The 918,689-nt window shown below is 67.6% G+C and carries 820 protein-coding genes, 16 pseudogenes and 2 riboswitches (1 of these 838 running past the window's edge); of the genes and pseudogenes, 433 read left to right on the plus strand and 403 right to left on the minus strand.

Annotated elements, in window-relative coordinates; genetic code table 11:
• Positions 1-715: IclR family transcriptional regulator (locus tag JYG37_RS29110; protein ID WP_213346843.1), on the minus strand; the 715-nt coding region annotated here is incomplete at its 3' end.
• A gap of 177 nt (positions 716-892) precedes the next feature.
• Here JYG37_RS29110 and JYG37_RS29115 point away from each other — a divergent pair.
• The 3 genes from JYG37_RS29115 to JYG37_RS29125 all read left to right on the plus strand — a co-directional run bounded on the left by JYG37_RS29115 (position 893) and on the right by JYG37_RS29125 (position 4,832).
• Entirely contained in the window at positions 893-1,852 is a 960-nt protein-coding gene (locus JYG37_RS29115; RefSeq protein WP_050010982.1) for an MBL fold metallo-hydrolase, read from the plus strand.
• A gap of 183 nt (positions 1,853-2,035) precedes the next feature.
• A complete protein-coding gene (locus tag JYG37_RS29120) occupies positions 2,036-3,388 on the plus strand; it encodes an MFS transporter (protein ID WP_213346845.1) in 1,353 nt (450 codons plus the stop codon).
• Between the two features lie 94 nt (positions 3,389-3,482).
• Complete coding sequence (locus JYG37_RS29125; protein WP_213346847.1) at positions 3,483-4,832, plus strand: MFS transporter; 1,350 nt, start codon at positions 3,483-3,485, stop codon at positions 4,830-4,832.
• Here the strand turns inward: JYG37_RS29125 and JYG37_RS29130 are convergent.
• The gene (locus JYG37_RS29130; protein WP_124554226.1) at positions 4,829-5,629 is read right to left on the minus strand and encodes an SDR family NAD(P)-dependent oxidoreductase; all 801 of its coding nucleotides are present in this window, start codon (positions 5,627-5,629) and stop codon (positions 4,829-4,831) included. The genes JYG37_RS29125 and JYG37_RS29130 overlap by 4 nt on opposite strands.
• A gap of 133 nt (positions 5,630-5,762) precedes the next feature.
• Here JYG37_RS29130 and JYG37_RS29135 point away from each other — a divergent pair, with 133 nt between their 5' ends.
• Both JYG37_RS29135 and JYG37_RS29140 read left to right on the plus strand, forming a co-directional pair.
• On the plus strand, positions 5,763-6,722 hold the full coding sequence (locus JYG37_RS29135; RefSeq protein ID WP_050010986.1) for a GlxA family transcriptional regulator: 960 nt from the start codon (positions 5,763-5,765) through the stop codon (positions 6,720-6,722).
• 78 nt (positions 6,723-6,800) lie between these two features.
• Entirely contained in the window at positions 6,801-7,949 is a 1,149-nt protein-coding gene (locus JYG37_RS29140; protein WP_213346849.1) for an epoxide hydrolase family protein, read from the plus strand.
• A 101-nt stretch (positions 7,950-8,050) separates the two neighbouring features.
• Here the strand turns inward: JYG37_RS29140 and JYG37_RS29145 are convergent, their stop codons facing one another.
• Complete coding sequence (locus tag JYG37_RS29145; protein ID WP_050010988.1) at positions 8,051-8,542, minus strand: 2,4'-dihydroxyacetophenone dioxygenase family protein; 492 nt, start codon at positions 8,540-8,542, stop codon at positions 8,051-8,053.
• Positions 8,543-8,692: 150 nt separating this feature from the next.
• On the opposite strand from JYG37_RS29145, the gene JYG37_RS29150 reads away from it, so the two are divergent.
• The 3 genes from JYG37_RS29150 to JYG37_RS29160 are packed head-to-tail and all read left to right on the plus strand — an operon-like array spanning position 8,693 to position 10,792.
• A complete protein-coding gene (locus JYG37_RS29150) occupies positions 8,693-9,181 on the plus strand; it encodes a MarR family winged helix-turn-helix transcriptional regulator (protein ID WP_373452499.1) in 489 nt (162 codons plus the stop codon).
• Positions 9,182-9,218: 37 nt separating this feature from the next.
• Positions 9,219-9,554: a hypothetical protein gene (locus JYG37_RS29155; protein WP_124593337.1), complete on the plus strand. Its 336-nt coding sequence runs from the start codon at positions 9,219-9,221 to the stop codon at positions 9,552-9,554.
• Positions 9,551-10,792 carry an MFS transporter gene (locus tag JYG37_RS29160; RefSeq protein WP_213346851.1) on the plus strand — a complete coding sequence of 414 codons (1,242 nt, stop codon included), beginning with the start codon at positions 9,551-9,553 and terminating at the stop codon, positions 10,790-10,792. The genes JYG37_RS29155 and JYG37_RS29160 overlap by 4 nt, the downstream gene beginning before the upstream one ends.
• An 18-nt stretch (positions 10,793-10,810) precedes the next feature.
• On the opposite strand, the gene JYG37_RS29165 is transcribed toward JYG37_RS29160, so the two are convergent.
• Positions 10,811-11,761 (minus strand): LysR family transcriptional regulator, encoded by a 951-nt coding sequence (locus tag JYG37_RS29165; protein ID WP_050010992.1) that lies wholly within the window; start codon positions 11,759-11,761, stop codon positions 10,811-10,813.
• Positions 11,762-11,866: 105 nt separating this feature from the next.
• Between JYG37_RS29165 and aptA the strand changes: the two genes are divergently transcribed.
• Together aptA and JYG37_RS29175 are read left to right on the plus strand one after the other, a co-directional pair.
• Positions 11,867-13,222 carry an omega-aminotransferase AptA gene (aptA, locus tag JYG37_RS29170; protein ID WP_050010993.1) on the plus strand — a complete coding sequence of 452 codons (1,356 nt, stop codon included), beginning with the start codon at positions 11,867-11,869 and terminating at the stop codon, positions 13,220-13,222.
• Between the two features lie 49 nt (positions 13,223-13,271).
• Positions 13,272-14,789: a CoA-acylating methylmalonate-semialdehyde dehydrogenase gene (locus JYG37_RS29175; RefSeq protein ID WP_124554232.1), complete on the plus strand. Its 1,518-nt coding sequence runs from the start codon at positions 13,272-13,274 to the stop codon at positions 14,787-14,789.
• 128 nt (positions 14,790-14,917) lie between these two features.
• Here the strand turns inward: JYG37_RS29175 and JYG37_RS29180 are convergent, their stop codons facing one another.
• Positions 14,918-15,292 (minus strand): COG4315 family predicted lipoprotein, encoded by a 375-nt coding sequence (locus tag JYG37_RS29180; RefSeq protein WP_050010995.1) that lies wholly within the window; start codon positions 15,290-15,292, stop codon positions 14,918-14,920.
• 405 nt (positions 15,293-15,697) lie between these two features.
• On the opposite strand from JYG37_RS29180, the gene JYG37_RS29185 reads away from it, so the two are divergent.
• The gene (locus JYG37_RS29185) at positions 15,698-16,075 is read left to right on the plus strand and encodes a nuclear transport factor 2 family protein (RefSeq protein WP_050010996.1); all 378 of its coding nucleotides are present in this window, start codon (positions 15,698-15,700) and stop codon (positions 16,073-16,075) included.
• A gap of 97 nt (positions 16,076-16,172) precedes the next feature.
• Here the strand turns inward: JYG37_RS29185 and JYG37_RS29190 are convergent, their stop codons facing one another.
• Positions 16,173-16,976: a helix-turn-helix transcriptional regulator gene (locus JYG37_RS29190; RefSeq protein WP_050010997.1), complete on the minus strand. Its 804-nt coding sequence runs from the start codon at positions 16,974-16,976 to the stop codon at positions 16,173-16,175.
• A 132-nt stretch (positions 16,977-17,108) separates the two neighbouring features.
• Here JYG37_RS29190 and JYG37_RS29195 point away from each other — a divergent pair, with 132 nt between their 5' ends.
• Complete coding sequence (locus JYG37_RS29195) at positions 17,109-18,515, plus strand: APC family permease (RefSeq protein WP_124593339.1); 1,407 nt, start codon at positions 17,109-17,111, stop codon at positions 18,513-18,515.
• A gap of 64 nt (positions 18,516-18,579) precedes the next feature.
• The gene (locus tag JYG37_RS29200; protein ID WP_213346853.1) at positions 18,580-19,689 is read left to right on the plus strand and encodes a P1 family peptidase; all 1,110 of its coding nucleotides are present in this window, start codon (positions 18,580-18,582) and stop codon (positions 19,687-19,689) included.
• Positions 19,690-19,842: 153 nt separating this feature from the next.
• On the opposite strand, the gene JYG37_RS29205 is transcribed toward JYG37_RS29200, so the two are convergent.
• Positions 19,843-20,055: a hypothetical protein gene (locus tag JYG37_RS29205; protein WP_059574472.1), complete on the minus strand. Its 213-nt coding sequence runs from the start codon at positions 20,053-20,055 to the stop codon at positions 19,843-19,845.
• A 136-nt stretch (positions 20,056-20,191) separates the two neighbouring features.
• Complete coding sequence (locus tag JYG37_RS29210) at positions 20,192-22,375, minus strand: FUSC family protein (RefSeq protein ID WP_209925232.1); 2,184 nt, start codon at positions 22,373-22,375, stop codon at positions 20,192-20,194.
• A gap of 198 nt (positions 22,376-22,573) precedes the next feature.
• Here JYG37_RS29210 and JYG37_RS29215 point away from each other — a divergent pair, with 198 nt between their 5' ends.
• Positions 22,574-23,521, plus strand: a complete 948-nt coding sequence (locus tag JYG37_RS29215) for a LysR family transcriptional regulator (RefSeq protein ID WP_050011002.1) — start codon at positions 22,574-22,576, stop codon at positions 23,519-23,521.
• Positions 23,522-23,631: 110 nt separating this feature from the next.
• On the opposite strand, the gene JYG37_RS29220 is transcribed toward JYG37_RS29215, so the two are convergent.
• Both JYG37_RS29220 and JYG37_RS29225 read right to left on the minus strand, forming a co-directional pair.
• The gene (locus tag JYG37_RS29220; RefSeq protein WP_050011003.1) at positions 23,632-23,934 is read right to left on the minus strand and encodes a DUF4148 domain-containing protein; all 303 of its coding nucleotides are present in this window, start codon (positions 23,932-23,934) and stop codon (positions 23,632-23,634) included.
• Between the two features lie 213 nt (positions 23,935-24,147).
• The gene (locus tag JYG37_RS29225; protein ID WP_050011004.1) at positions 24,148-25,290 is read right to left on the minus strand and encodes a porin; all 1,143 of its coding nucleotides are present in this window, start codon (positions 25,288-25,290) and stop codon (positions 24,148-24,150) included.
• A 335-nt stretch (positions 25,291-25,625) separates the two neighbouring features.
• Between JYG37_RS29225 and codA the strand changes: the two genes are divergently transcribed.
• The 5 genes and pseudogenes from codA to JYG37_RS29250 all read left to right on the plus strand — a co-directional run.
• Positions 25,626-26,867: a cytosine deaminase gene (codA, locus tag JYG37_RS29230; protein ID WP_050011005.1), complete on the plus strand. Its 1,242-nt coding sequence runs from the start codon at positions 25,626-25,628 to the stop codon at positions 26,865-26,867.
• 163 nt (positions 26,868-27,030) lie between these two features.
• A complete protein-coding gene (locus tag JYG37_RS29235; protein WP_089489347.1) occupies positions 27,031-28,365 on the plus strand; it encodes a chloride channel protein in 1,335 nt (444 codons plus the stop codon).
• Positions 28,366-28,617: 252 nt separating this feature from the next.
• On the plus strand, positions 28,618-28,932 hold the full coding sequence (locus JYG37_RS29240) for a helix-turn-helix domain-containing protein (protein WP_080334114.1): 315 nt from the start codon (positions 28,618-28,620) through the stop codon (positions 28,930-28,932).
• Complete coding sequence (locus tag JYG37_RS29245; RefSeq protein WP_204384257.1) at positions 28,929-30,188, plus strand: type II toxin-antitoxin system HipA family toxin; 1,260 nt, start codon at positions 28,929-28,931, stop codon at positions 30,186-30,188. Before JYG37_RS29240 ends, JYG37_RS29245 begins: the two co-directional genes overlap by 4 nt.
• Positions 30,189-30,303: 115 nt before the next feature.
• A pseudogene (locus tag JYG37_RS29250) lies at positions 30,304-30,450 on the plus strand (TIGR00366 family protein); the annotation flags it as partial.
• Between the two features lie 14 nt (positions 30,451-30,464).
• Here the strand turns inward: JYG37_RS29250 and JYG37_RS29255 are convergent.
• The 4 genes from JYG37_RS29255 to JYG37_RS29270 all read right to left on the minus strand — a co-directional run bounded on the left by JYG37_RS29255 (position 30,465) and on the right by JYG37_RS29270 (position 34,575).
• Entirely contained in the window at positions 30,465-31,793 is a 1,329-nt protein-coding gene (locus JYG37_RS29255) for an MFS transporter (protein ID WP_050011009.1), read from the minus strand.
• A gap of 223 nt (positions 31,794-32,016) precedes the next feature.
• Positions 32,017-32,949, minus strand: coding sequence for a 3,5-dioxohexanoate:acetyl-CoA acetone transferase (kce, locus tag JYG37_RS29260; protein ID WP_213346855.1), 933 nt, complete (start codon positions 32,947-32,949; stop codon positions 32,017-32,019).
• A gap of 35 nt (positions 32,950-32,984) precedes the next feature.
• Positions 32,985-33,791: an SDR family oxidoreductase gene (locus JYG37_RS29265; protein WP_050011011.1), complete on the minus strand. Its 807-nt coding sequence runs from the start codon at positions 33,789-33,791 to the stop codon at positions 32,985-32,987.
• A gap of 73 nt (positions 33,792-33,864) precedes the next feature.
• Positions 33,865-34,575, minus strand: coding sequence for a GntR family transcriptional regulator (locus tag JYG37_RS29270; protein WP_213346857.1), 711 nt, complete (start codon positions 34,573-34,575; stop codon positions 33,865-33,867).
• A gap of 286 nt (positions 34,576-34,861) precedes the next feature.
• Between JYG37_RS29270 and JYG37_RS29275 the strand changes: the two genes are divergently transcribed.
• Complete coding sequence (locus JYG37_RS29275) at positions 34,862-35,314, plus strand: type VI secretion system amidase immunity protein Tai4 (RefSeq protein WP_050011013.1); 453 nt, start codon at positions 34,862-34,864, stop codon at positions 35,312-35,314.
• Between the two features lie 54 nt (positions 35,315-35,368).
• Here JYG37_RS29275 and JYG37_RS29280 read toward each other — a convergent pair whose 3' ends face one another.
• Positions 35,369-36,160, minus strand: a complete 792-nt coding sequence (locus tag JYG37_RS29280) for an IclR family transcriptional regulator (protein ID WP_050011014.1) — start codon at positions 36,158-36,160, stop codon at positions 35,369-35,371.
• Between the two features lie 159 nt (positions 36,161-36,319).
• Between JYG37_RS29280 and JYG37_RS29285 the strand changes: the two genes are divergently transcribed.
• The 5 genes from JYG37_RS29285 (at position 36,320) to JYG37_RS29305 (ending at position 40,713) form a co-directional block, all read left to right on the plus strand.
• Positions 36,320-37,096 (plus strand): ABC transporter substrate-binding protein, encoded by a 777-nt coding sequence (locus JYG37_RS29285; RefSeq protein ID WP_089489349.1) that lies wholly within the window; start codon positions 36,320-36,322, stop codon positions 37,094-37,096.
• 88 nt (positions 37,097-37,184) lie between these two features.
• Positions 37,185-37,841 (plus strand): amino acid ABC transporter permease, encoded by a 657-nt coding sequence (locus JYG37_RS29290; protein ID WP_050011016.1) that lies wholly within the window; start codon positions 37,185-37,187, stop codon positions 37,839-37,841.
• Positions 37,838-38,593, plus strand: a complete 756-nt coding sequence (locus JYG37_RS29295) for an amino acid ABC transporter ATP-binding protein (protein ID WP_050011017.1) — start codon at positions 37,838-37,840, stop codon at positions 38,591-38,593. Before JYG37_RS29290 ends, JYG37_RS29295 begins: the two co-directional genes overlap by 4 nt.
• Positions 38,590-39,903 (plus strand): NAD(P)/FAD-dependent oxidoreductase, encoded by a 1,314-nt coding sequence (locus tag JYG37_RS29300; protein WP_213346859.1) that lies wholly within the window; start codon positions 38,590-38,592, stop codon positions 39,901-39,903. Before JYG37_RS29295 ends, JYG37_RS29300 begins: the two co-directional genes overlap by 4 nt.
• Before the next feature lie 78 nt (positions 39,904-39,981).
• Positions 39,982-40,713 carry a class I SAM-dependent methyltransferase gene (locus JYG37_RS29305; protein ID WP_050011019.1) on the plus strand — a complete coding sequence of 244 codons (732 nt, stop codon included), beginning with the start codon at positions 39,982-39,984 and terminating at the stop codon, positions 40,711-40,713.
• A 24-nt stretch (positions 40,714-40,737) separates the two neighbouring features.
• Here the strand turns inward: JYG37_RS29305 and JYG37_RS29310 are convergent, their stop codons facing one another.
• Together JYG37_RS29310 and JYG37_RS29315 are read right to left on the minus strand one after the other, a co-directional pair.
• Positions 40,738-42,159, minus strand: a complete 1,422-nt coding sequence (locus tag JYG37_RS29310) for a cytochrome-c peroxidase (RefSeq protein WP_050011090.1) — start codon at positions 42,157-42,159, stop codon at positions 40,738-40,740.
• A gap of 96 nt (positions 42,160-42,255) precedes the next feature.
• On the minus strand, positions 42,256-43,929 hold the full coding sequence (locus tag JYG37_RS29315; protein WP_204384262.1) for a phospholipase C: 1,674 nt from the start codon (positions 43,927-43,929) through the stop codon (positions 42,256-42,258).
• Between the two features lie 401 nt (positions 43,930-44,330).
• Between JYG37_RS29315 and JYG37_RS29320 the strand changes: the two genes are divergently transcribed.
• A complete protein-coding gene (locus JYG37_RS29320) occupies positions 44,331-45,188 on the plus strand; it encodes an EamA family transporter (protein ID WP_089489352.1) in 858 nt (285 codons plus the stop codon).
• Between the two features lie 70 nt (positions 45,189-45,258).
• Here JYG37_RS29320 and JYG37_RS29325 read toward each other — a convergent pair whose 3' ends face one another.
• The 3 genes from JYG37_RS29325 to JYG37_RS29335 all read right to left on the minus strand — a co-directional run bounded on the left by JYG37_RS29325 (position 45,259) and on the right by JYG37_RS29335 (position 47,243).
• On the minus strand, positions 45,259-45,750 hold the full coding sequence (locus JYG37_RS29325; protein WP_063772871.1) for a hypothetical protein: 492 nt from the start codon (positions 45,748-45,750) through the stop codon (positions 45,259-45,261).
• Positions 45,747-46,460 (minus strand): M35 family metalloendopeptidase, encoded by a 714-nt coding sequence (locus tag JYG37_RS29330; RefSeq protein ID WP_089489353.1) that lies wholly within the window; start codon positions 46,458-46,460, stop codon positions 45,747-45,749. Before JYG37_RS29330 ends, JYG37_RS29325 begins: the two co-directional genes overlap by 4 nt.
• Before the next feature lie 309 nt (positions 46,461-46,769).
• A complete protein-coding gene (locus tag JYG37_RS29335) occupies positions 46,770-47,243 on the minus strand; it encodes an Lrp/AsnC family transcriptional regulator (protein WP_050011023.1) in 474 nt (157 codons plus the stop codon).
• Positions 47,244-47,565: 322 nt separating this feature from the next.
• Between JYG37_RS29335 and JYG37_RS29340 the strand changes: the two genes are divergently transcribed.
• The 6 genes from JYG37_RS29340 to JYG37_RS29365 all read left to right on the plus strand — a co-directional run bounded on the left by JYG37_RS29340 (position 47,566) and on the right by JYG37_RS29365 (position 51,937).
• Positions 47,566-48,951 (plus strand): amino acid permease, encoded by a 1,386-nt coding sequence (locus JYG37_RS29340; RefSeq protein WP_050011024.1) that lies wholly within the window; start codon positions 47,566-47,568, stop codon positions 48,949-48,951.
• Positions 48,952-48,997: 46 nt separating this feature from the next.
• On the plus strand, positions 48,998-50,200 hold the full coding sequence (locus tag JYG37_RS29345) for an amino acid aminotransferase (RefSeq protein WP_050011025.1): 1,203 nt from the start codon (positions 48,998-49,000) through the stop codon (positions 50,198-50,200).
• Between the two features lie 167 nt (positions 50,201-50,367).
• On the plus strand, positions 50,368-50,766 hold the full coding sequence (locus tag JYG37_RS29350) for a DUF488 domain-containing protein (protein ID WP_050011026.1): 399 nt from the start codon (positions 50,368-50,370) through the stop codon (positions 50,764-50,766).
• 120 nt (positions 50,767-50,886) lie between these two features.
• Entirely contained in the window at positions 50,887-51,177 is a 291-nt protein-coding gene (locus JYG37_RS29355; protein WP_050011027.1) for a DUF1488 family protein, read from the plus strand.
• Between the two features lie 16 nt (positions 51,178-51,193).
• Positions 51,194-51,433, plus strand: coding sequence for a hypothetical protein (locus JYG37_RS29360; protein ID WP_006479066.1), 240 nt, complete (start codon positions 51,194-51,196; stop codon positions 51,431-51,433).
• Positions 51,434-51,586: 153 nt separating this feature from the next.
• On the plus strand, positions 51,587-51,937 hold the full coding sequence (locus JYG37_RS29365; RefSeq protein ID WP_213346861.1) for a metal ABC transporter ATPase: 351 nt from the start codon (positions 51,587-51,589) through the stop codon (positions 51,935-51,937).
• A 29-nt stretch (positions 51,938-51,966) separates the two neighbouring features.
• On the opposite strand, the gene JYG37_RS29370 is transcribed toward JYG37_RS29365, so the two are convergent.
• The 3 genes from JYG37_RS29370 to lhpI form a co-directional block, all read right to left on the minus strand.
• On the minus strand, positions 51,967-52,743 hold the full coding sequence (locus JYG37_RS29370) for a helix-turn-helix domain-containing protein (RefSeq protein WP_089489355.1): 777 nt from the start codon (positions 52,741-52,743) through the stop codon (positions 51,967-51,969).
• 16 nt (positions 52,744-52,759) lie between these two features.
• Positions 52,760-53,164 (minus strand): response regulator transcription factor, encoded by a 405-nt coding sequence (locus tag JYG37_RS29375; RefSeq protein WP_050011030.1) that lies wholly within the window; start codon positions 53,162-53,164, stop codon positions 52,760-52,762.
• 181 nt (positions 53,165-53,345) lie between these two features.
• A complete protein-coding gene (gene lhpI, locus JYG37_RS29380) occupies positions 53,346-54,281 on the minus strand; it encodes a bifunctional Delta(1)-pyrroline-2-carboxylate/Delta(1)-piperideine-2-carboxylate reductase (RefSeq protein ID WP_213346863.1) in 936 nt (311 codons plus the stop codon).
• 263 nt (positions 54,282-54,544) lie between these two features.
• Here lhpI and JYG37_RS29385 point away from each other — a divergent pair, with 263 nt between their 5' ends.
• The 7 genes from JYG37_RS29385 to JYG37_RS29415 all read left to right on the plus strand — a co-directional run bounded on the left by JYG37_RS29385 (position 54,545) and on the right by JYG37_RS29415 (position 62,565).
• Positions 54,545-55,282 (plus strand): FadR/GntR family transcriptional regulator, encoded by a 738-nt coding sequence (locus JYG37_RS29385; RefSeq protein ID WP_089489357.1) that lies wholly within the window; start codon positions 54,545-54,547, stop codon positions 55,280-55,282.
• A 115-nt stretch (positions 55,283-55,397) separates the two neighbouring features.
• Entirely contained in the window at positions 55,398-56,519 is a 1,122-nt protein-coding gene (locus tag JYG37_RS29390; protein ID WP_213346865.1) for a branched-chain amino acid ABC transporter substrate-binding protein, read from the plus strand.
• Positions 56,520-56,587: 68 nt separating this feature from the next.
• Complete coding sequence (gene lhpH, locus JYG37_RS29395) at positions 56,588-57,595, plus strand: trans-3-hydroxy-L-proline dehydratase (protein ID WP_089489359.1); 1,008 nt, start codon at positions 56,588-56,590, stop codon at positions 57,593-57,595.
• Positions 57,596-57,770: 175 nt separating this feature from the next.
• A complete protein-coding gene (locus JYG37_RS29400) occupies positions 57,771-60,350 on the plus strand; it encodes a penicillin-binding protein 1A (RefSeq protein WP_050011035.1) in 2,580 nt (859 codons plus the stop codon).
• A gap of 79 nt (positions 60,351-60,429) precedes the next feature.
• Positions 60,430-61,308, plus strand: coding sequence for a flagellar brake protein (locus tag JYG37_RS29405; RefSeq protein WP_050011036.1), 879 nt, complete (start codon positions 60,430-60,432; stop codon positions 61,306-61,308).
• 223 nt (positions 61,309-61,531) lie between these two features.
• Complete coding sequence (locus JYG37_RS29410; RefSeq protein ID WP_105132824.1) at positions 61,532-61,861, plus strand: DUF4148 domain-containing protein; 330 nt, start codon at positions 61,532-61,534, stop codon at positions 61,859-61,861.
• A gap of 299 nt (positions 61,862-62,160) precedes the next feature.
• Positions 62,161-62,565: a lysozyme inhibitor LprI family protein gene (locus JYG37_RS29415; protein WP_050011038.1), complete on the plus strand. Its 405-nt coding sequence runs from the start codon at positions 62,161-62,163 to the stop codon at positions 62,563-62,565.
• Between the two features lie 54 nt (positions 62,566-62,619).
• Here JYG37_RS29415 and JYG37_RS29420 read toward each other — a convergent pair whose 3' ends face one another.
• Positions 62,620-63,267: a response regulator gene (locus tag JYG37_RS29420; protein ID WP_006479054.1), complete on the minus strand. Its 648-nt coding sequence runs from the start codon at positions 63,265-63,267 to the stop codon at positions 62,620-62,622.
• A complete protein-coding gene (locus JYG37_RS29425; RefSeq protein ID WP_050011039.1) occupies positions 63,264-65,366 on the minus strand; it encodes a PAS domain S-box protein in 2,103 nt (700 codons plus the stop codon). Before JYG37_RS29425 ends, JYG37_RS29420 begins: the two co-directional genes overlap by 4 nt.
• A gap of 321 nt (positions 65,367-65,687) precedes the next feature.
• On the opposite strand from JYG37_RS29425, the gene JYG37_RS29430 reads away from it, so the two are divergent.
• The 12 genes from JYG37_RS29430 (at position 65,688) to JYG37_RS29485 (ending at position 86,165) form a co-directional block, all read left to right on the plus strand.
• Complete coding sequence (locus JYG37_RS29430) at positions 65,688-66,158, plus strand: universal stress protein (RefSeq protein ID WP_050011040.1); 471 nt, start codon at positions 65,688-65,690, stop codon at positions 66,156-66,158.
• Positions 66,159-66,468: 310 nt separating this feature from the next.
• A complete protein-coding gene (locus tag JYG37_RS29435; protein ID WP_050011041.1) occupies positions 66,469-66,975 on the plus strand; it encodes a cupin domain-containing protein in 507 nt (168 codons plus the stop codon).
• A 185-nt stretch (positions 66,976-67,160) separates the two neighbouring features.
• A complete protein-coding gene (locus tag JYG37_RS29440) occupies positions 67,161-68,186 on the plus strand; it encodes a DedA family protein/thiosulfate sulfurtransferase GlpE (protein ID WP_050011042.1) in 1,026 nt (341 codons plus the stop codon).
• A gap of 541 nt (positions 68,187-68,727) precedes the next feature.
• Complete coding sequence (locus JYG37_RS29445) at positions 68,728-77,805, plus strand: two-partner secretion domain-containing protein (protein ID WP_213346867.1); 9,078 nt, start codon at positions 68,728-68,730, stop codon at positions 77,803-77,805.
• 1 nt (position 77,806) lies between these two features.
• Positions 77,807-78,256, plus strand: a complete 450-nt coding sequence (locus JYG37_RS29450) for a hypothetical protein (RefSeq protein ID WP_143328900.1) — start codon at positions 77,807-77,809, stop codon at positions 78,254-78,256.
• A 183-nt stretch (positions 78,257-78,439) separates the two neighbouring features.
• Entirely contained in the window at positions 78,440-79,879 is a 1,440-nt protein-coding gene (locus JYG37_RS29455) for a UbiA family prenyltransferase (protein WP_050011044.1), read from the plus strand.
• A gap of 14 nt (positions 79,880-79,893) precedes the next feature.
• On the plus strand, positions 79,894-81,084 hold the full coding sequence (locus JYG37_RS29460) for a hypothetical protein (RefSeq protein ID WP_089489365.1): 1,191 nt from the start codon (positions 79,894-79,896) through the stop codon (positions 81,082-81,084).
• Positions 81,081-81,419, plus strand: a complete 339-nt coding sequence (locus tag JYG37_RS29465; RefSeq protein WP_050011046.1) for a hypothetical protein — start codon at positions 81,081-81,083, stop codon at positions 81,417-81,419. The genes JYG37_RS29460 and JYG37_RS29465 overlap by 4 nt, the downstream gene beginning before the upstream one ends.
• A gap of 83 nt (positions 81,420-81,502) precedes the next feature.
• A complete protein-coding gene (locus tag JYG37_RS29470; RefSeq protein ID WP_249746109.1) occupies positions 81,503-83,170 on the plus strand; it encodes a ShlB/FhaC/HecB family hemolysin secretion/activation protein in 1,668 nt (555 codons plus the stop codon).
• Between the two features lie 190 nt (positions 83,171-83,360).
• Positions 83,361-83,651 (plus strand): hypothetical protein, encoded by a 291-nt coding sequence (locus tag JYG37_RS29475; RefSeq protein WP_239468970.1) that lies wholly within the window; start codon positions 83,361-83,363, stop codon positions 83,649-83,651.
• Positions 83,638-85,020 (plus strand): amino acid permease, encoded by a 1,383-nt coding sequence (locus tag JYG37_RS29480; protein ID WP_050011048.1) that lies wholly within the window; start codon positions 83,638-83,640, stop codon positions 85,018-85,020. Before JYG37_RS29475 ends, JYG37_RS29480 begins: the two co-directional genes overlap by 14 nt.
• Positions 85,021-85,229: 209 nt before the next feature.
• On the plus strand, positions 85,230-86,165 hold the full coding sequence (locus tag JYG37_RS29485; RefSeq protein WP_050011049.1) for a universal stress protein: 936 nt from the start codon (positions 85,230-85,232) through the stop codon (positions 86,163-86,165).
• 462 nt (positions 86,166-86,627) lie between these two features.
• Here JYG37_RS29485 and JYG37_RS29490 read toward each other — a convergent pair whose 3' ends face one another.
• Positions 86,628-87,062, minus strand: a complete 435-nt coding sequence (locus JYG37_RS29490) for a hypothetical protein (protein WP_050011050.1) — start codon at positions 87,060-87,062, stop codon at positions 86,628-86,630.
• Positions 87,063-87,604: 542 nt separating this feature from the next.
• Here JYG37_RS29490 and JYG37_RS29495 point away from each other — a divergent pair.
• Both JYG37_RS29495 and JYG37_RS29500 read left to right on the plus strand, forming a co-directional pair.
• Complete coding sequence (locus tag JYG37_RS29495) at positions 87,605-87,859, plus strand: DUF3562 domain-containing protein (protein ID WP_050011051.1); 255 nt, start codon at positions 87,605-87,607, stop codon at positions 87,857-87,859.
• A gap of 186 nt (positions 87,860-88,045) precedes the next feature.
• Positions 88,046-89,845 carry a methyl-accepting chemotaxis protein gene (locus JYG37_RS29500; protein WP_050011052.1) on the plus strand — a complete coding sequence of 600 codons (1,800 nt, stop codon included), beginning with the start codon at positions 88,046-88,048 and terminating at the stop codon, positions 89,843-89,845.
• A gap of 21 nt (positions 89,846-89,866) precedes the next feature.
• On the opposite strand, the gene JYG37_RS29505 is transcribed toward JYG37_RS29500, so the two are convergent.
• Positions 89,867-90,844, minus strand: a complete 978-nt coding sequence (locus JYG37_RS29505; protein WP_235356122.1) for a sigma-54 interaction domain-containing protein — start codon at positions 90,842-90,844, stop codon at positions 89,867-89,869.
• Between the two features lie 454 nt (positions 90,845-91,298).
• Here JYG37_RS29505 and JYG37_RS29510 point away from each other — a divergent pair, with 454 nt between their 5' ends.
• From JYG37_RS29510 to JYG37_RS29525, 4 genes are all read left to right on the plus strand, one after another.
• Complete coding sequence (locus JYG37_RS29510; protein WP_213346872.1) at positions 91,299-93,290, plus strand: hybrid sensor histidine kinase/response regulator; 1,992 nt, start codon at positions 91,299-91,301, stop codon at positions 93,288-93,290.
• Between the two features lie 66 nt (positions 93,291-93,356).
• On the plus strand, positions 93,357-93,767 hold the full coding sequence (locus JYG37_RS29515; RefSeq protein ID WP_050011054.1) for a BON domain-containing protein: 411 nt from the start codon (positions 93,357-93,359) through the stop codon (positions 93,765-93,767).
• A 79-nt stretch (positions 93,768-93,846) separates the two neighbouring features.
• The gene (locus JYG37_RS29520; RefSeq protein WP_089489370.1) at positions 93,847-94,395 is read left to right on the plus strand and encodes a hypothetical protein; all 549 of its coding nucleotides are present in this window, start codon (positions 93,847-93,849) and stop codon (positions 94,393-94,395) included.
• A 51-nt stretch (positions 94,396-94,446) separates the two neighbouring features.
• Complete coding sequence (locus tag JYG37_RS29525) at positions 94,447-95,070, plus strand: DUF4142 domain-containing protein (RefSeq protein WP_089489371.1); 624 nt, start codon at positions 94,447-94,449, stop codon at positions 95,068-95,070.
• A 31-nt stretch (positions 95,071-95,101) separates the two neighbouring features.
• On the opposite strand, the gene JYG37_RS29530 is transcribed toward JYG37_RS29525, so the two are convergent.
• The 3 genes from JYG37_RS29530 to JYG37_RS29540 form a co-directional block, all read right to left on the minus strand.
• Positions 95,102-95,605, minus strand: a complete 504-nt coding sequence (locus tag JYG37_RS29530) for a PRC-barrel domain-containing protein (protein WP_213346874.1) — start codon at positions 95,603-95,605, stop codon at positions 95,102-95,104.
• 99 nt (positions 95,606-95,704) lie between these two features.
• Complete coding sequence (locus JYG37_RS29535) at positions 95,705-96,136, minus strand: CBS domain-containing protein (protein WP_012340039.1); 432 nt, start codon at positions 96,134-96,136, stop codon at positions 95,705-95,707.
• A 372-nt stretch (positions 96,137-96,508) separates the two neighbouring features.
• Complete coding sequence (locus tag JYG37_RS29540; RefSeq protein WP_089489373.1) at positions 96,509-96,757, minus strand: hypothetical protein; 249 nt, start codon at positions 96,755-96,757, stop codon at positions 96,509-96,511.
• 122 nt (positions 96,758-96,879) lie between these two features.
• Here JYG37_RS29540 and JYG37_RS29545 point away from each other — a divergent pair, with 122 nt between their 5' ends.
• The 5 genes from JYG37_RS29545 to JYG37_RS29565 all read left to right on the plus strand — a co-directional run bounded on the left by JYG37_RS29545 (position 96,880) and on the right by JYG37_RS29565 (position 102,970).
• Positions 96,880-97,179: a hypothetical protein gene (locus JYG37_RS29545; protein ID WP_050011058.1), complete on the plus strand. Its 300-nt coding sequence runs from the start codon at positions 96,880-96,882 to the stop codon at positions 97,177-97,179.
• Positions 97,180-97,487: 308 nt separating this feature from the next.
• Entirely contained in the window at positions 97,488-97,799 is a 312-nt protein-coding gene (locus JYG37_RS29550) for an ATP-binding protein (RefSeq protein ID WP_041492268.1), read from the plus strand.
• Positions 97,800-98,002: 203 nt separating this feature from the next.
• Positions 98,003-98,884: a MipA/OmpV family protein gene (locus JYG37_RS29555; protein WP_124554268.1), complete on the plus strand. Its 882-nt coding sequence runs from the start codon at positions 98,003-98,005 to the stop codon at positions 98,882-98,884.
• 94 nt (positions 98,885-98,978) lie between these two features.
• Positions 98,979-100,673: a VRR-NUC domain-containing protein gene (locus JYG37_RS29560; protein WP_213346876.1), complete on the plus strand. Its 1,695-nt coding sequence runs from the start codon at positions 98,979-98,981 to the stop codon at positions 100,671-100,673.
• On the plus strand, positions 100,670-102,970 hold the full coding sequence (locus JYG37_RS29565; protein WP_213346878.1) for an ATP-dependent DNA helicase: 2,301 nt from the start codon (positions 100,670-100,672) through the stop codon (positions 102,968-102,970). Before JYG37_RS29560 ends, JYG37_RS29565 begins: the two co-directional genes overlap by 4 nt.
• A 15-nt stretch (positions 102,971-102,985) precedes the next feature.
• Here the strand turns inward: JYG37_RS29565 and JYG37_RS29570 are convergent, their stop codons facing one another.
• The 3 genes from JYG37_RS29570 to shiA all read right to left on the minus strand — a co-directional run bounded on the left by JYG37_RS29570 (position 102,986) and on the right by shiA (position 106,982).
• Positions 102,986-103,759: an IclR family transcriptional regulator domain-containing protein gene (locus tag JYG37_RS29570; RefSeq protein WP_050011062.1), complete on the minus strand. Its 774-nt coding sequence runs from the start codon at positions 103,757-103,759 to the stop codon at positions 102,986-102,988.
• Positions 103,760-104,141: 382 nt separating this feature from the next.
• On the minus strand, positions 104,142-105,443 hold the full coding sequence (locus JYG37_RS29575) for a UDP-N-acetylglucosamine 1-carboxyvinyltransferase (RefSeq protein WP_050011063.1): 1,302 nt from the start codon (positions 105,441-105,443) through the stop codon (positions 104,142-104,144).
• Between the two features lie 231 nt (positions 105,444-105,674).
• Positions 105,675-106,982: a shikimate transporter gene (gene shiA, locus JYG37_RS29580; RefSeq protein ID WP_089489376.1), complete on the minus strand. Its 1,308-nt coding sequence runs from the start codon at positions 106,980-106,982 to the stop codon at positions 105,675-105,677.
• A gap of 359 nt (positions 106,983-107,341) precedes the next feature.
• On the opposite strand from shiA, the gene JYG37_RS29585 reads away from it, so the two are divergent.
• Entirely contained in the window at positions 107,342-108,469 is a 1,128-nt protein-coding gene (locus tag JYG37_RS29585) for a 4-hydroxyphenylpyruvate dioxygenase family protein (RefSeq protein WP_050011065.1), read from the plus strand.
• 45 nt (positions 108,470-108,514) lie between these two features.
• Here the strand turns inward: JYG37_RS29585 and JYG37_RS29590 are convergent, their stop codons facing one another.
• The 3 genes from JYG37_RS29590 to JYG37_RS29600 form a co-directional block, all read right to left on the minus strand.
• Entirely contained in the window at positions 108,515-109,855 is a 1,341-nt protein-coding gene (locus tag JYG37_RS29590) for a type II toxin-antitoxin system HipA family toxin (RefSeq protein WP_050011066.1), read from the minus strand.
• 2 nt (positions 109,856-109,857) lie between these two features.
• Positions 109,858-110,265, minus strand: a complete 408-nt coding sequence (locus JYG37_RS29595) for a helix-turn-helix domain-containing protein (RefSeq protein WP_050011067.1) — start codon at positions 110,263-110,265, stop codon at positions 109,858-109,860.
• Between the two features lie 176 nt (positions 110,266-110,441).
• The gene (locus JYG37_RS29600) at positions 110,442-111,107 is read right to left on the minus strand and encodes a cation diffusion facilitator family transporter (RefSeq protein ID WP_050011068.1); all 666 of its coding nucleotides are present in this window, start codon (positions 111,105-111,107) and stop codon (positions 110,442-110,444) included.
• A 270-nt stretch (positions 111,108-111,377) separates the two neighbouring features.
• Between JYG37_RS29600 and JYG37_RS29605 the strand changes: the two genes are divergently transcribed.
• The 8 genes from JYG37_RS29605 (at position 111,378) to JYG37_RS29640 (ending at position 120,613) form a co-directional block, all read left to right on the plus strand.
• The gene (locus JYG37_RS29605) at positions 111,378-112,397 is read left to right on the plus strand and encodes a DNA-binding protein (RefSeq protein ID WP_050011069.1); all 1,020 of its coding nucleotides are present in this window, start codon (positions 111,378-111,380) and stop codon (positions 112,395-112,397) included.
• A gap of 169 nt (positions 112,398-112,566) precedes the next feature.
• Positions 112,567-113,187, plus strand: coding sequence for a TetR/AcrR family transcriptional regulator (locus JYG37_RS29610; RefSeq protein ID WP_050011070.1), 621 nt, complete (start codon positions 112,567-112,569; stop codon positions 113,185-113,187).
• A 234-nt stretch (positions 113,188-113,421) separates the two neighbouring features.
• On the plus strand, positions 113,422-114,480 hold the full coding sequence (gene curA, locus JYG37_RS29615) for an NADPH-dependent curcumin/dihydrocurcumin reductase (RefSeq protein ID WP_050011071.1): 1,059 nt from the start codon (positions 113,422-113,424) through the stop codon (positions 114,478-114,480).
• Between the two features lie 92 nt (positions 114,481-114,572).
• Positions 114,573-114,872 (plus strand): putative quinol monooxygenase, encoded by a 300-nt coding sequence (locus tag JYG37_RS29620; protein WP_050011072.1) that lies wholly within the window; start codon positions 114,573-114,575, stop codon positions 114,870-114,872.
• A gap of 144 nt (positions 114,873-115,016) precedes the next feature.
• Positions 115,017-115,472 carry a (2Fe-2S)-binding protein gene (locus JYG37_RS29625; RefSeq protein ID WP_006479019.1) on the plus strand — a complete coding sequence of 152 codons (456 nt, stop codon included), beginning with the start codon at positions 115,017-115,019 and terminating at the stop codon, positions 115,470-115,472.
• A gap of 1 nt (position 115,473) precedes the next feature.
• The gene (locus tag JYG37_RS29630) at positions 115,474-117,693 is read left to right on the plus strand and encodes a xanthine dehydrogenase family protein molybdopterin-binding subunit (protein ID WP_089489378.1); all 2,220 of its coding nucleotides are present in this window, start codon (positions 115,474-115,476) and stop codon (positions 117,691-117,693) included.
• Between the two features lie 16 nt (positions 117,694-117,709).
• The gene (locus tag JYG37_RS29635; RefSeq protein WP_050011074.1) at positions 117,710-119,014 is read left to right on the plus strand and encodes a c-type cytochrome; all 1,305 of its coding nucleotides are present in this window, start codon (positions 117,710-117,712) and stop codon (positions 119,012-119,014) included.
• 153 nt (positions 119,015-119,167) lie between these two features.
• A complete protein-coding gene (locus JYG37_RS29640; RefSeq protein WP_213346880.1) occupies positions 119,168-120,613 on the plus strand; it encodes an NAD-dependent succinate-semialdehyde dehydrogenase in 1,446 nt (481 codons plus the stop codon).
• Between the two features lie 297 nt (positions 120,614-120,910).
• On the opposite strand, the gene JYG37_RS29645 is transcribed toward JYG37_RS29640, so the two are convergent.
• Positions 120,911-121,720 carry a hypothetical protein gene (locus tag JYG37_RS29645; protein WP_235356225.1) on the minus strand — a complete coding sequence of 270 codons (810 nt, stop codon included), beginning with the start codon at positions 121,718-121,720 and terminating at the stop codon, positions 120,911-120,913.
• Positions 121,721-122,106: 386 nt separating this feature from the next.
• Between JYG37_RS29645 and JYG37_RS29650 the strand changes: the two genes are divergently transcribed.
• From JYG37_RS29650 to JYG37_RS29660, 3 genes and pseudogenes are all read left to right on the plus strand, one after another.
• Complete coding sequence (locus JYG37_RS29650; RefSeq protein ID WP_089489379.1) at positions 122,107-123,318, plus strand: porin; 1,212 nt, start codon at positions 122,107-122,109, stop codon at positions 123,316-123,318.
• Between the two features lie 420 nt (positions 123,319-123,738).
• Positions 123,739-124,230: a peptidoglycan-associated lipoprotein Pal gene (pal, locus tag JYG37_RS29655; RefSeq protein WP_050014064.1), complete on the plus strand. Its 492-nt coding sequence runs from the start codon at positions 123,739-123,741 to the stop codon at positions 124,228-124,230.
• 369 nt (positions 124,231-124,599) lie between these two features.
• A pseudogene (locus tag JYG37_RS29660) lies at positions 124,600-125,592 on the plus strand (FAD-dependent oxidoreductase); the annotation flags it as partial.
• 87 nt (positions 125,593-125,679) lie between these two features.
• Here JYG37_RS29660 and JYG37_RS29665 read toward each other — a convergent pair.
• Positions 125,680-127,533, minus strand: a complete 1,854-nt coding sequence (locus JYG37_RS29665; RefSeq protein ID WP_050015598.1) for an ABC transporter ATP-binding protein — start codon at positions 127,531-127,533, stop codon at positions 125,680-125,682.
• Positions 127,534-127,830: 297 nt separating this feature from the next.
• Between JYG37_RS29665 and JYG37_RS29670 the strand changes: the two genes are divergently transcribed.
• The 6 genes from JYG37_RS29670 (at position 127,831) to JYG37_RS29695 (ending at position 132,005) form a co-directional block, all read left to right on the plus strand.
• On the plus strand, positions 127,831-128,397 hold the full coding sequence (locus JYG37_RS29670; RefSeq protein WP_050015596.1) for a TetR/AcrR family transcriptional regulator: 567 nt from the start codon (positions 127,831-127,833) through the stop codon (positions 128,395-128,397).
• Positions 128,398-128,623: 226 nt separating this feature from the next.
• Complete coding sequence (locus tag JYG37_RS29675) at positions 128,624-129,052, plus strand: organic hydroperoxide resistance protein (RefSeq protein WP_050015594.1); 429 nt, start codon at positions 128,624-128,626, stop codon at positions 129,050-129,052.
• 54 nt (positions 129,053-129,106) lie between these two features.
• Entirely contained in the window at positions 129,107-130,135 is a 1,029-nt protein-coding gene (locus JYG37_RS29680; RefSeq protein WP_050015592.1) for an alpha/beta hydrolase, read from the plus strand.
• A 228-nt stretch (positions 130,136-130,363) separates the two neighbouring features.
• The gene (locus JYG37_RS29685) at positions 130,364-130,735 is read left to right on the plus strand and encodes a CidA/LrgA family protein (protein WP_089490138.1); all 372 of its coding nucleotides are present in this window, start codon (positions 130,364-130,366) and stop codon (positions 130,733-130,735) included.
• Positions 130,732-131,466, plus strand: coding sequence for an LrgB family protein (locus JYG37_RS29690; RefSeq protein ID WP_050015589.1), 735 nt, complete (start codon positions 130,732-130,734; stop codon positions 131,464-131,466). The genes JYG37_RS29685 and JYG37_RS29690 overlap by 4 nt, the downstream gene beginning before the upstream one ends.
• Positions 131,467-131,696: 230 nt before the next feature.
• Positions 131,697-132,005 carry a hypothetical protein gene (locus tag JYG37_RS29695; protein WP_050015587.1) on the plus strand — a complete coding sequence of 103 codons (309 nt, stop codon included), beginning with the start codon at positions 131,697-131,699 and terminating at the stop codon, positions 132,003-132,005.
• Positions 132,006-132,111: 106 nt separating this feature from the next.
• Here JYG37_RS29695 and wrbA read toward each other — a convergent pair whose 3' ends face one another.
• Both wrbA and JYG37_RS29705 read right to left on the minus strand, forming a co-directional pair.
• Positions 132,112-132,714 (minus strand): NAD(P)H:quinone oxidoreductase, encoded by a 603-nt coding sequence (wrbA, locus tag JYG37_RS29700; protein WP_124592565.1) that lies wholly within the window; start codon positions 132,712-132,714, stop codon positions 132,112-132,114.
• Between the two features lie 61 nt (positions 132,715-132,775).
• The gene (locus tag JYG37_RS29705; RefSeq protein ID WP_050015583.1) at positions 132,776-133,501 is read right to left on the minus strand and encodes a pirin family protein; all 726 of its coding nucleotides are present in this window, start codon (positions 133,499-133,501) and stop codon (positions 132,776-132,778) included.
• Between the two features lie 129 nt (positions 133,502-133,630).
• On the opposite strand from JYG37_RS29705, the gene JYG37_RS29710 reads away from it, so the two are divergent.
• On the plus strand, positions 133,631-134,548 hold the full coding sequence (locus JYG37_RS29710; protein ID WP_089490136.1) for a LysR family transcriptional regulator: 918 nt from the start codon (positions 133,631-133,633) through the stop codon (positions 134,546-134,548).
• Positions 134,549-134,640: 92 nt separating this feature from the next.
• The gene (locus JYG37_RS29715; protein WP_213346882.1) at positions 134,641-135,762 is read left to right on the plus strand and encodes a Fic family protein; all 1,122 of its coding nucleotides are present in this window, start codon (positions 134,641-134,643) and stop codon (positions 135,760-135,762) included.
• Positions 135,763-135,764: 2 nt separating this feature from the next.
• Here JYG37_RS29715 and JYG37_RS29720 read toward each other — a convergent pair whose 3' ends face one another.
• Positions 135,765-136,043, minus strand: a complete 279-nt coding sequence (locus JYG37_RS29720; protein ID WP_050015580.1) for a hypothetical protein — start codon at positions 136,041-136,043, stop codon at positions 135,765-135,767.
• A 116-nt stretch (positions 136,044-136,159) separates the two neighbouring features.
• Here JYG37_RS29720 and JYG37_RS29725 point away from each other — a divergent pair, with 116 nt between their 5' ends.
• Positions 136,160-137,230, plus strand: a complete 1,071-nt coding sequence (locus JYG37_RS29725; RefSeq protein ID WP_089490196.1) for a lysozyme inhibitor LprI family protein — start codon at positions 136,160-136,162, stop codon at positions 137,228-137,230.
• A gap of 16 nt (positions 137,231-137,246) precedes the next feature.
• On the opposite strand, the gene JYG37_RS29730 is transcribed toward JYG37_RS29725, so the two are convergent.
• On the minus strand, positions 137,247-138,323 hold the full coding sequence (locus JYG37_RS29730; RefSeq protein ID WP_050015578.1) for a LacI family DNA-binding transcriptional regulator: 1,077 nt from the start codon (positions 138,321-138,323) through the stop codon (positions 137,247-137,249).
• A 250-nt stretch (positions 138,324-138,573) separates the two neighbouring features.
• Between JYG37_RS29730 and rbsK the strand changes: the two genes are divergently transcribed.
• The 13 genes from rbsK to JYG37_RS29795 all read left to right on the plus strand — a co-directional run bounded on the left by rbsK (position 138,574) and on the right by JYG37_RS29795 (position 152,303).
• On the plus strand, positions 138,574-139,500 hold the full coding sequence (gene rbsK, locus JYG37_RS29735; RefSeq protein ID WP_176016942.1) for a ribokinase: 927 nt from the start codon (positions 138,574-138,576) through the stop codon (positions 139,498-139,500).
• A 60-nt stretch (positions 139,501-139,560) separates the two neighbouring features.
• On the plus strand, positions 139,561-140,880 hold the full coding sequence (locus JYG37_RS29740) for an MFS transporter (protein ID WP_050015698.1): 1,320 nt from the start codon (positions 139,561-139,563) through the stop codon (positions 140,878-140,880).
• Between the two features lie 43 nt (positions 140,881-140,923).
• Complete coding sequence (locus JYG37_RS29745) at positions 140,924-141,871, plus strand: dihydrodipicolinate synthase family protein (protein WP_124555142.1); 948 nt, start codon at positions 140,924-140,926, stop codon at positions 141,869-141,871.
• A 629-nt stretch (positions 141,872-142,500) separates the two neighbouring features.
• A complete protein-coding gene (locus JYG37_RS29750; protein ID WP_050016574.1) occupies positions 142,501-142,914 on the plus strand; it encodes a DoxX family protein in 414 nt (137 codons plus the stop codon).
• A gap of 198 nt (positions 142,915-143,112) precedes the next feature.
• The gene (locus JYG37_RS29755; protein WP_124630040.1) at positions 143,113-144,078 is read left to right on the plus strand and encodes a dTDP-4-dehydrorhamnose reductase family protein; all 966 of its coding nucleotides are present in this window, start codon (positions 143,113-143,115) and stop codon (positions 144,076-144,078) included.
• 331 nt (positions 144,079-144,409) lie between these two features.
• Entirely contained in the window at positions 144,410-145,270 is an 861-nt protein-coding gene (locus JYG37_RS29760) for a transporter substrate-binding domain-containing protein (protein ID WP_050016577.1), read from the plus strand.
• Between the two features lie 93 nt (positions 145,271-145,363).
• Positions 145,364-146,086 carry an ABC transporter permease gene (locus tag JYG37_RS29765; RefSeq protein ID WP_050016578.1) on the plus strand — a complete coding sequence of 241 codons (723 nt, stop codon included), beginning with the start codon at positions 145,364-145,366 and terminating at the stop codon, positions 146,084-146,086.
• 12 nt (positions 146,087-146,098) lie between these two features.
• Positions 146,099-146,845, plus strand: coding sequence for an ABC transporter permease (locus JYG37_RS29770; RefSeq protein ID WP_050016580.1), 747 nt, complete (start codon positions 146,099-146,101; stop codon positions 146,843-146,845).
• Positions 146,846-146,872: 27 nt separating this feature from the next.
• Positions 146,873-147,664: an ABC transporter ATP-binding protein gene (locus JYG37_RS29775; protein WP_050016582.1), complete on the plus strand. Its 792-nt coding sequence runs from the start codon at positions 146,873-146,875 to the stop codon at positions 147,662-147,664.
• A 7-nt stretch (positions 147,665-147,671) separates the two neighbouring features.
• Positions 147,672-149,165, plus strand: a complete 1,494-nt coding sequence (locus JYG37_RS29780) for an HAL/PAL/TAL family ammonia-lyase (RefSeq protein WP_050016584.1) — start codon at positions 147,672-147,674, stop codon at positions 149,163-149,165.
• 50 nt (positions 149,166-149,215) lie between these two features.
• Positions 149,216-149,971: a histidine utilization transcriptional repressor HutC gene (gene hutC / locus JYG37_RS29785; protein WP_124555139.1), complete on the plus strand. Its 756-nt coding sequence runs from the start codon at positions 149,216-149,218 to the stop codon at positions 149,969-149,971.
• A gap of 327 nt (positions 149,972-150,298) precedes the next feature.
• Complete coding sequence (locus JYG37_RS29790) at positions 150,299-151,648, plus strand: reverse transcriptase family protein (protein ID WP_213346884.1); 1,350 nt, start codon at positions 150,299-150,301, stop codon at positions 151,646-151,648.
• 325 nt (positions 151,649-151,973) lie between these two features.
• Complete coding sequence (locus JYG37_RS29795; protein WP_050016590.1) at positions 151,974-152,303, plus strand: H-NS histone family protein; 330 nt, start codon at positions 151,974-151,976, stop codon at positions 152,301-152,303.
• Positions 152,304-152,512: 209 nt separating this feature from the next.
• On the opposite strand, the gene JYG37_RS29800 is transcribed toward JYG37_RS29795, so the two are convergent.
• Both JYG37_RS29800 and JYG37_RS29805 read right to left on the minus strand, forming a co-directional pair.
• Positions 152,513-153,493, minus strand: a complete 981-nt coding sequence (locus JYG37_RS29800; protein WP_213346886.1) for a bifunctional helix-turn-helix transcriptional regulator/GNAT family N-acetyltransferase — start codon at positions 153,491-153,493, stop codon at positions 152,513-152,515.
• A gap of 206 nt (positions 153,494-153,699) precedes the next feature.
• Positions 153,700-154,752, minus strand: a complete 1,053-nt coding sequence (locus tag JYG37_RS29805) for an RNA-guided endonuclease InsQ/TnpB family protein (protein ID WP_060733338.1) — start codon at positions 154,750-154,752, stop codon at positions 153,700-153,702.
• An 89-nt stretch (positions 154,753-154,841) separates the two neighbouring features.
• Between JYG37_RS29805 and JYG37_RS29810 the strand changes: the two genes are divergently transcribed.
• The gene (locus tag JYG37_RS29810) at positions 154,842-155,219 is read left to right on the plus strand and encodes a hypothetical protein (RefSeq protein WP_050013640.1); all 378 of its coding nucleotides are present in this window, start codon (positions 154,842-154,844) and stop codon (positions 155,217-155,219) included.
• A 71-nt stretch (positions 155,220-155,290) separates the two neighbouring features.
• On the opposite strand, the gene JYG37_RS29815 is transcribed toward JYG37_RS29810, so the two are convergent.
• From JYG37_RS29815 to JYG37_RS29825, 3 genes and pseudogenes are all read right to left on the minus strand, one after another.
• Complete coding sequence (locus tag JYG37_RS29815) at positions 155,291-157,726, minus strand: PEP-utilizing enzyme (protein ID WP_179233196.1); 2,436 nt, start codon at positions 157,724-157,726, stop codon at positions 155,291-155,293.
• Positions 157,727-157,848: 122 nt separating this feature from the next.
• A pseudogene (locus JYG37_RS29820) lies at positions 157,849-158,100 on the minus strand (helix-turn-helix transcriptional regulator); the annotation flags it as partial.
• A gap of 11 nt (positions 158,101-158,111) precedes the next feature.
• Complete coding sequence (locus JYG37_RS29825; protein ID WP_050013638.1) at positions 158,112-158,969, minus strand: FadR/GntR family transcriptional regulator; 858 nt, start codon at positions 158,967-158,969, stop codon at positions 158,112-158,114.
• 228 nt (positions 158,970-159,197) lie between these two features.
• Between JYG37_RS29825 and JYG37_RS29830 the strand changes: the two genes are divergently transcribed.
• The 8 genes from JYG37_RS29830 to JYG37_RS29865 all read left to right on the plus strand — a co-directional run bounded on the left by JYG37_RS29830 (position 159,198) and on the right by JYG37_RS29865 (position 167,975).
• Positions 159,198-160,406: an ABC transporter substrate-binding protein gene (locus JYG37_RS29830; RefSeq protein WP_050013637.1), complete on the plus strand. Its 1,209-nt coding sequence runs from the start codon at positions 159,198-159,200 to the stop codon at positions 160,404-160,406.
• A gap of 70 nt (positions 160,407-160,476) precedes the next feature.
• Positions 160,477-161,337 (plus strand): branched-chain amino acid ABC transporter permease, encoded by an 861-nt coding sequence (locus JYG37_RS29835; RefSeq protein WP_050013636.1) that lies wholly within the window; start codon positions 160,477-160,479, stop codon positions 161,335-161,337.
• Entirely contained in the window at positions 161,334-162,377 is a 1,044-nt protein-coding gene (locus tag JYG37_RS29840) for a branched-chain amino acid ABC transporter permease (RefSeq protein WP_089490132.1), read from the plus strand. The genes JYG37_RS29835 and JYG37_RS29840 overlap by 4 nt, the downstream gene beginning before the upstream one ends.
• Positions 162,374-163,141 (plus strand): ABC transporter ATP-binding protein, encoded by a 768-nt coding sequence (locus JYG37_RS29845; protein ID WP_089490131.1) that lies wholly within the window; start codon positions 162,374-162,376, stop codon positions 163,139-163,141. Before JYG37_RS29840 ends, JYG37_RS29845 begins: the two co-directional genes overlap by 4 nt.
• On the plus strand, positions 163,138-163,839 hold the full coding sequence (locus JYG37_RS29850; protein WP_050013633.1) for an ABC transporter ATP-binding protein: 702 nt from the start codon (positions 163,138-163,140) through the stop codon (positions 163,837-163,839). Before JYG37_RS29845 ends, JYG37_RS29850 begins: the two co-directional genes overlap by 4 nt.
• Before the next feature lie 32 nt (positions 163,840-163,871).
• Entirely contained in the window at positions 163,872-165,161 is a 1,290-nt protein-coding gene (locus tag JYG37_RS29855; protein ID WP_213346888.1) for a Zn-dependent hydrolase, read from the plus strand.
• Positions 165,158-166,660, plus strand: coding sequence for a M81 family metallopeptidase (locus tag JYG37_RS29860; RefSeq protein WP_124630043.1), 1,503 nt, complete (start codon positions 165,158-165,160; stop codon positions 166,658-166,660). The genes JYG37_RS29855 and JYG37_RS29860 overlap by 4 nt, the downstream gene beginning before the upstream one ends.
• A gap of 127 nt (positions 166,661-166,787) precedes the next feature.
• On the plus strand, positions 166,788-167,975 hold the full coding sequence (locus JYG37_RS29865; protein WP_213346891.1) for a YncE family protein: 1,188 nt from the start codon (positions 166,788-166,790) through the stop codon (positions 167,973-167,975).
• A 240-nt stretch (positions 167,976-168,215) separates the two neighbouring features.
• On the opposite strand, the gene JYG37_RS29870 is transcribed toward JYG37_RS29865, so the two are convergent.
• Positions 168,216-168,485: a hypothetical protein gene (locus JYG37_RS29870; RefSeq protein ID WP_176015849.1), complete on the minus strand. Its 270-nt coding sequence runs from the start codon at positions 168,483-168,485 to the stop codon at positions 168,216-168,218.
• 120 nt (positions 168,486-168,605) lie between these two features.
• Entirely contained in the window at positions 168,606-168,920 is a 315-nt protein-coding gene (locus JYG37_RS34920) for a hypothetical protein (protein ID WP_235356207.1), read from the minus strand.
• Between JYG37_RS34920 and JYG37_RS29875 the strand changes: the two genes are divergently transcribed.
• Together JYG37_RS29875 and JYG37_RS29880 are read left to right on the plus strand one after the other, a co-directional pair.
• Positions 168,814-169,248, plus strand: coding sequence for a hypothetical protein (locus tag JYG37_RS29875; RefSeq protein ID WP_249746110.1), 435 nt, complete (start codon positions 168,814-168,816; stop codon positions 169,246-169,248). The genes JYG37_RS34920 and JYG37_RS29875 overlap by 107 nt on opposite strands.
• A 70-nt stretch (positions 169,249-169,318) precedes the next feature.
• Positions 169,319-170,131 carry an alpha/beta fold hydrolase gene (locus tag JYG37_RS29880; protein WP_213346893.1) on the plus strand — a complete coding sequence of 271 codons (813 nt, stop codon included), beginning with the start codon at positions 169,319-169,321 and terminating at the stop codon, positions 170,129-170,131.
• A gap of 55 nt (positions 170,132-170,186) precedes the next feature.
• Here the strand turns inward: JYG37_RS29880 and JYG37_RS29885 are convergent, their stop codons facing one another.
• The 3 genes from JYG37_RS29885 to JYG37_RS29895 are packed head-to-tail and all read right to left on the minus strand — an operon-like array spanning position 170,187 to position 174,264.
• Positions 170,187-172,175, minus strand: coding sequence for a DUF4034 domain-containing protein (locus JYG37_RS29885; RefSeq protein ID WP_235356202.1), 1,989 nt, complete (start codon positions 172,173-172,175; stop codon positions 170,187-170,189).
• A 14-nt stretch (positions 172,176-172,189) separates the two neighbouring features.
• Positions 172,190-172,972 carry a DUF1266 domain-containing protein gene (locus tag JYG37_RS29890; protein WP_050013626.1) on the minus strand — a complete coding sequence of 261 codons (783 nt, stop codon included), beginning with the start codon at positions 172,970-172,972 and terminating at the stop codon, positions 172,190-172,192.
• Positions 172,966-174,264 (minus strand): hypothetical protein, encoded by a 1,299-nt coding sequence (locus JYG37_RS29895; protein ID WP_050013625.1) that lies wholly within the window; start codon positions 174,262-174,264, stop codon positions 172,966-172,968. Before JYG37_RS29895 ends, JYG37_RS29890 begins: the two co-directional genes overlap by 7 nt.
• Before the next feature lie 88 nt (positions 174,265-174,352).
• On the opposite strand from JYG37_RS29895, the gene JYG37_RS29900 reads away from it, so the two are divergent.
• From JYG37_RS29900 to JYG37_RS29910, 3 genes are all read left to right on the plus strand, one after another.
• Positions 174,353-174,721: a hypothetical protein gene (locus JYG37_RS29900; RefSeq protein ID WP_124630045.1), complete on the plus strand. Its 369-nt coding sequence runs from the start codon at positions 174,353-174,355 to the stop codon at positions 174,719-174,721.
• 154 nt (positions 174,722-174,875) lie between these two features.
• Positions 174,876-176,051 carry a class C beta-lactamase gene (gene ampC, locus JYG37_RS29905; protein WP_213346895.1) on the plus strand — a complete coding sequence of 392 codons (1,176 nt, stop codon included), beginning with the start codon at positions 174,876-174,878 and terminating at the stop codon, positions 176,049-176,051.
• Between the two features lie 243 nt (positions 176,052-176,294).
• The gene (locus JYG37_RS29910) at positions 176,295-176,588 is read left to right on the plus strand and encodes a hypothetical protein (protein WP_213346897.1); all 294 of its coding nucleotides are present in this window, start codon (positions 176,295-176,297) and stop codon (positions 176,586-176,588) included.
• A gap of 1 nt (position 176,589) precedes the next feature.
• On the opposite strand, the gene JYG37_RS29915 is transcribed toward JYG37_RS29910, so the two are convergent.
• Positions 176,590-176,934, minus strand: coding sequence for a DUF4148 domain-containing protein (locus tag JYG37_RS29915; RefSeq protein ID WP_213347077.1), 345 nt, complete (start codon positions 176,932-176,934; stop codon positions 176,590-176,592).
• Between the two features lie 331 nt (positions 176,935-177,265).
• On the opposite strand from JYG37_RS29915, the gene JYG37_RS29920 reads away from it, so the two are divergent.
• Both JYG37_RS29920 and JYG37_RS35185 read left to right on the plus strand, forming a co-directional pair.
• Positions 177,266-178,285 carry an aldo/keto reductase gene (locus JYG37_RS29920; RefSeq protein WP_213346899.1) on the plus strand — a complete coding sequence of 340 codons (1,020 nt, stop codon included), beginning with the start codon at positions 177,266-177,268 and terminating at the stop codon, positions 178,283-178,285.
• A 2-nt stretch (positions 178,286-178,287) separates the two neighbouring features.
• Positions 178,288-178,488 carry an SRPBCC family protein gene (locus JYG37_RS35185; protein WP_373452515.1) on the plus strand — a complete coding sequence of 67 codons (201 nt, stop codon included), beginning with the start codon at positions 178,288-178,290 and terminating at the stop codon, positions 178,486-178,488.
• A 78-nt stretch (positions 178,489-178,566) separates the two neighbouring features.
• On the opposite strand, the gene JYG37_RS29930 is transcribed toward JYG37_RS35185, so the two are convergent.
• From JYG37_RS29930 to JYG37_RS29950, 5 genes are all read right to left on the minus strand, one after another.
• Positions 178,567-179,472, minus strand: coding sequence for a LysR family transcriptional regulator (locus JYG37_RS29930; RefSeq protein WP_209938606.1), 906 nt, complete (start codon positions 179,470-179,472; stop codon positions 178,567-178,569).
• Between the two features lie 105 nt (positions 179,473-179,577).
• Positions 179,578-180,360 carry an ABC transporter substrate-binding protein gene (locus tag JYG37_RS29935; protein WP_050013617.1) on the minus strand — a complete coding sequence of 261 codons (783 nt, stop codon included), beginning with the start codon at positions 180,358-180,360 and terminating at the stop codon, positions 179,578-179,580.
• A 40-nt stretch (positions 180,361-180,400) separates the two neighbouring features.
• Positions 180,401-181,837 (minus strand): FAD/NAD(P)-dependent oxidoreductase, encoded by a 1,437-nt coding sequence (locus tag JYG37_RS29940; RefSeq protein WP_213346901.1) that lies wholly within the window; start codon positions 181,835-181,837, stop codon positions 180,401-180,403.
• On the minus strand, positions 181,834-182,133 hold the full coding sequence (locus JYG37_RS29945) for a (2Fe-2S)-binding protein (protein ID WP_050013615.1): 300 nt from the start codon (positions 182,131-182,133) through the stop codon (positions 181,834-181,836). The genes JYG37_RS29940 and JYG37_RS29945 overlap by 4 nt, the downstream gene beginning before the upstream one ends.
• Positions 182,126-183,250, minus strand: coding sequence for an NAD(P)/FAD-dependent oxidoreductase (locus JYG37_RS29950; RefSeq protein WP_124630046.1), 1,125 nt, complete (start codon positions 183,248-183,250; stop codon positions 182,126-182,128). The genes JYG37_RS29945 and JYG37_RS29950 overlap by 8 nt, the downstream gene beginning before the upstream one ends.
• Positions 183,251-183,399: 149 nt before the next feature.
• Here JYG37_RS29950 and JYG37_RS29955 point away from each other — a divergent pair, with 149 nt between their 5' ends.
• Entirely contained in the window at positions 183,400-184,314 is a 915-nt protein-coding gene (locus JYG37_RS29955) for a LysR substrate-binding domain-containing protein (RefSeq protein ID WP_089490124.1), read from the plus strand.
• A 64-nt stretch (positions 184,315-184,378) separates the two neighbouring features.
• Here JYG37_RS29955 and shc read toward each other — a convergent pair whose 3' ends face one another.
• Positions 184,379-186,439 carry a squalene--hopene cyclase gene (gene shc, locus JYG37_RS29960; protein ID WP_124630047.1) on the minus strand — a complete coding sequence of 687 codons (2,061 nt, stop codon included), beginning with the start codon at positions 186,437-186,439 and terminating at the stop codon, positions 184,379-184,381.
• Between the two features lie 53 nt (positions 186,440-186,492).
• On the opposite strand from shc, the gene JYG37_RS29965 reads away from it, so the two are divergent.
• Positions 186,493-187,176 (plus strand): TetR/AcrR family transcriptional regulator, encoded by a 684-nt coding sequence (locus tag JYG37_RS29965; protein ID WP_050013611.1) that lies wholly within the window; start codon positions 186,493-186,495, stop codon positions 187,174-187,176.
• Positions 187,177-187,192: 16 nt separating this feature from the next.
• Here JYG37_RS29965 and JYG37_RS29970 read toward each other — a convergent pair.
• Positions 187,193-187,438: pseudogene (locus JYG37_RS29970) on the minus strand (aldo/keto reductase); the annotation flags it as partial.
• A 175-nt stretch (positions 187,439-187,613) separates the two neighbouring features.
• Positions 187,614-188,207: a flavodoxin family protein gene (locus JYG37_RS29975; protein WP_124637446.1), complete on the minus strand. Its 594-nt coding sequence runs from the start codon at positions 188,205-188,207 to the stop codon at positions 187,614-187,616.
• Positions 188,208-188,323: 116 nt separating this feature from the next.
• On the opposite strand from JYG37_RS29975, the gene JYG37_RS29980 reads away from it, so the two are divergent.
• Complete coding sequence (locus JYG37_RS29980; protein WP_213346903.1) at positions 188,324-189,229, plus strand: LysR family transcriptional regulator; 906 nt, start codon at positions 188,324-188,326, stop codon at positions 189,227-189,229.
• Positions 189,230-189,283: 54 nt separating this feature from the next.
• Here JYG37_RS29980 and JYG37_RS29985 read toward each other — a convergent pair whose 3' ends face one another.
• Positions 189,284-190,177 carry a LysR substrate-binding domain-containing protein gene (locus tag JYG37_RS29985; RefSeq protein WP_213347079.1) on the minus strand — a complete coding sequence of 298 codons (894 nt, stop codon included), beginning with the start codon at positions 190,175-190,177 and terminating at the stop codon, positions 189,284-189,286.
• 149 nt (positions 190,178-190,326) lie between these two features.
• On the opposite strand from JYG37_RS29985, the gene JYG37_RS29990 reads away from it, so the two are divergent.
• The 4 genes from JYG37_RS29990 to JYG37_RS30005 all read left to right on the plus strand — a co-directional run bounded on the left by JYG37_RS29990 (position 190,327) and on the right by JYG37_RS30005 (position 193,951).
• Positions 190,327-190,857 carry a hypothetical protein gene (locus JYG37_RS29990; protein WP_050013608.1) on the plus strand — a complete coding sequence of 177 codons (531 nt, stop codon included), beginning with the start codon at positions 190,327-190,329 and terminating at the stop codon, positions 190,855-190,857.
• Entirely contained in the window at positions 190,850-191,176 is a 327-nt protein-coding gene (locus JYG37_RS29995; RefSeq protein ID WP_213346905.1) for a hypothetical protein, read from the plus strand. The genes JYG37_RS29990 and JYG37_RS29995 overlap by 8 nt, the downstream gene beginning before the upstream one ends.
• Before the next feature lie 18 nt (positions 191,177-191,194).
• On the plus strand, positions 191,195-192,040 hold the full coding sequence (locus JYG37_RS30000; protein ID WP_050013654.1) for an MBL fold metallo-hydrolase: 846 nt from the start codon (positions 191,195-191,197) through the stop codon (positions 192,038-192,040).
• A 345-nt stretch (positions 192,041-192,385) separates the two neighbouring features.
• Complete coding sequence (locus JYG37_RS30005) at positions 192,386-193,951, plus strand: methyl-accepting chemotaxis protein (RefSeq protein ID WP_124592593.1); 1,566 nt, start codon at positions 192,386-192,388, stop codon at positions 193,949-193,951.
• A 9-nt stretch (positions 193,952-193,960) separates the two neighbouring features.
• On the opposite strand, the gene JYG37_RS30010 is transcribed toward JYG37_RS30005, so the two are convergent.
• On the minus strand, positions 193,961-194,368 hold the full coding sequence (locus tag JYG37_RS30010; protein ID WP_089490120.1) for a DUF3224 domain-containing protein: 408 nt from the start codon (positions 194,366-194,368) through the stop codon (positions 193,961-193,963).
• Positions 194,369-194,711: 343 nt separating this feature from the next.
• On the opposite strand from JYG37_RS30010, the pseudogene JYG37_RS30015 reads away from it, so the two are divergent.
• Both JYG37_RS30015 and JYG37_RS30020 read left to right on the plus strand, forming a co-directional pair.
• Positions 194,712-195,092: pseudogene (locus tag JYG37_RS30015) on the plus strand (acetoacetate decarboxylase); the annotation flags it as partial.
• Positions 195,093-195,135: 43 nt separating this feature from the next.
• Positions 195,136-196,386: a saccharopine dehydrogenase family protein gene (locus JYG37_RS30020; protein ID WP_050013604.1), complete on the plus strand. Its 1,251-nt coding sequence runs from the start codon at positions 195,136-195,138 to the stop codon at positions 196,384-196,386.
• Positions 196,387-196,462: 76 nt separating this feature from the next.
• Here the strand turns inward: JYG37_RS30020 and JYG37_RS30025 are convergent, their stop codons facing one another.
• On the minus strand, positions 196,463-197,341 hold the full coding sequence (locus tag JYG37_RS30025; RefSeq protein ID WP_050013603.1) for a LysR substrate-binding domain-containing protein: 879 nt from the start codon (positions 197,339-197,341) through the stop codon (positions 196,463-196,465).
• 132 nt (positions 197,342-197,473) lie between these two features.
• Between JYG37_RS30025 and JYG37_RS30030 the strand changes: the two genes are divergently transcribed.
• Complete coding sequence (locus JYG37_RS30030) at positions 197,474-198,106, plus strand: FMN-dependent NADH-azoreductase (protein WP_089490117.1); 633 nt, start codon at positions 197,474-197,476, stop codon at positions 198,104-198,106.
• Positions 198,107-198,156: 50 nt separating this feature from the next.
• Here JYG37_RS30030 and JYG37_RS30035 read toward each other — a convergent pair whose 3' ends face one another.
• Positions 198,157-198,774 (minus strand): LysE family translocator, encoded by a 618-nt coding sequence (locus JYG37_RS30035; protein WP_050013601.1) that lies wholly within the window; start codon positions 198,772-198,774, stop codon positions 198,157-198,159.
• A 67-nt stretch (positions 198,775-198,841) separates the two neighbouring features.
• On the opposite strand from JYG37_RS30035, the gene JYG37_RS30040 reads away from it, so the two are divergent.
• Together JYG37_RS30040 and JYG37_RS30045 are read left to right on the plus strand one after the other, a co-directional pair.
• Positions 198,842-199,765 carry a LysR family transcriptional regulator gene (locus JYG37_RS30040; protein ID WP_089490115.1) on the plus strand — a complete coding sequence of 308 codons (924 nt, stop codon included), beginning with the start codon at positions 198,842-198,844 and terminating at the stop codon, positions 199,763-199,765.
• 465 nt (positions 199,766-200,230) lie between these two features.
• Complete coding sequence (locus JYG37_RS30045) at positions 200,231-200,563, plus strand: cupin domain-containing protein (RefSeq protein ID WP_050013599.1); 333 nt, start codon at positions 200,231-200,233, stop codon at positions 200,561-200,563.
• Between the two features lie 172 nt (positions 200,564-200,735).
• On the opposite strand, the gene JYG37_RS30050 is transcribed toward JYG37_RS30045, so the two are convergent.
• The gene (locus JYG37_RS30050) at positions 200,736-201,035 is read right to left on the minus strand and encodes an H-NS histone family protein (RefSeq protein ID WP_050013598.1); all 300 of its coding nucleotides are present in this window, start codon (positions 201,033-201,035) and stop codon (positions 200,736-200,738) included.
• Positions 201,036-201,261: 226 nt separating this feature from the next.
• Between JYG37_RS30050 and JYG37_RS30055 the strand changes: the two genes are divergently transcribed.
• Positions 201,262-201,750, plus strand: coding sequence for a RidA family protein (locus JYG37_RS30055; RefSeq protein ID WP_089490114.1), 489 nt, complete (start codon positions 201,262-201,264; stop codon positions 201,748-201,750).
• 45 nt (positions 201,751-201,795) lie between these two features.
• Here the strand turns inward: JYG37_RS30055 and JYG37_RS34925 are convergent, their stop codons facing one another.
• The 3 genes and pseudogenes from JYG37_RS34925 to JYG37_RS35110 form a co-directional block, all read right to left on the minus strand.
• On the minus strand, positions 201,796-202,026 hold the full coding sequence (locus JYG37_RS34925) for a helix-turn-helix domain-containing protein (RefSeq protein ID WP_249746111.1): 231 nt from the start codon (positions 202,024-202,026) through the stop codon (positions 201,796-201,798).
• Between the two features lie 95 nt (positions 202,027-202,121).
• Positions 202,122-202,313: pseudogene (locus JYG37_RS34930) on the minus strand (AraC family transcriptional regulator); the annotation flags it as partial.
• Between the two features lie 2 nt (positions 202,314-202,315).
• Positions 202,316-202,597: pseudogene (locus JYG37_RS35110) on the minus strand (diaminohydroxyphosphoribosylaminopyrimidine deaminase); the annotation flags it as partial.
• Positions 202,598-203,113: 516 nt separating this feature from the next.
• Here JYG37_RS35110 and JYG37_RS30070 point away from each other — a divergent pair.
• Entirely contained in the window at positions 203,114-203,365 is a 252-nt protein-coding gene (locus tag JYG37_RS30070; RefSeq protein ID WP_089490112.1) for a hypothetical protein, read from the plus strand.
• A gap of 199 nt (positions 203,366-203,564) precedes the next feature.
• Positions 203,565-204,650 (plus strand): helix-turn-helix transcriptional regulator, encoded by a 1,086-nt coding sequence (locus tag JYG37_RS30075; protein ID WP_235356200.1) that lies wholly within the window; start codon positions 203,565-203,567, stop codon positions 204,648-204,650.
• Between the two features lie 35 nt (positions 204,651-204,685).
• Here the strand turns inward: JYG37_RS30075 and JYG37_RS30080 are convergent, their stop codons facing one another.
• Positions 204,686-204,880, minus strand: a complete 195-nt coding sequence (locus JYG37_RS30080; protein ID WP_050013593.1) for a hypothetical protein — start codon at positions 204,878-204,880, stop codon at positions 204,686-204,688.
• A 443-nt stretch (positions 204,881-205,323) separates the two neighbouring features.
• On the opposite strand from JYG37_RS30080, the gene JYG37_RS30085 reads away from it, so the two are divergent.
• From JYG37_RS30085 to JYG37_RS30105, 5 genes are all read left to right on the plus strand, one after another.
• Positions 205,324-206,310, plus strand: a complete 987-nt coding sequence (locus tag JYG37_RS30085; protein ID WP_050013592.1) for a TRAP transporter substrate-binding protein — start codon at positions 205,324-205,326, stop codon at positions 206,308-206,310.
• Positions 206,307-206,885 (plus strand): TRAP transporter small permease, encoded by a 579-nt coding sequence (locus JYG37_RS30090; protein WP_124651744.1) that lies wholly within the window; start codon positions 206,307-206,309, stop codon positions 206,883-206,885. Before JYG37_RS30085 ends, JYG37_RS30090 begins: the two co-directional genes overlap by 4 nt.
• 4 nt (positions 206,886-206,889) lie before the next feature.
• Positions 206,890-208,242 (plus strand): TRAP transporter large permease, encoded by a 1,353-nt coding sequence (locus JYG37_RS30095; RefSeq protein ID WP_006481162.1) that lies wholly within the window; start codon positions 206,890-206,892, stop codon positions 208,240-208,242.
• A gap of 94 nt (positions 208,243-208,336) precedes the next feature.
• Positions 208,337-209,428: a lactonase family protein gene (locus JYG37_RS30100; RefSeq protein ID WP_213346907.1), complete on the plus strand. Its 1,092-nt coding sequence runs from the start codon at positions 208,337-208,339 to the stop codon at positions 209,426-209,428.
• A gap of 182 nt (positions 209,429-209,610) precedes the next feature.
• Positions 209,611-211,170 carry a methyl-accepting chemotaxis protein gene (locus JYG37_RS30105; RefSeq protein WP_050013589.1) on the plus strand — a complete coding sequence of 520 codons (1,560 nt, stop codon included), beginning with the start codon at positions 209,611-209,613 and terminating at the stop codon, positions 211,168-211,170.
• Positions 211,171-211,332: 162 nt separating this feature from the next.
• Here the strand turns inward: JYG37_RS30105 and JYG37_RS30110 are convergent, their stop codons facing one another.
• From JYG37_RS30110 to JYG37_RS30220, 23 genes are read right to left on the minus strand one after another with little or no spacing between them, the layout of a single operon-like run.
• The gene (locus JYG37_RS30110) at positions 211,333-211,584 is read right to left on the minus strand and encodes a hypothetical protein (protein ID WP_200891622.1); all 252 of its coding nucleotides are present in this window, start codon (positions 211,582-211,584) and stop codon (positions 211,333-211,335) included.
• Positions 211,585-211,616: 32 nt separating this feature from the next.
• The gene (locus tag JYG37_RS30115; protein WP_209938645.1) at positions 211,617-213,035 is read right to left on the minus strand and encodes an FAD-binding oxidoreductase; all 1,419 of its coding nucleotides are present in this window, start codon (positions 213,033-213,035) and stop codon (positions 211,617-211,619) included.
• Positions 213,036-213,037: 2 nt separating this feature from the next.
• On the minus strand, positions 213,038-213,580 hold the full coding sequence (locus JYG37_RS30120; protein ID WP_124555100.1) for a permease: 543 nt from the start codon (positions 213,578-213,580) through the stop codon (positions 213,038-213,040).
• A gap of 37 nt (positions 213,581-213,617) precedes the next feature.
• Positions 213,618-214,697, minus strand: a complete 1,080-nt coding sequence (locus JYG37_RS30125; RefSeq protein WP_124651742.1) for an ABC transporter permease — start codon at positions 214,695-214,697, stop codon at positions 213,618-213,620.
• A complete protein-coding gene (locus JYG37_RS30130; RefSeq protein ID WP_213346909.1) occupies positions 214,690-215,703 on the minus strand; it encodes an ATP-binding cassette domain-containing protein in 1,014 nt (337 codons plus the stop codon). The genes JYG37_RS30125 and JYG37_RS30130 overlap by 8 nt, the downstream gene beginning before the upstream one ends.
• Before the next feature lie 11 nt (positions 215,704-215,714).
• Positions 215,715-216,788, minus strand: coding sequence for a TauD/TfdA family dioxygenase (locus JYG37_RS30135; RefSeq protein WP_050013584.1), 1,074 nt, complete (start codon positions 216,786-216,788; stop codon positions 215,715-215,717).
• 3 nt (positions 216,789-216,791) lie between these two features.
• The gene (locus tag JYG37_RS30140) at positions 216,792-217,454 is read right to left on the minus strand and encodes a class I SAM-dependent methyltransferase (protein ID WP_050013583.1); all 663 of its coding nucleotides are present in this window, start codon (positions 217,452-217,454) and stop codon (positions 216,792-216,794) included.
• A gap of 28 nt (positions 217,455-217,482) precedes the next feature.
• Positions 217,483-218,730 carry a citrate/2-methylcitrate synthase gene (locus JYG37_RS30145; RefSeq protein ID WP_213346911.1) on the minus strand — a complete coding sequence of 416 codons (1,248 nt, stop codon included), beginning with the start codon at positions 218,728-218,730 and terminating at the stop codon, positions 217,483-217,485.
• A gap of 1 nt (position 218,731) precedes the next feature.
• On the minus strand, positions 218,732-220,582 hold the full coding sequence (locus tag JYG37_RS30150; RefSeq protein WP_050013581.1) for an acyl-CoA dehydrogenase family protein: 1,851 nt from the start codon (positions 220,580-220,582) through the stop codon (positions 218,732-218,734).
• Positions 220,582-221,679 (minus strand): beta-ketoacyl-[acyl-carrier-protein] synthase family protein, encoded by a 1,098-nt coding sequence (locus JYG37_RS30155; RefSeq protein ID WP_213346914.1) that lies wholly within the window; start codon positions 221,677-221,679, stop codon positions 220,582-220,584. The genes JYG37_RS30150 and JYG37_RS30155 overlap by 1 nt, the downstream gene beginning before the upstream one ends.
• Entirely contained in the window at positions 221,676-223,265 is a 1,590-nt protein-coding gene (locus JYG37_RS30160; RefSeq protein ID WP_213346916.1) for an acyl-CoA ligase (AMP-forming), exosortase A system-associated, read from the minus strand. The genes JYG37_RS30155 and JYG37_RS30160 overlap by 4 nt, the downstream gene beginning before the upstream one ends.
• Positions 223,266-223,281: 16 nt before the next feature.
• A complete protein-coding gene (locus JYG37_RS30165) occupies positions 223,282-224,454 on the minus strand; it encodes a PLP-dependent decarboxylase (protein ID WP_213346918.1) in 1,173 nt (390 codons plus the stop codon).
• On the minus strand, positions 224,444-225,433 hold the full coding sequence (locus JYG37_RS30170; protein WP_050013577.1) for a beta-ketoacyl-[acyl-carrier-protein] synthase family protein: 990 nt from the start codon (positions 225,431-225,433) through the stop codon (positions 224,444-224,446). Before JYG37_RS30170 ends, JYG37_RS30165 begins: the two co-directional genes overlap by 11 nt.
• A 1-nt stretch (position 225,434) precedes the next feature.
• Positions 225,435-226,418 (minus strand): ferritin-like domain-containing protein, encoded by a 984-nt coding sequence (locus JYG37_RS30175; RefSeq protein WP_050013576.1) that lies wholly within the window; start codon positions 226,416-226,418, stop codon positions 225,435-225,437.
• Positions 226,418-227,044, minus strand: a complete 627-nt coding sequence (locus JYG37_RS30180; RefSeq protein WP_213346920.1) for a hypothetical protein — start codon at positions 227,042-227,044, stop codon at positions 226,418-226,420. Before JYG37_RS30180 ends, JYG37_RS30175 begins: the two co-directional genes overlap by 1 nt.
• 1 nt (position 227,045) lies before the next feature.
• Positions 227,046-227,921, minus strand: a complete 876-nt coding sequence (locus JYG37_RS30185; protein ID WP_213346922.1) for a hypothetical protein — start codon at positions 227,919-227,921, stop codon at positions 227,046-227,048.
• Between the two features lie 7 nt (positions 227,922-227,928).
• On the minus strand, positions 227,929-228,183 hold the full coding sequence (locus tag JYG37_RS30190) for an acyl carrier protein (RefSeq protein ID WP_006481176.1): 255 nt from the start codon (positions 228,181-228,183) through the stop codon (positions 227,929-227,931).
• Between the two features lie 59 nt (positions 228,184-228,242).
• A complete protein-coding gene (locus JYG37_RS30195; protein WP_050013573.1) occupies positions 228,243-229,328 on the minus strand; it encodes a hypothetical protein in 1,086 nt (361 codons plus the stop codon).
• A 13-nt stretch (positions 229,329-229,341) separates the two neighbouring features.
• A complete protein-coding gene (locus JYG37_RS30200) occupies positions 229,342-230,679 on the minus strand; it encodes a hypothetical protein (RefSeq protein WP_213346924.1) in 1,338 nt (445 codons plus the stop codon).
• Positions 230,669-231,412 carry an outer membrane lipoprotein-sorting protein gene (locus JYG37_RS30205; protein WP_204384745.1) on the minus strand — a complete coding sequence of 248 codons (744 nt, stop codon included), beginning with the start codon at positions 231,410-231,412 and terminating at the stop codon, positions 230,669-230,671. Before JYG37_RS30205 ends, JYG37_RS30200 begins: the two co-directional genes overlap by 11 nt.
• Complete coding sequence (locus tag JYG37_RS30210) at positions 231,409-232,626, minus strand: ABC transporter permease (RefSeq protein WP_213346926.1); 1,218 nt, start codon at positions 232,624-232,626, stop codon at positions 231,409-231,411. Before JYG37_RS30210 ends, JYG37_RS30205 begins: the two co-directional genes overlap by 4 nt.
• Positions 232,598-233,308 carry an ABC transporter ATP-binding protein gene (locus tag JYG37_RS30215; protein WP_050013569.1) on the minus strand — a complete coding sequence of 237 codons (711 nt, stop codon included), beginning with the start codon at positions 233,306-233,308 and terminating at the stop codon, positions 232,598-232,600. The genes JYG37_RS30210 and JYG37_RS30215 overlap by 29 nt, the downstream gene beginning before the upstream one ends.
• Positions 233,305-235,068, minus strand: coding sequence for a fatty acyl-AMP ligase (locus JYG37_RS30220; RefSeq protein WP_239469031.1), 1,764 nt, complete (start codon positions 235,066-235,068; stop codon positions 233,305-233,307). Before JYG37_RS30220 ends, JYG37_RS30215 begins: the two co-directional genes overlap by 4 nt.
• A 427-nt stretch (positions 235,069-235,495) precedes the next feature.
• On the opposite strand from JYG37_RS30220, the gene JYG37_RS30225 reads away from it, so the two are divergent.
• The 19 genes from JYG37_RS30225 to JYG37_RS30315 all read left to right on the plus strand — a co-directional run bounded on the left by JYG37_RS30225 (position 235,496) and on the right by JYG37_RS30315 (position 256,319).
• Positions 235,496-236,443: a fatty acid desaturase family protein gene (locus JYG37_RS30225; RefSeq protein ID WP_050013567.1), complete on the plus strand. Its 948-nt coding sequence runs from the start codon at positions 235,496-235,498 to the stop codon at positions 236,441-236,443.
• A gap of 29 nt (positions 236,444-236,472) precedes the next feature.
• On the plus strand, positions 236,473-237,324 hold the full coding sequence (locus JYG37_RS30230; protein ID WP_213347081.1) for a ferritin family protein: 852 nt from the start codon (positions 236,473-236,475) through the stop codon (positions 237,322-237,324).
• Between the two features lie 619 nt (positions 237,325-237,943).
• A complete protein-coding gene (locus JYG37_RS30235) occupies positions 237,944-238,933 on the plus strand; it encodes a LysR substrate-binding domain-containing protein (protein WP_050013566.1) in 990 nt (329 codons plus the stop codon).
• A 142-nt stretch (positions 238,934-239,075) separates the two neighbouring features.
• Entirely contained in the window at positions 239,076-239,900 is an 825-nt protein-coding gene (locus JYG37_RS30240; protein ID WP_050013651.1) for an alpha/beta fold hydrolase, read from the plus strand.
• Positions 239,901-240,609: 709 nt separating this feature from the next.
• The gene (locus tag JYG37_RS30245; RefSeq protein WP_124630061.1) at positions 240,610-240,849 is read left to right on the plus strand and encodes a hypothetical protein; all 240 of its coding nucleotides are present in this window, start codon (positions 240,610-240,612) and stop codon (positions 240,847-240,849) included.
• A gap of 279 nt (positions 240,850-241,128) precedes the next feature.
• Positions 241,129-242,082 carry a helix-turn-helix domain-containing protein gene (locus JYG37_RS30250; RefSeq protein ID WP_050013565.1) on the plus strand — a complete coding sequence of 318 codons (954 nt, stop codon included), beginning with the start codon at positions 241,129-241,131 and terminating at the stop codon, positions 242,080-242,082.
• Positions 242,083-242,814: 732 nt separating this feature from the next.
• Positions 242,815-243,891, plus strand: a complete 1,077-nt coding sequence (locus JYG37_RS30255) for a sugar transferase (RefSeq protein WP_089490097.1) — start codon at positions 242,815-242,817, stop codon at positions 243,889-243,891.
• 167 nt (positions 243,892-244,058) lie between these two features.
• Positions 244,059-245,228, plus strand: a complete 1,170-nt coding sequence (locus JYG37_RS30260; RefSeq protein ID WP_249746112.1) for a polysaccharide biosynthesis/export family protein — start codon at positions 244,059-244,061, stop codon at positions 245,226-245,228.
• Positions 245,225-245,659, plus strand: a complete 435-nt coding sequence (locus JYG37_RS30265; protein ID WP_050013562.1) for a low molecular weight protein-tyrosine-phosphatase — start codon at positions 245,225-245,227, stop codon at positions 245,657-245,659. Before JYG37_RS30260 ends, JYG37_RS30265 begins: the two co-directional genes overlap by 4 nt.
• 52 nt (positions 245,660-245,711) lie before the next feature.
• Positions 245,712-247,949, plus strand: coding sequence for a polysaccharide biosynthesis tyrosine autokinase (locus JYG37_RS30270; protein ID WP_050013561.1), 2,238 nt, complete (start codon positions 245,712-245,714; stop codon positions 247,947-247,949).
• Positions 247,950-248,012: 63 nt separating this feature from the next.
• The gene (locus tag JYG37_RS30275; protein ID WP_213346928.1) at positions 248,013-249,245 is read left to right on the plus strand and encodes a lipopolysaccharide biosynthesis protein; all 1,233 of its coding nucleotides are present in this window, start codon (positions 248,013-248,015) and stop codon (positions 249,243-249,245) included.
• A 28-nt stretch (positions 249,246-249,273) separates the two neighbouring features.
• Positions 249,274-250,473 carry a capsular polysaccharide export protein, LipB/KpsS family gene (locus tag JYG37_RS30280; protein ID WP_089490095.1) on the plus strand — a complete coding sequence of 400 codons (1,200 nt, stop codon included), beginning with the start codon at positions 249,274-249,276 and terminating at the stop codon, positions 250,471-250,473.
• Between the two features lies 1 nt (position 250,474).
• Positions 250,475-251,005 (plus strand): serine O-acetyltransferase, encoded by a 531-nt coding sequence (locus JYG37_RS30285; RefSeq protein WP_213346931.1) that lies wholly within the window; start codon positions 250,475-250,477, stop codon positions 251,003-251,005.
• Complete coding sequence (locus JYG37_RS30290; RefSeq protein ID WP_124630064.1) at positions 251,002-251,988, plus strand: glycosyltransferase; 987 nt, start codon at positions 251,002-251,004, stop codon at positions 251,986-251,988. Before JYG37_RS30285 ends, JYG37_RS30290 begins: the two co-directional genes overlap by 4 nt.
• 51 nt (positions 251,989-252,039) lie before the next feature.
• Entirely contained in the window at positions 252,040-253,122 is a 1,083-nt protein-coding gene (locus JYG37_RS30295; protein WP_050013558.1) for a glycosyltransferase, read from the plus strand.
• A 100-nt stretch (positions 253,123-253,222) separates the two neighbouring features.
• Positions 253,223-254,068, plus strand: a complete 846-nt coding sequence (gene kdsA, locus JYG37_RS30300) for a 3-deoxy-8-phosphooctulonate synthase (protein ID WP_050013557.1) — start codon at positions 253,223-253,225, stop codon at positions 254,066-254,068.
• Between the two features lie 8 nt (positions 254,069-254,076).
• Positions 254,077-254,616, plus strand: coding sequence for a KdsC family phosphatase (locus JYG37_RS30305; protein WP_204384810.1), 540 nt, complete (start codon positions 254,077-254,079; stop codon positions 254,614-254,616).
• Positions 254,600-255,406: a 3-deoxy-manno-octulosonate cytidylyltransferase gene (gene kdsB, locus JYG37_RS30310; RefSeq protein WP_050013555.1), complete on the plus strand. Its 807-nt coding sequence runs from the start codon at positions 254,600-254,602 to the stop codon at positions 255,404-255,406. The genes JYG37_RS30305 and kdsB overlap by 17 nt, the downstream gene beginning before the upstream one ends.
• On the plus strand, positions 255,384-256,319 hold the full coding sequence (locus tag JYG37_RS30315) for a KpsF/GutQ family sugar-phosphate isomerase (RefSeq protein WP_050013554.1): 936 nt from the start codon (positions 255,384-255,386) through the stop codon (positions 256,317-256,319). The genes kdsB and JYG37_RS30315 overlap by 23 nt, the downstream gene beginning before the upstream one ends.
• A 24-nt stretch (positions 256,320-256,343) precedes the next feature.
• Here the strand turns inward: JYG37_RS30315 and JYG37_RS30320 are convergent, their stop codons facing one another.
• The 4 genes from JYG37_RS30320 to galU all read right to left on the minus strand — a co-directional run bounded on the left by JYG37_RS30320 (position 256,344) and on the right by galU (position 260,557).
• The gene (locus tag JYG37_RS30320; RefSeq protein WP_249746113.1) at positions 256,344-257,480 is read right to left on the minus strand and encodes a sialidase family protein; all 1,137 of its coding nucleotides are present in this window, start codon (positions 257,478-257,480) and stop codon (positions 256,344-256,346) included.
• Positions 257,481-257,542: 62 nt separating this feature from the next.
• Positions 257,543-258,736, minus strand: a complete 1,194-nt coding sequence (locus JYG37_RS30325; RefSeq protein WP_213346935.1) for a hypothetical protein — start codon at positions 258,734-258,736, stop codon at positions 257,543-257,545.
• 325 nt (positions 258,737-259,061) lie between these two features.
• Positions 259,062-259,649: a phosphatase PAP2 family protein gene (locus tag JYG37_RS30330; protein WP_124630068.1), complete on the minus strand. Its 588-nt coding sequence runs from the start codon at positions 259,647-259,649 to the stop codon at positions 259,062-259,064.
• 23 nt (positions 259,650-259,672) lie between these two features.
• The gene (galU, locus tag JYG37_RS30335; protein ID WP_050013550.1) at positions 259,673-260,557 is read right to left on the minus strand and encodes a UTP--glucose-1-phosphate uridylyltransferase GalU; all 885 of its coding nucleotides are present in this window, start codon (positions 260,555-260,557) and stop codon (positions 259,673-259,675) included.
• Between the two features lie 367 nt (positions 260,558-260,924).
• Between galU and JYG37_RS30340 the strand changes: the two genes are divergently transcribed.
• Complete coding sequence (locus JYG37_RS30340) at positions 260,925-261,158, plus strand: flagellar transcriptional regulator FlhD (RefSeq protein ID WP_050013549.1); 234 nt, start codon at positions 260,925-260,927, stop codon at positions 261,156-261,158.
• Positions 261,159-261,306: 148 nt separating this feature from the next.
• Here JYG37_RS30340 and proP read toward each other — a convergent pair whose 3' ends face one another.
• On the minus strand, positions 261,307-262,776 hold the full coding sequence (proP, locus tag JYG37_RS30345; RefSeq protein ID WP_089490089.1) for a glycine betaine/L-proline transporter ProP: 1,470 nt from the start codon (positions 262,774-262,776) through the stop codon (positions 261,307-261,309).
• 277 nt (positions 262,777-263,053) lie between these two features.
• Entirely contained in the window at positions 263,054-264,082 is a 1,029-nt protein-coding gene (locus JYG37_RS30350) for a DNA topoisomerase IB (RefSeq protein WP_089490088.1), read from the minus strand.
• A gap of 373 nt (positions 264,083-264,455) precedes the next feature.
• On the opposite strand from JYG37_RS30350, the gene JYG37_RS30355 reads away from it, so the two are divergent.
• From JYG37_RS30355 to JYG37_RS30375, 5 genes are read left to right on the plus strand one after another with little or no spacing between them, the layout of a single operon-like run.
• A complete protein-coding gene (locus JYG37_RS30355) occupies positions 264,456-265,418 on the plus strand; it encodes an ABC transporter substrate-binding protein (RefSeq protein WP_006481192.1) in 963 nt (320 codons plus the stop codon).
• A gap of 60 nt (positions 265,419-265,478) precedes the next feature.
• The gene (locus tag JYG37_RS30360) at positions 265,479-266,993 is read left to right on the plus strand and encodes a sugar ABC transporter ATP-binding protein (RefSeq protein ID WP_124630070.1); all 1,515 of its coding nucleotides are present in this window, start codon (positions 265,479-265,481) and stop codon (positions 266,991-266,993) included.
• The gene (locus tag JYG37_RS30365) at positions 266,990-268,033 is read left to right on the plus strand and encodes an ABC transporter permease (RefSeq protein ID WP_050013545.1); all 1,044 of its coding nucleotides are present in this window, start codon (positions 266,990-266,992) and stop codon (positions 268,031-268,033) included. The genes JYG37_RS30360 and JYG37_RS30365 overlap by 4 nt, the downstream gene beginning before the upstream one ends.
• Entirely contained in the window at positions 268,030-269,118 is a 1,089-nt protein-coding gene (gene yjfF / locus JYG37_RS30370) for a galactofuranose ABC transporter, permease protein YjfF (protein WP_124592614.1), read from the plus strand. The genes JYG37_RS30365 and yjfF overlap by 4 nt, the downstream gene beginning before the upstream one ends.
• A gap of 15 nt (positions 269,119-269,133) precedes the next feature.
• Complete coding sequence (locus tag JYG37_RS30375; RefSeq protein ID WP_235356196.1) at positions 269,134-269,439, plus strand: hypothetical protein; 306 nt, start codon at positions 269,134-269,136, stop codon at positions 269,437-269,439.
• 34 nt (positions 269,440-269,473) lie between these two features.
• Here the strand turns inward: JYG37_RS30375 and JYG37_RS30380 are convergent, their stop codons facing one another.
• Positions 269,474-271,828, minus strand: a complete 2,355-nt coding sequence (locus tag JYG37_RS30380) for a sensor histidine kinase (RefSeq protein WP_124630071.1) — start codon at positions 271,826-271,828, stop codon at positions 269,474-269,476.
• Positions 271,821-272,654: a response regulator transcription factor gene (locus tag JYG37_RS30385; protein ID WP_124592616.1), complete on the minus strand. Its 834-nt coding sequence runs from the start codon at positions 272,652-272,654 to the stop codon at positions 271,821-271,823. The genes JYG37_RS30380 and JYG37_RS30385 overlap by 8 nt, the downstream gene beginning before the upstream one ends.
• Positions 272,655-274,127: 1,473 nt before the next feature.
• Here JYG37_RS30385 and JYG37_RS30390 point away from each other — a divergent pair.
• The 3 genes from JYG37_RS30390 to JYG37_RS30400 all read left to right on the plus strand — a co-directional run bounded on the left by JYG37_RS30390 (position 274,128) and on the right by JYG37_RS30400 (position 279,491).
• Positions 274,128-278,063, plus strand: a complete 3,936-nt coding sequence (locus JYG37_RS30390) for a YadA-like family protein (RefSeq protein ID WP_213346937.1) — start codon at positions 274,128-274,130, stop codon at positions 278,061-278,063.
• A 131-nt stretch (positions 278,064-278,194) separates the two neighbouring features.
• Positions 278,195-278,857, plus strand: coding sequence for an OmpA family protein (locus JYG37_RS30395; protein ID WP_050013647.1), 663 nt, complete (start codon positions 278,195-278,197; stop codon positions 278,855-278,857).
• A gap of 316 nt (positions 278,858-279,173) precedes the next feature.
• Positions 279,174-279,491 (plus strand): hypothetical protein, encoded by a 318-nt coding sequence (locus tag JYG37_RS30400; RefSeq protein ID WP_050013540.1) that lies wholly within the window; start codon positions 279,174-279,176, stop codon positions 279,489-279,491.
• Between the two features lie 266 nt (positions 279,492-279,757).
• On the opposite strand, the gene JYG37_RS30405 is transcribed toward JYG37_RS30400, so the two are convergent.
• Positions 279,758-279,946: a hypothetical protein gene (locus JYG37_RS30405; RefSeq protein ID WP_050013539.1), complete on the minus strand. Its 189-nt coding sequence runs from the start codon at positions 279,944-279,946 to the stop codon at positions 279,758-279,760.
• A gap of 311 nt (positions 279,947-280,257) precedes the next feature.
• Between JYG37_RS30405 and JYG37_RS30410 the strand changes: the two genes are divergently transcribed.
• The 9 genes from JYG37_RS30410 to JYG37_RS30450 all read left to right on the plus strand — a co-directional run bounded on the left by JYG37_RS30410 (position 280,258) and on the right by JYG37_RS30450 (position 286,935).
• A complete protein-coding gene (locus tag JYG37_RS30410; RefSeq protein WP_213346939.1) occupies positions 280,258-280,473 on the plus strand; it encodes a DUF3820 family protein in 216 nt (71 codons plus the stop codon).
• A gap of 148 nt (positions 280,474-280,621) precedes the next feature.
• Positions 280,622-281,131, plus strand: a complete 510-nt coding sequence (locus JYG37_RS30415) for a DUF1269 domain-containing protein (RefSeq protein WP_124555199.1) — start codon at positions 280,622-280,624, stop codon at positions 281,129-281,131.
• Positions 281,132-281,347: 216 nt separating this feature from the next.
• Positions 281,348-281,863, plus strand: coding sequence for a hypothetical protein (locus JYG37_RS30420; RefSeq protein WP_124679188.1), 516 nt, complete (start codon positions 281,348-281,350; stop codon positions 281,861-281,863).
• Positions 281,864-281,967: 104 nt separating this feature from the next.
• Positions 281,968-283,119: a c-type cytochrome gene (locus tag JYG37_RS30425; protein ID WP_124679187.1), complete on the plus strand. Its 1,152-nt coding sequence runs from the start codon at positions 281,968-281,970 to the stop codon at positions 283,117-283,119.
• Between the two features lie 13 nt (positions 283,120-283,132).
• Positions 283,133-284,887: a cytochrome c oxidase subunit I gene (gene ctaD / locus JYG37_RS30430; protein WP_176015891.1), complete on the plus strand. Its 1,755-nt coding sequence runs from the start codon at positions 283,133-283,135 to the stop codon at positions 284,885-284,887.
• Positions 284,884-285,495: a cytochrome c oxidase subunit 3 gene (locus JYG37_RS30435; protein ID WP_124651671.1), complete on the plus strand. Its 612-nt coding sequence runs from the start codon at positions 284,884-284,886 to the stop codon at positions 285,493-285,495. Before ctaD (JYG37_RS30430) ends, JYG37_RS30435 begins: the two co-directional genes overlap by 4 nt.
• Positions 285,492-286,211 (plus strand): heme-copper oxidase subunit III family protein, encoded by a 720-nt coding sequence (locus tag JYG37_RS30440; protein WP_124592623.1) that lies wholly within the window; start codon positions 285,492-285,494, stop codon positions 286,209-286,211. Before JYG37_RS30435 ends, JYG37_RS30440 begins: the two co-directional genes overlap by 4 nt.
• An 8-nt stretch (positions 286,212-286,219) precedes the next feature.
• Complete coding sequence (locus tag JYG37_RS30445) at positions 286,220-286,561, plus strand: cytochrome C oxidase subunit IV family protein (RefSeq protein WP_050013531.1); 342 nt, start codon at positions 286,220-286,222, stop codon at positions 286,559-286,561.
• 56 nt (positions 286,562-286,617) lie between these two features.
• Complete coding sequence (locus JYG37_RS30450) at positions 286,618-286,935, plus strand: high-potential iron-sulfur protein (RefSeq protein WP_124637480.1); 318 nt, start codon at positions 286,618-286,620, stop codon at positions 286,933-286,935.
• Between the two features lie 252 nt (positions 286,936-287,187).
• Here JYG37_RS30450 and JYG37_RS30455 read toward each other — a convergent pair whose 3' ends face one another.
• Positions 287,188-287,658, minus strand: a complete 471-nt coding sequence (locus JYG37_RS30455; RefSeq protein WP_050013530.1) for a MaoC family dehydratase — start codon at positions 287,656-287,658, stop codon at positions 287,188-287,190.
• Positions 287,659-287,716: 58 nt separating this feature from the next.
• Positions 287,717-288,844 (minus strand): carboxymuconolactone decarboxylase family protein, encoded by a 1,128-nt coding sequence (locus JYG37_RS30460; protein WP_349631913.1) that lies wholly within the window; start codon positions 288,842-288,844, stop codon positions 287,717-287,719.
• 217 nt (positions 288,845-289,061) lie between these two features.
• Here JYG37_RS30460 and JYG37_RS30465 point away from each other — a divergent pair, with 217 nt between their 5' ends.
• From JYG37_RS30465 to JYG37_RS30485, 5 genes are all read left to right on the plus strand, one after another.
• The gene (locus JYG37_RS30465) at positions 289,062-289,820 is read left to right on the plus strand and encodes an SDR family NAD(P)-dependent oxidoreductase (RefSeq protein ID WP_089490078.1); all 759 of its coding nucleotides are present in this window, start codon (positions 289,062-289,064) and stop codon (positions 289,818-289,820) included.
• 77 nt (positions 289,821-289,897) lie between these two features.
• Positions 289,898-291,175, plus strand: a complete 1,278-nt coding sequence (gene ccrA, locus JYG37_RS30470) for a crotonyl-CoA carboxylase/reductase (RefSeq protein WP_124630076.1) — start codon at positions 289,898-289,900, stop codon at positions 291,173-291,175.
• Positions 291,176-291,207: 32 nt separating this feature from the next.
• Positions 291,208-295,086, plus strand: a complete 3,879-nt coding sequence (locus JYG37_RS30475; RefSeq protein WP_213346943.1) for a type I polyketide synthase — start codon at positions 291,208-291,210, stop codon at positions 295,084-295,086.
• Between the two features lie 81 nt (positions 295,087-295,167).
• Complete coding sequence (locus JYG37_RS30480) at positions 295,168-295,497, plus strand: acyl carrier protein (RefSeq protein WP_213346945.1); 330 nt, start codon at positions 295,168-295,170, stop codon at positions 295,495-295,497.
• A gap of 66 nt (positions 295,498-295,563) precedes the next feature.
• Entirely contained in the window at positions 295,564-296,556 is a 993-nt protein-coding gene (locus tag JYG37_RS30485) for a beta-ketoacyl-ACP synthase III (protein WP_089490075.1), read from the plus strand.
• Between the two features lie 322 nt (positions 296,557-296,878).
• On the opposite strand, the gene JYG37_RS30490 is transcribed toward JYG37_RS30485, so the two are convergent.
• Positions 296,879-297,679: an EAL domain-containing protein gene (locus JYG37_RS30490; RefSeq protein ID WP_124592628.1), complete on the minus strand. Its 801-nt coding sequence runs from the start codon at positions 297,677-297,679 to the stop codon at positions 296,879-296,881.
• A gap of 663 nt (positions 297,680-298,342) precedes the next feature.
• Between JYG37_RS30490 and JYG37_RS30495 the strand changes: the two genes are divergently transcribed.
• Positions 298,343-300,481, plus strand: a complete 2,139-nt coding sequence (locus JYG37_RS30495; RefSeq protein ID WP_249746102.1) for a sensor histidine kinase — start codon at positions 298,343-298,345, stop codon at positions 300,479-300,481.
• A gap of 39 nt (positions 300,482-300,520) precedes the next feature.
• Here JYG37_RS30495 and JYG37_RS30500 read toward each other — a convergent pair whose 3' ends face one another.
• The 4 genes from JYG37_RS30500 to JYG37_RS30515 form a co-directional block, all read right to left on the minus strand.
• Positions 300,521-301,339: a LabA-like NYN domain-containing protein gene (locus JYG37_RS30500; RefSeq protein WP_349631914.1), complete on the minus strand. Its 819-nt coding sequence runs from the start codon at positions 301,337-301,339 to the stop codon at positions 300,521-300,523.
• Positions 301,340-301,607: 268 nt separating this feature from the next.
• The gene (locus JYG37_RS30505; protein ID WP_249746103.1) at positions 301,608-302,450 is read right to left on the minus strand and encodes an OmpA family protein; all 843 of its coding nucleotides are present in this window, start codon (positions 302,448-302,450) and stop codon (positions 301,608-301,610) included.
• Between the two features lie 59 nt (positions 302,451-302,509).
• Positions 302,510-306,034, minus strand: coding sequence for a YadA-like family protein (locus JYG37_RS30510; protein ID WP_213346949.1), 3,525 nt, complete (start codon positions 306,032-306,034; stop codon positions 302,510-302,512).
• 993 nt (positions 306,035-307,027) lie between these two features.
• Positions 307,028-307,777 carry a response regulator transcription factor gene (locus JYG37_RS30515; RefSeq protein ID WP_050013519.1) on the minus strand — a complete coding sequence of 250 codons (750 nt, stop codon included), beginning with the start codon at positions 307,775-307,777 and terminating at the stop codon, positions 307,028-307,030.
• 448 nt (positions 307,778-308,225) lie between these two features.
• On the opposite strand from JYG37_RS30515, the gene uvrA reads away from it, so the two are divergent.
• Complete coding sequence (uvrA, locus tag JYG37_RS30520) at positions 308,226-314,120, plus strand: excinuclease ABC subunit UvrA (RefSeq protein ID WP_213346951.1); 5,895 nt, start codon at positions 308,226-308,228, stop codon at positions 314,118-314,120.
• An 89-nt stretch (positions 314,121-314,209) separates the two neighbouring features.
• On the opposite strand, the gene JYG37_RS30525 is transcribed toward uvrA, so the two are convergent.
• The 7 genes from JYG37_RS30525 to JYG37_RS30555 all read right to left on the minus strand — a co-directional run bounded on the left by JYG37_RS30525 (position 314,210) and on the right by JYG37_RS30555 (position 319,228).
• On the minus strand, positions 314,210-315,151 hold the full coding sequence (locus JYG37_RS30525) for an amino acid ABC transporter substrate-binding protein (protein ID WP_209924242.1): 942 nt from the start codon (positions 315,149-315,151) through the stop codon (positions 314,210-314,212).
• 13 nt (positions 315,152-315,164) lie between these two features.
• Positions 315,165-316,472 (minus strand): dicarboxylate/amino acid:cation symporter, encoded by a 1,308-nt coding sequence (locus tag JYG37_RS30530; protein ID WP_213346954.1) that lies wholly within the window; start codon positions 316,470-316,472, stop codon positions 315,165-315,167.
• Positions 316,473-316,875: 403 nt separating this feature from the next.
• Positions 316,876-317,610 carry an ABC transporter substrate-binding protein gene (locus JYG37_RS30535; protein WP_124630086.1) on the minus strand — a complete coding sequence of 245 codons (735 nt, stop codon included), beginning with the start codon at positions 317,608-317,610 and terminating at the stop codon, positions 316,876-316,878.
• A 285-nt stretch (positions 317,611-317,895) separates the two neighbouring features.
• A complete protein-coding gene (gene rpsU, locus JYG37_RS30540; protein WP_050013514.1) occupies positions 317,896-318,108 on the minus strand; it encodes a 30S ribosomal protein S21 in 213 nt (70 codons plus the stop codon).
• A gap of 35 nt (positions 318,109-318,143) precedes the next feature.
• Complete coding sequence (locus JYG37_RS30545; protein WP_050013513.1) at positions 318,144-318,353, minus strand: hypothetical protein; 210 nt, start codon at positions 318,351-318,353, stop codon at positions 318,144-318,146.
• A 46-nt stretch (positions 318,354-318,399) separates the two neighbouring features.
• Positions 318,400-318,684, minus strand: a complete 285-nt coding sequence (locus JYG37_RS30550) for a hypothetical protein (protein WP_050013644.1) — start codon at positions 318,682-318,684, stop codon at positions 318,400-318,402.
• A 259-nt stretch (positions 318,685-318,943) separates the two neighbouring features.
• On the minus strand, positions 318,944-319,228 hold the full coding sequence (locus JYG37_RS30555; RefSeq protein ID WP_050013512.1) for a hypothetical protein: 285 nt from the start codon (positions 319,226-319,228) through the stop codon (positions 318,944-318,946).
• Between the two features lie 297 nt (positions 319,229-319,525).
• Here JYG37_RS30555 and JYG37_RS30560 point away from each other — a divergent pair, with 297 nt between their 5' ends.
• The 3 genes from JYG37_RS30560 to JYG37_RS30570 are packed head-to-tail and all read left to right on the plus strand — an operon-like array spanning position 319,526 to position 322,156.
• Positions 319,526-320,488 (plus strand): chromate resistance protein ChrB domain-containing protein, encoded by a 963-nt coding sequence (locus JYG37_RS30560; RefSeq protein WP_089490070.1) that lies wholly within the window; start codon positions 319,526-319,528, stop codon positions 320,486-320,488.
• Between the two features lie 19 nt (positions 320,489-320,507).
• The gene (locus tag JYG37_RS30565; protein WP_050013511.1) at positions 320,508-321,680 is read left to right on the plus strand and encodes a chromate transporter; all 1,173 of its coding nucleotides are present in this window, start codon (positions 320,508-320,510) and stop codon (positions 321,678-321,680) included.
• A 14-nt stretch (positions 321,681-321,694) separates the two neighbouring features.
• Positions 321,695-322,156, plus strand: a complete 462-nt coding sequence (locus JYG37_RS30570) for a chromate resistance protein ChrB domain-containing protein (protein WP_124630201.1) — start codon at positions 321,695-321,697, stop codon at positions 322,154-322,156.
• Between the two features lie 302 nt (positions 322,157-322,458).
• Here JYG37_RS30570 and JYG37_RS30575 read toward each other — a convergent pair whose 3' ends face one another.
• From JYG37_RS30575 to JYG37_RS30585, 3 genes are all read right to left on the minus strand, one after another.
• On the minus strand, positions 322,459-323,616 hold the full coding sequence (locus JYG37_RS30575) for a DUF4382 domain-containing protein (RefSeq protein ID WP_213346956.1): 1,158 nt from the start codon (positions 323,614-323,616) through the stop codon (positions 322,459-322,461).
• Between the two features lie 343 nt (positions 323,617-323,959).
• The gene (locus tag JYG37_RS30580; protein ID WP_213346958.1) at positions 323,960-324,856 is read right to left on the minus strand and encodes an oxidoreductase; all 897 of its coding nucleotides are present in this window, start codon (positions 324,854-324,856) and stop codon (positions 323,960-323,962) included.
• Positions 324,843-326,072, minus strand: coding sequence for an MFS transporter (locus JYG37_RS30585; protein ID WP_213346960.1), 1,230 nt, complete (start codon positions 326,070-326,072; stop codon positions 324,843-324,845). Before JYG37_RS30585 ends, JYG37_RS30580 begins: the two co-directional genes overlap by 14 nt.
• Positions 326,073-326,210: 138 nt before the next feature.
• Here JYG37_RS30585 and gcvA (JYG37_RS30590) point away from each other — a divergent pair, with 138 nt between their 5' ends.
• Complete coding sequence (gene gcvA / locus JYG37_RS30590; RefSeq protein WP_050013506.1) at positions 326,211-327,143, plus strand: transcriptional regulator GcvA; 933 nt, start codon at positions 326,211-326,213, stop codon at positions 327,141-327,143.
• 73 nt (positions 327,144-327,216) lie between these two features.
• On the opposite strand, the gene JYG37_RS30595 is transcribed toward gcvA (JYG37_RS30590), so the two are convergent.
• Positions 327,217-328,383, minus strand: coding sequence for a porin (locus JYG37_RS30595; protein WP_050013642.1), 1,167 nt, complete (start codon positions 328,381-328,383; stop codon positions 327,217-327,219).
• 741 nt (positions 328,384-329,124) lie between these two features.
• Complete coding sequence (locus tag JYG37_RS30600) at positions 329,125-329,589, minus strand: GNAT family N-acetyltransferase (RefSeq protein ID WP_050013505.1); 465 nt, start codon at positions 329,587-329,589, stop codon at positions 329,125-329,127.
• A 149-nt stretch (positions 329,590-329,738) separates the two neighbouring features.
• On the opposite strand from JYG37_RS30600, the gene JYG37_RS30605 reads away from it, so the two are divergent.
• The 6 genes and pseudogenes from JYG37_RS30605 to JYG37_RS30630 all read left to right on the plus strand — a co-directional run bounded on the left by JYG37_RS30605 (position 329,739) and on the right by JYG37_RS30630 (position 336,132).
• Positions 329,739-330,401 (plus strand): GntR family transcriptional regulator, encoded by a 663-nt coding sequence (locus tag JYG37_RS30605; RefSeq protein ID WP_050013504.1) that lies wholly within the window; start codon positions 329,739-329,741, stop codon positions 330,399-330,401.
• A complete protein-coding gene (locus JYG37_RS30610) occupies positions 330,385-331,623 on the plus strand; it encodes a dicarboxylate/amino acid:cation symporter (RefSeq protein WP_185727922.1) in 1,239 nt (412 codons plus the stop codon). The genes JYG37_RS30605 and JYG37_RS30610 overlap by 17 nt, the downstream gene beginning before the upstream one ends.
• 166 nt (positions 331,624-331,789) lie before the next feature.
• On the plus strand, positions 331,790-332,194 hold the full coding sequence (locus tag JYG37_RS30615; protein ID WP_050013502.1) for a hypothetical protein: 405 nt from the start codon (positions 331,790-331,792) through the stop codon (positions 332,192-332,194).
• Between the two features lie 335 nt (positions 332,195-332,529).
• A pseudogene (locus JYG37_RS34940) lies at positions 332,530-332,745 on the plus strand (GNAT family N-acetyltransferase); the annotation flags it as partial.
• Positions 332,746-332,866: 121 nt separating this feature from the next.
• Positions 332,867-334,279, plus strand: a complete 1,413-nt coding sequence (gene nosR / locus JYG37_RS30625) for a response regulator c-di-GMP phosphodiesterase, NosR family (protein ID WP_124630094.1) — start codon at positions 332,867-332,869, stop codon at positions 334,277-334,279.
• A gap of 83 nt (positions 334,280-334,362) precedes the next feature.
• Positions 334,363-336,132 (plus strand): histidine kinase, encoded by a 1,770-nt coding sequence (locus tag JYG37_RS30630; protein WP_213346962.1) that lies wholly within the window; start codon positions 334,363-334,365, stop codon positions 336,130-336,132.
• 33 nt (positions 336,133-336,165) lie between these two features.
• Here the strand turns inward: JYG37_RS30630 and JYG37_RS30635 are convergent, their stop codons facing one another.
• On the minus strand, positions 336,166-337,272 hold the full coding sequence (locus tag JYG37_RS30635) for an extracellular catalytic domain type 1 short-chain-length polyhydroxyalkanoate depolymerase (protein WP_050013500.1): 1,107 nt from the start codon (positions 337,270-337,272) through the stop codon (positions 336,166-336,168).
• A gap of 284 nt (positions 337,273-337,556) precedes the next feature.
• Between JYG37_RS30635 and JYG37_RS30640 the strand changes: the two genes are divergently transcribed.
• Entirely contained in the window at positions 337,557-338,681 is a 1,125-nt protein-coding gene (locus tag JYG37_RS30640) for a sensor histidine kinase (RefSeq protein WP_213346964.1), read from the plus strand.
• Positions 338,682-338,994: 313 nt separating this feature from the next.
• On the opposite strand, the gene JYG37_RS30645 is transcribed toward JYG37_RS30640, so the two are convergent.
• Complete coding sequence (locus JYG37_RS30645; RefSeq protein ID WP_124637496.1) at positions 338,995-339,660, minus strand: hypothetical protein; 666 nt, start codon at positions 339,658-339,660, stop codon at positions 338,995-338,997.
• Between the two features lie 407 nt (positions 339,661-340,067).
• Here JYG37_RS30645 and JYG37_RS30650 point away from each other — a divergent pair, with 407 nt between their 5' ends.
• The 4 genes from JYG37_RS30650 to JYG37_RS30665 are packed head-to-tail and all read left to right on the plus strand — an operon-like array spanning position 340,068 to position 342,982.
• Complete coding sequence (locus tag JYG37_RS30650; protein ID WP_204384782.1) at positions 340,068-340,436, plus strand: hypothetical protein; 369 nt, start codon at positions 340,068-340,070, stop codon at positions 340,434-340,436.
• On the plus strand, positions 340,433-340,912 hold the full coding sequence (locus JYG37_RS30655) for an NlpC/P60 family protein (RefSeq protein ID WP_185722556.1): 480 nt from the start codon (positions 340,433-340,435) through the stop codon (positions 340,910-340,912). The genes JYG37_RS30650 and JYG37_RS30655 overlap by 4 nt, the downstream gene beginning before the upstream one ends.
• A 32-nt stretch (positions 340,913-340,944) precedes the next feature.
• A complete protein-coding gene (locus JYG37_RS30660) occupies positions 340,945-341,769 on the plus strand; it encodes a radical SAM protein (RefSeq protein ID WP_185722558.1) in 825 nt (274 codons plus the stop codon).
• Between the two features lie 25 nt (positions 341,770-341,794).
• Positions 341,795-342,982, plus strand: coding sequence for an aminotransferase class III-fold pyridoxal phosphate-dependent enzyme (locus tag JYG37_RS30665; RefSeq protein ID WP_213346966.1), 1,188 nt, complete (start codon positions 341,795-341,797; stop codon positions 342,980-342,982).
• 36 nt (positions 342,983-343,018) lie between these two features.
• On the opposite strand, the gene JYG37_RS30670 is transcribed toward JYG37_RS30665, so the two are convergent.
• The 8 genes from JYG37_RS30670 to JYG37_RS30705 form a co-directional block, all read right to left on the minus strand.
• On the minus strand, positions 343,019-343,726 hold the full coding sequence (locus JYG37_RS30670; protein WP_185722560.1) for a glycosyltransferase: 708 nt from the start codon (positions 343,724-343,726) through the stop codon (positions 343,019-343,021).
• 64 nt (positions 343,727-343,790) lie between these two features.
• A complete protein-coding gene (locus JYG37_RS30675) occupies positions 343,791-344,513 on the minus strand; it encodes a CDP-alcohol phosphatidyltransferase family protein (protein WP_124630103.1) in 723 nt (240 codons plus the stop codon).
• A 50-nt stretch (positions 344,514-344,563) separates the two neighbouring features.
• The gene (locus tag JYG37_RS30680) at positions 344,564-344,869 is read right to left on the minus strand and encodes a hypothetical protein (protein WP_124630104.1); all 306 of its coding nucleotides are present in this window, start codon (positions 344,867-344,869) and stop codon (positions 344,564-344,566) included.
• A gap of 107 nt (positions 344,870-344,976) precedes the next feature.
• Positions 344,977-346,083, minus strand: coding sequence for a phosphonoacetaldehyde reductase (locus JYG37_RS30685; RefSeq protein ID WP_185722562.1), 1,107 nt, complete (start codon positions 346,081-346,083; stop codon positions 344,977-344,979).
• A gap of 14 nt (positions 346,084-346,097) precedes the next feature.
• Entirely contained in the window at positions 346,098-347,507 is a 1,410-nt protein-coding gene (gene aepX / locus JYG37_RS30690; protein ID WP_124630106.1) for a phosphoenolpyruvate mutase, read from the minus strand.
• Entirely contained in the window at positions 347,473-349,053 is a 1,581-nt protein-coding gene (locus tag JYG37_RS30695; RefSeq protein ID WP_124630107.1) for a B12-binding domain-containing radical SAM protein, read from the minus strand. Before JYG37_RS30695 ends, aepX begins: the two co-directional genes overlap by 35 nt.
• Complete coding sequence (locus JYG37_RS30700; RefSeq protein ID WP_124637501.1) at positions 349,050-349,790, minus strand: phytanoyl-CoA dioxygenase family protein; 741 nt, start codon at positions 349,788-349,790, stop codon at positions 349,050-349,052. Before JYG37_RS30700 ends, JYG37_RS30695 begins: the two co-directional genes overlap by 4 nt.
• A gap of 540 nt (positions 349,791-350,330) precedes the next feature.
• Complete coding sequence (locus JYG37_RS30705; RefSeq protein WP_213346968.1) at positions 350,331-351,353, minus strand: ABC transporter substrate-binding protein; 1,023 nt, start codon at positions 351,351-351,353, stop codon at positions 350,331-350,333.
• A 140-nt stretch (positions 351,354-351,493) separates the two neighbouring features.
• A riboswitch (guanidine-I (ykkC/yxkD leader) is annotated at positions 351,494-351,618 on the minus strand.
• A 432-nt stretch (positions 351,619-352,050) separates the two neighbouring features.
• Positions 352,051-352,182, plus strand: a riboswitch (guanidine-I (ykkC/yxkD leader).
• Between the two features lie 57 nt (positions 352,183-352,239).
• Here JYG37_RS30705 and JYG37_RS30710 point away from each other — a divergent pair.
• The 7 genes from JYG37_RS30710 (at position 352,240) to JYG37_RS30740 (ending at position 362,370) form a co-directional block, all read left to right on the plus strand.
• Complete coding sequence (locus tag JYG37_RS30710) at positions 352,240-352,995, plus strand: urea amidolyase associated protein UAAP1 (RefSeq protein ID WP_124679169.1); 756 nt, start codon at positions 352,240-352,242, stop codon at positions 352,993-352,995.
• Positions 352,996-353,006: 11 nt separating this feature from the next.
• On the plus strand, positions 353,007-353,663 hold the full coding sequence (locus tag JYG37_RS30715) for an urea amidolyase associated protein UAAP2 (RefSeq protein WP_050015406.1): 657 nt from the start codon (positions 353,007-353,009) through the stop codon (positions 353,661-353,663).
• A gap of 282 nt (positions 353,664-353,945) precedes the next feature.
• Positions 353,946-357,560: an urea carboxylase gene (gene uca, locus JYG37_RS30720; protein ID WP_213346970.1), complete on the plus strand. Its 3,615-nt coding sequence runs from the start codon at positions 353,946-353,948 to the stop codon at positions 357,558-357,560.
• The gene (gene atzF, locus JYG37_RS30725; RefSeq protein WP_124630110.1) at positions 357,557-359,428 is read left to right on the plus strand and encodes an allophanate hydrolase; all 1,872 of its coding nucleotides are present in this window, start codon (positions 357,557-357,559) and stop codon (positions 359,426-359,428) included. The genes uca and atzF overlap by 4 nt, the downstream gene beginning before the upstream one ends.
• A gap of 64 nt (positions 359,429-359,492) precedes the next feature.
• Positions 359,493-360,467: an ABC transporter permease gene (locus JYG37_RS30730; RefSeq protein WP_050015417.1), complete on the plus strand. Its 975-nt coding sequence runs from the start codon at positions 359,493-359,495 to the stop codon at positions 360,465-360,467.
• Between the two features lie 45 nt (positions 360,468-360,512).
• Positions 360,513-361,424: an ABC transporter ATP-binding protein gene (locus JYG37_RS30735; RefSeq protein WP_050015400.1), complete on the plus strand. Its 912-nt coding sequence runs from the start codon at positions 360,513-360,515 to the stop codon at positions 361,422-361,424.
• Positions 361,425-361,632: 208 nt separating this feature from the next.
• Complete coding sequence (locus JYG37_RS30740) at positions 361,633-362,370, plus strand: transporter substrate-binding domain-containing protein (protein ID WP_213346972.1); 738 nt, start codon at positions 361,633-361,635, stop codon at positions 362,368-362,370.
• A gap of 122 nt (positions 362,371-362,492) precedes the next feature.
• On the opposite strand, the gene JYG37_RS30745 is transcribed toward JYG37_RS30740, so the two are convergent.
• Complete coding sequence (locus tag JYG37_RS30745; protein WP_176015901.1) at positions 362,493-363,410, minus strand: LysR family transcriptional regulator; 918 nt, start codon at positions 363,408-363,410, stop codon at positions 362,493-362,495.
• A gap of 139 nt (positions 363,411-363,549) precedes the next feature.
• On the opposite strand from JYG37_RS30745, the gene JYG37_RS30750 reads away from it, so the two are divergent.
• Positions 363,550-364,314 carry an SDR family NAD(P)-dependent oxidoreductase gene (locus tag JYG37_RS30750; RefSeq protein ID WP_089490057.1) on the plus strand — a complete coding sequence of 255 codons (765 nt, stop codon included), beginning with the start codon at positions 363,550-363,552 and terminating at the stop codon, positions 364,312-364,314.
• A 153-nt stretch (positions 364,315-364,467) separates the two neighbouring features.
• Here JYG37_RS30750 and JYG37_RS30755 read toward each other — a convergent pair whose 3' ends face one another.
• Positions 364,468-365,400: a LysR family transcriptional regulator gene (locus tag JYG37_RS30755; RefSeq protein WP_089490056.1), complete on the minus strand. Its 933-nt coding sequence runs from the start codon at positions 365,398-365,400 to the stop codon at positions 364,468-364,470.
• Between the two features lie 210 nt (positions 365,401-365,610).
• On the opposite strand from JYG37_RS30755, the gene JYG37_RS30760 reads away from it, so the two are divergent.
• Entirely contained in the window at positions 365,611-366,477 is an 867-nt protein-coding gene (locus tag JYG37_RS30760; protein WP_213347087.1) for an NmrA family NAD(P)-binding protein, read from the plus strand.
• Positions 366,478-366,848: 371 nt separating this feature from the next.
• Here the strand turns inward: JYG37_RS30760 and JYG37_RS30765 are convergent, their stop codons facing one another.
• Positions 366,849-367,283, minus strand: coding sequence for a winged helix-turn-helix transcriptional regulator (locus JYG37_RS30765; RefSeq protein ID WP_050015389.1), 435 nt, complete (start codon positions 367,281-367,283; stop codon positions 366,849-366,851).
• Positions 367,284-367,392: 109 nt separating this feature from the next.
• Between JYG37_RS30765 and JYG37_RS30770 the strand changes: the two genes are divergently transcribed.
• Both JYG37_RS30770 and JYG37_RS30775 read left to right on the plus strand, forming a co-directional pair.
• A complete protein-coding gene (locus tag JYG37_RS30770) occupies positions 367,393-368,010 on the plus strand; it encodes an FMN-dependent NADH-azoreductase (protein WP_050015387.1) in 618 nt (205 codons plus the stop codon).
• The gene (locus JYG37_RS30775) at positions 368,007-368,264 is read left to right on the plus strand and encodes a thioredoxin domain-containing protein (protein ID WP_213346974.1); all 258 of its coding nucleotides are present in this window, start codon (positions 368,007-368,009) and stop codon (positions 368,262-368,264) included. Before JYG37_RS30770 ends, JYG37_RS30775 begins: the two co-directional genes overlap by 4 nt.
• A 207-nt stretch (positions 368,265-368,471) precedes the next feature.
• Here the strand turns inward: JYG37_RS30775 and JYG37_RS30780 are convergent, their stop codons facing one another.
• The 6 genes from JYG37_RS30780 to JYG37_RS30805 form a co-directional block, all read right to left on the minus strand.
• A complete protein-coding gene (locus tag JYG37_RS30780; protein WP_050015386.1) occupies positions 368,472-369,704 on the minus strand; it encodes an MFS transporter in 1,233 nt (410 codons plus the stop codon).
• Positions 369,705-369,877: 173 nt separating this feature from the next.
• Positions 369,878-370,711, minus strand: a complete 834-nt coding sequence (gene aroE, locus JYG37_RS30785) for a shikimate dehydrogenase (protein WP_050015384.1) — start codon at positions 370,709-370,711, stop codon at positions 369,878-369,880.
• Entirely contained in the window at positions 370,708-371,931 is a 1,224-nt protein-coding gene (locus JYG37_RS30790; RefSeq protein WP_213346976.1) for a CaiB/BaiF CoA transferase family protein, read from the minus strand. The genes aroE and JYG37_RS30790 overlap by 4 nt, the downstream gene beginning before the upstream one ends.
• Positions 371,931-372,389 carry a MaoC family dehydratase gene (locus JYG37_RS30795; RefSeq protein WP_124592795.1) on the minus strand — a complete coding sequence of 153 codons (459 nt, stop codon included), beginning with the start codon at positions 372,387-372,389 and terminating at the stop codon, positions 371,931-371,933. Before JYG37_RS30795 ends, JYG37_RS30790 begins: the two co-directional genes overlap by 1 nt.
• A 2-nt stretch (positions 372,390-372,391) precedes the next feature.
• Positions 372,392-372,784, minus strand: a complete 393-nt coding sequence (locus JYG37_RS30800) for a VOC family protein (RefSeq protein WP_050015379.1) — start codon at positions 372,782-372,784, stop codon at positions 372,392-372,394.
• Positions 372,781-373,731, minus strand: coding sequence for a ketopantoate reductase family protein (locus tag JYG37_RS30805; RefSeq protein ID WP_213346978.1), 951 nt, complete (start codon positions 373,729-373,731; stop codon positions 372,781-372,783). Before JYG37_RS30805 ends, JYG37_RS30800 begins: the two co-directional genes overlap by 4 nt.
• A gap of 81 nt (positions 373,732-373,812) precedes the next feature.
• On the opposite strand from JYG37_RS30805, the gene JYG37_RS30810 reads away from it, so the two are divergent.
• Positions 373,813-374,733 (plus strand): LysR family transcriptional regulator, encoded by a 921-nt coding sequence (locus tag JYG37_RS30810; RefSeq protein ID WP_089490055.1) that lies wholly within the window; start codon positions 373,813-373,815, stop codon positions 374,731-374,733.
• 128 nt (positions 374,734-374,861) lie between these two features.
• Here the strand turns inward: JYG37_RS30810 and JYG37_RS30815 are convergent, their stop codons facing one another.
• Positions 374,862-375,443 carry a TetR/AcrR family transcriptional regulator gene (locus JYG37_RS30815; protein ID WP_179233191.1) on the minus strand — a complete coding sequence of 194 codons (582 nt, stop codon included), beginning with the start codon at positions 375,441-375,443 and terminating at the stop codon, positions 374,862-374,864.
• Between the two features lie 255 nt (positions 375,444-375,698).
• Here JYG37_RS30815 and JYG37_RS30820 point away from each other — a divergent pair, with 255 nt between their 5' ends.
• Positions 375,699-376,802 (plus strand): alpha/beta fold hydrolase, encoded by a 1,104-nt coding sequence (locus tag JYG37_RS30820; protein ID WP_089490181.1) that lies wholly within the window; start codon positions 375,699-375,701, stop codon positions 376,800-376,802.
• Positions 376,803-376,854: 52 nt separating this feature from the next.
• On the opposite strand, the gene JYG37_RS30825 is transcribed toward JYG37_RS30820, so the two are convergent.
• A complete protein-coding gene (locus JYG37_RS30825; protein ID WP_124630113.1) occupies positions 376,855-377,775 on the minus strand; it encodes a LysR family transcriptional regulator in 921 nt (306 codons plus the stop codon).
• 112 nt (positions 377,776-377,887) lie between these two features.
• Between JYG37_RS30825 and JYG37_RS30830 the strand changes: the two genes are divergently transcribed.
• Positions 377,888-378,502 carry an NIPSNAP family protein gene (locus tag JYG37_RS30830; RefSeq protein WP_089490052.1) on the plus strand — a complete coding sequence of 205 codons (615 nt, stop codon included), beginning with the start codon at positions 377,888-377,890 and terminating at the stop codon, positions 378,500-378,502.
• Between the two features lie 38 nt (positions 378,503-378,540).
• On the opposite strand, the gene JYG37_RS30835 is transcribed toward JYG37_RS30830, so the two are convergent.
• Both JYG37_RS30835 and JYG37_RS30840 read right to left on the minus strand, forming a co-directional pair.
• A complete protein-coding gene (locus JYG37_RS30835) occupies positions 378,541-379,749 on the minus strand; it encodes an ATP-grasp domain-containing protein (protein WP_213346980.1) in 1,209 nt (402 codons plus the stop codon).
• Positions 379,750-379,786: 37 nt separating this feature from the next.
• A complete protein-coding gene (locus JYG37_RS30840; RefSeq protein WP_124637515.1) occupies positions 379,787-380,731 on the minus strand; it encodes a hypothetical protein in 945 nt (314 codons plus the stop codon).
• 164 nt (positions 380,732-380,895) lie between these two features.
• Here JYG37_RS30840 and JYG37_RS30845 point away from each other — a divergent pair, with 164 nt between their 5' ends.
• Positions 380,896-381,771 (plus strand): LysR substrate-binding domain-containing protein, encoded by an 876-nt coding sequence (locus JYG37_RS30845; protein ID WP_050015364.1) that lies wholly within the window; start codon positions 380,896-380,898, stop codon positions 381,769-381,771.
• Positions 381,772-381,789: 18 nt separating this feature from the next.
• On the opposite strand, the gene JYG37_RS30850 is transcribed toward JYG37_RS30845, so the two are convergent.
• Both JYG37_RS30850 and JYG37_RS30855 read right to left on the minus strand, forming a co-directional pair.
• Positions 381,790-383,058 (minus strand): ATP-grasp domain-containing protein, encoded by a 1,269-nt coding sequence (locus JYG37_RS30850; protein WP_213346982.1) that lies wholly within the window; start codon positions 383,056-383,058, stop codon positions 381,790-381,792.
• A 53-nt stretch (positions 383,059-383,111) separates the two neighbouring features.
• The gene (locus JYG37_RS30855) at positions 383,112-384,563 is read right to left on the minus strand and encodes an MFS transporter (protein ID WP_089490051.1); all 1,452 of its coding nucleotides are present in this window, start codon (positions 384,561-384,563) and stop codon (positions 383,112-383,114) included.
• Between the two features lie 404 nt (positions 384,564-384,967).
• Between JYG37_RS30855 and JYG37_RS30860 the strand changes: the two genes are divergently transcribed.
• A complete protein-coding gene (locus JYG37_RS30860; RefSeq protein WP_050015358.1) occupies positions 384,968-386,089 on the plus strand; it encodes a TauD/TfdA family dioxygenase in 1,122 nt (373 codons plus the stop codon).
• Positions 386,090-386,185: 96 nt separating this feature from the next.
• Positions 386,186-387,136 carry an ABC transporter substrate-binding protein gene (locus JYG37_RS30865; protein WP_050015356.1) on the plus strand — a complete coding sequence of 317 codons (951 nt, stop codon included), beginning with the start codon at positions 386,186-386,188 and terminating at the stop codon, positions 387,134-387,136.
• A 107-nt stretch (positions 387,137-387,243) separates the two neighbouring features.
• On the opposite strand, the gene JYG37_RS30870 is transcribed toward JYG37_RS30865, so the two are convergent.
• From JYG37_RS30870 to JYG37_RS30895, 6 genes are all read right to left on the minus strand, one after another.
• Positions 387,244-387,783 carry an AidA/PixA family protein gene (locus JYG37_RS30870; protein ID WP_213346984.1) on the minus strand — a complete coding sequence of 180 codons (540 nt, stop codon included), beginning with the start codon at positions 387,781-387,783 and terminating at the stop codon, positions 387,244-387,246.
• Positions 387,784-387,847: 64 nt separating this feature from the next.
• Complete coding sequence (locus tag JYG37_RS30875; protein ID WP_213346986.1) at positions 387,848-388,351, minus strand: inclusion body family protein; 504 nt, start codon at positions 388,349-388,351, stop codon at positions 387,848-387,850.
• 294 nt (positions 388,352-388,645) lie between these two features.
• On the minus strand, positions 388,646-389,029 hold the full coding sequence (locus tag JYG37_RS30880; protein ID WP_050015352.1) for a GtrA family protein: 384 nt from the start codon (positions 389,027-389,029) through the stop codon (positions 388,646-388,648).
• A gap of 12 nt (positions 389,030-389,041) precedes the next feature.
• A complete protein-coding gene (locus JYG37_RS30885; RefSeq protein WP_124555462.1) occupies positions 389,042-390,085 on the minus strand; it encodes a glycosyltransferase family 2 protein in 1,044 nt (347 codons plus the stop codon).
• Between the two features lie 24 nt (positions 390,086-390,109).
• Entirely contained in the window at positions 390,110-391,489 is a 1,380-nt protein-coding gene (locus JYG37_RS30890; protein ID WP_213346988.1) for a glycosyltransferase family 87 protein, read from the minus strand.
• Positions 391,486-392,724, minus strand: coding sequence for a glycosyltransferase family 87 protein (locus JYG37_RS30895; protein WP_213346990.1), 1,239 nt, complete (start codon positions 392,722-392,724; stop codon positions 391,486-391,488). Before JYG37_RS30895 ends, JYG37_RS30890 begins: the two co-directional genes overlap by 4 nt.
• Positions 392,725-393,772: 1,048 nt before the next feature.
• Between JYG37_RS30895 and JYG37_RS30900 the strand changes: the two genes are divergently transcribed.
• The 15 genes from JYG37_RS30900 (at position 393,773) to JYG37_RS30970 (ending at position 406,758) form a co-directional block, all read left to right on the plus strand.
• The gene (locus JYG37_RS30900; RefSeq protein ID WP_050015345.1) at positions 393,773-393,964 is read left to right on the plus strand and encodes a Flp family type IVb pilin; all 192 of its coding nucleotides are present in this window, start codon (positions 393,773-393,775) and stop codon (positions 393,962-393,964) included.
• Positions 393,965-394,112: 148 nt separating this feature from the next.
• Positions 394,113-394,304: a Flp family type IVb pilin gene (locus tag JYG37_RS30905; protein WP_050015343.1), complete on the plus strand. Its 192-nt coding sequence runs from the start codon at positions 394,113-394,115 to the stop codon at positions 394,302-394,304.
• A gap of 83 nt (positions 394,305-394,387) precedes the next feature.
• Entirely contained in the window at positions 394,388-394,594 is a 207-nt protein-coding gene (locus JYG37_RS30910; protein ID WP_124555503.1) for a Flp family type IVb pilin, read from the plus strand.
• Between the two features lie 28 nt (positions 394,595-394,622).
• The gene (locus tag JYG37_RS30915) at positions 394,623-395,162 is read left to right on the plus strand and encodes an A24 family peptidase (RefSeq protein WP_050015339.1); all 540 of its coding nucleotides are present in this window, start codon (positions 394,623-394,625) and stop codon (positions 395,160-395,162) included.
• Positions 395,163-395,205: 43 nt separating this feature from the next.
• Entirely contained in the window at positions 395,206-396,606 is a 1,401-nt protein-coding gene (locus JYG37_RS30920; protein ID WP_124592663.1) for a DUF8689 domain-containing protein, read from the plus strand.
• 35 nt (positions 396,607-396,641) lie between these two features.
• Positions 396,642-397,481 (plus strand): Flp pilus assembly protein CpaB, encoded by an 840-nt coding sequence (gene cpaB / locus JYG37_RS30925; RefSeq protein ID WP_124592664.1) that lies wholly within the window; start codon positions 396,642-396,644, stop codon positions 397,479-397,481.
• Between the two features lie 104 nt (positions 397,482-397,585).
• Positions 397,586-399,517, plus strand: a complete 1,932-nt coding sequence (locus tag JYG37_RS30930; RefSeq protein ID WP_050015334.1) for a type II and III secretion system protein family protein — start codon at positions 397,586-397,588, stop codon at positions 399,515-399,517.
• A gap of 20 nt (positions 399,518-399,537) precedes the next feature.
• Positions 399,538-399,834, plus strand: coding sequence for a hypothetical protein (locus JYG37_RS30935; protein WP_050015333.1), 297 nt, complete (start codon positions 399,538-399,540; stop codon positions 399,832-399,834).
• A 25-nt stretch (positions 399,835-399,859) separates the two neighbouring features.
• Positions 399,860-401,131, plus strand: a complete 1,272-nt coding sequence (locus tag JYG37_RS30940) for a pilus assembly protein TadG-related protein (RefSeq protein ID WP_124630120.1) — start codon at positions 399,860-399,862, stop codon at positions 401,129-401,131.
• Between the two features lie 13 nt (positions 401,132-401,144).
• A complete protein-coding gene (locus JYG37_RS30945) occupies positions 401,145-401,678 on the plus strand; it encodes a TadE/TadG family type IV pilus assembly protein (protein WP_124592668.1) in 534 nt (177 codons plus the stop codon).
• On the plus strand, positions 401,675-402,118 hold the full coding sequence (locus JYG37_RS30950; RefSeq protein WP_050015327.1) for a TadE/TadG family type IV pilus assembly protein: 444 nt from the start codon (positions 401,675-401,677) through the stop codon (positions 402,116-402,118). Before JYG37_RS30945 ends, JYG37_RS30950 begins: the two co-directional genes overlap by 4 nt.
• A gap of 22 nt (positions 402,119-402,140) precedes the next feature.
• Positions 402,141-403,349, plus strand: a complete 1,209-nt coding sequence (locus JYG37_RS30955; RefSeq protein WP_050015325.1) for a CpaE/TadZ family protein — start codon at positions 402,141-402,143, stop codon at positions 403,347-403,349.
• 18 nt (positions 403,350-403,367) lie between these two features.
• A complete protein-coding gene (locus JYG37_RS30960; RefSeq protein ID WP_050015323.1) occupies positions 403,368-404,735 on the plus strand; it encodes a TadA family conjugal transfer-associated ATPase in 1,368 nt (455 codons plus the stop codon).
• 34 nt (positions 404,736-404,769) lie between these two features.
• Entirely contained in the window at positions 404,770-405,747 is a 978-nt protein-coding gene (locus JYG37_RS30965) for a type II secretion system F family protein (RefSeq protein ID WP_050015321.1), read from the plus strand.
• Positions 405,748-405,783: 36 nt separating this feature from the next.
• Positions 405,784-406,758, plus strand: a complete 975-nt coding sequence (locus JYG37_RS30970; protein WP_050015320.1) for a type II secretion system F family protein — start codon at positions 405,784-405,786, stop codon at positions 406,756-406,758.
• Between the two features lie 266 nt (positions 406,759-407,024).
• Here JYG37_RS30970 and JYG37_RS30975 read toward each other — a convergent pair whose 3' ends face one another.
• The 5 genes from JYG37_RS30975 to JYG37_RS30995 form a co-directional block, all read right to left on the minus strand.
• Positions 407,025-407,990, minus strand: coding sequence for a SphA family protein (locus tag JYG37_RS30975; RefSeq protein WP_213346992.1), 966 nt, complete (start codon positions 407,988-407,990; stop codon positions 407,025-407,027).
• 37 nt (positions 407,991-408,027) lie between these two features.
• Positions 408,028-408,555, minus strand: a complete 528-nt coding sequence (locus tag JYG37_RS30980; RefSeq protein WP_050015318.1) for a flavin reductase family protein — start codon at positions 408,553-408,555, stop codon at positions 408,028-408,030.
• Between the two features lie 5 nt (positions 408,556-408,560).
• Positions 408,561-409,799, minus strand: a complete 1,239-nt coding sequence (locus tag JYG37_RS30985) for a styrene monooxygenase/indole monooxygenase family protein (protein ID WP_176015914.1) — start codon at positions 409,797-409,799, stop codon at positions 408,561-408,563.
• A 64-nt stretch (positions 409,800-409,863) separates the two neighbouring features.
• Complete coding sequence (locus JYG37_RS30990) at positions 409,864-410,652, minus strand: SDR family oxidoreductase (RefSeq protein WP_213346994.1); 789 nt, start codon at positions 410,650-410,652, stop codon at positions 409,864-409,866.
• Between the two features lie 41 nt (positions 410,653-410,693).
• Complete coding sequence (locus JYG37_RS30995; protein WP_213346997.1) at positions 410,694-411,941, minus strand: dienelactone hydrolase family protein; 1,248 nt, start codon at positions 411,939-411,941, stop codon at positions 410,694-410,696.
• Positions 411,942-412,292: 351 nt separating this feature from the next.
• Between JYG37_RS30995 and JYG37_RS31000 the strand changes: the two genes are divergently transcribed.
• Together JYG37_RS31000 and JYG37_RS31005 are read left to right on the plus strand one after the other, a co-directional pair.
• Positions 412,293-413,318, plus strand: a complete 1,026-nt coding sequence (locus JYG37_RS31000) for an AraC family transcriptional regulator (protein ID WP_213346999.1) — start codon at positions 412,293-412,295, stop codon at positions 413,316-413,318.
• Between the two features lie 128 nt (positions 413,319-413,446).
• Positions 413,447-413,977 carry a GNAT family N-acetyltransferase gene (locus JYG37_RS31005; RefSeq protein ID WP_213347001.1) on the plus strand — a complete coding sequence of 177 codons (531 nt, stop codon included), beginning with the start codon at positions 413,447-413,449 and terminating at the stop codon, positions 413,975-413,977.
• A gap of 24 nt (positions 413,978-414,001) precedes the next feature.
• Here the strand turns inward: JYG37_RS31005 and gcvA (JYG37_RS31010) are convergent, their stop codons facing one another.
• Positions 414,002-414,880: a transcriptional regulator GcvA gene (gene gcvA / locus JYG37_RS31010; RefSeq protein ID WP_089490044.1), complete on the minus strand. Its 879-nt coding sequence runs from the start codon at positions 414,878-414,880 to the stop codon at positions 414,002-414,004.
• Positions 414,881-415,007: 127 nt separating this feature from the next.
• Here gcvA (JYG37_RS31010) and argH point away from each other — a divergent pair, with 127 nt between their 5' ends.
• The 7 genes from argH (at position 415,008) to JYG37_RS31045 (ending at position 422,216) form a co-directional block, all read left to right on the plus strand.
• Entirely contained in the window at positions 415,008-416,441 is a 1,434-nt protein-coding gene (argH, locus tag JYG37_RS31015; protein ID WP_124555445.1) for an argininosuccinate lyase, read from the plus strand.
• Positions 416,435-417,328 carry an amino acid ABC transporter permease gene (locus tag JYG37_RS31020; RefSeq protein WP_124630128.1) on the plus strand — a complete coding sequence of 298 codons (894 nt, stop codon included), beginning with the start codon at positions 416,435-416,437 and terminating at the stop codon, positions 417,326-417,328. Before argH ends, JYG37_RS31020 begins: the two co-directional genes overlap by 7 nt.
• The gene (locus JYG37_RS31025; RefSeq protein WP_050015301.1) at positions 417,325-418,128 is read left to right on the plus strand and encodes an amino acid ABC transporter ATP-binding protein; all 804 of its coding nucleotides are present in this window, start codon (positions 417,325-417,327) and stop codon (positions 418,126-418,128) included. Before JYG37_RS31020 ends, JYG37_RS31025 begins: the two co-directional genes overlap by 4 nt.
• 81 nt (positions 418,129-418,209) lie before the next feature.
• Positions 418,210-419,049 (plus strand): ABC transporter substrate-binding protein, encoded by an 840-nt coding sequence (locus tag JYG37_RS31030; protein ID WP_050015299.1) that lies wholly within the window; start codon positions 418,210-418,212, stop codon positions 419,047-419,049.
• 7 nt (positions 419,050-419,056) lie between these two features.
• On the plus strand, positions 419,057-419,929 hold the full coding sequence (locus JYG37_RS31035) for a polysaccharide deacetylase family protein (protein WP_213347003.1): 873 nt from the start codon (positions 419,057-419,059) through the stop codon (positions 419,927-419,929).
• Positions 419,926-420,834, plus strand: a complete 909-nt coding sequence (locus tag JYG37_RS31040; RefSeq protein WP_050015295.1) for a polysaccharide deacetylase family protein — start codon at positions 419,926-419,928, stop codon at positions 420,832-420,834. The genes JYG37_RS31035 and JYG37_RS31040 overlap by 4 nt, the downstream gene beginning before the upstream one ends.
• On the plus strand, positions 420,831-422,216 hold the full coding sequence (locus JYG37_RS31045) for an MmgE/PrpD family protein (RefSeq protein WP_213347005.1): 1,386 nt from the start codon (positions 420,831-420,833) through the stop codon (positions 422,214-422,216). Before JYG37_RS31040 ends, JYG37_RS31045 begins: the two co-directional genes overlap by 4 nt.
• 112 nt (positions 422,217-422,328) lie before the next feature.
• Here JYG37_RS31045 and JYG37_RS31050 read toward each other — a convergent pair whose 3' ends face one another.
• Positions 422,329-422,499: a hypothetical protein gene (locus tag JYG37_RS31050; RefSeq protein WP_167351632.1), complete on the minus strand. Its 171-nt coding sequence runs from the start codon at positions 422,497-422,499 to the stop codon at positions 422,329-422,331.
• 169 nt (positions 422,500-422,668) lie between these two features.
• Positions 422,669-423,580, minus strand: coding sequence for a DUF72 domain-containing protein (locus tag JYG37_RS31055; RefSeq protein WP_213347007.1), 912 nt, complete (start codon positions 423,578-423,580; stop codon positions 422,669-422,671).
• Between the two features lie 279 nt (positions 423,581-423,859).
• Between JYG37_RS31055 and JYG37_RS31060 the strand changes: the two genes are divergently transcribed.
• Complete coding sequence (locus JYG37_RS31060) at positions 423,860-426,034, plus strand: TonB-dependent siderophore receptor (protein ID WP_213347009.1); 2,175 nt, start codon at positions 423,860-423,862, stop codon at positions 426,032-426,034.
• A 22-nt stretch (positions 426,035-426,056) separates the two neighbouring features.
• On the opposite strand, the gene JYG37_RS31065 is transcribed toward JYG37_RS31060, so the two are convergent.
• Positions 426,057-426,872, minus strand: a complete 816-nt coding sequence (locus tag JYG37_RS31065; RefSeq protein WP_050015289.1) for a response regulator transcription factor — start codon at positions 426,870-426,872, stop codon at positions 426,057-426,059.
• Between the two features lie 1,061 nt (positions 426,873-427,933).
• Between JYG37_RS31065 and JYG37_RS31070 the strand changes: the two genes are divergently transcribed.
• Positions 427,934-431,527: a YadA family autotransporter adhesin gene (locus tag JYG37_RS31070; RefSeq protein ID WP_213347011.1), complete on the plus strand. Its 3,594-nt coding sequence runs from the start codon at positions 427,934-427,936 to the stop codon at positions 431,525-431,527.
• Positions 431,528-431,876: 349 nt separating this feature from the next.
• Positions 431,877-432,284: a VOC family protein gene (locus tag JYG37_RS31075; RefSeq protein WP_176015925.1), complete on the plus strand. Its 408-nt coding sequence runs from the start codon at positions 431,877-431,879 to the stop codon at positions 432,282-432,284.
• Positions 432,285-432,404: 120 nt separating this feature from the next.
• Here the strand turns inward: JYG37_RS31075 and JYG37_RS31080 are convergent, their stop codons facing one another.
• From JYG37_RS31080 to JYG37_RS31095, 4 genes are all read right to left on the minus strand, one after another.
• Complete coding sequence (locus JYG37_RS31080; RefSeq protein WP_213347013.1) at positions 432,405-441,008, minus strand: RHS repeat domain-containing protein; 8,604 nt, start codon at positions 441,006-441,008, stop codon at positions 432,405-432,407.
• 122 nt (positions 441,009-441,130) lie between these two features.
• Complete coding sequence (locus JYG37_RS31085) at positions 441,131-441,454, minus strand: hypothetical protein (protein ID WP_050015283.1); 324 nt, start codon at positions 441,452-441,454, stop codon at positions 441,131-441,133.
• Between the two features lie 121 nt (positions 441,455-441,575).
• Complete coding sequence (locus JYG37_RS31090; protein ID WP_124630135.1) at positions 441,576-441,938, minus strand: DnaJ-like protein C-terminal domain-containing protein; 363 nt, start codon at positions 441,936-441,938, stop codon at positions 441,576-441,578.
• Between the two features lie 491 nt (positions 441,939-442,429).
• On the minus strand, positions 442,430-442,816 hold the full coding sequence (locus JYG37_RS31095) for a MerR family transcriptional regulator (protein ID WP_124630136.1): 387 nt from the start codon (positions 442,814-442,816) through the stop codon (positions 442,430-442,432).
• A gap of 86 nt (positions 442,817-442,902) precedes the next feature.
• On the opposite strand from JYG37_RS31095, the gene JYG37_RS31100 reads away from it, so the two are divergent.
• Positions 442,903-443,811, plus strand: coding sequence for an alpha/beta fold hydrolase (locus JYG37_RS31100; RefSeq protein ID WP_124637541.1), 909 nt, complete (start codon positions 442,903-442,905; stop codon positions 443,809-443,811).
• A gap of 328 nt (positions 443,812-444,139) precedes the next feature.
• Positions 444,140-445,567, plus strand: a complete 1,428-nt coding sequence (locus tag JYG37_RS31105; RefSeq protein ID WP_089490035.1) for an MFS transporter — start codon at positions 444,140-444,142, stop codon at positions 445,565-445,567.
• 124 nt (positions 445,568-445,691) lie between these two features.
• Here the strand turns inward: JYG37_RS31105 and JYG37_RS31110 are convergent, their stop codons facing one another.
• Positions 445,692-447,092 carry an LLM class flavin-dependent oxidoreductase gene (locus JYG37_RS31110; RefSeq protein WP_050015274.1) on the minus strand — a complete coding sequence of 467 codons (1,401 nt, stop codon included), beginning with the start codon at positions 447,090-447,092 and terminating at the stop codon, positions 445,692-445,694.
• A complete protein-coding gene (locus JYG37_RS31115) occupies positions 447,089-448,360 on the minus strand; it encodes an acyl-CoA dehydrogenase family protein (RefSeq protein ID WP_050015272.1) in 1,272 nt (423 codons plus the stop codon). Before JYG37_RS31115 ends, JYG37_RS31110 begins: the two co-directional genes overlap by 4 nt.
• Positions 448,361-448,653: 293 nt before the next feature.
• On the opposite strand from JYG37_RS31115, the gene JYG37_RS31120 reads away from it, so the two are divergent.
• From JYG37_RS31120 to JYG37_RS31140, 5 genes are all read left to right on the plus strand, one after another.
• A complete protein-coding gene (locus JYG37_RS31120) occupies positions 448,654-449,892 on the plus strand; it encodes an SfnB family sulfur acquisition oxidoreductase (protein WP_050015271.1) in 1,239 nt (412 codons plus the stop codon).
• 36 nt (positions 449,893-449,928) lie between these two features.
• Entirely contained in the window at positions 449,929-450,618 is a 690-nt protein-coding gene (locus JYG37_RS31125; RefSeq protein WP_249746104.1) for a hypothetical protein, read from the plus strand.
• Positions 450,619-450,747: 129 nt separating this feature from the next.
• Entirely contained in the window at positions 450,748-451,221 is a 474-nt protein-coding gene (locus JYG37_RS31130) for a universal stress protein (protein WP_050015267.1), read from the plus strand.
• Positions 451,222-451,272: 51 nt separating this feature from the next.
• Positions 451,273-451,548 (plus strand): DUF1488 family protein, encoded by a 276-nt coding sequence (locus tag JYG37_RS31135; RefSeq protein ID WP_050015265.1) that lies wholly within the window; start codon positions 451,273-451,275, stop codon positions 451,546-451,548.
• Positions 451,549-451,842: 294 nt separating this feature from the next.
• A complete protein-coding gene (locus tag JYG37_RS31140) occupies positions 451,843-452,493 on the plus strand; it encodes a BON domain-containing protein (RefSeq protein ID WP_050015409.1) in 651 nt (216 codons plus the stop codon).
• A gap of 73 nt (positions 452,494-452,566) precedes the next feature.
• On the opposite strand, the gene JYG37_RS31145 is transcribed toward JYG37_RS31140, so the two are convergent.
• From JYG37_RS31145 to JYG37_RS31165, 5 genes are all read right to left on the minus strand, one after another.
• Positions 452,567-454,333: a SulP family inorganic anion transporter gene (locus tag JYG37_RS31145; protein WP_050015263.1), complete on the minus strand. Its 1,767-nt coding sequence runs from the start codon at positions 454,331-454,333 to the stop codon at positions 452,567-452,569.
• Between the two features lie 108 nt (positions 454,334-454,441).
• The gene (locus JYG37_RS31150; RefSeq protein ID WP_050015261.1) at positions 454,442-454,666 is read right to left on the minus strand and encodes a hypothetical protein; all 225 of its coding nucleotides are present in this window, start codon (positions 454,664-454,666) and stop codon (positions 454,442-454,444) included.
• A 138-nt stretch (positions 454,667-454,804) separates the two neighbouring features.
• Positions 454,805-455,794: an LOG family protein gene (locus tag JYG37_RS31155; protein WP_213347015.1), complete on the minus strand. Its 990-nt coding sequence runs from the start codon at positions 455,792-455,794 to the stop codon at positions 454,805-454,807.
• A 22-nt stretch (positions 455,795-455,816) separates the two neighbouring features.
• On the minus strand, positions 455,817-456,152 hold the full coding sequence (locus tag JYG37_RS31160) for a c-type cytochrome (RefSeq protein ID WP_050015257.1): 336 nt from the start codon (positions 456,150-456,152) through the stop codon (positions 455,817-455,819).
• A gap of 61 nt (positions 456,153-456,213) precedes the next feature.
• Positions 456,214-457,215 carry an Acg family FMN-binding oxidoreductase gene (locus JYG37_RS31165; RefSeq protein WP_050015256.1) on the minus strand — a complete coding sequence of 334 codons (1,002 nt, stop codon included), beginning with the start codon at positions 457,213-457,215 and terminating at the stop codon, positions 456,214-456,216.
• A gap of 171 nt (positions 457,216-457,386) precedes the next feature.
• On the opposite strand from JYG37_RS31165, the gene JYG37_RS31170 reads away from it, so the two are divergent.
• Positions 457,387-458,376 carry a zinc-dependent alcohol dehydrogenase family protein gene (locus JYG37_RS31170; RefSeq protein ID WP_213347017.1) on the plus strand — a complete coding sequence of 330 codons (990 nt, stop codon included), beginning with the start codon at positions 457,387-457,389 and terminating at the stop codon, positions 458,374-458,376.
• Positions 458,377-458,402: 26 nt separating this feature from the next.
• On the opposite strand, the gene fnr is transcribed toward JYG37_RS31170, so the two are convergent.
• From fnr to JYG37_RS31195, 5 genes are all read right to left on the minus strand, one after another.
• Positions 458,403-459,176, minus strand: a complete 774-nt coding sequence (gene fnr / locus JYG37_RS31175) for a fumarate/nitrate reduction transcriptional regulator Fnr (RefSeq protein WP_050015252.1) — start codon at positions 459,174-459,176, stop codon at positions 458,403-458,405.
• 300 nt (positions 459,177-459,476) lie between these two features.
• Positions 459,477-460,124: a response regulator gene (locus JYG37_RS31180; protein WP_089490178.1), complete on the minus strand. Its 648-nt coding sequence runs from the start codon at positions 460,122-460,124 to the stop codon at positions 459,477-459,479.
• Positions 460,125-460,473: 349 nt separating this feature from the next.
• Positions 460,474-461,307, minus strand: a complete 834-nt coding sequence (locus tag JYG37_RS31185) for a universal stress protein (protein ID WP_124714479.1) — start codon at positions 461,305-461,307, stop codon at positions 460,474-460,476.
• A complete protein-coding gene (locus JYG37_RS31190; RefSeq protein ID WP_124630147.1) occupies positions 461,304-461,807 on the minus strand; it encodes a universal stress protein in 504 nt (167 codons plus the stop codon). The genes JYG37_RS31185 and JYG37_RS31190 overlap by 4 nt, the downstream gene beginning before the upstream one ends.
• Positions 461,808-461,953: 146 nt before the next feature.
• The gene (locus JYG37_RS31195; RefSeq protein ID WP_124630148.1) at positions 461,954-462,793 is read right to left on the minus strand and encodes a universal stress protein; all 840 of its coding nucleotides are present in this window, start codon (positions 462,791-462,793) and stop codon (positions 461,954-461,956) included.
• Between the two features lie 188 nt (positions 462,794-462,981).
• Here JYG37_RS31195 and JYG37_RS31200 point away from each other — a divergent pair, with 188 nt between their 5' ends.
• From JYG37_RS31200 to JYG37_RS31215, 4 genes are read left to right on the plus strand one after another with little or no spacing between them, the layout of a single operon-like run.
• Positions 462,982-463,518 (plus strand): hypothetical protein, encoded by a 537-nt coding sequence (locus JYG37_RS31200; protein WP_124630149.1) that lies wholly within the window; start codon positions 462,982-462,984, stop codon positions 463,516-463,518.
• Positions 463,508-464,254, plus strand: coding sequence for a beta-ketoacyl-ACP reductase (locus JYG37_RS31205; protein ID WP_050016729.1), 747 nt, complete (start codon positions 463,508-463,510; stop codon positions 464,252-464,254). Before JYG37_RS31200 ends, JYG37_RS31205 begins: the two co-directional genes overlap by 11 nt.
• Entirely contained in the window at positions 464,251-466,071 is a 1,821-nt protein-coding gene (locus tag JYG37_RS31210; RefSeq protein ID WP_213347019.1) for a PHA/PHB synthase family protein, read from the plus strand. The genes JYG37_RS31205 and JYG37_RS31210 overlap by 4 nt, the downstream gene beginning before the upstream one ends.
• A 14-nt stretch (positions 466,072-466,085) precedes the next feature.
• A complete protein-coding gene (locus tag JYG37_RS31215) occupies positions 466,086-467,126 on the plus strand; it encodes a zinc-dependent alcohol dehydrogenase family protein (RefSeq protein ID WP_124592711.1) in 1,041 nt (346 codons plus the stop codon).
• 94 nt (positions 467,127-467,220) lie between these two features.
• Here the strand turns inward: JYG37_RS31215 and JYG37_RS31220 are convergent, their stop codons facing one another.
• The 8 genes from JYG37_RS31220 to JYG37_RS31255 all read right to left on the minus strand — a co-directional run bounded on the left by JYG37_RS31220 (position 467,221) and on the right by JYG37_RS31255 (position 478,151).
• The gene (locus JYG37_RS31220) at positions 467,221-468,624 is read right to left on the minus strand and encodes an MBL fold metallo-hydrolase RNA specificity domain-containing protein (RefSeq protein ID WP_176015932.1); all 1,404 of its coding nucleotides are present in this window, start codon (positions 468,622-468,624) and stop codon (positions 467,221-467,223) included.
• Between the two features lie 129 nt (positions 468,625-468,753).
• A complete protein-coding gene (locus JYG37_RS31225) occupies positions 468,754-468,939 on the minus strand; it encodes a DUF2964 family protein (RefSeq protein WP_176015933.1) in 186 nt (61 codons plus the stop codon).
• A 172-nt stretch (positions 468,940-469,111) separates the two neighbouring features.
• Positions 469,112-470,236: an ABC transporter permease gene (locus tag JYG37_RS31230; protein ID WP_124630152.1), complete on the minus strand. Its 1,125-nt coding sequence runs from the start codon at positions 470,234-470,236 to the stop codon at positions 469,112-469,114.
• Positions 470,237-470,238: 2 nt separating this feature from the next.
• Positions 470,239-473,043: a ribosome-associated ATPase/putative transporter RbbA gene (rbbA, locus tag JYG37_RS31235; RefSeq protein WP_249746105.1), complete on the minus strand. Its 2,805-nt coding sequence runs from the start codon at positions 473,041-473,043 to the stop codon at positions 470,239-470,241.
• Positions 473,040-474,113, minus strand: a complete 1,074-nt coding sequence (locus tag JYG37_RS31240; RefSeq protein ID WP_089490451.1) for an HlyD family secretion protein — start codon at positions 474,111-474,113, stop codon at positions 473,040-473,042. Before JYG37_RS31240 ends, rbbA begins: the two co-directional genes overlap by 4 nt.
• Positions 474,110-475,606, minus strand: a complete 1,497-nt coding sequence (locus tag JYG37_RS31245) for an efflux transporter outer membrane subunit (protein WP_213347091.1) — start codon at positions 475,604-475,606, stop codon at positions 474,110-474,112. Before JYG37_RS31245 ends, JYG37_RS31240 begins: the two co-directional genes overlap by 4 nt.
• A gap of 235 nt (positions 475,607-475,841) precedes the next feature.
• On the minus strand, positions 475,842-476,930 hold the full coding sequence (locus tag JYG37_RS31250; RefSeq protein WP_050016746.1) for an aldose epimerase family protein: 1,089 nt from the start codon (positions 476,928-476,930) through the stop codon (positions 475,842-475,844).
• Positions 476,931-476,957: 27 nt separating this feature from the next.
• Positions 476,958-478,151, minus strand: a complete 1,194-nt coding sequence (locus JYG37_RS31255; RefSeq protein WP_050016747.1) for a XylR family transcriptional regulator — start codon at positions 478,149-478,151, stop codon at positions 476,958-476,960.
• Between the two features lie 263 nt (positions 478,152-478,414).
• Here JYG37_RS31255 and xylA point away from each other — a divergent pair, with 263 nt between their 5' ends.
• The 13 genes from xylA (at position 478,415) to JYG37_RS31320 (ending at position 495,488) form a co-directional block, all read left to right on the plus strand.
• Positions 478,415-479,737 (plus strand): xylose isomerase, encoded by a 1,323-nt coding sequence (xylA, locus tag JYG37_RS31260; RefSeq protein ID WP_050016749.1) that lies wholly within the window; start codon positions 478,415-478,417, stop codon positions 479,735-479,737.
• A 4-nt stretch (positions 479,738-479,741) separates the two neighbouring features.
• On the plus strand, positions 479,742-481,220 hold the full coding sequence (gene xylB / locus JYG37_RS31265) for a xylulokinase (protein WP_213347021.1): 1,479 nt from the start codon (positions 479,742-479,744) through the stop codon (positions 481,218-481,220).
• An 87-nt stretch (positions 481,221-481,307) separates the two neighbouring features.
• Entirely contained in the window at positions 481,308-482,336 is a 1,029-nt protein-coding gene (gene xylF, locus JYG37_RS31270; RefSeq protein ID WP_050016752.1) for a D-xylose ABC transporter substrate-binding protein, read from the plus strand.
• A gap of 64 nt (positions 482,337-482,400) precedes the next feature.
• Positions 482,401-483,960 (plus strand): D-xylose ABC transporter ATP-binding protein, encoded by a 1,560-nt coding sequence (gene xylG, locus JYG37_RS31275; RefSeq protein WP_213347023.1) that lies wholly within the window; start codon positions 482,401-482,403, stop codon positions 483,958-483,960.
• Positions 483,957-485,156, plus strand: coding sequence for a sugar ABC transporter permease (locus tag JYG37_RS31280; protein WP_050016755.1), 1,200 nt, complete (start codon positions 483,957-483,959; stop codon positions 485,154-485,156). The genes xylG and JYG37_RS31280 overlap by 4 nt, the downstream gene beginning before the upstream one ends.
• A gap of 47 nt (positions 485,157-485,203) precedes the next feature.
• On the plus strand, positions 485,204-485,527 hold the full coding sequence (locus tag JYG37_RS31285) for a hypothetical protein (protein ID WP_176015937.1): 324 nt from the start codon (positions 485,204-485,206) through the stop codon (positions 485,525-485,527).
• Positions 485,528-486,018: 491 nt separating this feature from the next.
• Positions 486,019-488,157, plus strand: coding sequence for a LamG-like jellyroll fold domain-containing protein (locus JYG37_RS31290; RefSeq protein WP_213347093.1), 2,139 nt, complete (start codon positions 486,019-486,021; stop codon positions 488,155-488,157).
• 371 nt (positions 488,158-488,528) lie between these two features.
• Positions 488,529-490,019, plus strand: a complete 1,491-nt coding sequence (locus tag JYG37_RS31295; protein WP_213347025.1) for a sensor histidine kinase — start codon at positions 488,529-488,531, stop codon at positions 490,017-490,019.
• Positions 490,001-491,377, plus strand: coding sequence for a sigma-54-dependent transcriptional regulator (locus JYG37_RS31300; RefSeq protein ID WP_124630159.1), 1,377 nt, complete (start codon positions 490,001-490,003; stop codon positions 491,375-491,377). Before JYG37_RS31295 ends, JYG37_RS31300 begins: the two co-directional genes overlap by 19 nt.
• 363 nt (positions 491,378-491,740) lie before the next feature.
• Entirely contained in the window at positions 491,741-492,322 is a 582-nt protein-coding gene (locus JYG37_RS31305) for a hypothetical protein (protein WP_235356275.1), read from the plus strand.
• A 42-nt stretch (positions 492,323-492,364) separates the two neighbouring features.
• The gene (locus tag JYG37_RS31310) at positions 492,365-492,910 is read left to right on the plus strand and encodes a hypothetical protein (RefSeq protein ID WP_089490443.1); all 546 of its coding nucleotides are present in this window, start codon (positions 492,365-492,367) and stop codon (positions 492,908-492,910) included.
• Between the two features lie 21 nt (positions 492,911-492,931).
• Positions 492,932-494,197 carry an MFS transporter gene (locus JYG37_RS31315; protein ID WP_089490442.1) on the plus strand — a complete coding sequence of 422 codons (1,266 nt, stop codon included), beginning with the start codon at positions 492,932-492,934 and terminating at the stop codon, positions 494,195-494,197.
• A gap of 37 nt (positions 494,198-494,234) precedes the next feature.
• Positions 494,235-495,488, plus strand: coding sequence for an arsenic transporter (locus JYG37_RS31320; RefSeq protein WP_213347027.1), 1,254 nt, complete (start codon positions 494,235-494,237; stop codon positions 495,486-495,488).
• Positions 495,489-495,524: 36 nt separating this feature from the next.
• Here JYG37_RS31320 and JYG37_RS31325 read toward each other — a convergent pair whose 3' ends face one another.
• The gene (locus JYG37_RS31325; protein ID WP_213347030.1) at positions 495,525-497,630 is read right to left on the minus strand and encodes a TonB-dependent siderophore receptor; all 2,106 of its coding nucleotides are present in this window, start codon (positions 497,628-497,630) and stop codon (positions 495,525-495,527) included.
• 394 nt (positions 497,631-498,024) lie between these two features.
• Between JYG37_RS31325 and JYG37_RS31330 the strand changes: the two genes are divergently transcribed.
• The 9 genes from JYG37_RS31330 to JYG37_RS31370 all read left to right on the plus strand — a co-directional run bounded on the left by JYG37_RS31330 (position 498,025) and on the right by JYG37_RS31370 (position 507,151).
• Positions 498,025-499,605: an acetolactate synthase large subunit gene (locus tag JYG37_RS31330; protein WP_213347032.1), complete on the plus strand. Its 1,581-nt coding sequence runs from the start codon at positions 498,025-498,027 to the stop codon at positions 499,603-499,605.
• A 49-nt stretch (positions 499,606-499,654) separates the two neighbouring features.
• Complete coding sequence (locus JYG37_RS31335; RefSeq protein WP_050016771.1) at positions 499,655-500,467, plus strand: SDR family NAD(P)-dependent oxidoreductase; 813 nt, start codon at positions 499,655-499,657, stop codon at positions 500,465-500,467.
• A gap of 15 nt (positions 500,468-500,482) precedes the next feature.
• The gene (locus tag JYG37_RS31340) at positions 500,483-501,520 is read left to right on the plus strand and encodes a sialidase family protein (protein ID WP_213347034.1); all 1,038 of its coding nucleotides are present in this window, start codon (positions 500,483-500,485) and stop codon (positions 501,518-501,520) included.
• A gap of 12 nt (positions 501,521-501,532) precedes the next feature.
• The gene (locus tag JYG37_RS31345) at positions 501,533-502,048 is read left to right on the plus strand and encodes a VOC family protein (protein ID WP_089490437.1); all 516 of its coding nucleotides are present in this window, start codon (positions 501,533-501,535) and stop codon (positions 502,046-502,048) included.
• A gap of 48 nt (positions 502,049-502,096) precedes the next feature.
• A complete protein-coding gene (locus JYG37_RS31350; protein WP_023476921.1) occupies positions 502,097-502,702 on the plus strand; it encodes an amino acid synthesis family protein in 606 nt (201 codons plus the stop codon).
• Positions 502,703-502,729: 27 nt separating this feature from the next.
• Complete coding sequence (locus JYG37_RS31355; protein ID WP_179233210.1) at positions 502,730-503,665, plus strand: alpha/beta fold hydrolase; 936 nt, start codon at positions 502,730-502,732, stop codon at positions 503,663-503,665.
• Complete coding sequence (locus JYG37_RS31360; RefSeq protein ID WP_124630165.1) at positions 503,662-505,293, plus strand: bifunctional 3-(3-hydroxy-phenyl)propionate/3-hydroxycinnamic acid hydroxylase; 1,632 nt, start codon at positions 503,662-503,664, stop codon at positions 505,291-505,293. Before JYG37_RS31355 ends, JYG37_RS31360 begins: the two co-directional genes overlap by 4 nt.
• Positions 505,283-505,615, plus strand: coding sequence for an NIPSNAP family protein (locus tag JYG37_RS31365; protein ID WP_050016779.1), 333 nt, complete (start codon positions 505,283-505,285; stop codon positions 505,613-505,615). Before JYG37_RS31360 ends, JYG37_RS31365 begins: the two co-directional genes overlap by 11 nt.
• 84 nt (positions 505,616-505,699) lie before the next feature.
• Complete coding sequence (locus tag JYG37_RS31370) at positions 505,700-507,151, plus strand: NAD-dependent succinate-semialdehyde dehydrogenase (protein WP_185641064.1); 1,452 nt, start codon at positions 505,700-505,702, stop codon at positions 507,149-507,151.
• 42 nt (positions 507,152-507,193) lie between these two features.
• Here JYG37_RS31370 and JYG37_RS31375 read toward each other — a convergent pair whose 3' ends face one another.
• Positions 507,194-507,922: an IclR family transcriptional regulator gene (locus tag JYG37_RS31375; RefSeq protein ID WP_039356037.1), complete on the minus strand. Its 729-nt coding sequence runs from the start codon at positions 507,920-507,922 to the stop codon at positions 507,194-507,196.
• Positions 507,923-508,234: 312 nt separating this feature from the next.
• Here JYG37_RS31375 and JYG37_RS31380 point away from each other — a divergent pair, with 312 nt between their 5' ends.
• Entirely contained in the window at positions 508,235-509,290 is a 1,056-nt protein-coding gene (locus tag JYG37_RS31380; protein ID WP_089490490.1) for a porin, read from the plus strand.
• Between the two features lie 63 nt (positions 509,291-509,353).
• Here JYG37_RS31380 and JYG37_RS31385 read toward each other — a convergent pair whose 3' ends face one another.
• The 6 genes from JYG37_RS31385 to JYG37_RS31410 all read right to left on the minus strand — a co-directional run bounded on the left by JYG37_RS31385 (position 509,354) and on the right by JYG37_RS31410 (position 517,219).
• The gene (locus JYG37_RS31385) at positions 509,354-510,502 is read right to left on the minus strand and encodes a porin (RefSeq protein WP_213347036.1); all 1,149 of its coding nucleotides are present in this window, start codon (positions 510,500-510,502) and stop codon (positions 509,354-509,356) included.
• Between the two features lie 195 nt (positions 510,503-510,697).
• Complete coding sequence (locus tag JYG37_RS31390; protein ID WP_124555370.1) at positions 510,698-511,261, minus strand: cytochrome b; 564 nt, start codon at positions 511,259-511,261, stop codon at positions 510,698-510,700.
• 150 nt (positions 511,262-511,411) lie between these two features.
• A complete protein-coding gene (locus tag JYG37_RS31395; protein WP_213347038.1) occupies positions 511,412-512,776 on the minus strand; it encodes an aspartate aminotransferase family protein in 1,365 nt (454 codons plus the stop codon).
• A gap of 63 nt (positions 512,777-512,839) precedes the next feature.
• Positions 512,840-514,285 carry an aldehyde dehydrogenase family protein gene (locus JYG37_RS31400; RefSeq protein WP_124555368.1) on the minus strand — a complete coding sequence of 482 codons (1,446 nt, stop codon included), beginning with the start codon at positions 514,283-514,285 and terminating at the stop codon, positions 512,840-512,842.
• 261 nt (positions 514,286-514,546) lie between these two features.
• Entirely contained in the window at positions 514,547-515,986 is a 1,440-nt protein-coding gene (locus tag JYG37_RS31405; RefSeq protein WP_050016791.1) for an APC family permease, read from the minus strand.
• Positions 515,987-516,274: 288 nt separating this feature from the next.
• Positions 516,275-517,219, minus strand: a complete 945-nt coding sequence (locus JYG37_RS31410) for a helix-turn-helix domain-containing protein (RefSeq protein ID WP_213347040.1) — start codon at positions 517,217-517,219, stop codon at positions 516,275-516,277.
• A gap of 600 nt (positions 517,220-517,819) precedes the next feature.
• On the opposite strand from JYG37_RS31410, the gene JYG37_RS31415 reads away from it, so the two are divergent.
• Complete coding sequence (locus JYG37_RS31415; RefSeq protein ID WP_213347042.1) at positions 517,820-519,127, plus strand: MFS transporter; 1,308 nt, start codon at positions 517,820-517,822, stop codon at positions 519,125-519,127.
• 39 nt (positions 519,128-519,166) lie between these two features.
• Here JYG37_RS31415 and JYG37_RS31420 read toward each other — a convergent pair whose 3' ends face one another.
• The gene (locus tag JYG37_RS31420; protein WP_050016796.1) at positions 519,167-519,868 is read right to left on the minus strand and encodes a FadR/GntR family transcriptional regulator; all 702 of its coding nucleotides are present in this window, start codon (positions 519,866-519,868) and stop codon (positions 519,167-519,169) included.
• Positions 519,869-520,101: 233 nt separating this feature from the next.
• Between JYG37_RS31420 and JYG37_RS31425 the strand changes: the two genes are divergently transcribed.
• The 9 genes from JYG37_RS31425 to JYG37_RS31465 are packed head-to-tail and all read left to right on the plus strand — an operon-like array spanning position 520,102 to position 529,622.
• Positions 520,102-521,646, plus strand: coding sequence for a sugar ABC transporter ATP-binding protein (locus tag JYG37_RS31425; RefSeq protein ID WP_124630168.1), 1,545 nt, complete (start codon positions 520,102-520,104; stop codon positions 521,644-521,646).
• Positions 521,639-522,670 (plus strand): ABC transporter permease, encoded by a 1,032-nt coding sequence (locus JYG37_RS31430; protein ID WP_050016800.1) that lies wholly within the window; start codon positions 521,639-521,641, stop codon positions 522,668-522,670. Before JYG37_RS31425 ends, JYG37_RS31430 begins: the two co-directional genes overlap by 8 nt.
• Before the next feature lie 42 nt (positions 522,671-522,712).
• Positions 522,713-523,660, plus strand: a complete 948-nt coding sequence (locus JYG37_RS31435; protein WP_089490428.1) for an ABC transporter substrate-binding protein — start codon at positions 522,713-522,715, stop codon at positions 523,658-523,660.
• 29 nt (positions 523,661-523,689) lie between these two features.
• Entirely contained in the window at positions 523,690-524,706 is a 1,017-nt protein-coding gene (locus JYG37_RS31440) for an aldo/keto reductase (protein ID WP_050016804.1), read from the plus strand.
• Positions 524,703-525,578 (plus strand): amidohydrolase family protein, encoded by an 876-nt coding sequence (locus tag JYG37_RS31445; RefSeq protein ID WP_050016806.1) that lies wholly within the window; start codon positions 524,703-524,705, stop codon positions 525,576-525,578. The genes JYG37_RS31440 and JYG37_RS31445 overlap by 4 nt, the downstream gene beginning before the upstream one ends.
• Before the next feature lie 22 nt (positions 525,579-525,600).
• Positions 525,601-526,611, plus strand: a complete 1,011-nt coding sequence (locus tag JYG37_RS31450; RefSeq protein WP_089490426.1) for a zinc-binding alcohol dehydrogenase family protein — start codon at positions 525,601-525,603, stop codon at positions 526,609-526,611.
• 31 nt (positions 526,612-526,642) lie between these two features.
• Positions 526,643-527,806 carry a mannitol dehydrogenase family protein gene (locus JYG37_RS31455; protein WP_089490425.1) on the plus strand — a complete coding sequence of 388 codons (1,164 nt, stop codon included), beginning with the start codon at positions 526,643-526,645 and terminating at the stop codon, positions 527,804-527,806.
• Positions 527,803-529,326, plus strand: coding sequence for a UxaA family hydrolase (locus JYG37_RS31460; RefSeq protein ID WP_124630170.1), 1,524 nt, complete (start codon positions 527,803-527,805; stop codon positions 529,324-529,326). The genes JYG37_RS31455 and JYG37_RS31460 overlap by 4 nt, the downstream gene beginning before the upstream one ends.
• A gap of 53 nt (positions 529,327-529,379) precedes the next feature.
• Entirely contained in the window at positions 529,380-529,622 is a 243-nt protein-coding gene (locus JYG37_RS31465; RefSeq protein WP_209924338.1) for a hypothetical protein, read from the plus strand.
• A 34-nt stretch (positions 529,623-529,656) separates the two neighbouring features.
• Here JYG37_RS31465 and JYG37_RS31470 read toward each other — a convergent pair whose 3' ends face one another.
• The 3 genes from JYG37_RS31470 to JYG37_RS31480 all read right to left on the minus strand — a co-directional run bounded on the left by JYG37_RS31470 (position 529,657) and on the right by JYG37_RS31480 (position 533,682).
• A complete protein-coding gene (locus JYG37_RS31470; RefSeq protein WP_124555360.1) occupies positions 529,657-531,618 on the minus strand; it encodes a phosphatase PAP2 family protein in 1,962 nt (653 codons plus the stop codon).
• A 184-nt stretch (positions 531,619-531,802) separates the two neighbouring features.
• Complete coding sequence (locus JYG37_RS31475; RefSeq protein ID WP_124630173.1) at positions 531,803-533,389, minus strand: methyl-accepting chemotaxis protein; 1,587 nt, start codon at positions 533,387-533,389, stop codon at positions 531,803-531,805.
• Positions 533,386-533,682: a hypothetical protein gene (locus JYG37_RS31480; protein ID WP_213347044.1), complete on the minus strand. Its 297-nt coding sequence runs from the start codon at positions 533,680-533,682 to the stop codon at positions 533,386-533,388. Before JYG37_RS31480 ends, JYG37_RS31475 begins: the two co-directional genes overlap by 4 nt.
• A gap of 28 nt (positions 533,683-533,710) precedes the next feature.
• Between JYG37_RS31480 and JYG37_RS31485 the strand changes: the two genes are divergently transcribed.
• Entirely contained in the window at positions 533,711-535,528 is a 1,818-nt protein-coding gene (locus JYG37_RS31485; RefSeq protein WP_050016818.1) for a methyl-accepting chemotaxis protein, read from the plus strand.
• Between the two features lie 186 nt (positions 535,529-535,714).
• Here the strand turns inward: JYG37_RS31485 and JYG37_RS31490 are convergent, their stop codons facing one another.
• The 3 genes from JYG37_RS31490 to JYG37_RS31500 form a co-directional block, all read right to left on the minus strand.
• Positions 535,715-536,893, minus strand: coding sequence for a fumarylacetoacetate hydrolase family protein (locus JYG37_RS31490; RefSeq protein ID WP_213347046.1), 1,179 nt, complete (start codon positions 536,891-536,893; stop codon positions 535,715-535,717).
• Positions 536,894-536,925: 32 nt separating this feature from the next.
• Positions 536,926-538,707 carry an IlvD/Edd family dehydratase gene (locus tag JYG37_RS31495; RefSeq protein ID WP_176015951.1) on the minus strand — a complete coding sequence of 594 codons (1,782 nt, stop codon included), beginning with the start codon at positions 538,705-538,707 and terminating at the stop codon, positions 536,926-536,928.
• A 188-nt stretch (positions 538,708-538,895) separates the two neighbouring features.
• Positions 538,896-539,933 carry a LacI family DNA-binding transcriptional regulator gene (locus tag JYG37_RS31500; RefSeq protein WP_124555355.1) on the minus strand — a complete coding sequence of 346 codons (1,038 nt, stop codon included), beginning with the start codon at positions 539,931-539,933 and terminating at the stop codon, positions 538,896-538,898.
• A 297-nt stretch (positions 539,934-540,230) separates the two neighbouring features.
• On the opposite strand from JYG37_RS31500, the gene JYG37_RS31505 reads away from it, so the two are divergent.
• Complete coding sequence (locus tag JYG37_RS31505; RefSeq protein WP_213347048.1) at positions 540,231-541,577, plus strand: MFS transporter; 1,347 nt, start codon at positions 540,231-540,233, stop codon at positions 541,575-541,577.
• Between the two features lie 177 nt (positions 541,578-541,754).
• Here JYG37_RS31505 and JYG37_RS31510 read toward each other — a convergent pair whose 3' ends face one another.
• Entirely contained in the window at positions 541,755-542,921 is a 1,167-nt protein-coding gene (locus JYG37_RS31510; RefSeq protein ID WP_213347050.1) for a pyridoxal phosphate-dependent aminotransferase, read from the minus strand.
• 53 nt (positions 542,922-542,974) lie between these two features.
• On the opposite strand from JYG37_RS31510, the gene JYG37_RS31515 reads away from it, so the two are divergent.
• Together JYG37_RS31515 and JYG37_RS31520 are read left to right on the plus strand one after the other, a co-directional pair.
• Positions 542,975-543,625: a GntR family transcriptional regulator gene (locus JYG37_RS31515; protein WP_239469007.1), complete on the plus strand. Its 651-nt coding sequence runs from the start codon at positions 542,975-542,977 to the stop codon at positions 543,623-543,625.
• A 636-nt stretch (positions 543,626-544,261) separates the two neighbouring features.
• Entirely contained in the window at positions 544,262-545,236 is a 975-nt protein-coding gene (locus JYG37_RS31520; RefSeq protein ID WP_089490418.1) for a LysR family transcriptional regulator, read from the plus strand.
• Between the two features lie 234 nt (positions 545,237-545,470).
• Here the strand turns inward: JYG37_RS31520 and JYG37_RS31525 are convergent, their stop codons facing one another.
• From JYG37_RS31525 to JYG37_RS31535, 3 genes are all read right to left on the minus strand, one after another.
• Positions 545,471-545,704 carry a hypothetical protein gene (locus tag JYG37_RS31525; RefSeq protein ID WP_011549124.1) on the minus strand — a complete coding sequence of 78 codons (234 nt, stop codon included), beginning with the start codon at positions 545,702-545,704 and terminating at the stop codon, positions 545,471-545,473.
• Between the two features lie 290 nt (positions 545,705-545,994).
• Positions 545,995-546,570 (minus strand): DUF308 domain-containing protein, encoded by a 576-nt coding sequence (locus tag JYG37_RS31530; RefSeq protein ID WP_176015953.1) that lies wholly within the window; start codon positions 546,568-546,570, stop codon positions 545,995-545,997.
• Between the two features lie 12 nt (positions 546,571-546,582).
• Positions 546,583-546,957 (minus strand): hypothetical protein, encoded by a 375-nt coding sequence (locus JYG37_RS31535; RefSeq protein WP_162484457.1) that lies wholly within the window; start codon positions 546,955-546,957, stop codon positions 546,583-546,585.
• Between JYG37_RS31535 and JYG37_RS31540 the strand changes: the two genes are divergently transcribed.
• Positions 546,856-548,331 carry an HD domain-containing phosphohydrolase gene (locus JYG37_RS31540; RefSeq protein ID WP_050016960.1) on the plus strand — a complete coding sequence of 492 codons (1,476 nt, stop codon included), beginning with the start codon at positions 546,856-546,858 and terminating at the stop codon, positions 548,329-548,331. The two genes, JYG37_RS31535 and JYG37_RS31540, sit on opposite strands and share 102 nt — an antisense overlap.
• Before the next feature lie 43 nt (positions 548,332-548,374).
• Here the strand turns inward: JYG37_RS31540 and JYG37_RS31545 are convergent, their stop codons facing one another.
• The 11 genes from JYG37_RS31545 to JYG37_RS31595 all read right to left on the minus strand — a co-directional run bounded on the left by JYG37_RS31545 (position 548,375) and on the right by JYG37_RS31595 (position 561,175).
• On the minus strand, positions 548,375-549,856 hold the full coding sequence (locus JYG37_RS31545; protein WP_050016840.1) for an MFS transporter: 1,482 nt from the start codon (positions 549,854-549,856) through the stop codon (positions 548,375-548,377).
• 50 nt (positions 549,857-549,906) lie between these two features.
• Positions 549,907-550,503 carry a TetR/AcrR family transcriptional regulator gene (locus JYG37_RS31550; RefSeq protein WP_050016842.1) on the minus strand — a complete coding sequence of 199 codons (597 nt, stop codon included), beginning with the start codon at positions 550,501-550,503 and terminating at the stop codon, positions 549,907-549,909.
• A 142-nt stretch (positions 550,504-550,645) separates the two neighbouring features.
• A complete protein-coding gene (locus JYG37_RS31555) occupies positions 550,646-552,103 on the minus strand; it encodes an amidase (RefSeq protein WP_050016843.1) in 1,458 nt (485 codons plus the stop codon).
• Positions 552,104-552,139: 36 nt separating this feature from the next.
• Entirely contained in the window at positions 552,140-553,372 is a 1,233-nt protein-coding gene (locus JYG37_RS31560; RefSeq protein WP_050016845.1) for an MFS transporter, read from the minus strand.
• Positions 553,373-553,394: 22 nt separating this feature from the next.
• Positions 553,395-554,333, minus strand: a complete 939-nt coding sequence (locus JYG37_RS31565) for a SphA family protein (protein WP_050016847.1) — start codon at positions 554,331-554,333, stop codon at positions 553,395-553,397.
• Positions 554,334-554,411: 78 nt separating this feature from the next.
• Positions 554,412-555,422, minus strand: coding sequence for a helix-turn-helix domain-containing protein (locus tag JYG37_RS31570; RefSeq protein WP_213347052.1), 1,011 nt, complete (start codon positions 555,420-555,422; stop codon positions 554,412-554,414).
• A 214-nt stretch (positions 555,423-555,636) separates the two neighbouring features.
• Positions 555,637-557,109, minus strand: coding sequence for an NAD-dependent succinate-semialdehyde dehydrogenase (locus JYG37_RS31575; RefSeq protein WP_050016851.1), 1,473 nt, complete (start codon positions 557,107-557,109; stop codon positions 555,637-555,639).
• A 123-nt stretch (positions 557,110-557,232) separates the two neighbouring features.
• Positions 557,233-557,724: an Lrp/AsnC family transcriptional regulator gene (locus JYG37_RS31580; RefSeq protein WP_006749694.1), complete on the minus strand. Its 492-nt coding sequence runs from the start codon at positions 557,722-557,724 to the stop codon at positions 557,233-557,235.
• Between the two features lie 85 nt (positions 557,725-557,809).
• Positions 557,810-559,210 (minus strand): aspartate aminotransferase family protein, encoded by a 1,401-nt coding sequence (locus tag JYG37_RS31585; protein WP_050016857.1) that lies wholly within the window; start codon positions 559,208-559,210, stop codon positions 557,810-557,812.
• Between the two features lie 163 nt (positions 559,211-559,373).
• On the minus strand, positions 559,374-560,300 hold the full coding sequence (locus tag JYG37_RS31590; RefSeq protein WP_124557444.1) for a 2-hydroxyacid dehydrogenase: 927 nt from the start codon (positions 560,298-560,300) through the stop codon (positions 559,374-559,376).
• Between the two features lie 14 nt (positions 560,301-560,314).
• Positions 560,315-561,175, minus strand: coding sequence for a GNAT family N-acetyltransferase (locus JYG37_RS31595; protein WP_124630183.1), 861 nt, complete (start codon positions 561,173-561,175; stop codon positions 560,315-560,317).
• Between the two features lie 463 nt (positions 561,176-561,638).
• Here JYG37_RS31595 and JYG37_RS31600 point away from each other — a divergent pair, with 463 nt between their 5' ends.
• The 14 genes from JYG37_RS31600 (at position 561,639) to JYG37_RS31665 (ending at position 579,383) form a co-directional block, all read left to right on the plus strand.
• On the plus strand, positions 561,639-562,307 hold the full coding sequence (locus JYG37_RS31600; protein ID WP_050016866.1) for a haloacid dehalogenase type II: 669 nt from the start codon (positions 561,639-561,641) through the stop codon (positions 562,305-562,307).
• Positions 562,308-562,485: 178 nt separating this feature from the next.
• Positions 562,486-564,024 (plus strand): methyl-accepting chemotaxis protein, encoded by a 1,539-nt coding sequence (locus tag JYG37_RS31605; RefSeq protein WP_050016867.1) that lies wholly within the window; start codon positions 562,486-562,488, stop codon positions 564,022-564,024.
• A 680-nt stretch (positions 564,025-564,704) separates the two neighbouring features.
• Positions 564,705-566,288 carry an ABC transporter substrate-binding protein gene (locus JYG37_RS31610; RefSeq protein WP_050016869.1) on the plus strand — a complete coding sequence of 528 codons (1,584 nt, stop codon included), beginning with the start codon at positions 564,705-564,707 and terminating at the stop codon, positions 566,286-566,288.
• Between the two features lie 79 nt (positions 566,289-566,367).
• On the plus strand, positions 566,368-567,321 hold the full coding sequence (locus JYG37_RS31615; RefSeq protein ID WP_176015956.1) for an ABC transporter permease: 954 nt from the start codon (positions 566,368-566,370) through the stop codon (positions 567,319-567,321).
• 30 nt (positions 567,322-567,351) lie between these two features.
• Complete coding sequence (locus JYG37_RS31620) at positions 567,352-568,308, plus strand: ABC transporter permease (protein ID WP_089490410.1); 957 nt, start codon at positions 567,352-567,354, stop codon at positions 568,306-568,308.
• Positions 568,308-570,182, plus strand: a complete 1,875-nt coding sequence (locus JYG37_RS31625; protein WP_213347055.1) for an ABC transporter ATP-binding protein — start codon at positions 568,308-568,310, stop codon at positions 570,180-570,182. Before JYG37_RS31620 ends, JYG37_RS31625 begins: the two co-directional genes overlap by 1 nt.
• Positions 570,183-570,378: 196 nt before the next feature.
• Complete coding sequence (locus JYG37_RS31630; RefSeq protein ID WP_502776288.1) at positions 570,379-571,656, plus strand: NAD(P)/FAD-dependent oxidoreductase; 1,278 nt, start codon at positions 570,379-570,381, stop codon at positions 571,654-571,656.
• A 23-nt stretch (positions 571,657-571,679) separates the two neighbouring features.
• On the plus strand, positions 571,680-572,111 hold the full coding sequence (locus tag JYG37_RS31635; RefSeq protein WP_050016963.1) for a helix-turn-helix domain-containing protein: 432 nt from the start codon (positions 571,680-571,682) through the stop codon (positions 572,109-572,111).
• A 121-nt stretch (positions 572,112-572,232) separates the two neighbouring features.
• A complete protein-coding gene (locus JYG37_RS31640; protein ID WP_089490408.1) occupies positions 572,233-572,967 on the plus strand; it encodes a cupin domain-containing protein in 735 nt (244 codons plus the stop codon).
• Positions 572,968-572,969: 2 nt separating this feature from the next.
• On the plus strand, positions 572,970-574,295 hold the full coding sequence (locus tag JYG37_RS31645) for an NAD(P)/FAD-dependent oxidoreductase (protein WP_050016878.1): 1,326 nt from the start codon (positions 572,970-572,972) through the stop codon (positions 574,293-574,295).
• Between the two features lie 133 nt (positions 574,296-574,428).
• Complete coding sequence (locus JYG37_RS31650; protein WP_213347057.1) at positions 574,429-575,706, plus strand: NAD(P)/FAD-dependent oxidoreductase; 1,278 nt, start codon at positions 574,429-574,431, stop codon at positions 575,704-575,706.
• The gene (locus JYG37_RS31655; RefSeq protein ID WP_213347059.1) at positions 575,703-577,160 is read left to right on the plus strand and encodes an aldehyde dehydrogenase family protein; all 1,458 of its coding nucleotides are present in this window, start codon (positions 575,703-575,705) and stop codon (positions 577,158-577,160) included. Before JYG37_RS31650 ends, JYG37_RS31655 begins: the two co-directional genes overlap by 4 nt.
• Before the next feature lie 69 nt (positions 577,161-577,229).
• Positions 577,230-578,417: a M20 aminoacylase family protein gene (locus JYG37_RS31660; RefSeq protein ID WP_050016884.1), complete on the plus strand. Its 1,188-nt coding sequence runs from the start codon at positions 577,230-577,232 to the stop codon at positions 578,415-578,417.
• A gap of 63 nt (positions 578,418-578,480) precedes the next feature.
• Positions 578,481-579,383, plus strand: coding sequence for a GNAT family N-acetyltransferase (locus tag JYG37_RS31665; protein WP_089490406.1), 903 nt, complete (start codon positions 578,481-578,483; stop codon positions 579,381-579,383).
• A gap of 43 nt (positions 579,384-579,426) precedes the next feature.
• Here the strand turns inward: JYG37_RS31665 and JYG37_RS31670 are convergent.
• Both JYG37_RS31670 and JYG37_RS31675 read right to left on the minus strand, forming a co-directional pair.
• Positions 579,427-579,591, minus strand: a pseudogene (locus tag JYG37_RS31670) (cupin domain-containing protein); the annotation flags it as partial.
• A gap of 31 nt (positions 579,592-579,622) precedes the next feature.
• The gene (locus JYG37_RS31675; protein ID WP_213347061.1) at positions 579,623-580,486 is read right to left on the minus strand and encodes an SDR family oxidoreductase; all 864 of its coding nucleotides are present in this window, start codon (positions 580,484-580,486) and stop codon (positions 579,623-579,625) included.
• Positions 580,487-580,596: 110 nt separating this feature from the next.
• Between JYG37_RS31675 and JYG37_RS31680 the strand changes: the two genes are divergently transcribed.
• On the plus strand, positions 580,597-581,496 hold the full coding sequence (locus JYG37_RS31680; RefSeq protein ID WP_213347063.1) for a LysR family transcriptional regulator: 900 nt from the start codon (positions 580,597-580,599) through the stop codon (positions 581,494-581,496).
• A gap of 109 nt (positions 581,497-581,605) precedes the next feature.
• Here the strand turns inward: JYG37_RS31680 and JYG37_RS31685 are convergent, their stop codons facing one another.
• A complete protein-coding gene (locus JYG37_RS31685) occupies positions 581,606-583,114 on the minus strand; it encodes a GGDEF domain-containing protein (RefSeq protein WP_176015961.1) in 1,509 nt (502 codons plus the stop codon).
• A gap of 334 nt (positions 583,115-583,448) precedes the next feature.
• Here JYG37_RS31685 and JYG37_RS31690 point away from each other — a divergent pair, with 334 nt between their 5' ends.
• Both JYG37_RS31690 and JYG37_RS31695 read left to right on the plus strand, forming a co-directional pair.
• Positions 583,449-584,744 (plus strand): MFS transporter, encoded by a 1,296-nt coding sequence (locus JYG37_RS31690; RefSeq protein WP_089490404.1) that lies wholly within the window; start codon positions 583,449-583,451, stop codon positions 584,742-584,744.
• Between the two features lie 55 nt (positions 584,745-584,799).
• A complete protein-coding gene (locus JYG37_RS31695) occupies positions 584,800-585,582 on the plus strand; it encodes a substrate-binding domain-containing protein (protein WP_050016896.1) in 783 nt (260 codons plus the stop codon).
• A 24-nt stretch (positions 585,583-585,606) separates the two neighbouring features.
• On the opposite strand, the gene dctA is transcribed toward JYG37_RS31695, so the two are convergent.
• Genes dctA through JYG37_RS31710 form a run of 3 tightly spaced genes read right to left on the minus strand, consistent with a single transcriptional unit; the run spans position 585,607 to position 588,138 of the window.
• The gene (dctA, locus tag JYG37_RS31700) at positions 585,607-586,938 is read right to left on the minus strand and encodes a C4-dicarboxylate transporter DctA (RefSeq protein ID WP_213347065.1); all 1,332 of its coding nucleotides are present in this window, start codon (positions 586,936-586,938) and stop codon (positions 585,607-585,609) included.
• 34 nt (positions 586,939-586,972) lie between these two features.
• Entirely contained in the window at positions 586,973-587,893 is a 921-nt protein-coding gene (locus JYG37_RS31705; protein ID WP_050016900.1) for a LysR family transcriptional regulator, read from the minus strand.
• Positions 587,894-587,910: 17 nt separating this feature from the next.
• Positions 587,911-588,138, minus strand: a complete 228-nt coding sequence (locus tag JYG37_RS31710) for a hypothetical protein (RefSeq protein WP_150126546.1) — start codon at positions 588,136-588,138, stop codon at positions 587,911-587,913.
• Here JYG37_RS31710 and JYG37_RS31715 point away from each other — a divergent pair.
• From JYG37_RS31715 to JYG37_RS31735, 5 genes are all read left to right on the plus strand, one after another.
• Positions 588,137-589,036: a LysR substrate-binding domain-containing protein gene (locus JYG37_RS31715; RefSeq protein ID WP_089490401.1), complete on the plus strand. Its 900-nt coding sequence runs from the start codon at positions 588,137-588,139 to the stop codon at positions 589,034-589,036. The two genes, JYG37_RS31710 and JYG37_RS31715, sit on opposite strands and share 2 nt — an antisense overlap.
• 148 nt (positions 589,037-589,184) lie before the next feature.
• Positions 589,185-589,934: an SDR family NAD(P)-dependent oxidoreductase gene (locus JYG37_RS31720; RefSeq protein WP_050016904.1), complete on the plus strand. Its 750-nt coding sequence runs from the start codon at positions 589,185-589,187 to the stop codon at positions 589,932-589,934.
• 74 nt (positions 589,935-590,008) lie between these two features.
• The gene (locus JYG37_RS31725; RefSeq protein WP_124630191.1) at positions 590,009-591,334 is read left to right on the plus strand and encodes an MFS transporter; all 1,326 of its coding nucleotides are present in this window, start codon (positions 590,009-590,011) and stop codon (positions 591,332-591,334) included.
• A gap of 49 nt (positions 591,335-591,383) precedes the next feature.
• On the plus strand, positions 591,384-592,229 hold the full coding sequence (locus JYG37_RS31730) for a transketolase (protein ID WP_050016909.1): 846 nt from the start codon (positions 591,384-591,386) through the stop codon (positions 592,227-592,229).
• Positions 592,226-593,224 (plus strand): transketolase family protein, encoded by a 999-nt coding sequence (locus tag JYG37_RS31735; protein WP_213347067.1) that lies wholly within the window; start codon positions 592,226-592,228, stop codon positions 593,222-593,224. The genes JYG37_RS31730 and JYG37_RS31735 overlap by 4 nt, the downstream gene beginning before the upstream one ends.
• A gap of 141 nt (positions 593,225-593,365) precedes the next feature.
• On the opposite strand, the gene JYG37_RS31740 is transcribed toward JYG37_RS31735, so the two are convergent.
• Both JYG37_RS31740 and JYG37_RS31745 read right to left on the minus strand, forming a co-directional pair.
• On the minus strand, positions 593,366-593,791 hold the full coding sequence (locus tag JYG37_RS31740) for an Hsp20/alpha crystallin family protein (RefSeq protein WP_124592781.1): 426 nt from the start codon (positions 593,789-593,791) through the stop codon (positions 593,366-593,368).
• A 415-nt stretch (positions 593,792-594,206) separates the two neighbouring features.
• Positions 594,207-594,506 carry an H-NS histone family protein gene (locus tag JYG37_RS31745; RefSeq protein WP_080334363.1) on the minus strand — a complete coding sequence of 100 codons (300 nt, stop codon included), beginning with the start codon at positions 594,504-594,506 and terminating at the stop codon, positions 594,207-594,209.
• Positions 594,507-594,769: 263 nt separating this feature from the next.
• Between JYG37_RS31745 and JYG37_RS31750 the strand changes: the two genes are divergently transcribed.
• The 4 genes from JYG37_RS31750 (at position 594,770) to JYG37_RS31765 (ending at position 598,215) form a co-directional block, all read left to right on the plus strand.
• Positions 594,770-595,837, plus strand: a complete 1,068-nt coding sequence (locus JYG37_RS31750; RefSeq protein WP_213347069.1) for a hypothetical protein — start codon at positions 594,770-594,772, stop codon at positions 595,835-595,837.
• 51 nt (positions 595,838-595,888) lie between these two features.
• Positions 595,889-596,437 carry a hypothetical protein gene (locus JYG37_RS31755; protein WP_089490398.1) on the plus strand — a complete coding sequence of 183 codons (549 nt, stop codon included), beginning with the start codon at positions 595,889-595,891 and terminating at the stop codon, positions 596,435-596,437.
• Between the two features lie 87 nt (positions 596,438-596,524).
• Entirely contained in the window at positions 596,525-597,808 is a 1,284-nt protein-coding gene (locus tag JYG37_RS31760; protein WP_244137971.1) for a DUF6402 family protein, read from the plus strand.
• Positions 597,784-598,215: a hypothetical protein gene (locus JYG37_RS31765; protein ID WP_124555811.1), complete on the plus strand. Its 432-nt coding sequence runs from the start codon at positions 597,784-597,786 to the stop codon at positions 598,213-598,215. The genes JYG37_RS31760 and JYG37_RS31765 overlap by 25 nt, the downstream gene beginning before the upstream one ends.
• A gap of 15 nt (positions 598,216-598,230) precedes the next feature.
• Here JYG37_RS31765 and JYG37_RS31770 read toward each other — a convergent pair whose 3' ends face one another.
• From JYG37_RS31770 to JYG37_RS31835, 14 genes are all read right to left on the minus strand, one after another.
• Positions 598,231-598,422, minus strand: coding sequence for a hypothetical protein (locus tag JYG37_RS31770; RefSeq protein WP_124592782.1), 192 nt, complete (start codon positions 598,420-598,422; stop codon positions 598,231-598,233).
• Between the two features lie 67 nt (positions 598,423-598,489).
• Complete coding sequence (locus JYG37_RS31775; RefSeq protein ID WP_050016965.1) at positions 598,490-598,915, minus strand: Hsp20/alpha crystallin family protein; 426 nt, start codon at positions 598,913-598,915, stop codon at positions 598,490-598,492.
• A 36-nt stretch (positions 598,916-598,951) separates the two neighbouring features.
• A complete protein-coding gene (locus JYG37_RS31780; RefSeq protein WP_050016923.1) occupies positions 598,952-599,395 on the minus strand; it encodes an Hsp20/alpha crystallin family protein in 444 nt (147 codons plus the stop codon).
• Positions 599,396-599,579: 184 nt separating this feature from the next.
• On the minus strand, positions 599,580-600,785 hold the full coding sequence (locus JYG37_RS31785; protein ID WP_176017109.1) for an IS110-like element ISBma3 family transposase: 1,206 nt from the start codon (positions 600,783-600,785) through the stop codon (positions 599,580-599,582).
• Between the two features lie 430 nt (positions 600,786-601,215).
• A complete protein-coding gene (rfbB, locus tag JYG37_RS31790) occupies positions 601,216-602,232 on the minus strand; it encodes a dTDP-glucose 4,6-dehydratase (RefSeq protein ID WP_050016925.1) in 1,017 nt (338 codons plus the stop codon).
• Positions 602,229-603,113, minus strand: coding sequence for a dTDP-4-dehydrorhamnose reductase (gene rfbD / locus JYG37_RS31795; protein WP_089490396.1), 885 nt, complete (start codon positions 603,111-603,113; stop codon positions 602,229-602,231). Before rfbD ends, rfbB begins: the two co-directional genes overlap by 4 nt.
• Entirely contained in the window at positions 603,110-603,691 is a 582-nt protein-coding gene (gene rfbC, locus JYG37_RS31800; protein ID WP_050016929.1) for a dTDP-4-dehydrorhamnose 3,5-epimerase, read from the minus strand. The genes rfbD and rfbC overlap by 4 nt, the downstream gene beginning before the upstream one ends.
• Positions 603,688-604,584 (minus strand): glucose-1-phosphate thymidylyltransferase RfbA, encoded by an 897-nt coding sequence (gene rfbA / locus JYG37_RS31805; protein WP_124630955.1) that lies wholly within the window; start codon positions 604,582-604,584, stop codon positions 603,688-603,690. Before rfbA ends, rfbC begins: the two co-directional genes overlap by 4 nt.
• Before the next feature lie 90 nt (positions 604,585-604,674).
• Positions 604,675-606,072 (minus strand): MFS transporter, encoded by a 1,398-nt coding sequence (locus tag JYG37_RS31810; RefSeq protein WP_213347071.1) that lies wholly within the window; start codon positions 606,070-606,072, stop codon positions 604,675-604,677.
• Positions 606,069-606,788, minus strand: coding sequence for an ABC transporter ATP-binding protein (locus JYG37_RS31815; RefSeq protein WP_050016935.1), 720 nt, complete (start codon positions 606,786-606,788; stop codon positions 606,069-606,071). Before JYG37_RS31815 ends, JYG37_RS31810 begins: the two co-directional genes overlap by 4 nt.
• The gene (locus tag JYG37_RS31820; protein ID WP_213347073.1) at positions 606,785-607,570 is read right to left on the minus strand and encodes an ABC transporter ATP-binding protein; all 786 of its coding nucleotides are present in this window, start codon (positions 607,568-607,570) and stop codon (positions 606,785-606,787) included. Before JYG37_RS31820 ends, JYG37_RS31815 begins: the two co-directional genes overlap by 4 nt.
• Positions 607,567-608,454: a branched-chain amino acid ABC transporter permease gene (locus JYG37_RS31825; RefSeq protein ID WP_080334364.1), complete on the minus strand. Its 888-nt coding sequence runs from the start codon at positions 608,452-608,454 to the stop codon at positions 607,567-607,569. Before JYG37_RS31825 ends, JYG37_RS31820 begins: the two co-directional genes overlap by 4 nt.
• The gene (locus JYG37_RS31830) at positions 608,447-609,340 is read right to left on the minus strand and encodes a branched-chain amino acid ABC transporter permease (protein WP_050016938.1); all 894 of its coding nucleotides are present in this window, start codon (positions 609,338-609,340) and stop codon (positions 608,447-608,449) included. Before JYG37_RS31830 ends, JYG37_RS31825 begins: the two co-directional genes overlap by 8 nt.
• 32 nt (positions 609,341-609,372) lie before the next feature.
• Positions 609,373-610,473, minus strand: a complete 1,101-nt coding sequence (locus JYG37_RS31835; protein WP_204384521.1) for an ABC transporter substrate-binding protein — start codon at positions 610,471-610,473, stop codon at positions 609,373-609,375.
• Between the two features lie 318 nt (positions 610,474-610,791).
• Here JYG37_RS31835 and JYG37_RS31840 point away from each other — a divergent pair, with 318 nt between their 5' ends.
• The 10 genes from JYG37_RS31840 to JYG37_RS31885 all read left to right on the plus strand — a co-directional run bounded on the left by JYG37_RS31840 (position 610,792) and on the right by JYG37_RS31885 (position 619,469).
• Positions 610,792-611,142 (plus strand): RidA family protein, encoded by a 351-nt coding sequence (locus JYG37_RS31840; protein ID WP_176015987.1) that lies wholly within the window; start codon positions 610,792-610,794, stop codon positions 611,140-611,142.
• A gap of 18 nt (positions 611,143-611,160) precedes the next feature.
• The gene (locus JYG37_RS31845) at positions 611,161-612,405 is read left to right on the plus strand and encodes a D-amino acid dehydrogenase (RefSeq protein ID WP_176015973.1); all 1,245 of its coding nucleotides are present in this window, start codon (positions 611,161-611,163) and stop codon (positions 612,403-612,405) included.
• Positions 612,402-613,217 carry a maleate cis-trans isomerase family protein gene (locus JYG37_RS31850; RefSeq protein WP_176015974.1) on the plus strand — a complete coding sequence of 272 codons (816 nt, stop codon included), beginning with the start codon at positions 612,402-612,404 and terminating at the stop codon, positions 613,215-613,217. The genes JYG37_RS31845 and JYG37_RS31850 overlap by 4 nt, the downstream gene beginning before the upstream one ends.
• Before the next feature lie 91 nt (positions 613,218-613,308).
• On the plus strand, positions 613,309-614,010 hold the full coding sequence (locus JYG37_RS31855) for a GntR family transcriptional regulator (RefSeq protein WP_050016945.1): 702 nt from the start codon (positions 613,309-613,311) through the stop codon (positions 614,008-614,010).
• A 154-nt stretch (positions 614,011-614,164) separates the two neighbouring features.
• Positions 614,165-615,049, plus strand: a complete 885-nt coding sequence (locus JYG37_RS31860) for a glycosyltransferase family 2 protein (protein WP_050016946.1) — start codon at positions 614,165-614,167, stop codon at positions 615,047-615,049.
• Between the two features lie 78 nt (positions 615,050-615,127).
• Positions 615,128-616,063: a dihydrodipicolinate synthase family protein gene (locus JYG37_RS31865; RefSeq protein WP_089490392.1), complete on the plus strand. Its 936-nt coding sequence runs from the start codon at positions 615,128-615,130 to the stop codon at positions 616,061-616,063.
• 104 nt (positions 616,064-616,167) lie between these two features.
• Positions 616,168-617,346 carry an L-rhamnonate dehydratase gene (gene rhmD / locus JYG37_RS31870; RefSeq protein ID WP_050016950.1) on the plus strand — a complete coding sequence of 393 codons (1,179 nt, stop codon included), beginning with the start codon at positions 616,168-616,170 and terminating at the stop codon, positions 617,344-617,346.
• A 17-nt stretch (positions 617,347-617,363) separates the two neighbouring features.
• The gene (gene lra1, locus JYG37_RS31875; protein ID WP_050016952.1) at positions 617,364-618,152 is read left to right on the plus strand and encodes an L-rhamnose 1-dehydrogenase Lra1; all 789 of its coding nucleotides are present in this window, start codon (positions 617,364-617,366) and stop codon (positions 618,150-618,152) included.
• 17 nt (positions 618,153-618,169) lie between these two features.
• Positions 618,170-618,484 carry an L-rhamnose mutarotase gene (rhaM, locus tag JYG37_RS31880; protein WP_050016972.1) on the plus strand — a complete coding sequence of 105 codons (315 nt, stop codon included), beginning with the start codon at positions 618,170-618,172 and terminating at the stop codon, positions 618,482-618,484.
• A gap of 88 nt (positions 618,485-618,572) precedes the next feature.
• Positions 618,573-619,469, plus strand: coding sequence for an amidohydrolase family protein (locus tag JYG37_RS31885; RefSeq protein WP_213346664.1), 897 nt, complete (start codon positions 618,573-618,575; stop codon positions 619,467-619,469).
• 128 nt (positions 619,470-619,597) lie between these two features.
• On the opposite strand, the gene JYG37_RS31890 is transcribed toward JYG37_RS31885, so the two are convergent.
• Complete coding sequence (locus JYG37_RS31890; RefSeq protein WP_050016974.1) at positions 619,598-620,452, minus strand: SDR family oxidoreductase; 855 nt, start codon at positions 620,450-620,452, stop codon at positions 619,598-619,600.
• 104 nt (positions 620,453-620,556) lie between these two features.
• Here JYG37_RS31890 and JYG37_RS31895 point away from each other — a divergent pair, with 104 nt between their 5' ends.
• Positions 620,557-620,928 (plus strand): winged helix-turn-helix transcriptional regulator, encoded by a 372-nt coding sequence (locus tag JYG37_RS31895; protein WP_235356282.1) that lies wholly within the window; start codon positions 620,557-620,559, stop codon positions 620,926-620,928.
• A gap of 191 nt (positions 620,929-621,119) precedes the next feature.
• Here the strand turns inward: JYG37_RS31895 and JYG37_RS31900 are convergent, their stop codons facing one another.
• Positions 621,120-621,434, minus strand: coding sequence for a hypothetical protein (locus tag JYG37_RS31900; RefSeq protein WP_027806289.1), 315 nt, complete (start codon positions 621,432-621,434; stop codon positions 621,120-621,122).
• Between the two features lie 132 nt (positions 621,435-621,566).
• The gene (gene tkt / locus JYG37_RS31905; RefSeq protein WP_213346665.1) at positions 621,567-623,612 is read right to left on the minus strand and encodes a transketolase; all 2,046 of its coding nucleotides are present in this window, start codon (positions 623,610-623,612) and stop codon (positions 621,567-621,569) included.
• Between the two features lie 729 nt (positions 623,613-624,341).
• Here tkt and JYG37_RS31910 point away from each other — a divergent pair.
• Positions 624,342-626,039, plus strand: a complete 1,698-nt coding sequence (locus tag JYG37_RS31910) for a M4 family metallopeptidase (RefSeq protein WP_213346666.1) — start codon at positions 624,342-624,344, stop codon at positions 626,037-626,039.
• A gap of 162 nt (positions 626,040-626,201) precedes the next feature.
• Here JYG37_RS31910 and JYG37_RS31915 read toward each other — a convergent pair whose 3' ends face one another.
• Positions 626,202-627,194, minus strand: coding sequence for an ABC transporter substrate-binding protein (locus JYG37_RS31915; RefSeq protein WP_050017839.1), 993 nt, complete (start codon positions 627,192-627,194; stop codon positions 626,202-626,204).
• Positions 627,195-627,246: 52 nt separating this feature from the next.
• The gene (locus JYG37_RS31920; RefSeq protein WP_050017838.1) at positions 627,247-627,591 is read right to left on the minus strand and encodes a DUF3088 domain-containing protein; all 345 of its coding nucleotides are present in this window, start codon (positions 627,589-627,591) and stop codon (positions 627,247-627,249) included.
• Positions 627,592-628,082: 491 nt separating this feature from the next.
• Here JYG37_RS31920 and JYG37_RS31925 point away from each other — a divergent pair, with 491 nt between their 5' ends.
• From JYG37_RS31925 to JYG37_RS31940, 4 genes are all read left to right on the plus strand, one after another.
• The gene (locus JYG37_RS31925) at positions 628,083-629,267 is read left to right on the plus strand and encodes a porin (RefSeq protein ID WP_050017837.1); all 1,185 of its coding nucleotides are present in this window, start codon (positions 628,083-628,085) and stop codon (positions 629,265-629,267) included.
• Positions 629,268-629,408: 141 nt separating this feature from the next.
• Positions 629,409-630,665, plus strand: coding sequence for a sulfite dehydrogenase (gene soxC, locus JYG37_RS31930; protein WP_050017848.1), 1,257 nt, complete (start codon positions 629,409-629,411; stop codon positions 630,663-630,665).
• Positions 630,658-631,182: a c-type cytochrome gene (locus tag JYG37_RS31935; protein ID WP_050017836.1), complete on the plus strand. Its 525-nt coding sequence runs from the start codon at positions 630,658-630,660 to the stop codon at positions 631,180-631,182. The genes soxC and JYG37_RS31935 overlap by 8 nt, the downstream gene beginning before the upstream one ends.
• Positions 631,183-631,279: 97 nt before the next feature.
• Entirely contained in the window at positions 631,280-632,467 is a 1,188-nt protein-coding gene (locus JYG37_RS31940; RefSeq protein ID WP_050017835.1) for an LLM class flavin-dependent oxidoreductase, read from the plus strand.
• A 30-nt stretch (positions 632,468-632,497) separates the two neighbouring features.
• Here the strand turns inward: JYG37_RS31940 and JYG37_RS31945 are convergent, their stop codons facing one another.
• The 9 genes from JYG37_RS31945 to JYG37_RS31985 all read right to left on the minus strand — a co-directional run bounded on the left by JYG37_RS31945 (position 632,498) and on the right by JYG37_RS31985 (position 640,107).
• The gene (locus JYG37_RS31945; RefSeq protein ID WP_124630961.1) at positions 632,498-633,715 is read right to left on the minus strand and encodes an acyl-CoA dehydrogenase family protein; all 1,218 of its coding nucleotides are present in this window, start codon (positions 633,713-633,715) and stop codon (positions 632,498-632,500) included.
• Between the two features lie 148 nt (positions 633,716-633,863).
• Positions 633,864-634,751 (minus strand): ABC transporter permease, encoded by an 888-nt coding sequence (locus JYG37_RS31950; RefSeq protein ID WP_204384525.1) that lies wholly within the window; start codon positions 634,749-634,751, stop codon positions 633,864-633,866.
• Positions 634,748-635,737 carry an ABC transporter ATP-binding protein gene (locus JYG37_RS31955; protein ID WP_050017832.1) on the minus strand — a complete coding sequence of 330 codons (990 nt, stop codon included), beginning with the start codon at positions 635,735-635,737 and terminating at the stop codon, positions 634,748-634,750. Before JYG37_RS31955 ends, JYG37_RS31950 begins: the two co-directional genes overlap by 4 nt.
• A gap of 67 nt (positions 635,738-635,804) precedes the next feature.
• Positions 635,805-636,836, minus strand: a complete 1,032-nt coding sequence (locus JYG37_RS31960; protein WP_124638156.1) for an ABC transporter substrate-binding protein — start codon at positions 636,834-636,836, stop codon at positions 635,805-635,807.
• Positions 636,837-636,884: 48 nt separating this feature from the next.
• A complete protein-coding gene (locus JYG37_RS31965; RefSeq protein WP_213346667.1) occupies positions 636,885-637,811 on the minus strand; it encodes a TauD/TfdA dioxygenase family protein in 927 nt (308 codons plus the stop codon).
• A gap of 595 nt (positions 637,812-638,406) precedes the next feature.
• Positions 638,407-638,568, minus strand: coding sequence for a zinc ribbon-containing protein (locus JYG37_RS31970; protein ID WP_213346668.1), 162 nt, complete (start codon positions 638,566-638,568; stop codon positions 638,407-638,409).
• A 35-nt stretch (positions 638,569-638,603) separates the two neighbouring features.
• On the minus strand, positions 638,604-638,873 hold the full coding sequence (locus JYG37_RS31975) for a DUF2934 domain-containing protein (protein WP_050017847.1): 270 nt from the start codon (positions 638,871-638,873) through the stop codon (positions 638,604-638,606).
• A 26-nt stretch (positions 638,874-638,899) separates the two neighbouring features.
• A complete protein-coding gene (locus tag JYG37_RS31980; protein ID WP_050017829.1) occupies positions 638,900-639,325 on the minus strand; it encodes a CBS domain-containing protein in 426 nt (141 codons plus the stop codon).
• Between the two features lie 71 nt (positions 639,326-639,396).
• The gene (locus JYG37_RS31985; RefSeq protein WP_050017828.1) at positions 639,397-640,107 is read right to left on the minus strand and encodes an MgtC/SapB family protein; all 711 of its coding nucleotides are present in this window, start codon (positions 640,105-640,107) and stop codon (positions 639,397-639,399) included.
• Positions 640,108-640,607: 500 nt separating this feature from the next.
• Here JYG37_RS31985 and JYG37_RS31990 point away from each other — a divergent pair, with 500 nt between their 5' ends.
• Positions 640,608-640,892, plus strand: a complete 285-nt coding sequence (locus tag JYG37_RS31990; RefSeq protein ID WP_050017827.1) for a helix-turn-helix domain-containing protein — start codon at positions 640,608-640,610, stop codon at positions 640,890-640,892.
• On the plus strand, positions 640,882-642,186 hold the full coding sequence (locus JYG37_RS31995) for a HipA domain-containing protein (RefSeq protein ID WP_213346669.1): 1,305 nt from the start codon (positions 640,882-640,884) through the stop codon (positions 642,184-642,186). The genes JYG37_RS31990 and JYG37_RS31995 overlap by 11 nt, the downstream gene beginning before the upstream one ends.
• A gap of 69 nt (positions 642,187-642,255) precedes the next feature.
• Here the strand turns inward: JYG37_RS31995 and JYG37_RS32000 are convergent, their stop codons facing one another.
• Complete coding sequence (locus JYG37_RS32000) at positions 642,256-643,221, minus strand: SDR family NAD(P)-dependent oxidoreductase (RefSeq protein ID WP_213346670.1); 966 nt, start codon at positions 643,219-643,221, stop codon at positions 642,256-642,258.
• A gap of 139 nt (positions 643,222-643,360) precedes the next feature.
• On the opposite strand from JYG37_RS32000, the gene JYG37_RS32005 reads away from it, so the two are divergent.
• On the plus strand, positions 643,361-644,281 hold the full coding sequence (locus tag JYG37_RS32005) for an AraC family transcriptional regulator (protein WP_124630968.1): 921 nt from the start codon (positions 643,361-643,363) through the stop codon (positions 644,279-644,281).
• Between the two features lie 143 nt (positions 644,282-644,424).
• On the opposite strand, the gene JYG37_RS32010 is transcribed toward JYG37_RS32005, so the two are convergent.
• From JYG37_RS32010 to JYG37_RS32060, 11 genes are all read right to left on the minus strand, one after another.
• A complete protein-coding gene (locus tag JYG37_RS32010; RefSeq protein WP_124630969.1) occupies positions 644,425-644,955 on the minus strand; it encodes an OsmC family protein in 531 nt (176 codons plus the stop codon).
• A gap of 60 nt (positions 644,956-645,015) precedes the next feature.
• Entirely contained in the window at positions 645,016-646,086 is a 1,071-nt protein-coding gene (locus JYG37_RS32015) for a substrate-binding domain-containing protein (RefSeq protein ID WP_124593653.1), read from the minus strand.
• Positions 646,087-646,252: 166 nt separating this feature from the next.
• On the minus strand, positions 646,253-647,311 hold the full coding sequence (locus JYG37_RS32020) for an ABC transporter permease (protein ID WP_213346671.1): 1,059 nt from the start codon (positions 647,309-647,311) through the stop codon (positions 646,253-646,255).
• A complete protein-coding gene (locus tag JYG37_RS32025; protein ID WP_213346672.1) occupies positions 647,308-648,876 on the minus strand; it encodes a sugar ABC transporter ATP-binding protein in 1,569 nt (522 codons plus the stop codon). The genes JYG37_RS32020 and JYG37_RS32025 overlap by 4 nt, the downstream gene beginning before the upstream one ends.
• Before the next feature lie 102 nt (positions 648,877-648,978).
• Positions 648,979-650,361: an NtaA/DmoA family FMN-dependent monooxygenase gene (locus JYG37_RS32030; RefSeq protein WP_213346673.1), complete on the minus strand. Its 1,383-nt coding sequence runs from the start codon at positions 650,359-650,361 to the stop codon at positions 648,979-648,981.
• A 26-nt stretch (positions 650,362-650,387) separates the two neighbouring features.
• Complete coding sequence (locus tag JYG37_RS32035) at positions 650,388-651,155, minus strand: ABC transporter permease (RefSeq protein WP_124630973.1); 768 nt, start codon at positions 651,153-651,155, stop codon at positions 650,388-650,390.
• Positions 651,152-651,886, minus strand: coding sequence for an ABC transporter permease (locus JYG37_RS32040; protein WP_050017818.1), 735 nt, complete (start codon positions 651,884-651,886; stop codon positions 651,152-651,154). The genes JYG37_RS32035 and JYG37_RS32040 overlap by 4 nt, the downstream gene beginning before the upstream one ends.
• A gap of 4 nt (positions 651,887-651,890) precedes the next feature.
• Positions 651,891-652,694, minus strand: coding sequence for a transporter substrate-binding domain-containing protein (locus tag JYG37_RS32045; protein ID WP_050017817.1), 804 nt, complete (start codon positions 652,692-652,694; stop codon positions 651,891-651,893).
• Positions 652,695-652,882: 188 nt separating this feature from the next.
• Positions 652,883-653,062, minus strand: a complete 180-nt coding sequence (locus tag JYG37_RS32050) for a hypothetical protein (protein WP_249746087.1) — start codon at positions 653,060-653,062, stop codon at positions 652,883-652,885.
• Positions 653,063-653,196: 134 nt separating this feature from the next.
• On the minus strand, positions 653,197-653,409 hold the full coding sequence (locus JYG37_RS32055) for a twin transmembrane helix small protein (protein WP_006489184.1): 213 nt from the start codon (positions 653,407-653,409) through the stop codon (positions 653,197-653,199).
• The gene (locus tag JYG37_RS32060) at positions 653,406-653,756 is read right to left on the minus strand and encodes a hypothetical protein (RefSeq protein ID WP_050017815.1); all 351 of its coding nucleotides are present in this window, start codon (positions 653,754-653,756) and stop codon (positions 653,406-653,408) included. The genes JYG37_RS32055 and JYG37_RS32060 overlap by 4 nt, the downstream gene beginning before the upstream one ends.
• 246 nt (positions 653,757-654,002) lie before the next feature.
• Here JYG37_RS32060 and JYG37_RS32065 point away from each other — a divergent pair, with 246 nt between their 5' ends.
• The gene (locus tag JYG37_RS32065; RefSeq protein WP_213346674.1) at positions 654,003-654,761 is read left to right on the plus strand and encodes a YoaK family protein; all 759 of its coding nucleotides are present in this window, start codon (positions 654,003-654,005) and stop codon (positions 654,759-654,761) included.
• A 96-nt stretch (positions 654,762-654,857) separates the two neighbouring features.
• The gene (locus tag JYG37_RS32070) at positions 654,858-655,043 is read left to right on the plus strand and encodes a ribbon-helix-helix protein (RefSeq protein WP_006489181.1); all 186 of its coding nucleotides are present in this window, start codon (positions 654,858-654,860) and stop codon (positions 655,041-655,043) included.
• A 63-nt stretch (positions 655,044-655,106) separates the two neighbouring features.
• Here JYG37_RS32070 and JYG37_RS32075 read toward each other — a convergent pair whose 3' ends face one another.
• A complete protein-coding gene (locus tag JYG37_RS32075) occupies positions 655,107-655,943 on the minus strand; it encodes a spermine/spermidine synthase domain-containing protein (protein ID WP_089490378.1) in 837 nt (278 codons plus the stop codon).
• A gap of 81 nt (positions 655,944-656,024) precedes the next feature.
• Positions 656,025-656,378, minus strand: coding sequence for a zinc ribbon domain-containing protein YjdM (locus JYG37_RS32080; RefSeq protein ID WP_006498247.1), 354 nt, complete (start codon positions 656,376-656,378; stop codon positions 656,025-656,027).
• Positions 656,379-656,746: 368 nt separating this feature from the next.
• Here JYG37_RS32080 and JYG37_RS32085 point away from each other — a divergent pair, with 368 nt between their 5' ends.
• The 3 genes from JYG37_RS32085 to JYG37_RS32095 all read left to right on the plus strand — a co-directional run bounded on the left by JYG37_RS32085 (position 656,747) and on the right by JYG37_RS32095 (position 658,004).
• Positions 656,747-657,010, plus strand: a complete 264-nt coding sequence (locus tag JYG37_RS32085; protein ID WP_249746088.1) for an HPr family phosphocarrier protein — start codon at positions 656,747-656,749, stop codon at positions 657,008-657,010.
• Between the two features lie 65 nt (positions 657,011-657,075).
• Positions 657,076-657,297 carry a hypothetical protein gene (locus JYG37_RS32090; RefSeq protein ID WP_050017811.1) on the plus strand — a complete coding sequence of 74 codons (222 nt, stop codon included), beginning with the start codon at positions 657,076-657,078 and terminating at the stop codon, positions 657,295-657,297.
• 140 nt (positions 657,298-657,437) lie between these two features.
• A complete protein-coding gene (locus tag JYG37_RS32095; RefSeq protein ID WP_050017810.1) occupies positions 657,438-658,004 on the plus strand; it encodes a GNAT family N-acetyltransferase in 567 nt (188 codons plus the stop codon).
• Positions 658,005-658,026: 22 nt separating this feature from the next.
• On the opposite strand, the gene JYG37_RS32100 is transcribed toward JYG37_RS32095, so the two are convergent.
• A complete protein-coding gene (locus JYG37_RS32100) occupies positions 658,027-658,248 on the minus strand; it encodes a hypothetical protein (protein ID WP_050017809.1) in 222 nt (73 codons plus the stop codon).
• Between the two features lie 23 nt (positions 658,249-658,271).
• Positions 658,272-658,604, minus strand: coding sequence for a hypothetical protein (locus JYG37_RS32105; RefSeq protein ID WP_213346675.1), 333 nt, complete (start codon positions 658,602-658,604; stop codon positions 658,272-658,274).
• A 584-nt stretch (positions 658,605-659,188) separates the two neighbouring features.
• On the opposite strand from JYG37_RS32105, the gene JYG37_RS32110 reads away from it, so the two are divergent.
• Positions 659,189-659,899 carry a response regulator gene (locus JYG37_RS32110; RefSeq protein ID WP_124593662.1) on the plus strand — a complete coding sequence of 237 codons (711 nt, stop codon included), beginning with the start codon at positions 659,189-659,191 and terminating at the stop codon, positions 659,897-659,899.
• A gap of 63 nt (positions 659,900-659,962) precedes the next feature.
• Here JYG37_RS32110 and JYG37_RS32115 read toward each other — a convergent pair whose 3' ends face one another.
• The 3 genes from JYG37_RS32115 to JYG37_RS32125 form a co-directional block, all read right to left on the minus strand.
• The gene (locus JYG37_RS32115; RefSeq protein ID WP_213346676.1) at positions 659,963-661,600 is read right to left on the minus strand and encodes an efflux transporter outer membrane subunit; all 1,638 of its coding nucleotides are present in this window, start codon (positions 661,598-661,600) and stop codon (positions 659,963-659,965) included.
• Position 661,601: 1 nt separating this feature from the next.
• A complete protein-coding gene (locus JYG37_RS32120; RefSeq protein ID WP_050017806.1) occupies positions 661,602-663,194 on the minus strand; it encodes a DHA2 family efflux MFS transporter permease subunit in 1,593 nt (530 codons plus the stop codon).
• A gap of 85 nt (positions 663,195-663,279) precedes the next feature.
• The gene (locus JYG37_RS32125) at positions 663,280-664,680 is read right to left on the minus strand and encodes an HlyD family secretion protein (RefSeq protein ID WP_213346677.1); all 1,401 of its coding nucleotides are present in this window, start codon (positions 664,678-664,680) and stop codon (positions 663,280-663,282) included.
• A 159-nt stretch (positions 664,681-664,839) separates the two neighbouring features.
• Between JYG37_RS32125 and JYG37_RS32130 the strand changes: the two genes are divergently transcribed.
• Together JYG37_RS32130 and JYG37_RS32135 are read left to right on the plus strand one after the other, a co-directional pair.
• Positions 664,840-665,040, plus strand: coding sequence for a hypothetical protein (locus tag JYG37_RS32130; protein WP_124679643.1), 201 nt, complete (start codon positions 664,840-664,842; stop codon positions 665,038-665,040).
• A gap of 203 nt (positions 665,041-665,243) precedes the next feature.
• Positions 665,244-665,717: an NUDIX hydrolase gene (locus tag JYG37_RS32135; protein ID WP_089490374.1), complete on the plus strand. Its 474-nt coding sequence runs from the start codon at positions 665,244-665,246 to the stop codon at positions 665,715-665,717.
• Here JYG37_RS32135 and JYG37_RS32140 read toward each other — a convergent pair.
• The 5 genes and pseudogenes from JYG37_RS32140 to copM form a co-directional block, all read right to left on the minus strand.
• Positions 665,692-666,174: a hypothetical protein gene (locus JYG37_RS32140; RefSeq protein WP_089490373.1), complete on the minus strand. Its 483-nt coding sequence runs from the start codon at positions 666,172-666,174 to the stop codon at positions 665,692-665,694. The genes JYG37_RS32135 and JYG37_RS32140 overlap by 26 nt on opposite strands.
• 114 nt (positions 666,175-666,288) lie before the next feature.
• Positions 666,289-666,701: pseudogene (locus tag JYG37_RS32145) on the minus strand (BON domain-containing protein).
• Positions 666,702-666,890: 189 nt separating this feature from the next.
• Positions 666,891-667,397 carry a low affinity iron permease family protein gene (locus tag JYG37_RS32150; protein WP_176016230.1) on the minus strand — a complete coding sequence of 169 codons (507 nt, stop codon included), beginning with the start codon at positions 667,395-667,397 and terminating at the stop codon, positions 666,891-666,893.
• Positions 667,398-667,554: 157 nt separating this feature from the next.
• A complete protein-coding gene (locus JYG37_RS32155; protein WP_213346678.1) occupies positions 667,555-668,295 on the minus strand; it encodes an FRG domain-containing protein in 741 nt (246 codons plus the stop codon).
• A gap of 127 nt (positions 668,296-668,422) precedes the next feature.
• A complete protein-coding gene (copM, locus tag JYG37_RS32160; RefSeq protein ID WP_209924406.1) occupies positions 668,423-668,806 on the minus strand; it encodes a CopM family metallochaperone in 384 nt (127 codons plus the stop codon).
• A gap of 169 nt (positions 668,807-668,975) precedes the next feature.
• Between copM and JYG37_RS32165 the strand changes: the two genes are divergently transcribed.
• The 5 genes from JYG37_RS32165 (at position 668,976) to JYG37_RS32185 (ending at position 676,816) form a co-directional block, all read left to right on the plus strand.
• The gene (locus JYG37_RS32165; protein ID WP_213346679.1) at positions 668,976-670,823 is read left to right on the plus strand and encodes a thiamine pyrophosphate-requiring protein; all 1,848 of its coding nucleotides are present in this window, start codon (positions 668,976-668,978) and stop codon (positions 670,821-670,823) included.
• 300 nt (positions 670,824-671,123) lie between these two features.
• Positions 671,124-672,185, plus strand: a complete 1,062-nt coding sequence (gene coxB / locus JYG37_RS32170) for a cytochrome c oxidase subunit II (RefSeq protein WP_176016229.1) — start codon at positions 671,124-671,126, stop codon at positions 672,183-672,185.
• Positions 672,186-672,198: 13 nt separating this feature from the next.
• Positions 672,199-674,838: a cytochrome c oxidase subunit I gene (gene ctaD, locus JYG37_RS32175; protein ID WP_124630980.1), complete on the plus strand. Its 2,640-nt coding sequence runs from the start codon at positions 672,199-672,201 to the stop codon at positions 674,836-674,838.
• Entirely contained in the window at positions 674,835-675,236 is a 402-nt protein-coding gene (locus tag JYG37_RS32180) for a cytochrome C oxidase subunit I (RefSeq protein ID WP_124630981.1), read from the plus strand. Before ctaD (JYG37_RS32175) ends, JYG37_RS32180 begins: the two co-directional genes overlap by 4 nt.
• Positions 675,227-676,816 carry a c-type cytochrome gene (locus JYG37_RS32185; RefSeq protein WP_124630982.1) on the plus strand — a complete coding sequence of 530 codons (1,590 nt, stop codon included), beginning with the start codon at positions 675,227-675,229 and terminating at the stop codon, positions 676,814-676,816. The genes JYG37_RS32180 and JYG37_RS32185 overlap by 10 nt, the downstream gene beginning before the upstream one ends.
• Positions 676,817-676,923: 107 nt before the next feature.
• Here JYG37_RS32185 and JYG37_RS32190 read toward each other — a convergent pair.
• Both JYG37_RS32190 and JYG37_RS32195 read right to left on the minus strand, forming a co-directional pair.
• Positions 676,924-677,121: pseudogene (locus tag JYG37_RS32190) on the minus strand (addiction module antidote protein); the annotation flags it as partial.
• A gap of 63 nt (positions 677,122-677,184) precedes the next feature.
• Positions 677,185-678,645, minus strand: a complete 1,461-nt coding sequence (locus JYG37_RS32195) for an efflux transporter outer membrane subunit (RefSeq protein ID WP_124653465.1) — start codon at positions 678,643-678,645, stop codon at positions 677,185-677,187.
• Between the two features lie 77 nt (positions 678,646-678,722).
• Here JYG37_RS32195 and JYG37_RS32200 point away from each other — a divergent pair, with 77 nt between their 5' ends.
• The 4 genes from JYG37_RS32200 to JYG37_RS32215 all read left to right on the plus strand — a co-directional run bounded on the left by JYG37_RS32200 (position 678,723) and on the right by JYG37_RS32215 (position 684,524).
• The gene (locus JYG37_RS32200; RefSeq protein ID WP_050013935.1) at positions 678,723-679,340 is read left to right on the plus strand and encodes a TetR/AcrR family transcriptional regulator; all 618 of its coding nucleotides are present in this window, start codon (positions 678,723-678,725) and stop codon (positions 679,338-679,340) included.
• Between the two features lie 82 nt (positions 679,341-679,422).
• Positions 679,423-680,547: an efflux RND transporter periplasmic adaptor subunit gene (locus JYG37_RS32205; protein WP_089490367.1), complete on the plus strand. Its 1,125-nt coding sequence runs from the start codon at positions 679,423-679,425 to the stop codon at positions 680,545-680,547.
• Positions 680,544-683,684: an efflux RND transporter permease subunit gene (locus JYG37_RS32210; RefSeq protein WP_213346680.1), complete on the plus strand. Its 3,141-nt coding sequence runs from the start codon at positions 680,544-680,546 to the stop codon at positions 683,682-683,684. Before JYG37_RS32205 ends, JYG37_RS32210 begins: the two co-directional genes overlap by 4 nt.
• A gap of 33 nt (positions 683,685-683,717) precedes the next feature.
• A complete protein-coding gene (locus JYG37_RS32215; RefSeq protein ID WP_204384546.1) occupies positions 683,718-684,524 on the plus strand; it encodes an oxidoreductase in 807 nt (268 codons plus the stop codon).
• Positions 684,525-684,599: 75 nt separating this feature from the next.
• Here JYG37_RS32215 and JYG37_RS32220 read toward each other — a convergent pair whose 3' ends face one another.
• The 10 genes from JYG37_RS32220 to JYG37_RS32265 form a co-directional block, all read right to left on the minus strand.
• Complete coding sequence (locus tag JYG37_RS32220; RefSeq protein WP_089490480.1) at positions 684,600-684,998, minus strand: RidA family protein; 399 nt, start codon at positions 684,996-684,998, stop codon at positions 684,600-684,602.
• 109 nt (positions 684,999-685,107) lie between these two features.
• On the minus strand, positions 685,108-685,884 hold the full coding sequence (gene benD / locus JYG37_RS32225; RefSeq protein WP_050013940.1) for a benzoate diol dehydrogenase BenD: 777 nt from the start codon (positions 685,882-685,884) through the stop codon (positions 685,108-685,110).
• Entirely contained in the window at positions 685,881-686,903 is a 1,023-nt protein-coding gene (gene benC / locus JYG37_RS32230) for a benzoate 1,2-dioxygenase electron transfer component BenC (RefSeq protein WP_213346681.1), read from the minus strand. Before benC ends, benD begins: the two co-directional genes overlap by 4 nt.
• 40 nt (positions 686,904-686,943) lie before the next feature.
• Positions 686,944-687,432 (minus strand): benzoate 1,2-dioxygenase small subunit, encoded by a 489-nt coding sequence (gene benB / locus JYG37_RS32235; RefSeq protein ID WP_050013942.1) that lies wholly within the window; start codon positions 687,430-687,432, stop codon positions 686,944-686,946.
• Positions 687,429-688,787 carry a Rieske 2Fe-2S domain-containing protein gene (locus JYG37_RS32240; RefSeq protein WP_050013943.1) on the minus strand — a complete coding sequence of 453 codons (1,359 nt, stop codon included), beginning with the start codon at positions 688,785-688,787 and terminating at the stop codon, positions 687,429-687,431. Before JYG37_RS32240 ends, benB begins: the two co-directional genes overlap by 4 nt.
• 122 nt (positions 688,788-688,909) lie before the next feature.
• Complete coding sequence (catA, locus tag JYG37_RS32245) at positions 688,910-689,860, minus strand: catechol 1,2-dioxygenase (RefSeq protein WP_050013944.1); 951 nt, start codon at positions 689,858-689,860, stop codon at positions 688,910-688,912.
• Between the two features lie 51 nt (positions 689,861-689,911).
• Positions 689,912-691,048 carry a muconate/chloromuconate family cycloisomerase gene (locus JYG37_RS32250; RefSeq protein ID WP_213346682.1) on the minus strand — a complete coding sequence of 379 codons (1,137 nt, stop codon included), beginning with the start codon at positions 691,046-691,048 and terminating at the stop codon, positions 689,912-689,914.
• A 407-nt stretch (positions 691,049-691,455) separates the two neighbouring features.
• Positions 691,456-692,205 carry a hypothetical protein gene (locus JYG37_RS32255; RefSeq protein ID WP_050013946.1) on the minus strand — a complete coding sequence of 250 codons (750 nt, stop codon included), beginning with the start codon at positions 692,203-692,205 and terminating at the stop codon, positions 691,456-691,458.
• A 257-nt stretch (positions 692,206-692,462) separates the two neighbouring features.
• Entirely contained in the window at positions 692,463-693,326 is an 864-nt protein-coding gene (locus JYG37_RS32260; protein WP_050013947.1) for a class I SAM-dependent methyltransferase, read from the minus strand.
• Positions 693,327-693,422: 96 nt separating this feature from the next.
• Positions 693,423-694,316 (minus strand): NAD(P)/FAD-dependent oxidoreductase, encoded by an 894-nt coding sequence (locus JYG37_RS32265; protein WP_050013948.1) that lies wholly within the window; start codon positions 694,314-694,316, stop codon positions 693,423-693,425.
• On the opposite strand from JYG37_RS32265, the gene JYG37_RS32270 reads away from it, so the two are divergent.
• From JYG37_RS32270 to JYG37_RS32290, 5 genes are all read left to right on the plus strand, one after another.
• A complete protein-coding gene (locus tag JYG37_RS32270; protein ID WP_050013949.1) occupies positions 694,315-694,509 on the plus strand; it encodes a hypothetical protein in 195 nt (64 codons plus the stop codon). The two genes, JYG37_RS32265 and JYG37_RS32270, sit on opposite strands and share 2 nt — an antisense overlap.
• Positions 694,510-694,592: 83 nt before the next feature.
• Positions 694,593-695,225 carry a TetR/AcrR family transcriptional regulator gene (locus JYG37_RS32275; protein WP_209924504.1) on the plus strand — a complete coding sequence of 211 codons (633 nt, stop codon included), beginning with the start codon at positions 694,593-694,595 and terminating at the stop codon, positions 695,223-695,225.
• A gap of 299 nt (positions 695,226-695,524) precedes the next feature.
• Entirely contained in the window at positions 695,525-696,994 is a 1,470-nt protein-coding gene (locus JYG37_RS32280) for a benzaldehyde dehydrogenase (protein WP_213346683.1), read from the plus strand.
• A 13-nt stretch (positions 696,995-697,007) separates the two neighbouring features.
• A complete protein-coding gene (locus tag JYG37_RS32285) occupies positions 697,008-698,135 on the plus strand; it encodes an NAD(P)-dependent alcohol dehydrogenase (RefSeq protein ID WP_213346684.1) in 1,128 nt (375 codons plus the stop codon).
• 167 nt (positions 698,136-698,302) lie between these two features.
• Positions 698,303-699,472, plus strand: coding sequence for a helix-turn-helix domain-containing protein (locus JYG37_RS32290; protein ID WP_235356223.1), 1,170 nt, complete (start codon positions 698,303-698,305; stop codon positions 699,470-699,472).
• Between the two features lie 34 nt (positions 699,473-699,506).
• Here JYG37_RS32290 and JYG37_RS32295 read toward each other — a convergent pair whose 3' ends face one another.
• On the minus strand, positions 699,507-700,691 hold the full coding sequence (locus JYG37_RS32295; protein ID WP_050013953.1) for a sugar transporter: 1,185 nt from the start codon (positions 700,689-700,691) through the stop codon (positions 699,507-699,509).
• A 202-nt stretch (positions 700,692-700,893) separates the two neighbouring features.
• Here JYG37_RS32295 and JYG37_RS32300 point away from each other — a divergent pair, with 202 nt between their 5' ends.
• The 5 genes from JYG37_RS32300 (at position 700,894) to JYG37_RS32320 (ending at position 706,336) form a co-directional block, all read left to right on the plus strand.
• Positions 700,894-701,568 (plus strand): HAD family hydrolase, encoded by a 675-nt coding sequence (locus JYG37_RS32300; protein WP_050013954.1) that lies wholly within the window; start codon positions 700,894-700,896, stop codon positions 701,566-701,568.
• A 580-nt stretch (positions 701,569-702,148) separates the two neighbouring features.
• Complete coding sequence (locus tag JYG37_RS32305; RefSeq protein ID WP_089490476.1) at positions 702,149-703,111, plus strand: SAM-dependent methyltransferase; 963 nt, start codon at positions 702,149-702,151, stop codon at positions 703,109-703,111.
• A 13-nt stretch (positions 703,112-703,124) separates the two neighbouring features.
• Positions 703,125-704,219 carry a terpene synthase family protein gene (locus JYG37_RS32310; RefSeq protein ID WP_050013955.1) on the plus strand — a complete coding sequence of 365 codons (1,095 nt, stop codon included), beginning with the start codon at positions 703,125-703,127 and terminating at the stop codon, positions 704,217-704,219.
• A gap of 12 nt (positions 704,220-704,231) precedes the next feature.
• Positions 704,232-705,287, plus strand: a complete 1,056-nt coding sequence (locus JYG37_RS32315; RefSeq protein WP_204384556.1) for a Rieske 2Fe-2S domain-containing protein — start codon at positions 704,232-704,234, stop codon at positions 705,285-705,287.
• Positions 705,284-706,336 (plus strand): Rieske (2Fe-2S) protein, encoded by a 1,053-nt coding sequence (locus tag JYG37_RS32320; RefSeq protein WP_213346685.1) that lies wholly within the window; start codon positions 705,284-705,286, stop codon positions 706,334-706,336. Before JYG37_RS32315 ends, JYG37_RS32320 begins: the two co-directional genes overlap by 4 nt.
• A 35-nt stretch (positions 706,337-706,371) precedes the next feature.
• Here the strand turns inward: JYG37_RS32320 and JYG37_RS32325 are convergent, their stop codons facing one another.
• Positions 706,372-707,079, minus strand: coding sequence for a succinate dehydrogenase/fumarate reductase iron-sulfur subunit (locus JYG37_RS32325; RefSeq protein WP_050013958.1), 708 nt, complete (start codon positions 707,077-707,079; stop codon positions 706,372-706,374).
• Between the two features lie 91 nt (positions 707,080-707,170).
• Positions 707,171-707,413: a DUF6566 family protein gene (locus JYG37_RS32330; RefSeq protein ID WP_213346686.1), complete on the minus strand. Its 243-nt coding sequence runs from the start codon at positions 707,411-707,413 to the stop codon at positions 707,171-707,173.
• Between the two features lie 177 nt (positions 707,414-707,590).
• Between JYG37_RS32330 and JYG37_RS32335 the strand changes: the two genes are divergently transcribed.
• From JYG37_RS32335 to JYG37_RS32395, 13 genes are all read left to right on the plus strand, one after another.
• Positions 707,591-708,286 carry an MgtC/SapB family protein gene (locus JYG37_RS32335; protein ID WP_050013960.1) on the plus strand — a complete coding sequence of 232 codons (696 nt, stop codon included), beginning with the start codon at positions 707,591-707,593 and terminating at the stop codon, positions 708,284-708,286.
• A complete protein-coding gene (locus tag JYG37_RS32340) occupies positions 708,283-708,621 on the plus strand; it encodes a hypothetical protein (RefSeq protein ID WP_050013961.1) in 339 nt (112 codons plus the stop codon). Before JYG37_RS32335 ends, JYG37_RS32340 begins: the two co-directional genes overlap by 4 nt.
• A complete protein-coding gene (locus JYG37_RS32345) occupies positions 708,618-710,816 on the plus strand; it encodes a VTT domain-containing protein (protein ID WP_050013962.1) in 2,199 nt (732 codons plus the stop codon). The genes JYG37_RS32340 and JYG37_RS32345 overlap by 4 nt, the downstream gene beginning before the upstream one ends.
• Positions 710,807-711,598 carry an endonuclease/exonuclease/phosphatase family protein gene (locus JYG37_RS32350; protein ID WP_213346687.1) on the plus strand — a complete coding sequence of 264 codons (792 nt, stop codon included), beginning with the start codon at positions 710,807-710,809 and terminating at the stop codon, positions 711,596-711,598. The genes JYG37_RS32345 and JYG37_RS32350 overlap by 10 nt, the downstream gene beginning before the upstream one ends.
• Before the next feature lie 29 nt (positions 711,599-711,627).
• Positions 711,628-711,996 (plus strand): hypothetical protein, encoded by a 369-nt coding sequence (locus JYG37_RS32355; protein ID WP_502776077.1) that lies wholly within the window; start codon positions 711,628-711,630, stop codon positions 711,994-711,996.
• A gap of 286 nt (positions 711,997-712,282) precedes the next feature.
• Positions 712,283-715,675 carry a maltotransferase domain-containing protein gene (locus tag JYG37_RS32360; RefSeq protein WP_213346688.1) on the plus strand — a complete coding sequence of 1,131 codons (3,393 nt, stop codon included), beginning with the start codon at positions 712,283-712,285 and terminating at the stop codon, positions 715,673-715,675.
• Positions 715,675-719,085 (plus strand): maltose alpha-D-glucosyltransferase, encoded by a 3,411-nt coding sequence (treS, locus tag JYG37_RS32365; RefSeq protein WP_089490475.1) that lies wholly within the window; start codon positions 715,675-715,677, stop codon positions 719,083-719,085. Before JYG37_RS32360 ends, treS begins: the two co-directional genes overlap by 1 nt.
• Entirely contained in the window at positions 719,082-721,289 is a 2,208-nt protein-coding gene (glgB, locus tag JYG37_RS32370; protein ID WP_213346689.1) for a 1,4-alpha-glucan branching protein GlgB, read from the plus strand. The genes treS and glgB overlap by 4 nt, the downstream gene beginning before the upstream one ends.
• Before the next feature lie 33 nt (positions 721,290-721,322).
• A complete protein-coding gene (gene glgX, locus JYG37_RS32375; RefSeq protein WP_213346690.1) occupies positions 721,323-723,437 on the plus strand; it encodes a glycogen debranching protein GlgX in 2,115 nt (704 codons plus the stop codon).
• Between the two features lie 9 nt (positions 723,438-723,446).
• Positions 723,447-725,318, plus strand: coding sequence for a malto-oligosyltrehalose trehalohydrolase (gene treZ, locus JYG37_RS32380; protein ID WP_213346691.1), 1,872 nt, complete (start codon positions 723,447-723,449; stop codon positions 725,316-725,318).
• Complete coding sequence (gene malQ / locus JYG37_RS32385; protein WP_213346692.1) at positions 725,315-727,537, plus strand: 4-alpha-glucanotransferase; 2,223 nt, start codon at positions 725,315-725,317, stop codon at positions 727,535-727,537. Before treZ ends, malQ begins: the two co-directional genes overlap by 4 nt.
• The gene (gene treY, locus JYG37_RS32390; protein ID WP_213346693.1) at positions 727,534-730,299 is read left to right on the plus strand and encodes a malto-oligosyltrehalose synthase; all 2,766 of its coding nucleotides are present in this window, start codon (positions 727,534-727,536) and stop codon (positions 730,297-730,299) included. Before malQ ends, treY begins: the two co-directional genes overlap by 4 nt.
• Positions 730,300-730,836: 537 nt before the next feature.
• Complete coding sequence (locus JYG37_RS32395) at positions 730,837-732,084, plus strand: phosphatidylserine decarboxylase family protein (RefSeq protein WP_213346694.1); 1,248 nt, start codon at positions 730,837-730,839, stop codon at positions 732,082-732,084.
• Positions 732,085-732,106: 22 nt separating this feature from the next.
• Here JYG37_RS32395 and JYG37_RS32400 read toward each other — a convergent pair whose 3' ends face one another.
• The 5 genes from JYG37_RS32400 to JYG37_RS32420 all read right to left on the minus strand — a co-directional run bounded on the left by JYG37_RS32400 (position 732,107) and on the right by JYG37_RS32420 (position 734,687).
• A complete protein-coding gene (locus JYG37_RS32400) occupies positions 732,107-732,334 on the minus strand; it encodes a hypothetical protein (protein ID WP_213346695.1) in 228 nt (75 codons plus the stop codon).
• 267 nt (positions 732,335-732,601) lie between these two features.
• Positions 732,602-732,931, minus strand: a complete 330-nt coding sequence (locus JYG37_RS32405) for a DUF1488 family protein (RefSeq protein WP_050013972.1) — start codon at positions 732,929-732,931, stop codon at positions 732,602-732,604.
• A gap of 4 nt (positions 732,932-732,935) precedes the next feature.
• On the minus strand, positions 732,936-733,484 hold the full coding sequence (locus JYG37_RS32410; RefSeq protein WP_050013973.1) for a type 1 glutamine amidotransferase domain-containing protein: 549 nt from the start codon (positions 733,482-733,484) through the stop codon (positions 732,936-732,938).
• Between the two features lie 275 nt (positions 733,485-733,759).
• Positions 733,760-734,125, minus strand: a complete 366-nt coding sequence (locus tag JYG37_RS32415; protein WP_050013974.1) for a DUF3022 domain-containing protein — start codon at positions 734,123-734,125, stop codon at positions 733,760-733,762.
• Between the two features lie 85 nt (positions 734,126-734,210).
• Positions 734,211-734,687, minus strand: a complete 477-nt coding sequence (locus JYG37_RS32420; protein WP_213346696.1) for a hypothetical protein — start codon at positions 734,685-734,687, stop codon at positions 734,211-734,213.
• Between the two features lie 158 nt (positions 734,688-734,845).
• Here JYG37_RS32420 and JYG37_RS32425 point away from each other — a divergent pair, with 158 nt between their 5' ends.
• Both JYG37_RS32425 and JYG37_RS32430 read left to right on the plus strand, forming a co-directional pair.
• Positions 734,846-735,208 (plus strand): DUF3175 domain-containing protein, encoded by a 363-nt coding sequence (locus JYG37_RS32425; protein WP_050013976.1) that lies wholly within the window; start codon positions 734,846-734,848, stop codon positions 735,206-735,208.
• A gap of 42 nt (positions 735,209-735,250) precedes the next feature.
• On the plus strand, positions 735,251-736,573 hold the full coding sequence (locus tag JYG37_RS32430; protein ID WP_213346697.1) for a cation:proton antiporter: 1,323 nt from the start codon (positions 735,251-735,253) through the stop codon (positions 736,571-736,573).
• A 4-nt stretch (positions 736,574-736,577) separates the two neighbouring features.
• Here JYG37_RS32430 and ligD read toward each other — a convergent pair whose 3' ends face one another.
• From ligD to JYG37_RS32490, 12 genes are all read right to left on the minus strand, one after another.
• A complete protein-coding gene (ligD, locus tag JYG37_RS32435; RefSeq protein ID WP_213346698.1) occupies positions 736,578-739,388 on the minus strand; it encodes a DNA ligase D in 2,811 nt (936 codons plus the stop codon).
• 57 nt (positions 739,389-739,445) lie between these two features.
• Positions 739,446-740,483, minus strand: a complete 1,038-nt coding sequence (gene ku, locus JYG37_RS32440; RefSeq protein WP_213346699.1) for a non-homologous end joining protein Ku — start codon at positions 740,481-740,483, stop codon at positions 739,446-739,448.
• Positions 740,484-740,585: 102 nt separating this feature from the next.
• Positions 740,586-742,691, minus strand: coding sequence for a catalase HPII (gene katE / locus JYG37_RS32445; RefSeq protein ID WP_050013980.1), 2,106 nt, complete (start codon positions 742,689-742,691; stop codon positions 740,586-740,588).
• 127 nt (positions 742,692-742,818) lie between these two features.
• The gene (locus JYG37_RS32450) at positions 742,819-743,205 is read right to left on the minus strand and encodes a DUF3022 domain-containing protein (protein WP_209924455.1); all 387 of its coding nucleotides are present in this window, start codon (positions 743,203-743,205) and stop codon (positions 742,819-742,821) included.
• A complete protein-coding gene (locus tag JYG37_RS32455) occupies positions 743,202-743,363 on the minus strand; it encodes a DUF1328 family protein (RefSeq protein ID WP_006498332.1) in 162 nt (53 codons plus the stop codon). Before JYG37_RS32455 ends, JYG37_RS32450 begins: the two co-directional genes overlap by 4 nt.
• Before the next feature lie 46 nt (positions 743,364-743,409).
• A complete protein-coding gene (locus JYG37_RS32460) occupies positions 743,410-743,598 on the minus strand; it encodes a DUF3008 family protein (RefSeq protein WP_006498333.1) in 189 nt (62 codons plus the stop codon).
• A 71-nt stretch (positions 743,599-743,669) separates the two neighbouring features.
• A complete protein-coding gene (locus tag JYG37_RS32465) occupies positions 743,670-745,103 on the minus strand; it encodes an RNA polymerase factor sigma-54 (RefSeq protein ID WP_050013982.1) in 1,434 nt (477 codons plus the stop codon).
• Between the two features lie 229 nt (positions 745,104-745,332).
• Entirely contained in the window at positions 745,333-745,842 is a 510-nt protein-coding gene (locus JYG37_RS32470) for a ferritin-like domain-containing protein (RefSeq protein WP_124631013.1), read from the minus strand.
• Between the two features lie 51 nt (positions 745,843-745,893).
• Positions 745,894-746,199, minus strand: coding sequence for a hypothetical protein (locus JYG37_RS32475; RefSeq protein WP_089490337.1), 306 nt, complete (start codon positions 746,197-746,199; stop codon positions 745,894-745,896).
• Positions 746,200-746,252: 53 nt separating this feature from the next.
• Positions 746,253-746,564: a hypothetical protein gene (locus tag JYG37_RS32480; protein WP_089490336.1), complete on the minus strand. Its 312-nt coding sequence runs from the start codon at positions 746,562-746,564 to the stop codon at positions 746,253-746,255.
• The gene (locus JYG37_RS32485) at positions 746,561-746,803 is read right to left on the minus strand and encodes a hypothetical protein (protein ID WP_425542641.1); all 243 of its coding nucleotides are present in this window, start codon (positions 746,801-746,803) and stop codon (positions 746,561-746,563) included. Before JYG37_RS32485 ends, JYG37_RS32480 begins: the two co-directional genes overlap by 4 nt.
• A 198-nt stretch (positions 746,804-747,001) precedes the next feature.
• On the minus strand, positions 747,002-747,307 hold the full coding sequence (locus tag JYG37_RS32490) for a hypothetical protein (RefSeq protein ID WP_027805702.1): 306 nt from the start codon (positions 747,305-747,307) through the stop codon (positions 747,002-747,004).
• Positions 747,308-747,474: 167 nt separating this feature from the next.
• On the opposite strand from JYG37_RS32490, the gene JYG37_RS32495 reads away from it, so the two are divergent.
• The 3 genes from JYG37_RS32495 (at position 747,475) to JYG37_RS32505 (ending at position 748,822) form a co-directional block, all read left to right on the plus strand.
• A complete protein-coding gene (locus JYG37_RS32495) occupies positions 747,475-747,729 on the plus strand; it encodes a hypothetical protein (RefSeq protein ID WP_050013986.1) in 255 nt (84 codons plus the stop codon).
• A gap of 86 nt (positions 747,730-747,815) precedes the next feature.
• Positions 747,816-748,247, plus strand: coding sequence for a CBS domain-containing protein (locus tag JYG37_RS32500; RefSeq protein WP_089490334.1), 432 nt, complete (start codon positions 747,816-747,818; stop codon positions 748,245-748,247).
• 92 nt (positions 748,248-748,339) lie between these two features.
• Positions 748,340-748,822 (plus strand): PRC-barrel domain-containing protein, encoded by a 483-nt coding sequence (locus JYG37_RS32505; RefSeq protein ID WP_050013988.1) that lies wholly within the window; start codon positions 748,340-748,342, stop codon positions 748,820-748,822.
• Between the two features lie 130 nt (positions 748,823-748,952).
• On the opposite strand, the gene JYG37_RS32510 is transcribed toward JYG37_RS32505, so the two are convergent.
• On the minus strand, positions 748,953-749,432 hold the full coding sequence (locus JYG37_RS32510; protein ID WP_124631015.1) for a response regulator: 480 nt from the start codon (positions 749,430-749,432) through the stop codon (positions 748,953-748,955).
• 233 nt (positions 749,433-749,665) lie between these two features.
• On the opposite strand from JYG37_RS32510, the gene JYG37_RS32515 reads away from it, so the two are divergent.
• Together JYG37_RS32515 and JYG37_RS32520 are read left to right on the plus strand one after the other, a co-directional pair.
• Positions 749,666-750,367 carry a UdgX family uracil-DNA binding protein gene (locus tag JYG37_RS32515; protein WP_124631016.1) on the plus strand — a complete coding sequence of 234 codons (702 nt, stop codon included), beginning with the start codon at positions 749,666-749,668 and terminating at the stop codon, positions 750,365-750,367.
• Entirely contained in the window at positions 750,364-751,668 is a 1,305-nt protein-coding gene (locus JYG37_RS32520) for an NRAMP family divalent metal transporter (RefSeq protein ID WP_124631017.1), read from the plus strand. The genes JYG37_RS32515 and JYG37_RS32520 overlap by 4 nt, the downstream gene beginning before the upstream one ends.
• A 94-nt stretch (positions 751,669-751,762) precedes the next feature.
• On the opposite strand, the gene JYG37_RS32525 is transcribed toward JYG37_RS32520, so the two are convergent.
• The 7 genes from JYG37_RS32525 to JYG37_RS32555 all read right to left on the minus strand — a co-directional run bounded on the left by JYG37_RS32525 (position 751,763) and on the right by JYG37_RS32555 (position 756,483).
• The gene (locus tag JYG37_RS32525) at positions 751,763-752,374 is read right to left on the minus strand and encodes a hypothetical protein (RefSeq protein WP_213346700.1); all 612 of its coding nucleotides are present in this window, start codon (positions 752,372-752,374) and stop codon (positions 751,763-751,765) included.
• Positions 752,375-752,433: 59 nt separating this feature from the next.
• Positions 752,434-753,048, minus strand: coding sequence for a DUF4142 domain-containing protein (locus tag JYG37_RS32530; RefSeq protein WP_213346701.1), 615 nt, complete (start codon positions 753,046-753,048; stop codon positions 752,434-752,436).
• A gap of 33 nt (positions 753,049-753,081) precedes the next feature.
• Positions 753,082-753,939: an SDR family oxidoreductase gene (locus JYG37_RS32535; protein WP_213346702.1), complete on the minus strand. Its 858-nt coding sequence runs from the start codon at positions 753,937-753,939 to the stop codon at positions 753,082-753,084.
• 128 nt (positions 753,940-754,067) lie between these two features.
• A complete protein-coding gene (locus JYG37_RS32540; protein WP_050013995.1) occupies positions 754,068-754,634 on the minus strand; it encodes a hypothetical protein in 567 nt (188 codons plus the stop codon).
• 61 nt (positions 754,635-754,695) lie between these two features.
• Entirely contained in the window at positions 754,696-754,995 is a 300-nt protein-coding gene (locus JYG37_RS32545; protein WP_089490329.1) for a DUF2795 domain-containing protein, read from the minus strand.
• A gap of 27 nt (positions 754,996-755,022) precedes the next feature.
• Positions 755,023-756,051: an SDR family oxidoreductase gene (locus JYG37_RS32550; RefSeq protein ID WP_213346703.1), complete on the minus strand. Its 1,029-nt coding sequence runs from the start codon at positions 756,049-756,051 to the stop codon at positions 755,023-755,025.
• 30 nt (positions 756,052-756,081) lie between these two features.
• Entirely contained in the window at positions 756,082-756,483 is a 402-nt protein-coding gene (locus JYG37_RS32555; RefSeq protein WP_089490472.1) for a BON domain-containing protein, read from the minus strand.
• A gap of 244 nt (positions 756,484-756,727) precedes the next feature.
• Here JYG37_RS32555 and JYG37_RS32560 point away from each other — a divergent pair, with 244 nt between their 5' ends.
• A complete protein-coding gene (locus tag JYG37_RS32560) occupies positions 756,728-758,047 on the plus strand; it encodes a glycosyltransferase family 4 protein (RefSeq protein ID WP_204384577.1) in 1,320 nt (439 codons plus the stop codon).
• Complete coding sequence (locus JYG37_RS32565) at positions 758,047-759,093, plus strand: UDP-glucuronic acid decarboxylase family protein (protein WP_089490328.1); 1,047 nt, start codon at positions 758,047-758,049, stop codon at positions 759,091-759,093. The genes JYG37_RS32560 and JYG37_RS32565 overlap by 1 nt, the downstream gene beginning before the upstream one ends.
• 51 nt (positions 759,094-759,144) lie before the next feature.
• On the opposite strand, the gene JYG37_RS32570 is transcribed toward JYG37_RS32565, so the two are convergent.
• Complete coding sequence (locus JYG37_RS32570; RefSeq protein ID WP_213346704.1) at positions 759,145-761,451, minus strand: hybrid sensor histidine kinase/response regulator; 2,307 nt, start codon at positions 761,449-761,451, stop codon at positions 759,145-759,147.
• A gap of 131 nt (positions 761,452-761,582) precedes the next feature.
• On the opposite strand from JYG37_RS32570, the gene JYG37_RS32575 reads away from it, so the two are divergent.
• Positions 761,583-762,278, plus strand: a complete 696-nt coding sequence (locus tag JYG37_RS32575) for a PIG-L family deacetylase (RefSeq protein WP_050014001.1) — start codon at positions 761,583-761,585, stop codon at positions 762,276-762,278.
• Positions 762,257-763,180, plus strand: a complete 924-nt coding sequence (locus JYG37_RS32580) for a glycosyltransferase family 2 protein (RefSeq protein ID WP_050014002.1) — start codon at positions 762,257-762,259, stop codon at positions 763,178-763,180. The genes JYG37_RS32575 and JYG37_RS32580 overlap by 22 nt, the downstream gene beginning before the upstream one ends.
• 17 nt (positions 763,181-763,197) lie before the next feature.
• On the opposite strand, the gene JYG37_RS32585 is transcribed toward JYG37_RS32580, so the two are convergent.
• The gene (locus tag JYG37_RS32585) at positions 763,198-764,565 is read right to left on the minus strand and encodes a sigma-54-dependent transcriptional regulator (RefSeq protein ID WP_213346705.1); all 1,368 of its coding nucleotides are present in this window, start codon (positions 764,563-764,565) and stop codon (positions 763,198-763,200) included.
• Positions 764,566-764,908: 343 nt separating this feature from the next.
• Here JYG37_RS32585 and JYG37_RS32590 point away from each other — a divergent pair, with 343 nt between their 5' ends.
• On the plus strand, positions 764,909-765,946 hold the full coding sequence (locus JYG37_RS32590; protein WP_124679602.1) for a sigma-54 interaction domain-containing protein: 1,038 nt from the start codon (positions 764,909-764,911) through the stop codon (positions 765,944-765,946).
• 27 nt (positions 765,947-765,973) lie between these two features.
• On the opposite strand, the gene JYG37_RS32595 is transcribed toward JYG37_RS32590, so the two are convergent.
• From JYG37_RS32595 to JYG37_RS32645, 11 genes are all read right to left on the minus strand, one after another.
• Positions 765,974-766,924, minus strand: a complete 951-nt coding sequence (locus JYG37_RS32595) for a glycosyltransferase (RefSeq protein ID WP_050014005.1) — start codon at positions 766,922-766,924, stop codon at positions 765,974-765,976.
• Entirely contained in the window at positions 766,914-768,002 is a 1,089-nt protein-coding gene (locus JYG37_RS32600; RefSeq protein WP_213346706.1) for a glycosyltransferase family 9 protein, read from the minus strand. The genes JYG37_RS32595 and JYG37_RS32600 overlap by 11 nt, the downstream gene beginning before the upstream one ends.
• A complete protein-coding gene (locus JYG37_RS32605) occupies positions 767,999-769,000 on the minus strand; it encodes a glycosyltransferase family 2 protein (protein ID WP_213346707.1) in 1,002 nt (333 codons plus the stop codon). The genes JYG37_RS32600 and JYG37_RS32605 overlap by 4 nt, the downstream gene beginning before the upstream one ends.
• Positions 769,000-770,742: a carbamoyltransferase family protein gene (locus tag JYG37_RS32610; RefSeq protein WP_213346708.1), complete on the minus strand. Its 1,743-nt coding sequence runs from the start codon at positions 770,740-770,742 to the stop codon at positions 769,000-769,002. The genes JYG37_RS32605 and JYG37_RS32610 overlap by 1 nt, the downstream gene beginning before the upstream one ends.
• Before the next feature lie 3 nt (positions 770,743-770,745).
• Complete coding sequence (locus JYG37_RS32615) at positions 770,746-771,948, minus strand: glycosyltransferase family 9 protein (protein WP_213346709.1); 1,203 nt, start codon at positions 771,946-771,948, stop codon at positions 770,746-770,748.
• The gene (locus JYG37_RS32620) at positions 771,945-772,556 is read right to left on the minus strand and encodes a D-glycero-alpha-D-manno-heptose-1,7-bisphosphate 7-phosphatase (RefSeq protein ID WP_213346710.1); all 612 of its coding nucleotides are present in this window, start codon (positions 772,554-772,556) and stop codon (positions 771,945-771,947) included. The genes JYG37_RS32615 and JYG37_RS32620 overlap by 4 nt, the downstream gene beginning before the upstream one ends.
• Positions 772,547-773,296, minus strand: a complete 750-nt coding sequence (locus JYG37_RS32625; protein WP_124593727.1) for an SDR family oxidoreductase — start codon at positions 773,294-773,296, stop codon at positions 772,547-772,549. Before JYG37_RS32625 ends, JYG37_RS32620 begins: the two co-directional genes overlap by 10 nt.
• A 212-nt stretch (positions 773,297-773,508) precedes the next feature.
• Complete coding sequence (locus tag JYG37_RS32630) at positions 773,509-774,036, minus strand: hypothetical protein (RefSeq protein WP_034196537.1); 528 nt, start codon at positions 774,034-774,036, stop codon at positions 773,509-773,511.
• On the minus strand, positions 773,978-776,797 hold the full coding sequence (locus JYG37_RS32635) for an ABC transporter transmembrane domain-containing protein (protein WP_249746090.1): 2,820 nt from the start codon (positions 776,795-776,797) through the stop codon (positions 773,978-773,980). Before JYG37_RS32635 ends, JYG37_RS32630 begins: the two co-directional genes overlap by 59 nt.
• A 46-nt stretch (positions 776,798-776,843) precedes the next feature.
• A complete protein-coding gene (locus JYG37_RS32640) occupies positions 776,844-777,707 on the minus strand; it encodes a BON domain-containing protein (protein WP_213346711.1) in 864 nt (287 codons plus the stop codon).
• 184 nt (positions 777,708-777,891) lie between these two features.
• Positions 777,892-778,245: a chemotaxis protein gene (locus tag JYG37_RS32645; protein ID WP_089437706.1), complete on the minus strand. Its 354-nt coding sequence runs from the start codon at positions 778,243-778,245 to the stop codon at positions 777,892-777,894.
• Between the two features lie 268 nt (positions 778,246-778,513).
• Here JYG37_RS32645 and JYG37_RS32650 point away from each other — a divergent pair, with 268 nt between their 5' ends.
• Entirely contained in the window at positions 778,514-780,112 is a 1,599-nt protein-coding gene (locus JYG37_RS32650) for a PAS domain-containing hybrid sensor histidine kinase/response regulator (RefSeq protein ID WP_213346712.1), read from the plus strand.
• A gap of 10 nt (positions 780,113-780,122) precedes the next feature.
• Here JYG37_RS32650 and JYG37_RS32655 read toward each other — a convergent pair whose 3' ends face one another.
• The 4 genes from JYG37_RS32655 to JYG37_RS32670 all read right to left on the minus strand — a co-directional run bounded on the left by JYG37_RS32655 (position 780,123) and on the right by JYG37_RS32670 (position 783,884).
• Positions 780,123-780,446 (minus strand): four-helix bundle copper-binding protein, encoded by a 324-nt coding sequence (locus JYG37_RS32655; RefSeq protein WP_213346713.1) that lies wholly within the window; start codon positions 780,444-780,446, stop codon positions 780,123-780,125.
• A gap of 44 nt (positions 780,447-780,490) precedes the next feature.
• Complete coding sequence (locus JYG37_RS32660; RefSeq protein ID WP_213346714.1) at positions 780,491-781,696, minus strand: zinc-dependent alcohol dehydrogenase; 1,206 nt, start codon at positions 781,694-781,696, stop codon at positions 780,491-780,493.
• A 143-nt stretch (positions 781,697-781,839) separates the two neighbouring features.
• Entirely contained in the window at positions 781,840-782,247 is a 408-nt protein-coding gene (locus JYG37_RS32665; protein WP_249746091.1) for a DUF1269 domain-containing protein, read from the minus strand.
• Between the two features lie 107 nt (positions 782,248-782,354).
• Positions 782,355-783,884: an FAD-dependent oxidoreductase gene (locus JYG37_RS32670; RefSeq protein ID WP_213346715.1), complete on the minus strand. Its 1,530-nt coding sequence runs from the start codon at positions 783,882-783,884 to the stop codon at positions 782,355-782,357.
• A 233-nt stretch (positions 783,885-784,117) separates the two neighbouring features.
• Between JYG37_RS32670 and JYG37_RS32675 the strand changes: the two genes are divergently transcribed.
• Positions 784,118-784,858 carry an NAD(P)-dependent oxidoreductase gene (locus tag JYG37_RS32675; protein ID WP_176016187.1) on the plus strand — a complete coding sequence of 247 codons (741 nt, stop codon included), beginning with the start codon at positions 784,118-784,120 and terminating at the stop codon, positions 784,856-784,858.
• A gap of 25 nt (positions 784,859-784,883) precedes the next feature.
• Here the strand turns inward: JYG37_RS32675 and JYG37_RS32680 are convergent, their stop codons facing one another.
• From JYG37_RS32680 to JYG37_RS32700, 5 genes are all read right to left on the minus strand, one after another.
• The gene (locus JYG37_RS32680; RefSeq protein ID WP_213346716.1) at positions 784,884-786,308 is read right to left on the minus strand and encodes an aminotransferase-like domain-containing protein; all 1,425 of its coding nucleotides are present in this window, start codon (positions 786,306-786,308) and stop codon (positions 784,884-784,886) included.
• A gap of 361 nt (positions 786,309-786,669) precedes the next feature.
• Positions 786,670-786,918 carry a hypothetical protein gene (locus JYG37_RS32685; RefSeq protein ID WP_006498393.1) on the minus strand — a complete coding sequence of 83 codons (249 nt, stop codon included), beginning with the start codon at positions 786,916-786,918 and terminating at the stop codon, positions 786,670-786,672.
• A 35-nt stretch (positions 786,919-786,953) separates the two neighbouring features.
• The gene (locus JYG37_RS32690; RefSeq protein ID WP_089490320.1) at positions 786,954-787,409 is read right to left on the minus strand and encodes a DUF1269 domain-containing protein; all 456 of its coding nucleotides are present in this window, start codon (positions 787,407-787,409) and stop codon (positions 786,954-786,956) included.
• 87 nt (positions 787,410-787,496) lie between these two features.
• Positions 787,497-787,949, minus strand: a complete 453-nt coding sequence (locus tag JYG37_RS32695; RefSeq protein ID WP_050014020.1) for a phosphate-starvation-inducible protein PsiE — start codon at positions 787,947-787,949, stop codon at positions 787,497-787,499.
• Positions 787,946-788,323 (minus strand): LysR family transcriptional regulator, encoded by a 378-nt coding sequence (locus tag JYG37_RS32700; RefSeq protein ID WP_213347099.1) that lies wholly within the window; start codon positions 788,321-788,323, stop codon positions 787,946-787,948. Before JYG37_RS32700 ends, JYG37_RS32695 begins: the two co-directional genes overlap by 4 nt.
• 436 nt (positions 788,324-788,759) lie before the next feature.
• On the opposite strand from JYG37_RS32700, the gene JYG37_RS32705 reads away from it, so the two are divergent.
• From JYG37_RS32705 to JYG37_RS32725, 5 genes are all read left to right on the plus strand, one after another.
• Positions 788,760-789,839 carry a Dyp-type peroxidase gene (locus JYG37_RS32705; RefSeq protein WP_089490318.1) on the plus strand — a complete coding sequence of 360 codons (1,080 nt, stop codon included), beginning with the start codon at positions 788,760-788,762 and terminating at the stop codon, positions 789,837-789,839.
• Positions 789,832-790,647 carry a family 1 encapsulin nanocompartment shell protein gene (locus tag JYG37_RS32710; protein ID WP_050014022.1) on the plus strand — a complete coding sequence of 272 codons (816 nt, stop codon included), beginning with the start codon at positions 789,832-789,834 and terminating at the stop codon, positions 790,645-790,647. Before JYG37_RS32705 ends, JYG37_RS32710 begins: the two co-directional genes overlap by 8 nt.
• Before the next feature lie 90 nt (positions 790,648-790,737).
• Positions 790,738-791,007, plus strand: a complete 270-nt coding sequence (locus JYG37_RS32715) for a hypothetical protein (protein WP_050014023.1) — start codon at positions 790,738-790,740, stop codon at positions 791,005-791,007.
• A 516-nt stretch (positions 791,008-791,523) separates the two neighbouring features.
• Entirely contained in the window at positions 791,524-794,358 is a 2,835-nt protein-coding gene (locus JYG37_RS32720) for an ATP-dependent Clp protease ATP-binding subunit (RefSeq protein ID WP_213346717.1), read from the plus strand.
• Positions 794,359-794,480: 122 nt separating this feature from the next.
• Positions 794,481-796,760 carry an FdhF/YdeP family oxidoreductase gene (locus JYG37_RS32725; protein ID WP_213346718.1) on the plus strand — a complete coding sequence of 760 codons (2,280 nt, stop codon included), beginning with the start codon at positions 794,481-794,483 and terminating at the stop codon, positions 796,758-796,760.
• 60 nt (positions 796,761-796,820) lie between these two features.
• On the opposite strand, the gene JYG37_RS32730 is transcribed toward JYG37_RS32725, so the two are convergent.
• Entirely contained in the window at positions 796,821-798,242 is a 1,422-nt protein-coding gene (locus tag JYG37_RS32730) for a purine-cytosine permease family protein (RefSeq protein WP_213346719.1), read from the minus strand.
• Positions 798,243-798,635: 393 nt separating this feature from the next.
• Here JYG37_RS32730 and JYG37_RS32735 point away from each other — a divergent pair, with 393 nt between their 5' ends.
• Positions 798,636-799,559: a LysR substrate-binding domain-containing protein gene (locus JYG37_RS32735; protein WP_213346720.1), complete on the plus strand. Its 924-nt coding sequence runs from the start codon at positions 798,636-798,638 to the stop codon at positions 799,557-799,559.
• A 66-nt stretch (positions 799,560-799,625) separates the two neighbouring features.
• Here the strand turns inward: JYG37_RS32735 and argE are convergent, their stop codons facing one another.
• The 8 genes from argE to JYG37_RS32775 all read right to left on the minus strand — a co-directional run bounded on the left by argE (position 799,626) and on the right by JYG37_RS32775 (position 805,752).
• Entirely contained in the window at positions 799,626-800,789 is a 1,164-nt protein-coding gene (argE, locus tag JYG37_RS32740) for an acetylornithine deacetylase (RefSeq protein WP_213346721.1), read from the minus strand.
• Complete coding sequence (locus tag JYG37_RS32745) at positions 800,782-801,459, minus strand: DUF1028 domain-containing protein (RefSeq protein ID WP_089490314.1); 678 nt, start codon at positions 801,457-801,459, stop codon at positions 800,782-800,784. The genes argE and JYG37_RS32745 overlap by 8 nt, the downstream gene beginning before the upstream one ends.
• On the minus strand, positions 801,456-801,905 hold the full coding sequence (locus JYG37_RS32750) for a RidA family protein (RefSeq protein WP_050014029.1): 450 nt from the start codon (positions 801,903-801,905) through the stop codon (positions 801,456-801,458). Before JYG37_RS32750 ends, JYG37_RS32745 begins: the two co-directional genes overlap by 4 nt.
• Positions 801,906-801,974: 69 nt before the next feature.
• The gene (locus tag JYG37_RS32755; protein WP_213346722.1) at positions 801,975-803,297 is read right to left on the minus strand and encodes a flavin-containing monooxygenase; all 1,323 of its coding nucleotides are present in this window, start codon (positions 803,295-803,297) and stop codon (positions 801,975-801,977) included.
• A gap of 186 nt (positions 803,298-803,483) precedes the next feature.
• Entirely contained in the window at positions 803,484-803,930 is a 447-nt protein-coding gene (locus JYG37_RS32760; RefSeq protein ID WP_176016181.1) for a hypothetical protein, read from the minus strand.
• Positions 803,931-804,163: 233 nt separating this feature from the next.
• Positions 804,164-804,751 carry a hypothetical protein gene (locus tag JYG37_RS32765; RefSeq protein WP_239469013.1) on the minus strand — a complete coding sequence of 196 codons (588 nt, stop codon included), beginning with the start codon at positions 804,749-804,751 and terminating at the stop codon, positions 804,164-804,166.
• A gap of 35 nt (positions 804,752-804,786) precedes the next feature.
• Positions 804,787-805,080 carry a RebB family R body protein gene (locus tag JYG37_RS32770; RefSeq protein WP_050014033.1) on the minus strand — a complete coding sequence of 98 codons (294 nt, stop codon included), beginning with the start codon at positions 805,078-805,080 and terminating at the stop codon, positions 804,787-804,789.
• A 114-nt stretch (positions 805,081-805,194) separates the two neighbouring features.
• Positions 805,195-805,752 carry an RNA polymerase sigma factor gene (locus tag JYG37_RS32775; RefSeq protein ID WP_050014034.1) on the minus strand — a complete coding sequence of 186 codons (558 nt, stop codon included), beginning with the start codon at positions 805,750-805,752 and terminating at the stop codon, positions 805,195-805,197.
• A gap of 272 nt (positions 805,753-806,024) precedes the next feature.
• Between JYG37_RS32775 and JYG37_RS32780 the strand changes: the two genes are divergently transcribed.
• On the plus strand, positions 806,025-806,834 hold the full coding sequence (locus JYG37_RS32780) for a Crp/Fnr family transcriptional regulator (RefSeq protein ID WP_239469014.1): 810 nt from the start codon (positions 806,025-806,027) through the stop codon (positions 806,832-806,834).
• Positions 806,835-806,915: 81 nt separating this feature from the next.
• On the opposite strand, the gene JYG37_RS32785 is transcribed toward JYG37_RS32780, so the two are convergent.
• The 5 genes from JYG37_RS32785 to JYG37_RS32805 all read right to left on the minus strand — a co-directional run bounded on the left by JYG37_RS32785 (position 806,916) and on the right by JYG37_RS32805 (position 810,408).
• A complete protein-coding gene (locus tag JYG37_RS32785; protein WP_050014036.1) occupies positions 806,916-807,242 on the minus strand; it encodes a RebB family R body protein in 327 nt (108 codons plus the stop codon).
• A 177-nt stretch (positions 807,243-807,419) separates the two neighbouring features.
• Complete coding sequence (locus JYG37_RS32790; RefSeq protein ID WP_089490310.1) at positions 807,420-807,794, minus strand: RebB family R body protein; 375 nt, start codon at positions 807,792-807,794, stop codon at positions 807,420-807,422.
• Positions 807,795-807,942: 148 nt separating this feature from the next.
• A complete protein-coding gene (locus JYG37_RS32795; RefSeq protein ID WP_050014037.1) occupies positions 807,943-808,275 on the minus strand; it encodes a RebB family R body protein in 333 nt (110 codons plus the stop codon).
• Between the two features lie 79 nt (positions 808,276-808,354).
• Positions 808,355-809,008 carry a hypothetical protein gene (locus JYG37_RS32800; protein WP_213346723.1) on the minus strand — a complete coding sequence of 218 codons (654 nt, stop codon included), beginning with the start codon at positions 809,006-809,008 and terminating at the stop codon, positions 808,355-808,357.
• 344 nt (positions 809,009-809,352) lie between these two features.
• Positions 809,353-810,408, minus strand: a complete 1,056-nt coding sequence (locus JYG37_RS32805) for a tetratricopeptide repeat protein (RefSeq protein ID WP_249746093.1) — start codon at positions 810,406-810,408, stop codon at positions 809,353-809,355.
• A gap of 392 nt (positions 810,409-810,800) precedes the next feature.
• On the opposite strand from JYG37_RS32805, the gene JYG37_RS32810 reads away from it, so the two are divergent.
• Both JYG37_RS32810 and trpS read left to right on the plus strand, forming a co-directional pair.
• The gene (locus JYG37_RS32810) at positions 810,801-810,956 is read left to right on the plus strand and encodes a hypothetical protein (protein ID WP_162838121.1); all 156 of its coding nucleotides are present in this window, start codon (positions 810,801-810,803) and stop codon (positions 810,954-810,956) included.
• A gap of 209 nt (positions 810,957-811,165) precedes the next feature.
• Entirely contained in the window at positions 811,166-812,179 is a 1,014-nt protein-coding gene (trpS, locus tag JYG37_RS32815; RefSeq protein WP_124655199.1) for a tryptophan--tRNA ligase, read from the plus strand.
• 9 nt (positions 812,180-812,188) lie between these two features.
• On the opposite strand, the gene JYG37_RS32820 is transcribed toward trpS, so the two are convergent.
• From JYG37_RS32820 to JYG37_RS32835, 4 genes are all read right to left on the minus strand, one after another.
• Positions 812,189-812,602 (minus strand): VOC family protein, encoded by a 414-nt coding sequence (locus JYG37_RS32820; protein ID WP_204384591.1) that lies wholly within the window; start codon positions 812,600-812,602, stop codon positions 812,189-812,191.
• A 93-nt stretch (positions 812,603-812,695) separates the two neighbouring features.
• Positions 812,696-813,616 carry a bestrophin family protein gene (locus JYG37_RS32825; RefSeq protein ID WP_050014041.1) on the minus strand — a complete coding sequence of 307 codons (921 nt, stop codon included), beginning with the start codon at positions 813,614-813,616 and terminating at the stop codon, positions 812,696-812,698.
• Between the two features lie 117 nt (positions 813,617-813,733).
• Positions 813,734-814,741, minus strand: coding sequence for a cytochrome d ubiquinol oxidase subunit II (gene cydB, locus JYG37_RS32830; protein WP_050014042.1), 1,008 nt, complete (start codon positions 814,739-814,741; stop codon positions 813,734-813,736).
• 2 nt (positions 814,742-814,743) lie between these two features.
• Entirely contained in the window at positions 814,744-816,144 is a 1,401-nt protein-coding gene (locus JYG37_RS32835; protein ID WP_050014043.1) for a cytochrome ubiquinol oxidase subunit I, read from the minus strand.
• A 422-nt stretch (positions 816,145-816,566) separates the two neighbouring features.
• Between JYG37_RS32835 and fdhD the strand changes: the two genes are divergently transcribed.
• The 5 genes from fdhD (at position 816,567) to moaD (ending at position 820,909) form a co-directional block, all read left to right on the plus strand.
• Complete coding sequence (gene fdhD / locus JYG37_RS32840) at positions 816,567-817,427, plus strand: formate dehydrogenase accessory sulfurtransferase FdhD (protein ID WP_050014044.1); 861 nt, start codon at positions 816,567-816,569, stop codon at positions 817,425-817,427.
• Entirely contained in the window at positions 817,424-818,638 is a 1,215-nt protein-coding gene (locus JYG37_RS32845; RefSeq protein ID WP_213346733.1) for a molybdopterin molybdotransferase MoeA, read from the plus strand. Before fdhD ends, JYG37_RS32845 begins: the two co-directional genes overlap by 4 nt.
• Positions 818,639-818,855: 217 nt before the next feature.
• Positions 818,856-819,980 carry a GTP 3',8-cyclase MoaA gene (gene moaA / locus JYG37_RS32850; RefSeq protein WP_050014046.1) on the plus strand — a complete coding sequence of 375 codons (1,125 nt, stop codon included), beginning with the start codon at positions 818,856-818,858 and terminating at the stop codon, positions 819,978-819,980.
• Positions 819,981-820,027: 47 nt separating this feature from the next.
• Positions 820,028-820,600, plus strand: a complete 573-nt coding sequence (locus tag JYG37_RS32855) for a molybdenum cofactor biosynthesis protein MoaE (protein ID WP_050014047.1) — start codon at positions 820,028-820,030, stop codon at positions 820,598-820,600.
• Between the two features lie 51 nt (positions 820,601-820,651).
• Positions 820,652-820,909, plus strand: a complete 258-nt coding sequence (gene moaD / locus JYG37_RS32860; RefSeq protein WP_050014048.1) for a molybdopterin converting factor subunit 1 — start codon at positions 820,652-820,654, stop codon at positions 820,907-820,909.
• Positions 820,910-821,088: 179 nt separating this feature from the next.
• On the opposite strand, the gene JYG37_RS32865 is transcribed toward moaD, so the two are convergent.
• A complete protein-coding gene (locus tag JYG37_RS32865) occupies positions 821,089-822,513 on the minus strand; it encodes an aminotransferase-like domain-containing protein (protein WP_089490305.1) in 1,425 nt (474 codons plus the stop codon).
• 520 nt (positions 822,514-823,033) lie between these two features.
• On the opposite strand from JYG37_RS32865, the pseudogene JYG37_RS32870 reads away from it, so the two are divergent.
• A pseudogene (locus JYG37_RS32870) lies at positions 823,034-823,390 on the plus strand (ABC transporter substrate-binding protein); the annotation flags it as partial.
• A gap of 30 nt (positions 823,391-823,420) precedes the next feature.
• Here JYG37_RS32870 and JYG37_RS32875 read toward each other — a convergent pair.
• The 8 genes from JYG37_RS32875 to JYG37_RS32910 form a co-directional block, all read right to left on the minus strand.
• Positions 823,421-824,341 (minus strand): hypothetical protein, encoded by a 921-nt coding sequence (locus tag JYG37_RS32875; RefSeq protein WP_176016246.1) that lies wholly within the window; start codon positions 824,339-824,341, stop codon positions 823,421-823,423.
• Between the two features lie 221 nt (positions 824,342-824,562).
• The gene (locus JYG37_RS32880) at positions 824,563-826,299 is read right to left on the minus strand and encodes a site-specific integrase (RefSeq protein ID WP_050014167.1); all 1,737 of its coding nucleotides are present in this window, start codon (positions 826,297-826,299) and stop codon (positions 824,563-824,565) included.
• Positions 826,300-826,428: 129 nt separating this feature from the next.
• The gene (locus JYG37_RS32885) at positions 826,429-827,697 is read right to left on the minus strand and encodes an MFS transporter (protein ID WP_050014166.1); all 1,269 of its coding nucleotides are present in this window, start codon (positions 827,695-827,697) and stop codon (positions 826,429-826,431) included.
• A 15-nt stretch (positions 827,698-827,712) separates the two neighbouring features.
• Complete coding sequence (locus tag JYG37_RS32890) at positions 827,713-828,501, minus strand: peptidylprolyl isomerase (protein ID WP_050014165.1); 789 nt, start codon at positions 828,499-828,501, stop codon at positions 827,713-827,715.
• Between the two features lie 12 nt (positions 828,502-828,513).
• Entirely contained in the window at positions 828,514-829,197 is a 684-nt protein-coding gene (narI, locus tag JYG37_RS32895; protein ID WP_050014164.1) for a respiratory nitrate reductase subunit gamma, read from the minus strand.
• Between the two features lie 24 nt (positions 829,198-829,221).
• The gene (gene narJ / locus JYG37_RS32900; RefSeq protein WP_050014163.1) at positions 829,222-829,923 is read right to left on the minus strand and encodes a nitrate reductase molybdenum cofactor assembly chaperone; all 702 of its coding nucleotides are present in this window, start codon (positions 829,921-829,923) and stop codon (positions 829,222-829,224) included.
• Positions 829,920-831,455 carry a nitrate reductase subunit beta gene (gene narH / locus JYG37_RS32905; RefSeq protein WP_089490303.1) on the minus strand — a complete coding sequence of 512 codons (1,536 nt, stop codon included), beginning with the start codon at positions 831,453-831,455 and terminating at the stop codon, positions 829,920-829,922. The genes narJ and narH overlap by 4 nt, the downstream gene beginning before the upstream one ends.
• Positions 831,452-835,216, minus strand: a complete 3,765-nt coding sequence (locus tag JYG37_RS32910) for a nitrate reductase subunit alpha (RefSeq protein ID WP_089490302.1) — start codon at positions 835,214-835,216, stop codon at positions 831,452-831,454. Before JYG37_RS32910 ends, narH begins: the two co-directional genes overlap by 4 nt.
• Positions 835,217-835,778: 562 nt before the next feature.
• Here JYG37_RS32910 and JYG37_RS32915 point away from each other — a divergent pair.
• A complete protein-coding gene (locus JYG37_RS32915; RefSeq protein WP_249746094.1) occupies positions 835,779-836,834 on the plus strand; it encodes a tetratricopeptide repeat protein in 1,056 nt (351 codons plus the stop codon).
• 82 nt (positions 836,835-836,916) lie between these two features.
• Here the strand turns inward: JYG37_RS32915 and JYG37_RS32920 are convergent, their stop codons facing one another.
• Together JYG37_RS32920 and JYG37_RS32925 are read right to left on the minus strand one after the other, a co-directional pair.
• On the minus strand, positions 836,917-837,108 hold the full coding sequence (locus JYG37_RS32920; protein ID WP_027786097.1) for a DUF2964 family protein: 192 nt from the start codon (positions 837,106-837,108) through the stop codon (positions 836,917-836,919).
• A gap of 13 nt (positions 837,109-837,121) precedes the next feature.
• A complete protein-coding gene (locus tag JYG37_RS32925; protein ID WP_050014160.1) occupies positions 837,122-837,601 on the minus strand; it encodes a universal stress protein in 480 nt (159 codons plus the stop codon).
• 298 nt (positions 837,602-837,899) lie between these two features.
• On the opposite strand from JYG37_RS32925, the gene JYG37_RS32930 reads away from it, so the two are divergent.
• Together JYG37_RS32930 and JYG37_RS32935 are read left to right on the plus strand one after the other, a co-directional pair.
• Positions 837,900-838,661: a 2-keto-4-pentenoate hydratase gene (locus JYG37_RS32930; protein ID WP_050014159.1), complete on the plus strand. Its 762-nt coding sequence runs from the start codon at positions 837,900-837,902 to the stop codon at positions 838,659-838,661.
• 31 nt (positions 838,662-838,692) lie between these two features.
• Positions 838,693-840,105, plus strand: coding sequence for a hypothetical protein (locus tag JYG37_RS32935; protein ID WP_050014158.1), 1,413 nt, complete (start codon positions 838,693-838,695; stop codon positions 840,103-840,105).
• Positions 840,106-840,151: 46 nt separating this feature from the next.
• Here JYG37_RS32935 and JYG37_RS32940 read toward each other — a convergent pair whose 3' ends face one another.
• The 3 genes from JYG37_RS32940 to JYG37_RS32950 form a co-directional block, all read right to left on the minus strand.
• Complete coding sequence (locus JYG37_RS32940) at positions 840,152-841,204, minus strand: helix-turn-helix transcriptional regulator (protein WP_213346737.1); 1,053 nt, start codon at positions 841,202-841,204, stop codon at positions 840,152-840,154.
• A 148-nt stretch (positions 841,205-841,352) separates the two neighbouring features.
• Positions 841,353-841,679, minus strand: a complete 327-nt coding sequence (locus JYG37_RS32945) for a hypothetical protein (RefSeq protein ID WP_124557104.1) — start codon at positions 841,677-841,679, stop codon at positions 841,353-841,355.
• 32 nt (positions 841,680-841,711) lie between these two features.
• Complete coding sequence (locus JYG37_RS32950) at positions 841,712-843,217, minus strand: hypothetical protein (RefSeq protein WP_209928360.1); 1,506 nt, start codon at positions 843,215-843,217, stop codon at positions 841,712-841,714.
• A 451-nt stretch (positions 843,218-843,668) separates the two neighbouring features.
• On the opposite strand from JYG37_RS32950, the gene JYG37_RS32955 reads away from it, so the two are divergent.
• The gene (locus JYG37_RS32955) at positions 843,669-845,837 is read left to right on the plus strand and encodes a PA5441 family protein (protein WP_213346739.1); all 2,169 of its coding nucleotides are present in this window, start codon (positions 843,669-843,671) and stop codon (positions 845,835-845,837) included.
• A gap of 7 nt (positions 845,838-845,844) precedes the next feature.
• Positions 845,845-846,552: a DUF3142 domain-containing protein gene (locus JYG37_RS32960; RefSeq protein ID WP_050014153.1), complete on the plus strand. Its 708-nt coding sequence runs from the start codon at positions 845,845-845,847 to the stop codon at positions 846,550-846,552.
• A gap of 95 nt (positions 846,553-846,647) precedes the next feature.
• Here JYG37_RS32960 and JYG37_RS32965 read toward each other — a convergent pair whose 3' ends face one another.
• Together JYG37_RS32965 and JYG37_RS32970 are read right to left on the minus strand one after the other, a co-directional pair.
• Positions 846,648-847,484, minus strand: a complete 837-nt coding sequence (locus JYG37_RS32965; RefSeq protein ID WP_050014152.1) for an alpha/beta fold hydrolase — start codon at positions 847,482-847,484, stop codon at positions 846,648-846,650.
• Between the two features lie 133 nt (positions 847,485-847,617).
• Positions 847,618-848,451, minus strand: coding sequence for an oxidoreductase (locus JYG37_RS32970; protein WP_124595365.1), 834 nt, complete (start codon positions 848,449-848,451; stop codon positions 847,618-847,620).
• 94 nt (positions 848,452-848,545) lie between these two features.
• Here JYG37_RS32970 and JYG37_RS32975 point away from each other — a divergent pair, with 94 nt between their 5' ends.
• On the plus strand, positions 848,546-849,517 hold the full coding sequence (locus JYG37_RS32975; RefSeq protein ID WP_050014150.1) for an AraC family transcriptional regulator: 972 nt from the start codon (positions 848,546-848,548) through the stop codon (positions 849,515-849,517).
• A 41-nt stretch (positions 849,518-849,558) separates the two neighbouring features.
• Here the strand turns inward: JYG37_RS32975 and JYG37_RS32980 are convergent, their stop codons facing one another.
• Positions 849,559-850,209, minus strand: a complete 651-nt coding sequence (locus JYG37_RS32980; protein WP_239469020.1) for an NUDIX hydrolase — start codon at positions 850,207-850,209, stop codon at positions 849,559-849,561.
• Between the two features lie 241 nt (positions 850,210-850,450).
• On the opposite strand from JYG37_RS32980, the gene JYG37_RS32985 reads away from it, so the two are divergent.
• Positions 850,451-851,311: a PhzF family phenazine biosynthesis protein gene (locus JYG37_RS32985; RefSeq protein ID WP_204384606.1), complete on the plus strand. Its 861-nt coding sequence runs from the start codon at positions 850,451-850,453 to the stop codon at positions 851,309-851,311.
• 27 nt (positions 851,312-851,338) lie between these two features.
• On the opposite strand, the gene JYG37_RS32990 is transcribed toward JYG37_RS32985, so the two are convergent.
• On the minus strand, positions 851,339-852,502 hold the full coding sequence (locus JYG37_RS32990) for an aldose epimerase family protein (RefSeq protein WP_124639727.1): 1,164 nt from the start codon (positions 852,500-852,502) through the stop codon (positions 851,339-851,341).
• A 104-nt stretch (positions 852,503-852,606) separates the two neighbouring features.
• Complete coding sequence (locus JYG37_RS32995; RefSeq protein WP_050014147.1) at positions 852,607-853,512, minus strand: helix-turn-helix transcriptional regulator; 906 nt, start codon at positions 853,510-853,512, stop codon at positions 852,607-852,609.
• Positions 853,513-853,630: 118 nt separating this feature from the next.
• On the opposite strand from JYG37_RS32995, the gene JYG37_RS33000 reads away from it, so the two are divergent.
• Positions 853,631-854,539, plus strand: coding sequence for a LysR family transcriptional regulator (locus tag JYG37_RS33000; RefSeq protein ID WP_089471125.1), 909 nt, complete (start codon positions 853,631-853,633; stop codon positions 854,537-854,539).
• Between the two features lie 172 nt (positions 854,540-854,711).
• Here JYG37_RS33000 and JYG37_RS33005 read toward each other — a convergent pair whose 3' ends face one another.
• From JYG37_RS33005 to JYG37_RS33025, 5 genes are all read right to left on the minus strand, one after another.
• The gene (locus JYG37_RS33005) at positions 854,712-856,199 is read right to left on the minus strand and encodes a mechanosensitive ion channel family protein (protein ID WP_050014145.1); all 1,488 of its coding nucleotides are present in this window, start codon (positions 856,197-856,199) and stop codon (positions 854,712-854,714) included.
• Positions 856,200-856,310: 111 nt separating this feature from the next.
• Entirely contained in the window at positions 856,311-856,730 is a 420-nt protein-coding gene (locus JYG37_RS33010; protein ID WP_050014144.1) for a DoxX family protein, read from the minus strand.
• Between the two features lie 232 nt (positions 856,731-856,962).
• Positions 856,963-858,768, minus strand: coding sequence for an ATP-binding protein (locus JYG37_RS33015; protein ID WP_050014143.1), 1,806 nt, complete (start codon positions 858,766-858,768; stop codon positions 856,963-856,965).
• Positions 858,769-859,176: 408 nt separating this feature from the next.
• Positions 859,177-859,998, minus strand: coding sequence for an alpha/beta fold hydrolase (locus JYG37_RS33020; RefSeq protein WP_124557093.1), 822 nt, complete (start codon positions 859,996-859,998; stop codon positions 859,177-859,179).
• 58 nt (positions 859,999-860,056) lie between these two features.
• Positions 860,057-860,488, minus strand: a complete 432-nt coding sequence (locus JYG37_RS33025; RefSeq protein ID WP_050014141.1) for a DUF3331 domain-containing protein — start codon at positions 860,486-860,488, stop codon at positions 860,057-860,059.
• Between the two features lie 526 nt (positions 860,489-861,014).
• On the opposite strand from JYG37_RS33025, the gene JYG37_RS33030 reads away from it, so the two are divergent.
• The gene (locus tag JYG37_RS33030; protein ID WP_175978571.1) at positions 861,015-861,836 is read left to right on the plus strand and encodes an alpha/beta fold hydrolase; all 822 of its coding nucleotides are present in this window, start codon (positions 861,015-861,017) and stop codon (positions 861,834-861,836) included.
• A gap of 100 nt (positions 861,837-861,936) precedes the next feature.
• Here JYG37_RS33030 and JYG37_RS33035 read toward each other — a convergent pair whose 3' ends face one another.
• On the minus strand, positions 861,937-863,517 hold the full coding sequence (locus tag JYG37_RS33035) for an MFS transporter (RefSeq protein ID WP_213346741.1): 1,581 nt from the start codon (positions 863,515-863,517) through the stop codon (positions 861,937-861,939).
• Between the two features lie 83 nt (positions 863,518-863,600).
• On the opposite strand from JYG37_RS33035, the gene JYG37_RS33040 reads away from it, so the two are divergent.
• Together JYG37_RS33040 and JYG37_RS33045 are read left to right on the plus strand one after the other, a co-directional pair.
• The gene (locus JYG37_RS33040; protein WP_050014138.1) at positions 863,601-864,629 is read left to right on the plus strand and encodes an HlyD family secretion protein; all 1,029 of its coding nucleotides are present in this window, start codon (positions 863,601-863,603) and stop codon (positions 864,627-864,629) included.
• Positions 864,626-866,062 carry an efflux transporter outer membrane subunit gene (locus JYG37_RS33045; RefSeq protein WP_089490292.1) on the plus strand — a complete coding sequence of 479 codons (1,437 nt, stop codon included), beginning with the start codon at positions 864,626-864,628 and terminating at the stop codon, positions 866,060-866,062. The genes JYG37_RS33040 and JYG37_RS33045 overlap by 4 nt, the downstream gene beginning before the upstream one ends.
• A 25-nt stretch (positions 866,063-866,087) precedes the next feature.
• On the opposite strand, the gene JYG37_RS33050 is transcribed toward JYG37_RS33045, so the two are convergent.
• Positions 866,088-867,359, minus strand: a complete 1,272-nt coding sequence (locus JYG37_RS33050; RefSeq protein ID WP_050014136.1) for an NAD(P)/FAD-dependent oxidoreductase — start codon at positions 867,357-867,359, stop codon at positions 866,088-866,090.
• A gap of 221 nt (positions 867,360-867,580) precedes the next feature.
• Between JYG37_RS33050 and JYG37_RS33055 the strand changes: the two genes are divergently transcribed.
• The 12 genes from JYG37_RS33055 to JYG37_RS33110 all read left to right on the plus strand — a co-directional run bounded on the left by JYG37_RS33055 (position 867,581) and on the right by JYG37_RS33110 (position 880,887).
• Entirely contained in the window at positions 867,581-867,853 is a 273-nt protein-coding gene (locus JYG37_RS33055) for a ubiquitin carboxyl-terminal hydrolase 14 (RefSeq protein WP_124550167.1), read from the plus strand.
• 157 nt (positions 867,854-868,010) lie between these two features.
• A complete protein-coding gene (locus JYG37_RS33060; RefSeq protein WP_050014134.1) occupies positions 868,011-868,490 on the plus strand; it encodes a VOC family protein in 480 nt (159 codons plus the stop codon).
• A gap of 1 nt (position 868,491) precedes the next feature.
• Positions 868,492-869,715 (plus strand): FAD binding domain-containing protein, encoded by a 1,224-nt coding sequence (locus JYG37_RS33065; protein ID WP_124639736.1) that lies wholly within the window; start codon positions 868,492-868,494, stop codon positions 869,713-869,715.
• Positions 869,716-869,788: 73 nt separating this feature from the next.
• Positions 869,789-870,148, plus strand: coding sequence for a DUF485 domain-containing protein (locus JYG37_RS33070; RefSeq protein ID WP_050014132.1), 360 nt, complete (start codon positions 869,789-869,791; stop codon positions 870,146-870,148).
• On the plus strand, positions 870,145-871,830 hold the full coding sequence (actP, locus tag JYG37_RS33075) for a cation/acetate symporter ActP (protein WP_213346743.1): 1,686 nt from the start codon (positions 870,145-870,147) through the stop codon (positions 871,828-871,830). The genes JYG37_RS33070 and actP overlap by 4 nt, the downstream gene beginning before the upstream one ends.
• Positions 871,827-872,957 carry an amidohydrolase family protein gene (locus JYG37_RS33080; protein WP_213346745.1) on the plus strand — a complete coding sequence of 377 codons (1,131 nt, stop codon included), beginning with the start codon at positions 871,827-871,829 and terminating at the stop codon, positions 872,955-872,957. The genes actP and JYG37_RS33080 overlap by 4 nt, the downstream gene beginning before the upstream one ends.
• Before the next feature lie 274 nt (positions 872,958-873,231).
• Complete coding sequence (locus tag JYG37_RS33085; RefSeq protein ID WP_213346747.1) at positions 873,232-874,518, plus strand: c-type cytochrome; 1,287 nt, start codon at positions 873,232-873,234, stop codon at positions 874,516-874,518.
• The gene (locus JYG37_RS33090; RefSeq protein WP_050014128.1) at positions 874,515-875,015 is read left to right on the plus strand and encodes a (2Fe-2S)-binding protein; all 501 of its coding nucleotides are present in this window, start codon (positions 874,515-874,517) and stop codon (positions 875,013-875,015) included. Before JYG37_RS33085 ends, JYG37_RS33090 begins: the two co-directional genes overlap by 4 nt.
• Positions 875,015-877,276, plus strand: a complete 2,262-nt coding sequence (locus JYG37_RS33095) for a xanthine dehydrogenase family protein molybdopterin-binding subunit (protein ID WP_213346750.1) — start codon at positions 875,015-875,017, stop codon at positions 877,274-877,276. The genes JYG37_RS33090 and JYG37_RS33095 overlap by 1 nt, the downstream gene beginning before the upstream one ends.
• A gap of 103 nt (positions 877,277-877,379) precedes the next feature.
• On the plus strand, positions 877,380-878,297 hold the full coding sequence (locus JYG37_RS33100; protein ID WP_050014126.1) for a LysR family transcriptional regulator: 918 nt from the start codon (positions 877,380-877,382) through the stop codon (positions 878,295-878,297).
• Positions 878,298-878,478: 181 nt separating this feature from the next.
• Positions 878,479-879,696, plus strand: coding sequence for an MFS transporter (locus JYG37_RS33105; protein WP_124557084.1), 1,218 nt, complete (start codon positions 878,479-878,481; stop codon positions 879,694-879,696).
• Positions 879,697-879,774: 78 nt separating this feature from the next.
• The gene (locus tag JYG37_RS33110; RefSeq protein WP_213346752.1) at positions 879,775-880,887 is read left to right on the plus strand and encodes an alkene reductase; all 1,113 of its coding nucleotides are present in this window, start codon (positions 879,775-879,777) and stop codon (positions 880,885-880,887) included.
• Positions 880,888-880,981: 94 nt separating this feature from the next.
• Here the strand turns inward: JYG37_RS33110 and JYG37_RS33115 are convergent, their stop codons facing one another.
• From JYG37_RS33115 to JYG37_RS33125, 3 genes are all read right to left on the minus strand, one after another.
• A complete protein-coding gene (locus JYG37_RS33115) occupies positions 880,982-881,656 on the minus strand; it encodes a hypothetical protein (protein ID WP_050014123.1) in 675 nt (224 codons plus the stop codon).
• A gap of 81 nt (positions 881,657-881,737) precedes the next feature.
• On the minus strand, positions 881,738-883,636 hold the full coding sequence (locus JYG37_RS33120) for an amidohydrolase (protein ID WP_124557082.1): 1,899 nt from the start codon (positions 883,634-883,636) through the stop codon (positions 881,738-881,740).
• 123 nt (positions 883,637-883,759) lie between these two features.
• Positions 883,760-886,723 carry an ATP-binding protein gene (locus JYG37_RS33125; protein WP_213346754.1) on the minus strand — a complete coding sequence of 988 codons (2,964 nt, stop codon included), beginning with the start codon at positions 886,721-886,723 and terminating at the stop codon, positions 883,760-883,762.
• Between the two features lie 401 nt (positions 886,724-887,124).
• Between JYG37_RS33125 and JYG37_RS33130 the strand changes: the two genes are divergently transcribed.
• Positions 887,125-888,045: a helix-turn-helix domain-containing protein gene (locus JYG37_RS33130; RefSeq protein ID WP_050014121.1), complete on the plus strand. Its 921-nt coding sequence runs from the start codon at positions 887,125-887,127 to the stop codon at positions 888,043-888,045.
• Between the two features lie 54 nt (positions 888,046-888,099).
• On the opposite strand, the pseudogene JYG37_RS35190 reads toward JYG37_RS33130, so the two are convergent.
• The 4 genes and pseudogenes from JYG37_RS35190 to JYG37_RS33145 form a co-directional block, all read right to left on the minus strand.
• Positions 888,100-888,195 (minus strand): annotated as a pseudogene (locus tag JYG37_RS35190) (hypothetical protein); the annotation flags it as partial.
• Positions 888,184-888,267: pseudogene (locus JYG37_RS35195) on the minus strand (D-lactate dehydrogenase); the annotation flags it as partial. The pseudogenes JYG37_RS35190 and JYG37_RS35195, both read right to left, overlap by 12 nt.
• A 156-nt stretch (positions 888,268-888,423) precedes the next feature.
• Positions 888,424-889,413 carry an alpha/beta hydrolase fold domain-containing protein gene (locus JYG37_RS33140; RefSeq protein ID WP_235356231.1) on the minus strand — a complete coding sequence of 330 codons (990 nt, stop codon included), beginning with the start codon at positions 889,411-889,413 and terminating at the stop codon, positions 888,424-888,426.
• A gap of 178 nt (positions 889,414-889,591) precedes the next feature.
• Positions 889,592-892,153: an ATP-binding protein gene (locus JYG37_RS33145; protein WP_213346756.1), complete on the minus strand. Its 2,562-nt coding sequence runs from the start codon at positions 892,151-892,153 to the stop codon at positions 889,592-889,594.
• Between the two features lie 270 nt (positions 892,154-892,423).
• On the opposite strand from JYG37_RS33145, the gene JYG37_RS33150 reads away from it, so the two are divergent.
• Complete coding sequence (locus tag JYG37_RS33150; RefSeq protein WP_050014118.1) at positions 892,424-893,395, plus strand: LysR family transcriptional regulator; 972 nt, start codon at positions 892,424-892,426, stop codon at positions 893,393-893,395.
• Between the two features lie 302 nt (positions 893,396-893,697).
• Here JYG37_RS33150 and JYG37_RS33155 read toward each other — a convergent pair whose 3' ends face one another.
• Entirely contained in the window at positions 893,698-894,744 is a 1,047-nt protein-coding gene (locus tag JYG37_RS33155) for an MBL fold metallo-hydrolase (protein WP_213346759.1), read from the minus strand.
• A gap of 503 nt (positions 894,745-895,247) precedes the next feature.
• Between JYG37_RS33155 and JYG37_RS33160 the strand changes: the two genes are divergently transcribed.
• A complete protein-coding gene (locus JYG37_RS33160) occupies positions 895,248-896,153 on the plus strand; it encodes a LysR family transcriptional regulator (RefSeq protein ID WP_050018288.1) in 906 nt (301 codons plus the stop codon).
• 28 nt (positions 896,154-896,181) lie between these two features.
• Here JYG37_RS33160 and JYG37_RS33165 read toward each other — a convergent pair.
• The 5 genes and pseudogenes from JYG37_RS33165 to JYG37_RS33185 form a co-directional block, all read right to left on the minus strand.
• A pseudogene (locus JYG37_RS33165) lies at positions 896,182-897,643 on the minus strand (alginate export family protein).
• Positions 897,644-897,657: 14 nt separating this feature from the next.
• Complete coding sequence (locus JYG37_RS33170; protein WP_060734298.1) at positions 897,658-898,611, minus strand: VOC family protein; 954 nt, start codon at positions 898,609-898,611, stop codon at positions 897,658-897,660.
• Positions 898,612-898,783: 172 nt separating this feature from the next.
• Positions 898,784-900,676 carry an amidohydrolase gene (locus JYG37_RS33175; RefSeq protein ID WP_089490281.1) on the minus strand — a complete coding sequence of 631 codons (1,893 nt, stop codon included), beginning with the start codon at positions 900,674-900,676 and terminating at the stop codon, positions 898,784-898,786.
• A 19-nt stretch (positions 900,677-900,695) separates the two neighbouring features.
• Positions 900,696-900,863: a DUF1427 family protein gene (locus tag JYG37_RS33180; RefSeq protein WP_014725963.1), complete on the minus strand. Its 168-nt coding sequence runs from the start codon at positions 900,861-900,863 to the stop codon at positions 900,696-900,698.
• Between the two features lie 168 nt (positions 900,864-901,031).
• Positions 901,032-901,718, minus strand: a complete 687-nt coding sequence (locus JYG37_RS33185) for a hydrolase (protein WP_034175518.1) — start codon at positions 901,716-901,718, stop codon at positions 901,032-901,034.
• 298 nt (positions 901,719-902,016) lie between these two features.
• On the opposite strand from JYG37_RS33185, the gene JYG37_RS33190 reads away from it, so the two are divergent.
• Positions 902,017-902,295 (plus strand): XapX domain-containing protein, encoded by a 279-nt coding sequence (locus JYG37_RS33190; RefSeq protein ID WP_050017616.1) that lies wholly within the window; start codon positions 902,017-902,019, stop codon positions 902,293-902,295.
• 107 nt (positions 902,296-902,402) lie between these two features.
• The gene (locus JYG37_RS33195; protein WP_050017618.1) at positions 902,403-903,311 is read left to right on the plus strand and encodes a LysR family transcriptional regulator; all 909 of its coding nucleotides are present in this window, start codon (positions 902,403-902,405) and stop codon (positions 903,309-903,311) included.
• A gap of 159 nt (positions 903,312-903,470) precedes the next feature.
• On the opposite strand, the gene JYG37_RS33200 is transcribed toward JYG37_RS33195, so the two are convergent.
• Both JYG37_RS33200 and JYG37_RS33205 read right to left on the minus strand, forming a co-directional pair.
• Positions 903,471-904,208, minus strand: a complete 738-nt coding sequence (locus tag JYG37_RS33200) for a YoaK family protein (protein ID WP_050017619.1) — start codon at positions 904,206-904,208, stop codon at positions 903,471-903,473.
• Positions 904,190-904,426, minus strand: coding sequence for a DUF1427 family protein (locus JYG37_RS33205; RefSeq protein WP_089490279.1), 237 nt, complete (start codon positions 904,424-904,426; stop codon positions 904,190-904,192). Before JYG37_RS33205 ends, JYG37_RS33200 begins: the two co-directional genes overlap by 19 nt.
• 238 nt (positions 904,427-904,664) lie before the next feature.
• Between JYG37_RS33205 and JYG37_RS33210 the strand changes: the two genes are divergently transcribed.
• The 3 genes from JYG37_RS33210 to JYG37_RS33220 all read left to right on the plus strand — a co-directional run bounded on the left by JYG37_RS33210 (position 904,665) and on the right by JYG37_RS33220 (position 907,571).
• Entirely contained in the window at positions 904,665-905,384 is a 720-nt protein-coding gene (locus JYG37_RS33210) for a TetR/AcrR family transcriptional regulator (protein ID WP_050017621.1), read from the plus strand.
• A 127-nt stretch (positions 905,385-905,511) separates the two neighbouring features.
• Positions 905,512-906,387, plus strand: a complete 876-nt coding sequence (locus JYG37_RS33215) for an alpha/beta fold hydrolase (protein ID WP_213346761.1) — start codon at positions 905,512-905,514, stop codon at positions 906,385-906,387.
• Between the two features lie 41 nt (positions 906,388-906,428).
• Complete coding sequence (locus tag JYG37_RS33220; RefSeq protein ID WP_124714888.1) at positions 906,429-907,571, plus strand: FAD binding domain-containing protein; 1,143 nt, start codon at positions 906,429-906,431, stop codon at positions 907,569-907,571.
• A gap of 193 nt (positions 907,572-907,764) precedes the next feature.
• On the opposite strand, the gene JYG37_RS33225 is transcribed toward JYG37_RS33220, so the two are convergent.
• The 5 genes from JYG37_RS33225 to JYG37_RS33245 form a co-directional block, all read right to left on the minus strand.
• The gene (locus JYG37_RS33225) at positions 907,765-908,043 is read right to left on the minus strand and encodes a DUF4148 domain-containing protein (protein WP_124595513.1); all 279 of its coding nucleotides are present in this window, start codon (positions 908,041-908,043) and stop codon (positions 907,765-907,767) included.
• 174 nt (positions 908,044-908,217) lie between these two features.
• A complete protein-coding gene (locus tag JYG37_RS33230) occupies positions 908,218-908,967 on the minus strand; it encodes an amino acid ABC transporter ATP-binding protein (protein WP_213346763.1) in 750 nt (249 codons plus the stop codon).
• Positions 908,954-909,604 carry an amino acid ABC transporter permease gene (locus JYG37_RS33235; protein WP_050017626.1) on the minus strand — a complete coding sequence of 217 codons (651 nt, stop codon included), beginning with the start codon at positions 909,602-909,604 and terminating at the stop codon, positions 908,954-908,956. The genes JYG37_RS33230 and JYG37_RS33235 overlap by 14 nt, the downstream gene beginning before the upstream one ends.
• Complete coding sequence (locus JYG37_RS33240; RefSeq protein ID WP_175978507.1) at positions 909,601-910,287, minus strand: amino acid ABC transporter permease; 687 nt, start codon at positions 910,285-910,287, stop codon at positions 909,601-909,603. Before JYG37_RS33240 ends, JYG37_RS33235 begins: the two co-directional genes overlap by 4 nt.
• A gap of 89 nt (positions 910,288-910,376) precedes the next feature.
• Entirely contained in the window at positions 910,377-911,183 is an 807-nt protein-coding gene (locus JYG37_RS33245; RefSeq protein ID WP_050017628.1) for a transporter substrate-binding domain-containing protein, read from the minus strand.
• Between the two features lie 471 nt (positions 911,184-911,654).
• Between JYG37_RS33245 and ansP the strand changes: the two genes are divergently transcribed.
• Entirely contained in the window at positions 911,655-913,145 is a 1,491-nt protein-coding gene (ansP, locus tag JYG37_RS33250) for an L-asparagine permease (protein ID WP_050017630.1), read from the plus strand.
• Between the two features lie 67 nt (positions 913,146-913,212).
• On the opposite strand, the gene JYG37_RS33255 is transcribed toward ansP, so the two are convergent.
• Both JYG37_RS33255 and JYG37_RS33260 read right to left on the minus strand, forming a co-directional pair.
• Entirely contained in the window at positions 913,213-913,527 is a 315-nt protein-coding gene (locus JYG37_RS33255; RefSeq protein WP_124557423.1) for a DUF4148 domain-containing protein, read from the minus strand.
• A 161-nt stretch (positions 913,528-913,688) separates the two neighbouring features.
• Complete coding sequence (locus tag JYG37_RS33260; protein WP_124631895.1) at positions 913,689-913,934, minus strand: AbrB/MazE/SpoVT family DNA-binding domain-containing protein; 246 nt, start codon at positions 913,932-913,934, stop codon at positions 913,689-913,691.
• A 207-nt stretch (positions 913,935-914,141) separates the two neighbouring features.
• Between JYG37_RS33260 and JYG37_RS33265 the strand changes: the two genes are divergently transcribed.
• Both JYG37_RS33265 and JYG37_RS33270 read left to right on the plus strand, forming a co-directional pair.
• A complete protein-coding gene (locus JYG37_RS33265; protein ID WP_213346765.1) occupies positions 914,142-917,381 on the plus strand; it encodes an efflux RND transporter permease subunit in 3,240 nt (1,079 codons plus the stop codon).
• A gap of 53 nt (positions 917,382-917,434) precedes the next feature.
• Positions 917,435-918,689: pseudogene (locus tag JYG37_RS33270) on the plus strand (efflux RND transporter periplasmic adaptor subunit); it runs 154 nt beyond the window's last position.

Consider the following 918,689-nt stretch of genomic DNA (forward strand, 5'->3'; position numbering starts at 1 on the left):
CCGTCAACGCGAGCTGCAGGCGCCCGTGCGCATCGAAGACGGGCACGCACATTCCGCTGACGCCCGGGCTCGGCCGGTCGATGCTGCGTTCGATGCCGCGCGCGCGGATCGCGTCGAGTTCGACGTGTTGCGCAGCGGCATCCGGCACGACCGGCTCGCGTTCGGCGCCCGCCAGCGTACCGCCCGCGCCGGCCTGGCTGGCCGCCATCGCGTTGATGTGCGCGGCGTCGCCGAACGCGCGGAACACCCGGCCGGTCGCCGTGGTGTCGAGCGACATCACCGAACCGACGTGCAGGTTCATGTGCAGCGGATAGCCGCCGTGCTCGATGCGCACGATCGTCGGGCCGAGCACGCCCGGCACCGACAGCGCGACGCTCAGGCCGACCGTTTCCGCGAGCCGCGCCGCATGCGGCAGCGTCGCGCGGTAGGCCGGCTGGCGCTCGATCGACATCAGCCCGAGCCGCAGCGACAGCGGGCCGGGCTCGTAGTTGCCGGTGATCGCATCGCGCTTCACCAGCGCGAGCCGCGTCAGGCTCACGAGATAGGTGTGCGCCTGCGCGGTGGAGAGCTCGGCCGCCGCGGCCAGTTCCGACAGCCCGAGCGGCTTGCGCCGGCGCGCGAACGCGTCGAGCAGCCGGCCGCCGACCTCGACGCTCTGGATGCCGCGCTGCGCCTTGGGCTGCGCGTCGTCCGCGCTGACTTCGTGGTTCTGCACGCGATGATTCTTCCGTTGACGAAACCCCGCATGGTATCCGACGCCGTTTTCAGCGCCAGCCCGCAGGTTTACCCGTATTAGTCAATAGCAAGCGCGTTTGCCATTGACAAATATTCGACGCAAGCCGATGATCCGCTCATTCCCCTCAACACATGGCTCGCAGCCACGGAACGCACAATGGCCAAAGCATTCGCCTCCCAAGCCGATCTGGAAGAGAAGAAAGTCACGTGGACGAAGCTGTCCGAGAACGCGTACGCGTACACCGCCGAAGGCGACCCGAACTCGGGCGTGATCATCGGCGACGACAGCGTGCTGATCGTCGACACGACCGCGACGCCCGCAATGGCGCAGGACCTGATCGCGAAGATCCGCAGCGTGACCGACAAGCCGATCAAGCACGTGGTGCTGTCGCACTACCACGCGGTGCGCGTGCTCGGCGCGTCCGCGTACTTCGACGAAGGCGCGCAGCACGTGATCGCGAGCCGCGGCACGTACGAGATGATCGTGGAGCGCGGCGAGGCGGACATGAAGTCGGAGATCGAGCGCTTCCCGCGCCTGTTCGCCGGCGTTGAGACGGTGCCGGGGCTGACCTGGCCGACGCTCGTGTTCGAGCGCGAGATCACGCTGTTCCTCGGCAAGCTCGAAGTGAAGATCATGCACGTCGGCTCGGGCCACACGAAGGGCGACACGATCGTGTGGCTGCCGTCGCAGAAGGTGCTGTTCTCGGGCGACCTCGTCGAATACGACGCGGCCTGCTATTGCGGCGACGCGCAGCTCGAACAGTGGCCGGCCACGCTCGAGGCGCTGCGCGCGCTCGGCGCCGAGAAGCTCGTGCCGGGCCGCGGCCCCGCGCTGCTGAATCCGGCCGAAGTGAACAAGGGCCTCGACTACACGAAGGATTTCGTCACCACGCTGCTCGCGCAGGGCCGCAAGGCCGTCGAGCGCAATCTCGACCTGAAGGCGGCGATGGCGCTCACGCGCGAGGCGATGGACCCGAAGTTCGGCCACGTGTTCATCTACGAGCACTGTTTGCCGTTCGACGTGTCGCGCGCGTTCGACGAAGCGAGCGGCATCGCGCATCCGCGCATCTGGACCGCGCAGCGCGACAAGGACATGTGGGCCGCGCTGCAGGAGTGAATCGCACGCGGCGGGGCGGCATTCGGACGATCGCCTCGCCGTTTCACTGAGGGTTGCGGCATTCGCGGCGGTATCGTGCCGCGGCGCCGGCAGCCGTATCCGGTCTCACAAGAAAGCAGGGCGCATGCACGCCCTCGGAGACTGCCGCGCGCTCGATATCGCGCGGCCCGTTTGGAGAGAGACATGCCCCAATCGCTTCCCGCCGAAGCGACGCTCGCGCACGCGAGCGCTTCGGCGCCGACTTCCGCATCCGCATTCGGCGATGCGCTGCTGTTCCGCAAGATCGCGTGGCGGATCGTCCCGTTCCTGTTCCTCTGCTACGTCGTGTCGTTTCTCGACCGCATCAACATCGGCTTCGCGCAGTTGCAGATGAAGCACGATCTCGGCTTCAGCGATGCGATGTACGGCCTCGGCGCCGCGGTGTTCTACGTCGGCTACGTGTTTTGCGAAGTGCCGAGCAACATGCTGCTCGCGCGGTTCGGCGCACGCCGCACGTTCACGCGAATCATGCTGCTGTGGGGCCTCGCGTCGACCGGGATGATGTTCGTGTCGCAGCCGTCGCATTTCTACGTGCTGCGCTTCCTGCTCGGCGTGTTCGAGGCCGGCTTCTTCCCCGGCATCGTGCTGTACCTGACCTACTGGTTCCCCGCGAACCGGCGTGCGGCGGCGATCTCCGTGTTCTTCGCGGGCGTCGCGGTGGCCGGCGTGCTCGGCGGGCTGCTGTCCGGCTGGATCATGCGCGACATGAGCGGCGTGCTCGGCCTGCACGGCTGGCAGTGGATGTTCGCGATCGAAGGTGCGCCGGCGATCCTGCTTGCGTTCGCCGCGTTCACGTTGCTGGTCGACCGGCCGCAGGACGCGAGCTGGCTCACGGCCGATGAAAAGGCGCGCGTCGCCGCGCTGTGCGCTGAAGGCCGTGCACACGGCAATGCACACGACGGGCGCAGCGTGCTGGCCGCGCTCGCGAACCCGCGCGTGTACCTGTTCGCGTTCATCTATTTCTCGCTGACCTGTGCGTCGCTGACGCTCAACTTCTGGATGCCGCTGATGATCCGCGACTTCGGCGTGACCGACGTCGTGGCCGTGAGTCTCTACACGGTCGTGCCGAATGCGGTGGGCGCGGTGGGGCTGGTGCTGATCGCGCGCCGCTCGGACCGCACCGGCGAGCGGCGCAAGCACTTCGCATGCTGCACGATCGGCGGCGGCCTCGCGCTTGCGGCGCTGACGCTGCACCTGCACAGCTTCGCGGCGATGCTCGCGTGCCTGTCGGTCGCGGCGACGCTGATCTTCGCCGCGCTGCCGATCTTCTGGGCCGTGCCGACCCGCTACCTGTCCGGCAATGCGGCCGCGGCCGGAATCGCGCTGATCAGCAGCATCGGGATCACGAGCGGCATCGTCAGCCCGTGGGTGATCGGGATGATCCGCACGCGCACGGGCAGCATGGATCTCGCCGTGTACCTGCTCGCCGCGCTGCTGGTCGCGAGCGGCGTGGCGCTGATGGCGGGCGTGAAGGGAGAAGGCGCGCGGCGCGGCTGAACGTCGGCTTCGGCCGGTCGCCGTCGGCGGGCGGCGGCGACCGGCGTCGCGTTTCCCGCCCGGCCCGTATTCGCATCCATCGAGGAGACGATCGATGTCCATCCCCCTGCAAGCGGACGCCGCGCACGCGGCTGCGTCCGGTTCCGTTGCGTCCGGCAACGACGCGCTGTACCGCCGCATCGGCATCCGGATCGTGCCGTTCCTGTTCGTCTGTTACATCGTGTCGATTCTCGATCGCAGCAACATCGGCTTCGCGCAGTTGCAGATGCGGCAGGATCTCGGCCTGACCGATGCGATGTACAGCCTCGGCGCGGTACTGTTCTTTGTCGGCTACGTGCTGTTCGAGGTGCCGAGCAACGCGCTGCTGCGCCGCTTCGGCGCAAGACGCACGTTCGCGCGGATCATGGTCCTGTGGGGTGCGGTGTCGGTCGCGATGATCACCGTCGACAGCGCGAAGCAGTTCTACGTGCTGCGGTTCCTGCTCGGGCTGTTCGAAGCCGGTTTCTTCCCCGGGGTGGTGTTCTATCTGACGTACTGGTATCCGGCGCGCCGGCGCGCGTCGGTGCTGTCGATCTTCTATGCGGGCGTCGCGGTGGCCGGCATGATCGGCGGGCTGCTGTCGGGCTGGCTGATGCGCGGGATGTCCGGCGTGCTCGGGCTGCACGGCTGGCAATGGATGTTCGCGATCGAGGGCGCGCCCGCGATCCTGCTCGGCGCGATCGCATGGTTCTGGCTGTGCGACCGTCCCGAACACGCGCGCTGGCTGTCCGACGACGACCGGCAGCGGCTCGCGGCCGACCTGGCCGCCGATCGTGCCGATGCGCCCGCGCACGCGGCTGCTTCGCTGCGGCGGGTATTGGCCGAGCCGCGTACCTACCTGTTCGCGTTCATCTATTTCTCGCTGACGACCGCGTTGCTGATGCTGCTGTTCTGGATGCCGCTGATGATTCGCGAATTCGGCATTCACGACGTCGTGCACGTCAGCCTGCTGTCGATCGTGCCGAACGCGATAGGCGCGGCAGGCCTGATCGCGATCGCGCGGCGCTCGGACCGCAAGCGCGAACGCCGCCGGCATTTCGCCGCGTGCGCGTTCGGCGGCGCGGTGGCGCTCGCGTTGCTGACGCTGCACCTGCCGAGCATCGTCGCGATGATGGCGTTGCTGTCGATCGCGGCGATGCTGATCTTCGCCGCGCATCCGGTGTTCTGGGCCGTGCCGTCCGCGTATTTCGCGGGGGCCGGCGCAGCGGGCGGGATCGCGCTGATCAGCAGCATCGGCGTATCGAGCGGGATGATCACGCCGTGGATCGTCGGCGTGATCCGCACGCGCACCGGCAGCATGGATGCGGCGATGCTGATGATCGCCGGATTGCTGGCCGCGTGCGCGGTCGCGATGCTGCTGGGCGTGCGCGCCGCACCGCGCGGCGCGGGCCCCGCCGGCAACTAGCGCGTCGCGGTGTAACGCGGCGCCGGCGCATCCGTCGACAAATGCGGCGCCATCGTGCGGCGCGCGGCCTCGTACGCGTCCCATTCGTCACCCGCATGCAGCGAAGGGATCGTCACGAGCTCGCCGCGATCGAATCCGACCAGCGCCGCATCGACCATGTCCGGCGCCGTCATCACGATTTCCTTCGGCAGGTGCTCCAGCGGCAGGCCGCCCGTCTGCCAGAAATCGGTGGCCGTCGCGCCGGGCAGCACGGCCTGCACCTGCACGCCCTTGTCGGCGAGCTCGTGATGCAGCGACTGGCTGAACGCGAGCACGAAGGCCTTGCTGCCGCCGTACACGCCGTTCAGCGTTTCCGGCGAGATCGCGACGATCGACGAAATGTTGATCACCGCGCCGCGGCCGCGCGCGACGAAGCCGGGCACGGCCGCATAGGTCAGCCGCGTGAGCGCGGTCACGTTCAGGTCGATCATCCGCGTCATCGCGTCGACGTCGCTGTCGAGCAGCGGCGCATGCGTGCCGATGCCCGCGTTGTTCACGAGCAGCGTGATGCTCGCGTCCTGTTTCAGCTTCGCTTCGACGGCGGCGAGCGCCGCGCGGTCGTTGAGGTCCGCGTCGACGATCTCGACGCTGCGCTGCGTGTCGTTCGTGATGCGCTCGGCGAGGGCGCTCAGCCGGTCGCGGTTGCGCGCGACCAGGATCAGGTCGTAGCCGCGGCGCGCGAGGCGGTCCGCGTAGACGGCGCCGATGCCCGACGACGCGCCGGTAATGACAGCGGTACCGCGATGTGCTTGCGTCATGATGTACTCCGTTTTGATGAGAATGGCCGGATGGCGTGAAGGCATTCTGGCCTCGAAGCGCGGCGACACAAATGACGTAGATGGGTATGATTTCGGACATCGGGGCCAATCGGCACGAAACCGGAGAACGCGGATGCACCGAATCGGCTTTCTGATCAGCGACGGCTTTCAGATCATGGCGCTCGCCGCGCAGTCGGTGTTCGAGTACGCGAACATGGGGATGGACGCGCCGTTCTACGCGATGGACAGCTATTCGGTCGACGGCGGCGACGTGCGCTCGTCGCTCGGGCTGCCGGTCGCCACGCGCGCGCTGCGCGGGCGGCTCGGCGTCGACACGTGGATCGTCGCGGGCGTCAACGATCCGCTCGCCTCGCCGGCGCCGGCCGGCGTCGTTGCTTACCTGCGCCGCGCGAACGGGCAGGCGCGGCGGATCGCCGGCATCTGCACGGGCGCGTTCGTGCTGGCCGAGGCCGGGCTGCTCGCGCAGCGCCGCGCGACCACGCACTGGGCGTTCGGCCGCGACATGCAGCGGCACTACCCGGAGATTCGCGTCGAGGACGACCGGATCTTCATCGTCGACGGCCCGATCTGGACGTCGGCCGGGATGACGGCCGGCCTCGATCTCGCGCTCGCGATGGTGGAAAAGGACCTCGGCGCCGACGCCGCGCGCTCGGTCGCGCACAAGCTGGTGATGCATCAGCGCCGGGCCGGGGGCCAGTCGCAGCATTCGGAAATGCTCGAGCTGGCGCCGAAATCCGACCGGATCCAGAACGCGCTCAACTACGCGCGGCAGAATCTCGGCCGCGCACTGACGGTCGAGGAGCTGGCCGAGGCCGTGCACCTGAGCCCGCGCCAGTTCAGCCGCGTGTTCACGCTCGAAACCGGGCAGTCGCCGGCGAAGGCGATCGAGCGGCTGCGGCTCGAATCGGCGCGGCTGATGATCGAACAGAGCCGCCATCCGCTGGACGTGATCGCGAAGGAGAACGGTTTTCGCGACCGCCGGCACATGCGCGACGCGTTCGTGCGCGGGTTCGGCGTGCCGCCGCAGGCGCTGCGGCGCGATGCACGGGCGGGCGAGCGGGAAGCGGGCTGACGGGCGCAGCCGTACGCCGCCAGCGCCGGTCGGGAAAATCGCGCAGAATCCCGTCGACATGTTTCGCGAGGAGACACGATGCACGCCGAGCCGTTCGACATTGCGATACCCGATCAAGCACTTGACGACCTGCGTCGACGTCTGCACGACACCCGCCCGCCGAACCTGGCGCCTGCCGAGCCGTGGCAGCAGGGTGTAGACGGCGCGTGGCTGCATGAGCTGGCCGCGTACTGGGCCGACGGCTTCGATTGGCGCGCGGCGGAACGCGCGCTGAATCGGCTGCCGCAGTTCGTCGCGGACGTCGGCGGCCGGCGCGTGCACTTCGTGCATCGGCGCGGCACAGGCCCGAAACCCTATCCGCTCGTCGTCACGCACGGCTGGCCCGGTTCCGTATTCGAATTCCATGCGTTGATCGATCGCCTGTGCGATCCGGCCGCGTTCGGCGGCGATCCGGACGACGCATTCGACATCGTCGCGCCGTCGCTACCAGGCTTCCTGTTTTCTCCGGCGCCTGCGGTGCCCGGTACATCGGCGCTCCAGGTCGCCGACTGCTGGGCGGAATTGATGGCCGGCCTCGGCTACCGACGCTTCGGCGCGCAGGGCGGCGACCTGGGCGCGGGCGTGTCGGTCGCGCTCGGCGCGCGGCACGAGGGCGTGGTCGACGGCATCCATCTGAACTATCTGCCCGGCAGCTACGAACCGCCGATCGACGCGGCGCGGCCGCTGACCGACGACGAACAGGCGTTCCTGAAGCAGCGCGGCGACTGGGCGGCGCTGGAAGGCGGGTACGCGCACGTCCACATGACGAAGCCGCTGACGCTGGCCGTCGCGCTCAACGATTCGCCGCTCGGGCTGGCCGCGTGGATCGCCGAGAAATTCCGTGCGTGGAGCGATTGCGACGGCGACGTCGCGCGGCGGTTTTCGTACGACACGCTGTTGACCGGCATCTCGCTCTACTGGTTCACCGGCTGCATTGGCTCGTCGATGCAGATGTATTGGGAGAACCGGCTGCAGCCGATGCGGTTTACCCCCGGGCAACGCCTGGCGGTGCCCGTCGGTTTCGCGCGCTTCCCGAGGGAAATCAGCCGCCCGCCGCGCAGTTGGCTCGAACGCGTATTCGACGTGGTGCAGTGGACCGACATGCCGAGCGGCGGCCATTTCGCGGCGATGGAGGAGCCGGATTTGCTGGCCGACGATATTCGGCGGTTTTTCAGGCGTTTTCGATAACGAGCGGGGCGGTCGGCGGCGCGTGCGAAGTACGCCGGTGGCCATCCTGGCAACCGGGTGCGACCGCATCGCGCGGATCGCGCCGACGCCTATCTCGAGTCTTACCGCGTAACGAACGCCGTGGCCGCATCCGGCGCCGTACGCGCATGCTTGCGCTGGCGCAGCAGCGCGACGCGGCAGTTCTCGCGCGCCGTTTCGCGGCCGTCGTCGTCGAGCAGCACGAGGTCGCCGCGCATCACGTTCAGCGTGATCACATCCTCGCCCGGCGCGCCGAGCGTTTCCGGCGTATGTACCGAGCCGGCCGGTTCGAGCACCGTCGAACCGGCGTGCGCGACCCAGTCGTATTCGCGGTAGCGCCACGCACCCTGCAGCGTATGGACGAATACCTCGCCATCGTGACGATGGCGCGGCAGCGTGCCGCCGGCCGGCATCTTCAGCAGCGCGGTGAGCGTGTCCTCGGCCGCGTTGATGTGCAGGTACTTGATCGCGAGCCCCGGCAGGTCGGCGCTCATCGGCAGCCACGGCAGCGCGTCGCCGGGCAGGCACGAGATCGGCGGCAGGTCGGTGGAGAGCGGGGCGGACGGCTGCGTCATGGCGGAAGGCGGGTTGGAAACGGGAAGCCCGCATTATCGCAGAGGCGGATCGCGCGGCCGAACGGGACACGACCGCGTGCCGAAAACGGGGGCGACAGCCGGCTCCTTACACGATGAAATATACAGTCAAACTGTACAGTTTGACTGTCGATGTGTTATCTTGAATTGATGAACTCGCCATCGTCTCCCCCCGACACGCTCCCCCTGGCCGGTCTCGCCGGCGACCTCCGCATCTCGGTCGGCAAGCTGATGCGGCGGATGCGGGAGCAGACCCATCCGAACGACCTCACGTCGTCGCAGAAATCGGTATTGCTGCGGCTCGATCGCGACGGCCCGGCGACCGTATCGGCGCTTGCACGCGCCGAAAGCGTGCGCCCGCAGTCGATGCGCGTGACGGTCGCGACGCTGGAGGCGCTCGGCGCGGTCGCCGGCGCGCCCGATCCGACCGACGGCCGGCAGACGCTGATCGCGCTCACGCCCGGTTTCCGCAAGGTGCTGCAAGCGAACCGCGCGGCCAAGGACGACTGGCTGTTCCGCGCGCTGCACGCGCAACTGTCGGCGGCGGAACAGGCCGAGCTCGCGGCGGCCGTGAAGCTGCTGCAGCGGCTCGCCGAATTCCAGGACCCGGCGCGTTCGTAAACCGTATCGACCCGCTCGCTGAAAGGATGGCTCGCCCATGAACTTCCTGCATCTCGTGTCGTACTTCTTCGGCGGCGCGTTTCTCGCGAATGCCGTGCCGCATCTCGTCAGCGGGCTGCGCGGCGAGCCGTTCCAGACACCGTTCGCACATCCGCCCGGGCGCGGACTGTCGTCGTCGACCGTGAACGTGGTGTGGGGCGTCGTGAACCTCGTCATTGCTTATGCGCTCGTGCGCCGGGCCGGCGATTTCGACCTGAAGATCACGGCCGACGCGGCGGCGTTCGGCCTCGGCATCCTCGTGCTGGGGCTGTTCCTTGCGCGCCATTTCGGCGAACTGCACGGCGGCAACGCGTCCGACCGGGAGCGGCGATGAGCGTGCCGGTCGCGGGCGTGTTCCGCTCGCTTCGCAGCTTCAACTATCGCGTGTGGGCGATCGGCTCGCTGGTGTCGAACATCGGCACGTGGATCCAGCGCACCGCGCAGGACTGGCTCGTCCTCACGCAGCTCACGCATCACGACGCATCGGCGGTCGGCACGGTGATGGCGCTGCAGTTCGGCCCGCAATTGCTGCTGTTGCCGTGGACCGGCTACGCGGCCGACCGCTTCGACCAGCGCAAGCTGCTGATGGCGACGCAGGCGCTGATGGGCGCGCTGGCGCTCGTGCTCGGCGTGCTGACGGTCACCGGCGCCGTGCGGCTCGAGCACGTTTACGTGTTCGCGTTCCTGTTCGGCTGCGCGTCGGCGTTCGACGCGCCGGTGCGGCAGACCTTCGTTGCGGAACTGGTCGGCGACCGCGAACTCGCGAACGCGGTCGCGCTCAATTCGACGTCGTTCAACGCCGCGCGGATGGTCGGCCCGGCGGCGGCCGGCTTCCTGATCGCATCGGTCGGCACCGGCTGGGCGTTTCTCGCGAACGGGCTCAGCTTCTTCGCGGTGCTGGCGTCGCTGTCGCGGCTTCGGGAAGACGAATTGCGCGCGAACGTGCGGGCAGGCCGCTCGCGCGGCAGCCTGCTCGACGGGTTCCGCTACGTATGGCATCGCCCGGACCTGACGGCGATCCTTGTGATGCTGTTCCTGATCGGCACGTTCGGGCTCAATTTCCCGCTGTTCATTTCGACGATGGCCGCCAGCGTGTTTCACGTCGATGCGCGCGGGTTCGGCTTCCTGTCGTCGATGATGGCGGTCGGCACGATCTCGGGCGCGCTGCTCGCCGCGCGCCGCGAGCAGCCGCGGTTTCGTCATCTGTGGATCGGCGCGGCGCTGTTCGGGCTCGGCTGCACGTTCGCCGCGCTGGCGCCCGGCTACTGGTCGTTCGCGGCCGCACTGGTGCTGACCGGCATCGCCGCGATCACCTTCATGAATTCGACCAACAGCCTGATGCAGCTCTCCACCGAGCCGGCGATGCGCGGCCGCGTGATGGCGCTGCGCCTCGCGGTCGCATTGGGCGGCACGCCGATCGGCGCGCCGGTGGCCGGCTGGGTCGCGAACCATCTCGGCCCGCGTTGGGCGCTCGGCCTCGGTGCGGCGTCGGGCTTTGCCGCGGCGCTCGTCGCGACCCATTTCGTCACACGCAAGCGCGCGCAGCCGCGCGCGGGCGGCGACGGGGCCTGAGCGAAGCCGAACCCGCCGTTAAGCAGCCGGCAACACCGCCGCATGCGCGGCTTCGAGGCACGTCTGGAACAGCAGCGCCGCCCGCGACGGCTGCGGCGAGCGTCGCAGCAGGCTCACGAACCGGCACCGGTAATTGAACCGGTGCGGCGCGATCGGCTGCATCAGCCCCTTGTTGTCGAAACTTTCCGCGTAGTGATCGGGCAGGAAGCCCAGATAGCGGCCCGACAGGATCAGCGTTGCAATCGATTCCTGGTCCGACGCGGTCGCGCTGCGCGTGAGCTTCGCGCGATGGCTCAGCTCCATGTTCGGCGAATGGAAACCGAGCCCCGCGAACGCGTGGTGGCGGATCGTCGTCCACGTGAGCTTGCCGTGCGGCGCGTCGAACAGCGGATGCTGGCGGCCGCAGTACAGCAGCATCCGTTCGTCGAACAGCGCCGAATACACGAGGCTGCCGGAGTTGCGGTGCGCGGGAATGATCCCGACGTGGTAGCTGCCGTCGATCACCCCGCGTTCGACCTCGTTGATCGACGCGACGTGCAGGTTCAGCGCGACGTCGGGCGCCTCGTCCGCGAACTGGCGGATCGCGTCGCCCAGGCGCGCATGCGGGTTGGTCGCCGTCTTGTCGAACACCGCGATGTGCAGTTCTCCGCCCATCTTGTCGTGAATCCCGTCGATTCTGCTGCGAAATGCCTCCATCGACGCGAGCAGCCGCAGCGTTTCCTCGTACACCGTCTGCCCCTCGGGCGTCAGCGTGAAGCCCGCGCGGCCGCGCCGGCACAGCACGAGGCCGAGCCGCGTTTCGAGATCCTTCACGTGCCGGCTGATCGTCGAGATGCCGATATTCAGTTCCAGTTCGGCCGCCGCCATCCCGCCGCACTGCACGACGCCCTTGAAGACCCGCAGCAGGCGGAGATCCATGTCGCTGAGCTGCCCGAGCAACGCGCGGCTCTTCGGTTTCTTTGCTTGCATAGTTGCGCAAGTGAACATTGATATTGCGATATTCAAAAGACTAATTGGCGTCCCGACAATGCGCAATATCAATACGAGAAGGAGGGGCGCGCCGCGCCGACCGACATGACCGACATCACCACCGCGCAGCACGACGAAACCAACCTCCGCACCGACGCCGCCTGGCTCGACGCGCACTGGATGCCGTTCACCGCCAACCGTCAGTTCAAGGCCGATCCGCGCCTGATCGTATCGGGCAAGGGTGCGTATTACACCGACGGCGAAGGCCGCAAGATCTTCGACGGCCTGTCGGGCCTCTGGTGCACGGGCCTCGGTCACGGCCGCACGGAAATCGTCGAAGCGGTGAGCCGCCAGGTCGCGCAGCTCGACTACGCGCCGGCCTTCCAGTTCGGCCATCCGAAATCGTTCGAGCTCGCCAACAAGATCAAGGAGCTGACGCCGGCCGGCCTCGACTACGTGTTCTTCACGGGGTCGGGCTCGGAAGCGGCCGACACGTCGCTGAAGCTGGCCCGTGCGTACTGGCGCGCGAAGGGCAAGGGCACGAAGACGCGCCTGATCGGCCGCGAGAAGGGTTATCACGGCGTGAACTTCGGCGGTATCTCGGTCGGCGGGATCGGGCCGAACCGCAAGCTGTTCGGCCAGGGCCTCGACGCCGATTTCCTGCCGCATACGCAACTGGCCGAGAACAAGTTCTCGCGCGGGATGCCCGAACACGGCGCCGAGTTGGCCGACCGCCTGCTCGAGTTGATCGCGCTGCACGACGCGTCGAACATCGCGGCCGTGATCGTCGAACCGTTCTCCGGTTCGGCGGGCGTGGTCGTGCCGCCGAAGGGCTATCTGAAGCGCCTGCGCGACATCTGTACCGCGCACGACATCCTGCTGATCTTCGACGAGGTCATCACGGGCTTCGGCCGGGCAGGCGCGATGACGGGCGCCGATGCCTTCGGCGTGGTGCCGGACATCATGAACTTCGCGAAGCAGGTGACGAACGGCGTGCAGCCGCTCGGCGGCGTGATCGCGACGAAGGAAATCTACGACACGTTCATGGCCGCGGGCGGTCCCGAGTACATGCTCGAATTCCCGCACGGCTACACGTATTCGGCGCACCCGGTCGCGTGCGCGGCCGGCGTCGCGGCGCTCGACCTGCTGGTGAAGGAAGACGCGGTGGCCCGCGTGCGCGATCTCGCGCCGCATTTCGAGGCGGCCGTGCACGGGCTGAAGGGCCAGCGTCATATCACGGACATCCGCAACTACGGGCTGGCCGCCGGCCTGACGATCGCCGCGCTGCCCGGCGAACCGGCACGGCGCCCGTACGAGATCGCGATGCGCTGCTGGGCGAAGGGCTTCTACGTGCGCTACGGCGGCGACACGATCCAGCTCGCGCCGCCGTTCATCGCCGAGAAGCGCGAGATCGACAATCTCGTGAACGCGCTGTCCGACGCGCTGAACGAAGTGGATTGAGCCCGCGCTCGCTTCCGGCCATAACCGAATTCAAGCAAGAGTCAGACACATGAAACACGACAGCAATGTGACCTCCACCGTCGGCCACCTGATCGACGGCAAGCGCGTCGACGGCGGCAGCCGGGTCCAGCCGGTGTTCGACCCGGCCACCGGCGAATCGCACAAGAGCGTCGCGCTCGCCGACAAGCTGACCGTCGAAGCCGCGATCGCGTCCGCGCAGGCCGCGTTCCCGGCATGGCGCAACACGCCGCCGCTGAAGCGCGCCCGCGTGATGAGCCGCTTCAAGACGCTGCTCGAGGAGCACGCGGAAGAGCTGTGCGCGCTGATCACGGCCGAGCACGGCAAGGTGCTCGCCGACGCGATGGGCGAACTGCAGCGCGGGATCGAGAACGTCGAATACGCGTCCTATGTGCCCGAACTGCTGAAGGGCGAGCACAGCAAGAACGTCGGCCCCGCGATCGATTCGTGGAGCGAGTTCCAGGCGCTCGGCGTGGCCGCCGGTATCACGCCGTTCAACTTCCCGGTGATGGTGCCGCTGTGGATGTGGCCGATGGCCGTCGCGTGCGGCAACACGTTCGTGCTGAAGCCGTCCGAGCGTACGCCGTCGTCGACGCTGCGCATGGCCGAGCTCGCACTCGAAGCCGGCCTGCCGCCGGGCGTGCTGAACGTCGTGAACGGCGACAAGGAAGCGGTCGACACGATCCTGACCGATCCGCGCGTGAAGGCCGTGAGCTTCGTCGGCTCGACGCCGATCGCCGAAACCATCTACTCGACCGGCTGCGCGCACGGCAAGCGCGTGCAGGCGCTCGGCGGCGCGAAGAACTTCGCGGTCGTGATGCCGGATGCCGATATCCCCAACGCGGTGAACGCGCTGATGGGCGCCGCGTACGGCTCGTGCGGCGAGCGCTGCATGGCGATTCCGCTCGTCGTCGCGATCGGCGACGAAACGGGCAACCAGGTCGTCGCGGGGCTGAAGGCCGAGATCGAGAAGATGAAGGTCGGCCCGGGCAACGGCGCGGGCGTCGACATGGGCCCGCTCGTCACGCAGCAGCATTTCGAGAAGGTGACGGGTTTCGTCGAAGCGGGCGTGGCAGCGGGCGCGACGCTCGTCGTCGACGGCCGCGGCGTGAAGGTCGACGGCCACGACGGCGGCTACTACCTCGGCCCGTGCCTGTTCGACAACGTGAAACCCGGCATGCCGATCTATCAGCACGAGATCTTCGGGCCGGTGCTCGGCGTGATCCGCGTGAAGTCGCTCGACGACGCGATGGCGCTGATCGACGCGCACGAATATGGCAACGGCACGTGCCTGTTCACGCGCGACGGCGAGGCCGCGCGCTACTTCAGCGACAACATCCAGATCGGCATGGTCGGCATCAACGTGCCGCTGCCGGTGCCGGTCGCGTATCACTCGTTCGGCGGCTGGAAGCGTTCGCTGTTCGGCGATCTGCACGCGTACGGTCCGGATGCGGTGCGGTTCTACACGAAGCGCAAGACGATCACGCAGCGCTGGCCGTCGGCCGGCGTGCGCGAAGGGACCGTGTTCAGCTTCCCGTCGAACCGCTGAGTTGACGCGCGCGCCGGCCGCATGCAGCCAGCGCGACGTGCAAAGCCGCAAAAGCCCGCCCCGATCGACGATCGGCGGCGGGCTTTTTCACGTCCCGGCGAAACGCGCGGAACGCGGCGCAAGCCGGCTCAAGGCGCGACCACGTGCCACACGTTCTTGAAGTTGTCGCCGTTGCGTTCGCCCTGTTTCATGTCCTTCGAGTAGAAGTACAGCGGCTTGCCCTTGTATGCCCATTGCGGGCTGCCGTCGTCGCGCTTGACGATCGTGTAGGGGCCGACCGGTACGTCGGTCGCGCTGGCCTTGTACGGCGGCCAGAGGGTTTCGCATGGGCCCGAACAGGCGCTGGTGCCGGCGTTGGGCTTGTCCTTGTCGAACGAGTAGACGGTCATCCCGTTCGCGGCGACGAGTGCGCCGTTTTCTTCCTTCGTGATGGAACCCTGGGCCGTGGCCGAAGCTGACGCAATGGCGAGCAGGGCGGAGCTGACGAGCAGCGCGGCTTTCATGAGTGCCTCCTGATAATCCGGTGGGCGGCCGCGATTGCGTGCACGGGCGAGCGTGCGCCGGAATCGCGATGAATGGTGCCGGAGCACGGCGCCGTCGCTGCCGGCCCGCGCGAGCCGCGGCGGGGCGAATGGCGGCGAACGGAGCGCCTTATTCACGATAGGCGGTTTTTGGCGGTGCTGCGAGAAGATGGGGGGCATATCGGCGGCACGCACGCGGCGCGCAACGGCGCGACGATCGTCGTCGTGCCCGGGTATTCGGCATCCGTCCCCGCGCCCGCGCCGGGGGTGCGTTGCGGCGGCAACGACCCCGATACGGGTTTGCGTGGATGACATCGCGCGCATTCCGCCGGAATATCTTCGTCAGCGCGAGCCGGGCTCGCGCCGATCCTTCCGGGAGGGACGACGATGCTTCAGGATCCAGGCGATGTTGCGCGCGCCAGCTATCGCGCGTATGTCGACAAGGACCGCGACGCGATCGAAGCGCTGATCGCGCCGGATTTCCATTTCACGAGCCCGCTCGACAACCGGCTCGATCGCGATGCGTATCTCGCACGTTGCTGGCCGAACAGCGCGATACTCGCCGCTTTCGAGTTCGTCGACGTCGCTGTGCACGGCGAATACGTGTACGTCGTGTACGAAGCCGTGACGACCGCCGACAGGCGGTTCCGCAATGCCGAACGGTTGCGCGTGCGCGATGGCCGGCTTGTCGAGGCCGAGGTGTATTTCGGCTGGTATGTGCCGCACCCGGCGCCCGATGGCGGGTTCGTCGAATCGGGCAGGTGAATGCAATCGCGCGGCGCGAAGCTGACGTTTCGCCGTCGCGAGGCGCCCGCGCAGGGCGGCCCGCCGGGGCGTCGCCGGTTGACGGCGTGCGCGCCGCTCAACCGGCTGCATCGTCTTCCCCCAGCGCCCGAATGAACCGCGAAAACAGCTCAGGCTGCGACGAGATTCCAAGCTTCGCGTAAAGGTGCCGCCGATGCACCTTCACCGTCTCCGGTGAAATCGCGAGCCGCTCCGCGATCGCCTTCGACGAATTGCCGCGCAGCACCATTCTTGCGATCGCCATCTCGCGATCGGTCAGCACGCCCGCGCCGAAGCGCGCGAGCGCCTGCTCGACGCGCGCACCGAGGTCCGCGTCGGGCGTGGCGCGCGCGGCATCGCCCACCAGCCGCCAATGCTGCCGGATGACCGCGAGCACCCACGGCATCGCGGCCGTCAGCTTGCCGAGCGGCTCGACGTCGAAGCGCGTCGACGCACCGAGCGACAGCGACAGCAGCGTGTCGGCGTTCGGTCGCACGAGAATCTGGATCTCGTCGTCGCCGACCGCGTCGCGGAAATAGCTCAGGAAATATTCGCTCTGCCGGAACAGGTCGGGTGCGACTTCCTCGAGCCGGTAGCAGCCGTCGGCGAGCCCGTCGTGCGCGGCCTGCAGGAACGGATCGAGCAGATATAACCCGTTCAGGTAAAGCGGCACCGGCGACGCGGTGTCGGCGCCGCCCGTGTCGTATTCGTCGAGCACGAGCGGCACGCCGTCGCGGCCGATCGCGGTCGCGAGCGCGTTGTCGAACGGCGCCATTTCGTTGAGCAGCAGCACGAGGAACCGCCAGAAGCGCGGCTGGCCGAGATGATCGATTGCGCGGCCGAGCGCCTGGTGCATCGCGATTTCGGAAAAGAGACGATCCATACCACCACCGGAAGGGCGTAACACGAAGGGGGAATAGCGGTCCTGAAATTGGCTTCCTAGACTGCCACGCAATCAATCGGGCCCGAGTATGGGTGTTCAAAAAAAGGCGGCAAAGGAACAAAGGAGCACGAAATGGCGATGATGTCGGAATCGACGGGCACGCTGCAAGCGGCCTCTGCAACGGAAGACGCGCCGCGCGCGCTGTCGCAGACGCTCAGCGTGCGCGACGCTGTGATGATCACCGTATCGGGCGTGACCCCGGCCAGCTCGATCTTCGTGATCGCGCCGTTCGCGATCCAGCAGGCCGGCAGCGGCGCGGTGCTGTCGTTCGTGCTCGGCGGCGTGCTCGCGCTGGCATTCGCGCTCTGCTATGCGGAACTCAGCGCCGCGCACCGCAGCGCGGGCGGCGAATACGTGATGGCCAAGCGCGTGTTCGGCACGCTGCCCGGCTACCTGACCTTCATCACGGTGCTGTCCGTCAGCGTGTTCATCCCGGCCGTGCTCGCGAGCGGCGCCGCGCCGTACCTGAACAGCGCGCTCGGCACGCACTTCGGCAATCAGTCGGTCGCGCTGACGATCGTGCTGCTCAGCTATCTGCTCGGCATGCTGAACATCAAGACGAATGCGTGGATCACCGGCGCGTTCCTGGTCGTCGAAATCGGCGTGCTGATGCTGATCGCCGGGCTCGGCTTCGGGTCGCCGCATCGCGGCGCCGACGTCCTGATCGCACCGGTCGTCGCGAGCGGCAATGCGCTCGTGCCGGCCACGCTCGCGGCCATCGTGCCCGCGATCGGCACCGCGATCTTCTGCTACAACGGTTTCGGCTCGGCCGCCTATCTCGCGGAGGACTTGCGCGGCGGCAACCGCAACGTCGCGAAGGCGGTGATCTATTCGCTGCTCGTGATCCTCGTCGTCGAACTGGTGCCGCTCACCGCGATCGTGCTCGGCGCGCCTTCGCTGACGGAACTGACGAAGAGCGCCGATCCGATCGGCTATGTCGTGCGCTCGCTGAGCAATCCGGCCGTGTCGCGCGTGGTCAGCGGCGGGATCTTCCTGTCGGTGTTCAACGCGATCATCGCGATCGTGATCGCGATGGGCCGCCTGCTGTACAGCAGCGGCCGGCATGCGCTGTGGTCGCGCACCTGCAACCGCGCGTTCTCGACGATCCATCCGCGCCTCGAATCGCCGTGGCTCGCGACGATCGCGCTCGCGATACCGTCGGCCGGGCTCGTGTTCGTGTCGAGCCTCGATGAACTGACCGCATTCACGGTCGACCTGTTGCTGCTGATCTACCTCGTCGTGGGGCTGGCCGCGCTCGCGAGCCGGTTCGTGCGCCGCGACGTCGAGCATCATTACCGGATGCCGCTGTGGCCCGTGACGCCGCTCGTCGCGGTGGCGGGCGCCGCGTATACGCTTTACACGACGCTGGCGACGGCGACGAAGCCGACCGACCTGATCATCATCGCGGGGCTGCTGGTCGCGGCGCTCGTGATGTACGTCGTATGGGCGCGCCACAGCGCGGCATTCCGCGCGCTCTGAGCATCGGCTCGACTCCGTGCATCACCGATACACCGAATCATCGAAAGACAGGAGGAATTGCATCATGCGCACGAGGGATCTCGGCATCCGCATCGGACTCGGCACGCCGGGCCGCTTCAACGCGATCACGGACGTGTCGGGCGTGCGGGTCGGACATTGCACGCTGAACGTCGAGAGCGGCGACGCATCGATCCGCACCGGCGTCACCGTCATCGAGCCGCGCGCGGGTGCCGCGCACGATTCGCCGTGCTTCGCGGGCGTGCACGTGCTGAACGGCAACGGCGACGCGACCGGGCTCGAATGGATTCGCGAAGCCGGCCTGCTGACCACGCCGATCGCCTATACGAACACGCACAGCGTCGGCGCGGTGCGCGACGCGCTGGTCGCGAACGAACGCGAAGCGGCGGCCGGCCGCGTGTACTGGTGCATGCCGGTCGTGATGGAGACCTACGACGGACTGCTGAACGACATCTGGGGGCAGCACGTGAATGCCGCGCACGTGCAGCGCGCGCTAGCAGCCGCGCAGTCGGGGCCGGTCGCCGAAGGCGGCGTGGGCGGCGGCACGGGCATGATCTGCCACGAGTTCAAGGGCGGCATCGGCACCGCGTCCCGCGTGCTGGCGAGCGATGCGGGCGGCTGGACCGTCGGCGCGCTCGTGCAGGCGAACTACGGCGTGCGCGAGATGCTGCGCGTGGCCGGCTACCCGGTCGGCGAAGTGCTGCGGCACGTGCATTCGCCGTTTCGCGAAGCCGACGCGAAAGGCGAGGCCGGCATGGGTTCGATCGTCGTCACGATCGCGACCGACGCACCGTTGCTGCCGCATCAATGCACGCGTGTCGCGCAGCGCGCGAGTGTCGGGCTCGCCCGCGTCGGCGGCGGCACCGAGGATTCGAGCGGCGACATCTTCCTCGCGTTCGCGACCGGCAACGCCGGCCTGCCGGCGGTGAACTACGGCAGCAAGGGCACGCCGACCACCGACGTGCGGATGGTCAACAACGACCATATCTCCGCGCTGTTCGTCGCGGCGGCGGAAGCGGTGGAGGAAGCGATCGTGAATGCGCTGGTTGCGGGCGGCGACGTCGCGTCGCGCGGGGTGCGGGTCGAAGGGCTCGGGCCGGCGCGCTTGCTGGATGCGTTACGCGAAGTAGGCTGGCGGCCGGGGCGCGGCGCCTGAAACGGCACGCGCCGCTTCAATCGAAGCGGCGTGGTGTAGGACGGCGATGCGGCGATCGGCCGGGCCGCGATCGGCCGGACCGCCGTCCGTCCGCGCACGTCATGCATGCGGTGCGGGCGATGCGGGCCTGGCCGTGGCGACGCGGCGTCATGCTCAGCTGCCGAAGTAGATGTTGCAGAAGCTGACGGGGCCGACGCACGCGTTCGGGTCTTCCTGCTTCGATTGCGCACGATCGACGCGGCCGGCGGCCTGGACCGCCTCGGCGCGGTTCGCCTGTTGCGGTGCGGCGTCTGCCGGCGCCGGCTGCGCGTGAGCGACGGCAGCGGTGAGCGACAGGGCAACGAGGGCGAGGTGCAGCGGCTTCATTTTGTTTCTCCTGGGTGAGTGCCAGTCTCGCTGGCAGTGAGGAAACTATAGGCTCGCACTGCTTAAAGATTAATCACCGCGCCTGTAGAGCTTATTTCCATCCGGAACAAGGATCCCGTTGCGCGCGCATCGATCTTCAATGGCGGTGCCGGTTGAACGGCGCGTCCTTGTCGAGCAGCGCGCTGCGCATGAAGTGCAGGCAGCCGACGATCCGCTGCATGTTGCGACGCGCGTCGGGCACCGCGTACCACGCCTGCAGCGCGTGCTGCGCCGCGCGGATCGCGAGATTCACGGATTTCAGCGTGCGCGCATGGCGGGCGGGCGTCGGATCGTCGAAGAAGCGCGGCAGTTCGAGCAGCACCGCCTCGATCGAACCGGTCCAGCGCAGCGTCTGCGGCGGTCTCGCTGCGCAGAACATGTGCAGCTCGTCGCGCAGGTCGATGACCGCGTGGCCGATCTCGAGCGTCGACAGCATCCAGCGCAGTGCATCGCGATGCTGCCGCGTGCGGCGCACCAGCAGCGTACGCAGTTGCGCCATCAGGTCGTGCGTGCTCGACTGGAAGCGTTGCGCGAGGCCGTCCGGCGCGCCTTCGCACGCAAGCGTCACCTGGCGGCGCAAGTCGTGCGCGATCCGGCCGGTGAGCCAGGGCATGTGCGTCGGGAACACGACGGCGAACACGAGCGAGCACGCCAGCATCGCGACGACGACCGCCAGCCCGTTGTTGATCAGCACTTCGGGCGTATACGCGATGGTGTTGTCGGGGCCCGCGAGCAGGCAGAAGAACACCGCGAAGCCGATCCCGTAGCCGGACAGGCCCGGCCGCATCGCGAGAAACGCGCCGAGGCCGAGCACCGGCGCGAGCGCCGCGCACAGCAGCGGAAAGCCGTCGATGTTCGGATAGACGTAGCAGAGGAACAGGTAGCCGACGGCGGTCGCGAACGCCGCGCCGACGCCCATCTGCGCGACGAACTTCGGCGCGCGCGGCGACGTCGAGCTGAGCGCGCACGCAATCGCGGTGGCGATCACCGCGAGCGAGCCGCTCGGCCATTCGGACGCGATCCAGAACGCGCTCATCGCGCCGACGGCAACCACCGTGCGCAGGAACGCGAAACCGACGAAGAACGCATTGGTTTTCACCGCGTAATGCGTGACCGAGCGCTCGAACGCGTGATCGTCCTGGTCGAGCGACGCATAGGTGTCGACGTAGCCGAGATATTCGCCGATGAACCGGTACAGCAGTTCGATCGCGGTATCGAAGTCGAGCAGGCCGCCGGCCGCGTGCTCCTCGATGGCTCGCCGCGATGCGCGCGCGGCCTTCGGCAATGCACCGTGGAAGCGGCGCAGTTCGAGCAGCGCGCCGGTGGCCGGCGCGATGCCGCGCTGGCGTTCGTCGCGCAATGCGGCGAAGCGCAGTGCGAGCGCGTCGACGTGCGGCGCCAGCGCGTCGAGCACCGCGTCCGACCGATTCGCACGCAGCCGCTTGACGAGTTGGTGCAGCGCATGCAGCCGCGTACATGCGTTCATGAACTCGCTGTTCAGCCGCGCGAGCCGGCGGCTGCGCGCGCGAATGTGCGGATCCTCGAACGACGCGAATGCACGGTTCGCTTCGAAGCCGACGATGTCGTCGACGAAATCGGCGAAGCGCCGCTCGAAATCGCCGCGCGCGACGTCGCCCGACAGCGCGCCGGCCGTGAACGCCGCAAACGTCGCGTGGCGCGCGCTCAACGAGCGCATCAGCGCCTTCGCGGAACTCAACGGCAGGATCAGCGCGCTGACCGCGCCGGAGCATGCGATGCCGAGCGCGACTTCCGCGGCGCGCGTGAGCGCGGACTGGAACAGCGTCTGCGGCGTCATCACGGCCGGCAGGCCGATCAGCGCGGCCGTGTAGCCGGCGAGCACGAAGCCGTACCAGCGAAAGTGGCGGTTGCGCACCGCGAGCGCGATGCAGCCGCCGATCCACAGCGTGATGCCGGCCATGTACAGCTCGGGCTGCTGCGCGAACAGCCCGCCGAGCGCGAGCGCGCCGACGAGGCCTGCCGCCGTGCCGAGCACGCGGTAGAAGCTCTTCGCGAACACCATCCCCGACAGCGGCTGCATCAGCACGAACACGGTGGTCATCGCGGTGCGCGGCTGCGACATCTCGAGACGCATCGCGATGCCCATCGCCAGCAGCGCCGCGAGCACGGTTTTCGCGAGGTGCAGCCAGATCAGCCCGTCGGTCACGGCCCAGTCGCGCGCCGCGTTGCCGAGCGGATCGAGCCATCGCCTCCATCGTGCCGGTTCGATGGAAGGTCGCGCGATCGCAGGTGGTGGCTTCATGAAAAGGGGCCCAAGGCCGCCCGCGCGAGGTGCCGCGGTGCGTCCGAACGGGTCCGTTCGACTGGTGAGGCGCCGATTGTAGGAGCGCGGCGCCCGCGCATTAACGCAGTTGCGGGGAAACGATAGTTGCAGCGGGAGTAACAATCTGTCGCATCCAGTGGAGGAAAATGGCGGCTCCGCTACAGGTCGCTCACAGGAATGGATACCCTACAAAACATGCGGGTGTTTACGCGCGTCGTCGAGACGGGCAGCTTCACCGCCGCCGCGCAATCGCTGAATTCGACGACGGGCGCGATGTCGCGTGCGGTGTCGGAGCTCGAGGCGCGTTTGCGCACCCGTCTGATGAATCGCTCGACGCGCCGTCTCGCGCTCACGTCGGCCGGCGAAAGCTATCTGCGGCGCTGCCGCCAGATCCTCGCCGACGTCGACCGCGCGGAAGAAGAGGCGAGCTGCGCGCACGAGCGCCCGGCCGGCGTGCTGCGCATGCACAGCTTCGCGAGCGTCGGTCATCACTATGTATTGCCCACGCTGACGCGCTATCACGCGCAATTCCCGGACGTGTCGATCGAACTGTCGCTGTCGCAGCGCATGCCCGACCTGTTCGACGGCACGAGCGACACGGCCGTCGTCACCGCGTCGTCGCTGCCCGATTCGGAACTCGTGTCGCACCTGCTCGGCTCGACGTTCAGCATTCTGTGCGCATCGCCCGACTACGTGAAACGGCACGGCGTGCCGGCCCGCCCGCAGGATCTCGCCGCGCATGCGTGCCTGACGCTGTGTACGCCGGCGTTTCCGACGCACGAATGGGTGCTCGAAGGACCCGAAGGCGTCGAGCAGATTCATGTCGCCGGGCCCGTGCAGACCAATACCGCCGAATCGCTCGCGCTTGCGATCCGCGACGGCATCGGGATCGGCATGCTGCCGCTGTATTCGGCGATCGACGCGCTGCGCGACGGCTCGCTCGTCCGCGTGCTGCCCGCGCATATCCTGCAGAAGATGAACGTGTATGCGCTGTACCCGTCACGCCGCTTCGTCGATGCGAAGGTGCGGACCTGGGTCGAGATGCTGCGTGCACAGGTGCCGACGATGATCGCGCGCGACGTCGAGATGCTGAACGCGATCGATCGCGAACCGCAGGCCGCCTGAGCGCAAGCCGCCTTGACCCCGCGCGCGCATCGGCGCGCGGCGGGTTGCTTCATGCCCATGCCGGAACCGCGTCATTCGCCATCCATGCTGGATGCGAGCGACGCGCGCCGTCACAGCGCGGGCTTGGCCGCCGCGCCCGATTCGGTTGCCGGCTCGCCGGTCGGGCCGTAGGCGGCCCGCGCCGCTTTCCGTTCGGCGAGACGCTTCGCCTGCAGTCGTTCCTGCGCCGCGAGAATGTCGTCCGGATAGTTGCCGATTTCCCCGCGCGCCGGGTTGTAGCCGACCGATTCGAGGTCGATCAGCTCCTGCAGCACCTGCGCGCGCGTGACGGGCGACTTCGCCTGCTGGGCGAACGACAGGGCCGGTGCGACAAGCAGGACGGCAGCGGCGGCGGTAACGACGAGCGATTTCACGAGGTTCTCCTGAATAAGGGGTGGGTGGCCGGATCGACACGCTGCGCGCGGCGCCGACCTTGGACGTCAGTCTACGGAGCGAGTCCGCGTGCAAACACCCCGATTCCAGGAGGGCTGCGTTCCAGAAGCAACAACATTGGCGGCGTCGCCCGCGGCTACTGAACCCGTGTGTGCACACGGCTCCTGCAGGCGGACGACGTCGCGCGATGCCGGTCAGAACCGCGTGCGCATGCCGATCGTGCCGACCACCTGGTTCGCCGTGCTCGATGCGCCGCCCGACGTGTTGATGAACGCCTGGTAGCCGCGGCCCGACGCATGCTGGAACATCGCTTCCGCGTACAGGTCGGTGCGGCGCGACAGCTTGTACACGGCCTGCAGGTTGGCCTGATGCCACTTCGGATCGCTGCCGTGCTTGCTGTCGGGATTCGACACGCTGGCGTCCGTGTACACATAGGCCGCGCCGACGCTGACGGCCGGCGTCACCGCATAGCGCACGTTCACGTCGTAGTTGTTGAACGCGATCTGGCCGCTGGAGCCGAACGCGCCCGTGTTGTCGTACTGCGAGCGCGTGTAGACGAAGCCGACGGTCGCCGGGCCGAACACGTAGCTGACGCCGCCGCCGTAGCTGCGCATGCGGTCCGAGCCGATCGACCAGCCGCCCTGGTTCAGGCTTTTCGCTTCGGCCGAATCGGTCGCGCCTGGGCTCGCGCTCGTCGAGCCCTTCGTGCCGTTCATCTGCAGGTACGCGCCGGCCAGCTTCAGCGGGCCGTTCGTGTAGCTCGCGGCCACGCTGTACGCGCGGTTCGCGCTGAAGTTCGCCGAGTTGGAGAACGCGTACAGCGCGCCGACCTTGAAGCCCGCGATCGTATCGCTCGTGTACTTGACCGCGTTGTTGATACGCAGCGAGTGGTTCAGGTTGTCGTTGTCGAACGGATGCGCGAAGCCCGTATCGCCGAAATCGCCGGACGTCGCGGACAGCGGCGCGACGAAGTCGACCATCGTGTCGTACTGGCGGCCGAGCGTCAGCGTGCCGTAGCCGGCCTGGCTGAGGCCGACATATGCGTGCCGGCCGAACAGCTTGCCGTCCTGGCCGAGCCCGCCGTTGTTCGCGTTGAAGCCGTTCTCGAGCACGAACAGCGCCTTCAGGCCGCCGCCGAGATCCTCGGTGCCGCGCAGGCCGAAGCGGCTGCCGTTGATCGTGCCGGTCGCCATGCGCCACTGCGACGCACCGTTCACGTTGTTGGTATAGGCGATGCCGGCGTCGATCAGGCCGTACAGCGTGACCGAGCTTTGCGCGTGAGCGAGCGGCGCGAACAGGGCGGCGGCGCACGCGCCGGCGATCAGGGTTTTTTTCAAGGTGAAGCTCCTGCGTGTGGGACGGGAAACCAAAGTTCGGCGCCAGTATAGGAATGCGCGGCGCGCGCAAGGGCCGGGCGGCCGCGAGCGCACTGTTCCGGATCCTGCAAGAGTCGTTCACAAAACCGACACGACGCGATGCGCCCGCGCCGGCCGGCGGTTCTTGCGCGACGGCAGGCCCGCGGCTGCTGTCCTGCCCGGCCCGGCTGTCGTGTCGATGCAACATGCACGGTACGTGCGCGCATCGCTGCTTTTCCTCCATACTGGTTGCCCGGACCACACGGCCGCCGACTCGGATCGCGCGGCCGTGTCAATGCATACGACAAGAGGCCCCCATGAACCTGTTCAACGTACGCCTGCGCGGCCGCGACGGCCTGTTCACGATTGGCGTCGATGCCGGCAAGATCGCGCGGATCGATGCGCAAACCGCACCGATCGCGTCGACGAACCCCGACCATATCGATGGCGGCGGCCGGCTCGCGATTGCGCCGCTCGTCGAACCGCATATCCACCTCGATGCGGTGCTGACGGCCGGCGAACCCGCGTGGAACATGAGCGGCACGTTGTTCGAGGGCATCGAGCGCTGGGCCGAGCGCAAGGCCACGATCACGCACGAGGACACGAAAGCACGCGCGCATGCGGCGATCGGCATGCTGCGCGACCACGGGATCCAGCACGTGCGCACGCACGTCGACGTGACCGATCCGACGTTGGCCGCGCTGAAGGCGATGCTCGAAGTGAAGGACGAGGCGCGCGGGCTGATCGACCTGCAGATCGTCGCGTTCCCGCAGGAGGGCATCGAATCGTTCGACGGCGGCCGCGCGTTGATGGAGCAGGCGATCGAACTCGGCGCGGACGTCGTCGGCGGGATTCCGCATTTCGAAAACACACGGGAGCAGGGCGTCAGCTCGATCCGCTTCCTGATGGATCTCGCGGAACGCACGGGCTGCCTCGTCGACGTGCACTGCGACGAGACCGACGATCCGCATTCGCGCTTTCTCGAAGTGCTCGCGGAAGAGGCGCGCGTGCGCGGCATGGGGGCGCGCGTCACCGCGAGCCACACGACCGCGATGGGTTCGTACGACAACGCGTACTGCTCGAAGCTGTTCCGGCTGCTGAAGCGGGCGGGACTGAACTTCATCTCGTGCCCGACCGAGAGCATCCATCTGCAAGGGCGCTTCGACACGTTTCCGAAGCGGCGCGGCGTCACGCGCGTCGCGGAACTCGACCGTGCCGGGATCAACGTGTGCTTCGGGCAGGATTCGATCAAGGACCCGTGGTATCCGCTCGGCAACGGCAACATCCTGCGCGTGCTCGACGCGGGCCTTCATATCTGCCACATGATGGGTTACCAGGACCTGCAGCGCTGCCTGGACTTCGTGACCGACCACAGCGCGACGACGATGCATCTCGGCGATGGCTACGGCATCGCGGTCGGGCGGCCGGCCAATCTCGTCGTCCTCGACGCGGACAGCGACTACGAAGCCGTACGCCGGCAGGCGAAGGCCACGCTGTCGATGCGCCACGGGAAGGTCATCATGCGGCGCGAACCGGAGCGCGTGACGTATCCGGATTGACGGGAAGGCGGGCGATCGCGGCTCCCCGGCCTGGGTATTCATGAAATGCATCAGTCGATTCGAAAAATACGTTTGTCTCATGAGAGGCGCGGGCCTACGATTCGGTCCTGACGACGGCGTGCCACTTGCGCGCCGTCCTTTTTCCTCTTCGTTCGCCGACCCCATGCGCCTCGATCTTCCGTCCGCTCCCGCTGCTGCTTCGCCGACCGCCAGCCCGTTCGCGCGCATGGCCGTCGTCACGGTCCTGACCGGCATCGGCGCGGGTCTCGGCGGCATGCTGCTCGCGTTGCTGCTGCATGCGATCCAGCACGTCGCGTACGGCTACAGCGTCGCGCACGTGATCGGGTCCGAGAGCTTCCTCACTGGCGTGACCGCGGCCGAACCGCTGCGTCGGCTGGCGGTGCTGACCGTCTGCGGGATCGTCGCCGGCGGCGGCTGGTGGGCGCTTTACCGGTATGGCCGGCCGCTCGTCAGCATCCGTCGGGCGGTGCGTGCGGCCGATCCGCGGATGCCGTTCGTCAGCACGACGGTTCACGCGCTGTTGCAGATCGTGACCGTCGCGCTCGGCTCGCCGCTCGGCCGCGAAGTCGCGCCGCGCGAGATCGGTTCGCTGCTCGCCGGGCGGTTTGCCCATGCGGCGCGGCTCACGCCCGGCGACTGCCGGCTGATGGTCGCGTGCGGCGCCGGCGCGGGGCTCGCGGCCGTCTACAACGTGCCGCTCGGCGGCGCGATCTTCGTGCTCGAGGTGCTGCTCGGCACGTTCGAACTGCGCGCGCTGATCGTGGCGGTCGTGACGTCCGCGATCGCGGCGGTCGTCGCATGGATCGGCCTCGGCAACGAGCATCAGTACACGGTGCCGGCGTTCGTGCTGAGCACGCCGCTCGTCGCATGGTCGATCGTCTGCGGGCCGCTGTTCGGTTTCGCCGCGTACGGTTTCGTGCGGCTCACGAGCCGCGCGCGCGCGAACGCGCCGAAGGACTGGCGGCTGCCGGTGTTCGCGCTGCTCAATTTCGCGGTGATCGGCGTGCTCGCGATGGGGTTTCCGCAACTGCTCGGCAACGGCAAGGGCCCGGCGGCGCTGGGTTTCGACGGCACGCTGACGATCGGCTTCGCCGCGACGCTGCTCGTGCTGAAGGTACTGATCGAGGCCGGCAGCCTGCGGGCCGGCGCGGAAGGCGGGCTGCTGACGCCGGGTCTCGCGAACGGCGCGTTGCTCGGCGTCGTGCTCGGCGGATTGTGGAGCGCCGTGTGGCCGGGCGCATCGCTCGGCGGATGCGCGCTGATCGGTGCGACCGCGTTTCTCGCCGCATCGATGCAGATGCCGATCACGGCCGTCGTGTTGATGCTCGAATTCACGCGTGCGAATCACGACAGCCTCGTGCCGATGTTGCTGGCAGTGGCGGGTTCGCTTGTCGCGTATCGGCTTGCGCAGAAGCTGGCGGAGCGGCGAGCGACTGCGATCGCGGCCGTCGGCACGCCGGAGGCGGTTGCTCGCTAGCGGGCTCACGCCAGGGCTCGAGTACGCATCGATGCGCGCGGCGATCCATCCACGACGTGGCGTATCTGGAGGGCGACGGGTGGGTACGGGAAGCGCATGCATCGCTGACGCATCACTTCCGTTTCAGAGGGGATTATCCGGGAAATTCTCCCCATAAGATACAACATCAGGGAATTATATTTTCTAAGTACATCCCTTCTATAACTCTGTGATATTGTGAGTTACGAGAGATATCACGCCGGAAGCCCCCCTATGTTGGAATTAAGTTTTCGCAAGCCCAATGAAATCGTCACGCTGCTTTGCGCCAGGCTTCGCACGGAGCGGCTGGCGTTGCAACTGACGCAGAGCGACGTAGCCGCGCGTGCCGGCGTGGGTTCCAATACCGTGTCCAATCTGGAAGCCGGACGCAATGTGAGCCTCGAGACGGTAGTTCGTGTAGCCATGGTCCTGGGACGAAGCAAGGAACTCGAAGGACTGTTCCTGCCGAAGCTCGATAGCCTGGAAGACGTTCACCGGTATGAAAAAAGTGCCAAACGTCAGCGTGTCAAGAGGGGCAACCAGAAATGATCGAGCGGATCGATGTCTACTATGACGGCTGGGGGGAGCACTGGCTGTGGGGATCGATGGTTTCTACGACGGCGATCACGGGGCGCCCGTTGATCGTATTCGAATATAGCGATGACGCGCGCAAGAGGGGGCTGGAACTGTCGTCTTATGCGCTCCCATTGCATGGGGCGAGGCTGCGCAAGGACTTTCCGTCCCACCAGTTGGGATTGCCCGGCCCAGTCTATGACGCGCTGCCCGACGGATGGGGCATGTTGCTCATGGACCGCTGGTTCAAACGCCGCGGTCTCAACGTGGCACGCATCGGGCCGCTGGAGCGGTTGGCTCACATTGGCAACCACGCAATGGGCGCCCTGTCGTTCGAGCCGGTCGCGCTCGAGATCCAGGCACCGCAGCCGGATATTCCTCTCGACCGGCTCGCGGCCGAGGTACAGGAAGTCCTCAATGGTGAGGGCGGCGAATTCCTTCATCAACTGCTGCAGGTGGGCGGCTCTCCGCAAGGTGCCAGGCCGAAGGCCCTGGTCTATCGTGATCCGCAGTCCGGCGTTTTTACCACGGCCGCGGTGGCGGGTTTCGAAGCATGGTTGGTCAAGTTCCCGGCCCGGCAAGAGCATCCCGAGGTGTGCGCGATCGAAATGGTCTACGCCGAGTGCTTGCGCATGTGCGGCATCGAGACCCCGGACACGCTGCATTTCGATTTGCCTGACGGGATGGCCGCATTTGCGTCCAGGCGTTTCGATCGACGGGACGGTCTGCGCGTGCCCATGCAAAGCGTTGCCGCCTTTACCGGTGCCGATTACACAACGCCGGGTGCGCTGGACTACGTGAACTTCTTGCGCGCGACTCACATGTGCACCAACGACGTACGCGAGAAGGCGCGGGCGTTGGAACGGGCTGTCTTCAATGTCGCGTTCAACAATCGCGACGATCATCCGAAAAACTTCGCATACGTCATGTCGCGATCCGGCCAGTGGAAACTCGCGCCGGCCTACGACGTGACATTCTGCGAGGGACCGGGCGGTTACCACCAAATGGACGTCATGGGCGAGGCGCTGCGGGTCGACCGGGTGGCATTGGTCGGACTGGCAAAGGAAGCGGAGCTTTCCGCAGCGGCTGCCGGCGACATGATCGACGCAATGTGCGGAGTGGCCAGCCAGTTCTCGGCCATTGCGAAGCGCCGCTACGAGGGGATCATCACAGAAGACACGCTGACGGACATTCAGCGTCGAATCGACGAGAACGTTGCGCTGCTGCGCTAGGGCGTGAACATGCCCTCGGGGGGCAGGGGTTGCCGAAAGAGAAGCGGCGAGACGGGCGTTCGTCGGCTCACGGTCTCGCACATGCATGATGGGGATCGGCTCTTGGCAGCGGGGCGCCATCGCGGGGCTCGCCGTGCGCGACATCATAGGATATTGCGTGACGACGCTGCTGTTCGCGGGCGTTGTGTTCGTCGCGCGAATGTACCTGTTCCGACGGCGTGAGGCGCGAGGGGCGGGGGGAACCCGCCTCCCGCCAGCTTGATTCCAGCCGGGCCTTCAGCCGCGCGACCGCACGTCGGCGCGCTCGTGCCCGTGACGCAACGCGAGGCTCGCGAACGCCGCGACGACGAGCGCGGCCGCGAGCAGCGTCAGCCCGTTCTTCGCATTGCCGGTCGTCTGTTCGATCGCGCCGACGACGGTCGGCCCGACGAAGCCGCCGAGCAAACCGCAGGTATTCACGAGCCCGAGCCCGCCGGCCAGCGCACTGCCCGCGAGCCGCGACGCCGGAAACGTGAACACGATCGACTGCACGACGAAGAACATCGACGCGGCCACGCACACGCAGAGCAGCCCCGCCAACGGCGATGCATGCGCGGCGCCGACCATCCCGGCCGCCATGATCACCAGCCCCGCACACAGCATCCGCCGCGAATGACGCGATTCGCGGGCGAAGCGCGGCAACGTGCCTGCGCCGAGCGCGGCGGCGAGCCAGGGCAGCGACGTCAGCAACCCGACCGCGACCGGCGACAGGCGCCCCGACGCGCCGATGATCCCCGGCAGGAAGAAGATCACCGTGTAGATGGTCAACTGATGGCAGAAGTACACGAAGATCGCGAGCCAGATCTGCGGATCGCGCAGTGCGGCGCCGAACGCATGGCCGCCGTGCGCGGCGACGCCTGCGTCCTGCTCGGCGGCCAGCTTGCGCTCGAGCGCGCGGCTGGTTTCCGCGGAGAGCCACGGCGCGGCGCTCGGCCGATCCGGCAATCGCGTCCACACGACGAACGCGAGCAGGATCGCCGGAATGCCTTCGACGACGAACAGCCATTGCCAGCCGTGGAAGCCGAGCGTGCCGTCGAGCTCGATCAGCGCGCCGGCCAGCGGCCCGCCGACGATATTCGCGATGCACACGCCGAGCAGGAAATAGCCGGTCGCACGCGCACGCTCCTCGCGGCCGAACCAGTACGTCAGATACAGCATCACGCCGGGAAACAGGCCGGCTTCGGCCACGCCGAGCAGCAGCCGCATCACGTAGAACGACGTCTCGCCGCTCACGAACGCCATCGCGACCGACAGCGCGCCCCACGTGATCATGATCCGCGTGATCCAGAAGCGCGCGCCGACGCGATGCATGATCAGGTTGCTCGGAATCTCGAAGAGCGCGTAGGTGAGAAAGAACAGCCCCGCGCCGAGCCCGTACGCGGCCGATGAAATGCCGAGATCGACGCCCATCGAATGTTTGGCGAACGCGATGTTGGTGCGGTCGAGAAAACTGATCACATACGCGGCGATCAGCAGCGGCATGAGTTTGCGGAACAGCAGCCGGTTCAGCGACGCGTTCGCGTCGGTCGCGGCGGACGACAAGGCCTGAGCGTGATGAGTGGACATGCGGACGACTCCGGTAAGGGGCGAACCGGCGCGCACGGCAAGCACGGCGCGCCGCGTTCGGCAAATGCCGCTGCGGCAAGGCAGCGGATGGGCAGTCGACGGAGCCGCGCCGGCGGCGCTCGAACGGAGCGGGGCGATCAAGGGCGTCCTGGCGCCGGCCGGCTCGGGCCGGCGCCTTGTCACTGCGCTTGCGGATGCTCGTGTTGAGGGCGGGACCCGGCGATCAGAAATTCACCGCGTCGCCGCCCTTGAGCGCGAGCATCGCGCGCGCCTCGGCCGGCGTCGCGATCTCGAGCGACAGGCCTTCGAGCACCTGACGCATTTTCAGGACTTGCGCGGCGCTCGATTCCGCGAGCTTGCCGGGCGCGATCCACAACGAATCCTCGAGCCCGACGCGCACGTTCGCGCCTTGCGCGGCGCCGATCGTCGCGAGCGGAATCTGGTTGCGCCCGGCGCCGAGGATCGACCACACGTAATCGCCGCCGAACAGGCGGTCGGCCGTGCGGCGCATGTGCATCAGGTCCTCCGGATGCGCGCCGATCCCGCCGAGCAGGCCGAACACGCTTTGCACGAAAAACGGCGGCTTCGCGAGCCCGCGGTCGACGAAGTGCGCGAGGTTGTACAAGTGCGAGATGTCGTAACACTCGAATTCGAACCGCGTGCCGTTCGCGCCGCAGCGCGTGAGGATCGTCTCGATGTCCACGAACGTGTTCTTGAACACGAGATCGCGGCTTTTCTCGAGATGTTCGCGCTCCCACGGATGCTTCAACTCGGTAAAGCGCTCGAGCATCGGATACAACCCGAAGTTCATCGAGCCCATGTTCAGCGACGCGACCTCGGGCTGGAAATGCAGCGCCGGCTGCAGCCGTTCGTCGACCGTCATGTGCGGGCTGCCGCCCGACGTGAGGTTGATCACCGCGTCGGTCTGCGCCTTGATGCGCGGCAGGAACTCGGCGAACACGGACGGATCCTGCGTCGGTTTGCCGTCGGACGGGTTGCGTGCGTGCAGATGCAGGATCGCCGCGCCGGCCTGCGCGGCCGCGACCGCGGCCGTTTCGATTTCGTGCGGCGTCACGGGCAGATACGGCGACATCGACGGCGTATGGATCGCGCCGGTCGGCGCACAGGTGATGATGACTTTGCGAGCGTTGGCCACGGATGGATTCCTTTCGATGAACGATGCAGGACGCGTCAGAGCACTTCGACGTTGCCGCAGACGGAGATCGCCTGCCCGGTGATCCCGTGCCCGCCCGGCGAGCACAGGAACAGCGCGGTCGCGGCGATTTCGGACGGATCGGTCATGCGCCGCAGCGAGATCTTCTCGAGATAGCGCTTTTCCATTTCGTCGTAGCCGATGCCGAGCTGCTGCGCGCGCGCGTCGATCACGCGGCGCATCCGCGGACCGCGCACGATGCCGGGCTGGATCGCGTTCACGCGGATGCCGAGCGGCCCCAGTTCGATCGCGAGGCTTTTCACGAGGCCGACCACCGCCCATTTGGTCGCCGCATACGGCGTGCGGAACGCGTAGCCGAGCCGGCCGGCGACCGACGACAGCGCGATGATCGCGCCACCGTGTTTCGCTTCGCGCAGCAGCGGCACCGCGCGGCGCGCGAACTGGAATTGCGCGTTCAGGTTGATCGCGACGGTCTGCTCCCACTGCACGGGATCGATTTCGTCGATGCCGCCGGTCGGGCCGGCGATGCCCGCGTTGTTGACCAGCACGTCGAGGCCGCCGAGCCGCGTCGACACGTCGGCGAACACGCGCTCGACGGCGGCCGGGTCGGATACGTCGGCCAGCGTCGCGCTGATCGCGCCGGCCGCGGCGTGCGGCGGCCGGTCGGCGAGCGCCGCGATCGCGGCTTGCGACGCGTCGCACACGTGCACGCGCGCGCCGCATTCGGCGAACGCGTCGGCGATTTCGAGACCGATGCCCGACGCGCCGCCCGTCACGAGGACGCGCAGGCCGTCATAGGGTTTCAGCAGGTCGGAAGCTGTCATGCCGGGTTGTCTCCATCGTTGATGTAGTGGGATGGCGGCCGCTCGCGTGTCGGGCGGCCGTCGCAAGCGGCCGCTACGGCTTCGCGTTCACGGTCCGCGGCGTCTGTTCGGCCCGCAGCGTCTCGGCGAGATCGTGCGCGGCGCCGCCGATGTCGAGCGCGATGCCGGCCCGCACGCCCGCGCCGTCGCGACGTTCAAGCGCATCGACGATCGAGCGGTGCGCATCCATCGAGCGCCGCATGTGCGGGATGTCGAGCGCGACCATGTTGAGGAACGGGCCGACGCGCATCCACAGGTTCTCGACGATCGCGAGCGTGTTTTCGCTGGCGCCATGCGCGTAGATCGCGCTGTGGAACGCGAAATTGCTTTGCAGGTAGGCGCGCGAGCGGCCGGCCTCGACGTGTGCCTGCATCGTCTCGCAGGTCCTGCGCACGGCCGCGATCTGCGCGTCGGTCATCCGCTCGCACGCACGCTCGGCGATGCAGCCTTCGAGCGCGATCCGCACGTCGCGCAGTTCGTCGAGCATGTCGAGCGTCATCGGCGGGACGACGAGCGCGCGATTCGGGCCGTCTACCAGCGCGCGTTCGGCGCGCAGCCGCGTGAGCGCGGCACGCACGGGCATCGTCGACGAGCCGACCGCCTCGGCCACGCTGCGCAGGCTCAGCGCCTGGCCGGGCGCGAAGCGGCCGCTCATCAGTGCTTCGCGCAGTTGCTGGTAGACCTTGTCGGCCATCGTTTCCTGTTCGATGGCTTTCAGTGCGGGCGGGACGATACGGGGCGGCAAGGCGTGGCTCCTGGGTTTGATCTGCGATCTGTGATCACACAGGCGATGTGCGAAGTTTTGTCGATCGGCGGAGCCGAGTCAAGGCGAACAGGATCGGGGAAAACCAGGGGATGGACGAAGAGGCTGTCGGCGACAGTCGGCAATACTTTTCCGCGTCGGGTTGGATCCGATCATCGAGGCACGGCTGCGGATGGCGATGGAGGCGACTATCCAGGGGCGCGGCCAAGTTACTTCAACGAACCGGGTGCGCGGTATCGTACCGATCGCGCAAATTTTGGAGCCTGTGATGAGGCGAATCTGGATCGCTGCCGCGTTGGCGTGCATCGCGTTTCAACCGGCGATGGTCGTGGCGAAGGACGTCGCACAAACCTCGCCTGAGGCCGGCTCACGAACTTACCGCCAGAACTTCAAGGACATGGTGCTCGCGGAGTGCCTGGCTACCGCATACAAGCAGGCGCCCGGCGCGAGCAAGGACATCGGCAGCAGCATCGGCGCTTTGCGCGACTGGACCTACTACGACATGGAACGTGCGCCGGACGTCATTCACGCGCTGGTCGCGAAGTATCTGGCGCGCGACTATCGGAATCCGATTGTCGAATCCGAAGTCCGGGATGTGAAGTTCGACTTCCTGAAGTGCATCGATCTGTATCACGGCAAGGCACTGGACGCTGCGGCGAAGCAATTCGTATCGCGCCCGAACCGTACCTACCGGGTCGAGCATCCGCCGAAGCCGCAGTAGCGATCGAACGTCGTTGCGCGATGCAACGGCGCGCCGTATGCCATTTCGCCGCCGCTATTCAAGCGTCCGAATCGAATTGCTGATCCCGCGCGCACAGTCGATCACCGCCGGCGCGAGCTTGCGACGCGCGTCGTCGAACGTCCAGCGGCTTGTCGGCGCGACCACGTGCACGGCCGCGACCGGCTGCCCCTGGCTGCCGAGCACGGGCGCCGCGATCGACATGTCGCCGATGAACAGTTCTTCCTGGTTGGTCGCATAACCTTCGCGCCGTGCGCTGTCGAGCAACGCGACGAGATCGTCGAGCGCCGTGACCGTGCGCGGCGTATGCGGCGTGCGCGCCATGCCGTCGAGCCGCACACGCGCTTCTTCCGGCGCCAACGCGCTCAGGAACGCGCGCCCGGAGCCGGTGCAGTACATCGGGATGCGGCTGCCGATCGGCATGTGGATCGGCACGAACTTCGTCGACACGAAGCGCGCGACGTACACCATTTCATCCTCGTCCGGCTCGGTGAGGTTGGTGGTTTCGCCGGTCAGGTTCGTGAGCTCGGACAGGAACGGATTCGCGACGTCGATCAACGTATCGGCCGCCAGATAGTTGAAGCCGATCCGCATCACGTGCGGCGTGAGCTGGTAGCGCCGCGTGACCGGATGCTTGCGGATGTAGCCGAGCTTCTCGAGCGTATAGACCATCCGCTGCGCGGAGCTTTTCGTCATCCCCGCCGCGTCGGCCACTTCCGCCAGCGTCATCGTGCGCCGCTTCGCGCTGAACGCACGCAGCACGTTCAGCCCTTTTTCCAGCGACTGGTTGAACAGCAGATCGTTTGCTTGGTCGGGTGACGTATCCATGGCGAGGGGCGGGATCGATTCGATATCGCATCATATCGTATCGAATATCGATACGCAAAAATCTGTTTGCGATGTTTTTGATTCGTTTTAAGATCAAGTCATCGTCGCAGTGTCGATCAGCGACCGGCCGGCGCCCGGATTATTCGAGAAGGAGTCACCATGGTTCCGTTCATCAAGCGGTTCGGCGCACTGGCCGCCGGTTTCGCCATCTGTATCGCACTCTCCACGGCATCGGCGGGCGCCGTTGCGGCCGAGCCCACGCTGAAGGTCGGCGCGACGGCCACCGGCGTGCCGTTCACGTTTCTCGACGTCAAGAGCAATTCGATCCAGGGGATGATGGTCGATGCGATCACGGCAGCCGGGAAGTCGGCCGGGTTTCGCGTCGACGTGCAGCAGACCGTGTTTTCCGCGCTGATCCCGTCGCTCACCACGCAGAAGATCGACATCATTTCGGCCGCGATGCTGAAGACGCCCGCGCGCCAGCAGGTCGTCGATTTCTCCGACACCGTCTACTCGTTCGGCGAAGGCCTGATCGTGAAGGCCGACGATCCGGGCCGCTATACGTCGATGGACGATTTCAAGGACCAGGTGGTCGGCGCGCAGGTCGGCACGGCGTTCGTCGATGCGCTCAACAAGAAGGGCATCTTCAAGGAAGTCCGGACCTACGATTCGATCGCCGACATCATGCGCGACGTCGCGCTCGGGCGCATCAAGGCCGGTTTCGCCGACCAGCCGATCGTCGCGTACCAGATCGAGCACGGCGTCAATCGCCAGGTGCGGCTCGTGCCCGAATACCAGAGCGTCGTGAAGGGGCAGGTGTGCTTCATCGTGCGCAAGGGCGACACCGCGACGCTCGAACAGCTCAACGGCGCGATCCGCAAGATGAAGACCGACGGCACGCTGCAGCAGATCCTGCAGAAGTGGCACATGAGCTGAGCGTCGTCGCTCGATTCCCGACCGGTATCGCCCGCGCGTCGCGGGCATCCCCAGCGCCGGTCTGTCCGGACGTCGCATAGGAGACCTCATGTTTTTTCAGAACGCGATCGATTTCCTGCCGATCCTGCTGAAGGGCGCGGTGGTCACGATCGAGATCACCGCTTGCGCGTTCGTGCTCAGCTCGGTGCTCGGGCTGATCCTCGCGCTGCTGAAGGTGTCGCGCAATCGTGCCGTGTCGACCGCCGGCAGCACGATCGTCAACGTGATCCGCGGGCTGCCGATCATCGTGCAGCTGTTCTACATGTACTTCGTGCTACCTGATCTCGGCATACAACTATCGGCGTTCCAGGCCGGCGTGCTCGGCCTCGGCATCGCGTATTCGGCATATCAGGCCGAGAACTTCCGCGCGGGCATCGAGGCGATCGACCGCGGCCAGATCGAAGCCGCGCACGCGATCGGCATGCGCGGCCCGATGATCATGCGGCGCGTGGTGCTGCCGCAGGCGTTCCGCATCGCGCTGCCGCCGTACGGCAACACGCTGGTGATGCTGCTGAAGGATTCGTCGGTCGCGTCGACGATCACGGTCGCGGAAATCACGCGCGCCGGCCAGTTGATCGCGTCGTCGACGTTCCAGAACATGAGCGTCTACACGCTCGTCGCGCTGCTGTATCTCGCGCTCGGCCTGCCGCTGATGTTCGGCGTGAACCGGCTCGGCAAGCGGCTCGCACTGAGGAGGGGCGCATGATCCGGATCGATTCGATACACAAGCGGTTTCAGCAGCACGCGGTGCTGAAGGGCGTGAGCCTCGACGTGCAGGCGGGCGAAGTCGTGTGCCTGATCGGGCCGTCCGGTTCCGGCAAGTCGACCGTGCTGCGCTGTATCAACGGCTTCGAGACGTATGACGAAGGGTCGATCACGATCGACGGCGTGAAGGTCGACGCGCATTCGAAACGGATCCACGAACTGCGGATGCGGGTCGGCATGGTGTTCCAGCGTTTCAACCTGTTCGCGCACCGCACGGCGCTCGAGAACGTGATGGAAGGGCCTGTGCACGTGCGGCGCATGCCGGCCGCGCAAGCGCGCGAGCAGGCCCGCGCGCTGCTCGACAAGGTCGGGCTTTCGCACCGGATGAATGCGTATCCGTCGGAACTGTCGGGCGGCCAGCAGCAGCGCGTCGCGATCGCACGCGCGCTCGCGATGGCGCCGCAGGCGATCCTGTTCGACGAGCCGACGTCGGCGCTCGACCCCGAGCTCGTCGGCGAAGTGCTCGGCGTGATGCGCGGGCTCGCGCGCGACGGGATGACCATGGTGGTCGTCACGCACGAAATGGCATTCGCCCGCGAGGTGGCCGATCGCGTGTGCTTCCTGCACGACGGCACCATCTGCGAAAGCGGGCCGGCGCGCGACGTGCTCACGCAGCCGGCCCATCCCCGCACGCAGGAATTCCTGCGCCGCCTGCTGGCGTCGGACGGCGCCGACCACCCGGATCGAACATGAGCGCAACGCACGCGGCACCCGGATGGCCCGACTCGCCGTGGCCCGATTCGCTGTGGGCAGCGACCGCCGCGCCGGCGGCCGATACGCCCGCGCTCGACGCGTCCGTGTCGTGCGACGTGGCGATCGTCGGTGCCGGCTTCACGGGCCTGTCGACCGCACTTCACCTGGCCGAACGCGGCGTGAACGTCCGCGTGATCGACGGCGCGCAGCCGGGCTGGGGCGCATCGGGCCGTAACGGCGGGCAGGTGATTCCCGGGCTGAAATACGACCCGGACGAACTTGTCCGCCGATTCGGCGACGAGGCCGGCGAGCAGCTTGCCGGCATCGTCGGCGGCGCGGCCGATACCGTGTTCGACCTGATCGCGCGGCACGGAATCGACTGCGATGCGCGTCGCGCCGGCTGGATCCCGCCGGCGCCCCCGACCGCCGCGATGCTCGACACGGTCGCACGCCGTGCGCAGCAATGGGCGGCGCGCGGCGCGCCGGTCGACGTGCTCGGCCGCGACGACGTCGCGCGGCGGCTCGGCACGCCGGCGTATGCGGGCGGATGGATCGATCGCCGCGCCGGCAGCGTGCAGCCGCTCAGTTATACGCGCGGCCTCGTACGCGCCGTGCAGGCGAGCGGGGCGGTCGTGCACGGCTTGACCCGCGCCGTCGGGCTGACGCGCGCCGACGGCCGCTGGCGGATCGCGACGTCCGGCGGCGCGACGCTGTCGGCCGAGCGCGTCGTGATCGCGACCAACGGCTACACGGACGGGCTGTGGCCTGGCTTGCGTCAGTCGGTGATCGCCGCGAACAGCTTCATCGTCGCGACGGAACCGCTCGCGCCAGCGCTCGGTCGCGACATCCTCGCCGGCGGCGAGGTCGCATCGGATGCGCGGCGTCTGCTGCTGTACTTCCGCCGCGACGCGGCCGGGCGCCTGTTGATGGGCGGCCGAGGCCCGTTCGCCGACCCGCGCGCGCCGAGCGACTGGCGACATCTCGAACGCGCGACGACGCTGTTGTATCCGCAACTGAAGGGTGTCCGGTTCGACTACCGCTGGGCGGGGCGCGTCGCGATCACCGCGGATTTCCTGCCGCACGTGCACGAGCCCGCGCCGGGCGTGACGATCGCGCTCGGCTACAACGGCCGCGGCATCGCGATGGCGACGACGCTCGGCAAGCATCTGGCCGCGCATCTGTCGGGCGATGCGCAAATGCCGCTGCCGTTCCGGGTCACGCCGATCCGGCCGATCCCGTTGCACGGGCTGCAGCGCTTCTATATCGCGGCCGGCGTCGCGTGGTATCGCTTGCTCGACAGCCTGTCCTGACGCAAGCGTGACGGCAGTCGCCATTCGTCGTCCGATCGGGCAGAATCGGCCTGCCCAGTGTCGACCGACGGATGCCGCATGACCGAACCGAACGAACCGCCCGGCCGCCGCGCGTACGCGAGCTTCGCGCAACGCTATGCGGATCTCGCGCCGACGAAGGCGCACAACGCGCTTTACGAGCGTCCGGCAACGATGGCGCTGCTCGGCGACGTCGACGGCCTGACGGTGCTCGACGCCGGCTGCGGGCCCGGCATCTGCAGCGCGCATCTCGCCGGTCGCGGCGCGACCGTGCATGCGTTCGACGTGACGCCGGAGATGGTTGCGCTCGCGCGAACGCGCTGCGCGGGCCTGCCGGTCGACGTCAGGGAAGGCGATCTCGAAGCGCCGCTCGCGTGGCTGCCCGATGCGTCGGTCGACAAGGTGCTGTGCTCGCTCGCGCTCGACTACGTGCGCGATCTCGCGCCGACGCTGCGCGAATTCCGGCGCGTCGCGCGTCCGGGAGGAACGCTCGTGTTCTCGATGGCGCATCCGATGCGCGACTGGATGGACGAACGCACGCGCGGCGACGGCACGTACTTCGACACGTCGCGCTTCGGTTTTCACTGGTCGGGGTTCGGCGAACCGAGGCCGTACGTCGAAGCGTGGCGGCGGCCGCTCGGCGACATCCTGAACGCGGTCGCCGACGGCGGCTGGCGGCTCGACCGCTTCGTCGAACCGAGGCCGCTGCCGGAGATGAAAGCCGTATCCGAACGGCTTCATGCGGAGCTGTCGCTGGCGCCGGCATTCCTGTGCATCCGCGCGCGCTGCTGATGCGGCGCGGCGCGCGGCCGGCGCTCAGTGCTGCGCGGGCGCGTCCGTCAGCGTGCCGAGAAACGCTTCGATATCCTTGATGTCCTGCGCCGTCATCGCAGGCTTGTCGCCCGGCTTGCGATCGAACGGCGCGTCCGTCACGTCGACGTTCGCGCGATATTTCGGCGGGATGTCGTCGTATTCGTCGACCTTGCCGTCCGCACCACGCGCATAGAACTTCTGCGGCGAAATGCTGCGCTCGTTGTAGAACGCCATCACCTGATCGAGCGTGTGGAACACGCCGTTGTGGAAGAACACGCGGCGCGTCGCCGAATTGCGCAGCGTCGGCGTCAGGAACATCCCGCAATACTGCGTCTGGTCCTTCAGGTCGTCGCGGAACGGCCCGCACACGCCGAGATCGTAGAACGCCGGGTTGCGGTTCTGCGCGAGCGCCCGGTTGCGCGGCGCGCCGAGCGCCTCGTACTGGTAATCGGTAAACATCGGCGGCAGCCCGTCCTTGCCGGGTTTCGACAGGTGGCAGCCCGCGCAATTCGCCTTGTCCGGATCGTTGAACAGGCGCAGCCCGCGCAGTTCGGCCTGCGTGAGGCGCGCGCGGCCTTCGAGCCAGCGGTCGTACTTGCTGTCGTACGGATGGAACGACGGATCCTCGACCTGATAGCGCGCGATCGCGAACATCGCCTCCGACACCGCGAGCTGCGGGGCGGAGAACACGCGCGGCCCGAACAACTGCTCGAACTGCGCGCGATGCGACGACTGCGCGAGCTTGCGGGCGACATCGTCGACGCTCGCGTTCGCCATCTCGACCGGATTCAACAGCGGGCCGAACGCCTGCTGCTGCAATGTATCGGCGCGGCCGTCCCAGAACATCCCGCCCTGCGGCACGAGTTGCGGCGCGGCCGACGTGCCGGCCACCTTCTGCGCCTTGACGACGCCGGCCGCCGCCGTCGCCTGCTGCGCGACGCTGGGCGCCGCGTCGTTCTCGCCGGCATCGGGGCCGATGCTGAAGTTCGGCTGGCGGTACAGGTACATCAGGGACGGCGGCGGACGATAGCCCTGCTGCGTCATCGCGAGGCCGCCCGGCTGCACGTCGAGCGCATTCGGCGGGCCGTACGCGTGATCGGGGCTGTGGCACGACGCGCACGATTGCTTGCCCGATGCCGACAGCGACGGATCGTTGAACAATGCGCGCCCGAGCTGCGCGACCGCCGACAGCGGCTGCGCGGCGGGCCGCTGCAGCACGACCGGATGCGGGTTCGCGCCGGTCCAGTCGGCGACCACGGTACCGATCGCCGTCGGCACCCGCGCGGGAAACGCGACGGCGAACGCGCCATAGCCGAGCACGGCCGCGCCGAGCGCGAACGCCGCGCGGCGCAGCAGGCGGGAACGAGCGCGCGGCGCGGGCGTGCCGGCGGCATCGGGAGACGGAAACGCGGGGCGAGCTGTCATGCTGTCGGTCGAAAAAACGGGCGTCGCACGAAGCGACGCGTTGAAATGGAAACGGCCGGCGCGTGATGCGCCGGCCATGCGGTCAGGCCGTGACGGTCAGATCGCCGGGGCCGCGCTCAATGCGGTGCCGAGCGTCGGGTCGAGATACAGCGGCGTCGTGTTCGGCCTCGACGTGAAGTCGAACAGGTTGCGCAGGTCGCCGGCCGTCGCATCGAACGAACCGCCGCCGATACGCTGGCCGCCGAGCCAGTTGTCCTCGATGAAGCGCACGACGGACGCCTGGTCGAGCATCGTGTGATCGACGTAGTTCTGCTTCGCGTACGGCGAGATCACGACGAGCGGAATGCGCACGCCCGGGCCGCAGCGGCCGTTCACGGTCGCGCCGTTCACGCCGGTGGTGCCGCCCGTGCCGCACTTGCCGGCGCCGTTGAGCTGGTCGACCGGGTCCGACGACGCGTGCGTCGGCGGCGTGTACACGTGGTCGTACCAGCCGTCCGAGTCGTCATAGGTGACGATCACGGCCGTGTTCTGCCAGTCCGGCTGCTGCTGCAGGAAGTTGACGACCTTCGTCACGAACGCCTGCTCGTCGAGCGGATCCGAGTAGCCCGCGTGGCCGTCCTGCGCGGCCGGCGCCTTCAAGTAGCTGACCGACGGGAAGTTGCCGGCCTTCACGGCGGCGAAGAAGTCGTCCGTGTCGTACTGGTGGTTCGCCGGTTCGGCCGTCTTGCCGTCGGTCTCGACGCTCGAGCCGATCGCCGCGATCGAACTCGGGCGCGTGTGTTGCGGGTTCGCGGTCGACGCGTAGTACTGGAACCAGTTGTGGTGCGGGATGTAGTCGGCCGTCGCGGCATTCACGGCGGTCGCGACCGTGCTGCGCGCGCAGCCCGTCGTGCCGTTGCCGTTCGTCGTCGACAGGTTGAAGCCGCCCATGAAGCCGCCCCACGTGATCTTCGCGGCGTTCAGCAGGTCGCCGATGTTCTTGCCGGTCATCATCGCCTGGTCGGTCGTGCTCGAACACACGTCGAAGCCCGGGTCGACGTCGTTGATCATCGTGAGGCCGCCCTGGCCGTCATTGATGTAGTACGAGCTGGCGGCGAGCGTCGACGGCTGCTTCGACGTCTTGACGATCTGCATGCCGTTGGTCTGCCCCGCGACGACGTTCAGCGCGCCCGGCGTCGACGGGCCGTAGACCGTCGTGAACGTGTTGTCGCTCATCGCGAAGCGCTGTGCGTAGTTCCACAGCGCGGTCACCGTGTTGCCGTCGAAGTAGCCCATCACCTGGCCCTTCGTGCCGAATGCGCCGGCGCCGCCGGACGAGCCCTTGCCGGTGTATTTCGGGAATAGATCCGCAAGACCGTTGTCCTCGGCCTGCTGTTCGGCCGTGTACGCGTGGTTCTGGTCGGCGGTCGCGGCCTGCGTGCGGTCGAGACGGAACGGGTTCGCCGCGTCGGTGCCGTTGGCCGTGTTCGTGAAGTTCGGGTTCGCGGTGAGCAGCGTGCCCGTCAGGCCGTTGGACGTCGGCGTGCCGGACTTCGCGGTGAACGCCGGTTCGCCCGACGGGTTCGTCGCGTTCGGATAGGTGCCGAAGTAGTGGTCGAACGAGATGTTTTCGCCGTAGATCACGACGACGTGCTTGATCGGCGTGGCGGTCTGCAGCGCATCCTGCGACGACACGGCGGCCGTCGGCGTGGAATCGTCGCTGCCGCCACAGGCGAACAGCGCCAGCGCTGCGGCTGCGCAGGCGGTGACGAGCAAGGCTTGACGGAACATCGGGAAACTCCAGGGTAAGGTCTTCGATGGTGGAGAACGGCCCCGTCGCCGTGTCGGTTCGGCGCGAAGCTCGTGAGGGAGCACGCGCATTGGAACAGCCGCGTATGAAAATATGGGGACGGAGTGTTTTCGCGACGGTTGCGCTCCGGTATCGGTTTCATTACGGTGCGGCGCGAGGCGAAAGAGAACGGAAAGGGGCGGGCCGCCCTCAATCTCGCGTCACATGTCGCGGCTGGGCGGCTGCTTGCGGCGCAAGCGATGCGGGGCGGGCGATGGAGAGCCGGCGGCCGGATCGTTGACGGCGCGCCGTGCGTCGCTTTTTTGACAATCCGGTGACGCATTCATACGATGGACGCCTGCCGCGCACCGCGCGGCCTCCGACCCGTCAGCGAGGTTTCAGCGTGCCGATCCCCGTTCTGTTTGCCGTTCTGTGCGCGGCATTCCTGCATGCGTCATGGAATGCGCTGGTGCGCAGCAGCGGCGACCGGCTGCGCTCGGCCACGGTGCTGCAGATCGCGATCGGGCTGTTCGCGCTGCTGTTCCTGCCGACTGCCGCGCCGATCGCGCCGGCGAGCTGGCTCTGCGTCGTCGCGTCGGCCGTGATCCACGTCGTCTATACGCTGCTGCTCGTCCGTGCGTACGAGCACGGCGACCTGAGCGTCGCGTACCCGGTCGCGCGCGGCACGGCGCCGCTGCTCGTCACGCTCGGCGCGGCGGCGTTCGCGGGCGAGCACCTGAACGTCGGTGCGCAAGGCGGGCTGGTGCTGATCTGCGCGGGCATCCTGGCGATCGGGCTGGATCGCGGGCGCGGCGCGAAACACCGGATGATGCAGGTGCTGCCGACCGCGTTTGCGACTGGCGTGTCGATCGCCGCGTACAGCGTGGTCGACGGGATCGGTGTGCGCGAGAGCGGCAGCACGGTCGGCTATACCGCGTGGATGTTCGTGCTGACGGGCGCGCTGATGGCCGTGTACTACCGGCTGCGGGCGGGGCCGCTGCGGTTGACGCAGGCGGTCGGCGAAACCGCGAAGGCTGCCTGCGGCGGCGTGTTCGCGGCGCTCGCGTACGGCATCGTGATCTGGGCGATGGACCGTGCGCCGATGGGGCCCGTGTCGGCGCTGCGGGAGACGAGCGTGGTGTTCGCGGCGCTGATCGCGCGCGTGTATCTCGGTGAGCGGCTGACGCCGCGCCGGGCGGCAGGGTGCACGGTGATTGCTTGCGGGGCGTTGTTGATCAGTGCGTTCGAGGCGGTGCGGTGAGCAAACGCCAAGATGGCCCCGTTCGGACGCCGTGTACGTACGCGCGCAGCCGACAAATCGTCATTGCCCCTCACAGAATCGCCTTGCTTCGGGGCGTAACGCGCGGGTCGTCGCAAAGCCTTTGACACCCGCCTCGGCAAAGGGGGGTTAGCTCGATGTCGATCTGGTACAGGGTTAGTGTTCCGTCGCTGTTCCGCACCATGGCATCGGTGAAAGTTTTTTTGTCGATGATGATGTGTTCGTTCCTGATTCCAAGTTGCTTCAGATATTCGCTCGCGATCTTGGCTCGCTCGGTCTTCAGGCGCTCGCGGTTCCGTTCCGTCGTATATGCACCGGATATGACAACGGCCTGAATTTCTGCATCCGGCCATTTTCGCGCCTCGATTACAGCATTTGCGATTTTCAGCCTGTCAGCATTGGTCACGTCGACGCTGTTGAGCGGTAACGGGATTCGCACCGATTCCCCAATCGTGCATGCATGTGCTGGAAAGATGCCGGCGCATGCCGACAGTGCAATCACCCGTGAGATACCGGAAAATACGGCTTTGATATGGACTCTCATTCCATGATTCTCTTGTCGAAGGTTGCGATGTATCCCGTAATACTGTCCGCATTTCTAATGGCGACGTCGGCATTGCTTTCTGCAAAAGCCCTTAGCCCTGATTCTGTGTCGGAATATATGATGTCGCCGGAATTGAATGTGTCGACATAGTGCGTGCATTCATGGATCAGTGTTTTAACCTTTGATGCCGTCCATAGGTCTCCGTTTGAAATTGTGCAGAATTTTGAATAGATGGCGATGATCCGCTTCTCAGAGTCCGGCTTGCATACCCCTGCGATGTTGTTACCGCTGTCGGGCACTACACTGCAGGTAAGACGTCTGTTCATGGAGTCGTCCCATCGAACGATCTTCTCCGGCACGAGCGCCCGCATCGCATTAAGTAGTCTAGGCAAGCCAGCGGCAAGGACTGATCTGACATCATTGTCGGAGCGGCCGAAGTAGAGTCGAGCCCGCGCTTGTTCAGCCTTGTCCCAAGCTGTGACGCCCTCAATGCGCTGTAGTATTAGAGAGATTGCTGCATCACGAGCCTTCATGATCAGCTTTCGGAATTCTCTGTTACTCATATTCGAGCATATGGGAGTCGTGTTGATTGACACATACACCATTGAGCCGGGGTTGGTATTGGTGATGGCGCCGGAATGTACCAAAACCCAATTCTCACTGTCGTCAATGTCGAAGTCGTACGGTTTTTTGTCGAAAAAATTGGTCATCCGTCAGCACCCCTTTACATGGATTCTCAAGGATCAAGCTGAGTTCTTGAGGAATGCTCTAGGGTCGCCAGAAGGGCGATTATTGTCCATCGGACGTATTCGAAATTTTGATTGAATCCGCCCGTGGCTCGTAGCGGGCCGCGCGCATACGAACATGAGATCGTAGCGCTCGATGCAATGCGGATGAGCTGCGAGGTGTGCTACGCGAGGTGGGAATAGGCCGACGAGGGATTCGAGCCTATTCGGGGCGACCACGTGCTGCGGATGCCGGGCGCGCGAATGGCGCCGCCGAGAATCCACGTGTGAAGGTCAGCCCTCCACCGGCATCGCACTCGTGCACTTGATCTCGTCGAGGCACACGCTCGAATGCACGCCGCTCACGCCGGGAATGCGCATCAGCGTCTCGAGCAGGAATCGCGACAGCCCCTTCAGATCGTGCGCGACGACTTTCAGCACGTAGTCGATGTCGCCCGTCACCGAGAAACATTCCTGGATCTGCGCGAGATCCGACACGAGTTTCTGGAATTTCGACAAATCGCGGATATGCCCGCGCTCCATCGTCACGTGCACGAACGCGGTGACGCCGAAGCCGAGCGTGTCGGGGCAGAGCCGGGTTTCGTAACGCCGGATCGCGCCGATTTCCTCCAGCCGGCGGTGACGTCGCAGCGTCTGCGCGGGCGACAGCCCCACGGCCTTCGCCAGATCGAGGTTCGACGCGCGGCCGTTCTCCTGCAGCACCGACAGCAACTGACGATCGATACGATCGAGAACCGGGTCAGGCATTTTTGTTTCCTCATTCGTCTCCCGGATGCAATCTTATCTCATAATGTAGGGTTTGCATGAGCGGGTTACGCAACCCGATTTCGCGGTCGCGACGCTAAACTGACGCCGGATTTTCGTGTGCGGCCGCAGCAGTGCGGCGTGAGCGGGCGAGTCGGCGGCCAGTCTGACCGGCGCGCTGACGCGAATCGGTTGCCGCCGCACGCGAAAATTGCAGTCCCCAACCCGGCGCCCCCACGAACGGCCGCCGGCACAGCAAAACAGCGCCCGGCACACCGAGGCGCGCCGCACCGCTTCCGGCGGAGGCGGGCAGAATGGAGAAGACATGGTTTCTGGAAACGAGAGCGACGGCCTGAAGCGCGGGCTGAAGAACCGGCACATCCAGCTGATCGCGCTCGGCGGCGCGCTCGGCACGGGGCTGTTCCTCGGCATCGCGCAGACGATCAAGATGGCCGGCCCGTCCGTGCTGCTCGGCTATGCGGTGGCCGGCATCGTCGCGTTCTTCATCATGCGCCAGCTCGGCGAGATGGTCGTCGACGAGCCCGTCGCCGGCTCGTTCAGCTACTTCGCGAACAAATACGTCGGCCACTTCACCGGCTTCCTGTCCGGCTGGAATTACTGGGTGCTGTACATCCTCGTCAGCATGGCCGAGCTGTCGGCCGTAGGGATCTACGTGCAGTACTGGTGGCCCGGCGTGCCGACCTGGGTGTCGGCGCTGGTGTTCTTCGTCGCGATCAACCTGCTGAACCTGGCCAGCGTGAAGTCGTACGGCGAGACGGAATTCTGGTTCTCGATCATCAAGGTCGCCGCGATCGTCGGGATGATCGGCTTCGGCGGTTGGCTGCTCGTGAGCGGCCATGCCGGGCCCGAAGCGAGTGTCGCGAACCTGTGGCAGCACGGCGGCTTCTTCCCGAACGGCGTGTCCGGCCTTGTGATGTCGATGGCCGCGATCATGTTCTCGTTCGGTGGGCTGGAGTTGATCGGCATCACCGCGGCCGAAGCCGACGATCCGAAGCGCAGCATTCCGCGCGCGACCAACCAGGTCATCTACCGCATCCTGATTTTCTACATCGGCGCGCTGGCCGTGCTGCTGTCGCTGTATCCGTGGCAGAAGGTCGTCACCGGCGGCAGCCCGTTCGTGCTGATCTTCCACGCGCTGAGCAGCAACCTGGTCGCGAACGTGCTGAACGTCGTCGTGCTGACGGCCGCGTTGTCGGTCTACAACAGCGGCGTGTACAGCAACAGCCGGATGCTGTTCGGCCTCGCGCAACAGGGCAACGCGCCGAAGGTGCTGTGCTCGGTCAACAAGCGCGGCATCCCGCTCGCCGCGCTCGGCGCATCGGCGCTCGCGACCGGCGTGTGCGTGCTGGTCAACTACTTCATGCCGGGCAAGGCGTTCGAGGTGCTGATGGGCCTCGTCGTGTCGGCGCTGATCATCAACTGGGCGATGATCACGGTGATCCACCTGAAGTTCCGCCAGGCCAAGCGTGCTGCCGGGGAGCAGACTTCCTTCCGCAGTCTGGGCTATCCTTTCACGAATTACCTGTGCCTGGCGTTCATGGCCGGCATTCTCGTCGTGATGTACCTGACGCCGGATCTCCGTCTGTCGGTGTACCTGATCCCGGTATGGCTCGCGGTGCTCGCGATCGGGTATCGCTTCCGTCAGAAGAATGCCGGCTTTGCGGTGCACGACGGTGCGTCCGCACGCTGACGCAGGCCACGACCGACCATTCTTCCAAACGAGACCGATTCAAGCCATGTTCGAACACATCGACGCGTACCCGGGCGACCCGATCCTGACGCTCAACGAGAACTTCCAGAAAGATCCGCGCGACCAGAAGGTCAACCTGAGCATCGGGATCTATTTCGACGCCGAAGGCCGGATTCCGGTGCTGGGCGCCGTGCGCGAAGCCGAAACCGCGCTGCAGCGCGACAGCGGCCCGAAGCCGTACCTGCCGATGGTCGGCTTGGCCGCGTACCGCGACGCCGTGCAAGCGCTGGTGTTCGGTGCGGATCACCCGGCTCGCGCGGCCGGCCGCATCGCGACGCTGCAGACGCTCGGCGGCTCGGGCGCGCTGAAGGTCGGCGCCGATTTCCTGAAGCGCTATTTCCCGGATTCGCAGGTGTGGCTCAGCGATCCGAGCTGGGAAAACCATCGCTTCATCTTCGAGCGCGCCGGCTTCACGGTGAACACGTACCCGTACTACGACGAGGCCACGGGCGGCCTGAAGTTCGACGCGATGCTCGCGGCGATCGACGCGCTGCCGGCGCGCAGCATCGTGCTGCTGCACGCGTGCTGCCATAACCCGACCGGTGTCGATCTCGACGAAGGCCAGTGGGAGAAGCTGATCGACGTGATCGAGGCCCGCGGGCTGCTGCCGTTCGTCGACATGGCGTACCAGGGCTTCGGCGCGGGCCTCGACGCGGACGCGTTCGCGGTGCGCGAACTGGCCCGCCGCGGCGTGCCGACGCTCGTCGCGAACTCGTTCTCGAAGAACTTCTCGCTGTACGGCGAACGCGTGGGCGGCCTGAGCGTCGTCTGCGAGGACTCGGCCGCGGCCGAGCGCGTGCTCGGCCAGCTGGCCGGCGCCGTGCGCTCGAACTACAGCAACCCGCAGACCTACGGCGCGAAGGTCGTCGCGGCCGTGCTCGGCACGCCGGCGCTGCGCAAGCAGTGGGAAGAGGAGCTGTCGGCGATGTGCCGCCGCATCGCGCGGATGCGCCAGTCGATCCACGACGGCCTGCGCGACCACGTGAGCGGCGAAGCGCTCACGCGCTACGTGAAGCAGCGCGGGATGTTCACGTACACGGGCCTGACCGAAACGCAGGTCGACGCGCTGCGCGAGGTGCACGGCGTATACATCCTGCGCTCGGGCCGGATGTGCGTGGCGGGCCTGAACGACTCGAACGTCGGCATCGTCGCGGACGCGATCGGCAAGGTACTGAAGAGCGGCGTCTGAACGCGGCGCGCCCCGGCGCGCAACGCTGAAGAACCGGCTGTTTCCCGTCGCGGGAACAGCCGGTTTTTTGTTGGGCGGCCGTCATGTGCGAGGCGCGGATGACGCACGGGCAGGCGCGGCGGTACGATCACGGGATCGTACGCAATGCAGGGGAGCAGAGGAGCGACATGGGCATCCGGATCATCCAGCTCGGCACGCCGCGCGCGGCCGGCGAGGGCCTGCGGATCGGCACGGTGCGGCGGCCGCCGCGCGGCGTACCGAAGGCGGAATTCGCGTCGCGCAACTACTATGATGTATGGTTGCCGACGTTGTCGCCGAGCCCCGAGCTCGTCGCGCAGGCGCAGGCCGCTGAAACCGACGCCGAATGGAACGCGTTCAAGCGCCACTTCCGCGCGGAGATGGCGCATGGCGATCCGGCCAAGGTGCTGGACCTGCTGGCCGCGCTGTCGGCGACGACTGCGTTCTCGATCGGCTGCTACTGCGACGACGAAAACCATTGCCACCGCAGCGTGCTGCGCGAGCTGCTCGCGCAGCGCGGCGCGGCGATCGAGCCCGACGCCGGCTGAAGCAGAGGAAGCGGCGGCGCGCGGCTACACCGCGATCGTGCGGTGCAGCGAGCCTGTTGACGTGGGTCAAGCGCGCGGCCGCGCGCGCCACTATGCTCTCGTCATGGAGCCATCACGACGATGACAGACCGACAGATGCACATCGTTTTCCCGTCCGAGCCGCCGGAATATTGCGCGCGCGATCTGGTCGTCGCGTTTTCGGCGCTGGTCGACGGGCGTTGCGTTCAGTGCGCGGTCACGGCCGAGGCGCTGGAAGACCATTTCGGCGCGCAGTCGCTGCTCGAACGCGATCTGCTGGGCGCATTCGACGCGCACCGGTCGGCCATCGAGGCGATGGCACGACGAATGCTCGAGGAAATCGGCGGCCGGCCGGTGCTGCTGCACAGCGGGCACTTCCGGCTCGAAGGCTGATACCGCAGGAGGGCGCATGACACTGCAGGGCAACATTCACGAACGCGACTGGTCGGTCGAAGTGGAGACGCGCCCGTGCGAATCGGGCGAATTCCGCTGCCGCGTGTCGGTCGAGCACGGCGCCGGCGCCGCGCGGTTTCATCATACGTTCGAGCACAGCCACGCGTATCCGACGGAGCGCGAGGCGATGATCGAAGGGTTGCGGGCCGGCATGACGTGGATCGAGATGAAGGCGTCGCAGACCTTCAACGTCTGAACGGTCCCGCGCCTGTCGGGCGCGAGCAGACAATCGGCCGGCCGCGATCGAACAATGCGCGCCGTGCCACGGGAAACACGGGCCGCCCCATCGTGAGGCGGCCGGCACTTGCAAGGCGGTCGACGAGCGGGCGGCCCCGTCAGGAGAGATGACATGGGCGTGGGCATGCAGATCGCCTGCCTCGGATTCACCGGTTCGGCTGCGGTCGAGGCCGAAGCCGGCGCGCAACTGGTGCGACTTGAACGGTTTCGCGCGTGGATCGAAGGCTGCCATCTCGCGATCGAATCGCGCACGGCGGCCGATGGTGCGCGCCGGTACGACGTGCGGCTGGAGCTGGTGATGCGCGACGCGACGCTCCGGTTGCTGCCGCCGTGCGTCGGGGCCGACGTGGACGACGCATTGCGTCTCGCGTTCGCGCAGGCCGAACGGGCGCTGCTCGCGTGGCAGGCAGGCGCCGCAACGGTTGCGCTGCGCGACGCGGCGACCGGCGACGCGATGCGGTGACGCCGCGCCTGTCAGCGCGGCGCCGCGTGTCAGACTCGCGCGAGCGCTTGCGGGTCGATGATGCGCACGCGCTTGCCGCGCGTTTCGACGAGCGCGTCGCGATGGAACCGCGAGAACATCCGGCTGACCGTTTCGAGCTTCATCCCGAGATAGCAGCCGATTTCCTCGCGCGTCATCCGCAGGTTGAATTCGGTCGCCGAATAGCCGCGCGCCTCGAACCGCGACGACAGGTTCAGCAGGAAATGCGCGACGCGCTGCTCGGCCGACATCGTGCCGAGCAACAGCATCTGGCTCGATTCGCGGACGATCTCGCTGCTCAGCATCTGGTAGAGGAAGTGCTGCATCGGCTTGATCTCGCGGCACGCGGCTTCGAGCGCGCCGAACGGGATGATGCACACCACGCTGTCCTCCAGCGCGATCGCGTCGCAACAGTGCTGGCCGCTGCCGATGCCGTCCATCCCGAGCGTTTCGCCGGCGATCTGGAAGCCCGTCACGTGCTCGCGGCCGTCGCGATGCATCATCACCGTCTTGAACGAACCCGCGCGCACCGCGTAGATGCTCTGGAACGGATCGTCGGTGCGGAACAGCGCGTCGCCCTGGCGAACCTGTCGCGTCGTGCAGATGATCGCGTCGAGGCGGCCGTATTCGGCGGGCGTCAGGTGCGGCGGCAGGCACATCGAGCGCATCGCGCAGGCCGAGCAGCGTGCGGCCGGGTGCTTGGCGGCGTCGGCGCGCGCGGCCGGGCGCGGCGGAATCGTCGGCCGGGGTACGACGGATACGTCGGCGAAGGCGGTGGCGGTGGACATGAGGCGCTCCGGCTCGTCAGGGGCGGCGCACGCGAGCGTGCACCAGGGATTCGATGACACGGCATGCGGTGTCGAATTCGACGGTCTTGTCGAAGAAGTAGTCGGCTCCCGCCGTCGCGCATGCCTCTCTGAATGCCGGCGCCGAGTGGTTCGTCAGCACGATCGTGACGATGCGCGGCGCGGCCTTCGACAGCATCCCGATCAGGTCGAGACCGCTGCCGTCCGCGAGCCGCACGTCGACGATCACCACGTCCGCGCGACTGCTGCGGATATGCGTCCACGCGTCCTGGCCGTCTTCCGCTTCGCCCACGACGGCGACGCCGCGAATCGCGCCGACGAGCAGCGCGATCCGCTGGCGGACGGCAACCGCGTGATCGACGAGAAACACCCTGAGTGCGGCGGGTGACAGGCTGGCATTCATGCCGGCAGTATCGTGTTGCGCCGCCGAAATTGAAATCGGCCGAATTGGAACTTCGTGTAGGCCGCTTCGACGCGGTGTAGGGCGTTTCCTACACCGCGTACGGGAAATCGCCGGTGTGAATCCGACGATGCGATGCCGCGCGAGCGGCGCGCACGGTGGCGCGAACGGTGGCGCGGCCGGGTCAGCCGGCGCGGCGCGCGGCCAGTGCGTCGCGCGCGGTGCGGCACGCGGCCAGATCCCATGCGGCGCAGCCGACGCTCTTGAACAGCAGCGGGCCGCCGCGGGCGAAGGTGCCGTTCAGCACGTCGGCGAGCGACGCGACGTGCTGCCAGTCGACCTGCGCGACGATCAGGTCGCCGGCTTCGTGGCGCGCGCCGGCCGGATCGTCGACGACGAGCCGGCTGCCCCGCACCGTGTTCGCGTCGATCTCCGCGGCATCCGCGGTGAACGCGCCGACGCCGACCACGAGCCGGCCTTCGCGCGCGGCGTCGCGATAGACGGGCGTGCGGCTCGTCGTCAGCGTGACGACCACGTCGATCGCATCGGGAATCGCGTCGCCGTCGAGCGGCGCGAGCTGCGGCGCATGCGCGCGGTGGGCGGCGCAGAAGGCGGCCGCGCCGTCCGCGCTCGTGCCGCGCACGTGAAGGCGCGCGTCCGGAAAGATCGCGGCGAGCGCTTCCGCGTGATTGGCCGCCTGCTTGCCGGTGCCGATCAGCAGGATGTCGCGCGGCGCGGCGCCATGCAGCGCCTGGATGCCGAGCGCGGTGATCGCCGCCGTGCGGCGGCCGGTGACGGTCGGGCCGTCGAGCGCGAAGCGCATTTCGCCGGTCGTCGCGTCGTACGCGGTGACCTGGCCGAGAATCGTCGGCAGCCCGCGTGCGCCGTTGCCGGGGCACACGTTCACGAGCTTGTGGCTCGCCAGATCGTGTGCGCTCGACGGCATCGACAGCATCACGCCGCCGCGTTGCAGCGGCACGACCAGGCGTTCGGGGCTGACGATGTCGCCTGCCGCGTACTCGACGACCGCTTGCCTGAGCGTGGCGAGCAGCGCCGGATAGTCGAGCAGCGCGGCCGTGTCGGCCGCATCGAAAACGGGAATCGGGGAGAAGGCGGTCATCGTGTACGTCTTGGCGGTCAGTGAGCGTGGACGGCGGACGCATGCCGCGCCAGCCGCAGGTCTGCCGGTACCGTGACACAGGGCAGTGTGGATCGAATCTATACCACTTGCTGGCGCGTCGGCAACCCAGAAAATAAAGCGTGCCGGTGATTTTGGTTCTAATATCTGGCCAGAAGGCTCGCCGCTGCCGCGCTGCCCGCGCCGCTCCGGTATAGTGCGAACCCATTCCAGATCCACGCCCGCGAACGGGCAGGAGCCACACGATGATGTCCGCGCGTCCCGACTCACTCGAAGGCGGTTTCAGGCCGCTGCAGATCTACGAGCAGGTAGCCGAAAAGATCCGCGACGAGATCCGCGCGGGGCGCTACGCGGCCGAATCGCGGCTGCCGTCCGAGCGCGAGCTCGCGGCGCTGTTCCAGGTCGGCCGGCCGGCCGTGCGCGAGGCGCTCGGCGCGCTGCAGAACGAAGGGCTCGTGTTCACGAAGCGCAATTCGGGCACCTACGTCGTCGCGGCCCCGCTCGACGTGCTCGCACAGCGCGGCGACGCGCACGCGGCGTCCGAGGCCGACTTCAGTCCGACGTCGACGCTCGACGTGCGGCTGATCCTCGAGCCCGCGATCGCGCGCCGCGCGGCCGCTCATGGCCGCGCCGACCCCGGCGCCGAGCGCTATCTCGCGCAAATGGAGACCATCACCGACGTCGACGATCCGCACCAGCGCGCGTTGTGGAACGAGAGCGACCGGCTGTTCCACCGGCAGCTCGCGCTGATGACCGGCGACGCGCTGATCGTGAAGATCGCGGACGAAGTCGCGAAGACGATGGACCAGCCGCTGTGGAAGCGGCTGAAGGACGATGGCATCTACGACGCGGGCCGGATCCGGCTGTACGTGTCCGAGCACCGGTTGATCTACGAGGCGATCGTGTCCGGGGATGCCGATGCGGCCGCGTTCTATGTCGAACAGCACATTCGCCGCGTGCGGCGCGACATTGCGCCGAAGTAACGGGAACGGTTTGGTCTTTAATGTGACCAAAATCCCGATGATTATTTTGAAATTGCTTGCGATGTGACCACGTGTGTCCTACATTGGTTTCACCAAAAACCAATCAGGAGACATCATGAGACACCTCGTGACCGCGCTCTCGGTGGCCGTTGCCACCGGCGCGCTGACTTCCGCGCATGCGCAGGAAGTCGTGATGATCGGCCATTCGGCGCCGCTCACGGGCCCGCAGGCCGCCAACGGCAAGGACAACGAAAACGGCGCGCGGCTCGCGGTCGACGAGCTCAACAAGGCCGGCGTGAAGGTCGGCGGGAAGACCGTGACGTTCAAACTGGTTTCCGAAGACGACCAGGCCGACCCGAAGGCCGGCGTGCAGGTCGCGCAGAACCTCGTCGACAAGGGCGTCGTCGCCGTGCTCGGCCCGTACAACTCGGGCGTCGCGATTCCGGCGTCGCGCGTGTATTCGACGGCCGGCGTGCCGATCCTGCCGGTCGCGTCGAATCCGGCGCTGACGAAGCAGGGCTTCAAGAACATCTTCCGGATCGGCGCGAGCGACGAGCAGCTCGGCGGCACGATGGCCACGTTCGCCGCGAAGACGCTGAACGCGAAAACCGCCGCCGTGATCGACGATCGCACCGCGTACGGGCAGGGCGTCGCCGAGCAGTTCATCAACGTCGCGAAGGCGAACGGGATCAAGATCGTCGACCAGGAATACACGAATTCGTCGGCCACCGACTTCCTCGGCATTCTCACCAAGATCAAGGCCGCCAACCCCGACGTGATCTTCCTCGGCGGCTATGCGGCGCAGGGTGCGCCGATGGCCAAGCAGATGAAGCAGCGCGGCCTGCGCGCGAAGCTGCTCGGCGGCGACGGCATCTGTTCGGCCGACATGGGCAAGGTCGCGGGCGAGGCCGCGTCGATCGTCTATTGCGCGCAGGGCGGCGTCGCGCTCGAGAAGACGCCGGCCGGGCGCGAATTCCTGAAGAAGTACCACGACGCCTATCGCACCGATACGCAGGTCTACGGCGTCAACTACTACGACGGCATGAAGCTGCTCGCCGATGCGATGGTCAAGGCCGGCACGACCACCGACAAGGCGAAGCTGATCGCGCAGCTCGCGAAGACGAACTACGCGGGCGTCGCGGGCACCTATTCGTTCGACGCGAACGGCGACCTGAAAGGCGCGCCGACCACCGTCTACGTGATCCGCAACGGCCTGCCGGAACCGTACGCGAAGTAATTGCCGCACGGCCCGTCACCGGACGGCGGCCCGGCCGCCGTCCTTCGTTTCAACGCACCCGATCCCCCATGAAAATTTCCCGATCCCTGTCCACCGTCGAAGTGCACACCGGCGGCGAGGCGTTCCGCATCGTCACGAGCGGGCTGCCGCGCCTGCCCGGCGACACGATCGTCCAGCGCCGCGCGTGGCTCAAGGAACACGCCGACGAAATCCGCCGCGCGCTGATGTTCGAACCGCGCGGCCACGCCGACATGTACGGCGGCTATCTGACCGAGCCCGTGTCGCCGAACGCCGATTTCGGCGTGATCTTCGTGCACAACGAAGGCTACAGCGACCATTGCGGACATGGCGTGATCGCGCTGTCGACCGCGGCCGTCGAACTCGGCTGGGTGCAGCGCACGGTGCCCGAGACGCGAGTCGGCATCGACGCGCCGTGCGGCTTCATCGAGGCGTTCGTCCGGTGGGACGGCGAGCATGCGGGGCCCGTGCGCTTCGTCAACGTGCCGTCGTTCATCTGGGAGCGCGACGTGTCGGTCGACACGCCGTCGTTCGGCACCGTGACCGGCGACATCGCGTATGGCGGCGCGTTCTATTTCTATGTCGACGGCGCGCCGTTCGACCTGCCGGTGCGCGAATCGGCAGTCGAGAAACTGATTCGCTTCGGCGCCGAGGTGAAGGCGGCCGCGAACGCGAAATATCCGGTCGCGCATCCGGAGATCCCGGAAATCAACCATATCTACGGCACGATCATCGCGAACGCGCCGCGCCACGCGGGCTCGACGCAGGCGAACTGCTGCGTGTTCGCGGATCGCGAGGTCGACCGCTCGCCGACCGGCTCCGGCACCGGCGGGCGCGTCGCGCAGCTCTACCAGCGCGGGCTGCTCGCGGCAGGCGACACGCTCGTCAACGAATCGATCGTCGGCACGGTCTTCAAGGGCCGCGTGCTGCGCGAAACGACGGTCGGCGACATCCCGGCCGTGATCCCGGAAGTGGAAGGCAGCGCGCATATCTGCGGGTTCGCGAACTGGATCGTCGACGAGCGCGATCCGCTCACGTACGGATTTCTCGTGCGCTGAGCCGCGGCGCGGGGCACGCCGCCGTCGCGCGGCGTTCCGGTTGTGGTACCAGGTTTGGCGCGTCGCTCCGATTGCCGGACACGCGCCTTTTTTTGCGTGAGCGCCGGCGTAACACCGTACCGCGTGTGCCAGCCCAAGGCCGCCGCGGGCCGGACGGCCGCGCGAGTTTGGTACGATGCAGCCTTTTCAGCCGAGCTCCACCCGCGTGAATCGCCGAAACGTGCCGTCAGTGCGTGCCTTCTGTGCCAGATGGGTCGCGCGCGCCCAACCCGTCGCGGCGGCCGCCGTCGCGCGGGTCAAGCCTCTCGCCGCCACCGCGTGGCGCCATGTCCGCCACCCGACGCGCCGTGGCGCGCTGCTCGCCGCCGCCGCCGTGCCGGCGCTGTTCGCCGTGTACGTGGTCGCGCTGATCCCGTTCACGCCGGGCATCGGCGACATCCGCAAGGCGCGCGTCGACCAGCCCGCGCAGGTGCTGTCCGCCGACGGCAAGCTGCTGGCCGAATTCAAGCCGTCGAACCGCGAATGGGTGTCGCTCAAGCAGATCTCGCCGCACATGGTCGACGCGCTGATCGCGACCGAGGATCATCGCTTCTACGAACACCACGGCCTCGACTGGAAGCGCACGGCGTCGGCCGCGCTCCATACGTTCTCGGGCAGCCGCCAGGGCGGCTCGACGATCACGCAGCAGCTCGCGCGCAACCTGTACCCGGACGAGATCGGCCGCGCGCCGACGCTCACGCGCAAGGTGAAGGAGGCGATCACCGCGCTGAAGATCGAGGCCGTCTACAGCAAGGACCAGATCCTCGAGACCTACCTGAACACGGTGCCGTTCCTGTACAACGCGTACGGCGTCGAGATGGCCGCGCGCACCTATTTCGACAAGTCGGCCGACGAACTCGACGTGCTCGACAGCGCGACGCTCGTCGGGATGCTGAAGGGCAACAGCTACTACAACCCGGTGCTGAACCCCGAGCGCGCGCTGCAACGGCGCAACACGGTGCTCGGCCAGATGGTGAAGTACGGCAAGCTGTCGCCGGCGCAGTTCGCGCAGCTGCAGCGCCGACCGCTGCGCATCGACTTCGAGCGCCAGAAGGAGCCGCCCGGGCCGGCGCCGCATTTCGCGCAGCAGTTGCGCAAGTGGCTGATCGCGTGGGCCGACCGCAACGACTACAACATCTACTCGGACGGGCTGATCGTGCGCACGACGATCGACTCGCGGCTCCAGCAGATGGCGACGCAGGCGCTCACGCTGCAGGGCAATCAGTTGCAGGGCATCGCGAACAACGCGTGGAGCGGCCGCGACGGCTGCGGCACCGACAACGAGGTGTTCCGCACCTTCATGCGCGAATCGCCCGAGTACAAGGCCGCGCAGGACGCCGGCAAGGACGACGCGGCGGCGATGAAGCTGCTCGCGGCCGACCGCGGCTTCCTGCATGCGCTGTGCAAGGCGAAGACCGACGTGCAGGCCGGCTTCCTCGCGATCGATCCGCGCGACGGGCAGATCCGCGCGTGGGTCGGCAGCCGCGACTTCACGCGCGAGCCGTTCGACCACGTCGCGCAGGCGCGGCGCCAGCCGGGCTCGACGTTCAAGCCGTTCGTCTATGGCGCCGCGTTCGCGAGCGGGATGAAGCCGGAGGACACGTTCATCGACCAGCCGGTCGAGATTCCGCTGAAGGGCGGCGAGATCTGGCGACCGAACGATGACGCGCCGCCTACGGGCAAGCCGATGACGCTGCGCGACGCCGTCGCGCTGTCGCGCAACCGGATTACCGCGCAAGTGATGGAGAAGGTCGGGCCGGGCGCCGTCGCGCGGCTCGCGCGCGACATGGGCGTGCGCGAAAGCCCGCTCGAACGCGTGCCGTCGCTCGCGCTTGGCACGAGCCCGGTCACGCTGAAGGAAATGGTCGCGTCGTACGCGACGATCGCGAACGGCGGGCTGTACGTCGAGCCGCAGATGGTCACGCGCATCGAGAACCGCCAGGGCGAGGTGCTCGCCGAATACGCACCGGCGCCGCCCGAGCGTGCGCTCGATGCCGAAACCGACAAGACGCTGCTCGACGTGATGCGCGACGTCGTGACGCGCGGCACGGGCGGCAGCATCCGCACCCGCTTCGGGATCCGCGGCGACGTGGCCGGCAAGACCGGCACGACGCAGGACAACGCGGACGGCTGGTTCATCCTGATGCAGCCGGGCCTCGTCGCCGGCGCGTGGGTCGGGTTCGACGACGGCCGCGTGACGCTGCGCAGCGATTACTGGGGGCAGGGCGCGCACAGCGCGCTGCCGATCGTCGGCGATTTCTTCCAGCGCGCGCAGCGCGCCCGGATCGTCGATACGAAGGCGAAATTCGATACCGAGCCGTCGCCGGGCTGGTTCGGATCGCTGCGCGAGCGCGTGACCGACCTGTTCGACACGTGGTTCCCGCCCGAGGCGAAGAAGGCGCCCACGCCGGTCAGGACACAGCGTATCGAGCGTCCGGCCGAGACCGACGAAGAGGCGGCGTCGGCGGCTTCGGCTGCATCGGCGCCGGATGCCGCGTCCGGCGGCATCGTTGAGGAATGGGTGCCGGCGTCCGAAGTGGCCGCGTCGGCTGCGGCGCTGTCGGCGAGCGCATCGCAGCCTGCGCAGCCACCGGCAGGCGCCAGTATCACGAGCGGAAGCAGCACCGGCGTCGGCGCCGCCCCGTCGGCCGTGCCGGCTCCGCCACCGCCGGTGCCGGTCCCGGCGTCGCCCGATGCCACGGGTGCGTCGCAGTAACGAAGCCATTCAGATTCCGCGCGATGCTGCCGTAATCAAGTTGTCACGATAGCTCGCGCGGTCGCTCCGCGCTTCTCCGATGCGGCTTTCCACCGACTACGTCGCGCTCGCGCGCGACGATCTTTCCGCCGGCGTCCCGCTCGGCTTCGACCTCTACGACGCCGACGGTGCCGCGCTGCTGCCGGCCGGCACGACGCTGCAGGATGCCGCGCAGCATGCGTTCCTGTTCGACCATTTCCACCCCGTACGCCGACGCGAGGGCAGCGGCATCGAGCCGAGCGTGCCCGGGGCGGCGGGCGCGCCCGCCACGCGCATGGGCTTGTCGGCGGGCGCGGCGATCGGCATTCGCCGCCGGGTCGGCACGACGCGTGCGCTGCAACGCTGCCGGCTGATCGGTGTCGGTGCGTCGGGCGCGCTGTTCGTCGAACCGCTACCCGCCGCCGTGCTCGAGTTCGCACGCGGCGACGACGTTGAAGCGGTGGCGATCGGCGCTGCCGCGGTGTTCCGTTTCGGCGCGACGGTCGAATCGGTGCAGGCGTCAGGCGCCGCGCCGTTCATGATCCTGTCGCCGCCCGGCTTCGTCGACCGGCTGCGTGCGCGCGCGGAGCCGCGCGTGCCGGTGCGCATCGCCGCCCGTTGCAGCGGCGCGGCGCAGGGGGCGGAAGGCATCGGAATGGTGCACGACATCAGCCTGAGCGGCTTGTCGATCGCCGTCGACCGGCCGCTCGCGGCCACCGGTGAGCCGTTGCGCGTGCTGCTTCCGTACGAAACCGGCGGCCGCGTCGAGCAACTGGCGCTCGACGGCACGGTGCGGGCCGTGCATGCCGACCCGGCGGCCCCAGCGCTGACGTTGCATCATGCGGCGTTCGGCGACATCGATGCCGACGATCGCGTGCGCCTCAAGGCGTTGCTGTTCGACAGGCAGATGGCGTCGGTGGATACCGATCGCCCGCGCTGACGCGCTGCCGAGCGTGCCGGATGCCGAAGAGCGGCATTCGGTGTGCGAGCGTCGATAATCGTCTGATGAATTATGTTATTCCCGCGCGATTGTACGGTTTCGGTCAACAGTGAATTTGCGATTTAAGTATTTACCCTGATAGCCGCGACTCCTAGACTTCTACTCATGCGCAACGACCCCGAGTCCGAAGCGCCTGACAAAACAATCCTGGAGGTAACGCATCATGAAATCGCTGATCAAGGCAGTTGCACTGGCCGCCCTCGTGGCTGCACCGGTCGTCTCGTTCGCCCAATCGAACCAACAGCCGCTGACGCGCGCGCAAGTGCGCGCCGAGCTGGTCCAGCTCGAAAAGGCCGGCTACAACCCGAACGACTGGATCAACTATCCGGAAAACATCCAGGCCGCCCAGGCCAAGATCGCCGCCGCGCAGAACACGGGCGCGCAAGCCGACGCAACCGGTTACGGTTCGAACCCGGTCGCGACGTCGCAGTCGGGCCAGCGCGCGGTCGTGCCGGCCGTCAGCGACCGCTCGTCGGTGTATTTCGGCCACTAAGTCGGCCGTTGTGTCGCGGCCCTTGGGGACCGTGGCTGAAGGTTTGTCGAGAAAGCCCGCACTCGGTTCAGTTCCGAGTGCGGGCTTTTTCAATGATGCGCAGCGAGCGGATGCTTTCGCCGTCGGGAAAACACGACATCCGGCGAAATCGCGTCTCGGGCGTCACCCCGGCACCCGCTGACAATCCGCCGCGCGTGCGCTAGCATCGCGGTCGATGTCGCCGCGGTGGCGCGGCCCATGCACACGGGGCGCAACAAGGCACCGGGTTCCACACTTCAACGAACAACAAAGGAGCATCCATGCGTGTCTTGACCGGTCTGCTGGGCTCGCTGGCGCTGGTGGCGAGCGTCGCCCATGCGCAGGCGAATTGTGCGGACGCGACGGATCAGGCGACGATGACGGCGTGTGCCGATCGCGCGTACAAGAAATCCGACGGGGAACTGAACCGGATCTACCAGGCCGTCACCGCGCGCCTGCGCGGCGCGCGGCCGCTCGCCGACAAGCTCGTGGACGCGCAGCGCGCGTGGATCGCGTACCGCGACGCCGAATGCCATTTCTCAAGTGCGAATGCCGAGGGCGGCAGTGCATACCCGATGGTCGTATCGACCTGCCTCGACGATCTGACCAAAGTGCGCACCGAAACGCTGAAAGGCTATCTGTCCTGCGAGGAAGGCGACCTCGCGTGCCCGGTGCCCGCGAAGTAACGCGTCATGCGCGGGCCTGCCGAGGCCCGCACCACGCCGGCCAGACGTCGTCCGTTACACGTCGTCCGTTTCGTCGAGCAGCTTGTGCCGCATCGCGTAACGCACGAGCGCCGCTTCGTGCGGCATCTGCATCTTTTCCAGGATCCGGGTCTTGTAGGTGCTGACCGTCTTCGCGCTCACGCACAACGCGTTCGCGATCTCGGTCAGCGTCTGGCCGGCGGCGATCCGCCGGAACACGTCGAATTCGCGGTCGGACAGCCGCTGGTGCGGCAGCGTTTCGGCCGGCTCGTTCAGGCTCTGCGCGAACTGCTCGGCCATCGCGAGGCTCACGTAGACGCCCCCCGACGCCACTTTCGTGACCGCGCCGACCAGCTCCGCGCTCGCGCTTTCCTTCGTCAGATAGCCGGACGCGCCCGCGCGGAACGCACGCACCGCGTATTGCTGCTCCGCGTGCATCGTCAGCACGAGCACGCGCAGCGCGGGCTTCTCGTCCTTGATCTGCTTGATCAGTTCGACGCCGTTGCGGCCCGGCATCGACAGGTCGAGCACGAGTACCTGCGCAGGCGTCGCCCGCACCAGCGCGATCGTCGACGGGCCGTCGAAGGCTTCGCCGGCCACCTCGAATCCGGTGGCGTTCTGGAGGATGTGCCGCAGACCGTCGCGTACGAGCGTATGGTCGTCGGCGATGAGCACCTTGATCATGTGATGAGCGTGTCCTGTTGAACGGTGCCGAGCGGAAACGAGACGGTAATCGAGAAACCGCGCGCGAGCGCGGTATCGATGGTCACGGTGCCGCCCAGCATGTGTGCGCGTTCGCGAATGCCGATCAGGCCGAACGATTTGTCCTCGTGGGCCGGCCCGCCGGGCGCCGCGCCGCGGCCGTTGTCCGCGACGCGCAGCACGCAAAAGCCTTCCTCGATGTCGAGCCGCAACGCCACGCGCGTCGCATCCGCATGGCGCGCGACGTTCGTCAGCGCTTCCTGGACGATCCGGAACAGCGTGGTCGCGCCCGTGCTGGTGAACGTGAGGCCGCCCGTTTCGATGTGGCGCTCGACATCGATCCCGTAGCGGTTCGTGAAATCGTTCGCGAGCCATTCGATCGCGGGCACGAGGCCGAGGTCGTCGAGCATTACCGGCCGCAGGTCGGCCGCGATGCGCCGCACTGACGCGACCGTCGCGTCGATCAGCCGCCGCATGCCTTGCAGATGCGTCTGTAGGCCTGCGTCGGGCTGCGCGCGACCGGGCATGCGCAGTTGCTGTTCGACGACCGACAGATCCATCTTCAGCGCGGTGAGCTGCTGCCCGAGGTCGTCGTGCAGCTCGCGCGCGATGCGGGTCTTTTCCTCTTCGCGCACGTTCTGCAGGTTCGCCGACAGTTCGCGCAATTCCTCGCGCGATTGCTTCAGCGCGTTCTCGGCCCGCAGCCGCTCGGTGATGTCGCGCAGCATCACCGTATACAGCTTGCCCGACGCGTCGCGGATCTGCGAGATCGATGCTTCGATCGGGAATTCCTCGCCGTTGGCGCGCAGCCCGAACAGCACGCGCTGGCGGCCCATCTGCCGCTCGGACACGCCCGTCACGCCGAACTGGTCGACGTGCTTCGCATGTGCGGCGCGGAACCGTTCGGGAATGAAGCGCGACAGCGGCGCGCCGATCGCCTCCATCGCGGACACGCCGAACACCTGCTCGGCCATCGGATTGAAGATCACGACCGTCTGCTTCTCGTCGATCGTGATGATCGCTTCCATCGACGACCGGATGATGCCCATCATCCGCGCTTCGTTGAGGCTGCCGCGACTGCTCGCGCCCGCATCGGCGCGGCCGCGCAGCAGCGCATGGACGAGCGCCGCGAACCCGAACGACGCGATCAGCCCGGCGGCGAGCACGGTGCCGGCCGCACGCTGCGCGCCGGTCGCGCTCGGCCGGCCGTCCGCGGAATAGGCGAGCGTCAGCGCGGTGCCGCCGAAATTCAGCACATCGGTGCGCCGCATCAGGTCGGGCGACGCCGATGCTTCGTCGGTCGTCGTCTCGACGCTGACGATCGCGCGCGAATCGCCGCTGGCGGTCATCCACAGATCGATCCCGCGTTCCGCGTCGAGCGCACGCTCGACCAGGCGCCGCGGGCTCAGCGCCGCGAACAGCATCCCGTCGACGCCGGCTTCCCGCGTGCCGGACGGCGTGGCGGCGGCCAACGGCGAGCTCGTCACGGGCAGGAACAGCGTCAGGGTGCGGGCGTCGCGGGACGCGTCGTCGTCGGCCGGGTGGACGCCGAGCGCGATATCGCCGGTCCGCAGCGCGCGCGTGAGCGGCACCGCGTCGGACGCACCGAAGCGCACGACCGGCGAGTTCGACACGGGCGCGCTGAGCGTCGCTGCCGCGAGCGGATCGGCCGGCAGCGGCTTCGCGCCGGCCAGCGCGCCGCGGGCCGCGCGCGTCAGCGGCGCATAGCCGATCTGCCGGACCGGCGAGCGGCCGCTGTCGAGATCGAGCGTCTCCGCATACCGGCGCCATTGGCCGGGCGTCATGTCCGGGACGAGGCCGAACGCGCCGCGCGCACCTTCGAGCACGGCGACACCGGCCTGCAGTTCATGCCGCAGCATCGCGGTCACGTGCGTGGTCCGGCGTTCGAAACGCGTATGAACGGCGGTTTGCCACTGCTCGCGCACGAGCAGCGCGACGCCGAGCGACAGCACGGCGCCCGCGCACAGCGCAACGACGCCGGCCGCGAGCGGCTGGCGTAACATGATCTCGAGGCGCGTCGGCTCTCGGGCGTCCCGCGTCGGGGTTCCACTGACGGTCATTCGATGGCCATTCTGTTGTTCGGGCTGCCCGGGGCACGCGGGCAGCGCGGCAAAACCGGGGGGAAACTCGCACCGGCTGCGTGCAACGACGATTTTCAGGACGAAATTGTGCGCGTTTTACACATTTTTTGTAATGGGGGCAGTTGAAATTGCGGCAAACGGCGGGCAGCAGCAGGCGCGCCGGCCACGCTTGACGCGCGTCAACGCACGCGTCGGCACGTGGGGCAGACTGTTCGGCAGGCAAGCCGGCGCCGGGCCGGCTCGCGGTAACGGGCCGTGGTTGCGCAACGCGCGACGCACGCCCGGTCGGAGGGACGGACCATGTACAAGCGGATTTTCGTCGGGCTCGATGGCAGCCCGAGCGCGCGTCTCGCGCTGAACGAGGCGATCCGGATCGCGGCCGCGTCCGGCGGCGAAGTGACGTGTGCGTACGTCGTCGAACATCGGCCGCAACTCGTCGACGTCGACGCCGGCTTCGCAGCCGAGCGCGACGGCGACGCCACCGCGACCGATGCCGCGACGCCGGTGCTCGACGACGCGAAAGCCGCGCTCGCGCAGCAGCATGTGCGGGGCACGGTGCGCGCGCTCGACGCGTACGGCGAGGACATCGCGACGGTGCTGATGCGCACGGCGGCCGAAGCCGACGCCGATCTGGTCGTGATGGGCACCAGCGGGCGGCACGGCCTGCGCAGGCTGTTGCTCGGCAGCGTAGCGGAATCGTTGCTGCGCGCGGCCGACCGGCCCGTGCTGCTGGTGCGGCACGCCGAGGGCGGGACGCCGGCGGCCGCATAAGCGACGCGGTGCGGCGGTCGACGCTGCCTGCCCCGCGCATTGGCGGGCCGCAGGGCGCCGCGTGCTTGACCGCACATGGGCGTGATCGGCGTACTGCGCCGTGCCACCGGTACGTTCGACGGTGCGTGATTGCACGTCGGCGGTTGCCTCCCGGCACGCAGTTCTGGCAGCATCGGCCGGTGTCCGCTTGTTCGCCGCGCGCATGGCCGCGGCGATCGACGCAGGGACATCCGGCGGCACGCGATCGCAAGAATGAGGGTCGTGCAACCCCGCCGGATGCCGGTTTTCACCCTTACCGACGTCATCCGCCATGCCGATTTCCGCGACCGACCTGATTCGCCAGTTCGACCTGCAGCCGCATCCCGAAGGCGGCTATTTCCGTGAAACCTACCGCGCGACCGATTCGGTCGTGCGTCCGGCCGACGGCGCGCCACGTGCCGCGTCGACCGCGATCTACTACCTGCTGTGCGACGGCGCGTATTCGTCGTGGCATCGCATCCGCTCCGACGAGGTCTGGCATTTCTACGCAGGCGATCCGATCGAAGTGTGGGTGCTCGACGCGCGCGACGGGCTGACGATCCACCGGCTCGGCAACCCGCTCACGCATCCGGGCACCGTGTTCCAGGCGGTCGTGCCGGCCGGCAGCTGGTTCGGCGCGCGCTGCGCGTCGCCGGAGCACGTCGCGCTCGTTGGCTGCACGGTGGCGCCGGGGTTCGAATTCTCGGAATTCGAGCTGGCGGACGCGGCCGCGCTCGCGGCCGAGTTTCCCGACTACGCGGAACATGTCGCGCAACTCGCGCAGCGCCCGGACGTGTGACCGTCACGGTCGCGTCACGCCGGGCGCAAAGCCCGTGCGGACGGCCCGTGTTCCGCGCGGCCGAGGCCAAACCCGTTTAGAATGCGCAGGATGCACCGGTTGGTCGCGGACATGCCGCGGCGGCCGTTGCGCCGCCGTACCGACGGCCCTGTCGCGCGGCCCGCATGTCTTCCAGGAGCGCCGCCGTGTGGCACTTTCCCATCGCAATTCCATCGTCGCTCGGCCCGTGGGCCGTGTTCGCGAGCGTGTTGATCACGCAGCTCGGCGTGCCGGTGCCGGCCGTGCCGATGCTGATTCTCGGCGGCACGATGGCGGCGATGGGGCAGGCGTCCTGGGTCAGCATGTTCGCGGCGGCGATCGGCGCGACGATGCTGGCCGATTCGCTGTGGTTCTTCATGGGCCGCACGCGTGGCCGGCGCCTGCTGAACGGCCTCGTGCGCTTCTCGCTGTCGCTCGACACGACGCTGCGTTTCGCACGTAACGTATTCGAAAGGTATGGTGCGCCGCTGCTCGTGCTGTCGAAATTCCTGCCGGGCCTCGGCCTCGTATCGGCGCCGCTGCTCGGCACGACCGCGATCGGCATCGGTGTGTTCCTGTTCTGGGATCTGGCCGGCGCGTCGCTGTGGGCGGCGTTCTGGCTGATCGGCGGCGCGGCCATTCACGACCAGATTGTCCAGTTCGTGCTGTGGGTGCGCGCGAGCGGCGGCACGATCCTCGACGCGTTCCTCGCGATCTTCATCACGTTCCTGCTGTACCGCTGGGTGCGCCGCGTGCAGTTCCGCCGCTATCTCGCGCAGGTGCGCATCTCGCCGCCGCAGCTCGTCGAAATGATGACGTCCGACGAGCCGCCGCTGATCTTCGACGCGCGGCCGAAGGCGATTCGCGAACGCGAGCCGTACCGGATTGCCGGCGCGGTGCCGGTCGATCTCGATTCGCCGGACCTGCTCGACCCCGAAGTGTTGAAGCGGCCGATCGTCGTCTATTGCGTGTGCCCGAACGAGGCCACCGCGAAGCGGCTCATCGCGAAGATGCAGCGCAAGAAGATGATCCACAACATCCGCGCGCTGAAGGGCGGGCTCGATGCGTGGGAAAAGCACGGTTATCCGGTCGAGCCGCTGCCGGCCGATCTGGATTCGTCGCGGTATTTCGTGCGGCCCGAGCAGGGCGGGCTGGAAGGCGAATATACGGTGCGGGCGACGTTGTCGAAGTGATGCGGCCAGCGTTGCAGGTTTCGGCGCTCGATAGCGCATATTTTCCATCTTGATTTTTATATATTGTCGACAAGCGAGTTTCGCGGAGCGATCTCCGCTTATCTCGCAATGGTTCGGCTAACAATATCAGGAGCATTCAGCTGCGCTCGGTCGATTGGCACTGTGTCTAAAACCGCGTCGCACCTATCCCAATAAAGTTGCATCCCACCTCAGAATTAACAATCTGAAAACATTATAAAAATATTAATTCTTCAGCATTTTTTAATATCTCCGCCTGCAGGAGCAGGGAAGGCCAATGCTCCTCGTGTCGCGTTAATCATTTCTGACAGTGTGCGGGGATTGCTTCTGCTAGGATCGCGCAGCGGATAAGAGGAGACCCACTGCGAGCGCCGTCTCGCAATCGCGACACGCATGAGAGGCGCTGTCGTTCTGACTATCCGTTGCAAGCGCGTTCAAGACAAGACAGTGAATTACGTTCTGTCCTATTGGCGCTGAATTCAAATCGGATTGCAAGCAGGAACGCAGTGCGCGTCAACGAAGAATGAACAAGAAATGCTATCGGGTTGTGTTCAATCGCGCGCGGGGCGCGATGATGGTCGTTCAGGAAAACGGTAGTTCACCGCATGCAGCCGGGAATTCCAAAGGCGTGAGCGCGCTATCGCGCTTGCGGATCGTTTGGCAGCCGATCGCGATGGCTGCTGCATTGCTGTTTGGGGTGCCGCTATTCAGTTTCGCTCAAATCGCTCCGACTCCGGGCACGAGCACTCATGTCATTCAGACGCAGAGCGGCATCCCGCAGGTGAATATTGCCGCACCGTCAGGCGCTGGCGTGTCGGTGAACACGTACAACCAGTTCGACGTACAAAAGCCGGGCGCGATCCTGAACAACTCGCCGACGATCGTCAACACGCAACAGGCGGGGATGATCAACGGCAACCCGAATTTCGGTGCGGGCCAGTCTGCGCGGATCATCGTCAACCAGGTCAACAGCAATGCGCCGTCGCAACTGCGAGGTTACGTTGAGGTCGCGGGCAATCGCGCCGAAGTGATCCTGTCGAACAGTGCCGGTATTCAGGTTGACGGCGGCGGGTTCATCAATACGTCGAAAGCCGTTCTCACGACCGGCACACCGTATTACGGTGCCGACGGCTCGCTCGGTGGATTCAACGTATCGCGCGGCCTGATTTCTGTAAGCGGTGCTGGCCTGAATGCATCGAATGTCGATCAGGTTGACTTAATTTCGCGTGCAGTGCAGGCCAATGCAGCCATTTACGCAAAGAATCTGAACGTCGTCGCAGGTGCGAACCAAGTCAACCACGACACGCTGGCGGCTACGCCGATCTCTGGCGATGGTGCGGCACCGGCGATCGCAATCGACGTGAGCCAGCTCGGCGGCATGTACGCGAACAGGGTCTTTCTCATATCGAACGAGAACGGCGTCGGTGTCGCGAACGCCGGGACGATCGCGGCACAAGCGGGCGACCTGACGCTGCAATCCAACGGCCAGCTCGTACTCACGGGCAAGACGACTGCGAGCGGAAATCTCACGGCAACCGCAAATAGTATTCAAAACAGCGGCACGACGTATGCGCAACAGAGTGCAAACGTTTCAGCAGCCGGTACGTTGTCGAACAGCGGCACGCTCGCAGCGCAACAGAATACGACGCTCAACGCGAGCACCATCAATTCGACGGGAATGCTGGGCGCAGGTGTCAATAGCGATGGTTCCGTCGGGAAAAGCGGCGATCTGAATCTGTCGAGCACCGGCCAATTGACGGCGACCGGGCAGAACGTTGCGGGCGGGAGCGCGTCGATTTCAGGTGCTGCCGTGAGCCTCGCGGGTAGCCAGACGAGGGCGAACGGTAACGTGTCGCTGAACGCAAGCGCCGGGGACTTGAACCTCTCGAATGCGACAACGAGTGCGCAGGGCGCGCTCAATGCGAACGCAGCGGGTGCGTTGATCAACGATCGCGGCACGCTGTCGAGCCAAGCCAACGCAACGTTGACCGCAGGCAGCATTTCGAATCAAAGCGGCAAGATCTCGGCGCAAGGTCCGCTGAACGTGCAGTCGAACGGCTCAATCGCGAATCAGGGCGGCACGCTGGTTTCTGAAAGTGCGATGCAGGTGCGCGGCGGCGCAATCGCGAACAACCAGGGCACGATCCAGAGCGCGGCCGGAATGAATATTTCGGCAAGCTCGCTGGACAACAGCGCAGGTCGCGTGACGTCGCTGAATTCGGACGGTCTGTCCATTGCCACGACGGGGCAACTGACGAATGCTGCCGGTACGACCGCACTTGGCGCCCAAGGCGGTGTCATTGGTGGCAACGGCGGCGTGGCGATTCAATCGGGCAGCGTCGTGAACCGTGGCGCGGTCAGTGCGCAAACGAATCTGAATGTCGACACGCAATCCCTCGACAACGGCAGCGGGACGTTGTCGGCTGCGCAAAACGCAGTGATCAAAGCGGGTGCGCAGTTGACGAACGGTTCGGGCAGCATCACGGCCGGACAGTTCGCGACCGTGAATGCCGCGACGCTGAGCAACGATGCGGGTTCGGTACAGGCAGCGCAGTTGTCGCTCGGGGCGACGAATTTATCGAACCACGGCGGCACCATTACACAAACCGGGACCGGCGCAATGAATGTTGCCGTCTCGAACACACTTGATAATTCAAGCAACGGCGTTATTCAGACCAACAGCACCGACCTGAACCTGACGCCCGCGACGCTGATCAACGACCACGGGAAAATTACTCACGCCGGAAGCGGTGCGCTGTCGATTTCGACCGGCGCTTTGTCGAACCAAAGCGGCACGATCGCGACCAATGGCGCGTTGAGCCTGAAAGCTGCAGCCGTATCGAATAGCGCAGGTACGCTCGCCGCGCAGCGACAGGCGACGCTCGATGTGCAGTCGCTCGATAACCATGCGGGCGGCTACATCGGTGCGGACAGCATTACGCTGAAGGCTCAAGGCGCTGTCGATAACCGTGCGGGCACGCTCGAAGCGAACAACGGCGTTTCCGTGACGGCCGACAGTCTCGCCAATGATGGCGGCTCGCTTAAAAACGTGGGCACGAGCGCGCTGTCGGTTGGGACGACAAATGCGCTGACGAATACGGCGGGCGGTACGATTGGCGGCAACGGAGCCGTTTCCGTGTCGGCGGGCAGCGTCGACAATTCCAGCGGATCGCTGCTGGCTGGACAAGCGCTTTCGGTACAGTCGAACGGCGCAATCACGAATGCAGCCGGCCTTGTTCAGGCGAACGGGAATCTGTCGCTGCGAGCACAAGGCGCGATCAACAACAGCGCAGGGCAAATCGAAGCGAACGGCACGAATTCGACGCTCGCGCTGTCGGGGAGCAACGTCGACAACAGCGACGGACGTATCGCGAATATCGGCAGCGGTGCAACGACGATCGACGGCGGTGCATCGATCACGAACACGAACGCGTCCGGCAAAGCGGGAGCGGGCACGATCGGCGGTAATGGCGATGTTACGCTGACCACCCAAACGCTCACGAATGCACAAGGCGGTCAGACGCTTTCCGGCCACGATCTGACCTTGAACGTCACAAACAACGTGAATAATGCGAGTGGCGTGCTGTCGGCCGCGAACAACCTCGAGCTGAGCGCGGCAAACGCTGCGTTGTCGAATCAGGCCGGATCGATTCGTGCAAACGGCGCACTGTCGTTGAACACGGCGTCGATCGACAACAAGTCCGGAAAAATCGGCAACGACGCAGGCAGCGGCGGCAGTATTTCAATCCAGACCGGCACGTTTGCCAACCAGAACGGCGTTATCGGCAGCGATCAGGACCTGACGTTGACCGCGAGCGCGTTGAGCGGTGACGGATCGATCGTAGCAGGCCGAAACGGTGCGGTGACGCTCGGTAGCGACTACACGCAGACCATGGCGAACAAGCTGCACGCAAACGGCGACCTCACGTTTTCCACGTCGGGTAAGCTGACGAACCAAGGCGTGCTGGATGCCAACGGCGCGCTGACGGTGAATGCCGCGACCGTGGAGAACCAAGCGGGCGCCGATCTGAATTCCGGCACGACGACAATCAATGCCAACGGCGGCACGATCGATAACGCAGGTCGCATCGAAGGCGATACGGTTACGACCAACAGCACGACGCTGAACAACACCGCGACGATCATCGGCCGTGAAGTGACCGCTAATGCGAGCACGATCACCAATACCGGTGCAGCGGCGGTGATCGCCGCAGCCGAACGGGTGAATTTGTACGCGTCCAACCAGTTGTCGAACACGGGCGGCGCGAATGTCTTCAGCGTTGGCGACATCAATATCGCCGCGAACGGTCAGCGCGACGCGGACGGGTTTCTCGCGAACCGTACGCAAAATGTCTTGAACGATCAGTCCACGATCGAAGCACAAGGCAGTATCGAACTCGCGGCTGGTACGTTCACGAACACGCGTCCGGCTCCGGTGGTGACCACTGAAACCACGAGCACGACGAGTAAACACGAAACCAAGCGTCAGAAGTACATCGTGTGCGCGACGATGAATGCGGACCCGAACGGCGGGTGCTCGCAGGCAATGTGGGTGAACGGCTACAAGACGCCGCTCACCTCCACCTATAGCCCTTCGCAGGTTGTATCGGAAACGTCCGGACCGAACGCGACCGACAAGGTATTGGTCGTGAACGTGAACGGCAAGCAGCAGACGATTTACTACAACACGCTGACGACCCACGCGGACGGTACGGTGACGGTCAACTACTGGGATGCGTACGATCCGCACGTCAACTACGTTCCGGATACGGAATACACGACGCGTAGCGATGGCCACAATGGCTATCAGCGTGTCGAAATCTGGCGCGACACGACGACCACGGTTCAGCAGGACAAGATTGCAAGCCAGGCGCAGCAAGCGCAACTCGTGGCAGGCAACAACATCGTGATGAAGAACGTCGGCACGATCAACAACGAATACAGTTCGATTGCGGCGGGCGGGTCGATCAAGATCGGCGATTCGGATGTGTCCGGCAGTGCAGGTTCAGGCAGCTACGGTGGCACGGTCGTGAACAACGTCGGGCGGACGCTGTATCAGTATCAGACCGACAACATCGTATCGATGTACGCGTGGAACGAGGATACGACGCAGGATCGCGGCACGATCGTTCAGCCTTCGAAGGTGTATACACCGGTTGCCATCGGCGGCACGGGCGGCACGATCATCGCCAACCAGTCGGTGATCATCGACGCAAAGGATGTCAACAACCAGAACGTTGCCGCGCAGAATTCTTCGACTGGCGCAACCGGCGGCACGCTTGGAAATAATTCGACCAATGAGGGCGTATCCGGTGGCAAGTTGACGCCGGTTGGAGCCGCAGGCGGCTCATCGACACCGGTTGGCGCACAACAATCGGTCGCGAATGCGTCGGGCGCACTGCCGATCACGTTGCCGACGAGCGGTCTTTATTCGATTCACGACGCACCTGGTCAGCCGTATCTGATCGTGACCGATCCACGCCTGACGAGCTATACGAACTTCATTTCGAGCGACTACATGCTCGGCCAGTTGAACCTGAATCCGGCGAGTATCGAGAAGCGCTTGGGTGACGGGATGTACGAGCAGCAGATGGTGCGCAATCAGATCACGCAACTGACGGGGCGCACGTTCTTGCCGGGTTACGCGAGTGCCGAGGATGAATATCGTGCGCTGATGACGAACGGGGCGAACTACGCAAAAGAGTTCGGCCTGGTGCCGGGGATGGCGCTGACGGCCGCGCAGATGGATGCGCTGACGAGCGATATCGTATGGCTGGTCGATCAGACGGTAACGTTGCCGAACGGCAGCACGACGCACGTGCTGGCGCCTGTCGTCTACATGGCGCAGACACACGCGAACGACCTGCAACCGACTGGCGCGTTGATCGCGGCGGACGATGTGGAAATTCATGCGACGGGTAGCGCAACGAATTCCGGCGTGATCAAGGGCGGAACGAAAACGGTCCTGACGGCGACGGATATTTTGAATCGTGGCGGTGCGATTTCGAGCAGCGGCACGAACGGCACGACGGTCGTTTCGGCGAGCAATGATGTCGTGAATGCGTCGGGGATGATTACCGGCAATCGGGTCGCAGTGTCGGCCGGTCGCGATATTGTCAATACAACGTTGGTCGACACAGTTGGCGCAACCGGCACGTCGGGCGCAAGCAAGGTCAGTACGAGTCTGATTGGCCAGCAAGGCACGATTGCGGCAACGGGTGATCTGTCCGTTCACGCCGCGCGCGATTTGAGCATTCACGGCGCGAATTTGTCGGCGGGCGGCGATGCACTGGTGACGGCGGGTCGGGATATCAACGTCGATACGGTTCAGTCCACGACGAACCAATCGATGTATCTGAATGATCAGCATCATTGGGAAGATTCCACGACGAAGAACGTAACGAGCGGCATCACCGCAGGCGGCAGCTTGGGGATGCAAAGCGGCAACGACATGACGCTGAAGGGCGCGACTGTATCCGCCGGAAAAGACTTGTCTGCGCTTGCAGGCGGGAATTTGACGGCAACGACGGTCACGGATACCGCGAAGCTCGACAATGTGGCGGCGGACAGCAAGACGCGTAAGGAAGTTGATCACAACTACGACGAGCACGCTGTTGGCACGCAATTCACGGCAGGCGGCAATGCGGCGCTCGGCGCGGCTAGCACCGATGGGTCGAAAGGCAACGTCACGCTGACAGGTTCGTCGCTGACGGCAGGTATGACGAACGGCGTCGAGAACGGCATTGGTGCGGCGAACATCGTTGCAACGGGCAACGTCACGGTGAACGAGGCCCGCGAGGAACACGACAAGTACCAGTCGGTGCAGGTCCAACGCGGCAGCTTCGTCAGCAGCACGAAAACCGATTCGATGCAGAATACGCAGGCGAATGTCGGTGTCGGCAGCACCGTGTCGGGTAATACGGTCAACATTCAGTCAGGCCGTGACCTGACCGTTCAAGGTAGCACGGTCGTCGGGACGAACGATGTCAATCTCTCGGCGGCGAACAACGTCAACATCACCACGTCCAAGGATACGGTCACGCAGGACAGCTACTATCACGAAACGCATTCGGGTATCGGCACCAGCGGCTTGAGCGTGAGTATTGGCACGCAGAAAAAGACTGACACGGATCATGCTTCGTCCGTCACGAACAACGCGAGCACGATTGGATCGCTCGATGGCACTCTGAATATCAAGGCTGGCGATACGTTGCACGTGACAGGTAGCGACTTGATCGCCGGGAAGAATTTGACCGGCGTAGCGTCGAATGTCGCGATCGATTCGGCAACGGACACCAGTAAAAAGACTCATAGCGAGACGACCAGTAGCAGTGGCGTCACGCTTGGCTTGTCGGGCAGCATCGGCGACGCGATCAACGGTGCGTATCAACAGGCGCAGGCGGCAAAGAGTGGTGCTGGCGACAGTCGTGCGACGGCCCTGCACGCGATTGCAGCGGCAGGTAATGCAGCGATGGGTGTAGCTGGTTTGACAGGCGGTGCGCTTGCGGGCGGCGGCACGCCGAGCATCGGTGTTCAAGTCAGTGTCGGATCGAGTCATAGCAGACTCGATACGTCGGAAAATCAGACGACGCAACGCGGATCGAGCGTCAGCGCTGGCGGTACTACATCGCTGATTGCGACGGGCAACGGTACGCCGGGCAGCGGCAATATCACGGTGACCGGTTCGAATGTCTCGGGCAACGATGTGTTGCTGGTCGCGAAGAATCAGATTGACTTGAAGAACACGACGAACACCGATTCGACGCGTAGTTCGAATTCGTCGTCAAGCGCCAGCGTCGGCGTGTCGATTGGCACGAACGGTATCGGAGTATCGGCCGCAATGTCGCGCGCACACGGCGACGGCAACAGTGATGCCGCGATGCAGAACAATTCGCACGTGACCGGTGCGAATAGCGTGACGCTTGTTAGCGGTGGCGATACGAATGTGATCGGCTCGACCGTGTCGGGCCGCACCGTCACTGCGGACGTGGGCGGCAATCTGAACATGCGCAGTGTGCAGGACACGACCGTCAGCAGCGCGCATCAAAGTAGTGCGGGAGGCGGCATCAGCGTCAGCACGATGGGGGGGAGTGCCAGCTTCAGTTCGTCGCACGGAAACGCGAACGGCAATTACGCGGCCGTGAACGAACAGGCCGGGATTCAGGCAGGCGAGGGCGGGTTCAATGTAAACGTCAAGGGCAATACGGACCTGACGGGCGCGGCAATCGCCAGCACGGCCGATCCGTCGAAAAACACGCTGACGACAGGTACACTGACCTATCGCGATATCGAAAACCATTCGACCTACAACGCGGATAGCAGCGGTTTTAGCGCGGGCGCAGGCGTTGGTGTCACCGGGAAGTCGATCGGACCGGGGTCGGTCAGCGGTGCGGGCGGCGTGACGCCGATGATTTCGCAGTCGGATAGCGGTAGTGAGAGCGCGACCACACGAAGCGGCGTGAGCGTGGGCACGATCCACATCACGAACCCGGCGGGTCAGACGCAAGACGTGGCAAACCTGAGCCGCGACACGTCGAACCTGAACGGAACGGTATCGAAAACACCGGACGTGCAGAATCTGCTGGATAAGCAAGCCGATACGATGAACGCTGCGCAAGCTGCAGGACAGGTCGTCGCGCAAGGCATCGGCGCTTACGCGGATATGAAGCAGAAGGAAGCCCAACACGCTGCCGATGCGGCCAAGCTGGCAGGCGATACGACGGCGCAAGCCGCCTATCAAGCTGAAGCGGATTCTTGGGACGAAGGCGGAACTAATCGACTTTATCTGCACATAGCAGGCGGTGCGCTGATCGGTGGCTTGGGTGGCGGCGGAGTCGGGAGCGCGGCGCAGGGGGCGGCTGGGGCGGGACTGGCAGCGTTGCTAGCCGATCAGACGAAGCAGGCCGCAAATGCGGTGGCTGGTGCGACGGATTCGACCCTTGCCGGAAAGGTGTCAGGGAACTTGCTCATTGGTGCGTTGGGTGGGCTGGTCGGAGGAACAGCGGGCGCGGCTACTGCTTCGAATGTGAACCTGTACAACCAGTGGAACCACACGGATACGGACACGCTTGAAGAGGCCAGTGGGCAAGGCACGCCCCGGAAGAAAACGACAGCGCTTGATCTGATATTTCAGGGTATAGCGAACGGGCTGAACGCGATTAGTGGGTTTGGTGGCGGTAAGCCGCCTACGGCGAGTCCGGGATTGGTATTCGTTGGCGAAGGGGCGGGCGGGCCGACGGTCCAGTCGAGAGGGGCCGGCTATGGGCCCGGGAACGTGATGTTGAACAGCGGAAACGCCGAAAATGCTAACAGTAATTCTAATACGAATGGGAAATCACGAAACAAGCCACCTGCCCCTTTGCAGGAAGCCGAGGGATTACCCCATACAATCATAGAGCGGCCTGGACCTGACGGACAGTACACCACGTATAACGGCGACGGAACCTCGATGCAGTATCGTGGCTCCGGGCAAGATCACGGGGGAATACCGCGTCCGAATGTTAAAGAGACGACCATTAACGTGGCTCCGGACGGCACGGTCTTTGTGGGGAAAGGTGTAGTTCGACCGGCTAGACCCAATGAAATTCCAAAGGGGAAGTGAAATGAATGTGGAAGATTGGAAATACGACGCTTTTGTCAAAGCAAACGGAGGAAAATTCTCTGTTTTGGACTTCGTACATGCAGTTTTCGCGAAGGTTTCATTGCCTCAAGATTTTACGCTCTGTATGGGTCGATTTTTTGCGCCACGGATGATTATGCTTGATGGCATTATCGTAGCCTCGGACTGGTTTGATGGCGAGCGATACAAAGAGTATCGAAATAGTGGGATGAGTCCTCGGCAGGCGCAGCCGTGGATAAATATGGTGGAGATTACGGATATTTTTCGAGGAATTTCGTTCGATAATGCAAAGGACCTAGCGGCACTCATAGCGGGATTGTGGGATAGTCGAATCATTCAGAATTTTCCAGATGAGGAAGCCAGGGCTACGGTCATCCTGGAAAATGACGCGGGTGAGGTATTTGTTACTATTGGAGAATACGTTAAGGCGTAGCAGCTAATGTATTTGTGGCATTTTATGTATCGCCAATGGATTGAAAGTGCTTATTGGATTTGGCCGTGGCACGCCTACTTTTTTTGGATTGTGAGGTTCCGGGGTATTTGAGGGGGGCGGGAATTTTTGGCGAAATGACGAATATGTGCAGTATGGCACCCCGTTTAAGTTGAATCACAAGAAATGCGAGAGACCAGGAAATTTCCACTTGTGGTCGATCTTGACGGCACGTTGACAACTTCGGATACCTTGATGGAATCCGTGATACGTGTCGTCAAGCGAAAGCCTGCAAACCTACTGCGCCTGCCTTTTTGGCTCGCGGGCGGCCGCGCCGCCTTCAAGGCCGAGGTCGCAGAGCATGCGGATTTTCGAGCGGAAACAATTCCATATCGGAAGTCGCTCATCGACTACCTCACCCGCGAACGCGAGAGCGGTCGAAAAATCGTGCTTGCAACTGCCGCACATTGTTCGATCGCCGAGCGTGTGAGCACGCATCTCGGCTTGTTCGATCGTGTCATCGCTACCAGTGGCGACACGAATCTCGAGGGGGAGGCGAAACTGGCCTGTATTCGCGAGCAGATCGGCGACGACTTCGTGTATGCGGGTGACAGCAAAGTTGATTTGCCGATTTGGGCCGGCGCGAGAGGTGCCATACTTGCTGGCGTTTCGTGTGATGTCGCCGCCGATGTTCGCAGCCACGTTCCCATCGAACACGAGTTCACGAATGTACGTGCAACGTTCTCCACATGGTGCAAGGCCCTGCGTGTTCACCAGTGGCTAAAGAACCTGCTGCTGTTCGTCCCATTGCTGACGGCCTTTGCATTCCTTGATGTCGACAAAGTCGGCGTGCTCGCACTGGCGTTCTTGTCAATGTCGCTTGGCGCGTCGGCAACCTACATCGGCAACGATCTTTGGGATCTGGACAGTGACCGCAGACATCCAAGAAAGCGCAATCGTCCGTTTGCGAGCGCGGTGTTGTCGATCAGTCAGGGCATCGCGTGCGCAGCGGTACTGCTGACATTGGCGTTTGCATTGGCGTTGGCTGTGTCAGCCGAATTTACAGGCATGTTCGTGCTCTATCTGTTCCTGACGACCGCGTACAGTTGGCGCTTGAAGTCGATCGTGCTACTCGATGTGGTCGTTCTGTCATTGCTGTACACGTACCGAATCGTCGCCGGAGCAGTTGCAGCGGAAATTATGGTGAGTCGATGGCTCCTTGCATTCTCCGTGTTTGCTTTTCTCAGCCTCGCGCTCGTGAAACGTTGCTCCGAGTTGGTGTTCTTGCGCCAGAGTGAAAAAAGCGCAACGGCTGGTCGGGATTATCGAGTAGGTGACCTCGAAGTCCTTTGGCCGTTTGGCATCGGTGCTTCCCTTGCTGCGGTGGTCGTATTTGGTCTGTTCATCAATGCCCCGGAAACGGTAGCTCGTTACACGGTTCCGCACCTTCTCTGGTTCGTGCAGATCGGGTTGATCTACCTGTTCGGTCGTCTATGGATCGCAACAGTGCGTGGCACGATGCACGACGATCCGATAGTCCATATTCTCGAGAATCGCGGTAGCTTCAGCATGCTTTGCATCATGGTGGTGATCGTCCTGGCCGCTCACTTCTTGCCAGCTCCGTGAGCGGCACAGTTCCTATGACCGAAAAAAACCGAAACCGCGTGCTGGCGTTCTGCCGCTTCGCCATCGTCTATGTGCTGCTGTTCGTATGCGCGGGAAACATCACCAACAGCATGTTGCTGAAGTGGGGCTTTCGTGACGACCAGAAAGGGGATTTTGCAACCAGCTACAGTCTCGTCGGCATGATGAACGGCGAGGCACCGAAGCCGTATGTCTATCGCTCGTCGTTCCCGCGAGCCGCAAAATGGATAGCCGAGCGGCTTGGGCAGGAGAAGCAGGAAAAGCTTTTCAAATCGATCAAACGACATGATTCGCTGCACAACGCCTATTTCACAAGTGTGCCGGACGAATATTGGACACCGATCGTGGCGCTCGTCTATCACCTGACGTACATCGCGATCGTGTTGTCGACGCTGTTCGCGCTGTTGCTGGTCTACAAGCTCGCCAGACTACACGGCCTGAACTTCGGGCGATCCGTTGGCTTTCTGGCGGCGTTCGGCTTCGTCTATCCGCTCACGTTTCAGCAGGGCGGTTACTACTATGACTTTTTCGAACTGCTCGGCGTACTCGGTGCCTGCTATTTCCTGTTGAAGAAGCGGATGCTGGCATGCACGTTGATGGTTTCCATCTTCTCCCTGAACAAGGAAACGTTCTTCCTTGTCCCGCTCGCGCTATTTTTCCTGCACGAGCGCGACGTTCCGGTATTGAAACGAGTCGGTTGGCTGGTGCTGCAGCTTGTGATCTGCGTGAGCACGCGCCATTTCATCATGAGCGGCTACGACGCGAATGCAGGTGGTTTCGTCGAATTTCACGTGTGGGATAACCTGAAATTCTGGCTTAATCCCTTGTCTTACCTGTCGTTCTACAACCTGATCGGCAAAGGCATCTTTACGCCAAGTCTCGAAAATCCGCTGATGCTTGTCCCGCTTGCGGTGTTCTTCGGCTCGGCGTGGCGCGCGACGCCACATCGATACCGTATCTATTTTTTTGCGGCATTCCTGCCGGTGCTGGTGTTGTTCTTCTTCTTCGGCTACCGCGATGAGGCGCGAAACTTTTCGGTCGTCTTTCCCGCCATCGTGCTGATCGCGCTCCATGGCGCGAATCGTTTCAATATGATTTTTGATGGGAACACGGGCGCATCCGATGACACCCGCACAAACGCCAGTCACCGACCAGATGTGGAAGTAGTGACGGAGGCCGCGCGGTGAACGGGCTGATCGTCGTCGCAAGTGGCTTTTTCGGTGGTCTCGCGAGCATATTGCTCCGCGTTGCGGCGCTCAAGGGAATCGCACTGGGTGAATCGAGCGTGTTGCCATGGATCGCCCGTGGGGCGGCCATAGGTGCCTACGGTGTCGGGTTCCTCCTTTACGCAATCGCGCTGCGCAAAACAACGCTAGGCGTCGCGTATCCGGCGATGGTGGCGATTTCCATGCTCGTGGTGTTGTCGTTCACCGCGTTACACGAATACCTGTTGCGGCCGATGCAGGTCGTCGGCGCTGTCGTCATCCTGATTGGGGTCTGGATGATCACGCGGTACGCGTAATCGAGAGAATCAAATACATGAAGAAGAAAATCCGAGGGGGTAGCCTTGTTGCGGGGTCGTTGCTTATCGCATCGACCTGTGCGATGGCACAGTCGGTACAGCCGCTTGGTAACGAACAACAGGCACGTCAGCAGGAGGAAGCGCGGGAGCGGGAGCGAATCGTTTCCGCGCCGGGGGGTCGTTCGAGTGTCGCGGCGAGCGCAGGCTACCCACAGCTTCCGACCGAAACACCGTGCTTCCGCATTGATCGTTTTACGGTCGACGTTCCCGATTCGCTGCCGGAGGGCGTGAAGGCGCGAGGCGCGTCCGTACTGCCCATGGATCGCTTCGCGTTCGCGCGTGAATGGCTTGAACACTATACGGGGCAGTGCGTTGGCAAGCAAGGGCTTGATGTGCTCATCAAGGCGCTGTCGCAACACATTCTTTCGCGCGGCTACATCACGACGCGCGTGCTGCTCCCCGAACAGGATTTGTCGTCCGGTACGTTGAAAGTCTCGCTGATTCCCGGCGTGATCCGACACGTGCGCTTCGCCGATGAAAAACTGCGTGGCACATGGAAAACCGCATTCCCGACGCGCGACGGCGAACTGTTGAACCTGCGCGACCTCGAGCAAGGTCTGGAGCAGATGAAGCGCGTACAGAGTCAAGACGTCTCGATGCAGATCGTTCCGGGCGACGTACCGGGCGAAAGCGATGTCGTGCTCGACGTGAAACGCGGCAAACCGTGGACTGTGGTGGCGTCGATCGACAACTCGGGCACGCGCGCGACCGGCAAGCTGCAAGGCAACCTGTCGATCGGCATCGATAACCCGCTCGGGCTAAACGACATCTTCAACGTCGGCGTGAGCCAAGACCTCGAACTTGGCGACAACCGCCTTGGTTCGCACGGCTGGAACGGCTTCTACTCGATCCCGTGGGGTGACTGGACCGCGACGTTATCGGCCTACACGAACACGTACTACCAGCAAATCGCTGGCGTGAATCAAACATTCGTTGCAAGCGGCAATTCGAAGACGATCGATTTCAAGCTTGCCCGAGTGCTTGCCCGTAGCCAGAACGACGTATTCGGCGGCTATGTCCGCTTGTCCCGTCGCTTCGGCCAGAGCTTCGTCGAAGATACGGAAATCCCACAGCAGCGTCGCAACAACACGTTCGTTGAATTCGGCCTGACTGACCGCCATTACTTCGACGGGGCGCAGTTCGACGGCACGCTGGCGTACCGACAGGGCGTCGCGGGCCTGGGTGCGCAGGACGACATTCTCGCTGCCGGTGGCGGTCCTACTTACCGCTTCAAGATGGCGGTACTCGATGCGAACCTGTCGGTGCCGTTCGCGATCGCGAAGCAGCCGTTCCGATACGTGACGAGCATCCACGGCCAATATACCGGGAACTCGCTGTACTACATCGATGACTTGACGATCGGCAGTCGCTATACAGTTCGCGGTTTCGACGGCGAAACGATGCTGGCAGCGGCACGCGGTTTCTACTGGCGCAACGAGCTGCAGATGCCGATCGGACAGACCGGACAGGCGATTTATGCAGGATTGGATTACGGCCGCGTTTGGGGGCCGCAGCCGGTTGCGTTGGTCGGTACGCAGTTGGCCGGTGCCGTAATTGGCGTCAAGGGCAGCGTCGCGACGCGTTTCGGTGGCTACGGTTACGACCTGTTCGCCGGTACGCCGGTCTACAAGCCGTCCGGTTTTCCCACTGCGCGTGTGACGGTCGGATTTCAGATGACGGCCCAATTTTGAGCGGGATCGTGACGCCCGTTGCGATCTAGCGTTGTATTCCGCGCCCTCCAATCCAACCACCACTTTCACCCACCGCGATTTTCCCCAAAATCGCCTGGCGTGAAACCGCCGATCCTCCCTATAATCCCGCCTGCATATTGCGTGCGCTTGATTGTGCACATTCGACGCGCGGTCATTCGCGCCGAAAGCGATGGATCCCGTTATCGCTCGTCAGGCGCACAGCCGCGTCGCGCGGGCCGTTCGGGTGTATTCCGTGAAAGGCCCGATCCGTTTTTCCGGCTTGTTCCGTGAAATACGGATAATCCGCGCCAATTCCAACCGAATTGACGCGGCATCCGTGTCGTTTCCCATTCGGAAATCGACAGCGGGGATTATTTCGTTTTCGGCTGCCAAAAATCGGCATGAACGGTCGCGCATGGTCATCGACACAATGACGGCGGCCCGCTCGCGGCTGCCAGGAGACGAATTTGAAACAACCTGAAGACCAGTTGCACCGCGGGCTGGAAGAACGCCACATCAACCTGATGGCGCTCGGCGCGACGATCGGCGTCGGCCTGTTCCTCGGCTCGGCCACCGCGATCCGCACGGCCGGCCCGGCCATCCTGCTGACCTACCTGCTCGGCGGCCTCGCGATCTTCCTGATCATGCGCGCGCTCGGCGAGATGGCGATCACCAATCCGGTCGCCGGCGCGTTCAGCCGCTATGCGCGCGACTACCTCGGCCCGCTCGCCGGTTATCTGACCGGCTGGACCTACTGGTTCGTGTGGATCGTCACCTGCATGGCGGAAATCACCGCGGTCGGCGTCTACATGCACATGTGGTTTCCCGGCGTGCCGAACTGGATCTGGGCGCTCGCGGCGTTGCTGGCGATGGGCTCGGTGAACTTCATCGCGGTCAAACTGTATGGCGAATTCGAATTCTGGTTCGCGCTGATCAAGATCGTCACGATCGTGCTGATGATCGTCGGCGGCGGGTTGATGATCGCGTTCGGCATCGGCAACGGCGGCATCGCGACCGGCATCTCGAACCTGTGGTCGCACGGCGGCTTCATGCCGAACGGAATCAACGGCGTGATCGCCGCGCTGCCGATCGTGATGTTCGCGTATCTCGGCGTCGAGATGCTCGGCCTCACGGCTGGCGAGGCGCGCAATCCGGAGAAGTCGCTGACGAAGGCCGTGAATTCGGTGTTCTGGCGCGTGCTGATTTTCTACATCGGCGCGCTGTTCGTGATCATGTCGCTCTATCCGTGGGACCAGATCGGCACGCAGGGCAGCCCGTTCGTGATGACGTTCTCCCGGCTCGGCATTCCGGCCGCCGCCGGCATCATCAACTTCGTCGTGCTGACCGCGGCGCTGTCGTCGTGCAACAGCGGCCTGTTCAGCACCGCGCGGATGCTCTACAACCTCGCGCAGCAGGGCCAGGCGCCGGCCGCGCTCGGTCGCGTGAACCGCAGCGGCGTGCCCGTGTATGGCGTGGCCGTGTCGGTCGCGCTACTGCTGATCGGCGTGTTACTCAACTATCTCGCGCCGCAGCACGTGTTTACGTGGCTCACGTCGGTGTCGACGTTCGGCGCGATCTGGACGTGGTGCGTCATCCTGATCGCGCAGATGCGTTTTCGTCGCACGCTGTCGGCCGACCAGATCGCGCGCCTGCCGATCCGCGTGCCGCTCTTTCCGCTCGGTTCGTTCGTCGCGCTCGGCTTTCTCGTGCTGGTCGTCGTGCTGATGGCGTTCACGCCCGATACGCGCGTCGCGCTCGTGATCGGGCCGGTGTGGATCGTGGTGCTCGGCATCGCGTACACGCTGTTCTACGCGAACCGTCCGGCTGCGTCGATGCCGACGAAGTCGTAAGCCGCGCGGGCAGGGTGCCGCGCGACCGTTCGCGATCGTTGATCGCGATCATGCACGCGCGGGCCGGACGGCCTATGCTGAACGAACGCATTGCTTGTCCGCGCTTCGCGTGGCATCCCGCCGATCCCTGACCGTAGCGGCTGTCCGGCCGCCGCGCGAAACGCCCCGTCGTCGCCCGGCGACGACGTGCACGCACGGAGACCTTCGCCATGCAGCCTGCCCAGCCCATCCCGACGCTCGCGCGAATCGCGCTGGCCGTCGATCCGACGCCCGAATCGCTGACCGCCGCCCGTTACGTGCGCACGCTGCTGCGTCCCGGCATGCGATTGCGCATCATTTGCGCGATCGACAATCCGCGTCTCGTATTGCCCGACATTCCGCGCATCGACGCGCTGCTGACGTCGGCGCGCGAGGACATGATGCGCGACGCGCAGGCCACCTGCGAGCGGATCGCGGCGCTGTTCGCCGACAGCGGGATCGAAGTCGAACAAGTGGTCGTCGACACGTCGGTCACGGGCGGCTCGGTCGCCGACGCACTGGTCAACGATACGTCGACGTGGCACGCGGACGTGCTGGCGATCGGCGCGAATCCGCATCACGGGCTGTTGCGGCTGGTCGAAGGCGCGATGTCGGACACGCTGACGAAACGCGCGCGCTGCGCGCTGCTGATCGTGCCGTCGGCCTATGCACGGACGTCGGACGGCACGCTGCAGCGGCTGATGTTCGCGGTCGACGGCAGCGAGCCGTCGCTGCACGCGGTGCGCGTGGGGCTCGGCTTCGCGGCGCCGACGACGTTGCTGTATGCGGCGTACGTGATCGATCGCGCGGTTCGTCTGACCGATGTCGTGCCGGTGCGCGCCCTCGAGGATGCGTACCGCGCAGAGGGCGAGGATGCGCTCGCTAAGATCGGCCCGCTGTTTCATGCGACAGGCAACCCGACCAAGCGCGGCATCGTCGAAACGCATCCGACCAGCGACGACGTGGCCCATGCACTGATGCGCGATGCGGTGCACTGGCGGGCGGAGCTGCTGGTGGTCGGCACGCATGGCCGTCGCGGCCTCGCCGCCTGGCTGATCGGCAGCGTCGCGCGGCGGGTCGCGCATCTCGCGCAGGTGCCGGTGCTGCTGGTGCGCGGTGCGGAATGAATCGCGTGTCGTCGCGATCGAAGCGGTATGGATTGACCTGCATCAGAAACGCGGCGCATGTCGCGTGAGACAGTGGGGGAGCGTCCCCGCGACGCGGCTGGCCTTCGCATGCATGCGGGACCAAGGCCGCGCCGGCGTGCGAAAGGCGATGAAAGGCGATCGCTGTCGCACTCGCCGCCACATCATGTTCGGGCGCCGCGCCGCGTGTGTGTCCGGCGCGCCATCCGACCGGAAACTCTCTGGCACGAGGGTAGGCAACCGACGGTTGCCTTGGAGGACGGGCGGGGTGGAAGTCACCCCGTCCGCTTTCCGCCTGGCCCCGTCGAATTCATTTCCCCGTACGAATGGTCTGGAATGCGGCCGCGTCGAGCCGCGCGTCATCGCGCGCGGTCGCTTCGATACGGATCGCGGCGGACAGCGCGCATGCACGGCGCCGTGCCGTGCGCCGGTGACGTGCGCAGATCAGAGGGAGCGAAGAATCGATCGCAGGTCGTGCCGGCGGCCCGTGCAGCGACGGACCCGCGCATGCGGACGCACGACATGGAGCGGCGCACATACGCTGCACGTGCGACTGCGCAAACGATTCGCATGGGGCCACCCGGGGCGCGCCTTGCGACGCGGCTCCGATGCGGCCGGCGCGTCGGCCGCGTTGCGCGCGGACAGCGCCGCGGCGAATCGCTGCAACGCGAGGACGGACCCCGCGACGCTCTGATACTTTTCGCGGCCGATCTGCCCGTCGAGCGTGACGAGCAATCCGGCCTCGCGTGCGAGCGCGAGCAAGGTGTCGAGGTCGTCGGACGGACGGTTGCCGGCCGACGCGGGCCGGGCGGGCAGGGCGCGCGCGTTGCCCGACGCGCGCCGCTGGCCGTCCCGGCCCGGTAAGGTGCGATGTGCCATGGTTGGTCTCCTGCGCCGGACCCCGCGTGCCGGCTCGATGGCCGACTGAGCGATGTTCCGGTATGAACGCCTGGTTCATGTGATCAGTATCGTGTGGCGACGGCGCGCTGCCAAGCGGCGCGCGCTGAAGTCGCTGTCAGGAAATTGCGCGGCGCTATCGGAATCCGCTGACACGCGCGGCGGATGATCGGCCGCACCGCCGCGTTCGTCCGACGAATGCATCGCAGGGGGGCGCTTGACGCATGATTTCGGACGGTCTAAGTTTCCCCACTGCATCGGCGTCGCGCGGCGGTCCACCCGCCGCCCGTCGCCCATGCCGCGCCCCGGGGTGGCGTGGCAAGGCTTCCATCCAGTCTCGTTCGCGGGCCATGTGCACCGCGAACCCTGCGCGAACGGTTCGGAAACGGATCGACGCGGCGGCACGCGACGTGCCGTTGATCGCGCGCAAACCCGCGCCGGCGCATCGTACGCCGCGTGTCTGTCCAGTCTTTAAGCTTCCAGTACCGTCATCTTTTCGTTCCTCGACCGTCAGGAGTCTGTCGATGTCCAAGGACAATTTGCTCGATTCACTGAAGGAAGCCGCCGAACGGCGCGCGATCGGCGCGGATCAGCTGCGTGCGATGCTCGACGACGAAGTGCGTGCGCTGTCGTCCGGCGCGCGCGTGCACGACTACATCCACGTATTCGCGATCCGGCACCTGCGCGAGCGGATGCGCCAGAAGGACGTCTTCGACCGCGACACCCGGGCCGATGCGGCGCCCGCGGACGCCGATCCACGTCCGCGCCACCGGCTGTAGGGAGTAGCCGGCGGGCAGCACGCAGGTCGAACCCGGCCATCCTGACGATTTATTGGCAGTCGCAGACACCTGTCGTCATACGTTTCATCGAATCGTCACAACGACCTCAAGTAAGTGGCCCGATTTGCCGTTTACACGGTGAATTCGTCCAATCGGGCGTTCCTGCTCTCTTACCGAGTCGTTGCCATGTTCTCGTCCATTCGCGCCCGCATCCTTGCCGCGTGCGTCGCCATCGTCGTATTCGCGCTCGTCGCCACGACCCTGATCAACTATTTCATCGCACGCGCGTACAACGACGACGCGATCGACCGCAACCTGACCTCCGTCGCCAGCGGCCACGTGGTCGGGATCGCCGATTGGGTCGCGACCCGCAGCCGGATGATCGCGTCGCTGCAGGATGCCGCGCTGACGCCCGACCCGCTGCCTGTGTTCAAGCAGATGGCGGCGGCCGGCGGCTTCACGAACGTCTATGCCGGCTATGCCGACAAGGCGTTCCACTTCTCCGACCCGACCGGCATCCCGCCCGACTACGACCCGACGGGCCGCCCGTGGTACAAGCAGGCCGCGCAGGCCGGCAAGCCGGTCGTCACGCCGCCGTACGTCGATGCCGGCACGGGCAATCTCGTCGTCACGTTCGCGGTGCCGATCCTGCGCGACGGCGCGCTGAAGGGCGTGGTCGCCGCAGACCTGTCGATGGACAGCGTGATCGCCAACGTCAAGTCGATCCGCCCGACGCCGGCGAGTTTCGGGATGCTGGTCGACAGCAGCGGCCACGTCGTCGCCCACCCGGACGCCAAGCTCACGCTGAAGCCGGTCGCCGACGTGTCGCCCGAACTCGGCTCGCTGGGCGTGGCGTCGATCGCGGCGGCGAACGCGCCGGTCGAGGTCGGCGTCGGCGGCCACGCGAAGCTGGTGCGCGCGAAGCCGGTGCCGGGCACCGACTGGTACGCGCTGGTGCTGCTCGACAAGACCGAGGCGACGGCCGGGATGCGCTCGCTGCTGACCGCGTCGCTGATCACGCTGATCGTGATCGTCGGCGTGGCGTCGCTGATCATCGGCGCGATCACCGCGACCGCGTTCCGCCGCCTGTCCCAGGTGCGCCAGGCGATGGCCGCGATCGGCTCGGGCGCCGGCGACCTGACGAAGCGGCTGCCGGCCGACGGCCGCGACGAAGTCGCCGACATCGCGCGCTCGTTCAACAGCTTCGTCGACAAGCTGAACGACGTGATGCGCCAGATCCGCGACGCGAGCGAATCGGTGCGCACGGCCGCGAACGAGATCGCGGCGGGCAACCAGGACCTGTCGTCGCGTACCGAATCGGCGGCGGCGAGCCTCGAGGAAACCGCGGCGTCGATGGAAGAGATCACCGCGACCGTCGGTCAGTCGGCGGCGGCCGCCGGCCAGGCCGACGAGCGCGCGGCGGCCGCGTCGCGGATCGCGTCGCACGGCGGCGTGGTCGTGTCGGACGTCGTCGCGACGATGGGGAAGATCGAGGAAGCATCGGGCCGGATCGGCGACATCATCGGCGTGATCGACGGGATCGCGTTCCAGACCAACATCCTTGCGCTGAACGCGGCCGTCGAGGCGGCGCGGGCAGGCGAACAGGGCCGCGGCTTCGCGGTCGTCGCGCAGGAAGTGCGCAGCCTCGCGCAACGCAGCGCCCAGGCCGCGCGCGAAGTGAAGGTGCTGGTCGAGTCGACGGTCGCGAGCGTGTCGGCCGGGTCCGGGCAGGTGCGCCAGGCCGGCGATACGATGCGCGAGATCGTGGCCAACGTGGCGAACGTGACGACCATCATCTCCGAGATCACGCATGCGGCGAACGAGCAGACGCGCGGGATCCAGGAAGTGAACCGCGCGGTCAGCCAGCTCGATGAGATGGTGCAGCAGAACGCGGCGCTCGTCGAACAGTCGACCGCGGCCGCCACCGCGCTGCAGTCGCAGGCGAACGCGCTCGCGACGACGGTCGGGCAGTTCAAGGTCGCCTGACGCGGCGGCCGACCGCGCCGCTTACGAACCGTCCTGGTCGCGCATCAGCGCGAGCCGGTTGTAGAGCGTCTTCAGGCTGATGCCGAGCGCCTTGGCCGCGCGCGGCTTGTTGCCGTCGAAGTGACGCAGCGTCGCCGCGATGAAGCGCTGCTGCGCGTGGTGCAGCGTCGCGCCGACCGGCAGCGCCATCGCGCCTTCCGACGTGCTGTCGGCCACCGGCATCGGCTGCTTCGGCAGGGCGACGTCGATGCCTTCGTCCGCCAGGATGTACGCGCGCTCGATCGTGTTGTGCAGTTCGCGCACGTTGCCGGGCCACGAATACGCGCGCAATGCGGCGATCGCCGCGTCGGTCAGCCGCTTGTGCGCGCGATGCCGCGCGTTCAGCGTGTCGACGAATTCCTGCGCGATCGTCTCGACGTCGCCGTCGCGCTGGCGCAGCGGCGGCACGTAGATCGCGAACGCGGCGAGCCGGTAGAACAGGTCCTCGCGCAGCCGGCCGTCGCGCACCGCGTCGGCCGGATTGTGGCGGGTGGCCGACACGAACCGCACGTCGAGCGGAATCGATTCGGTGCCGCCCACGCGCACGATCGTGTTCGACTCGATCGCCCGCAGCAGTTTCACCTGCAGCGCGGCGGGCATTTCCGCGACCTCGTCGAGCAACAGCGTGCCGCCGCGCGCGGCTTCGAAGAAACCCTCGCGCTGCGTGATCGCGCCGGTAAAACTGCCTTTCTCGTGCCCGAAAAGTTGCGCCTCGGCAAGATCGGCGGGAATCGCGCCGCAGTTCATCGGCACGAACGGGGCGTCGCGCCGCGCGCTCAGATCGTGCAGCCGGCGCGCGACGATATCCTTGCCGACCCCGCTTTCGCCGGCAATCATCACGCTCGCGCCGGTGGGCGCGATTTTGTCGATACGGGCGAGCAGCGCGCGCATCGCGGCGGACCGGCCGGACAGCCGGCGACCGTCTGCGCGCTGCTTCGTCCGGTTGGCGGATTCACCCATAAGCGTTCGCGGGCCGTTTTGAAAAACGGCATCACGCGTCCCGTTGATTGCAATATTTATCGTCGACAGCGAAACGACCGCGAAGGTGCCGCGGAATAGAAAATTCCAATGTGCGCGGCGCGAGCGAAAGAAATCGTCCATCGTTTTTCGCGCACCCTTGCACGACGCGTCGGTCAGGTGATAACCGGCGCTTTTTTACAGAAACTCGATGAAAAAAGCGGCCGGCGACCCATTGCGACGGTGCGCGTGGCAACACCGGCAGCCACCCATCCGGGCCGCAGCCGACGCGGGTGGAGGGTCCGGCCATCCGTTCCCCGGAACGCCGCGCGCGGCCACCATCGGGTACGTCGTTTGCTGGCGTTTTCCTGCTCGCCCGGCGCGCTCGACGGTATGCCGGATGGCCGAAAGGCGGCATCCCCCCGCACGACGGGAGCCGGCGCGATGCAAGGACGCAATGAGGACTCTGACCCGTGAGTTGTTCCGGCAGGGTGCATGGGTCGTGCTGGCCGTCGGGCTGGCGTCCGCGCTGCAGGCGTGGGCGATTCGGGCCGTCGGCCAGCACGCGCCCTTTGCGCCGCTGCCTTTTTATGCCGGCGTGGCGGCCGCCGCATGGCTGACGTCGTTCGGCGGCGGCCTCGTCGCGACCGTCGCGAGCGTCGGCGTGATCTCCGCATTGTGGTGGCGCGACGCGCCGCTGCTTACGCTGCTGGCGCAAGCCAGCGCGTTCGTCGCGATCGGTTTCGTCGAATGCGTGCTGGTGGCGGCGGTGAAGCCGCTGCTCGCGAACGATCGTCCGCACGGGACCGGCGACCACGACGACGATCCGTATCCGCCGCATCGCGAGCCGTCGTCCGTCGCGTGCGTGTCCGACGACGGGCTGCTGCGCCGCGTGGTCGATGCGTCGCCCGATGCGATCGTCGGGACCGACGCCGAGCGCCGGATCGTCAGCTGGAATCCGGCCGCGGCACACATCTTCGGCATCGATCCGGCACAGGCGAGCGGACGCGACATCGTCACGATGATCGCGCCGCGCTGGCTGCGCCGGCATGCGGTGCCGGCGTCGTTCGCGAACCTGCGCACGCCGGTCGGGCCGCTCGACGTCCTGTGCGTGCGCCCCGACGGCGGCCTTTTTCGCGCCACCTTCGCCGCGTCGCCGATCGTCGACGCACAGGGCCACTGCACGGGCCTGTCGCTGACGCTGCGCGAAGCGGGCGAACGCCGCCGCAACGAACGCCACCACCTGCGCTCGCTGCGCGGCGCGCGCGACGCGCGCGTGCAGGCCGACGCGTCGAACCGGCTGAAGGACGAACTGCTGGCGACGGTGTCGCACGAACTGCGCACGCCGCTGAACGTGATCTACGGCTGGGTCGAGGTGCTGCGCAACGCCGACGGGCAGGGCCTCGCGCAACAGGCGGTCGACGCGATCGATCGCAGCGCGCGGTCGTTGTCGCACATGGTCGCCGACCTGCTCGACGCGTCGTCCCTCGCGACCGGCCGGCTGCGCCTGGAACGCGTGCCGGTCGATCTCGTGCGGATCGTGCGCGACGCCGCGCGCGAACTCGACGCGACGGCCGAGGCGAACGGGCTCGTGCTGTCGACGGAGTACGCGATGCCGGCCTGCGTGATTCCGGCGGACGGCGAACGCCTGCGCCAGGTCCTGTCGAACCTGCTGTCGAACGCGATCAAGTTCACGCCGCCGGGCGGACGCATCAACGTGTCGCTCACGCGTGCCGGGGAGCGCGTGCGGCTGTCGGTCTCCGATACCGGGCAAGGCATCGCGCCGGAATACCTGCCGCACCTGTTCGACACGTTCAGCCGGCCGGAAGGCGCGTTCACGTCGCCAAAGCGCGGCCTGGGGCTCGGCCTGTCGATCGTGCGCAACATCGCGCAGTTGCATGGCGGCGAGGTCGTCGCGACGAGCGCGGGGGCGGGGCGCGGCATGACCGTCACGGTGACGCTGCCGGCCGGCTGGGACGCCGACGATCCGGTGGAGCAGCCGCCACGCGCGAAGCGTATGTCCGATACGGTCGCGCTCGACGGCCAGCGCGTGCTCGTGGTCGACGACGACCCGACGTCGCGGACGAGCCTCGCGGTGGCGCTCGAAACGATGGGCGCGCAGGTATCGACCGCGCGGTCGGGGCACGATGCGCTCGAGGCGGTCGAGCGGCAGCAGCCGAGCGTCGTGCTGTCGGATCTCGCGATGCCGGACGGCGACGGTTACTGGCTGCTGGACCGGATCCGGCGCCTGCCGAACGGCGGCGGGCATCTGCCGGTCGTCGCCGTCACCGCGCACGCCGGCAACGCAGACCGGCGCCGCGTGATGGCCGCCGGGTTCGATGCCTATCTGTGCAAGCCGGTCGACATGCCGACGCTCGCGAGCGTGATCGTCGACGTCGTACTGGACGACCCGAACGACAGGAGCGGCGGGAAGCCGCGCGAGCGGTAGCGGCGCACACGGACGGCGCGGCACGCCGGTCGCGTGACGCTGAGCACATACGAAAAAGGAGACGCGATGGACGCAACGGAAAACCCGCGGCGCGACGGCACGGACGGCAAGCCGGCACGCACCCGACGCAGGACGCCGGTCGTGCCGATCGCGAGCATACTGATGATGTCGTGTGCATGGTTCGCGACGCCCCGCTACGCATCGGCCGACGAAAGCACCCGTGCGAAGCTGGCGAGCCAGGCGTCGGCCGTCGGGGGCCAGATCCGCGATGCGACGCTCGCGTCCCGCGTCAGGGCCGCGCTCGTCGCCGAACGCGGCCTGGCCTCCGGCGACATCGACGTGCAGGTTCGCGACCGCGTGGTCGAACTCACGGGCAACGTACCCGACGAGCGGCAACGCGCGACCGCCATCCGCGTCGCGCACGACGTCAGCGGCGTGAGCGGCGTGCGCGACAAGCTGCAGATTCGCCGGAAGTAACGTGATGCGCGGGCCAGCGCCGGGCCGATCGGGCGTCGCGCGCCCGCGACCCTGCGCGTCACCGGGCAGGAGGTTCGACATGGACACCATCATCGCGGGCCGCTTCTCGCGGCTCGAACAGGCGGAACGCTGCGCGGAGCAGTTGCGCGGCCACGCGATCCATCGGGACGACGTGAAGGTCTTCTTTCTAAATCCGCCCGGGCAGCACGCGCTGTTCTGGCTCGGCGGCGACGTCTATGCGGACTCCGCCGCGCGGCCCGGCGGCCTCGGCGCGCTGGAAGGCGTGGCCGTCGGCGCGGTCGTCGGGCTCGCCGGGGCCGCGCTGCTGTATCTCGGCGGCCTTCATTCGCCGCTCGCGTGGATCGGCGTGCCGCTCGTGGGCGGCTATGTCGGCGCGTTGTGCGGCGCGCTCGGCAAGATGCGCGGCGATGCGCCGGAGGGGCATGGCGCGTTGAACCAATGCGAAAACGGCGTCGTGCTGGCCGCGCATGTGACGCGGCGCACGATCACGTTCGCGGAGCGGACGATGCTCGCGGCCGGCGCGCTGTCGGTGGAGCGCACCGAGGGCGCATGGCACCACGGCGCGTGGACCGATTTCTTCACGTCGTCGGCCCATCGTCCCGCGTGACGGCAAGCCGCGCGGCCGGCCCGCTCCGTCGTTCCACACGGGAGGCCCCGGATGACGAAAACGACCCGAATCGAACAACGCACGCGTCGGCGGCAGGCCAGCGTGCTGACCGCCATCGCCGGCGTCCTGGCGTGCGCGGCTTCGCACGCGCAGACGCCGGCTTCGTCCGCCCGGGTCGCGCCGGGCGTCATCCTTCCCGGCCCGACCGCCGACGAGGCCGGCATGACGCAGCGGCCGACCGGCATCGACGCCGAGTTCGTCGACAAGGCCGGCATGATCGGCAAGGTGGAACGGCAAGCCGGCCAACTCGCGCTCGACCGCTCGTCGAACGCGGACGTGAAGGCCTTCGCGCGCCGGATGGTCGACGATCACGCGCGTATCGCGGACGAACTGCGGCACCTTGGCGCGCAAAAGGGCGTGCCGGTCCAGACGCGAATGCTCGTGGACCCGGCCGTGACGGCATTGCGGGCGAAGAACGGGCGCGCGTTCGATACGGCGTATGTGGCGCTGGCCGGCCCACACGCGCACGAAGCGGCGGTCCGGCTTTACGAAGCCGAGGCGAAAGAGGGCCGCGACGCGCAGCTACGCGCATTCGCGGCCCGCACGCTGCCCACGCTGAACGCGCATCTGGGCGCCGCGCGGCAACTCGCGAAGGCGGTGGCCACCGCGCAGTGACCGGCTTTCGGGCGGACAGTTCGGATAGCGTTCAGTGCTGCCGCGTCCCGTCTTCCGGGCCGCCCGGCGACGCCTCGTACGGCGGCGAATCGAGCGCCGTTTCGCCTTCCTCGATCAGCCAGTACGGCGAACGGCCGTAATACGCATGCAGCGCTTCGGCCCACTCGGGGTCGGCCATCGTCGGCCAGCGGCTCTTGTCGAAGCCGGGCGCCTCGCGCACACGTGCAGTGTCGACGGGCAGCACGAAGCATTCGCGTTCGGCATCGAGAACGAGCGCGTTCCACGGCACCGCGAGCAGCTTGTCGCCGATCCCGAGCAGACCGCCGGACGACACGACCGCATACGCGATCCGCCCGGTGCGCACATCGAGCATGATGTGGGCGATCTTGCCGATGTCGTCGCCGTCCATCGTCAGCACGCGATCGCCTTCGAGCGTGCGGGCGGCCATCACGTCGGGTCCCGGCCCGCCGGCGGCCGTACGCGGATTCGCGCCGACGATGCGCGCGGCGTCGCGCGCCGGTTTGTCCGTTGTCATCGAAAACCTCCTGGTCGAAGCGGCAGCCCGGCCCGCGCGCAGACTCGTTGCGCGGGTAGTGCGCCGGGGCGGCAGGCCGCGGGATGATCGGGGCGCCGGTCAGCGGCGGCGCGGCAACGAGACGTCCTCGAGCGTATTGGCCAGCTCGTCGCGCGCCGGTCCGCCCGCGCGCGTCGCGATGTCGCCGAGCGACACCATGCCGACGAGCTTCAGGCTGCGGTCGAGAACCGGCAAGCGGTGCAACTGCACGTCGGCCATCCGCTGTTGAACGTCGCCGACGCCGTCGTCCTCGACGCACCACTGCACGGGCCTGGACGCGACCGCCTGCACCGGCGTATCGGGCGAATGGCCGTGCGACAGCGCCCGCACCGCGAGGTCGCGATCGGTCACGATCGCGACGAGCTCGGCGCCGTCGCAAACGGGCAGCACGCCGATATCGAAGCGCTGCATCAATTCGGCCGCATGGCGAATCGTGTCGGTCGGCGCGACGCACACTACGTCGCGCGACATGATCTCGTTGACGCGATACATGAACGCCTCCTTCGTGATCGGGACGATACGGGAGCACCGCATGTGCCACGCGCACGGCGCGTACACCGGAGCCAACGCCTGTTCACGCTGATAACGCACCTGCACCGGGCTTGCCGGGCGACGGAGAAATTTGCCAGCGCGCTTGTACATCTTCCACGGCGGCAGCCGCGGCCTGGCGACGGGGGCGTCAGTGACCGATGCCCGTCATCGTGACGATTGCCAGCACCACCGCGCTTTCGATCGCGGCGAGCGCCGCCACGCCGGCCGCGCCACTGATTTCATGCCATCTGCGTTCAAGGACTTTCATCGGATCGCTCCTGATTTGAGCCGACGCGGGATGCGCTGCCACGCAACGCGCGCCGGGTGCCGCCGTCAGCCGTGATCGCGGGGCGGGGAAGGGACGTGCGGCGCGCGACGTTCGCGCTCGCCGGACGGCTTGGTGGGGTCGATACGCGTCGCACCGCCGACGGCGGGCGGATCGCTGGCCGGAAACGTCTCCTCGAGCCCTTCGTCGATGCGCTCCTCCGTCTTGTCTTCAGACGGCGGACGCGACGAGGCGAGCCGGAGCAGTCCGGCAGCCGGTGACACGGCGTCGCGGCGGCCGGTGGAGTATACGGTCATGGTCGAACCTCCTTGTCGATGAGAAGCCGCAAGCGCCGTACCCGCGGCAGCCGGGGGCACGGCGTTTGCAAGCCGGCGGGAACCAGCCGGCACGCGTCCGGGATGGACGAGAGGACATCGTGATGAATGCAGCCAGGGAAAGAATACGTTACGACGCGAACGTATGCGGTGGCGATTTCGGCCATGTGCGCGAGCGTTTCGATACGTGGAAACGCGAATCGCGGCTCTATCGGCCGGAGCGGCGCATGTTCGACGGCAAGGACGAGGTGCGCGAACTGAACGACACCGTTTACGACGGCCCGGAACGCGCGCAGCAGGCCCTCGTCGCGCAATGCGAACCGTCCGATCCGTTCGCGCTCGCCGTGCAGTTGACCGCCGAGGGGCGCACGATGTGGCTCGTCATGGCGGCGTACGACGCGTGAGCCGACCGGCCAAGGGGCGCGGCGCGACGGCAGGCACGCCGCTTGCGAGGGCTCGCTTCGCCATTGAACGGCGCGCGCCGCCGCGCAGGAGTGACATGAACACGCCATCCATGCTGCACCGCCCCGAACCGACGACACCCGACGTCGACCCGGATCCGCCGCCGCCCGGGCACGACGACCCGGTCGATCCGCCCGTGCCCGACGGGCTGCCGCAAGGCGATCCGCCGTCGAACCCGCCGCCGATGCGGATGCCGGGCGGGCGCCGTGCGCCACGACCGGCCACGCGAACATTGAAAAGGAGGACCGTCATGGACATTCACGTGCAATCGCCAGACAAGCGCGCGATCGCTCAGGTACTGGGCCGCTATTTCGAATCGCGTTCGCTCCGCTATCACATCGAGGAATTGCCGGGCGGCGTGCTGCAGATCGGCTTTCGCGCGAGCGGCCGTCCGGTCGCCGTCACCGTTTCGTTCGACGATGCCGCCTACGACACCTACACGCACTGGGACGCGAGCCAGAAGCAGCTCGCGCTCGGCCGGCTCGCCGACGGCTTCTCGCGGATGATGTCGACCCGCAGTCCGGCCGCGCTCGCCGGCGACTATCACGTCGAGCGTTTCTGATTCCGCACTCGTCCGCCGGCTCGTGCCGGCTTTCGGCAAAGTGCCCGCCCACAACGGGCGCTTTGCGTCTGCGCGCGCGTCGCGTAGGATGTCCGTTAATTCAGCGCATGCTACGTTCGCGCCGCAGGCTGCCTGCCGTTGCAGCCGATGAAGCGCGACGCGCTTTCCCTCAGGTTCGTTTCGTGCAACCGACGGAGACCGCCTTGACCACTGTTGCTCGCCTGTTGCTGTCCACCGGCGTACGCCGGTTCGTATCCGGCCTGTCGGCATTCGCGGCGCTCGCCGCCGCCGGCGCCCGCGACGCGTCGGCCCAGACGCCTTCGCCGCTCGGCGAATGGCAATACACGGCGGGCGTACCGCTCCAGAAACTCTTCGATCCGAACATCCCCACGTGGCAGGTGAGCGTCGGCGCCGCGATGACGCTGCAGCCGCGCTACGCGGGCTCCGACCGCTATCGCGTGATGGGCGGCCCGAATTTCGACATCCGCTATCGCGACCTGTTCTTCCTGTCGACGGGCGAGGGCCTCGGCGCGAACGTGCTGCGCGGGCCGAACTGGCGCGTGAGTTTGTCGGTCGGCTATGACCTCGGGCGTCGGTCGGCCGACGATCTCGGTCACCTGAACGGTCTCGACAACATTAACGCGGCGCCCGTGATGAAGCTCGCGGCCGACTACGTGGTCTCGAAGGATTTCCCGCTCGTGCTGCGCGCGGACATCCGGCGCAGCATCGGCGGGTCGAACGGCTGGACCGGCGATTTCTCCGCGTACATGCCGATGCCCGGCAGCAACGAGCACTTCTTCTGGTTCGCGGGGCCGACCGTGACGTTCGCCGATTCCCGCTACATGAACAGCTGGTTCGGCGTGAACCAGGGCGCGGCCGCGCGCTCCGGGCTGCCGGCCTATTCGTCGGGGGCCGGGATCAAGTCGGCCGGCGTGGGCATGACGATGGTGTGGTTCGTGAACAAGCACTGGTTCGTCACGGTGGACGGCGCGCTCGAGCAGCTCGTCGGCCGCGCGGCGCGCAGCCCGATCACGCAGCAGTCGACCAACGGCGTGTTCGACATGTCGGTGAATTACCAGTTCTGACCGGCCGGGCAGCGCAAGGGCGATGCCGCGTGCGGCATTGCCCGTCATATTTGATATGATTGCGACCTGTACAAATGTACAGTGATCGATCCCCGTGACGCCTGCCTCGCCGACGCCTCCGGCGTTTTACTACCTGACCAACTTCGAACGCGCGCTGGCCTGGCTCGGCGAGCGTTACGACGACCTGTTCGACGCGCACGAGCATGCGTTCGTCCGGCAGTTCGCGACGCTGCCGCAGGCGTCGCGCGCGCTGCTCGTGCGGATGCTGATGCGCAACGGGTCCGATTTCCGCGCGACCAAGCTCGTGTACGACGAGATCGGCTGCACGCTCGACGCCGCCGCGCCGCTCGTCGCGCTCGGCTGGGTCGATCCGGCGCCGGCGCTCACGCTCGACGAGCTGTTCGCGCTGTCCACCAAGGCCGATCTGCTGCGCATCTTCCCGGCGCTCGCCGCGCCTGCGGGCGCGCGCAAGGCCGACTGGCTCGACCGGCTGCGGCCCGCGCACGACGTCGCGCAACCGCTCGACGCGTGGTGCGCGCAGCCCGGCGATCGGGTGTTACGGGTGACGGTCGGCGCGCTGTGCGACCGGCTGCGGCTGATGTTCTTCGGCAATCTGCATCAGGACTGGAGCGAATTCGTGCTCGCCGATCTCGGCGTGTTCCAGTACGAAAGCGTGCCGATCGCGCCATCGTCGCGCGCGTTCCAGCAGCGCGGCGACGTCGACGCGTATCTCGCGCTGCAGATGTGCCGCGACGCACTCGATGCATGGCCCGACGATCTGCCGTTCGACGACCTGATCCGCGCGCTGGATGCAGTCGACTGCGCGCAACCGTGGCTCGCGACGCGCCGCGCGAAGTTGCTGTTCGCGCTCGGCCAGGCATGCGAACGCCGTGCCGACTGGTGCGCCGCACTCGACGCATACGCGCGCAGCGCGTGGCCCGGCAGCCGCCACCGGCGAATCCGCGTGCTCGAACGCTGCGGGCGCGACGACGACGCGCTCGCGCTGGCGCTCGACGCCCGCGGCGGCTTCGAGAGCGACGAGGAGCGTCAGCGCGTCGAACGCATGCTGCCGCGCCTGCAGCGCCGTGCCGGCCGGCGCGTCGAACGCGCGACCGCTGCCGCGGACGTGCCGCGCGAGACGCTTGTGCTTGCGCGTCCCGACGTGTCCATCAGCGTCGAATTCGCGGTGCGCGACCATCTGGCGCAGCCGGCTTCGCCGGTCCACTACGTCGAAAACACGCTGATCAATTCGCTGTTCGGGCTGCTGTGCTGGGAGCCCGTGTTCGCGGCCGTGCCCGGCGCATTCTTTCACCCGTTCCAGCGCGGCCCGGCCGACTTGCACGCACCCGATTTCGCCGTGCGCCGCGCGGCGGCCTTCGACGCCTGCTTCGCGCAGCTCGATTCGGGCGCGTACCGCGACACGATCCGCCGGCATTTCGCGACGAAGGCCGGGCTGCAGTCGCCGTTCGTGTTCTGGGGCGTGCTGACCGACGCGCTGCTCGACGAAGCGCTCGCCTGCCTGCCGCCCGAGCACCTGCGGCTGTGGTTCACGCGCCTGCTCGCGGATATCCGCAGCAACCGGTCCGGCTTGCCCGATCTCGTCCGCTTCTGGCCCGACGAGCGCCGCTACGAGCTGATCGAGGTGAAGGGCCCCGGCGACCGGCTGCAGGACAACCAGACGCGCTGGCTCGCGTACTGCCTCGCCCACCGGATGCCGGTGCGCGTCGTCGACGTCGAATGGGCCGGCGACGACGTCGCGCACGCCGAGGCGGCGGGGTTGTCCGCATGAGCTACGTGGTCGCGGTGCGGGCGATGTGCGAGTTCACCGCGCGGCGCGGCGATCTCGACCTGCGCTTCACGCCCGCGCCGACCGCGCTCGAAGGCATCGCCGGCCACGGCGCGGTCACGTCGAAGCGCGGCGCGCGCTACGAAACCGAGATCGCGCTGACGGGCACGTGGGGCACGCTCACCGTGCGCGGCCGCGCCGACGGCTACGATCCGGTGGCGAACCGGCTCGAGGAAATCAAGACCTATCGCGGCAGCCTCGACGCGATGCCGGCCAACCATCGCGCGCTGCACTGGGCGCAGGCGAAGGTCTATGCGCACCTTATGTGCGACGCGCGCGACCTCGAGGCAATCGACGTCGCGCTCGTGTATTTCGACATCGTGTCCGAGCGCGAGACGGTGCTGACGGAAACGCTGGATGCCGCCACGCTCGCGACGTTCTTCGCCGAGCAGTGCGCGTGCTTCGTCGGCTGGGCCGAACGCGAGACGGCCCACCGCGCCGCGCGCGATGCGGCGCTGCGCTCGCTCGCGTTCCCGCACGGGCAGTTCCGCAGCGGCCAGCGCGAGCTGGCGGTGGCCGTCTATCGCGCGGCGCGCAACGAACACTGCCTGATGGCGCAGGCGCCGACCGGCATCGGCAAGACGCTCGGCACCGTGTTCCCGCTGCTGAAGGCATGCGGCGAGGGCGAGCTCGACCATGTATTTTTCCTGACCGCGAAAACGCCCGGCCGCGCGCTCGCGCTCGAAGCGGCGACGACGCTCGGCGCCGGCACGCCCGCGCTGCCGTTGCGCGTGCTGGAACTCGTCGCGCGCGACAAGGCGTGCGAGCATCCGGACCTCGCGTGCCACGGCGAATCGTGCCCGCTCGCGAAAGGCTTCTACGACCGGCTGCCGGCCGCGCGCGACGCGGCGATCGAGGCCGGGCTGCTCGATCGCGATACCGTGCGCGCCGCCGCGCTCGCGCACGACGTCTGTCCGTACTACCTGGCGCAGGAACTCGCGCGCTGGTCGGACATGATGATCGGCGACTACAACTACTACTACGACGGCAGCGCGATGCTGTACACGCTCGCGCAGCAGAACCAGTGGCGCGTCGGCGTGCTCGTCGACGAAGCGCACAACCTGCTCGACCGCGCCCGCAAGATGTACAGCGCGTCGCTCGATCCGTTCGCGTTCGCGGCCGCGCGCGAAGCCGCGCCGGCCGCGTTGCGCAAGGCATTCGACCGGCTCGCCCGCGCGTGGGGCACGCTCAATCGCGCGCAGGCCGAGCGCTATGCGGCTTATCCCGACGTGCCGGGCCCGATCGTGTCGGCCGTGCAGAACCTCGTCGCGGCGATCGGCGAACACCTGACCGACGCGCCGCGCGCGAACGGCGACGCGCTGCTGCGTTTTCATTTCGAGGCGATCCAGTTCGGCGTGCTGGCCGAGGCGTTCGACAGCGCGTCGATCTTCGACGCGACGCTGCAGGGCGAACCGATGCCGCGGCAGCCGGCGCTCGACGGCGTCGCGACGGCCGGCCGTCGGCGCCGCGTCCAGTCGACGCTGTGCGTGCGCAACGTGATCCCTGCCGGTTTCCTCGCGCCGCGCTACGAAGCCGCGCGTGCGACCGTGCTGTTCTCGGGCACGCTGAGCCCGTTCCATTTCTATCGCGACACGCTGGGGTTGCCCGGCGATACGGGCTGGCTCGACGTCGACGGGCCGTTCCGCGCCGAGCAGCTGACGGTGCGCGTCGCGAGCCACGTGTCGACGCGCTGGCGCGACCGCGATCGTTCGCTCGAACCGATCGCCGACCTGATCGCCGCCCAATACGCGGCACGGCCCGGCAACTATCTCGGCTTCCTGAGCAGCTTCGACTACCTCGGGCGCGTGGTCGCGCTGATGCAGACGCGCCATCCGGACGTCCCCGTGTGGGCGCAGGCGCCCGGCATGGCCGAAAGCGAGCGCGACGCGTTTCTCGCGCGCTTCGACGCGGGCGGACGCGGCGTCGGCTTCGCGGTGCTGGGCGGGGCGTTCTCGGAAGGCGTCGACCTGGTCGGCGAGCGGCTGATCGGCGCGTTCATCGCGACGCTCGGGCTGCCGCAGGTCAACGACATCAACGAGCAGATGCGGCGCGCGATGGACGCGCGCTTCGGCAACGGTTACGACTACATGTACCTGTATCCGGGGCTGCAGAAGGTCGTGCAGGCGGCCGGGCGCGTGATCCGCACCGAGCAAGACGAGGGCGTCGTGCATCTGATCGACGACCGTTACCGACGGCGCGAAGTGCGCAACCTGCTGCCGCGGTGGTGGCGGATCGGGTGACGGCGGCGTCGGTCGCTACAGCACGTTGAGCATCGCGAGCGCGGCTTCCTGCAGATGCGGCAGCACACGTCGCACGGCCGCGTCGGTTGTCTCCGCGCCGATCGGCATGTTCGTGCTCAGCGCGGCGACGACTTCGCCGTGACGGTTTTTCAGCGGCACCGCGATCCCGCGAACGCCGACCTGCAGTTGCTGCTCGATCGCCGCGTAGCCGGCATCGCGCGCATGGTCGACCTGTTCGAGCAGCCGCGCCTTGTTGGTGATCGTGTGCGGCGTGAACGGCGGCAGCTCGGTCTCGTCGAGCCACGCGCGCACGGCTTCGCGATCGGGATGATGGGCGAGCAGCACGACGCCGGGCGACGTCAGCGGCGCCGGCACGCGCGCGCCGAGCACGAAACCCGTCGTCATCACGCGCGACACGCCGTTGCGGGCGATGAACACGAGTTCCCAGCCGTCGAGCACGCTGACGTACGCCGATTCGTTCAGCGACGCGCTCAGTTGCTGCAGATAAGGCTGGACCGTGCGCGGCAGCCGCGCCGAATCGAAGTACGACCAGCCGACCCGCAGCACGCGCGGCGTGAGGCCGTACAGCTTGCCGTCGGTGTACACGTAGCCGAGCGATTCGAGCGTCAACAGGTAGCGCCGCGCGGCCGTGCGCGTGAGGCCCGTGCGTGCGGCGGCCTGCGTGGGCGTCATGCGCGCGTGCTGGCTGTCGAAAGCCTCCAGGATCATCAGGCCTTTTTCGAGGCCGGCAATCCAGTCGCGTCGGTCGAGTTCGGGCTTTTTCGTCATCACGGATGGGCTATGGCGCGCGATGTTCGCGCAGGAGTGGGCGATTATCGCGCGACTGGTGGGGGAACGGGAGATCGGTTGATCCGCGATCCTTGCCCGCCGGATAGGGGCTCACGTTTCGGCAATTGGACAGGTCTGAATCTGGTTTTCCGCGAGCGGGAAAAAGCCGACGGGTCGCGGAAGTAGACGTTCCGACGATGCATCGCCAGTCTGGCGCAGACTGCGGGAAGAAGCGTGAAGCAGCACGCAGTGTGCTGACGTGAATAGATGGCGGCCGATGGCAGACCGCTGCGCGGCCGCGCATGGAAGCGACCGATACGGCATGAAAAGCGCGAGAACCGGATGCGACGCGACCGTTACGCGCGCCGCATCCGTCATGACTTTACTCGCTACTCGTCCACTCGACGTTCGCGCCCACCGAACGCAGGTTTTCGACGAAATGCGGATGCGCGCGGCGAATCGGCAGCGCGTTCATGATTTCCGAACGGCCTTCGATGCTCGCGGCCACCATCAGCAGCGCGATCGCGACGCGAATGATGTACGGGCTCTCGACGCGCGCCGGCGTCAGTGGCAGCCCGCCGAACGTGATCAGCCGGTGCGGATCGGACAGCAGCACGTGCGCGCCGAACTTCGACAGTTCGCCGGACCAGCCGAGCGCGCCGTCGTAGACCTTGTTCCAGAACATCGCGCTGCCTTCCGCACGCACGCCGAGCGCGATGAAGATCGGCAGCAGGTCGACCGGCAGGTACGGCCACGGCGCGGCCTCGACCTTGGTCAGGATGTTCTGCGTGAACGGCCGGCGCACGCGCAGCGGGCCGTCGCGCTCCGCGCGCGACCAGCCATCGCGGTGCGTGACGGTGACGCCGAATTTCGCGAACGTGCGGTCGATCAGCGGGAAATGCTCGGGCGACGAATTGCGCACCGTGATGTCGCCGCCGGTGATCGCGCCGAGCGCGAGGAACGTCGCGATTTCATGGAAGTCCTCGGCGAAGCGGAACTCGCCGCCGCCGAGCTTGCCGCCGCCCGTCACGCAAAGCCGCGACGTGCCGATGCCCTCGATCGCGACGCCGATCATCGCGAGGAACTGGCTGAACTCCTGCACGTGCGGCTCGGAGGCCGCGTTCATCAGCGTCGACGTGCCGTTCGCGGCCGTCGCGCACAGCGCGAAGTTCTCGGTGGTCGTCACTGACGCGTAGTCGAGCCAGTGATCGTTGGCCGTCAGCGGGCCGTCGGTACGAACGATCAGCGAATCGGGCGTGCGTTCGATGTGCGCGCCGAAACGTTCGAACACCTCGACGTGCGGATCGATCTCGCGCACGCCGAGCGTGCAGCCTTTCACGTCGTTCTCGAGGCGCGCGACACCGAAGCGCGCGAGCAGCGGCGGAATCAGCATGATCGACGAACGCATCGCCTCGGGCAGCCGATGGACGGCCGGATCGAACGTCGTGTTGCGATGGTGAAGCTCGAGCAGACCCGTCGTGAAATCGACCGACACGTCGCTGCCGAGCGTGCGGAAGATATCGAGAATCTTGCGCACGTCGGTGATGTCCGGCACGCCGACGAGACGCAGCGGCTGATCGGTCAACAGGGTGGCGCACAGAATCGGCAGGACGGCGTTCTTGTTCGCGGACGGCTTGATGTCCCCGCGCAGCGGAGTGCCGCCGTGGACGATGAGATTCGACATGATATGGGGGCGTATCGGTGACTGACGTAGGCCCATATGATGCCATTGGTCGGCACGCGGCGTGGAATGTTCGGAGGGGGAAAAGGGGAATCGGCGCGCGTAACTGACAGTGTTTGACGTCGCGCCCGCGATGTAGCAGGTCGAATTGCAGCAGGTCGAATGTCGGCCGGCATGGTCGCATGACCGGCCGCGTGGCCGACCGTGAATCGGGTCGGCCATCCGGTCAGGCGATCATTGCGCCGCCCGCATCCGCGCGGCGACCACCAGCGAGATCAGGCAGCCGGCCGCCAGATAGCCGGCCACGAGGTGCCACGAACCGCCGGCCACGCTGACGAGCCCGACCGCGATGAACGGCGTGAACCCGCCGCCGACGACGCTCGCGAACTGATAGCCGACGCCGGCGCCGCTGTAGCGATATTCGGCGCCGAACAGCTCGGTGAACAGCGGCTGCTGGACGCTTACGACCATGTCGTGCGCGGCGTTCGCCAGCAGGATCGAGAAGATCACGATCCACGCGATCGAGCGCGACTCCAGCGCGACGAAGAACGGCACCGCGGACGCAAGGCCGATCAGCGCGCCGATCAGGTAGATGCGGCGCAGGCCGTAGCGATCGGCCAGCCACGCGAAGCAGGGGATCGTCACGCAGCTCACCGCGCCGACCAGCAGGCCGATGTTCAGGAACAGGTCGCGCGACATGCCGAGGTTCGTCGTCGAATAGCTGAGCGCGAACGCGGTGACGATGTACATCGTGAACAGTTCGGCGAGCCGCAGCGCGACGATCAGCAGGAACGCCTTCGGGTGGCGCGTCAGCGCTTCCAGCACCGGCAGGCGCAGCTTGCGGTTGCCGTGCTCGACCTTGTCGACGAACTCCTGCGATTCGTCCATGTTCTTGCGCACCCAGAGCCCGATCAGCACCAGCACGATGCTGAACACGAACGGCAGGCGCCAGCCCCACGACTTGAACGCGGCCTCGCCGAGCGTATGGCTCAGGATCGAGACGATGCCGGTGGCCAGCACGAGCCCGACGCCGTAGCCGACCTGCACGCCGCTGCTGTAGAACGCCTTCTTCTGCTTCGGCGCGCTCTCGACGGCCATCAGCGCCGCGCCGCCCCATTCGCCGCCGACCGCGAAACCCTGGATCGCGCGCATCAGCACCAGCAGCACGGGCGCCCACCAGCCGATCGTCGCGAACGTCGGCAGCAGGCCGATCGCGACCGTCGACAGCCCCATCAGCATCACGGTCAGCACGAGCATCCGCTTGCGGCCGAGCCGGTCGCCGTAGTGGCCGAACACGATGCCGCCGAGCGGCCGGAACAGGAAGCCGACGCCGAAGGTGGCGAACGCCGCGAGCGTGCCCATCGTCGGGCTGACTTTCGGGAAAAACTCGGAATTGAATACCAGCGCGGCGACGATTCCATACAGCAGGAAGTCGTACCAGTCGACGACGGCGCCGACGAAGCTGCCGATCGCGGCCTTGCGGGCCTGGCTGCGTGCACGCGCGCCGGCGGCGGCGTCGAGGGTGTCGAAGGTAGGGGTCATGGCGGTGTCTCCTGGCACGGCGCATCGTGGAATCGTGGCGGCGCCGCGTCCGATGCTGCATTGAAGTCGATGGGTGAACGGAGAATAGGGCGCGCGCCGCACGGCGGCAATTGGCCAATCGGATAATGCGCGCGATTATCGTTCAATTCCGTGCGATTATCGAACGATTTTCGGGTTTGCACTAGGCGGCGTGTCGATATCCCGTTCGGCCGGGGTGTGCCGCCGTGAACGATCTGGTTAAAATCTGCAGCATCGACAACTCGCCCGTCCGGGGCGGAAGTGCGGCCGCCACATCGGCCGCGCATGCCGCACGCGACAGGCACCATTCCCCCATCGACCGCATGCCCCCGGAGACTGGAATGCCCGGCAATTCCCACCCGTTATCCAGCGATACGCCGCCCGTCGCCGATCCGGCCGCCAATCCGCTCGGGATGGCCGGCCTCGAATTCGTCGAATTCGCGGCGCCCGTGCCGGACGCGCTTGCGCAGCGCTTCGAGCAGTTCGGGTTCAAGGCGATCGCGCGGCACGTCAGCAAGAACGTCACGCTGTACCGGCAGGGGCAGATGCATTTCCTGATCAACGCCGAACCCGAGTCATTCGCCGCGCGCTATGCGGAGGAATACGGGATGGGCGTGTGCGCGATCGGGTTGCGCGTGGCGAACGCCCGGCGCGCGTTCGAGCGCGCGATCCAGCTCGGTGCGTGGGCGTTCGAAGGCGAAAAGGTCGGCGTCGGCGAACTGAAGATTCCGGCGATCCAGGGCATCGGCGATTCGCACCTGTATTTCGTCGACCGGTGGCGCGGGCGGGACGGCCAGCGCGGCGGCGTCGGCGACATCTCGATCTTCGACATCGATTTCCGACCGATCGACATCGCGACCGCGCATACCGATCTCGATTGCGCGGGCGTCGGCCTGCAGCAGGTCGACCACTTCACGCAAACCGTCGGCGCGGGCCGCATGCAGGAGTGGCTGGATTTCTACCATGACTTGCTGCATTTCCGCGAGATCCACCAGATCGACGCGCATTGGCATGTGTCGGAGGAATCGCGCGTGATGGTGTCGCCGTGCGGCGCGGTGCGGATTCCGGTCTATGAGGAAGGTACGCGGCGCACCGAGCTGATGCATGCGTACCTGCCCGACCATCCGGGCGAGGGCGTGCAGCACGTCGCACTGGCCACCGACGACATCCTGGCGTGCGTCGATGCGCTGCGTGCGAACGGTGTCGAGTTCATCGAGCCGCCCGCACGCTATTACGACGACGTCGATGCGCGGCTGCCGGGGCACGGCGTCGATCTCGACGCGCTGCGCGGCCGCGCGGTGCTGGTCGACGGCGAGATCGGCAGCGACGGCGTGCCGAGGCTGTTTTTCCAGACCTTCGTCAAACGCCGTCCCGGCGAGATCTTCTTCGAGATCGTGCAGCGCAAGGGGCACCACGGGTTCGGCGAGGGCAACCTGGCGGCACTCGCCCGCGCTCGCGACGCCGGCTGAACGACCTGGCGCCGGCGGCCGTTACGCCGCCGCGCATGCCTTCGATCACGCCGGATCGGCCGCCGCGAGCTTGCGGCTGTGCCGACGCATGCCGTCGAAGATCGCGTCGGCCACGTCCGCCGGAAAATCCGCCGGGATCTGCGCAGCGGCTTCGGCAATCGCGGGCTCCGTCCGTGCGGCGACGGCCGCCATCGCGACGCGCACGTCGTCTTCAGTCAGGCCGACGCGGCGGCCCTGCGCGATCCAGTGGCGCGGCTGGATTTCGCCGATCACGTAGTGCCGGTTCTTCCCGCAGACAGCCATCGCGAGGCGTGCGCGGCGCGGCGGAATCTGGTTGCGGCGCGTGCCGATGATCGGATGCGCGGACAGCACGTCGTACAGCGGCGTGCTTCGATACGCATTGCCGGGCAGGTGCGCGATGCTGAAATTCTTCGCGTGGCCGTCGATCGCCGCCAGCACCCAGAACACGAGCTGGGCGACGAAAAAATTCATCCGGTCGCGCGACGCTTCGGCCGAGTTCGCGAGGATGCCCATGATCGTCTCGATGCCGGGGCCGCCGTCCGATTCGTATTTCGCTCCCGATGGCGTGCCGGTCGCCTGGCACATGTCCTCCTGCGGCAATCGCAGGATCCACGAGCCGTCGCGCGACGGACGCCGGTCGAAGCGCTCGACGATCAGCGCCTTCTGGTCGTCGAACCGGCCGATCTCGCACGGCGCGACCGGCAGGCCGTACGCGGCGACGAGTTTCGAGCACAGCCATTCGTTTTCGACGGACGTGCGCATGTCGGCCTGCATGTTGCCGACACGCCCGAGCGGCAGCTTGAAGATGTGCGTCGTCGGCGTGCTGCCCGACGGCCGCAGCCAGCGATTGCGCCGACGCAGCAGCGCGGTCTTTTCCTGCGCGCCGGCAATCGACAGGCGCAGGTCGGCGTCCGGCTCCGCGCGGCCGGGCAACGGCGCGGCGGTCGCGTGGCGCAGCACGTCGGCGACGGCTGCGTCGTCGAGCGTCGCGCCTTCGATGGCCTCGAGATCGACCGGCGTCTCGCCCGGCGGCAGCATCTGGATCGCGCCGACGCAGTCGCGGCCGATCGACGCGAGCAATTCGAACGGCGCCGTCGATCCGAGCCGGTAACGCTGCGCGATGCGGCGGCGGATCGGCTCGCTGTCCGGCAGCAGGTTGTCGAAGTAGTCGGCCACGATCGCGCCCTGGTGCGGCTGGTTGCCGGGCGTGAAGGGCAGCGACAACGACAGGGGCCGGCCCTGGGGATCCTCGAGCCAGTCCGGCAGGTAGACGAGACGTTCGACGCCGCGGCGGATTTCCCAGTACCCGACGGGAATGCCGTTCATCCACAGGTCGAGCCGGTCGTGGCGGGCACGTCCGGCCATCGTCACCAGTCCTCCCGCTTCGACACGCGTGGCCTGGCGCGAGTCGTCGCTGCCGGGCGCTTCCGCGCGGCGTCGGCCGCGGCTCCGGTCGAGGCCTGGGCGGCCGTGGCGCCGCGCTTGCTCGCGACCGGCTTGCGGCGCGCCGGCGGCTCGGCGCCGGAAGCCGAATCGGCCGCTTCCGCCGGCGCATCCCGTTCGTCCGGGCTGAGCATCATCCGAACGCCGAGCGCGTTCAGCACCTTGAAAAGCCGTTCGATGCTGACCGCCGACGGGTTGGCTTCGAGCTGGGCATAGGATTGCTGGGTGATGCCGAGGCGGGCGGCCAGTTGCGCCTGCGTGAGTCCCGCGGATTTCCGGAAGCCGACGAGTATCGGGCGCAACTGGGTCAGGGTCTGGACTGGAAAGGCCATCGGGCGCTCCGCGAGATGACAGGCGATCGTTTGTAATCGGAAAATACAGTTTATGGCATGTATTGTACAAATACAAATCATAGCCTGTATCAACGAAAAACAAACGATAGCCTGTTACGCGGGGCCGATCGTACAGGCATGGGCGCGAATCGGGCGTTGGGCGACACCCGCGGCGTTCACGACCCGCGCGTCGAGCGATTCGCCCAATCCGCCCATGCCGGCCACTGCGCCCAGCCGCGACGGACGAACCCGGCGCCCGTGCGGATCACGAGCGCGCCGATCGCGAGCGCCGCGAGGTCGTCGAGACGGCCGAAGCCGACCAGCGCCGCGCTCATCGCGAGCGCCGCGAGCAACGACGACAGCGCATCGGTCCGCACGTGCCAGCCGCTCGCCTCGAGCAGCGCGGAGCCGGTCTCGCGCGCCTTGCGCAGCATCCAGTACGACAGCACGGCCTTGCCGGCGAGCGTGACGACAACCAGCGCAAGCGCGGTCGCGCCCGGCTGCACGACGGGCGGCGTATCGAACCGCGTCAGCGCATGCCAGATCATCTGCGCACCGGTTACGGCCAGCAATGCGCCGAGGCCCGCGAGCGCGAGCGGCTCGTAGGTCGGGCGGCGCTCCGGCGGCAGGCGCGCGTCGAACCGGCAGGCGACGAGGAGCAGCGCATCGGCTGCGAGATCGATCGCCGCGTGCGCGACGTCCGCGAGCAGCCCCGACGAATGCGCGGACCATGCCGCCGCCGCCTCGACGGCGAGCAACAGCAGGTTGATCGCGAGGCTGACGGCGAGGGCGCGGGACGTGGCTGTGTAAACGTGGGACGTGGCGCGCGACGGGCGCTGCATGGCGGGTTCGTCTGTAGAAAACGGGGGGAAGCTCGAACGCTACCGGTCGACGATGGCAGGTCCGTGACAGGCGGCCGGATAGCGGGGCAACGGGGCGCGATGCTCGACGCGAAGGCGGGCTGGGCGGGAAGATTCAACGCTGTGATCGGGGAGGGCCGCCCGAAGCCGACGATTCAACATTATAGAAATAATGTCAAATCTAAATCCTGAAAAATTGGATATTTAACGGTTTACGTTATATTATTTACGAAATTTCCTTCGAAGCCCGCCATGTCCGACCTCGCCGCCGATGAACCCCGCCTGACCGCCGAAATCGAGCGCCTCAAGGCCGACTTCCCGAAAACCCGCGAGCTGTACCGCGAAGCCTGCGCACTGCTGTTCTTCCGTTTCGGCATCACGCCGACGGCCAACCGCCTGTACCAGCTCGTGCGCAAGGGCAGCATGAGCACGCCGACAGCCGTTCTCGGGGAGTTCTGGGCCGAGCTGCGGGAAAAGAGCCGTGTGCGCATCGAGCATCCGGACCTGCCGGCCGATCTGCAGGCGGCGGCCGGCGAACTGGTTGCGGCGCTATGGAACCGGTCGAGCACCGACGCGGCCGCCGCACTCGACGCGCTGCGCGCGGAAGTCGAGGCCGAGCGGGCAGCGGCGCAAGCAGAAGTGGCGACGCTGCAAGCCGAACTGGCCCGCACCGAAACCGCGCTGGAGCAACGCACGGCCGCGCTGCTGGCTGCGCAGGTCCGCATTCAGGAACTGGAGCAGGCAAGAGCGGCGGACGATGCATCGCGGCGGGCAATGCAAGCGGATATCGAACGCCTGAAGGCGGACAACGCGGAGGGCGACCGTGCACTCGCGCAGGCCCGTGCGGACTTCACCACCCAGCTCGACCGGCTGCGCGACGACACCGGGCGCGCCGAAGAGCGGCTGCGCGCATCGGAAAAGCGGGCGCTTCAGGAAATCGATCGCGAGCGGCTCGCGACCGCGCGCTTGCAAAAGGAACTCGACGCGGCGACATCGCGCGCGGAACAGCGCGACGCGCAGCAGCGGAAGGAAGCGGCCGCGCTACAGGCACAACTCGGTGACGCGCTGCATCGCTGCGGCGTGCTTCAGGGGCAGCTCGACGGCGCACTGGCGGCCGACGCGGCGCGCAGCGCCGAACTTGACGCGCTGAGGCGCGAGATGGCGGCGCGGGTGCGCCGGCCGCCGTTGCGCGGCGTCAAGACCATCCCGGCCGTCGAGCGGAGCGAGCGGCGGGCGCGCACGAGAAAGCGTGCCGACGAAGCGCCGCGCTGACGGCGAAACCGAGTCGTCGACATGACGCGCCACGCGCAGACGGCACGCGCGGGCGAGCAGCACGCCGGCCGGGCATTGGGCGCACGACTGGGATCGGGTAAAGTGCCGCTCAACATGCCGGCTCGACGTTACTAGACGACCGGTCTAATCGTTGCTACCATACGCCATCATGAATGCATCTTCAGGCGCCGAAGTCCGCCAGCACATCCTGAACATCGCGAAGCCGATCATGCTCCACAAGGGGTTCTCGGCGGTCGGTCTGAACGAGATTCTCGCTGCGGCGGGCATCCCGAAGGGCTCGTTCTACCATTACTTCGGCTCGAAAGAAGCATTCGGCGAAGCGCTGCTCGAATCGTATTTCGAAGGCTATCTCGCGCATCTCGACAAGCTGCTCAAGCAGCAGGCCGGCACGGGCGCCGAGCGCCTGATGACGTACTGGGGCAACTGGCTGCACACGCAATGCGCGGACGATCCGGAAGGCAAGTGCCTCGCGGTGAAGCTCGGCGCGGAAGTGTCGGATCTGTCGGAAGCGATGCGCGCGGTGCTGCGGCGCGGCACCAGCCAGATCATCGAGCGGCTCGCGGGCGGCATCGAGGCCGGGCTCGCCGACGGTTCGCTGAGCGGCGTCGACGATCCGTCGCACACGGCCGCGATCCTGTACGAGCTGTGGCTGGGCGCGACACTGCTGGAAAAGATTCACCGCAACCGCCAGCCGCTCGAAAGGGCGATGGCCGAGACGCGGCGCATGCTGAGCCTGCCGCCGGCCGCATCCGACGGTGCGCAGTCGTAGTCCGGGCGCGCATCGGCGCGCCTTGTTTTTGCCTTGACCCTAGACGACTGGTCTACTCAATCACTCATGACGAACGCTTCACGCCGCGTTACGCTGTCCCGATCGTTCCCACCGCCTGCCTGCGACCGCACCGGCCTGCTTGCCGATGCCGCCGCAGACGCGCACTTCCCGCTGGTCCATCCCTGATCCGATCGTGCCCACGAAGCACGTTCATTCCTGTTGACGGAGGCACACATGCCGCAAAGCAAGATCGCAAACCGCCAGATCGTCCTGAATTCGCGCCCGGTCGGCGCACCGACGCCGGACAACTTCCGCGCCGAAACCGGTGACGTGCCGGTTCCCGGCCCCGGTCAGGTACTGCTGCGCACCGTCTGGTTGTCGCTCGACCCGTACATGCGCGGCCGGATGAGCGACGCGCCGTCCTATGCGCCGCCGGCCGAACTGGGCCAGCCGATGGTCGGCGGCACGGTCAGCCGCGTGGTGTCGTCGAACCTGCCCGCGTTTCGCGAAGGCGATCTCGTCGTCGCCGGCGCCGGCTGGCAGGACTACGCGCTGTCCGACGGACGCGACCTGATCCCGCTCGGCCGCGATTTCGCGCACCCGTCGTACGCGCTCGGCGTGCTCGGCATGCCGGGCTTCACCGCATACACCGGGCTGCTGAAGATCGGCGAACCGAAGGCCGGCGAAACCGTGGTCGTCGCGGCCGCGAGCGGTGCGGTCGGCGCGGTGGTCGGCCAGATCGCGAAGCTGAAGGGTTGCCGCGTGGTCGGCGTCGCGGGGGGCGCCGACAAGTGCGCGTACGTGACCGGCACGCTCGGCTTCGACGCGTGCGTCGACCATCGCGATCCGGCGTTCGCCGCGAAGCTGAAGGACGCGTGCCCGAACGGCATCGACGTGTATTTCGAGAACGTCGGCGGCGCGGTGTTCGACGCAGTGTGGCCGCTGCTGAACGACCATGCGCGGGTGCCGGTCTGCGGCATCATTGCGCACTACAACGATGCGGCCTACGACGACAAGGCCGTGTCGACCGGCCGTGACCGCGTGCCGGCGCTGATGGGCGCGATCCTGCGCAAGCGCATTCGCGTGCAGGGTTTCATCATCCTCGATCACTATGCAACCGGCTATGCGCCGTTCCTGAAGGACATGAGCGAGTGGGTCGCGCAGGGCAAGGTCAAGACGCTCGAGGACGTCGTGCCCGATCTCGCCGACGCGCCGCAAGCGCTGATCGGCTTGCTGGCCGGCAAGAATTTCGGCAAGGTCGTCGTGCGCGTCGGCCCGGACGAACTGGCCTGATCCCGCCGTTCGGCGACAGACAACCGCTGCACGCTGGCGTCGCGAGACGCCGGCTTGTGGCATGCTCGTTTCCGTTTTCAAAGGAGTAGAAAATGGCGCTTCACGTGATTGCTTCGCTGTTCCTGAAACCCGAACACGCGCAGGCCGCCGAGGCCGAACTGCGCGGCATGGTCGCGAAGACACGCACCGAGCCGGGCAACCGGCGCTACGACCTGTTCCGCGAGCAGGACGGCGCGCCAACCCTGCATCTGTACGAGATCTACGACGACCAGGCGGCGTTCGACGCGCATCTCGCCAGCCCGTATTTCGGCGAATTCCGCACGAAGTCGGCCGACTGGTTCACCGCACCGCCCGTCATCAAGGTGCTGTCGGCCATCGACGTGGCCGAGTAACGACGCAAGCACGCAACACCACCGCCGCGGCTCGCCCGCACCCGGGCCGCGCGGCACCCGTTGCGCACGACGCAACGGCGACGCCCCCATGACGCGGCGCGCATCGTTCGCGCCGCTCCCCAATACAACGGCCCCGGAGGCTGAATGATCACCCTCAACATCAACGGCGAAACCCGCTCGGTCGACGCCCCCGACGACATGCCCTTGCTCTGGGTGCTGCGCGACGTCGTCGGCCTGACCGGCACCAAGTTCGGCTGCGGGATCGCGCAATGCGGCGCGTGCACCGTGCATCTCGACGGCGTGGCCGCGCGTTCGTGCGTGCTGCCGGTCGCCGCCGTCGCGGGCCGCAAGATCACGACGATCGAAGCCGTCGGCGCGACGCCGGCCGGCCACAAGGTCCAGCAGGCGTGGCGCGAGCTCGACGTCGTCCAGTGCGGCTACTGCCAGTCGGGGCAGGTGATGGCCGCCACCGCGCTGATCGCATCGAACCCGAACCCGAGCGATGCCGACATCGACGCGGCCATGGCCGGCAACATCTGCCGCTGCGGCACGTACCACCGCATTCGCGCGGCCGTCAAACAAGCCGCGAAGGAGGCCTGACATGTCGCGAGGACTCCTCGAAGCAGGCAGGGTCGGCGCCGGTGTGTCGCGCCGCGGGTTTCTGAAACTCGGCATGTCGCTCGGCGCGGCGGCCGGCGGCGGCTTGCTGCTCGGCTTCAGTCTGCCGGCGGCGGGCGACGATGCGCGCCGCTCGGTGATCGGCGGCGACGCAGCCGAGCCCGCACCGTCGGGCGTGTTCGCCCCGAACGCATTCGTGCAGATCGACCGCGCCGGCAAGATCACGCTGGTGATGCCGAAGGTCGAGATGGGGCAGGGTGTCTATACGGCGCTGCCGATGCTGATCGCGGAAGAGCTCGAGGTGCCGCTGTCGAGCGTCACGCTCGATCATGCGCCGCCGAACGAGAAGCTGTTCCTCGATCCGCTGCTCGGCGGCCAGCTCACCGGCGGCTCGACGTCGGTGCGCTACGCGTGGGAACCGCTGCGCCGCGCGGGCGCCACCGCGCGCACGCTGCTGGTCTCGGCGGCCGCGAAGCAATGGAACGTCGATCCGGCCAGTTGCCGCGCGGCAAACGGCGAAGTGCAGCATCCGCCGACCGGCCGGCGCGCATCGTACGGCCAGTTGGCCGACGCCGCGGCGAAACTGCCGGTGCCGAAGGACGTCGCGCTGAAGCAGCCGGCGGATTTCAAGCTGATCGGCACGCCCGCGAAGCGCCTCGATTCGCCGGAGAAGGTCGACGGCACCGCGCAGTTCGGGCTCGACGTGCGCCTGCCCGGCATGCTGTACGCGGTGATCGTGAACAGCCCGGTGTTCGGCGGCACGGTCGCGAGCGTCGACGACACGGCGGCGAAGAAGATCCCCGGCGTGCGCCAGGTCGTGCGCGTCGACAACGCGGTCGCGGTGGTCGGCGACCACACGTGGGCCGCGAAGCGCGGCGCATCGGCGCTCGTCGTGAAGTGGAACGAAGGCGCGGGCGCGAAGGTGTCGACGAAGGACCTGTTCGCGGATCTCGCGCAGGCGGCGGCGAACGGCAAGGGCGCGGTCGCGCGCAAGGAAGGCGACGTCGGCAACGCGTTCGCGAACGCCAAGACGCGCGTCGACGCCGTCTACGAACAGCCGTTGCTCGCGCACGCGACGATGGAGCCCGTGAACTGCACGGTGCACGTGCGCGGCGACGGCTGCGATATCTGGGTCGGCACGCAGGTGCCAACCCGCGCACGGGACACGGCACAGCAGTTGACCGGCCTGTCGCCGGACAAGATCGTCGTGCACAACCATCTGCTCGGCGGCGGGTTCGGCCGGCGGCTCGAGACCGACATGATCGGGCAGGCCGTGAAGGTCGGCAAACAGGTCAATGCCCCGGTGAAGGTGATCTGGACGCGCGAGGAAGACGTCCAGCACGACATGTACCGGCCGTGCTACTACGACACGCTCTCGGCCGGCCTCGATGCGAACGGCAAGCCGGTCGCGTGGCGGCACCGGATCGTCGGCTCGTCGATTCTCGCGCGCTTCGCGCCGCCCGCGGTCAAGGACGGCGTCGATCCCGACGCGGTCGAGGTCGCGGCCGAGCTGCCGTACGACCTGCCGAACCAGCTCGTCGACTACGTGCGCCAGGAGCCGCGCCACGTGCCAACTGCGTTCTGGCGCGGCGTCGGGCCGACGCGCAGCACGTTCGTCGTCGAAAGCTTCATCGACGAACTGGCCGTGCAGACCAAGACCGACCCGGTGCAATACCGTCGCGCGCTGCTCGACAAGACGCCGCGCGCGCTCAACGTGCTCGACGTCGCGACGAAGGCGGCCGGTTGGGGCGCGTCGCTGCCGAAGGGGCAAGGGCGCGGCGTATCGGTGATGCATGCGTTCGGCAGTTTCTTCTCGATCGTCATCGACGTCGCGGTGGACGGCGGCGAAGTGCAGGTCAAGCGCGTCGTGTGCGCGGTCGATTGCGGGATGGTCGTGAATCCGAACACGATCGAGGCGCAGGTGCAGGGCGGCATCATCTTCGGGATCACGGGCGCGCTGTACGGCGAGATCACGATCGAGGACGGCCGCGTCGTGCAGACCAACTTCACCGACTACCGGATGATGCGAATCAACGAGGTGCCCCCGATCGAAGTCCATCTGGTGAAGAGCGGCGAGGCGCCGGGCGGGATCGGCGAGCCGGGCACGGCCGCGACCGCGGCGGCGCTGGCGAACGCGATCTTCGCGGCGACCGGCACGCGGCTGCGCAAGCTGCCGGTCGGCAACCAGCTGAAAACGGCCTGAGGAGGAGGGGACGACCATGCGACATCTCACCCTGAACCCGAATGCGCTCCGCGCGTCGCTGCTCGCGCTGTCCGCACTGCTGGCCGGCACGGCCGCGCAGGCCGCGCAAGCGGCGCCCGCCGACAGCGCACTCGTCGCGCGCGGCGCGTATCTCGCGAAAGCCGGCGACTGCGTCGCGTGCCACACCGCGCCGCGCGGCACGCCGTTCGCGGGCGGCCTGAAGATGGTCACGCCGATGGGCGCGATCTACACGACCAACATCACGCCCGACCCGGAGACCGGCATCGGCGGCTATACCGAAGCCGAGTTCGCCGGCGCGTTGCGCAAGGGCGTCGCGAAGGACGGTCACAATCTGTATCCGGCGATGCCGTATCCGTCGTACGCGAAGCTGAGGGACGACGACGTGAAGGCGCTGTATGCGTACTTCATGCACGGCGTCGAACCGGTGAAGCAGGCGAACCGGCCATCCGACATCCCGTGGCCGCTCAACATGCGCTGGCCGCTCGCGTTGTGGAACAAGGTGTTCCTCGACACGACGCCATACGCGGACAAGCCGGCGAAGGACGCAATGTGGAACCGCGGCGCGTATCTCGTGCAGGGGCTCGGGCACTGCGGGTCGTGCCACACGCCACGCGGTGTCGGCTTCCAGGAGAAGGCGCTCGACGAAAGCGGCGCGGCGTTCCTGTCGGGCGCGTCGATCGACAACTGGTTCGCGTCGAACCTGACCGGCGAGCACAACACCGGGCTCGGCCGCTGGAACGAGGCCGACGTCGCGCAGTTCCTGAAGACCGGCGCGAACCAGCACGCGACCGCGTTCGGCTCGATGGTAAGCGTGATCAACCACAGCACGCAGGAACTGACCGACGACGATCTGGCATCGATCTCGCGCTACCTGAAATCGCTGCCGGCGGCAGGCGGCACGGGCGCGCCGCCGTACCGCTACGATCCGAAGGCGACGCAGGCCGCGCTGGGCCGACCGGCAACGGATCCGGGCGCGAAGGTGTATAACGCTTACTGCCTGCATTGCCACGGTGTGGACGGGCGCGGCTACGCGCCGCTGCTCGCGCCGCTCGCCGGCAATCCGAACGTGCTCGAGGCCGATGCATCGTCGCTGATCAACGTGACGCTGAACGGCAGCGACACGCTCGTGATCGGCGGCGTGCCGTCCGCGTATCCGATGCCGGCGTTCTCGAACCAGTTGAACGACCGGCAGATCGCCGACGTGCTGACGTTCATGCGCGCCGGCTGGAACAACGGCGCGCCGGCCGTGCAGGCGGCGGACGTCGCGAAACTCCGCAAGGCGACGGCGGCCGCGCACTGAGCGCGGTGCGCCGCGCAACGATGGCGGGCCGGCGTGCCTGCCGTCGACGCCGCCGGGTGCGTGCCTGCCCCGGCGGCTTGGCTTTTTCTGTCAACCGGCGTGCGGCCGTTCGCGGCCGCGCGCGTTTTATCGACGCAATGTAGGGGTGTCTGGATGGCTAACGTGACTTATACGGATACGCAATTGCTGATCGACGGCGAGTGGGTCGACGCCGCGAGCGGCAAGACGATCGACGTCGTGAACCCGGCGACCGGCAAGGCGATCGGCAAGGTGGCCCACGCGGGCATCGCCGATCTCGACCGTGCGCTCGCCGCCGCGCAGCGCGGCTTCGAAGCATGGCGCAAGGTGCCCGCGCACGAACGCGCGGCGACGATGCGCAAGGCGGCCGCGCTGGTGCGCGAACGCGCCGACACGATCGCGCAGCTGATGACGCAGGAGCAGGGCAAGCCGCTCACCGAAGCGCGCGTCGAAGTGCTGTCGGCGGCCGACATCATCGAATGGTTCGCGGACGAAGGGCGCCGCGTGTACGGCCGGATCGTGCCGCCGCGCAATCTCGGTGCGCAGCAGACGGTCGTGAAGGAACCGGTCGGTCCGGTCGCGGCGTTCACGCCGTGGAATTTCCCGGTCAACCAGGTCGTGCGCAAGCTGAGCGCGGCGCTCGCCACCGGTTGTTCGTTCCTCGTGAAGGCGCCGGAAGAAACCCCGGCGTCGCCGGCCGCGCTGCTGCGCGCGTTCGTCGATGCGGGCGTGCCGGCGGGCGTGATCGGTCTCGTGTACGGCGATCCGGCTGAAATCTCGTCGTACCTGATTCCGCACCCGGTGATCCGCAAGGTCACGTTCACGGGTTCGACGCCGGTCGGCAAGCAGCTGGCCGCGCTCGCGGGCCAGCACATGAAGCGTGCGACGATGGAACTGGGCGGCCACGCGCCGGTGATCGTCGCCGAGGATGCAGACGTCGCGCTCGCAGTGAAGGCCGCCGGCGGGGCGAAGTTCCGCAACGCGGGACAGGTCTGCATTTCGCCGACGCGTTTCCTCGTGCACAACAGCATCCGCGACGAATTCACGCGCGCGCTGGTCAAGCATGCGGAAGGGCTGAGGATCGGCAACGGTCTCGACGAAGGCACGACGCTCGGCGCGCTCGCGAACCCGCGACGCCTGACCGCGATGGCGTCGGTCGTCGACAACGCGCGCAAGGTCGGCGCGAGCATCGAGACCGGCGGCGAGCGGATCGGCGCGGAAGGCAACTTCTTCGCCCCGACCGTGATCGCGAACGTGCCGCTCGAAGCGGACGTGTTCAACAACGAGCCGTTCGGCCCGGTCGCGGCGATTCGCGGGTTCGACAAGCTCGAGGATGCGATCGCCGAGGCGAACCGTCTGCCGTTCGGTCTGGCCGGCTACGCGTTCACGCGTTCGTTCGCGAACGTGCATCTGTTGACGCAACGTCTCGAAGTCGGGATGCTGTGGATCAACCAGCCGGCGACGCCGTGGCCGGAAATGCCGTTCGGCGGCGTGAAGGATTCGGGCTACGGGTCGGAAGGCGGGCCGGAAGCGCTGGAGCCGTATCTCGTCACGAAGTCGGTGACGGTGATGGCGGTTTGATGGTCGGTTGAGGGTGGGCGCGCTGCAGTTGGGGGCGCGCCCGATTGGCAGATTTTTCAGCGTATGGACGTATTCGAGATTGCCGAACCCGCGCCATAGAGGGTGATCATGGCTATTTAAAATTTGACATAAGGTGAATTATCGACATTGTCGATTGTGGCAGCCATATCCTAATGTCGTGTTCTGGCCTGTAGGTTGATTGTCCGCACCCTTGGGAGCGCCGGCGACGAACGCGACTGGGACGATCACCATGACGTCCACGTCACATCGGATCAGCCCGCCGTCGTCCGCCTCGATTCAACACGGCACCCGACCACCCACACCGTTGCCCATCATCGTGCACCAGCGCTGCGTGTCCTGTTGCGGTGCCGGATACGGCAACCCGGTCCGCGGATCGATCGAGTCCAGCGGATTCGGGCCGGGCGGATGGTTTGCCGCGTGCATCGCGGCGTTCTCCGCCATCTGTTTCGCGGTCGCCGCGTTCTGTCGAGCGAGGTCCGCCTTCTGCGCGTCGTCCAGCTTCTTCGTCATGGTCACCAGCCGCGCGAACTGCGGATCGCGAACATCCTGCAGCGGCGGCAAAGGCGGTGCGAACGGCATGAAAAGCAACGGCCCGTCATATCGCGGCACCGCCAGTTTCGACGGCTTGCCGAAATCCGCGGCCATGCTGATCTCCCACATGCCGGCGTTCATGCCGAGCGCGTGTTCGTAGTGTCGGTTCACGTCCGCCAGGCTGAGCGGCCCGGACGGTGCAGGCAATGGTTGCAGGGATGGCGGCAACGTCTGCCGGGTGGCAGGATAGATTGCGCGAACCCAGCTCACCGCAGCGAGCGAGTATTGATAGAGAACCGCGTCGTACTTTTCCAGCACCTGCGCTCGACTATAGTTGCCGGGATTCTGGAAAACGGGCTTGTACGCCGCGAGACTGTCGATGTATCGCATGTTCGCATTTCGCTGCTCCGCAACGAACTGCTGCTGAGGGTCGACCGGCGCAGATGAAGACAGCGCAGCGCAGCCCGACAGCAGACTGACGACGAATGCAACACCGGCCGTCGTTCGGGACACCAACCGGATGGGACGCAAGATAGGGGACATCGGAAACGCCATGGAGACTCGACAGGTTTTCGTGAATCGGCGCGCTGCCGACAGCGGTCGGCATGCGCCACGCGCGCCCTATTCTGCCCTGCTCCATGTCGTTCCAGGTGGAATCGCGTCCGATCGTGGTGGATTCCGGTCTCGGGATTTCTACGGCGAGCGTTCGGGCCGGGTCTAGACGTTCGGCACACCACCGTCGCGCGATGGCGCGCCGAACCCTACGCACCGTCTCAGCCGCTCCTTCCCGACCGTCTCCCCGCAAGTCGCCCTACCGCGATTCCGAGTGATTGGGCAGAGGACCTTTCCTGTGCAACGCCTTAATCGACCGCCGCACGATCTCCAATAATGGCCGCTCGATCCGTCGGCCGCCAGGCCGGCCCAACAACAACAAAACGCCTATGCATTCCTGCCAAACGAACCAGCATGCCGGCACACGCGTCGCGGGGACCGTCATTGCCGCCTGCCTGACCGGCTTCGTGTCGGATGTCGCGCTTGCCCAGAGCAGCGTGACGCTGTACGGCCTGATCGACACGTCGATCACCTACTCCACCAACCAGCGCACGCGCGGTGCCGGCTCGCCCGGCAGCGGCGGCGTCGCGATGACGAGCGGCGCATTGAATGCGTCGCGCTGGGGGCTGCGCGGTCGCGAGGATCTCGGCGGCGGACTGGCCGCGGTCTTCTCGCTCGAAAACGGCTTCTCTGGCACGACCGGCAAGCTGTCGCAGAAAGGCGTCGATCTGTTCGGCCGCCAGGCGTGGCTCGGCGTGGAATCCAGGACGGCCGGCGCGCTGACCTTCGGCCGCCAGTACGACCTGATCCTCGATTTCGTGACGCCGCTCGGCGCGTCCGGCCCCGGCTGGGGCGGCAACCTTGCGGTCCACCCGTACGACAACGACGATTCGAACCGCAACCTGCGCATCAATAACGCGGTGAAGTACACGAGCCCGACGGTTCGCGGGTTGACCTTCGGCGCGATGATCGGGTTTTCGAACACGCCCGGCCAGTTCTCCAACAACGCGGTGTGGAGCACGGGTTTGTCGTACGCGAACGGGCCGCTGAAGCTCGGCGCCGGCTACCTGAAGATCAGCCGCGACCGCAACGCGCCGAATCCGGACGGCGCGCTGAGCACGGTCGACGGCTCGGCGACCATCACGGGCGGCAACCAGCAGATCTGGGCGATGGCCGGCCGTTACGCGTTCGGGCCGCACTCGGTCGGCGCCGCGTGGTCGCATTCGACCACCGACGGCGTGACGGGCGTGCTCCAGGGCGGCAACATCGCGCCGCTGAAGGGCGAATCGCTGGTGTTCGACAACTTCTCGATCGACGGACGCTACTTCGTCACGCGCGCGCTGAGCGTCGCCGCCGCGTACACGTACACGATTGGCCGCTTCGACACCCGCACGGGACAGACCCGCCCGAAATGGAACCAGGTCGTCGCGCAGGCCGACTATGCGCTGTCGAAGCGCACGGATGCGTATCTCGAAGGCACTTACCAGAGCGTGAGCGGCGGCAACGGCAATCCGGCGTTCAACGCGACGGTCTGGACCATGACGCCTTCCGCGAACAGCAATCAGGCCGTCGTCGCGCTGGGGCTACGCCACAAGTTCTGACGATGCGGCGTGCGGGCGGCGCCGTCACGCGGCTGACCGACTGCATTCGGCGAGCGCTTCCTCCATCACCCGATCGCGGTGTCCGGCACCGGCAAGGCCGCGCGCTCTGCGCGGCCTTTTTCGCCGTGGCGGGCGTCGCGTACCGCACCCCAGGCGCGGAAGCAAGAATGCCTCCCGGCTGTCGCGTTTGCGCAAAAAATGCGGAGAAACTGGGCACGTTGTGACATTTTTCCTAATCTGTTTGCAGCGACGCCGCGCTCCGGCGTTCCGGCCCGCAACATTCTTTCATCTGGCGCACCACCGGCTTACGAACCTGCATCACGGCAACGGAGCCGGACCTTTCGCGCCATGGCGACCGGACGGCTGCGTGCGAATGGCACGCGCCCCGCTTTCAACGCAGTCAACCGCTGGAGAAGAACGATGAGCAAAATGAAGCGAATTGCGGTCCTGGCAACTTTCGTCCTGCTGGCCGGTTGCCACCACGCGGCGAAGACGCCCGAGAATGCCGGCGCGGCGCCGACGCCGTCGAGTGAAACCGTCGCGACGGTGACGGCCGACGATCTGAACAATCCGAACAGCCCGCTCGCGAAGCGCAGCATCTACTTCGATTTCGACCAGTACTCGGTGAAGCCCGAATTCCAGTCGCTGCTGCAGGCGCACGCCGACTACCTGCGCAGCCATCCCGCGCGGCGCGTGCTGATCCAGGGCAACACCGACGAGCGCGGCACGTCCGAATACAACCTCGCGCTCGGCCAGCGCCGCTCGCAGGCCGTGGCGAGCGCGCTCGAAACGCTCGGCGTGCCGGCGACGCAACTCGAGGCTGTCAGCCTCGGCAAGGAAAAGCCGGTCGCGCTCGGCCACGACGAGGAAGCGTGGGCGCAGAATCGCCGCGCCGATCTCGTCTATCGTTGATCCAGGCACCGCCGCGGCGATACGCAAAAAGCATGGAATAAGCGCCCCGCCGAAACGTCTTGTCATCGCGCAGACGCGGTTCACGCGAACCGCCTTTCCTGTTGCCTGCGCGCAGCAAGGAGATCGCAATGAAATCGGCAACGTTGGCTGCGGCGCTGATCGCGGCGCTGGTGCTTGTGCTGTCCACGGGCTGTACGTCGTCGGGCAGCGGTACGTCGCAAGGACCGGGCATGAGCCGGTACGGCGGCGCGGGAGGCAGCGGAGGCGGTGGCGGTGGCGGTGGCGGCGGGGGGGGGGGGGGGGGGGGCCCCCGGCCGGGGGGGGGGGGGGGGGGGGGGGGGGGCCCCCCCCCGGGGGGGGGGGGGCGCCCCCGACGGGGCCGAAACGATCTACGAGGGCGAGAACGTCTACATCAACACGGGTACGGTCGCGTCGATCCCGGACGTGCCGGGGCTGCGCGATGCGCAGCCGCTCACGCACGTGGAGGCGTTGCGGCTGACGACGCTTCCCGGGCATCTGGTTGTCATCGGCGGCGGTTATATCGGGCTCGAGATGGCGCAGGCGTTTCGGCGGCTCGGCAGCGCGGTTACGCTCGTCAGCGATACGCCGCGCGTCGCGATGCGCGAAGACGAGGACGTCAGCACGGTCATCCAGCAGGCGCTGACCGACGACGGCATTCGCCTCGAACTCGCCGCGCGGCTCGTCGGCGTCGAAGGCAAAAGCGGCGAGCGCGTCACGGTGCGGCTGGCCGACGGCCGTGCGATCGAAGGTTCGCACGTGCTCGTGGCAACCGGGCGCACGCCGCAGACGGCCGGCATCGGGCTCGAGCTCGCCGGCGTCGAGACGAACGAGCGCGGGTTCATCAAGGTCGACCACCGGCTCGCGACGACGGCGGAGCGCACGTGGGCGATCGGCGAAGTCGCGGGCACGCCGATGTTCACGCATGCGTCGTTCGACGACTACCGTGTGCTGAAAGCCGGTATCGAAGGCCGTCCGGCGAACACCGCGGAGCGCGTCATTCCTTATACACTGTTCATCGACCCGGAACTCGGTCGAATCGGCTTGAACGAAGCGGACGCGAATGCCCGACAGATCGACGTCGGGGTCGCGAAGCTGCCGATGGCTTCCGTGCCGCGGGCGCGCACCGACGGCAACACGCGCGGGTTCATGAAGGCGCTCGTGCATCCGGGCACCGGCGCGATTCTCGGGTTCACGATGGTCGGCACGGGCGCCGGCGATGTGACGACCGCGGTCCAGATGGCGATGCTCGGCGGCCTGCCGTACACGGCGGTGCGCGATGCGATCATCGGGCATCCGATTGTTTCGGAAGGACTGAACCTGCTGTTCGCGACGTTACATTGACCGGGCGGCGGAGGGGCACGCATTGTGCCCCCGGTTCGTCCGACCGGCGATGATCGAAGTGCCGCCATGTTGCCATGGCTGCCCTGCTCACTGCTCGACGCTTTCCGCGTCCGCCGTTTCGCCGAGGAACCCGCCGCTCTGGTGCGCCCACAGCGCCGCGTAGATGCCGCCCGCCTGCAGCAACTGCTGGTGCGTGCCTTCCTCGACGATGCGCCCTTCGTCGAGCACGATCAGCCGGTCCATCGCGGCGATCGTCGAGAGCCGGTGCGCGATCGCGATCACCGTCTTGCCGCTCATCAGGCTGTCGAGGCTGCGCTGGATCGCGACTTCGACCTCGGAATCGAGCGCGCTGGTCGCTTCGTCGAGCACGAGGATCGGCGCATCCTTGAGCATCACGCGCGCGATCGCGACGCGCTGGCGCTGGCCGCCCGACAGCTTCACGCCGCGCTCGCCGACTTCGACGTCGTAGCCGCTGCGGCCGTGGCGGTCGCGCAGCCGGTCGATGAATTCGGCCGCTTCCGCGCGCACGGCCGCGTCCTGCATCTCGCGCTCGGTCGCATCGGGGCGGCCGTACAGCAGGTTTTCGCGCATCGTCCGGTGCAGCAGCGACGTATCCTGCGTGACCATCCCGATCGCGGCGCGCAGGCTGTCCTGCGTGACGTGCGCGATGTCCTGCCCGTCGATCCGGATCGAGCCGCCGCTCACGTCGTAGAAGCGCAGCAGCAGGTTCACGAGCGTCGACTTGCCGGCGCCCGAGCGGCCGATCAAGCCGATCCGCTCGCCCGGCCGAATCGTCAGGTTCAGCCCGTCGAATACCGCGCGATCGTTGTCCTCGTGCGCGAACTGCACGTTGTCGAACACGATCTCGCCGCGTTGCACCGTCAGCTGCTTCGCATCGGGCGCGTCGACCACGCTGCGCACCTTCGTCAGCGTGTTGATGCCGTCCTGGATCGTGCCGACGTTCTCGAACAGCTCGGTCATTTCCCACATGATCCAGTGCGAGTAGCTCGACAGGCGCAGCGCCATCGCGATCACGGCCGCGACGACGCCCGCGCTGGCCTCGCCGTGCATCCACAGATACAGCGCGAGCCCGGCAGAGCCGATCAGCAGCAGCGTCGACAGCAGGTGGTTGACGATCTCGAACGCACTGACGAGCCGCATCTGCGCGTCGCCGGTCGCCTTGAACGCTTCCATCGCGCGGCGCGCGTGGTCGGCTTCGCGCCGCGTATGCGAGAACAGCTTCACGGTCGTGATGTTCGAATACGCGTCGGTGATGCGGCCCGTCATCAGCGCGCGTGCGTCGGCCTGCCGGCTGCCGACCGCACCGAGGCGCGGCACGAAATACGCGCACGCCGCGCCGTAGCCGAGCGCCCACAGCGCGAGCGGTATCATCAGCCGCCAGTCGAAGCTCGCGGCGAGCACGAGGATGCCGATCAGGTAGGCGGTGACGCCGATCACGACGTCGACCGACATGAACAGCGCGTCGCGCACCGCCAGCGCGGTCTGCATGATCTTGGTCGTCACGCGGCCCGCGAACTCGTTCGCGTAGAACGACAGGCTCTGGTCGAGCATCAGCCGGTGAAACAGCCAGCGCAGCCGCATCGGAAAGTTGATCGCGAGCACCTGGTGCTTGACCATCGTATGCAGCGCGATCAGCAGCGCACTGCCGACGAGAATCGCCGCGAAACCGGCGAGCGTGCCGAAGTGGCGGCCGCCGAATCCGGCCGGCGTCGACGACGACAGCCAGTCGACCACGTGCCCCATCATCGCGAACAGCGCGGCTTCGTATGCGGCCAGCGCGGCCGACGTCAGCGCGATCAGCAGGATCCAGCCGCGCGCGCCTTTCGTGCACGCCCAGACGAACGAGAAGAATCCCTTCGGCGGCGTGACGGGATCTTCGAGCGGGAAAGTCGGCAGGCGCCGTTCAAACCACGAATACATCGACTTGTTCTCCTTATGCGGCCCGACGCGGCGGGCGGGCCGACGATACCGGGCCGGATGCGAGGCGGCAATCGTGTGCCGACCCATCGTTCCAGCCGATGGACGTTGCGCCGCGATTCGCGTGGCCCGGCGTGAAGTGTCGCATCGATTCGATCGCGCTGCAGGCCGGTTGTAAGCCGCCCCGGCCGTGCGACCGCTTCCTCCGTGCTTGCGCATCGGGATCGCGCCCGGGGCATGGTCATCACGCCCCTAAAAAAATCCTTGACTATCTATCTATGAGTAGATAAAGTTCGATCCATGGAAACGAAACCGACCGTCCGCGAACAGATTCTCGACCACGCGATCACGCTGATGATGCAGCGCGGTTACAACGGCTTCAGCTATCGAGACCTGTCCGACCTGGTGGGCGTGAAGACGTCGAGCATCCACTACTACTTCCCGTCGAAGGACGATCTCGTGCTGGAAGCGGTGGCGGCCTACAGCGACGAAGTCCTCGCGGCCGTGCGGGCGATCGATCCGGCGTTGCCGGCCGACGTGAAGCTGAGCCTGTACACGAAGATGTTCGGCCGCACGCTCGGCGACGGCAATTTGATCTGTCTGTGCGGGATGCTCGCGTCCGACATCGAAACCTTGCCGGAGAACGTGCGGCAGGCCGTGCAGGCGTTCTTCAAGGCCAACGAAAGCTGGCTTGCGGAATTGCTCGCGCAAGGCGCGAAGGAAGGCACGCTGCAGTTCAGCGGCGAGCCGGAAACCGCGGCGCGCACGTTGTATGCGGCGTTCCAGGGCAGCGTGCTGGCCAGCCGGTTGTTTCACACGCGGGCGCGTCTCGAGGACGTCGAGTCCGTCTGGAAAACGCGGTCCTGACGGACGGCGCAAGCAGGGAGGCGGTTCGCCGCCTTTTTATTGAATCTCGTTGTCTATCATGTAGTAGATAGATAATCTGACGCAGGCGGGATCATTCGGCTGCATTTTTTGGGGATGTTTGTCTATCTATGAGTAGATAAACAAATGCGACGCCGATGCGGAATCCGCCGGCACGCCGTCCCCGGTTCGAAGGGTGTTTCATTCACTTGCTGAAAAGGAGTCTGTCATGTCGATCGAAAAAGTGCTGTACCGCGCCCATGCAAAAGCCACCGGCGGCCGCGACGGCCGTGCGACGGTGCCCGAAAGCGGCCTCGACCTGAAGCTGACCACGCCGCGCGAGCTCGGCGGCGCGGGCGGTGCGGGCGCGAACCCCGAACAACTGTTCGCCGCCGGCTACAGCGCGTGCTTCATCGGCGCGATGAAGTTCGTCGCCGCGCGCGACAAGATCGCGATCCCCGCGGACGCGGCGATCGAAGGCAGCGTCGGCATCGGCGCGATCCCGAACGGCTTCGGCATCGAAGTCGAGCTGAAGATCTCGTTGCCGGGCCTCGATCGCGACATCGCGCAAACGCTGATCGACCGCGCGCACGTCGTCTGCCCGTACTCGAACGCGACGCGCGGCAACATCGACGTCACGCTCACGCTCGTCCAATAAGTCGCATTGCCAACCATTCATCGCCATTCGAAGATTCGACCAAGGAGTCGCACCATGAAGATCGTCAAGCCGCTGCTGATCGCCGCCGCCGTTGCAGCCGCCCTGTCCACCGCGCCTGCCGCGTTCGCCGCCGATGCCGTCGGTCCCGATGCGAAGACGAGCGCGTTCCTCGCCGCGCTGAACGGCCAGAAGGGCCCGGGCCTCGAAACGTTGAGCCCCGCGAAGGCGCGCCAGGTGCTGGTCGACGCGCAGAACGGCGTGAAGGTCGATCTGTCCGGCATCGACGTGTCGAACCGCACGATCGAACAGGACGGCCTGTCGGTGCCGGTCACGATCGTGCGCCCGCAAGGCGTGACGGGCACGCTGCCGGTATTCGTGTTCATCCACGGCGGCGGCTGGGTGCTCGGCGATTTCCCGACGCACGAGCGCCTCGTGCGCGATCTCGTCGTGCAGTCGGGCGCCGTCGCGGTATTCGTGAACTACACGCCGTCGCCGGAAGCGCGTTATCCGGTCGCGATCAACCAGGCGTATGCGGCGACGAAGTGGGTGGCCGCGCACGGCGCGGAGATCGGCGTCGACGGCAGCCGCCTCGCGGTGGTCGGCAACAGCGTCGGTGGGAACATGTCGGCCGTCGTCGCGCTGATGGCGAAGGACAAGGGCGGCCCCGCGATCCGCTTCCAGGGGCTGATGTGGCCGGTCACGGACCACAATTTCAACACGGGTTCGTACAACGCGTATCAGCAAGGCCACTTCCTGACGCGGCCGCTGATGAAGTGGTTCTGGGACGCCTATACGAAGAACGAAGCGCAACGCAACGAGATCTACGCATCGCCGCTGCGCGCGAGCGTCGCGCAGTTGAAGGGGCTGCCGCCCGCGCTGATCCAGGTCGCGCAGTTCGACGTGTTGCGTGACGAAGGCGAAGCGTACGGCCGCAAGCTCGACGCGGCCGGCGTGGACGCGACGACCACGCGCTACGACGGCACGATCCATGATTTCGGCCTGCTGAACGCGCTGGCCGACGATGCGCCGACGAAGGCCGCGACGAAGGCGATGGCCAATGAAATCGCGACGCGGCTGAAGTAACGCGGTCGACGGCCATTCGAACTTGAACGACAGGACGGCGGGCACGTTGCCCGCCGTTTTTGCGTGCGGGCGTTTCGTTCATGCCCGGCAGCGTGTCGATCACCCAATCGCGCCCGGCCGCCGGCATTGTTGGTACGATCGCGCGTATCGTTCACGCCGGCGTCGCCAGCCGCCGGCTCATCGGCCGCGCTTGCACGGCAGCGCGGCCACGTTCGGGAGAAGCGGTTCATGTTGCAGGCGTTCGCGGTCTTGCTGATCTTCCAGTGTCTCGGGGAAGGCGTGTCTTATCTGTTCGGCTTGCCGGTGCCGGGCCCCGTGATCGGCATGCTGCTGCTGTTCGGCTTCGTGATGCTGCGCCCGCAGGCGGCCGATGCGATCGAGCCGACCGCGCTCGAGCTGCTGCGTCACCTGTCGCTGCTGTTCGTGCCGGCCGGCGTCGGCATCATGGTGTCGGCCGACCGCGTGCGCGGCGACGCGGCCGCGGTCGTCGTCGCGCTGGCCGTCAGCACCACGCTCGCGATCGCGGTGACGGCGCTCGTCACGCGCGCGTTGCTGCGGCGCCAGCGCCGCGCGGGCGGCACCGCGGAGGGTGCGCAATGACGGCGTTCCCGAAGCTTGGCGCGATCTGGGTCTATCTCGCCGCGAGCCCGCTGCTCGGCCTGACCATCACGCTGGTCGCGTATCTGTTCGCGCAGGCCGTCTATGCGCGGGCGCGTTTCAATCCGCTCGCGAATCCGGTGCTGATCGCGGTCGCGATGATCGTCGTGCTGCTGACGCTCACGCATACGCCGTATCCGACGTATTTCGAAGGTGCGCAGTTCGTCCATTTCCTGCTCGGCCCCGCGACCGTCGCGCTCGCGCTGCCGCTGTACCGCCAGTGGTCGAAGCTGCGGCGCAGCGCGCTGCCGCTGCTCGTCGGCCTGCTCGCGGGTTCGCTGACGGCGATCGTGTCGGCGGTCGGCATCGCCGCGCTGTTCGGGGCGTCGCACCAGACGATCGCGTCGCTCGCGCCGAAATCGGCGACGACGCCGATCGCGATGGCCGTCGCCGCCGAGATCGGCGGCATTCCGTCGCTCACCGCCGTGCTCGTGATCTCGACCGGGATCTTCGGCGCGGTGTGCGCGCGCGGCATCCTCAATCTGCTGCGGATCGACGAGCCGGCCGTGCGCGGCTTCGCGCTCGGCGTCGCGTCGCACGGGATCGGCACCGCGCGCGCGTTCCAGGTCAGCGAGGAAGCCGGCGCGTTCGCTGGGCTCGGAATGGGGCTGAACGGCGTGCTGACGGCATTCGTCGTACCGGTCCTGCTGCCGGTGCTGTCGCGCTGGATCTGAGCGTCGGCCCGCGCCCGCCCCGGGTATCGGTTTCCCCGATGGCGCGGACGGCACGCCGAAAGGGCGGCGCACCCGGCGCGCATGTATCGTTGACGTTATCAGGACAATTCAGGAACGCACACGGACATTTGCGCGCCGATCGGCTAACGTTGCATCGGCGCCGTTGTCGCAAGCCATCGCGTGCACGCCGGTGTCCGACCCACACTCAACAATCGACAAGGAGATCGGCCATGAAGCAGTCTCGCGTGGTTTCGGTGGCAGTAGCAGTAGCGGCGTCGTTCGGTCTGTCGTTGACCGCCGCGCCGGCGGCATACGCGCAGGACGCGGCGGCGTCCGCGCCGACGCAGAAGCAGCTCGCCAAGGCGCAGAAGAAGGCGGCGCGCAAGGCGGCCCGCGCGCGGCACGCGTCGGACCTGAAGGCGATCGGCACCGGCAGCGGCTACCGGTTGACCGGCGATCAGAGCAACTATCCGCAGAATGCCGTGCAGAAGGCGCCCGCGACGAACGCGGCGCCGGCCGCGCCGGCTTCGGGCCAGTAACGGTCGAACGCGTGGCACAGCACGAACGGCGCCGGTCGAACCGGCGCCGTTCGTTCATCTGCGGAAGGGCGGGACAGCAGGACGGCGGGCCCGCGAGCCCGCCGCGTTACGACGCGAGCTTGCTCGCGAGTTCCGCCACGTGCTTGCCCTGGTAGCGCGCGATGTCGAGTTCGTTCGCGCTCGGCTGGCGGCTGCCGTCCGCGCCCGCGAGCGTGGTCGCGCCGTACGGCGTGCCACCGGTGATTTCGTTCATGTTGACGAGGCCGCTGCACGCATACGGCACGCCCACGATCACCATCCCGTGATGCAGCAGCGTCGTGTGGAACGACGTGATCGTCGTTTCCTGGCCGCCGTGCTGCGTGCCGGTCGACGCGAACACGCTGCCGATCTTGCCGACGAGCGCGCCTTTCATCCATAAGCCGCCGGTCTGGTCGAGAAACGTGCGCATCTGGCCGGCCATGTTGCCGAAGCGGGTCGGCGTGCCGAAGATGATCGCATCGTAGTCGGCGAGTTCGTCCACCGTGGCGACCGGCGCGGCCTGGTCGACCTTCACGCCGATCGCGCGGGCCTGATCGACGGGGATCGTTTCCGGCACGCGTTTGAGCGCGACCTCGACGCCGGGCACCGATTTCGCACCCTCGACGATGTGCTGCGCCATCGTTTCGACGTGCCCGTAGGACGAGTAGTACAGAACGAGAACCTTGGCCATGTTGCGAATCTCCGATTAAAAGGGCCCCGCGGTCAGCGGGGCCCGGTTTCCCGAACGGGCATCACGCCCATTCGGCCGTCACTTCGACCGGACGCAGATCGAACACCAGCACCTCGGCGTCCTTGCCGTCGGCGATCGTCAGCGCCTGTTCGCCGCGGATGCGTGCGCCGTCGCCTTCGCCGAGCGTCACGCCGTTGACCGTCACGCTGCCGCGCGCCACGTGCACGTAGGCAAAGCGGCTCGGATCAAGTTCCAGCGTAGTGCTTTCGTCGCCGTCGAACAGGCCCGCGTAAATCCGGGTGTCCTGCCGGATCTTCAGCGAACCGGCATCGCCGTTCGGCGACACGACGAGGGCGAGCTTGCCGCGCTTGTCGTCGGCCGCGACATTCGTCTGCTGATAGCGCGGCTCGGCGCCCTTTTCGGCCGGCCCGACCCAGATCTGCAGGAAGTGGACCGGCGTGTCCGGCGAGTGGTTGAACTCGCTGTGGCGCACGCCCGTGCCGGCGCTCATCAGTTGCACGTCGCCCGGCACGATCACCGAACCGGTGCCCATCGAGTCCTTGTGTTCCAGCGCGCCGTCGAGCACGTACGACAGGATTTCCATGTCGCGGTGCGGGTGCGTGCCGAAGCCGCGGCCCGGGGCGACGCGGTCGTCGTTGATCACGAGCAAGTCGGAGAAGCCGACTTGCTTCGGATCGTAGTAATTCGCGAACGAAAACGTATGACGGGAGCTGAGCCAGCCATGCTCCGCACGGCCACGTTGGTTTGCTGCACGGATATCGATCATGATTTTTTGTCCTTGAAGTCGCCGGACCTCGGAAGTGGGCTCGGCTGTTCGTTGAGATGAATCTTAGGTCAATCGATTTGACAAATAAATCGCTGCAGAGATAATGACTGTCGCTCTGGAGTGGACAATATGGAACTCAACGACCTGAGGATCTTCGTCGCGACCGTCGACGCAGGCAGTTTCACGGCGGCGGCCGATCAGCTGATGCTGTCCAAGCAGTTCGTCAGCCGGCGCACGATGGCGCTGGAGGCGTCGCTCGGCGTGCGGCTGCTGCATCGCAATACCCGCAATCTCGCGGTGACCGAATCGGGGCAGGAGTTTTATGCGCGCGCGCAGCGGATCCTCGCGGAGATCGCCGACGCCGAGCAGGCGATGTCGGTGCGCAGCACCGAGCTGCATGGTTCGCTGAAGATCAGCGCGCCGCTGTCGTTCGGGATCACGCACGTGTCGCCGCTGATTGCCGAATTCCTGTCCGCGCACCCGGCCGTGCGGCTGAACCTCGACCTGACCGACCGGCGCGTCGACCTGATCGGCGAGGGTTTCGACCTCGTGCTGCGGATCGGCTCGCTCGAGGATTCGACGCTGATCGCGCGTCCGCTCGGCGCGTGGCGGATGATCGCGTGCGCGAGCCCCGCTTACCTGAAGCGGCACGGCACGCCGCAGACGCCGGCCGATCTCGCCGGCCACACGTGCGTGCTGTACGGGCGCGAGCGGCGGGTCGGCTGGGAGTTCCGCGTCGACGGCGCGGCGCGCACGTTCGACGTGCAGGGGCCGCTCGTCGCGAACAACGGCGAAGTGGTGCGCGACGCCGCGATCGCGGGGCTCGGCATCGCGCTGCTGCCGCACTTCATCGTCGGCGCGGCGCTCGACAGCGGCGCGCTCGTACCGGTGCTCGACGCGTACGTGCCGCCGCCGATCACGCTCAATGCGGTGTTTCCGCAGCACCGGGAAGGGTTCGTCACGCTGCGCACGTTCATCGGGTTTCTCGCGGAACGGCTCGGGGAGCCGGCCGGGGCGGAGGCGAGCGCGGCGGGCCGGGTACGGTAGCCGGCCGCTTGCGGTGAATGGGGCGCGTAATCTCCGCAGAATTTGCGGAGATTATTGAGTGGTGCGGCGAATGGGTGGATAATCTCCGCATCATGAGCGGAGATTACACCTTCATCTGGGAATCGGCCGACTGGCCGGCATGGCGCTTCGACCTTCCGGCCCTCGCCGCGCCGCTTGCCGACGTCAGCCGTGCGCAAGGCATGCTGGTCGGCCGACTGGCGGATGTCGGCCTGACATTGCGCGACGAGGCGAGCCTGGCCGCGCTGACGGAGGACGTCGTCAAGACCAGCGCGATCGAGGGCGAGAACCTGAATGTCGCATCGGTCCGGTCGTCGATCGCGCGCCGGCTCGGGGTCGACATCGGCGCGCTGGCGCCGGTCGATCGCCACGTCGAAGGCGTCGTCGACATGGTGCTGGATGCGACGACCCATTCGGCCGCACCGGTCACCGAAGCGCGGCTGTTCGGGTGGCATGCCGCGCTGTTTCCGACCGGCTATTCGGGGCTGTCGCGGATCACGGTCGGCGAATGGCGCACGGATGCGAGCGGGCCGATGCAGGTGGTCTCCGGGCCGATCGGCCGGCAGCGCGTGCATTTCGAGGCGCCGCCGGCCGTACGCCTGACGCACGAGATCGAGCGCTTTCTCGCGTGGCTCAACGCGCCGCCGGCCGAGCCGTTGCTGATCCGGGCCGGGCTCGCCCATCTGTGGTTCGTCACGCTCCACCCGTTCGACGACGGCAACGGTCGTATCGCGCGCGCGCTCGGCGATCTGGTGCTGGCGCGCGCGGATCGAAGCCCGCAGCGTTTCTACAGCCTGTCCGCGCAGATCCAGCGCGAGCGCAACGCGTATTACGACGTGCTGGAGCGCACGCAGCGCGGCTCGCTCGACGTCACCGAGTGGCTCGCGTGGTTTCTGGATACGCTGGGTCGGGCCATCGATCATGCGCACACGACGCTCGATGCGATGCTGATCAAGGCGCGCTTCTGGCAGCGATGCGCGGGCGTCGCGCTGAACGAACGCCAGGTCAAGGTCATGAATCGCCTGCTCGACGGCTTCGAAGGGAAGCTGACGACCACCAAGTGGGCCGCTCTCGCGAAATGCTCGCAAGACACGGCGCTGCGCGACATCACGGAGCTCGTCGAGCAGCGCATGTTGCGGCGCTCGGCGTCCGGCGGGCGGAGCACGAGTTATGAGCTGGTGCCGTTCGACGGCTGACGTCATTGCCGGCTCGTCTCGTCCTGCGCGCGAAAGGCGTCATGTGCGTGGCCGATGCAGCCGGTGCGATTGCCAGACGTGTGTGGCAGGTTGCGGCGCATCCGGTTCTCGTCGATGGAAGACGGCGGGCCGATCAGGGGTGACGGCGCTCGCGCGATCGTGTTCATCGGGATCGTCGATCGCGCGACGAAAGCTGCGCTGCGCGACGGTATCGTGCACTGCGGCGCGGGCGTCGAGATAGTTGCGACAACATCGAACGTCGATTGATCGGCGTCGCGCATTCGGGTTACGCTTCGCCGGGCGGCGCCGTGCGTCGCATGCCGGGCCGGGCGTTTTTACCTCGAATGTCGCGTGCACGTAGCTTCTACGGATGCGCGACCCAGCGACGATCAAGCCGATGACCATTCACAACCGATCGAATCCGCGCGCGCACGCTGCACGTTGCGCAAGCGGCAAGCGGAGCACGTACCTGTTATCCGTCGCGGCGGCCGTGTTGCTGACGCTGCTGCCGCACGTCACGCATGCGGCCGGCTTCGACTGCGCGAAGGCCGCGTCGCCGACCGAGAAAAGGATCTGTGCGGACACCACACTATCGAAGCTCGACGGCGATTTGTCGACGGCGTGGAAGCGGGCGCTCGCGAAGGGCGGCGATACGGCCGCGCTGAAGGCCGCGCAATTGAAGTGGCTCAAGCAACGCGACCAGTGCGGCAGCGATGCGTCGTGCCTGGGCGACCGCTACCGCGAACGGCTCGCGAGCCTGAACGGCATGCCGCTGGCCGCCGATCGCTGGCAGCAGACGTGGTATCTCGACAGCGACAACCCATCGTTCGGCGGTGTGCTGACGTTTACCGGCACGGTGCCGCGCCTGCATTTCGAGTTGAGCGCCAACAACGGCGCCCATGATGGCGGGCTCGACGGCAACATCGTGCTGCACGGTGACAGCGGAACCTATCGCCGGGACAAATGCCGGCTTGACTTCGACCGGAAGGGCGGACGCATCCGCGTCACGCAGCAGGGTGCCGATGTCGATTGCGACGCAGGTATGGGCGTCATGTACGCAGGCAACTACGTGACCGCCGCGCAGTCGCAGTCAAAGCCGCCGGCCGACCTGCTGAGCCTCAAGGTCGTCGCGGACGCACAGCAGAACGCGGCCGCGCACAAACTGCTCGGCGCCGACTATCAGACGCTCGTCGACGTGGTCAATCTCAGCGCCGACGAGAAGGACCTCGATGGCCTCAACGCACACGTGACGTCGTACTGGGTGCGCGGCATCGCGACGACGAACGCGGCGATCGTGATGCGCCGCGGCACCGATCTGTGGATCGGGCTGCTCGTGTTCGATGCGAAGAACAACGTCCGGATGCGTTACTACTCGAACGTGCCCGCGTGGAAGAAAACGGTGCCGAAGACGATCAACGCGTGGCACGACAATCTCGACAAGACGCTGCCGATCGACGTGATGCAGTAAACAGGGCGCTGCCCCGCTACGTCTTGTTCTTCCGCGCCGCGCGCGCCTGCGTCCGCGCCGGCGGCGCCGCCGATTCCCGTATGCGCAACTCGGGCTGGACCGCATGGCCGGACCCCGTGGCGCCGTTTTCGAGCGCGTCGAGCAACGCATGCGCGGCTTGACGCCCGATCGCGTCGGTGTCGACCCACATCGTCGTCAGCGGCGGCTGGATCTCGCGCGCGAGCGCGATGTCGTCGAACCCGGTGATCGACAACTGCGCGGGCACGTCGATGCCGAGCGCCTGCGCTTCGAGCAGCGCGCCTAGCGCGAGCGCGTCGTTGCCGCAGATCACGGCGGTCGGCCGCGTCGCCGCGTCGCTGCTGGCGATCGCGCGCAGGCTCGCGCGCCCGAACGCGATCGTGGCCGCGCCTTCGTGCTGATGCACGGGGCGCACCGCGAGCCCGTGCGCGGCCAGCGTGTCGTGAATGCCGCGCAGCCGGGCCTGCACGCGGTCGTTGTCTGTCGACGGCTGCATGATGATCGCGAAATCGCGATGACCGAGATCGAGCAGGTGCGTGGTGAGCCGCGCGAACGCCGCGCGGTTGTCGAAGCCGATGCAGCAGTGCGGGCTGTCGTCGCGGTACGCATACGTGACGACGTACGGCACGCGATGCATCGCAAGGAGTTCGAACAGTTCCGGCGGATACGCTTCGCCGACCAGCGACACCGCTTCGACGCCGCGCGACAGCATCGCGCGCACCTGCGCGAGCGCCTGCGCGGGGTCGTAGTTCGAGCAGCCGAGGAACAGCGTGATGCCGTGCTCGGCCATGACCGTCTGCATGCCGGCGACCTGCGACGCAAACACCTGATCGTCGAGGGTCGGAATGATCGCGCCCGTGATGTGGGTGCGCGTGGACGCGAGCGCGCGGCCGGCCGCATTCGGGATCCAGTTCAGTGCGAGCGCCGCGTCGCGCACGCGCTGCTGCACGTCGGCCGACACCTTGCCGGGATCGTTGTACACGCGCGAGACGGTCGCGGTCGACACGCCGGCCAGTTTCGCGACGTCGCCGAGCACCGAGCGGCCGCTGCCGCGGCGTGCGCGGGGCGTGCTCATCGGTTGCCTCCGCACGTGGCGACCGTGCCGCTGCCGTGTGCCGTCAGAAGCGTCATTGGCGTCATTGTTTACCCTCGATTCATGATGGCCCGCTTGCATTCTCGATCGAGCCTGCCAGAATGTAAGCGCTATCTTGCTGCTGATTCCCTATTATGTCAGACACTTTTCCAATCCGTATGGCGAAATTTTTCGAGACGACGGCCTTTTCGGTCATTTTGTCGATCGCAAATGTAAGCGGTTACATCAAGCAATGAACGGCATCCCGTCACCGCGTATCGCCGTCGTCGGCAGCGTCAACATCGATCTCGTCACGCGCGCGCCGCGCCTGCCGGTGCCGGGCGAGACGCTGCTCGGCACGACGTTCGAGACCGTTCACGGCGGCAAGGGCGCGAACCAGGCGGTGGCGGCCGCGCGCCTCGGCGCGTCGGTCGCGATGATCGGCTGCGTCGGCGACGACGCGTTCGGCGGGCGCCTGCACGCCGCGCTGGCGGCGGAGCGCATCGACGTGACGCACCTGCACCGGATCGGCGGCACGGCGACCGGCGTCGCGACGATCACGGTCGACGACGGCGGCGCGAACAGCATCGTCGTCGTGCCGGGCGCGAACGCGTGCGTCGATGCCGACCGGATCGACGCGGCGCGCGACGCGATCGCCGAGGCCGCGCTGCTCGTGTGCCAGCTCGAAGTGCCGGTCGCCACCGTGGCGCGCGCGATTGCCTGCGCCGCCGCGCATCACACGCCGGTGCTGCTCAATCCCGCGCCCGCGCAGCCGCTCTTCGATGCATTGCTGGCGCGGGTCGACTATCTCGTCGTCAATGAAACCGAGGCCGAGTCGCTGACCGGCATCGCCGTCGGGGACGACGCGTCGGCCGCGCGCGCCGCCGAGGCGCTGTGCGCGAAGGGCGCCGGCAACGTGCTGGTCACGCTCGGCGCGCGCGGCGTCTGCTGGCGCGGCAGCGCAGGCAGCGGCCATCATCGCGCGATCGCGGTGGCGGCCGTGGATACGACCGCGGCCGGCGACACGTTCGTCGGCGGGTTTGCAGCCGCGCGGGCCGGCGGCGCGTCGATGGACGACGCAATCGGCTTCGGCCAGCGGGCGGCCGCGATCAGCGTCACGCGCCACGGCGCGCAGACGTCGATCCCGACGCGCGACGAGGTCATACGGTCGGACACCTGAATTCCGCATGCGACGGAACGGCCGAACCCGGCCCCTATCAGTGACATGGAGACAATCGACATGAACGACAACCCATCTGTTCCGCACGCGCCGCCCCGGATCCGGCGCGGTCAACGCATCGCGCTCGCGCTGTTGATGGCGAGCGGGATCGTCAACTATCTCGATCGCGGCACGCTGGCCGTCGCAAGTTCGGCGATCCGCGGCGATCTCGGCTTGTCGCTCGCGCAGATGGGGCTGCTGCTGTCGGCCTTCTCATGGAGCTATGCGCTGTGCCAGTTTCCGGTCGGCGGGCTGGTCGACCGCATCGGCCCGCGCCGGCTGCTCGGCATCGGGCTGATCGTCTGGTCGTTCGCGCAGGCGTCGGGCGGCCTCGTGTCCACGTTCGGGTGGTTCATCGTCGCGCGCATCGTGCTCGGCATCGGCGAGGCGCCGCAATTCCCGTCGGCCGCGCGCGTGGTGAGCAACTGGTTTCCGCTGCGGGCGCGCGGCACGCCGACCGGCATTTTCAATGCCGCGTCGCCGCTCGGTACCGCGCTCGCGCCGCTGCTGCTGTCGGTTCTCGTGGCCTCGTTCCATTGGCGCTGGGCGTTCGTCGTGACCGGGGCGCTCGGTCTCGTCGTCGCCGTCGTGTGGTTCGCGCTGTATCGCGATCCGGTGCGCGCACAACTATCTACCGCCGAGCGCAATTATCTCGATGCCGATGCGCAAAGCGTCGCCGCCGCGCCGAAACTGACCTTCGTCGAATGGCGCAGCCTGTTCTCGCACGGCACGACCTGGGGGATGCTGATCGGCTTCTTCGGCTCCGTGTACCTGAACTGGGTGTACCTCACCTGGCTGCCGGGCTACCTGACGATGGAGCGGCACATGAGCCTGATTCGTACCGGATTCGCCGCATCGGTGCCGTTCCTGTGCGGGTTCGTCGGTTCGCTCGTCGCCGGCTGGCTGTCGGATTTCGTCACGCGCCGCAGCCGGTCGCCGGTCGTGAGCCGGCGCAACGCGGTGGTGGCCGCGATGCTCGGAATGGTCGCGTTCACGATTCCGGCCGCGCTCGTGCAGAGCAATACGGTTGCGCTCGCATGCATTTCGGTCGTGATCTTTCTCGCGAACGCGGCGTCGGCGTGCTCGTGGGCGCTCGCGACGGCGGCCGCACCGCCGAGCCGCATCGCGTCGCTCGGCGCAATCCAGAATTTCGGCGGCTTCATCGGCGGTGCGCTGGCGCCGATCCTGACCGGCATCATTGCGCAGAAGTGGTCGTTCGTGCCCGCGCTGCTCACCGCGGCGGCGATCGCGTTCGCCGGCGCGATGGCCTATCTGCTGCTCGTGCGCAAGCCGATTCCCGAACAGGCCGCGAACGCCGCGCCCGGACCGTTGCCGGCGTGATCGTGCAGCCTGCATTCGCATTCACTGAAGGAAGGAGAAACCGATGCAACATCCGCAGCAATCGAACGTGACCATCGAGGGGATCGTGCCGGTGATGCTGACGCCGTTCGACGACGCCGGCGCGATCGACTACGCCGGGCTCGAGCGGCTCATCGAATGGTATCTGGCGCACGGTTCGGATGCGTTGTTCGCGGTCGCGCAATCGAGCGAGATGCAGTTCCTGAGCCTGGCCGAACGCGCGGCGCTCGCGCGCTTCGTGGTCGAGCGCGTGGCCGGGCGCGTGCCGGTCGTCGCGTCGGGCCACATCAGCGACGATCTCGACGCGCAGGTCGCCGAACTGTGCGCGGCGGCCGAATCGGGCGCGCAGGGCGTCGTGCTCGTGACCAACCGGCTCGATCCGCAACGCAAGGGCAGCGCCGCGTTGCTCGACCATCTGCACCGGTTGCTCGCGCGACTGCCGTCGGATCTCCCGCTCGGCCTGTACGAATGTCCGGCGCCTTACCGGCGGCTTCTGTCGGATGACGAACTGCGCGCGTGCATCGACACGGGTCGGTTCGTGATGCTGAAGGACGTGAGCTGCGATCTCGCGACGGTGAAGCGGCGCGTCGCGCTTGCCGAGGGATCGCCGCTGAAGATCCTGAACGCGAACGCCGCGATCGCGTGGGACGCGATGAAGGCCGGCTCCGCCGGTTTCAACGGCGTGTTCACGAACTTCCATCCCGATCTCTACCGGTGGTTGCGCACGCAAGGCGAGTCGAATCCGGCGCTCGCCGACGAACTGTCGACGTTCCTCGTCGTCTCGGCGGTCTCGGAGGCGCTGGGCTACCCGGCGCTCGCGAAGCTGTATCACCAGCGGATCGGCACGTTCGGGTCGATCAAGTGCCGGGCGATCGACTACGACGTGCGCGAACGCTTCTGGGCGCTCGACGCGGTGCTCGACAAGATCGTCGCCGGTACCGAACATTTCCGCCGGCGGATCGCTGCGTTGTAACGGAGGACGCGTGTCACGCCAGTGGCGTGGCACGCGATCGCATCGCGTGCTGAGCACGTGGCCGGCACGCTCGTTGCCTGCTGGAACGATCCGTCTTGCACGATGCGTCGCAATCGCGGCGCCATCCAAACATCGCGATTCCCATCACGCCGATGGCGGCAACGCGTACCGTCATACCGCTGCGCCGCCGTACCGCCGGCTGTCATTCGACGGCCATTCACCCCATCACGAACGCGAACCGCCCGAGAGCCCCGAGCGCGGTGTCGACTATCAACTGATTCCGTAACGTAAAGAAGCTTCATCTTGCTGACAGACGGAGGCGGCGGTTTGCATGGCCAGCAGACGCCGCGTGACGGATCGATCTTCGTGGATTGTCCACTAATTCGAGACAGCGAATCATGTTTTGGCATATTGATGATTTCAGGCGTGACAGTAGACTGCACCCGTGCTTCGCCAGAACCGGTCCGGAGCGCGCCGCCTGCCGCGGCGCCACCGGACGGATTCTTCGGTGGCAGGCCAGATGGCTTGCCGTCCGATTGCGCGAAGAGCGATCCGTTGCCGCGATCGCGCGCCGATTCGGCGCGCAGCGGCACCGGACGCATCAAACCGTCAATTCAAGGGTGATTGCTATGCGTTACGTTTCGCTGGAGTCGAAGAAGGACGAGCTGCTGCTGGCCGCTCGCGTGCTGATGATGATCCTGTTCGTGCTGTTCGGCTGGCAGAAGCTGACCGGTTTCTCGGGCACGGTCGCGTACATGGCGTCGACCGGCAACCCGGCACCCGAGCTGGCGGCCGCGATCGCGGTGGCGGTCGAGCTGGTGGGCGGCGTGCTGATCGCGATCGGCTTCTATACGCGTCCGCTCGCGCTGGCGTTCGCCGCCTATACGCTCGCGACTGCGCTGATCGGCCATCGCTACTGGGCGCTGCAGGGAATGGAGCAGTACATGGCGATGATCAACTTCTACAAGAACGTGAGCATCGTCGGCGGGCTGCTGTTGCTCGCGTTGAGCGGGCCGGGGCGGTATTCGGTCGACCGGAAGTAACGCAGGGCGACGTTTCCGTTCGGTATCGGGAGCCCGGCGCGCGCGAGCGCGCCGGGTTTTGCCTTTTCGGGCGACGGAGAGATCGGTGCATATGTTCGCGACCGGATGCGAGCCAGTAGACCGAAGCGTTGCGCGGCGATCGTTCCTGCGATTCAATAGGCTCGATAATCCATTCGTTTCCCGTGATTGATCGCACCGATGCCAAACCCCTCTCCGTCGACCCTGCACAAAACCATCCTCCTCATCGGCGCCTCCGGCCTGCTCGGCCGCGCGGTTGCGGCCTCCCTGACTCGCGAATCGTCGCTGACGCTGCTGGCAACCATCCGGAACCCGCAAACCGCCGGCGCGAAACTGCTCGCGTTGCCGCCGGAAAACGTCGCCGAGCTCGACGTTCTCGATCAGCCGTCCCTAGAACGCGTTTTCGAAACTCACCGACCGGCAGCGGTGATTCTCTGCGCCGCCGAACGCCGCCCCGACGTCTGCGAACGCAACCCGGCCGCCGCCCGCGCCATCAACGTCACCGCACCGGCCCGCGTCGGCGCGCTTGCCGCGCGATACGGCGCATGGACGCTCGGCATCTCGACCGACTACGTCTTCGACGGCAAGGCAGCCCCCTACGGCGAGGACGCCGCCCCGAACCCGCTGAACATCTACGGCCGCACCAAACTGGAAGGCGAGGCCGCGCTGCTGGCCGCCTCGCCGCTGTCGTGCGTGCTGCGCCTGCCGCTGCTCTTCGGCCCGATCGCCGACTGGAGCGAATCGGCCGTCACGAGCCTCGTGCCGGCCGTCGTCGCGTCGGCGCGGCCGGGCGCCGACGCGGTCGGCATGGACGCATGGGCGATCCGTTACCCGACCTACACGCCCGACGTTGCGCAGGTCATCCGCGACCTGACGCTGCGCCATCTCGCGGGTGAATCCGTCACGGGCATTCGCCATTGGTCGAGCGAGGAGCCGATGACGAAGTACGACATCGCGCAGCGAATCGCGGCCGCGCTCGGCATCGACGCGTCGCTCGCGCCGATCGCCCAGCCGACCGACGCGACGCCGCGCCCGTACGACTGCCATCTGGATGCCGCGCGCGTGCGCGCGCTCGGGATCGATTACGCGACGCCGTTCGATACTGCGTTGCGGTCCGTGCTGCGCGATGCGCCGCAGGCGCGGTAGGGTCGGCGTCCTTCACGGCTCACGATACCTCGCCGACATCCACTCGCCGATCGTCAGACGTGTTTCACGGTCGAGCGCAGCGGCGATCGAATTCAAAATTTGTCTAGTCATCCTTGAGATTCGATCAGTCGAATTGCACCAAACATGTGCCGGATTTCCCCGCAACGATGCACGCTAGACCCTTGAAATTAGGGGATTTCCCGCGTTTCCGCGGTTTTTATTGACCACGGCTTGCTTCGCTGTTTTTCTTCTTGCATGCTTGTATAGACAAATTCCTGAGGCGGCTTGCTGCACCGAAGGGATGGCGAACCTCAACGCAAGGAGAAATCTCGTGAACGGCAAGCGCATCAAGTGGGCAATCAGGACGATCGGCGTCATCGCGGCTGCGGCGGCCACTCTGGCGGCACCGGTACAGGCCAAGGAATGGAAGACGGTGACGGTCGCGCTCGAAGGCGGCTACGCGCCGTGGAACCTCACGCTGCCGGGCGGCAAGCTCGGCGGTTTCGAACCGGAACTGCTCGCCAACGTGTGCGAGCGGATCAAGGTGCAGTGCAACATGGTCGCGCAGGACTGGGACGGGATGATCCCCGGCCTGCAGGCCGGCAAGTTCGATATCCTGATGGATGCGATTTCCATCACGCCGGAGCGCGAAAAGATCCTGCTGTTCTCGCGTCCGTATGCGGCGACGCCGGCGACGTTCGCCGTCACCGATACGAAGATCCTGCCGAAGGCCGCGCCCGGCGCGCCGATCGTCAAGCTGACGGGCGACGCCAACGCGGACAAGCCGACCGTCGACACGCTGCGCAAGCAGCTGAAGGGCAAGACGATCGGTATCCAGTCGGGCACCGTCTACACGAAATTCATCAACGACAGCTTCAAGGACATCGCGTCGATCCGCGTGTACAAGACGTCGCCCGAACGCGATCTCGATCTGGTCGCGGGGCGCATCGATGCCTCGTTCGACGACGTCACGTACTACGCGGCGAACAACGCGAAGAAGGACAACGCATCGATCGTGCTCGCGGGGCCGAAGCTCGGCGGCCCGATCTGGGGGCCGGGCGAGGGGCTCGCGTTTCGCAAGCAGGATGCCGACCTGAAGACGAAGTTCGATACGGCGATCGCCGCGGCGCTCGCGGACGGCACCGTGAAGAAGCTCGCCGACAAGTGGTTCAAGACCGACGTCACGCCGTAAGCGCACGTTCGGTCGCCGCCGCGTAAGGTCGTCGAACGACGCGCGGCGGCATGCATTCAGCCGGATTCACTCAACGCATGCAGGGAGGCACGCATGGAGATTCTTGAAATGCTCGGCTTCGGTACCGAAGGCTGGGGCGGTGTGCTGCTTCTCGCCGCATTGATGACGGTCGCGCTGACGCTCGCGGCGCTCGCGGTCGGCGCGGTGATCGGCGCGGCGATCGCGGCGGCGAAGCTGTCGCGCTACCGCACCCTGCGCCTGCTCGGCGATCTGTATACGACGGTATTTCGCGGCGTGCCCGAACTGCTCGTCATCTATCTGTTCTACTTCGGCGGCTCGACGCTCGTGACGGCCGTCGGCCAGTGGTTCGGCGCGGAAGGCTTCATCGGCGTGCCGCCGTTCGTGATCGGCGCGCTCGCGGTCGGGATGATCTCGGGCGCCTATCAGGCGGAGGTCTATCGCGCGGCGGTGCTCGCGGTGTCGAAGGGCGAACTCGAAGCGGCGCGCTCGATCGGCATGCCGCGCAGCATGGTGCTGCGGCGCATCCTGGTGCCGCAGGTGCTGCGCTTCGCGCTGCCTGGCATCGGCAACGTGTGGCAACTGAGCCTGAAGGACTCCGCACTGATCTCGGTCACCGGTCTCGCCGAGTTGCTGCGCACGAGCCAGATCGCCGCCAATTCGACGCACCAGTACTTCGTGTTCTTCGTCGCGGGCGGTGCGCTGTATCTGCTGATGACGGGCTTGTCGAACCGCGTGTTCAACCGGGCGGAAGCGATCGTCGGCCGGTCGTTCCGCCGCAATTTCGCGCGCAACTGACGGAGAACGGGCATGTCCATCGATTTCGCATTTCTCGTCGATACGCTGCGTCAGCTGCTCGCGGCCGTACCGACCACGCTCGGCCTGTTCTTCGCATCGCTCGTGCTCGGCGGCCTGCTGTCGCTCGTGATCGTCACGATGCGCGTGTCGCCGAGCTGGCTGCCGAACCGCTTCGCGCGCGCCTACATCCTGGTGTTTCGCGGCTCGCCGCTGCTGATCCAGATGTTCCTCGTGTATTACGGGCTCGGCCAGTTCGGCGTGATCCGCGACAGCTTCATGTGGCCGGTGCTGCGCGAGCCGTACGTCTGCGCGGTGCTGTCGCTGGCGCTGTGCACGGCCGGCTATACGGCCGAAATCCTGCGCGGCGGGTTGATGGCCGTACCGGTCGGGCAGATCGAGGCCGGCTATTCGATCGGCCTGTCGGGCTTCGCGCTGCTGCGGCGCGTGATCGGTCCGATCGCGCTGCGCCAGTGCCTGCCCGCGTACTCGACCGAGGCCGTGCTGCTCGTCAAGTCGACCGCGCTGGCGAGCCTCGTCACGGTGTGGGAAGTGACGGGCGTCGCGCAGCAGATCATTCAGCAAACCTACCGAACGACCGAGGTGTTCGTCTGCGCGGCCCTCATCTATCTGGGCCTGAACTTCATCGTCGTGCGCCTGCTCGGCGCGCTCGAATGGCGGCTCTCCGGGCACCTGCGTGCGCCGAAGCCGTCCGGTGCGTCCGCCGCGGCGGCGCGCAATCCTCAGCGCGCCGCCTCCTGAGCGCCCCGTCCTTTCAAAGAGAATCCGATGAACACCACTGCTCCCGTTGCGCTGTCGGTCAGAAACATCCACAAGTCGTTCGGCGATCATCACGTGTTGAAGGGCATTTCGCTCGACGCGCACGAGGGTGACGTCATCTCGATCCTCGGCGCGAGCGGATCGGGCAAGAGCACGTTCCTGCGCTGCCTGAACCTGCTCGAGACGCCCGACGACGGCTCCGTCGCGCTCGCGGGCGAAGAGCTGGCGATGAAGCGCGCGCGCGACGGCAAGCTGCATCCGAGCGACCGGCGCCAGGTCGACCGGATTCGCTCGCAGCTCGGGATGGTGTTTCAGAACTTCAACCTGTGGTCGCACATGACGGTGCTCGACAACCTCGTCGAGGGGCCGCTGCGCGTGCAGAAGCGCAGTCGCGCGGAAGCGGTGGAGGAGGCCGAGGCGCTGCTCGCACGCGTCGGTCTCGCGGACAAGCGCGGCTACTATCCCGCACACCTGTCGGGCGGCCAGCAGCAACGCGTCGCGATTGCCCGCGCGCTGGCGATGCATCCGAAGGTGATGCTGTTCGACGAACCGACGTCGGCGCTCGACCCGGAGCTGGTCGGCGAGGTGCTGCGCGTGATGCGCTCGCTGGCGGAAGAGGGGCGCACGATGCTGGTCGTCACGCATGAAATGGGTTTCGCGCGCCACGTGTCGAATCGCGTGATGTTCCTGCATCAGGGCGAGGTCGATACGGACGGGACGCCCAATGAAGTGTTCGGCGGGCAGACCTCCGAGCGCTTCCGGCAATTCGTGTCGAGCCACCACGACCGCACCACGAACTGAGGCTGCCATGACCGTATTCCGTGCGGCGCAGCCGCTTGACTGGCGGCAGGTGGCGGCGGTGGCGGCCGGCGAGCCGCTGGCGTTGGCCGACGATGCGCGCGCGCGGGTCGTGGCCGCTCGCGAACTCGTCGACGAGATCGTCGCGCGCGGGATTCGCGCCTATGGCGTCAATACCGGCGTCGGCGCGCTGTGCGACGTGATCGTATCGCCGGCCCAGCAGAGCACGCTGTCGCACAACATCCTGATGAGTCATGCGGTAGGCGTCGGCATGCCGCTCGGCGCGGCCGAAACGCGCGCGATCATCGCGGCCGCGATCAACAACTATGCGCACGGGCATTCGGGTGTCCGGGCCGACGTCGTCGAACAGCTCGTCGCGCTGCTGGAGCACGATTGCCTGCCCGAAGTGCCGGCGCACGGCTCGGTCGGGTACCTGACCCACATGGCGCACGTCGCGCTCGTCTGCGTCGGGCACGGCCATGCGCGCCATCGCGGCGAACGCGTGCGCGGCGACGAGGCGCTGCGGCGCATCGGCCGCGAACCGCTCGTCCTCGGTGCGAAGGAGGGGTTGAGCCTCGTCAACGGGACGCCGTGCGTCACGGGGCTGGCCGCGCTCGCGCTGGTTCGCGCCGAACGGTTGCTCGACTGGGCCGACTGGATCGCGGCGATGAGTTTCGAGAACCTCGGCGGGCAGCTCGCCGCATTCGATCCGGCTTCGCTCGCGCTGCGGATTTCGCCCGGTATCGGGCAGGTCGGCGCCCGTTTGCGTGCATTGCTGGCGGACAGCGGCATGCTCGTCGCGGCGAGCGGCCGGCATACGCAGGATCCGCTCAGCCTGCGCACGATTCCGCACGTGCACGGCGCGGCGCGCGACGTGTTCGACGTCACGGCGGAGGTCGTCGATCGCGAACTCGCGTCCGTCACCGACAATCCGATCGTCGCCGGCACGCGGGAGGCGCCGGCCGTGCATTCGCAGGCGCATGCGGTCGGCGCGGGCATCGCGCTCGCGATGGATAGCCTCGCGGCGGCGATGGCCCAGGTCGCGGCGATCGCGGAGCGGCGTCTCGACCGGCTCGTGAATCCGCTCGTCAGCGGGCTGCCGGCGTTTCTTGCCGCGCCGGGCGGCAGTTGCTCGGGGTTCATGATCGCGCAGTACACGGCGGTCGCGCTGGTCGCGCAGAATCAGCGGCTTGCCGCGCCGGCGAGCCTCGACGGCGGTATCACGTCGGGGCTGCAGGAAGATCACCTGTGTCACGCGACGCCGGCCGCGCTGAAGGCGCTCGACATCATCGAGAATACGACGCGCGTGCTCGCGATCGAGCTGCTGGCCGCCGCGCAGGCGTACGACCTGCAGCCGGCCGAAACGGCGCGGGCCGCATCGACCGACGCGCTGTGGCGGCAGGTGCGCGAACGCGTGCCGGCGTATCACGACGACCGGCCGCTCGCGGACGATATCGCGATCGCGGCCGGCATCGTCGCCGGTGCGCCGCCGTCGTTGCAGTGACGACGGTCGAGGACGGGCCGATCACCCCACATTCATCCGGTCGAGGGCGCATGAGCGAAACGGAACGCAGACTTTCCGCACGGCCTGCGAAGGCATCGGTCGACACCGTACCGGCGCGGGCGCTGCCGGCCTATCAGCAGATCAAGCGCTACGTCGTCGAGCGCATCGCGAAGGGCGACTGGAAGCCCGGCGCCGCGATCCCGACCGAGGCGGAACTGGTCAAGGAATTCGGCGTGGCCCGGATGACGGTGTCGCGCGCGCTGCGCGAACTGACGGCCGAGCGCGTGCTGACGCGCATCCAGGGCGCCGGCACGTTCGTCGAGCGCCGGCATTACGAATCGACGGTGCTGGAGATCCGCAACATCGCGGACGAGATCGCCGAGCGCGGCCATCGGCACAGTGCGCGCGTGCTGATGATCGAGCGCAGCGTCGACCCGGATGCGATCGACGCGCTCGGACTGCGCGCGGGGCCCGTGTTTCATTCGCGGATCGTGCATTACGAGGAGGACGAACCGATCCAGTTCGAGGATCGCTACGTCAATCCGGCCTTGTTTCCCGCGTATCTGGAGCAGGACTTCACGATCGAGACGCCGAACCATTACATGGTGCGACTGGCGCCGATCCAGCGTGCGGAGTTCCAGATCTACGCGGAGAAGCCCAATGCGCAGGTGCGCCGGCATCTCGTGATGGAAATCGGTGAACCGTGTCTGCTGCTGCGACGCCGGACGTGGGTCGGCGAGCAGGTCGCCACGTCGGTCAGGCTGTGGCATCCGGCGTCGCGGTTTCATCTGGCGGGCAACATGTAGGGAAGCAGGGTGGCGCTGGGCGGAGCGGGCCGTTTGCCGCTTCGGCCGGCGCGTCGGGAAATCGGGCGACCGCATCGCGATGCCGCCGCGCATCGCGCGTCGTCCGGCTCGATTTGACACCCGGCGTCGTCGCCGATTAAAGTCGCGACGCGGGGCGGCGGGTCAAGCACACGCCCGGAACAGGCAGCCGATGTTCCAGGACTACGGGGCTACCCCGTGGATCAGATCGATACGCCGATGCGTCGCAAGTGCGCATGTTGCGCGTTGCGCAACGACTGCACTCGCAGTACCAGCCACGTTGGCTCATCGTCCCGCCCCTCTTCGTCCATGCACTCATCCCTGCGCGACACCACCCGTACGATTGCCGACGCGATGCTCGCCGGTTCGCCCGAGCGCGACGGCGTCGTCGCGCGGATGGCGGCCGTGCTCGGCGACGCGCCGCCGTGGACGTACGAATGCGCGGACGTCGCGCTCGTCCGCTTCGCCGCGAACTGGGCCGATACCGACACCGACGTGCTCGCGGCGGTCCTTGCCGACGCGCCCGCGTTCGTGCGTGCATGGTATGGCGACCGTCGGCCGGCGGTGATTCGCATCGTGCGCCGGCCGCTGGTGCAGCGACCGCCGCCGGCGCCGCTCGCCGGCTGCGACGTGCCGCAATGGCCGACGCCCGGCGATCTCGCCAGCTGGCTCGGCATCAGCACGTCGGCACTCGACTGGCTGTCCGATCATTGGCGCGTCGACGCGCGCGGCAGCGCCACGCCGCTGCATCACTACACGTACGTCCCGGTCGACAAGCGCAGCGGCGGGTGCCGCCTCGTCGAAATCCCGAAGGGGCGGCTGCGCGAAGCGCAGCGCCGCATCCTGCACGAGCTGCTCGATCGCATCGCGCCGCATGGCGCGGTACACGGTTTTCGCAAGGGGCACGGGATCGTGTCGTTCGCGGCGCCGCATGCGGATCGCGACGTCGTCGTGCGCTTCGACCTCGCGGATTTCTTCGTGTCGGTGCGCGCCGCGCGCGTCCATGCGCTGTTCGCGACGCTCGGGTATCCGGCCGAAGTCGCGCGCACGCTCACCGGGCTGTGCACCAATCGCGTGCCGTCGGCACGGCTGCTCGCGCCGGACCTGCGCGACCGGTTCGACTGGATCGGCCGCCAGCGCTATCGCGAACGGCATCTGCCGCAGGGTGCGCCGACGTCGCCGGCGCTTGCGAACCTGTGCGCGTTCCGGTTCGACATGCGGCTCGCCGCGCTCGCGCGTTCGCTCGATGCGACCTACACGCGCTATGCGGACGATCTCGCGTTTTCCGGCGGCGATGTGCTGGCGCGCGACGTCGAGCGGCTGCAAATCCGGGTCGCCGCGATCGCATTCGAGGAAGGCTTCGCGCTGCAATTGCGCAAGACGCGCGTGATGCCGCGCGGCACGCGGCAGCAACTGGCCGGCGTGGTCGTCAACCGCCATCCGAACCTGGCGCGCGACGCGTTCGATCGCCTGAAGGCCATCCTGACCAACTGCATCCGGCATGGCCCGGCGTCGCAGAATCGCGACGCGCATCCGGATTTTCGCGCGCATCTGGCCGGACGCGTCGCGCATGCGACCGCGCTGAATGCGGCGCGCGGCGCGAAGCTGCGCACGCTGTTCGACCGGATCGCATGGGACGCCGGCAGCGAAAACCGCTGAACCGTCGGGCCCGAATCGACTCCGGTCAGCGACTTCTGCAACACGACGCCGCGCACTGCTATCATTCGCGCCATGCCGCGCCCGTGTCAGGGGCGGCGAATCACTTGCCGCCGCCGTTCGTCCCGTGCATGCGTACGCGGCGTGCCGCCCGTTGCCGGCCTGGTCCTGCCTGTCAGTGACGCACGACGTCGTTTGGTGCGCGTCGCGCAAATCATGCCGGCTCAGGTGGACGATTCACCGATTTGACAGCCCCTATAGGCGGAACTTCGTGGTAGGTTCGGCCATCGGAGCTTTTTGCAAAAACATGCCCAAAGAGGATGAATACATGACCCAGGCCCTGCAGGAACTCGAAGCACAACTTCGGGACCTGAACATCAAGCTGTCAGAGGCGAAGCAGAAGGAGAAGCAAGCCGCGCTCGCGGCCTTCAAGGAACAGGTCGAACTGTTGGGAATTTCGCAGCAGGAAGTGCTGAGCGCGCTCGGCTACATCGTCCAGCGCAAGCGCAAGGCGCCTGCCAAGTACTACGATCCGTCGACCGGCCGCTCGTGGTCCGGGCGCGGCCCGCGGCCGAAATGGCTCGAAGGCAAGGATCTCGACACGCTCGCCGTCGACCGCGAGGCCAGGACCTGGTGGCCGGGCGACGATCAGGGCTGAAGCCCGCCGCGCCGCAAGGCCATCCGGCGCCGGCCGGTTCGCGCAGGCGGGCCGGCCGGCTGTCTTTCATTCGGTGTCCGGCCTGATCGCGACATCGCCGGCCTCGCCGCCGTACCGGATCGACGTTTTCTCCTTTCCTTTTCCGTTTCCGCGCATTGCCCGCCGTTTCGCGTCCGCCGTCCGGCCAGCTGCGATCACGTCCGCCGATCTCAACCGCCAGCCGGCCCCGGCCGGCTGAAGCGCTGCTCGACCACTTCGGTCCCCCACTGCGTGCCCGCGGATTCGCTCGTCAGCGCAAAGCCGAACGACTCGTATAGATGACGTGCGGCATCGAGCCCCTTGAAGGTCCACAGGTAGGTCTCGCGAAACCGGTGCTCGTCGACGAAACGCATCGCCAGCGTCATCAGCCGACGCCCGACGCCCGAGCCGCGCAACGCGTCGTTGACGATGAACCAGCGCAGGTGCGCGACGCCCGTCGCCGGGTCGCCGTCGATCGCGAGCGACGCGAGCGTCCGGCCGTCTTCCTCGCACAGCCAGAGTGCCTTGCCGTCGGCCGGCAGCGCGCCCGCGAAGGCGGCCAGCTCGGTCGCCACCCGCTGTTCGAAGAACGCGCCGAAACCCCAGTGCTCCGCATAGAAGCGTGCATGCAGGCTCGCGATGTCGCCGATGCAGCCCGGCCGATAGCCTTCGCGAACCGACGGCGCATCGGCCGGCGCGACGCTCGCCCTGGCCGCGTTGTCCTGCGCGAGCGCATCGGCATACAGCGCGAGCGAACGCAGCAGCGCCTGCTGGTCGGCCGGAATCATGCGGCGCAGCGCATTCGACACCTGATCGGTCGCGAACGTGTCGATTCTTTTTTGGAGCTTTTTGCCTTCGGCGGTCAGGTACAGCTCGATCGCACGCGCATCCTCGGTCGACACGCGCCGCTCCACGATACCGGCCGCTTCGAGCCGCGCGAGTTGCCGGCTCGTGTTCGATTTGTCGAGCCGCAGGATGGCGCCGAGATCCTTCGCGTTGATGCCGGGCGCCATCCCGATCTCGAGGATCGCATGCACGGCCGACGGCGCCCAGTCGCTGTCGGCCAGCGTCGCGCGCATGAAGCCGAGCTCGCGCACCAGTTTGCGCGAAAAGTCGCGCAGCTCGAGGATGGTTGAGTCGCGCGGCTTGGCCGGTGCGTCGATGAGGTCCATGGTTTGCTCCCGAACGGTTGCGTATCGCAATCAATAATAGTTGCGGGTCGCAACTTGAGCAAGGCGATTTTCACGTGGATCGGTTGTTTCGACGCGGCGAAGTGGCCGCATACTGGGCGGCGCGGGCCGACCTGCGAACAGGGGTGTCGATCGACCCACGATCGACGACCGCGGACCACGGAGATCACGTTGACGTTTTCCTCTCCCTAAAGGGAGAGGATTCCCACACCTGGCGATGCACGTCCGCATCGGAGAATGTTCAGCGCAGCGTTGATATCACGATCATGTTCGACACCACAGTCACTGCAGGTCCATTCTCTTATTCTCAGTCCCGCGATACCTTTCGGTCGCGTCGTGCTGTCTTTCGACCCGCACGCCGAACAGGACTGGGTCGAACCGCTTTCGTCCACTTCCTCGAACGTGGCTCCGTGCGCGATCGCTTTGTAGCGGAGCTTGTTCCGGAAGGACGACCAGGACGCGTCGTAGACGCTTTTTGCCATCCTGGTTCTGGCAAGTTTGACGGCCGACACGTTGCCGACCGCGATGTAATCGAACCGCCGCACCAGATCGAGCGCGAGCTTGTGTTGAAAATCGGCACGGGCATTCGCGACCTTGGCGTGCAGCTTCGCGATATGCCGCTTGTGCTTTCGCGCCCGTTGCGCTTTCGCCAGCTTTTCCGCCGCGCGTCGACCGAACTGGTCATTGGGCAGTTTCTCGCCGGTCGAAAGTGTGGCGAAGTCTTTCAGGCCGAGATCGATGCCGACGCCGGAACGGATCGGACGAGCCTGAACATCCGGCATCTCGATCACGATGTTCAAGAACCAATTGCCGCGCGCATCCTGCGCAAAGTTGGTTCCATCCTTGATCTTGCCTTCGGGAAGCGGTCGGCTGTTGAACACGCGGAAGGTGTTGCCGGCAAAGCGAAACGCGTCGCCTTCGCGCTTCAGGTCGCGGCCCTTCAGCGGCACCCAGCCCAGCGATTTCCTGCCGCGATAGCGCAGGTAGGGCCGACGGTACTGACTGCGCGACTTCGCATATTGCTCGCACGTCGCGTTGACCGTGCCGGAGTGGATGCCGAGTTCCTTGCTGCTGCCAGTCGTCAGCACGTTCAGATCGAATCCCGTCGGCCACTTCTTGCCCCACTTGAGCGCGTGCTTCTGCGTGTCATTGCAGAAGTTCCAGACGTAGTTCACCGCACGGCTCTGCTTGTTGAGCAGTCCGTTGAGCGACTTCACGCGGTAGCGGTAGACAAGGATCATGCAAGTGATCCTAACCCGTGGAAGAAGCTGCCTGTCAACTGCACTCCTTTCCTCCCCGTCCTGAAGGACGGGGTTTCTCGGAGCAACTGATGAACAAGCTGCTGCCGATGACGATCGCGTTGCTTGCCGGGAGCGGCATCGGGGCGGCGCCGCTCCACGCGGCCGGCACCATGGACGCGCTGCCATGCAGCGCCGCGCATGCGGCGGACCCGGGCGGCGGGAACGCCGCGATGCCGGACACGTCGGTCCGCAGCTTCTCGACCGCCGGCTGTTCGGGCGCGGTGTTGCAGGGAGACCGCGCCACCGCGACGGTCAACGGCGACAGGGTCGAGTTGCGCGACGGCGTCGTCTATGTGAACGGCCGGTCCTATGGCGCGGTCACGCCCGCGCAGACGGTCGAATACGAGGTCGCGCGCGACCGGCGCACGTTGAAGGTCGACGGGAAAATCCGCACGCCGCTGCGCTGATGCGTACCGATTCGGTAGGCGGCAACCGCGACGTGCGATGCGGTTGCCGGATCGCCACGCCGGCGCGCGTCCTATTCGACGAGCGTCAGCCGGCCGTCGCTGAGCCGCACTTCGCGCCCCACCCACGCCGCGTCGACGCGCGGCAGCACGGCCGACGGCTTGCGCAGTTCGCGCAGCAGCGTCGCGCCGTGCGACAGCCGGCCGCCCATGCGCGCGATCACCGCCCGGGCGGCCTGGTACCGCGCGTGCCGGCCCGGGTCGAGCGTGTCTTCGAGCAGGATGTCGCGGCCGAGCACGCCCTGCGTGTCACCCGGATAGATCATGAAGCCGGCGGCCTCGTCGGTGCCTTCGCTGCCGTCCTGCCAGAAGCTGCCGTTGCGATCGCGGCGCTCGGGGTGCGGTGCGAACCACGTGTCGCGGTCGGCGGCCGGCATCGCGTGATGCAGGCGGAAGAACACGCGCATCAGATTGTCGCGATACCACTCGCGCACCTGCAGATACCAGCCGCGCATGCCGGGCGCGCCGAGCGCGTGCAGTACGCGGACCGGCAGCGGCCAGTCGGGAAACGGCTGCAGCGGCAAGTCGGCGGCCGGTGGCCGCGCGGTGCCGGGATCGGTTTCCCACGGCAGGCGGTGCGGGCTGTCGTCGAGCTGGCCGTACGCAGTCGGCGGACGCCCCCACAGGGCGCCGCCGCTGCTCGCCAGCGATGACGCGATGCACAGGTTGCCCTGCACGACGAACACGTAGAAGCGCGTGAACCAGTCGGCCAGTTGCTGGCCGTCGGCGCGCCGTTCGACGAGCGTCGCCAGTTCCCGGTCGAAGCGTTCCAGGCCGCGCGCGAGCGTCGGCAGGTGCCCGCGCGCGACGCGCAGCATCCGCCAGAACACCGGCAGCGCACGCAGCAGGCGCAGCGCTCGCCAGCGCAGCGGCGGCGTCGCACCGCCGATCTCGCCGCTGTAGTGGGCGGCCGACACGCCCCAGTCCGAGAGACGCGCGAGGAACAGGTCGTTGTTGATGTACGACGCGCCGCCGTAGAGCGCGGTGAACGGTTCGTTGTCGCGCAGCACGCGTGCGTCCCAGCGCGCCATGATCGCCGGGATGCTGCCGGCCGCCCGCCGTTGCGCATATTCGACGAGCCGGCTCGGCTGCGGCGGCAGGATCTCCGCGATGTTCGCGGCGGTCAGGTGACGATGCCAGCCGTAGGTGCTGATCGGACGGTACTGCAGCAGCCACAGCTGCGCACCGTCCCACGCCCATTCGACGTCGCCCGGCACGTAGTGGAACGCGCGCAGCACCCGTTGCAGGAACGCCCACAGCTGCTGCGCGGTCAGGCCGTGCGCGGTCGCGAACGTGCCGCGCTGCCACGGCTCGCCGAGCCGCGACAGAATCGCGCGCTGCGGGCTGGCCTGCCCGTCGGCGAGCGTTTCGAGGTGACCTTCGACCCATTCGACTTCGATCGCGAGATGGCGCACGAACGCGATACCCGACAGCACGGGCGTGATGAAGCGCTGCACGACGGCTTCCTCGAGGCCCCCGTCGAGCAGTTCGGCCACGCGCGCGGCCGCTTGCGATGCCGGTACGCGCAGGAACGTCGTGTGCAGGCCCGCGTTCGCCGCATCGGCCTGGTCTTCGCCATGGCTCGACGACCGGATCGCCCACTCGGCGTCCGGCTGGCTCGCGAGAAAGCCGGGCAGGCGCGGATCGTCGGCAGCGGTCAGCGACAGCGCGGGCGGCACCGGCAGCCCGGCCATCGCGGCCAGCGCGAGGCGCCCGCCTTTGGTATGCGCGACGAAGCCCGTGTCGTCTCCTTCGAGCCACTGCGCGAACGCCGCCGGCGCATCGATCCACGGATAGTGTCCCCAGCCGGGCTCCAGCGTGACGGTCAGGTCGGCGCGCGCGAGGATCGCCGACCACGCGGCGGCCTGCCCGACGCCGAGCACCGCATCCTGGCCGCCCCACACGAGTTCGATGCGATCGGTGACCCACTCGAGCAGCGGCAGCGCGGTATCGGCGCGCACGAGATCCCAGTGCGGCACGAACGCGCGGCAACGGGCATAGCCGGCGCCCATGCGGCGATACTGCGCGGACGTCCAGGTCCGGTTCGAGAACTTGCGGGCGAACAGCGCCGGGTAGTGCGCGAGCAGCCAGTGGATGGTCTTGCGCAGCGGCTTCGGCGCCATCAGTTTCGGCAGGCGCCGCTCCCACAGGAACGCGCCGACCGGGGCGAGCAGCACGCTGCGGCCGAAGTGGCCGGGGCGCCGCTGCAACGCGTGCAGGACCACCAGCGCATTCACGCCGACCGCCATGATCGCGTGCCCGGGTTCGGTCGCGTCCAGCAGCGCCTGCGCATAGGCGGCGAGATCCTCGCACGGCGGCGCGGGATGATCGCCGAAGCCCGGCAGTTCGAGCGGCACGGGGCGATAGCGCCGGAAGTGGGGCAGCGCGTCGTCCCACCAGTCGGCTGCGCTGCCGTTGCCGGCGAGGAGGTACAGGATCGGTTGGCTCATGAAGGCTTCGTCGGTCGACGATCGTCGCGATTGCCGCGGTTGTCGTTGGTATTGCCCGGTGCGAGTGGAATGGAAGCGTGGCCCCGCTCGGATGGATGGTGGGGCATTCTACGCGAGTCGATTTACGTCAATTTGCCGTTTGTTTGGGTCTCGCGCGGCGTCTTGCCGGTCCAGCGCCGGTACGCATGACGGAAGCTGCGCGGCTCGCTGTCGCCGAGCCGCTCCGCGATCTCGGCGACCGTCAGCGCGTGATCGTCGAGCAACCGCACGGCGTCGTCGCGACGCACGTCGTCGAGCAGCGACTGGAACGTGATGCCGTCCTTGTCGAGCCGACGGCGCAGCGTGCGTTCGGTCGGGTGCAGCGCATCGGCGAGTGTGCCGCCGATCAGCGTTCTTCCGGATCCGTTGCGGCCGCATCGAGTGCCGCAACGGAACCGGCGGCCGCGCGCCTGCGGATCTCGGAATCGAGGATCAACCGTCCGCGCAGCTTGCCTTTCATCCGCTTCACGTGCTTGGGCGCCTCGGTCATGTGCTCGACCATCAGCGCCCGGACGCGCTCGGCATCGCGCTCGCGCGCGGCCTGCAGGATCGCCTTGTGGATCGACACGTTCGCTTCGCCGAAGCGCTTGTGCTCGACGAGCGGCGTGTCGTTCCGGAACTCGATCAACTGCCGGATCATCTCGTTGATCAGTTCGCAGCTGAAGCGCAGGAACGGATTCGGATTCGCGGCCGCGAGGATGTCGTGGAACGTCGTGTCTTCCTGCCGCTGACGCAGCATGTGGCCGCGATCGTGCACGCCCGACGCGCCGTCGCAGCACGCGATGTTCGCCTCCAGCGCCGCGAAGTCGCGCTCGCTTAGATGCGGCACGGCGCCGGCGGCCAGCTCGGGTTCGAGCAGCTTGCGCACCGTATAGATGTCGTCGATCGTCACGTCCTTGAAGAACAGATAGTTCTGCAGCAGCTGAAGCGTGCGGTCGAGCGGCACCTCGACGACCATCCCGCCGCCCGACGGCCCCGTCGTGACCTTGATGAGCCCCTGCACCTCGAGCGACTTCAGCGCCTCGCGGATCGTGCTCTTGCTCACCGCGTAGAGCTGCTGCAGCTCGGCCTCGCGCGGCAGGCGGTCACCCGGCTTCAGGTCCTTCTCGGTGATCAGCCGCTTGATCTCCTCGGCGACCAGATCGGCCCGCTTCGGCTGCTTGATTTCGACCGCGAGGCCCGCCCTGGCTCGGTCCATGACCATCTTCACGACTCCTTTGTGTGGCTGCGCGCCGCGTCATCGTCGACGACCGGTGCCGGCGCGGGTACGGAATTTTGCCTGATTGACACCAATTTTGATCAACTCTAGCATCAGGTTCATTCTATTTATCATGATAAATAGGATCAACCGGCGGCGCGCATCCAGGAGTGGCGTGGGCACGGTTTGGCAGTCGGTCGTATCGCGTGTGTCCCCGTTCATGAGGAGCTCAACTTGAATCGCCGAGAACTGTTGAAACTGGCCGCGCTGTCGGCCGTGCCGGGCGCGCTCGGCAGCATGTCGTCCCGGGTCGCGTTCGCGCAGGGCTCGCCCATCCAGCTTGCCTGCCCGGTGCCGATGTCCGGCCCGTTCGCCGCCAACGGCAAGTACGCCGATCTCGGCATGCAGCTCGTCGTCAAGCAATACGGCAAGGTGCTCGGCGCGCCGCTCGCCTATACGGCGCTCGACACCGAGGGCAAGCCCGCGACCGCCGTGCGGCGCGTGCAGGAAATCGCGCAGCAGAAGGGCGTGCGCTTCTTCGCGGGCGGCATCCTGTCGTCCGAATCGCTGGCGATGGGCAAGGAAGTCCAGAAGGCGGACGGCGTGTTCATCACGACGGCCGGTGCGGACGAGATCACCGGCAAGGATTGCAACGCGGCGACGTTCCGCTGGTCGGTGCCGACGTTCGGCGCGATCGAGCAGACGGTGCGCCCGTTGATCCAGATGCTGCCGAAGGCGAAGCGCTGGTACACGATCACGCCGCAATACGTGTTCGGCGACGGCCTGCTGTCGGCCGCGAAGGCGGTCTTCAAGGAGAAGGGCATCGAGCACGTCGGCAACAGCTACCACTCGCTCGCCGAGAAGGAGTTCAGCGGCTACCTGACGAACGCGGCGGCCGCGCAGCCGGACGTGCTGCTGATCCTGAACTTCGGCTCGCAATCGTCTGACACGCTGCGCCAGGCCGTCAGCTTCGGGATGAAGCGCAACTGCACGATCCTGCTCGCATGGGCATCGGGCCTCGAGCAGTTCGAGGCGCTCGGGCCGGACATCTGCGACGGCGTGTATTTCGGCGCGCAGTACTGGCACGGCATCGATTCGCCGCTGAACCGCGATCTCGTGAAGCGCGCGAACGCCGCGTTCAAGGCGAACCCGAACTACAGCCTCGCGGGTTCGTACATCTGCTCGAAGATCCTGATCGACGCGATGGTAAAGGCCGGCAGCGCCGATCCGAAGAAGGTCGTCGCGGCGATGGAAGGGATGAAGTACGACGGCCTCACGGGCCCGGAGGAAATCCGCAAGGGCGACCACCAGGTGCTGAAGAACTACTACCTGCTGAAGGGCAAGCCGAAGGGCCGGATGAAGAATGCGGACGACTATGCCGACATCGTCAGCGCCGGCCAGTCGTTCCTGCCGCTCGACAAGACGGGCTGCAAGCTCGCGTGACGCCGTGCATGCGTTCGCGGCGCATCGCGCGCCGCGGGCGTCCGTTACCTTTCTTTCCGACACGGAAGCCATGAACGTCTATCTGCTGCAGATCGTCAACGGCATCGGCGTGGGCATGCTGTATTTCCTGCTCGCGGTCGGCCTGTCGATCGTGTTCGGCCTGCTGCGCTTCGTGAATTTCGCTCACGGCGCGTTCTACCTGCTCGGGGCGTACCTCTGCTACCAGGCGCTGCAATGGTCGGCGAATTTCTGGGTCGCGCTCGCGCTCGTGCCGCTCGTCGTCGGCGCGTTCGCGTGGATCGTCGAGAAGCTGGTGCTGCGCCACGTGTACGCGCAGCAGCATGAATTCCACATCCTCGCGACGGTCGGGCTCGCGCTCGTGCTGCAGGAGTGCGCGATCCTCGCGTGGGGGCCGCTCGGCGACAACGTGCCGCCGCCCGACGCGCTGAACGGCGTCGTGATCTGGGGCGGCTTCGTCTACCCGAAGTACCGGCTGTTCGTGATCGCGTTCACGGCCGTCCTCGCCGCGTTGCTGTGGTGGGTGCTCGAAGGCACGCGGCTCGGCAGTACGGTGCGTGCGGGCAGCGAGTCGACGGAGATGGTGTCGCTGCTCGGCATCAACGTGACCCGCGTGTTCAGCCTCGTGTTCGCGCTCGGCGCGGCGACGGCCGCGCTGGCCGGCGTACTCGCCGCCCCGATCCGCGGCGTCGATCCGTTCATGGGCATCGAGGCGCTCGGCGTCGCGTTCGTCGTGGTCGTCGTCGGCGGGATGGGGAATTTTCTCGGCGCGCTCGTCGGCGGGCTGCTGGTCGGCATCGTGCAGAGCCTGATGAGCACGCTGTGGCCGGAAGGCGCGCGGCTGATGATCTACGTCGCGATGGCGGCCGTGCTGCTGCTGCGTCCGAACGGTTTGCTGGGGAGGGCTGCATGATCGATTCGTCGAAACCGCTGCCGCCGGGCGCGGCGGCGTCGCAACGCCCGCAGCCGTGGCGCGGCGTGTTGCAGCGGCCGGAAGGCTGGCTCGCGGTGGTGGCCGCGTGCGTGTTGCCGCTTGTGCTGAGCTCGGGCTCGCTCGCGACCGAAGTGCTGGTGTTCGCGCTCGCCGCGCTCGGCTGCAACCTGCTGCTCGGCTACACGGGGCTGTTGTCGTTCGGGCAGGGCATCTTCTTCGGGCTCGGCAGCTACGCGGCGGGGCTCGTGCTGACGCGCGGCGTCGCGTCCGTGACGGCCGCGCTGGTCGCGGCCGCGGTGCTCGGTGCCGTCGCGGCCGCACTCGTCGGCTGGTTCTCGATCCGGCAGCGCGGCACGTATTTCGTGATGCTGACGCTTGCGTTCGGGCAGCTGTTCTATTTCCTCGCGTATACGACGCCGAACGTGACGGGCGGCGACAACGGGCTGCTCGACATCCCGCGCCCGGCGCTCGCCGCATTCGGGCAACCGCTCGTGTCGCTCGCTTCGCCGTGGCGCTACTACGGCTTCGTCGCGGTGCTGTTCGTCGCGGTGTTCTGGCTGCTGCTGCGCGTATCGCGCTCGGTGTTCGGCCGCACGCTGCTCGCGATTCGCGACAACGAAGCGCGCGCGGCGGCGGCCGGCTACGACGTGAAGCGCTTCAAGCTCGCGGCGTTCGTGATCTCGGGCGCGGTCACGGGCCTGGCCGGGGCGCTGCACGCGCTGATGACGGGCATCGCGCCGCTGTCGAACATCGACTACCACACGAGCGAGATGATCCTCGTGATGACGGTGATCGGCGGCACGGGCAACCTGTTCGCGTCGGTGCTCGGCGCGGCGTTCTACGTGCTGTTCGCGGACTGGCTGTCGACGCTGTGGCCGCGCTGGTTGCTGCTGCTCGGCCTCGTCTTGATCGCGGTCAGCCTGGTCATGCAGCGTGGGTTGTGGGGGCTGGGCGAACGCATCGTGGCGTCGCTGCGGCGTAGCGATCGCGCGGCGGCCACGGTCAAGGAGCGGCAATGAGCGAAGCGATTCTCGAAGCGCGCGGCATCGTCAAGCGCTACGGCAAGTTCACCGCGCTGGGCGGCGTCGATCTGCGCATCATGCCGCGCACCGTGCATTCGGTGATCGGCCCGAACGGTGCCGGCAAGACGACGCTGTTCCATACGCTGACCGGCACGCTGCCGATCACGTCGGGCTCGATCCTGTTCGACGGTCGCGACGTGTCGCACGAACCCGATCACAAGCGCGTGCGGCGCGGCATCGCACGCTCGTTCCAGGTCACGAGCCTGTTTCCGAACCTGAGCGTGCGCGAGAATCTGCGCGTCGCCGCGCAGGGCGTCGAATCGCGGCGGGCGTTGAATCCGTGGACGCCGCCGCGCGGTGCGCTCGCGCATGACGGCATCGTCGACGACGTCCTCGAGCGGCTCGGCCTGCAGCGCTTCGCCGATACCGCGGCCGGCGTGCTGTCGCACGGCCAGCAGCGCCGGCTCGAGGTCGGCATGGCGCTGGCGGCGCGGCCGCGCGCGATCTTTCTCGACGAGCCGACGTCGGGCATGGGCATCGACGATCTCGACGACATGAAGACGCTGATCCGCGGCCTGCGCGACGACTACACGGTCGTGCTGATCGAACACAACATGGGCATCGTGATGGACATCTCGGACACGATCACGGTGATGCAGCAGGGGCGCGTGCTGGTCGAAGGCAAACCCGAAGCGATCCGCGGCGACGAGCGCGTGCGCAGCGCGTATCTCGGCAACATGATCACCGGAGGCCGCGCATGATGCTCGACGTGAAAGAGGTTCATGCGTGCTACGGCAAGAGCCACGTGCTGCAGGGCATTTCGCTGAACGTGAACGAAGGCGAGACAGTGACGCTGCTCGGCCGCAACGGCGCGGGCAAGTCGACGACGCTCAAGACGATCGCGGGCGTCGTCGCGCCGACCGGCGGCACGGTGACGTTCGCGGGCCGACCGGTGTCCGGGCAGCCCGCGCACCGGATCGCCGCGCGCGGCCTGTGCTTCGTGCCCGAGCATCGCGGGATCTTCCGGCTGCTGTCGGTCGAGGAAAACCTGCGGCTCGGCGCGCGTCGCGATTCGCCGTGGCAGCTCGACGATATCTACCGGATCTTTCCGCGCCTGAAGGAGCGCCGTCGCAACGGCGGCGCGCAGTTGTCGGGCGGCGAGCAGCAGATGCTCGCGATCGGTCGCGCGCTGATGAATCATCCGCGGCTGCTGATGCTCGACGAGCCGGTCGAGGGGCTTGCGCCGGTGATCGTCGAGGAAATCGTCGAGCAACTGAAGCGGATCAAGGCGGCCGGCGTCGCGATCCTGCTCGTCGAACAGAACCTCGAAGTGTGCACGCAGCTCGCCGATCGCCACTTCGTGATCGAGCAGGGCGTGATCGTCTACGAAGGCAGCAACGCGGCGTTCGCGGCCGATCACGACGTGAAGGACCGCTACCTGGGCGTCGGCGTCGCATGAGCCGTGCCCTTTCAATGCGAGGAATGGCAACGATGCAAGTACAGGATTCGACTCCGGGCGTCGCGGCGTCCGGCTTGCGCGTCGACGGCGCGCGGCTGTGGGACAGCCTGATGCGGCTCGCGCGGATCGGCGCGACCGACAAGGGCGGCGTGTGCCGTCTCGCGCTCACCGAACTCGATCGCGACGCGCGCGACCTGTTCGTCGCGTGGGCGCAGGACATCGGTTGCACGGTGCGCGTCGATGCGATCGGCAATATCTTTGCGCGGCGCGCCGGCGAACGGGACGACCTGCCGCCCGTGGCGACGGGCAGCCATATCGACACGCAACCGACGGGCGGCAAGTTCGACGGCAACTACGGCGTGCTGGCCGGCCTCGAGGTGCTGCGCACGCTCGACGACGCCGGGGTGCGCACGCGCGCGCCGCTCGAGGTGGCGGTCTGGACCAACGAGGAAGGGTCGCGCTTCGTCCCGGTGATGATGGGTTCCGGCGTGTTCGCGGGCGCGTTCACGCTCGACCATGCGCTCGCGCAATGCGATCGCGACGGCGTGTCGGTGCGCGACGCGCTGGCCGCGATCGGCTACGCGGGCAGTGCGGACGACGGGCACGGCGCGCATCCGGTCGGCGCGTATTTCGAAGCGCATATCGAGCAGGGGCCGATGCTGGAAGCGCACGACACGACGATCGGCGTGGTCGAGGGCGCGCTCGGACAGCGCTGGTACGACGTGACCGTCCACGGGATGGAGGCACATGCGGGCCCGACGCCGATGGAACTGCGGCGCGACGCGCTGCTGGTCGCGGCCGATCTCGTGCGCAAGGTGAACGAGATCGCGCGTGCGCATCCGCCGCATGGACGCGGCACGGTGGGCTGGGTCGACGTGCACCCGAATTCGCGCAACGTGATTCCCGGCCGCGTGACGCTGACCGTCGACCTGCGCGCGGCCGACGACGCGATGCTGGCGGCGATGGATGCGGAGCTGCGTGCGGCATGCGCGGACCTGGGCGCGGCGGCCGGGATGCGGATCGACATCGAGCCGGTCGTGTACTTTCCGCCGCAGCCGTTCGATCCGGCGCTGGTCGAGCAGGTCCGTGCCGGCGCGCGTGCACTTGGGCTGTCGTCGATGAACGTGATCAGCGGTGCGGGCCACGACGCGGTGTATCTCGCGCGCGTCGCGCCGACCGCGATGATCTTCGTGCCGTGCAAGGACGGCATCAGCCACAACGAGATCGAGGACGCCGATCCGGTGCATCTGGAAGCCGGCTGCAACGTGCTGCTGCACGCGATGCTGGGCGCGGCCGGGATCGCGGAGGGCGCCGCGCAATGAAGATCCTGATTGCCCGGATGAACCACGAGACCAACACGTTCTCGCCGGTGCCGACGCCGCTCGCCGCGTTCGGCCGCCACGGCCCCGACTGGGGCGACGACGCGTATCGCGCGAATCACGGAATGCGTACCGCGATGGCCGCGTTCATCGATGCGGCCGAGCGCGAAGGCGCGGACATCGTGACGCCCGTGTCGGCGGCCGCGAACCCGAGCGGGCCCGTCGCGGCCGACGCGTATGCGGCGATCTGCGACGCGATCGTTGCCGCCGCGCCCGGCTGCGATGCGGTGATGCTCGACCTGCACGGCGCGATGGTCGCCGAGCAGAGCGCGGACGGCGAGGGCGACCTGCTCGCGCGCGTGCGCGCGGCGCTGCCCGATGCGCCGATCGCGGTCGCGCTCGACCTGCACGCGAACGTCACGCAGAAGCTGATCGACAACGCAGACGTGATCGTCAGTTTCAAGACCTATCCGCACGTCGACATGGTCGAGACCGGCGAGCATGCGGCGCGCGTGTTGCTCGACCGGATTCACGGCCGCGCGCGGCCCGTGCTCGCATGGCGGCAGCCGCCGCTGATGACGTCGACGCTGCGCAGCGCGAGCGCCGAAGGCGCGATGCGGCGCGCGGTGGAGGCCGCGCGCGCGGCCGAGGCGGACGGCATGCTCGCGGTGTCGATCCTGCCCGGCTTCTCGCTCGCGGATATCCCCGCGCCGTGCATCAGCGTGGTCGTGGTGGCCGACGGCGACCGCGCCGCGGCTGACGCAGTGGCCGAGCGCATCGCACGGCAGATCTGGGACGCGCGCGACGCGTTCGTCTATCGCAGCGCGCCGCTCGCCGAATCGGTCGCGCGGGCCGCGGCGCTCGCCGACGGCGCGGACCGCCCGGTGCTGATGCTCGATCACGGCGACAACTGCATGTCGGGCGGCCCGTGCGACACGATGGATCTGCTCGAAGCCGCGCTCGCGCACGGGCTCGACGGAATCGTCAGCGGGCCGTTGTGCGACCCGGAAGCGGTCGCGGCGCTGATCGACGCGGGCGTCGGCGCGACCGTCACGGTGCCGGTCGGCAACCGGTTGCCGTCGCACGGCGGCGTGCGGCGCGAACCGTTTCGCGCGACGGGCATCGTGCGCGCGATCACCGACGGCGAATACGTGATTACCGGGCCGACGTATACCGGGCAGCGTGCGTACATGGGACGCGCGGCCGTGCTCGATATCGGCACGGCCACGCTCGTCGTCACCGAGCGCACGCAGGAGCCGTGGGATCTCGGCGTGTTCGAGAGCGTCGGCGTCGATCCGCGCCGCGCGCGCTTCCTGCTGCTGAAGTCGCGGATGTATTGCCGGCCGGTGTTCGTGCCGATTTCGTCCGCGCTGGTCGAATGCGACAGCCGCGGCGTGACGAGCTCGGACTACGGGTTGTTTCGCTACGAGCAGCTCGCGCGGCCGGTGTATCCGCTCGACGACATCGTCGAGTGGTCGGCGGGCACGCGACGCACGGATTGACGGAACCGAACCGGGTGCGAGACGCCGGGCGCGCGCGCTTTCGGGCATCATGCGATGGCGCCGGCCCGTCGGGCAGCAGGGCCGGGCAATCCATTGCGTCCGCAACCGATCCGGAGAACCGACCGCCATGCATTCGAATCCCTTCCGCCTGCGCAGCGCGCGCCTGCTCGCCGCGCTGACCCTCGCCACGACGGCCGTTGCCGTGCACGCCGCCGACTGGATCGTGTCCGGCAACGACGGCAAGTATCAACGCGTCGAGGGTCGCGACACCTATCTGCCTGCCCCGCCCGCCGACACGCTGACGCTGCTCGACGCCAGCACGTTCCCGCCGAAGGTTGCTTTGCAGGTCGACGTCGAGAACGGCATCCAGGGGCCGCCGCAGGCCGTCGCGATCACGCCCGACGCGAAGCTCGCGCTGGTCGGCGCGCCGACGCGCTACGACACGGCCGCGAAGCAGCTCGTGTTCGACACGTTCCTGCAGGTCGTGAATCTCGACAGCGCGCCGCCCGCGATCACGCGCGTCGAGCTCGGCACGCATCCGCAAGGGATCGCGATCGACCGCGCGGGCCGGCTCGCGATCGTCGCCAACGTCGACGGCAGCGTATCGATCCTGCGCATCGACGGCACGCAGGTGACGCTCGACGGCAACCTGAAAATCGGCAAGAAGCGGCTGGCCGGGATCAGCTTCACGCACGACGGCAAGCACGCGCTCGTGTCGCTGCGCGACGAGCAGGGCATCGCGGTGCTGAACGTCGACGACGGCAAGGTGACCGACAGCGGCACGCGGCTGAGTACGGGCGTCGCGCCTTACACGATCGACGTGTCGAGCGACAACCGCTGGGCCGTCGTCAGCAACGTCGGGCTCGCCGGGCTGCCGGGCTATACCGGCACGCTCGCGGGCGACGCCGATTCGGTCGCGCTGATCGACGTGTCGCGCGTGCCGTTCCGCACGGTTCAGTACTTGACGGTGCCGTCGCTGCCGGAAGGCGTCGCGATTTCGCCGAACGGGACGTGGATCGCCGTGCAGGCAATGGACGGCTCGAACCTGACGGCCGACAACCCGGGCCGCCACAAGATCGGCAAGGTGCTGCTGTTCGAGATCCGCGACGGGCAGGCCGTGAAGGTGAGCGAGGTGCCGGGAGGCGAAGCCGCGCAGGGCATCGCGTTTACCGCCGACAGCCGGCACGTGATCGTGCAGTTCAACGTCGAACGGCAGCTTGCGCTGTATGCGGTCGATGGCGGCAAGCTGCGCGATACGGGCAAGCGGATCGCGCTGACGGGCGGGCCGTCTTCGTTGAGGACGTTGCCGCGCTGACGGGCTTGGCGGGACTGGTCGGCGGCTTGCGGATCAGCTGCGAGATGGCGGAAAACATCATCGCGCGGCTCGACGAAGCGTTGTCAGCCGCGCACGCCGGCGGCGCGGATCACGCGGAACGATGCGGGCCGTTCGGTCGTGAGCGGCATGCGCCCCTTCAAGGGTTGAAGGGGCACGCGAGCCGGCGACGCGCACGCGGGGATGCGCGCGGTACGGCCGCACCGGGTCGCACGACCGCGGTTACGGACGCAGCAGATCGAACCCGCCGAATACCACGACACCGCTGAGCGCGATCATTGCGACGGAGTGCTGGCCGAAGTAAAGAATCGCGGCGGCGAGCCACGTCGTGATGCAGAAGGCGCCGATGCGGGCCATCGTGTGTTCCTCGAATGCGTAATGAAGTGAATGCGTGCCGCACGGCGTTCGCCGCTCGGCGGTGAGCGCCGTGCGGTACGCGTGCAAGCAGACGGAAAAGGCGACTCGGGGAAGCTGCGAGGGCGTCGTCGGCATACGTTGTATGCCGTGCCTCGAAAGTCCGGGAGTCGGAGCCGGCGGCATCGCGCGGTCGGGCCTGAACGAGGCGTCCGACGTGCGCATCCGGCCGGCGAAGCGGCGATTTTACCAGTGCCGTCATGCTGCCAATCTGGCCCTTTCGCGATCAATTGCGATCATCAACGGACAATCCACCCGACCCCGATATTCAAGTTTCGTGTGATGAATGCCGTAAACGGACTGGAAGGCGATTTCCGCCCCTGTGACTTCGTTTACCGACACACGGACCGACACGATGCAGATCGATTTCTCCACGACCACGCGATCGCCGCTCGTTGACAGCGGCGTGGCCGCGAACCCGCCGGCCGCGACGTCGTCCACCGGCGGCGCGACGGATGCCGCGAGCACGACGGGCACAACTGGCCCAACGGGCGCCACCGCCGTGACTGGCACGTCGAGCACTCCCGGCACGAAGGATTCGACCGGCGCCGCCGGCGCAACGCCCGGCGCCGCCGGCGCATCGTCGGAGGACCCGGCGGTCGCCCAGCTGAAGGCGCTGATCGAGCGGCTGCAGAAGCAGCTCGCGACCTTGGAGCGGCAGATGGCCGCCGCGGCCCAGCGCGCCAAGGACGACCCGGCCGCGGCCGTCGAGCAGCAGTCGCTGAGTGCGGAAGCCGGCGCGATTTCGGCCGCGCTCGCGACGGCGATCTCGCAACTCGCCGCGGCGCTGGAAAAATCCGGCGGGTCGCAGTCGGGCGGGCTGGTGTCGACGCAGGCCTGAGCGGCCGCGGCGGCGTCGGCCGCACGCATTACAATCGTCAGTTCGTCTCCCTCTCAAGGACGGCCGAACGATGAATGCGGAACTCGACGACGACGAACTCGTTCGCTTCGACGCGCACGGCGGCACGCCGCTGCCGGCAGCCGATGCCGAAGGATGGCTCGACCACGACGGCGCGTGCGTCTGGCACGCGTCGTTCGGCCAGGGGCCGGCGGTCGTGCTGCTGCACGGCGGCCTCGGCCATGGCGGCAACTGGGGCAACCAGGTGCCGGCGCTGCTCGCGGCCGGCTACCGCGCGATCGTGATCGACAGCCGCGGTCACGGCCGCAGCACGCGCGACGACCGCCCCTATTCGTACGAACGCATGGCATCGGACGTGCTTGCCGTCCTCGATGCGCTGCACGTCGACCGTGCACGCTTCGTCGGCTGGAGCGACGGCGCATGCATCGCGCTCGTGCTGGCTGCCCGCGCACCGGAACGCGCGGCCGGCGTGTTGTTCTTCGCGTGCAACATGGACCCGGGCGGCACGAAGGAAATGGCGCCGAGTCCGCTGATCGACCGCTGTTTCGCGCGGCATCGGAAGGACTATGCGCGACTGTCCGCGACACCGGACCGGTTCGACGCGTTCGTCGCGGCCGTCAGCGAAATGATGCGCACGCAACCGAATTACACCGCGCAGGATCTCGCGGCGATCGCCGTGCCGGTTGCGATCGTGCAGGGCGAGCACGACGAATTCATCCGGCCCGAGCATGCGGCGTACCTCGCGCGGACGATCCCGGGCGCGACGCTGACGATCCTGCCCGACGTGAGCCATTTCGCGCCGCTGCAGCGGCCCGCGCGGTTCAACGCGGCGATGCTGGCGTTTCTCGACCGGCTGCCACGGTGATACGCGGGCAGGACGCACGGCCCGCGGACGAGCGGCGGCGTGCGTCGGCCCGCGTTCAGACCATCGCGTTGTCGGCGCCGGGAATCTCGTGCGCCTTGATCTGCTTGCGCTGCAGCTTGTAGCGCAGCTTCCCGAGCATGCCGTCCTCGTGGCTGACACGCGTGATGGTGCGCACGTACTCGTCGTCCGGCGCGATGGCCTGCGCCCCCATGATCCAGCGCACGCTCTCGCGATAGTCGTACAGCGACTTGTCGTTGACGTCGGCAAGGAAGAACGACAGTGCGGCCATTGCGGCCGGGTGGCCGCCTTCGGCATGCCGGCGCAGTTCGTCGACGTAGCGATGGCGCGACGGATAGTCGTCGATGTCGCCGATGAACATCAGCATGCACTCGAGGCCGTCGGTATGCCCCATCTCGTGCGCCTTGCGCGCGGCCTCGACGGCCTCGACCTGCATGCGCGCGCGTTCGGCCCGGTCCGTGCTGGTCTGCCCGATGTGGTAGTACGTGTAGCCGAGCCGATACGCGGCCATGTTGCCGCCGGCTTCCATCGACTCGCGGAAGTAGTGGGCGGCGCGGTACGGGTCGGCCTCGACATGCGTGCCGTCCTTGTAGAAGCAACCGAGCAGGTAATCGCACGAATCGCCGCCTGCCTCGTAGCCAAGCTTGCAGACGGCGACGGCATCGGCAGGGCGCCGGTTTTCGTACTCCAGCGCGGTGGCGACCTGGTTCCATGCGAGCGAGCCGGGCTCGTTCACGCGTGCCGCTTCGAGCCATGCATCGCCGCGCGCGTCGTCCTGGGCGAAACCGAACGTGCCGGTACGATGTCCGTAGCCGCGCAGGATCATTGCCGCCGTGCACGCGCGAGCGTCCGATGCACGTTCGATCGCGCGGGTCAGCCAGTCGCCATGCGGATCGAGACTGAGCGCCAGTCGCACGCCGATCGCCATCTTCTGGTCGTTGTCGATCGGCTGGTCGCGTTCCGCTTCCTGCAGGCGGGCGTACGCTTTTTCGTAGTCCTCGCGCATGTAATGGCTGTGCGCGAGCCAGCTCAGCGTTTCCCAACGGTGATACGGATGCAGCGCCGCCTGCGCACGCGCGAGCGTCGCGGTGATCGCGTGGCGCGCATCGTCGTCGTCGTCATTCGCGTCCAGCGTATTGCCGGCGTAGTCGTCGCGCCAGATCTCGTGCAGCAGCCGGTCCTTTTCGACCGCGTCGAGGTGCGCGCACGCGTCGGACGCGACGAACGCGCGGATGTGATCGTGCGAGCCGCCCCAGCGCGGCTGCATGTACCAGATGAACGTGCGCATCGGGAAGAACAGCTTCGGGTGGATGTGCAGCGTCGCTTCCATCCAGTACCACTTCTCCTTGCGCAGCTTCTTGCCCTGGACCGGGCCGGGCAGCGCGTCCGGAAATTCCGGCGGGCAGGCGACCGGCACGTCGGGGTTCAGTCCCGAACGCGCGAACATGCGTTGCAGTTCGGTGCGCGTGGCTGCGTCGTCGGCGCCGGCGTTCAACTGCAGTTCGGTGACGGGCCAGCGGCGCTCGCGCACGAGCTGCGCGAGCCACTCGGGTTCGCCGAACGACGACACGCTCGTGAAGATCACCATCGGCGCGCTCCACAACGTCGGCGCGAGCATCAGCGCGCGCAGCGCGGCGACGAGCGTCAGCGTCGCGCACGCATGCGCGCCGATCCAGCCGGCTTCGGTCACCGTTTCGGCCCAGCCGCTGCCGCGGTATTCGTAGGCCCAGTGGTGCCAGTAATGCGCTTCGCACAGCCACGCGTGCGCGGAGCGCGGGTTCGCGGCCTGCCATGCGCGCAGGCGCGCGAGGCCGTCGGCGCCGGCGTCGATACACGGCTGCACGTCGGCCGGCAGCGCGTCGACGTACCGCGCCTCGGCGGTGCGATCGGCGAAGCTGGCGGCGAGTGCGGCATCGAGTTGCGCGTCGAGCGCGGCATAGTCGCCGGCGCGCAGCAGCGCGTCGACGTCGCAAATGGACCAGCGGGACGTCGCGGGCGGAATCAGGTCGGCGCAAGCGGAGGACATGTCGGTATCGGCGGTCATGACGAAACGGGTTGGGGGTCGAAGATGCGGTAGCGCTTCCACGGCAGCGAAAGCCAGTTTCCGGACGGATTGCGCAGGTATTCGCGCACTTCCTGCGTGGCGCGCGACGACGCGGGGCCGTCCTGGCTGCTGCCGCGCAGCCACTGCTGGCGTGCCCGCGCATACGCGAGCCCGAAGTCTTCCCAGCTGTCGAAGCTGTCCTGCGCGCGCTGCGCATTGAGCAGCAGCACGATCCACGCGTGCTGTTCGGACGCCCAGCCGAGCAGCGCGATGCAGCGCACGAGAAACGCGGTGCGCGCGCAATCGAACGCGAGTGCGTCGCGCACGCGCCCGACGGCGGCGAGCTGTTCGTAGAAGCCGTCGTGCGAGCGGCCGACGCCGCGAATCCAGCCCGCGAGGATCGACGGCACGCGCTGCACGATCTGCCACTCGGGCAGGTCGGCCGGCAGGTCGAGTTCGCGCCGTACCTGGCGCGCGAGCTGTTCGCGCTGCGCGTCGGGCAGCGCATGGACGAGGTCGTCGCAATCGCAGCGCAGCCCGTTGCGGATCAGCAGGATGTCGGCGAGCGCGAGCGCCCAGCGGCGGCGGTTCGGCGGCGCCTGCTCGGCCTGCGCCTGCGCGAGCCTGACGGCCGCGGTTTGGCGCACCGGCACCGTGCTGTCGGCGCCCGCGGCCTGGTCGGCGTCGACTTCGTGCACCATCCGTGCGGCGACCCGGAACGCGCGCCACACGTACCACGCGAGCCCCAGCACGGCCGCGCCAAGCAGTAGTTTCAGCATGACGCGCTCCCGTCCGTCGGCGCAGGCAACGCGAACGCCGCGCACAGCGCGGGATCGATCGCGATGCCTTCGATCTCGAATGCGGTCGCGGCCGGCGGCGCGTCGGGTGCGCGCGCGGCCGGCAGTGCATCGGCCGGCAACGCATGGCGCGCGGCCGCCGCGACGGCCGGATCGATCTGCCGCAACTGGCCGAGCGCATACGGTGCATTGCGCAGCAGCAGCCATTGCAGCACGGCCGGCGGTTGCTCGAAATGCTCGATCAGGTGGAAGTTCTCGCTCATCACGCTCAGCAGATGGTCGGACGAGCGCACGTCGGTGACGAAGGTCCACGCGCCGGTGGCCGCACCCGGCGCATCCGGTTCGAACACGAGGCCCATGCCCTCGCAATCGGGATGACGCTCGCCGCGCGGCGCGAGCGCGCGCAGGAACTGGCGGACGTCGTCCGCATAGCGGCGCACCGGATGGCGGTTCTGCTTGCCCTTGATCTGGTCGATGCGCAGGCCGTCGCCGCTCGCCTGCAGGCTGATCGTCACGTGCGGCTGGTTGCCCGCGCCGCGCAGTGTGAAGAGGCGCAGCCGGCCGTCCCGTGCGGCTTGCGCGTACTGCTCGCCGTAGCCGCCGCGCAGCCGGCGGCGATCCGCGAACTGGCCGAGACAGTGCTGCATGTAGTACGACTCGTACGCGAGTTCCTCGCGCAGCGCCGGATGATCGCCGACGAATTCGAACACGATCCCGTTCGGCGTGCGCAACACCTCGCGCAGCGCGAGGCCGCTGCTCGGCACCCAGCCCTTGTCGCGGCGCGCCTGCATCCGCTGGTGCTCGCGCTCCCACATGTCGAGCGCCATCGCGCAGGTGATGCGTTGCAGTTTCTGCGCGAGCCGCGTGCCGGCACGCGAGCGCAGGAATTCGACCAGCACGCGTTCGCGGTCGATCAGCAGCATGTGCTCGGGATCGATGAAGTAGAGCGGCGGCGGTTCAGCGGCGGGCGGCAGCGCCGCATCGGGCGTCGGGCCGGATGCCGGAGATGCCGATTGCGCGCGGAACCGGCGCACGAGCCACTCGGGCGCCGGCCGGTCGGCGCCGGCAAGCGCGCGGTAATCGGCCAGCGAAGCGAGCGGCTGCGCCTGCTCGAACGCCCCGACGACCCAGCGGAAGAAATGGTTGCCGAGCCACGCGAGGATCTCGGCCGGATCGCCGCGCTCGGCGCTGCGGCGCGCGATGGCCGCCTTGATGTCGGGCGCATTGACGACATCGCGCGGCCGATAGGCCGACGCGGCCACGGTTGCGGTCACGGGCTCACTCTCCGGTCGGGCAGGGCGTGCGCAGGCGGTGTGCGCGGGACCCTGGCGGTTCTTCTGGCTCAACGACGAAACGGCGAACGTGCGCGCGCAGCAACGCGGCGGCGTCGCGTATTTCGGTTCAGGTCGGTCGGTGCGTGAAAATCACGCGACCACACGGGAGCCGACGACGCGGGAGCGGGCGATCGGGAAAGGGCGATTCATTGTTTCTCTCAGGATGGGTTTTATTTTTTGCTTCCGCGAGTCTACTTCGATCCATGCGGATGAATCAATCGCGCCGCTGGCCGGCGCCCGCGGATCTGACAAGACTTATCTCTTTTTCGTCGATTTTCGATACGGCGCCAATCGGTGGCCGGATTCGATGCTGTTGAAACCGACAGGTTTTCCTGAAAAACGGGCATGCGGCTCCGAGCGGGGCGCGGCCCCATCCTGCTTGCCGCGTATCTCATAAGTTTTTCTTTCGGCTCGCGCAACATATCGTCGATTGTTGGCGGCCGGGCGGTAGCGGATAGTCCTGCTTCGACAGGCCGGCCGACGCGCGCTGCGCGCGGCGCGGCCGCATCCGTTGTCCATGCAACCATTAGAAAAGGAAAGGAACCGCACCCATGCGATTCAACGCGACACGCTTCGCCGCGACCCTGTTCGTCGCCGCATGCGCGACCGCCACGGCCGGTCGCGCGGCCGCCGTCACGCAGGACGCGCTCCACGACACCGTCACGCGCCAGGTCGCGCCGCTGATGAAGCAGTACGCGATCCCTGGCATGGCGATCGGCATCGTCGCCGACGGCAAGCCGTACGTGTTCGACTACGGCGTGATGTCGAGGCAAACCGGCAAGCCGGTGACCGGCGACACGCTGTTCGAGATCGGCTCGGTCAGCAAGACGCTGACCGCGACGCTCGCCGCGGACGCGCAGGAGGGCGGCGAACTGTCGCTCGCGGACCCGGTGGCCAAATATCTGCCCGAGCTGCAGGGCAGGCCGTTCGGCGTCGTGACGCTGCTCCAGCTCGGCACGCATACGCCCGGCGGGACGCCGCTGCAGGTGCCGGACAGCATCCGCGACGACGCGGGCCTGATTCGCTATCTCGACGCGTGGCGGCCCGAGTATGCGCCGGGCACGCACCGCACGTATTCGAACGTCGCGATCGGCATGCTCGGCTGGCTCACCGCGAAGGCGACGCACCAGGATTTCGCGACGCTGATGGCGCAGCGGCTCTTTGCCGCGCTCGGGATGACGCACACGACCATCGACGTGCCCGCCGCGCGCATGGCCGACTATGCGCAGGGCTACACGAAGGACGGCAAGCCGGTGCGGATGACGGAAGGCATGCTGTGGCAGCCCGCGTACGGCGTGCGGACCACGGCGGCCGACCTGCTGCGCTTCGTGCAGGCGAACATGGAGATGATCCCGACGGCGCCGCGCCTGCGGCGCGCGATCGAACGCACGCACACCGGCTATTTCCGCGCGGGGCCGCTCACGCAGGATCTGATCTGGGAACAGTATCCATACCCGGTCGCACTGCCGACGCTGCTCGCGGGCAACGCGCCGAAGATGCTGTTCGATGCGGTGCCGGCGAGCGCGATCCAGCCGCCGCTCGCGCCGAACCCCGCGACCTGGATCAACAAGACGGGGTCGACCGGCGGCTTCAGCACGTACGTCGCGTTCATTCCCGCGAAGCGGATCGGAATCGTGATGCTCGCGAACGGCAATGTGCCGATCGAGGATCGCGTGAAGGTCGCGTACCTGATTCTCGGGTCGCTCGGCGACGCCGACGCGCGGTAACGTTGGCACGCGCGTGTCCGGGCACCGGAGCGCTGGAGCCGCGTGGCCAGCGGCACGCGATCACGGCCGACGGCTGCACGCTGGTCGAAGAAGGATTCGTCTGACACGGCCGATCATCCCGCCGCGCGCAAAACTGTTTGAGTGATTCACGCCTTCCGCCGCCGGCGCCGGCCATCGATACTGCGACGCAAGACATCTCGCGGGACGTGCGCCGCATGGCCCGTCTCGCTCCCGGAGCAACGAATGAAAGGCATCGGGATCTTCGTGAGGCGCATGGCGCCGGACGGTCCGAAGTATCGTGTGCGGCGCGCGGCGGATAAACCGATGAAGCGGCATAAGAACTTGTACTGCGCAGTCACGAATCGCAGCCCGCAACGGCGACGCGCGAGCGGTTTCGCGGAGCAGGGCAAGGGGGCGGAAGTGCAGCGACGGCGCGCGGCCCGAATGCCTGTTCAGGCGCTTCGGGCCGGCCATGCGGAGGGGACGGACGAGCGGGTGCGCGTATCGAAAGGCGTGCTCTCGTGCGCGCCGACGTGACTCAATGACCGCGATAGATCGAGTCGCGGCCGTTGATCGTCATCGCGCGGCCGGATTCGCTGGTGGTGCGGGGTTCGCTGCCGTAACCGGTTTCATCGGTGAGCGGGGCGGCGTGCGGCGCTGCCTGCGCGACGGCGTTTTCGCGCACGCGCTTTTCGGCGGCAACGATCGCGGCCGGATACTGGTTGTGATCCAGCGCCGGCGTGTAGCCGACGGCCGCGAGGCGGGCCATCTCGGCCTTCACTTCGGCACGGGTCGGTTGATGGTCGGTCGGTTGCGCGAACGACAGCGCCGGTGCGGAAAGGATCAGGGCGGCGAGGGTGGAAGAAACGAGCGTTTTCATCATGGGTACCTGTGTGGTTGAGTGAGCCGCAACCAACGTCGACCGCGTCGATGTCGTTGCGAGTGCACCCAATATAGGTATCGCGGCAGCCGGGAAAAATGGCCGCCCGGCCAAATCATTTTTGATCCTGAGTCATGAATCGAACGTGAATTCGGTCGGCAGCCTTGCCGGTCGGGCCGTTCGCCCGAACAGCGCGCCGCAGCCGCGGATCGAAACAGGCCGCTGATCGCCCAATCAGACCTCACGGGACTCAACTGTGTCGAATTCCGTCTTGGACAGACTTAACCCGCGTGCCTAGACTGAACGTGCTTTCCATCTTTCCCTGGAGAAAATCGTGAGTCTCAAAGACAAGCTGCCCGGCAACAAGATCCTCGGTTTCGGTACCGCCCCGCTCGGCAACATGTTCCGCAACATCCCGGACGCGGAAGCCGCGGCTACCGTCGAAGCCGCGTGGCAACACGGCATCCGTTATTTCGATTCGGCCCCGTTCTACGGCGCCGGCCTCGCGGAAATCCGCCTCGGCGACGCGCTGGCGAACCATCCGCGTGACGAATACGTGCTGAGCACGAAGGTCGGCCGCCTGATCCTCGACGAAATCGAAGACGTGTCGGCGCGCGATCTCGGCGAAAAGGGCGGTCTGTTCGAACACGGCCGGCCGAACCGCATCGTCAACGACTACTCGGCCGACGCGACGCTGCGCTCGATCGAGGACAGCCTGAAGCGCCTGCGCACCGACCGCCTCGACATCGTGTGGGTGCACGACATCGCGCAGGACTTCTACGGCGACGAATGGCTCGCGCAATTCGAAGTGGCGCGCAAGGGCGCGTTCCGCGTGCTGGGCAAGCTGCGCGAGGAAGGCGTGATCAACGCATGGGGTCTCGGCGTGAACCGCGTCGAACCGATCGAGCTGGTGCTCGACCTTGCCGAACCGCAACCGGACGGCATGCTGCTGGCCGGCCGCTACACGCTGCTCGATCACGAGCGCGCGCTGCAACGCGTGATGCCGGCGGCGGCCGCGCGGAACGTCGGGATCGTCGTCGGCGGCCCGTACAGCTCGGGCGTGCTCGCGGGCGGCACGCATTTCGAATACCAGAAGGCGTCGCCGGACATCCTCGCGAAGGTCGACCGGATCAAGGCGATCGCCGCGCGTTACGACGTGCCGATCAAGGCCGCCGCGCTACAGTTCTCGATGTCGCATCCGGCCACCGTCGCGGTGATTCCGGGCGCGAGCCGTCCGGAGCGGATCGCGGAAGACCAGGCGGCGCTGAACGTGGCGATTCCGGCGGACTTCTGGCGCGAGATGCGCGAACAAGGTCTGATCGCGGCCAATGCGCCGCTGCCGACCGAGCGTTGATCGTGAAGGGTGACGACATGGCGCAGGCCCATGCAGGTATCGAGATCGCGGCTTCGGCCGACACGGTCTGGCAACTGATCGGCGGCTTCGGGTCGCTGCCCGGCTGGCTGCCGTACATTCCGGCCAGCGCGCTGAGCGAAGGCGTCGCATCTGTGGCACGCGTCGATCACGGGTCGCGCACCGCGCATCAAAGATCAGGGTAGCGAAGCAATCGGGACCGTCTTTACTGGCGCGCAAGGCGTCGCGCTGCAACAACGCCCCGCGCTTTCATGGATTCAATTTCAGACTGTCGCGACGACCTCCTCGCCGGTCAGGATCTCGCGAAAGATGCCGACCAGCGGCCGCAGGTTGACCTTGTGCCACGCGGCCCACAGCGGCGTGCGATAGCTGAACCACGGGAGCTCGCGCAGCACGACGCCTTCCGGCACCTGGTGACGCAGGCTCTGCTGGATCATCGTCACGCCGAGCCCCGCGGCCACGAGGCCGAGCGCCGCGAGCGGCTCGGTCGCTTCCACCGAAATGTCCGGCGAGAAGCCGGCCTTCGCGCAGGCCGCGACGAATGCGCCGTGACGCGGCGCACTGTCCTGCTGCGTGACGCCGATCCATGCCTGCGCGGCGAGATCGTCGGCGACGAGCGTCTTTTTCTTCGCGAGCGGATGCCCGTCGGGCATCGCGAGCAGCATCGGATCGTCCAGCACCTTCGTCGATTCGAGTTCGGGATCGTCCGGCGCGGGCGGCTCGGTGACGAGCGCGATGTCGAGGCTGCGCTCGCGCAAGCCTTCGAGCTGCGCGGCCGATTGATAGTTGTACAAAGCGATGTGAACGGACGGGCGCCCGGCGCGCAGCGTTTTCAGCGCGCGCGGCAGCACGCCCGAGTGCGTGGCCGTTTCGAGGTAGCCGATGCACAGGCCGCCTTCGTCGCCGCGACCGAGCCGGCGCGCGAGCGATTCGAGCCGGTTCGCGTGGCGCAGGAATGCGTGCGCTTCGCTGAGGAACGTGCGCCCGTCGCGCGTCAGGCGAATGCGCTGCTGGCTGCGTTCGAACAGCGTGAGGCCGAGCTTTTCCTCGAGCTGCGCGATCTGGCGGCTGAGCGGCGATTGCGAAATATGCAGGCGTTCGGCGGCGCGGCCGACGTGTTCCTCTTCCGCGACCGCGATGAAGTACTGAAGCTGGCGGATGTCGAGCATGTCAGACCTTATCGGACTCAATATTGATTAATTATGTCCAAAAAGGACTTATCCGCGCAACCTGGAGACGGTTCGACGCTAACCGAACCGAGCCCGTATTCGCCGTCAGTTCCCGTACATGTCGAAGTCGAAGTATTTCGACTGGATCTGGTTGTACGTGCCGTCGCTGCGAATCTGCGCGATGGCGCGATTGAGTGCGTCGCGCAGGTCGGTGTCGGCCTTGCGCACGCCGGCAGCGTCGCCGTTGCCCATGATCTTCGCGTCGTACACCACGCCGCCCGCGAACGAGAAGCCCTTGCCGCGCGGTGTCGCGAGGAACCCGAGCTGGCCTTGCACGGCATCCATCAGCACGCCGTCGACGCGCCCGGTGACGAGATCCGCATACGCCTGGTCGTAGCTCGGGTACGGCACGACCTCGACCTTCGCGGCCGCCCACTTCTCGCGCGCGTAGGTTTCCTGGATCGTGCCCTGTTCGACCGCGACGCGCTTGCCGGCGAGCTTCGCCGCGTCCGGCAGCAGCCCCGACCCGGTGCGCGCGATCAATCGCGTCTGGTTGCGGTACAGGCGATCGGTGAAGTCGATCTGCTGGCGCCGCTGCTCGGTCGCGGCCATCGACGACAGGATCACGTCGAACTTGCGCGCCTGCAGCCCCGGAATCAGCCCGTCGAAACTGCTCGACACCCACACGCATTTCGCCTTCAGCTTCGCGCACAGCGCGTTGCCGAGATCGATGTCGAAACCCTTCACGCTGCCGTCGGTCGCGGTCGACTCGAACGGCGGGTAGGTCGGATCGACGCCGATGCGGATGGTCGTCCATTCCTTCGCCGACGCCAGCGACGCGAAGGCCATCGCGGCGGCGGAAAGGAGAATCGTGAGGCGCGTCTTCATGGTCAGGCTCCGTTCGTGTGGGGAAGAGTGGGCGGGCGCGTCAGCTCGGAAATTCGCCGCGCTGAAAATCGTTCGACAGGTCGAGCGCGTCGGCCATCTCGCCGACGGTGACCGGCTTGATCGGCGCGCGAATCCGGTAGTGACCGACGTCGCCGACGCTGCGCTGCTGCACGTCGGCGATCAGTTCGCCGACCGTCGTGCCGCACCAGCGTCCCTGGCACGGGCCCATCCCGCAGCGCGTCAACGCCTTCATCTGGTTCGGCCCCTGGCAGCCGCGCGCCGCGAGCTGGCGGATTTCGCCGGCCGTGACTTCCTCGCAGCGGCACACGATCGTGTCGTCGTCGGGGCGGCGCAGCGCGGCGGGCGGCGTGTACAGCGCGTCGAGCAGCGGGCGCACCGCGAGATGGCGGCGCAACGCGTGCAGCACCGGGCGTTCGCGTGCGACCTGGCGTTGCGCGTCGAGTGCACTGAGTTGCACGGCGATGTCGAGCGCGGACACTTCGCCGGCGAGCGCCGCCGCCCGCGCGCCGCCGATGCCCGCGCCGTCGCCCGCGATCCACACGTGCGGCACGCTGCTGCGGCCGCGCGCGTCGCACTGTGGCCGCCAGCACGCCGACGATTCGTCCCATTCGTGTGCGCAGCCGAGCGAACGCGCGAGCTGCGTCGACGGAACGACGCCCTGATGCAGCAGCACGAGCGACGTGTCGAGCGTTTGCACGACGCCCTGCGCGTCGCGAAAGCGGATGCGTTCGGCGCGGTCGTTGCCGTCGATGCGGATATCGGTCGCGCCGCGATACACGGGAATCCCGGCATCGCGCACCGCGCGCAGCATGCGCCAGCCCTTGAGCAGATAGTCGGCGCCGCGCAGCGCCGGCAGCGCATGCGGGAGCGCGCGGCGCCATGCGTCGTGCGGCGTCGTGTCGATCAGCGCGCGCACGCGCCGGCCGGCATTCAGCAATTGCGCGGCGAACAACCACAGCAGCGGGCCGGTCCCCGCGAGCACGGCGTCGGCCGATGGTGCGAGGCCCGACGCTTTCAGCAGCGTCTGCGCGGCGCCGACGCCCATCACGCCGGGCAACGTCCAGCCCGGCACCGGCCACGGCCGCTCCTGCGCGCCGGTCGCGATCAACACCGCACGTGTGCCGATTTCGAGCGTGCCGCGCGACGGGCTGCTTTGCGTGAGCATCGCGACGGGTTCCGGCTCGAACGCGATTTGCCACACGACGCTGCGCGGCAGGTAATGCGCGCCGCTCGCGAGCAGGCCGTCGACGAGCGGGCGGCCCGCCGTGTAGTCGGCGCCGAGCCATTGCGCGAGCGGCGCCGGCGCGTCGGCCACGTTGCGGTAGATCTGGCCGCCGGGCGCGCGCCCTTCGTCCGCGACGACCACCGACAAGCCGGTCGCACGCGCGGCAGTCGCCGCCGCCATGCCGGCCGGCCCGGCGCCGACGATCAGCAGGTCGCACTGGCGGCGTGTCATGCGAGCCTCGCCTTGCCGTGCATCGTGCGCACCTGCATGCCGTCGGCGACGGGCGTCATGCAGCCTTGCACGTTCGGCACGCCGTCGACGTCGACGAGGCAGTCGAAGCACACGCCCATCATGCAGAACGGGCCGCGCGGCGCGCCGCTCACCGCGCTCGTGCGGCACGCGGCCGAACCGGCGGCGAGCATCGCGGCCGCGACGCTGTCGTGCGCGGGCACGTCGTGCGGCGTGCCGTCGATATGGATGCGCACGCGTTCGAGCGTCGCGGCGGCGGGAACGAGGGATTCAAACATGCCGGGCTTCCGTGGGCGCGGCGAAGCGCGCGGTGGTAAAGGCGGACAGGTCGGCCGGCGCGGCGCCGCCGGCGATCCACGGCGCGACGAGATCGGCGTGGGTCGCCGCGAGCGTCACGCCGCTGTGGCAGATCGCGATGAACGCGCCGGGATACGTGGCCGACGCCTCGTAGACGGGCAGGCCGTCGGGCGTCATGATGCGCAGCGCACCCCATGCGCGCACGATGCGTGCATGGGCCAGCGCCGGGAATGCCGTGCGGGCGCGACGCGCGATGTCGACCATTGCGGGCCGCGTCTGCCCGTCGTCGAAGCCGACGTCTTCGGCCGAGTCGCCGAGCAACACCGACCCTTCCGATGTCTGGCGGACGACGAGCGTCGGATAGTCGAGAAACGGCGCGAGGCGCTCGGTGACCATGATCTGGCCGCGCAACGGCGAGATCGGTGCGCGCAGGTCGACCATCGGCGCGAGCCGCGCGTTGTCGAGGCCGGCCGCGAGCACCACGCGCCCGGCTTCGAGTTGCGCGTCGCGCGTGTCGATCTCGAAGCGCCCGGCGCGCGGGCGGATCTCGGCGACTTCGCTGCGCGGCAGATAGACGCCGCCGCACTGCTGGAACGCGTGCAGCATCGCGCGCAATGTGTAGAGCGGATTCGCGTGACCGTCGTTCGGCGACCACAGCGCGCCGGCCAGCGATGGCGACGCCGCGGGAATGCGCCGCCGCAGCGCCGCGGGATCGAGCACCTCGTACGACAGCGCGGCGTCCTGCCGGTGCAGCGATTCGAGCAGCTCGGTCGCGCCGTCGAGCTCCGCGCGATGCTCGAACAGCTCGATGCCGCCCGGGCGTTCGAACGCGCAGTCCACGCCCGTTTCGCGCTGCAACTGCGCGGCGAATGCGCGCCAGCGCGCCGACGATTCGCGCGACCAGCGCGCGTACGGCAGGCAGCGGCCGCCTTTGCCCTGCACCCACACGAGCCCGAAATTGCCGCGCGCCGCGCGAAACGCGATGTCGTCGCCGTCGCACACCGCGACGCGCTGGCCGAGACGCGCGATGCCCCACGCGATGGCCATGCCGACGAGACCGCCGCCGGCCACGACGACGTCGAAGCAGCGCATGGTCATGCGCGGCTCCGGTGTCGCGGGTGAGGCGGTTGCGTGTTATATCCCATGGCGGCGCGGCTCCTTGCTTTCAGTACGTTGCGGAACCGATGTTCGGACAGGCAAAATGGGCTGTCCAATACAGCTTGATCAACGACCCATAATCCAGTGTTATGACCACGCCTTCGCTCAGGATTCGCCAGATCGAAGCGTTTCGCGCGGTGATGCAGCGCCATACCGTCACGCGCGCGGCACGCGATCTCCATATCTCGCAGCCGGCCGTGAGCCGGCTGATCGCCGATCTCGAGGCGCGGATCGGCTTCGTGCTGTTCGAGCGGCAGCAGGGGCGCTTCACGCCGACCGCGCAGGCGCGCGTGCTGTACGAGGAGGTCGAACGCGCGTTCGTCGGCCTCGACCGCGTCGCGCAGGCCGCCGAGCAGATCCGCGCGATGCGGCGCGGCACGCTGCGCGTGGCCGGTTCGCCCGCCGTCGCGCTCGACCTGCTGCCGGAACTCGTCACGCGCTTCTCGCACGCGCATCCGGGTGTCGACATCACGCTGCTCGCGCACAGTGCGTCCACCGTCGTCGACAAGGTCGCGTCGGGGCAATGCGACGTCGGGCTGATCGCCGAACCCGTCCCGCATCCGGCCGTGCGCGGCGAGCGGCTCGCGGAAAGCGCGATGTGCTGCGTCGTGCCGCGCGGGCATCGGCTCGCGCGCAAGCGCGTCGTGCAGCCGGCCGACCTGCGCGACGAATCGTTCATCTCGTTTCCGCCGAGTTTCGAGGCGCGCAGCGCGATCGACCGCGTGTTCGTCGAAGCCGGCGTGTCGCGCGTGCTGTCGATCGAGGCGCAGCTGTCGCGGACGATCGTCGCGTTCGTCGCGAACGGCGCCGGCGTCGCGCTGATCGATCCGGTGACCGCCGCATACGCGGGCCCGCGCGTGGTCGTCAAGCCGTTCGAGCCGGCCGTGCCCGATCACTTCTACCTGGTGACGTCCGCGTCGCAGCCGCTGTCGATGATCGGCGACGCGTTTTGCGCGGATTTGCGCGATGCGTTCGCGAGGATGCGGGCGCCGCGCGACGCGTAGGCAGGAAGGGGACGGGAGTCGTTTTGAGCGCGCCGGACGCCGTCACGCGTGCCGGCGCTCCGGCTCAGGCGAGCGCGCTGTCCGTTGCGCGTGCGGCGGGTGCGCCGGACGCGGACGACGTGGTTGCGCCCGCATCCTTCGCGCCCGCCAGCCGCCGATAACGCGCGAGCGCCCACAGCGGGAAGTACGCGGTATAGCCGTGATACTTCAGGTAGAAGATGCGCGGAAAACCCGGCGCATTGTGCGAGCGGTGCCACCAGAAGCCGTCTTCCCGCTGCACCGACTGCAGGTACGCGATGCCGCGCTTCACCGAATCGGATTCGCAGTCGCCGAACGCCATCTGCGCGAGCAGTGCCCACGCGGTGCAGTTCGACGTGCTCTCGCCGCCGTTCGTGCCGGCCAGCGTCGGATCGAGGTAGCTGTCGTTCGTTTCGCCCCAGCCGCCGTCCGCATGCTGCCGCGTACGCAGCCAGTCGAGCGCGCGGGCGATATACGGCTGCGACTTGTCCTCGCCGGCGAGCGCGAGGCCGGCCAGCACGCTCCACGTGCCGTAGAGGTAGTTTGTGCCCCAGCGGCCCCACCAGCTGCCGTCGGGCTGCTGCGTGCGCTTCACGTAGTCGATCGCGCGCGCGAGCGACGCGCGGTCGTCCGCGCGCTTCGTCACGCCGAAGCACAGCAGCACGCGGCCCGATACGTCCTCGGTCGGCGGATCGAGCAGTGCGCCGTGATCGGCGAACGGAATCGCGTTCAGGTACATCCGGTCGCAGTCCGCATCGAACGCCGCGAAGCCGCCGTTGCGCGATTGCAGCCCGCGCATCCAGTCGAGTGCACGGGCGACGCGCGCCGCATACGGGTTCGTGCCGTCCGCATCGCGATGCGTGCGGCCGCGGCGATCGAGCATCGCGGTGACGAGCGCCGTGTCGTCGATGTCGGGGTAGTACGGGTTCGCATACTGGAACGCCCATCCGCCCGGTTCGACGTCGGCCGGGACGTTCTCGATCCAGTCGCCGCGCAGGTCGTTCACCTGCCGCTCGGCGAGCCAGTCGTACGCGCGTGCGATGCGTGCATCGAGCTCGCGCAGCGCGCCGGGCGCTTCGCCGGCTTCCGGCGCCGCGACACCGCGCGCCTGTTCGAGCGCCATCGTGCTCCACGCGGTGTCCCACACCGGCGACAGGCACGGCTGGCAATACATGCTGCCGTCCGGCCGCGTGACCAGCAGCTTCTCCAGCGCGTTTTCGCAATCGCGCCGCAGCGGATGGTCGTCCGGGTAGCCGAGCACCTGCATCATCTGGTAGCTGTACACGATAGGCGGGAAGATGCCGCCGAGGCCGTCCTCGCCGTTCATCCGTTCCGCGCACCACGTCTCCGCATACCGGATCGCGCGCTGCCGCAAGCGCTTCGGCAGCAGCGGCTCGACTGGGCGGACCATGCGGTCGAGCGCGAGGAACAGCCGGCGCATGCCGCGAGCGGGCGGGAAGTACTCGCGCTCCTGTTCCGGCGGCGTGACGAACAGCTCGCGGATCGACACGTTGCGCGGATTGCGCGCACGCGCCTTCAGCGAGCACAGCACCAGCAGCGGCACCATCGTCGTGCGCGCCCAGTACGCGACCTTGTACATCGAGATCGGCACCCACTTCGGGAACAGCACGAATTCGATCGGCATGAACGGTGCCGCGCGCCACGGCACCTGGCCGAACGTCGCGAGCAGGATGCGCGTGAACACGTTCGAGCGTGCCGCGCCGCCGAGCTTCAGGATTGCGTCGCGCGCGCGGGTCATGTGAGGCGCCTGTTCGCTGTCGCCGGCCGCCTTCAGCGCGAAGTACGCCTTCACGCTGCACGACACGTCCGGCGCGCCATCGACGTACAGATCCCATGCGCCGTGCGTGTCGAGCCGCTGGTTCGCGCGCAGGTAGCGCGCCATCTTCTCCTGGCGCACGTCGTCGATCTTGTCCATGAAATGCATCATCAGGATGTATTCCGCGGTGATCGTCGCGTCGGATTCGAGTTCGAAACACCAGCTGCCGTCGGGCTGCTGAAGGCGTACGAGTGCGTCGCGTCCACGGGCGATTGCAGTGTCGAGCGCGGACCAGGGAGAGGGGGCCATTTTGTTCATGCGGCGGATCATACCATCCAGCCGGAATGTTTATATCGACACGCCTGGATGCTACCATCCGCACCATGAAAAAACGCCTCGAACCCGCGCCGCGCGACGTGTCCGCGCCCGTCGAACCGGCTGGAACACCCGACGCACGGGCGCCTGAAGGATCATCGGCGCCGGCCGTACCTGTGGCCGGCGTGCGGCGAAAAAAAGCGCCGGACCAAGTGCGCGCGCAATTGCTGGCGGCCGCGTCGGAGATCGCGACGCATCACGGCGTGGCCGCGTTGACGCTCGACGCGGTGGCCGAGCGTGCCGGCGTGACGAAGGGCGCGCTGCAATATCACTTCGCGAACAAGCAAGGGCTGCTGGATGCGCTGTTCGGGCAGGCGACCGAGCGGTTCGGCGCGCAACTGGCCGCGCGGTTGGCGGTCGATTTCCGCGGCGACGGCGCGGCGGCGCGCGCATATCTGCATGCGGTGCTCGATGCGGCCAATCCCGCCGCGAGTATCGAGGTGCTGCGCGTGCTGGTCGCGTCGATGATCACCGAGCAGGACACGCGCGCGCGCTGGTCGGTGCCGATGCGCGAATGGACGCGGCCCGACCCGGTGCCGCTCGAGCGCGCCGCGACGCTGATGATCTGCCGGCTCGCGGCCGACGGGTTGTGGATTTCGGAGTTGCTCGACAGCGTCGACGTATCGGCCGAATTGCGCGCGGAGATCGTTCGGCAGCTCGATGCGATGAGCAAGGGCGTGTTTCCGAAGTGATGCGCCGCCGATCCTGTTGCGCCGCGCCGCGCGTGAACGGCGCGGGAACCCTGCCGGCTTCCTGACGCGCGATCATCCAGCCGGGATAGCAGGGCGGCAACGCGCTCACGGCATCGAGACGCGCCAGTTCATCGTCGGTCAGGACGACATCGACCGCGCCGAGACTGTCGTCGAGCTGGTCGATCCGCTTCGCGCCGATGATGACGCTCGTGACCGCCGGCTTGACGAGCAACCACGCGAGCGCGATCCGCGCGACCGACACGCTGCCCACATGCCGGCATCCGCGTTGCCGCCCATCGTCATCGTGCCGAGGCACAGCTCGGACACATACAGGCCGGTGCGGCCCAATTGCTTGTATTTCATTGCAGCGCCCTTCAGAATCGGCCGGACCCGATGCGGGGCGTCGGCCGGTGGCGCCCCGCATGAACGTCGGAATGTTAGTTGGCGCGTGATTGGCCGGCCCGCAACTGCCCGGCAATCCCCGCGACGCGCGCGCCATAGCGTCGGGCCGTTTCGAGATCGCCCGGCGACATCTCTTCCGGCGACGCATCGGCCGGCGTCTGCGCCATCGGCGCGATGTAGGCGCCCATGCGGTTCAGGTCGTCGCGCGTCGACGCTTTCAGATTCGCCGGCTTGATGTCCATGCTGACCCAGATGCCGCCGTGCTGTCCGGCCAGCAGGAAGAAGTATTCGAGCGTATTGAGCTTGTCGCCGTTGATGCTTGCGCTGTTGGTGAAGCCGCCGAAGATCTTGTTCCGCCATCCGCTTTCGAACCAGACCTTCGACGATGCATCCGCGAACTTCTTGAACTGCCAGCTCGGGCCGCCCATGTAGGTCGGCGAGCCGAACAGGATTGCGTCGGCGGCGGCCAGCGTGTGCCACGCGTCGTCGGCGAGGTTGCCGTCGGCATCGATCGCGACGAGTGCGGCGCCGGCGCCGTCCGCGACAGCGGCGGCCATGCGTTGCGTATGGCCGTAGCCGGAGTGATAGACGACGACCGTTTTGACCGGCGGGTCGAGTTGTTGATCCATGAGGGTTTCCTTTCGTTCGGGTTGTCGTTCAGACGACGTGGGAAGCCACTCTACCGAGCCGCAATCCGGTGATAAACGACGACAGATTGAACGTTCTGTTACTTTCCGGATGAACAATGCAGAACCTTGACGCGCTTTTGATTTTTGCCCGTGTCGCCGAAATGGCGAGCTTCACGCGTGCCGCCGAAAGCCTCGGCATTCAGAAAGGACGGGTATCCACGGTTATCCGTGCGCTCGAACGGGACATGGGTGTCGCACTGCTGCATCGGACCACGAGACGCGTGCAGCTCACCGAAGACGGACGCGCGTTCTATGCGCGCGCAACCGACCTGCTCGCCGAAGTGCAGGAATTGCAGTCGATGTTCTCGGGGCGCGGTACCTCGCTGCGCGGCAGGTTGCGCGTGGACATGCCCACGGAACTCGCGCGCAGCGTCGTGGTGCCGGCGCTGCCGCAACTGATGGCCGCGCATCCGGATCTGGAGCTGGAGCTTTCGAGCACCGACCAGCGTGTCGATCTCGTTCGGGAAGGGTTCGATTGCGTGATACGGCTCGGCCCGATCGCCGACGAGACGCTGATTGCGCGGCCGCTTGGCAGGCTGCGCATGACGAATGCGGCGAGCCCCGACTATCTCGCGCGGCACGGCGTGCCGCATACGCTCGCCGATCTGCGCAGCCAGGGGCACAAGATGATTCACTACACGCTGACGCTCGGCGCGCGGCATCCCGGATGGGAATACCCGGACGGCGACGGCTATGCGTGGCTGCCGTTGCCCAGCGCGATGCAGGTCAACAGCGTTCAGACCTATCACGCGGCGGGGCTGGCGGGCATCGGGCTGATCCAGGCCGGCTATTCGGCGCTCGCGCATCACATCGAAAGCGGCGCGCTCGTGGAGGTGCTGCCCGACTTGCGGCCCGAGCCGCTTGCCGCGTCGCTCGTCGTCGCGCATCGGCGCAATCTTTCGCCGCGCGTGCGGGCTTTCATGGACTGGATCGGGGGCGTGTTGGAGCCGTACCTCGATTAGCGGAGGGGGGCAGGATTTTCCGAATCCGTGTGGCGACGAACGTCGGGCACTGCATCAACACGCCGAGCCCCGCGCCTCGCCCAGCACCCATTCCGCAAGCGCCCGCACCGGCGCCGCGCTCAATTCGATCGGCTCCGGCAGCACGAGGCAGAAGTTTTTCGTCACCGCCTTGCCGTCCGGCCAGGGCGCGACCAGACGCTCCTGCTCGAGCTCGGCCCCGATGTAAAGGCGCGGCACCAGCGCGACGCCGAGGCCGGCCAGCGCGGCCTCGATCAGCATCGAATGCAGATCGTATCGCGGGCCGACCGCCGAATTGGTCAGCACGATGCCGGTCTCCTGCGCATAGCGCTGCCACGCATCCGGATTCTGCCGCCGGTGAAGGCGCGGCAGCGCATCCAGCGACGGATTGGCGCCGGCGCGTTCGAGCAGCGCCGGACTGCAGACGGGCACCAGCACCTCTTCCAGCAGCGGATGCAGATGCATGCCGGCCCAGGCCGGATGCGCAAAGTGAATGGCCGCGTCGAATCCGCTGCCGGCCAGCAGGAACGGCTCCATCCGTTCGGCGATATGCACGGTGACGTTCGGATGGCGCGCCTGAAAGCGCTTCAGCCGCGGGATCAGCCAGCGGGTCGCGAAGGTTGGAATCGCGGCGATATCGATGCTCGCGCCTTCGACGGGCTGCCCCATCAGATACAGGCTGTCCCGTTCGAGCCGATCCAGAATCTCGCGCACCTGTACCGCGTATCGCGTGCCGTTGGGCGCCAGCCGCACGCGGTTGCCGACGCGCTCGAACAGCGTCACGCCAAGGAACGCCTCGAGCCGGCCGATCTGGCGACTGACCGCGCCCTCGGTGCGCGCCAGCTCGTCGGCGGCGCGGGCGAAGCTGCCGTGTCGGGCCGCGGCCTCGAAGGCCAGGAGCGCGGAATTGCTCGGGATCTTGCGTCGCATCGGGGTCTCGCCGGTCGGAGCGCGTTCGACCGTCAGCTTGATCAAATATCACTGAAGGCTGACTTTAAGTCGATATCTACGCGGGAAACCGCAGATTAGCATTACGTCACTGCACTGAATATCCCGCATTCGAAGCGAAGGACAAGCCGATGATCTACACCGTGGAATGCAGCTTCGCCGACCCTGCCAGCGAAGCCGAATGGAACGACTTCTACAACCTCGACAAGCTGCCGGCGCTCATCTCGGTGGCCGGTTTTCACACGTCGCAGCGTTTCAGCGCGATCAGCGACGGTTGCCCCGTCTATCTGGCCGTTCACACGATCGACGGCCTCGACGTACTGACCGGCGACGAATATCGGCAGAAGGGCGGCGGCAATTTCGCGCGGTGGCAGCAGCACATCACCGACTGGCACCGCAACCTCTATAGCGATATCGGTCGTGCGCCGGCGGTCAATGCCGACGAACTGCTCGTGCTGAGCGCCAGCGGGCCCGACTCGCTGATCCAACTGGGCCTGAAGCCGCTGGCCATGCAGGCCGTCGCGCTGGAGCAGTGTCCGGCGCGCCGCTGGCTCGCGGTCCTGCGGCACAGCGATGCGCCGCTTGCCGGGAACGTGCCGGCCGACCTTGATCTGTACGCACCGATGACCGAGCAACTGACGAAGGCCGCCCGCGATGCCTGACGTGACTTTCCATATCGATGCGGAACGCATGCCGCCTGACGCAAGCCTCGCCGAACTGTCCGGCGACTGCATCGAACTCTGTACGGATGTCCTTCAGGCGGAACAGCGGAATGTCCACATCATTTACGTGGCGGTCCGGCACGGCTGCGGGCATCCCGTTTTCGCGGAAATCCGCTATCGCGTGGCGTCGTTTCGCCCGCCCGCGGTCATGAACGCGTTCATGGAAGCGCTGGATCGCGCAATCGTTCGCCGCACGGGGCTGACGGCGCGCATCCGTTGCTTCGGTCATGCCGCGCCGGACCTTCACGCCCGTAACTAGCCGCTGCGGAGAAGCATGATGTCCAACGTTACGTTTCCCGGCCGGCGTGTCGGGGATTTCACGATCACCGCGATCAGCGACGGCTACCTCACGGCCAGCCTCGATTTCCTGTCGAATATCGACGCGACCGACGCTGCCGGGATGCAGCGCGCGGCCGGGCAGCAGCAGCCGTCCGCCGTGCATATCAACTGCTACGTGGTGCGCGGCGCGGGCCGCACGATTCTCATCGATGCCGGAGCGGGCGGCATCAAGGAATGGGGTGGCCGCCTGCACGGCAATTTGCGGCTCGCCGGTATCGATTCTGCCGCGATCGACACCGTCCTGCTCACCCACGCCCATCCCGACCACGTCGGCGGGCTGGTGAATGCGGCCGGACACGCGGCGTTTCCGAATGCGGAACTGGTCGCGCATCGACGCGAGGTCGAATTCTGGCGCGACGACGGCAACCTGAGTCGCGCCGGCGAGCGCGCGCGCGGCAATTTCCGGATCGCGCGTCACGCATTCGACGCTTACGGCGACGCGCTGCGGACCTTCGATGAAGGCGAGGTGCTGCCCGGCATCGCTGCCATACCGCTACCGGGGCATACCGACGGACATACCGGCTACCTGCTCGAATCCGGCGATCAGGGCCTGCTCGTGTGGGGCGATATCGTGCATTTTCCGCATATCCAGATCAAGCGGCCGGATGTGTCGATTGCGTTCGACCAGGACGCGTCGCAGGCGGCGACCACGCGTTCGCGGCTGCTGGATCGGGTCAGCGCGGAAGGGTTGCTGATCGCCGGCATGCATCTGGGAGAGCCCGGGTTCGCGCGAATCAGGCGAACGAACGGCGAATACGGGCTGTTTTACGAGACCGACGCGTGACGCGATGCCGGTGATCCCGCTGGAGCCGCCTGCCGACATGCCCTACGGCGACAGGCGGGCAATGGTGTAGTACGCGTGCGGAAACGTTTGGCAGATCGCCACGCACCAGCGCGACCTGTCGGCAGATTCGCTCCAGGCTCGGCGGCGGCCGGTAGCCGCGCTGCTTCCCCCTTCCCCTGTCGCAATCGTCAAGATTCGCGTCGCTTGCGGATAAAAGCCGCCCGTTCCCTGCGCCGTTAACCCGTTCGCAGCCCCCGCGCCGCGTACTGCGTGATGGCGCGCGTCGTTCGTGTTCCGGAATTCACATCCGCCGCCGGCCGTGCCAGGCCGGCTCAAGGGAACGTCATGCGAAAACAACTCACTATCCGTGGTGGCCTCGTCGCGACCATCGCCGGCTATACCGTGCTGCTCGTGCTGGTGGTCGGCGCCTGCATCGCGGCGCTCTACGTCGGCAACGGCTCGCTCGAGGCGATGTACCGCGACGACACCGCGTCGCTGCTGCACCTGAAGACCAGCTCCGAGCGAATGCTGGTGCTGCGCGAACGCATGAGCGACGTCGCGCAGATCATCAGTGCCGGCCAGCCCGCGAAGGACGAAGTCGCGCAACTTCACGCGCTGCTCAAGCAGAGCAACGACGAACTGGACGCGTACACGCGTCTGCACGCGCGCGACGCCAGCGAGCAGGCGCTGTTCGACACGCTGCAGAACCACCGTCGCGCGCTGCTCGACCGCGTGTTCCTGAAGGCGCTGTCGCAGCTCGACGGCGACGACGCGTTCAACTTCCTCGACACGCAGCGCACGGCGCCGCCTGCGTTGTTCGCCGCTTACCAGGCGGCGATCGATGCGCTCGAATCGTTCCAGGTCACGCGCCAGAAGGCGCGCTACGAGGCGGCCGGCGTCAATTTCCACCGGATCGTGTGGGGGATGGGCGCGGTCGCGGCGCTGGCGCTCGTCGTCGGGTTCGTGGCGCAACGCGTACTCGCGAAGGCGATCATCGAGCCGATCAACCTCGCGGTCGACCAGTTCGAGAAAATCTCGAAGGGCGACCTGACCGGCGCGGTCGTCGTCCCGGGCGACAATGAAATGGCGTATCTGCTGAATGCGCTGAAGCGGATGCAGGACGGCCTCGTCGATACCGTGAGCCAGGTGCGCGCGAGCACCGAGACGATCGTCGGCGACGTGCGCACGATCGCGAGCGGCAACGTCGATTTGTCCGCGCGTACCGAGCAGCAGGCCGTGTCGCTGCAGCAGGCGGCCGCGAGCGTCGAGCAACTGACGGCGGCCGTGCGCCAGAACGCGGACAACGCGCGCGATGCGCGCACGTACGTCGAGGGCGCGGCCGGCATCGCGTCGCGCGGCGGCGAAGCGATGCAGCGCGTCGTCGAGACGATGTCGGAAATTTCGACCAGCTCCACGCGCATCTCCGGCATCGTCGGCGTGATCGAGAGCATCGCGTTCCAGACGAACATCCTCGCGTTGAACGCCGCCGTCGAAGCCGCGCGCGCGGGCGAGCAGGGGCGCGGGTTCGCGGTCGTCGCGACCGAGGTGCGCGGGCTGGCCCAGCGCTGTGCCGCGGCGGCGAAGGAAATTCGCGAGCTGATCGGTCATTCCGCGCGACGCGTCGAAGACGGCAGCGGCCTCGTCGCACGGGCCGGCTCGGCGATGGCCGAGCTCGTCGCGGCGGTCGAGCGCGTCAATGCGATCATGGGCGAAACCAGCCAGGCATTCGACGAGCAGTCGTCGGGCATCGAGCAGGTGAACGCCGCGGTGATCCAGATGGAGCAGACGATGCAACGCAATGCCGCGCTGGTCGAGGAGGCGGCGGCCGCCGCACTGTCGCTCGACGAACAGGGCGCGCGGCTGAGCGCGGCGGTCGCGCAGTTCCGGCTGCGCGAAGCGGCGCTCGCGTGACCGGTGCGCTTATTGCGGTGCGTCCGGCAACGTGTAGTCGAAGCGATACGCGTGCTGGCCGTTATCGATATCGATGAGCATCGTGCCGGACAGCCCGAGCAATGCGTCCGTGCCGGAATCGGGCACGACCGTGATCGACTGCGTCGGCTGCCCGCGCGTCATGGTGGCGCTGTGCTGCAGGACGAAGCTGCCCTTGCGTCCGCCGAGCACGCCTTTGACGGTTTCCATCGCCACGTAGCCGGCCGAACCCTGAACGCTGCTGCGAAACGCGAGCATTTCGCCCTGGCTGACGGCTTCGAGGTCGCCGTGAAAATGCTTGTCCAGCGACATGCGGCCGAGCCCGCTGCTTTCCGCGACGTGACTCAGGGGTTCCGGATTCAGCTTCACCTCGAACGGACCGCTGGCCTGCAGTTTCATGACTGTTCTCCTCGTTGAATGGGCAAGCGGCACTATAAGCCAACGCTGCCGACGGCGGCTGATCGTCCCTATGCGCGATGATCGTCCTGTTTGATACGCGAAAGGACCGACTTGAAAGGTGCGCCGCCGTAGTTCGACAGGTTCCTCTACTCGTCGCCTTGACCTTGAAGTCGACTTGAAGCTTAGAGTGCTTGCCGACGACAGTGAATCGGCAGGCTTCGGATCTCGCCTGTCACTGGTCGACCATCGACGGGAGACAACGAACATGGACAGGCGTTTTACACAGGTCGAATTCGGGCCGCACACGGTCGACGTGCCCGAGGGCGGGTACTACGACCGATTTGCGGATACCGACGTGAACATCGGCGCCACGGCGCGCGCGCGTGTCGCGGGGCCGGGCGGCCGACCCGATCTGAGCCTGAGCGTGCCGCTGCCGGTGCTGACCAGCGTGCCGTCGCAATCGCACATGGGCACGACGACGATGGTCAACCGCATCGACGGCGCATGGCATCAGGCGTCGGTGCAGACCAACATGCTGTCGTTCGCGCAGCGCCTGTTGCCGCGCAACGTCGAACTCGTGCGGCACGGTGGGCCGCTCAGCCAGTTGCTCGACGGGCTCGGCGCATCCACAATCATGCGTCTCGACGTGGTCAAGGATGCGCAACTGGTGCTCAATCTGCCGACGTCGTTGACGGCCTTCGATGAACCCGGAAAGCCACGCTAACGATACGGATGCGTGCGACGTGCGCGCACCGAAGGAGTCGTCCATGCCGCAACCGACCTACGATCTCGTCGTATTCGGCGCCACCAGTTTCGTCGGGCAGATCCTGGCCCGCTATCTGTCCGACTATCTGCCGGACGCCGGTGCCGGCGAAACGCTGCGGTGGGCGATCGCGGGACGATCCGACGCGAAGCTCAGGCAGGTCAGGGATACGCTCGGCGCGGCCGCGCAGTCGGTGCCGATCATCGTCGCCGACGCGGCCGACGAGACGCAACTCCGGGCGCTGTGCGCGCAAACGCGGGTGGTGGTGTCCACGGTCGGCCCCTACGCGCTGTACGGCGAGCCGCTGGTCCGGGTCTGCGCGCAGACCGGCACCGACTATTGCGATCTCACCGGCGAAACGCAGTGGATCAAGCGGATGATCGACAAGTACGAGCCCGCGGCTCGCCAATCGGGCGCGCGCATCGTGCATTGCTGCGGCTTCGACTCGGTGCCGTCCGACATGGGCGTGTTTTTCCTGCAGCAACAGGCTCGGCAGCAGTGGGGCGTGCCGGCCGCTCACGTGAAGATGCGCGTGAAAACGCTGAAGGGTGGTGCATCGGGCGGCACCGTGGCCAGCGTGATCAACGTGGTGCGAGAAGCGGCGGCCGATCCGGCATTGCGCCGCGAACTGCTCGATCCTTATTCGTTGTGCCCGCAACGGCATGGTTTCACCGTGCGGCAGCATGCGGTTCGATCCGCCGAATTCGATCGCGACTGCGATGCGTGGATCGCGCCGTTCGTGATGGCGGCGATCAACGAGCGTGTCGTGCATCGCTCCAATGCGCTGGCCGGCCATGCGTACGGCAGCCGCTTTACCTATGACGAAGCCGTGATGACGGGCACGGGTCTGAAGGGGCGCATGACCGCGCTGACGATGGTGGCGGGCCTCGGTGCATTCATGGTCGGCGTCCTCATCGGGCCGGTGCGCGGCCTGATGGAGCGCTTCCTGCTGCCGAAGCCCGGCGAAGGGCCGAGCGTGGACGCCCAGCAGGCCGGCCGCTACGATTTGCGCTTCTTCGGCCGCGCCGACGACGGCCGAAGCTTGCGTGTGAAAGTCACCGGCGATCGCGATCCGGGCTATGGCTCCACCGGCAAGATGCTCGGTCAGGCCGCGATCAGTCTCGCACTCGATTGCAGCCGTGACGGCGTGAAGACCGGACGCGGTGGCGGGTTCTGGACACCTGCGACGATGTTCGACGAACGCTATATCGAGCGTCTGGTGCGCCATGCCGGGTTGCGCTTCGAGGTGATTTGAACGGAGCACGTCAGCAACCATTCGAGCCCGGCGGGGCGCGGTACCCGTCCCGGTAATACGCTCGCGGGCGCTACCGCTACACCCGGTTGCGCTTGCCCGCGCCCGTGCGGGCAGCGGTTTCGTCCAGAATCGTCGCCGCGAATTCGACGGCCGCCGGCATCCGCGCGTCGTGCATCATCACGAATTCCATCTCCGGCAGTTCCGGCAAGCCTTCGGGCAACCCCAGTTCGCGAAGCGTGTCGTCGATCGCGCTGCGCGGCACCGGCGCGATCGCGATGCCGGCGCGTGCGAAGGTGCGGATGCCGGTCACGCTGGGGCTTTCGCACGCGATCCGGTAGCGCATGCCGGCCAGCGCGAGCGCCGTGATGGCGGCGCCGCGGTACGGGCACGGATCGGGGAAACACGCGAGCGGCACGTCGCCTTCCGGAAGCGGCTCGTGGCGCGCGAACGCCCAGACGAGCGGCTCGTGCCACAACGTCGCGCCGTGGCCCGCGTGCGCGCACCGGCTGCCGATCACGAGATCGAATTCGCCGTTGGCGTGCCGCCGGAACAGGCTGTCGCCGATGTCGACGACCAGATCCAGCCGCAGGCCACGCCGCGCCGCGCCATGGCGGCGCATCAGGTCCGGCAGCCAGCCGCCTGCAAAGTCCTCCGACACGCCGATCCGCAGCTTGACGTCGGTGGCGTCACTGGTTCCCAGCCTGGCCCGCGCTTCCTCGCTCAGATTGAGCATCGCGCGCGCGTAGCCGAGCAGCGTCTCGCCATGCCCGGTGAGCGTGACGCTGCGCGTGTTGCGCACGAGCAGCGCCTGGCCGACCTGTTCCTCGAGACGAAGGATTTGCGCGCTGACCGCGGACTGGCTGAGGTTCAGCCGACGCCCGGCGCCGGTGAAGCTGCGCACGTCGGCAACCGCAACGAATGTATGAAGCAGCGCCGTGTCGAGGGGAGCATTCATTTATCACCAATCCGGGTTAATCTGATCAATTAATATCGTTTCCGGATTATAGGACGACCCGATAGGCTGCGAAGCGAAGTGGGCGAGCGCGCATCCGGCGCGCCGTCGTCACTCTTGGCAAGGACCGACGCCATGACACGCGTGCTCTATATCGAAGGCTCACCCAACAAGGCCTATTCGGCGTCCATCGAGGTGTGCAATGCATTTCTCGACGCGTACCGGCAGGCCCATCCCGATCACGAGATCCGGACGCTCGATATCTGGGATCTGCCGATGCCCGAATTCGACGGCGCCGCGCTGGCCGCGAAATATGCCGGACTGAGCGGCACGGCGTTGACGTCGGAGCAGGCGGCGGCGTGGCAGCAGATCGAGCGGCTCGCGGCGCCGTTCCACGAAGCGGACAAGTTCCTGTTCGGCGTGCCGCTGTGGAATTTCAGCATTCCGTACAAGCTCAAGCACCTGATCGACGTGATCTCGCAGAAGGATGTGTTGTTCACGTTCGACGGAACGGGTTTCACCGGCAAGCTGGTCGGGAAAAAGGCGGCGGTGGTCTACGCGCGCGGGCTTGCCTATCAGTCGCCGGGTTCGTTTACGCCGGCCGCCGAATTCGATCTGCAGCGCCCTTACATGGAAACGTGGCTCAAGTTCGTGGGCGTGACGGACATCACGGGGATCGTCGTCGAGCGCACGTTGTTCGGTCCGGACGGGCGGGTCGACCGGAGCCGGGCGATCGACGAAGCACGAGCGATCGCACCGACGTTCTGACGTTGCTGGCGTGGGGCACCCGGCGCGGTGCACCCGGCGCGGGTCGAGCGTCAGCGCCCGCCGCGTGCGACGGCGAGCGCGACGCCGAAGCCCACCAGCAGGCATCCGAACGTGCGATCGATCCAGTGCCGCAGCGACAGCAGGCGATCGCGGACAGCCGTGGCCGAGAAACAGATCGCCACGAGGCTGAACCAGCCGGCATGGGCGGCCGCGATGAACGCGCCGTAGCCGATCTGCACGATCAACGGCGTGTCGGGCCGGACTGCCTGCATGAACAGGCTGACGATGAACACCGTGGTTTTGGGGTTCAGCGCATTGGTCAGGAAGCCCGTGCGCAGCGCGGCGAGATCGGACAGCGGCGCGCCGCTCGTGTCGGCTTGCACGCTGCCGGCTTTCGTCATGAGCATCTTTGCACCGAGGTAGACCAGGTAGATCGCGCCGATCAGCTTGACGGCATCGAAGAGCCACAGCGACTGACGGATCAGGAGCCCGACGCCCAGCAGCGTGTAGCTCACGTGGACCGTCACGCCGAGCCCGATCCCGCATGCGGTGAGCACGCCGGAACGACGCGACAGCATCAGGCTGTTGCGCGTGACCATCGCGAAGTCCGGCCCCGGGCTGACGACGGCGAGCAGCGTAATGGTGACTACGACTATCAATTCGGTCATGGCGTTGTTCCTGCGAAGGATAGGTTGATGGCACAATCGTATCGATCGTGCTTCATCAGGAAAAACGATGATTTCTGACCAGAATGGTGAGTCTGAATCACTATCGATTCGGACGAACCTGCCGTCGCTGATGGCGCTGCGCTGTTTCGAGGCCGCGGCGCGTCACGAGCATTTCAGTCGCGCGGCCGACGAGCTGTGCGTGACCCATGGCGCGGTCAGCCGCGCGGTGCGCTTGCTCGAGGACGATCTGGGCGTGGCGCTGTTCGAGCGGCGCAGCCGTCGCGTGTTCCTGACCGAAGCGGGCCGCACACTCGCGCAGGCCGTCCATGACGGCCTGGGCCTGATGCGTCACGCCGCCCACGCGTTGCGCGCCGAGGCCGCCCGTGCGCGGCGTTCGGTGCTGTCGTGCGAGCCGACGCTCCTGATGCGCTGGCTGATCCCGCGCTGGCCGGATTTCCAGGCGCGGCACGCGGGCGTCGATATCCATCTGGCCGCCGCGGGCGGGCCGTTCTCGTTCGACAGCGGTGTCGACATGGCGATTCGTCGCAACGATTTCGCGTGGCCGGCGGGATATCACGCCGAGCATCTGTTCGCCGAGCGGGTGGCGCCGGTTTGCCGGCCGGACAAGGTCGGTGCGTGGTTTGCGTCGCGGCGCGGCGGCCGCACGTTGAAGCCCGACGCTGCGCTGCTGCATACGCGGACCCGGCCGGACGCATGGAACGCGTGGGCGGGGGCGGCGAATCAGCCGGCCGTGAACGGGCACGGGCAGAAGTTCGATCATTTCTATTTCAGTCTGCAAGCGGCCGTCGCGGGGCTGGGGGTAGCGATCGGGCCGTGGCACCTGGTGCGCGACGACATCGAAAGCGGTGTGCTGGTTGCGCCAATGGGGTTCGTCGAGGATGGATCGGATTACTACCTGTTGACGCCGGCGCCGGTGGCGGACGGGAGTGCGCAGGCGGCGTTGTTGGGGTGGTTGAGGGGGCGGGTTTGACGGGGGCCGGTACTTCGTCGACGCTCGCTATCGATATCGACGCCCAAGACGATATTGTCGCTTTATGGGGCAGACGCCATCTCGAATCGACATAGAGAATGCATGGTCTTGCCGATGCTTGCTCATGCCAGCCAGCGAACGGAAAATGCGTTGGCGGAGACGCGTTCGCAAGCCCGCCATTAGCGTGAACAGGCCCTGGCCCGACGCTGCATAGGGCGGCAGGATGTCGACCGGCTTTTATCGAAATGACGTGTCCCGGCGCGCGCACGTCGCTAAAAGAATCCCGATGCGTGCTTTACCGCCGCAACGAATCTGCGCCGATGAAGTCGCCGTCATTCTTCATCTTTTTGATACGGTTTTTAACGATGCACGCGCAAACCTGGGCGACGTCAGGCTGCAGCGACTATTTCCCCGTCGCGTTTAAATCTGCATCCTTTACCCGAAGGTCAACGACGAGGCGAAGCCATGCAACTTCAAACCGGTAATTTATTCAGCGTCGAAGGGCGGCGCGGCGGCGACGAGCGAATCGACATGCTCGTCGAGAACTCGCGCGTGAATGTCGAGCGAATCGTGTCGATGGGGCATGCGAGCCCGGCCGGGTTCTGGTATGACGACCCGCGGGCCGAATGGGTCGTGCTGCTATCCGGCGCGGCCGTGCTCGAATTCGAAGAGAATGCGACGCGGCTCGATATGCGCGCCGGAGATTACGTACTGATCGAGCCGCATTGCCGTCATCGTGTCGCATGGACGCATGACGAATTGCAAACCGTCTGGCTTGCGATCTATTACGAACGCTGAAGAAAGGATGGGCGTGCGGCACGGTCGGTGGATCAATCCGTGCACGACACGCCGATCGGGCAAAACCTCGTCTACCGGAGCGGCCATGGAATACCGCCGGTATCGATGCCCCAATCAATGCCCAACTTGCCGGGCAGCGTGTTGAATCACGCGCCGGCCCATGCGGGGAATCTTATTCCTGGATCAGGAATCGATTGCGATTCTTCGCATCCTTGATCCATGCGGGCGCGCGACCGCGGCCCGACCAGGTGGCCCCGGTCTTCGGATCGCGATACTTGGCCTGCACGGGGGCGCCCGCCTGTTTGGCCGGCCGACCGCGGCGCGTACCGAAAATGTCTTTTTCGGTAATGCCGTATTCCGCGACTTTGGTGCGGATGTCGTCGACGATCGCCTGGAATTCAGCGGCGCGCGCTGCTTCGGCTTTCTCGGCCAAAGCATCCATTTGGGCTTTCAGTTCCTTGTAAGTTGCCATATATCACTCTTCAGGTTGTGTCCATACATGATAGCGGTTTCAGCTGAAATAATGAAGAAAATTGCTCCGACTACGAATTCCATTGTCGATATCGCAATGGATGACTGCTTCGAACACCTGAGAAGTGGCTCGGCGGGATCGTTTGCGTCCGATCTTCTCGTGCGGGACAAGCTTCGGAGACTCAATTATTCTTTATCTTTTTTCAGAGGGATTGGGGAATTCACTGATGAACAGGGATGAAAAGCTGAAACAGGTCGCAGCCGAATTCGGATTCGATCCGGACGAAACGATCAGGATCGGCGGAAAGTACACGCCGGTCGTGATCGACGGAAGCACCGCCTACATTGCCGGCCAGGTGCCGCGAATCGGGGAAGTCGTGCATTTCGTCGGTATCGTCGGCGAATCCGTTTCGCTCGAAGACGGCCGCCGCGCGGCCGGCATTTCCGCGCTGCGCGCGCTGGCGCTGATCCGTAAGCAGTGCGGCACGCTCGATGCGATCGCAACGGTGCCGCGCATGACCGTGTACGTGCGAAGCGCGCCCGGCTTCACGATGCAAAGCGAAGTGGCCGACGGCGCGTCGGACGTGTTGGTCGCGGTGCTCGGCGACGCCGGCGTCCATACGCGTTCGTCGGTCGGCGTGCTGCAATTGCCGAAGGGCGCGTCGGTCGAAGCCGATTTCATTTTCGGGCTGACTCGCGGCGGCGTCGCCGGTTGATTCGGGATCACCGCGGCGACGGGACAGCGGCCCGCGTTGTATCGATCAGTGCGCCGTGCGCGAGCGGGCGGCGTCGGGCGTGATCCCGGTCCATTCGTTGAATGCGCGGAAGAACGAATTCGGATCCTGGTAACCGAGCAGGAACGCGATCTGACTGTAGGGCAGGTCCGAGCGATCGAGGTAATGCCACGCGAGCTTCTCGCGGACTTCCGCCAGCGGGGTTTTGACGTTCGCGCCTTCGTCGCCGAGCCGCCGCTGCAGCGTCCGCTTGCTGATCGCAAGCGTTTGCGCGACGCCGTCCGCGGTGGCTGGGGGCTGACGTTGCGTGGCAGCGTAACGGCGCGCGCCGACAGCTCGGTGGGGGTCGCCAGTCGCGCGAGTTTCACGAAGAAGCCGAGTTCGGCCGCGACCAGCATGCCGGGCGGCGGGATGTCGCGCTCGAGGAAATCGACGGCGAGAGTCAGCGCGTCGGCCTCGTGCGACACGCGCAACCGGACCGGGCCGATCAGCGGCTTGAACTGGCCGATGCGCCGGAGCGCGATCTCCAGGTTCGGGCTGCACAACGCGGCGAACAGCGGCGGATCGTGCCGTTGCCCATTTGCCGCACGATCTCGAAGCTCTCCGACGTCGCGTACGGATTGATGCCCGGCCCGATCACGAGCGACGGATTGATGGTCACGAGATCCCGGCGTTGCTGCGGGCGGGCAATCTTCCACGCTTCGCGCTCGGCAACGGTCTGCGAATACGAATAGGGCTGATGGGTCAGCGACGAGCTGGTGTTCCAGACCGTTTCGGTGAACACACCATCGGGCATCGCGGCGAGATCGGCGTTGTCGCCGTAGAGGGCGACAGGCGGCGCGAGACTGGCACACCATGCCCGGCTTCCAGTCGAAGGGGCTACGACTGGAACGACGATGCCGTGCGTTGGAACATCGCAAGGCGTGCGACGAAGCCGCACGTCGCTGCCTGCGGCCGATTCGTCAGACGTGAAAGCGCACGCTTCGCCGGAATGCTCGCCGTCGTGCTGCTGCGCAACGAGCCGCCGCGCCAGCCGGCCGTTTTTACCCCCGTCCTTTCCGGAAGTCATCGCCTGACCCATATCAACCGGCATCCCCAGTTTTGGGGATGCCGGCGCCGAACGGTGCGCCTACGATGGTCAACGGGGCATCGCGACCGGATGTCGCCAGGACAATCGGACAGGCCTGTCGTTCCTTTGTCGATCGCTGTGTGCGTCCGCACAATCGATTGACATGATCGGCGCGTACGCTGATGCGCAACGTATGCGGTGCGTCGTCGGCGCCGCGGACGATCGCGCGTGGGTGACGGAAGGCCTGATGTCGTATTTCGGGGAATTTCAATCGATATGCTCGCACGAGACTATGTGGAACGTGAGCTCTCTCACATCCAGAGAATGGTGGCGCTGCTGGACAGCGAGACGGCCGTCGTCGATGTGTCGATGTCGGGCGCGGGGCGCGTCCGGCATCCGCGATACTGGCGCGGGCGTATCGAGGAACTGCTGTCGACGCCCGACGTGCCGCGTCACGTCAGAAAGCTGAGCGAAGCGGTGCTCGCGAAGATCGACGAGATGGAAGCGCGGTTCACCGCGATGAAGTAAGTGCCTCGTCGGACCGGGCGGCCAAACGCGTTTCCGGCGCGTCGCCCGGTCGAAAACGAGCGTTACGTCTGACGAGAACCGGTAATAAGCGTGGTATTTCGATCAAACCTGCATCGGCAATTTGAACAATGAGGCCGATTGAGTAAGATGCCCGAACGGCGTTCGATAAAAACGCACGGCACGGGGTGGCCAGATGCAGATGAACGGGGTGGTTCCATCGACATGGATCGATGACGTCTACGCTGCGGCGCTGGGCGACCAGCGATGGGAAGCGGTGCTGGACGGGCTGCGTTTGTCCGTCGGCGTCCGCATGGCGACGCTGCTGTCGTTCGACGACGCGGCGCGGCTGCCGGCGATCGAGCGGGCGGCCGGCGACGATCCGTCATGGGTCGCCGCGTGCCACCGCCGCTACAACACCGAGTTCTACCTGTACGACCCGGTCGTGCCGGTTGCCGCCGACTGGCAGGCAGGGCGCTGGTTCGAGGACGTCAGGCACTTGTCGGTGCGGCAGCGCACACATGGCGTGTTCTATCGGGAATTCCTGCAGCCGTTCGGGCTTGGCAGCATCTCGGGCCTGTACATCCATCGCGGCGAGGGCGCCAGCGCTTTCCTCAGCGTACAGAGCGGCCTCGAATCGCAAGGGCTGTCCGACGAGCAGCGCCGCACCATCGAAATCATGGGCGCCCACATCAGCCGCGCACTGCGCATCCACGCACGCATCGGCGAGCTCGAAGCGCGCGTGGCCGCCGCGGAGTCGGCGCTCGACGCGGTGCCCGTGCCGGTATTCCTGCTCGGCGCGCAGCGCGAGCTGCGCTATACGAACCGCGCGGCCGAGCAGCTGATCGCCGCCGAACCCGCGCTGCGGATCCTGAACGGCCGTTTCGCGCCGGAAGGCTGCGTCGACGATGCGCAATGGCGGCATGCATTCGCACGCGGCGGGCTGTTGCTGCGTCGCGCGACCGGCGAGCCGCTGCCGCTTGCGTTGATCCCCGTTCCCGAACAGTCGCGCCTCGCGCGCGAACGGCCCGGCGTCGCGGCGCTGATGACGGCCGCCGACCTGCGTTCGCCATCGGCGCGCGCGCAGCGCTTGCGGGTGTTCTACGGGCTGTCGTCGGCGGAAGCCGATCTCGCCGTGCTGCTGTGCTGCGACGGGCGCTCGCCGCAGGAATGCGCGGCGCTGCGCGGCGTGTCGATCGGCACGGTCCGCGCGCAGATCAAGTCGATCTACACGAAGACCGACGTGGCGCGCGCCGCGCAGCTGACGTCGCTGGTCATGCAGACCTGAGCGATCGATGCGCGCGGGCGCGCCTGCGTTTTTACCTATCCGCCGCCGATTCCCTGCAGGATCTTGCCGGTCCCGCCGCAGACGGTGCACGCCTGTCCCTCCACCATGCCGGTGCCGCGGCAGACGCGGCACGTGTCCTCGCCGATGCCCGGCGCGTCGGCAGGGCCTTCGTCGCCGGCGTTCGGCGGGGTAGCCGGGTCGGGCGGCGCTGATCGCTTCGTGATCGACATGACGGGCTCCTTTCGCGTTTCACGCGGTGGCGGCGCGTATCGCGCGTGCCTGTCAGGCGGCGCGCCCGTCGACCACGGATCGATCGCGCGGGTTATCGTGGCGGCGTGGCAATCTTGTTGTCAGTCATCATATGACAACAATGAATGAAGCGAAAGAAGGCCGTCAGCCGGGTGGAAACTGCGACGTCGACGGCCAATCCGCTCGCCGAGCGTTTCCGGAAAACGTTTCGCAAAAAAGTACGAAAACGGAGCATCCAGCTTTCGGATCGCCCCGTAAGCGCTTGATGAAAGCCGTTATAGGGGTATGCACCAAGTGAGTTAAACGATTAACCGACGTACATTTGCCCAACACGTCATACGACGTATGACTCTGCGGTTCGGGGAAGTCCGCGCGGGCCGCCGGATCGCCGCACAACAACGATCGACCATCCAGGAGACTCACCATGAAGCACCGATTCACCGGCTCCCGTACCGCCCTGGCCGTTGCCTTGATGGCCGGCTTCGCGCTGTCCGCGCAGGCGCGTGTGTTCCGCTCGGCGGACGTGCACGGCGACAATTTTCCGACCAACATGGCCGTGAAGTTCATGGGCGACGCGCTGTCGAAGCAGACGGGCGGCAAGGACTCGATCAAGGTGTTCGGCAACAGCGCGCTCGGCTCCGAGAAGGACACGGTCGACCAGGTGCGGATCGGCGCGATCGACATGGCGCGCGTGAACGGCGCGTCGTTCAACGAGATCGTGCCGGAATCGCTGATCCCGTCGTTCCCGTTCCTGTTCCGCGACGTCGACCATTTCCGCAAGGCGATGTACGGCCCGGCCGGCCAGAAGATCCTCGATGCGTTTACCGCGAAGGGGATGATCGCGCTGACGTTCTACGAGAGCGGCGCGCGCTCGATCTACGCGAAGCGCCCGGTGCGCTCGCCGGCCGACATGAAGGGGCTGAAGGTGCGCGTGCAACCGTCGGACCTGATGGTCGACGAGATCCGCGCGATGGGCGGCACGCCGACGCCGATGCCGTTCGCCGAGGTATACACGGGCCTGAAGACGGGCCTCGTCGATGCGGCGGAAAACAACCTGCCGTCGTACGAGGAAACCAAGCACTACGAAGTGGCGCCCGATTACTCGGAAACGCAGCACGCGATGACGCCGGAAGTGCTGGTGTTCTCGAAGAAGATCTGGGACACGCTGTCGCCGCAGGAGCAGGCGGCGATCCGGAAGGCGGCGGCCGATTCGGTGCCGTACTACCAGAAGCTGTGGACCGCGCGCGAGGCGTCCGCGCAGCAGCTGGTGACGAAGGGCGGCGCGAAGATCCTGCCGGCCGCGCAGATCGACCGCGCGGCATTCGTGAAGGCGATGCAGCCGCTGTGGACCAAGTATGAAAAGACGCCGCAGATGAAGCAGATCGTCGACGAGATCGAGGCCACCAAGTGACGCGTCGCACTTCGCTGAATGGCGCCGCGACCGTGGGCTCGCCGGACGCGGCGGCCGCCGACGGCGCGACGCCGTGCCGGCCGCACGCGGCCGCGCCGCTGCTGCGCTGCGTGAACGACGTGCTGTTCCGCGTGCTGGCCGTGATCGCGTCCGCGTGCCTCGCGGTGCTCACGGTGCTGGTGTTCTACGCGGTCGTGATGCGCTACGTGTTCGAGAACGCGCCGGATTTCGTCGAGCCGATCGCGCTGCTGCTCGTGATCGTGATCGCGATGTTCGGCGCCGCGATGAAGGTGCGCGACGGCGGCCACATCGGCCTCGATTCGCTGGTGCGCCGGCTGTCGCCGAAGGCGCGCACGGTCGTCATCGCGATCCAGCACCTGAGCCTGATCGCGTTCGCGATCATGATCATGATCGGCTGCGGCGGCATGGCCGCCGAGACGATGGGCGACCGCATCCCGATCATCGGGCTGCCCGAAGGCGTGCGCTACCTGATCACGATGCCCGCGGCGGTTGCGATCATCTTCTTCTCGCTCGAGCACCTGCTCGCGCTTCGTCGTTCTTCGTCGGGACAATAACGCCATGGAACTCGCGATTCTGTCCGTCAGTTTTCTGATATTCCTCGTGCTCGGCGTGCCCGTGTCGTTCGCGCTCGGCATTGCGTGCGTGCTGACCTACATGGTCGAGGGCCTGCCGATCGCGACCGCGATGCAGGCGATGATCTCGGGGATGAACGCGTTCTCGTTCCTCGCGGTGCCGTTCTTCATCTTCTCCGGCGAGCTGATGCTGCATGGCGGCATCGCGGACCGGATCCTGCGCTTCGCGCAGGCGACCGTCGGCCACTTCCGCGGCGGCCTCGGGATGGCGAACGTCGTCGCGTGCACGCTGTTCGGCGGCGTGTCGGGCTCGCCGACCGCCGATACGTCGGCGATGGGCGGCGTGGTGATTCCGCTGATGAAGCGCGAAGGCTACAGCGCCGCGTATGCCGTGAATGTGACCACGCACGCATCGCTCGCCGGCGCGCTGATGCCGACGTCGACCAACATGATCATCTACGCGTTCGCCGCGCAGGGCATCACCGGGATGCTGCACGGCCAGCCGGTGAGCGGCGTGTCGATCGGCGACCTGCTGTTCTCGGGGCTCCTGCCGGTGTTGTGGGTGATGGGCTTCGTGCTCGCCGCCGCGTACTGGCAGGCCGTGCGTCACGGCTATCCGCGCCGCGAGGACGGCTCGTCCGCGCTGCCGCGGTTTCCCGGCTGGTATGCGGTGCTGCGCAGCTTCGTCGGCGCGGTGCCCGGGCTGATGGTGATCGCGATCATCCTCGTGTGCGTCGCGAAGGGCATCGCCACCGCGACCGAAGCGGCCGCGATCGCCGTCGTGTACTCGCTCGTACTGACCGCGGTGGTCTACCGCACGCTGACGGCCGAGAAGCTGCGCCGCGCGCTGTCGCATGCGGCGCGCACGACGGGTGTCGTGCTGCTGCTGATCGCGGTGTCCAACATGCTGCGCTTCCAGATGTCGTACCTGGAGATTCCGGATGCGATCGAAGGGCTGCTGAAGCAGTCGACCGCGGCGCCGTGGCTGATGCTGCTGTACATCAACATCATCCAGGTGTTCCTCGGCACGTTCGTCGACATGGCCGCGCACATCCTGATCACGACGCCGCTGTTCCTGCCGATCGCGATGGCGTGCGGCGTCGGGCCGGTGCAGTTCGGGATCATGCTGCTGCTGAACTGCTCGCTCGGCCTCGTGCATCCGCCGATCGGGTCGGTGCAGTTCGTCGGCTGCGCGATCGGCAACGTGTCGATCGGCGAGACGACGAAGATGGCGTGGCCGTACTACCTCGCGATCTTCAGTGCGATCAACATCGTCACGTACATGCCGTTCTTCTCGACGTGGCTGCCGAGCCTGATCAGCGGGCACGCGGTGTTCTGACCGGATGTTTTGCCGTTCGCGGCGCCGGACGACCGAGGTGGTCCGGCGCCGCGTTCGCATCCGCGGTTTTATTTCTTCACTTCACGCCCCTCCCATGAAAACGACTTTCCTGCGGCGCGCCGTTGCGGCGGCTGCGTTGACGATGGCCGCGTCGCTCGCGCACGCGGCGACGTATGCGTACGTGTCGAACAGCGACAGCCGCGACATCTCGGTGTTCGGCGTCGATACGTCGAACGGTGCGCTGACCGCGATCGAGACGGTGCCGGTCGGCAGCACCGTGATGCCGATGGCGCTGTCGCCCGATCATCGGCGCCTGTACGCGGCATTGCGCTCGACGCCGTATCGCGTCGTCAGCTTCGCGATCAATCCGCTCGACGGGCGGCTGATCGAGCTGGGCCGCGCGCCGCTCGCGGAGAGCATGGCGTACGTGTCGACCGATGCGTCGGGCCGCTACCTGTTCTCGGCGTCGTACGGCGGCAACCTGCTCGCGGTGAACCGGATCGGCGCGGACGGCGTCGCGGGCGACGTGCAGCAGACGGTGAAGACCGGCCCGATGGCGCACGCGATCCGCCAGTCGCCGGACGGCCGCTATGCGTTCGCGTCGGTGCTCGGCGCCGATGCGTGGCTGCGTTTGCCGTTCGATGCGTCGACGGGAACGCTGACCGACGATACGACGCCCGCGTACCGGCTGCCCGACAAATCGGGCCCGCGCCATTTCGTGTTCTCGTCGAATGGGCGCTTCGCTTACCTGATCGACGAACTCGACGGCAAGCTGCACGTGCTCGCGCTGTCGCGCGGCGGCGCCGACGCGCGGCCGATCCAGACCGTGTCGATCCTGCCGCCGGATTTCCATGGCGACAAGCCGTGGGGCGCTGACTTGCATCTCACGCCCGACGGCAAATTCCTGTATGCATCGGAGCGCACGTCGAGCACGCTCGCCGCGTATCGCGTCGACGCGAAGTCGGGCAGGCTCGCGCGGATCGGCACGTTCGCGACCGAGCGGCAGCCGCGCGGCTTCGCGATCGATCCGTCGGGCAAGTATCTGCTCGCCGCGGGGCAACTGTCGCCGACGCTGGCCGTGTACCGGATCGATCGCGATACCGGGCATCTCGACGCGATCGGCAAGTATCCGGTCGGCAAGGGCGCAAACTGGATCGAGATCGTCACGTACGACGGGACGAACTGATTCGGCGGGCGGTGCAACGGGCGGCGTCGATCGCGTGCCGCTCGTTGCGCGAACCGGATGCACATGCACGCGCGCGCTTGCGCGCGCCGCACGATCGCGCGGCGAAATTCCGGTCAATCGGCTCAAGTTGGCGTAATTGCCGTCGTTAACCGACAAGGGATAACTTCGGGAGTCGATTCGCCATGCGTGATCTGAAAGTGAAAAGCAGTTTGCTCGCCGTACTCGCTGCATTTGCCGCGATGATCGTCGTCGGCGGCATCGTCGGGATCGTCGCGCTCGGCGGCGCGAACACGAACGCGAAGCGCCTGCACGAAATCGCGGCGCAGACGTCGCTCGTCAACGACGCCTACAAGGACAGCACGCGTACGCGCTCGGCGCTCGTCCGCGCGTATTCGGCGCTGAAGGAGCACGACGATCCGGCCCAGCGCGACTCGGCGCTGCAAAGCGCGCAACGCACGTTCGACCTGTCCGCGAAGGAAACGCAGGCGTTCAAGGATGCCGCGCCGGTCGGCAGCCTCGGCGCGGACCTGAAGCAGGCGCTCGTCGAGTCGTCGACGCATCTCGCGAGCGTGCTCGCGCGGGCGGCCGATGCGCTGCGCAACGGCGACACCGCCGCGTATGCGGCGATCAACGACAAGGAAATCACGCTCGCCGGCCAGGTGTATTCGGCGAACGTCGAGAAATTCCAGCGCACCGCCAACCAACTGGCGGAAGACACGATCGACGCCGACAACGCCGCCTATACGCGCATCATCGCGATGGTCGGGATCGGCGTTGCGCTGGCGCTCGCGCTGATCGTCGCGACGCACTTCGCGCTGCGCGCGATCGTGTCGCGGCCGCTCGCGAACGCGGCCGCGCTGCTCGACCGCATCGCGTCGAACGACCTGACCGTGACGGTGCCCGATGCCGGCGGCAACGAAATCGGCCAGTTGTTCGCGGCGATGAAGCGGATGCAGGCGGGGCTCGCGGCGACCGTCACCGGCATGCGCGACAGCAGCGATGCGATTCATACGGCCGCACGCGAGATCGCGGCCGGCAACCTCGACCTGTCGAGCCGTACCGAGCAGCAGTCGGCGTCGCTCGAGGAAACGGCCGCGAGCATGGAGCAGCTGACGTCGACGGTGCGCCAGAACGCGGACAATGCGCAGCAGGCGAGCACGCTCGCGGCCAGCGCGGCGGACCTCGCGCAGCACGGCGGCGAACTGGTCGGCCGCGCGGTCGACATGATGGGCGTGATCAACACGAGCTCGCAGAAGATCGCGGAAATCACCGGAATGATCGACGGGATCGCCTTCCAGACCAATATCCTCGCGCTCAACGCGGCGGTCGAATCGGCACGGGCGGGCGAACACGGGCGCGGCTTCGCGGTCGTCGCCGGCGAGGTGCGCACGCTCGCGCAACGCAGCGCGGGCGCCGCGCGCGAGATCCGGCAGCTGATCGGCGCGTCGATCGACGACGTGCGCGACGGCAATGCGCTCGTGACGCAGGCAGGGCACGCGATGGAAGAGATCGTGTCGTCGGTGCGGCGCGTGGCGACGATCATGACCGAGATCACGACGGCCACCGTCGAGCAGAGCGCGGGCATCGACCAGGTCGGGCAGGCCGTTACGCAGATGGACCAGATGACGCAGCAGAACGCCGCGCTGGTCGAACAGGCCAGTGCGGCCGCGACGGCGCTCGAGCAGCAGGCCGGTTCGATGCAGGTCGCGATGTCGGTCTTCCGGGTCGCGCGGGCGGGGTGAGCCGTCGGCCGAAGCTGCCGTGTTCGGCATGCCGCGCGAAGCGTTGCGGTCACCGGAGTCGGCACCGGTAGCCGCCGTCCCACTTGTATCGACATCGACATCGACTACGACGACCGCGCGCGGCCGTTCGTCACGGCCGCACGGAGCGACGCGAACGCTCACCTAACCCTGCGGTGCATCCCGCTCGGCGTCGCCATCCGATGCGTGATCGCCCGACCGATCGTTGCGCCAGTGCGCAAGCTCGCGCCACAGCGCCGGCCGCGCATGGTCGCGCGGCGGCAATTCAATGACATACGCGACGCCGCGCACGTTGACCATCGCACCGGAGTCGGGCAGCGCGGAAATGCCCGCGGACGACGGATCGTCGTCCGGCTCGACGGCGACGGCGGGGCTGGGCGGGCGGGGCGACATCATACGAATTCTCCGTGGGGTGTCGAAGCGGTGCATCAGTAACGGACCCGCCCGACCAGGCCGAGCGGATCGATCGCGTGCTGGACGGCGCCCGCGAGTTGCCGTTGCGCGGCCGGCACGTGCTTGCGGTAGTACGCGATATTGACCGGCCCGACGCCATGCTCCGCGCTGAAGCAGCCGCCTGCCTGCACGACGCGGTCGTACAGCGCGCCGCGCAGCGCCACTTGCTGCAGCGGCCCGTAGCGTTGCGCCGCGGTAGGCGGAATCGACACGACGAGATGGCAGCCGCCGTCGCCGAAATGGCCGAACGCATGACAGCGCAGCGCCGGATGCGCGGCGGCGAGCCACTGCTCGGCATCGGCGACGAATCCGGCCAGCGCGCCGCGCGGAAACGACACGTCGAACGACAGCGGCAGGCCGTCCAGCGCGACCGCGGCCGGCAGCGCGTCGCGAATCCGCCAGAACCGTTCGGCCGGCGCGCACGCCGCGTCGAGTACGACGCGTTCGTTCGCGAGCGCATCGAGCGTCGCGACGGTGCGTTCCTCGAGCAGCGCATCGAGCCCCGGCATGCCGGTCGCGATTTCGACGAGCGCGTAGCATCCGGCTTCACCGGGCTCGAACGGCACGCGCAATGCCGGAAACGCCGCGGCGACGCAGCCGACCGTCGCCGCCGACATGAACTCGAACGCGGACAGCATCTCGCCGAATGCGCGTTCGAACGCGAGCAGGCCGGCGAGCGCGGCGTCGTACGACGCGAACGCGACGAACGCCGCGCACGACGACCGTTCGAGCGGCGCGAGCGCGAACGACACGGCCGTCACGAGCCCGTTCGCACCGTTCGCGCCGATGAAGCATTGCGCGACGTCGAAGCCCGCGTTGCGCTTGCGCAGCGGCGCGAGCGCGTCGATCACGGTGCCGGCTTCGTCCGCGAGCACGACTTCGACGCCGAGCACGTGACGGCGCACATCGCCGTACTTGACCAGGCGGCTGCCGCCCGCGTTCGCGCCGACGAGGCCGCCGGCCGCCGGATCGCTGCCGAGATCGATCGGCACGCAGAGGCCGGCTTCGCCCGCCACGCGATTGAGGTCGGACAGCCGCACGCCGGCGTCGACCGTGATGCTGCGATTGGCCGGATCGAACGCGCGAACGGCGCGCATCCGCTCGAACGACACCACGCATTGCGTGCCGCTGCGATCGGGCACGGCGGCGCCGACGAGCCCGCTGCGTGCGCCCTGGGCGACGAGCGCGATCCGGTGCGCGACGGCGACGCGGGCGAGCGCGCGCACGTCGGCGGTCGATGCCGGCCGCGCGACGCCGAGCGGCACGCCGCCGTGCTGCATGACGTCGGCCGCATACGGCTCGCAGGCCGTGCCTTCGAGCCAGCCGTCGCCGAGCGCCGCGGCGAGCGCGTGCCGTTGCGCGGCGTGTGCCGCGTGTGCGGGCAACGCGTTCATCGTCAGCGTGCTCGCGCGAGCTGCTTGCGCAGCCGGCCGCGCACGACGACGAGCGCGATCAGCGGCACGACGCCGCCCCACAGCGGGCTGTGGCGCATCGCAATCGACACCGCGAGCGCGACGACGGTAACCGCAAGCAGCACGAGCGACAGCGAACGCGTGCGCGCATGGTCGACGAACGTGCCGTCGACGAAGCCGCCGTCCGACCAAGCGGTATGCACGATGCCGACCACCAGCACGCAGACGAGCATCGCGGCCGGCCCGAGTTCCTCGCCCCACAGACGGCTACCTGTCGGCGACACGAGCGCGAGCACCGCGCCGATCACGAGGAACAGGTCGACGCCGATCGCGATGCTGTTGCGCTCCGCGCGGCGCATCAGCCACGCGCCGTGCACGAGCGCGAGCACGCCGCCGATCAGGAACGCATGGGTCCAGCGCAGGTCCGGCTGCTCGGGGCCGAGCCGGCCGTAGAACAGGAACACGATCGCCGGCAGGAAGTTGCTCGCGTGCAGCAGGTAGTCGGTTATGGGATGGTTCGATTTCATCGGTGTCTCTCCTTCGTCGAAACAGCGTGGCGACGCGTCACGCGTCGTGCCAGCGGAACAGCCGCGCGGCGGCGAACAGGAACAGCGCGGTGCATGCGGTCATGCCGAGCAGTTGCGGCGCGAGCTGCGCGTACGGCGCGCCGTCGACCAGCGCGCCGCGCAGCGCGACCGCGAACTGGTTGGTCGGCAGGAACGCGAGCCCGGCCTTCAGCCACGCGGGTGCGTCGTGCATCGGGATCGTCAGGTCGCTGAAGAACAGCAGCGGGTAATACGTGACGTTGCACGCGAGTTCGGCCGCCGCGAGCGAGCGGGTGCGGCTCGCCAGCAGCACGCCGATGCTCAGCACCATCGCCGCGCCGAGCAGCACGATCGGCAACGCGCGCAGCCCGTCCGGCGTCGCGATCGGCAGCGCGATGCCGAACGCGACGCGCGCGACCGTCAGCAGCACGAGCGCCGACAGCGCCATCATCGCCATCCGCGCGACGATCAGCGCGGCGAGGAACACGCCGCGCGACACCGGGAAGCACACGTAGAGCTTGAACGTATTGCGCTCGCGCAGCGCGGCGATCGCGGTGGTCGTCGAATTGAGGCCGATCGCCATGAACGCCATCACCAGGATGCCGGTCGCGAAGAATGCGCCATAGTCGAACGGGCGGCGCGTGGGGGCGGCGTTCTCGAAGCGCGCCTGCGCGGCCGGCAGCCCGAGCCGCTGCGCGGCGCAGCGCGCGAGCGCGATCTCGACGACGCGCGACGCGGCCTTTACCGCGAGCGAGCCGTTGAAGTCGTAGCGGATCGTCGCCGGCGTGCGTTCGTCCGCGCCGAGCACGACGGTCACGCGATCGGCCGGCGCGCCGCGCCCGCCGAAGGTCGCCTTCACCGTGTCGCTGTGCGACAGGCTGGCGACGATCTGCGCCTGGCACGCCTGGTTGTACGGCGTCGCGCCGCCGGGCAGGTCGAACGCGAGGTCGGCCGTGCCGAGCGAGCCTGAGCCGCCGAACGCGAACAGCATCACGCTCAGCAGGAACACCGGGAACACGAGCGTCCAGAACAGCGACGAGCGACTGCGCAGATAGCCGAGCAGCTCGTTGCGCACGAGGATCAGGAACACCTTAGTCATGGGTCGGGCCCTCGGTGCACAGGCGCAGCAGGTCGCCCGGCGTGCTCGGCGCGAGCGCGAGATGCTGGATGCCCTGTTCGCCGACGATCCGGTGCACGTTCGGATGCAGCGTCGCATCGCCGAACGCCTCGACCACATGCGCGGCCGATACGCGCACGCCGGTCACGCCGGGCAGCGCCGCGAGCCGCTTGCGCAGCGCGCGCGCGTCGGCTTCGTCGCGGCAATGCAGGACCGCGCGCGCATCGCCGACGAGCCTGGCGCGCAGCGTGTCCTGGTCGCCCTGGTAGCGCACGCCGCCGTCGCGCACCCACACGAGATCGTCGACCACGCTCAGCTCTTCGTCGGAATGGCAGATCATCGCGACGCTCGTGCCGCTCACGCGATGGCGCAGGAGGTCGATCACGACGCCCGCATAGCGGCGGTCGAGCCCCGTGAACGGCTCGTCGAGCACGGCCAGCTCCGGCCGGTGCGCGAGCGCGACGTACAGGTCCACGCGCTGGCGCTGCCCCTTCGACAGCGCGCGGCACGGCTTGTCGAGCAGTTCGGCGATGCCGAGCGCGTCGGTGATCGCCGCATCGGTGTGCGCGTACATCGCGCGGTGCAGCGCGACGATCTCCGACACACGCAGATGGTCCGGATACTCGACCTTCTGCAATTGCGCGCCGAGCCGCCGCAGCGACCGCGAATCGCGCATGAAGCGTTCGGCCGGCACGTCGAGCACGCGCACGTCGCTGCCGCCGCGCCGGAAGCCGAGCAGCGTCTCGAGCAGTGTGGTCTTGCCCGAGCCGTTCGGCCCCACGATCGCGGTGATCGCGCCGAGCCGGAACCGCACGTGGCGCGCGGACAAGCGAAAGTCGCCGGCCGCGACGTCGATCGCGCGCGCGCCGAGCGCCGCGCCCGGCGCATGCGCGTCGGGCAGCGGCGGCGTGCCCGCGCGCTGCGGCCGGTCGAACGCGGCGGGCGGGCCGAACATCGCGCGCACGGACGCAAGAAACGAAACGCTCATCGTCGGCATCCTCAGTCGAACAGCATGACCTGCGTGTCGCGCGCGCCCCGGTACGGGTTGCGGCCGTGCGCGACCAGCATGTTGTCGACGACGAGCACGTCGCCGGCCTGCCACGGGAACGCGCATTCCTCGTCGTCGAGCGCATCGTAGATTGCCGCCAGATCGTCGAACGGCATCGGCGCGCCGTCGCCGTAGCGGATCTCGTACGGGAACGCAGCGCGCGCGCCGTAGATGCGCTGCAGGTAGCGATAGCTGAGCTCGCCCATCGAACGCGGGTTCGGGTGCTGCGCGCTCGCCTGGTTGAACCACACCGTCTCGCCGGTGCGCGGATGCGTGCGCAGCGCGCTGCCGACGTGCGACACGGTCACGCTGCCGTCGTCGAGCCAGCGGCAGCCGACGCCGCGTTCCGCGCACAGCCGTTCGACCTCGTCGCGCGCCGTCGTGCCGAACGCGTCGTCCCACGGCCGGTGGTACGCGGCGAACGGCAGGTTCGGGTTCGCGGCGAGGCCGTCCGCGCGGTCGCCCGGCGCCGCGAAATTGCGCAGGTACATCACGCCGCGCTCGGCGAACCGCGCGCGCAGCGCGGCCGGCACGCGCGCGGTCACGCGCCGCATGTCGCAGATCGGCGTTTCGCCGCCCGCGTCGGCCGGTTGCCGGCAGTAGAACGCGACGAGGCGCGGGAACGCGGGCATGTAGGCCATCTCCTGATGCAGCCCGATCCTGAACGGCGGCGGCATGCGGGTCGATTCATAGACCTGGCCGTCGATCTGCCGGCGCGGGGCGGCGCCGGCCGTATAGCCGTTCGCGTGCGCCGGATACAGCGCGCCGAGGCGGCCGAACGCGGCGGTGTCGGGCACCGCGAAGCCGCGCCACAGCAGCGCGCCGCATGCATCGAGCAGCGTGTCGATCGTGTCGAGCCGCGAGCGGTACCACGCGACGAACATCTCCGGCGACGTCGCGAGTTCGGCGCTGCGCGGCGTCACGCACAGCGGCAGCGTCGCGCCGGGCGCGACCGGCGCGCACTGCACGTCGTCGGCGCCGAGCCGCACGGCCGCATGCGCGGCGAGGAAGGCGAGATCGGTCATCGCTCAGGCCAGCGCCGGTTTCTTCAGCAGGATTTCGAAGCCCAGCGCGCCGAGCCCCATGCTCGGGCTGTAGATCGACGCAACGGCAGTCAGGCCGGCTTCGGCCACCAGCGCATGCGCTTCGTCGAGCGTGATCTTTTCCTCGACGTGGGTCGGCGGATAGTCGGCGGCCGCGCGCATCTCGGTGAAGCGGTCGAGCAGGTGCTGCGGCGCGTCGCGGCGCATGTCGTGCACGAGCGCGATGCCGCCCGGCTCCAGCACGCGATACATCTCGGTCAGGCTGAGCGCCTTGTCGGGCAGGTGGTGCAGCGTCGCGCGGCCGACCGCCATCGTCAGCGTGCCGTCGTCGAACGGCAGCGCGAGTGCGTCGCCGACGCGCATCTCGATCGTGTCGGCGAGCCCCAGTTCGCGGATGCGCGGGCGGCCTTCGTCGAGCATCGCCGGATCGAGGTCGATGCCGACGTAGCGCCAGCCGCGCATCGCCGGATCGGTCGCGAGCCGCACCGGCACGACGCCGGTGGCCGTGCCGATATCGGCGATCGTGCCGGCCGTCATCCCGCGCGCGAGCTGGCGGATGCGACTGATGAACAGCAGGTCCCACGGTTCGAGCGTTTCGGTGGCGAAGCGATCGTAGTCGTTCGCCGGGCGCAGGTTCTTGAGCAGCATGACGTTCCTTGTGCGAAAGGGTGAGGATTCACAGCCAGCCGACCGGCACGGCGGCCAGCAGCCGTCGCGCGGTCGCGCTGTTGACGCCGAACGCCGGGCGGCGGCGCCGTTCCACGGCATGCGCGGCCATCGCCGCGATGCGTGCGCCGAGCCCGACGCCGACGCCCCATGACGGCGCGGCGACGCCGAGTTCGAGCAGCGTCGCGGCGGTCAGGAAATCGATGTTCGGCCGCAGCGCGCGGCGCGCGTCGGCCTGCGCGCAGCACGCGTCGAACAGCGTCATGTATCGGCCGTCGAAGCGTGCTTCCGTCAACCGGCCACGTATGTGCGGCGGACGCGGATCGGCGACGAACAGCGGATGGCCGAAGCCGTACAGCGTACGTTTCGCGTCGACCGCCGCGTCGATCGCCGCGCGCCCGGCCGTATCGAGCGCCGCGGCCCGCGCACCGGCGCCGCCCGGCACCGACTGCGCGAGCGCGGCGAGCCACTGCATCGCTTCGAGCGCCGCGCCGACGTGCGACGGCCCGCTCGCGAGAAAGCCGGATGCGACGGCCTGGGTCAGCGTGACGCCGGTGCCGATCGCGACGCGCGGCGCGAGCACGGTCGGCGTGATGTAGCCGAAGCCCGCGTGCCACGCGACGAGCAGCATGTCCATCGCCGCTTGCGCCGGTGCGTCGTGGCGCGTCGCGCCGGTCAGCACGAGCATGCGTTGCGCTTGTGTCTGCGCTGCGTCGAGCGCCGTGCTGCCAGCGCCCGCGCCTGCCGCGAGCGGCCGGCCCTCGATCGCCGCATGCAGTAGAAACGGTGCGGCGGCCGCGCATCGCAGCATCGTGTCGAGATCGGCATCGTCCGGCGCCGCGCCATGTACGCGTGCGGTCACGTCGTCGAGGCCGCGCAGCAGGCCGGACGCGGCCGCGAATACCGGCGCGACGCCGGCTGCGCCGAGCTCGGCCGCGACCGACTGCGCGACCGAGCCGGGCGCCAGTGCGTCGGCGAACGCGGCGAGCCGCGCGCCGATCATCGCCTCGTGCGCGCGATGGTCGGCGCTGCCGGGCGCGACGTCGAACCACAGATGCGCGAGCGCGCCTTCGAACGTCGTCGCGCCGATCAGCGCGTTCAGGTCGAGATCGCGCACGCGCAGCGCTTCGGGGTCGAGCGTCGCGCCGTCGATGTCGGTGCCGCGATGGCGCGTCGCCGGGCGGCCGAGCAGGTTGCGCGGCGCATCGTCGGTCGCGGCGATGGTGGCGGAGGTGCCGGAATCGAGCGTCGTGTCCATGTCATTCCACCGCGGCGAGTTCGTCGCTGCTGACGCTGATCGCCGCGTGCGCCATCGCGGCGATCACGGCCGCGTGCTGGTCGACGACGGGCACCACGTTCGCGAAGTAGTAGCGCGCGCTTTTCAGCTTGCCGCGATAGAACGCGAGTTCGGCCGGCGCGTCGGCCGTTTCCGGCGCATCGAGCCGGCGCGCGGCGATCGTCGCGGATTCGAGCAGCACCCATGCCGACGTGACCACGCCGAACATCTCCAGAAAGCGCGTGTAGAACTGGCTGCTGCGATGCGTATGGCCGTCCTGCACGTCGCGCGCGATGTCGTCGAGCGCGGCGGCGATGCGGTCGGCGCCCGCGCGCAGCGCATCGAACAGCGGCCGCAATTCCACATGCGTGCCGGGTTGATGCTGCTGCGCGAGGAACGCGTCGAGTTCGTCGCGGTAGTACTGGATCAGCCGCGAATGGCGACCGAAGCCGAGCTTGTCGCGCACGAGATCCTGCGCCTGGATGTAGTTCGTGCCTTCCCAGATCGACAGGATCTTCACGTCGCGCGCGTTCTGCTCGACCGGGCTCGCATCGGTATAGCCGAGCCCGCCGTGCACCTGGATCGCCGTTTCGCAGATCCGCCACGCCTGATCGGAGATGAACGCCTTGCAGATCGGCGTCAGCAGCAGTTGCAGCTTGCGATGACGCTCGATCTCGGCCGGGTCGGCGTCCGGCGTCGCCTCGAGCATCGCCGCGCGCGTCGCGGTCGCCGCGAGCTTGCCGAGCAGGCCGCGGCAGCCGTCGACGCGGCTTTTCATGTCGACCAGCATGCGCTGCACGTCCGCGTGCTCGACGATCGCGACGCGTGCCGCGTTCGTGTTCGACGCGCGCTCGATCGGCCGGCCCTGCAGCCGGCGGCCCGCATACTCGACCGCGTGCAGGTACGCGCTCGACGCGACGCCGACGCCGAACATCCCGGTGCTCATCCGCGCCTGGTTCATCAGCGGCATCAGCTGCAGCAGGCCGACGTTGCGGCGGCCGCCGAGCAGCCAGCCTTTCGTCGTGCCGTTCGAGCCGAACACGAGATGGGTGTTCGCGCAGCCCTTCAGCCCCATCTTGCGCGGCAGGCCGATGCAGTCGACGTGGTTCGGCTGCAGCTCGCCGGTCGTTTCGTCGGGCCAGAAGCGCGGCACGACGAGGCACGACAGCGAGAACGAATCCGGCGATGCGGTGTCGACGCGCCCGAGCACGAAGTACAGCGTGTTTTCCGTCAGCTCGTGCATGCCGGCCGAGATATAGACCTTCTCGCCGTCGATCGCGTAGATGTCGCGTTCGAGCGGCGTCGCGCGCAGCGCGACCGCGGTCAGGTCGGTGCCGGCCTGCGGTTCGGTCGCGCAGAAGCACGCATCCCAGCGGTATGCTTCGAGCGGCGCGATCAGCGCCTTCTGGTGCGGCGTGCCGTGCATCTGCAGCAGCTTGACCGCGGGGCGCGTGAAGCCGCCGTACGTCATGAACGACGGATTCGCGCCCATGAACATCTCGTAGATCATCTGCGTGACGATCGGCGGCAGCCCGTGCGCGGTGCCGAACAGCGTGTTCGACCACTCGTCGCGAAAGCGCGCCCACAACGCGTGGAAATGCGAAGGAATCCGTACCTGGCCGTCGTCGAGCAGCGTGCAGCCCTCGACGTCCGCCTGCTGGTAGCTGCGGCCGAGGTCGAGCGCGAAATCGCGTGCGCGTTCGAGGAGCGCATCGATCGACGCGCGATCGTGCGTGCCGTACAGGCCGTGTTCCGACAGGAACCGCTTGTCGGCCTCGAACAGTTCCCACAGAAAGAAGCGCAGCTCGCGCAGGCTGACCTTGTAGGCGCTCATCATGCGTCTCCTTCGATATCGAGTGCGGCGTCGAGCCCGCCGGCCAGGTCGACGACGGCTGCTGCCGCCGCGCCATGCAGCGCTGCATCCCATACGAGCACCGTGCGGCGTTCGCCTTCGTCGAGCGCGCCCGCGAGCCGGACCAGCGCGGCGGCCGATTCGGCCGACGACAGATGGCCCGACCCGTCGTGCTGGATGCGCGCGGGGACCGGAATCGACGCGGCGTCAGCCACGCGCGCCGCGAAGCCGGGATCGAAGCCGGGCGGCACGCACCAGTCGATCTGGTTCGCACGCAGGTTGGCCTGGTCGAGCGCGCGGCGGATCGCGCGCGCGGCGACCGGCGCGAGCGTGTCGCGCAGCGTGGCCGGCGCATCGGCCCACGGATCGGCGATCGACGGCCCGAATTCGAGCGCGACGGACCGCACGCCGCCCCACGCGGCCGGCTCGGGCGACGGGCCTGCGCGCGACACGAGCAGCGCGGCGGCCGCGTCGCCGTAGCCGACCAGGTCGCCGAACTGGCGGAAGAACGGGTAGAGCCACTTGTCGCTGAGGATCACGAGCGCCTGGTCGCCTTCGTCGCGCAGCAGCCCGTCGAGCAGCATCAGCGCCGAATACCAGCCGAGCGTGCCGTTCTGGCCGAGCGCGAACGGCGTCACGCGCTGCAGCCCGAGTTCGTACTGCATGCGGCCGACGACCGAGTCGCCGATGCCTTCGTTGAGCGCGCAACTGGCGACGATCACATGCGTCGTGCGTGCCGGGCCAGCGCCGGAGCCGAGCTGGTCGCGCAGGTCGAGCGCGGCATCGGCGGCGAGATCGGCGAGGCTGCGCCCGGGCGGCGCGACGCGCAGCGCGGGCCGGCCGCCCGGCGCGAGACGCGTGCCTTCGTCGGGCGTCAGCGCGCCCAGGCCGCGCGGCCGCGCAAAGCGCGCCTGCGGCAGCAGCAGGTGCCGGTAGCCGGGATGGCGCTCCTGCGCCTGGATCGCACTGAACACGACGGCGGGCGGCAGCACCACGACGCCGCCGGACAGCGCGAGCATGCCGGGCGCGGCGACGCGCGGCGCGCCGACACAGGTTTCATCGAGCGTCGACAGGGTCATGCGGCGGTCTCCTCGAGGTTCGGGCGCGCGAACGCGTCGCGATACTGCGCTTTCAGCGCCGGTCGGTCGATCTTGCCGTTCGGGTTGCGCGGCAACGCGGGCAGCGGCTCGACGACGAGCGGGTTCATGTAGGTGGGCAACGCGTCGCGGCATGCGCGGGCGATGTCGGCGCGGCACGCGTCGGCGTCGAGCGTCGACACGACGCACGCGGCGATCGCCTCGCCGAGCGCGGGGTGCGGGACGCCGAATACGGCAGCCTCGCGGATGTGCGGCAGCGCGAACAGCACGTCCTCGACCTCGGTCGGGCTCACGCGATAGCCGGACGTCTTGAGCATGTCGTCGCCGCGTGCGACGAAGTACAGGTAGCCGTCCGCGTCGCGCCGCACGATGTCGCCGGACCACACGGCGACGTCCGGGCGCGGGATTTCGCCGTGGCGGCGCGGCAGCGGCCGAAAGCGCTGCGCGGTCAGCTCCGGCCGGTTCCAGTAGCCGAGCGTGACGAACGCGCCGCGATGCACGAGTTCGCCGGGCTCGTCGGCCGCGCATTCGCTGCCGTCCGCGCGCAGCACGAGGATCTCCGCGTTCGGCACGGCCTTGCCGATCGACGTCGGGCGCAGCGCCGCGTCCGCGGGCGACAGGTAGGTCGAGCGGAACGCTTCGGTCAGCCCGTACATCAGGTACGGCGACGCCTGCGTGAACAGCGCTTGCAGGCGATGCAGCAGCGGCGTCGCGAGATGGCCGCCGGTGTTCGCGAAGCGGCGGACCCGCGTGCGTGTGCTGTCGCTCCAGCCGGCCGACGTCAGCTGCATCCACAGCGGCGGCACGCCGGTGATCGACGTGACGCCGAACGCTTCGCAATGGCGCGGCACTTCGGCCGGCTGCAGGAAGTCGAGCGGCGTGTAGCACGCGCCGGACGCGAGCGCGGTCGTCAGCTGGCTCAGGCCCGCGTCGAAGCTGAGCGGCAGCACGCCGAGCACGACGTCGTCTTCGGCGAGCTGCTGGTACGCGGCGACGCTGAACGCGCCCGATACCAGGTTGCGATGCGACACGACGACGCCTTTCGGCTTGCCGGTCGAGCCCGACGTGTAGAGCAGCGCGGCCGGATCGTCGTCGACCGGGCGGCCGAAGGGGGGCGCTGCCGATGCCGACGCCGGCGCGCCGGTGTCGGCCGCTTCGATCGCATCGGCCAATTCCTCGATCAGCAGCGTGCGTTCGCCGACGAGCGCGGCGAGTGTTGGCAGGCGCTTGAGCCGCTGCGCGCCGGTCACGAACAGCGCGGCGCCGCTGTCGGCGACGATGTGTTCGATCTGCGCTTCCTTCAACTGCGGATTGACCGGCACGAAGATCGCGCCGAGTGCGTTGGCCGCGAGCATCGCGACCACGGTTTCGATGCGCTTCGGCGCGTAGATCGCGACGCGTTCGCCGGGTCGCACGCCGCGCGAGGCGAGCGCGGCGGCGGCGCGCCGGACCGCGCGCGCGAGCTGGTCGTAAGTCAGGGTGCCGCCGCCGTCGGCATACGCCGGACGATGCGGCCAGCGCTCGGCGCCGTGTTCGAGCAGGTCGGCGATGCTGATCAATGCGTTCATGATCGGCTCCTCGGGTTCAGGCCGGCCGCACGTACACGTGCGCGGCTTCGTGGGACAGGAAATGCGCCATCGAGTACGTGCGGTGATACGCGCCGCAGCGTTCGAACACCGCGATGTCGCCGACCTGGGGCGGCGCGCCCGTGTCGTCGCGTCCAATCACGTCCGCGCGGCTGCAGGTGCTGCCGACGTACAGCGTCGGCACGCCACGGGGCAGCGGCGCGGGCGTGCGGCGCACGAGCGACGGCGCGGCCAGGCGGCGCATCATCGTTTCGGTCTGCGCGAGCAGGAACGCATGCGACAGCCCGCCGTCGCAGACCGCGATCGTGCGGTCCTGCCACGTCTTGACCGCGACGACGCGCGTCGCGAACACGCCCGCATCCGCGAAGATCGCGCGGCCCGATTCGTGGGCGAGCGAATACTGGCCGGCGAGCGGCGCGAGCGCGGCGGCATAGCGTTCGAACGCGGCATCGCCCGGATGATCGTCGGCGAAACCGCCGCCGAGGCTCAGCGACGCGAGCGGCGCACCGTTGGCCGGTGCGAGATCGCGCGCCAGCGCCGCGAGCCGTTCGGGCAACACGAGCGTGTCCGGCTGCGTCGGGTCCTGGCGGATGAACGAATGCGGGCCGGAGAACACATGCAGCCCGGCGACGGGCAAGCCGGCGGCCACGAGCGTGCGCACCGCGTCGTGCGCCTCGTTCGGCGTCATCCCGAAGTGGTCGTGCCACAGCGCCCGTGCGTGTTCACCCGCCAGCGCGCCGGCGTTCACGCGCAGCAGCACGGCGCCCGGCGTGCTGCCGCCGGCCGCCGCTTCGCGGGCGAGCGGCACGAAGCGCGCGACCGCGTCCGGGTTGTCGAGCACGAAATGGCAGCGCGACGCGAGCCCCGCGCGCATGAACATCTCGTCCATCGACGGATTGTTCAGGTAGCGCGGCGTCTTGATCCGGCCGATCACCGCGTCGAGTTCGCCGCGGCTCGCGAGTTCGACGCCGTCCTCGTACGCATGCGCGCAACGCGCGAGCATGTCCTGGTTCGGATTCGCCTTCAGCGACACGATCAGCCGCGTGCCGAGCCGCGCCTTCAGCGACCGGTAGCGGGCGATCGCGATCTCGGGCTCGTACACGTAGCACGGCGTGCGCAGATCGGCGATCCACGCCTGATCGGCGGCGGGAAGCGGGCGCTCAGGCGTCATGGCGGCTCACCGGATGGAGCGTGGCGGCCGCATACGCGCCGCAGTTCGACTGCATCACGCCGAGCACGCGCCGGCCGTGCGCGACCGCATCGAGCCCGACGTCGGCCAGGTTGATCGGGAAATCCGAACAGCACGCGTGGCCGCGCGCATGGATGTTGTCCGCATAGAGCCGCTCGGCCGGCACGCGCATCGCGCGGCACAGCGCGCTCCAGCCGGGCAGGTCGGCGTTGTGCGGCAGCACGAGGTCGTATGCGTCGAGCGCATGCGGTTCGAGCGCGACGGCCGCGTCGATCGCACGACGCGTGTACGGCCACTCCATCATGATCAGGTCGGCCTCGTTCGCGGCGACCGTGTCAGACCCGCGATGCCATTTCGCATGCGTTTCGATCGCAATGCCGCCGAGCCGGTTCTTCGTGCTGTTGCGCGCGATCAGCATCGCGGCCGCGCCGTCGCACTGCACGCCCGTCATCTGCCGCATCCGGTAATCCTCGCCGTATACGCGGTCGGACGACACGACGAGCGCCGCGTCGATCTGCGGATGGCGGCGCATCAGCGCGCGCACGGTTTCGATGCCGGCCGCGACCGATACGCAGTTCAGTTGCGCGACGGAGCCGAGCCACAGCGGCTCGATGCCGAAGCGCGCGGCCACTTCGTGCGGCAGGCTGCGCGGCGCGGGCGGCACGCTGAACTGCTGCGTGTGCACATGCACGATCGCGCCGACGTCGGACGGAGGCACGCGCGCGGTATCGAGCAGCCGGCCGACCGCCGCGATCGCGAGATCGGTCTCGCTCGTGTCGAGCGCCATGTGGAAATAGCGGCTGCCCGACTGCGCGATCGCGGCCGCCCGCTGGGCTGGATAGTCGCGTTCGGCGGCCCAGGCTTCGATATCGACGGGCGGGCCCGGCAGCTCGTAGGCCACCGCGTCGATGCCGATCCAGAAGCCGGCGTCGCGGGATGCGGGGGAGGAGGGCATCGTCATGTCAGTTGAGCGGCATCGCCGCGTAGTCGAGGACGTCGAGCTTTTCGAAGGTCGCCTGCACGGTCGGCGTGAGCAGGCCCATCTCGCGGATCGTCGGCACCAGGCGCCGGAAGATCGAGCGGCGGATCGAGCTCGATACCGGCGACTCGCGCACCATCGCGCTGCATTCGCGCTTGGACAGTCCCATCGGCTCCCAGATGTCGTCCGCGCACAGATGCTCGTACAGCACGGCCGCGCCTTCGCAGATGAATTCCTCGCGCTCGCGCAGCTCGTGCGAACTCATCTCCGCGTACACGCGGCACAGCGTGATCCGGCCGACCGCGAAGTGACGCGCTTCGTCGCGCTGGATCCGCAGGAACAGGTCCTTGATGAACGGGTCGGTGCTGTACGCGACGACGCTCTGGAAGATCGACAGCGCGATGCCCTCGACCAGCACCTGCATCCCGAGGTTCGTCATGTCGAGCGCGCTGCTCGTGATCGTGTCGTGCAGCAGCCCCTTCAGCGAGCGGCTCATCGGGTAGCTGACGTCGAGCTTCTCGTTGACGAGCTTCGCGTACGCCTCGACGTGGCGCGCTTCGTCCATCATCTGCGCGGCCGCGCACAGCCGCGCGCTCAGGCCGTTCTCGGCCGACGCGAGCTTCGACGCGCAGATCAGCGCAGCCTGCTCGCCGTGCAGGATCTGCGACAGCAGCCAGCCCTGCGCGTGGTGACGTACCTCGCGCTTGTCGGCGTCGGCCAGCTTGCCCCACAGTTCGGTGCCATAGATCAGCAGCGTCGGGTCGGGCATGCCGAGCGGGTTCGCCGGGTCGAGGTCGTGGCGCCAGTCGACGTCGGTCGCGACGTCCCACTGCGCGGCCTTAGCCTTCTCGTACAGCCGGTTCAGCGCCTCTTCGCGCAGCGCGTAGTCGTTCGACATCAGCGCATCGACGGGCATCGACCAGCGGATATCGGCCGTGTCCTGCATCACGGTAAGCGTGTCGTTCATCAGGGTCTCCCCGGCCGCGCGGCGGCGCCGGAATGATGGGCGGAATCGGTGAATGGGGCGGCGCGCGACGCGCCAGGGTGCGGCTCGAGCCGGATCGCGAACGCCGGCCACGCGCCGCGCAGTTGCGCGTCGAACGCATCGGCGAGCCGCGCGGGCCAGATCGCGCAGCACACGCGGTTGTCGCCGGCGAATTCCGCATCGCGCAGGATGCGGTCGCCGATCCAGACGACCGGCGCGCCGCGCGCGGCATCGCGCAAGGCTTCGTCGTACAGGTGCACGCCGAGCAGCACGTGCGGCGCGAGCAGTTCGGCCGGCAGCGCGCCGAAATACGGCGCGCACACTTCGATGAACAGGCGCGCGTCCGGGTGCACCGCGTCGCGAATCCGCGCGGTGATTTCCGCGAGGAATGCGAAATACTGCACGTGGTCGAGCAGCACGCGACGTTCGCCGTCGGCCGCGTCCGACGGATTGCCCGCGTCGTACGCATCGCCGGCCGCTTCCGCGAGCGCGGCGCGTGCGTAATCGGCCGGCGTGTCGAGCGGCATCCGGTACGCGCTGGCCGCGACCGCGACCGGCTGGCGCACATCGCGCTCGATCCGGTAGGTGAAGTGAACGGGTCGCACCATGTCACGCCTCGCCGTCGAGAGAGAACGTCGCGTCCGGCGCGAACGCGACGTCCGCGATCGCGTAATAGCCGTTCAGCGCGAGGGAGCAGACGGCCGCGCGGCGCGGCGTGTCGCCGTCGCGCCGCGCGAGCAGCACCGACAGCCACGGGTCGCTGCCGAACGCATGGCCGAACACGCCGTGGCCGTCCGGCAGCAGCGGCGTCTTGCCGACCGACGCGAGCAGCGCGCGCCGCGACGTCGCCGGAAAGAACGGCAACGCCGCGTGCAGGCCCGGGCGCGCCGCGCAGAACGTGCGGATGTCGCGGCCGAGCCGCACGACCGCGCTGGACGGCGGCGCGGCGTCGGCGATCACCGACTGCGCCGGTTCGCGGCCGACGTCGACGAGCAGCGTGCAGACGCCGAAGCCCGAGCGCCCCCATGCGGGATTGCCGTGCCAGTACGTATAGCCGTGCACGTCGATGTCGACGATCTGCAGCAGCAGCGTGCGCGGCCCGGTCTCGGCCGCGGTCGCGAGCGTGCGGCGCAGCACGTAGCCCCAGCCCGCGCATTCGTACGAGCAGGTCATCCAGTCGGGCGTGTAGTCGTTCGCGCCGGCCAGCGCCCGCGCGAACACGCGATGCTGCGGCGAATCGTTCATCAGCAGCATCGACAGGATCGTCGAGCTGACCACGTAGTCGTCCGCGCCGACCGCGCCGCACAGCCGCTCGCGCTCGGCGCACGCGAGCGTGCCGATCGCGCGCGCCGTGTCGTCGAGCGGCACCGCCGCGCCGTCGCGCGACGGCGCGACGCGCCGGTACGCGAGCGCCTGCACGGTCAGCGCGGTCGCCGGGGCCGGCTCGATGGCGGCGGTCGCCACGGGGGCAAGGGGCGCGAGCATCGCCGTATCAGGCCGCGTGCTGCTGGCTGCGCAGTTGCGCGTCGAGCTGCTGCAGCGTCGTGTACTGCGTGATGTTCAGCGCTTCCGGATCGATCGAACCGTAAAGCTGTTCGCAGAACACGATCAGCTCGACGATGTTCAGCGAATCGATGCCGAGTTCGCCGATGCCGGCGTCCGTGTCGACGGTTTCGACGTTGAGGATCTTCGCGACTTCGCGGGACAGGATGTCGAGCGCGTCGGCCGGAACGTTCTGGGTCGTCATGAGGGGAGCTCCTGGAGTTGAGTTGAATGGATCGGGGATCGATCGGCCTGTCGCGTGGATCAACTGCCGGCTTCGCAGCGCAGGCTCTTGCGAAGCTCGTGATAACAACGGTACGAACTGCCTTCCATCTTCGAAAACGCCAGCAGGTCGCGCTGGTCGTCGAACAGCGGCACCTTGCCGTCGCGCACGAGCGCGCTCAGGAACTCGTTCGACAGCAGCTTGATCGCGAGCACGCGCTGCACCTTGCCGAAGCTGTAGTGCGCGTCGTCGGTCTGGGTGCGCGCGGCGTCCGCGATGAAGCGGTGCACGGCGCGCGCGTCGGCATCGAGTTCGACGCGGCCGGTCCGTTCGAGCCAGCCGACGTGCGCCATCAGCGCGCGGACGAAGTACGGTCGCACCACGGTCAGGTATTTGTTGAAGACGGTCGGCCCGCCGATCCGCAGCCGATCCTCGGCGGCGACGCGCACCTGGCCGCCGACGTTTGCGAGCTGCAGGTTGCCCGCGAGGAACGGCGCGCCGCAGGTCGTGCGTTTCAGTTTTCGATACTCTTCGGGCCACACGAGATAGGCGGCCGGGAACATCACGCCCGGCAGGCGCGCGGCGACGACGGCCATGCAGTCGCGATGCGCCTCGATGCCCCATACCTTGTCGACGGTCAGCGCGAGCCCGTTGTCGTCGCTACGTACGACGGTGCGCCAGGCGGCCAGCGTCGGGCCGCCACCGTCGCTCATCAGGAACGCGAAGTTGTGGCCGGCGTCGATGCACGCGCATGCACGGCGGTTCTGGTCGTCGGAGAAGAACAGCCCGAACATGATGCGGATGAATGCGCGCATGAACGGCTTGAACAGGTGATGAAACCCTTCGCGGTCGATCTGCTCGAGCAGCGCTTCGGTGAGCGGCGCCTCGTCGTGCCGCAGCGGTGTCGACGCGGACGCGTCGGGCAGCACGTCCGGCGTGGCGGCGCGCAGCGCGATCACCATCTCGCTGTCGAGCAGCCGCACGGCGGCGGCTTCGACGAGCCGGGCCGCCGCGCGCGGCGGCGTGCCGATCGCGTCGAGGTGGCGCAGCACCGGATACGCAGCCTGATCGGCCACGCGCAGCAGCAGCGGCGGTGCGATCGGGGCGGGGGCGGAAAGCGTGGACATGGCAGGGTTCCTGTCAGAAACGCACGCGCACGGCGGCGTCGATGCGGGTGCCGAGGCCGACCATCCGGTACTCGGACTGGCTGTCGGAGAAGGCGTGGGTGAGCGCGACATCGACGCTCACGCGTGTGTTCACGTCGGCGACGACCTGCGCGATCGCGAGCAGGCCCTTGTCCTGCGGCGAATAGACGCCGCGCAGCGAATACTCGACGCGGCCGACCTTCTTGCCGAGCCGCGCGAACAGGTAGTCGCGCAGGCTGCCGTCGACGCTCACGAAGTTGGCCGTGCCGCCGAGGCCGGCCAGCGCGGCGCCGGGCGCGACGGGCAGCAGCGCGTTGTTCGCCTGCACCGCGCCGACCATTCGGCGCCACTGGCTCGCGTCGTAACGCGCTTCGTCGTGCGACCACTCGACGATCAGCGACAGATTGCCGGGCAGCGCGCTCTGCATGCCGACCGCGCTGCGCCACATGTACTGGCGATCGTTGCGGCGATCGACGGCGTCGTACGCGGCGGCCGAATCGAGCGGCGTGCCGTTCGCGATGAACGCGGGCAGCGGCCGCGTCGTGCCGCGCTCGAGCCACGCGCTCGCATAGACGGTGTTCGAGCGCGCGACGTCGAACGACAGCGTCGCGCCCGCGCCGCCGCGGCCCGCGTGACGGCCCGCGAGCAGCGCGGCCGAGCCGCCCGACCCGTTGTACGCGCCGCGCACGAGTTGCGTCGCGCCCTGCACGTCGCGGTTGTCGACGTCGTTGCGCAACGTGCGGTTCTCGCCGGCGATGAACTGCAGCGTGGTCTGTTCGCCGGCCCATTTCGCTTCGATGAGCGGCGTGCCTTCGACGTCGCCGTAGCGATCGTAGATGTCGGCCGTCGCGGCCCGCTTCTGGAAGAAGCCGAGCGGGAAGAACGCCTGCGACGTGTCGAGCGTATCGATCCGCTTGCCGGCCGTCAGCGTGATGCCGTTGTCGAACGCGTAGCGCACGCCCGCTTCGTTGAAGCGGCTCGCCTGCGCGCCGAGCGAATGGTTGCTGGCGACGACGCGCGCGTTCACGAACAGGTTCTCGCCGTCGATGCGTGCGAGCAGGCCGGCTTCCTGCTGGTTGCGCGGCGAGTCGCCGATCAGGCGGCCGAGCAGCGCGCGGCCGTCCATGCTGTCGACGGAGCGCGCGTAGCCGATACCGTTGAGCGTGCCGAGCTGATCCATCAGCGATGCTCCGTGCGCGAGCGTGCAACCGAGCGCGAGCGGAATCGCGAGCGCGACGCCGGGCCAGCCGCGGGACGTGCGGTTTGCGCGGTCGGGCGACGAACGGAGGCGGTCACGATGAGCGTCGGCATCGGCGTCGTACTCACTGGCCATCGGCGAGCGTGTCGGGATTGAACCAGCCCGACGGAATCGTGCGCGGTTGGCCGTCGAGGATGTCGACGACGCTCGCGCGCTGCTTCTCGACCTCGTTGCGATACGTGATCTTGCGGATCACCTTGCGGCCGTTCGCGTCGACCGGAGCCGAAAAGTCGGCGCTGCGAAACAGCAGGCCGCTCGCCAGGAAGAACTGCGCGCGCACCGGCACGTCGGTGTCGGGTGTCACCCACAGCTTGATCGTCGGGTACACGTTGTCGGGATCGGTCGCGCTCAGGTCGAGCTCGGTGGCCGGCTTGCCGGCGATCGGCGTCGTGCCCGGCACGGCCGTCGCGCGATAGCTGTCCGCCCAGTGCGTGCGCGTGATATCGCTGATCACGACTTCCCCTTGCAGCCGCTGCATCCCGTTGATGCGCACCGCGCTGCGCGTGTTCGGCACGTAGAACCAGTGCCCGCGCGTCGTCGCGAGGTATTTCTGGCCGTCGTTCTCGCCGCTGCGCGTCAGCGCGAGCGTGTCGCCGTTGCCGCGCGTGTAGACGAGATAGCGCGTCGCGTCGCCGGCTTGTCCGCCGACCTCGTTGGTGATCCGGATGCTCGTCTGCGTATCGGCGGCCGTGCTGCGGTATGCGTCGGCACGGGCGAGCATGGTCTGGGCCGTCGGCGTGTCGGCCGCGTGCGCGGCGAGCGGCACGCACGCGACGAGCGCGGCGAACGTAAGGCGAATGCGGTTCATGGGGCGAGTCCTTCGAGGATGTTGCGTTTCGCGAGCCCGATCGTCGCGAGCAGCGCCGCGGCCACGCCGAGCACGACGAACGCGGCTTCGACGGCGGCCACGGCGACGGGCGATACGGTGAATTCGAGCAGGATCGGTTTCACGCGGCCGGGCGGCGCGGGCAGGTGGATCTGCGCGTGATTGAGCGCGACCATCGTCAACAGCGCGAGCGCGATGCCGGCGGCCGCGCCGAGCAGGCCGAGCAGCGCGGTTTCCTGGATCAGCACGCCGCGCACCGTCGCGGCCGGCACGCCGAGCGCGCGCAGCGTCGAGATCTCGCGGCGCCGCTCGACGATGCTCATCAAAATCCAGTTGCTCATCGACAGCAGGATCGTCGCGCACAGAATCGCGCCGAACACCGAGAACTGGTTCTTGTACAGCGCGACGACCTGGTGATAGAGCGACACGAGCTGGTCCCAGGTCCGCACGTCGAGCGTCGGCAGCGCGGTGCGCAGCGTCGCAGCGGCGGCCGTCGTGCCGGCGGTGTCCTCGAGGAACACCGCGATGCGCGACGCGCGGTCGGTGCGCAGCAGCGCCTGCGCGGCCGTAAACGTCACGTTGACGATCCGTTCGTCGACGTCCTTGTTGCCGGTGCTCATCACGCCGACGATCTGCGCGTCGGTCGCGTTGATGCCGCCGTGCGCGGTCGACGCCATCAGCTGCACGACCGAGCCGACGTGCACGCCGAGCTTGCGTGCGAGTTCGGCGCCGACGACGACTTCGGTCCCCGCGTTCGTCGGCGACAGATAGCGGCCCGACAGTACCGTGTGATAGTCGAAGAAGCCGGGCGGCTCGCGGTTCGGTTCGATTCCTTCGCCGACGAAGCCGTAGCTGAGATCGCCGTTCGATACGAGCCCGTCGAAGTCGATGCCGCGCGCGGTCGTCGCGACGCCGGGCACCTTTGCAATCGCCTGCGTGGCGGCGGCCTGTTCGTCGGCGGTCAGCCCGTATTGCAGCGGCCGTTCGCCGATCAGGTCGAGGTAGCCGTGATGCAGCACCTGCACGTGGCCGACGCCGCTGTCGATCGACCCTTGGCGCACGGCATCGAACGTCGCGATCACGTAGCCGAGCGCGAGGCTCGACGCGAACGCGGCGACGCCGATCATCGCCATCGTCAGCACGGTGCGGCGCCGGTTGCGCCAGAGGTTACGCCACGCAAACGTCGACCAGTTCACGATTCACTCCCGGTACGCCGTCGCGCATCTCGATGCGGCGCGGCAGGTGCGCGCACAGACGATCGTCGTGCGACGCAATCAGAAAGGCGGTGCCCAGCGTGCGATTGGTGTCGAGGATCAGCTCGGCGACCGCCCGCGCATTCGTGCTGTCGAGGCTCGCGGTCGGCTCGTCCGCGATCACGATCGCCGGCTCCTTGGCGAGTGCGCGGGCCAGGGCGACGCGCTGCTGTTCGCCGCCGGACAGCTCGCCGGGGCGATGTCGTTCGCGCGCGGCGAGCCCCACCGCGTCGAGCATCGCGCGCGCGCGTTCGCGCCGCGTGCGCGGCGTGCCCCACGCGAAGCAGCCGAGCTCGACGTTCTCGAGCGCCGACATCACCGGTATCAGGTTGAACTGCTGGAATACGAAGCCGATGCGTTCGCGGCGAATCCGTTCGAGCGTGTCCGGCGCATCGTCGATGCGGCGGCCTTCGAGCCAGCGTTCGCCGCTCGTCGGCACGTCGAGAAAGCCGGCGAGGTTGAGCAGCGTGCTTTTGCCGCTGCCCGACGGACCGACGAGCGCGACGACGTCGCGCCGGGCGATCGAGATCGTCGCGTCGCGCACCGCGACGACGCGGCCCGCGCCTTCGTACGTGCGTGTGACGTCGCGCAGCTCGAGCACAGGGGCCAGGGGCGCGGCCGTCATGCGAATGCTCCCTGGCCCGCTTCGACGGCAACCGGCGCTGCGATGACGGGCAGCGCGCCGTTCGCATAGAGATCGCGACACTTCACGCGCTGCAGCTTGCCGCTCGTCGTGCGCGGCAGCGAGCCGGGCTCGACGAAACACAGATCCTGCGCGGCGAAGCCGATGCGCGACGCGAGCAGCTGCTGGCACTCGGTGCGCGTTTGCGGCGTCGCGTCGACGGGCCGCGCCTCGATCGCGACGACCAGCCGCTCGGTGCCGGTTTCGGGATCGGGCAGCCCGAACGCGATGCACGTGCTCTTGCGCAGCGCGCTGTGCGACGCCAGCGCTTCCTCGATCTCGTGCGGGAAATAGTTGCTGCCGCGAATGATGATGACTTCCTTCTTGCGGCCGAGGATATGCAGCTGGCCGTCCGCGACGTAGCCGATGTCGCCCGTGCGGAACCAGCCGTCGGCCGTCAGCGGCGCGGCGATCGTGCCGTCGTCGGGGTTCAGGTAGCCGAGCATCACCGACGTGCCGCGGATCGCGACTTCGCCGACCGCGCGGTTCGCCAGCGCGTGGTCGCCGTCGTCGAGGATGCGGAACGCCATCCCGTCGATCGGCGTGCCCATCGCGAGCACCGTTTCGGTGTCCGTCTCGCGACCGTCGTTCGCGGCGGCCGGCTGCGCGTCGCGGCGCTCGATCAGCGCGCGCCGGTCGAGCGTGTCGGCGATCACGTACGGCGCGCGGTCGACCGCGCCTTCGTGCCACGCGCGATGCATCGATACCGCGAGCGTCGATTCGGCCATCCCGTAGCACGGTTGCAGCGCCGATGCCGCCAGGCCGTACGGCGCGAACGTCGCGGCGAAATCGCGCAGCGTCGCGTCGTCGACGCGTTCGCCGCCGATGAAGATGTTGCGGCACGCGGACAGATCGACGCCGATCATCGCGGCCGCATTGAAGCGGCGCACGCAGTAGCGCAGCGCGAAGGTCGGCACCGACGTCGTCGTCGCGCGCGCCGACGCGATGCGCTTCAACCAGCCGAGCGGATTCCGGATGAAGCTGTTCGGCTGCATCATCAGCAGCGGCGCGCGGTAATGCAGGTTCGACAGCAGCGTGAGCAGCCCCATGTCGTGATAGAGCGGCAGCCACGACGCGGTGCCGTCGCCGGCCGCGATATCGAAGCGCACCGAGCCGCCGATGCCGAGCACGTTCGCGATCACGTTCTCGTGGCTGAGCACCGCGGCCTTCGGATGCGACGTCGAACCGGACGTGAGCTGCACATGATGCGGATCGCTGCCGCTCTTCGCGCTGATCAGTGCGCGCGCGCCGGCGTCGGCGGCATTCGACAGCGTCGCGAGATCGACCACGCGCGTTGAGGCCGCGGGAAACGCGTCGTCGCGCCACGCGGCGGCCTGCGCATCCGCGGCGACGACGATGCGCGGCCGGTACAGCTCGCACGCGACGTCGATCACCTGCCGTCCGGCCGCCGCGCGCCGTGCGGGAACGGACACGGTGCAGGGCAGCGCACCCGTCATCACGCAGGCCATCATCGCGACCGCATGTTCGACCGACGCGGGCAGCGCCAGCATCACCAGATCGTTCTCGCGCACACCGAGCTCGCGCAGCGCGCCGGCCTGATGAAACACCGCTTCCGCGAAGCGCCGGTACGTGACGCCGGCTTCGTTGCCCGCATCGTCGACGAACGTCATGCGATGCATGGCGCCCGCGACGTCCTCGAGCGATTCGATCAGGCGATGAATGGTCGATGCGTACTTCGTCACGAGGGTTCTCCCGTTGCGGAACACGGCCGCTCGCGCCACGGTGCCGGCGGCGCCGTTCGTCGAGTGAGGTGGATTCTTGCCGGATCGATCGGCCGCGACAAACGGAATCTATGCAGGCTATGCATGAGCGGAGCGCATCCACTCGGGGCAGCGCACATTCGTTATCAGCGTGAACGATGAATACGCGCTAGGTGACTGGTCTGTCTCATTCGACCGGTCGTCTAGTTCACGATGTGGTGCGCTCATGCGCAGGCGTCATGCAATGCGTTCGGAAAATTCGTTTGTCCGAAACATCGACTCACAGAAGAATTGCATCCCGGCAGCGCGCCAGCGCCGCCGCGTCATCGTGCCGGGCGGGGCCCGGCTCAAGGAGAGCGTCTTGTCCGTCACCTCATCGCTGGTCGCCCGAACGAAATCGGTTGCAGACATGAAGAGCCGCCCGAGCGGCGTGGTCTTCTCGCTGAAGCTGGCGGTGTACGTCGCGCTCATCGCGCACGGGATGATGTTCGCGCTGTCGGCGCTCGTGATCCTGAAGATCTTCGGCATCCTGCTGATCGGTGCGATGTATGCGCACGGCGTCGAACTGCAGCACCAGGCGCTGCATTACCAGGGGTTCCGCAGCAAGCGCCTGAACATGGTGTTCGGCGTGCTGCTCGGCATGCCGATGCTCGTGTCGTTCCACGCGTACCAGGACAGCCACCTGCGCCATCACCGGCTGCTCGGCACGCCGGAGAACAAGGAGTTCTTCGACTACGGCGACCAGTACGGCGCGCGCCCGGTCGTCAATGTCGGGCTGTGGGCGTGGCGGCTGTCGATGGCCGCGCACTATATCCAGTTCGCGAAGAGCGTTGCGAAGCTCGTCGTGCCGGGCGCGCGCTTCGGCGACAACGCGCTCGTGTCGCGTGCGATCCGCCGCGACTACCTGCTGATGGCGGCGGCGATCGCGCTGCTGGCCGCGCTGTCGTTCGCGCTGCACTCGTGGTGCGTCGTCTGGGTGTGGGTCGTGCCGCTCGTGTGCGTCGCGGCGCCCGTGCATGCGCTGGTCGAGATGCCCGAGCACTACCGCTGCGACCTGACGAGCACCGACCCGTTCCGCAACACGAGGACGATCGAGAGCAATGCGTTCATGACATGGTTCACGAACGGCAACAACTATCACGTCGAGCATCACATGATGCCGAACCTGCCGATCGAGCGCCTGCACGATCTGCATGGCGCGATCGCGCCGCGCATCCGCTATTACCACCGCACGTACCGGCAGTTCTACTACGCGTTGCTGCGCGGCCGGCTGACGCCTCGCTCGGTGGACGACGATCGGGACGATCGCGAGCCCGATGCCGAAGCGGTTGCGCCGGCGTCCACGCAATCGGCATGACTACCGCTGCCGACTATCTTGGGACGACGATGCTCTATCCGGAACTGTTCAGATCGCTCGAAGCGGTTCGCTGGGACATGGAGAAGGACATTCCGTGGAACCGGTTCGATGCCGCGTTGCTCACCGACGAGCAGGCCGAGACGATCAGGATGAACGCGATCACCGAATGGTCGGCGCTGCCCGCGACGGAAATGTTCCTGCGCGACAACCGGCACGACAGCGACTTCTCCGCGTTCATGAGCGTGTGGTTCTTCGAGGAGCAGAAGCATTCGCTCGTGCTGATGGAATACCTGCGCCGCTTCAAGCCGGAGATGGTGCCGACCGAAGCGGAACTGCACGCGGTGCGCTTCCAGTTCGATCCGGCGCCGCCGCTCGAGACGCTGATGCTGCACTTCTGCGGCGAAATCCGCCTGAACCACTGGTACCGCTGCGCGGCCGATTGGCACACCGAGCCCGTCATCAAGCAGATTTACGAAACGATTTCGCGCGACGAAGCGCGTCACGGCGGCGCGTACCTGCGCTATATGAAGAAAGCGCTGAACAACTGCGGCGACGTCGCCCGCGCCGCATTCGCGAAGATCGGCGTGCTGATGGCGTCGGCGCGCCGCACCGAGAAGCCGCTGCACCCGACCAACCTGCACGTGAACCAGGCGCTGTTCCCGCGCGACACCGTGCAGTCGCGCCTGCCCGATCCGGAATGGCTCGAGCGCTGGCTCGACGAGCAGATCCGTTTCGACGGCGAGTGGGAGAAGAAGGTCGTCGAGCGGATCCTGCACAACCTGTCGATCCTGTTCGAGCGCACGTTCGCGAGCGCGCAGGAACTGAACCGCTATCGCCGCGAAGTGACCGCGCGGACGAATGGCGCGTTGGGCCGCCCGTAGCGGATCGATACAGGCAGCCCGTCGCGCGGTGCGGGCCGAAATCCGGCCGACATCCGAACGCCATGCGGCCGAACGGCGCTACCGGCAGGCGAATTAATCATTCCAGACATAATCGGCGCATCAGTTGCTTGAAATTGCATGGCAGCTTTGAAATTCATTCGTTTAGCATATTTATGTAAACACGGAATTCCGGATTTAGATGGCATTTTCGTGTATGTTACCGACCGGTTGTCTTTCGCAGTCCGGGAAAATAAATTTAAAAGTTGGCTGATTGAAATTGAATTGTAGGAATCGGATGATGCATCTGATTGTGCGACGAGATCGACGTGATAGCGTCGAATTCTGGCGGTAATCCTCTGTTTTTGAAGGAGTTTGTCGGCTATTTGAAGTGCTGGATTCGTTCTCATATTAATTTACAAAATCACTACCTGGATAATGTTCATGTAAGGATATCATTGCGATCAAAATCGATAGATAAATACAAGTGTCACGATTGAAAATAAGAATGATGTGCATCCATGCTTCAATATAAAATCGTTTCCGAATCCAAATGGGAGAGACGATTCAGGGAGACGAACGGCGACTTATCGGTCGATGGGTGCAACTTTGAGGCGGCGGTATGGCTAATGTGAGATTGGCAAAGCGATTGAGAAGTCTGCCTTCGCTGGATTTCCTGAGAGGCTTCGAATGCGCGGCGCGCCATTTGAGCTTCACGCGGGCGGGGCAGGAACTGAACGTCACGCAATCGGCCGTGAGTCGGCAGGTCAAGGCGCTCGAAGAGCAGCTCCGGATCGAGCTGTTCCATCGGCACATTCGTTCGTTGACGCTGACCGACAAGGGGCGCGAGCTGTACGACGCGATCTCGTTCGCGTTGTCCGACCTGGAATCGGTGGTCGGTAAGCTGTCGTCGAGTGTCGGCCAGCGCGCCATCTCGTTGTCGACCACCGTCTCGTTCGCCGCGCTGTGGCTGATTCCACGCCTCGGTTCGTTTCGCGCCAGCTATCCGGACATCGACGTGCGCGTGTCGGCCACGAGCGAAATCGAAGATCTCAAACGCAAACGTTTGCACCTGGCCGTGCGCTATGCAGGCCCGTATACGTCGACCGACGATACGGACGTGCTGTTTCGCGAGCGTGTCGTCGCGGTGTGCAGCCCGAGCCTGGTGGCGGCGGGCGACGCCGCGTCGATGAAGCCGGCCGACCTCGACAAGCACGTGCTGCTGCATCTCGACGACCCGCGCGGCGAATGGCCGTGGCACGGCTGGAGCCATTTGCTGAAGGCGCTCGGCGTGCCGCGGCTGCGGCCGGTCGGCGCGCTGCACTTCAGCCAGTACGATCAACTGGTCCAGGCCGCGGTCGACGGCCACGGTATCGCGATCGGCAGGCGGCCCCTCGTCGACGGGCTGTTGAAGCAGGGGCGGCTCGTCGAGCTGTTCCCGCACTGCACCGTTGCATCGGGCAGCTACGTGCTCGTGCAGAACCCCGATGCGTGCAACGAATTCGATATCGCGGTGCTGACCAACTGGTTGCTCGAACAAGCGTGTCATTCGCTCGAGGAGGAGCCGGGCATCGCCGGCAGCAACGTGCTGCCGATGTACCGCGTCGGATAGCGCGGCGAATACGTCGTGCGCGGCGTCATGCACGACGCCTGCAACCTGTGCGATGATGCGCCGCTTCGCGTTCGTCGCAGAACGCCGCCGACTGCGGCACCCGTTTCCGGGCCATCGCCGCGTCCTCACATCCGGAGACAGCATGCCCGCACACACTATTCATGGCAGTACCCTGCACTACCTCGATCACGGCGCCGGTTTTCCGGTGCTGCTCGGGCACAGCTATCTGTGGGACGCGACGATGTGGGCGCCGCAAATCGACGCACTGTCGCGCCGGTATCGCGTGATCGTGCCGGATCTGTGGGGGCATGGCGAATCGGGCGCGCTGCCGGACGGCACGTACACGCTCGACGATCTCGCCGCGCACGCCAGCGCGCTGCTCGACGCGCTGGAGATCGAACAGTGCGCGATCGTCGGGCTCAGCGTCGGCGGCATGTGGGGCGCGCGGCTCGCGTTGCGCGAGCCGCAGCGCGTGCGCTCGCTCGTGATCATGGATGCGTCGCTCGAGGCCGAACCCGATGCGACGCGCGCCCGCTACTTCGGGATGCTCGACGCGATCGAGACAGCGGGCCGCATCGCGCCGCCGCTGCTCGACGCGATCGTGCCGCTGTTCTTCCGGCCGGACGTCAATCTCGACGACCCGGTGCCGACGGCGTTTCGCGATGCGCTCGCGAACCTGCCGGCCGACCGGCTGCGGCAATCGATCGCGCCGCTCGGCCGGCTGATTTTCGGCCGGCCCGACACACTCGCGACACTCGCCGACCTCGATGCCGCACGCACGCTGCTGATGTGCGGCGCGGGCGACATGGCGCGCCCGCCGTCGGAAACCGTGAAGATGGCGAGCGTGATCGGTTGCGCGCATGCGCTGGTGCCCGACGCCGGCCATATCTCGAACCTGGAAAATCCGGCGTTCGTCACGCGCACGCTGCTCGACTGGTTCGACGCGCAGTCACTGCCGTCGAACTGACGATCGCGCGAACGGCGACGCCCGCGTGCTCGGCGCCGCGCAGATCGGTTTTTCCGGTGGCGAGCCGCCGCAGCGCGGCGGTCGGACGGGCATGGGCGGCTGCCGGGTTTCTAGCGATCCTGATTGCGTGGGCGTGGGCGTGAGCGCCGCCCTCGGGTCGCGCGGCCGAATGGTTGCGATCGACCACCGATCTTCCGGAATACTACCGATTCGGTTGGACATTGGGGTTGCCTGTCGACACACGAAAATCTGCAGTACGAACGAAAGTTTAAAACGCACCGGGCGGGGTCGCCCGCAACCGTTTCCTCCTTTCCTGACCCGGGCCGGCGGTGCGGGCAGGGCAACGCGCATATCGCACGCGCCGCATTCGACCGACGCGAACGCCCATCAAAACGAGTCGATCCGAATTCGATGAGCGCGCGCCGGACGAACTGCCCTATGACGGATCCATACCGACAAGTCCGACAAACGGCATAGGATCCGGCACGCGAACGAATCGTCCCGTGTAATTGATCGTAATCGCATGTAATCCTTGGTCATACCGTGTGATCCCGTGTATCGCCCATAGGTTTCGGTCTCTTCAACGACAAACGTTTGCGTGCCGCTATACCGAAAGATTCGACGATGGAGCCGGTATTTCATTACCGATCCGAGGTCACGCACGATCTGAATTTTCCTTAAATGCCTGGCCAAAATCCCGGGATGACGTTTGCGCGAAATCGCCGGTTTCACCCGCCCTGAGCGACATTCGACCATGCTGCCTGAACGGCTCTCACCAGCGCCCACGCGGGGTCGCCGCGATGCGGCCCGTTCGCCCATTGCGGCGGCGGCACTCGAAAAAGACGGCTCATTCGATCGATTTCGGTTTCTCTTCATTACCGGTGATTTCCCCCACCTGCGTTATCGCGATTTATATTTCCTGGCATTGATGCACGTCAATTTTCAATGAAATGGCGTGATCGTATTTCCACCAAAATTGATGAATTTCAATAAATAGGTCCATATCATTGGCTTGATTGAATCCGACAACAACACGGCGAAAACAGACATTGACAAATCGGCGGGCGAGGAGCGCCCCTTATGATGCGGCGCAGAAAACAACAAATGTAAGAAATTGTTAAAGGGCCGCAGGATGCAAACAGTGCCGAATCATTCATCGACGGGGTCAAGCGTGAATCGGGGAAGAGGCGCCGGCAACGAACATCAACGGGCAAGCGTAATCGTCCTGTTGCTCGAGGGTTTTTCGATTATGCAGATGGGCAAGCTGGCCGCCGTTTTCGAACTGGCGAATCAGCTCGGACGGGTCGATGGCGCATTCGTCGACCGTTACGAATTGCGCCTGTATTCCGTGCATGGCGGCCCGGTTCGTTCGTCGTCGGGCGTCGGCATCTGGACGGAAGCGGCGCGCACACTCGAAGCCAGCAGGGTGCACGCGATGTTCGTGTTGAGCGGTCAAGGCGGGACCGACGAGCTCGACGAACAGTTTATTGCGTGGGTCCGGCATGTCCATCAGCGGGCGCGGGTCGTGCGCGGCAGCCATGGCGGCCGGAGATTGCTGACGCAGATTCGCCTGGGGCAGAAGGAGATAGAGAAGGCAGCGTCGGGAACGGACGGCGGCGCGTCGGACGATGAAGCCGCCGGCGACGAAGACGACGGGCCTTTCTCCGATGCGTTGTCGATCGTCCGGGTGGACATGGGTTACGAAATCGCGCAGGAAATCGTGATGTGCATGGTGTCCGGCGCGAACCGCAAACTGACCGACGTGTTGTTCGGCGCACGCGTCGCCCGTGCGAGCACGCTGATCCGGATGGCCGCGCATCATCTGCGGGTCAATAGCGAGAATCGCATTTCGATCGCCGATGCCGCGCAGGCCGCCGCGATGAGCGAGCGCAATTTCTTGCGGCGCTTCAAGAACGAAATCGGTGTCACGCCTACCGAGTTCGTGCTGAGGATACGCCTCGAAAAGGCATGCCGCATGCTGATCGAGACGGATCTTCCGGCGGACAAGGTCGCGCGGCGCACCGGCCTCGGCAGCGGCGACCGGATGGCAAAACTGTTTCGCCAGCACTTGCAGACATCGCCGACCGAATTTCGGGCGGCTGCACGAAAAGACAGTGACGCGTCGACGGACACGCTGTACGCGTCGGATTTGGGCGACTGGATGAGCGGCGCATCGTCCTAGAGCGGGCGATCGCAATTCGCCATCGGACGCCCATCGGCGAAGTCGCTTTACCCGAATTCAAATCCATGCCTGTATATCGATGTTCAGTCAGCATGACGGCTTTATAATTTGGAATGCGAATCAGTGGTATCGGTAATTATGATTTGACGAAGGCGGATTCGGCCACAATCGTGGCGCGGTCGGACATCGATCAACCCGCGCGTATTTCCACTGATTAAGTTTTCGACTGGCCTTTCGAGGAGTCGGCACCCCGGTACTCCTCGGAATTTTGCCTGCCGTGTCGTCGTGAGCGCACCGTGCAGGCCTTTTTATTCGTTGGGCGAGCATCGCGTGCCGTCGTTCGGCCGATGCTCGCTCGTAGGCCAGGACGCACCAGGCGATGCATGCGCATGCCCCGTGCGCGCGCATGGCGGCCGCGACGAATTGCAAATCGACACGAAATTCATGTCGTACATCCGATCCGAATCCGGGCATGAATGGGTGCGAACGCACGTTATTCGTGCATCGCTCGATTCGAGAAATGGATCGAATAATTCGCTCGGGAAATCGGCCTTGATTTGTTCCGCCATCAACAAGGCGGATTCGGACGCAATCGATAAAGGCGCAAGTCGCGGCGAATATGATGCACTGCGGAAACGTTGAAGCAGAGGCGCCGCAACCAGCGTTCCGCGTGATGTGATGCCGCGCTGCGTCGTGAATGGATATTGGGTGATGACTTAGGAGTTCATATCAATGAATTCGTTGATCAATCGAGCGACCGATATCGGAATGATCGTGCTGGGCGCGTTCATCCCCGCGTTGATCGGTGCGACCGGCGGTGCGCGCGGCACCCTGTTCGACGGTGCCCTCGTCGCGTTTGCCGCCGCGCTGGCGTTGTCGGTATTTCCCGCATGTGGCATCTACGAGAAGGTGCGGACGCAATCGGCGCTGCACCTGCTCGGGCGCACGGTGCTGGCATGGATCGTCGTGCAGGGCATGAGCACCGCGCTGCTTTACGTGCTGCATCGTGCGCATGTGCTGTCGAGCGAGTGGTTCGTGTGCTGGACGCTCGCCAGCGGGATCGGCCTGATCGCATTCCGCGCGCTGACGCTCGCGATCTTTGGTGTGATCGAGCGTGCGGGCGGTCAGGTGCGCGCGGCGGCGATCGCGCACGCGGACCGGCGCGGCCAGTTCGAGATCGGCCACCGGACGGTCGGACGCGTCAAACGGACGGTCAAGCGGAGCTTCGACCTGGTGGGCGCGTCGGTGCTGCTCGTCGTGCTCGCGCCGGCATTGCTGGGCATCGCATGGGCCGTGAGGCGCGACGGCGGTCCGGCGATCTTCGGGCATGAGCGTGTCGGCCGAAACGGCCGGCGCTTCAAGTGCCTGAAATTTCGCTCGATGGTGACGAACGCCGATGTGGTGCTCAAGGCGCTGCTGGAGCGCGACGCCGACGCCCGGGCGGAATGGGCGCGCGAATTCAAGCTGAAGAACGATGTCCGCATCACGCCGATCGGCCGCCTGCTCCGCAAGACGAGCCTCGACGAACTGCCGCAGTTGCTGAACGTGCTGAAGGGCGACATGAGCCTGGTCGGGCCGCGCCCGATCGTCGAGGCCGAGCTCGAACGCTACGGCGCCGACGTGCGCTACTACCTGATGGCCAAGCCCGGCATGACCGGCCTTTGGCAGGTCAGCGGCCGCAACGACACCGACTATTCGACGCGCGTGTCGCTCGACGTGTCCTACGTGCGCGACTGGTCGCTGCGCCGCGACATCGGCATTCTGTTCAGGACGATCACCGTGGTGGTGCGCGGCTCGGGCGCGTACTAGCCGCTTCCTCCCGCGTGTGAAGGCGGTGCGATCGCGCGTGGCGGAAGGCGGCGCAACGGTACGGTGTGGCAGCAGGCATGTCCGGTCTCGACAGGGGTGCTGTACTCGCGGTCGACACGACGCGAGGCGACCGAAGCAATTTCAGACTAAAAAAGAGCGAGGTTGTAATGCAGAGGTTGCGTCAAATGGAGCCGGCGCGCGCGCCGCGCCGACGATCGCGTGTCGGTCGACTCGTGATGATCCTGCCGCTGTGTGCGTTGCTGGGCGCGTGCGGTATCGCGCCGGGCATGCGCATGCAGCAGCCGGCGTCGATTCCGCTGCAAAGCGGCACGACGCCGGGTGACAACGCCACGCTGCCGGTTCCGGTGACGAATATCGACCTGTCGCTGATCCGGCGCATGCGCGATACGGAACGCAGTGTGCCCGGCGAGCTCCGCGATATCGCCTCGTCGCCGGACGCATACACCCTCGGCCGCGGCGACGTGTTGCAGATCACCGTGTGGGATCACCCCGAACTGGCGGCGGCGCTCGGCGCGCCGGCACAGTCCGCGCCGCGTGCCGCGGATGCGCCGCCGGGTTTCGTCGTCGATCAGGACGGTACGCTGCAGTTTCCTTACGCGGGCCGGTTGCCGGTCGCCGGGCTGACGGCCGAGCAGGTACAAACGCAGCTTGCGCGGCGTCTTGACAAGACGTTCAGGAATCCGCAGGTCACGGTGCGGATCGCATCGTTCCGTGCGAAGCAGGTGTATATCGAGGGCGAGGTGCATACGCCGGGCTCGCAGCCGGTGAACGACATCCCGATGACGCTGTATGACGCGATAGGGCGGGCAGGGGGATTCTCGGCGGCGGCCGACCAGAGTCGCATCGTGCTGGTGCGCGACGGCGTCGAGCGCAGGATCGATCTGACCGGGATGGCCGAACAAGGACGCAATCCGTCGAAGATCGTGCTGCGCAACGGCGACCTCGTGCGCGTGCTGGCACGCGACGAGAGCGGCGTATTCGTGATGGGCGAGGTCAACAAGCCCGTCACGGCGTTGCCGATGCGCAATGGCCGGCTGACGTTGAGCGAGGCGATCGCGCAGGCAGGCAGCCTGAACGCGAACACGGCCGACGCCGCGCAGCTCTACGTGGTGCGCGGGATGCAGGACGCGCAACCGCAGGTCTATCACCTCGATGCCCGCTCGCCGGTCGCGATGGTGCTCGCCAACCAATTCCAGTTGAAGCCGAAGGACGTCGTCTACGTCGACGGCAACGGGCTCGTCCGCTTCAGCCGCGTGCTCAGCCTGTTGCTGCCGGCCATCAATGCCGGCCTGACCGCGGCGATCGCGACCAAATGATGGAGTCCATCCTGATCGTCTGCGAAGGCAACATTTGCCGCAGCCCGATGGCCGAAGCGATGCTGCGTCAGTCGATGCCGGGGCGCCGCGTCACGTCCGCCGGCCTGAACGCACTGGTCGGCATGCCGGCCGCGCCGTATGCGCTGGACGTCATGCGCCTGCGCGGGTTCGACGTGTCGCCGCATCGCGCCCGGCAGGTCGACCGCGCGCTGTGTACCGACGCCGACCTGATCCTCGTGATGGACCGTCGACAGCGCACGTCGCTCGAGAACCGGTTTCCGTTCGTGCGGGGACGCGTGTTCCGTCTCGGCGAATACACGGACTTCGACGTGCACGACCCTTACCGGCAGCCCAGGTTCGTATTCGAACGCTGCGCGCGACTGATCGAACTCGGCGTGTCCGAGTGGTCGAAGCGCCTTCGTATCGTCTGAAGCCGCCGTCGGCCGACGCTCCACTGGAACCCCTACGCCTCATATCGTTGCCATGACCCAACCCTCCGCCCCGCCGCAGCAAGCCGCCGAAGACGGCAGCGAGACCGATTTCGTCGCGGTGCTCGACATTCTGCTGGAAAGCCGCTGGCTGATCGCGTCCATCACGTGCGTGCTGCTGGCGGCCGGCCTCGCGTACGCGATGCTCGGCAAGCCCGTGTTCGAAGCCAACATCATGGTCCAGGTCGAGGACAGCCCCGACACGTCGGCCGCCAAGTCGTTGCTCGGCGACGTATCGGCGCTGTTCGACGTGAAGTCGTCGGCCGCCGCCGAACAGCAGATCCTCGCGTCGCGCCTCGTCGTCGAACGTGCGGTCGACAAGCTCAACCTGTTCATCGACGCGGAGCCGAAGCGATTTCCGCTGATTGGCGACTGGATCGCGCGCCATCGCGATGGCTTGTCCGAACCCGGCCTCGCCGGCCTGGGCGGCTACGCGTGGGGCCGCGAACGCATCGACGTGCGGCGTTTCGACGTGCCGCGCAAGAACGAAGGCGACGCGTTCACGCTGACGAGCCTCGGGGGCAAGCGCTATCGGCTCGACGGCGGCGATCTCGATGCGCCGGTCGAGGGCACCGTCGGCGCGCTCGAGCGCTTCGACTCGCCGCGCGGCCCGATCGTGCTGCAGGTCGCGTCGATCGCCGCGAAGCCCGGCGCCGCATTCGTGCTGGTTCGCCACTCGCGGCTGAAGACGATCGAGGACATCCGCGACCGCCTCAACGTGCAGGAGCGCGTGAAGCAATCGGACGTCGTCGTCGCCAGTCTTCAGGATACCGATCCGAAATGGGTCAGCGACACGATGAACGAAATCGGCCGTCAGTACGTGCGGCAGAACATCGAGCGGAAATCGGCGGAGGCCGCGCAGTCGCTTGAATTCCTGACCGCGCAATTGCCGCAGCTCAAGCAGCAACTGGCCGATTCCGAAGCACGTCTGACCAAACTGCGAGACGAGCATGGCACGGTCGACCTCACCGAGGAGGCGAAGCTCGCGCTGGCCCAGACCGCGGACGCGAAGACGCGCCTGCTCGAGTTGCAGCAGAAGCGGCAGGAGTTGATGTCCCGTTTCACCGAACGGCACCCGAGCGTGGCCGTGATCGACGAGCAGATCGCCGCGCTGAACGGCTATCGGAACGCCGCCGAGCTGCAGATCAGGCGCCTGCCGGACCTGCAGCAGGAAGCCGTGCGGCTGATGCTCGACGTGAAGGTCAACACCGACCTCTACACGGCATTGCTGAACAACATGCAGCAACTGCAACTCGTGCAGGCCGGCAAGGTCGGCAACGTGCGTCTCGTCGACACGGCCGCGGTGCCGGAAGTGGCGGTGCGGCCGAAGAAGGTGCTCGTCGCGCTGGCGTCGCTGCTGCTCGGGCTGCTCGCCGGCTGCGGCACCGCGATCGTCCGCTCGATGCTGTTCCACGGCATCTCGGATCACAACGAGATCGAGCGCCGCCTCGGCCTCGCGGTGTACGCGACGGTCCCGATCAGCGACCATCAGCGCGACCTGGCCGAAGAAGCCGCGCGCAAGAGCGGCCACAAGTCGATCCTGTCGATCGATTTCCCGAACGAGCCGGCCGTCGAGTGCCTGCGGAGCCTGCGCACCGCCCTGCAGTTCGCGATGCTCGAGGCGAAGAACAACATCGTGCTGATCGCCGGTCCCGCGCCGGGCGTCGGCAAGACCTTCATCTCGTCGAACCTCGCGGTCGTGATGGCCAGCGCCGGGAAGCGTGTGCTGCTGATCGACGGCGACATTCGCAAGGGGCGGATGCATGACTATCTCGGCTTTCCGCGCGGCCGCGGCTTCACGGAGCTGATCGCCGGCAGCGCACGCGTGGAGGACGTGATTCACCGAGAGGTGGTCGAGGGTCTCGACTTCATCTCGACCGGCACGATGCCGAAAAATCCCGCGGAACTGCTGTTGAACCGCAATCTCGCGGCGCTGGTCGACGGCCTGTCGTCGGGTTACGACATCGTCGTGATCGACTCGGCGCCGGTGCTCGCCGTGCCCGATACCGGTATTCTCGGTGCATTCGCCGGTACCGCGCTGCTCGTCACGATGGCGGGCAAGACAAAGCTCGGCGAGATCGACGAATCAGCGAAGCGCTTCGCGCAAAACGGCGTTCGCCTGAACGGCGTCATCTTCAACGGCGTCAACCCGCGGCTCGGACAGTACGGCTACGGTTCGAAGTACGGCGGTTATCGCTATGTCGCCTACGAGTACGGAGCGCAGGATGCGTGATACGTCCAGCGCAGCCGGCGTCCCGGCATGCGAATCCGGTCGCGCGCGGCGCACGGAGGCGCGATGATCAATCCGCGGGATTCGATCGTTTCGCTGGCCGGCGTCGTGATGGGACAGATCGCGCTGTTCGTCAGCATCTTCGTGATCGGACGTCGGTTCGGGCCTGAGTCGCTGGGCCACTTCAACTATCTGCTCGCGCTGGCGTCTTTCGTCGGCACGCTGCTCGCATTGCGCTACGAGCTCGCGTGCGTCGACGATTCGCCGCGCGAATCGTTCAATGCGCTGGTCAACGTGACGGCGTTGGGCCTGATGGTCGCCGCCGCGGGCGGGATGCTGATCGCGATCGCCGGCCGGGCGGATCTCTATCCTGTCGCCGTCTATGCGCTGGCATCGTTCATCCAGCTGGCTGCCGGCGCCTACCTGAACAGCCTCAGGCGCTACGGATGGATCGCGCTGTCGCGCATGGTCGTCAACGGTGCGTTCCTGATCGGTCTCGTGCTGTCGCTCGCCTGCTCCGCATGCGGCAAGGTCGACGTATTCGCGTTGTACGCGTGGGTGACCGCCGCAGTGTCGGTCGTGATGGCCGGTGCGATCGTGCTGAGCGGCTATCGCGCAGGGTATGCGTTCAGGTTGTCGCCGGGTTTCTTCGTCAGGAATCGCCGGTTCGCGCTGTACATCCTGCCGTCGACGCTGTGCGCGTCGGTGCTGACCTACGCGCTGGCGATCGCCATTCCGCACTGGTTCGATGCGCAGAGTGCCGGCTACTTCGCCGCGGCTTACCGGCTCGGTTTCTTTCCGGTTTCGCTGATCGCGCAGAGCGTGGGCGGCGTGTTTCGGCGCGACGCAATCGGCGCGATGGCACGACCGGATGGCGGCTCGGCGGTGCATCGGGTGTACCGCACCTACGCGCGTGCACTCGCGGGCCTCGCCGTCGCGTACATGGCCGGCGGGCTGCTGCTGTTCGCGCCGCTCGTCGATCTGTTCTTCGGCGCAAGCTGGCGCGGCTCGGTCGGCTTCTATTACAGCCTGATGCCGTTGTTCGCGCTGCAGCTGATCTACGTGCCGCTGTCGCAGATCTTCCTGGCCACGCGCGCACAGCGCACCGATTTCCTGTTTCAGCTGACCTGCGGATTGGGCCTCGTCGGCGCGCTGGGCGTCGCGCGGCTGACGAACCTGTCGGCCCCGACGAGCGTCCTGATTTTTTCATTGACCGGCGCGGCGCTGATGGCGGCGGGCATCGCGCTGACGTACCGGGTCCTCGACGCGAACCTGTCCCGGTTGGGGGCGCTGGCGTGAGAACGCCGATACGACGAACGAGTACACCATGATCCTGATAGTCATCGACTCCCTCGAGCGCTACTACTTCGCCACCCGCCTGGTGAACGCGGTCCGGCACGAATACGAGTTCGCATTCCTGACGAGCGAGCCGGTCGCGCATCTCGGCCTGCTGCTGGGTGGCTTCCGGTCGGTGTACCTGAACCGGCTGATGCCGATCGACGTGCCCGATGGCCAGCCGGCCGACCGCACGCCGTACCAACTGTCGATCGAAGTGATGAACGGGCAGATGACCGAGGCGCGTGCGAAGCGCGAGTCGGCGGCGATCTTCCATATTGCGTTGGAAGTCCTTCGTGGGCTGCGGATCGAGCAGTGCGTGATGTGGAACGGGCAGCAGCTCGTGTGCCGTGCGGTGCGGCAGGCGTGCACGGTGCAGGGCGTGGCGACCCGCTTCATCGAGATCTCGAATCTGCCGGGCAAGCTGTTCGTCGATTCGCTGGGCGTCAATGCATTGTCGACGATCAGCCGCTACCCCGAGGTCATCGATCGCCTGCCGCTACCCGACGAGGACACGCATGCGCGCTGGCTGTCGACCTATGAACGCGACAAGCGCAAGCCGCTGCCGCAGGCGCGGACGTCGTTCGGACGCAAGGCGACGTCCGCGACGAATTATGTGCTGAAGCTGGTCAGCCGCGGTGTCGGCCGGCGGCGTCTGGCAAGCGTGCGCGCGCGCAACGGCATGCCGGCGCCGCGCCAGGCCACCTATATGTCGCCCGACACGCTGTCGACCTGCCGCTATGTATTCCTGCCGCTTCAGGTGGCCGGCGATACGCAGATCAAGCTGCACTCTGACGTCGGCAATCTCGACGCGATTCGCCATGCGTTCGAGTTCGCGGCGAACGAGAGCGCCGACCTGTTCGTGAAACTCCATCCGGCGGAAACCGATGCGGCCGAGATCGACGCGATCGTGCGCCTGCAGCAGACGTATCACTTCGAGATCGTCACGACGCCGACCACGGAGCTGCTGCGGCATGCGCATGCGGTCGTCACGATCAATTCGACGGTCGGGCTGGAGGCGATGCTGTACGGCAAGCGCGTGGTGTCGCTCGGCCGGTGTTTCTACAAGGAGTTCGACCGCGAGCGCCTGCTGAAGTACATCCATTCGTTTCTGGTCGACGGCATCGACTACTTCGGCACCGCGCGTATCCCGGCCGATGCGGCGCGGCGCGTTTTCGCGGGGCAGCGTTGACATGACCGTCACGTTGAGACAGACCGCCGACGCGATCGCCGAAGATTGCCGCCGCAATGCGTTCGTGAAGACGCGCAGCGTGGTGATCTTCTACCGCATCGTGCACTACCTCGCGTGCCGGAACCGGTTCACGCTGCTGGCCGGCGCGCCGCTGATCGTGCTGTACATCGTGTTGTGCGACTGGCTGATGGGCATCGAGATTCCGGCGAAGACGAAGATCGGCAGGGGGCTCGCGATCTATCACGGCACCGGCCTCGTGATCAACGGATACGCGACGATCGGCGCGTACTGCACGCTGCGGCACGGCGTGACCGTCGGCAACACGATCCGGAAGGACGGCACGCTCGGCGGCGTGCCGACGATCGGCGATCACGTCGAGTTCGGCGCGCACAGCGTCGTGCTCGGCGAGGTTCGCATCGGCGACCGCGCGCGGATTGGCGCCGGGGCGGTCGTGCTGACCGACGTGCCCGACGGCGGCGTCGCGGTCGGTGTGCCGGCGCGCGTTGTCGACAACGGACAGGAATCGAAATGAAAGTGTTCATTCTGCATCCCGGCAAGGCGAACTATCCCGAGATCGCCGCCTACGGCCGTCGGCTGAGAGCGCACGGGTTCGAGGTGTTCGACGGCGATCTCGATGCGTATGTGCGCTTTCCGGACCGGGACGTCTGCATCCTGTGGTGCATCATGGGTTTCTATCGGGCATTGCCGCCCGCGCGGTTCGTGATTCACGACTATCGGTCGCTGTCGGTGGGCCGGCTCGCGGCCGTCAAGGACCGCGTGAAGCGCGTGCTGAACGTACGGCCCGATTTGCGCATCTTCCAGAACGCGCGGATGCGGGACGCGATGGCGTTTGGCGACGGCGTACGCGCGTTGCTGCTGCCGATGGGCGTGCCGGACTGGATCTTCGATCCGGTGGATGCCGGAGCCGGAGCCGGAGCCGACGTCGCGGCCGCGGGTGACGCCGATACCGTGCAAACGCCGTCCGGAAGGTTCTGCTATATCGGCGAGATGAGCCGAGAACGCGGCTTTCACAAGGTGCTCGCCGCCTACCGCGACGCGCGGCGCGACGCAGCGGACACGCTCGTGCTGGTCGGCCATCCGGAGCCCGAAATCCGCGCGGCTTTCGCCGACACGCCGGGCATCCGCTTCGTCGGCCGCGTACCGCAACGCGACGCGCTGCGGATCGTGCGCGACAGCGAATACGCGGTGTGCTTCTTTCCGTATCACCGGCCGCATTGCTTCCAGACGCCGACGAAGCTGCTCGAATACGCGTCGCTCGGAAAAAAGATCGTCTGCAACGACGCGCCGTCGAACGTACGCACCGCGAAAGAACTCGGTATCCCGTGTCACGTCACCGGCGCGGCGATCTTCGACGAAGTGTTTCCGTTGTCGCGGATCCGTGCGCGTCGTCCCGATCCGGCTGCGATGAAGTCGCTCGAATGGGGGCGCGTAATCGAAGGGTCCGGCGTGCTCGCGTATATCGATGCGGTCGCGGGGCGCGGCCCGCGTGTTTGACGGTCGTTCGGCGTCGGTGCGCGACGGCTCATTTTTCATGGAACGGACCCGATGAAAATCGTCCACATAGTCGAATCCAGCGCGACGGGCACGTTGTCGATGGTGTGCCTGATTGCCAATCGCTTCGCTCGCGAAGGGCACGACGTGCACGTCGTCTATTCGGTGCGGCCCGATACGCCGCCGGGTCTGGCCGCGATGTTCGACGCGAGGGTGTCGTTGCGCCACCTTCAGATGAAAGGCGCGGGCCTGTTGCAGACCGTGATGCGCCTGCGCGCGACACTCAACGGGATCGGCCCGGACGTCGTGCACATGCATTCGTCGTTTGCCGGTTTTTTAGGGCGGCTGTCGACGCTGTTTGCGTTGCCGAAGGCGGCGTTCTTCTACAGTCCGCACTGCATTTCTTTCATGCGTCGCGACATCTCGCGCGTGAAGCGCCTGGCGTTCGTCGGCCTGGAGAGAATCGCGTGCGTGCGGAAGTGCCTTTACGTCGCGTGCTCGGAGAGTGAAGGTCGGGCGATTCGCACCTGGCTTCGTCAGCCGGTGGTGGTGGTCGAGAATGCGGTGGTCGAGGCTGCGTCGACCGCGCATTCGGGCGACGCCGCGCGGCCCGCGGACGGTCCCGCCTATGTGGTGACGGTCGGCGGCATCCGCGCGCAAAAGAATCCGGGCCTGTTCGCGCAGATCGCGTACGGCATGCGCGCGCGCGGTACGCGTTTCGTCTGGATCGGCGACGGCGACGATGGTGCGAAGGCGGAACTGGCGAAGGCCGGCGTCGAAGTGACCGGATGGTTGTCGCGCGACGAGGTCGAGCGTCGGCTCGGATGCGCGGACGTGTACCTGTCGACCTCGTCGTGGGAAGGGATGCCGGTGTCGGTGATCGAGGCGATGCTGGCCGGCCGACCCGTCGTCGTGTCCGACTGTGCGGGCAACGTCGATGTCGTCCGTCATTTGCAGACCGGCGTGATCTATGCGACGGCAGCCGACGCGGCCGCGTGGCTGCAGCGCCTCGCTGGCGACGTTGCATTGCGGTCAGAACTGGGCCGGCGGGCGAACCGCGAGGCGCGGCAGCGTTTCGGCGAGGAACGCCTGTTCGGCGAGCTTGCGCCGCTCTATGCGACGAGCGGGGAGCGCTGACGTCGGCAAGCAGCGGCGGTCGACCTCCGCGTTTCGCGCGGCGGCGGTCGCGGCCGCAGCACGACGCGAACACCATCGTCCTCATTTCGTGGAGATCCATATGAATGTAACCATCACGCCGGACGTCACGGTCGGCAACGACCTGCCGTTCGTCCTCTTCGGCGGCCTCAACGTGCTCGAAAGCCTCGGGCTCACGCTCGACGTCTGCGGCACGTTCGTCGAGGTCACGCGCCGCCTCGGCATTCCGCTGGTGTTCAAGGCGTCCTTCGACAAGGCCAACCGTTCGTCGATCCACTCGTATCGCGGCGTGGGGTTCGACGTGGGGCTGCGGATCCTGGACGAAGTCAGGCACCGGTTCGGTGTGCCCGTGATCACGGACGTGCATGAGGTGTGGCAGGTCGGGCCGGTCTCGCAGGTCGTCGACGTCCTGCAGATACCGGCATTCCTCGCGCGCCAGACCGATCTCGTGGTCGCGATCGCGCAGACCGGCAACGTGGTCAATATCAAGAAGCCGCAGTTCATGAGCCCGACGCAGATCGAGCACGTCGTATCGAAATGCCGCGAGGCCGGCAACGATCGCGTGATCCTGTGCGAGCGCGGTTCCTCGTTCGGCTACGACAATCTCGTCGTCGACATGCTCGGTTTTCGCCAGATGCGCGATGCGACGGGCGACTGCCCGGTGATCTTCGACGTCACACACAGCCTGCAGATGCGCGATCCGCACGGCGCCGCGTCGGGCGGCCGGCGGCGTCAGGTACTCGATCTCGCGCGCGCCGGGATGGCGGTCGGGCTGGCCGGGCTGTTCCTCGAAGCGCATCCGGATCCCGACCACGCGCGTTGCGACGGCCCGAGTGCGCTGCCGCTCGCGTTGCTCGACGCGTTCCTGCAGCAGACGAAGGCGGTGGACGATCTGGTCAAGCGGCTCGCGCCGCTCGATATCCGGTGAGCGGCGCGATGTATCGCGGGCCCGTGCGCCTGGTGCTGTTCGACGTCGACGGCGTGTTGACGGACGGCCTGCTCCACGTGACGGCCGACGGCGAGTTCATGAAGAGCTTTCATGCGCACGACGGCGTCGCGGTCGCACTGCTGCGCGCGCACGGGATTCGCGTCGGCATCCTGTCGGGCAAGCATAGCGGCGCGCTGGCGTGGCGGGCGGCCCAGCTCGGCGTCGACGTGCTGGTGACCGGCTGCGACGACAAGGCCGCCGGTTATGCGGACATCAAGGCGCGGCAACGGATGGGCGACCCCGAAATCGCGTACGTCGGCGACGACGTGAACGATCTCGCGGTCATCGAACGCGTCGGCGTGTCGTATGCGCCGGCCGACGCGCATCCGCTCGTCCGCGCACGCGTCGATCATGTCGTACGCACGGTCGGAGGCCGCGGCGTGGCGCGCGAGGTGGCCGAGCATCTGCTGACCGGCGCCGGGCTGTCGCTCGACGACGCGTACCGGCCGTTGTTCGACGCATGGAGCAGCCATGACGTCATTCAATAACGGGCGGCCGGTGCACGTCGTGATTCCGGCACGATACGGCTCGACGCGACTGCCGGGAAAGCCGCTCGTCGATCTGGACGGCGAACCGATGATCGTCCGCGTGCACGCGCGCGTGAGCCGTGCGCTGCCCGATACCGACATCGTCGTCGCGATCGACGATCCGCGTATCGCCGACGTGCTCGCCGCGCGCGGCATCCGTTTCGCGATGACCGACGCCGGGCATGAGTCCGGCACCGATCGCGCGGCGGAAGTCGCGCGTGCGTTCGGCTGGCGCGACACCGATGCCGTGCTCAACGTACAGGGCGACGAACCGCTCGTGCCCACGGCGCTGCTGCGGGCATTCGCCGGCTTCTGCAGCGCGGCGCCGGACTTCGGTGTCGCGACGGTGGCCTGCCCGGTCGGCGACACCGCGTTGCTCGACGAGCCGGGCATCGTCAAGCTCGTCGTCGACGGCCGCGGCCGTGCGCTGTATTTCTCGCGCGCGGCGATTCCATTCTGCCGCGACGGCCGGCCCGCGCAAACGAGCGGTCCGAACGGCGGCGGTTTTCTGCGGCACATCGGCCTCTACGGCTACGCGAATACGGCGTTGCAGTCGCTGGCGGCCGCGGCGCCGTGCGAGCTCGAACGATTGGAGCGGCTCGAGCAGTTGCGGGTGCTCTGGCTCGGCATGCCGATCGACGTGATGCAATGGCCCGATGCGCCGCCGGCCGGCATCGATACGCCCGACGACGTCGCGCGCGTCGTCTCCCTTCTCAAACGGCAAACTGATGATGCGACAGAACCATATTGAATCCGCCCGGCAGGTCTTCGAGATCGAATCGCGGGCGTTGGCCAGCGTGGCCGCGCGGCTCGACGCGAACTTCGACGGTGCGATCGAGATCATGCTCGGCTCGCGCGGGCGGGTCGTCGTGTGCGGGATGGGCAAGTCCGGGATCGTCGGCAGGAAGATCGCCGCGACGCTGTCGAGCACCGGCACGCCCGGCTTCTTCATGCATCCGGGCGAGGCTTATCACGGCGATCTGGGGATGGTGACGCCGGACGACACGTTTCTCGCGATTTCGAATTCCGGGGAAACGGACGAGGTGATCAAGCTGATCCCGTTCTTGCGCAGCAACGGCAACGACCTGATCGCGCTGACCGGCGATCCTGCGTCGACCCTCGCACGCGCCGCGCGGGTCCATCTCGACGTCGGCGTCGAACGCGAGGCGTGCCCGCTGCAACTCGCGCCGACCGCGTCGACGACGGCCACGCTCGCGATGGGCGATGCGCTGGCGGTCACGCTGATGCGGGCGCGCGGCTTCCAGCCGGAGCACTTCGCACGCTTCCACCCGGGCGGCTCGCTCGGCCGCCGGCTGCTGTCCACGGTCGACGACGAAATGGCGCGCCAGGACCTGCCGATCGTGACGGAAGACATGTCGACGCTCGACGTGCTGGACGCGATGACGCGCGGGCGTCTCGGGCTCGCGATCGTGAAGCGCGACACGGGTTGGGGCATCGTGACCGACGGCGACATCCGCCGCGCGATCGAGCGGTATGGCGACGGCGTATTGCGGCGCACGGCAGCCGACATGATGTCGATCGAGCCCTGTACGGTACGGCCGGGTACGCGGGTCGAGGATGCGCTGCTGCTGATGCAGACGCAGCGCATCGGCGCGTTGCTGGTGGTCGACGGCAGCGACGTCGTCGGCGTGTTCAAGAAATAGACGGGCGGCGGGCCTCGGCCGGGGCTACTGCAACTCTTGTGTCAGCGCAGTGGATGCGGCGTTGTCGCGGAACCGCCGTACGCGCAGGAACGTGATGAAATTCGAGTCGTGCTGGCTGGCCGCGCCGCCTTCCGGGTCGTCGAACGCGACGCGGAGCACGGCAACGAGATCGCTGCCGTCGAATTGCCAGTCGACGTACTGGAAGCCGTGCCGCTTCTTGTCCGCGTGTTGCAGCAGGATGCGCCGCGCGGTCCACCGCCGCAGATCGGGGGACGACAGCAGCACCAGCGTGTTGCGCACGCGCTCGAGGTTCATCGGCCCGACGCTCTTCGGCACTGCATTCGTGATCGTCCAGTATTGCTTCGACTGGGGATCGAAGCGGATCGTGAACTTCTTGCCCGCGCCGGGCAGGTCGACGAAATCGCGCGTCGGGTCGAACGACAGCGTTCGGCCGTCGTCGCTCGTCGTCACCAATGCGGCTTTCTCCGGCCCGTTCTCAGTATTCACGCGCAGCATGACGACGGGCGCGGCGCCTTGCCTGCCGACGACATTGCCTTCTTCCCACGACTGGAATGTGCCGTCGAGCCAGCGTTTGTCCGACGGCAGATGCGCGGACATGCGCCAGTTGCGCGCGTCGAGCAGATCGCGGTCGACGGGGGCGGACAGCACCGTCGCGCGCAGGTCGCCGCCGTCGACGCTTTCATACGCGCGCCAGACGCGCCCGCGATCGACGAGCACCGGAACCGGCCCGGTGATGAAACGCCCGGAATACGGCAGCAGACCGGTGGACGCATCGATCGGCGTGGTCCACGACGCACCGCCGTCGTCGGAGCGGCGAATCGACGGTGTGCCCATCGAGCGGTTGGTGCCCATCAGATACAGCGCGCCGTTCAGCACGAACAGCGACGACCAGTACTGGTCCGGCACGTCCGCGAGCCGCGACCAGGTCGCGCCCTTGTCGTGCGACGCGAACACGGACACGCGGTTCTGTGCCGCTGCGGCGCCGAACGTGTCGAAGCTCGCGACATAGTCGCCGTTCGGCAGCAGGGCGAGCGACGGGGAGCCGAGATACACGCGCGTGGCGGCCGGACTGTGCGCGATGACTTCGCCGGGCGGCGCGGGTACGGAGTCGGCGTTCGCTGCCGTCATCGCGCAGGTCATGCACAGCGCCGCGATAAGCAATCGTTTCAACGTGCGAAACGTCGACGCATGTCGGAGTGATGTCATGTCGGATGCGCGACGGGCTCGTCGCCGGACAGGTTGGGAAGCGGGCGGACGACCGCGCGCCGCCGCGGCGCATCCTGGTCGGCCAGCACGACGAACAGCAGAATGGTGAGCCAGAGCATGCCATACAGCACGTGATATTTGAACAGCAGGATCGGCAGCAGATAGAGCAGATACTTGCGTCGACCCTTGCGGCGAAACAGCATGACCAGCGTACCGAAGAACACGATGAAACCGGCGACGCCCGCGGCGAATACGAGGTAGATGTAGAACGAGCTGTCGCGCACCTGATAGCCGCGCAGATGCGTCTTGCCGACGTTGTTGCGCTCGTCCCAGAAGAGGCCGCCGCCGAACGCGCCCGCGACGACGTCGCGCTCGGTCAGCTCGGTCAGCACGAGCGTACGGCTGCCGACCGCATCGTAGTCGACGGACTGGTTCACCCGCTGGTCGTACACGCTGTAAAGCCAGGGCACGCAGGCGAGCGCGACGACGACGACGGCGATCCGGGTCCGCAGCCGACCGCGCCCGATGAGTACGTGCAGCCCGCACAACGCGGCGCACACGGCCATCGACGCGACCGAGAAGCTGAGCAGCGCCGTCGCGAACCCGACCGCGGGCGCGAGCGTCATGCGCCGCTGCGACAGCAGCAGGACCACCGCGCTCGGCACGACCGTCATCGCGTAAAACGACGGCTCGGAATACAGGCCGAGCGCACGAATCGAAATCAGGCTGTCGGTCAGCGCCTTGGTGGCGTAGAGCGCTTCGGAGTCGGCTTCGCGCACGTAGCTGTCGAAATCGATGAAGGTACCGGTGCCGAGGTAATAGACGAGCTGAAACGTGAAGAACGCGGCGTGGACGTAGATGAGCATCCGGCATGCGGTGTCGAGCGTATCCCGCGTGAGCACGCCGCCGGCAAACATCCAGTAGCACAGCGCGATATACGTCTGGATCAGCATGAACTTGACGTAGAAGTTCACGTAGAAGTCGCCAAACGCGGACAGAACGAACGCGATGCTGATGCTGATCAGCCAGTATGCGCAGACCGGAAACAGGTGACGCTGCCGGTTCATCAGCGTCGGCGCGCGAAGAAAGGCGAGCGCGCAGAGCAGGAAATAGGCGGCGAAGGTTGCCCGTACGCTGAATGCGTTGAGGGAGAAGAACAGTACGCTGGCTGAAAAGAGCAAGGTCGACATGCGTGCGCCCGATCGGAGACTCCGGATTCGCCACGCGCCGGCCGTTCCGGCGCCGTACGGCGAGGTGCGTCGCGACGCGGGCAAGGTGCCTGTCGGGCAGGGCTCGCTTGCTCGCCGGTTCGCACGAGGAATACGGGGTCGTCGTTCGGGACGACTCGATTCCGGCGATCAAGCATAGGCGGTCGGACGAGCGGGCGAGCGGCGTTGTCCGATCCGGGCGGCATTCCGTCTTTTTCCGGCGGGGTCGACGAAGCGGTCTGCGCGCGCCGGCGCCGGCGAGGGGCAGCGCCGGCCATCGCACGCCGCGTCGTCCGACCCGCGCCCGTCAGGGCCGCAGCGCGAACCGCCCGCACAAAAACGGCGAATAGTTGTCGATCGCCGCCTGAATCGGCGCGTGTCGACCATAGGCGACGGCCGACACGGCCAATAGCGACCCGGCGACGAGCGCGCGATACCGCGCATCGACACGCGGTGCGCCATGCCGCCGCACGAACGCCAGCGCGACGGCCGAGCCGACGAGCCAGCCGGCGACGACTTCCGCCGGCGTGTGCGCGTCGTCGAACACGCGCGCCACGCCGATCAGCGCGCCGAGCGCGAGCCCGAGCAACAGCGACGTGTTCGCCCGCCATGACGTTCCGCTGCTCAGTGCCAGCACGCATGTCATCGGCCAGACCGCCGATGCGAGCATCGTATGTCCGCTGATCACGCGGAAATCGATCGCGCGGATCTGGACCCCGCAGCCGGCGTACAGCATCTTCGTGGCGCCGACCAGCGCCATGCCGGCCGCGAGCATTAGCGCCCACGACGCCGCGTAACGTCGCCCGGTCGCCGAGCACGTCAACCAGCCGATGCACACGAGCGCAAGCGGCAACGTCATCGCCGCGTCGCCGAGATCGCTGATGGCCGTCCACATGACCGGGTGCGTCGTGTGGCCGGTCAGGCGGCCAGCAGCGTCGACATGCGCGCGGCCAGATAGCTTTCGAAGTCCGCGGCCACCTCCGGGTGCCGCAGCGCGAACTCGACCGTCGCCTTCAGATACCCGAGCTTGCTGCCGCAATCGAAACGCGTGCCGTCGTAGCGATGGGCGAGCACCTGTTCGTCCGTCAGCAGCGACTGGATCGCGTCCGTCAGTTGCAGTTCGCCGCCGGCCCCCGGCCGCAGCGCGCGCAGATGCTCGAACACCTTCGGCTTCAACACGTAACGCCCCACCACGCCGAAATTCGACGGCGCGTTCGCCGGCGCCGGCTTCTCGACGATGCCGGACACCTTGAACAGGTTGTCCTCCCAGCGCTTGCCGTCGATCACGCCGTACGACGTCGATGCCTCGGGCGCGATTTCCTCCACGCCGATCACCGACGCGTGATAGTGATCGAACACGTCGATCATCTGGCGCAACACGGGCGTCGGACCGTCGAGCAGGTCGTCCGCGAGGATCACGGCGAACGGCTGGTCGCCGACCAGCTTCTCCGCGCACAGCACGGCATGGCCGAGCCCCAGTGCTTCGGCCTGGCGAACGTAGAAGCAGTCCACGTGGTTCGGCTTGATGCTGCGAACCAGCGACAGCAGCTTTTCCTTGCCGCGCGCCTCGAGCTCGGCTTCGATCTCGTAGGATTTGTCGAAGTGGTCTTCGATCGCGCGCTTGCTGCGGCCGGTCACGAAAATCATTTCGGTGATGCCGGCGTCGATCGCTTCCTCGACCGCATATTGAATCAGCGGCTTGTCCACGACCGGCAGCATTTCCTTCGGGCTGGCCTTGGTCGCCGGTAGAAATCGCGTGCCGAGACCGGCGACCGGAAAGACGGCTTTCGTCACTTTCAACATGGTTTTCGGATTCCACTCGTTCGGGTTCAGGCATCGACGATGCCGATAGAGGGCGACGATGCGCGAATGCCATCGTCGTTGGCACGGTACCGTGCGCGCTCGCGCAACCGGCCCCGCGCGCCGTCCGAAAATCGTAGGGGTGTTCCGCTTTCCGGGGGTGACCGAATCTAGGCCGAATCCGACAGCGACACATGGCGAATCGCGAATCATCGCTTTGCAAGCGGCGATTTCGCGTATGTCGGATCAGACCTGGGAATTGTCCGCATGATGCGCGTCGCCTGACATAGATTCAGGGATTCATTACTGCACGGCCGGTCGCGGCGCCGCGCGCGGCCCCGCAAGACCCGCCGTCGGCTCAGGAGCGGTCATGACCGAACAGGGCGATATCTTCGATGCAATCGCGGAATTCAATCGCGCGTATCTCGTGCTGGCCCAACGCATACTGCGTGTCCACTACGAGCAGGGCAAGCGGCAATTGGGCATCTCGGATGAAAGTGCCGCAACGATCGTCGCGCTGACGGCCGATCAGATCGACGAACTCGCGGTCGGCGGCGAACTTGTCTGCGAATTTCGCGCCGAAAACGCGCCGGGGCGCGCGTGATCCATCGTCCGGTTTTCGCGCATGGGCGTCCGACCCACGTCCGCGAAGCGGAGGCGTCGTGGCAAGCCCGTTGCCCATTCGAACGATCGCGCGAACGGCGACGCCCGCGCAAGCCGCGCGGCGTCGCATCGGCCCGCAGAGGCCCGCGTTACGCGCGCTCGCTGATCGCCGTGAACTTGCGGTCGCGCACCCGCGCTTCGTCGGCGCCGCCGTGCACGAGGCTCAACGCTTCCGCGCGGCTCGCGACGCACGGCCCGGAGCCAAGTAGCGGCTGGCGCGCGGTTTCGCGCAGCGCGAGCACCGACACGATGCCGATGAACGACGCGCCCATCAGGTAGTACGCGGGCATCATCAGGTCGCCGGTGCGATCGACCAGCCACGCGGCGACGAGCGGCGTCGTGCCGCCGAACAGCGACACCGACACGTTGAAACCGATCGCGAGCGCGCCGTAGCGGATCCGCGTCGGGAAGAGGGCAGGCAGCGCCGACGGCATCACGCCCGTGAACGTCGACAGCAGGATCCCGTAGATCAGCATCCCGCCGAAGATCGGCAGCATGCCGCCGGTGCGGATCAGCATCAGCGCCGGCACCGACAGCGCGAGCAGGCCCACGCAGCCGGCCATCATCACCGGCTTGCGGCCGATCTTGTCGGACAGGTGCCCGGCGTACAGCGTCATCGGCATCATCAGCACCATCACGAGCAGCACCATGAAGAGGCCGTGCGATTCGCGCACGTGCAGCGTCGCCGACAGGTAGCTCGGCAGGTACGACAGCGCCATGTAGTCGGTCACGTTGAAGATCAGCACGAGGCCGACGCATTGCAGCAGCGGCTTCCACTGTTCGACGAGCAGCGTCGCGAAGCGCTGCTTCGGCCGCGCGCGCTCGTCCGCTTCGCGTGCTTCGGCCTCCTTCTGGAAGGCCGGCGTTTCCTCGAGCTTGAGCCGCACGTAGAGGCCCACGAGGCCGAGCGGGCCGGCGATGAAGAACGGCACGCGCCAGCCCCATGACAGCAGCGCTTCCTGCGACAGCGTGGCCGTCAGCAGCGCGACCGTGGCCGCGCCGAGCGTATAGCCGATCAGCGTGCCGAACTCGAGGAAGCTGCCCATGAAGCCGCGACGCTTGTCGGTCGAGAACTCGGCGATGAAGGTCGCCGCGCCGCCGTATTCGCCGCCGGTCGAGAAGCCCTGCACGAGGCGGGCGACGAGCAGCAGGATCGGCGCCAGGATGCCGATCGACGCATAACTCGGGATCAGGCCGATCGCGAAGGTGCCGACGGCCATCATGATCATCGTCGCGGCGAGCACGCGCTGGCGGCCGATGCGGTCGCCGAGCGGCCCGAACACCATGCCGCCGAGCGGACGCACGAGGAACGCGGCCGCGAACGTGCCGAAGGTCGCGAGCAACTGCGCGGACGGGCTGCTCGACGGGAAGAACACCTTGCCGAGCGTGACGGCGATATAGCTGTAGACGCCGAAGTCGAACCATTCCATCGCATTGCCGAACGCCATCGCGCCGACCGCGCGCTTGAGGACGGCCGGGTCGACGATCGTGATGTCATCCAGCTTGATGGACTGGCGCGAAGACCGGGTTTTCGCGGGGCGCGCTTGCGATGAACTCAATGATCTCTCCTGGAATGGCCTTGGCGGCGTGGCCGGCGGGAATGCAGCGGGGGCGTGCGGGCCGACGGACAGCGAAGGCGGATGTCTCGGGGATGCCTCGATGCCGGTGGCGTGACGCGCGCGGCGGACGACACCGGGCAGGTGTGTTGTGCGAACCAGTTTAGAGAAACGGGCGCGAGCGGCTATCGGTCATGCGCCCGGAACCCGGTGGTAAACGACACGCGGGGAAGCAGCGATGCCGATCGCGCCCCGGTGGGCGCAGGCGCGGCGTGGACGGTCATCTCGCCGGGCGCCGGCTCGCGGAGACCAGCAACGCGACGAACGCCGCTTCGTCCGCGCGCAGGCCGCGCGGCGTACGCCGGACCGCGAGCGCGGCGAGCGTGCCCGCCTCGAACGCGTCGAGTACAGCCGGATGGATGTAGCAGCGCCGGCACACGGCCGGCGTGTTGCGCAGCAGGTCGGCCACCGCGCGCACGGTCTCGACGATCTGCTTGCGCGCATGCGTGACGCCGCGATGCTCGATGCGCCGCAGCAATCCGAGCGCGTGCACGCTGCCGGCCCAGGTCCGGTAATCCTTCGCGGTGAAATCGGCGCCGCCGGCCTCGCGCAGGTAGTCGTTCACGTCGGACGACCCGACCGGATGGCGTACGCCGTCGTCGTCCACATACTGGAACAGCTCGTGCCCGGGCAACTCCGCGCAGCGCCGGACGATCCGCGCGACCCGCGCGTCGTCGACCGTCACGTCGTGCTCGATCCCGCTCTTGCCGGCAAAGCGCAGCCGCACCTGGCCGGGCTGGATCTTCAAATGGCGCTTGCGCAGCGTCGTCAGCCCGTACGAGCCGTTTTCGCGCGCATATTCCGCGTTGCCGATCCGCGCGAGCGTCGTATCGAGCAAGCGGACGATCGTCGCGACGACCTTGTCGCGCGGCATGCCCGGCAGCGCCAGATCGCGCGCGACGCGGGCGCGGATACGCGGCAGCGCCCGCGCGAACGCGGCCATCCGCGCGTACTTGTTCGCATCGCGGGTTTCCCGCCATTGCGGGTGATAGCGGTACTGCTTGCGGCCGCGCGCGTCGCGGCCCGTCGCCTGCAAGTGGCCGAGCGGGTCGGCGCAGATCCACACGTCGGTGTACGCGGGCGGGATCGCGAGCGCGTCGATGCGGGCGATTTCCGCGGCATCGCGAATCCGCATGCCGTCCGGCCCGTAGTACGCGAAGCCGTTGCGCAGCCGGCGGCGCGTGTAGCCGGGCTGGCGGTCGTCGACATGGCGCAGCGCCGCGACGGCGCTCGAAGCGGGCCGCTTCATGTCGCGACGCGCCGGCCGGCGGCGGCGGTGCGCGGCGACCCGCGCTCACGGGCAGCGATCATGCTTGTCTCCTTGGGTTCGCGTGAAGGGCGCTCGCCTGGCATGGGGTGCGAACAGCCATTGCGACGGAGCAAGAACCGTGCGCCGCCGCGCCCGGCCTCGCTCGCGTGGTTAGGTGTTTATACGCATGCCGATTCCGGCATCGCCCCAATCCAATATTTCATTGGAAGGTTATCGGACTTGTTCCTAAACTGATGCGGGGCCTGTATACCGCGCCGGCACGACACGCCGGCCGGGGCAGCCCGATCCGCGCCAGCGCCACGCAGAAACACAACAGCGCCGCGGCACACAACGACATCATCGGAGACGGACCATGACATTCATCAGGAAGCTCGCGGCCGGCGCGATCGTCGCCGCGGCGACGGTGCTGGCAGGCGGCGCGCACGCGCAGCAAAAGCCGATCACGCTCGGGTTCTCGCAGGTCGGCGCGGAAAGCGCGTGGCGCACCGCGAACACCGTATCGGTGAAGGGCGCGGCGAAGGACGCCGGCATCAACCTGAAGTTTTCCGACGCACAGCAGAAACAGGAGAACCAGATTCGCGCGATCCGCTCGTTCATCGCGCAGAAGGTCGACGTGATCGCGTTCTCGCCGGTCGTCGAATCGGGCTGGGAGCCGGTGCTGACCGAAGCGAAGGCCGCGCATATCCCGGTGATCCTGACCGACCGCGGCGTCGACGTGAAGGACCCGTCGCTGTACGTGACGATGATCGGCTCCGACTTCCTCGAGGAAGGGCGGCGCGCCGGCCACTGGCTCGAAGAGCGCTACAAGAACGATGCGGGCCCGATCAATATCGTCGAGCTGCAGGGCACGGTCGGTTCCGCGCCGGCCAACGACCGCCGCGCGGGCCTGCTCGAAGTGATCAAGAACAATCCGAAATTCAAGGTCATCGCATCGCAGAGCGGCGACTTCACGCTCGCCGGCGGCAAGCAGGTGATGGAAGCGTTCGCGAAGACCTACGGCAAGCAGATCAACGTCGTCTACGCGCACAACGACGACATGGCGCTCGGCGCGATCCAGGCGATGGAAGAGGCCGGCATCAAGCCCGGCAAGGACGTCAGCGTCGTGTCGTTCGACGCGACCAAGGGCGGCTTTCAGGCGATGGTCGCGGGCAAGATCAACGTCGACGTCGAATGCAGCCCGCTGCTCGGCCCGCAACTGATGACCGCGGTGAAGGACGTGGTCGCCGGCAAGCAGTTGCCCAAGCGCATCGTGACCAACGAGACGGTGTTCCCGATGAACGTCGCGGCGCAGGTGCTGCCGACCCGCAAGTACTGACCTGTCCGCCCGGGCGGCGGCCGCGCGGCCGCCGTCCGGCGACGCTTCGAGGGAGGATGCATGCAGAGTCCGCCGGTGGTCGAGATGATCGGCATCGACAAGTCGTTTCCGGGCGTCAGCGCGCTGCAGCGCGTGGACTTCCGGCTGTTTCCGGGCGAGATCCACGCGCTGATGGGCCAGAACGGCGCGGGCAAGTCGACGCTGATCAACGTGCTCACCGGCGTGCATGCGCACGATGCGGGCGAGATTCGCGTCGGCGGCGCGCCGGTGAATTTCGCCGCGCCGCGCGAGGCCGAGGCGGCCGGGATCCAGACGCTGTATCAGGAAGTGAACCTCTGCGCGAACCTGTCGGTCGCGGAGAACATCTTCGCGGGCCGCCAGCCGATGCGGCGCGGTGCGATCGACTGGAAGACGATCCACGCACGGGCGCGCGACGCGCTCGCCGAACTCGATCTCGCGCTCGACGTCACGCGTTCGCTCGATTCGTATCCGATCGCGGTGCAGCAGATGGTCGCGATCGCGCGGGCGGTGTCGGTCGACGCGCGCGTGCTGATTCTCGACGAACCGACGTCGAGCCTCGACGACGGCGAGGTCGCGCGGCTGTTCGACGTGCTGCGCCGGCTGAAGGCGTCGGGTATCGCGATCCTGTTCGTCACGCATTTTCTCGAGCAGACCTATGCGGTGTCCGACCGGATCACCGTAATGCGCAACGGCGAGCGCGAAGGCGAGTACCTCGCGCGCGACCTGCCGGTCGACGTGCTGGTCGCGAAGATGACCGGCCGCGAGCGCATGTCCGAAACGTTGCAGGCCGGCGCCGCCGCGGTCGAGCGTACCGCCGCGGCCGATGCGCCGTTCCTGTCGATGCAGCAGGTCGGCCGGCGCGGGATGATGAGCGCGCTCGATCTCGACGTGCGCCCCGGCGAGATCGTCGGGCTGGCCGGGCTGCTCGGCTCGGGCCGCACCGAAACCGCGCAACTGGCGTTCGCCGCCGCGCGCCCCGATACCGGCGCGATCGAGATCGACGGCGCGCGCAAGCGGCTCGCGTCGCCGCACGACGCGGTGCGCAACGGGATCGCGTACTGCCCGGAGGATCGCAAGAAGGAGGGTATCGTCGCCGCACTGTCGATCCGCGAGAACATCGTGCTCGCGCTGCAGGCGCGGCGCGGCTGGTGGCGGCTGATCGGTCGGGCGCGCCAGCGCGAGATCGCGGACACGTATATCGCGCGGCTCGGCATCAAGGCGCGCGACGCGGAGCAGCCGATCGGGCTGCTGTCGGGCGGCAATCAGCAGAAGGTGCTGCTCGCGCGCTGGCTCGCGACGGACCCGAAGCTGCTGATTCTCGACGAGCCGACGCGCGGCATCGACGTCGCCGCGAAGTTCGACATCATGGAGCGCGTGCTCGCGCTGTGCGCGCAGGGGCTTGCGATCCTGTTCATCTCGTCGGAGATCGGCGAGGTCGTGCGCGTGAGCCACCGGATCGCGGTGCTGCGCGACCGGCGCAAGGTCGCGGAGCTGAGCGGCGCCGATGCGTCCGAGGAACAGGTTTACCGGTTGATCGCAGGAGGCCAGGCATGACGTGGCTACGCACGCTGTTTCGTCATTCGCTCGCGTGGCCGGTGCTGACGCTCGTGCTGCTGTTCGCGCTGGACGTCGCGCATCGTCCCGGTTTCCTGTCGATCGCGCTGCTCGACGGCCATCTGTTCGGCGCGCCGATCGACATCCTGAATCGCGCGGCGCCGCTCGTGATCGTGTCGCTCGGCATGACGCTCGTGATCGCGACGCGCGGGATCGACATCTCGGTCGGCGCGATCGTCGCGATCGCCGGCGCGGCGGCCGCGACCGTGCTGGAGGCGGACCCGTCGCAAGTCGGCACGGCGCTGGTCGCCGCGCTCGGCGTCGGGCTGCTGGCCGGCGCGTGGAACGGGCTGCTCGTCGCCTTCGTCGGGATGCAGCCGATCATCGCGACGCTGATCCTGATGGTGGCCGGGCGCGGCATCGCGCAACTGCTGACGGGCGGCCAGATCATCCCGATCGGGGCGCCCGGCTACCTCGCACTCGGCGGCGGCTATCTCGCGACCGTGCCGTGCGCGGTGTGGATCGCGCTGGCGACGATCGGCGCGATCGCGCTGCTGGTGAACCGCACGGCGCTCGGGCTGTTCATTCGCGCGATCGGCGTGAATCCGGTCGCGACGCGGCTCGTCGGGCTGCGCTCGGGTGCGATCGTGTTCGGCGTGTATCTGTGCTCGGGCGTGATGTCCGCGCTCGCGGGCATCCTCGCGAGCTCGAACGTGCGCAGCGCCGACGGCAACAACGCGGGGCTGCTGCTCGAACTCGACGCGATCCTCGCGGTCACGCTCGGCGGCACGTCGCTGCTCGGCGGCCGCTTCAGCCTCGCGGGCTCGGTGCTCGGCGCGCTGATCATCCAGACGCTCACCTACACGACCTATTCGATCGGCGTGCCGCCGGAGGCGACGCTCGTCGTCAAGGCGGTCGTCGTGATCGTCGTGACGCTGATCCAGTCGGACGCGGCGCGCGCGCTGCTCGTGCGGCATGCGTCGCGGCTGCTGCCTTCCGCGCGATCGCGCGCCACCACCACCGGAGCGACGCCGCGATGACCCGTTTCCTTGGCCGCCTCGCCGATCCGCGCACGCTGCCGATCGTCGTGACGATCGTGCTGTTCGCCGCGCTGTTCGGCTTCGGGTCCGTGATGTACACGGGCTTTTTCTCGATGCAGGTATTGACCGGCCTGCTCGTCGACAATGCGTTCCTGCTGATCGTCGCGATCGGGATGACGTTCGTGATCGTGTCGGGCGGCATCGACCTGTCGGTCGGCTCGGTCGTTGCGCTGACAACGATCTTCTGCGCGGTCGGCGCCGAACGGCTGCACTGGCCCGTGTGGGTGATCGTGCCGCTGGTGCTCGCGTTCGGCGCGCTGTACGGCGCGGCGATGGGCGCGTTGATCCACTACTTCAAGCTGCAGCCGTTCATCGTCACGCTCGCCGGGATGTTTCTCGCGCGCGGCGCGTGCTTCCTGATCACGACGCAGTCGATCACGATCAATGCGCCGGCGTTCCATGCGATCGCGGGCATCAGCGTGCCGCTCGGCAGCGGCATGCTGAGCGCCGGTGCGCTGATCGCGCTCGCGACGCTGGCCGTCGCGATCTACGTCGCGCATTTCACGCGCTTCGGCCGCAACGTGTATGCGGTCGGCGGCAACGAACGCTCGGCGCTGCTGATGGGCTTGCCGGTCGCGCGCACGAAGGTCGGCGTCTATGCGCTGAGCGGTTTCTGTTCGGCGCTCGGCGGCGTGGTGTTCACGCTCTACGTGCTGTCGGGCTACGGGCTGCAGGCGCAGGGGATGGAGCTCGACGCGATCGCCGCGACCGTGATCGGCGGCACGCTGCTGACGGGCGGCGTGGGCTACGTGATCGGCTCGGTGTTCGGGGTCGGCATCCTCGGCACGATTCAGGTGCTGATCACGTTCGACGGCACGCTGAGCTCGTGGTGGACGCGGATCGTGATCGGCGCGCTGTTGTGCGTGTTCTGCGTGCTGCAGCGGGTCATCGAGCGGCACGCGACGCGGCGCCGCACCGGCGGCACGGGGCTCGGCGCGCAGCGGCCGACGCAGGCCGCCGCGCCCGCGCGGCCGGCGCCGCCCAAGGAGGACATCGGGCTGGTATCGACGATGCGGCGATCGTAGTGCGACCGACTACCCTTGCGCGAGGAGAACACGATGAAGCGCGATGATCTGACGACGGGCATGGCCGATGCGCTGGCCGTCGAGCATGGCCGTCGGCCGCTGCTCGACCTGGGCGACGCGCGCGACTGCCGGATCGTGGCCGACGCGCTGCGGGTGCTGCTGCGCGAGCGCTCGGAAGCGCTGGCGTTCGCGATGCGCGTGGCCGACGAGCATGGCCGGCCGCGCCCGGATGCCGGCGAATTCGGCTTGACCGACATCATTCGGCTGGCCCGCGTGGTCGAGCGGGCCGATCGGCGGCGCGCGGGAATCGCGGTGGAGTGACGCGCGCGGCCGCATGCCGCCTGCGTCCGCGCCGTCACGCCGGCCCGGTCGTGTCCGCCTCGGTGTCGAACGACGTATCCGCGACGCGCGTGCGTTTCAGCGAGCCGGCCAGTCTTCCGATCGCCGGCAAGTCCAGCGCATCGAGGTGCGCGCGCACTTCCCGCGCGAACGGCGCATGGTCCGGCTCGTCCGCATACTGGCCGAGCCATTCCTCGATATCGGTCAGCCGGCCCTCGCCGGCGAGCGCGATCAGCTCGGCGAGCGCGTCGGCGGGCGGGCAGTGCATCGCGGGCGCGGCGCTGGCCAGTTCCGCTTCGACGGCGGGATCGAACCGCCTGACGAGCCCCGACGCCGGCGCGAGCGCATGGCCGAGGGCCGGCGCGACGACCGCGAACGAGAACGTCGTGCCGACGCCCGGCTGGCTCGCGACGGCCAGCTCGCCGCCCATCGCGGCGACGATGCGCTGCGCGATGAACAGGCCGAGCCCGGTGCCGCCGTTCACCGCCTGCACCTGCTGGTACGCGCGGAAGATGTCATCGGTCGCGCCGATGTCGATGCCGATGCCCGTATCGGCGACCTCGAACAGCAGGCGCCATGCATCGCCTTCGCGCGACGCGTGAACCGACAGCGCGACCGTGCCGTCGCGCGTGAATTTCGATGCGTTCGACAGCAGGTTCAGCAATACCTGTTGCAGGCGAATGCCGTCGATCCGCACCGTGCGCGGCAGCGCCGTGACCGGCCGATAGTCGAACCGGTTGTGCTGCTGCTCGCACAGCGCGGCCGCGTAGTGGCCGATGTCGTCCAGCAGCCCGGGCAGGTCGGTGCGATCGGGCGCGACGCCGAGCGGCTGGAGTTCGGCCTTCGTGAACGCGAGCAATTCGTCGATCAACGCGAGCTGATAGCGGATGCTGCGGTCGATCGACCGGATCAGCCGCGCCTGCCCGCGCGTCGCGCCTTGCAGCAGCAGCTTCGCGTAACCGTTGATCGTCGACAGCGGCGCGCGCAGGTCGTGGCTGACATAGCCGAGCGTCTCGATCTTCTGCTGCATGTGCGTCTTCGACTGCTGCAACGCTTCGTTGAGCGCCACCGTGCGCCGCGCGACCTCGTCGCGCAGCCGGTCCTGCTCGGTGAGCTGCCAGTGTTCGAGCCGCTTGCGTGCCTCGGTGCGCTGCCGGCCCACGTGATGGATCCACGCGGCCAGCACCAGCAGGTGCGTCGCGAGCCCGATGATCGCGATGACGGGGTTCGGAAAGACGTCGGAGTGGATCCATGACAGCACGGACGGCAACGCATCCCGGCCGTCGAGTATACGGATCAGCATGTTGAAGGTCGCGATCGCGATCGCGATCAGCATCACGCGGCCCGTCGGGGTGCGGCGGATCGCGAGCGTCAGCGCGACGCCGATGTCGAGCACCGACATCGCGGCGTTCAGCCACAGGCAGAACCGGGTGAAGGTCAGCAGATCGCCGACGGCGACGCCGGCCATGCCGATGCATTCGAGGACGAGGCACGTGACGAACAAGCCGCGCACCGGCAGCCGGGCCTTCTCGTCGTGCGCGACCTTCAGGATGAAGACGATGAACAGCGCGACCGCCAGGTACGCGAAGATCACCTCGCCGCGCGCGGACCATTCGTGCACGCCCGGCCACGGAATCAGCGCCGTATAGCCGCGGTACGTCGCCTCGAACAGCGTCGTGCACAGGCCGATCCCCGCCAGCACGTAAAACACGGCGTTGCGCGAGAAGAACCCGATCAACAGCGCGCACCAGACGAGCGCCAGCAGTCCGCCGAGGAAGCCGAAGTTCCACATGGCCGCGCGGACTTCCTGCGCATCCCATGCCAAGCGGGTGAACGCGAACGGCGCGAGCCGCATTTCCTTGCGTGACGTGACGCGGATCAGCACCGGCACGCTTTCGCCCGCCTGCAGCGTGACGTCCAGGGCCGGATAGCGGGACAGCAGCCGGCTCGCGTCGGTGTCGCCGTTGCGGGCGGTGGCAGGGAAGCGGCTGGCGGCGATCCACTGGCCGTTGCGGCCGACAAAGAAGTCGGCGCGGTCGACGCGTGCGTCGCGAATCGCGAGCACCAGCGGGTGCGCCGTGGTGTCGCGATTGACGAGCGTCGCGCCGACCCACCATGCCGATCGGGAGAACGTGACGTTGAACGACGGCCGGAGCGCGGCGGACGTGCCGCGTGCGGAATCGGCGAGCCGTGCAGCCACCGCGTCGGCGGACAGCGTCGCGCCGGTGTCTTCGAATACCGACACGGCTTCGAGTTGAGCGGGATTCGGCGCCATCGCGGCACGGGCCGTCGCGCACGTGACGGCCAGCGCCGCCAGAAGCAGGAGCAACGCGCGACATCCGGCCGTCCATGCCGCGGGGTGCCTACGCATCGCCGTGGCGCCCCCCCGGTGCGGCCGGCGTGTCGACCGCATGGCGCTGGCGCCGCCAGTCGGACGGCGTGATGCCGAAGCGTTCGCGGAACGCCGTCGCGAAATTGCCGGGCGTGGAGAAGCCGATTTCCTCGGCGATGTCGCCGATTCCCATCGACGTTTCCGACAGGAAGTGCATCGCGGCGCGTAGCCGCGTGTCGCGCAGGTACTCGAATACGGTCTGGCCGAGATGGTCGCGGAACACGCGCGACAGCCGCTTTTCGTGCGTGCCGACCTGCTTCGCGAGATCCTCGAGGGCCGGCGGATGGCGCAGGTCGCGCAGCAGCACGTCGCTCGCCGCGCGCACGAGCGTCGCGTCGGGGTTGTCAGGTAATTCGGGCAGGTGCGCGAACGGCTGGCTGCGCCGCACGCGCTTCAGGTGATTGCGGATGCGCGCGATGACTTCCGCCGGTTCAAAGGGCTTGACGATGTAGTCGATCGCGCCCGTTTCGAGCCCCGCGATCCGATCCTCGAGATCGCCCGCGGCCGTCAGGATGATCACCGGAATGGACTGCGTCGACGGCGTCGACGCCAGCAGCCGGCTCGCGGCGAAACCGTCCATGCGCGGCATGCGCACGTCCATCAGGATCAGGTCGGGCGCGATGGCCTGCGCACGGTGATAGGCCTGCAGCCCGTCGAATGCGACGCTGATCCGGCACTGCGCGGTGCGCAGGATTTCGGTCAGGAGCCGCAGGTCGTTCGGGCGGTCGTCGACGATCAGGATATGGGCGCCAGCGAGATCCGGCGTGGTGCGTGGCGACGCCGAACTGGACAAGCGGGATGACATGGTTGCGAACGCGTTGGAAGGGAGTGGCCTGTCAAATCGGGGCATCGCAATCTGGACGATTGTTGCGAAAAATTATATGTCGACAGCAGCGTCGATTGTGAGGATTCCGTGCGGCGCGTGGGGGCTTGTCGCGTGGGCGTCGCGGCTGCGCGGCGGTGTCGTCCCGCTCGTCGGGAAAATGAGTCGGAAAAATGTGCCGAATCGATTTATAAAATCCCGGTCTTTATTTCCGGTTAAATGACGGTTTGAATGGAATTGGCCCGAATGATGAATTAATGCAAGTAGTGTCGAATTCGATGATGACGGCGTAAATCGAAACCATCGATTCCTTGTCGTCGAATGAGCTTTGGTCGAATACAGGACGGCATTCGCCTTTCTGAAAAATCGGGTTTCCGTCTGATGTGTATGAATGTAAATGTCGTCCGCTCCGGAAAAGTATTTTTCCGCTGCAGAAAAGGTTTGTTTGGACGAATATCGGCACACTAGCCCCAACGTGGCTGGAATCGGTTTTTTGGACGCGTCCGGCCGCCATAAAAATTGCGGTCGCCGTCGCTTCGTGTGTGTCCCGTATTCAATTTCGTATCGATTGATGGCATTCCAATGGGGCGTTCGGACGATTACAAGAAGATAACGAGCACGAGGGTAATGAAAACGTCATCATTCGCGAAATTCACAGATAAACAAGATGAGTCGCGAAATGGCGGGGTGGGTCTGGGTGTGAGGCATCGGGCGAGAATAAATCGTCACGAAAATTCGATCGATTAATTCGATGCCGGGGTCGTTCGGTGAGTGGCCGGTTTTTCCGGGAACCCGGAAAGCCGGACGCCAGCCGGACGGAAAGGGGTGAGTGGCTTCGCGTGGGCCGCCGGGCGGATTGATCGATCCGACGGGCCGCGCGTGGCGCTCTATCGAATCAGGCGGATACGAAAAATATGAATACGACAAGCATGGCAGGTCAGGGTGTCGGGTCGATCGATCCGGTGCCGGCCGTCAGCGTCAGCGATCCGGCGGCGAATGCTTCAGATGCGGGGACAGCATGGCGCCTTTCGCCGCCTGAATGAAAGATGACGGGCCGCCCGCGATGCGGGCCGGCGTCCGTTCGTCCTGCGTCCGAGCGACGCTTTTCCAATGAGACTCGAAGTCGCCCCTCGGCGGGTGCGACGGTGTGCGCGCGTGCGGATTCGCGACGCGTCGTGCGCCGTGTCGCCGCCGGGCAGGCGATGTCGACTTCCGTGAATCGATAACCGGCTTTTCGCCGTCGCGCATCGTGCCGAACGGGCATGCGCGGCGATCTGTCGTGCACTCGCGATGTAGGGCGAGCGTGTCGGGCAACGTTGTTCGTGGTTTTGATTAGTTATGCGAAGTGAGAGGCGAGACGTCGCGAGACAGGCAAAAGCGCAGAGGGTCCGCGCTGCGCCTGACGCCGCGTTCGCTGTTGCGTCATCCAGCACATGAGAACCGAGGGAATACAAGATGAACAAGTCGTTCAAGTCGATCTGGAACGAAGCATTGGGGGCCTGGGTTGCGGCTTCGGAGCTTGACCGGGCACGCGGCAAGCGTGTCGCATCGTCGCTCGACGCGTCGGCGCATGCCGCGAGCGCGGGCGGTTCGACGCATGCGAGTATGCCTACGCCGCGACGGCTCGCCGTGCTGATGGCGTCCGCGTATCTCGCGTTGTTCCATGTGGGCGCCCATGCGCAGTACGCACCGGATGGCGGTACCGCGAACGGCGGCGTGACATCGATCTCGATCGGCGTCGGTTCGACTGCCGCGCAGCAGAATTCCACCGCCCTGGGCAACCTGTCGACGGCGCAAGGCGTGTCGGCCACGGCGCTGGGCCCGGGCGCGCATGCGATGGCGGATGCTTCGACGGCCGTCGGCATCAACGCGCAGGCGACCGGCGTCAACAGTTCGGCGCTCGGCGTGCAGGCGATCGGTTCCGGTGACTACTCGGTCGCCATCGGCAACCTGTCGAGCGCGACTCAAAGCGGCACGGTCGCGATGGGCAGCGGCGCGGCGGCGACCGGTGTGTCCGCCATCGGGTTGGGCAACAACGCGCTGGCGTCCGGTCAGTACGCGGCGGCGGTGGGGCTCGGTGCCAGTGCGGCGGGTGCGCAGAGCGTCTCGCTCGGCTATGCGTCGCATGCCACGAACACGGGCTCCGTCGCGCTCGGCAACCAGTCGACCAGTACGGGCGCGGCAGGCGTGGCCGTTGGCAGCGGGGCGCTGACGACCGGTAATTCCGGCGTCGCGATGGGCGTCAACAGCGGCGCGAAGGGCACCTCGTCGATCGCGATCGGCTGGGGCGGCACCGCCGGTGTGCCCGGCTCGGGCACGCAGTCGCTCGGCACGAGTTCGATCGCAATGGGCTCGAACACGTCGGCCGGCGCGGACAATGCGCTGGCATTCGGCCTGAACGCGAATGCGTCGGGCCTCAGCTCGATCGCGATGGGTGTGCAGGCGACTGCAACGCAACAGTTCGCGACGGCGCTCGGCAATCTGTCGCTGGCGACCGGCGTTTCGTCCAGCGCGCTGGGCCCCGGCGCGACGGCGTCGGCCACGAATGCGACGGCGGTCGGCATCAACAGCGTCGCGGCGGCCGGGTCGACCGTCGCGATCGGCGATTCGAACTCGGTCGCCGCCACCGCGGGGGCGGGCTCGATCGCTGGCGGCAACAACTCGAAGGTGCTGGGCGGCATCGGTGCCGTCGCGCTCGGCCTGGGCCAGACGGTGAGCGGCAACGGCGCGGTCGCGATCGGCGATCCGAGCAGCGCGATCGGCACCGGCGCGGTCACGATGGGCTCGAACAACACCGCGAACGGTGACGGCGCGGTGGCGATCGGCAATACGAACAACGCGCAGGGCACGGGTTCGCTCGCACTCGGCAATACGTCGACGGCAGCGGCGGCGGGGGCGGTCGCGTTCGGCGCGTCGGCCGTGGCCAACAACGCAAACGATGTCGCGCTCGGCTCGGGATCGACGACGGCCGCGCCGAACCCGACGGCCAGCGCGGTCATCGGTGGCGTCACGTACAACTTCAACGGCGTCAACCCGACCAGCGTCGTCAGCGTCGGTAAAGCGGGCAGCGAGCGCCAGATCACCAACGTCGCGGCCGGGCGGATCAGTTCGGCGAGCACGGACGCGATCAACGGCTCGCAGCTTGCCGCGACGAACACGGCGCTCGATTCGCTGTCGACGTCGACGGCGTCGAGCATCACGTCGTTGTCCACGTCCACGTCGACCGGCATTAGTTCGTTGTCCACCGGTTTGAGTTCGACCAACAGCACGATCACGTCGTTGTCCACGTCGACGTCGACGGCCGTCGATTCGTTGTCCACCGGCCTGAGCTCGACCAACAGCAACCTGACGTCGTTGTCCACGTCGACGTCGACCGTCGTCGGCTCGCTGTCGACCGGCCTGAGTTCGACCAATAGCACGATCACGTCGCTGTCGACGTCGACGTCGACCGTCGTCGGCTCGCTGTCCACCGGCTTGAGCTCGACCAACAGCACGATCACGTCGCTGTCCACGTCGACCTCGACCGTCGTCGGCTCGCTGTCCACCGGCTTGAGTTCGACCAACAGCAACCTGACTTCGCTGTCCACCGCCACGTCGACCGGCATCGGTTCGCTGTCGACCAGCCTGAGCTCGATCACGAACAACAACACGAACCTCGGCAACAGCACGGCCGGCGCGATCGGCGGCGGCGCCACCTACGATCCGACCACCGGCACGATCTCGTCACCGTCGTACGTGACGTACAACAGCGACGGCTCCACCACGATCAACAACAACGTCGGCTCGGCGATCGACAACATCAACGCGAACGGCATCAAGTACTTCCACGCGAACTCCACCGCGCCGGACAGCCAGGCGCTCGGCCTGGACAGCGTCGCGATCGGCCCGAACGCGATTTCTCGCGTGGACGGCAGCATCGCGCTCGGCTCCGGTTCGGTGGCCGACCGCGCGACGGCGCCCGCCTCCGGCATCATCCGCAACGGCAGTGCGTCGATCCCGTTCGACACGACCGACCAGACGCTGCTCGGCGCGGTATCGGTCGGCGATGCGACGAACCGGACGTACCGCCAGATCACCAACGTCGCCGACGGCACCGGCCAGCAGGATGCGGTGACGGTGCGCCAGCTGACCGGCGCGCTGCAGTCGTTCGCGGTCACGGGCCAGAAATATTTCCACGCGAACTCGACGGCCGGCGATTCGCTCGCGGTCGGCGCGGAATCGATCGCGGTCGGGCCGACGACGGTCGTCAACGGCGACAACGGCGTGGGCATCGGCAACGGCGCGATCGTCGACCAGACCGCGCCGGGCGGCATCGCGATCGGGCAGGCGGCGAGTGCCGCGCAGGCCGATGCGATCGCGCTGGGCAGCGGCGCGACGGCGACCGGCGCGCAGTCGGTCGCACAAGGCGCCAACGCGGTGGCGGTCAGCGTGGGCAGCGTCGCGCTCGGCTCGGGGGCGCGCGGCAGCGCGACCGATGCGCTTGCGCTCGGCGCAGGGGCCTCGGCGACATTCGCGAACAGCGTCGCGCTCGGCGCCGGTTCGCTGACCACCGTCGGCGCGCTGACGAACTACGTCGCGTACGGGCTGAGCAGCCCGCAGTCGTCGGCCGGCGAAGTGAACGTCGGCAACCGGCAGATCACCGGGCTGGCCGCCGGCAAGAACGGCACGGACGCGGTGAACGTGTCGCAGCTCGATTCGGTCGCGAACCAGCTGACGACGTTGATCGACCAGCGCACGACCAACCTCGGCGGGCAGTACACGACGAACCCGCCCGGCGGCAACGTGCCGCCGGGGGCGAGCGGTTCGAATTCGTCGGCGGGCGGATCGGGGGCGGTCGCGTCGGGCTCGAACAGCACGGCGGTCGGCAACAGCTCGACGGCGTCCGGCAACGGCTCGACCGCGATCGGCGTGGGGTCGACCGCATCGGGCAACAACTCGACCGCGATCGGCGCGGGCAGCAACGACGGCGGCCGCTCGAACGTGGTCGCGGTCGGCTCGGCGGATTCGGCGCGGCAGGTCGTGAACGTCGCGGCCGGCACGCAGGGCACCGACGCGGTGAACGTGAACCAGCTGAATGCGGTATCGAACCAGTTCACGCAGTCGCTGAACACGGTGAACAACCAGCTCACGCAGATGCAGCAGCAGATCCAGCAGACCGACTCGATGGCCCGCGAGGGGATTGCCGCGACCGCCGCGATGGCGTCGATCCCGCACATGGACCGCGATTCGAACTTCGCGATGGGGGTCGGCACGGCGACGTTCCAGGGGCAGAAGGCGATGGCGGTCGGCGTGCAGGCGCGCGTCACGGAGAACCTGAAGGCGACGCTGAACGGCGGTTTCGCCGGCAGCCAGCGCGTGGTCGGCGCGGGCGTGCTGTATCAGTGGAAGTGATCGCGCGCAGCGGTTCGTTCCGGCACGCGTTGCCGGATCGGGCCGCGCCGAACGCAAACGCAAATGCATGCGCGTGCGGTCGCGTCATCGCGCCGCGCACGCTGCGCCCATCGCATTCTCGGAGTAATCAAGTGAAAAACATCCATCTTGCCCTGCTGACGTCCGTCGTTGCCCTCGCGGGTTGTTCGAGTGCGTCGGGGCCGACGTACAACGCGTACGAACTGCAGTCGCGAAACGGCATCCGGACGTTCCAGGTCGACTGTCACGGCATCCTGTCGACCGCGAAGACCTGCATGAAGGTCGCGACGCGCATGTGCGGCAACGAGCCCGTGCGCCTGGTCGACACCACCACGCCGTACCGCGACGGCGCCGATCCGCATTCGATCGTGTTCCAGTGCGGTGCGGCGCTCGCGCCGGCCGCCGCGGTCGTTGCGCCGGCGCCCGTGTCGGCCGAGAAGGTGAGCCTGACCGGCGATGCGTATTTCGCGACCGACTCGGCCGTGCTGACGCCCGCGGCCACCGCCGCGCTCGACACGCTGCTGAACCGGCAGGGCGACCGGCATTTCTCGCGCGTGGAAGTGGACGGCTATACCGACGCGACCGGTTCGGATGCGCACAACCAGGCGCTGTCGAAGCGCCGGGCGGATGCGGTCGCGGGGTATCTGCGCGAGCACGGGCTGAAAGCGGATGCGTTCGCCGCAACCGGTCACGGCGAAGCCAATCCGGCGGCGTCGAACGATACCGCGGAGGGGCGCGCGCGCAATCGTCGCGTGGAAATTTCGCTGCGGAAGTGAGAGGTTGTCAGCGAATGGCTGCGGGCGTGGCCGTCGAAACCGGACGGCTCGCTTGCGGCAGGCGCCGTCCGGAGACGCAGGCGGGTGAGTCCCGACGCTCTCCAGTTCAGCGACACGTGTTTTCCCCAAGGGAAATGAGTGGTATGAACAGCTCGCGGCTCCCCGACAAACTGGCCGAGCCGCTGAATGACCGGCCCAGGCTGCTGTTCGCCTGTCGAGCCCATACGTTTGATCCGCCGCAAGCGCGCACCCATCGCGGCTCGCATGTTCGCAATGGACGAGTACACTGAGGATGCCGTAGAAACAGGAGAATGCGATGATCGACGCTGGCCCCCAAAGCACCTTCCGAGGGCTGCCGCTGACCGTGGAGCAAGACGCGGAAGTGAGGCACTACATCAAGGATCGGACCCGGCGTGGGCTGCCATGGGACACGTCGGAGTTGAGCGCGATGCTCGAGGACATGCTGCATCCCCCTGGCGACGGCGACAGCGATGTCGCCTCCGACGCAGACGAAACCATCGCGGCGGCCGAGCGCGCAACGGCGTCGGTTGACGAAGCGATGGACCCGATCGAGGCGAATGAGGAGTGGAATGCGGCCATGGAGTCGGAGGGCATGAAAGGCCCCAGACGATAGATAAATCGGAGCAACGACGCTCCGGTTCCCGGCAGCGCCGCATACGAGGCGTGCGCGCCGGATGCCGGGCGTTTCAGGAAAGGCGCGTGCGCCGTACACGGTGGGACTGTTGATGCGCAGGGCGACCCCATCGCGAGAATCACGACACGCAATTCGTCCGTTCGCAGGGAATTTCGTACGCAGCCGATCGCGCCACCGATGTCACATGGCGCCAGCGGAGCCGCCAGCCGCATCACGTCGCCGAGCGCCCGGAAGCGGGCGCCATGTCAGTGCCTGAGCACGCAGACGGCGACGATTTCGTATCCGGGATCGGCATGCGCGTGCGCTGCCTTTTCCGCTTCTTCGTACGAAAGAAACGACGTGGCATCTTCAACCGCCGGTGCCATGCCGATATCGCCATCCTCGGCGGTACACAGGAATTGCTCGCCAGTCTTCACGACGTAGACGGACAACATGATTCCCTCCATCGTTTGCAGGGGGAAGTTCCAGTCTAGCAGGCCGGAAACGGGGCGCGGGCGGTTTGGAGCGGCCTTTCCGTGAGGTCGTTGCCGAAAGGGCGGCCGCGTCGAATGTCCGTGCGTCAATCCGGCCGGCGCATCCGGATTCACCGAGGCTTGATCCGACGGGCAACCGGCGCCGCCGGCCGGAGGTGATCGATGGCCGTCACGCTGGAACTGCGTCACGATTCGGCCTCCCGTGAAGGGTCGAATCCGGCCTTCGATCGCTCGGCCCCCGATGCGAGCGGAAAGCCGTGCACAATACCCGCATGCAAACCCCAGACCTTGAACAACTCGTCACCGTCACCATGTCCTTTGGAAAATACAAGGGACGGCCGATTGCCGACCTGCCCGGGCCTTACCTGAATTGGCTGGCCCGCGAAGGGTTCCCGCACGGAGAAATCGGCCGGCAGCTTGCGTTGATGCACGAAATCGATCACAACGGCCTGCGGCACCTGTTGGAGCCGTTGCGCAAACGCGGATAGCCCCCCTCTCAATCAGCGGCGCATGCCTTGGCATGTCACGCGGGCGCATCGCGCATGCATCGCCGCCGTATGGCCCGCGCGCACCTGGCGCGCCGCCGATGCTGACATAGAATGGAAAGTGCGATTGATTGCAAAAAGGGGTGTCAACATGAGACGCCTTTATTTCCTCGTACCCGATACGCTGATGGCGAAGGCGATCGTCGATGACTTGCTGCGCGCGCGCATCATCTGGCGCCACATCCACGTCCTCGCGAATCACAGCGTCACACTCGATCAGTTGCCCGAAGCATCGTTGCTGCAAAGCAGCGATGTCGTGCATGCGCTCGAGCGCGGCGTCGCGCTCGGCGGTGCGGCCGGTGCGCTGATCGGCCTCGTCGCGCTGGTATTTCCGCCGGCGGAGCTCGTGATCGCGGGCGGCGCCGTCGTCGGGTTGACGTTGGCAGGAGCGGGTTTCGGGGCGTGGACCGCCGCGATGATCGGCATCTCCGAGCCGAATGCGCGACTCCAGCGATTTCGCGACGCCATTCAGGAAGGCCAGATCCTGATCATGGCCGACGTGCCGGCATCGCGAGAGCAGGAAATCGAAGAGATGGTCGCGCGGCATTTTCCGAACGCGGACCTGGAAGGCGCCGAGCCGACGACACCGATCTTTCCCTGACGCGCGACAGCAGGCCGGCCCGCCCGACACGCGGGTGCATCGACGCGTCGCGTCGAACGCACGGCCGCCACCGCGGGCCGCGCGCGGAGCGGGCCGTTCGCACGTTGCGCCGGCAACGCTGCCCGCCATGCCGAATCGCGCAAGGGACGCCGGCCCGATGCGCGTGACGCCGTCGGAACCGAAGCGTCGACGTCGAATCGTCGACAAGGAGGTCGTATGGAACTGCACATTCGATCGCACCATTGGGCGCGTCGTACGCCCGACTGGGTCGCCGCTGCCGTGGCGGGTCTCGCGGGCGGTGCGCTGGTGATCGCGCTGGAATTCGTCTGGTCGACGCTCGTGCTCGGCGCAAGCCCCTGGCAACCGACACACAAGATCGCGGCGATGGTGATGGGCCGCAGCGCGCTCAGCCAGATGACGCAATTCAACCTTGAAATCGTGGCGATGGCGCTGCTGCTGCACTACGTGCTCGGCGCGATCATGGGGATGATGCTCGCCGCGGTCATGGCGCCGTTCCGCCTCGATTCGAGCGTGGGCATGGAAGCCGCCATCGGGCTGGCGTTCGGGATCGTCGCGTATGGGTGGAACTTCTACGTCATGACGGCCGTGTTCCCGTGGTTCGTCTCCGAGCGGGGGGGCGGGCCGTTGCTGGCCAACCTGTTGTTCGGCGTGGTTGCGGCCATTACCTACGGCAGGCTGGAACGATTGCGCAAGCGGAACGTGGACGACTGACGCATCGCGTTTCCCGCCGCGCCGACCTTGAATACGCGGCGCCCGCGGGAGACGCGGAACCCGGTGTCGGCGGCTCCGGAGAGCGACACGCAGCGAGGTGGCCCATGACCCTTGCGATTGCCCTGGTCCTGATCGTCATCCTGGCGGTGGGGTTTCACTTTGCCAGTCCGTGGTGGATCACGCCCATCGCGTCGAACTGGGTGCGCATGGACGACATGCTGACGATCACGCTCGTCATCACCGGCGCATTCTTCGTCGCAATCAACCTGTTCATCGTGGTCGCGCTCGTGCGCTATCGCCACCGCAGCGGGCATCGCGCGGCCTATGAGCCGCACAACCGGCCACTGGAATGGTGGCTGATCGGCCTGACCGCCGTCGGCGTGGCGGCGTTGCTGGCGCCGGGCCTGTTCGTCTACGCCGACTACATCCGGCCGCCGCGCAACGTGCTGCAGATGGAAGTGCTCGGCCAGCAATGGCAATGGCGCTTCCGCTTCGCCGGCCCCGGCGGGAAGCTGGGCACGACCGACGTGCGCTACATCAGCAACGACAACCCGTTCGGCATGAACCCCGCCGACCCCAACGGCCGCGACAACTACCTGATCGAGACACCCGAGGTGCACCTGCCGCTCAACCGGCCGGTGCAGGTCCTGACACGGTCGCGCGACGTGCTGCACGACTTCTACGTCCCGCCGTTCCGGGCGCGCATGAACATGGTGCCGGGCATGGTGACGACCTTCTGGTTCACGCCGACCAAGGCCGGGCGTTACGACATCCTGTGCGCGCAGCTCTGCGGGATCGGGCATTCGACCATGCGCGGCGTGGTGGTGGTGGAAGACGAAGCCGCGTTCTCGCGCTGGCTGGCGCAGCAGACCACGTTCGCGCAACAGCAGCAGGCCCGCGTGCAGGCCGCCCCCGCCGCGGCCGGCGGCAGCGCGCAGGCGCTTGCCGACCTGGGCAAGACGCTCGCGGCCGCCAAGGGCTGCGTCGCCTGTCACACCGTGGACGGCACGCCGCGCGTCGGCCCGACGTGGAAGGGCCTGTACGGCAAGACCGAAACGATGGCCGACGGCAGCACCGCGAAGGTGGACGAAGCCTACCTGCGCGCATTTATCCGCGATCCGACGGCCCGGGTCGTGAAGGGCTTCTCGCCGATCATGCCGCGCTTCGACCTGAGCGAGCAGGAACTGACCGCGCTGGTGGCCTATATCAAGGCGCAAGGCGGGCCGGCCCCCGCAAGCAGCGCAGCCCAACCCTGACGGAGCGGATGCCATGCCCCACGCGCACCTCGACCATGTCCCGCACAGCTTCTGGACCCGCTATGTGTGGAGCCAGGACCACAAGGTCATCGCCGTGCAGTACGCGCTGACGGCCATCGCCATCGGCCTGGTGGGCCTCGTGCTGTCGGACCTGATGCGGCTGCAGCTCGGCTTTCCGGGCAAGTTCGCTTTCATCGACGCGAACCACTACTACCAGTTCGTCACCATGCACGGGATGATCATGGTGATCTACCTGCTGACGGCATTGTTTCTCGGCGGCTTCGGCAACTATCTGATCCCGCTGATGCTGGGCGCGCGCGACATGGTGTTCCCGTTTCTCAACATGCTGAGCTACTGGGTTTACCTGCTGGCCGTGCTGGTGCTGGCGGCGAGCTTCTTCGTGCCGGGCGGGCCGACCGGCGCGGGCTGGACGCTGTATCCGCCGCAGGCCATCCTGCCGGGCACGCCGGGCGTCGAATGGGGCATCGTGCTGATGCTCGTGTCGCTGGCGATCTTCATCGTCGCGGCCACGATGGGCGGCCTGAACTACGTGACCACCACGCTACAGGCGCGCACGCGCGGCATGACGCTGATGCGCATGCCGCTCACGGTGTGGGGCATCTTCATCGCGACCATCATGGCGCTGCTGGCGTTTCCGGCGCTGTTCGTGTCGGCGGTCATGATGCTGCTCGACAGGACGCTCGGCACCAGTTTCTTCATCCCGGCCGTGGTGTCGATGGGGCAGACGCTCAAGCATGCCGGCGGCAGCCCGCTGCTGTTCCAGCACCTGTTCTGGTTCTTCGGGCATCCGGAGGTCTACATCGTCGCGCTGCCGGCCTTCGGCATCGCGTCGGACCTGATCAGCACGCACGCGCGCAAGAGCATCTTCGGCTACCGGATGATGGTGTGGGCGATCGTCGTCATCGGCGCGCTGAGCTTCGTGGTCTGGGCGCACCACATGTTCGTCGCCGGCATGAATCCGTACTTCGGCTTCTTTTTCGCGACGACCACGCTCGTCATCGCCGTCCCGACCGCCCTCAAGGTCTACAACTGGGTGCTGACGCTGTGGCGCGGCGATATCCACCTGACCGTGCCGATGCTGTTCGCCATCGGCTTCGTCAGCACCTTCGTGCTGGGCGGGCTGACCGGGCTCTACCTCGGCAACGTGAGCGTCGACATCCCGCTGTCGAACACGTACTTCGTGGTCGCGCATTTCCACATGGTGATGGCCGTGTCGCCGATCCTGGTGGTGTTCGGCGGCATTTACCACTGGTACCCGAAGGTGACGGGCCGCATGCTCGACGACAGGCTCGGGCGCGCGCATTTCTGGATCACCTTCGTCGGCACCTATGCGATCTACTTCCCGATGCACTATCTCGGCATCCTTGGCATGCCGCGGCGGTATTACGCCTATCAGGGCTACAGCTTCATTCCGCATTCGGCACAGACGCTCAACACGTTCATCACCGTCGTCGCGCTGATCGTCGCGGCGGCGCAGTTGCTGTTCCTGTTCAATCTCGCGTGGAGCCTCGCGCACGGCCGGCGTGCCGACGGCAATCCGTGGCGCGCCACCACACTCGAATGGCAGACGCCGCAGACGCCGCCCGTGCACGGCAACTGGGGCGCGGCGCTGCCTGTCGTCTATCGCTGGGCATACGAATACAGTCCGCCGGGACAAGGGGCAGACTTCGTGCCGCAAAACCAGCCGCCTGCGACGGCGCCTGAACCGGTCCATCCGACGCTTCACCCCGGCGAGGCACGCGAATGACCACGCTGCCGCGCCCCTTCGTTCCCGACGCGCCGCCCGGCTTGCCGAATGCGGGCCGCACCGGCCTGATCGTCTTCATGGCGGTCGCCACGACGTTGTTTTCGCTGCTGCTGCTCGCCTATGCGATGCGCATGCGCGAACCCGACTGGCAGCCGATCCCGCATCCGGCGCTGCTGTGGTGGAACACCGGTGCGTTGGTGCTCGCCAGCGTCGCGATGCAGCGTGCCCGGCAACCGGCCGTGCACCGCATGGCGTGGCTGGTGGGCGGCGGCGTGCTGGCGGCCGTGTTCGTGATCGGGCAACTGACCGCCTGGCACATGCTGGCGGCGGCCGGGCAGACCGTCACCGTCAATCCGTCCAACAGCTTCCTTTACCTGCTCACGGGCCTGCACGGGTTGCATGTGCTGGGCGGGCTCGTGGCGTGGGCCGTGACGATCGTGCAACTCCGGCGCGCGGACCCGTTCCGGGCCCGGCGCGCCATCGCGCTGTGCGCGCTTTACTGGCATTTCCTGCTTGCGGTCTGGCTCGTGCTGCTGGCGGCGATGTGGTGGCTTACCCCCGGGATCGTCGCCGCGATCTGCGGGCCGCTGTATGGAGCCGCGCCATGACCTCGCCCACGGTGCACACCGAATCCGCTGCCGAATCGCCGGCGGCCCCGCCCGCCGACGCCCGGCCCGACGGCTGGCGCGGCATCGTCACCGACTGGTCGGCCGACCGCGAAGCCTTCAAGGTGCCGTGGGGCAAGGCGATGATGTGGATCTTCCTGCTGTCGGACACGTTCGTCTTCAGCAGCTTCCTGATCGGCTACATGTCGGTGCGCATGTCGACCACGGCGCCGTGGCCCGACACGTCCAAGGTGTTCGGGCTCACGGTGGGCGGCCTGGATGTGCCGTTGCTGCTGATTGCCATCATGACGTTCATCCTGATCACCAGCAGCGGCACCATGGCGATGGCGGTCAACTTCGGCTACCGGCGCAACGCCAGGCGCGCCGGCGCGCTGCTGCTCGCGACCGCGCTGCTGGGCGCGAGCTTCGTGTCGATGCAGGCCCTCGAATGGACCAAGCTGATCGTCCACGAAGGTATCCGGCCCTGGGGCAACCCGCTGGGCGCGGCGCAGTTTGGCGCGTGCTTCTTCACGATCACCGGGTTCCACGGCTTTCACGTGACCTGCGGCGTGATCTACCTGCTGCTGATCGCACGCAAGATCCGGCAGCCCGGATTCGCCGAACACGGCAACTTCCAGATCGTCGAAATCGCCGGCCTGTACTGGCACTTCGTCGACCTGGTGTGGGTGTTCATCTTCGCGCTGTTCTATTTGTGGTGAGGCAGGCCATGGAGCATACCGATCCCGCCGATCGACCCGACGCCGCACACGGCCAGCAGCATCCGATCGGCCTCTACCTGAAGATCTGGGGCCTGCTGTTCGTGCTGAGCACGTTGTCGTACCTGGTCGACTACTTCAACGTGCAGGGCTTGCCGCGCTGGGTGCTGATCGTCGTGCTGATGATCGCGAAGGCCGGGCTGATCGTGTCGATCTTCATGCACATGATGTGGGAGCGGCTGGCACTCGTGTATGCGATCCTGATACCGCCGTTGTGCCTGCTGGTGCTCATGGTGCTGATGGCGGCGGAAGCGCATCACACGTTCGGGATGCGGGCGCTGTTCTTCCACTGATTCATTCGACGGCCGATTCGCGGACATCCGTTCACGCAAACATGGAGGAGGACGCCATGAAGTTTTCACGCCGACGTTTTATCGCAACCACCACCGTTCTGGCATCCGCACTGGCCTTGGGACGCCGCGCGGCGGCGGATGCCGGTGCCGGTGCCGTGAAGGAGTCCGATGCAAATGCCCAGACGCTCGGCTACAAGACGGATGCCAGCCGGGTCGACCATGCGAAGTTCCCGAAACTCCAGGCGGGCGAGACCTGCTCGAACTGCCAGTTCTTCCAGGGCAAGGCCGGCGCCGGGATGGGGCCGTGCGCCATTTTCGGCGGCAAGCAGGTCAATGCTAAAGGCTGGTGCAGCGCCTATTCGAAAAAGGCGTAGCACGGCAGGGACGGCGTGGCGGCCGTGCGGCTGAATCGTCGTGGTCGACGGGGGCGCCGGCGAACATCGTCCCGTCGACGACGATGCCGAGCGACGTGCTGGCCCGGCCGGTGCGTCGCCCATGCGATCGCTGCGGCCTGCCGAGCCCGTACCCATGTCGCACGTCAGGCGTCGATCATCGGCGACGAAGCGGGCTCGCGTGATCGCGGGTCGCGCGCGCGACGACGCCGGCAGTCCCGCTTCGAACGGCCGTCAAACCGCCTGATCCTGCACGCTCGCCGCGTCCTTCCTGCGCGCCGCCGCATTCGTGGGCATTACCACCGCCGTGCCTTCCACGACGACGAGGCCGTCGACTTCGCAACGGGTTTCCAGCACGACCCGACGCCGGCTCGCGAGAATCTCCTTGACCGTCACCGTCGCGAGAACCGTTTCGCCCAGCTTGACCGGGCGGCGGAATCGCAGATCCTGCGACAGGTAGATCGAGCCGGGCCCCGGCAGATGCGTCGCGATCGCCGCCGATATCACGGAGGCGGACAACATGCCGTGCGCGATGCGGCCGCCGAAAAACGTTCGCTGCGCATAGGCCTCGTCGAGATGCACGGGGTTCCGGTCGCCGGTCGCGTTCGCGAACAGCTGCACGTCGTGCTCGGAAAGGGTCTTCGAAAAGCACGCGTTCATGCCGGGCATGAGATCCTCGAGATCGTATCCGCCTTCATCGTTCATCGTCGTTTCCTGTGTCGTTCGTGCCGAATGGTATGGGGGAGGCGGAGCGCCTTCGTCTTCAGGCCAGCACGTTGCCGTGCTCGCGCGCCGCGTGCCGATCCGCCGAGGCGAACGACTGGTGCGCCACGGCGAGCGCCCATTGCACGGCCAGCACGCCGGCATGCGGCAGTGCGCCGACGATGGTCTCGACGATCTCGTGCCGCGATGCGCCCGACCGGCGTGCGTCGCCGATGTGCGTGGTAAGCGAGTGGGCATCGGCATTGCGCGCGAGGCAGGTCAGGCACGCGATTGACGTGAGGTGGCGCGCTTTCGCATGCTCGACCGGCTCGTCGCCCGATGCCGCACTGGCCAGCCGGTCGACGCCACGCGCGATGGCGGACGACATGTCCGCGAAGCCGCCTACCGCTGGCGGCGGACACAGGTCGCGTTGCAGCGCATGCTGCTCGGTCGGCGCGTTCGCCTGGATCTCCGCCGAGCCGTCCTGCGCGCCGTTGAGCGCACCGAACGCATCGAACACGTCGAGCACGATGCGGGACACGGGCAGGATGAGCGGCCAGCCGATATAGCCGGTCAGTTGAATCAATACCTCCGTCAGCTCGCTGCGCGTCCAGCCAGCGTGCAAACAGGCGTTGACATGGACGCGAACCGCGTCGTGCCGGTTTTCGCACGCGATGACGATCGCGAGCGCGGTGAGGCGGCGCTCCTTCGGCGTCAGCGCATTGAATGGTCGTGGCCGGCGTTGCAACAGCGTGGCGATCGCCGCTTCGGAATCCTTGAAAAGATCGAAATCGAGGCCGATATCGATGTCACGCTCGCGCAACAACGCTACGATGTGGCGCATCGCGGCCATGGCCACCGGCACGCCTGCGTAATGGAGCGTCTCGAACGCCGCGTCGAGCACCGCATGCGGCGCCCAGCCGGTATTCAGCATGCCGCCCGCGTGGTATTTCAGAGCACCATCCGTATTGCCCATCGTCGCGAGCACCGCGACCGTGACGAGTTCCCGGTGCTTCAGCGAGAGGTTGGGGCGCGCGATGATGTCGGCATAAGCGCCCTCGATGAGCAATCGCTTGAAATCGGGGTCGAGACGCTCGAGCGCCGCGCTCAGGTCGACGAAGCCTTCGTCGCCGATCGTGTGAATGACGGACATGCCGAGTTCATGCCGGGTGATCGTATTCGCGCGCATAGGAGGCCGATGAATTGAAGGTGAAGTGTCGTGACGTCAGCGATGATATTCGTCCGTCCGACAATCAAATTTGAACTTTTTTCACTTTTCATCGGCGCAGGGTTTTCGCCGTCTAGAATCCATCCCGTCAAGAACCGACGATTCATTTGCGATTCGATCTGAAAAAGATTGGGGTGGTGATGACGGGGCCTGCATATCAACGCGACTGGAGAATACGATGCTGAAGCTTCATCAAAAGGTTGCCCTCGTGACCGGGGGAAGTTCGGGTATCGGCCGGACCACGGCATTGCTGTTCGCCGGCGAAGGCGCGCGGGTCGCGATCGCGTCGCGCCGCATCGACGAAGGTCTGGCCGTTGTCGAAGAGGTCCGCCGCGCGGGCGGCGAGGCGCTGTTCGTGAAGACCGACGTGTCCAGCGCGGAGGATTGCGCGCACATGGTCGCGCAGACCGTACGTGAATTCGGCCGGCTCGATATCGCGTTCAATAACGCTGGCGTGGAGGCATTCGGCAAAGCCGTGGCCGATACCGACGAGGCGAGCTGGGATTACGTGATGGATATCAATCTGAAAGGGATGTTCCTTTCGATGAAATACGAAATTCCGGAAATGCTGAAAGCGGGCGGCGGCGCGATCGTCAATATGTCGTCCACGTATGGCCTCGTGGCATCGGCATTCGGTGGTTGCAGTTATCACGCGTCGAAGGCCGGCATCCTCGGGCTGACGAAAGCGGCCGCGCTCGAATATGCGAAGCAGAATATCCGTGTCAACGCGATCTGCCCGGCGTTCGTGGCGACGGCGATGGTGGAGAAGTTTCTCGATGAAACCGGCATGACCGACCAGATCAAGGCGTTTCATCCGGTCGGCCGGCTGGGGACCGAGCAGGAAATCGCGGAGGCGGTCACGTTCCTCGCGAGCGACGCGTCCTCGTTCATGACCGGCACCGCGCTGTCGGTGGACGGCGGGATGGCCGCGACGTGATGCGCACGACTGCGCCACGGGCGGTCTAGCGACGCGAGTGCAGCGTTTATCGGATCAACACTTTCATAAATATTGTTATGGATACCAAAACAATCGATTTTGTTGTCGAAACGAGAAAGAACCCGCCCGAACTGTTCGACATCGGCAGCGCGATTCCGCTGGGCGTCGTGCCGAAGAAAATGCACGCGTGGACGATTCGCCGTGAGAACCACGGGGAGCCGCAGCACGCATTCACGAACGAAATCGTCGACGTGCCGTCGCTCGGCCCGAACGACGTGCTGGTGCTCGTGATGGCGGCCGGCGTCAACTACAACGGCGTGTGGGCGGCGCTCGGCCAGCCGTTCTCGGTGCTGGACCTGCATGACGATCCGTATCACATCACCGGCTCGGATGCGGCGGGCATCGTATGGGCCGTCGGGTCGAACGTGAAGAAGTGGAAGGTGGGCGACGAGGTGGTCGCGCACTGCTCCCAGGTCGATGGCGACGACGAGGAATGCAACGGCGGCGATCCGATGCTGTCCCCGTCGCAACGCATCTGGGGTTACGAAACCTCGCATGGCTCGTTCGCGCAGTTCGCGCGCGTGCAGTCGACGCAGCTGATGCCGCGCCCGAAACACCTCACGTGGGCCGCCAGCGCCTGCTATACGCTCACGCTCGCGACTGCATACCGGATGCTGTTCGGTCACAAGCCGCACGTGCTTTCCGCGGGGCAATCGGTGCTCGTGTGGGGCGCGGCGGGCGGGCTCGGAACGATGGCGATCCAGCTCGCGGCGCTGGCAGGTGCACGCCCCGTCGCCGTGGTCTCCGATGCGTCGAAGGCCGAGTTCGTCAAGCGGCTCGGCGCGGTGGGCGTGATCAACCGTTCGGATTTTTCGTGCTGGGGCGCGCCGCCGCCCGTCGATGCGAAGGCCGAGTACGCCGCCTATGTCGATGAAGTCAAGAAGTTCGGAAAGGCGATCTGGGTTGCACTCGGCGAAAAGCGCGACGTCGACATGGTGTTCGAGCACCCGGGCCGCAATACGTTCGCCCCGTCCTGCTACGTCGTGAAACGCGGCGGCATGGTCGTGTTCTGCGCGGCGACGAGCGGCTACGACCTGACCTGCGATGCGCGCTACGTGTGGATGCGCCAGAAACGCATTCAGGGCAGCCACTTCGCGAACCTCAAGGAAGCGTCGCAGGCCAACCGGCTCGTGATGAGCGGCAAGATCGACCCGTGCCTGTCGGAAGTGTTTCCGTGGAGCCGCCTGCCGGACGCGCACGCGAAGATCCGCGAGAACCGGCACCTGCCCGGCAACATGGCCGTGCTCGTCCAGGCGAGCAGCAGCGACGATCTCGCCGCGGCGAGCCGCCACTAGGCCGGATGAACCCTTCCCGCCGAGAGGACGGTATGAACCAGTCAAACACGCAAGCGCAACGGGTCGCCATCATCGGCATGTCGTGCCGTTTTCCGGGCGGCGCGTCCTGTGCGTCGAGCTATTGGACGCTGCTGAATTCCGGGCGCACGGCGATCCGCGAAACGCCGCGCGAACGCTTCGATGTCGATGCGTTCTATTCGCCGGATACGGACGAGCCCGGCACCACGTATTCGCGCGTGGCCGGCTATGTCGACGATCCGTTCCGCTTCGACCGTAAGTTGTTCCGCACCTCGGCGGCCGAGGCGATGGAGATGGATCCGCAGCAGCGCTGGATGCTCGAACTCGCATGGGCGGCGCTCGAGAACGCGGGCATCGCGCCGGGCCGGCTGCGCGGCAGGAACGTCGGGGTCTTCATGACGATCGGCGAGGCCGACTATGGCCGGCGCACCGTCTGGTCCGGCGATCCATCGCGCATCACCACCTATTCGAAGCTCGGCAACCTGCGCGCGATGGCCCCCGGGCGCGTCGCGCACATACTGGGCTTGAGCGGGCCCGCGATCTTCGTCGATACGACCTGTTCGTCGTCGCTGGTCGCGATCCATCTCGCCGCGCAGAGCCTGCAGGGCGGCGAATGCGACGTCGCGATCGCCGGCGGCGTGAACCTGATCCTCGGGCCGGAGGAAACGATCGGCATCGCGCGGCTCCAGGCGATGTCCATCTCCGGGCAATGTCGTCCGTTCGACGCGAGCGCCGACGGTTATATTCGCGGCGAAGGCGGCGGCGTGATCGTGATGAAGCGGCATGACGACGCGCTCGCGCATGGCGACCGCATCGATGCGGTGCTGATCGGGTCGGCCGTCAACAGCGACGGAGCGAGCAACGGTCTCACCGCGCCGAACGGCGCGGCCCAGGAAGCCGTCATTCGCCGGGCGATGATGCGGGCGGGCGTTCGGCCGGAAGCGGTTGCGTACGTGGAAGCGCATGGTACGGGCACGGCGCTTGGCGATCCGATCGAGCTTTCCGCGCTGCGTAACGTCTATGCGCGTGCCGTCGCACGCGACAAGCCGATCCTCGTCGGCTCCGTGAAGTCGCAGCTCGGGCATCTGGAGGGCGCCGCGGGCATGGCCGGCTTCATCAAGGCGATGCTGATCCTGCGGCACCGGCACGTGCCCGCGCAGGTGAATTTCGAGACGCCGAACCCGCGGTTTCACTGGGAAGGCGCGCAGCTCGCCATTCCGCGCGAAGGCACGCCGCTCGGCGAAGGCGAGACGCTGGTCGGCGTGAGCGGTTTCGGCATCACCGGGACCAACGTCCACCTGATTCTGTCCGCGCCGGCGCTCGTATCGGACGCCGGTGCGCCGATCGAGCGCGAACGCGTATTGACGCTTTCCGGGCGCTCGCCGGACGCGCGGCGGCGTGTCGCGACGGCATGGCGGGCGTGGCTTGCGGGCACGTCCGTCCCGCTGCGCGATGCGTGTCACACGTCGAACGTGCGGCGCGATCATTTCGATCATCGCGTCGCGCTGGTCGGCACGACGAAAGCGGATTTCATCGCCGCGCTCGACGCCTTCCTCGCGGACGATCCGTCCGGGAACTGGCATGCGGGCGAACCGCCGCGCAAGCCCCGCGTCGCGTTTCTCGTGCCCGGTCAGGGCGCATGGCAGCCGGGCGTCGGCGGGAATCTCTACCACGGCAACGGCCTGTTCCGCAAACACGCGGACGCGTGCCTGCGCCTGCTGGGCGGCGAGACGGCGCGCGACGTGCTCGATGCGATCGTCGGCCGCAGCGCGCAAGCGGTGCGTCATCATCCGGGGCAATTGGCCCACTTCGTCGTGTGCTATGCGCTCGCGCGTACCTGGATGGAACTCGGCGTACAGCCCGACCTGCTGATCGGGCATTCGCTCGGCGAGCACGTGGCCGCCGTGATCGGCGGCGTGATGTCGCTCGCCGACGGCCTCGCCGCCGTGGAGGCACGTGGCCGACTGTTCGACACCGCGACGCCGGCCGGCGCGATGCTCGCGGTGGCTGCCGCGGCCGACGAACTCTCCACGCGCTTCGCGTTCGGGACGGATCTGTTCGTCGCCGGCATCAACGGGCCGGGGCAGACCGTCGTGAGCGGTACGCAGGAAGCGGTGGCGCGCGTGCACGACGCGATGGTCGCGGCGGGCAAACGCGTGTCGCTGCTGAAGACCTACGACACGCCGGGCCATTCGCCGATGCTGCGTTCGATGCGCGAAGCGTTCCGGCGTGCGCTCGAACCGCTGACGTTCGCGCCGCCGTCGATTCCGCTCGTCTCCACCCTCACGGGCGCCGTCGCGACCGATGCGATCGCCGGCGTCGAGCACTGGCTCGATCTCGTCGAACAGCCGGTGCGTTTTCATGACGCGTTGCTCGCGGCCTCGGACGGCAAGACGCTCTTCGTCGAAGTGGGACCCGGCGCGGCGCTGTCGAAGCTCGCGCGCGCCGCCGCGGGCGGCGAATGGCAATGCGCGATCGCGTCGCTCGCGGACGGCCCGGAAGGCGATGAGGAAACCGAAGCGACCGGCTTTGCCCATGGCTGCGCACGTCTTTACGGCGAAGGGCAGAAGATCGCATGGCACAAGCTGTACGGCAATGCGCCGCAGCCGGCCGAAGCGCCGGGTTACGCGTTCGACACCGAGCGTTTCGAGCTGCCGTTCCCCGATCTCGCCGAAGCGGGGCGCGGCCCGGTGCGCCAACGAAGCGGCGTCGCATCGAGCGAGGCGGCCCGGCCGCCGCATTCGAGTGCGGCCAATCGCGCCGACGCGGCACCGGCGGGCGCGGCGCAGATGGTCGCGACGCTGCGCACGATCGCGGCAGCGGTCGCCCCGGATACCGTCGTGCTCGACGACGGGCTTTCGCTCGTCGGCCAGGGGCTCGACTCGCTGGCGTTGACGGAGCTGCGGGTCCGCCTGCATCAACGGCTCGGCAAGATGCCGCCGATCGCCATGCTGGCGCGCGGCGCATCGCTCCAGACGCTGGCGGCGTGGTTCGCCGCGACGGACGGTGACGCGCCTGCTCGCGAAGTCCTCGCGACCGATCCGCGACGACCGGCCGGAGCGGGCGGTGACGCCGGCCTCGTCGTGACGCTGCGCGAGGGGGGCGGGCCGCTCGTGGCGCTCGTGCATCCGGTCGGTGGAAACGTGCTGTGTTATCAGGAACTGGCCGCCTCATGGCCGGGGGATCCGACGGTCGTCGCGATCCGTCATCCGTACGCGGACCAGGGCCATGCGCCAGCGTATCTTTCGATCGCGCAACTGGCGTCGCGCTATCGCGCGGCGCTGCTCGCGACGCACGGCAGGCAGCCCGATCTGCTCGGCGGCTGGTCGTTCGGCGGGATCGTCGCGCACGAAATGGCCGCGCAGTGGGAGTCGGAGGGCGAGAGCGCCCCGCCGTTGATGATCGTCGACAGCCCGCTCCACGACGGCGAATTCGCCACGCGGTTGCGCGCACTGGCCGCTGATCTTGCGCCGGACGACGGCGCGCAGGCAGTCGAGCGATGGCTGGCCGACCCGCGTTTCGATGCAATGCTCGACCAGGACTTCTATCTCGCCGACGTGCGCCGCCGGGCCCAGCCCGCGATGTTCGACCACATCGCGCGGCTGCATGCCGTGAGCGCGGTGGCGCTCGCACGCCATCACCCGCAACAGGTGCAAACGCGCATCGGATATGCGCTCGCTGCACGCGACAAGCGCGGGATGTCGAGCACGCTGGCAGAGCAGCAACTGGGCCGTCTCGGGCGCGGCGGCGTCACGGTCAGCGTGTTCGATGACGACCACAACTCCATCGTGCGTGAACCTTCGGTGCGGCGCCTGGCGCACCTTTTCGGTGGACGCGATACCGATGAGCCGCATGCCGAGCCAGAACCGCTGATGCGCGCGACGCCCGCATAGACGCTCCCTTGCCGTTTTCCCCGGTGCGGCGTCGCTGCCGCGCCTTCATCGTTCTCAATCCGACTTCAAGGAATCGATGCCATGAGCGATCACATTCAAGCCGCCACCGTCAACGCGCCGACGGTCACCGCCGCAACCATTCTCGCGTGGATCCAGGAGTGGACCGAAGCGAACAATCTGCAGGTGCCGACCGATCTCGAACAGACCTTCGCCGACGCCGGTTTCGATTCGATGCATTCCGTCGAACTCGCGTTCTTCCTCGAAGAGCGTCTCAACATCAAGATCGACGATACCGTCCTTTACGACTATCCGACCTTCAATGCGCTGGCCGAGCATCTCGTCTCGCTGCAACGGCAGGACACGAGCGCTGCCGCCAGGCCGGGCGAAGACGCGAGCGTCGGAACCTGGTAACGCCACGGCGCCGGTTCGAGACATCGGGCGGCCGGCGCGTCATCGACTTTGATCGGAGTACAGAAGATGGTGGAAATCAATCGCGCGGGCCACTGGACGTCGCGCGTCGTCGGCTGCGGTTCCGCGTTGCCCGAACACCGCATGACGAATCATGACATCGCGCTCAGGGTCGACACCACGGACGAGTGGATCACGCAGCGCACCGGCATCAAGGAGCGCAGGATCGCGGCGCCCGGCGAGAACACGTCCGATCTCGCGATCGGCGCGGCCCGCGCCGCACTGAGTCACGCCGGGATCGCCGCGACGGACGTCGATCTCATCGTGCTCGCGACCTGCACGCCGGACCGCACGATGCCCGCGACGGCCGTGCGTGTTCAGGAGGCGATCGGCATGCCGCGCGGCGCCGCGTTCGATGTGCAGGCCGTCTGTTCCGGTTTCGTTTTCGCGCTTTCGGTCGCCGACAACATGATCCGCCTCGGCCAGGCGCGCACAGCGCTGGTGATCGGCGCGGAAACGATGTCGCGTATCGTCGACTGGCAGGACCGCAACAGCTGCGTGCTGTTCGGCGACGGTGCGGGCGCGCTGGTGTTGCGCGGCGAACGGCGCGAAGGCGACAAGCCGCGCGGCGTGCTCTCCACGCATCTGCATTCGGACGGGCGGTACTGGGACAAGATTCACACGGACGGCGGGGTGTCGTCGACGCAGAGCGCCGGCAAGATGCATCTGGAGGGCCGCGACGTATTCCTGCATGCGGTGGTCAATCTCGCCGACGCGTCGCAGGAAGCGCTGGAGGCGAATGGCCTGAGCCGGGACGACGTCGACTGGATCGTTCCGCATCAGGCGAACCAGCGCATCGTGCAAACCGTCGGCACGAAGTTGAATCTGCCGATGGAGAAGGTCGTGCTTACCGTCAGCAAACACGGCAACACGTCGGCGGCGTCGATTCCGCTCGCGCTCAGCGAAGCGGTATCCGACGGGCGCATCAAGGAGAACGACCTCGTCCTGACGCCCGCAATGGGCTCGGGCTTCACGTGGGGCTCGGCGTTGATTCGCTGGTGATTCACGCGCGACGCACCGGCGCGCGCCGGTGCGCGGCCGATCGGCGCCTTTCCCGAAATGTGGGCGCGCTGTGGAAATGCTCGCGAAAGTGACAAAAGTTCACTTTGAGCGCTCGGGCCGCCGTTCTATGCTGGCTGCATGTCGCACACGGCGGCGCGAACAAACAGCCCGATCGGAGCGTAGATGGCCGTCGATGTTCTGGATGAATCCCGGGATGCTGCGGCGTCCGGCATGCCGGCCCGGCGCATGACGCATGCAGCCGCGAGCCTGAAGCACGAATGGCGCCTACCCGTCGCCCATGGCGCGACCGGTGCACGCAGGGCTACGAGGGGATCCGCGCATGGTAATCGGTGATGAACGTCGCGACCGCCGCTTCGTGCAGCGGCTCGCCGAGGTAGAAGCCTTGGCCGTCGACGTCCGGCAGCGTGCCAGCCCACTCGAACTGCTCGGCGGTTTCGATGCCGGTCATCACGATATGCTTGCCATGACCTTGCGCGATCTGCACCAGGGTTTCAACGACCCGCATGGATTCGCTGTTCTGCAGGACATCGCGGATCAGCGAGCGATCGAACTTGACGATATCCACCGGCAACTGCTGCAACAGCGTCAGCGAATTGAAGCCTGCGCCGAAGTCGTCCAGCGCGACGCGCACGCCGATTGCCTGCGTCGCGTGGATGGCCTCCACGAGCCAGTCGAGCCGGGCAGGCGGAACGACATCGGTCAGCTCGATTTCGACGCGAGCCGGTTCGAGCGCGAGCGACGTCAGCAGCGCGGCAAGCTGCGCGGGAAAATCCGGGTGGCCCAGCTCCGACGGAGACAGATTGATCGCGAGCGACAACTCGCCGCGACCGGCTGCCTTCCACTGCGCGAGCAGGTGCGCCGCGCGCCGGGTGAGCAGGTCCGTGAAGCGGGTGGCCAGGCATGAATCCTCGATCAGGCTGATGAACGACGCCGGCTCCAGGATGCCGCGCGCCGGATGATGCCAGCGCATCAGACATTCGAACCCGGCCAGGCGAATCCCCCGGAGTGCGAACTTGGGTTGCAGGAGGAAAAAGAACTCGTCCTGACGAAGTCCGCGTTCGGCATCGTCGAGCGGATCGGGGGACGCAAAGGGGGAATTCATGAATGTCCAGGTAAGCCGATTGAAGTGTCGGCCGCATGTCTCTGATTGATCGATTCTATTGAGCGGAACGCAAATTTTCAACTCGCGAAAAACAAACAAATGTAAATTCGTATATTGATTTGTATATTGGTTGTAGATTTATGTTGGAGGTTATTTCATGAAAATCGTATCCAGTTATTGTATTTCCATATTGGAAAATCCAAATCATTAATCATTTCGGTGATGTCGGTCTTGCGCCGCGGTTATGCCAGCCGCTGGCGGGTGCGAATCATCCGAAGAAATGACGGAAATGGCATTGAGACGGTAATTTTTGCTGGTGAGAAAGGCGGGCATTGATTCGAAATGAATGCAAGTGCAATTACAATAGATTCCTTACATTATTCATATAAAAATTGCAGTATAATTTCTGCATCTTAAATTCCGGTTCATTGTGGCGGGCCGATTTGCCCGGTACGTCGGCGTGGGTATGCAGGGCGGGCGATCGGCAGGTGAAGGGGGCCGACGCCTGCGGCGCCCGTCAACGCTGTCTGAAGCAGGTTGCGGTGTTTGATGCAGGCATTGCAGATGCCGATCAATGCGATATCGATGGAGCATCATCTGATCGACATGTTCGGAAGATTTTTGGGGCTGTGGCGGCGCCGTTCATGTGACGAGGGCAGACAGATGGCCGGGAACGTGTCCGCGCATTGTGCGACCGACTGGATACGCCTGACGTTTGCGCTGGTGCTGGTCTGCGCGGTGCTCACGGCGACAGAGGCGTTGCATCGTGTCGACCGCGCGTGGTTCGAGTTCGTTTCGCAGTCGGTTCGCCGCGGGCCCGTCAAGCCGCTGGCGATGATCGTGGTCGACGAACGCACGACCGCGCGTCTGGGCAACTGGCCGTTCAGCATCGAAACACGCGAACGGATGATGGAGCGGCTTGCCGGAAGTGGCGTCGCAGTCGTCAGTATCGACCTGACCGGTTTGCGGGACGCCGCGCGCACGCGCGCCGGGCGCCGGGCAGCCGGCGAGACGGCAAGCCACGGCACTGCACGCATGGAGGCGGGGACCGGCAACGTCGGCAATACCGGCCAAGCCTGCGCGCGCGATGCTGCATTTCGCTGGAATGGGCCTTGCGAGCGCTACTCGTACGTCAATGTGCTGGACGGCGCGGTGCCGTCGAGCCGGCTGAGCGGCCGCGCGGTCCTGATTCGCGCGGCGGTCGACCTCGGGCAGGGCCGGCCCGGCGTGTCGTCGGCCGGCACGCTGCCGAGCGGAGACTGGGCCGCGACAGCGAATGCATCGGCTGGGCCGGCCATGACGGCACCGCTTCACCAGACGGGTTTCGCATGGACGTTGCTGTTCAACGAGATCGTCGTCTGCGTGATCTGCGCGTTGCTCTACCGGTTCGGTCCCCGCGCCGGCCTCGCTGCGTCGTTCGCCGTCACAGGCGCGGTTGCAGCGATCGCGTATGTGATGTTCGCGGTCGGCGGCGAGGCGCTGCCGCCCGCCATCGGCATGCTGATGTGCGTGCTCGCCTGCCTGCTGGTGTTCTGGCGGCGTACCGAAGTGTCGTTGCGCTTCATCGGCCTCCTGGGCGACCGGATGGCGGCCGATCCGTCGCTGCATGCGGAATCGGCGAACACCGCGCCGTACATCGACCCGGTTCGGCGGCAACTGGAGAGGACTGCGAATCTGGATGCGCAGGTACGTCGCTATCGTGCGCTGATCGACGCATGGGTCGACAGTCTTCCGGAAGCGACGTTGATTGCGTCGGCTGCCGGCGTGGTGCTGCTGGCGAACCAGCGGATTGCCGCGTGGTGCGCGGAGCCCGACGAGCATCCTGGGGCTGGGCGGGCGCCGGTGGGGCGTCCGGTTTCGGACGTGCTGTTTCAAATCACCGCTTCGCATCGGGCGAATGAATTCGCCGCGCAGGCGTTGACGTCGCTCGATCACTGGTCTGACGGCGACGCGCTGTCGGCCCAGACGAAATCCCAACTCGATCAGGGGATCGAGATCGCCAATGCCCGGTGCGGTCGTTCGCTGCTGATCAAGTGCGCGCCGATCCGCCCGTCCGTCTACGGCGAGCGTGCGCTGGTCTTTCATGTCGCGGACGTCTCGTCCGTCCGGATGGCCGAGCGGCAGCGCGACATGGCGCTGCGATTCCTGTCGCATGACATGCGGTCTCCGCAGGCGTCGATTCTCGCGCTCGTTTCGCAGATTCAGCGGGAGCCGTCGCGGTACACGCCGCAGCGCTTCGCCGAACTGGTATCACAGTATGCGACGCGCGCACTCAGCCTGTCCGACGATTTTCTCTTTCTTGCCCGGGCCGAGAATCTGCCGCCGAAGCTGGCCGCGGTCGATCCCGCGCTGGTGCTCGGCGATGCCGTCGACGATCTGCTGCCGCAGGCGAGCGCGAAATCGACGACCGTCAATCTCACGGCGGAGCCGGGGCTGAGTACGATCGCCGACGTGCAATTGCTGCGGCGGGCGTTCGTCAATCTGATCGGCAACGCGATCAAGTTCGGTCGCGAAGCCTCCACGGTCGACGTGGAACTGTCGGCCACGGACCGGCACGTGAAGATCGCCGTGACCGATTACGGCGCCGGCATATCCGAGCGCGATCAGGAAAAGCTGTTTCGCGAATTCACGCAACTGGACGGCGGCGCGTCGATGTCCGGGCATGGTCTGGGCCTGGCGTTCGTCAAGACGGTCGTCGATTCGCTCGGCGGAAAGCTGCAGGTCCGCTCGAAGCTCGGCGAAGGGACGACCTTCCTCATGTTGCTGTCGAAGCACGATCACGACGCGGCGCTGGGGCACTGATCCGGCCGCTGCTTCGACGGCCCGCCGACCGATCGACCACTACGCGGCGGAAACGACCTGGATCCGACGCGCTTCAGGCGCACCGGCGTGTTTCGCGGGGATCGCGAGGTCGAATTCGAGAATCGTGCTGCGGGACGGCAGCCGGGCGAGGACGGATGGATCCTGGAAACTGCTGCCGCGAAAGTAGGCGGGACTCGTCTCGGCGGCCGCAAGCAGCGGCGTATCGGGCAATGCGGCCCAGAACGCGATGAAGCCGTATCCGTCGTCCGGCTCGAACCGGTTGCAGACGCCGCGCACGCGGGACCCGACCTGGCCCCAGGCTGGCGAGCCGGCGGCCGCATCGCGGACCGGCAGCAGGCCCGGTACCAGATAGCCGCTGATGAACTGGTCGGCGGCATCGCGCAACTCGAGCGGCACGTTGTCGAAACCGAGGACTTCGACCCGGCATCCCTTCTTCTGCAGCGCTCGCACGACTTCGACGAAATCGCCGTCGCTGGTGGCGACGAGCACGGTGTCGAGCCGGTCCGATTCGGATAGCGCGTCGATGGCCATGCCGAGATCCGAATTGGATTTGACGGTTTCGGTGCCGTCCTCGTCGGCGAAGTGCCTGAGCGGCTTGACCGTGACGCGGAATCCCTTGTCGCGCAGCGCCGCCTGATAACCCTTGATCCGCGCATCGTAATCGGCGGAGCGCGCGGCGCGGCGCGCGTCGAAACTCAGATACGCATGCAGCCGCTGAATCGTGGCGCCGGCTCGACCGGCGAGCGCGCGCAGCACGTCGTATCGCATCAGGTGGCCGCCATTCGCGTCCATGCTGCTTCCATCCACGTACACCCCGACCCTTCTCATCGTCGTCATCCGGATTGCTGGTAGCTCGTCGCTCAGGTGTTCGAATCAAGTGCCGTCGTGCCGCGTCGCGTGCTTTTTGCACGGGTACGCGGTGGGCGGGCGCACGACCGTGCCGGTCCGGCGCCGATGTGGCGGGAAACGGAATGCCGCGCGCGATGCCGGGGAGCACGACGCGCGCGTTGCCGGCCGCCGGCGCGCGATGCAGGTTGCCGGTTGGTCAACGGTGGCGCCCGCCACGCGGGTGAAACGTGAATGACGCCGCCCGCGTCGCGGCCCGTCAGTCGCGGCCGCTGACCGCGATCGTGACCCGGCGATCGGGTTGCAGGCACGCGATCACGGCGCGGCTCTGGCCGGGTGGGCAATGCGTGACGGGCTCGCGCGATCCTACGCCGTCCGCCTCGATGGCGTTGCCGTCCAGGCCATGCGCGATCAGATAACGGCGAACCGTTTGGGCCCGTGCACGCGACAGCGGGTCGTTCACCGCGGGGGTACCGATCCGGTCGGTGTGCCCGACCACGACGATCCGCGTAATCGCCTTGTGGCGCTTGATCCGCTCGACCGCATCGTCGAGCTGCGCCTGGCCGCCGGGCTGCATCGATTCGAGGCTCGATTGGCCGAACGCGAACAGTGCATCGCTCTGCAGCGTGAATTGCTCGATCGGCGCGGCCGGCGGTTCTGCCGCGGCCACCGGTGCGGCGGATGGCGTGCGCACGAAGTCCGCGCACGCGGGGTCGCGCCAGTAGGTGTTGCTCACCTTCATGTGCTCGTCGTAGCGCACCTGGTACTGGCACGAGACGACTTCGTTGCCGCGGCGGAAGTCGAACAGGTAGTTCCACGTGTGGCTGCCGACGAACCACTCGTTGAAGTGAGGAGGGCCGAGCAGATCGAACATCTGGTCCTTGTTCAGGCCGGGCCCGACGTTACGCAGGTTCGCCGCGTTCACGAACGTGCCACCCTTCGGGCTGGCGGATTGCGGATCCGGGAAGCGGGGCGGCCCGTCGGCCGCACAACCTGCCAGGGATGCAACGGAAAGCACACTGACGGACAGCGCAAGTGCCCATTGGATTTTCATGATCAGTCTCTCATCGTATAAGGAGCCGCGTATCAGGCGCTGCGGCAACGATCGATCGTTACGCGCAGCCGCCGCCTATCGCTGCAGTGCAGCCGTTTATTCCGCCATCACCACTGATAACCCGCGCCGATCACGGCGCCGTAGTCGTTGCGCGTGTTGGTCGTGATGGCGGCCTTATAGATCCAGTGATTGTTTTCGGAGATCGTCGAGATGCCGATCGCCTGTCCCGACTGGCTGCGATAGACGCTGCCGGCGATCGCGACCATGCTCTTGCCCGGGCCGGACGGTTGCGGCAGGCCCGCGACGGCCATCGCACTCGCGGTGCCGCCGTCCGCGTCGCGTCGCAGCGACTGGATCTTCGCGTCGGTGTACGCGTTCGCGTTGCCGACCGCGGCATTCAGTTGCTGGACATTGACGCCATCGGTGGGCGCGGTGCCGGCCGCGACGTTCGTGAGTTGCCGTGTCGAAGTCGCCGTGCCGATCGATACGACGTTGTTGCGCCCGCCGTCGTCGCTCCCCGAGCCGATGGCCACGGAGCCGTTGCCGGACGACGTCGAACCCGCGCCGATCGTCGTCGAGCCGGTGCCCGATGCGGTCGAGCCGTTGCCGACCGCCGTGCTGTTCGAACCGGACGCGACCGCGCCGTTGCCGCCTGCCGACGAGTTCGAGCCCGTCGATGCCGGCGGGGTCGACGAACCCGGCGTCGACGGGAAGCCGCCGGTACCGCCGGTATTGCTGAGGTTCTGGATCAACGTCGTCAGGTTCTGGTTGACCGCGTCGAGCTGGCTGACGTTGACCGCGTCGGTCCCGGCCGACCCGGCTGCGAGACCGGTGATCTTGCGGTTGCCGACGTTGATTTCGCCGGCCGACGACTGTGGGCTGCTCAAGCCGTATGCAATGTAGTTGGACTGCGCGCCCACCGTCGTGACGGAGCCGGCGCCGAGCGCGATGCTGTTCGCGAAGCTCGCGCTGGCGCCCGAGCCCAGAGCGATGGCGTCGGCTGCGCTGCTGTTCGCGCCTGAGCCGATCGCGATACCGCCGGACGTGCTGGCAACCGCGTTCGCGCCTTGCGCGATCGATTGCGGCCCGGTCGCGTTCGCGCCGCTGCCCAGCGCGATGGCATCGGCCTGCCCGGCGTTCGCGGCCTGGCCGATGGCCACGCCGCCGGGCGCCGTTTGCTGGACGATCGCACCGTTGCCGATCCCGACGCCGTTGTCTCCGTTGACGACGGTGGTCGGCCCCACCGCGATCGACTCGGCGCCTACCGCGAGCGAATCGGCGGCGGTCGAGTTGGCATGGAAGTACATCGTCGGCGTGACGGCGAACGATTGCAGCGCACCGGTCAACTGCCGGACCGTGACCGCATCGTGCGCGTCGGTCCCGTCGGCGACGTTGATCAGTTGGCGGTACGTGTTGCCCGACGCGCTGCCGAACGACACGGCGCCCAGCAGCGTCGCGTCGGACGTGTTGAATGGGACGGTGTGGCTGCCGGCCGGAATCGTGCCGCTGCCGGCCGCGATGGCGCGATCCGATACGGCGCCCGAGCCGATCGCGACGCCGCCGGCTATCGAAACGGCCGTCTGCGCGCCGAGCGCCACGCCGTTCGCCGCGCTCGACTGCGCGCCGGTGCCGGCTGCCAGGCTGCTGGCTGCGCTCGCGACTGCCTGAGGGCCGACGGCGATGCTGTCCGTCCCGGTCGCCTGACTGTCGGCCAGCGTCGAGTTCGCGTGGAAGTACTTGATGCCTGCGCCATTGTTGATGTTCGATATCGCGGTCGTGTTCGCCGTTACTTGCTGGTTGGTCGCGAACAACTGCGAACCGTTGACCGCGTCGGTGCTGGCGCCGCTCAATTGGCCGGCCGCGACGTTCTGGATCTGGCGCTCCGCGCCCGGCGCGCCGACGCTCACGACACCGGCCGGTGCCGCGCCCGCGAAGTTGTAGGTCACGCCGCCGATGACGGCGCTCGAAGTCGGCGTGGCGGCGACGGTCGACGAATTCGCGCCGAGCGCGACGCTGTTGGCCACGCTCGCGATCGCGCCCGTGCCGATCGCGACGCCGCCGGTTGCGGCGGCCTGGACGTTGGCCGAATCGCCGATCGCGATCGCGCCCGCGACATTGGCCTGCGATGCGTTGCCGAGCGCGACGGAGCCCTGCCCGGTCGCGACGTTCGTATTGCCCAGCGCGATCGCGCCATTGCCGTTCGCGGTGTTGTTGGCGCCTACGGCTACCGCGCCGTTGCCGGTGGCCGTGTTCGGATCGCCGATCGCTACCGCGCCGTTACCGTTCGCGGTCTGCCCTTCGCCGAGTGCGACCGCACCGGTGCCGCCGGTTACCTGCGAGTTGTGACCGCCGGCAATGGAACCCGCGCCTGCGGCCGCGGCCACCGTGCTGGTGTCGCCGAACGCGACGGTAGAACCGGCCAGCGCTTGCGAGCCGGTGCCGATCGCGACGCCGCCGTATGCCGATACCCCGGCATTCACGCCAAGGGCCACCGAGTTGTCGCCGCCTGCGGTCGCGCCGGCGCCCAGCGCGACGCCGGAAATGCCGGAAGCCGTCGCCAGGTTGCCGAGCGCAATGCCGAACAGGGTGGACGCCGTGGCCGTGTTGCCGATCGCGATCGAACTCGTGCCGCTCGCCGTCGCCTGGCTGCCGAACGCCTGTGCGTAGGTGTTGCTCGCGAGCGCGTTGTAGCCGATGGATACGGCCTGGGCGCCCGTCGCCTGTGTGCCGGAACCGGGCACGCCCGCTGTGCCGCCCGGGCCGAGCGCGACCGCGTTGACGCCCGACGCGCCGCTGTTGACGCCGATCGCGACGGCGGAGGCGCCGCTGACCGACGCGCCCGAACCCAGCGCGATGCCGGCGTCGGCGGTGTTGGTGGTGATCGATTCGAAGCCCGTGGCGATCGAGTAGCTGCCCGCCGCGGTCGCCAGCGTCCCCAGCGCAGTCGAGTGGTCGCCCGATGCGGTACCGCCGGCACCGAGCGTCGTCGCGGAATTGTTGGACGCAACCGACGCGTTGCCGAGGGAAATCGAAGACGTGCCGGACGCGGCTGCATTCAATCCACTGGCCAGCGCGTTGTCGGCGCTTGCCCGGGCACCGGCACCCAATGCGGTGCTCCCGCTTCCGGATGCCGTCGCGAAATCGCCGAGTGCACTCGAGTTTTCGCCGGTCGCGGCGGCGGACGCGCCGAGCGAGGAAGCGTTGGTGCCGGTCGCCAATGCCTGATGCCCGATCGCGGTCGCGCCGACTCCGCTCGCCGTGGTGTTGCCGCCGATGGCCGTCGAACTGCTGTTGGATGCCGTGGCGGCTTGCCCGAACGCGCTGGTGCCGGTGCCGGCGGCGACGGTGTTGGTGCCGACTGCCGTTGCCGCGGTACCGGTGGCGCTCGAGCCGGGCCCCGCCTGATACTGGGCGAGCGCCTGCTCCGGCATGACGATCGTGCCGAGTAACAGCGGCAGGATCGCGGCCACGCATTGTGTGATGCGAAATTCGTGGCGACGGATCGTGCCACGTGCGTCAACCGGGCTCGACGACGATCCCGGTTGGCCTTTTCCGCCGCCCGTATCGATTTCCGACACGGCGACGAGTGCCCCGCGCGCCTTGCTCCATATGACCTTGTGCACTCTGTTCATCGTGACAACCCCTATAAAATAAGAAGATCTATCAGGCTTGATTTGGTAGTGATACTAAATGTGTTGTGAAAATAAAATTCACGGTATGCGCGTCTGATCCATATTTATTGCGGGAATGAAATGAGCATGTGCGACCACGAGAATGTGTGGGCCGGGCACGAGTCGGGGCGGGGCGAATCCGGCGCGTCGTCGGGCCGGGCAAGTCGATCGCGTGACGACGACACGCGTCCGCGTCGATCATGGATCGCTTCATGAGATTTTCCATTTCTATATCTCGGCGTGAGAAGTGCTTGCTCGGCGGCAGGCCGCCGTTACTGTAATAGGGGAAGCAGAACAATCTGAGAATTCAATGCGCGATCTCGATTCTTGAAACGAGAAAATCAGGTTTTTTTAATGGCGTTGCCAGTACGATCCAGCATGGATTTTTTTAATCGAAGATCATCAATTTATGGGTAGCGGGGCGGTGATCGGATAAACGATATAAGCGTATTTAATTGCATGATCCTTGTGATGCTAGATATTAGGAGAGGACCTTCGAATCAAAAAGAAAACATTTGTCACGTTTTGAAGGATTGTTAACGTGTGACGACGCTGCCTCATTGCGATGGATTGCATGGGATCGCACGTAGATGGCACGGCCGATCTGCCGCGGACCCGAATCGGTGTAAAAACGTCGAAAGGCGTCGGGAGCCGGTTGCCAGCCGGTGTTCCGAATGAATAGGAATGCCAAGTGAATGCGGGGCGATTCTTGCGTCGGCGAGCGGCGCACCGGAATCGGTGGCGTCGGTCAGCGGATACCAGGTTCCGGGCGCACGCTACTCGTCGTGGCGCGTGAATGCACGATCAGCATCGGCAATGCCGTTGCGGCGTCGCCACGCGATTGCCAACGCTTCGGAAGCCAGCTCTGTCGCGTAACGAAGCGCCTGCGCATGACGTCGGAGCATGCCGGGAGCCGCGCCTCCTGCCGGAGGCGCCACCCACATGCAACGACACTCACACGCGGCTTTCCAGCAGCATGCCCGCGTCGCGGCGAACGTCGGCGGAAGCTTCGGTGGAAGGCTTGATCTGATCCAGTCGATAACCGAGCGTATAAATTGCGGAAAGACGCAAGCCGTTCTCGATCCCGAGCTTCAGTTTTTGCCGAATCCTGTAGATGTGGGTATCGAGCGAACGCGACTCTGTTCCCAGTTCGCGCCCCCACGCCGTGGTTGCCAGCAACTCGCGCGACATGATCTTGCCGAGATTCTGAAACAGGCATGCAACGAGCTGAAATTCCTTCGTCGTCAATTCGATCTTGGCATCGCGAAGCCGGACCGCGCGCTCCACCGGGTCCAGCACGTACGCGCCCGCCCGGATCGGCTCGTCGCGCCTCACGTTGCGCGCGACGCGGCGCAACAGCGCATTGACCCGCGCGGCGAGCTCTTCGGCGCGGAATGGTTTGCTCAGATAGTCGTCGGCGCCGGCCTCCAGCGCCCTGACGACATCGAGTTCCTCGACGCGGCTGGTGAGGAACAGCACGCCGTATTCGACATCCGCACGCGTACGGATCCAGTTCAGGACTTCGATGCCGGTCAGGCTGGGCAAGTGCCAATCGAGCACGACGGCGTCGACGGATTCGGATCGCAGGTAGCGCAGCGCCTGCTCTCCATCGACGACGACCTTGATCGTGTGGCAATAAGGGGAAAGTGCGCTTTGCACTTCCTCCGCCTGAACGGGATCGTCCTCCACAACCAATATGCGCATGCGTGCCCCCGGGTATCGTGATCGGCCTGCTCGACTGAAACGACAAACATGGCTGTGCGAGCAGGCAAACGTTTGCTTTTTGATGCGATTGAAACAAACGGTTAAGGAATATAAGTCATCGGTAATGAACAAGATTGTGACATTTTGTGAATTCATCGTATGAATTGCGCGCCCGGTAAAAAGAGACGGACCCATCTTTTTTGAAGGAATTTTTTACTTGCCCATGCAACGGGCCGATAGATCGAATCGCGATTTCGGGCCACCGGTACGCAACATGTCGGGGCCAGACGGCCGTCGTGCCGATGGCAGCAGCCGTCAATGGAAAACTGTATGAATGTACAGTATAGTATTCGTCGAACTCGATCGGCGCGGGCATCACCCGTGCTGCATCCGCCGCGGCGCGGCGGCACAGTGAATTCCGGCTAACTCATTCAGACGGGCAGGCAAATTGTCATCCAGCACTCTGATCCGCATTCGCGGAGCACGTCAGCACAACCTCAAGAATCTCGATCTCGATCTGCGCACCGGCGAAATGACGGTCGTCACCGGCCCGTCCGGCTCCGGCAAGTCGAGTCTCGTGTTCGACACGCTGTACGCGGAAGGCCAGCGGCGCTACGTCGAAACCTTCAGCGCGTATGCGCGGCAGTTCCTCGACCGGATGGATCGCCCGCAGGTCGAGCGCGTCGACGGCGTGCCGCCCGCGATCGCGATCGACCAGACCAACCCGGTGCGCAGTTCGCGCTCGACCGTCGGCACGATGACCGAGCTGAACGATCACCTGAAGCTGCTGTACGCGCGCGCGGCCGAGCTGTTCGACCGCAAGACCGCGCGGCAGGTGCGGCACGACACGCCTGAAACGATCTACGCGGAACTCGTCGCGCGTACGCAGGCGGACGATCCGCGCGTCGTCGTCACGTTCCCGGTCGAATTGCCGGAAGCGGTGTCCGACGAGGAAATCGCGCAGTGGCTGTCGGCGAGCGGCTACACGCGCGTGCAGGCGCAGCGCGAAGTCGCGTCGCCCACCGGGCCGCGCAAGCTGCTCGACGTGGTGGCCGACCGCTTCCGCGTGCAGCAGGCCGACAAGGTGCGCGTGGTCGAGGCGATCGAGGCGTCGCTGAAGCGCGGCGGTGGCCGCGTGAACGTGTATGTGCTCGCGCCCGAAGCGGAAAACGCAGTGGCGGAGCCGGTGATCTGGCGTTTCTCCACCGGGCTGCACGATCCCGACAGCGACTTGCGCTACGCGGAGCCGCAAGCCGCGCTGTTCTCGTTCAACTCCGCATACGGCGCGTGCGAAACGTGCCGCGGCTTCGGCCGCGTGATCGGCGTCGATCTCGGCCTCGTGATTCCCGACGCGCGCAAGACGCTGCGCGGCGGCGCAGTCAAGCCGATGCAGACGCCTGCGTGGAAAGAGTGCCAGGACGACCTGATGCGCTACGCGGCGAAGGCCGGCATCCGGCGCGACGTCGCGTGGTCCGAGCTGACGGACGCCGAGCGCGACTGGGTCGTCAACGGTTCGCCGGACTGGAACGGCAAGTGGCAGAGCCAGTGGTACGGCGTGAAGCGCTTCTTCGGCTACCTCGAATCGAAGGCGTACAAGATGCACATCCGCGTGCTGCTGTCGAAATACCGCAGCTACACGCCGTGCGACCTGTGCGGCGGCGCGCGCCTGAAGACGGAATCGCTGCAATGGCGGCTCGGCTCGAAAGAGAATGCCGACGGCGTGCTCGCGCCGGCCGATCGCTTCATGCCGCGCGGCGTCGACTGGAGCCGCGCGCAGCTCGAAGCGCTGCCGGGCCTGACCGTGCACGACCTGATGCTGCTGCCGATCGAGCGCATCCGCCGCTTCTTCGACGATATCGTTCTGCCGAGCGCGCTGCTCGACGATGCGCTGAAGCTGCTGCTCGCCGAAGTGCGCACGCGCCTGAAATACCTGTGCGACGTCGGGCTCGGCTACCTGACGCTCGATCGCCAGAGCCGCACGCTGTCGGGCGGCGAGGTGCAGCGGATCAACCTGACGACCGCGCTCGGCACGTCGCTCACGAAAACCCTGTTCGTGCTCGACGAGCCGAGCATCGGGCTGCATCCGCGCGATCTCACGCGGATCGTCGAGGCGATGCAGCGGCTGCGCGACGCGGGCAATACGTTGGTCGTGGTCGAGCACGATCCGTCGGTGATGCTCGCGGCCGATCGATTGATCGACATGGGGCCCGGCCCGGGCGAGCGCGGTGGCACGATCGTGTACGACGGCACGCCGGGCGACATTCGTTCCGCGCACACGCTGACGGGCGAGTATCTCGGCGGCCGCAAGCAGGTCGCGCATGCGTCGAACTGGGCGCGTCGCCCGGTCGACGCGAACACGCCGCGCATCGTGCTCGAAGGCGCGACCGAGCACAACCTGCGCGACGTGACGGTCGAGATTCCGCTGCAGCGGCTCGTCTGCGTGACGGGCGTGTCCGGCTCCGGCAAATCCACGCTGCTGCAGGACGTGCTGTATCCGGCGATGGCGCGGCACCACGGCAAGGCGACCGAATCGCCGGGCGCGTACCGCAGCCTCACGGGCGCCGACCAGGTCGGCGACGTCGTGTTCGTCGACCAGTCGCCGATCGGCAAGACCACGCGCTCGAACCCGGCGAGCTACGTCGGCGCGTTCGACGAAATCCGCAAGCTGTTCGCGAAGGCGCCGCTCGCGCTGCAGCGCGGCTACGGCGCGGGCACGTTCAGCTTCAACTCGGGCGACGGCCGTTGCCCGACCTGCGGCGGCTCGGGCTTCGAACATATCGAAATGCAGTTCCTGAGCGACGTCTACCTGCGCTGCCCGGATTGCGACGGCAGCCGCTATCGTGCCGAAATCCTCGAAGTGCGCATCGAGCGCGACAGCCGTGCGCTGAACATCGCCGACGTGCTCGATCTCACCGTCAGCGAAGCGGCCGCGTTCTTCGCGACCGATGCCGAGGTGCTGCGCGTGTTGCAGCCGATCGTCGACGTCGGCCTCGAATACGTGAAGCTCGGCCAGCCGGTGCCGACGCTGTCGGGCGGCGAAGCGCAGCGCCTGAAGCTCGCCGGCTTCCTCGCCGAATCGGCGGCGGCGGCCAACGGGCGCCGGGTCGCGACGGAAGAGGCGCGCATCGCACGCGCGAAGCTGTTCATGTTCGACGAGCCGACCACCGGCCTGCACTTCGACGACATCGCGAAGCTGATGCAGGCGTTCGGCAAGCTGCTCGCGGCCGGCCATTCGCTGATCGTGATCGAGCACAACCTCGACGTGATCCGCGCGGCCGACTGGCTGATCGATCTCGGCCCGGAAGGCGGCGACGGAGGCGGCCTCGTGCTGTGCGCGGGCACGCCCGACGACGTGAAGGCGTGCGCCGAATCGCATACCGGCGTGGCGCTGCTGCAGTACGACCGCGAGATGGATGGCGACGCAGTGCGCGCCGACGAAGGTGTACCGCTGCAGGCCGTGCTGAACGCGGCGCGCGCGCGCCGGGCGATCGAAGGCGAGGACGTCGTGCGCATCGTCAACGCGCGCGAGCACAATCTGAAGGCGCTCGACGTCGACATCCCGCACGGCAAGTTCAACGTGATCACCGGCGTGTCGGGGTCCGGCAAGTCGACGCTCGCGTTCGACATCCTGTTCCACGAAGGCCAGCGCCGCTATCTCGAATCGCTGAACGCGTATGCGCGCTCGATCGTGCAGCCGGCCGGCCGCCCCGAGGTCGACGCGGTGTACGGCATTCCGCCGACCGTCGCGATCGAGCAGCGGCTGTCGCGCGGCGGCCGCAAGAGCACGGTCGCGACCACGTCCGAGGTATGGCACTTCCTGCGGCTGCTGTATGTGAAGCTCGGCCTGCAGCACTGCATCCACGACGGCACGCCGGTCACGTCGCAGTCCGTCGAATCGATCGCCGCGCAACTGCTGCGCGATCATCGCGGCGAACACGTGGGGCTGCTCGCGCCGCTCGTCGTCAACCGCAAGGGCGTATATACGGATCTCGCGAAGTGGGCGAAGGCGCGCGGCAGCACGCATCTGCGCGTCGACGGCGAATTCGTCACGGTCGACCCGTGGCCGAAGCTCGACCGCTTCCGCGAGCACACGATCGAATTGCCGGTGGCCGATCTCGTCGTGTCGCCGGACAACGAGGCCGAGTTGCGGCGCAGGCTCGACGAGACGCTCGAGCTCGGCAAGGGCGTGATGCACCTGCTCGCGCCGCTCGACGGGTTGCACCACGCGATGCAGAACGATCATTCGACCGCGCAGGTCGGCGCGGTCAAGGTGCTGTCGGTCAAGCGCGCGTGCCCGGTGTGCGGCACGAGCTATCCGGAGCTCGACCCGCGGATGTTCTCGTACAACAGCAAGCACGGCTGGTGCACGACCTGCGTCGGCACCGGCGTCACGCTCACGCGCGAACAGCGCGCCGCATACGACGACACGGTGCTCGCCGGCGACGATCGCGGCCGCGAGCAAACCTTGCCGTCGGACGAGCAGGAGCCGGAAGGCGTCGGCAACGAGCCCTGTCCGGATTGCCAGGGCACGCGGCTGAACCCGTCCGCGCGCGCGGTCACGTTCGACGCGCATCCGATCGTCGAGGTCGCGCAGTGGACGGTGTCGGACACGCGCCGCTGGATCGACGCGCTCGAACTCACCGGGCGCGACGCGCAGATCGCGCGCGACATCGTCAGCGAGATCGGCAGCCGCCTCGCGTTTCTCGAGGAAGTCGGGCTCGGCTACCTGAGCCTCGACCGCGCGGCGCCGAGCCTGTCGGGCGGCGAAGCGCAGCGGATCCGGCTGGCCGCGCAGCTCGGCAGCAACCTGCAGGGCGTCTGCTACGTACTCGACGAGCCGACGATCGGCCTGCATCCGCGCGACAACCAGATCCTGCTCGACGCATTGCGCAAGCTCGGCGACAAGGGCAATACGCTGGTCGTCGTCGAGCATGACGAGGACACGATCCGCCGTGCCGATCACATCATCGACATCGGCCCGGGCGCAGGCAAGCGCGGCGGCAAGCTGGTCGCCGAAGGCGCGGTGGGCGATCTGGCCGCGCAGCCGGATTCGGTCACGGGGCGCCTGCTCGCGCAGCCGATGCTGCACCCTCTGCAGCCACGCCGCAGCGTGAGCCTGCCGGGCAAGAAGGGCGGTGAAGCCGTGCCGGAAGCGTGGCTGACCGTGCATGGCGCGAGACTGCACAACCTGCGCGACGTCACGGTCGGCATTCCGCTCGCGCGGCTCGTCGCGGTGACGGGCGTCAGCGGCTCGGGCAAGTCGACGCTCGCGCGCGACGTGCTGATGACGAACCTGCTCGACGCGGTCGGCCGGTCGGTACTGTCGTCGCCGGCCACGCGGCGTGCGCGCAAGGCCGCGCAGCAGGACGCGCCGGCCACCAACCGCCGTTCGAGCGTGCTCGCGCGCAGCGCACCGCGGCCGTCGCTGAACGTCACGCATGCGTGGCAGGGCTGCGAGTCGCTGAGCGGCTGGGAGCAGATCGATCGCGTGCTCGAAGTCGACCAGACGCCGATCGGCAAGACGCCGCGTTCGTGCCCGGCCACCTACATCGGCGTGTGGGACACGATCCGCAAGCTGTTCGCGGATACGCTCGAAGCGCGCGCCCGCGGCTATACGGCGTCGCGTTTCTCTTTCAATACCGGCGACGGGCGTTGCCCCGCGTGCGAAGGGCAAGGCGTGCGCACGATCGGCATGAGCTTCCTGCCCGACGTGAAGGTGCCGTGCGACGTGTGCCACGGGCAGCGTTTCAATCCGGAAACGCTCGCCGTCACGTGGCGCGGCCGGAACATCGGCGACGTGCTGACGATGGAGATCGACGAGGCGGTGGAATTTTTCGCGCCGATCTCGAACATCGCGCATCCGTTGCAACTGATGAAGGATGTCGGGCTCGGCTACCTGACGCTCGGCCAGCCGTCGCCGACGCTGTCCGGCGGCGAGGCGCAGCGCATCAAGCTCGTCACCGAACTGACGAAGGTGCGCGACGACATCACGCGCCGCGGGCAGAAGGCGCCGCACACGCTGTACGTGCTCGACGAGCCGACGGTCGGCCTGCACATGGCCGACGTCGCGAAGCTGATTCGCGTGCTGCATCGGCTGGTCGACGGCGGGCATAGCGTGGTCGTGATCGAGCATGACCTCGACGTGATCGCGGAAGCCGACTGGATCATCGATCTCGGGCCGGAAGGCGGCGTGGGCGGCGGCACGATCGTCGCGGCGGCGCCGCCAGAAGGGCTCGCGAAGGTGAGCGCGAGCCATACCGGGCAGGCGCTGAAGCCGGTGCTGGCGCGAACGGCCAGCGAAGGTGCGGAAGCGGCGCAGCAGGGCGCGGCGCGGGTCGGCTGAACACGCTGCACCCGGCAAGCGGCCCCGGTGCCGGGTGAGGCATCGGGGCCGCTCTCGTTTCGTCATTCATGTCGACGATGGCGCGGCGCTCAATTCCCGTTGACGCCGATCGCCTCGATGATCGTCTCCAGTTGCGGGCTCATCGGCAGGTTGAGACTCAAGCCCGACGGAAGCGGACGCAGGAACCAGCGCTTGTACTGCCGCGCGATCTCGCCGTCGGCGGCCAGTTCCTGGAACGTGGTTTTCACGACCTGCGCGAGCTGCGGATCGTCCTTGCGGAACATGATGCCGTACGGGTCGTAGGACAGAAAATCGCCCACCACGTCGTACTGGCCGCCCTTGCTCGCGTTCTCGGCGATCAGGCCGTACAGCAGCACGTCGTCCGTCGCGAACGCGTCGGCGCCGCCGTTCGCGACGAGCGCGAAGCCCTGCGCATGATCGGGCACCACCTGGAGCTGGATCCCGAGCCTGAACCGCTCGTTCAGGTCGCGCAGCGCCTTCTCGTTGGTCGTACCGGCCGTCACCGCGACCTTCTTGCCTGCGAGATCGCGGAACGAGCGGATCGGCGCGCCGCGTTTCACCATCACCTTCGTGCCGGCCACGAAGAAGATCGGCGAGAACGCCACGCGCTTCTGGCGCTCGAGGTTGCTGGTCGTGGAGCCGCATTCCAGATCGACCTTGCCGCTGACCACCGCGTCGATGCGGTTGTCGGACGTGACCGGCACCCAGCGGATCGTCAGGCTCTTGTTGATCGCATCCTCGATCGACGACACGAGCGCCTTGCACAGCTCGATCGAATAGCCGATCGGCTGGTTGCGCGCGTTCAGGTACGAGAACGGGATCGACGCGTCGCGATAACCGAGCGCGATCGTGCCGCTGCCGCGCACCTTCGCGAGCGTGCCGGTCAGTTGGGCCGGCGCGAACGGTTCGACGCGCGGCAGCGTCGAGGGTGCATCTTCCGCGTGCGTGGTCGCGCCCGCGGCAAGCAGGCCCGCGAGCGCGAGCGCACGCCAGAATCGCTGCATCTTCATCGCCGGGCCTCCGTCAGACTTCGGTCGGATGTGCGATCGTCGCTTCCTGTTCCGCTTCGATGCGCGCCGCGTTGGCTTCGGCTTCCGCTTCCGACAGCAGCTGGCCTTCCCATTTCGCGACCACCGCGCTCGCGATCGAATTGCCGACCGCGTTCGTGGCCGAGCGGCCCATGTCGAGGAACGTGTCGACGCCGAGAATCAGCAGCAGGCCGGCCTCCGGCAGCCCGAACTGGTGCAGCGTGGCCGCGATCACGACGAGCGACGCGCGCGGCACGCCGGCCATCCCCTTCGACGTGAGCATCAGCACCAGCAGCATCGTGATCTGCGTGCCGAGCGACAGGTGGATGTTGTACGCCTGTGCGATGAACAGCGACGCGAACGTGCAGTACATCATCGAGCCGTCGAGATTGAACGAGTACCCCATCGGCATCACGAAGCTCGAAATCTTGCGCTTCACGCCGAAGCGGTCGAGCGCGTCGAGGATCTTCGGATACGCGGCTTCGGAGCTGGCCGTCGCGAACGACAGCATGAATGCTTCCTTGATCAGCAGCAGCAGCTTGAACACGCGACGGCCGAGGAACAACAGCCCGGCACACACGAGCAATGCCCAGAGCAGGAACAGGCTGACGTAGAAGTCGCCCATGAACACCGCGAACTTCAGCAGTACCGACAGCCCGTTGACCGCGACGGTCGCGGCCATCGCGGCCATCACCGCGAGCGGCGCGAGCTTCATCACGTAGCCGGTGATCTTGAGCATCACGTGCGACAACTGGTCGATCGCGGCGATGAGGATCTTCCCGCGCTCGCCGCGCGCGGCGAGCGCGACGCCGAAGAACATCGAGAACACGACGATCTGCAGGATTTCGTTGTTCGCCATCGCCTCGGCGAACGACTTCGGCACCATGTGGCCGACGAAATCCTTCAACGTGAACTTGGACGTCGCGAGGTTCGCCGATGCGCCGATGTCCGGCAGCGGCAAGCCGAGATTGTCGCCGGGCCGCAGCAGGTTCGCCATCAGCAGCCCGAGCAGCAGCGAGACCAGCGACGCGGTGACGAACCAGCCGAACGCTTTCGCGAACACGCGTCCGACCGAGGCCGCATCGCCCATGTGCGCGATGCCGACCACCAGCGTGGAGAAGACGAGCGGGCCGATCACCATCTTGATCAGCCGCAGGAACACGTCGGAGACGAGCGAGATGTACCCGGCGATTTCAGCGGCGGCCTTCTTGTCCGGAAAGCTCGTGAAGACCATGTAGCCGATCGCGATGCCTGCCACCATCGCGATCAGGATCCAGACGGCTGCAGCATTCTTTTTTCGCATCGTAAGCCTCCCATGCAGCGGTTTCGCAATCGGGGATGGGAGGACGATACAGGACCAGAATGGCGATGAACAGTGCAACCGGGTTCGGGTTTGCGCTAGCGCCGGGTCGCGGCCGATCGGGCGACGGCGGCTGCGCTGGTGGCGCTTCGTGCCCGAAGCCGGCGCAACCCGCTGCCGGTTTGTGCGGAGCAGCACGTCGCCTGTTCGGCGGTCGCCGGATCGGGACGACCTGCGCCGCTGCGCCATTTGCGCCTGTCCTGTGCCTATAGGCGGGCGATGCTGCGTTGCCGCGACGTTGCACTCGTCATGCGCGCGAGGATCGGGCAGGCGCGTGCTGAAATCGCACGCCTGCGCCGCGAGCCGGACGATCCCGGCGGCCAGCGCGACGGCACGCGGTTTTCGATCAGGCCGCCGGCGCGACCGATGCGCCCGTGATGCGGTGCCGGCGCAGCGAATCGGCGACGAAGCCCGACGCCTTCATCTCCTCGACGAAGGCGCTCAACGCCGCGGCGGCGGCGTCGCCACGGCTCTTCGGCACGCCCATCGCCTGCCGGATCACCATGAAGCGTTCGTCGAGCAGGCGCAGGCCGGGCGTTTTCGCGGCGTCGGTTTCGAGCTGCTGCTTCACGCCGGCCGCCACTTCCAGTTGCTGCTCGACGAACGTCGCCACGACGGCCTGCGACGTCGGTGCGCGCATGATCGTCGCGGCCTTCAGTTCGCGGGTGAGGAACAGGTCGTACGCGCTGCCCTTGCCGACGGCCACGCGGTTGTGCGGCTGGTCGACGTCCGCGTTGGTGCGGATCGGCGATGCGTCCGGCACGAGATAGAAGCCTTCGATCAGCACGTACGGCGCGGTGAACGCGATCGTTTCGCCGCGCAACGGATCGACCGCGAAGAAGCCGAAATCGGCGCGCTCGTCAGTCAGCGCCTGCACCGATTTGCCGGCGGCGTCGAACACCACGAGTTCGAGGTCGACCGACAGGCGCTCGGCGAATGCACGGGCGAGGTCGATCGATACGCCGAACGGTTCGCCCGTTGCCGGGTCGCGGTTCGCGAGGATCGGGTTGCCGAGGTTGATCGAGGCGCGGAGCTTGCCGGTGGGGGTGAAGGCGGAGACGACAGCTGGAGCGATGGGCATGGGCGGACTCGCGGGAGGCGTAGGGTCGGTCGGGTGGCGGGATGCGCGACGGCGCGTCGACGTCGAGCTTATCACCGGACGTCGCGCATCGCGTGTCGCGGGCGTGCCTGCGTGGAGACGATGAGGTCGAGTCGGCCCGCGGCCTTCATGGTCGGTCGCTGCATCCTGTCACGGGGCTGCACACGTCCGCGCAGTCGCAGCTAGACGCCGGACGACGAGCAACACGCGATCAACCCGCGCCGCAGCATGATCGGCAACGACGACGAGGCACTTTTCAACAGCGTGCTAGTACATTTTTCGGGGCGGCAACAGGCGCTTCGCCTGCAAGCGCTGTCGGGCAACGGCGCTGGCTTTTTTCCGCTTGCGCTCCGTCGTCGGCTTCTCGTAGCTCGTGCGACTGCGCAGCTCGCGAATCAGTCCGGTTTTCTCGATGTCGCGCCGGAATCGCCGCAGCGTGACATCGATCGGTTCGTTCAGCTTCGGCGTGATTGTCGTCATGTAGATTCTGTCTGGAAAGAGGTGGGAACGGAAAGCTAGCCGAGCCGCGTCATGACGGCGCTGGCTATCTCGTCGGATTCGAATTCCGAATAGCCTGCGCCGATCGATAGCGCACGTACCGCCATGAACATGTGCAGCTCGGGTTGATGGCACATCGCCGAATCGGCGAGGCCGGCAGGCACGGCGGTGTCGATCCGGGTGACTTCACGCCGGCTGATCAAGCCGAGCAGTTCGTCGATGATCATTTCGACCTCCAAAATACCAACACACTATGTGGCGTTGACGAGCGCGTCAGCACGCGCTGGCGAAGAATCCCTGTTTGCCACGATTGTCGTCGATGATGTTCTCGGCATAGCGCACCGACGCTCGACGTGCGTCACCGGCGTTATCGAACGGGGACGTGTCGCGCAATCTGAAGGTCTGGCTCTGCGTCAGCGTATCGGTGGTGCCGCGCAGGCAAATCTTGACGGCCGCGTCGAACCCGGCATCGTAGTTATGCGGGCTGCCGTTCAGCGCGGCAACGTGAGGATAAATGAGTGGATAAATCTCGAATCCACGATAGACGTGCATGCTCATGACGAACTCCTGGCGTTCGGCCACGACGAGTCGCATGGGCGAACACATCCGGCCGGTATTCCCGTTATGGGGCGGGCCGATGGGTGAAGGGGACAACGTTGCAGCGCGAAGGAGGGGCGATGCAGCAAGCGGGCGGGTGGAGGGGCGAACGGTCAAAGGACGGCTGATCGCGCGGATGAACTCATCATACGCGCATCGTTTGCCGAGCGGTCGATTTATTCCGGGGTTGGCGCACGCACGGGCACGCCCGGCGGCGACGTCAGAGCGTCGTCAGCAACTGCAACTGACGTTCGGTCTCGTTTCCCGCGACCAGCGAAAAGAACCCGGTCTCGCGACGTTCGACGACCGTGAGCCCCTCGCTGTCGGAGAAGACGTTCCACGCGCTGTCGTCGACATGGGCGATCGCGCCGCGCGTGCGCGCGAATGCCAGCAATAGCGGACTCGCCTGGCGGCGCAGCACTTGACGATCCGCATTCAACACATAGGGTGGCCAGCCGGCCCGAAGGACGAGATAGTAAGGAATGGAGCCGGGATCGATTGTCATTGGGGCCGTTTCATGTGTGGGCCTGCGTTTGCCGTCCGGCTGCATTCGGAGCGGTGTCGGCGAAAGCGTGCGATGGAGCGAGGGGCGTTCGCCGTGGCGTGCTTTCAGTTTATGCGTTGAACCGCTCGATTCGCAGGATATCGTCACGATTTCCCGCGGCGTCGGTCCGGCGACGACGCGATCCGGCCGTCAGGCCGAGCGCTCGCTCCGCGCGTCGAGCGGAACTGCCTGCCACCGAAGCGTTGTAGCGATATCTACTGAATTGCAGTGCTCGTGACGGCCCATTATGCTGCCGTCATGAATCCTGCCCCGACGTCGTGGCTCCTGCTGATCGTCAGTCTGCCGACTTCCGGCGCGACTGCGCGCATGCGCATCTGGCGTACCGTCAAGGCGCTCGGCTGCGGCGCGTTGCGCGACGGTGCCTACCTGTTGCCCGCGCATGCCGAGCAGGCGGCGCAGTTGCGCGAGCTGGCCGACGACGCGCGTAACGGCGACGGCCACGCGTGGCTGCTGGACGTCCATGCGGACGATCCCGCGGACGAACAAGCATACAAGTCGCTGTTCGATCGCGCGGGCGATTACGCAGACTGGCTTGCCGAGCTTTCGGAGGCGCGCAAGGCGCTGTCCGATCTGGCGGCAGCCGATCTCAATCGCCTGCAACGCCGCCACGCGCGCACGTACGACGCCATTCGAAGCATCGATTTCTTTCCCGGCGAAACGTCGCTGCGCGCGCAGGCGCAATGGCGGGATTTCACCGCCGCGATCGAAGCGCGGCGCTCTCCCGGCGAGCCGCATGCCGCCCAACGCGGCATTCCCCGTCGCGACCCCGCGCAGTATCAGGGCAGGGTGTGGGCGACGCGCCGTCACCTGTGGGTCGATCGCGTCGCCAGCGCGTGGCTGATTCGGCGTTTCATCGATCCGCATGCGCGCTTCGTGTGGCTGGACAACCTCGCCGATTGTCCGGCTGACGCGCTCGGCTTCGATTTCGACGGCGCGCCGTTCACGCATGTGGGCGATCGCGTGTCGTTCGAGGTCCTGGTCGCGAGCTTCGGGCTTGGCGACAACGACGGACTCGTCCGGCTGGGGGCCATGGTGCATGCGCTGGACGTGGGCGGCGCCACCGTGCCGGAAGCCGCCGGATTCGAGGCCATTCTCGCGGGCGCCCGCAAGCGTCTGGCCGACGACGATGCGTTGCTGATGGAGATCGGCGCGGTACTCGATTCGTTGTACGTGCATTTGCGCGGCAACCGCAAACCCTGACCTCGCTGCCCGCCTCGACATGAATACACATCGCGACCGTCCGGCCTATACGCTGGGGCAACTGATCCTGTACTTCGCGTGGCTCGGCGCGACGGGTTTCGGCGGGCCGGTCGCGCTGGCCGGCTACATGCATCGGGACCTCGTGGACACGCGCCGCTGGATCGCGGACGCGGACTTCAAGGAAGGCCTGGCGCTCGCGCAGTTGGCTCCCGGCCCGCTTGCCGCGCAACTGGCGATCTATCTCGGCTACGTGCACTACCGGATCGTCGGCGCCACGATGGTCGGGATCGCGTTCGTGCTGCCGTCGTTTCTGATGGTGGTGCTGCTCGGCTACGCGTACACGCGCTTCGGCGGCCTGACGTGGATGCAGTCGGTGTTCTACGGCGTCGGCGCGGCGGTGATCGGCATCATCGCGATCAGCGCGCGCAAGCTGACCGCGAAAAGCATCGGTCGCGACAAGCTCCTTTGGGCGATCTATCTCGCGCTGGTCGCCGTGACGGTAATCACGGAATCCGAAGTGGCGTGGCTGTTTCTCGCGGCCGGCGTGCTCGTCTGGTTCACGCGCGCGCCGCCGAGGTGGTTGCGCCAGCGGCGCGTCAATGCGGCCGTGGCGTTGCCCGTGTCCGCCACCGGCGCATGGCTCGGTATCGTCGACTGGCCGCAGCTCGCGCAACTCGCCGTCTTCTTCGCGAAGGCGGGCGCGTTCGTGTTCGGCTCGGGGCTCGCGATCGTGCCGTTCCTCTATGGCGGCGTGGTCACCGAGCACCATTGGCTCAACGAGAAGCAGTTCGTCGACGCCGTGGCGGTCGCGATGATCACGCCGGGCCCGGTCGTCATCACGGTCGGCTTCATCGGCTATCTGGTGGCGGGGCTGCCGGGCGCGTGCGTGGCGGCGGCCGGCACGTTCCTGCCGTGCTATCTGTTCACGGTGTTGCCGGCGCCGTACTTCAAGAAGTACGGCAGGCTGCCGGCGATCCTGGCATTCGTCGACGGCGTGACGGCCGCGGCGGTCGGCGCGATCACGGGATCGGTGATCGTGCTCGCCCGGCGTTCGATCGTCGACGTGCCCACCGCGTTGATGGCGCTCGCGACGATCGTGCTGCTGGTCAGGTTCAGGAAGCTGTCGGAGCCCATGGTCGTAGGCGGGGCCGCCGCGATCGGCCTGATCGTGTACCCGCTGTTGCATCACTGATCGTGGAGGCCGCCATGCAATGGATTACGCGACAACGTCCGAAAATCGACCGGGTGGCGTGCCCCTGGCTCATTGCCCGTTTTATCGACGAGACGCCCGAATTTCTGTACGTCCCGCCGGGCGACGTGCTGCGGATCGCCGACGAGACCGGGGCGATTCCGTACGACATTCCGGGCGTGGAGTTGACGCACGTCGGCGAGCAATGCAGCTTCGACGCGTTTCTCGACAAGTATGGTCTGGCTGACGATCGGGCATTGCAGCACATGGCCCGCATCATTCGCGGCGCGGATACGTCGCGGCTCGACCTGACGCCGCAGTCGAGCGGCCTTTATGCGATTTCGCTCGGACTGTCGGACATGTTTGCCGACGATCACGACATGCTCGAGCATGGTCTGGTCATGTACGACGCGCTTTACGCGTGGTGTAGGCATTGTCAGGCCGAAGGCCATGCATGGCCGCCGAAGATGGCGGAGTGACGACGCGGGGAATGGCGGATTCGTCGAACCGTCCGGCTCGCGCGACAGATGAAAAAATGCCCGCGATGCGCGGGCATTTCGTCAACAGTTGCCTTTCTTGGCCTGTCCCGGCGGACAGAATCCATTCCCTGGCCCGCCTTGCGGCGCGACCACGACCGGTGGGCCCGGAACATAGGCGACGCACCCGCTGAGCGCGCCCACCATGCTCGCCGCTGCGAGCACTGCGATCATCCCTTTTTTCACTTCGTTCTCCCGTTGGTAGGAAAGGGCCGTTCGGCCCTTTCGATGATGCGGTCAGCGCGTCAGAAACTGAAGTTGACGTTGGACTGACTGGTCGTTGCGTTCACGTTGGCCGACTGGGTCGCGCCCGATGCCGCGTCGGCCTCGATCGTGTATTGGCCTGCGGCGGCCGGCGCCGCGGTCAACGCGATCGGCAGCGAGCCCGAGTAGGTGCCGACGATCGGTGCAGCCACAGGCACGGACAGCGCATAGGCGCCGGTGTCCATGTTCGCGTTGATCGACGTGATCTCGTACGCGTTCGCGTCGATCGTCTGCAGCGCGCGCACGAAGGCGTTCGCGCTTGCGGTGACCGTACCGCTGACGGTGCTCATCGTCGAGGCCGGCAGCGTGATCGGTGCGGCGGACGCCGACACCGCCGTGGTCGTGTTCACGACCACCGGAACCGAACGGACGATGCCCGACGCGAAGTTGTTCTGCACGATCACGACGTCGTAGTTGCCCTGCGTCGAGCTCTGGATCAGCGGCGACAGCACGAACTTCCCGGAGCTGTCGGCCACCGTGCCGCGGACGACCTTGCCGCCTTGTTCGGCATAGACGGTCGCGCCGGCTTCGGCGGAGGCGACGTAACCGGAGATCGCGCCGCTCACGACGGTCGGGATCGCGGTGACGACGGGTTTCAGCGCGTACGAGCCGTTGCCGCGCTGGACGATCGACTTGCATGCGTTGAAGTCGAGCACGAGATCGACGAGGGTGTTGGGCTGGACCGTGAACGGCTGGATGATCTTGTAACCGCTTTGCGTCGCGCTCGGCGTGGCGAGCGCCTGTTCGGTGCCGCCGGTCGGGACGACCGAGTTGGCGAGGGTGTTGCCTTGATTCTGCGCGAGCACCAGCCGGACTTGCTGATACTGGCCGGCCGGCAGCGCGGTCTGGCCGAGATCGGCGAGCACGCCGTTGGTCAGCGACAGCAGGTCGATCTTCTGCGGCGTCGCGAGGGAAACGGTCGACCAGCCGGCGTCGTTGTCATTGGCGTTCGCGTTGGCGTTGACGCGGACTTGCGAGACGGTGACGTACACGTGGTCGAAGCCGCACGATGGCGCATCCGTCATCGCGACGTGCAGCGTACCGGTTTGCGCACCGCCACCGTCGTCGCCGCCGCCGCAACCGGCGAGAATGAATGGTACGAAGGCAGCGCACAGGGCGCTCTTGATCATGTTGTTCATATGTCACCCCCAGTGGGATCGTTATTGTGGGTGACGGAAGAATAGCCGGGCCGCAGCTCACTATCTGGGTAACTTTGAAACGAACGGTAACGATTTGTTAGGTCGGTCAGTTTTTTCCGGGATTGATGTCGCAGCGGCGCGCGCCGGGGGTGGCGAGGGGCGATTGCTTCCTGCGGAGGCGGGAGTCGGCTCTTTTGTCAGACGTTAGCAGCGCCGAGTTGGGCGCGGGATTCCATGAAGCTGACCATGACGGCAGCCGCGGTGGCATGTGCCATCGACGTCGTGTCCAGCGCGGATTCGGGCGGCTCGGCTGGATCGCCCGTTCCCCGCTATGGGCGAGGCATTAGCCCGGACCATCGCTCGCGGCCGCGAGAAGCGGCACGACCAGATCGCTGATCGGCGTCGGAATGCCGTGCGTGCGTCCGTATCGCTGCACGACGCCATTCCGGCAGTCCCATTCGAGCGGACGGTTGCCTTGCCGGTCGGCAAGAATCGACGTTCCCAAATCGGGCGGAAAGCCATGGAATCCATCGACGATCTCCTGCGGCACTTCCTCGCCGAGCTTCGCCCCCTCCGCACGCGCGACCTCGAGACATTCCCGCAAGTACGCGAGCGACAGGTCGGTGATGTCGCTTCGCGCGAACATGCCGGCGCGGCGACCGGTCAGTACCATCAGCCCCGCCACCGCGTTCTGCAACAGCTTGCGCCACGCGAGCGAGATGAAATCCTCCGCCACCTCGGGCGAGCATCGCGTGCCGCGCAAAGCCGAAACCACCACGTCGCTCGCGGGCGTATCGGGCAGCGTGAGCCGAGGCTTGCCGCGCAGCCACACCGACGTGCCCGATTCGCGTTGCGCGGGAAACCAGACGATCGACGGCACGATCGTGGCGCCGGCCGCATACGGCGCGAAGGCGGCTTTCTGCTCGACGCCGTTTTGCAGCACGCAGACGACGGTATTCGTATCGCATAGCGCGGAGACCCACGGTGCCGCACTCGGTATCTGCGTCGACTTGACCGCCACGAACACGAGGTCGAACCTTTGATTGACGGCTTGCGGATCGGTCAGCACGGGCCCGGGCACGACGATCTCGCCGCCGTCGAAGCGCAACGTCAACTGCGCGTGCGCCGAGCGGCCGCAGATCACCGGCGTACGGCCGGCTTCATGAAGGGCCGCGGCGACGGTCGTTCCGATTGCACCGGGACCGACGAGAGCGACGCGCGGGTAGTCAGGCTTCGTCATGGCGTTCATCCTGTGAGTGGTCTGTCAGATGCGGGCGCAGCGCGAGAGCGAGCGGAAAAATCGCCAGCGCGGTCAACGCGGTCGCATACGTGGCGCCGTGCACACCGATCCGGTCGCCGAGGAAACCGTAGAGGACGGGCGATAACGCGCCCGATGCGATCGTCCCGGTATAGAAAATCGCGAATGCGCGCTCGGTGCGCTCGGGCGCGGACATCTCCGGGACGGTTCCGTACAGCACCGACGACGTGCCGTTGAGCATCATGCCCAGAATCGGCAGCAGCACCATGGTAAGCGTCAACGGAAGATAGATCACCGCGACGATGCACGCGGCCGTACCGCCCTCGGTGAGCAGCACCGTCCTCACCGTCCCCATCCGCGCACCGAGCCAGCCGCACATGAATTTGCCGGCCGCACCGCCAATGAAAACGAGTGCAAGCGCCGTTCCCAGCAGTTGCGGCGAAACGCCCTTTGCCTTCAGCAGGAAAGGCAGGAAGGTAAGCAGTCCCATGCGTACGGCCGTATCGAGCACGCCGATGGAAAACAGCGCGGAGAATCCGCCTCTCCCTGTGCCACTGCGTCGAGCGGGCGCTTGCTCTTTTGCCGTCGTCTGCGCGGCGGCGCGCGGCACGGCCGGAAACCACAGCGCGATGCCGGCGGCCACGACGCAGCCCAGCCCGGCGACGATCCATAGCGCATGACGCCACGGCATCATGGTCACGAGCAGCGAAATGGCGGCCGGCAGCGCGGATTTCCCCAGATCGCCGGAAAAGTTGTAGATGCTCAGCGGACCTCTCGCGTCGCGCCCATAGACGCGGGAGACGGCGCCCGACGCGATCGGATGCTGCGTGCTGGAGCCGACGCCCGAGATCGCGAGCGCGACGCCCAGCCCGAGCAGGCCGCCCGACATGCCCGCGAGCGCATAACCGAGCGCGGCGAGCAGCGTACCGATTGCGAGCGTCGCGCCGCTGCCCAGACGTTGCGCGACACGCCCCGCGGACAACTGCAGCGTTGCCATCGTGCCCGCATAGACGCCGCGCAGGATAGCCAGGGCCGCGAAGTCGAGCCCGAATTCCGACTGCCACACGGGTAGCAGCGCGTAGATCATGTCCGTATAGCCGTCGTGTATGGCGTGCGCAACGCAGGAGAGCCACAGCACGCGCGGCCTCGACGGTGCAGTCTCTCGCGCGACGGGCGGGGAAAAAACGGGCAAGCGCATTGTCATTCTCTCCGTACGAGCGATGCATGGAAGGCGCTCGCGGTGTGGTTTTCAGGCTCGATGTGGCAATTTTATGCCCGGGGCGCCAGCCCTTTCAATTGAGCTAAAATCCCGTCAACAGAGAGAAAAAGTCACGTCATGGACGAAAGCCGAGGTGCTTCGACGCACCGGGACGAACTCCCCCCGCTCAATGCGCTGCGCGCTTTCGATGCGGTTGCGCGGCACGGCAGCTTCGCCGGCGCCGCGGCGGAACTGCACGTCACCCATTGGGCCGTCGGAAAACAGATCCGGTTGCTGGAGGACTGGTTCGGCCTGCCGTTGTTCGATCGTCGTCCGCGTGGCGTCGTGCTCACCGACGAAGGGGCCGCGTTGCTGAGCGACGTCAGCCACGCGTTCGAGCGCCTCGGCACCGCGGTGGTGCGGCTGCGCCACAATCCGTTCGCGCACCGGATATCGGGCGTCGTGCGGGTGAACGTGCCGATGAGCTTTGCGCTGTGCTGGCTGCTGCCGCGGCTCGCCGATTTCCATGCGCGGTACCCCGACATCGACGTCAGGGTGTCGACGACGTCGCGCAAGCTGCGCTATGTCGCCGATGCGTTCGATATCGGCGTTCGCTCCGGTCCCGAGCAAGGCGCGGGCGTCGTCTCGCGTTCGTTGATGCCCGACCCGCGCGTGCCGGCTTGCAATCCCGCCTTGCTGCGCCAGCATCCGATACAGAGCGTGACCGACCTGCGTCATCACACGCTGCTGCATTCGGCCACAACGCGTTCCGCGTGGTCGCACTGGTTGAAGGAAGCGGGTGCGCCCGATCTGCGCGCCGCGCGCCACGTCGAATTCGATCACGTGAATCTTCAGCTGGGCGCGGCGATCGAGGGACTCGGCGTGGCGTTGGCATCGCTGCCGCTGATCGGGCGCGATCTTGCCGAAGGGCGCCTCGTGTGTCCCATCGCATCGCCCGTCTGGCGCGCCGACGACTACATGCTGGTGACGAACGCCGATCGCGCCGACGATGCGGCCGTGTCCGCGTTCGAGGCGTGGATGGAAGGCATGGCGAGTCAGGAGGGCGGCTAGGTTCGCCGATCAGGCCGGGCGAGGTACGACACCGGAGCCATGCCGCCACTGCTCCGGTGTCGCGAGTCGGCGATCAGAAGCCGTGGAACATGCCGATGTTGACCTGAACCTGGTTGCCGCCCGACGACGTGTTGCCGAAGTCGGCAGCGGAAGCCTGCGCACCCTTCGCATGCACGTAGGCGCCCATCGCATACAGCGCGGTACTCTTCGACAGCGAGTACGTCGCACCCAGCGACACCTGGTTGATCGAGGCCATCGTGCGACCCTCGGCCGCTTGCGTGGGCGTGGCTGCGGAACCGTAGACATACGTGTAGCCGGTCGCCAGCGACAGCGCCGGCGTGACGCGGTACTGTAGCAGCGCACCGAGCACGTTGAAGTGGATTGACGGCTGGCCATCGTTGCCCTTGTACTGGGCGTTCGAGTAGCGCAGCCCGGCCGTGTACGGACCGACCTCGTATTGCGCGGCGACTTGCGCGATGCCCGCGCTCTTGAACGCATTGCCGCCGTTGTAGCCCGAACTCGGATAGCCGAGCGCGCCGCCGAAACTCGGTTGGGCGGTTGCGTTCACCCATCCGTTCTCGCCCTGGTTGGCCGCACGGAAGTAGCCGCCGGCGACCGTCAGGCCACCTTGAGCGTAGGTCGCGGCCGCCGACCACGATTGCCCCGAACCCGTTGCACCGGCCACGCCGCCGAACGAGTACGCGGCTTCGGCCTGGAAGCCGTGGATGATCGGCGAAATGTACTTCACCGCGTTGTTCTGGTTCGTCGTGTTGTCGTTGTTGTCGACGTCGCCCGGCGTCGAGAAGGTCGACGCCGAAATGGCGTCGCCCGTCAGGACCTGAACCATTTCCGTCACGGCGTCGAGCTGGCGCCCCATGCGCAACGCGCCGTACTGATTGGACGCGAGGCCCACGTAAGCCTGGCGGTTGAACAGCGAACGCGTGTTACCGATCGGCCCCTGGCCGCCGATGCCGCCCGTCCCGATGTTGAAACCATTCTCGATCTTGAATACCGCCTGCAGGCCGCCGCCGAGATCCTCCTGGCCTCTGAGGCCCCACTTGTTCGAACCCGAGGCGCCGCCATCGAGGCCGTACCGACTGTGGCCATTGATGTTCGACGTGTAACCGATGCCTGCATCGAGCATGCCGTACAGGGTGATCGACGACTGTGCCATTGCTGCCGACGATGCTGCGAAGGCGGCAACAGCGATAACGCTGATGTTGATTTTTTTGTTTTTCATCTGCATTTCACTGTCAGGAGTAGTTTCGGGATGGGGTGAAACGGCTTTCGTCGTATCCGGATGCAGCGGGCGGCGCATGGCCTGCGCGTCGTTTCGGTCGCGACGGCCGGCGTCATGTTCGCCACCTCGTCATGCCGGATCGGCTCACTTCGTGATCCTTACAATTTCCCTTGCTCGGTTGTCGCATCGGTCGTCCTTGCGGACTGGCCAGGCGTCCGGTTCAGCCGCCGGCGACGGGTGCCGATACGGCCTGGTCGCACTTTGCAAGTGGAAGGACCATATCAGGAACATAAATGCCGGTCAAAATTTGTTTGATATAAGTTAATCTCGTCTGATCGTCGGGCGCCTTACGGGATTTCCCCTATAAGAACCGGCACGAAGGCGACGTGTTATCGAGATCCGCGCCATCGCGCTGACGATCTCGACCACGGCAAGCGAATTCAGGTGGGGTGGGGGAGGGAATAATCGGCTTGAAGGGCTGGCACGACGGGCAACGATCATGCAGTCCCGGTTGTAATCGTTCTATTTATTCCCGGGTTGCAATAATCGAAACAGAGAAGGCGATTGTTGAATGTCGGTGCGATTGGCCGCAAGCGGGTTTTCCGCGTGTCGCTGAGCGGCGGATAGTTTTACGCGGGCGAACCGGCTCATGCGGACGTCGGACGAACCGGTTTTCCGGGTCGACAGCCAGCGCCTGACCTCGGCGTCCGATTCCAATCGAACGTCAATCGCGGACGAAACTCAGCATTCGATCCGGCGTTGCATTAAATAGAATTTCATGTCGTCGCGGCCATGCATTGAAATTGGTATCGGGTCCCGCTCAAAGCCGAGCATTTCATAGAACGGGTATGCCGATTCGCGCGCCGTGCACCAGAGCAGCACGCCGCGCTGTTCGCGCACATGGCGAATGGACAGATTGACCAGCAGGCGTCCGAATCCCAGGCCGCGTACCGACGGATCGACGGCCATGCCGCGAAGGCGCCACATTTCAGTGTTCAAAGCGCCGGATTGTGCTTCTTTACACACCGATGCCACCGCAACGATCCTGTCGTTGTCACGAACGGCAAAGTGCATCGTCGTTGGGGCGTGATCTCCGTGTAGCGCGCTTCCCTCTTCATCTCCCGCCATCAGGATGGCGGCCCTGAGGGGATAGGTTTCTTCCGCACGGACGGCACAGATGGTAAAGCGCACATCTTGTGAAATCATATAATTATCGGCTCTCTTCGTAACGCGGATTTTCTTCCAATTCTCTTTCGACATACCCACTCGCAAAATTAGCAGTTGCCGGGCATGGCGAGTAAGGGTAATTTCCTACCTGTTTTGTTTTTTGAATCATACGCTAACTGCGATCACAGATGACGTTGAAAGTATCGACAGATGCAGAACTGGCCTACGACGAGATCCGATCGCGGATCTTTGACGGCCGTCTTGCGCCTGGGCAGAAAGTATCTCACCGAGGCCTGTCGGACGAACTGGGTTTCGGCCAGATGCCGGTGCGCAGCGCATTGCATTTGCTCGAATCCGAAGGGCTGGTCGTCGTGATCGAAAAGAGCGGCACCTATGTCGCGTCGCCGACGACCAGCGATCTTCGCGAAATTTTTGAAATGCGGCTGGCCCTCGAGAGTACCGCAGCGTTTCTCGCAGCGAAGTCCGGCGTAACGGCAGGCCTTCGCGAGGCCGCGGCAAAAATGCGGGAACTGATCGACCGGGACGTCGCGGACATCATGCTCGAGCAACGTATCGGTTGGGTGTTTCATCAAGAGTTGTTTGCTGCCGCACGGAACGTCCGGATCTCGTCGGCGTATGGTTTATTGCGGGCCCAGACCCTGGCCCTGAACGAACTTCCGCGTGGCGACGCGGAAACCGTTCGGCGCGGCACGATCGAGCACCTGCACATCTTTCACGCAATCGAAGCGAACGACGGCGAGCTCGCGCGTCAGCATATGTGGAATCACATCGTTGACGGCACACCGGCACGGATAAAACTGCTAAAGGCACGGCATGAACACGAAAAATAAAGGGCTTTCCCTCCCGATGCAAATGTTTGGCGGACTTGTGCTGGGCGTCGCTTGCGGCGTGTTTGCGCCGGGCTTCGCCGCGAAGCTGGGCTTTCTCAGCACGATGTTCGGCCACGCGATCAAGATGGTCGTCATGCCGTTGATCTTCCTGTCGGTCACGGTCGGGGTCTTCCGTGCGGGCCGGCTTCGCGAGCGGCTTGGCAAGGTCGCCCTGTCCAGTATCGCCTTCTTCATTTTGATGACGGGGCTGGCTGCATCGTGCGGCCTGCTGCTCAACTTTGCATTTCGACCGGGTCTCGGCGCGAGCCTGACTCACTCTGGATCGATGCCCGCCGCGCTTGCTTCCAGCATCGACTGGACGAAATTCCTCGTCGATTTGATCCCCGCGAACATCGTCGCTGCGCTTGCTGCGGGGAATTCGCTCCCGGTGCTCGTTTTCGGCGTCATTTTCGGCGCCGCATTGTCGGCCGCCCCGGAGCGGGCCGAGCCTGCGATTGCCGTTTTCGAGGCGCTGCTGTCGGGGCTGTTCAAGATGATCCAGTGGGTGATCGCATGGTCGCCGCTCGCGATCTTCGCCGCGATCGCGCAGTTGTTGGCAGCCAAGGGCTTTACGGGCGCGCACTCGCTCATCGAGCTGCTGGGCGTGGCCTATCTCGGCATGGCGATTCTGGCGGTCGTGCTGACCATCGTCATTCGCGTCGCCGGTCAGTCGCCGCTCGCCGTGCTCAGGAAGGTGAAGGAGCCGCTGATCCTGGGGTTCACGACGCGTTCGTCCGAAATTACCTATCCGTTGCACCTGAAGAAGCTGGTTGAACTGGGCGTGCCCTATGGCGTGGCGTCCACGATCTTGCCGCTCGCCTATATTTTCAATCGCGACGGCGCGGTGCTCTACACGGCCCTCGCGGTCGGGTATCTGGCCGACGCCTATCACCTCGTCTGGTCCTGGCCGCTGGTGATCACGATTTTGATCTTGACGATCGTCACCATCGACGGAGCAGCCAACGTGCCGTCCGGCGCGATCGTCGCGATCACCATCGTTCTCACGTCGATCGGGTTGCCGGCCGATGCGGTGCTGCTGCTGTTGGGCGTCGACGCGTTTTTCGACATGGGGAGAACCGCGCTCAACGTCTACGGGAGCACGGCGGCCGCGGCCGTGGCGGTGAAGCTTTCCGGTTCGGAGAGTACGGCCGCGGAAACCGTGGCGGGCCGGGCAAGCGTGTAGGGGATCCGGAAGCGACGGGCGGTGCGCGTTTCCATGTTGCGCCCGCCTGTTGCAACGCGCTGGCGTACCGCCACTCGCGCATCCAGGCACGGCGAGAGGGCATTGGATGAGCGCGTGTCTTTATCAAGTTACAGTTAGTAGAACGGCGTATCGTTGCAGGAGAAACATGATGATTGGTTCAGAATCCGCAGATTTTTTCATGCTGCGTTTGGGCACGCCGCATCCGTCGTGGACATTCACCGATGACAGCAACATGATCGGCATTGTCGATTGCGACGGGGTGGTGAGCGCCATGTTCGAGCTGGATCGCAACCAGGTCGCACAGATCAGAGGGCTGGGCCAATCGGTGGAGAGAATCCGGTGTACTTGCGAGCGCGCTGGCCGGGAGCTGCACTTTTATCTCCATGGCAGACAGGTGTCTCAAGGACTGTGGGCCGGCGTCGCGTCGGCCGATCCCGACTATCTGCCGACCGATGCGATGATCGCGACATGGGAAGGGCCGAATTCCGACGATGCGTTGGAGCTTGCGGGCGTGAACGCTCGCGTGGCAGCATCCGTGAGCTTGGCCTAAACTGCGATCACAGATTGTTGCGCGGGGTCGAGCCGGGCGTCCCGATCTTTGGGGCAGGTCGTTTGCCGTCTCCGTCCGTTTGTACACGTACGCCGGTCAATGTATGCGGTTCTGGCACACTCAACCTCGGATCGCCAGAACCTTTTGCTGGCCAGCTTACTGGCCAGCGTTTTTTATTCCTTGAGCCGATCGCATCGGCTCGCTCGCTTGCTTCGCGCTCGCCGATCGACGAGAGGTGTGCCGCCGAAGTCCGTGTTGAGCGAAGATGTCCGGGGGCAGTTCATGCAAGCGCAAGGCATCGAGGCGCGCTGAAGCGATCACGCGTCCTCGATGCCCGGTGGCCCGTGCCCGCGCATCAGCGCAAGGGCATCGGCGCCGCCGTGCTGCGCGCGATCCTGGCGGACGCCGACGCACATCGAATGCCCGTTCGCGTCGGCGCTTTGCGCGGCAGCGATTCGAACCGCTTCTACGAACGGCACGGCTTCGTGCGAACCGACGAAGCGGAATGGGACATCACCTACCGCCGCGAACCGGGCGTGGCAACGACGTAGCAATCGCGTGATGCATTCCGGTTGAAATCGACACGCACGCATTAGCGTTTTCACCAATGTGGAAAACGCGGCACCGGCCGATGTTGCAGAGAGGGCGTAAATAATGGATCCGAGGCCGATTATGACGACATCTGCAACAAACGGCGTGAATGCCGTGCCGCCCGAAACGTCCGACACCGCCGCGGCATCCGGCGACGCGGCGCGCGTACCGTCGATCCTGCTGGTCGACGACGAACCGAACGTGCTGTCCGCGCTCAGGCGCGTGTTCCGGCCCACCGGCTACGACATCGTGACCGCCGACAGCGGCGAGGCCGCGCTCGAGATCCTGGCGTCGACGGAAATCGACCTGATCGTGTCCGACATGCGGATGCCGCGCATGAGCGGCGCGGAATTCCTGGCGCGCGCGCGGGCGCTGTACCCGGACACGATGCGCATTCTGCTGACCGGTTATGCGGAGATCGCGTCGGTCATGCAGGCCGTCAACGAAGGCGGCGTGTATCGCTACCTGAACAAGCCGTGGGACGATCACGACCTGCTGCTGACGATCGAGCACGCGCTGGAGCAGCGCCGTTTGCGCGGCGAAGCGGCCCGGCTGGCGGCGCTGACGGAAGCGCAGAACGAAACGCTGCGCCGTTTCAACACGGATCTCGAAACGCAGGTTCGCGCGCGCACCGAGGAGCTCGGTCAGACGGTGATGTTCCTCGAAGCGGCGCAAAGGGACCTGAAAAGCAGCTTCACGGCGATGGTTCAGGTGTGCGCAAGCATGATCGAGCTGCGCTGCGGGGCCGCGAGCGGGCATGCGATGCGCGTCGGCGAGATCGCGCGCCGGCTCGCGCTCGCCGACGGGATGAGCGAACTGCATGCGCAGGACGTCTATTTCGCGGGGCTGCTGCACGGCATCGGCAAGCTGTCGCTGCCGGACGAATTGCTGCACAAGCCGCTCACGCGGATGACGACGGACGAGCACCGCGTGTTCCAGGAGCATCCGCTGCGCGCGCAGATGGTGCTGACGCCGGTCGCCCAGTTGCACAAGGTCGCGTCGATCGTGCTGCACCAGTACGAGCGCTTCAACGGCCGCGGCACGCCGGATGGGCTGGTCGGCGACGCGATCCCGATCGGGTCGCGGATCGTCGCGATCGCGCGCGATTTCGAAGGGCTGCGCCACGGCGAAATCGGGGCGCCGCATTCGATCGAGCAGGCGATCGACGTGTTGCACTCGCAAGCAGGCGTGCGTTACGACCCGCAACTGGTCGCACGCTTCGTCGAGTTGATGCGGGATCCTGAGAGTCTCGGCATCGCGGCGTCCGTCGCGGAAATCCGGTCGGCTCAACTGCGCGAAGGAATGGAGCTCGCCGACGATCTGCGCACGCATCGCGGCGTGTTGTTGATGACGAAGGGCAGCGTGATGTCCGCGCACCAGATCGAACTCGTGCGCCGCTTCGAAACGCGGGAGGGCACGCCGTTCGACATTCTCGTGCTGGCCCGTCCGGCGGGGCACGCGCACGCCCCCCACGCAGGCGCGCCGCCTGCCTGACGTCGAACGGCGGCCTGATGGCCGCGGTGCGCGCGAGCGCCCGCACCGCGGCGATGCAATCAACCCGTTCCGGGCGTCCGATCATGCATGGCATCTACAACGTTCCGCTCGTCCTGCTGTCGCTCGCGATCGCGACGCTGGCCTCCTATACGACGCTCGACCTCGCCGCGTTCATTTCGCTGCTCGACAATCCGAAGCTCAAGCGCGCGTGGCTGGGCGGTGGCGCGGCGGCGATGGGAACCGGCATCTGGTCGATGCATTTCGTCGGCATGCTCGCGTTTTCGTTGCCGGTGCCGCTCGGCTATGCATGGCAGGAAACCGGCGCCTCGCTGGCGATCGCGGTGCTCGTGTCGTATTTCGCGCTGAACGTCGTTACGCGCGCACGGCTGGGCTGGCGGCGGCTGTGCGCGGGCGGCGTGCTGATGGGCGGCGGGATCGCCGGCATGCACTACACCGGGATGGCCGCGATGCACATGCAGCCCGGCATTCGCTACGATGCGTTGCTGTTCGCCGCGTCGATCGGCATCGCGGTGATCGCGTCGACGGCCGCGCTGTGGATCGCGCAGGCGTTGCGCATGCAGCAGGCACGCTACGCGACCGCGCAGCGCATCGGCGCGGCCGTCATCATGGGCATCGCGATTACCGGCATGCACTACACGGCGATGGCGGCCGCGCATTTCGCGCCGGATGCGCGGTGCGGCGCCGCGAACGACGTCGACGCACCGTGGCTCGCGACGACGGTCGCGTTGTTCACGATGGCGACGCTGGTCGTCACGCTGCTGGTGTGCCGTTTCGATGCGCGCACAACGTTCCTGCGCGGGATGACCGACACGCTGGAGCGACTCGTGCGGTTGCGAACCGGCGAACTTGAACGCGCACTGCATCGCTACGAGCAGACGACGCAGATGCTGCAACGTACGCGCGAGAACATGGCGACCGAGATCGACGAACGCAAGGCCGCGCACGCGCTGCTCGAACAGGAGAAGGACGAACAGCGGCGCCTGCTGCATGCGCTCGAGGAAACGCACGAGCAATTGCTGCAGTCGGAAAAGCTCGCGTCGATCGGGCAGCTCGCGGCCGGTGTCGCGCACGAGATCAACAATCCGATCGGCTTCGTCAGCGCGAACCTCAATACGCTGAAGACGTGGGTGCGCAGCCTGCTCGACGTGGTCGCGGCGCATGAGGCCACGCTGCCGCAGCTCGATCCGGCCACCCGTGACGCGCTGACGGCCGTGCACCGTGTCGCGGATCTCGACTACGTCCGCGACGAGATCGCGATGCTGATCGACGAATCGATCGACGGCGCGCTGCGCGTGCGGCGCATCGTGCAGGATTTGCGCGATTTCTCGCGCCCGGCCAGCGACGAATGGAGCGTGGTCGATCTGCATGCGGGCCTCGAGAGCACGCTCAACGTCGTCCACAACGAGCTCAAGTACAAGGCCGACATCGTGCGCGATTACGGCGACGTCCCGCACGTCGAATGCTTGCCGTCGCAGTTGAACCAGGTGTTCATGAACCTGCTGGTCAACGCGGCGCAGGCGATTCCGGAGCGCGGCGTGATCACGATCCGCACGTCGAGCGACGGCGACCAGGTATCGATCGCGATCAGCGACACCGGCGCCGGCATGACGCCCGACGTCGTCCGGCGGATCTTCGATCCGTTCTTCACCACGAAACCGGTCGGGCAGGGCACGGGGCTCGGGCTGTCGGTATCGCATGGCATCGTCGAGCGTCATCGCGGCACCATCGACGTGACCAGCGAGCCGGGACGCGGCACGACCTTCCGGATACGGTTGCCGGTTCGGCGTGCCGGCGATCGTGCGAACGCGGCGGCGTTGGAGCAACGGGCATGACGACGCGATGGCGACGGGCGCGAGCGCCGCGCGTCACGCCAATCGCTTGCGGCGCTGACGACGAAAGAAATGCCAGAACATCGCGGTCGCGTCCGGGCCGGTGGCGGAATGGAACGGCTCGCCCGGATCGCCGCCGCTCCATGCATGCGGCAGCCCGCGGACGATGCACACTCTGACGACCAGCCGTCCACCCTTCAGATAGTCGACGTAGTCCGCATCGTCGTGCGCGTAGCTGCGTTGTTCGCCGACGCGGATCGCACCGTGTTCGTCGACGAGCCGGTTGAGCCGCGCGAACGCGATGCCGAGCTGCGTCGCGTTCCGGTCGGTCACGACCGTATCGAGCCGGCCATGGATCACGAAGGCCGGCATGCCGGGATAGGCCGCGACGTCGGCGCACGCGTCGAGCGCGTGGATCGGATCGTCGCGGAGGCCGCGACGCATCAGGCTCATCGCAGCCATCGTCGACGACGGCGGCGCGATGGCCGGCCCGGAGTGCAGGCCGATGGCCGCGAAGCGGTCGGGATACCGGAGCGCCAGCGCCGCGGCGAGCCCCGCGCCGGCGGATAGGCCGGCCACGTAGATCCGGTCGCGATCGAAGCCGTGGCGCTGAACGATGGCGTCGACCAGCGACGCGACGGACGCGGCTTCCGACTGGGTCGCGTCGCCATGCCAGTGCCAGCAACGGTGCGCATGGGCCGTCTTGGCCTGCTCGGGGAACAGCACGGCGAACCCCGAGCGCTCCGCGAGACGGCAGATGCGCGTGCCCGCGGCGAACGATTCGGCGGTTTGCTTGCAGCCGTGCAGCATGACGACGACGGGCATGCCCGCTGTCTGGGCAGGTGTAGCGGGAAGATACAGCGCGTACGCGAGATGGTTCACGAGCCGGCCGGCGCTCGGGCCGGCCGAATGAAACGACCGGAGCCAGGTGCCGGGCGGCCGGGCCGACGGCGCGCGTGCGGTACCCGTCCGTTTGGCGGCGCGGGCGGGGGCGGCCGGCTTGGCGGGCCGTTGAGCGAGCCTGGTGGCGGTTTTTTGGGCGGCCGGCCGCGCCTTGCCGGCGCGCTTCTTCGGACGTGCACCGGCCGCCGCGGAAAACAGTTCAAGATGTCGCAACCAGAGGCTGGATTTTTTCCTGGGCATGTGCAATCTCGTGCCGGCGGCCGGCCGTGACAGGAAGCGGCGGCCGATCCCACCGTCGGATGGAGGTCGAACGGGCGCGAAGCAAGGTTCGTGCTGCCGGTGTCGCGGCAATTGAAAGGTGGCGCCCTGCGGAACCGGAATGACGCGGATCGATTATCGACGATAGTGGCCGCCCGACGTGACGGGCGTGCGAATCGAAGCCCGCTGCGGGCCTCGCCGTCATTCACGTGATATCTTGCGGTTCGACAGAAGCGTCCACCGTTCATTCCGTTGTGAGGGGCGACATGCGTCTTTCCGATTTCATCGTACGGAACATGGAACCGATCCTGGTGCAGTGGGAAGCGTTTGCTGCCACGCTGTTACCGGCCGCGAGGCACATGACCTCGCACGGACTACGCGACCACGCGCGCGAGATCCTGATCGCCGTCGCCAAGGACATCGCGACCCCGCAGACGAGGGAAGCGCAACACGAAAAATCGCTGGGGCGCGCACCCGAGCCGGCGAACGCCAGCGAGACGGCCGCGCAGACGCATGCCGTTTTGCGCGCCCAGCGGGGTTTCAACATCAACCAGTTGGCGGCCGAGTATCGGGCGCTGCGTGCCAGCGTGCTGCGCCTGTGGATCGACGCGTGTCGGCCGGGCCCGGTCGACATGGACGACATGATTCGCTTCAACGAAGCGATCGATCAGGCGCTGGCGGAATCCGTCTCGTTTTTTACCGAACAGGTCGAACAGGCTCGTAACTTGTTTCTCGGCATGCTGAGCCATGACATGCGCACGCCGCTGCAGACGATCCAGCTCACGGCGTCGTATCTTGCCGCGCTCAATGCGGGTGAGGAGGTATCGGAGGCCGCCGCTCGGCTGATCAGAAGCGGTGGTCGCATGCAGGGCCTTCTCGATGATCTCTGCGATTTCAATCGAACCCAGCTCGGGCTGGGCATCAACGTCGTTCCCCGTCCTATCGACCTCGCGCATGTGCTCGTCAATGTGGTGGACGAGCTGCGGGCAGGTCATCCGGATCGCGAAATCACCGTCGATATGCGTGGGGATCTCCGGGGCGAGTGGGACGACCAGCGCATGCAGCAGTTGCTGAGCAATCTGGTGAGCAATGCCGTCAAGTACGGTGCGCGAGATACACCGGTGCGGGTGGTGGCCGCGACGACCGGCGCCGACATGGTCGTCGAGGTCGGCAACAGCGGGCCGGCGATCGATCCGCGCACGCTCGACCGTATTTTCGATCCGCTCGAGCGCGGGGAGGCTGATCGTTCGCGACGGACGGGGGATGATGCCGGTCTAGGGCTCGGGTTGTTTATCGCCAACGAAATCGCCAAGGCGCATCGCGGCCGGATTGATGCGCGGTCGGATCAGACGGAAACCGTTTTTACGGTGCGGTTGCCGAGGGGCATATGAGGCGGGGAGCGCGGGCAGGGGAATGATTCGCCGGGCTTGCGGTTGGCGGTGTGGCGAGAGGCCGCTATCGGCGAGGAAGCGCCATTCTTCGCGTAAGGGGATCTGACATTCGGGTGTCGGCTTTTCAAGGACTTACCGGCCGCTCGCGTACCAATGATGCGCGTCGTGCGGTCGCCCAAAGCGGATTAACTCGTCTCCGCCAAAAATCGACCAGGTCGCATGTCCGCTTCACTAGAGCGCCATCGGCTGAATTGCTTCCGGGCTGACATTGGTGCGGAACATCGGCCCGACGCCGATATGCTGCTTTGGACACTTACTCGCCGTCAGGCCAACCGGTGGCAGCGGCAATGCTGATCGCGCCAACCTGGCCGGGAAGTTCAGTCATGCGGCGGCTTCCGGGCGCCAGTCTGGCGATGCAATATCCTCCTGGTACCGTTTTTGGGGTCAAACACCAGACCTGACCGTCGGTTCCGACACAGACGCGGATGACCATGCCGGCGCGAGGCGATTTCAGGCAGTTGCGGCAGTTTGCCGATTGACGGCACTCGGCGAAGTGACCGGGGCCGTCCGGGTGAAGCCGCCAAAGGTCTCCTCGCGAGTTGACCGTCCACGCGCATCCGTCCGGTGCGCAAGCAATTTGTGTCGCCGCGATGGGTTCTGGCATCTCGTGCCAACACGTCGCCCCTGCGCCTCGTCTCCGAATCGGCTTTCCCCCCAAGCGTGCAAGGCCCCCCAACAACCACAGCGACTCATCGGGACCTTCACAGACGCCAACCGCGTCGAATTCGAGACCATTGGATTGCAGAATACGACCGTCGTCGCCAATCAAGTCCAGCCGGTGTCCTGCCAGCACCCATACGCCTGACCTTGCTGCAGCAATCGCAGCATGCTGTTCCAACTCGATCACCAGCTTCCAGGAAGCCCCGCCAGCAACGCGCAGCCAGACTCCCCATCTCGCGTGACATTCGTTTCGTGCCATGACCCAGGTCCTACCCTGCGCGGCAACCGTGACCTCCTCGGCATGCCATCCCTTCGGAAGGGACGACTCGGTGATTTTTCCCGTCGCCGTGACACGGAAGACTTCGCCAGAGCAACGAACGGCCCAGAGGAGGGGGTGGGAGGGCGTCCCGGTGAATCGATGTAACTCGTTTGGGGTCTGGCCAGATGAGACGGATTTCATCGAACGCACTCCTGTCGACGCAAGTCGCAGGGTCGCGGTGCCATGCATCACCTGCTCAGGTCGGAGTTGATGGTGCATCTAATAGTAGACAACGCAACGCTACATGGATACGCTCTTTGCGTGTTTCTATCGAGTAGCCACCACACTTATCGCATAAGGGGGCAACGATGGCGGCAGTCCGAATCCGGGGAACGTGGTATCTGTCATTGTCGGTTCACACCGACGACATCAAATCAACGCCGCTACGGGTCGGCGACGCACAATTAGTGGTGCAAACGGCTAATCGGACCGGCATTGGCGGCGAGCTGCACATCGGGGGCGAAAGCCTGGCGGTTGCTGGCAAGATCAAGCCCGGCAGTCCGGCTGTCGTCAGCATTACCGAAGCCGGCGCTGACGGGTTGCTTGTCCAGGACGGCGTGGAAGCCATCCTTTATATCCCGCCATGGTGGCCGAGCGTCAAATACCAGCACGATCTCATTACAGGAACGATGGTCGTGGGGGCGTCGTCGTCGCTCAGAAGCCCACGGCTCGCCCACAAAATCATTCTTGTTTCGGGCGTTCAGCCGTTCGAATGATCGCCTCGATTGCCAGGTACGAGATTCGACTCGCTCACTGGTTGGCGGCTTCGGTTGGCGCCCCGTACAAGTTCGGCGGCCGCGGGCCGACCGGCATCGATTGTTCGAGTCTGTTGATGCGTGCCATTCGCAAGAGCCTGCGGCTCACGGTTGCGCAGCTTCCATGGATGACTGCGGATCAAATGGCGAGAGGCCGTCAAGGCGTTACTGTACAAGCCACGGAGATGGTATCGGCGCAGCGCTGCCTGTTGGCTTTTTTCGACTGGGACGAAGACGGAATCCACGAACATGCCGCGGCGTGCCTGCCGGACGGATCGTGGATCTGGGCGTCTACGTCGGCAGGCAAGGTCATCCGGGTCGATCCTCGATCGACTTCGATTTGGGACCGTCAATGGCGTGAAATTGAGGGGGCGCTGGACGGGCGGCGAAGCACCCTGCGCATGGTCGACTGGCGTGCCTTGGGGGCAATCCGATAATGGAACGAGGATCCGTTCCCCTATGGATCTGGATGGATCTGTCCGCGGCATGCAATCTGGCGTGCCGCGACTGCTATACCAAGCATGTCCATACATCGCGCCTGCTCTCGACGGATCACTTCGCGCTCGTGCTCGAAAAATTGAATGCCGCCGGCGTCACGATCGAGAAACTCCATCTGAACTGGCGCGGTGAACCGCTGACAAACAAGCGATTTGGCGAATTTCTTCGCATCCGCAATACGACCGCTCCTGGCGTTCCACTCGAGTTCCACACTAACGGGCTCCTGCTTTCGCACGACACGTGTGCCGAGATTGTTCGGCAAACACGCGAAGGAGATCTCGCATACGTGTCCATAGACGGGGGTGGACGAGTCCTGCACGAAGCCAACCGGGGGCCCGGCACGTGGTTACCAACGCTGCGCGGCTTGGAAAGGCTGCTGGATGCGCGAGATGCCGCAGGCGAGCCGCATTTGAGCGTCGGAATCTACGAGATCACCTATCTGCGCGGCGCGATCTACGATCGTGAGCTTGTCGTCCTGTCCCGCAGGTGCGACGCATGGACCAGAGTCTGCCCTATTGACAGAGAAGGACGGGAAATACCCTTTGCGGCCGACGTCCTTCCTCAAGGAGCCTGTTTCTGGGCAGGCAACGCGATGTGCATCACGGTAACCGGCGATGTGCATGTCTGCATGCTCTCGTTCGATCGGAGTGGCGTCATTGGAAACATTTTCAGCGAAGAGGTCGACGACATCCTGCGCCGAGGTCAGGCGTTCCGGTCCAGTCTCGTCTCGTCAGGGCGCCGGGTCGTGCCGCACTGCCGCAACTGCTACAAGACCGAGGGCGCGATAGACGACTAATGGCGATGGTGAGCGAGGACGAAAGATGGGCCGAGAACAACTGCTGGCGCTCCATGGCGCGAAGAACGATCGACTGATCGGCATCGACGGGCGTGTCTACTACGACCTGACTTCCGGTTGGAACGTCACCAATGCCGGCTGGAACAACGAAGCGATCTTCACGGACTGGATCGAGGCCGCCAGAGCCCTCCCTTTCAGACCCTCATGGTGCACGGATCCGAACCAGGAGCGGTTCAAGGAACAGCTCGGCAGCATCTTTCCCGGATACATTCCGATCCTGTCATGCAGCGGCAGTGAGGCGATCGACAACGCGCTCAAGGTCGCCCGCGTCACAACCGGCAGAGGGGGAGTCGCGTGCGTCGGCGACGCCTATCACGGAAGCACGCTCGGCGCGGCGCTCGCCGCGGGATATCCTGTCGACCACATTGATGCGCTGGGGCTCGATAATCGACGTTTCGCGCTGCCCGCTCCTGTTTCGGACGCGGACCTTGCAACGATCGAAGCGTTACTCACGCGAGAAGACAGCATAGGAGCGGTCGTGTTCGAAACCGTCCTCACCAACGCCGGGTGCCGTGTCGTACCGGACGCATTCCTGAATCTGCTTCAGCGCCTTTCGGACGAATTTGGCTTTCTGTTGGTCTGTGATGAAATCGGGACGGGTATGAACAGAACGGGGCATCCATGGTCATTCCAAGGCCGCCCCATTCGCCCGCACGTCATTACTTGCGGAAAGGCACTCACAAACGGGCTCTACCCGTTATCTCTCGCGCTCGTGGCAAACGATTTGCGATCCTTTTTGGACGAAGCTTCTTTCGCTTCCACTTACGGTGGGTCGCCGGCGGGCTGTGCAGCGGCGTTGTCGACCCTTGCATTCCACCAGGCCGCCGACCTGGGTAGCCGTGCGCTCGAACTGGCGAGTGCCGTGACCGCGATATTCGAATCCAACGGCCGAAAATTGGGGGGCCACTTCGACATCCATGGCGTAGGGCTATCGATGGCGGTCAACCTCGGGGGAGGCGATCCCGAATTTGCGCACGCGTCCCGACCAAAAAAAATCATCCAGTCACTGCTCGAGCGAGGTATCTTCGCTGTGCTTTCACCCGATGGACAGCAACTGATGATTACCCCGGCGTTGACGGCAGAACTGGAGCCGTTGATGGATACGCTGGATGTGGTCGCGGAAACGATCGTCGCGTCCCGCAGCGTTCGCTAGGTCCGTCACGGAAATCGATGCAATCCAGAGGCGGGATCATTCGATGACGATGTCTGCGTCTTTCGGATGCGCGCGCAGGCTCCACAGATGTCCCGGACCTGCTAGGAGATTGGCATACGTCGCCTGCCAGAGTTTCCCGGGATCGGCCTCTCGATATTTCAGAAATCTGGCGCGCCTTGCCTGCGGGGTCATGCCGCCCTTGTGCAGAATGCGAATGATGGTCCGGTGCATGTGCTCCCGGGAGATGTCGTCCGGAATCGGCTGGAAGTGCAGGCGCGCCGCAGGCAAACGCTGTCCGGCCCGGAAGCCGAACATTCGATACACCCAAAGTCGGTGCTGGTCGAAATGAGCCAAGTCCCCGATCATTCTGAGAACCTCGAACGCATAAGCGTGCCCCGGATTTGCGATTTCGGAGATCAGCGTTCGCAGAAGAGGCAGGTCGGGTTCCGCGATGAGTTCATCGGCGTCGAGCCAGACGATCCAGTCGGGTGCGTGGACGGCGCTAGCGTCTAGCAACCTTTGACGGTTCTCTGCGTCGTTCCATCCTGCACAGGACCATCGTCGCGGATTGCGCAGCACCTGAAGAACAAGTGCCTCCCGGCGCAGCAGGTCGAGCGTCTGGTCCGTACTTCCATCGTCCAGCGCGACGATGCCGGACGCGAAGCGCCGCACGTTATCGAAGTATGCCTGCAGGTGCTCCGCGCCGTTGCGAACGGGTAGTAGGCACAAGATGCGGGTAATCATGTGCGGTGAACCTGCCACGTCGATGCCGATCCCGGAAATCCCTTCTGTCGCCCGGATTGCCGCGTCAGGAGGGGGGGGCCGTTGATGCCGCATCCGCCTGGCGCGTCTCGCGCATCGATGCGATCATGCCTGCGATGTAAGTCGCGCAAACTACCGCCGACAGCGCCAGCGACAGCATCGCCGATACCACGATACCGATCTTCGCATGGCCCGTGATCGCCGCAAGCAGCACGAGATTCTCGTCGAGCGGCATCGCCGCGAAGAGAATGCGCGACAACTTGCGCAGCAGCGCAAACGGGCCGTCGCCTGGCACCCAGCTCGCGAGTTGCAGGTACAGGTAGTAGAACGTGCACCAGCCGGCCAAGGCAAACATTCCCCACGTCGCCATCGACGGGTTGCCGGACTGCACGGAGGCGCCGAGTGCCAGCCCGATCTGCAGTGCGACGAGCGTCACCCAATTCGAAAGCTGATCGAGCTGTCCGCCGAACGCGGACGCCCGGCCGCCGGCTCGCGCAACCTCACCATCCATGCAGTCGAACAGATACGCGACCGCGATAAGCGCCGCTGCCGCCATCATCGCGCCACGCTGCCCGTACGACATCAGGGTCGCGGCGGCGAGCGCCGCGAGCGCCCCGAGAAACGTCAGCAGGTTGGGGTGGACGTTCGCTTTCGCGAGGCGCCACGACAGGCGCGTCGACAGCCTGCGAATCGGCTTGTAGACGGGCGCCTGCTCCCGTTCGATCTGCTGACGCAAGAACGCCTGAAAAGTGCCCGAATCGGAGGTCATGATGAGCGTGCTCTCACAAGTGCGGCCTAGTTTCAACCAGGCCGCATCTTTCACTTGATCTCGCTTGCCTTGATCAACAAATTGCTTTGCGACTGCACACGCTCACGCAAACGGCCTACGTTGTTCGCGAACGAATCGGCACGCGACACGTGGGAGATCGACGTCGCCAATGACGCCGCGAGTGACGCCAGTGTGTTCGCGAGCGAGGCCTCGAGCACCTGCTTGAGCACTGCCTGATTGGGCGCGGGCCCCCTGCCGACGCGCGCGATCGCCTCCGAGAACGATCCGATCAGGGTCGACGCCTCCTTCTGGAACAAATCGAAATTCGCATGTACCACTTCGGGTTGCTTGCTCATCACTTGCTCTCCATGCCCCCGTAAAGTGGTCCGCTGATCAACGCGTCGGGGGCAAATGCCGCGTTGCGGGCCGATTATCTGGATTGAAATCGATCAGCGGTCCGTACTTACAACGCATCGAGCAAATGTTGCAGATCGAGGCGTACCGGATGATTGGCGAGCCGTTCGAGATTCACCTCCGCAACGAGTTCCGCGTATGCCGAGCGCGGGACGCCGGCCTCTGCGAGCGTCGCGGGCAGCGCCCATTCACGCAACTGCGCCTCCCATCGCTGCCGTGGCGTGCGTGCATTCGGCAACGCGAGGCGTGCCAGGATCGTCTCCTGATATTCGGCAATGCCCTTGCCGCGATGAACCGCACGCGCGTGTTCGGCGAGCACCGGCCCCATGAACAGGCCGACCGCATGACCGTGGGGGATACCGAACCGCGCCGTCAGAGCGTACGACAACGCATGTGCCGCGGTTGTGCGGGTGATCGCGATCGCGCGGCCGGACAGATGCGCAGCGTACATGACGGCGGCACGTGCGTTGGCGTCTCCCTTGCGAATCGCGTCGCCTAGATGCCTGCCACAGAGCGTCAGCGCATCGCTCGCATACGTGATGCTTTCCGCCGTCGCCGCGTTCGACCACATCGACTCGATGCCGTGGCAGATTGCGTCGACACCGGAGCAGGCCGTCTGGCGTGCGTCGAGGCTTCCCGTCAATCGCGCATCGACCACGGCGCGGTCCGGCATGGCGTCCTGATGGTCGACCGAATGCTTGATGCCTCCGACATAGAACGTCGCGAATGGCGTGACTTCGCTTCCCGTCCCGGCCGTGGTTGGCACCGCGATGCAAGCAGGAAGCCGTCGGGTAGACCCGCCGCGCATACGTAGCGCATCGGCGGCGCACAAGTGCGGACATGCGGCGATCCGTCTGACACCTTTCGCCGTATCGATGACAGCCCCGCCGCCTATCGCAAGAATCGCGTCCGCGCCGCTCGCCGCAAAGAACGCGCCGGCCATCTCGATCGATTCCAGCGTGGGGGAAGCGTCGGCGACGACGTAGTCGACGCGATCGCACGTCATGGCCCCGAGATGCAGCAATGCCTGCGCATCGCTCAGATCGAACGAGCGAGGGCCGCGAAGCACCGCGATCCGCCGTGCGACAAGTTCGCGAACAAGCTGCGGAACGTGCGCGGCGGCGCCCGGGAATACGAGCGACAGGTGTACGGACATGTCGTTCCACCTCTTTACACGGTTTCGCCGGTTCTTGGCGTCGCATCGGCCCGCGCGCCGGCATCGGCCACATTGCCGGCCACCACGGACAAAATGTCGTGCAGGCTCGCGCCCGCACGCGCGCATTCGTGCGCGCGTCCATGGCGCAATATGGACTCGGCGGCGGCCGTCATTGCTGGATACGCAGCGCGCAGCAGGTGATTGGCGTAAATCACGCCGTTTACGCCGGCAACCTCGAGGTCGTGCTCGCTGACGATGTCATAAGTTGACGGGATCGCAAAGATCGGCGTCCGCGCATCGGCGAGCCGGAACGCACGACAGAAGTCCAGTACCTCGACGGGTTGGTGGTTGCGGCTGTGGATCAATACCGCGTCGGCGCCCGCCTGCGCATACGCATGCGCGCGTTGAAGTGCATCATCAATCCCCGCGCCCAGGATGAAGCTTTCGATCCGTGCCACGATCATGAACGCGTCGTCAACCTGCGCATCCTTGCCGGCGGCAATCTTCTCGCAAAATTCCGCGATGTCGCTCTGGCTCTGGGCGGATACGCCGGACGACAAGGAATTGCGCTTGAGGCCAACCTTGTCTTCGATCACGACGGCCGACACGCCGACACGCTCGAGCGCACGCACCGTGAACACGAAATGCTCGGGCAGACCTCCGCTGTCCGCATCATAAACGAGTGGCTTCGTCGTCACGTCAAACATTTCGTTGATCGTTTGCAACCGCATCGACAGATCCACGACTTCGATGTCCGGCTTGCCGCGCACTGTCGAGTCCGTCAGGCTACTCGACCAGATCGCGTCGAATTCGCGAACGCCTCCACCGTCTCGAACCTGCGCGCGCTCGACGATCAGCGCAGCGAGCGGACTATGGGCCTCGAGCACGCGAATCAACGGGCGTACGCGCAGTGCGTGGCGCAAACGCGCTTGCCGCGCGCTCGGTGCAATACCGTTTCGGCGGATGCGTTGCTGGGCATAGGTCGACGATACGCCGTGCGTATAGGGTATTTCGATCAGTGTGCCGCTCCACTCACGCAACACCTCGACAACTTGTGCACGCGTATCGCGCTGTGCGCCTTCTCGCCAGTCATCGCCATGTACAACGAATTCGGGCCGAAGCTCGCGTAGATTGGGGCGGAAGTCGAGTGTCGTCTGCGGCACGACATCCTTGACCCAGACACTGCTCGCGACGACCGCACGCCGCTGCTCGAACGAGAAGAGCGGCATCCGCTTGTAGCTCGCAATTGCCTCGTCGGTCATCAATCCCACGATCACGTCGCCGTAAGTCGACGCATGATGCAGCACGTTCACGTGACCATCATGGAACACGTCCGCGCACATCGCGACATAGACGACCGGCCGCGGCCGCGTACCTTCGCCATTACATTCAGTATTGCTGCTCGCTCCAGAATCGGCGTCCATGCTTGACACTCCCTCTGTTGAACAACGTGTTGAATTCGTGTGCGAGTGCGGCGATCTCGGTGCCGGTCCAAAGTCCGGGAACTTCGATCAACCCCTGCTTGTACGACATTCTATAAAGCGGTGTGTCCGGGGCAACGAATCCTTGGCGCAAGCATTCCGTCAGCAGTTCCGAACCGACTATCGGCGTTGCCGTGAAAAACGATGCGCTGGTGAAGCCCGCGTTGCATGCGAAGCGATAGGTTTCGCGCATTTCGTCGATCGTTTCGCCATCGCAACCGAACATCGGCGGCATGCCGATGATGAAGAAGCCATGTACGTCGAGCCCGATATCTCGTGCGTATCTCACGAGATGACGCGTGCGCGCGAGATCGAGCGGCTTACGGATCAGCTCGGTCAGCACGCGCTGCACGCCGCTTTCGATCGCGAACGTGATTTGGTAACATCCCGCGTCGCGCATCAGATCGAGCAGGCCTTCATCCATGCGCCAAAGCGCGGTTCCTTGCGGCGTGCACCACGGAAGCTTGATGTCGGCCAGCGCACGAAACAACATGCGCGCATGCTCTTTGTCGTTCGTGATGTTGTCGTCCTGTATGTGATATTCGTCAATTCCGTAGTGCTCGACGAGCGAACGGATTTCATTCGTCACGTTCTCCGGACTGCGACGGCGCAGCTTGCCGCCCCAGAAGTTGGTCGTCGTGCAGAACGAGCATTTCGCGGTACATCCTCGGCTAGTGTAGAGCTGAGCCACACGCGATCCGACCGTATAGGGCGACTGATAGGCGCCGATTTCGAAGTAACGCTCCATGTTGTATAGGTGCCAGGCCGGATAGGGAATGACGTCGAGGTCGGCGATCGGGTCGGTCGAACATGCTCGCGCAACCTTGATGAGCGGCATCGACTTGTTCGAGAAGATCCGGTTGACGCTGCGCTGCCGCACGACGATGCCTTGCAGGCTCTCGAGTGGTCGTGCGCCGTTCGCCCAGTCGAGGAATTCCACGATCGTGTTTTCCGATTCGCCGAGAAAAACCGCGTCGGCGTCAAGCGACTCGAGATACTGCTCCGGAAAATACCGTGCGTGGGCACCCCCCGTGATCAGAAGCGCGTCGGGAACCGTATCGCGCGCGATACGGAAGATTTCCTCGATGATGTCGGACTGGTTCGAGAAAATGCTGGACACGCCGATCACGTCCGGCTCCCACCGGCGCAACGCGTCGCGGATCGACCGGGCACCGAGACCGTAGCGAACGAACTCGCCCGCGTTGTCGACGGGTTCAATCTGATCGTAGCCCTCAACCAGGCAGTCTAGCAGCCGTACGTCATAGCCATTGCGCTCGAGCATCGCGCCGAGATAGCCCAGTCCCAATGGATAGGTGCAGCGAGGCAGGTCGCCACGGTACAGGATCGCCCCGGGGGACACCAGCATCACACGCTGAAAACGTCGGGAATCCTTCGCCGACAGCGCGGTTTCGAGGCCCCGGTAGACAACGTCCGACCGTTGCGCGGGGTCAAGAAACTCGACCCTGATGTTGCCGACGAAGCGTGTCATCGCATGGCTCCTTCGGGACCGAAATCGAACAGTCGGAACGCGTAGCCGTCGCCGTGCGATGCCATGCCCGCGATCTTTTCCGCGTAATAGCGGTCGCGAAAATCGCCCTCGTCGGCGCAATTGAACGTGAGAAAAAGATGTGGGACAACATGTCCCGTTCGGTTTGCATATGTCCGATGCGCCGCATAGCCGTCAAATAGCAGTCCGTCGCCTGCGTCTACATCGAGTGATTGCGGGCAAAGCGACGCGAAGAATGCGTCGTCGAGTTGACCGTTCAGATTCGGATAAAGAAAGCCGGGCGACGCCCCGGTCGCGAATTCAAAGCCACCGCTGTCAGGCTGCGACGCCTCAATCAGCACAGCAACGGTCGCGTAGTGCGACGCATAGCGATTCCAGCCCGCGGCGGCGTCCTGATGCGCCCTAAAGCCTGGCGAGGCCGGGTAGCGGAAATTGATCTTGTCCTTGAATAGCAGGCAGGGACGCTCGAACAGCGCTCGCGCGAGCGCATTGCAGCGCGCATGCAGATCGATCCCGGTCCGCTCGGCGAAATCTTCCACAAAGCGCTCGATACGTACGAGACGCCGGCCTTGGGCACTATCCTCCCGATACGCGATCAGCGGCAGGCGATGCACGGGCGCGTCGAGCAGAGACTGGCAATATGCACGCGCGGCGCCGAGCTCTCGATCACCAACGAGAATGTGTTTCACCAACGTCCACGGCTGACCAGGCGTATTCATTTTTCTTCGCCGACATCAGTAGGCCACGCTTCGTTGACTATGCGTTTGCGAACGACTCAAACGCCCCCGTCCTTTCAATGCACATCGTGTCGCTTCACTCGATACGCACATTGAATGCGCATCCCGAGCAATTCGCAATCTACTTCGGATAATTGATCGAAGTCTTCGGTTCACACGACTCAGTTGGCCAATCGACAATCTGAGTCTTTATCGAATCAGCGATCACGAGCGTGCCGCGCTCGATTCATATTAGGTAGACAAACAGGATTGTCAACCGATGAATCGGGAGTTTTTAAGTGACTGTTTCGCTAAAAGCGAATGGTCGAAAAGCATCGATGACTCGCCTACCCGCTTGATGGTGCGGACGGCAGTTTCATCGTGAAAGCAGTCGTTGCACTAGCGGCAATGCGAAAGTCCGCTTCGGGTTGCGGATTCAACCGGGCACATGGCGGAACGTCACTCCTGTACGAAGCATGCGGCCGACGCGCGTTGCCCACCGACGTGACGCGGTACATCGCCGCGCCGGCGGGCATGCTGCCGTCAATGCACGTCAATAAACCGCGAATCGATATACGCATCGACGTCCTGCGACTGCTTGTACACGGCGTTACGCACGTTGAATGCATTCGCATTTCGCGTCGAGCCGTAGATCGAATCGAGCCCGTCTCCCTTGCGGAACGCACGCTTCGCGGCCGCTTCGTCGAGCAGGTGCGTGCCCTTCAGCAACGGAAGGTATTGCGCCGGTGCGAGCCCGACGCGCGCCGACATGATCTTGACCGCATCGGCTTGCGTCTTCGGATCGTTGATGTACGCGACGCAGCGATACCAGACCTTGACCACCTTCGCCCAATCGGCGCGGCGCGCGGCGAGGCTCGCCGGCGCGACCGTGATCGCATCGTAGATCAGCCCCGGCGCATCCGCCGACGTGAAGATCGCGCGTGCGCCCGGCGCGCGCTTCAACGCCTCGCCGGCATTCGGTTGCCACGCCGCTACCGCCGCGATGTCGGCCGACGAACCGAGCACCTGCGGCAGCTCGTTGGTTTTCGCATTCACGAGCGTGACGTCGCTGTCCTTGAGCCCATGCTTCTGCAGTGCGGTTTCGAGCAGCAGGTGGTCGACGAGGCCGAGCTCGACGCCGACCTTCTTGCCTTTCAGCGCCTCGACGGTGCGCAGCGGCGGCTTCGCGACGATCATGTCGTTGCCGGCCGAATAGTCGGTCAGCAGGATCATCACGTTCTTCGCGCCGGATGCGCCCGTCACGAGCGCATCGCCGTTGGTCGCCGCGACCGCGTCCAGCTTGCCTGCGGAAAACGCGTCGAGCGACGCCGAATAATCGAACCACTCGAAATCGACGTCGACGCCGGCCTCCTTGAACCAGCCCTTGTCGAGCGCGACCTGGAACGCGACCCAGCCGGGCCAGTCGCTGTAGCCGATCTTCAGCGGTGCGGCAGCGTGAGCGGTAGGCGCCACCCATAGCGCGGCGGCCGCGGCGGCGGCGCCCAATGCATGACGGATGAAACGGAAGGACGACAGGCGGCGGAACGCCGGGGCGGGACGGGTCATCGTTGTTCTCCAGGAGACCGGGATCGGGATCGTCGATACGGATCGTGCGCGAACACACGTTCCGGCTGCGTGACCGGTTCCTGCGGATGCGGAACGAACAGGGCGGCCACGGAGAGGCGCGACGGCCGTTGCCATCGCCGATCTCCCGGGCTTTTGTCCCGCCGTGTAGCACGCGTGCATCCGGTCTCGCGATCGGATGAACCCGCGCCGGGCTGCTCTCGGACCAGACGTTCGATGATGAACCGGAACCCTAGCACCCCTAAGATGCGACGCCGCCGCACCTCTCGGCGTCATGCCGAGCGAGAAGCGTGCCAACGGCACGCGGCAACGCGATTCAACGGCGGCGCGGCGGGCGCTGAAGTTCGATGAAGCGGGCGGCGAACAGCGCGTGCAGCGCGCGCCGGAGCAGGTCGAGCTTGTTCATGAAGGAGCGGGGATGAGGTGACGATGCGTGAGTTCAGCAATGGCCATGCCATCGCGGATCGCACGGTGCGCGAGCACGCGACGCGCACTGCACCGGTGCGCGGTTGCGTGCGCATGGTGCGCCGCGCGCCCGCCGCGAGGGCAAGCTCATGCGTGCGCCATTCGCTTGTCGCGCGGCATCGCGCCGCCGGGCCGCGTCGTGCGGTGATCGGGCCGCGGCTGGCACGCAACTCGCTTATTCGATGTCCGAGAGGTGCGAAGCAATTTGCATCATCTTCAGGATCGCTAGGGTTCCGGTCGTGCGGCGTGTGCCGCGCGATGCCTGGTCCGAGAGCAATCCGGTCTTGCCTTCGCCTCGATGAGAGGAAACGGCGAGGCTCCACGGAGGGATAAAAGCCCGGGAGGTCGCGATGTCGTTCGGTCGCCCTCTCACGCCTTTTGTCCAACCGACCCCGGAGCCGCCATGTCGCCGAGCCCCCAAGCCGTCCTTGCCCCGCCGCCACACGTCGCGTGGGAAACGCTGATTCCCGCCGGAACCCACTGGTCCGGCATCCTGCGCCGCGGTCTCGCGCTGCGCATCGTCGATATCGACGGCGGCGCGAACCTGTCCGCCGTGTTTCATCGTCAGGAAGACCCGCTCGAACGCTACAACATGGCCGATACGCTGAAGGCGCAGCACACCGCGCATCTCACGCGCGGCCATGCGCTGTATACGGACATGGGGCGCGTGATCGCATCGATCACGGCCGACACGCTCGGCTGGCACGACCCGCTCGGCGGCGTCGGCGATGCGCGGCTGTTCGCGCACAAGTACGGCACGTCGTCGTATCAGATCGATCGCAACGCGATGATCCGCAACGGCCGCGACAGCCTCGTGCTCGAGCTCGCGAAATACGGCCTGTCGGCGCGCGACCTCGCCGCGAACGTCAACTTCTTCAGCAAGCTGGACACGCGTGACGACGGCGCGCTCGATTTCGTCGCCGGCCATTCGCCGGCCGGCAGCGCGTTCGACCTGCGCTTCGAGATGAATACGCTCGCGGCGTTCTCGACCGCGCCGCATCCGCTCGATCCGCGCCCGGACTACGCGCCGAAGGCCGTGAAGCTGATCGCGTACCGCGCGTATCCGGTTGATGGCGCGGCGCCCGAGGATGACCCTTGCCGGCGTGCATGCGCGGAGAACACGCGCGGCTTCGCCAACACCGACCGTCTGTTCGCATGAGGAGCGAGACCATGCCGATCATCGAAAGCCGACTCGACCCGCGCGACGCGATCCACGACACCACGCTGAACGCGGGGGACCCGTGGCTGCACGACCTGAAGCGCGGGCAGACCTTCCGCATTCTCGATCTCGAAGGCAACCAGGCCGTCGACACGCTGTTCTATAGCACCGACGATCCCGAGGAACGCTACAGCGCGCAGGACACGATCCGCGCGCAGCGCAACCTGTACCTGAGCGCGGGCAGCGTGCTCGTGTCGAGCCGCGGCAACCCGATGGCGACGATCGTCGCGGACACGTGCGGCCGTCACGATACGCTCGGCGGCGCGTGCGCGGCCGAGAGCAACACGGTGCGCTATGCGCTCGACAAGCGTTACATGCACAACTGCCGCGACAGCTTCCTCAACGCGATCGCGCACTGCACGTGCGGCGCCGGCGCGCGGCTGACCAAGCGCGACCTGGTCGGCAACGTCAACTTCTTCATGAACGTGCCGGTCACGCCGCTCGGCGGCCTCACGTTCGAGGACGGCATCTCCGCGCCTGGCAAGTACGTCGAGATGCGCGCGGAGATGGACGTCACGGTGCTGATCTCGAACTGTCCGCAACTCAATAACCCGTGCAACGGTTACAACCCGACGCCCGTGCGCCTCATGATCTGGGAGGCGCAATGAACTGCCCCCACGCTCACTTGCTTTGCATGGGGCCGGAGTACGCGCTGAAGCGCTACTCCGGGCCGACATGTTCGCTGCCCCCCAAGGGGGCGGTTGCCGTCCACGGCCGGCTTTGCAAAGCCGGCCGGCTGCGCGGGCGCGGAGCGACGCTCCGCGAATTCCCCGCTACGCCCCTTGGGGCGGCCCGGCAGGAGGCGGAATGAACTACCCCCACGCTCACTATCGTTCGCTGCCCCCCAAGGGGGCGGTTGCCTCCTTTGGGGCGGCCCGGCAGGAGGCAACATGAGATTCGCCAAAGTCCTCGTCGCGAACCGCGGCGAAATTGCGTGCCGCGTGATCCGCACGCTGAAGCGCCTCGGCATCACATCGGTCGCGATCTATTCGGATGCCGATCGCGACGCGCGCCACGTGGCGCTTGCCGACGAAGCCGTGCGTGTCGGGCCTGCACCGGCGGCCGACAGCTATCTGAATGTCGCGGCGATCCTCGACGCCGCACGCGAGACCGGCGCGCAGGCCGTGCACCCCGGCTACGGCTTCCTGTCCGAGCACGCGGGCTTTGCCGATGCCTGCGAAGCGGCGGGCCTGCGCTTCATCGGGCCGCGCGGCGATCACATGCGCGCGTTCGGCCTCAAGCACACCGCGCGCGAACTCGCGGCGGCGCACGGCGTCGCGCTGCTGCCCGGCACCGGGCTGCTCGACGATGTGACGACGGCGCTCGCCGAAGCCGACGCGATCGGCTATCCGGTGATGCTGAAAAGCACCGCGGGCGGCGGCGGCATCGGCATGTCGCTGTGCCGCGATGCCGGGCAGCTCGGCGCGGCGTTCGAATCGGTCGTGCGGCTCGGCGCCGCGAACTTCGCGCATGCGGGCGTCTATCTCGAGAAGTTCGTCGAACACGCGCGGCACATCGAAGTGCAGATCTTCGGTGACGGCCGCGGCGGTGCGATCGCGCTCGGCGAACGCGATTGCTCGGTGCAGCGGCGCAATCAGAAGGTGATCGAGGAAACGCCCGCGCCCGACCTGACCGACGCCGAGCGCGACGCGCTGCACGCGAGCGCGGTGCGGCTCGCGCGCGCGGTGGGCTACGCATCGGCCGGCACGGTCGAATTCGTGTTCGACGCGAGCACGCGGCAGTTCTATTTCCTCGAGGTGAACACGCGGCTGCAGGTTGAACATTGCGTGACCGAGGCCGTGACGGGTGTCGATCTCGTCGAATGGATGATCCTGCAGGCCGAAGGCGACCTGCCGCCGCTCGACACGCTCGCCGTCGCGCCGCGCGGCGCGAGCATCCAGGTGCGGCTCTATGCGGAGGATCCGAACAAGCAGTTTCAGCCGAGCGCCGGGCTGCTCACGTACGTCGCGTTTCCCGACGACGTGCGGGTCGACGGCTGGATCGACGCAGGCACGGAGATCAGCGCGCATTACGATCCGCTGCTCGCGAAGCTGATCGTGCATGGCGACACGCGGCGCGACGCGCTGGCCGCGCTGCGCGCCGCGCTCGACCGGACCGAGTTGTACGGGATCGAGACCAACCTCGACTACCTGCGCGCCGTCGTCGGGTCCGACACGTTCGCGCGCGGCGCGCCGACGACCGCCTTCCTGTCGCGCTTCGCGTTCGCGCCGCACACGATCGACGTGCTCGACGGCGGCGTGCAGACCACCGTGCAGCAGGCGCCCGGGCGGGTCGGCTACTGGAGCATCGGCGTGCCGCCGTCGGGGCCGATGGACGATCGCGCGTTCGACCTCGCGAACGCGCTGCTCGGCAACGCGCGCGACGCGGCCGGGCTGGAATTCACGATGGTCGGCGCGACGCTGCGCTTCAATACTGCGACGCTGTTCGTGCTCGGCGGCGCGCCGTTCGCGGCCACGCTCGACGGCGAAGCGGTGCCGTTCTGGCAGGTCGTGCGCGCACGACCGGGTGCGGTGCTCAAGCTCGGCGGCGTGACCGGCGCGGGCGTGCGCGCGTGTCTCGCCGTCAAGGGCGGGCTGCAGGTGCCCGACTATCTCGGCAGCAAGGCGACCTTCACGCTCGGCCAGTTCGGCGGCCATGCGGGCCGCGCGCTGCGCAAGGGCGACGTGCTGCATCTGCACGCGGACGCCGGGCGCGGTGACGCCGGTGCGACGCTGGCCGCGGCCGATATTCCCGCGCTGACGCATGCGTGGACGCTCGGCGTGCTCGACGGTCCGCATGGCGCGCCGGATTTCTTCACGCCGGACGACATCGCGATGCTCTACGGCACGCAGTGGACCGTCCATTACAACTCCAGCCGCACCGGCGTGCGGCTGATCGGCCCGAAGCCGCAATGGGCGCGCGCGGACGGTGGCGAGGCGGGGCTGCATCCGTCGAATATTCACGACAACGCGTATGCGATCGGCGCCGTCGATTTCACCGGCGACATGCCGGTGATTCTCGGCCCGGACGGGCCGAGCCTCGGCGGCTTCGTGTGTCCGGTGACGGTCGTGCGCGACGAGCTGTGGAAGCTCGGGCAGTTGCGGCCGGGCGATACCGTGCAGTTCGTGCGGGCGAACGTGTCGGTCGGGATATCGGCTGCGGCGATCGTGAATGCGACGGATGACGTTGCTGCTGTTGCTGCTGCATCCGCCTCATCCGACGATTGCGTGCTGCACCGCGACCCCTCGGCCGGCGGCGGTATCGGCGTCGTCTACCGGCGCTCGGGCGACCGCAACGTGCTGGTCGAATACGGGCCGCCCGTGCTCGACCTGAACCTGCGCTTTCGCGTGCACGCGCTGATGGGCTGGCTCGACGCGCACCGGCTGCCCGGCATGCTCGACCTGACGCCGGGTATCCGCTCGCTCCAGGTGCAGTTCGATTCACGGACGCTGCCGCTGGACGCGCTGCTCGCGCATCTGCAGGCCGCCGAGCGCGAACTGGCCGACGTGGCCGACCTGCGCGTGCCGAACCGCATCGTGCATCTGCCGCTGTCGTGGGACGACCCGTCGACGCGCGTCGCGATCGAGCGCTACATGCAGTCGGTGCGGCCCGACGCGCCGTGGTGCCCGAGCAATATCGAGTTCATCCGGCGCATCAACGGCCTGGCGAGCATCGACGACGTGAAGCGGATCGTGTTCGACGCGCGCTATCTGGTGATGGGCCTCGGCGACGTCTACCTCGGTGCGCCCGTCGCGACGCCACTCGATCCGCGGCACCGGCTCGTGACGACGAAGTACAACCCCGCGCGCACCTGGACGCCGGAGAACGCGGTCGGCATCGGCGGCGCGTATCTGTGCGTGTACGGGATGGAAGGGCCGGGCGGCTATCAGTTCGTCGGCCGCACCGTGCAGATGTGGAATCGCCACCGCACCACGCGCGAATTCGAAGCCGGCAAGCCGTGGCTGCTGCGCTTCTTCGACGAGATCCGCTTCTACGAAGTCAGCGAGGCCGAACTGGCTGCGCTGCGCGCGGATTTCATCGCGGGCCGCGCGACGCTGAAGATCGAGGAATCCGTGTTCGATCTGCGCGCCTACAACCGTTTCCTGCACGACGAGGCGGAGTCGATCGCCGCGTTCAAGGCGACGCAGCAGGCCGCGTTCGACGCGGAGCGCGAGCGGTGGCGCGCGGCGGGCCACGCGGAATACGTCGGCGACGGGGAACTGGGCGATGCGCAAGCGGACCGCGTAGCGGGCGCGCTCGACGACACGCAGCGCGCGATCGCCGCGGACGTATCGGGCAGCGTGTGGAAAGTGCTGGTCGAAGCCGGCGAGCGCGTGACCGAAGGGCAGGTCGTCGCGATCGTCGAGTCGATGAAGATGGAGGTGGCGGTGACGGCAACGGAAGACGGCACGATCGAGACGATCGATTGCGCGCCTGGCGCGGCAGTGGTGGCCGGCCAGCGGCTGATGGTGATGAAGACGGGCGCCGCCGAGGAGGTCGCATGAGCACGACGGAACGCCCGGTTCTGCCCGGGCTGCACTCGATTGCCGCGCTGCGCGCGCGCTACGCGGCGGGCGGCCTGACGCCGCATGCGCTCGTCGACGCGATCGCCGCGCACTTCGACGCGGGCGACCCGCACCATGCGTGGATCCGGCCGCTGACGCGCGACGAGATGATGTCGTACGCCGACGCGCTGGCGGGGCGCGACATCGCGTCGTTGCCGTTGTACGGCGTGCCGTTCGCGATCAAGGACAACATCGACCTCGCCGGCATACCGACGACAGCCGGTTGCCCGGCCTATGCGTACACGCCGGCACGCAGCGCGCCGGTGGTCGAGCGATTGATCGCGGCCGGTGCGATTCCCGTCGGCAAAACCAATCTCGACCAGTTCGCGACCGGGCTCTCCGGGCAGCGCTCGCCTTACGGCGCGTGCCGCAATGCGCTCGATCCGCGCTATGCGTCGGGCGGCTCGAGTTCCGGGTCGGCGGTGGCGGTCGCGCTCGGCGTCGCGACGTTCTCGCTCGGCACCGACACGGCCGGCTCCGGGCGCGTGCCGGCCGCCTTCCACGGGCTCGTCGGGCTCAAGCCGACACGGGGCGTGCTGAGCACGCTCGGCGTGGTGCCGGCCTGCCGGTCGCTCGATTGCGTATCGGTGTTCGCGCGTTCGGCGGACGACGCGCGCACCGTGTTCGCCGCCGCGCACGGCGTGACGGAAGGCGACCCGTACGGGCGCGCCTGGCAGCCGCTGTTGGGCGCGGACGGATTGCGCGCGGACCCGGCGCGGCCGCTCGCACAATTGCGGTTCGGCACGCCGCGCGCCGATCAGCTCGAATTCTTCGGCGACGCATCGTATCGCGCGGCGTGGGGCGCGGCGCTCGACCGGCTGCGCGCGAGCGGCGCGTGGATCGTCGAGATCGACTTCGCACCGTTCCTGGCCGCCGCGCGGCTGCTGTACGACGGCCCGTGGGTCGCCGAGCGGCTCGCCGCGATCGGCGCGTTCGCCGCGCGCGAGCCCGACGCGCTGCATCCGGTGATCCGCGAAATCGTTGGCGGCGCGGCGCGCTTCAGCGCCGCCGATGCGTTCGCCGCATTCGACCGGCTCGCGGCGCTGCGCGTCGATGCGGCCCGCGCGTGGGACGGCCTCGACGCGATCGTGATGCCGACCTCGGCGACGACCGCGACCGTCGACGCGCTCGAAGCCGATCCGATCGCGATCAATTCGCGCTTCGGCTACTACACGAACTTCGTGAACCTGCTCGACCTGTCGGCGATCGCGGTGCCGGCGGGCACGTGCGCGACCGGGCCGCATGCGGGCTTGCCGTTCGGGATCACGTTCGTCGGCCGTGCGCACGACGACGCGCGGCTGCTCGATCTCGCGCACGCGTGGGGCGATGGCGCTGCCGCCGTCGACGACGTTCGGCCGCCTGCGGCCGCGATGTCGGCGCGTGCCGCAGCCGCGGGTGTCGTGCGGGTGGCCGTCGTCGGCGCGCATCTTCGCGGCGAACCGTTGAACGGGCAGCTCACGCAGCGTGGCGCGCGCTTCGTCGCCGCGACCACGACCGCGCCGGCCTATCGCCTCTATGCGCTGTCCGCCGATGCAAGCGGCGGTGTCGCCAAACCGGGCCTCGTGCGCGTGCCGGACGGCGGCGCGCCGATCGCGGTCGAAGTCTGGGAGATGCCGGTCGACGCGTACGGCAGTTTCGTCGCCGGCATCGCGGCGCCGCTCGGCATCGGCACGCTGACACTCGCCGACGGTGCGCGCGTGCAGGGCTTCCTGTGCGAAAGCGCAGCGCTCGACGATGCGCAGGACATCACGCGCTTCGGCGGCTGGCGCGCTTACCGCGCGCAGGCGGCGCGCGGCGCACCGCAATGAACGCACGGTCGCGCGATGCCGCGGCATCCGCGCGACCGGCACCCGAAACGAGACGGAGATTCCGATGACAACGACCCGCAACACGACCGGCTGGCTCGCGGTGCGCCGCGAGCTCACCACGCGCGGCAAATGGACGCTCGGGCTGGCGTCCTTCCTGCTGCCGTTCGCCGTCTGGTGCCTGATCAGCTATGTCCCGTTCGTCTGGCATCCGCAGATGCGCATCACGAACCCGGGCAGCGTCGATTATTTCCAGACCGGCATGCAGATCGACCGCGACGTGTTCGACGACGAGCTCGCGCATGCACGCGCGACGCACGCGGCGGTGCCCGAAGGCGTGCGCGCGAATCCGGTCTACCTGCCGGCGCCGCACCAGGTCTTGCGCGCGTTCTATACGGCGTTCACGACGCCGCCCGCGTCGCGCGACGGCGTGTGGCTGCACGAAAGCCTGTGGCACAGCATCCGCATCATCTTCTGGGGCTTCGTGATTTCGTCCGCGATCGGCGTGCCGCTCGGCATCGTCTGCGGCACCTTCAGCGCGCTCGCGCGGCTGCAGGAGCCGTTCCTGGAGTTCTTCCGCTATCTGCCGGCGCCCGCGTTCGGCGCGCTGATGGTCGCGATTCTCGGCATCTACGACGCACCGAAGATCGCGATCATCGTGATCGGCACGCTATTCCAGCAGGTGCTGATCGTCGCGAACACCACGCGCAAGCTCGAATACGGGCTGTTCGAGGCCGCGATGACGCTCGGCACGAAGAAGCTGAAGCTGCTCACGCACGTCGTGATTCCGGGCGTGCTGCCGGACCTGTATCGCGATCAGCGGATCCTGCTCGGCTGGGCATGGACTTACCTGATCGTCGCCGAGCTGGTCGGCACGAGTTCGGGCATCACGTGGTACATCAGCCAGCAGGCGCGCTACCAGCATTTCGACAACGTGTATGCGGCGATCCTGATGATCGGGATCATCGGCCTCGGCACCGACATCGTGCTCGGGTTGCTCGGCCGCCGGCTCTTTCCGTGGGACCGCACGCTGAAAGCGTGAGCGCCGCCCGCCCGTACCCATCGACCGATTTCCGCAGAGGGCATCATGCAGAATCCGCAAGCCGTTCCCGATTACCTGGTCCAATCCGACGCGGTGCGCGAGCGCTTCGCGCGGCTGAAGGCCCGCGACGTGATACTCGACGTACGACACGTCGGCAAGCGTTTCGCGACGCCGCAGGGCGACTGCGTCGCGCTCGACGACATCAGTTTCCGTACGCACCGGCGCGAGTTCGTGTGCGTGATTGGTCCGTCCGGCTGCGGCAAGTCGACGTTGATCCGTATCCTCGCCGGGCTCGACGCGCAGACGAGCGGCGAGGTGCTGCTGGACGGCAAACCGGTCGACGGGCCGGGCGCCGATCGCGGGATGGTGTTCCAGGGATACACGCTGTTTCCGTGGCTCACGGTGAAGAAGAACGTGATGTTCGGTCTGCGAATGAACGGCAGCAGCAGCGGCGTGGCCGAGCGCGAGGCGCTGCAGTGGCTCGATCTCGTCGGGCTGACGCGTTTCGCCGACGTGTATCCGCACCAGCTGTCGGGCGGCATGAAGCAGCGCGTGGCGATTGCGCGCGCGCTCGCGAACCGTCCGCGCATCCTGCTGATGGACGAACCGTTCGGCGCGCTGGACGCACAGACGCGTGCGAGGATGCAGACGCACCTGCTCGACATCTGGCGCAACATCGACGTGACGATCCTGTTCATCACGCACGACCTCGACGAGGCGATTTTTCTGGCTGACCGGATCCTGGTGCTGAAGGCGAATCCGGGCGGGGTGCAGGAGCTGATCGAGGTGCCGGTGCCGCGGCCGCGCGATTATTCGCAGGTCAATACGCCCGCGTTCATCGCGACGAAGGCGCGGCTCGAAGCGCTGATTCATCCGAAGGAAGCCGCGACGGCGGAAGACGACGGCATCAAGCCGCACATGATCCGGATGACGGATGTTGCGGATAACGTCGAATAGCGCGGAGCCAATTCATGCCGTCACGCGTCGATCCATGTCTCGTGCCGGATATCGGGGCTCAAATTGACGACTTCACTGACGCTTGCACCCAAATGATGACGTCGACTGGCTTACACCCGGATTAATTTTGTCCACGCTTAGTGAACGTCGACTTCCCACGGTAAGCTGATGAATTCCTGATCGATTCTTCGGCTTGCGAGAGAAAGCGATGAAGGTGAGCATTGCGTACATCGAAGAACCGCCATTCGGCTGGACCGAAGCGGAGGGCACCGCTACCGGCGCCGATCTCGAACTCGCGGCGATGATCCTCCGGCAGATTGGCGTCACCCGGATCGAGTATTGCGCGACGACGTTCAGCGAATTGCTGCCCGGCGTCGCATCAGGTCACTGGGACATGAACGTGCCGCTCTTCGTGACGCCGCAGCGGGCCGATACCGTTGCGTTCAGCGCACCGGTGTGGGGCATCGAAGACGGTTTTCTGGTTCGGCCCGGCAACCCGAAGGCGCTCACGAGTTATGCGTCGATCGCCGAACGTCCCGATGCGCGCCTCGGCATCATTGCGGGGCAGGTCCAGCACGATTCCGCGATGGCGTCGGGCGTGAGCCGGCGGCAAATCGTCGTCTTCGAGCAGCAGGCCGACGCGATCGCGGCCGTGCTCTCCGGCGTGATCGACGCCTATGCGAGCACCGCGTTGGGGAATCGAATCGTGGCGGGCCGGATAGGCAGCGCGCTGATCGAGGCCGTCGCGCACGAGCCGGATGTCGACGGCAGACAGCGGACGCCGCCGCTCGGCGCGTTTTCGTTCAGCCGGGAAAACCGCGGTCTTCTCGACGCGTTTGATCGGCAACTTCGTCGCTATCTCGGCTCGCCCGACCATCGCGCTCGCATGGCGAGGTTCGGGCTGACGGCGCGCGAGATCGATCCGGCCGTCTCGCAGGCAGGATAGGTCGGCGCCCGGCCGCGAGGGGGCATGCCCGCGCGTTGCCGTTCGGGCGTCGGACGTGCCCGGCATCAGGTGACAGGGTAGTGATGGGGCAGCGGTGCTCGACTCGACCACCCACCAGCACGTCACTTTGGCCATCGCCACACGGGATTGCCGAGATGTTCGGCGAAGTAGTCGGACAATGCCGTCACCTTGGCCGGTCGCGCCCGTGCCGACGGCGTAACGAAATAAAGACCGCCCTTCGTCAGCGACCAGTCGGTGAGGATCGCTTCGAGACGGCCATCGGCCAGATATTCGTACGCAATGAACTCCGGCAACTCGGCGATAGCAAGACCATCGAGCAGCGTCGGCAACAGCGCATCGGCGTTGGTCACGCGTAGCGGGCCCGTCGGCATCACCGATTCCTCGTCGCCCGCGTCGTTCGTGAAGCGCCATACGGCACTGCGCGCGCGATACGCGTACGACAGGCACGGGCGATCCGCCAGCTCGGTCGGATGCGTGGGTCGCCCTTCGCGCCGCAAATATTCCGGCGACGCCACCACGAATTGCGTGACCGCGCACAGCCGACGCGCGACCAGCGACGAATCCGGCAGCGCGGCGATGCGCAACGCGGCGTCGAATCCATCGGCAATCAGATCGACCGACGCATCCGATAAATGCAGGTCGATCGATACCGCCGGATACGTGCGAAAGAAGCCTGGCAGCAGCGGCGCGACCCAGCGCAGCCCGAACGACATCGGCACGGCCAGACGCACCAGCCCGCGCGGCTGCACCGACATTTCGCGCGCCGAGCTTTCCGCCTCCTCCGCCTGGCGGTAGATCTCGCCGGCTTTCTCGCTGATCGTCCGGCCGAACTCGGTCAGCGACAGCTGGCGCGACGTGCGGTTGAACAGCCGCGCACCGAGCCGGTCCTCCAGACGCGCCACACCGCGCGAGACAGTGGCGACCGACACGCCGGTCGCGCGCGCCGCGGCGGCGAACGATCCGTGCTCCGCCACCTTCGCGAACATCGCGAGCCCTTCGAAATCAGGTAGCTGCGCCATTTCTCCTCATCTTTGCATTTATGCAACGTTTGTTTGCGATTGATTCTATTTCGAAAAGATTGGGCCGTCGATATTCTCTTCACATCGCAGCACGTCACACCCAACCGAAACACATTGATCGAACGAAAGGAGCAATACCATGGCACGCAAACTCGACAACAAGATCGCACTCGTCACCGGCGCAACCAGCGGCATCGGCCTGGCCACCGCCCAACGCTTCGCGGCTGACGGTGCGCACGTCTATCTCACGGGCCGCCGGCAGGCCGAGCTCGATGCCGCCGTGGAAGGGATTCGCGCAGCCGGCGGCAACGCGACCGGCGTGCGTTCGGATTCCACGAAGCTCGATGAACTCGACGCGCTGTATGCGCAAATCAAGGAAGAACAGGGGCGCCTGGACGTGCTGTTCGTGAACGCCGGCGGCGGTTCGATGCTGCCGCTGGGCAGCATCACCGAAGCGCACTACGACGAAACCTTCGATCGCAACGTGAAGGCCGTGCTGTTCACCGTGCAGAAGGCGCTGCCGCTGCTCGCCGATGGCGCATCGGTGATTCTGACCGGCTCGACGGCGGGTAGCGCGGGCACCGCTGCGTTCAGCGTGTACTCGGCGTCGAAGGCGGCCGTGCGTGCGTTCGCGCGCAGCTGGATTCTCGACCTCAAGGACCGCCGCATCCGCGTGAACACGATCAGCCCGGGCGCGACCCGCACGCCCGGCCTGCTGGATCTCGCCGGTGACGATGCGGCTCAGCGGCAGGGGCTTGCCGATTATCTGGCGGCCCAGATCCCGATGGGGCGCCTCGGCGAGCCGGGCGAGATCGCGAGCGCCGCGCTGTTCCTGGCGTCGGACGACGCGAGCTTCGTGAACGGCATCGAATTGTTCGTCGATGGCGGTCAGCAGCAGATTTGAGCGGGACTGATCGACGCGACCGGGTGCAGGCGGTCGCGTCGATCGTCTTTATCGAGGTAAGCAATCACGATATCGACGCCCCCGGCGCATTCAATTGCCGGATACCTGCCGGCACCCTGTCGAAGCTCGCTAACGGGTTTCGCCGGAACAGCACTAACGGGCGCCGACGCCGCCGTGCACGCCCGTCAGTTCGACCATGAAATCCAGGAACGCGCGAGTCTTCGCCGGCACGTGATGCCGGGATGGGTAGTACGCGTATAACGGGTACCGCTCGTCGGCCCATTCGGGAAAAAGATTGATCAACCGGCCGTCGGCGATCAGCGGCTCGGCGCCGAGCAGCAACATCTGCGCAATGCCGGAACCGGCGAGGCATGCGTTGAGCAGCGCGCCGGGATCGTTGACCGTCAGGCGTCCGCGGGTGTCGACCACGATGCGTTTGCGCCGGCGATGGAATTCCCACGCGAACGGCCTGCCTGTCTCCGGATTGCGGAATTCCAGGCAGCGGTGGCTGCGGTTTTCGAGGTCCTGGGGTTTGGCCGGTCGTCCCCGGCGTGCGATGTACGAGGGCGCCGCGACCGTCACGACGCCGGTATCGAGCAGCTTTCTCGCGATCAGGCTGGATGGCCGCGGTTCGCCGAATCGCACGGCGAGGTCGAAGCCGTCCATGACGAGGTCGCCCAGGCTGTCTCGCGCGATGAGCTCGATTTCGAGCTCGGGATGCGCGTCCATGAACGCATCGAGCCGTGGCCCGAGAATGGCCCGGTAGACGACCGGATCCAGATTGATTCGCAGCCTTCCGCGCACCGCGGAGACGCTGCCCGCCGCCGCTGCCGCGGCTTCCTCCAGCCCGGCGAGATGGGGCATGACCTGTTCGTAAAAGCGGCGGCCCTCTTCGGTCAGCGACACCGACCGCGTCGTTCGGTTGAACAGCCGGATGTTCAGCCTTCTCTCCAGCCGCGCAATCGCTCGACTGACGCCCGGCGGCGTCATGCCGATGACGTCGGCGGCGGCCGAAAACGTCCCCGCATCGACCACGGCAGCGAACACGCTGATGCTGCCGGACAGTTTCTCGCTACTGGATCTCATGGTTGTTCGACTGAGTACGGTTGGCCGATCGCGTGCGACCCACTGAAGGCCGACACGCCAACGCCGCACAGCGTAGCCATGCCGGGCGTCGGTGTCGATCATGCCGAATTGATGACATGTTGTCACTTATCTGATGCCATCCATGTCATTTTGTTTTGGTCGGCGTTTGTCCAGAATGCGAGCCACGTATTCACACATGGAGAACGAGTAATGTATGCAATCACTGGAATCACCGGTCAGGTCGGCGGCGCACTGGCGCGCGAACTGCTGGCCTCGGGCGACGCGGTGCGCGCGGTCGTACGCGACACGACGCGGGCAGCGGCATGGGCGGCGCGCGGGTGCGAGGTCGCGACCGCGTTCATGGAAGACCCTTCGTCGCTCGCCGCCGCATTCACCGGCGTGACGGGCGTGTTCATCCTGCTGCCGCCGGTGTTCGATCCGGCGCCCGGGTTTCCCGAAGCGCGGAAGGTGATCGAAGCCGTATCCGCCGCGCTGCTGAAGGCGCGCCCCGAAAAGGTCGTTTGCCTGTCGACGATCGGCGCGCAGGCCGACGAGACCAATCTGCTCACGCAACTCACGCTGATGGAGCAGGCGCTGCGCGAGATGCCGATGCCGGTGACGTTCCTGCGGCCCGGCTGGTTCATCGAGAACGCCGCGTGGGACGTTGCCTCCGCGCGCGACGGGGGCGTCGTCGCCAGTTATCTGCAGCCGCTCGACAAGCCCGTGCCGATGGTCGCCACCGCGGACGTGGGCCGCGTCGCGGCGGAACTGCTTCGGCAGACGTGGAGCGGGGTGCGTGTCGTCGAGCTCGAGGGGCCGCGCCGGGTGAGCCCCAACGATCTCGCGCTGGCCTTCGCGCGCGTTCTGGGCCGGGACGTACGAGCGGAAGCCGTCGACAGGCGAACGTGGGACGCGTTGTTTCGCGCGCAGGGCATGAAGCATCCGCTCCCGCGCATGCGCATGCTGGACGGCTTCAACGAAGGCTGGATCGATTTCGAAAGCGGTCCTGACGAAATCTTGCGAGGCCATGTCGCGCTGGACACGGTGCTGGGCGAGTTGGTGTCGCGTCCGGTCTGATTGAGTGCGGTGGGGGGGCGTGGCGTGCTTGCGCTACGCCCGCCCATGCATCGGATTTCCGGTCAGGCAGATAGTGGCTTCCATGCCGAAGGGGGCGGTAAATGTCGCTATTGACGTCATTGATGACTATGGCGAACGGCCTCGTCCGGAGTCTGGACTGCGCAGCATTTCGGGCATCCGCCGGTGTCTGCTGCGACTCAGCCCGATGGGGGCCAATCGGATGACATTTTCGCCGGAACTTCACCTGCTGGATAGATCGGAAAATGCAGCGCTTTCGCACCCCAAGAAAGATCCGCGTCGGGACAGGTCCCGACGCGAGCCGGCACTTGGATTGCGCCGCTGTGTTTGCACAAGCCACGGCCTCGACCCGTTTATCGACGCTGGTAGACAACGCCCTGAATCAAGACCTGATCCGGCTCCGGCTCCTCGTCAAAACGTTTATGCGCTTCGGCAATGGCGACTTGATTCTCGTTCGCCCAGTTGACCAACGCCATGACAGGCTTCAACAGCGTTCTTCCCATGTCAGTGAGTTGGTAATCGACGCGAGGAGGAATCGTTGGATACATCGTTCGCGTTACCAGTCCGTCGCGTTCCAGTCCGCGCAAGGTCAGTGTCAGCATCCGCTGCGAAATGCCGTCGATGCCGCGCTTCAATTCGTTGAAGCGCCGCGAGCCATTGGCCAGCATGGCGACAATGTAGAGGCTCCACTTGTCGCCGATGCGATCCAGGATTTCACGAGTTGCCAGGCAGCCGCCAGCGTCAGGTGCAGGCATATCGGCAGGTAGTTCGGAGTGACTAAGTGACATGCGTGTGCCTTCTTGTGGGAAAACGGCAGGAACCATACCATCCTTTGTATGAATTGGTAAGTAAGGATCGATATCTTACTTAGTTCTCTTTTTATACCTTGGAGTCGCCGTGAGCCACACCCTACTTGTCACGTCCAGCCCGCGCGGGGCTGACAGCCTTTCCACCCGATTTGCCACCGAAATCGCAGAGGGCATCCAAGCGCGCGCGGGCGGCCCGCTGACCGTGCGTGACCTTGCCGCGAATCCTCCGCCCCATATCGCACCGGCCTACATCCAGGGCCGGATCACGTCGCCCGGAGATCGCACGCCGGAACAGGTCGAGGCGGTGAAGGTCGCGCAAGAGTTGGTCGATGAGTTGAAGGTCGCCGATGTGATCGTGCTCGGTTCGGGCATGATCAACTTCAGTCTGTCCTCGCAGCTAAAGGCGTGGTTCGATCACGTCACCTGGCCGGGCGTCACCTTCAGTTACGGCGATACCGGGCCGAAGGGACTGCTGACTGGCAAGAAAGTCTATCTCCTTGCCGCTGCCGGTGGCGTGTTCTCGGAAGGTGCCTGGGCGCCGTTCGACTTCCAGACCAGCTATTTGCTGCATCTGCTCGGTTTCATCGGCCTGACCGACGTTGAAGTGGTGCGTGTCGAAGGCACGGTTTTCGGCCCCGATGCGGCGAAGGCCGCAATCGCCCACACCGAAACGGCTATCAAAGCCTTGTTGGCGAAGGCTGCGTGACGCTGGCTGACATTGCCGCCGACTACGGTTTTAACCGCGATCAGGCGCGTGCCATCGCTCTTGATCCTGAACGGCACCATCGCGTCGAAGCGGAAGCGTTCAAGTCGGCCAATGCCGGTGTTCGTTCGGTTCCGCATTTTGTCTTTGGGGAAAGCATTGCCATCAATGGGGGGCGCAGCGAAGACGAGATTGCTGGCAATACAAGCAGCCTCCGGCGCGATCTCTCTCTGACGCGGCTTCCTCAAATCCAATGACTCGGAAGTCGGCGTACGCCCGATAAGGTTCTGCGGAGGTGTCGACCGTGTTGGCCGATGCCCGACCAAAAGACCGGCCGTCGGATGACCGAAGTACTTCAAGAGGCGACGAAGGGACCGTGATCTTACGACCGATCGCAATGGGTCGACAGCTGACGACGCGCTGAAAACCCATACCGCCTTCTCCCACCGATTTCCCGCCGCAACTCACCGACCATTCCCCGCCCGCGCGGGAACGACTGCCACCCCCAAATTCGCGCCACCCATTCTCGGCAACCACGCAAACGCAATCGTAACCAGCGTGACGCCCACGCCAAGCATCGGCACCACCATCGGCCACGCGCCGGACGGATAGCGCGGATCGGTGAAAGCCGCCGCCGTCTGCCCCACGCTGAAAGCGAAGAACATCATGATGAAGCCGGACCACGAGACCGCGCGGCCGGCAAGATGAGGCAGCCCGCTGACCGCGCCTGCCTGCCCGCACGGCTGATGGATCCCGTGGCCGAGGCAATACACGCCATGCCCGACGAGCAGCGGCCAGATGCTGCCGGGAAGCAGCGCGCACCCCAATGCCTGGATCACCGCACCGGAGAGGCTCAACGTCGCCCCTTGGCGTACCGTTCGCAGCATGCTTTGACGTCGCAGCAACTGCCGGCAGCCAAAGGTACTCAGCACATAGACGAGCGTCCCGCTCGCGGGGATCCAGCCGTATCGCTGCGGCGAGATGCCGAACTGCCGGATGTAGATCGTCGGAGAAAGCAGCAGAAAACAGAACATGCCGGTGTACGTCGACGCGGCCAGCAGCGTCCATACCCTGAACGGGGCATTGCCGAATATCTCGCGCACGTCCCCGGTCGAGTTCCTACGCGGCGCGATTCTGGCGGCGCTTTCCTCGAAGCCGTACCAGCACATGACGAGCAAGCCGAACGCATACAGGCTCATCCCCGCGAGTACCCATCGCCAGCCGGCGTGCTGCGTGACATACGCACCGACAAGCGGGGCGAGGAACGCCATCATTCCCATTCCCATGAAACCGCGCGCCATCACGTACGGGCCGTCGCCCGCCGAATACCGGTCGCGCACCGTCGCACGGGCGCATACCAGGATCGCGGCCATGGCAAAGCCCTGCATCGCACGCGCGGCCACCAGCATCGCGGCGGTCGACGCGATCGCCGCCGCCAATGCACTCAGCGCATAGAGCGCAAGGCCGGTCAGCAAGACGGGACGACGGCCGAATCGGTCGGAAAGACTGCCCATCGGCAACTGTCCGATACCGAATATCAGTGCGAAAACCGTGAGGCTGACGCTGGCGGAGCCCAGCGTCGCGGCGATTTCGGGCAGTGCCGGCAGGTAACTGTCGGTCGCCACCGGCTGGGCCGCCAGCAGCAGCGGCAACATGAGCGCGAAGTTCAGGCGAGCGGGGCGCGTGGTGTCCGGCATGACGGTGTTCGGCACGGTCTCGGGCGTGGGAGGAGGGCCGCGGCAAGGCAGCGTTGCTCGGTGCAGCGCGTTCGTATGGACGCGCCGAGTCTACCCGATCGCGCCTGCCGCCTCTGTCGCGATCGATGGCATCGCGCATCGGGATCGCCTGCATGCCGATCCCCATCGCGTGTTCAGTCGAACGGCACGGCCAGCCGATCGATCACCGAACTGGTCGCGGGGCGCACACCGCGCCACCATGCGAACGCCTCGGCCGCCTGCTCGACCAGCATGCCGACGCCATCCGCGATCCCGTGCACGCCGGCATTTTTCGCGAGCCGGAGAAACGGCGTGAGTCGCTTGCCATAGGCGAGCTCGTAAGCAGTTCCCTTCGGACTGAACACGCTCGGCGGGACAGGCGGCAGGTCGCCGGTCAAACTGGCCGACGTCGCGTTGACGACCAGGTCGAAACGTCCCATCCGCGCGAGGTCCGCGTAGCTGCCGGCCACGAGCGGGCCGCGCCCGGCGACCTGCGCGGCCAGTGCGCGCGCCTTGTCGACGTCGCGATTCGCGATCACGAGTTCCGCCGGGCCGGCTTCGAGGAACGGCAACAGCGCGCCGCGTGCCGCGCCGCCCGCACCGAGCACCAGCACACGCTTGCCGGCCATCGGCAGATGGAGGTTCGCCTCGATGTCGCGAACCAGCCCGATGCCGTCGAAGTTGTCCGCCAGGATGCGGCCGCCGTCGAACTTGAGTGCGTTGGCCGCGCCCGCGAGTTGCGCACGCTCGCTGCGTTCATCCGACATCGCGAACGCGTCGAGCTTGAACGGCGCGGTGACGTTGATGCCCTTGCCGCCGCCATCGAAAAACGCACGCACCGCGGCAGCGAAAGCGCCTGCCGGCTCGAGCGGGCCCTCGATCGCCGTATAGCGGAGGTCCTGCTTCGTCTCTTGCGCGAAGAGGCCGTGAATCAGCGGGGATTTCGTATGTCCGATCGGATTGCCGATCACCGCGTATTGATCAGTCATCGTTGGCTCGCTTTCGAGTAGAGGACACCGTCGGCCTGCATCGCATCGATTTCGGCCGAATCGAACCCGAGAGAACGGGCGACTTCCGCGTTGTGCTGCCCGAGATCGGGCGCGACGTCGCGAATCGTCGTATCGCAATCGGAGAACCGGAACGGCAGGTTGGGCAGGCGCAGCGTGCCGTAGCGCGGATGCTGCTGCTCGACGACCATGCCTCTGGCCTGGATCTGCGGATCGTTCAACACTTCGTCGATGCGCTGCACCTTCGCGCACGGAACGTCGATGCCGTCCAGCAGGTCCAGTACCGACGCGACGGAACGCGCGGCCACCCACGGCTCGACCACCGACAGAATCTCCGTACGGTGCGCGTTGCGTCCGGTGCTGTCGTGAAACCGCGCGTCGGCGCCGAAACCCGCCGGGCCACCGTGTGCCGCGATCAGCGCGGCGAAGCGCTTCCACGCGTCGTCCACCTGCGCGGCGATCACGAGATCGCCGTCCGCGGCGCGGAACACGCCATAGAGCGTCGACGTCGGCATGTCGTGCCCGGTCTGCTCGGGCAGCACGCCCTTCAGCGTGTAGCACTGCACCGCGTATTCGTGCATCGATACCAGCGTGTCGTACAGCGCCATGTCGACGTGCTGCCCGCGACCGCTCTTCACGCGTCCCAGCAGCGCGGCGTTGATCGCCGCGACCGCATGAATGCCCGTGTACATGTCGCCGAGCGAAATGCGCAGCAGCGGCGGGCGCTCGCCCGGCGTGCCGACCATCTGCATGATCCCGCTCTTCGCTTCGGCGATCAGCCCGAAACCTGCGCGATGCGCATCGGGGCCGGTGTGACCGTACGCCGAAATCGAGCAATAGACGAGGCCCGGATTGCGCGCCGACAGTGCTTCATAGCCGAGCCCGAGCTTGTCCAGTGCGCCCGGCCGATAGTTCTCGATGAAGACGTCGGCGGAGTCGCACAGCCGCTGCATGAACGCCTTGCCGCGCGGGTCCTTCATGTTGACGCTCACGCCGCGCTTGCCCATGTTGAGCTGCAGGAAATAGCCGCTTTGCTGGTCGTCGAGCACGGTCGCGTGCTGGCGTCCGGCGTCGCCGGCGCCGGGACGCTCGACCTTGATGACTTCGGCGCCGAGCGCCGCGAGACAGCGCCCGACATACGGGCCGGCGAGGAAATGGCTGTAGTCGACGACGCGAATGCCTTCGAGGGGACGAGCCTGCATCACAGTGCCTCCGGACGGCGCGGCACCATCAGTCGATGTTCGCCGCGTTGAACGACCTGCCCGTCCTGATTGATCAGTTCCGACGGCAGCACGACGATGCCCCAGTCCGGACGGCTCTTGCTGGCCCGCATCGACCCGACGCGGAACGTCACGTGCAGCACGTCGCCGACCTTGATCGGCAGCAGGAAATCCCAGGTCCAGCCGAGCGACATGCCCGGCAGGAAGCGATAGTCGCTCTGCGTCTTCAGGCCGTCGGCCACGGACAGGCCGAACAGCCCGTGCGCGACGAGGCAGCCGAAATGGCTGGCGTTCGCGTATGCCTCGTCCACGTGAACGGGCGTGTGGTCGCCGGTGAGGTCGGCATACGCGAGAATGCGCTCCTTGGTCACGACGTAGGTCGGGCTCATGCAGGTGTCGCCTTCGCGGGCGTCGTCCCAGTATTTCTCGACGATGGTCATGGTCATGCCTCCGCGCGCGGGTTGATCGCCAGCGCCTGCGCAACGCAGGAAGCCGGCCGCGCCTGAATCAGTTCGACGGCGAGCCCGTCGGGCAGGCGAATCCAGTTGCGCCCCTGCGGCATCTCGGTCACGTCGAATCGCTGCGCCGCGGCCAGCGCGGCCTCCAGGTCCTCGCACATCACGCCGAGATGGGCGAGCCGGCCTTCCGGGCCGTCATGTTCCGGCGCGTGGATGAACTGCAGGCCGCCGAGCGTCCAGTACTGCCGCGGTGCGTCGAGCGTGCCGTCCACTTCGCGCAGCGTCATGCCGAGCACGTCCTCGAAGAAACGGATGTGCCAGTGGATGTCCTTCACCCAGATCGCAACGTGTTCGAGATAGGCTTTCGTGGCGCTCATGCGGCTGCCTCCTCGCGTTGGCGATCGGCCATCGCGCGCTCCAATCCCTTGATGCAGGCGACGAGCGTGGCATTGACCGGCGTCGGCACGCCGTGGCGCTGCCCGGCACGCACGACCGAACCGTTGATGAAGTCGATCTCGGTGATCGAGCCTTTCTCCAGGCTTTGCAGCATCGACGTCTTGAAAGCGGTCGGCAGGCCCTCGGCGGCGAGCGTCCATGCCTGTTCGGGATCGGTCATCGACAGTTTCACGCCGGCCGCCTGCGCCGCCGCGATTGCCTCGGCGACCGCCGCGAGCGACGTCGCCTTCAGCAGCGGCTCGTCGTAGAGCTGCCCGTAGGTGAGGCCGGTCAGGCCCGTCAGCGCGCCCGTCGCGACATTCACCAGCAGCTTGTCCCACATCGTGCCGACGATGTTGTCGCTGATCGTCGTCGCGAGGCCGGCGGCATCGAACGCGGCGGCGATCGCCTGCACGCGCGGCGTGATGCGTCCGTCGAGTTCGCCGATGTACGTGTATTTGCCGATCACGCCGGATTCGATATGACCGGGCCCGCGCAGCACGCCGCCGACGTAGGTCTTGCCCGCGAGCACGCGCTCGCGGCCGACGGCGTCGCTCAGAATGTCCTCGTGGCCGAGGCCGTTCTGCAGTGACAGCACGACGCTATCGGGCCCGACCAGCGACAGGGCGCCGCGGATCGCCGCGTCGGTGTGGAACGACTTGACCAGCACCACGACCATGTCGGCCGTGCCGACTTCGGCAGCCTGTGTCGTCGCGTGCACGCGTACCTGCCGGGTGCCGCGCGCGTCGTCGACCCGCAGGCCGTCACGGCGCATCGCATCGACGTGCGCGGGCGAGCGGTCGATCAACCAGGTCTCGTGACCGCCTTCGGTGAGGGTGGCGCCGATCGCACAGCCCAGTGCGCCGGCTCCCAGAATCGCAATTTTCAATGCTGTCTCCTTGACGTATGGCCTCACGATAGGAGCCGTCGCTCATGTCGACAATGCAATGGATACAATGGCGTCATTGCCCTGGACAATAATGAGACGATGCCCGCCGATCTGCCGGACCTGAAGCTGCTTCAGCTATTCGATCTCCTGTACGACGTGCGCAGCGTCACGCGCGTCGCCGAGCAACTTGGCCAGAGCCAGCCGACGGTCAGCATCTGGCTCGGGCACTTGCGGGAACATTTGCACGATCCACTCTTCATCCGCACGCCCGGCGGCATGGCGCCGACTCCTCAGGCCGACGCACTGATCGGGCCATGCCGGGAAATCCTCGAATCGCTGCGGCGCTTCACGGCGTGGGAGATCGCGTTCGACCCGGCGACCGCCCAGCGACGCTTTCGCATCTGCATGACCGACGCGAGCCACGTCACGCTGTTGCCGCGGCTGCTGGCCCATGTCCGCGCGCAGGCGCCGGGCGTCCGGCTCGAAGCCGCGCGGATCGACGGCAATACGGAGCGGGCGCTCGAATCCGGCGAAGCCGATCTCGCGATCGGCTACGTGCCGTGGCTGGGCGGTGGCATTTACCAGCAGAAGCTGTATGACCAGGACTGGATTTGTCTGGTGAATCGGCATCACCCGCGGATTCGCGGCCGGCTCGGGGTCAGGCAGTATCGGGCGGAAGGACATGTCGCCATCACGGCGGGAACCGGGGCGCAACTGCTCGAACAGGCGCTGCGGCAGGCGCGCATCGAGCGGGACGTGGTGCTGGAATTGCCGGGGTTTCTCGGGTTGGGGGCGATCGTCCAGACGACCGACCTGATCACGACGCTACCTCGTCATATCGGCGAGACGCTGGCGCAGGCCAACGATCTCGCGGTTCATGCCTGCCCGATTCCGGTCGACGGCTTCGCGGTGCGGCAGCATTGGCACGCGCGCTATCACCACGAGGCCGGCAACCGGTGGCTGCGCGGCGTCGTGATTCGATTATTCGGTCATTCGCATTGATCTGCGGTTTCGGCGTTCGCGATGGAGGCTGGAACGCACGCGGCTTTCGGGCGGTGCGGTACACGACAACGGGCAATGTCCCCGTGATGGGCGGAAGGCATGGCTCGTCACGACAACATCGGTGCGGATCACACTTCGGCAGCACCCCACCCTTGGCCGCTGACGTCTGCCAGCGCGTCGAATACAGCCGGCGAGCGTTCCAGACGCGCGATCGTGCGGGCGCCCTCCAGCGCGGCGACCAACGCGGCCGCGGCTGACGATGCGCGCGCGGCAGCAAAACCGCATCCCCTGAAATGCGCCGCAATCACCTCGGTCGAATCGGCAAACCCGCGCGCGACCCGCTCGGTCAGCTCGGCGTCGAGCGCGGGCAGTTCGTTGGCCAGGTTTTGCATGAGACACCCGTACTGGAAATCGGCGGCGACCATTTCGGCCGCAAACGTGCTGAAGAGCCGACGCACGAACTCCAGCGCATGACCGGTCGTTTCGGCCGAGATGTTCTGCAAGACGGCAATGCGATTCGTGACGTACTGATCGATTGCTTCTTCCGCAAGTTGGGCCTTGCCGCGTGGAAAGTGAAAGTAGAACGATCCCTTGGGCGCGCCGCTTTCTTCGAGGATCTGGGTCAGTCCGGTCGCGGTGTAGCCCTGGATGCGAAACAGCCGTTCGGCCGTGGCAATCGCGCGAGCGCGAGCGTCAGTCTTGCGTGTCATGCCGGAAAAGTACCACGTTCGGCTTGACCCGGCTATGTCGATCGCCATACTATGGTGATCACCATATTCCGGAGCGCCGCGATGCCCGTCGACAAGAGCAAGCCATCTGCGTCGAGACGAACCGTCCTGGCGATGGGCGCGGCCGGCCTGATTGCGGCTTTGTTTCGACCTGCCCGCGCAAACCCGACAGCAGAAGGGGATCCGACCATGCCGACCTACGCCGCAGGAACGCTTCCCGAAGGGGTGCGCTCGCGCATGATCCACGGGGTGAACGGCCTCGACGTCCATGTTCTCGAGGCCGGTCATGAAAGCGCCGGCCGGCCGCTCGCGTTGCTTTTGCACGGCTTTCCGGATCTGGCCTACGGCTGGCGACATCTGATGCCCATCCTGGCCGACGCGGGATACCACGTCGTGGCGCCCGACCAGCGGGGGTTTGGGCGCACCACCGGCTGGGTGAACGACTATGACGCCCCGCTCGCGCCGTTCAGCTTGTTGAATATGACGCGCGACGCGCTCGGATTGGTTTCTGCGTTGGGGTATCGGCAGACGTCAATGCTGGTAGGACACGACCTCGGCTCGCCCGTGGCGGCGTATTGTGCGCTGGCGCGACCTGACGTCTTTCCGTCGGTGGTGTTGATGAGCGCACCGTTCCCCGGCCCGCCGGCGCTTCCGTTCGACACGGCGCGAAGCGAGACATCGTCGGCTCAACCGAGCAGTGACGGTCGGAAACTGGCGGCGGCGCTTGCCGCGCTCGATCCGCCGAGACAGTATTACCAGCAATACCTGTGCACCCGGAACGCCAACCGGGACATGTGGCGCCCGCCCCAAGGTTTATCCGCGTTTCTTCGCGCATTCTTCCATGTCAAGAGTGCCGACTGGCCCGGAAACAAGCCGCATCCGCTCAAGGCGCTCACGGCCGCGGAGCTGGCGCAAATGCCCACGTACTACGTGATGGATCTCGGCAAGACGATGTCCGAAACCGTCGCGCCATTCCAGCCGTCCCCCGCCGAAACCCTTGCCTGCAAGTGGCTGACCGACGCGGAACTTGGCGTGTACACGACGGAGTACGGCCGCACCGGGTTTCAAGGCGCGCTTCAGGCTTATCGTGTGTTGTCCGATCCTGATCTGAACGCCGAGTTGCGCCTGTTTTCGGGCAAGACGATCGACGTCCCGTCGCTCTTCATTGGCGGCACGAGCGATTGGGGCACCTATTCGGCGCCGGGCGCGCTCGATCTGATGAGAACGAAGGCGACGACGAGCATGCGTGGCATCGAACTGATCGACGGCGCAGGCCACTGGATCCAGCAGGAGCAACCGGCCAGACTGGGCGAACGCTTGCTCGCTTTCGCGAAGGCGTGAAGGAGGGGCGCGGTGGCATAGGGCTTTTTCGCGACCGGCGGCGGTAGCCGCATCAGGTCCGGGAGGCCGTTTCGGCGCCGAACCGGTCGACCACGAATTCCGTAAAGCTGCGAAGCTTCGATGATTTCTGCTTCTGTTGCGGATAAAGCAGATTCATCGACCGCTCGGGGGCGGCGAAGTCCGGCATGATCTCGACGAGGCGCGCCTTGCGAATGTCCTCGTGGATCAGCATCGAAGGCAGCATCGCGATACCCAGCCCGCTCAACGTCGCGCGGCGCAACGCTTCCGCGCTGTCGATTTTCAGTCGGCCGTCCACGCAGATGCTCATCGGCCCGTCCGGGCCTTCCAGCATCCAGCGGGATTGTGCCGCGTGCCATTCCGATCGGGGCGGATACGCATACGTCAGGCAGTGATGCTCGCGCAGCGCATGCGGCGTAGTCGGCGCGCCATGTTCGTGAACGTAAGCGGGCGACGCACACATCACCAGCCGATAGGGCGCTAGCGGACGCGCCACCACATCCGGATTGGCGAGCGCGCCGATGCGAATGGCGGCCTCGAAACCCTCGTCGAACAGATCGGCGAGCGAGTCGGTTGCGACGATATCGAGCCTGATCTCGGGGTAGCGCCGGTAATAGTCCGCGAGCGCGGGAATCAGGCACTCGTTCGTGAACACGACAGGCGCCGTCACGCGCAGACGCCCGCGTGGATGCTCGAGGTGATCGAGCGCAAGCTGTTCCGTGTCGTCGACCAGACCGAGGACTTCGACGCAGCGCTCGTAGTAAGCCTGGCCGAACGCGCTGACTTTCTGCTTACGCGTCGTGCGGTGAACGAGGACCGCGCCCAGCCGACTTTCCAGCGCCTGAAGGTAGTTGCCGACCATGGTCGGCGACAGATCGGACGCTTGCGCGGCGGCCGTCAGGCTGCCCGTTTCCACGATGCGGACGAATACGGCCATCGCCTTGAAGAGATCCATTGCGCAATGCTACTGGATTCTGTTTCAAGGTGCGGCGCGTTTATCAGCCGCCGGTTTGGAAATACAGTGCAATGGAAATACATTGCGACAGGCGAGCGAAAGGAGGGCAGACATGCTGTATGAACTCACGACGTTGTCGTGTCCGCTTCTGGACCAGGATAGGGTGTCCGGCCGTGCGCATCGCTGGGTATCGGATGCCGACGCGCAAGGGCGGCTGCTTGGCGCATGGCGCACGGAAATTGGCGAGCTATCGCGGGTCGTCGTGCTGCGTGGCTTCGAGACGATGGATGAATTGCAGCATGAACGCAATCGGGCATTGAGCGCCGAGCAACCTTTCGGGATTGAAAGCGCGTCCGTTCGAGTGAGCATGGAAAGTTACGCACTTTTTCCTTTTCTACCCGATATCGAACCGGCGGTATTGGGCGAATTCTATGAGATTCGTTGCTACTGGCTGAAGGCCGGCGGTGTGGCGCCGACCATTTCCGCGTGGGAACGTGCGGTGGGCCCGGCCCAAGCCTATACGTCGCATCTCGTCTGCAACATGTACGCGCTCGACGGACCGCCGCGCATCACGCACATTTGGGGGTTCTCGAGTCTGGAAGAACGCATGGCGTTGAGAAAGCGGCACTACGCGGAGGGCCTGTGGCCGCCGGCAGGCGGGCCGGAACAGATCGAACGGGCGACGTCGACGATCGGCCTGCCGGAGGCGTGGTCGCCGTTGCATTGAATGCCTGGCCGGCGCAGGCAAACCGCGCTCCCCCGAAGTCAGGCTGACTCGGTAGTTGATTTCAATTCACCGCACTCAGCCGCCAAACCCACGTCGTGCGCTGAACCGTGCATCGCCGGCAACGCTACCCGCACATAAAGAAACGCACGCCGTTCACGATCGGGCAGCACCTGCGGTCCATAGCTGATCCTGACCGCGCCATCGTCGATCTCGCCGCCTTGCGCGAAACGCCACGCACGGGGATCGCTGTCGAGCAGGAATTCGGCGCGCGCATACGCGTGCGGCTCGAACAGCTCGGGGATCGTTACCGCGCGCCCATCGAGCTTGTCGAGCAACGCGTCGACCACGTTGAAGCCGTAGCCGTCGCGCACGATGTCGCAGATGAAGCTGCCCGCGATGCGCGGATTCAGTTCGATCACGTGCGGCACGCGGTCGTGCACGATGCAGTCGAGATGCACGGGCCCCCACGTGAGCCCGGCGGCGGCCGTCGCGCGCGTGCCGACGTCGATCAGCGCACGCAGCGTGTCGGCGTCGAGATCGAGCTCGGACGTATACCCGCGTTCGAGAAAACCCGCGCCATGCCGCTTCAGCTTGCGCAGCGCGCCGACGTAGCGGCCGTCGAAACACTCGACGCAGTATTCGCTGCCGTCCAGGAATTCCTCGATGACGATGCGTTCGGTCGCAAGCGACGGTGCATCGGCCTGTGCGGCAGCGAGCGCGTCGAGCTGTGCGCGCACGGCCGCGATGTCCTCGCAGCGGCGCACGCCGTCGCTCGCGGAGCCTTCCGACGGCTTGACGACGACCGGAAAGCGCAACGGCGCCGCGGCGGCCGCGAGCGCCGCCGGCGCGGCGAGCGTGCCCGCGACGAACTGGGCGGCCGGGATTCCGTGCGCGGCGAGCAGCGCCTTCTGGTTCGACTTCGACACCGCATGCGCGACGTGCCGCGCATCGGGGCCGGGCAGGCCGAGCGCATCGGCGACCCACGCGGCGGTGCGCGCATAGCTGTCGTGCGCGGTCGTCACGCGCAGCGTGTCGAGTTCGTCCGGAAAGCGGGCGCGCAGCCAGTCGACGAGCTGGCCGGCGTCGGGCGCGAGGTTGACCGTCTCGACGCCGTCGGGAAACACGCCATCGAGACGATGGCCGGGTGCGGTGATGACGGTCACGGCCACCTGGCGGGCGATGGCGGCGCGCACCAGTGCGACGCTGCTGCCGGTGGCGCGTGCGCCGATCAAGATGAGTCGCTTCATGATGAATCCTGGATCGAGGGCGGAAGAGGGATGCCGGCTAGCGTGCGCGCCGGCGCAGTCGCTGCGCTTCGAGGCGCGGCAGCAGATGCTGAACGACGCGCGGCAGCGTATAGATCGGCAGCTGCGCGCACGCGAACACGAGCGCCATGGTCGGCGTCGCGGCGAGCCCGAGCGCGGCCCACATCAGCCCGACGTTGCGATTCGCGACGATCAGCGCGACGTTCAGGCGCGTGCGGACGTCGCCGGGCGTGAGCCCGTACGCGACGATCTGGAAGCCCGCGTTGACGGCGAATGCGAGTGCGATCGCCGTCAACGCGCGGTGCGGTGCGTCGATGATCGACTGCTGCATGCCGGCCATCGTGCCGAGCGCGAATATCAGCAGCGCGACGACGACGGTTGCATCGATCGGCGTCGCATGGCGCGCGAGTCGCGCGCCTGCAAAGCGCCGCACGAGCAGCGCGACGCCCTCGGCGCTGCCGATCAGCAGCGCGAGCCGCAGCGCGAGGCTCGACGGCGAAATCGACACCACCGCGTCGTGGCTGAACCACGCGGTCAGCAGCGGCGCGGTCAGCGGCACGAACACCATCGACGCGAGGGTCGCGACGAGCGCGACACTGGCGTCGAGCGACAGCATTCGCGCGATCGTCGACGTGCCGCTCGACGGCGGCGCGCAGTATGCGATCACCAGCGCGACGACCCAGTCGTACGGCAAACCCGCGAGCCGCGCGGCGATGCCGAGCGCGACCGGGCACGCGATCATCGTCACGGCGGGCAGCAGCAGCGACACGGCGGGCCGCCGTGCGACCGCGCGCACGGCGCTCGGCTCGACGCGCAGCAACGTGCCGAGCACGAACAGGAACACGGTAACGGGCATCAGCGGCCGTGCGAGATCCGCGAGCGGCGGCGCCAGCAACCCGAGGCCGACGCCGCACGCGAGCACGGTCGGGCCGCGCCGCACCAGCGCGGCGATCACTGCGCGCACGGACGAACCTCGGGCCGGCGGCGGACGGGAGTGAAGCCGAAGCAGGCAGCGGATGGCATGCGGATTCCTTGGAGAGGCGGCCGGCAGGGAATACCCGCTAGGCTAATCCCGATGATGAGCGAAGTAAAATGATATAAGATGAATCAGTAACAAGAGAAACTGATATGAACATCCCTCTGCTCGAAACTTTCCGGGCCGTCGTGCAGGAAGGCAGCGCGTTGCGTGCGGCCGAACGGCTCGGCTGTACGCAGTCGAACGTCACCGCGCGGCTGCGCCAGCTCGAAGAGTCGCTCGACGCGCTGCTGTTCGACCGGCACGGCAAGCGGTTGGTACTGAACGATGCCGGACGCCGGCTGATGCCGTATTGCGACCGCATCCTGCGCCTCGTCGACGAAGCGACGCAGGTGGTGCGCGAAACGCCGGTTGCCCGCAGTTTCCGGCTCGGCTCGATGGAAAGCACGGCCGCCACGCGGCTGCCGGCGCTGGCCGCCGCGCTGAAGGAGCGCGATCCGGCGCTCGGCCTCGCGGTGCAGATCGGCAGCGAGCCGGATCTGGCCGACGCGCTGCTGCGCGGCCGGCTCGACGCGGCGCTGACCGCACGCGCGGTGGTCCGGCCCGGGCTGCATTACGAGCCCGCGTTCGCGGAAGACATGGTGCTGGTGAGCGCGGCGACCGTCACGCGCCGGCAGCTGCTGGCCGACAACACGGTGCGCTTGCTCGCGTTTCACGACGGCTGTCCGTATCGCGCGGTCGCGGAGCACTGGTTGAAGGCGCGCGGCGTCGCGATCGAATCGGTGTCGTCGTTCGGCACGTTCGGCGCGATCCTCGGCTGCGTCGCGGCCGGGATGGGCGTCGCGATCCTGCCGAAACGGATCACGACCGAACACGTGGCGCGCAAGGAGCTGCGCACGCACGCATTCGACGATCTCGACAGCGTGACGACCTACCTCGTCACGCCCGACGAAGCGCCTGCGTTGCCCGAACTCGACGCGTTGCGCGCGGTGCTCGGCCGCCGGGCGGGTGCGCTGCTCGCGCGCTGACACACGCACGCCGCAGCCCTAGGCCGGCACGACTGCGCACTCATCCGCGAAGAAATCGGCCTCGATTTCGCGAATGCGCGCGCAGTCCTCGAGCAGTCGCTCGAACGTCGGGCTGTAGAGGCCGACCGTGCCGAGCGCCGTCTGCAGGTCGGTGGTCACGCGCAGCGTGTCGCCGACCTTGATCCACTGCTTGAGCCCGACGAACGACGGTAGCGCCTGGATCGCCTGCCACGTGAAATCCTGCCGCAGCACGCCGTTGCGCGACGACAGCAGCAGCACGTGCCCGCAGTACCCGTGAAAATCCGTCGGCGTGGCGACGTCGCCGAACAGCCGCTCCGGATGCAGCACGGCTTCGACGGTGGCCGACACGTGATTCTCGCCGCTGACCGCGCTCGTCAGCCGCGGGTCGAGGCTGCCGTGCAGCCGTGCGTTCAGCTCGACGATCGTCGGGCCGTCGGCCGTATCGAACAGCTCCAGATGAGTCGGCCCGAAGCGCACGTCGAGCGCGTCGAGCACGTCGGCCGCGTAGTCGAGCAGCGGCGCGTAGCGCGGGTCGGCGTGGTTCAGCACCAGCATCTTGTCGAGCCGCGGCGCGTGCGTGCGGTCGCGATGCACTTCCCACAGGCTGACCACGCGATGGCGGCCCTCGAACGACACCGAATCGACGATGTATTCCTGCCCCTCTGAATAGCTCTGGATCACGATGTCGTCGTTCGGCTGGTTGTACAGCGAACGGGTGGCGAGCACGTCGTGCGCGGCGGCCTCGACCTGCGCGAGCGTCCGGCAGATCTTCACGCCGGCCACGCCCGCGCTGCGCGCCGGCTTCACGACGAGCGGCAAGGTACCGTGCGCGCGCGCCCAATCGAGCGCTTCGTCGACCGACGTGCTGTGGAAATGCGCGGGCGCGCGCAGCCCGGCCTGGCGAATGCGCTCGTTCATCGCGAACTTGTCGCGTCGCGCGGCGGAGGTCGCGAGCGGGTTGCGTGACGGCACGTCGAGCCGCTCGGCCAGCGTGTCGGCCAGCTCGAGCGCCGCGTCGAGACCGTGCAGCACCGCGCCGATCCGCAGGTCGCCCAGTTGCGCGAGCGTCGCGTCGATGTCGCCGCGATGCTGAACCTGCCTGATGTAGTCGGACGGCACGAACTGGTTTCGATAGATTGCCGGCAGATCGGGGTCGCTGATCACGTGCACGCAACGGATGCCGTAGGCGCGAAACGCGGGGGCCAGGTACGCGGCGGTCGACGCGCCGTCGACGATCAGGACGGTATCGATGAAGCGATGCTGCATGGATTCCTCGCTCGGATGGGGGATCGGTTGAAGGATGTCGTGCGGCAAGGTGCTCAGGCCCGCGTGCCGGCGTCGCGGGCGTCGCCGGGCCAGCGCACGGCGAGCACGACACAGACCGCGACGAGCGCGGCCGCGATGGCGAACGCGCGCGCCGCGCCGGCGACGATTGCCGCGCCCTGGCCGGCAACCAGCGCGCCGAGCGCGGCGACGCCGATCGCGGCGCCGACCTGGCGCGCGGTGTTGAGAATCGCGGACGCGGTGGCCGAGCGGCCGGCCTCGACGCTGCCGAGCATCGTCGACGTCAGCGCGGGAATCGCGATGCCGCCGCCGATCGCCATCGCCGCGAGCCCCGGCGCCAGCAGCGCGTACGGCGTGTGCGCGGCGAGCGTTTGCCACAGCCACACGTAGCCGGCGAGCGATACGGCGAGGCCGACGATGACGGTCGCGCGAAACCCGTAGCGGACCGCGAGCCGTGCGCTCGTGATGTTGGCGAGCATGATGATCGTGAGCGGCGCGAGCGCGAGCCCCGATTCGGTCGCCGTGAAGCCGCGCGCGTTCTGGAAATAGAGGCTCAGCGAGAAGATCAGCCCGTAGAACGCCGCATTCGTGACCGCGCCGATCGCGAGCACGCCCGGCACGCGGGCGATCCGGAAGAACGCGAGCTGGAGCATCGGCGCGGCCACGCGTCGCTCGATCGCGACGAACCATGCGCCGAGCACGGCCGACGCGATCAGCGCGGCGGCCGCATACGGATCGCCGATGCCGTGCGCACCGGCCCGGATGATCCCGCCGGTCAGCAGCCCGAGCACGAGCACCGCGACGATCTGGCCGGCCGGATCGAACAGCCGCGTGCGCGCAGCGGCCGAATCCTGTACGTGACGCAGCGTGAGCCATAGCCCGAGCGCGCAGATCGGCAGGTTGATGAAGAAGATCGCGCGCCAGCCGAGCGAATCGATCAGCAGGCCGCCGAGTGTCGGCCCGGCCGCGCTGATCGCGCCGCCCGTCGCGCTCCACCACGCGACGGCTTTGACGCGCGCGGCGGCATCGTCGGCGCACGCATGCGTGATCAGCGCGAGCGACGTGGGCAGGATCATCGCGGCGCCGACGCCTTGCGCGACGCGTGCGGCGACCAGCGCGGCCAGCGACGGCGCGAGCGCGCAGCCGAGCGACGCGAGCAGGAACAGCGCGAGACCGTGTGCGAACAGCCGGCGGCTGCCGAAGCGGTCGGCCAGCGTGCCGGACGTCAGCAGCAGCGCGGCGAACGACAGCGTGTACGCATCGACGATCCACTGCAGCCCGTGGACGCTCGATCCGAATGCGTGGCCGAGGCTCGGAATCGCGACGTTGACGACGGTCACGTCGAGCTGGACGATCGCGAAGCCGAGGCTCGCGGCCGCGACGGTCGGGAAGATCGCGCGTAGCGACGTGCGGGGCGGAGTCGCGGCGGCGGTCGGCGCGCGCTCGACGCGGTCGACGTGCTCGAGTGCCGGGGCATGGTCGCTCATCGCGGCTCCCACGGCAGATGGGGCGTGCGGGACATAGGGCACAACAGGCGGTATCGAGTCATCTGGCGGGTTCCCGTAGGGAGATGAACGGAGCCGGCTTCTCGTCGGGAGCCGGCCGCATCGTCGAATCCGACAGAAAACTAGCATCAACCCGTTAGCGAATACAAATAATAAGCAACGATTTTTTAACAAGTATTCGTGTTAAAGGACGGCGCATACGACGTGAACCGGTTCTGTCCGCATTGCTGAACTTATATCGATAATTTTTGTTTGCAATCGCATTAATATCATTTCGCAATGCAATGACGGTCTCCTAGTCTTGTCGAGCGCTTCGCACCGAGGACGGCGGGGCGCGGCGGCGATGCCACGCCGCTCTTCGAACCAGATCTTTATACGAGAGACTTATGACCTATCTCGCAGATGAACGTATTGCTTTGACCGCGGCGGAATCCGCTCACATCCGCAAGACGCTCGGCGCGCTGGATTACGACCCGGCCGGCGGCGCGGGCTATATCAGCGCAGTTCGCAAGCTGGCCTACAACGCGTTTCCCGACCGGATCGTCGACGCATTCGATCGGGCGAAGGCGCCGACCGCGGACGCGCACGGCTCGATCGAGATCGACAACCTGCCGATCGACGACGGCGTGACGGGCAGCCCGCGGTTCGAGGAAACCGGCCGCTCGTTCAAGGCCGGCGTGCTGAGCGAGAACGTGCTGGTCGCGTTGAGCACGCTGGCCGGCGAGCCGTACTCGATCGCGCACGAAGGCCGCGAGCTGGTGAACAACCTGACGCCGCACAAGGCGACCGCGCGCGACTACACGGGCCTCGGCTCGGAGGTCGAGCTGGACTTCCATATCGAGAACGCCGCGCAGGCGCACATGCCGGAAGGCGACACGTCGCCGTTCGCGCTGCTGCTGCTCGGCGTGCGCAGCGAGGCCGGCGGCGGCCCGTACACGCGGCTCGCCGATGCGCGTCGCGCGCTGCAACTGCTGTCGCCGGACGATATCGCGCAACTCTACGGCGAGCACTACATCATTCGCGTGCCGTACCGGTGGCGCGGCGCCGCGCCTACGCCGCGCGACAACACCGACCTGAGCGCCGTGCTGTCGGGGCCGCTCGAGGCGCCGCGCGTGACGGTCGCGTTCTATCCGGACATGGTGCTGGCGGTCAACGCGCGCGCGCAGGAAGCGCTCGCCAACCTGTATCGCGCGGTGCGCGAGGTGTCGTTCGGCGTGCAGGTGTCGCCGGGCAAGCTGGTGCTGATCAACAACCACTTCACGCTGCATTCGCGCGACCGCTTCGACCCGCAGTACGACGAGAACGACCGCGCGTTCCGCTGGGTGCAGCGCGTGTTCGTCGCGCGCAGCCTGTGGAACTTCCGCGCGTTCACGTCGCTGCAAGCGCGTGTGTTCGATCCGAAGGCGGTGTATGCGGGCGAGTCGGCGCACGCGAGGCGTCCGTCGTCCGTCGTGCAACCGGCGACGCAGCGTGCGGCCTCGGTCGAACTCGAAGCGACGCCTGCGTGATCGACCCGGCGGGGCAGCGACTGGCGCCGAACGTTGCCAGCCCGCTGCCCGCGCTCGCTCCCAGCATCCTCGAATAAAAATAGGAATCCACAAGAAATGAGAAGAACCGCCTTTCCCGTTGGGCGCATCGCCCGCGTGCTGGCCGTCGCGCTGATCGCCGCGAGCGCCGGAAGCGCCGTCACCGCGCGCGCTGCATCGTTCGACCTGAGCCCCGAGCAGCCGGCCCGGCAGCGCGGCGCCGTGAACCCGGCGGTCGAGCAGGCGCTGCCGGCCGGCTTCCGGTTTGCCGAAGCGAACACGCTGACGATCGGCATCGCGCCGAACCTGCCGCCGCTCAGCACCTATGCGACCGACGCGCGCACGGTGGTCGGCTTCGATCCCGATCTCGCGCAGCTGATCGCGGACAGCGTCGGCCGCAAGCTGAAAATCGTGCCGCTCGCATGGGCCGACTGGCCGCTCGCGCTGCAGTCCGGCAAGGTCGACGCGGTGATCTCGAACGTGACGGTGACCGAGCAGCGCAAGGAGAAGTTCGACTTCTCGACCTACCGGAAGGACCAGCTCGGCTTCTACGTGAAGACCAACAGCAAGCTTGCCGCGATCCGCGAGCCGAAGGACGTCGCCGGGCTGCGCGTCGTGACCGATTCGGGCACGAACCAGGAAAAGATCCTGCTCGAATGGAACCGGCAGAACGTCGCGCGCGGCCTCGCGCCGATCGAGATCCAGTATTACGCGGATGCGGCCGAGCGTTGGGTCGCGCTGCAGTCGGGCCGCGTCGACACGATCTTCAGCGTGAATTCGATGCTCGCGTACCAGGCGTCGCTGCGCGGCGATGCGAAACTGATCGGCACCGTCAGCGGCGGCTGGCCGCGCACTGCCGATATCGCGATCACGACCCGCAAGGGCAGCGGCCTCGCCGATCCGCTGACGCTCGCGATCAATGCGCTGATCGCGAACGGCAGCTACCGGAAGGCGCTCGATCACTGGCGGCTGGACGCCGAAGCGATCGACCGGTCGCAGACCAATCCGCCGGGGCTGCCGCGCACCTGAGTACCGCACGCGGCGGGGCGCACGTGAGCGTCGTCGTAGTCGTCCTCCGCCCCGGCCGCGTTGAAACCGGTAGTCGGCGGCTGCTTGAAATAGCCGTCGCGATCCGGTTACGGCTTGGCGCCGGGCGGTTTCGCGTCCGGCTGGCTGGCGGCGATCTCGATCGTCGTTTCCCAGCGGAAATAGCCCGACACGGCGCCGTCGCGATCGAGCACCGCGAAATCGGCCGTGCACGAGGTGGCGCCCGCGGCCAGCACCTCGCTGCGCCAGAAATGGTCTTTCATCGGCCGGCACGACGGATGCAGCAGATCGTCGCCGTCCGGAACCGGCACGGCGGCGTCGCGGATTTCCGCTTCGATCGGCGCGACGATGCCGGCGTCCTTCAACGCGAACCGGACGAACAGCACGGTCGCCTCCGCACGCAGCGCGAGCGCGGTTTCGCGCAGATGAAGCTGGTCGCCCGGCCACAGGCCGGCGAAGAGCCGGTTGTCGTTGCGGCCGACCTGCCCGGTGTCGCCGGGGCTCAACACGTAGATGTGCCGGCCGTCGATCGCGGTCGGCGCGTCGGCGTCCCGGCTCGCATCGGGATAGGCCGACAGCAGCGTGACGGCGTCGACGATCGCCAGCACATCGTAACGAACACCAGACATGAGCACGCCCTCCGCAACAAGGGAGCGGCACGGACGGCCGTCGTGCGCCGCCCGCGTGCCGCGATCAGTTATGGATCGAGATGAACGGATCCCACGAGAAGCAGCCCTGGCTCTGGCAATTGCGATCGATGATCTGGAACTGGAAGTGGTAGGTCACGCGGCCGACCTTCAGGCATTCGGAAGACCAGTAGTAGTTCGCGACCTTCTGGCACGTCGGCACTTCCGGTTTGCTCGTGTTCGGCACCGGGATCGACGCTTCCGCGACGCGCGGCGTCGGCGTCGAGATCAGGTCGTTGCCGGCGTTGCCGACGAACTTGTAGAACACCACCTGGTTTTCGAAGCCCAGCGACAGGCTCGTTTCGCGCCAGCGGATCAGGTCGCCGACCTGCGCCTTCAGATCGAGCTCGCCGCCCGCCTGCCCGGAGATGACGTTGTCCTGATTCGTCACCATATACACGTAATGCCAGTCGATCAGCGTCGGCGCGGCCGGGTTCCTGCTGGGATTCGGATATTTTTTGAGAATGGTTTCGGTATCGAACGAGACGAGCACATCGGTAACGCGTGACATAGAAGCTCCCGTTTCAAGTAATGGAACTTATCGTTTCGAGAATTGCTTCATGCGGCCGCCATCGCGTTGTGCTGCAAGGGTTTTCGCCGGATTCGACGCATGCAGAAGCGACGGCGAATGCAGATTATCCCGTTTGGTTAATCGTGGAAGCTGTAAAAGTAAACAGGTCGGAAAATGATTTATCGGGTTAATTTTGAAATCGTAATCAATCGAATCGATGCGTGACATAAATATCACGACATTGAATCTGTTAATTGATTGACCGATTATTGGCGGGAGCGGGAAGCGGGCCGCTTACCGGTACGTCCAGAGCCGGTGCAGCACGAACGTCGTCGGCGGAATCAGCAGCGCGATCGCGACGACGCTCATCGCGCGCGACGCATCCAGCGCCTCGGCGGCGCGTGCAAGCAGCATCGTTTCGACGAACCCGACGAGCGTGACCGCGAGAAAGCGCGTCGCGTTGCGGGTGCGCACCGTCGACGAGAAGCTCCACAGCGTATTCGCCAGATACGAGAACCCGGTCGCGCAGAGGAACGCGACCGCATTCGCGGTCACCGGCGTCGCATCGAACAGCGCGAACAGGGCGGCCGCGACCAGCGAATGGATCGCGGTCGAGCCGAGCCCGGACACGCCGAAGCGCACGAGCCGCGTGCGCTCGGCCTGCAGCAGCGCGATCATGGCGCCTGCGCGTCAGCGCGCGCCGATGCGCGCCCGGACCGGCTGCGCGCGCCGGCGTGCGGGCTGGCGGCGTGCGTCGCGCGCGACCGGCAGTTCGATCACCTTGCCGTGCGTCTGGTAGCGGCGGCGGATCAGGTACACGGGCCGTTGCTTCGATTCGTCGTAGATCCGCCCGACGTATTCGCCGACGACGCCGATCCCGATCAGCTCGATGCCGCCGATGAACAGCGTGACCGAGATCAGCGACGCGTAGCCGAGCACCGGATTGCCGAACAGCAGCGTGCGCAGGATGATGAACGTGCCGTACACGAATGCGAGCGCCGCGATGCCGATGCCGATGTAGGTCCAGCTGCGCAGCGGCACGGTGCTGAAGCTGGTGATGCCTTCCAGTGCGAAATTCCACAGCTTCCACCCGGAGAATTTCGAGTGCCCGGCGCTGCGCGGATCGCGCTGGTATTCGACGATCACGGTCTTGTAGCCGACCCACGCGAACAGGCCCTTCATGAAGCGGTGCCGCTCGGGCAGGTTGCGCAGCGCGTTCACGACCTTGCGATCCATCAACCGGAAATCGCCGACGTTCTCCGGCAGCTTCACGTCCGACAGCAGGTTGTGCACGCGATAGTAGATCGCGGCGGCGGTGCGCTTGGCGAACGAATCGCATGCGCGGTTGCTGCGCTTGGCCGCGACGACCTCCGCGCCGTCGCGCCAGTGCTCGATCAGCACCGGAATCAGGCTCGGCGGGTCCTGCAGGTCGGCGTCGAGCGGGATCACCGCATCGCCGGCGGCTTCGTCGAGGCCGGCCGTCAGCGCGGCCTCCTTGCCGAAATTGCGGGTGAGATCGATGACGCGCACGCGCCGCTCGGCGGCGCCGATCCGGACCAGACGTTCCAGCGTGTCGTCGCGGCTGCCGTCGTTCACGCAGACGATCTCGAAGCGGATCGCATCGATCGCGCTCATCAGCGGAATCACGACGTCGAAGAAGCGCTCGACGGCTTCGCCTTCGTTGTAGAACGGCACGACCAGCGAGACGAGCGGCGTGTAGATGGATTCCCGCATGATGATTCCCCTTGTGATGTCGTTTTACCGGTGGGCGCCGAGCGTCAGGCGGCCGGTGCGGCGCATGCCGTGCGCCGGGCGGTGGTGCGGTCGGACCGGGTGCGCGAATTCGGTCTCGGTCGAGATGTCGCGCGCGTCGGGCATCGACGGCACGTCGCGTCTTTCCTGGGCGATCCGGCTGACGAGCAGCGCGAGCGACGCGAGCGTCACGAGCGGCATGAACTGGAACGACAGATGCGGGACGATCGCGAGGCTCGCGAGCGGCATCGGCCACAGCAGCATCAGCCATTCGCGATCGAAGCGCCGCCAGCCGTGCGTCCACGCATAGCGTGCGTACCACGCGATCACGATGCCGTACCACGTCAGGTCGTAGTCGTACAGATAGGGGCTGACGAGCAGGCATGCGCATGCGAGGGTCGCGGCGCGCAGCGCGTACGAACACGCGCCGCGCCACGCATAGACGACAGCAATCGCCGCGCCCGCCGCCGACAGCAATTGAAGGCCGCGCGCGACGAGCGCGGGCCAGCCGGCCATCGTCGCCAGCGCGAACATGGTCGGCATGCGCGCGAGCTTCGCGTGGCCGGTGCCGACGATCGTATAGACGTGGGCGATCAACTGGATGAACGCGATCCATGGGCCGACGCCGAACGCGAGCGTCGCGAGCAGGGCGCCGACGGCGATCGTCGCGGCCCATGCGCCCAGCGCGCGCCATTGGCCGGCACACAGCAGCGCGAGCGGGAACAGCACCGCGAGCTGCGGCTTCATCGTCAGCAACCCGAAACAGATGCCGGCGCAGACGGGGCGGCGGTTCAGCGCGAGCAGGCCGAACGCGGCGAGCGTCGCGGTGAAGAGGCTCGTCTGCCCGACGATCACCGTAAGGAACGCGCCGGGGAACGCAAGCGCGCACAGCCACGCGGCGTCGCGCTGCACGGTCGCGCGCATCGCCGCGGCGAACAGCGCATACGTGATCGCGAGCCACAGCACGAGCGCCAGCGTGTACGGCAGCCAGCCGAGCGGCAGCACGAGCAGCAGCATCGTCGGCGGATAGAGCCACGGCAGCGTGCCGTCCGCGAGGGTCATCGTCGGGATGGCGAGCTGTTGGACCGCGAACAGCGTGGAGTAATGCCACGCGTCGGCGCCACGTCCGTGCGCGGCGAGCCATGCGGCGCTCCAGACCGGCGAGAAATCCTGCGACAGCGGCTCCAGCGCGCCGTCGTGCGACAGGTGCACGCGGATCAGGTAGATGACGATGAACAGCAGCTCCGTCAACAGCACGCCGGCGGCATAGAGCCGTACGCGATCGCGGTTGAGCCAGTGCGGACGGCGGCGCGGGCCGGCGATCGGGAGTTCCGGATGCATGTCCGCGGCCGAGTGCGCGTGGCGGGCGAACGATGGCGTTTTCATCGTGCGCTCCGCGAGGCAAGCGCCGTGCGGCGCACCACCACGAACAGCACCGCGAGCAGCACGACCGGCCCGATCTGCGGCAGCTTCATCAGCCGGTTCAGCATTTCGAAGATGGGCAGCAGCCACGCCAGCACGAGGATGCCCTGGTCGCCGGGCAGCCAGCCTTCGTCGAGACCGTGCGCGATCAGGCAGAAGACCGCGATGCCGAGCCACGTCAGTTCGTAGTTCCACAGGTACGGCGTCGTCAGCAGCGTGGCGACCGCCAGCACCGCGCCGCGCAGTCGCATGTCGCGCGTGCGGCGCCATACGTCGACGGCCGCGGCGAGTGCGACGAGCGCGACCGCCGCCTGCGCGGCCAGCGCGGCCGCCACCGGCGCGCCCGCCAGCCGCAGCGCGGCGAACGGCGTCGGCGACGCGAGCCAGTACGACGCGAGCATGAAGTGCTGCTCGCGCACCGTCGACATCGCATGACTCAACCCGTGCAGCGCGGCGGGGCCGGCCAGTGCGACGCCGGCGGCCGCGAACAGCGTCGTGCTGAGCCCGGCCGCCGCGAAGGTGCGCCATGCGCGCGTCGCGATCAGCACGAACGGGAACACGACCGCGAGTTGCGGCTTGATCGCGAGCAGCCCGATCAGCACGCCCGCCACGACCGGACGCTTGCCGAGCAGATGCAGCGCGAGCGCGGCGAGGCCGGCGGTCAGGATGCTGTTCTGGCCGAACAGCGCGGACATGCACACGGCCGAATACGCGACGACGACGAGCGCCGCGGCGCGCGGCACGGGAAGATGCGCGCGCAGCCCCGACAACCGCGAGACGGCGAACGCGTAGCATAAAAGACTGCCCGCGAAAAAGAGGAAGTAAGCGGGCAGGAAAGGCACGAGGGCAACCGGAGCGATGAACAGCAGCATCGTCGGCGGATAGAGCCAGGGAAGCGGCCGGTTTTGCAGATACGCACCGAAGTGCGCGAACTCGGCCTGCAGGAATGACGACGTGTCGTAGGCCGCCGCGGCGTGGCCTTGCAACACGAGATGCGATGCGGTCCAGAAGACCGAGAAGTCGGTGCCGGGGCGGGCGGTGGCGTTCGACGTGAAGCCGTCGGTCACGACACCCCAGACGATCAGCAGCGCAACGAAGAGCGCCAGCATGATGCAGCTGTACGGAATGATCCGGTCGGCCGTCAGCCATTGAGCACAGCGTATTGCGCGATCGCGCGTTCCACGATTGGCTGTGTACATGATGCCCCGTCTGTGGTGTGGCCGCGTGGTCTGTCGCGGCCGTTCGATGTTGTCGTGCCTGCGGATCGATCGCTCTGAAATGGCGTTGTCCGTGAATTCATTGTTGAAGAAAAAAACGCGTGATGCAAACCAGGCACGGCCGGACGGCATTGAATGTGTTCAGCGATTCGGGCGAAAACCGCCATTTCTGGTATGAGAAAACGCCGCCGCCGGAATTTGTGTTTCTGGCCTGAAACATTCCGTGATTTTTACCGACCGGGCATGCCGCCGAACCCGCGACGCTCGGGCAACGCGCGGCGTTCGGGAAAATCCCGAGAAAATTTTTTAGGCCCTTTGTGCAGCGCGATGACGGGGTTTCATGCCGGCTGCATGCGCCCGACCCGCATATATCAAAGTTGAAACATTTCGGCAGCCGAGCGTTTGACGGGCTGGCGAGCGGATCGCCGAAACCCTTGGTATGCCTCGATTCCGCCCGGGATGGTCCGCTCTTTGCGTAAGCGTTGGCACGGCAGTCGACGACGTGGCGAGCGGGCGGTTCAGGCAACAGGCAGCGGAACCGGCTCGCGAATCGCCTGCGGAAAGGATGGTCCGGAGCGCGTCGGGGAACAGCAGCTCCAGATCCATCAACCGCGGGAACCGTCGTCGAACGACCCACCAGACCTGGCAGCTTCCGGGCAATAAGAAATCGGCATGGCAGTACATGGGGAATAAAAATGAACGACCACAGCACATCGCGGATCGCAAGCCGCGTTAAAGACACATTGCAGCTTTGCCGGGAGTTCCTCTCCCGTTCAACCGGATTCCATGCGTCGAACGGCCGTCGTGCCGTTCCGGTCGCTCGACCTGCCCGATTCATCCGGCCGGTCGGACCGTACACGCGTCTCTCATGCTCCGTCTCGCCGATACCCGTTCGTACGAACCGCGGTAGTCCGCCCCGTTTCCGCGACTGATCGTCGGCTTCCGATTTCTAGCGTAGTGCCGGTGGTGCCCACCCCCGACGTCTTGACCGACGAAGGGTATTTCATAGCAGTCCGAAAGGAGAGTGCTCATGTCAAGAATCATCGAAAAGATCGCGTGGTTCGTCCAGGATCAGGACGGCGTGACGGCCATTGAATACGGCCTGATCGCCGCGCTGATCGCAATCGGCATCGTCGCCGCGCTGGCGACGGTCGGTACGGATCTGAAGACCGTGTTCAGCACGATCGCCGCGGATCTGGACTCGGCGGTAGCAGGCCTCTGATGGACGGTACGACGAACGGTTTGTCCGATCGTTCGAATCGTTCGTCGGCGCCACACGGCATCAACGACATTCCTCGACGTATCGATGCACGGTCGTCCGACCAGCCGGTGCGCGAGGGTTTTGCAAGTCACCACGCAAGGAGAACACCATGTCCAAGTTCATTCAACAAGCCGGCCGTTTCATTCGCGACGAAGACGGCGTGACCGCCATCGAATACGGCCTGATCGCCGCGCTGATCGCCATCGGCATCATCGCCGCGCTGTCGACCATCGGGAAGGACCTCAAGACCGTGTTCAGCACGATCGCGGCCGACCTCGATTCGGCGGTTGCAGGCATCTGATGCACCGCGCCGCGGGCGGCTCGGCTGGTGCAGCATTCGAGCCGTCCCCGGCCATCCCGATCAACCGGAAACCGGAGACCATCATGCAAGCCTTCGCGCGTGTCGCCCGTCGCTGGATCGCCGACGAACGGGGTGTGACGTCGATCGAATATGCATTGCTCGCGTCGATGTTCGCCGTCGCGGTACTGGGCAGCGTCGTCACGCTGAAGGGCTCGCTCGTCGATACGTACGAGATGATCGCCGCGGCCGTCAGCGCCGCCTTGACCACCGCGTTGTCCATGGTTTCCTGATCCACCGATTCGATACGCGAGGTTCGCCATGTTTCCCGTTGCGCCGCCTTACCCGGTTCCGTTGTGCGTGACGCTGCTCGCGATCGCCGCGGCCAGTACGGACATCGCCAGCCGTCGCATTCCGAACCGCCTCGTGTTGCTCGGCCTGGCCGGCGCGCTGGTTGCGCAGTGCCTGCTGCACGGCGTGCTGGCCGGCGCGCTCGGATGGCTCGCCGGAGCCGCGACCGGCTTCGGCCTGCTGCTGCCGTTCTACCTGTTGCGCGGGATGGCGGCCGGCGACGTGAAGCTGATGCTCGCGATCGGCGCATGGGTCGGCGCGGAAATGACGTTTTACATCGTGCTGGCCACGTTCGTGGCCGGCGGGGTCGGCGCCATCGCCTACGCGCTGCTGCGCGGGCGGATGCGCCAGATGTGGGCGAACGTGCGCACGCTGATCGTGCGGCGCTCGCGAGCGGCGCGCGCCGAGGCCGACGACGGCCCCGTCGAGATCGCGTCGGTCGGCACGCTGCCGTACGGCGTGGCGATCGCGGTCGGCACGCTGGGCATGCTGTTCGCGTCGTGCGCATAGCGCGGCGGATCCGCAACGAGGACGCAACGAGGACGGAGCGACCATGAACACGAACCACACCGAACCGAGACGCGACGCGCAGGTGGCACGCCTGCCCGATCCGCCGCCGTCGCGGGAGATCCATACGAAGCTGGGCGCGCAGCTGCCCGCGGCGCCGCGCACGCTCGCGGAAACCGGCCTGAGCACGACGTTCGTCGCCGGCCTCGTGCTGAAGTCGACGCTGATGCTCGGCCGCCCGTCGTACGGCGACCTGGTCGAGCGGCACTGCCTGCCGCTCGCGGTGCTCGACGACGTCTTTGCGTTCCTGGTGCGCGAGCATCTCGTCGAGCTGACCCATCGCGGCGCGACCGATCTCGACGTCACGTTTCGCCTGACCGACGCGGGCCGCGTGCTCGCGCTCGAGGAACGGGAACGCAGCGGCTACAGCGGTCCCGCGCCGGTCACGCTCGACGCGTATCTCGCGAACGTGGCCGCGCATTCGGTGCGCAAGCTGCACATCGGTCAGAGCGACGTGTGGGCGGCGTTCGAAGGCGTCGTGATCGACACGTCGATCCTCGACTCCGCCGCTGCCGCGCTGAACGCCGGCCGGCCGCTGCTGATCTACGGCCCGGCCGGCAGCGGCAAGACCTTCCTCGCCGAACGGCTCGGCACGCTGATGCATGGTCGCGTACCGATCCCGTACGCGATCTGCGCGGCCGGCGAAGTGATCCAGGTCTACGACCCGCTCCTGCATGTCGACGCAGCGTCGCAGGCCCGCGGCCAGTCGGTCGACCGTCGCTGGCGCCTGTGCGAACGGCCGGTCGTGATGTCCGGCGGCGAACTGACGCTCGGCGAGCTCGATCTTCGCCGCGACGAAGCAGCCGGCTTCTATCAGGCGCCGCCGCACATGAAGGCGAACATGGGCATGTACGTCGTCGACGATCTCGGCCGCCAGCGCGTCGAGCCGCGCGACCTGCTCAACCGCTGGCTACGTCCGCTCGATCGCGGCGTCGATTTCATGACGCTCGAATCCGGCAACCGCTTCGTGATGCCGTTCGACGTATGGCCGGTGTTCTCGAGCAACCTGGCGCCGGAGCAGTTCTGCGACGACGCGTTCATGCGCCGCCTCGGCTCGAAGCTGCACGTCGGCGCGATGTCGATCGATCACTACCGCGCCGTGTACGACGCGGCCTGCACGTCGCTCGGGCTCGTATCGGCGAGCGATGCTTTCGACTTCCTGCTGCACCGGCTGCATTTTCCGACCGGCAAGGCGTTTCTTGCCTGTTTCCCCGTGGATCTGCTGCGCCTGGTGGCCGCCGGTGCGCGGTATCGCGGCGATCCGCCCGAAGTGACGCACGACGCGCTTTACGACGCGTGGGCGAGCTATTTCGGCTCGGCGCCCGAACGTGACGGCAGCCATCCGCCGCCCGTCGAGCGCGGAGGCCGCACGTTCATCACCGGTTGAGCCGTTTCTTTCACGATTCGTCGAGGAGCATTGCCATGAAAAACAGTCGAGCGCTCATGATGCTGGTCGTCGCGATGATCGCGGGTCTCGCCGCGGTCGTGTTCGCGTCCCGCTGGCTGGTACAGACATCCACGAGCTCGGTCACGTCCGTCGCGGTGGCCACCACCGACCTGAACCTGGGCGAGCCGCTCGGGCCGAACCAGATCCACATGGTGAGCTGGCCGTCGGGCAGCGTGCCGACCGGCGCGTTCACCGATACGAAAACGCTCGAAGGGCGCGTCGTGCGCACCAGCCTCGCGCGCGGCGAGCCGGTGATCGAGTCGAAGCTCGCGCCGGTCGGCACGAAGGGCGGGCTGTCCGCGGTGATCGCCGACGGCAGCCGCGCGATCACGGTGCGCGTGAACGACGTGGTCGGCGTCGCGGGCTTCGCGCTGCCGGGCAACTACGTCGACGTGATCGTCAACACGCAGGAACAGCAGGGCAAGACCGACGGGCAGAGCATCTCGAAGATCGTGCTCGAGCACATCCTCGTGCTCGCCGTCGCGCAGCAGGTCAGCCGCGACGACACGGCGCCGAAGGTGGTCAACGCGGTGACGCTCGAAGTCACGCCCGACCAGGCCGAACGGCTCGACCTCGCGCGCAGCGTCGGCACGCTGTCGCTCGTGCTGCGCAACCAGGTCGACCAGAAGACGCTGACCACCGGCGGCGCGACCAAGCTGACGCTGCTCGGCAAGGAGCCCGCACCGGCAGCGGCGCCGGCGCCCGTCCAGGTGCGGCCGGTCCGTGTGCACGTCGCGTCGCATGCGGCGCCGGAAGTGCGGCGCGACTGCGTCGGCGTGCTGACGGGCGTGAAGGGCAGCGTCGAGTGTTTCTGAAGCCAAACCAACCAGCCAGATAAACAAACCGGCCGCCGGCAACGCGCGGCGGCCTTGGAAGTCGATAACCGGCACGGCGCCGGTCTCTCGGGGGATCAGACGAAATGAAGATCAAACCGCAACGCACAGGTACCGGCCCACTGCGCACACGCGTCGCACGGGGCACGATGATGGCCGCGATCCTCTGTTCGGGATGGCTGACCGTATATGGCGCACTCGCCCAGGAAGGCATCGAATCGGCGGTGCTGACCAAGGGCGGCGCCAGCGCGCCCGCCGCGGCCGGCAAGGGGCCGATGCAGATGACGATCAGCATGACGCCGGCGCCGGCCGCCGCGCCCGCCGCGTCGGCGGGGCCGCTGCGCGGGCCGAACTGCGTCGGCGCCGTGCGCGAATCGACCAGTGTCGCGGTGCCGCTCGGCAAGTCGCTGCTGGTGCCGATGCCGGAGCCGGTCCGCAACCGGACGATCGGCAATCCGGCCGTCGCGCAGGCGACGATGGTGTCGCCGCAGACGCTGTACATCCTCGGGCTCGCGGTCGGCACGACCAACATGATCGTGCAGGGCAGGAGCGGCGCATGCCGCGTGATCGACGTCGCGGTCGGCGCGGACGCCGGCGGGCTGCAGGCGTCGCTGCTGCAACTGATGCCGAACGAGCGCGACATCCATGTGTCGACCGCGGCCGGCACGATCGTGCTGGCCGGCACCGTGTCGAGCTCGCAGGCCGCGCAGCAGGCCGTGCAGATCGCCCATGCGTACGGCGACAGCGCGGGCGAAGGCGCGGGCGGCGGCAAGCAGGGCGGCGGCGTGCTCAACATGCTGAACGTCACGTCGCCGCAGCAGGTGATGCTCGAGGTGAAGGTGGCCGAGGTGTCGAAGACGCTGATCAACCAGATGGGCAGCGCGTTCAACATCCAGGGCGGCTTCGGTTCGTGGAGCGGCGCGCTGGTCAGCAACCTGCTTGCCGGTGTCGCGAGCGGCGCCATCTTCAACAAGGCGAACAACAAGCCGTTCAGCATCGCGGCCGACGCGCAGAACACCGACAACCTCGTGAAGATCCTCGCGGAGCCGAACCTCGTGACGATCAGCGGCCAGGAAGCGACGTTCCTCGCGGGCGGCAAGATCTTCATCCCGATCCCGCAGAGCGGCAGCAACGGCGTCTCGTCGATCACGCTGCAGGAAGAGGAGTTCGGCGTCGCGCTGAAGTTCACGCCGACGGTGCTGGCCAACGGCCGGATCAGCCTGAAGGTCGCGCCGGAAGTGTCGGAACTGTCGCAGACGGGCGTCACGCTGAGCGCGTCAAACATCGGCGGCACGTCGATCCTGCCGCTGATCACCACGCGGCGCGCATCGACGACGGTGCAGATGAGCGACGGCGAATCGTTCGCGATCGGCGGGCTGATCAAGGACAACGCAAGCGGTGCGCTGAAGGCGATCCCCGGTGTCGGCGAAGTGCCGGTGCTCGGCGCGCTGTTCCGCAGCACGTCGTTCCAGCAGGACCGCACCGAGCTGATCTTCCTGATCACGCCGCACCTGGTGAAGCCGCTGCAGACGGCGGACGTCGCGCTGCCGACCGACAGCTTCTCGAAGCCGAGCGAAATCGACGTGTATGCGACCGGCAACATGGAAGGCCGCCGCGGCGTGCGCAAGGCAGGCGCCCAGCCGATGCAGCCCGCGAACGGTGCGGCCGCCGCGCCGCAGACACCGGCCCAGGCGCCGGCACCCGCTCCGGCGCCGAAATCGGAAGCACCGGTCGTGCCGGCCGCGCTGCCCGCGCCGCGCGCGCCGCAAGCCGACGTGCAGCAACCGGTGCCGGCCGAGCCGCCGAAGGCGCCCGCGCCGGTCGCGGCCGCCGCGCCGCAGCCCGATGCGGCCACCGCGGCGCGCGTCGCACGCATCGAAGCCGCCGCCGCGCGTCTTGCGGCCGCCGGCGCCGAACCGTCGGACCAGCCGTCGGCGCGCACCAAGCACCGGACCGCGGCGGCGCCCAACGCGCAGATCGCGCGTACGGGTGCGGAACCTCAGTCCACCGATCGTTGAAGCCATCCAAGGGGAAGCTCATGAAATCCGCCTACCTCGTATTCGTGCGCCGCGCGGCGCTCGCCGTCCCGCTCGCGTTCGCGCTTGCCGGCTGCATGTCGTCGACCCCGGTGTGGGACAGCCGCTTCGGCGATTCGGTCCGCACCGTGATGCACGCCCAGATCATCGACCCGCATGCCGGCGAACATCCGGCGTCGGCGCCGGGGGTCGACGGCAGCGCCGCCGCGGCCGCGCTCGACAACTACGACAAGTCGTTCAAGCAGACCGTGCCGCCTGCCAATGCGTTCGTGATCGGCATCGGCAAGGCTACCCAATAACGACGGCATGCTCAGGGAGAACGCCATGAACCGCGCAGCCCGCTATCCGAAAGTCACGCGTCGCAGCCTGCATCGCCAGCGCGGTGCCGTCGCGATCATCGTCGGCCTCTCGCTGGCGGTGATGATCGGGTTCGTCGGGCTCGCGCTGGATCTTGGCAAGCTGTACGTCACGCGCAGCGAACTGCAGAACAGCGCCGATGCCTGCGCGCTGTCGGCCGCGCGCGACCTGACCTCGGCCATCAGCCTGTCGGTGGCCGAGGCCGACGGCATCGCCGCCGGTCACCTGAATTTCGTGTTTTTCCAGAAGACGTCGGTGCAGATGTCGACGAACGCGAACGTCACGTTCAGCGATTCGCTGACCAACCCGTTCCTGGCGAAGAACGCGGTCACGAACCCGGCGAGCGTCAAGTACGTGCAGTGCACCGCGACGCTGAGCAACATCGCGCACTGGTTCATCGAGGTGCTGAACGTGCTGCCGGGCACGAAGCTCGCGAATGCGGCGGAAGTGTCGGCGAGCGCGATCGCGACCGTCGGCGGCGGGCAGACGACCTGCGCGATTCCGGTGTTCGTGTGCCGTGGTCCGTCCGATCCGGCCTACAAGGTCGGCGACTGGATCACGTCGCCGTCCGGATCGTCGTCGACCTACGGGCCCGGCAACTTCGGCTGGGCGGCGCTCGACGGCTCGACGAACGAGACGACGCTCGCGAGCGAGCTGTCGGGCAATACCTGCAACATCACTAGCCCGCCGGACCTGGCCACCACGGGCCTGAAGTCGGCGTCGCTGCGGGCCTGGAACACGCGCTTCGGCATCTATACGAACGGCGCGAATGGTTCGAGCGGCCAGCCCGACTTCACCGGCTACGCGTATGTCGGCCCGAACTACGGGCCGCCGGGAACGCCGGGCATCAAGGGCGACGCGTACACGCAGTTCGTGGCCGACCGCGCGAGCTTCAAGCCTTACCAGGGCGACGGCGCACCGCCGTCGGGCAGCGGCATCGCCACCAACGGCACGGCGACGGCGAGCAACTACGCGACCTACGGCAGCGACCGGCGCCTCGCGCTCGCGCCGGAGGGCGACTGTTCGACGCTGAAGGGCACCAGCGGCAAGGTGCACGTCACGCAGTGGGATTGCGTGCTGATGCTCGATCCGCTCCCGTTCAGCGCCGGCAGCGGCGCCATCGTCGCGCATCTGGAATACCTCGGCTCGTCGGTGTCGGGCAACAACCCGTGCGCGACGCACGGCTTGCCCGGCAGCGGCAGCGCGTCCGGAACCCAGGTTCCGATGCTCGTTCAATAGCGGAGAGACGATCATGAAGAAGCCGTCGATTCGTCGTTCGCGCACCCGCGGCGCCGTCGCCGTCGAGTTCGCGCTCGTGCTGATGCCGATGATCATGCTGGCGACCGGCGTGGCCGAGTTCGGCCGGGCGATCTACCAGTACGAGACGCTGACCAAGGCGACCCGCGATGCCGCGCGCTACCTGTCGGTCTGGTTGCCGACCGACAGCGCGTATCCGGTGTCGCAGGCGCAGTGCCTGGTCGTCTACGGCAGCACGACGTGCGGCACGTCGGGCACCGAGCTGGTGCCCGGGCTCACGACGTCGATGGTCACGATCTGCGACGCGCAGCACACGACCGGCTGCAGCGATGCGTCCGATCCGTCGCAGTTCGCGAACCTGCCGACCTACGATTCGAACAACAACGCGGCAAGCGGCACGGCCACGGGCGCGATCAACGTCGTCGAAGTGAAGATCAGCGGCTACAAGTACCAGCCGATTCCCGCGTACCCGGGGCTGCCGTCGATCACCTTCGGCAACATCGTCACCGTGATGAGGCAAGTGTCATGAACGCGCGCCATTTTCCGCTGTCCCGCCGGCGCGCGCAGCGCGGCGCGGCGATCGTCGAATTCGCGCTGATCGCGACGGTGCTGATCATGCTGCTGATCGGCATCTTCGAGTTCGGCCGCGTGCTGTTCTACTGGAACACGGCGAGCGAGGCCGTGCGCCTCGGCGCACGCACGGCGGTGGTCTGCGACGTGAACGCCGCGGGCGTCGTGAAGCGCGTGCGATCGCTGATGCCGCTGCTGTCGAGCGCGAACGTGTCGGTTAACTACACGCCGTCGAGTTGCGACGTCAACACGTGCTCGTTCGTGACGGTGAGCGTCACGAACGTCACCGTCAAGACCATGATCCCGTTCATGAACGTCACGCTGAAAATGCCGCCGTTCACGACGACGCTGCCGCGCGAAAGCCTGAATTCCGCGACGGGCGGCTCCGCCTGCAACTAATCGACAAGACGAGGCACACGACATGATCAATATCCTCGTAGCTTCCGACGATACCGCGCGGCTTTCGCAGATCGCGCGTCTCGTGGCCGACTGCGGACGCTATCGCACGACGCGCGCCACCGGCCGCCCGTCGCAGATCGAACATCGCACCGACGGGCTCGACGCGTTCGACATCCTGCTGGTCGACGGCGCGTCGCTCGAGCCGTTCGAGCTGTCGGCGATCGAGCGCATCTGCCGCGCGCATGCGGGCCTGACCTGCATCCTCGTGACGGCCGACGCATCGCCGCACGTGCTGCTCGATGCGATGCGTGCGGGCGCCCGCGACGTGCTGCAGTGGCCGCTCGATCCGCAGGCGCTCGGCCACGCGCTCGGGCGGGCCGCCGCGCAGAGCACGCGGCGCGATACCGACGACACGCGCATCGTGTCGTTCATGTCGTGCAAGGGCGGCGCCGGCACGAGCTTCGCGGCCAGCAACGTCGCGTTCGAGATCGCCGAGGGCTTCAAGCGTCGCGTGCTGCTGATCGACCTGAACCAGCAGTTCGCCGACGCGGCGTTCCTCGTCAGCGACGAAACCCCGCCGTCGACGCTGCCGCAGCTATGCGCGCAGATCGAACGGCTCGACAGCGCGTTTCTCGACGCGAGCGTCGCGCACGTGACGGAAAACTTCCACGTGCTGGCCGGCGCCGGCGACCCGGTCAAGGCCGCCGAGATGCGCGAGGACGCGCTCGAATGGATTCTCGGCGTCGCCGCGCCGCGCTACGACTTCGTGATCTTCGACGTCGGCGTCGGCATCAACCCGCTGTCGATGGTCGCGCTCGATCGCAGCGACCAGATCCAGCTCGTGCTGCAGCCCGCGATGCCGCACGTGCGCGCCGGCCGCCGGCTGCTGGAGATCCTCGTGTCGCTCGGCTACTCGACCGACCAGTTGCGGCTGATCGTGAACCGCGCGACGCGCGCGAGCGAGCGGACCCGCACCGCGCTCGAGGAAGTGCTCGGGCTGCAGGCGGCCTGCACGATTCCCGACGACGCCGACACCGTGCTCGAAGCGATCAACCAGGGCCATCCGGTGTCGCGGCTCGCGCGCGGCTCGGCGGTCGCACGGGCGTTGCAGGGCCATGCGAAACAACTCGTCGACGGCGAGGTGCGCGCGGGACGCAGCGCGACGCACAGCGAGCCGTTGATGTCCCGGCTGTTCGGCCGCAAGGCCACGCCGAAGCTCAAGTCGATGTAATTCTTACGGGGAACCATCATGTCATTGCGCGAACAGATGTCCTTGCATCGGGCCCAGCCGGCGGCGGCGGGCGGCGAACCGGTCGGCCCGGCGCATTCGTCGGTGCGCGACGCATACCAGAAGCTGCGCCGCGAAATTCACCTGGCCGTGCTCGAGCGCGTCGAGCTCGAGCGCCTGTCGCGACTGCATCAGGACCAGGTCCGCATGGAGATCGGCTCGCTGATCGCACGCATCCTCGACGAGGAAAGGATGCCGGCGAACGACATCGAGCGGCGCCAGCTCGCGATCGACGTGTACGACGAGATGTTCGGCTTCGGCCCGCTCGAAGCGCTGCTGCGCGACCCCGGCATTTCCGACATCCTCGTGAACACGTACCGGCAGGTCTACGTCGAGCGCTGCGGGCAGCTCGAACTGACCGACGTGACGTTCTACGACGATGCGCACCTGATGAAGGTGATCGAGAAGATCGTGTCGCGCGTCGGGCGCCGCATCGACGAATCGAGCCCGATGGTCGACGCGCGGCTGCCGGACGGTTCGCGCGTGAACGCGATCATCCCGCCGTCCGCGATCGACGGGCCGCTGATGTCGATCCGGCGTTTCGCGGTCAACCCGCTGAAGATGGACGACCTCGTGCGCTACCACAGCCTGACGCCGCCGATGGCCGAGCTGCTCGACGCGCTGTCGCGCGCGAAGGTGAACGTGCTGGTGTCGGGCGGCACCGGCAGCGGCAAGACGACGCTGCTCAACATCCTGTCCGGCTTCATTCCGCGCAACGAGCGGATCGTGACGATCGAGGACGCGGCCGAACTGCAACTGCAGCAGCCGCACGTGCTGCGGCTCGAAACGCGCCCGCCGAACATCGAGGGCAAGGGCGAGATCACGCAGCGCACGCTGGTGCGCAACGCGCTGCGGATGCGCCCGGACCGGATCATCCTCGGCGAAGTGCGCGGCGCCGAAGCGCTCGACATGCTCAACGCGATGAACACCGGCCACGAAGGCTCGCTCGCGACGATCCACGCGAACACGCCGCGCGACGCGCTGACGCGGCTCGAGAACATGGTCAGCGTGTCCGGCCTGACGCTGCCGCCGAAGACGATGCGCCAGCAGATCGCGTCGGCGATCTCGGTGGTCGTGCAGGCGGCGCGGCTCACGGACGGCAAGCGCAAGATCATCAGCATCCAGGAACTGACCGGGATGGAAGGCGACATCATCAACATGCAGGAGATCTTCACGTTCAAGCGCACGGGCGTGGACCGCGACGGCGCGGTGCGCGGCCACTTCTGCGCGACCGGCGTGCGGCCGAAGTTCGTCGAGCGGCTGCAGGCGTTCGGCATCAACCTGCCGGATTCGCTGTACGACCCGTCCATGCGGTACGAGGCGGACTGACGCCAGGGCGTCCTGTGCTGCCGGGGAGAGGCTCATGAATGCGATCTTTTACGGTTTTGTGATTCTTACCTTCGTCGCGGTCGTGCTGTCGATCGAAGGCATCTATCAATGGTGGAACGCGCGACACGGCGCCGCCGCGCGCCGGATCGAATCGCGCATTCGCGCGATGTCGGCCGGCGGCAACGTGCAGCAGGAGCGGCTGTCGATCCTGAAAAAGCGCATGCTCGACGAGTCGAAGCCGTTCGACCGGCTGCTGCTGCGCCTGCCGCGCGTGCACGCGCTCGATCTCGTGATCCAGCAGTCGGGCCTCGACTGGACGCTGCCGAAGCTGATCACGCTCAGCGCGACGTTCGCGGCGCTCACGTGGTTCGCGGCGAGTTTCGCGCGAGCGCCGCAGCTCGCCGCGGTGCCGCTCGCGCTGTTCGCCGGGTGGTGGCCGATGATGTACGTGTTGCGCCGCCGCGCCCGGCGGATGCGCAAGCTCGAACGGCAGTTGCCGGAGATCTGCGACATGATCGCGCGCGCGCTGCGCTCCGGTCATTCGTTCACGAGCACGCTCGGGATGGTCGGTGACGAGTTTTCCGAGCCGATGGGCGGCGAATTCCGCGTCACGTTCGACGAGGTCAACTACGGCGTGTCGCTGCACGACGCGCTGATGAACCTCGCGACGCGCGTGCCGGTGCAGGACCTGCGCTACTTCGTGATCGCGGTGCTGATCCAGCGCGAGACGGGCGGCAACCTGGCCGAGTTGCTCGACAGCATCGCCGCGCTGATCCGCGAGCGCTTCAAGCTGTTCGACAAGGTGCGCGTGCTGTCGGCGGAAGGGCGGCTGTCGGCGTGGATTCTCGGGCTCTTGCCGTTCGGCACCGCGGCGGTGATGGCGCTGCTGAACCGCGAATTCCTGTCGGTGCTCTGGGAGGATCCGGCCGGGATCCGGATGGTCGGCACGATGCTGGTGTCGATGCTGTTCGGCCTGTTCTGGATCCGCCGAATCGTGCGCATTCGCGTCTGACGCGCGAGCCGAATAACGAACCGTTGCGAGGTTGTCATGCAAAACCTGAGCGTGGTCCAGGCCGTGATGCTGGGCGGCTTGTTCATCTTCGTGGCCGGCGGCGTGCTCGTCGCGATGCTGCTGTTCGCGCCGCGCGGCATCCAGCGCCGGCTCCAGCAGGCCGGCGGGACCGGGGCGGGCGGCGTCGCCGGCCCGGGCGACGGCGACGACATGGCGTCGCGCTGGGTCGCGAAGCTGGTCGAGCTGTCCACCCCGATCTCGAAGCTGTCGGTGCCGAAGGAGGGCTGGGAGAATTCGCCGCTGCGCATCCGGCTGATGAATGCCGGCTGGCGCAACCAGAGCGCGGCCGCGCTGTATTTCACCGCGAAGACGATACTCGCGCTCGGCCTGCCGTGCGCGGCGCTGCTGGCGCTGATCACGACGTCGCTCGGCGACGAGCGCGCGGTGCTGTCGCTGATTCTCGTGGCGCTCGCCGGCATCGGCTACTACATCCCGAACATCGTACTGTCGCAGCGGGTCAAGGTGCGCCAGCAGAAGATCTTCGAGGATTTCCCGGACGCGCTCGACCTGCTGACGGTGTGCGTCGAGGCGGGGCTCGGGCTCGACGCGGCGCTGATGAAGGTGAGCGAGGAGCTGCGGTTTCGCAGCGAGGTGGTCGCGAGCGAACTCGATCTGCTGCTGCTCGAGATGCGCTCCGGCTTCACGAAGGAGACGGCGCTGCGCAATCTCGCGCTGCGCACCGGCGTCGAGGACATCGAATCGTTCTGCGCGATGCTGATCCAGGCGGACCGGTTCGGCACGAGCATCGGCGAATCGCTGCGCGTGCTGTCGGACATGCTGCGTACGCGGCGCCGGATGCGCGCGGAGGAACGCGCGGCGAAGATCGCGCTGAAGCTGCTGTTTCCGCTGATCTTCTGCATCTTCCCCGCGCTGATGATGGTGCTGCTCGGGCCGGCGATGATCCACGTCTATCGCGTGCTGCTGCCCACGTTCGTCGGCGTCGCGCCGTAAGCGGCGCGCGGATGCGGCTTCGCGCGCATCGATTCAGGCTCGACGCGCCGGCCCCGGGGCTATTCGGCGGCCGGCGCGGCAACAGGCTTCATGGAGGCTCCCTCCCCAGGCGGCGCCGCGAGACAGGTCGACCATAGCGGCGTCGATGCATCCTGGACCCATGGTCGATCATGGAACGAGCCGTAGTCCACCGCCTTCACGGCTGCCCCCTGCGGCTAACCGCCGAGCCGGCGTGCTGCGTATCGGGACGGCCGACGCCCGGTGTATCAATGAAAGTGATGCACGTAGCGCAGCACCATCCGCGTCCCCTGCGGCCGGTTGCGCGCATAGGTCTCGAAGTACGCGTTGAACAGCAGGTGATCGTGCGGCGAGAAGCTATACATGGCGCCCGGCCCGATCGCGAACACGGCTTCCCGCGTGCCCGGCACGTCCTGCCCGTTGGCCTTCATGTCGGTGATCTGACGTAGCCAGTAGCCGTTGAGCCCCAGCCGCAGGCCGGGCCGCACTTCGTACTCGGTCGCGAAGTTCACGTGGATCGCCTGGCCCGCTTGCGTCGACGTCACGTCCGGGCCGAGTGCCGTCGCCGGTTGATGGTTGGTCGCGTTCCACAGATAGTGCAGTCGCCACGATACGGTCCATTTCGGCGTGAGCCACAGCGTCGCGGCCCAGTACGGATCGAACGACCAGAAATGGCTGCCCGGATTGATCGTGCGCGCCGGATCGTACGCGCCGGTCGGCACGATGAACTGGAATTCGACGCGCTGCGCGAAGCGTGGGCCCTGCGCGCCCATCACCGGGTCGAACTGGACGAACGGGCCGATCAGCAGATCGCCGAAGCCGGCGCGCGCATTCAGCGCGACGTTGCCGATGCCGTCGTCGGTCCGCGCGGACGCGATCCACGGCAGGATCACGTCGAGGCCCGGATGCATGCCGGCAAACGTCAGCGGGGACTGATAGACGAGCTGACTTAAGCCCGCGAACAGGTCGATGTCCTGCTTCGGCAGCCCGACCTTGTTGCCTGCATTGTCGTTGACGCGGCCGGCCGTGTAGTACTGCAGGTACTGCGTGCCGTACCAGCCGGCGCCGGCCGGCGGCATGCCGTCGAGGAAACTGGTCATGCCGAGGTTGACCGCCGGCAGGTCGGCCGCATGAGCCGGCGTATGACCGGCGAGGCCGCCGAGGCCGGCGAGTGCGAAGCCTGCGGCGACGAGCAGGCGAGAGCCGCTTTTCATGTTTACCACCTCTTGGCTATTTGCTTGTATGTACTAATTAAATGGAACGTGAAAGATCGGGATGATCGGCGATCGCGCGATACTGGCCCGCATGGAACACGAGCGGCGCCTTGCCGAAGGCGTCGAACTGCTCGATCTCGCCGATGAACAGCAGGTGGTCGCCGCCTTCGTAGTGGCCGACGTTGCGGCACACGAAGCGCGCGCTCGCGCCGTCGAGGCACGGCACGCCGCCGTTCTCCGAATCCGCGTGCGGCACGCCGTCGAATTTGTCGGCGCTGGGCGTCGCGAAGCGGCGCGACAGGTCGATCTGGTCGTGCGCGAGGATGTTGATCGCGAAGTGGGTCGCCGCGACGAAATCCGGGCGGCTCGGCGCGAGCTTGCGCAGGCTCCACAACACGAGCGGCGGATCGAGCGACAGCGACGAGAACGAATTAGCGGTGAGGCCGACCTTGCGGCCGTCGGCCGCGCACGTGGTGATCACGGTGACGCCGGTCGGGAACTGCCCGAACGCGGCGCGCAACTGCATCGGGTCGAGGGCCGGACGGTCGGTAACGGTCGTGTCCATGGCGCTCACTCCGCACGCACGCTGTGTTCGCGGATCAGCGCCGCGCACGCCGACGGTTCGAACCACCACGGCGCGAACCGGCGCGGATCGTCGAAACCGTCGACGATCGTTTTCGCGAGCGACGGCAACTGGCCGGCCGCGCCGAGCAGTTCGAGGATGTGCGGCGGCGGCGGGGTGAGCAGCGAGTTGGTCCAGCGCACGACGTGCCGCGCATACGCCCAGTAGCCTTCGAACGTCTGGTGCATCCAGTCTTCGCCGAACGGTGCGGCACCGCGCGCGACGATCGCGTCGAAATACGCGTTCGCGCATTTCGCGGCGTTGTTCGAGCCCTGGCCGGTGATCGGATCGTTGACCACCACCGCATCGGCCATCCCGAACACGGTGCGGCCCGACGGCAGCCGGAAGAACGGCTTGCGCACGGTCGGCGCGAAGCGCCCGGCCAGCGTGCCGTTCGGATCGGTGAGCGCGACGTCGCGGCAGCGCTCGTATTCCCACGGTACGTACTGCTGCAGGAACGACAGGCTGCGGTCCAGATGCTGCTCGGGCGTCTTCACGTCGGCCCAGCAGTCGAGCGGGCCGCCCGGGATGCCTTCGAACACCATGATTTCGCACGGGCCGGTGGTGGTCAGCGCGGGAAACACGAAGTACTCGCCGATGCCCGGCAGCAGGTTGAAGCGCACGCGCGAATACGGCTCGCTCGGCGTCATCCCTTTCACGTAGGTCAGCGCCAGCGCGCGCTGCGGACGATCGAACGGGCTGCGCGCATCGTCGCGGCCGAGCAGGTTCACGATGTCGCCCTTGCCGGCCGCGAGCAGCACGAGATCGTGGCTGCGGGCCAGTTCCTCGAGTTCGGGCACGCCGATGTCGGCGATGCGCACGTCCGCGCCGCGGCGGCGGACGCCGTCGAGCCAGTCGGCCATCTTCACGCGCTGGTCGACCGACTGCGCGTAGCGGGTCAGCCGCGACGACCAGTCGATCGCCTTGCGGCCGTGGCCGTCCGGGTGCGGCACCGCGATGCCGATGCCTTCGACGGACGGGCATGCTTCCTCCCACGTATTCAGGCCGAGATCGCGCTCGATCTGCAACGACGTGTGAAACATGCACTGGCTCGACATGACCTTGCCGGAGCGGATCTGCTCCGCGTCGCGGTTGGTCGCGAGCGTGACGTGGTAGCCCTGGTCGAGCAGGGCGAAGGCGAGTTGCAGGCCGGACTGGCCGGCGCCGACGATAGCGATGCGTCTCATGGGAAATTCCTTGGTTGGTCGTGTAGCGGCCGTAGTGATCGAGGGAAGCAGCGGCGACGCGCGGTCACTCCGCGAGCCGCGGAATCGCCGGCACCGCCTGTTCGGGGCCCATCGCGGCATAGCCGCCGTCCACCGCGTAGTCGGCGCCCGTCACGAAGCTCGCCGCGTCGCTGCACAGGAACGTGACGACCTGCGCGACTTCCGACGGATCGCCGACGCGGCCGAGCAGGTGGAACGGCGCGGCGACGCGATCGGTCTTCGCACGGTCGCCGTGCGTGAGCTCGTCCATCACGCGCGACCAGGTCCACCCGGGCGACACCGAGTTGACGCGAATCCGGTCGGGCGCGAGATCCATCGCTATGCTGCGCGTGAGCTGGCGGATTGCGGCCTTGGAGGTCGGATACAGCCAGCGGCCGGTTTGCGCGCACTGCGCGGAGATCGAGCTGAAATTCACGATCGCGCCGCCGCCGCGCCGCGCCATGTGCGGATGCACGGCCTTCGCGAGCATCGCCGCCGACACGACGTTGACGTCCATCGCCGCGAGCCAGTCGTTGCGGGTCGCGTGGATGCCGTTGTCGACATAGCTGCACGCGAGGTTGACGAGCACGTCGATCGCGCCGAATCGTTCGACGATCGTCGCGATCGCGCGCTCGATCGCACGGTCGTCCGTGATGTCGAGCGCGATGAACAGCGCCCGTTCGCCGAGCGATGCGGCCACGCGTGCGCCGTTGTCCGCATCGAGATCGAGGATTGCGACGCACGCACCGGCGCGGCTCAGGTCCTGTGCAACCGCGGCGCCGATCAGCGTGGCGCCGCCGGTGACGAGCGCGACTTTGCCAGCAAGGGCATTCATGGGGTGTCTCCGGGAATCATGGGGGTGAGGGTGGGGCCGCGTCAGTGCGCACCGCTGGACGGCGCATTGTCGCGCCAGCGGCGCATCAGGCCGTTCGACGGCACGGTGACGTCGAGCAGCTTGCGGGCCGTGTCGACGCCCGCGACCGGCAGGCCTGACGGGTCGAGCAGGCCGATCTGCACGAGCACGCTCGCCTGATCCCAGTAGATGTGCTCGTGATAGAGCTTGTCGCCGCGAAACTTGACGATTGCGACGAGCGGAATCTCGACGCGCTTGCCGGTCGGCGCGACGCCCGGCAGCATCCAGTCGATCTCGGTGGTGTGCGTGAAGCAGAACAGCAGCTCGTCGACGATCTGGCTCGCGCCGATCGTGCGCGAGATCGGCGTGATCGTCGTGTCGGGCGGGTTCGCATGCACGAAGTGATGCGTGTAGAAGCGCTTGAGCTCGTCATGGCCGACGCCGCCCGTCAGCGTCGGAATATGGTTGACGTACGGCTCGGCGACCATCGTGGCCATCGTCGCGTCGACGTTGCGCGTGTCGAACTCGTGCTTCAGATGCGTTTCCCACAGCGCGGACAGGTCGTAGTGCGGGCCGAGCGCGGCGCGGAACGCGGCGATCGCGCGCTGGTGGGCCATGACCGCGGCGGCCTGGTCGTAATGATCGCCGCCGGCGCGGGCGAACGCGTGGTCGACGCCGGGGTAGACGTAGACTTCGACGCCGTCGCGGCCGGCCAGCGCAGCCGCGATGCGCTGCTGCGCGTCGGGCGGGCAGAAACGGTCCTGCGCGGCGATCTGCAGCACGAGCCGCCCGTGCAGGTGCGCCGCTTCGTCCAGCGCATGCTCGATGCCCACGCCGTAGTAGCTGACCGCCGCCGCCACGCCCGGCAGCCGGCATGCGGCGAGATACGCGAGCTTGCCGCCGAGGCAGTAGCCGAGCACGCCGGCCTCGCCCGTGCATTCCGGCCGCTGGCGGAGCGCGTCCAGCGCGGCGCCGACGTCGTCGACACCGTTGTTTTCGTCGAATTCGCGATAAAGGGCCATTGCGCGCTCGACATCGGCCGCCGCATACCCGAGCTCGATGCCGGGCGACTGGCGCCAGAACAGGTCCGGCACGAGCACCGTGTAGCCTTCCTCGGCGTAGTAGTCGGCCACGTCCCGCATCGTCGCGTTCGCGCCGAAGATCTCGTGACAGAGCACGATGCCCGGCCCCGTGCCGCCGGCCGGCGTGCTCAGGTACGCGCGAAACGCGCCGCCGTCCGGCGATGGAATCTCGATGTGACGTCCGTTCATCTGTCCCTCCGTGCTGTTGGTTTCGGTGATGGGCCCAGTATTGGTGGCCGAAATGGGCGTTTCTATCCGCTTTCTTCGGCCGGTATCCGCGAATTCCGGAAACCTGCGGCAGCGGCCGCCGCGAGCCGGCGGGCCGTGGGCGACTGCGGGTATGTGCGGATGCGGACAGCCCGCACAGTTTTCTACGATGCGCGAACGGTCCGCTTCTTGCGTGGCTTGCGCGGGACTTGCGTGTTTCGTGGGACGGATTGTCCGGATGCTCCGGGCGCTGTCCGGATCGTGCGACGCATTCCCCGAGATCGGGAATGCATGCACGGCGCGAGTGCGATCGAGCACGACGGGAGAACTTCGATGGCGCAATTTTCCGAAACCGGCTGGCTGGGTGAAGCCGCCTGTTTCAATCACGGCACGCTGCTGCTGGAGTCGAACGACGTCGACGAGGTGCGTGCGCGCGTGGCGGACGTCTTCAAGCCGCATCGACTCACGCCCACCGGCGAATCGCGCGTGCTGCACAGCTGCATGCACCATGCGCGCTGGGGCAACCTGTCGCTGAACCTGCTCGATTACGGCGGCGAGGTGTCGATCGAACCGGGGCCGCTCGAGCATTTCTTCCTGCTGCAGATTCCGCTGCGCGGCGACGCCCAGATCGAATGCGGCGCGACGCGCTTCGTGTCGTCGCCCGACACGGCGTCGCTGCTGTCGCCCACGCTGCCGCTCCGGATGCGATGGGGCGAAGCGTGTCCGCAAGTCATCCTGCGTATCGAGCGCGACGTGATGGAGCGCCACGCGCAGCGGCATTTCGGCGGGGACCGGCGCGCGAGCGTCGAATTCGAACCGGCGTTCGACCTGTCGTCGCCGCAGGGCGTCTGTCTCGCGCAGGTGCTGCCGGTGCTCGCCGGCGCGATCGCGACGGACGCGCATCCGCTGCATCATCCGCTCGCGTTCGAGCAGCTCGAATCGACGCTGCTGAACCTGCTGCTGTACGGCCACCCGAACACCGCGCGCAACGGCACCCGTTCCGCGCCGGCGCCGCTCGCGCCGTTCTACGTGCGGCGCGTCGAGGAATACATCCGCGCGCATCTCGACGAGCCGCTGACGATCGAACGGCTCGCCGAACTCGCCGGCGTCAGCCCGAGCACGCTGTTCGCCGGCTTCCGCAATCGCCACGGGATCACGCCGATGGGCTTCGTCCGACAGTTGCGGCTGCAACATGTGCGCGACGAACTGCTGGCCGACGACACGCCGGGGCTCGCGTCCGTCACCGACGTCGCGCTGAAATGGGGCTTCGCGCACCTCGGGCGGTTCGCGATCGAGTATAAGCGGGCGTTCGGCGAATCGCCGTCGGCGACGCTCAGGATGCGGCGCGGGCGGGGGTGAGGGCGGCGCGATGGGTCGGCCCGCTCGATCGCGCGGCCACGAAGGTCGTTCGACAGCGTTGCACGGATCGTCCACAATCCGTCGTGCACATCGCGCCCGTCGGCGCGATGCCTCCGGGAGCGTCCTCAATGACTGGCCTATCCATCCGGTCCGCCACGATCGGCGATGCGCAGGCGATCGCCGATTTTCATGTCAAGGTCTGGCGGCAGACCTATCGGGATCTCGCGCCGGCCGACGCGCACGCCGTTCTCGACGAACACTATCGCCGCAGGCAATGGACTCAAAAGCTGTCGTCGAACGACGGGAACCCGCTCGTGCTGGTGGCGGAGATCGACGGCAGCATCGTCGGCATCGGGGCCGCCGGCGCGCCGTCCGATCCGGTATTCAACGGCCGTGGCGAGATCAAGTTTCTGTATGTCGATCCCCGATTCCAGCGTCGCGGCATCGGCCGCCAGCTGCTCGCGCGGCTCGCGACGCATTTGGGCCGGTTGCGGTATCCGGGCGCGGCGTTGAGCGTCGTCGACGGCAACGACGCGGCGATCGCGTTTTATGCGGCGCTGCATGGCCGGCCTGCCGGCGAATACATCGATCCGGGGCCGGTCTGGCGATCGCGCAACATCGTGATGGTGTGGGACGACCTCGCGAGCCTTGGTGCGTGAGCACACCGCGCGCGGCGACGCGTATCACGCGAGGCGTGCCCGCAGCCACGACGTGAACGCGGCCACGAGCGGCGACTCGGCCAGTTCATGACGCGTGACGAGATAGTACGCGTGGCGTGACGGCACCGTGGCGCTGAACGGCCGCACGAGCGTGCCGTCGATCAGGTCGTCGCGCACCGACAGGCTGTCGCCGAGTGCGACGCCCTGGCCGTGCACCGCGGCTTCGACGCCGATGTGCGCGTTGCCGATTTCGAGAATGCGGATGCCCGGCAGCTTGTCGGCGTTCGCTTGCGCGAGCCACCGCGTCCACGAGCCCGCATGCTCGCAGAACAGCGTCCGCCCCGCGAGATCCTGCACCTTGCGGATCGCATCGGGCCCGTTCATCAACGCCGGGCTCACGACCGGGAACAGCGCCGGATGCGCGAGCAGCTCGACGCGCCGGTTGCGCCAGTTGCCTTCCCCGTAGCGAATGCAGACGTCGACGTCCGCCGAATAGGTTTCGCGATCGTCGTTCGACGGAATCACTTTCAGATGGATACCCGGATAACGCTCCAGAAAATCGCCGATGTGCCGGGCGAGCCAGCGCGACGTCAGCGACAGCGGCGTCGACACGACGAGATCGCCGGCGGCGGCCGGCGAATCGAGCCTGACGGTGGCGTTCGCGATCATGTCGAACGCGGTACCGACCGGTTCGAGCAGCGCCTCACCTTCGGGCGTGAGCTTCACGCGGGCCTTTGATCGGACGAATAGCGCGATGCCGAGCGTGTTCTCGAGAATGCGGATCTGGTGGCTGACCGCGCTGGCGGTCACGTGCAGTTCATCGGCGGCGGCCGACACGCTGCCGCACCGGGCGGCGGCTTCGAATGCGCGAAGCGGGTTCAGCGGAGGCAGGCGGTTGCGCATCGGCGGGGCGCGTCGCGGGCGACGATACTGAGAAAAATTTCATTAAAACGGATTCAATTTCTCGCTACAACAAAAAAAATTGAATGCCTACAGTGGGAGCAATCCAACCGAGTCGAGGTCGACCGCAATGAGCCTTACCGAACCGATCGAACGCCTGTGGGGCGGCCGCTTCCAGTCGGCGCCGTCCGACGCGCTGCAGAACCTGTCCCGCTCCGATCCGAGTTTCTTCCGTCTCGTGCCGTACGATCTGGCGGGCTCCCGGGCCCATGCGCGCGAACTGAACCGCGCGGGTATCCTGAACGACGACGACCTCGCGCAACTGCTGGACGCGATGGACGGCATCGCGCGCGACTATGCCGCCGGCGCGATCGCGCCATCGCTCGCCGACGAGGACGTGCACACGTTCCTCGAGCGCGTGCTCACGCAGCGGCTGCCGGCGCTCGGCGGCAAGCTGCGCGCCGGGCGCTCGCGCAACGACCAGGCGGCGAACGACCTGCGCCTGTATCTGCGCGACAAGGCGCGCCGGCTCGTGCGCGGCGTGCTCGACCTGCAGGATGCGCTGATCGGCCAGGCGAGCCGGCATGTCGACACGGTGACGGCCGGATTCACCCACCTGCAGCCCGCGCAGCCGATCGTGTTCGGCCATCAATTGCTCGCCCACGCGCAGTCGCTGTATCGCGACGCCGATCGCCTGGTCGACTGGGACCGTCGCACCGCGCGTTCGCCGCTCGGCGCGGCCGCGCTCGCGGGCTCGGCGATCTGCGTGCGGCCCGAGCTGTCGGCGCGGGAGCTGGGTTACGACGCGCCGTGCGAGAACTCGATCGACGCGGTGGCCGCGCGCGACCACGTCGCCGAATTCGTGTTCGTCACCAGCATGCTCGCCGTGAACCTGTCTCGCCTGTCGGAAGAAGTGATCCTGTGGACGTCGCGACAATTCCGCTGGGTGGAACTCGACGACGGCTACGCGACCGGCAGCTCGATCATGCCGCAGAAGAAGAACCCGGACATCGCGGAGCTCACGCGCGGGAAGGCGGGGCGCCTGATCGGCAACCTGACGGGGCTGCTCGCGACGCTGAAGTCGCTGCCGCTCGCGTACAACCGCGATCTCGCGGAAGACAAGATCGCCGCGTTCGATTCGATCGACACGCTCGAACTCGTGCTGCCGGCGATGGCGGGGATGATCCGCACGATGCGCGTGAACGTCGACGAGATGCGTCGCCAGGCGCCGCTCGGCTTCACGCTCGCCACCGAGGTCGCCGACTGGCTCGCGCTGACGGGCGTGCCGTTCAGCGAGGCGCACGAGATCACCGGCACGCTCGTGCGCGCGTGCGAGCGGGACGGCATCGAGCTGGCCGACGCGAGCGCCGAACAGTTGCAGGCCGTCGACACGCGCCTCGCACCGGCGGTGCGCGCGCATCTGACGCTCGACGCGGCCGTCGCCGCACGCGGCGGGGCGGGCGGCACGTCGCCCGTACGCGTGCGCGAACAGATCGATCGCCTGAGCGAGGCAATCGAGCGCCAGGCCGCGTGGGCGGCCGATTACCGGGGGCCGTCATGCTGAGCGCATCCGATTCCCGCCGTCTCGACGGCGCACCGGCGGCGGCCGATGCGGTCGCGGACGACACGGCCGTCCTCGTGCGCGTGCGCCGGCGCTACTGGGGCCGCTACGTCGCATCGGTCGCGATCGTTGCCGCGCTTGCCTATATCGCCGCCGCGTTCGCGCGCGGACAGATCGAATGGCGTGTCGTCGGCCAGTTCCTGACCGCGCGCTCGATCCTGACGGGGCTCGCCAACACGATCGTGATGACCGTCCTCGCGATGACGGTCGGTGTCGTGCTCGGGGTCGTCACCGCGGTGATGCGGCTGTCGTCGAACCCGGTGCTCGGGGCGATCGCGCAGGGCTATATCTGGCTGTTCCGCGGCACGCCGGTGATTCTGCAGTTGCTGCTGTGGTTCAACCTGGCGCTGGTGTTTCCGACGCTCGGCATCCCGGGCATCGCCGAATACCGGACCGTCGACGTGATGACGCCGTTCCTCGCGGCCGTGCTCGGACTCGGCATCAACCAGGGCGCGTATACGTCGGAAGTCGTGCGGGCCGGGCTGCTATCGGTCGATACAGGCCAGTACGAGGCCGCGAAATCGATCGGCATGCCGCGCCTGCAGGCGCTGCGCCGGATCATCCTGCCGCAGGCGATGCGCGTGATCGTGCCGCCGATCGGCAACGAGCTGATCGGCATGGTCAAGCTGACGTCGCTCGCGAGCGTCGTGCAGTACGCGGAGATGCTGCACAACGCGCAGAACATCTACTACGCGAATGCCCGCGTGATCGAACTGCTGATCGTCGCCGGCATCTGGTATCTCGCGGTCGTCACCGTGCTGTCGCTCGCGCAGGCCCGCGTCGAACGGCGCTTCGCACGCGGTGCGGGGCGCGCGGCGGGCCGAAAATGAACGACACGATCCACAACTATCGGGAGAACGTCATGACGAATGCAGTCGTTCGCGCGGTCGACGTGCGCAAGTCGTACGGCGATTTCCAGGCGCTGCACGGCATCACGCTCGACGTCGAACAGGGCGAAGTGCTGTGCATCATCGGCCCGTCGGGCTCGGGCAAGAGCACGTTCCTGCGCTGCATCAATCAACTCGAGACGATCAGCGCGGGCGCGCTGTGGGTCAACGGCGAACTGGCCGGTTACCGGCGCACGGGCAACCGGCTCCACGCGCTGTCCGAGCGCCAGGTCGCGCGCCAGCGGCTGGCGACGAGCATGGTGTTCCAGCGCTTCAACCTGTTTCCTCACAAGACGGCGCTCGAGAACGTGATCGAGGGCCCCGTGCAGGTGCTCAAGCGCCGCCGTGCGCAAGCGGAGGAGGAGGCGCGCGCGCTGCTCGCCCGCGTCGGGCTCGCCCACAAATGCGACGCGTTTCCGGTCGAGCTGTCGGGCGGCCAGCAGCAGCGCGTTGCGATCGCGCGGGCGCTCGCGATGCATCCGCAGCTGATCCTGTTCGACGAACCGACGTCGGCGCTCGATCCCGAACTCGTCGGCGAAGTGCTGGCCGTGATGCGCGATCTCGCGAAGAGCGGGATGACGATGATCGTCGTCACGCACGAGCTCGGCTTCGCGCGCGAGGTGGCCGACCGCGTCGTGTTCATGGACGGCGGCCGGATCGTCGAAAGCGGGCCGCCGGACCAGGTGCTGTCCGCGCCGACCCATGCGCGCACGCGCGACTTCATTTCGGCGGTGATTGCTTGAGCGGGTCGGGCGCCCCGTGCAGAAGCGCCCGAACGATTCCTCCGTCAACGATACAAGCCCACAACGACAAGGCGACACCCCATGAAAGCATCCGTCCTGACCCGCACGCTGGCTGCCGCCGCATTCGGCGCGCTCGCGCTTCATGCGACGTTCTCGGTCGCGCAATCCGCCCCCGCGGCCGCGAAACGCACGCTGAACGTCGCGATCGTGCCGAACTATCCGCCGTTCGAATACAAGGATCCGGCGACCGACAAGCTCGCGGGTTTCGACGTCGATCTCGGCGAGGCGCTTGCCGCGAAGATGGGCGCGAAACTCAACTGGGTCGAGACGAGCTTCGACCAGATGATGAGCGCGGTCGCGACGCAACGCGTCGACATGATCCTGTCCGGGATGACCGACCTGCCGACGCGCCGCGATGCGGTGACGTTCGTCGACTACATCGAGACGGGCCCGCAGTTCTACGTGCTGAAGGCACGCGCCGGCGAGTTCGCGCAGATGAGCGCGCTGTGCGGCAAGCGCGTGGGGTCGAGCCGGCGCACGTCGTTCCCGGACAATACGACCGCATGGAGCGCGGAGAACTGCGTGAAGGCCGGCAAGCCGCCGATCGTGGTGGTGGGCACCGACGGCTCGTCGGATGCGCGGATGCAGCTGCGCCAGAACCGCATCGACGCGGCGGTGCAGGGCGGCGAGACGCTGCCGTACCAGAACAGCCTCGAGCAGAACGCGTATGCGCCGGTCGGCAAGCCGTTCCTGTCGCAATACACGGGCATTGGCGTCGCGAAGAGCAACACGGCGCTGAGCAGCGCGCTGACGGCGGCGCTCGACCAGCTGATCGCGGACGGCTCGTACCGGAAGCTGCTCGCGAAATGGGGGCTGCAGGAACACGCGGTGGCGAAGGCGATGATCAACGGCACCCACTGAGCGCGCGATGACGGACCTGGCGCCCCGCTGGCCCGACGCGAAGCGCGCATGCGTCGCGCTCGCGTTCGATCTCGACGGCCCGACCGGCGACGCGATGCTGAACGGGTCGATCTGGCGCAACCCCGCGTATTTCACGCTCGGCAGCTACGGGCCGTGGCGCGCGCTCGGCCGGCTGCTCGACCTGCTCGCCTCTTTCGCGTTGCCCGCGACGTTCTTCGTGCCCGCCTGGGTCGCGCGAACGTGGCCCGCGCAATGCGCGGCGATCGTCGAGCGCGGCCACGAGATCGGCTATCACGGCTACCGGCACGAAGCGTTCTGGACGCTCGAACCCGATCGGCAGCGCGAGATCATGGCGCAATCGGCCGATATCTTCGCGCGCACGCTCGGCGTGCGGCCGGTGGGGTTCCGCACGCCGTCCGGCGACTGGAGCGCCGCGACCGTGGCCGTGCTGCGCGAAGCGGGCGTGCGCTATTCGAGCTCGATGCGCGGCGACGACCGGCCGTACCTGCTGCACGGCGAGAACGGCGAGCCGCCGCTCGTCGAGATTCCCGGCCGCTGGGAGACCGACGACTACGCGTCGCTCGCGTATCACCGCAATCCCGACTACCCGGCCGGGCTCGACCGGATCGCGGGCTACGGCGCGACGCTCGACAACTGGACGCGCGAATTCGACGGCGTATACCGTGAAGGGCTGTGCCTGACGACGCTTCTTCATCCCAAGGTGTGCGGCAAACCGGGACGCATCGCGCTGCTGGATGCCTGGCTCGACCACATGCGCGCGCAGGACGGCGTATGGTTCGCACGCTGCCGCGATGTCGCCGACTGGTGGCTCGGGCAGGCCGCGCGGGAGGCGGCGCCCACGCAACGGAGCGGCACGTGACCCACCTTCCTGCATGGCCGGGCGGCGCGCGATACGCGGTCGCGATCACGGTCGACTTCAACGACATTCATGGCATCCAGACGCGCGAACCGCGTATCGTCGGCCGCGAGAAATCGCTGTCGGTCTGGCGTTACGGCGCGACGCGCGGTGTCGACCGGCTGCTTGCGGCGTTCGATGCGTTCGGCGTGCCGACGAGCTGGTTCGTGCCCGGCGCCGTCGCCGAAACGCATCGGGGCACGGTATGCGAGATTGCCGCAGCCGGCCACGAGCTCGGCGTGAGCGGCTATCGCTGCGAGGATTTCGATGCATTGCCGCTCGCTGCCCAGATCGACGCGTGCCGCGCGGGGCGTGCGGCGCTCGCGGACGCGACCGGTCGCGACGCGCACGGCTTTCGCTCGTTCACCGGCAACTGGGCCGACGGCTTCGCCGAATTTCTCGTCGCGGAAGGTTTCACGTGGTCGTCGTCCTGGCGCGGCGACGATCTGCCTTACGTGCATCCGCGTAGCGACGGCGACGTGAAGGGCGCACGGCTCGTCGAACTGCCGCTGCACTACGAGCTCGAGGACGAACCGTATTTCGAGTTCAACCTGTCGCCGCCCGTGCCGGCAGGCCAGCCGCGCATCGCCGCGTACCGCGACGTGCTCGACAACTGGCGGCGCGACGTCGACGGGTTCAGGCGTTTCGGGCTGTGCTGCGTGTTGCGCCTGCATCCCGAGATCATCGGCACGGCCGGCCGGATCGCTTTGCTGCACGCGTTGCTCGCGCACTTGCGCGGCACCGGCGATGCATGGTTCGCGACGGGGCACGACATCGCGCGCTGGTGGCATGCACAGGCACCCGTCAACGACCCGGGCCATCCGGTCGACGTGTTCGCACGCTGCGTGGCAGACGAGGCGGCACGATGACGACGGACACGCAAGCGCGCGCGACGCGGCTCGCGGCATTCGTCGCACGGACTTCCGCCGATGCATTGCCGGACGACGTCGTCGCGAAAGCCACGCGTCATGTTCTCGACACGTTCGGCGCCGCGCTGGCGGGCACGTCGGCCGTCGAGACGCGCAGCGCCCGTGCGCTGACCGGCGCCGTTGGCCGCGGCGGCGCGTCGCTATGGGGCACGCGACGGCGTGCGAGTGCGCGCGACGCGGCGTTCGTCAACGGCATTGCCGCGCACGCACTCGAGCTCGACGATTCGGGCGGCTGCGATCATTCGGGCGCGGTCGTGCTGCCAGCCGTGCTGGCAGCGCTGTCGTGCGCCAGCCAACCGGTCGCGGGCCGAGAATGCGTGATGGCGATCGTGCTCGGATACGACGTCGGTCGGCGCGTGCTCGAGGCGGCGGGCGGCTACTCGGCCCACAACGGCGCGGGCTGGCATTCGACGCTCAGTTGCGGCGTGTTCGGCGCGGCCGCCGCGAGCGCGCGCGTGCTCGGACTCGACGCCGTGCGCACGCGTGACGCATTGGGCCATGCGGCGAGCTTCGCCGGCGGCCTGTGGAGCTTCATTCACGACGGATCGCAAACCAAGCGGCTGCACGCCGGGCGTGCGGCGGAAGGCGGCGTGCTGGCGGCGTTGCTTGCCCGGGAGGGCGTGAGCGGCCCCGCCCGCGTGTTCGACGACGTGTGGGGCGGCTTCTTCAACACGTTCGCCGCGCCGTCGCATGCGCCCGACGCGTTGACCGACGGCCTCGGCGCGCACTGGAAGCTGATGCGCTGCTCGATCAAGCCGCACGCGTCGTGCCGCAGCGCGCATGCGGCGGTCGACGCGGCGCTGCAACTCGCGGACGGCCGCACGTTCGCGGCGGGCGAGATCGAACGGGTGACGGTGCGGGCGAGCGCGTTCGTTGCGCGGATGTGCGGCGGCCGCGACCTGTCGACGCTGTCGTCCGCGCAAATGAGCCTGCCGTACGCGGTTGCGGCGGCGCTCGTGTTCGGCGACACCGGGATCGACGCTTATCGTGCGGACCGGCGCACCGACCCGAGCGTGACTGCGCTGCTCGCGCGCATCACGGTCGATGTCGATCCGGCGCTCGGCGATCTCGACGAGCCGACGGTGAGCCTGCAACGCGCGGACGGGACGCGGGAATCGCGACACGTGCCGATCGCCCTCGGCGATCCGCGCAATCCGCTGCCGGATGCGGCGCTGCTGGCCAAATATCGTGCGCTGGCAAGCACGGCGTTCGACGGTGCGCGCGTCGACGCGTTGAGCGACATGTGCCTGTCGCTGGACCGGCAGGCCGACGCGCGCGTGCTGAACGAGCGGCTCGCAGGCGATTCGGAACACCTCGATTGACTGGGTCGATGGCTTCATGCGGCAGTTGCGGCTGCAACATGTGCGCGGGAAGCCGCCGGCCTGTTGCGCGGCCTACCCTGCTGTCCGCAGGGATCGCGGCATCCGCGCCGCGCTACGACCGGTCGCGATTCCTCGCGCGCGTCGCGCCCGTGATGACCGCGATCCCGAACAGGATGACGGCCACGATCTCGATGACGTATTGCGCGACGTGCAGCGTCATCAAACCCCACGCGACGCCGCCGATGAAGATGATCCATCCGACCAGGTAGATAAGCAGGGTCATCGTTTTTCTCCTTGCAGTATTGGCCCATGGCGCGGGTGACCGGCCGTGCAAAATTTACCGGCCGCGCGGGGGCGCGATGGAGGCGCGATTCGCGAGTGGACGAGCATATTCCGGGCCCGGGCATGCGGGGCCGGACCGGCGTCCCGATGGTCGCATTTGGCCGCACGTTTCATTCCGGCGCCCAATCGTGCGCCTGCAGCCCGAGCCGCGCCATGAGCCGCCCGGCATCGAACGGCGCCTGCGTTTTCGTGTCGTTGTCGAAATAGCAGTACACGTCGCGCGTCGCCGCACGCGGCGGTTTCAGCGCCGGTGCGGCGAGACGCGCATCGTCGGGCTGCGCGCCCCGGCTCCACGCTTCGATTCTGCGCGCCCATCGTTCGAGCGCCGCATCGGCGTATTCGCCCGAATACTTCGTTTCGGTGCCGTGCAGCCGGATATAGACGAACCGCGCGCTCAGATCCTCGAACTGCGGCCACGCCTCGGTCGAATCCGACACGACGAGCGCGACCTTGTGGCGGCGCAGCAGCTTCACGAACGCCGGATCCACGAAGCTGTCGTGCCGTACTTCCACCGCATGACGCAACGCGCGCTTGCGGTCGATCTGCAGATAGGGCTCGCGCACGCGCGCATCGTGCCGTCGGGCGAGCGCGAGCGCGGCTTCCGTGTCGTGCGGCAGCAGGCTCAGGAAGCGTTCCATGTGCGCCGGATCGAACCGCAGCGACGGCGGGAATTGCCACAGCAGCGGCCCGAGCTTGTCCTTCAGCGCGAACAGCCCCTGCGCGAAAAAATTCGCGCATGCGATCGTGGCCGTTTCGTCGCGAAAGCGCAGCATGTGCGTCAGGTAGCGCGACCCTTTCACGCTGAACACGAACCCGGGCGGCGTGTCGGCGTACCAGCGCCGCCAGCTGTCAGGTGCTTGCAAGCTGTAGTGCGTGCCGTTGATTTCGATCGTCTGCATGTGGCCCGAGGCATACCGCAGCTCCTTGGCCTGCTTCAGGTCGGGCGGGTAGAACGTCCCGCGCCAGCCGGGGTAGCGCCAGCCCGAAATGCCGATGTGAATCCTGCCGGATGTGCGTGTCACGTCGATGCCCGGCTGCGCCGGGTTCCTGATGCGGTTCGGGCGACGAGCAATCCGCGTGCCGCCGCCGTCGCCGAGCCGATTTTTTTAAAGACCGCGCCACGTTCGGCCGGTATGATCGCTGCGCTCGCGAACGACGCAATCGGCCGATGCATCCGGCCGATCCGTGCGTCACAGCCTTCGCCGGCACGGCAAACACGACACCACCGGATGGACCGCGGCGACACGCGGTCCGCCGATCCGGCCGAACGGGCCAACCCAGCACGACGGAGTATCGACACGATGTGGACGGAGACAGGGGCGGGGCGGCGCGCGACAGCGATCGCGGCCGGCGGAGCGTTGTGCGTGGCCGCCGCGGGCGGCGCGTACGCGCAGGCATCGGTGCCGGCGGCGACAGCGGCCGTGCTGCCGGCCATCGACGTGCGGGGGCCGGCCGACGCATCGTCGATCGGGCTCGTCGGGCGGCGCACCGCTACCGGCACCAAGACCGACACGCCGATCGACGAGATTCCGCAAACGGTCAACCTCGTGACCGCGCAACAGATCGACATGACCGGCGCGACCGACCTGAACCAGGCGTTGCGCTACGTGCCCGGTTTCGCGACGTTCGGCGCCGACAGCCGCACCGACTGGTATGCGGCGCTGCGCGGCTTCACGCCGACGCTCTACGTCGACGGCCTGCCGGCGCCGGATACGGCCGTGATCGCGAACTGGCGCGTCGATCCGTACACGATCGATTCGATCGCGGTGCTGCGCGGGCCCACGTCGGTGCTGTACGGCGCGGGCGAGCCGGGCGCGATCGTCGACGCGCACACGAAGCTGGCCGACGGCGAGCGTGTGCGCGAAGCCGGCGTGCAGATCGGCAACGATGCGCGCAAGCAGGCGATGCTCGACGTCGGCGACAGGCTCGATCCCGATGGTAGGACTGCGTACCGCTTCGTCGGCGTCGCGCGTGACGGCAATGCGGTGACCGGCCCGAACGGCGACCGGCGCGTCGCGCTCGCGCCGTCGTTCCGGTGGCGGCCGAACGCGGACACGTCGCTGACGGTTTCCGCGACGTTCCTGCAGGACAGCGGCGACATCTCGTCGAACTTCCTGCCCGCGTCTGGCACGGTGCTGCCGAACCCGAACGGCCGCCTGTCGCAGGACCGCTACATGGGCGACCCGTCGTTCAACGACTACCGCAAGAAGCAATGGTCGCTCGGCTATGCGCTGGAACACCGCGTGAACGCGATCTGGACGCTGCATCAGGACGTGCGCTGGTCGCACCTGTCGCTCGACGATGCGACGGTGTTCGGCAACGGCCTCGCGCCGCGCAGCACGACGAACATGATGCGTTTCGCGGGGCTGTTCCAGCTCAACTACAGCCGGCTCGACATCGACAACCACGCGCAGGCGCGCTTCGGCACGGGGCCCCTCGAACACACGCTGCTGTTCGGCGTGCAGTTCGACCGGCAGACGACGACCAACAGCGTGTACCTTGCGCTCGCGCCGTCGCTCGACCTGTACCACCCCGTCTATCGGCCGGTGACGGCCGCGATCTTCTCCGGCCCGACGTCGCTCGGCCACGTCGATCAGTACACGGCGATGAACGGGGTCGGCGTGTACGCGCAGGACCAGATCCGCTGGCAGCGCTGGACGCTGACGCTCGGCGGCCGCGAGGATGTCGTGAATGCGCGGTTCGACGACCGCGCCGCCGGCACGCACGCGCAGCAGGACGTCCGTGCGTTCTCCGGGCGCGTCGGGCTCACCTATCGCGGCGACGCAGGGCTGTCGCCGTACGTCAGCTATTCGACGTCGTTCGATCCGGTCATCGGCGTGCGGATGTTCGGCGGCGGCCTGCCGAAACCGACTCGCGGCGCGCAGACGGAGGCCGGGCTGCGCTGGGCGCCGCCCGGTCGGAACCTGATGCTGAACGCGGCCGTGTATCGGATCGACCAGACCAACGTCGTGACACCGACGCCGGTCAATCTCGACCCGACCGGCACGACGTCGGTGCAGACCGGCAAGGTGCGCTCGCGCGGCATCGAGTTGAGCGCGGTCGGCAAGCTGACGCGCGAGCTGTCGATCGTCGCGTCGTATGCGTATCAGGACGTCAAGAACGTGCAGGCGAACGACGCGTCGCTGAACCACTGGCCGGTGTCCGTGCCGCTGCCGCGGCAGATCGCGTCGATGTGGGCCGACTGGACCTGGCATACGGGCGCGCTGGCGGGCCTCGGCGTCGGCGGCGGCGTGCGCTACCAGAGCGCATCGGCGGGCGCGCCGGACAACTCGCTGACGGTGCCGAGCGCGACGCTTTACGACCTCGCGATCCATTACGAACTGCCGCGCTGGCGTTTCGCGGTGAACGTCGCGAACCTGTTCGACCGGCGCTACGTGAGCGGCTGCCAATCGTACGCGGTGTGCGTGTTCGGCAACGAGCGGACCGTGCTGGCCAGCGCGAAATACAACTGGTAGGCGCGAGCGCGTCGCATGCGGCCTACGCGCGGCGTTGCGGCTCCCGGGCGGCGGTGCGCGCGCCCGCATGGCCCTGGCGCCGCCATTCGGTCGGCGTGATGCCGAACCGTTCGCGAAAGGCGGTCGCGAAATTGGCCGGCGTGGAAAAGCCGATTTCCTTCGCGATGCTGGCGATGCTGAGCGACGTGGAATCGAGCAGATCCTGCGCGATCCGCAGCCGTTCGTAGCGCAGATACTCGAACACGGTCTGGCCGAGATTGTCGCGAAACGCGCGCGACAGGCGCTTTTCGTGCGTGCCGACCGCGCGCGCCAGTTCCTCCACCGTCGGCGGATCGTTCAGCGTGCGCGACAGGTGGCGGATGGCCGCGCGCACGATGATGTCGTCTTCCTTGCCGCCCGCGGGCGGGCGTTCCGCGTGCTCCGTCACGGCGGGCCGTTCGCGCTTCGTCCGGGACAACTGCACGCGAATCCGCGCGATCACCTCCGCCGGCTCGAATGGCTTCACCACATAGTCGACGCCGCCGATCTCGAGCCCCTCGAGCCGTTCGTGCAACGCGTCGGCCACGGTCAGGAAGATGACCGGGATCGCGCTCGTCAGCGGATCGGCGGCCAGCAGGCGGCATGCGGTGAAGCCGTCCATGTGCGGCATGCGCACGTCCATCAGGATCAGGTCGGGCATCAGCGCCTGCGCGCGCTGGCACGCTTGCGTGCCGTCGAATGCGATGCTGATCCGGCATCCCGTGCTGCGCAGGATCTCGATCAGCAAACGGAGCTGGTCGGGTTGATCGTCGACGATCAGGATATGCGCGTCGCTCAACGCGGAGATCGGTGAAGACATCGTGCACCTGTGGTGAAAAGGCGGTTGGCTGCGTTTCCGCGGGTGGCCTGCCCGGTGCGGTGGAAACGTCGGAAGCCGCTCTGTGGCGACGCATCGCACGGCGTTCGTCGTTTTAATCACGGAGCCGGTCGACACGCGACGGATTGCCGTGAGCGCGTGGAGAACGATCACGACTGCCGGAATCGATGCGAGCGGAATTGTAGGAGCATATTTCGAATCCGGCCAGCCATGACGACTCTATTCGCACCATTCAATCTTCTCGATTATCGAAAATGGCGGTTTGCGACAGGAATGTAAGGCGTCGACGTGCGTCAATACTCATGGTTTACGCGTATATCCAGTGAGAAATCGCACAGCCGGGCAGTTTCGCGATTGTCTTTTTGAAGAAAGATATTATTGGAATCCGCTTTGGCAAAGTATTTATCCGCTCGGTAAAAGATTTTTAATAAAGGCGTCGGCGCGAAATCGTTTGCGCAATGGATATGTTTTACCTAAGTCGTTGAATATTTTGAATTTTACAATCTATAAAGAATGCCGTCTTTAATAACTCGGGCTCGTGTCTCATAATTCGTCCGAACTTTGAACGACGGGTCGAGCAGGGCAGCGGAAGCGCCGCAAGCGGTGACGGACGTTGCCTGACCCGGGGCCGGCGCATCAATTGATGACTGTCCAGGCCCGTGCTTGCTGCACGGAAATGAAACCCGGTTGCCGGGGATGAAATAAAAGAAGCGTGGTGGGTCGCGGTCGGCGCGACGACAAATCGGGGATGCACATGACGACGGGTTGAATCTCCGGATTCAGTCGGGGAAAAACTCGTCCATGAGAAACAATACGTATTCCTAATGCAATTGTCGAATTAGCGGAACGGGACGTCGGGACGACGACATGCCCGCGGCTTTCGAACGCCCTGCCGAAACGGGTGCTCGATGCGTGTCGTGTCGCCAGGGTCGGCCCGGTAGCGGAATCCGCTTCCGAAACGAAGTCGAAATCGAAGTCGAAGCTGTCAATAAAAGTAAGTAGTCCGTATTCAAACCAGACGCTACACAACGGAGCAGAAGACCATGAAGAGGAAGCAGATTTCGGCGCTCGCCGCCGCGATGTTCACCGGCGCGGGTGTGCTGATCGCCGGCGCCGCCCACGCGGACAATTTCGTCGACCGCGGCAACCCGGACAACGCGCTGAACGGCCAGTGCATCGACGGCACCAACCCGCTGTGCGTGGCGACCAAGAACGGCAGCTATGTGGCGGTCAGCACCACCAACGTGACGCAAGGCACCAACGCGAAGGCCGGCGCCAGCGGTATCGCGATCGGCGACCAGTCGAATGCGAGCAGCAAGGGCGGTAGCGGCAGCGGCGGCGCGATTGCGATCGGGGTCGGCTCGCAGGCGCTGGCGAACTCGGCCACCGCGATCGGCACGGTGGCGGTCGCGCAGGGCAACACGGCGCTGGCGATCGGCCGCCAGTCGGCGGCGGTCGGCGATTTCTCGATGGCGCTCGGCAACGTCGCGGACGCGCACGGCACGAGCTCGATCGCGCTCGGCCACTCGGCGCTCGCCAGCGGCGACCGCTCGGTCGCGATCGGCGGCGCGAACCCGACGTCGAGCGACGGCGTATCGGCCGGCGCATCGTACGACGCGGCCACGCAGACGCGTGCCGCCGGCACCCAGTCGGTGGCGATCGGCGCCGGCGCGCAGACGAACGACAACAACCAGGTGGCGATCGGCTCGGGCAGCGTCGGCGCGAACAACGGCGGTACGCCGGTATTCGGCGGCACGGCCGCACCGGTCGGCGGCGCGGTATCGTTCGGCGCGCTCGGCAGCGAACGCCAGCTCAAGAACGTCGCGGCGGGCGCGGCCGATACCGATGCGGTCAACGTCCAGCAGCTGAAGAACGTGAACAACACGCTGAGCACGGGCATCGGCAATGTCGACGCACGCGTGACGTCGGTGGGCAATTCGCTGTCGACCACGATCTCGAACGTCGACCAGCGCGTGACCAGCGTCGGCAACAGCTTGAGCACGAGCATCGTCACGGCGACGCAGAACGTCGTCAAATACACCGACGACTCGCATGCGGCGATCGCGCTCGACGGCGCGACCGGCACGACGATCGGCGGCGTGGCTGCGGGCGTCGCCGATACCGATGCGGTCAACGTCGGCCAGTTGAAGGGCAGCGTCGCGCCGTTGCAGACGTCCCTGTCGACGGCGGCGTCGAACATCACGAACCTGCAGAACAGCGTGACCGGCATCAACGGATCGTTGAGCACCGCGGCGTCGAACATCGTCAACCTGCAGGCGGCCGATACGCGCAACGTCAAGTACGACGGCGCGAGCGGCTTCGACTCGGTGACGTTCGCCGGCCCCAACGGCACGACGCTGCACAACGTCGCGGACGGCAAGGATACGCACGACGCCGTGAACGTCGGCCAATTGACGGGCGGCCTTGCATCGCTGAGCACGAGCGTGACGAACAACCTCAGCACGACGCTCGGCAACCTGAGCACGTCGATCACGAGCCAGATCGGCAACGCGACGAAGAACGCGGTGCAGTACGACGACGATGCGCACGGCGGCGTCACGCTGGGCGGCACGGGTGCAACGGCGCCGGTCGGCCTGCACAACGTCGCGGACGGCGTGGCCGCGAACGACGCGGTGAACGTCGGCCAGCTCGGCAAGGCGACCGACACGCTGAACCAGTCGATCACGGCCGTCGGCAACCAGGTGACGACGAACACCGGCAACATCGCGGCGCTTCAGCAGGACGCGCTGCAGTGGAACCCGGGCCTCGGTGCATACGATGCAAGCCACGGCGGCCACGGCCCGCAGCTGATCAGCAACGTCGCGGCCGGCAAGCGCGGAACGGACGCGGTCAACGTCGATCAGCTGACCGCGGCGATTCACGACGGGACGAGCCAGCTCGACGCGCTCGCCGTCAAATACGACGATGCGAGCAAGCAGCAGGTGTCGCTCGGCGCAGGCAACGGCGGGAATCCGGTGCGCGTGACCAACGTCGCGGAAGGCAACGTGGCGGCCGGCAGCACCGATGCGGTGAACGGCGCGCAACTGCGTCGCGCGACCGACGGCGCCGCGACCGCGCTCGGCGGCGGCGCGACGGCGAACCCGGACGGCTCGATCGGCGCACCGAACTACAAGATCGGCGGCAGCGCGTTCAACAACGTCGGCGACGCGCTGACGAACCTCGACGGCCGCGTCGGCAGCAACACGACGACGCTCGCGAATCACGAAACGCGCCTCGGCAACGCCGAAACCAATATCACGAACAACACGGCCGCGATTGCCGGGCTGCAGCAGGATGCGCTGCAATTCGACCCGACGCTCGGCGCGTTCAACGCCGCGCGCGGCGGTGCGCCGACGAAGCTGACGAACGTGGCCGACGGCAACCTCGCCGCGGGCAGCACGGACGCGGTCAACGGCGGCCAGTTGTCGGGCGTGAAGACCGCGCTCGAACAGCAGATCACGAACGTGTCGAACCAGGCCGGCGAAGCGGTGAAGAACGTCGTCAAGTACGACGTCGACCCGAGCGGCAACCGGCTGAATTCGGTGTCGCTCGTCGGCGGCGACGCCACGTCGGCCGTCGTGCTGAAGAACGTCGCGGCCGGCACCAGCGATACCGACGCGGTGAACGTGAAGCAGCTGAAGGACGTGCAGTCGAACCTGAACCAGCTCGGCGCGCTCGCGGTGCAGTACGACGACAGCTCGAAGAGCACGATCACGCTCGGCGGCGCGGGCGGCACGCGCATCACCAACGTGCAGGCCGGCACGCTCGGCGCGACCAGCACCGACGCGGTGAACGGCTCGCAGCTCTACGCGACCAATCAGCAGGTGTCGAAGAACACCACCGACATCTCGAGCCTGCAAGGGAGCGTGACCAACATCGCGAACGGCAAGGCCGGCCTCGTGCAGCAGCAGGACCCGAACGGCGCGATCACGGTCGGCAAGGCGTCTGCCGGTACGAGCGTGAACTTCTCCGGCACGGCGGGCGATCGCGTGCTGACCGGCGTGGCGGCGGGCGTGAACGCCAACGACGCGGTCAACATGGGCCAGTTCAACGCCGCGCTGCAGAATGTCGCGGTCAACGACCGGATCCGTGCGACCGCGACCGATGCGAACACCACGTGGATCGCGCGCGCCGATGCGGGTGCGATCGGGTCGACGGCGACCGCAACCGGCAAGAACGCGGTGGCGGTCGGCCAGGGCTCGGTCGCCGATCGCGACAATTCGTTCTCGGTCGGCGCGAAGGGCAACGAGCGCCAGGTCACGAACGTCGCGGCCGGCACGGCGCCGACCGACGCGGTGAACGTGCAGCAGCTGAACGACAACCTCGCGACCGCGTCGACGCAGGCGAAGGGCTATACCGACCAGCGCATCGGGCAGGTGTACAACTCGTTCAACGACCTGAAGAAGGACATGTACGGCGGCGTCGCGTCGGCGATGGCGGTGGCGGGCTTGCCGCAGCCGACCGGCGCGGGGCGTTCGATGGTGTCGGCGGCGACGTCGAACTATCACGGCCAGCAGGGCTTCGCGGCCGGCTACTCGTACGTGACGGAGAGCAACCGCTGGGTCGTCAAGGCATCGGTGACGGGCAACACGCGGTCGGACTTCGGCGCGGTGGTCGGCGCGGGTTATCAGTTCTGATGCAGGCCGCGTCGCGTTGAGCGACGCGCGGTGCCGGGCAATGGATACTCAGCCCGGCACCATCCGCTGTCGATCGAGGGCCCGGGGTTCGTTCGCGAATCCCGGGCCGTCGTCGTTTGATGTCGCCAGTCGATCGGGCACCGCGCATCGACGATGCCGTCGCGAATGCGAGTCACACTATCCGCCGCGATCGTCGCCATCCCGCAACCGACGGCGCGGCAAGGGTTCCACGCGCATCCGGCGGAACGTCCAATGCGAGTTGTGGAATGCGAGCCCGCGCTCGTATTCTGAAGTCCTCGGGCGGCATGGCATGGAGCCTTCGCCCTTCACCGCATCAGAGCGCGCGACCATGACCGACACGACCCACACGATGAAACTCAACCACCTGAGCTTCCCCTCTGCCGACACGCTGGCGACGGCCCGATTCTTCGAGCGATACCTCGGCTTCACGATCGCGGGAAGCTGGGACAAATCGTGGATTCTCAAACGCCCGGGCTTCGACGTCGTGATCGATCACGTCGGCGACGGCGTGCCCGCGTGGCCGACCCATTTCCACGTCGGCTTCGAACTGCCGAGCCTCGAGGCCGTGCAAGCGTTGTTCGCGCGCTTCAAGGAGGAGGGCGTCGCGATGGAGACGGACGTCTTCAACAACGGGCGCGGCTCCCGCTTCTTTTGCCGCGCGCCGGGTGGCGTGATGTTCGAACTGAACACGCGCGCGGACGCCGCGCCGGAATATCAGGGCACCTTCGACGATTGACGTCGGAACAAACGGATCGGGGAAATCCACCCCACGGGCATAAGAATAGAGCCGCGTAGCGTGCCCGATGCGCGACGGCCGCCACGCGGCCGTCGTCGCCTGTCGCGATGCGCCGCGCCGTCAGCGCGGCTGAAAGCGGATCCATGGCGTCGCATTGTTGGTCGGATAGACGACCCACCAGTGCGCGTACACGTCGACTTGCAGCTCGTTGGCCAGCGCCTGCGCGAAACTGAAGCGGCCGGCCATCCCGGCGAAGCAGGTGACGAGCTTGATCGGCCTGCCCGACGCGGCGGGAAAGTTCGTATCGGCCGCGCCATAGCCCTGCGCGCGCAGGAACCGCGCCAGCGTGGACGCGGAGGTCGGCCGATTGATCGGCACGCCGTTCTTGGCCGTCCACTCGACCATCGCGCTGCGCGAAATACCGTGCGTCGCGACGACGTCGACGTCGAGGTTGCCGACCCGCGTGAGATTCTCCGCGAACTGCTGCCGCTGCAGATCGGTGGTGAACGCATCCCACCGGGCTTTCACGCTGGCCGTGACCGGATCGTTCGGCATCAGGATCCGCACCTTGCCGACCAGGCCGCTCTGGCCGGGTTCGCTCGGCAAGCCGGGCGCGTTTGGCGGCGGATAGTTCGGGATTTCGCCGGCGTTCTCCAGGGGCGTCGGGTTCACGCCGACCGACGCCTTGCCGGTGAAGAAGGTGAGGTGCGCGCCCGCCGCCATCAGCCCGGCGCCGCCGCCCGCCACCGCGCCGATCGCGATGTTCAGCGCGGTCGCGCGGCTGAAGAACGGCTGCCCGGTCATGCCGGCCGTCACGCCGGCCCCGGCCGCGCCGCCGGCCACGCCGCCCGCGATGCCGGAGACGAGCGACACCGACAGCGTGGTGGCTACCTTGCCCGCGCTCAGGCCGAGCGCCGCGCGCGCGGTCAGTGCGCCGGCGCCGCCGCCCGCGAGCGCGCCGGCCGCGCCGGCCGCCGCACCGGCCAGCGCATCGATGCCGAACTGTTTCCAGCTGATCTGGTCGCCGGTGGCCATGCTCATGAGGTCGCCGGCCATCGATCCGACCGCGCCGGCCACGACGCCCACCAGGATCGCCGCGCCGATGCCGGTGCCGAGCAGCAGCACGCCGGCCACACCCACCGCCAGCGTGACCAGCGCGCCGACGATGATGCCCCACACGTTCATGCCGCTCGGATCGGTGAAGACGAGCGGGTTGTTGCCGACATAGACGTACGGCGACGGCGTTTCCAGCATCGGATCGACGCTGAGGTAGCGGCCGTAGCCCGGGTGGTAGAAGCGCGCGTTGCAGTCGTAGAAACCGGAATCCGCGTCGTAGTTGTGGCCGGTGAACAGGCGCGGCCACGCGAACGGCGCGGCCACCAGCACGGTGGGCTGGCCGTACACGTCGTACTGCCACGCGCCGACGGTCTCGCCGCTCGCGTCGAGCAGCACGCGCACGCTGCCGAGATGGTCGAGCAGCGCGAAGTAGAAGCGCCCGTCGTGCCATGCCACCTGGACGTCGAGCGCGGCGATGAAGCGGGTCGGCGCGCTCGCGCCATTCGCCGCGTCGACCATGAGTTCGCCGTCGGGCATCGACGTCTGGAAGCGCTGCGACGTCGCGCCGCCGCTCGTCCGGGTCAGCGCCGCGCGATTGCCGTCCGCGTCGCGCAGGATCGATAGCGACGCACCGGGGCCGGCGTAGCTGACGGGCCGCCCGGTACCGGCGTCATAGCCGATCTGCCAGCACGTCGCACCCGCGCCGTCGCTCGCGCCGACGATGCCGCCCGCATGGTCGTACGCGAACGTGGTGGTGTCCTGCGCGGCCGTGTAGCCGGTCAGGCGGTTGGTGCCGGCCGCATACGTGTAGCCGGCCGAATCGGCGCCGCGCGTGTGCCGCTCGAAGTTGCCGTTCAGGTCGATCTCCCAGCGTTGCGCGTCGGCGCCGGAACCGAACGCGGTCAGCTGGCCGAGCGAATCCATCGTGGTGCAGGCCGGCCCGACCGACCCGCCGGGCACGTCCGACGTGACGGTCTGTCGTGCGATTTCGCCGTTGTAATAGCCGCCGCCCTCACAGGCGCCGGTGTCGTAGGCGAGCGTTTCCCTGAGCACGCCCCCGGCATCGCTGACTGTGGGCCAGCCGGGCGGCGTGTACGCGAAGCGTCGGGACAGCATCGACGCGCCTTTGCCGTCGGGCAACAGGCGGGTGAGCGCCGGTTTGCCGTTCGGCTCGTACTCGTGCGCGATCAGCACCGTCGTCGTGCCGCCGGTGTCGGCCGCGACCTCGAGCAAGCGGCCGAGCGCGTCGTAACGGCGCAGGCTGACGAGCCCCGTGGTCGAATCCGTGCTCGACAGCAGATTGCCGCCGGCCGACCACGTATTCGCGATGACGCAGTCGCCCGCGGGCGTCCCGGCGAATTGCCGGCGCCGCGCGAGCACGCGCCCGGCCCGGTCGTACGCGACCGTCTCGGTCAAGCCGGCCTGCCCGGCGTCGCCCTGGTTGACCTCCACCTTCCAGAGCCGGCCGGCGAGGTGGTCGTCCTGGGTCGCATCCGATCCGTCGCCGTCGTAGTGGCGGCGCACGCTCCAGGTGGGCGGCGACGGCGGCCACTCCGGGTCGTCGGCATGCTGCTGAAGCTGCGCGCGGTCCCACGCGACGGCACAGGTGCCTTCCTCGATCACGCGGCTCAGCGTGTCGTATTTCCGGTAGGCGATGTAGCCGCCGTTCAATGCATTGCCGTCGGCGAGGAAGCGCATCAGCCCGGCGCTGCTGTAGACGATCTGCGTGGTGCCGCTGTCGGGATCGGTCGAGCTGAGCCGGTGCCCGGCGAAGTCGTAGTCGGCGGTGCTGCTGCCGGCCGGCACGGCTTTCGTGCCGGCGCCGCCTGCCGCGTACGACGCGGGCGGCACCGACGCGATGGTGCGGCCCTGCGCGTCGTAAATCTGGCTCATGCGCCAGTCGAGGCTGTCGTCGGTGAGCGCGTTCTGCACGACGCGGCCGATCAGGTGCTCGGCCGTGTCCGACCAGCTTTGCGTGACCGCGCCGTTGGGATCGACGTCCGTGGTCAGGTGATACTCGCCGATCGGCAGCGGATAGGCGAAGCGCCCCGCGTCGGCGTTGACGCCGTAGCCGCGCGTCGCGTAATGCGTGCTGCCGGGCCGGATCGCATAGTCGTAGCCGGGCTGACCGAACGCCACCGGCCGGCCGAGCGGGGCGTTTTCGTAGACCGTGCGCGCGAACGGATAGCCGCCGGCGTCGGGATGCCACGCGGCGAGCGCGCCCTCGAGCGGCGCGCCTTGCCAGAGGCTGCCGTCGGCGCCGCCGTTGGTCACCAGCCCGTCCTGATAGACGAACAACGCCTGTGCGCCGGACACCGTGACACGGCTCGTGAGTGCCCGGATCGCGGTGTTGCCGCGATCGTCGTACACGCCGGTGTCGAGCACCGCGCTATCGGCCGATTCGAGCTTCAGCGTCTGCAGGCTGCGCGCGAGGCCATCCCGATACTCGACGCTCAGGCCGACGTCCTCGGCCACGGCCAGCGCCGAGAAGCTGCCGGGCTGCGTCATGCCGAGCTGGACGCCGAACGGGGCGGCGACCGCGGCGTCCGCATATTCGAACACCTTGAGCCCGTCGGCGAAGAACAGCACGCGGCCCGCCACGGCCACCAGCAGCCATTCCCGTGCGGCCGGCGCGCCGCTGTCGGATTGCAGCAGCACGGGGTTCGCGCCGTCGAGCCGCCACAGACGCCAGCCCTGCGCCGGGCTGAAGCCGACGAACCAGGTGCCGGTGCCGAGCACCGCGTCGCCGAGGCTGGCGCGGTCGACCAGTACGCGCGCGGCGATGCTCGCCGCCGCGAAACCGGTGCGTTCGAGCCGCGCGCCGAGCGGCCCGGCCGCTTCGCCGTGATAGCTGAGCAGCCCGCCGCCCGCACTCCAGTCGGCCGCATTGCCCGACGCGGCCGTGTAGAACGCCAGCGCGCCGTTGCAGAAACCGTCGTATATGCCGATCCCCTGGCCGTTGACGTTGATCGCCGCGTTCGGCGTGGCGCGCGGAAACGGCGCGGCCGGGCCGATCGTCGTGTCCTGCGCGGCGAACCAGGTCATGCTGATCAGGCTCGGATTGTCCCAGGGGCCGACCGTCACGGACGGCTCGGCGAACGGGTTGTAGAGCGTGCGCGAGCGCACGCCGTTCGGCGCGGTGGTGCCGAGCGTGCGCAGCCGTGCGCCGTCGTAGGCGATCGACTGGAACTGGCAGTCGAGCGGCGTGAAGAACACGTCGTCGAGCCGCAGCCACGCCGCGCCGCCCGCCGGCAGTTCGGCCCGAATGCCGAGCGTGACGGTGGCGTTCGCGCCGAGGCCGAGCGACGACGGATCGACGGTCCATTGCTGCGGTTGCCACTGGCCGGCGGTGGGCGCGAGGCGCCGGCTCAACTGCGCGCCGCCCGGCGCGGTGAGCGTCAACGTCACGGTGAAGTCGCTCGCGGTCGCGCCGGGCGGGCTCTTGAACCAGAGGCCGAACAACTGCCGCGCGCGGCCGTCGGTCAGCGTCACGGCACGGGTGAGCGTCGCCGACGCGGTGATCTGCAGGCAGGCGGTGCCGCTGGCCGCGTCGTCGCGATAGACGGCGGCGCCGGCCGGCAGGCTCCAGGTCGGCCGCTGGTAATCCTCGAAACTGTCGTACGCATTGCCGCCCGCCGAATTGACGAAGCCGGCGATGCGAAAGCGTGCTGCATCGTCGAACAGCGAAGCCATCGGCCGGCCGGTGACGTCGTGCGAGAGCAGCACGTTGCCCTCGCCGTCGCGCGTGTCGATACGCTCCTCCAGCAGCCAGCCCGCGCCGGGCTGACCGCCGTTCCACGCGGCGAACGGCGGCGCGTTCTCGTCGACCGCGACCCAGCTGTCGGCTTCCGCGAGATAGGTGGTGCCGTCGTCGTGCGCCCAGCTGCGGAAGGTCTGCGCCTTCGCGGCCTGCAACAACCAGCCGCCGTCCGCCTGCACCCGCGTCGATGCGCTGGCCACCGGCGCGAGGATGTGCGCGCTCCACATCGCCGGGTAGACCTCGAAACCGAACAGCGACGTGCGCTGCGTGACGTTGAGCTCGCCCCGGCTGTCGTAATAGGCAGTCTGGACCGTAGTCGGATAGCCCGACGCCGCGTTGTACGCATAGGTCATGGTGCGCGCGACGCCCTGCAGGCTCTCGACCGACGTCGCGATCTGCGGCACGGCGTCGTAGAGATTGCGCAGCGTGGCGCCGTTCGCGTCGCTCGCGACCTGGTCGGTGTAGGTCCAGTCGCTGGTGGTGGACGACAGCAGCGTGCCGTCGCGGTCGTACACCGAACTCGACAGCAGCAGGCCGGCCGCCAGCGAGTACGCGTCGTCGACGGGCGCGGCCGTCCCGCGTACGCCGGCGCGGATGCGGCAATCGTCCGGCAACTGCAGCGTCCGCGCGGGCAGGCCGTTGTAGAAATGGCTCGTGGTCCAGCCGTAGCGCTGCGCCTGCGGCGTCTCGCACGCCTGGTATTCGGACACCGTCGAGAATTGCACGATGCTGCCCGACGGATCGGTGTTGGCCGACACGTCCGCGTACGCGTAGCAGCGCAGCATCGTGTCGTAGCCGCTGTCCATCGCGAGCGCGGTCACGACGAAGGCCGCGAGCGGCGCATGCAGCGAGTGATTCGCATAGCGGTGCAGCGTGATGTGGGTCGATGCGTCGATCTCGTTGCCCGACGGGAAGGTCACGAACCCCGACGGAATCGCCGGCAGCTTGCCCGAAATGGCCGTCTCGTAGTGCAGCGTGCTGTTGAGCAGGCGGAACATCTGCTGCCCGGGAAAACGCTCGACCACCGGCTCGCCTTGCGCGTCGCGCAGCAGCCCGCCGTTGCAGAAGAAGCGCACCTGCGTGTCGAGCGGCGCACCGTCGGCGTCGAGCGTCATGAACGCGAGGAAGTCCGGCGCCTGGTTGATGACGGTCGTGCTGTCGAAGCGATCGACGGTGATCTCGCCCAGCCGGAAGCCGGCGAGCGGGTTCCACGCGGGCCAGACCGACCGGCCGTAGAGGTCGCGGTTCTGCGACAGGAACGTGCCGGCCAGCGTCGGGAAGCCCTGCGTCTCGCGGTCCGCGGGCGCCGGGTCCTCGTCCTGCAGCACCTGGGTGACCCACGGCGTGTCGGCGTCGGGATCGAAACTGTCGAGCGCGGCGTAGAGCGCCGACGTCGTGTTCTCCGTCTTCAGCACGCCGAGCTGATCCCACGCGTACCAGTAGAACTGGCGGTTCGCGTCGCTGCCGGGCGCGTACTGGATGCCGGCGAAGTGGTAGGACCAGCTCACGCCGTCGAACACCAGCACGTTCGGGCCCGAGCCGATCAGGCTGTTGCCGGTGATCACCGGGCCGAGCGTCTGCATGAAGGCCGGCGACAGGTTCGTGAAGCCCGGGCCGTCGAATACGTCGGGCAGCGGGCGCAACGCGAGGTTGCCGTAGTCGTCGTCCCACGCGAGCACGGCCAGGCGGTAGTCGAAAGCCTGCACCACGCCGCCCGACGACGCATAGCGGTCGATCCACGCGGCGGCCGCGAAGCCCTGGCCCATCGACAGCTGGAAATACGACGTGGCGCCGACCGCCGGAATCGTGATCGCGTCGGTGTCCAGCGTGCTGCCGAGCCGCCACGCCAGCGTCGCCGCATCGCGGACCATCAGGCTGAAGCGGCCGCGCGCCGTGTCCTCGTCATAGCAGAACACCAGATAGTGATTCGTGGCCGCCGCCACGTACGATTGCGTATTGACGCTGCCGGACGGGCAGCACGTGCCGCTCGCGAGCGCGGGCGCGACGTCCCAGTCGCGCGTCTGCCAGTTCAGCGCGTAGCGGTCGACGCGGCGATCGTCGTCGTCGATCACGACGAAGAAGTCGGCGCCGTTGGCGATCCGCAGTTGCGTGCTGTCGTAGCGGTACGGCGTGGGCGAGCCGGGCTCGCCCGCGAAATGCCAGTCCGCGTTCGCGACCGGCCGGCGCGACGCGAGATAGAGCGTCGATTGCGTGTCGTCGAGGTTGGCCAGCAGCAGCATGAAGCTGTCGGCGCTGGTCGTGGCTACCGTCCGATCGAGATCGAGCGCGCCGTCGAAGCGCTGCCAGTCCGTCCAGGCCGAAATCCAGCGGCCCAGCCACGTGTAGACGTTCACCAGCAGCGCGTTCTCGCTGGCCTCGTACCAGGCGACGACCACGTAGTCGGCGCCGTACCAGATGCGCGGCGCGCCCGGCCGGCTGGCGCCGAACGGATTGTCGACGGTGAGGTTGCGCGAGCCCGGATCGACGTTCTCGTCCGCGCCCACGTCGATCTCGGCGTACGTGTAGCGCAGCACGCCGCCGGTGGGCAGCGTCATCGACGTCATCGCGCCCGGGTTCGGCGCGCCGTCGGCATCGAAGTTGTAGTCGAATGCGATGCCGGGGCGGGCCGCGCCGCCGCTGAAGGTATCGGTCACCCCTTTCAGATAGCGTTTGTAGCAGGCGCCGGTGGCGAGCGGATTGGCGGCGTCGCGCGGCGCGAGCAGGGTCAGGTCGTACCAGTCGAAATCGAGCCGGGTCTGCTGCGCGCCCGAGCCGTCGATCACGTCGACGTGGTCGAGATAGCGCGTCTCGTAACGGTCCTGCCATGCGTTCGGCTGGTCGCCCGGCGCCTGGGCAGGGTCGCCGTGCGCGGCCAGGTATTCCTTCGGCGCGTCGAGCGAGCGGGTGTCGTAGGTCATCGGCTGCCATGCGAACCGACACGACCAGCCGAGATCGTTTTCCATGCTCGCGATCTGGCATTCGCGCGTGTAAGTCAACGTGCCGTCGCCGACCGCCTGCTCGATCGTGCTGTACGAAAATTCGATCCAGTGCCCGAGCGTATTGCGCAACTGCGCGAGATTCCACGCGAGCGCGTAGCGCTGCTGGTTTTCCGCGCGGCGGCTCGGGCCGACCCAGTTGCCCCAGCGGATGCCCCACTGGATCAGGTTGCGCGCGGCGGCGGCCGCATCCGAGCCGCCGTAAGTGGCGACCGTGCCGTCCGGGCGGACGACTTCCCAGCTGTCCCAAGCCGGGTAGTGCGTGATCTGCCAGAACTGGTAGGGCGCCGTTTCATAGGACTGGCCGTCGGTGGTCACGGTGATCATGCCGTCCGGTTGCCGGCGCAACAGGTGCGAGCGGCGCAGCGGCGCATCGTCGAGACGCCACTCGTCGGGGCGGCCGGTGGACGCGATCCGCGCGTCGCCGGACGGGCGCCAGCCGTGTCGATCCAGCGCGGACGCGAGCGGCGCCGGCACGCGGTCGCTCGCGAACAGCGCCGCGGTCGCGGCGTCGTCGAACGCGTCGGCGGGCAGCGTGCCGCGGCTCCACGCCGTCGGGATCGGCACGAGCTGCATCGCCTGGCCCTGGCTCATCAGGTAATACTGGACGTCGAGCGGGCTGCCCGTACCCTGCGTTTCCGCGACGATGCGTTCGAGCGGCATGCTCCAGCCCACGCCGAGCGCGCCGCTTGGGTTCGTGAGGTTCCATTGCGAGACCTGGTCCGCGACGTTGCTCTGGTACAGCAGGGTCAGGTCGAACGCCAGCCCGCCACGTGCCGGCAGCGTCAGCAGCTTGAGCGGAAAGGCGAGATTGCCGCGGAACAGGTTCACGGCGGAACCGAAGCTGCCGGCGTCGAACTGGAGCACGCCCAGGGCGGGGATGTCGGCTTGCTGGCTGGCGCTGGTGGACATGGCGACTCCTCGAGAAAATGGTCCTCGGCCCGAACGGCGGGCGGAGGACCACGAAAGGCACGACTGCAAACCGGACAATGGAACGACGCCGCGCATCGCGGCGATGCGGCGGCGAACGTCGCTTATTGCGCCCAGGCAATGACCGACGCGGTCAACGAGCAACTGCTCGGGTTGAGTTCGTTATTGCTGTTGTCGATCAGTTGCAGCGAGCCCGTGATGGTCACCGTCGGCGAATTGTTCTGCGTCTGGACCTGCACGCTCGCGCCTACCGTGCGCAGGTGGTGGTCGGTGCTGCCGAACGAGGCCGAGTAACTGGCCACCGACGCGCCGGCCGCAATCACGTTGGTCGGGAAGCTGTAGGTGGTCTGGGCCGTGATGACGCCCGAGTCGGACGGCGTGGCGGTGCTCACGGGAATCGAGATGTTCTGCACGTAGATGGACGGCATGAAAGACTCCTGTCGATCGGTAGGGTGGGGAAACACGCTGCGCGCGGGATGACGCGCACGGGCCGTACGGCGACTGCACGCTGCCGCGACGCGGCGACCCGTCCCGCGCGCGGAATACGGTTCAGGGCAGCGTCACGCCGTGAGAATCGTTCTCGCCGGTCACGCCCGACTGCCATTCGCTGTTGCGGGTCCAGAAGATGTACAGGTACTTGCGCTCGCCCGGCGCCGGATCGCCCCATTGATTGCTGGCGGTGAATACGCGCTGGCCGTTCTTGTAGGCCGCCGCCACCTGGGTCGTGACATCGATGGTCGAGTTGTAGACCCCGTAACCGGCATTTTCGATCGTCGTGGTACTCATTTTCATTCCTTCATCAATATGTGAAATATCGAGGCACATCTTTTTTAAAGAAATCCCGAATTTATATTGCGCGACCGGTGAAATTCGGGACTCACCGGATTTTTGAAATGAGTATTCCGCGAACATGCCGTCTCGCATTGAAACCCGACGCATGCGCGACGCGATGCGGGCGGACGACGCACGTGACGATGCCGCCCCGGTTCTATCGAAAAACCGTCGGCGGACCTGCGTGGTCGGATGGCTGAATGACGGGAATCAACCGCCAGGCGGCGGTTTGCTGGTAGCGGACATGGATGTGGCCCCCGTTCGGATCACGTCTGTTTTACTTCTTCGTCTTGCATTTCGCCGACGCGCATTTCTTGCATGTCGATGCAAATGCAACTCTCAGTCCTGTTGTTTTTTCGTGCTGCGATTGCGTATTGCGTCGAGTGCAATGGGAGTAAATACCACGCGATTCGGCATGTCAAGGATGCGCTTATAAAAAGCGTTTGTAATCGACCGTCATTGAATAGGCGCGTTTTTTGTGGTGGTGCGGCGGCCGCGTATCCTCGCGCGATCTCGGTGTGGAGGGGGCCGACGGGTGAGGCGGCGCCCGAGCCGGGCTGGCGAACCGCGCGTCAATCGAGCGGCGGCACCGCGCCATCGCGCAACATCTTGACGAGCCGCGCGCGCCGCTTTTCGAGATCGGCGATCTGGCGGTCGATCGCTTCGAGCCGTTCGCGCTGGACGTCGGTGATCTGGTCGCACGACCGCGCGCCGTCGATCAGCAGCATGCAGTCCGGAAAGCCGCGAATGTCGTCGAGGGTGAAGCCGGTCGCGATCATGCGCTGAATCTGCTTGACCTGCGTCACCGCGTTGTCGGCGAACAGGCGATAGCCGTTGGCCGCGCGCACCGACGCGAGCAGGCCGTGCTCGTCGTAGTGCCGGATCGAGCGCACGCTCGCGCCGGTGAGCTGCGCGAGTTTGCCGATGGTCAGCAGGGGCTGGGTAGGCGGGTTTTTCATGGAAAGCAGGTTAGCACGATCCGCTTGACTCTCACACCAGTGTGAGGGTTGAGACTGGGCGTCCGTTCATGCCTGGAGGAAAAATCGTGACGACCCGAGTGCTGATCCGCTGGCTGATGGCCGTGATCTGGTGGGCGACGCCGTTCGCCCTGGCGTACGACGCGGCCGCCGCGCCGCTGAGCTATACCGTGACGTCTGCGGATGGCGTGAAGCTGGCCGTGCAGGAAAGCGGCGACCCCGACGGCGTGCCGGTCATCCTGATCCACGGCCTGCTCGGCAGCCGGCTGAACTGGGACGCGCAGGTCCGGAGCCCCGACCTGCGCGGATTCCGGATCATCACGTACGACCTGCGCGGCCACGGGCTGTCGGACAAGCCGCTCGGCGCGCAACCGTATCGCGACGGAACCCGCTGGGGCGACGATCTCGCCGCGGTCATCGACGGTGCGCATGCGCGCAAACCCGTCGTGGTCGGCTGGTCGCTCGGCGGCGCGGTGATCTCGAACTACCTCGCCAAATACGGCGATCGCGCGATCGCGGGCGCCGTGTATGTCGATGGCGTGGTCGAGCTTGCGCCGGGCCAGATCGTCGATCATCCGGACGTGTACCGGGACATGAATGCGCCGGACCTGAAAACGCATCTCGATGGCGAGCGTACGTTCGTCGGTCTGTGCTTCAACCGTCGGCCGGATGCCGTGACGTTCGAGCGCTTGCTCGCGAACGCGGCGATGGCGTCGTGGGACATGCAAAAGGCGATTCCGACGATGTCGGTGTTCGCCGCCGCGGGGCTCGGCAATGCGCGTGTGCCGCTGCTCTTCATCTACGGCGGCCGCGACGCGCTGGTCGATACGCACGCGACGCTGGCTCGCGCGGCCGAGTTGAATCCGCGCATTGCCAGCAAGGTGTACGCGGAGTCGGGGCACGCGCCGTTCATCGAGGAAGCCGAGCGGTTCAATCGCGATCTGGCCGCGTTCGTGCGGTCGGCGTCTGCGCAATGAAGTCGTGTGCCGCGCGGGCCGGCGAAATGGGGCCGGCGTGACCGGCTAATGTAACGAAGCGCGGGGCGATCCGTTAGCGAAGGCATTCTCGATTGAACATGCGTGCTGCTGCCAAGCGCCGCCCGCGCAACTTTATGACGCACGCCGATTAATTTATCGGTTTATATCGCTTGGGATTGCCGGACCGGAGGAACAGAATTTCCGCTGCCGGAACCCGGCGACAGCGGCGCCGCGTTCGTTCGACGCCGCGATGGTCGCGCAGGCACTTGCCCGGTTCCCGGCTTCACGACGACCTTGCCATGCATTCGGCATCAAACTAAGGAATCCGATGAGTTCGATCGATCTGAGCCCGGTCACGCCGGTTTCTTCTCCCATCCGCTCGGCCAGCGACGTCGCGCGCCTGATCAATACCGTGGACAGTTCGGTCAGCCACGCACGGATGATCGTGCTGCTGGCGCTCGGCGGCGTGTTTCTCGACGCGTACGACCTGACGACGCTGTCGTACGGCATCGACGACGTCGCGCGCGAATTCGGGCTGACGCCCGCGCTGACCGGGCTGGTCGGGTCGGCGATCATGATCGGCACGATCTTCGGCAGCCTGATCGGCGGCTGGCTGACCGACCGGATCGGCCGCTACCAGGTGTTCATGGCCGACATGCTGTTCTTCGTGGTCGCGGCGATCGCGGCCGGGCTCGCGCCGAATGTCTGGGTGCTGATCGCCGCGCGCTTCGTGATGGGGCTCGGCGTCGGCATCGACCTGCCCGTCGCGATGGCGTTTCTTGCCGAATTCTCGAAGTTCAACGGCCGCGGCAACAAGGCGTCGCGGCTCGCCGCGTGGTGCCCGATGTGGTACGTCGCGTCGTCGGTGTGCTTCCTGCTGATCTTCGGCCTGTATTTCCTGCTGCCGGCCGAGCATGCGGGCTGGCTGTGGCGCGCATCGCTGATTTTCGGCGCGGTGCCGGCGCTCGTCATCATCCTGTTCCGCAACCGCTTCATGAACGAGTCGCCGCTGTGGGCCGCGAATCAGGGCGACCTGGCCAATGCCGCGCGCATCCTGCGCGAGTCGTACGGCATCCACGCGCATGAAGCGGACGATGCGCGACGCGAGCCGAGCCCGCCGCCCGTGCGGATTCGCGTGCTGTTCCAGCGTCCGTATCTGGGGCGCACGATCGTCGCCAGCGTGATGAACCTGTGCATCCCGTTCGAATACACGGCGATCGCGTTCTTCCTGCCGTCGATCCTGTCGCAATTCCTCGGTGCGGGCGTGTTCGAGACGATCGCGGCATCGCTCGCATTGAACGTGCTGTTCGCGTTCACCGGCGGCTTGCTCGGCATGCGTCTCGCATATCGGTATGCGTCGCGTCATGTCGCGATCGCGGGGTTCGCGCTGCAAACGGTCGCGCTCGTCGCGCTGGCGCTCGCAGGCCATCCGCACGGGGCGATCGCGGTCGGCGTCGTGTTGCTGATGCTCGGTACGTGGTTGTTCGCCGAAGGCTTCGGCCCCGGCGCACAGATGATGATCTATCCGACGCTGTCGTATCCGGCCGCGATTCGCGGCACCGGCGTCGGCTTCGGGCGGTCGTTGTGCGGCATCGGCCAGGCGCTGGCGCTGTTCGTGCTGCCGATCCTGCAGGCCCGTCTCGGCACCGACATGTTCTGGGTCGTCGCGATCAGTGCGGTCACGCCGATCGTGTTTCTGCTGATCGTGCGGTACGAACCGACGGCGCATGACGTCGACGACGAAAGCGTGGCGTAAGCGCCGAGGGGGCGTTTACCGCCCCTCGGAAAACACGAACGGCTTCGTCGAATCGCACGAAGCCGTTTTTACTGAAGCCGGTCGCCGCGCGAATGCGGACCGACCGGTTTCGATATATGACGCGTCAAGCGCTGACCGCTTCCCGCTCGGCCGCGCGCTTGACCTGTTCGATATCGCGAAACTGCGCGGCCGGATGTTCGTCCGGCAACCGCGCCGAGCCGCCGAACAGTTTTTCGCGCAGCGTGCCCGGCGCATACGCGGTCGGATACACGCCACGGCGCTGCAGTTCGGGCACGAGATAGCGCACGACGTCCTCGAAGGTTTCATGCGCGACCGCATACGCGAGATTGAAGCCGTCCACGTCGGTCGCGGCGACCCATTCCTGCAGGATGTCCGCGACGGTCGCCGCCGACCCGACGAACACCGGGCCCATCCCGCCGATGCCGCCCCACGCCGCCAGCGCCTCGATCGTCCACGCGGTGTCGCCGCCCGACAGGTGTTCGACCGCGGACACGATTGCATTCGTTTCGACGCGCCTGACGGGATCGGTCGGCGCGTACTGGCCGAAGTCGATGCCGGTCCAGCCCGACATGAACACCAGCGAGCCGTCGTACGACACATAGCGGCGATACTCGTCGAACTTGGCCTGCGCCTTCTCGTCGGTCTCGTCGACGATCACCGTGACGAGGTTGTAGATCAGCACCTTCGCCGGATCGCGCCCGGCTGCCGCGGCCTGTGCACGCACGTCGGCCACGTAGCGCGCGAGCTGGTCGCGGGTCGGCGCGGCGACGAACACGCATTCGGCGTGCTGCGCGGCGAACGCCTTGCCGGGGCCCGACGCGCCGGCCTGGAACAGCACCGGCGTGCGCTGCGGCGACGGCTCGCACAGGTGATAGCCGGGCACGTCGAAGAAGCGGCCCTTGTGGCCGATCTCGTGCACTTTCTCCGGATGCGTGAACACACGGCCGTCGCGATCGCGCACCACCGCGCCATCTTCCCAGCTGCCCTCGAACAGCTTGTACAGCACCTCGACGTATTCGGCCGCGACCGCATAGCGGTCGTCGTGCGTGCGCAGCCCGTGATCGCCGACGTTCTTCGCGCCGCTCTCCAGGTACGACGTGACGATATTCCACGCGAGCCGGCCCTTCGTGTGATGGTCGGCGGTCGACAGCCGGCGCGCGAACGTGTACGGGTGCTCGAACGTCGTCGACGCGGTGATGCCGATGCCGAGATGCTCGGTCGCCATCGCGATCGGCGCGGCCAGTTGCAGCGGATCGTTGACCGGGATCTGCGCGGCCTGGTGCAGCGCGTGATAGTTGCTGCCCTTGTACACGTCGTAATAGCCGATCACGTCCGCGATGAAGATCGCATCGAAGATCCCGCGTTCGAGCACGCGCGCGAGGTCGGTCCAGTAGTCGAGATCCTTGTACTGCCACGAGCGGTCGCGCGGATGCGCCCACAGGCCGGGAGATTGATGGCCCACGCAATTCATCTCGAATGCGTTGAAGCGAATGGTCTTGCTCATTGCGCGACCCTCGTTTCCGCTGCGGCGTCGGTATTGGCGCCCGCACCGCTGCCCACGCGCCAGACGAACGGCGGCGTACGGCCGTTGATGATCCAGTCGCCGACGATGCGCGCCTTGTACACGAGCGGGTTGTGCGACGACACCGTGCGCGCGTTGCGCCAGTGGCGATCGAGCGCGGTCGTGCTGCGGGTCGCGGATGCGCCGAGCGCGTCGAACAGGCGCGTCGCCGCGCGCAGCACGAGTTCGGACACGACGAGCTGGCTCTGCGCGGATTCGATTTCGGCCGCGACGTTCGCGGCCTGCTCGGCCGCTTCGTCGACGCCGAAGCGCGCTTCGTACGCGTGCTGAAGCGGCTGCGCGGCGCGCAGCGCGAGCGCGTCGGCCGCGTATGCCCATGACGCGATCTCGCCGATCACCTGCTGCAGCTGGGCGTCGTCGCCGGCACGCTGCGCATTGCCGTGGCTGTAGACGCGCGTGCGGTTGCGCACGAGCTCGCCCGCATCGTGCACGATCGCGTGGCCGATACCGGCCAGCGTCGCGACGTGGAACAACTGGTAGAACGCGGTCTGGTATTTGAAGCGGCGTGCGAAATCGATCACGTTGTCCGCGTCGACCGCCGCATTCTCGAAACGCGTCGTGCCGCTGCCGGTGGTGGTCTGGCCGAAGCCGTCCCAGTCGTCGTCGCGGATCACGCCGGGCTGCGCGGTCGCGACGGCGACGATCACGTCGCTGCCGTCGTGCGCGCGCTGCGCGAACACGTCGATCCAGTCGGCGAACAGGCTGCCGGTGCTGTAGAACTTCCGGCCGTTCAGCACGAGCCGGCCGTTCTGCTCCGACACCTTCGTGACGGTCTGGCCGAGCGGTACGTCGCCGGCTTCCGACCACGCATTGCCGACGAGCTGGCCGCTCGCGAAGCGGTCGAACCAGGTCGTGCGCTGCGGCCCGGGCGTCGCGTTCAGCCAGTCCTCGACGAACGCGAAATGCCCGCGTAACGCCTGCGGCAAATTGGAATCGGCGGCGGCGAGCTCGGTCAGCAGCCGGAACAACTGCGGCAGCGATGCGCCTGCGCCGCCGGCGCTTGCCGGCAGCCGGATCGCGCCAAAGCCTGCCGACTTCAGCCAGCCGATCGCCTCGTGGGGTAGTTCGCGGTTGCGTTCGCGCTCGGCGGCGCCGGCGGCGATACGCTCGAAGATCGGCCGGAACCGGCTCGCGAGCGCGTCGTAATCGGTACCGGTGGAAAGGTCGGGAGCTGCGTGCGACGAAGTCATGCGGATTTCCTCGAAGGGCGGGGCCGTGTGCGCCGGGAGCCCAGTATAGGAAGCGCGATGCAAGCGTTCCAATAACGGATTCTCGGATCGTTATCGTCGCTGCGTATTACCGAGACCCGCGCGGGGACGTATCGACGTTCTCGCGTCCATTGCGACGTCGAAGCGCCGATTCACCTGCATCCATTGCGACGTCGTTTGTTCTCCAAAGGAATATCGTTTCGAGAATCGCTCGGTTTTCCGGTCCGCGCGGCGCTGCTAGATTGACTGCTTTCGCCATTCGACAGGAGAACCCGATGTCAGACACGAGCGCGACGATTCAGGATCGGCCGGCCGAAGCACAACCACAGCTGGCCCGTGTGATTGCGGATGATGCGGAAGCGATCGCGGTCGCGCATGCGCTGGCGCAACGTCTCGCGCAAGGGGCCGCCGAGCGCGATCGAGAACGCCGGCTGCCGCGTGAGGAAATCGAATGGTTCTCGCAGTCGGGGCTGTGGGCGATCACGGTGCCGAAGGCGTACGGCGGCGCAGGCGTGTCGCACGTGACGCTCACCGAGGTGATCAAGATCGTCGCCGCGGCCGATGCGTCGCTCGGGCAGCTTCCGCAGAATCATTTCGGGTTGATCGACGTGATCACGCTCGTCGGCACCGACGCGCAGAAGCGTCATTTCTTCGCCGAAGTGCTGAGCGGCAAGCGGTTCGGCAACGGATTCTCGGAGAAGGGCACGAAGCACGTGCTCGACCTGAAGACGCGCGTGCGGCGCGACGGCGACGACTATGTGGTCGACGGCACGAAGTTCTATTCGACCGGCGCGCTGTTCGCGCACTACGTGCCGGTGCTCGGGCTCGACGACGCGCAGCAGGCCTGGCTCGCGTACGTGCCGCAACCGACGCCGGGGCTGACCGTGATCGACGACTGGTCGGGATTCGGGCAGCGCACGACCGCGAGCGGCACGGTCGTGCTCGACGCGGTGCGCATCCCCGCGTCGCACGTGCTGCCCGCGCAGCGCGTGTCGGACGTGCCGACGCTCAACGGCCCGCTGTCGCAGATCATCCAGGCGGCGATCGACGCGGGCATCGCGAAGGCGGCGATCGACGATACGCTCGCGTTCGTGCGGACCCGCACGCGGCCGTGGGTCGACAGTGGCGTCGAGCGGGCGGTGGACGATCCGCTGACGATCCGCGAAATCGGCCGGCTGCATATCCAGCTGCATGCGGCCGACGCGTTGCTCGAACGCGCGGCGCGCACGCTCGACGAGATCGCGGCAAAGGGTGACGTGACCGAAGACGACGTCGCGCGGGCGTCCGTCGCGGTCGGCGAAGCGAAGGTGCTGACGACCGAGGTCGCGTTGCTCGCCGGCGAGAAGCTGTTCGAGCTGGCCGGCACGCAGTCGACGCTCGCCGAGCACAACCTCGACCGGCATTGGCGCAATGCGCGCACGCATACGCTGCACGACCCGGTGCGCTGGAAATATCACCTCGTCGGCAATTACTACCTGAACGGCGCGCGCCCGGCGCGGCATGCGTGGAATTGAACAGTCCGCGGCAAGCGAGGCGGGCGCCGAGGATCGGTGACGCGCCCATGCCACGGGCTGCGCCGCGCCGCTCAAGCCAGCGGATCGTCAAAAGTATGTTCTCGTGGCGACGAAGGCGACGTCCGCGATGTGCACCGCACGACGGCGATTGACGCAGGTCAACCGCATTCGCGCCGCCGGCAATACAGTGGACTCCGGCGCTTGCATGACGCGGCGCCCGATGGCGCGCGCAAGTCGCCGCGTGATGAGGCATGGGCAATGAAACATCCGACGTGGGCGATCGGGGCTGCGCTCGCGCTGGGCGCTTGCGCCGGTATGAGCCAGGAGGCGGCGTTCCGGTCGACCGAGACGCAATTGCTGGCGGCACGAGAGGCTGCAGCGCTGCACTGTTCGACGGCACCCGAATGCGACCGTGCATGGCAGCTCGCACGGCGCTACGTCGACGCACGTTCGTCGACCCGTATCACGCGATTCAGTGAGGACCGGATCGAAACCGCGCAACCGCATTTAGCCGGAGAAGTCTATCTGTGGGCATCGCGCACGGCATCGGGCGACGGCGGCGCGGTGATTCGGCTCAAGGCGATGTGCAAGGGCATGTACGGCACCGATGGCGGCCCCGGCTGGCAATACGATGCATGCGTGTCGAAGATTCTTGAAATCGAGCGGGGCTTCGCGGCGTACGAGCGCCCGCCGGACACGCCGGCGCTGCCGGTCGACCCTCGCTAATCGGCGCCGTCCGCGCCGGCGCATACCGCTTCGAACCGTTGACTTCGGTCAACGCAGGTTTCCGGCGAGCGCTGATGATGAAACAACGCCGAACGTCACCGGCGCGTCCAGTCATCCAGCGAGGTAGGTATGTACACGAACATCATGGTCGCCGTGGACGGCAGTCCTTCGTCGAGTCAGGCGCTTGAAGAGGGCCTGAAGGTTGCCCGGTCCTGCGGCGCGCGCGTGTTCGCCGTTTTCGTCGTCGACCAATCGCTTCTGATCACGTACGCCGGACGCATGAACCCGGATGCGCTGCTCGACGAAGTCCGGCGCGATGGCGCGGCGGTGCTGCGAAGCGCGGAACGGGCCATCTCGCATGCGGCCGTCAACGGCGATACCGAAATCGTCGAGACCGAACCCGGCCAGGATATCGCTGAACGGCTGCAACGCTATGTCGTCGAACGGTCGATCGATCTCGCGGTGGTCGGCACGCACGGCCGGCGCGGCGTCCGTCGGCTGGTCCTCGGCAGCGTAGCCGAACGCTTTCTGCGCGGATCCCGTTGCCCGGTCCTGCTCGTACGCGGCGACGATGCCGCGCCTGCTGCCGTCGCGGCAGCCTAGGGTCGCCGCGCCCGATACCGGGGCGGCCCGCCATCTGCCCAAGGGATCGTCATGCCGATAACTTTTCCTTCCGAACCGCCGACGTATTGCGGCCAGGACCCGGCGCTGGCCTTTCCGGCCGTGGTCGAAGGCCGCCGCGTGCGCTGCGTGATCACCGCGGAAGCGCTGGAAGACCACTTCCGGGCGGCATCGTCGCGCGAACAGGATCTCGTCGATGCATTCGCACGCCATCGCCCCGCGATCGAGCGCGCGGCGCGCTGCCTGCTCGAGGAGATGGACGGCAGGCCGATCCTGCTTCACAGCGGATTTTTCCGGTTCTGTACCTGATCGCGCCGGGTCGTCGACGCGTATCAAGCGCGTGACGGTGCGAGTGGATACGCCGATTTCTGAAGCGTCCTTCGTCCGTTGTGCGACACGCGATGTCGCGCGAGTCCGATCCGCATCGGGGCGCCGCGCTGGCGGGACGAAAGCGCGGGCCGCGTGCCCGCCATTCGACGAAGTGCGAACCCGGCGGCGACTGCAACGCATCCGTTGACCTGCATCAGCAACGGGCGGCCGCGTGTGTGCAAATCTGGTCGTGTATGGCGGACAAGCGCGCCGCGGCTCTCGGGAGTACAGACGATGAAAACCGACAAGCAGTTGAAGCAGGACGTTCAGGACGAACTGGAATCCGACCCGGCAATCGATGCGACACGAATCGGTGTCGAGGTCTCCGACCGGATCGTGACGCTTTCGGGTCACCCGCCGAGCTATGCGGAGAAACTCGCGATCGAGCGCGCGGCGAACCGCGTGGCCGGTGTCAAGGCGCTCGTCGTCGACATGACCGTGCATCTGCCGAACGACGACATCCGTACCGACGAGGACATCGCGAATGCCGTGCGCTCGGTGCTGCACTGGACGGTCGGTCTCCATGACGACGCGGTCAAGGTGCAGGTCGAGCACGGCTGGATCACGCTGTCCGGCAAGGTCGAATGGGCCTACCAGAGCCATCTGGCCGTGCGCGCGATCTCGCAGATGCGCAGCGTGACCGGCGTGACCGACCACATCGTCGTGCAGGGGGCGGTCGGCTCGGCCGACATCGGCGGCAACATCAAGCGCGCGATCATGCGCCACGCGGAGCGCGAGGCGAAACACATCGCGGTCGAGGTGCGCGACGGCACCGTTCGGTTGTCCGGCAAGGTCGGCTCGTTCTCCGAACGCAAGGCCGTGCGCGGCGCGGCGTGGTCGGCGCGTGGCGTGCGCGCCGTCGTCGACGACCTGGTCGTCGAGTAAGGCTGGCGGACTGAAGTCGGCCGCTCCTCCCGGCCGGATGCGATACGCGCGGCGGCCGCCCGTCTTCAAGCGTCTAGCCGCCCTTCCTTTTCCGCGCGGGCGGCGATGACGCCGGGCGCATGCGGTGTTCGCCCGCGCCCGCGTGCTCGCCTTTCCGCTGGACGTGATGCGCCACGGCATCGGTCACGGTCGGAAAGAAGCTGGCCGCGCCGAACACGTCGAACAGCCCGTAGGCGCGCAGGCGATCCTTCACAGGCCCCTTCATTTCCGCGAAGTTCAACGCGATGCGTTGCTCGCGGAGTTCTTCGCACAGCGCGACGAGCCGGTCTGCCGCGCTGACGTCGATATCGGTGACGGGCTCCGCGGCGACGACGATACGCGCGACCGGGCATGCCGAGCGCGCGATTGCCGCGTGCAGATGCTCGCAGAAGATCTCGACGTTCGCATAGAAGAGCGGTGCGTCCCAGCGGAACAGCACGAGGCCCGGGATTTGCACGGCGTCCGGATGGCGTGTGATGTCGTGATAGCCGCGCACGCCTGACAGCCGACCAAGCACGGCATCGTACGGGTGCCAGGCACGCCACACGAACGACAGCAGCGACAGCGCGCTGGCGAGCAGGATGCCGGGAACGACACCCACGCTGATCACGCCGGCAAGGCACAGGACCGAAATCAGGCATTCGCCGCGGCGCATCCGGTACAGCCGGACGACGCTGCGGACGTCGGCGATGCCGAACGCCGCGTAGATCACGACTCCGGCCAGCGCCGCGCGCGGGACGACCGTCAGCAGCGTCGGCGCGGCAATGAGCAGTATCGCGATGCATGCGGCCGCGACGAGATGGGCGACCTGGCTCTGCGCGCCGGCGGCGATCGCCACCGGCGTGCGGGACGCGCTGCTGCTGACCGCGCAGCCCTGCGTCACGCCCGCCAGCAGATTCGCCGCGCCCAATGCGATCAGTTCCTGGTTGCGGTCCGGCGTGTCGCCCGCACGCACGGAAAGCGCACGCGACAGCATGCTGATGTCGGCGAACGACACCAGCGCCACGGCGATCGCACCGGACGCGAGCGCGCTCAGGTCGGCGAGCGAGACAGCCGGAAGGTGCGGGGTGGGCGCACCGGCCGGCAAGGCGCCGACCGTGGCGATGCCGTGCAACGGCAACACGCGTGCGGCCAGGGTCGCCGCGAGCACGGCGATCAATACGCCGGGCCAGCGAGGTATCACGCGCTTCATCAGGAAAATGGCCGCCAGAACACCGACACCGAGCAGGCAGGCAGTGGGTGAAAACCGGCGGTCGACGAGGGCATGCATGATGTGCGGGACGCTGGCGAACACGTCGCCGCCCGATGCGGTCATGCCGAACAGCTCGGGCAGGCGGCCGATCGCGAGCGTGATCGCAATGCCGTTCAGATACCCGTACTGGATCGGGCGCGACAGCAGGTCGGTGACGAAGCCGAGGCCGAGCGTACCGAGCAGGACGCAGATCGTACCGGCCAACAGCGCCAATGCGCCGGAGAGCGCGATGGCCCGCTGCGGATCATGGTCCGCGAGCGGCGCGATCGCGCCGGCGATCAGCGCGGCCAATGCCGAATCGGGGCCCAGGACGAGGATGCGGCTCGGGCCGAGTACCGCATAGGCGAGCAATGCCGCGATCGACGCATACAGTCCGGTGACGGCCGGCAGGCCGGCCGCCTGCGCGTAGCTCATGCCGACCGGAACCAGCACGGCGGAAAGCGCGATGCCCGCATAGAGATCGCGCGGTAACCATGCACGCCGGTAGTTCGCGAGCAGCGCCACACCCGGGAACATGCGTGCGATGCGTCCGGAACGGGGCAGGTTCATCGCCGCTTCATCCAGCGGATATCCGGTAAAAAAGAACTGATCGATCCGGCAGGTGCAGGTTCATCGGCATGGGTGCAGCGCGCGGCACGGAAACGACCGCGCCTGGCTTCATGCAGCCTTGAGCGCCGAAAGTTGCAGCGCCTGCGCGAAACGGGCCAGCGTGGCGATCGATCCCGTCACGCTTTCGTACCGCTCCCGTCCGATCTGGCCGTCGAGGATCACGAGCATGCCGGCGTCGCGGGCGAGGGCGACCAATGCCAGCGTGTCGAGCGCGGCTGCATCGGACCGACCGGACGGATTGCCTGAATCGGCAAGCTGGGTAGCGTGTGACATGACGTCTCTCCTGATGGCCCGCGATCGGTGTGCCGGGAGCCGTGATCCGTGATTTCAGTATCGTCGGCGCGCATGCGCGATTCAATCGGCGTGTCCCGAAGTTGTAGTAGGAATCGAGCGGCGGCCGTCGGCGGATTCCTACACGGCGGACGGCTTCGGTGAAGGGCTTCGTCGGGCCGGCCGCTTGGCGCGGCACCGTGCGTACCACGATCCGATCGCATGCCAGATGTCGGCGGCCGATTCGCAGTAGGTGAACAGTTCGAGGTCGCGGCGGTCGATCATCCCTTCGTCCGCGAGAAACGCCAGATCGACGGCGCGCCGCCAGTACGCTTCGCCGACCAGGACGACCGGCAGCGGCGCGATCTTGCGTGTCTGCAGCAGCGTCAGTACTTCGAACAGTTCGTCGAACGTGCCGTATCCGCCGGGGAAAAACACGGCGGCCTTGGCGCGCTCGAGCAGGTGAAGCTTGCGAATCGCGAAGTAGTGGAACCGGAAGCACAGATCCGGCGTGATGTACGGATTCGGCGCCTGTTCGCGCGGCAGCTCGATATTGAAGCCGATGCTCGGCGCGCCGCGCTCATAGGCGCCGCGATTGGCGGCCTCCATGATGCCGGGGCCGCCGCCCGTGACGATCGCGAGGCGCGCGGTACGCGTGCGCCGGTCGGCATGGCCGACGATACGGCCGAATTCGCGTGCGACCCGGTAGTACGCGCTGTGCTCGACAAGACGGCTGGCGACCGCGACGGCCCGACGCCGGCCCGGGTCACGCGGGCGCAGCGCGAGCAGGCGGTTCGCTTCGTCGAGCCGAGCGTTCGCGACAGCGGGGGCGACGATGCGCGTGCTGCCGTAGATCACGACGGCATGGCCGATTCGCTCATGTTGCAGGCGCGCCTCGGCTTTCCAGTAGTCGAGTTGCAGCCGGATCCCGCGCATGGTCGCGCGTTGCAGCAACGTCGTGTCCGCGTCGCCGGGCGTGCAGTTCGGATGGCTGGCGAGATGCCGCGCCCGACGAGACGGCCGCGGGATGTTGTCGAGGCTGGCGGTCGCTTCGGGCCGGACGCGTATCCGCTTGCCGTGCGCGCCGCCGCGCGCGGTGCCGGCGGGAACGCGTTTGACTATCGTGGGCATGAGCGGGAAGGCAGTGGCACGGTCACTGACTCAGCACCCATTGGACGAGCTGATGGGCGTCGTCGGCAGAGAGCGGCCCGCCGCGATCGATGGCGGACGGCATCGGCGTGTCGCCCCAATGCGTGGGGCCGCCGACGCGCAACTTGCGCTCCAGCTCGGCGGCCGCGTGCGGATCGCCGCGGTAGCGCGTGGCGATATCGTGGAACGACGGCCCGAGGAACGTCATGTCGGGCGTGTGGCAGAACATGCAGTGCTGCGCGTTGACGAGCTCGGTCGGTTCGGGCACGGTCGTTTGCGCGGCCGCCGTGCCGGCAATGGCCGCGATCAGAAGGAAAGCGAAGCAACGCGTGATGTTCATGGTTTTTCTCGTCCGGATCGGCAGGCGCGCAGCGCGCCGCCGGTTGCGCTCAGGCGATCACTCACGAGATCACTTCGCCGAGCGGGCGACGGGGCGAATGCGGCGTGTGCGGGCCGCGGCCGACTCGCAGCAGCAACTGCGGCTCGCCGCGCAGCCCGAGCGTCCGGCCGAGGTCGGCACGCAGCGCGGCCGTCTCGATCGGCTGGTTCAGGTACGACGCCGTATAGCCCGCGCGCGCCGCGACGAGCAGGATTCGCTCCAGCGCCTGGCCCGCGGCCAGCCACGCTTCGCGATCGTCGCGCACGGTCGACAGGCAGACGATCAACGGCGACGCGCCGACGAGCTGGTGATGGAGCGCGGCCAGCCCGTTGCCGAGATCGAACGTCCGCACCGCCATCGTCACGACAGGCGCCGCGAAGTCCAGCAGCGTCGGTACGCCGGCCGCGAATGCCGGCATGCCGTCGACGCGCCGGCGCGGATCGATCCAGCTCGCCAGTTCGCGGCGAAAGCGCGGATCGGCGAACTGCTGCTGGTCGGCCTGCGCAACCAGTTCGGCGACCCGTGCGCGATGCGCGATCGAGTCGATGCACGCGACCTCGGCGCCTTCCGCGACGCCGGCCGCGATCAGCTCGCGCTGAATCTCGTCGGGCACCGCGGTGGATTCGAACGGCGCGCGCGTCGTGACGCGCGCCTGGATTGCGTCGAACAGCCCGCCGAGAGACCGATCGGAATAGCCGTCGTCGCAGACCCGGACCAGCGCAAGGAGATCGGGGTCGACCTCGGACGGAAACGTGCTGATCGTGTGGGCGAGGCCGGCGTGATCGAGCGCGACGCGCAGATTGAGCAATGCCGCGCCGCAACTGATGATCAGTTCGCGGTCGAACGGATCGACCACGGGCAATGCGCGGACCCGGTCCGCGCAGACGGCGATCGTGGCGCCGTTGACGATGAACCGCCACGGCTGGGAATTGTGGCTGGACGGGGCCAGCACCGCGTACGCCAACAGCGACTTCAATTGATCGTCGACATGGGCGCTCGCGGCAAGCGGGGGAACGGACATCATTGATCATCTCCTGGCACGCCGCGCGGGCGACGTCATGCCATCTCATCGTGTCAGCAACCGTCCGGCAGCCGTTGACCCACATCAAGCGCCCGTCACCGGGCCATGCACGCGCGATGCGCCGGGGTTAGTCTTGGACAGCGAAGCACGAAGACGATCGGCCGGGAGGCGAGCATGCTTGCGATGATGTTTGACGGCACGACACCGCATTTGCGCGAGGCGCGCGTGCCGGATCCGCGGCCGGCGCCGGGCCAGTTGTTGATCGACGTGCATGCATGCGGTGTCTGTCGAACCGATCTGCACGTCGTCGACGGCGAGCTCGCGCACCCGAAGCTGCCGCTGGTGCCGGGGCACGAAATCGTGGGAACGGTGCGCGTGCTCGGCGATGGCGTGACGGGGTTCTCCGTCGGTGACCGGGTGGGGGTTCCCTGGCTCGGTTCGACATGCGGGCATTGCGCGTATTGCACGTCGGGCCGCGAGAACCTGTGCGACAGCCCGGGTTTCACGGGCTATACGATCGACGGCGGCTACGCCGAGTGCGCGGTCGCCGACCACCGGTATTGCGTGCACCTGCCGCAACGCTATTCAGATCTCGAGACCGCGCCGCTGCTGTGCGCCGGCCTGATCGGCTATCGAACCTTGCGCATGGCCGGCGACGCGCGTCGCATCGGCATCTACGGTTTCGGCGCGGCCGCTCATCTCGTCGCGCAGGTCGCGCGTTTCGAGGGGCGCAAGGTGTTCGCGCTGACGAAGCCCGGCGATACCGCGGCCCAGCAGCTCGCGCTGTCGCTCGGCGCCGCGTGGGCCGGCGGCAGCGACGAAACGCCGCCGGAAACACTCGACGCCGCGCTCATTTTTGCGCCCGCGGGCGCGCTGGTGCCGGCCGCGCTGCGCGCCGTGGGCAAAGGCGGGATCGTCGTATGCGGCGGCATTCACATGAGCGATATCCCGAGCTTTCCGTACGCGTGGCTGTGGGGCGAGCGCCGGATCGCGTCGGTCGCCAACCTGACGCGTGCGGATGCGGCCGAATTCATGCGGATCGCCGCTGCGATGCCGCTGCGGGTCGAAGCCGTGCGCTACGCGCTGACCGATGCGAATCGCGCACTCGACGATCTGCGCAGCGGGCGCGTGTCCGGCGCCGCCGTGCTCGGCATGCGCGATTGATCCCGCCCGGTATCCGCGCGTTCTGCTCAGATGCGCCCGAGGCCTTCCGGATCCACGATGCGGATCTGCTTGCCTTGCGCGGCGACGAGCCCGTTGCGTTGGAACTTCGACAGCATCCGGCTGACCGTTTCGAGCTTCATCCCGAGATATTCGCCGATCTCGTCGCGCGTCATCCGCAGCACGAATTCGGCGGCCGAGTAACCGCGCGCCTTGAAGCGGGTGGAAAGGTTCAGCAGGAAGGCGGCCACGCGCTGCTCGGCGGTCATCGTGCCGAGCAGCACCATCTGCGCCGATTCGCGGACGATTTCGCCGCTCATCATCTGATAGACGTGATGCTGCATCGGCCGCACTTCGCGACACATCTGCTCGAGCTGGCCGAACGGGATGATGCAGACCGTGCTGTCCTCGAGCGCGATCGCGTCGCCGTTGTGCCGCCCGGTGTGCACGCCGTCGAGCCCGAGCGCTTCGCCGACGATCTGGAAGCCGGTGATCTGCTCGTCGCCGTCGCGATGCATCATCACGGTCTTGAACGACCCGGTTCTGACCGCATAGATGCTGTGGAACGCGTCGTCCGCGCGAAACAGCGTTTCACCGCGTTTGACGTGGCGCGTCGTGCAGATCATCGCGTCCACCCGGGCGAACTCGTCGGGCGTCATTTCCCGCGGCATGCAAACGGTGCGCAGCGTGCAGGACGAGCAGCGCGACGACGTGCGCTTCGGCTGGTCCGTCCGCGTGACGGGATGCAGCGGAATGAACGGGCGCGACGGCGCCGTCGTCGGGATGTCGGCATGGCTCTGCATGATCTGCTCCGGTTGGGGCGGCAGCGGGTCGCACCGTCGCGGTTGCGCTGGCCGTCGTACAGGCGGACACGAACGTCGCCGCCTGGTTGGTCGAATCGGCGCCCATCGGATCGGCGGGCCGGCAGCCGTCGCGACGGGACGGCAAGGCCGGGCAGCTCCGGAAGGCACGCCGGTGTGTTGTTGTTGATCGGAGTATGGACAGCCGAGCGCTTGATTGAAATCAGCGGAAATTGAAGATGCGGTAGGTGTTAGGGAAGGTTTGTAGGACGATTCCTACAAGGGTGCGGCAGGTTGTCGCGGTCAGAGTTCGTCCGGGTCGTCGAACAGCCGGTGGCGCATCGCGTACCGGACGAGCGCCGTATCGTTGGCCATCTGCATCTTCTCGAGGATTCGCGTCTTGTAGGTGCTCACGGTCTTGACGCTGACGCACAACGCCTGCGCGATCTCGGAAATGGACTCGCCGGACGTCACGCGCCGGAACACGTCGAACTCGCGGTCGGACAAGCGTTGATGCGGCAACAGGTCGGTCGGCTCGTTGAGGCTTTGCGCGAATTGCTCCGCCATCGACAGGCTGACGTACACGCCGCCGCCGGCAATTTTCGTCAGCGCGGCCACCAGCTCCGCGCTCGCGCTTTCCTTGGTCATGTAGCCCGATGCGCCGGCGCGGAACGCGCGCACCGCATATTGCTGCTCGGCGTGCATCGTCAACACGAGGATGTGCAGGGCCGGTTTCTCGTCCTTGATCTGCTTGATGAGTTCGATGCCGTTGCGGCCGGGCATCGACAGGTCGAGCACCAGCACCTCGGCCTCGGTGCCGCGCGTCAGCGCGATCGTCGATGCACTGTCGCTTGCTTCTCCCGCCACGACGAAATCGTGGGCGTTCTGCAGGATGTGCCGCAGGCCGTCCCTGACGAGCGTGTGATCGTCAGCAATGAGTACCCGGATCATGGCGTGCATCCTTTGCCGGTTTGCGCGGGGCACGCGCCCGCCGGCGTTCGTCGATCCGGCTCCGACCGGAATGTTGCAATCGCCCGATTCTGAACGGTGGACATGATGACTGCCGTCGATGAACGGACGATGTCTCTTCAAAGGGTCGCATCAAAAGCGTCTCCGATGCGCCGCAATTGTGCGCGTTTCGCCGGTATTCGCCAATCGGGCCGGATGCGGACGCGTGCTGCATCGCAGGCTTGACTGGCGTCGGCCGGACGATATGCGTCGGGCCTACGGGCAGAACGCTGATGCGGCCGTCTCGTGACGAGGCGGGCAGCCGTAACCAGGCAGCCCGAACCTCGCCGGTTCAGTGAGACAGCAGCACCGGCACCGTCATCGTCTCGAGGATCGTGCGCGTCGCGCCGCCCAGCACGCGCTCGTGGGCGCGGGTATGGCTGTACAGGCCCATGACGAGCAGGTCCGCATGCACGTCGGTCACCCGGTTCAGCAGCGTCCCGCCCACGCCGACCGACCGCTCGCGCGGCGTCGTCGAGAACGACGCGCGAACGCCGTGTCGTTCGAGATACGCGGCGACGTCGACGCCGGCCGGCGTCCGGTCCGGATCGGGTTGCCCGCGGACGACCGTCTCGACGTTGACGAAGCGTGCGCGGGCGAGCAGCGGCAGCGCGTCGGCCATCGCGCGCGCGGCCTCGCGCCCGCCGTCCCAGCCGATCAGCACGTTCTCGCCGAACGTGCGCACGTCGCCGGCATACGGCACGACGATCGCCGGACGGCCGCTGCCGATCACGACATCCTCGACGAAATGGCGCGCCACGTAGGTCATGCGGTCGTCGGGATCCTCCTGGCCGAGCACCAGCAGATCGGCGTGACGGGCGTGCAGGATCGCGGCATCGATCGCATTGCCGGCCGGCGCCTGCCATTCGACGCTGCGTCCGGCGCGTTCGGCGGCCGTCAGGAAGCGTTCTTCCGCCTCCTTGCGCCGCTGCTCGCACAGGCGCTCGTAGACGGCCAGCTTCAGCGGTTCGTCGGGCCGGCGCAATGGTTCGAGGAGATCCTGGCAGACCAGGTAGAGGCCGATCAAATGCGCGTTCCAGCGTCCCGCGAGCTGGAGCGCGAGGTCGACGCGCGTCGCGCAGCGATCGCTGTCGTCGAGATGAACGAGCAGGGTCTTGTAGCTCATGACGGTTCCTTTTCGGTGGAAGCGGCCGTGACGTCGGCGGATGCCTTCGCCGCGCAGCTCGCTGGAATCATCAGGACCGGGCATCTGGCCAGGCGCAGCACGCGTTCGGCCACGCTGCCGAGGAACATGCGCCGAAAGCCGCGCCGGCCATGCGTGCCCATCACGATCAGATCGGCGTTGATCTCGCCCGCGACGCCGACGATCCGGTGCGGGATGTCTTCGCCTGCCGGCGCGACGTTGGAAATCTGCGGCGTGCCGGCCACGTCGCGCGCCTGCATGCGCCGCGCGGCGTCCTCGGTCACGCGCAATCCTTCTTCACGGAACGAATCGACCAGGATCGACGGATCGTATCCGACCATGTCGTAGGCCGGCGCCAGGAAATCGACGACGTAGACGGGTGTCAGCCGCGCACCCGTTTCCGCCGCGAGCGCCAGCGCGGCGTCGAGTGCACGGGACGACGTGTCGCTGCCGTCGAGTGCCACCAGAATGTTCGAGTACATGGCATTTCCCTTGAACGGATGTGGATGAAACCATCATCGGCGCGTGCACGCCGATGGCGCTGATCTGGATCAAGCGTCCCGGTTGCCGCGCAGCCCGCCCGCCGCGGTGCGATTCACGCGTCGTTGGTCGATGCGCGTCGGGCGGCTCAGTGCGACATCAGCACCGGCAGCGTCATCGACGCGAGCACCGTGCGCGTGGCCCCGCCCATCAACAGCTCGCGCCAGCGCGGATGGCCGTACGCGCCCATGACGAGCAGGTCGGAACCCGTGTCATACGTGCGCGACAGCAGCGTGTCGCCGACGGACGAGCCGGCGCCGGCGTCGATGTCGAGCACGTTCACGTCGTGCGCATGGCGCGCCAGCATCAGCGCGGCATCGGCGGCCGGAATCCGCGTGGCCGCGGCCTCCGACTTGCCGTCGACCACGGCGACGACCGTCGTGCGTTTCGCGTGTTCGAGAAAGGGCAGCGCGTCGTGCGCGGCGCGGGACGCTTCGCGGCTGCCGTCCCATGCGACGAAGACCCGTTCGCCGACCGACGGGAATTCTCCGGTGTACGGCCAGAACAGCACCGGGCGGCCGGCGGTCAACACGAGATTTTCCGGAAACTGGTCGTCGATATAGGTCTCGGGATCGTTCGGGTCGCTCTGGCCGGCAATCACCAGATCGGCGAGACGGGCGGCGCGCGGGACGGCCACGTTCGCGCGCTCGTCGGTGCGAATCCAGGTTGCCGGCACCTTGGCGCGCGCCGTTTCCGCATGGAACAGACGCTCCAGCGCGGCCATCCGCTCGTCGCGCCGTTCGCGTTGCGCGCGGAAATAGTCGGCGGAACCGGCCATCACGTAGAACGAATGCGGCTCGGGCGTGTAGATCGCGAACAGCCCGGTGAGATGCGCACCGAAGCGCCGGGCGAGACGCAACGCGAACTCGAGACGCGAATGCGCGCGGGTGCTCGTATCGAGGTGCACGACCATGCTTTTGTAGCTCATCGGAATCGCTCCATCGACGGGTGATCCGCCAGTGCAATCCAGTCTACGAAGCAGGGTTTCCACGCGGTTGACTCAGATCAACGGGGGCCGTGCGCGATACCCGCACAGTGAAGCGGTCGAGACGCCGAGGCCGGGCAGGCGGCGCGACGCGGATGCGAACCCATTGATCCGATCGAAAGGGGAAGCCGATGAGTAGCGATGCTTTGACGACACCGAACGGCGCTTGGCGCGCGAGCTGCGATCTCGCGTTGCGCATGGTCGCGCTGAACCGCGACTGGCAACACGAATGGCATGCGCTGGCAGGGCGGCGCATCGAGCGCGACCGCACCGCGGTGCGGCGCCTGCAGCAGGCGCTGGCCGAAACGAACGAGTGGACGGCCTTCGCCGAGGCCGGCCGGCAGGTGACGAGCGACTACGCGATCGCGAGCGTCGAGATCTGGCAGGACGCCGCCGAGCTGTGCATGCGTGCGCAATTCGAGCATGCCAGTGCGTGGCGTACCTGGTTGCGCGAATACGGCTCGGGCGCGCTGACGCGTTATCAGACCGACTGGTTGCCTGACCTCGAGCGACTCGCGGTGGTCAACGAAGCCAGCATGCCGTGGGCCGACTGGATGGCCGCGCTGGAGCGCGGGATCGAGGAAGCGGGCGGCGCGACGAACGGGGCGCTTGCGGCGCGCCGCCTGAACGGCATCGCAGGCGAACGGGAGTACGATCATGTCCGCTAAGCGCGTCGCGTTCGTCACCGGCGGGATGGGCGGGCTCGGCGCCGCGATCGGCCGTCGCCTGCACGACGCCGGCATGACGGTGGCGGTGTCGTACACGGAACACAACGACCACGTCGCGACGTGGCTCGCGCACGAGCGCGACGCGGGCCGCACGTTTCATGCGTTCGAAGTGGACGTGGCCGACTACGATTCGTGCCAGCACTGCGCGGCACGCGTGCTCGCCGAATTCGGGCGCGTCGACGTGCTCGTGAACAACGCCGGCATCACGCACGACGCCACCTTCGTGAAGATGACGAAGAGCATGTGGGACGCGGTGCTGCGCACTAATCTCGACAGCATGTTCAACATGACGAAGCCGTTCGTGCCGGGCATGATCGACGCCGGTTTCGGGCGGATCGTGAACATCGGCTCCGTCAACGGTTCGAGAGGCGCGTACGGGCAAGCCAACTACGCGGCCGCGAAGGCCGGCATCCACGGCTTCACGAAAACGCTCGCGCTCGAACTCGCGCGGCATGGCGTGACGGTCAACACGGTGTCGCCCGGCTATCTGGCGACCGCGATGCTCGAGTCGGTGCCGAAGGCGGTGCTCGACGCGAAGATTCTGCCGCAGATTCCGGCCGGGCGGCTCGGCGACCCCGACGAGATCGCCGCGTTCGTCGCGCTCCTGTGCTCCGACGCCGGTGCGTTCGCCACCGGCGCGGAATTCGACGTCAACGGCGGAATGTACCTGCGATGAACGCGTCCGTGCTGCGCGCGGCGCTCGCGCCGGCATCGCTGCCGACGCCGGGCGACGACGGGCAGGCGCCGGCGGCGACGCGATGCGCGCCTTCCCCGATGAGCGCTGCCGAACAGTGGAACCGTGCCGCGCACGCGAACGTGGCCGCGCTGACGTTCGGGCTGTCGCCGGTGTCGCTGGCGCTGGCGATGCTCGACTGGGGCGCGCATCTGGCGGTGGCGCCGGGCAAAGGCTTCGAGCTCGCCGCACAGGCGTGGTTGGGCGCCGTGGCGCCGACGGCAAGCGGGCGCGACGGCGAGGCCGACGATGCGGAGTCGAGCGGCCTGGCCGTGCACGCCGGGGGCGCCGATCCGCGCTTCGCCGCGCCCGCATGGGGCGGCTGGCCGTTTCGCGCGTATCGAGACGGCTTCCTGTCGATCCAGCGCTGGTGGCGCGACGCGACCCGCGGTGTGCCGGGCGTCGAACGCCATCATGAGGAACTGGTCGGATTCGCCGCCCGCCAGTGGCTCGACGCCTGTTCGCCGGGCAATTTCCTGGCGACCAATCCGGTCGTGCTCGACGCGACGATGCGCAGCGGCGGCGCGAACCTCGCGGCGGGCTTGCGGCATTGGCTGGACGACGCGAACGCGCTCGTCGAGCGGGCGAGCGGCACGCAGGCCCACGATGTGCGCGCGTATCTGCCGGGTCGCGACGTGGCGATCACGCCCGGTCGCGTCGTTTGGCGCAACGCGCTGTGCGAGCTGCTGCAATACGCGCCGACGACGGCCCGCGTGGCGCGCGAGCCGATCCTGATCGTGCCGTCGTGGATCATGAAGTACTACATCCTCGATCTGCAGCCGCACAATTCGCTGATCCGCTTCCTGGTCGATGCGGGCTATACGGTGTTCGCGGTGTCGTGGCGCAACCCGGGCGCGGAATCGCGCAACCTCGGGCTCGACGACTATCTGCGCGACGGCTGCATCGCGGCGCTCGACGCCGCCCGGTCGATCGGCGGCGAAGCGGTCCACGCGGTCGGCTATTGTCTGGGCGGCACGCTGCTGGCGATCGCCGCGGCGGCGCTGGCGCGCGACGGCAAGCAGTACGACGCGCTGCGCTCGGTCACGTTGCTCGCGGCCCAGACCGATTTCAGCGAACCCGGCGAACTCGGCCTGTTCATCGATGCGAGCGAGCTGTCCGCGCTCGACGCGCTGATGTGGCGGCAAGGCTACCTGGACGGTGCGCAAATGTCCGCCGCGTTCGAACTGCTGAACGCGCGCGACCTGATCTGGTCGCGGATGATGAGCGAATACCTGCTCGGCACGCGCACGAAGCCCAACGACCTGATGTCGTGGAATGCGGATACCACGCGCATGCCGTACCGCATGCATTCGGAATACCTGACGCGACTTTTTCTCGACAACGATCTGGCGGCCGGCCGCTACTGCGTCGACGGGCGGCCTGTCGCGCTGTCGGATATCGACGTGCCGACGTTCGTGGTCGGCACCGAGCGCGATCACGTGTCGCCCTGGCGGTCCGTCTACAAGCTCCATCTGCTCACGCACCATGCGCTGACCTTCGTGCTGACGTCGGGCGGGCACAACGCGGGCATCGTGTCCGAACCGGGCCATCCGGGACGCCACTATCGGTGCGCGACGCGCGAACCCGGGGTGGCTTACCGCAGCCCGCACGACTTCGTGCGCGATACGCCGGCGGTCGACGGATCGTGGTGGACAGGCTGGCGCGACTGGTTGCACGCGCGCTCGTCGGGCGACGTGCCGGCCCGTACGCCGCCCGACGGCTTCGCGGCGGCGCCCGGCGCCTACGTACTCGAAACATGAATGGAGAAACCACAATGAAAGCACTCGTCTACCACGGGCCGGGGCGCAAGGCGCTCGAGGAACGGCCCAGGCCGGAACTGCAGTCGCCCACCGACGCGATCGTCCGCGTGACGCGCACGACGATCTGCGGCACCGATCTGCATATCCTCAAGGGCGACGTACCGACCTGCGAACCGGGCCGCATTCTCGGCCACGAGGGCGTCGGCGTCGTCGAGCAGGTCGGCGCCGCGGTCGATTCGCTGAAGCCGGGCGATCGCGTGCTCATTTCGTGCATCTCGTCGTGCGGCCGCTGCGAATACTGCCGCCGCGGCCTGTATTCGCATTGCACGACCGGCGGCTGGATTCTCGGCAACCGGATCGACGGCACGCAGGCCGAGTACGTGCGTATCCCGCATGCGGCGACCAGCCTGTACCGGATTCCGGGCGGCGCCGACGAGGACGCGCTCGTGATGCTGTCCGATATCCTGCCGACCGGGTTCGAATGCGGGGTATTGAACGGCAAGGTGCAGCCCGGGTGCTCGGTCGCGATCGTCGGCGCGGGGCCGATCGGGTTGGCCGCGTTGCTGACCGCGCAGTTCTACTCGCCCGCGCAGATCATCATGATCGACCCGGACAGCAACCGGCTCGAGATCGCGCGGCACTTCGGCGCGACCGATTGCATCGACGGCCGCACCGGCGATCCGGTCGCGGAAGTGATGAAGCTGACCGACGGCATCGGCGTCGATTGCGCGATCGAGGCGGTCGGCATTCCGGCGACGTTCGAGATGTGCACGGCGCTCGTGGCGCCGGGCGGTGTCGTCGCGAACGTCGGCGTGCATGGCGTGAAGGCCGACCTGCACCTCGAGAAGCTGTGGGATCGCAACATCTCGATCACGACGCGGCTCGTCGACACGGTCAGCACGCCGATGCTGCTGAAGACCGTGCGCGCCGGGCGTCTCGATCCGACACGCCTGATCACGCACCGGTTTTCGCTCGACGACGTCGAGCGTGCGTACGACACGTTCGGTCGCGCGGCGCAGACCCATGCGCTGAAGGTCATCATCGAAGTCGGCTGACGGGCCGGTGGCGCGTGACGGAGGCCGGTACGCAACGTCGCCCGGTTCTTGCCGCGCCCGACCGGTGTCTACCGGCGTTTCGCCGGCGCCGTAGTCAGGACGAAACGCCGGCCGGCTCGCGCGCATCGTCCGATTCGACTGCGTCGAGATCGACGGTCTGCGCGTAGGTCGGGACTTCGCACGGCCAGTGCAATCGCTCCGAAATGCGCCGCCGCAGTGCGTCCGCCGATGCAGGTTCGCCATGCGTGATGAAGGTCCGTGCGGGCGCGGGCTGCATCGTGCCGAGCCACCGGAGAATCTCCTCGTAGTCGGCATGCGCGGACAGCGCGGCGATCGACTCGACCTGCGCGCGCACGCGCACGTATTCGCCGTGAATCTTGACCGTCGGTTCGTGCGCGGCCAGCGCCGCGCCGCGTGTACCGGCCGCCTGATAGCCGACCAGCGCGATCGTGTTGCGCGCGTCGGGCGCGTAGCGGCTCAGGTGATGGAGCACGCGGCCACCCGTGGCCATGCCGCTGCCGGCGATGATGACCATCGGGCCGTGGTGTTCCGCAATCGCCTTCGACTGCTCGACCGACCGGATCATCGTCGCCGCGTGGCCGAGCGCGTTCGCTTCGGAAAGCGTCAGCCGATGTTCGAGGATGTGATGGCGATAGATGTCGGTCACGTCGGTCGCCATCGGGCTGTCGACGAACACGGGCACGCGCGCCATGCGGCCGGACGCCTTCAGCCGCGCGATGTAGTGCAGGATCTCCTGCGCGCGGCCGACGGTGAAGCAGGGCATCACGACCACTCCGCCGCGCGCGAACGTCGTGTCGAACAACGTGGCCAACTCGTTCTCGGGATCCGAATCCGGATGCAGCCGGTCGCCGTAGGTCGATTCGACGACGAGATAGTCGGCATGCGCCGGCGGCCGCGGCGGCTGCATGATCGGGTCGTGATAGCGGCCGAGGTCGCCCGAGAACGCGAGCACCTTGTGATCCCAGTGCATCACGACGCTCGCCGCGCCGAGGATGTGCCCGGCCGGCAGCAGGCGGAACGCGAGGCCATCGCCGAGCGCCGTGCATTCGTCGAAGGCGACGGGCTTCAGCAGCCGCAGCGCGCGCTGCGCATCGTCGAGCGTATAGAGCGGTTGCGCCGGATGATGCTTCGAGTAGCCGTGCCGGTTCGCGAAGTCGGCTTCTTCCTCCTGCAGCCGTGCGCTGTCGCGCAGCATGATGTCGCAGAGTTCGGCCGTGGCCGCCGTGCAGTACACCGGGCCGCGATAGCCTTCGCGCGCCAGCACCGGCAGATAGCCGGTATGGTCGAGATGCGCATGCGTGAGCACGACCGCGTCGAGCGAGTCGGGTGCGAGCGGCAGCGGGCTCCAGTTGCGCAAGCGCAGGTTTTTCGTGCCCTGGAACAGGCCGCAATCGATCAGCACGCGCCGGCCGCCGTGCTCGACCAGATACTTCGAGCCGGTCACGGTTTCGGTCGCACCGAGAAAAGTCAGTTTCATCGCTCGTCTCACTGGAAGTCGAGGGGTTCGGTGCGTCGATTACATCGCGAAGCGGCGCGCGGCGATTGACGGAAATCAGCGATTCCCGCATCAAGCATGATGTCGAATGCGGCGCGTGAGGCGGTTTCGCTAGCGCTCGCGCGGCGCGGGATCGAGCTGCGCGACGAACGCGACGCCGCCCGACACCAGCGCGACGATCGCGTACGGCAGCACGTGCGCGTCGACCAGCATCGCGTGCACGACGCCCAGTAGCGACGCGAGTGCGACGAACACGCCCAGCGTGGCGAGCGTGGTCCGGTACGAATGGCGAATCATGACGTTCTCCCGTGGAGCGGCCGGTGTTCGTCCGCGTTGGCACGCAGCGGCAGTTTGCGATTTCGCAAGCTATGGCGTCATGATCGCGTACCGGCTTCCGGCGCGGTTGATCTGTATCAACCGGCGAATCCCGGCCTCGCGCGCGCGATCGGGCGATGAGCCCGTGGAACGATCAAGTCATCTGACCAATGGTCTTGCGGAATCGCATCAGCGACAGCAGGAACAGCGCGCCCCCGATCGCGAACAGCGCCGCGAACTGCGGCCACACCGCATCGAAGCCGGCGCCCCGGTACAGGATGCGTTGCGCGAGTTCGACGAAATGAGTCGTCGGCGCGGCCAGCATGATGTCCCGCACGCCCGCCGGCATGCTTTCGCGCGGCGTCAATCCGCCCGACAGCAGTTGCAGCGGCAGCAGTACGAGCACGAGCAACATGCCGAACTGCGGCATGCTGCGCACGAGCGTCGCGAGAAAGATCCCCATCGACGTCGTGGCGAACAGGTGCAACGCCATCCCGGCCACGAACAGCGGGATGGAGCCTGGAATCGGCACGTGCAGCGCGCCGCCCACGACGCACGTCAGCGACGCGACGGCCGCCACCGTGACGACGAGCCCCATCGACCAGACCTTCGCGAGCATGATCTCCGCTGCGGTCACCGGCATCACGAGCAGATGCTCGATCGTGCCGTGTTCGCGCTCGCGAATCAGCGCGGCGCCGGTGAGGATCATCGACAGCATCGTCACGTTGTTGATCAGTTCCATCAGCGCGCCGAACCAGACTTCGTCGAGATTCGGGTTGAAGCGCATCCGCAGCGCGAGATCGACCGGCGGTGGCGGCGTGCCGCGATAGCGCCGCACGAACGCGTCGATCTCGCCCGACACGATCTGCTGGATGTAGGTGCTGCCGGTGAAGGCTTGCGTCATGCGTGTCGCATCGACGTTGAGCTGGATCGTCGCATGACGGCCGGCCAGCACGTCGCGCTGGAAGTTCGGCGGAATGTCGAGCGAGAACGTGTAGTCGCCGTTGTCGAGCCCGCGATCGGCCGCGCCGGCGTCGACGACCGGGGGCGGCGCGAACTGCGGCGGAAAGAACGCCGCCGCGATCCGTGCCGACAGCGGCGACGCGTCTTCGTCGACGAGCGCGATCGGCACCTTGTGCAGCGTTTCGGGGCGTGCGGTCGCGGCGACGTAGATCGACGCGCTGAACGTATACACGATGAGCGCGAGCAGGATCGGGTCGCGGGCGAGGCTCCACAGTTCCTTGATCCCGAGCCGGTAGATGGCGAGCACGCGCGACATGGTCAGCGCTCCTGTTTGCGCAGCAGGACGCCGGTCGTCACCATGATGACCGGCACGGCGGCGAGCAGCGGCCAGAACTGGGACGACAGGTCGGCGAGCCCGAGCGCCTTGTTGTAGACGCCGCGGCTGATCGCGAGCATGTAGGTGGCCGGATAGATCGTACCGATCCACTTGCCGCTGCCTTCGAGCGACGACAGCGGCGTGAGCAGGCCCGAGAACTGCACGACGGGGATCAGCGTGCCGACGATCGTCATGAAGATCGCGGCGATCTGGCTGCGCGTGAACGTCGACGCAAACAACCCGATGCCGGTGGCGACGACATTGAAGATCAGCACCGCGGCGGCCAGCGTCGCGAAGCTGCCCTTGATCCGCACGCCGAACACGACGTCGGCCAGCACGACCATCAGCAGGAAATTCAGCATGGCCAGCATCACGTACGGCGCCTGCTTGCCGAGCAGGAATTCGGCGCGGGTCACGGGCGTCACGTACAGGTTGACGATCGATCCGAGCTCGCGTTCCCGGACGACGGCGAGCGCCGTCAGCATCGCGGGCAGCATCAGCAGCAGCATCGGCATGATCGCGGGAATCATCGCGGGCAGGCTCTTGACGTCCGGGTTGTACCGATAGCGGATCGCGACGTCGACTGCCGGGACGAGCGACACGCCGAGCCGGCGCTTCGCCTGATCGCGCAGCCAGTTCTCGTGCATGCCGGCCACGTAGCCGCGAATCGTTTCCGCGCGCATCGGCATCGCGCCGTCGACCCACGCGCCGATCTCCACGTGCCGGCCGCGGGCGACGTCGCGTGCGAAGCCGGGCGGGATCTCGATCGCGAGCGACAGCTGGCCGTTGCGCATGCGGCGATCGATATCGCGGTCATCGGCAAGCTGGGCGCGCGGCACGAAGTAGCGGGAGCCCGCGAGATGCTGCGCGTAGTCCTGGCTCAGCATCGATTGATCGCGATCGAGCACGGCGAACGTCAGGTTGTCCACATCCAGACTGATGCCGATGCTGATCACGCACATCAACACGAGCGAACCGAACAGCGCCAGCGTCGCGCGCAGCGGGTCGCGGCGCAGCTCCAGCACTTCGCGCCACAGGTAGCTGCCGGCGCGCGCCGGGCTGAACCAGGCGGCGCCGCGGCCGGCGTCGCTCGCGTCGAGCGACGCGGCGAGCCAGCCGGCGCCAGGTGACGTGTCCGTCGGTGCGCTGTCGCCGCGTTGCGCGTCGGTCAGGTAGCCGATGAACGCGTCCTCGAGCGTGGCGGCGCCGCGCAGGCGAACCAGTTCGTCCGGCGCGGCGCTCGCCAGCACGCGGCCCGCATGCATCAGCGAGATGCGGTCGCAGCGGGCGGCCTCGTTCATGAAGTGCGTCGAAATGAAAATCGTGACGCGGTCGTTGCGCGCGAGCTCGATCATCAATCGCCAGAAGTCGTCGCGCGCAACCGGGTCCACGCCCGACGTCGGTTCGTCGAGGATCAGCAGTTCGGGCTTGTGCACCATCGCGACGGCAAGGGACAGCCGCTGCCGCATGCCGAGCGGCAGGCGTTCGGGCAGCGCATCGAGTACGTCCGCGAGACCGAAGCGCCCGACCATTTCGTCGATGCGCGCGGGCAGGTCTGGTTCCGGCACGCCGAACAGGCGCGCATGCAGCACGAGGTTCTGCCGGACGGTCAGTTCGCCGTACAGCGAAAACCCTTGCGACATGTAGCCGACTCGCCTGCGCGTATCGATGTCGTTCGCGGCGACCGGCCGGCCGAACAGCGTCGCCGTGCCTTCGGACGCGGCGAGCAGGCCCGTGAGCATCTTCATGGTCGTCGATTTGCCGCAGCCGTTGGAGCCGAGAAAGCCGAAGATTTCGCCGCGGCGGATCTTCAGGCTCACGTGGTCGACCGCGACGAAATCGCCGAACCGCATCGTCAGGCCGTCGGCCTCGATCGCGTAGCCGTCGGTCGCGTCGGGCTGGAACGGCGTGATCCGGATCGGCTGGTGCCCGTGCCGGCGCGCTTCCGGCAGCAACGCGACGAACGCGGCTTCCAGCGTGTCGCAACCGGTGCGGGCGAGCAGGTCGCCGGGGCTGCCCGTCGCGAGCACGCGGCCGGCGTCCATCGCGATCAGCCAGTCGAAACGCCGGGCCTCGTCCATGTACGCGGTCGCGACGAGCACGCTCATCGCCGGACGCGCGGTGCGAATACGGTCGATCAGTTCCCAGAACTGGGCGCGCGACAGCGGATCCACGCCGGTCGTCGGTTCGTCCAGGATCAGCAGGTCGGGATCGTGGATCAATGCGCAGCACAGGCCGAGTTTCTGCTTCATCCCGCCGGACAGTTTGCCGGCGGGGCGGTCGAGAAACGCATGCAGCCCGGTGCTGTGCGTGAGCGCGTCGATGCGGCGGCGTCGCTCGGCCGCATCGTGGCCGAACAGTCGGGCGAAGAACTGCAGGTTTTCCTCGACCGACAGCGTCGCGTACAGGTTCCGGCCCAACCCTTGCGGCATATAGGCGATGCGCCGGCATACGCGTGCGCGGTGGCCGCGCGACGACAGGTCGCCATCGAGCGCCCATACGCGGCCCAGCTGGATCGCCCGTGCGCCGGACACGAGCGCGAGCAGGCTCGACTTGCCGACGCCGTCCGGTCCGATCAGCCCGACCATGCGGCCGGCCGGGATATCGAGCGTCACGTCGTCGAGCGCGCAGGTATCGCCGTAGCGCAACGAGACGCCCGACAGCCGGGCGACCACGCCCGATTCAACGGATGCGGGCGGACCTTCGCCCGCACCGGCACCGCTAGCGACGGGCAACGTCGCGTTCATTGCGGCACCTTGATCGCGAGGCGCGCCGGCCAGCCCGCGTTCGGATCGGTCTTCAGCCACGCGACACCCGGCAGGCCGGTCTTGACGAGCTTCAGATGGCGCTGCAGCAGATCGCGGTCGATGCGCGCCTTGACCCGAAACATCAGTTTCTGCCGTTCGGTGGCCGTCTCGACCGTTTTCGGCGTGAATTGCGCCGTGCTCGACACGTAGGACACGCGTGCCGGAATCACGTATTCCGGCGCCGCATCGAGCACGATCCGCACGTCGGCGCCGAGCGGGACTCTGCCGACAACCGTTTCGGGCAGGAAGAACGTCATGTAGACGTCGGACAGATCGACGACATTGAGCACCTTGCCGCCTGCCGGCAGGACTTCGCCCGATTCGGCGATGCGATACTGGACCCGCCCGTCGCGCGGCGACGTCAGCTCGCTGTCCGAGATATCGGCCTGCACGCGCGCGACGGTCGCTTGCGCGGCCGTCACCGCCGAGCGGGCGGCGACGAGCTGGGCCCGGGTGGCGTCGATTCCGGCCTGCGCGGCTTCGACCTGGGCGCGCGCGGCGTTCACGGTCGCCCGCAGGCTGCCGGCGCGCGCGCGGTCGTCGTCGAGTTCCTGCAGCGACGACGCGCCGTCCCGCGACAGCGTTTCGGAGCGCGCCAGCCGGCGCGTGGCCGCGTCGAGCTCGCTTTCCCGCTGCACGACGAGCGCGGCCGCCGCGGCCTTGTCGCTGCGACGCTGGGCCACCTGCGCGTCGATGCTCGCCGCGGTGTTCACCGCCTGTTGTTCCCGGGCCTGCGCCTCGTCGAGCTGCGCCCGCAGGACGACGACGTCCATGCGGGCGAGCGGCTGACCGGCACTCACGAAATCGCCTTCGTCGACGAGCATGGCGGTGACGCGCCCCGGCAGCTTGGTCGCGACGTCGATCTCGGTCGCCTCGATGCGGCCGTTGCCGCTGACGAGCCCGGCGTCCGTCTGTGCGTCGCGCCAGCGCGTCCAGCCGTAGTAAATGAGGCCGATCGCGAGCACGGCCGCACCGGCGCCGATCAGAACAGGGCGCTTGATGGTCTTCATGGTCTGGAACCCGAATCGATGGAAAGGTGGTTCGATGCCGCGGCGGCGCGGTCGGTATCGGTGGTCCCGCCGCCGAGCGCGCCGTACAGCGCGACGCGGCTCGATAGCAGCGCACGACGCGTCATCACCCATTGCTGCTCGGCGTTCATCAGGTCCCGTTGTGCATCGAGCACTTCCAGGAAGCGGGTGGCGCCGCTGTCGTAGCGCAGTTTCGCCAGACGTGCGCGCTCGGCCTGGGACGCGAGCGTCGCCCGTTCGATGGCAACCTGGTCGGCGAGCCAGTAGCGTGCGGCAAGTGCATCGGACACGTCGCGAAACGCGCGCTGCATGGTCTTCTCGTACTGGGCGAGCGCCTCGTCGCGCTGGGCGTGCGCGAGGGCGAGATTCGACCGATTGCGGCCGCCGTCGACGAGCGGCAGCGTGACGTTCGGAATCACCGACCACACGCCCGTTCCGGACGACAGCAGGTCGCGCAGTGCGGTGCTCCCCGAACCGATCGCGCTCGTCAATGCGATACGCGGGAAAAACGCCGCGCGCGCCGCGCCGATGTTCGCGCGCGTGGCCTGCAATTCGTGCTCCGCCGCGATTACGTCCGGACGCCGGGCGAGCAGCGACGACGGCAGGCCCGGCGCGAGCGACGGCATCACGGCGCCGTCGTCGAGCGTCAGCGGCGCGTCGGCCAGCGCCGGCGTCGCACCGACGAGCAATGCCAGCGCATCGGCCGCCGATGCACGCGCCTGCTGCAACTGGATGCCAAGCGACTCGGCCTGCTGCAGCAGAATCTCCGATTGCGTCAGGTCCAGCCGCGAGATCGCGCCGGCCGCGTGACGCAGCCGGAAAATCCGCAGCGATTCGCGTCGCGTGTCGATCGTCGCGCGCGTCAGCGCGATCCGTTCATCGATCTCGCACAGGGTCAGATAGGCGTCCGCCACGCCGGTGATCACGCTCAGCGTCACCGCTTGCCGGGCCGCATCGCTCGCGAGATAGCGCTGCAGCGCCGACGCTTTCAGGTTGCGCACGCGGCCCCAGAAATCGATCTCCCATTGCGTCTCCGCCAGCTGGACCTGGTAGACCTGGCCGATGACCGGCGTCGGCGTCAGGAAGCCGCCCGGTGTGCGAAACCGCGCGTAGGCCGCGCCGGCGCCGATCGTCGGCCACTGATCCGCGCTGCGGATGCCATAGACGGCGCGCGCCTGTTCGACGCGTGCAACCGCTGCGCGCAGATCCCGGTTGTTGGCGAGCGCCTGCTCGATCAACGCACGCAGACGTCCGTCGACGAAGTAGTCTTGCCAGGCGGGCGGCGCCTGCGCAATGGCGGCGCTGCGGGCGGCAGGATCGGGGAACGCGGCGGGGATCGGCGCGGCGGGACGTTCGTCGGGTGGCGCGAGCGACAGGCATCCCGACAGCAGGCCCGCACAGGCTGCCAGCGCAACGAGACGAACGCGCCGCGCGGCGGCAGGCTGAAACAGCGGTGGAAGCGCGACGGCGCGCATGGGGTTCCTCATCGGCTACACGAACACGGGATGGCGCCGCGCTCGTGGCGACGCCGCTTCGGGTTCACTTATATCCGACGATTGCCGCGCGCCCCCTTGATCTGAATCACTGCGGCGGGAATGCGGGTCGAGGGCGGCCTCGGTTGACAGGCAGCGGTAATTCGCGTCAGCCGATGTTCCGCTTACGGTCGACGCCGGCGCGGCTCGCGTGCCGGCGATGCCTCACGCCCGCACGCTATGCGTGAACCGCGACCCGATACCGCGTGGTTTGCCGATAGACGTCGCCCGGACGAACGATCACGTCGTCGCGCAGGCCGTCCATGTTGACCTGGTCCGGAAACCCGCCCGCCTCGACGCACAGCGCCGCGTGCTGCACGCAGCGCGTGCCGCCGCTTACGCGCAGGCCGTCGAGATAGTTGCCCGTATAGAGCTGCAGCCCGCGCTGATCGGTCGACACGATCAACTCGCGGCCGCTTTCCGGATCGTAGATCCGCGCGACGGGCCGGACCTCGCGCGCGCCGTTGCCGACGACGTAGCAGTGATCGAAACCGCGCGCCCGCGCCAGTTGCGCATGCGGCCAGTCGAGGCGCGCGCCGATCGGCGCGCTGTGCCGGAAATCGAACGCCGTGCCCGTCACGTCGGCCGTGCCGGTCGGGATCAGCGCGTCGTCCACTTCGAGGAATGCGTCAGCGTCGATGTGCAGCAGATGGCCGCGCACGTCGCTGCCCGCGCGCCCGTTCAGGTTGAAGTAGCTGTGGTTCGTCAGGTTCAGCGGCGTCGGCGCATCGGTCCACCCCGAATAGTAGATCGTCAGCGTGCCGTCGTCGTCGAGCGTGTAGCGCACCTGCACGCTCACGTTGCCGGGGAATCCCGCATCGCCTTCCGGCGAATCGAGCCGCAGCGTCAGCCCGCCGCTGTCGTCGACCACGTCCCACCGTGCGCGATGAAAGCCGTTCGCGCCGCCGTGCAGCAGGTTGCCGTTCTCGTTGCGGTCGAGCAGGTAGTCGACGCCGTCGAGCGTGAAGCGCGCGCCGGCGATCCGGTTCGCCCAGCGGCCGACCGTCGCGCCGAGATAGGCGCCGGATTCGAGGTACTCGGCCGGCGTGTCGTGCGCGAGCACGATATCGGCCAGGCGCCCCGTGCGGTCGGGCGCGAGCCACGACACGACGGTCGCGCCGAGATCGCTGACGACGACGCGCATCCCGTGCGCGTTGCGCAGCGTGTAGCGCCGCACGGGCTCGCCGTCGGGCAACGCGCCCCACGGCTCGGCCAGCACGCGTGCCACGCCGGGTGTCAGAGGTGAGGAATCGGTATCGATGTGCATGAGTGGATGTCGAATGGGCGGCGGGCGTCAGTTCGTGGCGGCCGCGCGTTCCTGATATTCGCGCGGCGTGCAGCCGAGTTCGCGCCGGAACACCGCGTACATGTATTGAAGCGACGTGAACCCGCAACGGATCGCGACTTCGGCGCTCGACGCCTGCCGGCTGGCGAGCAGCGCCTGCGCGGCCTCGAGTTTGTGACGCAGGATCTCCTGGTGCACGGTGCGCTGCAGTTCGCGCCGGAAGTGCTCCTCGAGCAGCGAGCGCGACACGCCGACATAGTCGGCGACCTGTTCGGTCTTGATCCCCTGGCACGCGTACTGGCGGATGAAATGCCGGGCGCGCATCACGTGCGGGCTCGCCAGCGGCTGGTGGCGCGTCGATTCGAGCACGTTGATGCCGACCGGCGGCACGAGAATGCGCTGCCCGGGAAAGCGCGCGCCGCGCAGCATCCGGTGCAGCAGGTGCGCGGCGGTGCGGCCCATTTCCTCGGTGCCCTGGATCACCGACGACAGCGGAATGCGCGTCAGCGTGCGCGTGAGCGGATCGTTGTCGATGCCGATGATCGCGACCTGTTCCGGCACCGCGATGCCGGCGATCAGGCACGCCTGCAGCAGATGCCGCGCGCGCGCATCGGTCACCGCGATCACGCCGACCGGCTTCGGCAGCGCATGCAGCCAGTCGATCAGTTGCTCGATCGCGTGATTCCAGCCCGACGCGCTGGTCGACAGCCCACGATAGATCGGCGCGTCGAGCCCGTCCGCGCGCGCGAGCCGGTCGAACGCCAGCTCGCGCTGCTGCGCCCAGCGGTTTTCCTGCGCGACCGGCAGGCTGTACATCGCGAAATGCGCGAGGCCGGCCCCGATCAGGTGCGTATAGGCGAGCGACACGAGCTTCGGGTTGTCCGTCGCAATATATGGGACATCGTCCGGGTACTGCGCCGGGTCCTCGTACGACGATCCGATCGCGACGATCGGCAGCGGCGAACCGGCGAGCGCGTCGGCGACGGCCGGGTCGTCGAAGTCCGCGATGATGCCGTCGCCGTCGAAACGCTCGATTCCGGTGAGCCGGCAGCGGAAATCGTCTTCGAGGAACAGGTCCCACACGACGCGCGTCGTGTGCAGGTACTGGCCGATGCCGCTGATGATCTCGCGGTCGTAGACCTTGTTCGCGTTGAACAGCAGCGCGATGCGGTGCGGTGTCTGGGCGGATGGGGCGCGTGTCATCTCGGTGTCGGGTGAGCGCGTCGGGGCGCCGTGCCGTTGTCTCCGGGGCGCGCTCGACGGCGGCGCGCGGTTGTCTGGTGTACGGCGATTGTAGGACGGAACGCAGGCCGCACGCGTACGACTGGCAAGAAACATCAAGCGCGCTGCGCAATTTCGCAATTGCCGGCCGGCAGGCGCGGGGGCACGATCCAGCCAACCGAATTCGGCCGCGTGCGTCGCCGCGACGCGCGTTGCGCTGCAACAAGAACCTGCACGGAGACGCCATGTCGTATTTCGAACACATTCCCGCCATTCGCTACGAAGGCCCGCAGTCGGACAATCCGCTTGCGTATCACCATTACGACCCCGAGAAGCGCGTGCTCGGCAAGACGCTTGCCGAGCATCTACGGATCGCGGTCTGCTATTGGCACACATTCGTGTGGCCGGGCAACGACATCTTCGGGCAGGCCGCATTCCAGCGGCCGTGGCACCAGCCCGGCGACGCGCTCGAACGCGCGCGAATGAAGGCCGATGCCGCATTCGAATTCTTCACGAAGCTCGGCACGCCGTTCTATACGTTCCATGACACCGACGTCGCGCCGGAAGGCGACAGCCTGCGCGAATACGCGGGTAATTTCGCGCGGATGGTCGACTATCTCGGCGAGCGCCAGCAGGCGAGCGGCGTGCGGCTCCTGTGGGGTACCGCGAACCTGTTCTCGCACCCGCGCTTCGCGGCCGGCGCCGCGACGAACCCGAACCCCGACGTGTTCGCCTGGGCCGCGACCCAGGTGTGCCATGCGCTCGACGCGACCCACCGGCTCGGCGGCGAAAACTACGTGCTGTGGGGCGGACGCGAAGGCTACGAGACGCTGCTCAATACCGACCTGAAGCGCGAGCGCGACCAGTTCGCCCGCTTCCTGTCGATGGTCGTCGAGCACAAGCACCGGATCGGCTTCAAGGGCGCGCTGCTGATCGAGCCGAAGCCGCAGGAGCCGACCAAGCACCAGTACGACTACGACGTCGCGACCGTGCACGGCTTTCTCGTGCAGTACGGGCTGCAGGACGAGATCCGCGTGAACATCGAGGCGAACCACGCGACGCTCGCCGGCCATTCGTTCCATCACGAGATCGCGAACGCGTTCGCGCTCGGCGTGTTCGGCAGCGTCGACGCGAATCGCGGCGATCCGCAGAACGGCTGGGACACCGACCAGTTCCCGAACAGCGTCGAGGAGCTGACGCTCGCGTTCTACGAGATCCTGCGCCACGGCGGCTTCACGACCGGCGGGATGAACTTCGACGCGAAGGTGCGGCGCCAGAGCATCGATCCGGAAGACCTGTTCTACGGCCACGTCGGCGCGATCGACGTGCTCGCGCTCGCGCTCGAACGCGCGGCGGTGCTGGTCGAGAACGACCGGCTCGACGCGCTGCGCCGGCAGCGTTATGCGCAGTGGGACGATGAATTCGGCCGCAAGATCCTGTCGGGTGGCTACACGCTGGAGTCGCTGGCGGCCGATGCGCTCGCGCGCGGTGTGGACCCGCGGCATGCGAGCGGCGCGCAGGAGCGACTGGAGAACATCGTGAACCAGGCGATCTACGGGCTGCGCTGACGCCATGTACATCGGACTCGATCTCGGCACGTCGGGCGTGAAGGCAGTGCTGCTCGACCGTGACGGCGCGGTGCGCGCGAGCGCGAGCCGTCCGCTCACCGTGAGCCGGCCGCAGCCGCGCTGGTCCGAGCAGGCGCCGCGCGACTGGTGGGAGGCCGCCTGCGACGCGCTCGCCGCACTCGTGGCGGAGGCGCGTACGGCCGGCATCGATCCGCGCGACATCGACGCGCTCGGGTTGACCGGCCAGATGCACGGCGCGACGCTGCTCGATGCGCACGGCGACGTGCTGCGCCCCGCGATTTTGTGGAACGACGGCCGGGCCGACGCGGAGTGCGACGAACTCGAACGGCTCGCGCCCGCGCTGCGCACGGTGGCCGGCAACATCGCGATGCCGGGCTTCACCGCGCCGAAGCTGCTGTGGGTGCGGCGTCACGAGCCCGACGTGTTCGCGCGCATCGCCTACGTGCTGCTGCCGAAGGATTATCTGCGCTACCGGCTGACCGGTGCGTTCGCAACCGATCCGTCGGATGCCGCCGGCACGCTGTGGCTCGACGTCGCGAAGCGCGATTACGACGACACGCTGCTCGCCGCCTGCGGGCTGTCGCGCACGCAGATGCCGGCCGTATTCGAAGGCAACCAAGTCACCGGCACGCTGCTGCCGGCCGTCGCACGGGCGCTGGGCCTGCGCGAGATTCCGGTGGTGGCGGGCGGCGGCGACAACGCGGCCGGCGCGGTGGGCGTCGGGATCGTGCGGCCCGGCGATGCGCTGCTGTCGCTCGGCACGTCGGGCGTGTATTTCGCGGTGTCGGACGGGTTTCGCGCGAATCCGGAATCGGCGGTGCACAGCTTCTGTCATGCGCTGCCCGATACGTGGCACCTGATGTCCGTGATGCTGAACGCGGCCGGCTGCGTCGACTTCACCGCGCAACTGGCCGGCTACGACGGCGTCGCGGCGCTGCTCGACGATGCCGAGACGAACGCCCGTGCGAGCCGCCCGTGGTTCCTGCCGTACCTGAGCGGCGAGCGTACGCCGCACAACGACGTGAACGCGAAGGGCGTGTTCTATGGGCTAACGCCCGACACGCGCCGTGCCGATCTCGCGAACGCGACGCTCGAAGGCGTCGGCTTCGCGCTGCTCGACGGCATCGATGCGCTGCATGCGGCCGGGCTCGCCCCCGACAGCATCACCGTGATCGGCGGCGGCTCGCGCAGCGCGTACTGGACGCAGATGCTCGCCGATCTGAGCGGCCGCGCACTGACGCTGCGCGAAGGCGGCGAAGTGGGGCCGGCGCTCGGCGCCGCGCGCCTCGCGCACCTCGCCGTCGAACCGCGTGCACGGCTCGACGACGTGTGCCCGCAGCCGCCCGTCGTCGCGGTGCGCGAGCCCGATCCCGAGCGGCACGCGTGGTATCGCGACGTGCGCCGGCCGACGTTTCGCGCGCTGTATCGGGCGCTCGAACCGGTGTTTGCGACGGGCGCTTGACACGCACGTTGCAGTGAATCGATGCGGGCGGTGCAATCCGGCGGCCGCCCGCGGTTCGTGAGTGGTTCCATAACAAGGAGTGGAGACATGAAATCCGTGACGCGTCGTACCGTATTGAGTTCGCTTGCCGGCGCCGCCGCGCTGGCGATCCTCGCACTGGGCTCGCCGCTCGCCCATGCGAGCAAGGACAAGCCCGAGATCGGTTTCTGCATCGACGACCTGCGCGTCGAGCGCTGGTCGCGCGATCGCGACTATTTCGTTGCAGCCGCAACCAAACTCGGCGCGAAGGTGTCGGTGCAGTCGGCCGACGCAAGCGAGGCGCGGCAGATTTCGCAGATCGAGAACCTGATCTCGCGCGGCGTCGACGTGATCGTCATCGTGCCGTTCAACTCGAAGACGCTCGGCAACGTCGTCGCCGAAGCGCGCAAGGCCGGCATCAAGGTCGTGTCGTACGACCGCCTGATTCTCGACGCGGACGTCGACGCGTATATCTCGTTCGACAACGAGAAGGTCGGCGAGCTGCAGGCGCAGGGCGTGTTCGACGCGAAGCCGAAGGGCAACTACTTCCTGTTGGGCGGCGCGCCGACCGACAACAACGCGAAGATGCTGCGCGAAGGACAACTGAAGGTGCTGAAGCCCGCGATCGACCGCGGCGACATCAAGGTCGTCGGCCAGCAGTGGGTGCCCGAATGGAGCGCGTCGACCGCGCTGCGGATCGTCGAGGACGCGCTGACCGCGAACAATAACAAGATCGACGCGATCGTCGCGTCGAACGACGGCACGGCCGGCGGCGCGATCCAGGCGCTCGCCGCGCAGCATCTGGCCGGCAAGGTGCCGGTGTCCGGGCAGGATGCGGATCTGGCCGCGGTCAAGCGGGTGATCGCCGGCACGCAGACGATGACCGTCTACAAGCCGCTGAAGCTGATCGCGAGCGAAGCCGCGAAGCTGGCGGTCGATCTCGCGAAGGGCACGAAGCCCGCGTTCAACGCGCAGTACGACAACGGCAAGAAGAAGGTCGACACGGTGCTGCTGCAGCCGACGCTGCTGACCAAGCGCAACGTCGACGTCGTCGTGAAGGACGGCTTCTATACCCAGGCCCAGCTGGCGAGCCAGTAAGCGTACGACGGACGCGACGCGCGGCCGCCGCGACGGCGGCCGCTTACTGCGAGGCAATGAACGAATGACGGAACCCTTGCTGACGATGCGTGGCATCGTCAAGGCATTCGACGGCGTGAAGGCGCTCGACGGTATCGACCTGACCGTGCGCCCCGGCGAATGCGTCGGGCTGTGCGGCGAGAACGGCGCCGGCAAGTCGACGCTGATGAAGGTGCTGTCGGGCGTGTACCCGCACGGCACGTGGGACGGCGAGATCCGCTGGGAAGGCGCGCCGCTCGTGGCGTCCGGCGTGCGCGACACCGAGCGCGCGGGCATCGCGATCATCCATCAGGAACTGATGCTCGTGCCCGAACTGTCGGTGGCCGAGAACATCTTCCTCGGCAACGAGATCACGCTGCCGGGCGGGCGCATGCACTTCGCGGCGATGGTCCAGCGCGCGGAGGAACTGCTGCAGGAATTACGGATCGACTCGATCAACGTCGCGCAGCCGGTGATGAACTACGGCGGCGGCCACCAGCAGTTGATCGAGATCGCGAAGGCGCTGAACAAGCGCGCGAAGCTGCTGATCCTCGACGAACCGTCGTCGTCGCTGAGCGCGTCGGAAACGCGGATCCTGCTCGACATCGTGCGCGACCTGAAGCGGCGCGGCGTGGCGTGCGTGTACATCTCGCACAAGCTCGACGAGGTGGCGGCCGTGTGCGACACGGTCACCGTGATCCGCGACGGCCGCCATGTCGCGACCGAGCCGATGGCCGCGCTGACCACCGACCGGATCATCGCGATGATGGTCGGCCGCGAGATCCGCGACCTGTATCCGCGCGAGCCGCACGAGATCGGCGACGTCGTGCTCGACGTACGCCACGTGACGTGCCGCGACGTGACGAACGCGCGCCGCAAGCGCGTCGACGACGTGTCGTTCAGCGTGCGGCGCGGCGAGATCGTCGGCGTGGCCGGGCTCGTCGGCGCGGGGCGCACCGAGTTGATGCAGGCGATCTTCGGCGCGTATCCGGGCGCGTGCACGGCGACGGTGACGATGAACGGCCGGCCGCTGTCGATCCGCTCGCCGGCCGACGCGATCCGCGCCGGCATCGCGATGGTGCCCGAGGACCGCAAGCGCCACGGCATCGTGCCGCAGCTCGGCGTCGGCCACAACATCACGCTCGCGGTGCTGCAGCGCTTCACGGCGCGCGGGCGGATCGACGCGGCCGCCGAGCTCGACGCGATCCGCACCGAGATGCAGCGGCTGTCGGTGCGCGCCGCCCACCCGTTCCTGTCGATCGCGAGCCTGTCGGGCGGCAACCAGCAGAAGGCGGTGCTCGCGAAGATGCTGCTGACCGAGCCGCAGGTGCTGATCCTCGACGAACCGACGCGCGGCGTCGACGTGGGCGCGAAGGCCGAGATCTACCGGCTGATCTTCGCGCTGGCCAAGCGCGGCGTCGCGCTGATCGTCGTGTCGTCGGAACTGCCGGAAGTGCTCGGCCTCGCCGATCGCGTGCTGGTGATCGGCGAAGGCGAATTGCGCGGCGATTTCGTCAACCAGGGCCTCACGCAGGAACAGATTCTCGGCGCCGCGCTGAAGCCCGCGCGGCTGCCGGCCGAACCCACCGCAGCGAGTGCGACATGAATTCCGAACTTTCTTCCTCGACCCCGGCGACGCCGGATGCAGGCGCCGGCCGCGCGCCGCGGCTGCCATTGCGCCACGTCTTCACGCGCTACAAGGTGCTCGCGCTGCTGTTCGCGGTCGTCGCGATCTGGGCGTTCTTCTCGGTGCTGACGGACGGCGCGTTCGTCACGCCGCGCAACGTATCGAACCTGCTGCGGCAGATGTCGATCACCGGCATGCTCGCGTGCGGGATGGTGTTCGTCATCATCGCGGGCGAGATCGACCTGTCGGTCGGCTCGCTGCTCGGGCTGCTCGGCGGCGTCGCCGCGATCCTCGACGTCAACCGCCACTGGCCGGTTGCGGCGACGGTCCCGGCCGTGCTCGCGCTCGGCGTGCTGATCGGACTCTTCAACGGCTGGTGGTCGACCTATCGGCGCGTGCCGTCGTTCATCGTCGGGCTCGGCGGGATGCTCGCGTTTCGCGGCATCCTGCTCGGCGTGACGGGCGGCTCGACGATCGCGCCCGTGTCGGACGGCTTCGTGTTCATCGGACAGGGTTATCTGCCGCGTCTCGCCGGGGACGGCCTCGCGGTGCTGCTGTTCGTGGTCGCGACGCTGCTGGTGGTGCGGCAGCGCGGCACGCGGCGGCGCTACCGGCTCTCGGTCGCGCCGTTGTGGCAGGACGTCGCGAAGATCGTCGGCGCGGGCGCCGTGCTGTTCGCGTTCGTCGCGACGCTCGACCGTTACGGCGGCATTCCGGTGCCCGTGCTGCTGCTGCTCGTGCTGCTCGGCGTGTTCTCGTGGATCGCGACGCAGACCGTGTTCGGCCGGCGCATCTATGCGGTGGGGTCGAACCTGGAGGCGACGCGGCTGTCGGGCGTGGACACCGATCGCGTGAAGCTCGTGATCTTCGCGCTGATGGGGCTGATGTGCGCGTTCGCCGGCCTCGTCAACACGGCGCGGCTCGCGGCCGGGTCGCCGTCGGCCGGCTCGATGGGCGAACTCGATGCGATCGCTGCGTGCTTCATCGGCGGCACGTCGATGCGCGGCGGGTCGGGCACCGTCTACGGCGCGCTGATCGGCGCGCTCGTGATGGCGAGCCTCGACAACGGGATGTCGATGCTCGACGTCGACGCGTACTGGCAGATGATCGTCAAGGGCGCGGTGCTGGTGCTGGCGGTGTGGATCGACGTGGTGTCGCGGTCGAACCGGCGCTGACGTGCGGGTCGGCGCCGGTCGGTCGCGAGTCGACGAAGAGGACGACCATGGAACGAAACACGATGCGCGCGGCGGATGTTGCCGTGCGGGTGGCCGGACCGTTCGCGATGCCGGATGCCGGTTCCGTGCTGGGCCTGGATGACCCGCGCGACCGGCAGGTGATCGCGGATGCACTGCGCGCGCTGCTGCGCGAGCGTTCCGAAGCGCTCGCGTTCGCGATGCGCATGGCTGACCAGTGCGGCCGGCCCCGGCCCGATGCGGCCGATTTCGCGCTGACCGACATCATTCGGCTGGCGCGCATCGTCGAGCGAGTCGAGCGGGACCGCGCGTCGCAGCGCGCTGCCGCTGCCGTTGCCGCGGACGCGCGTTGAAAGGCGAGGCGGCTCCGACGCGCGGGCCGCGGACCGAATGCGCCGCGCATGCCGCGCGGTCGACGCTCAACGCGGCGAATCGAATCGCACGCCGATCGGCGGACGACGATTCCCCGAATCGCGGGCTGACACGGCTGCTTCCTTACAACACGTAATTGACCCGCCCGATCCCGACGCGCACCATGCGCGGTTGCCGCCGCTTCCCGCCACTGTCATCGTTTGCGTTCAGGATCGCATGACGTGTGGCGGCCGGAGCCGGTGCAGGCGAAGCGGGGCGCTTCCGCAGATGCCTGACCAACCGCCGTCTGCTTCGCCGTGCCGGGACTTCCGGCGACAGCGGCACACTTTCGACGAAGTTCGAACCCAGGGCCGCGCGCGGGCGCGGCCGCAACGACCAAGGGAGACGCATGAGCGGCAAGGACTGGACGAAGGACAACGCGATGCGCGAAGCGGTCGCGCATCGCACGGGCGACGCTTCGCAACCCGAATGGATGTCGGACGACGCGATGTCGCGGCGCACGTTTCTCCACAGTCTGGGCGCATGGGCGATGCTCGCCTGCGGCGGGACGTTCGGCGGTGCGAGCGCCGCATTCGCCGCGGTATCGCAGGGCTCGACGGCGGCCTTCGTCCATCCGGGCCTGCTGCATACGCAGGCGGATTTCGATCGCGTCGCGCAAAAGGTGATGACGCACGCACAGCCGTGGTTCGACGGCTGGTCGGTGCTGATCGCGAACGGCCACGCGAGCCAGTCGTGGCAGCCGCGGCCGCAGGTCGAGATCGATCGCGGCGGCAGCGGGCCGCAGAACTACGGAATCCTGTACAACGACGTCGCCGCCGCCTATGCGTGCGCGCTGCGCTGGAAGGTGACCGGCGACAAGCTGTATGCGGACACGGCCGTGCGGATCATGAACGCATGGGCGGCGACGCTGAAGCGCCTGGGCGGCGATTCGAACGTCGACCTCGCGGCCGGCCTGTACGGCTACGAGTTCGCGAATGCCGGCGAGATCATGCGCGGCTATCCGGGCTGGGCGGCCGCGGATTTCGCCGCGTTCCAGCGGATGATGCGCACCGTGTTCTACCCGATCAACGCCGATTTCCTGCATCGTCACAACAATACCGAGATCACGCACTACTGGGCGAACTGGGACCTGTGCAATATCGCGTCGATCCTCGCGATCGGCGTGCTGTGCGACGACCGCGTGCTGTTCGACGAGGCGATCGACTATTTCCGCGCGGGGCCCGGCAACGGCGCGATACCGCAGGCGGTGTATTACCTGCATCCGGGCCATCTCGGCCAGTGGCAGGAGAGCGGCCGCGACCAGGGGCACAACACGCTCGGCATCGCGCTGGCCGGCGCGATCTGCGAGATGGCGTGGAATCAGGGCGTCGATCTGTACGGGTACGACAACAACCGTTTTCTTGCCGGCGCCGAATACGTCGCGAAAGCCAATTTGCGCCAATCGCCCGACGGCCCGTTCTTCGACGTGCCGTACGTCACCTACTCGAACGTGAACGTCACGCAAACGCAGTTCGCGACCGGCGGCCAGGGCGGGGTCCGGCCGTGCTGGGCGCTCGTGTACAACCACTACGTGAACCGCAAGGGGCTCGCGGCGCCGTGGTCGAAGCGCTTCGCGCTCGCCGCACAGCCCGAGGGTGGCGGCGGCAACTACGGGCCGAACAGCGGCGGCTACGATCAGCTCGGCTACGGCACGCTGATGTATACGCGCGATCCGGCCGGCCCGGCGCCCGCACCGAGCGGGCTCACCGCGCACGCGAGCGCCGGGCGCGCGGTGCTGTCGTGGTGGGGTGTCGCGAACGGCACGCACTATACGGTGAAGCGCGGCGCGGCGTCGGGCGGCCCGTACGCGACCGTCGCGACCGGCATCGTCGATCCGCTGACGTGGACGGACAGCCCGGCCGCGGGCACCTGGTATTACGTTGTGAGCGCAACCACGCCGACCGGCGAAACGCAGCATTCCGCGGAGGCGCGCGTGGTGACCGGCCAGCAGCTGCAGATCTGGCTGCCGTTCGACGAATCGCGCGGCGTCACCGCCGCCGATCGCAGCGGCAACGGGCACCCCGGTACGCTGGTCGGCGGGGCGGCGTTCGCGCCGGGGCGCAGTGGCAATGCGCTGTCGCTCGACGGTGCGGGCAGCTACGTCGCGCTTGCGGCGGGCGTGCTCGCCGACGTGTCGGATTTCACGGTCGCGGCATGGGTGTGTGCGCGCACCGTGCGGAAGTGGTCGCGGGTGTTCGACTTCGGCTCCGGTGTCGGGCGCTACATGATGCTCACGCCGCTCGCCGACACCGGCGCGCTGCGCTTCGCGATCACGGTCAACGGGGCGCACGGCGAGCGGCGTATCGATGCGAAAGCGCCGCTGCGAGCCGCGCAGTGGACGCACGTGGCCGTCACGCTGGCGGGGACGACGGCCACGCTCTACGTCGACGGCGCAGCAGTCGGCAGCGCGGCCGACGCGTTTCTCGCGCCGTGGCGGCTCGGTCCGACCGCGAACAACTGGATCGGGCGGTCGCAGTTCGCGGCCGATCCGGCCTTCGACGGCTTGGTGAGCGATTTCCGCGTGTACCACGGTGCGCTGACGGCGGGGCAAGTCGCCGCGCTTGCACGGTAGGGGCGCGCCGCACGCCAAGAGGGGTCGAGACGCCCGACGCCGGATTTCCGGCGGCGGGCGTTTTCGATTCCCGTTCAATTTTCCGGGCAGGTACCTTCAAGCCTGATTACGGTCGGCGCAACGGCGCGGGCTCGGCGAAGGCGGTGATTGCGGACGCGTATGTCGATGGCGGCAAGGCGGCCCAGGCGCGTGCGATCGGCGGGATTCGTCGCCGATACCGAAATGCAAGTGGCGAGCGTGACGGCACTGGCGCGCGCCGTTGCCGTTCCGATCCGATCGGGCCGGCAGTCGGCGCAATGCATGCCGGTCGTGACCGCTTCGCATGACATGCAATACGCTATTCTGTCGTCCTCAACCGCCAGCCCGATCCGATGAAGCGTCCGTCGTTTTCCACCCAACTCGTCATGCTCTGGGCACTCGTCGCGGCGCTGTGCGCGACGCTGGTCGCGGTCGTCTGGGTCACGGCGAGTTCCGCCGAGAGTCAGCAGGTGGCCAGCGCGAAGGCCGCCGGCGCGTCGGCCTGCGAAGCGGTCGCGTCGCGTTACGGCGCGTCTTCCGCGTCGGCGCGCGCCGGGCCCGCCCCGGACCTGATGCACGCGATCCTCGACATCGTGCTGTCCCGCGCGCCGGACATGGAGGGCGGGTTCTGGATGCCCGGCGCCGCCCCGGCGGCGAGCGGCTTTCTCGCGTATTCCTTTCCGACTTATCAGGGCAGCGGCGTCAAACACGACGTTCCGGAAGCGGAAACGCCGCTGATCCTCCGCACGCTGCGCGCCGCGGCCGCGACGCATGCCGCGACGGCGAACGTCGTCGAAGGCGCGCAGGATGCGGTGATCGCGGCGGCCTGTCCGGTACGCGGCGGATCGGGGCTGTACGTGTGGATGCTGACGCGTGCGCGCCCGCCGCTGGGCCGGCACGGGGAATTGCTGGCCACGGGCCTCGCGGCCGTGCTCGCGGTGATTCTGGCGATCGCGGCGGCGCTGGCCGTGGCGCTGCGCCGATGGAAGCGCAATCTCGCGCGGATCGAGAGCGGGCTCGGGCCCGACGGTCGCGAGCATCAGCTGCCGTACGTCGGCGAACCCGATCTCGACCGCGTCATCGATGCGTTCAACGAGCGGGCGCGGCGCGCCGACCTGCTGCAACAGCAGGCCGACGAACTGCGCACGCGCCTCGCGCAGGCCGAGCGCTTCGGCATGCTGGGGAAGCTTGCCGCACAGGTCGCGCACGAGATTCGCAATCCGATGGGCGCGATGCGGCTGAAGGCGGAAAACGCACTGGCCGGCGACGGCCGGCGGCAGCAGGACGCGTTGCGCGTGATCCTCGCGCAGATCGAGCGCATCGATGCGCAATTGTCGAGCCTGCTCGCGCTGACGCAGCCGGTGCGCCCGCATGCGACACGGGTCGACGTCGACGCGTGGCTCGCGCAGGTCGTCGATGCGCACCGCGAGCTCGCGCAGCGGCAAGCGATCGACCTGACGCTGTCGCTCGCGGGGCAGGGCGAGCGGCTCGCGTGGCCGTCGGATCGTCCCGCCTTCGATCCCGACCAGATGCGGCGGGCGCTCGACAATCTGCTGCTCAACGCGCTGCACCACGCGGGCGACGGCGGCGCGGTCACGCTCGCCGCCGAGCGGCGCGCGTTCGCCGGGCGCGACTGGCTGTGCATCACCGTGTCGGACAGCGGCCCCGGCGTGCCGGCCGCGCAGCGCGAGCGGATTTTCGAGCCGTTCGTGACGGGCCGCGCGGATGGCACGGGCCTCGGCCTCGCCGTCGTCCGCGAAGTGGCGGCGGCGCATGGCGGGCACGCGCGCCTCGACGGGGGCGCCGCATTCGTGATTGAAATTCCATGGCAAACATCCTCATAGTCGACGACGACGCGGCCTTCCGCGACAGCCTCGCCGAAACGCTCGCCGATCTCGGTCATCGGGCCGTCGAGGCCGCAACCGGTCGCGCCGCGCTCAGCGCGTTGCGCGACGGCGGCGGCATCGAATGCATCTTTCTGGATTTCCGCCTGCCCGATCTGGACGGGCTGGCCGTGCTCGCGCAACTGCGCGACGATCCTGCGCTGGCCGCGATTCCGGTCGTCATGCTGACGGCCCATGCGACCAGCGACAACACGATCGAAGCGATGCGGCTCGGCGCATTCGATCACCTGACGAAGCCGATCGGGCGTCGCGACATCGCGCAACTGCTCGAACGCATCGTGTCGGCGAATCAGCCGCCCGCGCTCGCGCCGTCTGACAGCGGTTTCGCGGGCGAACCGTCGGCGGACCGACCGCAACTGCTGGGCGTGAGCGCCGCGATGCGCGACGTGCAAAAGCAGGTCGGCCGCGCCGCGATGAGCGACGCGACCGTGCTCGTGACCGGCGAGACGGGCACGGGCAAGGAGGTGGCGGCCCGCGTGCTGCATGCCGCATCGGCCCGACATGCGGGGCCGTTCGTCGCCGTGAACTGCGCGGCCATCCCGGCCGATCTGCTCGAAAGCGAGTTGTTCGGGCATCGTCGCGGCGCGTTCACGGGGGCGCACGCCGATCGCGCGGGGCGGCTCGTCGAGGCCGACGGCGGGACGCTTTTTCTCGACGAGATCGGCGACATGCCGGCCGCGATGCAGGCGAAGCTGCTGCGCGCGTTGCAGGAGCGCCAGGTGATGCCGCTCGGCGCGGATCGCCCGACCGCGATCAACATTCGCGTCGTGGCCGCGACGCACCGCGACCTCGCCGCGGCCGTCGCGAACGGCACGTTCCGCGAAGACCTGTTCTATCGGCTGAACGTCATTCCGCTGCACCTGCCGCCGCTCGCGGAGCGCGTCGCCGACATCCTGCCGCTCGCCGCGCATTTCCTCGGCAGTGCGGCAGGCATGCGCGCGCTGCATCTGACGAACGACGCGCAGCGCGCGCTGCTCGATCACCGCTGGCCGGGCAACGTGCGCGAACTGCGCAACGTGATGGAGCGGGCGGCCGCGCTCGCCCCCGGGCCGGCCGTCGGCGCGGCCGATCTCGGCCTGGCCGCCGTGCCGGCGCGCGCGTCGGGCGCCGAGGCGGTGCCGGCGCACCTGCTCGACATGCCGCTGCCCGATGCGCTGGCGACGGTCGAGCGCGCGGCGATCCTGCACGCGCTCGAGCGCGCGAACGGCAATCGCGCGGAGGCCGCGAGGCAGCTCGGGATCGGCCGCCAGTCGCTCTATGCGCGCATGGCGAATCTCGGGATCGAGCGGGACGACTAGTCGCGCCGTTTCGACCGTCGGGAATGCCGACATCCGGTGAAGCGACGTGTCGGGAAATCCGACACGTCAGACGTGCGTCGCGATTCGGCGCACGGCCACACGGTGCTTCTCGGGTTGGCACGGGTATTGCGGATATCGATGCATCGCAACCCGTCGCCGGAGCCCGTCATGAAGTCGTACCAGCCTGTCGTTCGATCGCGGTCGCGGCGCCGTGCCGCCGTTCACCGGTCGTATCGCATGCTCTGCGCTGCCGCACTCGTTGCCGTCGCAACCGTCAGCCTGGCGCAGGTGCCGCCGGCGCCGCGTGCGGAAGACCCGGCCGGCGCCATGCCGCCGCCTGCTCCTCCTCGGCCTCGTGCGCTTGTGCCTGCCGCGCCCGGAAACGACGCCGCGTCGGATGCGCTGGTTTCCGGCACGCTGTCGCGGCTGACGATCAATCCGGAAGGCGCCGTCGACGGCTTCGTGCTGACCGACGGCACGCTCGTCCGCCTGCCGCCGCATCTCGGTTCGCAATTGACGGCGCTCGTGCGGTCGGGCCAGCGTGTCACGATAGCCGGCGAACGACACGTCGACGATGAAATCCGCGCACGCGTCGTCCGCAACGACGGCACCGGCGCGTCGCTGTCCGATCAGCCGCCCGCGCCCGTCGCACCCGTGCCGCCGATGCTGCGCGGCGTCAATCTCGCCCGCCTGAGCGTGTCCGGCGTCGTGCGCCGCGTGACGCACGCGCCGCGCGGCGAGCCGGACGGCGTGATGCTCGACAGCGGGACGATCGTCAAGCTGACCGTTCCGGCCGCGCAGCAATTCGGCGCGCTGCTCGTTCCCGGCGAGCGCGTGGCCGCGGTCGGTTACGGCACGCGCAATGCGTACGGCGAAGCGTTGCAGGCGACGGCGTTCGGCGCGCCGGGCCATGTCGTGAACCTCTACGACGATGTCGCGCGCTGATCGCGCGACGCTATTCCCCCATCCATCGAAAGGAGTCCTGTCATGCACTGGATCGATCCCGCGTGCCTGCCCGAAACGCGCGGCCGCGTCACGCAGTTCCTGCTCAATCCGCACGGAGAAATCGACGGCCTGATCCTGAACGGCGACCTCCAGGTGCACGTACCGCCGCATCTGGGCCGCGAACTGGTGCGTCATGTCGCGGTCGGCGACCGCATCCGCGTGCGGGGCGTCAAGCCGCGTCGCGCGGCGATGATCGCGGCCGTGCAACTGACCGGTCGCGGCGGCATCGACATCATCGACGCCGGGCCGGAGCACGCCGTCCCGAAGCCGCCGCGACCGCCTCGACAGCCGATGGAATCGAGCGGCGAAGTCGCGTTCGGGCTGCATGGCCCGAAAGGCGAGTTGAACGGTGCGTTGCTGACGAGCGGCGTCGCGCTGCGGGTGCCGCCGCATGCGGCTGAAGCCCTGCGCGACTATCTGCTTCCCGGCGTCCATGTGCAGGCGTGGGGCCACGGCGTCGTCACGCCGCACGGCACGACGCTCGACGTGAGCGAGATCGCCGAGCTCGTCGATGCGGATGCCGAATGATCGTGTGACGGTGAGACGCCCATGAGACCGGCACGCGCGCTCGAGGCGCTCAACTTCTTCCTGGCCGACGTGCAGGCCGGCATCGGCCCGTTCATCGGCGTCATCCTGCTGTCGCGCGGCTGGGGCGCCGATGCGATCGGCTCGGTGATGACGCTGGCCGGGCTCGCCGCGATGGCCGCGACGCCGTTGGCCGGCGCGCTCGTCGATGCGGTGCGCGCGAAGCGGGCGCTGATCGTCGTGGCGACCGCGGCGACGGCGCTTGCGTCGCTGGCGATGCTGTTCGTCCACAGCTATCCGGCGGTGGCGGCGTCGCAGATCCTCGCGGCGGTCAGCGGCGCGGTGCTGGCGCCGGCCGCCGCGGGCGTGACGCTCGGCATCGTGCGCCGGCAGGGTTTCGACCGGCAGTTCGGGCGCAACCAGATGGCGAACCACGCCGGCAACGTCGCCGGGGCGGCGCTCGCCGGGTGGCTCGGCTGGCATGTCGGGTTCGATGCGGTGTTCGCGCTCGTCGGCGTGTTTACGGTCCTCGCGATCGTGAGCACGTTGGCGATTCCCAGGTACGCGATCGATCATGCGTCCGCACGTGGCCTCGATCCTGCCGGTGCTGCGCCGGCAACGGACGCGACGCATCCCGATGCGTTCGACGCGGCGTCGACGTCGCGCGTCGGCGGCCTGCGCACGCTCGCCGAGAACCGGCCGCTGGTGCTGCTCGGCGCGTCGCTCGCGCTGTTTCATCTCGGCAACGCCGCGATGCTGCCGCTCTACGGGATGGGCGTCGTCGTCACGCATCGCAGCAACGCGAGCGCGTTCACCGCGCAGACGATCGTCATCGCGCAGTGCGTGATGATTGCGGCGGCGTGGCTCGCGCCCCGGCTGATCCGCGCGCACGGTTACTGGCGGGTGCTGCTGTGCTCGTATCTCGTGCTGCCGGTGCGCGGGCTGGTCGCCGCGACGTGGATGAGCGAAGCGGGCGTGTGGCCGGTGCAGGTGCTCGACGGTATCGGCGCCGGTCTGCAAAGCGTGGTCGTGCCCGCGCTCGTGGTGCGCCTGCTGCATGGCTCCGGCCGCGTGAACGCCGGGCAGGGCGCCGTCGCGACCGCGCAGGGCATCGGCGCGGCGCTCAGCCCGGTGCTGGGCGGCATGCTCGCGCAGCACTTCGGCTATCCGGCCGCGTTCGTCGTGCTGGGCGCCGTGTCGACGGGCTCGCTCGCGCTGTGGCTCGGCCATGCGCGATCGCTGAGCAGCGCGTGCGGCAAGCCCGCCGATTTATCGGCGACATCGTCGTGACAGCGATGTCGATTCCCCTGCCTCCGTCCACTTGCCCATGAATCCTGTTTCGCTTGCCTGGCTGATTTCCGCGCTCGCCACCGCGGGCGTCATCACGCGCCCGTTCGGCTGGCCCGAGGCCACGTGGGCCGTGAGCGGCGCGCTGCTGCTGGTCGGGTTGAACCTGTTGCCCGTCGCGCAGGCGCTGGACGCCGTCGCGAAAGGCGGCGACGTGTACCTGTTCTTGACGGGCATGATGCTGCTGTCCGAGGCGGCCCGTCGCGAGGGGCTGTTCGACTGGGTCGCGACGCACGTCGTCAACCTCGCACAGGGATCGCCGCGGCGGTTGTTCGCGCTGATCTACGCGGTCGGCGTCGTCACCACGGTGTTCCTGTCGAACGATGCGACCGCCGTGGTGCTGACGCCCGCGGTCCTGGCCGCCGCGCGCCGCGCGAAGGCCGATCCGATGCCGCTGCTGTACAGCTGTGCGCTCGTCGCCAATGCCGCGAGTTTCGTGTTGCCGATTTCGAATCCCGCGAACCTGGTGCTGTACGGCGCGCACATGCCGGCCCTCGGCGTCTGGCTCGCGCACTTCGCGGCGCCGTCCGTCGCGTCGATCGCGTGCACGTTCGTCATGCTGCGGATCGTGCAGCGACGTGCGCTTTCCGGCCGTTGTGAGTCCGCGCTGCCGGTGCAGCCGCCGACCAGCGGCGGCCGCATCGCGCTGGCAGGCATCGCCGCAACGGCCGTCGCGCTGATGGCGGTATCGATCGCCGATCGCCCGCTCGGGTTGCCGACCGCGCTGGCGGGTGTCGTCACGGTCGCGTGCGTGGTGATGCGGGATCGCGCGGCGGGCGTGCCGATCGTTCGCGCGATTTCATGGAGCGTGTTGCCGCTCGTCGCGGGGCTGTTCGTCGTCGTCGAGACGCTCGACCGGACCGGCGCGGTGCGCGCGCTGGCGGGGCTGCTACACGCGCTCATGCAAAGCGGCGAGCATGTCGCGGCGGCCGTAGCCGGCGTCGCGGTAGCGCTGGTGTCGAACGGGGTCAACAATCTGCCCGCCGGGCTGATCGCGAGTTCGACGATCCACGTCGCGCACAGCCCGCAAACGGTGGTCGATGCAATGCTGATCGGCGTGGATCTCGGCCCGAACCTGTCGATCACCGGATCGCTCGCGACGATTCTGTGGCTGACGGCGATCCGGCGCGAAGGGCTGCAGGTCGGTTTCCGCGCATTCCTCGCGGTCGGCGCGTGCGTGATGCCGCCGGCGTTGCTGCTCGCGCTGGGCGCGCGGTTCGTGGTCGGCGGCTGACGTGCGATGCGCGTCGCGTCAGCCGTCCCGGCCGGCTTAGAACGAGTAAGCGAGCGACGCGAACAGGCTGCGCGGCGCGCCCGGCGCGACCCACAGGCTGTTGTACGAGCTGACGTAGGTGGTGCGATTGAACAGGTTGTTCAGCACGACCGACGCGCGCAGGTGCTTGTTGACCTGAACGTAGCCGTTGAGCTGCACGGTCGCGTAGGCCGGCAGCTCGAAGCCGTCCTGCGTGTTGGCCGTGTTGCCGGCGCGGCGCCCGACGTAGATCACGCCGGCGCCGGCGCCGGCCTTGTCCGCGAACGGCAGGGTCGTCTCGTACATCAGCAGCGCGCTGCCGCTCAGACGCGGCACGTCGACGAGGCGTGAGCCGGGCGCCAGCACGGTATCGCGCGTGACTTCGGCGTCGACATACGCGAAATTGGCGATGCCGCGCAGGCCGTGGCCGAGATCGCCGCTCCATTCGAATTCGACGCCGCGGCTGCGTACTTCGCCGGCCGCGCGCGAGAAGCCGGCGTTCGCCGGATCGGCGGTGAGCACGTTGCGCTTGGTCACGTAGAACGCGGAGACGGTCGTGAGCGAGCGCGCGCCCGCCCATTTCGCGCCGGCTTCGTAGCCGTGGCCCTTTTCGGGATCGAACGCGTTGCCGCCGACGTCGGCGCCGTTGTTCGGCCGGAACGAATACGCGGTGTTCGCATAGAACGACCACGCGGGGCTCATTTCATACACGACGCCGATACGCGGGCTCACCGCGGTCTGCAACTGGCTCGTCGTCGCGCCCTTCAGGCGGTTGTCGATCGACTGGTGGAAGCGATCCCAGCGCAGCCCGGCCAGGATCTTCCAGTGCGGCCCAAACGCGAGCGTGTCCTGCGCGTAGACGCCTTGTCCGTTATCGCGTTCGAGCAGGTTGGTCGCGGTGCGCGGCGTCGGCGCGGGCTGGCCGTACACCGGATCGAAGATGTCGATCGCATACGGCGCCGCGGCGCTCGGGGTGGAGCGCGCGACGAACTGGTCGTAGTTGAAGCGATACGCATCGACACCCATCACGAGCGTATGGCCGATACCGCCCGTGCGGAACGAGCCGGTGGTTTCGACGCGGCCCTGCAGGTCGTTCGAATGAAACGCGACTTGCCGGTAGCGGCGCCACAGCGTGCGGCCGTCCGGCTGCAATGCGAATGCCTCGGACGAGCGCCCCGACAGGTCGGTGTTGCGTTGCGCGACGCCCGCATTGACCGACCAGCTGGAATCGATGCGATGCTCGAGCGTGAACTGGTGGCCCGTGTTGCGCACGTCGTAGTCGCCGTCGCGCGGCTCGCCGAGAAAGCGCGACGCGGGGATCACACCGAGCTGGCCGTTGACCGCCAGCACGCCGCGATCGAGCGGCGCGCGCTGACGTGCGCTCTCGAATTCGTAGTGCAGCGTCGTGTCCGCGCCGATGTCCCACGTGAACGACGGCGAGAACAGGTAGCGTTTGCTCGACACCGTGTCGCGAAAGCTGCCGTTGTTTTCGTTCATCGCGACGAAGCGGTACGCGAGCGATTTCGTGACGGGGCCGGTCGAATCGAGGGTCTGGCGCAGTGCGCCGTAGCTGCCGGCCGATACGCCGATGGTGTTCGCGCGTGCAAACTGCGGCTGCTTCGTCGTATAGCTGATGATCCCGCCCGGATCGCCGCGGCCATACAGCGCGGATGCCGGCCCCTTGAGCACTTCCATGCGCTCGAGGTTGACGGTGTCGCGCGGCACGCTCATCCCGCGATTCCACGAAAATCCGTTGACCAGGTAGTCGGTGCCGGACGTGTTGCCGTCGCCGGCGAAGCCGCGCACCGCGTAGTTGTCCCACAGGCCGCCGAAGTTGTTCTGGCGCGAGACGCCCGCGACCCAGTCGTAAAGATCGTCGCCGCGCGTGGCGGCCACGGTCTGGATCAGCTTCGTGTCGACGCTGCTGACCGCGAACGGAATCTCCATCACGTCGGCCTCGCTGCGCGTCGCGCTCGTCGATTCGCGCGTGCGGAACGGCGCCGTCGCGCGTTGCGCGGAGATTTCGATGGTGGGCAGCGACGTTTCCTGCGCGTCGGCGGCGCCCATGCCGGTCGTGCCGACGACGATGGCCATCGGCGCGGCCGCCCAGTTCCTCCTGCTCATACCTCTCCTTTTCGTGTCGTTCGCGTTCGGGCACGGCGGGCGGCCTTGCGCCGACATCTGTGTTCCAAACAGTACATTTGCGCGGCAATTTAATGCAAATGAGAGGCATTTGCAATCGTAATTTTGAGAATGGATGCGGGAAGGGAAACGGTGCGCGTCGCGGACGCGGTCGATCGGGCGTAGCGGTTTCGTGAAATTCCGAATGATGGGAAATGTGTCGTGTCGTGGTGGCGATCGGATATCGCCTCAACGTCCGCAATATGGGAAATTAGCAAGAAATATCGGGTAAACGTGGACCTTGGTGAAGTCATGGAATGTGAATTGGGTTGTTTGACAAATCCCGTAATTCGGGATTAAAGTAAAAACACTTCAGCCAAACGCGTCGAGCAGCCGCATGAACATCCCACAGTTGGACAGCGATACCGAAGCAAGAAGCGGGGCGAGCGTCGTGCTCGCCACTGCGCGAGACGCGGGCGTCGACGTCTGTTTCGCCAATCCCGGCACGACCGAGATGCCGTTCGTCGGTGCGCTCGACACCGTGGCCGGCGTGCGGTCGATCCTCGGGCTGTTCGAGGGTGTGTGCACGGGCGCGGCCGACGGCTATGGCCGCATGACCGGCAAGCCCGCGATGACGCTGCTGCATCTCGGGCCCGGCCACGCGAACGGCATTGCCAACCTGCACAACGCGCGCCGGGCCCGCACGCCGATCCTGAACATCGTCGGCGATCACACGCGCGAGCATCTGAAGTACGACGCACCGCTCACGTCCGACATCGAATCGCTCGCCCGTCCGGTGTCGGTGTGGTATCGCAGTGTGGCGCGCGACACGGATCTCGCGACGGATACGGCCGATGCGATTTCGGCCGCGATGGGCACGCCGCGCGGCGTCGCGACCCTCGTGCTGCCCGTCGACCTCCAGTCGGCCAGCGTGCGCGGCGCGGCGTGGCCCGCCGTCGTACGCCCGGCCGCGGTGTCGTTCGACGCCGCGCGGGTCGAACAGGTGGCCGATCTGCTGCTCGGCGGTCATCGCGCCGTCCTGCTGATGGGCGCCCGCGCGCTGTCGGCGCGCGGGCAGCGGGCGGCGGCACGCATCGCGGCGGCCACCGGCGCGACCTGCTTCAGCGAAACCTTTCCTGCGCGGGCGGAGCGCGGCGGCGGCCTGCCGGACATCGACCGCCTGCCTTATTTCCCCGAGCCGGCGCTCGCGGCGCTGGCCGGCCGGCGCGTGGTGCTGGCCGGCGCGCTCGCGCCCGTCACCTACTTCGGCTACGACGGCATTCCGGGCGAACTTGCGCGGCCCGAGGACATCGTGACGCTGGCAACACCGGGCGATGCGGCGGACGACGCGCTGGAGGCGCTGGCCGATCGCATCGGTGCGGCGGCGAATGACGATGGCGTGCACGTCGAGCGCTGGCGCGTGGAGGCCGGCCCGCTCACGCCGCAGGCCGTCGGCCGCGTGCTCGCGAATGCGCTGCCCGACGACGCGATCGTGTCGATCGAAGGCGGTACGTGCGGCTACCCGTTCGTGACCGCATCGGCGCGCGCACGTCGTCACACCATTTTGACGAATACCGGCGGCGCGATCGGCCAGGGCCTGCCGGTGGCGCTCGGCGCCGCCGTCGCGTGCCCGGACCGCCGCGTGTTCGCGCTGCAGTCCGACGGCAGCGCGCAATACACGATCCAGTCGCTGTGGACGATGGCGCGCGAGCGTTTGCCGATCGTGATGCTGATCGCATCGAACCGGCGCTACGGCATCCTGCAGACCGAACTCGCGCGCAGCGGCCTGCCGGCCGACACGCCGCACGCGAGCCGCCTGACGCAACTGGACGATCCGCCGATCGACTGGCTCGCGCTGTCGCGCGGCTACGGCGTGCCGGCCGAACGCGTGGGCACGACGGAAGCGCTGGTGCAAGCGCTCGACAACGCGCTCGCGCATACCGACGGGCCGACGCTCATCGAAATGCAGTTGTCCTGATCGCACAACGCGCTTCTTTCCTTAATCCCGACTCTCACCTTTCATCGACATGGATCTGCAACTGCACGGAAAAGCCGCGTTCATCACCGGCGGCAGCATGGGCATCGGCAAGGCGGTCGCGCTCGAACTGGCGCGCGAAGGCGTCAACGTCGCGATCGCCGCGCGACGCATCGAACACCTCGAAGCGGCGGCCGCCGAGATTCGCACGACGCTCGCGCCGCTCGGCGACGCGGCCGGCGCGATCCTGCCCGTCACGGTGGACACAACGGACATGGCGTCGATCGAAGCGGCGATGGCCGCGTGCGTCGAGCGCTTCGGCCGGCTCGACATCCTGCTGAACGGCGCCGCGCATCCGGGCGGGCTCGTGCGCGCCGAACTCGAACACGCTGACCCGGAGGGACTGCTGCAGGATATCGACATCAAGGTGGTCGGCTACCTGCGCTGCGCGAAGGCGGCCGCACCGTACATGCGGGCCAACGGCTTCGGCCGGATCGTCAACATCGGCGGCCTGACGGGCCGCGGCAGCAAGCAGCTGTCCGGCATGCGCAACGTGGCGATCGTGCACCTGACCAAGACGCTGTCCGACCAGCTCGGCCCGTTCGGCATCACGGTGAATACGATTCATCCGGGCGTCGTCGAGACGCCGCACATCCATGAGCTCTACGAGAAGGAAGCGCAGAAGCAGGGGCTCACGGCCGCGGAAGTCGAGGCCAACTACGTGAAGGTCACGCCGATCCGCCGCGTGCTGCAGCCGGAAGAAATGGGGTGGATCGTCGCGTTTCTCGCGTCGCCGAAGTCCGGCTCGATCACCGGCGAGTCGATCGGCTGCGACGGCGGGCTCACGCGCGGCATTTTTCTCTGACACAAGGAGCACTTCATGACCGCAACCGTACTGGTCGCCACCGCCGGGCAAGGCATCCTGCGCTCGAACGACGACGGCGAGACCTGGCATCGCCTCGGGCTTGCCGAGCCGATCGAGTTCGACGGCATCGTGCGCGCGCTCGCGGTGTGCCCGGCGATGCCGTCGCGCGTCTATGCCGGCGCCGATTCGGGGCTGTGCATCAGCGACGATGGCGGCGCGCACTGGTTCCGGCCCGAGAACCTGCTGAACGGGCAGACGGTCTGGTCGATCGCGATCGATCCGGCCAACCCGGCCGTGCTCTATGCGGGCACCGGCGCGCCGTCGCGCGCCGCGCTTTACAAGTCGAGCGACGCGGGCGCGACCTGGGCGCGAACGGCGCCCGAGTTTCCGGAGTTTTGCGCGGGCGTCAATCGTCCGCGGCTGCTGACGATCTGCGTGGACCCGGAAGACAGCCGCAACGTCTGGTACGGCGTGGAGGAGGGCGGCGCGTGGCGCAGCCGCGATGCCGGTGCGAGCTGGACGCGCGTGGACGGCCCCGGCACCGCGATCCGCAACAGCGACATTCATGCGATCGCCGTCGTGCCCGCCGCGCAAGGCCGGCCGAAGACCACGATGCTGCTGACGGTCAACGCGGTGTACGTGAGCGAGGACGACGGCGTGACGTGGGACGGCAAGCTGTCGCGCGACCGCTTCAACGGGCTGTACTACACGCGCACCGTCGTGCAACTGCCGGAGCCCGAAGGCGACCTGCTGATGGCGATCGGCGACGGCACGCCGGGCAGCCGCAGCCGCATCTACCGCTCGACCGATCGCGGCCACGCGTGGCACGAGACGGATCTGCACACGCCGCCGAACTCCACGTTCTGGGCGTTCGGCGTGCATGCGGCCCGGCCGGCGCTCGTGTATGCGGGCACCAAGTACGGGCACCTGTTCCGCTCGCGCGACGGCGGCCGGAACTGGACCAAGGAATGGCGCGATTTCAGCGAGATCACGGCGGTGGCATGGACGCCGTTCGAGGCGCCGCTGGCCGCCCACGCGCAGTCGACCCACTGAGCGGAGCGAACGATGACACCGTCCGATATCCGCCAACGCGCCGAGCGTGCGAACGCGAGCGGCCTGCCGCTGCCGACGCCGCGCGTGCAACGCACCCACCTGTCGCTGTTCGTGCGCGATCCCGTTCGCTCGAGCACCTGGTATGCCGAGGTGCTCGGCATGATGGAAACCGCGCGCGGCGAGCAGTGGGTGTTCATGTCGTTCGGCCAGAAGCACCATGACATCGCGCTGATTCGCGCGGCGTCCGATGCGGAACTCGGCACGATCGGCCTGCAGCATTACGGCCTCGAAATCGCGGGCGGGCTGACCGAATTGCGCCGTCTGTACGGGATGCTGATTCGCCGCGACGTGCCGATCGTCAAGATCACCGATCACAAGGTCGGGATCGGCGTGTATTTCACGGACCCGGACGGCAACCGACTCGAATTCTTCTGCGAAATGGTCACGGACGACGAAGAGGGCAAGCGCGTGCTGCATCGATACAACGCGCCGAGCGATCCCGTCCAGCTCGAACCGCTGTTCGACTGACGCACCGCTTTTCCATCCGCATCATCGACGTTTTATATAGGAATGCAAATGAGCAAGATCGCCAATTTCGAAGGCTTTCATATCCGCAAGTGGTACACGCAGATCGAGGATTCGCTCGCGAACGAAACCGGCCAGCTCGCGGACGGCGAGCCGTTGCGCAAGATCGTGATCGCCGCGGCCGTTCACAACCCGTACGCAGGGCGATTCAGCGAAAACCTCGACGATCTCGTGCGTCCGTCGCCCGCGCTCGGCAAGGAGTTTGCGCGACGCATCGAGTCGCTCGCCGACGGCCGCGCGATCGAGAGCTACGGCAAGGCGTGCCTGGTCGGTTCGGCCGGCGAATACGAACACGGCAACGCGTTCCTCACGTCGATCTTCGCGGAGCCGATCCGCGCGGCGCTGGGCGGCGGCAAATCGTGGGTGCCGTCGAGCGGCAAGCGCGGCCCGATCAATACGGTGATCGACGTGCCGCTCGCGCACAAGGATGCGCTCTACGTGCGCTCGCACTACGACACGGTGACGTGCCTGTTTCCCGATGCGCCGAACGACGACGAAGTGCTGGTGATCTTCGCGTTCGCGACACGCGGCCGGCTGCATGCGCGGCTCGGTGGGCTGAAGGCGAGCGAGATCGTCGGTCGCGACGGTCTGGTCTGAGCGCGCATGTCGGGCGAGGAGCAGATGATGAACACGGCGTCCGTCAACGATGGATGGATCGACAACGATGGACTGCGGCTGCACTACGTGAGCTGGGGGCGCGACGATGCGCCGACCGTGGTGATGCTGCACGGCCTGCGCAGTTACGCGCATACCTGGGCGCCCGTCGCCGCTGCGCTGGCCGACCGCTACCGGGTCGTCGCGCTTGATCAGCGCGGGCGCGGGCTGAGCGATTGGGATCCGCGGCGCGACTACTACGCGGCGGCCTACGTGCGCGATCTCGACGCATTGGTGCGCGCGCTCGGCCTGCGACGATTCGTGCTGGTCGGGCACTCGATGGGCGGCGCCAATGCATTCGTCTACGCGGCGGCGCAGCCGGAACGGCACGCCGAAAGGCACGCCGAACGGCACGCCGAACGGCACGCCGAACGGCTCGCGGGCCTCGTGATCGAGGACATGGGCCCCGGCGCGTCGGCCGGCTCGCCGGGTTCCGAGCGCATCAAGCGCGAGCTGCAGGAAACGCCGGACGCGTTCGCGTCGTGGGACGACGCACGCGCGTTCTGGCGGCGCCAGCGGCCGAACATCGCGGAATCCGCGCTCGATTCGCGCATCGCGCATTCGCTGAAAGAAGGCGAGCCGGGCCGGATCGTCTGGCGGCACGACGCGCAAGGAATTGCGGCCGCACGGCTGGCGGCGACGCCGGAGCAGCTCGTCCATCTGTGGCCGTTGATCCTCAACCTGCACGTGCCCACGTTGCTGGTGCGCGGCGGCGACTCGGATTTCCTGTCCGCGGACGTGGCGGCCGAAATGGCGGCCGCCAATGCGGAAATCGAGCGGATCGACATTCCCGGCGCGACGCATTACGTGCACGACGATCAACCCGATGCGTTCAATCGCGCGTTGCGGTCGTGGCTCGATCGTCTCGAGGATCCTGCATGGCGCAGCGGAGGCGTGGGCGAATGAAAGCGAACAACCGGAACCGGACGTCGGTCGCGATCGTCGGCGCGGGGCCGAACGGCGTCGCGATGGCGAATCTGCTGGGCCTTTACGGCGTCGCGACGGTGATTATCGAGAAGGCGGCGGACGTCGTCGATTTTCCGCGCGCGGTCGGCATCGACGACGAAGCATTGCGGATGTTCCAGACCGCGAGGCTCGCCGACGAATTGAGCCGCGACATCATCCAGAACGTGCCGTTGCGCATGTTCAAGGCGAACGGCGAATGCTTTGCCGACATCCGCCCGTCGATACGCGAATTCGGCTGGTGGCGGCGCAACATCTTCATGCAGCAACTGGCCGAACACACGCTGCGCGCGGGGCTGGCGCGCTATCCGCACGTAGCGCTGCGGACCGGCGAGGAAGTGGTCGGCGTCGAACAGGACGACCGATGCGTCACGTTGCAGGTGCGCGCCGCCGACGGCAGGCAGTATGCGCTCGACGCCGACTACGTGGTGGCGGCCGACGGCGGACGCAGCCCGATGCGCGACTGGCTCGGCATCAAGCTGGCCGGCACGACGCATCCGATCAAATGGGTCGTGGTCGACGTGAAGAATGCCGGGCTCGACCAGCCGTGCACGGCGCTGAACTGCGACCCGCGCCGCCCGAACGTGTGCATCTATCTGCCGTTCAATTTCCGGCGCTGGGAGTTTCTCGTATTCCCGCACGAGGACGCAGAGGCGATCGCGCGGCCGGAATCGATCCGTGCGCTGATCGCGCCGTACGTCGACGACGTCGATCGTATCGAGATCGTGCGCGCGCGGACCTATACGCACCATTCTCGCGTGGCCGAGCGTTTCGTGGCGGGCCGCGTGGCGCTCGTCGGCGATGCTGCCCACCTGAGCCCGCCGTGGATCGGCCAGGGCCTGAACGCCGGCCTGCGCGACGTCGGCAATCTCGCGTGGAAACTCGCAGGCGTCGTGAACGGCACGCTCGATCCCGGCGTGATCCCTACCTACGAATCGGAACGCCGCGACCACGCGAAGGCGATGATCGATCTCGCGGACACGTTCGGTGCGATGCTGATGCCGACCAACCGGGTCGTCGCGTTTCTGCGCGACCGGTTCCTCGGGCTCGCGCGGTATGCGCCGGGCCTGAAGGACTACGTGCTGCAGATGCGTTTCAAGCCGATGCCGAGCTATACGCGCGGCGTCGTGCTGCCGGGCGCGCCGGGCGACGCGGCGGGCAGGATGATCGCGCAGCCCGACGTCGAAACGGCCGACGGCGTGCGCCGCAAGCTCGACGACGTGCTCGGCCCATGGTTTTCGATCGTCGGCTGGCAATGCGATCCGCAGGCGTGCCTGAGTGACGACGATCGCGCGTACTGGACGGCGCTGGGCGCGACCTTCGTTCAGGTCAACCGCTCGCGCAGCGGGACGGGCCGCGCGCGGCGCGTGACGAGCGCCCACGGCAGCGTGTGCGTCGAGGACGTCGACAACGCGCTGGCGGCATGGTTCGACCGGCATCGCGGCCCGCTCGTGGTCGTGCGCCCCGACCGCTACGTGGCCGCGCAGACGGACGCCGCCGGCATCGCAGGCGTGACCGCGGCGTTCCAGGCGTTTGCGCCGCGACAACGGGAGACCGCGGATGTTTGTTGAGCAACGCACGTACACGCTGGTGCCGGGCGGCGTCGCCGAGTATCTGCGGCTCTATGCGGAGTGCGGCCGCGCGCCGCAGGAGCACGCGCTCGGCACGATGGTCGGCTGTTTCGCGACGGAAGTCGGACCGCTGAATCAGCTCGTCTATCTGTGGGCGTTCGATTCGCTGGACGATCGGGCGCGGCGTCGTGCCGTGCTGATGGCCGATCCCGACTTCAGGACGTTTCGCGGCAAGGTCCGGCATCTGCTCGTCCGGCAGGAAAACCAGATTCTCCGACAGGAAATCGGCGGTCTGCTGCGTGCACCGCCATCGGCCGCGTGATGCGCGTTCGTTGCATGTCCGGCCCATCGTACAGTCTCTACCGAGGTATCCGTCTTGATCCCGTTTACGCCGCTGACTTCCCGCATGACGCCTGATGCGCAACGCGATTACGCGTCGCTCCATCTGTATATCGACGGCCGGTTCCTTCAGGCCGATGGCCGGCGCACGCAGCCCGTTCTCGATCCGGGAACCGGCAGCGTGCTCGGCGACTTGCCGCATGCGACGCCGGACGATATCGACGCCGCGGTGCGCGCCGCGCATCGTGCGTTCGCGACGTGGCGCCGCGAGTCGCCGCTCGCGCGCTCGGACATCCTGCGCCGCGCAGCTGCGCTGGTGCGCGAGCGGGCACCGGCGATCGGCCGCCACATCACGATGGACCAGGGCAAGCCGCTTCGCGAGGCGATTGCCGAGGTCGTGTCGTCGGCCGAGCAGCTCGAATGGCATGCGGAGGAAGGGCGTCGCACCTATGGCCGCGTCGTGCCGTCGCGCTCGCCGGACGTCGCGCAGACGGTGCTGCGCGAACCGATCGGCGTGTGCGCGGCGTTCTCGCCGTGGAATTTTCCGTTCAGCCAGGCGATGCACAAGATCGCGGCCGCGCTTGCGTCGGGCTGCACGCTGGTGCTGAAAGGGCCGGAGGAATCGCCGAGCGCGATCGTCGCGCTCGCGCGGATCTTTCACGACGCCGGCTTGCCCGCGGGCTGCCTGAACATCGTCTGGGGCGTGCCGGCCGACGTGTCGAGGCAGCTGATCGAGTCGCCGCTCGTGCGCAAGATCTCGTTCACGGGTTCGGTGCCGGTCGGCAAGCAACTGGCGGCGCTCGCCGCGTCGCACATGAAGCGCATGACCATGGAGCTGGGCGGGCATGCGCCGGTGCTGGTCTGTGCGGACGCCGATATCGACCGCGCCGCGACGATGCTGGCCGCGTACAAGTTTCGCAATGCGGGGCAGGTTTGCGTGTCGCCGACGCGGTTCTTCGTGCAGCGTGCGGTGTTCGACCGGTTCGTCGGCGCGTATCTGGAAGCGGTCGGCAAGATTCGCGTCGGCTACGGGCTGGAAGAGGCGACCACGATGGGGCCGCTTGCGCATGCGCGACGCGTATCCGAGATCGACGCGTTCGTTGCCGACGCAAAGACGAAAGGGGCGAAGATCGCATGCGGCGGGACGCGCGTGGCCGGACCAGGGCACTACTTCGCGCCGACGGTCGTACTGGGACCGGCGCGCGACACGCGGCTGATGAACGAAGAGCCGTTCGGCCCGATCGTCGGGATCGTGCCGTTCGACGCGCTCGACGATGCGCTCGACGAAGCGAACCGCTTGCCGTTCGGCCTTGCGTCGTACGCGTTCACGACGTCGGCGCGCGATGCGCACCGGATCGGCCGCGCGCTCGAAGCCGGCATGGTCAACATCAATCACTTCGGGATGGGGCCGGCGGAGATTCCGTTCGGCGGCGTGAAGGACAGCGGTTTCGGCAGCGAGGGCGGAATGGAGACGTTCGACGGTTATCTGGTCACCAAATTCATCACGCAGATGAACTGACCGGATGTCGGTCGACGGTCGCGCGCGACGACGGTCGCATGCTCAGGTCGCGTCGCCGATCTGTGCGGTGGCGTCGATCAGCAGCTTGCCGAGCACGTGCTCGTCGAACAGCGCGAAGTGTTCGGCGCGAAAGACCAGCGACAGGCTGCTGTTGACCTCGCCGCTGCTGGCCGTGCGAATCGGCGCGGCGATGCCGACGAACCCTTCATCGAGTTCGCCGCGCGAGATCCAGTAGCCCGCGTCGACGATCTGCTGGCACGCGCGCCAGAACTGCGTCCAGTCGCTCGCGAACTCGCCGAGCTCGGCGTTGTGGCGTTCGTGCAGGCGCTTCAGCCGCGCGCGCGACATCGCGGCGACGATCACTTTCGACGACGCGCCCTGGAACAGCGGCATGATGCGGCCGCGGCCGAAACCGAGTTGCAGGTTCTCGGCGCCGGTTTCGTGCATCACGTTGATGATCTGTTCGTCGAACAGCGTCGACACGAGCGCATCGCCGCCGGTGACCTGAACCAGCTTCTGGATCACGGGCTTCGCGGCGGTGAGCGTCGGGTCCGACTGCCGCATGTTGTAGTCGAGATGGATGATGCGCGGGCCCAGCGTATAGCGGCCGTTGGTGCCGACGAGCAGGCCGACGGATGCCAGTTCCTTCACGTAGCGATAGCACGTGGTGCGCGAAAAGCCCATGTGTTCGGCGATTTCCTCGGCGGTCATCGACGTCGCCGACGAAGAGAAGACGTCGAGGATGGACAGCATTTTGGTGAGGCTCGACATGACGTAATCCGGGATCAGACGGCTTGCGGCTAGGGAACGTGAAGGGCGAATGCGGTTTCGGGTTGCCGCGCTGCGGCACGAAATGCAGCGCGGCGGGCGACAGGCCGTAGTCTAACTTAAGTCGTGCGGGCGGCACCGGGAACCGCGTCGATGCTTGTATGGTATGCGTGCCGGCGCATCGACGTGACTCGCTTCGCCATCGATTGATATGGATTCCTATTTTAGACAATGAAATCGCACTGGATCGATGTTGCTGCCGCGCCGGCCGGTTCACGCGTGCATCGTCCGGGAAAATTCGATGAGGAGAAGCAGATGAAACGGTGGTTCCGGATGGTGGCATGGTGCGGCTGCGGTGCCGTCGCACCGGCGTTCGCGCAATCGAGCGTGACGCTCTACGGTTCGCTGGACACGGGCGTGACCTATACGAACGACGTGGCGTCCGCCCCGCGCGGCGGACGTCAGATCGCGTTGCAGGCCGGCGTGTCGCGCAACGACGTGTGGGGCGTGACGGGCAGGGAGGATCTCGGCGGCGCCGACTATGCGGTCTTCCGGCTCGAAAGCCAGTTCCAGACGTCCGACGGTGCGCTGACCGTACCCGGCTCCGCATTCAGTTCGCAAGCGTACGTCGGGCTCGGCGGCGACTGGGGGACCGTGACGCTCGGGCGCCAGTTCGATTTCGTCGGCGATCTCATGCCGGCTTTTGCAACCGGTGCGAACACGCCGGCCGGCCTGCTCGCGTGGGGCTTGCCCGCGAACGCGTCGGCGGGCGGCGCGCTCGACAACCGCGTATGGGGCGTCCAGGTGAACAATGCGGTGAAGTACGTGAGCCCGACATTCGGCGGATTGTCGTTCGGCGGCCTATGGGGATTCGGCAACGTGCCCGGCACGGTCGCGCGCAGCAGCGTGCAAAGCGCGATGCTGTCGTACACGCAAGGTGCGTTCGGCGCCGCGCTCGCTTATTTCGGCCAGCATGACGTCACTGCCGGTGGCAATCTGCGCAATGTCTCGGGCGGCGCAGGCTACAACGTCGGGCCGTTTCGTGTCTTCGGCATGGTGTCGGACGTGCGGATCAGCGCTGCCGCGCCGCTGCGGGCCACCACCTATGACGCCGGGCTGACCTATGCGGTCACGCCGGCGTTGCAACTGGGCGGCGGCTTCCAGTACCAGCAGCGCGGCGGCGACATCGGCTCGGCCAACCAGATCACGTTGAGCGCCGACTATTCGCTGTCGAAGCGGTCCGGCCTTTACGCGGTATTCGCACGCGGGCACGACAGTGCGTATGGCGCGCAGGTCGAGGCGGCGCTCGGCGGGGCGGCGTCCGGTTCGACGCAGACCGCGGTTCGGCTCGGCCTGCGGCATCAGTTCTGACGATGCGCGAGAAACACGGGCTGCCGCGTCCGTCGCGCGAGAGCCCGTGTTTCCCCACCCGGTTCAGAACCGATGCATCATCCCGACGCGCAACGCCAGCTGGTTGCGGCCCGACGACTGTCCGGCCGTGCCCAGCACGTGCGCGTAGTCGAAGTCGGTGCCGGTATGGCCGGTTGCATGCTGGTACGCGCCCTGGATGTACGTCGAGGTCCGCTTGCTCAGATCGTAGTCGAGCATCATCGACATCTGATGCCAGCTCGGCGACGCATCGCCTGCCGTCGTCGCGACATGCGCATGCGTGTAGGCATAGGCGGCGCCGAGCCAGAGATCCGGCCGGAAGAAATACTGGCCGTTGACCTCGAAGTTGTCGAACTTCCACGCGTGCTGCGAGCCTGCGGCCGGCTGGTTCGCGAAGTACAGATTCGACTCGGGGTTGGTCACGTCGACGTGCGAATACGCGGCGGACAGCGTCAGCGTGTCGCTGAACTTGTACGACATGCCGGCATCGATGTTCTGCTGCGCGCGGCCGCTGAAGACCGTATCGTCGCTCGACAACGCACCGCCCGCGGTCGCGCCACCGTTGTTGGCCTTCAGGTACGCGACGGCGGCGGAGAACGCGCCCGCCTGGTACTGCACGGCGGCGCTATAGACGCGGTTCCGTGCGAAGCCCCCTGCCTGATTCGCGAGCCCGTAGAGCACTTCGCCCTTGAAGCCGGCGTAGGAGGGCGACACGTATTTGACGCTGTTCTGGATGCGGTAGTCCCAGTCGGCGTTGTCGTTGTCGTACGGGTGCGCGCCGAAGTCGCCGAGCCAGTTGCCGGTGGCCGTGAAGGTACTCCACATGTCGAGCGTGGGGTCGTACTGGCGGCCGAACGTGAGCGTGCCGAACCGGTCGGAATCGAGGCCGACGTAGGCTTGCCTGCCGAACATCCGCGACGTCACGCCGAGCGCGCCGGTGCTCGCGTTGAAGCCGTTCTCGAGCTGGAACAGCGCTCTGAGCCCGCCGCCGAGATCCTCGGTGCCTTTCAGCCCCCAGTTGCTGCCGACGGTATCGCCGCTGACCATCTGGTAAGCGTTGCTGCCGCCCGCGTTGCTCGTGAAATTGACGCCTTCGTCGATCAGGCCGTACAGCGTCACGGTGCTTTGCGCATGGGCCGTCAGGCCGAATCCCATCGCGCTCGCGGCCGATACGGCCGCCATCATCTTCTTCATCGTCGATCTCCAGGTGTGGACGGCCCACGCGGCGCGGTGCGGTTTCCGACGGCATACGTCAGCACCGGACGCGTGTAGCGGGTCCGCTTGTCGTTAGTAAGACGAAATATTAAATTTGAAGAAAAGAGACCCGCCGCGATCGGGCGGACCGAATACGGAACCTCGCCGGGCGCGCGGTTCCGCGTGGCGGCGGCGTTACAGCATCCGCCGCAGCACGTCGTTTTCCGGGTTGCGGTCGAAGAACCGGTGTTTCAGCGCGCCAAGCACATGCAGTACGATGAGCGCGAGCAACGTATAGGCGAGCGTTTTGTGCAGCCATTGAAACGCCTCGAACCAATGGTCGTTCTTCGGCAGCAGCTCGGGTACGCGGAAAAAGAAGAACGGCACGCCGTCGCTCTGCGTATACGTGCTGGACATCGAATAGCCCATCAGCGGCACGATGATCGCGAGCGCATACAGCAGGTAATGGCCGATCTTCGCGAGCGTGCGATCGAGCGTCGGCAGCGTGGAAGGCAGCGGCGGCAACGGCTTCATCGAGCGAATCGCCAGTTGCGTGACGACCACCAGCAGCGTGAGCACGCCGAACTCCTTGTGCGTCGGGTAATACCAGTCGAACTTGGCCGGCAGGTTGTCGTCGAGCCGGACCATCGTCCAGCCGGTCCACAGCTGCGCGCCGATCAGGATCGCCCTGACCCAGTGCAGCAGCCGAAGCGCGAGCGGGTATTTCTCCGCGGGGAATGCGATGGCCTGGTTTTCCATTTGATTTGTCTTCCTTTTAAACGAAACGGGGCACGCGGGATGCCGATCGTCGACTTCGGCGCCCCGCGGCGATCTTCGTCGAACCGAGGCCGGATGGCGATGCGCACGAGTCTTCGACGAAAGGCCCGTGTGCCGGGCCGGTTCGCGCGCTCAGGCGATCGCCGTCGATTCCGCGCAGCACTCCTGCAACGCCTCGCGCAGCGTCACGGCCATGAAGTCGGCTTCGCCTGGCTGCAGCGTCAGCGGCGGCGACATCACCACCTTGTTCGCGATCGCCCGCACCAGCACGCCGCGCCGGCGCGCGGCATCGGCCACGCGGGCGGCGAACCCCTTGCCCGGATCGAGCGGCGTGCGGCTGGCCTTGTCGGTCACCAGGTCGAGCGCCAGCATCAGCCCCTTGCCGCGGACGTCGCCGACCGTCTCGAAGTCGGCCTTCAGCGGCAGCAATTGCTCGAGCAGGCGCTGGCCGACCCGCGCCGCATTGCCCGGCAGATCCTCGGCCTCGACGATGTCGAGCACCGCGAGCGACGCGGCGCACGCGAGCGGATGCCCGCTGTACGTATAGCCGTGCATGACCACGTGCGAGAAGCCCGCGCCATGTTCGATCGCGTCGGCGATGCGCCCGTTGTACAGCGTTGCGCCGAGCGGCACGTAGCCGGCGGAAATGCCCTTGGCGACGCACAGGATGTCGGCGGCGACGCCCCAGCCGCGGCTGCCGAGCAGGCTGCCGGTGCGGCCGAAGCCGGTGACCACCTCGTCCGCGATCAGCAGGATGCCGTTACGGTCGCACACGGCCCGCACGCGCGCCCAGTAATCGGCCGGCGGGACGATCAGGCCGCCGGCGCCCTGCACCGGTTCGGCGACGAACGCGGCGATGGTCTGCGGGCCGTGGAACGCGATCGTTTCCTCGAGCTGCCGGATGCAGTGCTCGACGAGTTGTTGCGGATCGTCGCAATTCCACGGATTGCGATAGAGCCAGGGCGTGTCGAGCAGCACGCAGCCGGGCAGCAGCGGGCCATGATTGTAATGGTAGACGCCGTTGCCGCCGATCGACGTGCCGCCCATGTGCACGCCGTGATAGCCGTTGCGCAGCGACAGGAATTTCGTGCGCGACGGCTCGCCCGCGGCGACCCAGTACTGGCGCGCCATCTTGAGCGCGGTCTCGATCGCGTCGGAGCCGCCGCTGCCGAACATCACCCGCTGCATGTCTTCCTGCGCGAACATCGCGCACAGGCGGTCGGCCAGATCGTAGACGCGCGGATGGGCGACGCCGTCGAAGGTCTGGTAGTACGACAGCGCGTCCATCTGCCGCGCGATCGCGCTTTTCACTTCCGGCCGGTTGTGGCCGACGTTGACGTTCCACAGTCCGCCGACGCCGTCGAGCATGCGGTGGCCGTCGACGTCGTACACGTAGTTGCCGTCGCCGCGCTCGATGATCACGGTGGGAGTCGTATGCCCGGCGGCCGCCGAGCTCATCGGGTGCCAGAATCGTTTTTGACGCTTTTGATAGTCCATGGTGTCTCTCGTCTCTCTTGCGAAGTACTTGAACAAGGTTGCGGCGCGGTGTGCGCCGTGGGGTCACAGGGCTGCGGTGACGATCTTTTCCTCGAGATACGAATCGAGCGCGGCCTTCGACAGGTCGCGCCCGATCCCGCTTTGCTTGGTGCCGCCCCACGGCAGGCGCGCGTCGATCGGGCTCCACGCATTGATCGCGACCGCGCCGACGTCGAGCCGCTCGGCGACGCGGTGCGCGGTGCCGACGTCCTGCGTCCACACCGAAGCGGAGAGACCGAACGGCGTGTCGTTGGCGATGCGGACGGCGTCGTCCTCGGTCTCGAACGGCATCACCATGCCGACCGGGCCGAACACCTCGTCGCGGGCGATCCGCATGCCCGGATGAACGCCGCCCAGAATCGTCGGGCGCATGAAGCAGCCGCGCGGCGGCACCTGTTCGTCGCCGGCGAGCATCACCGCGCCTTCGGCGAGCGCGCCGTCGACGAGCGCGCGTACCCGCGCGAGGTGGCGCGGGTTGATCAGCGCACCCATCTGCACGCCGGGCTCCGACGGCGGACCGACGCGCATCGCGCGAGCTGCGTCGGCAAGCCGTTCTTCGAGTGCCTGCGCGATCGAGCGATGTGCGAGCACGCGCGAGCCGGCCGCGCACGTCTGCCCCTGGTTCGCGAACATGCCGGCCATCAGCGACGGAATCGCCCGGTCGAGATCGGCATCCGCAAACACGATCTGCGCGGCCTTGCCGCCGAGTTCGAGCGTGACGCGCTTGAAGGTCTTCGCTGCCACGCCCGCGATCGTGCGGCCGACTTCGGTGCTGCCGGTGAAACTGATCTTGTTCACGAGCGGGTGCGCGACCAGCGCGGCGCCGACTTCCGCGCCGACGCCGTGGACGATGTTGACGACCCCGGCGGGCAGGCCGGCTTCGCAGACGAGTTCGCCGAGCCGGGCGACGGCCAGCGGCGTGTCCTCCGACGGCTTGATGACCACCGGACAGCCGGCCGCGAGCGCCGGCGCGAGCTTCCACACCGCGATCATCAACGGCGCGTTCCACGGGATGATCTGACCGGCGACGCCCACCGGCGCGCGCCGCGTGTAGCTGAGCGTCGGGCGGCCCATGAAGCCGTCGGTCGGAATCGTGCGGCCCTCGAGCTTGTCGGCCCAGCCGGCGAAATAGCGCAGCGTGTCGATGCACATCGGCAGGTCCATCATCCGCATCTCGGCAAGCGGGCGCCCTTGTTCGACGGCCAGGCATTCCGCCAGTGCGTCACGGTCGCGCTCGACCAGGTCCGCGAGCCGAAGCAGCCAGCGCGCGCGGGCCGAGCCGCCCGCGCGGGCCCACGCGTCGCCGTGCAGCGCGGCGTGCGCGGCACGCACCGCGCGATCGACGTCTTCGGCGGTCGATGCGGGCACGGCGGCCACGTAGTCGCCGGTCGCCGGCGCCAGCTTTTCGAAGGTACGGCCGGCCGCTGCGTCGCAATGCCTGCCGTCGATCAGATTCTGAATTTTCATCATGGTGTTCCGTGTTTCCCAGGGGCGAATCGTCGGGCCGAACGGGTGAGGGCGATGACAACGGCCACCGTCAGGCTTCGACGTCGCATTCACTGTATGTCGATGAAAACGCGCGCCTTGTCCGCTATCGGCAATCGTTGCGGCGCGATCGGGATAGGGAATACCCGTGCCGGCGCGACGCATCGCGCGTCACGTTGGCAGCGTGGAATGCTCGGGAAGCGAACAACGAGACGACGGTGCGGCGCGGCACCGTCCGGTCGGCGGCTACTGGGCGGCGCGCCCGAGTTCGCGATACAGGTCCGGGTCGCTGCGCTTCAACCGCAGCGCGGCGCGGATGCCGAGCGCACCGACGGCGACGAGGAAATACGGAAACATCGCGACGAAGGTCGAATCCGATCCGCTCAGCACGGACAGGTTGCGCACGACGAGCACGAGGCACGCGCCGAGCGCGATCACGCTGACGAGCGGCGCGATCAGGCGGTGCACGACGCCGGCGTCGCGGTGATCGCGCGCGAAGAACGCGATTACCGACGCCGCCACCAGGATCTGCACCGCGATGATGCCGATCGTGGCCAGCGCGCTCATCCACGAGAACACGACCGCGAACGGATCGAGGCGGAACGCGGCCGACCCGGCGATGGCCGCGAGCGCGATCAGCGTCTGCACCTTGCCGGCGACGTCCGGGCAACGATGCACCGGGCACGTATGGCCGAGCTTGCGCCACAGCACGCGTTCGCGGCCCATCGCGTAGAAATAGCGCGTGATCGTGTTGTGGAACGACAGGATGGCCGCGAACAGGCTCGTGACGAGCAGCACGTTCATCGCGTCCGTCGCGATGCTGCCGAGCAGCCGGCCGCTGACGGCAAACCACAGATTGGCCGGATCGCGCGCGGCCTGCGCGGCGATCGCGCGCTCGCCCCACGCCTCGACGATCGCCCACGACGACAGCGCGTAGAACGCCATGATGAGGATCACGGCGAGGTAGGTGGCGCGCGGAATCGTGCGCTTCGGGTCGCGCGCCTCCTCGGAGAAGATCGCGGTCGCCTCGAAGCCCATGTACGAGCCGAGCACGAACACGAGCGCGGTGCCGAGCCCGGGCGCGAACACCATCGCGGGGCTGAACGGTTTCGCGCTGAAGCCGCCGGCACTCGCGCCGTGCACGACGATCGCGAGATCGAGCAGCATCACGATCGCGATTTCGCCGATCATCAGCATGCCGAGCAGCCGGCCGCTGAACTCGATGCGCCGCGCGCCGCAGAAGTGGACCGCGACGACGCACGCGAGCGCGAACGCCCACCACGGCACGTCGACGCCGTAGTGCCGCTGGATGCTGTCGTTCAGAAAGAAGCCGAACATGCAGTAGATCGCGATCTGCACCGCGTTGTACGCGACGATCGCGACGAACGCGCCGCCGACGCCGGCGGGGCGTCCGAGCCCGTTCGCGATGTACGCGTAGAACGCGCCCGCATTGGAGATGTGCCGGCTCATCGCCGCATAGCCGATGCTGAAGATCAGGTACATGACGCCGGCCAGCACGAATACGCCGGGCACGCCGGGGCCGTTGCCGAGCGAGAATGCCGCGGGCGTCGCGCCGACCATCGCGGTGAGCGGCGCGGCCGCGGCGACGACGAAGAAGACGATGTGGGAGAGTCCGACGGCGTTCTTGCTGAGCCCCGCTTCGGACCGGGGTGACGATTCGTTCATGATGGGTCCCGCTGGCCGGCTCGTCCGTCAGGAGTCGACACCGGCATGCCTGATCGATATCCCCGTGCCGCGCGCCGATCCTGACGTGCCGGCAATCGATGCCGACCTCCGCCGACGACACAGGTATGCGCTTGGACGGCCGCTCGATGCGGTGCAGCGCATCGAGCAGGGCCGACGACAAAATTTACGGTGCCGAAAAAACGGGCGTTGTCCGTAATCGGCAATCCGCATGGGCGGGGGCGGCAGGGGATTACCCGGATGCGACGCCGCCATGCGTCTGTTGCGGGCTCAGCTCAGGCGCGGCGTGTGCGACGGCAGTTCGTGGAAATGCTGCTGGTAGTACGCGGAGAAGCGTCCGAAGTGGCAAAAGCCGAATTGCGCCGCCGCGTCGCCGATCCGCATCGTGTCGGGCGTCGTCATCAGGAAGCGGCGCACGGCGTTCAGCCGGATCGAGCGGAGATAGGCGGTCGGCGTGGTGCCGACCACGTTCTGAAAGCTGTATTGTAGCGTGCGGCGGCTGATCCGCAGGTGATGACAGAGATCGATGACCGTCGGTACGTCGTCGGATTCCAGCGCGATTTCCTGGCTGCGCCGCACGATGTAGCTTTGCGTCGAGGCCGACGGCAGCGCACCGGCATCCGGGTCGTCGGGCTGCACGAGGTCGAGCAGGATGCCGACCAGACTGTGCGCGAGCACGCGTTCGTCGAACGCATCGCGCGCGGTGAGCGAACCGCTGTCGAGCGCCTGGCCGAGCACGCGTTCGAGGCCGTCCAGCGCGTTGCGGTAGCGCGCGGGCGAGATCGGCAGCACCGGCTGCTTCAGGAAACGTGCGGGCAGGTTCGCGAGTTCGTCCACCTCGCTATCGGCCGCGAGCGTGCGGTCGATCGTGAACGCGAGCACCTCGGTGTCGCACGGCAGGTGTGCGACGAATTCCTCGCCGCCGCGCAGCGTCAGCAGGCTCGGCCGCTCGACGGTGCGCCCCTGGACCACGGGCGCGACCGTACTGGCGATCGGCAGCGCGAAGCAGAGCCGGTCGCGCGGCGCGAGGCCGTGCTGCATCACGCGCTGGTTGATGCGTTCGCGAAAGACGTGAAAACGCTGGCCGGCGACCTGGCGCAGCGTGGTCGTCGCGGTGCCCGGACTGATCTGGTCGTAGTGCTGCGACCAGTTCACGATCGCCTGGGAATGGAGGAACACATCCGAGAAGCACAGTGTTTCAGCGCGCAGGTTCATGGCGTGGCGAATGCATCCCGTTTCAAATTCGATGCCGGCCGAAGCCGGCTCATGCTGCCGGCGCGGGCAGCGCGATCGCGCCATGCGCGCGCCGCCCGGATGGCTTTCCGAACGCGCGGTGCGACGCGGTCAGTCCCGCCGACGATCATATCCAGAAAAAAACACCGCGTGACGCGATCGAAAAGTCCGGTGGCGTTTGTCGAGCGAGCGGCCCGCGGAAGGCGGCGGCGCATAGCCAAACCGAAAGAAATTCGGGGGTGCCGGACGATATCGACTGACGAATGTCATTGGCAACTCTATTTTTCAAAATCTCATTATAGGGGATTAAATTTATTTTTGCGGTGGGGTTTGAACATGGCGTCATGCGCTGCCGAGTAACGGGGGCTTCATGGTCAACACGATCGCGCACCATCGGTATTTTCTTACAAAACTGTCGAATGCCGATTCACGTCATGGCCCAGGGCACGCACGACGCCTCCTCTCGTGTTAACTACCGATAAATCCCGAAATACGGGATTTGTATAATTACCCCGCAACGCCTCGCCTGTTCGTGACGCCTGTCCACATACCGGGAGCGGTCCATGTCCGACACCCCCTGCCTTGTTGTATCGCCGGATCGCGCTGCGCGTGATTCCGTTTCTGTTCGTCTGCTACGTCGTCAACTTCATCGATCGCGTCAACATCGGGTTCGCCAAGCTGCAGTTCCTGCAGGACCTCGGCTTGAGCGAAGCCGTATTCGGCTCCGCGACGGCCATCTTCTTCATCAGTTACGCCGCGTTCGAGGTGCCGAGCAACCTGCTGCTGGCGCGCATCGGCGCGAGCCGCTCGCTGATGCGGATCATGGTGCTGTGGGGCCTGTGCACGGTCGCGCAGATGTTCGTGACCGGCAGCGTGTCGCTGTACGTGGTGCGGTTTCTGCTCGGCGCCGCCGAGGCCGGCTTCTTTCCGGGCCTGATCCTGTACCTGTCGTACTGGTTTCCGGACAGGGTGCGCGCCCGCGTCAACAGCGTGCTGCTGCTCGCCGTTCCGGTCGCGGGGATGATCGGCGGACCGCTGTCCGGCTGGATCATGGCGCACCTGCAGGACACGATGGGGTTGCGCGGATGGCAGTGGCTGTTCCTGATCGAGGGATTGCCGGCCATTGCGCTCGGGCTGGTTGCGCCGCTGATGCTGAGCGACCGGCCGGAACGGGCGGCATGGCTGTCGCCTGCGGACCGGCAGGCGCTGTTGCGCGATCTGGACGCGGAGCGGGCGTCGGCCGTGGTCGGCCATGACCGAACGGGCGTGCTCGACATCGTTCGCCACGCGCGCGTGCTGGGGCTGGCGGCGATCTATTTCTGCGTCTACGTCGGGATGGGGACGGTGACGTTCTGGTCGCCCACGGTGCTGAAGGCGGCCGGGGTCGCGAGCGTTACCGGAATCGGTTGGTTGTCCGGATTGATTTCCGTGTTCACGATGATCGGCAACGTGGCGATCGCATGGAGTTCCGACCGATACGGCGAGCGCCGCTGGCATACGGTGGCTTGCATGCTCGTCACCGCGTGCAGTCTGCTGCTCCTGCGCTTCTCGGTCGGCCATGTAGGAGTCACCGTCGCGTTGCTGGCGATCGCGCAGCTGTGCGCGTTCACCGTGCCGATCGTGTTCTGGACGATTCCGACTGCCCAGCTGACCGGCCGCGCGGCGGCAGCCGGCATCGCGGTGATCAGCATGCTGGGTTCGCTCGGCGGCGCGTTCAGTTCGTGGCTGGTCGGCATCCTGTTCGCACGTACCGGCGCGCCGTATGCCGGGTTCGCGGTGGTCGCGGGGCTGCTGGTGGTCGGCGCGGTGCTGGTGACGAGCCTGGTGCCGCGCACGCTGCCGTCGCGCCGCACGACGAGCGAACGGGCCGCGTGGCAGGGCGTCGAATAGCGCGTTGCCGCGCCCTCGCCGACGCGCGCCGGCGCCCGCTCAATCCGGATCGGCTTTCAGCCCACCCTCGATCCACCGCGCTTCCGACGCGCGAAGGTGCGCGCGAATGGCCGTCTGGGCCGCGATCGGATCGCCGGCCTGCAACGCGACGAGCACGTCCTCGTGCTCGCGCACGGCGGCCGTCCACGTCTGCGGATTCTCCGCATGGCCGCGCATCGCGGTCGCGATCGGGTCGTGGCGGCTGTCGAACAGCTCGCCGACGAAGCGGGTGAGCACCGAATTGCCGGCCGCTTCCGCGATCAGCATGTGGAACTGCCGGTCGGCTTCGACCGGGGATTTGCCGGCCTCCGCGAGCCGCTTCATGCGCTGCACCGTGCGGCGCAGGCGCTCGAGCATCGCGGCCGTCATCCGCGCGGCGGCCAGCGCGGCGACACTGCCCTCGACGGCCGCGCGCGCCTGCATCAATTCCGACGGACTGTCGCCGAGCGTGGCCATCGGGCCGACCGCGTCGGCCGCCGTGTCGCGCACATACACGCCGGAGCCCATCCGGATCTCGATCTGCCCGCCGATTTCCAGCGCGATCAGCGCTTCGCGCAGCGACGGGCGCGATACGCCGAGCGTCAGCGCCAGCTCCCGCTCCGGCGGCAGCCGCTCGCCGATCGCGAATTCGCCCTGGCGAATCAACGCGACGATCTGGGCCGCGACCGATTGGTAAAGCCGCTTGGGTTCTGTCGATTTCATACGAGTGATAGGGATCAATGCGCTTTCGGCGCAAGCGCGTGTCGCGGAGTCTATCACGCCTGCCGCTTTGCCCCGTCTGGCAGCGGGTTCATCCGGATGTCGGGGTTTTCACTATTGGTAAGATCGGATGTAGATAGTTAAATTGGCTTGACCAAAGTTGGTTTGATTGCTGTAATTCATTCAAATTGGACTGACCAGATAGTGCCGCGGTCGATCCACCCCAAGGAGACGCAATGGCAATGCCTCGCAATCTGCCCGGTCAGGCCGCGCACGACGAAGCCGACCGGGAGATCCTGCGCCTGGACGGGATTCGCAAGCGCTTCCCGGGCGTCCTCGCGCTCGACGGGATTCGCCTCGACCTGCGCCGCGGCGAGGTGCATGCGGTGTGCGGCGAGAACGGCGCGGGCAAATCCACGCTGATGAAGATCATCAGCGGCCAGTACCTGCCCGACGACGGCGTCGTTCACTATCGCGGCGCGCCGGTGCGATTTCGTTCGGCTTCCGAAGCGCAGGCGGCCGGCATCTCGATCATTCACCAGGAACTCAATCTCGTCCCGCACCTGAGCGTGGCGGAGAACCTGTTCCTCGCACGCGAGCCGCGGCGCGGGCCGTTCGTCGATACGAAACGGATGAACGCGGATGCGACGCGCTGCATCGCGCGCATCGGGCTGAACGTGGCCCCGACGACGAAGGTCGGCGTGCTGTCCATCGCGCAGCAGCAGATGGTCGAGATCGCGAAGGCGCTGTCGCACGATGCGCGCGTGCTGATCATGGACGAGCCCACGTCGTCGCTGACGGAAGCGGAGACGGTGCAGCTGTTTCGGATCATCGAGGAACTGCGCGCCGACGGCGTGGCGATTCTGTATATCTCGCACCGGCTCGACGAAATGGCGCAGATCGTCGATCGCGTGACGGTGCTGCGCGACGGGCGTCACATCTCGACGGACGATTTCGCCGACGTGAGCATCGACGACATCGTCGCACGCATGGTCGGACGCACGCTCGACGACGCGTATCCGTCGCGGCAATCGGTGCCGACGGACGACGTGCTGCTCGACGTGCGCGACCTGCGCCGCGACGGCGTGTTCGGGCCGGTGTCGTTCGCGCTGCGCCGCGGCGAGATCCTCGGTTTCGCGGGATTGATGGGCGCCGGGCGCACCGAGATCGCCCGCGCGATCTTCGGCGCGGATCGCATTGACGGCGGCACGATCGCGCTGCACGGCCGGCCCGTGACGATCCGCTCGCCGCGCGAGGCGATCCGGCACGGCATCGCGTATCTGTCGGAGGACCGCAAGAAGGAGGGGCTCGCGCTGCCGATGCCCGTCGCGGCGAACCTCACGCTCGCGAACGTGCGCGGCATCACGTCACGCTTCGGATTCCTGCGCTTCGACGACGAGCTCGACGTCGCGCGCCGCTACGTGCAGGACCTCGCGATTCGCACGCCGTCGGTGCACCAGCGCGTGCGCAACCTGTCCGGCGGCAACCAGCAGAAGGTCGTCATCGGCAAATGGCTGTACCGCGGCTCGAAGATCCTGTTCTTCGACGAGCCGACGCGCGGCATCGACGTCGGCGCGAAATTCGCGATCTACGGGTTGATGGACCGGCTCGCCGCCGACGGCGTCGGCGTGGTGCTGATCAGTTCGGAATTGCCCGAACTGCTTGGCATGACCGACCGGATCGCCGTGTTTCACGAAGGTCGATTGACCGCGTTGCTCGACACTCAACACACCAGTCAGGAGGAGATCATGCACTACGCGTCGGGGCGTTCCCATGCTTGAAATGACATCCGATCGAAGCCAGGCCGACGAACGGGCGGCGCGACAGCGGCGGCGCGACCTGATCCAGAAGTTCGCGGCGCTGGGCAGTCTCGTCGTGCTCGTGTTCGCGTTCTCGATATCGAGCGCGGCGTTCTTCTCGGTCGACAACCTGATGACGGTCGGCCTGCAGGTCACGTCGATCGCCTATCTGGGCGTGGCCGCCACCTGCGTGATCATCACCGGCGGCATCGACCTGTCGGTCGGCTCGGTGCTCGCGCTGGCCGGCGTGTGCGCGGCGCTGCTCGTCAAGGCCGGCGTGCCGGTGCCCGCCGCGATGGCGGCCGGCATCCTGGTCGGCGCGCTGTGCGGGCTCGTCAACGGCATCTGCGTGACGCAGATGGGCCTGCCGCCGTTCATCGCGACGCTCGGCATGATGCTCGTCGCGCGCGGCATCGCGCTGCAGATCACCGGCGCGCGGCCGGTCTCGGATCTCGGCGACGCGTTCGGCGCGCTCGGCAACGGCGCGCTGCTGCGGATCTCGCACATCGGCGCGGACGGGTTCCCCGACACGACCTTTCCCGGCATCCCGTATCCGGTCGTGATCATGGTCGTGCTGTTCGTCGTGGTGTCCGTGCTGCTGTCGAGAACGTCGCTCGGCCGGCATATCTACGCGGTCGGGTCGAACGCGGAAGCCGCGCGGCTGTCGGGCGTGAACGTGCAGGGCGTGAAGCTGTTCACCTACGTGCTGTCCGGCGCACTCGCGGGCGTGACCGGCTGCGTGCTGATGTCGCGGCTCGTCACCGGGCAGCCGAACGAAGGCGTGATGTACGAGCTCGACGCGATCGCCAGTTCGGTCATCGGCGGCACGTCGCTGATGGGCGGCGTCGGCACGATTTCCGGCACGGCGATCGGCGCGTTCGTGATCGGCGTGCTGCGCAACGGCCTGAACATGAACGGCGTGTCGAGCTTCATCCAGCAGATCATCATCGGCGTCGTGATCCTCGGCACGGTGTGGATCGACCAGTTGCGCAATCGCCGGCCCTGACCGGCAGCAAGCAGTCCCTACCAACGAGAAGCGGAGCGAGACATGAACAAATCCATCCTGCTGGCGGCATCGGCGTGCGTATTCGCGGTATGCAGCAGCGGCGCGCATGCGGCGGGCGGCGAGATCGCGGTGATCGTCAAGACGGTCAATTCGAACTACTGGCAGAACGTGCAGAAGGGCGCGAAGGCGGCGCTCGACGGCGCCAAGGGCTACACGATGACGTTCCAGGGCCCGGCGGCCGAGTCCGATATCAGCGGGCAGGTCAACATGGTCGACAACGCGGTCACGCGTCACGTGGCGGGCATCGTGCTCGCGCCGTCCGATCCCGATGCGCTCGTGCCCGCGATCAAGAAGGCGTGGGAAGCGCACATTCCCGTCGTGCTGATCGACTCGGCGATCGCGGACGCCGGCAAGCCGTACTACCAGGCGTTCCTGTCGACCGACAACGAAAAGGCGGGCGCGCTGTGCGCGAAGGCGCTGATCGACCGCATCGGGCAGTCCGGCAAGATCGCGATCATGTCGTACGTGCCGGGCGCGGGGTCCGAGGTCAGCCGCGTCGGCGGGTTCCGCAAGTACCTCGAGAGCCATTCGAAGCTGCAGGTCGTAGGCCCCTACTACTCGCAATCGCAAATGGCGACCGCGCTGAACCAGACGACCGACGTGCTGTCGGCGAACCCGGACCTGAAGGGCATCTTCGGCGCGAACGAGCCGACCGCGGTCGGCATGGGCCGGGCGCTGAAGCAGTCCGGCAAGGCGGGCAAGGTGGTGGCGATCGGCTTCGACGGCAACGAGGACTTGCAGGGCTTCGTGCGCGACGGCACCGTGCAGGCGATCGCCGTGCAGGGCTCGTGGCAGATGGGGAACCAGGGCGTGCGTACCGCGCTCGACGTGATCGAGCGCAAGCCCGCGCCGAAGCTGATCGATACCGGCGTCGTGATGGTCGACAAGCAGAATCTCGATTCGCAAGCCGCGAAGAACGTCCTGTACTGATCCCTTTACCCCGCATCCAGTCACGCCTCATGAACGCAAACGATACGCGCACCTTGCCGCGCAGCGGGCTGACGGTGTCCGCGCTCGGCCTCGGCTGCTCGCAGCTCGGCGGCCTTTATCGGCCGATGTCGGCCGCCGATGCCGCCGCGCTCGTCGACGCCGCGTGGGCGGCCGGCCTGCGCTATTTCGACACCGCGCCGTATTACGGCTACACGCTGTCCGAGCGGCGCGTAGGGGCCGGCCTCGCCCCGCGCGAGCGCCGCGCGTTCACGCTCAGCACGAAGGTCGGGCGGCTGATGCGCGCCGACGCCAGCGTGCAGCCGGGCGACGACGGCTGGGCCGAGCCGCTGCCGTTCCGGCCGGTCTACGACTACAGCTACGACGGGATCATGCGCTCGCACGACGACAGCCGGCAGCGGCTCGGGCTCGCGCGCGTCGACATGCTGTACGTGCACGACATCGGCGCGATGACGCACGGCGATCGTCACGCGCACTACTGGGAACAGTTGACGCGTGGCGGCGGGTTTCGCGCGCTCGACGCGCTGCGCGCGGGCGGCGAGATCGGCGCGTTCGGTCTCGGCGTGAACGAATGGGAAGTCGCGGCCGACGCGCGGAACGAAGCGGAACTCGATGCGGTGCTGCTGGCCGGCCGCTATACGCTGCTCGAACAGACGGCGCTCGAACCGCTGCTCGACGCGTGCGCGCGTGACGGGACGGCGATCGTGATCGGCGGCGTGTTCAATTCCGGCCTGCTCGCCGGCAACGGCAAGTTCAACTATGCGGACGCGAGCGCCGACGTGATCGACAAGGCCACGCGGCTCGGCGCGCTGTGCAACCGCTTCGACGTGCCGCTTCCCGCCGCTGCGTTGCAATTTCCGTTCGGCCATCCGGCCGTCGTGTCGTGCGTGGTCGGCGCGCGCAGCGTGGCCCAGTTGAAGCAGAACATCGACTGGTTCGAGCGCCCCGCGCCGGCCGAGCTGTGGGATGCGCTGCGCGACGAAGGTCTGATCGATGCGCACGCGCCGGTGCCGGGAGCACGCGCATGACCGCACGGATCGACGCCCATCAGCATTACTGGCGCATCGGTGCGCGAGCCGGTTGCTGGCCGCCGGCCGAACTCGATGCGATTCACCGGGACTTCGGCCCGGCCGATCTCGCGCCGCTGCTCGACGCGGCGCGCATCGATACCACCGTCCTCGTGCAGTCGCTGCCGAGCGAAGCCGATACGCGCTTTCTGCTCGATCTCGCGGCTGAAACGCCGCGCGTCGGCGCGGTGGTCGGCTGGGTCGACCTGAAGGCCGACGACGCACCGGCGCGAATCGCGGCGTTTGCATCCGCGCCGAAGGCGCGCGGCTTGCGACCGATGCTGCAGGATCTGCCGGACGACGCGTGGATCGACGATCCGCGGCTGGATCGCGCGGTCGCCGCGATGCGCAAGCATGCGCTGGGTTTCGATGCGCTGGTGATGCCGCGTCATCTCGATGCGCTGCATGCGTTCGCGCGACGCCATCCGGATCTGCCGATCGTGATCGACCACGGCGCGAAGCCGTTCATCGAGCGCGGCGAATTGCAGCCGTGGCTGTCGGCGATGAGCCGGCTCGCGCGCCTGCCGAACCTTCACTGCAAGCTGTCCGGCCTCTGGACCGAAGCGGGGCCGTCGGCCGGCCCGGATGCGGTGCGCGCGCGCACGCGGCCGTATGTCGATGCGCTGGCCGATCTGTTCGGGCCGACGCGCCTGATGTGGGGCAGCGACTGGCCGGTGCTGCGGCTCGCGTCGGCATGCGGCGGATACGGCGAATGGCTGGCCGCGTGCGAGGACGATTGCGCGCGGTTGCTCGGCGCCACGGCGCTGGACGGCCTCTTCGGCGGCAACGCGCGCCGCTTCTACCGGATCGACACCGCACGCCACGACGAATGAACCAGAACGAAAGGAACCCGACATGCTCAGCGTGATTTGCGAATCCCCCGGCGTGCTGCGCGTGCAGCATCGCGAACCGCCCGTGCGCGGCAGCGGCGAAGTGCTGTTGCGCGTGCAACGGGTCGGCATCTGCGGCACCGACCTGCACATCTTTACCGGCAACCAGCCGTACCTCGACTATCCGCGCGTGATGGGCCACGAGCTTTCGGCGGTCGTCGTCGACGCGGAGCCGGCGTCGGGGCTCGGCGCCGGCGATGCGGTATACGTGATGCCGTATCTGTCGTGCGGACACTGCGTCGCATGCCGTCACGGCAACACGAACTGTTGCGTGAACATCAAGGTGCTCGGCGTGCATCGCGACGGGGCGTTGGCCGAATACCTGAGCGTGCCCGCGCAGTTCGTCCACAAGGCCGACGGCATTTCGCTCGACCAGGCGGCGATGCTGGAATTTCTCGCGATCGGCGCGCATGCGGTGCGGCGCGCGGACGTCCGTGCCGGGCAGCGCGCGCTGGTCGTCGGCGCCGGGCCGATCGGCATGGCTGCGATGATCTTCGCGAAGCTGCGCGGCGCCGACGTCACGTGCCTCGACACGCGGGCCGACCGGCTCGCGTTTTGCCGCCAGCATCTGGCGGTCGATGCGGCGGTTGAGGTGGGGGAGGGCGACGCGGCGCGTCTCGCCGCGCTGACGAACGGCGAGTATTTCGATGCGGTGTTCGACGCGACCGGCAACCTCGATGCGATGAATCGCGGTTTCGAATTCGTCGCGCATGGCGGCAAATACACGTTGATCTCGATCGTGCGCGGGCACGTCGCGTTTTCGGATCCCGAATTCCACAAACGGGAAACGACGCTGCTCGCGAGCCGCAACGCGACGGCCGAGGATTTCGCGACGGTGCTCGACGCGATGCGGGCAGGGAGGATTCCCGACCGCGCGCTGAACACGCACCGGATGCGGCTCGACGAGGTGCCGGACGCGCTGCCGCGTCTGCTGGATGCAGGGCAGACCGTCGTGAAGGCGCTCGTCGAATGCTGATCCAGCGAATCCGGCACGCGGAGCGCACGCGATGACGCCGCCGATCCTGCAATTCGGCACGAGCCGCTTCCTGCTCGCGCACGTCGACCTGTTCGTCTCGCAGGCGCTGGACGATGCCCACGCAATGGGCGGCATCGGTATCGTGCAGACGACCGGCAATCCGGCCAGCCGCGCCCGCATCGACGCGCTGCGTGCCACCGGCCGGTATCCGGTGCGGATTCGCGGGCGCGAGCGCGGCGGCGTGGTCGACGAAGTCGTCGAGTGCCGCGCCGTGCATCGCGCGTGGGACGCCGAGCGCGACTGGGCGGAGATACGCGGCGCCGCGATCGAGACGGTGCGCGCCATCGTGTCGAACACCGGCGACGCAGGCTATCGTGCCGATCCGCGCGACACCGTGGACCTGCTGGCCCAACCCGGGCAAGCGCCGCACGGCTTTCCGGCGAAGCTGCTCGCGCTGCTGCATGCGCGCTGGCAGGTGCGGCCCGATGACGGCGTTTCCATCCTGCCTTGCGAACTGGTGACGAACAACGGCGACACGCTGCGCGACATCGTGCTGGGCCTCGCACGCCGGTGGCGGCTGCCCGACGCGTTCGCCGACTATCTGGGCAACCGCTGCGTGTGGGTCAACTCGCTCGTCGACCGCATCGTGTCCGAGCCGCTTCATCCGGTCGGCGCGATCGCGGAGCCGTATGCGCTATGGGCGATCGAACGACGTGCGGGCATGGCGCTGCCGTGCCGGCATGCACAGATCGTCGTCACCGACGATTTGCGCAGCCACGAGCGGCTGAAGCTGTTCTTCCTCAATCTCGGGCACAGCTGGCTCGCGGAACAGTGGCTCGCGGCCGGGCGCGACGCATCGGAAACGGTGCTGAACGCGATGAACGACGCGCGGCTGCGCGACGGTCTCGAGGCCGTGTGGCGGGACGAAGTCGAGCCGGTGTTCGTCGCGCTCGGCCTGCGCGAAACGGCCGAACGCTACGTCGACAGCGTGCGCGAGCGCTTTCTGAATCCGTTTCTCGCGCATCGCATCGCCGATATCGCGGTCAACCATCGCGAGAAGGTGGCGCGGCGGATCGAGCCGCTGCTCGCGCTCGCCGATTCGCTGGCGGTGCCGGCCGACCAACCGCGCTTGCGGCAACTCGTCGCCCGCTATGAGCCGGCCGGCATCGCAACCACTGGGAGAAATACATCGTGAAGCAACCGGCAGTCGTGATCCTTCACGGCAACGACAACGTCGCCGTCGCACTCGACGCGCTGGCGCCGGACGTGCCGATCGACGTGCACGGCGCACCGTTGCGGCTGGCGGACGCGGTACCGGCCGGCCACAAGGTCGCCACCGCGCCGATCGCGCGCGGCAGCGCGATCGTCAAATGCGGGCAGCCGATCGGCGTCGCGCTGCGCGACATCGCCGCGGGCGAGCACGTGCACGTGCACAACGTCGGGATGCCCGAGCGGCATGCGCACGACGACGGGCTCGTCGGCGACGCGCACGACGTGGCGACGGATCGCCGCGATACCTTCGACGGATTCGTGCGGCCCGACGGCAGCGTGGGGACCCGCAACTACGTCGGCGTGATCGCGAGCGTCAATTGTTCGGCGAGCGTCTGTCATGCGATCGCCGATGCCTACCGGCACGGCGCGCTCGATGCGTTCGGTCACGTCGACGGCGTCGTCGCGATCACCCATCAGAGCGGCTGCGGAATGTCCGCGACCGGGGACGGCATCGAACTGCTGCGGCGCACGCTCGTCGGCTATGCACGGAACCCGAATTTTGCGGGCGTGCTGCTCGTCGGCCTTGGTTGCGAAGTCAACCAGGTCGGCGCGCTCGCGCAACGGCTCGACGCGGCCGCGCCCGGCACCGTGCGCACGCTGGTGATCCAGGACGAGGGCGGCGTGCGCGACACCGTGGCCAAAGGCGTGTCGATCGTGCGCGAACTGGTGGAGGCGGCCGACGGTGCGCGTCGCAGCGCCGTGCCGGCCTCACGGCTGACGGTCGGCCTGCAATGCGGCGGCTCCGACGGCTACTCGGGCATCACCGCGAATCCGGCGCTCGGCGCGGCCGTCGACTTGCTGGTCCGCAACGGCGGCACCGCGATTCTGTCCGAGACGCCCGAGATCTACGGCGCCGAGCATCTGCTGATCGCGCGCGCGGCGTCGCGCGACGTGGCCGAGCGTCTGCTCGGCCGGTTGCAGTGGTGGGAGCGCTACGTCGCCGACAACGGCGGCGAAATGAACAACAACCCGTCGCCCGGCAACCTCGCCGGCGGCATCACGACGATTCTCGAGAAGTCGCTCGGCGCGGTGTCGAAGGGCGGCCGCTCGCCGCTGCGCGCGGTCTACGACTATGCGGAGCCGGTGCGGCAGGCCGGGCTCGTGTTCATGGATACGCCCGGTTACGACCCGGTGTCGGCCACCGGGCAGATCGCCGGCGGCGCGAATCTCGTGTGCTTCACGACGGGCCGCGGTTCGGTGTTCGGCTCGAAGCCGGTGCCGACGATCAAGATCGCGACGACGACCGGTCTGTTCGAGCGGATGCAATCGGACATGGATTTCGACAGCGGCGGGATCGTCGCCGGTTCGCTGACGGTCGATGAAGCGGGCGAACGGCTGTTCCGGCTGATGCTCGACGTCGCGTCCGGACGCAGATCCCGCAGCGAGGACAACGGCATCGGCGAACGCGAATTCGTGCCGTGGCTGCGCGGCGCGGTCATGTGACGCGCGACGCGACGTGCGACCGCGCGCAATCGGACAGCGAAGGAGAAGCCGCGATGGAAACCCGCATGCGCGAGCCGACGATCGGCGAAATCGATCAGGACGGCTCGCTGTCGGAACTCGAGAAGGGTTTGCTCGGCGAGGCGCTGAGGTTGCTCGCCCAGACGCGCGCGCGTGCGCTGGAACTCAGTGTCGAGGTCAGCCGGCGGCAGGGCGGCGCCGCGCCGGACGTCCACGATTTCAACCTGCCGACGATCATCGAACTGCAACGGCGCTTCGGTACGCGGCCTTGCCCGTGAGCGGCGCCGTTGCAGGATCGAGCTTCGCTGCCGATTACGCCGCCGACAGCGTGATCGACACGCCCGTCGCGGTGTAGACCGGCGTGGCCTTGAACCCGTCGACCGTCACCGTCGCGAACTTCGCGGCCGCCGCCGCGCCGTCGATCAGCGCGATCGTGTCGCCGGCCTTCGGTGCGTAGCCGTTCACGAATGTCACGTGCAGCGTGCCGCCCGTGACGGTGAGCGGCCCGCCCACGCGCAGACGCCCACCGCCGTTGCCGTCGATATCGAGTTCGAGCGTCGTGTTGTCGAGCTGCGTGTAGCGGGTCGCGATCGTCACCGGCGCGGCGGCCGCGATCCGCACGCTGCCGCCCGGGCCGACGTACACGTCGCCTTTGCCGAACGCCGTCGGCGACGCGGCCGCCAGCGTGCCGCCGCTCACCTGCGTGCCGCCCGTGTACGCGTTGTTGCCCGCCAGCGTCAGCGTGCCGCTGCCTTGCAGCGTCAGCTTGCCGGCGCCCGCGACGTCGTTGCGCCACAGGTCGGCGGCACTGAGCCCGCCCTGCGATGCGTCCATCGACACGATCACGTTGCCGTTGAACGCGCCGTAGCCGTCGGCCGCCGCGAACAGGTTCAGGCGGCCCCAGCCTTCCGCGTCGTCCATCACCGGATAGCCGGACGGCAGCTCGGTCGTCTTCAGCACGACGCGCCGCTGGTCGGCGCTCAGGTACGGAAAGCGCGTCTGCAGCAGGATCTCCGCGCCCTTCGGCACGACCGGCGGCGCGTTCGTCGATTCGATCGCGCCGAAGCCGAACGTCATGCGGCGCAGGAATGCGGTCTTGTTCGTCGTGTAGTCGGCGAACCGGTCGGTGGCCGTCGTGCCGGAGCGCGCGAATGCGGAGAAGGTCGTCGCGCTCGTGCCCGTCAGTTGTTGCAGCGTCTGATGGGCTTGCGTGTACGCGGCCTGTGCGTCGCCGGCGTATGCGGTCAGGTTCGCCGCGCTGACGGCCAGCGCGAGCATGCGTCCGCCGATCACGTCGAGCGGCGAATGCATGCCGGCGAGGATCCGGTTCTCGCCGAGTTCGAGGCCGCGGCTGACCATTTCCTGGAAGCGTTCCGGCACGAGCCACGCCATCGTCGTCGCATCGCGCATCGCCTCGGCCGTGTGGCCGCTGATGAAGCCGCCGTCGGTCGCGGGCGTCGTGCTCTCGGCCGGCACGAGCGTCGGCGCGACGACGACGCTGCTGCTCCAGCGGTACGGGCGCGCATATTTGAAGAAGCGCTTCGACGGTTCGGTCGACGCGTTGTTGCCCATTTCGTTGAGCAGGTCGACGACCTTCCCGAAGCTGGCGTTGCCGCCGCTGCTGCCGACGCCGACGTTGTTGCCGGAATCGTTGTACAGCACGGTCGTCGCATCGGCGGGCACGCTGGTGATGCTGGTGGTCTGCTGGGCCGCGGTGCGCCATGCGGCGGTGAGCGGGCCCATGCCGTCGGTCACGCTGTAGCCCTTGCCGCGCCGGTCGTCGTAGTACGCGGCATCGGCCTGTTGCGGCGTGCGGGCGGTCGTCGCGTTGACCACGTACTGCACGTTGGCCGACAGCACCGCATCGTTCAGGATCGTACCGCACGGCACGCCGCTGTTCGGCAGCCCGGAGCAGGTCGACGGCGAGATGGCCGGGAACGCGCCGTTCGCCGGCGCGGTCACGCCCGCGTCGACCAGCATCGTCGCCGGTTGCCACAGATCGAGAAAACGGCTCAACACGCGCACCGCGGCGTTGGTCGACAGCGTCGCATAGCGCGCATCGCCGCGCTGGTTGGTCGCGACGTTGTCGACGAAAGCGGGCGCGCTCGGGATCGGCGCGCTGTCGACGAAGCCGGGGTCGGCGGGCGGCGCCGGAACGGCCGCGGCGATCGTGGCGGTCGACGCGACGTCGTCGCCGCCGCCGCACGCAGCCAGTACGATCGCACTCGACAATGCCGCGACGTGCAGCGGGAAACGGCTTCGTGACGCAAACATGCAAGACTCCATCCTGAGGGTAGAAGACGGAGGATTGTGGTCAGCGATCGTTACGCGGTCGTTACGGAATTGTTTCGCGTCGCATGCGGCGGGCGAAAATTCCCACTATCTGGTTAATTTCCGGTGCTGAACATGACGGACGCCGGAATTCATGTGCCGTCCGTCATCGATAGAGGGCGCCGGCCTACGCGCCCACCGCGCGCGTGTCCAGCCGGAACAGCGAGACGGCCTCGGCAAGCCGGTTTCCCTGTTCCTCGAGCGACTTCGAGGCGGCGGCCGCCTGCTCGACGAGCGCCGCATTCTGCTGGGTGACCTCGTCCATTTGCGTGATGGCCAGATTGACCTGCTCGATGCCGCGGCTCTGCTCGCTCGACGCCGCGGCGATCTCGCCCATGATGTCGGTCACGCGCGAAATCGCGTGCGTGACCTCGCTCATCGTATCGCCCGCGTTGTTCGCGATATGCGAGCCGTCCTGGATTTTCCGGACCGATTGCGAGATCAGCTCGCGAATTTCCTTCGCGGCGCTCGACGAACGCTGCGCAAGACTTCGGACTTCGCTCGCCACCACCGCGAAGCCGCGGCCCTGTTCGCCGGCGCGGGCGGCCTCCACGGCCGCGTTGAGCGCGAGAATGTTGGTCTGGAACGCGATCCCTTCGATGATCGCGGTGATCTCGGCGATCTTGGCGGAACTCGCGCTGATGTCCGTCATCGTGTCGACCATCAGGCCGACGGCCGAGCTGCCGCGCTGCGCGACCTCCGATGCGTTGTTGGCCAGGCCGCTTGCCTGCTGCGCATTGTCGGCGTTCAGGCGCACGGTGGACGTCAATTGCTCCATGCTCGACGCGGTTTCCTGCAGCGACGCGGCCTGCTGTTCGGTGCGGGACGACAGGTCCTGGTTGCCGGACGCGATTTCGCCGGCGCCGGTCGCGACGTTGCCCGATGCGGTACGAACCTCCGAGATCAGGCGGATGAGGTTTGCCTGCATGTCGCGCATCGAAGCCAGCACGCTGCCGGCCGGCGCGGCGCCGGTCGCGGCTTCGGCGCCGAGATTGCCGGCGGCGATATGGCCGGCGATATCGCTGAGCACGGCAGGCTCCGTGCCCAGCGCGCGCAGCAGGCCGCGGGTGATGAAGAGGCCCGAGATCGCGGCCGCGGCGGCGGCGGCGATGCAGATCGCGATCAGCATCAGTCGTCGCGACGTATAACGGTCGTCCGATTCCTTCACCCGCTGGGCGGCGATTGTGCGCGAGAACGTCGCATACGCATCGGTGGCCGCGACGAGCTGGGCGAGCAGCGGTCGGCACTGTTCATTGATCATCGTGATCGCCTGATCGCGCCGGTTGTTCGCCGCCGCGTCGACGATGGCGCGCGCCACGGGGCCGTACTGCGCCTCGATCGCCGCGATTTGCCGAACCAGTTCGCGGGCCTTGTCGGTCGCGCCGCTGCCCTCGCGCACTGCATTCGTCAGTTCGCCCATCAGCGCGCCGACTTCGCGGTCGGCCCGCAGCGCCGCTTCCTTCTCGACGTCCGCATCGCGCGTCCCGGCCGCCAGGACCTGGTTGCGGGCGGCGATCGCGCGCCGGTCGACCGCGGCGAGAACCTTGTCCGCCAGGGTCGCGCGGGCGTTGATGCCGTTGACGTAGTCCTCGAATGCTGCGTTCGCGTTGCCGAGCGAGACGATGCCGACGACGGAGACGAGTACGACCGTGCAGGTAAGAAGTCCGAAAGCCATGATCAGCTTCGTGCGAACCGTTAATCGTCGATCATTCATAGGAGGAATCCAGTTGTGGGTATTAAATAGATTTCCTGATTAACGGAACGGAGAGTGAACAGTTTAGGACCGTCGCCCGAGGCAATCGTTTGCGGGTTGCCTGTCGTCAAAAAAATCCGGCAGCGCTCCGCATTCGTCACGCCGAACGGACGAACGGCTCCGTTTTCGCGTACCACAACCGGTTTCTGCCTCGGCGTACCCGTGCCGGTCGCCGTCCGTCCGGCATCGCTCAACTTCCCGCCGACGGTGCCGTTAAACGGATCAGGGTCGCCCTTTTCAGCGATCCATTTCAATCACGCGGTAACGGAGACCGAAGTCATCATGCTGTCATCAATTCGCGCACGGATCCTGGCGACGTGTGTCGCCATCGTCGTGACGGCGCTGGCCGTCACCGGCGGGCTCGTCTATTACGTCGTCAAGACCCACAACGACGAGGCCATCGACCAGAATCACAAATCGATCCTCGCCGGCCACGCGCTGGCGATCGACGAATGGGTGGCCAGCCGGTCGCGCGAAACCCAGGCGCTCGCGGATACGATCGCGATCGGCGACGGCGATCCGGTGCCGGCATTGAAGCTGCTCGGCAAGTCGGGCGGCTTCGAGGTGCTGACGCTCGGCCTGCCGGACAAGACCGCCTTCTCGAACGTGCCGCTCGCGCCCGGCTACGATCCGACCGCGCGGCCCTGGTACAAGCAGGCCGTCGGCGCGGGCCATCTGGTCGTGACGGCGCTCTACCGCGATGCGACAAGCGGCAAGCCGGCCGTCGCGTTCGCGGTGCCGGTGGTGCGCGACGGCGCGGTGAAGGGCGTGCTGGCGGCCAGCCTGTTCATGGAGAACGTGAGCTCGATCGTGACCTCCGTTCACCCGACGCCGGCGAGCTTCGCGTTCCTGGTGGACAAGGGCGCGCGCGTGATCGCGTCGGCCAAGACCGACCTGATCATGAAGCCGGCCACCGGCCTGTCGCCGGAACTCGATGCCGATCACCTCGGCGCGCTGCAGACGGCGTCGGCGCCCGTCGCGGTCGACATCGACGGCGCCGCCAAGCTGATGCGCGCACAACCGATCGTCGGCACCGACTGGTCGCTGGTGCTCGCGCTCGACAAGGGCGACGTGACGGCCGGCATGCGCGCGGTCGCGACGACCACGCTGCTGGCGATCGTGATCGTCGCCATCATCGCGGCCGCGCTCGTCGGCGCGATGACGAACGCGGCCTTCAAGCGCATCCTGATGGTGCGCGACGCGCTCACGGACGTCTCGAGCGGCAGCGGCGACCTGACGAAGCGCCTGCCGGCCGACGGCGCGGACGAAGCCGCGCAGATCGCGCGCGCGTTCAACGCGTTCGCCGAGAAGATCAGTGCGATCCTGCTGCAGATCCGCGCGTTCAGCACGTCCGTCAACCTCGCGAGCGCCGAGATCGCGCAGGGCAACCAGGATCTGTCGGCCCGCACCGAACACGCGGCGTCGAGCCTGCAGGAAACGGCCGCGGCGTTGGAGGAGATCGCCGGCACGGCGCGCAACTCGGCCGATGCGGCGAGCCAGGTGAACCGTCTGGCGGAATCGGCGTCGGATGTCGCGCTGCGGGGCGGCACGGTCGTGCGCGAAGTCGTGTCGACGATGAACGACATCACGCAGGCGTCGGCAGAGATCGCCAACATCGTGGGCGTGATCGACGGCATCGCGTTCCAGACCAACATTCTCGCGCTGAACGCCGCCGTCGAGGCGGCGCGCGCGAACGAGCACGGCCGCGGCTTCGCGGTCGTCGCCGGCGAGGTGCGTGCGCTCGCGCAGCGCAGCGCGCAGGCCGCGCGGGAAATCAAGCAGTTGATCCACTCGTCGGTCGAGAAGATCGAGGGCGGCTCCGGGCTCGTCCAGACGGCCGGGGCGACGATGGACGAGATCGTCGACGGCGTGCGCAACATCACGAGCGTGATCGCCGAGATCAGCGTCGCCGCGAAGGAGCAGAGCACGGGGCTCGAGCAGGTGAATCAGGCGGTGTCGCAACTCGACGACACGACGCAGCAGAACGCGGCGCTCGTCGAGCAATCGGCGGCAGCCGCGACGTCGCTGCGCGAGCAGGCGGCCCGGCTCGCGCAGACGGTGGGCGAGTTCAAGCTGGCGGAGCGCGCGGTGGCGGTGTGAGGGTTTGATTGACGGGGCCCGCGGGCCCCTGTTTCATGCGGCGCGGCTAAGTCGGTCCGGCTGGCGTACCCGCCGACGACGGGCGGGATTTCGTTCGTATCCTGCGCCGGTCCGCTGGTGCGTCGCCCACGCCGTGGCTGACTGCGATCGATCGCAAGCGGGGAGGCGGTATCGCCTTCGTTCCGTTCAGGCAAGCACCCCGCGCGCGGCCAGATTCGCATACAGCGCGCGCACGCCGAAGGTCCACGGTGCGATCTCCGTGCAAAGCCGCACGGTGTTGACGAGCGCGCCGAGCGCGGGCGTCGAGATCGTCACGCGGTCGCCGAGGTGATGCGTGAATCCGCCGCCGGGCGCGTCGCGATCCTGGATCGGCGAGAACATCGTGCCGAGGAACAGCATGAAGCCGTCCGGATACTGGTGATGCGCGCCGCAGGTCTGCGCGACGAGGTCGGCCGGGTCGCGGCTGATCTCGCGCATGTGGCTGATGCCGTCGAGGACGAAGCCGTCGTCCGCGCCTTCGACGCGCAGCGACACGCTGCATTCCCGCACGCCATCGAGCGTGAAGCCATCGTCGAACAGCCGCACGAACGGGCCGATCGCGCACGAGCCGTTGTTGTCCTTGCATTTGCCGAGCAGCAGCGCCGAGCGGCCTTCGACGTCGCGCAGGTTCACGTCGTTGCCGAGCGTCGCGCCGACCGGCCTGCCGTCGCTGGCGACCGCCAGCACGATCTCCGGCTCGGGGTTGTTCCACACCGATATGGGCAGCAGCCCCACGTCCGCGCCGAAGCCGACCGCGGACATCGGCTGCGCCTTGGAGAACACCTCGGCGTCCGGGCCGATGCCGACTTCCATGTATTGCGACCACGCGCCGCGGCGCTCGAGCTCCGCCTTCAGGCGCAGCGCGGCTTCCGAGCCCGGCACGATCTTCGACAGGTCGGTGCCGATGGTCGCGGCGATGGTGTCGCGTACTTCCCGCGCCTTGGCCGGATCGCCGCCGGCCTGTTCCTCGATCACGCGTTCGATCAGGCTGACCGCAAAGGTCACACCGCACGCCTTGATCGCCTGCACGTCGCACGGTGCGAGCAGGTGCGTGGCGCCTGGTGTGCCGTCCAGCGCCGCTTGCAGCAGCGGCTCGACGCGGCCGAGCGATTCGCCGGCAGCGGTGCGCGCGATGGCGACCGCATCGGGGCGGTCGAACAGGTCCGCGGTGGTCGGCACGGTGCGCGTGATGTCGAACACTTCGCCGCCACGTACGGCGACGACGCTCGGGCCCGCGTGGGCGCCGTCGTGCCGCCAGACGCGGCCGATCAGCAGCGCGTGGGCAAGGTCGTGCGGCAGGCAGTCGGAAACGGAAGGAGTACGCATGGTCAGCTCGGCAAGAGTCGGGGGCGGCGGGGTCAGTGCGAATGGCGCGGGTTGCCGCGCTGCTCGATCACCTTCAGATACAGCGTGGCCGGTTCGAGGCAGCCGCCGGTGGACAGCTGTCCGACGAACCGGCGATAGAGTTCCTGCCACGGCGTTTGCGCCTGCGGCACGGTGAAGCTGGCGGTTTCGCGGCGGCGCGCGAGTTCGTCCTCGTCGACGAGCACGTCGACACTGCGGCGGTTCAGGTCCACGCGCACGCGGTCGTTCGTGCGCAGCAGCGCGAGACCGCCGCCGACCGCGGCTTCCGGCGACATGTTCAGGATCGACGGGCTGGCCGACGTGCCGCTCTGGCGTCCGTCGCCCATGCACGGCAGCGACGTCACGCCGCGCTTCACCAGCTCGGCCGGCGGCGCCATGTTCACGACTTCGGAGCTGCCCGGATAGCCGACCGTGCCGCAGCCGCGGATCACGAGGATGCAGCGCTCGTCGATGTTCAGCGCGGGATCGTTGATGCGCGCGTGGTAATCCTCGGGGCCGTCGAACACGATCGCGCGCGCCTCGAACGTATTCTCCGCGCCCGGCTCGGAAAGGTAAGTCTGGCGGAACGCGTCGCCCACCACCGACATCTTCATGATCGCGCTGTCGAAGAAGTTGCCCGACAGCACCATGAAGCCGGCGCCATGCTTGAGCGGCGCGTCGGGCGTGCGGATCACGTCGCGGTCGGCGTCCTGCGCGGTGTCGGCGATCTCGCCGATCGCACGGCCCGATACGGTCAGGCAGTCGCGCCGCAGCAGGCCGGCCGCGTCGAGCTGGCGCAGCACCGCGGGCACGCCGCCGGCGCGGTGGAAGCTCTCGCCGAGGTATTCGCCGGCCGGCATGCAGTTCACGAGCAGCGGCACGGCTTCACCCAGGCGCTGCCAGTCGTCCAGGCTCAGTTCGACGCCCATGTGGCGCGCAATCGCGATCAGGTGCGGCGGGCAGTTGGTCGATGCACCCAGCGCGGAGGCCACGACGATCGCATTCTCGAATGCCGCGCGCGTCATGATTGTCGACGGGCGAAGGTCTTCGCGAACGAGCTCGACCGCGCGCTTGCCGGTCGCGTAAGCCATCTGGCCGCGCTCGCGATAGGCGGCGGGAATGCTCGCGCAGCCGGGCAGCGACATGCCCAGCGCCTCGGCGAGGCTATTCATCGACAGCGCGGTGCCCATGGTGTTGCAGTGGCCGATCGACGGCGACGACGCCGTGGTCAGCTGCATGAAGCCTTCGTAATCGATCTCGCCGGCCGCGAGCAGGTTGCGCGCATGCCAGATCACCGTGCCCGAGCCGACCCGCTTGCCGTCGTGCCAGCCGTCGAGCATCGGTCCGCCCGACAGCACGATCGCGGGCATGTCGACGGTGGCCGCGGCCATCAGGCACGCGGGCGTGGTCTTGTCGCAGCCGGTCGTCAGCACCACGCCGTCCAGCGGAAAGCCGTGCAGCACTTCCACCAGCCCGAGGTAGGCGAGATTGCGGTCGAGCGCGGCGGTGGGCCGGCGGCTTTGCTCGGCCAGCGGATGCACGGGGAACTCCATCGGAATGCCGCCCGCGTCGCGGATACCGGCCTTGGTGCGTTCGGCCAACTCGATGTGGTGGCGGTTGCACGGCGCGAGGTCGCTGCCCGTCTGTGCGATGCCGATGACAGGACGGCCCGACTGCAGTTCCTCGCGCGTCAACCCGTAGTTCATGAAGCGCTCGACATAGAGCGCGGTCATGTCTGCGTGCGCGGGGTCGTCGAACCATTCCTGGCTGCGCAGACGGCGAGGGGTGTGTGACATGGCAGGCTGTCTCCTGAGGGGCCTTCTTCATTTTGCGTGCCGGATGGTACCGGTAACATCGATTGGATGTTAGCACGGCTTTTTTGCGTAGCGGAAGGGATTTCGTGCGCGCGTGGCGAAGGCGTGGGGCAGGGGGCGGTACGAAGCCGCACGCGTCGCGTCCTGGGATGCGCGCGATCGTCGGCTTGTCACGCGCTTTCCCGCGCGATGATGGTGTAGTCGATACGGATGCTTTTCGAGTCGGTCGGCTCGCCGCCGTCGCGCGCTTGCAGCGCCGCCAGCAACGCTTCGCCGGTGCGCAGCCCGATGCCGTACGCATCGACCGACACGGTGGTGATGGTCGGGTGGCAGCACTCGGCCACTTCGAAGTTCCCGAAGCCGGCCACGGCGATGTCGGCGGGCACGGTGAGGCCGCGCCGGTGGCATTCCATGATCGCGCCGAATGCCGACATGTCGCTCACGCACATCACCGCGTCGGTATCCGGCCAGCGCTCCAGCAGCGCGGCCATCGCGGGCCCGCCGTGGCTCATCGTGATCGGCGATTCGCCCAGCCGCACGACGCGCGGTTCGCCCAGGCCCAGCGCCTTGATCTCCGCCTGGTAGCCCTTGAGCCGGTCCAGGCCGCGGCGATCCAGTTCGCTCGCGCCGACCAGAAAGCCGATGCGCCGGTAACCGCGCTCGGCCAGGTGGCGCACCATCGCACGGGCGGCGCGCACGTTCGAGAAGCCGACGGCGGTGTCGATCGGGCGCGTGGGCAGGTCCCACATCTCGACCACCGGAATCGCCGAGCGCTCCAGCACCTTGCGCGTCGCTTCGGTGTGCTGCGACCCAGTCAGCGCGATGCAGCGCGGCTGGTGTCGCAGCATCGAGCGGACGAGCCGTTCTTCCCGTTCCAGGTCGTAATCGGTATCGCCGAGCAGCAATTGCAGACCCTGCGGCTCGAGCGCATCGGTCAGGCCGCGCACGGTGTCCGAGAAGTTGGAGCTCGACAGCGACGGCACCAGCACCGCGACGAATTCCGAGCGTCCCGACGACAGCGCACCGGCGGCGGCATCCGCCACGTAGCCGAGCTGGTCGATGGCCTCGCAGACCCGTGCGCGCGTCTCGGCGGCCACGCTGTGGCCGGCGAGCACGCGCGACACCGTCATCTTCGATACGCCGGCGAGGCGCGCTACGTCGGACATGCGGGGCGGCCCGGCGGGCCGGACGGCGGTGGGACTGGGCATCGGAATCGCGATCGGGAGAAAGCCGGAAAGGCTACATCATACCGGTGCGGCATACCGCGCAGGCGGGTCGCGCCGTACCCGTCGCGGTAAGCTCCGTACTAGGGAAACCACGCGTTCGGCGGCACTTGTATGCGCGTATCGCAGCATGCTACCTTCAACGTTGTTACCGGTATCAGCGTGCCGATCGCTCCCGTCGCCTCGTCGGCTTTTTTTTGCCACCGGATGTTATCGGTAACATCGATGCGCGAAGCGCACGCGACGGTACGAAGAAGATCGATACAACCAGGAGACAGACCGATGCCATCCCTAACGCAGGCCGCTGCCGCACCGGCCGCGGCCGACTCGTCCGAAGACGCCCTTTACCGCAAGGTCATGCGGCGCATCCTGCCGTTGCTGCTGCTCTGCTACGTCGTGGCCTACCTGGACCGCGTCAACGTGGGCTTCGCGAAGCTGCAGATGCTCGACGACCTGAACCTGAGCGACGGCGTCTATGCGCTCGGCGCCAGCATCTTCTTCTGGGGCTATTTCCTGTTCGAGATGCCCAGCAACCTGCTGCTGCATCGCTACGGCGCGCGCTTCTGGATCGCACGAATCATGATCACGTGGGGCATCGTGTCGTCGTCGATGGCGTTCATCGTGCCGCTCGCGCAGTTCTTCCACGTGCAGACGACCACGATGTTCTACACGCTGCGCTTCCTGCTGGGGCTGTGCGAAGCGGGTTTTTTCCCGGGCGTCATCCTGTACATGAACTACTGGTTCCCGGCGCGCCGCCAGAGCGTGGCGATGTCGGGCTTTTTGGTCGCGATCCCGCTGAGCCTGACGCTGGGCAGCGTGGTGTCCGGCTGGCTGATGGAGCAGACGCACGGCCTGTCAGGCATGAGCGGCTGGCAATGGATGCTGCTGCTCGAAGGGCTGCCGTCGATCGTGGTGGCGTTCATCGTGCTGGCCTGCCTCGGCGACGGCCCGCAGTCGGCGAAATGGCTGTCCGCCGACGAAAAGGCGGTGCTGTCGCGCAATCTCGAATCCGAGGCCGCGCACAAGTCGCACAGCATCGGCGCCGCGCTGCGCAGCCCGCGCGTCTGGCTGCTCACCTTCATCCTGCTGACGTTCAATACCGGCTTCTACGGGCTGGCCTTCTGGCTGCCGTCGATCATCCGCGCGTCGGGCGTGCACAGCCCGCTGCACATCGGCGTGCTGACGGCCATTCCGTACCTGACGGCGATCTTCGCGATGGTGTGGAACGCGTCGCACTCGCGCAAAACCGGCGAACGCCGCCTGCACGCGGCGATTCCCGCGCTGATCGGCGGCGTTTTCCTGATCCTGAGCGCGGCGTTCGCGCAGAACGTGGCGATGTCGATCGTATTCCTGACTATCGCCACCTGCGGCATCCTCGCACTGATGCCGATCTACTGGACCTTTCCGGGGCAGATCCTGTCCGGCACGGCCGCGGCCGCCGGCATCGCGCTGATCAACTCAGTGGGCAACCTGTCCGGCTTCACGGGCTCGATGATCACCGGCGTCGCGAAGCAGATGACCGGCAACATCAACAACGGCACCTATGCGCTCGGTGCTTGCCTGTTGGTCAGCTGCGTGCTGATCGCGTCGATTCCACGCGATATTTTGCGGCCGCCGGCGGGGCGGTAGGGCGTTTGTGCGACGTTACGTTGCGCCGGGGCTGGGGCATTGCGCTGCCTCGGCGCCGGATGCATCACGTCATGTGCATTGATCTCGTGTGAGTTTGCTCGACCGTCACACGCGGAATTCCGGATCTCTCCAACCAGCGACGCCCTGCTCGCTGCTCGCTTTTCTCGTGAGCGGCCGTCATGCGTCCTCTAGGGCGAAGCGCACCTTGTCCCCGAGCGTGCGCAACCGTTCGACAGGTTCGTTCGAGAACACGAAACGGACGTACTGCTCGCCGTGTGCGACACCCCATCCGGTCATGGCCGTCGCACATACGCCGCAGCGCAGCAACCGCTCCGACATCTGCGATCCGGTCAGGCCGAAGTCGGATACGCGCAGCAGCATCGACCAGCCACCCGCCGGCATGCCGAACGGGAGCCCCGACAGTTCAGCGGCGACCGTGTCCCGCCGTCTCTCGAGTTCGCTCACGTAGCCAGGCAGATCGGATGCGGAATGTTCGAGCGCAATCGCCGCAGCCTCCTGGGCAATGCCGACCGGCACCACGACATTGGCGAGCGACACGGCCACAAGATCGGGAATCAACCATTCCGGCGCGACGATCCAGCCGACCCGCCAGCCGATCATGCGCAGCTCCTTCGACGCCGCACCGATCGTCACCGTACGCTCGGCCATGCCGGGCAGGCCGGCGGGATGGATGACCGTGCGTCCATCGAAGAGCAGCCGTTCCATCGCGCTGTCGAGGATCAGCAGCAGATCGTTCTGCACGCACAGGCTCGCGATCAGTTGCCAGTCGGACGCATCGAAGAAGCCGCCCGAAGGCATCGAAGGAGACATCAGCAGCATGGCCCGCGTTTTCGGACCGATTGCGGCCCGCAGCGCGGCCTGGTCCAGCTTCCATTCACCGCCCGGCGTGAAGGCGAACGGGACTTGCCGCGGCACGCCGCCCGCCAGGCGGACGCGGTTCAGCAGACCTGCGTACGTCGGATCGGTGACGATGACTTCGTCGCCGATCTCGACGGTGGCGAGCAGCGTGTTCAGAATGCCGGAGAGCCCGCCCGCCGACACCACCACCTGATCGGCCGTGAAGCGCTGCCCCGAAAGCGCCGACACGTGGGCGGCAGCGCTCGCGCGTAGCCGATCCTGACCGACGAATGGGAGATAGGAGTTGGCCGATTCTCGCTGGATGGCCGCTCGGGTGAAGGCGAGCGCTTCCGCGGTAGGCGGGATGTCGGTATCGAGATTTTCGAGTCGCAAAAGGTCGACGTCGGCATGATCGGCGATCGAACCCATGCGATCGACGCCGATACCGGCGATGTGCTGCAGACGGACAGGGCGGTGGTGGCGCATCGAGCCTCCGGGTTTGTTACAATTTAATAGATAATCTATGCATGGTGGTCGGGATGAATTTGGAAGTCAAGGAGGATCGCTCGCTGGCCGATCGGATCGCTGGCGCATTGGCGGACCGCATCATCTCGGGCGCCATCGCGCCGGGGGAATGGCTGCGTCAGGACCATATCGCGGCAGAGTTCGGTGCGAGTCATGTGCCGGTACGCGAGGCGTTCAGACGGCTGGAAGCGCAGGGATTGGCCGTGGTGGAGCCGCGACGAGGCGTGCGGGCGGCGCCGCTCGAGCCGGCGGACGTGCTTGAAATGGCGAAGATGCGTGCTGCTTTCGAGGCGCTGGCGCTGCGGGAGGCGATTCCCGCGCTCGATGCACGTGCGCTGGAGGAGCTCGATGCGATCCTCGATCAGGAGGCGGCGGCGCGTGGCATAGCCGTGCTTGGCACGCTGAACCTGAGGTTTCATCGCGCATTGACAGTGCGGTGCGGGATGCCGCGGCTCGTCGCTGCGATTGGCGACATGCATCGGGCCAGTGCGCGGCATTTGTATGCGACGTGGCAGCAGCTCGACTGGCAGGATCGCTCGAACGACGAGCATCGGAACATCGTTCGGGCGATACGCGAGGGTGATGTGGACGCAGCCTGTGCGGCCCTGTCCGCGCATATTCTGGCTGCGGGGGATGCGCTGGCTCAGGCGTTGCGGAGGCGGTAGGGATGCAGGTCGAGCCGCAGTTATCAAGCGGTTCATAGGACCGGCTTTGGGAACGGCTGGTGTCTTCTAAACGCGTCGGGCGGCATCCGGCCATCGACAGTCGTAGGCAATCGCTCTCAAGCAGCCATTCGAACGTCGGCTGTACCTTGCCCAGGGACACACGCGTGCCAATCGTATCCGTCGCGGCACGCCACGCCCTGTACGCGAAGGCGCGAATGTGGGCGCGTCCGATCGTCTTGGAACACGCGCACCGGACACCGACCGATGCCGTGGCGCTTGACCCGGAATGCGACTCGGTCGCCGCTACCGATAAACAGCCCGTGGCTGCACTGGCGGGGCGACGACTAAATTGACGCGAGCAGAATCATGCGCCTGGCTAACTGTGCGTCGCGCCGCGAGCAGACAAGCGGCAGCGTGTACCTTAGACTCCTGCCGCAATGACCATTGAGTGGCCGGAGGCTTCGTCAACGAGAGCATCCGGGAGATGCATCCGGTTCAGGGACGACATCGCCTTTGTCCATCTGATCAGCATCCGAGCGAGTCCCGAAAGGTTTGGGCAACCGCATGGAAGCGTTGCTGCGGCAAAGCCGCTCGGCCGTCGCGGTGAATCCTGTGAACGATAGAAGTATCTGCTATATGGCGACCAAGCTGTCATTCGAAGTTCTCGAAGTTTTGGATGCAATTGACCGGACCGGTACATTCGCCGAGGCGGCCGAGTTGTTGCATAGAGTTCCGTCCACGCTCACTTACCTTGTGCAAAAGCTGGAAAGCGACATGGATGTCGAGCTGTTCGACCGCAGCGGCAGACGGACGAGACTCACGGAAGCGGGTCGTGCTGTTGTGGAAGATGGGCGTCGACTTTTAGACGCGGCTCGACACCTGGAGGCCAAAGCAAAAGGTATTCGAGACAGTTGGGAATCGGAGCTTCGACTATGCGTCGATGCAATCTTGCCAATCCAGTCCTTATGGCCGTATGTCCATGCCTTCTACGACCTGGAGATGAATACCCAGCTAAGTCTTTCCACCGAGGTGCTTGGGGGCGTGTGGGATGCCCTGGTTACGCGGCGTGCCGATCTCGCGATAGGGGCGTTCGGCGAGCCGCCGCATGCGGCCAATATTGCGGCCCGGCCAATCGGAACCCTCCGGCACGTTTTTGTCGTGGCACCGGACCATCCACTCGCCCGCATGCCCGAGCCGTTGGAGAGCGAAACGATCGCAAGATATCGAGGTGTGGTCATCAGTGACACTTCCCGCGAACTGCAACCGCAATCTGTGGCCACCCGTGACGGACAGCCGCTGATCATCGTGCCGACGCTCGCAGCCAAACTGCAAGCACTGTGCGAAGGTATCGCTGTCGGGATGCTGCCCGATTTCGTAGCGAAAGAACCGATACACGAAGGCAGGCTGGTCGCGCGCCGCATTGTGGGTGTGCGCGAGTTCACGAATGGCTACCTCGCTTGGCGCGAGGACAAGGTAGGGAACGCTTTGAACTGGTGGATTGCGCAACTAGACAGCGCCGATCTGCTTGAACGGCTCCTGACGCCGCGTCAAGAGAGTAAAGGGCAGCCCGGGGCGCCCGCTTGCGCAGTCCGTTACCAAAGCGCGGAGTAACAGGCCATCAGTGCTACTGTCCGAGCACCTTCGCCGGTGCATGCAGTTGGACATTCGAAGGTCAGCTTGGCACCGAACCTTGCCGTTGAGTTGCCGAGGCATCCAATGGCTGCGACGGGTCGATCTGCGTCGGTCGCGCGTTGCAGGGCAGCGGCCGGCCGCGTTCGGCCACGAACAGCCGTTCGACACAGCTTTTTAGATCGTCGGCAATCGGTGCGGATAAGGGCGTAGCCTTTAGCGGTTACCGTCGATCAGATCGTTCAGCAGCGCATCGAACGCGGCCTGTGCGTCTTCAAGTTCCTGCAGGGCGGCATCAAAGGTTTGCAGCGCGAACGGCGAAGGCTCGCCGCTGCCTTGCGGCGGAAATTGCTTCTGCATCGAGGCGAACGTACTCTGCACGCGCAGCGTGGCGGCCACCATGCGCTCCATCGCCTGGGTTTCTTCGGCTCGTGCCTGTTCGGGATTCATTCCTCTCTCCTTGGATGGTTTTCTTGAAGACCAGATCGTACACGCTGTGTCCGTTCTTGCCGCCCTTGGCAGAACGACTCCGTTGAAGGTTCCAACGGCACGCTGCGGGAGAAGCGATTTAATCGGGAATGATTCCGCAGTCGCGCCGAGGCCAAGATACTCATCGAGCGAGGCTATAAAATCCCGCCGCAGGTCACAACGATTGGCCGCTTTGGATAAATCTGAAGGGCCGTTCTGGGTCGTTCAGCGCCATTCGCGACCGCGTGCAGGTCTTCATTCCGACCGACGGCTCACGACACGCTACGCCGCATCCCCCGCACCTGCAGCCAAATGGCGGATATCAGGAAATAAAGCGCACCCACTCCCGCATAGCCGGCGATCTTCACGATCGCGGGCGGCATCGGCGCGTGGCTTTGCAAAATGAAGAACAACCCGGCCAGCGCCGATTGCGCCCCACTCAGCACCATCACCCACTGCGCACCGGCATGCTTCCAGCGCCGCACGGCGGTGCCGAGCTGCAGCGCGCCCGAGAGAATCGCCCAGACGCCGAACACAGCAAGCACCGCCGGCAGGCCCGCACTCAACGCCGGAAATACCGCCAGTGTCGTGACGGCGCTGATCGCGACGTTGACCGCCTGCGTGCGGTTTGCCGCCATCCCGCCGCTGCGGGCGAGGTCGACGAAATTGGCGAGCGCATCCCAGGCCGGATAAACGACCAGCAGGACCGCCGCGCCGGCCGCGCTCTGCCGGCCGACGGAAAACGCCAGCGCGACCCAGATCAGCGAGAATATCGCCCGGGAAAGGTAGTACCGTTTCAGCCAGTGTTCGTCGGCAGGGGCGTGGAATTCGGGGTAGCGATCAGTCATTTGCACTCCTTGTTACATTGAATCGTCGTTCCGGCCCGCATGCACGATTCCCACCACGCGAATGCGGCCTCGACCGGATCTCCAGTGCGCCGAGTATCGCAATCGTCCGCGCCTGCCGCCATCGGTCAGATATCCGATGGCGAAGTTCACCGGCTGCTCGCACCGATACCAGTGAACATCGCACCGGATTGGCCCCGGCGCGCCGCCAACGCGCATGCCCCTGCACGCCGCGACGCCGTCGCGTATGATCGTTTTCCCATCCTCGCGAATGTCTCCGCCCACCCGATGCCCGACGCCGAAGCCCGTCACGCCCCGCTGCGCATAGTCGACGCCGTCCGCGCGCTGGCCTTCATCGGCGATCTCAGCATGGGCCAGCCGACGGACCATTCGCCACGCACCAGTTGGTTGGCGGCGCAGCTCGCGCACGCGGCACGATTCGATGCATCGGTCTGCGACACGGCCCGCGAGGTGGCGCTGTTGCGCTGGTCGGGCTGCACGGCGAACGCGGCGGGCTTCGCGCAGATATTCGGCGACGACGTCGCGATTCGCGCCGCAATGCTTGCGAGCCAGCCCGGCATGGCCGAAGCGATCGGCGGCGCGGGTGCCGCGCTGATCCCGCTCGCGCAAATCCATTGCGAAGTCTCGGGCGAAGTTGCGCGAATACTCGGCCTGTCCCGCGCGACGGAAACCGCGCTGCGGCACATTTTCGAAACCTGGGACGGCAACGGGCTGCCTGCGCGGCTCGTGCGCGAACAGGTGCCGCCCGCCGTGTCGATCGTCGCGCTGGCAGGCGATCTCGACGTGTTCAGCCGCACGTACGGCATCGAACGGGCCCTCGAATTGATCGGCCAACGCGCGGGGTCGCGCTATCCGGCCGTGCTCGTCGAGACGGCTGCGCGCGACGCACCGCGCTGGCTGGCGGCGCTCGAACACATGGCGCCCGCCGACCTGGACGCCGCACTGGCCACGCCGGACATGTGGGGCGCGACGTCCGCCGAATTGATTGCGGACGTCATCGATCTGAAATTGCCGTGGATGACGGGTTTTTCGCGTTCGGTCGCCGCGACGGCCGCCGCGTGTTACGGCCGTCTGTCGCCGGACGAGGCCGCGCGCGAACGCGTGTACCGCGCCGGACTGATTCACGGCATCGGCAGGGCCGCGGTGCCGAACGACGTGTGGAATCTGCCGACGCGGCTGCCTGCGAGCGCGTGGGAAAAGGTGCGACTCGTGCCGTACTGGACCGAGCGCGCCGGCAGGCAGACCGGCGCGCTCGGCGAAGCCGCCGTGCTTGCGTCGTATGCGTACGAGCGGCAGGACGGCTCGGGCTATTTCCGCGGCGTGCGCGATACGGCGCTGACGCTGGAAGCGCGTGTGCTGGCGGCGTCGCTGGCGTGGGTCGCGTTGCGCTCGGCGCGTCCGTGGCGAACGGCCCTGAGCGATGCGGCCGCCGCCGGCCAGTTGCAGGAAGAAGTGGCCGGCGGCCGGCTGTGCGGCGAAGTGGTGGCGGCGCTCGTGACGGGCGGGCCGCCCGTGGTCCGGCGCATCGCGACGGGCGCGTCGGCCGCTGGCCCGCGCCTGTCCGCGCGGGAAATCGACGTGCTGCGGGCGATTTCCCGCGGTGCGAGCAACAAGCAGGTCGCGCAGGCGCTCGCGATGAGTCCGAGCACGGTGCGCACCCATGTCGAGAAGGCGTTCCGCAAGCTCGAATGTTCGACACGCGCCGCGGCGACCCTCAAGGCATCGGCGCTCGGGCTGCTCTGATGCGCTCCGCGACGCGGATTCGCTTTCGTGTGTACGCCGACGCTCACGGCCGTTCGCGTTCCGGGCCGAAGCCCGGACGGACGGCAGCACGCATCGACGTGCGCGCGGCGGGCGCGCGTGCAAGCGAGATGCCCAGCGCGGCGCCGACAGCGAGGAACACCGAGATCGACAGGAGTGCGACGATGAACGCGTGCGCGATGGCCGCCGGATCCTGGCGCGTACCGAGCGTCGTATAGAAAATGCCGCCGATGATCGCGACGCTCAGCGACGTGCTGACCTGCAGCGTCGAGCTGGCGATGCCGGCGATCATGCCCGACAGCGCCGGTGCGACGCGCCCCGTCACCATGCGCATCAGCGTCGGCAGCGCGAGCCCTTGTCCGAAACCGATGACGAAGAGCACGACCGCGAGCGGCACGGCAGCGAGCGGCATCCCGAGCGGCGTGGCGTCGATCAACCACGCGAGGCCGACGAGCCCGACGATCTCGAGGCTCATCCCGAACGGATTGACGTAAGCGCCGATGACACGCGAGCAGAAGGGCGTCGACAACGGGCCGAGCAGGAACCCGACGCCGAACGGCAAGAACACGAGGCCCGCGCTCAGCGCGTCGACGTGCAACGCATTCTGCAGATACACCGAGAACAGCAGGAAGAACGCGCCGATCGAGTACAGCAACAGCGCGATCAGCAACGCGCGGCCCAGCCCCGGTGCGCGCAGCGCGGCCGGATCGAGCAGCGGGGCGCCGCCGCGGCGGCCGAGCCGGCGCTCGTAGCGCCAGAAGAAGCCGGCGAGGGCCGGCACCGCGAGCAGCGACGCCCAGGCCCAGACGGGCCAGCCTGCTTCGCGCCCCTCGATCAGCGGCACGATCAGCGCGCCCAGCGTCAGCATCGACAGCGCGGTGCCGCCGAGGTCGAGCTTGCGCGCATGCTGTGCACGCGTTTCGTTCAACAGCGGAATCCCGAACAGGACGACCAGAATCGCGAGCGGCAGGTTGACGAGGAAGATCGTGCGCCAACCCAGATTCAACAGGTTCAGCGAGATCAGGATCCCGCCCAGCGCCTGCCCGACCACGGCGGCGAGGCCGAATACCGCGCCGTACAAGCTGAGCGCGAGCGGCTTTTCCGCTTCGGGAAAGATTGCCTGGATCGAAGCGAGCGCCTGCGGCGCCATGATCGCGGCCGTCACGCCCTGCAACGCGCGGCCGACGATGAGCGTCCACGGCGAACTCGCGAGACCGCACAGCGTCGAGGCGATCGCAAAGCCGATCAACCCGAGGAAAAACACGCGGCCGCGGCCGAACAGGTCGCCCAATCGCCCGCCGGTGATCAGCGTCACCGCGTACAGGCCCGCATACGATGAAATGACGAGTTGCTCGGCGGATGACGACGCGCCCAGTTCCGCGCGGATCGACGGCAGCGCGACATTGACGATGAAGAAATCCAGCGGCGGCAGAAACGCGCCGACGAGCAGGACCGCAAACATCGCCCAGCGGCGCGGGTCGGGTGAGACGGGGTCATTTCGTGACATGGACGGCTCTCCATACGGAACCATTCGGTTCCAAATTGGGTAAAAAAATATCAGTCGAGGATGCGCATCGTGCGGTCGACCAGCGCGAGCATGTCGTGCTCGGACACACCGGTTTTCCCCAGCACGCGCATCCCTTCGATCTGGCAGACAAGCAAACGCGCCAGCACCTGTTCGTCCTGCTCCGCGATCTCGCCGCTTGCCTGGCCACGGACGATCGCACCGGCATAGAGCTGTTGCAGGCGTCGGAACAGGCGCCCGGTGCGTTCCGCGACATCGGCGTCGCGCGCGGCCAGTTCGGTGGTCATCGCGACCGCGAGACATCCGCGCCGGCCCGCGTCGCCGACGGACAGGCGCGCATAGCGCAGCAGCGAATCGCGAATCGCATCCTTCACGGCGCCGGGTTGCGACAGGATGTCCGCGGTTGCCTTGAGCCCATCGGCCATGTACAGGTCGAGCGCCGCCAGCAGCAGCGCCTTCTTGTCGCCGAACGCCTTGTACAGGCTGCCGCGCGACAGGCCGGTGCCGGCCATCAGGTCGGGCAGGGACGCGCCCTCGTATCCGCGGTCCCAGAAAACGTCCATCGCGTCGCGCGCGGCATCGCCAAGTTCGAATTCGCGCGGACGGCCCACGCCAGCCGGATTTGCCATTGATCGGTTTCGCAAACGATGCGGTGCCTGAAGTTGGAGTGATTATATGGACCGATCGGTTCCGATGTCAACGTGTGTGTCGACCGGGCGCGGCGATGGTCGCCCCCGGGTGCCGCGCACCCGTCGCTGGCCACCGGACCGTTCACGCGCCCGACAGCCCGACGCACACCGGCGGCGCACGATCGCCCCACGGCGCGGCGCGTTCGAGCTGGGCGGCGAGCGAGAACAGCAGCGACTCCGCGCCGAATGCCGCCGCGAACTGGCTGCCGATCGGCAAACCTTGTTCGTCCCGGTAAAGCGGCACCGACATCGCGGGCTGGCCGGTCGCGTTGAACCAAGCGGTGAACGGCGAAAACCGATGCGACCGATCGATGACGTCGCTCAACGATTGCGCGTCGTCCACCGTCGCGAGTGCGGCCGGTGCGAGCGGCGGCATCGCGAGCGTCGGCGTCAGCAAAACGTCGTAGCGCTCCATCAACCGGCCGAACGTCCTGCCCAACGCATGGATCCAGTCGACCGCGCCCGCGTACTCGGCGCCGCTCACGTTGCCCTTTTCGCGCACGATGATGCGGGTGCGCGCCTCGATTTCGTCGTCGCGTAGCGGCGCGTGTCGCTGAGCGCCGATCGTGTCGAGCAGTGCGCGCGTTTGCGCGCCGATGATCGTGAACACGTGGCCATAGAAAGCGGCCGAATCGACGGGACTGTCGAGCGGCTCGACGTCATGTCCGAGCGAGCGCAGCAACGCGACGGTATGGTCCAGTGCGGCTCGGCATGCCGGATGAAGCGGCCAGGGCGGCGCGTGCTCGATCACGGCGATTCTCAGCGGCCGCGGATCGCGCTGCGTGGCCGCGAGAAACGTGTCGGCCTGGTGCGGCGACGCATAGGGCGCGCCGATATCGGCGCCGGCGGTCAGGTCCAGCAACGCGGCGCTGTCGCGCACCGAGCGCGTGATCGCGTGGTTGATGCCCATGCCGGCCCATCCCTCGCCGATCATCGGGCCATTCGGCGTTCGGCCGCGCGTCGGCTTCAACCCGAATACGCCGCAACAGGAAGCGGGCACCCGCAACGAGCCGCCGCCGTCGTTGCCGTGCGCGAACGGCAGCACGCGGGCGGCGACGAGCGCCGCCGCGGCGCCGCTCGAACCGCCGGCGCTCACGTGCGGATGCCACGGATTGCGCGTGACGCCGAAACGCGCGGACGACGTGCAATAAGACGTGCCCAGTTCCGGCGACAACGAGGTCCCCGCGATCGGTATGCCGGCCCGCCGCAGCCGCGCCACGAGTTCGCCGTCGAAGTCCGGCCGGTAGTCGCCGAACAAAAACGATCCGTTCGACATCCGCGCGCCGCGCACCGGCATGAACAGGTCCTTGATCAGCGTCGGGACGCCGGCGAGTATGCTTTCGCGCCCGGTGACGGACGACGCGGCCTGTCTCGCCGAGTCGTCGAGTCGTTCCGCCACGGCATTCAGCGCGGGGTTGAGCGTATCGAGACTGGCGAGCACGGCGTCCAGCAATTCGGTCGGCCGTACTTCTTTTGCACGGACGAGCGCTGCGAGCGCGATGCCGTCGTGCGTGGCGATGAGCGTCTGAAAATCTTTCATGGGTCTAGGGTTCGGGAACGGGAAAACATGAATGGGTCATGCGTCGTCGCGACGGCGAAGCGCCGGCAACAACCACGACAACGCGGCGACGGCCGTGCCCGCCGCAATCGCGAACACCGCCGCGCGCAATCCGCCGAATGCCTGCGCACAGCCGAGCACGACGAGCGGGCTGACGAACTGGCCCAGATAGAGCGCGGCCGTGAAACCGCCGAGGCCGCGGCCGCGCATCGCGAGCGACAGCGTGCGCATTAGCGGCAGGATCGCATTGGGCACCAGCATGCCGCCGCCGAAGCCGTGAATCACGACCGCCACGACGATGGCCGGCACCGTATGCGCGCGGGCCAGCAAGAACAGGCCCGCCGCGAGCAGCGCCAGGAGCACGACGTTGACGAAGCGGCGGCCGAGCGCGTCGCGCAACCATGGCCACGCGATCGAACCGGCCAGCGTCGACAGCAGGCCGACGCCCGCGACCGCACCGATCATCGTCGACGAGCGCTGGCCGATGTCGACCATCAGCTGCGGCATCTGCACCGGCACCACGAACGAACTGACCATGCCGATGCAGATCAACCCGTAGCCGACCGCGAGCGTCGGCGCGAGCCGGTTGCCGGCCGGCGGCGTGCCGTTGTCGGCCGGCCCGGCGGGCTGACCGTCGCGCAGCGGTTCCCACAGCACGGTCGCAATCGCCGGCACGAGCAGGATCGGCAACAGGTACAGATAGAACGGGTAGCGCCACGCGTGCTCGCCGGCCGCGCCGCCGAGCACGAAAAACACCGTGCCGACGATACCGATCGTGACGACCTGCCGGTTCACGTAGCGCACCCGCTGTTCGCCATGCCAGTAATCGCCGATCAGCGTCGTGCAGCAGGTCATCACGCACGCTTCCGCCGCGCCGAGCGCGAGCCGGCACACGAGGATCGCGGCGAGGCTGTCGAGCCACGCCGGCGCCGCGCCGACGAGCCCGTACACGAGCGTCGCGAGCAACAGCAACATCTTGCGTCCGACGCGATCGGCCAGCCAGCCGGCGAGCGGCGCGCACAGCGCGATCGCGAGCGCGGGGCCCGTCGCGATGAGCGGCACGAGCGCGGCCATGCGCGGGTCGGCCGGCACGAATTCGGCCGCGAGTTTCGGCAGGATCGGCGCGATCATGACCGCGCCCATCACGGTGAGACTGCTGCCGAGCAGCAGTACGGCGCCCTGGCGGGTACCGGCCTGCCGGGCGGCACGCGGGTAGGCGGGCGCGGATTGCGTTGAGGAAAGCGGATTCATCGACGGCTCCCGAATCGGAACATCAGAACGACAGCGCGGCACGCAGCGCGATCTGGTAACCCTGCGCGCGGTTCCGCGCGCCGAATTCCTTGTACGCATGCAGCCAGACCGCGGGCTTGCCCGGCTCGACGTAACTGATCGCCGGGCCCAGCGCATTCACGCGCGCGCGGTTGCCGTCGATGGTCGGGCCGTGGTCGTTGCTCAACTGCCGCTCGATGTAGCCGCCCAGGCCCGCCGTGAAAGGGCCGATGTGCTGGCCGAGCGCGAATTCCTGGCGGAACCCGGTGCCGCTGCGATAGTTCGTCGCGCGGTTGGTCGTGTTCTGATCGATCTCGATGCTGGTCGAGATTTCGAATCCGCTATCGGTGATGTACGTCGCGCCGATGATCGGCGAGAAGGTCCAGTGGTTGACGCCCGGATTGAAGAGCCGCGTGGCGCGATACGCACCGGTCGGCGCCTGCACCTGCAGCGCGACGTTGACGAACAGGTTCGGCGAGGTCCATGCGAGGATCAGCGGCTGGAAGTCCGCATCGCCGATGTTGGTCGGATCGGCCGACATCGCGAGCGTGCCGGCCGGCGTCGGCACGTTCACGTGGCCGTTCAGGTTCAGGAACGGCACGACCGCGCCGAAGCCGACGTTCGCGCCGAACAGTTTCGCGTTCGTCATCCGGATGTACGCGAGGCTCCAGGACGCGACCGTCAGCGAGAAGTCGGTGTTGCCGCCGTTGCGGATCGTGCGGGTCGAGTAGTACGCGAAGCGCGTGGCGAGCGTGCCGTTCGGCGTGGGCGGCGGCGTGATGCCCGCGCCGAAATCGAATACGCCGAACGGCGTGATCGGACCGTCGTTTTCGAGCGCGTGGGCGTGCTGGCAGGCGAGCGTGGCCGCCAACGTGCCGATCGCGACGGCGGTGGTGCGTGTGCGGCAGCGCCGCACGCCGTGCGGACGTCTGAGGATTTCCATCGTGCCGTTCCCCGTACAGTTGAAATGTGTACGGAGTCTAGGAACGTCAAAATCCGGCGCGTTATCCGCTTTTGGTAATTATCGCGGCGGGCGTTTGAGCGTGTCGGACGGCAGTTCGCCGAACAGTTCCCGGTAGTGCGACGCGAACCGGCTCAGGTGCCAGAAGCCCCAGCGGCACGCGACGTCGCTGACCGACGTGCTCGCCGAGGAATGTTCGCGCAGTTCGCGGCGCACCGCGTTCAGCCGCAGCACGCGCAGGTACCACGCGGGGTGCGTGCCGAGGATTTCCTCGAAGCAATACTGCAATTTGCGCCGGCTCGCGCCGACTTCGCGGCATACGTCGAGCACCGTCAACGGCACATCGGGCCGTGCCGCGACGAGTTCGCGCACGCGATCGACGACGCGGTGCCGCGCGGATGGATCGAGCCGCACGGGGCGGCCGGCGGCTTCCATCGCGTGCACGAGTTCGACCAGGATGGCGTCGCGCAGCGACTTGCGCGTGTGCGGCCGGGCGAGCGGGCGCTCCGGTGTATCGCACGCCCCGAAGCCGGCCACCAGCAACGAGGTCAGTGCGTGATGGCGTGCGGCGGGCACCCGCAGGATGCGGGTTTCGTTCGACGATACGCGGTCGCCGTCTTCGTCCTGATCGCCGAGCCACGCCAGTTGGTGCAGCGTGTCGTTGGGCACCGTCAACAGCACGACGTCCTGATGGTCGGGCGTGCGCAGTTCCGGCAGCGAGGTGCCGCCGGAGACGAGCAAGGCCTTGTCGCGCAGCAGCGCGCCGCCGCAGAAGCCGGCGCCGGCGGTTTCCAGCGGGATGCTGAACGACGTGCTGCCGGCGCACTGGTCGCCGCGCTTGAGCAGCGCGCGGTTCACGCGTTCGCGCAGCAACTGCATGCCGTCGAAGCGGATTTCATGCAGCGTGCCATGGAACGGCCCGGGCGACAGCTGATCGAGCCGGATCGACCAGCCGTGCGTGCATTCCGCGTGGGTATCGACATCCTCGCTGGCGAAGCGCCGGATCAACGGCAGCGCGTCAGGCGCGGTGTCGGCAAGGCTTGCGGCGGACGACAGCGGAGCGGAATGCATGGCGAGTGGGGCGGTGGACGAGGCGTCCGCCGACAATGCGCACATAAATTCCGGTTGGCAATGCGTTTTTACCCGGGGCCGCGGGTGCGGTGCCGCCGCGGATGACGGGACGCCGCGTCGGGCATGCATGATTCGGTATGGCGCCCGCACCCGCAAGGACCCGCCAGCGGGCGCGGAACGCGCAACGGGAAATCGAACGCGCGGCGACGCCGGTTCAGTCGAGCCCGCCCTGGCACAGATACTTGATCGACAGATAGTCGTCGAGGCCATAACGCGAGCCTTCGCGACCATAGCCCGATTCCTTCACGCCGCCGAACGGCGCGGCCTCGCTCGCGAGCGCGCCTTCGTTGATCCCGACGATGCCGGTTTCGAGCCGCGCCGACACGCGCGCTATGCGCCGCACGTTCTGCGTGTAGAAATACGCGGCGAGCCCGAACGGCGTGTCGTTCGCGGCGTCGACCGCTTCGTCCTCCGTATCGAACCGGAACAGCGCGGCGACCGGGCCGAAGGTTTCCTCGCAGGTCAGCTGCATGTCGGCGGTGGCGTCGGCGAGCACGGTCGGCGCGTAATAGTTCGCACCGAGCTCGGTCAGGCGCTTGCCGCCCGTCAGCACGCGCGCACCGCGCTCCACTGCATCGCCGACGTGCCGCGCGATCTTGTCGACCGCGCGCGCGTTGATCATCGGGCCGATCTGCGCGGCCGGGTCCGTCGCCGGCGCAACCTTCAGCGCGGCGACGCGCGCGGCGAGCTTCGCGGCGAATGCATCGTAGACGCCGGCCTGCACGTACACGCGATTCGGCGACACGCACGTCTGCCCGCCGTTGCGGAACTTGGCGGCCATCAGCCCGTCGACCGCGGCATCGAGCTCCGCATCGTCGAACACGATGAACGGTGCATTGCCGCCCAACTCCAGCGACAGCTTCTTCAACGTCGCCGCCGAGTCGCGCGCGAGCAGCTTGCCGACGGCCGTCGAGCCGGTGAACGTGATCTTGCGCACGCGGCCGTCGGCGAGCCAGTCGGCCGCGGCTTCCACGCCGCGTTCGCGCGACGCGGTAATCAGGTTCAGCACGCCGGCCGGCACGCCGGCTTCCTGCGCGAGAAACGCGAGCGCGAGCGCGGTCAGCGGCGTGTCCTCCGCCGGCTTCGCGACGACCGTGCAGCCGGCCGCGAGCGCGGGTGCGATCTTGCGCGCGATCATCGCGAGCGGGAAATTCCACGGCGTGATCGCCGCGACGACGCCGATCGGCTCCTTCACCGCGCTCAGCCGCTTGCCGCGCTGCTGCTGCGGGATCAGGTCGCCGTACGTGCGCGTCGCTTCCTCGGCGAACCACAGCACGTACGACGCACCGTACGCGACTTCGCCGCGCGCTTCGGCAAGCGGCTTGCCCTGTTCGCGCGACATCAGCTTCGCGAGATCGTCGGTGTGCGCGACGATCGCCGCATGCCAGGCACGCAGGATCGCGGCGCGTTCGCGCGCGGGCGTCGCGCGCCACGCGGGCAGCGCGCGGGCCGCCGCGTCGGTCGCCGCGCGGGCGTCGGCGGCGCCGCTGTCGGGTGCGTGGGCAACGGTATCGAGCGTGGCCGGATCGGTGACGGCGAAGCGGCGGCCGTCGAGCGCATCGCGCCAGGCGCCGTCGATCAGGTTGGCGGTGCGGACGAGTTCGGTTCGGGACAGCGTAAGCGGCATGACAGTTCCTTGAATGAAGCGGTTCGGCGGCAACGACAACGACAGCGACAACGACGGCGGAGCGGGCGCGCGACGACCCCACGCGGACAGCGGGCTGCCGCGTTCAGGGGGGGCGCGCGTACGTCAGTGACGTTCGCCGAACAGCGATTCGAGCGGGTAGTGCCGTTTGACGAACGGCGATTTGATGATCACGTAACTGAAATACTTCTCGATGCCGATGTTCTGCTCGAGCAGCCCTTCGACGATCGTCTGGTAATGGCTCACGCTGCGCGTGATGAACTTCAGCAGATAGTCGTAGCCGCCGCTCGCGAGGTGGCATTCGACGATCTCGTCGACGTTGCGGATCGCCGCGACGAAGCGGTCGAAATCCTCGCGCCGGTGGTCGGCCAGCGTGACCTCGGTAAACACGACCTGCACGTCGCCGAGTTTCTCGAGCTGGATGTGCGCGCCGTAGCCGCCGATGTAGCCGGCCTTCTCGAGCCGCTTCACGCGGATCAGGCATGGACTGGGCGACAGCCCGACCGCATCGGCCAGCTCGACGTTGGTCATGCGGCCGCGCTTCTGCAACTGGGAGAGGATGCGCAGGTCGATGCGATCCAGCTTGCTGTCCGTCATGTTCACGTGAGAAGGCAAAAATGGAATGTCCGGTTACTTTAGAGTCGAACGATGGCGGCCACAAGCCCGGCTTTCCCTTGTCCGGTCAGGCCGGCTGCGCGTGCGCGGCGTCGAGCGCGCGCTGCACGCCCGCATCGGCCAGCACGTCGTCGAGCGTCTTGCGCACGCGTTCGAACAGCAGGTCGAACTCGCCCGCGGTGAAGCTCAGCGCCGGCGCGAAGCCGAGCACGCCGTCGCCGAACGCGCGGAACACCACGCCGTTCGCGTACGCGGCGGCCGCGATCTTGTCGGGCACGTTCAGCGCCGGGTCGAAGCGCGTCTTGTGCACCTTGTCGGCCACCAGTTCGAGCGCGCCGAGCAGGCCGACCGAACGGGCGTCGCCGACGAGCGGATGCGCGCGCAGCGCGTCGAGCCCCGCGGCGAAGCGCGGCGCCAGCGCCTGGCCGTTCGCGAGCAGCCCGCCTTCGTGATAGAGCTTCAGCACTTCGAGGCCGATCGCCGCGCTGACCGGATGCGCGGAATACGTATGGCCGTGGCCGACCACCGGCGCATCGGCGCGGTCGCCCGCGATCCCCTCGTAGATTTCGTCGGACATCAGCACCGCGCCCATCGGCGCATAGCCGGCGGTCAGGCCCTTCGCGACCGTCATCAGGTCCGGATCGACCTGCTCGGCCTCGCAGGCGAACAGCGGGCCGGTGCGGCCGAAGCCGGTGATCACCTCGTCGGCGACGAACAGGATGCCGAGACGCCGGCACGCGTTGCGCATCGCCTTCAGCCAGCCGGCCGGCGGCACGATCACGCCGCCGGAACCCTGCACCGGCTCGCAGAAGAACGCGGCGACGTTGTCCGCGCCGAGTTCGGCGACCTTCGCTTCGAGCGCGGCGACCGACGCGGCGATCAGCGCCTGCGGATCGTCGCCGAGCGGATGGCGGTACGGGTAGGGCGACGGAATATGGTGCTGGTCCGCGCGCGGCAGGTCGAAATGACGGTGGAACGCGGGCAGTGCGGTGAGGCCGGCGCCGACCGACGACGAACCGTGATAGCCGCGTTCCAGCGCGATCATCTGCTTCTTCGACGGGCGGCCGGTCGCGTTGAAATAATGCGTGATGAAACGGATCGCGGAATCGACCGCGTCCGAACCGCCGAGCGTGAAGTACACGCGGTTCAGCGACGGCGGCGCGAGCGCGGCGAGCCGTTCGGCGAGTTCGATCGCCGGCTGCGAGCCGAAGTGGAAATAACCGGTCGCGTAGGGCAGCTTCGCCATCTGGTCGGCGGCGGCCTTCACGATGCTGTCGCGGCCGTAGCCGACGTTCACGCACCACAGGCCCGAGAACGCGTCGAGCAGCGTGTGGCCCGCGGCGTCGCGCAGGAACACGCCGTCCGCGGATTCCAGCACGGTGACGCCGCGCGCCTCGTGCGCACGGTAGTTGACGACGGGGTGGATCAGATGTTGACGATCGGCTTCGATCAGCGCGGCTTGGTTCATGGGAAGGCGGGACTCTCGTCAGGTGTCAGCGGTGAGTTCATGCTAACGGGCGAGAATTCCGCATGCGTCTTCAATTTGCGGCCTGAAACGTATGCGCGCGGCGTTTGTGCGGGGCGCTTCGGCATTTTCTGCTGCGCGCCCGGCGGGCCGGGCGCGCAGCAGGTCAGTAGCCGCGCGTACGATCGACGACGCCGATCATCGGCTGCCCCGCGCGATGGCGCGCGAGGTTCGCGAGCACCGCGTCGACCGCGGTGTCGGGCCGCGTCGCGCTGGCGATGTGCGGCGTGATGCGAATGCGCGGATGCGTCCAGAACGGATGGCCGGCCGGCAGCGGTTCGGGGTCCGTCACGTCGAGGATCGCGCTGTCGACGCGGCCGCTCGCGAGCGCCGCGAGCAGCGCGGCTTCATCGAGTTGCGGGCCGCGCCCGACCTGCACGAGCGACGCGCCGGCCGGTAGCGCGTCGAACACGCGTGCGCCGAGCAGCCCGCGCGTGCTGTCGGTGAGCGGCAGCAGGCAGATCAGGATGTCGGTGCGGGCGAGGAACGCGTCGAGCGCCGCATCGCCCGCGTAGCAGTCGATGCCGTCGAGCGTGCGCGGCGTGCGGCTCCAGCCGGCGCACGGGAAACCGAAGCGCCGCAGCGTGTCGAGCACGGCCTGGCCGAGCGTGCCGAGCCCGAGCACGCCGACGCGCCGCGATGCCGCCGCCCGTACGGGTTTCTCGTGCCACACCTGGTCGCGTTGCTGGGCCGCATAGTCGAACAGGTCGCGATGGATCGTCAGCACGGCCTGCGTCACGTATTCGACCATCCCTTCGACGATGCCCGGCTCGATCATCCGCACGACGGGGATGTGCGAAGGCACGCGCGACAGGTCGAACTGGTCGATGCCGGCGCCGACCGAGAACACAACTTCGAGATTCGGCAGCAGCCCGACCGGATCGTCCGGCGGCTGCCAGGCGGCGAGATAGCGGACGGCCGCGGCGTCGCCGAGGTCCGGCCAGATCCGGAACGGCAGGTCGGGCGCCTGTTGCGCGAAGCGTGCCGCCCACTGCGCGCCGCGCACCGGGTCGGCCTTGTACAGGAAGCTCATCGTCGGTGTCCCCTTCAGCCGAGTGCCTGGCTCACGATCGCGAACGCACGCAGCGCCGGGTCGCGCGCCGGCGTGGCGCCGCGCGCCATCGCGACGACGGTATCGACGCGCGGCAGCCCGAGCCCTTCCAGCCAGTCGGACAGCCCGCTGTCGCTGGGCAAGTCGAGCCGCACGAACATCCCCTCGTTCAACGCGAGCCAGTGGCTGATCAGCGCCTGCGCGCGCAGCGCATCCGGCGCGATCACCGGACCGATCACGTGGCCCGGGCCGAAACGGCGGAACAGCGCGAAGCCGAGCAACTCGCCGTCGCGATCGAGCGCGATGCCGTTCGCGACGTCGAGCAGCGCATCGGTCACCGCGCCGCGTTCGTAGCCGGCCGCACGCGACGCGAGCGCGGCGAGGCGCGGCCCGTCGTTGGTGCCGAGCGGGCGCAGGCGCTCGCCGGGCGGCAGCGAGATCAGCGGCGGCCGGAACGCCGCGCCCTGATGCTGGTCGATCGTATCGATCGGCTCGAAGCCGAACGCCGCGTACAGCGGCTCGCGCCCCGGCATCGCATGCAGAAAGACGGTTCGTGTGCCGAAGCCGTCGAGCGCGCGGGCCAGGAGCTCGCGCTCGATGCCGCCGCCCGTCCGCTCGGGCGACACGATCACCATGCCGAGCGCCGCGTGCGATTCGCCGAGGCGCCAGCCGAGTGCGGTCCCCACGACGCCGGTCTCGTCTTCGGCCACGATGCCGCTGCCGAGCTGGAACGCGAAGCGCCAGTCGTCGAGCCGGTGCGGCCACTTGACCGCCTCCGACAGCCGATGGGCGGCGGGCAGGTCGGTTTCGGCGAACGGGCGATAGGTGAGCGTGCGGGAAGAATTGAGGTCGGACACGCCGGACTCCGGATGGGTAGAAATGACCTATCGACTCTGCCAGCGACCCACGGGCGCGGATAGGACGATTCGCCTGTTTTCCGGCGGTGACGGACGCGCCCGCGAGATCGACGCAAACCCGTTCGATCGATGCGGACGAACGCGCTGATCGTGCCGGCGCGGCCGGTCAATCCCACCACTCCTGCTGTGGGAACGCCGCTACGATAAATGCACGGCCGCGCTGCCGCCTGCCCGGAGGGCCGCGCCGGCAGGCGAGCCCGCTGCGGCAGCACGCCGCCCACCGGCCGGCCGCGCCGCGCCCGATCGCGCCGCAGATCGTGCTGCATGTGCCGGGCAACACGCGGCGATTCTGCGTTTTGAGCGACGCCGAACGATGCGCGAACGACTTTTTGCCCTGATTCAATTTCGTTAAACCCAGCCCACCCCCGGCCCTGCCGGGGCTTCACACCGACAGGACGTCACCATGATCCAGTTTGAACCGAAGTACATCACCTTCGACTGCTACGGCACGCTGACCCATTTCCGGATGGCCGAGACGGCGCGCGAAATCTATGCGGACCGGCTGTCGCCGGCCGCGATGGAGGCCTTCGTGCGCGCGTTCGCCGCCTATCGGCTCGACGAGGTGCTCGGTGCGTGGAAGCCGTACCGCGACGTCGTCGTCAACTCGGTCCGCCGCACCTGCGCGCGGCTCGGCGTGAAGTTCGACGAAGCCGAGGCCGAGCTTTTCTATCATGCGGTGCCGACGTGGGGCCCGCACCCGGACGTGCCGGCCGGGCTGTCGCGGCTGGCGTCGAAGTACAAGCTGGTGATCCTGTCGAATGCGATGGACGAGCAGATCATGAGCAACGTCGACAAGCTCGGCGCGCCGTTCCACGCGGTGTTCACCGCGCAGCAGGCGCAATCGTACAAGCCGCGGATGCAGGGCTTCGAATACATGTTCGACAAGCTCGGCTGCAAGCCGGAGGACGTGCTGCACGTGTCGTCGAGCCTGCGCTACGACCTGATGACGGCCGAGGATCTCGGGATCAAGCACAAGGCGTTCGTGAACCGCGGCCACGAGCCGGGCACGCCGTTCTACAACTATTACGAAGTGTCGGACATCGGCCAGCTCGCGACGCAGCTCGGGCTGTAAGCCGGCTGCGCCGGCAGATCCATCGAACGCGCGACGGGACGCGGCCGTGATGCCGGCGCGTCCCGTCACGCGTTCGATCAGCGTACGAAACGAGGGTAATTACCGATATCGAGTCGTTCAAGGCGGGGCCGCCCGGGCCGATATATGTACCGAACGGTTAATATTTCGAGGCCCCCGCATGAAGTTGTCCACCAAACTGCTGATGCTCGTCGCCGCGGCGCTGCTCGGCGTCGTCCTGCTCGCCGCGTTGTCGCTGCACACGCTGCGCGACGCGCTGATCGACAGCCGCCGCGAAGAGATCGTCATTCTGCTGACCAAGGCCGAGCATCTGGTCGATTCGTATCGCGCGCTGCAGACGAGCGGCACGCTCACGCAGGAGCAGGCGCAGCAGCAGGCCAAGGCCGCGCTGGCGGCGCTCAACGCGAATTCGAAGAGCTACTTCTGGGTCACGACGTCGGACGGCGTCAATCTCGTGCACCCGAACGCAAAGTTCATCGGCACGCGCGCGAAAGGCAACCGCACGACCAGCGGCATGACCGACAGCGAGGCGTACCGCGCGGGGATGGCGCAGGCGCATTTCGCGCTCGTCGACGTGCTGATCAAGCGCAGCCCCGACGCGGACCTGGAGCCGAAGCTGCAGGGCGTGGTCGCGATTCCGGACTGGAACTGGTGGATCGGCACCGGATTTTTCTACGACGACATCAACGCGGCGTTTGCCCGACTCGCGATGGTGCTCGGCGCCGTCGCGCTCGTCATCGCCGCGGCGCTCGCGGCCATCGCATGGGGCGTGCTGCGCAGCGTCAGGCGCACGCTCGGCGGCGAGCCCGCGCATGCGACGCAGATCGCCGCCCGCATCGCCGCCGGCGAACTGGACGTGCAGTTCGATACGGCGCACGCCGCGCCCGGCAGCCTGCTCGTCGCGCTGGGCGACATGAAGGCGCGGCTGACCGACACCATCGCCGAGATCCAGACCACGACCCACTCGATCGCCACCGGCACCGGCGAGATCGCGCAAGGCAACCTGGATCTGTCGCAGCGCACCGAGCAGCAGGCCGCGTCGTTGCAGGAAACGGCGGCGAGCATGGAGCAGATCACGTCCACGGTCAAACAGAACGCCGACAACGCACGCCAGGCGAATGCGCTCGTGGCCCAGGCGAAGGATGCGACCGAGCTCGGCGGCGCCGCCGTGCAGGCGGTCGTCGAAACGATGCGGCAGATTTCGGACGGATCGGTGCGGATCGCGGACATTACCGTCGTCATCGAAAGCATCGCATTCCAGACCAACATTCTCGCGCTCAACGCCGCGGTGGAAGCCGCGCGGGCCGGCGAGGAGGGGCGCGGGTTCGCCGTCGTCGCGTCGGAAGTGCGTTCGCTCGCGCAACGCAGCGCCGCGGCCGCGAAGGACATCAAGGGCTTGATCGACGCGTCGGTCGAGCGGGCCGGCAGTGGCAGCCGGCTCGTCGAGACGGCCGGCGAGCGGATGACGGAGATCGTCCGGTCGATCGACCGGGTGGCCGACATCATGGGCGAGATTTCGGCGGCATCGGCCGAGCAAAGCACCGGCATCGAACAGATCGGGCTGGCGGTCGCGCAAATGGACGAAGTCACCCAGCAGAACGCCGCGCTCGTCGAGCAGGCGGCCGCGGCCGCCTCGTCGCTGGACGAGCAGGCGGCGCGCCTGCGGGCCGCCGTATCGGTATTCCGGCTCGCTGCGTGACGGCTTCGCGCCGTCCGTTCGCGGCCGGCGCATCATCTGCTTCTCGGGCGCCGCGCTGGCGGCCGCCCGGCGTGCGCGTCGACATGCCGGTGACGCACGCGGGCGCGGCGCCTGACGGCTGCACGGTCCCGGTTTCCCGGTAGTCCCGTGATCTTCCCGTCTTCCCGCCAAGCCGCTCCGATCGAGCGGCATTCCTCTGAACTTTCCTGTGCGACGTCCCGTCGCGATCCCCACCGTCGACGCCCGTGCATACGGCGATCTGCCGCACTGCGCCGCTCATTTCGGCCGTCGTCGGCATGCACACACGCATTCGACACAAACGTGCGGTTTGCGTGAGCCAAACGCGCGCCGGATGCCGAACGGGCAATTTTGTCGGCGCAATCTGCGGCGGCTGCGGCCTTACGATTTCCTGCATCGACACGGATTCGGCAACCACCGCGACACGCCACCGGGCCAACGGCGACACGTGCGCGCACGCAGCAATTCATGCTGCGCGGGCGGCCTAAAACGGTCGATTCGTATCGTGCGGGGCGCCCGAATCGCGACAAACCGCATTTTGGCGATGCTTAAATGAATTGCATGTGCACGACGTCGCGCCCGCCACCAGCAAGCGGGCGTGGCGCGATTGAACAACCACGCTGGACCCTTGGACCCACTTCCCACAGTCAGGAGCAGTTCGGATGAGCGACGATATCGACAACGGCGGCAAGGGCGGCTTCACGCGCCGCGACATGATGAAGGTCATGGCGGCGGGCGGCATGATGGCCGCCGGCGCCGGCGGACTGCTGATGACCCCCGATTCGGCATTCGCCGCGCCCGCGCCGAAGCGCGGCGGCAAGATCCGGGTTGCGAACGAAGCCGGCTCGACGGCCGATACGCTCGACCCGGCCAAGGGCTCGACGGGCGCGGACTACACGCGCTTCTTCATGTTCTACAGCGGTCTCACGCAGCTCGATGCGAGCCTGACGCCGCAGATGAACCTCGCCGAGTCGCTGCAGACGACCGACGCGAAGACCTGGATCATCAAGCTGCGCAAGGGCGTCACGTTCCACGACGGCAAGCCCGTCGGCCCGGCCGACGTGGTGTTTTCGCTGATGCGCCACAAGAACCCGGCCACCGCGTCGAAGGTCAAGACGCTTGCCGAACAGTTCTCGGATGCGAAGGCGACCGGCCCCGACGAAGTCACGCTGACGCTCGCGAGCGCGAACGCCGATCTGCCGGTGATCCTCGCGACGCCGCAGCTCGTGATCGTCAAGGACGGCACGACCGACTTCTCGACCGGCGTCGGCTGCGGCCCGTACAAGCTGAAGTCGTTCAAGCCGGGCGTGTCGACCATCGGCGTGCGCAACGACAGCTACTTCAAGCCGGGCAAGCCGTATCTCGACGAGATCGAGCTGATCGGCATCAGCGACAGCGCCGCGCGCCTGAACGCGCTGCTGTCGGGCGACGTGCACCTGATCAACGCGATCGATCCGCGCTCGACGCAGCGGGTCTCGTCGACGCCGGGCTACGCACTGAAGGAAACCAAGTCCGGCCTCTATACCGACCTGATCATGCGCAGCGACAACCCGATCGTCGCGAACCCCGATTTCGTCGAAGGGATGAAGTACCTGTTCGATCGCGAGCAGCTTCGCACGGCGGTGTTCCGCGGCTATTCGGTGATCGGCAACGACCAGCCGATTCCGCCGGGGCATCGCTACTTCAACGCGTCGCTGCCGCAGCGCGCGCACGATCCGGACAAGGCGAAATTCCTGCTCCAGAAGGCGGGGGCGCTCGGCGCCGCGCTGCCGCCGATCTATGCGACGTCCGACGCGAACGGGTCGATCGAAATGGCCGTGCTGCTGCAGCAGGCCGGCCAGAAGATCGGGCTGAACCTGCAGGTCAACCGCGCATCGCCCGACGGTTACTGGTCGAACCACTGGATGAAGCACCCGCTCACGTTCGGCAACATCAACCCGCGTTCGAGCGCCGACGTGCTGTTCACGCAGTTCTTCAAGTCGGATGCGCCGTGGAACGAGTCGGGCTGGAAGAACGCGAAGTTCGACCAGTTGCTGCTCGCCGCGCGTTCGGAAACCGACGACGCGAAGCGCAAGCAGATGTACGGCGACATGCAGGTGATCGTGTCGCAGCAGGGGCGGGTCGGCATTCCGGCGTTCATCAGCTTCCTCGACGGCTACGACAAGCGGCTCGCGGGCCTCGGCTCGATCCCCACCGGGCCGATGATGGGCTTCACGTTCGCCGAGAACGTGTGGTGGAACGCATGATGTTGTTGCTGGCCGCCGTTGCGTGGCCGGTGCGGGCGACCGCGCCGGCCACGCGGGGGCTTTTCGGGAGTGTCGCTCCATGAACCGAGTTCTCATCGGGCTGATCGGCCGGCGCATCGCGGTCACCGCGCTGACGCTGCTGATCGTGTCCGCGATCATTTTCACGATCACGAACCTGCTGCCGGGCGACGCCGCGCAGGCCGCGCTCGGCCAGTCGGCGACGCCGGAGACGGTCGCCGCGCTGCGCCAGCAGTTCGGTCTCGACATGCCGGCGCACGTGCGCTACCTGCACTGGCTCGGCGGGCTGCTGCACGGCGACTTCGGCCGGTCGTTTTCCGGCGACATGCCGGTGTCGGAGCTGATCGGCGGACGCCTGCCGAAGTCGCTCGCGCTGGCGGCGATCACGACCGCCGTGTCGGTGCCGATCGCATTGCTGCTCGGGATCCTCGCGGCGGTCAAGCGCGAGTCGGCGATCGACCGCGTGATCAGCCTCGGCACGCTGTCGCTCGTCGCGACGCCGGAATTCCTGATCGCGACGGTCGCCGTGCTCGTGTTCGCGGTGAAGCTGCACTGGCTGTCCGCACTGTCGTACAGCGGCCCGATCGAAAGCCTGCACGATTTCCTGCGTGCATATGCGATGCCGGTGCTGACGCTGTGCGCGGTCGTGATCGCGCAGATGGCGCGCATGACGCGCGCCGCGGTGATCGAGCAACTGAGCGCGTCGTACGTCGAGATGGCCACGTTGAAGGGCGCGAGCCCGGCGCGCGTCGTGCTGCGCCATGCGCTGCCGAACGCGATCGGCCCGATCGCCAATGCGATCGCGCTGAGCCTGTCGTATCTGCTCGGCGGCGTGATCGTTGTCGAGACGATCTTCAACTATCCGGGCCTCGCGAGCCTGATGGTCGACGCCGTCAGCAATCGCGATTTCCCGTTGGTCCAGGCGTGCACGCTGATCTTCTGCGTCGCGTACCTGACGCTCGTGCTGTTCGCCGACCTGTGCTCGATCGTGTCGAACCCGCGACTGCGCACCTGAGTGTTTCGTCTTTCTTCCGAGATGCCGCCCATGCAACCGATCGAACCCGTACAACGCAGCAGCGCGCTGCCGCCCTCCGGCGACCCGCCCCTCGGGCGGGGCAGCATGCCGCCTGCCGCGCCTGCTCCCGACCAGCCGCGCAAGCGCCGCGCCACGCGCCTCGCGTTGACGACCGGCGGCCGCGTCGGCCTGTCGATGGCCGGCCTGATGCTGTTCGTTGCGGTGTTCGCGCCGCTGATCGCGCCGCATGACGTCGGCGCGATCGTCACGCCCGACGTGTTCGCGTCGTTCAGCGCGAAGCTGCCGTTCGGCTCCGACTTCCTCGGCCGCGACATGCTGAGCCGGATCCTGTACGGCACGCGGCTGACCGTGCTGCTCGCGCTGGCCGCGGTGCTGCTCGCCGCGGTGACCGGCACGACGCTCGGGCTGCTCGCGACCGTGTCGGGCCGCGCGGTCGACGAGACGATGAGCCGGCTGCTCGACGCGCTCACGTCCATTCCGTCGAAGATGTTCGCGCTGATGTTCGTCGCCGCGTTCGGCTCGTCGCTGCCGCTGCTGGTCCTCACCGCCGCGGTCAGCTACATGCCCGGCTCGTACCGGATCGCGCGCGCGCTGGCCGTCAACATCAGCACGCTCGAATTCGTGCAGGTGGCCAAGGCGCGCGGCGAAAGCGCGCTCTACATCGCGTGCGTCGAGATGCTGCCGAACATGATCCACCCGATGCTGGCGGACACCGGGCTGCGCTTCACGTTCGTCGTGCTGCTGCTGAGCGGCCTGAGCTTTCTCGGGCTCGGCGTGCAGCCGCCGTACGCGGACCTCGGCTCGCTCGTGCGCGAGAACATCGCGAGCCTCGGCGACGGCTCGGCCGTCGCGATCATGCCCGCGGTCGCGATCGCGATCCTGACGGTGGGCGTCAACCTGTTGATCGACGGTCTGCCGCATCGCGGCCGCCGCAAGGGCGCGGCCGGCGCCGCCGGAGGACACTGATGCGACACGAATCGAATCCGCTCGTCGAGGTGCGTGGGCTGCGCGTGGTCGGCGGCCGGCCGGGCGGCGACGAAACGACGATCGTCCACGGCGTCGACTTCGACATCGGGCGCGGCGAGGTGCTTGCGCTGATCGGCGAATCGGGCTCCGGCAAGACGACGATCGCGCTGTCGCTGATGGGCCATGCGCGCGCCGGATGCCGGATCGCCGGCGGCTCGGTGAAGCTCGACGGCACCGACGTGTGCACGCTTTCCGGACCGGCGCTGACCGCGCTGCGCGGCCGCAAGGTCGCGTATATCGCCCAGAGCGCGGCCGCCGCGTTCAACCCGTCGCGCACGATTCTCGACCAGGTGATCGAGAGCGCGCTGATCCACAAGACGATGACGAAGCGCGACGCGCAGGCGAAGGCGATCGAGCTGTTTCGCGCGCTCGCGCTGCCCGAGCCGGAGACGATCGGCAAACGCTATCCGCACCAGGTATCGGGCGGCCAGTTGCAGCGGCTGATGGCCGCGATGGCGCTGATCACCGATCCGGAGCTGGTGATCCTCGACGAGCCGACCACCGCGCTCGACGTGACCACGCAGATCGACGTGCTGCAGGCGTTCAAGAACGTGATCAAGCGCTGCGGGATGAGCGCGGTGTACGTGTCGCACGACCTGGCCGTGGTCGCGCAGATGGCCGACCGGATCGTCGTGCTGAGCGACGGCGTGATCCGCGAGGCGGGCGATACCGAACAGATCCTGCATGCGCCGACGCACCCGTACACGCAGAGCCTGATCGCGGCGGTCACGCCGAACGATGCGGAGCGCGACGCGCAGGCGCAAGCACAGGAGCCGGCCGCGCCCACACCGCTGCTCGACGTGCGCGGCGCGATCGCGGGCTACGGCGGCCGCGCCGCGAACGGCTGGCCCGCGAAGGTAATCCTGCACGAAGTCGACCTGCGCATCGGGCGCGGGCAGACGGTCGGCGTGATCGGCGAATCGGGCTCTGGCAAGACGACGCTCGCGAAGGTGATCGCGGGCCTCGTGCCGGCGACCGGTGGCGAGATCCTGCTCGACGGCGTGCCGCTCGCACGCGATATCGTCAAGCGCACCAAGGAGCAGCATCGCCGCGTGCAGATCGTGTTCCAGAACGCCGATACCGCGCTCAACCCCGTGCATACCGTCGAGCGCACGCTCGCACGACCGCTCGCGTTCTACCACGGGATCAAGGGCGCGCGTGCCCGCCAGCGCGTCGCGGAGCTACTCGAGCTCGTGCGGCTGCCGCCGGCGGTGGCGTCGCGGCGGACCGGCGAGCTGTCGGGCGGGCAGAAGCAGCGCGTGAACCTCGCGCGCGCGCTCGCGGCCGAGCCCGACCTGATCCTGTGCGACGAGGTCACGTCGGCGCTCGACACCGTCGTCGGCGCCGCGATCATCGAGCTGCTGCGCGACCTGCAGGCGAAGCTCGGCGTGTCGTACGTGTTCATCACGCACGACATCGCGAAGGTGCGCGCGATCAGCGACGACATCATCGTGCTGTATGCGGGCCGCCGCGTGGAGACGGGCAGCCGCGACGCGCTGTGCGCGCCGCCTTATCACCCGTATTCGCATCTGCTCGTGTCGTCCGCGCCGGAGTTGCGCGCGGGCTGGCTCGACGATGCGGCCGAGCGTTGCCACCGGCCGCTGGTGCCGATCGGCGCGCGCGAGAACGAGGACGAGCTGTGTCCGTTCCTGTCGCGCTGCGCGATGCGCGTGGACGGCGTGTGCAACCGGACGGCCCCGTCGCTGCGCACGCTCGGCAACGGCGCGCAGGTGCTGTGCCATCGCAGCGAGGAGGATCTCGCGCGCTTCCAGGCGGAGCCGATTCCCGCCGGTGTCGCGCCGCTGCAGCTGTAGTGCGTGGCGCGCGAACCGTTCATCGCGCAGGGCGGTGAACGGGCCGCCGCATAGTCTGCCGCGGCGGTCGCGCAAAACGGCAATTTGCACGCGTGCCGCGCGCGAATACGCGGCAACTGCGGTTTTTGACGGTGATTAAATGATTCTCATTGAACGGTCACCGATCGTCGTTGCGGAAATGCTCGAGAAGGATCCGATGAAACTGGAATCGTACTGGCTGGATACCCGCCCCGCGTTTCGCGACGGCAGCGTTGGCCCCGTCGAAGGGCGGGCCGACGTCGTCGTGATCGGCGGCGGGTTCACCGGTTTGTCGGCGGCGCTCGCGCTCGCGCAGCGCGGCGTTTCGGTGGTCGTGCTCGAAGCCGCGCAGGTCGCGGGCGAAGCGTCTGGCCGCAACGGCGGCCAGTGCAATACGGGCGTCGCGCAGGACTACGCGTCGCTGGCCGCCCGCATTGGCGCCGCGCAGGCGAAGCAGTTTTATCTCGCATACGAAAGCGCGGTGAAGAGCGTCGAGACGATCGTGACCGAACAGGCGATCGATTGCGATTTTCGGCGCGCCGGCAAGCTGAAGCTCGCCGCGAAGCCACAGCATTTCGCGGGGCTCGAAAAGACCTTCAACGCATTGCGGCGCGACGTCGATCCGGATATCGAACTGATCGAACCGTCGCGGATCCGCGACGAAATCGCATCCGACGGCTTCTACGGCGGGCTCCTGCAGCGCAACGGCGCACAGATGCACATGGGCAAGTTCGGCGTCGGCCTCGCGCAAGCGGCCGTGCGGGCCGGCGCACGCGTGGTCGAGCACGCGGCCGTCACGCAGATCGACCGGCTCGACGGCGAGCGCCACCGGATCACCAGCACCCGCGGCACGATCGTTGCCGACCGCGTTCTGGTCGCCACCGGCGCATCGCAGCACGGGCCGTTCGCGTGGTTCCGGCGACGCATCGCGCCGGTCGGCAGCTTCATCGTCGTGACCGAGCCGCTGCCGGATGCGCAGCTGAACCGGCTGTTTCCGCATCGCCGCGCCTACGTGACGTCGCGCCAGATCGGCAACTACTTCCGCGTGACGCCCGACAACCGGCTGCTGTTCGGTGGCCGCGCGCGTTTCGCGATGTCGAGCCCGCGCTCCGACGCGAAGAGCGGCGACGTCCTGCGCGCCGGCATGGCCGGCTACTTCCCGGAACTGGCCGGCGTGCGGCTCGACTACTGCTGGGGCGGGCTGGTGGACATCACCGCCGACCGGCTGCCGCGCGCGGGCCAGCACGACGGGCTCTATTACTCGATGGGCTACAGCGGCCACGGCGTGCAGATGTCGGTGCACATGGGCCGCGTGATGGCCGACGTGCTGTATGGCGCGGCCGCGTCGAACCCGTGGCGCGAGCTCGACTGGCCGGCGATACCCGGCCATTTCGGGCACGCGTGGTTTTTGCCGCTCGTCGGCGCGTATTACCGGATGCAGGATTTCCTGCATTGAAGCGCGCGCCGGGAGAATTCGACATGACAGTGCAATTCGTTGGCTCGCCGCGTGTCGCGCGGCCCGTGTCGCCGGCGATCGGCGACGTGCTGCGCACGATCGACGCGTCGTTCGCGCAGCCGCTGAACCTCGACACGCTCGCGGCGGTGGCCGGGTTGAGCGTGTCGCGCTTCACCGCGCGCTTTCGCAGCGAAACCGGGCTGTCGCCGCACCGGTATCTGTGTCTCGTGCGGATACGGCGGGCGCAGGACCTGTTGCGCGCCGGTCTCGCGCCGTCGGTCGTCGCGACCGACGTCGGCTTCTTCGATCAGAGCCATCTGTGCCGGCATTTCCGGCGCGTGCTCGGGATCACGCCGCGCGATTACATGGTCGCCCGTACGGGCGGCGCACCGGTGCGAGCGCCATCGACGCGCATGCGCGCCGAACGCCGCGATGCATCGTGTCACGCGGCGTAAGCACACGTATGGACGACATGCCCCGCTGAGGATTTTCCGGCAGGCGAGCCGGCGAACGACGATTTCCGATATCGCGTGACCGCTTTCGAACGAATCCGTCACGCACTGCACAGGAGCAGAAATGACCGCAGTTTTCGTGTTGCACCGGGCCGACGGCGCACCGTCTTCCACCGCATTCAGCAAGCAGGCGCTCGGCGCGAGCGATCCGTTCGCGTCGCATCGCGAGATCGCGTGGGAAGGCCCCGACGCGATGGCCGCGGGGCGCATCGGCTTCGTGGGCGAACTGGATGTGCCGAGCTTTCCGCACATCGAAACCCTCGTCGTCGTCCAGGGCGAGTTGACGCTCGAAGCGCCCGGGGCCGCACCGCTGGTGGTCGGCCCTGGGCAAGGCGCCGTGATCGGCTGCGGCACCGCGCTGCGTATCGCCGCGGCATCGCCGGTACTGCTGATGTTCTGCGCGGCAACGTGCGAGACACCGACGAAACGCGGCATCTTCGCGCTGCACGCCGACGCGAACTTCAAACCGTCCGCCACGCTGCCGGCCGAGGTGCTGCTCGGCCCCGCGCCGCAATGCCGCAGCGACAACGTGTTCACCGACGACGGCGCCGGGTACTGCGCGGGCACGTGGGATTCGACGCCGTATCACCGGATCGTCCGGCCGCATCGCGCGAACGAGTTCATGTTCCTGCTGGACGGCGGCGTCCGGTTCGCGGCGCCCGACGGCAGCGTGCAGTCGCTGGGCACCGGCGACGCGCTGTTCGTGCCGCGCGGCGCGTCGATCGGGTGGGAAAGCAGCGAACGCGTCGCGAAGTTCTACGTGATGCAGAACGTCAAACCCTCCACCGAACGAGACTGAGCATGTCCCCTCCGCTGCGCCATATCGAAACCTTGTCCACGCCGCCGGCCGCGGCCGACGTCGTCGTGATCGGCGGCGGCATCATCGGCGTCTTCACCGCCTACTATCTGGCCCGCCGCGGCATATCGGTCGCGCTCGTCGAGAAAGGGCGCATCGGCGCCGAACAGTCGAGCCGCAACTGGGGCTGGTGCCGCCAGCAGAACCGCGATGCGCGCGAGTTGCCGATGGCGAGCAAGAGCATCGATCTGTGGGAACGCTTCGCCGCCGAATCCGGAGAAGACACCGGCTTTCATCGCTGCGGGCTGCTGTATCTCAGCAACGACGAGGCCGAGCTGTCCCGCTGGGCCAGCTGGGGCGAATTCGCGAAGACCGCCGGTGTGACCACATACATGCTCGACAGCAAGCAGGCCGCCGAGCGCGGACGGGCGACCGGGCAGCAGTGGAAGGGCGGCGTGTTCTCGCCGACCGACGGCACGGCCGATCCGGGCAAGGCCGCGCCGGCCGTGGCCGCCGCGCTGATCAAGCTGGGCGGCAGTGTCCACCAGCACTGCGCGGCGCGCGGCATCGAGCTCGAAGGCGGCCGTGTCGCGGGCGTCGTCACCGAGGCGGGCGTCATCAAGACGCGAACGGCCGTGATGGCCGGCGGCGCATGGGCGTCGTCGTTCTGCCGCCAGCTCGGCATTCGCTTTCCGCAAGCGTCGATCCGTCAGTCGATCCTGAGCGTGTCGCCCGTCGACACGCCGTTGCCGGATGCGATGTACACGTCCGGCGTGTCCATCACGCGCCGCAGCGACGGACGCTACGCATTGGCGATCAGCGGCCGCGCGCGCGTGGACCTGACGCCGCAGTTCCTGCGCTTCGCGCCGCAATTCGTGCCGATGTTCGCGAAACGCTGGCGCAATCTGCTGCCGGGCGGCCTCGAAGGCGTGCGTGGCGGCCATGAAACGTTGAAGCGCTGGCGCCTCGACGCGCCGACGCCGATGGAAGCCGTACGCATTCTCGATCCGAAGCCCGACATGCCGACGATCACCGAAACGTACCGACGCGCGTCCGAACTGCTGCCCGAACTGCGCGAAGCGAAGATCACGCACGCGTGGGCCGGGTTCGTCGACAGCACGCCGGACGGCGTGCCGGGCATCGGCGAAGTGCCGGGCGTGCCGGGGCTCATCCTCGCGGCGGGGTTTTCGGGTCACGGCTTCGGGATCGGCCCGGGCGCCGGGCACCTGATCGCCGATCTCGCATCCGGTGCGCAACCTTTCGTGGACCCGGCGCCGTACCGGCCCGGCCGGTTCAGCGAGTCCGCATGGGGCAAGGTCGCCGATTTTTGATGCAACGCCGTTACATGGATGAGCGGTCGCCTGAGTACGACGCGCATCGAGCCGGACCGCCCACGAGCGGCCGGATCGGTGCGGCGAACGTTCGCCGGTCCGTCAGTGCGATGCGACAGCTTGGGAGTGCGTGATGCGTTTCAGTTCGTACTGGCTCGATACGTCGGAGCCATTCGTGAGCCACTCGCCGGAATTGCCCGACGGCAGCTGCGACGTGCTGGTGGTGGGCGGCGGGATCACCGGTTCGGCCGCCGCGCTGGCGCTGGCCAAGAAGGGCGCGCGCGTGATCGTCTGCGAGGCGGGCACCGTCGGCCAGGCGGCGTCGGGCCGCAACGGCGGCATGTGCAACAACGGCTTCGCGCAGGATTACGCGTCGCTGTCGCAACGTCTCGGTACGGAACTGGCGAACCGGCTCTATCTGGCGTTCGACGCGGGCGTCGACACGGTCGAGCGGCTCGTGAAAGAAGAGTCGATCGATTGCCATTTCGCCCGCACCGGCAAGCTGAAGCTCGCGGCGAAGCCCGAGCACTACGACAAGCTCGCGCGCAGCCAGGCATTGCTCGCGGCGAGCGTGGACCCCGACACGCGCCTGGTGACGAAGGCCGAGCTGCGCGACGAGATCGGCTCGGATCGTTATCACGGCGGGCTGCTGTTCGGCAAGAGCGCGGGGATGCATGTCGGCCGTTACGTACGCGGCCTGGCGCGCGCTGCGCAGGCGCGCGGCGCGCACATCGTCGAGCAGGCGCCGGTGCTGGAATTGAAGCGGGACACGCGCGGCACCTATGCGGCGCGCACCCCGCTCGGCGAAATCCGTGCGCGCCAGGTGCTGCTCGCGAGCGGCATTTCGCACGTCGGGCCGTTCGGCTGGATTCGCCGCAGGGTCGTGCCCGTGGGCGCCTTCATCATCGTCACCGAGCCGTTGCCGCGCGAGCTGCTCGATCGCCTGCTGCCGACACGCCGGATGGCCACCGACACGAAGAACTTCGTCAACTTCTTCCGGACGACGCCCGACGGCCGTCTGCTGTTCGGCGGCCGCGCGCGGTTCGCGACGTCGAATCCGCGTTCGGACGAAAAGAGCGGCGCGATCCTGCGGCGTCAACTGGCCGCCGTGTTTCCCGGGCTGGCCAGCGTACGCATCGACTACTGCTGGGGCGGGATGGTCGACATGACGGCCAACCGGCTGCCGCGCGCGGGCGAGCGCGACGGCGTTTACTACTCGATGGGCTATAGCGGCCACGGCACGCACATGGCCACGCTGATGGGCACGTTGATGGCCGAGATCATGGACGGACGCGCCGACCTCAACCCGTGGAAAGATTTCGACTGGCCCGCGATTCCGGGCCACTTCGGCAAACCGTGGTTCCTGCCGTTCGTCGGCGCCTGGTATCGACTCAAGGACTCTTTTCAATGAATTCCCCTGTTGTTCACCTGCTGCAAGCCGGCCGGCTCGAGCGTTTCTTCATCGACGGCGACTGGGTGTTGCCCGACGGCAGCGACCGGTTCGCAGTCGTCAGTCCGTCCACCGAGGACACGCTGGGCGAGATCCCGCTCGGCAGTGCGCGCGACGCCGACCGCGCGGTGCAGGCCGCGCGCCGCGCGTTCGAACGCTGGTCCGCGACGTCGCCGCAGGAACGCGCGGCGCTGCTCGACCGCGTGCATGCGCTGATGCTGGAGCGCGCCGAACTGTTCGCCGCCGCGCTCGCGATGGAAATGGGCGCACCGATCGGCTATGCGCGTGCCGCGCACGTGCCGCTCGCGGCCGAACATATCCGCGTCGCACGCGACAACCTCGCGCGCTACCCGTTCATCGAGCGGCGCGGAACGACCGCGGTCGCGCGCGAGCCGATCGGCGTGTGTGCGCTGATCACGCCGTGGAACTGGCCGATCTACCAGATCACCGCGAAGGTCGGGCCGGCGCTCGCGGCCGGCTGCACAGTGGTGCTGAAGCCGAGCGAGCTGTCGCCGCTCAGCGCGCTGCTGTTCGCGGAAGTGCTCGTCGACGCGGGCGTGCCCGCCGGCGTCTTCAACCTCGTGAGCGGCAGCGGCGAAACGGTGGGCGCGGCGCTTTCGTCGCACCCGGAGGTCGACATGGTGTCGATCACCGGCTCGACGCGCGCCGGCGTGCTCGTCGCGCAGGCGGCCGCGCCGACCGTCAAGCGCGTCGCGCAGGAACTGGGCGGCAAGTCGCCGAACATCGTGTTGCCGGACGCGGACCTGTCGCGTGCGGTCCCGCCCGGCGTGGCCGCCGCGTTCCGCAACATGGGGCAGTCGTGCAGCGCGCCGACCCGCATGATCGTGCCGCGCGCCGTGCTCGGCGAGGTCGAGGCACTGGCCGTCGCGGCGATGCAAACGCTCGTCGTCGGCGATCCGTTCGACGAGGCCACGACGCACGGGCCGCTGGCCAATCGCGCACAGTTCGGGCGGGTTGCGCAGATGATCGACGTGGGCATCGACGAACGCGCGAAGCTGATCGCCGGCGGCCCCGGCCGGCCCGCGGGTCTCGAGCGCGGCTTTTATGCGCGGCCGACGATTTTCTCCGAGGTGCGCACCGACATGGCGATCGCGCAGCAGGAGATCTTCGGCCCGGTGCTCGCGATCCTGCCTTACGACACCGTCGACGAAGCGATCGCGATCGCGAACGATACGGTCTACGGGCTCGGCGCGCACGTGCAGGGCACCGACAAGGACCGCGTACGCGCGGTGGCCGCCCGCATCCGCGCGGGGCAGGTGCATCTGAACTACCCGGCATGGGACCCTCAGGCGCCGTTCGGCGGGTACAAGCAGTCGGGCAACGGCCGCGAGTACGGGATCGAAGGGATGGAGGAGTACATGGAGATCAAGTCGATCGTCGGCTTTTACGACTGACGCAGTCGCTGCGCGCGATTCGCGCCGGCAGTACAGTTCGAAGCCCGCTACATTCCGAAGGTGCCGAAATTGGACAACCCCGTGATTCCCGACACATCGCTGCAAACGCATCACGCGCACTGGGCGAAGCTGCGCCGCGATCTGCATGCGCATCCCGAATTGCGATTCGAAGAACACCGGACGGCGGACGTCGTCGCCCGCGAGCTCGAGGCGCTCGGCTATGCGGTGTCGCGCGGGCTCGGCGGCACGGGCGTCGTCGCGAGCCTGCCCGGCGCGGATCCGCGCCGCGGCATCGTGCTGCGCGCCGATCTGGACGCGTTGCCGATCCACGAAGCCAACGACTTCGCGCACGCGTCGTGCACGCACGGGATCATGCATGCGTGCGGCCATGACGGCCATACCGTGATGTTGCTCGGCGCCGCACGCGTGCTGAAGGAACTGCCGCAGTTGCCGGGCACCGTCCATTTCGTGTTTCAGCCGGGCGAAGAGGGCGGCGCGGGCGCGCGCAAGATGATCGACGACGGGCTGTTCGAGCAATACCCGACGGAAGCGGTATTCGGCATGCACAACTGGCCCGGTCTGCCGGCCGGGCATTTCGGGTTGCGCACCGGCCCGATCATGGCCGCGGGCTCGCGCTTCAGGATCACGGTGACGGGCAAGGGCGCGCACGCGGCGCAGCCGCATCTGGGCATCGATCCGGTGCCGCTCGCGTGCTCGATGGTGCTGCAGTGCCAAACCATCGCAGCGCGGCACAAGGACCCTGTCGACCCGGCGGTCATTTCCGTCTGCATGTTCCATGCGGGCACGACGGACAACGTGATTCCGGACACCGCCGAGCTGCGCGGCACGATCCGCACGCTGTCGTCGGCGTTGCAGCAGAAGCTGCAGCGCGACGTGCGGCTCGCGTGCGAAGGGCTCGCGGCGGCCTATGGCGCGCAGGTCGACGTGGAGTTTTTTCAGTACTACCCGGCGACGGTCAACACGCCGGCCGAGACGGCGCTGTGCGAAGCGGTGATTCGCGATACGTTCGGCGAGGCGCGCGTCGAGCGCGACGTGCCGCCGAACATGACGTCCGAGGACTTCGGCTTCATGCTGGAGGAACGGCCGGGTGCGTACGTGCTGATCGGCAATGCGAAGGACGGCGCGGCCTCACCGGCGCTGCATCACCCGAAATACGACTTCAACGACGACATCATTCCGGCCGGCGTCCGGTACTGGGTCGCGTTGGCGCAGCATTACTTCGCGCGATCGCGATGATGCGCGAAGCCGGCATTGAAGTCGGGCCGTGGCGCACGACGACACTTTTGTAACGATTGCTTGATGAAACAGGAAAACGAGATGAACGATTCCGACACGATGCCGGCGCTTCGCTACCGGCGCTTCACCGCCGCGGACGTCCCCGCGGCCCACGCGCTCTCGGTGGCGCTTCGCTGGCCGTTCAGGGCGGAAGACTGGCAGTTTTCCGCCGACACGTCGACCGCATTCGCGGCCGAGGAAAACGGCGTGGTGATCGGCACGGCGATGTGCTGGAAGTACGGTGCGGATCGCGCCGCGATCGGGCATGTGATCGTGTCCGACGCGCATCAGGGGCGAGGCATCGGCCGCAAGCTGATGGAGATCCTCATCGACGAACTTGGGCCGCGCATCACGTTTCTGCATGCGACGCCGGCCGGCCGGCCGCTGTACGAGAAGCTGGGTTTCAACGTGTGCGGATCGTTGAGCCAGTATCAGGGGAACGTGGTGCAGCCGGCCGACGTGGTCCTGCCCGAAGGCGTGCGGCTGCGGGCAGGATCGCCGGCCGACTGGCCGCGCCTCGTCGAGCTGGACGCACGCGCGTCCGGGCTCCAGCGCGATGCGCTGATGGCCGCGCTGTTCCAGCGCGGTGAAAGCGTCGTGCTCGAACGCGATGGCGAGGTGGTCGCGTTTTCGGTGCTGCGGCGCTTCGGTCGCGGCGACGTGATCGGTCCGGTGGCGGCGCCGCGCGCGAGCGACGATGCGTATGCGAAGGCGCTCGTCAGCCATTGGCTGACGCAACGGGAAGGCGAATTCGTCCGCATCGACGTGCCGGACGGGACCGGCTTGCCGGACTGGCTGGCCGAACAGGGTTTGGCGCGGGTCGATACGTGTTCGAAGATGGTGCGCAACGCGCCGGCGTCGGCGCACGAAGGGCCGTCCGACCCCGTCTGCGGACAGTACGCACTCGTCAGTCAGGCGATGCTGTAGCCCCCGGCCGCACGCGCGGGCTTGCCTCGCGCGTGCGGTGACGTCAGTGCGTCCGGCCCAGTTGCTCGTCGATCGCGCGGGTCAACGGCGACTGCCCGTCTCCGGTGTGCCGCGTCTGCACGGGCTCGATCAGCACGATCCAGCATTCATCGTCGGCGACCGGGTTGTGCCGCGTGCCGCGCGGCACGACGTGCATCCAGTAGACGGGTGTAAGCGCTCGGCATCGCCCGGGACGCCGCTCAACGCGCCAGCGCGGCCACGAAGTCGCGATACGTCCGCAGCGGGCGGCCGAGGATCGCGGTCAGCCGCTCGACGTCGCCGGCCTCCGGCACCATCCCGTCGCTGACGTAGCGCTCGGCCATCAGCCGCATTTCGTACGCCATCCATTTCGGCATGAACGTCGCCAGATTGTCTTCGAACGGCGTGGGATCGTCGCCGCCATACGCAACGGGGCGGCCAAGCGTGTCCGACCAGATCGACGCCAGTTGCGTGCCGGTCAGCGTGTCGGGGCCCACCAGGTTGATGGTGTCGACCGGCAGCTTGCCCGGCGCATCGTTGCGGCGGATCAACTCGATCGCCGCGACTTCCGCGATGTCGCGCACGTCGACCATCGCGACGCCCTTGCCGCCGATCGGCATCGGGTACACGCCGTGCCCGACGATCACGTCCTTCACCATCGATTCGTTGTCCATGAAATACGCGGGCCGCAGGATCGTCGCGCCGAAGCCCATCTGCTCGATCATCCGCTCGGCGCCGAATTTCACCGCGAAGTGCGGCACGTTCACGAAGTGGTCGGCATGCAGGACCGACAGATAGACGACGCGCTCGATGCCCGCTTCGCGGGCCAGGTTCAGCGCGATCAGCGCCTGCGTGAATTCGTCGCCCGCCACGCCGTTGAGCAGGAACAGCGTGCGCACGCCGGAGAAGGCCGCCCGCAGCGCGTCGACGTCGAGCATGTCGCCCTGCACGACGGTCACGGCCGCCGGAAAATCGGCCTTGGCCGGATCGCGCACCAGCACGCGCACGTCGGCGCCGCGATCGACGAGTTGACGGACGACCTGGCGGCCCACACGGCCGGTGGCGCCGGTAACGAGAATGGTCATGATGTTCACTCCTGAGATAACGATGGGATTGACTGCCCACGTAAGTTATGTGATCCACCTATGATCCGGAAGATGTGATAAATAGACATGTCGTCTCACTGGTGGAACACATGGACCTGCTCGCTCTCGCCGATTTCAATCTCGTCGCCCGCCATGGCAGCTTCGGGGAGGCTGCGCGGGTCGCGGATCGCCCGAAGGCGACGCTGTCGCGCCGCGTCGCGGAACTGGAGAACAGCCTGTCGCTGCGTCTGTTCGAGCGCGGCTCGCGCGGCGTGAAGCTCACGCAGGAAGGGCGCGCGCTCTACGAGCGGACGGGCGCGCTGCTCGCGGAGCTGGCCGACAGCGCGTCGGCGATCGCAGCGGGGAGCGAGCGGCCGCGCGGCCGGCTGCGCATCAGCGCGCCGATGCTGTTTTCCCAGTTCGCGATGGGCAAGCTGGTGGCGACGTTCGCGCTGAGATACCCGGACGTCCGGCTGGAGGTGACGACCGAAGACCGGCCCGTCGACATGATCGAGGAAGGGTACGACCTCGTGATTCGCGTGAACCCGGACCCCGACGAGAACCTGATCGGGCGCGTGTTCCTGCGCGACCGGCTGGTCGTCGTCGCGCGGCCCGAACTGCCGCGGCCGGCCGGCGACGCGCCCGCACCGGCCGTGGTGCGCGGCGCGAACGACACGCGCACTGCCTGGGAGGTCGCCGGGCCGGCCGGGACGGCGCGCATCCCGATCGACCCCGTGGCACGGCTGTCGTCGCTGAGCATGGTGCGCGATACGGTCCGCCTCGGCCTGGGCGCCGCGTGCCTGCCGGCGTCACTGGTGAGCCGCGACCTGGCCGCCGGCACGCTCGTCAGTTGGGGCGACGTGCCGGGTTCCGATATCGCGCTGTGGGCGCTGTATCCGTCCAGGCGATTATTGAGCACGCGCGTGTCCGCGTTTCTCGATCACCTGAAGGACGCGTTTCCGTCAGGTGAGCCGGAAGAACTGGCCGCGTATATCGAACCCGGGCAGTGAAACGGCCACGGTCGAGGCGCGCACGCGCGTCGCCGCGACGTCCTGAGCGGAATGCCGTCGCGATCGGCAGCGCGCGTGCCGCCGTCCGTCCCGATCCGAACCGCCGCGTTCACGCCGGCTCGGGCTGCGCGCAACACACGCGGTTCCGGCCTTCGCGCTTCGCGCGGTAGAGCGCCATGTCCGCCTGGTGCGTCAGCGCGAGCATGGAAGCGTGCCGCGCGCGCCGGCCGGTCGCACAGCCGATGCTGACGGTGAAAGGCGGAACGGTTTCCGCAAACCCGTCGAGCCGGTTGCGTTCCACCTCGCGGCGAATCGCTTCGGCGACCCGCGCGGCGCCGTTTTCATCCGTATCGGGCAACACCGCGACGAATTCCTCGCCGCCGTAGCGCGCGGCGAGGTCACCGCGCCGCCGCGTATGCGCGCGGATGCATTCGGCGAGAAAGCGCAGCGCGGTGTCGCCCTGCGCATGCCCGTGCCGGTCGTTGTACTGCTTGAAGTGATCGGCGTCGATGAACAGCACCGACAGGGTGCCGCCGCTGCCGCGCTGCAACCGCTCCCATTCGTCGGCCAGCGCGGTATCGAGCGCGCGACGATTGCGCAATCCGGTCAACGGATCGGTACGCGTGAGATCGGTCAGCAGCGTCTGCTTGCGGAAATTGTCGCGCAACGCGAAGGCCAGCAGCCAGACCACCGCACCGAACAATGCGCAGATCACGGATGCCGACACGCCGACCGTCCACGACAGGCGCCGGATGCCGGCCAGCACGTCGTGTTCGGCCGGCGCGACGACCGCGATCAACGGGGTGCCCGGTATCCGCTGGTAGGTATACAACCGCACGATGCCGTCGATGCTCGAACGCGCGGGATAGAAGCCGGATTCGCTGTTTACCATCCGCTTGAAGGAGGTCGAGCGACGCAGGAGGTTCATCTGGCCTTCGTTCAACGACGGGTTTCTCGCGAGGATCGTGCCGTCCGCGCGCACGATCGCGCTGACCCCGTTCGGCCCGACATCGAGGCGGGACAGCAACTGCTCGAAGTAGGCGAGATCGACGGCGACGACCGCGATCCCGTCGAACGCATGATCCGGCCGCTCGATGCGTCGCGACAGCGCGATGGATTCCTTGCCGCCGCGCGAGCGTGCGCGGTAGGGCTGGGAGACGTAGAGCCCGACGTTGTCCGCATCGCGATGGACCTTGAAGTAGTCGCGATCGGCGAAGTCCCACCGGTGGGTCGTGCTGCAGCATCCGTCGATCAGCCGGCCGCGACTGTCGGTCACGCCCATGCCGGTCACGTATAGCGCGGCGGTGCGCTCGAACAGCAGGTCGTGCCGCAACCCGGCGTCCATGCGCTGCACGGCCGGCTTGCCGAGGTCGGCCGCCAGCGCGATCAGCGCGTTGTTCGACGTTTCGACCGTCCTCGCGATCTGGCTCGCGAGCACGGCCGCGACGTTGCGCGACGTCTCGTGCGCATGCTCGACGACTTCGCTGCGCGCGACCCACAGCGTCACCGCGCTGATCGCGAGCGCCGCAAGCGACATCAGCGTGCCCAACGCGCCGACGACGAACGGGTGGCGTCCGGCCCAGTCGGCGATTTTCTCGATCGAAGTGAATGCGGGCATGCTCGCGCTCGTGTTGAGATGCCGGCTGCACTTGCGCCGGCGCGGGTCCAATTCCCGTTAACGGCACGGTTAACAAAAAATCGAGGCCGGCATGGCTGCCCGTCGACGACCACGGCCCGACGCGACGACGCAAACGTGTGCGGCCACGCGGCCATGCGGCGAGACGGCCCGGGCGCGGCCCCGGACCCGTGCAAATCACGTCGATTGATAACCACACTGCATCAATCCTTCCAAAAATCGCACTTATCGTTTGATCGATACCGCGCCAACATGCCGGAAAACGACAATCGACCAGCCCCTCCCGCGTATTCCAGGATTTTCAGGAGACACCCAGATGCACCCCTCGTCCAGCCTTCCGGCCGAACGCTCGAAGGCCGCCGCGATCTTTCGCGTCACGGCCGGCAACTTTCTCGAGCAGTTCGACTTCTTCCTGTTCGGCTTCTACGCCACGCAGATCGCCAACGTCTTCTTCCCCGCGCAAAGCGAGTTCGCATCGTTGATGATGACCTTCGCCGTGTTCGGCGCCGGCTTCCTGATGCGCCCGCTGGGCGCGATCGTGCTGGGCGCGTACATCGACGAGGTCGGCCGCCGCAAGGGGCTGATCGTCACGCTGTCGATCATGGCGAGCGGCACCATCCTGATCGCGTTCGTGCCGGGCTACGCGACGATCGGGCTGCTCGCGCCCGTGCTCGTGCTGATCGGCCGGCTGCTGCAGGGCTTTTCCGCGGGCGCGGAACTGGGCGGCGTGTCGGTCTATCTGGCCGAGCTCGCGACGCCGGGCCGCAAGGGCTTCTTCACGAGCTGGCAATCGGCCAGCCAGCAGGTAGCGATCGTCATCGCGGCGGGCCTCGGCTTCGCGCTCAATCAGTGGCTGAGCGCATCGCAGATCGGCGCCTGGGGATGGCGCGTGCCGTTCTTCGTCGGCTGCATGATCGTGCCGTTCATCTTCATGCTGCGCCGCAACCTGGAGGAAACCCAGGAGTTCAAGGCCCGCAAGCATCGTCCGGGCATGAAGGAAGTGTTCGGTACGCTGGTCCAGAACTGGGGCGTCGTGATCGCCGGCATGATGCTGGTCGCGATGACCACCACGAGCTTCTATCTGATCACCGTCTACGCGCCGACCTTCGGCAAGACCGTGCTGCATCTGAGCACCGCCGACAGCCTGCTCGTGACGCTGTGCGTCGGCGTGTCGAACTTCGTGTGGCTGCCGATCGGCGGGGCGCTGTCCGACCGGATCGGCCGCCGGCCGCTGCTGGTCGGCATGACGATGCTCACCGTCGTGACCGCGTATCCGGCGCTGTCGTTCCTCGCTCACGCGCCGTCGTTCGTCAACATGCTGCTCGTGCTGCTCTGGCTGTCGTTCATGTACGGGATCTACAACGGCGCGATGATCGTCGCGCTCACCGAAGTGATGCCGGTGCAGGTGCGCGTCGCGGGCTTCTCGCTCGCGTACAGCCTCGCGACGGCCGTGTTCGGCGGCTTCACGCCGGCCATCTCGACCGCGCTCATTCACGCGACGGGCGACAAGGCCGCACCGGGCTACTGGATGAGCTTCGCCGCCGTGTGCGCGCTGCTCGCGACGTTCGCGCTGTATCGTCACCGCACGGCGACGTTGACGCCCGCGCATTGATGTCCGGCCGATCCGGAACGTTCATTCCCACCCACGCATCCGCACGACCACGACCATGAGAAACCTGTTCCTGAAATACTGCGCGACCGCGCTCGTCGCCACCGCGGCGGTCGCGGCCAACGTCCAGGCCGCCGAACTGCACGTGATGAGCTCGGGCGGCTTCACCGCCGCGTACAAGGTGCTCGGCCCGCGGTTCGCGTCCACGACGGGCAATACGCTCGCGACCGCGCTCGGCCCGTCGATGGGCAAGTCGCCCGAAGCGATTCCGAACCGGCTCGCGCGCGGCGAGCCGGCCGACGCCGTGATCATGGTCGGCTACGCGCTCGACGATCTGATCAAGCAGGGCAAGGTCATCCCCGACTCGCGCGTCGATCTGGCCGACTCGCGCATCGGCATGGTCGTGCGCGACGGGGCGGCCAAGCCCGACATCAGCACCGCCGACGGCCTCAAGCAGGTGCTGCTGCACGCGAAATCGATCGCCTATTCGGACAGCGCGAGCGGCGTGTATATCGAACGCGAACTGTTCAAGAAGCTCGGGATCGAGGAACAGGTGAAGTCGAAGGCGAAGATGATCCCGCGGATTCCGGTGGCGTCGGTGGTCGCGAACGGCGACTACGAAATCGGCTTCCAGCAGGTCAGCGAGCTGCTGCCCGTCAAGGGCGCGACCTTCGTCGGCAAGATCCCCGAATCGCTGCAGTCCGTCACGCGCTTCGCCGCCGGCATCCCGGTCGGCGCGCAGCACCCCAAGGAAGCGAAGGCGCTGCTCGACTATCTTGCGTCGCCCGACGTGCAGGCCGACGTGAAGTCGACCGGCCTGGATTCCGTTTCCGCGCATTGAACCCGATCGACGGGAAGGCGCGCATCAGATCGTCTTCCCGTCACTCCCGCCGCCGTCTGCCGCGGCACTGTCTTCATCGGCCGCGTCCGGCAACGCCGGCCCGGCCGCCGCGAGCCGCTGCACCAGACGCGCGCGGTCGCACGCACCTTCCCACACCGACACGAAAATCACCGCGCACGCGTTGCTGATCACGCTGGTCAGCGCGCGCGCCTCCGACATGAAGCGGTCGATGCCGACCAGCAGCGCGACCCCGGCGACCGGCAGGTCGGGCATCACGGCGAGCGTCGCGACCAGCGCGACAAGCCCGCTGCCGGACACGCCGGCCGCCCCTTTCGACGTGACCAGCATGATCGCGAGCATCGTCGCGACCTGCGGCGCGGAAAGCGGGACGTCGCAAGCTTGCGCGATGAACAACGCCGCGAGCGTCAGATAGATCGCGGTGCCGTCGAGATTGAACGAATAGCCGGCCGGCAGCACGAGCCCCACGACGCCCTTGTCGCAGCCGAGCGCTTCCAGCTTGACGATCAGGCGCGGCAGGACCGGCTCCGTGGACGAGGTCGCGAGGACGATCAGCAACTCTTCGCGCAGGTAGCGCAGGAGCCGCCACAGCGCGAATCCGTGCAGTCGCGCGAGCGGGGCGAGCACCAGCGCGACGAACAGCGCGCAGGCCACGTAGAAGCACACCATCAGCTTCGCGAGCGAGCCGACCGAGCCGATCCCGAAGCGGCCCACCGTGAACGCCATCGCACCGAATGCGCCGAGCGGCGCGAGCCGCATGATCATCGCGAGCACGCGAAACACGATCTGCGCGATGCCGTCGATCAGCGCCAGCACGGGCCGGGCGGCGCGCGGATGCGCATTCAGCGAGAAGCCGAACAACAGCGACAGCAGCAGCACCGGCAACACTTCGCCGGTCGCGAACGCGCCGAGCATCGTGTCCGGAATCATGCCGAGCGCGAACGCCACGAGGCTGCGCGGCTCCGCATGCTTCGCATACGGCGCGAGGATGCTCGCATCCAGATGACGGACGTCGATATGCATGCCGGCGCCCGGTTGCAGCACGTAGGCGACGACGAGCCCGAACGCGAGCGCGGCGGCCGTCAACAGATAGAAAAGCGCCAGTGCGCGCACGATCGTGCGGCCGATGGCCCGCCCGTTCGACAGCGACGTGATGCCCGACACGATCGTGCAAAAGACGATCGGCGCGATGGTCATCTTCACGAGCGCGACGAACGCGTCGCTGAGCGGCTTGAGCATCGCGCCCGCCGCCGGCCACACGTGACCGATGCCGATGCCGAGCATCATCGCGAGCAGGACCTGCACGTACAGCGATTTGAACAGCCGGGTCCACCTCACGATGCAGCCTTCCTTCGTTTCCGTTCCGTCGTCGTCATGCCGATGTGCCGCCGCCGGCGTCGCCGCGCTTCGCGTCGACGATCATCCGGTGGAACGCCTCGGCGGCCGGCGTCAGCGAGCGCCCGCGCCGCTTGACGATACCCACGCGCCGCTTCACGGCCGGCTCGACGAGCGGCACGCTCGTGAGGACAGGGTGGTCATGCCCCGGCATCGCCATCGACGGCACCGCGGCGACGCCGAGCCCCGCCTCGATCAGCCCGAGCAGGGTCGTGACGTGGCGCGCCTCGCAGACGCTCGGCTTGCGCGGCGCGACGGCCGCCAATGCCTGGTCGAGCAGCAGGCGATTACCGGACGTCTTGTCCACCGACACGTAATCGTGCTCGTAAAGCTCGTTCCAGGTCACGCGCTTCTTGCGCGCGAGCGGGTGGTCGCGGCGACAGGCGGCGACGAACCGCTCCTGGAGCAGCACCTTGAACTCGACCTCCGCCTCCTGGCTGCCGATGAAGCTCACGCCGAAATCCGCCTCGCCGCTGATGACGGCGCCCAGCACTTCGTTGGCGCTGGCGTCGAGCAGCTTCACCCGGATGCGCGGAAAGCGCTGATGATAGCGGGCGATGATGGGCGGCAGGAAATAGTAGGCGACCGACGGCACGCACGCGATCGTCACATGGCCCAGGCGGCTCGACGACACGTCGCGGATGCCGAGCAGCGCGGCGTCGAGATCGTCGAGCAGTTGTTCGGCACTCTGCGCGAACACGCGGCCGACGGTGGTGAGCGCGACACGGCGCGTGGTGCGCTCGAAGAGCCGCACGCCGAGCGCGTCTTCGAGCTTGTCGATCCGGCGGCTCAACGCAGGCTGGGACAGGCTGACCGCTTCGGCGGCCTTGCGGAAACTGCCGGTTTCCACGACCGCGCGAAACGCCTGCAAGTCCGTCAAATCGAAATTGATGCCCACCGGTCGAACTCCGCCACTCAGATGCGCAGCATTTTGCATGATTCCGTGGGCGTCAGGCGTGTGGCGTCGTCGATGCGGCCGCGTTGGCGCGGCGCGGTGTGCGGCACGGCCGGCCGGAATCGCGCGGGCCGAGCCGCGAATCGGGCCGCCCGACGCCGCTTCCTGATGTACCGTATCGCTTTTGGGCGGGCAATGCGCCAGCGCTGGCGCAGCGCCGGGCCGCTCTCTTCAACGGATTCCAGCATGCGCATTCCGCCGCTCAAGGCCATCATCGCGTTCGAAAGCGTCGCCCGGACCAAAAGCGTGAACCGCGCGGCGGAAGAGCTCGGCCTGACCGCATCCGCCGTCAGTCATCAGCTCAGCAATCTTGAATCGCAGATCGGGCAGCCGCTGTTTCAGCGTTCGGGGCGCGGCCTCGTCCTCACGCCGACCGGCGAACGCTACCTGGCCGATGTCACCGGCTCGCTGGCCGATCTGAGCCGCGCGACCGAGCGCGCGTCGAGCCGAACCGAGGTCGATATCCTGCGCGTGCATTCGAGCCCGAGCTTCGGGCTGATGTGGCTGCTGCCGCGCCTGTCGTCGTTTCAGGAGGCGAACGGCGATATCCAGCTGAACCTCGCGTGCTCGTACGAAAACGTGTCGTTCTCGAACGGCTTCTACGATATCGACGTCCGGCACGGCTACGGCAACTGGGACAACCTCGAGGTCCGGACCGTGCGCGGCGAGTTCATCGCGCCGCTCGCGTCGCCGCGCTATCTCGAACGGCATCCGGTGAACGCGCCGGAAGACCTGCTCGCGCACCGGCTGATCTATTCCGAAACGCCGCTGGTCCAGTGGAAGCAGTGGTTCGGCCGGACCGGCGTGCCGTTGGCGGCGCAGAAGACCTTCGATTTTTCGTTCGACCGTTCGTACATGTCGCTCGAGACCGCCGCGCTCGGCCTCGGCATCGCGCTCGAAAGCCTGATGCTCGCGTCGGTGAGGATCCGCGAAGGGCTGCTGGTGCCGGTGTTCGGCGACGCCCATGCGGTCGAAGTCGGCGCGCATCATCTCGTTTACCCGCGGCAGAACGCGGAACTGCCGCGCGTGAAGCGCTTTCTGGCGTGGATCGAGCGGGAGGTCGCGGCGCACGGCGGGGCGGGCTGAGCGGCGCATCCGTGATTTTGCGTTGCAGCATCGGCGGGCCGCGCGCCGTCATCTGAATTTTTCTCAACTATGGCTGAGCGTTTCCGCGTTGATGCGGGTGTCCGGTGAGCCGACACTCCGGACAACACATCAACACAGGAGACAAGCGATGTTGCTCGACAACCGGACCATCATCGTCACCGGCGCCGCGTCGCCGCGCGGGATCGGCAAGGCCACGGCCCGCGCGCTGGCCGCGCAGGGCGCACGCGTGGCGATCCTCGACCTTCGCCGCGAGGATGCGGAAACGGCCGCCGCCGAACTCGGCGCCCGCCATCTCGGCCTCGCGTGCGACGTGACCGACCGCGACGCGTGCGCGGCGGCCGCTCGCGCGACGCTGGAGCACTTCGGCCGCATCGACGGTCTCGTCAACAACGCCGGCATCACGCAGCCCGTGCGCACGCTCGATATCTCGGCGCGTGATTTCGATGCGATCGTCGACGTGAACCTGCGCGGCACGCTGTACATGTCGCAAGCCGTGCTGCCCGCGATGCAGACGCAGCGCGGCGGCAGCATCGTCTGCATGTCGTCGGTGTCCGCGCAACGCGGCGGCGGCATCTTCGGCGGCCCGCACTACAGCGCCGCCAAGGCCGGCGTGCTCGGCCTCGCGAAGGCGATGGCGCGCGAATTCGGCGCCGACCGCATCCGCGTCAATTCGATCACGCCCGGCCTGATCCAGACCGACATCACCGGCGACAAGCTGACGCCCGACATGCGCGAGGACATCGTCAAGGGCATTCCGCTCGGCCGGCTCGGCGATGCCGCCGACGTCGCCCATGCGTGCCTGTTCCTGCTGAGCGACCTGTCGAGCTATCTGACGGGCATCACGCTCGACGTCAACGGCGGGATGCTGATTCACTGAGAACGGCGCCGCCCGATGCGCGGCGCCGACCATCATGCACCCGGGACAACCCGGGGCCATGGCAGGAGACAAGGATGAGAGCAAAGTACCCCGCATCGCCGGTCCATGGCGAGCCTCTGCAACGGAACGACGCGCAGACGTTCGAAGCGGCGACCTACGCGAAGGTCGCGCGCCGGCTGATCCCGTTTCTGATGTTGTGCTACCTCGGCGCGTATCTCGACCGCGTCAACGTCGGCTTCGCGAAACTGCAGATGCTCAACGACCTGCGCTTCAGCGAGACGGTCTACGGGATGGGCGCAGGCATCTTCTTCCTCGGCTATTTCCTGTTCGAGGTGCCGAGCAATCTGATCCTGCATCGCGTCGGCGCGCGCCGCTGGCTCGCGCGCATCATGCTGACCTGGGCCGTGATTTCGGCGAGCTTCGTGTTCGTCAAATCGCCCGCTGCGTTCTACGCGCTGCGGTTCCTGCTCGGCGTCGCCGAAGCCGGCTTCGCGCCGGGCGTGATCCTGTACCTCACGTACTGGTTCCCGTCGGCGCGGCGCGCGAAGGCGCTGTCGCTGTTCTTCATGGCGATTCCGCTCGCCGGGATCATCGGCGGGCCGCTGTCGGGCGCGATCATGCACTCGCTGCACGGCGCGATGTCGATGGCCGGCTGGAAGTGGCTGTTCCTGCTCGAGGCGCTGCCTTCGTTCGTGCTGGGCTTCGCGATCCTGCTGTATCTCGACGACGGCATCGCCGGCGCGAAGTGGCTGACCGACGCGGAAAAAGCCTTGCTCGCGCGCAACGTGTCGGCCGACGCCGCGCACACCACCGCCCATGTGTCGATTCGAACGTTCGTCGCGGATCGCCGCTTGTGGGTGATGGCCGCGATTTACTTCTGCGTGGTGCTCGGGCAGTACGGCCTCACGTTCTGGCTGCCGACGATCATTCGCAAGGCCGGCGTCGCCGATCCGCTGTGGGTCGGCCTGTTCACCGCGATTCCGTATGCCTGTGCAATCGTCGCGCTGCCGCTGATCGGCATCAGCGCGGATCGTCGCCGCGAGCGCCGCTTCCATCTCGCGGTGCCGATGCTGGTCGCGGCGGCGGGCTTCGCCACGTTGCCGATGCTCGGCAGCGTCGGCGCGTCGATCGTGTGCCTGAGCATCGCGTCGGCCGGCATCCTCGCGTCGTCGTCGCAGTTCTGGTCGCTGCCGACCGCGTTGCTGGGCGGGATGTCGGCGGCGGCGGGCATCGCCGCGGTCAACTGCTTCGCAAATCTAGCGGGTTTCTTCTCGCCGGCGATCGTCGGCTGGCTGAACGACCTGACCGGCAAGTCCACCGCGGGGCTCGTGTTCATCTCGGTCGCGATCGCGGCCGGTGCGCTGCTGGTGTTCGTCGTGCCCCGGTCCGTGAACCGCTGACAACCGCCGATTCATTTGCATTCCTTCCGACCTGATACTGGAGTAATCGATGGCTACCGAAACCATCCATGACGCGGTCCCGCTCGCCGAGCGCGCGTACCGCATCCGACGAAACGCCGTGCTGATGGGCGAAGTGCAGGGGCAGGGCTATGTCGGCCAGGCGCTCGACATCGCCGACGTGCTGGCCGTCGCGTATTTCGGCGCGATGCGCTATCGCGCCGACGATCCCGACTGGGAAGGGCGCGACCGCTTCCTGCTGTCGAACGGGCACTATGCGATCGCGCTGTACGCGGCGCTGTTCGAAGCCGGCATCCTGCCGGCCGCGGAACTCGACACCTACGGCAGCGACGACAGCCGCTTGCCGATGTCCGGCATGGCGAGCTACACGCCCGGCATGGAAATGTCCGGCGGCTCGCTCGGGCAGGGCCTGACGATCGCGGTCGGCCGGTGTCTGGGGCTGAAGCGCAAGGGCTCGGATGCGTTCGTCTACACGCTGTTTTCCGACGGCGAACTCGACGAAGGTGCGATCTGGGAAGGGCTGATGTCGGCCGCGCACTGGAAGCTCGACAACCTGATCGCGATCGTCGACGTGAACAACCAGCAGGCCGACGGCCCGTCGACGCAGGTCATGGCGTTCGAGCCGCTGGTCGACAAGCTCGAGGCCTTTGGCTGGTACGTGCAACGCGTGGACGGCAACGACATCGACGCGGTGAAACGCGCGTTCGACCACGCGCGCCAGCATGACGCACCGCAGCCGCGCATCATCGTCTGCGACACGAAGATGGGGTGCGGCGTGCCGTTCCTCGAAGCACGCGAGAAAAGCCATTTCATCCGGGTCGATGCGCACGAATGGCAACTCGCGCTCGACGCACTCGAAGCAGGGAGACACGCATGAGCACCGTCGACAACAAGCCGCGCCTGAAGACGTCGGCGATGATCGCCTCCATCGCGGCCGAAGGGCAGGCGACCCGCTCCGCGCCGTTCGGCCATGCGCTGACCGAACTCGCCCGCACGAACGGCAACGTGATCGGCATGACGGCCGATCTCGGCAAATACACCGACCTGCACCTCTTCGCGAAGGCATTCCCCGAGCGGTACTACCAGATGGGCATGGCCGAGCAGTTGCTGATGGGGGCCGCCGCCGGGTTCGCGCACGAAGGCGCGCAGCCGTTCGTCACGACCTATGCGGTGTTTGCGACGCGCCGCGCGTACGACTTCATTCATCAGGCGATCGCCGAGGACAATCTCGACGTGAAGCTGATCTGCGCGTTGCCTGGGCTCACGACCGGCTACGGGCCGAGCCACCAGGCCGCCGAGGATCTGGCGCTGATGCGTGCGATGCCGAACATGACCGTGATCGATCCGTGCGACGCGCTGGACATCGAACAGATGGTGCCGGCCATCGCCGCGCACAAGGGGCCGGTGTATGCGCGCCTGCTGCGCGGCAACGTGCCGGCCGTGCTCGACGAATACGATTACCGCTTCGAACTCGGCAAGGCCAAGCTGCTGCGCGACGGCACCGACGTGCTGCTGATCTCGTCCGGGATCATGACGATGCGTGCGCTCGAGGTGGCGAAGGCGCTCGAAGCCGATCGCGTCGATGTCGCCGTGCTGCACGTGCCGACGATCAAGCCGCTCGACACGGCGACCATTGTCCGCGAGGCTGCGCGAAAAGGGCGCATGGTCATCGTCGCGGAGAACCATACGACGATCGGCGGGCTCGGCGAAGCGGTCGCGACCGCGTTGCTTGCGGCGGGCGTGGCGGTGCCGTTCCGGCAGATCGCGCTGCCGGATGCGTATCTCGCCGCGGGCGCGCTGCCGACGTTGCATGAGCGCTACGGAATCTCGGCTGGCGCGATGCGCGTGAATATCCGGTCGTGGCTCGGGTGATCGGTCGGCCCTTCGACAGCCGCGTGTCGACGCGCAGCGCCCGGGCCGCCTGCGCCGACGCGGGACGCTCGCATTCTGCGCATGAAGCGGCGCAAGCCTCGCGGCTTGCGCCGCTTCATGTAGCGCTTGCGGCGAACCTCCTCACCCCGCCGTCACCTGGATTCGCCGCGGCTTCGCTTCTTCGCGCCGCGGGATGCTCAGTTTCAGCACGCCGTCGCGCAGTTGCGCGTCGATGCGCGACACGTCGAAATCCGGGCTGAGCGTGAATGCGCGCGAGAAGTGCGGATGCTGCACTTCGCCGTGCTGCAGACGCAATCCCGCCGGCGTCGGGACGACGGCTTCCGCTTCGATGGCCAGGCTGCCGTCGTGCACGCGGACGTCGAGCTTGTCGCGCGGCACGCCCGGCAGGTCCGCGTACAGCGTGATGCCGTGCGCATCCTCGACGATGTCGACGGCGGGCGCAATCCGCGTGCGCGGCGTGTCGCGCTGAGCCGCTTCACGGTTCGTCACGGCCGTTCGCGTATCGGCCGGACGAGTCGTCAGTTCAGTGGTGTTGGTGTCACTCATGATGGGGTCCCCTGGATTTCGGTGCAGTTTACCGGTGTAGGCCGATCTAGCTGCGACAAGGCTCTCCGGTCCGCCCTTTAAATAAGGTACTTATTAATCAAAGAGTTGCTGATTGGCTTTGACGCCGTCTGCGCAGCGTCGCGAAATGGAGTTCCGCCTTGCTGGCGAAGCGCCAGTCGCCGTCATCGCCGCGCAATCGTACCCACCCGCCGTATATCTGAACGACGACGTCTTCGCCCCACGTCGCGCGCAAACGGTGCAACCATGTCCGTTGCCGGCTATCGAGCCAGAACGAGTTCGCCTGCTGCGGCAACTGTCCTCCCCGGTGTCGTGACGAGATCCGAGCTCGAAGCCGTCACGTCCGGACCCAGTCTGTCTACCCGATCACCGCAACTCCGTTAGGCAAACTTTCGAGTTATTCGGCTTCCTGAATCAGAAAGCGGGCACGATTCTTCCCTGCAATCCATCGCGGCGCCTTACCGCGGCCACCCCAGGTCGCACCCGTTTTCGGATCACGATACTTAGGTGCCAGCGGCGCGCGCGCTACTGCCGCTACGGCACGTCGGCGACCAAACAGCTGCTCTGCCGTGATGCCGTACTCAGCGATCTGCTCGCGCATCGTTGCAATGACGTTGTCCAGCTCAGCGAGACGTGCTTCTTCTGCTTGCTGTGCCAATGCATCAGCCTGCGCTTTCAATTCAAGATAAGTTGCCATGGAGATAGAGGATAATCAGTTAAACAGCGAATGAGTAGCCTAGTCGGCAAACTCGGTCTCGTCGACACGGTTCCGGCATAACCACAAATACGGTCGGTTTCCGTTTTTCGCGGCACAGGTTCGAAGACGGGTATGCGACGTCCATGTGCAAATGTTGCATTTCATACGTCTCTAGATTTTGATTTCAATGTAAAGCTACGCCCGCACGAGGCACACATATACCCGGTCAGTCGGTTGAGAGCGACTTGAAAATGGAACAAGCGATGAGCGCAACTACCACCTCACTCGAAGCCGTCGTGGACAACATTTCCTCGAAGCTGCGCGACGAGATCAAGCTGCTCGTCGACGCAAAATACGAAGTCGACGAGCTCGCATGCCGCAGTGCGGCCGGTCGGCGTCTCATTGAACCGTTCCACGACGGTGCCTACGGCCCACGGATCGGAGCATCTTTTTTCAGAACCGTCTTTCCGTTCAGCAATCTCGAACCGTGCGGCGATTCGTTTAGCGCGCTTGCGCCTGTTTCGCAGACGATCGGCGCGAGCTGGCGATGGACTACCTCCTCTGTTCCTGAGAACGAGCGACCGGCTCTGCTGGCCAGGTTGCAAGACCCGGCTCGCGCGACGGCAGAAGGCTACGATCGAGCCGAGTTCATCTGGATCAAACCGCTCGGTCTATTTCTGGCGCACGAGGGCAAGAATCGCGTGGGATTCTTCCGCGATATGGGTGCGCAATGGATCCCGGCGCACGTTGCGCCGTACGATTACCCGGCCGCCGATCGGCTCGCGATCTACGCGGCGATGCACGCCCATCAGACCATGTATTGGGTCGTGCTAGACGGCCAACTGCTAGAACCGATCAACCATCCTGCCTGGGTGCTGTCGATCCTGCGGGCCTACGGTGTGGCGGAACATCATCGGTGGCCGCACGAGTTCCCTGCGGTTGACGTGGTCACTGCAGCGCTTACCGAACGCCTGGTCAATCCGGTCTCCAGTCGGCCGGCACCGCTCGACTTGGAGTTGGTCCGTGAGAACGAGGAATACGAATCGGAAGAGATTCCGTGCTCGATCCTCGACATCGACGCGCTCTCAGCACCATGGTTCTTTCTGAAGGTAATGTTCGGCGTCAGCATCATCGCGATCATGTTGATTTGCATCATGCCAGCAGACTGGTCGAATCTGCGCATAGCGGCCGGAGTCGTCGCCGGCTTGGGCTTTGGCGGCTTGCTAACACCTGGCGTCAAGCTGCTTCGTGCGCCGCGACGGCTCGTCGATCCCTACGCGTCGCTACGCAAATTCTCGCCGCTCGAGCGTAAGGCAGCGGGGATCCGGTGACGTACAACCAAGCCGGCATGGCCGGCCACTTTTCTAACACAGTGTCGAGCTATGCCGATCAAATTGACGCATGAAACAGCGCCGTACATTGCGCGCGACATCGTAGAATCCGGCTCGTTTATCGGCGGCCCGATCCTCGGTGACGCAGGCATGAACGCCTACATTGATGGTGGCCTCTACAACCGCGACCAGGCCGAGCGAACCGGCGCTACCCTGGAATTCGAATGGACTGGACCGGTTTCCGCTGCGCCGGCGAGAGGTGTGCATGAGCCGGATGTGCTGTATGACGAGCGGCCACACCGCGCGTTCATCTTCGTTTGCACACGCAAGCATCTTCGAGTCACTGGCGTGCGGTTCCATTCGGGCCTCTCGTGGCGTGACGCGGTTTACGTGCCATCGAGGCCGACCGCGGCCGCCAGCCTGTCGCCAGCGGCCTGGCTCGCGTGGGCCCGAGCGTGGCAGCCAGGGTGGTTGGACAACCAGGCGGCCGAACTCGAAAGCGCAATGTTGGCTCGGCTGGCGACCAAGCCTTCCGTGTCGATCGTGCCACCGGCGGATTGCCCCTACCTTTTCATCCTGCGCGATCGCGGCTTGATCTGACAGTTGTTTTCATTATTGCCGTTCGATTTTCAGATGCATCGATTAATCTGATGCCTGTCCGTTTGAAAAGTCGATATCCAAGGCCCTATGCCAGACGTCAAGAAAGTGCCGTATTATGAAATTAAGTCGTCGTCCATTCCATTTTCACTGCCGAAGTGGAAGGAATACGCCGGGGCCGATGGATGCGTTCCTTTGAATACAACGCAAGGCATCTGCATGGATCGGCTTGCTCCTGGCGAACCCAAGCCGTTCAAGCTTCCGGAGCCCATGCCGACGAAGCCCGAGACGACGAAAGCGTCGGAGCCGGCAAAGGCGCCACCCGCCAAGCAGGTTCCACCTCCCAAGCCGACAGAGCCAGCCGACGCGGAGGATTGCGAGAATCCCCCACCCTTCGATTTACTGGACGTTCCCACTGCGATGGAGCGGATGAAATGGCCTGTTGCAGCCAAGCTTGCCAGGCGATGGTTCAGCGGCCCGAAACACGTTTGGGATAACAGTTTCAAAACGGACCAACCCTTTTATAACACGATCGTGACGCTTGAATGGGCGCTAAAGTTCGGGAAGGTCCGCGAGCGTTATGACGAGCTTATCTCGAAAAGCATCTACAACGAGAATGCCAGAGTGCTGTTGAGAGATTTGCTGCGGGATGTGGTGAAGGAAAAATTCGGCTCGTCGGTGGATTTTGATTTCCAGACGGTTGGCGACAAGGGCAATCTCGTCGAGTTTTGCAGGAAGTGGCAATTCCAGTGGGTGAAAGTGTCCAGCTTTGACACGACGGGCGGCCTTCCTTATGCGCCGACCGATTTGACCGCTGCCCTGGCCAACTTCAACATCTATGCTGCGATCGGGCGCGTCGAGTTTTCCGGAGACAGATATTACAAATACAACAACCAGGAGAAGACGAAATCGTACTGCGCTGACCTGACTGCATCCATAACCCATATCTACGCCTACATAAAAGACAGCTACTCCTTCAATGACGGGAAGCCGGGATCGAGCAGTCAGTATTTGGGACACTGGAATAAAAGCGGCATGGTGATCACGAATGGTGGGAGAATTCGGGAGCTTCTGTACCGGAGCGGCGTGAACTCGAACCTCGGAAATTCGCCCGACGTCGAGTCCAAGATCAAATGGAAGTATCTGATTGATGACTTTCTAGATAAACCGATCGATACCCGTAAAGGCATCGTCAAAAAATTTAGAGCGTGCGACGTGCACTATCCTGTTTTCAACCGAACGTACAACGATTGGAGAAACAAGCATAATCGCGGAGAGGATTTCGTGATATATTCAAATCTGCAATATCTCAAGCTGACCAATCCCATTAAGATCAATCTCGGCGAAATATGCAGATCACCAGAAAACATGTAATCGCGATCGCGCTTGTCTTGGTACTAGCGATTCCGTCTCTTGCGTTACGGAAGTCATACGAAGGTTGCGAGAGCTATACGCAGGATCTTAACGGGGGAACGAAAGAGTTCGGTGGCAAGAAGTACAAGATCGAGCTATGTGGGGCGCCCCGCTCTTTTGCCGATGGTGACGAAATTCGACTCCGGGTGATGGGTCCGGCAGGAGACGTGCTGGCGGAGCGTTATTTTGCGGTGCGCACGCTCAACGATGCAGCACCCACGGAACTGCGGTACAGCGACGACAACATTTTCTACTACGACCAGTCGAAGTCGTCTCCGTTGCGCTTCATTGCCATGCCGCCGTCCCGAACGGACTGGTGGACGGCACGCATACCGTTGCTGCAACGACTGCTCGCGTTCTTTTCATAAGATCGGGAGACGCACTCAGACGTCGCGTGTTAGCCGGGCATGGTACTTCGCCGCCTCGCGGCGCATCCGCGCCTCTTCCGGCGACACGTAGATCGACGTGGTGCCGAGCGACATCCGGTCGTGGCTCGGATGATCGGTCGGCCGTTCGACAGCCGCGTGACGACGCGCAACGCCCGGGCCGCCTGCGCCGACGCGGGACGCTCGCATTCTGCGCATGAAGCGGCGCAAGCCTCGCGGCTTGCGCCGCTTCATGTAGCGCTTGCGGCGAACCTCCTCACCCCGCCGTCACCTGGATTCGCCGCGGCTTCGCTTCTTCGCGCCGCGGGATGCTCAGTTTCAGCACGCCGTCGCGCAGTTGCGCGTCGATGCGCGACACGTCGAAATCCGGGCTGAGCGTGAATGCGCGCGAGAAGTGCGGATGCTGCACTTCGCCGTGCTGCAGACGCAATCCCGCCGGCGTCGGGACGACGGCTTCCGCTTCGATGGCCAGGCTGCCGTCGTGCACGCGGACGTCGAGCTTGTCGCGCGGCACGCCCGGCAGGTCCGCGTACAGCGTGATGCCGTGCGCATCCTCGACGATGTCGACGGCGGGCGCAATCCGCGTGCGCGGCGTGTCGGGCCGAGCCGCTTCACGGTTCGTCACGGCCGTTCGCGTATCGGTCGAACGGGTCGTCAGTTCAGTGGTGTTGGTGTCACTCATGATGTCCTCCGTCATGCGTTCGTGACGTCGTGCTGTTTACTGGACGGTAATCGCCCGCGGCTTCGAGGCTTCCGACTTGCCGACGCTGATCGTCAGGCAGCCGTTCGCATAGCGCGCGTCGATCTTGTCGGGGTCCGCGTGCTGCGGCAGTTCGACCACGCGGCGGAACGCGCCCATGAACCGCTCGTTCGCGTAGACGCGTCGCTCGTCGTCGGTCGTGCCATCGTCCGGGGGAGTCCGCTCGCCGCTGATCGTCAGCAGCCGGCGATCGACCGAGATGTCGATCTTCGCGGGGTCGAGACCCGGCGCGAACGCGACGATCTCGACCGTGTCGTCGGTGCTGCCGATGTTGACGGGGGGAAACGTACCGGGGCGCGGCGCGCGCAGACTGGCCGGAAAGCCCGTAAATGCGCTGGCCATCTGCCGTTGCAGGCGGTCGAATTCCGCCAGCAGATCGGTGGGGAAGAAGATATCGCTCATGACTGGCTCCTGTTGTGCCCCCTGCAGGGGACGAACCGGACCACGCGCTCCAGTTCGTCCATCCGCGAGAGAGTCGCTGACTAACAAATCGAAACACGCAGCGCGAAAACCGCGACTGCCTTGAGCGATACCTAAAATAGGATACGGCGCGTGAATTTCAAGGGGGGTGCCCCTATGTGTTTCGTCAAGCGTTAGGGGCTGACTTGGGTTGGTAAATGGTGCCGTCGCGCAGCATGGCGAACAGGACGTCGCAACGTCGCCGTGCCAGCGCGATGAGCGCTTGGTTGTGGCGCTTGCCCTGCTGGATCTTGCGCGCGTAGTAGGCCCGCGAGACGGGGTCCCGCAAGGCCGCGAAGGCGGATAGGAACAAGGCGCGTTTGAGCACCTTGTTCCCTCGTCTGGATGGATGCTCGCCGCGGATGGATGAGCCTGAGCGCCGGGTGACTGGGGCAAGGCCGGCGTAGGCCGCCAAGTGTGCGGCCGAAGCGAACGCTTTATGGGCGACCTCGGTCAGGAGTCTGGCGGCGGTCCTGACGCCGACTCCCGGCATGCTGGTCAGGACCGGCCAAAGAGGGTGAGCAAGCACCAGCCGTTCCACTTCGGCTGCGACCTCGTCGCGTTGCTTGCGCAAGGCTGCGAGCTGCTGGGCTAAACGGGGCATGACGATGGTGGCGGCCTGCGTGCCGGGCACGGTCACGGCTTGTTCGCTGAGTGCCTGAACGATCTCGGCCGCCAAGCCTTTACCCATGCGAGGAGCGAGCTTGGTCAGGCGATTGGCGAGCGTCTTCTCGCTGGTGCTGGCAAGTGCGGCGGGCGACGGATAGCGCTCAAGCAGATCGAGCACCGCAGGATGGTCGAGGCGCGGTCCGAGAACGCGTTCGAGTGCCGGATGGATCTGAGTAAGCAAGCCGCGAATGCGGTTGCTGGTTTGAGTGACCTGGGCGGCGAGATCATCATCGAAGCCGCACAGCATGGTGAGTTCGGCGAGCTGCTCGTCGGCCAATCGGAGCGAGCGCAGCGTGTGCGGCATCGAGCGAGCGGCTTCGGCAATGATCGCGGCGTCGCGAGCATCGGTCTTGGCTTCGCCGGCGTGCAGGTCAGCGATGCGGCGCATAGCCAGTCCCGGCAGATAGGCGACGAGTACGCCTTCGGCGCGAGCAACGGCTACAGGAAGCGCACCGATGGTGGATGGCTGATCGACGACGAACAGCAGTCGACCGTGAGTCTTGAGCTCGGCGATGAGGGCTCGCAGCTTGACCTCATCGTTGGGTAGCGCCTTGTTGTACAGGCGCTTGCCGTTCCGATCGAGCGCGACGGCATGATGCTGGCCTTTACCGACATCGACGCCGACGAAGACATCGACGGCGCCATGTTGTTGAGTGTCTTGCATCGAAGTATGAGCAGAGTGAACGGATTGGCCTGCAACAACGGTGGCAAGTCTCGGCATCCACGTTACGGACGGCGTCGGGATATCCCGGCCAAACCCCTATCAGCGATCACCAGCCACCCACCAGGCCCGGTGACAACACCCCCCGGATCATGACTGCGACTGGGGGCGAGAATCATGCCGGGCCTGGCTGGCCAAAGCCCCGATTATCGGGACGTGAAGATAGTAACGGGGCGTCATCCTGATCAACCCTCGGTCAACCTCCGCGCCGACCGCATTCAGCGCGCGAACGGACGTCGCCGGCTCACGGCCGGCCGCGCGCATACAAAGCTTTCAAATCGAAAGATTTGCGGGGGCCGCAGCCACCGAGGCTTGCCTATCGGCCTCGTTCGGCAGCACGGCGCAACATCGACGTGCCGGTGCCGCCGCCGCGCTATACATACCAATCCAGCGTCTTCACGATCCCCGTTTCGAAGCTCTCCGCCGGCCGCCATTGCAATTCGCGGGCGAGCTTCCCCGCATCGATCGCATAGCGCCGGTCGTGACCGGCGCGATCGGTGACGAACCGGACGAGGCGCGCATGCGGTGCGTGTTCGGGCCGCCGCGCGTCGAGCAGCGTACAGATCAGCGCGACGATGTCGACGTTGCGCCATTCGTTGCAGCCGCCGACGGTGTACGTCTCGCCGACCGTCCCGCGCCGGATGACCGCGTCGATCGCACGGCAATGGTCGTCGACGTACAGCCAGTCGCGCACGTTCGCGCCGTCGCCGTACACGGGGATGTCGGTGCCTTCGAGGCAATGACGGATCACGGTCGGAATGAACTTCTCGCCGTGCTGGCGCGGCCCGTAATTGTTCGAGCAGTTCGTCGTGGTGACGGGCAATCCGTACGTATGGAAATAGGCGCGGACGAGATGGTCCGAGCTTGCCTTGGTGGCGGAGTACGGGGAGTTCGGCGCATACGGTGTCGTTTCGGAAAAAGGCGGGTCGTCGGGACCCAGCGAGCCGTACACCTCGTCGGTGCCGATATGGTGAAAGCGGCGGCGCGTGAGGGCGTCGGCCCGGCCGAGTTTTTGCTCGTTCAACCAAAGCTGGCGGCACGCGTCGAGCAGCGTCCACGTGCCGAGCACGTTCGTGCGAACGAATTCGCCGGGGCCGTCGATCGAGCGGTCGACGTGGCTTTCGGCCGCGAAGTGGACGACGGTGTCGATCGCATGGTCGCGTAGCAGCGACTCGACGAGCGGTCGGTCGCAGATGTCGCCGAGGACGAAGCGATGACGATCGGCGCCCGGCAGGGCGTCGCCGAGATTGTCGAGGCTGCCCGCATAGGTCAGCAGATCCAGCGTGACGACGCTGACCTGCGGATCGCTTTCGAGCAGATGCCGGACAAAATTGGCGCCGATGAAACCGGCACCGCCCGTCACGAGAACATGTTTCGGTCGATAGCTCATGAGGTTCGCTTCCAGGTGGCAAACACGTCGGTGAGACCCGCGATCCACGAAGGCGATTCGACCCCGAAGTGTTCTCGCAGGAGGCTGCAGTCGAGCGCGGAATTCGCCGGTCTCGGCGCAGGCAACGGATAGGCGTCGGTCCGGATCGGCCGGACCAGCGGCACACGGTCGATCAGGCCGGCGCGCCGCGCCTCGGTGAAGATCGTTTCGGCGAAGCCGTGCCATGTCGTCACGGGCGTGCCGCACAGGTGATAGGTGCCCCAGCGCAGCGCTTCACCGGCCCGGTATCGCGCCGCGATCGTCAGCAGCGCGTCGGCGATCGCACCGGCATGCGTCGGGCCGCCGTACTGATCGGCGACGACGCCGACGACCTCGCGCTCGCGCGCCAGCCGCAGCATGGTGCGCACGAAATTGCCGCCGTGCGCGCCGAACACCCAGGCGACGCGCAGAATCAGGTGACGGTCGGGCAGTCGCTCGCGCACCGCTTCCTCGCCCGCGAGCTTGCTCCGGCCGTACACGCCGAGCGGCGCGACGGCGGCGGTTTCCGCGTACGGGCCGGGCATGCGGCCGTCGAACACGTAGTCGGTCGACAGATGAATCAACGGAATCCCGAGCGCGGCGCACGCGTTGGCCAGCACGGCCGGCCCGTCGCGGTTCGCCCGCCACGCGGCATCGGGCTCGGCCTCCGCGCGGTCGACGGCGGTCCATCCGGCGGCATTGATCACGAGCGCGGCCCGGTGTTCGTCGAACGCACGGCGCACCGAGCCTGCATCGGCGATGTCGAGCGCGGCGCGCGACAGCCCGACGAGCGGCTGCCCGCCCGCGCGCAACACCAGTTCGCGGCCGACCTGGCCGAGCGCGCCGGTCACGACGATCGTCATCGCGCACTCCCGTATGCGGGCAGCAGCGCCGGCGCGCCGGCTGCCAGTTCGGCGAGCGGAGGCTGCCGCCGATCCTTGTCCGACAACTGATACGGCGCGCCGGCGTCCGGCCAGTCGATGCCGATATCCGGATCGTCCCAACGCACGCCGGCGTCCGAATCGGGATCGTAGTACTGCGTGCACTTGTACGCGAAGTCGGCCTCGTCGGACAACACGCAAAAGCCGTGCGCGAAGCCGGGCGGAATCCACAGCATCCGGTGCGATACGTCGTCGAGCTGCGCCCCGAACCAGCAGCCGAAGCACGGCGAGCCGCGCCGGATGTCGACGGCGACGTCGTAGACCGCGCCGCGCGCCGCGTGCACCAATTTGCCTTGCGGATTCACGCGCTGGTAGTGCAGCCCGCGCAGCACGCCGCGCCGCGAGCGCGACTGGTTGTCCTGGACGAAGGTCGCGTCGACGCCGGCGTCGCGCAGCCAGCTTGCCCGGAAGCTTTCGACGAAAAAGCCGCGCGCATCGCCGAACACGCCGGGCTCGATCAACAGCACGCCGGGCAACGGCGTCTCGATCACCCGTGTCATGCCGCGACCTCCTTGCTCAGCAGATCGAGCAGATAGCGGCCGTAACCGCTTTTCGCGAGTTTGTGGGCCAGCGTTTCGAGCTGCTCCGCATCGATCCAGCCGAGCCGGTACGCAATTTCCTCGGGACACGCGATTTGCAGGCCCTGCCGCGCCTGCATCACCTGGATGAAATTGGCCGCGTCGAGCAGCGATTCGTGCGTGCCGGTGTCGAGCCATGCGTAGCCGCGTCCAAGTATCTCGACGTTCAGCGCGCCGCGCGCGAGATACGCGAGATTCAGGTCGGTGATCTCCAGTTCGCCGCGCGCCGACGGCCGCACGGCCTTCGCCAGTTCGACGACGTCGTTGTCGTAGAAATAGAGGCCGGTGACCGCGTAATTCGACTTCGGCTCGCGCGGTTTCTCCTCGAGGTCGATCGCGCGGCCGTCCGCGTCGAACGACACGACGCCGTAGCGCTCCGGATCGCGCACGTAGTAGCCGAACACGGTCGCGCCGGCGGTCCGTGCGGCGGCCTGCTGCAGCAGCGACGACAGCGCGGGCCCGTGATAGATGTTGTCGCCGAGCACGAGCGTCGCCGCGTCGCGACCGATGAACGGCGCGCCGATCACGAACGCCTGCGCAAGACCGTCGGGGCTCGGCTGCGTCGCATACGAAAGGCTCATGCCCCACTGGCTGCCGTCGCCGAGCAGTTGCTGGAACGCGTCGAGATCGCGCGGCGTCGAGATGATCAGCACGTCGCGGATGCCGGACAGCATGATCGTGCTGAGCGGGTAATAGATCATCGGCTTGTCGTACACCGGCATCAATTGCTTCGATACCGAATGCGTGAGCGGGTGGAGCCGGGTGCCCGAGCCGCCCGCCAGAATCAGTCCTTTACGGCCAATCGCTGTTTGCATGAGGTCCCTCGCTGCAAGAGGAAAAGTGCGTGCGTGATACGCGGAATACACCGAATGCGTCGACGAACGTCGATACCCGTGCGCGCCTCGCTACGGCTGCTCGGCACCGCCAACGTGAATCGCACGGAATACGATCGCGAAGCCGAGCGCGTACAGCGCGGCGATCACCGCGAAGCCGACGGCCGTCGCGCGGTCCGGATCGTCGATCACGTGCAGGATCACCGATGCGATCGCGATGCCGACCAGCGAACCGATCTGCCGGCTCGCGTTCAGCGACGCGGCGGCGAGGTTCGCGTCCGCCGCATCGGCCGACTGCATCACGACGAGATTCATTGCCGGAATGGCCTGGCCGGCGCCGAAGTTGGCCAAGCCGATCGCGACGGCCAGCACCGGATACGACATCGCCGCGACGCCGACGAGCGCCACGCTGCCGAGCGCGGCGAGCGCGAGCCCCGAGAGCAGCGTGCGGCGCGGGCCGAACCGGGCGCTGACTTTCGCGGACGCGAGATTGCCGATGCCGAACATCGCCATCAGCGGAAACAATTCGAACCCGGCCACGAGCGCGCTCGCGCCGCGGACGTTCTGCAAATAGAGGCTCAACAGAAAGATCTCGGCGAGAATGCCGAAGTTGATCGCGAGACCCAGCGTGCTGCCCGCGACGAAACGCCGATTCGCGAGCAGCGCCGGCGACAGGATGCGCGAGTGCGCGTAGCGCTCGCGTAACGCAAATGCCGCGGTGGCGGCCAACGTCGTGGCGACGCCGGCGAGGATCGACGGCGAGCGCCAGCCGGCGCCGGGCCCTTCGATCAGCGTGAAGCTCAGCGCGGCGAGCGCGAGCGCGCCGAACAGATGGCCGAGCGCATTCAACGGGCCGGGATGACGCGGCGCCCGCGCGATATGCCGGTACGTGAGCCACAGGCCGGCCGCACCGACCGGCAAATTCACCCAGAAGATGCCGCGCCAGCCGATCGCGTCGACCAGCACGCCGCCGACGCAGGGCCCGAGCGCCATCGCGGCCGACACCAGCGCGCCCCAGATGCCGATCATCCGCGTGCGCATCGGCCCTGGCGGGAACGCGAGCGTGAGCAGGCTCAGCGAACTCGGCATGAACAGCGCCGCGCCGACACCTTGTGCAAGGCGCGCCGCGACCAGTGCGCCGCTGGACTGCGCGGCCGCGCACAGCACCGACGCGCCGACGAACAGCGCGAGCCCGGCGACGTAGATGGCTTTCGACCCGTAGCGGTTCGCGAGCGCGCCGCCGAGCAGCAGCAGCGCGGCGAAGCTGAGCGTGTACGCATCGACGACCCACACCAGCGCGGTCAGCGACATCGACAGGCTGGTTTCCATCGCCTTCAGCGCGACGTTGACGATCGTCACGTCGAGCATGGCCATCACGAAACCGCACGCGAGCGCGACCATCACGAGCACGGGACGCGCGGCCGCGGCGGCGTACGCGCCGGCGACCGGCGTGGCGCGCCCGCCGTTCATGCGGCCCTCCCGCCGAGGTACAGGCGTCGCATCTCGTCGCTGTCTAGCAGCTCGGCCGCGGCGCCTTCGAGCGCGACGCGCCCCATCGTCAGCACGATGCCGCGATCCGCGATGCGCAGCGCCTCGATCGCATTCTGCTCGACCATCAGCACGCCGATATGCTCGGTGTCGCGCATCCGGACGATCGCGTCGAACACCTCGTCGACCATCTTCGGCGACAGGCCGGCCGACGGCTCGTCGAGCAGCAGCAACACCGGGCGCGGCATCAGTGCGCGTGCGAGCGACACGATTTGCCGCTCGCCGCCGGACAATGCGCCCGCCAGCGACCGGTAGCGACGCCGCAGCACCGGATACTGCTCGCACAGCTCGTCGATCCGCGCCTCGCGCGGAAACGCCGACATCGACTGGCCGCCGAGCATCAGGTTTTCGCGCACGGTCAGCGACGCGAACACGTTGTCGGTCTGCGGCACGAAGCCGATCCCGTACTCGCGGATCTTGCGGTGGACCGGCACGCGCGCCACGTCCGTGCCCTGGATGGTCACGCTGCCCGCACGAGGCAGCACGAAACCTGCGATCGCCTTCAGCAGCGTCGATTTTCCGCAGCCGTTCGGGCCGAGGATCGTCACGATGTCGATGGCCCCGACCGTGAGCGACACGCCATGCAGGATGTCGACTTCGGGCGTGTAGCCGGCGACGAGTTCGCGCACGTCGATCATGACGCCTCCAGCGGACGAGGGGCGGCATGGGCGCGCCCGAGATACGCGTCGAGTACGCGACGGTTGCGCTCCAGCTCGGCCGGCCGGCAGTTCGCGATCGTCACGCCGCGGTCCAGCACGACGCAGCGGTCGCACAGCTCGCGGATGAAATGCATGTCGTGCTCGATGACGACCAGCGTGACGCCTTGCTTGCGAATCCGTCGCAGTTCGTCGATCAGCTCGCCGCGCAGGTTCGGGTGCACGCCGGCGGTCGGCTCGTCGAGCAGCATCAGCTTGGGCTCGGTCATCATCGCGCACGCGATGCCCAGCAGCTTCTTCTGGCCGCCGGAAATCGACGCGGCGGACAGGTGCGCGACGCCGGACAGTTTCAGCTCGTCCAGCAGCGCGGCGGCGCGTGCACGCGTATCGGCATCGAGCGCGCGCGTCGCACGGCCGGGCCAGAGGGCGGCGGCGATGCCGTGGCGCGCGGACGAAGCCGCCATCGCGAGTTCGAGCACCGACATGCGTGCGGGCATCGACGGCAACTGGAACGTGCGGCGCACGCCCAGCCGCGCAATCTTGTGCGGCGACAGCGCGTCGATCCGCCGACCGTCGAAGCGGATCGCGCCCGCCGCGAGCGGTGCGAAGCCGGTGATCGCGTTGAGCGCGGTGCTCTTGCCGGAGCCGTTCGGGCCGAGCAGTCCGACGATCTCGCCGCCGTCGACCGACAGCGTGACCCCGGACAAGACGACGTTCTCGCCGTAGCGGATCGTCACGCCGTCGAGATCGAGCAGCGTGCTCATGGCCGCACCTCCAGGCGCTCGGGTACGAGCCCATGCGGACGCCAGAGCACGCACGCGAGCAGCATCAGGCCGACCAGGCCCAGCCGCACCGCGCCGGTCAGGTCGCTGCCGACATCGAGCCAGTCCTTGAGAAACGGCGCCAGCGCGTAGACGGCCTGCACGATCAGCGTGCCGACCAGCACACCCAGGTGGCTGCCGAGGCCGCCGACCATCACGACGGTCCACAGCGCGAAGGTCTCGGACGCGATCATCGCGTCCGGCCCGACATAGCCGATGTACCACGCGGCGAGTGCCCCGGCGAGCGCGGCGGGCAGCGCGCCCGCGATGCATGCGCGCGTTTTCAGCGCGAGCGGATCGTAGCCGAAGCAGACCGCGAGCGCGGGTTCTTCGCGCATCACCTTCAGCGCCCGGCCGAAGCGGCTCGCGGTCAGGCGCCGGTACGTCGCGTAGGTGAGCGCGAGGCAGCCGGCCGTGACCGCGAGGAACGCGAGTTCGGCCCACGGCGCGCGCAGCCCGGGGAATAGCGGCGCGATGCCGCCGATGCCTTGCGCGCCACCGGTCAACCCGCTTTCGTTGAGCGCGATCGTGCGCAGGATCTCGGCGATCGCGAGCGTCGCGATCCCCCAGTAGTCGGCGGAGAGCTGCCGCCCGAGCCGCGCGACGACGATCGCCAGCGCACCCGCCGCGGCCAGCGCGAGCGCGAGCGCCGAAGGCAATGGCCAGCCGAGCCGAGACGCGATGCCGGCCGCGTACGCGCCGAGCCCGCTGAACGCAATGAAGCCGAAATTGACGAGTCCCGCATAGCCGGCCTGCAGGTTCAACCCGAGCGCCATCGTCGCGTACAGGCAGCCGACGGTCAGCAGATGGATGACGAAGCTAGACACGCCGTACCTCCCGATCGAAGATGCCGTAAGGCCGGAAGATCAGTGCGACGAGCAGGATCGCGAACGACACCGCGCCGACGTACTCGACCGGAAAGAATTGCATCGGCCGATCGACGAGCCCGCCGAAATCGACGTTCAGCGCGACGGTCTCGGCCACCGCGATCAGCAGCGCACCGGCCGCGGCGCCGAGCGGATTGCCGAGGCCGCCCAGGATCGCCGCGGAAAACACCGGGATCAGCAGTCCATAGCCGAGATTCACATGCACGCTCTCGGTGGCGCCGAGCATCGTGCCGCCGAGCGCCGCCAGCACGCCGCTCGCGAACGTGATCACGTTGGTCACGCGCGTCGCGTCGATGCCGGTCGCGAGCGCCAGCGCGCGATTCGACGCGAGCGCACGCATCGCCCGCCCGAGGCCGGTGCGGTACAGCAGCGCCGCGAATATCGCGAGCGCGCCGGCGCCGCATGCGATCGAGCCCAGTTGCGGCACGGACAGCGCGACGCCGGCGATCACCATCGGCGGATGCACGTCCTGCGCATACTGCTGCGGCCGCGAGCCGGCGACGCCGAGCACCAGCGCGACCGCGAGCATCGAGATCGCAAGCGAGCCGATCATCGCCACCGCGCTGCCGGAGCGCAGCAGTCTCGCGAACACGAACAGGTTCAGCAGCGTCGCGGCGGTGCCGACCAGCGCGCAGGACACGGCCGTCGCGAGCGCGAACGGGAGCCCCGCGCGTTCCAGCCAGAGCGTCGCGAATGCGCCGAGCATCGCGTACTGGACATGCGCGATGTTGGGAAAGCGGATCAGCGAATAGAGCGTCGACAGGCCGACCGACACCAGCAGCAGATCGGCGGTGCGGATCAATACGTCGACAATGAATGACAGCATGGCGAGATCCTCTGGTTCATCCGGGCGGGCGCTTACTGCTGCGCGACGACCGATTGGCGGTAGACCACCTTCTCGTACGGCTGGACTTCCCGCTGACCGTCGGCATCGAACGCGATCGCGCCGGTCACGCCGGTATACGACTTGCCCAATGCCGCGAGCGCGGTGCGAATCTTCGCCGGGTCGATGGATTGCGCGCGGCCGATCGCCGCGGCGGACAACAGCGTCGCGTCATACGCATAGCTGCCGAACGCCGAGCGCGGGGCCTCGTTGTACGCGGCCTGATAGGCGCTCGCATACGCTTTCGCGCCCGCGCCGAGCGCGGCGACTTCGAGGCCGATCTGGCCTTGCGCGATCTGCGCGGGCGTGTCGCTCGTGCACATCGTCAGGTAGATGCCGTACCACGGATGCTGGTTGAGCCGCATCTCGAATGCCTGCCGGTTCAGCGTCGCGGCTTCCTGGCCATAGGCGCTGTAGACATACGCGTCGGGCTGCGCGCGCGATGCCTGCTCCAGTTCGCGGCGATAGGTCGATTGTCCTTCCGTATAGAGCACCGTCGACACCACCGTGCCGCCGAGCGCCTCGAAACGCTTCCTGAATTCGCCGGCAATCCCCTGGCCGTAGCCGTTGTTCGGCGCGATCAGCGCGATGCGACGCAGCTTGCGGGCGTACACGTCCTGCGCGGCGAAGCGCGCGGACAGGTCGTCCAGCCCGATCACGCTGAACGAGCCCGCGCCGATCTTGCGCACCTGCTGGCTCGACGAGCCGATGTTGATGTGCACGTCGCCCTGGCGCACCAGGAACTGTCCGACCGGTATCGTGACCGACGACGAGAATTCGCCGAGCACGACCGGCACGTGTTCGACGGTCGCGAGCTTGCGCGCGGCGTCGAGCGCGGTATTGGCCGAGCCGCCCGAATCCTCGATGCGCACGGCGAGCTTCTGGCCCAGCACGCCGCCTTTCGCATTGATCTGCGCGACGGCCAGCTCGATGCCGCGGCGCTGGTCTTCGCCGATCGACGCACTCGCGCCGGTCAGCGGCAGCACCGCGCCCACGCTGACGTCGGCGTGCGCAGCGCCCGACGCAAGCGCCCCGAGCGCGATCCAGATACCGATACTCCACTGACTTGCCTTCATCTTCGTTCTCCCGTCGCATGGTCGGCCGCACGGTTGGCGGCATGGTTTGATATACAGAAGTGTCGACAGAATCACAGAACAAAAATCGTTTGCAAATAAATTTTCGAGCCGCTGCGACGAATAGCGAAAGTCTTGTTTGAGATAGAAAATTTTCCCTGTTTTCATGCATTTATGCACGCGGATAAAGCGCGTGGATAGCCCTGGTGCATGGGCGCGCCAATCCGGCGCAATCGAGAATATTTCTGAAAAAAGTGTATACAGAGGTGAATTGCAGTGCTTAAATCTGCCCAACTCGACACGACCTCGGAGGGCAGTCAGATGGTGGAGATCAAGCGATACGGCGTAAGTGAACGGATGAGCCAACTGGTGGTCGCGGGCGGGCTGGCCTTCGTCGCGGGGCAGGTGGCGGACGACACGTCGCTCGACGTGGCGGGGCAGACCCGGCAGATTCTCGACAAGATCGACCGGCTGCTCGAAGACGCGGGGCTCGACAAGCGCCGGATCGTGTCCGCGAGCATCTGGCTGGCCGACTATCGCAGCTTCGCCGAGATGAACAGCGTATGGGACGCGTGGGTGCCGCAGGGCGAGTCACCGGCACGCGCGTGCGTCGAATCGAAGCTCGCGTTTCCGCAGTACACGGTCGAGATCGCGGCGATCGCCGCGAGCTAGCGCAGGGAGAACCAGACGATGAAGACGATCGTGCTCGGCGGCGGCATCGTCGGCGTGACCACTGCGTATTTTCTCGCGAAGGCCGGCGACGAGGTGACGGTGATCGAACGTCGCGACGGCGTCGCGCTCGAAACGAGCTTCGCGAATGCGGGGTTGATCGCGCCCGGCCATTCGTACACCTGGGCGTCGCCGCGCGCGCCGAAGATTCTGTTCAAGTCGCTGTTTGCCGACGGCCAGGCGCTGCGGCTCAAATGGACGCCCGACTGGCGGATGTGGGCCTGGTGCGCGCTGTTCCTGCAGAACTGCACGGCCGAGCGCTCGCGCCGCAACACGTCGATCAAGGTGAGGCTGTGTCGTTACGCGCAGCAGCGGCTTCAGCAGGCGACGAATGATGAACTGCTCGAGTACGACCGGACGAGCGGAGGATTGTTGTACCTGTATCGCGACCCTGCATCGTTCGAGCGCGGCGTCGCGAACATGCGGATTCTGACCGACAACGGCCTGCCGCTCGACATCCTCGATGCGCGGGCCACCGTCGAACGCGAGCCGGCGCTGCGCCACGCGGTGGCCGGGATCGCGGGCGCGATCCATTGCCCGAGCGACGAGAGCGGCGACGCGCATCTGTTCACGCGCGCGCTGGCCGAGCGCTGCCGCGCGCTCGGCGTCGAATTCCGCTTCGGCACGTCGATCGACGGCGTGCGCGCGAGCGCCGATGCGATCGACTACGTCGAGACGTCGCAGGGCCGCGTGACCGGCGATCGATACGTGCTCGCACTCGGCGCGTACTCGCCGTTCGTCGCTCGATCGCTCGGCTACCGGCTGCCGATCTATCCGGTCAAGGGGTACTCGGTCACGCTGCCGATCGACGACACGCACGAGCCGCCCGCGCTCGGCGGCGTCGAGGAGAACCAGCTCGTCGCATGGGCGCGCTTCGGCAACCGGCTGCGGCTGACCGCGACCGCCGAGTTCAGCGGCTACGACACCACGCATTCGCCGGGCGATTTCGCGCACATGCTCGCGACCGCGCAGGCGCTGTTCCCGAACGGCGCCGACTACGCGAAGCCGTCGTATTGGGCCGGGCTGCGGCCGATGACGCCGGAGGGCACGCCGATCATCGGCGCATCCCGGCACCGCAACCTGTTTTTCAACACCGGCCACGGCCATATGGGCTGGACCATGTCGTGCGGCACCGCGAAGATCGTCGCGGATCTGATCCACGGCAAGCGGCCCGACATCGACATCACCGGGATGACCCTGCAATGAGCGAACTTCTTTCCACCTCCGAGGCGTCCGATCCGGTTGTCGGCGCCGGCCCGGCGCGCGACGCGTACGCGCGCTTCGATTTCTCGCTCGACGCCGGCATCGCGCGGCGCGCGGCGATCGGCCTCGTCGTGCTGGCGACCGATCATACGATCGAATACGAGTGGCGACGTCTGCTCGCGATCGATGGCGTCGCGTTCTACGAAAGCCGGATCGCGAATTCCGCCGAGATCACCGCCGAGACGCTCGCGCGGATGGACGGCGGGATCTGCGCCGCGGTCGAATTGATCCGGCCGGGCGAGCGCCTCGACGTCGTCGCGTTCGGCTGCACGTCGGCGTCGATGGTGCTCGGCGAGGAGCGCGTGTTCGAGCGCATCCGCGAGGCGCGGCCCGGCGTCGCATGCACCACGCCGATTACCGCGGCGCGCGTCGCGCTGACGGCGCTCGGCGCGCGCGGGGTCGCGCTGCTGACGCCGTACGAGCGCACGATCAACGATGCGATGGCCGCGTACCTGCGCGCGCGCGGCGTCGATATCGTGCGGGTCGGATCGTTCGAGCACCGCGACGACAACGAGGTCGCCCGCATCGAGCGCGCGTCGATCGAGCACGCGGTGCTGACGCTCGCCGCCGATCCGGCCGTCGATGCCGTATTCGTGTCGTGCACGAGCCTGCGCATCGTCGATGCGCTGGCCGATATCGAAGCGCGCGCGGGCAAACCCGTACTGTCGAGCAATCACGCGCTCGCCTGGCACGCGCTGCGGCTCGCGGGCATCGACGATCCCGTGCCGGGCTTCGGCAGCTTGCTGATGCGCTGACGCATGGCTCGTGCATGTAAAAAGAACGCGCGCGGGCAAATTGCCGATGGATAATGACGCGCGGTGACAACAGGTGGAACCAGGAGACGAGATGTCGACTTCCGTTATGGCTGGCCGGGAGACCGCGGCGCCGACGCGCACGGGCCTCACGGTCAACGAGATTTACGAGCAGTTGAAACAGATGGCCGTGCTGTACGAGATCCGGCCGGGCGAGCGGTTCAACGAGCTGGAGCTTGCCGAGCGCTTCAACGTGAGTCGCACGCCGATTCGCGAGGCGCTGAATCGGCTCGTTGCCGAAAACCTGCTGGTGTTCGTGCCGAACCGCGGTTTCTTCATTCGGGAACTGGAGGGGAAGGATGTGTTCGATCTGTTCGAATTGCGTCGCTCGATCGAAACGACCGCGGTGATGCTCGCATGCGAGCGCGGGTCGGACAACGACATCAAGGCGTTGCGTCGCTTCTGGAAGCAGGTGATGAAGAATGCGGCGCGGATGTCGTCGGCCGAGCTGGTCGTCAAGGACGAGCAGTTTCACCTGGAGCTGGCCGCGTTGTCGGGCAATGCCGAGATCGGCCGGGTGCTGCAAGGGATCAACGCGCGCATTCACTACGTGCGCTGGGTCGACGTCGATCAGCGACGCAACGAGGCGTTTACCGAGCATCTCGAGATTCTCGACGCGCTTGCCGAACGCGATGCGGAACGTTGCGCGACGCTGACCGACACGCATATCCGCTGGCGGATGGAAGAGATCACGCGCGTCGTCCAGGCGAGCGTCGTCAAGCTGTACGCAAGATAAAGCAAGACCGGCCGCGGCGCCTGCGACGATCGCGTACAGCACGCGAACGGGCAGGGCAGGCTGGTCGACGAGACAAGCAGTCGTGCAAAGGAGGACGGGCCGCCCGGATCGACCGGCGCGGCGCATCGCTACTTGATCGTCACGAGGTGCCGTCATGACACACGGTACGTTGGTCACGCTGTATAAACCCTCCGCGGCGCAGATCGAGCATTTGCTGACCTTGCCCGCGAAAAGCCCCGTCGTCGTCGCGGTCGACAATTCGCCCGTCGCCGATCGTGCGCTGTACGCACGGCTCGCCGCAGGCGGCGTCGACGTGATCGCGAATCACAATCGCGGCGGCATCGCCGGTGCGTTCAACGCCGGCGTCGAATTCCTGATCGGCCGCGGCTGCGACGTCTTCTTCATCTTCGATCAGGATTCGCACGTTCCGGACGACTATTTCGATCGCATGCTGGCCGGCTGCGCGCGGGTGGGCGACAGCCGCTTCCTGGTCGGCCCGCGGATCTTCAACCGCAATTTCCAGCGCGACCTGCCGTTGTTCACGGTGCGCCGCTGGTCCGCGCAGATCACGCCGATCCACGGCGGCGCGCACGGCCTGCTGTCGTGCTCGGTCATCATCTCGTCGGGCACCGCAATCTCGCTCGACGCGTATCGCGCGCTCGGCCGCTTCCGCGAGGACTTCTTCATCGACCACGTCGACGCGGAATACTGCATGCGCGCGCAGGCGCACGGCGTGCCGGTGCGCGTCAACGCCGACGTGTCGCTGCCCCATGAACTCGGCAGCCCGTCCGCGCAGCAGCACTGGCCGCGCGTCGAGATATTCGATCAGAGCGCGCTGCGCCACTACTATGCGGCGCGCAACTGTATCCTCGTCGCGCGCGACTACTGGCGGCGCTATCCGGCGATGCTGCTGATCAATCTCATCACGCTCAAGCACGTCGCGTTCGTGCTGCTGCATGCGCGCAACAAGCGCCTGAAGCTGAAGGCGATCTATTGCGGCGTGACGGACGGGTTGCGAGGGCGGTACGGGCGTGTATGACGCGTGATTTATCGCGGTATGGGCGCACGACAAACGCACCATACAATTCGGATCACTGATTATAAGAGAGGGTTTCAGATGAGCTTGTCTACGCCGATTCACCGCCGCTATACGGGCGCGTTTTCCGTCGCGCCGACGATCTTCACCGAGTCGGGCGAGATCGATATGCCGGGCCAGAAGCGCTGTGTCGACTTCATCATCGACGCGGGAGCGGACGGCCTGTGCATCCTCGCGAACTACTCGGAACAGTTTTCGTTGACCGACGACGAGCGCGAGCGGCTCATCGCGGCGATCCTCGAACACGTGGCGGGACGCGTGCCGGTGATCGTGACGACCACGCATTTCAATCCGACGATCTGCGCGGCGCGCAGCCGCGCCGCGCAGGAGGCCGGTGCGGCGATGGTGATGGTGATGCCGCCGTACCACGGCGCGACGATTCGTTGCGGCGAGGCCGCGATCGAGCAGTTCTATGCGGCGCTTTCCGACGCGATCGAGATCCCGATCATGTACCAGGACGCGCCGATGAGCGGCACGCAGGTATCGGCCGCGTTTCTGGCGCGCCTCGCGCACACGATTCCGAATCTGCGCTATTTCAAGATCGAGGTGCCGCAGTCGGCGTCGAAGCTGCGCGAACTGATCGCGCTTGGCGGCGACGCGATCGAAGGGCCGTTCGACGGCGAGGAGGCGATCACGCTGCTTGCCGATCTCGATGCGGGCGCGACCGGCAGCATCCTCGGCGGCGGCTATCCGGACGGGCTGCGGCCGATTCTCGCCGCGTATCTCGCCGGGCAGCGCGACGAGGCGGTCGCCCAGTACGAGCAATGGCTACCGTTGATCAATTACGAGAACCGTCAGGCCGGCCTGCTGGCGGCGAAGGCGCTGATGAAGGAGGGCGGCGTGATCGCATCGGACGCGCCGCGCCGTCCGCTGGCGCCGCTGCATCCGGCGACGCGCGCGGGCCTGATCGAAATTGCGCGACGGCTCGACGCGCTAGTGCTGCGCTGGGCACGCTGACGCGACCGCCTGGCAGCATGACGTTGCGAATTCCGCCGCCATCCGTGCGCCCGACGCGTACGGGCGGCTTCCGCACTCGATGACCCAACCAAGGAACCCGAAGAATGAGCATGCCGACGATACGCGCGGTCCGCGCGCTGACGGTGCGTGGTGGCGGTGCCGATTACCACGATCAGGATGCCGGTCACTGGATCGACGACCACATTGCGACGCCGATGTCGCGCTACCCCGAATACCGGCAGAGCCGCCAGTCGTTCGGCATCAACGTGCTCGGCACGCTCGTGATCGAAGTCGAGGCCAGCGATGGAACGGTCGGCTTTGCGGTGACGACCGGCGGCGAGATCGGCGCGTTCATCGTCGAGCGGCATCTCGCGCGTTTCATCGAAGGGCAGTGCGTGACCGACATCGAGAAGATGTGGGATCAGATGTTCCATGCAACGCTGTACTACGGGCGCAAGGGTGTCGTGCTCAATGCGATTTCCGGCGTCGATCTCGCGCTGTGGGACCTGCTCGCGAAGGTCAGGCGGGAGCCCGTGCACCAGTTGCTCGGCGGCAAGGTGCGCGACGAGCTGGAGTTCTACGCGACCGGTGCGCGACCCGATCTCGCGAAGGAGATGGGTTTCATCGGCGGCAAGCTGCCGTTGCATCACGGCCCGGCCGAGGGCGAGGTCGGCCTGCGTCGCAATCTCGATGCGCTCGCCGAGATGCGTTCGCGCGTCGGCGCCGATTTCTGGCTGATGCTCGACTGCTGGATGAGTCTCGACGTGCCGTATGCGACGCGGCTCGCGCACGAAGCGCATGCGCTCGGCCTGAAATGGATCGAGGAATGCCTGCCGCCCGACGACTATTGGGGCTATGCGAAGCTGCGCCGCGACGTGCCGCGCGGCATGCTCGTCACGACCGGCGAGCACGAGGCGACCCGCTGGGGCTTTCGCATGCTGCTGGAGATGGAGTGCTGCGACATCATTCAGCCGGACGTAGGCTGGTGCGGCGGGCTCACCGAGTTGATGCGGATCTCGGCGCTCGCCGATGCGCGTGGCGTGCTGGTGATTCCGCACGGCTCGTCGGTCTACAGCTATCACTTCGTCGCGACGCGGCACAACAGCCCGTTCGCCGAATTCCTGATGATGGCGCCGCAGGCCGATCGTGTCGTGCCGATGTTCGATCCGCTGCTGCTCGACGAGCCGGTGCCGGTCGGCGGGCGGATGAAGGTGCCCGACACGCCCGGTTTCGGCGTGCGCCTGAATCCGGACGTGCGCATGCAGCGCCCGTATGAACACTGAGCGTACGGAGGGGCGCAATGACGAAATTGCTTGAAGACAGGATCGTCGTCGTGACGGGCGGATCGCGCGGGATCGGCCGCGCGATCGCGCTGGCGTGTGCGCGGCATGGCGCCGACGTCGTCGTCAACTACTGGACGAACCCGCTGCTGCCCACGCAGGCCGATCACGAGATCGACGCGCTCGTCGACGCGATCCGCGCGACGGGGCGCGACGCGCTGGCCGTGCCGGGCGACGTCGCGCAGCCGGACACGGCCCGCGCGCTCGTCGCGGCCGCGGTCGAACGATTCGGCCGGATCGACGTACTGGCGAGCAATGCCGGAATTTGCCCGTTCCACGGCTTCCTGGACTTGCCGCCCGAGCTGCTGCAACGGACGATGGAAGTGAACCTGCACGGTGCGTTCTACATGACCCAGGCCGTCGCCCGGCAAATGGCCGCGCAAGGGCACGGCGGCGCGATCGTCGCGACCAGCTCGATCAGCGCGCTGGTCGGCGGCGGCATGCAGACGCACTACACGCCGACCAAGGCCGGCGTCCATGCGCTGATGCAGTCGTGCGCGGTCGCGCTCGCGCCGCATCGGATTCGCTGCAATTCGGTGCTGCCGGGCACGATCCGCACCGAAATCAACGACGACGATCTCGCCGCGCCCGGCAAGACCGAGTACTTCGAGCGCCGGATTCCGCTCGGCCGCCTCGGCGAGCCGGACGACGTCGCCGACTGCGTCGTGTTTCTCGCGTCCGACATGGCGCGCTACGTGAACGGCGCCGCGCTGCTCGTCGACGGCGGCATGTACGTGAACCTGCAATGAAACCGCGAGGCATGGGCATGGAAACGATCGCCTTCAGGATGCGCCTGCACCCCGGCAAGCGGGACGAATACCGGCGCCGGCACGATGCGATCTGGCCGGAACTCGCCGACGCGCTTCGTGCAGCGGGCATCTCGGACTACTGGATCTTTCTCGACGACGACACCCATCACCTGTTCGCCGTGCTCAAACGGCCGGCCGATCACCGGATCGCGCAACTCGCCGAAAAGGACGTGATGCGTCGCTGGTGGGCGTACATGGCCGACCTGATGGCGACCGGGCCGGACGGACGTCCGGTCGAGAAATCGCTGGAGCCGATGTTCCATCTGGAATGACGCCGGCCCGTTCAACGGATCGGCAGCGCTCGGCGTGTGCCGAACCATTGCAGCGGATCATCGTGTCGCATGAACTCACGGAGCCCACATGCAGGTTGTCGATCCCCATGTCCATTTCTGGGACGCCGACGCGTTGAGCTACAGCTGGCTCGATCGCGCTCAGCCGGCGTTCTCGGGCGCGGTGGCGGACTTGCCGCGCCGCTACCTGCCCGCGGACCTGCGCGCGGACGCCGGCGCGGATATCGACGTGCTGAAGGTCGTGCATGTCGAGGCGATCCACGATGTGTGGACGACGCCGAGCGAAGTCGACTGGCTGCAGGCGCTGGCCGATGCGCCGGCGAGCGGCGGGATGCCGGACGGCATCGTCGCGGGCGTCGACCTGTTCGCGCCGGACGCACGCATCCGGCTCGCCGGCGCGGCGGCGCATCCGAACGTGCGCGGTATCCGGCAGGTGTTGAACCGGCATCCGGACCCCTGGTACAACTACGTCGACGTGGACTATCTCGCCGAACCGCGCTGGCGAGAGAACTTCGGGATGCTGAGCGAGTTCGGTTTGTCGTTCGACCTGCAGTTGTACCCGGCCCAGATTGGCGCCGCGCTCGCCGTCCTCGATGCGCATCCCGACACGTCCGTGATCGTCAATCACACGGGCATGTTCGTCGACCGGACCAGCGTGCACGGCTGGCGCGAGTGGCGCGACGGATTGCGCGGGCTCGCGCGGCGGGCGAACGTGACGATGAAGCTGTCCGGGCTCGCGATGTTCGACCATCGCTGGACGGTCGAAAGTTTCCGCCCGTACGTGCTGGAGGCGATCGACGCGTTCGGCGCGGCGCGCTGCATGTTCGCGTCGAACTTCCCGGTCGATCGGCTCCATGCCGGCTATCAGGCGCTCTGGCACGCTTATGCGGCGATCGTCGCGGGCGCCCGCGACGATGAGCGCGAGGCGCTGTTCGTCCACAATGCGCTGCGAACTTACCGGTTGTGAGCCACTTGCCCGCCATCGGGTGGCGAGCGTTGTCACCGAAGCACGTGCCGGGCGCGCGCCCCGGCAGCATCAGCCGAACCCGCACGCTGCAGCGGCGCTGGCTGATGCTTCATCGGGGCTTGTTCGCCCTAATCGCGCAACGCAGTCGCGACGACGCTCGCCAACGGCGTCGTGGGCCGACCGATCAGTCGCGCGAGGACGCCGCCGTCGTCGAACAGCGCACCGCGCGACGCGGCCACGTCGGCATCCGCGAGGACGCTGGCAAACTCGGGCGGCAACCCGGCGCTCGTCAGCACGTCGGCATAAGCGTCCTCGGCGAGATCGTTGTAGACGACGGTCTTGCCGGACTGCCGCGAAACCTCCGCGGCTAGCTGCGCCAGCGTGTACGCATCGTCTGCCGCCAGTTCATAGGTTTTTCCTGCGTGGCCGTCCGTCGTCAATACCGCGGCCGCGGCCGCCGCATAGTCCTTCCGCGCGGCGGCAGAGAAGCGCCCGTCCTTCGCGGCCCCGATGAACGCGCCATGCTCGAGCGCAGCGGGAAGGGCCATCAAATGGTTCTCGGTGTACCAGCCATTGCGCAGGAGGACGGTGGGGAGGCCGGAGGCCGCGATGACTTCTTCCGTCTGCCGATGCTCGATCGCGAGTCGGACGGGCGACGTGTCGGCGTGCAGCATGCTCGTATAGGCGAGCAACGAGACTTCAACCCGCCGGGCCGCGTCGATCACCGCGCGGTGCAATGGCAGGCGGCCGGCGACTTCGGTCGACGAGATCAGCAGGAGTTTGTCGACACCGAGGAACGCGGTGGCGAGCGTTTCAGGCCGCTTGTAGTCGGCCTCGCGCACCACCACGCCGCGCGCTTCAAGGTCGCGCGCCTTCGCCGGATTCCTGACCGCCGCGATAATCCGGTTGGCCGGCACGGTTTCAAGCAATGCGTCGATCACAAGGCGCCCGAGCTGCCCGGATGCTCCCGTTATTGCATACATGTTCATGCTCTCCGTGTATCGATAGGTGAGGCTCCAAGTGTAGGGATGAAGGTTTCCATTGGAAACCACCTATCCATCGGTTACCATCATTTTCAAGTAACCAAATGGAAACCATTCCCGGTGCGACGATGGGTTTGAGAATGCGAAAGAAGGTGGAGCCGCTTCCCGGCTGCCCGATGTCGAAATGCATGGCGTTGATCGGCGGTCTGTGGACGCCCGAACTGATCTGGTGCCTGAGCAATGGCCCGCGTCGGTTTTCGGAGTTGCGGCGCGACAACCCGACCATCACCGCGAAGGTGCTGACCGGCAGGCTGCGTGATCTGGAGGAGCGGGGCGTGATCCGGCGCAGCGTGTTGCCGACGTCGCCGCCGTCCGTGGAGTACGAGCTGACGTCGCTCGGCCAGGAACTGCTGCCGGCGATTACGTCGATCGTGGAGGTCGGGTCGCGCCTGCTGCTGCGTGACCGGGCGCGCTAGCGATTAGCGACCGCGCGGGCTATCGCGCCGCCGTCGAACGCCGGCGCTTCGTATTCGGCAAAGGCTGGTGATGCATCGGCCCTGTGATGAGTTCGCTCATCGCGTCGCGGATCCAGCGGTGGGCCGGCTCGTGATGAAAGCGCGGATGCCGAAACAGATCACCGGGTACGACACCCCGCCGGCGCAACGCTTTACGCGTCTTTCAGCCAGGGCATTTCCACGGGCGACACGACCAGTTGGCGGAATTCGCGCTTCAGATCGAAGATGAACCCGACCAGGATCATCGAGTCGGCGTAAGGAATCGGAAAGACCTGCGGATTTTCCGGGGTACGCAGCGGGCGCTCCGGCGTGTCCGCCGTCGCCGCGGCGTTTTCGCGAACGCTTTCCAGGTCGTCTGCCATGGCCGGGCCGCCGGCTTTCAGCACACGGCTACGCAGCTCGCTGAAGGGTTCGATGCGCGCGGCGTCTTCGTGGTATTCGGGCACTTCATAAACGAACCAGGACATTGTCGTCTCCCATGAGAAGGGGCGCTATTCTAACGCTACGCGCGAATCCACCGAAAATCGAGGCCGCCCACTTCTCAAAGCACATCCACGAGCCCTGCAAGGTCATCGCATCCGAGGCGGATTGCAGCAATGTCACACTTCGGATAACACCTGATGCGCCGCGCGAACCACCGCATCTACCGTGATGCCAAACTTGTCGTACACGTCCTTGATTTTCCCGGACTCGCCGAAGCTGTGCATGCCGACGAACCGGCCTTCCGGTCCGATGTACCGTTCCCAGCCCAGTTCGACCGCCGCCTCGACCGCGACCCTCGCGGGAGAAACGCCCAGCACGGCCCGCCGGTAATCGCGCGGCTGCTCCTCGAAGAGCAGGCGGCACGGCATCGATACGACGGCCGTCGGCACGCCTTCCTGTTGCAGGATGTCGCGTGCCTGGACGGCGAGGTCGACCTCCGAGCCTGTCGCGATCAGCGTGAGTTGGCGCGGCCCGCCATCGGCCTCCCGCAAAATATAGGCGCCCCGCGCCGACTTGTTTTCGTTTCCAGGCTCGTTGCGCAGGAGCGGGACCGGCTGGCGTGACAATGCGAGGAGTGCAGCTCTGCGCGGCTGTTCGAGAATCAGTTCCCAGCACTCCGCCGTTTCGACTGGATCGGCCGGCCGATAGACGGCGAGTTGCGGAATGGCGCGAAGAGCGGCGAGGTGCTCGACGGGTTGATGAGTCGGCCCATCTTCTCCGAGACCGATGGAATCGTGCGTCATCACGAAGATGGATCGCACCCGCATCATCGCGCTTAACCGGATCGCCGGGCGACAGTAGTCCGAAAAGCAAAGGAAGGTGCCGCCGTACGGAATGAGGCCGCCATGAAGGGCAATGCCGTTCATCGCGGCGGCCATGCCGTGTTCGCGGACGCCGTAGTGGAGGTATGAACCCTTGAACCGGCCAGGCTCGATCGCGATTTGGTTCTTCGTCTTCGTATTGTTGGACTGCGTAAGATCCGCCGAGCCGCCCAGCAATTCCGGAATCGCGTCGAAGAGATGATCAAGCACTTCACCGCTGGCCTTTCGGGTAGCCATTGCACGGCCACTGGCAATAAATGCCTGCCGTGCCGCCGCGATCGCCGCCTTCCAGTCATCCGGAAGCTTTCCCGCATTGCGCCGGTCGAATTCGGTGCGCAGCGCCTGCGGCGCCCGGCGGACACGCTCGTCCCACGCGAGTCTCGTCTTGCGGCCGCGCGCGCCGATCTCCCGCCATGCTTTCAGCAGGTCATCCGGGATTTCAAACGGCGGCGAATGCCAATCGAGGGCCTGGCGTGCGCCCGCGATTTCATCCTCGCCCGGGGCATCGCTATGGGCTTTCTCGGTCCCGGCCTTGGTCGGAAAGCCGAACCCGATGATCGTCCTGCATGCGATCAACGTCGGTCGGTCATGCGTTGTCCGAGCGGTCTCGATAGCGCGCCGTATCGCATTCGTGTCGTGACCGTTGATTTCCAGGACTCGCCATCCAGCCGACTGAAAGCGCTCGATCTCGTTGTCCGAAACCGCGAGCTTGGTCGCGCCGTCGATGGAAATCGAATTGTTGTCCCAGAACGCAATCAATCTGCCCAGCCGGAGGTGGCCGGCCAAGGAAATGGCCTCGTGGCTAATGCCTTCCATCAGGCAACCGTCGCCGAGAAATACGTACGTGTAGTGATCGACGAGATCATCGCCGAAGTGCGCATTCATGACGCGCTCGGCCAACGCCATGCCGACGGATTCCGCGACGCCTTGTCCGAGGGGGCCGGTCGTCAGTTCGATTCCGTCGGCGTGCGAGTACTCCGGATGGCCCGGCGTCTTGCTGCCGACTTGCCGGAAGCGCTTGAGCTCGTCGAGGGTCATGTCGGAATAGCCCGTCAGATAGAGGAGGCTGTAGAGGAGCATCGACGCGTGTCCGTTGGACAGTACCAACCGGTCTCGATCGATCCAGTGGGGATCCGACGCGTCAAATTTCATGAACTCGTTGAACAGGACCGTCGCAACGTCAGCCAACCCCATTGGCGCACCAGGATGTCCGCTGTTCGCTTTCTGCACTGCATCCATGGCGAGGAAGCGAATACAGTTCGCCAGTGCGCGAAGATGGGGGTCTCGTGGGGGCGGCACCGCTTTTGCAGCCGTCCGGGAATGTGCAGTGGGATCGCTCATCGGTTCTCCTGTTTTAGCTCGGAAAGATGAGGCTGCGGGGCAAGGTGCATGCCTTCTCGACGGCGACGAGGTTACGCCGGAATGCGCTTGATATTTGGTGTGGCCTTGCTACACGTTCTGGGATTCGACCCTTTTGAATTGATAATACGCATTATGTCAATTAAGATCGGTATAGATACCGTGCGCGGTCTGTAGCCTGCGGTCGGCCAAAGGCTCGAACATCACCGGAAGCGCTCAGCAAGATACTTCACGAATCACCTCCCACTCGTTGTCATGCGAGCATCGCTCGCCCGACGCCCATTGGACATGTGATGACTTCACGTCACAAACAGAAGATACAAAAAGCATTGAAAATTAATTTGACGGCACGCGAATCGGCAACAATCGAAATCAATATTCAATAACGAAAATCCCAACCATCCACTTGACTCGACTTCTCATCGCGCGTCCTCCTTACACACCCGCCACGACGAGAAAACCCCAAAGCGTCCCAGCCACACGCCGTCGATGCATCGCCCCCGTTACCACCGTCAACACGATCATTTCAAATTTCTCACCAAATTCCGACTTGATTGACAGCAACGACATGAAAAATTAATCCAATAGAAAATATCTTGTAATTATAAAAATCACCTCCTAGCATCCCCCTGCTGTTCGCGACATGTCTTGTTTAAAAGTCATCGCTTGATGCATTCCTCGAACAAACCCACTCATAACCTGGGGAATTACATGAAGAAACTGTCTCGACTGCTGCCCATCACCGCGATTACCGTCGCGAGTCTCAGCGCTTTTGCCCAGGCCGGCGACCAGCCGGCCGGGGTCGACAAGGCGCTGCAACTGATCCAGCAGAACCCGACCGCCTTCAGCGTGGCGGCCAGCGGCACGGCACGCACGTTGAAGTTCGCGGGGCCACAAGCAGGCGCCCCAACCGACGGCGACCAGTTCCAGGTGCGGGACGTGATCGTCGATCCCGACGGCACCGAGCACGTGCGTTTCGATCGCTTCCACGCGGGCCTGCCCGTGATAGGTGGCGACGTGGTCGTCCACTCGAGCAACGGGCAGTTGAAGCAAGCCAGCGTAACGCAGCTCGCACCGATCAACCTCGCCGGCACGATCGGCAAGGTCGGGAACCGCGCCGTGGTACGCAACGCACCCGACGTCGGTGCGACGCGGGCCAGACACATCGCGGCCGCGCGCTTCAACTCGGACGTGCGCCGCGTCGACGAGCCGGAACTCGTCGTGTTCGCCCGCGACGTCACGCCGACGCTGGCCTATGCGGTACGCGTCTACGGCAAGTCGACCGACACGCACGGCGACGCCGTGCTGTACTACGTCGACGCCCGCACCGGCGCCGTGCTCGACGCACAGGACCTGATCAAGACCGCCGCCGCGACCGGCACCGGCCGCTCGCTGTACTACGGCAACCTGACGCTCACGACGGACCAGACCGGCACGAACGCATACCGGATGCTCGATCCGGGCCGCGGCGGCGGCTCGGTCTACGATGGTCGCGGCCTGAGCTCGGACGAGGTCGAGCAAGCGACCGACCTGCCGATCTTCACGAGCAGCACGAACGTGTGGGGCAACAACACGACCACCGATCGGCAGACCGTCGCGGCAGACATCGACTACGGGCTCGCGTTGACTTGGGACTACTACAAGACCACGCACAATCGCAACGGCATCTTCAACGACGGTCGCGGCGTGAGAAGCTACGCGCACGTGGTGTTCAATACCGGCAGCGGCACGACCGGCGCGAACGCGGCATGGCTGTCGTCGCGCGTGATGGCGTACGGAGACGGCGAGCCGGGCACGCGCCTGCCGAAGCCCGTGGTGTCGGTCGACGTCGCCGGGCACGAGATGAGTCACGGCGTGACCGAGGCCACCGCCAACCTGAACTATTCGGGTGACGCGGGCGGCCTGAACGAGGCGACTTCCGACATTTTCGGCACGCTCGTGAAGTTCTACGCGAACAACCCGAACGATCCCGGCAACTACGTGATCGGCGCGCGCGTGGTGAGCGGCGGCCTGCGCAAGATGTACAAGCAGGATCTCGACGGCCGGTCGTTCAGCTGCTACCCGTCCGGCGGCTTCTCGTGGTCGAATCCGCGCCACGATCCGCATTTCACGTCGGGAGTCGGCAACCGCTTCTTCTACCTGCTGTCGGAAGGGCCGTCGGTGCCGTCGACCGACACCGGCCTGTCGAGAGCGCAACTGGTCTGCAACGGCGACACGACGTTCAGCGGGCTGGGTCGCGACAAGGCCGGCAAGATCTGGTACCGGACGCTCACCGTGTACCTGAACGCCAACTCGAACTACCCGAACGCGCGGCGTGCGTCGATCCAGGCGGCCAACGACCTGTATGGCGCGAACTCGGCGGAAAGCGCGACGGTCGCGCGCGCGTGGAGTGCTGTCGGGGTGAATTGACGGCGCTTGTGTGGATACGTCGAACGCCAGAGGTCGCGTGACGGTACTTCGCTTCGGAGGAAAGCGATTCGGTCGTGATCACGCGGCGCCGGGGTGAATGACGGGAAGTGCCGACCGATCGCCTGCATGTGCAGGCGATCGGTGGACGGTGTGTTCTTGCGGTCAGCCCCCCGCCGCCGCCACCGGATTGAACGACGTATCCCACAACGGCGCGACACGCGCCGGCCCGTCCAGCACGCCGATGCGCGCAAACACGTCCGCGACCTGCTGATGCTGCGCGATCACGTCGGGCGTCACCGGCAGCAGCGCGTAGTCTTCGCTGCGCTGATCGAACATCGAGACGAGATCCACAACCGGCACACGCGTCTCGTGATTCTGCGCGAGCGCATAGTCGCGGAAATGCCCGTTCGCCCACGCATACGCACGTCGGAACCGCAGCAGCAAATCGCCGGTCGCCGCGCGGCGACGCACATCGTCGAGCGTGCGCGGATTCGCATACACCGGAAAATTGCCCGACAGATAGCCCTTCCCCGTCTTCAGTACGCGGGCGCCGTAGCGGTTGCGCGCAAGCTGGCCGTTGTAGCCGTAGATCGCCCATGCGTCGATGTCGCCGCGATCGTACGCGGACAACCCGTCGGTCGGCGACAGGTTGATCGGCTGGATGTCGTCGAAGCTCAGGCCGGCTTCCGCCAGCTGTCGATACAGGAAATAGTGCGACGTCGTCGCGCGCACGTAGCCGACACGCTTGCCCTTCAGGTCCGCGATGCTGCGGATCGGCGTGTCCTTGCGCGCGAGCGTGACCTGGTTGTTCAGGTCTTCGCGCACGCGCGAGATGAACTTCACATTGGCTTTCTGCCGCGCGGCGAACACGGCGGGAATTTCGCTACCCGAACCGATATCGAGCGCATCCGCGTTGAGCGCCTCGATATGCAGCACGCCGTTGTTCAGTTCGCGCCAGTCGATCCGATACGGCGTGTTGTCGAGCCCGGCCGCCTGCAGCAGCGCGCGCCAGCCGCCCTTGTAGGTCGCGACGCGCAACGTCGTTCCGGCCAGATCGGCATCGGCGGCCGGCGTGGCGAACGCGGCCAATGGGTGCGCCGCGACTGCGGCGCCGGCAAGCAGCAGGCGGCGACGTACCGCCGACATTGACGACATCGGATGCTCCTGTTCGATCGGATGGAACCGGATGGAAAGCGAAACCGCCGCGTCAATGCAGCGCCGGAAAGCCGTGGCGCTCGGCCAGCAGTTCGAGGATGCGGCGCGCATCGGTGACGAAGCGCACGTCGCCGAGCGTCTGCGCGTCGTCCGGCGCGGGCTGGTCGCGGCCCAGCACGAGCACCGGCAGGCCCTGGTGCGCATCGTCGAGCGCGTCGATCACCGCGGGCCGCGGCCGCTCGAAGCCGACGCGCTTCACGTCGATACGCGCGGCGCGATCGGGCGCGCTCGCGAGCAGCCCTTCGATCGGCAGTCCATGCGGACAGACGAAGCGCTGGCCCGGATGCTTCGGATCGGCAAAGCCCGGTTCCAGCAGAAACAGTACATCGCGACTCATGTCGAATGGCTCCTTTCTCGTTGGGCGTCCCATCGGTAAGCGCGCGTATCCGTGCGCGCTGCCGTTCCCGACGCATGCCGGCCAGCGGCCGGATGCCAGACTCTACCGTCGTACCTCGCCCGGCCCTACCAACGTTTTGCGGAATCGATATGCGAACGCGCATAGCGCATCGGCCCGTCTTCGCCCAGTGGGCCGTTGCATAAACGCATCGTCATGCGAACGACGAGCACTACGGATATCGAACGATTTCATCGATCGATATGACCGCGTCCACGGGTTTCCGGCGGCCGACGTTCGCGGTCCGCACGATGCGTTCGCCGCAGCAGGCGTGCCGGACGCAATCGCGGCACACCTGCCGGGCCCGCGGCAATGAACATTACAAATCGGCCGCGCAGCGATTTACAAACCACGGATCGGCCGTTCATCGGCGCGTCCGTCGTCAATAGCATCGTGATCCTCGCAAACGTACTGACAAAAAACAGAGGTTGGTCATGATCAAAAAAACGGTAGTGCTGGGTTTGGTTTCGATCGGTTCGGTCGGCGCGCATGCGCAGAGTTCGGTGACGTTGTACGGGGTCGTCGACGCCGGCATCGCGTATACGAACAACCAGGGCGGCGCGAGCAACGTCCAGCAGACGAGCGGAAAGCTGAGCGGCAGCCGCTGGGGCCTGAAAGGCGCGGAGGATCTCGGCGGCGGCCTGCAGGCGGTCTTCACGCTGGAAAGCGGGTTCCGGCCGAGCGACGGCGGGCTCGGCCAGGGCGGCCGGCTGTTCGGCCGGTCCGCGTACGTGGGCCTCGGCAAGAAAGGGCTCGGCACGTTGACGTTCGGTCGTCAGTACGAGCCGATCACCGATCTCGTCGCGCCGTACTCGGGCGCGGGTTTCTGGTCGCCGGCCACGCACGTGGGCGACAACGACAACCTGAACCAGAGCTTCCGGCTGAACAACGCGGTGAAGTTCCGCAGCGACGCGATCGCCGGCTTCACGGCCGACCTGCTCTATGCGTTCAGCAACCAGGCCAATGGCGGCGCAGGCACCGGATTCTCGAACAACAACGCGTGGGGCGCATCGGCGAACTACGTGAACGGCGCGCTGTCGATCGGCGGCGGCTATGTGCGGTTCAATCACCCGAATGCGGCGTCGAATACGAGCGGCGCGGTGGGCGGCGCGACCTCGACCACCGGCAACGACTACAGCGGCGCGTTCTTCTACGGGCTGAATGGCGGCGTACTGAAGCAGCAGATCGGCGCGGCAGGCGCGAACTACGTGCTCGGCCGTGCGACGCTCGGCTTCGCGTGGAGCCACACGCAGCTCAATTATCTCGACGGTTCGTCGCGCAAGTTCAACAACTACGACGTGAACGCGCGCTACCAGCTCACGCCTGCGGCCACGCTGATCGGGGTCTATACGTTCACCGACGGGCGCGCGAGCGGCCTGCCGGGCACGAGCGGCCAGACGCTGAAGCCGCGCTGGCACCAGTTCACGCTCGGGTTCGACTATGCGTTGTCGAAGCGCACCGATATCTACGTGTCGGGCATCTACCAGCTCGCGGCCGGCGATGCGAGCACCTCGACGTCGGGCGGCTATCGCAAGATCGCGGCGATCTCGAACATCGGCAGCGCGTCGTCGACGAACCGCCAGCTCGCGTTCGTCAGCGGGCTGCGCGTGAAGTTCTGACGGCACGCGCATCGGGCGCGGCGCAACAAGCACGACAGGCGCGATAAGCAAAGCGGGAATCGTTGTTTGCCGCGCCGCGCCCGGTTGCCGAGAATGATCGTTTCCCCGCGCGCGATTCCCGCGCGCAACACGCGTTCGACCATGACCGATTCCCGTTTTTCTCCCCGTGCGTCGCGCAGCGGCCGGCGCGCGGCGCTGCGCCAGCTCGCCGGCGGTTGGGCTGCCGCGATGCTGCCCGCCGGCGGCGCGCTCGCAAGCCAGCCGCTCGACGTGCCGCCGTGGACGCGCACGCCCGGTGCGCCGCTGCTGTCGCCGCCGTACGGCCTGCCAGGGGAGCATGAACGCGACGTGATTCGCCGCAGCGCCCGCGCGCCTGCGCTACCCGGTTCCGGCTCGTCGATGACGCCGCTCGCCGACCTGTTCGGCGACATCACGCCGAACGGGCTCGTCTACGAGCGTCATCACGCGGGCGTGCCGGACATCGATGCGCAGCGCCATCGCGTCGTCGTGCACGGCCTCGTGCGCGCGCCGCGCGTCTTCACGATCGACGACCTGCTGCGTTTTCCGTCCGAATCGCGGATCCACTTCCTCGAATGCTCGGGCAACACGGGCAGCGAATGGAACGGCCCGAGCGGGCTGCCGGTTCAGTTCACGCACGGGTTGCTGTCGTGCTGCGAATGGACCGGCGTCCGGCTGTCGACGCTGCTCGACGAGACGGGCATCGATGCCGACGCACGCTGGCTGCTCGCCGAAGGCGCGGACGGCGCGGCGATGACGCGCAGCCTGCCGCTCGACCGGATTCTCGAGCGCGCGCTGGTCGTCTATGCGCAGAACGGCGAACGGCTGCGCCCGGAGAACGGCTACCCGGTGCGGCTGATCGTGCCGGGTTTCGAAGGCAACACGAACATCAAGTGGCTGCGACGGCTGAAGCTGGTGCGGGCGCCGGAGATGACGCGCGAGGAAACGTCGAAATACACGAATCTGCTGCCCGACGGCTGCGCGCGCCAGTTCGTGTTCGAGATGGACGCGAAGTCGGTCATCACGCGGCCGTCGGCCGGCCATCGGCTCGCCGCGCACGGCTATTACCCGATCAGCGGCTACGCGTGGTCGGGCCGTGGCCGGATTCGCGCCGTCGACGTATCGACCGACGGCGGCCGCACGTGGCGGCCCGCCCGGCTCGCCGGCGACGTACGCGACCGCGCATTGACGCGCTTCGAGGCCGACTGGGTGTGGCGCGGCGAGCCGGCCGACCTGCAAAGCCGCGCGACCGACGAGACCGGCTACGTGCAACCGACCCGTGACGCGCTCGTCGCCGCGCGCGGCCTGAACTCGCAGTACCACTACAACGGCATCCAGAACTGGCGCGTCGGCACGGACGGCGAGGTGCGCAATGCGTAAGCCGCTCGCTTGCCTGCTGGCAACCTGCGCAATGACGACGAGCGCGTTCGGCGGGGGCTTCGGCCTGGGCCAGCCGATCGATCGCGGGGCGCTCGCCGCGTGGGACATCGACGTCGCGCCGGACGGCAGCGGCTTGCCGCCCGGCGCGGGCACGGTCGCACGCGGCGGCCACGTGTTCGCCGACAAATGCGCGATGTGTCACGGCGCCGGCGGCGAAGGCGGCGTCGGCGATCCGCTCGTCGGCGGCAGCGGCTCGCTCGCGAGCGCGAAACCCAAGAAGACGGTCGGCAGCTACTGGCCGTACGCGACGACGCTGTTCGACTACATTCGCCGGGCGATGCCGTACAACGCGCCGCAATCGCTGAGCACGGACGACGTCTATGCGGTCACCGCGTACGTCCTCCACCTGAACGGCATCGTGCCCGGCGACGCCCGGCTCGACGCACGTACGCTGCCGCGCGTACAGATGCCGAACCGCGACGGCTTCGTGTCGGACCCGCGGCCGGGCCAGCTATGACGCGCGTCGCTTCGCTTGCCGCCGCATCAGCCGCATCAGCCGCATCAAGCAGCCCACCCGCGCGCAGTGCGTCGCCCCTTTCAGCAAGGACCCCGTGATGAGCGATTCCTCCGTCACCGCCCCGCTCGCGCCGTCGCCGTTCGTCGACGTTCGTTCGCCGGCGGATTTCCCCGACAGCCCCGTGTCGCGCACGCTCGCGCAGCCGCTGATGCTCGGGCTGTTCCTGCCGATCCAGGCCGGCGGCTGGAGCGCGTCGACGCTGCCGCGCTCGACCGACTGGACGTTCGACTACAACGCCGATCTCGTGGCCCGCGCCGAAGCGCTCGGCTTCGATCTCGTGTTCGCGCTGTCGCAGTGGCTGCCGAAAGGCGGCTACGGCGGCGTGTTCGACGGCCACGCGCTCGACTCGTTCATGACGCTGGCCGCGCTGACCGCGCGCACCGAGCGGATCATCCTCGTCGCGACGAGCCACGTGCTCTACGGGCCGTGGCATCCGCTGCATTTCGCGAAGTTCACCGCGACGCTCGACCACATCTCGCGCGGGCGCTGGGGCATCAACGTGGTGACCGGCCACCGCGCGATCGAACACGAGATGTTCGGCTGGAACCGGATCGAACACGACCGGCGCTACGAGATGGCCGCGGAATTCCTCGACGCGGTCCAGCAGTTGTGGGCGCAACCGGATAATTTCAGCTACACGCCCGAACTGTCGAGCTGGCGACTGGGCGGCGCATTCGTGACGCCGAAGCCGCGCTACGGGCGCCCGCTGCTGATCAACGCGACGGGTTCCGATGCGGGCATCGCGTTCGCCGCACGCTATTCGGACATCGTGTTCGTCACGAGCCCGGCCGGCCCCGACGCCGAACGCGCGATCGACGCGCTGCCCGCGCATACCGCACGCGTGAAGGCGGCCGCCGCCGCGCGCGGCCGCACGATCCGCACGCTGCTCAATCCGCTCGTGATCTGCCGCGAAACCGCGGCCGAAGCGCGCGCGTACCGCGACGCGATCGTCGCGCATGCGGACGAAGGCAGCTTCCACCGCTTCGACAGCGACGCGCATGCGTGGCGCGGTGGGTTCGAGCAGCGGGCGCAAGCCGCCGCGCGCGCGATCGGCGGCAACATCTCGATCACCGGCTCGCCGGAAGAAGTCGCCGATACCATCGTACGGCTGCACCGCGCGGGTATCGACGGTATCCAGTTGAGTTTCTACGACTTCAAGCCCGATCTCGACTGCTTCGGCGAGCGCGTGCTGCCGCTGCTGCGCGAAGCCGGCTTGCGGCGTTGACGACGGCGCAGCAGCAGTCGCCGGCCGTCGTCAGAACACGCGCCCTTCGGTCAGGTGCGTCGTCACGCCGTTCAATACGTAGTCGCCGATCACGCGCGCCTTGTGCAGCAACGGGTTGTGGCTGAAGATCGTGCGCAGGTTGCGCCAGTGGCGATCGAAGTTGTGCTCGCGCGCCGTCGCCGATGCGCCGCCCACTTCGAACAGCCGCTCGGCCGCATGCAGCGCGAGCTTGCTGACGATCAATTGCGTGCGCGCGGTCGCGAGCGCACTGTCGAGCACGAGCGCATCCGCGTCGGCCGCGCCTGCTTCGATCGCGTCGGCGGAGCGGTCGAGCGCGCGTGCGTTTTCTCGTACGAGCGCGTCGATCGCGTGACTATGCGCGGACAGCTCGCCGACGATCTGCTGAACAAAATGATCGTCGCGCGCGGTCGGCGCGGGGCTGTGCAGCGCGGGCCGGCCGTGCTCGAGCACGTAGCGGCGTGCATCGGCCACCACGTTGCGCACGATGCCGGCGCCCGTCGCGACGAGATGAAGCTGCCGCAGCGCGCCGCAATGACGGCCGACGAGCGTCGACCCGTCCCGCGGGGCCACTTCGTCCGCGAACACCTGCACGTCGTTCAGCAACAGGCTGCCGCTCGCGGTCATGCGCTGGCCCATCCCGTCCCAGTCGTCGAGCACCTGCAGGCCATCGCGCGCGACGGGAATGATCACCGCGAGCGCGTCGCCCTGCTCGTTCTCCACGTTGATGCGCGCAAAATCGGCAAACGCGGTGCCCGTCGAATAGTATTTGCGGCCCGTCACGCGGCAGTGGTCGCCGTCGCGGCGCAGCACGGTCGTGTTCTCGCCCGGGCGCGACGTACCGCGCTCGGTCGACGCGCCGCCGAAGATCGCGCCACTGAGCACACGCTCGAGTTGCACGTCGTTGAACGCCGTGCGCGGCGACAGCCGCAGCGTCTCGGTCTGGTCGTAGTGGATGCGCAGCGCGTGCGCGAGATTCGAATCGGCGGCCGCGAGCGTCGCGATCGACTCGAACAGGTCGACCAGCGTGCCGCCGAGGCCGCCGCGTGCGACCGGAATCCGCAGCGCACCCAGCGTCGAGCGCCGGAAGATCGCGAACCCTTCGAACGGCAGTTCGCGACGCGCCTCGCGTTGCGCGGCGTCCTGGCCGATCGCGGTCGCGAGATCGGGCAGCGCGGCAAGCGCGTCGCGCAATGCGTCGCGCGGATCGACGGCATCACGGGCAGTCATTCGGCAGGTCCTTGTTCGGGGAGATCGGGGCGTGTCGCGGCAGCGCGCGACACGGTGTCCGCAAGTATAGGGACGCCCCCGCCGCGCGTAAAAAGCCGATTTCAGCTTACGTTATGCCCGCGCCGGGATTGATCGCGTACGGACGCCGTCAGTGCTGAATGCCCCAGCGCCGCACGGTCACGCGCTCGAGCGTATCGAACACGAGGTTCTCGACCAGCAGCCCGATCACGATGACGGCCGCGAGACCGGCGAACACGCGGTCCGTATACAGCTCGTTGCGGTTCTGGAAGATGTACCAGCCGAGGCCGCCCTGCCCCGCGCTCGCGCCGAACACGAGCTCGGCGGCGATCAGCGTGCGCCACGCGAAGGCCCACCCGACGCGCAGCCCCGACAGGATCGACGGCAGCGCGGCCGGCACGAGGATCAGCGCGATCTGGCGCAGGCCCGTGAGCCCGTAGTTGCGCCCGGCCATTTTGAGCGTGGCGGGCACGCCGACGAAGCCGGTATAGATGCTCAGCGCGAGCGGCCACAGCACCGCGTGCACGAGCACGAACAGCAGGCTGCCGGTGCCGAGCCCGAACCACAGCAGCGCGATCGGCAGCAACGCGATCGACGGCAGCGGATTGAACATCGACGTGAGCATCGTCAGCAGATCGCGGCCGATGCGCGTCGATACCGCGAGCGACGTCAGCGCGAACGCCAGCAGCACGCCCAGCGCATAGCCGCGCAGCAGCACCGACATCGAGATGCCGGTCTTCACGAGCAGTTCGCCCGACTCGATGCCCTGCACGAACGCGGCCAGCGTCGCGCCGAAGGTCGGCACGAGCAGATCGTTCGCGACGATGCGCGCGACGATCTCCCATGCGGCGATCAGCGCGAGCGCGATGACGCTGCGGCGAAACCATGCGGCACCGGCGATGCGGCGCGGCAGCGGCGCCGGCGCCGCGCGCGCGGCGTCGGGCAGCGTGTCGAGCGTGCGCGTATATTCGGCACGCACGGGCGGCAGCGGCGGCACGGCCGGATCGATCGTACTCATGATGCGGCGTCCTCCGTCGTCGGTACGTGCGGTGCGTCGGTGTCGAACAGCAGGCGATGGATCCGTGCGACGTTGTCGCGGAAGTCGCCGGTATCGACGTTGTCGAGCGAATGCTCGTGACTGTTGAGCTCCGCGCGCACGCGGCCCGGGTGCGGCGACAGCAGCAGAATCCGGTTGCCGACCACGAGCGCCTCCTCGATCGAGTGCGTGACGAACAGCAGCGTGAAGCGGAATTCATCCCACAGCCGCAGCAGTTCCGCCTGCATCTTGCGGCGCGTGAGCGCATCGAGCGCGGCGAACGGCTCGTCCATCAGCAGCACGCGTGGCTGCATCGCCAGCGCCCGCGCAATCGCGACGCGCTGTTTCATGCCGCCCGACAACGTATGCGGATAGGCGTCGGCAAACGTGCCGAGGCCGACCTTGTCGAGATAGTGCAGCGCGCGCTCGCGTGCTTCGGCGCGCGACAGCTTCGCGGCGGCGCGCAACGGAAACGCGACGTTCTCGACGACCGTCTTCCACGGCGGCAACTGATCGAATTCCTGGAACACGACGATGCGGTCGGGCCCCGGCCCGCGCACCGGCCGGCCGTCGAGCGCGATCGAACCCGCGACGGGCTCGATGAAGCCGGCGATCGCCTTCAGCAGCGTCGACTTCCCGCAGCCCGATGGGCCGAGCAGCACGAAGCGGTCGCTGCCGTACACGTCGAAGCTCACCTGATGCGTCGCACGAACGATCCGCGCGCCGCTGCGGTATTCGAGGCTGACCTGGTCGATCGCCAGCAGACGTTCGCTGTGCGTGCCGGCCTGCGCGGCGTTCGCGGCCGGGCGATCGTCGGCACGCGTATCGGCCACGGCCGGCGCGGCCGGCGACGCGCCGCCACGTGCCGCATACGGCGGCAACCAGGTTCGGGGAGAAGTGGCGTTCACGATCGAATCTCTTGCGGGAAAACCATCAACATACGGCCGGGCGCCGTGCGGACCAACCATCGATTGCGCATATCGAAACCGCACCGACGCATAAGCGTCGATCGCGGCGCCCGAACATCGGCGCTGCTCAGCTGCCGCCCGCCGTCGCCGGATCGTCGAAGAAGTAGTCGCGCCACGACTTCGGTTCGTTGCGGATCGCGCCCGTGCGATGCATGAACTGCGCGAGCGGCAGCGTGTTCTGCGGCGCGGTCTTGAACTGCACCTGCGGATTGCGCAGGATCTTCAGCAGCAGCGCGCGATCGATCTTCGACCCGTTCACGCGGATATAGGTATCGGCCGCGCGCTCGGGATCGGCCGCGATCTGCCGGGCGGCGTCGGCGAGCGCGGCAACGAACGCGCGATAGGTCTTCGGGTTGTCGTCGCGGAATTTCTCGGTCGCATACAGCACCGTCGCGGAGCTCGGGCCGCCGAGCACGTCATACGAATTCAGCACGATGTGCGCATTCGGGTTGCCGGCGAGCTCCTGCTCCTGGAACGGCGGATTGCCGAAGTGGCCGGTGATCACGTTGCTGTTCGCGAGAATCGCGGCCGTCGCGTCCGGATGCGGAATCGCCTGCGTGAGCGCGTCGAGCTTGTCGAATTGCTTGTCGCCCCACTGCTTCGCGGCCGCGTACTGCAGCACGCGCGACTGCACCGACACGCCGACCGCCGGCACCGCGATGCGGTCCTTCGCGCTCAGGTCGGCGATCGTCTTCACGTTCGGGTTGCTGCTCACGAGGTAGTACGGAAAATTGCCGAGCGACGCGACGCCCTTCACGTTCTGCCGGCCGCGCGTGCGGTCCCACACGGTCAACAGCGGGCCGACGCCCGCGCCTGCGACGTCGACCGCGCCGGACAGCAGCGCGTCGTTCACGGCCGCGCCGCCCGACAGCCGCACCCAGTCGACCTTGATGTCGAGGCCGGCCTTGCGCCCTTCCTTCTCGATCAGTTGCTGGTCGCGCGCGACGTTCAGCATCAGGTAGACGACGCCGAACTGCTCGGCGATGCGGATGCGGCCCTCCGCATGCGCGGCTTGCGGGATGAGTGCGCCCGCGAAGGCGAGCGCGGCGGTGAGCGTGGCCGCCAGCGCGCGACGCGCCGGCAATAACGAAAACGACATCGGAACTCCGGTCGGGATGAGGCGGAAATGAATGACGCGGCGCGCGGCTCAGAAAGGCGCGTCGCCTTCGATCGTCGTGCGGTACAGCTTGCGGCGCAGGTGGTCGGGCGTGCCGGCGGCGAGATGCATCAGCGAACGGTTGTCCCAGAACACCAGATCGTGGTCGCGCCACGCGTGCCGATACAGGTGCTCGGCGCGCACGCTGTGCGCGAACAGTTCGTCGAGCAGCGCGCGGCTTTCGTCGTCGGGCAGCCCGACGATGCGCGTCGTGAAATGCTCGCTGACGAACAGCGCCTTGCGGCCGGTTTCCGGATGCGTGCGCACGACCGGATGCACGACCGCCGCGACCTGCGCGATCTGTTCGGGCGACAGGTTCGGCCGCCACGGGCTGCGCGCCTGCAATTCCGCGTAGCGCGCGAGATACGTATGCTCGGCGCGCAGCCCCTCGACCGCGCGGCGCAGATGGGCCGGCAGCGTGTCCCACGCGAGATGCATGTTCGCGAACAGCGTGTCGCCGCCTTCCGCCGGCAGTTCCTGCGCGTGCAGCAGCGAGCCGAGGCTCGGCTTTTCCTTGTACGACAGGTCGGAATGCCAGAAATGGCCGGCATCGCCGAGCCCGACCGGCTTGCCGTTCTCGACGATGTTCGACACGATCAGCACTTCCGGATGGCCGGCCAGCGCGAACTGGTGCAGCACGTGGATCTGCAGCGGGCCGAAGCGGCGGCTGAACGCGATGTGCTCGTCCGGCGTGATGCGCTGGTCGCGAAACACCAATACGTGGTGATCGAGGTGCGCGCGATGGATGCGCGCGAAATCGTCGGCGTCGAGCGGTTGCGACAGGTCGACGCCGATCACCTCGGCGCCGAGCGGCGCGTCGAACGGCACGATGTCGAAATGCTGCGCCGCGCCGTCCGGCCGCAGGGCGGGATGCCCGGCGGAAAGCGTTGCGGCGTCGCGGAGGGTGGGAGTCGTCACGGCACGGCCCTGATTCGGTCAAAACGCGAATCTACGAGGCCGTGCCGGCGTGCGTCAACGAAGCGATTCGGATACGTTTATCTGCTGCGGTGATAAAGATCGCTGCTCGCGCATACGTCGACGATCGGGCGTGGAATCGTCCGACTGGTGGCAATGGAGGTTCCGCCCGCATCCTGCCGCGGCACCCCGCGCCGCGCAGCCAACTATGGCTGCCCCGCACCGCCCGACGCCCCATGCCGGGGCGCGCGGTCGATTCGCCGCCGGGTGTCGGGTTGCGCCGGTTCGGTACGTCGGCGGCCTCGCGTGCCGCGTCGGGCGACGCGCTGTCCTGTCGTTCACTGTCACGGGTCATGAATTTCTCCCCGTGCGGATGCTGAATACGTTGCGCCGCACCGCGCCGCGATGGGTGGCACGGCGGCCCACAACGCTTCCAGCAAGCGACATGCCGTCGTCGGACTGCCCGGTCGCACCCCAAGCGAATGAATCCGCCAAAGAAATTACACGTGGCGCGTCATCCGGCGCAGCCTCCCCAACGCGCGTGGCAGCGTCGATGCGAAAACGCAACGCGGCACGCGCGATGCGACGTGCGCCCTGCCTACTTGTTGCCCGGCTCGCGCGTCCGCTCGCCGTACGTGCCGTTACCGCAGTGCGGGCATTTCGGGATCGGGTGTCCCGCCTGCACGTGCGTCGACCGGTGGCATTTCTCGCATCGAAAGTCACCGGTTTTTTCCGATTTCTCTCCTGCGTGCGCCGTCATCTTCGTTCTCCTTCCGGCTTGCGATTACCCGCGCTTCACCGCGTGCGTCGCCTTTCGTGCGCGACCTCGCCGGTCGGCACCGCATCGACGTCCTGCAGCGGCTCGCCCGGAATGCGGCGCTTCGCGGACTGATCGACCGGCCAGTCCACCGCCTGCTCGCCGCTCCCGTCCGCGCTGCCGCCCTCGGCATCGAGTTGCTGCTCGGCCCGCTGCCAGTATTCGTCGGCCCGGCCGTCGGGCGCGCCGTCCGCCTGCCACAGCCGGTACGCACGCTCGCGGATCTGCGTTTCCCTGTCTTCGTTCATGTCGTTCTCCGTGTCTGCGATGGCGATCACCGATCCGGGCGCGACGGCGCCGATACCGCGCCGAGCGTCGACGACATCGCGCCGTCCGCGGCGGTCGCCAGATCGCCCAGCGCGACGATGCCGACCAGCCGCTTCTGCCGGTCGACCACCGGCACGCGGCGAATCTGCGCGTCTTCCATCTTCTTTTGCACCGCCGAAATGTCGTCGTCCTCGTAACACCAGTTCGCGGGCCCGCTGACGACGCCCTCGATCGACTCGTTCGGCGGCACGCCCATCGACACCGCGCGCACGACGATGTCCCGGTCCGTCAGCATGCCGATCAGCCGCGTGCCGTCGCAGACGGGCAGCGCACCGACGTTGAGGTCGCTCATCAGTTTGGCCGCCTCGCGCAGGCTCTGCGTCGGACCGACGGTCGCGGCGTCGCGTGTCATCACTTCCGATACACGTGTCATGTTTCGCTCCTTGATAAACCGCCCACGGCGGCCTGCTGCACGAGCATCGCGCGTTCCGGCGGCCGCGCGCGTCAGTTCTCCGTCGAGCAACGGACCGACGTCAGGCCGGCCGACTCGACGATCCGCATCAGTTGCTTCAGCATCACGTCGGCGCCGGTGGCTTCGCGCCACTGCACGAATAATTCCTCCTCTCGCACCGCGCGTGCGGCCGTTTCGCAAAAGCTTTTTGTCCGGCATGTGAATCCCGCGTCGCGCAGCTTCGCGGCCAGTTGTTCGCGCGCAGCCGAGCCCACCGGATACTCGACCGTGATGAGCGCGGTCCTGACGCGCCGCAAGCGCTGCTCGACGAACCGCAGCGGCCACACGACCAGCAGCGCGAGGACGAGCCCGACCGCACCGAGCGACAACTGGCCGCCGCCGATGCACAGCCCGATGACCGTCACGAACCACAACGTCGCGGCCGTGGTGACGCCGGACACCAGGCCGTCGCGATGAAGAATCGCGCCGCCGCCGATGAAGCCCATCCCGGTCAGGATGCCGAGCGGCAGCCGCATCAGGTCGAGCACCGAGAACGCGCCCTCCGGTTTGCCCGCCTGCAGCAGCAGCGCATTGACCTGCAGCATCGACAGGCACGCGGCGAGGCAGACGAGGATCGTCGTGCGCAGGCCGGCCGTCTTGCCGGATTCGCTGCGATCGACGCCGATCAACCCACCCGCGACGAGCGCCAGCGCGATCCTGACCAGAACGTCGTGCCACTGCAGTACGACCGGCATCGGTTCCATGCGCCCTCCCATGCAAATCGTCGTGCGTCGGGGCGCGAACGCCGCCGACGACGCCAGCGCGGCGCAAGGATCGGGCCTGCTTTCCCGAGGGGGCGGCGCGTGTAGTACGTCGGAGGAAATTGTAGAAAGGCGCGTGCTGCGCACACCTTGCCACCGCGGCTACGGTGTCCGGACGTTCTTCGCGGAACGATCGCGCGTCGCCACTCCGCGCACGGGACGGCGGCAAGCCGACGGCCCCTGCAGCCATCCGCCGCGCGCACGATCCGGCGTGGCCGGTCGGACGCGCATGCGAAGGCGCTCACGTCCCTTCTCTTCGCATCCGATCGGATACGAATACTGTTCCAACGCCCCTTTTCCCGATATTTCGTTCCCGATTGGGAACGAAACGGCATCCGAGCCGTCGGGATCATCCGTTCGTTCCCGTACGAATACGAACTGCTGCCCAACCCCGCGAGTTATGCAATACTGTTCCCGATCAGATACGAAGCACGGAGAACGTCATGTCGGAGTCCCAATCCGTCGACACGATCGGCGCGCTCGCCCACTTCATTCGCGCGGCGCGAATCCAGCAGGGATTCACGCGGGACGAACTCGCGAACGCGACCGGGCTGTCGCCGAAATTCATCAGCCAGGTGGAAGCCGGCAAACCGACCGCGCAAATCGGCAAGGTCATGCTGCTGCTGAGCGAGCTCGGCGTGCGGCTGTACGCGGAGTCGTCGATCGAGATCTCCGAAGCCACCGCGCTGAAGGCCGCGCAACGCCGCAGGAGCAGCTATGGCGGCTAGAACGCTGATCGCGTCCGCGAACGGCGTGCGCATGGGCACGCTGACCGACGACAAGGGGATCTGGTCGTTCGCGTACGCCCCGCAGTGGCTCGCGTCGCCGGCCGCGTATCCGCTGTCGCCGGCGTTTGCGCTGCGCGCAGACGTGTTCACCGACACGTCGACCGATCGCCCGGTCCAGTGGTTCTTCGACAACCTGCTGCCCGAGGAAGGCATGCGCACGTCGCTCGCGCGCGAGGCGAAGGTCGATGCCGCCGACGCGTGGGGCCTGCTCGCGTACTTCGGCCGCGAATCGGCCGGCGCGCTGACGCTGCTGGCCGACGGCGAGCAGGAAACGCCCGGCGGCCTGCAGCCGCTGCCGCTCGACGAGCTCGAGCGCCGGATCCAGGCGATGCCCGAGCGCGCGCTGACGGCCACCGCGCCCAAGCGCATGTCGGCGGCCGGCGCGCAGCAGAAGCTGCTGCTGGTGCTGCGCGGCAACGCGCCCGACTACGCGCTGTTCGAGCCGGTCGGCAGCGAACCGTCGATGCACCTGCTCAAACCCGACATGCGGGCGGCCGGCTATCCGCATTCGGCGATCAACGAGTTCTTCTGCATGCGGCTCGCGAAAAAGATGGGGCTCGACGTGCCCGACGTGCATTTCCTGCGCGCGCCGTCCGCGTGCTACGTGATCGACCGGTTCGACCGCGACGTCGCGTCCGAACCGGCCGGGCGCGTGCATACGATCGACGCGATGCAACTGCTCAACTACGACCGCGGTTTCAAGTACCAGCGGGCGAATGCACAGGAACTGGCCCGCGCGATCGACCGCACCAGCACGCGCGCGCTCACGCGTCTGTCGGTGTTCCGCTGGACCGTGTTCAACGTGGTGGTCGGCAATGCCGACGCGCACCTGAAGAACCTGTCGTTCTTCGTCGACGCGCGCGGCTACCGGCTCGCGCCGTTCTACGACATCGTCAGCACGGTCGTGTATCACACGCCGACGCACCGGCCCGACCATCGCGGCGATCACTGGCCGCACTGCGAGCTGACGATGCCGCTCGGGAATGCGACGCGGTTCGCCGATATCGGCGTGGATGCACTCGTCGCGTTCGGCCAGGCGCTCGGGCTCAGGGAGAAAGCGGCCGCCAGCGAACTGCAGCGCTTTCTCGAACCGCTCGATCGTCACGTCGAGCAGACGCTCGATGAAGTGCGAAAGATCGCGCATCCGGACGCCGGGGAAATGCGGTTGCTGAATTCGATCGTCGCGATGCCGATCGCGGAAATGGGGCGCGCGCTGCGAAAGACGCGCGGATAGACTGCCGCGCGCGAGTATCGAATCGCCGCCGATACCCGCGCGGCGCCCGGGCCGGCGAATGCGTGGGCGTCAACGGCGCACGGCAAAGGCATCGACGCCCGTCGCCGCGGCGGACCACGCCCACAGCCGCGCCGCGTCCTCCGGATCGATCGCATGCGGCCGCACGCCCGATTCCTCGTTGCCGCGCGTCACCATCGCGACGTCGCAATCCTCGCAATAGACGCCGCCGAGATCGGCAATGCGCGGCGACGTCGCCGCCCATACCTGCGTTGCCGCGCCCTGCGCAGGCGTTTTGAAGGTCGGATCGATCGGCGCGCCGTGCTCGTCGACCCAGCCCTGCGCCATCATTTCCGCGCGCGTCAGATGACGCTGCAGCGGCGTCGCGATCTTGCCCGGATGCAGCGAATACGCGCGAACCCCGAACGGCGCACCGAGCCCGTCGAGCTGTACCGCGAACAACGCGTTGGCGGTTTTCGACTGCCCGTACGCGAGCCATTTGTCGTAACCGCGCGCGAAATCGATATCGTCCCAGCGGATCGGCGACAGCCGGTGCCCGAGCGACGACACCGCAACCACGCGCGCGCCGTCGCCGTGCGCGAGCGCCGGCCACAGCCGGTTGACGAGCGCGTAGTGACCGAGGTGATTGACGGCCATCTGCGCTTCCCGGCCGTCGCCCAAGCGAGTTTCCGGGCACGCCATGATGCCCGCGCTGTTGATGACGACATGCACGTCGCGACGCGCGTCGACGAACCGCGCGGCGAATGCGGCCACGCTCGCGGGGTCCGCGAGATCGAGCGTCGCGATCTCCACGCCGGCGATGCCGCGCGTCGCTTCGCGCGCGGCCGCGGCGCTCCGTGCGCCGACGACAACGTGCGCACCGGCCTGCGCCAGTGCCCGCGTGGTTTCGAGGCCGAGACCCGAATGGCCGCCCGTGACGATGGCGGTCTTGCCGTGCAAGTCGAGGCCGGCCAGTACGTCGGTCGCCGTCGATCCCGCGTCGAATCCGGAATGAAGGGGATGCTGCCTGCTCGTCATCGAAAGCTCCTGGAATGATGCTCGATGCGCGCGGCCGCCCGTCGGCCGCGTCACCGCACGAGATCATTCTCCAGCCGCGCATCCGGACTGTGAATGCAATAGAATCCGGTTTTTCGTCGAGATCGTCCGGGGATTGCGCGTGGACCCGCTATCGGAAGTGCTGTCGCTGCTGGAAACGCGCGACTCGTTTTTCACCGGCCTGCGGGCCGGCGGCCCGTGGGCGGTCGACCTTCCGCCGCCCGACGGGATCAAGTTCAACGCGGTGGTCGAAGGCAGTTGCTGGCTGACCGTGGACGGTGCGGGGCCGCCTGTCCGGCTGCGCACGGGGGACTGCTTCCTGCTCGCCGCGCCGCGGGCATTTTCGCTGGCGAGTGATCCGTCGGTCGCGCCGGTGCCGGCCGCCGACGTGTACCGGCATCTCGAACGCGGTATCGCGCACTACGGCGAACCGGCCGACTGCTTTCTGATCGGCGGCCGCTTCGCGTACGAGGAAGGCATGCCGCTGCTGCTCGGCAGCCTGCCGCCCGTGGTCGTCGTCAGCGGCAATTCCGAACCGGCGGCGGTGCTGCGCTGGTCGCTGCAGCAGCTCGCACGGGAATTCGGCGCGGCGTCGCCGGGCGGGTCGCTGATGGTCCGGCATCTCGGCCACATGATGCTGGTGCAGATCCTGCGGCGCTATGTGGACGCCGGCGCGAACGGCGATGTCGGGTGGCTGGCCGGGTTCGCGGATGCGCGCGTCAGCGCGGCGCTGGCCGCGATTCACGCCGCGCCCGAGCGGCGCTGGACCGTCGACGCGCTGGCGGCCTGCTGCCACGTGTCGCGTTCGACGTTCGCGCTGCATTTCAAGCGGCGGCTCGGGTTCGGGCCGCTCGAATACGTGCTGCGCTGGCGGATCCAGCTGGCGATGCGCGAACTGCGCAGATCGAACGCGTCGATCTCGGCGATTGCGCAGCGGCTCGGCTACGACTCGGATAGCGCGTTCGGCCATGCGTTCAAACGCATCGTGGGCTGCTCGCCGCGCGCCTATCGTCATGACGTGACGAAGGAACCGCGCAACTAGCGTCGTGACCGCCCTCGTCGGGCGCGTGGCGGCGCGAATTCGTCAACGTCATGCATTCGCATTACGACTATCAGGATAAGTATTCTTATCACAATACATCTATTTCATTTCCAAACTTGGCCGTACAGCAATGCGTCATCGCATCACGCGCCGGTATGCCGCAATTCCCCGTCGATGTGCTGCGGAAGCCTCAGCAGGTTGAAGATCGGGCACACCTCCTCGACCGCCTGATGCAATGCACGAATGGCTTCCGGCGGCTCCGGCGACACGATGTCCAGCGTATAGCGGATGTTGTGCGGGAATACCGGCACCTGTTCGAACCCGGGCTGCTGCGCGAGCGGATGCTGGTCGCCGGTGACTTCGACTTCGATCGCGTCGATCTTCAACCCCCGCTCCGCGGCCTGGATCAGCGTGATGTGCGTGAGGCAACTGCCGAGCACGCCGAGTTGCAGTTCCGGCGATGCGGGCCCCAGGTTGTAGCCCGCGAAATCGGGCGGGCTGTCGCTGATCACCTGGAAATCGCGAATCCGGATCTCGCGCACGCCGCTGCGGCCGAGCGCGCGCACGGTCGCCTTCAGCGGCGTCGCCTTGAAATCGGGATCGTTGCGAGCGGCCTGCTGCTTCGCGTGCCACGCATCGCGCTTTTGCGCGAGATAGTCGTTCAGGGTCGTCATGGTCAAGTCATGGGCAGGCGGCACGCACGCGACGGATCGGTTCGCTGCGCGCCGAAGCGATCAGTCGATCGCCGGAATCCACGCGGCCGTCGCCGCGTCGCTCGTGCGGAACGCCGGGAACTTCGCGCCGAGTTCGGCCACGGTATGAATGTCGTTCTTCACGAGATCGTCGCGCGTGATCAGCGTCGGCTTGACCGCGATGCGCGCGCCCGGGTTTTGCCCGGCGACCAGCAGCGCCGCGGCCCGCACCGACACCGCGCCGACGACCGCCGGATTGGTCGCGGCCGTCGCGACCCATGCGCTGTTCGGCGCGCGGATGGCCTCGATGTCGGCCGTCGACACGTCCGCGCTGTAGATGCGCAGCTTCGACGACAGCCGGGCCTCGTCGGCCGCGAGCTTCGCGCCGCGCGCGAATTCGTCGTACGGCGCGAACACGACGCGAATGTCCGGATTCGCGCGATACACGGCCGCCGCCTGGTTCGCGACCGACTGCGCGATCGGATTGTCGACGGTGCCCCAGCGCGCCTTTTCCCGAACCTGCGGGTGCGCGCGCTTGAAATCGCGCCACGCGGCATCGCGCCGGTCGAGCGGCGCGAATCCGGCCACGTACACATACCCTGCCGAAAACGCGTCGCCGTTGTCCTTCACCGCCTGATCGAGCAGCAGGTTCGCGAGGTCGCGATCGTTCTGCTCGATCTGCGGCACCTTCGGATTGGCGAGATCGACGTCGAACGCGACGACCTTGATGCCTTTGTCGAGCGCACGCTGAACGACGTCCTTCAACGATTCCGGCAAGCCGTGATTGACGATGATCGCGGACACGCCGATGTTGATTGCCTGCTGAATCTGCTCGCGCTGTTCGGCCGCGTCCTGCCGCCCTTCGTAGATGCGCAGATCGACGCCGAGCGCGCGTGCCTGCTTCTGCGCGCCGGCTTCGTAGGCCTGGAAGAAATCGCCGGTCGACAGGTAGTTGACGAGCGCGATCTTCACGCCGCCCTTGTCGAACGGTGCGGGCGCGCCCTTGAGCGGGCCGGCGTGTGCCGCGGGCATACCGAGCGCGAGTGCGGCGCCCAGTACGAGTGCTCCGAGTTTCGGTTCGAGGCGCGACTTTCGGCGAAGCAACGAGCGCATGGCGTGTCTGTCTCCGTACAGGACGATATCGGCTCAATCTATCAGCACGGCACGCGAACTCAAACCGACCGATTCGGCAATCGATATTACTTTGGATAACAAACGGTCAAGCTTGAAGATTCTTCGAACCCTTGGACGCAGGAACCGAGTCTTGGCGCCCTCACCGTCACGCCCGGGCATCCGTACGGCGACCGATGCCGAACGTAAACGCCAGGGCGAGCACGAGGAGCACGCCCTTGATGAAGTCCTGCATATAGTAGGGAGCGTTCAGCATCGTCAGCCCGTTGAGCAACACGCCGACGAACACCGCGCCGACGACCGTGCCGAACACGTTGGGCCGCTTCGCGCCCCACACCGCGTAACCGATCAGCGCGGCCGCCACCGCGTCGAGCAGCAGCGAGTGGCCCGCGCTCACGTCGCCGCGGCCAACTCGCGCGGCGATCAGCACGCCGCCCAGCGACGCGATCGCGCCCGACACGACGTACGCGGCGACACGGTAGCGCGCGGCCGGCGCACCGGCCAGCCGCGCGGCCGTTTCGTTGCCGCCGATCGCGTAGATCACGCGGCCCCAGCGCGTCGCATCCATCGTGATGCAGGCCAGCACCGTCACGGCCGCCAGCAGCAGCACCGGCAACGGTACGACGTCGAACACGCGCAGGCGGCCGAGCGCGAGGAACGCGTTGGGGAACACGCCGGTGGCGTCGGTGCCGTCCGGCAGCACGGAGCCGGTCGCGAGCGAACGGCCGCCGGTCGGAATCAACTGCAGGCCGGCCAGCAGGAACAGCGTGCCGAGCGTCGCGAGCTGGTCGGGCACGCGCAGCCGCGTGATCAGCAAGCCGTTGAACAAGCCGGCCGCCACGCCAAGCGCGACGCAGGCGATCACGGCAGCCCACGCGCTGCCGTGCCAGACGACCAGCACGTAGCTCGCGGCCATCTGCGCGGTCGCGGCCATGCTGCCGACCGACAGGTCGAAACCGCCGGCCGCGAGCGTGACCGTCACGCCGATGCCGAGCAACGCGACGATCGACACCGCCTGCAGGATGCTGAACAGATTGTCGAGGTTCAGGAACGCGGGCTCCTTGCGCGCGAATACGACCACGAGGATCGCCAGCACGAGCAGGATGCCGGTCCGTTCGAGCGCATCGCGGAGACGGACCGGCCAGGGGCGCGACGAACGTTGGACGGATGCGGCATGACGGTCAGCGGAAGCAGTCACGGGTTTCATGAGCAGGCACGCACGATGGAAGAAGTCGGAGGCTGGCAATCGAGCGTCGCGCGATCGAACCGCACGATACGATCGGCGATCTCGGCGGCTTCCTCGAGATCGCTGACGAACACGATCGTCGCGCGCTCATGCGCATGACGCCGCAGCGTATCGACGATATCGGCGCGCGCGCCCGCATCGATGCCCTGGAACGGCTCGTCGAGCAGCAACAGCCGCGCCGGTTCGGCGTGCCAGCGCGCGAGCACGACCTTCTGCTGGTTGCCGCCGGACAGGTGCGCGACGCGATCGTCGGGCCCCTCGCAGCGAATGCCGAACCGCGCGATCGCCGCCGCGGCGGCCGTGCGTTCGCGCGCTCGGCGCACCGCGCCGCTCGCGAACCAGCGCGACAGGAACGGAAAGCCGATCGTGCCCGCGATCGATGCGAACGGGACGCTGTCGGGGAACAGCGACGTGCGCCAGCGGTCCTCGCCGGCCAGGAATACGCCGGCGCGAATCGCGTCCGCCGGCGAACGTGGCCGCCACGGCCGGCCGTCGAGCGTCATCTCGCCGGCCGCCGCCCGCACCGCGCCGAAGATCGTCCGCGCGAAGCGCGATTTGCCGCCGCCGACGGGGCCCGCGATCGCGACGATCTCGCCGCGCCGCACGTCGAGGTCGAACGGCGTGCCGGTCGGCGTCAGCCGGATCTGCCGCGCGCTGAAGCCTGAGCCGACCACGCCTGCGGATTCGACCCGCCCGGCACGCTCCGGCGCTGCTGCACGCGCACGCGGCAAGGGCCGCCCGATCATCGTTTCCACCGCGGCGTCGAAATCGATCGGCGCGGCCAGATCGGCGACGATCCGGCCGTCGCGGACGATCGCCGCGCGATCGGCGATGCGGCGCAAATCGCAGAGCCGATGCGATACCAGCAGGATGGCGACGCCATCGCGGCGCAACGCGTCCACCAGCACGAACAGCCGCTCGGCCTCCGCCGCTGACAGGCTCGCGGTCGGCTCGTCGAGAATCAGCAACGACGGTTGCCCGGCCAGCGCACGCGCCAGCGTCACACGTTGCTGGTCGGCCAGCGACAGCGCGGCGAGCGGCGCCGCCAGGTCGACGTCGAGCCCGACCCGCGCGGCGAGCGATCGTGCCGCGTCGCGGCGAGCCGCCGGCGGCACGCGCCACGGCGACGCCGGATCGCACAGCCGGTCGAGCAGCAGGTTGTCCGCGATCGACAGCGTCGGCACGACGGCATCGGCCACCGACTGGTGCACGGTCGCGACACCGAGCCGCTTGGCCGCGTGCGGCGACGCCGGCCGATACGGTTCGCCGCGCAGCGTCAGCGTGCCGCCGTCCGCGTGCAGCGCACCGCTCAGGATCTTGACGAAGGTCGACTTGCCCGCGCCGTTCGCGCCCATCAACGCGACGACTTCGCCGGCGCCGATCGACAGGTCGAGCGCCGACAGTGCGACGGTCGCGTCGAAACGCTTCGCGATGCCCGTGGCGCTCAGGACGGGCGACAACGCCGATCGAGGGGGGCGATCTTCGCGCCGCGTCGCGTCCACGGTTTCGTTCGTCGCGCGATTCATGCCGGAAGATTCCGGCCGGCACGATGCGGTTGCAGCAGGAACAGTACGTCATCGGTCATGTCATGCCACTCCGCGGAAAGTCGTTCGGTATCGATCGGATCGTCAGCCCGCTTCAGGCACGGGAAACCGGAACGACGCGCCATGGGCCGTGTCCGGCAGGCGGTCGCGCCCGCTCAGCCGGGAACGGAAGGTGCCGCCCGCCGGCGACGTCCGGTACAGGCCGCGCTTTTTCAGTTCCGGCACGATCAGTTCGGCGAAATCGTCGAGCGTGCCCGGGCTGATCAGCGGATTGAGCATGTAGCCGCTCGTCGTCGACTGCCGCGCATGCTCGGCGAGCTGGTCCGCGACTTCGTCGGGGGAGCCGACGAGGATCAGGTCGGTGCCGCGCGTGACGCTCGCGAACTTGCGCCGCACGTCGCCGGCGGTGAGCGGCTTGCCGCTGCCATCCGGCCGCACCACGTAGGACGTCAGCCCTTCCGTCTGCGTCGTCAGCGGTTCGTCGTCCGCATAGCGGTCGATGTCGATGCCGGTGTCGCCCGCATAGCTGACGAGCTGCGCGTGCTGGTGATAGTGCTGCTGCAGCGTGTGATATTTCTCCTTCGCGTCGCCCGACGAGCGCGCGGTCACGATCCGCAGCACCGTCAGCGACTTCACGTCGTCCGCCGCGCGGCCGCGCGCGGCCGCGCGCCGGCGAATCTCGTCGAGGCCCGCGCGAATCTCGTGCGGATTCGACTTCGCGACGAACACCACTTCCGCGTGCTTCGCCGCGAACTCGCGCCCGCGCCCCGACCAGCCGGCCTGGATCAGTACGGGCGAGCGCTGCGGCGACGGCGCACAGACGTGCGGCCCCTGCACGCGGTAATGCCTGCCTTCGTGCGCGATTGGCCGCACGCGGTCGCCACGCGCATAGCGCGGCGCGTGCTTGTCGGCGACGACCGCGTCGTCCGCCCAGCTTCCTTCCCACAGTTTGTAGACGACGTCGAGAAATTCCTCCGCGCGCGCATAGCGTTCGTCATGGCCGATCATCCGGTCGAGCCCGAAGTTGCGCGCCGCGCTCGTCAGGTAGGACGTCACGATGTTCCAGCCGATCCGGCCGTTGCTCAGATGATCGAGCGTGCTGAAGCGGCGCGCGAGCGCGAACGGATGCTCGTACGTCGTGCTCGCCGTCACGCCGAACGCGAGCCGCTCGGTCTGCGCGACGAGCGCCGGAATCAGCATCATCGGATCGTTCGCGGGCGCCTCGACCGCCCACTGCACCGCGGCGTCGGCCGACCCGCCATAGACGTCGTACAGGCCGAGCACGTCCGCGAAGAACAGCATGTCGAGATCGGCCTGCTCGGCCGTGCGCGCGAGGTTCGACCAGAACGGGAGCGTATTCGCGCGCAGCCGGTCGTCGGCGGGATGGGTCCACAGGCTCGGCGCGCCGCCGCAGCCGACGCTGGCTTGTTCGTACAGGGAAAACAGCAAGGGGCGAGGATCGGACATCGTCGAAATCGGTACCAGGCAAGAAATCAGTTGGGTGCCGCCCACGCGCCCGACGACGCGCGGCCGCGCGGTGCGGACACGCGGTCGTCGGGCGTGCGCGTCAGGTAGCGATTGATGCGCTTCTCGAGACGGGCGGCGGGAATGGTCAGCAGCGCGACCAGCACGACATAGACGATCGCCGCGCCAGCCAGCGGTTCGTACACGCGCAACGTCTCGAAGCGCAGCGTATTGGCCGTGCCCATCACGTCGAACACGGTCACGGTCGACGCGAGGACGGTCGATTTCAGCAGCAGGATTGCCTCGCCGGTGAGCGCAGGCAGCGCAAGCCGCCATGCACGCGGCCCGACGATGCGGCGCAGCACCTGCATGCGCGTCATCCCGTAGGCATGGCCGGCCTCGATCTCGCCGGCCGGCACGCCGGCGATCGCGCCGCGCAGGATCGTCGCGACGTACGCGCTCTCGTTCACGCTCAACGCGACGATCGCGTACCAGAACGCGTCGCGCAGCAGCGGCGACGCCCAGCTGTCGCGCATCCATTCGCGCGGAACGATCTGCCCGAATCCGTAGTACAGCAGATAGAGCTGAACGAGCAGCGGCGTGCCGCGGATCAGCATGAGCCAGCCGCGCGCGGACCAGCGCAGCGGCGGATGGCGTGCACCGGCGGCGAGCGCGAGCGGCACGCCCAGCAGCACGCTGGCCGCGCCCGACCAAAACGTCAGCGCGAGCGTGGTCGGCACCGCGGCGAGCAGCTTCGGCATCACCGTGTCGAGCAGAAAAGGCAGCGAGAAGATCATGTCGTCGCGCGCCTCGTGCCGCGATTCGCATGCCGTTCGAGCGCCGCGAAAATGCCGGTCGACGTGATGCTCAGCAGCAGGAACAGTGCGGCCGTGACCAGATAGAAGAAGACGTAGTGCCGCGTCGCACCGGCCGCGAGCTGGCTCGCCTTCAGCAGATCCGTGAACGAACCGAGCACGCTGATGAACGACGCGTCCTTGGTCGCGTTCAGCCACACGTTGCCGACGCCCGGCAGCGCGAGCCGCGCGGCGGCCGGAAGCCGGATGCGCGCGAACGTCTGCCAGGGCGTCATCCCGTACGCGTGCGCGGCTTCGATCTCACCGACCGGCACGTTGACGAGCGCCGCGCGGAAGATGTCGGTGAGATACGCACCCTGGATGAAACCGAGCGACAGCGCGGCGACGACGAACGGATCGAACGCGAAGTCGCCGGACACGATGCCGCTGCCGCGCAGCGCGTTCTCGATGGCCGGTGCGACCGCGTAGAACGCGAGCAGCAGGCACAACAGCTCGGGCAGCGCGCGCACGAGCGTCGTGTAGAGGCGCGCCAGCCACACGAGCGCCGCGTATCGCGACAGCTTGCCGAGCGCGCCGGCGATGCCGAGCAGCACGCCGGTGCAGAACGATGCCGCCGCGACGCCGAATGTCAGCGCGAACGCGCCCGCGAACACGCGGCCATAACCGCCGTCGCCGAATGCGAGCAACGCGAGCAGCGAATCGTCGCCGGCCATGCGCTCAGCGACCCTTCTCGATCGTGCCTTTCAGGTTCGGATAGCGGGCGGTGATCGCATCCCACGTGCCGTCCTGCTGCAGTTGCGCGATCGCGGTCGACAGCTTGCCGCGCAGCGCATCGCCATGCCGCACACCCGCGCCGATGCCGAGCCCCAACACCGGATTGTCCGCGCACGTGGCCTTGACCTCGAAGTCCTTGCCGTCGCGCGACGCGAGGAACGCCGTGAACAGCCCCTTGCCTTCCTGCACGTAGTCGACGCGACCGGACACCAGATCCGCGAGCGCATTGTCGAACTTGTCGAACGCCTTGATCTGCGCATCCTGCTTGAAGCGGGCATCGAGGAACGCCGAGAAGTTCGTGCCGGCCTCGACGCCGATCACGCGGCCCTTGAAGGTGGCGGGCACCGCACAGTCGACGCGGCGCCGGTCGCTTTTCGCGCCGACGAACACGGTCGGCGATTCGTAATACGCGCGGCTGAAATCGATGGCTTTCTGCCGCTCACCGGTGATCGTCATCGACGACCAGATCACGTCGATCTTGCGGTTCTGCAACGCCGGAATCAGGCCGTCCCACGCAATGTCGGTAAGCTCGCAGCGCACGTTCAGCTTGCCGCACGCGGCCTCGAGCACGTCGATTTCCCAGCCCTTCCACTTGCCGGAGGCATCCTTCGAAAAGAACGGCGGGTACGACTCGGCGTCGATGCCGACGCGCACCGTCGGCTGGGCCGCATGGGAAACCGGCGCAAGGCCGAGCACGAACAGCGCGGCCGCGACACGGCGGCCCCCGGAACGCATCAAACGATTCATGTGGCGCATTTCTGGAATAACGTCGGAACGACCGGCGTTACAGCCGGCAGGAGGCGTGACTGTAATGCGCGCCGAAGCGTGTACCAAATGGTTATTTTTTCGATGGATATCTGATCGCGCGATATGCGCGATATGCGCGCAACCGCGTACCGTCCGACGTCCGGCACGGTACGCGGTTCATCCGTCGTTCACGCCGCCACGGCCTCGCGCCGCAACGCCGGCAGTTCCAGATTCGCGCGGAAATCGCCGCCCATATGGTCGGTATCGAGCAGATCGCGCCGCCGCAACTCGGGCAGCAAGCCGTTGAGCAGCAGGTCTTCCCGGTCCGGCTGGCCGAGCCCGTGCAGCGGCGGCGCGCCGCCGTACACGGCTGCAACGGATCGCGCGGGACCCGTACGGTTCGTTCGACCCGCGCTATCCGGTCGGCTGGATCATCGGCGAAGGACTCGACGCGGTCGGTATTCACAGCGACGCGCGCCGCCGCCCGCGCGACAACCGCGCGTCACCGCCCGATCGGCAACCCGGTCGGTTCGATCCAGCCGAGCTTGTACGCGATCAGCAGCGACAGAAACAGCGTGACCGACAACCCGACGCGCGCGGCGAGCGACCACGCCATCCGCTTGGATTTGCCGCGATCGTGATTCATGAAGTACAGCGCGAAGATCAGGCTCGCGATGATCATCGCGAATGCCACAGAAACCAGCAGGGTTTTCATTGCCGTTGCCTTTGAAGATCCGAATCGGCCTGAATCAGTTCGGCCAGTTTTTGCCGCTCATCGGCGACGCCGCCGACACCCGATGCCGGCCAGTCCAGCGCGACGCCGTTGCCGAGCGAATCGCGCACGAGCGCCTGGTAGCGCCGGTCGTTGATCGTGCCGTGTTCCATCGTGTCCGAGATCTCGCGCCGAAACGGCAGCGGGAAACTTGCGTACCCGCGCGACAGCGCCGCATATTGTCTCGCATCGATCTCTTTCGACGAAGGTATGACGGTCCAGATCACCACGGCGACGATGGCCGTGAACGGGATCGCCGTGTAGCGAAGGATGAACTTGATCGGGGTCATGAAGCGGTGAGCAGAAGGGAATCGCGAGTGAGCGAGCGCCGCGCGGCGTCGAAACCGCCAGCCGGCCGCGCGTTGCATCATTGTACTGAAAGCACCATCCTGCCAACAGAGTATGATAATGACATTATCATGTTCATCACATGATTCGACAGCCCCGGGATCCGGTGCAAGCAGCGTGCCCGTCACGCCATCCGCACCGGTTTTCCGCCTGTACCCGCGAATCCGCGACGATCGAGCGAAGCCCTTATGCCAGCGCAGTACTTTCGAACCCTGACGGGAAAACACCGCAGCGCGACCGCGAACCGCCAGCTCGGGTTTTCGCTCGCGTTCGTCGCCGGCGCGGCCAATGCCGGCGGCTTTCTCGCGGTCAAGCAATACACGTCGCACATGAGCGGCATCGTATCGGCGATCGCCGACCAGACGGCGCTCGGCGACGTGCGGCTCGCGCTCGCCGGCATCAGTTCGCTGGGGTCGTTCCTGATCGGCGCCAGTTGCTCGGCGATCCTCGTCAACTGGGGGCGCCGCCGCGGGCTGCACAGCCAGTTCATGCTGCCGCTGCTGGTCGAGGCCGCGCTGCTGTTGCTGTTCGGACTGCTCGGCAGCCATCTCGCGCTGTGGGAAACGTTCTTCGTGCCGGTGACCGTGACGCTGCTGTGCTTCATCATGGGGCTGCAGAACGCGACGATCACGAAGCTGTCCGGCGCGGAAATCCGCACGACGCACATCACCGGCATCGTGACCGATCTCGGCATCGAGCTCGGCAAGCTGTTCTACTGGAATCGGTCGGCCCTCGACGTCGACGCGCATGCGGTGATCGCCAACCGTTCGAAACTGAGGATACACGCGACGATGCTCGCGTCGTTCTTCGTCGGCGGCCTGGCCGGCGCCATCGGCTTCAAGCACGTGGGCTACGTATCGACCGTGCCGCTCGCCGCGGTACTCGTCACGCTCGCGATCGTGCCGGTGCTCGACGACCTGTTCGCGCTGCTGCGCACCAAGCGCTGATCGTGTGCCACGGGCGGCACTTGGGCGCTTCCGGAGCTCGAGCCGAAAGCGCATCGATTATAATTTGATTAACATACTGATCACTCTCGCCCCGTCATGGAAACGAAAACCGCCCGCCTGACCGTCCTGATCGATCCCGCGAAGAAGGAAGCCTTCGAGATGCTCTGCGCGGAGCAGGATCTTACGCCGTCGCAAGTCGTGCGGCAGTTGATCCGCGAATATCTCGACCGGCACGGCGTCACGTACAAGACTCGCAGCGCGATCGGCAAGCGCGTGAAGTAAGCGCGGACGCAAAGGCGCGCGGCGTCGGCGCGGTAGCCACGGCCGCCGCCACCCCCGTCACCATCACGCGCCGATCTCCCAACGTTCGTGCGATTGCGCACGCCACACCAGCCGCCGCGGATCGATGCCCTCGCCGTGCTTCATGCGCCTCGCGGTGGCGGCCAGCTTCAGTTCGCCCGCCTGCGGGCACGCAAGCGCCCGCTCCAGCAGGATACGCAGCGACGGCAGCCGGCTGCCGTCCTTCCATGCGAATGCAACGAAGTTGTTGTCGTCGCCGCACGGCACCAGCGCATACGACGAGCCGAATACCGATCGCAACTGCTCGAGGTGCTGCGGCAATGCCGAATCGTCGTCCATGAAGTTGATCGCGAGCACGCCGGCTTCGCTCAAGCGCGCGCGGCACGCATCGAGAAATGTGCCGCCCGTACAGCGGCCGCGCATACCGTCGGCGACGAATGCATCGTGCAGGATCACATCCGTGCGCACATCCGCCCGCTCCAGATGATCGGCGCCGTCGGCGCATACCACGCGAAAGCGCGCGTCGTCGGCAGGAATCCTGAACACGTCGCGCAGCGCGATCACGTCCGGATTGATCTCGACCGCGTCGATCGACGTGCCGGGCAGGTGGCGGTAGCAGTACTTCGCGAGCGACCCGCCGCCGAGCCCGAGCATGCAGATGTGCGCGGGCTCGGCCTGCAACAGCAGAAAGCCCATCATCACGCGCGTATAGCCGAGCGCGAGCCGCACCGGATCGCGCAGCGACATGAAGCTCTGGGTGCCGAGATGATCGAAGTGCAGCGAGACCGCGTGCTGCGTCTCCAGCACGAACGGCCGGCCGTCGTTCAGCGGCGTCGCCAGGAACCTGACGAACGCGTCGTAGGAAGTTCGATCCTCGGCCATGTGCGGGTAATCGGTTGACAAGCAGCGGCTGAAAAAGCAGCGAATGAAAACGCGGATGCAACGGTCGCCTGGACCGTGCGCTCAGACCTTCTTCAGGTAGCACGCCTTCAGCATGAAGCCGCCCATGTCGGTCTTGCAGTCGACCTCGTGATCGCCGCCGACGAGCCGGATGCTCTTGACCTTGGTGCCCATCTTCAGCGTGATCGACGAACCCTTCACGCGCAAGTCCTTGATCAGCACGACCGAATCGCCGTCGGACAGCACGTTGCCGTTCGCGTCCTTGACGACGTCGCCCGCCGGTTCGTCGCCGGCCTCGGCGCCGGCGTCGGCCGACCATTCATGGCCGCAGTCCGCGCACACGGTCAGCGCGCCGTCCGGGTAAGTGTTTTCCATCGCGCATTGCGGGCAGGCAGGGGCGTTCATTGCGGCTTCCATTCGGGGAGGGGTTCGGGTCGATCGACGATGCCGGGCGAGCACGTTGCGCGCCCGGAGGCGCGGCGACTCGCTCCGCCGGCAGTGCGGCGGGCCGGCATCGGCGCACACGGCATTATAATGCAATTCACATGATCTGGCGGATGCATTATAATCGTCCACTTCCGACAATCCGCGAACTTGAATGCGCCTTCGCAGCGGATGTCGGCACGTTCGCGCCGAATGGCGCGCGCAATCCGCCCGGCCGGCGCCCCGCGACCCTGCGGGAAATCGTGACATGCCGGCCGCCCGATGTCCGCAACACGTGCGCAACCGTGCACCGTGCATGTCGCGCACCGCCCCGCCCACCTGTCCGGAGGCTTTCCAGCATCGTGGCAACCGTTGTGTACGTTGAAATCGGCCCCGCATGGAACCGCAATCGCGGCCGCGCCGCGCGCGACGCGGCGGTCGACGCGGCACGCCGTTTCGACAGCGACATCCAGCTGATCGCGAACGGGCACCGCTGCAACGCAAAAGACAGCGGCGCGATCGCGTCGCTGCAGGTTCACGGCGGCACGTCGGCGCAGGTGCTCGCCACCGGCCCCGACGAGGAAGCGGCGCTGTACGCGCTGCTGCCGTTGCTGCAAGCACGCTGACGCGTGCGCCGCCGATCCGGCGGCCACGCGCCGTCCATCCCGAAACGCCATTTCACGAGGAAGCGATGAACGAGACTCTCACGCCCAACACCCCCAATCTGTCGGCCTCCGCGATCTGGGCGCTCGAACGCCTCGCCGATGTTCGCTACGGCCGCGACGCGCCGGCGCTCGGCTGGTCGATCGCGCGGGAGCTCGTCAACGCCGGGTTCGTCAGCCATCCCGCGCACGGGCGCTCCGGCGCGTCGATCACGGCCGAAGGGCGCTCCTTTCTGAAAAGCCGCAAGTAACCCCTGCCACCGCCGAACCCCGGCCATCCGCGCGATGCGCATGCCTACCCCGATGCGGGCGGGGAATTGCGTCCGCATCGCCGTTTACGCGGTATCGTACGGGACCCAAGCGCGGCGCCCTGCGTCGCCGTCCTTTCCTCATGGAACGCCCGATGACAATCAGCGCCGTGCCACCCGTCTCGTCCCCGCCCGTTCTCGACACGCCACGCCTGATCCTCGAAGGCCACCCGCTCGGCGACTTCGACGCGCTCGCCGCGATGTGGGCGGAGCCCGGCGTCGTCGCGCACATCTTCAACGGCACGCCTTCCACGCCGCGCGACTCGTGGATGCGCATGCTCGCGTATCGCGGGCTGTGGCCGCTGCTCGGCTATGGGTACTGGGCGATTCGGGAAAAGGCGTCGGGCCGGTATGTCGGCGATCTCGGCTTCGCGGATTTCCACCGCAACATCGAGCCGTCGATTCGTGGCGTGCCGGAGGCCGGCTGGGCGCTGGCGACGTGGGCGCAAGGCAACGGCTATGCGACCGAGGCGCTCGCGGCCGCGCTCGCATGGCTCGACGCGCAGCAGCGATTCGAGCGCAGCGTGTGCCTGATCGCGCCGACCAACGTCGCGTCGATCCGGGTCGCGGAGAAAGCCGGTTACGGCGCGCCGCAGCGCATCCGCTTCAACGACGCGGAGTCGCTGATGTTTTCGCGCAAGCGTCGATAGGTTGGGCGAACCGGCGGGCGAGTCAGTCGGCGACCGGTTCGTAGCAATGCATGAAGAGGCCGTCGTCCATCGGCCAGCAGTTACCGCATTCGTCGCGCAGGATCCAGTCGCCCGGCTTCACCGAACGCCAGCCTTCCGGCGTCGCGACCGCCCACCCGCCGTGACGGCGCTCCACCCGTTCATGGTCGCCGTCGGCGAACCACCGCGTTGCATCGACGTGACCGGTGCGTTTCTTGAATTTCATTCCACCACCGAAGGAAGCGAGTCTTATTGTCGCGTAGCCGCCGCGCCCGGATCGGGCAACCGCTGCTGCGCCCTCAGTGCGTTCGTTGCCAAGCGGGTTTCATGCAACGCTTGCCAGCCCTCCGCGATGAGCGCCTCCAGCGTGTCGCGCGCGACCGTGGAAATCCTGACGTCCATCTCCTGCACCTTCATCAGCGCCGACACGACCGCGGCCGGTTGATTGGGTGCAAGCGCAACGATAAACGCCGAACGCATCTCGGCGGCCCGGACGGCCTCGTTCCAGTCGGCACGCGCCACCGCGGCTTCGATCGCGTGCGTGAGTGCATCGAGACGCTGGACGACTTGCAACGGCGTCATTTCGTTTCCCCGTGAATGATTCGTACTGTCCGCTTGCGGGCCCGTCGGGAGCCGGCGCGGCGTCGATTCGACCCACGCGCAGCCGGTTCCGCACCCGAGCAGCATGACGCGACGTGCCGTCGAAACCGGCCGTCGACGCGCTCGGGAACCAGCGGCGATCGCACGATGCGAGGCGCGTCAGTCAGGTTCGGGAATTGTAGGGAGCAGGATGCCCGGACGTCGGTAATATTTTGTAATGATATGTCGACTAACCTTGCCTGGCCTGGGTTCGGCCAGTGCGAACGACGTTCGCGACAGCGCATCGGCGCAAACGTTTTCGTCTGAAGGATGCCTGCTCGCGCATCGTCGCGAGCGCCGCGCCGGATCTCGCATCGACCCGTTTCGGCCGCGCGCGGCCCTGCCCCGCTCCGCCCCGCGTTTCACCCGGCAGCGGCGATTCCCCCATAGCTAAGCTCACCGAACGATTCAGAATTCGCCACATTCCGTTGGAATGTTGCGCAGTATCATCCACGTCGCTTCGGCTACGACGCGCTCGGACTGGGCCTGACCGCTCGCCACCTTCCCGTTTGCCCCTTCGTTTAGCGATGCCCATCCGAATCCTGCTCGTCGAAGACGACGTCCCGCTGTCCGCGCTGATCGCCGATTATCTGCGCAAGCATCATTACCTGGTGGATACGCTGTTCGACGGCGCCGGCGCGGTGCCGGCGATCGTCGCGAGCCGCCCCGACCTCGTGCTGCTCGACGTCAATCTGCCGGGCAAGGACGGCTTCGAGATCTGCCGCGAGGCGCGCATGCACTACGACGGCATCGTGATCATGGTGACGGGCCGCGACGAACCGTTCGACGAATTGCTCGGCCTGGAACTCGGCGCGGACGACTTTCTCCGCAAGCCGGTCGAGCCGCGCCTGCTGCTCGCGCGGATCAAGGCGCAGTTGCGGCGTACGCGCGCGCCGACGGGCGACCCCGTGCCGGATTCGCCGCAGCGATACGTGTTCGGCAAGTTCTCCATCGACCGGGCCGACCGCCGCGTGCATCTTCCGGACGGCAGCATGCCGCGCCTGACGTCGACCGAATTCGACCTGCTGTGGGCGCTCGCGTGCCGCGCCGGCGAGGTGGTCAGCCGGGAAGACCTGACGCTGCTGCTGCGCGGCATCGCGTTCGACGGCCTCGATCGCTCGATCGACGGCCGCATCTCGAAGCTGCGCCGCAAGCTGCGCGACGATGCGAACGAACCGAAACGGATCAAGACCATCCGCTCGAAGGGCTATCAGTTCAGCAAGCACGCGTGGGATTGAGGCCGCGCGTGAGCGGACGAGCTGCGTAGCGCGCGGCCCGCGATGCCCGGCGCGCGCTCGGGGCTACTGCGCCCGTGCCGTACCGGTATCCGTATCCGGTCCGGCCTGCCATCCACCGCCGAGCGCCTTGTACAGCGCGACGAGATCGGTCGTCGTCTGCAACGCGCCCTGCTCGGCTTGCTGCCGGCCCTCCGACCATTGCCGCTCGGCGTCCAGTACGTCGAGGAACGGCGACAAGCCCTTCCGGTATCGATCGCGCGCGAGGTCCAGCGCGCCCTGTTCGGCCCGCACCGCGTCGTCGAGCGCGGCCGCGCGCGCCTGGTCGGTGCGGTACACGGCCAGCGCATTGTCGACGTCGCGCAGCGCGACGAGCACGGCTTGCCGGTAAGCGAGCGCCGCTTCGGCCTGGCGCGCCTGCGACAGCCGCAGGTTCGACACGAGCTGCCCGCCGGAAAAGATCGGCAGCGATACGGCCGGCCCGAACGCATAGAACAGGTGCGACCAGTGCGCGAGTTCGCGCACGTGCGATGCGCGCAGGCCGACCTGCCCGGTCAACGAGACGTCCGGATAGAACTGCGCGACCGCGACGCCGACGTCGGCGGTGGCCGCGTGCAGCTCGGCCTCCGCGCGACGGATGTCGGGGCGTCGGCGCGCGAGTGTCGACGGCAGGCCGACCGGCACGGTCGGCGGCACGTCCGGCAACGCGCGCGGCGCGTCGAGCCAGTCGTCGAGCGCGCCCGGCGCGCCGCCGGCCAGATACGCGAGACCGTTGCGCAGCAGCACGATCTGCTGGTCGAACTGCGGCAGTTGCGCGCGGATCTGCGCGAGCCGGGCCTCGGCGCTGCGCACGTCGAGATCGCTCGCGAGACCGTGCGCGGCCTGCTCGCGCGTCAGGTCGACCAGTTCGCGCTGCGCGCGTTGCAGGTCGTCGGCCAGCGCGCGTTGCGCTTGCGCGCCCCGCAGTTGCAGATAGGTCTGCGCGACTTCGGCCTCGAGCGACAGCAGCGCATCGTCGCGGCCCGCGACCGCCGCGCGCGTCTGCGCGCCGGCCGCTTCGACCGAGCGGCGCACGCGCCCGAACAGGTCCAGCTCCCACGATGCGTCGAACCCGGCCTGCCACAGGTTGACCGGCGATTCGAGCGCATCGAGCGCGCCGCGCGCGCCTTGCTGCACGCTCTCGCCGGTGCCCGGCCCGAACCGGTCGAGCGGCGAGCCCGGCGCGCCGAGACAATCGACGCGCTGGTCGATGCCCTGCTCCTCGACGATGCCTTTCAGGCCGAGCTGCTCGCGCTGGTAGCTCGCGTTCGCGCGCACGTCCGGCAAGCCCTGTGCGGCAGCGGCCCGCACCTGCGCGCGCGCCTGCGCGATGCGCAGCACGGCGGCCTGCACGTCGAGGTTGTCGTGCGCCGCGCGCTCGACGAGCTGGTCGAGCAGTGGATCGCCAAACGCGCGCCACCAGCGCGGATCGGGATCGGCGTCGACCGTCGGCGACGACCGTGCGGCGACGCCGGACGCGGGGGCGGCCGCCTGCCCGTCCGCCCGCATCGCATGCCAGGTGTCCGGGACGTCCGCTTGCGGCGGCTGGTAGTCGGGTCCGACGGTGCAGCCCGCGACGATCGCGCATCCCGCGAATAGCGTCACCGCGCGGCACACGATGGGACGAATCAGGTGGCGGCGACGATTGTTCCGATGCATGCGCATGTCAATGCCCTCCCGCGCCGCCCGCGGCCTTCGCCGGCGAGAACAGGAACGTCAGCGGAATGCTGAACGCGCAAAACACCGCGAGGATCGCGAACACGTCGATATACGCGAGGATCGTCGCCTGCGCGATGAACGTCTCGTACAGCCGCCCGGTGGCCGTCTGCAGCGCGGATGACGGCGGCGCCCCCGTCAACGCGCCCACCGCGCGCGCGTTCTCCTGCAGCGCATCCTGGAAGTTCTGCGACAGCGTCGACATGTGCGTGGACAGATGCGCCATGCGCGCCTGCGTGCGCTCCCGGATCAGCGCGGTCGACACCGAGATGCCGATCGAGCCCGCGACGTTGCGGAACATCGTGAACAGCGCGGACGCGTCGTCGTTGAGCCGCTGCGGCACGGTCAGGTACGCGAGCGTCGTGATCGGCACGAACATGAAGCCGATCGCGAGCGACTGCGCGCAGCGGATCATCATCAGGTGCGTGTAGTCGATGTCCGGCACCAGCGTGCGCGAATAGATCAGCGAAACGCACAGCAGCACGAAGCCGAACCCGACCAGATAGCGCGTCTGCACGTGCGGCATCAGCCGGCTCACGAGCGGAATCTCGAGCGTGATCAGCAGCGCGCCGGGCGACAGCACGAGCCCCGCGAGCGTCGCCGTGTAGCCGAGCCGCTGCTGCGCGAGCTGCGGCACGATCACCGCGCTGCCGTACAGCACGGCCGCGAACGTCGCGATCGTCACGCAGCCGAGCGCGAAATTGCGGTCGCGCAGGCACGACAAGTCGACCACCGGCTTCTTCGTGCGCAGCAGCCACAGCGTCGCGCCGACCAGCCCGAGCGCGGACAGCACGGCGAAGACGCGGATGAAGTTCGAGCCGAACCAGTCCTCGTCCTCGCCGCGATCGAGCATCACCTGCAGGCAGCCGAGCCCGATCGCGATCAGCCCGATGCCGATGTAGTCGATGGAAATCCCGCGTTCGGCGCCGCGCCGCCACGGCGGATCCTCGACGAGCTGCATCACCGCGAGCACGGTCAGCGCGCCGATCGGCACGTTGAGCAGGAACACCCAGCGCCACGAGAAATGGTCGGTGATCCAGCCGCCGAGCGTCGGCCCGAGCACCGGCGCGACGACGATCGCGATCGCCGAGATCGAGAACGCGCGGTTGCGCTGCGCGGGCGGGAACGTATCGAGGATGATCGACTGCTGGTTCGGCTGCAGCCCACCGCCGAACAGCCCCTGCAGCACGCGGAACACGATCAGTTCGCCGAGGTTGGTCGCGACGCCGCACAGGAACGAGCACACGGTGAACGCGGCGATGCACAGCAGGAAGTAGCGCTTGCGGCCGAGCAGGCGTCCGAGGAACCCAGAGATCGGCAGCACGATGCCGTTCGCGACCAGATACGACGTGAGCGTCCAGGTCGCCTCGTCGTAGCTCGCCGACATCGTGCCGGCGATGTGCGGCAGCGCGACGTTGACGATCGTCGTGTCGAGCACCTCCATGAACGCGGCGAGCGTGACGACGATCGCGATGAGCCACGGGTTCGCGGCGGGACGCCACGTGCCATCGGATGCGCCGCTGCGCTCGGGTGGCCGGTTCATCGGCGGGCCTCGTCAGGCAAGAACGGCATGCGGGTATCGGGCATCGGATCGCTCCGGTCGACACCGGTCGCGGCACGGCGGCCGGTCATTTCAGGTGGACGGTCGGCACGGCCGACAGGCCGAGACCGAGCGGCGGACGGTTCGGCAGCGGGCCGTCGAGCACGATCTTCACCGGCACGCGCTGCACGATCTTCACGAAATTGCCGGTCGCGTTCTCGGTCGGGAATGCGGAGAAGCGCGAGCCGCTGCCGAGCTGGATGCTGTCGACGTGGCCGTGCAGATCGAGATCGGGATACGCGTCGACCGACACGTCGACGCGGTCGCCGACGCGCATCCGCTCGAGCTGCGACTCCTTGAAATTCGCGGTGATCCACACGCGCGGCGTGACGATCGAGAAGATCGACGTGCCCGCTTGCAGGAACGAGCCCAGTTGCACGTTGCGCCGCGTGACCCAGCCGTCGGACGGCGCACGCATCTCGCAGTACGACAGGTTCAGGTTGGCCGTCTCGAGCTGCGCGCGCGCCTGCAGCACGTGCTGGCGACGCTCCTCGACGGCCGTCTCGGCCTGCCGGATCTGCTGCGGCACGAGGCTCGCGGTGCGCGCCTGCGCCTGGGCCATCGCGACGTTCGCGTCGGCGGTCGCGCGTTGCGCGTCGGCCGCGTCGATCGCCTGCTGCGAGGTTGCGCGCGCATCGACCGCGCGCTGCCGCGCCTGCGCGGCGAGCGCCTGCCGGTACGCGGCTTCCGCGGATTCGATCTGCGCGCGCGCCTGCCGGTACTGGGCCGGATACTGCACGCGCGCGATGTCGAGCTGCACGCGCGCCGCATCGAGCTGCGCCTGCGCGAGACCGCGCTGCGCCTGCGCGGCGTCGACCTGTGCGCGGTAGTCGCGCGGATCGATCTCGACGAGCACGTCGCCGCGCCGCACGAACGTGTTGTCGTCGACCGCCAGCCGCGTCACGTAGCCGGACACGTGCGGCGCGACCGCGACCGCGTTGCCGTCGGTGTACGCATCGTCGGTGCTTTCCTGGTTGCGCGTCGCGAACCACCACACGAGCCCGCCGACGAGCAGCACGAACACCACCGCGCCGAGGATGATCAGCGGCTTCTTGCCGGGCCGCTTGCGTTCGCCTTCGCCGTTGTTGCCATCTCCGTCGCCGCCGGTGCGGCCGCCGCGATCGTCGTGCGGATGGTGGTCGCCGCCACCGCCGCCCGGCGCGTCGGTCGGCCGCTCGCCGTTGCCGCCCGGCGCGGCGCCCGAGCCGCCGGCGCCGGACTGGCCGTCGCCCGCCCGCGCGACGGCGGGCGGCCGGCGCTCGAACGCCGGCCACGGCACGCGCAGCGGCGTCGACGGTACGACGCCGGCCATCGCCGGCGCAAGCGCGTCCGGCGCGCCGGCGCCGTCCCGTCCGGGCGTCGACGCGCGCCGGAACGCGACGCCGAATCGCTGACGAACGGATAACGGGCACAAGATCGCATCGGGCATGAAACGGAGCTCCAGGCGGCGGGGGGGGGCGTCATTGCCCGCGCCGACCTCAAGCGCGCGATCAAGCAAACAGCGGGCCCGGCAACGGGCTGCGCTCGACCGCGGCACGCCCGATGCGCGCTGCGTACGCTTCAACCGCCCCGACAGGACGCTCGAACCATGACACGCTCGACCTCACTCGACACCGACACACGCGACGAAGATCGCGGCGACAGCACGCCCGGCCCCGAGGGCAAGCGCCGCGGCACGACCACGCCGCCGCCACGCAGCGCGCACGCCCCCGCCGAAGGCAAGCCGGCCGGGAAGGAAAACGGCACGTCGCCGCATCGTCCGCCATCTGGCGAACACGGCCGCACGTGATCGCCGCGCCTCGCGCGGCCCGCCCGCCGTCCCGAAGCGGCCGCACGGAACGGCGGCAGAAATGACAAGCCGTTGAAAATTCGCGGGCGACGATCGACACGTTCGCCCGAATCGTCCACACACCGCCCCGCGCGACGGCGACGCAGGAACGCACGTTGCGGCACAGGCGCATGGATCTTTCAATCACCCACCCCCTGCCCTGCATGACGCTACCCGACCCGTCCGATTTCCCCGTCCGCGCGGTGCCGCTCGCGCCGCTGGCGAAGGAACGCGCCACGATCGTCTGCGTTCGCAACCGGCGCGTGCTGCTGGTCGCGCGCGGGCGATCGTCGCGCTGGACGCTGCCGGGCGGCGTGATCCGGCGCGGCGAATCGGCACTCGACGCCGCGCATCGCGAGCTTCGGGAGGAAACGGGACTTGTCGATCTCGAACTCGCGTATTTCTTCTACGTGGACGGCAGCGTGAAGCGCCATCACGTGTTCGTCGCGAGTCTGCCGCGCGGCGCGCACGCGTGCCCGGGCCGCGAAATCGCGCTGTGCCGCTGGGTCGGCATCGACGCGGTATCGCACTGGCCGGCGAGCGCGCCGACCCAGCGCATCATCCGTCAGTTCGCGGGCCTGTGCATCGCCAGCGGCTTGCAACCGGACGCGGTCACGCGCCTTTCGTCGTCTCGTTGAGCCCGGCGACCGGCGACTGCGGATCGCGCGCGAGCCCTTGCGCGAAGACTTTCAGCCCTTCGAGCAGCGGCGTCAACGCATCCCACAGCGCCGCGTCGTGCAGCAGGCGATAGATGCCGCGCACGCCGGGCGCGACATGCTCGTGCTGCGCCGGCTGCCACGCGCCGACGTGATGCAGCGCGTCGGCCGCCGCGAACGCGGCGCGACCGAACTGTTCCGGCGGAATGCGCGACAGCGCCGTCACCAGCATCGCGAGATTCTGCATGCCGCTCTGCATGCCGGACTTGTCGAGCGCGTCGACGAACGTGTCGGCGAGTCGCGCGTTCGCGCTGACGACCTCGTTCGCGAAGCGCAGGAAGCCGTGCCGATGCAGGCTGCCGAGCAGGTGTTCGAGCGCGTCGTGCGCGCCGGGCTCCGGATGCGGGGGCGTCGTATCGGGGGGCTGGCGGTCGGTCATGGGCTTGCTCCGGTTGAGGCGCCAGGCTGCCGTCGTACCGGCAGCCGTGCGTGCGCCGAATGCGTGTCGTACTCGTTCGCCGGCCCCCCGCCAGTGCGGGCAGCCGCGGCCGCGTCAGTGCGAATGACCGTCGGGCGACGCCTTGTATTCGCTGCGCGCGCCCATCGCGTCCTCGACGTGATGCACGCCGTGCAGCGCGGCGACGCCGTCGATCAGCGCCTGCCGTTCGGCCTCCTCGACCTGTCCGGTCAGGCACACGTTGCCGTGCTCGACGCTGACGTCGATGTCGCGCGGGCGACCGACGAGCCGGCCGAGCGCCCCCCCCCCCCCCCCCCGCCCCGCCGCCCCCCCCCCCGCCCCGCCCCCCCCCCGCGCCCCCCCCGCCCCCCCCCCGGCCCCGCCTGCCCCCCACACCCCCCCCCCCGACGCCGGCCGGACGACGGATCGAGGAAGTACATCGCGGCCGCCCCGCAGGCGACGGCCACCGCAATATTCAACAGCGGATTCGAAGGAGTTCTGGAGTTCATGGAAGCACCATACGCAATACCCGGAACGACCGGGCTTCGTCTCGGTGTGCAGCACGTGCCGTTCCCCGCTGCAGGCAGCGCGTGCACGCGGTCGCGCCGCGACGCGGCGCCGGAAACGACAAGCGTTTGAAAAATCATCGGGCCGCGCATCGCTCGACCGGGAGACCGGAAGATCGGGAGATCCGACGATCAGGATTCGGACGGCGCGTCGGCCGTTTCCGCGCGCTTCCCGCCCGGCTCGTCCTCGCCGCGCTCGGCCGCGCGCTGCGCCATCTCGACGTAGGTCTGCGCCAACGCGCGCAATTCCTCCTCGGACGCATCCTCGATCCCGATCAGCCGGTCGCTCGCCGCGCGCGTGACCGCGAGCAGCTCGTCGAGCTTCAGATGCAACGCCACGCTGTCGCGGTTCTGGTTGCGCTGCAACAGGAACACCATCAGGAACGTGATGATCGTGGTGCCGGTATTGATCACGAGCTGCCACGCGTCGGAGTAGTGAAACAGCGGCCCGCTGACGAGCCACAGCACGGTGATGGCGACCGCGCTGCCGAATGCCACCGGCGAGCCGGCCCAGGTGGTCACGCCCGACGCAAAGCGTTCGAACGCGCGGGTGACGGTGTTCCCGGCCGGCCGGGAACCGGCGCCGGGCTCGCACGCCTTGTCGCGACGGCCGCTCGGGGGTTCGTGGGGTTCGCGCATGAAAGCCTCCGGATTCGATCGTTTGTTTGAATGCGCGCATGAGCCGCCTTGCCGCCCGCCGCGAACCGGTCGCAAGCTGGGGACTTGGGGTTCGGTCCCGTGTGCGCGCCGTCGAGACAAGCATCGCGCGTGCCCGGCCGCACGGCCCGCGCGGGGTTTACTGCGGCGTGTGCGTGTCCTCGTCGTCCGGGAAATAGCGCGTGTCGGTCAGTTGCGCGATGCCGTCGAGATCCGGAAAGATCGTCGCGATGCTCACGCCGACGCCGGCCAACTCCTGCCGGATCGTCGCGAACCGGCCGCCCGGCACGACGATCCGCATCAGGCGGCCGGCGAGGTCCGCGTCCTCGTCGAGCGGCACGAAGCGCTCGCCGCGCGGGTCATAACGGTGGATCGTGAACCAGCCGTCCTGCGCGGTGATCCTCGGCATCACGTGACGCGGCCGGAACACCTTGGTGCGCGTGACCTCCAGCGGCGCGCGCCGTTCGGCGGCGGTCGCGATGTCGTCGGCGTCGTGCGACAGGCACCACACCACGCCGTCGCCGCCCGATTCGCCCGCGCGCCTGACCGCGAACCACAGCGCGGCCAGCGCGTTGCCGGACCAGTCGAGCAAGCGCGTGCGCATCCCGTGCTGCTGCGCGAGCGCGAGCCAGTCGCACGCATCGAGGTTCTGTCCGGGTTCGAGATGCGGCAGCGCGCGCCGCGCGAATTCGTCGAGCATCCGCGCTTCGACGTCGGGCGACGCGCGCTGCCGCGCAATACCCGGCACGAGCGGCCAGCCCGCGTTGCACTGGCCGCGAAACAGCCGCAGCGCCATCGTCTGCCGCTGCGCGCCGATCACGGCCATGTAGTCGGCCACGCTGTCGATCGCGCGATCTTCGGCCGCACGCTTATCGTCCATGCATCGTGCCTCCTGCCGCGGCTGCCCGTGCGCGCGGCCATTGCGTCGGCGCGGGTCCGGGATCGGCGCGTGCCGGATGCGAAACCGCCGGACCGGCCGGCTGCGTATCTCCGTCTCGCATCGCGGTTCACGGCGTCTTGCCGTGCGCCTTCTGCCAGCGCTCCATCAGCGCGATCTCGTCGCGCTGCGCGGCGACGATCCGGCTCGCGAGTTGCCGCAGCGTCGGGTCCTTGCCGTATTTGAGCTCGACCTGCGCCATGTCGATCGCGCCCTGGTGATGCGGCGCCATGTGCGCGACGAAATCGCGGTCGGCGTCGCCCGTATATGGCGCGCTTTCCATCGCTTCCATCATCTTGCGATCGGCGCGCTTGAACGCCTGCGTGGACGTGTCGGGCACGCTGGCAGGATCGGGCGGGCGCAACTGTCCGGCTGCGGGCAGCGCCGTCGCGCACGCGGCCAGCAACGCGCAGGCTGCACCGCGGCGTATGAACGAACGGTTGAATGCAGACATGTGACGATTCCTCGACAAGAAAGTGAACGGTTCGCGTGCGGCATCCTCGCTCGTCAGCACACGTCGTATCGGCCACAGGCGGGCAACCGATGTGCCCGACGCACGCGGCGCGGCACGTGCCTTGCGCGGCCGCCTCGCATCGGCTCATCCCGAACCAAGGAGAAACGGCATGGCGACAGTGGCGGATTTCATCGTCGAACGGCTGTACGACTGGGGCGTGCGCCGCATCTACGGCTACCCGGGCGACGGCATCAACGGATTTTTCGGCGCGCTGAACCGCGCGGACGGCAAGATCGAATTCATCCAGGCGCGCCACGAGGAGATGGCGGCCTTCATGGCGTCCGCGCATGCAAAATTTACAGGCGAGCTCGGCGTATGCGTCGCGACGTCGGGCCCGGGCGCCGCGCACCTCGTGACGGGCCTCTACGACGCGCGGCTCGACCACATGCCGGTGCTCGCGATCGTCGGCCAGCAGGCGCGCGCGGCACTCGGCGGCCACTACCAGCAGGAAGTGGATCTTCCGGCGCTTTTCAAGGACGTTGCAGGCGCATTCGTTCAGCTTGCGACGGTGCCGGGCCAGGTGCGCCATCTGGTGGACCGCGCGGTGCGCACCGCGCTCGGCGCGCGCGCGGTCACCGCGCTCGTGCTGCCGAACGACCTGCAGGAACTCGACTACGCGCCGCCGAAACGCGCGCACGGCACCGTGCATTCGGGGGTCGGCTATACCGCGCCGAAAGTCGTGCCGTATGCGGACGACCTGCGACGCGCGGCCGACGTGCTCAACGCGGGCTCGAAAGTCGCGCTGCTGGTCGGCGCCGGCGCGCTGAAGGCGACCGACGAAGTGATCGCGGTAGCAGACAAGCTCGGCGCGGGCGCCGCGAAAGCACTGCTCGGCAAGGCCGCGCTGCCGGACGACCTGCCATGGGTCACCGGGTCGATCGGGCTGCTCGGCACCAAGCCGAGCTACGCGCTGATGACCGAATGCGACACGCTGCTGGTCGTCGGCTCCGGTTTTCCGTATTCGGAATTCCTGCCGAAGGAAGGCCAGGCGCGCGGCGTGCAGATCGACCTGAAGGCCGACATGCTGAGCCTGCGCTACCCGATGGAAGTCAATCTGGTCGGCGACAGCGCCGAGACGCTGCGCGCGCTGCTGCCGCTCTTGAACGAGCGGCGCGACACCACGTGGCGCGACCGGATCGCGAAATGGAACCGCGACTGGCACGACACGCTCGCGGCGCGCGCGGCCGCGAAGGCGAGCGCCGGGCGCGGCGTGAATCCGCAGCGCGCGTTTACCGAGCTGTCGCCGCGCCTGCCCGACGACGTGATCCTGACGAGCGATTCGGGCTCCTGCGCGAACTGGTATGCGCGCGACCTGATGATGCGGCGCGGGATGATGGGCTCGCTGTCCGGCGGGCTCGCGTCGATGGGCGCCGCGGTGCCCTACGCGATCGCCGCGAAATTCGCGCATCCGGTGCGCCCGGTGATCGCGATGGTCGGCGACGGCGCGATGCAGATGAACAACATGGCCGAGCTGATTACCGTCGCGAAATACTGGCGCCAGTGGCCCGATCCGCGCTGGATCTGCATGGTGCTGAACAACGAGGACCTGAACCAGGTCACGTGGGAGCAGCGCGTGATGGAAGGCGACCCGAAGTTCGACGCGTCGCAGCAGATCCCGAACGTGCCGTACTACCGCTTCGCGACGCTGCTCGGCCTCAAGGGTATCTACGTCGACGATCCGGAACAGCTCGGCGCCGCGTGGGACGAAGCGCTCGCGTCCGACCGGCCGGTCGTGCTCGAAGTGAAGAGCGACCCGGAGGTGCCGCCGCTGCCGCCGCACGTGACGCTGCAGCAGGCGAAGCATTTCGCCGAAACGCTGGTGAGGGGCGACCCGCGCGAGGGCAACGTGATCGTCGAGACCGCGCGGCAGGTGTTGTCGGCCGTGCTGCCGGGCGACCACGGCGACAAGGCCGACAAGGCCGGCAAGGGCAGCAAGGACGGGAAAGGCGAATCGTAAGGCCGCGGGACGGCGCGACGTTCACGGTCGGTTCTGGCGTTTTGCGATGATGGCCGGCACGCCGCCGCTGTCGCTGTCGCGCCGTTCCGGAACTTGATCCGCACAGCAAACGACCTTCCGCCCGCCACACGCGCGCGTAAAAACGCGTCACTCGATTTACAAGCCGGCTGTGACGTACCGGCCGTTGCGCGCGGCATTCCGCACCCCCGCACGACTGCATACGTGCGAGCCGCGCGCGCACGAAACTTGCTCTGCCGCGAACGGTTGTCGTCACGCCGCCGAATGCGGCAAGGAGTCGCGTTGCTCGTCCCGCTGTCCAGGAACACGCGTCATATCGCATGCATCGCACCGTTCGCTTGGGCGGCCGCGCCGATCGTCGCGCGCGCGGCCGCCGAGCGTGCCGAGCCCGGCAATCCGGCCGCGCCGCTGCCGCTCGCGTACGTGATCCACGCGGCAGGCCCCGCCGCGCAGCCGGTCTTCGTGCTCGGCTGGGCGCTGCTCGCGCTGTGCTCGTTCGTGTGCGTCGCGATCGCGGTGCTGCTGCTGATCGCGCTGTTTCGTCGTCGCGCGCAGGCGGGCGGCGGCTACGGCAGCGGGCTGACGATCGTGACCGTGGGCACCGTGATCTCGATCCTGCTGCTGTTCGGCGCGCTCGTGTACATGCTGCGCGTGCTGGGCGCGATCGCGGCGCCGCCGCGTCCGCCCGCGCTGACGATCGTCGTCACCGCGCAAGACTGGTGGTGGGCCGTTCGTTATCCGGACGATGCGAACGGCCCGGGCTTCGTCACCGCGAACGAAATCCGTATTCCGGTGGGCGAGCCCGTCGCGATCGAACTGAAGAGCGCCGACGTGATCCATGCGTTCTGGGTGCCGCAACTCGCCGGCAAGACGCAGACGATTCCCGGCCAGACCAACCGCCAATGGCTGCAGGCCGACCGGCCGGGCATCTACCGCGGCCAATGCTCGCAATACTGCGGCGCGCAGCATGCGCACATGGCGTTCGAAGTCGTGGCCGAGCCGCCGGACGCGTTTCGTGCGTGGCTCGCCGCGCAGCGCCAACCGGCCCAGGCACCCACGGCGAGCGCCGGCGCCGAACGACGCGGCCAGCGCGTGTTCGCCGCGCGCTGCGCGGGCTGCCACGCGGTGCGCGGCACCGACGCGACGGGCGACGCGGGCCCCGATCTCACGCACGTCGGCACGCGCCGGCTGCTCGCGGCCGGCACGCTCGACAACACGCCGGACAACCTGCGCCGCTGGATCGCGCATGCGCAGCAAATCAAGCCGCAATCGCTGATGCCGTCGATCGCGCTCGCGCCGCGCGACGCCGACGATCTCTCCGCGTATCTCGCGACGCTGCACTGAACCGAGGATGCCGATGGCCATTGCCCGCGACACGCCCGCCCCGCTCAGCCGCGTACCCGATCTCGGCGACGCGCCGCCCGGTTCCGCGCACGAGCGCGCGCTGGCCGAGCTGTGGGAATCGGAACCCGGCTGGCGCGGCTGGCTCGGCACCGTCGATCACAAGCGCATCGGGCTGCGCTACATCGTCACCGCGTTCGCATTCCTGCTGCTCGGCGGCGTCGAGGCGCTCCTGATGCGCATCCAGCTCGCGCGGCCGAACGCGACGCTGCTCACGCCCGCGCAATACGATTCGCTGTTCACGATGCACGGCGTCACGATGATCTTCCTGTACGCGCTGCCCGTGCTGTCCGGCTTCGCGAACTATCTGTGGCCGCTGATGCTCGGCTCCCGCGACATGGCGTTTCCGCGGCTGAACGCGTTCTCGTACTGGGCGTTCCTGTTCGCCGGGCTGTTCCTGTACGCGAGCTTTCCGCTCGGCGCGGTGCCGGACGGCGGCTGGTTCAACTACGTGCCGCTCACGTCGCTCGACTACAGCGCCGGCGCGAACATCGACATCTACGCGCTCGGGATGATCCTGCTCGGCATCTCGACGACGGGCGGCGCCGCGAACTTCGTCGTCACGCTGCTGCGGATGCGCGCGCACGGCATGTCGATCGACCGGGTGCCGATCATCGTGTGGGGCACGCTGACCGCGTCGGTCGCGAACCTCGTCGCGGTGCCGTCGGTGAGCCTCGCGTTCCTGCTGCTGTGGCTCGACCGCAATGCCGGCACGCATTTCTTCGACGTCGCGCACGGCGGCCGTCCGCTGTTGTGGCAGCACCTGTTCTGGATGTTCGCGCATCCGTGGGTCTACGTGGTCGTGCTGCCGGCAATGGGGATCGTGTCGGACGCGCTGCCGACCTTCTGCCGACGCCCGCTCGTCGCATACGAGGCCGTCGCGGTATCGACGGTGGCGACGATGCTGATCGGCTTCGAGGTGTGGGTGCACCACATGTTCGCGACGGGCATCGCGCCGCTCGCGCTCGCGTTCTTCGGCGCCGCGAGCATGCTGATCTCGATTCCGAGCGCGGTCGCGGTGTTCGCATGGATCGCGACGATCTGGACCGGCCGCCCCGTGTTTCGCACGCCGTTCCTGTATTTCGCGGGCTTCGTGCTGATGTTCGTGATCGGCGGCGTGTCCGGCGTGATGACCGCGGCCGTGCCGCTCGACTGGCAGCTCACCGATACGTACTTCGTCGTCGCGCACCTGCACTACGTGCTGCTCGGCATCAACGTGTTTCCGGTGCTCGGCGGCGTCGCGTACTGGTTCCCGAAATTCACCGGGCGGATGATGAACGAGCGCTTCGGCAAGCTGACCTTCTGGGTCGTGCTGGTCGGCTTCAATCTCGGGTTCTTCCCGATGCATATTTCCGGGCTGCTCGGGATGCCGCGCCGCATCTATACCTATCCGTCCGGGATGGGCTGGGACACGTCGAACCTGCTGACGACGATCGGCTCGTTCGTGTTCGGGATCGGCATCGTGATGTTCGTCGTCAACGCGCTGGTGAGCGCGCGGCGCGGCGTGCGCGCCAGCGAGAATCCGTGGGGCGCGGCGGGCCTCGAATGGTCGGTCGCGTCGCCGACGCCCGTGTACAACTTCGCGGTGCTGCCGCTCGTCGCGTCGCGGCATCCGCTGTGGGAAACGCGCGACGATCCGGCGCGCACCAGCCTGCGGGTCGGCTACCGGCTCGCCGATGGGCGCGAGGCGCTCGCGGTCACGCCGCTCGCCGCCGCGCCGAGCGCGATCCTGAAGATGCCCGAAGACAGCTGCATGCCGTTCGTGCTCGCGCTGCTCGCGACCGCCGTGTTCGCGGCGATGCTCGCGCGCTCGCCGACGCTCGTGTGCGTGGCAGTCGCCGGTTGCGCGATCGCGATCGCCGCGTGGCTGTGGCCGCGCCGCGAACTCGGACAACGCGCGCGCCTGCCGGTCCGCGCCGACACGCAGGCGCCTGCCGCGGCCGCCGGGCGTCATCCGGACGAGCCGCCGTCGGCGACGGCGCCGGCAGCCGCGCCGGCCGCGTGCATCGAGCCGCTGCCGGTCGGCAGTTGCGGCGAACGCGCGGGCGGCTGGTGGGGCATGCTCACGCTGATCATGACCGAGGCCGGACTGTTCGGCTACCTGCTGTTCTGCTACTTCTACCTGCAGTCGCAGTGGTCCGCACCGTGGCCGCCCGAAGGGATGCCGAAGATCGGGCTCGCGGCCGCCAACACGGTCGTGCTGCTGTCGAGCAGCGTGTTCGTGTGGCTCGCCGAGCGCGCGGTGCGGGCCGGCCGGCAGGCGCGCGCGGTCGCGCTGCTCGTCGTCGCGCTCGTGCTCGGCACCGTGTTCGCGCTCGTTCAGTTGCACGAATGGCGCGATCACCCGTACGGCCCGACCGCGCACCTGTACGGCAGCCTCTACTTCACGATCACCGGGTTCCACCTCGCGCACGTCGTGGCCGGTCTCGCGATCCTCGCGCTGCTCGCCGCGTGGACGGCCGCCGGTTTCTTCGGCCGCGAGCGACGCGTCGCGCTGACGGTCGGCGGGTTCTACTGGCACTTCGTCGACATCGTGTGGCTGTTCATCTTCACCGCGCTGTATGTGTCGCCGTTCTGGCTGAGGGGCACGGGATGAGCGATGCACGACGCGCGTGGACACCGTTGCTCGCGATCGCGGCCGGCCTCGTCGGCGCGCCCGCGCTGTGGTTCGCGCAAATGCTGGTGTCGGAGACGCTCGCGTCCACCGCGTGCTATCCGCTCGGTGTCGCGCAGGCCGCGCCGCGCTGGGCGCACGTCGGCGTGTGGCTCGCGCTGATCGCCGCGGGCGCGTTCGCGCTGGCCGCGGCCTGCGCGACCTGGCTCGCGCACGCGTGGCGGCACCGGCACGATGCCGATGCGCATGCCGCGACGCGCGACGGCAGTACGCGCTTTCTCGCACGCTGCGGCATGCTCGCGGCGCTCGGTTTCGTGATCGGTCTAGTGTTTACGGGGATCGTCACCGCTTTCGTGGGGCCTTGCAGTCCATGGCGCTGATCCCGTTCGCTTCGTTTCCGTTCCCGTTCCGAGTTCTGGGCCACCGCGCGGGTGTCGCGTTTGCGGTATGCATCGCGCTCTGCGGATGCGACATGCAGCGCGACGACAACGCGGCCGCGGCCGGCGACACGGCCGACGCCGCGTCGGCGGCGGAAGCGCCCGAGCCCGCATCGGGCTGGCGGTTCGTGCGGATTCGCGCGTCGGCGGCCGATGCCGGCGCGTCGATGTCCGCTCGCGTGAAGGACGACCGTCGGCTGTCACGCGACCGGGACGCGTCAGTGGCGGATGCGACATCGTCCGCGGCGCCCACTCCGCCGCCCGATGCTGCGTCTGCCTCGACTGCCCGCCGCCCGATAATCGCCGCGGCGGCCGCGAGCGCCGACGCCGCGACGCGCGCACGCGGCCGCTATCTCGCGCTCGCCGGCGATTGCGCCGCGTGCCACGACGCGGCCGACCATACGCCGTACGCAGGCGGCCAGCCGGTGCATTCGCCGTTCGGGCCGATCTATGCGCCGAACATCACGCCGGACCCGACGCACGGCATAGGCCACTACACGCTACGGCAATTCGACGATGCGATGCGGCGCGGCGTGCGCGCGGACGGCAGCCGGTTGTATCCGGCCATGCCGTACCCGTCGTTCGCGCACCTGAGCGACGACGACGTGCGCGCGCTGTATGCGTATTTCATGCGCGGCGTCGCGCCGTCCGCGAATACGGCGAAACTCACGCAACTGCCGTTTCCGTTCAACCAGCGCTGGGCGCTCGGGCTGTGGAGCCTCGTGTTCGCGAACCGCGACCGGTTCACGCCGCAGCCGTCGCAATCGGCGCAATGGAATCGCGGCGCGTATCTCGTACAGGGGCTCGGCCATTGCGGCGCGTGCCATACGCCGCGCGGGCCGGCCTACAACGAACGCGGCTACGACGAACGCAGCCCCGCGTTCCTGACCGGCGGCATCAACGACCACTGGTTCGCGCCGAACCTGACCGGTGCGGTTCCGGACGGCCTCGGCCGGTGGTCGGCCGACGACATCGCCGCGTTCCTGCGCAGCGGTCATGCGGCGCGCGGCGCGGTGTTCGGCGCGATGGCGCCGGTCGTCGGCGAAAGCACGGCGTTGCTGACGGAGGACGATCGTCGTGCGATCGCCGTGTACCTCAAGTCGTTGCCTGCGCAACCGACTGCCGCGACGAATCCGCTGGGCGTGGGCGTGCCGCGGCTGACGGTTGCCGGCCCGCGTCCGGAAGGCGATCAGCAAGCGCCGGGGGCCGGCGTGTATGCGGAGTTCTGTGCACGCTGCCATGGCGCCGAAGGTAAAGGCGTACCCGATCACGGGCCGGCGCTCGCGGGCAGCTCGATCGTGCTCGCGGCCGATCCGACGAGCACGATCCGGATCGTGGTCGAAGGTGCGCGGCCCGCGCCTGGCAAGCCGGGGCCGGTGCAGCGGATGCCGGCGATGCGCGGCGCGCTGACGAGCGGCGAGATCGCGGCGGTGGTCAGCTACGTGCGCGGGGCGTGGGGGAATCGGGCGGCGCCGGTGTCGGAGCAGGATGTGAGGCGGTTGCGGGGGGCGATCAAGCGGTAGCGGCGTGCTGCTCGCGGGGCTTCCCCTGCGATGCCGGCCGGATCAATGCGGACCGACCCGGCACGAATGTTTCAGCCCGGCCCTGACGATATCAGCCGTGGGCCGCCGCGGTAGAGCGCTTCACGCTTCACACCGGACTCGCGCGCCAGCGCCATCATGCCGCGCGCCTTCGCGACGTTCCCGAGCGCGGCCTGGATCAATCGAGGATCCCCATCTTCGAACGCCTGCGCCAGGTAGTGACGAATCGCTTCTTCGTCCTTCAGGTACTTCGAGCCATCGAATTCGGCCAGTTCGCTGATTTTCATCTTCAGTCCTCCAGTGCTGATCGCGGCGCTGCCGACCGGGTCGAAGGCCATCGATCCGTTCCGCTACCGGCTCGCAACAGCCTGCGCTTCCGGCGCCTGCCATCCACCGCCAAGCGCCTTGAACGCCGCGACCGCCGCGCGCGCCGCTTCGGTTCGCGCCTGCACGCGTTCGTCCGATGCGCGCAGCAGGCTTTCGTCGGCCTGCAACACCTCGATCAGGCTGACCACCCCTTTCTGGTAAGCCGCGAACGATGCGGTCCGCGCGCGGCCGAGCGAATTCACGCCGTCGCCGAGAATGGCTGCCTGCTCGTCCCGCTTGACGAGCGCCGAGAAGGCATTCTCGACGTCCTCGGTCGCGTGCAGCGCCGCGAGCCGATACGCGGCCAGCATTTCGGCATCCTGCCCTTTGGCCTGCGCGATCTGCGCATTGATCCGGCCGAAGTCGAACAGGCGCCAGCGCAGCCCGAGCACGCCCGCCGCCTGGTTCGCGCCGCCGGCAAACAGGTTGCCCGCGCCCATCGTCGTCGCGCTGCCGATCAGCCCGCTCAGCGAAAACTTCGGGTAATACTCGGCGATGGCCACGCCGATGCGCGCGTTCGACGCCGCCACGCGCCGCTCGGCGACGATCAGGTCGGGCCGGCGCCGGAGCAGTTCGCCGGGCGTGCCCGTCGCCGCAATCCGAGGCGCAACCGGCACGTCGCCGCCGGCGAGCAATTCTGCGCGATGCGTGCCGGGCTGCGCGCCGAGCATCACGTCGAGCGCATTCATCGCCGCGTCCAGCGCCGCTTCGAGCACCGGCACCGTCGCGCGTACCTGCGCGAGCGCGCCTTCGGCCTGCCTCACCTGAAGCTCCGCCGCGAGGCCCTTTCCATAGAGCAGGTTGAGCGTCGACAGCAGATCCTGCTCGGTCCGCACCTGGCGCCGCGCGACGTCGAGGCGGCCCTGCAACCCGCGAATCGTGATGTAGGTGTCCGCGGTTTGCGCGGCGACGGCGAGCCGCGTCGCGACCGCCGCCGCTTCGGATGCCTGATAATCGGCGAGCGCCGCTTCGCGGCCGCGGCGCAATCCGCCGAATACGTCAAGCTCCCAGCTCGCGTTGAGATCGGCCTCGTAGTCGTTGCCATGACGGTCGAAACCGGGTGTTGAATTCAACACGCGCCCCAACGGCGTTTCGACCGACTGGTAGACGCGCGCGGCCTGCCCGCTTACATTGCCCGACGGCAGCAGCGCCGCGTTCGCCGCACCGAGCCCCGCGCGCGCCTGCGCGACGCGCGCCGCGGCCTGCGCAAGATCGAGGTTCTGCGCGAGCGCCAGCGTGATGTATTGCGTCAGTTGCGGATCGCCGAAGCCCGTCCACCACGTCGCGAGGTCGGCGTCGGCCGCCGCGTGGCGCTGGTCCACGGCGCGCTGACCCTGGAACTGCTGCGGCATCGCCACGTCCGGCCGCACATAGTCGGGACCGACGGCGCACCCCGCCGACAAGATGGCGGCCAGCGCCGCGGCAACGATGGGTTTGGGTAGCATGTGGGCTTTAGCAAGAATCCGGTAGTGACTATAATACCAAATAGTCACTCGTTGTCCATTCCTGTCCGTTGCAGCCCATGAAAAAAATCGACCCTTCCCCGGCGCCCGCGCGCGGCCCGGCCGACCACGACGTCCGCGACCAGATCGTGGCCGCCGCCACCGAGCACTTCAGCCGGTACGGCTACGAAAAGACGACCGTGTCGGACCTCGCGAAGGCGATCGGCTTCTCGAAGGCCTATATCTACAAGTTCTTCGAGTCGAAACAGGCGATCGGCGAGATGATCTGCGCGCACTGCCTGCACGAGATCGAGACGGACGTGCGCGCGGCTGTCGCCGAGGCCGAACTGCCTACCGAAAAGCTGCGGCGAATGTTCAAGGTCTTCACCGAGGCGAGCCTGCGGCTGTTTTTCCGCGACCGCAAGCTGTACGACATCGCGGCGTCGGCCGCCACCGAAAACTGGCCGTCGGTGCAGGCCTACGAGGCGCGCGTGCAGAAGCTGCTGCAGGACGTCCTGCAGGAAGGCCGGCAAAACGGCGAGTTCGAGCGCAAGACGCCGCTGGACGAAACCGCGACCGCGATCTACCTCGTGATGCGGCCGTACCTGAACCCGCTGCTACTGCAGTACAACCTCGACACGACCGACGCCGCGCCCGCCCAACTGTCCAGCCTCGTCCTCCGAAGCCTCGCGCCGTGATGCACTCCCATTTGTGACCATTGACTATATTGGTCACTAGATACACAATGAAAGCCCCGATCACTTCATCACTGGGTCTTTCATGGTTCGGCGTCGCCTCGCTTTCTTCGCAGTCGCTTCCGCACTGCCCGTCGCGCTAGCCGCCTGCAGCGGAAAAGCGCCGTCCGATCCGCGCACGGAGGCGCCGCTCGTGCGCACCGCCGTCGTGCAGGCGGCCGTCCCCGCGTCCCGCTCGTTTACCGGAACCGTCGCCGCGCGCGTGCAGAGCGATCTCGGCTTCCGGGTAGCCGGCAAGGTGCTGGAGCGGCTCGTCGATACCGGGCAAACCGTGCGGCGCGGCCAGCCGCTGATGCGGCTCGACCCGGTCGACCTGAAGCTCGCGGCGCGCGCCCGCGACGAGGCGGTCGCCGCCGCACGGGCCCGCGCGCGGCAGACCGCCGAGGACGAAGCCCGCTACCGCGACCTGCGCGGCACCGGTGCGATATCGGCATCCGCGTACGACCAGGCCAAGGCCGCGGCCGATGCCGCGAAAGCGCAGTTGAGCGCCGCCGAGGCCGACGCCGACGTCGCGCGCAATGCGACCGGCTATGCGCAACTCGTCGCGGACGGCGACGGCGTGGTGATGGAAACGCTCGCGGAGCCCGGTCAGGTCGTTAGCGCGGGGCAGCCGGTGGTGCGGCTCGCGCACGCCGGCAGCCGCGAGGCCGTGATCCAGCTGCCGGAAACCCTGCGCCCGGCGATTGGGTCGCTCGCGCAGGCCGGGCTGTTCGGCAAGCCGGACGTCGGCGTCCCCGCGACGCTGCGCCAGCTTTCCGATACCGCGGATGCGAGAACGCGTACTTTCGAAGCGCGCTACGTGCTGCAGGGCGCGCTGGCCAATGCGCCGCTCGGCGCGACCGTCACGATCCGCATCGCGGACGACGCGCGCACGGCTTCGCAACCCGGCATGCAGGTGCCGATCGGCGCGCTGCTGGACGCGGGCAACGGGCCCGGCGTGTGGGTCGTCGCCGGCGAACCGGCCAAGGTGACGTGGCGGCCGGTCAAGGTCGAACATCTCGACGACGACGGCGCGCGCGTGTCCGGCGACGGCGCGCTCAAGCCAGGCGAGCGCGTCGTCGCACTCGGCGCGCAGTTGCTGCACGAAGGCGAAGCGGTCCGCGTGTCTGCGCCGCCCGCCACCATCGCGAGCGAAGGAGCACGGCCGTGAGCGAACGCCGCTTCAACCTGTCCGCGCTCGCCGTGCGCGAGCGCGCGATCACGCTGTTCCTGGTCTGCCTGATTTCGCTGGCCGGCCTCGTGTCGTTCTTCAAGCTGGGCCGCGCGGAAGATCCGGCGTTCACGATCAAGGTGATGACCGTCATCACCGCATGGCCGGGCGCCACCGCGCAGGAAATGCACGACCAGGTTGCCGAAAAGATCGAAAAGCGCATGCAGGAGCTGCGCTGGTACGACCGTACCGAAACCTATACGCGTCCGGGCCTCGCGATCACGACGCTGACGCTGCTCGACAGCACGCCGCCGTCTGAAGTGCAGGAGCAGTTCTACCAGGCACGGAAAAAGATCGGCGACGAGGCGACCAACCTGCCGGCCGGCGTGATCGGCCCGATGGTCAACGACGAATACGCGGACGTCACGTTCGCGCTGTTCGCGCTGAAGGCCAGGGGCGAACCGCAGCGCCTGCTGGTGCGCGACGCCGAAGCGTTGCGTCAGCGGCTGCTGCACGTGGCGGGCGTGAAGAAGGTCGACATCATCGGCGAGCAGGCCGAGCGCATCTACGTGCAGCTGTCGCACGACCGGCTCGCGACGCTCGGCGTGAGTCCGCAGGACGTATTCGCGGCGCTCAACGGCCAGAACGTGCTGACGGCGGCCGGCTCCGTCGAGACGCGCGGGCCGGAGATCTTCATTCGCGTGGACGGCGCGTTCGACAAGCTGCAGAAGATCCGCGACACGCCGATCGTCTCGCAGGGCCGCACGCTGAAGCTGTCGGACATCGCGACCGTCGAGCGCGGCTACGAAGATCCGTCGACGTTCATGATCCGCAACAACGGCGAACCCGCGCTGCTGCTGGGCATCGTGATGCGCGACGGCTGGAACGGGCTCGACCTCGGCCGCGCGCTGGACGGTGAAGTCGGCGCGATCAACCGCGAACTGCCGCTCGGCATGAGCCTGACCAAGGTCACCGATCAATCCGTGAACATCAGCTCGGCCGTCGACGAGTTCATGGTCAAGTTCTTCGCCGCGCTGCTCGTCGTCATGCTGGTGAGCTTCGTCAGCATGGGCTGGCGCGTGGGACTCGTCGTCGCCGCGGCCGTGCCGCTGACGCTGGCCGTGGTGTTCGTCGTGATGGCCGCCACCGGCAAGAACTTCGACCGCATCACGCTCGGCTCGCTGATCCTCGCGCTCGGGCTGCTCGTCGACGACGCGATCATCGCGATCGAAATGATGGTCGTGAAGATGGAGGAAGGCTACGGGCGCGTGGCCGCGTCGGCCTACGCGTGGAGCCACACGGCCGCGCCGATGCTGGCCGGCACGCTGGTGACCGCGGTCGGCTTCATGCCGAACGGCTTCGCGCGCTCCACCGCCGGCGAATACACGAGCAACATGTTCTGGATCGTCGGGATCGCGCTGATCGCGTCGTGGGTCGTGGCGGTGGTGTTCACGCCATATTTCGGCGTGAAGATGCTGCCCGAGTTCAGGAAGATCGAAGGCGGCCACGACGCGATCTACGACACGCCGCGCTACAACCGCTTCCGCCAGCTGCTGACGCGCGTGATCGCGCGTAAATGGCTGGTCGCGGGGTCCGTCGTCGGCCTGTTCGTACTCGCCATTCTCGGCATGGCGGTCGTCAAGAAGCAGTTCTTCCCGATCTCCGATCGCCCCGAGGTGCTCGTCGAGGTGCAGATGCCGTACGGCACGTCGATGTCGCAAACGAGCGCCGCCGCGTCGAAAGTCGAAGCGTGGCTCGCGAAGCAGAAGGAAGCGCGGATCGTCACCGCGTACGTCGGCCAGGGCGCGCCGCGCTTCTATCTGGCGATGGGGCCGGAGCTGCCCGATCCGTCGTTCGCGAAGATCGTGGTGCGCACCGACAGCCAGGACGAACGCGACGCGTTGAAGGCGCGCCTGCGCCGCGCCGTCGCCGACGGCCTTGCGCCCGAAGCGCGCGTGCGCGTCACGCAGCTCGTGTTCGGCCCGTATTCGCCGTTCCCGGTCGCGTATCGCGTCACCGGCCCCGATCCGGACACGCTGCGCGGCATCGCGTCCGACGTCGGGCACGTGATGAACGGCAGCCCGATGATGCGCACGGTCAATGCCGACTGGGGCACGCGCGCGCCGACGCTGCATTTCACGTTGCAGCAGGATCGCCTGCAGGCGGTCGGGTTGACGTCCAGCGCGGTCGCGCAGCAGTTGCAGTTCCTGCTGACCGGCGTGCCCGTCACCGCGGTGCGCGAGGATATCCGGACCGTGCAGGTCGTCGCGCGTTCGGGCGGCGACGCGCGGCTCGACCCGGCGCGGCTCGACGACTTCACGCTCGCCGGCGCGAACGGGCAGCGCATTCCGCTGTCGCAGGTCGGCAAGGTCGACGTACGGATGGAGGAGCCGATCCTGCGCTGGCGCGATCGCGTGCCGACGATCACGGTGCGCGGCGACATCGCCGACGGCTTGCAGCCGCCGGACGTATCGGCCGCGATCACGAAGCAGCTTCAGCCGATCGTCGCGCGGTTGCCGAGCGGCTACAGGATCGAGGAAGCAGGCTCCATCGAGGAATCCGGCAAGGCGACGAAGGCGATGCTGCCGCTGTTCCCGATCATGCTCGCGATCACGCTCGTCATCATCATCTTCCAGGTGCGCTCGATCTCGGCGATGGTGATGGTGTTCATGACGAGCCCGCTCGGGCTGATCGGCGTGGTGCCGACGCTGATCCTGTTCGGGCAGCCGTTCGGCATCAACGCGCTGGTCGGGCTCATTGCGCTGTCGGGAATCCTGATGCGCAACACGCTGATCCTGATCGGGCAGATCCATCAGAACGAACAGGCCGGGCTCGATCCGTTCCATGCGGTCGTCGAGGCGACCGTGCAGCGCGCGCGGCCGGTGATCCTCACCGCGATGGCGGCCGTGCTCGCGTTCATTCCGCTCACGCATTCGGTGTTCTGGGGCACGCTCGCGTACACGCTGATCGGCGGCACGTTCGCCGGCACGATTCTCACGCTGGTGTTCCTGCCGGCGATGTACGCGATCTGGTTCAGGATCGGGCCGGGTCGTGCCGCCGGCTCGCATCGCGGCGAACCCGAACCGGCGTCACTGACCGACTCCACGCTCGCGGCCGCGCTCGACGCACGCAACTGACGCGCCCACCATTCATACTCGAAGGAAACAATCATGTCGAACCCTACCGTTGTCGTCGTGACGGGCGTGTCTTCGGGCATCGGGCGCACCACCGCAGAGCAGTTCGCCAGACGCGGGTGCCGGGTGTTCGGTACCGTGCGCAGCATTGCCCGAACCGCGCCCGTCGCCGGCGTCGAGTTGATCGAGATGGACGTGCGCGACGATGCGTCCGTTCAATCCGGAATCCGTACGATCGTCGAGCGCGCCGCGCGTATCGACGTGCTCGTCAACAATGCGGGCACGAGCCTGATCGGCGCGGTGGAGGAAACGTCGGTGGTCGAAGCGGCGGCGCTGTTCGACACCAACGTGTTCAGCATCCTGCGCACGGTGCAGGCGGTGTTGCCGCACATGCGCGCACGGCGCGGCGGACGCATCGTCAACGTCAGTTCGGTGCTCGGGTTCCTGCCCGCGCCGTACATGGGCCTCTATGCGGCGTCCAAGCATGCGGTCGAGGGATTGACCGAAACACTCGATCACGAGCTGCGCCAGTTCGGCATTCGCGCGACGCTGGTCGAACCGTCGTTTACGCGGACCAGCCTCGACGTCAATGCGCCGCGCGCGAGCGCGAAGATCGCCGACTACGACCGCGAACGGACGCTTGCGGCGCGCGCGGTCGTCGACAACGTGAAAGCTGCGCCCGAGCCCGACGGGGTGGCGAGCACCATTGTCGAGGCCGCGCTCGGCGCGTGGCGCATGCGACGCGCGCCGAGCGGCGAGGCATCGCTTTTGCGTACGCTGCGGCGCTTCATGCCGGCCGGCCCGGTCGATTCGAGCCTGCGCAAGAAATTCCGGCTCGGGTGACGGGACGATCGATGCAAGCGCCTTATCGTCGCAAGGGGGCCGCAAGGACGGTTCCCTCGCAACGATACCCGTCGATCACCGCCGCAGCACCGCCACCGCCTTGATCTCGACGATATAACCGGGCGCGCCGCCGAGCATGTGCGCGCCGACGGCCGTCCATGCCGGCCGCGGATGCGCATGGAAATAGCGGTCGCGCACCTGCATGAACAGCGGCAGGTCGCGCATGTCGGTGTGGAACGTCGTGAGGTCCACGACGTCGTCGAACGAAGCACCGGCCGCCTCCAGCACGTGCTTCAGATTCTCGAACGCCTGCACGATCTGCGCTTCGCGATCCTCGACCCGCTGCATCGCGGCGTCGCGGCCGATCTGGCCGGATATGTAAAGCGTATCGCCGACCCTCACTCCCGGCGCATAGCCGATTTTTTCGTACACGGCCTCCATGCCGGCCGGGATGATCGCTTCGCGTTTGCTCATGAGTGTCTCCGTGACCGGGCTTGCCGCGCCGGCCCGTTATGTGATGGTCGTCGTGCGCCCGGCAGCGGCGCGTGCACTGTGAAGCACAGCAAATCGGCAGGCGCGCCCCTCAACCCGTATCCCCACCCGCGACCGGCAGCACCGTCCCGGTGATGTAGCTCGCCTCGTCCGACGCGAGGAACAGGATCGGCGCGATCTGCTCGTCGAGGCTGCCGTAGCGCTTGAAGTACGTCGATTCGGTCACCTGCCGCACGGCCTCGGCCATCCACGCTTGCTCCTGCTCGGTGTCGCCGGCCGCATTGCGCGGCACGCGGCGCGGCGGCGCACTGGTGCCGCCCGGCGCGGTGGCGACGACGCGGATGTCGTGTTCCGCATATTCCATCGCGAGCGCCGACGTCAGCGCGTTCACGCCGCCCTTCGCGGCCGAGTACGGCACGCGGCGAATGCCGCGCGTCGCATTCGACGAGATGTTGACGATCGTGCCGCCGCCGCGCGCGATCAGGTGCGGCAGCACGGCGTGACACGCATAGAGCGTCGGCATCAGCGAGCGGCGGATCTCCGCGTCGATCTGCGCCGGCTCGAACTCCGCGAACGGCCGCATCCGGATCGCGCCACCGACGCCGTTGATCAGGATGTCGATGCCGCCGAACGTCTGCACCGCGTATGCCATCGCCGCATGCGCGCCTTCGTACGTCTCGAGATCGGCGACGAAGCCGGCCGTCTCGCCACCGGTCGCTTCGGCCGCCACGTCGGCGACAAAATCCGCGCGATCGACGAACAGCACCTTGCCGCCCTCGGCCGCCGCGCGCAGCGCGACACCGCGGCCGATGCCCTGCGCCGCGCCGGTAACGACGACGACCTTGCCGGAGAATCGTTGCATGGTCATGCCGCCTTTGCCGTGACGTTGGGGGTGAACTTCTCGTAGTGGAAGCTGTTCGGCTTCACGCCTGCATCGTCGAAATACTGGCGCACCGCATCGACCATCGGCGGCGGCCCGCACAGATACACGTCGACGTCGCCGTCGTTCAGCGCGTCGGCCGGGATGTGCTGCGTGACCCAGCCCTTGCGTGCGTGGTTCGACGCCGAATCGGCAACGACCGTCGCGAAGCTGAAGTTCGGTAGCTTCGCCGCCAGCGCTTCGATCGCGTCGACCAGCACGAGATCGAGATCGCGCGTGACGCCGTAGATCAGGTGCACCTTCTGCTGCGACCCGCTGCGCGCGAGCACGTCGAGCATCGACAGGAACGGCGCGAGGCCCGTGCCGCCGGCGAGGAACAGCAGCGGCCGCTGCACGTCGCGCAGATAGAAGCTGCCGAGCGGCCCGTGCAGTTCGAGCGTGTCGCCGGGCTTCGCGGATGCAAGCCACGTGCTCATTACGCCGCCGGGAATCTTCTTGATCAGGAATCCGACCTTTGCGTCGCCCGGCGCGGACGAGAACGAATACGACCGATGCTGGCCGCTGCCCGGCACACCGATGTTCACGTACTGGCCCGGCAGGAACACCGGCGCATTCGCGCCGACGTCGAGTTCGAGCACGACGGCCGCATCATCGTGCTGCTCGACCTTCGTGACCGTCGCGACAAAGCTGCTTTGCCCGGTCTTGCACGCGACCGACGACGTCGGCACAGCGATCACGCAATCGCTGTGCGGCACCATCTGGCACGTCAGCACGAGGCCGCCGCCCTTTTCGTCCTCGGTGAGCGCATCGTCGATGTAATCGTCGCCGAGGTCGTAGTGCCCGCTTTCCGCGCGGCACTTGCAGGTGCCGCACACGCCGTCGGAGCAATCCATCGGCAGGTTGATCTTCGCGCGGAAGGCCGCGTCGAGCACCTTCTCGCCGGCCTTGCAGTCGATGAAGCGGGTTACCCCGTCCTCGAAATTCAATGCAATCCTGTAACTGGACATCGCGTCACCTCCACTTCCTTTCATGGCAAAACAACGGGCGTCAGACGTGATACACGTCGAGCACCTGCCGGATGTAGTCGTTCTTCAGCACGATCTTCTTGTGCGAAATCAGCAGTGCGTCGCCCGCCCGGCGCAACGTGACGAACATCGTGCCGAAGAAGTGATCGGTCACGCGATAACGGTGGTTCAGCGTGTGGAAGTTGTAGCGCACGTCGACCTCGTCGTCGCGTTCGGCCAGCACCTCGACGTTCGTCACGTTGTGGCTGGTGCGCGGCTCGGGCGTCGATGCGCCGCTGCGCTCGGTCTTGATCCGGAACACGCGATCCTCGAGTCCGCCGCGGTCCGCGTAGTACATCAGCGAGACCTGGCGCTGCGGATCGTCGGTCGGCCGATCGTCGTCGTCCCACGCCGGCATCCAGTACGTGACGTCCTCCGTGTAGCAGGTCAGCCACGCGTCCCACTCGCGATCGTCGAGCAGGCGCGCCTCGCGATACAGCGCCGCGCAAATCGTCCGGTAATCGAAGCTCATGCCGCCACCTCCCCGCGTTCCTTCTTCAGCGCATCGCGCATCACGTTCACCCAGTGTTCGTGCTGACACACGAACAGCCCTTCGTCCTCGCTGCGCTCGCCCGAAATGCGCGGGTTCAGCCCCATCTTTTTCGCGTTCTCGTCCGGCCCGTCGATCCACAGCGGCGCGCCGCGCGACAGGTCGTTCCACATCGCCGTGATGCCCGCATAGCCGGCCTGGCACGCACGAAACTCCTCGAGATCGTCGGCCGTGCCCATGCCGCTCACGTTGAAGAAATCCTCGTACTGGCGAATCCGCGTCGTGCGATCGGCTTCGCTCTCGCCCTTTGGCGCGAAGCAGAAGATCGTGACTTCTGTTTTGTCGACGCCGAGCGGCCGCACCACGCGGATCTGCGTGCTGAACTGGTCCATCAGGAACACGTTCGGATACACGCACAGGTTGCGCGTCTGGTTCACGATGAAATCGGCCTGAACGTCGCCGACGCGCGCACGGATCTCGTCGCGGTGCTGATACACGGGCCGCACTTCCGGGTTCATCGTCTGGGTCCACAGCAGGATGTGGCCGTGGTCGAAGCCGTACACGCCCGCGACCGACTTGCTCCAGCTGTTCGCATCGACCGCCTTGGTGCCGTCTTCCTTGCGGCGGCTCATCGTCGCCGCATAGTTCCAGTGCACGGTGCTGACGTGGTAGCCGTCGCAGCCGTTTTCCATCTGCATCTTCCAGTTGCCTTCGTAGATGTAGGACGAGTTGCCGCGCAGCACTTCGAGCCCGTTCGGCGCCTGGTCGACGATCTGGTCGATGATCACGCGCGCTTCGCCGAGGTAGTCCTCGAGCGGCAGCACGTCGGCGTTGAGGCTGCCGAACAGGAAGCCGCGATAGTTCGCGAAGCGCGCGACCTTCTTCAGGTCGTGCGAGCCGTGCGTGTTGAACTGCACCGGATACTCGGTCGTCTTCTCGTCCTTCACCTTCAGCAGCTTGCCGGTGTTCGAGAAGGTCCAGCCGTGGAACGGGCACGTGAAGCTGCCCTTGTTGCCGTGCTTGCGGCGGCACAGCATCGCGCCCTTGTGCGCACACGCGTTGATCACCGCATGCAGCTCGCCGCCCTTGTCGCGCGTGATGACGATCGGCTGGCGGCCGATCCACGTCGTGTAGTAATCGTTGTTGTCCGGAATCTGGCTTTCGTGCGCCAGGTACACCCAGTTGCCCTCGAAGATGTGCTTCATCTCGAGTTCGTACAGCTCCGCGTTCGTGAAGATGTCGCGGCGGCAGCGGAAAATGCCGGCCGCCTTGTCATCCTGCACGGCGGTTTCCAGCAGGTGATCCAGTTCGTTGGTAGCGTCGATCGTGACGGACATGATGGCTCCTTCCATGCGCGTGCCGCGTCCTGCAAGCACGCTCGCATCGATATCGGTTGAATCTCGGGGGACCGGCCAGCAGCGGCGACGCACGCACGCGCGCCACCGTGCTGCCGGACGGGTTATGCCGTGGCTGAGGCGCGCAGGCGGTCGACGATCTGGTTGTCCTTGCCCTGTACGCGCGGCGTCAGCACGAAGTTGAATTCGATGTCCTGGTACGCATCGGTCTTCATGCCGAGCGCCGTGCCGCCGGTCTTGTCGGTCACGGGCGGAATCAGCTCCTCGCGCGTCGCATACGCGAAGTCGTCCCAGATCAGCGGATCGCCGTCGATGTTGAACTGCGTGGTCAGCTTTCGATGGACATCGCTCGTCACGAAGAAGTGCACGTGCGCCGGGCGGTTGCCGTGTCGGCCGAGCCGGTTCAGCAGTTGCTGCGTCGCGCCCTGCGGCGGGCAGCCGTAGCCGACCGGCATCAGCGTGCGGAATTCGTATTGGCCGTCGGCGCCCGTCTTCACCGCACCGCGCAGGTTGAAGTCGCTCTGCTTGCCGGTCGGGTCGAAGTGCGAATAGAAGCCGTGCGAATTCGCATGCCAGCATTCGACCAGCGCGCCGGCCACCGGCTTGCCGTCGAGATCCTTCACCGTGCCGTGGATCACGAGCGGGCCCGCGCCGTCGTCCGCGTCGAGGTCGATCTTCGCGACGCCGTCGCGCACCGGGGCGCCCGCCACGTACAGCGGCCCCTCGATCGTGCGCGGCGTGCCGCCGTCGAGGCCGATCGCCTCGTCCTCGGCATCCATCCGGATGTCGAGATACTTCTCGAGACCGAGGCCGGCCGCGAGCAGCGCCGCTTCGCCATCCTGACCCAGCTTGTTCAGATAGTTCACGCCGGCCCACACTTCGTCGGGCGTGATGTCGAGATCGTCGATCGCCTTGAACAGGTCGCCGAGCAGGCGCAGCACGATCTGCTGCGTGCGTGCGTCGCCGTTCGTGCCGCTTCCGCCAGTCCCGCCCGCGTTCGATGCGGCCTTCAACAGATCCTGCACTTCCCGGGTATCGAAAACTTTGACGCTCATGATGCTGTCTCCATGTGTATTGGGGGGGATGGCGGTCTTTGCCTGGCTCGACTACCGCGCGACGTTCGTCAGCCCGTTGCGGGTGAAACGCCTGACCTTGTCCTCGTCGAGCACGATGTCGAGACCGGGGCCGTCCGGCACGGTCAGTTCGAAGTCGCTGTAGTCCAGCGGCTGGGTCAGGATTTCTTCGGTGATCAGCAGCGGCCCGAACAGTTCGGTGCCCCACTGCAGGTTCGCGACGCTCGCGAACAGGTGCGCGGACGCCACCGTGCCGAACGCGCCTTCGAGCATCGTGCCGCCGTACAGCTCGATGCCGGCCGCGTCCGCGATCGCGGCCACGCGCTGCGCGGCGAAGAGGCCGCCGCTCTGTTCGATCTTGATCGCGAACACGTCCGCGCCGTGCTGCTTCGCGATGTCGAATGCGCTGTCGGGGCCCTGCAGGATTTCATCGGCCATCAGCGCGACGGGGAAACGGCGCATCAGGCGCGTCAGCGCCGCGGCCGACGCGACCGGCTGCTCGACCAGTTCGCAGCCCGCATCGGCCAGCGCCGGAATCGCGCGCGCGGCCTGCGTTTCGCTCCACGCCATGTTCACGTCGACGCGCACCGACGCGCGCTCGCCGAGCGCCTTCTTGATCTCGGCCACGTGGCGGATATCCATTTCCGGCGCCTTCGCGCCGATCTTCAGCTTGAATACGTTGTGGCGGCGCAGGTCGAGCATCCGTTCGGCTTCGGCGATGTCGGTGGCCGTGTCGCCCGACGCGAGCGTCCACGCGACCGGCAGGCGATCACGGCGACGCCCGCCGAGCAGTTCGCTGACCGGCACGCCGAGACGCTTGCCGTGCGCGTCGAGCAGCGCGGTTTCGAGCGCGCTCTTCGCGAAATGGTTGACCTTCGCGAGCTTGCCGACGAACGCCATCAACGTCTGAACGCGCGTCGCGTCACGGCCGATGATCGCCGGTGCGAGGTAAGCATCGATCGCGAGCTTCATCGCTTCCGGGCTTTCCGGGCCGTAGGCCATGCCGGCGATCGTCGTGCCTTCGCCGATACCGGTCACGCCGTCGCTGCAGAACACCTTCACGAGCATCAGCGTCTGGCCGTGCATCGTGGCCACCGACAACTTGTGCGGGCGGATCGTCGGCAAGTCGACGAGACGGGTTTCGATGCGTTCGATGGTGGCGGAGGACATGGGGTGCGCTGCGTGGGGGCTGTTCATGGAACGGATTTATACGCGGCGGGGAAATCGGGCGTCCAATACTTTTGGGCGGGATTTTCGATACCTGATTGGTATTGAAATCGCCCCCTGAATGCGAAATATTGCGGTGCGCCATACCTGTTTGGGTAGGCAGACGGGCTGGGAGGGTTGATGGAGCGGGTTGCGCGGGGTCGGGGGATCGTTTGGGCGGGGGCCTGCCGAGGCTGCTTGCGGCAGCGGGAAAACGAGCTGAAAACCGGCGGCCTGCCGAGTCGATCAGGGTTTTCCTGAGGGAAAAAAACGGTGGGCCGCCGTCGGGCCGTCGGCTTCGGTGTCGGCGTCGGTTTCGGCGAACGACCGGAAGGCCGTCACGCTTGCACTCATTGACGCAAACATGCTCCCTAAGACATCGATGAGGCGTCGGCAAGCGGTCGTATGTGCGACCGGCCGCCGGGCCGATACCAGCGACCGGATGCCGGGCACACGGCGGCGGGTGCGCCGTTCGACCAGACTTGTTCCTCATCCAGGTGCAGCGAGGTCGAACGGGCAGTGTCGAAGACGACGTCAAGCGCTTGCCCGACATGGACGTCTTCGATGGGAAGCTCCCAGGTCAGGAATATCTGGATGCAATCGCGGCCTGGCGCGAAGTCGACCGCATTAAATTCGCGACTGCCGCGCTGAATGACGCCATGAGGCTGGCCCGTATCGAATATCACAGCGGTCCCCCGGGTCAGCGGAATGCGATGGCCGGTAGCGGGAAAATGCAAGTCCAGCCCTCGGTCCTCGCTCAGGAAGAGATTGCAGAAGGCCGCACCGCCATATTGCGCGCCGTCATGGTGGTACCTCGCGCCACGACAGGCCATGAGGGCCACGTCACTGGCGGCAAGCACGTTGGGCAGTCCGAGTGCGCCCGTCCAGTCGGACATGGCCTGCACGCAGCGCTTGTAGTCCGGCCAGCGCGCTTGCGTTCGCGCCAACGGCATTGCCTCGACGTCCCCCGGCTCCAGGACGAGCCGCGACGATGTCTCTCTTTCCCAATCTGCGAGCAGCCGTGCGGAAGGAACCGGCACGTCGACCGTGCCTGATAGAACGATGTCACTGACGCGTCGACTGCGAATGGCGTCGCCGCTCCAGAAATAGGAAGTCAGCATGTCTCGAATTCGATGCCGTCGAAGGGGACAGATGGGGCAATTGTAGCGATTCAGCCTGATCACGTCGGCGAAAATCGGCCACGAACTGCCGGTCGCATGCGCCGCCGGCAGGCCGCTCAGGCGTCGGCTCTGCTTCGCAACCGGCCATCTGCCTGTCGCAAGGCGAGCGCTCGTTCAGCGCTCGAAATGGACATCCATCTGAGCGGCCAACGACGCCCGGCGCGACCAAGCGGCCGCGTCTCGCCTGTTAATCCCTGTCAGCCTGCCGGATTTCGTGCCGTGACGACCCAGGCAGCGCCGTTGATCAATACCGCTCCCTCGCCGGGGAGGCTCGCGAAGGCGGCATGAACGGCGGCGGAGGCACGGGCGCGGATGTCGTCGGGTTGACCAGCGAGCGCACGCGACAGCGGGCCGACCTCGAGCGTCATCCTCACTGCGTCGGCGATCGCGGCGTCCCGCGTTTCGCCCTCGCCGAATGGGACGGCGGCGTCGAAGGGCGAGATAACGATCTCGGCGAAACCGGCCGCCGTCAGGATGCGCGCCACGTGCTCCCGGTCGCCGAACGAAAACGGGCCGGGCGCGTCGGGATCGGGCAGCGCACTCGGCGGGACGATGTCCTTGAGCGCGCCCACCGGCAGTCGCATCCAATCGTTCTCGGCCGCCCCGCGCCAGCAGACGAAAGCGACCCGGCCACCCGGCCGGAGCGCGCGTCGCATATGGGCGAACGCCGCTGTCGGATCGGGGAAAAACATCACGCCGAAACGCGAGAACAGAATGTCGAACGCGCCTTCGGGCAGCGCTGCGCTGCTGGCGTCGGACACCTGAAACAGGGCCGGCGTATCGTGGCGCGCAAGCGCGCGCGCTCGATCGATCAGCGGTTCGGATATGTCCACGCCCAGCACGTGGCCCGCCGCGCCGACGCGAGCAGCCAGCGCCAGACTCGACGCGCCCGCGCCGCAGCCGATGTCCAGCACGCGCTCACCCGTCGCGGGCGCGGCGGCTTCGATCGCGGCCTGCCCGAACACCGCCACCAGAGCGTCGAGCCGAGCCTGGTTGGCGACCCAGCGCTCGCCGCTTTGACCATTCCAGTCACCCGCCTGATCAGCACTTTGCTTTGCCATGTCATTCTCCTTGACCCGACGATCCGCCTTTCGCCGCGTCGATCCATGTCAACCTGTTCGAACGCGACGACGCAACGAGAGCAGGAATCCGTGCGCTCAAACCACCATCGACTGCTGGGCGAAGATACCCGCCATCGCGCCCTGCGATGATGCCTGGGTGACCGAGGGCAAGAACGGCGTGGCGAGGTCGCCGGCGGCGTAGATGCCGGGCATGCTGGTTTGGCGGCGCTCGTCGACCGCGAGAACGATGCCGGTAGGCGTATCGACCGTGGCGAGGCCCAGTGATTCGTGCAGGCTGGCGGACGGCTTGTTGCGCGGTTGGGCGAACAGGACGTCGACCGCGACGTTGCGGCACGTGTCGAGATTGACGGTGGCGATATGGCCGTTCTGGTGCGCGATCTCGACGATCCGGCCATCGACGACAGACAGGTTGCGGCGCGCCAGATCGGCCCGGATATCGGGCGCGATGTCATGACCGTCAGTGAAGATCGTCAACGCGTCAGTCCAGTCGCGGAACAGCCTGGCAGACTGGTACGACTGCGGTCCGGACCAGACGAGGCCCCAATGCTGGCCGGCGACTTCAAAGCCGTCGCAATAGGGGCATGGCACGATGGACGTGCCCCAGCTTTCGGCAAAGCCCGGAACCTCAGGCATCTGGTCGGCGACGCCATAGCTCAGGATCAGGCGGCGCGCCCTCAAGCTTTCGTGATCGTCGGTGACGACGCAGAAATCGTCGATCGCGCCAGACACGCTCTCCGCCCGGGCATTGACCAGCTTGATCGTCGGATAGCGCGACAGCTGCTGCCGCGCCTCGACCAGGATGTCGAGCGGCGGCTTGTGATCGTGGCCGAGCAGGCCATGCGAGTGACCGGCAAAGCGATTGCGCGGGCGGCCGGTATCGAGCACGGTGACCTCGCGGCGGGCACGGCCGAGCTGCAGCGCGGCGGCAAGGCCGGCAAAGCTGCCGCCGATGATGATGACGTCATTCATGGTGATGGGCTCCGTGTCCTGGTGGGAGGGGCTGGGCTTGGTGCGCCATATCGTCCAGCGATACGCGCTCCAGACGGGCTGCGAGCAGGGCTTCGGCAACGGCGCGACAGTCGCCGTCACCGTGTTGAACGGCCGGACAATGCCGCTCGATATCGCCGGGCGGCCGGGGAAACTGATTCGGACGACCGGTTGAAACCGACCCTTGGCTTGCATATTTATGATACTGAATGGTATCCTAATGCATGGATTTGAATACTGTCAAGTACTGAAATGATCGTGACCGAAAACAACCAGGGCCGCCGCGGCCGGCCCGCCAACGACGCGCTTCGCCAGACGATCGTCGACGCCGCCTGCGAACTCTTCGTGGAATTGGGTTTTCAAGCGACGACCATGGACAAGGTCGCCCAGCGCGCGAAGATATCCAAGCTCAGCATCTATCGACACTTCGAGAGCAAGGAGGCGCTGTTCAGCGCGGCCATGGCGGCCCACTGCCAGCAGTTTGCGCCGCAGACCCTGACCGAAGGCATCGCCGGTTCGGCTGAAGATCAGCTCATGGCGGTAGGATCATCGCTGCTTCGCACGCTGTTGAGCCCGGACGTCCGCAGCGTCGAAGCCATGGTTTTGGCCGACAAGACGAATCAAAGATCGTTGAGCAAGCTCCATTACGAAGCGGGGCCCGCCCATGTCATTGCCCAAATCGAGGCCGTGTTGCGTCAGTTGCACGCGAAAGCGATGCTGAACGTACCCGATGCTCACCGGTCCGCCCGCTTGTTTGGCGCGCTCTTCAAAGGATGCGATCTGCTGCTTGTCGCGCGCTTCGACGAGGCGAGCGCACGGAACGACAACGAAATCGAGTCCTATTGCCGGTCGGCCGTCGCCATGTTCATCGCCGCGCACGGCGGCATCTAGCGGTGCGTTGTCGCGGCTTGATGACGAACCCGCAGCAGTTGCAGATGATGTTCGCCCCCGGGCAACCGATGGATGATCCGTGGACGACTGACGGGGAGGCCATTGCGCGAGCGCAATGGCCCGACAACTGTTCAATTTCCGCACACGGAATCGCAAACGCGTCCCGATCCACGCGCCTCCCACGCGTGGGAAGAAATCCGGATAGCCCCGCTTCCCCGCGCTTGCCTACCCTCGCGCGCATGCCGATCGACGCCAACCCACGCCCGATCCGGTCGATCCGAATTTCCACAGGAGCGCAAATGGATAGCACCACCCCCGCACTGTTCGACACCGACATCTGGCGCGGCAAGATCTTCACCGGCCGCTGGCACGCGAGTCCGCACGCGGCCGACGTGATCGAGCCGGCGACCGGCGACACGCTCGGCCGCATCGGTCTCGCCGACGGCGCGGCCATCGCCGACGCATCAGCCACCGCACACCGCACCCAGCCCGCCTGGTTCGCCCTGCCCTACGACGAGCGCGCGGCCGTCCTGCGCCGCGCGGCGACCGTCGCCGAAACGCACTTCGATTCGATCGTCGACTGGCTCGTTCGCGAAAGCGGCTCGACCCGCGCAAAGGCAGCGTTCGAAACGTCGGTCACGATCAAGGCGCTGCACGAAGCAGCCGGGCTGCCGTCGCGCGCGGCCGGCGAAGTAATGCCGTCGGCGGCCGGCCGGCTGTCGCTCGCGCGCCGCCGTCCGCGCGGCGTGATCGGCGTGATCTCGCCGTTCAATTTCCCGTTGTATCTCGCGATACGCGCGGTCGCGCCGGCGCTCGCGCTCGGCAACGCGGTCGTGCTGAAGCCCGATCCGCGTACCGCGGTGTGCGGCGGCGTCGCGATCGCCCGCGTGTTCGAGCTCGCCGGCTTGCCCGAAGGCGTGCTGCACGTACTGCCCGGCGATGGCGCGGCCGGCGCGGCGCTGGTCGCCGATCCGCACGTCGCGATGATCCAGTTCACCGGCTCCACCGCGGCCGGGCGCAAGGTCGGCGAAGCGGCGGGCCGCCACCTGAAGAAGGTATCGCTCGAACTCGGCGGCAAGAATTCGCTGATCGTGCTCGACGATGCCGATCTCGACCGCGCGGTCGCGAACACCGCGTGGGGCGCGTATCTGCACCAAGGCCAGATCTGCATGGCGACCGGCCGCGTGCTCGTGCAGCGTGCGATTCACGACCGCTTCGTCGCGAAGCTCGTCGAGAAGGCGCGAAGCCTGCGCGTCGGCGATCCGGCCAGCGGCGACGTCGGCCTCGGCCCGCTGATCAACGCCGCGCAACGCGACCATGCGGCGAGCGTGGTCGACGCGGCCCGCCGTGCGGGCGCACGGGTCGAGACGGGCGGCAATCATCGTGGCCTGTTCTTCGAGCCGACCGTGCTGAGCGGCGTCGCGCCGGGCAATCCGGCATTCGACGAGGAGATTTTCGGGCCGGTCGCGATCGTCGTGCCGTTCGATACCGACGAAGACGCGATCGCGCTCGCCAATCAAACCGAATACGGACTGTCGATGGCGATCCTGTCGGCCGACGTCGGCCGCGCGCTGAGGATCGGCGAGCGGTTGAACACCGGGCTGTTGCACATCAACGACCAGACGGTCAACGACGAAGTGATCAATCCGTTCGGCGGCGTCGGCGCATCGGGCAACGGCACGAGCATCGGCGGTGCGGCAAACTGGGAGGAATTCACGCAGTGGCAGTGGCTGACGATCAAGGGCGAAGCGCCGCTGTATCCGATTTGACGAGGAGACCGACATGTACACCGACAACGATACACGCGCCGTCACCGCGGCCGTCGCCCGCGCCGCCGGCGCACCCTTCTCGATCGAAGCGGCCCGCATCCGCGCGCCGCGCGGAGACGAGGTGCTCGTGCGCGTCGTCGCGACCGGCCTGTGCCATACCGACCTGATCGTGCGAGACCAGTACTACCCGGTGCCGCTGCCGGCCGTGCTCGGTCACGAAGGCGCCGGCGTGGTCGAGGCGGTCGGCCCGAACGTGAAGACGCTCGCCGCCGGCGATCACGTCGTGCTCACCTACGGCGCGTGCGGCCACTGCGCGTCGTGCGTCGGCGGTCACGGCGCGTATTGCCGGCAGTTCTTCGCGCTGAATTTCGGCGGCGCCGACACGGACGGGCAGACGGCCATCCGCGACGAAGCCGGACAACCGCTGCACGATCATTTCTTCGCGCAGTCGTCGTTCGCGAGCTATGCGCTCGCCCGCGAGAACAACGCGATCAAGGTGCCGAAGGACGCGCCGCTCGAACTGCTCGGCCCGCTCGGCTGCGGGATCCAGACCGGCGCGGGCGCGGTGATCAACTCGCTCGCGGTGCGCCCGGGCAGCAGCTTCGCGAGCTTCGGCGCCGGCGCCGTCGGCATGAGCGCCGTGATGGCCGCGCGCATCGCGGGCGCGACGACGATCATCGCGGTCGACATCGTGCCGTCGCGGCTCGCGCTGGCGCTGGAGCTCGGCGCGACGCACGCGATCAACAGCCGGGAAGTCGACGTGGCCGACGCGATCCGCGAGATCACCGGCGGCGGCGTCGACTACGCGCTCGAATCGACCGGGCTGCCGGCGGTGCTGTCGCAAGGAATCGACGCGCTCGGCTCGCGCGGCACGATGGGCGTGGTCGGCGCGCCGAAGCTGGGTACGAAAGCCGAATTCGACGTGAACAGCCTGCTGCTCGGCGGTCACACGATTCGCGGCATCGTCGAAGGCGACAGCGTGCCGCAGACGTTCATTCCGCAGCTCGTGCAGCTGTATCTGCAAGGGCGGTTTCCGTTCGACCGGCTGGTGAAGTTCTATCCGCTCGACCAGATCAACCAGGCGGCGGAAGACAGCAGCAAGGGGATCACGCTCAAGCCGATCCTGCGGTTGCCGCACTGAGCGCGCGGGCGCCCCACGTGCCGCCGACGCGTCGCGGCGGCACGTGGGGCGCCCTCGGGGAAGGCAAATGCCGCATTCCGGGCACCGCGCTATATTACGCATTCGCTCGACACGCTGGCGCGGCACGCGCGCCCGGACCTTCGACCCACATGGAGCGTAGCGTGAACATGGCCCCCGAATCCCCTGCACGACCGGTCGACCTCGACCGGCTCCGCGCCCGCTTCGCCGCGGGCGAGCCGCTGCCGGAAACGGCGTTGCCGGCCAGCGTCGCGCGCTCGTGGCTGCGCTCGCGCGACGCCGGGCTCCGGCCGTGGCAAACCGCCCGCTATGAAATGCAGCGCGAGCGCGACGAATCGCGCGCGGATCGGCGGCTCCATCGCTGCGTCGCGCAGGAAATCGAGCCGCTGTGGGCCGCATTCGGCGGCAGCGAATGGACGATCATGTGCGTCAATCCGCACGGCACGATCGTCCATGCGCGCCGCAGCCCGCAATGCGACGACGTGCTGCTGACGCCGATCGTCGCCGGGCGCCGGATCGTCGAACCGAACATCGGCACGACCGCGCCGAGCTGCGTGATTCACGACGGCGCCGAAGCCGTCGTCGCGGGCGCGCAGCATTATCTCGACGAGTTGTCGCGGGTGTTCTGTCTCGCGGTGCCGCTGGTCGGCTTCGACGGCGAAGTGATCGGCGCGCTCGATATCACCGGCGTCGGCAGGCGTAATATCGCGCAGTTGCGCGAGTCATTCCGGCACGCATCGCTGTCCGCCGAACAGCGGCTCTATGCGATGCTGCGCGACTGCCATCTGCTGCAGGTGCAATTCGATCCGCGCTGGCTCGGCACGCCGCTCGCCGGCGTCATCGCGCTCGACGAAGCGGGCCGCGTGCGCGCGGTGAGCCGCCTGGCCCGCCAGATGCTCGACCTCGCGCCCGCCGGGCCGGCGGCGCCGGTCGATCTCCGGCAACTATTTCCGGGCGCGACGCCCGCGCAGCAGCGTCGTTTGCTGACACCGGCGCGCACGCCGCAGCGAATCGCGCGCGACGATGGTAGCCACGTATGGGTGCGCACCGTACGCGCGCCGCTTGATCGCGCGGCCGCAACGCGCGACGCCGATGTGCTCGAAGACGCGGAGGACGTGTGCAACGCGGCGCCGGCGGGCCGCCCTCACGCCAACGCCAGCCTGCACGAACAATCGCTCGATGCGATCCGGCGCGCGCTCGACGAGCACGACGGCAACGTGTCGGCGGCCGCGCGGCAACTCGGCATTTCACGCACGACGCTATACGCGAAACTTCGGCAGCGCGATGCGGCGGGGCTCGGGCACGACGGGTCGCGTTGACGATTCGGGATGAGCCGATCGTCCGGCGATTGCACTAAGCCACTGCCCGCCGTTCATGCAGCCGCAGCGCGAGCCATGCGATCCCGACCGCGAACGCGCCGACCACGCCGCCGAACGTGCCGATCCACGGCAGCCCGAAGTCTCCCGCGATATGGTTGCCGAGCAGCGCGCCGGCGCCGATCCCGACGTTGTACAGCCCGGAGTAGATCGACACGGCGAGGTCGGTCGCCTCCGGCGCCAGTTTCAGCACCCATGCCTGCATCGCCAGCCCGAAACAGACGATCGCGCCGCCCCACACCAGCGTGTGCACGGACAGCGTAACGATGTTCAGCGCGCACGGGAACAGGATCAGCAGGCAGCCCGACAACGCGACGATCGACGCGAGCAGGAAATCGTCGGGCCGGTGCGGATAGACGCGATTGAAGCAGACCGCGGCCGGCAGGCCCGCGACGCCGAACAGGATCAGCACGTACGTGATCCGGCTGTTGCTCGCGTGGTTGACGCTCTGCACGAACGGTTCGATGTACGTGTACGACGTGAAGTGCGCGGACACGACGAGCACGGTGATCGCGTACAGCGCGACCAGCGCCGGCTTGCGCAGGAACACGCCGATGCTGCTCAGCGACCCGGCGCCCTGGCTCGGTAGCACCGGCAACGTGGCGCGCAGCAACAGCAGCGTGACGCCCGCCGCGCCCGCGATGATCAGGAACGTGACGCGCCAGCCGAACGCCTCGCCGATCACGCGGCCGAGCGGAATCCCGGCCACCATCGCGATCGCGGAGCCCATCGCGATCAGGCTGAGCGCACGGCTCTTGCGGTCGCTCGGCGCGAGCCGCACCGCGAGCGGGATCGAAATCGACCAGAACACCGCATGCGCGCATGCGATGCCGAGCCGGCCGATCATCAGCACCGTCAAATTCCATGCGAAGCCGGTCACGACATGGCTGCCGACGAACACCAGCAGCGCGACACTCAATAGCTTGCGACGCTCGACGTGCCGCGTGACGAAGGTCAGCGGCAACGACACGACCGCGACGGCCCACGCGTAGATCGTCAGCATCAGGCCGACGGCGGTCGGCTGCATCTGCAGGCTGTCGCCGATCGCGCTCAGCAGCGCGACGGGCACGAATTCGGTGGTATTGAAGATGAAGGCGGAAAGCGCGAGGGCCAGAACGCCCCACCACGATTGCTCGGAACTGACGGCGTCGGGGGTTGCCATACGGGGATTCGACGAAGGTTAGGCGCGCGCGGGCGGCCCGCCCGGCGCATCGGCGCGATTGTACCAGCGCCGTTCGACACGCCGCCGCCGCGCGCGGCGCGTGCGGCGCGGGACATGGCGGTGACACGGCCGTGCGCCGATAATGTGACGAATTGGGTTTTGCCGACGATTTGCCCGAATGCCATCGGGCCAGGAGATTCACATGCGCATTGAAACGTCATTTCTGTTCGATCTCGACGGCACGCTCGTCGACAGCGTCTATCAGCACGTCCTCGCGTGGAAGGAAGCGCTCGATGCCGAAGGCATCGAACTGTCGGTGTGGCGCATCCATCGCAAGATCGGGATGAGCGGCGGCCTGTTCCTGAATCAGCTGTTGCGCGAGACGGACGGCGACATCGACGCCGACCGTGTCGAGCGGCTCGCGCGGCTGCACGCCGCTGCGTACCAGCGGCTGCGCGCGCAGGTCCGGCCGCTGCCGGGCGCGCGCGAGTTGCTGGCCGCGCTGTCGAACGCCGGCATTCGCTGGGCGATCGCGACCAGCGGGCGGATGGAAACCGCGGCGATCAATCTCGAGGCGCTCGGCGTCGATCCGGCGAAGAACGTGGTCGTCACGCGCGATCAGGTGAAGTATGCGAAGCCGGACCCCGACCTGTTCCTGACCGCCGCCGCGAAGCTGAACGTGCCGATCGAGCATACGGTGGTGGTTGGCGACAGCATCTGGGACATGCTCGCCGCGAGCCGCTGCCGCGCACTGGGGGTCGGGCTGCTGGCCGGCGGGTACGGCAGCGACGAGCTGGAGCGCGCGGGTGCGCTGCGCGTGTACGACGATCCGGCGGATCTGCTGTGGCATCTCGACGAGATTGCCGCACGGCCGTAGGCGCCGGCGGGGCGCGCCGGGCCGCGTCCGGCCGGGCAGCCGCACGCGCACGTTCGCGGCGCCACTGCCCCGTTTCGATTCATCGAATCAAAACAATCCAAATCGCCATTGACGATCGCGATTTAAATATTTTTTACCGATGCCCGTTTTCCCGTCTTTTTAAAACAGACGGGAAGATTCTTGAAAAAACGAATCGCCTCTCATATAACGAATACACTTCGCTTCCGGTTCACGATCGCAGTATCCGAATCGTGAAAACGCAAGCGGCATACGGAGCCGAACCGGCCAGCCGGCGCAACCCCGCGTCGCCAGACGTCCCGCGCATGATATGGGGCCTGCATCGCGATACTGCGTCACCGCGCCCTTTCCGCCATTTATTCGGGGCCCTATAAATGCGCACGGATCTTTCGCCTTCATAACGCTTCTACAGAAGCATTACATCGATTCATTCAATCGCACGATCGCACGTGTCGGGCGCGGAGCATTTTCGCGCCGGCGTTTCGTGAAGGCGTGCGCTCCCGCTCGATCGGCGGGCATTGTTTTGTCCGGTTTGACGGAAATGGACGACGCGAGGATTTCGATGAATCAGATCAGCGAACAGCCAATCGCCGACATGCGCGCGCCGCACCTGGCGCCCGCGCTGCCTATCCGCGTGCTGCACGGCGAAACGGTGAGCGACTACGAGCAGAAAGTGCAGGCGACCTACGCCGGCAGTCCGGACGACTGGCGCAAGGCGATCGGCGAGTACCTGTTGTTCCAGTTCGGCGTCTACGACGATCCGCGCTCCGCGCCGCCGATCTCGCTCGATGAATCGGGCATTCGCTACTTCGAACGCCAGCTTCGCCTCGCCGGCTTCGACGATCCCGTTCCCGCACGCGTCGAGCGCATTCTCGACATCGGCTGCGGCTGGGGCTACATCCTCAAGTATCTGGCCGGCCGCTTCCCCGGCTGCATGCGCCTCGACGGTATCAACGTCAGTCGCGAGCAACTCGAGTACTGCGCACGCTTTCATGCGCAGCACGGGCTCGCGGAACGCATCAACCTGTATCAGTGCAACGCGCAGGACGTCGATCGACTGCCCGATCCCGCGACGCCGTACGATCTCGCGATCATTCGCGGCGTGATCTCGCATTTCCCGAACGCGCTGTACGAAAAAGCCATGCGCGCACTGCATGCGCGCGTGCGCGGCGGCGGGTCGGTGATCATCTCCGATAATCTGTACAACGTCGCACTCAACGAATACGAGTCCGACACGCCGGACGAGATCGACCGGATCGCGTGCAAGCATCGGAAGACGCCCGACTATTTCAGGCAGGTGCTGATCGACGCCGGGTTCGCGATCCGCGACATGCGCGTGCTGCCGTCGAACATCGACGTGGCGCGCTGGCTGATGGACGCCAAGGCCAACATCGACCGCCATTTCCCGCACCGCGCACCAGACACGCTGGAAGAATTGCGCGTGCTCGCCGAAAACTGGTCCGTCGCGCTGATCAAGAACAAGGTGTCGACCTACAGCATCGTCGCGGTCAAACCGGACGCGTAACCCGGAGATCCGCATGCAAGCATCCGGAACGCCGCACGCCGACAGCGCCCCGCCGAGCGCGACGCATACGCTGGTGCTGCCGCTGCCGCGGCTCTCGCTGCCCGTTGCCCGGCACCCGCGGCACGCAGCGATCGAGCAGCAGCTCGCGATCGACGACTATCCGACCATCCTGCGGCACTATCGCAGCGACGCGGCGGCACGCCGTTTTCTCGCGCAGCGCATTCCCGCATATGGCAGCCTGTGCTACCCGAATGCGCGGCCTGATCGCGTGTACACGATTCATCGCATGATGAACGTCACGACGCTGATGGACGACGCGTTCACGCATCTGGCGCGCACCGGCGACCAGGCGGGGCTCGACACGTTGCGTGATCATTTTCTGGCGGCCGTCGACGGCACGCCGCCGCCGGCCGATGTGCCCGCCGCGCGACTGCTGCACGACACGCTGCGCTTGATGCGCACCCGGTGCGACGCGCGCCCGGCCTTCTGGCAGCGCTTCGTCGAATGCATCCGCGACCAGATCCGTACGCAGGCCGATCCGACGGCGACCGACGCATCGCGCCTGTCGCTCGACGACTATCTGGCGTTTCGCCGCGTCGAGGGCTTCGGCCACTGGATCACGCTGCTCACCGAATACGCGCTCGACATCGACATGGAGCAGCGCCTCGCGCAACACGCGGCGCTGGCCGACGCACGGGACAGGACGATCGATTCGGTGATCCTCGTCAACGACCTGTTTTCGTTTCGCAAGGAACGCTCCGCGCACGAGCGATTCAATGCCGTCTGGATCCTGATGCGCGTCGAGCAGTTGAACGTGCAGGCGGCGCTCGACCGGCTCGCGGCACTCTGCACGTCGAACGAGGGCCGCCTGATCGACGCGCGCGAAGCGGTCGCGACCGGCGCGCTGGCGGACGACCCCGACGCGCAGGCCTACGTGACGGAGCTGGGCTACATGAGCGCGGGCAACGCGGAATTTCACGCGTTCAGCACCCGCTACCACGGCGACGATCTCGGCGGCGGCCGCTTCGCCGGCGGCGAAGTCGCGATGACGCCACTGCCGACGCTCGAGGAAATCGCGGCGGCGGACCGGCATGCTTCGCCCCGATGACTGGAGACGCGCATGCACGCATCGATCCCTGTTGTGCCCGAACCCGCGGCCGCTTCCCGACATCGCTATCCGGACGGCTGGTTCGCGCTGGCCTACAGCCGCGACGTCAAACGCGGCGCACTCGTCGTCACGCGCTTCATGGGCGAGGACGTCGTGCTGTATCGAACGGCATCCGGCCTGATTCGCGCGGTCGCGCCGCATTGCCCGCATCTCGGCGCGCATCTCGGGCATGGCGGCGTCGTGCGCGGCGAGGAGATCGTGTGCCCGTTCCATCACCTCGCGTTCGCGCCGGACGGCACCTGCGTGCGCGCCGGGCGCGACGGCAAGCCGCCCGCCACCGCGCTGCGGCAGCGCCACGTGTGCGAATGGAACGGCCTCGTGCTCGCATGGCAGGACCGTACGGGCGCGCCGCCGTCGTGGTCGCTGCCCGAACTCGACCTCGACGGCTATTCGCGGCCGCGCGGCCAGTGCCACACGCTGAACGGAAGCCTGCAGAATCCGGCCGAGAACGGCGTCGACGTCAACCATTTCAGCCCCGTGCACGGGTGGTCGAATCCGGTGCTCGAGCCGCCGCAAGCCGATGGCCACCGGATGACGATGCGCTCGACGCTCGTGCTGCTCGGCCAACGGCTGCTGCTGGATATCACGATGCACGGCCTGGGCTGCATGGCCGCGCGCATGGAACTGCCGGACCTCGGGCTGCATGCGCGGGTCGTGCTGTTCCCGACGCAGATCGAAGCCGATCGCTGGACCTGCCGCGAATTCGTGGCGCTGCGCGTCGAACGCGCGTCGGCGTGGCCGTCGCCGCTGCGCCGGGCCGTGCACGAGATACTCGTGAGCGCCGCGTACCGGTTGTGGTTCGTGCCGCAATTCAAGCGCGACCTGCGCATCTGGGATCACCGCGACTACGACGCGCGCCCGACGTTGATGGCCGGGGAGATGCCGATCATGACGTTCCGGCGCTGGGCCGCGCAGTTCTACCCGGCTTCCGGCGGCGACGCGCCTGACGGACAACGCGACGCCGTGCCGGCGGCTGTCGCGCACGCCGATCGGGAATTCGCGCGATGAACGCCGTGCCAATGCAGGAGCGCGCGATGCATGCAACCGGCCCCGTCGACGAAACCGCGCCGCTGCCCTATCCGGACGGATGGTTCGCGCTGTGTTTCAGCCGCGAGTTGAAGCGCGGCACCGTGCTCACGACGCCTTTCATGGGACGCGATGTCGTGCTGTACCGGACGGCATCCGGCGTCGCGTGTGCGGTCGACGCGTATTGCCCGCACCAGGGCGCGCATCTAGGCCACGGCGGCGTGGTCGACGGCGAGCAGATCGTCTGTCCGTTCCATCACTACGCGTATGGCCCCGACGGCCGGCGCACCACCGCCGGCTGCACGAAGGGCGGGCAAGCGCTGACGCTTCGCACCCGGCACGTGCGCGAATGGAACGGCTTCGTGTTCGTGTGGCAGAACGCCGACGGCCTCGCGCCGACGTGGGAACTGCCGGAAGTCGACATGACCGGCTTCTCGGCGCCCGTCGGTCAGGCTTTCACGCTGCGCGGCGTGATGCAGAACCTGCCGGAGAACGGCTACGATCTCGAGCATTTCGGCGCGCTGCACCGCTGGAAGGACATGAAGCCGCATGCGCCCGTGATCGACGGCCCGCGCATTTCGATGCAGGTGGACATGGCATGGAAGAACATCAGATGGAGCACGCTGATCGGCGTTCATGGCCTCGGTTGCGTGTCGTCCGACCATGAAATGAAGGCGATCGGCCTCGAAGCGAAGATCTTCGCGTGCGGCGTACAGATCGCGCCGCTGCACTGGACCTTCCGGGACGGCATCTCGTTCCGCTTTTCGTGGCTGTCGCGGTGGCCGGCCCCGTTGCAGCGGATCGTCTACGCCGCGCTCGGCCGGTTGCTGCATCGACTGTGGCTGGTGCCGGTGTTCAAGGAAGACATCATGGTGTGGAGCCATCGCGACTACACGGGCTACGGGACACCGGTCGCAGGCGACGGGCCGTATCCGGTGTTTCAGCGATGGGCGCGGCAGTTCTATCCGGCCGAGGGTCGCGCAGCGGCGCAACGGCGTGCCGCGCATGTGGACGCGTTCGTCGAGAAATAGCGGGAGCCGGCGGTTCCGCTTCGGGACGCTTTGCGCTAAACCGTCCGCCTGACCAGCATCGTCCGGATCTCCGAAATCGCCTTCGTCGGATTCAGCCCCTTCGGGCACACATCCGTGCAGTTCATGATCGTCCGGCAGCGGAACAGCCGGTACGGATCCTCCAGATCGTCCAGCCGCTCCGCCGTCGCCAGATCGCGCGAATCGGCGATGAACCGGTACGCCTGCAGCAGCCCGGCCGGCCCGACGAACTTGTCCGGGTTCCACCAGTAGCTCGGGCACGACGTCGAACAGCACGCGCACAGAATGCATTCGTACAGCCCGTCGAGCTGATCGCGCTCTTCCGGCGATTGCAGCCGCTCGCGCGCGGGCGGCGTCGTGTCGTTGATCAGGTATGGCCGGATCGAGTGGTACTGGTTGAAGAAGTCGGTCATGTCGACGATCAAATCACGCACCACCGGCAGCCCCGGCAACGGCCGCAGCACGATCTCGCGCGGCAGCGTCTGCATGTTGGTCAGGCACGCGAGGCCGTTCTTGCCGTTGATGTTCATCGCGTCGGACCCGCAGATCCCCTCGCGGCAGGAACGGCGATACGCGAGCGTCTCGTCGTCGCGTTTCACGCGGCCGAGCACGTCGAGCAGCATGCGGTCGTCCGGATTCACGTCGATCTCGTAGCGCTGCAGGTACGGCTGCGCGTCGCGATCGGGGTCGTAGCGGTAGATATGCAGGGTACGCGGATCGCTCATCGGTTCCTCCCGGCGCGGGCCGGCATGGGTGGGTTGACGAGATGCTGCGGGGCGGCTGTCGCGGCCTGCGGCGCCGCAAGCGCCATGCCGGTCAGTCGTCGTCCACGCGCTTGTCGACCAGATAGCGGCCGCGCTCGAGCCCCGCGCGCAGCGCCTCCACCTCGGTCAGCCATTCGGGGGCGACGGCCTCCGGTACCATCAACTCGATGCGCGCACCGTTGACGTACACCTGTACCTCGTCGCGCCATGCGCCGCGCTCGTTGGGTCTTGCCCATACCTGGATTTCGTGGCCGCGATACGGGTCCCGAACCTGTGCGTCCTGTTGATGTGCCACGGTGGCCTCCTGTCTTATCTGCGATGGCGATGAAAAAAATGCGCGCCGCATGATCGCCGTGCGCGCCGCCGGCCTCGTGCGCACGCGCCGTGCCCGGCCGGCACGCTGCTTGCGTCCCTTTTCCGCATTGAACTATTACCGCGCCCGCCTCGCGCAGGGCCGGATGGGATGCACATCATGATCGGCCACCTCGAATTGCTGGGACGCCTGCTGCTGGCCGCGCTGCTCGGCAGCGTGATCGGGCTCGAACGCGAACGCCTGAACTGGGCCGCCGGGCTGCGCACGCACATGCTCGTGTGCGTGGGCTCCGCGCTCGTGATGCTGGTGTCGACGTTCGGCTTCGAGGACGTGCGCGGGCTGAACGGCGTCGTGGTCGATCCGTCGCGGGTCGCCGCGCAGGTCGTGTCCGGCATCGGCTTTCTCGGCGCGGGCTCGATCCTGCTGCGCGGCGAAGTGGTGCGCGGGCTGACGACGGCCGCGAGCCTGTGGGCGGTGGCCGGCGTCGGGCTCGCCGCGGGCGGCGGCATGGTGGTTGCGTCGGTCGGCGCGACGGCGATCGTGCTCGCGATCCTCGCGGGCGTGAAGCCGCTTGAGCGCCGCTTCATCGCGCAGCGCCAGCAGCGCACGCTGCTGCTCGTGGCGGAACGCGGCGGCCTGACGCTCGGCACGCTGCACGAGGCGCTCGGCCCCGGCCGCGTGCGCGTGAAACGGTTCATCGTCCAGCAGTCGGACGACGATCCGGACACCGACGACATCTCCGTCTCGTTCTCGCGCACGAGCGGGCCGGAATTCGCGGCGATCTGCGAAACGCTGCAAAACATCGCGTGCGTACGGACCTGTCAACCCGACACCTCGTCAAGGAGTTTCGTGTGACCCAGACCGACCTGCTCTCCTATCTCGTGACGAGCCAGCTCGCTGCCCGCATGCGCGGCGGCGCGTGGCTCACGACCAGCCAGCTGGTCGGCGCGTTGCGCGCGTGGCTCGCGTGCCGGCACGCCGACTGCGAGTGGCTCGACCGGATCAGGATCGCGCACGCGTCGGCGACGATCGCGCAGGAGATCTACGACATCGCGATCACGCACGGCGACCCGCAGAGCGGCGAACGCGTGCGGCTCGACGCGCATTCGCCGGAATTGCAGGCGCTGCGCGCGCGCTGCGACGCGCTGTTGCAGCGGATCGACGGCGACCGGGACGTCGGCGCACGATGATCGTGGCGGACCGCGTGACCCGCGCCGACGACCGGCGCGTCGCCCCCGCGCCCGCGGACGGCCCTTCGCGGCACGGCCTGCTCGAACGCGGGCGCAACTGCGACACGATCCGCCACGCGGACCGCTTCGCGATGCTGGTCGACGGCGACGCGTACTTCTCGACGCTGCGCGCCGCGCTGCTGCGCGCGCGCCATACGGTGTTCATCGTCGGCTGGGACGTGGACAGCCGGATGCGGCTCGCGCCGGGCGGCGCCGACGACACGTTGCCCGATACGCTCGCGGCCTTCCTGCACGCGCTCGCGTCCGCCCGCCACAATCTGCGCATCTACGTGCTCGCGTGGGATTTTGCGATGATCTACGCGCTGGAGCGCGACTGGCCGCCCGTGTATCGGGCTGGCTGGCGCGCGCATCGCGGCATCCGGTTCCGGCTCGACGATGCGCACCCGCGCGGCGCGTCGCATCACCAGAAGCTGGTCGTGATCGACGACCGGCTCGCGTTCGTCGGCGGCCTCGACCTGACGCGCGCCCGCTGGGACACGCCCGCGCATGCGGCCGACGACCCGCGCCGCCGCGACGAGCACGGCATGCCGTACGGGCCGTTCCACGACGTGCACGCGATGTTCGACGGCGACGCGGCCGCCGCGATCGGCGAACAGGCACGTGCCCGCTGGCTGCAGGCGTGCGGGCGTCCGATCGCGATCCGCGCGCAGCGGCATCTCGACCGGCCCGACGACCCCGATCCGTGGCCGCCCGACGCGCGCGTCGACGTACGCGACGTGCGGCTCGGCATCGCGTATACGGCGCCGCGTCACGGCGGCCGCGAGCCGGTCACCCAGGTGCGCGCGCTCGTCGAGGACACGATCCGCGCCGCGCAGCGGCACCTGTATGTCGAGAACCAGTACTTCACCGCGGCGGTGGTGCGCGAAGCGTTGTCCGCGCGCCTCGCCGACGCGCACGGGCCGGACGTGACGGTCGTCGCGCCGCGCGTGCAGAGCGGCTGGCTGCAGGAAGCGACGATGGGCGTGCTGCGCGCGCGGCTGCACGCGACGCTCGCGTCGGCCGACCGCTTCGACCGCTACCGGCTGCTGTATCCGCACGTCGACGGGCTCGGCGACGGGTGCGTGAACGTGCACAGCAAGGTCGCGATCGTCGACGACGAATGCATCGTGATCGGCAGCGCGAACCTCAATAACCGCTCGATGGTGCTCGACACCGAATGCTGCATCGCGCTGGTCGCGGCCGGCGATGCCCGCGTTCGCGCGGCGATCGCCGGCATGCGCGAGCGGCTGCTGGCCGAGCACCTCGGTACGACGCCCGCGGCGGTGGCCGACGCGTTCGCGGGCGGAGAACGGCCGAACATCGTGCTCGACCGGCTGCGCGCGAAACCGGGCCGCACGCTGCGCACGCTCGACCCGGCCGTGTCGCCGCAGTTCGAGGCGCTCGTGCCGGTCAGCGCGCGGCTCGATCCCGAGCAGCCGATCGAGCCGGACCGGTTCGTCCGCGAATTCGTGCCGCACGAGCAGCATCGCTCGCTCACCGCGCGCTTTTTCGTGCTGGGCGCGGTGGTGCTCGCGATCGCCGCGCTCGCGCTCGCGTGGCGCTTCACACCGCTGGGCGCGCACCTGAACGTCGCGTCGCTGTCGCACGCGGTGGCCGGCATCGCGCGGCTGCCGGGCGCGCCGGTGCTGCTGCTCGCGGCCTACGTGATCGCCGCGACCTTCGCGGTGCCGATCACGCTGCTGATCGCCGCGACGGGGCTCGTGTTCGGCGCGTGGCCGGGCTTCGCGTATGCGGGCGTCGGCTCGATGGCGGCCGCCGCCGCGACCTACGCGCTCGGCCGCTGGCTCGGGCGCGACGCGGTGCGCCGGCTCGCCGGCGCGCGCGCGAACCGGCTGAGCGAGCACATCGGCCGGCGCGGCGTGGTCGCGATGGCCGTGCTGCGGCTGCTGCCGATCGCGCCGTTCACCGTCGTGAATCTCGTCGCCGGCGCATCGCACATCGGGCTGCGCGACTACCTGATCGGCACCGCGCTCGGGATGCTGCCCGGCATCGTGCTGACCGTCACGTTCGCGCATCAGCTGACCGCCGCGCTCAGCCATCCGGGGCCCGGCGCGTTCGCGTGGCTCGCGGCGATCGGCCTCGCGCTGGTCGGCGTGTCGATCCTGCTCGTGAGGGTGCTGCGACGATGGCGCTGAGCCAAGACCCGGCCCCGCCGCCGCACGTCGTCACCGCCGACGCGGCGCCCGCCGCCGCGCCGGGCGGGCGCGACCTGCGGATCGCGACCTACAACATTCACGGCGGCCACGGCGCGTGGCCGGCGCGCGCGGTCGACCGGATCGCGGCCGTGATCGACGAACTCGACGCGGACGTGATCGCGCTGCAGGAAGTGCCGCTCGGCGGCACGCGTGTGCCGGACGTGCTCGCGCACCTGCGCGACGCGACCGGCATGCACGCGGTGGCCGGCCCGACGATCGATACGCCGGAGCGCCGCTACGGCAACGCGGTGCTGTCGCGCTGCCCGATCCGCGCGGCGCGCACGCTCGACCTGTCGTTCCACCCGCGCGAGCCGCGCGGCGCGCTCGACGCCGACATCGACTGCAGCGCGGGCCCGATCCGCGTGGTCGCGACGCATCTCGGGCTGTCGGCGAGCGAACGCAGCGCGCAGGTGCAGCGGCTGCTCGCGGCGTTCGACACGGGCGCGATGCCGGTGGTCCTGCTCGGCGACATCAACGAATGGTTCGTGCGCGGCCGCGCGCTGCAGGCGCTCGTCACGCGGTTCCGGCGCGCGCCGGCGCCGCGCACGTTCCCGACCGTGTGGCCGATGTTCTCGCTGGACCGGATCTGGATTCATCCGGGCGAGCTGCTGGTCGACGTGGTCGTGCATCGCAGCGCGCGGGCGCGGCACGCGTCCGACCACTATCCGCTGGTGGCCCGGATGCGCGCGACGCCGGCGACGGGCACGGCGCTTGCGCGATGAGCCGTTTTTCGATCCGACGGAGGCAGCTCATGCGAATCGACGCACTCGACGGAAAGGATCTCGATTACTGGTGCGCACGCGCGTTGTGCGCCGATGACGAAGACACGCTGCGCTTCACGGCCGTCGCGCCGACCGTCGTCGTGACGGCCGCGTGCGACGCGTTCCGGCATCTCGACGCGCCGTTCGCGCCATCGGCATCGTGGGCCGACGCGGGCGCGGTGCTCGATCGCGTGGAGGACCTGCGGATCGCCCGCCACGGCGACGACGTCGAATGCGACGCGACCTTCGTCGACGGCCCGTCGACCTGCGGCGCGCGCGGCCGCGATGCGCGCGTGGCGCTGCTGCGCGCGTGGCGCTGCTGCGCGCGTTCGTGCGCGCGCGCTTCGGCGACGAGGTAGACGAGCCGCCGTCGTTCCCGCACCGGATCGAACACGGCAAGGTGGTGCGGTATGACCCCGGCGTGCCGATTCCAACTTCGGACGACGATGCGGCGACGGGGGACAGTTCGGACATCCGCTCGGTGCCACGCATGTAGACCATGCGCGAGTCCGGCGGTCATGTAAAAACGACAGGCCCTTTCAGGCCGGCTTTCCGCACACGCCGTGCCCGCAGGGAATCGCGCAGCAGGCACGCAGATTGCGACGCACCGGCTTTACCGCTCGCGCCACCCGCTCACGCCACGCCATGGACTCCACACCGCCGTTCGCTCCGCACCTCTACTTCTGCGACGCCCGCCTCGTCGGACCGCTCGACGCCTGGCCGCAGACCTTCGCGCATATCGCGGGAATGGGCTTCGATCACGTGCTGGTCGGTGCGTTCTGGGCCGCGAGCGTCGCCGGCTTTCCGCGCCACGTCGCCGACTTCCGGCGGCCGGCCCAGTCGTTCGCGACCCGCGCGAGCGCGCTCGAAACCTTCTCGCGCCTCGCGCACCTGGCGAAGGGTCATGGGCTGCGCGTGCTGCTCGAAGTCGTCCCCGATCGCATCGCGCGCGAGAACCCGCTGCGCGCCGAGCATCCGGACTGGTACGTCGAGCGCGCGTACGACGACGCGTTGATCGACCCGCGCGGCGCCGCGCATGCGCTCGACATCGCGCATGCGAACCCCGGCGACGAAGCGGTGCGCGACGCGCTGTCGGCATGGTGGTGCGCGCATCTCGCGACGTTCGCCGACGCGGGCGCGGCCGGCTTCCTGATCGACGCGCCGCATCATCTGCCGGCCGACTGGTGGCCCGGCTGGCGCGCGGCGCTGCGCCGGGCGCGCCCGGACGTCGCGGTGCTCGCGGGCGTACCCGGCCATGCGCGCGACGCGCTCGCGCAGCTCGAAGCGGCCGGGTTCGACGCGGTGTTTTCATCGGTGCGCTGGTGGGACCTGCGCGCGCCGTGGTTCGCGGACGAACACCGGCTGCTGCGGCGCATCGGCGCGCCGATCGCGTTTCCCGATGCGCCCGACGGCCCGCGTCTCGCCGACGACTGGCCCGACGCGCCGGACGACACCGTCGCCCGCGCGTATCGCCGCGCGCTGTGGACAGCGGCGGCCGTCGGCACCGGCTGGTTCGTGCCGATGGGTTTCGAGCGCGGCGTGACGGTGCCGCTGATGGCGCGCGACGCGGATGCCGCGCGCTACCGCGCCGCATTCGAGCACGCGCGTTTCGACCTGTCGGGCGCGCTCGCCGATGCGAACGCATGGCGCCGCGCGACGCCCGTCGCGGCGGCGCGCGGCGAAATCGTGCAACTGAGCGCGCCGGGCGCAAACGCGACCGCGCTGCTGCGCGGCACCGGGCCGTCGCTCGAACACGATGACGCGGCATTGCTGATCGCATTGAATCCCGATCTCGACGCACCCGCCACGGTCGACCCCGCGACGATCCTGCCCGGCGTGCCGGGCGGCTTCACGCGCGTCGCCACGCAGGCCGGCGCGCACACGCAGCCGCCGGCCGCGCTCGAGTCGTTCACGCTCGCGCCCGGCGCGTATGCGTTGCTGCATGCATGGCGGGCGCCGCCCATCACGACGCGCGCCGACGCCGCCCGCGAGCGCACCGCGCTGTCGGCGGCGCTCGCGGCCGACCGGATCGCGGTCGAGCGCGTCGAGCCGTCGGTCGACGACGGCCGCTTCGCGATCAAGCGCGTGATCGGCGAGCCGCTCGTCGTGAGCGCATCGATCTTCACCGACGGGCACGCGCATCTGGCGGCCGTGCTGCAGTGGCGCGCCGCGGGCGACGACGAATGGCGCGAAGTGCCGTTCGAAGCCGAGCCGAACGATCGCTGGCACGCGTGCGTCACGCTCGACCGGCTCGGTCGCCATGAATTCCGCGTGGTCGCATGGCGCGACGACTGGGCGTCGCTCGTCACCGACATCGCGAAGAAGCGCGCGGCCGGCCAGGACGTGACGCTGGAGGTGCGCGAAGCGCAACTGCTGCTCGCGACCGCGCTGAAGCTCGCCGAGCCGGCCGACCCGCGCGCGGTCACGCGGATGAAACAGTTCGTCGCGGAGCTCAAGGACGCGTCGCCCGACGACCGCCTCGCGCTGATTGGCGGGTCCGCGCTCGCCGATGCATTCGCGGCGCTGCGCTACCGCCCGTTCGTCACGCACGACGCGACGATCTACCCGGTCGACGTCGAACGCCGCAAGGCACGCTTCTCGAGCTGGTACGAGATGTTTCCGCGCTCGGCCAGCGACGATCCGCACCGGCACGGCACGTTCGACGACGTGATCGCGCATTTGCCGCGCATCCGCGACATGGGTTTCGACGTGCTGTATTTCCCGCCGATCCACCCGATCGGCACGTCCGCGCGCAAGGGCCGCAACAACAGCCTGACTGCCGGCCCCGACGACGTCGGCAGCCCGTACGCGATCGGCTCGCCCGACGGCGGCCACACGGCCGTGCATCCGCAGCTCGGCACGCTCGACTCGTTCCGTGTGCTGGTCGACGCCGCGCGCGGGCACGGGCTCGAGATCGCGCTCGATTTCGCGATCCAGTGCTCGCCCGATCACCCGTGGCTCGCCGCGCATCCCGGCTGGTTCGCGTGGCGGCCCGACGGCTCGCTGCGCTTCGCGGAAAATCCGCCGAAGCGCTACCAGGACATCGTGAACCCCGATTTCTACGCGCCGGACGCGCTGCCCGACCTGTGGCTCGCGCTGCGCGACGCGGTGCTGTTCTGGGTCGACGCGGGCGTGCGGATCTTCCGCGTCGACAACCCGCACACGAAGCCGCTGCCGTTCTGGGCATGGATGATCGACGACGTGCGCGGCCGGCATCCGGACGTCGTGTTCCTGTCCGAAGCGTTCACGCGGCCGGGGATGATGTATCGCCTCGCGAAAGTCGGCTTCTCGCAGTCGTACACGTACTTCACGTGGCGCGAGTCGAAGCGCGACTTCATCGACTACCTGACCGAGCTGACGGCCGGGCCCGCGCGCGAATTCTTCCGGCCGAACTTCTTCGTCAACACGCCCGACATCAACCCGCGCCACCTGCAGAACGCGCCGCGCTCGCAGTTCGTGATCCGCGCGGCGCTCGCGGCGACGCTGGCCGGCTCGTGGGGCCTGTACTCGGGCTTCGAGCTCGGCGAATCGGCGCCGCTGCCGGACAGCGAGGAATACGCGGATGCCGAGAAATACGAGCTGCGCGCGCGCGACTGGAGCAAGGCCGCGCATATCGGCACGGAAATCGCGCGGCTGAACCGCGCGCGCCGCGATCACCCCGCACTGCAGACGCATCTCGGTCTCACGTTCGTCGACGCCGACAACGACTCGGTGCTCGTGTTCATGAAGGCGACGCCCGCGTTCGACAGCGTGGTGATCGTCGCGATCAGTCTCGACCCGTGGCATCCGCAGGCCGCGAACTTCACGCTCGATGCGGCGCTGTGGCACGGCCTCGGGCTGGCCGACGGCGAACCGCTCGATGCGCTCGAACAGGACGCCGCGCACGCGCAAACCTGGCGCGGCCATCGCCAGTACGTGTCGCTCGATCCGCACGTGCGGCCGTACGCAATCTGGCGGCTCGCGCCGTCTCCGGGCGCCGTGCGGGCGGCCGCGCCCGAACCGGATCCCGCCCGCCGCCCTTCGGGAGCGCATGCATGATGAAACGCGAAGATTCCCTCGACGACGTGCGCCGCGCGCAATTCCCGTCGCTCGCGCCGGCCGGCACGCCGCGCCGGCGCCGCGCGCGCCGCCGCGAACCCGCGCTCTGTGCGGACGATCCGCTGTGGTACAAGGACGCGATCATCTACCAGGTGCACGTGAAGTCGTTCTTCGACTCGAACAACGACGGCATCGGCGATTTCCCCGGCCTGATCGCGAAGCTCGACTACATCGCCGAACTCGGCGTCGACACGATCTGGCTGCTGCCGTTCTATCCGTCGCCGCGCCGCGACGACGGCTACGACATCGCCGACTACCGCGACGTGCATCCCGACTACGGCACGCTGGCCGACGTGCGGCGCTTCATCCGCGAAGCGCATGCGCGCGGCATTCGCGTGATCGCCGAGCTCGTGATCAACCACACGTCGGACCAGCACCCGTGGTTCCAGCGCGCGCGCCGCGCGAAGCCGGGCTCCGCGCATCGCGACTACTACGTGTGGTCCGACACCGACACGAAATACGCGGGCACGCGGATCATCTTTCTGGATACCGAAACATCCAACTGGACGCACGATCCAGTGGCCGGCCAGTATTACTGGCACCGCTTCTATTCGCACCAGCCGGACCTGAACTTCGACAACCCGGCCGTCGTGCGCGAGGTGATCCAGGTGATGCGCTTCTGGCTCGATCTCGGCATCGACGGGCTGCGGCTCGACGCGGTGCCGTACCTGGTCGAGCGCGAAGGCACCAACAACGAGAACCTGCCGGAGACGCACGCGATCCTGAAGCGGATCCGCGCGACGATCGACGCCGAGTATCCGAACCGGATGCTGCTCGCGGAAGCGAACCAGTGGCCGGAAGACGTGCAGGAATACTTCGGCAACGAGGACGAATGCCACATGGCGTTCCACTTCCCGCTGATGCCGCGCATCTACATGTCGATCGCGAGCGAGGATCGCTTCCCGATCCTCGACATCATGCGGCAGACGCCGGCGCTCGCGCCGAGCAACCAGTGGGCGGTGTTCCTGCGCAACCACGACGAGCTGACGCTCGAGATGGTCACCGATTCGGAACGCGACCTGCTGTGGCAAACCTATGCGAGCGACCGCCGCGCGCGGCTGAACCTCGGCATCCGGCGCCGGCTCGCGCCGCTGATGGAGCGCGACCGGCGCCGCATCGAGCTGATCAATTCGCTGCTGCTGTCGATGCCCGGCACGCCGGTGATCTACTACGGCGACGAGCTCGGGATGGGCGACAACATCCACCTCGGCGATCGCGACGGCGTGCGCACGCCGATGCAGTGGTCATCGGACCGCAACGGCGGCTTCTCGCGCGCCGATCCCGAACTGCTGGTGCTGCCGCCGGTGATGGGCTCGCTGTACGGCTATGACGCGATCAACGTCGAGGCGCAGACGCGCGACCCGCATTCGCTGCTGAACTGGACGCGGCGCATCCTCGCGACGCGCCGCGCGTCGCAGGCGTTCGGGCGCGGCACGATCCGCTTCCTGCGCCCGGACAACCGCAAGGTGCTCGCGTACCTGCGCGAGCTGGACGGCCACGAACCGGTGCTGTGCGTCGCGAACCTGTCGCGCGCGTCGCAGGCCGTCGAACTCGACCTGTCCGAATTCGCGGGCCGCGTGCCGATCGAGATGACGTCCGATTCGCCGTTCCCGCCGATCGGCCAGCTCCCGTATCTCCTCACCTTCCCGCCGTACGGGTTCCTGTGGTTCGTGCTCGCCGAGCATGGCCGCGAGCCGTCGTGGCGGCAGCCGCATGCGGAGCCGCTGCCCGAATACGTGACGCTCGTGATGCGGCGCGGCGATACGCGGCCGGACGTCTCGCAACTGCATGCGCTCGCGCACGACGCGCTCGCGTCGTGGCTCGCGCGGCGGCGCTGGTTCGCATCGAAGGATCGCAAGATCGGCGACGCGTGGCTGAACGTCGTCACCCCGATTCCGGACGAGCCGTTCCAGTACGCGGAGGCGTGGGTGTCCGCAAGCGACGGCCGCGTCGAACGCTACGTGGTGCCGCTCGCGGCCGCGTGGGGTGGCGAGACGTCCCATCCGCTGTTCGCGCAACTGGCGCTCGCGCGCGTGCGGCGCGGCCATACGGTCGGCTACCTGACCGACGCGTTCGCGCTGCCGGCGTTCGCGCGCGGCATGCTGCGCAAGCTGCGCGACGGCGCGACGGTGCCGATGTCCGACGGCGGCCGGCTCACCTTTCTGCCGGAAGACGCGCTCGCCGGGCTCGACCCGGGCGACGACGCGGAAGTGCGCTGGCTCGCGGCCGAGCAGAGCAACAGCTCGCTCGTGATCGGCGACGCGATCGTGCTGAAGCTGGTGCGCAAGGTCGCGCACGGCATTCATCCGGAAGCCGAAATGAGCCGGCACCTGACGCGCATCGGCTATGCGAGCACCGCGACGCTGGCCGGCGAAGTCGTGCACGTCGATCCGGACGGCACGCCGCATACGGTCGCGATCCTGCAGCGCTATGTCGACAACCAGGGCGACGCGTGGACGCGTTCGTTCGATTTCCTGCGGCGCGCGATCGACGAGCTCGCGCTGCCGGCCGCGGACGAAGGCGAGGCCGCCGAAACGGACGAGGAGCCCGACGCGCTGCTCGGCTACGCGGCGTTCGCGGGCATCATCGGCACGCGGCTCGGCCAGTTGCACGTCGCGCTCGCGCAGCCGTCCGACGATCCGGCGTTCGCGCCGGAGCGCGCGACGCCCGATCACGTCGACGGCTGGTGCGTGGACGCGATCGCCTCGTTCGAGCGCGCGCTCGACGTGCTGCGCACGCGGCTCGATGCGCTCGATCCGGCCACCCGTGCGTCGGCCGACGCGCTGCTCGCGTCGCGCGACGCGGCCGTCGAGGCGCTCGGCGAACTCGTGCCGCGCACGCTCGACGCGCAATGCACGCGGATTCACGGCGATTTCCATCTGGGCCAGGTGCTCGACGTGCAGGGCGACGCACTGCTGATCGACTTCGAAGGCGAACCGGCGCGTGCGCTCGAACGGCGTCGCGCGAAATCGCATCCGCTGCGCGACGTGGCCGGCCTGCTGCGCTCGCTGTCGTACGTGAGCGCGACCGCGCAGTTCGCGATCGAAAAAGCGCCGCCGCAGGCGGCCGGCCGCAAGCGCGCGCTGTTCGACCGCTTCGGGCAGGCCGCGGCCGACCGCTTCGTCGAATGCTATCGCGCGGCCGCCGACCACGCGCCCGCGCGCTTCGTCGATCCGCACTACGCGGACCGCCTGCTGGCGCTGTTCCTGATCGACAAGGCGTCGTACGAGCTGTGCTACGAAGCCTCGAACCGGCCCGACTGGCTGAGCGTGCCGGTCGGCGGGCTCGCGGCGCTGGTCGACCGGCTGCTCGGGGACGGCGTGCTGCCCGACGACGGAGGACACCCATGACCGACACGCTGTTCGCGCGCGCCGATATCGACGCGCTGCTCGCCGGCCGCCACCCCGACCCGTTCGCGTGCCTCGGCCCGCACGAACAGGCTGACCAGGTCGTCGTGCGGGCACTGTTGCCCGGCGCCGAGCGCGTGCGTGCGCTGTCGCCGGACGGCGCCGAACTCGGCGCGCTCGCGTGCGTCGATCGCGCCGGCTGCTTCGCGGGGACGATCGCGCGCGACGGCGGCTCGCCACACTATTTGCTCGCGATCGACTGGCCGAACGCGCATCAGGTGACCGACGACGCATACGCGTTCGGCACGCTGCTCGACGAAGCGGCGCTTGCGCGCTTCTCGGCCGGCGATCCCGAAGCCGTGCTCGACTGCCTCGGCGCGACACCGGTGCGCATCGACGATACCGACGGCGTGCGTTTCGCGGTGTGGGCGCCGAACGCGCAGCGCGTATCGGTGGTCGGCGATTTCAATGCATGGGACGGGCGCCGCCATCCGATGCGACTGCGGCGGCCGTCGGGCGTGTGGGAGCTGTTCGTGCCGGGCATCGGCCCGGGCGAACGCTACAAGTACGAACTGCGCGCACCCGACGGGCGCGTGCTGCCGCACAAGGCCGATCCGTGCGCGCGGGCGACCGAGGCGCCGCCGCGCACGGCGTCGGTGGTCGCGGACGTCGCGGCGCTCCACGCATTCGCGTGGCACGACGACGGCTGGATGCACGCGCGGCCGCGCAACGATCGCTACCGCGTGCCGTGGTCGATCTACGAGGTGCATCCGGAATCGTGGCTGCGCATCCCCGAACAGATGGAACGCAGCGCGACGTGGGACGAACTCGCCGAGCGCCTGATTCCGTACGTGAAGGGGATGGGCTTCACGCACGTCGAGTTCATGCCGATCGCCGAATACCCGTTCGGCGGCTCGTGGGGCTACCAGCCGCTCGCGCAGTTCGCGCCGTCCGCGCGCTTCGGGCCGGTCGACGGCTTCGCGCGCTTCGTCGATCGCGCGCACGCGGCCGGCATCGGCGTGCTGGTCGACTGGGTGCCCGCGCATTTTCCGAACGATGCGCACGGGCTCGCGCAATTCGACGGCAGCGCGCTGTACGAGCATGCCGACCCGCGCGAGGGGATGCATCCCGACTGGAACACCTGCGTGTTCAATGTCGGGCGCACCGAGGTCAGCGCGTTCCTGGTCGCATCGGCGCTCGCGTGGGCGCGCCGCTATCACGTCGACGGCATCCGCGTCGACGCGGTCGCGTCGATGCTGTACCGCGACTATTCGCGCAAGGCAGGCGAATGGGTGCCGAACGTGTATGGCGGCCGCGAGAACCTCGAATCGGTCGCGTTCCTGCGCCGGCTGAACGACACGCTGCACGGCGACGCCGCGCCGGCCGGCGTCGTCACCGTCGCGGAGGAATCGACCGCGTGGCCGGGCGTCACCGCGCCGACCGCCGACGGCGGGCTCGGCTTCGACTTCAAGTGGAACATGGGCTGGATGCACGACACGCTCGCGTATCTGCACGAAGACCCGATCCACCGCCGCTATCACCACGACCGGATGACGTTCGGGCTCGTATACGCGTTCTCCGAACGCTTCGTGCTGCCGCTGTCGCACGACGAGGTCGTGCACGGCAAGGGCTCGCTCGTCGCGAAGATGCCCGGCGACGCGTGGCAGCGGCTCGCGACGCTGCGCGCGTATTTCGGCTTCATGTGGGCGCATCCCGGCAAGAAGCTGCTGTTCATGGGCAGCGAATTCGCGCAATGGGCGGAGTTCGCGCACGATGCGACGCCGCATTGGGACTTGCTCGACGCGCCCGCGCATCGCGGCGTGCAGCGGCTGGTGCGCGATCTCAACCGCGCGTATGCGGCCGAATCGGCGCTGCATGCGCTCGACTGCCACGCGGCCGGGTTCTCCTGGCTGATCGGCGACGACCGCGACAACAGCGTGTTCGCGTTCGCGCGCCGCGACGATGCGGGGCATCTGGTCGTCGCCGTCTGCAACTTCACGCCCGTGCCGCGCGCCGGTTACCGGCTCGGGCTGCCCGCGCCCGGTCATTGGCGCGAACTGATGAACACCGATGCCGCGACGTACGGCGGCACCAACGCCGGCAACGACGGCGCCGTATGGGCCGAAGCCGTGCCCGCGCACGGCGAAGCGTGGTCGGCGACGTTGCGCCTGCCGCCGCTCGCGACGCTGTGGCTGACTCCCGCCTGATCACTCACCTCCCCGATACGGAGATCCACCCCCATGCCGACCGCCCTGCCCGACCGTCTCGAACCCGGCCGCAGCTACCCGCTCGGCGCGACCTGGGACGGCCTCGGGACCAACTTCGCGGTGTTTTCCGCGCACGCGCACCGGATTCAGCTGTGCGTGTTCGATCCGACCGGCCGCAAGGAACTCGCGCGCCTCGATCTGCCCGAATGCACCGACGAGGTGTGGCACGGCTATCTGCCGAACGCGCATCCGGGCACCGTGTACGGGTTCCGCGCGGACGGCCCGTACCAGCCGCAGCACGGCCACCGCTTCAATCCGACCAAGCTGCTGCTCGACCCGTACGCGCGCAAGCTGGTCGGCCAGTTCCGCTGGTCGGACGCGCTGTTCGGCTATCGCGTGCATTCGAACCGGGCCGACCTGTCGATGGACCGCCGCGATTCGGCGCCCGCGATGCCGAAAGCCGTGGTCGTCGACGAAGCGTTCGACTGGAGCACCGACCGCCGACCGAACGTGCCGTGGCGCAGCACCGTGATCTACGAGACCCACGTGCGCGGCGCGTCGATGCGCCGCGCCGGGCTGCGCCCGCCGGAGCGCGGCACGTTCGCGTCGCTCGCGCATCCGGCGTTCGTCGATCACCTGCTGTCGATCGGCGTGACGACGGTCGAGCTGCTGCCGATCCATGCGTTCCTGCAGCAGCGCGAGCTCGTGAAACGCGGGCTGCGCAACTACTGGGGCTACGACACGGCCGCGTTCTTCGCGCCGGAGCCGTCGTACCTGACGACCCGCAGGCTCGACGAGATGCGTATCGCGGTACGCCAGTTGCACGCGGCCGGCATCGAAGTCGTGCTCGACGTCGTCTACAACCACACGTGCGAAGGCAACCAGCTCGGGCCCACGCTGTCGTGGCGCGGCCTCGACAACGCGAGCTATTACCGGCTGCTGCCCGACGATCCGCGTTACCACGTCGACGAAACCGGCTGCGGCAACACGCTGAACATGTCGCATCCGCGCGTCGTGCAGATGGTGATGGATTCGCTGCGCTACTGGGCGACCGCGTTCAACGTCGACGGTTTCCGCTTCGATCTCGGCGTGACGCTCGGCCGCGAGGATCACGGCTTCGAGCCCGGCGCGGGGTTCTTCGACGCGTTGCGGCAGGACCCGGTGCTCGCGCAGCGCAAGCTGATCACCGAGCCGTGGGATCTCGGCCCCGGCGGCTATCAGCTCGGCCGCCACCCGCCCGGCTTCGCCGAATGGAACGACCGGTTTCGCGACACCGTGCGGCGCTTCTGGCGCGGCGACGCGGGGCAGCGCCCGGAACTGGCCGCGCGCCTGTCGGGCTCGGCCGACCTGTTCAATCACGGGCGGCGCCGCACGTGGGCGTCGGTCAATTTCGTCACCGCGCACGACGGCTTCACGCTGGCCGACCTCGTGTCGTATGCGGGCAAGCACAACGACGCGAACGGCGAGGACAACCGCGACGGCCGCGACGACAACTGCAGCGCGAACTGGGGCGTCGAAGGGCCGACCGACGACGCGAAGATCCGCGACGTGCGCTCGCGCGTCGCGCGCTCGATGCTCGCGACGCTGTTTACCGCGCTCGGCACGCCGATGCTGGTGGCCGGCGACGAATTCGGCCGCACGCAGCACGGCAACAACAACGCGTATTGCCAGGATAACGAACTGTCGTGGCTCGACTGGGACCTGGCGCACGGCGACGAAGGCGTGCAGATGACGCGCTTCGTGTCGCGGCTCGCCGCGCTGCGGCGCATGTATCCGGTGATGTCGTCGCCGCGCTATCCGAACGGCGACCGCGACGGCGCGCCCGGCATGCGCGAGATCGGCTGGTTCGACGAACGCGGCGACGCGCTGACCGTCCCCGCGTGGGAAGACGGCGAACGCCGCGCGCTGACGATGCGGCGCGTCGGCACCGGCCGCACCGGACGCACCGAGGCGTTGCTCGTGATGCTGAACGCATCGGCCGAGACCATCACGTTCCTGCCGCCCGCGCCCGTGCTCGATTACCGGATCCTGCTCGACACCGCGACGCCCGACTCGGGCCCGCGCTCGTGGCCGGACGCCGGGCTCGACGTCGCCGCGCACGCGGCCGTGATCGCGGTCGCGGCCGTGCCACCCGACCTGTCTTCGTGAGGAGCCGCCATGACGTCCCGTTCCGCCCATTCGCCCGGCACGCACGCATACGCGTCGTCGTTCGGCGCGACCTGCCTCGATGCGGACCGCACGCGCTTCCGGCTGTGGGCGCCCGCGAGCCGCACGGCCGCCGTCGAACTGCAGGACGCGGGCGGCCGCGCGCTCCCGATGGCGCCGGCCGGCGACGGCTGGTTCGAGACGATCGCGCCGTGCGGCCCCGGCACGCTGTACCGCTACCTGCTCGACGACGCGCTCGCGGTGGCCGATCCCGCGTCGCGCTTCCAGCCGTATGACGTGCTGGGCCCGAGCCAGGTCGTCGATCCGGCCGCGTACCGCTGGCGTCACGACGCGTGGCGCGGCCGTCCGTGGCGCGAGACGGTGCTGTACGAGCTGCACGTCGGCGCATGCGGCGGCTACGCGGCCGTCGAACGACGGCTGCCGGCGATCGCCGAACTCGGCGTGACCGCGGTCGAGCTGATGCCCGTCAATGCGTTCCCCGGCGCGCGCAACTGGGGCTACGACGGCGTGCTGCCGTTCGCGCCCGACGCGTCGTACGGGCGGCCCGAGGAACTGAAATCGCTGATCGACACCGCGCACGGGCTCGGGCTGCAGGTGTTCCTCGACGTCGTGTACAACCACTTCGGCCCCGAAGGCAACCTGCTGCCGCGCTATGCGCCCGACTTCTTCCGCGCGGACCGGCAGACCGCGTGGGGGCCGGCGATCGACTTCTCCCGCCCGCAGACGAGCGCGTTCTTCATCGACAACGCGCTGTACTGGCTCGACGAATACCGTTTCGACGGGCTGCGCATCGATGCCGCGCACGCGATCGACGACGACGCGTGGCTGCGCGAACTCGCGCGCCGCGTGCGCGCCTACGCGGGCGACGCGCGCCACGTGCATCTCGTGCTGGAGAACGAGCGCAATGCCGCGAGCCTGCTCGGCCCCGGCGGCTTCGACGCGCAATGGAACGACGACTTCCACAACAGCGCGCACGTGCTGCTGACCGGCGAGCGCGACGGTTACTACCGCGCATACGCGGATGCGCCGCTGCGTCATTTCGCGCGCACGCTCGGCGAAGGCTTCGCGTATCAGGGCGAACCGTCGCCGCTGCACGACGGCGCCGCGCGCGGCGAGCCGAGCGCGCACCTGCCGCCGACCGCGTTCATCGCGTTCCTGCAGAACCACGACCAGATCGGCAACCGCGCGTTCGGCGAACGGCTGCGCGCGCTCGCGAACGACGACGCGGTGCGCGCGGCCACCGCGCTGATGCTGCTCGCGCCGTCGGTTCCGCTGCTGTTCATGGGCGAGGAAGACGGCAGCACGCAGCCGTTCCAGTTCTTCACCGACTATCGCGGCGCGCTCGCCGACGCGGTGCGCGAAGGGCGGCGCCGCGAATTCGCCGCGTTTCCCGCATTCGCCGACGCCGCGCATCGCGACGCGATTCCCGACCCGAACGACATCGCGACGTTCGTGCGCTCGTCGTCGCACCATCCGCCCGACGAGTCGTGGCCCGACGCGGCCGCGTGGCGGCGCTTCTACCGCAGCGCGCTGGCCGTGCGCGCGGCGCTCGTGACGCCGCACCTGGCCGATGCGCGCTCGCTCGGCGTCGACCTGCTCGCGGGCGACGGCGACCCGCCCGCGCTGGTCGCGCGCTGGCGCCTCGGCGACGGCAGCACGCTGACGATCGCGCTGAATCTCGGCTCGCACGACGCGACGCTGCCCGCGCTGCCGGTCGGCAAGATCGTGTTCGAGACGCCGCCGCGTGCGCGCGACCGGCTGCCCGGCGGGCACGTGCCGCCGCGCGCGTGCATCGCGTGGCGCGACGGCGCGGTCAACCACGATGCGCGGCAGCACCGCGCGAACGGACGGAGCCCTTCATGACGACCGACGTCCCGATCGCCGCGCTCGCCCGGGCGGCCGGCCTGGAACCCGACTGGACCGACTCGGGCGGCGTCGCGCGACGCGTGGACGACGATGCGCTCGTCGCGCTCGTCGATGCGCTTGGCTGGCCGTGCGGCACCGCGATCCAGCGGGTCGACAGCGCGGCGGCGCTCGCCGATGCGAACGCGGCGCCGCCGCGCGTCGTGACCGGTGACGCCGGCCTGCCGGTGACGCTGCCCGCGACCGTCGCGGCGCCGGGCGCGCGCTTCCGGATCTCGCTCGAAACCGGCGGGCACGTGGATGGCCGCGTGGGCGGCACGGGCGAACCCGGCACGCTGCCGCCGCTCGCGATGCCCGGCTATCACGCGCTCGACATCGGCGAGCAGCGTATCGGGCTCGCGATCGCGCCGCCGCGGGCGCGGCCGTTCGACGCGTTCGCCCGCGCCCACGACGCGGGCCGCCGCTGGGGCATTGCGGCGCAGCTCTACAGCCTGCGCCGCACCGGCGACGACGGCGCGGGCGACTACACGGCGCTCGCGCGGCTGGTCGCACAGGCCGCGCGCCACGGCGCGCAGGCGGTGGCGATCAGCCCGACACACGCCGGCTATCCGGCGCTCCCCGCGCACGACAGCCCGTATTCGCCGTCGTCGCGACGCTGGCACAACGTCGCGTATCTCGACTGCGATGCGGTGCCGGGCGCCGATGTCGCGCGTCGGGCACCCGACGGCCCGGCCGATGCCGCGCTGATCGACTGGCCGCGCGTGCTGCCGGCGAAGCTGCGCCGTCTGCGTGCGTGCTTCGACGCATGGCGCGCCAGCGACGACCCGTCGCGCGATACGTTCCAGCGTTTTCGTGCGGCGGGCGGCGCGGCGCTCGACGCGCATGCGCGCTTCGATGCGCTGCAGGCATTCTGCATCGAGCACGGGATCGGCGCGGACTGGCGGCAGTGGCCCGCGCAATGGCGCATGCCGGGATCGGCGGAAGTCGACGCGTTCGCGCACGCGCATACCGACACGATCGCGTTCCACACGTTCCTGCAATGGTGCGCGTCGCGCGCGCTCGGCGACGCGCAGCACGCGGCGCGCGGCGCGGGGATGGCGACCGGGCTGATCGCCGATCTCGCGGTCGGCTCCGATCGGGCCGGCAGCGACGCGTGGGCGCACGGCACGACGCTGCTGCGCGGCGTGTCGCTCGGCGCGCCGCCCGACCTGTTCAATGCGGCCGGCCAGGCGTGGGGCGTGACGACGTGGACGCCCGACGCGCTGCGCGCGGACGGCTTCATGCCGTTCATCGAACTGCTGCGCGCGGCGTTCGCGCACGCGGGGGGCATCCGCATCGATCACGTGCTCGGTTTCGCGCGGATGTGGATCGTGCCGGACGGCGGCTCGCCGCGCAGCGGCGCGTACCTGCGCTATCCGCTCGACGATCTGGTGCGGCTTGTCGCGCTGGAAGCGGCGCGTCATCGCGCGATCGCGATCGGCGAGGATCTGGGCACCGTGCCGGCCGGGTTGCGCGAACGGCTCGGCGCGCAGGGTGTCGCGGGCATGCGCGTGCTGTGGTTCGAGCGCGATGCGAATGGCGCGTTCCGGCCGCCGTCCGCGTGGGATCGCGACGCGATCGCGATGACGTCGACGCACGATTTGCCGGCCGTGGCCGGCTGGTGGCGCGGCGTCGATCTCGGGTGGCGGCGCGTCGCGGCCGAGGCCGAGGCCGCTAAGCGACGCGACGAAGCGCAATCGCGAGACGTCGCTGCCCCGGCGCCGGACGATGCGAGCGCGCACGATTCGGACGAGATCGTGCAAAGCATGGCGTTCGGACACGACACCGTACAGCGCCCCGATTCGAATCGCGCGACGCCCCCGCCGCCGCCCGAACTGCTCGCCGCGCATGCGGAACGCGCGACCGAGCGCGCGGCGCTGTGGCACGCGCTGCAGCACGCCGGCTGCGCGCCGGCCGGCGCCGCGGTGCCGCCGGCCGACATGCCGCCGGTGAACGCGATCCTGGCCTACGTCGCGAGCAGCCCGTCGCCGCTCGCGCTGCTGCCGCTCGAGGATCTGCTCGCGCTCGACGCGCAGCCGAACCTGCCGGGGCCGCCGTGCGGCCATCCGAACTGGCGGCAGCGGCTGCCGCGCCCGATCGACACGCTGTTCGACGCCGACGTACGCACGCGCATCGCCGCGGTCGTGCAGGCGCGCCGCGCGCGGAGGCACGGCCCATGACCCCACGCGCGACGCTGCGACTGCAGCTGCATGCGGGCTTCACGTTCGACGACGCGGCCGCACACGCCGACTACTTCGCGCGGCTCGGCGTCAGCCACCTGTACCTGTCGCCGGTGTCGACGGCCGAGCCCGGCTCGCTGCACGGCTACGACACCGTCGACCACGGCGCGCTCAGCGCGGAACGCGGCGGCGAAGCCGGTTTCATGCGGCTCGTCGACGCGCTGCGCGCACGCGGCCTCGGCATCATCATCGATATCGTGCCGAACCACATGGGCGTCGGCGGATCGTCGAACGGCTGGTGGAACGACGTGCTCGAATGGGGGTCGGCGAGCCCGTACGCGCGCTATTTCGACATCGACTGGCATCCGCCCGACCCGGCGCTCGACGGCAAGGTGCTGTTGCCGTGCCTCGGCGCGCCGTACGGCGACGCGCTCGCGGCCGGCGACATCACGCTGCGCGCCGATCCGGCCGCGGGCCGCTTCTATATCGCATGCCCGGGGCGGCGGCTGCCGGTCGCCGCCGCCACCTACGCGGAGATCCTGCGCATCGCGAATCGCGCGGACCTGAACGCGCTCGCCGAGCGCTTCGACGTCGCGCCGATCCGCGACAGCGCGCGGCTGGCCGCCGCCCATGCGGCGCTGCGCGACCATGCGGCCGCGCACGGCCCGCATGCGCTCGATGCGGTATTGCGCGGCGCCGATCCGCGCCGCGCACGCTCGCGCGCGTGCCTGCATCACTTGCTCGAACGCCAGCACTACCGGCTCGCGTGGTGGCGCACGGCCGCCGACGAGCTGAACTGGCGGCGCTTCTTCGACATCGCGACGCTCGCGGCCGTGCGCGTCGAAGACGAGGCGGTATTCGACGCCGTGCATGCGCTGCCGCTGCGCCTGCATGCGGCCGGGCTCGTCGACGGCGTGCGCGTCGATCACGTCGACGGCCTCGCCGATCCGCGCGCGTATTGCCGTCGGCTGCACGCACGGCTCGCCGCGCAGCGCGACGCGCGGCCCTATATCGTCGTCGAGAAGATCCTCGCGCCCCGCGAAGCACTGCGCACCGACTGGGCCGTCGACGGCACCACCGGCTACGACTTCATGAACGACGTTGGCGCGCTGCTGCACGACCCGGCCGGCGCCGAACCGCTCGCCGCGCACTGGGCGGCCGTATCGGGTTCCGCGCGCACGTTCGCGCAGGAAGCGCTCGACGGCAAGCGGCGCGTGCTGATGCGCCAGCTCGCCGGCGAGCATGCGCGCGTCGCGCGGCTGCTGCACGGGATTGCGCGGGCGTCGCCCGCGACGCGCGACATCAGCCTGATCGCGATCCGGCGCGTGCTCGGCGAACTCGCGATACGGCTGCCCGTGTACCGGATGTATCCGGCGCGGGGCGCCGAACCGGCCGACGTCGACCGCCGCGTGCTCGCGCACGCGTACGACGGTGCTTGCGCGACGGTCGATCCGACCGACCGCTTCGCGCTCGAGCGCGTCGCCGCGTGGCTCGGCTTGCCGGTCGTGCGCGTGCCGCGCGTGGACGCCGATGCGCTGGTCGCCGCGCGTGTCGCGTTCGCGCAGCTCACCGCGCCGCTGGCCGCGAAGGGCGTCGAGGATACGGCCAACTATCGCTACGGCCGGCTGCTGTCGCGCAACGAGGTGGGCGCCGATGCCGGCGACTTCAGCCTGTCGCGCGGCGCGTTCCATGCACGCAACCGGCGCCGCGCGCGCACCGCGCCGCACGGGCTCGTCGCGACGGCCACGCACGATCACAAGCGCGGCGAGGACGCGCGGGCGCGGCTCGCGGTGCTGAGCGAGGTGCCCGATGCGTGGCGCGCGGTGTCGCTCGACTGGTCGGCGCTGAATCAGCCGCATCGCGGCGGCGCGCACCGCGACCTCGCGTGGACGCCCGGGCCGGCCGCCGAGGCGATGCTGGTCCAGACGCTCGTCGGCTGCTGGCCGCCTGCGCTCGCCCCCGACGACGCGACCGGCCTCGACGCGCTCGCGACGCGCGTCGTGCAATGGCAGACGAAGGCGCTGCGCGAAGCGAAGCAGTACACCGACTGGCTCGCGCCCGAGCCGGACTACGAGCAAAGCTGCGAAGCGTTCGTCCGCGCGATCCTGACGCCGCGCGGCGCGGGCGATTTTGCGCATCGGCTGCATGCGTTCGTCGCACGGATCGCGCCGGCCGGCGTCGTCAACAGCCTGACGCAAACGGCGCTGCGAATCGCGTCGCCCGGCGTACCCGATCTCTATCAAGGTAGCGAGTCATGGGATCACTCGCTCGTCGATCCGGATAACCGGCGCGACGTGCCGTTCGCGACGCTGGCGACCGAAGCGGTCGACGGGCCGGTTGCGTCGTATCTATCGACATGGCCCGATGCGCGCGTGAAGCGTGCGCTGATCGAGCGGATGCTGGCGCTGCGTGCGCGATGGCCGACGACATTTGCGGACGGCGCATACGTTCCGTTGCGGGTGCGTGGCACGCTCGCGCGGCACGCGGTGGCGTTCGCGCGCTGCGATGACGCGGCGACCGTGGTGGTGATCGCGACTCGGCTCGCGTGCCGGTTGCTCGGCGAAGCGCCTGCGTTGCCGCGGGTGGAGCCTGCGCAATGGGGCGATACGGCGGTCGTGCTGCCGCGCGCCGTCGAAGGGCCGTGGGTCGACGGGTTGAATGCGGGGGACGCGCTCGATGCGCCGGAAGGGGTGCTGGCGCTCGATCGCTGTCTGGCCGAGTTGCCTGTGGCGGTGCTGGTCGCGGGGCGGAATGGTGGTTGAAGCCGACGCCCGGTTCGTGCCAGCCCCGTGAGTCACCGAAATCGATTTTGTGCAAAACGTGCCGTGAATAATCGATTTTGCACACACGTCATCGAATTTCAACCGAAACGCCCGATCGTAAGCGTCTTTGTGCAGTCAACGACGGGCGTCGGCAACCTCACGACCACTCTTCCGGCGGCATCTCGCCGCTATCGTCTTCCCACAGCGGTTTCCCCGCCTCCGCTCCACGGCTCGGCGTCACGGGCCCATTTCCGCTTGCACGACCGCCACCGCGCTCACCGCGTCGCGCACCGTCGCGCGGGGCCGCCGCATGCGGTCGTGCGCGCACCCGCGTCGGCGTCACGGTCCGCTGGCCGTCGCGGCGACGCTCGTCCGTCGATCCCGCATCGTTCGTCTGTCGTGCGTTCGAAGCCGTATCCATTTTTCTCTCCTGAGTCATCGAAAAAACCGGTCGCCCGAACGCAGCAATTTCGGTGCCGCGCGCCGGGCAAGCGTCTTGCTCCATCGCTTCGCCCCCTAACCATTACGGAGGTGACGATGACGAATCGCAACGCGCCGCCCGCCACACGCCGCCGCCTCGGCGGATGGATGGCCACCGAGGAATCGCACATGGCCGCGTTCCGCGAAAAAATGGCGAACGAAGCGCGCGCGCATGCCGGCGACAGGCTGCGCACGCCGGCCGTCCAGGAACTCGCGCGGCTGTTCGACGACAACGCGGTGCTGCGCATGAGCCTGACGCGCGCGATCGACGAAGCGCTCGAAGCGGGATACCGGCTCGGCTACGCATCGATCGGCGAGCTGATGACGGTGCTCGACCATCTGATGACCTACACGCCGCCGTTCAGCGAGGAAAGCCTGATCGTGTGCCCGCTGAACGCATTCTTCGACTGGCCGATGTGCATGCCGTCGGGTCACGCGGTGTTTCGCGACGCGTCGGTCAATGCGCAGTTGAAGCGCGTATTGAATGCGTGGTGCGACTTCCTCGGCGGCCCGCATTCGCGCGCGCATCTCGACACGTCGCCGCCCGACGGCTGGTTCTGCGACGAAGCGCGCAAGCGCCTCGCGCTGTCGCAGTTCCAGTATCGCGAAGACCAGCCGCACTGGGGCTTCGATTCGTGGAACGACTTCTTCACGCGGCGCTTTCGCGACGGCGCGCGGCCCGTCGCGGCGCCCGACGATCCGCACGTGATCGTCAGCGCGTGCGAAGCGTCGCCGTATCACACCGAAACGAACGTGAAGCTGCGCGACACGTTCTGGATCAAGTCGCAGCCGTACTCGCTGCGCGACCTCTTCACGCCCGCGTGGCTGTCGCTCGCCGAGCGCTTCGTCGGCGGCGACGTCTACCAGGCCTACCTCAGCGCGTACAACTACCATCGCTGGCATGCGCCGGTGCGTGGGGTAGTCACCCACGCGTATCGGGTGGACGGCGCCTATTACTCGGTCGCCGAAGCGGAAGGCCCGGACCCGGCCGGGCTCAACGACTCGCAGGGCTACATGACGGCGGTCGCCGCGCGCGCGGTGGTCGCGATCTCGAGCGACGATCCCGGCATCGGCACGGTGGCCGCCGTGTTCGTCGGGATGGGCGACGTGTCGTCGTGCGTGATCGACGTCATGCCGGGGCAGCGCGTCGACAAGGGCGACGAGATCGGCTATTTCCAGTTCGGCGGCTCGACCTACTGTCTGCTGTTCGAGGCCGGCGTGATCGACCGCTTCCTGTACGCGCCGCCGTTCGAAGGCCAGCCGCCGGTTGTGCAGGTCAATGCGCCCGTCGCGATCGCGCGGTGAGCGCCGTGCGCGGCCCGGTGCGTCACGCTTCCGTGGCGTCGAACCGGGCCCCGTCGTGTCGTTGCACGCAGCGCAGGACCGACAGGCCGTCGGCAGTCAACGCGGGGCGGTGTTGGCCGGACGCATCGTCGCGCTCCATCACGATCAGGTGTCGTTCGACGAGCGCGACGATGTCGTCGCGGTCGATCTGGATCTGTTCCGGCGCGTGATGCGCCAGGAACAGCGCGGCAAATTCGTGTGCGGTCAGCATGCTCGTTTCCCCGTTGGCGGCGATGCGCGACGCGACACCGGCGTCGCATCGGCAGCGGCGCGAATCGTGCGTCGGCGACGTTACGGGCATGCAGGGAACGTGCCAATCGGTGTTATTCGAGTGGTGGCCGTGCGATGCGCGCGCCGCGCGATGCGGCACCGCACGGCGCGTTCGAGCCGCTGCAAAGTTTTCAACGGCATGTAAGGGCGGCGGGCCGCACGCGGACGGCGTAAAAGCGGGCGCAACACCTGGGGACTGTGCCGCCGCTCACGACCCCCGCGGGCCAAACAACCCAGCCCGCGCACGCCCGGCCGGCGCACGGAAATACCCGCTGTGCAGCACCACGTCGTGGTTGCCGCTCGCCAGCACGTCCGCGCACGCGGCTTCGATACGCGCACGACCGCGCTCGAACGCGTCGCGCAAATCGGCCTCCAGCGCGGAGCGCGCGCCGAAATGATCTTCCAGCGCCTCGACGGTGATCGCGCAGGCGTGCGGCACCCCGTCGACGTCGACGACGAAGCGCAACTGCAGCGCCGCGCCGTCGAACGTGGGCGGTTCGTCGGTCAGCGTCACGCGGCGTGGGGAATCGGCCGGCATCGGCTCAGGCCCTCCGCGACGCGAGGCGCTCGATCAGCGCGCCGTTGAACGCGGGCAGATCGGCCGGCTTGCGGCTCGTGATCAGGTTGCCGTCGCGCACGACTTCCTCGTCCACCCACTTGCCGCCCGCGTGACGGATGTCGTCCTGCAGGCTCGGCCAGCTCGTCATCGTCTTGCCTTCGACGAGCCCGGCCGATACCAGCAGCCAGCCGCCGTGGCAGATCGCGGCGATCGGCTTGCCGGCGCCGACGGCCGCCGTCACGAATTCGCGCGCGGCCGGCACCATCCGGATCGCATCGCCGTTGATGACGCCGCCCGGCAGCACGACCGCGTCGTAGTCGCCTTCGCGCGCATCGTCGAACGTGCGGTCGACCTTCACGCGCTCGCCCTTGTCGACGTGCCGGAAACCCTGGATCTCGCCGCGCTGCTGCGAAATCACGTCCACCTGCGCGCCTTCGGCCGCAAGCGCGCGCTGCGGTTCGACGAGCTCGGCTTCCTCGAAGCCGTCGACCGCCAGAATCGCTACCTTGCAATGATCCAGCCTGCCGCTCATGAATGCCTCCGTGGATGGGATGGGGATAGAGATAGGTCGGCACATGTCGTGCCGTTGCCTGTCGCGCAGCAATCGCCGTTCCGGCCGCGGAAGCCGCTGCCCATGTGCGTCGTCACGCCGTGCGTAGCGCGGCACAAAGGGGAACGACCCGCCATCGATGGCGGCCACCCGCGAACGGGCGGGATCGGCCGCTGCACGTCGCCGCGCCCGGCTGCAAAGATTTCAACGGGATGTAACGCAACGCCGCGGCGACGCCGCACGTCGATCCGATGCGATTACTGCAGATGACGGGCGGCGTCGAGCATCGCGTCGGTCAGCTCGACCGTCAGCGTCAGGTTTTCGCCGGTATCGGGCAATTGCTCGAGCGTCTGCTGCACGGCGTCGTGCAGCATCGCGTGCACGCGCATCCGCGCGCCTTCGTCGAGATCCGCGTAGCGTTCCATCGTCGAGCATTCGAGCGCGAGCACGACCGAATGCCGGGCCGCCTCGGGCGGCGCCTCGACGGCGTTCGCCCACGCTGCGTGGAACATGACCCTGCCCGTTTCGACGTCCACGTGGACCGTCGTGTCGAGATCGTCCATGTCGCTTGCCTCGCCGTCGATCTCGTCGTGCTCCAGGAAAATCCGGGAATTCGATTGCATGATGTCCTCCTGCGTGGTGGCGGTGCGCCCGTCCCGGGAAACCGCGCCGCCATCGCGCCGTGCCGGCCGCGCCGGCACGACACCGTCAATAACCGCTGGACCCGCCGCCCGTGCCGCCGGCCCCGCCGCCGCCCGTGCCCGTCGAGCCGGCCGAACCGCCGTTGCCGGCGCCCGTGCCGCTCGTTCCACCCGAGCCGCCCATACCGCCCGACCCGCCGGCGCCGCCAGAGCCGCCGCCGACACCGCCGCCCGCGGCGCCGCTACCGCCCTGGCCCGCGCCGTTCGGGCCGCCGCCCGGCTTCACATGGCCGGCCGCCCCGCTATGCGAACGCATCCCGTGCTTCGCGCCATGCCGTTGCGTACCCGCCGGCGGAGGCGGCGCGGCCGTATTGCCGTTGGCGCTCGGCGTCGACATGTCCATCGACGGATTCGGCGCGCCGGTGCCCTCGTCCGAGCGCTGCGAATTCTGCGCCCACGCGGGCGGCGCCGCCGCGACGATCGCGACGGCCGCGCAGGCCAGCACGCGCCGCGCGACAAACTTCGATTCGAATGCTGATTTCATGGCGTTTTCTCCCTATGGGTGATCGCGTGATGGAAATTCCTGCTCCGACGTCTCAGCAAGGCCCATGCCGTCACTGGCCGCGCTCGCGACGCGGCACGGGATTTGCGGCGCCTCTGTCCACACGACCTTTCTGTCACCTCATACGGAGCCCCTGCCTGATGCCTTCCGCTTCCGCCTCTGCTTCCCATGCGCACGGCAAGCGCCACACGCGCCGCCCGGGCCGCGCGCGCAGCGCCGACCCGGCCCACCGCAAGCGCTGGTCCGGCGAAGTCACGCAAAAAAGCGATGCGCTCGACATCGAGCCCGACATCTTCAAATCCGACGATCCGGCCGCGATCGCGGCGTCGCTGAAGCACTCGGCCGAGCACAGCCGTCGCCGCAAGGCGTCGCCGTTCCAGTCGGCGATGTCGATGCTGAACTTCTACGTGAACCGCGCGGGCCGCAACCTGCCGAAAACGCGCCGTACGACGCTCGAACGCGCGAAGCGGAAACTGCGGGAAGCCTTCGGCCGCAAGCCGTGACGGCTGGCGCGCCGCCCGTCTCCCTCCCTGCGATTCACACGCATGCACGAAACCCTCTGGTACCTGATCATCGGCGCCGTGCTGCTCGGCATGGGCGTCGTGACGTCGGCGCTGCGCCACCTGCCATGCAGCTCGGCCATGATTTACCTGGTGCTCGGCGTCGCGCTCGGCCCGGCCGGCGCCGGCCTGCTGCATCTCGACCTCGAACGCGACGGGCCGCTGCTGCGCGAGATCGTCGAAGTCGCGCTGCTGGTGTCGCTGTTCGCGATCGGGCTGCGGCTGCGCGTGCCGCTGTCCGACAAGCTGTGGCTCGTGCCGTGCCGTCTCGGGCTGCTCGCGATGATCGTCACCGTGCCGCTGCTCGCCGCATGCGCGGTGCTCGCGCTGGACCTCGGCTGGGGCCCCGCGCTGCTGCTCGCGGCGATCCTCGCGCCGACCGACCCGGTGCTCGCGCACGACGTGCAGGTGCACGATCCGGGCGATCGCGACCTGGTGCGCTTCGCGTTGTCCGGCGAAGGCGGGATGAACGACGGCATCGCGCTGCCGTTCGCGCTCGCGGGGCTCGCGCTGTGCGGCGCACCGGGCGCCACGCACGGCATCCCGCCGCTGTCCGGCACGTTCGCGCTCGTCGCGCTGTGGGGCATCGCCGGTGCGGCCGCGATCGGCGGCGGGCTCGGCTGGGTCACGACGAAGACGATCGGGTGGCTGCGCACGCGCCACGGCCAGGCGCTCGGCCTCGAAGGCTTCTTCGCGCTCGCGCTGATCGTGCTGTCGTTCGGCGCCGCGCAGCTCGCGCACACGTTCGGCTTCATCGCGACGTTCGCGGCCGGCGTCGCGATGCGGTGGGTCGAGCATCGCGCGAGCGGCGACCGGCCACCGCGCGAAGTGATCGGCCAGATCGACTCGGAAGACGTGGTCGCCACCGAGAAGCATCCGGACAAAGCGCATGCGTTCATGGCCGAATCGGTGCTCGGCTTCACGATCGAGCTCGAACGGATCGCCGAAGCGATCGTGATGACGATGATCGGCAGCGTGCTCGCGACGTTGCCCGGCCCGCTGCTCACGTGGGGCGCCATCGCGCTGGCCACCGCGCTGTTCGTCGCCGTGCGTCCGCTCGCGGTGCTGGTCACGCTCACCGGCTCGCGCGCGACGCATGCGCAGCGGCGGCTGATGGCGTGGTTCGGCATCCGCGGGATCGGTTCGTTCTACTACCTGCTGTTCGCGCTCGAGCACGGGCCGTCCGACGTGGTGCGCCCCCTCGCGGCGCCGGTGCTGGCCGTGGTATCGGCTTCGGTGGTCGCGCACGGGATCTCCGCGACGCCGCTGATGAACTGGTATTACCGGCTGCAGCAGCATCGGCACTGACGCTTCACGCACCGGCGTCGAGCCGCGCCCGCATCGCCGCGGTGATGCGCTGGCGCGTGCTCGCATAGCCTTCCCACGGGTCGCGCTTCAGCGTGTCCAGCCGCTCGTGCAGCGTATCGATCGTCCATTGCGCGCCGCCCGTCGTGTCGGGCACCTCGTCCCAGTCGAGCGGCACCGACACGCCCATGCCGGGCCGCGCCCGCACCGAATACGCGGCGATCGTGCTCGCGCCGCGCCCGTTGCGCAGATAGTCGACGAAGATCTTGCCGCGCCGGTGGCGCGGCCCCATCGTCGCGGTGAAACGGTCGGGCAGCGTGCCGGCGACGTGCTGCGCGACCGCGCGCGAAAAGTCCTTCACGTCGTCCCAGCCCGCATGCCGCGTGAGCGGCACGACGACGTGCAGCCCCTTGCCGCCGCTCGTCTTGCAGAACGACACGAGCCCCAGCTCGTCGAGCAGCCCGCGCACGAGTTGCGCGGCGTCGATCATCGTGCGCCACGGCAGCGCCGGGTCGGGATCGAGGTCGAACACGATGCGGTCCGGCCGCTCGATGTTCGACGCGTGCGCGTTCCACGTGTGCAGCTCGACCGTGCCCATCTGCGCGGCGCCGAGCAGCGCATCGACGCTGTCGATCGACAGCAGCGGCCCGTGGCCGGGATCGAGCCCTTCGTGCTGCGTGACGAACGGGATCTCGCGGCGCTCCGCGTGCTTCTGGAAGAACAGCTCGCCGGCGATGTCGCCCGGCGCGCGCACGAGCGATACGGGCCGGCCTTTCAGGTCGGCGAGCAGCCACGGCGCGACCCACTGCCAGTAACGCGCGAGATCGATCTTGCGCGTACCGCTTTGCGGGTCGAGCACGCGCTCGGGATGCGTGATGCGCACGCGGCCGAGCGTGTCGGGGCCGGACGCGTCGCCTTCGGCGCGGGCGGCTGCACGAGAACGTGACGGGCGCTTGCGATCGGCGGTGTCGCGAGCGGCAGGCGATGCGCGCTTGCATGTGTCGTCGTGCGGGGTCTGGCGTTGATCCATCGTCACCTCCGTTTCCGTGTGTTTCGGCATTTCGCGGACGATCTGCTCCGCCGGCTTGTCGTCGCGCAGCGCGATGAACGCGGCCTGTCGCACGATCCCGTCGCCGGTCCATTCCGCGAATTCGCATTCGGCGACGAGCGTCGGCTCGACCCAGTGCACGCGCGTGCGCGTGCGTTCGCGCGGCGGCGCATCGAACGGCATCGTGTCGCGTTCGTGCTTGCGCAGGATCGCGGCGAGACGGTCGAGCATCCGCGCGTCGAAGCCGGTGCCGACGCGGCCGACGTAGCGCAGCGGCGTCGGCCCACGCCGCCGCTTGCCGGCCGGCGCCGGTTCGTGCACGCCGAGCAGCAGCGCGCCGAAGCCGTGCCGGCTGCCGGACGGCTCCGTAAAGCCGCCGATCACGAACTCCTGCCGACGCCGGCATTTGAGCTTGATCCACGCAGGCGAACGACCGGCGCGGTAGCGCGAGTCCGCACGCTTGCCGATCAGCCCTTCGAGGCCGGTGTCGCACGCGCTCGCGATCAGCGACGCGACGTCTTCGCCGAGATCGGGCGAAAAGCGCACGCGCGCCGGGTCGCTGCTCGCGAGCAGCGGTTCGAGCAGCGCGCGACGCGCGGTGAGCGGCGCGTCGCGCAGGTCGTATCCGTCGAGATAAGGCAGATCGAATACGAAGAAGGTGACCGTGTCCGAGCGGTCCGCGCCGAACGCGTTCTGCAGCGCCTGGAAATCGGGCAAGCCGTTTTCGCCGAGCACGACGGCCTCGCCGTCGAGCCATGCGTCGTCGACGTCGAGCGCCGCGAGCGCGTCGCGCTGCGCGCGCAGCTTCGCGGTCCAGTCGCGGCCTTCGCGCGTCATCAGCGTGACGCGCCGGCGAGCGCCCTTCCCCGCGATGCGCGCGAGGATCCGATAGCCGTCGAACTTCAGTTCGTAGCACCAGCCGCCGTGGGTCGGCGGCGCGTCGACCAGCGTCGCGAGTTGCGGCGCGACGCGCTCCGGCAGCGGCGCACGCACCGCGCCTTCGACCTGCGACGGATCGGCGGGGCGGGGGCTTTCGTGGCTTTCATGGCTGGCGTCACTGGCGTGGCGCGCGTCATGTCCATCGCCGGCGTCACCCGTCGATCGACCGCGCCGAGCCGCGCGCTTGCGCGCCGCGCCGTTCGACGCGCCGTCGTGCACACTCCCCGGCCGCTCGCCGACGACGTCGAATTCATCGGCGCCGCGGGCGTCGTCGTCGCGCTCCTTGATCAGCAGCCACTGCTCCTGGCGCCCTTCCTGCCGCCCGCTGCGCACGAGCGCCCAGCCGCCGTGCAGCTTCTCGCCGTCGAGCCGGAACGACAGCTTGCCGGCCCGATAGCCTTCGCGTGCCCGCGCAACGCCGCCGTCCGGCGTCCACGTGCCCTCGTCCCAGACGACGACCGACCCCGCACCGTAATGCCCGGCCGGAATCTCGCCTTCGAACGACGCGTATTCGAGCGGATGGTCCTCGACGTGCACCGCGAGCCGCTTCACCTGCGGATCGAAGCTCGGCCCCTTCGGCACGGCCCACGACTTCAGCGTGCCGTCGAGTTCGAGCCGGAAGTCGTAGTGCAGCCGGCGCGCGTGGTGCTCCTGGATCACGAAGCGCAGCGGATGGCTTGCGCGCGCGGCAGGCTTCGCCTTCGGCTTCGTGCCCGCTTTCGTGTCGCCCTTCGCATCGGCCTTCGTGCGCCGCTTCCCGTGCGCGCCTTCGGGCTCGGGCGTTGCGCCGAAATGGCGCTTGCGGCGATACGGATCGAGCTTGCCGGCCATCGCGTCACCTCGTCGGAATCGGAGTCGAAATCGAAATCGGAGTCGGCATGATCGGCGTCACGCCGCGTGCTTGCGGCGCGCGGCGGTCTTCTTCGTCGCATGGTCGCTCGCGGCGCCGCGTTTCGCGGCGGTCTTCTTCGCCGCGGTTTGGGTTGCCGCGGTTTTCGTCGTCGTGCCTTTCGATGCGGATTTCGAAGGCGGCTTGCGGCGCGCGCCGCCCCGCGACGATGACGATGACGACGGCGCCTCGTCATCCCCTTCGTCGCGCTCGCCACGCAGATCCGCCGCCCGCGCACCGGCGCCGCCCTTCAGGCTGCGCTTCAGCAACTCGGTGAGATCGACGACGTTGCTCGCCGCGCGGCCGGTCTGCGCGGGCCGATCCTCGATCTCCTCGATCTTGCCCGCACGCACCTTGCGCTCGACCAGTTCGAGGATGTCGTCGCGAAACGTGTCGTGATATTCGTCGGGCGTCCAGGTGCCGGACATGTCGTCGATCAGCTTCTTCGCCATCCCGAGCTCGCGCGCGGTGACGCCCGCGCCCTTCGCGTCGCCGGCCGGCACCGACAGTTCGTCGAGCGGCCGCAGTTCTTCCTGCCAGCGCAGCGTATCGAGCGCGAGTATCGGCCCGACCGGAATCAGCGCGCCCAGATGCTGGCGGTCGCGCATCACCACGAGCGCGATGCCGATCTTGCCGCTGTCCTTCAGCGCGTCGCGCAGCAGCGTATAGACCTTCTCGCCCTTGCGGTCCGGCACCAGGTAGTACGGCGTGTCGAGATAGAGGAACGACACGGCGTCCTCGTCGACGAAGGTCAGGATGTCGACGGTCTGCGTCGATTCCGGATTCGCCGCGCGGATCTCGTCGTCGGTGAGCACGACGTAGCGCTCCTTCTCGTACTCGTAGCCGCGCACGATGTCCTCGCGCGTGACTTCCTTGCCGGTGCGCTTGTTGATCTGCCGATAGCCGATCGGGTCCATCGAGCGCTTGTCGAGCATCCGGAACGACGGCTTCACGGTGCGCGTCGCCGGAAACAGCTGCACGGGCACGTGCACGAGCCCGAAGCTGATCGCGCCTTTCCATATCATCCGCGGTGCCATGCGTGTTCCTCCTTGCCGAATGCGCGCCCGCCCGAAGGCAGGCGCGCGGTACGGCGCAAACCGCTGTCGGCCGCTTCTGGTCGCTTCTGGCCGCTTTCGGCCCTATGCCGGCAGCTCCGCCGCCTGCTGTTCGCGCGCCCAGACGCGATGCCGGCCGAGGTGATCCGACAGCGTGTTCAGTACCTTGTCCATATCGACGGGCTGCCCGACGCACACGCCCTCGGCCGGGTCCGGCAGGTGCGCGGCGCTGAGCAGTTGCCGCCCCGAGCCGACGGCCGCGATCGGCTTCAGGTGCTTGAACGCCTCGCGCACGAAATGGCGGGCCTCGGCGCTATGCGCGAGATCGCGGCCATCGCCGTCGCCGCCGCACACGAATACCGCGTCGAACATCACCGACGGCATGCCGACCAGTGTCGCCTCCGGCACGATGCCGCCGATCGGCGCGAGCGTCGGCGCGACGATCGTCGGCACCGCGTGCGCGGCGAGCAACGCGTCGCGCACCTGCTCGACCAGCACCTGATTCACGCCGGGCGTCGCGATCAGCGCAATCTTGCGCGAGCGGATGCCGGGCTTCGCGCGGCCGATCAGGCTCAGCGCCGGCGAACGCTGCGCGACGACCGGCGTCGCGCCCGCCTGCGGCGCAGGCAGCCCGAGCCGTTCGGCGACCTGCGCGGCGAGCCCCGCGTCGAAGCGCGCGATGATCTCGTTGACCACGCGCTCGCGAATGTGCGGCTGCGTCACCTTGCCGAGCTCGAAGCAGTACGCGTCGCGGATATGCCGCTGCTCGATGTCGGTCATGCTCTGGTAGAACAGCGCGGCCTGCGAGAAATGGTCGGCAAACGATTCGCTGCGCACGCGCACCTTGTGGCCTTCGAGCGGCTCGGGCACGGTCTCGAACCCGCCGCCGGACGGCGCGGGCGGCGTCTCGCGCGGCCAGCCGCCGCTCGTCGAATTCGGCTCGTACGACGCCTGCCCGACGTTGATCGTCTGCCGATGCATCGCGTCGCGCTGGTTGTTCGCGAACGGGCACACCGGCCGGTTGATCGGAATCTCGTGGAAGTTCGGACCGCCGAGCCGGCTCAGCTGCGTGTCCGTGTACGAGAACAGCCGCCCCTGCAGCAACGGGTCGTTCGTGAAATCGATGCCCGGCACCACGTGGCCCGGGTGAAACGCGACCTGTTCGGTCTCCGCGAAAAAGTTGTCGGGGTTGCGGTTCAGCGTCATCCGGCCGATCGGCCGCACCGGCACGAGTTCTTCCGGCACGAACTTGGTCGGGTCGAGCAGATCGAAGTCGAATTTATCCGCGTCGGCCGGGTCGATCATCTGCACACCGAGTTCGAACGCCGGATAGTCGCCGCGCTCGATCGACGTCCACAGGTCGCGCCGGTTGAAATCGGGATCGTGGCCGGCAATCCGCTGCGCCTCGTCCCACAGCAGCGAATACGCGCCGCTCACGGGCCGCCAGTGGAATTTCACGAAACGCTCGACGCCGGCCGCGTTCACGAAGCGGAACGTGTGCACGCCGAAGCCGTCCATCGCGCGATAGCTGGCCGGCAGCGCACGGTCCGACATCAGCCACAGCACCATGTGCGTCGTTTCCGGCACCAGCGACACGAAATCCCAAAAGGTGTCGTGCGCGGACGCGCCGGTCGGCATCTCGTTCGGCGCCTCGGGCTTCACCGCATGCACGAAGTCGGGAAACTTGATCGCGTCCTGGATGAAGAACACCGGCATGTTGTTGCCGACGAGGTCGTAGTTGCCTTCCTCGGTATAGAACTTCACCGCGAAGCCGCGCACGTCGCGCACGGTGTCGGACGAGCCGCGCGGCCCCTGCACGGTCGAGAAGCGCACGTAGACCGGCGTTTCGGCGGCCGGGTCCTGCAGGAACGCGGCCTTCGTGTAGTCGGCCATCGGTTCGTACACGCGGAACACGCCATGCGCGGCCGAGCCGCGCGCATGCACCACCCGCTCCGGAATGCGCTCGTGATCGAAATGCGTGATCTTTTCGCGCATGATGAAGTCTTCGAGCAGCGACGGCCCGCGCGCGCCGCCGCGCAGCGTGTTCTGGTTATCGGCGATCCGCACGCCCTGGTTGGTCCGCAGCGCCTCGCCGTCGGGCCGCGCACGGTGCTCGTCGAGCTGACGCGACTTCGCGCTGTCGTGCGGTTGCGTCGGGGGCGTCTTGCCGGCGGATGGGGGAGTCGTCATCGTCAGGTATCCTCTTGGAATTCGGTAGGAAGCCGCTGCCGCACGGCGCCGCGCCGCGGCGCGCGCGTGCGGACGGCAGGGAAAGCCGGCCCGGCGTGCCGCGAACGGCCGCGGGCCGGTGGCGGCGTCAGGGCGCGCGCAGCGCCGCGTCGAATTCCGCGGCCGTCACGTCGAGCGCGACGTTGCATTCGATCGCGGCGTCCTCGACGCGCGGCTTGTGCTCGTCCACCGCGCGCCGCGCACGGTCGCACAGCTGCGTGCGCACGCGCAGCCGGTCGGCCGTGTCGAGCGTCGCGTAGCGTTCGATCACGTCCGCGTCGAACCGCATCTCGACCGTGCAGCGCCATTCGCGCGCGTCCTCGTCGGACGGCACGCGCACCCACGACACGTGGATCGTCAGCCGCCCGGACGCGTCGTCCGCATGCACGACGACGGTCGACTGCGACGGAAAACCGATCGCGAACGCGTGCTCGAGTTCCGCGACGCGCTGCGACCGGTCGGGCATCACGTTCATCGTCGCACGACGCCCAGCAGCAACGTGACCAGGAAGATCACGACGAAGATGTAGAACAGGATCTTCGCGATCTCGGCCGCACCGGCCGCGATGCCGCCGAAGCCGAACACGGCGGCAATGATCGCGATGACGAAGAAGATGATGGCGTATCGAAGCATGGAACCCTCCTGGATGACTGCAGTCGTCACTAAACGTCGGCGCCGATCACGCATCGTGCTTGTGTTTCGGTTTGCCGTGCGTGGGTGTGGAAGCCATTTTCTCGAGCTCCTTCTCGCTCATCGACTTGGCCATCGATTTCGACGGCGGCTTCAGGTCCTTCATTTTCGTGTCACCGCGCTTGGCCGACAGCGCGGCCCCGGCGGCGCGCTGCTGAGCCTGGGATTTGGCTGGCATGGTTGCGCTCCTCTCGTTGGCGCGCGAGCCGACGCGACGCGCGGCACGCGCGGGTTGGAACAATGAGGCCGTCACGCGGCGTCGCGACGCCGCAGGTCGGCCGGCGGAATCTTCATCGCTTGGCGATACTTGGTCACCGTGCGACGCGCAAGAAGAATGCCGCGGCCCGCGAGGTTCTCCGCGAGCGCGACGTCGGACAGCGGGTCGGTATGCCGCTCGGCCGCGATCATGTCGCGAATCAGCACCTTCGCGGCCGACGCCGAACACACGCCCTTGCCGGCCGCCTCGAGCTTGCGCGGGAAGAAATGCTTGAACTCGAACGTGCCGTGCGGCGTGGCCATGTACTTGTTGCCGGTCGCGCGGGAGACGGTCGATTCGTGCAGGTCGAGCTCTTCCGCGATGTCGCGCAGCACGAGCGGCTTCATCGCGATCTCGCCGTAGCGGAAGAAATCGCGCTGACGCGCGACGATGCATTCGCCCACGCGCTGGATCGTGTCGAAGCGCTTCTGCACGTTGCGGATCAGCCAGCGCGCTTCCTGCAACTGCTGGCCGAGCGGCGAATCGCGTTCGCCGCTCGACTGCGCGAACAGCGTCGCATAGCGCTCGTGCAAGCGGGCGCGCGGCAGCACGGCTGGATTGATCGTCACGATCCATTCGTCGCGCACCTGGCGCACGATCACGTCGGGCACCACGTAGTCGCCGCGCGTGCTGCCGTAGTGATTGCCGGGGCGCGGATCGAGCCCGCGCACCAGCGCGCAGGCCGCCTGCAGCGTGTGCGCGTTGCAGCCGAGGCGCCGCTGGATCTCGGCCGTCTCGCGGCGCGCGAGCCGCTCCAGATGCTCGCGTGCGATCGCCTTCGCTTCCGCGAGCGCCGGCGTGCCGGCCGGAATCGCGTCGAGCTGCAGCACCAGGCACTCGGACAACGAGCGGGCCGCGATGCCCGGCCGGTCGAGCATCTGCACGAGCCGCAGCGCGACCGCCAGATCCTGCTCCGACAGCAGCAAGGCCGGATCGGCGGCGACCAGCAGTTCGGCCAGCTCCTGACGCAGATAGCCGTCGTCGTCCAGCGCATCGATCACGAGGCGCGCGGCTTCGCGGTCGCGCCGGTTGAGCGGATAGAGTCGCAGCGCATCGTGCAGCTGCTGATGCAGCGACGGCTCGGCGGCCATCCATTCGCCCGGCGACAGGCCGTCCGCGTCGTCGCCCTGACGGCTCGTGCCGCGCGGCGCGGGCGCGGCCGTAAACGGCACCTCGCCGTCCGGCGGCCGGATGTCGTCGCGCTCGGGCGCCGCGTCGGGCACCGCCGCTTCGGGCGGCTGCTCGGGGGTCGCCGCAGCGGTTTCGTCGTCGCTCTGGCCGTCTTCCAGAAACGGGTTCATGTCGAGCGCCTGGCGCAATTCCTGTTGAAACTCGAGCGAGGACAACTGAAGCAGTCGCAGCGACTGCTGGAGCCTCGGCGTAAGTGCCAGATGCTGTCGCATCTGCAGCGCAAGCGAGACGGGCATCGAAAGCCTCCTGACGTGGGGTTCGCGGGTTCGCGGTATGTCTTCTCCCGGACGTCATGCAGCTTCCATGCCAGTCGCGCGAAGCGCGCTGCGACGCGGCTCTCGCCGGTTCGCGCCCCGTTTCGCCGCGTGCGAGAGCCGCTTTTTTACAAGCCGGGGGCAAGTTAGGGGGCACGTATTTCGCTCGCGGGAGACGACGCACGCCGGAAGCGGCTCGGCGGCCGCGCGGCTATCGTTTCGCGTCGATGCGGTCGACCGCCGAACGGTCGAGAAACGCGGTCGTCAACTCGGGCAGATGGCGCAGCAGCCACGCAGCCATGTCGCGCTCCTGCTGCAGGATCCGCTCGCAACATGCGCGGATTTCGTCTTCGCCCGCAGCATGCGCGGCCGCGACGAGCACCGTGTAGGCGGCGATCTCGAGCTGCGAGAACGCGTAAGCGGCGAGCGCCGTCTTCACGACTTCGTCGTCCGCGAGCATGCCGCTCGCGACCTGCCCGTACGCGGCGACGCGCGCGGCGAGATCCTTGGTCGCCGACGGCGACGTGCCGAGCCGCATCAGGCACGCTTCGACGAGCGCCTGCTGGCCGAGCGTGGCGTCGAGATGCAGCCGCAGCCGGTCCTGCAGTTGCGGATAGTGGTCGACCCGCTTCATCTGCGCATCGATCATCGTCTCGGCCTGGCGCTCCATCGCGTACGCATCGCGCAGCCAGTCCTCCAGGTGCTCATGCTGATTCGCCATCGCGTTCCTCCGGCCGCATCGCGGTGCGGCATGCCGTGACGCGTCGTGTCGTCAGTACTGCATCGGCGGCGGCGTGCCCGGCAGCGGCCGGTCGCTCTGCGTGCCGTTCGGGCCCGGCGGCGGCACGTCTGCCGGTACGTCGACGGTCGTGCCCGGCGGCATCGTGTTGCCCGGCGACGGACGCGTGTCGTAGCGCGTGTTCGCGTCCGGCATCGTCGTGGTCGACTGCGCGCCGCGCCCGTCGGGCGGCGCGGGCGGCGCCGCATGCGTGCCGTACGGGCCGCTGGCCGGTTGCGTGCATGCGCCCAGCGCGCACGCCGCGGCGAACGCACAGGCTATCGTCTGGATCGTGTTCATCGAGTCCTCCTCCCTGGAATCGACGGCTCCGGGCTACACCGTGGCGGCACGGCTCAGAGCCGGTTGAAATGGAAATCGCCCGCGTACGCGGTCGGTGCGCGGCGCGCCATCATCGTGTCGAATTCGGCCGCGACGCGCGTGAGCGTGCCGCGTTGCCGGTCGATGTCGGCCCGTTCGAGCGCGCCGAACGCATCGGCGTCGAACGTCACGGTCAGCGACGCCGGATGGCCGTCGACGCGAAAGCCGATATGCAATGCGCCGGCCGGGTGCTCCTCGACGTGGAACGGCATCGCGCGCGCCTCGAAATGGCGGCCGAGCGTTTCGGCGAGGTCGCGCAGCATGCCGGGTTTCACGCGGATGCTCATTGCAGTCCCTCCCTTCGTCTCGGCGGCATCGCGCCCGCCGGCCGTGCACGCACCGGGGGCTCCGGCGACGGCGGATCGCGTTCCGGCGGCGCATGCCCCGGCGGATCGCCCTCCGGTTCCCGGTACGGTTCGGGCATGTCCGGCGGCACGTCGTCGGGATCGGGCGGCGCAGGGTCCGGCTCGATGTCGGGCAACGGCGGTTCGGGCCGTTGCAGCCACTGCGCAGATTCGTGTGTCATCGGCATTCATTCCCTCGTTGCGGGTTCGGGTCGGGATCGGCGCGACGCGCCGCGTACCGAAGATTCGCAAGCCGCGTGCCATCCGTTCGGGTGGCCGCACGCGGGGGGTCCGGCGGGGATCGATACGCAGTCGCGCGGTCCGGCGCGGCTCGCCGTGCCTTCGCTACACCGCTCGCTGCAAATCTTGCAAGCACGCCGCTACGCGTCGTACGCGGCCATCACGAGCCACAGCTCGCGGCCGTCGTCGCGCACGCGCGCAGCAAGCGCATACGGATCCGACGGCTCGCACGCGCGCTGCAGCGCGAAGCGCGCGGGTTCGGTCGCGCCGAACGTCTCGTCGCCGAGCGGCCGCACGTCGGCCTTGCCTTCGAACATCCGGCGCTCGGGCCGGTAGATCAGCGGTTCGTGTTTCCACGTATCGAAATGGCTTTTCACCGAATCGAATCCGCCGCCGCATACATTGATTTCGTAGCGCACCCCTGGTCGTCGTTTCGGAATCGTCATCGTGCCTCCCGCTCGATGTGCGCGCAGCAGGCACCCTGTTGCGCCGTGTCGTCATGGTCGTCGTCGTGGTCGTCGCTGTCGCAGCGGCAAGTCGCGTGCCGTGCGTGCGGAGCGGGAACGCGGGTTGCGCCAGAGGCGGCTCCTCGTCACCCATACGGAGCACCGCCATGAAGGATTCGACCCGGCACGGCCAAGACGCACCGGCGCGCGAGCGGCAGCCCGACCCGCAACCCCCGCTGAAGGACCAGGACCACACGCGCACGCGCCATTCGGAGCGCCATATCGACAAGCAGCTCGAGGACACGTTTCCGGCCAGCGACCCGCCCGCGACCGGCGGCGTCACGCGCATCGAGCCCGACACGCCGCCCGGCACGCACGACGGCGGGCCGTGGGACGACAAGCGCAAACGCGACGACAAGTGACGAGACGAGCCGCGTGCACGGCACGCGGTTTGCTGGATCGCAACAGCGCATCGGCACATTGCTTCAACACCCGCAAGGAGAATTTCATGCATCGCGTCAACGAAATCATGTCGCAGGACGTCGTGCGGATCGCCCCGACCGACTCGATCCGTCACGCCGCCCAACTGATGGAGCGCTACGACATCGGCGCGCTGCCCGTGTGCGACAACAACCGGCTGATCGGGATGGTGACGGACCGCGACCTCGCAGTGCGCGCGATCTCGGCCGGCAAGCCGCCGGAGACGCGAATCCACGAGGTCGCATCCGGCCCGATCGAATGGTGCTTCGACGACGATCCGCTGGACGAGATCCAGCACTACATGGCCGACGCGCAACTGCGCCGGCTGCCCGTCGTCGATCACGACAAGCGACTGGTCGGCATGCTGTCGCTCGCCGACATCGCGACGCGCACGGCCAGCCCCGCGCGCGACGACGTCGCGAACACGCTGGAAGGCGTGTCGCAACCGAAGCAGACGTGACGGAGCGATTCCCGCTTCGCCTCGACAACCCGCGCGACCCGCAGGGCCCGCCCCCCGGGCACGGTCGCGCCCCACGCAGCCAGGAGGAAACCATGCAGACTTCCGATCAAGGTCAGACCCGCATCATCGGCAAGGGCGCCGCGACGGCGGCCGGCCCCGGCCCCGACGTGATGGCGGCCGATACGCTGGAAGGCGACAAGGTCTACACGACCGACGGCGACGATGTCGGCAAGATCAAGGACATCATGCTCGACGTGCGCTCGGGCCGCATCGCGTACGCGGTGCTGTCGAGCGGCGGCATCCTCGGCATCGGCGACAAGCTGCACGCGATCCCGTGGAGCGCGCTGACGCTCGACACCGAACGCAAGTGCTTCCTGCTGTCGGTTTCGTCCGAGCGGATTCGCAATGCGCCGGGGTTCGACAAGGACCACTGGCCGGCGATGGCCGACCCGCAATGGGCCGAGCCGCTGCACGAGTTCTACGGGAGCACGCCGTATTGGAGCGCCGGCGACGAACTCGGGCTGACCGACCCGACCGAGGACCTCGACGATCCGCGCACGCGCGGCCGTCACTGACCGTCCCGTGACGCGCGTCGGTTCGCCGGCGCCTGCGTTCCGCATTCATTCGACACGCCCCGCTCGCGCGGGGCGTTTTTTTGTCCTCGCGCCGCGGCGCGGGCGGCGCGTCCGGCACCCGCCAGCCTTTTTACAAGGAGCGTGTAACGTCCTCGTCCGGCGTCACGGCGCCGCCGCTCGCCGATTCGAGGTAGCCCAGCAGCCGGTGCGGCGTCAGCGGCTTCGCGCAGTGCGCGTCGAAGCCGGCTTCCTTCGCCTGCTCGCAATCGCGCCGCGACGCGAGCCCGCTGCACGCGACCAGCAGCATGTCCGACGTTCGCGGATCGCGCCGTAGCAGCGCCGCGAGCTGCAACCCGTCGAGGCCCGGCATCGCGATGTCGAGCACGACCGCGAATGGCTGCCAGTCGCGCGCGACGTCGCACACGGCGAACGGATCGTCGGCGACGCGGCACTCGAAGCCGCGCGCCTCCAGCAGCAGGCGCAGCGCATCCGCCGCATCGCGATAGTCGTCGACGACCAGCACGCGGCGCGGACGGCGCGGCACGCTGTCGGGTGCGCGCCACAGCAGCACGTCGTCGGCGGCCGGATCGTCGCCGGGGTCGGGTTGCATCGTGCTTCTCCTGTCGTTGGACCGGCTTGCCCCGCAAGGCGCGCGCCCATACCGACTGCATGCGGCATGCCGGTTGCTGCATCTTTCGCATCGTCGACCCAGGAGTCCTTCATGCGCGCGATGCGGCTTCAAGCGTCCGGTTTGCGTCCCTCTGCGCGTGCGACCGCGCGCGCGCCGGCATGTTCCGCGCGATCGCGGCGCGCCGCTGTTTCGGCCTGCGCCGGAGGCGCCGCATGACCCGTAAGGCACCCGACCGTCCGAAGTCGACGTCGACGCCGAAACCGACGGCGACGGCGACGGCGACGGCGACCGACGACGATGCGCCGTCCACGCTCGACGCGTGCCGCCGCTGCGCGCTGTGGGAACACGCGACGCAACCGGTGCCGGGTGCCGGCCCCGTCGACGCGCCGATCATGCTGGTCGGCGAACAGCCGGGCGACCAGGAGGACCGCACGGGCCTGCCGTTCGTCGGCGCGGCCGGCCGCATGCTCGACCGCGCACTCGACGAAGCGGGGATCGAACGCTCGCACGTCTACCTGACGAACGCGGTCAAGCATTTCAAATGGGAACCGCGCGGCAAGCGGCGGCTGCACAAGACGCCGGCGCAGCGCGAAGTGGCCGCGTGCCATTACTGGCTCGAGCGCGAGCTCGAAGCCATCCAGCCGCGCGTGGTGGTCGCGCTCGGCGCGACGGCGCTGCGCGCGGTGCTGCAGGACAACGACGCGACGCTGGAGCGCACGCGCGCCCCGGTACGCACCGCCGACGGCCGGCTCGTCGTCGCGACCTATCACCCGTCGTACGTGCTGCGCACGCGCGGCGCCGATTCCCGCGAACACGCGTACCGCACGCTGGTCGATGCGTTGCGCACCGCGTCGCGCCTCGCACGCGAGCGGCGGCACGGCGGCGCTCGCCCGTCGCACGGGGACGCCGGATGAGCGGACTGGACGAAGACGCGCGGCCGGCAGTCGACGCGCCGCCGACCGCCGCGAAACCGTGGTATCGGCGGCTCGGCCCCGGCCTGCTCGCGGGCGCGTCCGACGCCGATCCGAGCAACGTCGCCGTCTACGCGCAGGCCGGCAGCCAGTTCGGTTTCAACATGCTGTGGATGATCGTCGTCACGCTGCCGATGATGGTCGCCGTGCAACTCGCGGCGGCGTTCATCGGGCGACGCAATCGCGAAGGGCTCGTGGCCGGCATCCGCGAACACTTCTCCGATCGCCTCGCGAAAACGCTGATCGTGATGGTCGTGATCGTCAACGTCGTGAACGTCGGCGCCGATCTCGCGGCGATGGGCGATGCGACGGCGCTCGTCGTCGGCGGCCGCAGCTACTGGTATGCGCCGCTCTACGGCCTGGCGTCGCTCGCGCTGCAGGTGCTGCTGTCGTATGAGCGCTACGCGCGCTGGCTCAAATGGATGACGCTCGGCCTGCTCGCGTACGTGATCGAACTCGGCTTCGTGCACGTCGACTGGAGCAACCTGCTGCATGCGATCGCGCTGCCGCACATTTCGTTCACGCACGACTATGCGACGACCGCGGTCGCGGTGCTCGGCACGACGCTGAGCCCCTATCTGTTCGTGTGGCAGGCCGCGCTCGAGGTCGAGGAAACCCAGGCGGAGCGCCGCAACGGCGATGCGTCGTGCGCACCGGGCGCGCGCCGCGAGACCGAGCAGCGCGTCACGTTCGATACGTGGAGCGGCATGATCGTCACCAACGCGGTGTCGTTCTGCATCATGGTGATCGGCGCGGCCGTGTTCTTCGCGCACGGCCGGCACGACATCGGCAGCACCGCGCAGGCCGCCGAGGCGCTGCGGCCGATCGCCGGCGAAGCCGCGTTCCTGGTGTTCGCGTTCGGCATCGTCGGCTGCGGGCTGCTCGCGATTCCGGCATTCGCGGGCAGCGCCGCCTACGGTTGCGCGGAAGCGTGGCGGTTCCGCGAAGGGCTGAACGAGCCGGTGCGGCGCGCGCCCGCGTTCTACACGGTGCTGGCGCTGTGCGTGATCGTCGGCATCGCGATCTGCTTCAGCCCGATCGACCCGATCCGCGCGTTGTACTGGAGCGCCGTGCTCAACGGCGTCGCGGCGGTGCCGATGCTCGTGTTCGTGATGCTGCTGTCGCAGAAGCGCGATGCGGCCGGCCAGCCCGGCAGCGGCCCGGTATCGAAACTGCTGGGCTGGCTGGCGGTCGCGCTGATGGCGGTGTCGGTGATGACGATGATCGTCGACGTGCTGACGTGATGAATCGCAGCGGGGGGCGTGCAGACGGTTGCGTACGCAACCTGATTGGCCTGCAGGCGGGCGGCCGCGCCGCGCGACACCGCCCGCCCGGGCATTACATCATCTTGCCGCGCGAGCGCTCGGCACGCGCCGCATCGGCGGCGGACTCCACCTTCTTCACTTCCTCCGGCGGCGGCAGCACCGCCTTGAAGCCCATCGACTCGATCCACATTTCACGCGCCCAGCCCCGCGTGTGATACAGGTGATGATCCTCGTCGGCCTCCACCTCGTCGTGCGCGGCCTTCAGCGCCTTCGCCGCGTCGCTGTCGGGCAGTTGGTCGGCCGCATAGCCGATCAGCTCCCAGTTCAGGTGGTCCTTGGTTTCGGCCAGCACCACGCACTCGGCCGCGACGACCTGCGCGACGGCCGGATCGGCCTGCTTCTTCGCCTGCTCGATCACCCGCACCAGCGACTCGCCGGTCGCCGCCACCGCGGCGCGCCCCGGCGATTGCGCATCGGGATCGAGGCCGAGCGTGTCGATTACCTTCCGCAGCACCTCCTGGTGATGCATCGTCTCGCGATGGTACTTCTCCCATTCCTTGTGCAGGTCCTCGTCGGTCGCGCACTGGAGCGCGGCCTCGTAGATCTTCGCGCCGCCAAGCTCGGTTTCGTATGCCTGGCAGAGCAGTTCGAGGATACCTTCGTGCTTCGATTGCCGTTGGGCCATGACTGCTTCTCCGAAAAAGCGGGCCGCACGGGCGGCCCAGGGGTGGAACCGGGCGCGCGTTATTGCGCGCCCACCTTGCGTGCGAGCGTCTGCGCCATGCTCAGGTGATGCCTGAGCGTCGGCAGCGTGGACTTCGCGAACGCGCGCAGTTGCGCATCCTTGCCGTCGCGCGCTTCGTCTTCGAACAACGCAATCGCCTTCTTGTGCGCGTCGGGGCCGGCCGCCGCGAGATACGCGGTATCGAAGTCGTGCCCGCGCTTGCCGCGCAGCGCCTCGACGTCCGGATCCGAGATCTGGTCGACCTGCGGCTTCATGCCCTTGCGCGCGGCGAGTTCGGTGAGCTTCGCGTTCGCCTTGCCGTGATCCGCGACCATCCGTTTCGCGAACGCCCGCACGTCCGCCGACTGCGCCTGCTTCAGCGCGAGCTGGCTCGCCTGCACTTCCGCCTTGCCGGCCATCGCGGCCTTGTCGATGAACTCCGCGTCGACGCCCTTCGGCGCTTTGGCGATGCCGGGGTCGCCTGCGCCGCCCGCGCCCGACGACGGGTTGATCACGCCGCCCGGCACGTGCGAATTCGACGCGGGCGGCTCGCTCGGCATCTGCGCGCGGGCGAGCCCCGATACGGCGAGCACGCCGGCGGCGAACGCCGCGATCGTCCAGTGGGGTTGTCTCATTGCTTTCTCCTTGTGCTTGCGTGGAAACGGCCATCAGCCGCCGACGATCGAGCCGCCGTTCGGATGCAGTGTCTGCCCGGTCATGTAACTCGCGCCTTCCGACGCGAGCAGCACGTAGCAGCCGATCAGTTCGTCCGGCTGGCCCGGCCGCTTGAGCGGCACGTTCGAGCCGAATTTCGCGACCTGCTCGGGCGTGAACGTCGACGGAATCAGCGGCGTCCAGATCGGCCCCGGCGCGACCGCGTTCACGCGGATGTCGCGTTCGGCCAGCTCGATCGACAGCGACCGCGTGAATGCGACGATCGCGCCCTTGGTCGCCGAGTAGTCGGGCAGTTTCGGGCTGCCGTGATACGCGGTGACCGACGCGGTATTGACGATGCGGCCGCCCTGCTTCATGTGCGGCAGCGCGACCTGCGTGCAGAAGAACATCCCGTACACGTTCGTGCGGAACGTGCGTTCGAGCTGCTCCTCGGACACGTCCTCGATGCCCGGCTGCGGATGCTGCTCGCCCGCATTGTTGACGAGCACGTCGAGCCGGCCGAGCCGCTCGACCGTGCGCGCGACCGCGTCGCGCGCCTGCTTGCGATCGCCGACGTCGCAGGCGATCGCCTCGCAGCGCCGGCCGGCCTGCTCGATCAACCGCTTCGTATGCGCGGCGTCGTCGGATTCCTTCAGGTAGACGATCGCGACGTCCGCGCCCTCCTTCGCGAAACCGATCGCGACGGCGCGGCCGATCCCGCTGTCGCCGCCCGTCACCAGCGCAACCTTGCCCGCGAGCTTGCCGCTGCCGACGTAGTCGGCCGCTTCGTCGCGCGGCTTCGGCTGCATGTCGCGTTCGGTGCCCGGCTGCTGCGCCTGTTTCTGCGGCGGTGGAGTCTGTGCGGTGGTCATGGATTCCTCCTTGAACGGATGCCGCCGATGCGGCGCAAGCGGCGTGCCACGTGCCGCGCACGCCGGCGCGCACGCGGCGGCCGCGGGGTGGCGGTTGGCGTTGCAAGCGTTTGGAAAAAAGGGCGTATTCAGCGCGGGACGCGGGACGCGGCTTCGTCGGGTCGGCGTACCGGATCGAAATCGCGCCATTCGCCGTCCCGCCAGTCGCCTTCGACGCGCTCGATCGACTTCGCGCCGGTCGCGCGCAGCACGTCTTCGGCGGCCGTTGCGGTGTCGGGCGTCACGCGCGCAGCGAGGATCACGCCCGTTTCGCTCTGCGCGAGCGTGCCCTTGCCTTCGGCCTGCTCGCCGCGCATCCGGCCGAGCGCGCCGCCGAATGCGCCGAGATACGCGCCGGCCAGCGCGGCGGCGGCCGGCACGAACCAGTAGCGCAGGCCGAGCGCATACACGATCAATCCGATCACGACGCCGATCAGCAGCCCACGCATCGCGCCGACCATCGCGCCGCGCCCGCCCGGCTTCGCCGCCGTGTCGGCGTACACGTCGCCGCCGATCGGGAAGCGCGCGTGCTGGCCGCCGGGGTTCAGGAAGAAGATCGACACGTCGTCGGGCCCGAATGCGCGCTCGTAGAGGTGACGCGCCCCACCTTCCGCTTCATCGAACGTCGTGAAACGGCCTGCGACGATCATCGCCATGGTCGTGCTCCTCATGATGGGTGCGCCGCGCGCGCACGCACGCGGCGCGACGGGGCGACGCTTACATCAGCCGCCCGAGTTCCTTCGATACCGATGCCGGCGTGTCGTATTCGCGCTCGGGAATCTGGCGCAGCATGTCGAGCACCTCGCGGTCCGCATGCGAGCGTTCCGCGCACTGCACGACGTCCGACTTGCTCGCCGGATAGTCCATCCCCTTCAGCGCCTTCTGCACGTCGACCGGGCTCGGCGGCTTGCCGTGGCCGGACTGATGGCCGCCCTTGTCGTGGTCCTGCTGCGTGCGCTCGCCTTCGTGCGCGCGCGAGTGGCTGTATTCGTGGCCCGTATGTTGTCGGGATGTCATGAAAGCCTCCTTGGAAAATGAACGAAATCACGCGGACGACCGGCGCGCCCGCGCGAATGCGGCAAACACCAGCGCCGCCGCGCCGAGCGCGACCGCGCCGGCGACCTTCGGGCGCTGCACCACCGAGTTGTACGCACAGCTGCGCAGCACCGGCCCTTCCATGCCTTCGCGCTCGTGCAGCGCATGGCGCGAGTCGTACAGCGCGTTGTCGTCGCGCGGCCGCGCGGGCCGCACCGTGCGCTGGCCGCGCGAGAACAGCGTGGCCGCGACGCGATCGAACAGCCGCGGCGCGTGATACGCGCTCGCCGACGTGAACTTGGCCGCGCCGCCGACGAACAGCGTGCGGCGCGGATGCGCGGCCGCGAACAGGACCGCGTCGGCGACCAGATCGGGGTCGTAGATCGGCGGCGGCAGCTTCGCCTCGACGTTCATGTAGTTTTTCGCGTGCATCACGAACATCGTGTCCATCGCGGCCGGCTTGATCAGCGTGACGGACACCGGCAGGTGGTCGGCTTCTATCTCGAGCCGCAGCGAATCGGTGAAGCCCTTCACCGCGTGCTTCGACGCGACGTACGCGCTTTGCAGCGGCAGCGGCGCGTCGGACGCCTCGCTGCCCATGTTGATGATGGCGCCGCCGTGGAAATCGCTCTTGCGCCGGAAATGGTCGGCCGCGACGAGCGAGCCGTGCACGACGCCCCAGTAGTTGGTGTCGAACAGCCGGCGCTGATCCTCGAGCGGCACCTGGGCGGCCGTGCCGAAGATCGACACGCCCGCGTTGTTCACCCAGGTGTCGAAGCCGCCGTACGTGTCGGCCGCCGCCGCGGCCGCGCGCTGCAGATCCTCGATGTTGCCGACGTCGCCGGCGACCGGCACCGCGAGCCCGCCGTGCTGGCGGATTTCCTCGCACAGCGTGTTCAGCGCGTCCTCGTTGCGCGCGAACAGCACGAGCTTCGCGCCGCGCCGTGCCGCCTTGCGCGCGGTGACGAGACCGATGCCGCTCGTCGCGCCGGTGATCACGATCGCCTGTTCGCCGACCGGTTTGAGCATGCAGTTCATCACTGGACTCCTGTTACGGTCGCGTCGCGATTATTTGGGCCGGATGGTCAACTGGTCGCGCACGTCCTGCACGCCGTCGATCTGCTTCACGACGCTGACGGCCTGCGTGCGCTGCTGCTCGTCGGGCACGCTGCCGGTGAGCGTCACGGTGCCGTGCCGCGTCTTCACGTGGATGTCGCCGGTCGACAGGCCGCTCGTGCCGGTCAGCTCGGCCTTCGCCTTGGTGGTGATCGTCGCGTCGCGGATCTTCGTGCCGGTGCTCGAATGCGACGACGTCGACGACGATGCAGTGCCGTCGTCGCCGGCGGCGACCGCGTTCGGCGCGACGACCATGCACGCGGTGGCCGCGGCGATCGCGACCGCCATGCCGGTGCGCAGCGCGCGCTGACGACGGATGCGCGGCGGGTGGGCTTGCAGCTGGAATACCTTCATCGTGACCTCCTTTTCATCGGGCCGGGCGAACCGGCGAGTGAGCGGAAGTCGCGCAAATCGCGTGCCGCGCCGCGTGCGCCGCATGCCTGCGCGCCATCGCGATCAGACGCCCTTTCATCCAACGCGTTGTAATTTTTTCGGCACGGGGAGAAGCGGTTTTCCCCGCCATGCGGCGGGCATGCCGATTGCCGAGGGACCGATAACGGCGGCCCGTGTGCGCGGCCCCGATATCGGGAGCAATACCATGCAGAGAATCGCGTTGATCAGTGAACATGCATCGCCGCTGGGCGTGATCGGCGGCGTCGATGCCGGCGGTCAGAACATCTATGTCGCGAACGTCGCGAAGCAGCTCGCGGAGCGCGGCCTCGACGTCGACGTCTACACGCGCTGCGACAATCCCCATTTGCCGGAAGTGGTGTCGATCGGCGCGCGCATGCGTGTGATCCACGTGCCGGCCGGGCCGCCGACCGACGTGCCCAAGGAGCGGCTGCTGCCGTACATGGGCGCATTCGCGCAATACATGATCGCGCGCATGCGGCGCGAGCCCGACCCCGTCGACGTGATGCACGCGAACTTCTTCATGTCCGGCGAAGCCGGGCTGCGCGTGAAAAAAGCGCTCGGCATCCCGCTCGTCACGACGTTCCATGCGCTCGGGCGCGTGCGGCGGCTGCACCAGGGCACGGCCGACGGCTTCCCCGACGCGCGCTTCGCGATCGAGGACACGCTCGCGCGCCGCTCGGACCGCCTGATCGCCGAATGCCCGCAGGATGCGCTCGACCTGACGACGCACTATCGCGCCGACACCGCGCGCATCGAGATCGTGCCGTGCGGCTTCGATGCGCGGGAATTCCGGCCGGTGCCGCGCGTCGATGCGCGCGCGCGGCTGGGCTGGCCGCAGGACGCATTCGTCATACTGCAACTGGGCCGCCTCGTGCCGCGCAAGGGCATCGACACCGTGATCGACGCGCTCGCGCGCATGCCGCGCGATCCGCAACGGCCGACGCACCTGTACGTCGTCGGCGGCAGCCAGCCGACGCCCGACCCCGCGCGCGATCCGGAACTCGCGCGGCTCGCCGCCTTCGCGCACGAACTCGGGATCGCGAACCGCGTGACCTTCGTCGGCCGGCGCGATCGCGACGCGCTGCACCTGTACTACAGCGCGGCCGACGTGTTCGTGACGACGCCGTGGTACGAGCCGTTCGGCATCACGCCGGTCGAGGCGATGGCGTGCGCGGCGCCGGTGATCGGCAGCGACGTCGGCGGCATCCGCACGACGGTCGACGACGGCACGACCGGCTATCTCGTGCCGCCGCGCGACCCGGCCGCGCTGGCCGCGCGCCTCGTGCAACTGCGGGCGCAGCCGGACCTGTGCGCGGCGCTCGGCCGTGCCGGCTACCTGCGCGCGCATCGCTTCTACACGTGGCAAGGCGTCGCCGACCGCCTCGTCGACATCTACCGCGACGTCGCCCACGCGCAGCGCGCCGGCACGTCGGCCGGCACCGGCCGGCGCACGCCGGTCGCCACCACGCGAGGCGTGTTCGCACACCGCAAGGAGAATACGTAATGAAGGGCTACGATCGAAAACGCGTGCTCGTCACCGGCGGCGCCGGCTTTCTGGGTTCGCATCTGTGCGAGCGCCTGGTGACGGACGGGCACGACGTGCTGTGCGTCGACAATTTCTACACGGGCGCGAAGGACAACATCGCGCACCTGCTCGATGCGCCGAACTTCGAGCTGATGCGGCACGACGTGACGTTTCCGCTCTACGTCGAAGTCGACGAGATCTACAACCTCGCGTGTCCGGCGTCGCCCGTCCACTACCAGCGCGACCCCGTGCAGACGACGAAGACCAGCGTGCACGGCGCGATCAACCTGCTCGGTCTCGCGAAACGCGTGAAGGCGCGGATTTTACAGGCGTCGACGAGCGAGGTGTACGGCGACCCCGACGTCCACCCGCAGGACGAGCACTATTGCGGCCGGGTCAATCCGACCGGCATTCGCGCGTGCTACGACGAAGGCAAGCGCTGCGCGGAAACGCTGTTCTCGGACTATCACCGCCAGTACGGCGTCGACGTGCGGATCGCGCGGATCTTCAATACCTACGGGCCGCGGATGCACCCGGCCGACGGGCGCGTGGTGTCGAACTTCGTCACGCAGGCGCTCGCGGAACAGCCGCTGACCGTCTATGGCGACGGCAAGCAGACGCGCTCGTTCTGCTACGTGGACGACATGATCGACGCGCTGATCCGGCTGATGGACGAACCGGGCGACGCGAGCGAGCCGGTCAATCTCGGCAGCGACGTCGAGATCGCGATGATCGACGTCGCGCGCGAAGTCGTGCGGATCGTCGGCGCGAACGTGCCGATCGAGTTCCGGCCGCTGCCGTCCGACGATCCGCGCCAGCGGCGGCCGAATCTGGCCGCCGCGCAGAAGCGGCTCGGCTGGCGCGCGACGACGACGTTCGCGAACGGGCTCGCGCACACCGCGCGCTACTTCATTCAACGCCAGGTCACGCACCACGCGCCCGGCGACCTGGTGCGCAGCACGCGCATCGCGTCGCATCTGCTCGCGCAGGTCCACACGCAGAACCGGCCGGCGCCGACCACGTGACGCGACCCGACGCGACCGACACGACCTGACGCCGCCGCTGCGCGCCGCGCGTCAGCCGTCGCGTTTCGTCACGTGCGCGATCTTGTACGCCAGTTCGCGCACGTCGACCGGCTTGCACAGGTAGCCGTCGAAACCGGCCTCCAGCGCACGGCGTTCGTCGGCGAGGCCCGCGTGCGCGGTGACGGCCAGCACGCGCACGTCGGGCGGGCCGCCGTCGCCGTTCAGCGCGCCGCGCCGCAATGCGTCCAGCAGCCAGAAGCCGTCGCCGTCGGGCATCGCGAGATCGGACAGGACGACCGTCGGGCGGATGTCGGCCATCATCGCGAGCGCCTCGCGGCCGGACGACGCGATCGCGACGGCCGCACCGAACGTGGTCAGCGCGGCCGTGAGGCTCGCCCGCGTGGTCGCATCGTCGTCGACGATCAGGATGCGGTGCGTGTCGAGCACGAGCGCGTCGCGCCGGCCGCCGGCCTGCGCGATGCTCCACGCCATCGCACCGCCCGGCTGCCAGCCGGCCGGCAGCGTCACCGTGAACGTCGTGCCGCGATCGCGGCCCGCGCTCGCGACGCTCACGCGGCCGCCGTGCAGCTCCGCGATGTGCCGCACGATCGACAGGCCGAGGCCGAGCCCTCGCCGCGGCGACGCGGGCGAATCGTCCGCGCGGCGGAACATGTCGAACACGTACGGCGCGAATTCCGTCGCGATGCCCTGCCCGGTATCGACGACGGTCAACACCGCATGCTTGTCGTCGCGTGCGAGCGCGACCGTCACGCTGCCGCCGGTCGGCGTGAATTTCAACGCATTGGAGATCAGGTTCGACAGCATCTGGCGCAATCGCTCGGCGTCGCCCGACACGATGCACGCGGACGCGTCGCAGTCGAATTCGAGCAGGATGCCGGCCGACGACGCGGCGGTCTGGAACGAGCCGACCTGGTCGGAGAACAGCCGCACGACGTCGACCGGCGTCGCATCGAGCCGCAGCTTGCCGGTCGCGAGCGACGACGCGTCGAGGATGTCGCCGACCATCCGCGTGAGCGAGCGCGCGCTGCGATCGATCGCGTCGATCGCCTGATGCTGCAACGCGTGGTCGCCCGTGTTGCGCAGCACCTCGATCCACCCGTAGATCACGTTCAGCGGCGTGCGCAGTTCGTGCGATACCGTGGCCAGCAGCTCGTCCTTCAGCCGGTTCGACGTGTCGGCCTGATCGCGCTCGTCGCGCGCACCCTGCAACGAACGCTGCGCCCGCAGGTCGCGGCGGCGCTGCGCACCGGTTTCGCGCAGTGTCAGCGACAGCGCGACCCACGCCCGCGCATCGCCGTGCACCGGGCATGCCGATACCGTCGCCCGAAAACGTCGGCCGTCGCGTCGCACGCACAACAGTTCGAGCGGCCCGATCGGCTCCTGCATCGTGTCGAACGACTCGACGAGCGGGTTGAGCCGCAACCAGCGCCGCGCGATCAGCGTGTCGAACCGGCGGCCGCGCGCGTCGTCCTCGTCGTAGCCGAAGATCCGTTGCGCCGCCGCGTTCCAGCTGGCGATGCGGCCGCTCGCGTCGATCCCGACGATCGCGTCCGGCAACGCATCGACGACCGCATGCTGAAGCCGCGACGCGTCGACGCGCGCGCGCTCCGCACCGGCCTCGCGCAGCAGCAGCACCGCGCCGTCGACGTTGCCGTCCCCATCGCCGATCGGCGACGCGACCGCGACGATCGGCACCGGATCGCCGCTGCCGGCCTGCAGCCAGTGCCGGTCGGACGTCGCGTCGGCGCCGCCCAGCGCGTGGTCGAGCGGCGTGGTCTGCACGCGGCGGCCTTCGCGATCGACGAGCCGCAGCACGTCGCGCACGGGCCGGCCGATCGCATCGTCCGGCCGGCAGCCGACGAGTTCGGCCGCGGCCGCGTTGACATAGGTGAGCCGCCCGTTCGGATCGGTCGCGATCACGCCGTGCGGCAGCGCGCGCAGCACGGCTTCGAGCTGCCGGCGCGCAGACGCCTCGCGTCGGCGCGCGCGATCGTTCGTGAGCCGCGTGTGATGCAGCAGCGACGCGACCGCGCATACCAGCGCGCCGATCAGCATGAACGTGCCCAGTTGCACGAGCCGGTCGGGCAGCGGCGCCGTATAGGCGGCCGGGTCGGACAGGAACAGCGTCCAGACGAGCAGCCCGCTGACCACCGTCGACACGATGCCGAACACGAACGACGTCGCCCATGCGGCGCCGGCGAGCAGCGGGTAATACAGCACGAACGGCAGATTCACGCCGCCGAACCGGATCGCGAGCGTCTGCAGCACGGTCGCGATCGCGACCAGCATCACGGCCGTTGCGTAATTTCCGGCCTGCGGCCGTGCAATTTCGATCATTGGACATGCTCCTGTGCGGACAGTCGACGGCGGCCGGCGGGGGCGCCGCGAGTGGGCACGACACATGCTGACCCGCATGTTGGCCGATGCGCACCGGCGGCCCAGCCGCTCACGATGGAGATCTTCACGCCATGCCCGATCCGACACGCTGGCTCGTCGTCTCGCCGCATCTCGACGATGCCGTCTTCAGTTGCGGGCAACTGCTCGCGCAGGCGCCCGGCTCGATCGTCGTCACGGTCTTTGCGGGGGTGCCGCCGCCCGGCACGCCCGCGCCGCCGTGGGATCGCCGCGCGGGGTTTCGCCACGCCGACGAAGCCATGCGCGCGCGCCGCGACGAAGACCGCCGCGCGCTCGCGCTGCTCGACGCACGCCCCGTGTGGCTCGACTTCCTCGACGATCAGTACGGCGTGCCGGCCACGTCGACCGCGATCGCGGCGCGCGTGGCCGACGTGATCGACGCGCACCCCGGCTTCGGCGTGCTCGCGCCGGCCGGCCTGTTCCACCGCGATCATCTGCAGGTGCAGGAAGCCATGCTGTGGCTGCTGCGTGACGACGATGCGTCGCACATCTGGCGCTTCTACGAGGACGTGCCCTATCGCCGCATCGAAAGGCTGATGGCCACGCGCGTGAGCGGCTGGCGCGAACGCGGCTGGATCGCGCATCCGGTCGCCGCGCCGGCCGGCAGCAAGACGGACGGCGTCGCCGCGAAAGCCGCCGCCGTCGATGCGTATGCCAGCCAGGTGACGCTGCTCGAGCCTCATATGCGCGCCGCGCTCCGCGAACCCGAAACGATCTGGCGACTCGAATGCGACGTCCCGTCCGTGTAACGCCCGCGCGCGCCGCGCTGCCGCCGGCCGAGCCGCGCGTGACGGCCGTCGTGCTGACCTGCCGACGCACCGCCGAACTCGCACGCACGCTCGACCACCTTTGCGCGCTGCCGGACCGGCCGGCGATCGTCGTCGTCGACAACGGAGCCGACGCCGAGACGGCCATGCTGATCCGCGAGCGCTTTCCGTATGTCGCGCTCGTGCATGCGCCGGGCAACCTCGGCGCGGCCGGCCGCAATCTCGGCGTCGACGTCGCCCGCACGCGCTACGTCGCGTTCTGCGACGACGACACGTGGTGGGCGCCCGGCTCGATCGCCGAAGCCGCGAACCTGCTCGACGCGTATCCGCACGTCGCGGCCGTCACCGCGCGCGTGCTGGTCGGCCCCGGCGAGCGCGAAGACCCGACCTGCCGACTGATGGCCGACAGCCCGCTCGACGCGCCCGTCGCGCTGCCGGGCAGGCCGATTCTCGGGCTGCTGGCCGGCGCGACCGCGTTCCGGCGCGACGCGTTCGTGCACGCGGGCGGCTACCACCCGCGCTACTTTCTCGGCGGCGAGGAAGCGCTGCTCGCGCTCGACCTGACTCGCGCGGGGCACTGGCTCGTGTATGCGCCGCGCCTCACCGTCCATCACTACCCGTCGACGCAGCGCGACCGGCCAACGCGCGAGCGCACCGCCGCCCGCAACGCGGTGTGGACCGCGTGGCTCAGATGGCCGGCCGCCGCCGCGTGCCTGCATACGGTGCGCATGCTGCCGCTGCTGCGCCGTGAACGCGCGATCGTGCGCACGTTCGCCGGGCTGCCGTGGATCCTGCGCGAACGACGCGCGATCCCGCCGCACGTCGAACGCATGCGTCGCCGCCTCGAGCGCGACCCGCGCCGCGAGGCCGGAACCGAAACATGAACGCGAGCGTAGCGGCATCAGGAATCGGGCTTTTCCGCTTCGTCTTCCAGTTGCGCGAGCCGGTTGTAGATCGTCTTCAGGCTGACGTCGAGCACCTCGGCCGCCTGCGCCTTCACGCCGCCGCATTGCGCGATCGTGCCGAGGATCAGCTTGCGATCGACTTCCTCGAGCGGCGTGCCGAACGGCACCGTCACGCGATCCTCGTGCGAATCGACCACGCTCGACAGTTCGTCCATGATCGGCGGCGGCAGCGTGTCGATCACGTCGGCATCGGTGAAGATGCTCGCGCGCTGCACGAAGTTGCGCAGCTCGCGCACGTTGCCTGGCCATTCGTAGGTCTTCAGCGCTTCGCGCGCGGCCGGCGAGAAGCGCAGATTGCGGCCGCTCTCCTCGTTGTAGCGCTGCAGGAACGCATCGGCGAGCATCGGGATGTCGTCGCCGCGTTCGCGCAGCGACGGCAGCGGGATCGGGAACACGTTGATCCTGTGGAACAGGTCGGGCCGCAGCTTGCCGTCGGCCATCGCGGCTTCCGGATCGCGGTTGGTCGCGGCGACGATGCGCACGTCGACGTCGATCTCGCGCGTCGAGCCGAGCCGCGTGACGCGCCCGGTTTCCAGCACGCGCAGCAGCTTGACCTGCGATTCAACCGGCATTTCGGTGATTTCGTCGAGAAACAGCGTGCCGCCGTCCGCGCGTTCGAAGAAGCCCTTGTGCTGGCGTTCCGCGCCGGTGAAGCTGCCGCGGTCGTGGCCGAACATCTCGCTCTCGACCAGGTTCGCGGCGATCGCGCCGCAGTTGACCGCGAGGAACGGCCCGCGGCGGCGCAGGCTGAGGTCGTGCACCGTCTGCGCGGCGAGCTCCTTGCCGGTGCCCGATTCGCCGGTGAGCAGCACCGACGCTTCGGTACGCGCGACGCGACCGATCGCGTCGTACACGGCCTGCATCGCGGGCGAGCTGCCGAGCATGCGGCCGAAGCGGCCGAGGCGCTGCAGCTCCGAACGCAGCTCCGCGATTTCCTCGTGCAGCGCGCTCGTGCGCGGCACGCGCGCGAAGATGCTGTTCAGCCGCTGCATGTTCAGCGGTTTCACCAGATAGTCGGTCGCGCCGCGCCGCAACGCATCGATCGCGGTTTCGAGGCTCGCGTGGCCGGTGGTCAACACCATTTCGCAATGCGCGCGCTTGGGCAGCGCGTCGAACAGATCCATCCCGTTGCCGTCGGGCAGCACGAGGTCGCACAGCACGAGATCGGGGGTATGCGTCGAGACGAGCGTGCGCGCTTCTTCAAGCGTCGCGGCCGTATCGCACGTCAACTGCTGCGTGCGTGCGAGCGTGGCGAGCATCGTTCGCGTGTCGGCGTCGTCTTCGACGATCAGGACGTAAGGCATCGAGGCTCCTGTTGATGCGGCCCGGCACATGCGTCGGCCGGTACCGCGACACGTGCAGCGTCATGCACGTCACAAAGGCCTCGACGGCATTTTCAACGCTGCACACGAATGGGCAGACAAGCTGTCCTGCACTGAAAACGCGTGCTTAGCAGTATAGAAGAAGGGTGTCGTGCATTCGTCGCTCATCGAATAAATCTATCTGCCGGCGCGAACCGCATTGCCAGATTCAATGTCGATGAAGCGGTATAAAAGGTATCCTGAATACGTAAATAACGACGCATGCTACGCCGTTTTTACCTGGTCACGACACATTCGGTCAAAACTTCCCAACCGGTCATACTCCATGTCGAAATCCGACGATGACGGCACGCGACTGTTCGGCCGTTCGAGAACCATTCAGGACCTGCTACTGAAAGTGTCGCGCGTCGCCGCCACCCGCGTGAGTGTGCTGGTGGTTGGCGAAAGCGGAGCGGGCAAGGATATCGTCGCCCGCCTCATTCACGATATGAGCCCGCGCCGGCGCGGCCCGTTCGTGCCCGTCAATTGCGGCGCGATTCCGAAAGACATCGCGGAGTCGCACTTGTTCGGTCACGAAAAAGGCAGCTTCACGGGCGCCGTTGCACAACATGTGGGCATGTTCGAAGCCGCGCGCGGCGGCACGCTGTTTCTCGACGAAATCGCCGAGATGCCCCTCGAATTGCAGGTCAAGCTGCTGCGCACGCTCGAAACCAACACGATCGTGCGCGTGGGCGGCCACGACGCGATTCCGCTCGACGTGCGGATCGTCGCGGCCACGCATCACGATCCGGTCGAGGCCATGCGCAACGGCACGCTGCGCGAAGACCTGTTCTACCGGATCGCGCCGATCGCGCTGCACGTGCCCGCGCTCAGGCAGCGCGAGGACGACGTCGGCGACATCGCGCTGCAGATCGTCGAACGGCTGAACGCGCGGCACCGCACGAGGAAGCGCCTGTCGACGCAGGCGATGAAGGCGCTGCGCGCCTACACGTGGCCCGGCAACGTGCGCGAACTGCGCAATGCGCTGGAGCGCGCGTTCATCCTCGCCGACGAGCAGATCGAACTGCAATTGCCGCGCCGCCCGCCGCCGCGCGAGGAAGTGCGTCACAACGCGATGACGCTGCATATCGGCACGACGCTCGCGCATACGCAGCAGCGCTTCATCGTCGCGTCGCTGCGGCATTTCAACGGCGACAAGCCGCGCACCGCGAAAGCGCTCGGCATCAGCCTGAAAACGCTGTACAACCGCCTCGCGCTGCTGCCCGAAAGCGAGCGCAATGCGGTGAGCGGCAGCGCGCCGGCGGCGCCGAATGCGTCGAACGGCAACGGCGCGCCGAGTTCGCCGCCCGCGCCGCCTCCGTGAGCGCGGCGGGTCGCGCCGCGGCCGCCGTCACGCCGTCACGTCCCGCAGCGCGGCATCCCAGTCGCGCGCGAAGCGCTCGATGCCGAATCGCTCGCACGCGTCGCGTTTGGCCGCCGCGCCCCACTCGCGCGCGAGTTCCTGATCGCGGATCAGCGTCCGCATCGCGTCGATCAGCACGGCCGGCCGCGTATCGGCCACGCCGTTGCTGCCGGTCTTCACGAGTTGCGCCATCTCGGTCGTCGCGAGCGCGACGATCGGCAGCCCGATCATCATCGCCTCGATCACCGCGAGCCCGAGGCTCGTGTAGCGAATCGGATTGAAGAAGAACCGGTAGTGCGACAGGAACTGCGGCAGCGCCGGGTTCGGCACTTCGCCGATCCCGCCGAGTTCGGTCGAGCCCATCCCGACCAGGTCGATCGGCACGCTGTGCCGCACGACCTCGAACAAGTCCGCGCCGAGGCGCCGGCCGCGGCGCGCGAGGTTGTTCACGACGGCCACGCCCTTCGGCAGCGTGCCGCGATACTCGACGCCTTCCGGCACCAGCACGCCGTGCTCGATCACGCGCGTCGGCGTCACGCCGTTGTCCCACATCAGCGCGTTGAACGGCGTCACGTGCACCAGCAACACGTTCGGGTCCTGCACCGGATGCAGCGTGTCGGTCGGATGCTCGCGCGGCGGATCGTGCTCGACGAACAGCGTCGGCAGCGCGCGCTGCGCTTCGCTCAGCAGCCGCAGGCGGTCGTGCTGGTAGTGCTTCACGTGCTGATACAGCACGCAGTCGAATTCGGTGTCGCGCACGCACTCGGCCGGCACCTCGTGCACGTTGTCGCCCCACGGCAGGTGGCCGACGCGGCCCGCATAGCCGGGCGGATGCTGCGGCTTCGTCACGATGTAGAAATCGTGCGGCGCCTGCGACAGGTAATACAGATAATTGCCATGCACGTGCCAGGTCAGCACGCGCAACCGCTTAACAGACATGACGTCTCTCCTCCGCGAGCAGTTCGCCCGCCCGGTCCATCACGTCGCCGACGCCGATCGCGGTCGCGCACTCGTGCCCGTACGGGCAGGTATCGAACATGCACGGCCGGCACGCCGGGTAGTTCGCGAGCACGCGATGACGTTCGGCGTCGAGCGGCGCCCAGCGGGCCGTATCGCTGCCGCACGCGACGACGATGCTCGGCGTGCCGAGCGCCGCCGCGACATGCGATACGCCCGTGTCGTTGCACAACAGCAGCCGCGCGCGGGCGATCAGCGCGGCCAGCGCGCCGAGCGGCGTGCGGCCGCACAGGTTCACGCACGGCCGCCCGAGGTGCTCGGCGAACGCGCTCGCGAGCCCCAGTTCCGCGCGCGTGCCGGTCAGCACGATCTGCCAGCCGTCGTCCGCGAGCTGCCGCGCGGCGAGCGCGAAGCGTTCGACGGGCCAGCGCCGCGACGCCATCCGCGCGCCGGGATGGACGATCACGTAGCGGCCGGGATCGAGCGCATGTTCGTCGCAGAGCACGTGCCACAGCGCGTAGTCGAGGCCGCCGAGCGGGAATTCGAGGTAGTCGCCCCAGTCCGCGTAGCCGAGCTTGCGCGTGAGCGCCAGATAGCGCGCCACTTCGGGTTCGTCGTCGCGCCATACGAGCGCGCAGTCGAGCGTGGTCGTGCCGCCGTCGGCCGGCACGAAGCCGGCCGTGCGCGTCGCGCCGAGCGACGCGACGATCGCGTTCGACTGCTCGCCGCTGCCGTGCAGCTGGATTGCGAGATCGAAGTCGCGCGCGTGGCATTCGGCGATGAACGCCTCGCGCGTGGCCGCATCGGGTTCGGGCTGTTCGCTGAGCCCCGGCGCGCCGGGGAACGCGATGAAGCTGTCGATGTAATCGGAAAAGCGCGATGCGAACTCGCGCGCCCACGGCAGGCCGATCAGCGTGATGCGCGCGTCCGGTTCGCCGCGCCGCAGCGCGCGCAGCGCGGGCACCGCGCACAGCATGTCGCCGAGCTGAAGCGCACGGAACACCGCGATCCGCTTCGGGCCGTGCAGGCCGTCTGAATCGACGCTGGGATCGAGCTTCATAGGAATAGCACTCTGAAGTGAAGTGCGCCGCGCATGCGCCAATACAGCGACACGGGCGGAATCGCGATGGACGTGACGATCATCTCGGCCACGTGCGACGCCGTGAGCTGCGTGCCGCGCAACCGTTTCGCGCAGAACCCGGCGGTCGTCGCGGCCCACACTGCCGCGCACACGATGGCCGGCGCCGGCCAGCCAGCGGCGAAACAGCCGATCGCGCCGAGCGCGGCGAGCACGGCCGCGTAGTAATGCCACGGCGGCACGGGCCGGATATGACGCCGGTACGTCGCGCGGTGCTTCTTGTACAACAGCGCATCGAAATACACCTTCGACTGCGCGCCGATGCTCGATCCCCAGCGCGCGGGGCGCACCGGATGCACGATGCGCGCGGCGTCGGCGTCGACGATCGGCCCCGCATGCTCGCGCAGCGCGAACATCAGGTCGGCGTCCTCGCGCCACGCGCGCGTGAAGCGTTCGTCGAAGCCGCCGATGCGTTCGAGCGCCGCGCGCCGCACGAAGCAGTTGGCGGTTGCGAATTCCGCATGCGCGAGCCCCGCCGCGTCGCGTTCGTAGTCGGTCGGGCGCGGCCGCAACGGCACGTCGATCCGGCCGGCGGCCGCCGCCGACGACGGCGCGGCCTGCAGCGCGGCCGCGCCGTTGCGCAACCAGTCCGGATCGGGGATCGTGTCGTCGTCGGTGAACGCGATCAGCGCGCCGCCCGCGCTGCGCCAGCCGACGTTGCGCGCGCCGGCCGGGCCTTGCGTGTCGGGCGCGGTCATGTAGCGGATCACCGGCACGTCGGACGCGCGCGCGCGGCACGCATCGACGACGGCGCGCGCGCTGCCGGCCGGGTCGTCGTCCACGACGACGATCTCGTAGGTGGTCGGATCGAACACCTGCGCGCATAGCGCGTCGAGGCAGCGTTCGAGCAGATCGGGCCGCCGGTAGGTCGGCACGACGACCGACACGACCGGCGGCAGCTGCGTGTCGCGCATGTTCATCACGGCTTCTCCAGCAGGAACGGGCCGATCACGAGCGCGTCGAGCGGCGACGTCCAGAAGCATTCGATCGCGTCGCGCGGCGAGCACACGATCGGCTCGCCGCGCGTGTTGAACGACGTGTTGACGAGCACCGGCACGCCGGTGAGCGCGTCGAACTCGGTCAACAGCGCATGCAGCAGCGGATGCTGCGTCGCGTCGACGGTCTGCACGCGCGCGGTGCCGTCGATGTGACGCACGGCCGGAATTTTCTCGGCGCGCTCGGGCAGGACGTCGTACACGAACAGCATGAACGGCGCGCGCAGCGGCGTGCGCCGGCCGCCGCTGAACCAGTGATGCGCGCGATCCTCGAGCACGACCGGCGCGACCGGCCGGAAATCCTCGCGATCCTTGATCCGGTTCAGCTTGCGTTGCATGTCCGGATCGATCGGCGACGCGAGGATCGACCGTGCGCCGAGCGCGCGCGGGCCGAATTCCATGCGCCCCTGGAACCAGCCGATCACGCGGTTCGCCGCGAGCAGCGCGGCCGTCTGCGCGGCGACGTCGGCGAGCCGCCGGTACGGCAGCTGCGCTTCCTTCAGGAACGCCTCGATCGCGTCGTCGTCGTAGGCCGGCCCCAGGTACGCATGATCCATCCGCCAGCCGCCGCGCGCGCCGCGCATCCGGAAGTCGGTCCATAGCGCGGCGCCGAGCGCGGTGCCCGCGTCGCCGGCGGCCGGCTGCACCCACACGTCGTCGAACGGGCCGCGATCGCGGATCTTCGCGTTCATCACGCAGTTCAGCGCGACGCCGCCCGCCATCGCGAGCTGCCGCTCGCCGGTCTCGGCGGCCAGCCAGTCGACCGCCTGCAGCGTCGTCTCCTCGAGCACCCGTTGCAGCGCGTGCGCGATGTCGCAGTGATGCGGCTCGATCGGGCCGCCGCGTTCGCGCGGCGGGCCGAACAGTGCCGCGAGATCCGCGTCGCGCACGTCGTAGCGCCCTTCGCCGCGATACTGCACGAGCTTGCGCATCTCGTCGGCGAACACCGGCTTGCCGTACGACGCGAGCGCCATCACCTTGTATTCGTCGGACGAGTGCAGGAAGCCGAGATAGCGGGTCAAGCGCTCGTACAGCAGCCCGAGCGAATGCGGCAGGTTGACCTGCCCGAGCCGCCGGTACGATCGGCCGTCGAACACGCCGTAGCTCGTCGTCGCCCGTTCGCCGCGCCCGTCCATCGTCATCACCGCGCAGCGTTCGAACGGCGCGGCGAGAAACGCGCTCGCCTCGTGCGCGAGATGGTGCTCGATGAAATGCCAGCGGAACGGCCCGTCGTGCGTGACGCCGCGAAAGCGCCGCTGCAGATGATGCGGCACGCCGCCCGCGAGCTGGCGCGGCGCGTTGACGATCGACGACAGGAACAGCGGATGCCACGGCGACGCGCCGTCGTCGCGCGGCGCATGCGCGGACGGCGACAGCGGCAGGGTCAGCGCCGGCGCCGTGCCTTCGCGGTCGAGTTCGAACCACGGGTCGTACGAATACGCGACGTGGTCGACGTCCGCGAGCGTGATGCCCGCTTCCGCGAGGCAATAGTCGATCGCGTGGAAAGGCAGCTCCCAGGTCGAGAACGGCACCGGGCGCTTCGCGTGCTTCACGTGCGTGAAGCGTTCGTCCTCGGCCGCCGCGATCACGACGCCGTCGCGCACGATGCACGCGGCGCTGTCGTGGAAGGCGGCGTTGATGCCGAGCGTATGGATCGGATCAGGCATGCGTCAGTTCCTCGTGATGACGTGCGCGAACGGAATCACGTTCGATGCGTGCGCCGCGACCGGCTCGTCGTCGTGCGCGGCAGCCCGCGCGGCCGTGCGTTGCGCATGGCGCGCGCTGCCCCGCAGCAACGCGTGCACGGCGGCGGCGACGTCGTCGACGCTCACGCCGCGCAGGCACGGATGGCCGGGCTGGTTGCACACGCTGCGGTAGCAGTTGCGGCACGGCACGTCGACGTTCAGCACACGGTGCGGCACACGCCACGGCGTGTGCTGCGGATTGGTCAATGCATACAGGTCGACCACCGGCGTGCCGAGCGCGGCCGCGAGATGCACGGGGCCGCTGTTGTTCGACAGCAGCAGGTCGGCCGTCTCGATCAGCGCGCCGAGTTCGCCGAGCGGCAGCACGCCCGTGAGCGGCACCGCGCGCGGGCCCGCCCGTTCGCACACCGCGTCGACCAGCGCGCGTTCGTCCGCGCTGCCCGTCACCGCGATGCCGTCGAACAGCGGCGCGACCGCGGCGGCCGCTTCGCCGAAACGCTCGGCCGGCCAGCGCCGCGACGCGGCGGTCGCTCCCGGATGGACGACGAGCCAACGCAGGCGCTCCGCCGCCGGGCGGCGTGCACCGCCGAAGCGCTGCAACGCGGCTTGCAGGCGCGCGTGCACCGCACGGCGCGCCGCGTCGCCCGGCTCGAACGCCATCCGCCAGTCCGCCGTCTTCGCGCCGACGGCACGCACCAGCGCGAGCTGGCGCGCGACCTCGTGGCGCACGTGCGATGCCGGCTCGGTTTCCGGCACGCGGTCGGTCAGCAATTCATACGGGTTCTCGCGGCAATGCGCGAGCCGCAGCGGGATGCCGGCGAGCCAGCACATCATCGCGGCGGGCAGCGGATTCTGGCTGTAGACGGTGAAGATTACGGCCGCGTCGAAACGGCCCGCCAGCAGCCGGTCGATCATGTCGAGATCGGCCACCGGATCGCCGCGCACGTCGGGATGCTTGACCCATGGCGCGTCGTAGCTCCACACGTCGTCGACCATCGGCAGATGCTGCGCGAGCGCGGCGCCCGTGCGCGACGTCAGCAGCGTCAGCTGGCGATCGGCGCCGCTCTCCTTCAGCGCGCGCAGCGCGGGCGTGGTCATCAGCACGTCGCCGATGCTGTCGAGGCGCACGCACAGGATGCGGCGGGCGCGGCTCCAGGCCGTGCTCATTGCCGCACCCACGAGCCGTGCCGACGCGCGGCTTCGCGCACGACGATGTCGGCGGCGAGGTCGATGCGATCGACGACGTGATGCGGCGTGCGCGCGGCGTTGAGCCGCCACTCGGTCTCGTTGCCGCAGTCGACCAGGATCGTGCCGCAGCGCGCGGTGCGGCCGGCCTCGACGTCGTCGAGGATGTCGCCGACCATCCAGCTCCATTCGGGCGCGGCGCCGAGCGCGGCCAGCGCGCGGCGCAGCATGCCGGGGCGCGGCTTGCGGCAGATGCAGTCGCAGGTGTAGCGCGGCACGCTGCCCCTCGGGTGATGCGGGCAGTAAAAAAAATCCGCCAGCGTCGCGCCGTTCGCTTCGAACAATTCGGCGAGGCGCTGGCGGACCGCGCCAAGCTCGTGTTCGGTAAAGCGGCCGAGCGCGACGCCCGGCTGGTTCGACACGACCGCCAGCGGCATCCCGGTCGCGCCGAGCGTGCGCAGCGCGCGCGCTGCGCCCGGCGCGAGGCGCATGCGCGCGGGATCGACGTTGTACGGCACGTCGTCGAGCAGCGTGCCGTCCTTGTCGAGCAGCACCGCGCCGGGCAGCCGGCGTTCGCGCTTCAGGGCCATGACGTCTCCTTCATCGGCAGCACCATCAGCTCCGGCACCACGGTGCCCGGCGGCTGCGTCAGCACGAAACGCACGGCGGCCGCGACGTGCTCCGGCGGCTGCAGCGTGTCCTCGTCGATGTCGGGAAAACGGTCGAGCAGGAACGGCGTGCGCATCCCGCCCGCGACGATCGCCGACACGCGCACGCCGCTCGGCCGCAGCTCGGCATGCAGCGCGTGCGACAGGCCGAGCAGCCCCCACTTCGTCGCGTGATACGCGGACGCGTTCGGCCACGCACGCTTGGACGCGGTCGACGCGATGTTCACGATATGGCCGTCGCCGCGCGCCTTCATCATCGGCACGGCCGCGTGACACATCAGGTACGGGCCGAACAGGTTCGTCATCAGCACCTGCTGCCACGCGTCGACGCTCACGTCGTCGATCGGCGCGGTCACGTCGATCGCCGCGTTGTTGACGATCACGTCGAGGTCGCCGAGCGATTCGCGCGCATCGTGCACGACCTGCAGCACCGATGCTTCGTCGCGCACGTCGAGCGGCCGGCCCACCGCCTGCCCGCCGTGCCGTTCGAGCCGCTGCGCGACGGCTGCCGCGCGGTCCCCGTCGAGATCGGCGACGACCACATGCGCGCCGTGCTGCGCCAACTCTTCGCAAATGGCTTCGCCGAGACCGCGGCCGCCCCCGGTCACGAGTGCGGTCCGGCCGGCGAGCGGCGGTTTGGCTGGATCGTGAGTCGCGTTCACCTGCACCTCCTGTCGATGTCGGAAAGCAATCCGGCTGACGGCGACACTTGTCGCGACAACCGTCCGTGCAGGAGATACAGCGAAAACCGTGCCGGCCTGCGCGCGCCCGCGCCGCATCGGGCCGGAGGCACATGCTCGCTGGCTTTTTTATAACCGGCTGTAAAAACCGGCCCGGGCAGCCGCGCCTGGGCGGCCCCACCTAGGCGGCCCCCTCAGATCGCGAGCCCGTCGGGCGTGGCCTGCGCGCGGTGCTTCGCGAGCGCGCGCAGGCAATGCGCGATGCAGCCCGCGAACGCCTCGTCGAACCACGGCTGCGCGCCCGACACGCCGACCACGATGCCGCCGAGCGCGACGCCGCCCCACAGGTTCGTGTCGCCCGCGCGCAGCCGGTACGGCTCCAGCGCCTGCACGACGTGGCCGTCGCGGCCCGTTTCCCACGACAGCCGCGCCTTGGCCCGTGCATACGCGCGATAGTCGGCGTCCCAGTCCTTCGGGTCGGGCAGCGAAAACTCATACAGGATCGCGTCCTCGAACGCCGCATCGTGCGGCCCGAGCGCCGGGTCCATGATCACGATGTGCAGGCAACCGCTGTCGCCGACGAAATCGCTCTGCAGCGCGGCGGACAGGGTCGGCAGCAGCAGCTCGACGGCCGCCACCGCGGCCTGGCGGTCCGCGAACGCGCTACCGCCGCGACGTGCGTTCAGGGCTTCGGGTGTCGTCGGATTCAGAAGGTTCGGCATGGATTTCTCCGGAGGAAAACGCGAGCGCACGCAACGCCGCGATCAGGTCGGCCGCTACCGCGGGCTTGGTCAGGTACGCATGGAAACCGGCTTCGACCGCACGCGTGCGGTCGCGATCGCGCGCATGGCCGGACAACGCCAGCGCTTCGAGCGGCGCACGGCCGTCGCGGTCGCGCGCGGCATCGAGCTGGCGCACGCGCGCCATCACCGCGTAGCCGTCCTCCTCGTCGTCGCCGAGATCGATGTCGCAGACGAGCAGCGCCGGCCAGTCGGCCCGGCGCGCGCGCCACAGGTCGTCCAGCAGCGCCTGGCCCGACGCATACGCGTGCACGTCGGCGCCGGCCACCTTCAAGAGCGCGGTGAGGGCCTCGCGCGCCTCGTCGTGGTCGTCCACGCACGCGATGCGCAGCCCGTCGAGCGGCTTCGCCGTGGCCGCCTTGCCGGCCTCCGGATGCGGCAACGCGCCGTCGGGCTGCATCGACGCCGGCGCCACCGCGTACATCGGCAGCGACACGTGCAGCGTCACGCCGGTATCGTCGCGTTCGCGCACGACGTAGCCGCCGGCCTCCTCGATCGCGTCCTGCAATCGTTCGAGATCGATCAGCGACAGTTCGGTGGCGTCGACGCCCGCGCACGCGATCGTGATTCGCGCTTCGGGGTCGTGGCGCGCGGTGCGCACCTCGAGCTGCCCGCCGCTGCTCGCGTCGATCGCGCCGCGACACAGTTCCCACACGAAGCGCCGCAGCGCGGCCGGATCGGCGTTGACGACGAGATCCTCGTCCGACACATGGCGGAACACCGGCACGCCGCGCTGCGCGGCCGCCTCCGCCAGCGAATCGAGCACCTGCGACACGAGCGGGTTGATCCGCACCGGCTGCCGCGCGAACTTCGCCTCCGTGCGTTCCAGTTCGCGCTGCTTCGCCTGCAGCGACCACATCTGCGCATACACGCCGCCGCTTTCCAGCAGCTCGTCGTGGGTGCCCTGCTCGACGAGCCGGCCGTACTCCATCACGAGGATGCGGTCGGCATCGACGATCGTCGACAGCCGGTGCGCGATGATGAGGCTCGTGCGATGCTGCGCGACGCGCATCAGCTCCTGCTGGATCGCGCGCTCCGAGCGCGTGTCGAGCGCCGACGTCGCCTCGTCGAACACGACGATCGGCGGCGCCTTCAGCAATGCGCGCGCGATCGCGACCCGCTGCCGCTCGCCGCCCGACAGCCGCACGCCGCGCTCGCCGACGCGCGTGTCGTACGCATCGGGCAGCCGCTCGATGAACGCGTCGAGCTGCGCGCCGCGCGCGGCCGCGATCACCTCGCCGCGGGTCGCGTCGCGCTTGCCGTACGCGATGTTGTACGCGAGCGTGTCGTTGAACAGGAGGGTGTCCTGCGGGACGATGCCGAGCGCGTCGCGCAGGCTGCGCTCGGTAACGAGCCGTAAATCCTGGCCGTCGATCCGGATCGTGCCCGCGTCGGGCTGGTACAGCCGGAACAGCAGCCGCGCGAGCGTCGACTTGCCCGAGCCGCTGCCGCCGACCACGGCGATCGTCTGCCCGGGCTCGATGCGGAACGACACGTCGAACAGGATCTGCCGGCTCGGCTCGTAGCCGAAGTCGACATGCTCGAACTCGATCGCGCCGCCGCGCACGACGAGCGGCTGCGCGCCGGGCGCATCGCCGTCCTCGCCGGGCTTGCCGCGCGCATCGAGCAGCCCGAACAGCCGCTCGATGTTCGTCATCGCGTCGTTCGCCTCGCGGAACACGAAGCCGAGCGCATTCAGCGGCAGGCTGATCTGGATGATGTATGCGTTGATCAGCACGAGATCGCCGATCGTCATCGCGCCGCGCGCGACCTGCTGCCCGGCGAGCAGCATCACCGCCGCGATCCCCGCGCCGATGCACGCGCTCTGCCCGATATGCAGCGTCGACAGCGCGTACTGGTTGTCGACGCCGGCCTCGCGCCATGCGTCGAGCACGCGGTCGAGGCGGTCGCGCTCGACGTCCTCGCGTGCGAAGTACTTGACCGTATCGACGTTCAGCAGGCTGTCGACCACGCGCGAATTCGACTCGGCCTCCAATGCGTTCACGCGCCGCTGGTAACGCATGCGCCGGCGCGTGAACACCACCGTATACGCCGCGTAGACGGCAAACGTGACGAGGATGATCGCGGTGAAGCCGCCGCCGTACTTGCCGATCACGATCACGAGCACCGAGCCGATCTCGATCGCCGTCGGCACGATCGTGAACACCGCGACGCCGAGCAGGTAGCCGATGCCGGCCGTGCCTTTCTCGAGGTCGCGCACGACGGCACCCGTCTCGCGCTGCGCATGAAAGCGCGCGCCGAGGCGATGCAGATGGCCGAACGTGCGCACGGTAAACGACGCGACCGTATGCTGCGTGACCTGCACGAACGTCATGTCGCGGACTTCGTTCAGCGCGTTCGACGCGAAGCGCACGACCGCGTACGCGAACAGCAGCAGCACCGGCCACGCCATCGGCTGGCCGGCCGCGCGACCGAAGCCGTCGACGATGTCCTTGAGCAGCAGCGGCACCGACACGGCCGCCGCTTTCGCGAGCACCAGCAGCACGATCGCCGCGAGCACGCGTGCGCGGTAATGCCAGATCGCGCGCCACAGTTCGACCGCGATCCGGACGCGCAGGCCGCGCCTGTCGTGGCGGTGGCGGCGATGGCTGTGGTCGCGCGGGTCGCGGCCTGCCGCCGCATCACGTTCGTTGACGGGCGTTTCGTCGATTCCGGTCGTCATGCACGCATTACTCGCGGTCGGGGGCGCGGCGTTTCACGCACGGGGCTCAATGGCGCGGTTCGCGCTCGCGGCCGCCCACCACGGTGCCCGGTTCGGGGTCGCTCGCGGCAGGCTGGGTCGGCGTGACGGTCCGCTGATCCGGATGCAGCACCATGCCCGTATCGTGTTCGTCGTCGCGGCGCACGCGCACGCGATTCTCGACGTCGCGCACGCCCAGGCAGCCGTCGGCCAGATCCTCGATGTCGTGCTTCATCCAGCGCGCCGGCACCGTGCCGTCCAGCTCGACGCGACCTTCCTTCACCTGCACGGCGACGTCGCTCACGTCGATCTCGAGCGCATGCGCGAGCCGCTCGCAGACGTCCTCGCGAATCCGCTCGTCCGAGCGCGTATAGCCTTTCGGCCCGCGGCGATGGCGCAGTGCGTCGCGCTCGGTGTCTCGGCCGAAGCGCGACAGGTCGGGGGCGCTGCCGCCGTAGCGCGGGTCGCCGCGCGGGTCGCCTATGTCGCGCTCGCCGCCGGATGCGCGCATCCGGTGCGGGCTGCGGAATTCGGGGCGCTCGCCGCCGTACCGGCCTTCGCGACCCTCCGCACGGCGACCCGGTTCGCCGTAGCCGCGCTCGGCGTCGCGCGCCGGCTGGCGCGCGCCGCCCGGCCAGTCCGGGTCGGCTGCGCCGCGCCGCTGGTCGGCCGGCCGCGCGGCGCGCTCGGTCCATTCGCTGCCCCAGTCTTCCGGGCCCACGTCCTCGCTCGCGAAGCGGCGGTAAGCCGATTCGTCATCTTCTTCCGGCCATCGGGCCGGGTCTTCCGGGATGCCGCGCTCGCCGGCGCCCCGGTACGCGCGTTCGTTGCGCTCGTGCCAGTCGGGCGGGCCGCCGCGCTCGCCGGACCGTCCGGGATATCGTCGTTGCATCGTGTCTCTCCTTGATCGCCTGCGCCGCGCACGGCACCGTGCCGCGTCGCGGCGCGCGTCGGTCGGGTGAATGCAAATCGCGTGCCGGCGCCGTGGCCGGGCCGCGACGGTTGCGCGCCGCAGCGCCGGGAAGCCGTCAGGCGCCCCAATCTGCAACGCGATTGCAGTTTTTGCGTGCCGGGCGTCACGGCGCGGCGCCGGATTCGTCCGGGTCGTCCGTGCGGCCGGGTTCGCTCAGCCGCTCGGTGCGGTCCGGCTCGATATCGGCGCCCTCCTCGAGCGTCGAATCGCCGTCCGCCGACGCGCGCTCGCCGGTCCCCGCGCGGTCCGTATCGCTGTCGAGCGCCGCGTCGCCGCGTTCGAGCGCGTGGTCGTCCAGCGGCGAATCGACGTCGAACGGATGGCGCCGCGCGCCCGCCGTGTCGCTGCCGCTATCGGACGAGTCGCTCGGGCCAAGGGCCCGGCCGTCGCGACCGCGGCTGGCGTTGTCGTCGTCCGGGCCGGCCGGTTCGTTATCGGGATTCAGCGTGCTGTTCATGTCGATCTCCTTGCCTGGCTTGCCGCCGCGCGATCGGCCGGACGGCCGCCGCACGGCAGGCGGACTGCCTTGGCGTGCAATCGGCATGCCGCGCCGGGCGCGGACGGCGGGCCCTGCGGACGGCACGGCCCATGCGCACCCATTGATCAGCTGAATCGAGTTCCTTTATGCTTTCGGACGTGCCAATTCGCTCCGTATGGCCGCCGCCGGCGCGCCCGGCGGCGGGCCGGCGACCTGCGGCCGCCCGTATGTTCAACTTGCCGCTCCGATGAAGAAAGACGACGCCGATCTCCAACCGCATCCGCCGCCGCCCGGTTCGCCCGACGCGCGCGACCTGCTGCACCGCTTCGCCGAATTCCGGTTTCAGACCGTGGTGGAGTCGATCACCGACTACGCGGTATTCATGCTCGACCCGCACGGCAATGTCGCGACGTGGAACGCCGGCGCCCAGCGCATCAAGGGTTACGCCGCCGCCGAGATCGTCGGCCACCATTTCTCGCTGTTCTATCCGTCCGACGCGATCGCGGCCGGCCGGCCGGCGCACGGGCTCGCGCTGGCCGCCGCGCACGGCCACTTCGAGGACGAAGGCTGGCGCGTGCGCAAGGACGGCACGCAGTTCTGGGCGAGCGTGACGATCACGCCGGTGCACGACGCGACGCACCAGCTGTGCGGCTTCATCAAGATCACGCGCGACATGACCGAGCGCAAGCGGCTCGAGGAGCTCGAAGCGTCGACGCATCGACTCAGCGTGTTCATCGCGATGCTCGCGCACGAGCTGCGCAATCATCTGGCGCCGCTGCGCAATTCGGTCGGCGTGCTGCAGAGCCTGCCCGATCCCGCGCCCGCGCTCGTGCAGTGTCGCGACGCCGTGCATCGCCAGGTCGGGCAACTGACGCGGCTCGTCGACGATCTGCTCGACGTCGGGCGGATCACGGCCGGCAAGGTTGAACTCGACGCGCGCCCCATCACCGTGCGCGACATCGTGTGCCGCGGCGTCGAAAGCATCCAGCCGAAGCTGGCCGCGCGCGGGCAGTGGATCCGCGTCGACCTGCCGACCGATTCCGTGGTCCTGCACGGCGACGACGCACGGCTCGTCCAGGTGCTGCACAACCTGCTCGACAACGCGTCGAAATTCTCGCCGCACGGCGGCCGGATCGACGTCGGCGCGCGGATCGAGGGGCCGTCGGTTGCGATCCGCGTCGTCGATCACGGCGTTGGCATCGCACCGGGCGCGCTCGAAACGATCTTCGACCTGTTCCAGCAGGAAGGCGCATCGGGTCGCTCCCCGTCCGACGGGTTCGGGTTCGGGCTCGGGCTCGCGATCTGCCGGTCGTTCGTCGAACTGCACGGCGGGCGGATCGTCGCGGAAAGCGACGGGCCCGGCGACGGCGCAACGTTCACGATATGGCTGCCGATCGCGCAAACGACCCGCAACGCCCCTTCCGCACCGCCCGCGCCAGCCGCGCTCGAACCGCCGGCCGACGCGCCGCTGCGCATCGTCGTCGTCGACGACAACCGCGATTCGGCCGATACGCTCGCGGTGCTGCTGCAAATGAAAGGGCATGCGCCGCGCGTCGCGTACAACGCGGCCGATGCGCTGGCCCTCGCGCGCGACTATGCGCCGCACCTGATGCTGCTCGACCTGACGATGCCGGACGTCGACGGCTTCACGCTGCTGCAGGAACTGCGCGCGATCGACGCGCTGCGCGACACGACCTGCGTCGCGCTGTCCGGCCATGCGCGCGCGTCCGACCTCGCGCGCACCGAACGCGCGGGCTTCGACGACCATCTCGTGAAGCCCGTCGAGATGGCCGTCCTCGACGCGCTGCTGCAGCGCGTCGCGCGCCAGGTTCAGGACACGCCGTAAGCGCCCGTACTCAGGCCATCGCGCGGCACATCGCCGCGCACGCCTCGCACGCGAGCGCGCAGCGGCGGCAATGCTCGTGCGCATGCCGCGAACACTCGGCCGCGCACAAGTCGCACGCGTGTGCGCACAGCGCGCAAATGCGCGGTGCGAGCCCGCTGCGGCGCGCCATCGCGCCCGACGCTAAGCGGCACAGCTGCGCGCATTCGATGTCGAGCGCGATGCAGCCGGCCAGCGCGTGCACGTCGCGCTCCGCGAGGCAGGCGGCCGCACAGGTGTCGCACGCGTGCGCGCACGCGTCGCACGCGGCCATGCAGTTGTCGTATTGATCGCTCATCGCAGTTCTCCCGGTTTCGGTTTGCATCGTTTCGGTTCGTGTCGTCACGGCGTCAGCTTCACTTTCATCCAGCCGGGCTCGCGCACGTCGAACGCGCGATACGCATCGATCGCGTTCGTCAGCGGCTCGCTGCGCGTGAGCACCGACAGCGGATCGAACGCGCCGCTGCGCACCAGCTCGACGAGCGGCGGCGTCACCGTCCGGTGATTGCAGTTGCCCATCTTGATCGTGAGGTTCCGGTTCATCGCCTCGCCGATCGGAAACACGCGCGCCGCCTGCGGATACACGCCGATCACCGAGATCGTGCCGGCCTTCGCGACCGCGCGCACCGCCCATTGCAGCACCTGCGACGGCCCGTCGCCCGGCACCCAGTTGCGGCCGTCCGGCTTGCGGTGCGGCGCGATCGCGTCGACTTCCGCATCGAACGCGCGCGCGGCGTCGCGATCGGCGGCGGCCGGCCCGTGCGTCGCGCGCATCGCATCGACGCCCACCGCGTCGATCACGCGATCGACGCCGATCTCGCCCGTCAGCCGCAATATCGTGTCGACCGGATCGTCCTCGGAAAAATCGACGATCTCGGCGCCCTGCGCGCACGCCATTTCGAGTCGCGACGCGATGCGGTCGACCGCGATCACGCGCCCGGCGCCCATCAGCTTCGCGCTCGCGATCGCGAACTGCCCGACCGGCCCCGCGCCGAACACGGCGACCGTATCGCCCGGCTTCACTTCCGCGAGCTGCGCGCCGAAATAGCCGGTGGGGAAGATGTCCGACATCAGGATCGCGCGATCGTCGTCGATCGCATCGGGCAGCCGGATCAGGCTCGCATGCGCAAGCGGCGTGCGCGCGTATTCGGCCTGCAGCCCGTCGAACGGGCCCGTTTCCGCCGGCCCGCCGAAGAACGAAGTGCCCGCGCGCGGGCCGCCGGGGTTCGCGACGTCGCATTGCGCTGTGTAGCCGGCGCGGCAGTACGCGCAGCTGCCGCACGCGATCGTCGACGGAATCAGCACGCGATCGCCGCGCCGCAGGTTGCGTACGTCGCGCCCGACCGCCTCGACGATGCCGACGCCTTCGTGGCCCAGGATCGTGCCGGGCTTCATCCCGCCGAGCGTACCGCGCACCATGTGCAGATCGGTGCCGCAGATCGCGCTGGCGGTCAGGCGCACGACCGCGTCGGTCGGCGCGGAGACTTCCGGATCGGGCACCGTGTCGATGCGAATGTCGCCGATGCCGTGAAATACGACTGCTTTCATGTCAGGCCCTCCTTGTCGAAAGCGGAAACGGTGAATGTGACCGTCGAGCCGATCGAGCAAGGGGTGCGCCTGTGCAGCGCGCGGCGCGCGGGGATGCGCGGGCGGGAAGCGCGGCGATTTCGGGGAAGGACCGTGCCGGCGCGTCAGTTCGTCGGCGGGTTGTTGCCGCCGTTGCCGTCGTTGTCGTCGCGCGCGTTCGAGATCGCTTCGACGAGCTTCAGTTCGTCGTCGATCGACAGCGTCGTGTCGACCACTTCGCCGCCCAGCGGCGCGAGCGCCGCGCTCAGCGCGTAGATGTCGACCTGCGTCGCGGCCAGCCCGAGCGACACTGTGCCGGGACGCGCCTTGCGCGCGACGCGGTCGGTCAGCGCATCGTCAACCGGCCGTTCGCGCCACGCGTCGAGCGACGATTCGATGTGCGCGACCACATTGTCGAGCAGCAAGCCGGACGATACGCGGCCCGGGTCGACTGCATGCGTGCGCAACTGTCCGTCGGTCGAGCAGGCGACGATCACGACAACCGCGAGCGCGACGACGTGCCGGTCGCGCAACGTGCCGAGTTCGGCCGGCGCGGCGCGAACTCGGTTTCGAAACGTGCACGGACGTCGGGGTTCATCTCGTCTCCCTTCAAGGTGCGGTGGGGGTCGTCATGCTGCTTTCAGGCGGACGCGATCTGCCGCTCGAGCGCCGCTTCGGCCTTCAGGCTGTCGAGATCGCGGGCGATCGTCACGACCGCGCGCCGCGTGTTGCCGCGCCAGTATGCGATCGAGCAGTCGTGCGCGCCGAGGTCGCCGTCGATCTCGACGCGATCCCATTGCTCCGCATGCCCGACATAGCGGAGCGTCAGGTCGTAATGCTGGCTCCAGAAAAACGGCACCGCGTCGAACGGCCGCTGCTGGCCGAGCATGTTGCGCGCGGCGATGATGCCCTGCCGTTCGGCGACGACCCAGTGCTCGACGCGAATCCGCTCGCCCGTCAGCGGATCGGGCCAGCGCGCGATGTCGCCGGCCGCGTAGATGCCGGGCGCGCTCGTCTGCAGGAAGCGGTCGACCGTCACGCCGCGCTCGACGGCGAGCCCCGCGTCCTGCGCGAGCGCGACGTTCGGATGCACGCCGATGCCGACCAGCACGACGTCGGCCGGCAGCACGTCGCCGTTCGACAGCGTCACGCTGTCCGGTCCGATCCGCGCGGGCGTCGCGCCGAGGTGGAACACGACGCCGTGCGCTTCGTGCAGCGCCTTGATCGTGTCGCCGAGCGCGTCGCCGAGCACGCGGCCCATCGGATGCGGATCGGGCGCGACCACCTGCACGTCGAGCCCGCGCGTGCGCAACGCGGCGGCCGCTTCGAGCCCGATGAAGCTCGCGCCGACCACCACGCAGCGGCGCGCCGTTTTCAGCCTGGCGATCAGCGCATCGCAATCGGCGCGCGAGCGCAGCACACAGACGTGCGGCAGATCGGCGCCGGGCACGTTCAGCCGGTTCGGCTCGGCGCCCGTGGCGAGCAGCAGCGCGCCGTATTCGATACGACTGCCGTCGGCGAGCTCGACCGCCCGCTGCGCGGGATCGATGCGCGCGACCCGCGTGTTGCAGCGTACGTCGATCCGCTGCTCGGTATAAAACGACGGTGCGCGCAGCGGCAGCCAGTCGGCCTGAGCCGTGCCCGCGAGGTAATCCTTCGACAGGTTCGGCCGGTCGTACGGCGGATCGGCATCGGCGCTCAGCAGCGTGATCGGATGCGGATAGCCTTCCTGCCGCAGCGTGACGGCTGCCGCGATCGCGGCCGCGCCGCCGCCGACGATCACGACCGAGGCCGGCAGCCCGGCCGCCTTCAGCTCGGGCGGCACGGCGGCCGGTCGCGCATCGATAACGACCGCGCGGCCGTCGCGCCGCTCGACGCGCCAGCACGGCAGCCCGTCGAGCGCCGGTGCGCGCTCCATCTCGCCGGTGCGCAGGCAGAACGCCGCGTGATGCCACGGGCAGCGAATCGTGTCGCCGACCAGCAGGCCCTTGGCCAGCGGGCCGCCGTAGTGCGGGCATTGCGCGCCCACCGCGAACAGTTCGTCGCCGCGGCGCACGAGCAGCACCGCCGCATCGCCGACATGGCCTTCGATCATCGCGCCGTCGGCGAGATCGTCGAGCGCGATCCCTTGCGTGAGATCGGGTGAGGACGCAGCATCGCTTCCAGTCATGACGTGGCTCCCGAAAAGTCAGGTAACGATCCCATTATCGACATCCCTCCTGAAAAGAACAGGTACAGACGCCCCGCAGCGCACGAGAAACGCGGACTGTAGCTTGTACGCGATCCACGACCGGCGTAGAACGTGATCGACGTTGCGGCGCAACACGCCGGCCGCGCTGCGAGCGCCCGCGCGACCCGCGCAATCCGCGTGCCGCCTTCCCCCTGTCACAGGAGCGCTACCCGATGGCCACCGTGCTGTGCGTGCTCTACCCCGATCCCGTCGACGGCTATCCGCCGCGCTACGTGCGCGATGCGATGCCGGTCATCACGCGCTATGCGGACGGCCAAACCGCGCCGACGCCGGCCGGCCCGCCCGGCTTCCGGCCCGGCGAACTCGTCGACTCGGTGTCCGGCGCGCTCGGCGCAGGGCGCATCGGTCTGGCCGTGCTGCGCCGGCTGCACCCGTTCGGCCTGCCTCTGCATTACACGCAGCGCCACCGGCTCGATGCGTCGATCGAGCAGGCGCTCGCGCTCACGTATCACGCCGACGCGGCATCGCTCGCGAGCGCCGTCGATATCGTCAGCCTACAGATTCCGCTGTACCCGTCGACCGAGCACCTGTTCGACGCGGCGATGATCGCGCGGATGAAGCGCGGCGCGCACCTGATCAACACCGCACGCGCGAAGCTGGTCGACCGCGACGCGGTCGTGAATGCGCTCACGTCCGGCCATCTCGCCGGCTATGGCGGCGACGTGTGGTTTCCGCAGCCGGCGCCCGCCGATCACCCGTGGCGCACGATGCCGTTCAACGGAATGACGCCGCATATCTCGGGCACGTCGTTGTCCGCGCAGGCGCGCTATGCGGCCGGCACGCTGGAGATCCTGCAATGCTGGTTCGACGGCAGGCCGATCCGCAACGAATACCTGATCGTCGACGGCGGCACGCTCGCGGGCACCGGCGCGCAGTCGTATCGGCTGACATGACGTCGCACCGCGCGCGGCGGCGCGCTCAGCCGACGCAGGCGGCAGCGAGCTTGCCGACGGCGACGACCGCCTGCTCGATCTCCGGCGACCACGGGCTGCTGTAGTTCAGGCGGATGAAGTTTCGATAGGTGTCCGCGATCGAAAACATGTAGCCCGGGCCGATCGTGATCCCCTGCTCCAGTGCAAGCTGGTACAACCGCATCGCATCGACCTGCGCCGGCAACTCGACCCACAGCACATACCCGCCCGCCGGGCTCGACATGCGCGTGCCCTCCGGAAAGAACCGCGACACCATCGCGCGCATCAGGTTCGCCTGCTGCGCATACGCCTTGCGAATTCGCCGCAGGTGATGCTCGTAGCCGTCGCGTTCGAGAAACTCCGCGATCGCCAGTTGCGGCAACGACGGCGTCGCGAGCGTATTCAGGAACTTCAGCTTCTCGACCTGATCGCGGTAGCGGCCCGGCAGCGCCCAGCCGATCCGGTACGCGGCCGTCAGGCTCTTCGAGAACGACGAGCAATGCAGCACGATGCCATGACGGTCGAACGACTTCAGCATGCTCGGATGCGTGTTGCCGAAATACAGTTCGTTGTAGACGCCGTTCTCGATGATCGGCATGCCGGCCTTCGTTGCGAACTCAACCAGTTCGCGCTTGCGCTCGTCCGGCATCTGGAAACCCAGCGGATTCTGGAAGTTCGGCATCACCATGCACGCGGCGATCGGCTGCGACTTCGCGATCGCGGCCAGCGCCGCGATGTCGATCCCGTATTCCGGATGCGTGGCCACCTCGATCGCCTTCATCCCCATCCGCTCGATCGCGTGCAGCATCGCGTAGAACGTCGGCGATTCCACCGCGATCGTGTCGCCCGGTTTCGCGACCGCCTGCAGGCACAGGTTGATCGCCTCCGTCGCGCCGACCGTCACGATGATCTCGTTCGGGTCCACCGACATCCCGTTCTCCAGGTAGCGGCGCGCGATCTGCCGGATCAGTCGCGGATGGCCGGGCGGCAGCCCGTCGGTCACGCCCCACAGCGACTTGTCGCGGCCGGCCGCATACGCGTAGCGGTTCAGTTTCTCGAACGGGAACAGGCTCGGGTCCGGATACGGCGAGCCGAGCGGCACCGCGTCGTCCGTGCCGATCGAGCGCAGCGTCGACAGCACGAGCCGGCTCACGTCGACCGACGACGAGATCGCGATCGGCTTCGACGGCCGCAGTTCGCGCACCGGCGCGTGCCCGTCGTCGCGCCGCAGGTTCACGAAATAGCCGGACTGCGGCCGGCTTTCGAGCAGCCCGCGGCTTTCCAGCAGCAGATACGCATGCAGCACCGTCGTGATGCTGATCCGGTGCTGCTGGCTCGCCTGCCGCACCGACGGCACACGGTCGCCGTGTCGATATACGCCTTGCCGAATGAGTCGCTCTACGTCGTTCGCAAACTTCTCGTAGAGCTTCATCCGCCTCGCCCCGGCCGCGATGAACCGGCTTGCGCCGCATGGTCGGCACGGCCGCGCCGACGCATGAAGCCGGATAGCCGTCGCCGGGCGCGGGTGTCCCGGCTGGAACCTCGTCCGTTATCGAAATTGAAGGCGGATAGCAATGCGAATCTCATCAAGACAAGGTTCGGCATCCTACTGCGTCATTTCGGCGAATGTAAGTGACAGTTTGGCGAGGAAACGTCAAATCAGGCCGGCGTGGTGAACAGATGCGCATGCGACGTCGCGACCGCCGTTCGCCGCGCGCACGTCATGATGTCCCGAGGATGGCGGAGCGGCCGGCGGTGTTGCGAAGCCCGGCCATGCGGGGGCCCGCTCGCCCTCACGCGTCGTCGACGTTGTCCGCGTAGTGGTCGATCGCGACCTTGCACTCGTCGAACACCACAGTCAGCAGCGCGACGTCGTTCGACTCGAGCCACTTGCGGATCTGCAGGAACTGGCTCGTGCCGAGATCGGCGAGGCGGCCCGGATCGTCGGTCGTCACGTCGACGCTCGCGATCGCGCGGTTGCCGGGCAGCGGCGACAGCGTCGCCGCGATGTCGAAGCGGCGGTACGATTGATCGATACGCATGCGGTTCTCCCGACTCGGTTCGAAAAGGGGCGGGCTCAGTCGAGCGTCTGGCGAAACACCTTGCCGCCGAATCCCGTGACGACGTTGTCGACCGAGAACGGCGTGTCCTCCTTCGCTTCGAGAATGACCGCGACGCTGCCGGGCACGAGCCGCGCCGCGACCGTCTCGACGAACGTGCCGTCGAGCAGCGCGTTGCCGGCCGCTTGCGCGAGAATGCCGGCGCCCGCGCCGGCCGCCATGCCGGTCACCACGCCGAGCGGTCCGGCCAGCAGGCCGAGCAAGCCGCCCGCGATCGCGCCGATCACGCCGCCCCTGAACGGCCGCGATTCGGCGTCGAGCACCGCGAGCTTGCCGTTCGCGTCCTTCTCGACGACGACGCCATTCTCGATATGGAATCCTTCGTTCTTCTCCGACAGCGCATCGAAATCGTTCGCGGCCCGGCGGGCCGTGTCGACGCTGCCGAATACGGCGACGATCAATTGCCTGGTCATGCGACACCTCGCGTGTTGGGATGAGAATGGGGCCGCCGCACGTCGCACGGCGCGCCGGGGTTCGCTTCGAATGCCGCCCGGGCCGCGTTACTTGCGCACATGCACGTCGTCCTCGACATCGTCGACGTCCGCCGGAAAGCGATGCTGGCCGAAGCTCAGGATCAGCACGCCGACCGCGAGCAGCACGATCCCGAAAGTCGTCATCAGCATCCGCTCGGGGCTGTCGGTCGCGCCGCGCAGGATCAGGTCGCGCGCGAGCGACGTCATCGCGATGAACAGCGGAAACCGCACCGGCAGCCGGCCGAGCCGCAGGTAGCGCAGGTCCATCGCGAGCACTTCCAGATACAGGAACATCAGCAGCAGGTCCGTCAGCGACACTTCGCCCGCGAGCACGACCTTCCACGCCTCCTGCGTCATCGCGAACGCGGTCGCCAGCCCGATCACGACCAGCCCGGCCAGCTCGGCCGCGTGAAGGAAATGGCCGAAGCGGCGACGAATGCGCTCGGCGGTCGTATCGGCGGATGCAGTGGAAATATTCAACGCGTTGTCCGGTGCAGTGTCGTCGGTGCCGCGATCGATGCGCCATCGCTGCGGCGGGGGGTGTCGGGAAACGGAAAGCCTGCGACGGGCGGACGGGAGACCGTTGCGCACGCACCGGTTCCGATCGCGCCGGTCGCCTGCGCGACCGCAGACAGCGTGCGCCGGCAACACGCATGAAACGCGACGCCGGCCTCGGTGCATACGACGTCGTCGCCCGAGCGGTCCAGCAGCAAGCGGCAACCGAGATAGCGTTCGAGGCCATCGAACCGCGCGCTCACCTGCGCGACGTCGAGCTTCAGATCGGACGCCGCGCCGGACAGCCCGCCGTGCTCGACGATTGCACCGAAAATACGCATCGCTTCCAAAAGGTTCATCATGATGGTCGTCGTCGGGCGGAGCGGAACCGTGGCGGAACCGTAGCGGGACCTAATCTACTGCACGCGACACGCACGCTCAAGAGCACAGCGCCGCGCGCGCCAGGAGTACAGCTGCGCGGGCGCCGCACAAAACCGGGCCCTGTTTGATCCATTCGAATGACAGATCATCGATACGTGTTCCAAAGACCCGTCGAAGCTGCTAGATTGCAGGCTCGACGCCGTTACGCGGTGCGGACAGCTCACGCGCCGGGCGAACGCGCGGCCGCCACGTCCGCCTCCCCTTCGCGCCGGGGGCCGGCCGCCGCCGCTGCGGCCCGTTGCGCGATGCCCGCGCAACGTCCTTCATCCGCACGTCACAAAGAGAACCGTCGCATGACACAGTTCAACCGTTCGCGTTCGCGCGCCGCGGCTGCCGCGGCCCGTCCGTCCCGACATGACTGACCGGCAGGCCGCGATGCAGACTACCCCTCCCCCGCTCTCCCAGGCCGTCCACAGCCCGATCACGCGCAGCGCGATCTTTCTCGTGGCGACGATCAATCCCGGCGCCGATCACGCCGACACGATCCGTTCATGGTGCGGCGACATCGCCGCGCTCGTGCGCTCGGTCGGCAAGCGCGTGCCGGGCGGCAACCTCACGTGCGTCTGCGGCTTCGGCTCCGACGCATGGGATGCGCTGTTCGGCGAGCCGCGCCCCGCGTCGCTGCATCCGTTCCGCGAATTCGGCGCCGGCCAGCGCGTCGCAGTGGCGACGCCCGGCGACATCCTGCTGCACATCCGCGCGGAAGCGATGGACCTGTGCTTCGAATTGGCGACGCAATTGCTCAATGCGCTCGGCGACGCGGTCACGGTCGTCGACGAGGTGCACGGCTTCCGCAATTTCGACCAGCGCGCGATGATCGGCTTCGTCGACGGCACCGAAAATCCGGAAGGCCGCGAAGCGGTCGACTTCACGGTGATCGGCGACGAAGACGCCGAATTCGCGGGCGGCAGCTACGTGCTCGTGCAGAAGTACCTGCACGACATGGCCGGCTGGAACGCGCTCGCGGTCGAGACGCAGGAGCGCATCATCGGCCGCACCAAGCTGTCCGACATCGAGCTCGCGCCGGACGTGAAGCCGTCGTGCTCGCACAGCTCGCTGACCACGCTCGACGAGGGCGGCCAGGAAGTGAAGATCCTGCGCGACAACATGCCGTTCGGGCGTCCGGGCGCCGGCGAATTCGGCACCTATTTCATCGGCTATGCGCGCTCGCCGGCGCCGATCGAGCAGATGCTCGAGAACATGTTCGTCGGCCGCCCGCCCGGCAACTACGACCGCCTGCTCGACTACAGCCGCGCGGTCACCGGCTCGCTGTTCTTCGTGCCGTCGGCCGACCTGCTCGAAGCGCTCGCCGACCGCCCCGCGCCGGCCGCCGAAGCCGCCCAACCGGAATCCACGCCGTCCGCGCCTGCCGCACCGCGGCGCGACGGCTCGCTGAACATCGGCTCGCTGAAAGGAACCCCGACCTATGAATAACCTGCATCGCGAACTCGCCCCGATCTCGTCGTCCGCCTGGGAACAAATCGAGGAGGAAGTGGCGCGCACCTTCAAACGATCGGTGGCCGGCCGCCGCGTCGTCGACGTCGAGGGCCCCGCAGGCCCCGAGCTGTCGGCCGTCGGCACCGGGCACCTGCTCGACGTGGCCGCGCCGCGCGAACTCGTGAACGCGCGGCTGCGCGAAGTACGCACGATCGTCGAGCTGACGGTGCCGTTCGAGCTGAGCCGCGACGCGATCGACAGCGTCGAGCGCGGCGCGCGCGACGCCGACTGGCAGCCGGCGAAGGAAGCCGCGCAACGGCTCGCGTTCGCCGAAGACAGCGCGATCTTCGACGGCTACCGCGCGGCCGGCATCATCGGCATCCGCGAAGGCACGTCGAACCGCCGGCTCACGCTGCCGGCGGACGTCGGCGCGTACCCGGACGCGATCAGCGACGCGCTGGAAGCGCTGCGCCTCGCCGGCGTCGACGGTCCGTACTCGGTCGTGCTCGGGTCGGACGCGTACACCGCGCTCAGCGAAGCGCGCGACCAGGGCTATCCGGTCCTCGGTCATATCAAACGCATCGTCAGCGGCGAGATCATCTGGGCGCCGGCGATCAGCGGCGGCTGCGTGCTGTCCACGCGCGGCGGCGATTACGAGCTGCACCTCGGGGAAGACCTGTCGATCGGCTACACGAGCCACACCGACAAGGGCGTCCGCCTGTACCTGCGCGAAACGTTCACGTTCCTGATGTTGACGAGCGAGGCATCGGTGGCCGTGGCGCCGCAGGGTAACGCGGCCGCCTGAGTGCGATTGCGGGCGCGCGATGTCCGCCCGGGCGTCGCGCGCCGGCCGCGGGTTCGTCGCCGCTCCAGCCCATCTTGCATCGAGGATTTCATGAGCGAATCGAATGATGCATTACAGGCGCTGCAGGCGTCGGTCGCGACCCTGAAGCAGACGGTCGACGCGAACGCCAGCCGCCAGGCCGGCGACACCGCCGTGCTGTTTACCGTCGTGTCGCTGATGCTGGCCGAGCTGCCGCCCGATACGCGCAACCTGATCGAGGATTCGTTCTCCGTCTGGGCCAATGGTCTGCAGAATGCGGCACTGTCGGCCGACGTCAAGCAGATCGCGCGGCAACGGCTCGCGATGACACTCTCCGACTGATCGTGGTGCACCGCGGTTGCGCGATGGCCGGCGCGTGCGGTGTCACCCGCCTTCGCCTTCCCCGGCCGCACCGCGCGTCTCGGCTGCGGTGCACGCATGGCCGGACGCCACCGGTTCGCGCTCGCGCGTCGCGTCCCGTCTGGCCGCCGTTCGGCCGCTGCCGGCGCACTGCGCGCCGATGTCGCACCGCGCGCCGTTCGGGCGCCGCCCTTTCCCGCGCCTTCCACCGCAAGCCGTACGCGCCGCACACGCCCGCGCCGCCGCCCGCTTGCGCGTCTGTACTCCTTGCCGCCCCGGCCCGCGTCCATGTGAGGGTGCAATTCACGGCCGGTCCGGCATGGAACTGTGTCTTGGACGGGCCGCGTCGATTCGTTATTTTGAACGCAGTCGAAGCGATGCCGTGGGCTCCTTGCGGCACTCGCGCTTCCCGCCCCGACCGCGATCGGGACGCGCGAGCGCCGCACCGCATCGGGCGTCACGCTTCGACCCACCTTCACCGACAGGAGCCAGACCACCATGCCCGCACTTTGCGATATCTGCCACGCGCGGCCGGCCGTTGCACGCGCCACCGTGATGCAGGACGGCGAGCGCAAGACGATCTCGATCTGCGATTACCACTTCCGCCAGCTGATGCGGCATCAGAGCATGCTGAATCCGTTCGATTCGCTGCTCGGCGGTGGCGGACCGTCGTCGCTGTTCGGCGGGCTCGGCGACGAATCGCCGCTCGCCGCCGAGATTCCGCGCGAATCGGTCGATCCGACCGACGCGTTCAGCGAACAGACGCTCGAACTGCTGCAGCGCGCGGCCGAGAAGGCGCACGAGCTGCGCCGCAGCGAGCTCGATTCCGAACACCTGCTGTACGCGCTCGCGGACACCGACGTATGTGCCGCGCTGCTGAAGGAACTAAAGCTGTCGCCGGAGGACATCAAGACGTACATCGACGCGCACGCGCACACCGGCACGGCCGCTCCCGACGCGCCGCTCGACAAGCTGTCGATCTCGCCGCGCGTGAAGAAGGCCGTGCAGTACGCGTTTCAGGCGTCGCGCGATCTCGGCCACTCGTACATCGGCCCCGAGCACTTGTTGATCGGGCTCGCATCGGTGCCCGACAGCGTCGCCGGCACGCTGCTGAAGAAATACGGCGTGACGCCCGAGGCGCTGCGCCAGAAGGTGGTGAAGGTGGTCGGCAAGGGCGCCGAGGACGGCCGCGTCGATGCGCCGACCGGCACGCCGAACCTCGACAAGTTCGGCCGCGACCTTACCGCGATCGCGCGCCAGGGCAAGCTCGATCCGGTGCTGGGCCGCGCGCAGGAAATCGAGAGCACGATCGAGGTGCTCGCGCGCCGCAAGAAGAACAATCCGGTGCTGATCGGCGAGCCGGGCGTCGGCAAGACCGCGATCGTCGAGGGGCTCGCGCAGCGGATCGTCAACGGCGACGTGCCCGAAGTGCTGCGCGGCAAGCGGCTCGTCGAAGTCAACATCAACTCGATGGTGGCCGGCGCGAAGTATCGCGGCGAATTCGAGGAACGCGCGAAACAGCTGATCGACGAAGTGACCGCGAAGCAGGACGAACTGATCCTGTTCATCGACGAGCTGCATACGATCGTCGGCGCGGGCCAGGGCGGCGGCGAAGGCGGCCTCGACATCGCGAACGTGCTGAAGCCCGCGCTCGCGCGCGGCGAGTTGAGCCTGATCGGCGCGACGACGCTCAACGAATACCAGAAGTACATCGAGAAGGACGCCGCGCTCGAACGCCGCTTCCAGCCCGTGTTCGTGCCGGAGCCGAGCGTCGAGCAGACGATCGTGATCCTGCGCGGGCTGCGCGACAGTCTCGAGGCGCACCACCAGGTGACGTTCGCCGACGAAGCATTCGTCGCGGCCGCCGAGTTCGCCGACCGCTATATCACGTCGCGCTTCCTGCCCGACAAGGCGATCGACCTGATCGACCAGGCCGCCGCGCGCGTGCGGATCGGTGCGACGTCGCGCCCGGTCGACATTCAGGAAGGCGAAGCGCAGATCGCGCAACTGAAGCGCGAGCAGGACTACGCGACGTCGCGCAAGCGCTTCGACGAAGCGAAGCAGTTCGAAGAGCAGATCAGCGCGAAGCAGAAGGCCGTCGACGAGATGATGGAGGCGTGGCAGCGCAAGACCGGTTCGGAGACGCTCGAGGTGACCGTTGAATCGGTGGCCGAGGTCGTGTCGCGGCTGACCGGCATCCCCGTGTCCGAACTCACGCAGGAAGAGCGCCAGAAGCTGCTGAAGATGGAGGAGCAGTTGCGCGAGCGCGTGGTCGGCCAGGCCGATGCGGTGGTCGCCGTCAGCGATGCGGTACGGCTGTCGCGCGCGGGGCTCGGCCAGACGCACCGGCCGATCGCGACGTTCCTGTTCCTCGGGCCGACGGGCGTCGGCAAGACCGAGCTCGCGAAGGCGCTGGCCGAGACCGTATTCGGCGACGAGCAGGCGATCATCCGCATCGACATGTCGGAATACATGGAACGCCACGCGGTCGCGCGTCTGATCGGCGCGCCGCCCGGCTACGTCGGCTACGACGAAGGCGGCCAGCTCACCGAGCGCGTGCGGCGTCGCCCGTACAGCGTGATCCTGCTCGACGAGATCGAGAAGGCGCATCCGGACGTCTACAACGTGCTGCTGCAGGTGTTCGACGACGGGCGTCTCACCGACGGCAAGGGTCGCGTGGTCGATTTCAGCAACACGATCATCATCGCGACCAGCAACCTCGGCGCGGCGATCATCATGGACAACCTCACGCAGCCGGAAGCCGCGCGCAAGACCGACAAGGCGATCCGCGAGGAACTGATGCAGGTGCTGAAGGGGCATTTCCGGCCCGAGTTCCTGAACCGGATCGACGAGGTGATCGTCTTCCACGCGCTGTCGAAGGACGACATCCGCGCGATCGTGCAGATCCAGCTCGATCGCGTGGTGCGCACCGCCGCCGCGCAGGACATCACGCTCGTGATGGGCGATTCGCTCGTCGCACACCTGACCGAAGCCGGCTACCAGCCTGAATTCGGCGCGCGCGAGCTGAAGCGCCAGATCCGGCAGACCATCGAGACGCGGCTCGCGAAGGAAATCCTCGCCGATCGGCTGAAGTCGGGCGACAAGTGCGAGGTCGACTACGACAAGGACAGCGACGAAGTGAAGTTCAACAAGCTCGCCGCGCCTGAAGCGAAGGAGGCGAAGCAGGACGCCGGCGGCAAGGCCAAACCGAACGGCAAGGCCGCCAACGCAGCAGCGGACGCGAAGGCGGACGACACGCGTGCCGACGCCCCGCCGCCCGCCGCGAAGCCGTCGGGCAAGAAGTCGTCCGGCGCGAAGAAGGACGCGCACTAAAACAACGCATGCCCCACCACCCGGGGCACGCATGACCGGCTCCGTCCGCGGACGGAGCCGCCCCACGCCGCGACACGGCGCAACCGAGCCACCCGCATCGGGCCCGGCTATTGGAGATTCACATGACAAATCGACGCGAAGTGCCAGGCATCAGGAAATACGACGGGCCCGCCGGCGGTTGGGGCGCGCTTCGCGCGACAGCCGATGCGGTGCGCACGCAAATGGAAACCATCGAGGCGCCGATCGTGCTGATGCGGACCAACCAGCCCGACGGCTTCGACTGCCCCGGCTGCGCGTGGCCGGACAAGGAGCACAAGTCGACGTTCCAGTTCTGCGAGAACGGCGCGAAGGCCGTTACGTGGGAAGCGACGACCAAGCGCGTGACGCCGGAGTTCTTCGCGGCGAACACCGTGTCGTCGCTGCTGCGCATGTCGGACTACGAACTGGAGAACATGGGCCGGCTCACGCATCCGCTCGTCTACGACCGCGCGACCGACACGTTCCGCGCGATCGAATGGGACGACGCGTTCGCGCGCATCGGCGAAGTGCTGCGCGCGCTGCCGCCCGAGCAGGTCGAGTTCTACACGTCGGGCCGCGCGTCGAACGAAGCCGCGTACCTGTACCAGCTGTTCGCGCGCGAGCTCGGCACCAACAACTTCCCCGACTGCTCGAACATGTGCCACGAGCCGACCAGCGTCGGCCTGCCGCAGTCGATCGGCATCGGCAAGGGCACCGTGTCGCTCGAGGATTTCGACCACTGCGAGCTGATCATCTCGATCGGCCACAACCCCGGCACGAACCATCCGCGGATGATGGGCACGCTGCACGAGTGCGCGCGCCGCAACGTGCCGATCATCGTGTTCAACCCGCTGCGCGAACGCGCGCTCGAACGCTTCGCCGATCCGCAGGACATGATCGAGATGGCGTCGTTCGGCTCGACGCGGATCGCGTCGACGTACTACCAGGTCGACGCGGGCGGCGACGCGGCCGCGCTGAAAGGCATCATGAAGGCGCTGCTGAAGCTCGAGGCCGAGCGCGGCGACGTGCTCGACCGCGATTTCATCGCGCAGCACACCGACGGCTTCGACGCGTTCTCGGCCGATCTCGAAGCCACGTCGTGGGACGACATCGAACGCGCGAGCGGCCTCGCCCAGGCGCAGCTCGAAGAGGTCGCGCTCGCGTACGCGAAGTCGAACGCGACGATCGTCACGTACGGGATGGGCGTCACGCAGCACAACAAGGGCACGGCCACCGTGCGCCTGATCGCCGACCTGCTGCTGATGCGCGGCAACATCGGCAAGCCCGGCGCCGGCGTGTGCCCGCTGCGCGGCCATTCGAACGTGCAGGGCAACCGCACGGTCGGCATCACCGAGAAGCCGTCGGCCGAATTCCTGAAGAAGATCGAGGACGTGTGCGGCTTCACGCCGCCCGCGAAACACGGGCACGATGCGGTGCAAGCGATGCAAGCGATGATCGACGGCACCGCGAAGGCGCTGCTGTGCCTCGGCGGCAACTTCGCGGTCGCGCTGCCCGATCCGGAGCTGTCGTTCCCGGCGATGGCGAAGCTCGACCTGAGCGTGCATCTCGGCACGAAGCTGAACCGTTCGCACCTGCTGGTCGGCAAGGAAACCTTCATCCTGCCGGTGCTCGGCCGCACCGAGCTCGACATGCAGGCCACCGGCCGGCAATCGATCACCGTCGAGGATTCGATGTCGATGGTCCATGCGTCGGCCGGCAAGCTGAAGCCGGCGTCGGACCAGTTGCGCTCGGAGCCCGCGATCGTCGCCGGCATCGCGCATGCGACGCTGCCGAACAGCAAGGTCGCGTGGCTCGACCTGATCGCCGACTACGACCGCATCCGCGACCTGATCGACAAGACGGTAGCCGGCTTCGACGCGTTCAACGAGCGGATCCGCACGCCGGGCGGCTTCCGCCTGCCGCTGCCGCCCACCGAGCGCGTGTGGCCGACGCCGACCGGCAAGGCGATGTTCTCGGTCTACAAGGGCGTGAAGGAGGACGCGGACGCGCTCGGCGCCGAGCAGGTGCTGCGGCTGATCACGCTGCGCAGCCATGATCAGTACAACACGACGATCTACGGGCTCGACGACCGCTATCGCGGCGTGTTCGGCCGGCGCGACGTGCTGTTCATGAACGCGGCCGATCTCGACAAGTACGGGCTCGAACACGGCGACCTCGTCGACATCGAGACGGTCACGGCGTCGGGCCGCACACTGCGCCTCGAGAAGATCACCGCGATCGAGTACGACATCGCGCCGGGCTCGGTCGGCGCGTACTACCCGGAAGCGAACGTGCTCGTGCCGCTCGACTACATCGACAAGGAAAGCGGCACGCCGTCGTACAAGTCGGTGCCGGTGCGCGTCGCGCGCTCGGCGGTGGTCTGATCCGCGGGTGGGCAAGGGTCGCGGCACACGCCCCGCCCGTGCCCGCCTGCCGCCCTGCGCTTACCGCACCGCCGTCGGCGGCAGGTGCGCGCCGCCCTGCCGGCGCCGATACGCGCTGTCGCGCGTCGCGAGCCAGTAGTACAGCGGCGACGTCAGCAGCAGGCCCACGAGCCAAGACAGATCCGCGCCGCCCAGATGCGCGGGAATCGGGCCCGCATACATCGGCGTGTTCATGAACGGAATCTGCACCACGATGCCGATCGCATACGCGAGCAGCGCCTGCGGATTGAAGCGGCCGTAGATTCCGCCGTCCGCCATGAAGATCGACTGGATGTCGTACTTGCCCTTGTGGATCACGTAGAAGTCGATCAGGTTGATCGCCGTCCACGGCACCAGCACGACCAGCAGCGCGAGCACCAGGTCGACGAGGTTGCCGACGAAGTTCTTCGATGCGCCGATCGCCGCGTAGCAGCACGCAACGAAGATCACGACCGACACGATCGCGCGCGCCTTCGCGGTCGGAATCCACTTGTACGCGAACGTCTGCACCGACGTGATCACCGCGAGCACCGCGCCGTACAGGTTCAGCGCGTTGTGGCTGATCACGCTCAGCAGGAACAGCACGAGCATCAGCGGGCCGAGCGGGCCCGTCGCCTGCTTGACCGCGTCCATCGTGTCCGCGCCGGCCGGCACCGCGAGCACGGCCACCGCGCCGAAGATGAACGCGAGCGTCGAGCCGATCGTGCAGCCGAGGTAGGTCGCCCAGAACGTGGACGCGACGCCGACGTCCTCCGGCAGATAGCGCGAATAGTCCGACACGTATGGCGCGAACGCGATCTGCCACAGCGCCGACAGCGATACCGTCGCAAGCCAGCCCGCGAAGTCGAAGCCGCCGCGCGTCAGGAAATCGGCGGTGTTCACGTGCGAGAGGATCATCCAGAAGCCGACGGCGATGCCGATGCCGAGCACCCACGTGCCGATCCGGTTCAGGATGTGGATGAACCGGTAGCCGACGATCCCGATCAGCCCGGAGCCCACCGCGCCGATCACGATGCCGACGGGCACCGGCACCGACGACGCGATGCCGTGCACCGACTTGCCGGCGAGCACGATGTTCGACGCGAAGAAGCCGACGTACATCACGGCCGCGATCACCGTGACGAGCAGCGCACCCCACGAGCCGAACTGCGCGCGGCTCTGGATCATCTGCGGGATGCCCATCTGCGGGCCCTGCGCCGAATGCAGCGCCATCAGCACGCCGCCGACCGCCTGGCCGACGACGATCGCGACGATCCCCCACATCAGGTTCAGGTGGAACATCTGCACGCCGAGCGCGCCGGTCACGATCGGCAGCGGCGCGATGTTGCCGCCGAACCAGAGCGTGAACAAGTCGCGCACCTTGCCGTGGCGTTCGGCGGGCGGCACATAGCCGATCGTGTGCTTCTCTATCATCGGGGACGCATTGCGTTCCGCGTTCGTCATGGTGAAGTCTCCAGTCCTGCGCGGCAATGCGCGCGTGCCGTTCACGCCGGCGCGCGTCGGGGTGCGCGCCGGCCATCGGTCCGGATGCACGGGCGACGCCGCACCGCGTGCATGCGCGGCGGCGCCGAACGAAGCGGCGCGTGCGCGGCAAGCAGGGACGGATGACATGTCCCGCCGGCGCGCACGCGGCCCCGTCGCGATCCAGGTTGGAGACGATGGTGCGCCACGTGCATCGCGACCGGAAAATACTAAAAATATTTCCGCGACATACGAAAAAGCTCTGCAGCGGAAATTTCGGCGCCGATCGACTTCAGGTAAGGTGCCAGGGTCTGTTTCCCCATGGAACGCGCACGCGCCCGCGGCGGCACGCCGGGGCGGGCATCAGAGGTGCTTGTGGCTCACTACACATTGCGGCAACTGAAGTACTTCATCACGACGGTCGAATCCGGCAGCGTCGCCGAGGCATCGCGTCAGCTCTTTATCGCGCAGCCGTCGATTTCCAGCGCGATCAAGGGGCTCGAAGAGAGCTTCGGCGTGAAGCTGTTCATTCGCCATCACGCGCAGGGCGTGTCGCTGACGCCGAGCGGCACGCGCTTCTACCGGAAAGCGCAGGAACTGCTGCGCATCGCGCACGAGTTCGAACAGAACGCGCTCGCCGACAACGACGTGATCGCCGGGCAGATCGACATCGGCTGTTTCGAGACGGTCGCGCCGCTCTATCTGCCACAACTGATTGCGGGTTTTCGCGAGCGCTACCCGGGCGTGAACATCCGGCTGCGCGACGGCGACCAGCAGGAACTCGTGCAGGGGCTGACGTCCGGCACGTTCGATCTCGCGCTGATGTACGACCACGATCTCGACGGCACGATCGAAACCGAGTCGCTGATGCCGCCGCAGCAGCCGTACGTGCTGCTGCCCGAAAACCACCGGTTCGCGAGCCAGACGCACGTGTCGCTGCGCGACCTGTGCGTCGAGCCGATGATCCTGCTCGACGTGCAGCCGAGCCGCACGTATTTCGTCAGTCTGTTTCACGAACTCGGGCTGACGCCGAACATCGTGTTCGGCTCGCCGTCGATCGAGATGGTGCGCGGGATAGTCGGCCAGGGCTTCGGGTTCTCGCTGCTCGTCACGCGCCCGCATTCCGACTATACGTACGACGGCCAGCGTGTCGTGACGATCGGCCTCAGCGAAACGGTCAGCCCGTCCGGGCTCGTGAGCGCGCGGCTGAAGCGCGGGCAGCTCACGAAGCAGGCGCAGTCGTTCGTCGATTTCTGCCGCGAGCGGCTTGCGCAGATCGTCGCGGAAGCGGCGCGATGAGATCGCGATAGAGAACAAAAAAACGCACGCGCCGCCGGGTGCGGAGCGTGCGTGTCGGTGGCCAGCTCAGTCGGCTGAAGAAAGATACGCGGCCAGACGACCGAGCATCGCGTCGCATCCGTGCAGTTGTTCGAGCGTGACGAACTCGTCGGGCTTGTGCCCCTGGTCCATGCTGCCGGGACCGCACACGACGGTCGGAATACCGGCCTGCCCGAACAGCCCGCCCTCGGTGCCGAACGCCACCGTGCCGAACGCGTCGGACCCGCTCAGCCACGCGATCAGCCGCGAGGCCTCGCCGTCCGGCGCGGTCGCCAGCCCCGGATACGCGCCGAGCGGTTTCAGTTGAATGTCGGTATCGGGCTGCACCGCGCGCATCCGCGGCAACAGTTCGGATTCCGCATAGTCCTGCAGCTTTCTCGGCACGTCGTGCGCATCGAAATCCGGCAGCGCGCGCACCTCGAAATCGAACTCGCATTCGGCCGGCACGATGTTCAGCGCGCGGCCACCCTTGATCAAGCCCGTCTGCACGGTCGAGAACGGCGGATCGAAGCGGCTGTCGTGCCGCTCGGGGCGTGCGAGCGCCGCGCCGATCTCGCCGAGCCGGCCGATCAGCTTCGCCGCATAGTCGATCGCGTTGACGCCCGACGGCGCGTAAGCCGAGTGACACGCGGCGCCCTTCACGTGGCAGCGCATCGCGAGCTTGCCCTTGTGACCGAGCACCGGCTTCAGTTCGGTCGGCTCGCCGATCACGCACAGCCGCGGACGATGTGCGCGCGCGGCCAGTTGTTCGAGCATCGGCCGCACGCCGACGCAACCGACTTCCTCGTCGTACGAGAACGCGAGATGCACGGGCACGCTCAGCGGCCGCGCGACGAACGCCGGCACGGCCGCGAGCACCGATGCGATGAAGCCCTTCATGTCGGCCGTGCCGCGACCGTACAGGCGGCCGTCGCGCTCGGTCAGCCGGAACGGCTCGACCGTCCATGCCTGCCCGTCGACCGGCACCACGTCGGTATGGCCCGACAGCGCGACGCCGCCGCGATCGCGCGGGCCGATCGTCGCGTACAGGCTCGCCTTCGTGCGTTCCGCGTTATAGAACAGCTCGCTTTCCACACCGAAACCCGCGAGATAGTTGCGGATGAAACCGATCATCTCGAGGTTCGAGTCGCGGCTGACCGTCGCGAAGCCGATCAGCCGTTCGAGCAGCGCGCGGCTCGACGGATCACTCATCGCCCGGTACTCCGTAACTCGGTGCGGCGGTCGGATTCAGCGCGCGCGTCTGGTAGTCCTGCATCTGCGGCCGATACGCGCGCCACAGCGCATCGAGTTGCCCGATCGGATCGGTATCGGCCCAGTCGACGCGCAGGTCGACGATCGGCCAGGTCACGTCGCCGGCCACCTTCAGCGCGGCCGAATGCACGGGCCCGGCCTCGCCGCCGGCCGTCGTCGCCGCGTGCATCGCGGCCAGCAGGCGATCGGCGAGCAGCCCGGGCGCGTGCTCGAAGGCCCGCACCATCGCATCGATCACGGCCGGCGCGGCCAGCAGATTGCCGGCCGCCACGCATTGCTCGCCCTGCACCGCGCGATGCGTGCCGAGCGCCTCCTTGCCGGTGAAGCATGCGGTCTGCCCCTGCCCGTCGATCGCCGTGACCTGCCGGTACTGGCTCCAGCCGTTCGCGCTCAACGCCCGGTCGAGCGCCGCGGCCGGCGCGAGCTGGTCGTGCTCGATCAGGTCGAGAATCTGCGGCCCAAGCGCCGGCAGCGTGATGTTCTGCGTCGCGACGGCGCCGACGCCCGCACGCACCCACGGGCAGCGCGCGCCCACCGCGATGCTCGACGAGCTGATCGCGATCCCGAGCTGCCCCGTCTCCGGGCAGCGTCCGACGATGGAGAACGTCATGTCGCCTCCCGTGCGCGGTTCGGCTGCCAGTTGTCGGGAATCACCGCGATCACGTCGATCTCCATCAGCCACTGCGGCTGACCGAGCGCGGAAACGACGAGCCCCGTCGAGATCGGGTAGACGCCCTTCAGCCACTTGCCGACTTCCTGGTACACGGGTTCGCGATAACGCGGATCGATCAGGTAGGTCGTCGTCTTCACGATATGCGTGATGTCGCTGCCGGCTTCCTCGAGCAACTGCTTGACGTTCTTCATCGCCTGCTCGGCCTGTGCACGCGGGTCGCCGAGGCCGATCAGGTTGCCGTCGAAATCGGTGCCGACCTGGCCGCGCACGTAGACGGTGTTGCCGGCCCGCACGGCCTGGCACAGGTCGTTGTCGAGCGTCTGGTTCGGGTAGGTATCCTTCGTGTTGAACATGCGGATACGCGTATGGGTAGGCTGGCTCATCGAGGTCCTTCGAGTGTCGGTGTGGTCGCCCGCCGCGCGGGAAGCGGTCGCGGCGGGGTCGTCAGGTCGTCAGTTCGCCGCTTCGGCGAGCGGGCGCGCGTCCGGCTGCGCCGCTTGGGCGGCCGCGCGGTGCTGCGCCGCATCGTGGTATGCGAGGTACTTGCGCTGCGTGACGATGTGATCGGCGATGTGCTTCGCGTCGTGCCACACGCCCCAGATGAAGCTGGAGCCGCGCCGCGACAGCCACGGCAGCCCGAGGAAATAGATGCCCGGCTCCTTCGACACGCCGCGCTGGTGCTGCGGCTTGCCGTTCGGCGCGAACGCGTCCACGTTCAGCCAGCCGTAGTCGACCGCATAGCCGGTCGCCCAGACGATCGACGTGACGCCCGCGCCGGCGAGATCGAGCGAGAGGATCGGATGCGAGACGCAGTCGGGATCCGGCAGGATGCGTCGCGCGGCCGGTTCTTCCGGCAGGTCGAGGCCATTGCGCGCCGCATACGCGTCGGCCGCGTCGAGCAGCGACAGGTAGTTCTCGTCGCCGCGCGCGAGATTGATCGCGAGATCGGGTTCGAACACGGCCACGCCGCCGTCGAACGACTTCGTCAACCCGACCAGCGTCACGCCCTGATTCGCGAGCGCGCGGAAATCGACCGTATGGCCGCCGCGCGCGCCGCTCACCGCGATCGTCACGTGTTCGCGGCCTGGCGTCGCGACTTCCTTGTCCCATTCGCCGAGCACGCCAAGCCACCAGCAGAAGTCGCGGCCGCGATACGCACGCGGCGGACGGTCGTGCGGCCCGACCGACAGGTAAACCTGCCGGCCCGCGCGCCGCAGCTCATCGGCGATCTGCACGCCCGACGAACCGGCGCCGACCACCAGCACCGCGCCTGCCGGCAGCTGGCCCGGGTTGCGATAGTCGGCGGAATGGATCTGCACGACGCGCGCGTCGTCCGGCGCGATCGGCGGAATCACCGGGCGCTGGAACGGGCCCGTCGCGACCACCACGCGGTTCGCCTCGATCATGCCGTCGGACGTCTCGACGACGAAGCCCGGCTTGCCCGTGTTGCGCACGACGTGTTTCACTTCGACGCCGGTGCGGATCGGCGCGTTGAATCGACGGGCATACGCTTCGAAGTAGTCCGCGACCTGGTCCTTCGTGGCGAACGCATCGGGATCGAGCCCGTCGAATTCGAGGCCGGGGAAACGGTCGTGCCACGCAGGGCCGTTCGCGACCAGCGAATCCCAGCGCCCGGTGCGCCAGCGTTCGGCGATGCGGTCACGCTCCAGCACGAGATGGGGCACGCCCAGCTTGCCCAGGTGCTCGCTCATCGCCACGCCGGCCTGCCCGGCGCCGACGACGAGCGTATCGATCGAGGTTGTTTCGACTGCCACGGCTGTCTCCTTCGGAAGTGCGGCTCATGCGACGCTTGTGTCGTCGCGTGAGCTGGAATGGAGACATTCTGCTGACAGGCCGCGTGGCGCGAAACGAGGTTTTTTGTTGGCGTTGACGAACAAAAAGCTGGGACGGGGCCGGCGCCCGCGCGCATCGCGGGCACCGGTTTCGACGGATCGCGCCGGCTACACGTTGGTCCACGCGGCGGTGCCCTTCTGATACTGCATCACGCCGCCATCAAGCCGCACCCGCAGGTTGCCGTCGGGCACCTGCACCCATTGGACCATGCCGAGGCTCATCATCAGCGCGACGAAGAAATCCTGCACCTCCGGCGACACGTTGGCCTGCCAGAGGTCGATGCGCCCGAGGCATGCACGCATGTTGCCGCTCTGCTGCATGATCGTCTCGACCTGTCCGGCGACATCCGCCGCCGTGTCGTAGACCTTCGTGCCGCCGTCGCCGACGATCGACAGATGGATGCCGCGCACCAACGTCGGCTGGCCCGGCGTCTGCTCGACGAGCGCGATGCAGCTCGTCATCGCGCCGAAATCGATTTCCGTCGCATCGCCCCATTTGCGCTCGCCAACCCGCAGCGGCGCGGCACCGTGTGCGTTCTGAATGATGTAAGACATGGGTTCCTCACATGATTGGACTGGACTGCCGGTAGCAGGCGCGACGCGTTCGACCACGAACGTGCATCGCGCCCGCCGCTCACATCCCGCATCGGGCCTGACGGCCCGGCGGGTCGTGTCGATGGAGACTGTTTCGCCCGCTGCACGCGTGGCCCGCGATTGCGCCGCGGTTCTCGACGCATGATCGCCCGCGACGTTCCTATCGACGCCGCGCCCGACGTGCGTGACGTGTCTCAGGTGCCCTTCTTGTCGAGCAGCGCCTGATACTTCTGCAGGCTCTCGTCGATCCGGTCGAGCGCGACGCTCGCGGCCTCCCCTTCGATCGCCTCCGCGGCGCCCGCGACGACCGCCGCGGTCGCGACGAACAGGTCCGTCAACAGCAGGCCCACCGCATCCATCGCCATGCCTTTCACGTCCTCGTCGATGGTCTTCTGCGCGAGGTCCTTCATCAGCACGCTCTTGCCCGCGATCGCCAGCGACGTCGACGCCTCGAAGTAGTTGGCCGCCGCCTGCGCGACCATGCCGCCGGCCTGCGTGATCATCATGTTCGGACCGACGGATATCTGCGTCGTCGCGTAGGACGCCGCCTCCGCGTTGATCGCCTGGACCGTCTTCAACGCCGATGGGGCGGCGCCGGACACGCCCGCGATCTGGTCCGGCGCCTTCAGCGCGTCGGTGAACCTGCGCAACCGGTTGACCGGCCACGCGCGCTTGCGGGCTGTCGACGTCGCGTCGTGCGGCGCAGCTTCGGCCGCGGCGTCCGCGACGTCGTCCGGTGCTTGCGTCGCGCCTTCTCCGCGTCCATCCAAAAGACCTTTCATGTTCATGGTTCAGGTGTCCCGATAGTCGTCGTGTCCTAGTGCGTGGAACCCGTCGGCGACCCGCCCGCCGCGGGCAGCGACGCGCCGCCCGATGCCGGCTTCGGCGATGCCTCGACGGACAGGATCATCGCCACGGCCTTCGACACGACGGCGTTCGAAATCTGGTTCAACGCCGCCTGCTGCTGGGTCATGTTCTGCGCCGAGATGCCGACGGCCTGGCTGAACATCTGGTAAAGCATGCCCAGCGCCTGGGCCGGCGAGCCCGCGACGACGTTGACGTTGGTCTGCGTCAGCGCATCGGTAATCTGCTCATTGACTTTGTCTGCCACGAGGCCTCCTCGGATCTCGGCTCCGGCATGCGATTGAAGGAACGGGCGGGCCGGCAGGCCATCGACCCCGCGCATGCCGTTAGGAACGCTGCGTGCCGGCATTCGTGAACGCGCTCACGCGAGTTCCTCGCGCAACTTCTTGCGCAGCAGCTCGACGCGCTTTCTGGCCAGCGGCTCGTTGATCCCGAGCGTCGCGGCGATGTGGAAATACGGCCGGTCCTCCTCGAACTTCAGCGTGAACAGCATCTGCTGCTGCGGCGAGAGCACCGACAGCGCCTGTTCGAGACGCAGCAGCTGTTGCCGCAGCAGCAGTTGCTGCTCGACCGACGGCGCGTGGCCGGCCAGCTCGACGGCGTGATCGTCGTCCCACGCCGGGTCGAATTCGAGCATGCCGCTTTCGCGCAGGCGGCGACGCGCGCCATCGAGGAACGCGTGGTTCAGGACCAGGAAGAGAAACCCGGCCAGGTTCTGAACGCGCCCGGGCGAACGCTGCAGGTAAATGTGGACCTTGAGGGCGGTGTCGGACAGCAATTCGTCGGCGCGGTGAATATCGCCCTTGCACAACAGGCGCGCGCGGCGCCGCAATTTCCCCTGCATTTCGCGCCACGTGCGATCGAGCTGCTGCGCCGGAGACTCGGGCGCGGCGGCAGCGTGCTGGTTCGAGGTTGTCATCCCGTGTCTTCCTTTTCTTTGGAAAACACAGAATCGATTCGATCCCGGGAATGGCGCTGTTACCCGCGTAACACCGCTATAACGATAATCGGAACCGGTAAATTTTCTTGATTATTGTGAACAGAAACATTAATCCCCCGGCATACTCCGATCCGTCGTTTCAGGTGCGTCGCCCGGCCTGAATTACGGCATTGCGATGAAAGAAAACGACTGCCGTCGCGCAGCGTTCGCGAGCCGGCACAAGGCAGTCCACGTCGCGCAGCCATGCGCCGTTGTCGCCGACGTGCCGTCATATCGGGACGGCCCGCCGATTATCCCGATATTTTCGTTATGCATTCTTCACGCCATGCCGAAGGCAGCGTTTTTCGCTAGGTGGCCGCATCGTCAAACAACCTCGCGCGGAAAACATGCCTGCCCTTGCCCACGCTCCAACGTTGCGCAACATACCGATACTCGCCGGTCTCCCGGAAAGTCTGATCGTCCATATCGAGCGGCATGCCACGCCCTGGCCCGAACACGGCAATCGCCTGTTGTTCTTCAAGGGCGATCCGGGGGATTTCGTCGCGTTCGTGCATCGCGGCCGCGTCTACAAGACGCTGCACGAACCCGGCGGGCGCGAGATCATTCTCGGCCACTCGATGCCCGGCGAACTCATCGGCGAAAACACGCTGATTCGCGCACACCGGCGCAACTTCACCGCCCAGTTGAGCCCCGACTGCCGCATTTCGGTGTTGCATCGCCAGTACTTCACGCCGCTGCTGGCGAACGCGGAATTCATGGGACGCATCCATGAGCAGCTGTGCCGGCATATCCAGCAGTTGAGCGATTTCGTCGAATCGGCATGCCTGTACCGCGTCGAAGCCCGGCTCGCGCGCCATCTGCTGAACCGCATGCAAGGGGACGGTCTCGAGGTGCCGCTGCCGGAGAACCAGAGCATCCTCGCGGCGATGCTCAACGTCAGCCGGCCGCGACTGAACAGCAGCCTGCAGAAGATGCAGCGCGACGGCCTGATCCGGCTGCACGAGCATGGTGTGACGATCGAGAAACCGGAGCAGCTCCGGACGATCGTCGACGCCAATTGAAGGCCGGCACGCCCGTGAGCCGGGCGGTGCCGTCGGCGGACGAAAGCCGCCTGCGCGGGTGGGGGCCGCGCGTCGCGCAGGTCAGCCGCGCCAGTGGCCGATGGCGTTCATCAACTGCGCGACCGCGGCCAGTTGCGACGCAACGCTGTCGTTCGCCGAGCGCGCCGCGCCAGCCGCCGCTGCCGCCGGCGACCCGGCATAGAGCTGCATGACGCCGACGGTCGTCGCGGCAAGGTTGGACATCGCCTGGTTCGCCTGCATCTGCACGGCGTTGTGCAGCAGGATCGCGGACGCATGACTGTTCGACTGCATGAGCGTGCCCAAGGCCACGGCGGGCGCTTCGCCCACCACCTTGACGTTGGCTTGCGTGACCGCGTCGGTCATCGCGGGAGAAACCTGTTCCGGCATGTCGTTGCTCCTGGTTGGCTCGCCGCTGCGGCGCTGTCACGGCGAAAGCATGAATAGGTCGGTCGGCGCCGATACGCGGCACCGGGGCCCGCTTGCGCGGGCGGGTCGACACGGCGTCCGACGCCGGGCGGCAGCGCCCGATGGGAGCCACCGCCCGGCGTCCGCGCCAGTGACGCGTCAGGCCAGCGCCTTGCCGAGCGCGAGCACGTCGGCCAGCACGGACAGCACGCCGTTCGAGCCGATTTCCGTCGCGGACGCGCCGGCGCTCGCCGGCCCGAGCGTGTACAGCTGCATCGTGCCAACGTTCGTCGAGGTCGGCAGTTGCACCGCGGCCTGCGACTGCTGCTGCACCGCGTTCTCGAACAACACGCTCAGCGAATGGCTCTGGGCCTGGTACAGCGAGCCCGTTGCCATCGCAGGCGCTTCGCCGACCACCTTGACGTTGGTCTGCGTGACCGCGTCGGTGATCGCGGCGTTGACCGCGCATGTCGTGCAGTTGCAGGGGTCTTTCGGGTCCTTCTCGTCTTTCGGGTCGTCTACACCGATAGGCATCGTATTTCTCCTGATTTGCGAACGGGCGCCGCATCGAATCGGCGCTGCCCGTTCTGTCGATTGCTCCGGAACACCGCGCGGCACGGCGGCGGCATCGGCGGCTCGCACCGCTTGCGCCGCCGCTCAACCACGGCGTTGCGATCGTGCGTCAGCCCTTGACTGCCTTCCCGATCGCGATCACGTCGGCCAGAATGGAAATGATCCCGTTCGCGCCGATTTCCGTGGCGGCCGCGCCCGCGCTTTCCGGCCCGATCGTGTAGAGCTGCATCGTCCCCACGTTCGTCGACGTTTGCGACTGGATCGCGGCCTGCGACTGCTGCTGCACCGCGTTCTCGAACAGGATGCTGAGCGAATGGCTCTGGGCCTGGTACAGCGAGCCCATCGCCATTGCCGGCGCTTCCGCGACCACCTTGACGTTGACCTGTGTGACCGCATCGGTAATCGCGGGATTGACCTGGCACACTTGACACGTTTCAGCCATTTGTTGCTCCTTGGTTCACGTAGTTGAGAGGTCGCACATCGAGCCGGCCGGTTCCGCTGTCGGCCGAATGACCCGCGTGCTAATCCATGGACGCTGGGCCGCGCGTATCGTGAACGGCAGCGGTGGGTTCGGTGGGTTCGACCGGGCCGGCGACGATGCTGCGCAACCGGTCCTCCATCGCGTCGAGCCTGACGGCGAGCCGTTCGGCAAGCCGTTCGGCGAGCCCTTCGGCGAGCGCATCGCCGTATTGCCGGAAGCATGTTTCGATTTCCTGGCGGATCAGGCCCGTCAGTTGTTCGCCGATCATCGCCAGCGCCTCGCGGGTGCTGTCCTGGATCTCGGCTGCGCCGGATGCCTGCGCGTCGCCGGCCGGCTCGTGCGCGTCGAGTACGCCCGATACTTTTCGCTGTTCCGACGCCAGCATGCCGAGCGTCGTCTCGTTCTGCGTGTCGATCGTCTGCAGGATACCGCGCATCTTCTCGTACGCCTTTTGCTGGTTGAGCTGCAGAAAATGCTTGATCTGTTGGCGCGCCTCTTGCCGGGTTTTGAACTGCGGCAAGGGCGCGTTCGCGGTGCTCGCCTGCGTGGCCGGGCCGGCAGCGGGCGCCGACGCGTTTCCTTGCCGGCCCGACAGCCGCTCCAGCAGCGCCTGTTCGTCGGCGGGCTCGAGAGGCCGTCCGAGTCGCTTCTCCGCGAGCTGCCGCAGCAGCGGGTCGAGTGCTTCGTTGCTCATGGCTCACACCTCCTCGAGGTTCACGCGCGACACGGGTACGTGCGGTTCGGGGTTGGATGGACGCCGCGCCACGGCGGCTTGATCGGCGTGCTGCAACGGATATCGCATGGGGTTCTCCGGGAAAGGGATGTGCGACGGCCTTGCCGGAAATTCGGCAGGACTGCTGCAAGGACGAACCGTGTGAGGGAGATGTGAAGTCGGTCGGCACCGCGCGAGGGCGGCGGGTGTCAGGTGAGCGGGTAACCGCCGACAGGGGCGGCCGTCGTTTCCATCTGCTGAGGAACGGCGACCTGCGGCTTCTCCGGCAGCGTCTGGCCACCGGGCACATGTGCGCGGCCCGTACGCTACGACACGGGATGCGACGCGGGTTTGACCGGCGACACCGGCACGGACGTCACTGCTTTCGCCGCGTCGATCAACGTCTCCTTGTTCCCGTCCCACTTGGGCAGCTTGGCGGGCGGCAGCGGCACGACCTTGTCCAGATTCGGCAGACGCAGGTCGGGGTCTCGGTCGAGGCGATCGGCCAGGACACTGTAGCGCTCGGCACGGGCCCGATCCTTCACATTGCCGACCACGGGATCGCCATCGTCGAACGCACCGAACAGATAGGCCGCACTTTGGGCATTGCCGAATTTCACGCCTTCATGCAGCGTCTTGAGCGCGCGTTCGTTGTTCTCGCTCAATTCGGCTCGATCGCCCACGATCGTCGTTCCCAATTCATATGCAGCAAGTCCGTTGCCTTGCGCGACCGCACATTCAAGCATCCGCAGGGCGATCTTGCGGTTGCCCCAGAAGCCCGCCTTCGGGTCGTCATAGAGCGCATCCATCTTGCCGCCCAGATACGCCATCGAACTCGGGCTGCCCATATCGGCGGCCAGTTGCCAGAATGCGTACGCGCGGCTGGCATCCTGCTTCACGCCCATTCCGTCCATGTGATACGTGCCCATCAGATCGTAGGCGGCCGGAATACCCAGCTTCATCGCCTGTTCGGTGATCTGAATCGCATGTTCCGAATCACGCTCCACGCCCTGCCCCTGCGCGTACGCATTCGCCAGATTCAGCATGGCCTTCCAGTGCTTGCGCTCGGCCGCTTTCGTCCACAAATCGACCGCGCCCTTGTAATCGCGCTGGTTCGGCCACAACAGCGAACTGGTCAGCGCCATGGCCTGCTGATTCCAGCGATCGGCGTCCGGATCGACAGGCGGAACCACGGCAGCTTCATGCCTGCACTCAAATGCCCCGCGATGCGGATTGAAGGCAGTCAGCGACATATTCCGGGGAAGCGTGTCGCCCTTCGAACAGGCTGTACCCGTGAAGATCAGGAAAACAGAAACCAATTGCGTGAAGCCAATGCGGCTGGCAGCAGTTGAACGTAATTGATTTCGCACGATGTCGAACACCCACGTAAGAAAAGGGAACACATTGTCGCGCGCTTATTATGGTGTGAGCACGCGAGACCGGAATATCCCTCCGGTTTTTCCGAGCGATTTCATTGGCCACCGGCATTCGCACCCAGCCGGGAAGCACCCGGGCCTCGGCCCGTAGAATGGACGCGACGCCATCCATTCCGACCATTGCCCTACAATCCTTGACCATGCATACCGCCCCGAACTGGTAGCATGCGCATCGCTTCGCACGAGACGTGCGTTTCAGAATATACGATCGAACCCTTTTTGAGGTTCCGGACACCCTGCCCACGGGAAGTCTCGTTGACCCATTCCCGCAACACCCCGGCTCGCCTCGCGCGACCCGTTGCAGTAACCGTTGGAGTGGCGCACCCGCGCCTGCAAGCATGAAGAAATCGAAGCAGCCCACCCATCCCCCTCGCGACAAGGACCGCACGCCGCTCGTACGCGCCGGTGCGTTACTGCTGATGGCCGGCCTGCTGTATCTGTTGTGGCCGTCCGCCGAAACCGCGTACCTCGCGATGGAGTCGGTGATCCGCTGACGCGCACGTCCGCCCGCGCACTACGCTATACTGCCGCGATGGAAACCCGACCCGCCTCGCCGATCGTGCATTGCTGGTGGCGCGCCTGACCCAGGCGGCCCGTTTCCTTTTGCATGTCCCAAACGTGATGCCGCCAGCGATGGCGGCATTTGCGTTTCTGCGATGACATCATGGCTGGCGGCTTCGATAACCCGGAGCCAACGACGACCATGACACACCCCACCCGCCCGACCATCCTCACCGGCGACCGCACGACCGGCCCGCTGCATCTCGGCCACTACATCGGCTCGCTGCGCGCGCGCGTGCAGATGCAGCACGACGCGACGCAATTCCTGCTGCTCGCCGATACGCAGGCGCTGACCGACAACATGGGCCGCCGCCAGCGCGTCACCGAGAACGTGATAGAGGTCGCGCTCGACTATCTCGCCGTCGGCATCGATCCGGCGATCTCGACGATCGTCGTGCAGTCGCAGGTGCCCGAACTCGCCGAGCTGTCGCAATACCTGCTCAACCTCGTCACGGTCGCGCGCCTCGAACGCAATCCGACCATCAAGGAAGAAATCCGCCTGCGCGGCTTCGAGCGCGACATCCCGGCCGGCTTCCTGACCTACCCGGTGAGCCAGGCGGCCGACATCACCGCGTTCAAGGCGACGCACGTGCCGGTCGGCGACGATCAGTTGCCGATGATCGAGCAGACCAACGAACTCGTGCGCCGCTTCAACGCGACCGTCGATAAGCCGGTGCTGGTCGAATGCGAGGCCGTGCTGTCGTCGGTCACGCGGCTGCCGGGCATCGACGGCAAGGCGAAGATGAGCAAGTCGCTCGGCAACGCGATCACGCTCGGCTCGACGCCGGACGAGATCGCGCAGGCCGTGAAGGACATGTATACGGACCCGAACCACCTGCGCGTGAGCGACCCCGGCCAGGTCGAAGGCAACGTCGTGTTCACGTTCCTCGATGCGTTCGAACCGGACGTGGCGAAGGTCGACGAGTTGAAGGCCCACTATCGCCGCGGCGGCCTCGGCGACAGCGTCGTCAAGCGCGTGCTGAACGAGCGGCTGCAGGCGCTGATCGAGCCGATCCGCACGCGCCGCCGCGAGTTCGAAGCGGACAAGGCCGAAGTGATGGCGATCCTGAAGCGCGGCACGCTGCATGCGCGGGAAGTGGCGGGGGCGACGCTCGCGGAGGTGAAGGGGGCGATGGGGCTGACGTATTTCGATTGAGCGGCGCCGTCACGACCGCTCCCGCTCCGCGGCCGCCGCGTGACACACGGCCTCGATCCGGTTGCCGGCCGGATCGATCAGAAAAGCCGCGTAGTAGTCGCCGTGGTACTGCGGCCGCAATCCGGGTTCACCGTCGGACTGGCCGCCCGTCGCAAGCCCTGCCTCGAAAAACGCATGCACCTGCTCGCGGGAAGCGGCCTTGAAACACCAGTGCCGCTTGCTCGCGCCGACTTCGGCGGGATCCAGATACACCGCCAAGAAGGTCGACTCCGGGTCATTCGCGCTGCAACGTTCGCCATAGCCGAGCGCATTGGGCCGGTCATAGATCTTGGCTGCGCCCAGCGCAGCCATGACGGCATCGTAGAAAGGGCGTGCCTGGTCGATATCCGGCACGCCGATCGACACATGATCAAGCAGTTGCATGGTGTGGGCTCCATTGAACGAGCACGAGTCTACACAACCGCCCCCGCTCGGGCCGAGCAACCTTACCGACGACTACACTACCGACCCCGCCGCCTACGTGATCTGATACGTCGACGCCGGCACGAATTCCTCGGGCATCGGCCGATCGCCGAGTTCGAGCACCGACCGCTCGATCGTGCGCGTGATCGCATCGAGCGCGAGCGCATTCGGCGCAAGGCCGAACGGCTCGGCCACTTCGTTCGCGATCGCCTCGAGCGCGATCAGCGTGTAGGAAATGAACACGCAGATCAGCGGCGTGAAGAACTCCGTCGAATCGACGAGCCCGAACGGCAGCAGCACGCAATACGCATACACGGTGCGATGGAGCAGTACGCTGTACGAAAACGGGATCGGCGTCGACTGGATGCGCTCGCAACCGCCGACCGACTTGCCGAGTGCGTCGAGTTGCGTCTCGAACATCCAGCAGGTCGCGTCGCTGCCTGGTGCGCGCCCCAGCGCACGCACGATGCCGCCGCGCAGTTCGTCGAGGATCGCGACCGGCTTGTAGCATTTGCCGCCGAGCGCGGCCGTGCGCTCCGCGCCGAGAATGCGCTGCAGGTCCGCGCTCGGATCGGTATGGCGCAGTTGATGCTTCAGCGCATACGCGAGCGCGATCAGCAGATCGGCGAGCCGGTTGCGCTCGGCGTCGCTCACGTTGTCGGGCAGGTAGCGATGCAGTTGCGACGTCACGGCGCGTGCGGCGATCAGCAGGTTGCCCCACAGATGCCGCGCCTCCTTGAAGCGCTCGAAGCTCGCGTTGTTGCGAAACCCGAGGAAGATCGCGAGCGCGAGCCCGAACAGCGTGAACGGCGCGGTGTTCAGCGGAATCTTCTCGCCGAAGATTCGGCCGTTCGTGAAGACCGCCAGCGTGCTGACGATCGCCATGAACACGAGCTGCGGAATGATCGACTGCAGCACGGAGCCGTTCCATACGAACAGCATCCGGAGCCAGTTCTGTCGTGGTCGGACGATCATGATGTTTTCTCGACTGGCAAAGGAATAGGGAACCGGAATACGCAACCCGTTGCGCCCGCACCTGATGTGCAACGGCCCGCGCGTGGCGGGCCGCTTTCGCATCGAGTGCCGTGCCGCTCAGTGATAGCCGATGTCGCCCTCGCGCACCTTGCCGCGGAACACGCGGTACTGCATCGCGTTGTACACGAGGATGATCGGCAGCACGATCACGGTGCCGACGAGCGCGAACAACTGGCTCGAATGGCTCGACGACGCATCCCAGATCGACAGCGACGGCGGCACGATGTTCGGCCAGATGCTGATCACGAGCCCCGTGTAGCCGAGGAACACGAGCGCGAGCGTCAGCAGGAACGGCGTGGCCTCGTGCGCACGCTTCACCGCGTAGAAGATGCCCCATACGCATGCGACGACGAGGATCGGCACCGGCAGGAACCAGCCGAGGTTGCCGCTGCCGAACCAGCGGTGCGCGACGGCCGGCAGCCCGATCACGGTCCACAGACTGACCACGCCCATCACCGCGAGCAGCACGCCCGTGAGCGGCTTCATCAGCAACCGCATCTTGCGCTGCAGTTCGCCGTCGACCTTCAGGATCAGCCAGCCGCAACCGAGCGTCGCATAGGTGACGAGCACGCCGATCCCGCACATCATGCTGAACGGCGACAGCCAGTCGAACGGCCCGCCCGCGAACTGGTTGTTCTCGATCTTGATGCCCTGCAGCAGCGAACCGAGCACGATCCCCTGGCAGAACGCGGCGAGCGCCGAGCCGCCGATGAACGCGAGGTCCCACATGTGCTGCGTGCGGGTCGCTTTCGCGCGCAGCTCGAACGCCGCGCCGCGGAAGATCAGCCCGACCAGCATCAGCACCAGCGGCAGGTAGTTCGCCGGCAGCAGCGTCGAATACACGACCGGGAACGCGCCATAGAGGCCCGCGCCGCCGAGCACGAGGAACGTCTCGTTGCCGTCCCACACCGGCGCGACGGTGTCGAGCATCACCTGGCGCTCGGCCTTCGCATCGAAGAACGGAAACAGCAGCCCGATGCCGAGATCGAAGCCGTCCAGCATCACGTAGATGAATACGCCGAGGCCGATGATCGCGGCCCACACGACAGGAAGATCGATATGCATGATTACTCCGCCTCCGTCACGTTCAGCGGCGTGGACAGCGCGCTCTTGCGCAGCCCCGGATGCCGGTGCAGCTCGATGTAGCCGGCCTGCGCAGCCGGCCCGCGCTTCATCAGTTTCATCATGTAGTAGATACCCGTTCCGAATACGAGGAAATACACGACCACGAAGATCAGCAGCGACACGCCGACCTGTTGCGCGGTGAGCGGCGCGACCGAATCGACGGTGCGCAGCACGCCGTACACGGTCCACGGCTGCCGCCCGACCTCGGTCGTGATCCAGCCGGCCAGCAGCGCGACGATGCCCGACGGGCCCATCGCGACCACGAACCACTGGAACCAGCGCGTCTCGTACAGGCGTCCGCCCTTTCTCAGCAGCAGCCCGAGCAGCGCGGTCAGCAGCATCAGCATCCCGAGGCCGGCCATGATCCGGAAAGTCCAGAAGATGATCGGCGAATACGGGCGGTCCTGCGGCGCGAATTCCTTCAGCCCGCGGATCTCGCCGTCCCAGCTGTGCGTGAGGATCAGGCTGCCGAGGTGCGGCACCTGGATCGCATAGCGGGTGGTTTCGGCCTGCATGTCGGGCAGCCCGACGAGGTTCAGCGCGGTGCCGCCCTTCTCCGTTTCCCACAGCCCCTCGATCGCCGCGATCTTCGCCGGCTGGTATTCGCGCGTGTTCAGCCCGTGTGCGTCGCCGACGAAGATCTGGATCGGCGCGAGCACCAGCAGCATCCACAGCGCCATCGAGAAGCTGCGCTTCACCGGCTCGTCGCGGCGCCCCTTCAGCAGGTGCCACGCACCGCAGGCGGCGACGATGAAGCCCGCGACGATGAACGCCGCGATCGTCATGTGCGCGAGACGATACGGAAACGACGGGTTGAAGATGATCTTGAACCAGTCGACCGGCACGATGAGGCCGTTCTCGATCTTGTAGCCTTGCGGCGTCTGCATGAAACTGTTCGACGCGAGAATCCAGAACGTCGAGATCAGCGTGCCGACCGCGACCATCAGCGTCGCGAAGAAGTGCGCACGTGGGCTCACGCGCTGCCAGCCGAACAGCATCACGCCGAGGAAGCCGGCTTCGAGGAAGAACGCCGTCAGCACTTCGTACGTGAGCAGCGGCCCGGTGATGTTGCCCGCGACGCGCGAGAACCCGGACCAGTTGGTGCCGAACTCGTACGCCATCACGACGCCGGAGACCACGCCCATCCCGAAGCCGATCGCGAAGATCTTCGACCAGAACTGAAACATGGACTTGTAGGCGGCGTCGCCGGTGACGAGGTAGCGCCATTCCAGCACCGCCAGGAAGCTCGCCATGCCGATGCTGATCGCGGGGAACACGATGTGGAACGACACCGTGAATGCGAATTGCAATCGGGCGAGATGGAACGCATCGAAGATTTCCATGACCGTAATTTGCTCGTGGTTGTGAGGACGTACGCTCGAAGCAGGAAATCGCGCGACGGCTTGGCGACGACACATGGAACCCGAACGGCGGCTCGCACGGCATCGAAGCGTGAACGACGATATCGCGTTTGCAACGATACTCGCAATCAATCGAACGTGCGCTGAAACTGTGCTGCTTGCACCGCCGAAGATGTGTGCACGGAAAATAGTTACCATGCCGACGGGACGCTCAGCTGTACTGCTTTTCGTGTGGCGGCGCTGTATCCCGGGCGCACTGTTCACTCCACTTAACATGTTGTCCAACGCCTGCCAGCGGCGGTCGCGCGCCCTTCGCCGCCCGCCCGGCGGCGTCGATTCCCGTGGTTCGGCGCACACGCCGGGCCCGGCCGGCCCGCCGGCCGCCCCGCCCTGGAGAAACCTGCATGGAGTCCTGCATCCGCCGCGACGATCCGACCGGCAGCACCGCGTGTCGGGTGACGCGCCATCGCGCCGGCGACGCGCTCGACACCGTCGATCGCGTCGTCGACGAAACCCCGGTTGCGCTCGTGTTCAACGGCATCTCGCACACGGTCATGATGGCGACGCCGATCGATCTCGACGCGTTCGGCCTCGGTTTCGCACTGAGCGAAGGCATCGTCGAGCGCGCGTCGGACGTCTTCGACATCGAAAGCGAGTGCCGGCCCGGCAGCGCCGAAGTGCGGCTGACCGTGTCGCAGCAGGCGTTCATGGCGCTGAAGGCCCACCGCCGCGCGCTGGCCGGCCGCACCGGCTGCGGCGTGTGCGGCATCGAAAGCATCGCGCAGCTCGACCTGCACCCGCCGCGTATCGCAGCCGCCGGCACGGCCGCGGGCATCGGCGGCGACGCGATCGCGCGCGCCGCGCGTGCGTTGCCGGCGCGGCAGACGCTGATGCGCGAGACCGGCGGCATCCATGCGGCCGCGTGGTGCGATAACAACGGCGCCGTGCTCGACGTGTGCGAGGACGTCGGCCGCCACAACGCACTCGACAAGCTGATCGGGCAGCGCGCGCGCCGCCGCGCCGACCTGCACGCGGGTTTCGTGTTCCTGTCGAGCCGCGCGAGCTACGAACTGGTGCGCAAGGCCGCGCGGGTCGGCATCCCGATGATCGCGACGATCTCGGCGCCGACGGCGCTCGCGATCGACGTCGCCCGCGAAGCCGGCGTGCGGCTGCTCGGTTTCTGCCGCAACGACGGCTTCGTCGAATACGTGTCGCCCGCGGTCGCTTCCTTCAACTCACCGGCGCACCCGGCCCATTCGTCATGAAGCACCTGTCCGATTTCGATACCGCGCAGCAGCAATTCGCCGGTGCGTTCGCGCCGCTCGATCGCACCCGGTCCGTGCCGATCGCGCAAGCGGCCGGCCACGTGCTGGCCGCGCCGCTGACGGCCGTGCTCGACCAGCCGCCCGCCGACCATAGCGCGATGGACGGCTACGCCGTGCGTCATGCGGACCTCGCGCACGGCGAGCCGCTGCGTGTCGCGCAGCGCTGCTATGCAGGCGATACGCCGGCGCCGCTCGCGCCGCGCACGGCTGCGCGCCTCTTCACCGGCAGCCTGATTCCGCCCGGCGCCGACACCGTCGTGATGCAGGAGCATGCGCACGAACAGGACGGCGGTGTCACGTTCGACGTGCCCCAGCGCAGCGGGTCGCACATTCGCCGCCGCGGCGAGGAAGTGCGTGCCGGCGAGCTGCTCGTGCCGGCCGGCGTGCGAATGGGCGCGATGCACGTCGGCGTGGCCGCCGCGCAGGGGTTCGCGCGGATCGACGTGCGCGCGGCGTTGCGCGTCGGCATCCTGACGACCGGCGACGAGCTGGTCGCGTGCGGCGAGCCGCGCGCGCCGCAGCAGATCTACAACAGCAATGCGCCGATGCTCGCCGCGCTGGTCGCGGGAACCGGCGCCGACGTCGCGATGAGCGTGCACGCGGCCGATACGGCGGCCGCCGTCGATCGGGCGCTGCGCGACCTGCACGCGCAGTGCGACCTCGTGATCTGCGTCGGCGGCGCGTCGGTCGGCGACAAGGACCTGCTGCGCCCCACGCTGGCCGCGCTCGGCGCGTCGTTCGTCGTCGCCGGCGTGCGCATGAAGCCCGGCAAGCCGGTCGCGCTCGCACGGCTCGATACGCGGCCCGTCGTGCTGCTGCCCGGCAATCCGGGCGCCGCGATGACGACGTTCGCACTGTTCGTCGCGCCGCTGATCCGCCGCCTGCAGGGTCGCGACGCGTGCGTGCCGGTCGTGCCGTCGCTGCCGATCGACACCGGCTTCGAGCCGGATGCGCAGCGCGAGCGCTTCGTGCGCGTGCGCTGTACGGTGGACGCAAACGGTGCGCCCGTGCTCGATACGCTGCGTCAGCAAGGCGCCGGCACGCTGCAGTCGCTGGTGCAGGCAAGCGGGCTCGCGCGGCTGCCGGCCGGGCGCACCATCGCGCGCGGCGACGCGGTTCCGTACTACGAATTCGCGCGCTGGCTCGCATGAGCGTGAAGTCGACTCTCCACCCGATACGGCGCGTTCGCCTCACTCGCCGCGCCTGTCGCGCGTCCCGGGCGGCGAACTGTATTCCTGCGATTCGGGCGCGATTGTGTCTCTGCCGGCCCAACCCGGCGGACTATGCTCACGATGAGGCTCGTCACGACCTGTGCGCCGATACGTCGGCACACGCACGGCCGAGCGGCGACGCCCCTCCGCTTACTACATGCAGGCCGACGACCCGATCGTGAATGCCATCGTTTCCGCCGCGCCGGCCGCCGCCGTTTCATCCGGCGACGCATCGCCCGGTGCTTTCCTCCGCCCGTCCGACACGCTCGGCCGTCCGCTGCGCGACCTGCGCCTGTCCGTCATCGACCAGTGCAATTTCCGCTGCGGCTACTGCATGCCGCGCGAAAGCTTCGGCGCCGACTACGCGTTCATGCCGTCGTCCGAGCGCTTGTCGTTCGCGCAACTGGAAAAGATCGCCCGCGCGTTCACATCGCTCGGCGTCGAGAAGATCCGCATCACGGGCGGCGAGCCGCTGCTGCGCCGTCACCTCGAAGCGCTGATCGAACGGCTCGCCGCGCTGACGACCGTCGACGGCAAGCCCGTCGAAATCGCACTGACGACCAACGGCTCGCTGCTCGCCGCGAAGGCGCGCACGCTGCGCGACGCGGGGCTGTCGCGCGTGACCGTGAGCCTCGATGCGGTCGACGACACTGTGTTCCGCCGGATGAGCGACGCCGACGTGCCGGTGTCGCGCGTGCTGGCCGGCATCGAGGCCGCGCACGCGGCCGGGCTCGCGCCGGTCAAGGTCAACGCGGTGATCGAGCGCGGCGTGAACGACGACCAGATCCTGCCGCTCGTGCGGCACTTCCGGCACACGGGCGTGGCCGTGCGTTTCATCGAATACATGGACGTCGGCGGCGCCAGCTTCTGGTCCGGCGACAAGGTCGTGCCGGCCGCGCGGATGCGCGAACTGATCGACGCGCACTATCCGCTCGTGCTCGTCGGCGAGCCGGGGCACGACGCCACCGCGATTCGTTGCGCGCACATCGATGGAGCAGGCGAAGTCGGCTTCATCGCGAGCGTGTCGCATCCGTTCTGCGGCACGTGCTCGCGCGCCCGCGTGTCGGCCGACGGCCAGCTTTATACGTGCCTGTTCGCGACGCAGGGTGCCGACCTGCGGCCGTGGCTCGACGATGCGGCGTCGATCGCCGACCTCGCCACCGCCGTGCGCGAACGCTGGACGCGGCGCGACGACCGCTATTCCGAGCGCCGGGCCGCACGGCCGGCCCGCGCGCCGGGCAAGACCTATCCGACCGTGCGCATGTCGCTCGTCGGCGGCTGAAGGGCCGCCGCGCGACACCGGATGCGCCGCCTACTGGAGAACCTGTCATGACGACTTTCACCGAATCCCGCGCCGGGCTGCCGGACGATCCGCTGCATGCCGGCAACCCCGCGCCGCCCGTCGATGCGGCCGGCACTCAGCCCGAATCGGCGCCCGCGATTGCCGCCGGCTTCGAAGTACGCGTGCAGCATGCGCCGATCGACGCGGGCGCGGAGCTCGCACCGATCGTTCGCAATCCGAATGTCGGTGCGGTCGTGAATTTTCTTGGGGTGGTGCGCAAGGAAGGCGATGTCGACGACGTCGTCGCACTGGAAGTCGAGCATTACCCGACGATGACCGAACAGGCGCTGTGGAGCATCGTCGAGGAAGCGAGCGCGCGCTGGCGGCTCGAAGCGGTCAGGATCGTGCACCGCGTCGGCCGCATTCCGCTCGGCCAGCCGGTCGTCCTGGTCGTGGTGGCCGCCGCGCATCGCGCGTCCGCGTTCGATGCGTGCGAATTCCTGATGGATTTCCTGAAGACCCATGCGCCGTTCTGGAAGAAGGAGATTCGGCACGACGGGGAATCCGGGTGGGTCGAGGCAAAGGCGCACGACGACCAGGCGATGCGACGCTGGGGGTGATTGCGTTCGCTTCGTGTCTCCGATTCCGCTGTTCCTTCTGAAGACAATCCAATGAAACTGACGATCAAATACTTCGCAAGCATTCGCGAACAACTGGCAATCGATGAAGAAGCCGTCGAGATCGATGCCCGCGAACTCACCGTCGACGCGCTACGCGGCACGCTGGCCGCCCGCGACGCGCGCAGCGCGGACGCGCTGCGGATGGACCGCCCCGTGCGGGCGGCCGTGAACCTCGAAATGGTGACCGGGGACTTCGTCGTGCGGGAGGATAGCGAGGTCGCGTTCTTTCCGCCGGTGACGGGGGGATGACGCGACGCGCGGGGGTGTGCGCTTGCACACAGTCGTTTCGCCGCGCTCGATGCATCGAGCGCGTAACGGAAGCAGCATGAGTGGGTAACGAAGTGCGCCAAAGCGCCACGAAGAACCAAAAACAAAGCCGGCACGAGGCCGGCTTTGTCATCGAAACACAACGTACCGCCCGCGCCCCTTCACCGCATGCACGCCACGGCCAGCTTCCCGACCGTGATCACCGCCTGCTCGATCTCCGGCGACCACGGGCTGCTGTAGTTCAACCGGATGAAGTTCCGGTAGTTGTCCGTGATCGAAAACATGTAGCCCGGGCCGATCGTGATCCCCTGCTCCAGCGCAAGCTGGTACAACCGCATCGCATCGACCTGCGCCGGCAACTCGACCCACAGCACGTACCCGCCCGCCGGGCTCGACATGCGCGTGCCTTCCGGAAAGAACCGCGACACCATCGCGCGCATCAGGTTCGCCTGCTGCGCATACGCCTTGCGAATTCGCCGCAGGTGATGTTCGTAGCCGTCGCGCTCGAGAAACTCCGCGATCGCCAGTTGCGGCAACGACGGCGTCGCGAGCGTATTCAGGAACTTCAGCTTCTCGACCTGATCGCGATAACGGCCCGGCAGCGCCCAGCCGATCCGGTACGCGGCCGTCAGGCTCTTCGAGAACGACGAGCAATGCAGCACGATCCCGGTCCGGTCGTAGGATTTCAATGAACTCGGATGCGTATCGCCGAAATACAGTTCGTTGTATACGCCGTTCTCGATGATCGGCATGCCGGCCTTCGTTGCGAACTCAACCAGTTCGCGCTTGCGCTCGTCCGGCATCTGGAAACCCAGCGGATTCTGGAAGTTCGGCATCACCATGCACGCGGCGATCGGCTGCGACTTCGCGATCGCGGCCAGCGCCGCGATGTCGATCCCGTATTCCGGATGCGTGGCCACCTCGATCGCCTTCATCCCCATCCGCTCGATCGCGTGCAGCATCGCGTAGAACGTCGGCGATTCCACCGCGATCGTGTCGCCCGGTTTCGCGACCGCCTGCAGGCACAGGTTGATCGCCTCCGTCGCGCCGACCGTCACGATGATCTCGTTCGGGTCCACCGACATCCCGTTCTCCAGGTAGCGGCGCGCGATCTGCCGGATCAGTCGCGGATGGCCGGGCGGCAGCCCGTCGGTCACGCCCCACAGCGACTTGTCGCGGCCGGCCGCATACGCGTAGCGGTTCAGTTTCTCGAACGGGAACAGGCTCGGGTCCGGATACGGCGAGCCGAGCGGCACCGCGTCGTCCGTGCCGATCGAGCGCAGCGTCGACAGCACGAGCCGGCTCACGTCGACCGACGACGAGATCGCGATCGGCTTCGACGGCCGCAGTTCGCGCACCGGCGCGTGCCCGTCGTCGCGCCGCAGGTTCACGAAATAGCCGGACTGCGGCCGGCTTTCGAGCAGCCCGCGGCTTTCCAGCAGCAGATACGCATGCAGCACCGTCGTGATGCTGATCCGGTGCTGCTGGCTCGCCTGCCGCACCGACGGAATCCGGTCGCCATGCCGGTACACGCCCTGGCGGATCAGGCGCTCGATATCGTCCGCGAGTTTTTCATAGAGTTTCATCGTGCGTCTCCCGCCGACGCGCGCGGCCGCGCCGCCCCGCCGTGTGCGTCCGATACGCGCGTGTTGCTCGTGTTTCGCCCGCCGACCGGGCCGTCGTGATTCCTGATCTTCCCCTCCGGTTTTGCCTTTTCCATCGCGCTGGCTCTCTCTTGAAGATGCGCCGCCAGGGTTCCGGATCAACTGGATCTGCGGCACTGTGCACTTGATGGTTTGATCTTAAGAGAAGAACAGTTTGCGGCGGGTACACACATCGAACGCGCGAACAAGAGTACAGTTCCGCCGGAATCGCGCATCACGGGAAAACTGTACGTCTTATGAAATGGCCGGACGGTCGGTTGGCCGGCACGAGGCGGCCGGATCGGCCTGGACGCCGCCGTACCGGCGAGGCAATTGGGGGGGCACTACTGCAGGGCTTTCGTTGGGAGAGCCACACGATGCGGTCCACGATCGAACACGTAGCCGCGCGTAGCCGCACGTGCCAGATTGATGCGCACGCCGGGCCCGAGTTCCGCGCGGTCGACACGCGGGCGAAGGCACGCAGGATCTGGAGCCAGGCCCCGCGCTCGACAAGCTGCCGTCGGCCGTCGCGTTCGCGCAGCGCGACAAGCACTACAAGGCGCGCTTCAACCAGGACGTCGAGCTGTATGCGCCGTTCGCGTACGACGCCGCGCTCGCGATGATCGCGGCGGTTCGCAAGGCCGACTCGCCCGATCGCGGCAAGATCGTCGCGAGCCTGCCCGGCGTGTCGGTCACCGGCGTGACCGGCAAGATCTCGTTCGACGAGCGCGGCGACCTGATCAAGCCGCCCTACACGCTGTTCCGCGTCGAACAGGGGCAGTGGCACAGCATTCGCACGGTCGGCGGCGCGTCGAACTGATCGACACCGAGCAGCAGGCGGCAGGCGGCGTCATCGCGCCGCCTGCTGCCGCTGCACCTCCTGCGCTTTCATCTGCAGATACGCGCCCCGCTCCACTTCGTGCAGTTGCTGCGGATACTGCTCGGTCGCGTCGAACCAGCGCGCGAGGCGCTGGTCGATCGGCTTGTCGAGCGTCGCGAGATACGTGTCGATCGCAAGGTAGTAGCGCATCGTGTTGCGCTCCAGCAGCCCGCGCACGCCGCCGACGTACTGGGGCTGCCCGGCCGGCGCGGCGCCGACGGTCGTGAACCCGACCTTGTCGCTGCCGACCGTCGCGAGGTAGGTTTTCATCGCCATCCGTCCGACCGTGCCGAAACCGTACGAATACGTGAGGTGCAGGAACGTGCGCGACGCGCCGACCGGCACGGCCTCGAGCGCGATCCGGTAATCCTTCGTGCCCATCGGGCCGCTGTCGGCGGTCAGGTCGACCTGGAAATAATCGGGCGTCGCGGCCGCCACGCGATAGCGGAACTGCACGCGATAGGTGTCCGACAGCTTTTGCTCGATCTTGCGGCCGAGGTTCACGTCGAGCACCGGGCCGTTGCCGCCGCTCGACGCATGACAGTACTTGGTGTTCAGGTGCAGGATCAGCACCGCGCACCAGTTCGCGGGGCCTTGCGCGGGATCGTTGAGCTGGCCGTTCACGGCCGCGAACGGATAATCGACGACCGCATAGATGTCGCCCTTCAGCGACGACGATGCTTCCGACGATTCGAGCACCACGGGCCGGTGAAACGCGTTGTCCTTCAGCTGGGGCCCGAGGCTGCGGTAGCGGTCGAGCAGCGCGGCCGCGCCGCTCGCGCCTTCCGCGCCGAACGACAGCGCGCTCCAGCCGACACACAGGCTCACGACGAGCACATGCCATACGCGGCGCGCCGGGCGCGTGCCGCGCGTCAATGCGGATGTCTCCATGTTGGTACTCCCTGGCGCACGATGGTCGCGTGCATGTGTCACAGAATACGCCCGCCCGCCGCGTGGCGCGGCGCCGTATTCGCCGAACATCTTGCGGGCCGATACCGTACCGGCCGCCGCGATCTGCTCGACGATGAAATCGACCGTGCGCTGGCTCGACGCCATACGAACCCCCGGGATCGGAACACCGTCTGACCGGCGCCGATGCCGCGCCGTTCCACTCATTTGTCGATGCCGAACGCGCTCGACATCTGCCGCGCCCGCTTCACGTCGTCGCCATGCAGATAGATCGACGTCGTCGAGATCGACGCATGCCGCAGGTTGTCGCGCACCGTCGTCAGCTCCGCGCCGCGCGCCAGCGCGTGCGTCGCATGCGTATGGCGCATCCAGTGCGGGCTCGCCTGGCGCAGCTTGTGCGCGAGCGCCGGGTGGTCGGCTTCGACCGCAACGGCCGTCTGCGCGAAGAAACGCTGCATCACCTTCCACAGCCGCACGCTCGTGATGGCGGCCGCGTCGTCTTCCGCGAGGCTCGGAATCAGCGGCGTATCGGGCCGCCAGCGCGCCGGCGTGACCGGCAACCGGCGCGCGACCAGATAGCGGTCGAGCGCCGTGCGCGCGAGCGGCGGCAGCGCGACGCGCGCGGCCTTGCTGCCCTTGCCGATCACCTTCAGCCACGCGTCGCCGTGCGCGTCCGTCTCGATGTCGCCGAGCGTCGCGCCGACCAGTTCGCTCGCGCGCAGCCCGGTCGCATAGCCGAAATCGAGAATGAAACGCAGCCGTTGCGCGGCGGCCGGCGTCCAGCCCGACTGCGGCGCACCGTCGCCCGCGCGCTGGCCGAACTCGAGCCCGTCGGCGATCGTGCGGACCAGCAGCCACTCGCCTTCGGTGAACGCGTGCGACGTATCGAGCGCGGTCGCGCCGCGCGTGTCGCGCACCTTCACGCCCGCGAACGGATTCGCGAGCAGGTAGCGCTGCTCGATCAGCCAGCGGAACAGCGCACCGAGCACCGACAGCGTGTACGCCGCCGAGCGCGCGGACAGCGCGCCCGAGAACGGCCGCCAGTCGGGCGCGCCGCGCGGCCGCACGGGCCCGACCCAGCGCTCGTGCGGCGTCGGCCGCCGGATGAACGCGCGATACGCGAGCGCGTCCTCGGTCGTCAGCGACGACAGCGCGCGGCCGCGCTCGACGATCGCCCACAGGATCAGCCGCTCGGCTTCCTTCCGGTACGCGCGCCGCGTCGCGGCCGATTCGTGCAGCGACAGCCACGCGTGCACGGCCGCGTAATCGTTGTCCGCATCGAGCGTGCTGGTCGCGCGCGGCGCGCGGAACGTGCCGGCCGAGCCGTCGACTTCGTGCGGCAGCTTCAGGTGTTCCCACGGCACGATGCTGCCGCGCGGCGTCGCGGCGATCAGCGCGCGCGCCCGTTCGGTCAGGTCCGGATGCGCGGCGAAGAACGCGTCGATGCGCCGCGCACTGGCCATGCCGAGGCCCGCGATCGCCCGCCACCACTGGCGCCGGCGCGGAATCCGCACCGTCAGGTCGGCGAGCGTCGCGATCCCGTGCGCACGCAGTGCCACGACCGCGCGCGCCGGCAGCCACAGGCCGACGTCGTCGCTGATCTGCGGTGCCGGCGCGCGTGCATGGCGCAGTTGGGCGATCGCGTCGGTGGCCGCTTTCGCCTCCCGCAAACGCTCACCGTCCGCATGGCCGAGCCGTTCCGCGAGATCGGGGCGGCCAACCTGCCGCGCGACGCGCACGAGGCGACGGCGGATCGCGCCGATCACGCCGCGCGCCGAGCGCCCCGCGCCGAGCCGGTCGGGCAGGTAGCGTTCGACGGCCTGACGCACGGTCATGCCCGCGTACCACGCGCGCAGCGCGGCCAGTTCGTCGGCGTCGGGAAAGCCTGCGGGCGCAGGCGCGGAATCGGCGGAATGCGATGAAGCGAGGCGCGGTTTCATGGGCGCCAGTTTGACAGAAGCGCGCGCGGCCGGATACGTCGCGCGCGCCCTTCCGAACGGGACGATGCGCTGGCGCGACCCGGGCCCCCTCGGGCATCGCACCGGCGCATCGGATCGATCGAAAGGCGGTCAGCCCGTGACGACGGGTGTGCGCCGCACTTCCGACAGGTAAATGAGGATCAGCGACACCCACACGATTCCGTACAGGAACATGAAGCACGTCGTGCGCACGCGCAGCAGGTCGAGCAGCATGCCGAACAGGATCGGCAGCAGGAAGCCGCCGAGCCCGCCCGCGAGCCCGACGATGCCAGTCACGACGCCCATGTTGTCCGCGAAATCGTCGGCGACGTACTTGAAGGTCGACGCCATCCCGAGCGCGAACACCGCGCCGAGCACGAAGGTCAGCGCGACGAAGCCGGCCACCGGCATCGCGACGTTCAGCGTCGCGGTGCCGTCGATCGTGTGAATCACGAAATCGGTCGCCGGGTACGACAGCAGGAACAGCGCGATCCACGCGACCCACAGCCCCCACCACGTGACCGCGTGCGCGCCGAAGCGGTCGGACAGCGCGCCGCCGAGCGCGCGCAGCACGGAGCCCGGCAGCGAGAAGCCGGCAGCGAACGCGGACGCCATCACCAGCGACATCCCGTATTCGCTCTTCAGGTACTGCGGAATCCACAGCGACAGCGCGGTGAAGCCGCCGAACGTGATCGAATAGTACTGGCAGAGCCGCCACACGCGCGGGTCGCGCAGCACCTTGAACGAATCGAGCATCGATCCGCCGCGCTTGCCCGCCCCTGGATCGGGCGCCGACGCGAACCAGAAGATCAGCGCGGTGACGAGCAGCGCGACCGCATAGATGCGCGGCACGAAACGCCAGCCATACGCGTCGAGCAGCAGCGGCGTGACGAACAGGTTGACGGCCGCGCCGCACGTGCCCGCGCCGAACACGCCCATCGCGAGCCCGCGTCGCTGCGGCGGGAAAAACCGCGCGACATACGGCGTGCCGACCGCGAACGACGCGCCGACGCAGCCGAGGAACAGCCCGATCAGCAGGAACTGCCACAGCTGCGTCGCGTAGCTGACGACGTAGACGGGCACCGCGCACACGACGAGCAGCACCGTCATCACGATGCGACCGCCGAAGCGGTCGGTCCACGTGCCGAGCGGCAAGCGCATCAGCGCGCCGGTCAGCACCGGCGTCGACGTGAGCAGCCCGAACTCCGTGCTGTTCAGCCCGAGATCGGTGCGCAACTGCACGCCGAGCACGCCGAACATCATCCACACGACGAAACACACCATGAACGCGAGCGTGCTCGCGGCCAGCACCGACCACGCACGCAGCGGAACGGCCGGTGCGTTCACCACCCGCCCGGCATTACCTTGTTGAGTTGCCATACGCCAAACCCCGTTTCATTGAACCAGCGGCCCGTTCGCACCGTCGAATTCGACGCCTTCGACGCGTGCGCCGCCCGCGAGAATCGCCACGTACTGCCGGATCGCCTGCCGCCGCACGCGCGCCGCGAGGTACGCGGCGATCTGGTCGGCGGCTTCGTCGAACGGCACCGTGTCGCCCGGCACGCGGCGCTCGATGCGCACGATGTGGAAGCCGAAGCGCGTGTTGACGAGTTTGGGCAGCACGCCGGTGCCGTCGGTATCGAACAGCGCGGCCTCGAATTCCGGCACCGTGTCGCCGCGCAGCAGTTGCCCGAGGCTGCCGCCGACTTCCGCCGACGGGCAGTTCGACGACGCGCGCGCGACCGCTTCGAACGTATCGGGCGCGGCCACCACGTCGGCGAGCACCTGTTCCGCGCGCTGCCGCAGCGGCGCGAGCGGCACGCGGTCCGTCATCGCGAACAGCACGTGGCTCGCATGGACGATGTCGTCGCGGCGAAAGCGCGCCGGGTGCTGCGCGTAATAACGCTCGCAAGCCGCGCGATCGGGTTCGGGCACGTGCGTGAGTTCGCGTTCGAGCAGCGCGTCGACGGCCGCGTCGTCGAGCGGCGCGCCTTCGTCGAGCAGCGCCAGCGACACCGCGCGCTGCCGCAGCAGCTCGCGCACCGCGAGCGTGCGCCGCGCCGCGTCGAGCGGATCGGCTGCATCGTGGTAGTGCTCGGCTTCCGCCGAGATCGACGCAGCGTCGATCTCGATGCCGTTGACGATCAGCGGCATCGTCGCGACTTCGGAAAGAACCTCGTTCATGCTTTTTCCTCCTCAGCGCTTGCGTACGAGCTGGTACGGACGGATCAGGTACGCGATCGACGCGATCCCGCTCCAGATGTGCACCATCCGCGTGAACGGCGACACGAGGAAGATCGTGAAGCCGAGCAGGATGTGCAGCCGGTACGTGAGCGGCACGCCGACGAGCAGGCTCGCGATGTCCGGGCGGAACGTGACGACGCCCTTCACGTAGTCGGTGAGTTGCTCGAACATCACGCCGTCCATGTGGCGCGTCGACAGTACGACCGTGCCGAGCCCGAGCGCGAGCTGCGCCCACAGCATCAGCACGATCACGATGTCGGACGTGCGGCTGTTCTTGCGGATGCGCGCATCGCCCAGGCGGCGCCAGATCAGGATCGTCAGCCCGACGATCGACGCGACGCCGGCCGCGCCGCCCGCCACCATCGCGACCAACTGGTGCCCGGACGCCGACAGGAACGGCGACACGAGCCAGTGCGGCGCCAGGAAGCCCGCGAAGTGCCCGAGCACGACGACCAGCACGCCCCAGTGAAACAGGTTGCTGCCGAGCCGCAGCATCCCGTGGCGCAGCAGCTGCGACGAATCGCTTTTCCACGTGTACTGCTCGCGGTCGAAGCGGATCAGACTGCCGACCAGCAGCACCGCGAGACAGATGTACGGGTAGATCCCGAACAGGAACTGATGCAGGTAAGCGTTCATGTGTTTCCCCAGTTGGGCCCGCGCTTACGCGCCGCGGGCCGGCCGCTTGTCGTGGAACCGCACCGTCTGCTCCGCGGTCGCCGGTGTTGCAGCGCCGACGAAGCGCACGGCTTCGTCCGCATACGACGCGTCGAGCGCGCGGTAGTCGTCGGCGCTCGGCCGCTCGGCGGCGACGTCGTCGTCCGCGGCGGCCGGTGCGTCGACCGGTGCGAGGCCCGCCATCGGCAACAGCGCGCCGACGACGAAGCTGTAATGACTGCCGCGCTGCGCGAGCTGGCCGGCCACCGCGCGCAGTATCTCGCCGGTTTCAGCGAGCAGGCTGCGCGCATCGGGCGCCGGCAGCCGCGACAGGTATTCGAGGAACACGGGCAGATAGTCGGGCAGTTCGCCCGGGTTCAGGAACAGCCCGTGCCGCTCGTACATCTGCAGCAGGTCGACCATCGCCTGTCCGCGGTCGCGCGATTCGCCGTGCACGTGCTCGAACAGGTGCAGCGACGTCGCGCGGCCGCGATCGAACAGCGCGACGTAGTTCTCCTGCAGCGTCAGCAGGTCGCGCTCGCGCATGTACGCAAAGAACCGGTCGAGCCCGGCGCGTACCGTCCTCGGCAAACGCGCCGCTTCGCGCAGGTGCGTTTCGACCGAATCGAGCACGTCGACGAGCGCGTCGTCCGGATAGTCGAGCAGCGCGGCGAACGCCGCATAGGTCGGATCGGGTGCGGTGCTCATCGGGAGACCTCGCGGATCGGAATGGTCCGTGTGCCCTTCTCCTTCTTCGCGCTGAACAGGCTCGCCGACGACCGGCCGTCCGAACAGCCGTTGCCGAACGAGAAGCCGCACGACGCGCGCAGGTCGTACGCGTTCTCCGCATACTCGCGATGTGTGGTCGGGATCACGAAGCGATCCTCGTAGTTCGCGATCGCGAGATAGCGGTACATCTCCTCGACCTGCGCGAGCGACAGCCCGACCTGGTCGAGCACGGCGCGCGCGTCGATGCCGTCGACGTGGCGCGCGCGCATGAACGCGCGCATCGCGAGCAGCCGTTCGAGCGCGAGCTTCACGGGCGCTTCGTCGCCGGCCGTCAGCAGGTTCGCCAGATAGCGCAGCGGAATGCGCAGCGATTCGACGTCCGGCAGGTAGCCGTTCATGCCGAGATCGCCACTGTTGGCGGCCGCGTTGATCGGCGACAGCGGCGGCACGTACCAGACCATCGGCAGCGTCCGGTATTCCGGATGAAGCGGGAACGCGATCTTCCAGTCGATTGCCATCTTGTAGGTCGGCGAACGCCGCGCGGCGTCGATCCACGCGGCCGGCACGCCGTCGCGCTCCGCCTGCGCGATCACGGCCGGGTCTTCCGGATCGAGGAACAGCGACAGTTGCGCTTCGTACAGATCCTTCTCGTTCTCCGCGCTGGCCGCCTCGCTGATCCGGTCCGCGTCGTACAGCAGCACGCCAAGATAGCGAATGCGGCCCACGCAGGTTTCCGAACACACGGTCGGCTGGCCGGCCTCGATACGCGGATAGCAGAAGATGCACTTCTCGGCCTTGCCGCTCTGCCAGTTGTAGTAGATCTTCTTGTACGGGCAGCCGGACACGCACATGCGCCAGCCGCGGCACTTGTCCTGGTCGATCAGCACGATGCCGTCTTCCTCGCGCTTGTAGATCGAGCCCGACGGGCACGCCGCGACGCACGCGGGGTTCAGGCAGTGCTCGCACAGGCGCGGCAGGTACATCATGAAGGTGTTCTCGAACTGCCCGTAGATGTCCTTCTGCACGTTCTCGAAGTTGGTGTCCTTCGCGCGCTTCTCGAATTCGCCGCCGAGAATTTCCTCCCAGTTCGGCCCCCACTCGATCTTCTCGAGTCGCTGGCCGCTGATCAGCGAGCGCGGCCGCGCGACCGGCATCGCACGCGTGTTGCCGGCTTCCTGAAGATGCGCGTAGTCGAACGTGAACGGCTCGTAGTAGTCGTCGATCTCGGGCAAATGCGGGTTCGCGAAGATCTGCGCGAGCAACCGCCACTTGCCGCCGAGTCGCGGCTCGATCCTGCCGTCCGCGCGCCGCTGCCACCCGCCACGCCAGCGGTCCTGGTTCTCCCAGTCCTTCGGATAGCCGATGCCCGGTTTCGTCTCGACGTTGTTGAACCACGCGTATTCCATCCCTTCGCGGCTCGTCCACACGTTCTTGCAGGTCACCGAGCACGTATGGCACCCGATGCACTTGTCGAGGTTCAGCACCATCGCGATCTGTGCGCGTATCTTCATGACGTTTCTCCGGTGCGGACGTTCGACGTATCGGTCGCGGCTTCTTCGCCGTCGAGCCAGTCGACCCTGTTCATCCTGCGCACGATCAGGAATTCGTCGCGATTCGAGCCGACCGTGCCGTAGTAGTTGAACCCGTACGCGAGCTGCGCGTAGCCGCCGATCATATGGGTCGGCTTCAGCGCGATGCGCGTGACCGAGTTGTGGATGCCGCCGCGCGTGCCGGTGATCTCGGAGCCCGGCGTATTCACGATCTTCTCCTGCGCGTGATACATCATCACCATCCCGGACGGAATCCGCTGGCTCACCACCGCCCGCGCGCACAATGCGCCGTTCGCGTTGTAGCACTCGATCCAGTCGTTATCGACCGCGCCGATCGCCTTCGCGTCGTCCTCCGACATCCACACGATCGGCCCGCCGCGCGACAGCGTCAGCATCAGCAGGTTGTCCGTGTACGTGCTGTGGATGCCCCACTTCTGATGCGGCGTCAGGAAGTTCAGCACACGTTCGGGGTTGCCGTTCGAGCGCGTGCCGACCATGTGTTCGTAGCTGCCCGTATCGACCGGCGGCTTGTACGCGCACAGCGATTCGCCGAATGCACGCATCCACGCGTGATCCTGATAGAGCTGCTGGCGGCCGCTCATCGTGCGCCACGGCACGAGTTCATGCACGTTCACGTAGCCGGCGTTGTACGACACGTGCTCGGATTCGATCCCGCTCCACGTCGGCGATGAAATGATCTTGCGCGGTTGCGCCTGGATGTCGCGGAAACGAATCTTCTCGTCCGCGCGCGCGGCGGCCAGGTGCGTGTGATCGATGCCGGTGATGCCGGACAGCGCGCACCATGCCTTCACCGCCACTTCGCCGTTGGTTTCAGGTGCGAGCGCGAGGATCACCTCGGCCGCATCGAGTGCGGTGTCGATCCGCGGGCGCCCTTGCGCGGCGCCGTGAGCGACCTTGTAGTTCAGTTCGCCGAGCAGCTTCACTTCGTCTTTCGCATCCCAGCCGATGCCCTTTCCGGCGTTGCCGAGCTTGTCCATCAGCGGGCCGAGCGACGTGAAGCGCGCATACGTGTTCGGATAGTCGCGTTCGACCGCGACCACCGCCGGCATCGTGCGGCCCGGCACCGGTTCGCATTCGTCGCGCTTCCAGTCCTGCACGTCGAACGGTTGCGCGAGTTCGCCCGGCGTATCGTGCGCGATCGGCGCGAGCACGACGTCGCGCTCGACGCCGAGATGCCCGTCGCACAGCTCGGAGAAGCGCTTCGCGATCCCCTTGAAGATCTCCCAGTCGCTCTTCGATTCCCACGCGGGATCGACCGCCGCCGACAACGGATGGATGAACGGGTGCATGTCGGACGTGTTCATGTCGTCCTTCTCGTACCACGTCGCGGTCGGCAGCACGACATCCGAGTACATGCAGGTCGTCGACATGCGGAAGTCGAGCGTCACGAGCAGATCGAGCTTGCCGCGCGGCGCTTCGTCGTGCCACGTCACCTCCTCGGGACGCCGGCCGCCGGTCGCGCCGAGGTCCTCGCCCTGCACGCCGTGAGTGGTGCCGAGCAGGTGCTTCAGGAAGTACTCGTGGCCTTTGCCCGACGAGCCGAGCAGGTTCGAGCGCCATACGAACAGGTTGCGCGGGAAGTTGTCCGGTGCGTCCGGGTCCTCGCACGCCATCCGCAGCGCGCCGGCCTGCAACTGCCGCGCGACGTCCGCACCCGCCTGCGACGGGTCGCCCAGGCTCGCGCCGACCTTCAGTGGATTCACCGACAGCTGCGGCGCGGACGGCAGCCAGCCCATCCGCTCCGCGCGCACGTTGTAGTCGATCGGCGCGCCGTGGAACCGCGACTTGTCCGCAAGCGGCGACAGCAGCGCGGCCGGATCCATCGGGTCGTAGCGCCACTGGTCGGTATGTGCGTAGAAGAACGACGTCGCATTCATCTGGCGCGGCGGGCGGTTCCAGTCGAGCGCAAATGCGAGCGCGGTCCACCCCGTCTGCGGCCGCAGCTTCTCCTGGCCCACGTAGTGCGACCAGCCGCCGCCGGGCTTGCCGATGCAGCCGCACATGATCAACATGTTGATGATCGCGCGGTACGACATGTCCATGTGGAACCAGTGGTTGATCCCCGCGCCGATGATCACCATCGACTTGCCCTGCGTCTTGTGCGCGTTCTCCGCGAACTGCCGCGCGACCGAGATCACGTCCGCGCGCTTCACGCCGGTGATCGCTTCCTGCCACGCCGGCGTATACGGCAGATCGTCGTCGTAGCTCGCGGCCACGTCGCGCCCGCCGAGCCCCTGGTCGAGCCCGTAGTTCGCGACGAACAGGTCATAGACGGTCGCGACCAGCATGTCGCCGTTGCGCGTCGCGATGCGCCGCACGCCGATCCGGCGCGACAGCACGGACGCATGCTGCGTCGAGTTGAAGTGCGCGTGCGGCTGGTTGCCGAAATACGGGAACAGCACGTCGACCACGTCGTCGTGCGCGGCCGTGCACGACAACCGCGGCGACAGCACCGCGCCCTTCGACGTCTCGCCGCGCAGGTTCCACTTGCCCTTGTCGGCGTCCGCCTGTTGACCCCAGCGGAAGCCGATCGAGCCGACCGGCACGACGAACTCGCCGTTCGCGTCGTCGATCATCACGGTCTTCCACTGCGGATGCGCGGCTTCGTCGAGCGCGTCGTCGAAGTCGGATGCGCGCACGAGGCGCTCGGGCACGTAGCCGTCGCCGTGCGGCACGAGCCGCACGAGGCACGGCATGTCGGTGTAGCGCTTGCAGTAGTCGGCGAAATAATCGCTCTTCCCTGCAAGATGAAATTCCTTCAGGATCACGTGGCCCATCGCGAGCGCGAGCGCCGCGTCGGTGCCCTGCTTCGGGTGCAGCCACAGGTCGCCGAACTTCGCGCCTTCCGAGTAGTCGGGAAACACCGACACGACCTTGGTGCCGCGATAGCGCGCCTCGACGAGGAAGTGCGCGTCGGGCGTGCGCGTCTGCGGGACATTGGAGCCCCACATCATGATGAACGTGGAGTTGTACCAGTCGGCCGATTCCGGCACGTCGGTCTGCTCGCCCCAGGTCTGCGGCGACGCGGGCGGCAGGTCGCAATACCAGTCGTAGAAGCTCAGGCACACGCCGCCGATCAGCGACAGGTAGCGCGAGCCCGCTGCGTACGACACCATCGACATCGCCGGAATCGGCGAGAAGCCGACCACGCGATCGGGACCGTAGCGCGCCACCGTGTAGACGTTTGCGGCCGCAACGATCTCGTTGACCTCGTCCCAGCTCGCGCGCACGAAGCCGCCGAGCCCGCGCCGGCTCTGGTACGAGCGCCGTGCTTCATCGTCGTCGACGATCGAGCGCCATGCGTCGACGGGCGCGAGCGTGCGGCGGCGTTCGCGCCACAGCTTCACGAGCGCGCTGCGCACCATCGGATGCTTCAGGCGGTTCGCGCTGTACAGGTACCACGAGTACGACGCGCCGCGCGAACAGCCGCGCGGCTCGTGGTTCGGCATGTCGGGACGCGTGCGCGGATAGTCGGTCTGCTGGGTTTCCCAGGTGACGATCCCGCCTTTCACATAGACCTTCCACGAGCAGGAACCCGTGCAATTCACGCCGTGGGTCGAGCGCACGATCTTGTCGTGCTGCCAGCGCATCCGGTAACCGTCTTCCCACTTGCGGTCTTCGTCGGTGACGGCGCCGTGCCCGTCTGAAAAGCGTGGCCTCGTGGTGGAGAAATAACGCAATCTATCCAGGAAATGGCTCATGGGGATCTCGTTTTTCCGGTCTTTGGCAGACCCTGATTATTTAAGGAGGGGAAATGCTGGTTGTAAGGGACGGTCGGATTGGAATCAGTCCGCCTTCTGCATCCTTTTCGTCCGGCTCGGATGAATTGTCTTTCGGATAGACGTATCACAACTTGATACAAATCACGACATCGTTCATCGAGCTGCAACGTCCAGAAATAGGGACTGATAGTGTCGCCTGCTATGCTTCGCACGGCAGTGCCGCGTCCTGCCGGTTCGTTTTCCGTTGAATCGGGACATCGGACTCAACCGCATCGAATGGCATTGAACGAACGACGGTGTCATGCGGAATCGCCGGCCGGCAGCGGGCCGTTCATGGAAGACCGCGCAATGCGTTCGACCGTTTTACCGGCCGTCGGCCAATGACATCGCCACCAATAAGAACCGCATTTTCATGACATCACGCCTTTTCACTGCCTGTGTCGCAGCAGCGATCGGGTGCGCCGCCCTGCCCGCCGCCCACGCCCGCACCTACGTCCCGCCGACGGCGTCGTTCGGCAACGGGGCTTACGTTCATCGATTCGTGTTGCGCGACCCGGTCACGCAACGACCGCTGCCGAATGCGCGCTATCGGCTGTTCCTGCCGGACCAGGGCATCGCGGGGCTGCCCGGCAAATCGGCCGAGCACGACAACGTGATCTTCGGCACGACGGACGCGGCCGGCCGCACGGCCAGGATCCGGCTGCCGAAGTTCCATCCGGAGCAGCAGTGGGTGTTCAACCCGATCATCGGCGAAGGCGAGATGGGTCAATCGTTCCGCCTGGTCGATTCGTCCAGCGACGCGCCGCTCGGCGGCGTGCCGTACGTGCTGGACGTCCAGGACGAATATCTCGCGTGCGGCTATTCGGATGCCCGTGGCAATACCTACTACGCGCAATCGCGTACGCGTCGGAACATCAATCTCTCCACCAGCGTGCTGATCGCCCCCGACGACACCGACTGGTGCGCGGGCCCGGGCGCGGCCATCGCGAACGGCACGAACGCGCCCGGCACGCCGGACCTGTACACGCAATATCTCGGCAGCCTGATCGCCAACGGCAACCGGGTCGGCGGCGAATTACGGCAGCAGATCGTCGCCAAGCTGCTGTCGCTGGCCATCTCGGAACGCGACACGGCGCGTATCGCCGCCGTGCTCGACCTCGGCGGCATTTCCGACGATCACCTGAACGACGTCGGCTATCGGCTCGTCGACGCAGGCGTGGAAGTCGAGCGCGGGCTCGCGATGATCGACGCGTATCTCGCGAAGCAACCGGCGGATGCGTATGCGCTCGACAGCAAGGGCTGGGCGCTGTATCGCGTCGGCCGCCACGACGAAGCGCTCATGTGGTTCGACCGCTCGATAGCGACCTTCGCGGCGGACGGCGACGAAGCAAGCGCTGCACGCGAAGCGCATGCGACCGCGCTGGCGCACAAGGGCGAAGTGCTGTGGAAGCTGGGGCGCCAGGATGAGGCGCGCGACGCGTTCGCGCAGGCAGGGAAGATTCAGCCGGAGAGCACCGAGCTGGCGCAAACGTTGAAGCGGCTGATGATTGGGAACGGGCAGGACGGCCCGAACGCGCCGTCGACGACAAGCGACTAGGCGACATCGCGGCGGCGTAACGGCTGTCGCCAGTCGTCGCGGAACCGTCGACGAACGTGCGCCGCCGCCCCGCCCGTGCGGGTCACTCCTCGCCTTTCGGCCCCGGGTTCAGCATCACGACGAAGCCCGCGACGCCGACGATCAACGCGAGCGCGCCGCCGCGCAGCGCCGTCGCGGCATCGAACAGCAGGCCCGTCACGACGGCCATCATGCCGGCGAGCGACACGAACACGGCGATCGCCGCGACGACGATCCGGTACTGGCGGCGTATCATCGCGCGCGCCGCGTCATGCCGCGGCCGCTGCGGCCGCCGCGTCGGCGTCGTCGCCGCGAATCAGCAGCACCGGGCACTTCGAGCCGCGCACGAAACGCTCGGCGACGCTGCCGAGCAGCACGCGCCGGATGCCGCGCCGCCCGTGCGTACCGACCACCGCGAGATCGATCCCGTGCTCGTTCACGTAGCGTTGCAGGCGTTCCGCGACGTCCTCGCCGATGCTCTCGGTCTCGACGAGTTCGGCTTCGCCCTTCGCGCCGGCCAGCGCGATGATCTGTTCGGCTTCGCGCAGCACCTTGCGCCCGTCGTCGCGGATTTCCTCGACGAGCGCGTGCGGATCGAGACGGCCCGCATACGTAAACAGCACCGACTTGTCGACCACATACACCGCGTTGACGGGCGTGTCGCCCGCCAGCGCCACCTTCACGGCTTCGGCGAGCGCCTGTTTCGACGAAGCGCTGCCGTCAACGGCCACCATGATTTTCTCGTACATGCGAACCTCGCTGGGGTGAGTTGCCGCACGCGCTGTCGCGTGCGGCCATGCCACCATCATCGGCCGGCGGCGGGTCCGGATGTTGACGGCGGTCAAGCTCCGGCGCTACCGCCGCATGCGGCAAAGCGACGCGACGGGAAGCGGCCGGCTTGCGTTGTCGCTCAGCCCCCGAACCGGGCAGGCGATGCGGACGCCGCTGCCCTTTCGAGCGCCCATCGCGCCGAAGGCGCTATCATCGACTATGCGACTTTCGTCCGGCCCTTTTTTGCCGGCCCCACTTTCAACTCGCTCAACCGACATGACAACGACTACCGAACGCGTGGACGGCGCCGCCCAGCATCTCGTCGCCGCCCGCCATGCCGGCTCGCCCGGCCCGCTGTTGCCCGATGCACTGCGCCCCGACGACATCGACACCGCGCTCGCGATCCAGCAGCGCGTGGCCGATCTGCTCGGCGAACCCGTTGGCGGATGGAAATGCGCGCTGCCGCCGCCCGATCGCGTGATCCTCGCGCCGATCTTCGCGTCGACGATCCGCGAAGCCGATGCGCCGTACCGCGTCGTCGGCGGCCCGATCGTGCGGATCGAGCCGGAAATCGCGTTCGTGCTCGATCGCGACCTGCCCGCGCGCGCGCAGCCGTATGACGAAGGCGACGTGCGCGCGGCGATCCGGGAAGTGCGCATCGTGCTCGAGGTACTCGGCTGCCGCTATGCGGAACCGGCGCGCGCATCGAAGTTCGAGCTGCTGGCCGACGGGCAATTCAACCAGGGGCTGTGCGTCGGCCCGGTCGTGCCCGACGGGCTGAACGTGCCGCTCGCGACGCTCGCGCTATCGTTCGAAGGCGCGCTGAACCGCACGATCGACGGCCGCCATCCGGACGGCGATCCGCTGAAGCCGCTGGTATGGCTCGTCAATTTCCTCGCGTCGCGCGGCGACGCGGTGCGCGCCGGCCAGATCGTGACGACCGGCTCGTACGCGGGCGCGATCGACGTGCCGCTCGGCGATGCGCTGACGGTGCGCTTCGGCGAGCTCGGCAGCCTGTCGGTGACGCTGACCGCTTGACGGGTCAGGTCTCTTTCTCGCCCAGACCGCCATGTCGCTGACACCGCTTCCCGCCCTGCTCGACGCCATCCTGCGCGCCGTCGCGCGCCGTTACCGGCTGCCGCCGCTCGAGCGCGCGTCGTCGCTGACCGACGCGACGAATCCGGCCACCGCGCTGGCGATCGTGATCGAGGAAGCGCGCAGGATGCGGGCGGACGGCCACGCGCCCGGCGCCGACTTGCGGCAGCGCTTCATCGATGCGCTCGCGCGGATGATCCGCGACGCGATGGATCCGTCATCCGGCGATCCGTCGTTTCAGGCGTCGGTGCTGCGTCACGATGCGCCGAACGTGCGCGAATACGCGTCGTTGTCCGCGCACGCCGAGCAGGACCGGCGCGCGCTCCACTCGGCCGTCAATGCGATCGCGCACCCGGCCAAGCTCGAACGAAGCGCCCAGGCCTGGCAACGCGACGGCCTCGCGCGCCTGCATGCGGCGGCCACTTCGGCGTCGTGGGCCGAGCTGCACGCGGCACTCGCGCATCTGCTCGCACTGCCCGAGATGGCGACCGACGCGGCGTTCGAGCAGGACATCGTCAAACTGAAGGACAGCCCCGCGCTCGAACGCATGCTGCGGCTCGATGCGCTGGCCGCGGACGAGGACGTCCGTCGCTACCGCGCGCTGTGGGTCCGGCAGGGGCCGCTCGTCGGCAGCACGGTCGCCGTCGCGCAGGGCGTCGCGTCGCAGCAGCGCGGCGCGGCCGTCGAAGCGCTGGCGGCGCAGGCGCTCGACGCACTGGCGCGCAGGCTCGACGCGGTGGACGAGCAGCGCACCTACCGCGTCGTCACGTCGATGCGCGTGCCGTCGTCGATCCCGGGCCGGCACGACCGCGCGAAAACCGAATGGGATGCGATCCTGCTCGAACGCGCGCGCGGCAACGACCCGGCGCCCGCGTGGAACGTGCGCTTCCTCGTCGAGGCGAAGGCGTCCGCGGATGCCGCGACGACCGATCTGCCGCGGCTGCTGCGCGGCCTGACCCTGCTCGCGCAGGCGGCCCCCGACACGGTCTATGCGTTCGAGACGCACCAGGGCACGGTACGCGTGCATGGCGCATCGCTGCATGCGCTGACGACCGACGAAGCGGCGCTGCCCCGCGAAGTGCTGTATTGCTGCGACGCGTCGGCGGATGCGACGCCGCGGCTGCTGAGCGCCGCGAGCCGGATGCAGCTGCTGTCCGCGCAGGCGAGCCTCGAATACGCGAGCGTGTTCGCGCAACGGCCGGATGCCGATCCGGACGGCCTCGGCGTCATCTGGCACGCGCTGCTGACCCTGCCGCAATGGCAGGCCGTGCTGCATCAGTACCCGTCGTTACGGCAGGTGCGTGAGCTGATGGTGGCCATCGACGACTTGCGCGCCGCGCTGGACGAGATGGACGACGGAGGCATCGCCAGCAGCGTGTGCGCGTGATGCGCGAATACAGCCGGCCGCCGCACGGCGCTCGCGCATGGACCGCTCAGTTGGTGAGCACCCCGAACGGCAGCGTCCACCCCGCCAGCCGGCCGCCGTCGCCCCAGCGCCCATCGGTCGCACCGCACGGCAGCAGGATCGGCGCGGCCGCGCACTCGAGCGTCTCCTTCGGCGTGTGGCCGAATTCCGCCTTGAACAGCCGGTGGAAATACTTCTCGTCGGGAAAGCCGTGCGCCCACGCGATTTCCGCGATGCGCTGATGCCGGCGCTGCGGATCGCCGAGCACGTGATACGCGTGACGCAAGCGCCGCCGCGTGATCTGCCGCATCACGCCGCCCTCTTCCTTGAACAACTGATAGAGCCGCGCCCGCGATACGCCGATGTCGCGGCAGATCCGTTCGGGCGTCAGATCCGGCTCCAGCAAATGCACGTCGATGTAGCGACGCACGCGGTCGACCAGCGCATGCTCGATCGGGCCGCGCGCGTCGTTCAACGCCTGCGCGGTCGGCGACACCGCCGCGGCCAGCAGCAACAGCATCGCTTGCACGATGCTCGGCACGTCCTGCATGCGAAGGTTCGGCAGGTTCCGGAACAGCGACAGCATCTGATCGGCGACCAGCCGGCCCACGCCGCTCGTCAGCGTCTGGCCGTGCATCTGCGCCGCATGGCTCGGTAGCAGGTAGCGGGGCACGACGAGGCTGATCACGTCGCCGGCCTCGACCTTGCAGTCGTTGATCTGCGCGACGTCGTAGACGAACAGGTCGCCGGCGCCCTTGATCAATTCGGGGCCGCCGGTATGGCTCGCGAGCCGACCGCCGAGCAGCAACGTGAAGCGGATCGAATCCTGCCCGTCGAGCCGGATCCGCCGGGGGGTGCGGCGAACCGTATAGGTCGGCGCGCGCGAGTGCCAGTGCCGGCCCGACAAGATCAGCGGGCCGAGCGCCGCGCCGCTGGCTTCCGCGTCGCACGGGCCGTGGCCGCCGTCGTCGTCGAGGCGATAGTCGCACAGCATGTCCTTGACCCAGACGTGGAACCGGTCCGGCTCGGGGTAGTCGATCGTGCGGAACTTGAAAACAGGGACAAATGCAGCTTGATCCATGACAGTTTTTTTATCGAACCGGCGGGCAGGAAAGAATCGGTTCGTCGATTATCGGACCAAATTGCGCGGGCGCAAGGCCCACGCGATGCATCGTGCCCCTAAGCGATCGACCGACGCCCGATGGCGGGCGCGGTCCTCATCGCGGCCATCAGCGTTGCGGATGGCATTCCCAGTTGTTGTACGTCGGCCGATCGATCGGCGTGAGCCCCGGAATCATGAACACCGTACAGCCGAAACGCCGCCCCTTGCCGGTCGTCGCGTCGTAACTCACCTTCTGGCCGCCGAGCCCGTCCTTCTTCCCGTACTGGACGTTGGCGATCGTGATCTCGTCCGACGACGCGAGCCCGAGCGTCTTCGCGGTCGACGTCTGCACGTCGACCATGTTCATCTGCGTCGAGCCGCACGCGGCGAGCACGAGGCCGGCGACCGTGACGCCCAGCGCGGTCCGTACGGTGCAATGCAAGGTTTGCTTCATGGTTTCTCCTTCGATTTCCCAATGCGAGGCGCTTACGTGCCCGGCGTATAAAAGCTGGCCTGGATCTGGCTGCCGATCGTCGCGACGTACGATTGCCAGAGCAGCGCCATCGCTCCCGTCGCGTTGACGGCCAGCGCGGGCCACGACGCGCTCTGCGGCGCCACCGTCGACGCGCTCCACGCGCCCTTCCGGTAGCTGGCCGCGATGACGGCCGACGCACCCGGCAAACCGGTGTCCTGCCACGCGGCCGTCACGTTGCCGCCCGCATCGACCACGAGCGGCGGGTACTGGAGTGCCGCGCCGTTCAGGTGTTCGGTCAGCCGCTGCAACGGCCCCCAGTTGCCGCTGGCATCGGACACGCTCACCTGCAGCGCCGCGCCGCCTTCCGCCCACATCGCGGCGGCCACGCCGTTCTCGTTGACGGCGAGCATCGGCGTCGCGATGAAACCGGTCGGCTCGACGATGGCGGGCGCGACGGGTTGCGACGGCTGCCACCCGGTGCCGGACACGTAGCGTTGCGACATCGTGGTGGTGGTGAGCTTCCCGCCCGTCACGTCGAGCTGCCCCCAGAGCAGCGTGATGTCGCCCTTCGCGTCCATGCCGGCCACCGGCGAGATGATCGTCGTGAACAGGCTCGTGTTCGATACGGCCTGATTGACGTCGGTCCAGCCGTTGGCCGGGTCGTACGTGGCCGTCCACAGCGCCGAGTGCGTATGGTTGGTCTGCCGCCACGCGAGCACGGCGCGGCCGGACGACAGCACCGAGATCATCGGCCCCACGTTGTCGGTGTCGCCGGTCACCGCGCCCGGCCCGGTCTGCACCGGCATCTGGATCAGCGCCGTCGGCGACCACTGTCCGGACTGCGTGTAGCGCGTCCATGCGATACGCGTATCGAGCAGGCTGATCGACTGCGTCCACGCGACGAGCGCGTTGCCCTGGCCGTCGATGCCGGCCGAATAGGTCGACCCCGTCACGTCCGGCGCGACTTCGAACGCCGCGCCCCAGCCGCCGGCCGGGCTGTACGGGCGTGCCCACAGCGCATACGTGTTCGGGCCCGGCATCCATTCGGTCCAGAACGCGACGGCCTGCCCGCTCGCGTTGCCGACCACGCGCGACGGGCTCGAGCTCGTCGTGTTCATCGAATGCGAGCCGTCGCCCGTGTCGAGCCGCGTCGCGGTTCCCCAGCCCGAGCCAGCGGCATAGCGCGCGCCCCACATCTCGTTGCCGTTCGCGCCGGTCGGGCCGTTAGTCATCCACGTGGCGAGCGCATTGCCGCTCGCGTCGAGCGTCACGCTCGGGGCGCCCTCCGGCCCCTTGCCGTCCACCGCGGCGGCCGTCGACCAGCCGGCCTGCGGCTGCGTGGCGCCGCCGCCGGTCGGGCCGCCTGTCGACCCGCCGCCGGGCGACGTCGAGCCGGACGGCGAACCGGGATTCGTCGGCGTCGACGACGACGCGCCGCCGTTCGTCGCGACATCGTCGCCGCCGCATGCGGTCAGTGCGAGCGCGGCCGCCATGACCATCCATGTAATGGGTTTCATCGGAATCCTCTTGTTTTCATTTGTCGGCGTACTCTCGTCTGCCGTTGGGCGGATACGACGCATCGTTTCGCCCGCACAATCGTTAAGCAATGCTATTGAACAGGCATGGAAACCGGCATCTTCCCGTGTCCATTTCATGAACGCTTCCGTCGTGCGGATCAACGCGAACGCCGCTTTCGGCAGCCCTCCCCCACCGTGCAGCGCGGCCCCCGTCAGGTCGTCCATCGTCGGACGTCCGCCACTGCCGGCTGCATCTTAATTCAAGCGATCCGGATTCAAGGTGGCGTTGCGTCCACACTGAGTGGATTTCCGTTTCGCGGGCGCCGGCCCCGGCGCGGCTGGCAGGCCGGCACACTGCCGGACATGACGGCCCGTGAGGTACGATACGCGCCGGGGCAACGCGCCCCCTGAGAGAACCGGCCGTCGCGGCCCCCTACCCGACACAAGAAAAATGCCAAGAAACCCGACGCTGAACCGAAACCTGTTCGCCGCGCTGGCGGCCAGCCTGCTGTGGATGCCGGCCGCCCATGCGAGCGGAGACGACGGCTGCTACGTGCCGAACACGCTCCGGCAGACGTCCTACTCGTGCGGCAACGTACCGATGCTGACGCCCGCCAACGACACGCGCATCAACGCGATGCTGATGATGGTCGACAGCGCCAAGGTCGCGCAGGTGTTTCCCGACCCGAAGACCATCCCCGCGAAAGAGCGGATCGACCGGATCGTCGTGCCGTTCCCGATGGACTTCTCCGGATGGATCGACATCGGCCAGAAGGCGCCCGACAAGACCGGCGGCGGGGCGGATGCCGATGCGTCGTCGAACCGGTACGCGGACGGCGAAGGCAGCATCTGCCGCAGCATGAGCGCGGGCGCGGACGCGTTCAACGATGCACTGGGCGGCGCCGGCGGCCTGCCCGCCGACGAAGCCGCGCGCCTGCGCGCGGCGCGCGCCGACATCGCGCAGAAGACCTGTGCCGCGGGCGGCGCGAGTGCCGCGTGGACGAAGCCGCCGGTCAAGTCGCCGCTCGGCCAGCAGTTCGCCGCGTACCTCGACGGCACGAACGCGTTCTACCGCGCCGACTTCCTCACCGCGACCCGCGCGTTCGCGAACGCCTCGCACAGCGCGGACCCGTGGCTGAAGGAAACCGGCCTGTACATGGCCGGGCGCGCGCAGTTGAACGCCGCGCAAGCCAACGCATTCGACAACGACAGCCCGACGCCGACGCGCGCGCGCGTGACGAAGGTATCGCTCGACGCGGCGAACACGGTGTTCCAGACCTACCTGAAGATATATCCGAAGGGGCGCTATGCGGTGTCCGCGAGCGGGCTGTTGCGACGGGTCGCGTGGCTCGGCGGCAATGTCACGCAGCAGGCGGACCTGTACGGCCATGCGCTCGCGCGCTGGTCGCCGGCGACGTCGAACGTGCCGCTGATGCAACTGGCGAACGAACTCGACAGCAAGCTGCTGTTCGGGTCGGAATTCGACGCGCGCCAGATCCAGTCGCCGACCGTGCTCGCCACCGTCGACCTGCAGCGCATGCGCACGTCGGACAGCACCGATGCGAGCCGCAAGCCGATGACGCTGGACGAGCTGCAGGCGCAGAAGCCGCGCTTCGCGAACGCGCCCGCGCTGTACGACTACCTGCTCGCGACCTGGTACGTGCAGCTCGGGCACAAGCCGGACGCCGCCCTCGACCTGTTGCCGCAGACGCCCGCCGCGCCGCTCGACTACTTCGGGCTGAGCCAGCAGGCGCTGCGCGGGTTCGCGCTGGAGGACAGCGGCCAGAACGACAAGGCCCGCCAGCTGTGGCGCGACCTGATCCCGCTCGCGACGTTCCGCTTCCAGCGCGAAATGCTCGAACTCGCGCTCGCGATCAACCTGGAGCAGGCCGGGCTCGTCAACGACGCGTTCGCCGACGATTCGCCCGTGCAGAACGCCGCGATCCGCGGGGTGCTGCTGCAGCGCACGGCCAATGCCGACCTGCTGCGCGCGCAGGCGCAGAATCAGGCGACCACCGGCGCGCTGCGCAGCACCGCGCTGTACACGTTGCTGTACAAGGAGCTCACGCGTTCGCACTACGCGGACTTCCTCGCCGATACCGCGCTGGTGCCCGGCACGCCCACCGATCCGGTGAAGCCGTTCGTCGCGGCCGGCGCGAAAAACGAAGACGGCTACACGTGCCTGTCGGCGCGCGACATCGCCGCGACGCTGCAGCAGAATCCCGCCGATCCGAAAGGGCTGAACTGCCTCGCCGATTTCGTGCGGCTGCATCCGCCCATGTCCGGCCTCGAAAGCGATCCGGTGCCGCTGTGGATCCGCAACGCGTCGAATACGGCCGCCACGCGCGTGCCGCCGACGCTCGGCGCGACGCCGTCGCAGTTCGCGGGCAAGCCGTACGAGCGGATGTCGAGCTACGTGACGGTGATGGCCGATACGCAGGCGAACCCGAACGACCGCGCGTACGCGTTCTATCGCGCGATCAAGTGCTATGCACCGGGCGGCTCCAACGAATGCGGCGGCAAGGACGTGCCGAAGAGCACGCGCAAGCGCTGGTTCGACACGCTGAAGACCGCCTATCCGGGCAGCCCGTGGGCGCAGAAGCTCCGCTACTACTGGTAAGCGCCGCATGAAGCGCATCGCGTGCGTCGCGCTGCTGCTGGCCGCGCGCGTCGCGCTCGGCGGCACCGTCGACGCCGCGCGGTACGACGCGTTCTGGCTGTGGGCGGGCGTGAAGCCGCAGGCGGTCGTGCGCGGTGCGCGCATCGTCTACGTGCTGCAAGGACAGATCGAAGCGTCGCCGCAAGACGAGTCGCAGGTGCGCGTGATCGCGCAGGGCGTCGCGCTGCCGCCCGCGCCCGATGCGCGCGTGTGGCTCGTCTATCGGGCGCATACGCTGCGCTGGACGCCGCGCGTCACGCAGATCATGCTCGCGCAGCTCGCACGCTGGCGTGCGTCGGGTCGCACGATCGCCGGCATCCAGATCGACTTCGATGCCGGCACGCGTCATCTTCAGGATTACCTTGCGTTCCTGCGCACGTTGCGCGATACGTTGCCCGCCGATTGCCGGCTCAGCATCACGGGGCTGCTCGACTGGAGCAGCCGCATCGATACCGACCAGGTCAACCAGCTCAAGGGGATCGTCGACGAGGTGGTCGTGCAGACCTACCAGGGCCGCCGCACGATTCCCGACTATGCGGCGTACCTGCCGCGCGTCGCGCGGCTGCAACTGCCGTTTCGGATCGGCGTGATCCAGGGCGGCGAATGGGATGCGCCGCCGTATCTCGCGTCGAATCCGTGGTTTCGCGGTTATGTCGTATTCCTGCGCAACGGTTAGCGGGTGAAAACACGGCGCGGGCGATCGCAGCCGCGGCTGGATCGCCCGCCTTCAATCACGGCGCCGCCCGCCGCAGCGGGCCGGCGCCGCCATCCTTACGCCCGCACGAACGCGAGCAGATCGGCGTTGAGCACGTCGGCGTTGACCGTCAGCATCCCGTGCGAATAGCCCGGGTACGTCTTCAGCGTGCCGTTCTTCAGCAGCTTGATCGACTTCAGCGCGGCATCCGCGATCGGCACGATCTGGTCGTCCTCGCCATGCAGCACGAGCGTCGGAACGGAGATCGACTTCAGGTCGTCGGTCTGATCCGTTTCCGAAAACGCCTTGATGCCGTCGTAATGCGCCTTCGCGCTGCCTTCCATCCCCTGCCGCCACCAGTTGCGGATCACGCCCTGATGCACGGTTGCACCTTCGCGGTTGAACCCGTAGAACGGACCGCTCGGCACGTCGAGGAAGAACTGCGCGCGATTGTCGGCGAGCGCTTTGCGGAAGCCGTCGAACACCTCGAGCGGCAGGCCTTCGGGGTTCGATTCGGTTTTCAGCATCAGCGGCGGCACCGCGCTGACCAGTACGGCCTTCGCGACGCGGCCGGCCGGCTCGCCGTGCTTCGCGACGTAGCGCGCCACTTCGCCGCCGCCGGTCGAGTGACCGATATGCACCGCATTGCGCAGGTCGAGCGCCTCGACGACCGCGAATGCATCCGCCGCGTAATGATCCATGTCGTGACCGTCCGACACCTGCGCCGAGCGGCCATGGCCGCGCCGGTCGTGCGCGATCACGCGATAGCCGTTCTGGACGAAGAACAGCAGTTGCGCATCCCAGTCGTCGCTGGACAGCGGCCAGCCGTGGTGGAACACGATGGGCTGCGCATCTTTCGGGCCCCAATCCTTGTAGAAAATCTCGACGTTGTCCTTCGTGGTGACGTACGGCATCGCGGTGCTCCTGTGAGGTGGATGAACGTGGCGAACGGGCCGCCGTCATTATCGGCTTTATTGTGAAACCGCGACGCCATCGTGCAATGCGATGGTCGATCATTCACCGGCAGGAAACGAACGACGCAGCGCGTCAGCCGTCCGTCGACACTGTGACGGCTTCCCACGCGCGGATTTCGTCGTCCAGCGCCGCCAGCTTGTCGCGCACGAGCCGCAACGCATCGCTGCCGAGCAGCAGATGCGCGGGCGGATGGTCCGCTGCCATCACGGCGAGCATCGCCCGCGCGGCCTTCGCGGGATCGCCCGGCTGCTTGCCGCTTTTTTCCTCGCGCGCGCGGCGGATCGGGTCGAACAGCGCATCGTAGTCGGCGATCGAGCGCGGCGTGCGCGCCATCGAGCGGCCGGCCCAGTCGGTGCGGAACGAACCCGGCGCGACGGCCGTCACCGCGATGCCGAACGGCGCGAGCTCCTTGCCGACGGTCTCGGAAATACCCTCCAGCGCGAACTTGCTGCCGCAGTAGTACGCGATGCCCGGCATCGTGATGTGCCCGCCCATCGACGTGATGTTCAGGATGCGGCCGCGCCGGCGCTCGCGCATGAACGGCACGACGGCCTTCATCATCGCGACCGCGCCGAACACGTTCACGTCGAACTGCCGCCGCATCGCGTCGAGCGGCGACTCCTCCATGATCCCTTCGTGCCCGTAACCGGCGTTGTTCACCAGCACGTCGACGGGCCCGACGTTCGCCTCGATGTCCGCGACGACGCCGTCGATGCGCTCGAAATCGGTCACGTCGAGCACGCGCGCGACGGCCGCCTGCGCGGACAGCGCTTCGAACGCGCGCGCCGCCTGCTCGCTGCGTACCGTGCCGACCACCGTGTGACCGGCGGCCAGCGCTTCCTGGGCCAGCGCGCGGCCGAAACCGCTGCTGACGCCGGTAATGAGCATGAGGTTGCCGGATGCCATGCGAGCTTCTCCCGAATGTGGATTGAAGCGTGCATACTAGTCTGACGAACGACGCCGAATAAGCCCGATTCCGCTGATTTTCTTGCACAAAACTATGAGCACAGTGCCCGCCTCCGCCCGACCTCCATTGCTGTCGCCGCGTGACCGAAAGCGCCTGGTGACGCTGCTGCGCGCGCTGGCGCCCGACGAGGGCTACAACCTGACCGCGCTGCCGAGCGTGCGCGTCCTGCGCTCGAACCGCGCGCTGTCGCGCACGCCGGTGCTGTACGACCCGGGCATCGTGATCGTGTGCCAGGGATCGAAGCGCGGCTACTTCGGCGGCGAGCGCTATCTGTACGACGAACACCATTACCTGGCCGTGTCCGTGCCCGTCCCGTTCAGCATGGAGACCGACGCGACGCCCGAGCGCCCGCTGCTCGCGCTGTACCTGCACCTCGATTTCACGCTGGCCGCCGAACTCGCCGCGCAGATCGACCGGGCCGGCGTCGCGGAAACCGTGCAGGCGCCGAAGAGCATGATGTCGACGCCGATGGACGAAGCGATGCACGCATCGGTGCTGCGTTTCGTCGACGCGATGCAGCGGCCGCTCGACGCCGCGGTGCTCGGCCCGGCGCTGCTTCGCGAGTTGTATTTCCGCGTGCTGACCGGCGCGCAGGGCAACGCGATGCGCAGCGCGCTGGCGATGCGCGGGCAATTCGGCCGGATCGGCCGATCGTTGCGGATGATCCACGCCGATTACGCGCGGCCGCTCGACGTGTCGCAACTGGCCGACGCAGCCGGCATGAGCGTGCCGAGCTTTCACAGTCACTTCAAGGCGATCACGCAGGTGTCGCCGATGCAGTACCTGAAGTCGACGCGCCTGCATCAGGCGCGATTATTGATGGTGCGCCAGGACCTGACGGCGGAGGCGGCCGGCTACGCGGTCGGCTACACGAGCCCGTCGCAGTTCAGCCGGGAGTTCAAGCGCCTGTTCGGTTCGACGCCGGCGAAGGAAGCGCAGCGCATGCGCGCGAGCTTCGCGATCCCGGAAGCGTTCGACGATGCGGTGTTCGTGTCGTCGCATTGATGCCATTCACGTGCGCTGAACGCCGACCGCGACGCACGCGTTCATCGCGCGGCATCGAGCGCGAGGCCGGCCAGCGACTTCAGGATGAACGCGGTCACTCCCCAGATGTCCTGCGGCTGATCCGCCCAATACCAGCCGCCGGCACGTTCGCCGTCCGCGTATTGCCGCGGCAGATCCGGATTCAGCAGCGCGGCGAACGGGAACTCGAAAATTTCCTCGACTTCGGCCGGCGCGGCCGCCCACGCGGCGGCTTCCGGCACGATGCCGACCACCGGAAAGATCGCGTGATTCCGCTTTCGGGTCTTGTGAATCGGCAGGCTGCCGATCACGCGCACCGCAGCGGGATCGAGGCCGATTTCCTCGAATGACTCGCGCAATGCGGTCGCGCCGATGCTCGCGTCGGACTCGGTCGGGCGGCCGCCCGGGAAGCTCACGTGCGACGAATATTCGCTGAGCCCCGACGATCGTTTGGTGAGCAGGATCGTCGGCTCGCGCCGCGCGACGATCGGGACCAGCACGGCGGAGAATTTCCACTGGCGGTCGTTGTCCGTGAGGTAAAGCCGCGCCGTCGGCCACTCCGTATCGGCGGGAATCCGGAGCGCTTCCACGCCGCGCACGATCGTTTCCAGCGCGGTGTACGGTGAATCGGTAGGCGCGTCGCGGGGATGCAGGACGCCTTCGTCGGATGTCATGTCTTCCTCCTGCATGCGTGAAAGTCGGGGGTCGCACGCGATTGCTCATCGCACCCCTTCGAACGTGATCGTCTGTTCCGGCGCAAAAACCGACTGCCGCTGCCGGCTCGCCGTCAGCGAATCGGTGCACATCGATCATGCATGAAAACCGGACGGCACGTGTGCCGCCACCTTCGTCGAATCATGCAGGCACAATGGCGTACGGCATGCCCTTCCCGGCTGCGATCCATACGAAATGCCCATGCCCCCCTACACCTTCCGCCTGCTGAACGTCTTCGCCGAATCGACGTTCGGCGGCAATCCGCTTTGCGTGTTCGACGATGCGCGCGGCATGGACGACGCGACCATGCAGGCGCTCGCCGTGCAGTTCAACCTGTCGGAGACGACCTTCGTGCTGCCGTCCGAGCGGGCGCATGCACGCGTGCGCATCTTCACGCCCGGCTACGAGATGGCGTTCGCGGGCCATCCGACGCTCAGCACCGCGCACGTCGTGCGCGAGCGGCTCAACGCAGGCGATGCGCTGACGCTGGAATTCAAGGCCGGCGTCGTCGACGTCACCGCGCGCGACGACGTGTGGACCTTCATCGCGCCGCACGCCGGCATGCCGAACACGGCGCCGTGCACGTTGTCCGATGCGCGGATCGCGGCGCTGCTCGGGCTCGCCGAGGACGACCTGCTCGCGCCGCCGCTGTGGGTCGACACCGGCGCCGACCAGTTGCTGGTCGCGCTCAAGGACCCGGCCGCCGTGCGACGCGCGCAGCCTGACAGCGCGCATCTCGACATCTGGCCGCGAAGCAGCCTCGGCCGGAAGACCGCCTATGTGTTCGCGTTCGACGCCGAACGGCCGGGGACAGTCGTGTCCCGCTACTTCTTCGTGAAGCAGGGCGGCGGCGTATCGGAAGATCCGGGCACCGGATCGGCCTGTGCGAACCTGGGCGGCTGGTTGCTTGCCGCCAGTCACGATCTGCCGGCCGCGTTTCGGGTCGAGCAAGGCGAAGCCGTCGGCCGGCCTTGCGTGCTGCGGTTGTCGGTCGATGCGGCGGGCAAAATCGGCGTCGGCGGGCGCGTGATCGAAATCGGGCGCGGCACGATCAACATGTGACCGACACGCGCGCGCCAGCGCCGACGGTCATCGCGCGCCCACCCGCCACACCGTCACTTCGTGCAGCGTGTCGCCCGGCTTGAGCACCGTCGACGGGAAGGCCGGACGATTCGGCGAATCGGGAAAATGCTCGGCTTCCAGCGCGAACGCATCGGTTTGCCGGTAGGCGGTCCCGCCCTTGCCCGCGACGCTGCCGTTCAACCCGTTGGCCGTATAGAACTGCAGCCCCGGCTGCGTCGTGTACAGCTCGAGGAAACGCCCGGACGCCGGGTCGTAGGCGCGCGCGGCAAACGCCGGCGCCGGCTGGCCGCCCTGGTCCAGCACCCAGTTCTGGTCGTAGCCATGCGCGATCGCCAACTGCGGATACGCATCGCGCAAATGCGCGCCGATCGGCGTCAACTGGCGCAGATCCATCGGCGTGCCCGCGACGCTCGTCAGTTGTCCGGTCGGAATCGACGTATCGTCGGTCGGCGTGAAACGCGAGGCGGCGATCTCGATCAGTTGCCGCTCGACGCTGCCGCCGGCGTGCCCCGCCAGATTGAAGTAGCTGTGGTTGGTCAGGTTGACGACCGTGTCCTTGTCGGTCGTCGCGCGGTAGTCGATGCGGATCTGGTCGTCGCGGGTCAGCGTGTAGGTCACGTCCGTCGTCAACGTGCCGGGGAAGCCGTTCTCGCCGTCGGGGCTCACGTAGCGCAGCGTGACGCTCGAACCGGCCGCGTCGCTGTGCGTGCCGGTGACCTTCCACACCTTCGCGTCGAAACTGTCGGGGCCGCCGTGCAGCGTGTTCGGCCCGTCGTTGACCGGCAGCGTCCACGTCTTGCCGTCGAGCGCGAAACGCCCGCCCGCGATGCGGTTCGCATACCGGCCGATCAGCGCGCCGAAATGGATGTTGCCGTTGTGCGCTTCGTAGTCGCGCAGCGAATCGAAGCCGAGCACGATGTCGGCAACGTGGCCGGTGCGGTCCGGCACGTCGAGCGCGGTCACGATGCCGCCGTACGTGATCACTTTCAGCGTCACGCCGTGCCGGTTCGCGAGCGTGTACTGGCTCACCGCCTGCCCGCTCGCGGTCGTCCCGTAATCGGCGCGGCTGATCGACACGGCGGCTGCCGCCAATGCGATGGCGGCATGCAAGCCGAACGTTGCGAACACACCTATCGCGAGCATCGATTGTCGCGGCCAGTGTCGTTTCATGAAAACCTCCGAAGTGATGCGGCCCGTGCTCGCATGCAAGTCGCATGCCTGCACGTCGCCGCGTGTGTCATGCCGCGCGCCCCGCCTCCGTCGTATCGCGACGCTCACGTATGGTCCGCGCGCCACCGGCGTGGCGTGACACCGGTCAATCGCGCAAAGGTTCGCGAGAAATGGCTCTGATCGGCGAAGCCGCACGCAACGGCGATCATGCTCAACGGCACGTTCGGGTTGCGCATCCATTCCTTCGCCCGTTCGACGCGCTGCACGACGAGCCAGCGATGCGGCGGCAGCCCGGTCGTTCGATGAAACGCCTTGACGAAATGGCTGCGGGACAGCCCGCACGCGCTCGCGACGTCGGCCAGCCCGATGTTGCCGTCGAGGTGCGCGAGCAACAGCTCCTGCGCACGGCGCGCCTGCGACGGCGTGAGCTTGCCGTCCGACCTTTCCCGCCGTTCGCCGACGCCGCCGTAACGGTGCGCGACGTGTGCCTGAAACGCCAGCCCCACGTGATCGATGAAGATCTGCGATGCTTCGCCCGGCCGGGCCAGCGCCGGCAGTAGCGACTGGCCGAGCGCGTGGATGATCGAGTCGTGGGTGCTCAGATGCGGCGGCAGGTAAAGCTGCGGCCGCTGCCGGCCGCCGAGGTCGTCGACCGTTTCCTCGAGCGTGTGGCGCGGCAGGTGGAAATGCAGGCAATCGAACGCGCCCTTGAGGTCGGCCACCCAGCGGCGGTCGAGATCGTAGATCGACACGGTTCCCGCGTCATACGGGACGAACGGCGCGGGGCGGCCATCGAGCCACAGATCCTGTTCGCCGAACGGACGCAACTGCAATACGATGAGATCCGTATTCTCGAGTTCGTAGGGTGCGGTCAGCCCCATGTTCCGGCGCAAGCTCTGGAGTCGGACGATACCGATTTGCCCGTGCGGCAACGCTTGCGTGACGACGGTCTGCCTGACGTCGGCGGGGAGGAAATCGGACGGCGCGGTGTCCGGCTGAGGGGCGCTCATGGGGCGATGCGGGTCGCGAATGACGATACCCGCCACTCTAGCAAATCGCGGCGACGCACGCTGCTCATGCCGCCCCGGCGCTGGTATGATGCGCCAGCCACCTCTACCGGAATCCGCGATGAAGCTGTCATTCGAAGCGCTCGAAGCCCTGGACGCGATCGACCGCACCGGAACCTTTGCCGAAGCCGCGGAACTGCTGCATCGCGTGCCATCCGCGCTGACCTACCTGGTGCAGAAACTCGAAAGCGATCTCGGCGTGGCGCTGTTCGACCGCAGCGGACGCCGCGCGAAGCTCACGCATGCGGGACGCATCGTCGTCGAGGAAGGCCGGCGCCTGCTGCGCGCGGCCGAGCAACTCGAAATGAAGGCGCTGCGTGCGCAACAGGGCTGGGAAACGGAAGTGCGTGTCTGTATCGACGAAATTCTGCCGTTCGATGCGCTGTGGCCGTACGTGCACCGGTTCTACGCGCTCGGGATGGACACGCGGTTGCGTTTGTCGACCGAAGTGCTCGGCGGCGCGTGGGATGCGCTGATTTCGCGTCGGGCCGATCTCGTCGTCGGCGCGGCGGGCGAACCGCCGGAATTGCCGGGCATCGTCGCGCGGCCGATCGGCTCGCTGAAACACGTGTTCGCGGTCGCGCCGACCCATCCGCTCGCATCGATGCCCGAACCGCTGGCGATGGCGTCGGTCGTTCGGTATCGCGGCGCGGTGATCAGCGATACGTCGCGCGAATTGCAGCCGCAGTCGGTCGCGATCGATGCGGGCCAGCCGACCCTCGCGGTCCCGACGCTGGCCGCGAAACTCGAAGCGCAATGCGAAGGGCTCGCGGTCGGCACCCTGCCGGAATGCATCGCGGCGCGCGCGATCGCCGACGGCAAGCTCGTCGCGCGGCAGGTGACGGGCATGCGCGACACCACGCACTGCTATCTCGCGTGGCGCGGCGACGAGGCCGGCCGCGCGCTGCACTGGTGGGTCGAGCAACTCGACCAGCCCGATCTCGTCGAACGCTTCACGACGCCGGACTGACGCGCGCGTTCACGGCCCGGCGGCACGGCGGGGTCGCGCGCGCGGCCGCCTCGTCGATGGCTGACGGCCCGGCAGCGCGCGTCATCCAGCGCCCCCGGCACGGCGCCACGCGCCGTGAAAAAAAGCGCATGCCGATCCCCCCGCTGCCGGCCCCTCGCGGCCCACCCCGGCGTCAGCCGAGCGAATCGTGCAGCCGCTTCATTTCCTTCTCGAGCCAGCCGATCAGGCTGAACCCCGCGTGCGCCTTCTCGACCGGCGGAATCATCATTCGTTCCTCGGTCGCGATATGGTCGGTGAGCGACTCGCACATCAGCCTGCCGAGCGCCGGCTTCCGGCCGATCAGCGCCGACAGATCCTCGCTGCGAAGCTGATGCACGGTCATCGCGGTCACCGCGTGGACGGTCGCGTGAAGCCGCGTGCCGGCGAGCACGACCGACTGCCCGATCGCATCGCCCGGCGCCATCCGCCGGACTTCGACGTCGCCGGACGCGCCCGGCACGAACACCGCCGCGACACCCGATTCGACGATCGTCAGCACGCGCGACTCCGAATTCGACGCATAGATCACGTCGCCCTTGCCGAACGAACGCGAGACCAGCGCATCGGCCAGCACGGCCAGATCGTCGTCGTCGACGCGCGCGAACAGTTCGACCGCGCGCAACAGCAGCAGCCGACGCGATACCGGATCCGCTTGCGACGTCGACGACGATGCGGACACCGGCGCCGGCCCCACGAGCGGCCGCCACGCGACGCCCGCCGCGGCCAGGTGCCGATGCGCGAGATCGTAGAGCGCGTTGCGCACGGTCGTTTTCTTCTGCAGCGCGTCGACGTAGCAGACGAGTTCGTACTGGATCGCGTTCGCGCGGAACGCCTTCACGACGGCAATCGGCGCGGGGCGCGCGAGCACGTCGAGCGAACTCGCCGCGGCCCGCTCCAGTGCGCCGACGGCGACGGCCGGCCGCACCGCGGGATCGAGGTCGAGCACGAGCGTGACGCCGTGCAGGCCGGCCGGCTCGCTCAGGTTCACGATGGTGGCGCGCGCCGCCGAGCTGTTCGGCACGACGACCAGGTTGCCGAGGTTGTCGATCAGCTTCGTCGAACGCCAGTTGCTCTCGACGATCCGCCCTTCGAGCTCGCCGATCGACACCGTATCGTCGAGCCTGAACGGTTGCGTGGTGTTCAGCACGAGCCCGGAGAACACGTCGTTCAGCGTGTTCTGGAGCGCGAGACCGAGGATCACCGCGACCGCGCCGGAGGTCGCGACGAGGCCGCTCAACGGCAGGCCGAGCACGTAGCCCAGCGCGGCCACCGCGGCCGCGCCGAACACGATGCCCGCGGCGATGTCGTGAAAGAGCCGCTGGCTGTGCCACGCACGCGGCAGCAGCAGATGATTGAGCAGCAGGCTGAACACGATCGCGCACTGGAGCCACCACGCGATGCACACGGCCTGGACCACGATCCGGTCGAGCCCGCCGAGCGACGCGGGAACGGCGAGCGGGCTGACGCCGGTCGCGAACAGCACCGCGCTCAGCGCGGCGAACGCCGCGCAGCGCCGGATCGCGCGAACCACGGGGCGATCGCGCGCGAACAGCCGCCACGCGGCGAGATCGGCGAGCACGATCGGCGCACCGTAGATCGCCGTATCGGAGAAATTCAACATGTCGGATCGCCAGCGCGGCACGCGAAAAGGGCGAAGCGGCAGCACGCAGCTCGCCGCGGGAACGGCATCGTCAGGCACATCGCGTGCTGCCCGCCGACGCGCGGGCTGCGGCTAGTCACGCCGACGCACGATGCCCGGCAACGGCAACACATAGCGGCCGGCGCCCGCGATCGCGATCGTGCCGAACAGGATCAGCAGCATCCACGCGAACTGCGCGTCGCGCAGCGGCCAGTCCGGATGGACGAACACCAGCGCGACGAGCGTGACGACCATCACCGGCAGCGCCGCCAGCCGCGGGTACAGACCGACGATCATGAAGATCGGGCACACGACCTCCGCGAAGATCGCGAACAGGATCGACAGCGTGCGGCCGAGATGGAACGGATCTTCGATGGCCGCGGCTTCGGCCGTGTAATGGACGATCTTCGGCAAGCCGTGCACCACGAGCAGCAGCACGCTGGCGGCGACACGCAGGAACAGCAGGCCGAGGTCGGTCGCGTGACGGGAAAGGTCGGAAGGATCAGGTTTCATGCGCCGGTTCGTCGATTGAGCGGGATGCGCGGCGACGTGCACCCCGGGGCGTTTCGCCGCGCCGGCGTTCAGTGATGTCGCGCGATGTCGGCGAGCGCGCGGGGTCGGCGCGCACGCGTGCCGACGGAGTGCGGGCGCCCTCCGTCCACGCAATCTACGCGTGCCGCCTGCCGCCGTCCTGTAACCGGGCTGAATCGTTCTGAAGCATCGGAGACGCGCGACGAACCCGGCGTCACGACTCGCGCGTCGGCCGCTCGGCCTCGGCCGCATCGAATCCGAGCGCATGCACCTCCGACCACGCATCGTGCACGACCTGTGTCGACCCTGCGGTATGCGCGAGCGCGGCCGCATACGCGGCCAGCAACCGCACGCGCGCATCGTCGGACACCGGGGTCGCGTCCGCGTCGCGCATCGCATCGAGCGCGACGCGCGCCCGCTCGCGGCATTCGTCGACGAGCGACAGATCAAACAGGCAAGGCACCGCGACGGCCGCGAGCGCGGTGCCGAGCGCCGCGTCGCCCTGTGCCGAAAACGCCCAGTCGAGCGCGGCCCGCAGATTGCCGAGCTCGCGCCGCACCGCATCGAGCCGGGTCGTGCTGCCGGCCTCGCCGCGCGGCTCGCCGCCACCGTGGGCCGCGCGCCGGAACAACGCGAGGAAGTAGGTCGCATGCGCGCGCGCGGCAGCCGCCCCTTCGCCGTGACTGTCGAGCTGCTGTTGCGCGTAGGCGCGCGTGGTCGTCAGCAGCCGGTAGCGCGGTGCGCCGTGTGCGGTCTCGAGGATCAGCAGCGACTTCGACACGAGGCCGGCGATCGTATCGAGCAGGTCGGCGCCGGCCAGCCCGTTAGCGCCGACGACCTCGCGCACGGCCTCGATCGAGAAGCCGTCGCGAAACACGCCGAGCCATCGCAGCAGCAGGCGCTCGGCGTCGCCGAGCAACCGGTAGCTCCAGTCGACCATCGCCTGCAGCGTCTGATGGCGCGGCAACGCGGTGCGAAAACCGCCGGTCAGCAGCCGAAAGTGATCGTCGAGATGGGCGGCCAGCACGTCGATGCCCAGCACGGCGGCGCGGGCCGCGGCCAGTTCGATCGCGAGCGGCAGGCCGTCGAGGCGGCGGCAGACCGACGCCATCAACGACAGGCTGCGCGCATCGAGCGGAAAACGCGGATCGGCCGCGCGCGCACGCGCCGCGAACAACTGCACCGCGCTCGCGCTCATCGCCTCGCGATCGCCGGCCCCTTCGTCGGGCACGTCGAGCGGCGGCACCGGGCATACGCGCTCGCCGTGGATGCGCAGCGATTCCCGGCTCGTCGCGAGCACGCACAGCCCGTCGTCCGCATCGGTGAGCGCGCTCGCGATCTGCGCGGCGGCGTCGAGCAGGTGCTCGCAATTGTCGAGCACGAGCAGCATCCGCCGACGCGCGACGCTGGCGAGCACCGCTTCGAGCGTCAGCGAGCCGATCGGCTGCGTGATGCCGAACGCGCCGGCGAGCGCGTCGGGCACGAAGCGGGGACACGCGACGGTGGCGAGCGAAACGAATACGGTGCCTTCCGGAAAACGTGCGGCGGCGCGCGCCGCCGCTTCGATCGCGACCCGCGTCTTGCCGATGCCGCCCGCGCCGACCAGCGTCACGACGCGCGCGCCCTGCAGCGCGGTCAGCACGTCGGCGACCGTCTGTTCGCGGCCGAACAACGCGCTCGGCGCGGCGGACGGCCGCCCCATCGCGGGACGCACGGGCGCGTCGCCGTCGTCCTGCCCGACGACCAGACGATAGCCGCGGCCGGGCACCGTCACGATCAGGTTCCGGTCGCCGGCCAGCGCCTTGCGCAGCGAAGCGATGTGCACCTGCAGGTTGTTTTCCTCGACGACGGTGTGCGGCCATACGCGCTGCATGATGTCGTCTTTCGATACCAGCGCACCGTCCGCCCGAATCAACAGCTCGAGAATTTCGAATGCGCGGCTGCCGATGCGCAGCAGCTTGCCGTTCGAACGAATTTCACGTCTGTCGAGAAAAACGTGAAGTGTTCCAATCCGGATCATGAGAATTTCTTGAGGGTGACATTCAACGGCGCCCCACTGAAATCGGGGGCCGGTTCGGCATCAATGCTACGGTATTTGCATGGTCGAATGATTCAAATTATCAGAATGAACGACACGAATTTTTTGAAATGACGAACAATGCCGTCGGGAAACGCTGCTTTTCGCCCCCGCACCGACATGCGGCAGGGTCACGCACGTTTCATGTGCAAATCGTGGATGCGCCGATAAATGCGATTTCGTTATATCAGACGAAATGATTTTCGCTCGGCGCAATGCGGCGCATTTTCGTTTTGATTGACCGGCCGGTTTATTTCAGACGCCTCTATTGTGGCCGCCGAATATCCGTCGGCTCGTTTGCCCGCGTTTGCGCGCGATTCGCCGCAGGCCGGGCCGGCCTGCGGCGCCGGCTCAGGCCTGCGCGAACGCCAGCAGTTCGTCGTTCAGCCTGGCCGCGTGCGTCAGGTAGAGCGCGTGCGGGCCGCCTTCGTAGACGCTCAGCGTCGCATGCGGGACGCGCTTCGCGGTGGCGGCGCCGGTCAGCGCGAGCGGCGCCGTCTGGTCGTCGTCGCCGTGAATCACGAGCGTCGGCACGTCGAACCGTTGCAGGTCGGCGCGGAAATCGGTTTCGGAAAACGCGCGGACGCAATCGAGCGTGCCCTTCAGCCCGCCCTGCAGCGCCATGACCGACGTCCACCCCAGCGCCGCCCGCGACACCGTCGAGCCGCCGCGGTTCGAGCCGGTAAAGAGCGGCCAGAAGCCGTCGAAAAACGCCGCGCGATCGGCCACGATGCCCGCGCGGATGCCGTCGAATACCGCGACGTCCACCCCTTCCGGATGATCGTCGCGGCGCGCGACGAGCGGCGTCACCGAGCCGATCAGCACCGCCTTCGCGATTCGGCGCGTGCCGTACCGGCCGATGTAGCGCGCGACCTCCCCACCGCCCATCGAAAAGCCGACGAGCGTCACGTCATGCAGGTCGAGCGTGTCGAGCAGCGTCGCGAGATCGTCGGCCAGCGTGTCGTAGTCGTATCCGCTCCACGGTTGACCGGACCGCCCGAAGCCGCGCCGGTCGTACGCGATGCAGCGCAGGCCGTGCGACGCGAGATGATGCATCTGCACGTCCCACATGTCGGCGTTCAGCGGCCAGCCGTGAATGAACACGACCGGGCGGCCGCTGCCCCAGTCCTTGTAGTGAATCGACACGCCGTCGCGGGTGGTGAACGTGCTCATGAGGGTTCCTTGCGGGTAGGGAAGCCGCGGACGCGGCCGAAGCGTGCGGCGCGGCGCGTCATGCCCGGGACTGCCGGGCGACGAACTGCTCGAGCGCCGTCGCGAGGACCATCTCACGGCAGTTCGCGGGGCGTTTCTCGCCGCGCCACTGGGGTTTGTAGATCGCGTCGCCGATCCGGATCGGCTGCCCGGTGAGCGCGCAGCGTGCCAGCCTGCGCGCCTTCGCGCAGATCCAGCGTTGTTCGTCGTAGCGGCAGCGGGTCGGATCGCTCCACGACACCAGCATCGACGAATCGGTCTGCCGCTCGACGGCGACGATCGCGCTGCGGCGGCGCACGTCGCCGCTCGACGGCACCGGCGCATCGTCCCGATGCGGGCGACGCGCGCCGTCCGTGTCCCGCGTGCGCGGCATCGGCAGCATCCGGACGCCCGCGACGGGCATCGGTCCGAGCGACGTGATCATGTGCTCCCAGCGATTGAAGGCGTCCATGGCGGCATATCCAGGCAGGTGACGGGCGGCGCGGGCCCTGCCGGCCCGTTCGCGTGGCGCGCAACGTGTGGCGGTGACCCGATGTTGACGATAGCCGCCGCGCGCTGAAGAGTCCCGGTCCCGCGCTTAATTTTTCTGCAATGCGGCAAATTCGCGCGCGGCGCCGCGGCGTTCAAGAAAATTCAGCCGGATTTCAGTACGGCGCGCACCGCATCGGGATACGCTCCCGACGGCATTCGTTCGTCCGCGCGCGCCAGTCGCCGCGCGGCGGCGCACGCCGGACGGCTGCCGGGCGGGATGGCCGCGGCCGGCCGCCACCGATCCACCATCCCGTGCGGCCTCGCCGCCGCATACCCCAGGAGTCCAGATGCATCCCGAACCGACCGATGCCGTTGCGTCGGCCCGCCGCCGCGACATGCTGCTCGCCGGCGCGACGGCCGTTGCCGCAGCCGCGCTGCCCGCGATGGCCGCCGCCGCCGGCACGCCGTCCCACAGCCCCTCTTCAGCCCATGCAGGCGCGCAGACGATGAACACCATCACCACCAAGGACGGCACGCAGATCTACTTCAAGGACTGGGGCAGCGGCCGCCCGGTCGTGTTCTCGCACGGCTGGCCGCTGTGCGCGGACGCGTGGGATGCGCAGATGCTGTTCCTCGTGCAGCGCGGCTATCGCGTGATCGCGCACGACCGCCGCGGCCACGGTCGCTCCAGCCAGCCGTCGCGCGGCAACGACATGAACACGTACGCGGACGATCTCGCCGCGCTGCTCGATGCGCTCGACGTGCGCGAAGCCACGCTTGTCGGCCACTCCACCGGCGGCGGCGAAGTCGCGCGCTATATCGGCCGTCACGGCACGAAGCGCGTGGCGAAGGCCGTGCTGATCGGCGCGGTGCCGCCGCAGATGGTGAAGTCGCCGACCAATCCGGGCGGCCTGCCGATGGACGTGTTCGACGGCATCCGCAAGAACGTCGCGGAGAACCGTTCGCAGTTCTACAAGGATCTCGCGGTGCCGTTCTTCGGCTTCAATCGCCCGAACGCGAAGGTGTCGCAAGGCACGATCGACGCGTTCTGGTCGCAGGGGATGATGGGCGGCATTCACGGCCAGTATCTGTGCGTGAAGGAGTTCTCCGAAGTCGACTACACCGAGGACCTGAAGAAGTTCGACGTGCCGACGCTCGTGCTGCACGGCGACGACGACCAGATCGTGCCGATCGACGATTCGGCGCGGCTGTCGTCGAAAATCGTCAAGCACGCGGTGCTGAAGGTGATCGAGGGCGGCGCGCACGGGATGTGCGTCGTGAACGCCGATCGCATCAACGCCGAGCTGCTCGCGTTCCTGCAGGCGTAAGCGCGCCGTCCGCCGCGGCGGCGCGCATGCCGCCGCGACGGATGCCGCACACGTGCCGTTCAGGACTTTTCAGGAAATTTCAGATCGCGCGGCGCCGCGCTCACGGCGCCCGCACCGGGCGCAGCAGGATGCCGAGCAGCGCGCCGGCGAGCGCGAACGCCATCGCCACGCGGAAGTTGTCGGCCAGCGCGAGCGTCGTGGCCTGCACGCGCACCGCGCGATCGACGAGCGCGTAGGTCGCCTGGTTGCCGGTCGCGAACGTGGCGCCATGCGCGACCAGCGACGCCGCGCCGGCCCGCAGCCGTTCGAGCGTTTCCGGATCCGACAGCGACACATGCAGACCGACGAGATTCGAATGGGTAGCCTCCCTGATCCGCTGAATCACCGCGATCGACGTCGTGCCGAGCTGCCCGCTCAGCAGGCGCGTCGTCTGCACGACCGCGCCGAACGTCAGCGCATGCTCGGCCGTCACGTGCCGGCCGAAGAACACGATGACCGACGTGAGCGCCATCGTCTGGCCGAGCGCCTGCAGCAATTGCGACGGAATGAAATCGGGCTCGGCCCACACCGGCGTGAGCCGCGAGCCGAGCGCGAACGCAATCGCCACCATCGCGAAGCCGGCGACGATCAGCCGGCGCGGGTCGACACGCTGCAGCAACAGCGCGACGCATGGCGCGAACAGCAGTTGCGGAATCGCGATCCAGCGCAGCGTATCGCCGATCTGCAGCGGGCGCAGCCCGTACGTACTTGCGAGGAACAGCGACGGGATGAAGCTCGTGTTGAGCACGGTGAAGCGCACGAGGCCGACGAGCACGATCAGCAGCGCGATGTTGGGCCGCGCCAGATAGCCGAGATCGATGCCCGCGCGCGGCGACGCGAGTTCATGGATCAGGAACGCGGCGATCATCAGGATGCCGGCGGCCAGCAGCGCGACGATCAGCGGCGACTGCAGCCAGAACAGCCGCTCGCCCTGGTCGAGCGCGATGCACAGGCACGCGAACCCGCCCGCGCCGAGCAGCATCCCGCGCGCGTCGATGCCGGACGCGAAGCGCTTGATCGGCTCGTCGGGGAGCGACAGCATCAGGCACGCGATGAACGGCACGGTCAGCGCCGCGTTCTGCCAGAACAGCCAGCGCCAGCTCAGGTGTTCGCTGTACCAGCCTTCGAGCGTGGCCGACAGGTTCAGCGACATCTCCAGATTCATCGCATACGCGGCGATGCCGAACGGAATCAGCCGCGGCGGCAGCGTGCGCACGACGAAGCCGATCGTCAGCGGCACGAACACGCCGGACGCGAGCCCCGCGATCGCCTGGCACACGATGAACGCGCCGAATTGCGTGCAGAGCGGCAGCACGGTTTCCGCGCCGAGAAACACCACGGCGCCCGCGACCAGCACGCGGCGCGTGCCGAACATGAAGGCCGCCGCGATCGCGAGCGGCCCGACGAACATCTGCGATGCGGTGAATGCGGTGTTGATCCACGCGCCTTCGTCGAAGCCGACGCCCAGCGCGCCACGAACGTCGGCCAGCCCGAGCGACGTGATGCGCGACGTCAGCGTCGCGATGATCGCGCCGAGCAGCACGGCCGCGATCGCGGCGATCGACCGAAACGTCGGAATGTCGGAGGCCGGCCCTGCGGCCGGCGCCGGCATGGCATTGCCGGTGGCGAACGTCGTGTTCATCGTCGAGCGGCTCCCGCCTGTCAAGCTGGCGCAAGCATAACGCGGTGCGTCGAATCCTGCCCGTACAACGGAGTTTGCCGATCATGACCCCACCCTCACCCGCGCCGTCGCCCGCCGTGCCCGCGCGTTCCCGCAAGCCGGCCATCGTCGCGATCGCCGCGATCGCGCTGCTGCTCGTCGCGTTGCTCGCGTACGAGTTCGACGCGCGCGATCGCGGCACCGATGATGCATACGTGACCGGCCACCTGCACGTGATCTCGCCGCGCGTGTCCGGCACGGTCGAGCGCGTGCTCGTCGACGACAACCAGTTCGTGCACGCGGGCGACGCGCTCGTGCAGATCGACCGGCGCGACTTCGACGTGCGCGTCGCCGCGCAGCGCGCACGCGTCGCGCAGGCGCATGCCGATGCGAGCCGCGCCCACGCGCTGATCGAGCAGGCGGACGCGGCGCTCGTGTCGGCGCACGCCGATGCCGAAAAAGCCGAACTCGATTACGCGCGGGCACGCGAACTGACCCGCGAGACGCCGCGCGGCTTGTCGAAGCAGGAGTTCGATGCGGCCGATGCCGCTCGCAAGTCCGCCCGCGCGCGCGTCGCGGCGGCCGATGCGCAACGGCGCAGCGCCCTCGCCGCCGCCCAGGCCGCCGACGCCGCGTCGAGCCAGAACGATGCCGAATTGCGCGACGCACTGCTGCAGCTCGGCTACACGGCGGTCGTCGCGCCGTCGGACGGCTACGTCGGCAAAAAGACCGTCGAGACCGGCGAGCATGTCGCGCCCGGCCAGGCGCTGCTCACGCTGGTCGAGCCGCATCCGTGGATCGTCGCCAATTTCCGCGAGACGCAGTTGCGGCACGTACGCGCCGGCGACGCCGTGCAACTGCGCTTCGATGCGCTGCCGGAACGCGCGTTCAGCGGCCGCATCGACAGCTTGTCGCCCGCGACCGGCGCGCAATTCGCGCTGCTGCCGCCCGACAACGCGACCGGCAACTTCACGAAGGTCACGCAGCGCGTCCCCGTGAAGATCCTGCTGGACGGCCCGGCCGCGACGGAGCCGCGCATCCGGCCCGGGCTGTCGGTCGTCGTCACGCTGCAACCCGGCGGCGCAGCGCGATGAAGCGCGCCTTCGCCGTACTCGCCGCGAGCCTGCTGGCCGCCTGCTCGATCGCGCCGCAGCCGCTCGCGCCCGTCCCGGTCGGGCGCGACGGGTTCCGCCATGCCGATCCGTCGACCGATGCGCGCGCGCCGTCGCTCGCGGCGTGGCCTGCGTGGTTCGGCGACCCGCAACTCGGCCGCCTCGTCGACGCCGCGCTCGCGCACAACCTCGACATCCGCGCGGCGGCCGCGCGCGTCGACCAGGCGCAGGCGCTGCTCGGCGTGCGCGAGGCCGCGCTGGCGCCGGCCGTGCGCGTCGACCCGTCGTTCAGCCGCACGCGCGTATCCGGCACGGTCGACAACGCGCTGCCGAAGCGCACGATGCACAACTGGTCGGTTCCGGTCGCCGCGAGCTACGAAGTCGATCTATGGGGACGCTTGCGCGGCGACGCCGACGTCGGCGAACAGAACGTGCTGCAGGCGGCGGCCGACCGCGATGCGGTGCGTTTGCGGGTGGCGACCGAAGTGGCCGTCGACTACCTGACGCTGCGCTACGTCGACGACGATCTCGTGACGCTCACGCGCGCGATCGGGCTGCGGCGCACCGCGCTCGACGTGATCGCCGCGCGCGTGCGGGCCGGCGCGGCGAGCGATCTCGACGGACTGCGCGCGTCCGCCGATCTCGATACCGCGCATGCCGATCTCGCGGAGAGCCGCCGGCTGCGCGAGAACCTCGTCGACGCCATCGCGGTGCTGACCGGCGTGTCGCCGACCGCGTTCGACGTCGACACGGGCGCCGTGCCCGTGCAGGTGCCGGATGTGCCGGCCGGGCTGCCGTCCGCGTTGCTCGCCCAACGCCCGGACGTATTCGCGGCGGCCCGGCGCGCCGACGCGGCGTCGCTCGAGCTGGGCATCGCGCGCACCGCGTGGCTGCCGACGCTGACGCTGACCGCCGACGGCGGTTTCGCCACCCGCGACCTGCGCTCGTTTCTCGACCGCAACAGCTCGCTGTGGAGTCTCGGCGCGAACGTCGCGCTAACGCTGTTCGACGGCGGCAAGCGCGACGCGGCGGTGGCCGCCGCGCGGGCCGGCACGGACGTCGCCGACGCCAACTATCGCGCGACCGCGATCGCTGCGTTACGCGACGTGCAGGACGCGCTCAACGACATCGCCGCGCAAAAGGAGCGGATCGTGCGCTACGACCATGCGGCACACGCGACGGACGCCGCGGCGCGGCTGTCGCTGAGCCGTTACGCGCACGGTTACGTCAGCTACCTGGAAGTGATCGACGCCGATCGCGATGCGCTGAATGCGCGGCGCCAGCTGATTCACAGCCGGCAGGCGCTGGCCGTCGCGACGGTGAGCCTCGTGCGCGCGTTGGGCGGCGGATGGACGCCGCCGGCGCGCGCCGGCCGGGCCGGGTTACGCGACGCGACGCAGGCCGACGCGCGATGAATGGACCGAACGGCCGGCGAACGCGTCACACGAGCGCGAGCCGATGCGCATCCTCGCCGAGAAACCGGTGCACGAAGGTCACGGCCATCGCGCCTTCGCCGACCGCCGACGCGACGCGCTTGACCGATCCCGATCGCACGTCGCCGGCCGCGAACGATCCCGGCACGCTGGTTTCCAGATGGTACGGCCGCCGCTCGAGCGGCCATACGCGCTCGAACGCGGGACAGTCGTACAGGTCGCCGCCGGTCACGAGATAACCGTCCGGATTGCGAATGATGTCGGTGTCCTTCGCCCAGTCGGTATTCGGCGCGCCGCCGATGCACACGAACAGGCGCGTGGCCGGCAGCCGTTCGCGCGTGCCGTCGGCCGAGCGAAGCTCGATCGCGTCGAGCCAGCCGTCGCCGTGCAGCGCGGCGACGCTCGACCGATAGCGGACCTCGATGTTCGGCGTCCGCTCGATCCGGTCGATCAGGTAGCGCGACAGCGTGTCGGCGAGCGACGCCCCGCGCACGAGCATCGTCACCTGGCGCGCATGCCGCGCGAAATTCATCGCGGCCTGGCCGGCCGAATTGCCGCCACCGACGATGAACACCTGCTCGCCCGCGCACATCGGCGCTTCGCTCGACCCCGCGCCGTAGAACAGCCCCGCATTGAGAAACGCCGGCTCCTCCGGCAGCCCGAGGCTGCGATATTCGATGCCGGTCGCGCAGATGTTCGCGCGCGCGACCAGGATCGATCCGTCGGCGAGCTCGACGCGGATCTTGCCGTCGACGAACGTCGCATGCACGCCTTCACGCATCGTCAGCAGTTCGACGCCGAACTTCACCGCCTGCTCGCGCGCCCGTTCGGCGAGCTCCGCGCCCGGGATGCCGTCCGGGAAGCCCATGTAGTTCTCGATCAGCGAACTCGTGCCGGCCTGCCCGCCGATCGCGCCGCGCTCGATCACGACCGCGCGCAGCCCTTCGGACGCCGCGTAGACCGCCGCCGACAGCCCGGCGGGCCCCGCGCCGTAGATCGACACGTCGTATTCGACGAAACGCGGGCGCGCGACCCAGCCGAGCCGCGCCGCGATTTCGGCCAGGGTCGGCTGGTACAGGCGCGAGCCGTCCGGAAAGATCACGACCGGCAGCCGGATGTCGTGCAGCGGCGCGATGCCGAGCACCTGCGCGCAGTCGGCGTCGGATGTCAGCTCGCACCAGTCGTACGCAATCATGCGCCGCTGCAGGAAATCGCGGATCGCATACGCGTCCCTGCTGCGCGGCAGGCCGACGATCCGCACGTGTTGCGGTTGATCCATGAGCGCCTCCCGAGGATGTCGATGTCGAATGCGGCCCGGCCGGTGCCCGCGCCGGACGCATTCGCGACTGTACGCCGTCGCCGCGCGCCGCGCGGGCCGCTTCATGACAATTAAGGTGCGGCCGCGACGCGACGCTGCACAATGCCGCGTACCCCTCCCGCTTGCGGCTTCGCGCCGGCCGTGCCGCAAGCGTCGCTCCCGCGCCGGCACCGGAGCGCAAGATGGCCAACGCCTGTACGCATCTCGACGAAGCACGCGTGTTCGACACCGACAAGGACTACTGTGAGGAATGCGTCAAATCCGGCAGCCGCTGGGTGCATTTGCGGATGTGCCTGATCTGCGGGCACGTCGGCTGCTGCGACTCGTCGCCGAATCGCCACGCGAGCCGGCATTTCCGCGAAACCGGCCACCGGCTCGTCCGCTCGATCGAGCCCGGCGAGCGCTGGATCTGGTGCTACGCGGACGAAGTCGTCGCCGGCGAAGTTCCGTCGTAACGCGACACGCGGCGCCATCGGCGCCCGTTCATCCCCGATTCGCCCCCCGATTCCGGGCCAAGGGTTAACACGACTCGATCACGGCTTTGCGCTGCGCCGTTTTCGACCTACAATTTATCGAACGATAACTTATCCTTCGATAAACAAGAGGTTCGTCATGCCCGTATCTCGACTCGCGCATTACTCGATCCGCACGCCCGATCTCGAAGCATCGTGCCGCTTCTACGAACGCGTGCTCGGCTTCAGACGCGGCTACCGCCCGCCGTTCGACTTTCCGGGCGCGTGGCTCTACCTCGGTGACGACGAAGCCGATTACGGCACGGTCCACCTGATCGGCATCGATCCGGCCAACCCGAACGGGCTCGCCGCGTATCTCGGCGACAAGCCCGTGCCGGCCGCGGGCACCGGCACCGTCGACCACATCGCATTCGTCGCGACCGGCGTCGAGGCGATGTGGCGCACGCTGCGTGCCGAACACATCGCGTGGCGCGACCGCACCGTGCCGAGCCTCGGATTGCATCAGGTCTTCATCGAGGATCCGTCGGGCGTGACGATCGAACTGAACTACCCGGCCGCCGAAGTCGCCGGCCTCGACATGCGCGGCGCCGCAGCGCCCGCCGCTACCCGTGGAGACTGACATGAGCATCCATTCGACGCATCGCAAGGCCGCCATCGTCGGCGGCTCGCTGGGCGGGCTGTTCGCCGCGAACCTGTTGCTGCGCAACGGCTGGGACGTGGACGTGTTCGAACGCGTGCCCGACGCGCTGTCCGGCCGTGGCGCCGGCATCGTCACGCATCCGGAGCTGTTCGACGTGCTGCGCGCGGCCGGCGTGCGCGTCGACGCATCGATCGGCGTGAACGTCGAGTCGCGCGTCACGCTCGCGCGGGACGGCTCGCTCGCATCCGAGCGGCAACTGCCGCAGACGCTGACCGCATGGAGCAAGATGTACCACGTCCTGCGCGCCGCGCTGCCCGACCAGCACCATCACGCGGGGGCCGTCGTCGCCGACGTCGCGGACGGGCCCGAGCACGCCACGCTCACGCTGGCCGACGGGTCGGTGGTGCATGCCGACCTCGTCGTCGCGGCCGACGGCTTCCGTTCGGCGATCCGCGAACGATTCCTGCCGCACGCGCGCCTGCAGTACGCGGGCTACGTCGCGTGGCGCGGCCTCGTCGACGAGCGCGAACTGTCGGAGCGCACGCACGCGACGCTGTTCGACAAGTTCGCGTTCGGCCTGCCGCCGCGCGAGCAGATCCTCGGCTACCCGGTCGCCGGCCAGCACAACAGCACGCGGCCCGGCGAGCGCCGCTACAACTTCGTGTGGTATCGCGCGACCCGCGAGGACACCGACCTGCCGAACCTGCTCACCGACGCGACGGGCAAGCTGTGGGCGACCGGCATTCCGCCGACGCTGATCCGCCGCGACGTGCTCGCCGACATGGAAGACGCCGCGCATGCATTGCTCGCGCCGCAGTTCGCGGAAGTCGTGTCGCGCGCCGCACAGCCGCTGTTCCAGCCGATCTACGACCTCGAGGTGCCGCGCATGGCGTTCGGCCGCATCGCGCTGCTCGGCGATGCGGCATTCGTCGCGCGGCCGCACTGCGGGATGGGCGTCACGAAGGCCGCGGGCGATGCGCTTGCGCTGGTCGGCGCGCTGGCCGCGCATGCCGATCCGCTGGATGCACTGCACGCGTACAGCGAAACGCGCACCGCGTTCGGCGCCGCGATCGTGGAACACGCGCGCCATCTCGGCGCATACATGCAGGCGCAACTGAAGAACGACACCGAACGCGAGATGGCCGAACGCTACCGCACCGCGGAAGTCGTGATGCGCGAAACGGCCGTGCCGCCGCGGTTCTGACCACCGGCGGGCGCATGGACGACGTCTCGCGCCCGCCGCATCGCGCCCCATCCAATACCGACAAGGAGACACCGTGAACCGTTCGATTCCGGCCGCCGCCGGCCCCGCACCCGATCAGGACGTGCCCGCCGCGGCCACGCATCCGCTGCTGCGCGATGCCCGCTTCCGCCATCTCGTCACGCGAAGGCGGCGATTCGCGTGGTCGCTGACCGCCGTCATGCTCGCGCTTTACTTCGCGTTCATCCTGTCGCTGGCGTTCTCGCCGGCATGGCTCGGCCGGCCGATCGTGCCGGGCCGCCCGACCACGTGGGGCATCCCGGTCGGCTTCGGCATGTTCGTCGCGACGTTCGCGCTCGTCGCGCTGTACGTGCGCCGTGCGAATGCGGTGCACGACGCGCTCGTCGCGTCGATCCGCGACGGAGGCGGCCAATGAAACGCACCTTCGACATCCTCCTCGCAGCAACCGCGAGCGCAGCCGCGGCGCCGGCGTTCGCGGCGGGCTCCGCGCCGCTCGCGCACCCGCACAATCCGGTTGCCATCGGCATGTTCGTGCTGTTCGTCGCGTCGACGCTCGTCATCACGCGCTGGGCCGCCCGCCAGAACCGCAGCGTCGCCGATCATTACGCGGCCGGCGGCCGCATCACCGCGCTGCAGAACGGCTGGGCGATCGCCGGCGACTACATGTCGGCCGCATCGCTGCTCGGCATCTCCGCGCTTGTGTTCACGAGCGGTTACGACGGGCTGATCTATTCGGTCGGCTTTCTCGCGAGCTGGCCGATCATCCTGTTCCTGATCGCGGAGCCGTTGCGCAACCTCGGCAAGTACACGCTCGCCGACGTCGTGTCGTACCGGCTGCAGCCACGGCCGATCCGCGCGTTCGCCGCGTCGAGCTCGATCGTCATCGTCCTGCTGTATCTCGTGTCGCAGATGGTCGGCGCCGGCAAGCTCGTCGAGCTGCTGTTCGGGCTCGACTACACGGCCGCGGTGGTGATCGTCGGCGTGCTGATGGTCGTCTACGTGTTCTTCGGCGGCATGCTCGCCACCACGTGGATCCAGATCGTCAAGGCCGTGCTGCTGCTCGCCGGCGCGGCATTCATGGCGTTCATGGTGCTGAGCCGCTTCGGCTTCAGCCTCGACGCACTGTTCGCGCAGGCGCTGCGCGTCCATCCGAAGCACGCGGCCATCATGCGGCCGGGCGGCCTCGTGTCCGACCCGGTGTCCGCGGTGTCGCTCGGGCTCGCGCTGATCTTCGGCACGGCAGGCCTGCCGCACATCCTGATGCGCTTCTTCACGGTCGGCGACGTCGGCGCGGCGCGCAAGAGCATCCTCCATGCAACCGGCATCGTCGGCGCCGGCTATGCATTGATCATCGTGATCGGCTTCGGCACGATCGCGCTCGTCGCCGCGGACCCGCGGTATCACGATGCGTCCGGCGCGGTGGCCGGCGGCGCGAACATGGTGGCGATCCATCTCGCGCATGCGATCGGCGGCAACTTTTTCCTCGGCTTCATCTGCGCGGTCGCGTTCTCGACGATTCTCGCCGTGGTCGCCGGGCTGACGCTCGCCGGCTCGTCGGCGATCTCGCACGACCTCTATGCGAACGTGCTGCGCCGCGGCCAGGCGACCGACCGCGAAGAAATGCGCGTCGCACGCGCGACGACGCTGGTGCTCGGCGTGCTCGCGATCGTGCTGGGCATCGCATTCGAGAAGCAGAACATCGCGTTCATCGTCAGCCTCACGTTCTCGATCGCCGCCAGCTCGAATTTTCCGGTGCTGCTGCTCTCGATCTACTGGCGCGGCCTGACGACGCGCGGCGCGGTGGTCGGCGGCACGATCGGGCTCGTCACGGCGGTCACGCTCACCGTGCTGAGCCCGACCGTCTGGGTACAGGTGCTCGGCCACGCGCACGCGCCCTACCCGTACGAATATCCGGCGCTGTTCTCGATGGCCGCCGCGTTCGTCGCGATCGTCGCGGTGTCGGCCACCGACGGCTCGGCCCGCGCGCGACGCGAACGCGCGCGGTTCGACGCGCAGCTCGTCGCATGCGAGCTCGGCGCCCTGCCGCGCCACGGCACGCCACAACACGACAATCACGACCTGGAGACGATCCGATGACCTGCCCCTGCTGCCTGCCCACCGGCCGGCGCCGCATGCTCGGCACATTCGCCGCGCTTGCCGTCGCGGCCCTTGCCGGACGTCCGGCCGCGGCGGCGCAACCGGCGCCCGCCTCGGCCGCTGCAGCCACGCTGCCGGCCCGGCGTCCACGCGCGATCGATATCCACGCGCACTATTACCCGGAAAGCTTCTGCGACCTCGTCGGCGGCGAAGGCAAGCGGTTCGGCGGCGCATTCGCGTGCGACGACACGACGTTCACGTTCCGCACGCCGGCCGGCGGCCTCGGGCCGCTGCCGATGAAATTCATCGACGTCGACGCGCGACTCGAGGACATGGACGCGTCGGGCGTCGACGTGCAGGCGCTGTCGCTGAGCGTGCCGATGGCGTACTGGGGCGACCGGCCGTTCAACGCGAAACTGGCGCGCACATGGAATACGGCCGCGTCGCGCGTGCACCAGCGGCATCCGGCGCGCTTCGTCGTCCTCGCGACGCTGCCGATGCTCGACGCGACCGATGCGATCGACGAGCTCGAGCGCGCGTCGGCGCTGCCTGGCGTGCGCGGCGTGTACATGGGCACGAACATCGACCACCGCGACCTCGACGATCCGCGGTTCGCGCCGGTGTTCGCGCGCATCGAGCAACTCGGGCTGCCGGTGTTCCTGCACCCGCAGCAAACCGTCGGCGGCGCGCGCCTCGGCGATTTCTACCTGAGCAACCTGCTCGGCAATCCGTTCGATACGGCAATCGCCGCGTCGCACCTGATACTCGGCGGCGTGCTCGACCGCCATCCGGCGCTGCACGTCACGCTGCCGCATGCGGGCGGCGCGCTGCCGGTCCTCGTCGGCCGGCTCGACGCCGGGTGGACCGTCCGGCCGGAAACGCGCCGGCTCGCGCAACAGCCGAGCAGCTATCTGCGGCGCTTCAGCTACGACACGGTGTCCCACTCGGGGCCGGTGCTGAACTTTCTGATCGAGAACGTCGGCATCGACCGGCTGGTGCTCGGCAGCGACTATTGCTTCGACATGGGCTACGCGCAACCGGTGCGTTTTCTCGACCGGCTGGACCTGCCCGACGACCAGCGCGCGCTGGTGCTCGGCGGCAATGCGGGCCGGCTGCTGCGGATCTAGCGCGTGCGTGCCGAGTGCCGCCGAACCGGGCCGGAACCCGTTCAGAACGTTTCAGCCCGGTTTCAGGAAATGACGCGGGCGTCTGCGTAGACTGGCTGCAAGAGCGACCGCGCTGGCCAGCGCCCGCGCACCTTTTCGATTGATGGAGTGACAACGTGGATCCAGTTGCCAATCACCGCCGCGCAGCCACGCGTTCGCGGCCCGGCCAGCCGACGCACGACGCCCCGGGCGCGCCGCGCACGACGTGCGGCGCACCGCTTCGCGCGGAGCGCACATGAAGCACAAACGACTCTGGTTCGGCGCGGCCGGCATCGCGATCGCGGGCATCGCGGTCGCGATCGGCATCATGGTGCGGCCGTCGATCGCGCCGATCGATCCGCCCGCCCCTGCTTCGTTCGATCCGCAACTGGTGCGCGCCGGCGCGCGGGTCGTCGCGCTCGGCGACTGCGTCGTGTGCCACACCGCGAAGGACGGCAAGCCGTTCGCGGGCGGCTTGCCGCTCGCGACGCCGTTCGGCACGATCTACGCGACCAACATCACGCCGGACGCCGAAACGGGGATCGGCCGCTGGTCGCGCGACGCCTTCGCCCGTGCGTTGCGCACCGGCATCGGCCGCAACGGCCAGCCGCTTTACCCGGCGTTTCCGTACATTCACTTCACGCGGATGTCGGACGACGACATCGCCGCCGCATACGCGTACCTGATGACGCGTGAACCGGTACATGCGACGGCGCCCGCCAACGACCTGGTCTTTCCGCTGAACTTCCGGCCGCTGGTCGCGTTCTGGAACGTGCTGTTCCTGCGCGAAGGCGCGTATCAACCCGACCCCGCGCAGTCCGCGCAATGGAACCGCGGCAGGATGCTCGTCGACGGGCTCGGTCACTGCGCATCGTGCCATTCGCCGCTGAACGCGATCGGCGGCGAGCAGCGCGGCCGTGCATTCGACGGCGGCATCGTCGACGGTTGGGAAGCGCCGCCGCTCAATGCGCTCGGCCAGGCCGCGCGCCCGTGGACACAGGCGCAGCTCGTCACCTACCTGCGCACCGGCCGCGCGAGCGAGCACGGCGCGGCGGCCGGGCCGATGCTGCCGGTCACGCGCGACCTCGCGACGGTGCCGGTGGAGGACGTCGACGCGATCGCCGCGTACATCCTGTCGATCCAGAAGCCGGCGACCGCGCGTGCGGCCGCGGCAACGGCCGCGGGCGAACACACCGCGACGACGCCGGCCGCGCAGCGCGGCGCGACGCTGTTCCAGGCGTCGTGCGCGCAGTGCCACGGGCCGGCCGCGCCGATGCAGTCGATCGGCGAGCGCCCGACGCTCGCGTTCAGCACGGCGGTCAACGCCGATACGCCGCGCAACGCGATCCAGATGATGTTCAACGGCATCGGCTGGCACGGCGAGGACACGCTCAACACCATGCCGTCGTTCATCGACCAGTACGACGACGCGCAGATCGCCGATCTCGCCGCGTACGTGCGCGAGACCTATACCGATCGTCCCGCGTGGGCGGGCGTCGACGCGATGGCCGCGAAGCTCAGAAAAGAGGACACCGCACGATGATTACCCTCACCGTCAACGGCGTGCGGCACACGCTGGACATCGATCCGTCCACGCCGCTGCTGTACGCGCTGCGCAACGACCTGCACCTGCACGGCGCGAAGTTCGGCTGCGGCCTCGGCCAATGCGGCGCCTGCACCGTGATCGTCGACGGCAAGCCGACCTTCTCGTGCCTGATGCCGGTGGCGGCGGTCGGTTCGCGCAGCGTGCGCACCATCGAGAGCCTCGGCACCGCCGAGCATCCGGGCCCGCTGCAACGCGCGTTCATCGAGCACCAGGCCGCGCAGTGCGGCTACTGCATCGCCGGGATGATCATGCGCGCGCAGGCGCTGCTCGAACGCAATCCGAAGCCGACCGAACAGGAACTGCGCACGCACATGGAACCGAACCTGTGCCGCTGCGGCACGCACATGCGGATTCTCGCGGCGGTGCGCTCGGTCGCGGGGCTGCCGGCCCCCGAACCGGCTTCCGCTCCCGTCACGATCAGCAAGGGGCTGTGATGAATTCCCACGACGACATCGACGAAGGCCGCCGGCACTTCATCGTCTCCGGCGCGCTGTTCGTCGCGTTCACGCTCGCGCCCGCGTCGCGCGCGGCCGCGCAGCTGGTGATCGCCGACGAAGGCGCGGCCGTGCACGTGGCGAAGGCCACGCAGGCGCTCGCCGGCAGCCTGAAGACCAATCCGCTGCTCGATGCATGGGTCAAGATCGCGCCCGACGGCAAGGTCACCGTGTACACCGGCAAGGTCGAGCTCGGCACCGGCGTGCGCACCGCGCTGCTGCAGGTGGCCGCCGAGGAACTCGACATGAAGCCGTCGCTGATCACGTTCCTGACCGCCGACACCGGCGCGTCGCCGGACGAAGGCTTGACCGCCGGCAGCCATACGATGGCCGACAGCGGCTCCGCGCTGCTGAACGCGACCGCGCAGGTGCGCGCGCTGCTGGTCGAAGGCGCGGCGAAACGCTTCGGCGTCGATCCGCGCGTGCTGACGACCGCCGACGCGGTGATCACGGCGCCCGACGGCCGCACGATGACCTACGGCGACGCGATCCGCACGGTCGACCTGCACCGCAACGCGACGCCCACGTCGCCGCTGAAGAGCCCGGCGACATTCGCGGTGATCGGCACGTCGCTGCCGCGCGTCGACATCCCGAACAAGGTCACGGGCGGCGTCAGCTACGTGCAGGACATGCAGCTGCCCGGCATGCTGCACGCGCGCGTCGTGATGCCGCCGGTGTACGACGCGACGCTGCTGTCGTTCGACGAAGCCGCGATCCTGAAGCTGCCGGGCGTCGTGCGGATCGTGCGCAACGGCAGCATGCTCGCGGTGGTCGCGCAGGGCGAGTGGCAGGCGGTGGTCGCGCAGCGCGCGCTCGCCGCCGGCTGCCAGTGGTCGCCGGGCCGCAAGCTGCCCGAGCGCAGCACCGTGCACGCGGACCTGAAGCGGATCTCGACGCAGCGCATCGAGATCGCGAACACGCACGCGGCCACCGCGCCGGCCGCGAAGACGCTGAACGCGACGTTCCTGAAGAACTACCTGTTGCACGGGTCGATCGGGCCGTCGTGCTCGGTCGCGCATCTCGAGAACGGGATGATGACGGTGTGGACCCACTCGCAGGGCGTCTATCCGCTGCGCGACGCGCTCGCGGAGATGCTGTCGATGCCGAAGGCGAACATTCGCTGCATTCACACCGAAGGCTCCGGCTGCTACGGCCACAACGCGGCGGACGACGTGGCCGCACATGCGGCGCTGATCGCCGCCGCGATGCCGGGCAAGCCGATTCGCGTGCAATGGATGCGCGAACAGGAACACACGTGGGATCACTTCACGCCCGCGATGGTGACCGAGGTCAGCGCGTCGCTCGACGCGAGCGGCCGCATCGTCGACTGGAACTATGCGTTGTGGAGCAGCTCGCACAACGAGCGGATCGTCAACGCGGGCCGGCTGCTGCCCGCGCGCATGCTCGAGCCGCCGTTCGTGCCCGCGCCGTCGACGCCGATGCTGCAACCGGAGGGCGGCGGCGACCGCAACGCGATCCCGCTGTACGCGCTGCCGAACCAGCACATCGTCAACCACTTCTCGCCGACGATGCCGCTGCAGACGTCCGCGATGCGTTCGCTCGGCGCGCACACGAACGTCTGGGCGATCGAAAGCTTCATGGACGAGCTCGCGCACGCGGCCGGCGTCGATCCGGTCGAATTCCGGCTGCGCCACATGGAAGACCATCGCGCGCGGCAGGTGATCCAGCTCGCCGCGAAGCACTTCGGCTGGCCGCGGCCGCCGCGCGCGCGCAACCGCGGCGTCGGCTTCGCGTTCGGCAAGTACAAGAACCTGATGGCCTACGTCGCGATCGCGGTCGAGGTGTCGGTCGTGCCGGAAACCGGCCAGGTGACGCTCGAACACGCGGAAGCCGCCGTCGACGCGGGCCAGATCGTGTCGCCGGACGGCATCCGCAACCAGATCGAGGGCGGCATCGTGCAGGCCGCGAGCTGGACGCTGTACGAGGCGCTGAAGTACGACACGGAACGGATTCGCAGCTTCGACTGGAGCAGCTACCCGATCCTGCGCTTCTCGGCCGCGCCGCGGAACGTGAAGGTCCATCTGGTCAATCGCCCCGGCGCGCCGTTTCTCGGCGCGGCCGAGGCGTCGATGGGGCCGACCGCCGGCGCGCTGGCCAACGCGATCTTCGACGCGACCGGCCAGCGCCTGCGCGAAATGCCGTTTGCCGGCGACGCGCTGAGAAAGCGCATCGACGCGTAGCGGTCGGCCGCATTCGCTGCGCGACACGCCCTATCCGATACACGACAAGACGGCGCCGGCACGCACCGGCGCCGCATACCGACAGGCGGGAGAACTTCCGACGATGGATACCTTGCTTTCGATGCGCGTGTTCACGCGCATCGTCGAAACCGGCAGCTTCACGCGCGCGTCGGACACGACCGGCCTCACCACGCCGCGCGTGTCCGCGCTGCTGAGCGCACTCGAGCAGCATCTCGGCTGCCGGCTGCTGAACCGCACCACGCGCCGCATCTCGCTGACCGAGGACGGCCAGGCGTATTACGAACGCGCCGTCGCGGTGCTGCGCGAGATCGACGACATGGAGGCGTCGGTGTCGCAGGCCCGCAACGTGCCGCGCGGCCGGCTGAAGGTGAACCTGCCGCCCGCGATGGCGAAGCAGGTCGTCGTGCCCGCGCTGCCGGCGTTTCTCGACGCCCATCCGGACATCATGATCGAACTCGGCGTGACCGACCGGCAGATCGACCTCGTCGGCGAAGGGGTCGACTGCGTGGTGCGCATCGGCGCGCTCGACGATTCGGGGATGATCGCGCGGCGGATCGGCAGCCTGACCACCTGCACGTGCGGCTCGCCCGCGTATTTCGCGCGGTGCGGCGAGCCGGAGACCGTCGACGATCTCGCGCAGCACGTGGCGGTCAGTCACATCTCGGCCGACACCGGGCGACCGCGCCCGTGGGATTACGTCGTCGACGGCGAGCCGCGCATCGTGCAGATGTGCGGCACGGTGGCCGTCAACGACGCGGACAACTACATCGAGTGCGGCGTCGCCGGCATCGGCCTGATCAAGACATCGCTGTACCTCGTCGAGCCTTACCTGAAATCGGGCCGGCTTCGCGAGGTGCTGACCGATTTCAACGCGCCGGCCAGGCCGATTTCGGTGCTGTATCCGCCCAATCGCCACATCCCGGTCAAGCTGAAGGTGTTCGTCGACTGGCTCGCGGGCCTGTTCGAGCAGATTCCGACGCTGCAGGGCAAACGCGGCTGACCCCACCGGGAGCGGCACTTTTGCGTGCCGCGCAACGCTCGATTGCGCGGCGTCTCGCTTCCGGTTTTATCGATTGATCAATAGTATGGACGGCAATGCGGTGCACCGTATCGCGGCCGGGCGAGCTCGATGCCCGCGCGACGCTTCGGTGTCCGGCCTTTCCCTTTTCCAGGAGTCGATCATGTCAACGGATTCAACACCGCTCGCGCCGCCCGCGCACGGCGTCAAACTCACGCAGGGGCTGATCCTGCTGTTCGCGTTCAGCTGCGGCGCGATCGTCGCGAACCTGTACTACGCACAGCCGATCACCGAGCTCATCGCGCCGAGCCTGCACATGTCCGGCAACACGGCGAGCCTGATCGTGTCGCTGACGCAGATCGGCTACGCGCTCGGGCTGTTCTTCATCGTGCCGCTCGGCGACCTGCTCGAAAACCGCAAGCTGATGATCGTGACGGCCGTCGTGTCGATCGCGAGCCTCGCGGCGGCCGCGTTCGTGCGCACGCCTGGGCTCTTCCTCGCGATTTCGCTGCTGATCGGGTTCAGCTCGGTGGCCGTGCAGATCCTCGTGCCGCTCGCCGCGCACCTCGCGCCCGACCATTCGCGCGGCCGCGTCGTCGGCACGATCATGAGCGGGCTGCTGCTCGGCATCCTGCTCGCGCGGCCGCTGTCGAGCGTCGTCGCCGACGCGTTCGGCTGGCGCTTCGTGTTCGCGGCCGCGGCCGTGCTGATGACGCTCGTCACGGCCGTGCTCGCGCTGACGATTCCGTCGCGCCAGCCCGATCATCGCGCAACCTATTTCGAACTGATCGGCTCGCTGCTGCACCTCGTTCGCACGATGCCGGTGCTGCGTCACCGCGCGTTCTACCAGGGCCTGATGTTCGCGTCGTTCAGCCTGTTCTGGACCGCCGTGCCCGTCGAGCTGACGCGTCACTACGGGTTGTCGCAATCGGCGATCGGCCTGTTCGCGCTGGTCGGCGCGATCGGCGCGACGTCGGCGCCGGTGGCCGGACGCCTCGCGGATGCCGGCCATACGGTGCGCGCGACGCTGATCGCGCTGGTTGCCGGCGCGCTCGCGTATGCGGTCGGTGTCGTGCACGGCGCCGGCCTGTACGGGCTCGTCGTCACCGGCATCGTGCTCGACTTCGCGGTGCAGATGAACATGGTGCTCGGCCAGCGCGAGATCTACGCGCTGCATGCGGCGAGCCGCAACCGGCTCAATGCGCTGTACATGACGAGCATCTTCGTCGGCGGCGCCATCGGCTCCGCGCTCGCGAGCCCGCTGTACGAACACGGCGGCTGGCCGCTCGTCGCCGCGGTGGCCGGCGCGTTCCCGATCGTCGCGCTCGGCCACTACCTGCTCGTCGGGCGGCCGCACGCGCAACGTCACGCCGCGGGTTGATCCATCGTCACCCATCGAATCGATCCGTTCGCGGGGCGCAAAGCCGCCCCGCTCCCCGTCGAACCACAGGAGTCCATCATGTCTTCCCTGCTCAGTGCCTACGATCTGCGCGGCCTCGCGCTGCCGAACCGCGTCGTGATGGGGCCGATGACGCGCTCGCGCGCGCCGTCGCGCGGCCTGCCCACCGAACTGATGGCCGAGTACTACGCGCAGCGCGCGTCGGCCGGCCTGATCGTGACCGAGGCCACCAACGTCAGCCCGGCGTCCGCCGCATTCGAGCTGACGCCCGGTCTCGTCGACGATGCGCAAGCCGCCGCGTGGAAAGCCGTCACCGATGCCGTCCATGCGAACGGCGGACGCATCTTCGCGCAGCTGTGGCACGGCGGCCGCGTCAGTTCGCTGACGCTGCTCGGCGGCGCCGCGCCGCTGTCGCCGTCCGGCGTGAACGACGACCTCGAACAGTTGCAGGTGTGGGCGCAGTTGCAGAACGGCTACTACACGAAGATTCATGCGACGCCGTCGCGCGCGATGACGACCGATGAAGTCGTCGCGGCCGTCGACGAATTCCGGCAGGCCGCCGCGCACGCGATGGCCGCGGGCTTCGACGGCGTCGAGATCCATGCGGCCAACGGCTATCTGCCGCACCAGTTCCTGTCGTCGACGCTGAACCGCCGCGACGATCGCTACGGCGGTTCGGTCGCGAACCGCGCGCGCTTTCTCGAGGAAATCGTCGACGCGGTCGGCGGCGTGATGCCGCTGAACCGCGTCGGCGTGCGCATCTCGCCGTACGCGAAATACAACAACGTGCGCGACGCCGATCCGGACGCGACGCTCGCGTACGTCGGCCGGATGCTCGACGCGGCGGGCGTCGCGTACCTGCACGCGGCCGACACCAACGGCTGGAGCGGCGAGCCCGATCTGCCGCGCATCGTCGAGCACGCGCGCCGGTCGTTCCACGGCACGCTGATCGTCAACGGCGGCATTTCGCCGGACGCGGCGAACGCGTTGATCGACGCGGGCGACGCCGATCTCGTCGCGTTCGCGCGCGCGTATATCGCGAACCCGGATCTCGTCGAGCGCATCGCGGCCCGCGCACCGCTCGCGGAGCCGAAGGCCGCCGGCTGGTACGGCGGCGACCGCGCCGGCTACGTCGACTATGCGCGGTACGATGCGGCGCCGTCGCACGCGTGACCCGCACATGCGGCGCGCCACGTGCGGCATCCCGCGCGCGGCCGCGCGCCGCAGCCGGTCGAGCGTGCGGCTGCCGCACGCTCGACCGGGGCCGTCACATGTCGTTCCACCGCGCGCCCAGCACGCGGCCGCAGAAATTCGGCCGATGAAAATCCGGATCCGCGCGTTCGAGCACGTCGGCGCTCCACGTGCCGAAGGTCGACTGCGGCCGGTGCGCGACGCCGCGCGCGACCAGGTCGAGAAACGCTTCGGGGAAATCGCCAGCGCGCGGATACGCGGCAAGGAGCGCGTCGCGCTCGTGGGCCATGTACGCGTCGAAGTCGGTCGCCATCAGGTCCGTCGACACCGCGCACGCCAATGCGCGCGCGAGCGGCGACGCGCGGACGGCCACGCCCGGTGTCGTATGCAGCGCGATCGCGTGCCACACGTCGTCGCGCATGCGCCGCGACCGGCGATGCCGCAGCAGCAACGCGTGCGCGGCATCCGCGCCGTCGAGCTCGTAGCGTTCGGTCGAACGGCCGTACGCCGGACTCAGCCCCATGTTGGCGTACATCGCGGCGACATACAGTGCATCGGCATCGCACGCGTCGCCCGCCCGCCGCGCGGCGAGCGACGCGAACACGAACACGCGCGCCGCGTGATCGACGAGCGCGGCGGGCAACGACGCGCGGGCCGCGTCGGCTGCCTCGACCGCAACGGGCGTGCGCGGAATGCGAACGCCGGCCACTTCGTCGCCGGTGGCCGATGCGCGCGGGTGCGCAGCATTCATCCTGTCTCCTTCATGCCCCGCGCACGGGGCGGAAAATCGTTCAATGCGCGGCGGCGTGCGTCGCGCACCGGCACGCGCCGCTCAAAACGCGACGCAGCAGCGGCCGAAGGCTTCGCAGCGTTCGGCGGCCGCGCTTGCGGTCGGATAGCGCGACCGCGCGAAGCGGCGTCCGTGACCGCGCGCGCGGCACGCATCGATGCCGGGCGCCGCGCATGCGTCGCCCGCCGCCGACGCGTGCGGCGCGTCGCGGCCGCCGGCGCCCGCCGCATCGGCGACGCCGCCTGCGGCGACCGGCGACCATACGGGGCTGACGGGCGGCGGCGGCGGCGCCAGCGGCGAGAATTCCTGCTCCGCGTGCACGACCTTGCCGTCGACGACCGTCAGCACCGACGACAACGTCGGGATACGCCGCGCGTCGACCGTGAAGTAGTCGTCGCTCAGCACCGCGAAGTCGGCGTATCGGCCGGGCACCAGCGCGCCCTTGCGATGCTCGTCCGCGGAGAACCACGCGCTGCCGACCGTGTAGCGGCGCAGCGCCTCCATCCGGCCGAGCCGGTTGCGCGCCGGATACAGCGCGGTGCCGCCCACGCTGCGCCCCGACACCATCCAGTACAGTGCGACGAACGGGTTGTAGCTCGCCGCGCCCGTCGCGCCCGAACCGGCGCCGACCGGCAGCCCGGCCGCGAGCATCGCGCGGATCGGCGGCGCGCGCGTGGCCGCCGCCGCCCCATGGCGCGCGATGAACGCTTCGCCCTGGAACGCCATGCGCGGCTGCACGGTGATGCCGCCGCCGAGCGCCGCGACGCGCGCGATATTGGCATCCGAAATCGTCTCGCAGCGGTCGAAGCTCCAGCGCAGCCCGTCGAACGGCGTGTCGCGATCGATCGCTTCGAATACGTCGAGGAAGCGGCCGATCGATTCGTCGTAGGTCGCATGCAGCCGGAACGGCCAGCGATGACGCACCAGCAGCCGGACGATGGCCGCCAGCTCCGCGTCGACCGACGCGGGCAGGTCGACGCGCGGTTCGAGAAAATTCCCGAGATCGACGGCCGAGCACAGCAGCCGCTCGCCCGCGCCGCTCGTGCGCAGGAATGCGTCGCCGCGGCCGGGTGCCGTCAGCGCGATCCATGTCGCGAAGTCGTCGAGCTCGCGGCCCGCGTGCCGCGCGCCCAGCGCATACGCGATGCGCGTCGTCAATTCGCCGCGCCGCGCGAGCGTCGCGACCGCCGCATAGTCGTCCGGATACGCGAGACCGTCGCCGCCGGCGTCGATCGCGCTCGTCACGCCGACGCGGTTCAGCGCGCGCATGAACTGCCGCGTCGAGTTGACGCGGTCGTCCGCATCGAGCATCGGCGCGCGGGCGAGCGCCGCGCCGAGCACCGCCGGGTCCGGGCGCGCGAGCAGCAGCCCGGTCGGCCGCCCATGGCGGTCGCGCCGCAACTCGCCGCCGGGCGGATCGGGCGTGTCGCGCCCGTAGCCGAGCGCGCGCAGCGCGGCCGCATTCAGCCACGCGCTGTCGGCCAGATGCTGGATGAACACCGGCGTGTCGGGTGCGATCGCGTTGAGCTCGGCCGCCGTCGGGCCGCGCTTTTCCACGAACTGCAGCGCGGTCCAGCCGCCCGCCACGCGCGCCCAGTGCGGCGCGGGCGTGCGGCGGACCTGCCGGCCGAGCAGCTCGAGCGCGTCGGCGAGCGACGGTACGCCGTCCCAGCGCACCTCGAGGTTGAAGTTCATGCCGCCGCGGATCGCCTGCAGGTGCGCGTCGATCAGGCCCGGAATCACGGTACGGCCGTTCAGATCGATTCGGGTCGTGTCGTCGTGCGCATGGCGCAACACGTCGCGATCGTCGCCGGTCGCGACGATGGTCCCGTCCTTCACGGCGAGCGCGCGGACGAACGAGCGCTGTTCGTCCTGGGTCGCGATCTTGCCGTTGAACACGACGAGGTCCGCCGAACGCGCGGGTTCCGTCGCTCTAAGCACCGTCGGGTCTCCCGTGCGCACCCGCGCGCGACGCCGCACGACACGCGCGGCTTCCCGCGGCGCGCGCGTCGGTACGCATGCTGCGATCGCGCGGCCGCCCTGCCGTACTCGGTTCGCGCATCGTCATGCCGCCTGCTGCGCCGCGTCGGCGGCATCGCGTCGTGCATGCGTCAGGCACGGCGCGGGCGGCGCATCCGGACGGACGAAGTTCTGCACGCGCAGCAAGCGGCGCACGTCGTGGGCGCGCGAATGCGGATCGAAGTGCCGCGCGACTCCGGCGACGAGCGCCGACGCCTGCGCGGTGTGGCCGCGCTCGATCAGGTGATCGGCGAGATCGAGCGAACCGCGCAGCGCCCACATCGCGGCGCCCTGCGCGTTCGCGGTCTGGATCGCCATCTGCAGATGACGATGTCCGTCCGCCTCGTACGCGACGGCGAGATCCGCGCCGACGGTGCGCGCCTGCTCGAGCATTGCGACGCCTCGCACGCGCAGCAGTTCGGGGACGAACAGGTGCTCGCCGTGCGCGCGGCAGCGCGCGAGCGTCGCATCGAGCTGGGTGCATGCTTCATCCGCGCGGCCGGTCCGCACGAGGCCTTCCGCGTACGCGACGGTCAACGGCGCGAGCACGCGCCGGAAGCCGCTCGCCTCGACGCGCCGCAGCGCCGGTTCGAGGCGCGCGAGCCCGGCGCCGGGATGGCCGGCCTGGACGTCGAACTGACCGGTCAGGCATTCGGCGTGACTGCGCCAGATGTCGAAACCGTGCGCGTCGGCGGTCGCGCGCAGTGTCGCGAGATAGTCGGAGCTGATGTCGTGATCGCCGTAGCGCAGCGCGATCGGCACGGCGGCCGCGCCGAGCACGATGCACAACGCGAGCGGCGACGGGCCGCGGCGCGCATGCTCGACCGCTTGCGCGGCGACGCGCATCGCGTGCTCCGGCTCGCCTTGCATCCACAGCAGACGGATCAGCATCGTGCGGCCCAGCGTCGCCATGTCGACGCCCAGCGCGGCCTGCGCGCACGGCGATTCGCCCACGTCGGCGAGCTCGGCCGTCGCCGCTTCCAGCCGCTCGCGCGCCTGCGCATGCTCGCCGAAGTAATGCAGCGACGTCGCGACCATCGTGTTCGCCAGCAACCGCTGCGACCGGTCGCCGCGCCGCTCGGCCGCGCGCTCGAAGCGCGTCGCGTAGCGCAGCGATTCGTGAATGTCCGACAGCGTCAGCATCGTGTTCCACAGCCCGACCAGCGCGCGCGCGTCGAACGCATCGTCGCCGATGTGCGCGGCGAGACCGAGCGTGCGGTCCCACATCGCGGCGGCGGCCAGCGCGTCGCCGTCCGTATGCAGCAGCGCCGACGCGCAGGCCGCCCGCAGCCGCATCTCGCGCGCGGCGTCGACCGGGTCTGCCGCGCCCGTGTCGAGTTCGTCGAGCACCTCCCTCGCGCGCGCCGTGCATGCGCGCATTCGCGACGGCTCCAGCAGCGCGCGCGCCAGCCGGTCGGGCTCGGGCACGGCTGCGGCCTCGGCGGCGTCCGCCGGTTCGTCTACCGCTTCGTCCATCGGTTCGTCCACGGCCAGCGCGCGCGCATCGGCAGGCGGCACGTCGGCGGGCGTCACGGGCGCGACGAGCCGCACGGGCGCGCGCTCGCGCTCGTACGCCGCATGGCGCGCGACGATGCGCTCGAACTCGCCTTCGTTGTGCAGCTTTTCGAGCGCGTACGCGCGCGTCGATTCAGTCAGCCGGTAGCGCGCATACGCACCATGAAACTCGACGGTCACCAGCGATTTCGCCACCAGTTCGCCGAGCACCGCGATCATGTCCGCGGCCGACGTGCCGGGCTCGGTGGCGACCGCGTACGCGGCATCGAACGAAAACGGCCCGATGAAGCACCCCATCCGGCGAAACAGCGCGCGCGCGGGCCGATCGAGCAGCACGTAGCTCCAGTCGAACGTCGCGCGCAGCGTCTGATGACGCGGCAGCGCCGAGCGCAGCCCGCCCGTCAGCAGGTTCAGCCGGTCGTCGAGACGCGACGCGACGACCGCGAGCCCGAGCGTCGCCACGCGCGCCGCGGCCAGTTCGATCGCGAGCGGCAGCCCGTCGAGGCGCCGGCAGATGTCGCCGATCAGCCGCACGCCGGCTTCGTCGACCGTGCAATCCGGCGCGGCCGCGCGCACGCGTTCGAGGAACAGCTCGACGGCCGAGCAGCGGACGATTTCGTCGGCGGACGCGTTGCCGTCCGGCACCGCGAGCGGGCTCATGCGCAGCACCGCCTCGGCCGAGATGTGCAGCGGCTCGCGGCTCGTCACGAGCACGCGCAGCGAGCCGGCGCTCGACGTCAGCGTTTCGACGAGGCTCGCCACCAGATCGACGATGTGCTCCGCGTTGTCGAGCACGAGCAGGCAGCGCGACGTCGCGAACGCGTCGCCGATGCGGTCGATGGCGGGCACGCCGGGCGTGTCGAGGCCGAGCTCGGCGGCGAGCGCGATCAGCATGTCGTCGCGCGTCGACGCGCGCGCCAGTTCGACGAACAGCACGCGCTCGCGCGAGCGGCTGCGCACGCCGTGCGCGACGCGCACGGCCAGACTCGTCTTGCCGATGCCGCCCGCGCCGACGAGCGTGACGACCGGCGTGCGTTCGAGCATGTCGACGATCTGCGCGAGTTCGGCGTCGCGCCCGACGAGCGGCGCGAGCAGCGACGACGCGGGCGCATCGGGTACATCGGGCGTATCGGGCGAGGCGACGACGGCCGGCGCCGCCGCGACGGCCGGCGCGTCGACCACGGGTACGAGGTCCGGGCCGGACGACGCGCTCGCCACCAGCAGGTAGCCGCGCCCGGGCACCGTCTTGATCAGATCGCGGCTCGTGCCGAGCGCCTTGCGCAGCGTCGCCACATGCACCTGAAGCCGGTTTTCCTCGACGATCAGGCCCGGCCAGACCGCGTCCATGATGTCGTCCTTCGACACGACCGAACCGCTCGCGCGGTGCAGGACTTCGAGAATGTCGAGCGCGCGCGCGCCGATGCGCAGCGACGCGCCGTGCTGACGAATGTCGCGTTGCTCGAAATCCACAGACAAAGTTCCGATCTGGATCATGGCCGCCTCCGGTTCCCTCGGGATGGCTGCCCGATGAACGCGGCAGTTCACCCGGCAGGAAGTCCGCGTCCGGCGCGCCGTTGCACCGGACGGAAAATGTCGAATTCCGGACCGAGTGTAGACGGATGGCCATCGAAAATCTTGAAGGAAAATGCGCTCTGCCCGCGCATTTCGGGCGGGCGCGACCGGCACGATCACTTGCGTGTAAAAGTGGGGCGCTATACTCTGCCGGGCCGCTCGCGCAGGCGTTGAGCCGGGTGGCGCACTCGCCGCGCCCACGCATTGAAAGCAATTTGTCAGGATGGCGAGCGGACGTTTATGCAAATTCATTTTGAACGTTCGCGTGCGCATCTAAACTGGACTCGTCATTTCATGTTCCGAGTCCCTCGCTGGGGAATTCCATGTCAGACTCCGTCATCGCCGCGCCGGTGGCATCGCCTCCGCGGCGGCCGAAAGACACGCTCGGCTGCGTGTCGAGCCTGCTGGCAAAGGATGTCGAGACGGCATCCGGCGGCCTGAGGCTGCACCGCAAATGCATGCGCGAGGCGCACGTCGAACGCATCGAGATGCCGCCGTGCGACCGCGGCTTCCTGGTCGGCGTGTCGCTGAGCGGCGGCCACCGCCGCACGCTCTATGGGCGCGCCGGCGCGAGCGAGCGCCGGTTCCAGCATCACTCGATCTACATTCGCGATTTCTCGCGCCATTTCCACGCGGATCTGTACGGCAACTTCGACTTCGTGCTGGTCGAGCTGCCGCATGCGTATCTCGAACACGTCGGCCCCGAGCACGGCGGCCAATCGATCGGCGGCCTCACGTGCCGCCCCGACGTACGCGACCCGGTGCTCGGCCATCTCGCGCACGCGGTGGCCGACAGCCTCGACGCGGGCGGCCCGCTGAACGCGCTGTTCATCGAGCAGATCGGGCTCGCGATGGGCACGCATCTGCTGCGCCGCTACGGCAGCGCGCGCACGCGCGAGCTCGAGCGCAAGGGCGTGCTGTCTGCCGCGAAGGTGGCGCGCGCCCAGGAGCTGTTGATGGAAAAGGCGGACCTCGGCGTATCGATCGAGGAAGTGGCGAACGAATGCGACCTGTCGCGCGGCTATTTCATCCGCGCGTTCTCGCGCACGACCGGCCGCACGCCGCACCAGTGGCTGCTCGAACAGCGCGTGACGCGCGCACGCGAGCTGATCGAGACGTCCGACATGACGCTGGCCGACATCGCGGTCGCGTGCGGCTTCGCCGACCAGAGCCATCTCAACCGCGTGTTCGCGCGGATCGTCGGCCATCCGCCCGGCGCGTGGCGGCGCGCACGGTCGCGCTGAAGCATATAGGCCTGGCGCTGCTCCCATCGATCCGCCTTCCCGGTAGTTCGCGAATCTGGATGTATGTCCCATGCCGGGATTGAAGCAATTGCACGGATCCAGGTCCATGTAATGCTGCTTCAACGCGGGTTTGGCGACATAGACCGACATTTGCGTGTATGCAGGACCACGTTGCACGAGTGCACCGCCCGAGTTATTGCAGACGCCACCGAATACCGAGGCGAGTCGGTCACGCCTGAATTAGAGGACGTCCCCCAACCGAGGGCAACTTAATCGTTATGATGGACACGCGCTGCTGCTCGACTTCCTGAGGAGAGGGGAAGGTTGAGCTGCGGCGTTCGTCAATGCACTCGACTGACATATCGATCTGTCCCATATTCAGTGTCCGCGTAGCGTCGCGCGGATCGTGCCGCATGCCAATCGCAATGCCGCCTCGGTGGGCGGCGTGTCGGCGAGGCCATCGAGCACCGTGAAATCGTGAATCGTGCCGAGGCAGCGAACCGCGCTGACGCGCACCCCGGCAAGCATCAGCTTGCGGGCGTAGGCTTCGCCGTCGTCACGTGCGACATCGTTTTCGGCCGTGACGATCAGCGCGGGCGGCAGGTCTTCGAGATCCGTGTAACTCGCGTTTAGCGGCATTGCGATTGTTTCGCCGAGGTTGTCCGACGGAAAGCGCGTCCGTGCACGCATGCCCGTGGTCTGTGTGGTCAAGCTCGGACCGCCCGCATATCTCGCTGCCGACGCACCCGCCGTGCTTGCGGAAAGCGTCGGACACAGCATGATCTGAAGCGCGATACGGGGGCCGCGGCGCGCCTTGACGAGCAGCGCGAGGGTGGCGACGAGATGACCGCCCGTGCCTTCGCCCGCGACGATGAGGGCGCCTCCGTCGAGATTCAATGCCCGTGCGTGCTCCTGCAGATGAACGAGCGCGGCGAATGCCTGCTCGTTTTGGGTCTGAAAGCACGCAGCGGGCGCGGACGTGTAATCGACCAGTACGACGGCCGCCTCGGCGTCGGTGGCGATCCTGCGCGCCAGCCGGTTGTCGCTTTGGCCACCCGCGAAACTCGCGCCGTCCGGCAGGAAAAGCACGGCGGGCAGCGGAGTGGGCGCCGCCTGCGGCGGCCGCACGATCCGTATCGTGAAGCCCGGATCCGCAGCACCCGCTGTCAGCGCGATTTCTTCGGCGTGTATCGCGTCCGTCGCATCGCCGTTTGCCCATTCGCGCAAACGCTCTGCCGGAACCCCTGCCTCGGCGGCATGGTCGACGAACGATTGCGTTTCCGCATCGAGAACCGGATACGAGTCCGCGGATCTGATCAGGCCCGGTGCGGCGTCTTCGGGCAGACGGGCAGACGTGAAATCGTTCATGGCGCAGTTTCCGATGAGTGAGCTTGCTTGTCGATCCGGCGCCGTTGGCCGTCGACAGAACAAATTGTCATCGGATTCCCGCACGAGCCACAGTTAAGCGTTGCTAAGAGCCGTTAAGCCCATGTCCAGCAAGGCGTTCAGGCTACCGACGCGCGCTTCGAGCCGATTTGCCGTCGCTTCAGGTCCGCACACCGCGCGTTGCCGCGGCCTCCTGCAAATGCCCCTGCAACCACGACGGCGTGTCCGCCCGTCCCGCTTCGATCAATGCGTGTGCGCTCGCTGCGTCGCCGGCGCGCGCGAACACTTCGAGTTGCATCGGGGTGGCGCCTGCCGGCGTGACAGGTCTGCCTTCGTGAATGGCCTCGAAGCCCTCGCCCCATTTGTCCCAATACGCGAGACCGCGCCGGCGCGTGCGCTCGCGAAGCCGCGCGGTCCATTCGCGCGCGAGCGCCACTTCGCCTTCCCATGTCGCGACGGCGATCGAGCCGATCGCGAGCCCATAACAGACGGTCAGATCGTGATCGATCGCGAGCGCCTCCGTCGCGCAGTCGCGCGCGAGCGCCATCGCCGCGTCGGTCTCGCCCTGCAGCCACAGAATGCGCATCAGAATGGAAATCGCAGCGATATGCGCGTCGACCTGCGCGTGATTCGCGTGCGTCGCGCGCACCGGATCCTTGTCGCGCGCCATCACCGCTTCGATCAACGCGCGCGCGATATCGTGGTCCCCGAGGAAGTGATGTGACAGCGCACACATCCGGTCGGCGGTTTGCGTCGTCGAAAAATCACCCGTCCGTGCGGCGGCAGCGCGAAACGCACGCGCATGTTCGAGGCTTTCCGTGTACGCGCCCGCGAGCGTGCGATGCGCCCACACGCCCCACCGCATGCGCAATGCGAGCCGGTCGTCGCCGAGGCGCTGCGCGGCGGCCTGTGCGGCGTCGAATGCGTTCGCCATCGCCGCCGTCGGCCCACGCGTGTGCCACAGCGCGTGACCGTACGCGGCGAGCAGCTCGATATGCTGCGCCTTGCCCGCCAGATCCGAGTTTTCCGCCGCGGCGATCGCGCGCTCGGCCATCCGGAGGAACTCGTGAGGGAGCGAAAGATGAAACCACAGCGGCGCCGTCGCGATCAGCAGGTCGATCGCGAGCTGCGGCTCGCGATCCTGCGCGGCCGCCCAATCGAACGCGGCTCGCACGTCGTCGATTCGCTGGCTGTGAATCGCAAGCCACTGGCGCGGCGCCTTGCCTTCCCACGCCGCCACGGGGTCGGCAAAGATCGCGCAGCAGTACAGCGCATGGCGGCGGCGCGCGTCGTCGAGTTCGTCCGCCTCTTCAAGTCGCATATATGCGTAATGGCGCGTCGTGTCGAGCAGTCGATACGGATGGTCCGGATCGTCGATCGCGCAGGCGATCAGCGACTTGGCGATCAGGCCGGTGACGGCGTCGAAGGCGGCGAGTTCATCGACGTCGCCACCGGCCGCGACAGCCGCCGCGGCATCCATGCCGAACGCGGCCCGCATGACCGAGAGGCGGCGCAGCACCTGGCGCTCCTCCGGCCGGAGCAATTCATAGCTCCAGTCGAGCGTCGCGCGCAGCGTCTGCTGGCGCGGAAGCGCCGTGCGGCGGCCCTGCGTGAGCAGCGCGAAACGGTCGTCGAGCCGCGCTGCAATCGAATGCACGTCCATCAGGCCGACGCGCGCCGCCGCAAACTCGATCGCGAGCGGGATGCCGTCGAGCCGTCGGCAAATATCGATCACGGGGGCCAGATTCGCGTCGCTCAACGCGAACCGGTCATTGGCGGCGCGCGCACGGTCTTGAAACAGCGCGATCGCCGGGAACTGCACGGCATCGTGGAGGCTCACGCCTGCGACCGTTTCGGGCGACGGCAACGCGGCGAGGCGATGGACGGATTCGCCTTCCGCGCGCAGCGGCTCGCGGCTCGTGACCAGCAGATGCACGCCCGACGCGCCTTGCAGCAGTTGCTCGGCGAGCACGGCAACGGCATCGATCAGATGCTCGCAGTTGTCCAGCACCAGCAGCACCGGCGACGCCCCGAGCGCCTGGATGAGATCGGGTACCGGATCGCCGCTGGAGACGGCCATGCCGAGCGCCGAGGCGATCGTACTGGCCGCGCTCGCGGCCGCGGAAACCGGCGCGAAATTGACGAACACGGCGCGCATGCCGGTGCGCTGGGCGAAGCGATGCGCGATGGCCACGGCTACCGTCGTCTTGCCCATGCCTCCCGGGCCGGCGATGGTGAGCAAGCGTCGCTCGGGCAAGTGGTCGGTCAGACCTGCGATGACGTCCTCGCGGCCTATCACGCGAGCGAGCGTGACCGGCAGACCGCGTGAACCGCTTTCGGACCCGTTGGAAGGCTGGGCGGCGTGCGTATGGGGCCGTGGTGCGGCAGGGTCCACTGCGTCGGCACGGGTAACGGGCGCCGCGAAACGATAGCCGCGTCCGGGTTCGTTGACGATGTAACGCGCGCCGTCCGGTCCGTCACCGAGCACCTTGCGCAACGCCGACAGATGCACGCGCAGCGCGCCTTCCTCGACGACGTTGTCCACCCAGACGCTGTCGCACAGATTGCGCGTCGAGACCAGCACGCCTGCCTGCTCGACGAGTACGACGAGAATGTCGAGCGCGCGGCTGCCGATTTTCAGCGGCGTCCCGTCCTTGAGCAGGATTCGTTGCGGGAATTGCAGCGTAAAGGGGCCGAACGCGAGGCTGTAAGGAGCGGTCATCGAGAGCGTCGTCGCGCGGGTTGAGGGTCGGCCGTGTCGACCAATACGGTGCGCTGGGCGCGCACACTGACGCAAAAACAGCCAATCATTACTCAAAAGCTCAGTACGCGCCCTTAAAAGATCTTAAAAAAAACCGCTTTGTCGCAGCCGACGACGATTGGCACGGATCCGGGCGCCGACTTAGCAACGCTTAACAAGTCGTAACTGGCCCGATGCGCGTCTGCCCGCCAATATGGCTCCATGCAAGCCAATCAATGATCGGAGGTCGATATGGAGCGTCTGAAAGCACTGGAGGTATTCAAGGCAGTGGCGGACCACGGCAGTTTCACGCGGGCAGCGGACGCCACCAATCTTGGCGTACCGTCGGTGAGCCGCGCGGTGCAGGATCTCGAAACGATGCTCGGCGTGCAGCTCTTCAACCGGACCACGCGCCGCGTCGCGTTGACCACGGCGGGCCATGCGGTGCTCGAGCGCGTCACGGGCGTCCTGTCCTCCTATGAAGACCTCGCGCGTACCGGCAGCGACGAAGCCGGCGATTGCGCGGGTAACGTCCGCATCGAGGTGCCGGCAATCTTCGATACCGCCCGCCTCACTTCCGTCCTGGTCCGCTTCATGCGCGCCTGGCCGAAAGTACGGGTCGACGTGCGGCGCGTCGATCACCTGGCCGACACGCTCGGCGATCTTGCCGACCTCGCGATCGTCGTCGGTCGTTCGGCGCCGTCGTCGTGCATCGCGCGATCGCTCGCGGCCGTGCCGCTCGGGCTCTATGCGAGTCCTGCGTGGCTCGAACGGACCAACGATCTCGCTCACCCGCTCGATGTGCCTGCCGAAGCTTGCCTCGCGACGGGCGCACAGCATTCGGTGTGGACGGTCAGCCATGCAGCATCCGGGGACAGTGTGACGCTTGCCGCGCGCGCGGCGCTGCGCACGAATTGCCCTCATGCGCTTCTCGCGGCGGCCGTCGACGGCGAGGGGCTAGCCATCCTGCCCGACCCGCTCGCACGAGCGGCGCTCAATCGCGGCGAACTCGTGCGTGTGCTCGATGCGTGGCAGGTGGCGCCACTGGAAGCCTGTCTCGTTTACCGGTCCAGACGCAATCTCCCCGCGCGGGTACGCAAATTGACCGAGTATTTGCTCGACGCCTTCGGCGAGCAGCGCGAGGAGATCGGCGCAATGGCCGCTGTACCGAACATGGCCCGGATGGCAGCGACGCAGGCGACGCTCACGCCGTGCGCAGCTTGATGACGATTTTGCTGATACGAATGCAGGGGGAACGACGAAATGATGGTCGATTTTGCTGGATGTCTGCTGGATGTGTCGTCGCGGTATCTCGGACTCGCGATCCAGAACCGGACGGTCGTGGCTTGCGTCGACGCCGGACCGGGACACGCAACGCGCCTGAGCGATTCGCATCGTGGCGCGTCGTCCTCCAGAATGCCGCAGCATGCGCATGCCGCCACGGAGGTGGCCTCTCCGCTGTAGCCGGCCCGTCGGAGAAGCGGTGTGACGGCACTTCGTGTGCGATGACGAAGGACGCCGGGCCGTCACCGCACCGGCGTCGCGTCGTAGTTGACCGGCACCCAGTCGTATTGCGCACCCTCGCGGCGCAGGTGGCCAAGCCCCGGAAACGCGATATGCGCGGCGCCGACGAGATAGCGTCGATCGGCGATGCGCTTCAGCGTGTCCCGCCGCGTACGGCGGGCGGCGCCGGCATCGCTGTCGTACTGGACCGTCGCGTCGACGTCGCGCAACTGGATCGCCGCCACGTGCACGATGTCGCCCCATGCGAGCAGGCCCGCATTGCCGCTCTCGATCAGATAAGCCGTATGCCCCGGCGTATGGCCGGGCATCGGCACCGCGCGAATGCCGGGCGCGAGCGTCGCTTCGCCGCGAAACGTCTTGAAGCGGCCGGCCGCGACGTAAGGGGCGACCGCCGCGGCGGCCGCGTCGAAAAACGACGCGAGGAACGCCGGCGCCTGCACCTTGTTGGCGGGATCGAGCCAGTACGCGGCCTCGACGGCGTTCACGCGCACGACGGCATTCGGAAACGTCATCGCGCCATTCGACGCGATCCCGCCGACATGGTCCTTGTGCAGGTGCGTGAGCAGCACTTCGTCGATCTGCGCGGGCGCGTAGCCGGCCGCGCGCAGGTCGTCGATCAGCTTGCCGCAGCAGTCGCCGTACAGCGTGCCGGCGCCCGCATCGACGAGGATCCGCTTCGATCCGGTATCGACCAGGAACGCGTTGATCGACCCCTGCACGGGCGGCTCCAGGAACGCGCGGTCGAGGTCGCGCCGGATCTCGTGCTTCGAGATGTCGCGAAACACCGTGTCGACCGGAAACGGATGAGTGCCGTCGGACAGCGCGATCACCGTGAAATCGCCGATCTTCTGCCGGTAGAAGCCGGGAGGCTGCTGGCCCGCGCCAGGGGCCAGCGCTGCGGATTGCGTTTCGGTTTGCGCATTGGCGTGGGCGTCGGGCTGCACGCCGGCCTGCGCGAACGCCCCAGGCGCCGACAGGCCCGCGCACCCGGCCACGATCAGCAAACGGGCTGCATGCGCAACGCACGCGTGCCGGAACAGGGTCTTCATGCGATCTCCGCGACGAACCGTGCGCGCGCCCGGTCACGAACGGACCGACCCGTGCAACACGCAATGTCGCGCAGCTTATCGGGCGTCGTGGCGAAAATCCTGAGCGTCGCCTGAATTGTCCTGAAGACGCGGCACGCGCGCGCGGCCGCCGCACCGGCCGGCGCTAGAATGCGAACCGCATGCTACGCGACGTTACGACCCGCACAAGGGCCTGTTCACGCTAATAACGGGCTTGCGAACGTGCCTTTCCGCCCGCAGTGCAAGGAGTAAGGAGCGCCGTTTGGCCGTGCCAAACAAGCGACGCACGACGCCGCAATGTGGGCGGAAAGGCGCGTTCCCCTGTTTGGAAAAATGCATTCGTGGGGCTGCCCCCGGAAGGGCCGATCGCCGCGTCATGCTCCTCGCGAATACGTCGAGTATCCGCTTCGTCGCAATCCTTGCGCTCGGCCCTTCCGGGGGCCAGCGCAAGCCCGTTATTAGCGTGAACAGGCCCTAGCAACCCCATGGACAAATTCTCCGCGCTGCGCGCATTCGTCGAAGTAGCGGAAGCCGGCGGCTTCTCGAGCGCGGGGCGCCGGCTCGATCTCGCCGCTTCGTCCGTCGTGCGCGCAGTGGACGCGCTCGAGGCATCGCTCGGCACCGTGCTGCTGAACCGCACGACGCGGCAGGTCACGCTGTCCGACGCGGGCGCCGTCTACTATGCGCGAGCGAAACGCGTGCTCGGCGAACTCGCCGATGCCGACGCGCTGGTGGCCGACCGCGGCGACGCGCCGTCCGGGCCGCTGCGCGTGTCGGTCCCGGTCGCGTACGGGCTGCGACGCATCGCGCCGCACGTCGCCGCGTTCGTCGCGCGCCATCCGAAGCTCGACCTCGACCTGCAACTGACCGACGAACGCGTCGATCTCGTGTCCGCGCGGATCGACGTCGCGATCCGGCTCGGCGACGCGGCCCCGACCGCGGAAGTCGTCGCGCGGCCGCTCGGCACGTTCCGGCGCTACGTGGTCGCGAGCCGCGCGTACCTCGACGCGCACGGCACGCCCGCGACGCCGGGCGAACTGGTCGATCACGCGTGCCTGCGCTTTCATTTCGGCGTCGACCAGCAGACGTGGACGTTCGCCGGCGCGCAACGCACGACGCAGGTCGTCGTCACCGGCCGGCTGAAATCGAATCACAGCGAGGTGCTGCGCGAGGCCGCGCTCGACGGCGCCGGTATCGCGCTGCTGCCCGACTGGCTCGTCGACGCGGACATCGAAGCGGGCCGCCTGCAGCGGCTGTTCGATCAGTACGACGTGACGCCGGGCTCGGCGCGCGCGGTGATCACCGCGCTGTACCTGCCGAACCAGCGCGGCTCGAAGCGCGTGACCGCGTTCATCGATTTCGTCGAATCGCTCGCCCGCGCGCAGCGCTGACACGTGCGGCGCGGAGCGACACGACGCGTCACCAGCCGAACTTCGCTTCCATCCCGAGATAGTCGGCATTGCGCGCACCGAGCGCGCGAATCGACGAGCCAAGCTGGAAGTGCACGGCCTCGAGCGCGAGCGCGACGTTCGCGTTCACGAGCCAGTCGACGCGCGCCTGCGCGTACATCCCCGTCCACGCACTGCCCTTGCCGGCCGTGCCCGGCACCGCCGACATCCCCTGACCGTAGATCGCGTCGGCGGTCGTCTGCCGCCACTGGAAGCCGACGGCGGTGAGCACCGTCACCGAGCTGGCCGGCTTGAACGTCAGCGACGGCTTCACGTGGATCAGGTTGCTGTATCCGGTGTAGCCGGCGAGCGTGAAGTAATAGCCGTTCGGAAACATCGGGTTGAACGTGCCGACGCGCCGGTCGCCCGGATGCGCGTCGCCCGACGCGCCGTCGACCTGGATGCCGACGCGCGGCGTGCCGGCCGTCTTCGCGAACGTGTAGCCGCCCAGCGCGCCGAACGCCCACGCGCCGACCGTATCCTGCCCGACGTGGCCGGTCTGCAGCATCGCCTCGACGTCCCAGTCGAACCCGTCGGTCTTGCCCGCGTAGCGCATGTCGAACACGTCGCGCCGCTCGGTGCCGGATGCATCCGGATAGCGCGCGTTGTCGCGCGTATAGCGCGACCAGTACGCGGACAGATCGCCGGGCCCCGTCGCGGTGCGCTCGACGCGCACGCCGTCGAATCGCAGGTGCCGGTTCGACACGTCGTCGAACACGGCCGCATTGCGATACTGCACCGGGCGCGTCACATAGCCGATCAAGCGCCATTTGCCGATTTCGTAATCGGTCCACAGTCCGTCGTACGCCTGCCGCACGTTCGGGCCGTCGCGCACCGACACGAAACGCTGCAAGTCGAACGCCATCTCCTGCCGGCCGATCCGCGTCTTGAACGTGCCGGGCCCCAGTTGATCGACGTACGCGACGAACGCCTGCTCGATATCGAGCTGATCCTTGTCGACCGGGCCGACCGTGTCCTTGCCGAACGGCCGCGCATCGACGAACTGCACGAACGCCTGGAAGTGCCCGCGATAGCGCAGATCGGCATGCACGTTCGCGCGCTGGATCACGTAGTTGTCGTCGTGCGCGGCGCCGAGGCCGAACAGCGGCGCGTTGTTCAGTTCGAAGCGCTCGCGCAGGTTCGCGCCGAGCGACAGGTAGGTCGACGGATCGTCGCCGAGCCGTATGTATTTCAGCGCGTCGAACGGCTTGCGCGGCACGCACGGATTCGCGAGCACCGACCAGTCTTCCTGCCAGCGGTTGAACGACACCGTCGGGCGCTTCGCGGTGCACGCCGCGGCGGCGGCGGCCGGCGACGCGGCCGCGCCGGCCGCCGCCACATCGGCATCGGCGCCGACGGCCGATCCCGCGTGCAACGCGGCGCCGCCCAGCCAGCACGACGCACGGCAGCGCGCCGCGCCACGATCGCTTCATCGGCCGGCGCACCGTCATTTCGACCGCGCGTGGATTTCGGCGACGTAGCCGCCCGGGAACTGCACGAGCGCCGCGTCGCGACCGTCCGACTTGAACGGCGGCACCAGCACGGTCACGCCCGCGGCTTCGGCCTGCTTCAGCGTCGCGGCGAGATCGGCGACTTCATAGCCCGTCATTTCCCGCCCGAACGGGTAAGGCAGGTGGCCGTCGGTCGCGAGCACGGTCATCTTGCCGAAGCCCGACTCGATGCGAATGCGGCGGTACGTATCGTTCGGCCGGCCGATCTCGATGCCCGGCGCATGGCGCACGTCGGACACGATCTTGCCGTGCGAGAACGCGGCGAAGTTGCGTGCGAGCTTGCTCGCGCTTTCCGGCGATACGTACACGCGGTTCTCCGGCACCGTCTGCAGCGGGTCGTAGTTCGGCGCCTGCGTGTGCCAGTACAGCTGCATGTTCACGCCGCCCGGCCACCGGACGATCGCGTCGCGGCCGATCGGGTCGGGGAACGTCGTCACGACGATGTCCGCGCCATGCGCACGCGCCGACTTCACCGCGACGTCCATGTCGGTGACGAGATAGCCGGTGCGTTCCTCGCAGAACGGATACGGGATCGGCGTCTTGAAGCCGAATACCGAGATCGTGCCGACCGGCGTCAGCACGAGCTGCGACATCGTCTGGCTCGGCGTCGGCGTGACCTGGAACACGCCCTGCTTCGACTTCTTGCCGCCGAACGTCGCGACGAAGCTGTCGGTGAAGCGATCGAAGTCTTCCGGCGCGACGCACACGTGGGTCGTGTCGTACTGCGGGCCGACCGCGATCGCGGGGGAGCGCGCGGCGGCGGCCGGCGACGCGATGTCGTCGAGGTGGGTTTCGTCGGCGAATGCCGGCGCGCCGACCAGCAGCGCGGCGAGCACGGCCGACGACGCGGCGGTCATGCGCAGCAGGTTGCGCAGGTTGAATGAACTCATTGGTTTTCTCCGTGATGTTGACGCGCGCGGGGGGGCGCCGCGCGCGGATTCTGATTCAGCGGGATGCAGGCCGCTCATCCGGGCGGCCCGGACGACAGGCGAGAAACACGCGCACCGCGAGCGGCAGCGCGCGGACCCATGCCGGGGAGTTGAAAGCGGTATGCACGCGATATCAGATCGCCCAGCACGAACACCCGAACGCGCCCCAGAAGCCCTTCGCATCCGACGTCGGCAACGTGCTCGCCCATGCGCTCGCGTGCGCATGCTGGTGAAGGTTGCATTCGTTCGCGCAGCCGCACATCGCTGCGGCCGCTGCCGCGCGTTGCAGCGGCGCGCCGTTGCGTTGCGTCGCGCCCCAGCCGCCATAGCCGCCGAACTCGCGCACCGGCGACCAGTCCGGCATCGCCGGCGGAATCGGCGCGTCGTGCGACGCGAACGGCCCCGCGCCCCACACGATCTTCCCGTCGACCACCGTCAGCAATGCGGTCGTGGCGGCGATATCGTCCTCCGCGCACCCGAAGAAATCGCGATCGGGGACCACCAGGTCGGCAAGCTGACCCACCGCGATCCGGCCTTTCTTGCCTTCCTCGTTCGAGAACCACGTCACATACTCGGTCCACATCCGCAGCGCGGTTTCGCGATCGAGCAGGTTACGCTGCGGATACATGCGCATGCCGCCGACCGTCTTGCCCGTCACGAGCCACGAAAGCGATACCCACGGGTTGTACGACGCGACGCGCGTCGCGTCCGTGCCGGCCGACACCTTGAGCCCCTTCGCGAGCATCTTCGCGACCGGCGGCGTCGCCTCCGCGGCTTGCGCGCCGTAGCGCTCGACGAAGTATTCGCCCTGGTACGCCATCCGGTGCTGCACCGCGATCCCGCCGCCGAGCGCGGCGATCCGGTCCATCGATTGCTCGGTGATCGTTTCCGCGTGATCGAAGAACCAGTTCAGCCCTTCGAGCGGAATGTCCTCGTTGACCTTCTCGAACACGTCGAGCGCGCGGCTGATCGTTTCGTCATAGGTCGCGTGCATGCGCCACGGCCAGCGGTTTTCCGCGAGCACGCGCACGACGCCTTCGAGATCGTCCTCCATCTGCGCGGGCAGGTCCGGACGCGCGACGCGAAAATCCTCGAAGTCGGCCGCGGAAAACGCCAGCATCTCGCCGGCGCCGTTGTTGCGGAAGTAGTCGGTGCCGTCGTGATACTTGACGCTCTTCGTCCAGTTCACGAAGTCTTCCTTCTCCGCGTTCGGCTTCTGCGTGAACAGGTTGTACGCGATCCGGATCGTCATCTCGCCCGCGTCGTGCAGCTTGCGGATCACTTCGTAATCGTCGGGGTAATTCTGCGACCCGCCGCCCGCGTCGATCACGCCCGTCACGCCGAGCCGGTTCAGCTCTCGCATGAAATGGCGCGTCGAGTTGTACTGATACTCGAACGGCAGCTTCGGCCCCTTCGCGAGCGTCGCGTAGAGGATCGTCGCGTTCGGGTTCGCGAGCAGCAGGCCGGTCGGGTTGCCGGCGGCATCGCGCAGGATCGTGCCGCCCGGCGGCTCCGGCGTGTCCTTCGTGTAGCCGACGACACGCAGCGCGGCCGCGTTCAGCAACGCGCGATCGTACAAATGCAGGATGAACACGGGCGTATCAGGCGCGACCGCATTGAGTTCGTCGATCGTCGGCAGCCGCTTCTCCACGAACTGGTGTTCGGTGAAGCCGCCGACCACGCGCACCCACTGCGGCGCGGGCGTGATCGCGACCTGCTGCTTGAGCATCTCCATCGCGAGCGCAAGCGACGGCACGCCGTCCCAACGCAGTTCCATGTTGTAGTTCAGTCCGCCACGAATCACGTGGCAGTGGTTGTCGATCAGACCCGGCAGCACGCCGCGGCCGCCGAGATCGACCACCTTCGTCGCGCGGCCCGCGAGCGGCATCACGTCCGCTTCGCTGCCGACCGCGACGAAGCGCCCGGCGGCAATCGCGACGGCCGTCGCGACGGGGTTCGCGCGGTCGAGCGTCGTGAATCGTCCGTTGTGCAGGATCAGATCCGGTTGGGTCACGGTTGCGGTCATATGCATCACCTCTTGTTGATCAGAAGCCAAAGAGTTGTTTGACGGTGGGTAGGGCTTGCACGCCGATCAGCATGCCAAGCAACCCGACCAGCGCAATCAGCGGCGGTGCGGGAGAGCGAACCTTGATGGCGCTGTAAATCACACCGATCAGCAGGCCCGCACCAAGGGAAACCAGATAAGGTTCCATGCGATAAATCTCCCGGACAATTTCAAATGCAGGCGCAGTGTTTCGACCCGCATGCCGCGGGCGGCATTCGTGTTTCGGTCACGTCCGCCGCCCGCGGCAATGAAGCCCATGCGGCGCGTTCGCGTCGAACCGGCCGCACCGGCATCAGCCGTTACCGGCCGTCTTCACTTACTTCGCCGGAACCGGCGCAATCGACTCGTGCGGCGTCGCGGTGCGCTGCGGTGCCTTGTGGAGCATCGTGTACGCGTAGTCCACGCCCATCCCGTATGCGCCCGAATGCTCCTTCGCGATCGCCATCACCGCGTCGTACGTCTCGCGGCGCGCCCAGTCGCGCTGCCATTCGAGCAGCACCTGCTGCCACGTGACCGGCACCACGCCGGCCTGCACCATGCGCTGCATCGCGATATCGTGCGCAGCCTGCGTCGTGCCGCCCGATGCGTCGGCGACCATGTAGATCTCGTAGTCGCCTTCGAGCATCGCGCACAGCGCGAACGTCGTGTTGCAGACTTCGGTCCACAGGCCCGACACGACCACCTTCTTGCGGCCGTTCGCGGCGAGCGCGTCGCGCACCTTCTGGTCGTCCCACGAATTCATCGACGTGCGTTCGAGCGTCTTCTGGTTCGGGAACACGTCGAGCAGTTCGGGATACGTGTGGCCCGAGAAGCTCTCGCTTTCGACCGTCGTGATCGTGGTCGGGATGTTGAAGACCTTCGCGGCCTTCGCGAGGCCGACGACGTTGTTCTTCAGCGTCTGGCGATCGATCGACTGCACGCCGAACGCCATTTGCGGCTGCTGGTCGATGAAGATCAGCTGGCTGTTGTGCGGGGTAAGTACTTCAAGCTTGGGGTTGCTCATGATGGTGATGTCCTTTGACGCGGAGAAAGATGAGACTCGCCTGGCCGACGAATCCGCGAAGCGTCCAATGCGCGGTGCCGGCAACCGGCCTGCGTCATTCAATACGCGAATGCGCGACCGCACCAGTTAATTGTTCTGATTCTCGCCACGCGCTGAATTCAGACTGAAAAGATCTGAATTTCATTGAATGCGCTGACGACGAACGCGCAGACCTGATAGGCTGGCCCAAGACTTTCGGATCGACGCCAGCCCGGTATTCATCCGTATTTTTAAACGGCCGTCATTCCATTCCAGACCCATGAAACCGTACATTGCTTCACTTCTCGCCGGCATCCTCGCCGGCGTCGTTTACGCGCTGATCGGCGTGCAATCGCCGGCGCCGCCCGCCGTCGCCCTGGCGGGCCTGCTCGGCATTCTGGCCGGCGAACAGATCCTTCCCGTGGTGCGACGGATGTTCGACGGGATCCGACTGGGAACCGCGTGGCGCGACGCGAAGTGCAACCAGCACATGTTCGGCGCGCTGCCCGGCGCACACGCCGACGCTGCCGTGAAGCGCAGCGAATCGACACCGACGTGACAGGCGGACGTCGAGCGAATGCGGCGGCGGCCCGTTGTGAACCGTATTGGAATCAACGTCGCCCGACGGCGCGACATCGCCTGATGCCCTTGCCGTAGAAACTCGCCATGAAGCTGTCTTTCGAAGCACTCGAGGCACTGGACGCGATCGACCGCACCGGTACGTTTGCCGACGCGGCAGAGCTGGTGCACCGCGTGCCGTCCGCGCTGACATACGTCGTACAGAAGCTCGAGAGCGATCTCGGCGTCGCGTTGTTCGATCGCAGCGGGCGTCGTGCGAAGCTCACGCATGCGGGCCGCGTCGTCGTCGAGGAAGGTCGCCGTCTCCTTCATGCCGCCGAACAGCTCGAACGGAAGGCCCAGCGCGCGCAGCAAGGTTGGGAAACCGAGGTCCGCGTCTGCATCGCCGAGATACTGCCGTTCGACATGATGTGGCCATACGTTCACGCGTTCTACGATCTTGAAATGGACACGCGACTGCGCTTCTCCACCGAAGTGCTCGGCGGCACCTGGGATGCGCTGATTTCGCGGCGGGCCGACCTGATCGTCGGCGCGGCGGGCGAGCCTCCGGAACTGCCGGACATCGTCGCGCAGCCCATCGGCACGCTCCGGCACGTGTTCGCGGTCGCCCCTACCCATCCGCTCGCGGCGCTGCCCGAACCGCTGTCGATGGCGGCGATCGTCGAGTATCGCAGCGCGGTGATCTCCGATACGTCCCGCGAACTTCAGCCGCAGCCCGTCGCGCTTGACGCCGGCCAACCGTATCTCGCGGTGCCGACGCTCGCCGCGAAACTGGCCGCGCAATGCGAAGGACTCGCGGTGGGTACCCTCCCGGACTGCATCGCGGCGCCCGCGATCGCGCAAGGCAGGCTCGTCGCGCGGGAAGTCACCGGCATGCGCGACACGACCCATTGCTATATCGCATGGCGCGCCGACGAAGCCGGACGCGCGCTACGCTGGTGGGTCGAACAGCTCGGTCACCACGACCTCGTCGACCGGTTCACCGCGCGCGCGTGACGTTGCGCTTTCCGCGAACGGTCGAGCGGTCTCGCGCTTGCCGACCTGCATCAATCAAGCGGTTCTCGAAGTCAGCGTTGAATGAAATGAAGAAACGCAGGGCGGCTTCGCCGCCGCGCCGGTGGCGCACGCAGCCGACGCCGCGTGCGGAATCGGCGTTCAGCGCGACGCGGACGGCTCGCCGGCGCGGCCGGATCGCCAGGTGAGGAAACCGAGCGCCGCAAGCGGCAGCGCCAGGGCCCAGAACCCGGCGTACAGGTACGCGGTCGCGCCGGCGCCCGCGCCGATCGCGAAACCGACAACCGGCGGCAGCGTACGTCGCAGCCGCGCGCGTGCGGCTTCCCGTTCGGCCGGCGCGGCGATCGGCACGAGCCAGTCGAATGCATCGATGACCGCCTGCGTGACGTTGCCGGTCATCACGGTATTCGCGACGACGGTGCGCGCGGTCAGCCGGCCGTGCGCGTTCTGCACGCCCATTGCCGCCGCACCGAGCAGCCCGCAGACGATCGTCGCGGGCGCATCGGCGCTGCCGATCGGCGACGCCGCGACGCCCGCGAGCATGAAGCCGGCCAGCAGGATCGTCTGCAGTGCATACAGCGAGCACGCCCGCGGGCCATGCCCGCGCACGCGCATCCGGTGATCGAGCAGGCGGGCGGCCACGATGCCCGCAATGAAGGCCGGAAACGCGAGCCACTTGATCATCAGGCCCTGGCCGACACCGGCGAGGCCCGAGCCGATGAGGATGAAGTTGCCGGTGACGTGCGCGGTAAAGAGCCCGAACAGCGCGACGAAGCCGAGCGTGTCGACATAGCCGGCGATCGAGGCGAGGAACACATCCTCGCCGCGCAGGTGATCGGGGGCCGCCGCGCCCGCTGCCGTTACTTGCGCGGGCTGCATGTCGTGGCTTCCGTGGTTCTATCGAAGGTGTCCGTATCGCGGACCCGCGCGGCGAGCACGCGCCATTGCGCCTGCACGAGCGGAATCGCATGCTCGCGGAAGACGAGGCCGAGCAGGCCCGCTGGCGCGGTCAGCGGCCGCGCGGGCGACTGCACGCGCACGAGGGGGGGCAGGAAGCCGACTGCGATGCCGGCTCCCGGCGAGATCAGGTAAGCCATGGTCCGTTCCGGTTGCGCCGCGGGCCGGCCGAAGGGCTTCGGCCTCGTGCAGCGGTTCGGGAGCAAGCGTAGGGAATGCGGGCCTGAAAGTCATGGCGGCGACCTGAAATTTTCTGAAACCGCCGAACCGCGCGCGGCACGACGCCCGCCTTCGCGGCCTGCCGCGCGGCCCTCGCCGGGGCGCGCCTTGCTATTTTTCGATCGATAAGTGCAGAATGGCCCATTCAGGAGCCGACGCATGACCGAGACCAAGCGCAATGCAGCGCCCCGTGCGCGCAGGACGACCGCCGACGACACCGCCGGCACATCGGGCCGCCGCCTCACGCCGGAAGCACGCGAACGACAGATCGTCGAAAAGGCGGTCGAACACTTCGCGACCCACGGTTTTTCCGGCAGCACGCGCGAGCTCGCGCGGCAGATCGGCGTGACCCAGCCGCTGCTCTACCGGTATTTCCCGAGCAAGGAAGCGCTGATCGATCGCGTATACGACGAGGTCTACACGTGGGACCCCGAGTGGGAAAAGCTGATCGCCGACCGCTCGGTTCCGCTCCAGCAGCGGCTCGTCGCGTTCTACCGGTCGTACGCGCAGACGATCCTGCGGCGCGAATGGATCCGCACGTTCATCTTCGCCGGGCTCAGCCGCGAGGGCTTCAATACGCGCTATCTGTCGCGGCTGCGCGAACGCGTGTTCCTGCCGGTGCTGCGCGAGCTGCGGCACGCGTACGACATCGCGACACCGGCGTCGGAAGCGCAGCGCAACGCGGAAATCGAACTGGTGTGGAGCCTGCACGCGAGCATCTTCTATCTCGGCGTGCGCAAGTGGGTATACGGGTTGCCGGTGCCCGACGATCTCGACGCGGAAATCGAACGGCAGATCGACGCGTTCCTGAACGGCACGCCGGCCGCGCTGCAGCGTGTGGCGTCCGACGCATCCGGCAAGCGCCCCCGCCGCAAGTGATGCCGGCGTGGCATGGCGCTCAGGCCGGTTCAGAACGATTCAGCCGCGACGCACGTCACCTGCCCTATCCTCGGACAGCATCGGACGCGTGCCGTATCGCGCACCGCCCGCACAACCGGGATTTCCCATGACGACCGACACGCTTGCACCGACCCACCACACCGTTACGGCGAACGGCATCCGCCAGCACGTCATCGAGGCCGGCGCGGGGCCCGTCGTCGTGCTGCTGCACGGCTTCCCCGAAACGAGCTTCGCGTGGCGCTTCCAGATTCCGGCGCTGGCACGGCACTATCGCGTGATCGTGCCCGACCTGCGCGGCTACGGCGAAACCGACAAGCCCGCAGCCGGCTACGACAAGCGCAACATGGCGCGCGACGTCGCCGCGCTGCTCGATGCGCTCGGCATCGGGCGCATCGCGCTCGTCGGGCACGACCGCGGCGCACGCGTCGCGACGCGTTTCGCGAAGGACTTCCCCGAACGTGTCGACCGGCTCGTCGTGATGGACAACGTGCCGACGCGCATCGTCGCGCAGAACATGACCGCGCAAACGGCCCGCGCGTACTGGTTTTTCCTGTTCCACCAGGTGCCCGACCTGCCGGAGGCGCTGATCGCCGGCAAGGAAGCCGAATGGCTCGGCTATTTTTTCGCCGACTGGTGCTACAACCCGCACGCGATCTCGGGCGATGCGTTCGACACGTACGTGCGCGCGTATCGGCGTCCGGGCGCCGTGCGCGGCGCGCTGGCGGACTATCGCGCGAACGCGGAAGACGTACGGCAGGACCTCGTCGATGCGGATATCAGGATCGCGTGCCCGACCATGGCGATCTGGGGCGAGGATTTCTACGCGGTCGGCAAGATGTTCGACATGAAGACCGTGTGGGAAAGCATGGCAACCCACCTGCGTGCCGAGCCGATCACGCAGTGCGGACATCTGCCGCACGAGGAGCAGCCCGAGCGCGTGAACGCGCTGCTGCTCGATTTCCTGCGCGGCTGGGGCGGCTGACGCGCCGTTCGCCGCACGCGGCATCATCGAGGGAACATCGGATGGAACACGGATCGGGCCGCAAGGCCGTCATCGCCGGCGGATCGGTCGGCGGGCTGTTCGCGGCGACCGCGCTGCGCGCGGCCGGCTGGGACGTCCGCGTCTTCGAGCAATCGCCGCACGCACTCGACAGCCGCGGCGGCGGCATCGTGCTGCAGCCGCCGATCGAGCGCGCATTCGCGTTCGGCGGCGTGGCGCTACCGCGCGACGCGGGCGTCGATTCGGTCGACCGGATCTACGTCGACGCGCAGGACCGGATCGTGCAGCGCTTCGCGATGCCGCAGACGCAGACGGGATGGAACGTGATCTACACGGCGCTGAGGCGTGCGCTGCCGGCCGAAATCATCCACGCGGGCGACGCATTCGAGCGGTTCGAGCAGGACGGCGAGCGGATCGTCGCGCATTTCGCGAGCGGCCGCGTCGAGACGGCCGACCTGCTGATCGGCGCGGACGGCGGCCGCTCGACGGTGCGCGCGCAGTTGCTGCCGGACGTGCAGCCGGCGTATGCGGGTTATGTCGCGTGGCGCGGGCTCGTCGACGAACGCGCGCTGCCCGAGCAGGTGCTGGTCATGCTGCGCGAACGCTTCACGTTCCAGCAAGGCGACCGGCACCTGTTCCTCACCTATCTGGTGCCCGGCGCCGACGGCGCGACCGAACCGGGCGGGCGGCGCGTGAACTGGGTGTGGTACCGGCGGCTCGCGTCCGACCGGCTGCCGTCGCTGTTCCTCGCACGCGACGGCACGCAGCGCGACGGATCGCTGCCGCCCGGCGCGATGCGCGACGACAACCGCGCGGAACTCGTCGACGCCGCCGACCGGATGCTCGCGCCGACACTCGCCGCGCTCGTCGATGCGACCGCCGCGCCGTTCGCGCAGGCGATCGTCGATCTCGCGGCCGCACGCATGGCGTTCGGCCGCGCGGTGCTGCTCGGCGACGCCGCGTGCATCGTGCGCCCGCACACCGCGGGGGGCGTCGCGAAAGCGGCGGACAACGCGGTCGATCTCGCCGAAGCGTTGCGCGACGTCGCACGCGGCGTCGCGTTCGACGCCGCGCTGGCGGGCTGGGACGCCCGTCAGCGGGCGGCCAGCGCGCTGTTGTCCGCGCGCGGGATCGCGCTCGGCGCGCGGCTGATGGGCGCGGCGTGACGGCTCGCCGGCCGGAGGTCGAGTGCCGCGCGGTGCGGATCGAAGTCGGGGTTCAACGCGCGCAGCACGCCGGCGCGCCCGCCGTCGTCATCGGGCAGTTGCGGCTGCCCGCGCGCGAAAGCCGGGGCCGCGGCCGCCGCAAGCCACGCGGCGATCGCCAGCCCCGTCACGCGTATCGATATGGCGGCCCGCTTCATTGCGCGCTCGCGGTCGACACGGCGGCCGACGTCATGGCCATTGCCGTGTGGCTGTCGCCATGCGCGATCGCATACAGCTCGCGATTGCGCGCGATCGTCTGCGTGCTCGGCGGATAGTCCCAGTTCGACGTCGGCACCGTGCCGTCGCGCTCGGCCCGAACCAGGTCGGCGCGCACGTCGGCGCGCGTGACCGGATGGTCGGCGGTTTGCGCAAAAGCGGCGACCGGTGCGCTCAGCGCACAGGAAATCAGGACTGCACGAATCAGCTTGTTCATGACCTTCACCTCTCAAAGATAGCGTGTTCGCGTCCGCCGATCAGGCCGGACATCCGCTCCGCATCGATGCGATGAGGAGTGGTGTCCATTCTGCGATTCGCGCGCTGTCCGGAAGGTGAGGCTTCGATTACGGTCTTGTCATCTGGTCGCGGCCCGGCCGCACGGCCGTGTCGGTCAACGCGCAGCGGTTTCCGGATTCCGCACGCTGCTCAGAAACCGCGTCAACTCCACCGTCTGCGGCCGCTCGAAGATTTCCTCGGCCGTCCCGCTCTCCCACACGCGTCCCTGGTGCATGAACACGATCCGGTCGCTCACCGCCCGCGCGAAGTTCATCTCGTGCGTGACCATGATCACCGTCATGTCCTCGCGCGCGAGTTGCTCGACGACGCCCAGCACCTCGCCGACGAGCTCGGGATCGAGCGCGGACGTGATCTCGTCGCACAGCAGCACGCTCGGCTTCATCGCGAGCGCACGCGCGATCGCGACGCGCTGCTGCTGGCCGCCCGACAGCTGTTCCGGAAACGCGTCGAACTTGTCGCCGAGGCCGACGCGCTCGAGCATCAGCTCCGCGATCGCGCGCGCCTGCTGGCGGTGCGACTTCTTCACCACCGACTGCGCGAGCATCACGTTCTGTCCGGCGCTCAGATGCGGAAACAGGTTGTATTGCTGGAACACCATGCCGACCTTCAGCCGCAGCGCACGCAGGTCCGCATGCCGTGCATCGACGCGTTCGCCGTCGACCGAGATCGTGCCCGCGTCGATGCTCTCGAGCCCGTTGAGCGTGCGCAGCAGCGTGCTCTTGCCCGAGCCGCTGCGGCCGATGATCGACACGACCTGCCCGCGCTCGACGGACAGATCGATGCCCTTGAGCACATGATGGGTGCCGAAGTTCTTTTCGAGACCCCGGGTTTCAACGAGCGGCATGCCATCTCCTTTGCAACGTGCGCGCATAACGGGTAAGCGGATAGCAGAGCGCGAAATAGATCAGCGCGACGAGGCCATACACGACGAACGGCCGGAACGTCGCGTTCGAGATCGCGATGCCGACCTTCGTCAGCTCGGTGAAGCCGATGATCGACACGAGCGCCGTATCCTTCACCGCCTGCACGCCGAAGCCGACCGTCGGCGCGATCGCGATGCGCGCGGCCTGCGGCAGGATCACGTGACGCAACTGCTCGACATAACTCATCGCGAGGCTCGCCGACGCCTCCCACTGCCCTTTCGGCACCGCCTCGACGCAGCCGCGCCAGATCTCGGCCAGATACGCGCTGGTGAAGAACGTGAGCCCCGCGGTGGCCGCGACCCACGGCGAAACGTCGAGCCCGACGAGCGGCAAGCCGAAGAACACGATGAACAGTTGCATCAGCAACGGCGTGCCCTGGAACACTTCGATATAGAGTTTCGCGACACCGCGCAGCACCGTCGAATTCGACACGCGCATCACGAGCAGCCCGAGGCCGACGAGGCCGCCGGACACGAACGACACGATCGACAGCACGATCGTCCAGCGCGCCGCCAGCAGCAGGTTCGCGAGCATCTGCCCGAACGTGAAATCGGTCATCGCGCACCTCGCACGCGGCGGGAGAACAGGCGGCGCCCCATCGCGCCGAGCGTCGCGCGCATCAGCAGCGCCATCGCCAGATACGCGAGCGTGATCACGAAGTACGTCTCGAATGCGCGGAAGTTGCGCGACTGGATGTAGCTGGCCGCATAGGTCAGATCGGCCACCGAGATCTGCGACACGACCGCCGAGCCGAGCATCGTGATCACGATCTGGCTCGACAGCGCGGGAAACACCTTGGCGAGCGCCTGCGGCAGCACGACGTGGCGCAGCATCTGCGCGCGCGACATCGCGAGCGCGGACGCCGCCTCCAGATGCCCTTTCGGCACGGCGGCCACGCCCGCGCGCACGATCTCGACCGAGTACGCGCCGAGATTGAGCGTCATCGCGAGGATCGCGGCCGTGTATTCGTCGATGTGCACGCCGAGCGCCGGCAAGCCGAAGAAGATGAAGAACAGCTGGACGACGAACGGCGTATTGCGAATCGCCTCGACGTACGCGCCGATCAGCGGGCGAAGTTTCACGGCCGCGCGCGCGTCGGCGCTGTATGCGGCCGCGCCGAGCACGCCGACCGCCACGCCGAGCACGGTCGCGACCGCGGTCAGCGCGAGCGTGATCGCCGCGCCGCTCGCGAATACGCCGGCATACTCGGCAAGCTCGCCGAATTGAAGCTGGTAGCTCATGGGAACGGGATAGATTCGGGTTCGGACAACGACACGCGCCGCGCCGGGCATCCCGGCCGCGGCGACGTGTCACGCGACACGGCGATGCGTCACAGTCCGGCCGGCAACGGCTGGCCGAGCCACTTGCGCGACATTTCGCCCAGCGAGCCGTCCTGCTTCGCATGCGCGATCGCATCGTCGATCTTCGCGAGCAGGCGCGGTTCGTTCTTGTTGACGCCGACGAAGCACGGCGAATTCTTGATCACGAACTTGACCTCGGGGCGGCGCGGCGGATTCTTCGCGAGAATCGCCGCCGCGACGATGTTGCCGGCCGCGATCAGTTGGACCTGCCCCGACAGGAACGCCTGGATCGTCGCGTTGTTGTCCTCGAAGCGCTTGATCGTCGCGTTCGGCGCGAGCTGCGACAGCGCGATCTCCTCGAGCGCGCCGCGCGTCGCGCCCACCGTCTTGCCGCCGAGGTCGGCGGGCGTGCTCACCTTCACGTCGGACGGCCCGAACACGCCCTGGAAATACGGTGCGTACGCGCTCGAGAAGTCGATGACCTTCTCGCGCTCCGGCGTCTTGCCGAGCGACGAGATCACCATGTCGACCTTGTTGGTCGTCAGGTACGGAATCCGGTTCGCACTGTTCACGGGCACCAGCTTCAGCTTGACGCCGAGCGCCTTGGCGAGGAGTCCGGCCATGTCGATGTCGTAGCCCTGCGGCTGCATGTCCGTGCCGACCGAACCGAACGGCGGATAGTCCTCGGGCACCGCGACGCGCAGCGTGCCGTTCTTCGCGATGGTGTCGAGCGCATCGGCGTGGGCCGGCGCGGCGGCGAACAGCGCGATCACGGGGGCGGCGAGCAGCGCAGCCAGCCAGGTGCGTCGGGGGAACGGTCGGGTCGTCGGGCTCACGGTGAATCTTCCTTGTCTGGTATGTCGTCGGGCAGCGCGCAACGATTGCGCGGCCGACACCACTCCAGCAAAAACCGGGCCACCGACGTGAAACGCTTGCCGCACCGGCATGAGGCGGAAATTTCGGCGAACCTCTCGGCGAACCGGATTCCTCATTTCGGTGCACGAACCGGTGCCGTCGGTAACGCTTGCCCTCGCAGCGCGCGCCGGCGCACCAAATTACCTATCCGGTTCACCCGGCGCCGGGGCCCTATGCACGGATTCGAACAGCCCCAGTCCAAATTTGCATTCCGTTTGTGACGGGAATTACGGCTGAATACGTTCGCGACGTACCGGGCCTTTCGTCACGTCCGACGAATCGCGATCAGGACGGGCGCGCTCGATTGCGCACGCTGCTCCTCCGGTACCGGTGGTCCCGATCGTCCCGCGATCGGGGCGAGTCCCATCCCATCCGTGCGCGAGGATACCGTCATGGCATCGATTCCCGACCCGTCGACAACCGGCGAAACCGACAAACGCAGCTGGCTCGAATCGCACGAAGCCGGCTATCACAAGACCCTCGGCAATCGACAGGTGCAGATGATCGCAATCGGCGGGGCCATCGGCACCGGGCTGTTTCTCGGCGCCGGCGCGCGGCTGCAGGCCGCCGGCCCGGCGCTCGCGATCGTCTACCTGGTGTGCGGCGCGTTTTCGTTCCTGATCCTGCGCGCGCTCGGCGAGCTGGTGATGCATCGCCCCAGCAGCGGCAGCTTCGTGTCGTACGCACGCGAATTCCTCGGCGAGAAGGCATCGTTCGTCGCCGGCTGGATGTACTTCCTGAACTGGGCGATGACCGGCATCGTCGACATCACCGCCGTCGCGCTCTACATGCATTACTGGGCGCCGTTCGCGGCCGTGCCGCAGTGGATCTTCGCGCTCGTCGCGCTGTGCATCGTCGCGACGATGAACCTGATCGGCGTGAAATGGTTCGCCGAGATGGAGTTCTGGTTCGCGCTGATCAAGGTCGCCGCGATCGTGCTGTTTCTCGTGATCGGTGCGGCGATTCTCGGCACGGGCATGCCGGTGGCCGGCCATGGCACCGGCATGCATCTGATCACCGACAACGGCGGGTTCTTTCCGCACGGACTGATGCCGGCGCTGGTGCTGGTGCAGGGCGTGGTGTTCGCGTTCGCGGGCGTCGAACTGGTCGGCACGGCCGCCGGCGAATGCAAGGACGCGCGCAAGGTGCTGCCGCGCGCGATCAACAACGTGATCTGGCGCATCGCGATTTTCTACGTCGCGTCGGTCGTCCTGCTGGTCTGCCTGCTGCCGTGGAGTGCGTACAAGGCGGGCCAGAGCCCGTTCGTCACGTTCTTCGGCGCGCTCGGCGTGCCGGGTATCGGCTCGGTGATGAACCTGGTGGTGCTCACGGCCGCGCTGTCGAGCCTCAACTCCGGCCTGTATTCGACGGGGCGCGTGTTGCGTTCGCTGTCGATGGGCGGCTCGGCCCCCGCGTTCCTCGCGCGGATGAGTTCGCAATCCGTCCCGTACGCGGGCATTCTGGTGACGGTCGCGATCTATGTGGTCGGCGTGCTGCTCAACTATCTGGTGCCGTCGAGCGTGTTCGAGATCGTGCTGAACATCGCGTCGCTCGGCATCATCAGCACATGGGGCTTCATCGTCGTGTGCCAGATGAAGTTCCGCGCCGCGGTCAGGCGCGGCGACGTGGAAGACGTCGCGTTCAGGATGCCGGGCGCGCCCGTGACGTCGTGGCTCACGCTGCTGTTCCTGCTCGGCGTGCTGGTGTTGATGGCATTCGACTACCCGAACGGGACGTGGACGATTGCGTCGATCCCGCTGGTCGCGCTGCTGCTCGTGGCCGGCTGGAAGTGGCTGAGCCGTCGCGCGCGCCGTGCGTTGCTCAAGCCGACGATTCCGTCGATCGCGCTCACGCAGAACGTGCTCGAGAACGGCGAGCACTGACTCGCGGCGGCACGCGCGCCGTCGAACGATCCGCCGTCGGGCCAGCGACGGCGGTCGACGGCCGCATTCAGTGATGCTCGTACAACGGTTGCTCGTCGAGCGACGCGAGCGATGCGAACGACGGCGCAGCGGTCTTGGCCGCGACGCTCGGCCGCGCGGCGGCCGATTGCGCTTGCTGTGCCGCGACCTTCGCTTCCGCGGCCTGGATGTCGTCGGGATAGTACGGATCGCTGCCGACCGGACGATACCCGGCCTTTTCGACGCGGACGAGATCGGCGCGCACGTCGGCCCGTGTGACCGCATGGTCGGTGGTTTGCGCAAAAGCGACGATCGGTGCGCTCAGTGCGCAGGACAGCAGGACTGCACGAATCAGGTTGTTCATGATGTTCACCTCTCAAAGATGGCGTGTTCGCGTCCGCAGATCAGGCCGGACCTCCGCTCCCCATCGATGCGATGAAGAGTTGGGTGCATTCTGCGATTCGCGCGCTTTCCTGAAGGTGAGGCTTCGATTACGGTTTTGTCATCTGGCCGCGTCCAGTCCGATCATCGCGCGGACGCGCCCTGTTCGACGATGGCCCGACTCATGTCCTCGATTGACACCGGCTTCTCGGGCTTCTTCACGATGCCCTTCAGCGAGGCGAGCGAGCGCGTGGCCGGGTAGATCTCATACCGGCCCGTTGCCTCGTTGAAGCTGAATTCGATCCGGTCTCCAGACGCCAGGCCCAGTTGATTTCGGACGTCCACCGGAATGGTGACCCGCCCCCTTGAAGTGATAGTGGCTGCTGTCATTGCGGCACCTCCAATATTCCTTACTTTCCGGGAAGGCATATGAAAAAGCAAGGGCGCGCCGCCGGCGACCAAACGCCCACGATGCCGCCGCCCGCACAGATAACGGTTTCGTAATCTTCGAGTCAGGGTCGGGTCAACGCCGCGCCGGCAGACTGCATGCTCGTCGCATCGAATGCGCATCCAAGCCCTGCTTCGAGGAGCACCATCATGTGGATCGTCCGGCTGGCGTTACGCAGGCCCTATACGTTCGTCGTACTCGCACTGCTGATCTTCATCGCGGGGCCGCTCGCGCTGCTGCGCACGCCGACGGACATTTTCCCGAGCATCGACATTCCGGTCGTCAGCATCGTCTGGTCGTACAACGGCTTCTCCGCCGAGGACATGGCCAAGCGGATCACGTCGAACTACGAACGCGCGCTCACGTCCGACGTCGACGACATCGAGCACATCGAGTCGCAGTCGCTGAACGGCGTGTCGGTCGTGAAGATCTTCTTCCATCCGGGCGCCGACATCAATCGCGCGATCGCGGAAGCCGCGAGCAACGCCGCGTCGATCCTGCGCATCCTGCCGCCCGGCACGCTGCCGCCGAACATCATCACGTATAACGCGTCGACCGTGCCGATCCTGCAGCTCGGCCTGTCGAGCGACACGCTCCCCGAGCAGCAGCTGTACGACCTCGGCAACAGCTTCATCCGCACGCAGCTCGCGACCGTCCAGGGCGCGGCCGTGCCGCTGCCGTTCGGCGGCAAGATTCGCCAGATCGTCGTCGATCTCGATACGCGCGCGCTGCAGGCGAAGGGGCTCGCGCCGATCGACGTCGTCAACGCGATCAACGCGCAGAACCTGATCCTGCCGGGCGGCACCGCGAAGATCGGCACGCACGAATACAACGTGCAGATGAACGGCAGCACGCAGACGGTCGCCGCGCTGAACGACCTGCCGGTGAAGACGATCGGCGGTAATGTCGTCTATGTGCGCGACGTCGCGCACGTTCGCGACGGCTACGCGCCGCAGACCAACATCGTACGGGCGGACGGCAAGCGCGCGGCGCTGCTGACGGTCGAGAAGACCGGCAGCACGTCGACGCTGACGATCATCGACCAGGTGAAGACGATGCTGCCGAAGATCGCGGCCGGGCTGCCCAAGGCGCTGCACATTTCGCCGCTCGACGATCAGTCCGTGTTCGTGAAGGCGGCGGTCCAGGGCGTCGTGCGCGAGGCGCTGATCGCCGCGTGCCTGACCGCGCTGATGATCCTGCTGTTCCTCGGCAGCTGGCGCGCGACGCTGATCATCGCGATCACGATCCCGCTCGCGGTGCTCACGTCGCTGCTCGCGCTGTCCGTGCTCGGCCAGACCATCAACATCATGACGCTCGGCGGGCTCGCGCTCGCGGTCGGGATCCTCGTCGACGACGCGACCGTCGCGATCGAGAACATCACGCATCATCTCGAGCTCGGCGCGCCGCTCGAGGAGGCCATTCTGACCGGCGCGGGCGAAATCGCGGTGCCGACCTTCGTGTCGACGCTGTCGATCTGCATCGTGTTCGTACCGATGTTCCTGCTGACCGGCGTCGCGCGCTATCTGTTCGTGCCGCTCGCCGAAGCCGTGATCTTCGCGATGATCGCGTCGTACTTCTTCTCGCGCACGCTGGTGCCGACGCTCGCGATGGCGCTGATGCGCGCCAAAGGCAGCGGCCGGCCGCCGCGCGGCGTATTCGCGCGCATCGCACGTTTCCAGGCCGCGTTCGAGCATCGCTTCGAGGCCGTGCGGCTGCGCTATCGCGCGCTGCTGTCGGCGGCGATCGCACATCGCCGCCGCTTCGCGGCCGCGTTCCTGCTCGCCTGCGTCGCATCGACCGGCCTCTATGCGTTCGCCGGGCAGGACTTCTTCCCGTCGGTCGACACCGGCGAGATCCGCCTGCACCTGCGCGCGCCGACCGGCACGCGGATCGAGGAAACCGCGCGGCTGACCGACCAGGTCGAAGCAAAGATCCGCGGCGTGATTCCGGCGAACCAACTCGCCGGCGTGCTCGACAACATCGGCGTGCCGGTGAGCGGGATCAACCTCACGTACGACTCGTCGGACCCGATCGGCACCGAGGACGCCGACGTGCTCGTCACGCTGAAGCCGAATCACGCGTCGACCGCCGCGTACGTCGCGAAGCTGCGCAACGTGCTCGCGCAGTCGTTCCCCGGCGTGACGTTCGCGTTCCTGCCGGCCGACATCGTCAGCCAGATTCTGAATTTCGGGCTGCCCGCGCCGATCGACATCCAGATCGTCGGCAACAAGCTCGACCAGAACCGTGCGGTCGCGAACGCGCTGCTCGCGAAGCTGCGCGGTGTGCGCGGGCTCGTCGACGCGCGCATCCAGCAGCCCGGCGACGAACCGGCGATCAACGTGAACGTCGATCGCACGAAGGCGATCCAGGCCGGCCTCGAACAGCGCGACGTCGCGCAGAACCTGCTGATCGCACTGTCCGGCAGCTCGCAGACGACGCCGAACTTCTGGCTCGATCCGCGCAACGGCGTCAGCTACCCGGTGCTCGTGCAGACGCCGCAATACACGGTGAATTCGCTGCAGTCGCTCGCGAACGTGCCGCTGCCCGCCGGCACCGCCCGCTCGCCGCAGACGCCGGCCGGCGGCCCGGCCGCGGGCGTGCCCGCGCAGAACCTGCTCGGCTCGCTCGGCACGTTCTCGCGCGCGACGCAGCAGGCCGTGGTGTCGCACTACAACGTGCAACCCGTGCTCGACATCTTCGCGTCGGTGCAGGGGCGCGACCTCGGCGGCGTCACGGCCGACGTGACGAAGCTCGTCGACGCCGCGCGCGCGCAACTGCCGCCCGGTTCGTCGATCGTGCTGCGCGGCCAGGTGCAGGCGATGCACGAATCGTTCGCGGGCCTGCTCGGCGGCCTCGCGCTCGCGATCTCGCTGGTCTACCTGCTGATGGTCGTGAACTTCCAGTCGTGGCTCGATCCGCTCGTGATCGTCGGCGGGCTGCCCGCGTCGCTCGCCGGCATCGCGTGGATGCTGTTCGTCACGCGCACCACGCTGTCGGTGCCCGCGCTGACCGGCACGATCCTGTGCATCGGCATCGCGACCGCGAACAGCATTCTCGTCGTGAATTCGGCGCGCGAACTGCTCGCGGGCAGCGCATCGCCGTGGCAGGCCGCGCTCGACGCCGGCTTCAGCCGCTTCCGGCCCGTCGTGATGACCGCGCTCGCGATGCTGATCGGCATGTTGCCGATGGCGCTCGGCCTCGGCGACGGCGGCGAGCAGAACGCGCCGCTCGGCCGCGCGGTGATCGGCGGCCTCGCGTTCGGCACGGTGTCGACGCTGCTGTTCGTGCCGGTGCTGTTCGGCTTCGTCCACGCGTGGCTCGCGCGGCGTCGCGACGCCGCGGCTACCCGGCGCGCGCAGCATGCACCCGATACGCCGGCGCTGCGTTGAGCGCAGGCGCCCCACCTTTCCTATCCATCGATTCGCCCGACCCCGGACCCATCATGAACGACTCGATCGAACCCGTCGCGCCGCCGCCCGCCGCCGAAGCGGCCACCGCGGCCGCAGCCGTACCGCCCGCCGCCCGCGGCGGCGCCCCGACACCCCGCCGGCCCGCGGCCGCCGCAAGCTGGCCGTGCCGCTCGCGGCCGTCGCGCTCGCCGCCGCGCTGCTCGCGCTCGGCATCGTGCCGCGTATCGACGCACGCGCCGCGCAACGTGCGCAGGTGGCCGTGCAGCAGGCGCTGCCGGTGTCCATCGTCGTGCCCGGCGCGGCGCCGGCCGACCAGACGCTGACGTTGCCCGGCTCGGTCGCGCCCTATGCGGACGCATCGATCTATGCGCGCACGAGCGGCTATATCGCGCACTGGAGCGTCGATCTCGGCACGCACGTGAAGGCCGGCCAGACGCTCGCGCAGATCTCGGCGCCCGATCTCGACGCGCAGCTGCGCCAGGCGCGCGCCGACGAAGCGAGCGCGCAGGCGAACTACGACTATGCGAAATCGACCGCGCAGCGCTGGCAGGACATGCTGAAAACGCAGTCGGTGTCGCAGCAGGACACCGACACGAAGGTCGCGGACATGAACGCGAAGCGCGCGATGCTCGCGTCCGCGCAGGCGAACGTCGCGCACCTTGCCGAACTCGTGTCGTACGAGTCCGTCACCGCGCCGTTCGACGGCGTGATCACCGCACGCAACGTCGACGTCGGCACGCTGGTCACCGCGGGCGGCACGCCCGGCAGCCCCGGCCTGTCGGGCGAACTGTTCCATCTCGAACAGACGGACACGCTGCGCGTGTTCGTCGACGTGCCGCAGGACAGCGCGGCCGGCGTATCGACCGGCACGCCGGTCTACCTGACGACGCCGCAGTATCCGGGGCGGCGCGTTGCCGCGCGTGTCGCGCGCAGCGCGGGCGCGATCGATCCCGTCACGCGCACGCTGCGCGTCGAGATCGACGTCGACAACCGCGACGGCACGCTGATGCCCGGTGCGTATGCGCAGGCGCATCTCGTCTTGCCGAGCGCGGCGCCGGCGCTCGACCTGCCGGTCAGTGCGCTGCTGTTCCGCCCGAACGGCGTGACGGTCGCCACCGTCGGCGCGAACGGACGCACCGCGCTGAAGACCGTGCAGATCGGGCGCGATTTCGGCACGCGCGTGGAGATCGTCGCGGGGCTCGCGGCGACCGATCGCGTGATCGATAACCCGGGCGATGCGATCACGGCCGGGGAAGCCGTGAAGATCGTGGCGACTTCGCACGATGC

The sequence above is a fragment of the Burkholderia sp. LAS2 genome (assembly GCF_018417615.1).
Taxonomy (GTDB): Bacteria; Pseudomonadota; Gammaproteobacteria; order Burkholderiales; family Burkholderiaceae; genus Burkholderia; species Burkholderia sola.

Coding starts and splice junctions, on each gene's coding strand:
- JYG37_RS32765 (WP_239469013.1), bottom strand. CDS start 804,751: ATGAAAGGTCTTTTGGATGGACGCGGAGAAGGCGCGACGCAAGCACCG.
- JYG37_RS29955 (WP_089490124.1), top strand. CDS start 183,400: ATGACCACGCCTTCGCTCAGGATTCGCCAGATCGAAGCGTTTCGCGCG.
- JYG37_RS29385 (WP_089489357.1), top strand. CDS start 54,545: ATGATGTCCGCGCGTCCCGACTCACTCGAAGGCGGTTTCAGGCCGCTG.
- JYG37_RS32140 (WP_089490373.1), bottom strand. CDS start 666,174: ATGACCGACCGCCAGCCCCCCGATACGACGCCCCCGCATCCGGAGCCC.
- JYG37_RS30260 (WP_249746112.1), top strand. CDS start 244,059: ATGCAGAGGTTGCGTCAAATGGAGCCGGCGCGCGCGCCGCGCCGACGA.
- JYG37_RS31230 (WP_124630152.1), bottom strand. CDS start 470,236: ATGTCGCGCGTGCTCGCCATCTACCGGCTCGGGATCAAGGAACTGTGG.
- JYG37_RS31220 (WP_176015932.1), bottom strand. CDS start 468,624: ATGAAACTGACTTTTCTCGGTGCGACCGAAACCGTGACCGGCTCGAAG.
- JYG37_RS32610 (WP_213346708.1), bottom strand. CDS start 770,742: ATGCCTGATCCGATCCATACGCTCGGCATCAACGCCGCCTTCCACGAC.
- JYG37_RS29845 (WP_089490131.1), top strand. CDS start 162,374: ATGAGCGAAGCGATTCTCGAAGCGCGCGGCATCGTCAAGCGCTACGGC.
- JYG37_RS32530 (WP_213346701.1), bottom strand. CDS start 753,048: ATGAGACAACCCCACTGGACGATCGCGGCGTTCGCCGCCGGCGTGCTC.
- JYG37_RS29290 (WP_050011016.1), top strand. CDS start 37,185: ATGTTTTTTCAGAACGCGATCGATTTCCTGCCGATCCTGCTGAAGGGC.
- JYG37_RS30535 (WP_124630086.1), bottom strand. CDS start 317,610: ATGCCCATCGCTCCAGCTGTCGTCTCCGCCTTCACCCCCACCGGCAAG.
- yjfF (WP_124592614.1), top strand. CDS start 268,030: ATGACCCGTTTCCTTGGCCGCCTCGCCGATCCGCGCACGCTGCCGATC.
- JYG37_RS30140 (WP_050013583.1), bottom strand. CDS start 217,454: ATGCTGCTCAAGAACCTGCGCCCGGCGAACGACTACGATCGCTTCGCC.
- JYG37_RS33160 (WP_050018288.1), top strand. CDS start 895,248: ATGGACAAATTCTCCGCGCTGCGCGCATTCGTCGAAGTAGCGGAAGCC.
- JYG37_RS32745 (WP_089490314.1), bottom strand. CDS start 801,459: ATGACGTTCTCCATCGTCGGACGCTGCCCGGAGACGGGGCAGCTCGGG.
- JYG37_RS29910 (WP_213346897.1), top strand. CDS start 176,295: ATGAAAGGCATCGGGATCTTCGTGAGGCGCATGGCGCCGGACGGTCCG.
- JYG37_RS31315 (WP_089490442.1), top strand. CDS start 492,932: ATGAGACCGGCACGCGCGCTCGAGGCGCTCAACTTCTTCCTGGCCGAC.
- JYG37_RS30985 (WP_176015914.1), bottom strand. CDS start 409,799: ATGAGACGCATCGCTATCGTCGGCGCCGGCCAGTCCGGCCTGCAACTC.
- JYG37_RS30230 (WP_213347081.1), top strand. CDS start 236,473: ATGCTCTATCCGGAACTGTTCAGATCGCTCGAAGCGGTTCGCTGGGAC.
- treZ (WP_213346691.1), top strand. CDS start 723,447: ATGACGTCCCGTTCCGCCCATTCGCCCGGCACGCACGCATACGCGTCG.
- JYG37_RS30860 (WP_050015358.1), top strand. CDS start 384,968: ATGACCTATCTCGCAGATGAACGTATTGCTTTGACCGCGGCGGAATCC.
- JYG37_RS31910 (WP_213346666.1), top strand. CDS start 624,342: ATGAAGAAACTGTCTCGACTGCTGCCCATCACCGCGATTACCGTCGCG.
- JYG37_RS30980 (WP_050015318.1), bottom strand. CDS start 408,555: ATGGACACGACCGTTACCGACCGTCCGGCCCTCGACCCGATGCAGTTG.
- JYG37_RS29835 (WP_050013636.1), top strand. CDS start 160,477: ATGAACGTCTATCTGCTGCAGATCGTCAACGGCATCGGCGTGGGCATG.
- JYG37_RS30045 (WP_050013599.1), top strand. CDS start 200,231: ATGCAACTTCAAACCGGTAATTTATTCAGCGTCGAAGGGCGGCGCGGC.
- JYG37_RS30795 (WP_124592795.1), bottom strand. CDS start 372,389: ATGACCATCGTCGAGAAATACTGGGACGACGCCCGCGAAGGCGACACC.
- JYG37_RS29115 (WP_050010982.1), top strand. CDS start 893: ATGGCCAAAGCATTCGCCTCCCAAGCCGATCTGGAAGAGAAGAAAGTC.
- JYG37_RS33100 (WP_050014126.1), top strand. CDS start 877,380: ATGGATACCTTGCTTTCGATGCGCGTGTTCACGCGCATCGTCGAAACC.
- JYG37_RS29415 (WP_050011038.1), top strand. CDS start 62,161: ATGCGTGTCTTGACCGGTCTGCTGGGCTCGCTGGCGCTGGTGGCGAGC.
- JYG37_RS30350 (WP_089490088.1), bottom strand. CDS start 264,082: ATGAAGCGGCCCGCTTCGAGCGCCGTCGCGGCGCTGCGCCATGTCGAC.
- JYG37_RS32065 (WP_213346674.1), top strand. CDS start 654,003: ATGCCAGCGCAGTACTTTCGAACCCTGACGGGAAAACACCGCAGCGCG.
- JYG37_RS29205 (WP_059574472.1), bottom strand. CDS start 20,055: ATGAAGCCGCTGCACCTCGCCCTCGTTGCCCTGTCGCTCACCGCTGCC.
- JYG37_RS29315 (WP_204384262.1), bottom strand. CDS start 43,929: ATGTTCCGTCAAGCCTTGCTCGTCACCGCCTGCGCAGCCGCAGCGCTG.
- narI (WP_050014164.1), bottom strand. CDS start 829,197: ATGAACGCTTACCTGCATCAGTTCCTGTTCGGGATCTACCCGTACATC.
- JYG37_RS29360 (WP_006479066.1), top strand. CDS start 51,194: ATGACACTGCAGGGCAACATTCACGAACGCGACTGGTCGGTCGAAGTG.
- JYG37_RS32405 (WP_050013972.1), bottom strand. CDS start 732,931: ATGCCGGCCGATTCCCCACGCCGCGTGACGCTGACCGACGAACCGCCC.
- JYG37_RS31775 (WP_050016965.1), bottom strand. CDS start 598,915: ATGAGTGACACCAACACCACTGAACTGACGACCCGTTCGACCGATACG.
- JYG37_RS32985 (WP_204384606.1), top strand. CDS start 850,451: ATGCCCCCCTACACCTTCCGCCTGCTGAACGTCTTCGCCGAATCGACG.
- JYG37_RS32725 (WP_213346718.1), top strand. CDS start 794,481: ATGACAAATCGACGCGAAGTGCCAGGCATCAGGAAATACGACGGGCCC.
- JYG37_RS31320 (WP_213347027.1), top strand. CDS start 494,235: ATGAATCCTGTTTCGCTTGCCTGGCTGATTTCCGCGCTCGCCACCGCG.
- JYG37_RS30145 (WP_213346911.1), bottom strand. CDS start 218,730: ATGGACACGACGCTCGATTCCGGCACCTCCGCCACCATCGCCGCGACC.
- JYG37_RS29855 (WP_213346888.1), top strand. CDS start 163,872: ATGCAAGTACAGGATTCGACTCCGGGCGTCGCGGCGTCCGGCTTGCGC.
- JYG37_RS30285 (WP_213346931.1), top strand. CDS start 250,475: ATGACCGTCACGTTGAGACAGACCGCCGACGCGATCGCCGAAGATTGC.
- JYG37_RS31350 (WP_023476921.1), top strand. CDS start 502,097: ATGAGCAAGATCGCCAATTTCGAAGGCTTTCATATCCGCAAGTGGTAC.
- JYG37_RS29300 (WP_213346859.1), top strand. CDS start 38,590: ATGAGCGCAACGCACGCGGCACCCGGATGGCCCGACTCGCCGTGGCCC.
- JYG37_RS31770 (WP_124592782.1), bottom strand. CDS start 598,422: ATGCGAGCGTCCCGCGTCGGCGCAGGCGGCCCGGGCGTTGCGCGTCGT.
- JYG37_RS33150 (WP_050014118.1), top strand. CDS start 892,424: ATGGAGCGTCTGAAAGCACTGGAGGTATTCAAGGCAGTGGCGGACCAC.
- JYG37_RS33110 (WP_213346752.1), top strand. CDS start 879,775: ATGTCTTCCCTGCTCAGTGCCTACGATCTGCGCGGCCTCGCGCTGCCG.
- JYG37_RS32975 (WP_050014150.1), top strand. CDS start 848,546: ATGAGCACAGTGCCCGCCTCCGCCCGACCTCCATTGCTGTCGCCGCGT.
- JYG37_RS30410 (WP_213346939.1), top strand. CDS start 280,258: ATGCAAACCCCAGACCTTGAACAACTCGTCACCGTCACCATGTCCTTT.
- JYG37_RS31360 (WP_124630165.1), top strand. CDS start 503,662: ATGAAAGCGAACAACCGGAACCGGACGTCGGTCGCGATCGTCGGCGCG.
- JYG37_RS31575 (WP_050016851.1), bottom strand. CDS start 557,109: ATGCCGCTTACGCTGTCCCGAACCGAACTCGTCCGCACCGCCAACCTG.
- JYG37_RS31815 (WP_050016935.1), bottom strand. CDS start 606,788: ATGATCGACGTGCGCGAACTCGTCGCCGGCTACACGCCCGAAGTCGAC.
- JYG37_RS29745 (WP_124555142.1), top strand. CDS start 140,924: ATGCAACATCCGCAGCAATCGAACGTGACCATCGAGGGGATCGTGCCG.
- narJ (WP_050014163.1), bottom strand. CDS start 829,923: ATGAGCACCGCACCCGATCCGACCTATGCGGCGTTCGCCGCGCTGCTC.
- JYG37_RS29190 (WP_050010997.1), bottom strand. CDS start 16,976: ATGGATCGTCTCTTTTCCGAAATCGCGATGCACCAGGCGCTCGGCCGC.
- JYG37_RS32955 (WP_213346739.1), top strand. CDS start 843,669: ATGCCAAGAAACCCGACGCTGAACCGAAACCTGTTCGCCGCGCTGGCG.
- JYG37_RS30085 (WP_050013592.1), top strand. CDS start 205,324: ATGAAGCACCGATTCACCGGCTCCCGTACCGCCCTGGCCGTTGCCTTG.
- xylB (WP_213347021.1), top strand. CDS start 479,742: ATGTACATCGGACTCGATCTCGGCACGTCGGGCGTGAAGGCAGTGCTG.
- JYG37_RS30100 (WP_213346907.1), top strand. CDS start 208,337: ATGAAAACGACTTTCCTGCGGCGCGCCGTTGCGGCGGCTGCGTTGACG.
- JYG37_RS32945 (WP_124557104.1), bottom strand. CDS start 841,679: ATGAAGCAAACCTTGCATTGCACCGTACGGACCGCGCTGGGCGTCACG.
- JYG37_RS31255 (WP_050016747.1), bottom strand. CDS start 478,151: ATGACACGCGCCCCATCCGCCCAGACACCGCACCGCATCGCGCTGCTG.
- JYG37_RS29280 (WP_050011014.1), bottom strand. CDS start 36,160: ATGGATACGTCACCCGACCAAGCAAACGATCTGCTGTTCAACCAGTCG.
- JYG37_RS30295 (WP_050013558.1), top strand. CDS start 252,040: ATGAAAATCGTCCACATAGTCGAATCCAGCGCGACGGGCACGTTGTCG.
- JYG37_RS29610 (WP_050011070.1), top strand. CDS start 112,567: ATGAATGCATCTTCAGGCGCCGAAGTCCGCCAGCACATCCTGAACATC.
- JYG37_RS29985 (WP_213347079.1), bottom strand. CDS start 190,177: ATGCGACGCAAGATCCCGAGCAATTCCGCGCTCCTGGCCTTCGAGGCC.
- JYG37_RS31310 (WP_089490443.1), top strand. CDS start 492,365: ATGCACTGGATCGATCCCGCGTGCCTGCCCGAAACGCGCGGCCGCGTC.
- JYG37_RS29275 (WP_050011013.1), top strand. CDS start 34,862: ATGAGGCGAATCTGGATCGCTGCCGCGTTGGCGTGCATCGCGTTTCAA.
- JYG37_RS32540 (WP_050013995.1), bottom strand. CDS start 754,634: ATGGCGATGATCGTCGCAGGCCGTTTCACGACGTTCGATGAAGCGGAA.
- JYG37_RS31485 (WP_050016818.1), top strand. CDS start 533,711: ATGCTGTCATCAATTCGCGCACGGATCCTGGCGACGTGTGTCGCCATC.
- JYG37_RS30235 (WP_050013566.1), top strand. CDS start 237,944: ATGGCTAATGTGAGATTGGCAAAGCGATTGAGAAGTCTGCCTTCGCTG.
- JYG37_RS29505 (WP_235356122.1), bottom strand. CDS start 90,844: ATGGGTGAATCCGCCAACCGGACGAAGCAGCGCGCAGACGGTCGCCGG.
- JYG37_RS29600 (WP_050011068.1), bottom strand. CDS start 111,107: ATGCAGCGCCCGTCGCGCGCCACGTCCCACGTTTACACAGCCACGTCC.
- JYG37_RS29720 (WP_050015580.1), bottom strand. CDS start 136,043: ATGCGCGACGCCGATCAATCGACGTTCGATGTTGTCGCAACTATCTCG.
- JYG37_RS29240 (WP_080334114.1), top strand. CDS start 28,618: ATGTTGGAATTAAGTTTTCGCAAGCCCAATGAAATCGTCACGCTGCTT.
- JYG37_RS31090 (WP_124630135.1), bottom strand. CDS start 441,938: ATGTTCGCGGAATACTCATTTCAAAAATCCGGTGAGTCCCGAATTTCA.
- JYG37_RS33170 (WP_060734298.1), bottom strand. CDS start 898,611: ATGAGTTCATTCAACCTGCGCAACCTGCTGCGCATGACCGCCGCGTCG.
- JYG37_RS31765 (WP_124555811.1), top strand. CDS start 597,784: ATGCAGATCACCAGAAAACATGTAATCGCGATCGCGCTTGTCTTGGTA.
- JYG37_RS29670 (WP_050015596.1), top strand. CDS start 127,831: ATGGAAACGAAACCGACCGTCCGCGAACAGATTCTCGACCACGCGATC.
- JYG37_RS30385 (WP_124592616.1), bottom strand. CDS start 272,654: ATGTCATCCCGCTTGTCCAGTTCGGCGTCGCCACGCACCACGCCGGAT.
- JYG37_RS30685 (WP_185722562.1), bottom strand. CDS start 346,083: ATGTCCGTACACCTGTCGCTCGTATTCCCGGGCGCCGCCGCGCACGTT.
- JYG37_RS29545 (WP_050011058.1), top strand. CDS start 96,880: ATGAATGCAGCCAGGGAAAGAATACGTTACGACGCGAACGTATGCGGT.
- JYG37_RS29120 (WP_213346845.1), top strand. CDS start 2,036: ATGCCCCAATCGCTTCCCGCCGAAGCGACGCTCGCGCACGCGAGCGCT.
- JYG37_RS33000 (WP_089471125.1), top strand. CDS start 853,631: ATGAAGCTGTCATTCGAAGCGCTCGAAGCCCTGGACGCGATCGACCGC.
- JYG37_RS31450 (WP_089490426.1), top strand. CDS start 525,601: ATGCTCAGCGTGATTTGCGAATCCCCCGGCGTGCTGCGCGTGCAGCAT.
- JYG37_RS31975 (WP_050017847.1), bottom strand. CDS start 638,873: ATGAACGAAGACAGGGAAACGCAGATCCGCGAGCGTGCGTACCGGCTG.
- JYG37_RS29485 (WP_050011049.1), top strand. CDS start 85,230: ATGCAGCCTGCCCAGCCCATCCCGACGCTCGCGCGAATCGCGCTGGCC.
- JYG37_RS30435 (WP_124651671.1), top strand. CDS start 284,884: ATGACCACGCTGCCGCGCCCCTTCGTTCCCGACGCGCCGCCCGGCTTG.
- JYG37_RS30195 (WP_050013573.1), bottom strand. CDS start 229,328: ATGTCCACGCTTTCCGCCCCCGCCCCGATCGCACCGCCGCTGCTGCTG.
- JYG37_RS29915 (WP_213347077.1), bottom strand. CDS start 176,934: ATGATGAAAACGCTCGTTTCTTCCACCCTCGCCGCCCTGATCCTTTCC.
- JYG37_RS31385 (WP_213347036.1), bottom strand. CDS start 510,502: ATGAAGAAGATGATGGCGGCCGTATCGGCCGCGAGCGCGATGGGATTC.
- JYG37_RS29795 (WP_050016590.1), top strand. CDS start 151,974: ATGACCCAGGCCCTGCAGGAACTCGAAGCACAACTTCGGGACCTGAAC.
- JYG37_RS29410 (WP_105132824.1), top strand. CDS start 61,532: ATGAAATCGCTGATCAAGGCAGTTGCACTGGCCGCCCTCGTGGCTGCA.
- JYG37_RS29710 (WP_089490136.1), top strand. CDS start 133,631: ATGGAACTCAACGACCTGAGGATCTTCGTCGCGACCGTCGACGCAGGC.
- JYG37_RS31920 (WP_050017838.1), bottom strand. CDS start 627,591: ATGAGTCGCGATGTACTGTTTCTGCTGGAACCGGGCTTTGCCGATCCG.
- xylA (WP_050016749.1), top strand. CDS start 478,415: ATGTCGTATTTCGAACACATTCCCGCCATTCGCTACGAAGGCCCGCAG.
- JYG37_RS29365 (WP_213346861.1), top strand. CDS start 51,587: ATGGGCGTGGGCATGCAGATCGCCTGCCTCGGATTCACCGGTTCGGCT.
- JYG37_RS32525 (WP_213346700.1), bottom strand. CDS start 752,374: ATGGCCCAACGGCAATCGAAGCACGAAGGTATCCTCGAACTGCTCTGC.
- JYG37_RS30555 (WP_050013512.1), bottom strand. CDS start 319,228: ATGACAATCGATCCCGGCTCCATTCCTTACTATCTCGTCCTTCGGGCC.
- JYG37_RS30125 (WP_124651742.1), bottom strand. CDS start 214,697: ATGACTAAGGTGTTCCTGATCCTCGTGCGCAACGAGCTGCTCGGCTAT.
- JYG37_RS29755 (WP_124630040.1), top strand. CDS start 143,113: ATGCCAAACCCCTCTCCGTCGACCCTGCACAAAACCATCCTCCTCATC.
- JYG37_RS30420 (WP_124679188.1), top strand. CDS start 281,348: ATGGAACTGCACATTCGATCGCACCATTGGGCGCGTCGTACGCCCGAC.
- treS (WP_089490475.1), top strand. CDS start 715,675: ATGAAACGCGAAGATTCCCTCGACGACGTGCGCCGCGCGCAATTCCCG.
- JYG37_RS30660 (WP_185722558.1), top strand. CDS start 340,945: ATGGATCTGTCCGCGGCATGCAATCTGGCGTGCCGCGACTGCTATACC.
- JYG37_RS30815 (WP_179233191.1), bottom strand. CDS start 375,443: ATGACACGCAAGACTGACGCTCGCGCTCGCGCGATTGCCACGGCCGAA.
- JYG37_RS31210 (WP_213347019.1), top strand. CDS start 464,251: ATGAACGCGTCCGTGCTGCGCGCGGCGCTCGCGCCGGCATCGCTGCCG.
- JYG37_RS30320 (WP_249746113.1), bottom strand. CDS start 257,480: ATGACCTGCGCGATGACGGCAGCGAACGCCGACTCCGTACCCGCGCCG.
- benB (WP_050013942.1), bottom strand. CDS start 687,432: ATGAGCTTCGATTACCGGACGATTTGCGCGGCGCTGTATCGCGAGGCG.
- JYG37_RS33040 (WP_050014138.1), top strand. CDS start 863,601: ATGACCCCACCCTCACCCGCGCCGTCGCCCGCCGTGCCCGCGCGTTCC.
- JYG37_RS31035 (WP_213347003.1), top strand. CDS start 419,057: ATGACGGACCTGGCGCCCCGCTGGCCCGACGCGAAGCGCGCATGCGTC.
- JYG37_RS29200 (WP_213346853.1), top strand. CDS start 18,580: ATGCGCACGAGGGATCTCGGCATCCGCATCGGACTCGGCACGCCGGGC.
- JYG37_RS31120 (WP_050015271.1), top strand. CDS start 448,654: ATGTCAGACACGAGCGCGACGATTCAGGATCGGCCGGCCGAAGCACAA.
- JYG37_RS30010 (WP_089490120.1), bottom strand. CDS start 194,368: ATGAAACTGCAGGCCAGCGGTCCGTTCGAGGTGAAGCTGAATCCGGAA.
- argH (WP_124555445.1), top strand. CDS start 415,008: ATGAGCCTTACCGAACCGATCGAACGCCTGTGGGGCGGCCGCTTCCAG.
- JYG37_RS29185 (WP_050010996.1), top strand. CDS start 15,698: ATGCTTCAGGATCCAGGCGATGTTGCGCGCGCCAGCTATCGCGCGTAT.
- JYG37_RS30340 (WP_050013549.1), top strand. CDS start 260,925: ATGACCGAACAGGGCGATATCTTCGATGCAATCGCGGAATTCAATCGC.
- JYG37_RS29860 (WP_124630043.1), top strand. CDS start 165,158: ATGAAGATCCTGATTGCCCGGATGAACCACGAGACCAACACGTTCTCG.
- JYG37_RS33045 (WP_089490292.1), top strand. CDS start 864,626: ATGAAGCGCGCCTTCGCCGTACTCGCCGCGAGCCTGCTGGCCGCCTGC.
- JYG37_RS32835 (WP_050014043.1), bottom strand. CDS start 816,144: ATGGAAATCTTCGATGCGTTCCATCTCGCCCGATTGCAATTCGCATTC.
- JYG37_RS31985 (WP_050017828.1), bottom strand. CDS start 640,107: ATGGAACCGATGCCGGTCGTACTGCAGTGGCACGACGTTCTGGTCAGG.
- JYG37_RS30930 (WP_050015334.1), top strand. CDS start 397,586: ATGAAGATCAAACCGCAACGCACAGGTACCGGCCCACTGCGCACACGC.
- JYG37_RS31525 (WP_011549124.1), bottom strand. CDS start 545,704: ATGAATCCCGAACAGGCACGAGCCGAAGAAACCCAGGCGATGGAGCGC.
- JYG37_RS31950 (WP_204384525.1), bottom strand. CDS start 634,751: ATGAGTACGATCGATCCGGCCGTGCCGCCGCTGCCGCCCGTGCGTGCC.
- ansP (WP_050017630.1), top strand. CDS start 911,655: ATGGCATCGATTCCCGACCCGTCGACAACCGGCGAAACCGACAAACGC.
- JYG37_RS31140 (WP_050015409.1), top strand. CDS start 451,843: ATGAAAACCGACAAGCAGTTGAAGCAGGACGTTCAGGACGAACTGGAA.
- JYG37_RS29495 (WP_050011051.1), top strand. CDS start 87,605: ATGTCCAAGGACAATTTGCTCGATTCACTGAAGGAAGCCGCCGAACGG.
- JYG37_RS32750 (WP_050014029.1), bottom strand. CDS start 801,905: ATGAGCCAGCCTACCCATACGCGTATCCGCATGTTCAACACGAAGGAT.
- JYG37_RS31300 (WP_124630159.1), top strand. CDS start 490,001: ATGGCAAACATCCTCATAGTCGACGACGACGCGGCCTTCCGCGACAGC.
- tkt (WP_213346665.1), bottom strand. CDS start 623,612: ATGAGCGATCCCACTGCACATTCCCGGACGGCTGCAAAAGCGGTGCCG.
- JYG37_RS30870 (WP_213346984.1), bottom strand. CDS start 387,783: ATGTCTGGTGTTCGTTACGATGTGCTGGCGATCGTCGACGCCGTCACG.
- JYG37_RS31810 (WP_213347071.1), bottom strand. CDS start 606,072: ATGAACGGCGGGCGCGCCACGCCGGTCGCCGGCGCGTACGCCGCCGCG.
- aptA (WP_050010993.1), top strand. CDS start 11,867: ATGACCGACATCACCACCGCGCAGCACGACGAAACCAACCTCCGCACC.
- JYG37_RS33115 (WP_050014123.1), bottom strand. CDS start 881,656: ATGAATGCTGCGCACCCGCGCGCATCGGCCACCGGCGACGAAGTGGCC.
- JYG37_RS29510 (WP_213346872.1), top strand. CDS start 91,299: ATGAGGACTCTGACCCGTGAGTTGTTCCGGCAGGGTGCATGGGTCGTG.
- JYG37_RS30595 (WP_050013642.1), bottom strand. CDS start 328,383: ATGAAAAACAAAAAAATCAACATCAGCGTTATCGCTGTTGCCGCCTTC.
- JYG37_RS31205 (WP_050016729.1), top strand. CDS start 463,508: ATGTCCGCTAAGCGCGTCGCGTTCGTCACCGGCGGGATGGGCGGGCTC.
- JYG37_RS32980 (WP_239469020.1), bottom strand. CDS start 850,209: ATGACATCCGACGAAGGCGTCCTGCATCCCCGCGACGCGCCTACCGAT.
- JYG37_RS31650 (WP_213347057.1), top strand. CDS start 574,429: ATGCGTTTCAGTTCGTACTGGCTCGATACGTCGGAGCCATTCGTGAGC.
- JYG37_RS32165 (WP_213346679.1), top strand. CDS start 668,976: ATGGCGACAGTGGCGGATTTCATCGTCGAACGGCTGTACGACTGGGGC.
- JYG37_RS31395 (WP_213347038.1), bottom strand. CDS start 512,776: ATGGACTATCAAAAGCGTCAAAAACGATTCTGGCACCCGATGAGCTCG.
- hutC (WP_124555139.1), top strand. CDS start 149,216: ATGAGCGAAACGGAACGCAGACTTTCCGCACGGCCTGCGAAGGCATCG.
- JYG37_RS29390 (WP_213346865.1), top strand. CDS start 55,398: ATGAGACACCTCGTGACCGCGCTCTCGGTGGCCGTTGCCACCGGCGCG.
- JYG37_RS30460 (WP_349631913.1), bottom strand. CDS start 288,844: ATGCGCGCGAATACGATCACCCGGCATGAACTCGGCATGTCCGTCATT.
- JYG37_RS29425 (WP_050011039.1), bottom strand. CDS start 65,366: ATGACCGTCAGTGGAACCCCGACGCGGGACGCCCGAGAGCCGACGCGC.
- JYG37_RS32880 (WP_050014167.1), bottom strand. CDS start 826,299: ATGAAACCGCGCCTCGCTTCATCGCATTCCGCCGATTCCGCGCCTGCG.
- JYG37_RS32580 (WP_050014002.1), top strand. CDS start 762,257: ATGCGACGTCCCGTCCGTGTAACGCCCGCGCGCGCCGCGCTGCCGCCG.
- JYG37_RS32965 (WP_050014152.1), bottom strand. CDS start 847,484: ATGCCGTACGTCACCACGAAGGACAACGTCGAGATTTTCTACAAGGAT.
- trpS (WP_124655199.1), top strand. CDS start 811,166: ATGACACACCCCACCCGCCCGACCATCCTCACCGGCGACCGCACGACC.
- JYG37_RS29500 (WP_050011052.1), top strand. CDS start 88,046: ATGTTCTCGTCCATTCGCGCCCGCATCCTTGCCGCGTGCGTCGCCATC.
- JYG37_RS30305 (WP_204384810.1), top strand. CDS start 254,077: ATGTATCGCGGGCCCGTGCGCCTGGTGCTGTTCGACGTCGACGGCGTG.
- JYG37_RS32305 (WP_089490476.1), top strand. CDS start 702,149: ATGAATCAGATCAGCGAACAGCCAATCGCCGACATGCGCGCGCCGCAC.
- JYG37_RS30130 (WP_213346909.1), bottom strand. CDS start 215,703: ATGAGCGTTTCGTTTCTTGCGTCCGTGCGCGCGATGTTCGGCCCGCCC.
- JYG37_RS33145 (WP_213346756.1), bottom strand. CDS start 892,153: ATGACCGCTCCTTACAGCCTCGCGTTCGGCCCCTTTACGCTGCAATTC.
- JYG37_RS31720 (WP_050016904.1), top strand. CDS start 589,185: ATGTTGCTCGACAACCGGACCATCATCGTCACCGGCGCCGCGTCGCCG.
- JYG37_RS29980 (WP_213346903.1), top strand. CDS start 188,324: ATGCAGAACCTTGACGCGCTTTTGATTTTTGCCCGTGTCGCCGAAATG.
- JYG37_RS33125 (WP_213346754.1), bottom strand. CDS start 886,723: ATGATCCAGATCGGAACTTTGTCTGTGGATTTCGAGCAACGCGACATT.
- JYG37_RS31645 (WP_050016878.1), top strand. CDS start 572,970: ATGTCCCCTCCGCTGCGCCATATCGAAACCTTGTCCACGCCGCCGGCC.
- kdsA (WP_050013557.1), top strand. CDS start 253,223: ATGAATGTAACCATCACGCCGGACGTCACGGTCGGCAACGACCTGCCG.
- JYG37_RS30735 (WP_050015400.1), top strand. CDS start 360,513: ATGCAGAATCCGCAAGCCGTTCCCGATTACCTGGTCCAATCCGACGCG.
- JYG37_RS33105 (WP_124557084.1), top strand. CDS start 878,479: ATGTCAACGGATTCAACACCGCTCGCGCCGCCCGCGCACGGCGTCAAA.
- JYG37_RS31455 (WP_089490425.1), top strand. CDS start 526,643: ATGACGCCGCCGATCCTGCAATTCGGCACGAGCCGCTTCCTGCTCGCG.
- JYG37_RS30500 (WP_349631914.1), bottom strand. CDS start 301,339: ATGACGACGATGAGAAGGGTCGGGGTGTACGTGGATGGAAGCAGCATG.
- JYG37_RS29255 (WP_050011009.1), bottom strand. CDS start 31,793: ATGTCCACTCATCACGCTCAGGCCTTGTCGTCCGCCGCGACCGACGCG.
- JYG37_RS30275 (WP_213346928.1), top strand. CDS start 248,013: ATGATCAATCCGCGGGATTCGATCGTTTCGCTGGCCGGCGTCGTGATG.
- JYG37_RS29590 (WP_050011066.1), bottom strand. CDS start 109,855: ATGGCCGGACGTGCCCGCCACGACCGGCTCGACCTGTGGATGAACGGC.
- galU (WP_050013550.1), bottom strand. CDS start 260,557: ATGTTGAAAGTGACGAAAGCCGTCTTTCCGGTCGCCGGTCTCGGCACG.
- JYG37_RS32205 (WP_089490367.1), top strand. CDS start 679,423: ATGGTTCGGCGTCGCCTCGCTTTCTTCGCAGTCGCTTCCGCACTGCCC.
- JYG37_RS31540 (WP_050016960.1), top strand. CDS start 546,856: ATGCCCGACGCCGAAGCCCGTCACGCCCCGCTGCGCATAGTCGACGCC.
- JYG37_RS31410 (WP_213347040.1), bottom strand. CDS start 517,219: ATGAACCTGCGCGCTGAAACACTGTGCTTCTCGGATGTGTTCCTCCAT.
- JYG37_RS31440 (WP_050016804.1), top strand. CDS start 523,690: ATGAACGCAAACGATACGCGCACCTTGCCGCGCAGCGGGCTGACGGTG.
- JYG37_RS31365 (WP_050016779.1), top strand. CDS start 505,283: ATGTTTGTTGAGCAACGCACGTACACGCTGGTGCCGGGCGGCGTCGCC.
- JYG37_RS30915 (WP_050015339.1), top strand. CDS start 394,623: ATGTTTCCCGTTGCGCCGCCTTACCCGGTTCCGTTGTGCGTGACGCTG.
- JYG37_RS30990 (WP_213346994.1), bottom strand. CDS start 410,652: ATGAATGCCCTTGCTGGCAAAGTCGCGCTCGTCACCGGCGGCGCCACG.
- JYG37_RS32820 (WP_204384591.1), bottom strand. CDS start 812,602: ATGCAACTGCTTGATCATGTGTCGATCGGCGTGCCGGATATCGACCAG.
- JYG37_RS30110 (WP_200891622.1), bottom strand. CDS start 211,584: ATGATGTCGCCCCGCCCGCCCAGCCCCGCCGTCGCCGTCGAGCCGGAC.
- JYG37_RS29305 (WP_050011019.1), top strand. CDS start 39,982: ATGACCGAACCGAACGAACCGCCCGGCCGCCGCGCGTACGCGAGCTTC.
- JYG37_RS31075 (WP_176015925.1), top strand. CDS start 431,877: ATGACCGACACGACCCACACGATGAAACTCAACCACCTGAGCTTCCCC.
- JYG37_RS32680 (WP_213346716.1), bottom strand. CDS start 786,308: ATGAAGCTCTACGAGAAGTTTGCGAACGACGTAGAGCGACTCATTCGG.
- JYG37_RS31750 (WP_213347069.1), top strand. CDS start 594,770: ATGAGCGCAACTACCACCTCACTCGAAGCCGTCGTGGACAACATTTCC.
- JYG37_RS29245 (WP_204384257.1), top strand. CDS start 28,929: ATGATCGAGCGGATCGATGTCTACTATGACGGCTGGGGGGAGCACTGG.
- JYG37_RS30205 (WP_204384745.1), bottom strand. CDS start 231,412: ATGAACCGCATTCGCCTTACGTTCGCCGCGCTCGTCGCGTGCGTGCCG.
- JYG37_RS31560 (WP_050016845.1), bottom strand. CDS start 553,372: ATGAATCCGCTTTCCTCAACGCAATCCGCGCCCGCCTACCCGCGTGCC.
- JYG37_RS29340 (WP_050011024.1), top strand. CDS start 47,566: ATGGTTTCTGGAAACGAGAGCGACGGCCTGAAGCGCGGGCTGAAGAAC.
- JYG37_RS29330 (WP_089489353.1), bottom strand. CDS start 46,460: ATGACCAATTTTTTCGACAAAAAACCGTACGACTTCGACATTGACGAC.
- JYG37_RS31105 (WP_089490035.1), top strand. CDS start 444,140: ATGAGTTCGATCGATCTGAGCCCGGTCACGCCGGTTTCTTCTCCCATC.
- JYG37_RS31130 (WP_050015267.1), top strand. CDS start 450,748: ATGTACACGAACATCATGGTCGCCGTGGACGGCAGTCCTTCGTCGAGT.
- JYG37_RS30830 (WP_089490052.1), top strand. CDS start 377,888: ATGCTGTATGAACTCACGACGTTGTCGTGTCCGCTTCTGGACCAGGAT.
- JYG37_RS29815 (WP_179233196.1), bottom strand. CDS start 157,726: ATGAGCCAACCGATCCTGTACCTCCTCGCCGGCAACGGCAGCGCAGCC.
- JYG37_RS33235 (WP_050017626.1), bottom strand. CDS start 909,604: ATGACCGATTTCACGTTCGGGCAGATGCTCGCGAACCTGCTGCTGGCG.
- pal (WP_050014064.1), top strand. CDS start 123,739: ATGAGCAAAATGAAGCGAATTGCGGTCCTGGCAACTTTCGTCCTGCTG.
- JYG37_RS31755 (WP_089490398.1), top strand. CDS start 595,889: ATGCCGATCAAATTGACGCATGAAACAGCGCCGTACATTGCGCGCGAC.
- JYG37_RS30865 (WP_050015356.1), top strand. CDS start 386,186: ATGAGAAGAACCGCCTTTCCCGTTGGGCGCATCGCCCGCGTGCTGGCC.
- JYG37_RS29450 (WP_143328900.1), top strand. CDS start 77,807: ATGAATGTGGAAGATTGGAAATACGACGCTTTTGTCAAAGCAAACGGA.
- JYG37_RS32195 (WP_124653465.1), bottom strand. CDS start 678,645: ATGCTACCCAAACCCATCGTTGCCGCGGCGCTGGCCGCCATCTTGTCG.
- JYG37_RS31545 (WP_050016840.1), bottom strand. CDS start 549,856: ATGTCACGAAATGACCCCGTCTCACCCGACCCGCGCCGCTGGGCGATG.
- ligD (WP_213346698.1), bottom strand. CDS start 739,388: ATGGCCGGCAAGCTCGATCCGTATCGCCGCAAGCGCCATTTCGGCGCA.
- JYG37_RS30570 (WP_124630201.1), top strand. CDS start 321,695: ATGCAATGGATTACGCGACAACGTCCGAAAATCGACCGGGTGGCGTGC.
- JYG37_RS29865 (WP_213346891.1), top strand. CDS start 166,788: ATGCATTCGAATCCCTTCCGCCTGCGCAGCGCGCGCCTGCTCGCCGCG.
- JYG37_RS32270 (WP_050013949.1), top strand. CDS start 694,315: ATGGTGATGGGCTCCGTGTCCTGGTGGGAGGGGCTGGGCTTGGTGCGC.
- JYG37_RS29565 (WP_213346878.1), top strand. CDS start 100,670: ATGAGCTACGTGGTCGCGGTGCGGGCGATGTGCGAGTTCACCGCGCGG.
- JYG37_RS32825 (WP_050014041.1), bottom strand. CDS start 813,616: ATGATCGTCCGACCACGACAGAACTGGCTCCGGATGCTGTTCGTATGG.
- JYG37_RS30670 (WP_185722560.1), bottom strand. CDS start 343,726: ATGATTACCCGCATCTTGTGCCTACTACCCGTTCGCAACGGCGCGGAG.
- JYG37_RS31240 (WP_089490451.1), bottom strand. CDS start 474,113: ATGAAGACCATCAAGCGCCCTGTTCTGATCGGCGCCGGTGCGGCCGTG.
- JYG37_RS33055 (WP_124550167.1), top strand. CDS start 867,581: ATGGCCAACGCCTGTACGCATCTCGACGAAGCACGCGTGTTCGACACC.
- JYG37_RS32010 (WP_124630969.1), bottom strand. CDS start 644,955: ATGACGACCCTGAACGACTATCTCGCGCAAAAGCGCGATGCGTGGCAC.
- JYG37_RS33035 (WP_213346741.1), bottom strand. CDS start 863,517: ATGAACACGACGTTCGCCACCGGCAATGCCATGCCGGCGCCGGCCGCA.
- JYG37_RS29435 (WP_050011041.1), top strand. CDS start 66,469: ATGCCGATTTCCGCGACCGACCTGATTCGCCAGTTCGACCTGCAGCCG.
- JYG37_RS33050 (WP_050014136.1), bottom strand. CDS start 867,359: ATGGATCAACCGCAACACGTGCGGATCGTCGGCCTGCCGCGCAGCAGG.
- actP (WP_213346743.1), top strand. CDS start 870,145: ATGAAACGCACCTTCGACATCCTCCTCGCAGCAACCGCGAGCGCAGCC.
- JYG37_RS31145 (WP_050015263.1), bottom strand. CDS start 454,333: ATGAACCTGCCCCGTTCCGGACGCATCGCACGCATGTTCCCGGGTGTG.
- JYG37_RS29930 (WP_209938606.1), bottom strand. CDS start 179,472: ATGCTCGACATCCGCCAGCTTCAGTACTTCATCGCGGTCGCGGAAGAG.
- JYG37_RS32100 (WP_050017809.1), bottom strand. CDS start 658,248: ATGAAATTCAAGAAACGCACCGGTCACGTCGATGCAACGCGGTGGTTC.
- JYG37_RS32845 (WP_213346733.1), top strand. CDS start 817,424: ATGAAGCACCTGTCCGATTTCGATACCGCGCAGCAGCAATTCGCCGGT.
- JYG37_RS30600 (WP_050013505.1), bottom strand. CDS start 329,589: ATGATTTCACAAGATGTGCGCTTTACCATCTGTGCCGTCCGTGCGGAA.
- JYG37_RS31020 (WP_124630128.1), top strand. CDS start 416,435: ATGCTGAGCGCATCCGATTCCCGCCGTCTCGACGGCGCACCGGCGGCG.
- JYG37_RS30280 (WP_089490095.1), top strand. CDS start 249,274: ATGATCCTGATAGTCATCGACTCCCTCGAGCGCTACTACTTCGCCACC.
- JYG37_RS29180 (WP_050010995.1), bottom strand. CDS start 15,292: ATGAAAGCCGCGCTGCTCGTCAGCTCCGCCCTGCTCGCCATTGCGTCA.
- JYG37_RS30325 (WP_213346935.1), bottom strand. CDS start 258,736: ATGTCGACCTTGCTCTTTTCAGCCAGCGTACTGTTCTTCTCCCTCAAC.
- JYG37_RS32415 (WP_050013974.1), bottom strand. CDS start 734,125: ATGCAATCGAATTCCCGGATTTTCCTGGAGCACGACGAGATCGACGGC.
- JYG37_RS32015 (WP_124593653.1), bottom strand. CDS start 646,086: ATGCGCTCGTTGCTTCGCCGAAAGTCGCGCCTCGAACCGAAACTCGGA.
- JYG37_RS29995 (WP_213346905.1), top strand. CDS start 190,850: ATGCCTGACGTGACTTTCCATATCGATGCGGAACGCATGCCGCCTGAC.
- JYG37_RS33025 (WP_050014141.1), bottom strand. CDS start 860,488: ATGGACGCCTTCAATCGCTGGGAGCACATGATCACGTCGCTCGGACCG.
- rfbC (WP_050016929.1), bottom strand. CDS start 603,691: ATGACACGGGTGATCGAGACGCCGTTGCCCGGCGTGCTGTTGATCGAG.
- JYG37_RS31190 (WP_124630147.1), bottom strand. CDS start 461,807: ATGTACTCGAACATTCTGGTGGCACTCGACGGCAGCGACACGTCGTCC.
- JYG37_RS32185 (WP_124630982.1), top strand. CDS start 675,227: ATGGCGCTGATCCCGTTCGCTTCGTTTCCGTTCCCGTTCCGAGTTCTG.
- copM (WP_209924406.1), bottom strand. CDS start 668,806: ATGTCTGCATTCAACCGTTCGTTCATACGCCGCGGTGCAGCCTGCGCG.
- JYG37_RS32960 (WP_050014153.1), top strand. CDS start 845,845: ATGAAGCGCATCGCGTGCGTCGCGCTGCTGCTGGCCGCGCGCGTCGCG.
- JYG37_RS32505 (WP_050013988.1), top strand. CDS start 748,340: ATGCAGACTTCCGATCAAGGTCAGACCCGCATCATCGGCAAGGGCGCC.
- JYG37_RS30755 (WP_089490056.1), bottom strand. CDS start 365,400: ATGAGATCCAGTAGCGAGAAACTGTCCGGCAGCATCAGCGTGTTCGCT.
- JYG37_RS32350 (WP_213346687.1), top strand. CDS start 710,807: ATGGCGCTGAGCCAAGACCCGGCCCCGCCGCCGCACGTCGTCACCGCC.
- JYG37_RS31520 (WP_089490418.1), top strand. CDS start 544,262: ATGGCGACCAAGCTGTCATTCGAAGTTCTCGAAGTTTTGGATGCAATT.
- JYG37_RS30850 (WP_213346982.1), bottom strand. CDS start 383,058: ATGCAGCATCGCTTCATCGATACCGTCCTGATCGTCGACGGCGCGTCG.
- JYG37_RS29730 (WP_050015578.1), bottom strand. CDS start 138,323: ATGAGCACGCCCCGCGCACGCCGCGGCAGCGGCCGCTCGGTGCTCGGC.
- JYG37_RS32950 (WP_209928360.1), bottom strand. CDS start 843,217: ATGAAACCCATTACATGGATGGTCATGGCGGCCGCGCTCGCACTGACC.
- JYG37_RS30240 (WP_050013651.1), top strand. CDS start 239,076: ATGCCCGCACACACTATTCATGGCAGTACCCTGCACTACCTCGATCAC.
- JYG37_RS32600 (WP_213346706.1), bottom strand. CDS start 768,002: ATGAAGCTCGATCCCAGCGTCGATTCAGACGGCCTGCACGGCCCGAAG.
- JYG37_RS30695 (WP_124630107.1), bottom strand. CDS start 349,053: ATGACACGCTTCGTCGGCAACATCAGGGTCGAGTTTCTTGACCCCGCG.
- JYG37_RS30585 (WP_213346960.1), bottom strand. CDS start 326,072: ATGCGCTTGCCCGTTTTTTCCCCGCCCGTCGCGCGAGAGACTGCACCG.
- treY (WP_213346693.1), top strand. CDS start 727,534: ATGACCCCACGCGCGACGCTGCGACTGCAGCTGCATGCGGGCTTCACG.
- JYG37_RS32310 (WP_050013955.1), top strand. CDS start 703,125: ATGCAAGCATCCGGAACGCCGCACGCCGACAGCGCCCCGCCGAGCGCG.
- JYG37_RS31215 (WP_124592711.1), top strand. CDS start 466,086: ATGAAAGCACTCGTCTACCACGGGCCGGGGCGCAAGGCGCTCGAGGAA.
- JYG37_RS31885 (WP_213346664.1), top strand. CDS start 618,573: ATGCAGGTTGTCGATCCCCATGTCCATTTCTGGGACGCCGACGCGTTG.
- JYG37_RS31865 (WP_089490392.1), top strand. CDS start 615,128: ATGAGCTTGTCTACGCCGATTCACCGCCGCTATACGGGCGCGTTTTCC.
- JYG37_RS29690 (WP_050015589.1), top strand. CDS start 130,732: ATGACGGCGTTCCCGAAGCTTGGCGCGATCTGGGTCTATCTCGCCGCG.
- JYG37_RS30490 (WP_124592628.1), bottom strand. CDS start 297,679: ATGAATTCCCCCTTTGCGTCCCCCGATCCGCTCGACGATGCCGAACGC.
- JYG37_RS29520 (WP_089489370.1), top strand. CDS start 93,847: ATGGACACCATCATCGCGGGCCGCTTCTCGCGGCTCGAACAGGCGGAA.
- JYG37_RS30030 (WP_089490117.1), top strand. CDS start 197,474: ATGACACGCGTGCTCTATATCGAAGGCTCACCCAACAAGGCCTATTCG.
- JYG37_RS32240 (WP_050013943.1), bottom strand. CDS start 688,787: ATGTCCGTCACGATCGACGCTACCAACGAACTGGATCACCTGCTGGAA.
- aepX (WP_124630106.1), bottom strand. CDS start 347,507: ATGGACGCCGATTCTGGAGCGAGCAGCAATACTGAATGTAATGGCGAA.
- JYG37_RS30760 (WP_213347087.1), top strand. CDS start 365,611: ATGTATGCAATCACTGGAATCACCGGTCAGGTCGGCGGCGCACTGGCG.
- JYG37_RS32990 (WP_124639727.1), bottom strand. CDS start 852,502: ATGAAACGACACTGGCCGCGACAATCGATGCTCGCGATAGGTGTGTTC.
- JYG37_RS32410 (WP_050013973.1), bottom strand. CDS start 733,484: ATGAGCGGCAGGCTGGATCATTGCAAGGTAGCGATTCTGGCGGTCGAC.
- JYG37_RS32285 (WP_213346684.1), top strand. CDS start 697,008: ATGTACACCGACAACGATACACGCGCCGTCACCGCGGCCGTCGCCCGC.
- JYG37_RS30910 (WP_124555503.1), top strand. CDS start 394,388: ATGCAAGCCTTCGCGCGTGTCGCCCGTCGCTGGATCGCCGACGAACGG.
- JYG37_RS29850 (WP_050013633.1), top strand. CDS start 163,138: ATGATGCTCGACGTGAAAGAGGTTCATGCGTGCTACGGCAAGAGCCAC.
- JYG37_RS29940 (WP_213346901.1), bottom strand. CDS start 181,837: ATGACACGCCGCCAGTGCGACCTGCTGATCGTCGGCGCCGGGCCGGCC.
- JYG37_RS31195 (WP_124630148.1), bottom strand. CDS start 462,793: ATGAGCTACAAAAGCATGGTCGTGCACCTCGATACGAGCACCCGCGCG.
- JYG37_RS29680 (WP_050015592.1), top strand. CDS start 129,107: ATGAAGATCGTCAAGCCGCTGCTGATCGCCGCCGCCGTTGCAGCCGCC.
- JYG37_RS32135 (WP_089490374.1), top strand. CDS start 665,244: ATGACGCTACCCGACCCGTCCGATTTCCCCGTCCGCGCGGTGCCGCTC.
- JYG37_RS33080 (WP_213346745.1), top strand. CDS start 871,827: ATGACCTGCCCCTGCTGCCTGCCCACCGGCCGGCGCCGCATGCTCGGC.
- JYG37_RS32510 (WP_124631015.1), bottom strand. CDS start 749,432: ATGCAACCCGACCCCGGCGACGATCCGGCCGCCGACGACGTGCTGCTG.
- JYG37_RS32585 (WP_213346705.1), bottom strand. CDS start 764,565: ATGCCTTACGTCCTGATCGTCGAAGACGACGCCGACACGCGAACGATG.
- JYG37_RS32570 (WP_213346704.1), bottom strand. CDS start 761,451: ATGATCGAAATTGCACGGCCGCAGGCCGGAAATTACGCAACGGCCGTG.
- JYG37_RS32335 (WP_050013960.1), top strand. CDS start 707,591: ATGATCGGCCACCTCGAATTGCTGGGACGCCTGCTGCTGGCCGCGCTG.
- JYG37_RS32095 (WP_050017810.1), top strand. CDS start 657,438: ATGGAACGCCCGATGACAATCAGCGCCGTGCCACCCGTCTCGTCCCCG.
- JYG37_RS31890 (WP_050016974.1), bottom strand. CDS start 620,452: ATGTATGCAATAACGGGAGCATCCGGGCAGCTCGGGCGCCTTGTGATC.
- JYG37_RS30020 (WP_050013604.1), top strand. CDS start 195,136: ATGCCGCAACCGACCTACGATCTCGTCGTATTCGGCGCCACCAGTTTC.
- JYG37_RS29550 (WP_041492268.1), top strand. CDS start 97,488: ATGGACATTCACGTGCAATCGCCAGACAAGCGCGCGATCGCTCAGGTA.
- JYG37_RS30605 (WP_050013504.1), top strand. CDS start 329,739: ATGACGTTGAAAGTATCGACAGATGCAGAACTGGCCTACGACGAGATC.
- malQ (WP_213346692.1), top strand. CDS start 725,315: ATGACGACCGACGTCCCGATCGCCGCGCTCGCCCGGGCGGCCGGCCTG.
- JYG37_RS31135 (WP_050015265.1), top strand. CDS start 451,273: ATGCCGATAACTTTTCCTTCCGAACCGCCGACGTATTGCGGCCAGGAC.
- moaA (WP_050014046.1), top strand. CDS start 818,856: ATGCAGGCCGACGACCCGATCGTGAATGCCATCGTTTCCGCCGCGCCG.
- JYG37_RS32575 (WP_050014001.1), top strand. CDS start 761,583: ATGCCCGATCCGACACGCTGGCTCGTCGTCTCGCCGCATCTCGACGAT.
- JYG37_RS30675 (WP_124630103.1), bottom strand. CDS start 344,513: ATGACCTCCGATTCGGGCACTTTTCAGGCGTTCTTGCGTCAGCAGATC.
- JYG37_RS31325 (WP_213347030.1), bottom strand. CDS start 497,630: ATGAGCAGGAGGAACTGGGCGGCCGCGCCGATGGCCATCGTCGTCGGC.
- JYG37_RS32455 (WP_006498332.1), bottom strand. CDS start 743,363: ATGCTTCGATACGCCATCATCTTCTTCGTCATCGCGATCATTGCCGCC.
- JYG37_RS33205 (WP_089490279.1), bottom strand. CDS start 904,426: ATGGCTTACCTGATCTCGCCGGGAGCCGGCATCGCAGTCGGCTTCCTG.
- JYG37_RS32605 (WP_213346707.1), bottom strand. CDS start 769,000: ATGAACATGCGCGACACGCAGCTGCCGCCGGTCGTGTCGGTCGTCGTG.
- JYG37_RS32040 (WP_050017818.1), bottom strand. CDS start 651,886: ATGGCCGGCGACGATTCGCTGCTCGCGTTGCTCGCATTCGGCGACGGC.
- JYG37_RS31150 (WP_050015261.1), bottom strand. CDS start 454,666: ATGTCACACGCTACCCAGCTTGCCGATTCAGGCAATCCGTCCGGTCGG.
- JYG37_RS30040 (WP_089490115.1), top strand. CDS start 198,842: ATGATTTCTGACCAGAATGGTGAGTCTGAATCACTATCGATTCGGACG.
- codA (WP_050011005.1), top strand. CDS start 25,626: ATGAACCTGTTCAACGTACGCCTGCGCGGCCGCGACGGCCTGTTCACG.
- JYG37_RS30150 (WP_050013581.1), bottom strand. CDS start 220,582: ATGAGCGCCTACAAGGTCAGCCTGCGCGAGCTGCGCTTCTTTCTGTGG.
- JYG37_RS31180 (WP_089490178.1), bottom strand. CDS start 460,124: ATGATCCGGGTACTCATTGCTGACGATCACACGCTCGTCAGGGACGGC.
- JYG37_RS29595 (WP_050011067.1), bottom strand. CDS start 110,265: ATGGCCTTTCCAGTCCAGACCCTGACCCAGTTGCGCCCGATACTCGTC.
- JYG37_RS30780 (WP_050015386.1), bottom strand. CDS start 369,704: ATGCCGGACACCACGCGCCCCGCTCGCCTGAACTTCGCGCTCATGTTG.
- JYG37_RS31745 (WP_080334363.1), bottom strand. CDS start 594,506: ATGGCAACTTATCTTGAATTGAAAGCGCAGGCTGATGCATTGGCACAG.
- JYG37_RS32660 (WP_213346714.1), bottom strand. CDS start 781,696: ATGAAAGCAGTCGTATTTCACGGCATCGGCGACATTCGCATCGACACG.
- JYG37_RS30950 (WP_050015327.1), top strand. CDS start 401,675: ATGAACGCGCGCCATTTTCCGCTGTCCCGCCGGCGCGCGCAGCGCGGC.
- JYG37_RS29150 (WP_373452499.1), top strand. CDS start 8,693: ATGTGTTATCTTGAATTGATGAACTCGCCATCGTCTCCCCCCGACACG.
- JYG37_RS30180 (WP_213346920.1), bottom strand. CDS start 227,044: ATGGTGCGACCCGTTCACTTCACCTACCGGATCGAGCGCGATGTGCGC.
- JYG37_RS29265 (WP_050011011.1), bottom strand. CDS start 33,791: ATGACAGCTTCCGACCTGCTGAAACCCTATGACGGCCTGCGCGTCCTC.
- JYG37_RS31895 (WP_235356282.1), top strand. CDS start 620,557: ATGGAAACCATTCCCGGTGCGACGATGGGTTTGAGAATGCGAAAGAAG.
- JYG37_RS30745 (WP_176015901.1), bottom strand. CDS start 363,410: ATGGCGCAGCTACCTGATTTCGAAGGGCTCGCGATGTTCGCGAAGGTG.
- JYG37_RS29210 (WP_209925232.1), bottom strand. CDS start 22,375: ATGAAGCCACCACCTGCGATCGCGCGACCTTCCATCGAACCGGCACGA.
- JYG37_RS32690 (WP_089490320.1), bottom strand. CDS start 787,409: ATGACCAGGCAATTGATCGTCGCCGTATTCGGCAGCGTCGACACGGCC.
- soxC (WP_050017848.1), top strand. CDS start 629,409: ATGACCGATTCCCGTTTTTCTCCCCGTGCGTCGCGCAGCGGCCGGCGC.
- JYG37_RS31285 (WP_176015937.1), top strand. CDS start 485,204: ATGGAACGAAACACGATGCGCGCGGCGGATGTTGCCGTGCGGGTGGCC.
- JYG37_RS32300 (WP_050013954.1), top strand. CDS start 700,894: ATGCGCATTGAAACGTCATTTCTGTTCGATCTCGACGGCACGCTCGTC.
- JYG37_RS30510 (WP_213346949.1), bottom strand. CDS start 306,034: ATGAACAGAGTGCACAAGGTCATATGGAGCAAGGCGCGCGGGGCACTC.
- JYG37_RS33190 (WP_050017616.1), top strand. CDS start 902,017: ATGAAACCGTACATTGCTTCACTTCTCGCCGGCATCCTCGCCGGCGTC.
- JYG37_RS33230 (WP_213346763.1), bottom strand. CDS start 908,967: ATGCCGCTCGTTGAAACCCGGGGTCTCGAAAAGAACTTCGGCACCCAT.
- JYG37_RS30175 (WP_050013576.1), bottom strand. CDS start 226,418: ATGAACGACACGCTTACCGTGATGCAGGACACGGCCGATATCCGCTGG.
- JYG37_RS30270 (WP_050013561.1), top strand. CDS start 245,712: ATGACCCAACCCTCCGCCCCGCCGCAGCAAGCCGCCGAAGACGGCAGC.
- JYG37_RS30970 (WP_050015320.1), top strand. CDS start 405,784: ATGCAAAACCTGAGCGTGGTCCAGGCCGTGATGCTGGGCGGCTTGTTC.
- JYG37_RS29375 (WP_050011030.1), bottom strand. CDS start 53,164: ATGAATGCCAGCCTGTCACCCGCCGCACTCAGGGTGTTTCTCGTCGAT.
- JYG37_RS31340 (WP_213347034.1), top strand. CDS start 500,483: ATGACCGCAACCGTACTGGTCGCCACCGCCGGGCAAGGCATCCTGCGC.
- JYG37_RS29935 (WP_050013617.1), bottom strand. CDS start 180,360: ATGAAGACGCGCCTCACGATTCTCCTTTCCGCCGCCGCGATGGCCTTC.
- JYG37_RS29640 (WP_213346880.1), top strand. CDS start 119,168: ATGGCTAACGTGACTTATACGGATACGCAATTGCTGATCGACGGCGAG.
- JYG37_RS30475 (WP_213346943.1), top strand. CDS start 291,208: ATGAACCAGTCAAACACGCAAGCGCAACGGGTCGCCATCATCGGCATG.
- JYG37_RS31345 (WP_089490437.1), top strand. CDS start 501,533: ATGACACCGTCCGATATCCGCCAACGCGCCGAGCGTGCGAACGCGAGC.
- JYG37_RS33195 (WP_050017618.1), top strand. CDS start 902,403: ATGAAGCTGTCTTTCGAAGCACTCGAGGCACTGGACGCGATCGACCGC.
- JYG37_RS30820 (WP_089490181.1), top strand. CDS start 375,699: ATGATCCACGGGGTGAACGGCCTCGACGTCCATGTTCTCGAGGCCGGT.
- JYG37_RS31900 (WP_027806289.1), bottom strand. CDS start 621,434: ATGTCCTGGTTCGTTTATGAAGTGCCCGAATACCACGAAGACGCCGCG.
- JYG37_RS32615 (WP_213346709.1), bottom strand. CDS start 771,948: ATGAGCACGGCCTGGAGCCGCGCCCGCCGCATCCTGTGCGTGCGCCTC.
- JYG37_RS33240 (WP_175978507.1), bottom strand. CDS start 910,287: ATGAGCTACCAGCTTCAATTCGGCGAGCTTGCCGAGTATGCCGGCGTA.
- JYG37_RS32360 (WP_213346688.1), top strand. CDS start 712,283: ATGGACTCCACACCGCCGTTCGCTCCGCACCTCTACTTCTGCGACGCC.
- JYG37_RS32450 (WP_209924455.1), bottom strand. CDS start 743,205: ATGAACGTGATGCCCGACCGGTCGCAGCGCGTCGCGGAACTCGAGCAC.
- JYG37_RS32075 (WP_089490378.1), bottom strand. CDS start 655,943: ATGGCCGAGGATCGAACTTCCTACGACGCGTTCGTCAGGTTCCTGGCG.
- JYG37_RS30025 (WP_050013603.1), bottom strand. CDS start 197,341: ATGAATGCTCCCCTCGACACGGCGCTGCTTCATACATTCGTTGCGGTT.
- JYG37_RS30215 (WP_050013569.1), bottom strand. CDS start 233,308: ATGACGGCCGCGCCCCTGGCCCCTGTGCTCGAGCTGCGCGACGTCACA.
- JYG37_RS30080 (WP_050013593.1), bottom strand. CDS start 204,880: ATGTCGATCACGAAGCGATCAGCGCCGCCCGACCCGGCTACCCCGCCG.
- JYG37_RS32550 (WP_213346703.1), bottom strand. CDS start 756,051: ATGAACTGCATGCTCAAACCGGTCGGCGAACAGGCGATCGTGATCACC.
- JYG37_RS30900 (WP_050015345.1), top strand. CDS start 393,773: ATGTCAAGAATCATCGAAAAGATCGCGTGGTTCGTCCAGGATCAGGAC.
- JYG37_RS32105 (WP_213346675.1), bottom strand. CDS start 658,604: ATGACGCCGTTGCAAGTCGTCCAGCGTCTCGATGCACTCACGCACGCG.
- JYG37_RS31050 (WP_167351632.1), bottom strand. CDS start 422,499: ATGACCCTGCTTATCTACCTGGTCGGATGGATCATCTTCATCGGCGGC.
- JYG37_RS32080 (WP_006498247.1), bottom strand. CDS start 656,378: ATGGAAGCCGCAATGAACGCCCCTGCCTGCCCGCAATGCGCGATGGAA.
- JYG37_RS30575 (WP_213346956.1), bottom strand. CDS start 323,616: ATGAACAACATGATCAAGAGCGCCCTGTGCGCTGCCTTCGTACCATTC.
- JYG37_RS32400 (WP_213346695.1), bottom strand. CDS start 732,334: ATGCTGACCGCACACGAATTTGCCGCGCTGTTCCTGGCGCATCACGCG.
- JYG37_RS29165 (WP_050010992.1), bottom strand. CDS start 11,761: ATGCAAGCAAAGAAACCGAAGAGCCGCGCGTTGCTCGGGCAGCTCAGC.
- JYG37_RS29620 (WP_050011072.1), top strand. CDS start 114,573: ATGGCGCTTCACGTGATTGCTTCGCTGTTCCTGAAACCCGAACACGCG.
- JYG37_RS31165 (WP_050015256.1), bottom strand. CDS start 457,215: ATGATGTCCGTTCCCCCGCTTGCCGCGAGCGCCCATGTCGACGATCAA.
- glgX (WP_213346690.1), top strand. CDS start 721,323: ATGCCGACCGCCCTGCCCGACCGTCTCGAACCCGGCCGCAGCTACCCG.
- JYG37_RS30330 (WP_124630068.1), bottom strand. CDS start 259,649: ATGTGGACGGCCATCAGCGATCTCGGCGACGCGGCGATGACGTTGCCG.
- JYG37_RS29840 (WP_089490132.1), top strand. CDS start 161,334: ATGATCGATTCGTCGAAACCGCTGCCGCCGGGCGCGGCGGCGTCGCAA.
- JYG37_RS31530 (WP_176015953.1), bottom strand. CDS start 546,570: ATGACTGATCGCTACCCCGAATTCCACGCCCCTGCCGACGAACACTGG.
- JYG37_RS31690 (WP_089490404.1), top strand. CDS start 583,449: ATGCACCCCTCGTCCAGCCTTCCGGCCGAACGCTCGAAGGCCGCCGCG.
- JYG37_RS31200 (WP_124630149.1), top strand. CDS start 462,982: ATGAGTAGCGATGCTTTGACGACACCGAACGGCGCTTGGCGCGCGAGC.
- JYG37_RS30415 (WP_124555199.1), top strand. CDS start 280,622: ATGAGACGCCTTTATTTCCTCGTACCCGATACGCTGATGGCGAAGGCG.
- JYG37_RS29445 (WP_213346867.1), top strand. CDS start 68,728: ATGAACAAGAAATGCTATCGGGTTGTGTTCAATCGCGCGCGGGGCGCG.
- narH (WP_089490303.1), bottom strand. CDS start 831,455: ATGAAGATACGCGCACAGATCGCGATGGTGCTGAACCTCGACAAGTGC.
- JYG37_RS32025 (WP_213346672.1), bottom strand. CDS start 648,876: ATGAATCGCGCGACGAACGAAACCGTGGACGCGACGCGGCGCGAAGAT.
- JYG37_RS32670 (WP_213346715.1), bottom strand. CDS start 783,884: ATGACTGGAAGCGATGCTGCGTCCTCACCCGATCTCACGCAAGGGATC.
- JYG37_RS30975 (WP_213346992.1), bottom strand. CDS start 407,990: ATGAAAAGCGGCTCTCGCCTGCTCGTCGCCGCAGGCTTCGCACTCGCC.
- JYG37_RS33185 (WP_034175518.1), bottom strand. CDS start 901,718: ATGAGCAACCCCAAGCTTGAAGTACTTACCCCGCACAACAGCCAGCTG.
- JYG37_RS29420 (WP_006479054.1), bottom strand. CDS start 63,267: ATGATCAAGGTGCTCATCGCCGACGACCATACGCTCGTACGCGACGGT.
- JYG37_RS31685 (WP_176015961.1), bottom strand. CDS start 583,114: ATGCCCGCATTCACTTCGATCGAGAAAATCGCCGACTGGGCCGGACGC.
- JYG37_RS31225 (WP_176015933.1), bottom strand. CDS start 468,939: ATGATTCGCCATTCGTACCGGACCACGCTCGCCACGCTGGGCGTGTTC.
- JYG37_RS30855 (WP_089490051.1), bottom strand. CDS start 384,563: ATGAGCGACCATGCCCCGGCACTCGAGCACGTCGACCGCGTCGAGCGC.
- JYG37_RS29335 (WP_050011023.1), bottom strand. CDS start 47,243: ATGCCTGACCCGGTTCTCGATCGTATCGATCGTCAGTTGCTGTCGGTG.
- JYG37_RS33085 (WP_213346747.1), top strand. CDS start 873,232: ATGAAGCACAAACGACTCTGGTTCGGCGCGGCCGGCATCGCGATCGCG.
- JYG37_RS31095 (WP_124630136.1), bottom strand. CDS start 442,816: ATGAAAAACCCGCCTACCCAGCCCCTGCTGACCATCGGCAAACTCGCG.
- JYG37_RS31185 (WP_124714479.1), bottom strand. CDS start 461,307: ATGAGCTACAAGACCCTGCTCGTTCATCTCGACGACAGCGATCGCTGC.
- JYG37_RS29630 (WP_089489378.1), top strand. CDS start 115,474: ATGTCGCGAGGACTCCTCGAAGCAGGCAGGGTCGGCGCCGGTGTGTCG.
- JYG37_RS30630 (WP_213346962.1), top strand. CDS start 334,363: ATGCATGGCATCTACAACGTTCCGCTCGTCCTGCTGTCGCTCGCGATC.
- JYG37_RS32640 (WP_213346711.1), bottom strand. CDS start 777,707: ATGCAACGACGATATCCCGGACGGTCCGGCGAGCGCGGCGGCCCGCCC.
- JYG37_RS31405 (WP_050016791.1), bottom strand. CDS start 515,986: ATGAACGAATCGTCACCCCGGTCCGAAGCGGGGCTCAGCAAGAACGCC.
- JYG37_RS32760 (WP_176016181.1), bottom strand. CDS start 803,930: ATGTCTTACATCATTCAGAACGCACACGGTGCCGCGCCGCTGCGGGTT.
- JYG37_RS31615 (WP_176015956.1), top strand. CDS start 566,368: ATGAACCGAGTTCTCATCGGGCTGATCGGCCGGCGCATCGCGGTCACC.
- JYG37_RS32465 (WP_050013982.1), bottom strand. CDS start 745,103: ATGCCCGTCTCGCTTGCGCTGCAGATGCGACAGCATCTGGCACTTACG.
- JYG37_RS30035 (WP_050013601.1), bottom strand. CDS start 198,774: ATGACCGAATTGATAGTCGTAGTCACCATTACGCTGCTCGCCGTCGTC.
- JYG37_RS30135 (WP_050013584.1), bottom strand. CDS start 216,788: ATGACCGATCTCGCCTTCCTCGCCGCGCATGCGGCCGTGCGGCTCGGC.
- JYG37_RS32970 (WP_124595365.1), bottom strand. CDS start 848,451: ATGGCATCCGGCAACCTCATGCTCATTACCGGCGTCAGCAGCGGTTTC.
- JYG37_RS32320 (WP_213346685.1), top strand. CDS start 705,284: ATGAACGCCGTGCCAATGCAGGAGCGCGCGATGCATGCAACCGGCCCC.
- benC (WP_213346681.1), bottom strand. CDS start 686,903: ATGTCCAGTTACAGGATTGCATTGAATTTCGAGGACGGGGTAACCCGC.
- JYG37_RS30635 (WP_050013500.1), bottom strand. CDS start 337,272: ATGCCCAGGAAAAAATCCAGCCTCTGGTTGCGACATCTTGAACTGTTT.
- JYG37_RS31465 (WP_209924338.1), top strand. CDS start 529,380: ATGGAAACCCGCATGCGCGAGCCGACGATCGGCGAAATCGATCAGGAC.
- JYG37_RS32130 (WP_124679643.1), top strand. CDS start 664,840: ATGACACGCTCGACCTCACTCGACACCGACACACGCGACGAAGATCGC.
- JYG37_RS29725 (WP_089490196.1), top strand. CDS start 136,160: ATGACCATTCACAACCGATCGAATCCGCGCGCGCACGCTGCACGTTGC.
- JYG37_RS30565 (WP_050013511.1), top strand. CDS start 320,508: ATGAATACACATCGCGACCGTCCGGCCTATACGCTGGGGCAACTGATC.
- JYG37_RS33175 (WP_089490281.1), bottom strand. CDS start 900,676: ATGACCGCAACCGTGACCCAACCGGATCTGATCCTGCACAACGGACGA.
- JYG37_RS32790 (WP_089490310.1), bottom strand. CDS start 807,794: ATGCCTATCGGTGTAGACGACCCGAAAGACGAGAAGGACCCGAAAGAC.
- JYG37_RS31780 (WP_050016923.1), bottom strand. CDS start 599,395: ATGAGCGATATCTTCTTCCCCACCGATCTGCTGGCGGAATTCGACCGC.
- JYG37_RS32250 (WP_213346682.1), bottom strand. CDS start 691,048: ATGTCCTCCGCCACCATCGAACGCATCGAAACCCGTCTCGTCGACTTG.
- JYG37_RS32490 (WP_027805702.1), bottom strand. CDS start 747,307: ATGACGATTCCGAAACGACGACCAGGGGTGCGCTACGAAATCAATGTA.
- JYG37_RS31925 (WP_050017837.1), top strand. CDS start 628,083: ATGATCAAAAAAACGGTAGTGCTGGGTTTGGTTTCGATCGGTTCGGTC.
- JYG37_RS31610 (WP_050016869.1), top strand. CDS start 564,705: ATGAGCGACGATATCGACAACGGCGGCAAGGGCGGCTTCACGCGCCGC.
- shc (WP_124630047.1), bottom strand. CDS start 186,439: ATGATCCGCCGCATGAACAAAATGGCCCCCTCTCCCTGGTCCGCGCTC.
- JYG37_RS30075 (WP_235356200.1), top strand. CDS start 203,565: ATGAACGGGGTGGTTCCATCGACATGGATCGATGACGTCTACGCTGCG.
- JYG37_RS31740 (WP_124592781.1), bottom strand. CDS start 593,791: ATGAGTGACACCAACACCACTGAACTGACGACTCGTCCGGCCGATACG.
- JYG37_RS32265 (WP_050013948.1), bottom strand. CDS start 694,316: ATGAATGACGTCATCATCATCGGCGGCAGCTTTGCCGGCCTTGCCGCC.
- JYG37_RS31715 (WP_089490401.1), top strand. CDS start 588,137: ATGCGCATTCCGCCGCTCAAGGCCATCATCGCGTTCGAAAGCGTCGCC.
- catA (WP_050013944.1), bottom strand. CDS start 689,860: ATGAGCGTCAAAGTTTTCGATACCCGGGAAGTGCAGGATCTGTTGAAG.
- JYG37_RS30945 (WP_124592668.1), top strand. CDS start 401,145: ATGAAGAAGCCGTCGATTCGTCGTTCGCGCACCCGCGGCGCCGTCGCC.
- JYG37_RS30825 (WP_124630113.1), bottom strand. CDS start 377,775: ATGGATCTCTTCAAGGCGATGGCCGTATTCGTCCGCATCGTGGAAACG.
- JYG37_RS31835 (WP_204384521.1), bottom strand. CDS start 610,473: ATGAAGGCAAGTCAGTGGAGTATCGGTATCTGGATCGCGCTCGGGGCG.
- JYG37_RS31500 (WP_124555355.1), bottom strand. CDS start 539,933: ATGCCCAGTCCCACCGCCGTCCGGCCCGCCGGGCCGCCCCGCATGTCC.
- JYG37_RS32705 (WP_089490318.1), top strand. CDS start 788,760: ATGACTGACCGGCAGGCCGCGATGCAGACTACCCCTCCCCCGCTCTCC.
- JYG37_RS32685 (WP_006498393.1), bottom strand. CDS start 786,918: ATGCGTATCGATCAATCGTACCGCCGCTTCGACATCGCGGCGACGCTG.
- JYG37_RS30640 (WP_213346964.1), top strand. CDS start 337,557: ATGCGTCTTTCCGATTTCATCGTACGGAACATGGAACCGATCCTGGTG.
- JYG37_RS30190 (WP_006481176.1), bottom strand. CDS start 228,183: ATGACGACCCAGAACGTTCCGGCCGACGCGCTCGACATCCTGTCCCGC.
- JYG37_RS32215 (WP_204384546.1), top strand. CDS start 683,718: ATGTCGAACCCTACCGTTGTCGTCGTGACGGGCGTGTCTTCGGGCATC.
- JYG37_RS32020 (WP_213346671.1), bottom strand. CDS start 647,311: ATGAAACCCGTGACTGCTTCCGCTGACCGTCATGCCGCATCCGTCCAA.
- JYG37_RS32910 (WP_089490302.1), bottom strand. CDS start 835,216: ATGAGCCATTTCCTGGATAGATTGCGTTATTTCTCCACCACGAGGCCA.
- JYG37_RS32925 (WP_050014160.1), bottom strand. CDS start 837,601: ATGTACGAGAAAATCATGGTGGCCGTTGACGGCAGCGCTTCGTCGAAA.
- JYG37_RS30495 (WP_249746102.1), top strand. CDS start 298,343: ATGGCCGGGAACGTGTCCGCGCATTGTGCGACCGACTGGATACGCCTG.
- JYG37_RS30515 (WP_050013519.1), bottom strand. CDS start 307,777: ATGCGCATATTGGTTGTGGAGGACGATCCCGTTCAGGCGGAGGAAGTG.
- JYG37_RS30120 (WP_124555100.1), bottom strand. CDS start 213,580: ATGAAATCGAACCATCCCATAACCGACTACCTGCTGCACGCGAGCAAC.
- JYG37_RS32520 (WP_124631017.1), top strand. CDS start 750,364: ATGAGCGGACTGGACGAAGACGCGCGGCCGGCAGTCGACGCGCCGCCG.
- JYG37_RS30940 (WP_124630120.1), top strand. CDS start 399,860: ATGAACCGCGCAGCCCGCTATCCGAAAGTCACGCGTCGCAGCCTGCAT.
- JYG37_RS31115 (WP_050015272.1), bottom strand. CDS start 448,360: ATGACTTCGTCGCACGCAGCTCCCGACCTTTCCACCGGTACCGATTAC.
- JYG37_RS32775 (WP_050014034.1), bottom strand. CDS start 805,752: ATGACAACCTCGAACCAGCACGCTGCCGCCGCGCCCGAGTCTCCGGCG.
- JYG37_RS32535 (WP_213346702.1), bottom strand. CDS start 753,939: ATGACCACCGCACAGACTCCACCGCCGCAGAAACAGGCGCAGCAGCCG.
- JYG37_RS33140 (WP_235356231.1), bottom strand. CDS start 889,413: ATGAACGATTTCACGTCTGCCCGTCTGCCCGAAGACGCCGCACCGGGC.
- JYG37_RS33220 (WP_124714888.1), top strand. CDS start 906,429: ATGGAACACGGATCGGGCCGCAAGGCCGTCATCGCCGGCGGATCGGTC.
- JYG37_RS31065 (WP_050015289.1), bottom strand. CDS start 426,872: ATGTCTTCACCGATCTCCGCGTTGAGCGACGCGCATATCCTGATCGTC.
- JYG37_RS30965 (WP_050015321.1), top strand. CDS start 404,770: ATGAATGCGATCTTTTACGGTTTTGTGATTCTTACCTTCGTCGCGGTC.
- JYG37_RS29430 (WP_050011040.1), top strand. CDS start 65,688: ATGTACAAGCGGATTTTCGTCGGGCTCGATGGCAGCCCGAGCGCGCGT.
- JYG37_RS31620 (WP_089490410.1), top strand. CDS start 567,352: ATGCAACCGATCGAACCCGTACAACGCAGCAGCGCGCTGCCGCCCTCC.
- JYG37_RS32125 (WP_213346677.1), bottom strand. CDS start 664,680: ATGCCCGATGCGATCTTGTGCCCGTTATCCGTTCGTCAGCGATTCGGC.
- JYG37_RS31495 (WP_176015951.1), bottom strand. CDS start 538,707: ATGTCACACACCCCTCGCCGTCTGCGCAGCCAGGAATGGTTCGACGAC.
- JYG37_RS29135 (WP_050010986.1), top strand. CDS start 5,763: ATGCACCGAATCGGCTTTCTGATCAGCGACGGCTTTCAGATCATGGCG.
- JYG37_RS31375 (WP_039356037.1), bottom strand. CDS start 507,922: ATGTCGAGCCTCACCAAAATGCTGTCCATCCTCGACGTCTTCTCTTCG.
- JYG37_RS29475 (WP_239468970.1), top strand. CDS start 83,361: ATGGATCCCGTTATCGCTCGTCAGGCGCACAGCCGCGTCGCGCGGGCC.
- JYG37_RS30485 (WP_089490075.1), top strand. CDS start 295,564: ATGGTGGAAATCAATCGCGCGGGCCACTGGACGTCGCGCGTCGTCGGC.
- JYG37_RS33015 (WP_050014143.1), bottom strand. CDS start 858,768: ATGATCCGGATTGGAACACTTCACGTTTTTCTCGACAGACGTGAAATT.
- JYG37_RS32630 (WP_034196537.1), bottom strand. CDS start 774,036: ATGCCGAACCTTCTGAATCCGACGACACCCGAAGCCCTGAACGCACGT.
- JYG37_RS32560 (WP_204384577.1), top strand. CDS start 756,728: ATGCAGAGAATCGCGTTGATCAGTGAACATGCATCGCCGCTGGGCGTG.
- JYG37_RS31940 (WP_050017835.1), top strand. CDS start 631,280: ATGAGCGATTCCTCCGTCACCGCCCCGCTCGCGCCGTCGCCGTTCGTC.
- JYG37_RS31850 (WP_176015974.1), top strand. CDS start 612,402: ATGAGCGAACTTCTTTCCACCTCCGAGGCGTCCGATCCGGTTGTCGGC.
- JYG37_RS31600 (WP_050016866.1), top strand. CDS start 561,639: ATGATCCAGTTTGAACCGAAGTACATCACCTTCGACTGCTACGGCACG.
- JYG37_RS29890 (WP_050013626.1), bottom strand. CDS start 172,972: ATGCTGAAACTACTGCTTGGCGCGGCCGTGCTGGGGCTCGCGTGGTAC.
- JYG37_RS32935 (WP_050014158.1), top strand. CDS start 838,693: ATGTCGCTGACACCGCTTCCCGCCCTGCTCGACGCCATCCTGCGCGCC.
- JYG37_RS29965 (WP_050013611.1), top strand. CDS start 186,493: ATGAAAAAACGCCTCGAACCCGCGCCGCGCGACGTGTCCGCGCCCGTC.
- JYG37_RS30525 (WP_209924242.1), bottom strand. CDS start 315,151: ATGAAGATGCAGCGATTCTGGCGTGCGCTCGCGCTCGCGGGCCTGCTT.
- JYG37_RS30905 (WP_050015343.1), top strand. CDS start 394,113: ATGTCCAAGTTCATTCAACAAGCCGGCCGTTTCATTCGCGACGAAGAC.
- JYG37_RS33065 (WP_124639736.1), top strand. CDS start 868,492: ATGAGCATCCATTCGACGCATCGCAAGGCCGCCATCGTCGGCGGCTCG.
- JYG37_RS30185 (WP_213346922.1), bottom strand. CDS start 227,921: ATGCTCGCGCCCCTTGCCCCCGTGGCGACCGCCGCCATCGAGCCGGCC.
- JYG37_RS31070 (WP_213347011.1), top strand. CDS start 427,934: ATGAAGAGGAAGCAGATTTCGGCGCTCGCCGCCGCGATGTTCACCGGC.
- JYG37_RS32090 (WP_050017811.1), top strand. CDS start 657,076: ATGAACGAGACTCTCACGCCCAACACCCCCAATCTGTCGGCCTCCGCG.
- JYG37_RS29975 (WP_124637446.1), bottom strand. CDS start 188,207: ATGGATCAACAACTCGACCCGCCGGTCAAAACGGTCGTCGTCTATCAC.
- JYG37_RS33060 (WP_050014134.1), top strand. CDS start 868,011: ATGCCCGTATCTCGACTCGCGCATTACTCGATCCGCACGCCCGATCTC.
- JYG37_RS31970 (WP_213346668.1), bottom strand. CDS start 638,568: ATGACGGCGCACGCAGGAGAGAAATCGGAAAAAACCGGTGACTTTCGA.
- JYG37_RS33225 (WP_124595513.1), bottom strand. CDS start 908,043: ATGAACAAGCTGATTCGTGCAGTCCTGATTTCCTGTGCGCTGAGCGCA.
- JYG37_RS32475 (WP_089490337.1), bottom strand. CDS start 746,199: ATGAACACGATCCAGACGATAGCCTGTGCGTTCGCCGCGGCGTGCGCG.
- JYG37_RS31960 (WP_124638156.1), bottom strand. CDS start 636,836: ATGTCGTTTTCGTTATTGCCGGCGCGTCGCGCGCTGGCGGCCACGCTC.
- JYG37_RS32715 (WP_050014023.1), top strand. CDS start 790,738: ATGAGCGAATCGAATGATGCATTACAGGCGCTGCAGGCGTCGGTCGCG.
- JYG37_RS31160 (WP_050015257.1), bottom strand. CDS start 456,152: ATGAACATCACGCGTTGCTTCGCTTTCCTTCTGATCGCGGCCATTGCC.
- JYG37_RS30255 (WP_089490097.1), top strand. CDS start 242,815: ATGAATTCGTTGATCAATCGAGCGACCGATATCGGAATGATCGTGCTG.
- JYG37_RS30115 (WP_209938645.1), bottom strand. CDS start 213,035: ATGAACGCGTTGCCCGCACACGCGGCACACGCCGCGCAACGGCACGCG.
- JYG37_RS29635 (WP_050011074.1), top strand. CDS start 117,710: ATGCGACATCTCACCCTGAACCCGAATGCGCTCCGCGCGTCGCTGCTC.
- JYG37_RS29125 (WP_213346847.1), top strand. CDS start 3,483: ATGTCCATCCCCCTGCAAGCGGACGCCGCGCACGCGGCTGCGTCCGGT.
- JYG37_RS30560 (WP_089490070.1), top strand. CDS start 319,526: ATGAATCCTGCCCCGACGTCGTGGCTCCTGCTGATCGTCAGTCTGCCG.
- JYG37_RS31085 (WP_050015283.1), bottom strand. CDS start 441,454: ATGCCGTCCATCTACGTGCAGAACATCTCGATTCCCGTGAGCACCGCC.
- atzF (WP_124630110.1), top strand. CDS start 357,557: ATGAGCACGACGGAACGCCCGGTTCTGCCCGGGCTGCACTCGATTGCC.
- JYG37_RS31080 (WP_213347013.1), bottom strand. CDS start 441,008: ATGTCCACCAGCGCCAGCCAGCAAGCCGACATCCCCGCCCTGGGCGTG.
- JYG37_RS32345 (WP_050013962.1), top strand. CDS start 708,618: ATGATCGTGGCGGACCGCGTGACCCGCGCCGACGACCGGCGCGTCGCC.
- JYG37_RS30545 (WP_050013513.1), bottom strand. CDS start 318,353: ATGATCATCGACGAACTGCTCGGCTTGATCAGCCGGCGTGAAGTCACC.
- JYG37_RS32110 (WP_124593662.1), top strand. CDS start 659,189: ATGCCCATCCGAATCCTGCTCGTCGAAGACGACGTCCCGCTGTCCGCG.
- JYG37_RS31000 (WP_213346999.1), top strand. CDS start 412,293: ATGGCGCAATTTTCCGAAACCGGCTGGCTGGGTGAAGCCGCCTGTTTC.
- JYG37_RS32325 (WP_050013958.1), bottom strand. CDS start 707,079: ATGAGCGATCCGCGTACCCTGCATATCTACCGCTACGACCCCGATCGC.
- fdhD (WP_050014044.1), top strand. CDS start 816,567: ATGGAGTCCTGCATCCGCCGCGACGATCCGACCGGCAGCACCGCGTGT.
- JYG37_RS30380 (WP_124630071.1), bottom strand. CDS start 271,828: ATGCGTAGGCACCCCGCGGCATGGACGGCCGGATGTCGCGCGTTGCTC.
- JYG37_RS30740 (WP_213346972.1), top strand. CDS start 361,633: ATGAAGGTGAGCATTGCGTACATCGAAGAACCGCCATTCGGCTGGACC.
- JYG37_RS29215 (WP_050011002.1), top strand. CDS start 22,574: ATGGATACCCTACAAAACATGCGGGTGTTTACGCGCGTCGTCGAGACG.
- JYG37_RS31330 (WP_213347032.1), top strand. CDS start 498,025: ATGAACATCCCACAGTTGGACAGCGATACCGAAGCAAGAAGCGGGGCG.
- JYG37_RS29355 (WP_050011027.1), top strand. CDS start 50,887: ATGACAGACCGACAGATGCACATCGTTTTCCCGTCCGAGCCGCCGGAA.
- JYG37_RS30400 (WP_050013540.1), top strand. CDS start 279,174: ATGATCGACGCTGGCCCCCAAAGCACCTTCCGAGGGCTGCCGCTGACC.
- JYG37_RS30455 (WP_050013530.1), bottom strand. CDS start 287,658: ATGAACGATGAAGGCGGATACGATCTCGAGGATCTCATGCCCGGCATG.
- JYG37_RS33210 (WP_050017621.1), top strand. CDS start 904,665: ATGACCGAGACCAAGCGCAATGCAGCGCCCCGTGCGCGCAGGACGACC.
- JYG37_RS29750 (WP_050016574.1), top strand. CDS start 142,501: ATGCGTTACGTTTCGCTGGAGTCGAAGAAGGACGAGCTGCTGCTGGCC.
- wrbA (WP_124592565.1), bottom strand. CDS start 132,714: ATGGCCAAGGTTCTCGTTCTGTACTACTCGTCCTACGGGCACGTCGAA.
- JYG37_RS29885 (WP_235356202.1), bottom strand. CDS start 172,175: ATGTCCTCCGCTTGCGCCGACCTGATTCCGCCCGCGACGTCCCGCTGG.
- JYG37_RS32070 (WP_006489181.1), top strand. CDS start 654,858: ATGGAAACGAAAACCGCCCGCCTGACCGTCCTGATCGATCCCGCGAAG.
- JYG37_RS31625 (WP_213347055.1), top strand. CDS start 568,308: ATGCGACACGAATCGAATCCGCTCGTCGAGGTGCGTGGGCTGCGCGTG.
- ku (WP_213346699.1), bottom strand. CDS start 740,483: ATGGCACCGCGGATGATATGGAAAGGCGCGATCAGCTTCGGGCTCGTG.
- JYG37_RS33265 (WP_213346765.1), top strand. CDS start 914,142: ATGTGGATCGTCCGGCTGGCGTTACGCAGGCCCTATACGTTCGTCGTA.
- JYG37_RS32865 (WP_089490305.1), bottom strand. CDS start 822,513: ATGAAACTCTATGAAAAACTCGCGGACGATATCGAGCGCCTGATCCGC.
- JYG37_RS32495 (WP_050013986.1), top strand. CDS start 747,475: ATGAAGGATTCGACCCGGCACGGCCAAGACGCACCGGCGCGCGAGCGG.
- JYG37_RS32920 (WP_027786097.1), bottom strand. CDS start 837,108: ATGATACGCCGCCAGTACCGGATCGTCGTCGCGGCGATCGCCGTGTTC.
- JYG37_RS29775 (WP_050016582.1), top strand. CDS start 146,873: ATGAACACCACTGCTCCCGTTGCGCTGTCGGTCAGAAACATCCACAAG.
- JYG37_RS32650 (WP_213346712.1), top strand. CDS start 778,514: ATGAAGAAAGACGACGCCGATCTCCAACCGCATCCGCCGCCGCCCGGT.
- JYG37_RS31025 (WP_050015301.1), top strand. CDS start 417,325: ATGAACGACACGATCCACAACTATCGGGAGAACGTCATGACGAATGCA.
- JYG37_RS31665 (WP_089490406.1), top strand. CDS start 578,481: ATGAAACAGGAAAACGAGATGAACGATTCCGACACGATGCCGGCGCTT.
- JYG37_RS31735 (WP_213347067.1), top strand. CDS start 592,226: ATGAGCACCGTCGACAACAAGCCGCGCCTGAAGACGTCGGCGATGATC.
- JYG37_RS29525 (WP_089489371.1), top strand. CDS start 94,447: ATGACGAAAACGACCCGAATCGAACAACGCACGCGTCGGCGGCAGGCC.
- JYG37_RS31045 (WP_213347005.1), top strand. CDS start 420,831: ATGACGACGGACACGCAAGCGCGCGCGACGCGGCTCGCGGCATTCGTC.
- JYG37_RS30550 (WP_050013644.1), bottom strand. CDS start 318,684: ATGAGCATGCACGTCTATCGTGGATTCGAGATTTATCCACTCATTTAT.
- JYG37_RS29195 (WP_124593339.1), top strand. CDS start 17,109: ATGGCGATGATGTCGGAATCGACGGGCACGCTGCAAGCGGCCTCTGCA.
- JYG37_RS29535 (WP_012340039.1), bottom strand. CDS start 96,136: ATGTATCGCGTCAACGAGATCATGTCGCGCGACGTAGTGTGCGTCGCG.
- JYG37_RS30290 (WP_124630064.1), top strand. CDS start 251,002: ATGAAAGTGTTCATTCTGCATCCCGGCAAGGCGAACTATCCCGAGATC.
- ctaD (WP_124630980.1), top strand. CDS start 672,199: ATGGCCATTGCCCGCGACACGCCCGCCCCGCTCAGCCGCGTACCCGAT.
- ccrA (WP_124630076.1), top strand. CDS start 289,898: ATGGATACCAAAACAATCGATTTTGTTGTCGAAACGAGAAAGAACCCG.
- JYG37_RS29770 (WP_050016580.1), top strand. CDS start 146,099: ATGTCCATCGATTTCGCATTTCTCGTCGATACGCTGCGTCAGCTGCTC.
- JYG37_RS30960 (WP_050015323.1), top strand. CDS start 403,368: ATGTCATTGCGCGAACAGATGTCCTTGCATCGGGCCCAGCCGGCGGCG.
- rbbA (WP_249746105.1), bottom strand. CDS start 473,043: ATGAACGCGACGTTGCCCGTCGCTAGCGGTGCCGGTGCGGGCGAAGGT.
- JYG37_RS31585 (WP_050016857.1), bottom strand. CDS start 559,210: ATGAACCAAGCCGCGCTGATCGAAGCCGATCGTCAACATCTGATCCAC.
- JYG37_RS31295 (WP_213347025.1), top strand. CDS start 488,529: ATGAAGCGTCCGTCGTTTTCCACCCAACTCGTCATGCTCTGGGCACTC.
- JYG37_RS30160 (WP_213346916.1), bottom strand. CDS start 223,265: ATGAACGCATTGATCAGCATCGCCGACCTGCTCGAACACGGCGCCGAG.
- JYG37_RS32620 (WP_213346710.1), bottom strand. CDS start 772,556: ATGGCCCTGAAGCGCGAACGCCGGCTGCCCGGCGCGGTGCTGCTCGAC.
- JYG37_RS29310 (WP_050011090.1), bottom strand. CDS start 42,159: ATGACAGCTCGCCCCGCGTTTCCGTCTCCCGATGCCGCCGGCACGCCC.
- JYG37_RS31990 (WP_050017827.1), top strand. CDS start 640,608: ATGTCGGAGTCCCAATCCGTCGACACGATCGGCGCGCTCGCCCACTTC.
- xylF (WP_050016752.1), top strand. CDS start 481,308: ATGAAATCCGTGACGCGTCGTACCGTATTGAGTTCGCTTGCCGGCGCC.
- JYG37_RS30615 (WP_050013502.1), top strand. CDS start 331,790: ATGATGATTGGTTCAGAATCCGCAGATTTTTTCATGCTGCGTTTGGGC.
- JYG37_RS32500 (WP_089490334.1), top strand. CDS start 747,816: ATGCATCGCGTCAACGAAATCATGTCGCAGGACGTCGTGCGGATCGCC.
- JYG37_RS30875 (WP_213346986.1), bottom strand. CDS start 388,351: ATGTCACGCGTTACCGATGTGCTCGTCTCGTTCGATACCGAAACCATT.
- moaD (WP_050014048.1), top strand. CDS start 820,652: ATGAAACTGACGATCAAATACTTCGCAAGCATTCGCGAACAACTGGCA.
- JYG37_RS32055 (WP_006489184.1), bottom strand. CDS start 653,409: ATGAAAACCCTGCTGGTTTCTGTGGCATTCGCGATGATCATCGCGAGC.
- JYG37_RS31590 (WP_124557444.1), bottom strand. CDS start 560,300: ATGAGCTTCCTGTACAAGGCCGACCCGGTGCGCGGCGCGCAGTGGGCG.
- JYG37_RS31435 (WP_089490428.1), top strand. CDS start 522,713: ATGAACAAATCCATCCTGCTGGCGGCATCGGCGTGCGTATTCGCGGTA.
- JYG37_RS32700 (WP_213347099.1), bottom strand. CDS start 788,323: ATGAACCTTTTGGAAGCGATGCGTATTTTCGGTGCAATCGTCGAGCAC.
- JYG37_RS29130 (WP_124554226.1), bottom strand. CDS start 5,629: ATGACGCAAGCACATCGCGGTACCGCTGTCATTACCGGCGCGTCGTCG.
- JYG37_RS30405 (WP_050013539.1), bottom strand. CDS start 279,946: ATGTTGTCCGTCTACGTCGTGAAGACTGGCGAGCAATTCCTGTGTACC.
- JYG37_RS31945 (WP_124630961.1), bottom strand. CDS start 633,715: ATGACTGCCCGTGATGCCGTCGATCCGCGCGACGCATTGCGCGACGCG.
- JYG37_RS30705 (WP_213346968.1), bottom strand. CDS start 351,353: ATGACCCGTCCCGCCCCGGCGTTCCGCCGCCTGTCGTCCTTCCGTTTC.
- JYG37_RS31245 (WP_213347091.1), bottom strand. CDS start 475,606: ATGCGCGCCGTCGCGCTTCCACCGCTGTTTCAGCCTGCCGCCGCGCGG.
- JYG37_RS29695 (WP_050015587.1), top strand. CDS start 131,697: ATGAAGCAGTCTCGCGTGGTTTCGGTGGCAGTAGCAGTAGCGGCGTCG.
- JYG37_RS32220 (WP_089490480.1), bottom strand. CDS start 684,998: ATGAGCAAACGCGAAGCGATCATCCCGGCCGGCATGGAGGCCGTGTAC.
- JYG37_RS31935 (WP_050017836.1), top strand. CDS start 630,658: ATGCGTAAGCCGCTCGCTTGCCTGCTGGCAACCTGCGCAATGACGACG.
- JYG37_RS31955 (WP_050017832.1), bottom strand. CDS start 635,737: ATGGTTGGTCCGCACGGCGCCCGGCCGTATGTTGATGGTTTTCCCGCA.
- JYG37_RS32795 (WP_050014037.1), bottom strand. CDS start 808,275: ATGGCTGAAACGTGTCAAGTGTGCCAGGTCAATCCCGCGATTACCGAT.
- JYG37_RS30165 (WP_213346918.1), bottom strand. CDS start 224,454: ATGACGCCTGAGCGCCCGCTTCCCGCCGCCGATCAGGCGTGGATCGCC.
- rpsU (WP_050013514.1), bottom strand. CDS start 318,108: ATGACGACAATCACGCCGAAGCTGAACGAACCGATCGATGTCACGCTG.
- JYG37_RS29765 (WP_050016578.1), top strand. CDS start 145,364: ATGGAGATTCTTGAAATGCTCGGCTTCGGTACCGAAGGCTGGGGCGGT.
- JYG37_RS33255 (WP_124557423.1), bottom strand. CDS start 913,527: ATGAACAACCTGATTCGTGCAGTCCTGCTGTCCTGCGCACTGAGCGCA.
- JYG37_RS31730 (WP_050016909.1), top strand. CDS start 591,384: ATGGCTACCGAAACCATCCATGACGCGGTCCCGCTCGCCGAGCGCGCG.
- JYG37_RS29140 (WP_213346849.1), top strand. CDS start 6,801: ATGCACGCCGAGCCGTTCGACATTGCGATACCCGATCAAGCACTTGAC.
- JYG37_RS31760 (WP_244137971.1), top strand. CDS start 596,525: ATGCCAGACGTCAAGAAAGTGCCGTATTATGAAATTAAGTCGTCGTCC.
- rhmD (WP_050016950.1), top strand. CDS start 616,168: ATGAGCATGCCGACGATACGCGCGGTCCGCGCGCTGACGGTGCGTGGT.
- JYG37_RS29685 (WP_089490138.1), top strand. CDS start 130,364: ATGTTGCAGGCGTTCGCGGTCTTGCTGATCTTCCAGTGTCTCGGGGAA.
- JYG37_RS31655 (WP_213347059.1), top strand. CDS start 575,703: ATGAATTCCCCTGTTGTTCACCTGCTGCAAGCCGGCCGGCTCGAGCGT.
- JYG37_RS32565 (WP_089490328.1), top strand. CDS start 758,047: ATGAAGGGCTACGATCGAAAACGCGTGCTCGTCACCGGCGGCGCCGGC.
- JYG37_RS31335 (WP_050016771.1), top strand. CDS start 499,655: ATGGATCTGCAACTGCACGGAAAAGCCGCGTTCATCACCGGCGGCAGC.
- rfbA (WP_124630955.1), bottom strand. CDS start 604,584: ATGCAAACAGCGATTGGCCGTAAAGGACTGATTCTGGCGGGCGGCTCG.
- JYG37_RS29625 (WP_006479019.1), top strand. CDS start 115,017: ATGATCACCCTCAACATCAACGGCGAAACCCGCTCGGTCGACGCCCCC.
- JYG37_RS31490 (WP_213347046.1), bottom strand. CDS start 536,893: ATGCGTACTCCTTCCGTTTCCGACTGCCTGCCGCACGACCTTGCCCAC.
- JYG37_RS31420 (WP_050016796.1), bottom strand. CDS start 519,868: ATGAAATCGACAGAACCCAAGCGGCTTTACCAATCGGTCGCGGCCCAG.
- JYG37_RS32675 (WP_176016187.1), top strand. CDS start 784,118: ATGGCCACCGTGCTGTGCGTGCTCTACCCCGATCCCGTCGACGGCTAT.
- uca (WP_213346970.1), top strand. CDS start 353,946: ATGAGATTCGCCAAAGTCCTCGTCGCGAACCGCGGCGAAATTGCGTGC.
- JYG37_RS33215 (WP_213346761.1), top strand. CDS start 905,512: ATGACGACCGACACGCTTGCACCGACCCACCACACCGTTACGGCGAAC.
- JYG37_RS30955 (WP_050015325.1), top strand. CDS start 402,141: ATGATCAATATCCTCGTAGCTTCCGACGATACCGCGCGGCTTTCGCAG.
- nosR (WP_124630094.1), top strand. CDS start 332,867: ATGACGACATCTGCAACAAACGGCGTGAATGCCGTGCCGCCCGAAACG.
- JYG37_RS32355 (WP_502776077.1), top strand. CDS start 711,628: ATGCGAATCGACGCACTCGACGGAAAGGATCTCGATTACTGGTGCGCA.
- JYG37_RS33200 (WP_050017619.1), bottom strand. CDS start 904,208: ATGCAGCCCGCGCAAGTAACGGCAGCGGGCGCGGCGGCCCCCGATCAC.
- JYG37_RS30890 (WP_213346988.1), bottom strand. CDS start 391,489: ATGAAAACGCCATCGTTCGCCCGCCACGCGCACTCGGCCGCGGACATG.
- JYG37_RS29605 (WP_050011069.1), top strand. CDS start 111,378: ATGTCCGACCTCGCCGCCGATGAACCCCGCCTGACCGCCGAAATCGAG.
- JYG37_RS29175 (WP_124554232.1), top strand. CDS start 13,272: ATGAAACACGACAGCAATGTGACCTCCACCGTCGGCCACCTGATCGAC.
- JYG37_RS32940 (WP_213346737.1), bottom strand. CDS start 841,204: ATGGATCAAGCTGCATTTGTCCCTGTTTTCAAGTTCCGCACGATCGAC.
- JYG37_RS31515 (WP_239469007.1), top strand. CDS start 542,975: ATGAATTTGGAAGTCAAGGAGGATCGCTCGCTGGCCGATCGGATCGCT.
- JYG37_RS29370 (WP_089489355.1), bottom strand. CDS start 52,743: ATGTCCACCGCCACCGCCTTCGCCGACGTATCCGTCGTACCCCGGCCG.
- lhpI (WP_213346863.1), bottom strand. CDS start 54,281: ATGACCGCCTTCTCCCCGATTCCCGTTTTCGATGCGGCCGACACGGCC.
- JYG37_RS31535 (WP_162484457.1), bottom strand. CDS start 546,957: ATGGTCCGTCGGCTGGCCCATGCTGAGATCGCCGATGAAGGCCAGCGC.
- JYG37_RS33020 (WP_124557093.1), bottom strand. CDS start 859,998: ATGAGCACGTTCACCACCCGCGACGGCGTGTCGATTCACTACAAGGAC.
- JYG37_RS30610 (WP_185727922.1), top strand. CDS start 330,385: ATGAACACGAAAAATAAAGGGCTTTCCCTCCCGATGCAAATGTTTGGC.
- glgB (WP_213346689.1), top strand. CDS start 719,082: ATGACCGACACGCTGTTCGCGCGCGCCGATATCGACGCGCTGCTCGCC.
- kdsB (WP_050013555.1), top strand. CDS start 254,600: ATGACGTCATTCAATAACGGGCGGCCGGTGCACGTCGTGATTCCGGCA.
- JYG37_RS31290 (WP_213347093.1), top strand. CDS start 486,019: ATGTCGGACGACGCGATGTCGCGGCGCACGTTTCTCCACAGTCTGGGC.
- JYG37_RS32035 (WP_124630973.1), bottom strand. CDS start 651,155: ATGATCTTCTCGCTGCCTTTTCTGCTCGACACGGTGATGCCGAAGCTG.
- shiA (WP_089489376.1), bottom strand. CDS start 106,982: ATGACCCCTACCTTCGACACCCTCGACGCCGCCGCCGGCGCGCGTGCA.
- JYG37_RS29295 (WP_050011017.1), top strand. CDS start 37,838: ATGATCCGGATCGATTCGATACACAAGCGGTTTCAGCAGCACGCGGTG.
- JYG37_RS29990 (WP_050013608.1), top strand. CDS start 190,327: ATGATCTACACCGTGGAATGCAGCTTCGCCGACCCTGCCAGCGAAGCC.
- JYG37_RS33260 (WP_124631895.1), bottom strand. CDS start 913,934: ATGACAGCAGCCACTATCACTTCAAGGGGGCGGGTCACCATTCCGGTG.
- JYG37_RS32420 (WP_213346696.1), bottom strand. CDS start 734,687: ATGAAATCAGCATTCGAATCGAAGTTTGTCGCGCGGCGCGTGCTGGCC.
- JYG37_RS29345 (WP_050011025.1), top strand. CDS start 48,998: ATGTTCGAACACATCGACGCGTACCCGGGCGACCCGATCCTGACGCTC.
- JYG37_RS31370 (WP_185641064.1), top strand. CDS start 505,700: ATGACGCCTGATGCGCAACGCGATTACGCGTCGCTCCATCTGTATATC.
- JYG37_RS32485 (WP_425542641.1), bottom strand. CDS start 746,803: ATGACACACGAATCTGCGCAGTGGCTGCAACGGCCCGAACCGCCGTTG.
- JYG37_RS30835 (WP_213346980.1), bottom strand. CDS start 379,749: ATGAAGCGACTCATCTTGATCGGCGCACGCGCCACCGGCAGCAGCGTC.
- JYG37_RS31840 (WP_176015987.1), top strand. CDS start 610,792: ATGGTGGAGATCAAGCGATACGGCGTAAGTGAACGGATGAGCCAACTG.
- xylG (WP_213347023.1), top strand. CDS start 482,401: ATGACGGAACCCTTGCTGACGATGCGTGGCATCGTCAAGGCATTCGAC.
- JYG37_RS29350 (WP_050011026.1), top strand. CDS start 50,368: ATGGGCATCCGGATCATCCAGCTCGGCACGCCGCGCGCGGCCGGCGAG.
- rhaM (WP_050016972.1), top strand. CDS start 618,170: ATGGAAACGATCGCCTTCAGGATGCGCCTGCACCCCGGCAAGCGGGAC.
- ctaD (WP_176015891.1), top strand. CDS start 283,133: ATGCCCCACGCGCACCTCGACCATGTCCCGCACAGCTTCTGGACCCGC.
- JYG37_RS29705 (WP_050015583.1), bottom strand. CDS start 133,501: ATGATCGATATCCGTGCAGCAAACCAACGTGGCCGTGCGGAGCATGGC.
- katE (WP_050013980.1), bottom strand. CDS start 742,691: ATGACGACTCCCCCATCCGCCGGCAAGACGCCCCCGACGCAACCGCAC.
- JYG37_RS31030 (WP_050015299.1), top strand. CDS start 418,210: ATGAAAGCATCCGTCCTGACCCGCACGCTGGCTGCCGCCGCATTCGGC.
- JYG37_RS30845 (WP_050015364.1), top strand. CDS start 380,896: ATGAACATCCCTCTGCTCGAAACTTTCCGGGCCGTCGTGCAGGAAGGC.
- JYG37_RS32995 (WP_050014147.1), bottom strand. CDS start 853,512: ATGAGCGCCCCTCAGCCGGACACCGCGCCGTCCGATTTCCTCCCCGCC.
- JYG37_RS32480 (WP_089490336.1), bottom strand. CDS start 746,564: ATGAGCATCCGCGTGAAACCCGGCATGCTGCGCGACCTCGCCGAAACG.
- rbsK (WP_176016942.1), top strand. CDS start 138,574: ATGAACGGCATCCCGTCACCGCGTATCGCCGTCGTCGGCAGCGTCAAC.
- JYG37_RS32150 (WP_176016230.1), bottom strand. CDS start 667,397: ATGCGCGAACCCCACGAACCCCCGAGCGGCCGTCGCGACAAGGCGTGC.
- JYG37_RS31695 (WP_050016896.1), top strand. CDS start 584,800: ATGAGAAACCTGTTCCTGAAATACTGCGCGACCGCGCTCGTCGCCACC.
- JYG37_RS30055 (WP_089490114.1), top strand. CDS start 201,262: ATGAACAGGGATGAAAAGCTGAAACAGGTCGCAGCCGAATTCGGATTC.
- JYG37_RS31860 (WP_050016946.1), top strand. CDS start 614,165: ATGACACACGGTACGTTGGTCACGCTGTATAAACCCTCCGCGGCGCAG.
- JYG37_RS32060 (WP_050017815.1), bottom strand. CDS start 653,756: ATGACCCCGATCAAGTTCATCCTTCGCTACACGGCGATCCCGTTCACG.
- JYG37_RS32180 (WP_124630981.1), top strand. CDS start 674,835: ATGAGCGATGCACGACGCGCGTGGACACCGTTGCTCGCGATCGCGGCC.
- JYG37_RS31505 (WP_213347048.1), top strand. CDS start 540,231: ATGCCATCCCTAACGCAGGCCGCTGCCGCACCGGCCGCGGCCGACTCG.
- JYG37_RS29325 (WP_063772871.1), bottom strand. CDS start 45,750: ATGAGAGTCCATATCAAAGCCGTATTTTCCGGTATCTCACGGGTGATT.
- JYG37_RS29945 (WP_050013615.1), bottom strand. CDS start 182,133: ATGTTTGAATCCCTCGTTCCCGCCGCCGCGACGCTCGAACGCGTGCGC.
- JYG37_RS30920 (WP_124592663.1), top strand. CDS start 395,206: ATGAACACGAACCACACCGAACCGAGACGCGACGCGCAGGTGGCACGC.
- JYG37_RS32720 (WP_213346717.1), top strand. CDS start 791,524: ATGCCCGCACTTTGCGATATCTGCCACGCGCGGCCGGCCGTTGCACGC.
- JYG37_RS30465 (WP_089490078.1), top strand. CDS start 289,062: ATGCTGAAGCTTCATCAAAAGGTTGCCCTCGTGACCGGGGGAAGTTCG.
- JYG37_RS31635 (WP_050016963.1), top strand. CDS start 571,680: ATGACAGTGCAATTCGTTGGCTCGCCGCGTGTCGCGCGGCCCGTGTCG.
- JYG37_RS31980 (WP_050017829.1), bottom strand. CDS start 639,325: ATGACACGTGTATCGGAAGTGATGACACGCGACGCCGCGACCGTCGGT.
- JYG37_RS30880 (WP_050015352.1), bottom strand. CDS start 389,029: ATGATCGCGCTGCTGCAGGCCGAGCGCACGCGGCTCGTGCGCTTCGGC.
- cydB (WP_050014042.1), bottom strand. CDS start 814,741: ATGCATATCGATCTTCCTGTCGTGTGGGCCGCGATCATCGGCCTCGGC.
- JYG37_RS31630 (WP_502776288.1), top strand. CDS start 570,379: ATGAAACTGGAATCGTACTGGCTGGATACCCGCCCCGCGTTTCGCGAC.
- JYG37_RS30225 (WP_050013567.1), top strand. CDS start 235,496: ATGAAGAGCCGCCCGAGCGGCGTGGTCTTCTCGCTGAAGCTGGCGGTG.
- rfbD (WP_089490396.1), bottom strand. CDS start 603,113: ATGACGATCGTCGTGACCGGCGCGCTCGGCCAGGTCGGCCGCGAACTG.
- JYG37_RS30445 (WP_050013531.1), top strand. CDS start 286,220: ATGGAGCATACCGATCCCGCCGATCGACCCGACGCCGCACACGGCCAG.
- JYG37_RS31510 (WP_213347050.1), bottom strand. CDS start 542,921: ATGCGCCACCACCGCCCTGTCCGTCTGCAGCACATCGCCGGTATCGGC.
- JYG37_RS29570 (WP_050011062.1), bottom strand. CDS start 103,759: ATGACGAAAAAGCCCGAACTCGACCGACGCGACTGGATTGCCGGCCTC.
- JYG37_RS32425 (WP_050013976.1), top strand. CDS start 734,846: ATGCCTTCCGCTTCCGCCTCTGCTTCCCATGCGCACGGCAAGCGCCAC.
- JYG37_RS29455 (WP_050011044.1), top strand. CDS start 78,440: ATGCGAGAGACCAGGAAATTTCCACTTGTGGTCGATCTTGACGGCACG.
- lhpH (WP_089489359.1), top strand. CDS start 56,588: ATGAAAATTTCCCGATCCCTGTCCACCGTCGAAGTGCACACCGGCGGC.
- JYG37_RS30365 (WP_050013545.1), top strand. CDS start 266,990: ATGACGTGGCTACGCACGCTGTTTCGTCATTCGCTCGCGTGGCCGGTG.
- JYG37_RS33155 (WP_213346759.1), bottom strand. CDS start 894,744: ATGAAGACCCTGTTCCGGCACGCGTGCGTTGCGCATGCAGCCCGTTTG.
- JYG37_RS29675 (WP_050015594.1), top strand. CDS start 128,624: ATGTCGATCGAAAAAGTGCTGTACCGCGCCCATGCAAAAGCCACCGGC.
- JYG37_RS29810 (WP_050013640.1), top strand. CDS start 154,842: ATGAACAAGCTGCTGCCGATGACGATCGCGTTGCTTGCCGGGAGCGGC.
- lra1 (WP_050016952.1), top strand. CDS start 617,364: ATGACGAAATTGCTTGAAGACAGGATCGTCGTCGTGACGGGCGGATCG.
- JYG37_RS29470 (WP_249746109.1), top strand. CDS start 81,503: ATGGCACAGTCGGTACAGCCGCTTGGTAACGAACAACAGGCACGTCAG.
- JYG37_RS30390 (WP_213346937.1), top strand. CDS start 274,128: ATGAACAAGTCGTTCAAGTCGATCTGGAACGAAGCATTGGGGGCCTGG.
- JYG37_RS30265 (WP_050013562.1), top strand. CDS start 245,225: ATGATGGAGTCCATCCTGATCGTCTGCGAAGGCAACATTTGCCGCAGC.
- JYG37_RS31675 (WP_213347061.1), bottom strand. CDS start 580,486: ATGACCATTCTCGTTACCGGCGCCACCGGCCGTGTGGGCCGCCAGGTC.
- JYG37_RS31785 (WP_176017109.1), bottom strand. CDS start 600,785: ATGCAAGACACTCAACAACATGGCGCCGTCGATGTCTTCGTCGGCGTC.
- JYG37_RS30765 (WP_050015389.1), bottom strand. CDS start 367,283: ATGTCACTTAGTCACTCCGAACTACCTGCCGATATGCCTGCACCTGAC.
- JYG37_RS30070 (WP_089490112.1), top strand. CDS start 203,114: ATGCTCGCACGAGACTATGTGGAACGTGAGCTCTCTCACATCCAGAGA.
- JYG37_RS32785 (WP_050014036.1), bottom strand. CDS start 807,242: ATGCCGGAACAGGTTTCTCCCGCGATGACCGACGCGGTCACGCAAGCC.
- JYG37_RS29715 (WP_213346882.1), top strand. CDS start 134,641: ATGAGCGGAGATTACACCTTCATCTGGGAATCGGCCGACTGGCCGGCA.
- JYG37_RS30315 (WP_050013554.1), top strand. CDS start 255,384: ATGATGCGACAGAACCATATTGAATCCGCCCGGCAGGTCTTCGAGATC.
- JYG37_RS32315 (WP_204384556.1), top strand. CDS start 704,232: ATGCACGCATCGATCCCTGTTGTGCCCGAACCCGCGGCCGCTTCCCGA.
- JYG37_RS31640 (WP_089490408.1), top strand. CDS start 572,233: ATGACCGCAGTTTTCGTGTTGCACCGGGCCGACGGCGCACCGTCTTCC.
- JYG37_RS31110 (WP_050015274.1), bottom strand. CDS start 447,092: ATGAGCAAGACCATTCGCTTCAACGCATTCGAGATGAATTGCGTGGGC.
- JYG37_RS32155 (WP_213346678.1), bottom strand. CDS start 668,295: ATGGACGATAAGCGTGCGGCCGAAGATCGCGCGATCGACAGCGTGGCC.
- JYG37_RS32875 (WP_176016246.1), bottom strand. CDS start 824,341: ATGGAGACATCCGCATTGACGCGCGGCACGCGCCCGGCGCGCCGCGTA.
- JYG37_RS32855 (WP_050014047.1), top strand. CDS start 820,028: ATGACGACTTTCACCGAATCCCGCGCCGGGCTGCCGGACGATCCGCTG.
- gcvA (WP_089490044.1), bottom strand. CDS start 414,880: ATGCGCAACCGCCTGCCTCCGCTGAACCCGCTTCGCGCATTCGAAGCC.
- JYG37_RS32730 (WP_213346719.1), bottom strand. CDS start 798,242: ATGACGAACGCGGAACGCAATGCGTCCCCGATGATAGAGAAGCACACG.
- JYG37_RS29515 (WP_050011054.1), top strand. CDS start 93,357: ATGGACGCAACGGAAAACCCGCGGCGCGACGGCACGGACGGCAAGCCG.
- JYG37_RS29285 (WP_089489349.1), top strand. CDS start 36,320: ATGGTTCCGTTCATCAAGCGGTTCGGCGCACTGGCCGCCGGTTTCGCC.
- JYG37_RS30935 (WP_050015333.1), top strand. CDS start 399,538: ATGAAATCCGCCTACCTCGTATTCGTGCGCCGCGCGGCGCTCGCCGTC.
- JYG37_RS29650 (WP_089489379.1), top strand. CDS start 122,107: ATGCATTCCTGCCAAACGAACCAGCATGCCGGCACACGCGTCGCGGGG.
- JYG37_RS31475 (WP_124630173.1), bottom strand. CDS start 533,389: ATGAATGATCGACGATTAACGGTTCGCACGAAGCTGATCATGGCTTTC.
- JYG37_RS30715 (WP_050015406.1), top strand. CDS start 353,007: ATGCCGATCATCGAAAGCCGACTCGACCCGCGCGACGCGATCCACGAC.
- JYG37_RS30800 (WP_050015379.1), bottom strand. CDS start 372,784: ATGAGCGCCACGAAAGCCTATCTCGAACACGTTGCGATCTGGGTGAAG.
- JYG37_RS30995 (WP_213346997.1), bottom strand. CDS start 411,941: ATGAACGGACGTCACATCGAGATTCCATCGCCGGACGGCGGCGCGTTT.
- JYG37_RS29780 (WP_050016584.1), top strand. CDS start 147,672: ATGACCGTATTCCGTGCGGCGCAGCCGCTTGACTGGCGGCAGGTGGCG.
- JYG37_RS32595 (WP_050014005.1), bottom strand. CDS start 766,924: ATGTCTGTTAAGCGGTTGCGCGTGCTGACCTGGCACGTGCATGGCAAT.
- JYG37_RS31820 (WP_213347073.1), bottom strand. CDS start 607,570: ATGAGCACGCTGCTCGATCTCGACGGCGTGACGATCCGCTACGGCGAG.
- JYG37_RS31425 (WP_124630168.1), top strand. CDS start 520,102: ATGGCAATGCCTCGCAATCTGCCCGGTCAGGCCGCGCACGACGAAGCC.
- benD (WP_050013940.1), bottom strand. CDS start 685,884: ATGACCATGCAACGATTCTCCGGCAAGGTCGTCGTCGTTACCGGCGCG.
- JYG37_RS32645 (WP_089437706.1), bottom strand. CDS start 778,245: ATGAACAGCACGCTGAATCCCGATAACGAACCGGCCGGCCCGGACGAC.
- JYG37_RS30680 (WP_124630104.1), bottom strand. CDS start 344,869: ATGAGCAAGCAACCCGAAGTGGTACATGCGAATTTCGATTTGTTCCAG.
- JYG37_RS31570 (WP_213347052.1), bottom strand. CDS start 555,422: ATGCATTCCGCTCCGCTGTCGTCCGCCGCAAGCCTTGCCGACACCGCG.
- JYG37_RS31605 (WP_050016867.1), top strand. CDS start 562,486: ATGAAGTTGTCCACCAAACTGCTGATGCTCGTCGCCGCGGCGCTGCTC.
- JYG37_RS30360 (WP_124630070.1), top strand. CDS start 265,479: ATGCAGAGTCCGCCGGTGGTCGAGATGATCGGCATCGACAAGTCGTTT.
- JYG37_RS32295 (WP_050013953.1), bottom strand. CDS start 700,691: ATGGCAACCCCCGACGCCGTCAGTTCCGAGCAATCGTGGTGGGGCGTT.
- JYG37_RS29645 (WP_235356225.1), bottom strand. CDS start 121,720: ATGGCGTTTCCGATGTCCCCTATCTTGCGTCCCATCCGGTTGGTGTCC.
- JYG37_RS30710 (WP_124679169.1), top strand. CDS start 352,240: ATGTCGCCGAGCCCCCAAGCCGTCCTTGCCCCGCCGCCACACGTCGCG.
- aroE (WP_050015384.1), bottom strand. CDS start 370,711: ATGACTGATCAATACGCGGTGATCGGCAATCCGATCGGACATACGAAA.
- JYG37_RS31725 (WP_124630191.1), top strand. CDS start 590,009: ATGAGAGCAAAGTACCCCGCATCGCCGGTCCATGGCGAGCCTCTGCAA.
- JYG37_RS32515 (WP_124631016.1), top strand. CDS start 749,666: ATGACCCGTAAGGCACCCGACCGTCCGAAGTCGACGTCGACGCCGAAA.
- JYG37_RS32635 (WP_249746090.1), bottom strand. CDS start 776,797: ATGACGACCGGAATCGACGAAACGCCCGTCAACGAACGTGATGCGGCG.
- cpaB (WP_124592664.1), top strand. CDS start 396,642: ATGAAAAACAGTCGAGCGCTCATGATGCTGGTCGTCGCGATGATCGCG.
- JYG37_RS30200 (WP_213346924.1), bottom strand. CDS start 230,679: ATGGCCAGTGAGTACGACGCCGATGCCGACGCTCATCGTGACCGCCTC.
- JYG37_RS29400 (WP_050011035.1), top strand. CDS start 57,771: ATGCAGCCTTTTCAGCCGAGCTCCACCCGCGTGAATCGCCGAAACGTG.
- JYG37_RS30580 (WP_213346958.1), bottom strand. CDS start 324,856: ATGACGAAGCCTGACTACCCGCGCGTCGCTCTCGTCGGTCCCGGTGCA.
- JYG37_RS29950 (WP_124630046.1), bottom strand. CDS start 183,250: ATGACCATGCGCTGCTTCGACGTCGTCGTGGCCGGCGGCGGTCTCGTC.
- JYG37_RS31390 (WP_124555370.1), bottom strand. CDS start 511,261: ATGGAAAACCAGGCCATCGCATTCCCCGCGGAGAAATACCCGCTCGCG.
- JYG37_RS30885 (WP_124555462.1), bottom strand. CDS start 390,085: ATGCGGGAATCCATCTACACGCCGCTCGTCTCGCTGGTCGTGCCGTTC.
- JYG37_RS32395 (WP_213346694.1), top strand. CDS start 730,837: ATGACGAATCGCAACGCGCCGCCCGCCACACGCCGCCGCCTCGGCGGA.
- JYG37_RS31400 (WP_124555368.1), bottom strand. CDS start 514,285: ATGATGAAAATTCAGAATCTGATCGACGGCAGGCATTGCGACGCAGCG.
- JYG37_RS30530 (WP_213346954.1), bottom strand. CDS start 316,472: ATGCGAAAAAAGAATGCTGCAGCCGTCTGGATCCTGATCGCGATGGTG.
- JYG37_RS29530 (WP_213346874.1), bottom strand. CDS start 95,605: ATGACAACGGACAAACCGGCGCGCGACGCCGCGCGCATCGTCGGCGCG.
- JYG37_RS31680 (WP_213347063.1), top strand. CDS start 580,597: ATGGACCTGCTCGCTCTCGCCGATTTCAATCTCGTCGCCCGCCATGGC.
- JYG37_RS31830 (WP_050016938.1), bottom strand. CDS start 609,340: ATGCTGTCATTCATTGTCGACGTATTGATCCGCACCGCCGATCTGCTG.
- JYG37_RS29490 (WP_050011050.1), bottom strand. CDS start 87,062: ATGGCACATCGCACCTTACCGGGCCGGGACGGCCAGCGGCGCGCGTCG.
- JYG37_RS30095 (WP_006481162.1), top strand. CDS start 206,890: ATGGAACTCGCGATTCTGTCCGTCAGTTTTCTGATATTCCTCGTGCTC.
- JYG37_RS30425 (WP_124679187.1), top strand. CDS start 281,968: ATGACCCTTGCGATTGCCCTGGTCCTGATCGTCATCCTGGCGGTGGGG.
- JYG37_RS32255 (WP_050013946.1), bottom strand. CDS start 692,205: ATGCTGACTTCCTATTTCTGGAGCGGCGACGCCATTCGCAGTCGACGC.
- JYG37_RS31250 (WP_050016746.1), bottom strand. CDS start 476,930: ATGCACATCGATACCGATTCCTCACCTCTGACACCCGGCGTGGCACGC.
- JYG37_RS31995 (WP_213346669.1), top strand. CDS start 640,882: ATGGCGGCTAGAACGCTGATCGCGTCCGCGAACGGCGTGCGCATGGGC.
- JYG37_RS30790 (WP_213346976.1), bottom strand. CDS start 371,931: ATGCAGGCTCGTCCCCTCGAAGGCATTCGCGTCGTCGACTACAGCCAT.
- JYG37_RS30000 (WP_050013654.1), top strand. CDS start 191,195: ATGTCCAACGTTACGTTTCCCGGCCGGCGTGTCGGGGATTTCACGATC.
- JYG37_RS32930 (WP_050014159.1), top strand. CDS start 837,900: ATGACAACGACTACCGAACGCGTGGACGGCGCCGCCCAGCATCTCGTC.
- JYG37_RS31915 (WP_050017839.1), bottom strand. CDS start 627,194: ATGTCGTCAATGTCGGCGGTACGTCGCCGCCTGCTGCTTGCCGGCGCC.
- JYG37_RS32115 (WP_213346676.1), bottom strand. CDS start 661,600: ATGCGCATGCATCGGAACAATCGTCGCCGCCACCTGATTCGTCCCATC.
- JYG37_RS29740 (WP_050015698.1), top strand. CDS start 139,561: ATGAACGACAACCCATCTGTTCCGCACGCGCCGCCCCGGATCCGGCGC.
- JYG37_RS33095 (WP_213346750.1), top strand. CDS start 875,015: ATGAATTCCCACGACGACATCGACGAAGGCCGCCGGCACTTCATCGTC.
- JYG37_RS33180 (WP_014725963.1), bottom strand. CDS start 900,863: ATGGAACCTTATCTGGTTTCCCTTGGTGCGGGCCTGCTGATCGGTGTG.
- curA (WP_050011071.1), top strand. CDS start 113,422: ATGCCGCAAAGCAAGATCGCAAACCGCCAGATCGTCCTGAATTCGCGC.
- JYG37_RS31580 (WP_006749694.1), bottom strand. CDS start 557,724: ATGACGGACAGCAAGCTGGATCGCATCGACCTGCGCATCCTCTCCCAG.
- JYG37_RS31355 (WP_179233210.1), top strand. CDS start 502,730: ATGAACACGGCGTCCGTCAACGATGGATGGATCGACAACGATGGACTG.
- JYG37_RS32120 (WP_050017806.1), bottom strand. CDS start 663,194: ATGAACCGGCCACCCGAGCGCAGCGGCGCATCCGATGGCACGTGGCGT.
- JYG37_RS31005 (WP_213347001.1), top strand. CDS start 413,447: ATGACTGGCCTATCCATCCGGTCCGCCACGATCGGCGATGCGCAGGCG.
- JYG37_RS32810 (WP_162838121.1), top strand. CDS start 810,801: ATGAAGAAATCGAAGCAGCCCACCCATCCCCCTCGCGACAAGGACCGC.
- JYG37_RS30730 (WP_050015417.1), top strand. CDS start 359,493: ATGACAACGACCCGCAACACGACCGGCTGGCTCGCGGTGCGCCGCGAG.
- JYG37_RS29790 (WP_213346884.1), top strand. CDS start 150,299: ATGCACTCATCCCTGCGCGACACCACCCGTACGATTGCCGACGCGATG.
- JYG37_RS31155 (WP_213347015.1), bottom strand. CDS start 455,794: ATGCCCACGATAGTCAAACGCGTTCCCGCCGGCACCGCGCGCGGCGGC.
- JYG37_RS30440 (WP_124592623.1), top strand. CDS start 285,492: ATGACCTCGCCCACGGTGCACACCGAATCCGCTGCCGAATCGCCGGCG.
- JYG37_RS29880 (WP_213346893.1), top strand. CDS start 169,319: ATGAATGCGGAACTCGACGACGACGAACTCGTTCGCTTCGACGCGCAC.
- JYG37_RS30480 (WP_213346945.1), top strand. CDS start 295,168: ATGAGCGATCACATTCAAGCCGCCACCGTCAACGCGCCGACGGTCACC.
- JYG37_RS31445 (WP_050016806.1), top strand. CDS start 524,703: ATGACCGCACGGATCGACGCCCATCAGCATTACTGGCGCATCGGTGCG.
- JYG37_RS32890 (WP_050014165.1), bottom strand. CDS start 828,501: ATGAACGAGGTTCTTTCCGAAGTCGCGACGATGCCGCTGATCGTCAAC.
- JYG37_RS30665 (WP_213346966.1), top strand. CDS start 341,795: ATGGGCCGAGAACAACTGCTGGCGCTCCATGGCGCGAAGAACGATCGA.
- JYG37_RS30655 (WP_185722556.1), top strand. CDS start 340,433: ATGATCGCCTCGATTGCCAGGTACGAGATTCGACTCGCTCACTGGTTG.
- JYG37_RS33030 (WP_175978571.1), top strand. CDS start 861,015: ATGAACACCATCACCACCAAGGACGGCACGCAGATCTACTTCAAGGAC.
- JYG37_RS29160 (WP_213346851.1), top strand. CDS start 9,551: ATGAGCGTGCCGGTCGCGGGCGTGTTCCGCTCGCTTCGCAGCTTCAAC.
- fnr (WP_050015252.1), bottom strand. CDS start 459,176: ATGCAGAGCCATGCCGACATCCCGACGACGGCGCCGTCGCGCCCGTTC.
- JYG37_RS31855 (WP_050016945.1), top strand. CDS start 613,309: ATGTCGACTTCCGTTATGGCTGGCCGGGAGACCGCGGCGCCGACGCGC.
- JYG37_RS31710 (WP_150126546.1), bottom strand. CDS start 588,138: ATGCTGGAATCCGTTGAAGAGAGCGGCCCGGCGCTGCGCCAGCGCTGG.
- JYG37_RS33130 (WP_050014121.1), top strand. CDS start 887,125: ATGTCAGACTCCGTCATCGCCGCGCCGGTGGCATCGCCTCCGCGGCGG.
- JYG37_RS33090 (WP_050014128.1), top strand. CDS start 874,515: ATGATTACCCTCACCGTCAACGGCGTGCGGCACACGCTGGACATCGAT.
- JYG37_RS31565 (WP_050016847.1), bottom strand. CDS start 554,333: ATGGAAATCCTCAGACGTCCGCACGGCGTGCGGCGCTGCCGCACACGC.
- JYG37_RS31060 (WP_213347009.1), top strand. CDS start 423,860: ATGTGGACGGAGACAGGGGCGGGGCGGCGCGCGACAGCGATCGCGGCC.
- JYG37_RS30050 (WP_050013598.1), bottom strand. CDS start 201,035: ATGGCAACTTACAAGGAACTGAAAGCCCAAATGGATGCTTTGGCCGAG.
- JYG37_RS31550 (WP_050016842.1), bottom strand. CDS start 550,503: ATGGCAAATCCGGCTGGCGTGGGCCGTCCGCGCGAATTCGAACTTGGC.
- gcvA (WP_050013506.1), top strand. CDS start 326,211: ATGGACGAAAGCCGAGGTGCTTCGACGCACCGGGACGAACTCCCCCCG.
- ampC (WP_213346895.1), top strand. CDS start 174,876: ATGCGATTCAACGCGACACGCTTCGCCGCGACCCTGTTCGTCGCCGCA.
- JYG37_RS32470 (WP_124631013.1), bottom strand. CDS start 745,842: ATGGCGAATCAGCATGAGCACCTGGAGGACTGGCTGCGCGATGCGTAC.
- JYG37_RS32590 (WP_124679602.1), top strand. CDS start 764,909: ATGTCGAAATCCGACGATGACGGCACGCGACTGTTCGGCCGTTCGAGA.
- JYG37_RS33005 (WP_050014145.1), bottom strand. CDS start 856,199: ATGTTGAATTTCTCCGATACGGCGATCTACGGTGCGCCGATCGTGCTC.
- JYG37_RS33010 (WP_050014144.1), bottom strand. CDS start 856,730: ATGAAACCTGATCCTTCCGACCTTTCCCGTCACGCGACCGACCTCGGC.
- JYG37_RS32555 (WP_089490472.1), bottom strand. CDS start 756,483: ATGAAGGTATTCCAGCTGCAAGCCCACCCGCCGCGCATCCGTCGTCAG.
- JYG37_RS29870 (WP_176015849.1), bottom strand. CDS start 168,485: ATGCCGACGACGCCCTCGCAGCTTCCCCGAGTCGCCTTTTCCGTCTGC.
- JYG37_RS32260 (WP_050013947.1), bottom strand. CDS start 693,326: ATGGCAAAGCAAAGTGCTGATCAGGCGGGTGACTGGAATGGTCAAAGC.
- JYG37_RS31430 (WP_050016800.1), top strand. CDS start 521,639: ATGCTTGAAATGACATCCGATCGAAGCCAGGCCGACGAACGGGCGGCG.
- JYG37_RS32885 (WP_050014166.1), bottom strand. CDS start 827,697: ATGGCAACTCAACAAGGTAATGCCGGGCGGGTGGTGAACGCACCGGCC.
- JYG37_RS32430 (WP_213346697.1), top strand. CDS start 735,251: ATGCACGAAACCCTCTGGTACCTGATCATCGGCGCCGTGCTGCTCGGC.
- JYG37_RS32460 (WP_006498333.1), bottom strand. CDS start 743,598: ATGCCAGCCAAATCCCAGGCTCAGCAGCGCGCCGCCGGGGCCGCGCTG.
- JYG37_RS30105 (WP_050013589.1), top strand. CDS start 209,611: ATGCGTGATCTGAAAGTGAAAAGCAGTTTGCTCGCCGTACTCGCTGCA.
- JYG37_RS30700 (WP_124637501.1), bottom strand. CDS start 349,790: ATGAATACGCCTGGTCAGCCGTGGACGTTGGTGAAACACATTCTCGTT.
- JYG37_RS32200 (WP_050013935.1), top strand. CDS start 678,723: ATGAAAAAAATCGACCCTTCCCCGGCGCCCGCGCGCGGCCCGGCCGAC.
- JYG37_RS32030 (WP_213346673.1), bottom strand. CDS start 650,361: ATGTCCGATCCTCGCCCCTTGCTGTTTTCCCTGTACGAACAAGCCAGC.
- JYG37_RS29585 (WP_050011065.1), top strand. CDS start 107,342: ATGCCCGGCAATTCCCACCCGTTATCCAGCGATACGCCGCCCGTCGCC.
- JYG37_RS29235 (WP_089489347.1), top strand. CDS start 27,031: ATGCGCCTCGATCTTCCGTCCGCTCCCGCTGCTGCTTCGCCGACCGCC.
- JYG37_RS32710 (WP_050014022.1), top strand. CDS start 789,832: ATGAATAACCTGCATCGCGAACTCGCCCCGATCTCGTCGTCCGCCTGG.
- rfbB (WP_050016925.1), bottom strand. CDS start 602,232: ATGAGCTATCGACCGAAACATGTTCTCGTGACGGGCGGTGCCGGTTTC.
- JYG37_RS30170 (WP_050013577.1), bottom strand. CDS start 225,433: ATGACGATGCCCTCCTCCCCCGCATCCCGCGACGCCGGCTTCTGGATC.
- JYG37_RS31845 (WP_176015973.1), top strand. CDS start 611,161: ATGAAGACGATCGTGCTCGGCGGCGGCATCGTCGGCGTGACCACTGCG.
- JYG37_RS29805 (WP_060733338.1), bottom strand. CDS start 154,752: ATGATCCTTGTCTACCGCTACCGCGTGAAGTCGCTCAACGGACTGCTC.
- JYG37_RS32290 (WP_235356223.1), top strand. CDS start 698,303: ATGGCCCCCGAATCCCCTGCACGACCGGTCGACCTCGACCGGCTCCGC.
- JYG37_RS29540 (WP_089489373.1), bottom strand. CDS start 96,757: ATGACCGTATACTCCACCGGCCGCCGCGACGCCGTGTCACCGGCTGCC.
- JYG37_RS29800 (WP_213346886.1), bottom strand. CDS start 153,493: ATGGACCTCATCGACGCACCGGCCAAGCCGCGCGACTCAACCATCCTC.
- JYG37_RS30155 (WP_213346914.1), bottom strand. CDS start 221,679: ATGACCCTGTCGACGCTCGATGAAACCTGTGTCGGCGCGCCGCGCGTC.
- JYG37_RS30750 (WP_089490057.1), top strand. CDS start 363,550: ATGGCACGCAAACTCGACAACAAGATCGCACTCGTCACCGGCGCAACC.
- JYG37_RS32000 (WP_213346670.1), bottom strand. CDS start 643,221: ATGACGAGCAGGCAGCATCCCCTTCATTCCGGATTCGACGCGGGATCG.
- JYG37_RS29825 (WP_050013638.1), bottom strand. CDS start 158,969: ATGGTCATGGACCGAGCCAGGGCGGGCCTCGCGGTCGAAATCAAGCAG.
- JYG37_RS32655 (WP_213346713.1), bottom strand. CDS start 780,446: ATGAGCGATCAATACGACAACTGCATGGCCGCGTGCGACGCGTGCGCG.
- JYG37_RS32800 (WP_213346723.1), bottom strand. CDS start 809,008: ATGAGCAACGAAGCACTCGACCCGCTGCTGCGGCAGCTCGCGGAGAAG.
- JYG37_RS31280 (WP_050016755.1), top strand. CDS start 483,957: ATGAATTCCGAACTTTCTTCCTCGACCCCGGCGACGCCGGATGCAGGC.
- JYG37_RS30355 (WP_006481192.1), top strand. CDS start 264,456: ATGACATTCATCAGGAAGCTCGCGGCCGGCGCGATCGTCGCCGCGGCG.
- JYG37_RS29460 (WP_089489365.1), top strand. CDS start 79,894: ATGACCGAAAAAAACCGAAACCGCGTGCTGGCGTTCTGCCGCTTCGCC.
- JYG37_RS29145 (WP_050010988.1), bottom strand. CDS start 8,542: ATGACGCAGCCGTCCGCCCCGCTCTCCACCGACCTGCCGCCGATCTCG.
- JYG37_RS31380 (WP_089490490.1), top strand. CDS start 508,235: ATGAAACGGTGGTTCCGGATGGTGGCATGGTGCGGCTGCGGTGCCGTC.
- JYG37_RS29665 (WP_050015598.1), bottom strand. CDS start 127,533: ATGTATTCGTGGTTTGAACGGCGCCTGCCGACTTTCCCGCTCGAAGAT.
- JYG37_RS31555 (WP_050016843.1), bottom strand. CDS start 552,103: ATGAAAGATTTTCAGACGCTCATCGCCACGCACGACGGCATCGCGCTC.
- JYG37_RS32545 (WP_089490329.1), bottom strand. CDS start 754,995: ATGACATCCCGACAACATACGGGCCACGAATACAGCCACTCGCGCGCG.
- JYG37_RS32280 (WP_213346683.1), top strand. CDS start 695,525: ATGGATAGCACCACCCCCGCACTGTTCGACACCGACATCTGGCGCGGC.
- JYG37_RS29155 (WP_124593337.1), top strand. CDS start 9,219: ATGAACTTCCTGCATCTCGTGTCGTACTTCTTCGGCGGCGCGTTTCTC.
- JYG37_RS29575 (WP_050011063.1), bottom strand. CDS start 105,443: ATGTCGAATCTCATCGTCCACGGCGGCACTCCGCTGCGCGGGGACATC.
- JYG37_RS30450 (WP_124637480.1), top strand. CDS start 286,618: ATGAAGTTTTCACGCCGACGTTTTATCGCAACCACCACCGTTCTGGCA.
- argE (WP_213346721.1), bottom strand. CDS start 800,789: ATGAGTGATCCGTCGAGCCGCGCGCTGCTCGAACGGCTGATCGGCTTC.
- JYG37_RS30645 (WP_124637496.1), bottom strand. CDS start 339,660: ATGGCACGAAACGAATGTCACGCGAGATGGGGAGTCTGGCTGCGCGTT.
- JYG37_RS30895 (WP_213346990.1), bottom strand. CDS start 392,724: ATGTACACAGCCAATCGTGGAACGCGCGATCGCGCAATACGCTGTGCT.
- JYG37_RS31470 (WP_124555360.1), bottom strand. CDS start 531,618: ATGTTTGCGTCACGAAGCCGTTTCCCGCTGCACGTCGCGGCATTGTCG.
- JYG37_RS31170 (WP_213347017.1), top strand. CDS start 457,387: ATGCTTGCGATGATGTTTGACGGCACGACACCGCATTTGCGCGAGGCG.
- JYG37_RS30005 (WP_124592593.1), top strand. CDS start 192,386: ATGCGAAAACAACTCACTATCCGTGGTGGCCTCGTCGCGACCATCGCC.
- JYG37_RS29405 (WP_050011036.1), top strand. CDS start 60,430: ATGCGGCTTTCCACCGACTACGTCGCGCTCGCGCGCGACGATCTTTCC.
- JYG37_RS32045 (WP_050017817.1), bottom strand. CDS start 652,694: ATGAATCGTTTGATGCGTTCCGGGGGCCGCCGTGTCGCGGCCGCGCTG.